Raw genomic sequence first — 922,746 nt, 5'->3', positions numbered from 1 at the left:
TCGACGCCGCTGTCATAGGTCTGCGTGCCGATGCCGCGAATCTGATAGCCGCCGCCATTGGAAACCGGGTTGGTGGCCGAGAAGGTGACGTTGGGCGCGAGATACTGGATGTCGGAGACTTCGCGATACGCCGATTTCGCGAGATCCTGACCGGACACCGCCGTCACCGCGACCGGCACATCCTGAAGGCGTTCCTCGCGGCGGGTCGCGGTGACGATGATGTCGTCCGGATTCTGCGTTGCGACCGCAGCCTGCGGCTGATCGGCGGCGGTTGCCGCGTCCGCCAGAGCCGGCGAGGCCGTCGTTACGAATGCCGCTGCCGTGCCGAGCAAGGCGATCCTCAACATGCGCATTTCCATTTTACCCCTTCATCCTCCCCACCGGAGCGCGCGACCCGATCGGTCGCTTTCGCAATGGGAGATCGTAAGGGTGCAACTTACGATCAGTCAAGCCCGTTTGTTTATTGACCGCGGAGGAGCAATCGCGCTAGCTGGGCAGACACGATGCGCTATGCATGCCGCGGTGGCGGACGTGCCGGCACGGATCGGAGGATTGGATGACGGAAGCTCGAGTTCGGCGAACGCAGGCGGAGCGAAGCGCCGGCACGCGTTCCGCGTTGCTCGCCGCCGCGATCCGGACGCTGCATGAGCATGGCTATGGCGCGACGACGACGATGCTGGTCGCCGAGCAGGCGGGCGTCAGCCGTGGCGCGATGCTGCACCAATTCAGGACCAAGGCCGATCTGATGACCTTCGTGGTCGAGGAAGTCTATGCCGAGGAACTGGAGCGTTATGCCGAACGCTTCCGCGTAATGAGTGGCCCGCGGGAGATCGTTCTCGCCTATCCCGAAGTGGTGTGGGAAGTGCTCAGCCGCCCGTCCGGCGTTGCGGTGCTAGAAATCCTTCAGGGATCGCGCAGCGATCGCGTGCTCGCCGAAAAGCTCGCCCCGATTCAGGCGCGGATCGAAAATGACGCGCTGGCTTACGTGCGCAATACGACGGGCGTTTCAAGCACGTCGCTTGCGTTCATGCGGCTGATCGTCTGGTCGGTGCGCGGCCTGTCGATCGCCAGCGTCCTCACGCCCGAGCCCGGGCAAATACAAGAATCCGTCCGCCTGCTGCGGGGCCTTATCAAGGCCGGCATCAAAACCGGGATGCTGCCGGTGGGTGACGATGTTGCGGCCCCGGCGATCGGCGCCCCCGCTCAATCGAAAGGAACAATGCCGTGATCCGCTTGTCGTCAGTCGCGCTGGCGGCGCTCGTCATCGCCACCCCCAGCCTCACAAGCGCAAAGGAGCGAGCCGTTTCCACCATGCCAACTGCTGCAGACGCCCGTGCGGAAAAGCTCGTCGATGCGATGACGCTGGAAGAACAGCTCTCGCTGCTGAAGTCGAAATCGGGTGGTAGCCTGCTCGATCTCGGGGTGCCGCTGCCGTCATTCATTCCAGAGGCGATGCGTACCGCGAAGCCGAAGGGGGCGATTGGCACGGCCGGTTTCGTTGCCGGGATCGATCGGGTCGGTTTCCCCACGCTGCAACTGGCGGACGCCAGTCTGGGCATCGCCGACATCGGCTATCTGCGGCCCGGCGATCACGCAACTGCGCTGCCCTCCACCCTGTCGCTCGCGGCGAGCTTCGACCCGGCGATGGCGCGCGTGGCCGGCGATATCGTCGGCGCGGAGGCGTTCGCCAAGGGCATCAACGTTCAGCTCGCCGGCGGCGTGAATCTGGCGCGCGAGCCGCGTAACGGGCGCAACTTCGAATATCTCGGCGAGGATCCGCTGCTGGCGGGCACGCTGGTGGGCGAGCAGATCGCGGGCATTCAGGCGCATCACGTCGCCTCGACGATCAAGCATTTCGCGGCGAACAGCCAGGAGAGCGGCCGTTTCGTCTATGATGTGGAGGCCTCGGATGCGGCGTTGCGCGAATCCGATCTGCTGGCATTCGAGATCGGCATCAAGCGCGGCAAGCCCGCTTCGGTGATGTGCGCCTATAATCGCATTGGCGGCAAATATGCGTGCGAAAGCGATTATCTGCTGAAGCATGTGCTGCGCGGCGATTGGAACTATCGCGGCTGGGTGATGTCCGATTGGGGCGCGGTGACCAGCCTCAAGCCGTCGATCGACGCCGGGCTGGATCAGCAGTCGCCGCAGGACGAGGATTATTTCGGCCGCATCCCGGCCGCGATCGAAAAGGGTGAGGTCAGCCGCGCACAGGTGCGCGAGATGGCGCTGCGTATCATACGCTCGATGATCGCGGTCGGCGCGCTCGATAACGTCGCCCGGCCCGGTGGCGCGATCGATCAGGCCGCGCATGCCGCGCGCGCGCAGGCAATGGCCGAGGCGGGCATGGTGCTGCTCAAGAACGATGGCCTGCTGCCGATCGCCGCCACCGCCAAGACGATTGCGGTGATCGGCCGTCATGCCGACAAGGGCGTGCTCGCCGGCGGCGGATCGTCGCAGGTGATCCCTTATGGCGGCGTCTATCGCGACGTACCGGAAGGCACGCATGCACTGCTCGCGCTGATGGCGCCGTCCTATGGCCTGTCCTCACCGCTCAAGGCGCTGCAGGCGGCGCTGCCGAACGCGACGATCGTGTTCGACGATGGCTCCGATCCCGCGCGCGCCGCAGCCGTCGCGGGCAAGGCCGATGTCGCCTTCGTCTTTGCGGTCAAACCGGAGATGGAGGGGATCGACAGCGCCGATCTGTCACTGCCTTACGGGCAGGATGCGATGATCGCGGCGGTCGCGGGGGCAAACCCGCGCACCGGGGTGGTGCTCGAAACCGGTAATCCGGTGGTGATGCCGTGGCTCGGCAAGGTGGGGGCGGTGCTCGCGGCGTGGTTCCCCGGCCAGCGTGGCGGCGAGGCGATCGCCGCGATCCTGTCGGGCGCGTCGGCGCCCTCGGGCCGATTGCCGCTGACCTTCCCGGCATCGACCGCGCAACTCCCCTATCCACAGCAGGTGGGTTATGATCCCGCCAAGCAGCGCGCGCTCGGGATCGGGGTCAAATATGATCCGTTCACGATCGACTATAAGGAAGGCAGCGATGTCGGTTATCGCTGGTTTGAGCGCACCGGCGCGAAGCCGCTGTTCCCGTTCGGTTATGGCCTGACCTATACCAGCTTCGCTTATGACGGGTTGAAGCAGACCGGCGGAAAGGCGCTGACGGTCAGCGCGCGCATCACCAATACGGGCAAGCGCGAAGGCATTGAAGTGGCGCAGCTCTATGTCGCGGCGCCGGGCCGCACGCATCGCCTCGCCGGCTGGGCGAAGGTGTCGCTGAAACCGGGCGAAACGCGCGAGGTGACGATCGCCGCCGATCCGTGGCTGCTGCTCTCCTATGACGAAAAGGCGCAGCAATGGGCGCGGCCGGCGGGCGAATATCGCTTCTTTGTCGGGAAATCCGCCGGCGAACCGGAACTAACCGGCAGCGCGCGGCTCACCGCTGCGACCGAAAGCAAGCGGCGCTGAGGCGCAAGGCGGGGGAAAGACGATGAAACCTCATTGGCTGCTTGCCCCCGCGCTCGCGCTCGTCGTCGCCGCTGCGCCCGATACGGCTGGGCCGATCGTCACGACCGATACCGGGCGGGTACGCGGCGCGGTGGCGGATGGGGCGGAGGCGTTCCTCGCCATACCCTATGCGGCTCCGCCGGTCGGCGTGTTGCGCTGGCGGCCGCCGCACCGCGCGGTTGGCTGGAGCGGGCTGCACGACGCGACCGCAATCGGGCCCGATTGCGTGCAGGTGCGCGAGGCCGGCAACCCGTATGCGATGTCCGAGGATTGTCTGACGGTTAACGTATGGCGGCCGGCATCACGCCAGACGCGCGCGTTGCCGGTGGTCGTGTGGATTCATGGCGGCGGCTATGTCGCGGGCGGCAGCTCCGACCCGCAGACGCGGGGTGAAGCTTTTGCCCGCGACGGCATCATCGCCGTAACCTTCAACTATCGTCTGGGTCGGCTGGGATTCTTCGGCTTTCCCGCGCTGTCGGCCGAACATCCCGGCGAAGCGAAGGGAAATTACGGCCTGCTCGATCAGATCGCCGCGCTGCAATGGGTGAAGCGCAACATCGCGGCGTTCGGCGGCGATCCCCGGCGCGTGACGGTGATGGGCGAATCCGCCGGCGGTGAATCCGTGCTGATGCTCGCGGGATCGCCGATGGCACAGGGGCTGTTCGCGCGAGCGATCGTGCAATCCGGCGGTGGCGCGGCCCCGCTGCTCGGGCGCCGCCGCCTCAAAGAGGATGCGGCTGGTGGCGTGTCCGCTGAAAAGGCCGGGCTCGCCTTCGCCAAATCGGTGGGGATCGAGGGCGAAGACGCGACGGCGCTCGCGCGGCTGCGCGCGTTGCCAGCGGTGCGGATCAACGATGGTTTGAGCATGGTGTCGCTGGTGTTCGGCGGTCTCGCGCGATTTACCGGGCCGATCGAGGACGGCCAGTTGGTAACGGCGCAGCCCGATCGTGCCTTGCGTGCCCGGCGCGGCGCCATTCCGCTGCTGATCGGCACGACCGACGCTGATCTCGGCCTGAATCGTGCCCGGACGAAGGATGAAGCGTTTGGCGCCTTCGCCGATCCGGCTGCCGCGCGCGCCGCCTATGATCCCGATGGCCACGCCCAACTGGCCGCGCTCAATACGCTGATCGGCGCGGACCGGACGATGGCGGAGCCGGCGCGTCGCATCGCGCATATCCTGACGGAGCGCGGCGCACCGGCATGGCGTTTCCGCTTCGGCTATGTCGCGACCCCGATCCGCAACAAACCGATCCCTGGCGCGGAACATGCCAGTGACGTGGCCTATGCGTTCGGCGCGATCGGCAGCGTCTATCCGTCGGGGTTGATGCCCGCGGATGCCGAGGCGCAGCGGTTGCTCCACGGTTATTTCGCGCAATTCGTGAAGACCGGCGATCCCAATGGCACCGGCTTGCCGCGATGGCCACGCATCGGTCGCGACGGTGAGCAGTTGATGGCCTTCCGCCCGGATGCGACCGCCACCGCCGGCCCCGATCCGTGGAAAGCGCGACTCGATCTGACGGCGGGCGCCGCGACGGGACGATGACCCCGCGCGAGCGCCCGCTTTCGCCAGCGTTACTTGGCGCCCTTTGCGGCGGCGAGATCGGCTTCCACCTTCGCGATCAACTCGTCGGTGATCGCGCCGCCGGCATAGGGCTGCACCTGACGGAGGCTCATCGCCTTAATCTGCGCGAACGCGGGATGCGCCTGAAGTTCCGGCATATCCTTGTCGATCACGGCCTTGCCCGCGGGATCGGCGATAATCGTCTCGATCGGCGTGTCGCCGTTGAGGACGGTTGCGGGGGCCTTGGCGGGAGCGGGCGCAGCGGGCGGAGTTTGCGCGAAAGCGGTCATGGGAACAGCCGACAGGGCAAGCGCGGTAACGATCTTACGCATGGTCTCTCCTTGATCCGCGTCACGCCGAGGGCGTCGACGTATTTCACGGGAGCGGCATGTTGATCGGCATTTTCAAATACAGTCAATATTGATTGCAACACCGATTGGAGCGAGTGGCGTGCGAGCGATGAAATGGCGGATCTCAGGCATGTTGGCGGCCGCACTGCTGGCATCGAGCGCAATCGCGAGCCCGGTGCTGATGCCCCTCCCTCAATCGGTCGTGGCCGGGGAGGGGGTCCTGGCGCTCGATGGCATGCTGGCACCAATGTGGTTCGGGTGCGGCGATACGCGGCGACTGCGCGATGCGACGGGCCGATTGCAGGCCGATCTCGGCCGCCAGACCGGTATGACGTTCGCGGGCAAGGCGGTTCCGGTCACTATCGCCTGTGCTTCGGTGGCCGACGCGGCGGACAAGGGCGAAGGCTATCGCCTGACGGTGGCCGCCGATGGCATCCGTATCGATGCGCAGGGACCGAGCGGCGTGCTGCGCGCCTTCGCCACCTTGCGCCAGTTGGTCGCTATGTCGCCGGGCGGCGTCCGGCTCGCCGCGGTGACGATCGACGATGCGCCGCGTTTCGCGTGGCGCGGCGTGATGCTCGATACCGCGCGACATTTCCTGACGGTCGACACCATCAAGCGCCAGATCGACGCGATGGAGCGCGTGAAGCTCAACGTCCTTCACCTCCATCTCAGCGACGATCAGGGCTTTCGCATCGAGAGCCGCCGCTTCCCGTTGCTGACCGCTGGGAATGGCGGCGAATTCTATACGCAGGCGCAGATCCGCGAGATTGTCGCTTACGCTGCCGATCGCGGCGTCCGCGTCGTACCGGAAATCGATTTTCCCGCGCATACCCGTGCGATCGTTGACGCTTATCCCGCGATCGGCGTGCGGGGAAAGCCCGGCCCGCTGGGGATCGCCGATACCGCGCTGAACCCCGCGTCGCCGGAAACCTATCGCTTCCTCACTGTGCTGATCGGCGAGATGGCGGCGCTGTTTCCCGATCCGGTGTTTCACGTTGGCGGGGATGAGGTACCCAAGGGCGTATGGGATGCGGACGAGGGCGTGAAGGCGCTGATGGCGCGCGAGAGCCTCAAGGATACGCGCGCGGTGGAGCATTACTTTCACCGTCGCGTGCAGCAGATCCTGCGCCGCGCGGGCAAGACCATGTTTGGCTGGGAGGAGATCGCGACCGGCCCCGGCGTCGAAACCGATGCGATCGTGCAGGCGTGGCAAACCTCCAATGCGACGGCGGATTCGACCGCCCGGGGATATCGTACGGTGGTTTCCGCCGGATATTATCTCGATCTGCTGATGCCGGCGGATTTCCACTACGCGATCGATCCCGCCGATAGCGCGGCGGCCGGCCTGACGCCCGAATTCGCCAATGGCCTGCGCAAGGTCAGCCCGTTTCTGGAGAGCTTCGTCACGGATTCGCAAATCGCATTTCCGCGCCCGCCGCTGACGCCCGAGCAGGAAAAGCTCATCCTCGGCGGAGAGGCGCCGTTATGGGCGGAAATCGTCACCGACGAACTGGTCGATCAGCGGATGTGGCCACGCGCTGCGGCGCTTGCCGAACGCTTCTGGTCTGCCCGGAGCGTGCGTGATCCCGTCGACATGTATCGGCGGTTGGGCGAGGTCAGTGCGCTGTTGAGTGTCACCGGAACGCACGATCAGGCGAACATCGCGCGGATGGCGACACGTTTGTCGCCGAACGCGCCGGAGCCGGTTCTCACGTTGTTGTCGCTTGTCGGGCCGGTGCGCAACATGGCGCATGATCACCGTATCAAGGCGATGCTCGCCGGCAAGCGGATCGAGCAACCGCTCAACGCGCTGGCCGATGCCGCGCCCGTGGACAGCATGGCCGCGCGCCGCTTCGCCGCCGCCGCCGTGAATTACACCAAGGGTGATCGCGCCCTCGCGCCGTTGCTCATCGCCGAGCTGACGCGCTGGCGCGACAATGATGCGAGCTTCGTCGCAATCTCCGCGGGCCGGCCGCTGCTGGAGGCAGCGCGCCCGACCTCTGCGCAAATCGCGGCGCTCGCGGCTTCGGGGCTGGAGGCGGTTGCTGCGATCAAGGCCGGGAAGTCGCTTGACGCGGCGGCGATGGCGCGTGCGCGTGCGCTGCTCGACACGCTCGATCAGCAGGAGAAAGCGTCATGGCGGCCGATCGAATCCTTCCTGAAACCGCAACCGGCGGCTGATCTGATCGTGAAGATCGGGCCGGGCATTCGTACGCTGATCGAGGCGGCCGGCGCGGCGCGGTAAAGGTACGCCCGCGCCGACCGTTTCGGATCAGGCCAGCCCGCCGCGCCGCGCGATCTCGCCGAGCAGGCGCGCGGATGGCTTGGGCGTACGGCGGAAGGTCTTGTGATCGATCGAGACCAGCCCGAATTTGGGGCGATATCCGGCCATCCACTCCCAATTGTCGAGCAGCGACCAGTGGAAATAGCCGCGCAAGTCGATGCCATCGGCGAGGCAGCGCTGCACCCCGGCGATCGCGCCCTTGATATAGGCGATGCGACGTGTGTCGTCCTCGGTCGCGACGCCGTTTTCGGTGATGTAGATCGGCTTGCTCGTCTGGCCGGCGACCAGCCGGACGGTCTTTTCGACCGCATCGGGCATGAACGCATAATCCATCTGCGTCAGTTCGGTGCCCAGCGGCGGCGGCAGATCGACGTCTTTGCCGACCGCCGCGCCGGAATAGGTCTGCACCCCGATGAAATCGCCCGGTGCGGCGAGCCAGCGGTCGAGCAATTCACGCTGCTTGCGCTTCAATCCGCTATCGTCGCGATCGGCGGCATGATCGGCGGTTATCGCCAATGTCAGCCCGACCGGGAACTTGCCCCCGCCGGCGCGGATAGACTCGATCGCGGCGGCATGTGCGGCGAGGATGCCGTCGAATTGCGCCTCGCCGGCCAGCATCGGGCTGGCCCAGTTCGGCGATCCCGTCGCGGCGCCCGCCGCCTTCTGCATCGCCGCGATGAACGGGCGATATTTCTCCGCCAGGCCGCCCCAGCGCACGACTGTGGAGAGGTTCGGCTCGTTGAACGTCGCCGCGAGGTGAATCAGATCGCCCATCGCTTCGGTCACGCGGCGGCAATGCGCGGCAAAAGCCGCCACGTTCGCGGGATCGGCGAAACCGCCACTCGCGGCCACCCAGCGCGGCACCGTGAAATGGCTGAAGGTAACGGCGGCTGCCAACCCGTGTTTGTGGCACGCCTCCAGCACGCCGCGATAATAATCGAGCCCGGCGATCGAAATCTGCCCGCGCTCCGGCTCGATGCGTGACCATTCAATTGAGAAGCGGTGGCTGTTGAAGCCAAGCGACGCGGCGAGCGCGATATCATCCGCGACATATCGATAGGCGTTGCAGGCATCGCCCGAGGGCTCGGTGAAGATGGTGGGCTTCAGATGCTCCACCACCCACAGGTCGCTGGCGTAATTGCCGCCCTCGATCTGATAGGCAGCGCCGGCCGTGCCCCATAAGAAGCCTTTCGGTGGCCGGGCAGTGGCGCGCGGGGCGGCGATGGCCTGCTCCGTCCCGACAATGGCGCCGACGGCCGCCGCCGACAGCAGAAATTCACGGCGCTTCATCACTTTCTCCTGGCGATGGTTCGTCACCATGTCTGGAGTGGCGGCAACTTACAGTCAATCCTGCTTGTATTATTCGGGAAGCCGCTCTGGAGGGATGTGCAAATCCGGGCCTATCGCATCCTCGAAAACTTTGCGGTACGATCCAAAGAAAACAACGGGTCGCGGGCGCAGGATGCCCGGTGGGCTCCCGCGTTCAGGCGGCGCAGCGTCGAGTAAATCCGGCGCGGTTCAGTATCATATTATTTTTAACCATTCGTTTTCGTTGATGGCCGTACGGGATCGGCTCGGCAGCGCCCGGCGGCCGCGAGAGCGGACAGGTTGTGGGGGATGGGGGACTTGAAGATGGGCGCTCTGGGGAGAATGGGCGGCGCACTTGTCGCGGTTGGCGTGATGGCCGCCGCCGGTGTCGCCAACGGCCAGTCTGGCGGCGGGAGACCGCTGCTGGAGGACAGCTTCCCCATCGGTAGTGGCGCCGGCGTTCTCTGTCAGGCGCAAAGCGCCACGGCCGATCCGGCGGCCCGAACCATGTTCGATCGTTCCTGGACGGTCGTGTGCCGCGATGCGGCGCGTCCCGTCGGGCAGGTCTATGCGTTTCGGCATGGTGCGCAGAGCGATGGCGCGGCGGTGCTCGCGCGGCTGACGGCATCGCGCAAGGAAACGGTCGATTGCAGCGCGGAAGGCGGCGCGACACTTGCCGGCGTCGGCGCGGTGCTGGTGCGGAATTGCAACGCCGCTGCGGGCGCCTATCGCATCATGCGCGTGGAGCGTGATGGAAAGCTCTATGTCGCGCAGGGCTATGCCGCTTATGCGAGCGCGCTCGATCTCGCGCTGCGCACCGTGATCGCGGGGCGGGCGGTGCCGGGGAAGGTCGACGTCGTGACGACGGGCGCGGGCAACAGTGGGACCTTCGCGCGATTGCAGGCGGCGACGCTCGATCCGCAGGCCGCGTTGGCCGAAGGCTATCGCAGCAATGCGTCAGGCAATTATGCCGAGGCGGCGGAGTTTTTCGACAGCCTGACCGATCGTCTCGCCCGGTCGCCCGATGCCGCCGGCCTCACCGCGACCGAACGTGCGAACCGCGCGCACGAGTATCTCGTCAACCACGCCCTGCAGCTTTCCAATCTTGGGCAATGGGATCAGGCCGACGCAGCATTTGCGCGCGCGCGCCGGATCGTGACGAGCGATCCCGTGCAACTCCGCCTGCGCCGCAATTTCGAGGCGATGCACCACATCAACGAGCAGGATTTCCGTGGCGCGCTGGCGATCCTCGATCAGCCGCTGGCGACTGGCGCGGGGCTGGCGGAGATAAGTGACGCGGGCGTGGCGTTGTCGCCCGAAGTCGTGGCCGAGCTGAACAGCGGCGTGCCGGAGATGAAGGCGCTTGGCGTGCGTCAGGATACGCGGCTCACCCCCCGCGAGCGCGCCGCGATCATCGACGCACAGGCGCAGCAATTGCGCGGCACGATCCTGCGCCTGACGGGGCAGCCAGCCGCCGCGCGCGCGGTGCTGACGGCGGCGCTCGCCGATGCGATCGCGATCCGGGACGGGCGCGTGACCTCGATCACGCGATTGCGCGCGCAATTGCTCGGCGAAATCGCGCTCGGCTGGGAGGCGGAGGGGAATTTCGGTCAGGCGGAATCGCTGCTTCGGCAGGCCCTCGCGTTGATCGCGACGCAATATCCCGAAACCGCCGCGTTGAACGGCGCGCGCGCGCGTCTCGGCGCCTTTCTGGTGCGGCGCGGTCGGACCGAGGATGCGCTGAGCACTTATGGCGCGATCTTCGCATCGACCGCCGCCAATCATGGTTCGCTGACGGGCATGGCGAACCAGCTGCAACCCTATTTCACCGTGCTCGCCCGCGAGATTCCGCGGCGCCCCGCGCTGGCGGGCGATCTGTTCACGGCGTCTCAGATGCTGGTGCGGCCGGGCGCGGCGGACACGCTGGAGTTGCTCACTCGCGAATTGTCCGCCGGCGATGGCGAAGGCGCGCGTCTGTTCCGCCAATCGGTGTCACTGTCGCGCGATATCGAGCGGCAACGGATAGTGCTGGCGCAGCTTATGCAGGCGGCGGGGGAAAATCCGTCGCTGCGTTCGCAGATCGCCGATCAGCAGGCCGCGATCGACGCGCTGGCCGCATCGCAGGCGGAGACGCTCGCCGCGCTGGAGCCCTATCCGCAGTTTCGCGCGATCAGCCCCCGGATCGTCTCGCTGGCGGAGATGCAGGCGACGCTCAAGCCGGGCGAGGGCTATTTCAAGCTCGCCCAGCTTGGTGACGCTTATTACGGCATCTGGATCGATGCGCAGGGAGCGACCGGCTACCAGCTCGACGCGAAGGCCGCAGACGTCGCGCGGAAGGTGGCGATGCTGCGCGATACGATCTCGACCGAGGTCAACAATGTTCAGACCACGTACGCGCTCGACGTGCCGACCGCGCGCGCTCTCTACCTTGATCTGTTCGCGCCGATCGACGCCCGGCTGGCGGGCGTGCGGCATCTGATCTTCGAGCCGGATGGGGCGATGCTGCAATTGCCGGTCACCTTGCTGGTGGCCGATCAGTCGGGGGTCGATGCCTATGAGCGGCGCATCGCGCAGCCCGGGGGCGATGAGTTCGATTTCCGGGGCGTCGGCTGGCTGGGGCGCAATCATGCGGTGAGCACCGCGCTGTCGGCGCGCGCGTTCCGCGATGCGCGCGCGGCGGCGGCGTCCACCGCGCCGCACAGCTATATCGGCTTTGGCGACAACGCGCCGGTTGGGCGCGTCGTGAAGGCGGCGTTCACGCGCGGCGCACTGTCGGGCGAAGCGGGCATGGACTGCGGCTGGCCGGCGGCGCAGTGGAACAGCCCGATCCCTGGCACCGAGTTGCAAGAGGCGGCGCAGGCGATCGGCGGCACCGGCACCGCGCTGATGACCGGCGCGGACTTCACCGATGATGCGGTGCTGGCGCGCACCGACCTCAACCAGTTCCGCATCCTGCACTTCGCCACCCACGGGCTGGTCACGCCGCCGCGCGCGGGTTGCCCTGCGCGCCCGGCGCTGCTCACCAGCTTTGCCAATAGCCCGACCTCGGACGGGATGCTTCAGTTCGGCGAGATTTTCGACATGCGGCTCAATGCCGATCTCGTCATCCTCTCCGCGTGCGATACCGCGGCCGAGGCGGGTGCCGAGGCGACCCGCGCCACCGGGCTTTCGGGCGGCGGCGGCACTTTCGACGGGCTGGTGCGCGCGTTCATCGGTGCGGGCAGCCGATCGGTGATCGCCAGCCACTGGCCGGCGCCAGAGACCTATCACGCAACCGAGCGGCTGATGGCGGGATTGTTCGCCGCCGGATCGGAGCGCCCGATCGCGGAGGCGCTGCGTGAGGCGCAGGTGCGCCTGATGGACGATGCGGATACCTCGCACCCCTTCTATTGGGCGGGGTTCGCGATCGTTGGTGACGGCGGTCGTCCGCTGATCGCCGGACACTGATCGCGATGTTGAAGCGTGGCCTGTTCCGCCGGGGGATACGCGTCGTGCGCGACGCGGGCCGCTGGCGGCTTGTGGCCACGGCGCTGATGCTCGCGCTTGCGACGTTCATCGCGGGATGGGATTGGAGTAAGCCGATCGGCAGCGGGGTGGCGCAGCGCGAAATCCCCACCGCCGATGCCGAGCGCGGCCTTTACGACTGGCGCGCCGCCACCTTCGCGCCACGCGTGCCGCAGGATCAGCGCCTGCTGATGGTGACGTATGACGATCAGACGCTGATCGCGACCCGCAAGCGTTCACCGCTCGATCGCGGGCTGCTCGCGCGGGCGTTGCGCAACTTGGATGCGATGGGCGCGCGCTCGATCGGGATCGATATCCTGTTCGATCAGCCACAGGATGAGGATGGCGAGCTGCTTGCCGCCCTCCACACCATGCGCACGCCGGTGTGGCTCGGCTATGCCAACCTCGGCGACAATCGCGAACAGATCATCTTCGAGCAGCAGCGCTTTCTCGATGATTTCATCCGGCAGGCGCGGACGGACCGGGTGCGCCCGGCGAGCATCCGGCTGGAGAACGATTCGGACAATGTCGCGCGCAGCTGGCCGCATCCCGTGCCGGGACAGCCGCCGTTGCTGACGCTGGCGATGCAGCCGGCGGCCGCGTTTCACGATTATCGCGGCGCGATCCGCTATCGCTTGCCGCGGCCGCAGACCGACGGAGCGGAAGAGCCCGTGATCCCGAGCCTGCAGATCGATCTGCTCGCCGATCCGGCGATGGCCGCTCCGCTTGCGCCGATGGTGCGTGGGCGGCATGTGCTGATCGGCGGCGACATCGTCGATATCGATCAGTTCGAGACGCCGCTTTCCGGGCGGAGCGCGCGATCGACGATGATCGGGCTGGAGGTGCACGGCACGATGCTCGCGCAGGTGCTGGACAGCGCGGCGTTGCCCACCGTTCCGGGATGGACGCGGTGGGCAGGGGCGGCGCTCGTTGTGTTCGCCGCCGCGTTCACCAGCCTTGCTGCGCAGCGTTCGTTGTGGCTGGTGCCGGTGTTTGCGCTGCAGGCGGGGGCGATCGCGGGCGTGCCGCTGGCATTGCAGGCGAACGGTTGGGACACCAAGGGCCTGCCCGCCGCCGGATGGGCGATTGGCTGGGTGTTCGCCTTCACCGCCATCGGTGTGGCGGCGCGTGCGGTGACATCGCAACAGCGGCGCTTCGCCCAGTCCGCGCTCGGCAAATATCTGCCGCGCGATATCGCGGCGCAGATTCTGGAGGAGCCCGAGAAGCTGGCGCTCCATGGCGAGAAGCGCGCGATCTTCACCTTGTTCACGGATCTTGAGGGCTTCACCAAGCTGAGCCACGCGATCGCGCCGGAAATGGTCGCGCAATTGCTCAACCGTTATCTCGACATGCTGAGCGATGTGGTGCTCGCGCATGGCGGGACGATCGACAAATTCGTCGGCGATGCAGTGGTGGCGTTCTGGGGCGCGCCGATCGCGCGTGACGATGACGGGCGCAACGCCGCGCTCGCGGCTTATGCGATGTGGCACGCGGGCGAGGTGTTTCGCCGCGATCTGCCGCCGGGCGTGCCGCCGATCGGGCGCACCCGCGTCGGGCTGCACCACGGCGATGCGATCGTCGGCAATTTCGGCGGCGAGGGGCGCATCCAATATACCGCGCTGGGCGACAGCATGAACACCGCCGCGCGCCTCGAATCCGCCAACAAGCCGCTGTCGAGCAACATTCTGGTCAGCCGTGAGGCGATGATCCTTTCGGGGCTGGACTGGTGGCGCCCGATGGGGCGCGTCCGGTTGCGCGGACGCCAGACCCCGGTCGACGTGTTCGCGCCCGCGCCGGATTTCCCGGCGGAGGAGCGCGCCGCGCTTGTGGAGATCGTTGCTACGCTCAACGAGGGCGAAGCCGCAGGCCGCGCCGACGCGCTTGCCCAATTGAGGGCGATGACGCTGCGCCATCCGGGCGACGAGCCACTCGCCAACCTGCTTCACCGATACGAACATATGAAGGGAGATGCATATGACCTGGGATAAGAGCGCGCTGGCGGCACTGGCCGTTGTGGGGCTTGGCGCGGGCATTGTCGTCGCCGGCACGGCCTCGGCGGATACGATCGTCGTTCGCGCATCCGGCCCGTCCGCCAAAGTGTATCCGATCGGGCGCAAGCTCGCCGGAAATGCATCGGTCGCGCTTCAGGCGGGGGATGTGGTGACGCTGCTCGATCCCAAGGGCACCCGCACCCTGCGTGGCCCAGGCAATTTCAGTGTGACCGGCGCCAGCGCCGCGCCCACGGGGGGGCTGGCGCTCGCGGCATTGCTGGATACCAAACCGGTGCGCCGCGCGCGGACCGGGGCCGTGCGCGGCACGATCGCGGATGCGTCCGCCACGCCGCCGCGTCGCCCCAATTTGTGGCTGGTCGATATCGCCAGCGCCGGCCCGCAATGCGTCGCCGATCCCGCGAACCTCCGGCTTTGGCGTGCCGATGCCGCGAAGCCCGCGACCGTGCGGATCGACGGCGATGGCGCGCAATCCGTGGTTACGTTCGCGGCGAGCGAGCCGATCGCGGTCTGGCCCGCGCGATTGCCGGTGCGCGATGGGGCGACCTATCGTCTGAACGACGGCACGCGCACCACGGAGATCCGCTTTGCGCTGGTCGACGGCAAGGGGGCGGCGACGGACGATGTCGCGTCCAGTCTGATCGCGCACCAGTGCAACGCGCAGCTTGATGTGTTGGTCGAAACCGCCTCGCGCGGGCGGGAGTGATCGTGGCGGCGTTGCTTGCCGTGGATCGTGAGCGCTGATAGCTCCGGACAGGTGGATCGCGCGGGGCTCGTCCTCTGCGCCATCCCTGTCCGGGCCGTCGGAAGGCGACGCGTCGAGGCCAAAAGGCCGGCGCTCGCATGAATTGGGGAATGGGGGGCTTCAGGGAAGCCTGCCCGACGGTTCGGGGGACGTCGAATGACGGTTAAGACGGGTTTTGAGCGGGCGGCGCTGTGGCGCGTCGCGCTGACCCTGACGGTGTTGGCTCCGGTGCCGGCGATGGCGCAGGTCAATGCGCGTCCCCCCACGCGCGAGGAACTGTCGCCGCGCGCGATCGCCGGTGAGCCCGTGGCACCGGGCGGCCGGCTGACGGTGGTCGGCAATGTCGAGCGTGCGCCGTGCCCGCTTGCCGATCCGCGCTATGCCAATGTCTCGGTGAACTTCGCCGATGTGCGGCTGGAGGGGCTGCGCGTGGTCGACGCGGCGACGCTGCGCGATAGCTGGAGCGATCTCGCCGGGCATGACGTGCCGATCGCCAGCCTGTGCGAAGTGCGCGATCGCATCGCCACCGCGCTGCGCGACATGGGTTATCTCGCCGCCGTGCAGGTTCCGCCGCAGCGGATCGACAAGGGCGGCACGGTTCGCCTCGATGTTTTCATGGCGAAGCTGGTCGCGATCGAAGTGCGCGGCGATGCGGGCAACAGCGAAAAGCTGATCGCCGCGCATATGGAGGCGCTGAAGGACCAGCCGGTATTCAACGTCCATGAGGCCGAGCGGCACCTGCTGCTCGCGCGCGATCTGCCGGGCTATGACGTGCGGCTCGCGCTGCGCCCCGCCGGCACCGCGCCCGGCGAAGTGGTGGGCGAGGTGACGGTGGTGCGGCGGCGGGTCGAGGCCGACATCAACGTGCAGAATATGGGTAGCCATGCGGTCGGCCCCGTGGGCGGGCTCGCGCGGGTGCGCATCAATGACATAACCGGCATGGGCGACAGCACCGTGTTGAGCGTGTTCAGCACCGCCCAGCCGCGCGAACAGACTGTGGTTCAGGCGGGGCACAGCATGGCGCTGGGCAGCAACGGGCTGCGCCTGTCCGGCGATTTCACTTATGCGTGGAGCAAGCCCGATGTGGTCGGCGGGCAGCTTTCATCCGACACGATGATCGCCACCGGCGCGCTGAGCTTCCCGCTGGCGCGGCGGCAGGTGCGCACCTTGTTTGCGACGGGCGGGCTCGACGTGATCGATCAGGATCTGCGCTTCGGTTCCGGCGCGTCCCGCGTCCCGCTGTCGCGCGATCGACTGCGCGTATTGTTCGCGCGGCTGGAGGGCGATCTGGTCGATCCGGCCAGTATCGTCAGCACCAGCGGCTATTCCGCTTATGAGCCGCGCTGGCACCTCGGTGGTGCGCTGGAAGTGCGGCAGGGCTTGAGCGGGCTGGGGGCGAGCGGCGGCCGTTCGCTCATTCCGATGAGCCGGCAGGATGGTGACGCCTCGGCCTTCGTCATTCGTGCCAGCGCGCAGGCGGAATATCGCCCGACGCCGGATTTCACCATCGCGATCGCGCCGCGCGCGCAATACAGCCCTGATGTGCTGCTCTCCTATGAGCAGATCAGCGCGGGTAATTACACCGTCGGCCGGGGTTACGATCCGGGAACATTGTCCGGTGATAGCGGCGTCGGCCTGTCGACGGAGCTGCGTTACGGCCGGATCATGCCGCGCGGCGCCGGTTCGTTCGCGTTCCAGCCGTTCGTCTTCCTCGACACGGCATGGGTATGGCACCAGAGCGCCACTTTCGTCGGGCTCGATCCGCAGAAGCTCGCGTCGGCGGGCGGCGGTGTGCGCGCGACATGGGCCGGCCGCGCCCGGCTCGATCTGACGCTGGCGACCCCGTTGCGCACTGCCGGCTTCCAAACGGAGCGCGGCGCAACCCGATTGCTCTTCTCGATCAGCACCCAGATCCTGCCGTGGAGGCACCAATGACCGACGGCTTTCACACGCGCTCCGTTCGGAAGCTGCTCGGTGGCCACGCCAGTGCGCTGGCGCTCGCGGTGGCCTGTGCCGCCACCCCCGCGCAGGCGCAGACCGGCGCGCAGGGCACGGGCACGGTCGTATTGGGGACCGCAACCATCAATTCGGGATCGAACACCGATACCATCCAGGTGCAAACCCAGCATACGGTGATCAACTGGCAGCCGAACGATGTCAGCGGCACCGGAACCATCGATTTCCTGCCGGCGGGGCACACGATGGTGTTCAACACCGCCACCTCGTCGGTGCTGTCGGATTATACCGTCCTCAATCGTATTTTGCCGACCCACGCCGGGGGCCTGCCCGTTTCCCGCGTGATCGCGCTCAACGGTACGGTGCAGAGCCAGTCCAACGGATCGGTGTGGTTCTATTCGCCCGGTGGGATCATCGCCGGCCCTACCAGCGTGTTCAACGTCGGCTCGCTTGTCCTCACCACCAACGATATCGATTTCACCGGCGGTCTGCTCGGCAGCAATGGCGAGATCCGCTTCCGTGGCCAGCCCGGTAGCACCTCCGCCGTAGAGGTGCAGGCGGGCGCGACGATCAACGCGCTGACGCCGGGCACCTATGTCGCGCTGGTCGCACCGCGCGTGGTGCAGGGCGGAACGGTCAACGTCGGCGGGTCTGCCGCCTATGTCGCGGCGGAAGCGGCCGACATAAAGATCAACGGCGGCCTGTTCGACATCACGATCACCGCCGGCACCACCGATGCCAATGGCGTCGTGCATATTGGCGATACGAACGGCGGCCTCGCCTCGGGCGGTGGCGAGGCGCGGCGCATCTATATGGTCGCGGTGCCGAAGAACAATGCGCTGACCATGCTCCTGTCCGGCAACGTCGGTTATGTGCCGGCCGGCGTCGCGATACCGGATGATAAAGGGGTGGTGCTGTCCGCGGGCTATGACGTCGCCGGTGGAGCGATCGCCGCCACGCGCAACGCAACCGCAACGACCGACAGCGGCTTCACGATCGGTTGGGGCAATTGGCAATCAACGCTGACGGGCGCGGCGACGGGCAATATCGCGATAGCCTCTGCCTTTTCGCCGGGCGTGAATTTCACCGATAATGTCACCTTGTCGGCGGAGCGCGGCATCACGCTGCGCGCCGATCAATTCGGCTCGATCAACGCAAGCGGCGACATGACGCTGAACGCCGGCTTCGGCGCGAACGGCGGCCGGATCGACGTGACGAGCGTTGGCGGCACTGGCTCCGCCAACAATGACGGCAGGATCACCATCGCGGGGGGGCTGACGCTCAACGCGAGCGGAGATGGTGACGCCGGGGTGATGAACACGCCGCTGACGGGGGCGAATGCGACGGGCGGCACGATCTCCGTCATCGCCAATGGCGGCGAGATCAGTGCTACATCGCTCTATGCCGCTGCGACCGCCAATGGTGGCTATGGCACCGACAGTTCGGGCAATGCGACGGGCGGCGCGATTACCTTGTCCGCGCTTACCGCCGCCGGGCCGCTGGGGGCAGAGGGCGGGGTGCTGCGTTTCGGCTTCACCAACCTCGATGCATCCGCGAGCGTGGCGGGGCAATATCCGGCCGCCGTGAATGGCGGGAGCGCTATCGGCGGCAGCATCGCGCTTGCCGGCACGGCGGACGCGAACGGCGTGGGCGGGCTCGATCTTGGCTCGCTTTACGCCGTGGCCGGGGCAACCGGCGGAAACGCCAGCACGGGCACTGCGGGCAGCGCCACGGGCGGCAATATCGGCATCGCCATCGCCGGTGGCGCGCATCAGTGGAGTGGCCTGAACGCGGATGTGAGCACGGTGGCGGCTTCGCGAGCGACGGTGGCAATTATGGCGCGGCCTCGCCCGGCGCGAGCGGCATCACCATCGATATCGGCGGCCCCGGCAGCCTGACGGTCCATGGCAGCGTATCGCTTCACGCGGATGCGCAAATCTATGGCCCCGGCGCATCGGGCGGCGCGTTGCGCGCCGGGTCGATCGGGGTGCTGGCGCATGATGGCGGCAGTTTCACGGTCGACGGCGACCTGTCGCTCGGCGCGACCGCACGAGCTTACAACAGCGGCTACCCCGGCGGACCGGCGGGGGGAACGCCGGATCTGTTCGGCGGCGCGATCAGCATCGGCGCGGCGGGCGGGACGTTCACCTCACCCGGGCCTGCAGCGCCGACGCTTCCGCATACGGGCCGGCCGAAGCGATGGGTTTCGGCAGCGGATTGCCGCAGGCGTCGCGACCGGCGGCAGCGTCACGCTCTACGCTTCTCGAGCGCGTCGGGCGGCGCGCGCGGCAGTCTGACGCTGAGCGATTGCGCTTGGCCTTCGGTTGTACGCAGTTTCACCGCGATAGGGCGAGGGCGGGACCGGGCCGGTCCGGGTCGGACGGTGATCGGCGGCGCGGTGCAGCTCTATGCGAGCGACGCGGATTTCTCGGCGCTCGGCAGCCTGTTGACGCTCTCGGCGAACGGCAACGGCGGCGGCGCGGCAGCTTCGGCGGCACCGGCGGACGCGTAGCGGCGACGGGCAGGGCGGCAGCGTGACGGTGGAGAGCCGCGCCGGCGTCAGCGCAACGGATGCCACGCTGACGCTTCGGCACGCTCAACCTCGGCGTGCGCGGCGCATGTCCGCTGCGGGGACGATCGACTGCGAATGGCTTATCCCGGCAATGGCGGCGGCGGCACCGGCACGGGCGGCATCCGCCAACCTGAACCTCGCAGGCGGGCAAGCTTCACCGCCGACCCAGGTGACGCTGGACGTATCGGGCACTCGGCGGGGCCGTCGGCGGCCAATTGCTCACGCTCTGCGCCGGCGGTGCAGCAGCACGCCGTTTCAGGCCGGCGATGGGCGCGGCGGAACGGGCAATTTCCTGATCACCGGCGGCACGGCGACGCTCGGCGCGCTTGACGCTCGGCGCGCAGGCGGCACGGGCGGGCAGATCGGGCAGCGATGCGGATCGGCGCCGTCAGACGCCGGTGGCGGCGCTGGCGGGCGCTCGGGCGCGGCGGCACTGCGGCGATACTCGAATCGCGCGGCGGCTCGCTGCAGCTCGGCAGCATTGTCGATCGATGCGAGCGGCACCGGCGGCGACGGTTACTCGACCTATCAGAATGACGGGTCCGACGGCGGCGCGGGCATCGGCGGCTCGGCGCGGCTGCTGTTGACCGCCGGCGGAAACGGGCTGGTCTCGGTCGACAATGGCATCGTCATCGGGGCGGCGGGTGTCGGCGGTAACGGTGCGGGCACCTATGCTGACGCGTCCGGCACCTATCGCGCGGGCAATGGCGGCAGCGGCACCGGCGGCGGGGTGGATGCCACGCTCGCTGGGGGGACGCTGACCGCGCCGTCACTGCTTGTATCGGCCGGCGGCAGCGGCGGCTCGGGTGGCGAGAACGGCACCGACGGCGCGGGTGGGGCGGCTGGAAACGGGATCGGCGGCACGGCGACCCTCGCCTATCGTAACGAAGGCCATGTGATCGGCTCGATCGCGGTGAACGCCAGCGGGCAGGGCGGACAGGCCGGAAGCACCGGCCAGATCATCGGCTATGACAGCAATGACCAGCCGATCTACGCATACGGCATTGGCGCAGGCGGCCAGGGCGGGCGCGGTGCGGGCGGCACGGCGAACGTGCTGATCGATGTCGATCCGAGCTATGGCAGCCTGACGGTCAGCGCCGATGGCGTCGGGAGCATCGGTGCGAGCGGCGGAACCGGCGGTGCAGGCGGCATCGGTGCGGGCGGCACGGCGGCGCTCAACATCACCTTCGGCGCGACATCGGTGAGCGACGCTCTGCGCGTGACGGCATCAGGTGACGGCGGGATGGGCGGCTCCGGCTATTACGGCGCTGGCGGCCGGGGCGGCGACGCGCAGGCCGGATCGGCGACGCTTGGCGTGGCGGGCGCATCGGCCTCGCTCGCCGCGGGCAATATCGCGGTGCTGGCCGAAGCGCGCGGCGGCGCTGGCGGCATCGGCGGCTTGCAGGGCGTGACGGGTCTTCCCGGCGCGGCGGGGGGCAATGCGATCGGTGGCACCGCGCTGTTCGCGGTTACCGGTGGCGGCAGCGCGGCTCCGGGCGGGGCGCTGATCGTCAGCGCGGATGCGATCGGTGGCGCCGGCGCGGCAGGCACCGCCGGGCCGAGTGGCGGCGCTGGCGGCGCCGGTGGTAATGCGACGGCCGGATCGGCAACGCTGCGGATTGCGGACGGCCATTTGATCGGCGGTGGCTCCGGCGCGAATTACCTGATCACGGCAACCGGCCAGGGTGGCGCGGGTGCCGACGGTAGCGCGGGCGGCAACGCGGGGCTGAGTGGTGGTATCGGCGGCGCGGGCGGCAACGGCACGGGTGGAACCGCTTCATTTGACGCCGCCAATGGCGATTACGCGCTCGGCGGCCTCGATATCGTCGCCGACGGGCTTGGCGGCACGGCGGGCGCCGGCGGCGCTGGTCCCGGCGGCGCATCGGCGGCAGGCGCGATCGGCGCCGGCAGCGGTGGCACCGCGAGCTTCGCCAACAGCGATAGCGGCGTGCTCGCTTCGGGTGCGCTGCGTCAGCTTGAATCGCTTGCGATGCGTGCGAACGGTGATGCGGCGGGGCGCGTGGTGTTCGCGGACACTTCGTCGGCCGCGAACGGCGGGCTGCGGATCAACGGCGCGCTCACGCTGACGAGCCTCGGTGCACCGGTGACGGGTTTTTCCGGCATCTTCGTTTCGGCGACCGCCAATCCGGTGCAGATCGGCGGCGATGCGGCTTTCGATACGGATGGCCCGCTTGGCTTCGCTTTTTCGGGGGGCGGCGGCCTGAACGCCGTGGGCGCGCTGACCGGCCGTTCCGGCACCCGGATCGATATCAGCCATAACGGCCGTCCGGCGGGCGCGGACAGTCTGGTGGCGGATACGATCAGCCTCACGGCGCCCGGCGACATCAGCATGTCCTCACCCGGTTCGCTGCGCGCGACTAACGGCGTGACGATCTCCAGCGCCGGTGGTCGGATCGATTTCGCGACCGGCAGCATGATCAATGCGGGCGGGAACGTGACGCTGACCGCGCAGGGGATCAGCGTCGCAGGCCTGACCAGTGGTGGCCAGGCCTTGCTCGATGCGGGCGCGGGCAGCCTGTCGGTAAGCAATCTGGCTGCGGCCAATCCGATCACCGCTTACGGCCAAGGCATCAGCCTGTCCGGGCCCGGCGCGCTGGCGATCGCGCTGGCGAATGCTGGAACCGGCTCCCTGACGCTCAACGCCGGCTCGCTCGACGCGACCGCGCTGGTCGCAACAGGCGCAGTGGCGGCAACGACGACCGGCAACGCGCGCTTCGGCGATGTGACTTCGACCTCGGGCGGGATCACGCTCAATGCGGGCGGCGTTGCGAGCCTTTCCGGCACGATCAGCGGCCGGACGATCGCGATCGGGTCGAGCGATGTGGTGATCGCTGCAACGGCGAGCATCGGTGTGCCAGGCACGACGACAGGGGTGACGTTCACCTCGGTCAACACGGGAGCACCAGCCTATATCGGCGGCGGCGACATGGCCGGCGGCTATAGCCTGTCCGCGGCCGAAATTGCGCGGGTCGCCGCGGGCAATATCTCGATCGTGGGGAGCAATGCCGGTGTCATCGTCCGCGACCTGACGATCGGCACCAACGTGCTGCCCGGCACCGGGGTGCTCTCGATCTCCACGCCGGGCCGCCTATCGGTGGAAGGTGCCTTGGCGATGACCGGGCGTACCGGGCAGGGCGGGCTGACGCTGTCGGCGGGTGATACGCTCGCGGTGGTCGCTGGCGCCGGCTCGATCGATCTCCGCGATCCCGCCGGCGTGCTGGGTGGTGTGCTGAACTTGCGCGGCCGCACCATTATCGCTGCAAGCAGCGCCGCGATCGCCGATGTCGCTGCCGCGCCGACCCTTGATGCGCGCGAGCGGCGGTTGGCGCAGAATGACGGCAGCGTGAGTGACGCGGGCATCATCCGCGCCGGCGCGATCAACGCTGCCGCCGCCGATGGGCTGTTCATTCAGAACACCGGCAGCGGGACGGAGTTCGCGGATCGCCGCGGCTTCACCGCCAACAGCTTCGCGATCACCACCACCGGGCAGACGCAGATCGCCATCAACGGTCGGTTGACCGGACCCGGCGGCTTCGTGATCGGGCGCGACACCGGCCCGCAGACTTCGATCAACGGCGTGCTGGATGGCCGGGCCGGGGGTTTCTTCATCGGATCGACGGTAAACGGCTGCCTGATCGGCACCGCTGGCGCCTGCGCCAATCTCGATTCGGCACTCGCCAGCCACGGGATATTGGAAGGGGAGTTGAATCCCGCCGCCGCCTTGCCACGCCCGCTCAGCCTGTCGCTGATCGAATTGTGGGATGTCATGGAACAAGGCTTCCCGCCGTTGATCGACGAACCTGTCACCGGGGCGGGCAATGAGGATCTGTGGACGCAGCCTTGCGGTGGCGCCGGGGAGAGCGCGTGCAGCGGAAATGCCACGCCATGAGCCGGCTATCATGCCGTAAATACGAACGAAACGGGATTGAAACGATCGGCTGAAGCCGTACAGGAGAGGTGGGCCGGGATGCTCTGGGGATGAGGGCATTCCGATCGACCGGGGCGGGGGTGTAACTCATGCGATGTGGGGGCGACGCGATCATCGGCAGGTCCGTGCTTGGCGTGGCCTTCGCCGTGATGCTGCTGTTCGCTTTGCTGTGGGGCTCGCCGGGCGGGCCGGATGCCGCGGATGCGGCGCCAGCGGCCGGGCGGACGTTTGAGGGCGTCGCCTCCTGCGCCGGATCGACCTGCCACGGCCGGATGGAGGCGGACGGCAAGGTCGTCCGCCAGGATGAACTCAAACGCTGGCAGGAGCCGTCCACGCCGGGCGGGGCGCACAGCCGTGCCTTCGCCGTGCTCAGCGGAGCGCGCTCGCGCCAGATCGCCGCGACCCTGGGACTGGGTGATCCGACCGCCGCGCCTTCCTGTCTGGGGTGTCATTCCACGCCGGCCACCGCGCGGGGGCCGCGTTTCCTGACGCAGGATGGCGTCGGGTGCGAGGGGTGCCACGGCGCGGCGAGCGGCTGGATCTCTTCGCATTATGCCGTCGGCGCGAGCCATGCCGCGAACGTCGCGGCGGGGATGACCGCGCTCGATCGGCCGCAGGTGCGCGCCGCCGTCTGCCTCGATTGCCATTTCGGCAGCGATCGCAACGGTCAGTTCGTTTCCCATCGCCTGATGGCGGCGGGGCATCCGCGCATCTCGTTCGAGCTGGACCTGTTCTCCGACGATGCAGGCGCATCACGATGAGGATGCGGATTACGCGCGGCGCAAGGGGCGGACCGACAGCCTGAAGCTGTGGGCGGTGGGGCAGGCGATGCGCGGTGCGAGCGCGCGCTGACGCTCTACGCCGGGCGCGAAGGGCAGCGAAGGCGTCGTTCCCCGAATTCTACTTCTTCGATTGCCAGAGCTGCCACCGCCGCATCTACGATTCAGGCGGAGCGCAGCAAGACCTGGGAGGCCAATCCGGGGCGGCCGATCCCGGCCGGGAATGCCGCCGTTCAACGACGAGAACATGATCATGCTGTCCGCCGCCGCGCGGGTGATCGCGCCGGGGCTGGCGGGGCGGTTCGACGGCGACAGCCGCGCCTTTCACGCGGCGCATCGCCACGGGATCGCCCGGCGGCGCTCGCGGCGGCGAGCGCGGCTGGCGGGGAGCGCGGGCGCGCTGGCGGATGCCTGTTCGGCGCGGCGGGGACCAGCGGCGACATGGCGTTCGCCGTGATCGCGGAGGTCGCCGAGCGGGGCGATCGCGCCGCGCTTCACCGATTACGAGGGATCGGTGCAGGCGGTGATGGCGGTCGATACCCTGCTCAACAGCATGGTGAAATCCGGCCGGATCACCGTGGGCGCGGCGGCGGGGATCCGCGTGGACGTCAATCGCGCTTACGGCGCGGTGAAGGAGCCAAACGCCTATCGCCCCGGCGATTTCCGTGCCGCGCTGGGCAGTGCCGCGCGCAGCATCGGCGCGCTGCGTTGAGGGGACGGGGGCATCGGCGGACCACGCTTGTCGCGCTGGCGGCGCTGATCCTGTCCTCCTGCGGCGGGGGAGGCGGCGGGAGCGGTTCGCCCACGCCAACCCCAAGCGCCACGCCCGCGCCCGGCACGCTTTATGCCGTTCCCGCGCAGGAATCCCTGTCGGTCGCCGATGTCGAGACGGTGGTTTCGCGCGCCGTGGCGGAGGCGAAGGCGCGCAATCTGCCGGCGGTGATCGCGGTGACCGATCGCGTCGGCAACGTGCTCGCGGTGTTCCGCATGGCCGGCGCGCGCGCGACCGCGATCACCAGCCCCGCGCCCAACGGCGACAATATCGATGCGCAGAATCTGGCCGTTCCCGCCGAGGCCGGCGCGATCGCCAAGGCAATCACCGGCGCCTATCTGTCGAGCGGCGGCAACGCTTTTTCGACGCGCACCGCGAGCCAGATCGTCCAGCCGCATTTCCCGCCGTCGCCTGCCGCCGTCGGGCTGGAAAGCGGGCCGCTGTTCGGGGTGCAGTTCAGCCAATTGCCGTGTTCGGACCTCGCCGCGCGGTTTCTGCCGGCGGGCGCCGCCGCGCTGATCGGGCCGAAGCGTTCGCCGCTCGGCCTCGCGGCCGATCCGGGCGGCTTTCCGCTTTACAAGAACGGCGTGGTGGTGGGCGCGATCGGCGTGATGGCCGATGGCGTCTATGGCTTCGATCCCGATGTCAGCGATGTCGATAACGATCCGGAAGAATATATCGCGCTGGCCGGCACGGTTGGGTTCGAGGCGCCGGATGCGATCCGCGCAGATCGCATCCCGGTGGACGGCACGACGCTGCGCTATTCGGATGCGACCTATGCGGGGGTGATGACCACCACCGCGCCCGCGTTCGCTACGATCAACGGGAGCGCCGGGGCGCTGGTGGCGGTGCGCGGCTATTATGGCGATCCGACGCCGGTGATCCTCGCCGGCGCGGCCTATGGCACGGAAACGTCGGGCATTCGCGCGGCGAGTGTCGCGGAATTTTCCAATCGCGATGCCTTCGTGCTGACCGACGGATCGGGCGCCAACCGCTTCCCGATCCGTGCCGGCACCGATGCGGGCGATGTCGCGCAGCCGCTTTCGGCCGCCGAGGTGACCGCGATACTCGAGGATGCATTCGCGGTGATGAGCCGCGCGCGCGCGCAGATCCGCCGGCCGCTCGACAGCCGCGCACAGGTGTCGATCAGCGTGGTCGATACGCGTGGACAGGCGCTGGGCGTGGTGCGCTCCCCCGATGCGCCGATCTTCGGCACCGACGTTAGCTTGCAGAAGGCGCGGACGGCGGCGTTCTTCTCCGGCAGCCACGCCGGGAGTGATCTGTCGGCCAGTCCCAGCGCCGATGTCGCCGCCTTCGTCACCCGCGCGCGCGCTTTCCTGAAAGACCCGTCCGCGCTGACCGGCAAATATGCCTTTACCGATCGCGCCAACGGGAATCTCTCACGCCCTTATTTCCCGGATGGCGAGGTGGGGCGGCCCAACGGCCCGTTCTCGCGCCCGATCGCGCAGTTCAGTCCCTTTTCGACCGGGCTGCAATCGGCGCTGATCGTCGGCGATCTCGCCGCACATCTCGCCTTCGTCACGGGCGCGAGCGCCCTCGATACGCCGCAGCGTTGCTCCGCCGTGCCGAGCGTCGCGGGGCAGAACCGGGTGCAGAACGGGATCCAGATTTTCCCCGGATCGGTGCCGGTCTATCGCGGCAATGTGCTGGTCGGCGGGGTCGGCGTGTCGGGCGACGGGATCGATCAGGATGACATGATCGGCTTCCTCGGCCTCAACAACGCCGGCAAGCGCGTCGGCGGTGTCGCCAATGCGCCGGTTGCGATCCGTGCGGACCAGATCGTCGTCGATCTGGGCGACGCCAATGTGCGGCTGCGCTATGTGAACTGTCCGTTCGCGCCGTTCCTCGATACTGCCACGCAGAACGTCTGCGCGGGGCTGTAGCGATGGGCGTCCTCTCCCTTCTCCCCCTGCTCGCGCTGGCGCAGGCGGCCGATGCCGCGCCGCAGGCCGATCGCGCGGCGGACGATCAGTCGATCGCCGGTCGCCGTCGCCCCGGTTATGAGGCGCCGCTGCCCGATGCGGTGACGCAGGATAATCCCGGCGCGGTACGCGCGCCGCCGCCGGAGGCTTTCCCCACCGATCAGGTGCCGGTGCCGGATCGCTGGCGGCTGATCGAGTCGCTCGGGCTGGTCAAGGAACGCTGGTTCGATCCCTATGGCCAGAACACGCTGAAGGGCGACCGGCCGATCAACCGCGACAAGGTGAAGTGGCTGCCGATCACGGGCGACGACTGGTTTTTCGTCGTCAATGCGGTGAGCGATACGGTGATCGAGCCGCACACCTTCCCGATCCCGGTCGGCGTGCAGACCACCGAGCGCCCCGGCAGCCTCAACGTGTTCGGCAAGGACGCGAGCTATGCGCTGAGCCAGACGTTCATCGGCGGTGTCGCGCTGATCAAGGGCGCGACCGCGTTCAAGCCGCCGCAAATCGAATATCGCCTGACGCTCGCGCTCAACGTCAATTACGCGAACGTGCCGGAACGCCGCATATTGTTCGTCGAGCCGTCGAAGCCTTCGCATCGAACCGATCACTTCCTGGGGGTGCAGGAAGCGTTTGTCGACTATCACCTCGCCAACACGTCGGATCGTTATGATTTCCGCTCGATCAGGATCGGCATTCAGCCGTTCCAGTCCGATTTTCGCGGCTTCCTGTTCAACGATCAGCAGCTCGGCATCCGGCTGTTCGGCAATCGCGACGGCAACCGATTCCAGTTCAATCTCGCGGCCTTCTGGCGGCTGGAGAAGGATACCAACAGCGGCCTCAACTCGGTGGTGCAGGCGCCGCGCCGCGATTGGGTGTTCGTCGCCAATCTCTATCGGCAGGATTTCCTGATCCCCGGCCTGACCAGCCAGATCACTGCGGTTTACAACATGAACCGCGAGAAGAACCGGATCGAGGTGGATCAAAACGGCTTTCCGGTGCGCCCGGCGCTGCTCGGCGATCTGCGCGGGCGGGATTATGACGTGGTGTATCTCGGCTACAACCTCGACGGCCGGATCGGACGGATCAACCTCACCGCGTCATTCTATGGCGCGCTGGGCGAGGATCGGAACAGCTTCTTCACCTCGAAACCAGCGCAAATCCGCGCGGGCTTCGCCGCCGCCGAGGCAAGTTACGACAAGAATTGGATACGCTTCCGCCTATCCACCCTCTACGCCACCGGCGACGGCAATCCCTATGACAATCGCGAAACCGGGTTCGACGCGATCTTCGAAAACCCGGTCTTCGCCGGTGCGGACACCAGCTACTGGATTAGGCAGAGCATCCCCTTCGCCGGTGGCGGCCGAGCGATCGGGATTAACGGGCGTAACGGCATCCTCAATTCGCTGCGCTCGTCGAAAGAGCAGGGCCAGTCCAATTTCAACAACCCCGGCACGATGCTGGCCGGCGCGGGCGCGGATTTCGATCTGACGCCGCGCTTGCGCGTTTCCGCCAATGCCAACCATCTGTGGTTTGAGAATACCGCCACGCTGGAGGCGCTGCGCAATCAGGGCAATATCGCAAACACGATCGGCTGGGATCTCTCGACCGCCGCGATCTTCCGACCCAAGGCGACGCAGAACATCGTGTTCCGCCTGTCTGGCGCCGTGCTGCTGCCCGGCGAAGGCTTCCGCGACCTTTTCACCAACAGCGATAGACACCGGAATTACTATTCGGTGCTCGCCAATTTGATCCTGTCCTATTGATGCGCAAACTGCTCGCCTTCCTCCTGCTCGTACTCTCCGCGCTCGCGGTGCCGGTGGCGATGCTGCAAGCCTCGGATGGCGAGAAGCCGGTGATGCGCGTGTACATCCCGTCACCGCCCGCCCCGATGAGCCAGACCGCTGCGCAAGTCGCGGGGAAATCGGACGGGTGTTACAGCTGCCACACCAAAACCGACGAGCCATCGATGCACGCCACCCCGGCGGTGATGCTGGGGTGCGTCGATTGTCACGGCGGCAACGCCTCGGTGCGCGGTGATCCGTCGCGCGGGTTCACCGACCCGGATTATGTCGCTGCGCGGGAGAAGGCGCACGTCCTGCCGCGCTTCCCGCAGAGCTGGCACTATCCCTCCTCCGCCAATCCGGCGCGGACCTATGCGCTGCTCAACCGCGAGGCGCCTGAGTTCGTGCGCTTCGTCAATCCGAGCGATTATCGCGTCGCGCGCGATTCATGCGGCGCGTGCCACATGCAGGTGATCGAGGCGGCGGAACGCTCGCTAATGGCGACCGGCGCGATGCTGTGGGGCGGCGCAGCATACAATAACGGCATCGTCCCCTATAAAAATTACATCTTCGGCGAGGCCTATACGCGCGAGGGGCAAGCCGCGAAGATCGTGTCCGCAGGCGATCCGCCCGGCAAGCTGACGACGGCGCAAAAGGCGCGCGGTGCGCTCGCCGAACTGTATCCGTTGCCGACCTGGCAGGTGACGCCGCCGGGCGACGTGTTCCGCGTGTTCGAGCGCGGCGGCCGCAATATCGCCACGCAATTCCCGGAGATCGGCCTGCCCAATCCCACCGGCTCGATCCAGCGGCTGGAGGAGCCGGGGCGCCCCGATCTGAAGCAATCGAGCCGTGGGCCGGGCACGGGGCTGCGCGTCGCTATCCCGGTGCTCAACCTGCACAAGACCCGGCTCAACGATCCGTACATGTGGTTCATGGGCACCAATGATCAGCCGGGCGATTATCGCCATTCTGGCTGTTCGGGGTGTCATGTCGTCTATGCCAATGATCGCGAGCCGCGCCACAGCCTGATTTACGCGCAATATGGCCGCGACGGTCAGAGTGCGACGGTCGACCCGACGATCGCGGCGAAGATGCAGTCGAGCACCGGCGGCCACGGCGCGCTCAAGGGGCCCGGCGGCGATAGCGTCGATCCGATCGCGGCGGTGATCAAGGAAAGCGGTCATCCGATCCGCCACGCCTTCACCCGCGCGATCCCCACCGCGCAGTGCATGACGTGCCACATGCATCAGCCGAATATCTTCCTGAACAGCTACCTCGGCTACACGATGTGGGATTATGAGGCTGACGCGCCGCTGATGTGGCCCGAGAAACAGAAATACCCCACCGCCGCCGAAACGCATGATGCGCTGGAGCGAAATCCCGAGGGCGCCGGCCCGCGCGGCAAATGGTCCGACGTGGATTTCCTCCGCAACGTCTATGATCTGAACGCCAAGGCGAAGGATACGCAATTCGCCGATTATCACGGCCATGGATGGAATTTCCGAGGCGTGTTCAAGCGCGATCGCGAGGGCGATCTGCTCGACGCCGAAGGCAAGATCGTCTGGCCGGATGACCCCGAAAAATGGCGCAAGAAGGACGAGGGCAAGTTCGTGCCCCCCGGCATCAATCCCGGCAAGACGGTCCACCTCATGGACATTCATGCCGAGAAAGGCATGCAATGCGCGGATTGCCATTTCGCGCAGGACAGCCACGGCAACGGCTTCATTTATGGTGAGGTGGCGAACGCCATCGAGATCGGGTGCAAGGATTGCCACGGCACCGCCGATGCCTATCCGACGCTGCTGACGTCCGGCCCGGCCGCGCCACCGAGCGGCAACAACCTGTCACTATTGCGCAACCCGGACGGCAAGCGCCGCTTCGAATGGTTTTATGACGCGAGCGGGCGGCGCAAGCTGGTGCAACGCTCAATCGTCGATCCGAAGCTCGAATGGGAAGTCAGCCTGGTGAAGGATTCGGTCGATCCGGCCAATCCGCATTTCAACGCCAGGGCAGCGCGCGCCAAGCTGATGAGCCGATCGGGCGCGGAGGATGGCAGCTTCGCCTTCGGGTTGGGCATCGCCAAATCGGATCGCGCGCATGGCGACGATGAGGTGGCGTGTTTCACCTGCCACCTGAGCTGGACGACGAGCTGCGGCGGCTGCCACCTGCCGATTGAGGCGAACTGGAAGACGACCAGCCACCATTATGGCGGCGAGGAAAGCCGCAACTTTGCGACCTATAACCCGCAGGTCGCGCGCGACGACATGTTCCAGCTCGGCAAGCATATGACGACCAAGGGCAATGAGACGGCGCCGGTCCGTTCCACCTCCGCGCTGGTGCTCTCGTCCACCAACATCAACCGCGAACGCATCTATATTCAGCAGCCGCCGGTTTCCGGAATCGGTTTCTCGTCGCAGGCGTTCGCGCCGCATTTCCCGCACACGGTGCGCAAGACGGAGACCAAGACCTGTTCCGACTGCCATTTGTCGGCGAAGGACGACAATAACGCGATCATGGCGCAGTTGCTGCTGCTGGGGACGAACTACCGCCAATTTCGTCGGGCTGAACGCGTGGACCGGGACTGGATGGGCGGGTTCGAGGCGGTGCGGGTCACCGAATGGGAGCGAGCCGCAGGCGGTGATCGGCAGCTATCTGCAGAAATATGCCTATCCCGATTACTGGCGGATGCATGTCGAGCGGAACGGGCGCGAGCTGAAGGACTGGGTGCGCGGCAAGACCTTCGATCGCAAGGGATCGGGCGAGACGCACCCGCTGGAGGAATTCCGCAACGTCGCGAAGGGCACCGTCCGATCGCGTCGGCTGCCTGCAGTTGCGCGGCGAATATATGTATGTCGCGGAAGGGAAGGGCGGCTTCCGCGTCTATGACGTGGCGTCGATCGCCAACAAGGGCGTCTCGGAACCGATCGTGAGCGGGCCCTTCTCGAAGCTCGGCCAGAATACCAACGTGCCGTCGAAGAACGCGACCTGCATGTCGCGCTGCCGACCAATCAGCCGATCAACCCGCTGCGGAACACGGCGGAGCGTGCGCAAGCTCAATCAGGAGCAGGCGTTCCTGCCGGTCTACAGCTATGCGGCGGTGACCGACAGCGTGGAGGGGCTGATCCTCGTCAATATCGAGACGCTGGCCGACGGCGAGTTCCGCAACAACTTCCTGAAGCGCGCGGTGACGTGGAACCCGGACGGCGTGCTCAACGGCGCGCGGCACATGTCCAGCTTGCCGGGCAGATCGCCTACGTCACCGCCGACGCCGGGCTGGTGGTGGTCGATCTCGCCGACCCGCTCCACCCGCGGCTCGCGGCGGTGCGCCCGCTGAAGGACGCGCGGGCGAGCGCGATGCAGTTCCGCTATCTGTGGGTGACGGACGCGGAGGGGCTGAAGCTGTTCGACGTGACGCGGCTGAGCGATCCGGTCGCGGTGCCGTCCGCCACGGTGCGCGTTCGCCGACGCGCGGCGCCTCTATCTGGCGCGCACCTATGCCTATGTCGCGGCGAAGGGCAGAGGGGCTGGCGATCGTCAACATCACCAATCCGCTGCAGGCCCGGTCGATCTACTGCCAAGGAGACGTTCGGCGGGCGGATGACGGATGTCGAGGACGTGATCGTCGGCAGCACCAACGCCTCGCTGTTCGCTTATGTCGCGGACGGGCGGCACGGGATGAAGGTGATCCAGCTCACCAGCCCGGCGAGCCAGCCCAATTTTTACGGCTTCTCGCCCGCGCCCAAGCCGGAGCTGATCGCCTGGGCGCGGACGCGTTCGCACCGGCGGTGGCGCTGTCGAAGGGGCTCGAGCGCGATCGCGCGGTCGACGAGACGGGCGGCCAGATCGCGGTCTTCGGCCGGCATCGGATCGCGCCCGTTCACCCGGCCGGAGATGGAGCGGCTGTTCCTGACGCGCCAGGGCGCGCCCTATAAGGTGAGCGACGAGGTGGACATGACGGCGTGGCGGCCGCCGCTGAAAGTTGCCGCCGCGCGCTGATCGCGAGCCGTTACGCCGGCGCTATATCGGGCCGGCTGAACAACGAGGCATGGATTCCGGCATAATGCCGGTCTGACGGGGCAATCTCCCCAATTCCCGGCATACCTGCGCCGTTACGCGGGCCGCTCGTTCATCAGCGTCCGCACCAGCCCTTCCATCCGTTCGTCGAACCGGGCGAGCGTGGCCGGCTCATCAACGGTCGCGAAATGCGTGACGAGCCCGGCATCGCTCCAGCGGTGCAGCGCGTAACCCGGCGTATCGGCCAGCACCATCGGCCGGCCATCGGGCGCATCCGGGTCCATCGGCCGCAGATCGAGGGCGAGTTGTGGGGCGCTCGATGAACAGACCGCGATGGTCGTGCCCATCCACGGCGCGACGATCGGGCGATGGATGTGGCCGCACACGATGCCCGCGATGTTCGTCCGGCCGCCGATCGCGGCGGCGAAGCGCGCTACCCACGGCTCTTCCGGATGAGTGTTCATCCAGTCGATGCCGACCTCGACCGGCGGATGGTGCATCACGATCAGCGTCGGCGTGTCGCGATCCTCGTCGAGCCGCGCCGCAAGCCATGCGGCGCGGCGTTCGCAAAAGGCGCCGCCGTGGCGCCCCGGCTCCAGCGTATCGATCACCACGATCCGTCGCCCGTCGAGCGCGACGACATATTGAACGAAGCCATCGACGATCGGAATGTGCGGGAAGTGCGCGGCGAAACCGGCGCGATCGTCATGATTGCCGACGCATGGCCAGACGGGAAAGTCGCACCCGGCCAGTGCCTCGGTCAGCCGGCGATAGCTGTCAGCGTCGCCGTGATCGGTCAGATCGCCGCTCAATAACAGCAGGTCGGGGCGGTTGGGCCCGGTGTTGAGCGCGCGCAGCACGCGATCGAACCGCTGGCGATTCAATTCATCGGGATCGTCGCGATCGAACCCCAGATGAATATCGGTGACTTGAGCGACCAGCATGGTTCCTTCGCGTCCCCTCATGTCGCTCGGCGGCTTCTTTTCGGCCTGTCCGCGTCTTCTTTCTTCGTGCGCCTCGAGGCGGGCAGCCACGGCGCGCCGTCGCCCGCATGATAGCTGTGGCACATCGCGCAGCCCGATGGCACGTCCGCCTTGGATTGCTCGCCGCCGTGGCACGTGCGGCAGGTGGCGATGCCGGGCAGCAGCAGATCGGTCGCGACCTTGGATTTCGGCGCGGCGTGGCATGTCTCGCACTTTTCGGTGCTGTGCGCGGCATGGTTGAACCAGCCATCCATCATATATCGCATCGGCTGGTTGACCGGCAGCACCTGCCAGTTGGTCGCGCCATTCGTACCCGGCGGCGTCACGACATGGCAGTCGTAGCAGGCGCCACCCTTTGAGAAGACCGCCTTGATCGCTGCGTCCGCGCCGCCCGGCCGCGTCGCGGCAGCACCGAAATAGGCGTGATAAATGCGGCCCTCGGCATATTCGCCCGGCCGGCGCCTCGCCATGCCGCCAAGCTCGATCGGGCGGGCGGGTGCGGTCGAGCGATAATAAGCGCGCAGGTCCGCGATCACCTGTTCAGGCTTGCCGTGGCGAAGCGTGCGGACGGTGCCGCCGATCGTCTCAAAGCCGAGGCTGTGGCACATCTGGCAATCGCGTTCCATGTTGACCGGCAGGAAGCGCACGCCATCGGCGGTTGGCTTGTGGCAGTCCTTGCATGCCAGCGCGTCGCCGAAACCGTGCTCGGCCTTCATCGTCCGCGCCATCTTGGCGACACCGCCGGTTGCGGAGAGATGGATGTCGTGGGGGAATTTCAGCCCGCTATCGTCGCTGACCGGCCGATCGAGCGATCGGCGCTCGAACGTCGGATGCTTGCCCGGCACGGTCTGGACGCGCGGGCGGAATTGCGGATGGCTGGTCCCGAAATCGGCGGCATTGGCGAGCTTGGTATCCTTCAGCCGATCGCTGAGCGTGCCGTGACAATCCGCGCAGAATGCCTGTGGGGTCGATTGCATCGGGCCGGCGCCCTCGTGTTCGCGGTGGCAATCGACGCATGCGCCCTCGGGCGGCTTGTTGAAGGTCGCGGCGACCTTGTTGAGCAATTGGCCGCCGAGCCCCGGCACCGCGCGCGCTGTGGCGAGGCGATCGGCGGGAGCATGCTCGTGCGCGTCCTTGTGGCAAGCGACGCAGGCATTGTCGCGCACGGAGACGAACGCCTCCTGATGGCAGGACTCGCATTGCCCCTCCAGCGCGTGATGCGCCTTGCTGAGCGGGCCGACCGACCATGATTTGTCGCCGATGATCCGGTGCGCGCCCGGTGGCGCATCGGCCGGGCGCATCGCGAAGCTCCAGATCGGGATCGCGAGGAAGCCGATCAGAATCGCGATCGCGGCGCCCCATGCCGTCAGCCGCTTGCCCGGCAACAGGCCGCGCAGCGAGAATGCCTGTGCCTCCTCGCGTTCGGCGGAGGCTTCGGACACCGCATCGACGCGGCGGACCGTCAGGACGGTGACGCCATCCTCGCCTTGCGACGCCGCGATGCGATGGCCCCCGAAGCGCAATTCACCGCCAGTCGTGGGGTCGATATCCGCGCGGAGGACGGGACGGCCATCGAGATCGAAGCCCAGCGTGCCGGTCGCGCGGACGCGCACCGTGCGTGGATCGATCCGCTCGATGCGCGCATGATCCGGCTCAAGCGCCAGATCGGGCAGGTGGATATCATTCTCCGCCGCGCGGCCGAGCGAAAGCTGCGGCTTCGCGATCGTGGCGGTGCGCACGATCTCCCGCCCATCGGCGGTGAGGCTGATCTGACGGACAAGGAAGCTCACGCGCTCACCAGTAAAAAAAGACGCTGACGATATGCGCGGTGAGCGCGGCGAGTAGTGCGAACGTAGCCGGGACATGAACGTAGAGCCAAATCTCCAGCAGCGCCTTGAGCTTCAGATGCCGCCGCAACCGGGCGAGCATCGCGCGCTTGCGTTCGAGCAACGCATCGATCCGCTCCAGCGGTTCGGTGCCCGGTATCGGGTGCGGTCGCCGGTCCAGCGGCGCAGCGCGGCCTGCGCGCGCGCGCTGGCGCAGCGCGGATAGCTGCCCCGAAAGCCGCGCGACGAATGCCCGCCGCCGAACGGATCGTCGTCGAGCGACATGCCGCACCAGCGCCGCCTGATCGTGCGGCAGCGGCTGGGCGGCATCGTGGAGCTGGCGATCGATGGCGCGGATCGCGTCAAGCATCTGCCCCTGCGTCATCTCCGCGCGATTGTTGCTGAGCGCGGCGGGCAGCACGGCATAAACGGTAATGCCGAAAATGCCCGACGCGATCACCAGCAGCATCAGCGCATAGGCGAGCGTGTGGACGTTCCAGCCGAGCTGAAATCCGGTGTGCAGCGTGGCGATGACGATCAGGCTGAGGCCGAGATAGACATGCGCCGAGGTCCATGCCTTCAGCGACCAGCGCCCGCGCGTCATCGCCCGTTTGCGCACGCCGAGCATGGTGAGCCACAGAATCAGCAGCACGCCGATCGTGCCCAGCGTATAACCGTACCAGCTGCCGCCATTGTGGCGCGGCGTCACGTCGATCAGCAGATAGCTGGCGATCACGGTGAGCGACAGCAATGTCGCGATCTTCAGCCAGCGGAAGCCGGCGTGGCGCAAAAAGCCGTCGTGCAGCGTCTCGCCACGATTGCGGCGCGCGGGCGTGCGGGCGGCGGCGGCATTCGTCGCCATCAGCCGGCCTGCCGATCGAGCCGCGCGACGGTGAGGAAATCCTCCGGCGCGACGCGGATCGCGGCACCCGTCGGGCAGGCACGGACGCAGGCCGGGCCGCCCTCGATGCCCGAGCACATGTCGCACTTGATCGCCTTCTTGGGCTTTTCGACCCCCGGCTCGGCATTTTTGTAACGCCACTTTTTCGATGGCTCGCCCGGCCCCGGCCCCGCGCCGAACAACAGCCATTGCAGCAGCCCCGGCTTTTCGGGCGGCACGCTATCCATGCGGATCACGCCATAAGGGCAGTTGCGCTGGCAATTGCCGCAGCCGATGCAGCTATCGTCGATGAACACCTCGCCATCCGGGCCGCGATGGATCGCGTTCGGCGGGCAATCGGCCATGCAATGCGGGTGCTCGCAATGCCGGCAGGAGGTGGGGACGTGGAGATGGGCGTAGGTGCGCCCCGCCTCGCGATCGAGCCGTGACAGCCCGTCATGGCTGTCGGCGCAGGCTTTTTCGCAATTGTCGCAGCCGACGCAGAGATTCTCGTCGATCAGCAGCACGTCGGTCGCCTCGCCGATGCCGTTATCGACGAGGAATTTCGCCGTTTCCGAATACATGTCGACGACGGTGGAGAAACTGTCCTTGCGGCTTTCGATGAAGGCGTTGAGATCCTGCCGCGAGGCCATGTCGCGGCGCGCGCGTTCGAGCAACGCGGGCTTGGCCGCCATCAATCGGGCAAAAGCGTCGCCGTTCAAGCGGATCACTTCGGAACGGACGGTCGCCTTGACGGTGGCGTTGCGCGGGGCGCCTGAGATCAGCGCCATCTCGCCGACATAGCTGCCGGCCGGGAGATAGGAGAGGAAGACGTTCTTTCCGCCGACCATCTTCTCGACGATCATCGAACCGACGCGGATGACGTAGATGTCGGTGCCCAGATCGCCTTCGGTCAGGATCTTCTCGCCCGCCTTCACCGTCATGATTTCGGCGGTGTCGAGCACCTCGACCAGATCGGTCGGGGTCAGGCCCGCGCCGAACATCTGGAGCAATTGCCGCTCGGTAGAGATGCGGGTGATCGCGCGCTTGGCCGGCGGGTTGGATGACATGAGCTTCAGCGCCGCCGTGCGCGACACCTCCACCATGATCGACGGTTCGCCGGCCCGGATCGTCGCGCCGCGCCGCCGGCCGGAGATCAGCCCGACCTCGCCGAAGATCGATCCCTGCCCGATCGGCACGTTCGTGCCCGGCCCGACCTCGACCAGCGCCTGCCCGCGCGCGACGCCGAACAAGGAGGAGCCGGGATCGTGTTTTTCGAAGATCACCTCGCCCGCGCGATAGGCCCGCACCTCGCTGTCGAGCATGAACTCGCGCATCTGGAGCGACGACAGCCCTTCGAGGATCGAGACGTTGCCGCGCAGGAACTCCAGCCATTCCGCGACGCTGCGCTTTTCCGGCAGGCCGGCGAATTTGGCGGCGAGGATCGGCTCGTCGGCGGGTTTCAGATCGGTATTGCCGTTGACGAACTCGACCACGTCATGGCCCTGGTTCATGCAATGTTTGATCAGCGGATAGCCCGCCAATGCACCGATCACGAAGATCCCCGGCGCGGTCGTCTCGAACATCGGCGAAAGCTTCGGGAAGGCGAGGCGGTCGCCGCTGGTAAATTCGATGCCGCAGGATTCGACGAAGCCGCGCGGCGGGGCCGAGCCCATGCGCGCGATGATCCGATCGCACCGCATCTTCACCTCGCCATCGCGGCTGTCGAGCGTGATATAGCCGGGCTCGATCTTCGCGGTGGTGCTTTCGGTCATGATCGTCACGCGGCCCGCCTCGCCGGCGGCCATCAGCGCCTTTACGTTCGCGCCCTTGGCGGTGGCGAATTCGGCGGATCGATTGACCAGAGTGACGATATTGGCCTGCGCCTCGTCTGCGGCGAGGCCAAGCGCATTCTCGATCCCCGCATCGCCGCCGCCGATGACGAAGATATGTTCGTCGTTATACGCGGCCGGATCGTCCAGCTGATACTGAACGTGCGGTAGCTCCGCGCCCGCGCACCGCATCAGATTGGGATTGCCTTGCGTGCCGATCGCCATGATCACCGCATCGGCGACGATTTCCCGCCCGTCCGTCAGCGTCAGGCGATAGGGTGGGGCGAGGCGCTGGATCTCGCGCGTTTCGCTGGTGCCGTCGCGTTTGCGCTCGACGATCTTCTGGATGCTGCCGGGGATCGGATCGCCGGTGCCGACAATCGCCTTCACCTCGGCATTATAGGCGACGTTGATGCCCTGTGCGGCGGCCTGTTCGTTCCATCGGCCGAGGATCGCCTCGCGCTTACCGGCGTCGAAATCGAAATCGGAACGCAGCACCAGCTGGCTGGGCGTCGCCATCACATGCTTGCCCTTCTGATACTTGAAGATCGTATCGGAAAGGTGATCGGTCTTTTCGAGCAGCAAGTGCGACAGGCCAAGCTGTGCGGCGTGCGCGGCTGCGCTGAGCCCCGCCGGCCCCGATCCGACGATCGCGATGCGCACGCGCTCATTCAACGACTTATTCCCCCGGCTGCCCGCAGCGCGCGTCCTGGAAAAGCCCCCCAGCCCGACACGCCTACGTAATGATCTATCATTTTGAACGCGCGAGGCTAGACAGCACATGTCTTAACGAAGCGTTTGGGGGCGAGAAATGGCGGCGTGGACGCTCGGACGGGTGTTGCTGGCGTGTGGAATCGGCGTGGCGGCCGGGTCGGTCGGCTATAACGCGCTGCGCAACCGGTCCGTGCCCGCATCCGTGGCGGCGCCCGCGATGCAGCAGCCAGACGAACCCGAAGCGGTCGTTCGCGGGCTGAAGGAGCGCGTCGCCGCCAACCCCTCGGATGTCGAAAGCTGGCAGAAGCTCGGCTGGAGCTATTTCGAAAGCGGCCGTCATGCCGATGCGGCCGATGCCTATCGCCACGCGACGAAGCTGGCGCCGGGGAATGCGACCTTCTGGTCGTCGCTCGGCGAGGCGCTGGTGATGGCAAGCGAGCGCGATCCGATGCCGGCGGAGGCGTCGACGGCGTTCGACAAGGCGGTGGCGATCGATCCGAAAGACCCCCGCGCGCGCTATTTCCTCGCGGTGCGCAAGGATCTGGCGCAGGATCACGAGGGTGCGATCCGCGACTGGCTGGCGCTACTCGCCGATACGCCGCCCGGCGCGCCGTGGGAGGGCGATCTGCGCCGCACGATCGAACAGGTCGGCAAGATCAACAATATCGATGTCGCCACGCGGCTCGCGGCGGTGAAGCCGGTCGCGCCGCATCCGCCGATGGGGGGCGCGCTGCCCGGCGCGACCGCCGCCATCCCCGGCCCGACGCGCGAACAGATGCGCGCCGCGACCGCGCTGCCCAAGCACGAGCAGGACGCGATGGTCGGCGGTATGCTGGCGAGCCTCGAAGCCAAGCTGAAGGCGGATCCGAGCAACGTCGATGGCTGGGTGATGTTGATGCGCAGCCGGATGACGCTGGGTGAGGCGGACAAGGCGAAGGCCGCTTATCAGGCTGCGCGCGCCGCCAATCCGGGCCAGTCCACGCAGATCGCCGACGCGGCGCGCATATTGGGTGTGCCGGGGGTCTGAGCGGCGGCCGGGATGGCGCCGACCGCCTGGTTCGGGTGATGATTTAGCCTCCGATGATTATCGTGCGCGCGTTCGGCTGGAACGCGCGCGGCACGTCCATGCCGCGTCGGCGGGATATACGGCGGGCGCGCGCGGCTTACCCGTCGATAACCTCGCCCGGCGCGATCGCGCGATTGGCGTGTCGCACGAATGGACTGTTATCATTCTATTCTGGCTAGATATTTCCAAATTATCCTTAGGACTTGAAGCTTTTTGGCGCGGTTGCTATCAGCCTCGCCAGAGCGCGGAACGCGCCGAAAAAAAAGGATGGAGGGGGTCAAACCGTGAATTCGGAGGGGACAATGCGGACAGGATTTTTCACCATGCTGGCGGCTGGAAGCGCACTGATTGCGCTCGCGCCGGCTGCTTATGCTCAGGCCGGCAGCGCGGCCGATGACGGCGGGCTGCCCGATATCGTCGTCACCGCGACGAAGCAGAAGCTGACGTTGCAGGAAGTGCCGATTTCCGTCGGTGTGGTCAGCGGCAAGGGGATGGAGGACCAGGGGGTCCGCCAGTTCACCGATCTTCAGTCGACCGTGCCCAACCTCCAGATCGACAATACCAACGGCAATTACGCGATCACCATCCGTGGCCTTGGTTCGGGTTCGAGCAATCTCGCGTTCGAGCAATCGGTCGGCCTGTTCGTCGATGGCGTCTATTCCAGCCGCGCGCGTTCGCTGCAGGTGCCGTTCCTCGATGTCGAGCGTGTCGAAGTGGTGCGCGGGCCGCAGGGCGCGCTGTTCGGCAAGAACACCAACGCCGGCGCGATCAGCATCATCACGCGTCGCCCGACGCGCAATTTCGAAGCGGAGGCGCGGATCGGTGGTGAGCTGGCGCAGGGCGGCTTCAACGCCAGCACCTATGTCTCGACGCCGATCAGCGATACGCTCGCCATCCGCCTGAGCGGGCAGGCCGGGCGCACCGATGGCTATATCGACAATCGCCTGACCGGGCGGAAGGACAATAGCTCGAAATATCTCTCCGGCCGCGCGCAGGTGCTGTGGCAGCCGACCGCCAATTTCGAGGCGTTGCTGAAGGTCGAGGCGTTCCGCAACGAGATCGATGGCTCCAACGCGGTTTACAACAACATCGGTTCGGCGAGCTGCAACCTGTGCAACCTCGTCCGCGCGGCGAGCGGCGGCGCGAATGCACAGGAATATCCGGGCTTCTGGCGCACCAGCCGTGGCAATCCGGCCGAAACCGATATCACCCGGTCGAACACGCAGTCGCTGACGCTCAACTGGAACCCGGCCGACTGGAACATCACATCGATCACCGCCTTCCAGAAGATTGATGCCGGGCGCACCTTCAACACCGTTCCGGGCGGTCTGCCGCTGCTCAACACGCTGCAGGCGGAGAAGACCAAGCAATTCTCGCAGGAAGTGCGCGCGGCGAAGAGCATCGTCGACGGGCTGCGCGCCACGGTTGGCGTTACTTATACCCATGCCGACACGAGCATCCTGCAGGACGTGACCTATACCGGCATCGCCGCCGGCGTGGCGACCGTGCCGGATGGCGTGGCGCACCGGCCGTTCGATCAGAAAACCTGGTCGCTGTCGCCATACGCCATCCTCGATGCCGATCTTTCGAGCCATCTGAAGTTCAACGGTAGCCTGCGTTACAGCTATGAGGACAAGTCGGCGCGTGCGCAGAGCGTGTTCAACGGCGCGCGGCGTCCGGCGAACAACCTGGATTACGACATCTCGGGCGAGCGCAAGGAAAAGCTGTGGGATTACTCGCTGCGCATGCGCTACGAGTTCAACAAGCAGATCTCGACCTATCTGAGCTATGCGACCGGCACCAAGGGCGGTGGGTTCATCTCGAACGACGGCCTGCTGTTGTATAACATCAACAACAACAAGGGCCGGTTCGATTTCGATTCAGAGCGCGCGCGCGCCTGGGAATTGGGCACCAAGATGCGGCTGCTCAACCGCCGGCTCGATATCGACCTGGCGTTGTTCCGCACCAAGTTCCACAACTTGCAGGTCTCGTCGTATAACGGCACCGCATTCATCACCGGCAACGCCGCCGAGGCGACCGCGCAGGGCGTCGAGATTGATACGCGCTTCCGCCCGAACCGCGTGCTCAGCATGGGCTTCGCGGGCGCCTATCTCGATGCGAAGTACAACAATTATCCGGGCGGCCCGTGCGTTTATAATGCGCCGGTAACCTGCACCCCGGCGACCAACAATCTGGCGGGTTCGCCGCTGGTGCGTGCGCCAGAGTGGAAGGGATCGGGCTTCATGCAGGTCGATGTGCCGGCGGGCGACAGCGTGATCGTGTCGGCGCGCGGTTCGGCCGATTATACCAGCACGTCCTATATGCAGGGCGATCTCAACCCGCTGAACAGCCAGCCGGCCTATACGCGCTATGACGCGCGGGTTGGCGTACGCGGCAGTAACGACAAGTGGGAGGTTGCGCTGGTCGGCCGCAACCTGACGAGCGAGGTGATCATCAGTCAGGCGTTCAACACGCCGCTGCTGGGCAACAACAGCCACGTCGTGATGGTGGCGCCGCCGCGCACCATCTCGATCGAGGCGCGTATCCGCTATTGAGTGATCGGGCGCCGGGGTGATTTTCCGCCCCGGCGCCCGCACCATATATTGGACGGGCCACGCCCGATGTTGCAAAGCCGCCCCGAACGAGAAGGAATCGGGCTGGTGAAATTTGCATTTGTGGCGTTGACGGCGGCGGTGTCGCTGTTGCCGGGTGAGGCGTCCGCGCGCGAAATGGCGGACGTGCTGATCCGCCACGCGACGGTGGTGGACGTCGAACATGCGCGGACGATTGCGGATCAGGCGGTGGCGACGGTCGGAGAGCGGATCGTCGCGGTCGGCAATGATGCCGAAGTGGCGAAGGCGTGGGGCGCGCGCCGCCAGGTCGAGGGCAAGGGGCGCTATCTAATCCCCGGCCTGTGGGACATGCACGTCCATTTCGGCGGCGGCCCGGAATTGATCGAAGAGAATAAGGCGCTGCTGCCGCTCTATGTCGCTTACGGCATCACCACCGTGCGCGATGCCTCCGGCGACCTGCCCTATGACGTGCTGAACTGGCGCGGCGAGATTGCCGAGGGCAAGTTGTTCGGTCCGCGTCTGCTCAGCTCCGGCCCGAAGATCGAGGGCATCAAGCCGGTGTGGAAGGGCACGCTGGAAACCGGCTCCGAAGCCGATGTCGATCAGGCGATCGCCAAGCTGGGCGCGCTCAAGGTCGATTTCGTCAAGATCACCGACAGCACGCTGAAGCCGGAGCTGTTCCTCTATGCCGTCAGCCATGTGCGCGCGGCGGGTCTGCGTGTGTCCGGGCATATCCCGATGGCGCTCACCGTTGGGCAGGCGGTCGATGCCGGGATCAGTTCGATCGAGCATCTGAGCTACGCTTATAAGGCCGGCGTGAAGGATGAGGCGCGGATCGCCGCCGATTTCGCCGCCGGCCGCATCGATCGCGCGGGCGCACAGACCCAGCTCGACGCGGGGTTCGATCAGACGACCGCGATGGCGTCATACGCGAAGCTGCGGGATCGCGGCGTGTTCGTCACGCCGACGCTCAATATCGAACGGCTGCTCGCCTTCCTCGACAGCGACGATCATTCGCAGGACGAGTTCCTCGCTTATATCGGGCCGGGGTTGCGCAAGACCTATCAGTGGCGGATCGATCGCGCGGCCAAGGCGACGCCAGAACAGATCGAGGCGCGGCACCGCCAATATCGCCAGACGGCGGCGGTGATGCCGCTGCTGCAAAAGGCGGGCGTGACGATCATGGCCGGCACCGATGCGGGCTTCCTCAATTCGTTCGATTATCCCGCGCTGGGGCTGCATCAGGAACTGGCGCTCTATGTCGAGAACGGGCTGACCGCGGCCGAGGCGCTTTCCGCCGCGACGCGCGCGGGGCCGAAGTGGTTCGGCGTGCTCGATCGCTATGGCTCGGTCGAGGTGGGCAAGCAGGCCGATCTGGTGCTGCTCGATCGCAATCCGCTGGAGGACATCGCGGCTACCCGCACGGTCAACACGGTTGTGATGCGGGGTAGGGTGGAGGATCGCGCCGCGCTCGATAAGCTGCTCGCGGAGGCGAAGGCGAAGGTCGCGCGCTGGAACGCCGAAGCGGCGAAATGACGGCGGGCGCGGAGCAACGCTTCCTGCGCGCCGCGATCGAGCTGGCGCGCGAGAATGTCGCGCGCGGCGGTCGCCCATTCGGCGCGTTGGTGGTGAAGGATGGCGCGGTGATCGCCACCGGCGTCAACGAGATCCTCGCCACCAACGATCCCACCGCGCATGCCGAGATGGGCGCGATCCGCGCGGCGAGCCGGGCGCTGGCGTCGCCCGATCTTTCGGGATGCGCGGTCTATGCCAGCGGCCACCCATGCCCGATGTGCATGGCGGCGATGCGGATGGCGGGGGTCGAGGCGGTGACCTTCGCTTATTCGAACGAGGACGCCGCGCCGTTCGGCCTTTCCACCGCTGCGATCTATGCCGATCTGGCGCTGCCCTTTGCGGAGCAGCGGATGCGTATCCGGCATGTGCGGGTGGACGATTCCGCCCGGCCCGCAATCTATGCCGCGTGGCGACCCTAACGGACCGACCAGCGCCGCAATTCCATCCCCGTGCCGCCGGCGGGCAGGCTGAGCACCATCCCGTCCTCGCCCACCATGATCGTGCCGCCGAAGCGTTGGCGCGCGTCGCCGAGAAAGGCGGGATACATCAACCGCGACGGCAGCGGCGGGATATTGTGGCTGAAGACGAGGTGCTTCACCCCCGCCGCCTGTGCCTCCGCCGCTGCGTCCTCCGGGGAGGTGTGATAGTTCAGGATATCGCGGGTGATCTGGGTGAGCGCGGTCTGCCGGCGCTGATCCAGCGCTTCGGTCATCAGCCCGACGAGCCGGGGTTGCAGCCCTTCGTGGACCAGCAGGTCCGCGCCACGCGCGTTCCGCACGATCGAGGGCGTCGGGCTGGTATCGCCGCTGAACACGATCGACCGCCCCTTGTAACTGAAGCGATAGCCGACCGCCGGCTCGACCGGGCCGTGATCGACGCGGAAGGCGGTGACGGTCAGTCCATCGCCCTCGAACACCGTGACGGGTGACCAATCGCCCTTCGGCGGCAGCGCGAAGGGCAAAGCCTCACCGCCGGTGCCGGAGGGCGGCGCTATCGTCGTGCCGTGGTGCGCGGTGCGGAAACCGGCGTCGATCGCATAGGCCTGATTGAACCCCGCCACTACGCGATCGGTGCCCGCCGGGCCGTAAACCGGAAGCGGGCGGGTGCGCCCCGCGCCGGTCCAGGCCAGCAGCAGCACCGGCCCAAGCCCGTCGATATGATCCGAATGAAGATGGGTGAGGAACACCCCCTCAATCCGGCCATTGGGGATGCCCATCAGCATGATGTTGCGCGCGCCGCCTTCGCCCGCGTCGACGGCGAACATGCGCCGCCCCGCGATCACCACGCTGCACGGCCCGGCGCGCGTCGGATCGGGCATCGGCGAGCCGGTCCCGCATAGCGCGACATGGAGGCCATCGGGCAATGCGCGCGTCGCGTCGACGCCGGCGCGCCGCTCGATCGCGACGCGCGCGGCCCCGCGCCCGATCGCGCCCGGAAAGGCGGCCACCGCGAGCACGGCCGCCAGCGCCACCCCGCCCGTCGCCCAGCTGATCGCGTGCCGCATCCGATCTCTCCCCCATCCCGTCCGCGTGGAGGATAGGCGATATTATGGCATTATCAATGCCGATATCTTGCGCAGGGCGAAACCCGTGATAGGATCGCGCGATAAAACAAGAGGGGAGGATGCAGCTGTGACGCAGGTATCGCGCGTACTCGTTGCGCTGGTGGCGCTGTTCAACATCGTGCTGGGGCTGGGTTTTCTGATCGATCCGGCCGGATCGGCGCAGCGCTTCTTTCTGGAGCCGCTCGGCACGCAGGGAATGGCGACGCTGCGCGCGGATTTCACCGCCTTCTTCGTCGTCGGCGGGGCAGCGGCGCTGCTCGCGGCATCGCGAAACGATCGCGCGCCGCTAATGGTGCCGATCGCGCTGCTTTCGATCGCGATCGTCGGGCGCGCGGTGAGCCTCGTCGCCGATGGCGCCCCCGCCACCGCCTTCCCGCCGATGGTGGTGGAGGCGGTGATGATTGCGATCCTGATGCTCGCGCGGCGCACTTTTTCGGACGCACGCGGGTGAAGCGTTGGAAGAAGCTCGCGCTCGGCACGGCCGGTGTCGCGGCGATCGCGGGGTTCGCGGCGAAGGACTATGTCCTGCTGCACCTGCCGGGCTGGCTTGCCCCGCACGTCGCCCCTTTTCGTGAGATCGCGTGGCAGCCCGGCCCGGCGAGCCCTGCGCTGCCGCCGGAAAGGCGGCCGCCCAATATCGTGCTGATCGTGGCCGACGATCTTGGCTTCAACGATATCAGCTTCAATGGCGGCGGCGTGGCGCGCGGGCTGCTCAAGACACCAAATATCGACGCGATAGGGCAGCAGGGCGTGAGCTTTGCGCAGGCCTATGCCGGCAACGCCACCTGCGCGCCATCGCGCGCGGCGTTGCTTACCGGGCGCTATCCGACGCGCTTCGGCTTTGAGTTCACCCCGACCGACACGCGCTTCGCCAAGACGGTCGCGGGCTTCCCGAGCGACTGGCAGTATAAGACGATTCTCGACAAGGCGGCGATCGACAACGATCCCCCGCCCGATGCCAAGGGCATTCCTACCAGCGAGCGGATGATCGCGGACCTGTTGCGCACCGGCGGCTATCACAACATCCATCTCGGCAAATGGCATCTTGGCGGGGAACCGGGGATGCGCCCCGAACAGCGCGGCTTCGACGAGAGCCTGGGCTTCATCATCGGCGGCCAGATGTATGCGCGCGAGAGCGATCCGAAAGTCGTCAACTCGAAACAGGATTTCGATCCGATCGACAAATATATCTGGGCCAATCTGCCGTTCAGCGTCCAGTATAACGGCGGCGAGCGGTTTCACCCCGATCGCTATATGACCGATTATCTGACGCATCAGGCGGTCCGCGCGATCGACGCCAATCGCAACCGGCCGTTCTTCCTCTATCTCGCCTATAACGCGCCGCACACGCCGCTTCAGGCGCTGAAGAGCGATTATGACGCGCTGTCGGCGATCCCCGATCATCGCACCCGCGTTTATGCCGCGATGATCCGCGCGCTCGATCGCGGGGTGGGGCAGGTGGTGAAGGCGCTGAAGGAGCGCGGGCTGGACGACAACACGCTTGTGATCTTCACCAGCGACAATGGCGGCGCGCATTATATCGGGTTGCCGGAGATCAATCGCCCGTATCGCGGCTGGAAAGCGACTTTTTTCGAGGGCGGGATCAGGGTGCCGCTGTTCATGCGCTGGCCGGCGCGGATCGCCGCCGGCACGCGGGTGAACGGCACGGTGAGCCATTTCGATATCTTCGCCACCGCTGCCGCCGCCGCCCGGATTCAGCCGCCGGCGGATCGCGTGATCGACGGGATCGACCTTGCGCCCTATGTCGATGCCCGTCGCGAACCGATGCCGAAGCGCACCTTGTTCTGGAAAAGCGGCGCCTATCAGGCCGTGCGCGATGGCGACGCGAAGCTTCAGATCCTCGACATCCCGCGCCAGTCGCTGCTCTATGATCTCAACGGCGATCCGACCGAACAACGCGACGGCGCGGCGGCCAATCCGGCGGAGGTTCAGCGGCTGACCGCGCTGATCCGTCGCCATGACGCCGAGCAGGCGAAGCCTTCATGGGCCGCGCTGTTTCGCTCGCCCATTGCGATCGACCGTCCGCTCGGTACGACACCGCGCAAGGGCGAGACATATATCTATTGGTCGAATTGATGGCAGCGGAAGACGGACGGCGAAAGCGATCGGAGGAAAGCCGGCGCAGGATCATCGAGGCGATGGTCGCGTTGGTCGGGGAGGGGCATGTCACCCCCGCCGCCGAGCAGATCGCCGCGCGCGCCGGGGTGGGGCTGCGCACCGTTTTTCGCCAATTCGCCGATATGGAGGCGATCTACGCCGGAATGGCGCAGCGGATGGCGCGTGAATATCAGAACTGGCTCGATCCGTTCACCGCGCCGGACTGGCGCGGGCAGCTTGACGAGATGCTCGAGCGGCGGCTGGAAACCTATGAACGGCTGATGCCGTACAAGCGCGCCGCCGATGTGCATCGCCATGCGTCCGAGACGATCCAGCGTCACCATGCCGGGGTGCTCGCGACGATGCGTGAGCGTCTGGTTGGGCTGTTGCCGGCGCCGATCGCGGCGGATGCGGTGCGGCTGGAGACGATCGACCTGCTGCTGAGTTTCGAGACGTGGCAGCGGCTGCGGCTGGATCAGCATCTGTCGCCTGCGCTCGCCCGCGATGTGGTGTCGCGCGGCATCACGCGGCTGTTGCCGCAACGGGAGGAGGATGTGCGATGACGCTCGCCTTCGATTGCTTCTGGTCGTTCCGATCGCCGTACAGCTATCTCGTCACGCCGCGGCTGGTGGCGCTGGAGCGCGATTTCGACGTGTGCTGCAATGTCCGCATCGTGCGGCCGATCGCGGTGCGCCAGCCGGAGTTCTTCAGCAACGGCGATCCGTTGTGGGTGAGCTATCTGATGCGCGATACGGTGCGGACGGCGGCATATCTCGGCCTGCCTTATCGCTGGCCACGCCCCGATCCGGTGGTGATGGATTTCGCGACCCGCACCTATCCGAAGGAGCAGCCGTATATCCATCGCCTGAGCCGGCTCGGTCAGCTCGCCGCCGAGCGCGGGCGCGGATTGGGGTTCATCGCGGCGATCAGCCGTCTGATCTGGAGCGGGACGACCGACAATTGGCATGAGGGCGACCATCTCGCCCGCGCCGCCGTCGAGGCGGGGCTCGATCTGGCGGAGATGGATGCGGTGCTGGCGGCGGACGGCGAGCGCCTCGCCGCCGCGATCGAGGTGAATGAGGCCGATCAGCGCGCGGCGGGCCATTATGGCGTGCCGTTGATGGCGTTCGGCGGCGAGCCATTCTTCGGGCAGGATCGCTTCGACCAGATGGTCTGGCGGATGGAACAGGCCGGGCTGGCGCGCCGCGCCTGATCAGTCGCGCGGCGGCCCTGGCGAATATTGCGCGTCGCTTACCGGCTCCATCCATGTAACCGCCGATCCGTCGAGCGCCTCCTGCACCGCGATATGCGTCATCGCCGTGGTCGGGGTGGCGCCGTGCCAGTGGCGATGACCGGGTGGGCACCAGATCACGTCGCCGGCGCGGATCTCGACGATCTCCTCGCCCTCGCATTGCGTCCAGCCGCAGCCGGCCGTGACGATCAGCGTCTGCCCGAGCGGATGGGTGTGCCAGTTGCTCCGCGCGCCGGGCTCGAACGTCACCGCCGCGCAGGAGTGGCGCGCGGGCGCGGGCGGCGCGTTGAGCGGGTCGATGCGGACCACGCCGGTGAAATATGCGGCCGGGCCGACCTGGGACGGCTGGGTGCCGATGCGTTTCAATTCCATGGGAAACTCCTTCGGATTGATGGCGCTCAGGCGTCTTTCAACACGTCGCGCGCGATCGTGATCGCGGTCATCGCGGTCGGCCAGCCGGCATAGAAAGCGACGTGGGTGATCGCCGCCACGATCTCGTCCTTGCTCAAGCCGTTCTCCAGCCCCTTGCGGAGATGAAAGCCGAGTTCGTTGTGACGATAGAGCGCGACAAGGCTGGTGATCGTCACCAGGCTGCGATCGCGCGGGGAGAGCGCATCGTCTTCCCACACATCGCCGAACAGCACCTTGTCAGTGATCTCCGCCAGCTTGGGCGCGAAATCGCCGAAGGATTTGCGCGCATTGGTCGGTTCGTCGGCCATCATTTCCTCCTTCACGCGGCGAGCGTCGCGTTATCGATCACGAAACGATATTTGACGTCGCTGCGTTGCATCCGGTCATAGGCGGTGTCGATGTCGTGGATCGGGATCATCTCGATATCGGACACGACGCCATGTTCGGCGCAGAAATCGAGCATCTCCTGCGTCTCGGCGATCCCGCCGATCAGCGAGCCGGCGATGGCACGACGGCGGAAGATCAGATTGCCGACATTGGGCGAGGGATGCGGATGTTCGGGCACACCGACCAGCACGAGCGTGCCGTCGCGCTTCAGCAGCGCGGTGAAGGCATCGAGCTGGTGGCTTGCCGCGACGGTATCAAGGATCATGTCGAAGCTGTCGGTATGCGCCGCCATCTCCCCCGCGTTGCGCGAATTGACCACCGCGTCCGCGCCCAGCCCGAGCGCGTCCTGACGCTTGCTCTCGGACGTGGTGAAGGCGACGACCTGCGCACCCATCGCATGGGCGAGCTTGATCCCCATATGGCCGAGCCCGCCGATCCCGACGACGCCAATCTTCTTGCCCGGCCCGGCATTCCAATGGCGCAGCGGCGAATAGGTCGTGATACCCGCGCACAGCAACGGGGCGACGGCGGCGAGCTGTTCGGCCGGATGGCTGATGCGCAGCACGAAGCGTTCATCGACCACGATCGCCTGCGAATAGCCTCCGAGCGTATGGCCCGGCGCTTCATGGCTCCGGCCATTGTAGGTCCCGACGAAGCCGGAGCCGGTGCAATATTGCTCCAGCCCTTCGTGGCACGACGGACATGACTGGCAGCTATCGACCATGCAGCCCACGCCGACGGTGTCGCCCGCCTTGAATTCGCTCACTTCGCTGCCCACCGCGCGGACATGGCCGACGATCTCATGGCCCGGCACGCAGGGATAACGCGTGCCGCCCCATTCGCTGCGCACCTGATGCAGATCGGAATGGCACACGCCGCAATAAGCGATATCGATCACCACATCGCGCGGGCCCGGCGCGCGGCGCGTGATGGTCATCGGCTCGAGCGGGCGATCGGCGGCGGTCGCGCCATAGGCTTGGGTGGTCATGCGCTTTTCCTCGAAAAATAAGGCGCCTTCCGTCGCGCGCCTGTCGACATAAATAGTCGCGTTCCGCCGCCGTGATTAGGGGCGGGCAGCTAAATGCGTCGATGAGGAAAATTCAGCAATAGACGGATCACAAGCCGAGCGGGCGCAGTTCGCGAATCAGATCAATCAGCAGCCGAAGACCGGTCGGCACCTGTCGCCGGCTAGGATAATAGATATAGAATCCGGGCCCGGTCGTTGACCATTGCTCAAGCACCAACCGCAACTCCCCGCTCGCGAGATGCGGGGCGACGACCGATTCCGCGCAATAGGTCAGCCCCGTGCCGGATATTGCCATCGCCAGCATCACCCGTGCGTCGTCGGCGGTGATGCGGGCGCCGATCGGCACAGCGAATTCGCCGCCCGGCCCCTCGAACTCCCATTGGTAGATGCGATCGTCGCCCAGCCGGATGCCGATGCAGCGATGATGTGCAAGATCCTCCGGCGCGGCGGGAGTGCCGAAACGATCAAGATAGGCCGGCGATGCCGCGACCACCCAGCGCAGCGGCGGCGACAGGCGGCGCGCGACCATATCCTCCGGCACCGTGCCGCCGAAGCGGATGCCCGCATCGAACCCGGAGGCAACCACGTCGATAAGCCGGTTGCTGGCGACGATATCGATTTCGACATTGGGGTAGCGATCGGCGAATATCGGCATGACCGGGCCCAGTAACATCGTCGCCGCATCGGTGAGCACGTTGAGCCGGATGCGCCCCGCCGGCGTGTCGCGCAGGCGGTTCAATTGCTCCACCGCCTGCGCGATCTCGCCAAATGGCCGATCGATCGCGTCGCGCAATTGCTCCCCGGCGGCGGTGAGCGTCACGCTGCGGCTGGTGCGATTGAGCAGGCGCACGTCGAGCCGCGCCTTCAGCGCCTTCAGCGCGTGGCTCATCGCCGACGCGCTGACGCCCAATTCCACCCCCGCGCGCCGGAAACTGCGATGGCGGGCAATCGCGAGGAAGTAAGCGAAGTCAGCAAGATCGGCGCGGTTTGCGGGCATCGCGCGAATGTGCGCGGGGCGGGGCGCGATGGCAATCCACGCGCGCCGGCGGCGGCATGTGGGTTCTTACGTACGGGTTATATCGGCGCGAACATGCGGCGGCGCAAAGCGGCGGCGCAGCCCATCCGATATTCCGATTCATGCCGCGATCGCGCGGATAACAGGAAAGGAACCTTTAAATGGGCAAATCCACGCTCCTCATCGGCGCCGCCGCGGCCATCGCGATGGGTGCCGCCATCCCCGCGTTCGCGCAAACCAGCGCCGGCGGGTCGACTGTCAATGGTGCGGCCGGGAATCACAGCGATACCTCGGTTGACACCAGCAGCACCACGATTTCCAAGAGCCTGTCGCTCAGCAGCAACCAGGCCGACAGCTCGCAACACACCAAAACGGTGACGGCTGACAGCTACAACACCAAGAACGTGACGGCCGACAGCAACAACACCAAGACCAATACCAGCACCAAGACCAACACGAAGACGGTGACGGCAGACAGCTACAACACCGATAATTCGCAACGCACCAAAACGGTGACGGCTGACAGCAACAACACCAAGACGGTGACGGCAGACAGCAACAACACCGACAATTCCCAGCACAACAAGGCGCTGGCCTTCGGCAGCTACAACACCGATAATTCGCAACGTAACGGCAACATCCATCTCGTTGCCGATCAATCGCTCGATGCATCGGTCAGCAACAAGAGCGCGTTGAATTTCAACGGCGGTGGCGCCAGCTATGGCAGCGGATCGAACAGCATCAATGGCAGCGCGTTCGCCGCTTATTCCGGTATCCTGAACCAGGGCTGGCAGACCGGCATCAACTCCAACTCACAAGCTGCGACCAACATCGCGGCACAGGGCACGACGAGCTTCGCGACCCACTGATACCCCCCGCCTGCCGGGCGGGCGGGTGACCCCCGCCCGGCATTTTGTTGCAAGCGCGGACGCAAGGAGACGCACGATGTCGATCTCTTCCTTCAGGCGCCGTATCGCGATCGGCGTGGCCGCCGCCCTCGCGTCGTTCACCGCTCCGGCGGCTCTGGCACAAACGGCCGCGCCCGCAGCAGCAACGCCACCAGCGGCGCATCCCGCCGCGCTCGACGACGCGGCGCTCAGCGAGGAACGCGGCGGACAGGCGATCGTGATCGGCAACCAGGCGCTGCAAAGCAGCCTCACCGGCAACACCATCGCGGGCAATTATGTCGCGGGCGCCATCTCCCTTTCGGACAACGCCTTCGCCAACTTCAACGGCATGGGCAATGTCGTGATCAATTCCGGCGCGCAGGCAAACCTGCAGAGCGCGATGAATCTTACCGTCAATCTGGGGAATTGATCATGGCGTGGTGGCTTGCCGCACGGCGATGCGGGGTGGCGGCCGCGTTAACCCTTTCCAGTCTCGTCGCGTCGCCTTGTGTGGCGCAGACGCGGCCGCTGGCGCAGATGCCGGTCGGTGCTCCGGGACGCGAGCCGGGGTATACGGTGCGGGTGCGAAGCTGGGCGGAAATCCCCTTCCGCACAATCGTGCGCCAGCGGTTTGATTTCAGTTGCGGTTCGGCCGCAGTCGCGACGCTGCTCACCTATCAATATGGCGTGCCCACGGATGAGACCGCCCCGTTCAAGGCGATGTACGACAAGGGGGATCAGGCCAAAATCCGCCAGAAGGGCTTTTCGCTGCTCGACATGAAGAACTATCTCGTCGCGCGGGGCTTTGCGGCGCAGGGCTATCGATTGGGGATTGAGGACATGCGCGCGCTCGGCAAGCCGATGATCGCGCTGATCAATGTGCGCGGCTACACGCATTTCGTGGTGATCAAGGGCGCGCGCGACGGGCGCGTACTGATCGGCGATCCGGCGCGCGGGCTGATCAAGGTTTCCGACGCCGAATTCGAGAAGATGTGGAGCGGCATCGCGCTGATCGTCACCGATTCCCCGCAAGGCATGGACGGCGCGTTCAACCTCGCGCGCGATTGGGATCCATGGTCGACCTCGCCCACTCGAATCTTTCAGGGCGTTCGCACGATCACCACGACAACCGACAATCTGCCGCCAATCTATCAGATCCAGCAGCAGATCCTGCCCAACATTCGCGTAGGAGGCATCCCATGACCCGTAAGGTTGCGCCTCGAGCCGCGTTTTACGTGCTGATCGCGGCGGCGATGACGGTGGACGCGATCGCACCCGCCAACGCTGATGAGCTTGATCCGGATGAGATTGCACCGGCCGCAGCCGGCATCGTCGGACAGGAGGTCGCCCCATCCGCTTTCGCGCACATGACCGTGCTGAGCGACAGCGAGATGGCTGAAGCGCATGGTGGGTTCGATTGGGGCGGCATGAACATCACGTTCGGCGCGGACGTGCAGACCTATCTCAACGGTCAACTCGCGTTGCAGACGGTGGTCAACTGGTCCGCGAACGGCGCGACGACGCAGACGATCGTCGGCAGCCAGTTGACGCTGGCCGATATGACATCGGCAACCGGCGGAGCGGGTGGTATCGCGATTCCGCAGACCATTTCAGGCAGTCAGGTCTATTTCGCCAATGCCGGCCAAACCGCGTTGATCCAGAATGCCAATGGCGCGCTGCAAAACGTACTCATCAATGCGATGGCAAATCTGAACGCGGTGCAGCAGACCAACGCCACCGTTACGCTGGGCAATTATACCGCTTTCGCTGCGGCGCTTCACGCCGGTGCGCTGAACCTCGGGCTGGGCCACGAGATCGCAACCTTTTCGCATTGAATTGCGCGAAGCGGCGCGCGGATAAATCCTAGAACGTAAATGGCAGGCGCAGCGTCATCGATACGCCGGGCGCATCCTGCGTCACGCCGAACTGGAAGGCGAGCGTAACCGATTGGCGCTGATTGACGCGATAGGACATGCCGAGATCGAGCGTCCCGACCTGCAACGTCGATGAATCCTGGAAACTGCCGCTCAATTCGGTTCGCGTCGGCAGGATATAGGTGTGGCTGTAGCCGAGCGAGAATGAAAAGCGCGGATTGATCGCGAAGCCGAAGCCAATATTGGCGGAGATCGCGCCACCGGGCCGAACATGGCCGATCAACGTGCCGGCGACGTTGCGATTGATGTCGCGCGCGAACTGATAAAGGTATGAGACGCCGCCATAGATCACCGCCGGATCGGTCGGCAGCAGCATCGTGACCCCCGGCTGGACTCCCCAGAAGCCCGATCCTGTCGCCAGCCCGTGCGCGATGCCGAATTCATCATATGCGATCGAGAACGGGCTGATCCCGGTATCGCTCTTCACGCGCACCCCGGCGATGAAGATCGGGGCCTCGGGGTTGAGCGGGGCGTTGATCTGCCAGCGCAGCGCACCTTCGATATCGCCGATCGCGCTTTGGTGGAGATCATATCCCTCGGTCACGGTGCCATCGCGCACCTGCGCCAGGTGGATGCTATCGGTGCGGATCATCGCCGGAATCATCAGCTCGCCTTCGAGCCGGCTGGTGAAGCCGTGCCAGATCGTCAGCGCGTCGACCGTCGTGTTGCGATCGGCGGTGGAAGCCTGGATCGAGCCGATCTGAAGCCCCGGCACCAGCTCGATTCCGGCGAAGACCAGCCGATTATTGGCCGAGCGGATATAGGTGAGCGAGGCTTGCACGGTCGTCTTCCCTGCCGGGGTCAGCACGCCCTGCCCCTGCGGCACAGCCTGCGTTTTATCGGCGATATCGGGCTTTGCCGCCTGCGCGTCCCCCACGGTGCCTTGCGGCGCGGGGACGGTTTGCGTCGCAGGCGGGCCGGCCTGCGGCCCGACGCCGGTAGCACGCGCGGCGGCGAGATCGGCGGCGGTCTGGGTGCGCAACGCGGCGATCTCGTCCCGGTCGGCGGCGATCTGTTTTTGCTGCGCGTCGATTTGCGCCTGTTGCGCGGCCACTTTGGCGGCGAGATCGGCGAGTTGCTGCTCGATCGATGGTGATGCGGGTATGGCCGCGGTCGCGGTCGCGGTCGCGGGTGCCGCTGCCAGCGCCGTTGTGGTTGCCGGTGCTGGTGTCGCTGCCAGCGCTGGTGCCGTTGTGGTTGCCGGTGCTGGCGTTGGCGCCGCTGCCGGTGTCGCTGCCGTTGCGGTTGTCGGTGTCGCTGCCAGCGTTGGTGCTGTTGCGGGTGCCGGTGTTGGTTCCGTCACCGGGGATGTCGCGGGCGGCGCCGGATCATCGGCTGCCCATGCAGTGGCAGGAAGAGCAATCAGGCTGCCGGCGCAGAGCCAGCGGGTCGCTGTGTTACGCATCAGTGGATCATCCCTGGAGAGAAAGCCGGCAGGTGGGATTCCGAAGGGAATACCTGGCCTTCGTTGGCGATTTCGCGCAGCCGATCGGACTGGGTGATGGTGAAAACCCGCCCGCGTGCCTGACGCAGCAGGCCGCGCCGCCGAAACTCGGTGAGGGTGCGGCTGATCGTATGGAGCGTCAGCCCGAGATGATCGGCGAGATCGGCGAGTGGCAATGGAAGGCGGAATTCGGTGCCCAGCCCGCGCCCGGTGAGATCGAGGAAAAAGGCGGCGACACGCGCCCGCGCATGGCGCCGCGAACGAACCGCCAGTACGAGATAGGCCTGATGCAACGCGAGCGACAGCAGCTTGATCCGCTGCTCCGTTTCCTCGCGCGGCTCGATCCCCCATTCGAAAACCATCACCGATGTCGCGGCCTCCGCCGTCAGCACCTGTTGATCCTCGCTGAGGCCGATCACGTCGCCGGGAAAGGCGAAGCCGACGATCACGCGCTGGCCGTCGGCGAGGTACAGGCACAAGCGAACCACGCCTTCCTCGATCCGATGCAGATTGCGGGTGAGATCGCCGGGGGCGTAAAGCACCGCGTCCTTTGGGAGAATCCTTCGGCGGCCGGATGGATGCGTCGTCGCCATTTGCGTGGCCCCACCTTCAGCAGCCGCGCCCAAGGTGGAACCGTGCGGACGGAAAGGCCATTCGCGGAAACGCTAAGTAAAATTGCGCAGCGCGCGCGGATAGTAATCTTCCTGTCAGCTTGCGGTGCTATCACTTTCCGGTGAGTCGAGATGCGAAGGACAGCAGGGCGCACGCGCCTCGACCCGCGGTTTGAGTACCGAACAGGAGGTGCCCGATGTCCTTACTTAGTGATCAAGCGCTTGGCGTTTGTCTTACCGCTCGCGAGCTTGAGGTGCTGGCGCTCGTCGCCGGGGGCCTATCCGCCAAAGAGATTGCGTTGCGTATCGCCATTGCTCCTCGGACGGTGGAGCGTCACATCGACAATGCGCGCCTGAAGATGCGCGCGCGCAATCGCACCCATCTCGTCACACGGGCGATCGCCAGCGGTCTGCTCGATGCACCGGGGCGCGAGGAGGAAGGGGAAGCATTTCCGTCCGTGTTCCTAGGCGGCCAACGTGCCGGCGCCGAAGCGATCCTGCTTCTCTGACGGTCAATTGGCGACCAGCATGTATCCGATCCCGCGTAACGTGCGGATCGATACGCCACCCGGCGCCTCGATCTTGCGCCGCAAACGATAGACATAGACTTCGAGAGCGTTGGACGTGACGCCATCGCCCGATCCAAACAACTGATCCTCCAGTAGCCGGCGCGGGGTCGCCCGGTTGCTGCGACGGATCAGGATTTCCACGATATCCGCCTCGCGCGAGGAAAGCTCGATGGGTGCGCCGTCGATCGACAATTGCCGTGACATTGTATCGAAGACCAGCGCCCCGGCGTGGATCGACGGGTCGGGAAAGCCATCGCGGCGGCGCACGATGGCATCGATGCGCGCGTGCAGTTCGTCGACGAAAAACGGTTTGACCAGATAGTCGTCGGCGCCGGCGCGCAATGCGGATACGCGCTTCGCCACCTCGTCATGCCCGCTTACCACGAGGATCGGCTCGCTATGCCCCGCGGCACGCCAGCGGCGGACGAGCATTGTCCCCTCCTCGTCCGGCAAACCAAGATCGAGGATGATCGCGGCAAACAAAGTGGTGGAGAGAAGGTAGGTCGCATCGGCCGCGTTGCACGCAATCTCGACGGCGATATCACGCTGCGCGAGCGCGGCCTGAAGCGCCCCGGCAAATTCGTCATCGTCATCGACGAGCAGCAGCCGCATATATTTCCGTCCCGTCGCCCGAGCCGGCGTTTTGTACAGATTCGACGTGCCTTCCGAAAACTAGCAGATCAAAGCGTAAAACTTCTGATGCTGGCGATTTCCCGCAAGGGGAAATCTCGCTAGTCAAGTGTAAACCCTACTCAGGCCGAAGGAAAGCATTACGATACTTCCTCACGCTTCACCCCCTTATCTGACTGATCGGCGATCGATATTGCCATCATCGCTGCTGGGACGGCTGACGCTGGGGTCGCTGCTGACGATGCTGTTGCTCGGCCTGACGCTGCCGCTGCTCGCATCATATTCGATCATGGGGCTGGCCGACCGCACCGTAGCGACGCAGGTAGAGGCGGATTTGGATGGCATCGTCAGCGGTGTGCGCTACGCCGATGGCCGTTGGGAACTGGTGGTCGATCCCTATCTCGTCACCGCGCTGATCGCGAGCGATCCAAGCGATGGCTTCGTGGTGATCGATCAGGAGCGCCACGTCATTGCCGCGTCACACAGCGGGCAGGAAGCGATCGCGCGGATCGGCGGGGTTCCATTCGCCGATCGGCGCGTCGAATCCGGGCCGATCGCTTATGCCACGCGCGTCGTGAAATCGGGGCCGCAACGCGCGCTGGTCATGGTCTATCGCGATCGCTGGACCGCGAATGCGGCGGTCGATCAGGCCGCGCGGGACATTGCGGCGCAATTCGGCGCGCTGACCATCGCGGCGCTCGCGCTGATGCTCGCGATCAACCTCACGACGATCGTGGTCACGATGTCCGGGTTGCGGCGCGCGGCGCGCGAGGCGGCATCGATCGGCCCGGATGCGCTTGCCCGGCGGATCAACCGCCAGCATCTGCCCGATGAGGTGTTGCAACTGGTGGACGCGGCCAATGCGGCGCTCGATCGGGTGGAGGACGGTTATCGTATGCAAACGCAATTCGCCGGTGCGGTGGCGCATGAATTGCGCACGCCGATCGCGTTGTTGCGGGTCAAATGCGAATGCCTCCCCGCATCGCCGGAGCGCGAGGATCTGTTGAAGGCGGTGGATCGCCAGTCCCATATCCTGCGGCAATTGACCGCGCTCGCCTCGCTCGATGGTATGCGCCCGGCGATGACGCGGCTCGATCTAGTCGAAACGATCCGCGAGATGGCGGCGGATCTGTCGGCGCAGGTTATCACCTCGCGTCGCACGATCGAATTTTCCGGGCCGGACACCCCGGTGTGGGTGCGCGCCAATGCCGATTGCCTGTTCTCCATCCTCTCCAACCTTATCGGCAATGCCGTGCGGCATACGCCGGTCGGCACGCATATCGCGGTGGGTGTCGCGCCCGACGGGAGCTTCGCCGTCGCGGATGATGGGCCTGGTATCCTGCGCGTCGCGGGGGAGGCGCGGGCGGCGCGTTATCTGCGGGCGGATCACCGGCGCAGCGACGGCGCGGGCATGGGGCTGCGCATCGTGGAGAAAACCGCCGAGCTGCTGGGCGGCCGGCTGGAGATCGCCGCCGAAGGCTCCGGGGCGGTCGTCAGGATATGGCTGCGCCTGGATCACGGGTAGCGCGGACAACCCCTTGCACTCACCGGGTAAACCGCTCCATGTTCGGCGAAACGGGAAAAATGGGGGGATGCGATGCGCACGGCTGGACGGATTCTGGCGGGGGCCGCGCTCGCGGCGATGGCGGCTGCCGGCGTGGCGCAGACCGCGCCCACCGATCGCAAGGCGCTGGAAGCGGCCTTCGATCAGCATATCAGTTCAGCCGATCAACTCGCGTGGCTGAAGGACATGTCGTCCCAGCCGAACCATGTCGGCTCGCCGCACGACAAGGCCAATGCCGAATCGACTCTTGCCAAATTCAAGCAATGGGGCTGGGACGCGCATATCGAGACGTTCCACGTCCTCTATCCCACGCCGATTTCCACGACGGTGGAGATGGTCGCGCCGGAAAGGATCGTGCTCGGGGGGCAGGAACCGCCGATCCCCGGCGACGATACCTCTGCCAACACCGCGAACGCGCTGCCGCCCTATGTCGCCTTTCAGGGGGACGGCGATGTCACGGGCGATCTGGTTTACGTCAATTACGGGATGCCGGAGGATTATAAGGATCTCGCGCGGCGCGGGATCGACGTGAAGGGCAAGATCGTCATCGCGCGTTATGGCACCGGCTGGCGCGGGTTGAAGCCGAAACTGGCGCAGGATCACGGCGCGATCGGCTGCATCATCTATTCGGACCCGGCCAATGATGGCTATGCCGCGAATGACGCTTATCCTGTTGGCGGTGCGCGCCCTGCTGGGAGCGTGCAGCGCGGATCAGTCGCGGATATGCCGCTCTATCCCGGCGATCCGCTGACGCCCGGCGTCGGGGCGACGCTCAAAGCCAAACGATTGAAGCGCGAGGATGCGCCGGCGATCCTTAAAATCCCGGTGCTGCCTATGTCCTATGGCGATGCGGTGAAGCTGCTCGGGCGGCTTGGCGGCCCGGTCGCGCCGGAGCCGTGGCGGGGCGCATTGCCGATCACCTATCACATGGGCGGCAATGGCGGCGTTTCCGTTCATCTCGCGGTAAAATCCGATTGGAAACTGACCCCGGTCTATGACGTGATCGCGACGCTGAAGGGTGCGCGCTATCCCGATCAATGGGTGATCCGCGGCAACCACCACGATGCCTGGGTGTTCGGCGCATCCGATCCGCTATCGGGCAATGTCGCGATGCTTTCGGAGGCGAAGGCGCTGGGCGAGCTTTATCGTCAGGGTTGGCGCCCGGCGCGAACGATCGTTTACGCGAGCTGGGATGCGGAGGAGCCGATGCTGCTCGGCTCGACCGAATGGGCGGAACAACATGCCGACGAGCTGAAAAAGAAAGGTGTCATCTACATCAATACAGACAGTAACGGGCGTGGCGTGCTCGGTGCTGAAGGCAGCCATTCGTTTCAGCATCTGGTGAACGCGGTGGCGGCGGAGGTGATCGATCCTGAAACCGGGGCGACCGTCGCGGCGCGCAGCCGGGCGGCAAAGCGCGTGGCGGCGTTCGACCGGACCGACCATGTGAGCGATGCGGCGCTGGCGGCGGCGGAGAATGGCGGCGATATGCCGATCGGTCCACTTGGGTCAGGATCGGATTATTCTGCATATATCCAGCATCTTGGACTGCCCGCGCTTAATCTTGGTTTTGGTGGCGAGGATGAATCCGGCGGGGTCTATCATTCGATCTACGACAGCTTCCATCACATGACGACATTCGATGATCCGGGCCTGAAATATGGCGCGGCATTGTCGAAGCTGGTCGGCCGGATGGTGTTGCGCATCGCGGACGCCGACGTGCCGGTGCAGCGCTATGGTGATTTCGCCGATACGGTCGGGACGTATCTCGTCGAGGTGAAGAAGCTGGCGGCTGACCGCCGGGCGGAGGACATGAAGCGGGATCGGCTCATCCACGACGACGCGTTCCGGCTGGCGAGCGATCCGCTGAAGCCGGTCGGCGCTGTGACGCCCGAGCCGCCGACCCCGCAATTCGATTTCGCTATGCTGGACGAGGCGGTGGGCGCTCTCAAGCGATCCGCGACGAGCTTCGACACAGCGCTCGCGGCGCGCGGCGCGGGGCTGACGCAGCAGCGGCGCGATCGGCTGACCGGACAGCTTCGCGATGCCGATCAACTCCTGCTCGATGAACGCGGCCTGCCGGGGCGGCCGTGGTACAAGCATCTGATCTACGCCCCCGGCCGTTTCACCGGCTATGGCGCCAAGACGTTGCCCGGCGTCCGCGAAGCGATCGAAGAGCGCCGGTTCGACGACGCCAACGAATATGCCCGGCGCACCGCGAAGGTGTTGCGCGATTATGCCGCGCAGCTCGATCAGGCGCGCGCGACGGTGGAGGGGAAGTAGCGCCGGGATGCGCCGGCGACCGGCTCAGCCTGGGCCGGTCGCCATCTCAAGTTCCCGCGCGGCAAATAGCGTCAGGATATCGGGCCGCTTCGCAATGAGGTCCTGCAACGTATAACGATCGAGCACCGCCATGAACGCGGTGAGCGCCTCCGCCAGCGCGACCGTCAGTCCACAGGCCGGCGCGATGATGCAATCGTCGCAATCGACAAGATCGAAGCCGTCCTCAGTATGCCGAACGAGCGCGCCGACGTTGATCTCCTTTGGCGCGCGCCCAAGCTTTATGCCGCCGCCCCGGCCACGCACGCTGGCGATATAGCCAGCATTCGAGAGGTCGTTGACGACCTTCATCAGATGATTTTGCGATATCCCATAAGCGCGTGAAACTTCAGCGATCGAGCATAGGCGATCGGGCCGCGCGCCGAGATAAAGCAGCACGCGCATCGCATAATCGGTATAGCGTGTCAGGCGCATCAGGCGCTCCGCATCGGTCCAGCACAGATAATATACATTTATATTGCATCTTTTTGGACGAATGAATAGATGCATAGCGAATGCATAATTGGAGCGAGTCGTGGACGAGGCCGCGCACATCGAAGAAGCTGCGCTCGCGCGCCTGATTCCCGCTTTCTACGATCGGGTGCGTGATGATGCCCAGCTTGGGCCGGTGTTCAACGATGCGGTCGGTGATTGGCCCGAGCATCTCGATAAACTCATCGCCTTCTGGTCTTCGGTGATGCTGACGAGCGGGCGCTACAAGGGCAATCCGATGATCGCGCATCTCAGGCACAAGCCGCGCATCACGCCGGCGTTGTTCGATCGCTGGCTTGCCTTGTGGAAGATGACGACGGACGAGCTGATGACGCGCGACGCCGCCGCCGCGCTTCAGGCCAAGGCGGGGCGCATTTCCGAAAGCCTCCAACTCGCGCTGTTCTTCCGCCTCGATCCCGCTTCGGGCCCCGGCCGCGCCCTGGCCTGATCCGTGACAGGGGATATCCCGATGCAAGCCACGCCATTGGTCGATATTGCACGGTTTTATCGGACGCTGGCGGATGAGGCGCGCCACCGCAAGGTCGATCACGCGTGCGCGAGCGAACGTCGCGGACTGCGGCTGGGGAGTGGGAAGCCGTATCGTTCCGGATATGCGGATGGTGGTGTGAGATGAAGATAAGGGTACGATCGGGCCCAGCGACGCGGGGCAATGATGTAGCGGCGAACGAATTCCGCCGTGCGCTCAAATGGATCGTGGCGGCCGCGATCCTGATGGCGGGCGGGGCATTGTGGTATCTTTCGCTATCCGGTCCGCTCACCGTGCATATGGTCGTGGCGACGACGCTGGGCGTGTTGTTCTCGGTCGTGCTTGGCTGCGGGCTGTTTGCCGCCGCATTCTTCAGCGCCAATAGCGGCTACGACCAGACCGTCACCGATGCCACGCGGGTCAAGACAGCGCCGGCCAACCCAAGCGCGCTGCCCGCCGGGCTCGAAACCTATCGCCGCACCGATAGCTTCACCGAGGCGACGGTGCCGGCGGCGCTGCTCGCCGATCACAGCACCAAGGCGGGGAACTGGGGGCTGATCCATGTGACCGAGGGCAAATTGCGCTATCGCGTTAACGATCCGCGCCGCGAGCCGCTCGATACGATCCTTGCCCCGGATAGCGCGCCGGGCGTCGTCGAGCCGACGATCCTGCATAACATAGAACCGATTGGCGCGGTGCGCTTTCATGTCGAGTTCTGGCGCGCGCCAGTCGAGATGAAGGCAGACAAAATAGTGATATAGGCTCTCTGCCACGCGCCCAACCCGGTTCCGTCGTTGAGATATGCGGGCAGGTTTGATATAGTAATACATGCGCCGCCGCTTATGCCTGCGTGACGATCGCTCTCGCCGCTTTAAGTGCGGAAGCAGTTTTGATGTGCTTGCAACTACGGGAGCTTGCACCATTTCATGAAAACTTGGTTCCACCAGCGCTACCTCGATCTGCTGGGGTCGATCTATATCTATAACGAGCATCGCGGTTACCGCTCGATCGATCGCGTGCTGGAGGCGGTGCGACGGCGAGCGCCGGACGATCACGCCCTGATCGCCGCGATCGAGAAGCACCGCGCGGACGAGCGCAAACACTATGTGATGTTCCGGCGCTGGTTCGAACTGCGCGGGAAGATGCCCTATTTCATCGATCGCACCTGCGGCCATATCGATCGTTTCGTGGAGATCATGTTCCGATCGACGATCGAGGATCTCGACACGGATCAGATTGTCGCGCGCGACGAATTGTTCGAGCGGTTATGCCGGGTCATCACGCTGACCGAGCAGCGCGGTTATCGGCAGGTGGAAATCCTGCTGCGCCACCCACTGGTGCGTGGCGATCCGGTGCTGATGCGGATTTTCACGATCATCGAGCGTGACGAGCCGAGCCATTGGGCGCCCTATGAAGGCTGGCTGCGCGCGCACGGCAAGCGCGATCCGAAATGGTGGGAGCATGCCATCGACAGCTTCATCCATTCCGAATTGCTGTTCTTCAAGCTGCCGCTGCTGTTCCTTCATCCCCGGTTGCGGCGGCGAACCGAATGGGCCGATGCGCAGGATCCCGCCGAGAAACTGGCCTCGCCCTTTTCGCTGACACCGGCGAGCTAGGGAAATCGCCGGGTTATTCGCCGTCCAGCCCGCGATGAGCAGGCCGGACGGCGAACGCCATGCGTCAGAAGGATTTACGCAGATTGAGGCCGATCGTGCGCGGCCGTGCCGAGGTTACGCTCGTCAGCCCCACGCCGATCGCGCTCGACGAAGCGCGGGTGATGGCAGTCGCGTCGAACAGATTGTTGACGAAGATATAGGCGCCCCAATCGTTCTGGCGCTCGATGCCGATCCGCGTGTTCACCAGCTCGTAGCCGTTGATGTAGCGCGTATAAACATAGGTCGGGCGGAAATCGGAATAATAGCCGCCCGAATGGCTGAAGTCCGCGCGGATCACCCCGTCGAACGTGTTGGTAAGCGCCCAGGTATATTGCGCGCTCGCCCCCATCGTGAATTTCGGCACATAGGGGATGCGGTTGCCCGCGAGGCCGGAACTGGCGGTGGTCAGGTTCGAGGGAAGCTGATCCTCGGTCAGCTTGGCAGTCATGTAAGTGGCGTTGCCGCTGATATTCAGGCCATGAACCGGCTGGATCGACGTTTCGAACTCGACGCCCTGTACGCGCGCGGCGGCGGCATTGCCGATATAGGAGAAGGCGCCATTCGGGGTGCGCTGCGTCACCTGAATGTTCGTCCAGTCGATGCGGAAGACATCGATATTGGCGATCAGCGCGCGATTGAACCAAGCGGTCTTGAAGCCCGCCTCATAATTCCACAGCGAATCCGAGCGATACGGCGTGAGCGCGGTGTCTAGGCCGAGTACCTGATTGACGCCGCCGGGGCGGAAGCCCTGCGCCGCTTCGGCGTAGAACATGATGTCCGGCGTGATCTTGTACGACGCGTTCGCCTTGAGGACGGTGCCGTCCTCCGTCGAGGACAGCGCGGTCGGCGGCGTGATCTTCGCGCCGACGAGGATCGACGGCACATCGGTGTGGCCGATCACATCCTTGTCGTACTTGAAGTAGCGGATGCCGCCGGTGACGTTCAGCTTCGAGGTGATATCCACCGACAATTCGCCGAATGCCGCGAGCTGCTTCAGCTCGTCATGGATGAAGCGGACCGTATCGATCTGGTTCGGGATGACGAAACCGTTGGCCGCGTTGGCGTTGAGCTGCGGATTGGCGACATCGGTGCGGCGACGCGAATAGAAGCCGCCCACCGTCCAGTTGATCGGCCCATGCGCGGACGAGCTCAAGCGCAACTCCGCCGTCAGCGCATTCAGATCCTGTTGCGGATAGAGCGAGCTGGTCGACTGGCCCGCGACGAACGCCTGATATTGCGCGAACGAGGTGATCGGCTTGCTGAACTGATCGACGCAGCCGGCCGCGCACAGGCGGTTATAGGTCGCGAGATTGTTCGTCCCCTGAATGTAGCGCGACGTGTCGCTCTGGCTGACGAGGCTGCGATCCATATACGAAACGACGCCGGTCGCAGTGACGCCGCCGAAATCATAGGCGCTGGTCAGGCTGTAGAGCGTCACTTCGTCGCGCACGATCAGGCGGGTGCGCGAATCGGTCTTGTAGCGACCGCTTTCGAGCAGCCAGCTCGGCGTATCCGTCGAGGAATTGTTGTAATAGATCGCCGCGTCGATCGTCCAGGCCGCGACCGGCTGCACCCGCAGGATGGCGCGCCCACCGTAGCTTTCCTCCGCGTTGATGTCGTTCACGCGCAGCCAGGTGTTGTCGATATAGCCGGAGTTGCGCTTGTAGAAACCAACCGCGCGGAACGCGACTTTCTGATCGATGAGCGGGACGTTGATCATCCCGTTCATTTCCTGATTGGCGCCGCCGTGCTTGGTGGCGGACATGGTGCCGTCGAAATCCGCGCCCAGTTCGTAGCTCGGCTTTTTGTAGATGATGCGCAGCGTGCCGCCCATCGATCCCGAGCCGTAAAGCGTGCCCTGCGGGCCGCGCAGCGCCTCGACGCGATCGACGTCGAACAGGCGCAATTCGGGGGTGGAGCCGCCGGCGTCATTGCTGGCGCCGACCGTGCCGGTGACCGGCGTTTCGTCATAATAGACGCCGACGGTCGGTTCGCCGGTCGCCTGAATGCCGCGGATGACGACGCGGCGATTGGACGGGCCGCCGTCGACGAAGTTGAGGCTGGGAACCTGGCTATGCAGATCCGCGATGCTTTGCACGCCGGCATTGGCGATCGTCTGCGCCGAGACCGCGGAGATCGCGATCGGGGTTTCCTGAAGGCGCGTGCCACGCTTCAGCGCAGTGACGATGATATCCGCCTCGCTGTTCGTGGAGGCGTCCTGCGGCGCGGCGGTCTGGGCAAGAGCGGGCCCGGCAACGCCGCACAGCGCGGTCGCAGCAAGCAAGGTGCGGATAGCCATCCGCCGCGGATGCATAATGTCGATCATTGAACCCCCTCATGCCCGCCCCCGGCCTTCCCTCAGGCGCGATGGCGACTGCGCTAGCTTGGCGCTTGTTTTCCCCGTCGGGCCAGGTCGCAGCCCGGTCCCCTTGGCCCGATTGGGCAGGATATCCGCGCTCGTCAACTAAACTGTGCGTATCGAAGTGATTTTCCGATCCGTGCTTGCGCCGGAGAAGTTGATATCGCACCATTAGTACGTGAACGGATTGTTCCTGCGCGGTGTGTGCCGGCAGGGGCGGCACGTTCACATATAAAAATTGCAGGGTCTGTGCGGGCAACCGCCCATTTTTTCAGACAGGCGAGGCGCGGGATTCGGGCGGCGACAGGCTGCGGCGGCCGGGCGGAGCCTGTCGTGCACGTTACAAGGGAGGGCATCGATGAAGCGGATTTTGAAGGGGGCGCCGGTCGTCACCGCGACGATATTGCTGGCCAGCGCGGCGGTCGCGCAGCAGCAGGGCATGGACCCCGATTTCGCGAAATCGGTGAAGGAATGGACGACGCGGCCCGAATTCTCCACGCCGCTGGTCGATCACCTGCCGCTGTCGTCCACCATCCCCTCGCCGAAGCAGGTGTTCGGCAAGCATATCGGCGCGCCCAATGTGCTGCACAGCCAGCCGGAGATCGTCGACTATTTCCGCAAGCTCGCCGCTGCCGCGCCCGATCGCGTGCGGATCATCGATATCGGCAAGACCAACGAGGGCCGCGACAATATCGTCGTGATGATCTCTGACGCGGAGAATATCGCCAAGCTCGATCAATATAAGGCCAATCTCGGCAAGCTCGCCGATCCGCGCCGCATCAGCGCCGACGATGCGAAGCGCATCATCGCCGAGACCAAGCCGATCTATCATCTGACCGCCGGGCTGCATTCCGCCGAAACCGGGCCGCCCGAAATGGTGATGGAACTGGCCTATCGCCTGTTGACCGAGGATACGCCGCTCATCCGGCAGATCGGCAAGAATCTGGTCGTCGCGATCAGCCCGGTGCTGGAGGCGGATGGCCGCGATCGTTACCGCGACTGGTATAACCGCCATCTGATCGACGAGAAGGACGATCTCAACAAACCCGCCGGCCCGCCTTACTGGGGCAAGTACATCTATCACGACAATAATCGTGACATCAATTTTTCCGATGTCAGCGCGCGCGCGATGATGAAATATTATCTCGAATGGCACCCGCCGATCATGCACGAACTGCATGAATCAGTGCCGTTCCTTTATACCTATAGCGGGCAGGCGCCGCAAAACCCGGATCTTGATCCGATCCTTTATGGCGAACTGCCGTTCTTCTCGAACTTCGAGATGTCGCAACTTACCAAATACGGGCTGCCGGGCGTGTGGACGCATGGCTTCGTCGATGCCTGGTCGCCGGGCTATGTCGGCTTCATGGCGTCGAACCACAACGGCATGCTGCGCATGTACGAGACCTTCGGCAACAACGGCGCGACCACGATGCTGCGCCATGTCGATACCGGCGAAGGTGGCCCCGGCGTGCGCGGCGGCAACCAGACCGAGCGTGATTGGTTCCGGCCATCCCCTGCCTATAAGGAGGTGGAATGGTCGATGCGCAACAACACCAATTATATGCAAACCGGTGTGCTCACCGCGCTGCAACTCGCGTCGACCTTCCCGAACATCATCCTCGAAAACTTCTATAAAAAGAGCCTGAACGGGGTGGAGGCGGGCGCCGCCAAGGCACCCTATGCCTATATCATCCCGGCCAATCAGAGCGATCCGACGCGGGTGAAGTTCGTCGCCGACGTGCTCCAGCTGCAGGGGATCGAGATCGGAAAGGCCAATGCCGCGATCAAGCTGGGCGACAAGAGCTATCCGGCGGGTTCGCTCGTCATCAAGCTCAACCAGCCTTACGGCCGCCTCGCCAAGACCCTGCTCAAAGTGCAGGACAATTATCCCAACGACGACATGACCACCTATGACGACGCGGCGTGGACGATGGGGCTGATGACCCACACCAATATCGTCCAGATCGCGGACAAGGCGGTGCTCGATGTGGCGACCACGCCGCTCGATCGCTTCGTCGTGCCGGGCGCGATGAGCGGAGCGGGCGCGGGCGGCTATGCGGTGCTCGATACCGGATCGGTGAACCTCGCCGAACTGCGCTTCCGGTTGAAGGACGTGGCGGTGAAGGTCGCGGAGAAATCGTTCAAGGCGGGCGGGCGCGATGTGCCGGCGGGGTCACTGCTGATCCCGGCGAGCGCGGGGGGACAGCTCAAGCCGCTGATCGACGAACTGGGGCTGACGGCGGTCGCGGCCCCCGCCAACCCCGGCGTGCCGACGCATGACATGCCGCTGCCGCGTGTCGCGATGTTCAGCACCTGGGGCTCGACACAGAGCGTCGGCTGGGTGCGTTATGCGTTCGATCAGTACAAGACGCCCTATGATCTGATCTTCAAGGAACAGGTCCGCGCGGGCGATCTGCGCGCGAAATATGACGTGATCATTCTCCCCGATCAGGGGCGGTCGCCGCGGGAGATCGTGTTCGACCTGCCGATGAAGGGGAAGCCACTGCCCTATACGGCGGCGAAGGAATTCCCGACGATGGGCATGTACGGCTCGTCGCCGGATATTCGCGGCGGCATGGGGCTGGCCGGGCTGGAGGAATTGCGCAAGTTCGTCGAGGCGGGCGGCGTTCTCATCACCACCGGCAAGGCGAGCGGCGTGCCGGCGAGCTTCGGGCTGGTCAACGACGTGTCGGCCGGAGAAGTGAGCAAGAACTTCTATGCGCCCGGCCCGGTGGTGAAGGCGAACGTGCTGCAGCCCGCGAGCCCGATTTTCTATGGCTATAACCAGACGACGATGCCGGTGCGTTGGGCGACCAATGTGCTGCTCAACACGCCCAAGACGGCGAAGCAATATGTGTTGATGCAATTCCCCGGCGGCAAGAAATCCGTGATGAGCGGGTTCATGAAAAGCGCCGAGGAGGTGAAGGATCGTCCGGCGGTGATCAACATGCCGGTCGGCGCCGGGCGCGTGGTGATGTTCGCGACCAACCCGGTGTGGCGCTGGCAGAATCTCGGCGAGTTCCGGATGCTCTATAATGCGATGCTCAACTGGCAGGCGCTGGGCGGCCCGAACAACCTCGCGCCGGTGAAGCCCGACGAGGGCGCGCCGCTGAGCAAGGCGCCGCGCGTTGACGATGGGTCGAAGCCGACCGGGCTGTCCGGCTCGGAAGATACCGGTACGCCGAACTGAGCGATCGGCCCCGCCCGGCGTGGCGGGGCCGTGACCGACCGAAAAGGGGACGAAGAGAATGAAAGCGAAATGGATCGCGCTGGCGGCTGCGGCCGCATTGCTGGGGGCATCCGGCACGGCGATGGCGCAGGCGGATAGCGTTCTTGCGCCCAAGGCGGAGAAAGCGGCGGATCGCTGGACGATCATTCATGCCGGCACCCTGATGGCCGACGCCGGCAAGCCGCTGGCGCGCGATGCCAGCATCATCGTGAAGAACGGTGTGATCGACGCGGTGCGCCCCGGTTTTGTCGGCGCGGAAGCGATTGGTGGCGGCGTCGCGCCGGGCAGCGTGGCGATCGTCGAGTTGCGCGACAAGTTCGTCATGGCCGGGCTGATCGACGCGCATGTCCATATCGGCTTCGGCAATTGGAGCGCAGCGTTCCAGAATGCGCGCGAGAAGGTGTTCGGCGGCGCGACCACGGTGCGCGACGCGGGTAGCATGCCCGAAGTGATCTTCCCGCTGCGGGATGCGATCAACAAGGGGCTGGTGGTCGGTCCGCGCATCCTCGCGTCCGGCGCGCCGCTTACCACCACGGGCGGCCATGGCGATTTCCGCAACGGCAATTTCCAGGCGTCGCTCGCGCCGCCCGCTTTCTCCGGCGGGGTGTGCGATGGCGATGGCGAATGCGCCAAGGTCACGCGGCGGCAGATCCAGCTTGGCGCCGATCAGATCAAGATCATCGACACCGCCGGGGTGGTCGATGACAGCTATACCGGGCTCGATCAGCAATTCACCGATGCCGAGTTGCATGCGATCGTCGACGCATCGCATCTGATGAAGCGCAAGGTGATGGCGCATGCGATCGGCGCGGACGGCATCAAGGCAGCGGTGCGCGCGGGCGTCGATTCGGTCGAGCATGGCAATTACCTCGACGATGAGGGCGCGAAGCTGATGAAGGAGCGCGGCACCTATCTCGTCCCCACGCTCGAAGCGCCGACCGATGTTCTGCGCCGCGTCCAAAACCCCAAAGCCGGCGATCGCCCGATCAGCGAGAACACGCGCCGCAAGGTGCTGGGCATGCCCGAAGCGCAGCCGGGCGGCATCGGGCGCCAGGTGAAGGTCGCGCTGCGCAACGGCGTGAAGATCGCGGTGGGCACCGATTTCGGCGGCACACCCGGTGACGAGATGGTTCTGCTCGTGCGTCAGGGCGGGATGAGTTCGCTCGCGGCGCTCCGCGCGGTGACGCTCACCAATGCCGAACTGCTCGGCATCTCCTCGACCGCAGGGACGATCGAGCCCGGCAAGTCGGCCGATATCGTCGCGTTCGATGGCAATCCGATCGACGAGATCGAAGCCTCTACCCGCGTGGTGTACGTCATGTCGCAAGGGCATCAGTTCAAGGGGCCGGGGTATCAGCTTCCCTGATGCGCCGACTGTCATGGGGCGGGCATCGCGCCCGCCCCATGGCCGGTTAGTCAGCCCGTGGTGATCTTCTCTGCGCTGTCGGAGGCGAAGCCGCTGGTGAGTTCGCCGAAACCTTCGCCGGAGCGAAGCGCCGTCCAGCGGATCGGGCGGCCGGCGGCGTCACGCGCGAGTGTGGGGGTGCGCGACACGCGGATGCCACCGCGCGGCACCTCCGGATCGAACAGCTCGCGCGGCTTGCCCGCGAGGATGCGGCCCCGACTGTCATCGGCGTCGGTCATCGTGCCCTTGCGCAGGATGAAGCCGTTCGTCGCCCCGGCCATCGGCACCGGCACCATCGGAATCCAGTGACGCGGCACCTCTGTTTCCAATGTATAGCGCAGCTCGGCGCGCGGATCGGGGGGCGGATAATCCGGGATTGCGCGGAGTTCGTCCTGCCGGCTGCGCACCAGCCCCGAGGCATCCTCCACATTGGTTTCGATTGCCCACACCATGTTGGCGGTTTCGTCACGAAGGAACACCACCATCTCGCGCGGCGGCCCTTCGAGCGCACCGCGCGCGCCGCCGATGGTTAGCAGGCCGCGCGCCGTTTCAGTGCTGCCCGCGACACTCGGTTCGAACAGGCAGAAGCGCGCGCCAGGCGAGCCGGTGCCCGCGCGCTCGATCGTCGTGGTGACGCCGAAGCTGTCGACCACCGACAAAGAGGTGACGGTGGTGAAGGCCGAGGCCGAAACCTCGACCGGCGCGAGAAACCAGTCACACCCGTAAACGGTGGCGAATTCGATCAAGCATAGCCGCGCGGGATCGTTGATCTGCACTGACATCGAGCCGAAATTGACCCGCCCGTCCTCGAATTCCCAGAAGCGATCGGCGGCCATGCCCGCGAAGCGCAATGGCGCGACCAAGGTGGTCGGCGGTGTGCCGTCTCCGGCGGGCGGATCGTGCGGGGTGAGCGGAAAGGTCGGATCGCCGTTGGCGCTCATGCTCGCGCCGGGCACGAGGTCCAGTGCATGCCAATCGATATCGCCGCCAAGGTGCATCGGCGCGGTGAACACTTTTTGTCCGCGCCCGGCGTCGGTGGCGACCGAGAAATGATATTCGAGCCGTTTTGCGTCCCAGCATGCGCCGCTGGCGGTGGGCGAGACGCCGGCGCGATACCAGCCGAGCCATTCCTGCGCCGCCGCTTTGGCTGCGGCACTGCCCGGTGCCAGCCAGTCCGGGGTGCCAGCTTCCAGATCGGCGGCGATGGGCTCGGCGTCGGCGCCGGCGCGCAGCATCACCGCGAGCGCGGGGCGGGGCAGGTCGCCGGTCGCGCCCGCGCCGAACGGATAGCGCCCAGGTAACACGGTGGCGACGTCCAGCCCCGCCTCCGCCAGCGCGGCGATCAGCGTCGCGCTGGCCTCCGCGCGTTGCCGGCTGCCGGCGCCGGGCGTGGCGGGGGGCTCGGCCTCGATCAGCCGGTCCAGCGTCGCGCGGCTGCCGATCGGCTGCCCCGCCATTGCCCCGCCACCCGGCGCGCCGGGGGCGAACAGCGTGATCGGGGTGCTTGAGGTCCCGATCGTCACCGCGAGCGGCGTGCCCGCATCCTCGCCCGCGAATTCGCCGACCTGCCATTGGCGCAGCATCGACCATAAGGGATCGTGCAGCGCGGCGGCGACGCCGGCTGTCGGATCGCCGGTCACCGATTGCGGTTCGAGCCGCGAATAGGCCGGCGGCCGATTGAACAAGCCGGTGTTGATCAGGGCCGTCGCGATGGGCCGGAATTCGGCGGTGAACATCTCAATTGTCCTTCACGAAGCGCAAGGAATAGAGGCTGTTGTCGATAAGCGTGGCGGTGAAGGCGAATTTCGAGAAATCGACCACCTCCTCGCCGCGCAACGACCAGCTTTGTTGATAGAGGACCGGAAGCACCCGCGCCGGATAGGGCTGGCGCTCCAGCGTGACGCCGCGCACCCGCGCGAGATCGGCGGTGTCGCGCAGCGTTGCGAGCAGCGAATCTGTCGTCCAGTCCCGCTCGTCGGGCGCGATCGCCAGCAGCCACGCCTGCGGTGGACGCGCATTGGGGGAGGGCGCGTTGAACGCGATGCCCGTGGTGTTCTCATCGCCGCCGGGCAGCCGCTCGACGAAATGATCGAGCACGAGATAGGTCGCGGGCTGGGCCGGATCGCTCCAGCCGAGCGCTTCGATGACGAACGCGCCCGCGACATTATCGATCAGTCCCGTCCCGATCCAGCCGGGCGCCAGCGTGAAGCCGCGCTGCGCGACCTGCATCGCGGACAAAGCGGGCGCGGTCGCCAGTGCATCCGCCAGGAGCAACGTGTCGCCATAGCGCGACACCGCGCCGCGCACCGATCCGGTATCGGCGATCCAGCGGCGAAGTGCCGCGTGGCCGGCGAGCGCAACGCGCCCGGTGAGCGCCACATCCCATTCGTCGCTCGCTGCGGTGGCGACGGTGCTGATCGCGGGCAATATCCAGAAGCCGTCGCCGAACAATTCCACCGCGATCTTCGCGACGATATCGCTGTCCACCCCGCCCGCCGTGGCGAACAGGGCATCCGCGCGATCGAGGCGCTGGCTTGCCATTTCGGCCGCGAGCCGCGCGATATCGGTCCCGCTGCTGCCCGCTGGGGAAATGATCCCGAAATCGGCGAGCGCGAGCAGTGCGGCAAGCAGCGCATCCGGCACGATGGGATCATGGCCCAGCGCCGCCACCAGCGCATCGCGCCGCGCGGCGAGCGTTTCGCGTGCCGTCCGCGCACGATTTACCGCATCCGCCAGCGCGACGGGGCTGATCTCGCGCCGGGGAGGAATGGGCTCCGCGCCCGGTGGATTGAGCGGCGGCGCGCAAAGATCGTTGGGTTGCGCGGGCGTGGCCCCGGCCAGCACGGTGCGCAACGCCGCCGCCGCCAACACCACATCGCGGTAAGCGCGCCGGCCGGCGTCCGCGATATCGGCTAACGCCGCGTCGCCGGGCAGGCCGAGTCTGGAACGTACCAGCATGTCCAGCGCGGCTGGATCGGCGCTGCCATAAACTAGATCGAGCGCGGCGAGCCCGGTGTCCGCGATGGTGCGGTCCGGCCCGGTCGCCACCAGCACGCTATCCGCCGCGCCCAGCCGCGCGGCGGCCCAGCGCTCCAGCGCCGGCTCGGCCAGCGCGCGCGGTTGTTGCGTGCTCCAGCCTTCGCCATCCTGCACCACCAGCATCACGCGATGAGTGACGAGGCCTCCGGTCGGCGGGGGTCGCGACGAACTCCGGCACCGGCACCGGCGAATCCCCGTTCGCCGCCGCATCGATCGCGGCGGCCGCGCGCGACATATTGCCCTGAGCGAGATGATGAACCGATTCCGCGAGCAGCACGTCGCTGGCCGCATCGAGCGACGATGCGGCGGCGGTGATGATCGCCTGAAGCGCGGTGCGATCGCCGCCACTCAGCGGCTGCCAGCTTGCTGCATCGACATAGGGGTTGTCGGTGGGCACGGCGCTCGCTGCGTTCGCCACCGCGTTGAAATCGGCCTTGGCCTTTTCGACCAGCGCCACCCCGTCGACGACATTGGCGATGGCGAGGTGGGTGGCGATATCGCTCGGCACCGCTTCGCCGGCATTGACCAATTGCCCTGCGGCAAGCGGCGCGAGCTTGCGCAGATTGAGCACGATGCGATCCAGCCCGGCATCATGCAGCCCGCGTTCGATGCGATAGCCGATCGCGGCGGCAAGGCCCTGTCCCTCGCGCACCGCGTCCAGCAGGTCCATCGCATCCCGCACCCGCGCGCTCGACAGATCGATCGCAAAGGCGTCGTCGGAGGCGGGATCACCCTCCTTATTATGCGCGAGATAGGCGCTGCGCAGAATACCAGCAGTCACCGCCTGACCCATGCTGGGCGCGTGGAGATAGCCGCTTTCCTGCTCGTTCAGCCGATCGATATTCTGCACCCAGCCGAACGCGCCGATCTGAATGCCCGTCGGCGTCTGTGCGCGGAGCGCGCGGCGGCGCGATTCGACCAGCGCCGTCACCCATGCGTCGATGCGGTGCGACGCGGTGTCGAGCGCCTCGGCAAAGGCGATCCGCCGCCGATCGAGCGAAGGCTCTGCGGCGAGCAGCGTCAGCGCGTCGGCCAGTTCGGCTTGCGCGCCCAGCCCGATGAACCATTCGGACAATGCCACCTTGCCGAATTCCGCCCGCGCCGCCGCGCTGGTGCTGGTCGCGGCGAGCGCGGGAAAACTGGTCCGCGTCGCGACATCGGGTTGATAGCTGGCGAGGCTCACCTCCTCCGGAACGAGCGAGCTTAGTTGATCGGCGGTGTCGAACAGCCGCGCCGCGCCGGCGGTGGCGAAGGTGGGGGCGGTTTCGCGCACCACGCGTTGCTGCGCTGCGGATATCCCCGCGATATTCGCCGCCACGCTGCCGATCAGCTCGGCCGATCCGTTGCGATCGACACGCCCGCCCGCATGCGACCAGGCGACTTGCGCCATCGCTTGCAGAACGCTTTTGATCGGCAGCTTGGTGTGCGGGGCGTTGGCGAGTGCGGCGAGCGCCGCATTATCGCTTTCATGCGCATAGGGCAGGCCGACCGGGCGGGATTCGCCCAATACGGCGGCGGGCATATAGTCGATCATCAGGTTGCCGCCGCTGGGGATCATCAGCCCGGCGAGCAGCGCGGACAGCTCCGCCTCCGTATCGACCGCGCCTGTGATCGCGCCGAACGCCTTGCCGAGATCGGTGCCGGCGGCCTCTCGCGCGCGAACGCCGAGCGACACCGGGCTCATCCCGAGCAGATCGCGCATCGTTGAGTCATCCACGCCCTGGCCCGGATTGATGTGCGGCACGCCCTCGCTCGCGGCGCTCCACATCGCGCGCGCGTTCTTGATCAGGCCGAGCGCGCGGGCGAGGAAGGGATCTTTCTCCACCCAATTGCCGGCGGTCGAGCCGACCGGCAGCACGCCATAGGGTTGCTTGCCGATGCGGATCGCGGGCAACGGCCCGCGCCCGCGCACCATATCGCGGTGCAGCCGCCGCAGCCGTTCGCGATCGCGTTCGCTGATCGAGCCCAGGGCTTCGTTGGTGATCGTCGCGAACGTATCGAGAAAGCTGTCATAAGCGGCGTGCCACACGACGATATTGGCCGCGCCCGCCAGCGCATCCTCCGCTACGTCGGCGGCATCGGTGCCGACAAAGGCGCTCCCCGTGATCCCCAGTGCGGACGCGAGCGCAGCGTCGTTGCCGCCGGCGGGAGTGGGGGGCACACCATCGAGGGTCGGCGCGCTTTCGTCGCCCACGCTGTTCCAGCCCGCGCGCTGATCGTCGAGATTGTTGGTCGGCGTGCCTTGCTCGACGAAGCCGAGCCCGATCGAATGGCGATGCGCGGCGCAAAGATCGTCGAGCGCGGCCGCCGCCGCCTTGGGATCGAGCGAGCGGCGCACGCCGAGAACATAGAGATCCGTTACCGGCCGATCATTGGGCAGCGCGATGGTGAGCGCCATTCCGGCGTCGAGCGCGGTTTTGAAATCGACGATCCACTTGCCGCCCTGTGACACTTTCACGCCGTTGACGGTCACGAGATCGGCCTCGGCCTCGTCCGGCAGGAACGCGCCCATTTCGAGATTGCCGACGATCGGATTGCCGGTGGCGCGATATTCCTTGCCGCCCTGCCGCGCGACCGCGACGAAGCGATCGGGCAGCAGCCGCGCGGTGACGCTGTCGTGCGCCGGCGCGGCGGGATCGGGGAATAATGGCTCGCCCTGCGGAGCGTTCGCGCCATTGGTGGGGCGCGTCGCCTCCGCCACCCAGCCGGCACGGCGCGCGCCTACCGCCATCTTCAGATTGGTCCATGGTCCTGGATTGGCCTGATCGGGCCATAGCGCCGTCCAATAGGCGATTCCGGCGGCGCGCTCCGCATCGGTGAGGGTGCGGCGCAACGCATCGACATGCACGGTATCGGGAAAGATGCGCACCTGAAGCACCGCTCCGCCGCTCCTGGCCGCCTTCGCGAAACGCGTCTCGATCCGCACAGGCAGCATCAGCAGCGGGATGTTGCTCGCGCAACCGCATGGATCGATCGCCCGCGGACGGAGCAGGTCGCCCAGCTTCCGTTGCGCGTCGATGATCGCGTTTTGCGCGTCCGTCAGCTTTTTGGTCGCCGCCGCCTGCGCGCGCGCCGCCGCCGCGGGCGTTATGCTGACGGTCGCATCCGCCACCCGGCGTTCGAGATCGGCGAGCGTTTGGCGCGCCGCCGCCATCGTGTCGCGCTGGTTCTGCAACGTCGCGTTGAGCTTCGCCGCATCGGTCTGGAATGATTTGAGGTTGGGATCGACAGGCATGATCAATGGTCCTGCGGCATCATCGCCTTTGCCTCGAAAGCGGCGCGGGCGGGATTTTGGAAAAGGATGCGGGCGACATCGGCGCTGCTCGTCGCCCATTGGAAATTGCCGTCATCCTTGGTGACGGCGGTGGCGCCGCCGGTTCCGGCGTTGAGGCAGCCGCCACCCATGGGCAATTGTCCCCATGTCAGGCCGTCGATCGATATGGTGGCGGAGGCGGGCAGCGGAACGGGGGTCACCCCGTCCGGGATATCAAGGCCGAAGCGCGGCGCGCCGGGGTGCTCCGCGAGAAGGAACCACCAATTGCCCTGTTTGATATCGTCGCGCGTGAGATCGAAGCCGACGAGGATCGTATCGACGCTGAGTGCGGCGTGGAACAGGATCGATCCCGTGCCGCTCGTCGGCGGATCGGCGAAGTTACCGCTGGCCGCATCGCGCCGAACGGCGACGAACAGCGCCTCGGGGTGGCGCTTTACCACCGCGCCACGGATCAGCATCACGACGCGCGAGTTGTTTCCGCCGGCAAGATGGCTGCCGAGCGGGCCCGCAGCAAAGCGCGCAATCTGTTGTTTCAGATCGTCCGAGCCTTCGCTCCACATCCGCCAGAAATAGGTGCCGCGCTGATCGGTCGGGAAACCGCGCCAGAGCAGTTCCCGCCCCATTTCGTCGGACAGGCCGACCAGATAGCTTTCGGTGAAACGCGGGTTGTCGAACAGCAGAGTGACGAAATCACTCTCGTCGACCAGCCCGAGATTGGGGATCAGCCAATCCTGGTTCCAGTCGGCGAGCGCTCCCCACATCGGCCGGTCGAAACGCGGCGCGGCCATGATCGGGCGAACGCGCAGATCATCGAACCAGTCATTGGGCAGCCAGTCTGGCAGCGCCTTCAGCCGCGCGATGATCGCCTTGCGCGCGGCCGGCCCCGGATCGAGCGATTTCAGCAAAGTGCCACGATCCACCGATGGCGCCGCGAGCACCGGGGTCGCGGGCATCTGGCGAATGCCGACGCCGGCGACCAGCGCGGCGACGCCATCCGCGAGCGCGGCGTTGGTCATCACTTTTGCTACTGGCGGGCGCGGGATCAGGATGTCGCCGAAATTGCGATAGCGATCGATCCCACTGAGCGCGACCGTGTCCGTCGCGGGCATGGCCACCGGCCGGCCGATCGTCGGGCGTGTCGCACCCAAGGTTCGTATTGTCGGTGCGGCGGCCAGCGGCGCGCGTCCGATCGGCGTGGCGGCGCCCGGTGCAATCATGGGTGTGATGCCGTGCAGGATCGGAATCGATACCTTGCCAAGCGAGCGGTCGAGCACCGCAATCTGCTTCTCCGCGATCGTGGATAGCGACGGCGCCTGCTGCGCAAGGGTGGCATATTGCGCGCCCAGCGCCTCGATCCGGCCGGGCGACAACGCCGCGACGCGTTTTGTCGCGGCGTCCAGCATCGCCATCCGTTGTTTCTGCATGGACGTCACCGCGTCGCTGCTTGCCGCGTCGATCACGCGCCATTGCGTGCGCGGCGTGGCGATCTGCGCGGCGAGCCCCCCCGCTTTGCTGAAGCGCCGCACGAGCGTCTTCGCGGCGGTGTCGGCGGAAACGCCGAGCGCCTTGCCCAGCCGATCGGCGGGAAGCGTCGCGGCGATGCCGGCCGTTATCGGGCCGATCGCTGCGGGTGCGGCGTAATCGAGTCGCATGTCACGCAGCTTCGCGCCGCCGGCGATCATCGATGCGATATTGCCGCGCGTGGCGAGGCTAGCGCCCCTGATCGCAGCTCTCACCGGCGCGCCCGATACGAGCGAGCGGCGGAAGGCCATGCCGGCGGCGGTTTGCGGCAAGGCGCTGCCGGCGATATTCGCCCACACCGTCTGTTGCCCGGCCGGCATCCCGATCTTGCCATGGACCGCGCGGGTGGTCGCGGTGAGCGCCGCCATCGGCAACTTGGCCAGCGTCTTGCTGACCAGCGCCTCGGCGACATAGCGCGCCAGCCGGATGCGATCGATCGCGGCATTGGCCTCGCGGATCTTGCCGACCTGCAGCCATGCCGCCTGCATCAACTTGTCCTGATCGTTCTGGATCACCCGCGTGCCGAGCCCGGCGACGACGCGATCGAGCGGGCGTAGGTTGATCGCGTTGAACCAATCGGATTGCGGAGAGATCGTCGCGGCGTCGCCGGGCACCGTCGTGCTGCCGCGCTGGAACCGCGCGTAGAGGCGCGGGCCGACGCGCGGCAGATCGGGATCGTCCTGATCCACCTCGATCCGCGCGCGCAATTCCTCTGTGCGCGCGGCGCTCCACTCGGCTTCAGGCAACACGGCGTTTCCGCTCGGGTCAAATGGGGAGACGAGCGCGCATTTCAGATATTGCACGCCCCCCGGCGACACATCGTCGTCGCTCACCCCGCCATGCGGCGTGCGCAGGTCGACCGCGCGGCGACCGATCTGCCACGGCGCGTCGACCGGCACGAGCCGCCGGGCAAGTTCCTCGAAATTATAGCTTTCGCCGATCGTGAACCGCCAGCTCGCATAGACGGGCAGGGTGATTTCCGCGGCCGGATTGGTAGTCGTCCATGCCGGATCGAGCGTCCCGCCGGGCAGGCCCAGCCCAGCCTTCACGCCGCAATCGAAAGTCGGCACGACGCAGGCGATATAGCTGGTGTGGACGCTCAGCCGGCGCGGGCAGATCAGCCGCGACAGATTGGCATCGGCATGTGCATCGCCCATGTGATCGGCAATCGCATTGCGATCATTGCTCGCGCCAAGCACCTGTGCGTGTGCCCAGGCCCATGCATCGTCCAGCCCCTGCAACTCGCCGCGCAGGGTGCTGAGCTTGTCGGGCAGACCGCCGGTGCCGCTCGACAGCTCCGCGTTCGCAACATCGCAGACGACGAGCGTGATCCACGGTTTCAGCCGATCCCCCGCCGCAGGATCGGGCGAGTGCAGCCATGGCAGATCGGGGCGGTTGAATTCGATCAGCGCGAGCGAACTGTCATCCCCCAGCGATACGTTGGGCGCGGGGAAGCGGCGCACGATCTGCGCCTGATCTATGCCGATCACGTCGCCCGGCCCGCGCATCGTCAGCGTGCGCGATACCGTCTGGGTCTGGACCGGATAGGGCGGGGTGGCGGGCGGCGGGGTGCCGGTGACATCGAAACTCACCGACACCGCCGCGCGCAGATTCACCGGCGGATCGGTGATCGCGGCGGCAAGCCCGTTTCGCACCCATGAGACGAGACTGAAGCTGCCAAGATCGACATGTTCAGGCACGAACGGGGTGCCGGCGAACACCGCCATCGGCAGATCGGCGCGATAGCCGGCGAAGGTTTTCAGGCTTTGTGTCATGCTGCCAGTCCCAGGCTGACGACCTGCATCTCCACGCCGGTCGCGGCGAGGAGATCGGCCTCGGTGGTGGTCATCGCGATGCCGGCGGCGGCGTGCGCGGTCGCGAGCGGAACGACGTTCTTCAGCCCCGCATCGACCATTTCGACCGGGCCGGGCGTGGGCGGGGCATAGGGATTGCCCGCCACCCTGCGCTGCCGCGCGACCGCGCCCGCGGCCAGCACCACGCGGTTGAGATCGACCGGCAGCGCCCATTTCCCACGGGTCGGTGGTTCATGCTCCTGCGGGAAGAACGTATCCCATTCCAGCGTCGCGCTGGCGTTGCGGCCCAGCGCGGTGCCGGTGGCGGGCGCGATCTGGATGCCGGCGGCGTGATCCTCGAAATCGGGTTTCGACGCTTTCTGATCCTGCGTCATTTCGGTGTACTGGCCCATCGCGAAGGGCGCGTTGATTTCGGAGAAAGCGGGCGCGGGCGCGCCGTTGATTTTCGGGTTGGCGAAGTTGAACTGCTTGATCGTGCTCGCGTAGGCCCCGAGCCGGGTGATATCGACATCGAACGGCACGAGCTGCTGCTTCGCCTGGATCAGCGAGAACGGCTGGAACAGCCGCGCGAGATCGGCATCGCTGCCGTCGCTCGCCGCCGGGCGCAGGATCGTCACCGCATCGCTGACGGCGGGGGGCAGCGCGGCCCATGCAATGTCCTCGTTCAGCGCCTTCAGCGCCTCTGCCATCGAATCCACCAGCGGCAGCACGGAAACGTCGCGATCGCCCCATTCGATCGGGCCGACCGGGAAATCGACATCCCACCACAGGAACGAAACGCTCGCCGAGCCCTCGACATGCCACGGCGCGGTGCCGGAGATCGTGCCGCGGAACGCCGCGCCGGCGATCGAATGGCCAAAGGCCTTGATCGAGACGGATGCGTTGAATTCGACGATGAAGGCGAAGCGCGGCGAAAAGACGAACATCGCGTCGATCGACAGGTGCGCATCGCCGGAAGCCGGGCCGACCTTGGCCGACAGATCGACCGCGCCGCCGAACTGCACGCTGTTGCCGGTCACCGCGATATAGCCGGTCACCGACAGCGATAGCCAACTGACCGGCGGCGCGAGCTTGATCGACAGCCGCTGCAACCCGGCCAGCTTGGGCGGATATTTGTAAGTCGGGAAGAACCCGCCGGCCGAAAAGGCAAAGGCGCTGTCAGACGCCCAGCGGATCAGCAGCGCCAGATCGCCGCTTACCGCCAGGCCCGCGATCTTGGAATTACGCAGCGTCGCCTTGAGGAAGAATTCGTCCGGCGTGATCGCGGCGAACATATCGATGTTCAGCTCCACCACGCGTGGCGATTTATCCACGATCTTGGGCGGCACCATCACTTGCAGCGAACCGAGGATCGTTACCGACGGATCGGGCAGCGCGATCAGCACGCCGATACGCGCGGTAACCAGCCCCGATTTGGCGCCCCAGCCCAATTGCACGATCGGGCCAACGACGAACGCACCGGCCTGCGGCGGGAAGATATCGGATAGCTGGTTGAGGATCGTCGGGGCGGACGAAACCGGATCGTCGGGCAGCAGGATATTGGAAACCGCGCCGTCCTTCAGCTTGCTGGAAAGCTGATCGATATCCAGCCGCCGATCGGACGCGACCAGCCCGCCCACCGCATCGAGCGTGAAGCCGAAGCCAAGCTGGATGCCCGGCGCGGGGAAACGCACGCCCAGCACCACGAGGAATGCCATCGTATCCGGCTGCAACAGCCCGACCGCGGTGATGCCGACCTTGGCAAAGGTCAGTTGCAGCGTGCCGCCATATTCATTCTTCACCGGATCGTGGCGGACATAGCCGCCGCCTACCACCGGCCCGGCGGAAAGGCGCAACCCCAGTCCGTCCGGCATTTTCGGCTGCACCTGATAGTCGCCGCCATTGTTCGAGATCAGCGAGACGCCGCCGCCTTCGCAGACGAACGATAACACCGATCCGAACTTGCCCGCGATTACCGTGGTAACGTCGATCTGCGCGGGCGCGTCCTTCTTGTCGGCATTGGGGCTGGAGATTGCGAACTCGCGCAATTCGATGATCGGAAAGGCGAAGCGCACCGGCAGGACCACGCGCTGCGTCTTGCCCGAGCCGAGCGAGAAGCCCTTGTCGGTATCGAGCTGGATCGCCACCGCATCGGTCGTATCCGCGGTCGGCGCCTGACCGGGGATGATCTTGTTCATCGTCGGATCGCCGCGCAGCCCGGCCTTGATCTTCGATACCAGCGCGATGCCGACCAGAAACGGCGGTTTGAACTGGATGAATGCTTCGATCTCCGCGCCGTCGAAATTGATCGGGCCGAGCGCGCGTGCATCCGCCGCGACGAGGTGAATATTCAGCCGGCCGGCATCTAGATCAAGCTCCAGCGCGTGCCACAGGCCGGAACTGGCGTTTTGAATGTCCAGCACGGTGTTGCACAATGAATCGAAATTGCCCGGCACATTGCCGGCCAGATCGCGCAGGCCGTCGGCCCATGGCTCCATGTTCGAATTGACGCGATTTTCGACTTCCTTGACGCCCGCCGCAACTTTTGTGGCGATCTTTCCGATCGCGTCGGTGCCGGCGGAAACGAAGTCGCCGACCGCTTGGCCGACCGCCTTGGCCTCGCCCAGACCAAAATCGGCGACTGCGAGTTTGGCGGTGATCGCTGTGATGGCGGTATGTTGTTTGCCGATCGCGGTGGTGATCTCGTCCCACAGCGTCTGGTTGTCACCCGTCAGGCCCGCGCCGCTGCCAAGCGCATCATGCAACGTCTGCAATGCCGGCTTGTCACCCGGCTGCGCGCCATTGATCAGCGATTCAAGCAGTGCCTGCGGAGAAGCAAAACTGGTGGTGAGCAGCGAATTACCGCGCGACTCGAGAAATTCGGCGCAGCCGCGCAACAAGCGCGTCCAAACATTGGCCATACGGATCCCCTGTCAACAGCTGACAATCCGCGACCCTTTTCTAGTTAATTTTTTATTTTATATTTCGTCTTTTTCGCCTTCATTCTCCGCCTGTTAATCCGCGCCGTCAATCCATCTAAAAATCGGATCAAAGTCCGTATGAAACGGATCGTCGTTCGAAAATATCTTTCCGGATGCTGGAGTCGATCGCCGTGCGGTCAATCGGAAGTGTTCGATCGACTCGCTTTTTCACGAAATTGAGGAGAAGTCGGGGGCGCTCGTTTTCGTTGCAATCTCCTTTTCTTGCGGTCGCGTTTCATCCCCGGTTCGGTGTCGCGTAACAGCGTTTCGCGGGCGCGATGGATGCCAAAATGTCGGTGTCGTCGCTGTGGCGCGAAGGACACGCCAGTGTTGCGAATTGCATCAACTGGGGTGCGCGGCATTGACCGGGCAGGATTGTGCAGCGGATACGAGGCGTCACTAAGGGTTTGGAAGGATTCGTGAAATGATGGGTTACCCCCTCTTTTCCGGGCGCCGTCCGTGTGCTCGCACGTTGTTGTTCGCCGGTATTGCCGTCAGCGCAATGCTCTCCTCTCAAGTCGTGTTTGCCCAGGTCAGTCAGCAGGCAGACACTCCGCGAACCGATCGTACGCGGCCGCCGCAGGCCGACGATAGTGGTTCCCAAAATGACGTCGTCGTAACCGCGTCACGTATCTCGCAATCCACGATCGCGGCGCAGCCGGCGGAATCGCTTGGATCTACCGAGATCGCGAAACGCGGCTATACCAATCTTGGCGCGGCGTTGCAGGAATTGCCGGTTTTCAGTGTTCCCGCGAATAGTCCCGCCGGTAGTCAGGGCTCGTTCGGCGCCGGGCAAACTTTCGTCAACATGTACAATCTCGGCCCGCAGCGTACGCTTACACTGGTCAATGGCAATCGTTTCGTGACCACGGCGAGTTCTTCGCTTTTCGGTGTGGTTGCTGGTAGCCCCGTCGATTTTGCCACGCTGCCAACCAATCTTGTCGAGCGCATCGAGACGATTTCGGTGGGCGGTGCGCCGATTTACGGATCGGATGCGATTGCCGGCACCGTCAATGTCATTCTCAAAAAGAATTTTGAAGGGCTGGAAGTAAACGGTCAAACCGGCATATCGCAAAAGGGCGATGGCGGTAATTATAACGTCTCCCTTCTGGCGGGGAAAAATTTCTCCGAAGGGCGCGGCAATATCACGCTGAGCGTGCAATATGACAAACAGAACGGCATTCCGACATCGGATCGCTTCTACACCAGCGCCGACGGCCCGTTCTACACCACCGCGCTACCGGGCGCATCTTATAGACAGCAACTCTATTATGGTGGGCAGCGTTATAACGTCTTCACCAATACCGGCATGCCGCTGGTTGCTGATGACGTGCCGATCTATGCCGGGCAGACTGCCGCGGCGGTAACGGACGCGCAGGGCCGTCCGCTGGTGTTCAGTCCGAGCGGGCAACTCACCCCATTTGTAAACGGGGCGCTGACCGGAAACGGGCTTATCCAGGCGGGCGGTAGTGGTTTTCGTATTCGCGATTACGATAACTTCCTGACCGACAGCAATCGTTTGTCGGTGACCGCTCTGTTCCATTACGATTTCACGGATCATTTCCGCTTCTCTGGTGAGGCGTGGTACGGTCGAACGGTGGCGACCAATTTGCGTGCGCAGCCATTCTACAACACCGCGCTCTTCGCTAATGCCGGGGAGACGAACGGTAACCTGATCCTGAGCACCGCGAACCCGTATCTCAGCGCCGCGGATCGAGCCACGATCGTTAATAGCCTTGTGGCGAATGAAGAAGATCCCAGCACGTTCCTGCTGGCGCGCGCCAATACCGATCTCGCGACAGGCAGCTTTAGAACCGCAACCGATCTATATCGCTTTGTTGGTGGGTTCGATGGCGATTTCAATGTCGGAGATCGCAATTTCACTTGGGAAGTGAAAGCGAATTACGGTCAGTCGAATTCAAAGACCACGGCGCGCGAAGTTGTCACCCAAAATTTCTATAATGCTTTGAACGCCACGACGGATGGCAGTGGCAATATCATATGTGCCCCCGGCTATACGAATGCCGCCATTCCGACGTTGAGTTCCACGTGCGCGCCGCTGGACGTCTTCGGCGTGAATCAGGCGAGCCAGGCCGCGATAAACTATATCACCGCGATCGCGACGCCGAGGCAGGTGAACAAGCAGTTCGACTTTATCGCCGACGTGAAGGGGTCGATAGTCAAATTGCCGGCCGGAGACGTTAAATTCGTCCTTGGCTATGAGCATCGTTATGAGTCGACAAGTTTCAAGCCCGGCGCGTTCTATTTCGGGCAAGACAATGGCGATGGCACGCGGACGCAATACGGTAATACGATCCCGATCGATCCGGTGGCTGGATCATATCATACCAATGAGGTGTTCGGGGAGCTGAACATTCCGCTGGTATCGCCGTCGATGAGCATTCCGCTGATCAATAGTCTGGAGCTGCAGGGCGCCGGGCGGTATGTCAAAAACAGCATGACCGGCGGATTCTGGTCATATACCGGCGGGGCGAAATACGCGCCGTTTAATGGCCTGACGTTGCGGGGAAACTATACGAGGTCGTTCCGGGCGCCGGCCATTACGGAATTGTTTGCGCCAACCGGGCAAGTGTTTAGCACCGCGAACGATCCGTGCGATCAAAGATATATCACGGGTGGGCCCGATCCCACCCGCCGCGCCGCCAATTGCGCGGCGGCGGGTTTGCCCGCCGACTTTACGTCGAATGTGGTCAACTACACCGCCAAGGGTTTGAGCGGCGGCAACCCGGAGCTGCAAAACGAAATCGGCAATAGCTGGACGGCGGGCGGCGTATTCCAGCCGACATTCATTCCGGGCCTGCGGTTGTCCGTGGACTATGTTCACATCGATATTAAGAACGAGATCGCATCCCTGTCTCTGACCGATGTGATGAACGCCTGCTACGATGCGACCAATTATCCGAACAGCCCATATTGCAGCACCTTTGTCAGGGACGCGGCCGGGCAGGTGACGTCGTTCGAGACGAGCAGTTACAATATCGGTATCGAGCGTTTCAAAGGCATCCAATCTTCGCTTAATTATCGATTGCCGCTGGAGCGGCTTGGCATGTCGCCCGCCGCGGGTGTCATATCGATCGGCGTAAATTACCTGCACACGATCCAGCATTACTACAAGATCGGTAGCGGGGATATCCAATACACCGTCGGCACGATTGCCGAGCCGAAGGACAATTTCACCGCCAATCTGAATTATGATAATGGCGGATTCAATTTCATGTGGCAGACAATTTATAACGGACCTGCCAGCGTGAACGTCAATGTTCCGCAAACTACTTATCAATACCCACGTTTCGGAAGCTATGTGATATTCAACAGCTCGATCGGATATGAGTTCACGAATAAATTCAATATGCGTTTTATCGTGAATAACGTTACGAACAGGTCTGTCCCGTTTCCATATGCCCTTGGTGATTATGGAACGTCGCGCTTTTTCGATGCGATTATGGGAAGATATTATCGCGTGAATTTCGGCTTCAAATTCTGACGCGAGCCGATCGATGTTGGCGGGCGTCCCGAAAATCGGGGCGCTCGTCGGCGTTTCAGCAATCGGGTCATGGTTTCGACGCATGCGCCGCGCCGGGCTGTCCCATTTCAAGAATGGATCATGAGACATCGCCGGTTGTGAGCGGAGTGCACGATGTTACGGAAGGTCATCCTTCTGGAATTGATCAGCTATAAAAGGGGATGGCGTGAAAAATCGGTATAAGTTTCTGGCGGCATCGGCGTTGCTTGCTGCGGCGTTTCAGGCACCGGCGAATGCGGCGACCGTGGTGTTGCCATTCTCGGGCATCCTTAACGGCGCTGGCGCTTTTTCGGGCCAATTGACGCTCGACGTCGAGGGCGGCCAGGCGTTGAGCGGCGGGGGCACGATCAGCCTGCTCAGCTATCATAATGCGCCGATTTCGCTGATCACCACCAACACCCCCTATAACGAAAACGTCTTTCCCGATGCGCCGGTTGGCTTTCGCGCCAATGACGGCACGGATTTTTATGGCCTGGATACCGCTTTCCCGATCAGCCTGAACGGGCTGCTGTTCGCGGTGGGTACGTCAACGCCGACGTTCGGCGGCAATCCGCTCCTTGCGCTTTATGCGAATGGCGATGGCACGCTCGGATCGCAGTTCACCGGCAAGGTCGATGGGAATGTGTATTACAACCTTTCGGGCTCGCTTTCGGTTGGCGGTGTTCCTGAGCCGGCGACGTGGGGGATGATGATCCTCGGTTTCGGCATGGCTGCTGGCGCGCTGCGCTATCGGCGCCGATCCGCGACGAAGGTTTCCTTCGCCTGATATTCGCGCACGGGTGACATGGGCAAAGCCGCTGGCGATGAAACGCCGGCGGCTTTGTCATGTGGAGCCGGTCAGGTCGCGGATGAACGCGGCGGTCCGGCCGACGTTTCCGTCGCAGTGCTGAGCGATTGATTTTGCGTGGTTTCCGAGTGCGCTCGCTTGCCCGGCTTGCCGAGCCGAAATTTGGAATGGCCTTCCCAGGCTTGCGGCGGGTGGATAAGAACCCGGGCAAGGGGAGACCAAAATGATGCTCAAGCCACTTTTGTTGCGTGCCGCAGCGGCAATCGCCTTCGCCGTTCCATTGCTCGCAGTCGCTGATGCGCAGCCGCCGAAAGCGGCGCCGGCCAGCGAAGACGCGCGGCTCTATGCTTTTCTCGATCAGGAATTTGCCGAGGAATTGAGGCAGCGGCCGCAGCTCGCCACGCAATTGGGCATGAAGGAGGGCATGGATCGGCTCGACGATATCAGCGATGCCGCCGCGCTGCACCGGCTGGAATGGCGGCGCGCCAGTGTCTCCCGAATGAAGGCGCAGTTCGATCGCGCCAAGCTTTCGGCGGACGCCCAGACCAATTACGACATTTGGGCGCTTGAGCTGGAGCGCGCCGAGCTAACCTACCGTTTCCGCCAATATACTCCGCCATTCTATTCGTTCTTGTACTCCGCCCATGCGCGGCTGCCTGATTTCCTGATCAACACGCACAACGTGCAGGATGCGGCCGATATGCGGGCCTATGCCGCGCGCCTGCGTGCAATACCGGCGGTGCTGGACGAGGCGATCGTGCAGAGCCGCGCTTCCGATGCGAAGGGGGTGCACGCGCCGAAATTTCAGGACGAGCGGGTGATTTCCGGCAGCCGGGCGATCATCACCGGCGCGCCTTTCGACACCGCCGCCGCCTCGCCGTTATGGGCGGACGCGCAGGCCAAGGTCAGCAAGCTTCAGGCGGCCGGGAAGGTGACGCAAGCCGAAGCGGATGCGCTGCTCGCCGAAACGCGCACCGCGCTGCTGTCGATCAAGCCCGCCTATGAGCGCGTTATCGCCTGGGCGGAAAGCGACTTGCCGACGGCGCCGAGCGGTCGCGTTGGCGCTATCTCGCTTCCGGGCGGTGCGGCCTGGTATGCCGCCGCGTTGAAGCTCAACACCACCACGGATCTGACAGCGGAGCAGATCCACCAGACCGGGTTGAGCGAGGTCAAGCGGATCGAGGGCGAGCAGGACGCGCTGGCGCAAAAGGCCGGCTTCAAGGATCGGATAGCTTATTATGCGGATCGCGAACGGCGCAATCCGCCCCAGCCGTGGACGGATGCGCTCCGCGCCGAATATCTGCGCAATGCCAATGCGGCGATCGCGCACAACCGCACGTTGCTGCCCAAATATTTCGGCAAGCTGCCGGAATATCGGATGGAGGTGGTGCGCGAGCCATCGTTCAGCGAGGTTGCCGGCGGTGCTGCCCATGCGGCGGGCCCGAGCCGTGACGGGGCGCGGCCGGGCCGAGTCTATGTCCATCTGCTTGGCGATACCGGGGATCCGGCGCCCGACGCTACGATCGACCTGATGTGCCACGAGGGCGTGCCCGGCCATGTGATGCAGGGCGACATCCAGGTCCGCCAGAGCGCGGGGCCGAAGTTCCGCCAGACCGCGCGCTACGTGGCCTTTGGCGAGGGCTGGGCGCTCTATGCCGAGGCGTTGTGCAAGGAAATGGGCGCTTACCCCGATGTGGCGAGCGATTTCATGCGGCTCGAAGCGGAATTGTTTCGCGCCGCGCGGCTGGTGGTGGATACCGGCATTCACGCCAAGGGTTGGAGCGAGGATCAGGCCGTCGACTATATGGTCGCCTCTGGTCGCGCATCGCCGGATCAGGCGCGCTCGGAAGTGCGCCGTTACATCACCCTGCCGGGCCAGGCGACGGGCTATAAGATCGGCATGCTCAAGATCATGGAATTGCGCCACAAGGCGGAACATGAGCTTGGACCGAAATTCGACATCAAGGGGTTCCATGACCTTTTGATCGGCTCGGGCTCGCTCCCCCTTTCGATCCTCGAGCGGCAGGTCGATGCGTGGATAGCGGCGCGAAAATAAGGATGCGTCGCCGATAGCCTTCCGGGGGTGGACGTGTGCAACGCACTGCCACCCCCGGTTCGACCCATCTCGCTTCGAGGCGGGAGAATTGGGCTAAAGCGTCGTGAAGCTCTTGCTGGTGATCAGCCAGCCGCTTTCATCTTCGATCAGGTGAAAGCGATCGAGAAATTCGAAACGCCCGGCGAAATTGAGCGAGTGTACCGTGCCGGCGGCGACCCGGCCGTTGGCGGTGAGTTCGATCACATTCGCCGAGAAGCTGGCGTGATCGATGCCGGCGGCGGCGATTCCGGCCACGTCGTCCAGAAACGGTGTCGGCCCACCGACCAGCAATTTGCCATCCAGATCGCCCGCCATCATCGCCTGCGGATGAAAGCAGCGCGCAAGCAAATCGCGATCGAGCCTTTTACAGCCATCGGCATAAGCGTCGAGTACGTCGCGTGGGGTGGAGAAGCTCATCATGGTTCCTTCTCTGATATTGTCACGGGCGCTTGTTCATCGCCGCGAGAGGACGTCGGCGCGCAACGCCTCGCTACCGCGCGCGAGCAGCCCGACATCGGTGCCGATCGACACGAAGTTCACTCCCTCGTTTAGCCGCGCGGCGGCGTCATCGGCGTCGAGCGCGAAGATGCCGGCGGCCTTGCCAGTCCGCGCGATGCGCGCGATCGCATCGGCGATTGCCGCCTGCACCACCGCGTGACGCGGCGCGCCTAGATGGCCGAGCGCCGCCGACAGATCGCCCGGCCCGATGAAGATCGCGTCCACCCCGTCGACCGCCGCGATCTGCTCGATCGCATCCAGCCCGGCGCGGCTCTCGACCTGCACGATCAGGCAATGCTCCTCATGCGTGCGCGTAAGATAATCGCCCTGCCGCCCGAAGCCGGAGGCGCGGCTCGTCGCGCTCGCCACGCCACGGATGCCGTGCGGTGGAAAGCGCATCGCCGACACCGCGAGCCGCGCCTGATCCGCGCTTTCCATCATCGGGATCATCAGCGTGCGAAAGCCGATATCGAGATATTGCTTGATAATCGCCGGATCGCAGAGCGGCGGCCGCACGATCGGTTCGACCGGCCACGTCGCCACCGCCTGCAATTGCGCGAGCAGGGTGGGGAGGGTGTTCGGCGCATGTTCGGCATCGAACAGCAGCCAGTCATAGCCCGCGCCCGCGCAGATTTCGGCGGTATAAGCGTTGGCGAGCGCCTGCCACAGCCCGAGTTGCGGGCGCCCGGCGGTGATCGCCTGTTTGAAGCGGTTCATGCGAAGCCCACCGCGATCGCGCCCAGCGCGCCGTAATCGACGTGAAATTGGTCGCCCGCGCGCGCCGGGATCGGCGCGGTGAAGCTGCCGCCGAGCACGATCTCGCCGGCCTCCAGCCGCTGGCCATAAGGCGCGAGTTTGTTCGCCAGCCATGCGACGCCGCGCGCGGGATGGTTGAGCACCGCCGCCGCGACGCCCGATTCCTCGATCACGCCGTTGCGATACATCAGCGCCGAAACCCAGCGCAGATCGACCGTTTCGGGCCGCACCGGCCGGCCGCCCAATACGATCCCCGCATTGGCCGCATTGTCGGCGATCGTATCGAACACCTTGCGGGTTACGCCGCTTGCGCGATCGAACCGCTCGATCCGCGCGTCGATTATCTCGATCGCGGGGCTTACCCATGCGGTCGCGTCCAGCACATCGAACAAGCTGCAATTCGGCCCTTCGAGCGGCGATTTCAGGATGAAGGCAAGCTCCACCTCCACGCGCGGCTCGATGAAGCGGGTGATCGGGATATCGCGCCCATCCTCGAACAGCATGTCATCGAGCAGCGCGCCATAATCCGGCTCGTCGACATTCGACGAACGCTGCATCGCACGGCTGGTGAGGCCGATCTTGTGCCCGATCAGCGAACGGCCGCGCGCCAGCTTCGCTTCGACCCATGCACGCTGGATCGCATAGCCATCCTCGATCGTCATTTCTGGCCATGCCAGCGAGAACTGGCCGATCTGTTCGCGCGCGCGCTCCGCCGTGTCGAGCAGCGCGGCGCAATCGGCGATGGCGTCCGCCGTCAGGGTCATGATGCGCTCCGGAAACGGCGATGGATGTTGTTATGTTTGAAGCTGCCCGCTTCGTCGGCTTCCTCGACATAGAGCGACAGCGCGAGATAGCGGCGCTCGAACAGGTCGGCGAAATGAGCCTTCACCTGATCGAACAGATGCGTGAAGAACGCCTGTTTGAACGCGGCCGGGCGACCGGCCCCCATCTTCACCGTGATGTTCACTAAAGCATCGTCCTCCTTGCCGTCGGCGATCACATAATCGCTGAGTCTGATCGCGCGGACGCGGATGCCCCCCCATGGGAACACGCCATCCGCATCGCGCATCGCAGCGGCGATCAGTTCGAGCAGCGCGCGAATGTCGGTCTGCCCTTCCAGATTGTCGGTCCATTCGACGATTGCATGGGCCATCACGCGATCTCCATCACGCCGATCGTGCAGCCGACCGCGAAGATCGGGATCGGGCGATAATGCCAGATCTCGCCCGTGCCGCGCGCGGCGGCGGCGCAGGCGAGGAAGGTGCGGATCTCGAACCCGCCCTGTCCCGCCTCGGCATAGGTTTCCTCGTCGGTATAGGCCGTCATCGCCGCGCGATCGTTGCGCGCCCAGCGATCGAGGAAATCGCGGTCCCACGCCTCGTTCACCGTCCCGCTGTCCGGGGTACACGGCCAGTGTGAGATGCCGCCGGTGCAGATCAGCGCGATCCGCTCCGGCTGCGCATCGGCGGCGCGGCGAAGCGCCTCGCCGAACGCCCATGCGCGGCTGAGCGGGGTCAGCGGCGGCCCCTGGCAATTGATGTTCGCCGGGATGATCGTGAAGCGGTTTTCAGGATCGAGGAAATGCAGCGGCACCATGATGCCGTGATCGAAACGCCATTCCTCGGCGAAGGCGACGTCGCTCGTCTGCATCACCTGTGTGATGAGCCGCAGCGACAGATCGGGATCGCCGCGGATCGTGCGCGGCGGGATGGCGAGCCATGCGGGATCTTCGATCGGCCCGTCGTAGCTTTCCGCCATGCCGATCGCATAGGCGGGCATGTTGTTCATGAAGAAATTGGCGAAATGCTCCGCCGCGACGACGATCACCGCATCGGGGCGCGCCGCCTCCAGCGCCTCGCGCAGCCGGGCGAAGGCGGCATAGAATTGCTCGCGCGCTTCCGGGTCCGCGCGCTCGGCGCGGCCGGTGATGCCGGGAGCGTGGCTGCATATTCCCGCAAAGACCAGGCTCATCCGGCGATCCTTTCGTGGGGCGCGCTATGCATTGCGTAGATACCCGCGCGGACCGGGCCATGTTCGACGATCCCGCGCCGCATCCGATCGAGATAGTCGGACCATTCGATGCCGACGAGTGCGGCGAAATGCATGAGCAACTGGCCGTTGACGCCGAGCACGTAGAGCAGCCCGATATCGTGCGCGAGCACCGCGCCGCGCTCCTCATCGGTCAGGCGGAACGGCTCGATCGCGGTGGCGGGGTCCGTCTTGAAGCGCGCCTGCAATTCCGGCTCGCGATTGAGCGCGAACATCAGCTTGGAAAGCGTGTAAAGGCTCATCGCGCCGCCGCCCCCACATGGTTGACGAGCGCGCCGACACCTTCGATCTCGCACACCACCCGCTCGCCGGGGGAGACGAAGTGCAGACCCTGCGGCGTCCCGGTCAGGATCATGTCGCCGGGCAGCAACGTCATGGTTTCCGACAGATATTCGATCAGCCTCGCGACATCGAGCACCATATCCCGCGTAGAGCCGGACTGGACGACATTGCCATCCACGGTCGTGGTGATCGCCAGCGCCTGCGGATCGGGGATATCGGCCGCATCGACGATCCACGGGCCAAGCGGCGTGGTTGCGTCGCGGTTCTTCACCCGCAAATTGGGGCGATAGTAGTTTTCCAGATACTCGCGGATCGCATAGTCGCAGGCGACGGTGTAGCCGGCGACGTGATCGAGCGCCTGCGCGCGCGGAATACGTTTGCAGGGGCGGCCGATCACTGCGACCAGCTCGCATTCCGGGTGCATCTGATTGGCATCGGCCGGGCGTGGCGTGACGCCGCAATGCCCGACCAATGTGTTCGGGCCCTTCAGGAAGACGAGCGGCGGCTCCTTGGTCTTGAAGCCCAGTTCCGCATTGTGATCGGCATAGTTCAGCCCGAGCGCGAAGATCGTCGCGCCGGGCGTCACCGGCGGGAGCCAATGCGCATCGGTCGCCGCGATCCGCGCACCATCGGGCAGCAGCAGCACCGCGCCGTCGGGGGACACCTCGGCCCACAGATCGCGGCCATGGTGGAAGATGCGGGCGCGGCGCATCAGCCTTGCCCCCCCCAAGTCACACGGACCGGCGAGAGCCCGGCCATGCTCGCCTCTATCCGCTGACCGGCGCGCGCGCGCGGCGCGTCGTGCGGCAGGCCGATCAGCAGCATGTCTCCGGCGGCGAGCGTCATGAACGCGCTGACATCCGCGATCAGGCGGGCCGCATCGCGCACCGCGCGCGATGGCGACCAGCGATGCGCGTCTGCGCCGTCGATCCGGGTCACGATATCGCCGGCGAGTTGCGCCGCGTGAAACGACGTGATCGCGCCGACGGGCAGGAACCCGTCGCGGCATCGCTGCCGCACTGTCGGCCGATAATAACTCGTGACCGGCTCCGACAGGTCGAGCACCAGCGCCGCCGCCGCGACATGATCGAGCGCCCGGTCCGGCGTCACGCGGGTCGTATCGCGGCCCATCACCAGCCCGATCGTCGCCGCCGCGCTCACCTCCGCCAGACCGTCCGGCGCGATGATGCTGTCGTCGCGCGTAATGCAGTTGCGCGGCTTGATATAAAGCACCGGGGCGATCGGCGGCGCGCGATATGGCGCCTGCGTGAACGCGTCGGCCAGCAGCCCGCGTTCGGCCGCATCGTTGAGCACCACGCCATAAACGGTCCCCGCGATCATGCGGCAACGACCTTCCGGCGTGCCCGTAGCCTGCGATGCCGTTTCACACGCCCATCCTGCTGATCTTGTGCGATCCGTGCGCGAGCGCGACATTCTTCGTTTCCATGTAGAAATCGAAGCTCCAGTCGCCGCCGTCGCGGCCGATCCCGCTGGCCTTCACCCCGCCGAATGGCGTCGGCAGATGGCGGACATTCTCGCTGTTGACCCACACCATACCCGCCTCCAGCGCATTCGAGACCCGCAACGCCCGGCCGATGTCCGACGTCCACAGATAGGCGGCGAGGCCGTAGCGCACGTCATTGGCGATGCGGATCGCATCCGCCTCGTCATCGAACGGGATCGCGGTGAGGACGGGGCCGAATATCTCTTCCTGCGCGATCCGCATTTCGCTGCGCGCGCGCGTGAGCAACGTGGGGCGGAAGAAATGCCCCGGCCCCTCGATCGCCGCGCCGCCGGCGGCGATCCGTGCTCCCTCCGCTTCGGCCACGGCCATATAGGATTGCACCTTCTCGCGGTGACGCGGATGGATCAGCGGGCCGACTTCGGTGGCAGGATCGAATGGATCGCCCACCTTCAGTGCTTGCGCCCGCGCCGCCGCCTGTTCGACGAAGCGATCGTAAATCGATCGCTGCACCAGCAGGCGGGACGAGGAGGTGCAGCGCTGGCCGTTGAGCGAATAGATCATGAAGATCGCCGCATCGAGCGCGCGATCGAGATCGGCGTCATCGAACACGATCACCGGATTCTTGCCGCCCAGTTCGAAATGGACGCGCTTCAGCGTTTCCGCGCCTTGCCGCATGATCGCGGTGCCGGTGCTGGTATCGCCGACGAAAGCGATCGCCTTGATGTCGGGATGTTCGGTCAGCCGCTTGCCGGTGGTTTCGCCCAGACCATTGACCGAATTGAACACGCCAGCCGGCAGCCCCGCTTCATTGGCGATCTCCACCAGCAGCCGCGCGGAATAGGGGGACCATTCGGCGGGCTTGTGGACGACGGTGCAACCGGCGGCGAGCGCCGGGGCGATCTTCCACGTCGAGAGCATGAACGGCGTGTTCCACGGCGTAATCACCCCCACCGGCCCGATCGGCTGACGCGTCGTGAAATTGAGGTGCTCGGCGGAGGGCAGCGCCTGTCCATCGCGCGCGGCCGGCGCCTGATCGGCGAAGAAGCGGAAATTCTCCGCGCCGCGCACCGCCGCCTTGGCCATGAAGCGCCAGCATTGCCCCGCGTCGAGGCATTCGACCGCCGCGATTTCCTCAGCGCGCGCCTCGATCAGATCGGCGACCCTGTGCAGCAATTCCTTGCGCCGCTCGCCCGGCAAGGCGGCCCATGCGGGGAAGGCCTGCTTCGCCGCCGCGACGGCCTTGTCCAGTTCCCCGCGCGTCGCATCGCGGACGCGGCCGATCGTTTCGCCGGTCGCCGGTTCCAGCACCTCATGCGCGTCGCCCGCGCCGCCAATCGCCTCGCCGCCGATATAATGCCCAAGTTCGGCGCCGAAGCCGCGAACGATCTCCTGCGCGCGGGCGCGGCGGGCGGCGGGGTTGGGTTGGGTGGTCATCGTATCGGTCACCTTGTGCGGGCGCGGCCGGAGACCACGCCCGTTTCGATCAGCAGAAGAAACACGAAGGACACAGCGATCATCGCCGCGCAGAAGATCAGCATCGTTGGCGCACCCGCACCCCCCAATATCCGCCCGGTGATGACCGGCCCGATCGACGTGCCGAAGCCGATCACCATGTTGATCCAGGCCATGATTCCGCCGCTCGTGTCGCGGCTGGCGATGGCGGCGAGGATGAAGGGCAGCGTAAAGGTCCAGGAGAATTTGAACGCATAGGCCGCGCCCGCGAACGCGGTCATGTTCAGCTGCCCGAGCAGCATCAGCACCGCGCCGAGCAGCAGTGCATAGCCGGCGAAAAGCGCGTAACCGCGCTTCGCCCGGCCGCCGAGGAAGGTGGCGAGCAACGCGCCGGCGATGCCGAGCAACGACGCGATCGCGATCGTATCCGCGACCGGCAGCGGCTTCAGCCCGGAGCGTTCGGCGATGACGGACATGAAAGCCCAGCTTCCGCCCAGCCCGATATAGAAAGCGAACACCGCGATCATCGCCACGGCGGAAAGCAGCAGGCCGCCTGTCGGCGCGCCGCGCTGATCTCGTGGCGCAGGATCGATCGTCGGCGCGTCAAAGCGAAACGCGAGCGGGAGCGCCGCCGCCATCATCGCCGCCATCAGGATATAGAAGGCGTTGAGCCCGAAGGTTGCGAACAATCGTGGCAGCAGCGACAGGCCAAGCGCCCCAAGCACCAACTGGCCCGCGATCCACCAGCCGAACAGCCGATCGCGATTGGCGGCGGCGCCGGCCGCGTTGAGGCACAGCAGCATCAGCGCGCCGCCCGCCATCGCTGTCACCAGCCGCGTGAAATAGAGGAGTTCGATGCCCGGAGCGACGGTCGACAGCAGGTTGCCGGCAATGAATATCGCCGCGGCGACGGGCGCGATCTGGCGCGAGTTGAACCGCCGCATCCACCATAAGGCGGGCAGCGAGGCGAGGCTGATCCCGCCGAGTTCGAACAGGAAATAGTTGCCGACATTGGCCGCCGTCAGCCCGCGCTCGGCGATAAGCTGGGTGGTGAGGATCGGTGCCACGAGCAGCGCCAGCGGCACGATCGCGCTGAAGATGACGATCCGGGCGACCTTGCCCCAGGTTTCTTGCAAAGGGCCATCGGGGGCCGATGCCAGCACTGAATCGATCGTGGTCGACATGAAAGGCTCTCCCTAGGGTCGCGCGGCGAAACCCAGCGCCTCCGCCTGCTCGACGAGCAGGCGGTGCTGGAGCGCGCGCATCGCGTCACCGGGCTGTTGCGCGCGGACGAAATCGAGGATCGGATCGGTCACGGCGGAGCGTTCGCCGGCCAGTTCCTCGATCAGCGCATGGGCGCAGAACGGGGCATAAACCTCTGAATAGCCGCCCTCGTGGATCGCGACGATCCGGCCGCCGCACAATTCGTCCGCCAGCGCGCCGGCCCTTGCCATCATCGCGCGGAACGTCTCGCTGTGCGCCAGCATCCGCGCGAGCGGATCGAGCGCGTTGGCATCCACCCCGCTGGCGATCACGATCAGTTCGGGGCGATAGCGGCGCAGCGCCGGCGCGACGATCAGATCGAGCGCGTCGAGATAGGCCTGATCGCCGCCGCCCGGCAGCAGCGGGATATTGAGATTATATCCCTCACCGGGCCCCTCGCCACGTTCGGATGCGGCGCCGGAGTTGATCGGATAGCAATTGTCCTGATGGATCGAGATCGTCAGCACATCCGGCCGATCCCAGAAGATCGCCTGCGTCCCGTTGCCGTGATGCACATCCCAGTCGAGGATCGCGACGCGCGACAGGCCATGCCGCGCGATCGCCTCTTCCACCGCCACCGCGCCATTGGCGAGCAGGCAGAAGCCATAGCCCTGATCGGGCAGGCAATGATGCCCCGGCGGGCGGGTCAGTGCATAGGCATTGTCGAGCGATCCGGTCAGCACCGCGTCGATCGCATCGATCGCCAGCCCGGTGGAGAGGCGCGCGATATCATAGCCGCCCGCGCCGAAGCTGCCGTCCGGCCCCACGCTGCCGCCGCCATTGGCGCTCATCCGCGCGAAGCGTTCGAGATAATCGCGCGGATGGACGCGGCGGAGAGCCTCCTCCGACGCAAGCTCGGCGCTCCGCCGATCGAGCCGGGCCATCACGCCGGATACATCGAGCAGCGAGACGATGCGGCGCTTGGGATCGGGCGCCTCGGCCATGAAATTGCCGTTCGACGGCTGCACCCAGCCGCCCGCCGGCAGATTGCCGGTATGGATCGCGCCGAAATGCCACAAGGTGCGTTCGTCGTGGAAGAAGCCGGTTGTCATCGTGCCGGGCCGATCAATCGTTGACGATCTGGATCGTGGTGAATTCCTCCAGCCCCTGCCGGCCGAAGGAGGTGCCGATCCCCGAATGCTTGACCCCGCCGAACGGCACGTCCGGCTGGATCGCGCCGTGTTTATTGATCCATGCGGTGCCGCATTCGAGCCGCGCGGCAACCGCCTTCGCCCGTGCGCGATCCGACGACCACACCGATCCGCCCAGCCCGTTTTCGGAGGCATTGGCGCGCGCGATCGCGTCTTCGACGTCGCTATAGCGGATGATCGGCAGCGCGGTGCCGAATTGCTCCTCATCGACCAGCTTCATCCCCTCGCGCGCATCGGCGACGAGCGTGACGGGATAGAAATAGCCAGCCCCGCCGGATGGAGCGCCGCCGCTCAGCACGCGTGCGCCCGCTGTCCGCGCTTCGTCCACGAAGCGCGATACCTTGGCGAACTGCGCCTCGTTCTGGAGCGGGCCGAGCAGATTGCCCTCGCCGGCGCCATCGCCGAGCGGCACCGATGCGGCATAATCGACCAGCGCGTCGCACACGGCGTCATAAATATCGTCATGAACATAGAGCCGTTTCAACGCCGCGCAGGTCTGCCCGCTGTTGATGAAGGCGCCCCAGAACAGCCCCTCCGCGATCGCCTTCGGATCGGCATCGGGCAGCACGATCCCGGCATCGTTGCCGCCCAGTTCGAGTGTCAGCCGCTTGAGCGTCGCGCTGGCGCTTTCCATCACCTTGCGGCCGGTCGCGCTCGATCCGGTGAAGGCGATCTTGGCGATGCCGGGATGCGCGGTCATCAGCGGCCCAAGCGTATCGTCGCCCGCCACCACGTTGAGCACGCCCGGCGGCAGCGCTGCGCCAGCAATCTCGATCATGCGCAATGTGCTGAGCGGTGTGAGCGGGGAGGGCTTCACCACCACGGTATTGCCCGCGCGGATCGCGGGCACGAAATGCCACACCGCGATCATCAGCGGCCAGTTCCATGGCGTGATCGATCCGACCACGCCGATCGGCCGGCGATGCAGCTCGATCCGCCCCGCCGCATTGTCCTGGATCAGCTCGGGCGCCAGCGCGAGCGACGCGGTGTAGCGCGTCCAGCCGATCGCGCCCTGCACCTCAAAACGAGATCCGGTGCCGTTGAGCGGCTTGCCCTGTTCGGCGGTGAGCAATTGCGCCAGTTCCTCGGCGTGGCGCTCGATTGCGTCTGCGACGCGCGACACGGCGGCGGCGCGCTCGGCATCCGGGGTGATGCTCCAGGTCTCGAAGGCCCGCGCGGCGGCGGCAACGGCCGTGTCCAGCGTGGCGGCATCGGCGAGGGGCGCGTGGCCCACGATCGCGCCATTGGCCGGATTGCGCACCGGAAAATGCCGCGCGCTCGCGATCGTCGTGCCGTCGATAAAGTGGCCGGATTCGATCATCACGCCTCTCTCCGATATGCTTGTTTTGGGATGGCTCGTGTGAAGCGCCGTCCGATCCCGCCCGGCTGAAGGCGGGGCGGCCGGTTACTTCTTGTCCACCGCGAGGTTGAAATCCCCCGCCGCCCGGATGCGGGCGATCACCTTGGGATCTTTCAATTCCTGTTCGCTGTAGTTCATTTTGAAATCGGCCTGATCTTCGTAGCCGCCAGGCTCGTAGATCAGCAGGTTCTTCATCGATTTCCCGCCGACGACGCGCACGCTGTGCACCGTATTCGGCGGGATGAAGATCGCCTCGCCCGTGTGCAGCACGTGGGTCTCGCCCTCGACCGTCCATTCGACTTCGCCGCCGAGCACGTAGAACGCCTCCGAATGGTGGCGATGATAGTGTGGCGGCACGCGGAAATCGGCGTTCCAGTCAGACGTGATGACATTGTAGCGGCCCTCGCTCACATTATTGGGCACGACCACTTCGACATTCTGGACGCCATCTTCCTGAAAGGTGCGACGTTTTCCGTTCAGCGAGAAATAATAGCCGTGTGGCCGGCCGGGGTTGGTGGTTGCGCGGGCCTCATCCCGCTGTGCCCAGCCCGACTCGGCGGCCATTCCGGCGACGCCAAGCGCCAATATCGCGGCGGCGCCCAGCCTCGCGCTTACGGTGTTCATTGGCATCGCTCGCTCTCCCCCGCTCTTTTGTCGCGAAAAAGTTTGACGACAAATCGAATGATTCGCAAGCCGGCAATATCTCCCCTTGCATTTTTCAGTATGATGCGCCGCTGAATGGTGTGCGGGAACGGGTGATTTTATCTAGCGTGATGTCGGTTTGCCGGCGAGTTCTGCGATAGCGGCGACAAGGTTCGGGCTTGCGCGACGATCGAAGCGATAATAGTTTTGAATCAATCTATATTGCCGCGCTTGATCGGCGCGACGCGGGAGAGATTGATGACTGAGTCCACGCCCAATCCTTTGACGCATCGCCACCCGCTTGATCCGCTCGACGCGCGCGAGATCGCGATCGTCTGTGCGGCGGTAAGTGCGCGCAGCGATGCCGGGCCGCATCTGCGCTTCGTCAATGTCGAGCTGGATGAGCCGCACAAGGATCGGGTGATGGCCTGGCGCGCCGGCCAGCCGGTTCCTCGTGCGGCCTTTGTCGTCGCGCTGCGTCGCGACACGGGCGCCGCGTTCGAGGCGCGCGTCGACCTTGCAAGCGGGATGGTGACCGAATGGCGCGCGCTCGCACAAGACAAGGCGCCATTCGGTCAGCCATCGGTGATGGTGGAAGAGTTTCAGGCGGTCGAGCGCGCGGTGAAAAAGGATCCGGCGTGGCGCGCGGCGGTAGCGCGGCGCGGGTTGAGCGAAGCGGAAATCGATCTGGTTCAGGTCGATCCCTTTTCCGCCGGCCATTTCGGTTATGTGGAGGAGGCGGGGAAGCGCTGCGTCCGCGCGGTCTGTTATTATCGCGAGTCACTCAAGGACAATGGCTATGCCCATCCGATCGAGGGGCTGGTCGCGGTGGTCGATCTCAACCGCGAAGAGATCGTTACGCTGGTCGATGAAGCGGAACTGGTGCCGATCCCCAGGAAGAAGCGCAATTACGAGGCGAAGGATCTGCCCCCGCCGCGCACCGATCTGAAGCCGCTCCACATCGTCCAGCCCGAAGGGCCGAGCTTCAACGTCGATGGGTGGAAGGTCGAATGGCAGAAATGGTCGTTCCGCGTCGGCTTCACGCCGCGCGAGGGGTTGGTGATCCACCAGCTCGGCTATGCGGACGGCGGGCGCGTGCGGCCGATCATCTATCGCGCGAGCGTGACGGAGATGGTCGTGCCTTATGCCGATCCGTCCGCGAACCATTATTGGAAGAGCGCGTTCGATGCGGGCGAATATGGGCTCGGGCGGCTCGCCAATGCGCTGGAGCTGGGCTGCGATTGCCTCGGCCATATCCATTATTTCGATGTGCCGGCGGCGGACGATCTCGGACAGCCGATGGTGATGAAGAACGCCATCTGCATGCACGAGGAGGATTATGGCATCCTCTGGAAGCACAATGAATTCCGCACCGGCGTTCACGAAACGCGGCGCTCGCGGCGGCTGGTGATCAGCTTCTTCGCGACGGTCGGTAATTATGATTACGGTTTCTACTGGTATCTCTATCAGGACGGAACGATCCAGCTGGAGGCGAAGCTTACCGGGATCATCCAGACGGCGGCGGTCGCGCCCGGTCAGCCCTATCCGTGGGGCGGGATGGTCGACGAGGGTCTGGGCGGCCCGACGCACCAGCATTTCTTCAACGTTCGGTTACACATGATGATCGACGGCGACGAGGGCAACAGCGTCTCGGAGCATGAATTCCATCCGCGGCCATGGGGGAGTGATAACCCGCATGGCAATGTGTTCGATCTCGTCAGCCGCCCGCTGTCGCGTGAACTGGACGCCGCGCGGGAGGCGGATGGTCGCACCGGGCGCTATTGGAAAGTGTCCAATCCCAATCGCACGAACTCTGTCGGCAACGCTCCGGGCTATAAGGTGATCGTGCAGCCAACACCTGTTATGTTGGCGCAACCCGACAGCTATGTCCACGCACGCGGTGCCTTCGCCACCAAGCATATCTGGGTCACCCCTTACGATCCGGCCGAGCGCTATGCGAGTGGGGAATATCCCAATCAGCATCAGGGCGGCGATGGGCTGCCGAGGTTCGTCGCCGCCAATCGTAGCATCGACAATGCCGATATCGTGCTGTGGCACAGCTTCGGTCACACGCATGTCTGCAAGCCGGAGGATTTTCCGGTGATGCCGGTCGAATATGCGGGCTTCGTGCTGAAGCCGAACGGATTTTTCGCGGCAAATGCGGGCATTGACGTGCCCGCCGATCGCGATGCGGGAAGCAAGCGACATGGCGGCGAGGGCGGTTGCTGTAACGACTGAAGCTCGAGTGATAAAGATTGATATAAAACTATATCGGCGATGCGATCACATGGTTTGCGGAGAGTTGCTGTGTCTAAGATAACGGTTCTGGGTGTGGCTCTCGTGGCGATGTCGGGCGTGGCCTGGGCGCAGTCCGATCCGGTGTTCGCGCCATGCGCGGCCTGTCATTCTACTAAGGCCGGCGAGAATCGCCTTGGGCCGACGCTGCACAGGGTCGTCGATCGGCCGAAGGCTTCTGTTCCCGGTTTCGGCTATTCTTCCGCAATGAAAAGCCAAAAGGGTGCGTGGACGGAAGCGGCGCTCGATGCGTTCATCGCCGACCCTCGTGCGGCGGTGCCGGGATCGCGGATGATCTATGGCGGCATGGCGGATAAGGCGCAGCGTGCTCGGCTGCTCGCCTATTTGATATCGATCAAATAGCGCCCGACGCGAATCGCGCCGCCGGACGAACGCGCGGTGATCGTTTCGCCTGCGGTTTGTCCTGATTCAAAATATAGATTGAGACAAAACTATTATGTGATTATGATCCGAGTGTGACGCTGGCAGGGGCCGGCTGACCGCCGAACGCCATCAGGCGCGGCGCCGAAGGGAAACGGGAGGGGGTTTATGAGAAATCATTGTCGTGTGCGTCTGGCATTGGGGGTCGGGCTTGCTGCTCTGGCAACAGCCAATCCAGCCTGGGCGCAAGACCGCGCAGGTGTGAAGGCCGACGAGCAGGCCGCTGCCGCCACCAGTTCGAGCGACGACATCATCGTCACCGCGACGCGCCGCGAGGAAAGCGTCCGCGACGTGCCGGCGAGCATCGCGGCCTTTTCGCAGGAGCTGATGGACAAGCAGGGTGTCCGGGATGTCGGCGATATCGCGCGCCTGACGCCGGGGCTCAGCTTCACGCGTTATAGCAACCTTGGCTCGGCGATTTCGATTCGTGGCATTTCGTCTGGTGCGGGCGCCGCAACCGTCGGTGTCTATATCGATGACACGCCGATCAACCAGCGGGCGACGATCTCATCGGGCAATTTCTCGTCGAACGCTTATCCGCAAATCTTCGATCTGGAGCGTGTCGAGGTGTTGCGCGGCCCGCAGGGCACGTTGTTCGGGGCCAGTTCCGAAGGCGGCACGGTCCGTTTCATCACCCCATCGCCCAGCCTTACCGATTATTCGGTGTATGCGCGTGGCGAACTGGCGACGACGCGCGGTGGTGCCAACAGCTATGAGGCTGGCGTCGCGGTGGGCGGCCCGATCGTTCAGGATCGGCTCGGCTTCCGCGCCAGCTTCTGGCAGCGCACCGACGGCGGTTATATCGATCATCTGAACACCCAGACCGGGCGTCTCGAGCGGGCCAATGCCAACGAACAGCGCTCGATCGCGGCGCGCTTCGCGCTCGCCTTCAGGCCGGTCGACGACCTGACGATAACGCCGTCGATCTTCTATCAGCGAATCAATCTGGATGACACCAGCACGGTGTGGGAACAGACGAAGGATCCGGCATATGCCTATCTGAATTACACCAACGCCAGCAAGGACGTCTATGGGCAGGCCTATCCGCTGCGCCAGCCCTATCATCAGAACTTCATCCTGCCGGCGCTGAAGATCGAATATAACGGCCCCGGCTTCGACGTGATCTCGAACACGTCTTACTATCGCCGTCATGAAAACGGCATCAACGATTTCACGCCGTTCGAAGTGCCGATGTGGACATCATTCTTCACGCCGAAGGCGGTATCGTTGCCGACCAACCCGCGCGATGTGGCGACCGGCACGGATCAACAACGAAATAATTTCTTCACGCAAGAGCTGCGTATCCAAAACAACAATACGGATTCACGCCTCAACTGGACGTTCGGTGCCTTCTATTCCAAGAGCAAGGTGGAAACATTTCGCTCGGTAGAAAATACCTTCCTCGGCAAGCTATTGCTCGACAATGCCGGCATGTTCCTGGGTTGTACAACGCCCGATGGCTGCCTGGTCAGCGCGTTCGGTACTGGGCTGGCGAATGGCCGTTATCTGTTCGTCGGCAATACGACGACCTGGGACGAGCAACTCGCCGGCTTCGGCCAGCTCGACTTCAAGATCACCGACAAGCTGACGCTCTCTGCCGGTGGCCGTGTTTCGCACACGACGTTCAAGTTCGAGAATTTCGCGGACGGCTCGGTCAATGGCCCGCCGGCGCCGCGCACTGACCTTGGCAAGTCGAGTGAAACGCCGTTCACGCCGAAGGTCGGCGTCAGCTACAAAGCGGAGAACGGCAACCTCTATTATGCCACCATCTCCGATGGTTTCCGCATCGGCGGCGCCAACGTGCCGATCTACAACACCGGCTGCAATCCCGCTGCGGTGGGCGGCGTGCCGAAGACCTATTCGTCTGATCGGGTGCGCAACTATGAGGCGGGCGCCAAGATCAATTTCTTCGACAATAAGGTGTTGCTGGATGGCAGCGTCTTCCTGATCAAGTGGAAGAACCGCATCGGCAATGTGGCGATCCCGCCGGGTTCCTGCCCCTTGTCGTTCACCGCAAACCTCGGCGACGTGACGAGCTTTGGTTTCGATCTCGCCATTCGGGTGAAGCCGACCAACGGTCTGACGCTGACCGCGAACGTCGGTGATGCCAATGCCACTTACGACAAGGACTATTTTCCCACCAAGACGCAGGCAAAACCCACGGTTTCGGCGGGCGACGCGATCGATGGATCGCGCACGACCTTCAACATCGCGGCGGAGTATGAATTCGTCGCGATGAACGAGACGAACTTCTACGTGCGTGGTGACTACAGCTACACCGGGATCAATCACCGCACTGCCGGCCTGAACCCGAACAACGCGGGTTATGATCCGACCGCGCCGAATAATCCGGGCTACGTCAACAATCTGGTCAATCTGCGAGTAGGTGCGCGCGTGAACGGCATGGATATCTCGGTTTTCGCGAACAATCTGTTCAACGAAAACCACCTGCTGAATACCGGCGCACTTGGCTTCGGAAGCAGTCTTGAAGGGGCATATCTCTACAATCGGCCACGCACTTATGGTGTCACGCTAACCTATCGTCATTGATCGGTTCGCTTGGGCAAAGGGGGAAAGGGGTCGCGCTTCGGCGCGGCCCTTTTTGTTTGGTGTGGAGAGGTTGGGCCGGCCAGCGATGCCGTTAGAGAGCGTTGCCGGACCATCCGTTGCTCGCTCATGCGGACACTCGAGGGGCATATCGCGTTTTGATTGGGACAAATGCTCGCGACTGACGGCAAGCAATCAGTCGGCCGTTATGGCCGCGCAGCGGCCGCTCGCAGCGACAATTTGATCCAAAGCAAAAGAGGCGGCCGCGCGATTGCAGGCCGCCCCTTTTGTTTCGTTATGGCTGCCCGGACCAGGCGGAATCGTCCGCCAGTTCGATAACCGCGTTATTTGGTGCCAGAGGACTGACCGAGCAATTGTTCGATCGTGTAAAGTCGCCCGGTCTTCATCACCTTGCGCACCTTGCTGGCGTTGCGGATATCTTCCAGCGGATTGCCCTCGACGAAGACGAGGTCGGCGATCTTGCCCACCTCGACGGTGCCGAGATCCTTGTTCACGCCAACGAGTTCGGCCGGAACAGCGGTCGCGCTGCGCAGCGCCTCGAACGGGGTGAGGCCGGCCTTCACCTCCTGCACCAGTTCATTATGCGTGTTGATGCCGATCGGGGTGAAGGGCGAATCCGTCCCCACCACGATCTTGCCGCCGGCGTGGAAGATCTTCGCGATCGACTGGCGGATGTTATTGGCCAGCACTTCCGCGCCGGGGCCGTTGGCGAAGCTCATGATCGATCCCTCGCGTACCCATACCGGCTGCAGCGCCCAGCGAGCCTTGGCGATCGTGGGATCGTGATCGACCAGTTCTGCGGTCGGCGTGAACAGCGAGATTGTTGGCGTCACCGTCATCCCCGAATTGGCGATGATCTTGACCGAATCCTCATAAGAGATGTTGAGCTGGCTGGCCTTTTCCGAATATCCGCGCCCGGCCCCATTGCCGTCGAGATGCTCCACACTGTCACTGCCGAACAGCGCCGCCGGATAGATTTCGTGGCTGCTCACCGGAATGCCGGCTGCGTGCGCGGCGGCGACGATCTGCTGCCGCACCGGCTCGGCGGTGTGCACATAGGATTTGATCATGTCGTAATCGAGCAGCTTCGCCAGCCCGATCTGCCGATCGACCTCCCCGCGACTGGCGACCGGCGTGCCCATTTCCCAGACGGTGCGTTCGCCGTCGAGGATATAGCCGGTTACGAACATATTCGGGCCCGGCCTGCGGCCGGCGGCGATCGCCTCTTTTTCCTCGATGACGTCGCCGGGTACATTGCCTGGGCTGCGGATCGTGGTGATGCCATAGGCAAGGTAGAGCCGCCCGAAACTCGATCCATATTCCTTGATGAGATGAACGTGCATGTCCATCAGGCCGGGCATGACCGTCAGGTTCGATGCGTCGATGAAGCGCCCCTGCACGGGCTGGGTGCCGTGCGGCGTGATCGATCGGATGCGGCTGCCGTCGATCACGATATCCATGTCGCGGCGCGCCTGATCCTTTACGCCATCGACCAGCATGCCGGCGCGGATCGTTGTCACGCCTTCGCCGCGCGCGGCTGTCCATTGCAAGGGCAGCGCGACCTTGCGCGCTGCGCCGCCCGCTACTGGCATAAGCTGCATATGGCCGCCGGTGTTGATGAGGAGCGTTCGGGAATCCGCGCTCCAGCTCAGCCCGGTGGGGATAGTGTCGGATAGCTTGCGCGGCACGCCGGCCGGGCTGCCGTCTGGGCCCGCGGGCTGGACGTAGAGCGCGCTATCCATCTGATAGGCGTAGAGCTTGCCGTCCGGTGACAGCACGGGCCCGTCTCCGGAGCGGTTGCCGACCGACTTGCCCGGCACCAGCGACACGGCGCGCGCCTTGCCCGCGCCGTCGGCCGGGACTATCGACAGTTCGTTGTAGCCGCCGACAACATAGGATTGCGAATCCGATGCATTGCGCAAAGTGGAGACGATCAGCGACTTTCCGTCCGGCGTGAAGGCTGGATAGCCGGGGCTGGAGCCGCCTTCCTTGATCTCCCGGCTTTGCTTAGTCACGAGGTCAATAACGCGGACCAATTCGGTATAGGCGCCCGATGCATCGACATATACGATGCTCTTGCCGTCCGGCGACCAGGCGGGGCGCATCTCCGCGCCCGGCGCGCTGGTCAGTCGCTCGTGGCGGCCGGATGCGAGGTCGGCGATCCACAGGTCGAGCGAGCCTTCGCGATCGCTCGCATAGACGATCTTGTCGCCTTTCGGGGACCATGACGGGTCGACTACGACATAGGGGCCGCCGTCTGTCAGCTTGCGCGGCCTGCCACCGACCGGCATCAGCCACAGATCGCCAAGCGCGGTGAACGTCACCTGCTTGCCATCGGGCGAGAGCATCGCCCGCTGCACCCCGATCACCGGACGCGCGGTGCGGGAATCGAGCACCACGTGGCGCTTGGCGTAATCGGGTTTGCTGACCTTGATCGCGGCGGTGAAGGGGACAATTTGCTCGCCGCCGCCATCGAGCTTGCGACGGTTGAGCTTGCCGTTGGCGGCGTACAGCAACTCGCCGCTAGGGAGCCATGCCGCGCGGAACGGGTGAATATCTTCCCCGTCGATCAGCGGCTTATCGTCCTTCATCAATACGGCCTTGCCCTCGGCGATGCGCGCCCACAGCACATCCTTGCCGTCTGCCGTCCAAGTCGGCGTGCCGATCGGCACGTTCATGCCAAACGCCATCACATTGGCCTTGGCGGCGAGAGTTTCCCGCCCCTGCATATCGGCGACATAGATGCCGGTCGCACCCATGCGATCCGAGGCGTAAGCGATGCGGGTGCCGTCCGGTGACCAGCTCGCGCGGCTGTTGCCGCCTAGGCCGTTGCTCAGCTTCCTTACGCTGCCGTCGGCGATGTTGCGTGCCCAGATGTCGAACTTGCCGTCGCGGTTCGAGGTAAAGGCGAGCCATTTGCCGTCGGGCGACCATGCCGGCTCTCGCGCCTCATACGGCTCGGTGGAGAACGGGTGCGCCTGCGTTCCGTCCGGCGCGATCAGCCAGATGCGATAATGGCCGTCGCGGTTCGACTGGAAAGCGATCCATTTACCATCGGGCGACCAGCTCGGCTGGCGCCCGTCATAAAGCGCATCCGTGATCGGCGTTGCCGCCCCGCCAGTCGCCGGCATGACATAGAGTACGCCCTGGAGATCGAGCACGATGCGCTGGGCATCGGGCGACAGCGCGAAGGCGAGATGGGTTCCTTCGGACACATTGATCGATACCGCTGCCGCCGCGTGCGCCTGCGCGATCAGGGTCGGCGCAGCCAATTGGGCGAGCGCGAGCAGACTGGCCCCGATCATCCGATTCACCTTCATCAATGCGCCTCTCTTGCAATCGCTTTGTCTATTGCCTCTCGGGGGAGGTGTGTCACTCAGACAGCACGGATATTGTTTGTTGTCAAATTATAACACTACGGGAGAAATCAACCCCGCTTTCGTGAGAAAAATTGCGCACTAGCGAGGGATGATATCCGCAAGTGCGTGATATATAGCGGTTATTTCTTCCTGGCTTTCCGCGGAAAAACAAGTTGGCAAACAAACAAAATTTGTTGACGCGGAGAAAGCCGGATCATAGCGTTGTGGCGGGAGAATACACTGCCGCCGCAGCCTGAAGGGGGCGGGCCAGATGGGGAGGAGCGACTCATGTTGCGCATCGATTCCACGCTTAGGATTACAGCATCGATATTAGCGCTGGTGGCTTGCGCCCCGGCGTTTGCGCAGGCGAACAATGCCGCGCCACCGGCCAATTCCACCGCGCAGGCGGCCGATCAGAACGGCGGCATCCAGGATATCATCGTCACCGCGACCAAGCAGGCGGAGGCGTTGAGCAAGGTACCGATCAGCATCGCCGCGATCACTCAGGATCAGATGGATCAGCAGTCGGTCCGCACCTTCCGCGATATCGCCACGTTGACACCGGGCGTCACCTTCACGCCGGGCACGCACGGCAATGGCGCATCGAGCGATGTGTCGATCCGCGGCATTTCCTCGGGCTCCGGCACCGCGACGGTAGGCGTTTATATCGACGAGACGCCGGTGCAGGTGCGTCCCAGCGGCAATTACGATTCGAGCAACCCCTATCCGCGCATCTTCGATCTCGACCGGGTGGAGATTCTGCGCGGTCCGCAGGGCACGCTGTTCGGCGCGGGTTCGGAGGGCGGCACGATCCGCTTCATCACGCCGGAGCCGAGCCTAGAGAAATACAGCGTCTATGGGCGCAGCGAAATGGCGATGACCAAAGGCGGCGATCCCAGCTACGAAGCTGGCGTCGCGGTCGGCGGTCCGATCGTCGAGGACAAGCTTGGCTTCCGCGTGAGCGTATGGGCGCGCCACGATGGCGGCTTTGTCGACAAGGTCGACTGGTACGATCAGCGCGACGTTGCGAAGAATGTCGACTGGAGCAACGCACTGGTCGCGCGCGCCGCGCTGAAGTGGCAGCCCACGCCGAACGTCACCATCTCGCCTGCGATCTTCTACCAGAAATCGCATGCCAACGATTCGTCGGTGTTCTGGGAGGCGTATTCGAATCCGAGCCAGAACAAGTTCGTTACCGCCAATCAGGTCCGCGCACCCAACGACGACACCTTCTGGTTGCCTTCGCTGAAGGTGAATATCGATACCGGGCCGGTGACGATCGTATCGGACACGTCATATCTCCACCGTAACAACAACAATATTTATGATTCGACCACGCTGGACATTTCGTCGTTCACGTCGATCTTCGGTCACCCGGTTGATACCATTCCGCCTCCCGCCGCACTGCGCAACGTCTATTCGCCAGCCTATCTGACTGCGGGGCAGCGCACTTTCACGCAGGAATTCCGGTTGCAGAGTAGCAACCCGAATGCGCGCATCACTTGGGTACTCGGTGCTTATTACCAGCACGCCAAGCAGGTGAGTTCCTATGACGTGCAGAGCACGTTCATCAACCAGATCCTGAGTTATGCGATCGGTTTTCCGGTGACGATCGGGCAGATTTTCGGCACCGATCTCTATAAGGGCCGGTTCCTGCTCTATTCGGAAGGGTCGCTGGTCGATGAGGAACTGGCCGGATTCGGGCAGGTTAATTTCAAGCTGACCGATACGCTGACGGTCACGGCCGGTGCGCGCGCCTCGAAGCTGACCTATAACAGCAGCGGTTTCTCTGCCGGCCCGGTCGCTGGCGGAGCGGGCACGACCAATACGTCCCACGCCTCCGCCAGCCCCGTGACGCCGAAGTTCGGCGTGTCATGGCAAGCTACGCCGGACACGATGATCTACGCCTCCGCTGCCAAGGGTTTCCGCCCCGGTTCTTCGACCAGCCAGGTTTCCAGCCAGTGCGGGCCCGATCTCGCCGCGCTGGGCTTCACCTCCGCGCCGCGCCAGATCAAGCCGGATTCGGTGTGGAGTTATGAAGCGGGCGCGAAGACCAAGATGTTCGGCGGCCGGCTGGTCATGGATGGCAGCGTCTATCGGGTCGACTGGACCGACATTCAGTCGGGCCTGACGCTGCCGAACTGCAACACGCCGTTCGCCGCCAATTTCGGCAATGCGCGCAGCCAGGGTTTCGACCTGCAGGTCAACGCCAAGGTTGGCGACGGCTTCACGCTCGGCGCGGCGGTCGGCTATTCCGATGCGCATTATACCACCGCGACGGTGGGTGCGGGCGGGATCGTCGTCCGCCCGAAGGGCGAGCCGCTGCCGATCGCGCCGTGGCAGGTCTCGCTCAACGGTCAATATGATTTCCAGGCGTTCTACCGCGACGCCTATGTCCATGCCGATTATCAATATCTTTCGCACAACAATACGCCGCTGCCCAACGTGCCGAGCGTGGACCCGACGATCCCGCGCGCGCCGGCATCGAACAATGTCAATTTCCGCGTTGGCATGAAGTTCGATCGGCTCGATCTGTCGATTTTTGGGCAGAATATCCTGAACCAGCATCCGGAATACGGCATCTATCGGGATTCGCTGACCACTAAGAACTATCGCGCGGTCACGGTGCGGCCGGTCACTTTCGGTGTCACGGGCGTCTATCGTTACTGACGACGACGATCCTGGGCCGCGCCGAAAGCGTGGCCCATATTTTTTGGTGGGGGAGGACGTGATGCGCGCATGGCTACTGGCGATGGCGTTGCTGGGCTCGAGCAGTCTTGCGGCGCCCGTGCGGGAGGCGCGGATTATTTCCTATGTCACGGAAGAGGGAACGGATTTTTCGATCAATCCGTCGCCCGCTGATGGTTCGCTGCTGATCGATCTTCAAGGTAGTCTGTGGAGCATATCCGCAACGGGCGGTGAGGCGCGCCGCCTGACCACCGACCTGTTCGAGGCGATGCACCCGAGCTGGTCGCCTGACGGGCGGCAGATCGCGGTGGAATCCTATGCCGACGGCATGTGGCATATCTGGATTCTCTCCGCCGACGGAAAACAGCGCCGCCAGCTCACCTCTGGCGCGTTTGACGATACTTTCCCGCGCTGGTCGCCGGACGGGAAGACAATCGCCTTTCTCTCCGCGCGCGATGGAAAAGCGGGTATCTGGCTGGCCGATCCGGGCAGCGTCGACCTCCGCCGCGTTCCGGCGAGCGGGCTGGCGATGCCGCAGGCGCTGAACTGGACGGCGGGCGGCGCATTGCTGCTCGCCGACATGGGCCGGCTGAAGCGCGTGTCGCTCGATGGCAGGGTGGAGGCGCTCGACGCGATGTGTGAGCAAGGCACGGCGACCGCCCCGGCGCTGTCGCCATCGGGCAAGCGCCTCGCCTATGTTTGCGCGGGCGCGGACTATGGGCGGCTGATGCTCCGCGACGAGACGGGGAAATCGCGCGTGATCGGCGCAGCGACCGACGTGTTCCCGCTCGCCCCCGCATGGCGATCCGAAGATCGTCTGCTCTACAGTGGAACCGGCAAGATCCATTCGTTGAATGTCTTGAGCGGTATGGATGCGGTGGTGCCGTTCCGCGCCAAATTCCGGCTCCAGCGCGCGGGATATCAGCGCAAACGCTATGATTTCGACGATGCCGCCGCGCATGCGGTGAAGGGCATCGTCGCGCCGTCGCTCTCGCCCGACGGCAAGCGGATCGTGTTCAAAGCGCTCAACGATTTGTGGCTCGTCGATCTTAACGGCAACGCGCGCCGGCTGACCGACGATGCATTTTACGAGAACGATCCGGTATGGGCGCCGGACGGCCGCTCGATCGCCTATGTGACGGATGCTTCCGGCATCGCGCAATTGTGGACGATGGACGTAGCGAGTGGGGGCAAGCGGCGGATCGGCCGATCCGCGCACGCCAATGTGGCGCCCGCCTGGTCGCCGGACGGCAAACAGATCGCCTATCAGACTGAAACAGGCGAAACCCGCACCATCGATGTCGCGAGCGGCGCGGACCGCGCGCTCGTGCCCGCGCTCGATTTCCCGAGCCGGCCGACATGGTCGGCGAACGGGCGCACGATCGCGTTCACCGCCGCCAACGACAGCCGCAACCGCATCCTGCTGGTCGATGTGGCGAGCGGCAGGCAGCGCTGGATCGACGCTACGCCCAACCGTTCGATCTCGACGCGCGGAGACGATGGGCCGATCTGGTCGCCGGATGGAAAATGGCTCGCGTTCAGTATGATGAGCCGCATCTGGGTGCTGCCGGTCGCGCCGGATGGCACCCCCACTGGCACGGCCAAACCGCTGACCAGCGAGGCGAGCGACGCGCCGAGCTGGGCGGGTGATTCACGCACAATCCTCTATCTGGCCAATGGTACGCTGAAACTGGTCGATCGTGAGACCGGGCGCACGCGCGTAGTGCCGCTGAAGCTCGATTGGAGGCAGGAGCGCGCTAAGGGTCGTATCCTTGTCCATGCCGGGCGCTTGTGGGATGGCGTGCATCCCGAGGTGCGGGAAAATGTCGATATCCTGATCGAAGGGAACCGCATCGCTCGCATCGTGCCGCATGGACCGCACGAAAATGCCGGGCGCGTGATCGACGCATCGAACCTGACGGTTACGCCCGGCCTGTTCGAGATGCACAACCACCAGCAGCTTCGATCGAAATATCTCGGTGACCGGCAGGGGCGGATGTGGCTCGCTTATGGCATCACCTCAACGCGTTCGACCGGCGATCCGGTCTATCGCGCGCTTGAGGACCGCGAAGCGCTCGCATCGGGCGCGCGGATCGGGCCGCGCCATTTCATGACGGGGGAAATGCTGGAAGGGTCGCGCCCAATGTGGTCTTTCTCGCGACCGATCGAGGATCAGGCGCAGCTCGATCTGGAATTGTCGCGCGCGGAGGCGCTCGGTTATGACGTGATCAAGACCTACATGCGCTTCCGTTCGGACTGGCAGGCGCAGGTCGCCGAGCGCGCGCATCGGCGGATGGGCGTGTCGGTCACGTCGCATTTCGCTTACCCCGGCATCGCGCATGGCGTGGACGGGGAGGAGCATTTCGTCGGCCCGACGCGCTGGACCAATGGCTTTCCGCATCTGTTTCGCGGCGGCGTTTATGACGATATTTTCCAGGCGCTTGAGAAATCCGGCATCGAAATCACCACTACCAATTTTGCCGGGCGGCAGGAATTGCTGGAACTGCCCGGCCTTCCTGGCGATCCGCGCATCGCGGCGCTCTATCCTGCGTGGGAACAGGCCTCGCTCAAGGAATTCATGGGGTGCGCGGCGAAGACGGGCCCGTGCAATTTCTTCCTAACCCCCAATGAGGAGCAATCGCGGCTGACCGCGCAGGATCTGATCCGCGTGATCCGTGGCGGGGGCAGGGTGATGATCGGTTCGGATGCGCCGCTCGACAGCTTCACGATCAGCACCTTTCAGAACCTCTACACGCTTCAGAAATTCGGTCTTAGCCCGTTCGAAGCGCTGCGCACCGCGACGACGGTGCCTGCGCAGGCGCAAGGGGTGGAAGCCGATCTCGGTAGCGTCGAAGTGGGTAAGCTGGCCGATCTCGTCTTTGTCGAAGGGCGGCCCGACGCGGACGTTCGCGATTTGATGAAGGTGCGCAGCGTGATGAAGGCGGGGCGCTATTTCACCGTGGACGAGCTGATCGCGCCTTATGGCGCCGCCGCGCAACGTCGCGAATGATCGTCCCGCCCATAAGAGTGGGACGATTGACGCCTACCGATGCGCGCGATCAGCGCGGGATGTTGTTGGTGGAGGAACTATCCTCGGTTGAATCGCGGCCCAGTTCTTCGACAATCCGTTCGAGCAGGTGGATCAGCAGCGGCTTGTGAAAATCGCCGACAATCTCGTCAAGAATCCGATCATGCGCCTCGGCGTGAACCGCGAGCTTCTCGAGATAGTTCGTGCCCAATGCGGTCAGATTCAGGTGATAGACGCGCCGATCGACATTCGATCGCTCACGCGAGATGAAGCCGTGTTTCTCAAGGCTCTTGAGCGCGGGCGTCAGCGTCGATTTGTCGCGTCCGGTCGCATAGCTCAACGCGGTCTGGTTGAGACCGGGGTTTTCCTTGATCACCGACAGGATCGCGAAATGGCCGGGGCTCAGATCCGCTTCGCCGACACGCTTGGCGAATGCCTGGAAGGAGACATCCTGCGCGCGCCGAAGCTGGAAACCGATATAGTCTTTTAGCGGTCCCAAGGCGACATTGCCCTCCTTGCCTGCGGCCGACGGCCGATTTCGTTTTGCCATTCACGCCCCTCACAGGCGACAATCGCCAGCGGGAGCTGAGCGCTTGCGCGACACGGTTGTGCTGGCGCGAGTATAAAGGTCACTTGAGCGGCTCTCCACAAGAATCGGGGGCGCCCCCGGCGGGATCAAACAGCAGTCCGCGATCGATATCGGCGATGCGCGAGCAGCCGAGCTGCGTCATCGCGCGATCGAGTTCATCGCGCAGCATATCGATCAACGCGGCAGGGCCGCGCGCCTTCCCCATCGCAGCGACCGAATAGAGAAAGGCGCGGCCGAGCAGAACGAAGTCGGCGCCCAGCGCCAGACAGCGTGCGATATCCTCGCCGCATTTTACGCCGCCATCCACGATCAGCGGCACCCGGCCGCCGATAGCGGCGCGGATCGGGGCGATCATCTCCACTGGCGCGGGGCTGGCATCCAATTGGCGGCCGCCATGATTGGATATGCCGATCGCGTCTATGCCGATCGCGACTGCGCGCTGCGCATCGTCGGGCCGAAGCACCCCTTTCAGCACCAGCTTGCGCGGCCAGCGCTCGCGGATTTTCGTCAGCAAATCCCAGTCGAGCCGCGCCGAGCTTTGCCCGGCCATCAGTTCGGCGAGCGATTGCGTGGAGCTGCCCGGCGACGAATATGCCTCCAGATTGGCGAAGCGCGGCGCCCCGCCCGTGGCAATGGCCAGCGCCCAGCCCGGATGGCGCATCAGATCGAACGCCATGCCCATACTCGGCTTAAGCGGCAGGGTGAAGCGGTTGCGCAGATCGCGCAATCGTTTGCCGGGCGCTGGCACGTCGGCGGTGACGATCAGCGCGGGATAGCCGGCGGCCTCGGCGCGGCGCAGCAGATCGTCGGTGATGGCCGAATCGCGCCCGACATAAAGCTGGAACCAGCTTCGTGGTGCAACCTCGGCAATCGTCTCCAAGGGGGTGGTGGCTGCGGTTGAGAGAGTGTAGCCGATTTCGGCGTGCGCGGCGGCGCTGGCGAGCGCGAGATCGGTGCCGGGGCGCACCAGATTCGCCATCCCGATCGGGGCGATGCCGAACGGCGCCGCGAATTGCTGGCCGAGCAAATTGGTGGTCAGATCACGCGTGGTCGCGCCGGTCAGCACGCGCGGGAGCAGGCGGATTTCGTCGAGCGCGGCGGCGTTGCGCGCGAGCGCTCGCTCACGCAGCGCGCCGCCGTCGATGAAATCGAACGCAAACCTTGGCAATCGCCGCTGCGCCATGCGGCGCATCGTTTCGAAATCACACGGAATGTTGGTGTCTGCCGCCATTGGCGCAGGCTTACCGCCCAACAACGGGCTTGACAACATGGTTTGTCATCCAACTATATATGGCAACGAAATTTGAGAGGGGAGGGGCGCATGAACGCCGCTGATACCGGTGAAGTCGGGCGCAGGATCGGCCCCCGGCTGTTGTTGGCTTCGACCACGGGGCTGGTGTTGCTCGCCGCGCCGCTGATGCTGCTTGGTTGCGGCAATTCGGCCGTCCAGTCCGGCAACGCGAGCGAGGCGGCTGAGGTCGCCCCCGGCGGCGAGTTGAGCGGCGGCCGTCCCAAATTCGGCCCGCCGGCCGGCATGAAGCTGTTCCAGGAAAATTGCGCCGCCTGCCATACCGAAAAGGGCATGGAGATGGGCGGTCGCGCGGTGCCCAACCTGGCCACGCTGCGCTCGATGTCGCCGGAACGCATCTTTGACGTGATGCTCAACGGAAAGATGAAAGAGCAGGCCGCCGGGCTGGATCGCGTGCAGAAGAAGCAGGTGGCGGAGTTTCTCGGCGGCCGTCCGATGATGGATGCCGCCGGCACCGACGTGAAGGCGATGAGCAACCTCTGCAAGGCCAACCCGGAATTTGCGCTGCGGGCAGGAGACTGGAACGGCTGGAGCCCACAGGGGAGCAACGCGCGGTTCCAGAATGCCGGTGGCCTTGCAGCGGGCGACGTGCCGAAGCTGAAGCTGAAATGGGCGTTCGGCGTGCCACAGGCTGCGAGCCTGTTCTCCCAGCCGGCGGCTGCGGGCGGTCGACTGTTCTTCGGCAGCGACAATGGCACGGTTTACGGCATCGATGCCGATAGCGGCTGCGCTTACTGGTCGTTCCACGGCGATGGCGGCATCCGCACCGCGCCGGTGGTGCAGCCTGTGACGGGCCAGAAGGAAAAGTTCGCGGTCATCTTCGCCAGCCAGTCGGGCACGGTCTTCGCGGTCGGCGCGCGCACCGGGCAATTGTTGTGGAAGATGAAACCATCGAACGATCCGCATGGCCTGACCGGATCGATCGGCGCATGGGGCGGGCGCGTCTATGTGCCCTTCACCGGCACGGAGACGATGGCCGGCGCCAATCCAAAATATGAATGCTGCAAATCGAGCGGCGGCGTCGCATCGATCGACGCCAGCACGGGCAAGCTCGTGTGGTACGCCTCGTCGATCCAGGAACCGATCGTTTCGCGCGGCAAGAACGAGATCGGCGTACCGATGTGGGGGCCGTCCGGCGCGAGCGTGTGGAACACGCCGACGATCGATCCGAAGCGCAAGCTGATCTATTTCGGCACCGGCAACAGCTATAACGAGCCGGCGGCAGCGACATCGGACTCGATCGTCGCGATCGACATGGAAACCGGCAAGATCCGCTGGCACCATCAGGAAATCGCGGGCGACGCGTTCGCGCTCGGCTGCCCGGATACCGCGCCGGCGGGGAACCATTGCCCCACAAAGATCGGGCCGGACTGGGATTTCGGCGGCTCGTCGGTGATCCTGAAGACGCTGCCCAATGGCAAAGACGTGGTGATCGGCGCGGGCAAGGCCGGCGTCGCCGTTGCGGTCGATCCGGATCAGCAGGGCAAGGTGGTGTGGCGTACCAAGCTCTATGCCGATAAGCCGCCGACGGCGGACGGCCTCGTCATCTTCGGTGGCGGCGCGGACAATCGCTATGTTTATTACCCGCTCCAGCGCCCGGGCGGTGGCCTCACCGCGCTCGATCTCGCGACGGGCAAGATGGCGTGGACCACGCCGATGCGCGCCGACGGTCGCGGCCAGATCGGCCCGGCGAGCGTGATGCCGGGCATGATCTTCACCGGCGGCTGGGATGGCACGCTGCGCGCGGTCGATCCGGCGGGCAAGGTGGTGTGGACGTTCGACACCAAGCGTGAGTTCCAGACCGTCAACGGCATTCCCGGCAAGGGCGGCTCGCTCGGCCAGTCCGGCGCGGTGGTCGCGAATGGCAGGCTTTATGTCGCGTCAGGCTATGTCGGCATGCAGAACGGCTCGGCCGGCAACGTCATCCTGGCCTTCTCGCCTAAATAGGGCTTCTCTCCGGAGAGTCGGGGCCTCGTCGGCTTTCGGGCAAGCGAGGCCCCGTTTCAATCTGCGGGCAGCAAATCGCCCACCACGCGCGATTGCCCGTCGATCAGAGCGGCGATCGCGGCATCGCTGATTTCCTGATGGCTCAACCAGCGCCGGCCGTTGCCCGCCGGCTTGCTGCCCAAGCGCACGAATGCCCAATCGCGCGGCACGGGCGGCCAATGCGCGGTCCCGGAGAGGTTGCCGAGCAGGATGACCGTTCGCGCCTGGCCGAGCAGCGGCGCCAGCCATGTCAGCGCCGGGCTCGGATCGTGAAACCACAATAGCGCGTGGCGTAGTGGCCGCAGACGTGTCACCGCAGCGGTGAGGTCGCGTTCAAACGACGGGCTGTTCCAATCGATATCCAGTGGTTCGAAGCGACGATCGGTAGAGGCCGCGCGCGATGCGTGGCGAGCGGCGAGCAATGTGCGGTCGGATCGTTCCGCCAGCCAGTCCGTCGCGCGCGCCAGCATCCCGGTGCCGCCGACGACAAGCGCGTTGCCCCGGATATCGCTCATGGGGCCATTCAGTCACGCATCGGTGCCGCGCGCAAGTAAGCAAAAGCCCCGCGCGCCGGTGGGGCACGCGGGGCAATCGCTCAAGCCGGGGGAGGGGGATCAGTCGCGCGGGAGCCAGATGTCGAGCACCGCGCAGCGACCCTCTTCGCGCACCACGCGGAGCGCTTCGGTCAGTGCCTCGTCCACCTCGGCGACCTCCTTCACGGCGCGGGCGTAAGCGCCGCCCGCCGCCGCCGCGATGCCGGCATAATCCGGCGGCGGATCGAAATTGACGTCGAGATCGTCGGTATTCGCGGCATAGCCGTTCGGATGCACCGCGAGCGCGGAGAAGCGCGGCGCCTTCCACCCGCGATTGTTGAGCACGATGTGCAGGAACGGCGCCTTGTAGTGCCGCGCCATCCAGTGAACCGATGAGGGCACGGAAAACATGTATGAGCCGTCGCCCGTCACCGCGACGACCGTTTTCTCCGGCGCGGCGAGCTTGGCGCCGATCGCCGCCCCGCCGTTCCAGCCGAGCGACCCGCCCCCGCTGGCGAAGAAGGTGCCGGGATTGTCCGGCGCGATATGGTTCAAGATCTCGGGATAGTTGGTGATGCCTTCGTTGAGGACAATGCTGTCGTCGCCGAGCATCGTGCGCAGCCGCGCCATCACATGTTCGGTCGTCAGATGCTCGGCCGGCTTTTCGCGCTCGGCGAGCCACGCGGCGCGTTGCTGGTGAAGGCCGGCGAAATGATCTCGCCGCGCCGCCACGTGGGCGGAATCAACAGCCAGCGCCGCGATGCCCTGATTGAGCTGGCGCAATGCCGTCGCCGCGTCGGCGCGGAACGACTGGACGGCGGGGATATACCAGAGCGGCATCGACTGTTTGAGCGGATCGACGTCGATGTGGAAGATGCGCGCGTCGTCGCGCGGGCGGCTGACCGTGGGAATCCACGGCACGTCGCTGTCGAGCACCAGCACCACGTCCGCCTCCGCCAGCACCGCATTCTGGAACGGGTGGTTCCAGTGGCTGCCCTGATAGAGCGCATTGCTGTGCGGGAAATTGAGCGCGCTCGGCACCGATTCCAGCACGCCGACGCCCAGCGCCTCGCAGAAGCGCACCAGTTCGCCCACCGCTTCCGGGTTACGCCCGGCGAAGGAGGTGACGACGATCGGCCGTTTCGCGCCGGCGATCGCGGAGAGGATCGTCGCGACGCCTTCGGCGGGCAGCGCACCCGGCTGGACCGGTTGCCAATGCGCCATGTCGATCGTCACCGGCTCGACGGTTTCCTCCATCACCTCGCGTGCGCCGACCAGATAGACCGGACCCTTGGGATCGCTGTTGGCGAATTGCATCGCGCGATGGACGATCTGCTTGACGTTGGTTCCGGTGCGGAACTCATTGTCATATTTCATATATTCGCGGACGATGCCGCGCTGATCGTAAACATCCTGAATCCATTGGATGAATTCGTTGCGGCTGCCCTTCAATTCGCCTTCCTGCGTGAAGGGCGAGAGGCCGGCGAAGATCAGCACCGGCGCGCGCCCCTTGGCGGCATTGTGCACCGCGCCAGCGAGCGATTGCGTGCCGCATTCGACATGCACCACCACTGCCTGCGGCTTGCCGGTGACCTGCGCGAACCCCTGCGCGGCCGACAGGCCGACCATCTCGAACGGCGCGGTGATCACCTTGGGGATCTTGCGTCCGTTAGCCCGTGCTTCCGCGATCGCCTCCACCAGCGCCGGATGGTCGCTGCCGAAATTGGCGAAGATATAAGAGACGCCTGCTTCCGTCAGGGCTTCGAGGAAGGCAGTGCTCGCTGTGTACATTTCGTTATTTCCTGGTGTGAAATTTTGCTGAAGTGCGCGGCCGTCGGGCTGATCAGAACGGGTAATGCTGCTCGTCCTCGATGGTGATCCAGCGCAGATCGGTGAATTCGGCGATCGCCGCCTTGCCGCCGAAGCGGCCGTAGCCACTGTCCTTGACGCCGCCGAAGGGCATCTGGGCCTCGTCGTGCACCGTCGGGCCGTTGATGTGGCAGATGCCCGACTGGATGCGCTGCGCCGCGTTGAGCGCGCGGCGGATGTCGCGGCCGAACACGGCGGAGGACAGGCCGAATTCGGTATCGTTGGCCACCGCCACCAGCGCGTCGTCGCCTTCCGCGCGGACGATGGTGACCACCGGGCCGAACGATTCTTCGGCATAGATGCGCATCGCCGGGGTGACGTGATCGAGCACCGCCGGCTGCATCACCGGGCCATCGCTGGCACCGCCGGTAAGCAATGTCGCGCCATGCTCCACCGCGTCCGCGATCAGCTCGCTCACCTTTGCGACGGCCGCGCAGCTAACCAACGTGCCGAGCTGCGCGGCGCCATCGTCCACCCCGCTCGCGCGCAGGCTTTCGGCCTTGCGCTTCATCCTTGCGGCAAAATCGTCGGCCACCTTGGCATCGACGACGATCCGCTCGGTCGACATGCAGATCTGACCCTGATTCATGAATGCGCCGAACGCCGCGCCATCGACCGCCGCATCGAGATCGGCATCGTCGAGCACGACGAACGGGGCCTTGCCGCCAAGTTCGAGCAGCGCGGGCTTCAGATGGCGCGCGGAGACTTCGGCGATGATCCGGCCCACCTTGGTCGATCCGGTGAAGTTCACGCGGCGCACCGCGGGGTGCGCGATCAGCGCCTCCACCAGCGCGCCGGCATCGGCGGGCGCATTGGTGAGCACATTGACGACGCCTTTGGGCAGCCCTGCGTCATGCAGCACCTGCCCGATCAGCCGATGCGTGGCGGGGCAGATTTCGGACGCCTTGAGGATCACGCTATTGCCGCAGGCGAGCGGCATCGCGATCGCGCGCACCGCCAGGATCACCGGCGCGTTCCATGGCGCGATGCCAAGGCTGACGCCCGCCGCCTGTCGCACCGCCAGCGCAATCGTGCCGGGCTTGTCAGACGGGATCACCTCGCCCGAAATCTGCGTCGTCATCGCGGCCGCCTCGCGCAATATCCCGGCGGCGAGCTTGACGTTGAACGCCGCCCAGCCGCGCGTCGCGCCGATTTCGGCCCGCATCAACGCGGCGAATTCGTCCCCCCGCGCGGCGAGCGCATCGGCGGCGCGCAGCAACAGGTCACGCCGCGCGTTCGGCCCCATTTTCGACCATGCGGGGAAGGCGCGTCTGGCCGCCTCGCACGCGCGGCGCGCGTCATCCAGCGTGGCGGCGGCGGCGGTCGTCGCCACGCGTTGGCCGGCGGGATCGAGCCGCTCGAACGTGGCATTGCCGGTGGCGGCGACGCTTTCGCCGTCGATCAGCAATTGGACGGTCATCATCAAACTCCGTTGGAATGGGCTGGCTGGAAGTGGCGGTGGACGCTCAGCAGTGCGATCGCGGTGGCGCCCATCGCGACGAGCAGCATCAGGCTGAGCCCGGTTGCCCCGAGCGCGTGGAGCGCAAGCGCGCCGCCGAACGAACTGGCGATCGCGCCGATCCGCCCGACGCTGGTCGCGCTGCCGACACCGGTGGCGCGGATCGCGGTGGGATAGACGTTCGCCGCGAGCGCATAGAGTGTAGTCTGGACGCCGTTGATGAACGCGCCCTCGATGCCGAGGATCAGGATCAGCATCAGATGCGATCCGGCGGGATCGAGCGGGGTGGCGAGCATCACGCCGGCCCCCAGCACGCCCCCGATCGCCATCACGACCATCGGCAGCTTCGAGCCCTTGTGCCCGATCAGCCACGCGCCGGTCAGCGCGGCGATAACCCCGCCGATGTTGAAGGCGGTGAGGCCCTGACTGGAAAAGGCGAGATCGAACCCCGCATCGGACAGCATCGTCGGCAGCCAGCTGAACGCGGTATAGACCGCGAACAGGCATGCACCGAACGCCGCCCACAGCGCGATCGTGTCATGCCGCCATGCACCGGAAAACAGCGCGGCCAGGGGCGACTTGCCATGCTGGCCCTCATCCTGCTCGCCGATATCCACCAGTCGCGCATCGGCGGGCACGTCTAGGCCGACGCGCGCGAGCAGCTTGCGCAATCTGGGGGTGTCGCCTTCACGGCGCAGCAGGAAGCGCGTCGATTCCGGCAGGCACAGGATAAGAAGCAGCGCGACCGTTAGCGTCGCGCCGCCGGCAGCGGCGAACAACATGCGCCAGCCGAAGATCGGCAGCACCTGCGCCGCGATCAGCCCGCCCACCACGCCACCCAGCGGCACGCATACGATGCTCGCGGTCACGCCAAGGCTGCGGTTGCGCGCGGGGGTGTATTCCGAAACGAGCGCGGCGGCGTTGGGGAAGGCGGCGCCAAGCCCGATATTCGCCACCAGCCGCAACGCGCCGATCACGAACAGGCTGTTAGAGAAGGCGATGCAGCCGGTCAGCACGCCGAACGTCAGCACGCTGCCGACCAGCGCGGTCTTGCGACCGAAGCGATCGCCGATCATGCCGCCGAGCGCGGCGCCGAACATCATCCCGAACTGGCCGATCGCCATCACCGGCGACAGCATCTCCTTGGATATGCCCCAATCCTTGATGATCGCGGGCGCGGCGAATCCAAGCGACTGGTTGTCGAACCCGTCGAAGATCACCGCGCATCCGACGAGGAGCAGGACCAGCTTTTGGTAGCCGGTCCAGCGCCCCGCATCGATCGCCTTTCCGATATCGAAATCGATGCCGTGTTCGGCGGCGAACCTGCTCATTTGGCGGCGGCCATCCCGCCGGGCAGCGCATCCATCCCGGCCTTGGCGATGACATCATCCTCGCCAGCCATGCCGCCGCTGACGCCGATCGCACCGATCACCTGACCGTTGTAGGTGATCGGATAGCCGCCCGGGACGGCGACCACGCCGGGGATCGTGGCCATTGCCGCATTCTGCGACACCATCTGGCTGATCATCGCGGTCGGCGCCTTGAACATGATCGCGGTAGTCGCCTTGCCGAGCGCGGTGTCGATCGTGCCCATCGGTGCGCCATCGGTGCGGTGGAAGGCGAGCAGCTTGCCGGCATTGTCGACCACCGCGATCGACGAGCCCCAGCCGTTCGACGTGGCTTTGGCGATCGCGGCGTTCATCACCGCCTGCACGCCAACCGAACTCAGCACCGGCAGACTTTGTACCGGCGCGGTGGTTGGTTTCGGCCCCTGTTTCGGCTCGGCGGCGGCAAGCGGTTGCAGCGCGCAGGCGGCCAACAGCGCGGCACTGGCGTATTTCAGCGTGTTATTCATCGGCATCCCTCCCTTGATGATTCTGGATTGGGCGCGACCATGGTCGTTGCCTGCCAGCGCGTCTGACAAGCGATGTGATTGCAAAGCATCGCGTTGGACCACGAGTCGCCTCCCCCGAACCTTAATTCCGCGTGGCGGAAAAGCCGCCGCCGCTATTCTCGTTGGAACCAGCCTAACAGAAACTAGTGTGAGATCAAACTTGTTTGTTGCGTTCGTTGCTGGTAGCGATCACGCAACGAACGCCGGCCCGAAGCCGGAAATTACGAGGGAGGGACTGATGGCCGAATCGCCGCTTTCATTGCGTAATGCGGGTAAGGGCGCGCTGCTCGCCGCCGCTGCTGTGGCGGCCGTGACGGTTTCGTCGGCCGCGACCGCGCAAACCGCCGCCGAGCGCAAGCTCGCCGCGCTGGAAACGCGAATCGAGCGGCTGGAGGATCGCGCGCAGATCGACAATCTCACCCGCGCTTATGGCTATTATGTCGACAAGCAGATCTGGAACGAGGTCGCCGACCTGTTCTCCGACAATGCACGCGTCGAGATCGCCGGGCGCGGTGTCTATCGCGGCAAGGAAGGCGTGCAGCGCCTGTTCCTGCAATCGATGGGGGGCGGCCAGATCGGCCTGCGTCCCGGCGGGCTGTTCAACCATATGATCCTCCAAGGCGTCACCGATGTGGCGCCCGACGGCAAGACGGCGAAGGGCCGCTGGCGCGCCTTCGTCCAGATCGGCCAGCACAAGATGTTCGGCATCTGGTCAGAGGGGACTTACGAGAACGAATATGTGAAGGAAAACGGCGTTTGGAAGTTCAGCGACATGCACTTCTACGCCACCTTCTACGCGCCGTATGAGCAGGGCTGGGCGCAGGGTGCGCGGCCGAATAACGGGCCGAGCAAGGATGCGCCGCCCGACGCGCCGCAGTCTGTCCAGTATGACGTCTATCCGGGGCATTATGTGCCGCCGTTCCACTATCCGAACCCGGTGACGGGCAAGCCGTGGACGATCGAGGAAAGCCGCAAATACTCGACGACGGGCATGTCGCCCGCCCCCGCCGGGCCGCCGATCCAGCCGGGATCGGCGATGCCGCCCGCGCCGACCCCCAAGCCCGCACAGTGATCGGAGTGACGATGATGCATATCAGGACCTGGATGCGCGCGGGAGTTGCCGGCGCGATCGTGGCAACCGCCGTGGCCGCCATTCCGGCGTCGGCGCAATCGGCCAAGAGCATAGACGCTCGCATCGCCGTGCTGGAAAAGCGCGCCACGCTGCTGGAGGATCGCGCGCAGATCGAAAACCTCACCCGCGCTTACGGCTATTATATCGACAAGAAGGTGTGGGGTGAGGTCGTCCCGCTGTTCTCGAAGAATGCGGTGGTCGAGATATCTGGGCGCGGCGTTTACAAGGGCGCCAAAGGCGTCGACACGCTATTCACCAAGGTGATCGGTCGCAATCATCTGGGGCTCGCCGATGGTGAGCTATCCAACCATATGGTGCTGCAGGGCGTCACCAATGTCGCGCCTGACGGCAAGACCGCGACGGGTCGCTGGCGCGCCTTCATCCAGATCGGCATGTGGCAGAAGATGGGGCTGTGGGCCGAGGGCACCTATGACATCGGCTACGTCAAGGAAAACGGCGTGTGGAAGTTCAGCATGATGCGCTGGTACGGCACCTATTTCACGCCATATGACAAGGGCTGGGCGCAATCGTCGTTCGGCAACAACGGGCCGAGCAAGGATTTCCCGCCCGATGCGCCGCAATCGGCGCCATATGACGCCTATCCGGGCCATTATGTGCCGCCATTCCCCTATCCCAACCCGGTGACAGGCCGGCCGTGGACCCAGGCGGATACGGATCGTTACTCGACCAAGGGCATGGACCCGAGCGCGGCCGCCAATTCCTCGTCGGCGGGGTCGCCGCTGTCGCTCGAAAATCAGCGCCAGCCGCAACCCGCCCCGGCGCAGCCGCCGCGCTGATCGGCTCGGAAGGGGAGGGGCCATGAAGATCGCGGTGATCGGCGCGGGCGCGATGGGCAGCCTGTTCGGCGGGCGGCTGGCGCTTGCCGGGCACGATGTGCGGCTCGTCGATGTGAACCCGCCGCACATCGCCGCGATCAATCGCGATGGGCTGCGGCTCGATCTGGATGAGGGCGGGCTGATCGTTACCGGGATAAGGGCCGGGACGGCGGATGCGTTCGCGGGGCCGGTCGACCTGCTGATCGTCTTCACCAAAGGCTATCACACCGCCGACGCGCTGGAGGCCGCCGCGCATCTCACCGGCCCCGACACATGGGCGCTGACGCTCCAGAACGGGCTGGGCACCGGCGAGCGGATCGCCGACGCACTGCCCGGCGTGCCGGTCGCGATCGGGATGACGGATGTGCCGGCGGACTTGAAGGGGCCGGGGCATGTCGGGTCGCATGGCAAGGGCCATGTCCGGCTGTGGAGCCAATCCGGCACGGCGGACCCCGCGCTGGAACAAATCGCCACGGCGTTGAGCAAGGCGGGGATCGAGGCCCATGCCGATCCCGAGGTCGCCACCGCGATCTGGGAAAAGGTGATCTTCAACACGGTGATGAACCCGGTCGCCGCGCTCACCCGGCAGACGGTGGGTGGGATGGCGGGCCACCCGGACGGAGGGCCGCTCGCGGAGGCGATTATGGGTGAAGCGTTCGCGGTCGCGGCGGCGTGCGGCGTGCCGGTCGATCAGGCGCGGGTGCGCGCGATCATCGCGCACGCATGGGCCGAACACGGGCCGCATCAGCCATCGATGTTGCAGGACGTGCTCGCCGGCCGGCCGACGGAGATCGACTCGATCGCGGGGCAGCTGGCCAAAAAGGGCGCGGCGCACGGGGTGGCGACGCCGGTGCTCGATACGCTCACGCGGCTTGTCAGGATGATCAATCGCGCCGGGTGAACGGCGACGGAAAATTATTGGGGAGGGGTGTCGATGAAGGTCCGTAATCTGGTTCTCGTCGCGTTGCTCGGCACGGCATCGATGGGGGTGGCGGAGCCGCTCAAGGGGCCTGACTGGGCGAAGAAGGGCGAGCCCGGCCTGTCCGACGCGCGCTACAAGGTGGTGATCGAGAAGAATGTCCCCGTGCCGATGCGTGACGGGGTGAAGCTCGCCGCCGACGTCTATCGCCCCGACGCGCCCGGCAAGTTCCCGGTGATCGTGTTGCGGACGCCCTATAACAAAGCTTCGCCGGACGAGATCGCGAACTCCACCTGGTATGCCGAGCGCGGCTATGTCGTGGTGAACGAGGATGTGCGCGGGCGCTTCGCCTCGGGTGGCGATTACTACACTTACCGGCATGAGGCGCGGGACGGTTATGACACCGATGCCTGGGCCGCGACGCAGCCGTGGAGCAGCGGCAAGCTCGGCACGCTGGGCGGCTCCTATCTCGGCTATACCGGGCTGACGCAGGCGATCGGCGGCCATCCTGCGCTGAAGGCGGTGGCGACCGATGTGACCACCACCGATATCTACAACCATTGGGTCTATAGCGACGGCGCGTTCATCCTCGGCTTCTCGCTGCCATGGGGCGCGGGGACGGTGCATGATCGCACCACCGACGGCGGCGGCGCTTTCACCAAGCCCGAAGCCTATGCGCATCTGCCGCTCGGAACGGCGGATTCGGCGGCATATAAGGTCGATCAGCCTTATCGCGACTGGCTGGAGCATCCGCTGCGTTCGGATTCCTATTGGAACGGGATCAGCTTCGAAAAAGATGCGGCGAAGATCGGCATCCCGACCCTGGTGGTCAGTGGCTGGTATGACATCTTCCTGCGCGGCGCGCTTGGCGATCATGCCGCGATAAAGAACAACGGCAGCACCGCGCTTGCCCGCGCGCAGAAGCGGATCGTGATCGGCCCGTGGACGCACTTCAAGACGGTCGCGCCGCGCAAGGGCGGCTTTGGCGGCATGGCGACCGCCGATGACGTGGATTATGGCGCGGATGCAGATCTCAACGGCAATCTGCTCTATCTGCGCTGGCACGATCACTGGCTGAAGGGCGTGGACAACGGCGCGGACAAGGATCCGCCGGTGCGCATCTTCGTGATGGGCGAGAACAAATGGCGCGCCGAGAACGAATGGCCGCTCAAGCGCACGCGCTACACGCCTTATTATCTCGCGAGCGGCGGCAACGCGAATACGGCGGACGGCAATGGCACGCTGTCCACCGCCAAGCCGACGGGCGCGGACGGCGATCGTTATGATTACGATCCCGCCAATCCGGTGCCGACGCTGGGCGGCAATATCTGTTGCTCCTCGGTGCCGTCAGGCGCGCACGATCACCGCTCGGTCGAGAAGCGGGCGGACGTTCTGGTGTTCACCGGGCCGGTGCTGGACAAGACGGTCGAGGTGAGCGGGCCGATCCGCGCGAAGCTCTATGCGGCGAGTTCCGCGCCGGACACCGATTGGGTGGTGCGGCTGATCGATGTCGATCCCAGCGGCTACGCGCGCAACATCCAGGATGGCATCATCCGCGCGCGTTATCGCAAGGGCTGGGAAACGCCGGCATCGCCGATCGAGGCGGGCAGGGTCTATGAATATGACATCGATATGTGGGCGTCGAGCAACGCCTTCCTGCCGGGGCACCGCATCCGCGTCGAGGTGACGAGCAGCAATTTCCCGCGCTTCGATCGCAATCTGAACACCGGGGAAGATCCCGCGACCGGCACGCGAATGGCGGTCGCGCGCCAGCAGGTGCTCCATTCCGCCCGTTATCCCAGCCATGTGCTGCTGCCGATCATCCCGCGCTGACGAGGGTGGCGAAAAGTATTTGATCTGAAACATTATTTACAAGGGAACGACGGACCATGCGTAAGACTTTCGCTTTCGGTATGCTGCTGGCCTGTGCCGCTGCCCCCGCGCTTGCCGCCTCCAAGCCGGCTAAGGCTCCCGCCGCTGCTGCCGCCCCCGATGTGGTCGCGGCGGGCGGGCTCGTCTTCCCCTCGGCGGCCATGGGCACGCACGGCACCGCGCTCGATCAGGTCGATGAGATCGTGAAGACAATGGACGCGCGGCTGCGCAAAGCCGGCGCGGGCGGCATCGGCAACATGATGCAGCACACCATCTATCTGAAGGACGGCGCGGCCTCGCCGATGGATGTGCTTGGCCGTTTCCATGCCGATGCGCGCAAGCTTGCGCCAAGTCTGGTGGGTCAGCCGAGCGTCGGCACGATCGTCCGTGTGCCTGAATTCGCCGACAAGAACACGCTGGTCGCGGTCGATCTGTTCGCCGGGCCGGGCAAGGCGGCCGACTTCAAGCGCATCCCCTTCACCTTCGGGCCGAAGGAAATCGTCGAGACGATCGGCACCGGCCCCGTGGTGTTCACCGCCGGGCTGGAAGCGATGGATTTCCAGAATGGCAAGCTCGTGCCCGGCATCGACGAGCAGATCGACGTGATCGTCGCCAAGCTCGACGGGGCGATGAAGAAGGCCGGGCTGACGGTCGGCAACATGATCTCGCACAATCTCTATGTCACGCGCGGCACCGATCCGATCAACGTGATCGAGAAGTTTCACGCCGCGACGCGCAAATATTCGCCGGGGCTGAAGGAGCATCCGAGCGTCGGTACTTTGGTGCTGGTCGATGGCATGGCGGTGCCGGGCTTCCTGCTGGAAATCGACGCGATCGCCGCGAAGGACGATCCCGCGACGCTGAAGCGCGTGCCGTTCACCGAAATGCCGATGGATATCGCCAAGACGGTGCAGGCCGGCTCATTGGTGTTCGTCGCGGGGATGGAGGGCGTGGATTTCGATCACGGCGGCAAGGTGTCGCCCGATGTGATGGAACAGGTTGACGCGTCCGCGCGAAAGATCGCGGGCGCGTTGCGCGCGGCGGGCCTCTCCACCGCCGATCTCGTCAAATACAAGATGTATGTGAAGAAGGGTAACGACGCCAATGCGGTGCGCGCCCACTTCCGCAAGGCGCTGGCCAAGCTCGCCGGGGGCAAGCAGCCGCGCGCGGCCGAGACGTTGGTGGTGGTCGAAGGGCTCGCCGGGCCGTCACTGCAATTCGAGGTGACGGCTGTCGCCGCGCGCCGCTGATATCCAGAAGGAGAGGGTGTATGAAGAAGATTGTTGCATTGGCGCTGATGATGGCGTTCGCCGCGCCTGCGGTCGCCCAGACCGCGCCCGCCGCACCGGCGGCGACACAGGCTGCTTTCACGGTGGACGGAAGCTCGATCGAGACGCTCGCGGGTGATCCGCGCAGCAAGGCGGTGATCGACAAATTGATGCCGCAACTGCTCGGCCATCCGGCCTATGACCAGTTCAAGACAATGACGCTGAGCCAGCTCGCGCCGATGAGCCAGGGCAGCATCACCGACGATCTGCTCAAGCAGGTTCAGGGCGAGCTGGAAAAGATCAAGTAACCGCCATGTCCCGGGCCGCGACCAGCGAATTCTGGAAGGATATCCCGCCGATCGCGCGGGTGTTCCGCACGGATGCGATGCCGGAAACCTATATTCCGGACGCGGCCACGGATGACGAGCTTCACTATTTTCCGCTCAGCCCGACGGTCTTTTCACGCCCGCTGTGGATATCGCCGCAGCGGAACATGTGGGCCGACATATTGATGGCGAAGGAGGCCGGGCTCGTGAACCGGCATTATCATCCGCATCAGGTGTTCGCTTATACGATCCAGGGGCAATGGGGCTATCTGGAGCATGACTGGACCGCCAGCGCCGGGGATTTCGTTTACGAGAGCCCCGGCGAGGGACACACGCTGGTGGCCTATGACACCGGCGTGCCGACGAAGATCCTGTTCATCGTCACCGGGCCGCTGATCTGGCTTGACGAAAACGGCGACAGCGTCGGCCATTACGATGTTCACGATTATATCGCGGATGCGCGCGCGCATTACGATCGCGTGGGGATCGGCGCCGAATATATCGACAAACTGTTCCGCTGACCGGCGCGATCGAACTGTCATCGAGCATCACTTCTTGTCTGGAAATCCCCGAAAAGCTCTCTTATAGGCTCGCCTCGTTCGATCTCTGGCGCCTAAACGCCGGTCGGCATGCGGGTGTGGCGGAACTGGTAGACGCAGCGGACTCAAAATCCGCCTCTGGTAACAGATTGTCGGTTCGAGTCCGACCACCCGTACCAACAGGCGCGCCGACGCCGACTTGAAATCCCGCTCCCCTTTGTCCATCGCCGATCGTGAAAAGATCGGAAGAGGATTAGGCATGACCAAGCGTTTCGCGGGTAAGCACGTATTCGTGGCGGGCGCCTCCAGCGGGATCAATCTGGGGATCGCGCACGGTTTCGCAGCGGAGGGCGCAAAGCTAACCATCCTGAGCCGCAGCGAGGACAAGATCCAGGCGGCGGCACAGGAGTTGCGCGACGCGGGCGCCGAAGCGCTGGGGATTGCCTGTGACGTCCGCGACTATCCGGGGCTGGAGGCTGCCTATACGCAGGCGGTGGCGGCGCATGGGCCGATCGACGTGCTGATCTCCGGTGCGGCGGGCAATTTCCTCGCGCCCGCGACGAAGCTGAGCGCCAACGCCTTCAAGACGGTGGTCGATATCGATCTGCTCGGCACGTTCAACGTGTTCCGCGCTAGCTGGGACCATATCGTGAAGCCCGGGGCTTCGCTGATCGCGATCACCGCCGGGCAGGCCGTCCATCCGATGAGCTTTCAGATTCATGCGTGCGCGGCCAAGGCGGGCGTCAACATGGTGACCAAATGCCTCGCGCTCGAATGGGGGCCGGCGGGCGTCCGGGTCAACGCTATCTCGCCGGGGCCGATCGGCGATACCGAGGGGATGCGCCGGCTCGCCGATCCGGAGCGCGAGCAGCAGATCAAGGGGCGGCTCGCGCTGCGTGATTACGGCGCGAAAAAGGATATCGCCGACGCGGCGATCTTCCTCGCCAGCGCGGAGGCGAAATATATTACCGGCACGATCCTGAACGTCGATGGCGGCTCCGATCTGGGCGACGCCAGCGCCAACGCCGTGCAGGAATAAGCGGCCTCAGTCGGCCGATCGCGGCACGATGCCGAGATCGGCCGGCCCGAACGCATCGGGCAGCAATTCGGAAAGGCGATAGGTGACCACCGCATCGCCCTCCGCCGCGCCGCAATGGATGATCAGATCGCAGCCACCCATTTGCGCGGCCTCGTTGAGCACCTGACGGCAGCGGCCGCAGGGGTTGACGATGCCGGTGCCGGTTGGGGTGCCAGTCGCGTCCATCATTCCGCCGATCACCGCGACTTCGACGATATCGTTCAATCGCCCTGCCGCGCTGGCGCTGGCCACCGCGACCGTCTCGGCACAGAGCGACAGGCCGTAGCTCGCATTCTCGAAGTTCGCGCCGGTCACCACCGATCCGTCACGCATCAGCAGCGCGGCGCCGACCGCGAAGCGCGAATAGGGTGCATGGGCGTGAAGCGCGGCAGCGCGGGCGGCGGCGATCAGCGCGGCGCGATCACGGATATTGGCGGTCATGGTGCGGCGACGTCCCAATTGGCGGGGCCGTCGATACCGTCGACCCGGCGCATGTCGTTGGCGCGCCACATCCGCCACGGCCGGGCCGCATAGGAAGGCGCGAGGAAATTGCCGCTCGCCCACAGATTGCGGGGCAAAGCGGTGCTGATGTCATAATCCGATTCCACCGCGCGTGCGATGCGCAGCAGCACGGGCTTGCGCATATGTGCCTCGATCGTGGTGGCGAGGAGCCGTAAATCCGCGAGCAAAGCGTCGCGCTCGGGCCGGATCGCGCAGCCGGGATCGTAGCTGATGTCGATCGCCACCGGCAGCGCACCCGAATCGGCAGGGACGAAGGTGTTGAACGCATTGGCCTGTTCGCGCGCCGGCTGGCAGAAGGAATAGACGTGGATCGCACCACGCCGCATCCCGGCCGTCTCGACTCCGTGCCAGTTCGTCTCGAACGCCTGATCGCGCTGGTTCATGCCGTGCGTCGCCACGACATAGGCGAAATCGGCCCCGGCGGCGGAGACGGCGTTCCACTCGATCTCGCCATCACTGGCGCTGACGTCGACGCCCTGCACCGGATAGCGTTCGACCGAGGGATGCCAGCGCGTCGCATATTGCCACGCCGCCACGCCCGCCAACGCAAGCGCAGCCACGATCAGCACGAAACGCCCCAACCCCCACATTACATTCAACCCTTGATGTGCAGCACGCAGATGAGCGTGAACAAGCGGCGCGCCGTATCGAAATCGATCTCGATCTTGTCGATGAGCCGTTCCTTGAGCAGCTCGGCCGCGTCATTGTGAATCGCCCGGCGGGCCATGTCGACCGTCTCGATCTGTTGCGGGGTCGATTGGCGGATCGCCTGAAAATAGCTGTCGCAGATCGCGAAATAGTCGCGGATCGGGCGACGGAACCGGCCCATCGCGATGATATGCGTCTCCAGCGGGGCGCCATCCTCGCGCCGGATCGCCATCGCCAGCCGACCTTCCTCCACCGAAAGCGCAAGGCGATAGGGGCCGGCATAACCGTCGGGATGCGCGCGCCGCGGCGCGAAATGATTGCCCTCGATCAGATCGAAGATCGCGATCCGCCGCTCCTGCTCGATATCAGCGGAGCGCCACAGGATCGTGCGCTCGTCCAGTTCGACATCAATGATCCGCGGATCGGCCATTGTCGTTGCGATAGAGACGAACTTGGCCCGCGACAATCCGGCCGCCTTATCCACATCATTTGACGCAATCCGGTTTGAGCCGAGCGCGGTGCGGGCGTAGAAGCTGGCCGGATGGCCACTCTCGCGTTCCAGAACCCGGCGGCAAATCCCGCCGAGCCGATCCACTTGCCGCGCAACGTCGAGGCGGAAGCCGCGCTGCTGGGCGCGATGATGATCGACAATCGCCTGGCGGACGACATCGCCGACCGGCTGGATCCGAGCCATTTCTACGAGCCGCTGCACGGCCGCATCTTCGCCGCGATCAAGACGCTGCGCGGCAACGACATGCTCGCCACCCCGGTGACGCTGCGCCCGATGTTTGACGCGGATGAGGGGATGAAGGAACTGGGCGGGCCGGCCTATCTCGCCAGCCTCACCGGATCGGGCGCCGGCCTGATCGGCGCGCGCCAGTTCGCGCAGCAGATTTACGACCTTGCTATGCTCCGTGCGCTGGTGTCCGTCGGGCGCACGCTGGTCGATCGCGCGATGGATACATCCGAGGAGGTCAATCCGCGCGCGCAGATCGAGGCGGCGGAGGAGGAGCTGTTCAAGGTCGCCGGCGATGGTGGCGCGGAGAACAGCGTCAAGACGTTCGTTCAGGCCACCACCATGGCGGTGAAGATGGCGGAGCGCGCGCTCAATTCGGGCGGCAACCTCTCGGGCGTCACCACGGGGCTCGATTCGGTCAATTCAAAGATCGGCGGCATGCACCATTCGGACTTGATGATCCTTGCCGGCCGCCCCGGCATGGGCAAGACCTCGCTCGCCACCAACATCGCCTTCAACGCCGCGCGCCGCTGGATGCGCGACATGGCGGATGGCATCCCGCCGTCACAATCGGTCGGCGCGAAGGTCGCGTTCTTCAGCCTCGAAATGTCCGCCGATCAGCTCGCGACGCGTATCCTTGCCGAGCAATCGGGGATCAGCTCGGAAGCGCTGCGCATGGGCAAGATCAGCCGCGCGGAATTCGAAAAGCTCGCCACGGCGGCGGCGGAGCTGGAAAATCTGCCGTTCTTCATCGACGATACCGGCGGCCTGTCGATCAGCGCGCTGCACACCCGCGTCCGGCGGCTCCAGCGGCGCCACAATAACGAGCTGGGGCTGGTGGTGGTCGATTACCTCCAGCTGCTCACCGGCAGCGGCAAGACCGGCGATGGCAATCGCGTGCAGGAAATCTCGGAGATTTCGCGCGGGCTGAAGACGCTGGCGAAGGAGATGAACGTGCCGGTGCTGGCGCTGTCCCAGCTCAGCCGCGCCGTCGAGCAGCGTGAGGACAAGCGCCCGCAGCTTTCCGATCTTCGCGAATCCGGCTCGATCGAGCAGGACGCCGACATGGTGTGGTTCGTGTTCCGCGAGGATTATTACGTCGGGCAGAAAGAGCCGAAGCGCCCGATGGAGGGCGACGACAGCCGCGTGTTCGAGGATCACGCCAAATGGGCGAGCGACATGGAACGCGTGTTCGGCCTCGCCGAACTGATCGTGGCCAAGCAGCGTCACGGCTCCACCGGCAAGGTGGTGCTCCGCTTTGACCCGACTATCACGCGCTTCAGCGATTACGCCGGCTATTGAGAAAGGGCGGAGGATGCCACGGATCGACCTCGCGAAGATTCCTGGGCAGACCGGTAGTGGCTATCCCGCGCCATTCGATCAGGCCGCCGGCGCACGCGTCTATCGCCGGCTGGAGGGCGCGGGCGGGATCACCGATTTCAACGTCAGCCACGTCGAACTGCCGGAGGGCGCATGGTCGAGCCAGCGACATTGGCACGAGGGAGAGGATGAGTTCCTCGTCATGCTGAGCGGCGCGGCGACGCTCATCGACAATGGCGGCGAAACGTCGCTGGCGCCCGGCGATTGCGTTGCTTTTCCAAAGGGTGACGGCAACGGCCATCATCTGATCGGCGGCGCGGGCGGGTGCGTGTTCGTCGTGTGGGGCGTGCCCGAGACCTCGACCTGTCATTACCCCGACATCGATCTCGCGCTCGATGGGGCCAGCGGGCGATATACGCACAAGAACGGGACGGCATATTAAATGCGCGTCCGGCCCGCTTTGGCCTTGTCAGGCGCGTGCCCGCGGGTGATCGTGCCGCCGCTCAAGCAGAAGCATGACCACGAGTCGCGTTGCCGGTTTGTATCGAGCGCGGGAGATGTTTGGTGAGCATCAATTTCGATCAGCGACCGCATTCGCCGCACGGCGCGCCAGCCGTGCATCAGGTTCTCCGCCGGACCACGATCAGTTTCGGCCCGCTGAATATCGTCCGCGAGGAGCATCGCTATGGTGCGGAGGCGGCGGGCACGCGTTCCGCGCAGCGACGCGGTTTCGGGAACTGGTATCCGATCGGCCTTGCCGCGCTTCTGTGCGTCGGCGCGGGCGGGATCGCGATCGCCGCGACGGGCGGCCCGGCGAAGGGCGATTATGTCGTCAGCCTTCCCGTGCCGGATTCCGTGCCGATAATGACATCCCATCGGACGACCAAGGCGCCTTCCCGCCATGTGCATCGGGCTGTCCGTGCTCCGGAAGCCGCTGAAACGGCCACCGCGGATAGCGACGGGACTGAAAACGCGCCCGACCAGACCGTGAGCAAGATCAGCCGTGCCGCCGCGATCGAGGCGGCGCTGCGTTCGGGCGAGATGCAGGAATGGAGCGCCGGAACATCGGGCGAGGCCGGTTTCGTGGTGGCAGGGCCATCGGATCGCGTCGGCACGCGGGCCTGCCGCGATCTGTCGATCCTTACCCGCTCACCCGGTTCGCCTGATCGGGTGGATCAGCGCCGCGAATGTCGGACGCATATTCCCAGCTGAGTTCAATATCCCCGCGCGCGCCACGAACGCCGATCGAACGATCGCGGTAGCGGGCGACCGTCTCAACGCCGCCGGGTTCTGGACGTCATGCCGACCCAAAATCCGAAGCCCGCGCCAATTACCGCAAAGCCTTGCAACAGCAGCAGCGTTGTTTTGAGCAGCGGCACATTTTTCGAGATGATGGCCGCTGCGAACATCACCAGCAGGAAGATCGCGACCGCGAACAGGGTCGTCGTGATCCGTGACACGTTGATATCGGTCATAATCTGCTCCCGCGATCGCGCTCCTTATCTATCACGGAGGACGGGGGGATGAAAATCAGCGGCGTTTGCTTTCCCGCTCGCCGCGCCGCCGCAAACAGGCCACTAGTGCCGCGACGCCCAGGTTAAGCGCCAGCGCGCCCGTAACGATCCACAGCAGCGTCATCGCGCGTTCGTCGCCGGTGGGGCAGGAGCGGCCGAGTTCCGGGAGGCAGCCGCCGACGACCGTGCTCAGCATCATCAGCCCGGCGAGCAGCCAGATCGTGGCGGTGAGCGCCCATCCCAGACCTGTGATGTTCTCGCGTGGCATCGTGCCTCCACCTGAAAACCTGGCCGCAGCTCGGAATTGTCGGCGATGGACTGCGGCCCCGATCCACCGGCGTTCGGGCACAGCCCGTTCGTCAGAATACCGGCTCCTCACCGGGCTTGGTCGGCAAATGGATGCCGCATTCCACCTTGTCCCAGCCACGCCAGCGGCCGGCGCGCGGATCTTCGCCGGGCAACACCTTCGACGTGCATGGCTTGCACCCGATCGACGGATAGCCATCCGCTTCCAGCGGATGATGCGGCAATTCATGTTGCTCGAAATAGGCTTCGAGCCGCGCCCGATCCCAATCGGCGAGCGGATTGATCTTCAGCCGGCCTTCGTCGATCTCGAAGCGCGGGATTCCCGCACGGGTCTTCGACTGGAAGCCCTTGCGCCCCGAAATCCACGCATCGAACGGCGCAAGCGCGCGGCGCAGCGGCTCCACCTTGCGGATATCGCAGCAGCCATCGGGATCGTAGGACCAGCGCAGGCCATTGGCGTCCTTCGCCGCCAGGATGCGCGGATCGGGGCGATAGACGCGCAGATCGGTGAAGCCGAGCCGCTCTGAAAGTTCGTCGCGATATTCCAGCGTCTCACCGAACATCTTCTGCGTATTGGTGAATATCACCGGCACATCGCGATCGACCTCCGCGATCATGTGCAGCAGCACGGCGGATTCGGTGCCGAACGAGGAAACCGCCGCGATCCGGCCCTTAAGCTCGCCCGCCAGCAGCTCCGCCAGCATATCCTGTGTCGACACGCCCGCGAACCGCGCCTCATAGGCATCGGCATCGGCGGCGACGAACGCCGGCATCACGTCGATCGTGTCGAGCACGCGGGCGGGTTCACCCATGGCGCAGCTTCCACACCGGCACCGCGGCGTCGGCGGCGGGCTGGTAGCGGAAGGCATAGCGATCGAGCGTCGCCTGAAGCACCTCGGGGTCGATCGGGGCGTTGGGGGCGAAACTGTCGAAGCCGCAGCGGCGCATATGATCCATCTGATCGACCAGCACATCGCCGGCCGCGCGCAACTCGCCCTTGTATCCCGCCTCGCGCAGGATGCGCGCCGACGAATAGCCGCGTCCATCGCGGAAACGCGGGAAATCGACCTCGATCAGCGAGATATGGTGAAGATGCGGCAACAGCGCGCGCGCATCCTCCCCAGCCTCCAGCCGCACAGCCGAGGAATTGGCCTGATCGAGGAACGCATCAAGCGTGACGGCCGGCTCCTCTGTCGGCTCGTCGTCGCGGAAGCGCAGATCGGCGGGAATGAGATCAGCCATAAATTGCTTCCTTGAAAGGTTCGAAACCGACGCGGCGATAGGTATCGAGGAAGCGTTCGCCTTCCTCCCGCACGGCGAGATATTTGTCGGTCACGCGTTCGACCGCGTCGACGATGCCGTCTTCGTTGAAGCCGGGGCCGGTGATCTTGCCGAGGCTCGCATCCTCCGCGCCCGATCCGCCGAGCAGGAGCTGATAATTCTCCGTGCCCTTACGATCGACGCCGAGGATACCGATGTGGCCGGCGTGATGATGGCCGCAGGCGTTGATGCAGCCCGAAATCTTGAGCTTCAGCTCACCCAGTTCGCGCTGGCGGCCAAGATCGGCGAAGCGTTCCGCGATCTTTTGCGCCACCGGGATCGAGCGGGCATTGGCGAGGCTGCAATAATCAAGGCCGGGGCAGGCGATGATGTCGCTGATCAGATCGAGATTGGCGGTGGCCAGCCCCGCCTCATCGAGCGTCTGCCACAAAGCGTAGAGATCGGCCTTGCGGACGTGCGGCAGGATGATGTTCTGCGCATGGGTGACGCGCAGTTCGTCGAACGAATAGCGTTCGGCGAGATCGGCCATCAGGTCGATCTGCTCGGCCGACGCATCACCAGGGATGCCGCCGACCGGCTTCAGGCTGATGTTGACGATCGCATAGCCCGGCGCCTTGTGCGGCTTCACATTCTGATCGACCCAAAGCGCGAAATCGGGATCGCCGAGATCGAGTTCTTCCGACAGCCCGGTCTCGAACGGCGGGGCGGTGAAATAAGCGGCGATGCGGTCGAATTCCGCCAACGGCACATCCGATCCGTTGTTCAGGATATGCTGCCACTCGGCCTCGACGCGGCGGGTGAATTCCTCCTGCCCGAGATCGTGGACGAGGATCTTGATCCGCTGCTTGTGGATATTGTCGCGGCGGCCGCCGCTGTTCCACACGCGCAACGCCGCCTCCAGATAGGAGAACAGGTGGTTGGCGGGGAGGAACGGGCGGATCAGCGGGGCGACGAACGGCGTGCGGCCCATGCCGCCGCCGATATAGACTTCGAAGCCCAGTTCACCGGCGTCGTTCTTCACCAGTTTCAGCCCGATATCGTGCAGCCGGATCGCCGCGCGATCCTCATCCGCCGCCGTAACCGCGATCTTGAACTTGCGCGGCAGATAGCTGAATTCGGGATGGAAGGTGGTCGCCTGCCGCAGTAGCTCGGCCCAGGGGCGCGGATCGGCGATCTCGTCCGCCGCCGCGCCGGCATATTGATCCGACGAGAGGTTGCGGATGCTCTCGCCGCTGGTCTGGATCGCGTGCATCTCCACCGTCGCCAGTTCGGCGAGGATGTCCGGCGCTTCCTCCAGCTTGATCCAGTTATACTGGATGTTCTGGCGCGTGGTGAAATGGCCGTAACCGCGATCGTATTTACGCGCGATATGGCCCAGCATCCGCATCTGCTGGCCGTTGAGCGTGCCATAAGGAATGGCGACGCGCAGCATATAGGCGTGGAGCTGGAGATAGAGGCCGTTCTTCAGCCGCAGCGGCTTGAACTGATCCTCGGTGATCTGCCCCGCGAGGCGGCGGCGCACCTGATCGCGGAACTCGTCGACGCGGGCATCGACGATCGACTGGTCATATTGGTCGTATTTATACATCAGATCACCCAGTTGCCGGCGTTGGGATCGGCGGGTTTGAGCGTGAGATCGGGGCGCACGGTGGGGCCGAGCGCGCGGATGCGATCCTTGATATGCGCGGGGCGTGGGCCTTCCGGCGTGGCGGTCGCGTCGATCACGGCGGGGCCGTTGACGCGCCGCGCGCCCTCCTCGGCCTGCGCGATCGCCTCGCCATGATCGGCGACGTCGACGGCTTCCTCCACATGGCGCGACCAGCCTTCGCCGGTCCACCAGATCACGTCGCCGGTGGGCAGGTCGTTTCCGGTCAGTAACTTCACGCAAATGTCTCCGCGGTTTTCGCCCAGCGGGCGAGCTTGTCTTCGGCGTCGCTCAGTTCCACCACCTCGCCGACGACGATGATCGCGGGGCTTTCGACATCCTCACGCCTCACCATCGGGCCGAGATCGGCGAGCAACGTCTTGAGCGCGCGATGGCCGGGCAGCGTGCCCTTCACCAGCACCGCCACGGGCATGTCCGGCGCGACGCCATCGGCCATCAACTTGTCCGCGATCTGCTCGGCGGTCGCGACGCCCATATAGATGACGAGCGTGCGGCCCTGACCGGCGAGGCCGGACCAATCCTGTTCGGACAGCCCCTTGCACTGGCCGGCGACGAAGCTGACCGCGCTGGAATGATCGCGATGCGTGAGCGGCAGCATCGCCTCCGCCGCACAGCCCAATGCGGCCGACACGCCGGGAATTACCTCGACCGGCAGGCCGGCGGCGCGAACCGCCTCGACCTCTTCACCGCCGCGCCCGAAAATGAACGGATCGCCGCCCTTGAGACGGACGACGACGCTGCCCGCCTTCACATGCGCGATGATCAGCGCGTTGATCGCCTCTTGCGGCAGGGTGTGGCGTGCGCGCCGCTTGGCGACCGAGATGCGCTGCGCGGTGGCCGGCGCGAGATCGAGCACGCGCATGTCGATCAGGCCGTCGTGGACCACCACGTCCGCCTGTCGCAGCGCCTCCGCCGCGCGCAAGGTGAGCAGGCCGGGATCGCCGGGGCCGGCGCCGACAAGGATGACGCGCCCGCGCGCGTCCGGATCGAGAAGGCTTGCCATGATGTGAGGGCAGATGGCGCGCGGCGGCGCCCACAGCAACGGAGGCTTGCTTTGCCGCGGCCTAGACCAGCTTTTCTCTACCGAAGAAGTGTTATATTCGGATGGTACACTTCGAGGATGAGGATCACGCCCGTGCGTACATTGTTTGTTGCCCTGCTGCTCGCGGGCTCCGCTCCAGCCATCGCCGCTGCGCAGGTCGTCCCGCCGCCCACGCCGTTGCCGGGGGACGGGCCCGAGGATGCCAGGCTCAAGCAGCTGTTCCACGACAGCGACGAGGCGAGCCTGAAGCGCAATCCGGTCAACGGCATCTTTCGCGGGGATCTGCGCTATGCCGCGCATCTCGGCGATTATCTGACCGATGCTTATTACGATGCCGAGAAAAAGGCCGGAGAGGACGATCTAGCCGCGCTGAAGCGGATCGATCGGGCGAAGCTGACGCATGTCGACCAGATCGCCTATGACGTGTTCCTCAACCAGACCGATGTGGGCCTGCGCGGCTATGCGCCCGATATCCTGCGGCTGCAGAAGCTGCGCCCGCTCGATCATTTCTTCGGCTTCCAGACCTTCTATCCCGATTTCGCCTCCGGGCAGGGCGCGGCGCCGTTCAAGACGCTGGCGGATTATGAGAACAATCTGACGCGCAACCGCGAATATGCCGAAGTGCTCGATCGGGCGATCGGCCTGTTCCGCGAGGGCGAGAAGGCGAATATCGTCCAGCCCAAGCTGGTCGTGCGCAATATGATCGATCAGTTCGACAATTTGATCAATCAGGGGGTCGAGGGATCGGTGTTCTACGGCCCGGTCAAGAAATTCCCCGATACGATCTCCGCCGCCGATCAGGCGCGGCTGCGCGCGGCCTATGCGGCGCAGATCCGTGACGTGCTGATCCCCGCGCACAAGCGGGTGCGCGATTTCCTTGCCAACGACTATCTCGCCCATGCGCGCGACAGCGTGGGCCTGTCCGCGATGCCGGGCGGAGCGAAACTCTACAGCTATCTCATCGAATCCAATACCACGCTGCCGCTGAAGGCGGAGGACGTTCACCAGCTCGGCCTCAAGGAAGTCGCGCGTATTCGCGCCGAGATGGAGGTGCAGAAGGGCAAAGTGGGCTTCAAGGGCACGCTGCCAGAATTCTTCACCTTCCTGCGCACCGACAAGAAGTTTCAGCCGTCTTCCGCCGACCAGCTTCGCCAGGACTATGAGGCGATCGGCAAGCGCATAGATATGCGCGTGCGCGAGCAATTCTCGCTGATCCCCAAGACCCCGCTCGAGATCCGCGCGGTGCCGGCGTATAAGGAAAAGACCGAGGCGGGTGGCTCATATCAGGGCGGCACGCCGGATGGTTCCCGGCCGGGCGTCTTCTATTACAACACCTATGACCTTCCCTCGCGCTACATGTGGGAGATGGAGACGCTGTACCTGCATGAGGCGGTGCCGGGGCATCACTTTCAGATCAGCATCGCGCAGGAGAATACCGCGCTTCCCGCATTCATGCGCTTCGGCGGCAATACCGCCTATGTCGAGGGGTGGGCGCTTTACGCCGAGTCACTGTGGCACGATCTCGGCATGGAGACCGATCCCTATCAGCGGATGGGCGGGCTGAACGACGAGATGCTGCGCGCGATGCGGCTGGTGGTCGATACCGGCATCCACGCCAAGGGTTGGACGCGGGATCAGTCGATCCAGTATATGCTCGACAATTCCCCGATGGCGAAGACCGACGCCACCGCCGAGGTGGAACGCTATATCGCGATTCCGGGGCAGGCGCTGGCGTATAAGATCGGCCAGCTCACGATCTCGCGGACCAAGGTCAAGGCGAAGGCGGCGCTGGGCGACAAGTTCGATCCGCGCGCCTTCCATGCGCAGGTGCTGGATACCGGTGCGCTGCCGATGCCGGTGCTGGAGGAGAAGATCGACGCCTGGGTGAAGACGGGGGGCAAGTAAGGGTCTGTTTGGAATGCGCCTGCGGGCGCATTTCGCGGCACCTGCCCGCTCCCCCACGCCGGGGCCGCCCCGCAAAGTAATATTTTGCGGGGACCCCACGCTTCCCAATCATGATGCCGATGGAAGGCGGGGTGGTGAGCAACGAGGCCGCCACCCCGGCCCCGCAGCCTCACATATCGCGCAGGCCGATCCCGATCGCGGCGCGCGCGGCGTCGGCCTCGTTGCTCACCACCGGATAGGCGCAATAATCTGCCGCGTAGAACGCGCTCGGGCGATGATTGCCCGACCAGCCGATGCCGCCGAACGGCGCGGAGGAGGAGGCGCCGTTGGTCGGTTTGTTCCAGTTGACGATCCCGGCCCGCGCGCGCGCCCAGAAACGATCGAACAATTGCGGGGTCTGGCTGATCAGCGAGGCGGACAGGCCGTAGCGCGTGTCATTCGCCTCCGCGATCGCGGCGTCGAAATCGGCGCAGCGCGATACTTGCAGAACGGGCCCGAACAATTCCGTGTCCGGCCGGCCCTGCACCCCGGTAACGTCGATCAGGCCGGGCAGCAGGAACGGGCGCCCCGGAACCGGGCGCTCAAGGTGGCGGATCGGGCGGCCGCCCTTCATCAGCAGCGCCAGGAAGCTCTCGCTCAACTGCTCCGCCGCTTCGTTGTCGATCACCGGGCCCATGAACGGCGCGGGGCTGGCGAAGGGCTCGTCGACGATCAGCCGGCCGATCAGCGTGTTCATTTCCGCGATCAGCGGCTCATACAGCTTTTCATCGACGATCAGCCGCCGCGCCGCGGTGCAGCGCTGGCCGGAGGTGGTGAAGGCGGACTGGATGACAAGAACCGCCGCCTGATAGAGATCTGGCGTATCCCACACCACGATCGGATTGTTGCCGCCCATTTCGAGCGCGAGAATCTTCTCCGGCTTCTCGGCATAAGCGCGATTGAGCGCGAGGCCGGTTTTTGCCGAGCCGGTGAACAACAGGCCGTCGATGCCGTCGTGCATCGCCAGCGCCTTGCCCTCTTCAGGGCCGCCGATCACGACGCGGATGCAGGCTTCGGGTACGCCGGCTTCGCGCAGACATTCGGCGAGGAACAGGCCGGTTGCGGGCGTCTTCTCCGATGGCTTGAACACCACCGCATTACCCGCGAGCAGCGCCGGGACGATATGGCCGTTGGGCAGATGCGCGGGGAAGTTGTACGGCCCCAGCACCGCCAGCACGCCATGCGGCTTGTGACGCAGCGCCATGCGGCTGCCCATCGGCGAATCCAGCCGGCGCTGCGCGGTACGCTCTGCATAGGCGCTGACCGAGATGTCCACCTTGGCGATGACCGAATCCACCTCGGTCCGCGCTTCCCATAACGGCTTGCCGGTTTCGCGCGCGATCAGATCGGCGAAGGCATCGGTGCGCGCGCGCACGACATTGGCGAAACGACGCAGCGTTTCGATGCGATAGGTGAGCGCGCGCGCCGCCCAGCTAGCCCAGCCGCCGCGCGCCGCGGCGACCTCCGCGTCGACATCGCTGAGCGCACCGCGCCACAGCTCGACGCCGGTCGCTGGCTCGAAGGAGACGAGTTCGGTGGCCATCGGTCAAACATCCCCCAGGCGATCGCGCGCGATCCCAGGCCCGAGTGTAGAGAAGATTACCGGCATTCGACAAGCTAGCCCAGCGCTTCGCCCAATTCCCGGACACGTGCCACCTTGGCGTCAAGCGCCGACCAGTCATCCGCCTCCGCGATGCGGGACCAGATCGCCTCCACCTCCTCGATCAGCATCGCGCACGGCTCACCGCGCCAATAGGCGTGATCGCGCGGCGCGCGCGGAGAATAGCGATCGAGCAGAGCGCGGGCTTCGTCCCATTCCGGGGCATATTCGGCCGGCAAGGCTTGCGCGAAGGCGTCGAAGAAGAAGCGGTCTATCCCCACGCCGGTCGCGCGGAGCGCGCGCTCGATCGCCTGCACCAGCGCGCGGTCGGTAGCGGGATCGATCGGCTTGCGCCCGAGCCGCCACAGCAGGGCATCGGTGATCGCCGGCTGATAGCGATCGCCGAACGTGTCGAGCAGCGCGATCATCGGCTCCGCCTCCGCCAGCACGCGCAACGAGACGGCGAGTTGCATCGCATCCCAGTGGATCGCCTCCGGCTGGCGGCCGAAGGCGTAGAGCCCGGCATGGTCGAAATAGGCCGCGGTAAACGCGGGATCCCAGGTCGGCGCGAACCGCCACGGGCCGTAATCGAAGCTCTCGCCGGTGACGTTGATATTGTCCGAATTGAGCACGCCATGGACGAATCCCGCCGCCATGTAGCGCGCGGCGAGCGTCGCGGTGCGCCCGATGACGTGATCGAGCAGGCGCAAGGGATCGTCACTATCCTCGCCGTAAAGCTCGCGCAGGACATAGCCGACCAGCCGGCGCATCGCTTCCTCATCGCGAAGATAGGCGAGGCGCTGAAAGGTGCCGATGCGGATATGGCCGTGGCTCAACCGCACCAGCACGGCAGAGCGCGCGGGGGAGGGTTCGTCGTTGCGTTGCAGGGCCTCGCCCGTTTCGATCAGCGAGAAGCTGCGCGAGGTGGGGGCGCCCAACGCCTCCAGCATCTCGCTCGCCAATATCTCGCGTACACCGCCCTTCAACGTCAGCCGACCGTCGCCGAAGCGGCTCCACGGCGTTTGCCCCGATCCCTTGGTGCCAAGGTCCATCAGCCGGCCATCGCGATTGCGCAATTGCGCGAAGGTGAAGCCGCGCCCGTCGCCGATATCGGGGTTGTACACGCGGAACTGGTGGCCGTGGTAACGCAGCGCCAGTGGCTGCGGCAGTGTGCCGGGCAGCGGCACGAACCGCCCGAAATGCGTGATCCATTCCGCGTCGCTGAGCCCATCGAGCCCCACCTCACGCGCCGCGCGGTCGTTGCGGAAGCGCAGCCGGGTTTCGGGGAAGTCGGCGGCGGTGACCGGATCGCAGAAAGGCTTCCCCAGCGAAAGGAGCGCCAGTTCCGGTCGATACGCTTGCGGGTCGAAGGGCATCCGGCGATATGGGGCGGATCGCAGCAAAGGTTCAAGCATGGCCGCCTATCACGATCTGTTTTGGTGGTCGAAGGATGAACTGAGGCTCCACGCGCGGGATTATCCGGGGGATGCGAGCGCGCTGCCGGTGCTTTGCATGCCGGGGCTGACCCGCAACGCGCGCGATTATGCGCTGCTGGCGGAGCGGATCAGCGGCGCGCGGCGGGTGATTGCGATCGATTTCCGCGGGCGGGGCGAGAGTGCCTATGCCAAGGATCCGATGAGCTATGGCCCGCTCACTTATGCGCAGGATGTGATCGCGCTGCTCGACGAGGCGGGGATCGATCGCTTCGTGTCGATCGGCACCTCGCTCGGCGGGATCGTGACGATGCTGCTCGCGGCGCTGCTGCCGGGGCGGATCGCGGGTGCGCTGCTCAACGATGTCGGGCCGGAGATCGACGCCGCCGGCCTTGGCCGCATCCGGGGCTATGTCGGCAAGTCCAGCGTATGGCCGACATGGATGCACGCCGCGCGCGCGCTCGCGGAATCGAATGCGGATGTTTATCCCGACTGGAAGATCGAGGAGTGGCTGGCGATGGCCAAGCGGCTCTATCGCCTGAACAGCGCGGGGCGCATCGTGCTCGATTACGATCTCAAGATCGCCGAACCGTTTCGCGTGCCGGGCGCGGAGGCGGGGCCGGACATGTGGCGCGCGCTCGCGGCGCTGGGCAATGCGCCGGTGCTGCTCGTGCGGGGCGGCAATTCCGACATTCTGTCTGAAGCGACGGCGGACCGGATGGTCGCGGTGTTGCCCGATGCTGAATTGCTGACGGTGGCGGGGATCGGGCACGCGCCGACGCTGGACGAGCCGGGGGTGGACGGCGCGATCATGCGGCTGCTGGCGCGCGCCGAGCGGGAACCTGCCGGCGTGTGAGGCGTCGTCCGGGGTAAACCCGGAGCGGACATGACCTTCCCGATCGACCATCTCGTTTTCACGCCCGACGACGTTGATCTGACGCGATCGCCGCTCGCCGGGCGGATCGACGCCGAAACCTATGTGCTGGGCGCGTTCAATCCGGGGATGACGCGGCTCGCCAACGGCAATCTGTTGCTGATGGTGCGGGTGGCCGAGGCGCTCAGGGAATCGATCGTCGACGGGCATGTCCACTCGATGCGCTGGGACCGCGAACGGTGCCGGCTCGATCCGTGGCCGTTGCAACTCGTCGATACTGCAGATCCGCGTGCATTCGCGATGCGTGGCGGCGGGTGGCGGGTGATCGCGCTCACCTCGCTGTCGTGGCTGTTGCCGGTCGAACTGGATGCGGACGGGCGGCGGGTGGAGGCGGTGCACTATGATCGCGCGATCGTGCCGCGCGCCTCCTGGCAATGCTATGGCATCGAGGATGCGCGCATCAGCCGCGTCGGCGATCGTTTCCTGATGACGGCCTGTTCGGTCAGCCCCGAACGGCTGGCGACGGCGCTCTATACCAGCCAGGACGCGCTGGACTGGACGCTGGAGGGCATCGTCCTCGATCATCAGAACAAGGATATGCTGATCTTCGAAGGGCTGATCGGCGGGCGATATTGGGCGCAGACGCGGCCGCTGGGCGATCTCTATTTCGCCTATCCGCCCGACAGCGACTGGCGCGCGGGGCCATCGATCAACCTCGCCAGCTCGCCAGATGCGCTGCACTGGAAACCGAGCGAGCATCCCGGCATCCGCCCGCACGCGGCGACCACCGCGACCGCGCGAATGGGCGGCGGTGCGCCCCCGGTGAAGACCGATGCCGGCTGGCTTACCTTATGGCACGGGGTGGAGCCGCATGGCGTGGTCGGCATCTATCGCACTTATTGGACGTTGCTCGATCGCGACGAGCCGTGGCGGACCGTGGCGCGCGGCCAAAGCCCGTTGATCGAGCCGAATCCGGCGTTGACCGAGCCGCATCGCGAACGCATGTATCTCGACAATATCGTCTTCACGACCGGCATGGTCGATGGCGGCGATCACTGGATCGTCGCGAGCGGGGAGGCGGATCTGGCGTGTCGCATCACGCATGTGCCGAAAAAGGCGATCGGCTAGAGCGTTTGTCGATTCGATTGCATCGGATCGCCGCTCTATTTCCTTTATTTGCCGCGTTTTCCGGGCCGGCAGGTGATTCCACCTGCCTCGCAATCGCTCTAGGCCCGGCGCCGCGCATCCGCGAAGATCGAGAGGGATCGGGCATCGAAACAGACGAACGTCACCCGATCGAAGGCATCGGTGTGCCTGTCGATTATGGCGGCGACGGTTTCGGTGGCGATGCGGGCTGCCTCCTCCACCGGGAAACCGAAGATGCCGGTGGATATCGCGGGAAAGGCGATGGATCGCGCGCCGATCCGTTCCGCGACCGCGAGGCTTCGCGCGTAGCAACTCGTCAGCAGGGCGCGCTCCCCGAAATCGCCGCCGCGCCACACCGGGCCGACCGTGTGGATGATATGCGCCGCCTTCAGGCGATAGCCGCGCGTCGCCTTCGCCTCCCCGGTCTTGCAGCCGCCGAGCAGGCGGCATTCGTGGAGCAGTTCCGGCCCCGCCGCGCGGTGAATCGCGCCGTCCACGCCGCCGCCGCCGAGCAGCGACGAATTCGCGGCGTTGACGATGGCATCATGGTCCAGCGTGGTGATGTCGGCTTGCACGACATCCCATTCGGTCGCACGGTAAAGCATCAAGCCAGTCTATGTTCGATCGCCGGATCACGCTAGGCACAAGCCGTGAGCGCGCCGATCAAGATTCTCCACCTCCACTCGACCTTCGACCTTGGCGGCAAGGAAGCGCGGGCGGTGCGGCTGATGAACGCGTTCGGCGATCGCGCGCGGCATGTGATCGTGTCTTCGATGGAGGGGCATTACGGGGCGCAGGCGCGGATCGATAATGGCATCCGTTACGAGATCGCGCAGAACCCGCCACCGCTCGCCGGGCGGCCCTCGGTCGCACGATATGAGGCGATCGCGCGCTATATGCGTGGGTTCGATCTGGTGCTGAGCTATAATTGGGGTGCGATCGACGGGGCGATGGCGCGGCGCGTGTTCGGCAGGCAGGTGCCGCCGCTCGTCCACCATGAGGATGGCTTCAATGAGGATGAGGCCGGCGGGCTGAAGCGCGAGCGCAACCTCTATCGCCGGCTTGCGCTGGGCGCCGCGCATGCGCTGGCGGTGCCATCCGCCACGCTGGAGCAGATCGCGCTGGAGACGTGGAAGCAGCCGCGCGGCAAGGTTCACCGCATCGTCAACGGCATCGCCACCATGGCCTACGCGCAAGACCCCGAGTCGAAGGTGATCCCCGGCTTCGTCCGCAAGCCGAAGGAAGTGGTGATCGGCACGGTCGCGGGCTTGCGTGCGGTGAAGGATCTGCCGGCGCTGGTGCGTGCGGTCGGCGGCCTTGCGGGCAAATACCGGCTGGTCATCGTCGGCGAGGGTCCGGAGCGGGCGGCGATCGAGCGCGCTGCGATGGCGATGGGGATCGACGATAAGCTGGTGATGCCGGGCTTCCTCGATCGCCCCTACCGCTACATGCGGCATTTCGATCTGCTCGCTTTGTCTTCCCGGTCGGAGCAATTCCCGATCTCGGTGGTGGAGGCGATGGCGGCCGGGCTGCCGATCGTCGCGCCGGCTGTGGGAGACGTGCCGCGCATGATCGCGCCGGAAAACCTGCCCTTTATCGCGGCGCATGCGACCGAGGTCGCGTTGCGCGATGCGATCCAGCCGCTGATGAACGACGCCGCGCTGCGCGCGCGTGTCGGCGCCGCCAACCAGGCGAAGGCGCGCGTGGAATATGACGAAGCGGTGATGATTGCGCGCTATGCCGCACTATATGAAGAAGCGATGGGACGGCCCGGCGTATTGAGCGCTTGAAGAGCGATTCAATTTGCTCGCTTCCGGCCGGCCTTTCGCTATAGCGGGCGAAAATACGTCCGAAAGGTGTCCAATTACCGTGTTCAAGGGTCTGAAGCCGATCGTCTATAACGGCCGCGAAGTGTGGCCGCTCGTCGAGGGCGGGAAAGGCGTTGCGGCGACCAACCACGCATCGGCCGGCGCCTGGGCGGCGGCTGGCGGCATCGGCACGGTTTCGGCGGTGAACGCCGACAGCTATGATCCCGAAGGTAAGATCATTCCACAGGTTTATAACGCGCTCACCCGGCGCGAGCGCCACGAGGAACTGATCGCCTATGCGATCGAGGGTGCGGTACAGCAGGTGCGTCGCGCGTTCGACATCGCTGGCGGCAAGGGCGCGATCAACATCAACGTGCTGTGGGAAATGGGCGGCGCGCAGCGCGTGCTCAACGGCGTGCTGGAACGGACGCGCGGCATGGTGGCGGGCGTCACCTGCGGCGCGGGGATGCCGTACAAGCTGTCCGAGATCGCGGCGTTCCACGACGTTCATTATCTGCCGATCGTATCGTCGGCGCGTGCCTTCCGCGCGCTGTGGAAGCGCGCTTATTCCAAGGTCGCGCATCTGCTGGGCGCGGTGGTTTATGAGGATCCGTGGCTCGCTGGCGGCCACAACGGCCTGTCGAACGCCGAAGACCCGCTGAAGCCGGAAGATCCCTATCCCCGCGTCAAGGCGCTGCGCGAAACGATGCGCGAGGGCGGCATCCCGGATTCGACCCCGATCGTGATGGCCGGCGGTGTCTGGTATTTGCGTGACTGGAACGACTGGATCGATAATCCGGAACTCGGCCAGATCGCCTTCCAATATGGCACGCGCCCGCTGCTGACCAAGGAAAGCCCGATCCCGGAAGGCTGGAAAGAGCGGCTGATGACGATCGAGGAGGGCGATGTCCTCCTGCACAAATTCTCGCCGACCGGCTTCTATTCGTCGGCGGTGCGCAACCCTTTCCTGCGCAGCCTGGAGGCGCGCTCGGATCGCCAGATCGCTTTCTCCACGCAAGAGGCGGGGGATCACGTCTTCCAGCTCGACGTGGGCGTGAAGGGCAAGAATTTCTGGGTGACGCGCAACGATCTGCTGCGCGCGCGCGAATGGTTCGGCGCGGGCTTCACCGATGCGCTGAAGACCCCGGACAACACGCTTGTGTTCGTGACGACCGCCGAAAAGACCGAAATCCGCAAGGATCAGGCGGATTGCATGGGCTGCCTCAGCCAGTGCCTGTTCTCAAGCTGGGCGGACACCGAAACCAATTCGACCGGGCGGCTCGCCGATCCGCGCAGTTTCTGCATCCAGAAGACGTTGCAGGAAATCGCGCATGGCGGCGATACCGAGCAGAATCTGATGTTCGCCGGGCACTCGGCGTTCAACTTCAAGCGCGATCCATTCTATTCGAACGGCTTCGTGCCGTCGGTGAAACAGCTCGTCGATCGTATCCTGACCGGAGATTGAGCCGGAAACGCGGCGAGCCGTGACCAACGTGTCCGGCGCGTAACATCTCCGAAACGCCCGTGACGCAATGGCGGCCTAAGCACCGTGCGTCACGGGAAAGGAAATGTGCGATGAGCCTGGATCACGATCTGGCCTATCATTCCCGCCGCTCCTATCAGGAGGCGGTGCGGGCGATCCACACACTGAGCGATGATGCCTCGGCCAGCCATGACGAGCTTTGTCTGATGCACTGTCGCCGGGTTCTCGCGGCTTTTGGAGGCGCGGGTGCCCCTGCGGTTCGGCTGACGCTGGTTCAGGCCCAGCCTTCGAGCACCTGATCCGGCGGACGGTGGCCATCCGCCCACATGCGGATATTGGTGATCACCTTCTCGCCGGTCGCGAAACGCCCCTCGTAGGTGGCGGAGCCCATGTGCGGGGTCATCACGACATTGGATAAAGCGAGGAGGCGCGGATCGATCTCCGGTTCATGCCGCCACACGTCCAGCCCGGCGCCGGCAAGCCGTCCGTCCGCCAACGCCTCGACCATCGCATCCTCGTCCACCACCCCGCCGCGACTGGTGTTGATGAGATAGACGTGGCGCCGCATCAGCGCGATGCGCCGGGCGTCGAGCAGATCGCGGCTGTCGTCGTTCAGCGGCGTGTGGATCGTCAGGATGTCGATCGCGCCGAGCATCTCGTCGAGATTGGGATGCCATTGCGCGCCGAATTCGGCCTCCACCACCTTCGGCAGCCGGTGGCGGTTGTGATAATGGATCGACAGGCCAAAGGCGCGTGCGCGCCGCGCCACCGCCTGACCGATCCGCCCCATGCCGATGATGCCCAGCGCCTTGCCGCCGATGCGGTGGCCGAGCATTCCGCCGGGGCTCCAGCCGGTCCACTGGCCGGAACGCACCAGCTTCTCGCCCTCAGCCAGCCGGCGAGGGACGGAGAGGATCAGCGCCAGCGTCATGTCTGCGGTGTCTTCGGTCAGCACGCCGGGCGTGTTGGTAACGATGATGCCGCGCGCGCGCGCCGCTTTCAGATCGATATGGTTCACGCCCGCGCCGAAATTGGCGATCAGCTTCAGCCGCTCGCCCGCGCCCTGAATCAGCGCCGCGTCGATCGTGTCGGTCATCGTCGGTACGAAAACATCGCAATCGGCCATCGCCGCCGCCAGTTCGTCGCGTGTCATCGCGCGATCGGTGCGGTTGTTCGTGGCATCGAACAACGCCTCCAGCCGATCCATCACCGCGTCGGGAAGTTCGCGGGTGACGATCACCTTCGGATTGGCGCAGCGACGCGTTTCGACCATGAATGGGGCTTGGCGAACGGCTCGGCCGGCGTCAACGGCATTGATCAATCGGACGAAGCGTGAAAGGTCGATACGCTCCAGCAACAGGGGAATAAGATGCGACGGGTGTCGGTGCTGATGGCCATGATGATGGCGGGCGCGTTGATCGCAGGCGATGCGATGGTGGGCGGCTTGACCGTTCGCGGAGCGATCGCGGCCGATCCGCCGAAGAAGGGGCCGTATTTCGCCTCGATCGCGCCGTCGCGCGCGCGGATGCGCAGCGGGCCCGGCCGCAATTATCCCGCGACCTGGCTCTATGTCCGCGCCGATCTGCCAGTGCGCGTGGTCGATGCGTTTCAGGACTGGCGCAAGGTGGAGGACCCGGCCGGCGTGCAGGGCTGGATGCAGGGCAAGATGGTCAGCCAGCGCCGCACCGCGCTGGTGCAGGGCGAGATTGTCGAATTGCGCGAGAAGCCATCGGCCGGCGCCAAGGTGATGTGGCGTGCGGAGCCGGGCGTGGTCGGGCGCGTGAGCCAGTGTGGCGACGGCTGGTGTCGGCTCGACGTGCGCGGGCAGGCCGGCTTCATAGAAACATCGCATTTATGGGGCGTTGCGCCCGAGGAGACATTGCCGTGACGTTCGTGCTTGATGGGTTTGATCTGGATGCTTTCGTTCGTGCGACACTCGCCGAGGATTTGGGGGACAAGGGCGACGTCACTTGCGACGCGGTGATCCCGGCCGAGGCGCGGTTCCGCGCGGTGATGGGCACGCGTGATGCGATCACCGTCGCCGGGCTGGAGGTCGCTGCCGCTTTCTTCCGCGCGCTCGATCCCGCTGTAGTGATAGAAACACTGGTCGCGGACGGCACGACCGTGCCGCGCGGCACCGATCTGATGCGGCTGGAGGGTAGCGCACGCGCGATGCTGACGGCGGAGCGATCCGCGCTCAACACCGCGCAGCACCTGTCGGGCATCGCGACGCTGACGCGCGCCTACGTCGATCGCATCGCCGGCACTGGCGCGACCCTGCTCGATACCCGCAAGACGATCCCCGGCCTGCGCCGCCTGGAAAAATACGCGACCCGCATGGGCGGCGCGAAGAACCACCGCATGGGGCTGTGGGATGCGGCGATGATCAAGGACAATCACGTCGCGATCGCGGGCGACGTGGGCGAAGCGGTGCGCCGCGCAAAGGCGGCGGCGATCCCCGAGATCATCGTTGAGGTGGACCGGATCGACCAGATCGAGCCGGCACTGGCGGCGGGGGCGACCTATCTGCTGCTCGACAATATGGCCGGGCCGACGCTGCGGGGCGCGGTGACGCTCATCGGCGGGCGCGTGCCGGTGGAAGCATCGGGCGGCGTGACGCTGGAGACGATCCGCGCCATCGCCGAAACCGGCGTCACCTATATCAGCGTGGGGCGGATCACCCAATCCGCGCCGGCCGCCGACATCGGGCTGGATTTCGCGCCCGCCTGAGCGGCTTGCGCGGGCGCGCCGCCACGGTAGGTTGCGGGGCATAAAGGGGAAGAAACATGCAGCGTCCACCATCGATCGTTCGCTACGAACAGCTTTATCTGGCCTCCTTCGTCCTTGGCCTCGTCGTTTCCGCATTCACCTGGCAGGGGCGCCAGGCGATGCTCGCGAGCAATCCGGTTATCGCCGGGGCGCAATGGCTGATGCCGGTGACCGTGGTGATCGGCATCGTGATCGCGGTGACCTTGTGGTATTTTACGGCGCGCAAGCCCAGCGCGGCGGCGAAGTGGGTGGTCGTCGTGTTCGCCGCGTTTTCTGTGCTGGGGGTCGCCGGCAATATCCGCGCATTGATGGCCGGCGCACCGGTGCTGGCGGCATTGCTCAGCATCATGGTGTCGCTGCTCTACATCGCGGCGGCGGTGTTGCTGTTCAAGCCGGACGCAAAGCTTTGGTTCGGCGAAAAGGTCGATGGAGAAGATATAGCATGATCCGTAATCGCGCGCTGCTGGTCGCCGCGGCCGCTATAGCGCTGCCCGGCGTGGCGGGAGCACAGGCCAATCGTTGCGTCGTGCCGAACGATATCGCCACGCCGCACCCCGATCTGGCCACCGAGCGCGAGCCGCAACGCGTGCTGCCGATCGGCGGCTATACGCTGGCCATCAGCTGGTCCCCGCAATTTTGTCGTACGCGGATGCATGATCCGAAGGCACGGATGCAGTGCGGCGCGAACCGCTTCGGCTTCGTGCTGCACGGCCTGTGGCCGGATGGCGAGGGCAAGGACTGGCCGCAATATTGCACCACCACCAATATCCTGCCGCGCCCGGCGCTGGCCGCCAATCTGTGCTCCACGCCGTCCGCGCAATTGCTTCAGCACGAATGGTCCAAGCATGGCACCTGCATGCCCGGCGAAACCCCGGCGAGTTATTTCCGGCGCTCGACCGGCATGTATGGCAAGTTGCGCTATCCCGATATGAACGCGCTCTCGCGCCGCCCGCTCACGGCAGGGCAGTTCGCGGCGGCGGTGGCGCGCGCGAATCCGGGCATCCGCGCGGACATGATGCGCGTGACGGCGAACCGCGAAGGCTGGCTGGACGAGGTGTGGCTGTGCCTCGACAAGAAATTCGCTTACGCCACCTGCCCGGCGCATCAAGGCGGCCTTTCGCCGGATGCGCAGCTGAAGATCTGGCGCGGGCCGCGCTAAGCACGTTGCCCGGCTCCCCCGCTGACCGGGGGAGCCGGGCGATCGATCAGATACCCACACGCAGCGTGGCGCGGATGTCGCGCCCGGCGAGCGGGGCGAAATCCTTGAGCACGCTTGCTGCGCGGCGCGCATCGACGTCGAAGATATTGTTCGCCGCGATGGTGATGCTCGTTCCCTTATTGTCCGCGAACGGCTTGAACGAGAGCGACGCGTTGACCATCGTATAAGCGGCGGTCGGCGTTTCATAAGCCGCGATGCGGTTCTGCCGGAACACATGCTCCACCTCGACGCGTGCGCTGGAGCGATCCCCCTGCGCCTCAAGCCCGCCGAGCACGCGCAGCGGCGGGATGCGCGGCACCGGGCTTACATCCACCACTGTTGCACGGACATAATCGCCGAGGATGTCGGCGTTGATCGTATGGCCGCCGATGGTCGCTAGGCGCTTCGATGCATCGATCTCGAAGCCATAATAGCGCGCCTTGGTCTGCGCATATTGGAAGCACGGGAAGTCCACGCTGCGCCCGGATGGTGCGGCCGCCGCCTCGCACACCGCCTGCGCCGTCTGGTTCTCATAAATGTAGTCGTCGAACCAATTGTAATAGGCGGAGGCGTCGAGGCTGAAGCCATCGCTGTGCGCGTGGAGCGTCGCTTCCAGCCCCCATGATTTCTCGGTGCGGAAATTCGGGTTGCCGAGTTCATAGGCCTGGGTGCCGGCGTGTGCGCCGTTGGCGAACAATTCCTCGGCCGATGGCGCGCGCTCCGTGCGTGAGCCGTTCAGGCCGATCCGAACCCCGCTCGCGATGCCGTAAGACGCGCCGATCGAGCCGGAGAAGGTGTCGAAATTGCGCGCGCCGCTGAAAAAGCGCGAATCGTCGAGCGGGTTCTGCGCGGCGAGGCTGGTGCGCTCGAAACGCATGCCGCCCTCTGCCTTGAACGGGCCGTTTTCATATTGCTGGAGTGTGAAAAGCCCCACCTGCTCGGTATTATTGCGCGGCAGGAATGCCTCATCGCCGACGACGTTGAACTGACGGCTGAAATATTGCGCTCCGCTCGCCCCGCTCCAGCCGCCGCGATTGGACTGAAGGAATTCGAGACGGCCTTCGAGGCCCTTGTTGTAGAAAGCGGTGCCCACCTCACCATCCGGATCAAGCTCGAAATGGCGATAATTGGCGTAGGCGACACGGGCGCGGATACGATCGAGGAAGCCGCCGCCGGTCTGCACCTCGCCGCGCAGATCGAAGCGGTTCTGGAGGACCGAGAGGCGCGGGGCCTCCTGATCCTGCCCCGGCTCGGTCGCGTAACGGATCGGCACGCCGTAAAGGCTGTCGTAATGGCTATACGACACGCCGAGCGAGCCGGTATCGGTGATCAGCGCCGCGCCGACGCCCGCCGTCCAGGTTTCCGCCGCGGTGTTGGGCAGGCGGCCCTTGAGCTGCGCGGAGGCCGCGAAATCGATCGGGTCGTTGGGGGCGGCCTGCGCCGCAGCCAGCGCCGCCGCGCGCGCGCCGGGGGACAGGACATAGCCGCCGATGCGCAGATCATCTGCCTTGAGATATGAGCCATCGGCATGGAGCACGAGGTTCTTCGTTACCGCCACATCGCCCGCCGCGCCGAGCGAGCGTTCGCTTGCCGCGCTGGCGTAGCTGCCGATCGCGTTCAGACGATAGCCGTTTTCCGGCACGCTGCGCGGGATGCGCGAATCGATCACGTTGACCACGCCGCCGACCGCCGACGAGCCATAGAGCAATGCCGAAGGGCCGCGCAGTACCTCGACCCGCTCGGCGAGCAACGGATCGATCACCACCGCGTGATCGACCGAGGTGTTCGATACGTCGACCGAGCCGATGCCGTCGGTCAGCACGCGAATGCGGTCGCCCTGGAAGCCGCGCAGGATCGGGCGGGATGCGCTCGGCCCGAATGACGTTGCCGACACGCCGGGCAGGCGCGCCAGCGTCTCGCCGATCGTCGGGCGCAATTCGCGGTTGAGCGTGTCGCCGGACAGGACCGAAGTGCCCTGCAGCACATCCATCTCATTACGGGCGACGGGCGCCGAGACGATCACGTCATGCGGCGTCCCATCCTGCACCGGCGCCGGAACGGCATCGGCAAGTGCCGGGGAAGCGATCAAAATGGCGAGGACGCCGGCGAGCGAACTGAGAATGATGTTTCTTTGTATCATGAGCGCTGGCTAAGCGGAATGTTACATCATATCAATCTCAATTCGTCGCCAGTTCGCGTCGGTTGGTCGATGAACGGATTCAGCGGTCGCGTTCGACGGATTCCAGGATGCGTGCGCCGGCCATGAACACCGCGACCGGTGACGCGAGGAACAGCAACCAGCCGCCGTAGCCCGGAAAGTCGTGCAGATAGTGGATGCCGCGTTCAATCGCGCCGGCGCCGAGCGTGTAGATAATCAGAAACGCTTCGAACTTGGTCTTGATGACGAACAGGCGGGCGATGCGGGACCACATGCCCGATTATAAGCAAGCGCCGCGCCAGTGGCGGATTTCCGCGATTTCGACATGCGATCTTATGGTTAACTGTCAATTAATCCGACAAGGTCGAGCGTTTCCAGCAAGGCGCGGCGGGCATTTTCGATGCGTGCGACCAGCGCCGGATCGCCGATCGCCTCCACCGCGATCGCCTCCGGCCAGTGTGCGTCGATCGTCGCGGCGATACGATCGAGCTTCGTGTGATCCACCATAAAGCGCGGATCGATCGTTGCGGGATCGGCCACGACGCGCAGGCGCAGGCACGCCGGGCCGCCGCCATTGGCCATGGATTCCCGCACGTCGACCACCTGCACCGCGCGGATCGGGCCGTTGCCGGCGATATGTTCCTGCAACCATTCCCATACGCGCGGATTGGCCTGCACTTCGCCGGGCACGATCAGCGTCTGTTGCCCGGACGGCGGCGAGACGAGTTGCGCATTGAACAGATAGGATTGGATCGCATCCTCAAGGCTGACGCGATCGACCGGCACCTCGACGATCTCCACCTCGGGCATCAGCGTGCGCAATTGGGCGTAGAAGCCACCCTTGTCGGCAAAGGCTTCCTCATGCGCGAAGAGGGTGCGCGCATTGGCCACCGCGACCACGTCATTGTGGAAGGCGCCGGCGGCGATCGCCGCCGGCGACTGCTCGACGAACAGGGTGCGCGCCGGATCGAGCCCGTGCGCCCGCGCGATCGCCTCGCTCGCCTCGCGGTGCTGGCGCGCGGGAAAGCGGCCGCCGGCTTCGCCATAGACGAAGACCTCGATGCCCCGCGCGCCATGTTCGGCGCACAGCCGCATATGATTGGCCGCGCCCTCGTCGCCAAACGGGGCGGGGACGGGGCCGTGGACCATGAAAGCGGGATGGGCGAATGCGGTGCGCAATTGCGCCAGCGTCGCGGGCCATTCGTGGCTGCGATGCGGCATGGTCATCAGATTGGCGACCGTCAGGTGGCAACGTCCATCGCGCGTGTCGGCAGCGGGCGAAACGGTCGCGGCATTGGCTGCCCACATCGCCGACGCCGAGAGCGCCCGCGCCTGAAGATGCGGCGCGGCATGAGCGTAATCGGTGGCGAGCGCGGCCAGCCAGCGATGATCCGGGCGCGGATGGGGGAGCAATACACCCTGCGGCAGCCCGAGCGCGAGATTGGCGCGCATCTTCGCAATGCCCTGCAACGCGGCGGCGCGCGGGTGAGCGACATTGCCCGCGTTGCGCGTAGCGGCGAGGTTGCCGGGGCTGAGCCCGGCATAATTGTGGCTCGGCCCGACGATGCCGTCGAAGTTGATTTCCAGCATCACGCCCTCGTGGTGTAGGTGATGACACTATCTTCCTGCACGCCGATCGCCCGGGCGCTGGCAGGATCGATCACCACCGCGTCGCCCACCTCGCGCGCCGTGCCCAGCGCGCAGCGGAAGTCGGCCAGCGCGCCGTGCGCGACCAGCGCCTGCGCGCCGCCCTCGTTGTCGATCGCGACAATCGGCGAGGTGCGCGCGTCGCGGATCGAGCGGACGTTGTTGGTGCGCGCGGTCATGGTCGGGCCGCCGTCGAAGATGTCGATGTAGTTTTCGAACGCAAATCCCTCATTTTCCAGCATCCGCATTGCGGCGCGGCCCGAGGGATGGGGAAGGCCGATCGCGGCGCGCGCGGATTCGGAGAGCATCGCGGTATATATCGGATGTTTCGGCATGAGATCGGCGATGAACTGGTTGCCGTGGATGGCATTGTATTGATCCGCGTCCTGAAAATTCATGCCGAAGAAGCGACCGGCCAGACCGTCCCAGAAGGGGGATCCGCCGGCCTCGTCGATGATCCCGCGCAATTCAGCGAGGATGCGATCGGCGAAACGCTGGCGGTGCATACGGATGAACAGATAGCGGCTGCGGGCGAGCAGCATGCCCAGTCCGCCGGCGCGTTCGCCGGGATGGAGGAACAGCCCGCCGACTTCGCTCGATCCCTCAAGATCGGTGGTGAGCGACAGCATCTCCGCACGGAAGGTACGGCCGAGCTTGTCGCTATGCTGGGTCAGCGTGCTCAGGCGATAGCTGTAGAAGGGATGGCGCTGCCCGACCTGGGTGAACAATTGGCAGGTGCCGCGCACCTCCCCGGTTTCGAGATTTTCGAGGATCAGCACGAACAATTCATCGCCCAGTTCGCCACCCTCGCGCGCGAACGCGGCATGGCTGCGATCGAGCTTGGTTTTCAGCGCGGGGCGATCGGCGGGCAGATTGGTGAAGCCGCCCCCGGTCAGCTTGGCCATCTCATACAGGTGCGACAGATCGTTGTCGCGCGCGGCGCGGACGACGAAGGTCACAGGCGCCCGTCCGCGATGCGCAGGATGGTGAGGGCGGAGAGCGCCGCGCGCTCGGCCAGGCTGTCGACGATCAAGAATTCCTCCCCCGAATGAATCGCGCCCCCGCGCGCACCCATGGTATCCACCACCGGCACGCCGCACGCCGCGATATTGTTACCGTCGCACACGCCGCCGGTTGCGCGCCAGCCGATCGTGAGGCCCAGATCGCCGCCGGCATCGCGCACGAGATCGAACAATCGCGCGGCGCCCGTGTCGATCGGCTTTGGCGGGCGATTGAACCCGCCATGCACCTCTATATGAACGTCATGTGCCGCCGCGACCTCCGCCACCGTCGCATCGATATGGGCGCGAGCGCGGGAGATTTCGTCGGCATCGGCAGGGCGGAAATTGACGCGCAGCACCGCGAGATCGGGCACGACATTGTTCGGTCCACCCCCGTCGATCCGCGCGGGATTTACCGCGAGGCGCGGGCCTCGAACAGCGGCGAGGCGCAGCGCGATATCCGCCGCCGCGACGATCGCGTTGCGCCCTTCCTCCGGGTTGCGCCCGGCATGGGCGGAGCGGCCGCGCACGACGATCGAGAAATTGCCCGTGCCGCCGCGGGCGCCCGCCAGTGTGCCGTCGGGGAGCGCGGGTTCATAGGTCAGCGCCGCAGTCTTGCCACGCGCCAGTTCGGCTATCAGCGCGGCGGAGGAGAAGGAGCCGGTTTCCTCATCGGAATTGATCAGCACATCATAGCCGATGGTGCTGCCGGCCGCCTCCACGCCCTCAAGCGCTGCGAGCATCACCGCGAGGCCGCCCTTCATGTCCGCGACGCCGGGGCCATTGATCGTCCCGTCCGGGCGGTCGGTGAGGGTCTGGAACGGGTGATCGGCAGGATAAACGGTGTCCATATGCCCGGTGAGCAGCAGCCGCACCGCCGCATCCGGCCGCACCGAAAGGTGGAGGTGGCGGCCGTGCGCGATCGGCTCGACCACGCCCGCCGGCGTTACCCGTTCGGCGCTTGCCGGATCGATCAGCCGCACCTCGCCGGGCAGCGTGGCGAAAGCATCCGCGAGCATGCGGGCGACCGTCGCCAGCCCCGCAAGATTGCCCGTTCCGCTATTTATCGCGGACCATTGCCGCACCCGCGCGAGCATCGGCGAGGCACTCGCCCGCTCGATCGCAATCCTCTCATCGGCTGATATTCCCGCCATCCACCAGTGGTAGCGCGGTAGAGTCGCTTTGGGAAATGGGTGTCGGGTGAAATTTCCGCTGGCGCCGCCGCCGTAGCTCAGAAGCTATAGACCAGCGACGCCCTGCTCGTCGTATCGGTTGTGCGGCGTCCCGCCGGCGGCATGCTCTCATATTGTACGACATAGGAAACCTGCGCCGATAGCGGCCCCAGCACCTTCGCGGCGATCGCGCTCGTGCCGCTGATGGTCGAATTGTAATGCTGGAGATAAGCCGACGCGACTTGCGTAAACTTCAGCCCCGGCGCGAACCGCCAGCCAAAATCCACGCTACCGCGCGCGGCGATGCTGCTTTGGGTGGTGGCGTCGGTGAAGGAAGTGTAGCGAAACGCCGGCCCAAGTTCCAGATCGAGCTTCATCGCCGGCGTCTGGATCGCGCTGTATCCCGCGCCGATCGAGTTCGAATAACGCTGCGTATAGCCGAGGAAACGATCCGATTCGAACTGGCTGGCGCCATAGATGTAGCGCCGCGAATCGATCTTGAAGTTCGGTTCGTAGCTGGCGAGATAATGTTCGCGCGTGGTGATCCCGAGACTGCGCTGGTAATCGGCCTGCAGCCGCACCTTGTGGCGCCATTGCAGCCCCTCACGCGTCAGATCGAGCACGCCCGTCGTGCCCATCGTCTCGCTGTTGCCGGTGGTGAGATAGCCGCCCAGCTCGGCGCGGCCGCGCCACAGATCGAACAGGCCCGCCTCCCGCACGCGCGAATCATGCGCGCGCTTGCGGTCGTCGCGCCATTCCGCGGCCATCTTCGCCACCGCGTCGCCGCTCGCCGGATCGGCGGTGCGCGCATATTTGACGATCGTCGCCACCTCCGCATCGTTGCCGGCGGCGATCGCTGCCTCCAGCATCGCGCGGATCGGCGCGGGAATCGTCACCTCATCCGCCTTGTGGGACGCATCCTCGGGCGGATGTTCGTCGCCCACCACGGCGGTGTTGGCGAGCAGCAGCGGAAAGGCGAGAAGAAGCGCGCGCATCATGCTGACTCCTAACCTTCTTTGTGGCGATTTTGGAGCAAGGGTGTGGCTGGGCTCGACGGGGCGTTGCTCAGCAGAGATGATCGGAAAAGGCCGCCAGCACCTGCTCATAGAGCGCGCGCTTGAACGGCACGATGATTTCCGGGAGGTCCGCCGGATCGGCCCAGCGCCACGCGCGAAACTCCGGATGAGCGGTGCGGATGTCGATATCGCGATCCGCGCCGGTGAAGCGAAACAGGAACCAATGCTGACGCTGGCCGCGATACCGGCCTTTCCACACCTTGCCGATCAGCTCCGGCGGGAGATCATAGGTCAGCTCTTCCGGCGCCGCGGCGATGAATTCGAGGTGTTCGGGCGCAACGCCGGTTTCCTCGCCGAGTTCGCGAATCGCGGCGGCGCGCGCGTCCTCCCCCGGATCGATCCCGCCCTGCGGCATCTGCCATGCCTCCAGCGTGGTATCGAGCCGCTGCCCGACGAACACCTGCCCGGCATGGTTGATCATCATCGCGCCGGCACAGGGGCGATAGGGGAGGGAGGCGGGATCGGTCATGTCCATCCGTTCGTGCAGTGACTGGCGCCGCACTGCACCCGCCCCATGGGTGCTGACAAGCCCGCCGCAGGCGGGGGATCAGCCCCCCGCCGCCTGCTTCATCACCCGTGCGCCCTCCGCCTCGACGATCACGTCCTTCAGCGCCGCGAGATAACCCGCGACATCGCCCGCGCTCGACGGGACCGCCTGACGCAAATTGACGAAGCCGTGGATATTGCCCTTCGCCTCGCGGAACGAAACCTGCACGCCCGCCTGCGCCAGCGCGGCGGCATAAGCGCGGCCCTGATCGCGGATCGGATCGAGGCTCGCGGTGATGATCACCGCCGGCGGCAGGCCGGCGAGATCGCCCACCATCGGCGAACCTTTAACATGCGTCGGCTCCGCGCCGTAATGATCCGAGAACCAGATCATCCCGTCACGGGTGAGCAGGAAGCCCTCCGCGAACTGGTTGAACGAGGGATATTCCTTCGTCATGTCCGCCGCCGGATAGATCGGGCCCTGCGCGATCACCGGCACGGCGGCGGGATCGTCGCGCAGCAGCATCGCCACCACGATCGTCAGATTGCCGCCCGCACTGTCGCCGGACAGGACCAGGCTGGTCGCGACGCGGCCCAGCTCCGCCGGATTGCCCGCGATCCAGCGCGCCGCCGCCTCGCAATCGTCGGGCGCGGCCGGCCACGGCGCCTCCGGGGCGAGGCGATAGTCGATCGAGACGACCGGCAGATCGAGCTGGCGCGCCATCTCCGCCGTGAAGCTCGCGTGCGTATCGATATCGCCGATGACGAAGCCGCCACCGTGATAGAAAACCACCACCGGGCCGGGTGCACGCGTGGCGCGCGCGTCAAACAGCCGCGCCGGAATCGTGCCGGCGGGGCCGGGGATGGCGAGATCCTTGATGACGGCCAGCTCGCCCACCGGCGGATCGGCGACATCCTTCATCGCGAGATATACGGCGCGCGCCTCCGCCGGCTGCTGCTCGTGCATCTTCGGGCCGGGGACGTTGTTGAGGAAATCGAGGAAAGCGCGCACATCCGGGCGGACGTAGGGTGCCGCTTCCGGGGCAGCGGCAGGGCGATCGATCAGCGTGTCGGTCATCGCATCAACTCTCCTCAAGGTTCGCTTTTGCAACTAAGCTTGCCGTATTAGATTGGCCGCGTCCACCGCCCGCGATAGCTCGACTTGCCACGCCGCCATATCATTCTACGTTGGATCACGCAGAAATGAGGGCGTAAGGCCTGAACACGATAACCGAAGTCCCACAGGAAACTGCCGCATGGCGACCGCCGCCCACCAAGTGACTCCCCAGGAAGCATCCGCAAACCCACCTGCCGAATCCATCGTCGTCCGCTTCGCCGGCGATTCGGGTGATGGCATGCAGCTTACCGGCGGGCAGTTCACGCTCTCCACCGCGCTGGCCGGAAACGACCTGGCGACATTCCCCGATTTCCCGGCGGAAATCCGCGCGCCGCAGGGCACGCTTTTCGGCGTTTCGGCCTTCCAGATCAATTTCGGCTCGACCGAGATCGAGACGGCGGGCGACGAGCCGGACGTGTTGGTTGCGATGAACCCGGCGGCGCTCAAGACCAACGTGCCGTCGCTGAAGCGCGGCGGCCTGATCATCGCCGACCAGGGCGAGTTCAACGACCGCAATCTCGCCAAGGCGAAATATGATGCCAACCCGCTTGAGGATGACAGCCTCGCGGCGTGGCAGTTGCTGAAGCTCAACATCTCCCAGTTGACGCTCGATGCGGTGAAGCCGTTCGGGCTGGGCAACAAGGAGGCACTGCGCTGCAAGAACATGTGGACGCTGGGTCTGGCGCTCTGGATGTTCGATCGCGATCGCGCGCCGCTGGTCGAGTGGCTGAAGGCGAAATTCGCCAAGGCGCCGACGCTGGCGGAAGCGAATATCGCGGCGTTGAACGCCGGCCATGCCTATGGCGAGACGGCGGAACTCGCCGGGCCGATGAAGCAGCATCACGTGCCGGCGGCCCCTGCCGAGCCGGGGCTGTATCGCACGATCACCGGCGCCGAATCGATCAGCCTCGGGCTGGTCGCGGGGACGCAGCTTGCCAGCCTGCCGATGTTCTTTGGCGGCTATCCGATCACGCCCGCCTCGGCGATCCTGCATCACCTGAGCCGGCTTAAGGAGTTTGGCGTCACCACCTTCCAGGCGGAAGACGAGATCGCCGCGATCGCCAGCGCGATCGGCGCATCCTATGCCGGGCAGCTTGGCGTCACCTCGTCGTCCGGGCCGGGCATCGCGCTGAAGGGCGAGGCGATCGGGCTGGCGATCATGACCGAGCTGCCGCTGGTCATCGTCAATTCGCAGCGCGGTGGCCCATCGACCGGCCTGCCGACCAAGACCGAGCAATCGGATCTCTATCAGGCGGTCTATGGCCGCAACGGTGACGCGCCGATGCCGGTGATCGCCGCGCGCTCGGCCGCCGATTGCTTCGACGTCGCGATCGAGGCGGTGCGCATCGCCACGCAATATATGACCCCGGTGATGCTGCTGACCGACGGCTATATCGCCAATGCCGCCGAGCCGTGGAAGGTGCCCGATACCAGCGCGCTGGAGCCGTTCCCGGTGAGCTTCCTGAAGGAAGCGCCCGCGGGTGGCTTCCTTGCCTATGCCCGCGACGAAAAGGGCGCACGGCCGTGGGTGAAACCCGGCACGCCCGGCCTGCTCCACCGCATCGGCGGGATCGAGAAGGCCGCGGGCAGCGGCAACATCGATTATTCGCCGGAAAACCACCAGCTGATGACCGATGCGCGTCGCGACAAGGTGGCGGGGATCAAGGTGCCCGATCAGCAGGTCGAGGTCGGCGAGACGTCGGGCAAGCTCGCGGTGGTGGGCTGGGGCTCCACTTATGGCCCGATCCTCCAGGCCGTGCGCCGCGCCCGCGCGCGCGGGCTGGATGTGAGCCATATCCATCTGCGCCACATCTGGCCGATGCCGGCGAACCTCGGGCCGCTGCTCAAGGGCTATGACAAGGTGCTCGTGCCGGAAATGAACACCGGGCAGCTCAAGACGGTGCTGCGCGATCAGTTCCTCGTCGACGCGCAACCGCTCAACAAGGTGTCCGGCCAACCCTTCCGCATCGCCGAAATCGAAGCGGCGATCGAACAGGCGCTGGCCTGAGCGCGGACGGGATCTAGGGATCAAGACAATGAACGAGATGACCACCATCGCCAAATCGTCGCCCAAGGATTGGGAGACCGATCAGGAAGTCCGCTGGTGCCCCGGCTGCGGCGATTATGCGATCCTGAAGGCGGTGCAGCGCACCATGCCGGAAATCGGCGCGCGGCCGGAAAACACCGTGTTCGTCAGCGGGATCGGCTGCTCGTCGCGCTTCCCTTATTATATGGAAACCTATGGCTTCCATACGATCCACGGCCGCGCGCCGGCGGTGGCGACGGGGGTGAAGCTCGCCAATCCCGATCTCGACGTGTGGATCATCACCGGCGACGGCGATGCGCTGTCGATCGGCGGCAACCACACGATGCACCTGATCCGCCGCAACCTGGATTGCCAGGTGCTGCTGTTCAACAACGAGATCTACGGGCTGACCAAGGGGCAATATTCGCCCACCAGCCGCGTCGGCACGCAATCGCCGTCCACGCCGTTCGGATCGGTCGATCGCCCGGCCAACCCCTGCGCCTTCGCGCTGGGCGCGGGTGCGCGCTTCGTCGGGCGCGGGATCGACGTGAACAAGAACCTGCCGAGCGTGCTCAAGGCGGCCTATGCCCATAAGGGCACCGGCTTCGTCGAGATCTTCCAGAATTGCATCGTCTATAACGACGACGTGTTCGCGCCTTTCACCGCCAAGCCGAACGCCGCATCGAACCAGCTGTGGGTGGAACATGGCAAGCCGCTGCTGTTCGAGAACGGCACCAAGGGGCTGGCGATGGACACCGATCGGCTGGTGCTGAAGGTGGTCGATGTGGCCGACGGCGATTGGCAAAGCGCGGGGGTGATCGTCCACGATCAGACCAACCGCGGCCTTGCGCATATGCTGGTCGAGATGCCGTTCGGCGCTTTCCCGATCGCGCTGGGCGTGGTGTTCGACGATCCCGCGCCGACGTTCGAGAGCGCGGTCGTCGCGCAGAACGCGAAGGCGAGCGAGGGCAAGGCGCCGAACCTCCAGAAATTGCTTTCCAAGGGCCAGACCTGGATGGTCGAAAAGGAGCCGAGATCCGAATGATGCTGACGTTCATTATTGCGGCCGCACTTCAGGCCGGCGCGCCTGCCGCAACCGCCACGCCGCAGGCGACGTCCGAGCAGCGCACGCGCCTTGCGCTCGCTTCGCGTGGCATGTCTCAGGCTGGCGTCGATGCGATGATGGATGCCGAGAAGAAGCATGCGCCGGCGCTGCGCGAAATCTCGCAGCGCGGGCAGACGGCGCAGAACAACATTCGCGTCGCGCTTGAAAAACGCCCGGTCGATGTCGAGGGTTTCGTGGCCGCCAACACCGCGCGCGCCGAGGCTGCGAACGCGCTTCAGCGCGAGGCGGTAGCGGTGGCGAACGAGCAGATGCGCGCGCTGTCGCCCACCGATCGGGCGGTGCTCGCGGAGCTGGCGGTGTCCGCGCCGCAACCGGCGCCACAGCAGCACGCACCGGCCAAGCCGAAGGCGAAACGCTAAGGCGGCGCGCGACGCCCGCGATTTCGCGGGCGTGAGGGGCGCACCGCCGGACAAAGGCAGTTGATGCCCGATCCCGTCACGCCCTGCTTCCATTCGTGGACGCAGGGCGGCGGCGGCCCGTGGTGCCCGAGATGATGCGCGCCGCATGCCTTCACCATCGCGCGCTGCGTAGAACACGTTTTCGCGCTTTCGTTTCGCTCGCCGCATGTGCAAAGGCGCTGCGGTGAATCGCTCGATAGCAAGCGAAACGCGGCGCGCTGGCGGCCGCCTGGCGCGTGTCGTCGCGCCGTTGTTTCATCGTATCCTCGACCGGATCGATGCCGGGCTTGCCCTTGGCGCGATCGAATCGACGCTGCCGGACGGCACCTGCCGGCTGCTTGGCGGGCGCGGTGACGGCCCGATTGCGATCGTCAATGTCCATCGCTGGCGTGCGCTTGGGCGGCTGATCGTGGCCGGCTCGGTCGGCTGGTATGAGGGGTGGGCGGCGGGAGACTGGTCCAGCCCCGATCCCGTCCCGATCTTCGATCTGTTCATGCGCAACCGCGCGACATTGGGCCGGGTGGCGCGCGCCAAGAGCGGGGCGCGATTCGCCGGGCGGATGTTCCAGGCGCTGCGCCGCAACGATCGCGCCGGGGCGAAGCGCAATATCGCGGCGCATTACGATCTGGGGAATGATTTCTACGCGCAGTGGCTGGATCCGTCGCTGACCTATTCCAGCGCGCTCTTCGCCCCCGGCGATACGCTGGAACAGGCGCAGCACCGCAAGCTCGTCACGATCCTGCAACGCACCGGCGCGGCGCCGGGGGACAGGATATTGGAGATCGGCTGCGGCTGGGGCTCGTTCGCGCTGACGGCGGCGCGCGCATCGGTCGCGGTGGATGCGATCACCTTGTCGGCCGAGCAGAAGGCGGTGGTCGAACGACGCACCGCGGGGCTTCCGGTTACGGTTTCGCTCACCGATTATCGCGATGTGACGGGGATTTACGACGGCGTCGCGAGCATCGAAATGGTCGAGGCGGTGGGCGAGAAATATTGGCCCGAATATCTCGCCACGATCGCGCGGGTGCTGAAACCCGGCGGCCGCGCCGCGATCCAGTTGATCTCGATCGCGGACGATGTGTGGGAAGCCTATGCCCGCAATCTGGATTTCATCCGGCGATACATCTTCCCCGGCGGGATACTGATTTCCGAAAGCCGGTTCCGCGCGCTGGCCGAGGCGAACGGGCTGGCGTGGCGCGATCGTGCGGGCTTTGGCGCGGATTATGCCGAAACCCTGCGGCTGTGGCGCGTGGCGTTCGACGCGGCGGTCGCGGAGGGGCGTTTGCCGGCGCGCTTCGATCAGAAATTCATCGACTTGTGGCGCTATTATCTGATGTATTGCGAGGGGGGCTTCCGCGGTGGCGGAATCGATGTCGCCCAGGTTACGCTGGTGAGGGAGCAGGGAATATGCGGGTGACGGGATTGATCGCGGCGATGTTGCTCGCCGGCACCGCGATGGCGCAATCCGCGCCCCAGCCCGCACCGGCCGCGCCAGCCAATGGTGGCGTCACCCTTACCGAGCAGAATCGCGCGAAGCTGCAACAGGCCGGTTCGGAAGTGTTGTTCTGGACGCAGGCCCAGCGCGACGCGAATTTTCCGCATATGGAGGATAAATTCCCCGGCCATGTCGTGCCGGCGGGGAAGAAGGTGCTCGCGCTGCCGCCCGGCCCCGCGTTGCCGATCCCGGCGGCGGATGTCGATGCGTTCATGGAGGCGCAGAATGTCGCCGGGCTGATCGTCGTGCAGCAAGGTACGATCCGGCTGGAGCGTTACGCGCGCGGCCTGACTCGCGATGGCCGGTGGACCAGCTTCTCGGTCGCCAAATCCTTCACCTCGACATTGGTCGGCGCCGCGATCCGCGACGGCTTCATCAAGTCGGTGGATGAGCAGGTGACCAAATATATCCCGGAACTCGCCGGCAGCGCCTATGACGGGGTGACGATCGCGCAGCTCCTCACCATGACCTCGGGCGTGAAATGGAATGAGGATTACACCGATCCCAATTCCGACGTGGCGCGGATCATCTCCTATCCCGCGCCGCCGGGGATGGACGTTACCGTGGCCTATATGCGCACCCTGCCGCGCGAGGCGGCGCCGGGCAGCAAATGGGTGTACAAGACCGGCGAGACCAACCTGATCGGGGTGCTGGTGGGCAAAGCGGTGAAGATGCCGCTCGCCACCTATCTCAGCGAACGGGTGTGGAAGCCGTTCGGCATGGAGCGCGACGCGTTCTGGATGACCGATGCGATGGGGCAGGAGGTTGGCGGGTGCTGCCTCTCCGTCTCGCTGCGCGATTATGCGCGGATGGGGATGATGGCGATGCAAGGTGGCCCCGGCATCGTCGCGCCGGGCTGGTTCGCGGACGCCACTCGCACCCATGCCGAAACCGGGCGCGGCACCGGCTATGGCTATGGCTATCAATGGTGGACCTATCCGCAGCAGCGCTTCGGCGGCGTCGGCGTCTTCGGGCAGAGCGTGACCGTCGATCCCGCGAGCAAAACGGTCGTCGCGATCGTCAGCGCCTGGCCAAAAGCGACCGATCAGGAATTGTCGCGGCAGCGGCTGGCGTTCCTCGATCGGCTTTTCGCGGCGGGCAAGGCGCCGTTGGCGAAAGCGCCGCGGCGGCGTTGAGGAAAGGGCGACGCGTGGGCGGCTGGCGCTTTCCGCCAGTCACCGATGGGGCGCGGCCGCCGCGTCGCGCAATCCGCTGACGTAGCGGCGGGATTCGGGATGGGGCACCGCGTCGGCCCGGCCGGTCCCCCGCACTTGCGCACCACGAACGCGGAACGTCGCCAGTCTCAGCCCGGCATCCGTTGGCTGGCGGCTGACCTTAGACCGGCGACCATTCGAGCGTGTCTTCGCCCTCATCATCCGGGCTCACCCCCGCACTCGGCTCCGGCCCGATCGCTTCCAGCAGCTTGTCGAGCGCCCAATCGACGCCAACGCCGCTCGCGCCCGAAATCGGGATCACCTGCGCGCCGCTTGCTTCCTCAAGCTCCGCCGAGAGTGCGGCGATCAGTTCGTCATCGAGCGTGTCGATCTTGTTGAGCGCGATCACCACCGGCTTGTCGTCAAGCCCCGCACCATAAGCGCAAAGCTCGTCGCGCACGATGCGATAGCTCTCCGCCACGTCCGGGTCGTTCGCATCGACCAGATGCAGCAGCACGCGGCACCGCTCGATATGGCCGAGGAAGCGATCGCCGATCCCCGCGCCGTCCGCCGCGCCTTCGATCAGGCCGGGAATGTCCGCGACGACGAACTCATTGCCTTTGTGCCGCACCACGCCAAGCTGCGGGCGGGTGGTGGTGAAGGCGTAAGCGCCAACCTTCGCCTGCGCATTGGTGACCGCGTTGATGAAGGTGGATTTGCCCGCATTGGGCAGCCCGACCAGCCCGGCATCGGCGAGCAGCTTCAGCCGCAGCCACACCCATGATTCCTCATGCGGCCAGCCGGTGCCGTGCTGCCGTGGCGCGCGATTGGTGGAGGTCTTGTAGCTGGCATTGCCGCGCCCGCCGTCGCCGCCGCGCAGGAACACCTCGCGCTGGCCGACCTTCACCATGTCGAGCAACAGGGTGCGATCTTCGTCATCGGCGAGAATCTGTGTGCCGACCGGCACCTGGATGACGAGATCGTCGCCGCCCGCGCCGGTGCGGTTCGAGCCAGAGCCGCCATGGCCGCGCGGCGCGCGGAAATGCTGCGTGTAGCGGAAGTCGATCAGCGTGTTGAGGCCGGCGACCGCCTCGAAGATGATGTCGCCACCCTTGCCGCCGTTGCCGCCGTCCGGGCCGCCATATTCGATGAACTTTTCGCGCCGGAAGCTGACCGCGCCGGGGCCACCGGCGCCCGAACGGATGAAAATCTTGGCCTGATCGAGGAAATGCACGTCAAATATTCCGGTCGTGGATAAGCATCTCGCGTGCGAGATGCCGCGCGCGATTGCGGGGCAATCCCAGCGCGCGGGTGAGGGGGGCGCCGAACAGGGCATCGCCCAATGCCATCAGCACGAGTTGCAGGGTTTCGTCCTGAAGCGGGCGTTCGTCTTTGGAATGGCCAGCGGCGAGATCGTCGACGAGATCGTGGATCGCCTCGAAGATCGGATCGAGCGCGTCCTCATTCCCGTTGAGGATCATCCAGCTCGCCAATGCCCCCGCGCCGCCGGTATCAAAGGCATCGAAGGCGAGATCGACAACCTCCGCCGGCTCCTGATCCGTTTCGCGCTGGCGCAATACGGCCTCGCGAATCGTGCTGGTGATATAGCCCGCCATCCGCCCGATCAGAGCCTTCTGCAGCCCATCGGCCGAGCCGAAATGATGCAGCAGATTGGCATGGGTGCGCCCGATGCGCGCGGCGACGGCCTTCAGCGTCACTGCCTGCGGGCCGACCTCCACCAGCAACGCACGCGCGGCCTCCAGCGCCGCCTCGCGCGATTCCTCGGGGCTGAGCCGCCGTCGGGTGGGAAGGGGGGGTAACGGACATTCCTTTGGCTGTCGGCGCTTTGCGGTGGAAATACAATCCTCCCGGCGCGCAAAGCGTTGCCGGGAGGATGGCTCAGGCGGCGATCGGGAACGACGCCATATCCTCGTCGTCGTCGAGATCGAGCGCCAGCACCGCGCAATCGACATCGCCGCCGCGTGCGAGCGAATAATGCGGTTCGCGGCGCACTTCGCGGAAGCCGAGTTTGGTCAGCACCTTGCGCGATGCGTCATTGTCGAGGTGATGGCTCGCCTCGATCCGCTTCACCGCCAGCGCATGTCGCGCGATCTCCACGATCATCTGCCCCGCCTCCGTGGCGTAGCCGCGACCCCATGCACTGGGCGTGAGCCAATAGCCCAGCTCATGCACGCCGCCTTCGGGGCGCAGCCCGATGCTGCCGATCAGTCGCGGATAATCGCAATCATGCGCAAGGATCGCAAAGCGCGGCTCCGTCGCGCCACGTGGCAGCGACAGGAAGGCCTCCGCATCCGTTTTCGCATAGGGCCAGGGCATGCGCGCCAGCTTCATCGCGACCGCTTCATGCGCGATCGTGCGTGTCAGCGTTTCCGCATCCTCCGGCCACCATGGCCGCAACGTCAATCTCTTCGTCCGCGCGAACATCCTCGCTCTCCTCGCCTGCTCGCGCCGCTAGCCCATCTGAATGACGGTCTGGCGACACAAGTGGTTCAGGGAGCAAGAAAAAAGGGAGCCGGGGCGGACCCGTCTCCCTCTGTCTGGCTGGTTCCTGCGTCAGGAACCCGGGTCGCCCTGGTGGGCAACCCGTCTGGTTACCCGATGTTATTCGGCCGCGGCCTGCATAATATCGACCGAACAGAATTTGCGGCCAAGCTTGCCGTCGTGGAACACGACTCGGCCGTCGACGAGCGCGAACAAGGTGTGATCCTTGCCGATGCCCACGTTGCGGCCCGGATAGAACTTGGTCCCGCGCTGACGAACGAGAATGTTGCCGGCGACCGCTTCCTGGCCACCGAACTTCTTCACGCCAAGACGACGACCGGCCGAATCACGACCGTTGCGCGACGAACCGCCTGCCTTTTTATGTGCCATTGCGAGCTACTCCTTACGCTTCGGCGGCCTGGGCGGCGTCGCCCTCGGCCTTCTTCGCGGCTGCCTTCGGCGCGGCCTTCTTCGCGGCGGCGCCGATCGACACGATCTTCAGGATCGTGTGCTGCTGACGGTGGCCGTTGCGGCGACGATAATTGTGACGGCGACGCTTCTTGAAGACGATGACCTTCTCGCCCTTCGCCTGCGCGACGATTTCGGCCGCGACGGTGAGGCCAGCGGTCGGCTTCAGCTCTGCGCCTTCGCCGGCGAGCAGCACGTCGCCCAGCGTCACCGACGATCCGGCATCGCCCTCGATCTTTTCGACGACGATCTTGTCTCCGGCGGCGACGCGGTACTGCTTGCCGCCTGTGCGCACGACTGCGAACATGGCCCTTATCACTTTCCAAATGCTATGACCCGAACAGGCACGCCCGTCGGGAGAAGCGGCGCGGTTAAGCCGGCTGAGTGATTCTGTCAACCGCCGCGCGGCTCAATGCCGGTGCTCGCGACGCAGATTGTAGCGCCCATCGGCGTAGCCGGTGAACAGTCCGTCGAGCGCCGGATGGTCGATCGGCTCGTCGCTTTCGTCCGCTACCAGATTCTGCTGGCTGACATAGGCGACATAGGTCGATTCGGCATTCTCGGCGAGCAGATGGTAGAAGGGTTGATCCTTGCGCGGGCGAATCTTCTCGGGAATCGCCTCATACCATTCGTCGCTGTTGTTGAAGACCGGATCGACATCAAAGATCACGCCGCGGAAATCGAACATGCGATGGCGCACGATCTCGCCGATTGCGAAGCGTGCGTGGGAGACCGGCGGCGCCACGGTGGACCCGGCAGAAGAAGCAGAAGCAGGAGTGGCGGCGTTGATCGTCATGTCGACTATCTAATGCGTCTCGCGGCTGGAGCAATGGGCGGCTTGCACATGCCGAACAATGCAGTTAGAGGCGCGCCCTCGATCGCCCCGCTGGCGCTTACCAAGCGCCTTTCAAGCGGACGACCTCGCGGAGAGGTGCCAGAGTGGTCGATTGGGACGGTCTCGAAAACCGTTGTGCCTTTACGGGTACCGTGGGTTCGAATCCCACCCTCTCCGCCATTGGTCCAGAATGCGTCGCCGATACCGTCAGAGAAACAGCGTCGGGCGCCGCGCCTGGGGCTGTGCGGCTCGATCACGGGCCGCCGGCACAGCTGGCCGTCGCGATCAGGCGGCTTTCCGGAAGGTGAGATTGTAGCGCAACATGCCGGTCAATCGGTGGTCGGCCCGTGCCAGCGTGTCGATTCCGTGGAAGGTCAGCCGCGCGGGCCCACCCCAGACCATGACGTCGCCGTGGCGAAGCGCGATCCTGCGCGATCGATCGCCGCGCGCCTGGCCGCCCCACAGGAACGTCGCCTCCACGCCGAGCGAGACCGAGACGATCGGCTGTTCCAGGTTGCGCTCGTCGCGATCCTGATGGAGCGACAGCTTCGCGCCCGGCTCGTAGCGATTGATCAGGCACGCCTCTGGCGCGAATCCCGTGAAGCCGGCCGCCGCCGCCGCATCGCGCGCCAGTTCGGCGAAGATGCGCGGCATCGCCGGCCATGGACGGCCGGTCAATGGGTCTGCGGTGTCGTAGCGATAGCCACGCCGGTCCGAGACCCAGCCCAGCCCACCGGCATTGGTCATCGCCACCGACATGCGGCGGCCACCGGGCGTTTCGAGATGACGAAACGGCGCCTTGGCGGCGATCGTCGCGATCGCGTCGAGCAGCAGTCGATCGATCGGTAACGCGAAGCCGCCGAGCAACATGGCGCCGGGATCGAGTGTCAGGTTGCGGCGATCATCCGGAAACAGATCATCCATCGGCATTTCTACGCTGCATCGTGAAAGATGATCCCGAGCGTATGGCGGCGCCCGGTGTGAACCTTGCTGACGCCATGGCGCATCGTGACCCGATAATCGCCGCGCGTGCCGCGCTGCGGCCGGACATTGACCGCGAACACCACCGCATCCCCCTTTGCCAGCGGCACCACGGCCACGCGGGATTGCATGCGCGGGCGCTGTTCGGTCAGCGCGAACTCGCCGCCGGTGAAATCGCGGCCCGGTTCCGACAGCAACGTCGCGATCTGCAGCGGGAATACGTGCTCGCCATAGAGATCCTGATGCAGGCAATTATAGTCCTGCGCATCATAACGCAGCAGCAGCGGGGTCGGCCGCGACTGCCCCGCCGCATGGCAGCGATCGAGGAACGCCTGGTGTGTTTCGGGAAATCGGGTGGCGATGCCCATGCGCTCGTGCCAGCGGTTCGCGATCGGCATCAGATGGGGATAGAGCGCGGTCCGCAATTTCTGGACGATGGGCGGAAGCGGATAGGAGAAATAGCGATACTCGCCCCGCCCGAAGCCGTGCCGCGCCATGACGACACGGCTGCGGAAACCCTCGTCGCGATCGTAGCGCGCGGCGATCGCGTCGCAATCCGCCGCGTCGATCAGGCCGGGGAGTATCGCCCAGCCCTGATGATCGAGATCGGTTGCGACATCGGCCCAGTCGAGCGCCACGATGCTCACGCCGCCGCCTCGATCTGCAGCAGGCGACGCTTGCGCGCGACGCCCCAGCGATAACCGGAGATGCCGCCGTCGGCCTTGACCACCCGATGGCAGGGTATCGCCAGCGCGATCACATTCGCCGCACAGGCGGCGCCCACCTCCTGCGCCGTCATCGGAACGGATAACGTCCTGGCGATTTGGCCATAGCTGCGGGTTTCGCCGACGGGGATCGCCCGCAACGCCGACCAGACGGCGCGCTCCGCATCCGAGCCGCCGATATTGAGCCGGAGATCGGCGTGGCAGCGCGGATCGGCGATCAGGCGCTCGACCTGCGCAAGCGCGCCCGCGATGGCGGCCTGATCTTCGATCAGCGTCGCGTTGGGAATGGCGGAATGCAGATCGCGCCGGAGGCGTGCGCGGTCATCGCCGATCAGGATCGACGCCACGCCGGCACTGCCGACCGCGACCAGCACGAGGCCGATTTCCGTCGTGCCAAAGCCATAGCGCACGGGCTGGGTGGGGTGAGAAAACACGCACTGCTCCTTTGGTTCGTGAAGCCAGCATCGCGTAAATGCTGATCTCCAGCATTCCGGCTCTTGCGCTCAAAAGGGGTTTTTCGCCGATTTTTCCGGCGGCTTTCGGGGGCGCGGATCGACATGGCGCGATCTACCAACAGGTGAACAGATTATGGTTCACATTCGGACTCGCGCGGAATCTACTCGCCGCTTGTTGTTGAGTAAGGGAAGATGCCGTGACCAATCCAGCCATCGCGGAGCCATGGGCCAGCGGATCGATCGATCCGAAAATGCTAGCCGATGCGCAGGCGCTGCGGACCGGATTGGAACTGGCGCGGGCCAATCAATTGACGATGCTGCGGCTTCAGCTTGCCCTCCACAAATCGAACCGGCGCGCCGCGATGCAGGCGCTCGACAATCTGCTCGATGTGGATGCGGAGATGGAAGGGCTGGTGGCGGCGCTGACGAATACGCTTCCGTCGGTGGCCGACGAGACGGGGCTATCCGGCTTTGTCGGGCGGCAAAAGGCGGCGATCGCCATCGAAAAGCACGCGCTGACGGGCGGAGACTGGAGCAACGACAGCGGGTCGCTGGCGATCGTTGCGCCCGGCGATTGGGCGGTCGACGCGGCGTTGCCCGAGCAATCGGCGTTTTCGGCGGCCGAGCCGGAAAGCGATGCCGGCGCGGTTGGCAACAAACGCTGGGGATATGTTGTCGCGGCCATGATGGTGGTCGTTTTCATCGGCGTGGGGTTGGCAGCTTATCTGTGGCCGATGCTGCCGGCGACTTTGCACGAGGCTTCGGCGCGCATCCTGACATTCGCCTCGCGGGCGGGGTGAGGGTAAATCGCTGAAGCGCGGGCCATGCGTGGCCGGTGAAATTCGGCTATCGCGCGGCGCATGGCGAAGAAGAAGCGCTACCTCACGGCCACGTTGCCGGACGGATATGTGAAGACGATCGGGCCGACCTCGATCGCCTATACGCATTATTGGCGCATCGTCGCTCTACTTGAGAACGGGCGGACCGAGGTGTTCTGGGGGCACGTCAAATCATTGCGTGAGGCGACCGCCAAGAAAACCGCCACCGCCGACGTGGCGAAGCAGCGGGGCTGGACGAGTTATGATTTCGAGGTGGTCGCGCTGACCGAGGGACCGAACTGATCCGGGCGGTCGCGGTGAGATGCAGCGGTGGTTATGCCGTGCGCTCTCGCTTGAGCCGGACGAGCGCGGCATCCAGCGCCGACAGGAAGCGTGAGCGATCCTCTTTGCTGAAGGGCGGCGGGCCGCCGATGCGATCGCCGCCGGCGCGAAGATCGTTCATGATCGCACGAACCGCGACCGCATTGCCGATCGAGCTGGTGGTAAACGGCTTGCCGTTCGGCGCGACGACCGTGGCACCTGCCTTGAGGCAACGATCGGCGAGCAGAATGTCGGCGGTGATGACCACCGCCCCGCCATCCGCACGCTCCGCGATCCAGTCGTCGGCGGCGTCGAACCCGTCGCTCACCACGACACGCGCGATCAGCGGGTGCTGCGGCACGCGCAGATGGGCGTTGCTGACCACCGTTACCGGCACTTCCAGCCGATAGGCGACGCGGTAGATTTCTTCCTTCACGGGGCAGGCGTCGGCGTCGACCAGGATGTGCGGCTGTTGGGTCATGGCGCGCTCCATGCCACGGAAGCGCCGCGAGGCGAAGGCGGCCCTGCGCGGTTGATCGTTGCGTGCGGCGGGTCTGCCGGGCATCACGGGCGGACAATCGCCGCGCTCGATCGGAAACCCCTACGTCGAAGATGGCCAGAACATCCGCCGACAGAGACCTGATGCTCCTGCGCCGCCTGTTGCGCGCCAAGGATCATATGGATGCCGCCCCGCATGAGGAATGGCCGGTGTCGCGACTGGCGCGCGTCAGCGGCGCGTCGGAGGCGCATTTCGCGCGTTCGTTCCGCGACGCGTTCGGCATTCCCCCGCATCGCTATCTGCTGACGCGCCGGGTCGAGCGGGCGGCGGCGTTGCTGCGCGATACAGACCTGCCGGTCACCGAAATCGCGTTCCAGACGGGCTGGGCCAGCCTTGGCACCTTCGGCCGTACGTTCCGCGACGTGACCGGCGAAAGCCCCGGCGAATTGCGGCGGCGAATGCAGGCGAAGCCGGGCGACCTCGATCAGGTGCCGCATTGCTTCGTCAGCGCGGCGCGCCGGCCCGATCTTAAAATCGCAGTTTCGGAGAAGCGGCGGCAGGCGAGCGGCGATAGGAATGGGGCAACCGAAACGGAGGTTCCATGACCCAGGGTGTTCAGATTGCCGGCGTATATGTCCACGATCAGGAAGAGGCGCTGCAATTCTATGTCGAGAAGCTCGGCTTCCGCGTTCATACCGATGCGCGCAACGGCGACTATCGCTGGCTGACGGTGCAATATCCCGATCAGCCGACATTCCAGCTCGGCCTGTTCCGCCCGCAGGCGCCGACGGTCGACGATGCGACCGCGCGTGAGTTGCTGAAGGCGGTTGCCAAGGGCGCGATGCCGCCGCTGGTGCTGGTCGTGGAGGATTGTCAGGCCAGCTATGAAGCGATGCGCGCGCGTGGCGTGGAGTTCACGCAGGAGCCGATCGCGCGTTACGGCTCGGTCGACGCGAACTTTCGCGACCCGTCAGGCAATGGCTGGAAGCTGGTTCAGGGCCGCTGAGGCCGACATGTGCCTCATCCCATCCTGGCTGCTCTTCGAGGGAGGCCGCTATGACATTGCGACACTGGATCCGCCGGAGCCATCGCTGGCTGGGCATCGTCCTGACGCTGACGATTCTCGCCAATTTCGTGGCGATGTCGTTCGGGCCGCCGCCGCCGATCGTCGTTTATGCGCCGCTCGGTCCGCTGGCGCTGCTGCTGGCCAGCGGATTGTATATGTTTTTCCTGCCCTATCTTAACGATAGCGAGCGGCCGTAGCCGTAGCCGTTGCGATGGCGCAGGCGTTTGTAAAAATTCATGTCTGCGAAGGCGGGTGGTTGGATGGCGGCAACCCGCCGACTAGTTCTGCGTTAGGCCGAGCAGCCGAATTATTGCCAGGACAACACGAAATTCCATGACCGTTCGACCTTCGAGAAGCCGACCGTTTTGACCGCGCCGGTCATCCTGCTGGTCGAGGACGATCCCGCGCTGCGAATGCTCACCACACGGGCGTTGCAGGAGAATGGCTATGTCGTGCGCCCGTGCGCGACAGGGCCCGAAATGTGGCTGGCGCTGGAGGCCGGGCCGGTTGATCTCGTATTGCTCGATATCATGCTGCCCGGCACCAGCGGGATCGATCTGTGTCGCTCGCTGCGCATGCAAAGCGAGGTGCCGATCATCTTCATCAGCGCGCGCGACAGCGAAACCGATCGCGTCGTCGGGCTGGAGCTTGGCGCCGACGATTATCTCCCCAAGCCGTTCGGTACGCGGGAGCTGATTGCGCGGGTGCGCGCGGTGCTGCGGCGCGGCGGGCTGGAGCGCCAGCAGGCCGATCGCGCGGAGGGCATCGCGGAGTTCGATGGCTGGCAGGTGAGCCTGCGGCGGCGCGAACTGACATCGCCTGACGGCGCCGTCGTCGCCCTGACCGGGGCCGAGTTCGATCTGCTCGTCAGCCTGATCGATCATCCGCAGCGCATCATCGCGCGCGAGCGGCTGATCGAGCTTTCGCGTACCCGCATGGGCGACGCATCCGATCGCTCGGTCGACGTGCTGGTCAGCCGGGTGCGGCGCAAATTGTCCCACGCCGGCCGTGAAGCGCCGATCATCACCGTGCGCGGCATCGGCTATATGCTCAACACCGAGGTGACGCGCCGGTGAGCCGCAGTTCGCGGCATTCGGTCGGGCTGCTCGGCCGGTTGCTGGGCATATTGCTGCTGACGGTGGTGATCGAGTTCGCCGCGAGCACCCTGCTGTATGAACGATCGAGCCACGCGCTGATCCGCGACGACGAGGCGCGCCGGCTGGCCGAACATCTGGTGATCGCGCGCAAGCTGGTATCCGAACAGCCATGGGCCGAGCGCCCCGCAATGGCCGGGCGACTTTCCACCGATCGCTACGATGTCCACTGGTCCGGCTCCACGGAACGCTCGCAGCCGAGCGCGCCCGCGCTCGAAGCGATGCGCAAGAAGGTGGTGGATTGGGAGCCCGCGCTCGCCGGCACCAACCTCAGCCTGCGACTGGTGGCGGCCGGGCGCGAGCCATGGCTGATCGGCGATCTGCGCCTGCCCGACGACACCTGGATGCATTTCCGCGCCGCCGCGCCCGCCAGTGTCGGCGATCGGGCGCTCAATCGCATTCTGCTCGCGCTGTTGCCGGCGGCGGTGCTGCTGCTGATAGGCGCGCTGATGTTCCGCCGCACGCTGCGGCCGATGGAGACGCTGGCGCGCGCGGCCGAACGGATCGGGCGCGGCGGGGGCGTGACGCTGCCCGTAACCGGGCCAGGCGAGGTGCGCCGGCTGATCCGCGCCTTCAACACGATGCAGACCCGCATCCGCCAGTTGATCGCGGATCGCACGCAGGCGCTCGCCGCCGTCAGCCATGATCTGCGCACCCTGCTCGCGCGGATGCAGCTGCGCACCGATGCGATCGACGATCCTGCCTTGCGCCACGCGTTCGAGGCCGATGTCGCGGAAATGGAGGCGATGGTGCAATCCCTGCTCGCCTATCTCGGCGGCGAGCATGATCCCGAAGCGGCGGTGCGGATCGATGTCGCGGTGCTCGCCGCGACCGTGGTCGATTCCGCGGTCGATCGCGGCGCGGATGCGCTTTACGAGGGCGACGATCATCTCAGCGCGCAGGTTCGCCCCGGTGGCCTGAAGCGGGCGATCGACAATCTCGTTGAAAATGCGCTCCATTATGCCGGGCAGGCGCGCGTGTCGGTGATGGCGGACGGCGACGATCTTGTCATCCGCGTCGAGGATAACGGGCCCGGCATTCCCGACGACCGGCTGGAAGAGGTGGTGCGCCCGTTCATCCGGCTCGATCCGTCGCGCGGGCGCAACACCACCGGGCTCGGCCTCGGGCTGGCGATCGTCGCGCGCGCGGCGGAGATGGAAGGCGGCGAGCTGCGTCTCGTCAATCGCCCGGAAGGCGGGCTTCGCGCGGAACTCAGGCTGCCGCGCCGCTGAACCGGGGCACCGCGCAGCGCTGAAATGTTTTCTCACAAACGTGCGGCGGTGCAGCAAAATCGACCCGCTATTTCCTCGCAGTCACCGCCCGCTTCGGGCGACGATTACGAGGAGTAACCGTGATGAACGAACTGATCGGCCGCGTCTTTCGGTTCGAAAAGGACGTCTATTCTAATCAGAGCGCGCTTTATGAGCGGCTCGCCAGCGATGGGCAGGCGCCCAAGGCGCTGATGATTTCCTGCGCCGATTCGCGCGTCGTGCCGGAGCATGTGATGCAGGCCGAGCCGGGCGACCTGTTCGTCTGCCGCAACGCGGGCAATATCGTGCCGCCCTTCGCGCAGGCCAATGGTGGCGTTTCCTCGACCGTGGAATATGCCGTGGCCGCACTGGGCGTGCGCGACATCATCGTCTGCGGCCATTCGGATTGCGGCGCGATGAAGGCGCTGGCCGAGCCGGAAAGCCTGAACGACATGCCGAACGTCGCGGCATGGCTGCGTCATTCCAGCGCCGCCTATCGCGTCGCGCGCGATGCTTATCCCACCATGACCCGCGGCGAGCTGGTGCGTGCGATCAGCCTTGAAAACGTCGTGGCGCAGCTCGTCCATCTGCGCACCCATCCTTCGGTCGCGGCGGGCATCGCGCGTGGCGAGATTTCGCTGCACGGCTGGTTCATCGATATCCACGCCGGGCAGGTGCTCGCGCTCGACGGCGATACCGGCCATTTCGCGCCGTTGAAGGATGACAGGCCGATGCCGGTGGCGCTGGCCGCCGGACGACGCATCGCAACCGGCCTCTCCGCTTTCGGCGCGGCCGCATAATGTTCGCGAATTTGTTCGCCCGTATCGGCGGCGGCCACGCGACGCGCGATTTCACCGCGTCGATCGTCGTCTTTCTGGTCGCGATGCCCTTGTGCATGGGGATCGCGGTCGCCTCTGGCGTGCCGCCGGAAAAAGGGCTGATCACCGGGATCATCGGCGGCATCGTCGTCGGTGCGCTGGCCGGCTCGCCGTTGCAGGTGAGCGGGCCGGCGGCCGGCCTGGCGGTGATCGTTTATGAACTGGTGCGCGATCAGGGGCTGTCCGCGCTCGGGCCGATTCTGGTGCTGGCCGGGCTGATCCAGGTGATCGCCGGCGTCTTCCGGCTGGGTGGCTGGTTCCGCGCGATTTCCCCGGCCGTGGTGCACGGGATGCTCGCGGGGATCGGCGTGCTGATCGTCGTCGGCCAATATCATGTGCTGTTCGATGCCAAGCCGCTGCCCAGCGGATTGGAAAATCTTGTGGCGATGCCGGGTCGCCTGCTCGAACTCAGCCCCGGTGATATGGCCGGGGCTGAGACGGCGTTCGCCATCGGCCTGCTGACCATCGCCGCGATGATCGGCTGGGAACGGTTGCGGCCGACGGCGCTCCGCCTCGTGCCCGGCGCGCTGGTTGGTGTGCTGACCGCGACGCTGGTGGCGTTCATCGTCGGGCTGGATGTCGCGCGCGTCGCGGTGCCGGCCAATATCCTTGCCGCGATCGACGTGCCCGATAGCAGCATGCTCGCGCGGTTGCTCGATCCGACGATACTTGCGACCGCTCTGGCGATCGCCTTTATCGCGAGTGCCGAGACGCTGCTTTCCGCCGCCGCGGTCGATCGGATGCACGATGGCGTCCGCACCGATTACGACAAGGAATTGCGCGCGCAGGGCGTGGGCAACCTGCTCTGCGGTTTCGCCGGCGCGCTGCCGATGACCGGCGTGATCGTGCGCTCTTCGGCGAACGTTCAGGCGGGCGCGGTGACGCGTCGCTCGGCGATCCTGCATGGCGTGTGGATTCTCGGTTTCGTGGCGCTGCTGCCGTGGTTGCTGCGCGAGATTCCGATGGCGGCGCTGGCCGGCATTCTCGTCGTCACCGGGTGGCGGCTGGTGAGCCTCGCCCATGTCCGGCATCTGTTCAGCCACTATGGCGCGCTGCCGGCGCTGATCTGGGCCGCGACGCTGATAACCGTGGTCGCGGAAGATCTGCTGACCGGCGTGCTCGTCGGGCTGGGCCTGTCGCTGCTGGAGCTGGTGCCGCATATCCGCAGGCTGGGGCTCGCTGTCGAGCAGCGGGAAGAAGGCGAGGGGAGCGAGATCGCGCTGAGCGGCGTGGCCAGTTTTGTCACCTTGCCGAAGCTGACGCGCGCGCTCGACGCGGTGCCGCATGGGCGCGCGGTGACGCTGGACGTCGCGCGCCTCTCGGCGGTGGATCATACGAGTGCGGAAATGCTGCGTGACTGGCTGGATCGCCGCCGCGCCGCCGGCACCCGGATCGACATCACCGGCAACCTGGGCAGGATACCGGCACTTCTGGGCTGAGGCGGTGCAAGGTTGGCAAGGCGGGGCTTCGCGAGATAAAGCCCCGCCATGATCCGCCTCGCCGAGCTTAACCTTCCGCCTCAACATGCTGGCGCGGCGTGACGCGGCTGATCCTGTTCAACAAGCCGTATGGCGTGTTGAGCCAGTTTACGGACAGCAAAGCGGAAACGGCGCGCCCGACATTGTCCGCGTTCATCGACCTGCCCGGCGTTTACCCGGCGGGCAGGCTCGATCGGGACAGCGAAGGGCTGCTGCTGCTCACCGACGACGGGCGGCTGCAAGCGCGGATCGCCGATCCGAAATTCAAACTGCCGAAAACCTATCTCGTCCAGATCGAGGGCGAACCGGACGATGCCGCGCTGGATCGGCTGCGCGGCGGCGTCATGCTCAATGACGGCCCGACACGCCCGGCCGAGGTGGAGCGGATCGACGCGCCCGCATTATGGCCGCGCGATCCGCCGATCCGTTACCGCGCGAGCATTCCCGATCGCTGGCTGAAGCTGGTCATCCGCGAAGGGCGCAACCGCCAGGTGCGCCGGATGACGGCGGCGATCGGTCATCCGACATTGCGGCTGGTGCGGTGGAGCATCGGGGACTGGTCGGTCAGGGATGTGCCGCCGGGCGAATGGCGCGCGGGATGAAGATATTTTTCGATGGCGGCTGCCGCCCACTGCCGATCGGCATGGAGCTGGCAATCGTCGCTGGCGGCCAGAGCTATATCAAACGCGATCTGGGCGTGGGCACGAGCATGGATGCCGAATGGCTCGCCCTTATCGAAGCGATGCGCCACGCCCATGAGCGCGAGTTGGTCGATGCAGTGCTGCTCGGAGACGCAGCGGCGGTTATCGCGCAGGCGAATGGCGCGGTTCGCTGTCCCGCCGCCTGCATCCGCCATCTGGAGGCCTTCCGCCTGCTTCCACGACCGCCGGGGCGTGTACGGATCCGTTATGTAAAGCGAACCCAGAACCTCGCCGGCATCGCGCTGGCGAAGCTGCACGACCGCTGATCGGAATCAGCCGGCCGCCGCCCAAAGATGGTGCAGCACGATCCCGCTGGTGGTCGCCACATTGAGCGAATCGAAACTCCCGGCCATCGACAGGCGAACGCTATGCGCGCGCGCCAGAATATCGGGGGAGAGGCCGGCCCCCTCGGCGCCGAGCATCAGGGCGTTGCGCTTCGTCACGATCAGTTCGGTGAGTTCGACGCGTCCGCGCGGGCTGAGCGCGGCGATCTGAAAGCCCTGGCCGTTGAGAAGCTCCAGAATATCCGTGCCATGCGCAAACCGCGCGAAGGGCACGAGCAGCGCCGCGCCGACCGAGACGCGGATGGCCTTGCGATAAAGCGGATCGCAACAATCGGCGTCCAGAAAGACCGCCTTCACGCCAAAGGCCGCCGCGTTTCGGAATATGCCGCCCATATTGTCATGGTTGGCGATGGCGGAAAGCACGATGACGTTCGCGGATTCCGAAAGGGATGCGAGAAGCCGCTCCGCGCTGGGCGGCTCCACGCGGCGCCCGATTGCGAGCAACCCGCGATGAAGCGGAAACCCCGCAATGCCGTCGATCACATCCTGCGATGCGACGAACACCGGGGTCGCGCCGTCGAGCTGCGCCAGCACGTCCGCCATAGTCTCCAGTCGGCGCGCGGCGATCAGCAGCGAATCCAGCCGAAAGAAGGGGGAGGCGACCGCCTTCTCGATCACCACGCGCCCCTCGGCGACGAAGCAGCCGGCGCGCCCGACCAGATCGCGCTCGCGGATGTCGCGATAGGGCTCGATCCGCGGATCGGCGATATCGTCGATGTGGATGATCTGGGGCATGGCCGCTATTCTTTGGTGAAACGCTTGACCTTGTTCGGCAAATCCTTGCCCTTGGTGCGACGCGATGGCGTCTGCACCGGATTCTTCTTCTTCCATTCGACCCAGGTCATCGGGCCATCGGGTGTCTGGATGATCGTGTCGTCGAGAGACTCTGTCATCCGTGCGTTCTACACCACACAGCCCGGCGAGCCGAGGAATAGTCGCGCGCTTTCGATGCGGATTATTTCTGCGCGGCCTTTGCGGCGAGAAAGGCCGGTCGGGTGGACAGTCTTTCCCAATATGCCGCGATTTCCGGGCTGAACTTGTGTTCGAGGCCAAGATCGCGCGCCAGCAACAGGGCATAGCCGACGCAAAGATCGGCCATGGTGAAGCGCCCGGCGCACAGCCATTCGCGGTCGGCGAGCGCGCGGGTCAGGTGGCGCAGGCGTGACAGGAACCATTGCGTATAATCCGCGACCGCCTGATCGAGCCGGCGCTCCTCGGGCTCGAGCTGGGTATAGCGCAGGATGATCGTCTGCGGGAAGGTCAGCGTCGCTTCGCTGCGGTGGAGCCAGTCGAGCCACAGTGCGTAATCGGGCTCGTCCGCGCTGACCGCCAATGGGGTCGGCCCGTAGCGGGTCGCGAGATATTGCGGGATCGCGGCGGATTCGGTCATCCTCACCTCGCCATCGAGCAGCAGCGGGATCGTGCCGAGCGGATTCTGTTCGAGATAATCGGGCCGAAACAGGCGGGGCGGAAAGGGCAGGACATGGAGGCGATAGGGCAGCCCCATCTCCTCCAGCGCCCATAATGCGCGGAACGAGCGTGCATCGACGCAATGGTAAAGCTCAATCATGTCCGTTCCGCCCCTGCTTGCTTATGCTGTCGCCATTGCCGGCACCGAATGGCCCGCAGCTTTGAGCTCGCGCTCGGCCTGGGTAAAGCCGTAAGCGGGCACGATTTCATCGCTGCGATCGCTGATCGCGGACCATGAATCGACAACGCGGTCGGCCGCCATGGCATCGCCGCCGACATATTGCCCGCGGGTAAGGGTGATATTCGCGGCGGCGAAATTGCCGGCCCCCGCGCACAGGATCGTGCGCGACGGTGCGTCCTCCTCGACAAGCGCGATCAGGCCGGGGCTGACGAGATCGGGTGCCAGCGCGGCGAGCGCCTCCGCCGAGAGCACGCCATCGGTCATCTGCGTCGCGGCGGTGGGGGCCAGGCAATTCACCTTTATCCCGTATTTCTCGCCTTCGATCGCCAGCGTCTGCATCAGCCCGACCAGCGCCATCTTCGCCGCGCCGTAATTCGCCTGGCCGAAATTGCCGTACAGGCCGGATGAGGATGTCGTCATGACGATGCGGCCGTGGCGTTGCTGGCGCATGATCTCCCACACCGCCTTGGTGCAGATCACCGCGCCCATCACGTGCACGTCCATCACCAGCCGGAAATCGTCCAGACCCATTTTGGCGAAACTCTTGTCGCGCAGAATCCCGGCATTGTTGACGAGGATGTCCACGCGCTCCCACCGGCCCACAACGGCTTCGATCATCGCCGTGACTGCTGCTTCGTCCGTGACGGAGGCGGCGATCGCGATCGCCTCGCCACCATCGGCGATGATGCTGTCAGCCACCGCCTGCGCGGCATCCGCGTTCATATCGTTGACGACCACCCGCGCACCGCGCGCCGCGAGCAATCGGGCATGGCTCGCGCCCAAACCTCCACCTGCGCCGGTGACGATGGCGACACGGTTTTCTAACGACATGAATGTTCCTCGCTTGAGACGTTTGATGGGAAAGACGCGCTGTTCAGGCGTCGCTGTAGCTTCGCTGCAATTGCAGCTTGTCGATCTTGCCGGTGGGCGCGAGCGGCAACTGAGGCAGGCGAATGACGGCATCCGGTATCCACCATGACGCCACCTTGCCGCGCAATGATGCCAGCAGATCCTCGTCGGCGATCGCCTGATCCTCGCGCAGCTCGACGAGCAGGAGCGGGCGCTCGCCCCATTTCGGATCGCGACGCCCGATCACCGCCGCCAGCGAGACCTGTGGCAGCGCGCAGATGAGCGCCTCGATCTCCGCCGGGTTGATCCATTCGCCGCCGGACTTGATGAGATCCTTGGCCCGGCCGGTGATGATGAGATTTCCCGCGCGATCGATCTTCGCCAGATCGCCGGTATCGAACCACCCTTGCGCATTGGTGGCGGGCGTGTCTTGCCCGAAATAGCGATCGATCACCGCGCCGCCGCGAACGTGCAGCCGGCCTTCCTCGTCACGCTGGTTTTCGAGCGCGTCGCCCTTTTCGTCCAGCAGCAGCAGATCGACCCCGAGCGCGGGGCGGCCCGAAATCGCTGCGCGGCGTTCGGGATTGCTGAGCACGCCGAACGTGCCGACCGGCGAAAGCTCGGTCATGCCCCAGCTGGTCTGGACGATAACCCCCAATTGCCGTTCGATCCGTTCCATCAATGCGGGGGGCATGGCGGCACCACCGACGACGATGCGCCGCAACGAGGGGAGCGTTTCGCCGATCGCCTCCAGATGCTCGCAAAGCCCCAGCCATACGGTCGGCACGCCGACCGCGATGGTCACGCCCGCCGTGCGAATGAGATTGGCGAGGCTTGCGCCGTCGAGGTGACGGCCGGGTAACGCGAGCTTCGCGCCAGCCGCCGGGGCGGCGAAGGGCAGGCCCCATGCGCTGGCATGGAACATCGGCACGACCGGAAGGAGCACGTCCGCGCTGGTCAGGCCGAGGACATCGGCTTGCAGCAACCGCAACGTGTGCAGGAAACAGGCCCGGTGCGTGTAGGTCACGCCCTTCGGTGCGCCCGTCGAGCCGGAGGTGAAGCACAACCCGCTTGGCGCACGTTCGTCGAACTGGCCCCATCGCATCGTCTCGTCGGCCTGCTCGATCAGCGGGGCGAGCGCGGCGATGGCAACGCCATCGGCCGAGGCCGATCCCGTGTCGCCATCGATCACCAGAATATGCGTCAGCGCCGGTGCCGCCTGACCCACCTTGATCGCCAGCGGCAGCAGATCGGCGCTGGCGATGAGAATCCGCGCCGCCGACTGATTGACCATCGACGCGAGATGCTCCGCCGTCAAACGGGGATTGAGCGTGTGGCAAACCGCCCCCATGCCCATAATCGCATACCATGTTTCGACATGCGCCTGCGTGTTCCAGGCAAGGGTGGCCACGCGATCCCCGGCGGCCACGCCCAAATCGCTCAGCACGCGCGACACTTTGAGCGCGTGGCTCTTCAGCCCGGCATAGTCGATCCGGCCGACGCCGCCATCCTGAGCGGTCACGATCTCTACATCGCCATGCCATTTGGCGGCATGATCGAGGATCTTGTCCAGCGTCAGCGGAAAATCCTGCATCGATCCGTCGATCACCGGCATGCAACCTTATCGTGCGATCGGAACGCCATATCTTTCCTCCATATCCTCGCCCGCGCGGGACGAGTTTGTCCGCCCCTCGCGACACGCGTCGCGAGGGTCAGTAAAGCGCTGCTCCGTCTTTCAGCCGATGACCTTCATCAGCCGCAGCCAGAACTGCTGGTCGAAATCCTTGTCCGCCGCCGCCGCGCCCATGCGAACCACGATGAGCTTGCGGCTGGGCACCACGAACAGCCGACGGTCGAACGCGCCGAGCGCGCCTACCATATCGGCCGGTGCTGCGGCGACGAGCGGCCCTTCCTTGCGGACGCCAAGCGCGCGCATCGTATAGGCGCTGCCATTGAGCCACCACAGCCGCCCATAGGCGGGGTTGGTTGCCGACGGCGCGAACATCGCCTTGAAACCGCTTTCGGAAACGATGCGCTTGCCGTTGGCGGCGATGCCACCGTTGAGGATCATTTCACCGAAGCGCGCGGTGTCGCGCGGCGTTGTCACCAGCCCCGTATCGTTGCCGACACTGGCCAGCGCGGCGGGGCGCGCGCGCCATTCGGTTTCGCTCATGCCGAGCGGGGCGGTAAGCCACTCGCTCGTGATGGTTTCGAGCGATTGCTTCGCCGCCGCGGTGACGATCCGCTTCGAAATGGCATAGACCGGCGTATTGTAGAAGAATGCCGTGCCCGCCGGCGCCGCATAGCCGAACCGTTCATTGAGGCCGGAACTCATCGTCAGCACGTCGATGACGCGGATCTTGCCTTCCTGTTCCGGCGAGGCCTTGGACCAGCCGGTGCCGATATAGTCGGAAACCGGCTTGTCGACCTGGATCAGCCCCTTATCGACCGCGATAGCGATCAGGACGGCCACGAAGCTTTTCTGCTGGGAAGCAACATCCTCCAGCAAGGCGCCGTCGCTCGTGCGACCGTACACGAAGTTCGCGAACAGGCGATCGTCCTTCGGCGCGGGCCAGTTCTTTTCGATCAGCACCTTGCCGTTCTGGATAATCAGCAGGCCGGTGGTGTTCTGGTTACGCAGATAATCCAGCAAGCTGGTCAGCGCGGGCGAGCTTGCCTCCTTGCGCGGCGAAGCCTTCGTAGCCGCCGTCGCCGGCACGCTGCCCGTCACCGCCAACGCGCCGACGGCCAGCATCCATCCCATTGTCGTTCGAATGGTCATGTCTATCTCCGTGAGATCTTGCCGCGCGCCTTATCCGATGGCGCCATATCTTCCTGTGCGCGCGCGCCATGGGCGAGCATTAGCCGGGCGACTTCATTCTGCATGAAATACAGGATGTTGCGCGCCGCCTGACTGGTTCCCTCGGGGTCACGCGCCTGAAGCTTGGCGCGGACGGTCCGCCAATATTCATACGGGCCCGATCCACTCGCGCCGATCGCGAGCGCGACATAGGAGAAATGGAACCGCGTCTTTCGACGAATCGATTCGATCATCCGCTGCGCGTCCGGGCTGGCATATCGGGCCATCTCGCTGAAGATCGCCTCGCTGGCCTCGATGATCTGCGCGGCCGGGGTGCCGTTTTCCACGCTGTCGAGCATCTCGTCGATCATCGCGATGATCTCGTTGATCACCGGCGTAGGTGCTCGCAGACAGGCGAAGCGGGCGGCGAGACCGTATAGCGCGGCGCGGACTTCGTAGAGGTCGAATACTTCCTCGACCGAGGTAGCGGAGATGCGGGCGCCGCGATTTTCCTCGATCTCGATCAGCCCGTCTTCCGCCAGCGTGCGCAACGCACGGCGGACGATCGAGCGGCCGACGCCGAATTCGTTGCACAGCCGCGCCTCGCGAAGCCATTCGCCCGGCGCCAGCTCGCTGTTCTGGATGCGCACGCGCAAGCTGCGGGCGACGTCGTCGGCGGTGGTCGCCTCCCCCGTTCGGGTCGCGGGTTCGATGGTAGAGGCTGAACCTTCAGATTCGTGACGGTCGGTCAAAAAACACCTCTCCACGGATGGCTTGCCCCAAACAACGAGCATCCACCGAATGACGCAACACTATTGCTCGCCCAGTCGCTGGGCAAGGGGTTTGTTGAACATCAACGATTAAATTGTCGTACAATCGTCTTGACATTGACCGACCACGAACGGATTAAACCCGGGTAGGCGCCGCGGATTGACGTGCGCCCTGGGGGAGAGGACTGCATGCGAGACATCCTTGCCGCGACGGCGATTCTGACTTTGGTGGTTGCTACGCCGGCGCTGGCTCAAACAGGTGTCGGCGACAGCGCGCCCGCTTCCGGTGCGCCGGCGGTCCAGCCGGTCGACGCCGGGGATGCCAGCGACGTGATCATCACCGCGCGCAAGCGTGAGGAAAGCATCCGCGACGTTCCGGGCACGATTTCGGCAGTTACGTCCGATCTGCTCAATCAGAAGGGGCCGGTCGCCGGGGTGGGCGATCTGCTCAACACCGTGCCGGGCGTGCGCTTCAACGATGTCGCCAGCGAAAATCTGGCCGAGGTGTCGATCCGTGGATCAGGGACCGCGCGCGCCACGGGTGCGGATTCCGGGGTCGGCCTGTTTGTGAACGGTGCCTATGCCGGCAGCAGCACGCTCGGCGGCCGCAATTTCAAGGCGATCGACTATTTCGATATCGAGCGCGTCGAAGTGCTCGAGGGCCCGCAGGGCGCGCTGTACGGGCGCAATTCCGAATTCGGCGTCGTCAATGTGGTGCTGACCAAGCCGAAGTTTCAGGATTCGGGCTATATCCGCGACACGTTCACGGCCGGCCTCGATCAGAACCGGCTGGCCGCGGTGGCCAACAAGATGATCAGCGACGACACGGCCGTCCGTCTGGGTTTCGAGACGTTCAACCAGACCAAGGGCTTCTATTACGACCCCAACCACCGCAAATATTACGACAGCACCAACGGCTTCACCGGCCGCGCACAGCTCCGTTATCGCAGCGGCGGGCTCGACGTAACTGCGCTGATCGACGGGCAGGACCTGAACCTGCCCACCTTCGTCAACAGCCTGGTGGTGCCCGGTGGCGGCGTGAACGCGCAGATTCCACAGGGCTATCAGCAATCGCGTTTCACCCTGCCGCATGAGGGGCGTGACAGCCTGCGCCAGAAGGTGCTGCGCGGGATGATCATGGCCAGCTATGATCTGGGCGGTGTGACGCTGGAATCGACCACGATGGTCACCAAATGGCGTTCGACCCAGCAATATGCCGCTGCGATCGATCTCGCGACCGAGCTTCAGCTGCGCGCGAAGGGCCAGATCGGCATCTATCCGTTCAATCAGGTCAAGACCGACGTTGAGGACAAGACCTTCTATCAGGACCTGCACCTTTCCGGCAAAGCGATGGACGATCGTCTGTCGTGGATCGTCGGCGGAGAGGCCCTGTTCCAGCGCGACAATTATCAGCTCGCGGTTGCTTCCTCGCCCTGCGCATTCACGCTTACTGCCAGCATCTGCGGCGGCACGCCGACCAATCCGGTTTGCGTAAAGCCGTTGCCGACCTCGCCGAATTGTCCCGCGAAGTTCCCGCTGGTGTTCGGCACGGACAGCCGTACCCGGCAACAGATCAGCTCGTTCGCGGGCTATGCGTCGCTGCAATATGCGATCGGCAACCTTACGCTGGCCGGAGAGGGGCGCTTCTCGCACGATTCCAAGACGGTGACGCAGGCGATCTACGCGCTCTACACCGAGAATTATACCAAGGTGCCGACCACGTTTGAGTTCAAGTCGAACGAGCCGGCCTATACCTTCACCGCGAGCTATAAGCTGCCCAATCTCGGCGGCACGTTGCTTTATGCCAAGGTCGGCAGCGGCTATCGCGCGGGCGGCGTCAACAACGGCACGTATAACGCCGCCGCGCCGAATCCGTTCGTTTCCACCTATGGCAACGAAAAGACGCTCGGTTACGAAGCGGGCGTCAAATCCAATCTGGCGCACAACATCTTCCTGCGCCTGTCCGGCTATCTGTCGCGCACGAATGAAGCGATCACCAGCATCAGCGACGGCTGCACCGTAACAAACGCTTGCGGCGTCGGCGGACAGGTTTTCAACGTCAACGGCGGGACGATTCACGCGCGCGGCGTCGAAGCGGCGATCGACGGGCGTTTCGATGTGGCGGGGGGCAGGCTGAACGTCTCCCTCAACGCGGCGAACCAGCACGCCACCTTTGCGAAGGTGCCGGTGGGCGGCGTCTCCGGCCTGCCGATCGAGGGGACTTCGATCGCGCAGATCCCAGACTGGACGATGTCCGCCAACGTCAATTACGCTTTCCCGATCACCACGACGGTGAAGGCCTTCGTCAACGCCAATTATGCCGGCCAGCGTGGCGGCGGGCAGGATACGGTGACGATCGCGACGCCCTATATCCCGATGAGCGATTTCGACATTTTCGGCGCTCAGGCTGGCATCACGTTCAACACCGTGACCGTGTCGATGTTCGTCCGCAACATCACCGATCAGGAAATTCAGGTGCTGAAGTTCATGCAGGCCGGTTACCCGCTTTCGGTGCGCTACAATAAGCCGCGTACCTTCGGCGGAAGCGTCGCCTATCGCTGGTGATATCGGCGGGAAGAACGGAAGAGGCGACAGGAGCGGAAAGTTGACGATGGAGAAATCACGCGGCGGTGCGCCGACCGCTCGTGTCGCCACGATGGCGGCGGCCGGCGCGGCGATCGAATGGTATGATTTCTTCATCTACGGCACCGCCGCCGCGCTTGTTTTCCCGAAGCTGTTCTTCCCGGCCGAACTGCCGCAATTCGTGGCGCAGATCGCCGCGTTCAGCACCTTTGCCGTGGGGTTCATCGCGCGCCCCATCGGCGGCGCGCTGTTCGGCCACTTCGGCGACACCCATGGCCGCAAGCGGGCGCTGGTGCTCGCGATGATGATCATGGGGCTGGCCACCACCGCGATCGGCCTGCTGCCCGGCTATGCCGCGATCGGCAGCCTCGCGCCGCTGCTGCTCGTCGTCCTGCGTTTCGTGCAGGGGCTGGCGGTTGGCGGCCAATGGGGCGCGGCGGCTCTGCTCGCGATCGAAAGCGGGCCGCCCGAGAAGCAGGGATTCTACGGCAGCTTTGTCCAGATCGGGGTGCCGCTGGGTGTCGTGCTGGCGAATACGGTCTTTCTGATCGTCGGCGCGCTGACCGCTCCGGCGGAGTTTCTGGCGTGGGGCTGGCGGATCGGTTTCCTGCTGAGCATCACGCTGGTGCTGGTGGGGCTCTACATTCACTGGAACGTCGCGGAGCCGGCGGACGATCGCGCGGCATCCCCCAGGGGCACGGAAAAGCGCACCGGTTCGCCATTGGGCATCGTGCTGCGCGATCACAGCCGCGAAGTGCTTCTGGCGGGCGGGACATTCGTGGCCAACAACGTCTGCTTCTACGTCGCGATCACCTATACCCTTGCTTATGGCACGGCGACGGTCGGGCTTTCGCGCGAGCTTATTCTGTTCGCGGTGATGTTCGGCAGCGTTGTCATGATCCCGGCTCTGATCGTCTGCGGGGCCTTGTCGGATCGGTTCGGACGACAGGGCATTTTCATTCTGGGGGCGATCCTGTCCGGGCTCTGGGCGTTCGCGGTATTTCCGTTGATCGAGATGCGCTCGCCGGTTGCGGTCACCGCCGCCATCACGATCGAGCTGCTGTTCATCAGCCTGATGTATGGGCCGCAGGCGGCGCTGTTCGCGGAGCTGTTTCCGAAGGAGGTGCGCTATTCGGGCGCCTCGCTCGGTTATCAGATCGGCGCGGTGGTGGGCGGCGGACTCGCGCCGATCATCGCGACCGCGCTGTTCGCGCATTATCAATCGAGCGTGCCGATCTCGATCTATCTCGCCGCGATGTGCGCGATTTCATTGATCAGCGTGCTGTTGCTGGGGAAAGGCAAGAGCGTGACGCGCGCGGGTATGGCTATCGAAGGAGCAGGCGAATGAACGAAACCAGCAGACGCGGATTTCTGATGGTAAGCGCCGCGCTGCCGGCGACGGCAGCCGTCGCGAAGGTGGCTGCCGGCCCGCGTGATCGCGTGCAGGCGGATCTCGAGAAATATATCGGGTTCGGCATCAAGCGCTCGGGCGGCGCGGGTGACACCGCGTGCGGCGAGTGGCTTCAATCCGAGCTCGAACAGGCAGGCTATAAGGTCGAGCGGCAAAATTTCGCGGTGCCCTTTTTCGAGGCGACCCGCGCCGAACTTACCTGCGGCGATGTGAAGGCGACGGTGTGGCCGCAGCCGATCGTGACGACGACCGGGGCTGACGGGGATAGCGGGCCGCTGGTTCGCGTCGATGCGGCCGGCCATGCGGATGCGCCGCTTGCCGGGGCGATCGCGCTGGTCGATCTTCCTTTCGGGCGCTGGTCGACGGCGATCGCCAAGGCGGTGCGAGAGCCCGTTTCCGCGGCATTCGCGGCGGGGGCAAAGGCGGTCGTGGTGATCACCAACGGCCCGACGGGGAAGATCATCGCGCTCAATGCCGATGGCCGCAAGCCGATGTTCCCCGGCCCGGTCGCGCTGCTGGCGCCGGAGGACGCGAGGCCGTTCCTCGCTGCTGCGATGCGCCGAGAACGCGCCACGCTGCACATCGCGGGCCATGGCGGCCAGCGCCCGGCGTTCAACTTCGTCGGACGGATCGATCGGGGCAAGCCACGCTGGCTGGCAGTGTCCACGCCGCGATCGGGCTGGTTTGGTTGCGCCGGCGAGCGCGGGGGCGGCGTCGCATCGTGGCTGTGGCTCGCGCGCTGGGCGAGCAAGGCGGTGCGCAACTACAACATCGCCTTCATCTGCAATACCGGCCACGAATATGAATATCTCGGCGCGGCGGAGGCACTCAAGGCCATCGCGCCCAAGCCGGCGGAAACTCATTTCTGGCTGCATCTCGGCGCGAACGTGGCGTCGCAGGACTGGCATGAGCTGCCCGGAAACCCGCAGCCTTTGCCCAGCATCGACGCGCAGCGCTTCCTGTCGGTCAGCCCGGCGCTGTTGCCGCTCGCCCGCGCGACGTTCGCCGGGCATGTGGGATATGAAGCGCCCTATGCGAGCAACGTGCTGTCGGCCGGCGAACTCGATGAGATCATCAAGGCTGGTTACCCGAGCGCCGCCGGGGTTTTCGGCATCCATCGCTTTCACCACGTTGCGGAGGACGATTCCCGGTGTGTATCGGCCCGGAACGTTTCGGTGACAGCCGCCGCCTTCCAGCAGATGCTGGAAAAGCTGGTTTGAGCGCCGCCACTTCTACCCCGCGATAAGGACGAGCGATGCTGAAGAAAACGCCTGAAAAATACGGCTTCGACGCCACCCGCCTTAATCGGATCGATGCATTTCTGAAGGATCGCTATCTCGATACGGGGAAGCTGCCGAACGCCCAGCTATTGATCAGCCGCGACGGCGAGATCGTGCATTTCTCCAGCCAGGGAGCGGCGTGCGAAGGGTCGGCCAAGCCGATCGACGAGGGTTCGATCTTCCGCATTGCGAGCATGACGAAGCCCGTCACCTCGATCGCGTTCATGATGCTGGTGGAGGAAGGCAGCGTTGCGCTCGACACGCCGGTGCATCACGTCCTGCCGGAGTTTGCGGATACCGGGGTCTATAATGGTGGCGGCGGCAGCGTGCCGTTTCTGCCGACGACGCCGATGGCGGAGCCGATGCGGATGATCGATCTGCTGCGGCACACCTCGGGGCTGACCTATGGCTTTCAGAACCGCGGTAACGTCGATGCGGCCTATCGTGCGGAGAAGGTCGACGCCGACAGGGTCGACAATTGGTACGGCGGCAATGATCTTGACGGGTGGGTGGCGGAACTGGCCAGGCAGCCGCTCGAATTCTCGCCGGGTGCGGCGTGGAATTATTCGGTGTCGACCGATGTGCTGGGCGCGGTCATCCAGCGCGTGTCCGGCTTGCCGCTGGACCGGTATTTCGCGGAAAAGATCTTCAAGCCGCTGAAGATGGACGACACCGGCTTCGTCGTGCCCGCAAGCAAGGCGGACCGGTTGACCGATTGCTATAATTGGGCCGGGCCGGCGCAGGGCCGCGTGATATACGATCGTGCGGAAAGCAGCATGTGGCGGGCCACGCCGACGCTGTTTTCAGGCGGTGGCGGCCTCGTATCCACCGCGCTGGACTATCATCGTTTTTGCCAGATGTGCGCCAATGGCGGCGAACTGGATGGCGCCCGCATCCTCGGTCGCAAGACGCTCGATCTGATGACGATGAACCACCTGCCGGGGAAATCCGATTTGTCGAGCATGTCGCGATCGATGTTCAGCGAAACGCAGAATGCCGGCACCGGCTTCGGCCTCGGCTTCGCGGTGACGCAGGATCTGGCGCGCGCGATGATCCCGGGAACGGCGGGGGAATATTATTGGGGCGGAATCTTCTCGACGTCGTTCTTCGTCGATCCGGTCGAGCGGATGCACATGGTGTTCATGACGCAATTGAGCCCATCGTCGCTTTATCCGATCCGCCGCGAGCTGAAGACGCTGATCTATTCCGCGCTGACCTGAGGGTGCAGGTGGGCGCCTTGCCGCAGGCGCCCACCCGATTCCTCTTATGTGACGATGGCGCGTTTCAGCGCGGTTTGACGAATTTGAGCGTCATACGATCGCTCTCACCGATCGCGGCGTAACGCGCGCGATCCTTGTCCTTTTCGGCGTAGCTCGGCGGCAGCGTCCAGACGCCGCCCGGATAATCGTGCGTATCCTTGGGGTTGGCGTTGACCTTGCTTTCGCCCGCGAACTTGAAACCCGCCTTCGTCGCATAAGCGATCACCGACGAGCGTTTCATATAGCCGCTCTTGCCCTCTTCGACGCCGACCTGATCCTCGGGCAAATGATGTTCCTCGACACCAAGCACGCCGCCCGGTTTCAGCATGGCGAACATCTGATCGAACGCGGCCTGTGTCTGATCGGTCGCGCCGAAGCGCCAATTATGGACGTTGCGGAAGGTGAGGACCACGTCGGCGGTGCCGTTGGGAACCCCGGCCTGCCCGGCTGCTGCGGGGAAGGTCGCGTGGCGCAGGCCTTTGTAAACCGACGGATGCGCGGTCGCGAGCGCACGCACGCCGTTCAGGCCCTTGTCGTTGGCCGCCGCCGCGTAAAGCACGCCGCGCTTCATCACATAGGGCGCCAGAATCTCGGTATACCATCCACCGGACGGCCAGATCTCTACGACGGTGTCGGTCGGCTTGACGCCGAAGAAGGCGAGCGTTTCGGCCGGATGGCGATAGCGATCGCGGGCAATATTGGCCGTCGTGCGGCTCGGTGCCTTCACCGCCGCGAGTAATGCCGACGATGGCGCGGGCTCGGCGGCCATCGCCATCGCGGGCAGGAGGGCAAGGGCAAGTGAAGCAAAAGCAGGTGCACGCATAAATTCTCTCCCGGATGTTCCCGCAAGCCTAGCGGCACGCCGCGCCGCCCGTCCAGATGCGCCTGAAAACGTCTTTGTTCTTTCGATAATTTGACAGTCAGCCTGACCGATGTAATATGTTAGGTAACTAAATATATCGTGGCTGGAGAGGGTTGATGAACGCACCCCTTAAGATCGATCCGCTGTCCCCGGAATTCCGGCGCAACAGCATCGCGATTTACCAACAGCTCCTGCAAACCCAGCCGATTACCGCACTGGATGGCGGCAGGTATCTGCTTTGCGGCTATCATGATGTGAAACGCGCGCTCACCGATCTCGAAGCATTCCGTCGTCCGATCGAAGCCTCTATCGCGCGCAGAGAGCCCGGCAGTATGTCCGAGGCGTTTGCGCGCAACAATATGATCGGCCTCAATCCGCCCGATAACACGCGATACCGTCGCGCAATGGCGCGCGCTTTCGCGCCCCGGCGCGTCGAGCAACTGATGCCGGCGATGCAAAAAAGCTGCGACCGGCTGATCGATCAGATGCTGGAAAAGGGCGAATGCGATTTCATCCATGATTTCGCCCTGCCGCTGCCCGTGGCGATCATCTGCCAGATGCTGAACATCCCGCTGGAAGACGAGCATCTGTTTGCCGGCTGGTCGGCCGCCATGCTTGTCGGCCTCGAGCTGTCGGCCGATCCGAATGGACTGGCCGCTGCGGACAAGGCGACCGCGGATTTATACAAATATCTCGAAGAGATCGTGGCCGGTCGACGGAAAAGCCCCGGCGACGATCTGATTTCCACGCTCATCGAGGCGGCCGACGCGGAGAAAATCAGGCCCGAAGAGGTCATCTGGGGTTCCATAACCCTGCTCGTCGCGGGTCATGAAACCACCACCCATCTGCTCGGCAATGGTATGCTCGCGCTGATCCGCAATCCCGATCAGCTGCAATTGCTGCGCGACACGCCCACGCTCGCCGAGAATGCCGTCGAGGAATTCCTGCGTTACGATCCGTCAGTCTATGTGCTGTTTCGGGAAACGTCGGAAAACGTCGCCTTTGGCACGACAAATATTCCCAAGGGCGCCTTCCTGATTCTGTCGCTGGCGGCCGCCAATCGCGATCCATCGGTGTTCGCCGATCCGGATCGGCTGGATATCACCCGTGACAATGCCAAACAGCATCTCGCTTTTGGCGCGGGATTCCATTTGTGCCTTGGTCAGGCAGTCGCGCGGCTGGAGGGGCGAATTGCCTTTGAAACGCTCGTCCGGCGGGTCGGTACGATCGAGTTATCCGGCGAACCGACACCCCGCGATGGCCTGATGTTCACGGGCTATCACAAGATGCCGGTACGCCTGCGCTAATTGCCCCTTTGTCGGACGTGTTGAGAGGCCAGGGCGAGAAGCTCACCTCAGAGTCGCGACGTCCATCCAATCGTCTTCGCCGCCGCCGATCGGGTCGCCGGGCGGGATCGTGCTGGTGCGCGGCTGTTCGGCGACGAGCTTCTCGAGCGCGCGCGGATCATCGAGGCGGCGCGCCAGATCGCCCGCCCAGTCGGCGTCCGCGCCGCGCCGCTGCGCGAGTTGCTCGGCGATCCGCCGCAACCGCGCGTTGATCGTGCCCGCGACCTCGGGGCTGGTCTTCGGCCGGTGCGCGACCTGCGCGAGCGTGACGATGGTACGATAGGCGATGCGTCGCTGGAGCGTATCGGTTTGCGCGGGAAGCGTCGCGGTGAGCAGCCGGTCGAGCAGTTCATCCAGCCCGAGCGCGCCAGGATCGGCGGCATGCTGAACGACAATTCGTTGCAGCCGGCTCGGCGCGAGCAGCGTGTTGAGCGTCACCTCAGCCGCGACGTCCGCCGCGATCAGCGGATCGAACACCGGGCCGCCGGCGGTCGCGAACAGCTCGATGTCATATTGGCGATTGTCGCTGCCGTTGCGCGCCGCGGATAGCAGCGGCGGCAATGACGGCGGCACGCGCAACTGATCGGGCGCGAGCGTCGTGAGCAGCGCGGAAAGCGCGGCGCGCTGGCGCTCGGCAGCGACCGGCATCGCCGCCTCACGCCCGTCCCCGGAGACGGCATAGGAGAAATCCACCCCGCCGACCGACTTGGCGGCGGCAACCACCTGATAGCGGTGCAACAGCCACACCGGCACGAACCGCCGACGCAGATTGGCGACAGGTTCGCCCGCGCCGAGGTTCGCCAGCCCGAAACGATCGATCGCCGCACGTCGCACTTGCATCAGCCGGGTGAGTTCCACGGTCGGATCGGCGCCGTCGTCCCACAACGCGCCCCATGGCTGCGCGGTATCGGGCGCGCGGGCGTTGTCATCGGGCACGTATCGCAGCCCGGCCGCGACAGCAGCGGTGGCGCGCGCATCGGCCTTTGCATCGTCGCCATAGAGCCAGCCCACCGTGGCCACATCCCATTTGCCCACGCCCGTGCCGTAAGCGTCGGACAGATCGGGCTTGCCGCCGACCAGCGCGATGCGCGGCGCGGGATAGTCCATCACCGAGGCGCGATCCTGCGTGCTGGCGGCGAAATTGTGCGCGAAGCCGAGCGAATGGCCAACCTCATGCGCGCCCAATTGGCTTAGCCGGGCGAGCGCGACGCGGATTGGATCGTTCGGGCTGCCATCCCCCATCGACGCAGCGCCGACCAACCCTTCGAATATCTGGATATCCTGCCGTGCGCGCAGCGAGCCGAGCACGACCATGCCCTTGACGATTTCTCCGGTGCGGGGATCGACGATTTCCTGCCCATAAGACCAGCCGCGCGTCGCGCGATCGACCCAATTGACGATATTGTAGCGCACATCCATCGGGTCCGCGCCCTCTGGGAGCAGCTCGCCCCGGAAGGCATCGATATAACCGGCGTCGTCGAACGCCTGCCCCCACCAGTTGATGCCTTTCAGCAGCGCGCTGCGGATCGGCTCGGGCGTGTCGCGATCGAGATAGAAGACGATCGGCTTCTTGACGCGGGAACGCGCCGCGCCGGGATCGACCTTTTCGAGCCGGAACCGGTTGGCGAGATCGCGCACTGCATCGGTGCCGAGCGGCGCGGCGAAATCCACCACCTGCGTTGAAAAGCCGCCGATCCGTGGATCGAAGGCACGCGGCACAAAGCCCGGGCCGGGCAGTCGCACGAAGCTGTGGTGCACGGTGAAGCTGACATTGTGCGGATCGGGAACGATATTCTCGACCTCGTCACCCGGCTTGTCGGACGCGAAGGTCTGGATCGCGTCGATCTCGATATTGTCGGGGAAGACCTTGACCGAGCCGGGATCGGCCGCGCTGCGCTTGTCATCGAGGCGGAACGCCTTGCCCGCGCCCTGCGCCTCGCCGGCGACGATCGCGCTGCTTTCCTGATTGAGCGACTTGGCGATGCCGAGCGTGTCCTGCGCGAGGAAGGGCGCGATGTCGATCACCAGCGCGCCGCCGGGCAGCCGTTCCACGATGTCGCCCATCCACACGGTCGAAATACCGAAATCGCCGCGATTGGCACGCGCGCCGGCAGCGCGAAAACGCGGATTCTCGAACTGGAGCGCAACCTTCTTGCCGATCGGGCGGAAGGCGAGAATGCGCCCCTCGCTCACGCGCCCGCGATCGAGGAAGGTGGGTGCCGAGCCGAGCCCGGTGCGCAGCGCGGTCGTATAGAGGAGCCGCGCCGATGCGCCGTCCGCAGCCGGAGCGGGAAGCGTAAGCAGGATGCGGCCACCGGCCTTGTCGACATGCACCGCGAGCAGGCCGTCACGCGCCTCGCTGCCACGGAAGGCATCGATTGTGGCGGTTGGAGCTGGCGCGGCGGCGGCAAGGGGTGCTGCGACGAACAAAATCGCCAGTCCAAAGGGTCGGATCAAACATGCCTCCAGCGTTTAGAAACGCGATGATGGCGGCAATCGCGCGGGGCGGCAAGGCGGCGGGGGAGCCTGATGACGTTCGTGTCGGCAATCGCGCCATTGGCCATCCCGCCACGGGCCATTATTGCCGATCGGGTGACATTGCCGACCTCCGCCATTCGGTCTCGCATCGCCGCGCAGGCGCGTGCTCTGGTGACGCCGGGGCCACGATTGCTGGACGAGGTGGAGTGTATCCTCTCCGTCCTGCTTGCGATCCTGTTCGCGCATCTGCTGGGCGCGCGGAATGTGAGCTGGGCGGCGTTCTCCGGCTATATGGTGATGCGCAGCCATCTGTCGGAAAGCCTGACGCGGGGCGCGTTGCGCATCGTCGGCACCGGGCTCGGCGCGGCGATCGCGTTGATCGTGATCCCGATCGCGGCGCGCTCCACGCCGCTTGCCTCGATCGCCGCCGCATTGATCGGCGGCGCATCGCTCTATGGCGCGTTAACCGGCAAGCGCGCTTATGCGTGGCTGTTCGTCGGCCTGACGTTCGAGATGATCCTGCTCGACAGTATCGAGCACCCCGGACGGATCTTGAACGAGTTCGCCGAGACGCGGCTGCTGGAGGTGGTGGCTGGCACGGCCGCCTGCCTGATCGTCAATCTGATCTCACAAGTGAGCGCCCGGCGACGCTGGCCGGCGGGCACCAGCCCGGCGCCGCAATTGCCCGGCGGCTGGCATCCGCATGCCGCGCGCCATGCCGGTCAGGCGGCGCTGGCATTGGCGCTGCTCCCATGGCTGTGGAGCTGGGCGCGCATTCCCGAACTCGCCCAAAGCGCGGTGACCATCATGGCGGTGATGCTGGTGCCGATATCGAGCATGGGCGCGGGCGGCTTTGCGACGGTGAGCCGGCGTATCATCCATCGGATAGCCGGTTGTCTCGCCGGTGCGATGCTCGCCGGTGCGGTGCTGCTCATCGCGCAGGGAAACCCGTCGGTGCTGATCGCCGGGACGATGCTCGGGGTGCTGCTCGGCCGCCATATCGAGAATGGGAAGACCGGACTTGCCTATATCGGCACGCAATTCACGCTGGCGATTCTCGTGACGCTGGTGCCAGACAGTTATGCCGATGCCGCGATGGCGCCGGCATGGGATCGGCTGGTCGGCATCCTGATCGGCATGGCGCTGCTCGAGCCGGTGCTGTTCGCCTGGCACCTGTTGCGACCGGGTGCGCGCGGCCACGCCGCAACATCGACAGGCTCGCTCGACGCCTGATCGGCGCTGCCGTCGCGCTTACCGTCACGCCGCCGCCGGTTTTCCGTTTGGCGGTGGATCGTCGCCTGCGCTATCGGGTGCAAGTGGGGAGCGCGGGGAGGCGGAAAGGGCGTGGAATGACGGCCGGATCGCTGGATTGGCCATGCCGCGCGTGCGCTTCGGGCGCATGAGCACGAACGGGCCGTTCGGCGCGAGGCTGGTTGTCCCGGGAACGGGGCCGGAAACGCAACGCACGGCATCGCAACCGGCACCCCGCATGTCCAGGCGATCGATCGCGATCGCCGCGCTGTCGACCATCGTCGAATGGTATGATTTCACGCTCTATCTCTATTTCGCGACGGTTCTGTCGCGGACCTTCTTCGGCGGCGGAAGTGCGGCGCTGGGCGAAGTGCTGGCGGGGTTTGCGGTCGCCTATCTGATGCGCCCGCTCGGCGCGATCGTCTTCGGTCATATCGGGGATCGTCACGGCCGCAGGCTGACGATGCTGTTGTCGATGGCGATGATGACGGCCGCGATGCTCGCGACGGCGTTGTTGCCCACTTATGCGCAGATCGGTCCATTGGCCGGCGCGCTGCTGCTCCTGCTGCGCTGTTTCATGGCGTTCTCGGTTGGCGGCGAATATACGGGCGTGGTCGCCTATTTGCTGGAGGGGGCGCCGCCGGAACGACGCGGCTTCGTCACGTCGCTGGCATCGGCGGCGAGCGAGGTCGGTGGATTGCTGGCGGTCGGCCTTTCCGCGCTAACCGTCGCGTCAATGGACCGGGCAAGCCTTGATCTATGGGGCTGGCGCATCCCGTTCCTGATCGGCGCGGGGCTGGCCGCCCTGATCCTGCTGGCGCGCTCGACGCTTGAGGAATCGCCGGATTTCATCAGGCAACGCGTCGCCGCCAGCATACCCCGGCGGCCGCTGCTGCTCAGTCTGCGACAGCATCGCCCCGCGATCGCCCGCGGCTTCGCGATATCGGCGCTGGGATCGATCACTTATTATGTCGGGATCACCTATGTTCCGAGCTTCATGACCAGCGTCAGCGCAATGAGCGAAGCGGAGGCGCTGTGGCTTTCCACGATGGCGGCGGCGGTGGTGATCCTCGTCACGCCCTTTGTTGGCCTCCTCGCGGACCGGTTGGGGCGAAAGCCGTTGTTGCTGACGCTCGCGCTTGCCGGCGTCATCCTGCCGATCCTCACCTTCTTCCTGATGGCGCAGGGAATATTCTGGATGGCGCTGCTCGGCGCGATCGTGCTCGCCGCGCTGGGCGGCGCGGTCAGCGCCGTCGGGGCCGTCGCGACTGCTGAGCAGTTTCCGGGGGAGGGGCGGCTAAGCGGCCTTGCCTTTGGCGCGACCACCGCCACCGCGTTGTTCGGTGGTCTCACGCCCTATCTCGCGCATCTGCTGATCGGGCGCACCGGCTCTCCGCTGGTGCCGGGCATCATGATCGCGGTTGTGGCGCTTTGTGTGCTGCCGGTCTTGCGCGGACTGCCCGAGGTCGCGCGTGCGGTTGAGGGGGCACGCTGAAACCCGGATGCTGAGTGTCGAATTGTGTCTGAAGCGAATCCGACTTTGCAGCGGATTGGAAGCGGTGCTTTACGCACCTATATCAGCGCCCCAAGGAGATAGGTTGTGAAGAAGAAGTCGGCCCGCGTTATGGCTATGACCATGGTGGCGTTGAGCCTGTCGAGCGTTGTCGCCACGGCGGCTGACGCGCGACGGGGCGGCAGCTTCGGCAGTCGCGGTTCGCGGACCTATGCCGCGCCACGCCAGACGGACAGCTCGCCACGCTATGTGCCGCCGGTCGAGCGCTCCATGGCGCCGCGCTCGCCGACGCAGGCGAGCCCCGGTTACAATCCGGCCGCCAGCCAGAATCAGGCCGTTCGCCCAGGAGGCAGTCGTTTCGGCGGCTTCGGCGGCGGGCTGCTCGGCGGCCTCATTGCGGGGGGATTGATCGGTCATTTCTTCGGCGGCGGCTGGGGGCAGGGCGGTGGCGGGCTGTTCGCAGCGCTGATCCAGATCGCGCTGATCGGCGGCTTGCTGTGGCTGGTGATCGGCTTTTTCCGGCGTCGGCGGCAATCGCAGGTCGCGCCGGCGATGGTCGGGAACGTCAGCGGGTTCAGCCCGTCGCCATCGCCAGCGCACCCATGGGGCGGCGTCGCGCCGCAGCCCCAGTTCCAGTCCCAGCCAATGGCGGAGCAGGGCGTGGATCTCGCGATCACGGGGGCTGACCAACAGGATTTCGAGCGGCTGCTCGTCGAAGTGCAGGATGCTTTCGGGCGTGAGGATTATGCGCGGCTGCGCCAGCTCACTACGCCGGAGATCATGTCCTATCTCTCCGAGGAATTGAGCCAGAACGCGACGCACGGGCTGCGTAACGACGTGACCGACACACGCCTGATCGACGGCGAGGTTTCCGAAGCCTGGAGCGAGGCGGGGACGGATTACGCGACAATCGCGATGCGCTACGAAAGCCGCGATGTGATGCGCGATCGCGGCACCGGCGCACTCGCCGAAGGCGCGCGGGATGGCATCAGCGAAACGCTGGAATATTGGACCTTCGTGCGCGGGGTGGACGGCGTCTGGAAATTGACGGCGATTCAGGAGGCCTGATCGCGCCCTTCGTGTTGCGCCGCGCCCTTTCTTTCGGAACGGCGCGGCGTACTTAGCGCACCGGAAGGACGCGCCTCTCTGAAGCGCGTCTCATCGCATTCGAAAACGCCGCCTAGCGCCTCACCAACGCCTTCAATGTCTTGAGATCGCGGTTGACCCATCGGGCATCGGCCGCGAACTTTTCATCGTCCATGTCCGGCTGCCGGAACAGCGTCAGCATCACCTCCGCGCCATCGCCATTGGCCACGATGCGCAGCGGCACGTGAACCTCCGTTCCATCGCCAATCTCTACCCAATGATCCATTACGCCAAAGGTATTGTGCGGCGTGAACCGGATCCGGATCGGGCCTTCCGGACCGTCCGCCAGCCAAATCTCATGTTCCTGCCGCAGGTTCGATTGCGCCAGTCCGGAGGCCCATTTCGGGAAGAATTCCGGACGCCAGATCCGCTCATATAAAGCCTGCCATTCGTGGTTGATCGAAACGCTGAAAGTACGCGCGGGCAGCATGATTTCTCCGATTGTCGGGCAATGAGCGGACCGATTGTAGCGAGAAAATCACCGAAGTCGCGCGCAGATCCGTTTCGGCGAACGCTCTGCGCCGCGTCGACGCGGCGGCAACGCGCCCAAAAAGGGGCGGTTCGTGAAACCCTAAAGCAGGTATTTCGGCCGTGGAGCGCTCGACGCGAAGCTGTACGTTGAGACAGCAATGTTGCCGTGGTGTAACATGGGCGACACATGGCGGATACAAAATGGCCGATCCGTAACCTTCCTCTTGTCGCTTTTTCCCTCTCCGGCACAAGGAGGTGTGCCGCCCCGATTCAATATTACCGGGCGGCAAAGAGGGGGAATTAATGAAACTACGACTAGACATTATGCGATCGTGCGCGCTTGCCGTTTTGGCATCGGGCATCTGCGCGGTTTCCGCGTCGCCTGTGTTGGCGCAAGAGGCTGGAGGCACCGCGGGGGGCGCGGCGACTGACCTGACCGATATCGTCGTCACCGGATCACGCATCGCTCGCCCGGACCTGGAAAATGCCAGCCCGGTGAGTGTGATCTCCGCGGCCGATATCCAGCTTCGCCAACCGGCTACCGCTGAAGAACTGCTGCGCGATATGCCGGCGCTGCGTCCGAACATCGGCCCGGGCGTCAATAACGGCTCGGACGGTTCGGCCACGCTGGAACTGCGCGGCATCGGTGCCCAGCGCACCCTCGTGCTGCTCGATGGCCGCCGTCTCGTGCCGTTCGGTCTCGATGGCCTGACTGACACCAACAACATCCCGGTCGCGCTGATCGAGCGTGTCGACACCCTGACGGGTGGCGCATCCTCGACCTATGGCGCGGACGCGGTTGCCGGCGTCGTCAACTTCATCACGAAGCGCGATTTCAAGGGCATCACCGCCTCCACCAGCTATCGCGTTTCCGAGAAGGGCGATGCGACCCGCTTCAAGGGTGACATCACCGTCGGCGCGTCGTTTGACGACAATCGCGGCAACGTGGTGCTGAGCGTCGGCTATACCAAGGCCGATCCGCTGGCGACCACTGCACGCAGCATCGGTGCCTATCCGATCAGTTCGGCCACCGGGACTTTCTCTGGCGCCGCAGCGGCGCAGGTAACGATCTTCGGCCTGCCGAGCACCTCAGCGCTTGGGGTGGGCAAAAGTGATTTTGGCGCAGTGGTGAATCCCACGACTGGTCTGCTCCAGGCGGCTGTGGCTTCCGACACGTATAACACGAACATCGGCACCTATTTCCAGACGCCGTTGGATCGTATCAACGTTTATGCGTCCAGCCGCTATGAAATCGGCAGCGGCGTCGAATTCTATTCGACCGCGATGTTTACCCGCAACGTTGTCCGACTCCAGCTCGCGTCGTCGGGCACGTTCAGCAATACTTACCAGCTGGCGCTTAATAACCCATACATTCCTACGGGTATTCTGAATCAGCTCTGCGGCGCATATAGCATCTCCGCTGCCGATTGTGCGACAGCCGCTGCGGTAAAGGGCGGCCCAGGCACCACTGGTTATCGCGAAATTGCGGTTCAGCCTCAGCGTCGTATCACCGAAATGGGGCCGCGCGGCAACAACATCGAATCACAGATGTTCCAGGTTGTCGGTGGCTTCCGCGGCTCGATCACCGATTCGCTGCGCTATGACGTTTCCGCGCAATATGGTGAGACGACGCAGAACCAGACGCGCGAGCATTGGGGTTCGTTCAGCAAGGTCCAGCAGGCACTGCGTTCGTACAAGAACGCCGCCGGCCAGCTGGTCTGCGCCGATACGAGCAACGGCTGCGTTCCGCTCAACCTGTTCGGCCCGAATGGCAGCATTACGCCGGATCAGGTGGCGTTCATCGATCTGAACGCGCTGATCAACCGCAAGGTGCAGCAGACGGTCGTCACCGGCAGCATCACCGGCGATCTGTTCACCGTTCCGTTCGCCGATCACAAGATCGGCTTCGCGGTTGGCGGCGAATATCGCAAGATCACCGCGCGTACCCAGCCGGACAACCCGTCGCAGATCCAGGGCGAAGTCCTTGGCACCGGCGCACGTACTCCGGCAGATGTCGGCGCATACAGCGTTAAGGAAGTGTTCGCCGAAATCAAGGCGCCGCTGGTGGAAAACAAGCCGTTCTTCTACCGCCTGACGGCCGAAGCGGGCATCCGCTATTCGGATTACACCACGACGGGCGGCAGCACGACGTGGAAGGCTGGCGGCACCTGGGAACCCTATCAGGGCTTCAAGTTCCGCGGCACCTACACGGTCGCGGTGCGCTCGCCGAACATCCAGGAACTGTATCAGTCGCCGGTGCAGAGCCTGGGCAACCTGACCCAGGATTTCTGTCAGGGTACACTTCCGGTCGGGAATCCGAAATTGACCGCGTTGTGCGTTGCGACCGGTGCTCCGGCTGCGGCAATCGGATCGATTGCCAAGCCGACATCGAACCAGATCAACACCACGACTTCGGGCAACCGCGACCTCAACGTGGAGCGAGCACGCACCTATACGCTGGGTGCGGCGATCACGCCGTCGTTCCTGCCGGGCTTCTCGCTGACCGCGGATTATTTCCACATCCGCATCCGTGACGCGATCACCCAGCCGGCGCAGGCCGACATTCTGAACGGCTGCTACTCGACGGCACTCAATCCGTCGCTGACGTACAATTCGTTCTGTCAGCTCATCAAGCGTAACCCGCTGACGGGCAGCTTGAACGGGGCGGGCGAAACGCCCGGCGTGATCCTCACCTATTCCAACCTCGGTGTGATCGAAACCGCAGGATGGGATTTCGGCATCTCGCAGCGCGCGCGGATGGACGATCTTGGTATCAACGTGCCGGGTAATCTGACGATCAACTTCAACGCGACGTTGCTCGACTATTACCACTTCCAGGCCAACCCGAACTCGATCAACCGCGACTGCACGGGCTACTACAGCTCCGGTGGCTGCACCAATCCGCGCGCGAAGTGGCGTTGGAACAGCCGTGTTGGTTACGGCACCGACAAGTTCGATGTCTCGCTGATCTGGTCGCATGTCAGCCGCGTGTCGCTCGAGCCGTCTCTTCCGGCGCGTCTGCCGGGCAATGTCCCGCAGCCGGGTGGTCCGGCGATCGGCTCGATCAAGGAGGCGTTTACCCACATCCCGGCGTACGACTATTTCGATCTGGCCGGGCGCGTGAGCCCGACCGACAACGTGGAGCTGACGCTGACGGTCAACAACCTGTTCAACAAGCAGCCGCCGCTCGTCGGCAACGGCGTTGGCGGGACGACCTACAACGGCGGCAACACCTTCCCGACCATCTATGATGTGATCGGGCGGTCGTTCACCATCGGTGCGCGTCTGAAGTTCTGATCGGCGACGATCTGATCAACTCCAACGGGAGCGTCGAGCAATCGGCGCTCCCTTTTTTTGTTCCGCATCCGGGCGTGGCGGCAGTTTGCCCCATCCCCGTCGACCGCTCCGACCGGCCGAGCAAATAGCTGATCATATTGATGGGTTCGTCAAAGAAGGCTGCGATCGCCGGATTGTCGGACATCGCGATCTCCAATGCCTTGACCATATATTATCAAATACTAAATTAGTAATTATTAATGGAGTATGCGTCCGATGCCGATCCCCCCGCTGGACCTCGCGACCTTCGAGGCGAAGGCCGCGGAGGTTGCCGCGTTGCTCAAGGCCATCGGCAATGCCCGCCGCCTGATGCTGCTGTGCAAGCTGGTGGAGCATCGCGAAAGGTCGGTGAGCGATCTCGCGCATGATGTCGCGTTGTCGCAATCGGCCTGTTCGCAACATCTTGCGCGGATGCGGGACGAGGGGCTCGTCGCCTTCCGCCGCGAAAGCCAGACGCTCTGGTATCGGATCGCCGATCCGCGAACCGAGGCGCTGATGGCCCGTCTCTACGAACTTTATTGCAAGGATTGACGGCATGATGATCGAGACGATCCCTCCCGCCGAAGCGCGCCGGCTGGTCGAGCAGGGCGCGACGCTGATCGATATTCGCGATGCAGATGAATATGCGCGCGAGAAGATCCCGGGCGCGGTGAATGTACCACTCGCACGGATCGGCGAAGTTCCGGCCGAACCGCTGGTGTTTCACTGTCGTTCGGGCATACGAACGCAGGCCAATGCCGCCGCGCTTGCGGCTGCCGCTGCCGGCGCGCCGTGCCATCTGCTCGCGGGCGGCATCGATGCGTGGCGAACGGCCGGGCTGCCGACCAAGATCGATCGCGCGCAACCGCTGGAACTGATGCGACAGGTGCAGCTTGTCGCCGGCGGTCTCATCCTGCTCGGGGTGGTGCTCGGCTTTCTCGTCGCGCCCGCCTTGTTCGGCTTGTCCGCCTTGTCCGCCTTTGTCGGCGCGGGGCTGATGACGGCGGGGGCGACGGGATGGTGCGGGATGGCGCGGCTGTTGCGCGTCATGCCGTGGAACCGCGTAGGTCACGCGGCCTGAGAAGCCGCCTCAGATCGCGCTATTCGAGGGTCTTCCACCACGGCAAATGTCAGCGCCGGTCGGATTCCAGGCCAGCGGGGGGCGGAGAGAAGGGTCAAAAAATGTGTCCGCGCGGAGTCGCGGCGCCTGATCGGCGGGACGGCGGACATGGGGTCGGGAGCGAATTGCTCCGTCCCGACCCCATTGCGGAAATTCTTTCGAATATCCGAATGCTTAGTCTCGGCGGCCTAAACCCGCCGAGTGCAATTCACATCCCGTCGACGCTTTTGCTAACCAGGATATTCACCGCGACGCGGCGGTTCTGTGCCTTGCCTTCGGGGGTATCGTTGCTCGCCATCGGATCGGCCTTGGCCATCCCCGTCGGGGTGAGCATGCGATAGGGTTTCCAGCCGCAGGCCTGCTGGAGATAATTGATCACGCGGTTGGCGCGCTTTTCGCTAAGCTGCTGATTGAAATCGTCGCCGCCGGTCGAATCCGTGTAGCCGACAACCAGGATCAGCGCGTTTTCCGTCGCTTCTGCGGTGCTCGCGGTCGAACAGAGTTCGGCCTTGTCCGCACCGGACAGCACCGCTTTGCCGGTATCGAAGTGCACGTTGGTGGTGCCCTTGATGTTATATTTGTCGATATCGCCCAAGCGTCCGCGCAGCGACTCCGTTGCGGCGGTCTGTTCGTCAAAGCGTTGATCCGTTGCGTTCCGGATCATCGAAGCGGTCTTTAAGTCATTGTTCCGAAATGTGATCTGGCTTGCCACCAGATCGCCGCCGGCTTGCAACGTTTTAACAGTCACCGGCAGCCCGTTGAGCAGCGAATCCGCGGCGAGTTTGCTGCGGCCACCGAACAGACCTCCTCCGGCCTTGATCCGCGTGGCATCGTTGACGGCAACAACCACACTGTTGCCGTCCGTGGTCTTCACCTTCAGCTTGTCGCCATGACGCGCGGAGATGACGCCTTTGACCTCGGGCCCCGGGGTCATCGCCGACGCATCGGGCGCGGGCACGCCGGTTACGACGACATTGGAATCGGATGGGCTCTCCTGCTGTGCAAACACGCTACCCGATACAGAGATGGCCAATATGGCAAGCGGGAAGCAAACTCTTGGACTTTTGGAAATGGTGCGCATCGAGCGTCTCCCTTTAAACTGACCCCGTTGAGTCTCGCGTGTTCAGATCAACCTTTCTCGCGCATGAACGCTCCCGGTGTAACCATCGGCTGAGCGGACAATTCGAGTGCACGTTGCGGCGAACCGATCCGATCATCACACCTGAGCAGCCGTTTTTTCTGTTTTGTTCGGTGCAACGGTGCGTGTCGCGGTGTGGAGTCGGCGGGGAGGAGATCGACCGATTGCGAACTCATCCCGGTGGCCCATCAGGCGCTCCCGCTGGTGCCGTTGTGCGCCAGGGAGAGATTGACAAAGGCCGGCGCGGCACGGATCACTTCGACAATTAAGGGAATCGACTTAATCGGAGGGAGTATCGTCACGCGCTATCTGTCCGAACCTGCGATCCGCGAGGCCAAGTGATGCTATTTGACGAAGTCGTGATTGGGCGCCGGAGCATTCGTGGATACAAACCGGATCCCGTGCCCAGGCCGCTGATCGAGGAAATCATCGCGCTCGCCACGCGCGCGCCTTCTTCGATGAACACGCAGCCATGGAATTTCTACGTGATCACCGGCGAGCCGCTCGATCGCATTCGCCAGGGCAACAGCGAGCGCATGGCCGCCGGCGTGCCGCAATCGCGCGAGTTCCGTACCGGGCAGGCGTTCGCGGGCCCGCACCGCGAGCGTCAGGTGGACGTCGCCAAGCAATTGTTCGGCGCGATGGGCATCGCGCGCGACGATCAAGCACGGCGAAGCGATTGGGTGATGCGCGGCTTTCGCCAGTTCGATGCGCCGGTGTGCATTATCGTCACTTACGATCGCGCGCTTGATGGCAGCGACGATACGCCGTTCGATTGCGGCGCGGTGACCAATGCGCTGGTCACCGCGGCCTGGTCGCGCGGGCTTGGTTCGGTCATCAACAGTCAGGGCATCATGCAGTCGCCGGTCGTGCGGGAACATGCCAACATCCCTGACGATCAGGTGATCCTGAAGAGCATCGCGCTGGGCTGGCCGGATGACGACTTTCCCGCCAACGCCGTGGTGTCGAACCGAAAGCGGGTGGACGAGGCGGCGGTATTCGTGGGTTTCGACACATAGCGACCCAGTGGTTTCGCGGCATTCGGCAGAAGCGATCGCAATAGTTCGCACTGCCCAAGGAAGAGGATGAGGAATGCATTACGCTGAGCTTCTGCAGGCCCGACGCGAGCTGACCGGGCCGGGCGGCGTGTTTGAAATTGTTGAGCGGGAAGTGCTGGGCCATCGCCTGCGCACATACAAAAACGCACCGATCTCGGTGCGCGATCTATGGCTCGGCACCGCACAGTTCGGCGAGCGTCCCTATCTGGTCTATCACGATGAGCGTCTGACCTATCGCGACGCGCATGAGCGGGTGAATGCTGTCGCCGCCTGGCTGTGGGCGCAGGGGGTTCGGCCCGGTGACCGGGTCGCGATCGCGATGCGCAATTATCCCGAATGGCTGCTGGCCTATTGGGCGTGCGTATCGATCGGTGTCGCCGCGGTCGGCATGAACGCGTGGTGGACCAGCGAGGAGATGGCCTATGCGCTCGCCGACTCCCAGCCCAAGGTGTTGTTCGTCGATGCCGAGCGCCTCGCCCGGCTGCGCGAGCGGCCAGAGCTGTCGCCGGCGATCCATCTCGTAGCGGTTCGCCTGTCGGATGCTGAACTGGCCGTAGCACCCGATGTCACGCCATGGGCACGCGTCATCGCGCATGGTGGCGCCATGCCGGAAGTGTCGGTCGATCCGGACGATGACGCGTGCATCTTCTATACTTCGGGAACGACCGGCTTTCCGAAGGGCGCGCAGCTTACGCATCGCGGTTGCCTCACCAACCTGTTCAACATCATGTTTGCCGCCGCGTCGACCGCGCTGGCAGTGGAGCGCGCCACCGGCGCCGCGCCGCCCGCAGCACCGCCGGCGCCGCCGGTTACGCTGCTGACGACGCCGCTGTTCCACGTCACCGCCAATAATTGCGGTACATATGCGACGACCGCGGCGGGCGGCACGCTGGTGCTGATGTATCGCTGGGATGCGGGCGAGGCGCTGCGGCTGATCGAGCGCGAGAAGGTGAGTGCGATGAGCGGCGTTCCAACGATGGCGCGCGAACTCATCAGCCATCCCGATTTCGCGACGACGGACACCTCCAGCCTGATTTCACTCGCTGGCGGCGGCGCGCAGGTGCCGCCCGATCTCGTCCACAAGATCGAGGCGCAGGTGAGCACGGCACGGCCGAGCACCGGCTATGGCATGACGGAGACGTGCGGCATCATCACCTCGGTCGCCGGCGATTTCTTCGTGGACAAGCCCGACAGCGCCGGGCCGGCAATGCCGAGCTTCGAGATCAAGTGCGTGGATGATGACGGGAATACGGTGCCGCTGGGTGCCGTCGGCGAACTGTGGGTCAAGGGCGCCGCCGTCATCAAGGGGTACATCAACCGCCCGGAGGCGAGCGCTGCCGCGATCACCGATGGCTGGCTGCACACCGGAGACATCGCGCGGATCGACGAGGACAACTTCATCTTCATCGTCGACCGCAAGAAGGACATGGTCCTGCGCGGCGGCGAGAATGTTTACAGCGCGGAGGTGGAGGCGGGGCTCTATCGCCACCCGGCGATCGCCGAATGCTGCGTGTTCGGCGTTCCCGACGAGCGATTGGGCGAAGAGGTCGCGGCGGCCGTCGTGCTGAAGCAGGGCGAGCGGCTTACTGCTGATGCGTTGCGGCACCATTGTTCGACGGTGATGGCGAAGCACAAGGTGCCGCGTCACATTTGGCTGCTGGACGAAGCGCTGCCACGCAACGCCAGCGGCAAATTTCTCAAGCGGGAATTGCGCGACCGGTTGATACCAAGTTTATCGGAAGCCTGATCCCATCGGCGTCGGCTGGATCTCGCGAGCGGATTTGCGCCGCTCAGGCGATATATGCCCCGGCTTTGCGCGCGATCACTAACGGAAGGCGGCATGTGAATATCGATCCACATGCCGCCATTCCCGGCTGTCACCAGTTCAGGCCGGCGCGCACATAAACGTAACGCCCGTTGAAGCCGAACGGCGAGTAGAACGGAAAGGCCACCACGCCATTCGAGCTGAGCGTGGCAGGCGAGCGATCCGGATAGACGTCGAACAGGTTGTTCACGCCGATGCCGATCTGCGCGCCCTTGGGGGCCTGATAGCGCAGTTCGAGATCGGTGATCGCATGACGGCCGGTGTTGATATCCGCCGCCGGCGTCGAGCCCGGTTGATTGACGTTGCCGTAATAGGTGACCCGCGCCATCGCGCCGAGCTTGTCGAGCGACCAGTCGAGCGTTCCGGTCACCTTTTCACCCGGCGTGCCCTGTTCGATCGTCAACAGGCGGGCGCGCGCAAACAGGTTCGCCGCCGGGATGAGGCTGCCCGTCACGCCGGTGAAGTTGCGTTCCACCGCGATCTTGTTGACGTTGCCCGCCAGCGTGAAATCGAACGCGCCTGCCGCGGGGGTGTTCAGCCGATAGTGCGCGACCGCATCGATGCCCTGCGTGGTGGAACGCAGGCCGTTGATGAAGAAGCGTGCCGAGCCGCTCGCGCCGACGAGCGGGGTCAGCAATGCCTGGACCTGCGGATTGAGCGTTGCGGAAATATTCTCCGACAGGGCAAGCTGGTCGCGGATCTTGATATAATAACCGTCCACCGTCAGCTGGAGGCCGCCGTAGCGGATCACCGTGCCGGCGGGATTGTCGGGTCGCTTTAAGCGAAGGTTACCCGCCAGGCAGCTAATCAACCGGCCCACGCCGCTCGTGTTACGGGGGTGGAGGTCTAGACCCATAGGGTGGTCCATCGTCAAACTGGCGGACCTCGGTCAATTCAACCTGACATTTGTACGTCGCCAAATGACCAAAATTGCCTGGTTGCCACGCCACCCGACCCGCGCCTTCAAACCAATACTCCCCATATAGGCGCGGGTCCCGCTGCTTTATGATCTGGATAACCTGATCAGAAGCGCGTTTGGAGAACTCGACCCAACAACCGTCCTCAGGAAAACCCGCGACGCATTGCGCACGCGGCACGTTGCAGAGGAACATCGCGCTTGTTTCGAAACCCCCGAGATAGACGCCCTTGAGCGGGGCCACCGGCCAATAGGCTGGCTTGGATTGGTCTTGCTGCATTACGGGCCGATCAGGCGGCGCCTTCGAGCAACTAGCGAGGCATAGCGGTAAGAAGAGGCCGAGCATCGCAGTCGCGTACTGGGCGGATTTTGTCCGCGGCGCTGATCCGTCGCCTTTCGATATCCGCAGCTTATCAGCCATCGGCATCAACCACACATGTTGCGGGTGGCGGCAACCGCATCATCCGCGCACGGCACCCCGAAAATATCAATAATCTCATTATCCCCTTTGACCTGGGCTGTCCGCAGCGAGATCCAGACGCGCCGACCGATGCGTTCCACGATGAACGCATCAAGGACGACGTTGCGAGGAATTTCTCGATAGATCCGCAGTGTGATCGGCGTGGTCCCTACCAGCCGGCGCGGCGTAACAATCAGATTGCCGAGGCAGTCGAATATCATCTCGGTGAATGGCTGCCATCCGTGGATGACCATGGCTACTACGGAGGTGCCGCCAAGCAGTGCGATCATGCCAAGCCGGACGAGCACCGACACCCAATCGCTTGCGGTCGCCATGGCATGCACGGTGAGCGAACCGTAGCCGAAGAATATGACGGCAGCCCCGGCGAGGGCGATACGGCGCATAGGTGAGATCGCGCGCAAACCCTGTCGCCCCTTCCACAAGATAGCTTCGGTCGGACCAAGATCTGCGGGTTTCCCGGCGGCCTGAAGCGCCTTGTCATCTACCGCGACGCCGATCGTGCGCAGCGCGCTCGCCAACTTTCTGGCCTGAGTGCGCGATATCCGAAAGGAGAGGATTCCGACGTCGCCCACACCAAAGCGCACGCGAGGGCCCAGTTGGGTCTGCTCGAATCTTGCGGGCGAAAGTTCACTGGGTTGCAAACAGACGACCTGCCCCTGCTTGCGGCAGATCAATCCGTCATTGGTCGGAATGTACCGGCGCCGATAGGCGCGCCAGACCGGCAGCGCGAACGCGAGGATCAACATCCCTGTCGGCAGAGCGAGATTAGCGAAAATCCCTCCCCGGCCGGGATGTTCGAACGTCGTAAAAACTCGTCCGAAGACACGGAGCCGAGTTTGCAGCCCCGTCTCGCGGGCCTTTGTAAGGATGAGCGCATAAGCTGCGATGAACGATCCGGCCAGCAGCATATGAAAGATGAAGGGTTTGATGATCTCCGCGAGCGAAAACCCTGACCACCGCACTGGTCTGACGACAGCTTCGCTCCTCCCGTCTTTTTCGATTAACCACGCCATCATGTATCGATCTGACAGGAGAGTGTGCGCTCGGCGACCAGGCGTTGAAGCGGATCAACTTTCCTGTCCCAAAGTCAGCCGCCCCCGGTCATCACGCCGCGCATCATGAACAAACGACAGGTTTCGGGGCCGTGCCTCATCGGACTGAATGGCCGCAATGAGGCGCATAGGAGCCCGGCTGGGATGAACGCCGTGAGGCGATGACCTTGTGTAAGGCCACGCGGCAGCCAGCGACTCAAGTCCGACCGTTCCGGGTGCGATCGCCTAATGGCCGCTACTGACAGAAGAAGCCGTTCGCATCAGCAATGGCACGGAGCCTCGGGTTCACGCCGCTGTGCATCTGTCATCGTCCACCCCAGCCTTGCGGCGGCTCGTGGGAAAATTTCGCCGCAAACGTGCCATCTGTTCGCCCGTCAGCCAGTACAGATGCTTGTCACCAGTGTCCTTATAGAGCCGGATCAGATCACGCCCCCGGCAACATCAATTGGCCCTGGCCATGAGCGTTGAATGCAATGCTAATTTTGCCACTCATCTGCTCATCCACCACTTTGGCGAAGTAGAGGAGGGGTCACGACCATCTCTTCTAAAAAGGTGCAGCAATTTTACCATAGTAGCGAACAAATCGAAAAGCCCCACTTGTTCTCCGGAGCAACCTGGATAGCCTTGGAGCGACAAGAAGAACCGTCGCGGCAAGGCATCGCGCGGTCAGAATAAAGAGGGGAAATCAGTCATGAGGACATCCAGATTCCATTGGCTTGCCGGCGCTGCCATTGCGTCGTTCTCGACAACTGTGATTGCGGCGCCCGCTGCAGCGCAATCGACGGGGGCTTCAGCGCCGGACAATGTGACGCAGAGCGCCGAAGTCGTCGTCACCGGCTCGCGCATCCGTCGCGACCCACTCGATCAGGCGTCACCCGTCGTCAGCGTCGATAGCGAGGCGATTGCCAGGACCGGGCTTTCCTCGGTGGCCGACGTGCTCCAGCGCTTGCCGAGTTCGTCGGGCGGCCTCAACACCCGGTTCAACAACAGCGGCAACCTCGGTAACCCGCCCGACGGGGGCGGGGTGGGCGCGGGTTCGTCGACCATCGACCTGCGCTATCTTGGCGCCAAGCGCACGCTCGTGCTGGTCGACGGTCTTCGCTACGTCAGCGGCGCGGCGGCGAGCGGCATTCCCAATTCGGTCGACCTGAACTCGATCCCGGACGGCATGATCGAGCGGATCGAGGTGCTGCAATCGGGCGCTTCGCCGCTCTACGGCTCGGACGCTATCGCCGGCGTTGTCAATATCATCACCAAGGCCCGGCAGGACGGGTTCAAGGCCTCGGCACAGGTCGGCTCGTTCCGGCAGGGCGATGGCGAAACCCAGAATTACCAGATGAGTTACGGCACCGGAAAAGACGGGGTCAACATCGTCGCGGGTGTGAACTACATCAAACAGGGCTCGGTAAGCGCGCGCGACCGCGCGATTTCGCAATATCCCAATCCCGGGCAAACGAGTTGCTCGGACCCGATCGGCGGATGCAGTGGCGCGACCCCGCTCGGCCGATTCGACGTCGACGGCAAAGATCTTACGCTGCGCGGTCCAGTGGTGGGCCGCAAACCGGTGTACGATCCGACACTGGTCGGGGGCGATTACAAGAATTTCACTTCAGCTGACCGCTTCAACTTCGCGCCGTTCAACTATTTCGAGACGCCCAGCGAGCGCTATGGCGGCTTCCTCAACGCGCGCGCCGAGTTCAGCGACGCCCTCAATTTGCGGGTGAAGCTGGTCTACAACCATCGCCGCTCACAGAATCAGGCGGCATTCCTGCCACTGTTCGTTGGGCCCGACGCGGGCAATGGCAATCTGCTCGACACGATCTCGATCGACGCGACCAACCCTTATAATCCGTTTGGGACGCTGAATTCGGGCACCAATGGGCAACCCGCGACCTACAGCTTCATCGCCCGGCGGCTGGTCGAGGCCGGGCAGCGTACCTACACGCAGACCGTCGACACCTTCAGCATTACCGGCACGCTCGACGGCAAGTTCCGCCTGTTCGGCCATAACTGGTATTGGGATGCCAACGCCGTCCTGGGGCTCAACGACGCGCACCAGCTGTTCACCGGCAATATCAACGCCGCGAAGCTTGCGCAGGCATTGGGGCCTGTCTCGCAGTGCACCGGCCCATGCGTTCCGTTCAATATCTTCGGCGGGATCGGCTCGGTCACCCCGGCGATGCTCGCCTTCGTCGGCTTTGACGAGCGCGATCGCAGTCGCCAGCGGCTCAATGATTATGAGCTCAACCTTTCGGGCGCGCTGTTCGATCTGCCCGGCGGCCCCTTGGGCATCGCACTCGGCTACGAACATCGGGCCCAATATGGCAGCTTCACCCCGGATGCGGTGATCCAGGCCGGGCTCGGCGCCGATATTCCGGCACAGGCGGCGAGTGGCCGGTTTACGGTCGACGAGGTCTATGGCGAATTGCGCGCGCCGCTGCTCAAGGATGTTCCCGGCTTCAAACTGCTCGAGCTAAGCGGTGCGGCGCGCCATTCGAATTATTCCTCTTTCGGTGGCAATACCACGCTGACCGGCGGCGCGCAGTGGAAGCCGGTCGCCGACCTCCTGCTGCGTGGTTCCTATGCCGAAAGCCTGCGCGCACCGAGCATCGGCGAGCTGTATGGCGCGCTTTCGCGGTTCGACGTGCCGCTGTCGGATCCGTGCACCAATGTCGTGGGATCGCTCTACCAGACCTCGGCGACGGTGCGCACGAACTGCACCGCCAACGGCGTTCCCGCCAATGGCAGCTATGCAGAACCGCAGGGCGGGCAGCTGCCGGTGCTGACCGGCGGCAATCCCGATCTGAAGCCCGAAACCGCGCGCACGATCTTGTTCGGCGGGGTTTATAGCCCTGACTGGGCGCGGCGTGGCGCGATGCGCGCGGTGAGCCTTGAGGTCAATTATTACGATATCCAGCTCAAGGGCGCGATCGCCTCGATCGACGCAAGCGTGCTGCTCAACCGCTGCGCGCAATTGGGCGACGCGCTAAGCTGCGCCGCGGTGCGACGCACGCCCAACGGCTTCATCTCGGCGATCAACGGCGTGCTGCTCAACACCGGTACGATCCGCACCCGAGGCATCGACGCGACGCTCATCTTGCGCAGTGCCGATACCAGCGCGGGCGCTTTCGGGCTCAGCCTCAGCGGCAACGTGCTGCTGAAATATGCCGAAGGCGTGCCGGCTACCACCGGCACCACGACCACGAGCTATCTCGGCACTGAACGCGGCAGCCCCGACCAGGCCTATCCGCACTTTAAGGGTACCGGCGTGTTCGATTGGTCGCTCGGTCCTGTTTCGGCATCGGTCACCGGGCGCTACATCGACGCCGTAACCGAAATCCAGAACGGCACGCGGCTGGGCAGCCGCTTCTACACCGACCTTCAGTTGCAGTTCCGCCCGACGTTCATGGACAGCCGCTTCGCGTTAACATTGGGGGTCAACAACCTGCTTAACGTCAACCCGCCGGGTTGCTTCAGCTGCAGCCTCAACAATTACGACCCGACGACTTATGATGTCCCGGGGCAGTTCGGTTACCTCCGACTTTCCTATCGGATGTAACCGATCAAGAAAGCGGTTCCCACAGGGCGGGTGATGCTGAGCATAACCCGCCCGATCCGCTCCCTTCAGGGCGGTCCAAAATCAATGTTGATTTGGACCCTGAATGAAAGAATGGATGGCATCGAGAAAGTACACGGCCGAGGAGATCATCGGGAAGTTGCGTGAGGCCGAGATTGCACAGGTGCAGGGAGGGACGGTTGCGAATGCGTGGCGGCGGATTGGCACCTGTCAATCGAGCAGCAACGTCCGCTCAGGCAGAAGCCGCCAGATGAGCCGTTCGCTGAAACCGGCGGGAAAGTCCCCATGGCGGTCCTTCCAAGCCGCGCCGCAACCCTCGCGATCGAATGGCCGACTTGAGGGCGCGTAGCCGTCACCCGGCCGCGTCGCCGACTTAACGTCGGCTCACGACCCCATTTGCGGCCGTATCTGCACCTTTGAGCGGACCCCAAGAACGGTCGGGCGGCTTCTCCCGTTCGGCCCGAATTTTCGACTAGGTTGTAGTACCCCGACCGGTCTGGGATGTGACGCTCAGTTACACATTGCAACTGGCACCGCGAAATCGAAAACTGGTTCATCCGGCGCCCGTGGCGTGCGTTGGGATGCCCACCGGCAAAGTCACCCACGACAGTTTCGAACAGGTCCAGATATGCGCTTCCGGCGCGAACTGATCGGCCTGATCCAATGTCCCGGCCTTGACGACGACGAAATGCCGCAGCGTCGCGGGGAGCGAGCGGATCGGCGACCCGCAGACGCCGCAAAACTCGCGCGCCAGCGGCAGTCCGCTTTCGGTGTCGGGGTCCATCCAGCGCGTCAAAGTCCCTTCGACTGTCATCGCCTCGGCGCGCACCAGCAGATTGACCGAATAAGCCGCGCCCGATTGCCGCCGGCATGAGGTGCAATGGCACGCAACGACCGCGAGCGGGGGTGCCGAAAGCGTGTATCGAACCGCGCGGCAATTGCATCCGCCGGTCAGCATGTCATCCTGTGCCACGTCCATCTCCCAAAAGGCTTGCCAGCGTTATTATCTAATGACATTAGATTACGAGAAGCAAGCGGTGAGAATGCCGCATAGAGGAGAGTCGAATGGCGAGCGTGGCTAAACCGTTCAACATGACGATCGACGGCGCCCCCGCGTCGACCGCACGCACCCTGCCGGTGCGCAACCCCGCCACGGGAGCGATTTTCGCCGAAGCCCCCGATGCAAGCGCCGACGATCTCGATCGCGCGGTGGCAGCGGCAGCGCGCGCGTTCGAGACGTGGAGGACGGTGCCGATCACCGAGCGCAAGGCGGCGCTGGGCAGGGCCGCCGACATCATCGAGGCCCATGCCGACGAACTCGCCGCGCTGTTCGTCAGCGAACAGGGGCGGCCCTATCCCGGCGCGAAGGGCGAGATTCTCGGCGCGGCGATGTGGCTGCGCGCGACGACGATGCTGGATATCCCGGTCGACGTCACCGAAGATACCGACACGCGGCGGATCGAGGTTCATCATGTGCCGCTGGGCGTGGTGTGCGGCATCGTGCCGTGGAACTTCCCGGTGCTGCTTGCGGTATGGAAGATCGCGCCCGCGCTGCTGGCGGGGAATACGCTGGTGCTCAAACCTTCGCCGTTCACCCCGCTCACCACGCTCAGGATTGGCGCGCTGATCCGCGATTGCTTCCCGGCCGGGGTGCTCAACGTCATTTCCGGCGGCGACGCGCTCGGCCCGCTGATGACCGCGCATAAGGGCTTCGCCAAGATCAGCTTCACCGGATCGACCGCGACCGGGCGGCGCGTGATGGAAAGCGCGGCGCGCGATCTCAAGCGGATCACGCTCGAACTGGGCGGCAACGATGCCGCGATCGTGCTCCCCGATGTCGATGTCGATGCCGTTGCCGCGCAATTGTTCGACGGGGCGTTCCACAACACTGCGCAGGTTTGCGTCGCGACCAAGCGGCTGTTCATCCACGCCGATATCTACGATCGGCTGCGCGATCGCCTCCACGAACTGGCCAAGGCGACCCCGGTCGGCGACGGCGCGGAGCAGGGCAATCGCTACGGCCCGATCCAGAACGAGCCGCAATATCGCCGGGTGCTCGATCTGCTCGACGATGCGCGCGCCAGCGGCTTGACGCTGCTCGAGGGCGGCGCGGTGCCCGAGCGCGGTTATTTCGTCCCGCTCACTTTGGTCGACAACCCGCCTGACGATGCCCGTGTCGTCGTCGAGGAAGCGTTCGGGCCGGTGCTGCCGCTGCTGAAATGGGACGATCTCGACGATGTGGTGCGGCGCGCCAACGACACCGAATATGGGCTTGCGGGCGCGGTGTGGTCGGCGGATGTCGGCAAGGCGACCGAGATCGCGCACCGGCTCGATACCGGCACGATATGGATCAACCAGAATCTGCAATCGACGCCGTTCACGCCACTCGCGGGAGCTAAGCAATCGGGGTTCGGGCAGGAGAATGGCATCGCCGGGCTGCTCGAATTCACCCGGCCCAAGGCGATTTTCATCCCCAAATCGCTGGCCCCTGCATGACGCTCGCGCTGTCGCCCGAAGATGAGGCGTTTCGCGCCGAGGTGCGGGCGTTTCTCGCCGAGAAGCTGACGCCGGCGCTGCGCCTCGCGGGCGAGCGGATGACCAGCGTCTATGCCGATCACGATGCACAGATGGCGTGGCAGGCGATCCTGCACGAGAAGGGCTGGGCTGCGCCGGCATGGCCCAGGGAGCATGGCGGCGCCGGCTGGACGGTGGTGCAGCGGCATATCTTCGCGCGCGAGCGCGTGCTCGCCGGCGCCCCGCCCACCTCGCCGATGGGGATCAACATGGCCGGGCCGGCGATCCTCGCCTTCGGCAGCGCGGCGCAGAAGGCGTATTTCCTGCCGTCCATGCTTTCGGGCGAGCATTTCTGGTGTCAGGGCTATTCGGAACCGCAGGCGGGATCGGACCTTGCCGCGCTGCAGATGAAGGCGGTGCGCGACGGTGACGATTTCATCTGTTCGGGCAGCAAGATCTGGACGACCCATGCCAATGTCGCGAACTGGATGTTCTGCCTCGTCCGCACCACGCGCGCCGAACGCAAGCAGCAGGGGATCACCTTCCTGCTGATCGATATGACGACGCCGGGGATCGAGGTCCGCCCGATCGTCATGTCCTCGGGCGAGTGGATTCAGAATCAGGTGTTCTTCGACAATGTCCGCGTGCCGGTCGCCAATGTGCTCGGCGCGATCGACGATGGCTGGACGGTGGCGAAATACCTGCTGGAGTTCGAGCGCGGCGGATCGGCTTACGCCCCCGAATTGCAGGTGCGGCTCGATGCGCTGCGTGACGAAGCGGGGGCACTAGCGGACGATCCCCTGTTCGCGGCGAAGCTCACCGATCTTGCGATCGAGATCGAAGTGCTCGACGCGCTGGAGAGCGAAACGCTCTCGGCCCTGTCGCGCGGCGCGCCGATCGGCAGCGACGCCTCGATGATGAAAATCCTCGGCACCGAACTCGCCGGCCGACTGTCGGAACTTGCGTTGGAGGCGGCGGGGGCGCTCGGCCGGGCGTGGCAACCGGGGGTGGCGAAGGCCGGCGGGCCAGTGGTCGATTATCCCGGCGATCCGGGCGATTATTGCAGCGCCGCGCCGTGGCAGGCGATCGCGCCGCTGCGCTATCTCAACGCCCGCGCCGGGCCGATCTACGCCGGAACCAACGAGATCCAGCGCGGGATCATCGCTAAGGCCGAATTCGGGATTTAGCGCGATTTTGAAGCAGGTGGAATCTCCTGCTGTCTCGAAAATCGCGGTTCATCAATGACATGGAGCGGCCGTTCCAGCGCGGCCGGGACGGAAGCCGCTCTAACCCCGCGATTGCGCCGCCATCCGCGCATAACGCTGGCGATGTTGGTCGGCGCTGCCGAGTTCGTGTTCGATCACCGTCAGCCGCTTGAAGCAACGGCCGATCGGCAATTCCTCGGTCATCCCCATCCCGCCGTGGAGCTGGACAGCATTCTGCCCGACGAACCGCCCGGCGTTTGCCGCAGTCACTTTCGCTGCGCTCGCCAGCCGCGCGCGCTCCGCCCAATGCGCATCGAGCGCATCCATCGCCCGCGCGGCGATCGCGCGGGTGCGCCGCGTCTGGATATGCATATCGGCGAGACGGTGCTGGATCGCCTGAAAGCGCGCGATCGGCTGGCCGAATTGTTCGCGCTGCTTGGCGTAGGCGACGGTGTCGGCCACCAGCCGCTGCATCAGCGCAGCCGCTTCGGTGGCGAGGCAGCCGAGCGCGATATCGGCGATCGCCTCCAGCGCTTCGCCCACATCGTTCGCCAGCAAGATCGCATCGACGGCGAGGAAACGCAGGTCGGCGGCGGCGCGCCCGTCGATCGTCGGATAGGCGCGCGCGAGGACCGAGGCCCTGTCGCGATCGACGAGCAACAGCGCGTTCGCATATCGCTCGGTGCGCGCGACGACGAGCAGGTGATCGGCCGTCGCGCCGTCGAGCACCAGTGCGGCATCGCCGTCCAGTCGCCAGCCACTCGCGGTCGGCGTAGCGCTAAGCGTCGGTCGCAGCCGGGCATCGAGCCCGGCGATCGCGATGCGTGCGCCATCGGCGATCGCGCGCAATATCGCATCCCCGGCCGCGCTTCGTTCGATTTGAAGCAGGCGCGCGGCGAGGATCGCGGATTCGAGAAACGGCGTGGCGACATTATGGGCGCCGATCGCTTCCATCACCGGCGCGGCGGCCGCAGCGGGCAAACCCAGTCCGCCCAGGTCCTCGGGCACCAGCAGGCCGGTGACCCCGGCGGCGATCAGCGCCTGCCATGCCTCGCCGGGCGCGGCGCCCGCGAGATGTCGGTCGAGCGCATCGCGCAGACCCGACAGTTCGTTCACCGGCTTACGGCCCCCGGTCTAGAGAAGCGCTTCGAACGCATCATAATAGCGGATCACATTCTCCTCGAGCCCGCAATAGACCGTATTCTCCGGGACGCCAGCGTTCAGACCTTCCTGGCTGATCTGCGCCGCGCGGAAGTCTTCCCCGCCGAATACCTTGATGATGAGATCGTAAGACCGCTCGAATACTTCCTCTGCCTTGGGTGTCGTCGCCGCGCCGGGGGTCAGCATGTAATAATGGACGATCGTCCGATCGACGTCATAGGGCATCAGGATCATCAGGCTGATGTAATATTGGCTGGTTACCACCACGACGTTGGGGAAAGCCGTATAGGCGTGGGTGATCAGCTTGTGGATATTGCCGTCGGGGTCCTCGTCGAGCATCGCCGGTTCATAACCGATGCGCCCGGAAACCTGGCGGATGTTGGCGCCGAAGCTGTCGACCATGCTGGGTGCGTCGACGAACAGATTGCCGATCGATGCGGCGTGGAGCCGCTGGACGTGATAGCCCTCCAGAAATGGTTCGAGCACGACCTTCCAATTGGCCTTCAGGTCGAACGTCTTGCGGCCATAGACGTGCGCGGTCGGCAGGCCGAGCGCGTCGAAATCCGCATCGACCTGCGGCGACAGCTGCGACACGTCGAGCGCGCCGCCGTCCAGCTGGGCGTAGATCACCCCGCCCCAGACGGTGCTGGCGAGCTGTTTCAGCCCGCGCTGATCCTTGATTACCCCCTCGAACATGTCCGAGCGGGCGACGCCGATCAGCTTGCCGTCGAGGCCATAGGTCCAGGCGTGATAGGGGCACACCATCCGCCCCTGTTTGTGGACGGCGCAATCCTCGACCAGCTTGGCGCCCTTGTGCTGGCAGGCGTTGATGAAGACGCGGATTTCGTCGTCGCGCGTCCGCGTGATGAGCAGCGGCTTTCCATAAGCCTCGACCGCGACGACTGATCCGGGCTCGGGCAGCAAGGCGGCGACCGCGACCGGCACGGCATGTTTGGTGAACACCTTCGCCTGCTCCGCCTCGAATCGCGCGCGGCCGGTGAAGATCGCATTGGGACGAGAGGCCGCCAGCGGCACGTTCACCGCGTCACGCTCCGCAGGGATGCGGCGGATCGCGTGCTGCTGGCTCTGCGTGAGATCGGACAACCGCGTGACCTTGCGCTCGGACGGTTTCGCAAGTTCGGCGACATCATTCATAGCGCACCTCTCCTCTCTTTCCGGCGAGTCTAATCAGTCATTAATCTAATAGCAATAGATTTATTAGGCGCAAGGATCAGCGGCTGGTCTGTGCGTCGTCAACGGTGATGCACGTTCCGGTGACGAAATCTGATTCCGGATCAACCAGATATAGCAAGGTGCTGGCGAGCTTCGCAGGGGTGCCGAACCGCCGGCGTGGAAAGCGATCGCGCACCTTGTCACCGACCCGGTCGATGAATCCGGCGGTCATTTCGCTTTCGAAGAAGCCGGGGGCGATCGCATTGACGTTGATGCCATGCGCCGCCCATTCCAGCGCCAGCGTCTCGGTCATGCGGATGATGCCGCTTTTGGTCGCGCAATAGAGCGCCGATGCGCTGGTGGGAGTGTAGTGGAATGCGCCGACCGATGAGAGGTTGACGATCCGCCCCGGCTTGCCCGCCGCGATCAGCCGCTGCGCGGCTTCGGTCGCAAAAAGGAACGGCGCGCGAAAATTGACGTCGATCACGCGATCGATCGTCTCCAGCGACAGCCGCGTGGCGTAATTGGCGTCCGGGATGCCGGCGTTGTTGACGAGGATGTCGACCGTGCCGAATGTCGCCTCCGCCGCGTCGAACACCGCCGGGATCGCCGCGGCATCGGCGATGTCGATCGGATGCGCCAGCGCGCGGCCGCCTTCGGCGGTGATCTCCTTTACCAAAGTCGTCAGTGCTTTTTCGCGACGCGCGCACACCACGACCGCCGCGCCCGCCGCCGCCAGCGTCCGCGCAAAACCGCGCCCGAGCCCGGCGCTCGCGCCCGTGACAAGCGCGACCCGTCCATCCAGCGTCGCGCTCATGCCGGCATCTCGACCGTCAGATGACGCAGGAGGAAGGCGGCGACGCTGGCGCTGAAGGCGTCGTTGCGATCGCCCGCTACCATATGCCCCGCGTCGCGCACGTCCGCGACTTCGAGCCATGGGACATCGGCCTTGAACGCCGCGACGCCGGAATCGCTCACGACCTCGCTTTTCAGCCCGCGCACCAGCATCAACGGCATCTTCGATCGTTGTGCCAGCGCCCTGGCGGAGCGCTGGACGACCGCATGATGCGTGGCCGCAGGCGTCGCGGTGGTGAGCGGATCCCAGTGCCAATAAAGCCGCCCGTCGTCGCGCGCGCGCAGGTTGCGGAGCAACCCGCTGGGGTCGCGCGGACGCGGGCGGGCGGGGTTATAGGCGGCGACCGCATCGGCCGCCTCATCGAGCGAGGCGAAGCCGGCGGGATTGGCGCGCATGAAATCGACGATCCGCGCGATGCCGTCATGCTCGGGTTCGGGCACGATATCGACGAGTATCATCGCCGCTGGCGAAAGCCCCGATGCGGCGGCGTGGATCGCGGTCGCGCCGCCCAGCGACGCGCCGACCAGCGCATAGGGCTGCGCGAGCGTCTCGACGATCGCGCGCAGGTCGTTCACCCGGTCGTCGAGCGCGTAATCCGCAGTGGGGGACCAGTCGCTTTCGCCGTGGCCGCGCGCGTCATAGCTGATGACGTGATAGCCGCGACCGGCAAGATCGCGCATCGCGCCCGACCAGCTGTGCCGGGTCTGGCCGCCGCCGTGCAGCAACACGACGGCAGGGGCGTCCGCCGGCCCGGCCACATCCGCGACCAACTCGATTCCGTCGGCCGAGCGATAGCGTCGCTTGATGTTTGTCATCTGCGATCCTCCTCTCGTGCGAAAGAATATCTAATGGAAATAGATTATGCCATAAGTTTCGCCGATGGCTATTCCAAACCCCATGGCCACGCTAGCGTGAGGCAATGAACAAACGGGCAGCAGCAAGCGGCACGCCAGCCGCCAATGACACGATCGCGCCGGAAGAGGTCCGCGTCCCCAAGGCGGGGCGCCCGTCCAAGCCGCTAATCACGCGGCGCGCGGCGGCCGAAACCGCGCTGGCGCTCATCGATCGCGACGGGCTCGATGCGCTCAGTCTGCAATCGGTGGCGCGCTCGATCGGAGTCAGCGCGCCCTCGCTCTACCATCATTTCAAGGATAAGGAGGAGTTGCTCACCCAGGTCGCGCGCTACATGCTCGAGGAGATCAATCGCGAGCAGGAGCGCTGGTCCGATGATTGGGAGACCCGCACGATCGAACTCAGCCTGGCGACGCGCCGGGTCGCGCTGCGCCACCCCAATGCCGCGCCGCTTGCGATGCGCTTCTTTCCGCGCAAGCTGATGCTGCCGGCCTATGAGCGGACGCTGATCGATTGCCCCTATCCGCCCGAGGCCCATGCCGTGCTGCTCGAGGTGATCGAGAAATTCACTTATGGCTCGTCGTTGTTCGCCGCGGCGGCGGAGGCGCATCACACCCCCGCGATGCCGGCGGTCGATGCGGCGCATTTCCCCTATCTGCGTGAGGCGCTCGCACGTGCGCCGGCGGACGATGAGCAACTTTATGTGGAGTCGCTGCGGGCCATTCTCGATGGCCTGCGCGCGCGATACGGCAAATAGCAAAAAGGGGCGCCCGGTGGACGCCCCTCAGAAGCTTGTCGACGTGCAGGGTTAGAACTTGATGCCGAACTCGACGAAGATTTCGCGCGGATTTTCGACATAAGCGTTGATGTCGGAGACATTGCCGACATGCGTGCCGGTGCCCGTGCCCCCGGTGAACGGGATATCGTTCGAGGTGATGACGACGAGCTGGTTGGTGAGGTTGCGCCCGATCACCGACAGCGTCCAGCGTTTGTCGGGCGCGACGAGCGCGATCGATGCGTCGACCTTGGCGAACCGGCGCTGGATCGAATCCGGGCGCAGCGCGTCGGAGAAATTATAGCTCGACGAATAACTGACATCGCCATTGGTGACGAGGCGGAAGCCCGAGGCGGTCACCGGCAGATCGAGCGTCGCACCGGCCCGGCCGGAGAATTTCGGCGCCTTGGGCGCGATGCGATTTTCGTAATTCTGCTTGGTATAGGCGCCGCTCGCGGGATCGAAATCCTGGTTGCAGCCTTGCTCGATCGTCTGCCCCGAGAAACATTGGCCGATGAAATCATGATAGCGCGCGTCGTTATAGGCGGCGGCGCCATGCAGGCTGAAACCGCTGAGGCCCGGCACACGGAAGTTGAAATCGGCCTCCACGCCCTTGGTGATCAATTTGCCCGCATTACCGGCGATCTCGCCCGTTGTGACGGGATCGAAGAACTGCACCTGCAAGTTCTTATAGGTATAATCGTAGGCGGTGAGGTTGAAGCTCAGCGCGCGACCTAACAGCAAGGTGCGCAGCCCGGCCTCGAAGCCCTCCGCGCGCTCGGCGCCGAACCGGCCGGTCGCATCGGTCGCGCCGGGAATGAGTGACTGCGAGATGTTGAAACCGCCCGATTTGAAGCCCTGCTTATACGCGGCGTAGATCGTCGTATCGGCATTGGGCTTGTAGCGGATCGTCGCTTCGGGCGAGAGATTTGTGTCGCGATAGCGATCGTCGATCCGGACATTGCCGGGGAAGACGGCCGCGAAGGCGCTATAGGCGGGGAGCGACTGCTGATAGGAATTGCGCGATTCCAAGCTGTAACGCGCGCCGCCCGACAGTTCGAGCTTGCCGATATTGAGCGTGCCCTGTGCGAAGCCGGACATCGAATCGCTGCTGAAGCCGTCGTTGCGCTTGAACGTGACGAAGGTGCCCGACACCCCGTCATTCGGCACGGGGAAGATATATGCGTCGGTGTTGAAGATCAGATCGCCGTGGGCGTAGAACACGCCGGCAAGCAGGTTGAACGGACCGTCGAACTTCGACTGGAAACGCAGTTCTTCGGAATATTGAACGAAGTCGGTCTTTTCGGAGAAGCCGGCGGGATAAGCCTCGCCCGACACGTTGTTCAGATCATATTGCCGGAAATGGTAGAAGCCGGTGATCGACGTCACGTCGAACGGGTCGCTCGTGATATTGCCGGTCAGCACCGCATATTCCGAGGTGAAATCCCCATACATATGGCCGTCGCGCGCCCAGCGGTAATTGGCCTGCGCTACCTGAATCGGGATGCCCGACTGATCCGAGCGGCCATTGACCCGGCAATCGGCATTGGGGCTGGGCGGGATGCCATTGGCGAACGCAGGCGTCGTCCGGCCAGCGCCGCACAAACGCTCCTGATTGTCGGTCGGGCCGCCGTCCTGCACATTGGCATAGCCGCCCTTCAGCTCGAAATGGACCGTATCGCTCGGCGTCCAGTCGATCGTGCCGCGCACCCCGATCGTCTCCGCGAAACCGCGATGGGCCGAATTGCGGAAGCGTTCCTGTCCGGGAATGTAATTGGTATAGGTTGGGGCGGCGGTGTTGGTGAACGCGCCCAGGCTGTTCGAATAACGGCCCGCGATGCGCGCCTTCAGCGTGTCGCTGATCGGGCCGGAGATATAAGCTTCGACATATTTCTGCTTCGCTTCAAAGCCGTAGCCGCCCTTGATTCCCGCTTCGAAATGATCGGTCGGCCCGTTGCTGGTGATGCTGACGAGGCCGCCCGTGGTGTTCTTGCCGAAGAACAGAGCCTGCGGTCCCTTGAGCACCTCGACGCGCTGGATGTCGAACTGCGGCAATGCGATGTCGCGCCCGCGGCTGAGCGGCAGCCCGTCCATCACGAACGACACCGACTGATCGAACCCGGCGCTGAGCGCGGTCGAACCGACGCCGCGCAGGAAGATGCTGGCGGCGGACCCCGACGAGGCCTTGCCCGCGACGAGCGAGGGCACCTGCGTCGCGAGGTCGGAGACCGTCGTGACCTGATATTGCCCGAGCTTTTCGCCCGAAACGGCGGTGATCGCGACCGGCGTGTCGAGGAGCCGTTCGTCACGGCGGCGCGCGGAAACGATGATGTCGTCCGTCGTGGGCGCTGCGCTTTGCGGGGTGTCGGCCGGCGGTGACTGATCGGTGGTCTGCGCGGTCGCCGCAAGCGGCGACATGGCAGTGGTGGAAAGCGCTACGAGCGCGAGTTTGACGGCGCGAGCCATAACCTTCGCATCCTCCCTTTGAAGTCGCTGCGCGACCTCTGTCGCGTCAACCCGTCGCCATCTCTCGGCGACCGCTAAATGGTCTGCTCTCTTAAATCTAATGTCAATAGATAAACGTGCAGGTGACGGTTCAGTCGCGCGCGGCGAGGATCAGATCGGCCGCGCGCCACGCCATCGCCATCGTCGGCCCCTGGGTATTTCCAGCCGGAATCAATGGCATGATCGAGGTGTCCATCGCGCGCAGTCCGGTGACCCCGCGCACGTTGAGCTGCGGATCGACCACCGAGGCGCCATCCTTGCCCATCCGACAACTGCCGACCGCGTGATAGCCGCAGGTGCCGAAGCGATCGTAAGCGTCGAGAATCTGCGCATCGCTGTCGACCACCGCGCCGGGCATCGTTTCCTCGCCGACCATTTCGCCGAGCGGCGCCTGGCGGACATAATCGCGGATCACGCGAACCGCGCCGATCATCGCCTGGCGATCGGCCTCATTGGCGCGATAATTGGGCTGGAAGGTCGCGGCGGCATCGGGGTCGCGGGTCGCGATATGGATGCTGCCGCGCGAGGTAGGCCGCAATGGATAGACGACGACGCTCATCCCCGGAAAGCGCTCGACATCCTGCCGCTGCTTGTCGAAATCGAACGAGAAGGGCGCGACCAGCACCTGCGCATCCGGGCGGTTGAGCCCCGGCCGCGTGCGGAACCATCCGCCGATCTCATAGGCAGCGGACGCCATCGGCCCGCCGCGCGTCAGATAATAACGCAGCGTCGCGCGCAGCAGCCGCCAGCCGCTGAATTCCTTGTTCTGCGAAAGATCGCGGGTGAGCTTCCATTGCATGATAAGCCCGCGATGCTCGATCAGCCCTTCGCCGACTTCGGGATTGTCGTGGACGAGCGGGACGCCCAGCGCAGCGAGTCGCCGGGCATCGCCGACGCCGGATCGTTCGAGGATGCCGGGGGTCGCCATCGCGCCGCCGCACAGGATCACCTCACGCGCGGCACCGACCGTTTCGCGGCGACCACCGCGCAGTACCTCCACCCCGGTGGCGCGGTTGCCGTCGAAGACGACGCGATCGACCGTGCAATCGGTCAGAACGGTCAGATTGGCGCGCTGCTCGGCGGGGCGCAGGAAAGCGGTCGCAGCGCTTTGCCGCTTGCCGCCCGCGATCGTGCGCGGGGCATAACCGATCCCGTCGTCGTTGTCGGGGGTGTTGATGTCCTGTTTGCGCGGCCAGCCCATCGCCTCGCCGGCACGGATCTGCGCTTCGGACAAGGCGTCGCGCATCGTTGGCATCGTCACCTTCAGCGGCCCGCTGCCGCCGCGGGTCGGCGCGGCCCCCAGTTCGTGATTTTCGAGCGCGGCATAGGCCGCCCCGATATGCTCCCAGTTCCAATCGTCGCTGGTCAGTTCCGCGAGCGCGTCGAAATCTGCCGGCTGGCCGCGCACCCACATCATGCCGTTGATGGAGCTCGATCCGCCTAGCACCCGGCCGCGCACCCACATTTCGGATTGGCCGGCGGTGCTCGCTTCCGGCTGGCTGGCATAGGCCCAGAGATGTTTGGGATCGGCCATCACCTTCGCCAGCCCCTTGGGCATGGCGATGAAGGGGTGGGTATCGCGCGGCCCGGCCTCGATCACGCAGACCCGGTTCGCGGGGGCTTCGCTCAGGCGATAGGCCAGCACACATCCCGCTGCGCCCGCGCCGACGATGATGTAATCGTAGCGGTCCATCTGGCTCTCCTTGCATGTCCGACGGCTCTTGGCCGTTCAATCTATGGACGATAGATAAGCGGAGAAGCGGCTCCGAAACAATAGCGCGCAAGGCCCCGTCAAAAAAATCTATTGTCATTAGATAAAAGCTTCCGTAGCTTCCGTTCGACGAAGCGCGGTGGATCGTAACCGCCGGACGGAGAGGCACGGATGGCGCAAACCTTACCGGGGGCGATCGCATGGTGGGCACGGATGCGCGGCGACCAGCCCGCGGTCCATCTCGACGGCGATATCTTGACCTATGCCGCATGGCACGATTGGGCGGGGCGCATTGCCGCGCGGCTGATCGCGGACGGGCTTCGCCCCGGTGACCGCGTCGCGATCTGCGCGACCAACAGCATCGCTTATGTCGCGCTGATCCTCGGCGTGATCCGTGCCGGCGGCATCGTCAGCCCGGTCAACTTTCGCTACACCGCGCGCGAGATCAGCGAATTGTGCGAGACGACCGAGCCGCGTTTCGCCTTCGCCGCGCCCGCGCAAACCGAACAGGTGCGGGCGGCGGGCCTGTCGCCGCGCGCCATGGCGGAGATCGAGGCGCTGCGCCACGGCGCTCCTATAACGCCGGCGCACGATCCCGATCCCGATGCGCCGGTGGTGATCATCGCCACCTCTGGCTCGACCGCAAAGCCCAAGGGGGTTGTGTTCACCAACCGCTCGATGACCGCTTATGCCGCGAGCTGGGCGGTCGAGGAAACCGCGTCGTCGGCCGGGGCGCGGATTATAAGCCTTGCGCCGCTCAGCACCTCGGCCGGGTTCGTCCAACTGCTCCACTATGCGACGCAGGGCTGTACACTTTACATGATGCCGCAATTCTCGGCGATCGGAGCGCTGCAACTGATCGAGCGTGAGCGGATCACCTGTTTCGGCGCGGTGCCGGCGTTCTTCGAATTCATCGCCGCGCTACCCGAATTCGCCGATGCCGATCTTTCCTCGATCAAGCTGGCGACCGCCGGTGGCGCGCGGGTCAGCCGGCAGTTGCTCGAAACTTACAAAGCGAAAGGCGTCACGATCCGTCAGATTTACGGCCAGACCGAAATCGGCGGCAATGCGACGATGATGCCCGAGCATCTCGCGATGGACGCGCCGGAGAAATGCGGCTGGGGCGGGGTGTTCATGGACCTGCGCGTGGTGCGCCCCGACGGCAGCGATTGCGCGCCGGGCGAGGCGGGGGAAATCCTCATGCGCTCGCCGGGGATGATGCAGGGCTATTGGCGCAACCCGGAGGAGACCGCCAAGGCGATCCGCGGCGGCTGGCTGTATTCGGGCGATATCGGGATGCTCGACGAACGGGGGCTGCTGACCTTCGTCGACCGGCTGAAGGATCTGATCATCTCGGGCGGGCTCAATATCTCCGCCGCCGAGGTGGAGCGCGTCGTGTGCGAATTCCCCGGCGTGGTCGAGGCGCTGGCGATCGCCGCGCCCGATGCGCGCTTCGGCGAGACGCCGTTCGTCGTCTATCACGGCCCGGCGGCCATCGATGTCGCGGCGCTCATCGTGCACTGCAACGCCAATCTCTCCGATTACAAGGTGCCGCGCTACGTGGTCTTTTCGGCCGAGCCGCTGCCGCGGCTCGCCACCGGCAAATTGTCCAAACCCGCGGTCCGCGAACTTTATGCCGGCGCGCACGTGCGCCTGGCGCGCGTGCGTTGAAGGAGCCATGTCGATGAACGCTGTCGCCCAGCCCGTTTCCCCCGCCCTCGGCAATCCGCCGCCGCAGGTGCCGGACGATCTGATCTTCGATTTCGATATCTATGCCGATCCGCGCATCGGCGAGGATGTGCAGGGGAGCTATGCCGCCGCGCTGGCCGATGCGCCCGACATTTTCTGGACGCGCGCGAACGGCGGGCATTGGATCGTGAAATCGTTCGATACGATCAGCGCGGTGGTTACCAATCCCGACCATTTCTCGGTGCGCGAGATGCAGATTCCGCGGGTGGAGAATCCGCCCTTCTTCATCCCGCTCAGCCTCGATCCGCCCGAAAACCTGCCCTATCGCCGCGCGATGACGCCGATGTTCGGCCCGGTCGCGATCAAGGCGCTGGAGCCGCGCATCCGGCAATGGGCGGAAAAGTTCGTCACCGCGGTCGCCGACAAGGGGCGGTGTGATTTTCAGGGCGAGGTATCGAAGGTCTATCCGGTCAGCGTGTTCATGGAGCTGATGGGGATGGATCTTGCCCGGCTCCATGATTTCCGCGAACTGGCCGAGGCGTTCTTCGACAATCAGAACAATGCCGGGGAAATGGCGCGCTTGTCCGGGCTGATCCTCGGCGAATTGAAGGCGCTGATCGCCGAGAAACGTGCGCATCCCGACGACAAGCTGATGACGCATTTCATCAACGTCGATGTCGGTGATCGCACGATGAGCGAGGACGAAATCCTCGCGATGAGTTTCGTCCTGTTCCTCGGCGGGATGGATACCGTGACCAACGTCACTGGCTTCGCTTATCAGCAACTCGCGCAAATGCCCGACGTCCAGCGGCGGATCGCCGCCGATCCGGGGCTGATCCCGGCGTTCGTCGACGAGGCGATCCGGCTCTATGGCGTGGTCAACACCCCGCGGCTGGTGGTGAAGCCGCAGCAGATCGGCGCGGCGCGTTTCGAGCCGGGCGAAATGGTGCTGTGCATCCTGTGCGTCGGCAGCCGCGATCCGGCGCGGTTCGACGCGCCCAATGCGTTCGATCTCGATCGCAAGCGCGCGGCGCACCTCACCTTTTCGAGCGGGCCGCATCTCTGCATCGGGCACGTCCTGGGCCGTGCGGAATTGCGCATCCTGACCGAAGAATGGGTGAAACAGGTGCCAGCGTTCGGCGCGGTCGCGGGTGAGCGCCATGTCTTCCGCACCGGCACGGTGATGGCGCTGGAAAACCTGCCGCTCGAATGGACTGTTGCATGAACCGCGCGGACGGCGCCGACGCGCCTTATTGGGAAGGACTGGCGGCGGGACGGCTGATGCTGCCGCGCTGTGATGATTGCCACCGCTGGATGTGGCCGGCCGGGCGGCGTTGCGGCGCATGTGGCACGATCGGCGTGCATTGGATCGAGCGGCCGATGAAGGCGCGGGTCTATTCCTGGACGCGGACCTGGCATCGCTTCGGTCTGACCGAGGGGCTCGATCTGCCTTTTACCACCGTCGTCGCAGAGGTGGAGGATTGCGCCGTCCGCTTGCTCGGCCGGCTCCATGATCCCGATCGGATCGATCCGGTGATCGGCGAAGCGTTGATCGGGCGACCCGCCGAAACGATCGTCGGCAACGATCGCATCCCGACCATCTTGTGGAGCCGTGCGGCGTGAATCATCCCCTTTTCGGCACCACCGCGATCGCCGGCGTCGGCGTGCGCCAATATAAGCGCGGCGGCTCGCCGCTCCCGGAGCGCAGCGTGCTGGTCGAGGCGATCCTTGACGCCTGCGCAGAGGCGGGCCTGTCTCCCGCCGACGTTGATGGCTTCGTCTCCTACGGCGACGACAAGAACGAGCCGGTCCGGCTGATGCCCGAACTCGGCACGAAGGAATTGCGCTGGTCGGCGCAGGTCTGGGGCGGCGGCGGGGGCGGGATCGCGGGCGCGTTCGGCGTCGCGGCGAGCGCGATCCTCACCGGGCAGGCGAACGCGGTCGTCATCTTCCGCGCGCTGGTCGAGGGGGCGAGCGGCCGCCTGTCCGCCGCGGTGATGGCGCACCATCTCAACGATCATCTGCTCGCCGCCGGGGTGGTCTCGCCGGCGCAGAATTGCGCGATCCGGGCCAATCGGTTGTTCGGCCGCCACGGCCTCGATCCGCGCATCGTCGAGGATCTGGTATGCGCCTCCTATCACCACGGCAACCGCAACCCCGAGGCGGTGAGCTATGGTCAGCCGTTCGACATCGACAAGCTGCGCACCTCGCGCTGGATCGCCGAGCCGTTCCGCCTGTTCGACTGCAGCCGCGAGAATGACGGCGCCGGCGCGCTGCTGATGGTCTCCGCGGAGCACGCGCGCGATCTCGCCAGGCCGCCGGTCTATCTCCTCGGCTGCGCGCAGGGCGCGGAGGCGGGGTGGGGCGATTTGCTCGAGAACGACGCCGACGATCTTTATGCCACTGGCGGCTTCCGCCCGATCGCGCGGCGCCTCTATGCCGAAACCGGGCTCGCGCCAGGCGATATCGATGTCGTCCAGCTCTATGAGAATTTCGACGCCCAGGGGGTGATGTCGCTGATCGACCATGGTTTCTGCGATTACGACAATGCCGCCGAGGTGATCCGGTTCGACAATCTGATCGCCGATGGCGGCAAGCTGCCGATCAACACCGCCGGCGGCAATCTGGCGCAAGGCTTCATCCACGGCATCGGGCTGCCGATCGAGGCGGTGCGGCAGTTGCGCGGCGAGAGCAGCAACCCGGTCGCCGGCGCACGCACCTGCCTCCTTGCCGGCGGCCCCGGCGCGCCGACCGTCAGTTCGGCGATCTTCGCCAATCGCATGTGATCGGCGGAGCGGCGCATGACGATCGCGGCTGACGGCAAGCCAATGCTGGCGGGGATCAAGGTCGTCGATCTGACGAGTGTTGTTTTCGGGCCTTATTGTACGCAGATCCTCGCCGATCTCGGCGCCGAGGTGATCAAGGTCGAGGCGCCCGGTGCAGGCGATGCCTATCGCTGGTCGGGGAAGGCAGCGGTGACGCCCGGGATGAGTCCGGGGTTCATGGCGATCAATCGCGGCAAGCAATCGGTCGCGCTCGATCTCAAGCAACCCGACGATCTCGCCGCGATGAAGCAATTGCTCGGCGACGCCGATGTCTTCGTGCTCAATGTCCGCGGGAAAGCGGTCGAACGGCTCGGGCTCGATTATGAAACGGTGCGGGCGCTAAACCCGGATATCATCTACGCGCATTGTGTCGGCTTCGGTCAGGACGGGCCTTATGCCGATCTGCAGGCCTATGACGATGTCATCCAGGCAGCGACCGGCGCGGCCACGTTGCTACCGCGCGTCGACGGCAATCCGCGTGCGCGCTATCTGCCGTCGCTGATCGCCGATAAGGTTGCCGGGCTCCACGGCGCTTATGCGGTACTCGCCGCGATCGTGCACAAACTCCGCACCGGCGAGGGGCAGAAGATCGAAATCCCGATGTTCGAGGCGTTCACCAATTTCATGATGCTCGAGCATCTCGGCGGGCTGACCTTCGACCCGCCCAACGCCCCGGCCGGTTATTTCCGGCAGCTCGATCCGGACCGCCAGCCGTTCCCGACCGCCGACGGCTTCATCAGTATTGTTTTCTATAATGATCAGGCTTGGCCGGTCGTATTTGAAATACTCGGCCATTCTTCCTTCCTTGAAGACGAAAGGTTCGCCACGCGAAAACTGCGCGTGGCGAACATGGCCCTGATGTATCAGGAGGTTGCCCGCCTTACACCGGGCTTTGCGACCGCCGAACTCTTGGCGCGCTGCCACACCGCACAGATTCCAGCGCAGCCGGTACGGGATCTCGGTGATATCATGCAGGACCCGCATCTCGTCGCGACCGGTTTCTTCTCGCGCAAGGAGCATCCGAGCGAAGGCGGGTATTTCGCGATGGCCTCCCCGGTGCGCTTCGCTGCGCATGGCGAAGCATCGGCGCGCCCGGCGCCGCTGCTGGGCGAACAGACCGATCAATTTCGGCCCGCAATCAGCGATTAAGACGGGGCGCTCCGCGATTTCCTGGTCATCATCTGCGCTGACAAACACTTGGAGGAGGTATTTCCCCGCCGCCTCGGCGCGCGCTTTGCCGATCCGATGCACCAAAATCTTGCAGCACCAAATTTACGATTGATTCAAAATCCAACGATCATCGATACAAACGTAGAGGACACCGCGTTTCGCGCCTAACGATCGATGATGAGAGGGGCATGAGCCGCAAGGCTTCTTTGCCGCGCTGAATTGGCATCGGTTAGGTGTTGCCCATTCGCCTATGTTTCAGCGTGCTCACGTCGGTTCCGATTCCGTAGCGCCACGTTCGCCCCCCGAGAGGCTATTATCTACTATTCGGAATCAAAAGCGGTCTGACGGCACTGTCCTCAATGGCGGTCCTTCCAAGCCGCGCCGTAACCCTCGCGGTCAACCGGCCGGTTTCGGGGAATAATCGATCGGTCTCGAACGACCGACTTCGGGCGCGTAGCCGTCGCCCGGCCGTGTCGCCGACTTAACGTCGGTTCACGACCCACTTTACGCCGTTCCGGCGCTTTTTCGCGCATCCCGATAGCCGCCCGGCAGCTTCGCCCTCGATGAGAATGGGCGCCCGTGGGTGCTGAAAGCGTTGGGCTGGGTGGAAAAGCGACTGACGGCTTTCGGGTTGGGCGGTTGCTGAACCGGACGTTGGGCAGGTTCGGATCGGCGCTGCATCCTGTGACGATGAAGATCTGGACGACGCATCCATGACTATGAAACTTGCAGAAGTTTCAATGCCATAGCTAGTCATTGATCTTGAATGCGACTTAGCCGTTGCGTCGACCGGGCGGGCATGAAGATCGGATTGCTGACTGCTTTTACCGCAGTTTCGTTGGCCAGTGCGGTCGACGCCGTGCCTCCGCTTTCCGCGGACGATGTTCGTGTCATCCGCGATGCCCTGCCACAACGCACCGGCGAATGGACTGAGTTCGACGGTCTCATGGTGTCCGCGCCGTTCCACCTGTTTCAACGCAGCGAGCAGTTCGTGCGGTGTCACCTCCGAGACGGGGCGTTTGCCGATATCCTTATCGAGCAGATCGAGAAACCAGCGCGACTTTTTGATCGTGGCGCGCGCTTTGCCCTCGCGTTCGATCTTCTGGATGTACTCGTCGGCAACTAGTCGGAAGGTCGCGCGCGGCAATCTCTGCGGCGATTTTGCGTTCCCGCTTCTCCCGGACGGGGTCGATCCCGTCGAAGAGTTTCGTGCGCGCTTCGTCTCGCAGCTTGCGCGCTTCCTGGAGCGAGGCCTTGGGGAAGCTGCTAAGGGAACGTTTTTCTCGATGCCGTGCGCGCGGAACCGGGAGCGCCAGAAAAGGCCACCGGACGGCTGGACCAGCTGGAACAATCCATCGACGTCCACGACCTTATATGGCGCGGCGCGAGGTTTGAGCGCGCGAATCTGTGCGACCGTGAGCATGGGACCGCACCCCTTCGAGTTGCTCGTGGTCTCGCTATTTTTGATCCCGTTTTAGTGGGCCACGGTGGAGCATAATGAGAAAATATGGGACCCGAATAGGTCCTGTATACCGCAAAAATCCGCGGTTTTCTAGCTGTGTTCTCAGGATGTTCTGGTGCCGCTTACAGGACTCGAACCTGTGACCCCCGCATTACGAATGCGATGCTCTACCAGCTGAGCTAAAGCGGCCCGTAGCACGCCGATCTGGCGTGTCGAGGCGCGGCGCCTAGCAGGACGTGGCGGGGCTTGCAAGCGGCGTGTTGTTTACGCGTCCTTTACCATGAGGGTGCACTATCGCCCGTGATACCGACTTGAGCGTCGAGGGGATTTTATGGACACCGCCCGCGGTTTTGATGATGGCCGGCCGTATGACAGCGACCCGGTTGATGGCGGGGTGGGAGAGGCGACTGTCGCGATCGGCAATGACGAACGCCGCATGCACGTGCGCGCCTATAATCACTGGGTTTCGCTGCTGAAGGGCCGTGCCTATCCCTCGATCGAGGATCTCGATCCCACCGGTATCGCCGATTTTGGCGCGCATAGCGTGCTGCTCGATTTCACGCGCGGGATCGACGATCCCGAAATCCAGTTTCTCGGCCGCGCGCTGCGCGAGGAATGTGACCTGGATCATGCCATCACCCGTATCGCGGAGGTGCCGGCCCGGTCGTTATTGTCGCGCCTGACCGATCACTATTTGCAGATCATCGCCAATCGCGCGCCGATCGGCTTTGAGGCGGAGTTTGTCGGCACGCGGGGCTATCAGACGCTCTATCGTGGCATTCTGATGCCGTTTTCATCCAGCGATGACCAGATCGACTATATCTACGGTGTGATCAACTGGAAGGAGGTGCTTGGGGCCGAAGAGCAGGCGCAGCTCGATGTAGAGCTTGCCGCGGCAATGCGGACGGCGCCAACCGCGCCGATCGTCGAGCCGGATTCCGATGGCCCCGAGGTGTGGGCGGACGGGCCGAGCCGACTGGTCGAAGCAGCCGAAGCGATCGAGGCGTCGCTGGCGCATTCGCTGGGCGACCGGCTCGCACTGGCGCGAGAGAGCGCGGCTGCGGCGCGCGCGTCCGATGTGCGCAGCCGTTCGGCCTTGTATCGCGCGCTCGGTCGGGCACATGATTTCGTGCTCGCTGCCGGAGACGATGCCGAAGGGCTGGCAGAATTGCTCGACGATGCCGGGTTGACGCAACAGGCACGCGCGCCGATGACGCCGCTGGTCAAGCTCGTGTTCGGTGCGGATTACGACAAGACGCGCATCACCGAATTCGCGGCCGTGCTGAATTTCGCCGCCCGCGAAGGCGTGCCGCTGGGCGGGCTGGTTTCGTTCATCGACGGCTATCCCGCCGGGGTGAAGGGCATCGTCGCGGCCGAGCGCGCATTGCGCCGCCCGGCCAAGCCGTTGCGTGTCGCGCCGGAAACCGATCGCGTGGCGATCGCGCATGTCTCCATCGAAACCGGGGCCTCGGTCGGAGAGATCGTTGTGCTGGTGGCACGGGCGACGGGGAACGGGGAACTCGACGTATTGGGTGCGGTGGCGAACGATACGCGGCTATCCACGCGGGCGCTCGCGGCGCTCGGCTGAGCCGGGGCGGAGTCGGCTGCGGGCGGCTTCGCCACACGATCGGGCGCATTTTTCGATAGCGGTGCAATCGTGCCACAGCTGGTGCGATGCGGGGCGGTGCGACGCCGTAAACGTCAGCCCGATGCCGCGGGTTGCGGAGTTGCCCGGGCGACTGTTCTCGCGCACGATCGATGCTGTCGCGATCGCTTTACCGTCCGAAAATTGCCGCGATCATCGGCGCGATAAAAAACGACATTCTCGCGCGGGCTTATCGCGCCGGAACCGCATGGAGCCCGGCTCCCCAGCATCGCAAATTGTTGCATTTGCCACAAGTCTTGAGCGGCGCGGCGGGTGGGCGCATACCTCCGCCCCATGACAAGGTCATCGCTCAAGGCGCTTTCGGAAGCGCTTGCCACCCGTCTCACCAACCGCGCACTTCCGGGGGAGCTCCAGGGCTTCGGTCCGGCCGAACAAGCTGAGGCCGCCGCCTTCCTTGCCGCGACCGCCGAGCGGCGCCCGCCCGGAACGGTGGCGATCGCGCTCGAGCAGCTTCCGGGCGATGCCGGCGCGCGACGTCAGCGGCTGGCGATCGTCAATGATGACATGCCGTTTCTGGTCGATTCGATCGCGGCTGCGATCGGCGCGCACGATATCGCGATCGATCGCATCATCCATCCGGTGATCGCGGTAACGCGTGGCGCCGATGGTGTGATCAAGGGCGTGTCGGATGCCGAAGGCACGCGTGAATCGATGATCTACATCGAGATGCAGCGTGCCGACGCGCGCGAACGGCGCGATCTGGTATCCGATCTCGAAGGCGCGCTGGCCGATGTGCGCGCGGCGGTTTCGGATTGGCGCGCGATGCAGGCGACGCTGGCCGCCGACGCGGGTGCGATCGAGGATACCGGCGGATCGAGCGAGGGCGCGACGTTGATGCGCTGGTTCCTCGATCGGCATTTCACGCTGATCGGGCATATGCGCTGGTATGCCGACGGGCGCGCATCCGGCGATGCGCTGGGCATCGCGCGCAATCGTCACAAGGTGCCGCTGCTCGCCGATCGTTCGCTGGAACTGGCGCTCGAGTGGTTCGCGAAGGGCGCTGAAGCGCCGCTGATGCTCAAATCCACGCTGATCTCGCCGGTTCATCGCCGTGTGCCGATCGACCTGATCATCGTGCCGATTATCGAGGGCGGCAAATATGCCGGCCTGTCGATCCATGCGGGCTTGTGGACCAGCGCCGCGCTCACCGCGCCGCCGCGCGCGGTGCCGGTGTTGCGTCAGCGGCTCGCCGAGATGGAAGCGAAGTTCGGTTTCGATCCCGCCGGCCACACGGGCAAGGCGCTGGCGCACGCGATGGGCGCGCTGCCGCACGACCTGGTGATCGCGTTCGATCCTGAATCGCTGGAGCGGCTGGCGCTCATCGCGATGAGCATCGCCGATCGCCCGCGTCCAAAGCTGGTGCTGGTGCGCTCGCCGCTCGGGCGGCAGATGTTCGGCTTCGTATGGCTGCCGCGTGACGAACTGACCACCGCGCGTCGCCTCGCGATCGGCGAGATGATCGCCGATGCCGCCGGCGGCGCGATCCTCAACTGGACGGTGGCGATGGAGGACGGCAACACCGCGCTGATCCGCTATACTGTCGATCTGCGTGGCGCGAGCGGCTTGCCGGACGAGGATGCGCTCGATGCGCAGCTCGAAAAGATGGTGCGCGGCTGGGTGCGCGATGTGGAGGTCGCGCTGGCCGATCATGTGCCCTCGCAACGCGCCGCGCGGCTGGGGCTGCGCTGGGCGGCGGCTTTCCCGATGAGCTACCGCACGGTCAGCACGCCGGAGGATGCAGCCGAGGATATCGTCCGGCTCGCGGAGCTGGAAGGCGCCGACGATCGCCAGGTCAATCTCTATCCCGCGACCGTCGCGAGCGAGCGCCGGCTGAAAATCTACAAGACCAATGGCGCATTGGCCTTGTCCGATGCGGTGCCCGTGCTGGAGAATTTCGGTTTCCGCGTGATCGGCGAATGGCCGACGCGGCTGCGCGAGGAAGCCGACAGCTACGTCCATGATTTCACGCTGGAGGCGAAAGACGCCGACGATGCGGTGACGAAGGCCGTGCTGGAAGGTGCCGTTGCGGCGGTGCTGAAGGGCGAGGCGGAGAATGACGAGTTCAACCGCCTGATCCTCGATGTCGGCCTCGCGCCGGATGCGGTGGTGCTGCTGCGCGCGTGGTTCCGCTACATGCGGCAGGCGGGCGTAAGCTATGGCCTCACCACCGTGGTCGATGCGCTGGCGCGCGCGCCGCAGGTGACGCGCGCGCTGATCGATCGTTTCGCGCTCAGCCATCAGCCGGGCGCGAAGGGCGATGAGGCGGCGGTCGAGGCGGCGATCGAGGCCGGGCTGGAGGCGGTGGTGGCGATCGACGACGATCGCATCCTGCGCGCCTATCGCGCGGTGATCGGTGCGACCTTGCGCACCAACGCCTTCACCGATGCGGGCCGCGAGGCGCTGGCGTTTAAGCTCGACAGTTCGCGCATTCCCGGCCTTCCGGCGCCGCTTCCTTGGCGTGAAGTGTGGGTCTATTCGCCGCGTATCGAGGGCATCCACCTGCGCGCCAGCCCGGTCGCGCGTGGCGGGCTGCGCTGGTCCGATCGGCGTGACGATTTCCGCACCGAGATCCTCGGGCTGATGAAGGCGCAGCGCGTGAAGAACGCGGTGATCGTGCCGAGCGGCGCGAAGGGCGGCTTCTATGCGAAGCAGCTTCCCAACCCGGCGGTCGATCGCGACGCATGGCTGGCGGAGGGGACGGAGAGCTACCGCATCTTCATTCGCACGCTTTTGTCGATCACCGACAATATCGTCGCGGGCAAGATCGTGCATCCGAAGGGGGTGGTGATCCACGATGCCGACGATCCCTATTTCGTCGTTGCGGCCGACAAGGGCACTGCGACGTTCAGCGATGTCGCCAATGCGATCGCGCTGGAACACAAATTCTGGCTGGGCGATGCTTTCGCCTCGGGCGGGTCGCAGGGTTATGACCATAAGGCGATGGGCATCACCGCGCGCGGCGCCTGGGTGTCGGTGCAGCGCCACTTCGCGGAACGCGGCGTGGACGTGCAGAGCGAGTCGATCCGTGTCGTCGGTTGCGGTGACATGTCGGGCGACGTGTTCGGCAACGGGATGTTGCTCAGCAAGACGCTGAAGGTCATCGCGGCCTTCGATCACCGCCACATCTTCCTCGATCCGGAGCCCGATCCCGCGACGAGCTGGAACGAGCGCGCTCGGTTGTTCGCGCTGCCGCGTTCGAGCTGGGACGATTACGACAAGGCGTTGATCTCCAAGGGCGGCGGCGTGTTCTCGCGCGGTGCCAAATCGATCAAGCTGACGCCGGAGGTGAAGGCCGCGCTCGATATCGCGGCGGACGAGATGGAGCCGACGGCGCTCATTTCCGCGATCCTGAAAAGCCCGGTCGATCTGATCTGGTTCGGCGGCATCGGCACCTATCTGAAGGCGGCGGGCGAGAATAATGCCACCGTCGGCGATCCGGCGAACGATCGCCTGCGCGTCGATGCGGAGGATCTTCGCGCGGTCGCGGTGGGTGAGGGCGCCAATCTCGGCGTGACGCAGGCGGCGCGCATCGCCTTCGCCTCGCGCGGCGGGCGTATCAACACCGACTTCATCGACAATTCGGCGGGCGTCGATTGTTCGGATAACGAGGTGAACATCAAGATCGCGCTCAATCGCGAGATGATCGAGAAGCGTCTCGCGTTCGAGGATCGCAACGAACTGCTCGTCGCGATGACCGATGATGTCGCGCATCTCGTGCTGGAGGATAACCGCCTCCAGACGCTCGCGCTGTCGATCGCCGAGGTCGATGGTGCGCGTGGGCTGCCGAGCTATGTCCGCGTGATCGAGATGTTCGAGGATGCCGGGCGGCTCGATCGCAAGGTCGAGGGGCTGGCCGCCAATGACGAACTGCTGCGGCGCGGCATCGAAGGGCGCGGGCTCACCCGGCCGGAGCTGGCCGTGCTGCTCGCCACCGCGAAGCTCGCGTTGCAGGATGCGATCGAGCATGCCCCACTTGCCACCGATGCGGCGCTGAAGCCCGATCTCCACGCCGCTTTCCCGAAGGCGATGCAGGAGAAGTTCGGCAAGGCGATCGACGAGCACCGGCTGCGTGGCGAGATCGTCGCGACCAAGCTCGCCAACCGGATGATCAACCGCATCGGCGTGCTCCATCCGTTCGAGCTGGCCGAGGAGGAGGGCGCGGCGCTTTCCGATATCGCGGCGATGTTCGTGGTGGTGGAACGGCTGCTCGATCTGCCGACCTTGTGGCGCGAGATCGAGACGGGCGCGATGCCGGAAGCGGCGCGCATCGCCTTGTTCGACGAAGTGGCGGCGGCAACCCGGTCCCAGATCGCAGACCTGTTGCGCGTCTCCGCGCCGGGCACCGCGCCCGAAGCGGTGCTCAAGCGGATCGGCAAGGGCGTTGCGCATCTCGATGCGCAAACGGGCGACCTGTTGCTGGACGAAGCGCGTGCGCATAGCGGGCGGATCGCCAACTCGCTGCAAGCGGCCGGCGCGCCGGAGGCGCTGATCGCCAAGGTCGTGCGGCTGTTCGAGCTGGACGGTGCGGTCGGCCTTGCCGATCTCAGCGAGCGGCTGGGGCTTGATGAGATCAAGGTCACGCGCGCTTTCACCCGGCTGGGGCAGGCGCTGGGGCTGGATTGGGCGCAGACCAATGCTGCGCGCATCACCTCCAGCGATCCGTGGGAGCGGTTGCTGATCGCGGGCCTGGCGCGCGATTTCCAGCAGCTGCGGCTCGATTTCCTTGGGCGCGCGGGCAAGAGCGATCCGGGCAAGCTGGTCGAGGAATGGCTCGCGGCGAACGGCCCGCGCGTCGTGCAGTTCAAGGCGTTGGTCGATCGTGCGCGCCACGCGCCGGCTCCCAACGCCGCGATGCTGGCGCAGATCGCCGGACAGGCGCGCGTGCTGCTCGGGCGGTAAACCCTTGGTCACGGGGTGACCGAGCGGGGAGAGAGATTGCTTTCCCCGCTCGGTGCCTCTGTGGGCGCGCCGTCGTGATCCGGCGAGTCCAGCGCGCCGGATCCGATCAAATCGCGATCTCCGCCGAGGTCAGAATTATTCCGGCGATGCTGTCGCCGATCCGCAATGCGACCAGCGGGACGCGCTGGAAGCTGACGTCGAGAAAACGTCTGAGATGCTGTGGCTTCCGGCGCGAAGCCGCAAGTGACGGACGGAATGCTGGTGGCGTAAATCGCGCATGACAGCCGGCGTCCACCCGGCTAACCGCTCCTCATGGCAGCGCTACGTCGCCTCCTGCGCACTTCTCCCGTGCTCGCCGCGCTGATCCTCGCGGCGGCGCTGTTGGTGCGCGTGCTGGTGCCCGCCGGCTTCATGCCGACGCTCGACAATGGCCGCGTCGTGATCGCGATCTGTAGCGGCTATGGGCCGACGACGATGGCGATGAGCATCCCCGGGCTGGAGCAGGCTGGGCATGCCGGCGATGAGGGCGATCAGGCGAAGAGCCCGTGCGCCTTTGCGGATCTCGCGCTGCCGCTGATCGGCGGGGCGGACCCGATTCAGCTCGCGCAGGCGCTGCTGTTCATCCTCGCGATCGCGCTGCTGCTCGCCGAGACGCTGCCGCCGCGTGCGCCCGGCCGGCTGCGCCCACCCTTGCGCGGACCACCCCTGATCGCCTGACCTGACGGGTTACGCGTGGCCGATGCCGCGCGCGCCCGCCCGATCACCAGCGACATATCCGGCGCGCCAGCGATGCGCGCCGCACAGGGGATTTCCATGTTCAGGACCATTCAGGCGGCGCTGCTCGCCTCGACCATCATTGCCACGCCCGCATTCGCCGCCGATGGCGAAGGCAAGCAGCCCGATGTCATCGTCACCGCCCAGCCGCAGCAGGACGATCCGGCGGTTGTGGCGGAAGCGCGCGCGCGGCTGGCGCGGACGCCGGGATCGGTCGCGGTGGTCGCGGCCGAAACCTACCAGGAGCGTAGCGTCACCGGGCTTTACGATCTGTTGCGCGACGTGCCGGGGGTGCTGGCGAACAAACGCTATGGCGATGAATCGCGGCTGTCGATCCGGGGTTCGGGGCTGGATCAGAGCTATCATCAGCGCGGCGTGTTGCTGGCGCAGGATGGCGTTCCGTTCGCCGATGCGGACGGCTTTTCGGATTTCCAGAAGATTGACCCGCTCGGCGCGCGTTTCATCGAGGTGTACAAGGGCGGTAACGCGCTGCGCTTCGGCGGCGCGCAGCTTGGCGGCGCGGTGAATCTGGTCACCCCCAATGGCAAGACGGCCGAAACCCCGTTCACCTTTCGCGCCGAGGGTGGTTCGTTCGAAACATGGCGGGTGCAGGCGGCGGGGGCGGGCCGCGCCGGCGCGTTCGATTATTATGCGTCGGTCAACAGCTACCGTTCCGACGGCTATCGCCAGCAGGAAAAGTCCGATGTCACGCGCGGCACGGTCAATCTCGGCTACAGTTTCGACGAAGATAACGAAGTCCGCCTGATCGGCTATGCCGCTGATATCCGGCAGCAGGTTCCCGGCGCGCTGACGCTTTCCGACGCGCTGGACAACCCACGCTACGCCGGCGATGGCGTCGTCGCGCGCAAGCAGGCGCGCGATCAGACGGTCGAGCGCGTCACGCTCCAGACGCGACTGCGCCTGTCCGACAATGTCGTGTTCGAGGGCGGTGCCTATGCGACGCAGACCGATCTGCATCACCCGATCTCGATCGTGATCGATCAGGCAACCAATACGCAGGGGCTGTTCGGCCGCTTCGACGTGACGGGCGAGATCGCGGGGCACAAGGCCGATCTGTTCTTCGGCGCTTATTATCGGCAGGGCGGCACCGAGCAGGATCTCTATCTCAATTTTGCCGGGCAGGATGGCCCGCGCATCGGGGACGCGCAGCAACTCGCCAGTGGGTTGGACGTGTTCGCGGAAGGGCGGCTGTTCGTGCTACCCGAACTCGCGGTCGTCGCGGGCGGATCATGGGGCCGCGCGACGCGCGATTATCACAACCGGCTCGGCGATAAGCGCGACGAGACGAGCTACGACTGGTTCGCGCCGCGCATCGGCCTGTTGTTCGAACATGGCGCAACGCAGGTCTACGCCAATTACACCCGCTCGGTCGAACCGCCGCATTTCGGCGCACTGACGCAGACCAACACCAGCGGATCGTTGTTCGTGCCGCTCGACACCCAGCGCGCCTGGACGGCCGAGATCGGCACGCGCGGCCGTGCCGGGGCCTTCAGTTGGGATGTGGATTATTATCGCGCGGAGGTGGATGGGGAATTGCTGAGCTTCCTCCCCGCCGCGAACCTGCCGGCGACGGTGTTCAACGCCGGGCGGACGCGGCATCAGGGGGTGGAGGCGAGCCTTGACTGGCGGTTCGCGCCGGGCATTCGCCTGCGCCAGACCTATGCCTGGTCCGATTTCCGCTTCGTCGATGATCCGGTCTATCGCAACAATCGCCTGCCGGTGGCGCCCGAGCATCAATATCGCGTCGCGCTGCGTTACGATGGCGCGCACGGCGTGTTTGTGGAGCCCTTCGTCGACTGGCGAATCAAGTCGGTATGGGCCGATTACGCCAATACGATGAAGGCTCCGGCTTATGCGCTGCTCAATGTGAGCGGGGGCTTCGCGATCGGCGCGGCGACGGTGTTCGTTGATGCGCGTAACCTGACCGACAAGCACTACACCGCCGAATTCGCCGCGATCACCGATGCGCGCCAGCCCGGCGTGAACCGCGCGGTGTTCTTTCCGGGGGAGGGGCGCTCGGTATTCGGCGGCGTCCGCTTCGCCTTTTGATCGGAGGAGGAAACGTCATGCGCCTTGTGCCAACGCTCGCCGCTATGTTCGTCGCGCTCAGCGCCACGGCGACCGGCGCGCATATTGTCTTCGCCGAGCCGGAAGCGCAGGCGGGCGGCTATTACGCCGGCTTCCTGCGCGTCAGCCACGGCTGCGGCGCATCGCCGACACGCTCGATCCGGGTCGAGATACCCGATTCCATCGTCTCCGCGCGGCCGCAGCCCAAGCCGGGCTGGACGCTCGCGATCGAGCATCAGCCGCTGAAGGTGCCGATCAGGGGGGAGGGCGGTGCGCTCATCGCCGAGCGAGTTTCCGCAATCACCTGGACGGGCGATCTGCCGGCCGATCAGTTCGATCAATTCGGGGTGATGATGAAGCTGCCGACAGAGCCTGGGCCGCTCTATTTCCGCACCGTGCAGCGGTGCGCGACGGGCAGCAACGACTGGGTCAACCTGCCTGCATCCGCGGCGCAATGGCATATGACGGCGATGCCTGCGCCGATGCTGCTGCTGCGCGCCGCGCCAATGACGCACGATATGCATTGAGCCAGCGCGGCTGTCGGGAGAGGGCGCTCCCCCGGCAGCCGCCGTCTCGGCTCAGCCCTTGCGGGTGGCCTCGAACAGAAACCAGGCGCGCTCCTCGGCCTGATCGGTCCATTCGTCGACGATGCCGCTGGTGGCATTGTCCTTGGCTTCCTCGGCGGCGTCCTTCACCGTGCGAAAGCTTTCGACGAGCTTCAGATTGTCGTCGCGCAGCTCGATCAGCATGTCTTCCGGGCCGACGAACGGCTGGTCGTTGTCGCTGATCGTCTGATGGCGTGCGACATCGCCGATCGAGCGCAGCGTGGTGTTGCCGGTCTTGCGCACGCGCTCGGCAATGGCATCGGTCACGCCGAGGATCTGCGTCGCCTGATCGTCCATCAGCAGGTGATAGTCGCGGAAATGCGGGCCGGAGACGTGCCAATGGAAGTTCTTCGTCTTGAGGTAGAGCGCGAAGCAATCCGCGAGCGCCGAATTCAGCGCATCGGCCACCGACCGCGTTTCGTTGCGGGCGAGGTCGCTTGGCGTTTTCAGCTTGGGATTGGTGGTCGGCACGAGGATTCCTCCATTGATCTGGTTCGTTGCGATAACGGACCAATCGGGGAATCGCTCCATTGAGAAATCAGATCAGAGCAATCGATTGGAGCCCGATCACGATGCCGGCGAGGATCATGCACGCGCCCGTAGCGAGGCTGATCGCGCGGCGCGGCAGTGCGATCCAGCGGGCCTCGCCGATCAGGATCGCGGGCACCGTCACCGCGAGCGCGCCCAGTGTCGCGCCAACCGCCGCCAGCCATGGCAAGGTGGAGCGAGCGGCGAGCGCCGCGACGATGAATTGCATGCGATCGCCCAACACCATGATCGCCAGCCCCAGCACGCTGGTCGCGATCGCGCCGAGCTGCCAGTTGGCCAGCCGATCGGGCGCCTTGTCGCGCCATGACGTGCCGACCCCCGCGAGCACCAGCGCCAGAGCGAGCAGCATCCCCCGCGCTTCCGGTGCGAGCAGCGGTGCGAGCAGGATGCCGCCCAATGCCCCCAGCGCGTAATTCCCCGCGAGCGCCAGTGCGACAGCCGCGATGACCACGCCCGGCGCGCGATAACGATCGCCCAGGATCGCCGCGAGCCACGGCGTACGGTCTCCAAGCTGGCACAGCGCGGCCAGCACGAGCCCGGCCATCAGCGCGTCCATGGAACCTCGCGAGCCGCACCCGCGCCGGAAATGCGCTTCACGCGCATCGCATAAAACTTCTCAGGCGAACCGTACCTGACAGGCGGCGGCAAAGGCATCGGAGGTGGCGTCATCCTGCCGCTCGCTATGCACCGCTTCGCCGAGCATCGCGAGCCAGTCGTGCACCAGCGCGCCACGTTCGCCACGCGCCAGCGCCGATTCGAGCAGATGGGCGACCGTCACCGCCGGCAACATCCCGTTGCGGCCCGCGATGCGCCGGATCGCGTCGATCTCGTGCGCGAGCCCCGTCGTGCCGCGCCGTTGCCCGATCGCCATGATCCTTTGCGTCAGTTCGGCGCGGATTTCCGCGAAATCATCCTCCGGCATCGCCCGGTCCTCCCCTGTGTGGAAAGGATGCGCCCGGTCGGTAAAGGACGCGTTAACCGCGCCCGGCGCTTGACATATCGCGCGGGGTCGGCCATTCGCCCAGCCCTGTCAGCGGCGCGCCTTGCTCGTCGCTCTTTTTCAGTTTCGCAAACACAGGAATTGGTCATGGCCAAGCCGACCACAGTCAAGATCAAGCTCGTCAGCTCGGCCGACACCGGCTTCTTCTACGTCACGAAGAAGAATCCGCGCACCAAGACCGAGAAGCTGTCGTTCAACAAGTACGATCCCGTCGTGCGCAAGCATGTCGAGTTCAAGGAAGCCAAGATCAAGTGACGCTGCCGGCGGCGTGAACGCGCCGCCCGCGTCCTTTCGGCTTCGGCCGGCATCGGGAGCCGCAGGCACTGCGCCCGCGGCTCTTTTCTTGCGTCTTCAAACGATGCTCAAACCAGCGCGCCCACTGCATCCATGAAGCGGGCGAGGCTGATCGGCTTCGACACATAAGCGGCGGCCCCGGCGGCGCGAATCCGATCTTCGTCCTCGCGTCCGGCATAGGCGGTGACGGCCATCACCGGAATCTCGCGCAGCGCCTCGTCGGCCTTCAGCTCCAGAATCAGTTCGTGCCCGGTGACATAGGGCATCTGGATATCCATCACGATCAGGTCCGGCTCGAACGCTCGCGCGCGTTCCAGCGCCTCCCGCCCGTCACGCACCGGCTCCGCGGCATATTCATGCGCGCGCAACAGATCGCAGAACAGTTTCAGATTGAGTTCGTTGTCCTCGACAACGAGCACCCTTTTTGCCACGCCCCAGAACCCCCAATTGATTGCAAGATAGGCAATGCGCGACGCGGATACAAATACGGACCTTCAGGCACTTGCGCTTCATGCCTTGGCGTGGACCTTAGGGGAGTCACGCCGCGCCGAGCGACTGGTCGGCCTGACCGGGCTTTCGCCGGACGATCTGCGTGCGCGAATCGGCGATCCGGCGGTGCTTGGCGCGTGCCTCGCCTTCCTTGAGGGGCATGAGCCGGATCTGATCGCCTGCGCCGCCGCGCTCGATGTCGCGCCGGAACGGCTGGTGGCCGCGCGCCGCGCGCTGGAGGCGGCATGACCCGCCCGCTGCTGATCTGCGATTGCGACGAGGTGTTGCTGCACATGGTGCGCCACTTCGGCGTGTGGCTGGGCGAGGCGCACGATATCGAATTCGAGCCGCGCTCATGGGAATTGGGGCGCAACATGCGCCATCGGGTCACCGGCGCGCCGCCGAGCCGGGAGGAGATGATGGGCTTCCTCGGCGGCTTCTTCCCGTCGCAGATGCACCGGCAGACGCTCGTGCCGCATGCGCGCGAGGCGCTGGCGGTGCTGGCCGAGCAGGCCGATATCGTGATCCTCACCAACCTTGCCGACGATTGCCGTGGCCCGCGTATCGAGCAGCTCGCGGCGTTCGGCATCGCGCATCGCGTCGAATGCAATCAGGGTGGGAAGGGCGGCCCGGTCGCGCGGCTGGTGGCGGAGCATGGCGATCCAGTCACCGTGTTCGTCGACGATCTGCCGCATCACCACGCCTCGGTCGCCGAACACGCGCCGCGCGTCCATCGGTTGCACATGGTGTCGGAGCCGGAACTCGCTCCCGGCGTGCCGTCCGCCCCACAGGCGCATGCCCGGATCGACGATTGGCGCGAGGCGCAGGGCTGGATCGCCGCGCGTTTCGCCGCTGGCCGCCACGCGGAGGATTGACCGGGGCCGCGGGCGGGTGTTGAAGCTGGGCGCATGACCGAACTTATCGATCGCAAGCTGGCCGAGCTGGGCCTGTCGCTTCCCGAAGCCGCCGCGCCTGTCGCGGCCTATGTCCCCACCGTGCTTTCGGGCAATCTGCTTCACGTTTCCGGGCAGCTTCCGTTCAAGGATGGCAAGCTCATCGCCGGGCGGCTGGGCGAGAATGTCAGCGTCGAGGAAGGGCAGGATGCCGCGCGCCGGTGCGCGCTGATGCTGATCGCGCAGGTAAAGGCTGCGCTCGGCGATCTCGCGCGGGTGAAGCGGGTCGTGAAGCTGGGCGTGTTCATCAATTCGCACGGCGATTTCACCGATCAGCCGAAGGTCGCCAATGGCGCCAGCGAGCTGATGGTCGCGCTGTTCGGCGATGCCGGCAAGCACGCGCGTTCGGCGGTTGGCGTGCCGGTGCTGCCGCTCGGGGCGGCGGTAGAGGTCGATGCGATCATCGAGGTCGGCGAGCCGCTGTAATCGCGGCTTGAGCGGCGCCGCGCGCGCCTTAAGTTAGTGTCGATGGCACTTTCCTCGACGTTTCACCGCATGCCGGGCGCGCGATGCGCGATCCGGCATGTCGTTCGATGGCGGTGCGGCGCATGAGCAGCATATCGGCGCGAATGGTGGAAGGTGTCTCTGCGATCGCCGCCGCCGATTGGGATGCCTGTGCCGGCACAGGCAATCCCTTCGTCAGCCACGCCTTTCTGTCGGCGCTGGAGGAATCGGGCAGCGTCGGCGCGCGCAGCGGGTGGCAGCCGCTGCCGGTGATCGTCGATGGCGCAGATGGGCGCCCGGCCGGAATCGCGCCAAGCTATGCCAAGAGCCACAGCCAGGGCGAATATGTCTTCGATCATGCCTGGGCCGATGCGTGGGAGCGCGCGGGCGGCGCTTATTATCCCAAGCTGCAGATCGCCGTTCCGGTCACGCCGGTGCCAGGGCCGCGCCTGTTGTTGCGCGACCCCGCCGTTGCGCCCGCGCTGATCGCCGCGCTGGAGACGGTGATCGATCGCCACCAGCTTTCCTCCGCGCACGCCACCTTCATCGCGCCCGATCAGGTGCCGCTGTTCGAGGCGGCGGGGTGGCTGATCCGGCAGGGCACGCAATATCACTGGCGCAACAACGGCTATCGCACGTTCGACGATTTCCTCGCGCAGCTTTCCAGCCGCAAGCGCAAGGCGATCCGCAAGGAGCGCGCGGCGGCGGTGGAGGGGCTGACGATCCGGCACCTCGCGGGGGACGAGATCGGCCCGCGTGAATGGGGCGCTTTCTGGGAATTCTATCAGGATACCGGCAGCCGAAAATGGGGCCGCCCGTATCTGACGCATTCCTTCTTCCCGCTGCTTGGCGAGCGGATGGGGGACAAGGTGTTGCTAATCCTCGCCGAACGTGATGGCCGGCCGATCGCGGGTGCGCTCAACCTGATCGGCGCGGATACGCTCTACGGCCGCTATTGGGGTTGCGTGGAGGAGGTGCCGTTCCTCCATTTCGAGCTGTGCTATTATCAGGCGATCGACGCCGCGATCGCGCGTGGCCTCTCATCGGTGGAGGCGGGCGCGCAGGGCGAGCACAAGCTGGCGCGCGGCTATGTGCCGGTGCCGACATGGTCCGCGCATTATCTGCCCGATCCCGGTTTCCGTCGCGCGGTGGCCGATTTCCTGATCCGGGAGCGCGCCGCGATCGAGGAAGACCGCGCATTCCTTGAGCAGCTTACGCCCTTCAGGAAGGGTTAGCGGTCGCGTTCGCGGCCTCAGCCGCCGCTGCGGCCGCAGCCGCTTCCGCCTGCGCCGCGCGCTTGCGGCGAATGCGCTCGCGCAGTTCGAGCAGCGGCGCTGGGATCAGCTCGCTATCCTCGATCTGCGGCGCCGGCCTGGTGCGATCGACCTTGAGCAGTGCGCTCGTCCCGTCCGGGGATTGCCACACCGGCACGAGATCGCTGGCATAACGCGGATCGAACTTCGGCGTGCGGATCAGCCAGACGTAATCGAATGCGTCGCGCGGAAAGCGCGCCATCGAGAAGCCCACCGGCCGCCACCATTCGCGCATGCACCAGCGCGCGGTGACGATCTGCGACGGATCATGCGCGAAGCCGCCAGCGGCGAAATACCGCGCGGTGAGCAATTGCGCACCCGCCATCGACCATTGATCGTTGGTATAGGCGAGCCGCCGCTCCAGCGCGATCGCGGGAAGATGCTCCAGCCGCGACATGGTCCATTTGTTATCGCAGCTATAGCCGACGAAGCTCACCACGCGCGCGCCGATCGGCAGCTTGTCGAGCGCGGCCAGCTCGGTGCGATAATCGCGCGCGAACATCGCATAGCTGATCGTGGTGCTCGCGGTCCGCGCGAGGAAGAACGCCAGCCCCAGCGCCGCCAGCGTGCCGGCATGGCGCATGGTGATATTGGCGCGCGGCCGAATCGCGATCACCGCGATCGCGATGGCATATGGCGCGAGCCGCATATCGGCATAGGCCGAGCCGAATACGATCCGGGGCAGCAGCAGATAGACCGCCGCGAGGAACAATGCGGAAAGCCCGAGATTGCGCGAATATTCGATCGCCGGATCACGCAATCCCTTGAGCAGGATCAGGTAGAGCACGGCGATGCCGGTGATATCCCACCATTGCCACCGATCGCGCAGCACCATCAGCAGCCACGCCGATTTGGCCTGCCAGTTGAACCAGTCGGTCGTCTGGCCGGTGACGTGATCGCCTGATCGCCAGAAGATCATCAGCAACATGGGCAGCGCGAGCGGCACGCAGGCCAGGCCGGCGCGGAACCAGCTTGCCACCCAATGGCCCGATCCGGCGTCCTTGCGTCGATCGTGTTCGCGGACCATTTCGGCGGAGAAGGCGAGCACGCCCAGCACGCCCCAGCCGAACGTGTGGCACAGCCACAACAGGCAGGATGCCGGCACGAAGATCGCGGCGCGCAGCCGGAAGCTCCGCAGTCGTCCCAGCCGCAGCCACAGCGCGAACAGGCACAGGGCGAGCCCCATCGACAGCGCGAAATTCACGAAGCCGAACTGGAACGGGTAGCAATAAGCCAGCGGCAGCGCGAACAATGCGGTGGGCGGGATGCGGCCGTGCACCTCGCGCGCGATCCACAGCAGCCCCGCGGTGGTGAGCGCGGGGATCGCCATCACGATCAGCTTCACCCCCAGCTCCAGCCCGAACAGCTTGGCGAAGGGAATGATGAGCAGGTCGATGCCGAGATTGCCGATCAGCGACCATTTGAAATCATACCATTGGCTGAGCCAGGGCACGGTATCGATTGAAAGCTGGACGCGATAACGCCCCATATGCCCCGGCAGGTCGACCAGCGGCGGGATCGTCGGCCACAGCAACGGCACGAGCGCGAGCAGCGTCGCAACCACGACGAACCAGCGCGTCTGCCACCAGCGCAACCTTGCCCCCGGACCTTCCATGCTATCGTCCTTACCGGTCGTGACTCAGGCTCCGCAAGGGGCGAACGTCGTGCGGAAGCGGGGCGAGGCCTTGGAAAGCCACGGTTCAAAGCGGCCGGAAGGCCCCCGAAATCATATAGGTGGCAGGGTTTGTGCCGGCGTTCGCCACATAATTCCCACGCCGGGCCGCGACTGCCTGTCGCGCGGCGGGGGGCATTGCACCGGCTGGATCACCCTCCCCATGCGCCGGCGCTGTGGCCGGGGCATGGGGATAAGGGGTGTGTCAGCCGTCGCGACGGCCGAGCAGGCGCAGGCGCAGTGCGTTCAATTTGATGAAGCCCGCCGCGTCGCGCTGGTCATAAGCGCCCTGATCGTCCTCGAACGTCACCACCTTTTCGCTGTAGAGCGAATTGGGCGACTTGCGGCCGACGACGATCACCGAGCCCTTGTACAGCTTCAGCCGCACGGTGCCGGCGACCTTTTCCTGGCTGTAATCAACCGCCGCCTGGAGCATCTCGCGCTCGGGCGAGAACCAGAAGCCGTTATAGAGCAGCTCGGCGTAACGAACCGCCAGCTCGTCCTTCAGATGCGCAGCGCCGCGATCGAGCGTGAGCTGTTCGATCCCGCGATGCGCGAGGTGATAGATCGTGCCGCCCGGCGTTTCATACATGCCGCGCGACTTCATGCCGACGAAGCGGTTCTCGACCAGATCGAGCCGGCCGATGCCATGCTTGCGGCCAAGTTCGTTGAGCTTGGTCAGCAGCGTCGCGGGGGAACAGCCTTCGCCGTTCAGCGCCACGCCGTCGCCACGCTCGAAATCGATCGTGATATATTCCGGCGTGTCCGGCGCATCCTCCGGATTGACGGTGCGCGAATAGACGTAATCCGGCACTTCCTGCCACGGATCCTCGAGCACTTTGCCTTCGGACGAGGTGTGCAGCAGGTTTGCGTCGGTGGAGAAGGGGGCTTCGCCGCGCTTGTCCTTGGCGACGGCAATCTGATGCTGTTCGGCGAACTCGATCAGCTTGGTGCGGCTGGTGAGATCCCATTCGCGCCACGGCGCGATCACCTTGATGTCGGGCGCGAGCGCGTAATAGCCCAGCTCGAAACGGACCTGGTCGTTGCCCTTGCCGGTCGCGCCATGGCTGACCGCATCGGCGCCGACCATCCGGGCGATCTCGATCTGGCGCTTGGCGATCAGCGGCCGCGCGATCGAGGTGCCGAGCAGATACAGCCCCTCGTACAATGCGTTCGCGCGCATCATCGGGAAGACATAATCCTTGACGAATTCCTCGCGGAGATCGTCGATGAAGATATGCTCCGGCTTCACGCCGGCCTGCTCCGCCTTGCGACGCGCTGGTTCCAGCTCCTCGCCCTGGCCGAGATCGGCGGTGAAGGTGACGACTTCGCAATTATAGGTCTGCTGAAGCCACTTCAGGATGACGCTGGTGTCGAGGCCGCCCGAATAGGCGAGCACGACGCGATTGATCTTCTCGTTCATAGGGCGCGCCCTATGCCGATGGAGCGGATTCGCGCAAGGCCCGTTCGCCCTCGAACATGTAATCGCGTGTCACCGGAACGGCCAGTCGGCCCTTGGTGAGCTGCACCTGATAGTTGCACAGCCCGCCATGGCGGAACGCCGCCGCCGCGCCCGCGAGGTAGAAGGTCCACATGCGGTAAAAGGCTTCGTCGTACAGCGCGACGATCTCATCCTTCGCGGCGACGGTGCGATCATACCAGTGATCGAGCGTCCACGAATAATGCAGCCGCAGCACCTCCACATCGGTCGGGAACATCCGCAACCCCTCGTAAGCGCGGACGATTTCGGACAGCGCGGGGTTGTAGCCGCCGGGGAAGATATATTTCACCGTCCAGTCGTCGGTCACGCCGGGGTTTCCCATGCGGCCGATCGTGTGCATCAGCATCACGCCGTCGTCGCTCAGCAGATCGCGGCATTTCTTGAAGAAGGTGCGATATTGCGGCGGCCCGACATGTTCGAACATGCCGACCGAGACGATGCGATCGAATGTGCCGGTCACGCGGCGATAATCGATCAGCTCGAATTTCACCTTGTCCGCCACGCCCGCCGCCTCGGCCCGCTCGCGCGCAACCTTGAGCTGTTCCTCGGACAGCGTGACGCCGAGCACCTCGACCCCGAAATGGCGGTTGAGATACAGCGCCATCCCGCCCCAGCCGCAGCCGATATCGAGCACGCGCATCCCGGGCTTCAGCGCCAGCTTGGCGGCGATATGCGCGAGCTTGTCGAGCTGCGCCTGCTCCAGCGAATTGGCGGGATCGGTGAAATAGGCGCAGCTATATTGCTTGTCGCGATCGAGGAAGAGATCGTAGAGTCGCCCCGACAGGTCGTAATGATGCGCGACATTCTTCTTCGATCGCCGCTCCATGTTGATGCGATCGAAGCGATATTTCACCGCGCCTACCGCGCGCGTGATCCAGCTCGGATCGAGATTATTCTGCCCGGCTTCCCATTTGTCGTTGCTTGTCAGCAGCTCGACGAGATCGCGGATATCGCCCTGCTCCACGATCAGCCGCCCGTGCATATAGCATTCGCCCGCGCCCAGCGCCGGGTTGCGCGCGATCGCCAGCGCGACGCGCTTGTCGGCGAAGCGAATCGTCGCATCGGGATAGCCGGGCTCCGCCGTGCCGAAGGAGGCGGGTTTGGCGCCGGGGCGGAGGAGGGTGAGGCGACCGCGCTTGACCGAGCGCGACAGGAACAAATCTATAAGCGACATGGGCGGCAGACTAACAATCAGATGCCGGCATACCAGTCGTAATCGACATTATCTTCCCAATAGCCGCCCTGGCCCTTGCCGATCCCGGAGAGGCTGGCGACCGCATCGAGCCGCATCAGATATTTGGCGTGTTTGTAACCGAGCTGGCGCTCGACGCGCAGCCGGCATGGCGCGCCGTTCATCACCGGCAGCATCCGATCGTTCAGCGCCCATGCGAGAATCGTCTGCGGGTGAAAGGCATCGATCAGGTCGATCGATTCGTAATAATGCTCGCCGCCGAACAGATCGGCGCAGGTGAAGACGATATAGCGTGCCGCATCGCGCAGGCCGGCCGCTTTCAGCACGCTGCCAAGCATCGGCCCCTGCCATTTGGCGATCGCGCTCCACCCTTCCACGCAATCGTGGCGCGTGATCTGCGCGCGATTGGGAAGCTGGGCGAGATCCGCGAGTGAGAGCGCCAGCGGCCGCGCGACCAGCCCGCCAACCTGCAGCCGCCAGTCGGCGAAGCGCCCGGCGGCGAGCGCGGCATATTCCGGCGTTCCGGGATCGCTCGTGCCGTTCGGGCGGAAGAACGGCGAGCGCTGATCCGCGCGAAACTCGGGCGCGAGCGCGGCGCGATCGGTCAGCGCGCGTTGCAGCCCGCGATGCATGTCCTCGCCCTTGAACAGGATTGCGCGCGCGGTGGGATTTTGCACGATCTGATCGCATCCCGCGAGCAATGCCGGCGCGCCGACGATCAGGCTGCGGCGCGTGATCAGCGTCATTCCGGCACCCGCCACCAGCCGGTCAGCATCGATCGCACCTCGTTCCACGCGCCGGCGAGGATGACGAGCGTCAGGTGGATCACGATGAAGCCGGAGATTGTCGCCATCGCGATGAAATGCAGCGAGCGCGCTGATTGCCGGCCGCCGAACAGATCGAGCAGCCATGGCCATGCCGCGTCCATGCCGGGGGAGAGCGTCAGCCCGGTGAGGATCACGAGCGGCAGCAGGATGAAGATCACCGCGACATAGCTGAGCTTCTGCAGCACGTTATATGCGCCCGGCCGTTCCGGATCGTGAAAACGGAAGGCGAGATGCGCGCTGATATCGGCCCATATATGGCGCGGCGCGACATCGCCCGCGCGCACCCGCAGATCGCGCTGGAAATGGCGGTTGAGCAGGCTCGCGATCATGTAACCGAGCAGCCCGAACGCCAGCACCAGCGCGAAGAACAGATGCCAGCGCCGCGACAGCGCGAGATTGTAATTGGCCGGGATCGTCAGCCACGCGGGAAAATGCGGCAGTTGCGCCCAGGCGTGATCGAAATTCGCGCCATATTGCCCCCAATAGAGCCGGGGATGCGCGTTGGAGATGCCCAGCCCGCTGCCGATCAGGATGAACACCGCGATTGCGTTGATCCAATGCCACAGCCGGGTCGGGAGGCGGTGGCGGTAGAGGCGCTCGCCGGGCAGGGCTGGATCGGCCATCGCCCGCGAGGATACGCCGTCAGTGATAGGCGCGCCAGAAAAACACGAGCGTCGTCGCCCCCGTCACCAGCAGCGTCCACACGCGTACCGCACCGTGCGGCAGCCGCTTGCCGACATGCGCGCCGATCCAGCCGCCGATGATCGATCCGATCAGCATCGGCACGCATGCAGCCCAAGCGATCATCCCCGTGCTCACGAAAACGATCGCCGCCGCCGCATTGGCTGTGGCCAGCATCAGCGTGCGCGGCGCGAACATCTCGCGCGGGGAATGGCCGACCAGCAGGCCATAGGTCGCCATCATCATCAGCCCCACGCCGCCGCCGAAGTAGCCGCCATAGATGCCAAGCAGCCCCTGCGTCGTCATCAGCGTGCGCGGGCCGATCGACACCCGCGCGCGCAGCCAGGCGGCGGCGTTCTTGCCCCAGGCCAGCACAATGAAGGCATAGAGCAACAGCCATGGGATGATCAGGTCGAACGCGCGGCTCGGCGTCAGCACCAGCAGCACGCTGCCGGCAAATCCGGCGACGGCCATGATCGCCGCGAGCGTCCGGATGCTCACGCCGCCGAGCGGCTGGAGTTCGTCGCGCATCGCCCAGGCGCTCGTCGCCGCGCCCGGCATCAGCGCCGCGTTCGATGTGGCGTTGGCGATATTGGCGGGCAGCCCGAGCGCGAGCAATGCGGGCAGGGTGGCGAAGGTGCCGCCGCCGGCCAGCGCGTTCATCGTGCCGCCGATGAAGCCCGCGCCCGCCGCCAATGCGATCGGAGCGAGGTCCGCGCTTGCGGTCACTCCATCCCCGCGCGGATCGCCGCGCCGGCGATGAACGGCGCACCCGCGACGATCAGCAGGCTGGTCGCCGCGAGCAGCTTGAGCCCGCCAACGCCGCCCTCGATCGCGCCCGCGCCGAAGATCAGCAGCGGAATGGCGAGCGGCAGCATGACAAGCCCGGCGATCGCGCCCGCGCCGCGCAGCCCCGCGACCAGCGCGGCGGTCACCACTGCCAGCGCGGCGAGGCCCGGCGTGCCTAGCGCGAGCCCGATCTCCACCCGCAGCAGTGTCGCCCCCGAAAGATCAAGCAGGCCGGCGGCGGCGATGGTCGCGGCCATCAATGGCGGTGCGAAGGCGAGCCAGTGCGCGGCGATCTTGGCGGCGGCGATCGTGGTGGGGGATAGCCCGCGCACCGCGAACTGGTCGATCGTCCCCGAATCTAGATCGGGGCCGACCAGCCGCTCGACCGGGAGCAACGCGGCGAGCAATGCCGCCGCCCAGATCACTCCGCCACCGATCCGCGCGAGCAATTTCTGATCCGGCCCCACCGCGAACGGAAACAGGATCGCGACCAGCAGGAAGAAAGCTACGATCAGTGTCGCCCCGCCGGAGGTATAGGCGCGGCGCAGGTCGCGCAGGATCAGCGCGGTCATCGCCATGCCTCGCGGAATTTTTCGTCATGCCGGGGCACCGCTGGCACAGGTGCCGCGGTGACGGTGCGCGCGGCACGAGGCTGGATGGGCGGAAATATTGGCAGGATCAGGCGCGCCACTCTTCCGGCATGGCTGCTCGGTGTTCCTATGGTGCGTTCGGCGCAGGCCATGGGTGACGGCGCGGTGGATGCGGGTGAGCGGGTCACTGCCGCGTCGAGCCTTGGCGGGCGGGCGCTCACAATCGTAGCTCCTCTGCGTCCGCCAGCGCGAGCGGCTGGTGGGTCGCGATCACGGCGACACCGCCACGCGCCCGATGTGCGGCGATCGCATTCTCCAGCCGCGAGACGGCGGCGGTGTCCAGGCCGTTGGCGGGTTCGTCGAGCAGCCAGATCATCGCCTTGCTCGCCAGCACGCGCGCAAAGCCGACGCGGCGGCGCTGCCCGGTCGAGAGCAGGCGCACCGGCACGTCCGCCAGCCCTGAGAGATCGAGCGTGTCTAGCGCGGCGGCGACGCGCGTTTCGGGCGCGGGCCGCTCGTCGAGCCGTGCCCAAAAGGTCAGCGCGGCGGTAACATCGCGCTCCGCGTCCAGCGCCGCCGCCTCCGCGAGTAACGCGCGCGCGCCATCATGGGAAACGCTGCCCGCGGCGGGCGCGAGCAGGCCCGCGGCGACGCGGATCAGGCTCGATTTGCCCGCCCCGTTCGGCCCGGTCACGATCAGCGCCTCACCCGCCTCGAGCGCGAACGACAATTGCTCGAACAGCGTCCGTCCGCGCCGGGAGCAGGCAACGCCGGAGAACGCGAGCCGCGCGCTCAATCCGTCACCGCGTCTTCCAGCGCGTGCATGTCGTCGTCGGACAGGCCGAAATGATGGCCGATCTCATGGATCGTCACATGCGCGACGAGATCGTCGAGCCGCACCCCGGTTTCGCACCATTCGGCGAGGATCGGCTGGCGATAGAGGAAGATGCGATCGGGCAGGCCGCCCGAATCGAGCGAGGATTTCTCGCCCAGCGGGCGCCCGTGATACAGGCCGGTGAGATCGAGCGGATGCTCGATCCCCATCGCCGACAGCGTCTCGTCGTCGGCGAATTCCTCCACCGCGAGCACGATGTCGCCCAGATGCACGCGGAACTGCGCGGGCAGGCGCGCGATCACCGCCCGCGCATGCGCCTCGATCGCGTCCGCCGAGGGCGCCGCGCCCATCACCTCTTGCCCGTTCATCGCTATCGCCATACCCGTGCCTCGCCACAGGCGGCAAGGAGGGCATGATGATCGAGGCGCTGAGCGAGGCGGAACGGGCGGACGCGCTCGATGGCCTGTCCGATTGGGATTATGACGAGGCGCGCGATGCGATCACCCGCTCGATCGTCTTCACCGATTTCGCGGAGGCGTTCGGCTTCATGACGCAGGTCGCGCTGATCGCGGAGAAGATGGATCATCATCCCGAATGGACCAATGTGTGGAACCGGGTGGAGATATTGCTCACCACGCATGATGCCGGCGGCCTGTCCACGCGCGACGTGGAACTGGCCGAGGCGATCGATTCGATCCTCGACGGCTGACGTCACTCACGGCCGAGCGCACCCGCGCGCATCATCCGGCGCAGCCGCCCCGGCATCCACCGCGCGGCGAAGGCGAGGCGGTGGCCGGTCTTGCCGATCACGGTGTGGAGGCGATCGCCGTGCACGGCATCCCATGCCGCCTGCGCGACCGTTTCCACGGGGGTGAATTCATAGCCCCCCGCGATCACCGCATCCCGCGCGGTGCGGTTGGTGCCGGCGATCCCCGCATCGAGGATTGCGGTATCGATGAACGCGGGCATCAGATCGCGCACCCGGATATCATCGGGCGCCCATTCGCCGTCGAGCGCCTCGGTCAGCCCGCGCACCGCGAATTTGGTCGCGGAATAGAGCGATAGGCCGGGCGAGCCATAGATTGCGGAGGCTGACGCGGTGTTTAGCAGGCACGATCCCGGCGTCGCCCTGAGATACGGATAGGCGGCGCGCGCACCATAAGACACGCCGCGAAAGTTGATGTCGATCACGCGATCGAGCGACGCCTGGTCGATCGTTCCGAACGGGCCGCCCTGGCCGATCCCGGCGTTGTTGAACAGCACGTCGAGCTGGCCGCCGCTGGTGGCGGTAAAGGCGGCCAGCGCGCCTTCCCACGCGGCCATGTCGCGCACGTCGAGGATATGGGTGGAAGTGCGGTCCGCCGGCAGCATCGCCGCGGTAGCGGCCAGCCCGGCCGCATCGATATCCGCAAGGCCGACGCGCCAGCCGCGCGCGGCGAACAGGATGGCCACCGCGCGCCCGATGCCCGATGCGCCGCCGGTGATGAAAATCGCCTTCATGCCGCTTCCCCCCCAATTGTCGGGAGCGAGCATTCCGCATCGGCGCGCGCGATGCAAATGCGACCGGCGGCGATATCTCGCGCCGCCGGTCGCGAAATGCCTTACTGGCTCAGCACCACCGTGACGGCGCGACGGTTCTGCGCCCAGGCGCCTTCATCGGAACCGAGCGCGATCGGACGCTCCTTGCCGTAGCTGATCGTGGTGATGCGCGAGGCATCGACGCCACGGCTGGCGAGATAGTTCTTCGCCGCATTGGCGCGGCGATCGCCCAGCGCGAGGTTGTATTCGCGGGTGCCGCGCTCGTCGCAATGGCCTTCCACGGTAACGCGGACGTTCGGATAGCGGCTGAGCCACTGGACCTGCGTGTCGAGGATCGAACGCGCCTGATCGTCGACGTCCGACATGTCGAGCCCGAAATGCACCGTGTCGCTCGTCACCGAACGCTTGAAATCGGCTGCCGAGCCGGGAACGACGGCATCGCCCACGGGGCCCTGCGGACCGGTCGGCTGCGTCTGCTCCGGCGCGGGGCCAGGGGCGGGGGGCAGCACCTCGGGGCGCTTCTTCGAGCAGGCGGCGGTTGCCACCAATGCCGTTGCCATCAGCAACGTGGTTGTCAGTCTAGCCATGATAGTATCTCCCAAAAAGACCTTGTTCCGTGCCCTTGCGGAAAGTTCAAGGGCGAAGCGGTCCCCAGCCCGGATCGGATCCGTCGAGCGGGGTCGGCACGCGGCGTTCGTTCACGCCGGTCAGATCGACCGACCACAGATCAGCCTTGCCGGCATTGCCCTGGCCCTGACGGAAGAACATCAGCACGCGCCCGTTGGGCGACCAGCTCGGTCCTTCGTCCTGCCATGAATTGGTCAGCAGCTTTTCGCCCGATCCGTTCGGGCTCATCACGCCGATGCGGAACGGGCCAGCCATTTTGGTAAAGGCGATCAGGTCGCCGCGTGGGCTCCATACCGGCGTGGCATAGCGGCCGCCGCCGAAGCTGATCCGCTGCTGATTCGATCCGTCCGCGTTCATCACATAGAGCTGCTGGCTGCCGGAGCGATCGCTTTCGAACACGATCCGCGATCCGTCCGGCGAATAGCTGCCGCCGGTGCTGATCCCCGGCGAATTGGTCAGGCGTTCCGGCGTGCCGCCGCTGGCCGGCACGCGATAGATATTGGTGGTCGCGCCGCTCGACATGGAGAAGATGATCCACCGCCCGTCCGGCGAGAAACGCGGGGCGAAGGTCAGCCGTTCGGTCGACGTGACCAGATGCTGCGTGCCGGAACCCAGATTATAGACGTAGATCGCCGGCTTGTCGTTGACGAAGCTCATATAGACGATCGACTGCTGGTTCGGCGCGAAGCGCGGGGTCAGCACGATCGACTGTCCGTTGGTCAGGAAGCGATGGTTGGCGCCATCCTGATCCATGATCGCCAGCCGCTTGGTACGGCGCGCCTTCGGCCCGGTTTCTGAGACATAGACGACGCGGCTGTCGAAATACGGTCCTTCGCCGGTCAGGCGGGTGTACACCATGTCGGCGCATTTATGCCCCGCGCGGCGCCAGTCGGATGGCGGCACGACGAAGCCCTGCCGCATCAGCTCGGTCTGTGCCGAAACGTCATAGAGGTAGCAGCCTACCGTCAGCGTGCCATCGCCATTGGCGCGGACGAAGCCCTGCACCAGCGCCTGCGCGCCCGAGCCGCCCCAATAAGAGAAAGCGGGCGCGGTCACTTCCGGGAACATCACCGTGCGCAGTTGCGCTGGCGGCAGCGGGTTGAACAACCCGGAGTTCTTGAGATCGTTGGTGACGATTTCGGCAAGCTGGCGGCCGAGCGCGTCGGTCATCCCCGCCGGAGTCTGCGTCACCTGCGTCGTCGGCATCGCCGGGATGGCGATCGGCATCGGTGCGGAAATGCCGCCGGTCACGGAAACTTCCAGCGGTGGCGGGGCGCCGCCCGGCGCCTGGGCGGCCGGCTGTTGCGGCGGCGCCTTGAGCGGGGTTGCCGGCATGGTCTGCGCCGTCGCGGCGGATGCCAGCAACAGGGCGGAGAGGAGGGCGAGGCTACGCATGACAGGGCCTTTCCTTTCGTTCTCGCGGCCCCGCTCTCCCGGCGCGGCGCGATCGTGGAGCACCGGCGCGATCACCGGAGCTTCCACTGATAGTTGATATTCTCCCACCCGCCGTTGGGGGTCGAATAGAATTGCGGCGGCAACTTGAGCGGTGAACAGCCCTTGAACGCGGCGATGCCCAGATCGATCACGCGGCGCGCATAACGCTGGTTCTCGTCGTTGACCCCGGTCTGGCGCACCACGGTTGGTGTGGCTGCGAGCGTGCCATCCTCGTTGAGTTTCAGGTTCAGCGTGGTGACGATCTCGTTCGCCCCGGGGCCGGGATCGACCTGCCGATCAGCGCATGGCTGGATCTGTCGCGCGATCGCCTGCACGATCGAGGCGAGTGCCGCCGCGTCGATCTTCGCGGCGCGCGGCACCTGGCTGGTCGATTTGCTCTCGTCGCTGGTCAGCCCCTTCAGGAAATCGGCGCCGAGCCGGCTGCCGCGCGGGCGCGTCGCCTTGGCCTCGGCCGATTTGCCGGTGCCGGGCGCCTTGGCGGGCGGGGTCTTTTCGGACGCCGCCGCCGCTGCCTGATGCTTGGGCGGTGCGGGCTTTTCGGCGGTCTTTTCCGCTGCCGGCGGCTCGCGCTTCGGCTTGGGCTCCGGTTTGGGTTCGGGTTTTGGCGCGGGCGCGGGTTTCGGCGCGGGCTTTACCGGGGCCGGCTTCGGCTCGGGCTTCGGCGCGGGCTGCGGCACCGGCGCGGGTTTCGGTTCTGGCGCTGCGGCCACGGGGGCGGGCGCGGCCGCTTCCTCCGGCTCGCCCTGATCCGGGGCGACCGATTGCGCGGGCTGCGTTTCCGCCTGCGGCGCGGTCGCTTCCAGCCCGACATCCTTGACCAGGCTTACCTCGATCGGATGTTGTTTCAGGTTGATCGGATTGGGGGTGGCGAGAAAGCCGACCGACAACAGGCCGAACAGCACGACGTGCCCGGCGATGGCGATTCCCAGCCCGATCTTCTCAGCCCGATCCACGCGATCAATCCTCGCCGACCGTCACCAGCGCGACGCGGTTCAGCCCGGCGCGGTTCAGCTCGCCCATCACGCGCATCACATGGCCGTAATCGAGCGATTTGTCCGCGCGCAGGAACACCTGCGGCGGTTGGCCGCCGGCCGGCGTGCGTGCGGCGATCTGCTCCAGATGCTGCGGCAGTTGCTGCTCGGGCACTTCTTCCTTGGCGATGAAGATGCGGCCCATCGTGTCGATCGAAATCTCGGTCGGCTGCTGATCCTGGTCGAGCGGCTTGGCGCGGCTGTCCGGCAGGTTCACCGGCACGCCCGCCGTCAGCAATGGTGCGGTAACCATGAAGATGATCAACAATACGAGCATCACGTCCACCAATGGCGTGACGTTGATCTCCGCCATAGGCGCCCGCCGCCTACCGCTCCGTTGGGAGGGGAGTTGCATCGCCATTGGCTCAGCGCTCGCGATCGAGCTGGCGGCTCAGCGTGGCGTGGAAGCCGTCGGCAAAGCGGTTGAGTCGTGCCTCGATCCGGTTGATGCCGTGGCTGAAGCGGTTGTACGCGATCACCGCCGGGATTGCCGCGAACAGGCCGATCGCGGTGGCGAACAGAGCCTCCGCGATCCCCGGCGCGACGACGGCGAGGCTGGTGTTCTGCTGGCTGGCGATCGAGGTGAAGCTGCGCATAATGCCCCACACCGTGCCGAACAGGCCGACGAACGGCGCGACCGAGCCGACGGTGGCGAGGATGTTGAGCCGATCCGACAGGCGATCGATCTCGTTTGCGACCGCCGCGCCCATCGCCGTCGCCAGCCGCTCACGCGTGCCGGAACGGTCGATAGCCGCACCTTGTGTCGAGCGGCGCCACTCGGACACGCCGGCCACGAAGATCCGTGCAGCGGGCTGATCGTCATCGACATGCGCCTTGTAGAAAGCGTCGATATCGTCAGCCTTCCAGAAATCGCGCTCGAACTGCTCCGCCTCGCGCCGCGTGCGGCCGATGCGGCGCCAGAACATGAAGATGATCGCCCAGGTCCAGATGCTCGCGGCGAGCAGCCCGAACATGACCAGCTTCACCACCCAGTCGGCCTGGATGAACAGTGCGACCGGCGACAGCGTGGCGGCATCGGAATTGAAGAACAGGTTCAAGGCGTCTGGTCCTTCTTGGCCAGTAGAGAGTTGAAACGTTCGATCCACGCGGCCGGCTGGCGTCGCGGCCGACCCGTCGGGGCGACCAGTGCCGCGACGACATCGGCCTCGGCAAGCAAGATAGCCCCGTGCATGACTCTTTGATGAATGGAAACCGATGCGGCACGCACTTCGGTCAATTTTGTCTCGACGATCAGCGCATCGTCGAGCCGTGCAGGCGCGACATAGCGGATCGCGAGGCTGGCGATGGCATAGGCACCTTCGCCCGCCTCATGCGTGCTGCGCTGGTCGATGCCGGCCAGTCGGAGCATGTCCGATCGGGCGCGCTCCATGTAATGCAGGTAATTGGCGTGATAGACGACGCCCGACAGATCGGTGTCCTCGAAATAGACGCGTAGCGGGAAGCGATGTGTCGTCCCGTCGAAGCGCCCCTCGACGGGCTGGTCGGTCCGGCCAGGCGTCATGATCAAGGCTGTTAACCGAAGCGCGCGGCTTGCGTAAGCCCCGTGCGCGGTTGATCAGCCCCCGGCGATCGATTGGTCCTGCAGCGCGTTCATGTCGACGTGCAGGTGCGGGGGTTTGCCTGGCTTTACGGCTTCCACTTTTGCCGGAACGTGTTTCGGCGCGACCGGTATCACCGTCGGGCTGGCGTAGGCGATCACTGGGCGCATGGCCTGCCCGGCGCGCCATGCGTCATAAGAGCGGAAAAATTCGACGAACGGTTGATCGAGCGCTGGCAGTTGTTCGCCCGCGAACGTCTCGAACGAAGCAGGCGTCGTCCCCTCCGCGCTGGCCAGCACATGCGCTGCGCGCGCGCAGAATGCCGTGCGCGCGAAATCCTGTGAAAAGTAATTGTAGAGCCGCGTCATCGCGTCGTCCTCACGCGACTGCCAGTCGCCCCCAGTCGCACGATATTCCGCCGCCAAGGTGGTTTGTGCCTGCGCGAAAGCGGCCTTCTGCCGGGTCAGCAAGCTATTGTAGCGTTCGACGATCGCCACCTGCTCCGCGCCGCGACAGGCGAGCGCGGCAACATTTAGCGCTGCGCGCAGGTGCCACACGGAAGCGGCGGCGCTTAGATTGCGGTTGGGCGTCAGGTAACTGCCGTCTGACAAGCGCGTCGGAATTTTCATCCCTGCATAGCCGCCAGCCGGCATCGGCGCGGCGGCCGCTGGATTGCGGGCGGGCGGTGGCACGGCGACCGCGATCTTCTTCGGATGCGAGGCGCAAGCCGTGAGCGATGCCGCAAGCGCGGCGGTCGCGATGGATATGGCGGCCCTTTCCATGGCGCTTTCTCCCTCTGTGCGAAGGATTCGGCGCTCAAATGGTTAATAAAAGGTTACCAACGCGGTGAGGCGTTAACGCGAGCGTCGTCGTCAGGCGGCGATGCTCGCGTTTCTCGTTCAGGCCGCGCGTTTTTCCAGCGCGTGCGCAGCCTCGTCCATCAACGTCGCGATGATGTCGGTTACGGGTTCTTCTTTGGTCACCATGCCGACCGACTGGCCGGCCATGATGCTGCCGTGTTCGACATCTCCGTCGATCACGGCGCGGCGCAACGCACCAGCCCAGTAATGCTCGATCTGGAGTTGCGCTTCGGCCATCGCCAGCCGCCCCTCGTCGAGCGCCTGCGCCACTTCGCGCTGCTTCTGGGTGAACAGCTCGCCCCCCGCATTTTTCAGCGCACGCACCGGAATGACCGGCAGGCGCGGATCGATCTGAACCGAGGCGATTGCGTCGCGTGCTGATGCACGGATGAACGCCTTCTTGAAATTGGGGTGGGCGATACTCTCGGTCGCGCAGACGAAGCGCGTGCCTAGCTGTACGCCGGCCGCGCCCATATCGAGATAGCCCGCGATCGCCTGTCCGCGCCCGATGCCACCCGCGATGAACACGGGAACGTCAAGGGCGACTTCGGGCAATATCTCCTGCGCCAACACGCTGGTGGACACCGGGCCGATATGGCCGCCGGCCTCCATTCCCTCGATCACCAGCGCGTCGACGCCCGAGCGGATCAGCTTTTTCGCCAGCGCGAGCGTCGGCGCGAAGCAGATGCATTTCGCCCCGGATGCCTTGATCGCTTCAAGGCTGCCTTTGGGGGGCAGGCCCCCGGCGAGCACGACGTGACTGACCTTGTGCTTCGCGCACACGTCGATCAAGGCCATCAGATCTGGGTGCATGGTGATGAGGTTCACGCCGAACGGCTTGTCGGTCAGCGCCTTGGTGGCCGCGATCTCTGCGTCGAGCAGATCGGTCGACATGGCGCCGCACGCGATCACGCCGAAGCCGCCGGCATTGGATATCGCCGCGACCAGATTGCGCTCGGACACCCAGGACATCCCGCCGCCGAGGATCGCTACCTCGGAACCGAGAAAGGCAGCGCCACGCGCCATACGCCGTTGCAGGCGCTCGGCGCCGGTGGAATTGATCGTCATGCGGCTTGCCCTAGCGTCGGGACGGGGTTTCCGGCAAGCGGCTCCGATGCGACAGGCGACGACCGAGCTGGTAATTGAGACGCCGGGGCAGGGGCTGCACGAATTCACGGATGCCCTGTGCCGCTGGGTGGCGGAATGCGGGATCGCCGCCGGCTTGGTGACGATGTTCGTGCGCCACACCTCCGCGTCATTGTTGGTGCAGGAAAATGCGGCGCCGGCGGCACGACGCGACGTGGAACGCTATTTCGCGCGGATCGCGCCGGAAAGCACCGCTTACGAACATGACGACGAGGGGCCGGACGACATGCCCGCGCATCTCCGCGCCGCGCTCACCGCGACCAGCCTGTCGATCCCGGTGATCGGCGGCCGGCCGGCACTGGGGACGTGGCAGGGCGTCTATCTGTTCGAACACCGCCGCGCCGCCCACCGGCGGCACGTGGCGGTGCATCTTATCGGTGAGTGATCAGAGCGCGGCGATGGCCTTCGCCAGCGCATGCACTTCCGCCATCGGGCTGGCCCAGTGGGTGACGAGCCGGATCACGCCGTCGCTCCAGTCGTAGAAGCCATAGCCTTGCGCGCGCAGGGCCTCCGCCTCCGCCGGCGTCATGCGCAGGAACAGTTCGTTCGCCTCGACCGGGTGGATCAGCCGCCCGCGCGCCGCGCCCGCCAGTTCCGCCGCCGCCGCATTCGCGGTGCGGGCATTGGCGAGCCACAGATCATCCTCCAGCATCGCATGCAGCTGCGCCGCGAGATAGCGCCCCTTGGACAACAGATGCCCGCCGCGCTTGCGCCGTCGCCGCGCGTCATCGGCCAGCGTGGGATCGAAGAACACCAGCGCTTCCGCCGACAGGCCACCGTTTTTGACGAAGCCGAAGCTTAGCACGTCCACGCCCTCTGTCAGATCGGCGGGGGAGCAGCCAAGGTGGACGAGCGCATTGGCGAACCGCGCGCCATCCATATGCACCCGCCAGCCGCGCGCCTTTGCAAGCGCAGACAGGGCGGCGACCTGCGCGGGTGAATAGACCGTGCCGAGTTCGGTCGCATTGGTCAGCGAAAGTGCGCGCGGCTGAACGCGGTGGACATCATCCGGAATCGCGTCTGCGACTGCCGCCGCCGTCTCGGGCGTCATCCGCGCATCCGCGCCACCCGCGAGCAGCAGCTTCGCGCCATGGGTATAGAATTCTGGCGCGCCGCATTCGTCGTTCTGGATATGCGCTTCATTGTGGCAGATCACGCCGCCATAAGGCGGACAGATCGTGGCCAGCGCGATGCCGTTGGCGACCGTGCCGGTCGGCACCCACAGCGCCGCGACCTCTCGGCCGAACAGCGCGGAGAAGCGCGCGTCAAGTGCCTTGCTCAGCCGATCGCCGTCATAGCCGGAATCGACCGTATCGGCCGCCTGCATCGCGGCGAACACCGCCGGATGTACCGGCGCCACATTGTCGGAAAAGAAGTGCATGAGTCTGCCGTAGCGGGAAGTTGTCGCGGGGAAAATGGGTGCCGGCGGAGCGAGCGTGCTCCGCCGATCCCGTTCAGCGTGTGGCCGCCGCGGCCGGGCCGTAAAGGATGCCGTTGAACAGCAATTTGAACGTCGCATAGGGCTGCGCGCGCTGCGTCACCTCGGTGCCCATCGCGAACAATTTGCCGCGTCCGATATCGGCATCAGCGATCGCGACCGTGCCCTTCAACTTGTCCTGTCCGACCGCCCAGCCGCTGCGGAGCGGCGTTACCGAATCGAACCACGCGATTGAGGTCGCGCCCGCGCCGAGCGTGAAAGGCTGATTCTTGTCGAAGAACATATCGACCTTCGGCGTCATGCCGAAGGCGAGCGGCTTGGTGGGATCGACGCTCGCCTCGATCAGCGAGCCGGGGATGTAGAAATCCTTGGCGGAAAGCGCGCTAAGCGTGCCATCGGCCTTTTTCGTCACCAGTGCGGGCTGGATCGCGGGCGCAATCAGCGAAGCGAGGTAATTGGCACCGCCGACGGTGATGACCGTACCGCCGGCCTTGGCAAAAGCATCCACCTGCGGCGCGGTCTTTTCGGCCGTCACCTCGCCGAGCCACTCGCGATATTGCGCCGGAATATCCTCCGGCTTCGGCCCGGCGTTTGCGTAGCCCGCCTTGTACGCGCCGTTGCGCGGGCCAGCGAAGGTGCCATCGGCGAACAGCAGCACGTCGTATTTCGCGTTGAGATTCCCCGCGTCGAGTTCCTTTGGATAGATAACCGTAAACGGGAATTCATATTGTTCGAGCAGCCAGCGGGTCCAGCCTGACGGGATCACCCCGCCATAATGATCGACCAGCCCGACACGCACCGGCTTGAGCGCGATCGTGGCTCCCTCGGGCGCCTTTGCCATGCGATAGGCGTCGATGCCGAGCGGTGCAGAGTCCCCGACGATCCTCGCGGATTCGGATGACGCTGGCACCCAGATCGCGCCGGGCGCGAGCGTCTTGCCGTCCATCTTCGTCGCGGCGGTCAGCCATTTCACCTTCACGCCGGCCTTGAGCAGTCGGTTCGTGAGGATGAAGCTGTTGTTCGCCTCGTGTCCGATGATCCAGCCCGCGTTGCCGCTGCCGATCTGGCGGCCGGGCGGAGGGGTGAGCAGATCGGCGGTAACCCGCTGGAACGGGCCGTCGAATCCGTCGAGCACGCGATCGAACTGCACGCCCATCTGGAACGCCAACGTATATCCCGTGATGTCATAAGGCGCCTTGGGCGGCCCGCCGGGGTATTCGGCGTCATGCGGGTGATCCTGCGGCTCGAACATGTCGAGCATATGCGGACGATAGGCCTGCGCGGTCTTCACGACATAGGAGCCGGCGGGATAACGCTTGCCGGCGACGGTGAACGGCGCCGTGGCGCGTTCGATATCGACGCCGTTCTTGAGCAGCGCGTTGAGGAAAGCGATCGTCGTCGGCATGTCGCGCTGATCGGGCGTCAGGATATAACCACGCGGATCGCGCTTCGCCGGATCATTGAGCACCGACTTATACAGCGCCGGATCGACCGCGCGGGTATCGCGATAATCGTCGTCGCCGGTGGCGACCTTCTTGCCGGCCGCAGCAGCCTTCACCGCATCGACATCATTCGGCGTGATCGTCCAGCTATCGCGATTGCCGCGCGCGATTGCCTGATCACCCATCCGCCAGAAATTCATCAGCAGCCGTTCGCGATTGCGCGAGGCGTAATCCATCACCGCGCGATCGAGCGACCATTGATATTCCAGGCTGTCCTTCAGATGCCAGTCGCGTGGCCCGATCGGCATGGGCTCGTCATTGCGGGCGAGCTGGTTCTCGGGGACGAGCGGGATCTTCTCCGGTGTCGGGCCGCCGATGATCTCGGTCAGCAGGCCGATCGAATTGTGGAAATAGGCGACCGATCGCTCCATACCGTTGTGCCAGGTCGAATAAGGCGCTGCGCTGCGCATTCCCGATCCTGCCTTTTCCTCCGAAACCAGCCGGCTGTGCATCGCCGCGCCAAGTTCCTGAAGCTGCGTCATCACGATCGGCGAGTAGTTGTAATTAAACGGATCGCGGAACGGCGGGACGAACACGACCATTCCCGCCGGGCCGGTCTGATGCTGATTGAAGATGATCTGTGGAAACCAGTCTCGGAACAGCGCGCGATTGACTGCCTCGGTCTCCGGCATTTGCGCCATGAAGCTGTCGCGGTTGTTATCGTGGCCGACGTATTTCTGGTACAGGCGCGGAATGCTGCGGAACTCGCGTTTCGCCGGATCGGGATTGCGCATGTACCAGTCAGCGACGAGTTGCAGCCCATCCGGGTTGTCATGGCCGAACAGGATGATCGTATCGTCCAGAATGCGTTTCGTCTCCGCATCCTGCGCGGTCAGCATCCGATAGAGCACGTGAATCTGGCTCTGTGTCGTCACCGTTTCGGTGGCGTGCAGACCGGCGTCGATCCATACGATCGCGCGGCCCTCCGCAGCGAGCGCCTTGGCCTGCGTTTCGTTCACGCCTTCCGCCTTGGCGAGCTTGCGCGCGATCTCGCGATAATGATCGAGTTTCGCCAGATTGGCGGGGGAAGAGACGATCGCGACCCACATCGTTCGCCCCTCGGCCGATTTGCCGATGTCGATCAGCTTCATCCGATCCGATTGCGCCGCCAGCGCCTTCAGATATTTCTCGTAAGCATCATAATTGGCGAGATAGTAGTCGCTGCCCGGCTCTGTCGGAAACGCCTCGGCGGGGGAGGGGAGTCCGCCCCCCCCGGTCGTGATCGGTTCCGCCAGCGCCACATTCGCCTGCGGTATCGCCATCGCGATCAGCGCCGTGCCGATCAGATAGGTCGTCTTCATCTCCAGCCCCTTATGCTCTCGCTCGCTTGATTAGACGTAGCAATGGCGCGGAGCCCTACCTCATCTCGCGAAAAAATATCGCGATTGTCGGGCAAAGGGGGCAATATCAGCCGCGTTCAGCGCGCATGCAGCGACCGTCGCGCATGAGCCGTGGCGAAATCGAGGGACGAACCATGATACGAGCTTTGATGCTGGCGCCGCTGATCGGTCTCGCCGCCTGTGCGACGACTGGAGATGGCGGAATGCACGCTCACCAACCCGCCGCCTGGACCACGCTGTCGGGCACTGCCGCCTATCGCGAGCGGATCGCGCTGCCGCCCAATGCGCGGCTGGAGGTGGAAATCCGGGATGTCAGCCTGGCGGATGCGCCCGCGCCGTTGATCGCGTCGGTTACGATTGATGCGAAGGGGCGTCAGGTGCCGCTGCCGTTCGCGCTGCGTTATGACAATGCGCGGCTCGATCTCCGGCACAATTATGCGGTATCCGCGCGAATCACCGCCGGCGGCGAATTGCTGTGGATCACGGATACGCGCAACACGCTACAGCCGGGACAGACGAATATTGCGCTTAATCTCGTGTCGGCGCGCCGCTGAGTTGATGTTTACGGGCGCTGGTTGCGCGCGATAGGCCGTTTTCGGTGCAAGTCGGCGCGATCTTATGCTTCGCGCGATTTGCGACCGGTTCGATCGCTGTCATAATGCGAGAATGACCCGATCCGTCGCCACGCTTCCGCCCTATCGCCAGTCGCTCTCCGGATCGTTGCTCGCGGCGCGTGAAGCAGTGATGGCGCCGATCCGCCCGATGTTACGGGAAGTGGACGTCACCGAACAGCAGTGGCGTGTGTTGCGTGTGCTGAATGATCTTGGTCCGCTCGATCCGAGCGGACTTTCGCAGGCGGCGCAACTCCACGCGCCAAGCGTCACGCGCATTTTGAAGGATCTGGTCGATCGCGGGCTGGCCCTGCGCGAGCACGATCCGCATGATCGCCGACGTTCGATCGTCACCCTGTCGGACGAAGGGGCGAAACTGATCAGCGCCACCGCAGACCACACCGTCGCGACACTCGAAACCTATCGCGCGCGGTTTGGCGCCGAGCGCCTGGAAGCGCTGACCGGGGAGTTGCGCGCACTGGCCGAGGCGATCGGGGACGTCGGATAAGCTGTCCTCACCCTTATCAGCATCCTTGGTGGTGAAGAGTGGCTGGACGATGCGCGTTCGTGCAGCGGAGTCCATGCTGCTGCCGCGACGGCAGACAATTACCCGCGATATGCTGGAATTGATCGGAGCACACCGATCAACCAGTCGCAGCCAAGGCCTTGCCCCGCGATGACAGCGTCATTTTTCTGATCGACGCGCATACCGCTCCGCGCGCCAGCCGGGCGAGAAACTTTCGTCGTCTCCCCCGTAGGGGTGAGCTAACTAGATGATCATATAGAAAAAATGGTGCTGCCGGTGAGGATTGAACTCACGACCTCAGCCTTACCAAGGATGCGCTCTACCACTGAGCTACGGCAGCATGGCCCGAAGGACAGGGGGGCCCTAGAGACGACGCCGGCGGCATTGTCAAGGCGTTCGCGCACGCGCAATAGCAGATCGTATGTCAAACAATGACGACCAGCGTGCCGCGCGCCTTGCCGAGCAGCTTCGCGCGAATCTCAGGAAGCGCAAGGAACAGGCGCGCGCCAAGCCTGCCTCGCCGAGCGAGAACACCAATCAGCCGAATGCCGCGAACGATTCGGCGGAGCGCTAGGCTGGTTGATGGAGAGTTGATCAACTGATTGCGCGAGTCGCCTCACGTGACCGCGATATTGTCGAACGGGCAAGTTGCACGCGCTGCAATCATGGCCCGATCCCCATACGCATTCTGCGCCGCGACACGAAGCGTCGTGCCACGGCGCTAACAGCTCAGCGCGTGATCGGCTGGCACCGTGCGTCGAGCCAAGTGCGATCTTCGCCTTCCAGCACCGTTCCCAGCTCCGCTGCGACACGCACGTGATAGGCGTTGAGCCACGCGAGTTCCGTCTCGTTGAGCAACGCGGCGTTGATCAGATCGCGATCGATCGGTGCCAGCGTCAGCGTCTCGAACGCGAGCATCGGCGTTTCGCCGCCAGAAATGTCGCGCTCGACGACCAGCAACAAATTCTCGATGCGGATGCCGTAATCGCCTGCTTTGTAATAACCTGGCTCGTTCGAGAGGATCATGCCGGCGCGCAGCGGCTCCTGCGGGCCGCCTCCGCCGTAGCTCGGCTTGGCGATGCGCGCGGGCCCCTCATGCACCGAAAGATAGCTGCCGACCCCGTGGCCGGTGCCATGCGCGAAATCGAGCCCGGCCTGCCACAACGGGAGCCGGGCGAGCGCATCGAGCTGCTGCCCCGACGTGCCATGCGGGAAAACAGCGGTGGCGAGCGCGATATGGCCTTTCAGCACGCGGGTGTAGCGATCGCGCATTTCGGCGGTCGGGGCGCCGATCGGTACGACGCGGGTCAGGTCGGTGGTGCCGTCCGCATATTGGCCGCCCGAATCGATCAGATAGAGCTGGCCGGTTAGGATCGGTGCGTTTGATTCCTCGGTGACGTGATAATGCGGGATCGCGCCGTGCGCCCCGGTGGCGGAGATGGTGTCGAAGGAGAGATCCTTGAGGACGCCCGTTTCCTCACGGAATTGCTGGAGCCGGGCGGCGGCGGACAGCTCGGTCTGGCCACCTTTGGGGGCCTCGGCGGCAATCCAGCGCAGGAAGCGGGTGAGCGCTGCCCCGTCGCGGAGGCTGGCAGCGTGATGGCCGGCGACTTCCGCCGGGTTCTTGCACGCCTTGGGAATCACTACCGGATCGCGCAGCGGCAGCACGGTGCCCCCGCCTCCCTCGATCGCCAACGGGATCGCCGCGACCGACAACGATGGATCGACCGCGATGCGCTTGCCCGCGAACGCGCCGAGTGCTGGAGCGAAAGCGGCGCGATCATGCACGCGTACGGCGTTGCCGAGATGCTGGCGCACCGCGTCACTCATTTTCTCTGACGCCACGAACAGATCGGCGGTGCCGTCCGCGTTGACGATCGTATAGGCCAGTGCGACCGGAGTACGTGCGACATCGGTGCCGCGCACGTTGAGCAGCCACGCGATCGAATCGAGTGCGGCGAGGACGACGCCGTCGGCTTTTTCGGCCGCCAGCCAGTCGGCGATCACGCTGCGCTTGTCGGCCGAGGAGCGCCCCGCAAGGGCATCGTCATGCACGGAAAGCGTCGCGTCGGACGGCGCGGGGCGATCCGGCCAGATCGCGTCGACCGGATTGGCGTCCACCGCAACGAGCGTTGCGCCGATTCTGGCCAGCGCGGCAGCGGCTTCATCGACCCATTGGCGGGTGTGCAGCCAGGGATCATAACCGATCCGCGCGCCATTGGCCGCATGCTCGCCCAGCCATTGCGTCACGCTGGTTTCGGGCACGCCGACGAACTGCCAGTCCCCGCCGTCGACCTGTTCGCGCACTTGCAACGTATAACGGCCGTCGGTGAAGATCGCAGCGTCCTCCGGTAGCACGGCAGCGGTGCCGGCCGACCCCTGAAAACCGGTGAGCCACGCCAGCCGCTGGGCATAGGCGCCGACATATTCGCTCATATGCTCATCGGTGAGCGGAACGACGAAGCCATCAAGGCGCTGGCGGGAAAGCTGCTCGCGAAGGGCGGCTAGGCGGGCGGAATGGGTGGACATGGGTGTTTCCGGTTTGCTTGGAATCGGCGCAGGCCGTGATGCGGCGATCATGGCAGAAGAGCGGGCGGATTCAACCGACTCCGGGTAGCGGGGGCATGTGCCGGGGGATGATCGGTCCGGGGCTCGCGTTCTGCCGCGTGCGTCCTTCTCCGACCGACACGGCGAACGTTAGCGCCGGAGGACATGGAGCGCGCCGGCGATCGCGCTGCCCACGACAAGGCCCATGATCGCGGACAGTAAGGCGGCGGTAAGCCACGCTGCCACGCCGCCCACGCTTGCGGCATTCGCGCGCGCGGCCTCCGCCGCGTGATGTACCCAGCCCGGAATCGGGGTGAGGTGAAAATGCTCCAGCCCATGCACAATGATCTGGCCGCCGACCCAAAGCATCGCGGCGACCCCGATATTGGATAGCGCGCTCAACACCAACGGCATCGCCGCGACGAGCCCGCGCCCGATGGCTTGCGCGGTAGCGCCGGGCCGGCGCGCGAGCGCCAGCCCGATATCATCCATTTTCACGATCAGCGCGACCACGCCATAAACGCCGGCGGTGATCGCCACGGCGACAAGCGCCAGCGCGACCGCCTGATTGACGAGCGATTGATCCGCCAGCGTGGAAAGCGCGATCGCCATGATCTCAGCCGAAAGGATCAGATCGGTGCGGATCGCGCCAGCGACCTGACGATCTTCCAGATGCTTGGGGTCGGTGGTGGCGACCTGATCGTCGTCATGTGCGCCGCCGCCAATCGCCTCGATAATCTTTTCCGCCGCTTCGAAGCAGAGATATGCGCCACCCGCCATCAGGATCGGGGTGATCGCCCATGGGGCGAACGCAGAGAGCAGCAGTGCCGCGGGAAGGAGGAAGATGAGCTTGTTGCGCAGCGACCCCAGCGCGATCTTGCCGATGATCGGGAGTTCGCGCGCGGGGGAGAGGCCGACGACATAGCGCGGGGTTACCGCCGCATCATCGATCACGACGCCCGCCGCCTTCACGCTCGCCTTGCCGGCCGCGGCGGCGACGTCATCCAAGCTTGCGGCGGCGAGCTTCGCGAGAACGGCGATATCGTCCAGCAGCGCGACAAGGCCTCCGGCCATCGATCGATCCTTCGTGAAATATCTTGGAGCGCGGGCATCGCCCACCTTGCGGGTATCGCGCAAGCAAGGATTTCGCAGGATTTTCATGAAGCTGGCTATGTCAGCGAGATCGGCAAAACGGGGGAGAGCGACCGGGCGGCGTGGCGCTCGATCCCCCGCACTGTTGCTCCGCCGGTGCCGGTTTTACCGGCGGCTCCACTCCAAATCTTTTTATGATTCGGCGTGCCTCAGCAAAGCCCCTTTGCAAGGTCTTTAGGCAAAAAGAAAGGCCAGTCGTGAGACCGGCCTTGAAAGTTTTTAGGAGAGGATGCCTGAAAGGCCTGATCCTTGTGCATCGCAGCATATTATTTCGCAAATGCAAACAAAGCCCTTATGATTGCAAAAACCGCAATCGCTAAGCGCGAACGCATCGACAAGTCCGGAACGGCGGTTATGGAGGGCGAATGACCTTTCCCGCTCCTCCGCAGGCCGCGACGCGGCCGCATCAGTTCGTCCGCCATGGTATCACAATCGACGATCCATGGGCCTGGCTGAAGGATGCGGGCTATCCCGATGTGACGGACAAGGAAATTCTCGCCTATCTCGAGGCGGAAAACGCCTATTTCGAAACAATAATGGCGCCGCTCAAGCCACTGGCCGAGCGAATCAACGCCGAGATGCGCGGGCGAATCAAGGAAGACGAAGCCACCGTGCCGCAGAAGGACGGGGACTGGCTCTATTGGACCGCATTCGACACCGGTGGCCAATATCGCAAGTGGTGGCGCCGCCCGATCGCTGGTGGAGCGGACGAATTGTTGCTCGATGAGCCCGCGCTGGCGGATGGGCATGAATATTTCCGGCTCGGCGCGTTCGCAGTGTCGAATGGTGGCACCAAGCTCGCTTATGCGATCGACGATTCGGGTGCCGAGCGTTTCGAAATCCGGGTGAAGGATCTGATTACCGGCGAACATCTGCCCGAGGTGATCCCCGGTATGCTCTCCGATATCGTGTGGACGGCTGACGACGCCGGTTTCCTCTATGGCCTCGCCAACAAGGAATGGCGCACCGACAATGCGCGCTTCCACCGGATCGGCACCGATCCGGCCGCGGATGTGGAACTGTATCACGAAGACGACGAAGGCTATCGCGTCGCGGTTTCCGAAACCGGCGACCGCAAGTGGATCATGATCGCGACCGGCGATCATGTGACAAGCGAGGTGCGATTGCTCCCCGCAAACGATCCCTTCGCCGCGCCGATCATGGTCGCGCCGCGCCTTTCCGGCCGCGAATATGACGTGGATGCGCATGGCGACACTTTGTTCATCCACACCAATGATACCGATCCGATGTGGCGTCTGGTCACCGCGCCGATCGCGGCGCCGGGTGAGTGGACCGAATTGATCGCGCCATCGCCGGATTTTTATATGACCGGCGTGGAATGCTATCAGGACTTCTTCGTGGTGGAGGGGCGTGAGGATGGCCTCGATCAGATCGCCATCCACCGGTATGACGCGCCGACCGAGGGCAAACGGATCGCGTTCCCCGAGGCGAGCTACACCGCCGGTCTCGGCGACAATCCCGAATATGACCAGCAGGTGCTGCGGCTCGGCTATGAATCGATGGTCACGCCGGGGACGGTCTATGACTATGATGTCGCAACGGGCACGATGACGACGCTCAGGGTGCAGGAAATTCCGTCGGGCTACGACGGAACCAAATATCGCACCGAGCGGCTGAAGATTGCGGCACGTGATGGGACGCTGGTGCCGGTGTCGATCGTCTATCCGGCCGATTTTCCGAAGGACGGATCGCGTCCCCTCTATCTCTATGCCTATGGCGCTTATGGCCATGCGATCCCGCCGGGCTTTTCGACCGGGCGCCTATCGCTGCTCGATCGCGGTTTTGCCTACGCTATCGCGCATATCCGTGGTGGCGATGATCTTGGCCAGCAATGGTATCGCGATGGGAAGCTGGAGAAGCGCACCAACACGTTCAATGATTTCGTCGACGTGGCGAAGGGGCTGATCGCACAGGACTGGACGAGCGCGGGCAAGATCGCGATCGCCGGGCGTTCGGCAGGCGGTGAACTGATGGGTGCGGTGGTCAATTCCGATCCGGAACTGTGGGGCGCGGTGATCGCCGATGTGCCGTTCGTCGACGTGCTCAACACGATGCTCGATGAGACATTGCCACTGACTCCCGGCGAATGGCCCGAATGGGGCAATCCGATCACCGACAAAGCGGCATTCGAGTTGATCCGTAGCTATTCGCCTTATGATCAGGTGAAGGCGCAGGCCTATCCGCCGCTGTTCATTTCGGGCGGCCTCAACGATCCGCGTGTGACTTATTGGGAGCCCGCGAAATGGGGCGCCAAGCTGCGCGCGACCAAGACGGACGATAACGTGCTGTTGCTCAAGACCAATATGGGTGCCGGCCACGGCGGGAAATCCGGGCGGTTCGACAGCCTGTATGAAGGCGCGGAGGAACATGCCTTCGTGCTATGGCAATTGGGCGTCGAAAAATGACGATCGAGGCCATCGTCGCGAAATACGGGCTCGCGGCGCTGTTTCTCGGTGCGGGGCTGGAAGGCGAGACGGTGGTGGTCGCCGGCGGGATTCTCGCGCATCGGGGAATGTTTTCGCTGGTCGGCGCTATGGCCGCGGCAGCGGCGGGGTCGTTTGTCGCCGACCAATTGTGGTTCCTGCTGGGGCGGCGCTTTCACGATCACCGCTTCGTGCGCAAGGCGCATGAAAAGCCCGCCTTTGCAAAGGCGATCGCGTTCCTTCAACGCCATCCGATCGGCTTCATTTTCGCCTTTCGCTTCATCTACGGCTTTCGCACCGTGAGCCCGATCGCGATCGGCACCACCGATGTTCCCGTGCGGCTGTTCGTGGCGGTAAATCTCGCTTCGGCTATCGTCTGGGGGATCATTTTTTCGAGCCTCGGCTTCGTCTTCGGGCGCGGGTTCGAACAGCTGGTCGGGCGGTTGCAGCCGGATACGCATACGTTGCTGGTGCTGCTCGGCGCGGCGATCGTCGCGTCCGGCGCTTTCCTCGGCTTTCGCTACTGGCGCAAGGTGTGAAGCGCTTCACTTATCCCTTCGTCGCCACCCCCGGTGACATCGACGAACTCGGTCACGTCAACAACGCGGTATGGGTGCGCTGGGCGCAGGAGCTCGCGGTGGCGCATTGGGAAGCGGTCGCAGCGCTCGAACATCGCGAGGCGTTCATCTGGGTCGTGACGCGGCACGCTATCGACTATCGCGGCAATGTCGCTGCGGGTGAGGCGGTGACGGGCGAGACGTGGGTGCCCGATGTCCCGCATGGCGCGCGCTTTGATCGGCATTTCCGTTTCATCGGCGCGGACGGGCGGGTGACGGTTGAGGGCGTTACGACATGGGCGTTGCTGGATCGCGCGAGCGGGCGCCTGTTGCGCGTCAGGCGCGAAGTGGCGGCGCCGTTCCTCGAGGATTAGCGCGCTCCGAAGCGGCCAGCCGACGAACGACGCCGGGCTTCGCGAAATAGCCTCGTCGGGGCATTTTCTAATCGGCGCTGATGGCGAGGAGGGAGGATTACCCGCCGCCTCGCCCAAGCGGCATCAGCTATAGCGGCAACGCTTCTTGGCGGTCATCGTGCGATCGATCGCGCGGCCGGCAAGCGCGCCACCCGCCGCACCCGCGACCGTGCCGAGCGCGCCATGGCCGAGCACCGAGCTGCCCACCAGCGCGCCGCCGACGCCGCCGGCTACAAGGCCGGTCGTACCGCTCGACCGACGGCAACGTTTCACGCCGCGATATTTGTGCTTGTAGGTTTGGGCCTGTGCGTCGCTGCTCGGGAAAGCCATGGAGACGGGAACGGCAAGCGACATCGCACCCAGGGCAAGCATCAGTTTGCGCATGATCGGCATCCTTTTTGGTCGGGTGGCGATGGTAACGCCAATGCGACGCCGATCAAGTGCGCTCCGATCGGCCTCAACCGGAATTGCGCAGCGCCGTGGCGATCGCGTTGATCGACAGCAGGATGCCCTGGCTGATGCGCTCGTCGCGCTCGCCTGCGCGATGGCGCTTCATCAACTCGATCTGGAGCAGGTTGAGCGGCTCGATATAGGGCAGTCGCAGCCGGATCGAGGATTCGAGCGCGGGGGCCTTCTCCAGCAATCGCGACTGTCCGGTGACCGCGAGCAGCCCATCATGCGTGCGCTTCCAGCCATCGCGGATCATGCCGAACACATGGTTGCGCAGCGCGGGGTCCTCGACCAGCCCGGCATAGCGCTCCGCAATCCCCATGTCGGATTTCGCCAGCACCATCTCCATATTGGCGAGCGTTGCGGCGAACAGCGGCCAGCCTTCCGCCATCTCCGCAAGCAGCGCCTTGTCGGGGTAGGCGGCGATGGCGTGGCCGACGCCATACCAGCCTGGCAACATAACCCGCGCCTGCGCCCAGCTGAACACCCATGGAATCGCGCGCAAATCCTCTATCCGGTGGCTTTTGGTGCGGCTTGCTGGGCGGCTGCCGATTTTCAGACCGGAGATTTCGGCGATCGGCGTCATCTGCCGGAAGAAGGTGGTGAAACCCTCCGTGCCGTAAACCAGATTGCGATAGGCGTGGAATGCGGTGTCGGACAGGGCATCCATTGCTCGCCCGAACGCTTCATTCTCGGCTGACGAAAGCTGTTCCGGTTCGAGGCTGGCGAGCAAGGTGGCGGAGGCCATCGCCTCCAGATTGGTCGCGGCACTTTCGCGCGTGCCATATTTGCCGGCGATCACCTCGCCCTGTTCGGTAATGCGGATGCGGCCCTGCACAGTGCCGGCGGGCTGCGCGAGGATCGCTGCGAAGCTCGATCCGCCGCCGCGCCCCACTGCGCCGCCGCGCCCGTGAAAAAGCTGCATCCTGACGCCAGCCGCCTCGAACACGGGCTTCAGCGCGGTCGATGCCTTAGACAATTGCCAGGTTGAGGTGAGATAACCGCCGTCCTTGTTCGAATCCGAATAGCCGATCATCACTTCCTGATGCCCGCGTGCGGCAATGATTTCGCGGACTTCGGGTAGCGCGAACCATTCGTCCATGATCGCGGGGGCGGCTTCCAGATCCTCGATCGTTTCGAATAGCGGTACGGCCATTATCGCGGCGGTGGCCGGCGGCCCCGGCCGATAGAGACCAACCTCCTTGAGCAGCAAATTGACCTCAAGCAGGTCAGACACCGATTTCGCCATCGACACGATATACTGGCGGATTGCGCCCGCGCCGTAGCGCGCGTGAGCCTCTGCCGCAGCGGCGGCGATGGCGAGTTCGGAACACGTCTCGTCCGAATAATCCGCATAAGGGGACCGCAAAGGGCGCGGGCTGGACAATTCGTGGCGCAGCAGCATCACGCGCTGATCCTCATCAAGCGCGGCATAATCGTCGCACACGCCCGCCACCCTGAGCAATTCCGCCACGACGCGTTCGTGCACCGCGCTGTTCTGGCGCATGTCGAGTGTCGCGAGGTGGAACCCGAATACCTCCACCGCGCGGATCAGGCGCCCGATCGCCCCGCCCGAGGCGATTAATCCACCACCGATCATGGCAAGCGGGCGGGCGAGCACGACGAGATCGGCGCGCAACGCGGCGGGATCGGGATAGGGTTCGCCCTTCAGCACGCCGGGACGTGGCGGAGATTTGCCGGTTAGCGCCAGATGCGTCACAGCGAGCCGCGCATAGATGCCGGAGATTGCGCGACGATACGGCTCGTCGCTGCGGCTTTCTGCGAGATCGCCGCTCTTTTCGGCCAGCGCCATCACCGCCTCGTCGACCGGTGCCAGTTCGTTCGAAATGGACAGTTCGGCGCCAAGTGCGTGAAGCTGATCGAGGTAATGGACCAGCACCGTCTCGCTTGCGCGGGCCAGCGCAGCGCGCAGCGAGTCCGCGGTGACGAAGGGATTGCCGTCCCGGTCGCCGCCGATCCAGCTACCGGGGCGCAGGAAAGAGGGCGCGCGTGCACCCATCGCGCGATCCCATCGCTGATAGAGTGCGGGCAGTACCGGCAGGAACACATCGCGCAGATAGCTAAGCGCGGTTTCCACCTCGTCCGCTACATACAGGCGTTCGCGGCGCAACACGCGCGTTTCCCATAGCAATGCCACCTGCCGCATGATCGCATCGTCGACGCGATCGCCGTCGGCCGTCGTTTCAACGCCGCGATCGCGATAAGCCATCAGTTGGGCGATGCGATTGCGATGATCGATCATCGACTTTCGGCGCACTTCGGTGGGATGCGCGGTAAGCACCGGCACCACCAGCGCATGTTCGAGCAGCGCCGCGACCGCCGCCTTGTCCACGCCTTCGCGCGCCAGCCGGTCGAGCACGGCCGCGACGTCCGCGCCATCCTCTGCGGCGATGCCCTGCCGGTCCTCCGCGAGGTTGGCGAGCATCGAAAACAGCATGAAGCCGCGCACGAAATCGAGCGTTTCGTCGAGCGTCAGCGCCTCAAGATGGTGATCGACTGGCGGCCCGCCCGCGCGATGGCGCTCGACCGAGGCGGAGCGGATCGCCTCCGTTGCAGCGAACAGCCGCTCGCCGCCGAGCGCGCGAATGACATCACCCAGAACGCGCCCGAGATAACGCACGTCCGGGTTGTTGGTGATCGCGGGAAGCTCGGCCATGCCGATGATGCTGCACCGCAATATGATCGCGGTCAACCGCTTTGCCGACGTTTAATTACCGCTATGCGCCTCGATTATGCGGCTTCGTTGCGCAGCCGCTCCACCGCGCCGCGTGCGATGTCGCTCAAGGCATCTGGGCACGTGTCGAGGCAGGCAACGATACGTCCGCGCATCAACGGATCCCAATAAAGTCGCAGATGCTCGCATGTTGCCGCAATCGCGCTGTCTTCACCGTTGCTCGCGAAGGCGCGCGCGATCTGGTTCGCCATATGCAGCAAGCGATCGGTGGTGGACATCATGCCGGTCATTCGGCCGCCTCGATCCGCCGCGCGCGCTCCGCCTGTTCAGCATAGGAACGCTGCCACTCGCTTGGACCGTTGGAGGGCGAAACCTGCACCGCAGTCACCTTATATTCCGGGCAGTTGGTTGCCCAGTCGGAATAGTCTGTGGTGATGACATTGGCCTGCGTATCCGGGTGATGGAAGGTCGTATAGACCACGCCCGGTGCGACGCGATCGGTGATCAGCGCGCGCAAAGTCGTCTCGCCCGCGCGGCTTCTCAGGCTCACCCAATCACCGTCGCGGAGGCCGCGATTCTCGGCGTCGTGCGGGTGGATTTCCAGCCGGTCCTCATCGTGCCACGCGACATTTTCGGTCCGCCGGGTCTGTGCCCCGACATTATACTGGCTGAGGATGCGTCCGGTGGTGAGCAGCAGCGGGAAGCGGGGGCCGGTTTTTTCGTCGGTGGGGATGTAATCGGTGACGACGAATTTGCCTTTGCCGCGTACGAAAGCGTCAATGTGCATGGTTGGCGTACCATTCGGCGCGGCATCGGTTACCGGCCATTGCAGCGAACCGTGTTCATCGAGCGCGGCATAATCGACACGCGCGAACGTGGGAGTCAGCGCGGCGATCTCGTCCATGATCTCTGACGGATGGGTGTAGTTCCACTTCAGCCCCATCGCCTGCGCCACCAGTTGAACCACCTCCCAATCGGCATGGCCGTTCAACGGCTCCATCACCTTGCGCACGCGCTGGATGCGGCGTTCGGCGTTGGTGAAGGTGCCGTCTTTCTCCAGGAAGGTCGATCCGGGCAGGAAGACGTGCGCGTAATTGGCGGTTTCGTTGAGGAACAGATCCTGCACCACGACGCATTCCATCGCCGCGAGCCCGGCGGCGACATGATGCGTATTGGGATCGGATTGCAGGATATCCTCGCCCTGGATGAACAGCGCGCGGAACGTGCCGTCGGTCGCCGCGTCGAGCATATTGGGGATGCGCAGGCCCGGTTCGGGATCGAGCGCAACGCCCCAGGCATCCTCGAACAGCGCACGCGTGGCGGGATCGGAAACGTGGCGATAGCCGGAATATTCGTGCGGGAAGCTGCCCATGTCGCATGAGCCCTGCACGTTGTTCTGCCCGCGCAACGGGTTCACGCCGACGCCTTCGCGCCCGATATTGCCGGTCGCCATCGCGAGATTGGCGATCGCCATCACGGTTGACGAGCCCTGACTGTGCTCGGTGACGCCAAGCCCGTAATAGATCGCGCCATTGCCGCCGCTCGCGAACAGCCGCGCGGCGGCGCGCAGATCGGCGGCGGGCACGCCGGTCAGCGCCTCGCTCGCCTCCGGCGAGCGTTCTGGTTCGGCGACGAAGGCGGCCCAATCGGCATATTCGTCCCAATCGCAGCGTTCGCGGATGAACGCCTCGTCGGCCAGCCCCTCCGTCACCACGACATGCGCCATCGCCGTCAGCACCGCGACATTGGTGCCGGGGCGCAGCGGAAGATGATGATCGGCGGCGACATGCGGGCTGCGCACCAGATCGATGCGGCGCGGATCGACCACGATCAGCCGCGCGCCTTCCCGCAGCCGCTGCTTCATCCGGCTGGCGAAGACGGGGTGGGCGTCGGTGGGGTTGGCGCCGATCACCATGATGACGTCAGCCTGTGCCACGCTGTCGAAATCCTGCGTGCCGGCGGATGTGCCGAAGGTGGTGCGAAGCCCGTAGCCGGTCGGCGAGTGGCAGACGCGCGCGCATGTATCGACATTGTTGTTGCCGAAGCCCTGCCGGATCAGCTTCTGGACGAGGAACGTCTCCTCGTTGGTGCAGCGCGACGAGGTGATGCCGCCGATGCTGCGGGTGCCGTGCGCCGCCTGTATCCGGCGAAACTCACGCGCGGTATGGGCGATCGCCTCGTCCCACGAAACCTCGCGCCACGGCTGGTCCACGCGCTCGCGGATCATCGGCGAAAGGATGCGCTCGCGGTGATTGGCATAGCCCCAGGCGAAGCGTCCTTTGACGCAGCTGTGGCCGTGATTGGCCTTGCCATCCTTCCACGGCACCATGCGCACGAGTTGCTCGCCACGCATTTCCGCGCGGAACGTGCAGCCGACGCCGCAATAAGCGCAGGTGGTGACGACCGCGCGATCGGGCGTGCCGATCGCGGTGACCGATTTCTCGATCAACGCCGACGTGGGGCAGGCCTGCACGCACGCGCCGCACGATACGCATTCGGAGGCGAGAAAGCCCTCGTCCGCGCTCGCCGATACTTTTGAGGCGAAGCCACTGCCGTCGATCGTCAGCGCGAATGTGCCCTGCACCTCGTCGCAGGCGCGGACGCAGCGCGAACAGACGATGCACTTGGCCGGATCGAAGGTGAAATAGGGATTGCTCTCATCCTTCCCGGCGGAAAGATGGTTGGCGCCGTCGTAGCCATAGCGCACGTCGCGCAGGCCCACCGCGCCGGCCTGATCCTGCAATTCGCAATCGCCATTGGCCGAGCAGGTGAGGCAATCGAGCGGGTGATCGGAGATATACAGCTCCATCACCCCGCGCCGGAGCTTCGCGAGTTTCTCGCTCTCGGTGCGCACCACCATGCCCTCGGCGACCGGGGTGGTGCAGGATGCGGGATAGCCCGCGCGGCCCTCGATCTCGACCAGGCACAGGCGGCATGATCCGAATGCTTCCAGCCGATCGGTCGCGCACAGCTTTGGGATATTGGTGCCGCGCAGCGCGGCGGCGCGCATGATCGAAGTGCCTTCGGGCACCGACATCGCCTCCCCGTCGATACGCAGCGAAACGGTGCGGGCGGTGTCGCGTGGCGGCGGGGTGCCGAAGTCGCTTTCGCCGATCCATGCCATGACGCTTACTCCGTCGCCGCCGGTTCCGGCGCGGCGACGCCGAAATCCTGCGGGAAATGATCGAGCGCGCTGAGCACCGGATAGGGGGTGAACCCGCCCAAGGCGCAGAGCGATCCGAATTTCATCGTATCACAAAGATCGCGCAGCACGGTGATTTCCTCCTCGCGCGAGCGGGGGCGGGGGGCCGCGTTGCGCATCTGCGGCAGCGCCTCCACCGCATCGGGCACGGTGCGACCGCCCGCCGTGATGCGATCGATCGTCTCCACGCCGCGCACCGATCCGATGCGACACGGCGTGCATTTGCCGCAGCTTTCGTGGGCGCAGAATTCCATCGCGAAACGGGCCATATGCGCCATGTCCGCCGTATCGTCGAACACGGTGATCCCGGCATGGCCGATCAGCCCGCCGGCGGCGGCGAATGCCTCATAATCGAACGGCAAATGGAACATCGACGGGGGGAAATAGGCGCCGAGCGGGCCGCCGACCTGCACCGCCTTCACCGGGCGGCCGCTTTCCGTACCGCCGCCGATCTCCGTGACCAGTTCGCCGAGCGTGACGCCGAACCCGCATTCGAACAGCCCGCCGTTCAGCACATTGCCGGCAAGCTGGATCGGCATCGTGCCGCGCGACCGGCCGAAGCCGACCGCCGCATAGGCCGCCGCGCCCTCCGCGATGATGAACGGCACGGCGGCGAGGCTCAGCACGTTGTTGATTGCGGTGGGGCGGCCGAACAGCCCTTGAATCGCGGGCAATGGCGGCTTGGCGCGGACCTGCCCGCGCTTGCCCTCGATCGAATCGAGCAGCGCGGTTTCCTCGCCGCAGACATAGGCGCCGGCGCCGACGCGCACCTCCAGCACGAACGGCGCGATGCGCGGGGCGGCGAGCGCGATCGCCGCCTCCATCGTGCGGATCGCGAAGGGATATTCGGAGCGGATGTAGATAAACCCGCGCCCCGCGCCGACCGCGTGGGCGGCGATCGCCATCCCTTCGATCAGGCAGAAGGGATCGCCCTCCATCAGCATCCGATCGGCGAAGGTGCCGCTGTCGCCTTCATCGGCGTTGCACACGACGAACTTCTCCGCCCCGGCCGCGTCCAGCACGGTCTGCCATTTGATGCCCGTCGGGAAGCCCGCGCCACCGCGCCCGCGCAGCCCGCTTGCCTTCACCTCGTCGATCACGGCCTGCGAGGGGCGTCCGCGCGCGATTTCCAGCCCACGCCAGCCGCCGTGCGCGGCATAATCGTCGAGGCTCAGCGGATCGATCACGCCGCAGCGCGCGAAGGTGAAGCGTTGCTGGCGCGCGAAGAAGGGGAGGTTCTCGACGTTGCCGATACGGTTGGGGTGGGTGCTATCCAGCACCGCGTCGATCTCGTCAGGCTGGACGGGGCCGTAGCCGATGTGGCCGTCCGCCGTTTCGATTTCGACCAGCGGCTCAAGTCGGAACAACCCGCGGCTGCCGGTGCGGATCACGGAGACGCCACGCGTGGCGAGTGCCGCCGCCACCTCGTCCGCGCCGAGCGCGACAGAGGCCATGTCGCAGCTGACGAAGGCGCGCGTCATGCCAGCAGCTCCGCCGCGATCCGGTCGATCTTCGCTGCATCAAGGCGCGAAACGGGGCGGCCATCGACCAGCGCATTCGGTCCGGTGGCGCACAGGCCGAGGCAATAGATCGGCTCGATCGTTACACGGCCATCGGCGCTCGTCTCGCCCATGTTCAGCCCCAGCCGCTCCGTCGCGTGGCGCTCGATCGCGGCACCGCCGCGCGCCTGGCAGCTTTCGGCGCGGCACAGCCGGATGATGTGCGTGCCGGCGGGGGCAGTGCGGAAATCGTGATAGAAAGTGACGACGCCATGCGCGTCCGCGCGGCTCAGGTTGAGCGCGGCGGCGACCGGCACGACCATTGCGCCGTCGATATATCCGAATTCGACCTGCAGCGCGTGGAGCAGGGGGAGCAGCGCATCGCGGCGCGGCGCGCGGTCGCGCAGGAAGCGCGCGATCGCTTCGGCGTAGCGGGCGGAAGGACTCTCCTGCCGGGCGGTGTTGGTCCGGGTCATCGCGCTTAGGGGTCGCACCGCGCGGCTGGGCGATCAACGGATATTATTTTCTGCCCGGCGTGCCGAGATCGGGATTTGGCGGGATTTCGCCCGGTCTCCGCAGTATAGCGCGCGCTACGTACAGGAGATGGCAAGATGCTGGTCGGCGTTCCTCGCGAGATCAAGAACAACGAATTCCGCGTCGGGCTGACGCCTGGCGCGGTGCGTGAATATCGCCACCATGGGCATCGCGTGATCGTTGAGACCGGCGCCGGGGCGGGGATCGGCGCGGGTGACGAGGTTTACGCGCAATCCGGCGCGGAGATCGTCGCGACGCCGCAGGAGGTGTTCGCGCGCGCCGAGATGGTGGTGAAGGTGAAGGAGCCGCAGCCGCACGAATGGGTGCAATTGCGCGAGGGGCAGATCCTGTTCACCTATCTCCACCTCGCCCCCGATCCCGATCAGGCGCGCGGGCTGATGGCATCCGGCGTCAGCGCGATCGCTTACGAGACGGTGACCGATGCATCGGGCGGCCTGCCGCTGCTCGCGCCGATGAGCGAGGTGGCCGGGCGGCTGTCGATCGAGGCGGGCGCGACCGCGCTGCGCGCCGTATCGGGCGGGCGCGGCGTGCTGATGGGCGGCGTGCCGGGGGTGGCGCCGGCCAATGTCGTGATCCTCGGCGGCGGCGTGGTAGGCACCCATGCGGCGCGGATGGCGACGGGGCTGGGCGCGAACGTCAGCATCTTCGATCGCTCATTGCGCCGGCTGCGCCAGCTCGACGACATGTTCCACGGGCGCGCGGATACGCATTTTTCCACCATCGCCGCGATCGAGGAGGCGCTCGCCACGGCCGATGTGGTGATCGGCGCAGTGCTGGTGCCGGGCGCCGCCGCGCCCAAGCTGGTGACGCGCGAGATGCTGAAACTGATGAAGCCGCGCGCGGTGCTGGTCGATGTCGCGATCGATCAGGGCGGTTGTTTCGAGACTTCGCATCCCACCACCCACGCCGATCCGACCTATGAGGTGGATGGCGTGATCCATTATTGCGTGGCGAACATGCCCGGCGCGGTGCCGCTGACATCGAGCTATGCGCTCAACAATGCGACGCTGCCTTACGGACTTGCGCTCGCGGCGAAGGGGCTGGCGGCGCTGGATGACGATCCGGGGCTGAAAGAGGGGCTGAACGTCGACAAGGGACGGATCGTCAACGCGGTGGTGGCGGAGACATTGGGTTTTTGATTGCGGTGCCATAACTCATTGTCGATCGGTCCTGACCGTTGAGCCAATGCCCGCGCCGTCCTACATCAGCCGGCGATGACCGCCGCCACCCCCGTTTCCGAGCTTAGCGATCGCGCGCGGGATATCTTCCGCCGCGTGGTCGATAGCTATCTGGAGAGCGGCACGCCGGTTGGGTCGCGCACCCTGGCGCAGGCGGGGCTGAACCTGTCGCCCGCGTCGATCCGCAGCGTGCTCGCGCAGCTTGAGACGGTCGGGCTGCTTGCCGCGCCGCACACTTCCGCCGGGCGGATGCCGACCGAATTGGGCCTGCGGCTGTTCGTCGACGGGATGATGCAGGTTTCCGAGCCGAGCCGCGAGGAGCGCGCCGCGATCGAGGCGCGCGCGGCCGCCGGCGGCCCGGTGGAGGAGGCGCTGGCCGCCACCACCGCCGCGCTTTCCGGGCTGTCGGCCTGCGCCGGGCTGGTGATGGTGCCCAAACATGAGCAGGTGCTGCGCTCGATCGGATTCGTGCCTTTGTCTCCCACACAGGCGCTTGCGGTGCTGGTGAGCGAGGATGGCGCGGTCGAGAATCGCGTGATCGATCTGCCGCCGGGCGTCGGCCCGTCCGCGCTGATCGAAGCGGGGAATTACATGTCCGCGACGCTCGCCGGCCTCACGCTGGCACAGGCGCGCGCGCGGATCGATCATGAGCTTGCCGCTGGACAGGCCGCGCTCGACGCGACCGCGCAGGCGCTGATCCAGCGCGGGATCGCGGTGTGGAGCGAGGATGGCGGTCGCCGCGCGGTGCTGATCGTGCGCGGGCAGGGGCGGCTGCTCGACGATGCCGCCGCCGCCGATCTGGAGCGGGTGCGCGATCTGCTCGACGATCTGGAGGGCAAGCAGGAGATCGCGGCGCTGCTCGATTCGGCGCGCGCGGGCGATGCCACGCGCATCTTCATCGGCGCGGAGACGAAATTGTTCGCGCTTTCCGGATCCTCCGTGATCGCCAAACCGTTTCGCGGACAGGACGGCCGCGTCGTCGGCGTCGTGGGCGTGATCGGCCCGACGCGGTTGAACTACGCGCGCGTCGTGCCCATGGTGGATTTCACGGCCGCGACGCTCGCCCGCCTGATCGGGTGAGCCGCCAACAGACAGGAATATGATGACCGACGAGAATACGACCGAGAATCTGCGCGACGAGACCGCCGAGGCGGCGCCCGAAGTGGCAGAGCATGATCGGACCGGCGAACTGGAGGCCGCGCTCGCCGAGGCGAAGCAGCAGGTGCTTTATGCGCAGGCGGAGGTGCAGAACGTGCGCCGCCGCGCCGAAAAGGACGCCGCCGATGCGCGCGCTTATGCCGCGACCAACTTCGCGCGCGATATCCTGTCGGTGAACGACAATATGGAGCGCGGGCTGGCCGCGATCCCGGCGGAACTGCGCGAGGACGAAAAGCTCAAGGGCCTCGTCGCCGGGATTGAAGCGACGATGCGTGAGCTGGCCAATGTATTCCAGCGCCACGGCATCACGCGGATCAGCACGCTGGGCGAACAGCTCGATCCCAATCGCCATCAGGCGATGGTCGAGATTCCGTCGGCCGATGCCGCGCCGGGCTCGATCGTGCAGGAAATGCAATCCGGCTGGATGATCCGCGATCGCCTGCTCCGCCCGGCGCTGGTGGGCGTCGCCAAGACCGCCGACTGATCGTTCTTTTGAAAATGCGCGGACGAGCGCATTTCGCGGCACCAGCCTGCGCCCTCACCCCGCCTCCCAGCCATGATGCCGGTGGGATGCGGGTTGGGGAGCGGGCCGGTGCGGTCTCAAAACTCGCCTTTCGGCGCGTTTTCAAAGAGAGATTTTGACCGGATGAACGAAAACCTCACGGCTGAACGGCCAACCTTCGTCACGCATCTCGAATGCTCGCTGACCGGCGAGCGTTATGAGGCGGATCAGCTCCATGGCCTGTCGCGCGCGGGGCGGCCGTTGCTCGTCCGCTACGATCTGGCGGCCGTGAAGGCTGCGCTGGGCCGCGATACGCTGGCGGCGCGCGAGACCGATCTGTGGCGGTGGCGCGAACTGCTTCCGGTGCGGCGGACGGAAAATGTCGTGAGCCTCGGCGAGGTCGAAACGCCGCTCGTTCCGATCCCGCAGGCTGGCGGCGCGAACGTGCTGGTGAAGGACGAGGGGCGCCTGCCCACCGGCAGCTTCAAGGCGCGCGGGCTGGTGATGGCGGTGGCGATGGCGAAGGAGCTTGGCGTCAAGCGCATCGCCATGCCGACCAACGGGAACGCAGGGGCCGCGCTTGCAGCTTATGCCACGCGCGTGGGCATCGAGACGATCGTCTTCTGCCCCGAGGACACGCCCGAGGTAAACGTCCGCGAGATCGCGATGCAGGGCGCTCGGGTGTGGCGCGTCAACGGCCTGATCGATGATTGCGGCGCGATCGTCGGCAAGGGAGCGGGCGAGGGGCGCTGGTTCGACTTCTCCACGCTCAAGGAGCCGTATCGGATCGAGGGCAAGAAGACGATGGGGCTGGAGCTGGCCGCGCAACTCGGCTGGCGGCTGCCCAAGGCGATCTTCTATCCCACCGGCGGGGGCACCGGGCTGATCGGCATGTGGAAGGCGTTCGACGAGCTGGAGAAGCTCGGCTGGATCGGCAGCGAACGGCCGCGCATGTATGCGGTGCAGGCGGCGGGCTGCGCGCCGATGGTCCGCGCGTTCGAGGCGGGCGAGGAACATGCCGAGCGCTGGGAGGACGCGCATACCGTCGCGGCGGGCATCCGCGTGCCGCGCGCGGTCGGCGATTTCCTGATCCTGCGCGCGGTGCGGGAGAGCGGGGGCAAGGCGCTCGCGGTCGGCGATCCGGCGATCCTTCAGGCGGTGGACGATTGCGCGCGCAAGGATGGCCTGCTGCTCTGCCCCGAAGGCGGCGCGACGCTCGCGGCCTATCGTCAGGCGCTGCGCGACGGCGAGGTCGACGAGGATGAGGAGGTGGTGCTGTTCAACTGCGCCACCGGCCTCAAATATCCGATGCCGGAGGCACCACGCACGCTGGACCGTCACGCGCCGATCGATTTCGATCGGTTGTGACGGCCGCGCGCGCCGGGGTTATTTGGCGAAGCGCACTTCCTGATAGGTCGCGTCGTCGATGAAGGTGCGATACTTTTCGTAACCGGCGACGGCGGCCTTCGCGTCGGCGTCGCTCATGCCGGCGGTGATTTCCTTCTCGATCGCTTCGTCGCGCGCCTTGTTCGGTTCCAGCGCGGCGGCGCTGGTGAAATGCGCCATGATGACGACGCTGGGCGAATTCTTCACATAACCGTTGCGGGTGAGGAACTTGTAGTCATCGACCAGCCCGCGATGCTTCAGCGCCTCGAACACCGGCGCCTGGGTGCGGCGCAGCCCGGTCAGATAGTCGTCGACATGGTTGGGATCGCATTCGATCGCGTTGATTTCCCAAAAACCCTTGGTCGGCGAATAATCGACCCATTGCTTGGCGATCGCGCCAGTCGCGCAAAGTGCTGCGATGCCGGCAAGAAGATAAGAGGATTTGCGGATCATCTGCATTCTCCGGCTCGACGGGGAATGGATGCCAGCATCACGGCCCGCAAAGCGAATATGGTTTCATGTACGCCTTTACGAAGGCGAAACGATAAAGCATTGTGGGCCGGGTGTGGATTGGGGGAATTACGTAGCGCGTTTCCCCTTCATTCAAGCGGCTCTCCTGCGATCGTGATACGGTGCATCAGCCGGCGATGGCCCTGATAATCGTTCAACGCATGATGCCAGGTCGAGCGATTGTCCCACACCGCGATCGATCCCGGCGCCCATTGCACGCGACAGTGAAATTCCGGCCGCATCGCCACGCTGTACAGATATTGCAGCAGCGGCATGCTTTCCTCACGCGTCCATCCTTCGAAATGCAGCGTGAAGGCAGGATTGACGTAAAGCAGTTCCCGCCCCGTCCGGGGATGGCGCAGCGCGACCGGATGGACAGCATGGGTGTGGATATCATGCCCCTTCAGATCGGCGGCCTGATCGGTCTGCGCATAGATGCCGTCGGCGCTGTAGATATGATCGGCCGAATGCACCGCGCGCAGCCCGCGCAGCGTTTGCTTCAGCCCCTCTGAAAGCGCGTCGAACGCCGCGCCCATGCTGGCGAACAAGGTGTCGCCGCCGGTCGGCGGGGTCTCGCGCGCGAGCAGGATCGATCCCATCGCGGGCACCTGATCGTAAGTGTGATCGGTGTGCCAGCCGCCGCCGATATTGGTGGTCTGGGTCTCCGATTTGCGCACCTCGGCGATTTCCGGGTGGCCGCCGTTCGCCGGGAAATAATTGTTCACGTCGATATCGCCCCAGCGCCGCGCGAAGGCGATATGCTGTTCGGGCGTCAGCTGCTGATCGCGGACGAACAATATGCCGTGATCGGCCACCGCGCTACGCAGCGCGCCGAACGCATTGTCGTCGATCGCGTTCAGATCGATATCGAGCGCCTCGACGCCGACATGATCGGACAGCGGGCGGAATCGTACGTCGCTCATCATATCCTCTCCTTATCGCGCGCATTCTATCGTGAGTGCTCGCAATGGAATGTCACGTTGGTTACATTCGTGCGATGGATGTCGAGGCCCTCGCGCTGCGCGCTATCTGGTTCGCGCACCTGCCGGCGCCGTTGCGCGCGGCATTGCTGCGCGCGGGGCGCGTCGTGCGGCTCGCGCCCGGGCAATGGGTTTACGGCGAGGGTGATGAGGAAACGGGCCTGGTCCTGGTGCTCGATGGTGCGTTGAGGATCGAGGCGTCGCTGGGGGCGGAGCGCGACGTGCTGGTAAATCTCGCGCCGGCGGGGAGCGCGTTCGGCCAGTCGCGGCGCGGCGGCGGCGGCCCGCGCATCGCCACCGCGCGCGCGGCGGCCCGCGCGACGATCGTATTGCTGATCGCGGACAGTGCGCTGGAACGGGTCGCGGCGGATCAACCCGCATTGTGGCGCGCGGTGAGCGAACTCGTTTACGGCCAGCTCGACGCGATGGTGCACCTCGCCGCGCAACTGATCGGGCTGAACCCGCGTGGCCGCATCGCGGCGCGGCTGCTGGCGCTGGGCGGTGGCGGCGTGGCGGCGGTAAGTCAGGCCGATCTCGCGGAAATGTGCGGCCTTTCGCGCAAGGTGACCAACATGCATCTCGCGGCGCTGGAGCACGGCGGCGCGATCACCCGTGGCTATGGCCGGATCGTGATCGTCGCGCCGGCGATCCTGCGGCGATTGGCGGCGTGATCGCGAACGCTCTCGCTTGAATCTTGCACGGCCGGAGTGGTGATTGAACGTGTTCCAGTCCTGGCGGATGGCATTCCGTCAGCAAGCAGGAAACCAACGCCAAGTCGTCGCTCCGGAGTGTCGATGCTTCGTTTGTGGCAGGCGCGGCGTTGATGATCAAAAGTCCGATGTGCGCATAGGGGCGCGACAGATCCATGTCTCAAAATGGGAACGCGACATGCGATCCACTTACGCAATTGCCACGTTTCGATTAACCATGTGCAGGGGAGCTTCGCTATGTTCTGACATACGCCAGGCAACTCTGCATAAAACGGGGGTTTTACATGCGGATATCTGTTTTGCTCGCTTCCGCAGTCGCCGTGGCGGCTGCATCACCATGCGCTGCTCAAACGGCGACTTTCGTCCTTACCGGTTCCCACACAGCAAACTTCATCCTGCCACTTAGCCCGACCGATATCGATCCGGCAGGACACAATGCCGGTCTGGACGATCCAACGATCTTCGCCCTTACCAGTTCGGCCACCGTCGATGGTACGATGTCGCCAATTCTCTTCCACTTCTACACCGCGGAAGGCGGTGGCGGGATGGATATCATCGGGTTGGGTCTCAACTTCTTCCGCTTTTCTCCGGCGGGGGATTCGGTGTTCAAAGGCACCATCTACAGCCCCACATTTCTTCCCGGAGAATATGACTTCACCGATTTCGAAGTGCCCGGCCTGGCTTATCACCTGTCGATCAATGCGAACGCGCTGGCAGGCATTCCGGAACCGGGTAGCTGGGCGATGATGCTGGCGGGGTTCGGTGGCATCGGCTTTGCGATGCGTCGACGCCAAAAGGTCAGGACCAACGTTTCGTTCGCCTGAGCGAACCGCAGAAGATCATGGAGCCGCCGCCCTTGGGATAGGCGGCTCTTCTGCGTTTGTGGGAATGGCAATCAGTGGCGCGCGGGTAGCGTCGCGGTCGACGAACTTTATATCGTTTGAATCAAGCGCGCGGTGGTTATCGCCCTCAGGCGAGCGCGGCCATGTAATGCGCGCATTTGCGGCGGCGTTCCTGACCCTGCAGGGTGAGCACGATATGGCCGAGCTGGCGGCGGATCAGGCCCTGATCGGTGAGCGCATCGATCGTTGGCTGGGGCTGTTCGCGCGGCAGAATCAGGATCGTGCCGGCGCGCCGCGCCGACCATAGGATACGTTCGATTTCTTCCGGCGGAAGCGGAGTGCCGGAACCATGCTTAGCCATTTGACCCCCCGACCCGGGACGCTTGCGGCATTTATTTATGTGCCGCTGTCCCCATTTCGGACTGATTCGAATCGATTCGTCAAGTGTGAGGCTGGACGAAAGATGTTGCCGAAAGGTGAATCGGGGGATTCAAAGGATTAACCGACTCTATTTACGACAAGATCCTCCACCACCGAGGGGTCCGCGAGGGTGGAGATGTCGCCGAGGTTCGATGTGTCGCCCTCCGCGATCTTGCGCAGGATGCGGCGCATGATCTTGCCCGAGCGCGTCTTGGGCAGGCCCGGCGCGAACTGGATCGCATCAGGGGTGGCGATCGGGCCGATTTCCTTGCGCACCCATTGCTTCAGCGCGGCGTTAAGATCGTCCGACGCGACCTCGCCCGCGTTCAGCGTCACATAGGCGTAGATGCCCTGACCCTTAACGTCGTGCGGCATGCCGACCACGGCCGCCTCGGCGACCTTTGGATGGAGCACCAATGCGCTTTCCACCTCGGCCGTGCCCATGCGGTGGCCGGAGACGTTGATCACATCGTCGACACGGCCGGTGATCCAATAATAGCCGTCCTCGTCCCGGCGGCAGCCGTCGCCGGTGAAATACTTGCCGCGGTAAGTGGTGAAATAGGTCTGGAAGAAGCGTTCGTGATCGTTCCACACGGTGCGCATCTGGCCGGGCCAGCTCGCGGTGATGCACAGATTGCCGCTGGCCGCGCCGTCCAGCACCGCGCCGGTTTCGTCGACCAGTTGCGGCCGGACGCCGGGGAGCGGACGGGTCGCCGATCCCGGCTTCAGATCGGTCGCGCCGGGCAGGGGGGCGATCAGCGCGCCGCCGGTCTCCGTCTGCCACCAGGTGTCGACGATCGGGGAGCGGCCTTCGCCGACGACATCATAATACCAGCGCCAAGCCTCGGGGTTGATCGGCTCGCCCACCGTGCCGAGCAGGCGAAGCGAGGCGCGGCTGGTCCGCTGGACGGGCGCGTCGCCCTCCTTCATCAGCGCGCGCAACGCGGTGGGCGCGGTGAAGATGGTGTGGACCTGATGGCGATCGACCACCTGCCAGATGCGGCTGGCGTCGGGCCAGTTGGGCAGCCCTTCGTACATCAGGGTCGTCGCGCCGTTCGCGAGCGGGCCATAGACGATATAGGTGTGCCCGGTGACCCAGCCGATATCGGCCGCGCACCAGAAGACGTTGCCCGGCCGGTAATCGAACACGAGATCGTGGGTGAAGCTCGCCCATAGTAGATAGCCGCCGGTGGTGTGCAGCACGCCCTTGGGCTTGCCGGTGGAACCAGAGGTGTAGAGCACGAACAGCGGGTCTTCGGCGCCCATCGGCTCGGGCGGGCAATCGGCGGACACGCTCGCGGCCGCATCGTGATACCAGATGTCGCGCTCGCCCATCGCGACGTCGCCGCCGGTCGCCTTTACCACGATGACCTTTTCGAGGCTCGGCGCGCGCGGGGCCGCGGCATCGACATTGGCCTTGAGCGGCACGCGCTTGCCGCCGCGCCGGCCCTCATCGGCGGTGATGACGAGCGTTGAATCGCAATCCTGGATGCGCCCGGCCAGCGCATCGGGGGAGAAGCCGCCGAACACCACCGAATGGATCGCGCCGATCCGCGCGCAGGCCAGCACCGCGAACGCCGCTTCGGGGATCATCGGCAGATAGACGGTGACGCGATCGCCCTTCTTTACGCCCTGCGCCTTCAGCACATTGGCGAAGCGGCATACCTCCGCATGGAGCTGGCGATAGGTGAAGCGCTTCGGCTCCTCCTTGGGATCATCCGGCTCCCAGATGATCGCGATCTGATCGCCGCGCTCGGCAAGGTGGCGGTCGATGCAATTGGCGGCGACGTTGAGCACGCCGTCCTTGAACCATTCGATGTGGAAATCGGCTTCGTCGAACGACCAGTCGCCGGCCTTGGCGGGCGCGGTCATCCAGTCGAGCCGTTTGGACTGTTCCAGCCAGAACCCATCGGGATCGCTGACGCTGGCCTGATACATCGCGTCGTAACCCGCCTGATCGACCTTTGCGTTCGCGCGCCATTCGGCGGGGACGGGGTGCAGTTCCTGTTCGGCCATGAAACTCTCCTTGAGCCGCCCCCGTAACCGCGCCGCCGCCGGGGGACAACTTGGCAGTGCATCGGTTTCGCTATAAAACCCATTGCAAGAAACAGGAGAGGATGGCGGATGGCTGGCACTGTGCTCGTGACTGGAGGCAGCGGCTATATCGCCGGCTTCCTGATCCAGCGGCTCATCGAGCGCGGCTGGACCGTCAATGCAACGATCCGCAACCTCGCAAAAGAGCCGGAAGTCCGCGCCGCGCTGGGCGTGCCGGCGGACAGATTGCGCTTCTTCGCCGCCGATCTGGAGCATGATGCGGGCTGGGCGGAAGCGGTGGCCGGATGCAGCCATGTCGCGCACGTCGCCTCGCCGTTTCCGCTGGGCAAGGTGACGGACGAGATGCTGATCCCGCCCGCCCGCGATGGCGCGTTGCGCGCGTTGCGCTTCGCAAAGGAGGCGGGGGTGAAGCGCTTCGTGCTCACCTCTTCGATGGCGGCGATCGCTTATGGCCATCCGCCCGCCAACGGCGTCGGCTTCACCGAGGAGGAATGGACCGACGTGAACGCGCCGGGCGTCGCGCCCTATATAAAGTCGAAGACGATCGCCGAGCGCGCCGCGCGTGACTGGATGGCGCAGAATGGCGCGGGGATGGAATTCTGCTCGGTCAATCCCAGCGCGGTGCTTGGGCCGGTGATGAGCGGGGATTTCTCCACCTCGATCCAGATCATCGAGCGGCTGCTCAACGGCTCGATCCCCGGCTATCCGCGCATCGGCTTCGCGGTGGTCGATGTGCGTGATCTCGCCGATCTCCATGTCCTCGCGCTGGAGACACCGGGGCTGGATGGCGAACGCTTCCTCGGCGGCGGCCGCTTCATGATGATGGAGGAGGTGGGAGCGGTGCTGCGCGCGAAGTTGGGCGAGAAGGCGCGCAAGGTGCCCAAGCGCCGCATCCCGGATTTCGTCGTGCATTTGCTCGGGCTGTTCGACGGCAGCATCAAGCAGGTGGTCGGCGAGCTTGGCCGTGTCCGCGCGGTCGATCCCGAACATACCGCGAAAGTGCTCGGCTGGCGCACGCGCGACGAGGAGCAATCGATCATGGATACCGCCACCAGCCTGATCGAGCGCGGGATCGTGAAGGTGTGACGCGGCTCAGGCGGGGGCGAGCGAGCGGCGCATCAGCCAGGTGTTCGCGCCATAGGCACCGGGGCCGACATAAGCGAAGCCCTGCGCCGCCCAGAATGTGTCCGCACCGTTGACCGCGATCAGCGTGATCTCGCTGAGCCCGGCGGCGCGCGCCTGATCCGTTGCCAGCACGATCGCGGTCCGCCCGGCGCCGCTGCCGCGTGCGGACGGCAAAAGCGCGATATCGTGGAGGTAAAAGGTATCCGCATCGGCCGGGATCGCGCCGAGCTTCGCGCCCAGTGCCGGCGGGCGGTCGCGATACCACGGATGGGTGATGATATAGCCCGCGATGCCGTCTGCCCCGGCAAGTACCAGGCAACCAGAGGGATATAAGGCCAGCCGTTCGGCGTAGATCGCGCGTTCTTCGGTATAGGATGCGTGGACGCGATCAGCGATCGCGGTGACCGTCGAAAGGTCGTCCGTCGTCATCCCGCGCCATTGATAGTCCGGCATTCGATCGTTCCACTTTCGGTTGTTTCACACCACGCGATACGGAACGACGCGGCGGATCGCCGGCTCCACCGTGATCGCGCGGTCGGTCGGCGGGAAAGCGCGCTGATCGCAATCGTCGCGCGGGCATAGCCGGCAGGAAATGCCGATCGGGGTGGGGGCGCGGGTGCGGTCCACCGCGTCGGCATAGACGAAATCGGCGGCATGGGTCGCCTCGCACCCCAGCACCACCGCGTAGCGGCGCGGGCTGCGCGCGAAGCTGCCGGATGGCTTCACCAGCCCCTTCGCCATCGAGATATAGCGCACGCCGTCCGGCGTTTCGGCATGCTGGACGAGGATGCGATCGGGAATCGCGACCGCCTCATGCACGTGCCACAACGGGCACGCGCCGCCGAAGCGCGCGAATTGCAGCCGGGTGGCGGAATGGCGCTTGGTGATGTTGCCCGCCATATCGACGCGGCAGAAGTAAAAGGGCACGCCCTCCGCCCCGGCGCGCTGGAGCGTCGACAGCCGGTGGCACGCCTGCTCGAAGCTCACCCCGAAGCGGCGCGACAGGCGGTCGATATCGTGGCGCAGTCGCCGCGCCTCGGCGCGAAACGCGGCATAGGGCATCACCAGCGCGCCCGCCGCGTAATTGGCGAGGCCGACTGCGAGCAGCCGCCGTGCCTCCGCGCCGGGCACGTCGGCGCCCGCAACGATCGTCTCGATCTCGTCGGCGAAGGCGGTTGCGGCAAGGCGGTGCGCGATCAGGAAGCGCCGGCTTTCGGGCGGCAATGCGGCGTTGAGCGTGAGGGTCGCACCGTCGAAGCGCGCGAGCGGGGCATCCTCGTTTTTATCCGCTGCCAGCGCGATACCATGATCGCGCAACACATCCCCCAGATCGCCGGGGGATGCCGCCGCCAACGCTTCCGCCGCGCGATCGAGCGGATCGACGTAATTCCCCGCCTCGTGGAACCAGTCGCGCACCGCTTCCCACGGCAGTCGCGCGCCGGTGCCGGCGGTCATCGATTCCTCCGCGATCGCCAGCCGTTCCTCCGCCGCGCGCTTGGCGGCGTGAAGCGCGATGAGGCGATCGGCCACGTCCGGGCGCTCCTCCGCCAGCCGTGCCGCATCCTCGGCATCGAGCGGGGCGAGCGCCGGATCGGCCAGCGCCTCGCCCAGCGCGGCGAGTCGTCGCGCCGGCGCTTCGCCCTCGATCGCCGCCAGCGCGTGAGGGTAATGGCGGGCGAGCGCGGTGGTGACGGCCGCGGTAAGCGGCCGCTCCCCGGTTTCGAGCTGCGAGAGATAGCTGACGGAAAGCCCCAGCCGCGCCGCCATGGCGCGCTGGTTCAGCCCCGCGGAAAGGCGTAAGGCGCGCAATTGCTGGCCAGCGTAGAGCCTTGGCATCGTGCGCCGATCCTAGTTCGCAAACCGCGCTTTCGCAAATTCGCAAGTTCACATTTGCGCTTCGCCCTCGCGCACGTCAGGAGGGCGCGTTGCACCCGGAGAAACGCATGTCGTCGACGATCGAGGAACTGGAACGCAAGCGCGCCGCAGCGCGGCTTGGCGGCGGGCAGAAGCGCATCGACGCGCAGCATGCCAAGGGCAAGCTCACCGCGCGCGAACGCGTGGACGTGCTGCTCGATGAGGGCTCGTTCGAGGAGCTCGACATGTTCGTCGAGCATAATTGCGTCGATTTCGGGATGCAGGATCAGATCTTCCCCGGCGACGGCGTGGTTACCGGATCGGGCACGATCAATGGGCGGCTGGTGTTCCTGTTCAGCCAGGATTTCACCGTGTTCGGCGGATCGCTGTCCGAGCGTCATGCGCAGAAGATCTGCAAGGTCATGGACATGGCGATGAAGGTCGGCGCGCCCGTCATTGGCCTGAACGATTCGGGCGGCGCGCGCATTCAGGAGGGCGTCGCCTCGCTCGGCGGCTATGCGGAGGTGTTCCAGCGCAACGTGCTCGCATCGGGCGTGGTGCCGCAGATCAGCGTCATCATGGGCCCCTGCGCCGGAGGTGCAGTTTACTCCCCCGCGATGACCGACTTCATCTTCATGGTGAAGGATTCGAGCTACATGTTCGTCACCGGCCCCGATGTGGTGAAGACGGTGACCAACGAGGTGGTGACGCAGGAGGTGCTCGGCGGCGCGATCACCCACACCACCAAGACCAGCGTGGCGGATAATGCGTTCGAGGACGATATCGAGGCGCTGCTCGCGGTGCGTGATTTCGTCGATTACCTGCCGGAATCGAACCGCTCGCCCGTGCCGGAACGCCCGACCGACGATCCGTGGGACCGGCTGGAGCCGAGCCTCGACACGCTGATCCCGCCATCCGCCAACCAGCCGTACGACATGCACGAGCTGATCCGTAAGGTGGTGGACGAGGGCGAGTTCTTCGAAATCCAGCCCGGCCACGCCGGCAACATCATCTGCGGCTTCGGCCGGATCGAGGGCAAGTCGGTGGGCTTCGTCGCCAACCAGCCGATGGTGCTGGCGGGCGTGCTCGACATCAATTCATCGAAGAAGGCGGCGCGCTTCGTCCGCTTTTGCGATGCGTTCGATATCCCGATCGTGACCCTGGTCGACGTGCCGGGCTTCCTGCCGGGCACGTCGCAAGAGCATAACGGCATCATCAAGCATGGCGCGAAACTGCTGTTCGCTTATGCCGAGGCGACCGTGCCGAAGATCACCGTCATCACGCGCAAGGCCTATGGCGGCGCCTATGACGTGATGGCGTCAAAGCATCTGCGCGGTGATCTCAACTACGCCTGGCCGACCGCCGAGATCGCGGTGATGGGCGCGAAGGGCGCGGTGGAGATCATCTTCCGTGGCCTCAACGAGGAAGGCATCGCGGAAAAGACGCGCGAATATGAAGCACGCTTCGCCAACCCGTTCGTCGCGGCGGCCAAGGGCTTCATCGACGAGGTGATCCAACCGCACTCCACCCGCCGCCGCATCGCGCTGGGCCTGCGGAAACTCCGGGGCAAGAGCCTGGAGAATCCGTGGAAGAAGCATGACAATATTCCGTTGTAAGTGATGTGCTCCCGCAAAGGCGGAAGCACAGGCCGGCCTCCCGCACTTGCGGGGAAACACTGAGGAATTGGATATGCAGCTTGGAAGGCTGAATCACGTCGGCGTCGCGACGCCGTCGATCGCCAAGTCGATCGAGACCTATCGCTTGCTGCTCGGCGCGACCGCGATCGGGGATCCGTTCGACCTGCCGGCGCAGGGGGTGAAGGTGTGCTTCATCGATGCGCCGAACACGCAGATCGAGCTGATCGAGCCATATGACGAAACCTCGCCGATCGCGGGCTTCCTCAAGAAGAACCCGGCCGGCGGGCAGCATCACGTCTGTTTCGAGGTGCCGGACATTCACGAAGCCGCCGCGCATATGAAAGCGAATGGCGCGACCGTGCTGGGGAGCCCGCGCATCGGCGCGCATGGCACGCCGATCGTGTTCGTCCACCCCAAGGATTTCGGCGGCATGCTCGTCGAGCTAATGGAAACGCCAAAAGGCGAGCACTGAGGAGAGCGACATGGCTGAATACGAAACGATCCTGACCGAAAAGAAGGGCGATGTCCTCGTCATCACGCTCAACCGCCCCGATCGGCTCAACGCCGCATCGTTGCAGATGGCGGAAGATCTGACGACCGCGCTTTATAACCTGCAAGGCGCGCGCGCGGTGCTGATCACCGGCGCGGGGCGTGCGTTTTGTTCGGGCGCCGATCTTCAGGCACGCGGCGGCGCGAGCGCGGTGAGCGGCGGCGATGCGAGCCACCGTGCGCTGATGAACTATTACAACCCGGCATTGTCGCAGATCATGCGGCTGTCGGTGCCGGTCGTCACCGCGGTCAATGGCGCGGCGGCTGGCGTTGGCTGCTCGATCGGTCTGGCCGGTGATTTCGTATTCGCGGGCAAGTCAGCCTATTTCCTCCAGGCGTTCGTCAACATCGGGCTGGTGCCGGATGGCGGATCGAGCTGGCTGCTGGCCAAGACGATCGGTAAGGCGCGCGCGACGCAGATGATGATGCTGGGCGAGCGGATCGGCGCGGAGCAGGCCGAAAGCTGGGGCCTGATCTACAAGGCGGTCGACGATGCCGCGTTGCAGGAAGAGGCGCTGGCGCTGGCGACGCGGCTCGCCGCCGGGCCGACCGTCGCGCTGTCGACGATGCGTCGCAACATCCTGACCGCGCTCGACGGGTCGTTCGAGGAGGTGCTGCGCGCCGAGGCCGAGGGTCAGCGCACCGCCGGTGGTTCCGAAGACGCACGCGAGGGCGGGATGGCCTTCCTCGAAAAGCGCAAGCCGGTGTTCAAGGGCGCGTAACGCCCCGGAGTTAGAGTGACATGACCGATAGCAAGCCGACGCTCGATAACTGGTCCGCCGCCGCCGCCAAGGAGGTGAAGGGCAAGGATCTCACCTGGCAAACGCCGGAGGGGATCGCGGTCAAGCCGCTCTACACCGCAGCCGACGTGACGGTCGATCCGGGCCTGCCCGGTTTCGCGCCGTTCACGCGCGGCGTGCGCGCCTCCATGTATGCCGGGCGGCCGTGGACGATCCGGCAATATGCCGGTTTCTCCACCGCCGAGGAATCGAACGCTTTCTATCGCCGCAATCTCGCGGCCGGGCAGAAGGGCCTGTCGGTCGCGTTCGATCTCGCGACGCACCGTGGCTATGACAGCGATCACCCGCGCGTGACGGGCGATGTGGGCAAGGCCGGCGTGGCGATCGACAGCGTCGAGGACATGAAGATCCTGTTCGACGGCATTCCGCTCGATCAGATGTCGGTTTCCATGACGATGAACGGCGCGGTGATCCCGATCCTCGCCTTCTTCATCGTCGCGGGCGAGGAGCAGGGGGTCGAGCGCAAGTTGCTCGACGGGACCATCCAGAACGACATCCTGAAGGAGTTCATGGTCCGCAACACCTATATCTACCCGCCTGAGCCGAGCATGCGGATCATCTCGGACATCTTCGGCTATACCAGCCGCGAGATGCCGAAGTTCAACAGCATCTCGATCTCCGGCTATCACATGCAGGAAGCGGGGGCGACGCAGCTTCAGGAGCTGGCGTTCACCATCGCCGATGGCATGGAATATGTGAAATACGGCGTCGCCTCCGGACTTGATATCGACAAGTTCGCCGGGCGGCTGAGCTTCTTCTTCGCGATCGGCATGAACTTCTTCATGGAGGTGGCGAAGCTGCGCGCGGCGCGCGTGCTGTGGCATCGCGTGATGACCAAGCTGGGCGCGAAGGACGAGCGCAGCAAGATGCTGCGCACGCACTGCCAGACGAGCGGCGTCTCGCTGACCGAGCAGGATCCGTATAACAACGTCATCCGCACCACGATCGAGGCGATGGCGGCGATGCTGGGGGGCACCCAGTCGCTCCACACCAACGCGCTCGACGAGGCGATCGCGCTGCCGACCGACTTCTCCGCCCGTATCGCGCGCAACACGCAGATCGTGATCCAGGAAGAGACGGGGATGACCAAGGTCGTCGATCCGCTCGGCGGCAGCTATTATATCGAGAGCCTGACGCAGCAGCTCGTCGATGGCGCGTGGGAGATCATCGAGCGCGTCGAGCGCGAGGGCGGCATGGCCAAGGCGGTCGCCGCCGGCTGGCCCAAGGCGATGATCGAGGAAGCCTCGGCGGGCCGCGCCGCGCGGGTCGATCGGGCTGAGGACGTGATCGTCGGCGTCAACAAATATCGCCTCGCCAATGAGGACGAGATCGAGATCCTCGATGTCGACAACCATGCCGTGCGCGAGGCACAGATCCGCCGCATCAATCAGGTGAAGGCGACGCGCGATCAGGCGGCCTGCCAGGCGGCGCTCGATGCGCTGCGTGAAGGCGCGAAGGGCGACGGCAACCTGCTCGAACTCGCCGTCGCGGCGGCGCGGGCACGCGCGACGCTCGGCGAAATCTCGCTGGCGATGGAGGATGTGTTCGGACGCTTCGGCACCTTCCCGACGCCGGTGAAGGGCATTTACGGCGGCGCCTATACCGATGACGAGCGCTGGACGCGCTTGCTGCGCGGCGTCGATTCCACCGAGAACCGGTTGGGCCGCAAGCCGCGTATCTTCGTCGCGAAGATGGGGCAGGACGGGCATGATCGCGGGGCAAACCTCGTCTCGTCGATGTTCGGCGATCTCGGGTTCGAGGTGGTCGCCGGGCCGTTGTTCCAGACGCCGCAGGAAGCCGCCGCGCTGGCGCTGGAGAAGGACGTTGACGTGGTCGGCGCCTCCAGCCTCGCGGCCGGCCACAAGACGCTGATCCCCGAACTGATCGGCCATCTGAAGGATGCCGGCCGCGCCGACATCAAGGTGGTGGCGGGCGGCGTGATCCCCGCGCAGGACTATCAGGCATTGTACGATGCCGGCGTGCAGGCGATCTTCGGCCCCGGCACCAATCTCATCAAGGCGGCGGAGGACGTATTGCGGTTGCTCGGCCACAACATGCCGCCTGAATCGGAAGCAGCGGAATGACCGACCAGCATATCGAAACCCTCGCCGTCCATGCCGGCACGGCGCCCGATCCGACCACCAAGGCGCGGATCACGCCGATCTATCAGACGGCATCCTATGTGTTCGACGATGTCGATCACGCGGCGGCGCTGTTCAACCTCGATGCGCCGGGCAATATCTATACGCGGCTGATGAACCCCACCAACGGCGCGCTTGAGGGCAAGGTCGCGGCGCTGGAGGGCGGCGTGGCGGCGCTGGCGGTGGCATCGGGCCATGCCGCGCAATTCCTCACGTTCCACACGCTGATGGAACCGGGCAAGCATATCGTCGCGGCGAAGCGGCTTTACGGCGGGTCGCTCAACCAGATCGGATCGAGCTTCAAGAAGATGGCGTGGGACGCCACCTTCGTCGATGCCGACGATCCAGCCAATGTCGCGGCGGCGATCACCGAGGATACTCGCGCGGTGTTCATCGAGAGCCTCGCCAACCCCGGCGGCGTGGTGCAGGATATCGAAGCGATCGCCAAAGTCGCGCATGACGCTGGCGTTCCGCTGATCGTCGACAATACGCTGGCGACCCCGGTGCTGTGCCGCCCGATCGAGCATGGCGCGGACGTGGTGGTGCATTCGCTCACCAAGTTCCTGAACGGCCATGGCAATTCGATCGGCGGGATCATCGTCGATGCGGGCACGTTCGATTGGACGAAGGGCGGGAAATATCCGTATCTGAGCCAGCCGAACGAATCCTATCACGGCAAGGTGTTCACCGAAGCGTTCGGCAATGCCGCCTTCATCCTGGCGTGCCGCGCGCTCGGCCTGCGCGATCTCGGCCCAGCGCTGGCGCCGATGAACGCCTTCCTCGCGCTGACCGGCATGGAGACGCTGGCGCTGCGCATGGAGCGCCATTGCGCCAACGCGCTGGCGCTGGCCGAATGGCTGTCGAACCATCCCAAGGTGGCATGGGTATCCTATGCCGGACTGCCGGGCGACCATTATCACGCGCTCGCGCAACGCTATCTCGGCGGCAAGGGTGGGGCGGTGTTCACCTTCGGGCTGAAGGGCGGATATGAGGCGGGCATCGCGCTCGTCTCCGGGGTCAAGCTGTTCAGCCACCTCGCCAATCTGGGTGACACGCGCTCGCTGATCATCCATCCCGCATCGACCACCCACCGCCAGCTTCCCGACGCGGAACGCGCCGCCTCAGGCGCGGGGCCGGACGTGGTGCGCGTGTCGGTGGGGATCGAGAATATTTCCGACATCATCGCCGATCTGGCGCAGGCATTGGACGCTGCATGAACGACATGACCACCCGCAATGACTGGACGCGCGAGGAAGTCGCCGAGCTGTTCGCGTTGCCATTCGACGAACTGATGTGGCGCGCGCAATCCACGCATCGCGCGCATCACGCGGCGGGCGAGGTGCAGATGTGCACCCTGCTCTCGATCAAGACCGGCGGCTGCCCCGAAGATTGCGGCTATTGCTCGCAGTCCGCCAGCGCCGAAAGCGGCGTCAAGGCGACCAAGCTGATGGACCCGCGCGCCGTGCTCCAGATGGCGGCGCAGGCGAAGGACAGCGGCTCGCAGCGTTTCTGCATGGGCGCGGCGTGGCGCAACCCGAAGGACAAGGACATGCCCGCCATCATCGAGATGGTGAAGGGCGTGCGCCAGATGGGCATGGAAACCTGCATGACGCTGGGGATGCTTACCCCAGCTCAGGCAAGCCAGCTCGCGGATGCCGGGCTCGATTACTACAATCACAATATCGACACCTCGCCCGAGCGCTATGACTCGGTCATCACCACGCGCACCTTCGCCGATCGGCTGGAGACGCTGGAGAATGTCCGCAGCGCGGGCATCAATGTGTGCTGCGGCGGGATCGTCGGCATGGGCGAGACGCGCGAGGATCGCGTCGGCTTCGTCCACGCGCTCGCCACCTTGCCGCGCCACCCGGAAAGCGTGCCGGTCAATGCGCTGGTGCCGGTGAAGGGCACGGTGCTGGGTGACATGCTCGCGGACACGCCGCTCGCCAAGATCGACGATATCGAGTTCGTCCGCACCGTCGCGGTGGCGCGCATCACCATGCCGATGAGCATGGTGCGGCTGAGCGCGGGTCGCGAGAGCATGTCGGAAGCGACGCAGGCGCTGTGCTTCATGGCGGGCGCGAACTCGATCTTCACCGGCGACAAGCTTCTCACCACCGGCAATCGCGGCGACAGCGCGGACGCGGCGCTGTTCGCGAAGCTGGGCGTCCGGCCGATGGTGGCCGAGGAGCCAATGCGGGTGTGCGAGGCGGCTGAGTGAACACGCCATTGCGCGTTGTGATGATTGATTAAATTCCGTTCCGGCGTGTTCACGCCCGGCGATTGAGTTGAGGAAGCTGATGTTCAAGAAAATCCTTGTCGCCAATCGTGGCGAGATCGCTTGCCGGGTGTTTCGCACGGCGAAGAAGATGGGGATCGCGACGGTCGCGGTCTATTCGGATGCGGATGTGCGTGCGCCGCATGTGTTGATGGCGGACGAGGCGGTGCGGCTCGGACCGGCACCGGCGGCGGAAAGTTACCTCAAGGCCGATCTGATCCTTGCGGCGGCCAAGGCGACCGGCGCGGATTGCATCCATCCCGGCTATGGTTTCCTGTCCGAGCGTGAGAGCTTCGCCCGGGCGTGCGCGGACGCGGGCATCGCCTTCGTCGGCCCGCCGCCCAAGGCGATCGCGGCGATGGGCGACAAGATCGAATCGAAGAAGCTCGCCAAGGCGGCTGGCGTCAACGTCGTACCCGGCTTCCTCGGTGAGATCGCGGATACCGAGGCGGCGGTGAAGATCGCGTCCGACATCGGCTATCCGGTGATGATGAAGGCCTCGGCCGGCGGCGGCGGCAAGGGGATGCGGCTCGCCTGGTCCGAAAAGGACGTGCGCGAGGGCTTCGAGGCGACCAAGCGCGAGGGTCTGGCGAGCTTCGGCGACGATCGCGTGTTCATCGAGAAGTTCATCGAAAGCCCGCGCCACATCGAGATTCAGGTGCTCGGCGATCAGCACGGCAACATCGTCTATCTGAACGAGCGCGAATGTTCGGTGCAGCGTCGCCACCAGAAGGTTGTCGAGGAAGCGCCGTCGCCGTTCGTCACGCCCAAGATGCGCAAGGCGATGGGCGAGCAGGCGGTCGCGCTGTCGCGCGCGGTCGGCTATTACAGCGCGGGCACGGTCGAGCTGATCGTCTCCGGCGCGGACAAGACCGGCGAGAGCTTCTACTTCCTCGAAATGAACACCCGGCTTCAGGTGGAGCATCCGGTGACGGAGGAGATCACCGGGCTCGATCTGGTCGAACAGATGATCCGCGTCGCGGCCGGCGAGAAACTGTCGTTCGCGCAGAAGGACGTGAAGATCAACGGCTGGTCGGTCGAGAACCGCGTCTATGCCGAAGATCCGTATCGCGGCTTCCTGCCCTCGATCGGTCGCCTCGTGCGCTACAATCCGCCGGCGGCGACCGATGGCGTGCGCGTCGATGACGGCGTGCGCGAGGGCGGCGAGGTCAGCATGTTCTACGATCCGATGATCGCGAAGCTGATCACCCATGGCAAAACGCGCGAAGAGGCGATCGACAAGCAGATCGCGGCGCTCGATGCGTTCGAGATCGCCGGGCCGGGCACCAACCTCGATTTCGTCTCCGCGCTGATGCAGCACCCGCGTTTCCGTTCGGGCAACATCACCACGGGGTTCATCGCGGAGGAATATCCCGATGGCTTCCATGGCGCCCCGGCATCGGATGCGCTGGTGCGGACGCTGGCCGGCGTTGCGGCGCATGCGGCGGTCGAATGGGCGGAGCGCGCGCGGCTGGTCGATGGCCAGCTTGGCGCCACGCTCGCGGCGCCGGACGAATGGGTGGTGCGGATCGGCAAGGCCGATCACGCGGTGACGATCGATGCCGATGGCGTGACGGTGGACGGCGTGGGCGTCGATGGCGACATCGTCTATGCCCCCGGCGATCGCATCGCGACGGTCGACGGCAAGGAGCCGCTGACGGTGAAGATCGCGCGCACCAGCACCGGCTTCACGCTCAACGTGCGCGGCGCGACGCACAAGGCGCGCGTGCTGCCGGCGCGGATTGCACCTTATGCCAAGCATCTGATCGAGAAGGTGCCGCCCGATCTGTCGCGGTTCCTGATCGCGCCGATGCCGGGCCTGCTCGTCCGCCTGGACGTGAAGGAAGGCGACAAGGTCGAAGCAGGGCAGGCACTCGCGGTGGTCGAGGCGATGAAGATGGAAAACATTCTTCGCGCCGAAAAATCCGCCGTGGTGAAGACCGTCAGCGCCGCTGCGGGCGAGAGCCTGCAGGTCGATCAAGTGATCCTGGAGCTGGAATAACGGAAAGATTGCCGGGGGCGGTGGATGAATTCACCGCCCTCGCGCTTCCGGGGCGTTGACGAGCGCGCGGAGCTGCTCCAGCTCCTCCGGCGTGTCGACGTCGATCAACTCCTGCTCATTGGCGACGACGTGGACGCCGGCGGAGATCATGTCGCGCGCGCCCTGATCGCCCGTGATCGCGAGCACCTCATCAAAGCGCGCCGCGCCGAACAGCACCGGCGGCAACGGAAAACGGCCGTTGCTGGAAGCCACCACGGCATGTTCCCCATCCGCGGCATCGAGCAGACGATAGATGTGGGTCGCGGTAACGCGCGGCATATCGGCCAATGCGATGATCACCGCCGTCGCGCCGTGCGCTCTTGCCGTCTCCACCCCCATTCGGACCGATGACGCCATGTCGCGTTCGGGCGCATCGTTGTGGACGATCGTGAAATTATGCCGGGCGTAATCGATTTTGGTGCCGTTGACGATCGCGATCCGCTCCATGAACGGCACGTCCTCCAGCGTCACCGCGATATGCAGCCCCAGTGGGCGTGACAGAAACAGCTCGTCGAGTTTGGAGCTGATATCGCCGAACCGCTCGGATTTCCCGGCGGCGAGCAGCACGAGCACGGTTTTCTCAACCTTGATCATTGAATCGTCCTATCATTGCTGCGGCGATGGAAAGCGCGATCTCCGCCGGGCCGATCGCGCCGATATCCAGGCCCACCGGCGCGTCGATACGGTCGAGCGCATCCGATGCCACGCCCGCCGCGCCCAGCCGTTCGCGCCGCGCGGCGTGGCTGCGGCGGCTGCCGAGCGCGCCGACATAGCCGGCGCGGCTGGCGAGCGCGGCGATCAACGCGGGATCGTCGATCTTGGTATCGTGGCTCAAGGTAACGACGGCGGTGGAGGGGCCGGGGCGGTGCGCGGCGACGGCTTCGTCGGGCCAGCGGTCATCGAGCGTGGCGGCCGGGAAGCGTTCTTCGGTCAGGAAACGGCCGCGCGGGTCGATCACCACCGTCTCGATGCCCAGCGTATGCGCCAGCCCGACCAGCGCCTGCGCGATCTGCACCGCGCCCACGATCAACAGCCGGCGCGGCGGATCGTAACGGTTGACGAAGGCATCGGCGGTGCTGGGCAAATCCATGCCGCTATGCCCGGTGGAAAGATCGGTGGTGACGGAAAGCGCCGTTCCCGCATCGCGCGCGGCACGGATACGATCGAACAGCGCGGGGTCGAAGCCCGCCGCCGCCACCGGTTGCACCAGCACCGCGATCTCGCCGCCACAGGGCAGCCCGACCTCCCACGCGCTCGCGTCCGCCACACCATAATGTTTGAGCTGGAACGGCGCGCCGGCGATCACCTGCGCGGCGGTGTCCAGGATATCGCCCTCCACACAGCCGCCGGAAACCGATCCCTCGAACCGGCCGTCGGCATGGACGAGCATATGGCTGCCCCGCGGGCGCGGCGCGGAGCCCCAGGTCGAAACCACGGTGGCAAGCGCCATCGGCGCGCCTTTCCACGCTTCGGCGGCGGTCAGGACTGTATCATTGTCGGCCATCAGATCGGCGGAAGCCCCATCAGCAATTTATCCGGTGTAATCGGCATGTCGCGCACGCGCACGCCGCACGCATCGAAGATCGCATTGGCCACCGCCCCGCCCGCGCCGGAGATGCCAAGTTCGCCGATCCCCTTGGCGCCCAGCGGATTGGCGTGACGATCGATCTCCTCGACGAACCAGGCCTCGATCTGCGGCACATCGGCATTGGCGGGGATGTGATATTCGCCGAAATCGCGGTTGACGATCGCGCCGCTGCGCGGATCGACATGCGCTTCCTCGTGCAGCGCATAGCCCAGCCCCCAGATCATCCCGCCGATCGCCTGACTCCGCGCGGTCTTGTGGTTGAGGATACGCCCGCAATCGAACACGCCGAGCATCCGCTTCACACGCACCTCGCCGGTCACCGCATTGACCCACGCCTCGCAGAATTGCGCGCCATGCGTCGCCTGAGCGAAGCGGCGGTTGTTCGCGCCGGGGTGGATCGTGCCAATCGCGGACAGCGATGTGTCGCCAACCAGTTCGCCCAGCGGCACGCGGCGGTTGCCGGCGATGGCATGGCCGTCCTTCAACGTCATATCCTCCGGCGGTGTGCCCATCGCCTCGGCCAGTTTCGCCACGATATCCTCGCACGCCAGCGCGACCGATGAGGCGGACGAAGAAGCCCCGAACGATCCGCCCGATCCCGCGCCGGTCGGCAGATCGCTGTCGCCGAGCCGCACCGTGACGCGTTCGATCGGCAGCCCGAGCGCCTCACCCGCAACCTGCGCCAATATCGTATAGGTGCCGGTGCCGAGATCGGTCATGTCGGTCTCGACGATCGCGTTGCCCTCCGGCGTTAGCGTCACTCGCGCGCTGGAATCCACGAGGAAATTCACCCGCGCGGCAGTCGCGACGCCATGGCCGATCAGCCACTCGCCCTCGCTGCGCCGCTCGCGGGTTTCCCAGCCGAAGCGCCGCGCGCCTTCGTCGAAACACTCGATCAGCCGGCGGGACGAGAAAGGCCGGCCGGTGGTGGGATCGTTTTCCGGCTCGTTGCGGCGGCGCAGCTCGATCGGATCGAGGCCGAGTTCGCGCGCCAGCTCGTCCATCGCGCATTCCAGCGCGATCATGCCGACAGCCTCGCCCGGCGCGCGGACCGGGCCGTGCGCGACGAGATTTACCGGCGCGATCCGCGTCGTGAAGCTGCGATGCTCGCCGCGATAGAGCGCCACCGCACCCAGCGGCACCGGCTCGAACGAGCGCGCACCGACTTTCTGGCTGACGAGGCTATCCTGCCCACAACCGATCAACCGGCCATCGGCATCGGCGGCAAGCCGGATGCGCTGATAGGTGTCCGACCGGCCATAACAAGCGTGGAAAATCTGTTGCCGTGCCAGCGCCACCTTCACGGGGCGCCCGAGCCGTTTCGCCGCGACGGCGGCGAGCAACGCGTCCGCGCTGACATTCTTCCCCCCGAAGCCGCCGCCGATGAATGGCGAGATCAGCCGGATATCCTCGGCCGCGATGCCGAGCGAGTTCGCCAGCACCGGGCGCGCCTGTCGGAAAATCTGCATCGAACAGCGCAACGTCAGCTTGTCGCCATCCCACTCGGCGATCGCGCCGTGCGGCTCCATCGCGCCATGGACCTGTCGCGGGGTGGAATAATGCACGTCGATCGCCACCGCCGCCTCGGCCATCGCGCGATCGATATCGCCGCGCACGATATTGGGGAGCAGCGCGCCCTCCGGCGGATCGAAGGCGTCGTCCGCGCCGTCCTGCGTGGTGAACACGCCGTCTTCGGCCGCGCAGGTGACGATCACCGCGCGGGCGGCGGCGCGCGCCGCCTCGAAGCTCTCGGCGACCGCGACGCCGACCACCTCGCCCCAGCTCTCGATTGTGCCGTCATAGGGCTGCGCGCGATCCTGCCCGAACACCGGGGTCTGGCGGGGGAGGGCGGCGTCGCCGGCATAGATGGCGATAACGCCCGGCATCTTTTCGGCGGCGCGCGTGTCGATCGCGGTGACGCGGCCCTTGCCCACGGCTGCGGTGATCGCGACGCCCCAGGCCATGTCGGCGAGCTGATGCTCCAGCGCATAGGTCGCGCTGCCCGTCACCTTCGCCGGGCCGTCGATCCGGTCGAGCGGCTTGCCGAGCACGCCCTGCACCCCGCGATCGAGCGCGAGCCCGGCGTGCGCCTCGTCCATGCGATATTCGCTCATGCGGTCAAATCCCGTAGCGCGGCGATCAGTACGCGGCGGGCGAGCGGGATCTTGAAATCGTTGTGCCCGAAGCCGCGCGCGTCCTTCAGCAACGCATCGGCGGCATCGGCGAAGGCTTCGGCTGTCGGCGCCTTGCCGACCAGCGCCGCCTCCACCACGGGATCGCGCCACGGGCGCGGCGCGAGGCCGCCGAAAGCGAGCGCCGCCGATGCGATTTTGCCGCCGTCCATCCGCACCACGCCCGCCAGCGAGACAAGCGCGAAGGCATAAGACGCACGATCGCGCACCTTGCGATAGAGGTGCCGCGCACCCGCCACCGGCGCGGGCAGCTCGACATGGGTGATCAGTTCGCCGGTCTTCAGCATCGTCTCCATCTGCGGCGTGTTGCCGGGCAGGCGATAGAAATCCGCGATCGGCAGGCGTCGCCGGTCGCCACCTGGCGCGAGCGTGACGATCACCGCGTCGAGCGCCTGCATCGCCACCGGCATGTCACCCGGATGCGTGGCGATGCACTGGTCGCTCGTGCCGAGCACCGCATGGATGCGGTTGAACCCCTCGCGTGCGTCACAGCCAGCGCCCGGCGTCCGCTTGTTGCAGCGCGCGGCGGTGTCATAGAAATAATAGCATCGCGTCCGCTGAAGCAGATTGCCCCCGGTCGTCGCCTTGTTGCGAAGCTGGCCCGAGGCGCCGGCGAGCAGCGCACGGCTCAGCACCTCATAACGCTCGATCACTCGGGCGTCGGCGGCGAGATCGCTGTTCGGCACCAGCGCGCCGATCGTCAGGCCGCCATCCGCGCGTTCCTCGATCCGCGCGAGATCGAGCCGGCTGATGTCGATCAGCCGCTCGGGCGTTTCCACTTCGAGCCGCATCAGATCGAGCAAATTGGTGCCCCCGGCGATGAAGCGCCCACCTGCCGCCACCGCGCCTTGCGGGCTTTGTGCGCGAGAATAGTCGAACGCCCTCATGCGGCAGTCTCTCGCGCCACGTCGCGGATCGCATCGACGATATTGGGATAGGCCGAGCAGCGGCACAGATTGCCGCTCATCCGCTCCGAAATCTCATCGTCGTCGAGCGCGGGGTGGGCGAGATCGGCGGAAACGTGGCTCGGCCAGCCCTTCGCCATCTCATCAAGCATCCCCACTGCCGAACAGATCTGCCCCGGCGTGCAATAGCCGCATTGATAGCCGTCATGCCGGACGAACGCGGCCTGCAAGGGATGGAGATCGCCGATCGAGCCAAGGCCTTCGATCGTCGTAATGTCATCGTCCTGATGCATCACCGCCAGCGTGAGACACGCATTGATCCGCCGCCCGTTCACCAAAATGGTGCACGCCCCGCACTGCCCGTGGTCGCAACCCTTCTTGCTGCCCGTCAGGCCGAGATGTTCGCGCAGCAGATCGAGCAGCGACGTGCGGATATCGACATCCGCCTCGTATCGCGCCCCGTTGATCGTAAAATACATGGCTCGCTCTCCGTCTGCCGACAGGGTAACGCTGGGTGCAATGTTGGTTTCCATGCGAACGATAACCATTCCATTGGCTTTACTGGTGTCGGCGTGTGGAACCGGGCAGGATCGGCGGATGCCCGAGTCGATTGCGCCGCTTTCCGATCCCATTGTTATCGCGCATCGCGGCGCGAGTGGAGAGCGTCCCGAACATACGCTTGGTTCCTATGAACTGGCGATCGCGGAGGGGGCGGATTTCATCGAGCCCGATCTGGTGCCAACGAAGGACGACGTGCTCATCGCGCGGCATGAGAACGAGATATCGGAGACGACCGACGTTGCCGATCATCCCGAGTTCGCATCGCGCAAGACGACCAAGACGATCGACGGGCGGAACCAGAGCGGCTGGTTCGTCGAGGATTTTACGCTCGCCGAGTTGAAGACGCTGCGCGCGAAGGAGCGCCTGCCGCTGCTGCGCCCCGATAACCGCCAATATGACGGCAAATTCGCGATCCCGACGCTGGCAGAGATCATCGCGCTGGCGAAGCAGCACAATGTCGGGATCTATCCCGAAACCAAGCACCCGACCTATTTCGCGTCGATCGGCCACCCGACCGATGAATTGCTGGTGCGGCAGTTGCAGGCGGCGGGATGGAATACGCCCGAGGCGCCGGTGTTCATCCAGTCTTTCGAGGTGAACAACCTGAAGCGTATCCACAAGCTGACCGGCATCCGCCTCATCCAGCTTGTCGACAAGGAGGGCGGCCCGGCGGATGGCGCCGCGCCGAGCTATGACGAGATGCTGACGCGCGACGGGATGCGCGATATCGCGACCTACGCTTTTGGTATCGGCCCGAACAAGGCGATGCTGTGGGATGGAAAAGTGCCGACCGGGCTGGTCCGCGCTGCCCATGCCGCAGGCCTGCGCGTCCATCCATGGACTTACCGCGCGGAGAATTACTTCCTGCCTTCCGGCTATCGCGACGGGCTCGACCCGCGCGGCCACGGCGATCTCGATGGCGAAATTTCGGGGGCGCTGTCGCGGGGGCTCGACGGGTTCTTCACCGATTTTCCCGCGATCGGCGTCGCGGCGCGCAATCGCGCGCGTGAAGCGCGGCACGCGAAATGAGGCGCGGGGTCACGGCGTTGCTCGCGCTTGGCGTGCTTATCGGCACGGCGGGTTGCGTGCGGACCGTTGCCACCGTGGTCACGGCGCCGGTGCGCGTGACTGGCAAGGTGATCGACTGGAGCACGACCAGCCCATCCGAACGGGACCGGAAATACACCCGCGAAATGCGCAAGCGCGAGGAACGTTGCCGCAAACATCCTGACCGCGAGGAATGCGCGCAGGGCGGCTACGCGGAGGCACCGCCGAGATAGGCGGTCGACAGGATTCGGCGAAGCAGGCGCGATAAACGCGCTGGCGGCCGGTCCCGCCGCGACGGCACCGCGCCACAGCCTTCCGGCGATGGCGCGGCGCTGCGCGATCAGATGTGAATGGCTTTTCCGCGCACGGCCATCGCGGCTTCCTTGATCGCTTCCGAATGCGTCGGATGGGCGTGGCAGGTGTAGGCGATATCCTCGCTGGTCGCGCCGAATTCCATCGCCTGCGCGGCCTGAGCGATCATCGTGCCCGCGACGCTGGCGATGCACCACACGCCGAGCACGCGATCGGTCTTCGCGTCGGCGATCACCTTCACGAAGCCGTCCGGCTCATGGTTGGTCTTGGCGCGGCTGTTGGCCATCATCGGGAATTTGCCGACCTTCACCTCGCCGCGTTCCTTGGCGGCTTCCTCGGTCAAGCCGACACCGGCGATTTCGGGCCAGGTATAGACGACGCTCGGGATCACATCGTGGTTCACGATGCCGTGCTGGCCGGCGATATTCTCCGCTACGGCAATGCCCTCGTCCTCCGCCTTGTGCGCGAGCATCGGGCCGGGAATGACATCGCCGATCGCCCACACGCCCGAAACGGCGGTGCGGAAATCATGATCGGTCTCGATCTGGCCGCGCTGGTTGGTGGCAAGGCCGATCTTGTCGAGCGCGAGGCCGTCGGTATTCGGCCTGCGGCCGATCGACACCAGCACGCTATCCGCCTCGATCGCCGTCGCTTCGCCGCCAGCAGCCGGCTCCACCGTCAGCGTGGCCGTGCCGCCATCGACCTTCACGCCGGTCACTTTGGTGCCGAGCTTGAATTCGATGCCCTGCTTGCGGAAAATCTTGTTCGCTTCCTTGCGGACCTCGCCGTCGAAGCCGGGCAGGATCTGATCGAGGAACTCGACGCAGGTCACCTTCGCGCCGAGCCGCCGCCACACCGAGCCAAGCTCCAGCCCGATCACGCCGCCGCCGATCACGACCATATGCTCGGGCACCTTGGGCAGTTCCAGCGCGCCGGTCGAATCGACCACGACCTTTTGGTCGATCTCCACGCCGGGCAGCGGGGTGACCGAGGAGCCGGTGGCGATGACGATGTTCTTCGCGGTGACCTTCGCGCCGCCGACGGAGACGGTATGGGCATCCTCGAACGCGGCGCGGCCCTTGAGCCAGGTCACCTTGTTCTTCTTGAACAGGAATTCGATGCCGCCGGTGAGCTGCTTCACCGCATCGGTGCGCTGGCCGTGCATCGTATCGAGATCCAGCTCGGGCGTTACCTTGATGCCCAGCTTGGCGAACGCGCCATTGGCCGCCGCATCATAATATTCGGACGCATGGAGCATCGCCTTGGATGGAATGCAGCCGACATTGAGGCAGGTGCCGCCCAGCGTCTCGCGCGACTCGGCGCATGCCGTCTTCAGGCCGAGCTGCGCCGCGCGGATCGCCGCGACATAGCCACCCGGACCTGCGCCGATTACCAGCACGTCAAAGTCGAATTCGTCAGCCATGGTCGTTTGCTCTTCGATATCGGGGGTGCTGCGCGACATAGACCTTGCCCACGGTGAGGCAACCCCCGGCGTGTCCGTCACCGCGACCCGGCGGCGAAACGGGGGAGGGCGGCGCCTATTTAAGCAGCACCAATTCCTCCGCCATCGTCGGGTGGAGCGCGACGGTTGCGTCGAACTGCGCCTTGGTCAGCCCCGCCTTCACCGCGATCGCGGCGGACTGGATGATCTCCGCGACATCAGGCCCGATCATATGGATGCCGACGACCCGATCCGTCTCGCCATCGCACACCATCTTGTAGAGCGCGCGCTCCTCGCGCCCTGCGAGCACGTTCTTCATCGGCCGGAAATCGGAAGAATAGACCTTCACCGCGCCAAGCTTGTGCCGTGCCTCCGCCTCGGTCAGGCCGACCCCGGCGATCGGCGGGTGACTGAAACAGGCGTTGGGCACGCAATCGTAATCGACCGGCGGGCTACCCTTGCCGAACAGATTCTCGGCCAGCGCCTGCCCCTCGCGGATCGCGACGGGGGTGAGCTGGATGCGGTTGATGACATCGCCGATCGCGTAGATCGACGGGCAGGCGGTGCGGTTGTTCACATCGACCTTCACCGCGCCCTGCGCATCGACCTCGACGCCAGCGCTCTCCAGCCCCAGTCCTTCGGTATTGGGCAGGCGGCCGGTGGCATACATCACGCAATCCACCGTCACCGGCTCATGGCCGGACATATGGACCGTCAGGCAGCCGTCATCGCCCTTCACGATCTTCTCGAACGTTGCATCGAAGCGGAATTCCAGCCCCTTGGTGATGCTGATCTGGAGCAGCCGGTCGCGGATTTGCTGGTCGTAGCCGCGCAGGATTTCCTTCGATCGGTTCATCACGATCACATGCGCGCCGAACTGGTGGAAGATCCCGGCGAATTCATTGGCGATATAGCCCGCGCCGGCGATCAGCACGCGCTTCGGGATGGCCTCCAGATGGAAGGCCTCGTTCGAGGTGATGCCATGCTCGCTCCCCGGAAAATCGGGGACGTGCGGCCGCGCGCCGCTGGCGATCAGGATTTTCCCGGCGGTTTTGACGGTCCCATCGGCCAGCGTGATCTCATTGGGGCCGGTGATGACGGCGCGTTGGTGGATGATTTCCACCGCGTTCGATTCGAGCGTCGTCGTATAGGCGCGATTGATCCGATCGACCTCGGCGAACATGTTCGCCTGCAGCGTCTTCCAGTCGAACGCGCAATCCTTCGGCACTTCCCAGCCGAAGCGGCGCGCGTCCTTCAAATCCTCCGCGAAATGCGCGCCATAGACGAGCAGCTTCTTGGGCACGCAGCCCCGGATGACACAGGTGCCGCCGACGCGATATTCCTCCGCCACCGCCACGCGCGCGCCATGCGCCGCCGCGACCCGGCTGGCGCGCGTGCCGCCGGAACCGGCGCCGATGGTGAAAAGGTCATAATCGTAATCGGCCATTCGTTTCACTCCGCGCGGGTTCCGCCCGCAGATATGGGGCCGGAGCCCTAGGCGGAAGGGCGGAAATGTCGATCACTGTGAGAGTCTGCTTGGTGACCCGGCACCAGCCCGCTCCCCCACCCGGCCTCTCATCAAGGATATTCTGTGGGAGGTCGGGTGGGGGAGCGGGCTGGTGCGGCCCTAAGCGATACGGCTCAGCCCAGCCCGGCGCGGCGGATCAGATCGTCGGTGGAGGGGTCGAACGTGCCGCCGCCCTTGGCCGCCGCCTTGGCCATTTCCTTGCCCAGCTCGACGCCGAACTGATCGAACGAATTGATGCCGAGCAGCACGCCGTTCACGAACACGCGATGTTCGTAGAAGGCGATCAGCGCGCCCATCGTGCGCGCGTCGAGCTGATCGAGCAGCAATGTCGATGACGGCCGGTCGCCGGGATAGGCGCGCGCCGGATCATCCGGGTTGGCCTTGCCCTGCATCAGCGCCGCACCCTGCGCGAAGGCGTTGAGCAAGAGCTGGCGGTGATGCTCCTCCGGCAGCGTGTCGGCCTGTTCGATCACGCACAGAAACTCAACCGGCACGAGATGCGTGCCCTGATGCAGAAGCTGGAACACCGCGTGCTGCGCATCGGTGCCCACGCCGCCCCAGGTAATCGCGGCGGTGGGATAGGTGACCGGCTTGCCATCCACCGTCACGCCCTTGCCGTTCGATTCCATCTCAAGCTGCTGGAGGTAGCTCGGCAACAGCCGCAGCCGCTCGTCATAGGCGAAGGGCGCGCGCGTCTCGGCGCGGCGAACCTGCGTGTAATAAAGGTCGGCGAAGGCGGCGAGGGCGGGGGCATTTTCGTGCAAGGCGGACAGGCGGAAGTGGCGATCCATCTCCGCCGCACCTTCCAGCAATTCCTCGAACTGGTCCCAGCCGAGCTTGATCGCGGCCGGGAAACCGATCGAGGACCACAATGAATAACGCCCGCCGACGCCTTCGCTGAACGGCAGGATGCGGGTTTCGTCCACCCCCCATTCGATCGCCTTGTCCGGGCTGGCGGTCAGCGCGATGACCCGGCCGTAAGGATCTTCGACGCCGTGCTCGGTCATCCAGGCGATCACGCTTTCGGCGTTCATCATGGTTTCGGTGGTGGTGAACGTCTTGGACGCGACCACCAGCAAGGTCGTCGCCGGATCGAAGCGTTCGAATACGTCTTCCAGCGCCATGCCGTCGATGTTCGAGACGATCGCGACATCGTAACGATCCGAATCGCGCCCGAGCGAATCGACCAGCAGATGCGGCCCGAGCGCGGAGCCGCCGATCCCGACATGGAGGATATAGCGTACCGGCCCGAATGCCTCGGCCTCGATCGCGTCGATCAGCGCCCGCATCCGCGCGTGATAGCTCCGCGCGCGGCTCACGCTTTCAGGATTGCCCTCGCCGCGTTCGGCGGTGTGTTCGACCGGGCGATCCTCGGTAACGTTGACATGCGCGCCGCCGAACATCGCCTCGCGCTTGCCGGCAAGGTCGCTCGATTTGGCCAGCGCCTCGAACGCCGTCACCATGTCTGCGGTCAGATGGGTCTTGGACAGATCGAAGTGGATTCCCGCCACGTCGAGCGAGAATCGCTTCAGCCGATCCGCGTCGTCGGCGAACAATTGGGTGAGCCTTGCCTGCGGCAATGCCTCGATCGTCGACCAGTCCGCCATCTTCGTCATCCTGATTTTTTGCGTTGTAGAAGGCCGAACCGCCGTTACCGACAGAGCGTTCCACGCGCCAGCGGCTTGACGCAGGCGCGGGCATAAGCGACGCCGCGCCTTATGGCCGATCAGGATACCCCGCCCGACGATATTCCGCAGCCGATCGGCAAGGCGCCGGCAGGCGCGCCGCTGAAGAAGAAATCGGAAACCGGCGACACTTTGCGCTTCCTCGTGAAGCTGGCGATCGTCGTATGGCTGTTCCGCAGCTTTCTGTTCGCGCCTTTCTCGATTCCCTCCGAATCGATGCTCCCACGCCTGCTGATCGGCGACTATCTGTTCGTCTCGAAATGGAATTACGGTTATTCGCGCTGGTCGCTGCCGTTCGGCTTCCCGCCGATTCCGGGGCGGCTGCTCGGCGGCACGCCGACGCGCGGCGATACGGTGGTGTTTCGCGGGCCCCCGGCCAATGATCATGACGTGATCAAGCGCGTGATCGGCCTTCCTGGCGATACCGTGCAGATGCGCGGGGGCGTGCTGATCCTCAACGGCCAGCCGGTGCCCAAGGATCATCTCCCCGATTTCATCGTGCCGCTCACCCCGAATTACGGCGCGGACAAGTGCCAGCCGCAGTTTCAGGACGTGCAGAACGGCCAGCAGATCTGCCGCTATCCGCGCTTCCGAGAGACGCTGCCGGGCGGCCGCTCGTATGAAGTGCTCGATATGGGGCAGTCGATCGCCGACGATACCGAGCTGTTCACCGTGCCCGCCGGCCACGTTTTCCTGATGGGCGACAATCGCGACAATTCCAAGGATAGCCGCTTCAGCCAGGCGTCGGGCGGCTTCGGCTATGTCCCGCTTGCGAATGTCGAGGGCAAGGCCGTGGTGATCTTCTGGTCGACCGATGGCTCGGCCAATTGGTTCCTGCCGTGGACGTGGATCACCGCGACCCGCTGGAACCGGATCGGAGGCGGGTTCTGAGCGGGGCCGCGACGGGCGACGATCTGGCCGATTGGCTCGCCGAGGCGCTCGGGCATCGCGCGCCCGATCTGGCTGACTACGAACGCGCGCTGACCCATGGCAGCCGATCCGACGCCAATTACGAGCGGCTGGAGTTTCTCGGCGATCGCGTGCTCGGCCTCGCGATCGCGGAGTGGCTTTACGAATGCTTTCCGGGCGAGCCGGAAGGCGCGCTGTCGAAGCGTTATAACGCGCTGGTTACCGGCGCGGTCTGCGCGGATGTGGCGCGTGGGCTGGGCGTGCCGGCGCGGCTGCGGCTCGGCAAGCAGGCGCGCGATGACGGCGCACACGACAGCGACAATGTGCTGGGCGATGTGATGGAGGCGCTGCTCGGCGCGCTCTATCGCGATGCCGGGTTCGATGTGGCGCGTGCGGCGATCCGCCGGTTGTGGGCGAAGCGCATCAGCGCCGACGCGGCCGCGCCGCAGCATCCGAAATCCGCGCTTCAGGAATGGGCCGCCGCGCACCAGCGCAAGCCGCCGGTTTATGAGGTGGTCGATCGCTCCGGCCCCGGCCACGCGCCGCGCTTCACGGTGAAGGCGATGATCCCCAAGCTCGCCGACGCGCTGGCCGAGGGGGGCAGCAAGCAGGAAGCGGAAACCGCCGCGGCGCGCGCTTTGCTGGCCAAGGTAAATTCGCGGTGACGCAGTCGCCGCTCGCCCCGAGCTTGTCGAAGGGCGTCCTGACACAAATATGGAAATACCAGATATGACCCAGTCCTGCGGCCTAGTCGCCGTCGTTGGCGCGCCCAATGCCGGCAAGTCCACGCTCGTCAACGCGCTGGTCGGGCAGAAGGTGGCGATCGTCAGCCCCAAGGCGCAGACCACGCGCACCCGCCTGATGGGCGTCGCGATCGAGGGCGATACGCAGCTGTTGCTGGTCGACACCCCCGGCATTTTCGATCCCAAGCGCCGGCTCGATCGCGCGATGGTCGCCGCCGCGTGGGGCGGCACGGAGGGGGCGGACGTGCTCGCCTTCGTCGTCGATGCCAAGGGCGGCCTCGCGCCCAAGGTGATCGAGATCGCGGAACGGCTGGCCGACCGCCCGGAGCCGCGCTTCCTGATCCTCAACAAGGTCGATCTGGCGGACAAGCCGCGCCTGCTGCTCCATGCCGAGAAGCTCAACGCGCTCGTGCCCTTCGTGGAGACGTTCTTCATCAGCGCATCGACCGGCGACGGCGTGCCCGAACTGAAACGGGCGCTCGCCGGCGTGATGCCGGAGGGGCCGTGGCATTATCCCGAGGATCAGGTTTCGGACGCGACCGAGCGCGCGATGGCGGCGGAGGTGACGCGCGAGCAGCTTTATCTCCAGCTCCACGCCGAACTGCCTTATGCCAGCACGATCGAGACCGAGAAGTTCATCGATCGCGAGGATGGCTCGGCGGAGATCCACCAGCAGATCCTCGTCGAACGCGCCACCCAGCGCGCGATCGTGCTCGGCAAGGGCGGCACCCGCATCCGCGAGATCGGCGCGCGGGCGCGTGCGGAACTGGCGGTGTTGTTCGATCGCCCCGTCCACCTTTATCTCCACGTCAAGGTGAAGCCGGGCTGGGACGAGGATCGCGGCGTCTATCGCGATATCGGGCTGGACTGGGTGGACTGAAGCGCCAGCGTGTCGGCCACCCATGCCGGCACCAGCTCTGATGCCGGGCCGAGCCGCGTTTCGCCGAACCACCCGCTCCCGGCCGACGGTTCCAGGTTGAGTTCCAGCGTCGTCGCGCCGTGATAGCGCGCGGTCTGCACGAAACCGGCGGCGGGATAGACCGCACCCGATGTGCCGATCGATACGAACAGGTCGCACGCCGCCAGCGCGCGCTCGATCGCGTCCATGTGATAAGGCATCTCGCCGAAGAACACGATGTCCGGGCGCAGCGCGGGCGTCTCGCATGTGGCGCATGGCGTGCCGGGGGCGAGGGCGTTGCTCCATTCGGCGCGTGCATCGCAGGCCGCGCATAACGCCGAGTTCAGCTCTCCGTGCATATGGAGCATGCGCCGCGCGCCGGCGCGTTCGTGCAGATCATCGACATTCTGCGTGACGACCAGCAGCTCGCCCGCCCATTCGCGATCGAGCCGCGCTAAGGCGTCATGCGCCGGATTGGGCATCACCCGCCCCAACGCCGCACGCCGTTCGTCATAGAAACGATGCACCAGCCCCGCATCGCGCGCCAGTGCCTCTGGTGTGCAGACATCCTCCACGCGATGCCCCTCCCATAAGCCCCCCGGCCCGCGGAAGGTGGCGAGCCCGCTCTCCGCCGAAACGCCGGCGCCAGTGAGGATCACGATATTGGCGACATTTCGCATTCCGGTCTCGTTGCTCGCGCTTGCACTGCCCGAAAGCGACGATAGCATGTTGGAGGGGAAAATGGGGGGATCATGAGGAAATCCGTATATCTGGCCGGTATCGCGCTGATCGCCGCGCCGGCACAGGCCGAGCCGTCGCGCGAGGCGAAGGCGTTTGGCGCGCGCGAATATATTCAGGATATCAGCCTGTCGCCGGACGGGAAGAAAGTGGCAATGATCCAGGCGGATGGCGCGCGGGGCGCGGTGCTGACCGTGGCGGATTTCAGCTCGGCCGCGCCTAAGCCGATCCTGCGAACGTCGGGCATGCCCGAGCAATTGCAATATTGCCGGTGGACCACGCCGAGCCGGCTGATCTGCCGGGCCGATCTGCAGATCCAAAGCGTGGGGAGGCTGATCGGCTTCTCGCGGATGGTTGCGCTCAACGATGATGGGAGCGGCCTGAAGGAACTTACTAAGCGCCCGGACAACGATCGCGCGCTGCGCATCATGCAATTTGGCGGTTCGGTGATCGACTGGACCGGCGATGGCAAGGGGGCTGCCATCCTGATGATGCGCGATTACGTGCCGGAAACCACCATCGGCACGAACGTCAAGAACGAACGGGACGGTCGCGGCGTCGATCTGGTCGATACGGTATCGTTGGGGCGCAAGACGGTGGAACAGCCGCGCTCCAATGCGGTGGAATATATCAGCGACGGCCTTGGCGATGTGCGGATACTTGGTACGCGAGGCGAGAAAACGAGCGGATATAGCGAAGACAGCATCGCATACAGTTTTCGCAAGCGCGGCGAGCGCAACTGGCAGCCGCTGGGCAAATACCGGCTCGGCCTGAGCGGCGGAGCGGGCTTTAACCCGATCGCGGTCGATTCTGCGCTCGATGCGGTTTATGGTTTCGACGATGCGGATGGGCGGCAGGCGCTCTATCGGATGTCGCTCGACGGCAATTTCAAAAAGGATCTGGTTTTCGCGCATCCCGAGGTCGACGTCGACGATCTGATCCGGATCGGGCGGCAGCGGCGCGTCGTCGGGGTGTCGTGGACTACCGATCAACGCCACGCCGAATTCTTCGATTCCGAACTGGCGAAGCTTCGCACCGCATTGGGCAAGGCGATCCCGAACGCGCCGCTGATCCGCTTCATCGATTCCAGCGCCGACGAGAAGCAATTGCTGCTCAACGCCAGCAGCGACAACGATCCGGGCCGTTACTATCTGTTCGACAAGGCGACGCGGACGATGGGGGAGGTGATGCCCGCGCGTCCCCAATTGGCCGACATGACGCTCGCGAAGATGAAGCCGGTCAGCTATCGCGCGGCGGACGGCACGATGGTGCCGGGTTATCTGACGCTCCCGGTGGGAAGCACAGGCAAGAACCTGCCCACCATCGTGATGCCGCATGGCGGCCCCGGCTATCGCGACGAATGGGGTTTCGACTGGTTGGCGCAGTTCTTCGCCGCGCGAGGGTTTGCAGTGCTCCAGCCCAATTTCCGCGGTTCATCCGGCTATGGCGACGCCTGGTTTAAGAAGAACGGTTTCCAGTCTTGGCGTACGGCGATCGGCGATGTGAACGACGGTGGCCGCTGGCTGGTGCAGCAGGGCATCGCCGATCCGGGCAAGCTGGCGATCGTCGGCTGGTCCTATGGCGGCTATGCGGCGCTGCAATCGGCGGTGCTCGATGGCAATCTGTTCAAGGCGATCGTGGCGATCGCGCCGGTCACCGATCTGGAATCGCTGCGGAGCGAGGCGCGGGACTATACTTCCTTCCCGCTGGTCGATCGTTTCATCGGCAATGGCCCGCATGTCCGTGAGGGATCGCCGGCGCGCAACGTCGAGGCGATCAAGGCGCCGGTGCTGCTGTTCCACGGCGATCAGGATGCGAACGTGCGCATCGCTGAATCGCGGCTGATGGCGGGCAAGCTGCGCGATGCGGGCAAGCCGGTCGAACTGGTCGAGTTCAAGGGGTTGGATCACCAGCTCGACGATTCCGCCGCGCGGACGGAGATGCTGGACAAGGCCGACACGTTCCTGCGTGCGTCGCTTCATATGTAGCAGATACGAAAAGGGCGGCCCCGTCGCCGGAGCCGCCCTTTCGTTACCCGATGGGCCAGATCAGCGCGAGTAGAACTCGACGACCAGATTCGGTTCCATCTTCACCGGATAGGGCACTTCGTCGAGCGCCGGCACGCGGATGAAGGTCACCTTCGCGTTGCCGTCCTGCGCGACATAATCAGGCACTTCGCGCTCGGCGAGGCCCTGTGCTTCCATCACCAGCGCCATTTCCTGCGCCTTCTTGCCCAGCGAGATTTCGTCGTTGAGCGCGCAACGGCGCGAGGCGATGTTGCACTTCACGCCGTTCACATAGATGTGGCCGTGGCTGACGAGCTGGCGCGCGGCGAAGATCGTCGGCGCGAACTTGGCGCGATAGACGATCATGTCGAGGCGACGCTCGAGCAGGCCGATCAGGTTCTGCGAGGTATCGCCCTTCATCCGCGCGGCTTCGTCATAGCAATGGCGGAACTGCTTTTCCGTCACGTCGCCATAATAGCCCTTGAGCTTCTGCTTGGCGCGGAGCTGGATGCCGTAATCGGACATCTTGCCCTTGCGGCGCTGACCGTGCTGGCCGGGGCCGTATTCACGCTTGTTGACCGGGCTCTTCGGGCGACCCCAGATGTTTTCGCCCATCCGGCGGTCGAGTTTGTACTTGGCGCTGTTGCGCTTCGACATGATCTTTCCTTACAATCTGCGAACTACGTTGCTCCCGGTATCGCTCTGACGTTCCACATGAGGAAACGCAGGGCCACCGCTTCACCGGGGATACGGGGCCGAATTGCGAAGGCGCGCGCCTAGCGGGAGGCGCACGCGGAGTCAAGAAGCGGGCGCGATCGCCGGCCTAGCGAGCCGGCGCGGAACTGCTGCGATGGAAGTCCTCAAGCGACTGCTGGGCATCATTTTCCTGCTGTCGCCATTCGGCGGCGGTGCGACAGACGCGCTTCCCGCCGACCCGGCTGCCCGTTTCCTCATAATAACGGCAGGTGACCTTTTCGGGCGGCTTTTGCGGGGCGGGTGCGGCGCCCGGCGTCGTGGTGGCCTGCAACAGAAGCAGCATGCTCGCGATCATTGTTCATCCCCCCGGCCTGTTTCGCCGCGAGAATGTGGCGTCGGGCAGCCGCCGTCAATCGCATGACTGGACAGCGCCGCCGCCGCCCGTCACAGCGCGCGCATGACCATCCTTCCGGGACAGCAATGCACCACGATGGCGCAGGTGCGCGCGGGCGTCGATCAGGTCGATCGTGAGCTTGTCGCGCTGCTGCGTCGCCGTTTCGACTATATGGACGCCGCCGCGCGGATAAAGCCGGAGCGGGGCGCCGTGCGCGATGAGCCGCGCAAGGCGCAGGTGATCGCCAATGCCCGCGCCGTCGCCGAAGCCGCCGGGTTGCCCGGGGATGAGATCGCCGCGCTGTGGGATGCGCTGGTCGAGGCATCGATCGCTTATGAGTTGAAAGCGTTCGACCGCCGCTAACGGCTCTTTAGGGGGCGCCGTTGCATGAGCGAATCTCGAAAGGATTCGCCCGACCGATGCAGCGCCTTCCCCTCATCTCTCCCAACCCGCCGCGCATGGCGGAATATCTGGCTGCGCTGGAACGGATCGAGGCGTCCGGCATCTACAGCAATTTCGGCCCCGAAGCGCGTCGCTTCGAGGATGCCGCGGCCGCGCGGCTGTTCGGCGGGCGTGGCGCGTGCCTGACGATGGCCAATGCGACGCTCGGCCTGATCCTCGCGCTCAAGGATGCGGTGGGCGAAGGGCAGGGCCGTTATGCGGTGATGCCGGCGATGACCTTCGCCGCCACCGCGCAGGCGGCATGGTGGGCGGGGCTCACGCCATTGGTATGCGATATCGATCCGACGGACTGGACTGCGTGCGCGGCGGCGGAGGAGCGGCTGCTGCATCAGCATGGCGATCGCATCGCGGCGCTGGTGCCCTATGCCACGTTCGGCCGGGCGATCGATCTCGATCGCTATGTTTGGCTGGCGAAGCGCTATGACGTGAAGGTGGTGATCGACGCCGCCGCCTCGCTTGGCACGACCGATGCTGCGGGCGAGAGCTTTGGCAGCGATGCGCCTTTCCCGGTGATATTCTCGATGCACGCGACCAAGCCGTTCGCGGTGGCGGAGGGCGCGCTGATCCATTGCGGGGATCGCGACACGATCGAACGGTTGCGCGCGATGGCCAATTTCGGTTTCGCCGGCGCGCGCAGCGCCAGCGTCCCCGGCCTGAATGCCAAATTGCCGGAGGTGCTCGCCGCGATCGCCAGTGCGAAGCTGGAGACGTTCGAGGCGACCTGTGCCGCGCGCGAAACGGTGGCCGCCGCCTATCGCGCGACGATCGGTAATCGTTACGCGATCCAGCCGGCGCCGGTCGGGCGGCAGGCGTTGGGTTTCTTCCAGCTCCTGCTGCCACCCGGCACCGATCGGGCGCGCGTCGCCGCCGCGCTGGATGCGGACGGCATCGGCAGCGGCGCCTATTTCAGCCCCCATATCGGCCAGCAGCCATGGGTGCGGCAGGTGGCGATGATCGAACCCACCCCCGTGGCGGACGATGTCGCCGCGCGCATCCTCTCGCTGCCGCTCAGCGATACGATGACGGCGGCGGATGTCGAGCGGGTGATCGCGGCGCTCGATCGCGCCTGCGCCGCGCCGCATGTCGTCGCTTCCGCCGAGCCGTCGCGGATCGCGGAGACATTGGTGGTCGGCGGCGGCCCGGCGGGCACCGCCTTGCTCACCGCCGCCAGCAAACAGGGCCTGCTCGCGGCGCTCTCGCCGGGGCTGGTGCTGGTAGAGCGTGATCTGGCGATCGGCGGCGGCCAGCTCGGGCGTTATGCGATCACGTCGGATTCCACCGCGCAGACGTTCCTCACCGCAGTCACCGACAATCATTATCCGGAGATCGCCGCGCTCGCGGAGCATCCGGCGGCGTGCGCGGTGGGCAGTTATCGCGATGCGCTGGGCGTGCCGCTGGCCGAAGTCGGCCCGCTGCTCCGCGCGACGGGGGATCGGCTGCACCATCTCGTCACCGAAAATGGCGGGACGATACTCACCGGGCATGAGGTGATCGCGATCCGCCGTGACGGCGACGGGCTGTGGCGCGCGCGGCTGCGCGAGGTGGCGACGGGCGCGGAGCATGAGCGGGTCGCCCGCAATGTCGTGATCGCCACCGGGGGGCACCAGCCGCTCGATCGGCTGGTCGGGCAGCGTGTCGCCGGCGCATCCCTGCCGGAACTGGCGCGGCATCGGCTGGTCCAGTCCGATGATGTGCTGACGGTCGGCGGGTTCGAAAAGGTCGCCGATCTGCTCGGCAACACCCGCGCCCCGCGCATCGCGGTGATCGGCGGATCGACCAGCGCGCTCGCCACCGTCGCGCTGCTGCTCAAGCGACAGCCCGCGCTGCCGCTTGGCGCAGGCGCGATCACGCTGTTGCACCGCCGCCCGCTGCGCCCCTTCTATCACTCGATCGAAGCGGCCGAGGCGGAAGGGTTCGACGATTTCGGGCCGGGGGACATCTGCCCGGTATCCGGCTTCGTCTATCGGCTCGCCGGTTTCCGGCTGGAGGCGCGCGAGCTGGTGTTGCGGATGTTGCGCGTCGATGGGCGAGAGCCCGATCCGCGCGTCACGCTTCACCGCATTGGCGATGACGAGGCGCGTGCGCGCGAGGTGATCGCCAGCGCGGATCTGGCGATCGCCGCGCTTGGCTATCGTCCGCGCGCGCTGCCGATCGAGCAGATCGACGGCACGTCTTTGGCGCTGGCGGCGGACGATGGGCGGCCGATGGTCGATCGCCATTGCCGCGTGCTTGATGCGGGCGGCGTGGCGGTGCCGGGGCTATACGGCATCGGGCTCGCGGCGGGTTTCGTGCCATGGGGGCGGCTGGGCGGTGAGGCGAGCTTCGTCGGGCAGGCCAACGGGCTGTGGCTATGGCAAAATGACGTCGGCATGATGATCGTCGAGCAATTGCTGGCGAGCCGCGGGCGCCGCGCCGCGTGAACCCGCCGACGGTCAGCGTCATCATGGCGGCGTATAACGGCGCCGCGCTGATCGGCGAGACGCTGGAAAGCCTCGCGACGCAGACGATGGGCGATTTCGAGGCGATCGTGGTCGACGATCGCTCGACCGACGATACGCTGGCGGTGCTGCGCGCATGGCCCGACCAGCGGGTCCACGTGATCGCGCTGGAGGAAAATGGCGGCCCGGTCCGCGCGCGCAACCGCGCCTTCGCGGAGGCGCGCGGGCGCTATATCGCGGGGCTGGATCAGGATGATCTCTGCCGCCCACAGCGGTTCGCGCGACAGGTCGCCTATCTTGATGCCAATCCGGATGTGGCGCTGGTCGGCAGCGACACGGCGGTGCTGACCAATGGCGCGATCCGGCCGCCGCGCCACCCCGCCAACACCACGCCGCGGCTCACCGAATGGTTGCTCAGGATCGAAAATCCGCTGGTGTGGTCATCGGTGATGATCCGCGCCGATGTCGCGCGCGGGCTGGAGCCGTTCACCCGGCCGGAATTGCTCTATGCGGAGGATTTCGACCTTTATCACCGTATCGCCCGGCGGGGACGCGTCGCGCGGGTCGATGCGGACCTGCTGATCTATCGCCAGCACGTCGGCGGTGCGTCGCAGCGTTTCGTCACCACCATGACCGAGAGCGCGACACGGGTGCTGGCGGAAGCCTATGCCGACGTATTCGGCGATGGCGCGGGGGAGATCGCGGCGCTGGTGGCGCGCAACCTGATGGGCCGCGCGCCCCCGCCGGATCGCGCGACGCTTCGCCGGCTGGGCGAAGCGATGGCCGCGCTACAGGAGGATTTTCTCGCCCGTCGCGCGTGCGACGCGCATGATGTGCGGCTGATCCGCTGGGAAACGGCGCGGCGCTGGGCGGCAGTGGCGCGCGCCGGGTTGCGCGCCGGCACGTTATCGCTCGGTGACGCGCTCGCGGTGCGGCCGCCGCACATGGGGCTGGGCTATGCCGGGTTCGAGGAACTGATCGTCGCGCGCGTTATCGGCAAGATGCGCCAACTCACGCGGCGCACGCCTCACACCTTCGCGGCGTAGATCATCCGCCCCGGCCCGAGCCGCTCGAACACCTCGGCCAGTTCGTGCTCGCCGACTGCGAAACACCCCTGGCTACGCCCGAGCATCCCGCGCGTGTTGATCATGTCGCGATTGGCATACCATGCGCCATGGACGACGATCGCGCGGGCGAGCGCATTGTTGTTGGTGGGATCGAGTCCGATCAGTCGCTGCGACCGGCCGTGCTTGCCGACATAATAGTCCGAGGCGAGGAATGCGCCTTCCGAAGAGGCGTTGGAGCCGTCCTGATTGGAAAAGCGATGCAGGAAGCCGGTATGCGCGGGATCGGACCCGCTGCCGTGCGCGACGAGCTTGGAGAGGCTGGCCCCGCTCGCGAGGTCGATGAAATGGAAGCGCGGCTGCGCGGAGGGCGCGCTGAAATCGACGATCGCCATCCGATCGCGTTGCAGGCGATTGCCATGACGCTCCAGCGCGGCAAGCGCGCGACGCATCAATTCGGGGTTTACGGTGCGCGGAGAGGTTAGCGGCATCGCGGGGAGCGAGGCGGCGCCCACGGCCTTTGGCAACATCGCGCCGGCGAGGATCAATCCCCCGGTCTTCAGCAATCCGCGACGTGTATGCGTCGCGCTGTCAATCACGCTCATCGGTCGGTCAAATCCCCACACCCGCTGAAACCGATATAATGACGATTTTTTACGATTTCATCACCCCGTGGCTCAATCTGGCCCGTCATTAGCTTGATCCGTCGCGCGTCGGGCTCTTTCCTTTTCGTTCCGGCATCGCGAAACTGCCGCGAAATATTGGAGGGGAATCGCGATGCGCTCACCGGTCTGCGTCATGCTGGGGATCGACTTTCCTCTGCTCGCCTTCAGCCATTGCCGTGACGTGGTGGCAGCCGTCAGTCGCGCGGGCGGGTTCGGCGTGCTGGGCGCGACGGCGCATACGCTGGAAAGCCTTGAGGCGGAGCTCGCGTGGATCGACGCGCATGTCGACGGCAAGCCTTATGGCCTTGACGTGCTGATCCCCGAAAATCTCGTCACCGGCGGCGCGAAGGGCATCACGCGCGCCTCGCTCGCCGAGAAAGTGCCGGAGCAGCACCGCGCCTTCGTCCGCGATCTCGCGGGGCGACATCACGTCACGGTGCCGGAGGAGCGCGCGGACAGCAATGCGCCCGCGCCGTTCGATCCCAATGTCGCGCTGGAAATGCTGGAGATCGCCTTCCGCCATCCGATCAGGCTGATCGCCAACGCGCTCGGCGTGCCGCCCAGGGCGATGATCGAGATGGGGCGGGCGCATGGCGTGCCGGTCGCCGCGCTGGTCGGTGCGAAGGAACATGCGTTGCGACAGGTCGCCGCAGGGGTCGATATCGTCGTCGCGCAGGGCGGCGAGGCGGGCGGCCATTGCGGCGAGGTATCGACCATGGTGCTGATCCCGGAAGTGGTCCGCGCGCTGGAGCAACACGGCCATGGCGGCGTCCCGGTGCTCGCGGCTGGCGGGATCATGACTGGCGCGCAGATGGCGGCGGCGATGGCGATGGGCGCGGCAGGCGTCTGGACCGGATCGGTGTGGCTCGCCACGCCGGAGAGCGAATGTTCGGACGTGTTTCGCGAGAAGATGGTCGCGGCCACCTCGCGCGATACGGTTCGTTCCAAAAGCCGCACCGGCAAGCCCTCGCGCCAGCTCCGCTCGGCATGGACCGATGCGTGGGAGGGGCCGGATTCACCGGGGGCGCTGCCGATGCCGTTCCAGTCCCTCATCAGCGAACCCGCGATCCGCGCAGCCGATCGTGCGGCGGAAAAGGGCGACGCCGCCGCGCGGGAGATGGTGACATATTTCGTCGGACAGGGCGTCGGGCTGGTCGATCAGGTGCGCGGAGCGGGGCAGGTGGTGCAGGATTTCAAGATGGAATTCGCCGAGGCGCTGGAACGAATGACGGGGTTGGTGGCGGAATAGCGTCGCGATCCTGGGCCGGGACCGCGCGGTCAGAAAAAATTCCATTTGAATGGGCCCGCAACATTTTGTTGCGTGGCACCCAAGTCTCCGCTCTGATAGCTGGCGCCTATGCAGCTATCCGCCGCCGCCTCCGCCCGCGAGATCCTCGTTCGTCTTCACGATGTCATGGCCGCGCGTACGAATGCGCAGGCGAAGCTCAATCAGGTGGTGGAGATTATCGGCGGCGCGCTGCACAGCGAGGTCTGTTCGATATACCTGCTGCGTGAAGGCGTGCTGGAATTGTTCGCGACGCGCGGGCTGGATACCAGCGCGGTCCATGTCACCAAGCTTGCGCTGGGTGAGGGGCTGGTCGGCACGATCGCCGGCGATGTGGAGGTGCTCAACCTCGATGAAGCCGCGAGCCATCCGCATTTCGTCTATCGCCCCGAAACCGGGGAGGATCGCTTCCAGAGCTTCGCCGGCGTGCCGATCATCCGCCGCGAGCGCGCGGTCGGCGTGCTCGCCGTACAGCACACCGAAGCGCGCAAATATGCCGATGTGGAGATTGAGGCGCTCCAGACGGTCGCGATGGTGCTGTCCGAACTGATCGCGAATGCCGGGCTGATCGATGAGGCGGGCGGGCGCGGCGACGCGCGGCAGCAGTCCACCGCCAGCATGCGCATTCCGGGGCAGAAGCTCGTCGACGGCATGGCGGTCGGCTATGCCGTGTTCCACCAGCCGCGCATCACGATCGAGCATACCGTCGCGGAGGATACCGAGGCGGAGCGCCACCGCGTCTATGCCGCGTTCGACAAGATGCGCGAGCAGATCGAGCGCATGACGCGTGAGGCCGAGTTCGGCGTCGGCGGCGAGCATGACGAGGTGCTCGCGACCTATAAGATGTTCGCTTACGACGAGGGCTGGGGCCGCCGCATCAACGAGGCGATCGATTCCGGGCTGACCGCCGAGGCGGCGATCGAGCGCGTCCAGCAACGCACCCGCCAGCGGATGCGCCAGATCGACGATCCGCTGCTCGCGGAGCGGATGCACGATCTGGAGGATCTCTCCAATCGTCTGTTGCGCATCGTTTCGGGCCAGATGGGCACCGCCGCGCAACTTGGTTTGCGGCGCGACACGATCCTGCTCGCGCGCAATCTCGGCCCGGCCGAATTGCTCGAATATGATCGCCGCCGGCTGAAGGGCGTGATCCTTGAGGAGGGCTCGCTCACCGCGCACGTCACGATCGTCGCGCGGGCGATGGGGGTGCCGGTGCTTGGCCGGGTGCGCGACGTGCGACGGTTGATCGCGGATGGCGATCAGTTGCTGCTCGATGTGAGCGAAGGCTCGGTCGTCGTGCGTCCCTCCACCGCGATGGAGGAGGCGTTCGACGCGAAGCTCGCGTTGCGCCAGAAGCGCCGCGCCGCTTATGCCGCGCTGCGAGAGGTCGCGCCGGAGACGAAGGACGGCGATCGCGTCACCCTGATGGTCAACGCCGGGCTGCGTGACGACGTGGCGTCGCTCGATCTCACCGGCGCTGACGGGATCGGGCTGTTCCGCACCGAATTCCAGTTCCTCGTTTCCGCGACCCTTCCCTCGCGCGAGCGCCAGCAGCGGCTGTATCGCGAGGTGCTCGACGCGGCCGGCGATCGCCCGGTGGTGTTCCGCACGATCGATATCGGCGGCGACAAGGCGCTGCCCTATCTCAAGGACAATCCCGCCGACGAGGAAAACCCGGCGATGGGCTGGCGCGCGCTGCGGCTCGGGCTGGAGCGCGAGGGGCTGATGAAGGTGCAGGCCCGCGCGCTGCTGGAGGCTGCGGCGGGGCGCACGCTCAACGTGATGTTCCCGATGGTGTCCGAAGCATGGGAGTTCGACGAGGCGCAGGCGCTGTTCGAGGCGCAGCGCGAATGGCTCGCCACGCGCGGGCGCCGGCTGCCTAATGAGATACGCTATGGCGCGATGCTGGAGGTGCCGAGCCTCGCCTATCAGCTCGATCTGCTGCTGCCGAAGCTCCAGTTCCTGTCGGTCGGCACCAACGATCTGACGCAATTCCTGTTCGCCGCCGATCGCGCCAATCCCAAGCTGGCCGAGCGTTACGACTGGCTCTCCACCTCGATCCTGCGTTTCTTGGCAAGCGTGGTGGAGCCGGTGCGCGCCGCCGGCGTAACGCTCACGGTATGCGGCGAAATGGGCGGCCGCCCGCTGGAGGCGATGGCGCTGCTCGGGCTGGGGATCGAGCGATTGTCGATCACCCCGGCGGCGGTCGGCCCGATCAAGGCGATGATCCGTTCGCTCGATCGCGGGGCGGTGATGGCGGAGATGAACCGGCTGCTCGTTGCCCCGCCACGCGATTTACGCGCGGCGTTGACGGAGTTCGCCATCGCGCGAGGCGTCGAATTGGGCTAGATGATGGACCAGCGACGGGCCGGCGCGATTGACACGCAAGTCCGGCTTTGGGACACGTCACTTAATAGCGGGCCTGAAGTATTGGGCAGGGTCGCGGCCCGCAGCCGGAGATATCGATGACCGACGCCGCCACCGGCGAACAGACGACGCTTTTCCCCCGCCCGGTCGGGGAGCGATTGCGTAGCGCGCGAGAAGCGCAGGGGATGACGCTGGCGGAAATCGCCGCGCGCACCCGCGTGCCGCAGCGCCACCTCGAAGCGATCGAGAGCGGCGATTACAATTCTCTTCCCTCGCCCACTTATGCGGTGGGGTTCGCGCGCGCTTATGCCCGTTCGGTTGGGGAAAATGAGGTCGAGATCGCCCGCGAAACCCGCGAGGAGGTTGCGCGCACGGGTCGGCCGACGGCGCAATATCAGCCTTATGAGATCGCCGATCCGGCGCGCGTGCCGTCGCGCGGGCTGGTGATCGTCGCCGCGGGCATCGCGCTCGCGGTCGTCGTCCTCGCCGTGTTGTGGTTCGCGGTGGGCATGTGGCGCGGGAATGGCACCGGCAACGAAACCCCGGCCGCCGCGCCGGCCGTTGCCGTTCCGGTTCCCGCTCCGACGCCCTCCGCCGCCGTCGCCCAGGCCGGCCATGTCTCGCTCACCGCCAGCGATGCGGTGTGGCTGCGCGTCTATGATGCCGACAACAAGACGCTGTATCTCGGCACGATGAAGGCCGGCGATCGCTATGATGTGCCGACCGACGCGAAGGATCCGAAGATCAACGTCGGCCGCCCGGACAAGCTCACCGTCACGCTGAACGGCTCGGCGCTGCCGCCGCTTGGCGATGGCTCGCATCCGATCAAGGATGTCGCCGTCAGCGCCGCCGCGCTCGCCGCGCGTGCCGCTGGCGCGCCGGCCGCCGCCACCGTTGCCCCGACGCCGACGCCGACAACGACCGCTCGGCCCAGCGCCGCCGCCGCGCCGGCTGCGCGTCGCCCTGCGGCGTTCGTCGATCCGGCGCCGCGCGCGCCGGACGCGAATCCTGATCCGACGCCGCCGCTCGGCGCGCGGGATTGATCGCGACGATAGCAATGAAGTCTTGGTTGGCAGGGGGCGCATCGGCGCCTCAGGGGATGACGGCGATGCGCAAGATGGTGTTGTTGGCAGGTGTGGCGATGTGCTGGGCGGTGCCCGCTGCGGCGCAATCGGGGCTCGATGGCCGCGTCGGCAAGCTCGAAAGCGAAATGCGCGCGGTGCAGCGCAAGGTGTTCCCCGGCGGCGCGGGCGCCGTGCCGTCGATGGAGCCGCAGATCACCGGCGCGCCGGCCCCCGGCCGCGAGATCGGATCGCCGGCAACCCCGGTGATCGCCGATCTCACCCAGCGCGTCAGCTCGCTCGAAGGGCAGATGGCGTCGATGACCGGGCAGATCGAGCAGACGCAATATCGCATGCGCCAGCTGGAGGAGCAGTTCGCCGCCTATCGCAAGGAAGTCGACGCGCGTTTCGGCAGCGCCGGCCCCACGCCGGGCATGGGCGGACCGGTTGAAAGCGTCGGCACCGCCCCGAGCGCGTCGCCGCCCCCCGGCAAGAAGCCCGATGCCCCCGCGCCGGCTGCCGGCAAGGATCCGGCGCGCGCGAAGCTGGTCGCCGCTGTCGAAAAGCCGTCGACCTCGCAGCCTGATGAAGACGAATATATCTACGGCTATCGGCTGTGGCAGGCGAAGTTCTACCCGGAAGCGGCGACGCAGTTTAAGAAGGTCGTCGCCGATTATCCCCGTTCGCGCCGCGCCAGCTATGCGCAGAATCTGCTCGGGCGCAGCTATCTCGATGATGGCAAGCCGAGCCTCGCGTCGATCGCTTTCTACGACAATTACAAGAAGATGCCGGATGGCGAGCGCGCGCCGGAAAGCCTTTTCTATCTCGGCCAGTCGCTGATGAACCTCAAGAAGCCGGCCGACGCATGCAAGGTCTATGGCGAATTGACCGACGTGTACGGCACGAAGATCAGCGCGCAGATGCAGGCGGACATCACCCGCGCGCGCGCGACCGCGAAGTGCAAGTGACGTGCGCGGGCGCTTGAGGCGCCCGTTTGAAATTGGGTGTGCGGCGCCAAAGGGCGCGCATGTCGGCGCAATGATGTCGCTTTGACTATATCGTGGCACGGGGGGAACCTTGTGCCACGACCTTCGCCGTCAATGGGCCTTGCTTTCTTGCCCGTAACCCGCGGTCGCGCGTCTTCGCGTTTGGTTGCCCAGATCTGTCAGGCACCGCCGAAGTAAAAGTGCGGGGGGTTGTTAACACTCGGCAGATAAGCCGCGGTTATGCGCTCTTCGACTGGCCAGCACTGGATCGCGCTCGATCACGTTCGTGCGGTCGCGGCGTTTCTCGTGTTCACCTGGCACTTCATGCATTCGACCAATGGCTACCCGGTAGCAGTGGAGGGCGCGCCGGCATTCTTCCCCTTGGCGATACTGGACGAGGGGCACACCGGTGTCGCGCTGTTCATGACGTTGTCGGGCTATTTGTTCGCCAAGCTCCTTGAAGGTCGCGCGGTTCGTTATCCGCTGTTCTTTTTGAACCGCGCCCTGCGGCTTGCGCCGTTGATGGTCGTGGCGATCCTCATTGCCGATCTAGACCGATATCTGCGCACCGGGGAGGTGGCGGTGGTCGCGCCCTTCGTAACGGTGGCGGCGGGTTTCGTCAGCCTTGCGCCGCTCGCTAACGGGCTGTGGTCAATCGTGGTGGAGACGCATTTCTATTTGGTCCTGCCGCTCCTGATGATGATCTCGCGCGACAATCGCTGGGCGCTGTTGATCGTGGTCGGCGCGGCGCTTGCTGTGCGACTTGGATCATCGCCGCTGGGCGAGAATGCGCGCGAAGCTTCTTACTGGACGATTTTCGGCCATATCGACCAGTTCATCCTGGGGATTTTCGCGTTCCAGAATCGCGCGATCGTCCGTGGGCGGCATCGACTGGCCGCCGTTACCGCGCTTGGCTTTGCGTTGTTCTATTATTGGTTCGACGCCGCCGGAGGTTTGTATGGCATGCGGGGCGAGGGCTGGCACGCGCCTGTCTGGGCTGTACTGCCGACGATCGAAGGAGCGGCCTATGGGCTGCTGATCGCCTATTACGATGCCAGCTTCCGCCCGCGTGATACCGGCGTATCGCGACTGATCGGCAAGGCGGGCGCCTATAGCTATTCGATCTATCTGCTGCATTTTTTTGTCGTATTCCGCATGGCGCGCTTCATCGACGAGCACATCATGGGCCTGTCGAATTTCTATATCGCCTGTCTCTGGTCGTTGGTGTGCTTCGCGTCGATGGTGCCGTTCGCGCAATTGTGTTTCCGCTGGATCGAGGCGCCGTTCCTGAAATTGCGTCGGCCCTATTCCCGGCCGTTATCGCCGCGCGAGCCGCCGGCTTTGGCGATTGACGGAAGCGGCGCTTCGGAAGCTTAGCGTCGGCCTGAGCAAGGCTCGGAATCTCCTGCCCTGGAGGTTGGGCCTTGCCGGATCGCAACCAGTTCGCGCCACGAAATTTCGGTGATTCAATCCGCTAGCCTTTCGCGCTAAGGCGGTTTCCATGCCGATGTTCGCTTTCCTCGCCGCCGCCGCGATCGTGTCGCAGGCCGCCCCCGTCGACACTGCGGAGCCGAAGACGATCACCGTCACCGGTCGCTCGACGCTCGACAACGCTTCGGCGCTGACCGCGGCCAAGGCGCTGAAGGCGGGTGAATATATGTGGGCGCCACAAACCGCGCCGGCCGGCCCGATCCTGATGGTCGTCAATCTCGCGACGCAGCGTGCCGTGGTCTATCGCAATGGCCTGCCGATCGCGATCACCACCGTCTCGTCGGGGAAGAAGGGGCATGAAACGCCGACCGGCATCTTCACCGTGCTCCAGAAGGAGAAGGAGCACCACTCCAACCTCTACAATAACGCGCCGATGCCGTTCATGCAGCGGCTGACGTGGGACGGGATCGCGCTTCACGCCGGGGCGCTGCCGGGCCACGCCGCGTCGCACGGGTGCATCCGCCTGCCGGCGAAGTTCGCACAGACGCTCTACGGCGCAACCCCGCTCGGCATGACCGTGGTGGTGACGAAGCGTGAGGCGCTGCCCGCGGTGGTGCCCGCCGGGGACGTGATCGCGGCGGCGGCGAAGGGCGGGGCGCCCATCGCCAGCAACAGCGATTTCTGGGATCCCGCGCGCGCGCCCACCGGCCCGGTCTCGATCGTCGTCAGCACCACGGATCGCGCGTTGTTCGTGATCCGTGGCGGGCGGATCATCGGCCGTGCCGCGATCAACGCCAATCGCCAGATCAGCCACCCCTATCTCTATTCGCTGCAATCCGCCGACGCCGCCGGTGCGCGCAAATGGGCACGGATCGGGCTGCCCGGCCAGACGGTCGATGAGGATATGCAGCTTGGCGATATCGACATGACCGCCGCCACCCGCGCGGCGATCGACAGCGTGCTGGTGCCGGGCACGACGGTGGTTGTCACGCCGGATGCGCTGACCGACGTCAGCAGCCTGAAGGATTTCGTGATCGGGAAGTAACGGCCCGGCCGGGGCCGCGCGCGATCAGACCGCGCGGACCTCGGTCACTTCCGGCACATAATGTTTGAGCAATTGCTCGATGCCGTTCTTGAGCGTCGCAGAAGAGGAGGGGCAGCCCGAGCACGCGCCCTGCATCCGCAGATAGACCTTGCCCTTGTCGAAGCCGCGATAAACGATGTCGCCGCCGTCATTGGCCACCGCCGGGCGGACGCGGGTGTCGATCAATTCGCGGATCTGCGCGACGATATCGGCATCGGCCGGATCGTCGGCGAACTCCTCCTCGGCCGGCGGAACCGAGAAATCGGCCGACGCGCGATTGAACAACGGCATCTGCGCGGTGAAGTGATCGAGCAGGATCGCGAGCACGTCGGGCTTCAGCCCGGACCATTCCACGCCCGGCGCGGCGGTTACCGACACGAAATCGCGGCCGAAGAACACGCCGGTCACGTCGCCCAGCCCGAACAGCGCATCCGCCAGCGGGGAGGCTTCCGCTTCCTCGGGTGTCGCGAAATCGCGCGTGCCGTTATCCATCACGGTGCGGCCGGGAAGGAACTTCAGCGTCGCGGGGTTCGGGGTGGCTTCGGTCTCGATCAGCATAGGCCCCATGTGGCGACCGCCCGCCCTCGGATCAAGCGGTGATCGCGCGCGGGCTCACACGTCGAGTTGCTTCACCGCCGCATTCCATGTCTGGATATTGTCGCGCGCCTCCTGCACGAAGGCGGAGCGGCGGATCACGCGCAGGAACGTCTCCGCGATCCACTTGCCCGGATTGCGCAAGGGCCGCTCGAACTGGATCAGCAGCACGACGCGCGTGCCATCGGTGTCGTTCCACACCTCATGCTGATAAGTGTCGTCGAACACCAGCGTTTCGCCTTCGGACCAGCGCACGATGCGATCATGTACCCGCATCCGCACATCGCCGTCGCGCGGCACGACAAGGCCGAGGTGACAGGTGATCAGCCCCTTGGTCACGCCGCGATGATCGGGGATATGCGTGCCCGGCGCGAGGATCGAGAAAAACGCCGAATTCAGCCCCGGAATCCGTTCCACCAGCGCGGCGGTGTTCGGGCAGCGATCGGCATTTTCATCGATGCGGAAGCCATAGCCCCACAGGAAGAACGAGCGCCATTTGTTGACCTCCGCGATCGAGCGATGGTCCGGCGAGATGGTCGACAGGCTGGGGGCGGCATTGCCGCGCAGCGCCACCGCCACCGCCTCGGCACGGATCGCCTGCCAATTCTCGCGCAGCATCTGCGTCCAGGCGAAATCGCGCACGTCGAGCACCGGCTCGTTCGAAACGAGCGAGGAGGAAGCGATCAGTCGATCGAAAAAGCCTCGGAAATGCTTGCCGATCGAAATGATCAGCGGCCGGCCTGGCTCGACCTTCATCCCGGAGCCGGGGGCAGGTGCGCCGGAAATGACGTTGAGATCGGGCACCATCAGCGGGTCGGCGGCGAGCGCGCTGCCCGAATTATGCCCCATTTTCCGGGGCGGCTGCCTTAGATCGAGCTCCACGCGCTTCAGTCCATCCGTTACACCGGCGATATAGCTGCCGGGAGGAAACGCAGCGCCGCAGCAAAGAGGTCCGCAGGGGCCGCAGCCAAATCGCTACCCCTCGTTCGGGTCCAAAACATGGCATGAAAGCGGAAATGTGAAGTTGATGTCGGCGGCGTTGCCGATCGACCACGGTCTCCGTACAAGCAGATGCATGTCGTTCCTGATACGCGCGGTGGCGACGCCGCTGGTCGCCTTTGCCCTTGTCGCCAATGCTGCTGCGCCCGTCCCGGTCGCGCCTCACAAGAAGGCAGTCGCCGCCGCTCCGGCGCCGGTAACGGTCGATACGGCCCCGTGGCTATTCGAGCGTTCGGATATCCCGCCCGATCCGCAATGGCATTTCGGCAAGCTTTCCACCGGGTTGCGCTATGCCGTGCGCAAGAACGGGGTGCCGCCGGGGCAGGTTGCGGTGCGCGTCCGGATCGATGCGGGCTCGCTCAACGAGCGCGATTCCGAACAAGGCTATGCGCATCTGATCGAGCATCTCTCGTTCCGTGGCTCGAAATATGTGCCCGATGGCGAGACGAAGCGGGTGTGGCAGCGGTTCGGCGCCACCTTCGGATCGGATTCGAACGCGCAGACCACGCCGACGCAGACCGTCTATAAGCTCGATCTGCCCGCCGCGACGCAGGACACGCTGGACGAGAGCCTCAAGATCTTCGCCGGCATGATGGCGGAACCGGCGATCACCGAAAAGGGCCTCGCGTCGGAGCGGCCCGCCGTGCTGGCGGAGCAGCGCGAGGCGCCGGGGCCGCAGGTGCGCTGGTCCGATGCGATGCGCGAATTGTTCTTCGCGCATCAGCCGCTGGCCAATCGCTCCCCGATCGGCAATTTGAAGACGCTGGAGGCGGCCACGCCCGCGACTATCCGGGCGTTCCACGATCGCTGGTATCGCCCGGCGCGGACGGTGGTGATCATCTCCGGCGATATCGATCCGGCGGTGGCGGCGAAGCTGGTGGTCAAGAATTTCGGGGACTGGCACGGCAAGGGCGCCGATCCGGCCGATACCGATTTCGGCAAGCCCGACGCTTCCGCCCCCGAAACCGCGACGATCACGGAGTCGGCGCTGCCGCCGGTCGTCTCGATGGCGGTGCTGCGGCCATGGATCTATCGCGACGATACGATCATCTTCAATCAGAAGCGCTTCATCGATTTTCTCGCGGTGCGCGTGATCAACCGCCGGTTGGAAACACGCGCGCGGGCGGGCGGCAGCTTCCTGCAGGCCTCGGTCAGCCTCGATGACGTGTCGCGTTCCGCCAATGTCACCTTCACCAACATTCTGCCCGTGGGCGATGATTGGCATGCCGCGATGAAGGATGTGCGCGCGGTGATCGCCGATGCGATGGCGACCGCGCCGACCCAGCCGGAGATCGAGCGCGAATATGCCGAATTCGATGCCGCGATGCGCAACGAGGTCGGCACCGCGCGGGTGGAGGCTGGCGCGAAGCAGGCCGATGACATGGTCGGCGCGCTCGACATCCGCGAAACGGTCGCGGGGCCGCAGGCGTCCTACGACATACTGAAGCAGGCGCATGACAAGGGCATGTTCACGCCCGATGCACTGCTCGAATCCACCCGTCGCCTGTTCGCGGGCATCGCGACGCGCGCGATCGTCAACACCCGCACCGCCGATGGTGCGACCACGGCGGCGGTCGCGGCCGCGCTCAAGGAGGATGTGTCCGGGCTGGTCGGCAGCCGCAAGGATCAGGCGAGCGTGGATTTCTCGCGCCTGCCGAAGCTGGGCAAGCCGGGCAAGGTGAAGTCGCAGGAGCCGGCGGGCGATCCGGGGCTGGAGAAGATCGTCTTCAAGAACGGCGTGCGGATGCTGCTCTACGCCAATTCATCGGAAACCGGGCGCGTCTATCTGCGCGTCCGCTTCGGGCGCGGCTATGCGACGATGCCGGCCAAGACGTCCACTCCGGCCTGGGCGGGGGATATGGCGCTGGTGCCGTCAGGGATCGGCGATCTCGATCAGGGCGATCTCGATGCGCTCACCAACGGGCGGCGCATCGGCATGGATCTCGATATCGCCGACGACGCGTTCATGTTCAGCGCGATGAGCACGCCCGGCGATTATGCCGACAATCTGCTGCTCATGGCCGATAAGCTCGCCTTCCCGCGCTGGGATGCGGCGCCGGTGGCGCGCGCGCGCGCCGCGATGCTGGCGGGCTATCCGGGGCTCGATGCCTCGCCTGATGGCGTGCTGAGCCGCGAGCTGGAACGCCGCATCCGCGATGGCGATGTGCGTTGGGGCACGCCGGCGCAGGGCGAGGTGGAGAAGCTGACGCCGGAAAACTTCCGCGCCTTCTGGGAGCCGGTGCTGGCACAGGGGCCGATCGAGGTCGACGTGTTCGGCGACGTCAAGGCGGACGAGGCGATCGCGGCGGTCGCCCGCAGCTTCGGCGCGCTCAAGAAGCGCAAGGGCGACACGGCGCCGGTCGTGCCGGTGAGCTTCCCCGCGCACGTCGATACGCCCGTGATCCTCACCCATGGCGGCCCGGATACGCAGGCCGCGGCGGTGATCGCCTGGCCGACCGGCGGCGGGGCTGCGGAGCATGCGGAGATGCGGCGGCTCGACATCCTCTCCTCGGTCTTCGCGGATCGCCTGTTCGATCGGCTGCGTTCGGTCGCCGGCGCGAGCTACAGCCCGTCGGCGCAGAGCCAGTGGCCGCTCGGCATGACGAGCGGCGGCCGGCTCATCGCGGTCGGGCAGGTGCAGCCTGACAAGGTCGATCTGTTCTTCCGCTTGAGCCGCGAAATCGCCGCCGAGCTGGTCGCCAAGCCGATCGATGCGGATGAGCTGCGCCGCACGGTGGTGCCGACGCTGCAATATCTCGCGCGGGCTTCGTCGGGAAACCAGTTCTGGCTGATCCAGGCGAGCGGCGGGGCCTATGATCCGGCGCGGCTCGAATCGCTGCGCACGATGGTCGATGATCTGGCGGCGATCACCCCCGAGTCCCTGCAGGCCACGGCGGCGAAATATCTCGTGCCGGAGAAGGACTGGACGCTCGCGGTGCTGCCACGCGGCAAGGGGGAGGCGCCTGCCGCCGCCACGCCGGCGGCGGCGCCGGCCGCGCGGCCGGTCAGGCCCGCCACCAGATAATCGGCCGCGCCCCGGCCTTCGGGCCGGGCCAGGCGCGAGCGATGGGGCGTGGTGGCGCCGCGCCGCGCTAGCGGTACAGCGCCTCCAGTCGTTCGCCGTAAACCTGCTTCAGCACATGCCGCCTGATCTTCAGGCTGGGCGTGAGTTGCTCGTTCTCGATCGTGAACGGCCCGTCGGCGAGGATGAAGCGCCGCACGCGTTCGATCACCGACAGTTCCTTGTTGGTGCGATCGACCGCGGCGCTGAGCGCGGCGCGATAGGCGGCATTATCCGCCAGCGCGGCGGCATCGTTCGTCACGCCGTTTTCCGCGCACCATTCCTGTGTCCATTCCGGATCGGGCACGATCACCGCCACCATATGCGGCTTGCGATCCCCGGCGATCATCGCCTGCACGATCTCGGGCTGGAGCGTCAGCAGCCCCTCCACCTTCTGCGGCGCGACATTGTCGCCCTTGTCGTTGATGATCAGGTCTTTCTTGCGGTCGGTGATCTTGATCCGCCCGTGGTCGTCGATCTCGCCGATGTCGCCGGTGTGGAGCCAGCCATCGCGCAGCACGCGCGCGGTTTCCGCCTCGTTGCGCCAATAGCCGTGCATGACGAGTTCGCCGCGCACCAGAATCTCGCCGTCCTCGGCGATCACCACCTCGGTATTGGGCAGCGGCGGCCCCACCGTGTCCATCTTCAGCCCCGCCGCCGGGCGGTTGCAGGAAATCACCGGTGCGGCTTCGGTCTGGCCATAGCCTTGCAGGAAGGTGACGCCGAGTGACTGGAAGAATACGCCAACCTCAGGCGTCAGCGGCGCGCCGCCGGAGACCATCGCCTTCATCCGGCCACCGAATTTCTTGCCGATACGCGGCTTGAACATCGCATCGACCAGCAGCGCCTTGGGCCGATCGACCAGCCCGAGCCGCCCTTCATAGCGTTTCACGCCGACATCCAGCGCCATACCGAGCAGTTTCTGGCTCAGCCCGCCCTGCTTCTCGATCGCCTTGGTGATGCGGGTGCGCAGCACTTCGAACAGGCGCGGCACGACCACCATGATCGTGGGGCGCACCTCCTCCATGTTCGAAGCGAGCTTCTCCAGCCCCTCGGCGTAATAGATCTGCCCGCCCACCCCGATCGGGAAATGCTGCCCGCCGCTATGCTCATAAGCGTGCGAGAGCGGCAGGAAGGAGAGGAACACCTCGTCACCCCAGCCGAAATCCTCCGCGATAATTTGCGTGCAGCCCGCCACGTTGTGCAGGATCGCGCCATGATGCTGCATCACCCCGCGCGGCGCGCCGCCGGTGCCGGAGGTGTAGATGATGCAGGCCAGATCGTCGCGGGCGAAGCGGGTGGCCGCGTCCGCCTCCGCCGCCACCGGGTCGGCCGGGTGCGTGGCGATCAGGTCGTGCCAGTCGAGACAGGTGATCCCTGCCTGCCGCAACCGTGGCTGATCGATGCCGATCACGATCTCCGCATGCGTGGTGCGGACCACTGCGCGCATCACCACGTCGGCGAGCTTCTGGTTGGAGACGATCACCGCGCGTGCGCCGGAATTTTCGATGATGTGCGCGTGATCGCGCTCGGTATTGGTGGTGTAGGTCGGCACGGTTACGCAGCCGGCGGCCATGATCGCCAGATCGGAAATGCACCATTCGGGGCGGTTCTCGCTTACCAGCATCACGCGATCGCCCGGCCGCAGCCCTGCGGCCTTCAGCGCGGCGGAGAGGCTGGCGACCTGACGCGCGGCCTCTGTCCAGCTCGTCGCCTGCCATTGTCCGTCGCGCTTTGCCCATAGGAACGGCGCATCGCCCCGCTCCCGCGCGCGGGTGAAGAACATGGTGACGAGATTGGGGAAATGTTCGAGCGTTCGCATACCCTCTCCGAATGCCCGACTTTCGAGCCTTTGTCTTGTGGTGCGAGCTTTAGGCCGGATCACGCGGCGGGGCCAGCCGGCGTGGACGGCGCCGCCGGTGGTCGCTATCGCCGCTGTTCAATCAAAAAGGGTTGCAGGGAGCGTGCAATGAGGCTGGTCAAGACGCTGTATTCCACCGTCGTTGCCGTTGCGCTGGGCGCGTGCTCGGCCAGTTCCGCGCCGCCGCCCGCCGCCGCGCCGATCGCGAAAGCTCAGCCGACCGCGCGGATCTTCGTCGCGGCGGCCAATCCGCTGGCGGCGGAGGCGGGCATGGCGGTGTTGCGGCGCGGGGGCAGCGCGGTGGACGCGGCGATCGCGGTGCAGGCGATGCTCTCGCTGGTCGAGCCGCAGAGTTCCGGCATCGGCGGCGGCGCGTTCATGACCTTCTATGACGGCGCGACGCGCGGCGTGACCATCTATGACGGGCGAGAGACCGCCCCGGCCGGTGCGACGCCGGACATGTTCCTCGATGACAATGGCAAGCCGCTGCCGTTCGCCACGGCGGTGCTGAGCGGGCGTTCGACCGGGGTGCCCGGCGCGGTGAGGATGCTCGCGCTGGCGCATGATCGGCATGGCAAATTGCCGTGGCGCGATCTGTTCGGCGATGCCGAGCGCACCGCGCGCGACGGCTTCATCGTCTCGCCCCGGCTTGGCCGCTTCCTCGGCAGCTCGATGTTCCCGCAATCCTCCGCGCCGGATGTTCAGGCCTATTTCGCGAAGCCGGGCGGTGGCGGGCTGGTCGGTGCGGGCGATCGGCTGCGCAATCCCGCCTTCGCCGCCTTCATCCATCGGCTGGCGAGCGAGGGGCCGTCCGCGCTTTATGCCGGCAAGACCGCGCAGGCGATCGTCGATCGCGTCCATGTCGGCGCGCATCCCGGCGCGATGACGCTGGCCGATCTCGCCGGCTATCGCCCGGTGGTGCGCGAGGCGTTGTGCGGCCCGTATCGCGTCTATCTCGTCTGCGTGCCGCCGCCGCCGTCGAGCGGGGTGGGGCTGCTCCAGATGCTGATGTTGCTCAGCCACACCGATATCGACAAGCGCGGCCCGCAGGATCCGAAAGCGTGGCTCCAGTTCGCCGAGGCGAGCCGGCTGATGTACGCCGATCGCGATCGCTATGTCGGCGATCCGGCGTTCGTCCGCGTGCCGGTCGCGGGGCTGCTCGATCCGGCCTATGTCGCCACCCGCGCCGCGCTGATCGGTGAGCGTGCCGGCCCGGCGCCCGCCGCCGGCACGCCGCCGGGCGCGACCGCCGCCGGCGCGGACCGCACGCTGGAGCCGACCGGCACCTCGCATTTCATCGTGGGCGATGCGCGCGGCAATGTCGTGTCGATGACGACGACGGTCGAATCGATCTTCGGTTCGGGGCGGATGGTCGATGGCTTCTTCCTCAATAACCAGATGACTGATTTCTCCTTCAGTCCGCGCGATGCGGACGGGCGCGCTGCCGCCAATGCGGTCGCGGCGGGCAAGCGCCCGCGTTCGTCGATGACGCCGCTGGTGCTGCTTGACGAACAGCGCGGGTTCGCCGGCGCGCTCGGCTCGGCGGGGGGCAATGCGATCCTCGCTTATGTCGGCAAGTCGCTGGTCGGCGCGGTCGATTGGGGGCTGCCGATGCAGGAGGCGCTGGCGCTGCCCAACCTTGTCGCGCGCGGGGCGATGTTCAACGGCGAGGTCGACAAATTCTCGCCCGCGTTGCTGGCGGGGCTCGCCGCGCGCGGGGTGACGGTCAGGCCGGGGCAGGGCGAGGATTCGGGGTTGCAGGGTGTGATCGTGCGCAATGGCCAGATCGACGGCGGCTATGATCCGCGCCGCGAGGGCCGGGTATTGGTCGAGTCGATTCCCGCGCCGCGCACGCGCTGATTCGATTCAACAGCACGCGGAATCGAGAATATTCGGTGAATCCGCGTGGGATACGAGCCGCTATCTCATTCAATTGTATGAAAGTCCGTGGGGCGACGACGAATCCATCCAATACTTTGCAGCGGGGAAAGTGTCTAAAAGACCTGCGACCCGAAGAGCTTCTGGAAACAGGGGTTCTTACCTAAACGGCCCGGCTGCTTGTGCGGCCGGGCCGCTTTTCTTTTCAGCGATAATGCGATAGAATCGAGCGATAAAACGGGGCGCATTGTAACGTGGCAGACATTCAGCTGGACTATGTTGTCCCAGCCGAGGATCTTCGGCCATATGTTACGTTGTTCTATCATTTCCGCGCGAATGTGCCGTTCTTCGACGATGTCGAGCGCGCGGATCATGCACAGCTGCGGTTCCGTCTGTCGCGCCGCGACGCAAGTTATTCTTTTCCCGACGGAACGGTGCAGGCAGCCGGTGAGGTGCATATCGTAGGGCCGACCAGCGGCGCGATGCGGACGCGCGCGGAAGGCCCGGTCGACGTGATCGGCATGGGGTTGCAGCCGGCGGGCTGGGCGGCGTTGCTGCGCATTGACGCATCGACCATGCTCAACCGCGCGCTGGACGGGGAGGCGTTCTTCGGCACATCGGTGCGGCGGGTCAGCGATCGGATGCGCGCCGCGACGGGAACCGAGGACAAGGTGGCGATCGCCGCCGCCTTCGTGCGCGGCTCGATCGCCAGCGCGGATACCGAGGCGCTGGTCTTCGCGCGGCAGATCGACGCATGGCTGGCGGGCAGCCCCTCGCCCGATGTCGCCGATCTGGTGACGAATAGCGGCGTTTCCCGCCGTCAGGTGGAGCGGCGCTGCAACGCGCTTTATGGCGCGCCGCCCAAGTTGCTCGCGCGCAAATATCGCGCGCTCCGCGCCGCGGTGGCGCTGGCCCAGGGTTCGACGACGCTCGACGAGCTGATCGCCGAGGGATTTTACGACCAGTCCCATCTGATCCGCGAATTGAAGCAATTCACCGGCCTCACCCCGCGCCAGCTCCGCACCGAGCCGAGCCATCTCGCGCAGCTCACCATGTCGCAGCGGCTGGCGCTGGGCGGGCAGGTGCACCCGATCATTTCGGAGACCTAGGCATCGCGGCGACGCTCCGGCAAAGCCGGAGTGGGCGTTGGCACCCCTCGACGAGCGGGCTCGGCCATGTCGCAACCATCCTTCCCTGAAGGTCGCCCAAACACTATCGCCGCTGCTGGCCCGGCCAATAACGCGCCGCCGGCTCATCCATCCGCGCCATTCGCCGCCCCGCGCTTGATTTCCCGGGCCAACGCGACCATCTGCCCAATCGGAACGAATCAATCCGATTGGTCGAAACCTTAAAGTCATGCGCCTGTCGAGCCTTGCCGATTATGCGGTCGTCCTGATGTCCGCTGCCGCGCGCCATTGCGGCGGGGCGGGGCGTCTCAACGCGACCATGCTGGCGGAAGAGACGGGCGTGCCGTTGCCCACCGCGCAGAAACTGGTCAGCCGGCTTTCCGCCGCAGGGCTGATCGAAAGCGCGCGTGGCACCGGTGGCGGTTTCCGGCTCTCGCGTCCACCGGCGACGATCAGCCTTGCCGATATCGTCGAAGCGGTGGAAGGGCCGATCGCGCTCACGTCGTGCGTCGACGCGGGCGATCATGAGTGCGCCATTGAAGGGAATTGCCGCGTGAAGCCGCATTGGAATGTCGTGAACAACGCGGTGCGCGGCGCGCTCGCCGGGGTGACGCTGGCGCATCTCGCCGCGACGCCGCTGTCGGGCGAACCGGCGGCGCATCAGGAGGTGATGGCGTAATGGCCACCAAGAATGCCGAGGCGCTCGCTGCCGTCTCGAAGAAATATGAATGGGGTTTCGCCACCGATATCGAGCAGGATTTCGCGCCCAAGGGCCTGTCCGAAGATACGGTGCGTTATATCTCCGCCAAGAAGGGCGAGCCGCAATGGATGCTCGACTGGCGGCTGAAGGCCTATGCCAAATGGCTTGAGATGGAGAGCCCCGAATGGGCCAAGCTCAACATCCCGCCGATCGATTATCAGGATGCTTATTACTACGCCGAGCCGAAGCAGAAGAAGACGATAAGCTCGCTCGACGAACTCGATCCGGAAATCCGCCGCACCTATGAAAAGCTCGGCATTCCGCTTGAGGAGCAGAAGGTGCTCGCCGGTGTGGAGGGCGCGCGCAAGGTCGCGGTCGATGCGGTGTTCGACAGCGTGTCCGTCGCGACGACTTTCCGCGAGGAGCTGAAGGCGGCGGGGGTGATCTTCCTGTCGATCAGCGAGGCGATCCGCGAATATCCCGATCTGGTGAAGAAGTGGCTCGGCAAGGTCGTGCCGCAGCACGATAATTACTTCGCGACCTTGAACAGCGCGGTCTTTTCCGATGGCACGTTCGTCTACATTCCAGAGGGCGTGCGCTGCCCGATGGAGCTGTCGACCTATTTCCGCATCAATGCGGAGAATACCGGCCAGTTCGAGCGCACCCTGATCGTCGCGGACAAGGGCGCCTATGTGTCCTATCTCGAAGGCTGCACCGCGCCGATGCGCGATGAGAACCAACTCCACGCCGCCGTGGTCGAGCTGGTTGCGCTCGACGATGCCGAAATCAAATATTCCACCGTGCAGAATTGGTATCCCGGCGATGAAAACGGCGTCGGCGGCATCTACAATTTCGTCACCAAGCGCGCTTTGTGTCAGGGCAAGAACAGCAAGGTCAGCTGGACGCAGGTGGAAACCGGCTCCGCGATCACCTGGAAATATCCAAGCTGCGTGCTGGCGGGCGAGAACAGCGTCGGCGAGTTTTATTCCGTCGCGGTGACGAACAACCGGCAACAGGCCGATACCGGCACCAAGATGATTCACCTCGGCAAGAACAGCCGCTCGACCATCGTGTCGAAGGGGATCAGCGCCGGGCATTCGGACAACACCTATCGCGGGCTCGTCCGCGTCGCCCCGACGGCCGAGGGCGTGCGCAACTTCACGCAATGCGACAGCCTGCTGCTCGGCGATCAGTGCGGCGCGCATACCGTGCCCTATATCGAGGTGCGCAACCCATCGGCGCAGATCGAGCATGAGGCGACGACCAGCAAGATCAGCGAGGATCAGCTGTTCTACGCCATGTCGCGCGGGCTCGATCAGGAGGCGGCGGTCGCGCTGATCGTCAACGGCTTCGCGCGCGAGGTGCTCCAGCAGCTCCCGATGGAATTCGCGGTCGAGGCGCAGAAGCTGCTCGGCATCAGCCTTGAGGGGAGCGTCGGGTGATCCTCGCGGCGATGTTGCTTCTCGCCAGTGTTCAGGATGCGCCGCCGCCCGCGCAGCACGATGTCGTCGTGGCCGCGCTCAAGCGGCTGCGGATCGCGACGCAGGTGGAGGGCGGCAAGGTGCAGGGGTGCCAGGCGCGCGTGTCGAGCGGCGATGCCGATATCGACCGCGTGGCATGCGATGCGACCGTCGCCTGTTTCGACGGCGGCGTGACGCAGGCCGAGCCGCTGGCCAATTGCGTAGAGGTGAAGGTGGCCGCGTTCGTGCGGGGGCGGGACAGGCAATGAGCCGCCGCGATACAGGAATTGAAAGAAGCAGTGCATGTTGAAGATTGAAAACCTCCACGCCGAAGTCGACGGCAAGCCGATCCTCAAGGGGCTGACGCTCAGCGTCAACGCGGGCGAAATCCATGCGATCATGGGGCCGAACGGCGCGGGTAAGTCGACGCTGGGTTATGTTCTCGGCGGCCGCCCCGGCTATGAGGTGACGGAAGGCTCGGTGACGTTCGACGGGCAGGATCTGCTCGAACTCGAGCCGCATGAGCGCGCCGCCGCCGGGCTGTTCCTCGGTTTCCAGTATCCGGTCGAGATTCCGGGCGTGTCGAACGTCCAGTTCCTGCGCGAGAGCCTCAACGCCCAGCGCCACGCGCGCGGCGAAAAGCCGCTGTCGGGCGGCGAGTTCCTGAAGCTCGCCCGCGAACAGGCGAAGCAGCTCGAAATGGATGCCGAGATGCTCAAGCGTCCGGTCAACGTCGGCTTTTCCGGCGGCGAGAAGAAGCGCAACGAGATGGTGCAGATGGGCGTCATCGCGCCCAAGTTCGCGATCCTCGACGAGACCGACAGCGGCCTCGATATCGATGCGCTGCGCATCGTTGGCGATGGCATCAACCGCATCATGCGGCACGCTGACAAGGCGGTGCTGCTCATCACCCATTATCAGCGGCTGCTCGATTACGTGAAGCCCGATTTCGTCCACGTCCTCGATGACGGCCGCATCACGCGTACCGGCGGGCCGGAGCTGGCGTTGCAGCTCGAACGCGAAGGCTATGTGGAGGTGGCGGCGTAATGAGCGCCGTGCTCGATCTTCCTTCCCCCCGCGAGGAGGCGTGGCGCTGGGCCGATCTCGGGGCGCTGGCGAATGCCGCGACGCTCGCGCCGGTGGCAGCACCCGAGGCCGATTTCCTCGATCTGCGCGGCGCGCGCCTGCTGTTCGTCGATGGCGTGCTGGATGAGGCGCGCAGCACGCTGCGCCGCGTCGTGCTTGCGGAGATCGACGCGGGCACGCACCCGCTCGGCCGCCGCGCGACCGGCAAGGGCTGGGCGCTGCGGCTCGATGCCGAGGCGGCGGCGGACCCGGTGCAGATCATCCATGTCGCGACAGGCGGCGAAAGCCATCTGCCGGCAGAGATCGTGCTGGCCGACGATGCGGTGGCGGAGGTGGTGGAAACCTTCGTCGGCGCGGGCTGGGCGAATTGCTTCACCCGCGTTTCGCTCGGCACGGGCGCGCGGCTGATGCGCTCGGTGCGGCTGCTCCAGTCGGCGGGCTTCGTTTCGCTGCGTGAGGAAACCCGCGTCGCGACGGCGGCGAGCCTCGTCACCATCTTCCTCGGCGTCGGCGGGCAGAGCAGCCGGATCGACGCGGAACTGACGCTGGCCGGCGACGGCGCGTTCGTCGATTACGGCGGCGCGCTGCTGACGCGTGACGAGCAGCGGCAGGAATGCGCCGTCTCCGTTCGCCATGTCGCCCCCAACGGCGCCAGCAACCAGACCTGGCGCGCGGTCGCCGCCGATCGCAGCCAGACGAGCCTCGCCGCGCGGGTCGATGTCGCGCGCCACGCGCAGAAAACCGATGGCGTGCAGAGCCTGCGCGGGCTGCTGCTCGATCGCACCGCGACCGTGAACCTCAAGCCCGAGCTGGAGATTTTCGCGGACGACGTGAAATGCGCGCATGGCGCGACGGTCGGCGAACTCGATGCGCGCGCGCTGTTCTACATGCAGAGCCGTGGCATCGCCCCGGCCCGCGCGGAGGCATTGCTGACCCACGCCTTCGTCGCCGACGCGCTCGATCGGATCGGGCATGATGCGGTGCGCGACGTGTTCGCGGCGGACGCCGATGCATGGCTGGACGCGGCGCTATGACGACGCTCGCCGCCGCTGAACGCCTGCTCGACGTGGTGGCGGATTTCCCCGCAATCCCCGCCGGTTGGGCGTATCTCGATACCGCCGCGACCGCGCAGAAGCCGCAGGTCGTGGTCGATGCGATCGCGCGCGGCTATGGCGAAACCTACGCCACGGTGCATCGCGGCGTCTATCAGCGTTCCGCCGACATGACGCTTGCGTTTGAGGCGGCGCGGCGGCGGGTGGCGGAATTCATCGGTGGCCAGCCGGACGAATGCATCTTCGTGCGCGGCGCGACGGAGGGGATCAATCTCGTCGCGCAATGCTGGGCCGCCAATCAGCTCAAGGCGGGCGACCGCATCCTGCTCAGCCAGCTTGAGCATCATTCCAATATCGTGCCGTGGCAGATGGTGGCGGAGCGCGTCGGCGCGGCGATCGACGTTGTCCCGCTCACCGCCGATCACCGCATCGATCTGGACGCGATGGCGGCGATGTTGCGGCCGGAGCATAAGCTGGTCGCGCTGGCGCATGTCTCGAACGTGCTCGGCTCGGTGCTCGATGCGCGCCGCGCCGCCGATCTGGCGCATGGTGTCGGCGCGAAGATCCTGATCGACGGGTGCCAGGCGGTGGCGCGCCTGACGGTGGACGTCGCGGCGCTCGATTGCGATTTCTACGTCTTTTCCGGGCACAAGCTCTACGGCCCAACCGGGATCGGCGTGTTGTGGGCGCGTGCCGAGCTGCTCGATGCGATGCCGCCATGGCATGGCGGCGGCGCGATGATCGATCGCGTGACCTTCGCCAAGACCACTTATGCCCCGCCGCCCGCGCGGTTCGAGGCGGGGACGCCGCATATCATCGGGGTGATCGGGCTTCACGCCGCGATTGATTATGTCGCCGGGCTTGGGCTGGATCGCATCCACGCGCATGAGGCGGCGCTGGTCGCCGAGGCGCGTGCGCGGCTGATGCAGCTCAATTCGGTGCGGCTGTTCGGGCCGGCGGAATCGGCCGGGATCGTCTCCTTCACGGTCGATGGGGTGCATCCGCACGATGTCGGCACCATATTGGATGAAGCGGGTGTGGCGATCCGCGCCGGCCACCATTGCGCGCAGCCGCTGATGGAGGCGCTGGGCGTGGAGGCGACGGCGCGTGCCAGCTTCGGCGTGTATAATGGCGCGGCGGATATCGAAGCGCTGGTGAAGGGTATCGAGCGAGTGACGAGGATTTTCGGATGAACGACCCGATCCGCATCGAGGAAGTGGACGCAGTGGCGTCGCCGCCCCGCGCGCGTGTTGAGGATGCGCAGGAAACGGTAAGCGAGACGTTCGAGCGCAAGCGCGATTATCTCTCCGGCTTCCTCGCGCAAAAGCCGGCCGCCGCCGCTGCGGGCGAGCCGGGTGGCGCGCTTTACGAGGCGGTGCTCGATGCGCTGAAGGAAATCTATGATCCCGAAATCCCGGTGAACATCTATGATCTCGGGCTGATCTATGGCGTCGAGGTTACTGACGATGGCCATGCCGTCGTCACCATGACGCTCACCACGCCGCATTGCCCGGTGGCGGAATCAATGCCCGGCGAGGTGGAGATGCGGGTCAGCGCGGTGCCCGGCATCGCCTTCACCGATGTGAACCTTGTCTGGGATCCGCCATGGGATCCGGCCAAGATGTCGGATGAGGCGCGGCTCGAGCTGGGGATGTTGTGATGAGCGAGGTGAAGGCCCGTGTGCGCCCTGCCGCGCTCATCCTCACGCCGACAGCAGAGGTGCGGATCGCCGCGCTGATGGCCAAAGCGCCGCAAGGGGCGATCGGCGTCAAGCTCTCCACCCCGCGTCGCGGCTGCTCGGGCCTCGCCTATTCGGTCGATTATGTCAGCGAGGCGGTGGCGTTCGACGAGAAGATCGAAACGCCGGGCGGCACGCTCTATGTCGATGGCGGGTCGATCCTCTATCTGATCGGCTCGACGATGGATTGGGTGGAAGACGATTTCGCCGCGGGCTTCGTCTTCAACAATCCCAATGCCAAGGGCGCGTGCGGCTGCGGGGAAAGCTTCACCGTCTGATGCGCGTCGGCGCTTGCCGGGGGCGACCCCGGCATGCTTCAAGCCGGCATGATCGAAACCGTCGCCACCACGCCTTATCCTGATCAGCAGCCGGGCACCTCCGGCCTGCGCAAGAAGGTCCGCGTCTTTCAGCAGCCGCATTATGCGGAGAATTTCATCCAGTCGGTGTTCGACGTGGTGGAGGGGAAGCAGGGCGCGACGCTGGTGATCGGCGGCGACGGCCGGTTCCTCAACCGTGAGGTTACGGCCACGGCGATCCGCATGGCGGCGGCCAATGGCTTCGGCCGGGTCGTGGTGGGGCAGGGGGGTATCCTCTCGACGCCCGCCGCCTCGCATCTGATCCGCAAGCGCGGCGCGATCGGTGGGCTGATCCTGTCCGCCAGCCACAATCCCGGTGGCCCGGATGAGGATTTCGGGATCAAGTACAATGTCGCCAACGGCGGCCCCGCGCCGGAGAAAATCACCGAGGCGATTTTCCACAGAAGCGCCGCGATCGACACCTTTCGTATCGTGAACGTACCGGCTGTGGATATCGACACACCGGGAATTTCCACACTCGCCGGCCTCGAGGTCGAGGTGATCGACCCAGTCGCCGACTATGCCGACATGATGGAGCGCTTGTTCGATTTCGCCGCGATCCGTGGCGCCGGGCTCAGCATGAAGTTCGATGCGATGAGCGCGGTGACCGGGCCTTATGCGATTGAAATTCTTGAACGAAGATTGGGGTTCGCGCCGGGGACGGTGTTGAATGGAACACCGCTGGAGGATTTCGGCGGCCACCATCCCGATCCCAATCTGGTCCATGCGCGCGCGCTTTATGATCTGATGATGGCGCCCGATGCCTCCGATTTCGGCGCGGCGTCTGACGGCGATGGCGATCGTAACCTCATCATCGGACGCGGTATTTTCATCACCCCGTCCGATAGTCTCGCGATGCTCGCCGCCAATGCGCATCTCGCGCCGGGCTATGCCCATGGGCTGAAGGGGATTGCGCGCTCGATGCCGACCAGCGCGGCGGCCGATCGCGTCGCGGCGGCGCTCGGCGTGCCTGCGTTCGAGACGCCAACCGGCTGGAAGTTCTTCGGAAATCTGCTCGATGCCGGGATGGCGACGATCTGTGGCGAGGAAAGCGCGGGCACCGGATCGGATCATGTCCGCGAAAAGGACGGGCTGTGGGCGGTGCTGTTGTGGCTCAACATTCTCGCCGTCACGGGCAAGTCCGTGGCGCGGATCGCGCACGATCACTGGGCGCGCTTCGGCCGCAATTATTATGCGCGGCACGATTATGAAGCGATCGAAAGTTCACACGCCAATGCGCTGATGGTCGAATTGCGTGCCGCGAGCGTCCGCCTTCCCGGCCGCGCTTTCGGCCCGCTCACCGTCGCGGCGGCGGATGATTTTGCCTATCACGATCCGGTCGATGGCTCGGTCAGCGAGCGGCAGGGCGTCCGCGTGCTGTTCGAAGGCGGCAGCCGCGTCGTGTTTCGCCTCTCCGGCACCGGCACCAGCGGCGCCACGTTGCGCGTCTATCTCGAACGCTATGAGCCGGTCGGCGGCACGCTCGACGCCGATACGACCGCGATGCTCGCGGACATCGCCGCCGCCGCTGAAGCGATCGCCGGCATCACCCGCCACACCGGCCGCACCGCGCCCGACGTCGTCACCTGACACAAAGCGGTCAGAAGCCGCCCCCGACAATTTTCGCATCTCAATTCACGCGCCGGCCCGGCGTGAGGGGACGCCCATTGCGTTTGTGCCGTTCATTCACTCTGGTGAGAATTAATGTTGCAACCTACACGTCTTTGCGCCAACGTTTCGCAGCGGCGCCGGGGAAAGGGCGCTTAAAAGATTGGGGAGGATGTGATGAAGGGATTGGCATGGCTGTTGGGCGCGTCGGCGCTCGCATGTGCCTGGAGCGGCACCGCAGCGGCGCAGGAAGCGCCTGCGCCACAGACGGCCGCAACCGCCGACGAAAGCGACGTCATCGTCACCGCGCAGCGCCGCAACGAAAATCTGATGAAGACCCCGGTGTCGGCTTCGGTGCTGTCGGGCAACCAGCTTGAGAACAAGGGTGTTCTAAACGTCGATGCGCTCCAGTTCGCGATGCCCAGCGTGGTGGTTAACAACTTCGGCCAGGGCAATGATTTCAACGTCCGCGGCATCGGCAAGGCCGAGCACAACACGCAGACGACGACCGGCGTGATCACCTATCGCGACGGAGTGCCTTCATTCCCGGGCTATTTCCAGATGGAGCCCTATTTCGACGTCGCCAATATTCAGGTGCTGCGCGGCCCGCAGGGCACGATCGTCGGCCAGAATGCGACCGGCGGCGCGGTGTTCGTCAACACCAACGATCCGATCATCGGCGGCGGCTTTCACGGCTATGCCAATGTTAATTACGGCAATTACAACGATTTGGGCGCGCAGGGCGCGATCAATCTGCCGGTGAGCGATACGTTCGCGGCGCGCGTGGCCTTTTATGGGCAACGGCGTGACAGTTTCTACAATATCACCGGGCCGGGCGGCGCGGCCTATACCGGCAACAAGGGCGATCTGCGCAGCATCGCCGGGCGAGTGAGCCTATTGTGGAAGCCGAACGACCGCCTGTCGATCCTGTCGAAAACCGATCTCGATTACCTGGACATGGGTGGTTATCCGGCCAGCCCGTATCTCGATTATTACAAGAACTATCCCGGCACCTCGACGCCGAATCCGGGCCATCGCGACCTGTTCGACATGGCGCTCAATTCGCCGCAGGCGGCGCGGGACAAGTTCCTGCGCACGATCCTGAAGATCGATTATGAGTTCGACGGCGGCATCAAATTCCGTTCGGTCTCCGGCTTCCAGAACGGCAATACGATGTACCGTGCCGATCTCGATGGCACGGCGGCGACGGCCAGCACCGCGACGACGAAGAACTCGACCTTCTTCGACAGCGTCACCGAAACGCAGTTTTCTCAGGAATTCAACCTGATCTCGCCGGACGATCGCCGCGTTACCTGGCTGGTCGGCGCGTCGGGCTTGTGGAACACCTATTTCTTCCTGAAGCCCTATCAGTTCGTGATCGACGCGCCGGCGGCCGGCCAGCCGCTGGGCACGGCAGCGGGCCAATATAAGCTTCAGGGGCGCAATCCGGAGCGGTCGCTCGCAGTATATGGTCAGGTCGGCTTCGGCATCACGCCGAACTTGAAGCTCGAACTGGGCGGGCGCTATACCGCCAGCCGTTCGACCAATTATGTCGATGTGCTCCAATACGGGCTCTACATTCCGGCGGTTCAGACGACCAGTTCGGACAATTTCTCATACAAGGCGTCGCTCGGCTGGAAGGTCAGCGCGGATCATTATCTCTATGCTTTCGTCGCGACCGGCTTCCGCCCCGGCGGCCTTAACGTGCCGGTCGGCCTCGGCCAGCCCGATCCGTTCAAGCCGGAGGAAGTGATCTCTTACGAGGCTGGCTGGAAGGGCAATTTCGCCGGTGGACACCTCCGCACGACGATCACCGGCTTCTACAATGATTACAAGAATTTCCAGGTAATCATCGGCTATCCGACCTTCCCGACCTTCGGGATCGAGCTGAACGTTCCGAACAGTACGAAGATCTACGGGTTCGAGGCCGAGGCCGAAATACGGGCGGGTGGCTTCTCGTTCGATGCCGGCATCAACGTGCTGCACAGCGAGCTTGGCACTTTCTACGCCAGCGATCCGCGTATCCCGAGCGTTCTGCCCTGCGCGTCGCTCACCGGGCCGTCCAGCGTCACCTGCATCAACCTTGCCGGGCGGCGGCAGACTTATGCGCCGAACCTGACGTTCAATGTCGGCGCGCAATATGAGATCCGCGCCGGCAAGGACGACAAGATCATCCCGCGCGCCAATTTCGGCCACGTCGGCGCGCAATGGGCGACCCTGTTCGAAAACGCGGCGCTGGGCGACCGGCTTGTCGCGCGCAACATCCTGAATGCGCAGCTCGCGTGGGAGCACAAGTCCTGGACGGTTACCGCTTACGGTACGAACCTGACCAACCAGCATTATCCGGCGGCGCTCAACAGCGGGCTCTATTTCGCCGGTGCTCCGCGCCAATACGGCGTCAAGCTGCTCAAGGTGTTCTGATCCTCTCGGGCCGGTCGCTTATTGGCGGCCGGCCTTTTCTGTTCCTCCAAGCGTTCACGGTGCAATGCAAGCTTACGGCCTGACGGTAGACAAGTTCCTGGATCATGCCGCGAAGTGGTTTCACGACCGCGAAATCGTCGGGGGAGAAGCGGGGCATGGGGCAACCCGGATCGATTATGCGGGGCTGCGCGAACGCAGCAATCGCATGTCGGGGGCGTTGCTCTCGCTCGGGCTTGCGCCGGGGGATCGCGTGGGGACGCTGGCGTGGAACACGCAGCACCATCTGGAGCTATATTATGCCGCGATGGGCGTGGGGTTGGTGTGCCACACGCTTAACCCGCGGCTGACGCCCGCACATCTCGCGGCGATGATCAACGAGGCGCAGGATCGCGTGCTCGCGGTGGCGGCGGACCTGTTGCCGCTGCTGCGCGAGGTAGCCCCGATGTGTCCGGGGATCGAACATGTCATCGTGCTCGATGGTGTGGTGACCGAGCACGAATGGGGCGCGGCGCACCCGGCGCGGCTGTGGTTGCATGAGGCGCTGCTCACCGCGCATGGCGTGACCTGCACATGGGGCGGGTTCGACGAGAATGCGGCGGCCGGCCTGTGCTACACCTCCGGCACCACGGGTAATCCGAAGGGCGTGGTCTATACCCACCGCTCGAACTATCTTCACACGCTGCGCTCGCTCCAGGCGGACGCGATGGGGCTGACCGCGAGCGACACGCTGTTGCTCGCGGTGCCGATGTTCCACGCCAATGGCTGGGGCCTGCCGTTCGCCGGCCCCGCGGTGGGGGCGCGGCTGGTGTTGCCCGGCCGCGCGCTCGACGGTGCGAGCCTCGCGCGGTTGATGCGCGACGAGGGCGTTACGCTGGCGGTGGGCGTCCAGACGGTGTGGCTCGGGCTGGCCGATCACCTTGAAGCGACGGGCGAAGACCTGCCGGCGTTGAAGCGCGTGCTGATCGGCGGCTCGACCTGCCCGGATGCGCTGATCCACCGGCTTGAACGGCAGCTCGGCGTCGAGGTGCAGACCAGTTGGGGGATGACGGAGCTTTCCCCGCTCGGCACGATCGCGCCAGCCGGCGGTGGACAGAATCTTGCCGGTGCTTCGGGCCGGCCCCCCATGGGGCTCGATCTCAAGCTGACCGATGCGGCGGGCGATACATTGCCCGAACAGCGCGGCGTGTCCGGTCACCTGAAGGTCAGGGGGCATAGCGTGCTCGATCGCTATTACCGGGCGGAAAGCGATGCGCTGGACGCCGAGGGCTATTTCGATACCGGCGACCTCGCGACGATCGACGCGGGCGGCAATCTGACGATCAACGGCCGCGCCAAGGATCTGATCAAATCGGGCGGCGAGTGGATCAACCCGACCGAAATTGAGGCGATCGTCGGCACGCATCCTGCGGTGCGCCATGTCGCGGTGATCGGTCGCACCGATGCGAAATGGGGCGAGCGCCCGGTGCTGATCGTCGAGATGCAGGGCAGCGATACCGATCCGCGCGCGCTGCTCGCCATGCTTCGCGGCAAGGTGGCGGACTGGTGGGTCCCGCAACAGGTGGTGGAGATCGCCGAGATGCCGCTCGCGGCCTCGGGCAAGATCGATAAGAACCGGCTCCGCGCAAACTATGCCGATCCGGCAACGGTGGCGCACGCTTAGCCCGGGGTCGAGCGGGGCGCGATCAACCGTAAAGGTATCGCGCCCCGCGACACGGATTTAGTCGCCGCAACCGGGCGCTTTTGGCGGCAGCTTCGGCGCGGCCAGCCCGACGTTCCAGTTCCAGCCGATCTTGCCGGTCGCCTTACGGCGGCACATCACTTCCTCGTTGAGCGCGTACATGCCCGGCATCAGCCCGGTCGCCGGTTGCGGCGCTCCGGCGAAGTGCATGTAATTGCCTGCTGTTCCATAAGCGGACCATTCCGCCGTGTCGCGCGCCACGGGCTGCCCCGTGCGCGCGAAGCTCGTCCAGTAATCCGCCAACGCATCGGAAAGCGCCTGTTCGCGTGCGTCGCTTGGAATGCGCGGCCAGCGTGGCGGGGTGCGATCCATCGTGCCGAAGAGATACGGCAATTCGCTGGCGTGGAATGCATGCAATCCAGCCTCGTCCATCGCGGGATAGCCGTGATCGAACAGGTAGAGATAGGCAGGCTGGCCAAGCGCCGTCTGCTTGCGCGCCAGCCGTTCCGCCGTCCAGCTGTAGAGCCCGTCGCGCGTCGTCGCGAGAATGCTCTCCTCGTAATCGCTCGCTGGGTAAAGCCGCAGGAACGCATCGGCGAGTTCGCCGTAACGATCGCGGATCGCTGCCTCATAAGCAGCCGCGCTGTCGGGCGCCTTGGGGGCAAGCGCCATGAGCGAGCGGATTTCGCCCTGATTGAAACCGGCCATCAGCGGCACAGGCGCCTGCTTCCCCTCGTCGAACGCGGAGACCATCTGTTGCGGCAGCACCATTCCATCGACGGTGCCGAGCGGGATAAAGCCCATCTTCGCGGCGGCTTCGGTAACGGCCTGTCCGTCCAGCCCGCGCAGCGCCGCCAGACTGGGTGCTTGCAGCCCGCCCCCCAGCATCTGGCCCATCGCCTCGCCAGACGGCACGCCGAAGGCGATGCGCTTAAGCTCGGGGGTGGAGATCATATAGGCGCTTTGCGCGATCGCCTTGTGGAACAGCCCGCGCGCCAGCGGCGATTCGAGCAGGTACATCACGCTCAGGCCGCCGGCGGATTCGCCCATGATCGTCACGTTGCCGGGATCGCCCCCGAACGCCTCGATATTATGGCGCACCCAGCCGAGCGCGGCGATCTGGTCCAGCAGCCCGTAATTGCCGGAAACGCGCTGCGGCGATTCCTTGCTCAACTCGGGATGGGCGAGATAGCCGAGCACGCCAAGGCGATAGTTGATCGATACGACGATCACGCCGCGCTCGGCGAGCTTGCGCCCGTCATACATCGGTTCGCGGCTCGATCCGCTGGTCAGTGCGCCGCCGTGGATCCACACGAGCACCGGCGCCTTGGCCGCATTGGCCGGCGCCCCAGATGTTGAGCGTGAGGCAATCCTCGCTCGTAGGCATCGGATCGCCGGAATAGATGTTGGGCGCCTTCACGGCCGGCTGGATGCAGGCGGCGCCGAACTCGGTCGCGGCGCGCACATCCTGCCAGCGCGCCATCGCGACCGGCGCGCGCCAGCGCAGCGCGTGGACTGGCGGCTGGGCATAGGGAATGCCCTTGAAGACGCGAAGATCGCCCTCCGTGCTGCCGCGCACGGCGCCCGAAGGCGCGTTGACTACGGGGCCGGTTTGCGCGGCGACAGGGCCGGCCAGTGCCGCGACGCCGAACGCGAGCAGATGATGAAAACGGATCATGCGTTGGTCTTTCCTTCGGCGCGCAGCACGCGAGCCAGCCACAGGAACAGGGCGATCGCGATCAGATAGAATGGCGATAGCGTGTAGAGCGAGGCCTGGAGCGAATGCGCCACGCCGCGCGCCGCGAACCAGTCGCTCGCCGCGCCGACATAGGTCGGGCCAAGGCCCAGCCCGATGAAGTTCATCACCAGCAGCAGCAGCGCGCCCGAAAGCACGCGCTGGTCGGGGCGAACCTCCTCCTGCACCAGCGCAACCGATGACGAGAGGTAGAAATAGTTGAAGAAGTTGACGACCGTGAGCAGCGCGAGCGCCAGTGGCCATTGCTCAGCCCATACGAAGGCGATGTAGAACGGCATCGCCAGCGCGAGTGATATTGCCGGTGCGGTGGCATAAGCGACGCGCGAACGGCGGGTGAAGCGATCGATCACGCGGCCCGAAACCAGCATTCCCGAGCCCATACCGATCAGCATGACGAGCGCGTACCAGATGGCGATCTCGCCCAGCGACATGCCCTTTTCGCGGATCAGGAACAGCACCGCGAAATTGCCAAGGCCATAAGTGACGAATTGCGTCGCGCCGCTGCCAAGCGAGGCAAGCATCAGCACCGGATTGGTGAAGAACATCCGCACCGTTTCCCAGAAGCCGGCCTTTGCGGGCTGTTCGAGGGCGGTCGCGACGGGTCCATCAAGCGCGCCGCGTGCGGGTTCGCGCATGAAGATGCGCAGCAACACGGCAGTGACAAGCCCGACGATGCCGATCGCGACAAAGGCGACGCGCCAGTCGAACAGTGCGGCGATCGTCGCGCCAAAAGCGATGCCCAGCGCCGCGCCGATCGGCGGCCCGAGATTGTAGATGCCGAATGCGATGCCGCGCCGCCCCGGCGGGAAGGTATCGGTAATCAGTGCGTAAGACGGGGGCACGCCGCCCGCCTCGCCGAAGCCGACCGCCATCCGCGCGACGACTAGCTGCGGGTAGGTAGCAGCGATTCCGCAGCACGCGGTCGCCGCGCTCCAGATCGCGCAGGCAACGGAAAGGACGGTAACGCGGTTGGCACGGTCTGCCAGCCAGCCGACCGGGATGGCGATGAAGCAATAGAAGAAGGCGAAGTATAGCCCGCCGATCAGCCCAAGCTGCCCGTCGGTGATGTGCAGCGAGTCCTGAATCGGCTTGGCGAGAATGCCTAGCAACTGCCGGTCGAGGAAATTGAGCACGTAAACAAAAGTGAGGACGGCAAGCACCACCCAGCGGCGTGCGGGGGTTGCGACCGTTTCCGGAGCGGCTGCGGCAGCGCCTGCCATCCGTCAGCGCGCCCGGCGGTTGGAGAGCGTCGATGGTGGCCGGCGATCACGATTGCATGTATCGCCCGACATCCGGGATCGGCTCTTCATTTTCCTGGTCATCCCGCCCCTCCCAGCAGTCATTTTTTGCTTATCGAGTATCATGGCTGCATCGCATCGCGGGTGTCAATACACACTATCGTGTGTGTGAATGATCTGCGATCCAACCAAGGCGCTTGACGGTCGGGCCGTTGGGCTGAAAGAGAAAGCTGGTGACGCAAAAGGTCAAACCTCAACGCTCGTCTCGCAAGGCTGAGCAACGTGCCGAGACTATCGAACAGATTCTCGACGCCGCCGAACAGTTGTTCGCCAAGAATGGCCTTTATGGCGTGACCTTGAAGGACGTCGCGCAGCGCGTCGGGGTCCACCACACGCTGCTTAATTACTATTTCTCGGACAAGAAGGCGCTATTCGACGCCGTGTTCGCGCGCCGCGCGGTGGTGACGAGCGAGCGTCGGATGAAAGCGCTCGATGAATATGAGGCGGCGAGCGGCGGCAAGCCGACCGTCGAGGGCGCGCTGCACGCGTTTCTCGATACCGATCTCGATCTTTATATCTCGGGCGGGGAGGGGTGGAAAAACTACGCCCAACTCACCGCGCAAGTCGCCAATACCCCAGAATGGGGCGCGAATTTGATGGATGAGCATTTCGATCCGGTCGTGCTGAGGCTGATCGGGTTGCTGCGGAAGGCGTTGCCCGACGGCGGTTCGCAGGACATTTTCTGGGGTTATCACTTCGTAACCGGCGCATTGATGCTGACGCTTGCCCGGACCGGCCGCATCGACAAATTATCTGGCGGCTTGAGTCATTCGGACGATTTCGTCGCGGTGAAGGAGCGGATGGCGAAATTCATGGCGGCGGGTTTCCGCGCGATCTGCGAATAGTTTTGCACAACGCGGGCAAGCTCACCAGACGTCAAAACATTCACTACCTTGATAGTGAAATAGTGATTGGATAGAGTTCCCTTTCCGCTTTTGATGGGAAGGGAATGGATGTCGCTGACTGGTAATGTGGCAATCGTGACGGGCGCCGGGGGCGGGCTCGGGCGGGCGCATGCGCTGTATCTTGCGCGCCAGGGTGCGCGGGTGGTCGTCAACGATCTCGCGCTGGATGCGGCAGAGCGGGTCGCGGCGGAAATCGTCGAAAGCGGCGGCGAGGCGATCGCGATCGCGGCATCCGTTACGGATGAGGCAGCGATTGCCGCATTGGTCAATACGGTCGTTACGCGCTGGGGGCGGATCGATATCCTCGTCAACAATGCCGGCATCCTGCGCGACAAGAGCTTCGCCAAGATGACGATCGATGATTTCCGGCTGGTGGTCGATGTCCATCTGATGGGGGCGGCGATTTGCAGCAAGGCGGTGTGGGAAACGATGCGGGCGCAGAATTACGGCCGCATCGTTATGACTACGTCGTCGTCGGGCCTGTACGGCAACTTTGGTCAGGCGAATTACGGCGCGGCGAAGATGGCGCTCGTCGGCCTGATGCAGACGCTGGCGATCGAGGGTGAGAAATATAACATCCGCGTGAACTCGCTTGCACCGACAGCCGCGACGCAGATGACGCATGGTGTGCTTTCGGACGAGAGCCTGCGGTTGCTTGATCCGGCGCTGGTCAGTCCGGGGCTGCTCGCCTTGGTCGGGCAGGACGCGCCGACGCGTGCGATCCTGTGCGCCGGTGCGGGGCATTTCGCGACGGCCGAGGTGACGCTGACGCCCGGCCTCTATGTCGGCCATACCGAGGATGCGGGCGACAGGCTCGTCACGCAATGGCCCGAGGTGTCGGCGCGCGATGGCGCGATCGTGCCGGCTTACGGCTTCACCCAGGCGGAGCGTGAGCTTGCCAGCGCGGGGCTGGAGCAGCCGGTGATGGCGGGGCGCTGAACCGGTCGCGCGCCGGGGCCCGATTCAGCCCCGGCGCAAGGTGCGGCTGAGTGCGTCGTTCCAGCCCGCCACCAGCGGGGCGCGGGTTTCCGCCGACATTGCGGGCTCGAAACATGCCTCGCGTGACCAGAGCGACGCGAGTTCGTCGAGCCCCGACCACAAGCCCACCGCGAGCCCCGCGTGGAAGGCGGCGCCGCGTGCGGTGGTTTCCAGATCCTCGGGGCGCTCGACCGGAGCTTCGAGCAGATCGGCGAGGAATTGACACAGCCAGTCGTTCGCCGCCATGCCGCCATCGACGCGCAACGTCGCCGGGCGCGCGCTGCCGTCCTCCACCATCGCAGTGACCAGATCGAGCGTTTGATAGGCCACTGCCTCCAGCGCGGCACGGGCGAGATGCGCCTGCGTCGATCCGAGCGTCAGCCCAAAGATCGCGCCGCGCGCAGCCGGATCCCAATGCGGCGCGCCCAGCCCGACGAAGGCCGGGACCATATAGACGCCGCCATTGTCAGGTAGTTGCGTCGCCATGCCATCGGTATCGCTTGCATGGGTGATCACACCGATCCCGTCACGTAGCCATTTGATCGCCGCGCCCGCGACGAAGATCGATCCCTCCAGCGCATAAGAGGTGCGCCCGTCGATGCGATAGGCTGGCGTCGTCAGCAGCCGGTGGTCCGACAGGATCGCCCGCTCACCGGTATTGAGAAGCATGAAGCAGCCGGTGCCATAGGTCACTTTGGTGCTGCCCGGGGCGAAACACGTTTGTCCGAACAACGCCGCCTGCTGATCCCCCGCAATCCCCGCTACCGGGATCGCAGCATCGAACAGCTCCGGCGCGGTGGTGCCATAAATGTGGGCGTTGTCGTGCACCTCGGGCAGCAGGGCGCGCGGCACACCGAACAACCTGCACATTTCCTCGTCCCAGCAATTGTCGCGGATATTCCACAACGAGGTGCGCGAGGCATTGGTGACATCCGTCGCGTGGACCCTCCCTCCGGTCAGCCGCCACAACAGGAAGCTGTCGATCGTCCCGAAGGCGAGTTCGCCGCGCTCGGCGCGCGCTCGCGCACCGGTTACATTATCGAGAATCCACGCGATCTTGGTCGCTGAGAAATAGGGATCGATCAGCAGCCCGGTGCGTGCACGCACTTCCGGCTCCGCGCCAGCAGCTTTGAGTTGCTGGCAATGTTCCGCCGTGCGCCGATCTTGCCATACGATAGCGCGGTGGATTGGTTTGCCGGTCGCACGCTCCCACACCAATGTCGTCTCGCGCTGGTTGGTAATGCCGATCGCGGCGATCCCGTCCGCGCCGATGCCGCTTTTCGCAATCGCCTGACGTGCGGTGGCGAGCGTGTCGCGCCAGATATCCTCGGGATCGTGCTCGACCCAGCCGGGGGCGGGATAATGTTGCTGAAACTCGATCTGTGTAGTGGCGACGCGGCGCGCGCGGTGATCGAAAACGACGCTGCGGGTGGAGGTCGTGCCCTGGTCGATTGCCAGGATATGCGTCTTCCCCACCTTCGTCTCCCCACCGATATGCCAGTTGGGATGCTCGATTTTTTTTGTTCGCCCGTCAACGATTTGGGCCTTAGCCTGAACGTATGAACGACGAGACGACAGACGCAATGGTCGATCTGCTGGTGGTTGGCGGTGGGATCAACGGCGCGGGGATCGCGCGCGATGCGGTTGGCCGGGGTCTGTCAGTCCTGCTGGTCGAGCAGGACGATCTCGCCAATTACACCTCGTCGGCGTCGACCAAGCTAATCCACGGCGGCTTGCGCTATCTCGAATATGGCGAGTTCCGGCTGGTGCGCGAGGCGCTGATCGAACGTGAGCGGCTGTGGGGGATGGCGCCGCACATCATCTGGCCGACGCGCTTCGTGCTACCGCAGACGCATTCGCCGCGCCCGGCGTGGATGGTCCGCCTTGGGCTGTTTCTCTACGACCATCTCGGTGGCCGCAAGAAATTGCCCGGGACGGAGACGATCCGGCTCGATCGAAGCGCCTATGGTGCGGGTTTGGCCGATCCGCACGGTACTGCGTTCGTCTATTCCGATTGCCGGGTGGATGACAGCCGCCTCGTCGTGCTCAATGCGCGTGATGCGGCCGATCGTGGCGCGGATATCCGCACGCGCACCCGGCTGATCTCGGCGCGGCGGGAGGGGGGCGTCTGGTCGGCGACGATTGCCGATGCCGGTGGTGAAAGCACGATCCGTGCGCGCGTGCTCGTCAACGCCGCCGGCCCATGGGTCTCCGACGTGCTCGCGCGCGTGCCGGGCGCGCGGGTCGAACGTGGCGTGCGGTTGATCAAGGGCAGTCATATCGTAGTGCCGCGGCTCTATGAGGGCGATCACGCCTTCATGCTGCAGAACGCGGATCGCCGCATCGTCTTCACCTTGCCCTATCAGGACGGCTTCACGCTGATCGGCACGACCGACGATCCATGGGATGGTGCGCCCGGTCGCGCGGAGATCAGCGAGGGCGAGACGCGCTATCTGCTCGACACGGTCAATAATTATTTCGCGCGGTCGATAGACGAGGCGGATATCGTGTGGAGCTATGCCGGCATTCGCCCGCTCTATGACGACAAGGCTGGCAACGCCTCCGCCGTTACGCGCGACTATGTGCTCGATCTCGATGCGGGGGTGGGGCGGGCGCCGCTGCTCAGCGTGTTCGGCGGCAAGATCACCACGTACCGAAAGCTCGCGGAGCACGCGATGCAGCATCTCGCCGTGCATCTTCCCGGTGCCGGGGCGGCCTGGACGGCGGGGGCTACGCTACCCGGCGGCGACATGCCGGCCGCGGATTTCGAAGCCTTCCTCGCCCAAGTGGAGCGAGCGCGACCGGGGCAGCCGCCTGCGCTGCTCCGTCGCCTCGCGCATGCCTATGGTACACGGATCGATGCGGTGCTCGGGGATGCTGCCACGCCGGCTGATCTGGGCGAGGATTTTGGTGGTGGGCTCACCGCGCGCGAGGTCGATTACCTGCGCGCGCAGGAATGGGCGAGGACTGCGGAGGACGTACTTTATCGCCGCAGCAAGCTGGGGCTTCACGTTCCTCGTGGCGCCGCCGAGCGGCTCACTGGCTATCTCGCAGCGGTCGAAATGGCGTGAGCGGCGTGGCGATAGCTTTGAGATGGTGCGGTATTTTGAACCGCTAAGATGTTGCTAGCGGCGGATCGAACCATCGGTTGCGAACATTGATCTCGCGTGGCGCGTTTGCCGCGTGGAGAGAAAATCATGGGTGAGTTCAAGGACAAGGCCAAGGGCCTCGCCAACGAAGCGGTTGGCAAGACCAAGGAAGCCATCGGAAAGGCAACCGGCGATCACAAGCTTGAGGCGGAGGGCATTGCGCAAAATGCGAAGGGCCATGTCCAGAAGGGCATCGGTGACGCAAAAGGCGAGGTGAAGAAACATCTCTGACGAGCACGGACGCGGCCGGGTGAAACGGGTCGCGTCCGTAGTTCAGCGAGATGACCCATCGTAACCAAATGCGGCCATCAATTGGCCGATAGTTCTGGGATGCAGAGCGGATGGCGCAGGTCTCGTGGTTTGTCGCCCGCTAGCGTTCGGAGTTTTACTGGGCCGCCTTTTCCGGAAAAGTATTGAGCAGGTCGGTCGACGAACTTTTCACGAGCACTGCGCCGCGAGCCGCGCAGCACCGCGATGCGGGCAATGTCGTTCAATTGGAGCATCGAAGCGGGGGTTGGTACCCTCAAATTACCGCCAGCGAGAGGTGATTGATTGCGAATGCGGATGAACGCTTGCGGCCTGACAACCGCTAAATACCGTGGATTTTCAGGGTCTGCCTAGACGAAGACGAGCGTCGGCGGACAGGGGGATGGAGCGGGTGAAGGGAATCGAACCCTCGTCGTAAGCTTGGGAAGCTTCTGCTCTACCATTGAGCTACACCCGCAACGCCTCGAAAGCGTCTGCCTTCGGCTAGTGCCACATCGCCATTCCGAGCTGCATTACCCCGGAAGTGGAAAGCGGTGCGGCGGGCCATAGTCGTGCGCGTGGCGCGACGCAAGTGGGCCCGGCTCTGCTGGGGGCTAACGCGGGCGATAGTGTATCGCCCGCGTTAGCCCCATAACGGCAGCGCTGAGTCAGAATTTCACCCGCGCCGCGACGCTGAAGTAGCGCCCCATGATCCCTGAAAAATACGTCCTTGTGCCGCCGCCGAGCGGGGCGGGGTAAGGCGGGGTTGCGTCGAACACATTGTCCACGATGAACTTCAGCCCAAACTGCTCATTCACTTTGATGCCGACCGTGGCATTGAAAAGCCACCAGTCGCTTACCCCCGTAATGTTGGCGGAGTTCGGCGCGGCATCCATGTCGAATTTGCTCTCGCCGACATATTGCGCCTGCAACAGCAGAGCGAGTGATTTGCTGTCGTAGCTGAGGTTCGCGGTGCCAGAATTGCGCGGATATCCCACTTCGCCGGCGATGTGATCAATGTCGTCGGTGCCGATCCGCGTTTCCAGCTTGTCGCGATAAAAGTAATTCACTGCGACGCCGAGCACGCCCGTATTCTCAAAGCCGATGCGCTCCAGCGGCAGGCGATAGGATGCGGTTGCCTGCAACCCGGCCGTTTTGTAGCTCGCCGCGTTATAATAACCCTCGCGGATCGTGGTGAGCTGGCCATTGGCATCGCGATTGAACAATTTGCAGAACGCGTTGGGATAGCTTGCGGAATCATAGCATGCGTTCAGGATCGAGGCGCCGTCCAGATTGACGATTGCATCCTTGAGGCTGATGTTTATCCAGTCGATGGCTAGGGAGAAACTGTATGCAAATCGCGGCTGGATGATCGCGCCGATAGTCCAGCTATTCGCTTTCTCATTACGCAGATCCGGATTGCCGCCGACGGTCACCGGAATGTACAAGTTGCTGAAATTGGAAGAGAAGGTTGCGGTGTTGATGCCGGCTGCCGCGCAATTCGCCTTGCGCACCGCCGGGTTCGGACCATTGCCGACGAAACGCGCGTCGCACGGATCCTGGCCGGCGTCATAAGCCTGCGAGCTGGGATTGAACGCTTCGGTGATCGCGGGCGAGCGGATCGAACGGGTGAAATTGCCCCGGAAGGTTACATCAGGCACGAAACCGATCCGGCCACCCGCGCTCCACGTAAGGTCGCCGCCCGATAGCGAATTGCGGACATAACGGGCCGACCCGTCGAATTCGAGCGTATGCAGCCAATTGAGGCGGTTCTTCGCGGTGACGAACGGCACGACGAGTTCGCCGAACACCTCGTTGGTGTGGAACTTGCCGGCGACCGGATCGACCGGGATCGAGCGGCCGAACGGCGCACGCGAGCCATCCGGTTGCGGATCGCCGTAGAAATAGGCACCCGGATCGAACCGTGTCTTTTCCTCGCGATGCTCATAGCCGGCGACGATATTCACATCATTGCCGAGCAGGGTGAACGCCGGCCCCTTGATATTGGCGTTGAACACGATCTGTTCGTTGATCGAACGCGGCGTCGCGGTGGCGAAGATGTAATCGCGCGCGGCCTTGCTCGCCAGACCGGAGCCGAGCACGTTGAGCGGCGCGCAGGTTGAGCTGATCGTCGGGATCGACGCATTCACCGCGCCGGGGCGGCAGATGATGTTGCCGGCGCCATCGGTCACCGCGTCCAGCGCGTTGAGGAAATTCTGCTGAACCAGCTTGTTGACGCGCACGTCCGTCTGCGAGCGGCCATAGACGGCCGAAGTCTCCCATTGGAAATCGCGACCGAACAGGCCGACGTTGCCGTCGAATCCGGCGACGAAGCGATAGGTTTCGACGGTCGCCTCAGCCCGACCCGTCGTCAGATCCGACAGCGCGCGGCCAAGGTAGAATTCCTGCTGCCCGGCGGGAAGATTGGCCGCGATCGTGGCGCGATCAGTGGCGGAGAGATAGGGATTGTCGAGCCGGATGACGATATTGCCGTTGATCGTCCCGGCAGCATCGAACAGCGCGGAATTGTAATTCGGCTCGTCGATCAGATTCACGCTCTTTGAGCGCGCATACCAGCCCTCGCCGAATAAGCGGACGTTGTCGGTGATCTGATAGCTTGCCTGAACATTGCCCAGATATCGTTCGGAACTGGTCAACAGGTTCGATTGCGCGGCCATATCGAAGCCGTTGCCACCGCTGCTGATAAAACCCTGACGCATCACGGTGCCGAGATCGAGCGGCACGAGCGTTCCGGACGAGCCGAACTGGAGAAGCTGGCCAGCGGCGTTACGGATGCCGGAGCGCGCCGCGAGATAATCGTCGGCGGCGAAGGGTACGCCGCCGGCGGTGAATGCGGTGAAGCGCCGTGCGGGAAATACCACCTGCGCATAAGGCGAGTTGAGCGATGCCGGCGGGGTGCCGAAGAAATCGCCGCGCGCGGTGACGGCGCGATCGCCTGCGGTCAGGCCATCGCCGCGATCATATTCGCCGGAGATGGTGATATTGCCGCGGCCGCCTGCGAAATTCTTACCCGCCAAGATGCTGAACTGCTGGTTGGGCGCATCGCCGCGTTGGGCAATGCCGCTTTGGCCGGCCAGTTCCAGCCCCTCGAAATTGCGCTTCAGGATGATGTTGACCGTACCCGCGATCGCATCCGAGCCATAGATTGGCGCGCCGCCGATCGAGACCGTTTCGATCCGGTCGATGAGGGACGTCGGAATATTGTTGAGATCGACCTGCGTGCCGGGATTGACCGGGCCGAAGATGGTGGCGGTATTCGACGATACGAAGCGCCGGCCATCCACCAGCACCAATGTACGTTGCGAACCGAGGCCGAAGAAGTCGACGAAGGTCTGCCCCGGGCCGAACGGCGATTGCGTACCGGCGCTGTTGTTGCCCGCGGGGCCAAAAGCGGGGATTTCGTTCAACGCCTGGCCGACATTGGTGTAGCCGCGATTTTCGATCTGCGACGCGCCAATTACCTGTGTCGGCTGGACCGTATCGAATTCCGGCCGCGCGATGCGCGAACCCGTCACCACGATCTCGGGGGCGTCGGGCTGATTCACGCCGGGGTGATCGGATGAAGCGCGCGGGGCCGCCTCCGGCGCGCCGAGTTGCGCGAAAGCCGGGTTGGCGACGAGCAGCAATGCGCCCGCGCTCGCTCCCCGCATGATGCACGCACGCACCGATGCCGTCTTCATGTGTGACCCCTTTTTGAACGCTGCCATTTTTATCTGTCGGCATCGAACCGAAAGGCTTTGGCCGCCGAAGGTGATCCACATGGCATTCACGCGACGCGATCCGGAGCCTTGATTCGTGCCCAGAGGCCGTCCTTGGCCCTACTTCCTCAAAGAATGGTTACTAAGAGCTCTGGTAAATCCGTCGTTTACCCGGACGCTGCGTTCGCGCGCGGGAACGAGAGCCAGCAGATCGCAGGCGGCCCGCGATGATATGAAAACGGCCCCAATTGAACGGACCGTGCGCCGGAAGCGTTACTGATTTCGGCAAAAGGAGATTTCTTATGCGTTTCAAATTTGCGGCCGCGCTTGCCGCCATCACCATGGCCGTGCCGGTCGCGCTGCCTGCGCCGGCTGTCGCGCAGCCGCGCGACTATCGCTGGAATGGCGATCGGCAGGGCTGGGATGCGTCGCATTCCTATCGGCCCGGCCGCTACAAGGAGCGCCGGCTGGGCCGTGACGATCGCATCTATCGCGGCCGGGACGGGCGCTATTATTGCCGTCGCAACGACGGAACGACCGGGCTGGTGATCGGCGGTGTCGCGGGCGGCCTGCTCGGCAACGCGCTGACCGGCAGCACGCTCGGCACGCTCGTCGGCGGTGCGGGTGGCGCATTGCTCGGCCGGTCGGTCGATCGCGGGCAGGTGCGCTGCCGCTGATCGCGGCAGCGCGGGTGGCCTGATCTGATCCGGCACCCGGCGGCAATTGCGGGAGAGCGTGGTGGCCAATCACGCTCTCCCGTTGCGTAATAGACGAAAATTCGGGTGATCGGGCGTGACGTCACCCGCCGGTTCGTGTGATCAGCCGGTCGCATGAGCCTGCTAACCCGCCGCATGATATTCGCTCAGGCGTGGCCGATCATTCTCGGCCAGGCGCTGGTGCCGATGGTCGGCGTGGTCGATGCCACCGTCATCGGGCGCACGGGCGATGCCGCGGCATTGGCTGGCGTGGCGCTGGGCGTCACGACCGTAAACCTGATTTTCTGGGCGTTTGGCTTTCTGCGGATGGGCGTGACGGGGCTTACCGCGCAGGCGCTCGGCGTGGGTGGGGGCGAGGAGTTGCGCGCGCTGCTGCTGCGCGCGCTGCTGCTTGGATTGGCGCTCGGCGTGGCATTGGTGATGCTTTCGCCGGTGATCGTGCCGACTGCATTGTCGCTGATGCACGTTCCCGCGCCGGCGGCTGATGCGGCTTACGGCTTCACTGCGGCGCGCTTTTTCGGCGCGCCGGCCGCGCTGGGCTTTTACGTTCTCAACGGCTGGCTGCTCGGACTCGGACGGACGCGGCTGGCGCTGGCCTGTCAGCTGGTGTTCAACGGCGTCAATATCGCGCTGGACGTGCTGCTGGTTGGCGGCCTTGGGCTTGGCGCGCGCGGCGCGGGCATCGGCACGTCGCTGGCGGAATGGATCGCGCTGGCGATCGGGCTATGGGCGGCGCGGCGCGTGCTCGGCCCCGGCTGGTGGCGCATCGATCGGGGCACGATCTTCGCGCCCGGCGCGTTTCGCCGGTTGCTGTCGGTCAACGCCGATATCATGATCCGCACCGTTGCGTTGCTCTTGCTGTTCACCTGGTTTGCGCGCGCCGGCGCGCGGCTGGGCGCCGTGCCGCTCGCCGCCAACCATGTGCTGATGCTGTTCGTCAGCGTGAGCGCGTTCGTGCTCGACGGTTTTGCCTTCACTGCCGAGGCGCGCGTCGGCGCGGCGATCGGGGCCGGCTCGCGCCCGGCGATGCTGCGCGCCGCGCGACTGACCGGCGAATTCTCGCTGGCGGGCGCGCTGCCGTTCTCGGCCGGCATCGCCATCGCGGCGCCGTGGCTGATCCCGCTCGTAACGCGCGATCCGGCGGTGCAGGCGCAGGCGATCGCGCTGGTGCCCTATTGCGCGCTGGTGCCGTTGCTCGGAATGCCGAGCTGGTTGCTCGACGGCATCTTCATCGGCGCGACGGAGGGGCGCACGCTGCGCAATGCCGCGATCGTCGCGCTGGCGCTCTATCTCGCCACGGACATGATGTTGCGGGGGCAGGGCGAGGCCGGCGTGTGGATCGCGTTGCTGGCGAGCTATCTCTTTCGCGCGGCGGCGCTGGGGGTGGCGCTTCCCGGGCTGGTCCGGCGCGTCGGTGTGTCATCGCGAGGTTACGCCTGACCCGATGTTCACGGCGCGCGGCGCTGCGCCTGCGCTTCCGCGAGATAGATGGCGAACATGTCGTCCGGATCGGTCCATTCGGCGAGCGGCGTCCAGCCGCCGGAGCGCAGCAGGATGCGGGCATCGCGCGGCCCGTATTTGTGGCTGTTTTCGGTGTGGATCGTCTCTCCGCGTGCGATTTCGAACGGCCGCCCGGCGATGGTGAAGGCGATGTCGCGCGTTGCTTCGAGATGCATTTCGATGCGCGCACGATCGGCATTCCAGATCGCGTGGTGGCGGAAAGCGTCGAGCGGGATCGAGCCGTCAAGCTCTCGATTGACGCGCGCGAGCAGATTGAGATTGAACGCCGCGGTGACGCCGGCGGCATCGTCGTAGGCGCGCTCAAGCGTCGCCTGATCCTTGAGCCGATCCATCCCGATCACCAGCATCGCGCCTTCGCCCAGCGTTCGGCGCATCGTGCGCAACAGATCCGTCGAGGCGAAGGGGATCATATTGCCGATGGTCGATCCAGGGAAAAAGCCGAGCTTGGGCAGATCGCGCACCTCCGCCGGCAAGGCGATCGGCTTCAGGAAATCGGTGGCGAGCGGGTGGATCGGCAGTGCCGGAAAACGCAAGGAAAGCGCATGCGCGGATTCGCGGAGGAACTCGCCCGAGATATCGATCGGGACATAGGCCGAGGCGGCGACCGCTTCGAGCAGCAGCGGCGTCTTGGTCGATGATCCCGATCCGAATTCGATCACCGCGCGGCCGTGCCCGGTGTATGCCGCGATTTCGCCGCCGATCGCGCGCAGCAGCGCTGTTTCGACGCGCGTCGGATAATATTCGGGAAGGGCGGTAATCTCCTCGAACAACTCCGAGCCGCGATGATCGTAGAACCACCGCGCCGGGATCGCGCGCGGGCGCTGGGCGAAACCCTCGATCACATCGGCAAGAAACGCCGGGTTGGGGCCGGCGCTGGTTTCATCGTCCAATTCGCGCTTGAGCATCACAGATCCTTCGCGAGCCGGACGCCGGTGAACTGCCAGCGCTGGTGTGGGTAGAAGAAATTGCGGTAGCTGGCGCGAACGTGGCCGCGCGGCGACGCGCATGATCCGCCCCGCAGCACGAACTGGCCGCTCATGAACTTGCCATTATATTCGCCGACCGCCCCGGCGGCGGCCCTGAAGCCGGGATAGGGGCGATAGGCGCTGCCGGTCCATTCCCACACATCGCCGAAAAACGCCGGGCGGGAGGAGGAATGCGGCTCGACCGGCCCGGCTCCATCGAGCTGGTTGCCGCCGCTGGGATCGTGCGTGCTCGCGGCGGCTTCCCACTCGGCCTCGGTCGGCAGGCGTGCGCCCGCCCAACTGGCATAGGCATCGGCCTCGAAGAAGCTGATATGCGTCACCGGCGCGGCAGGATCGATCGGGTGACGCCCATCCAGCCCGAACCTCGTCCACCCCGCATCGCGCTTTTCCCAATAGAGCGGCGCAGCAACGTCCTCGCGCCGCACCCAGGCCCAGCCATCGGAGAGCCAGTGCGATGGCGTCGCATAGCCGCCGTCGGCGATGAAATCCGCCCATTCGCCGTTGGTCACGGGGCGGGTGGCGATAGCGTGCGGGGCGAGCAAGGTCGGATGGCGCGGGCCTTCGCAATCGAAAGCGAAATGCGCGCCGTCATGGCCGATCCACGCCTCGCCGCCGGGATGTTCGATCCAGGCTGTCGGTCCCGGCATGGCGGCCGGGCGGCGAAGATTTGTCGGCCACAATGCGGGCTCGATCGGGTTTTCGGAAAGCAGGTGGAGGATATCGGTCAGCAGCAGTTCCTGATGCTGCTGCTCGTGGTGACAACCCAGCCGCACCAGTTCGAGCGCGTCGGCCGGCAATCGCGGCAGCGCATCGAGCAGCGCAGCATCGATCGCGGCGCGATAGGCACGCACGCCATCCAGCGTCGGCCGGGTGATCATGCCACGCCGCGCGCGGCCATGCCGCTTCCCCTCGGCCTCGTAATAGCTGTTGAACAGGAACGGGAAGCGATCATCGTACAGGCGATAACCGGCGACGAAATCGCGCAGTACGAAGGTTTCGAAGAACCATGTCGTATGCGCGAGATGCCATTTCGTGGGGGACGTATCCTCCATCGACTGCACGGTGGCATCGGCATCGGATAGGGGCGCGGCCAGCGCGGTGGTCAATTCGCGCACGGCGATATAGCGATCGCCCAGCGACGGAGCGGCCGGGCGATCGGCCGACCGCTTACTCTCCTTGCTCACGCTTTCTATCGTCATCGGGCTGGCACCAATCGGATGAACGAGGCTTAAGATCGCAACGCCGCCCAACCGCGTGAGGGCGGCCACGCGATCGTCGACACGCGACGGAAAGCCACAGAACGCTAACACAGCCGGATTTGTTCACACACCGGAATAATCGAGTGTCGCTGCCGGTTATGGCGAGGTGTGGGGGGTGATGGCGCCGCCGTGCGCTCGTGAGACGGGCAAGATTACAAAAGGTTCATTTTCAGCTATTGCAAATCAATCGCAATATGATCATAGCGCCGCCCACTCAAAACCTGGTGGTGACGATGCGCGCATCTTTCCTGACTTCGCTGCTTTCTAGTGGGGCGCTGCTTGCGTTCCTGCCCGCCGTTTCCGCCAGCGCCGCCCCGCCGGCGGATGACGCGAGCGGCGCGGACCAGTCAGCCAATGACGTGGTGGTGCGCGGCGCGCGACCGGAGGGGCAGGCCTCATCCGGCACCAAATCGGACACGCCGGTGGTCGAGACGCCACAGTCGATCAGCGTGATCAGCGGCGAAGAATTGCGCGATCTGGGCCTCGCCAATCTCAATCAGGCGCTGCGTTATGTCGCCGGCATCACGCCGGAAACGCGCGGAGCCAATGCCGAGATTTACGATCAGTTCAAACTGCGCGGGTTCGATGCGCCGCGCTATCTCGATGGGCTGAAGGTGTTCACCAGCGCGACCGGCTATGCCGATCAGCAGATCGACGTGTCGCGGATCGATCGGATCGAGGTGGTGAAGGGGCCTGCCTCGGTGCTTTACGGTCAGTCCAGCCCCGGCGGGCTGGTCGGGATCTCCAGCAAATTGCCGCTCGATCAGGATTTCTACGGGGCGGTTTCCGGCACCTATGGCACGTACAATCTCTATGACGTCGATGCCGATGTCGGGGGCAGGCTTTCCAAGGGCGTAGAGTGGCGCGTCTATGGTGCGGTGAACGGCGCCGATACGCAGCAGAGCTTCGGCAAGCGCCGTCGCGAAACGGTGAGCGGCGCGGTGACGCTTGGCGCGGGGAGCGATACCACGCTGACGCTGCTCGCGGCTTATTCACATGATCCGCAGAACGGCAATTACGGCAGCGCGCCCGCGCTCGGCACGCTCTTCGCCAATCCAAACGGGTGGATTTCGACCAGCTTCGCCGATGGCGAGCCGGGCGATTTCTTCAATCGTGAGCAAACCGGGCTGACCTATATCTTCACGCATCGCTTCGGTGGGGACTGGGCGTTCCGATCGAGCGGGCGCTATCAATATGTGTCGACACGGCTCGGCGCGATCTACCAGACGGGAACGCCGACCGACGCGACGCTCACCACGTTCGAACGCGCCGCTTATGCATCGAACGAGGCCATGCATAACTGGACGTTCGACAATCAGCTGACTGGCGAGATCAAAACCGGGCCGCTGACGCATCATCTGATCTTTGGCGTCGATCGGCAGGTGGCGCATTCGACGGAGCTGGCGGCGTTCGACAATGTCGTGAACGGGCAGATGGTCACGCCGATCAACGCTTATGCGCCGGTTTACGGCACTACCCCCGTGCCGCTGAGCCCGGCGGCGATCGGCTCGGCTTACGAATATGACGCGCGGCTGCGGCAGACCGGCCTTTACGCGCAGGATCAGATCGCGTGGGAGGGGCTGCGCCTGACCCTCAGCGGACGGCACGATTGGGCCGATACCGTCAATGGCGCGACGCAGCACGACAAGAAGTTCACCTGGCGCGTCGGCGGCCTTTACATGACGCCGATCGGGCTTGCTCCTTATGCGAGCTATTCCACGTCGTTCGAGCCGCAGATCGGGCAGGTGCAGCAGGCCAGTGGCGGCATCGTCGGCGCTAGCCCCTCGCTGGGACGCCAGATCGAGGCGGGGGTGAAATACCAGCCGCCCGGCACGCGAATCCTGCTGACCGCCGCGTGGTTCCGCATCGAGCAGACCAATTTGCTGACCGCGATCCCGAACAGCAGCTTCTCCACTCAATCGGGCGAGGTGCGATCGGAGGGCGTGGAGGCGGAGGCGACGGTGCCGCTGCCCAACGGCTTCACCATCCGCGCGGCATTCAGCCACCAGAATGTGAAGACAGTGCGCGATGACGAAACCCCGGCCAATATCGGCAAGGGGCTGATCGGGGTGGGCAAGGGCAATGCCGCGCTCAACGTCGACTGGTCACCCCCGGCCGGGCAACTCGCCGGGTTGACGCTGGGCGGCGGGATGCGCTGGGTCGACAAGGTTTATGGCGGAACCGTCTCCGCGGGCGATTTCGGCGGCACGGTGGCGGCGGGCGATTATAACACGCCGTCTTACACCCTGTTCGACGCGGTGGTGCGCTATGACCTCGGCCGTGCCAACCCGCGGCTGGCCGGGCTGGAGATCGGTGTGAACGCGGCGAATATCTTCGATCGGAAATTTCTCACGAGCTGCTACCTCGGCGGCGTCGGCTGGTGCTGGTATGGCCAGCGGCGCACCGTGCAGGGGACGATCGGCTTTCATTGGTGAAACCACGCCGCGCCCTATCCCCGCGTTATCGTCTGGCGGTGCTGTCGCGCGCGGTGGCGGCGGTGGCGGGCGGCTATGGCGTGGCGGTGATCCTGTCGATCGCGCTGGCGTGGGTGCTGCCGATGTCGCGAGAGGAAGCGGGGACGACCGCGACGATGATCGCGCTGCTCGCATTGCCGATCGCGATGATGGGCTGCTTCGCGGCACGTAATGCCGGGCGGGCGTGGGCGGGGATCATTCTCGCCGCGATGCTAGCCGGCGGCATCGCACTGGCGGCGGGGTGGCGCCCGTGAAATCGGGCTTTCGCAATGCGATGACGTGGCTGCACGACTGGTCCGGCCTGATTGTCGGGTGGTTGTTGTTCGCCATCGTGCTGGCGGGGACGCTCAGCGTTTTTCGGGCCGAGATCGGCAATTGGATGCGGCCAGAGGTGCGGTGCTGCGCGGTTGGTAGCGCCGAGGCAGGGAGCGCGGTGATCGACTGGCTGTCGCGCCACGCGGCCAAATCATCGATGTGGTATATCCAGCCGGCCGACGCGCGCTCCGCCACCAGTTATGCGGTGTGGAGCGATGGCGGCAGCGGCTTCGTCCAGAAATGGCTCGATCCGCGCACCGGCGATCCCGGGGCTGTGCGGGACACGCTGGGCGGCGATTTCTTCTATCGCCTCCATTTCGAGCTGCAATTGCCTTATCCATGGGGGCGGCTGCTCGCGGGGGCAGCGGCGGTCGTAATGCTGCTCGCGCTGCTCACCGGCATCGTCGCGCATCGCCGATTCTTCGTCGATTTCTTCACCTTTCGCGCGGGCAAAGGGCAGCGCAGCTGGCTGGACGCGCACAATCTGTTCGCGGTGACCGCGCTGCCATTCCATCTGATGATCGCCTTTACCGGCGCGCTGACGCTGGCCAATCTGATCATGCCGTGGGGCGCGGCGTCGATCTATCGCGGCGACGTTTCGGCGTTGCGCCACGATCTCTATCCGGCTGCGGTGGAGCGGCCCGCGCGCGGCATTCCCGCGCCGCTCGCGCCGGTCGGGCCGATGCTGCACGCGGCCGAACGAGCGTTCGCTGGTGGCGTCGCGCAGATCGCGGTGTTCAATCCCGGCGACGCGGCGGCGGTGATATCGGTGACCAGCGCCGAGGACAGCCGGATCGGCATCCAGCGTCAGACGATCAGCTTCGACGGGGTGACCGGGCGCCCGATCGCGATGCATGATGAGCGCCGCCCCGCGCTGCGCACGTTCAATTTCCTTTACGCGCTGCACACCGCGCGCTTCGGTGAACTGGCATTGCGCTGGATCTATTTCATCTGCGGGATGATGCTCACCGCGATGATCGGCGCGGGGCTGTTGCTGTGGACGGCCAAGCGGCGGGAGCGACGCCAGGGCATCGGCTTCGCAATCGTCGAGCGGCTCAACATCGGCTTCGTCGGTGGCGCGCCATTGGCGTTCGCGGCCTATTTCCTCGCCAATCGCATATTGCCGATCGGGCTGGAGCAGCGGCCGAATATCGAGGTGAAAGCGGTGTTCTGGACGTGGGGCGCGATCCTGCTTTTCGCGTTGTTGCGCCCAGCGCGGCGGGCATGGCGCGAGGTTTCGCTCGCAACCGCGCTGGCCTGTATCGCGATACCGCTGGTCGATTGGGGCGCGGGCACCGGACGGGCGGACGCGCTGGGGCTCACCATCGCCGCGACAGCATTGTGCATCGGCTGTTGTTACGCGTTCGCCGCCGCCATCGCGGGGCGATCGCCGGGGAAAACGGCTTGATCGCGTCGCTGTCGATCGCGTTTGTCGCGATTGTCCTGATCGGCGTGGCGACCCCGCGACAGGCGAGCCATTGGCTCGGGCGGCACATAGCTTCGCGGCGGCGGCGCGACATTCGGTTCGCGGGATTCGCGCTGCTGTTGCTCTCGCTTGCGATTATCCCGGGCGATGCCGAGCGAGCTCGCGCGATCGTGACATGGATCGGGGGGATCGGGATGGAGGGACTGGCCGTGGCGCTCGTGCTCGCGCTCCATCCCGGCGCTCGCCGCTCGAAGCGCCACCCGTAATCAGGGGCATCGGTGCGCAGGAATATGAGGCGTAAAGCTGCGCGCTGGGCTATCCGTGCAATGTCTCAGAAGAAAACGGTGTGTCTTGATGCGGTTTGAGGAACGGGCGGCAGAGTTTCCGGCGGAGATTTCGCGCGACTGGTGCGTGGCGCAGGATCAGGCCGATCCGCTGGCGCGCTTTCGCGATGCTTTTCTGATCCCCGATGGCGTGATCTATCTCGACGGCAATTCGCTCGGCGCGATGGCCAATGACGCCCCGGCGCATGCCGCGCGCGTGATCGAGCGCGAATGGGGCGGTGATCTGATCAAGAGCTGGAACAGCGCGGGCTGGTTCGATCTGCCGGTGACGCTCGGCAACACGCTCGCCCCGTTGATCGGTGCGGACGATGGCGAAGTGGTCGTGACGGATTCGACCAGCGTCAACTTGTTCAAGCTGTTGTGGGCGGCGAGCGCGATGCGTCCCGGCCGGCGCAAGATCATCCTGGAAGGGAGCAACTTCCCGACCGACAATTATGTCGCGCAGGGGATTGCTGCGGCGCGCGGGCTGGAGGTGGTGCTGCGTGAGCGGCACGAGATCGCCGATGCGATCGACGAGGATACCGCCGCGATCTGCATCACGCATGTTCATTACAAGACCGGCCATATCAACGACATGGCGGCGCTCACCGAACGGGCGCAGGCGGCCGGTGCGCTGGCGATCTGGGATCTGTGCCACAGCGCGGGCGCGATGCCGGTCGATCTCAACGGCTGCAATGTCGATTTCGCGGTGGGCTGCACCTACAAATATCTGAACGGCGGCCCCGGCTCGCCGGCATTCCTGTTCGTGGCGAAGCGGCATCTGGGCGCGGCGCGCCAGCCGATCACCGGCTGGTGGGGGCATGAAGCGCCGTTCGCCTTCGATCCTGGCTATGCGCCCGCGCCCGATATCCGGCAGTTCCTCACCGGCACGCAGCCGATCGTGAGCCTGTCGCTGGTCGGCGTCGGGCTCGATCTGATGCGCGCGGCCGACATGGTGGCGATCCGCGCGAAGTCCGTCGCGCTGACCGAATTGTTCATCGCGTTGGTCGAGCAGCGTTGCGCGCGCCACGGCTTCACGCTGGCCTCTCCACGCGACGCGAGCGAGCGCGGCAGCCAGGTCTCGTTCGCGCACGCCGATGGCTATGCGATCATGCGCGCATTGATCGATCGCGGGGTGATCGGCGATTTCCGCGCGCCCGATATCGTCCGCTTCGGCTTCACCCCGCTATACGTCCGCCATGCCGATGTATGGGATGCGGCGGACGTGCTCGCCGATGTCATGGAAACCGGCGCTTGGCGCGATCCGCGATACCACCAGCGCGATGCGGTGACCTGAGCGGCGCCCCTTAGCTTTTCTAACAGGCAGACCCTATGGACCCGCGCGACGGGTGCCGCGACGGGATGAGACATGAAGATTGACGGTTTCCTGCTGGCGATGCTCGCCGCGATCGTGCTGGCGTTCATTGCGCCGCATCTCGGAACGCCCGATGGGCCGTTGCATATGGGATTGGTGACGACGCTGGGCATCGGCTTCGTCTTCTTCCTGCACGGCGCCAATCTATCGCCGCAGGCATTGAAGGCGGGGGCGACCAACTGGCGCATCCATGTCGCGGTGCAGGCCACCACCTTCGTGCTGTTTCCGCTAATCGGCTTCGCATTGTTCTTCGGGCTGAAATCCGTGCTCGATTACGAGGTGCGGCTGGGCATCTTTTTCCTGTGCGCGCTTTCCTCGACCGTCTCGTCGTCGGTGGCGATGACGAGCATGGCGCGCGGGAACGTGCCGGCGGCGGTGTTCGACGCATCGCTCTCCGGCATCATCGGCATGGCCGTAACGCCTACTTTGGTCGCGACGGTCGCGGCGGTGAGCGGCCAGTCGTTCCCGATCCTGCCCGCGATCGCCGATGTGGCGATGACCTTGCTGCTGCCGTTCGCGGCGGGGCAGCTGTTGCGTCCGCTGATCGCGCGGTGGCTCGCGGCGAACAAGCGGCTCATCAATCTGTGCGATCGTGGAGTGATCGTGCTGATCGTCTATTCGGCATTCTGTGAATCGACCGCTTCCGGGCTGTGGTGGAGCTATTCCCCGTGGGTGATCGCGGAGATCGCGTTGATCGCCGCGCTGCTGCTCGGGCTGATCCTTTGGCTGACCACGATGGCTTCGCGCGCATGGGGTTTCTCGTTGCCGGATGAGGTGACGACGGTATTCTGCGGATCGAAGAAGAGCCTCGCCAATGGCGCGCCGATCGCGAAGATCCTGTTTGGCGCCAGCCCGGCATTGGGCATGATCATGCTGCCGATCATTCTCTATCACCAGATGCAATTGATCGTCTGTTCGATCCTCGCGCGGCGTTATGCCGCGCGCGCGGAGGGGTAAAACCGCCGCGATTGCGCGTGTTGCAATCCGCGATGGAATGAGCGCGACACCTGTGATATGGGGCCTGATCGATGACAGCTCGATCCGCTAGCGCCCTCAGCCGAGTGTCCGCGCTGCTCTGCGTCTGCACCGATCTCGCTTCAACGGGTTTCAGAGCAGCCGTGGTGGGTGCTTCGACGGCCGCTGATATTTAAGTCCACGGCCTTTCGCGGCCAGATAATCCGTGAGTTTCATGACCTTTTCCAATCTTCCGCCCGTTTTTGCCGAGGCGCTTTCCGAGCGTGGCTATGCCGCGCCTACGACCGTGCAGGCGGCCGTGATCGATCCCGAGGCGGCCGGGCGCGACCTGATTGTTTCCGCACAGACCGGCTCCGGCAAGACGGTTGCGTTCGGGCTGGCGATGGGCGCCGAATTGCTCGGCGACGAGGCGACCATGCCCTATGCCGAACGGCCGCTCGCGCTGGTGATCGCGCCGACGCGCGAACTGGCGCTGCAGGTGAGTCGCGAGCTTGAGTGGCTTTACGGCAAGGCGCGCGCGCGCATCGCCACCTGCGTCGGCGGTATGGACGCGTCGAAGGAGCGCCGCGTGCTGCGCGGCGGCGCGCATATCGTCGTCGGCACCCCGGGGCGCCTGCGCGACCATCTCGAACGCGGCGCGCTCGATCTGTCGGCGCTGCGCGTAGCGGTGCTCGATGAGGCCGACGAGATGCTCGACATGGGGTTTCGCGAGGATCTCGAGGAAATCCTCGACGCCACCCCCGAAACCCGGCGGACCCTGCTGTTCTCCGCAACCATGCCGCGCCCGATCGTCGCGCTGGCGAAGCGCTACCAGCGCGACGCGCTGCGGCTGGCGACTACGGGCGAAGAGCGTGGCCATGGGGATATCGCCTATCAGGCGGTGACCGTTTCGCCGTCCGAGATCGAGGCGGCAGTGGTCAACCTGCTGCGCTTTCACGGCGCTGAAACCGCTATGTTGTTCTGTGCCACGCGCGACAATGTGCGCCGGCTGCACGCCACGCTTCTGGAGCGCGGCTTCACCGCCGTTGCGCTGTCCGGCGAGCATTCGCAATCGGAGCGTAACCGCGCGTTGCAGGAATTGCGCGATCGTCGTGCGGCAGTCTGCGTCGCTACCGACGTTGCCGCGCGCGGGATCGATCTGCCGAGCCTGAGCCTCGTCGTCCATGTCGAGATTCCGCGTGATGCGGAGACGTTGCAGCACCGTTCGGGGCGCACGGGTCGCGCGGGGAAGAAGGGTACCGCCGTGATGGTGGTGCCTTATCCGATGCGCCGGCGCGTAGAATCGATGTTGCGTGGCGCGCGGATCAACGCGGAATGGATCTCCGCCCCAACCCCGGAAGCGATCCGGGCGCAGGACCGCGAACGCCTGCTGACCGCGCTGCTCGAACCGACGACCTTCGACGAGGAGGACCGGCTGCTCGGGGCGAAGCTGCTCGCCGAGCGTTCGCCGGAGGATATCGCCGCCGCCCTGGTCCGCGCGCATCGCGCCGCAATGCCCGCGCCCGAGGAGATGATGGAGGATACGCCCGAGGCGCGTCGCGCGGCGCAGCAGGAGCGTCATCGCCCCGGCTTTGACGATGTGACGTGGTTCCGCATGGATATCGGCCGGAGCCAGAATGCCGATCCGCGCTGGATTCTGCCGCTTATCTGCCGGCGCGGCCATGTTTCGCGCAACGAGATCGGCGCGATCCGCATTGGGCCGTCGCAAACCCATTTCCAGATTCCGCGTGCCATCGCCGCGAAGTTCAATGCCGCGCTTGCCCGCACCGCCGGTAGCGAAGACGACGAACATGGCGTGCGGATCGAGCCGTCCGATGGTCCGCCACCGCCCGGTGCGCGCGGTGACCATCAGGCGCCGCGTCGCCCGCGGACTGGCGCCCCCGGACGCAGCCCGCATGCGCATCCGCGTGGCGCGCCGCGCGAGGGCGGCGGGTTCGGGAAGGGGCCGGGGCGCAAGCCAGGCGGCCCGCGCGGCCGGCAGGGTTAAGCGGCCCGCTTCGTCACGCGCGCAGGGTCGCGCGCGTGACGCTGGCGGTTGGTGAATATTCCCCCTAACTGAGCGCGGTTTATGGGGAGCGAAGCCGTGATGGAGCGATTTCCGGCGGGCGCGGCACTGGCCGCGCTCGATGCCGCACTGACGATTGCGGTGGAGGCGGTGGCTGCTGCCTGCTCCTCCGACGGGCGATTGCACAGCGATGCGCTCGATGCGCATCAGGCGGTCACTTATGATCTCGCCTTGAGCTATGCGGACCTGCTTGCCGCCCGTCACGCCACCTCGGATGAGATCGAGCGATCCGCGCTCGATACGCGGCTTGGCGTTGCCTTCGCGGCGGAGGTGGTGCCCGCGGTTCTCGGGCGGCTGGAGGGCATCTATCTCGCGATGGGGCTGCCGATGGCTCCGCTGGATGCCGTCGGCCATGACGCACGCGGACTGCGGCGCGATGCGGGTGCGCCCGAAGCACTTGCGTCACTGGGGCAGGCTGTCGCCGATGCGACCGGCGAATTGGGCGATGTTCCGCTCGACGAGCAGACGCTGCTGGCGCGCGACGCCTTTCGCCGCTTCGCGCACGATATCGTCGCGCCGCTGGCCGAGGATATCCATCGCCGCGATCTGACCGTGCCCGAAACATTGCTCGGGCCGATGCGCGAGATGGGGGTGTTCGGGCTTTCCATCCCCGAACAATTCGGCGGCTCCGCCCCGGCCGAGGGCGAAAACACGCCGATGATGATCGCGGTGACCGAGGCATTGTCCGAAGCGTCGCTGGCGGCGGCGGGCAGCCTGATCACGCGACCGGAAATCCTCAGCCGGGCGCTGGTGGCGGGCGGGACCGAGGAGCAAAAGGCGCATTGGCTGCCACGCATCGCGACGGGCGACCCGCTATGCGCGATCGCGATCACCGAGCCGGACCACGGTTCCGACGTTGCCGGGCTGACGTTGCGCGGCACGCCGGTCGAGGGCGGGTGGCTGATCAATGGTGCCAAGACATGGTGCACCTTCGCGGGCAAGGCGGGGCTGCTGATGGTCGTCACCCGCACCGATCCCGATCGATCGCTCGGCTATCGCGGGTTGAGCCTGCTGCTGGTCGAAAAACCCTCGTTCGACGGGCATGAATTCACTTACGAACAGCCCGGCGGCGGCGCGCTTCATGGGCGCGCGATTCCGACGGTCGGTTATCGCGGCATGCATTCCTTCGATCTTGCGTTCGAGGATTTCTTCGTGCCCGATGCGAATGTCGTTGGCGGCGCGGCTGGCCTCGGGCGCGGTTTCTATCTCACCATGGCCGGCATGACCGGGGGGCGTATTCAGACGGCGGGCAGGGCGCTGGGCGTGATGCGTGCGGCGCTGAAAGCGGCAATCGCTTATGCGAAAGACCGCAAGGTATTCGGCGCACCGCTGGCCGATTATCAGCTCACGCAGGTGAAGATCGCGCAGATGGCGGCGCGCTTCGCTGCTTGCCGCAGCCTCGCTTATGCCGTGGGGCGTGCGCTTGACGAGGGCGGCGGGCGGATGGAGGCGAGCCTTGCCAAGCTGCTGGCCTGCCGCTCCGCCGAAATGGTGACGCGCGAGGCGCTCCAGATCCACGGCGGCATGGGCTATGCCGAGGAAAGCGCCGTCAGCCGCTACTGGATCGATGCGCGCGTGCTGTCGATCTTCGAGGGCGCGGAGGAAACACTGGCGCTGAAGGTGATCGGGCGCGGCCTGCTGGAACAGGCGCTGGTGCCGGCCACCTGATCGAGAGGCGGCCGGCGCGTGCGGCTTAGTAAAAGCGGATATTGTCGATCGTGAAGGTCATCGGCGCGCCGCCCGCGCGTGTGCCGCCGAGCTCGACCTGCACGATATCGTCGCCGGACCATGGCTTGCCCGCGCGATTACCCATCTTGACCGGCTGAAGCGCGCTGAACGGCACGTCGATGCTGGTCCAGCCGATCGCGCCTTTCACCGGGGCTGACCAGCCTCCCTCCAGCCCATTGAGGCGCAAGGCGAAATCGCCCGGCCCCTTGATGTCGAAGCGCACTCCCTTGTAGCGCCGCACATCGACCGGTTGGACCGAACCGCGCGTCAGGGGCACGGCAACGCCCGCATAGGCGCCGTCCTTCACCGCCATCCGCGCGGCGAGCTGGAGCGCGTGGCCGCCATCTGCGCGCGGCACGATTTGCGTGATCTCCACCGAGCGATCGATCCCGCCGTCGCCGGTTTCAAGCCGCAGCGTATCGAGCGAACTGCGCCCGTCGGCCTTCTCGAAATCGTCGACCAGCGCGGAAACGGTCGTGGCGGGCATGTGGGTCGTGAGGTTCGCGGCGGGCAGCGCGGGCGCGCCGGGGCCGAACACGAGCCGGCCGTCGATCAGCACCCGCGATATCTTGTACACATCGCTGATATTTTCCCACGGCTTGCCGTCGATCAGCACGAGATCGGCGCGCTTGCCCGGCGCGATCGTGCCGCGATCACCATCCTGCGCCATGATCTTCGCGCTCGTATGCGTTCCCGCGACCAGCGCCTGCGAAGGGGTGAGGCCGGCGCGGACCAGCAGTTCCAGCTCGTGCAGCGTCGAACTGCCGTGCGGGGTGGAGGGCATGCCGGCATCGGTGCCGACGCCGATCGGCACTCCGGCATCGAACAGCGTTTTCACATTGTGCAGCGCATGGGTGAACTTAGCGAGGCTCTGGCGATAACGCGGATCATCCGGCTTCGCGCCGCCCTTGCCGGGATCGTACACGGCGAGCGTCGGGATCACGGCCATTTTCGTGGCGGCAATCGCCTTTGCCTCTTCGGGCGTCATATCGCGGTCCTGCGGATCATGCGCCAGCGAGTCCACGCCGCTGCGGGCCGCAACCAATCCACGATCGACAGTGACGGTGTGGGTCAGCACCTTCCATCCCGCCTGATGCGCGGCATCGGTGAGGGCGTGGAGCGTCCAGCCGTCCATGCTGGTGTTGTCCGGCATCACGCCATAGCGCCAGCCATCGGTGAACGCCTTGATGAGATCGGGTTTGTAGGGCTTCAGCTTTTCGATCGCGGCGCGCGCGGCGGTGGGGGTGTTGATCCACACCGTTGTCGCCTGGTCCCCCCAATCCGCGCCGTGGCCGCCGGGCGTGCTGATCCGTGCGGCGAAGTTCACATGCGGCGAGACGAGCGTTTTCAGCCATTCGCGGCGCGGCGCATAGCTTTCGGGCTGCTCGTGAAAGTCGTTGATCGTGGTGACGCCCGATTTGACGTAATCGGTCGCGATCTGCGGAGTGGTGTTCGGTTCGCCCGCCGGGGTCCAATGGGTGTGAAGATCGAAGAAGCCGGGGAGCAGCGCCTTGCCGCGCGCGTCGATCACCCGCGCGCCGCTTGGCGCTTTGGCGCCGGGGGTTACCGACACGATGCGGCCATCGCGGATCACCACGGTCGCCACCTGCGGTGCGGCGCCGGTGCCGTCGAACACGGTTGCGCCGACGATCGCGGTGGCGCGGTCGCCGGGGGAGGCGGTCAACTGACTCGCCCCGACCAGTGCGCTGGTGGCGAGCAACACGAAACCGGCGCGGGAGAATGTCGAAAGCGTCATTGGAACGTCCTTGTCGTGATCGGCCCGGTCAGCCAGTCGTCTTCCCAGATGCCGTCGTCCCCGATCGGTGCGCCGGGCGGGATTTCCGGCGATTTCGCCACCGGCTCAGCAAGCGCGCGGAGTTGCGCGGCGGGGCCGGTGAGCATCGCGGCGAGATAGGCGCAGGCATCGGTTTCGGTCGAGTCACCCGTGCAACTGCGCAGCTTTTCGCCGAAGCGGGTCGCCGCGCCACGCACTACGCCGAGCGCGGTGGCGGAAAGCTGCTTGTCCTGCATCACCGTCGCCAGCCGCACCGCATAGCGCGCGCGGATGCGACGGCGCAGCTCGCCTTCGCGCCCGCGTGCGGCGGGGACCAGCGCGGCGGAAAGCTTGTCGAGCATCTCGCCGAGCGACAATTGCCCCGGATCGACCCGCGCCTGTTCGATCAGCCGGTTGAGCCGCTCCGGTGCGAGCAGCGCCTCCAGCGTTTGATCCGCCGCCGTTTCCGCCGCGCTGGGCAGGTCGAAGGTGGCGGCTGTGTTCGATGGGAACAGCTCCATCTGATATTGCGGATCGGGCGTGCCGGGCTGAATCGACGAAAGCTGCGCAAGCAGCGTGTCGGGCAGATCGAGCAATTTTGGATCGAGCGTGCCGATCAGCGCGGCCAGTGCCTCGCGCTGCCGGGCCGCGGGGACGATCGTCGCGCGATCGTGCCCGTCGCCCGCCACGGCATAGCCGTAATCCACCCCGGCGATCAGTTTCGACACCGCCGTCACCTGATAGCGGTGATAGAGATAGATCGGCACGATCATCCGCCGCAGGTCGGCTGCCGGCGATCCCTCGGGCAAATTATCGGGGCCGAAGCGCGACAGTGCGATGCGGCGCACCGCGAGCACGTTGGCGAGTTCCGCAACAGCGTCGGGGCCATTGTCCCACATATTGCCATAGGGCTGGGCGTCGCCCACGCCGCGCGTGTCTCCGTCGGTGACGTTGCGATAACCGTCCGCCTGCGCCTTGCGGGCGAGGGCATCGAGCCATGCCGCCTCGTTCGCGCCGCGTGGTGCGGCGCCATACAGCCATTGGATCGCGAACTTATCCCATGCGCCGACGCTGGTGGCATAAGCGTTGGAGAAATCGAGCTTATCGCCCTTCACGCTGATCAGCGGCGCGGGATAGTCCATGACCGAGGCGCGTCCGGCATAGGTGCTGCCGGCGAAATTGTGCGCGAGGCCGATCGCGTGGCCGACCTCATGCACCGCCAGCTGGCGCAGGCGGGCGCGGACCAGCATGATCGGATCGTCCGAGCCACCGCTGCCCTCGCGAGACGCGCCGATCAGCCCATCGAAGATCAGCCGATCCTGCCATGCGCGCAGCGAGCCGAGCTGGACGACGCCGCGCACGATCTCTCCCGTGCGTGGATCGACCACGGTCGTGCCTGTCGACCAGCCGCGCGTCGCGCGGTGCACCCAGGCGATGACGTTGTAGCGCACGTCCATCGGATTGACGTTTTCGGGCAAGGTCTCGACCCGGAACGCGTCGATATAGCCCGCAGCGTCGAACGCCTGTGCCCACCAGCGCGCACCCTCGGTCAGCGCGGTGCGGATCGCCTCCGGCGCGGCGCGATCGACATAGAAGACGATCGGCTTGACCACGCGGCTGCGTGCGGCGTGCGGATCGGTCTTCTCCAGCCGGAAGCGGCGCACCAATCGCGATACGATCGGCTGGTCGAGCGGTGCGGCATAATCGTTGCGGATCACCTGCGCGGAGGTGCCGGTGCGCGGATCATGTGCGCGCGGATGGAAATTCGCGTCGGGCAGGCGGACGAAACTATGGTGGATCGCGAAGGTCACCGATTTCGCGTCGGGCACGATGCGGTTGACGATCGCGCCCGGCTCGTCCGATTCGAAGGTCAGGACCGACTGGAATTCGACATTGTCGGGGAAGGCGACGCTTTCGGCGGTGTCGACATAGCTCAGCGTCGGCGCGAGTTTATACGCGCCGGCCTTGCCCTGTTTCAGCCGCCCGGCGAGGTTCATCACGTCGCGCAACAGGAAACCGGAAAGATCGACCGACACCGATCCATCCGGCATATCGCTCGCCTCGCCCGCCCACACGATGGAGGGCGCGAAGGAAGCGCGCACCGCGCGTTCCTCCCCCGCATCGCCGGACAGCGCGCGGAAGCGGTTGTTCTCGAACATCGCCAGCACGCGCTTGCCGACGCGACGGAACACGATGATCTGCGTCTGCCCCAACCCGGCACGATCGGCGGCGAGATCGGGCGCGCCGAGCCCGCTCGCGATCGAAGGGGTGTACAGGAAACGCCCGAGCACTCCCTCCGCGTCAGCGGCGGGAAGGCGGATCGTGACCCGCGCGTTGGCTTTATCCGGCGTGACCGTGAACAACGGCGCTTCGCCCGTCCGCGCCAAAGCGGGGACGGGCGGCAGCGCGGCGGACAGGAGCAGGAGCCCCCGAATCCAGCTCCGCATCATCAGAAGCGATACCGCATGTTGGCGTACCAATAGCGGCCCATCGGGGTGTAGAGCGTGCCGAGATAGCCATTCGCCGACAGCGACGGCGCCTCGTTGGTGAAGTTGCGCACGCCGAGCCGGATGCTGGCGCCCTTCATCGCGCCCGGCAGGCGATATTCGGCATACAGATTGCCGGTAAGCTGCCCGTCGACCACCCAAGGGGCGGCGGCGGCATCGATGCTCGTATCCTCCACGCTGCCGATATATTGCGTGAAGGCGCCGATCGACACATTCTCCAGCGACCAGTTGAACGAGGCCGACCATTTCCACGACGGCCGTGAATTCTGCCGCAGCAGGCTGCCACCGCCGGTGATGACGGTGTCCTTATTGATCTTTCCCGCTGCGCGCGCGGCGAGCAATTCGGCGATCCCCGGCGACGGATCCTGATAGAATTGGATCAGGTGGGAGACGTTCACCGAAATGTTGAAATCGCCGATCCCGGTATCGCGCACCGAATAGATTGCATTGAGATCGAGCCCGCGCACCGTTTGCGGCAGCAGATTCACGTACTTGTCCTTGACGTATAGCACCTGCCCGGCCGGGGCGAGGCCGGTGCCGTTGAAGGCGGCGATGTCGTCCGCCGTCGGGGCGGCGCGGACCACATTGGGATTGGTCTGCCCCGATTGACGGAGCAGATAATCGAGGATCAGGGCGTTGCCCTCGCCGAAGATGCCGATCAGCCCGGTCTGCTTCACGCGCCAGTAATCGGCGGTGAGGGTCAGGTGGCCGAAGCGATCGGGGATCGGCGGTTCGATCACCGCGCCGATCGACCAGGTGTTGGCGCGCTCTGGGTCGAGATCGGGGTTGCCCGAGCGCTGCGCCGTCACCGATAGCCGGCGCTTGGCACCCGGGACGGGCGAATTGGCACAATCCGCGAAGCTTGCGATAGCGCCCTTGAGCAAATCCGCCTGGCAGAAAATATAATCGGTGCGCGTGTTGGTGCGGGTGATGATCTGCGCGTTGACCTGTTCCAGGTTCGGGGCGCGGAATGATTTGGCCCATGAGCCGCGCAGCCGGATGCCTTTCACCACATCCCATGAACCCGCGACTTTCGGCACCGCGATATCGCCGAAATCGCTGTAATTCTCATAGCGGCCGGCGAACTGGAAGTTCAGGCTGCGGACCAGCGGGATTTCCAGCTCCGGCGATACAACCGGCACGGCAAGTTCGCCGTAAGCGGAAAAGACCATCCGCGTGCCATGCGTGCTCGGGTTCATGCTGAGGTTGGCAAAGTCGCTCGCCACCACGCCGGTCAGCGGATCGGTGTAGGTGATTTCGCCGTTGATACGCGGATCGCGCGCATCAAGCTGGGTTTCGCGCCGTGCCTCGATGCCGGATGCGAAGCCGACATCGCCGCCCGGCAGCGTGATGAGATCCTTTTTCGACAGACGGAAATCATAGGTGGCGAGCGTCGATTTGTCGAAACGGACGAGCGATTCACGCGCGGCGTTGATGCTGGTCGCATTGCTTGGCGTGCCATCCCCGACGGAAGGAGTAGTAAGCGAGCCGCCGTTGAACGGATTATAGGCCGCGGGCGTCGACAGCGCGAGAATCTGCGCCAGCTTGGTGCGCGAGATGTTGTCGCTCACGTCGCGGACGGTCGCTTCCGAATAGCTGCCGGCGGTTTCCCAGTTGAAGCCATGCCATTCACCACGCAGGCCGAACAGCAGCCGGAATTGCTTGTTCGTCACATCGACATTGATGGGCCCGAAATCGGTGAAGGAATAGCTGGCGATCCGGACCGGCAGGCCGGCGGCCGGGGTGTTCAGCCCCGGAATGCGGTTCGGATTGGCCGAGCCGTCCGCGAAGGTGACCGGGCCGAACGGATTCCAGTAATTGCTGGCCGGCACCGTGATCGGGATCGAGCTGAGCGTCGAGATCGGGTTCTGTTGCGCGTGGGTCTTGGCGCGATAATAACCCGCTTCCCAGAAAGCGGTCACATCGTCGAAATCGTAATGGCCGGTCAGGAACAGATTGACGCGATTGAGCCGCGGGATGATTGACGTGCCCTCGGCAGCGGCATCTTCCTTGAGCGCGGTGTTCAGCGCGCCGCTCGTTACGCACAAGCCGTTGCCGAGCGAGGTGTTGCAGCCGCTTAGGCTCGATGGCTGGATCTGGAACGCGCCGGCGGCGGTGGTGACGGAGGTGCCGTTGGCCTTGACCGCGCCGAACCCGGTTGGCGTGATGACGCTGGCGCCGAGCCATGGTGTCGCGGTGCTGCGCCCGTCGAGGGTGGACTTGCCCGCGAAGCGGGTGTTCGCGAATAGCCCGCGCCGGTCCGACGAGGCGGTGAAATATTGCTCGGTGGACATCAGCCCGGTGCCGCGATCATAGGCGCCGAACAGCGTGATATTGCCTCTGCCGCCCGCGAAATTGGTGCCGACCACGCCGCTGACGTTAAGTTCGCGCAGGCGCGTGCCTTCGGCCCCGCCATATTGCACCGAGAAATCGCCGCCATTGTAGTTGGTCTTGAGGATCGTGTTCACCACGCCCGCCACCGCATCCGCGCCATAGATTGCGGCGGCACCGTCGCGCAGCACCTCGAGCCGTTCCAGCCCGTTCACGGGAATCGCGTTGGTGTTGTAGGTCAGCACCGGCACCAGCTGGTCGTTCGCCTGGCTGGTCGGGTGATTGACCACGCGGCGGCCGTTGAGCAGCACCAGCGTATTGCCGATGCCGAGGTTGCGCAGATTGACCGAGCCGATGTCGCCGCGTGCGGCGTTGCTGCTCTGTGGCAGATAGGCGCTGTTGAACGTCACGTCGCCGAATTGCGGGACCGAGCGGAACAGTTCGTCGCCGGAAACCGCGCCGGTATCCTGAATCTCGCGTTGGCCGATCAGCGTGACGGGCAGCGCGTCATTGACCTTCGCGCCTTTGATCTGCGAGCCGACGACCACGACCTCCGCTGGTGGAGTCTGGTCGATGTCTTGAGCGGCTGGAGCTGGTGCCGCGCCCGCGCCCTGTTCTGGCGTGACCTGCGCCGAAGGCGCGAAATTCACCGGGGTCGCGATGCGGTGCGGCGTGTTGCCGGCGGCTTCACGAACCGTCAGCGCGACGACCCGGCCGTTGATCGAGGCGACGCGCAGCGGCGAACCATCGAGAATCCTAGCGAGCGCGTTTTCGGCCGCATAACTGCCGACCACCGCAGGTGCGCGGCGGCTCGCGACGTTCGCGGAGGGGAACAGGAGGCGATAGCCGGACTGTTTGGAAAATGCCTGCAGCGCCTCGCCAAGCGGTTGCGCCGGAATATCGAACCGCATGGTCTGCGTCTGGGCCATTGCCGGCTGCGACAACGCCGCGACCGCCAATGCCGCGCTGCTCGCCTGCGCGACAAGCGCGATTCGCCCCATCCCGAAGATCATTTGTCGTCCCCCTCAATTGCCGGTTTTCCGGCCTTACTGAATCACTTGACGGGCAGGCGTCGCATAACCCCCACCTTGATCACGGAAATTTTTTGCAATTTTCGGTCTCGACAGAGCGGCCCCGGCGGAGTTTCATATCGCCCAGGGGAAAAAGCGCGCGGGACACGCTCGCGAAAGCATCGGGGGGCAAGCACTGATCGACCGGGACGACAGGCTGCATTGGTTCAAGACCGTTATCCTGCCGTTTCAGCCTGTGCTGTTGCGGCGGCTACGACGGCTGGTCCGTGATGCGGATGATCTGGACGATCTGGTCGCGGAGGTGCTGACGCGCACCTATGCTTATGCCGGCTGGCGCGAAATTCGTCACGGACTCGCGTTCATGACGCGGACCGCGCACAACATCCTGATCGACCGGCAGCGGCGGGAGATCATCGTCTCGATCGATTATGTCGCCGATCTGGAGGTGCTTCAGCGCAGCATTTCCTATGACGAAATGTTCGACGCGCGCGATGCGTTGCGCCATCTCGAACGCGTGATCGAAAACCTTTCACCCCAGCCGCGCCGCGCTTTTCTGCTGCGCCGGGTGCAAGGTCATTCGGTGGGCGAGGTGGCGGAAATCATGGGTATCTCCGTCTCAACGGTGGAGAAGCATCTGGCGAAGGCTCTGGCGCGCGTGATGAAAGCGCGGGCGGAGCAGGAGGATCAAGGCGTTGTCCAGCGGCCTGGAGAAGGCGAACGAACGGAAGGCGATCCGCGCCGAGGCAGCGACATGGGTCGTTCGCCTTGATTCGGCGGATGATGATCTTGTGCGTCGGGCGGCCAATGCCTGGATAGACGCCGATCCGCGTCATGCCGTCGCCTTCGCGCAGGCCGAAGCGGCATGGGAAGCCGCGCGTCACATCAGGTTGCGTGGCGACGCACCGGACGATGAAAATCAAGGCGAACTCGCCGCTCCTGCGGTGATCGTCTCGCCGTCGCTCCCGCTCATCCAGCGTCACATCACGCGGCGTTCGGCGACGATCGGGTTGCTTGCCGCATCGGCGGTGGGCGCGGCGGGGCTGGGGCGGCTGTTGCTTTCTGGTGGGGATCGTTTCGCCACGGTGCATGGGCAGCAGCGACTGACCCGGTTGGCGGACGGCTCGTCGATCCGGCTCAACAGCGCGACCACGCTCGACGTCAGCCTCGGCGGCTCGCGGCGCGTCGTCCGCATGATCGAGGGTGAGGCGCTGTTCGATGTGGCGCGCGATCGGCAACGGCCGTTCATCGTCGATCTCGGTGAGGCACGGGTGCAGGTGATCGGCACCAGCTTCAACATCCGCAGGCGCGAAGACCGGATCGAACTTACGGTGACCAGCGGGCTCGTCGCGGTGAGCGATAGCGCGGGGGATACGATCCGCGTCGGCGCGGGCGAAACGACGTTGATCCGCCCTGGCTTGCTCGCCACCGCGAATCCCGGCGAAGCACTGATCCGCCGGCGCACCGCGTGGCAGGACGGCTTCATCGAACTGAACGACGAGACGATCGAGGACGCGGTCGCGGAGTTCAACCGTTATCGCGATCAGCCGATCGTGGTGGCTGATCCGCGTATCGGTTCGTTGGTCGTATCGGGGCGTTTCGGCATTCGTGAAAGCCGGGAGTTCGTCGAGGCGCTGAAGAGCAGTTTCGCGATCACGGCGGTGCCGATGCCGAACGGCGCGATCGCCCTGTCGAAAGGCGAAGGCGCGTCGGTTCATGCGGAATAGCGCCGCCGGGCAGAGCGCGCGCTATTTCACCAGTTCGGGCTCCGCGGTCGCGCGCTCGAGCAGCGGCGCGAGATAATGGCCGGTGAAACTGCCCTTCGCCGCCGCGACATCCTCCGGCGTGCCTTCCGCGACGATCTCGCCACCCTTCACCCCGCCTTCGGGGCCCAGATCGATGATCCAGTCAGCGGTCTTGATGACATCAAGGTTATGCTCGATCACCACCACGGTATTGCCCTGCTCGACCAGCGCGTGGAGCACCTCCAGCAGCTTGCGCACATCCTCGAAATGCAGCCCGGTCGTCGGTTCATCTAGGATGTAGAGCGTGTTGCCGGTCGCGCGGCGCGATAGTTCCTTGGCCAGCTTCACCCGCTGCGCCTCGCCGCCGGACAGGGTGGTCGCCTGTTGTCCGACCTTGACATAACCGAGGCCGACCTCCGCCAGCATCGCCATCTTGTCGCGGATCGGCGGCACCGCCTTGAAGAATTCCGCCGCGTCCTCGACCGTCATGTCGAGCACGTCTGCAATCGAATGGCCCTTGAACTTCACCTCCAGCGTCTCGCGATTGTAGCGCGCGCCGTGGCATACGTCGCAGGTGACATAGACGTCTGGCAGGAAGTGCATCTCGATCTTGAGCACGCCGTCGCCCTGACAGGCCTCGCACCGGCCGCCCTTGACGTTGAAGCTGAAGCGGCCGGGCTTGTAACCGCGCGCCTGTGACTCGGGCAGGCCGGCGAACCAGTCGCGGATCTGGGTGAAGGCGCCGGTATAGGTCGCCGGGTTCGATCGCGGGGTGCGGCCGATCGGCGACTGATCGATGTCGATCACCTTGTCGAGATGCTGCAGGCCGCTGATTTTCTCATGCTTGCCGGCAAGGATGCGCGCGCCGTTAAGCTGTCGCGCGGCGGCGGCGTAGAGCGTGTCGATCGTGAAGCTCGACTTGCCCGATCCCGATACGCCGGTGATGCAGGTGAAGGTGCCGAGCGGGATCGAGGCGGTGACGTCGCGCAAATTGTTCGCCGTGGCGTTGTGCACGGTGAGCTTCTTGCCTGTGCCCTTGCGGCGCTTCGCCGGCACCGGCACCGCGCGCGTGCCGTTGAGATAATCGGCGGTCATCGAGCCTTTCGACTTCAACAACTGATCGAGCGTCCCCTGCGCAACGATCTCGCCGCCGTGCGCGCCCGCGCCCGGCCCCATGTCGATCACATAATCGGCGGTGCGGATCGCATCCTCGTCATGCTCGACCACCAGCACGGTATTGCCGAGATCGCGTAGCCGGCGGAGCGTGGCGAGCAGCATGTCGTTATCGCGCTGATGCAGGCCGATCGACGGTTCGTCGAGCACATAGAGCACACCGGAAAGCCCGCTGCCGATCTGGCTGGCGAGGCGAATGCGCTGGCTCTCGCCGCCGGACAAAGTGCCGGAGGTGCGATCGAGGTTGAGATAATCCAGCCCGACATTGTTGAGGAAGCCAAGCCGCTCGACGATTTCCTTCAGGATGCGCTCGGCGATCGCGCGCTGCTGATCGTTGAGTTGATCCGGCAGCGCATTGAACCACGCGAGCGCGTCGACCACGGACATGCGCGTGGTGTGGCTGATGTCCACGCGCGCGACCTTCACCGCCAGCGCCTCGGGCTTGAGGCGCGCGCCGTCGCACACCTCGCACGGCTGCGACGACTGGTATTTGCTCAGTTCCTCGCGCATCCACGCGCTCTCGGTCTGGAGCATCCGGCGGTTGAGGTTCCCGATCACGCCCTCGAACGGCTTCTTCACATCATATGATTTCTTGCCGTCAACGAAGGTGAGGGTGACGGGCTTGCCCCCGGTGCCGTGCAGGATGATCAGCTGTACTTCGCCTGGCAGATCTTTCCACGGAGTCTCCAGATCGAATCCGAACTCGCGGGAAAGGCTGCCCAAAACCTGCATATAATAAGGCGAGGGCGGGTTCGATTTGGCCCATGGGACGATCGCGCCTTTCTTGAGCGTGAGATCGTGATTGGGAACGACCAGATCCTCGTCGAAGATCAATTTTTCACCCAGCCCGTCGCACGCGGGGCATGCGCCCTGCGGCGCGTTGAACGAGAACAATCGCGGCTCGATCTCGGCGATGGTGAAACCGCTGACCGGGCAGGCGAACTTCTCCGAGAAAACGATGCGATTGGCGGGGATGCCGGCGTTCTTCATCTGGCCGCCCGCCGTCGCCTCGTCCTCGCGCCCCGGCACAACGCCGTCGGCGAGATCGACGAACGCGAGGCCGTCGGCCAGTTTCAGGGCGGTCTCGAAGCTGTCGGCCAGTCGCGTCGCGATGCTGTCGTTCACCGCGAGGCGATCGACCACCACTTCGATATCGTGCTTGTATTTCTTGTCGAGCGCGGGTGCTTCGTCGATCTCATATAGTTCGCCGTCGATGCGGACACGGGTGAAGCCGGCCTTCTGCCACTCCGCCAGTTCCTTGCGATATTCACCTTTGCGCCCGCGCACGACCGGGGCGAGCAGATAAAGCCGCGTCCCCTCCGGCAAGGCCATGACGCGATCGACCATCTGGCTGACGGTCTGCGCGCTGATCGGCTCGCCGGTAACGGGTGAGTAAGGCACGCCGACGCGCGCCCATAGCAGGCGCATGTAATCATAGATTTCGGTGACCGTGGCGACGGTGGAGCGCGGGTTGCGGCTGGTCGTCTTCTGCTCGATCGAGATCGCCGGGCTGAGCCCCTCGATATGATCGACATCCGGTTTCTGCATCAGTTCCAGGAACTGCCGCGCATAGGCCGAGAGAGACTCGACATAACGGCGCTGGCCCTCTGCATAAATAGTGTCGAATGCGAGGCTCGATTTGCCCGATCCAGACAGCCCGGTGATCACCGTCAGCGTGTCACGCGGGATATCCACCGCGACGTTCTTGAGGTTGTGCTCCCGCGCGCCGCGGACGGATATGTGAGTCAGCATGAAGAGGGTTCTACTTCTGTTCCGGGCAGCTTTCTAGCCCCGCGAAGATGGGGGCGGCGATCAAATGCGGCAAGGCGCACGGCAGGACTGGCGGATTGCCCGATGTGTCTTATATCACTGGTACAGTAGGTCGGCGCAGGATCGAACGATGGCGAAGAAGGACGGCAAGAAGGGCAAGCGGATTCCCAAGAAGATCGGTGGCATGAAGATCCCGAAGGAGCTTCGTCAGGCGGGTGAGGCGCTGCTCGACAAGGCGAATTCCGCCGCCGGCCGCGAGATCATCGCCTCTGGCCTGACGATGGCCGCCGCGGCGGCGGCGACCGCCGCGATGAAGCATCGCGTCAAGGCAGAGGCATCGACTTGCCGCTCAAAGCCGGGCGATCCGGGCATCATCGATCCCCAGCACGTGGTGGATACGGTGACCGAAGTGGCGGATGCGGTGCTCGATCGTATCTTCGGCGGGAAGAAAGCCGGCTGAACGATTACCGCGATTTCATCCGCCGGACGCGATCGTGTCAGGCGGCGGCTGGCAGAAGATGCCCACTCGCTCAGGAGGAAATCATGAAGCAATCGAAGTTGATGCTTGCTGCGGCCGCCGGCGCGCTGGCGCTCAGCGGATCGCCGGCGTTGGCCAAGGGCTGCATCCGTGGCGCGGTCGCGGGTGGTGTCGCAGGGCATTACGCCGGCCATCATGCTGTTGCCGGCGCGATGGCGGGCTGCGCCGCCGGCCATTATTATTACAAGCACAAAGCCAATGTCGCCGCGCAAAAGCAGGCGCAGGCCATGCATCCCGGCGCGCAGCCGGCGCACCAATAAGCCAGGGCCAATGAACCTCGCCCTCTCCCGGTAAGGCTGCCGGGAGAGGGCGTCGGTTGATTCCGGTTCCGGTAATTACGCGTCGCGGAAGCGTTATTTCCCGCGGCGCTTGCGATGCGTTTCGAGATCGAGGACAGCCGAATCCTCGCCCTCCGGCAATAGCCCGAGGCGTCGCGCGACCTCCTGATAAGCCTCCGCCTCGCCGCCGAGATCGCGACGGAAGCGATCCTTGTCGAGCTTCTCGTTGGTGGTCATGTCCCACAGGCGGCAATTATCGGGGCTGATTTCGTCGGCCAGGATGATCCGGCCATAATCATTGTCCCAGATCCGCCCGAATTCGAGCTTGAAATCGACCAGCCGGATGCCGACGCCCGCGAACAGGCCGGACAGGAAATCGTTGATGCGGATCGCGAGGTCCGCGATGTCGTGCATCTCTTCCTGGCTCGCCCAGCCGAAGGCCGCGATATGCTCGTCGGTAATCAGCGGGCTGCCGAGCGCGTCGTCCTTGAAATAATATTCGAGGATCGTGCGGGGCAGGCGGGTGCCCTCTTCGATGCCGAGCCGCTTGCTGAGCGAGCCGGCGGCGATGTTGCGCACCACCACCTCGATCGGCACGATCTCCACCTGTCGAATGAGTTGCTCGCGCATGTTGAGACGACGGATGAAGTGCGTAGGCACGCCGATATGATCGAGCAGCGTGAAGACATGCTCTGAAATGCGATTGTTGAGCACGCCCTTGCCGTTGATCGTGCCCTTCTTCTGCGCGTTGAAGGCGGTCGCGTCGTCCTTGAAATATTGGATCAACGTGCCGGGTTCGGGACCCTCGTAAAGGATCTTCGCCTTGCCTTCGTAGATCTGCCGCCGCCGCGCCATCGCCAGTCCCCTGAAAAGGAATAGCCCCGGCGGCGCGGATGCCGCGCGGCCGGGGCGGGAGTCTCAAACCCGCGCTATACGGGAAGGGGGCGATTGGCGCAATCAATCGGCGGCCTTGGGGGCGGTGAGTCAGGGGGTGCGCGCCAGCGGCGATCGGATAATGTGGTCGAAGACGCCTGCGCGGGGATCAACCGGCGCGTAATGCGGCCCGGATCAGCGTCCTGGCTGCCGTCCACGCAGGAGTTTCCGGCGCGATCAACTCGACATGCCCGGTTGCGGGAATCGTATGCAGTGCAACCCGGTCTCCAGCGGTAGTGGCGCGTGTGAGATAATCGGTCGCGAAACGATAGGGGATGATCAGATCTTCGCGACCGTTCACCAGATCGTGCGGCACGCCGAGCGGCAGAAGGTGCGGGATCGAGGTGTCGGCGAACGGGGCGGTGCGCGAAATGTCGATGAGTCGCGCGATCACCTCCGTACCGCAGCCGTTGTCCGGGCTGGCGGCGGTTGCTTCCAGATCCGGGAGTCCGCCCAGACTGATGACATGAGCGATCGCCAAGGGACGGTCGCGGCGTAATGGGCTGTCGGCGGGAAGGCGGGGGCGGCCGGCCAGCCAAAGGGCGAGATGGCCGCCGGCGGAATGGCCGACCGCGACGATGCGTCGCGTGTCGAGCCGAAATTCGGCCGCGTGGACCATCAACAAATCCGCTGCCGCCGCCGCATCCTCGAACGTGCCGGGATAGCCGCCGCCGGGCCGATCGACGCCACGATAGTCGATATTCCAGACCGCGATGCCGGAACTGCGCAAGTCGTCGGCGATCCAGTCCATCAAGGTCCGGTCCGCGATCTCGCTTTGCCAGCAACCGCCGTGAACCATCATTACGGTCGGATGCGGTCCGTCACCGGTGGGAAGCCATAGGTCCACCTTTTGATACGGATCCGCTCCATATGCGATCGTGCGGTCACGCGATGGGCGCGGCCGGCTGGTGAGATCGGGCCAGGTCAGAAAGTTGGGCGCGGTCATCGGTTCGGCGTGTCAAATGGGATGGAGGCGGTTGTCTATCGCTGTTCCATCCGCATTTGTCTCGGGTCGAATTTTCCGGCCGTGCCGGGGTGCGCTGGATTCCCGGCCATCGCGGCGAACGACGGACCGGCGGCAGGATGAGGGTGGGTGCCGCCGATCGCTTGGGAAGGTCGTTTGCGCGCGATGCCGGGAAAGGCAATCAGCCGCAGCGCTGGCCGCGATCGTGCCAGGGTGCGTCGAACTGCTGCCGATGCAACCGCGCGAATCCGATCCTGGCCGCGTCGGCAATCCCGGCGATCATGGTCGATACCGAACGAGCGAACGACTGGTGCGAATTGGCCCAGGACTGGGTTAGAAAATCGTCGCGCATTTCTTCCTCCTGTCCGTTTGCGATGACGGGATTATCAATGACGCAAGGCGCGATTTGGCGCCAACAAATCGCTCGACACAATTAACAAGCTTGCCTTATCAATGCGGCATGCGTCGCATCCCTCCACTTGCCGCCGTCCGCGTGTTCGAAGCCGCCGCACGGCATGAGAATTTCACCGCCGCCGGGCAAGAACTCGGCATGACGCAGGCGGCGGTGAGCTATCAGATTCGTTTGCTGGAAGAGCGCCTGGGCACGCCGCTGTTCCGGCGGGAACGACGGCGCGTGATCCAGACCGAGCCCGGGCGCCGCGCCGCGACGCAATTGACGCGAGCATTCGACGCGATCGACGCGGCGTTCGCCGGCATTCGCGCTGAGGATGAGGCGGTGTTGACGCTTTCGACCTCGAATACCTTCGCCAATACGTGGCTGGTGTGGCGGCTCGGCGCGTTCCAGATCGCGCACCCGGAAATGGCCGTGCGGCTGCAGACCTCCGACACGCTGACCGATTTCGCCGCCGAGGATGTCGATGTCGCAATCCGCGCCGGCCTGGGCGGGTGGGAGGGCTTGTCGCAGGATTTGCTGATGCGCGTCGATTTCACCCCGATGTGCAGCCCGGAATTTCTCGCCGCGCACGGCGGACGGATCACGCCGCTCGATTTGCTCCGTCTGCCGCTGATCAGCCCGCAGGACCCATGGTGGGCGCATTGGTTGCGGGAGGCAGGGGTGGAGGTTGCGCCGGGCGCGCTCCGCGCCGGGATGCGGCTCGATTCGCAGGCGCATGAGGGCAATGCAGCGATGGCCGGGCAGGGGGTGGCGATGCTGACGCCGTTCTTCTGGCGCAATGATCTGGCGGAGGGGCGGCTGGTGCGCCTGTTCGAACAGACCTCGACGCGTAATTTCGGCTATTGGCTGGTCTGCCCCGAACAACGGCGCCGCGTGCCCAAGATCGCGCGCTTTCGCGAATGGCTATTGGCGGCGGTGGCGCGGGACGCGGCGTTGTCCTGATCGCGTTTGCCCCCTAAAGCCTGATCCCGCATGGCCACCGACTTCGCAGAACCGCCGATCGGCATCCTCGACGCGCCGTTCGACAGCGCGCTTTCCGAACGCTACCTCGTCTATGCGCTCTCCACGATCACGGCGCGTTCGTTGCCGGATGTGCGCGACGGGCTGAAGCCGGTGCACCGCCGCCTGTTATGGGCGATGCGGCTGCTCAAGCTCGATCCCGCGTCGGGATATAAGAAATGCGCGCGCGTCGTCGGCGACGTGATCGGCAAATATCATCCGCATGGCGATCAGTCCGTTTATGACGCGATGGTCCGCCTCGCGCAGAGTTTCGCGTTGCGGTATCCGCTGGTCGACGGTCAGGGCAATTTCGGCAACATCGATGGCGATAACGCCGCTGCCTATCGTTACACCGAGGCGCGGCTGACGCAGGTCGCGATCGACCTGATGGACGGGCTGGACGAGGACGCCGTTTCCTTCCGCCCGACCTATAACGGCGAAGAGCAGGAGCCGGAGCTGTTCCCCGGCATGTTCCCGAACCTGCTGGCGAACGGCGCGAGCGGCATCGCGGTGGGCATGGCGACCTCGGTTCCGCCGCACAACGCCGCAGAGCTGCTCAATGCGGCGATCGCGCTGATCGACAATCCCGGCGCCGATCCGCTTACCTATGTGCAGGGCCCGGACTTCCCGACGGGCGGCCTGCTGGTCGACAGCGCGGCGGTGATCCGCGAGGCCTATGCCACCGGGCGCGGCAGTTTCCGTGTGCGCTGCCGCTGGACGGTGGAGCGCGAAAAGGGCGGCGGCTGGCAGATCGTGATCAGCGAAATCCCTTACGGTGTACAGAAGGGCAAGCTGATCGAGCAGGTTGCCGCGCTGATCAACGAGAAGAAGCTGCCGATCCTGTCCGACGTGCGTGACGAGAGCGACGCGGAAATCCGGCTGGTGCTGGAGCCGCGCAGCCGCACCGTCGATCCGCAGGTGCTGATGGATGGGCTGTTCCGCCTATCCGATCTCGAAACGCGTGTGCCGCTCAACCTCAACGTGCTCGACAAGACGCGTACCCCGCGCGTGATGAGCCTGAAGCAGGCGCTGGAAGAGTGGGTCGAGCATCAGTTCGTCGTGCTGCGCCGCCGCACCGAGCATCGCCTCGCCAAGATCGCCGACCGGCTGGAGCTGGTCGCGGGCTACATCATCGCCTTCCTCAACCTCGATCGCGTGATCGAGATCATCCGCACCGAGGATGAACCAAAGCCGGTGATGATCGCGGAGTTCCAGCTCACCGATCGGCAGGTGGAGGCGATCCTCAACATGCGGCTGCGCTCGTTGCGCCGGTTGGAGGAGATGGAGCTGAAGCGCGAGCAGGACGCGCTGACCAAGGAGCAGGCCGAGCTTCAGGCATTGCTCGGCTCCGACGCACGCCAGCGCACCCGGCTCAAGAAGGACATGGCGAAGGTCCGCGATCGCTATGGCCCGGAAACCGCGCTGGGAAAGCGCCGCACGACGATCGAGGAAGCCGCCCCCGCGCGCGAAATCCCGCTGGAGGCGATGATCGAGCGCGAACCGATCACCGTGATCCTGTCGCAGCGCGGCTGGATCAGGGCGATGAAGGGCCATGTCGAACTGGCCTCGGCCGAGACGCTGAAATTCAAGGAAGGCGACGGTCCGGCCTATGCGTTCCACGCGCAGACCACCGACAAGCTGCTGCTCGCGGCGGAGAATGGGCGGTTCTACACGCTGGCGGCGGATAAATTGCCCGGCGGCCGCGGCTTCGGCGAGCCGGTGCGCGCGACGATCGATCTGGACGGCAGCGTTGGCATCGCCGCGTTCATGAGCGCCGCGAAGCTCGGCAAGATCCTGATCGCGGCGAGCGACGGGCGCGGCTTCGTCGTCGCGGCAGCGGACGTGACCGCCGAAACCCGCAAGGGCAAAACGGTGATGACCCCGCGACCGGGCGCGAAACTCACCATCGCCCGGCCAATCGCGGAGGGCGCCGATTATGTCGCGGCGATTGGCGACAATCGCAAAATGGTCGTCTTTCCGCTTTCCGAAGTGGCGGAGATGGCGCGCGGGCAGGGCGTGCAGCTTCAGCGTTATCGCGACGGCGGGCTCTCCGATGCGATCACCTTCCGTTATGCCGATGGCCTGAGTTGGTCGATGGGCGGCGAGACCGGGCGTGTGCGAACCGAAAGCGATCTGTCGCCGTGGCGCACGGCGCGCGGGGCGGCGGGGCGCATGCCGCCCAATGGCTTCCCGCGCGACAATCGTTTCTAGGGCGGCGCGTTCCCGTTGACCCGGTGTGGCGCCGGGGAGCCATGGGGCCGTGCACGCCGGCGGCCGGCTATGACTGTTCATCGATCGAGAAGTATTGATCGGTTTTAGCTTCTCCCGCGAAGCAATTGTAAATTTAGGTCATCCTTAACGATCCATATTCCACACGGATCATTGATGACGACAGGGGCAGTCTTCGCGAAAGCCATCCCGTCGGTCATGCCCGTTGGCATGACCGCGGCAGAGGGCGCGCTTGAGCTGTTGCCCATCGCCGCGGTGATCGCCGGCATCGACGATGGTCGGCTGGTGCGGGAGATGCCGAATACCATCTTTCGGCGGCTGGGGCTGGACCGTGCGCTGGATGAAATGATGCCGCGAGTGGCGGCGTTTCTCGAGGCGGGTGATGCCCGGGCGGAATTCATCTGGAACATCGGCAATGCGGTCGAGCAGCGCCATTTCATCGTGACGCTGGCGCGCGTCGGCTATCGCGCAGAGCCGCGCTGCCTCGTCAGCTTCGTCGATCATACCGGCGAATTGCGCACCGAGCAGAATCTGCGGCGCGAGATGACGATCGACAGCTTAACCGGGCTCGCCAATCGCAGCGGCTTCGGCGATATGCTCGAAACCGTGATCGCCGCAGGCGATGCGGCTTGCGCAGTCCTGGTGGTCGATCTCGATCGGTTCAGCCGGATCAACGCCTGCCTTGGCAGCATGGCCGGTGACGAATTGCTGATGGCGTTGGCGCGGCGGCTAAAGGGGGCGCTCCGCGCGCGCGACGTGCTGGCGCGCACCGGCGGCGACGAATTCGGCATCCTACTGTCGATCGACGAGAGCCGTGATGAGGCGGAGCATGTCGCCAAGCGTATCCGCGCGGTGCTCGCGGCACCATTCCGGCTGAGCGATTACGAAATCCACGTATCCTGTTCGATCGGCTTCGCGTTCGTCGATGAGACGGTGGACGAGGCGGAGGATGTGATCCGCCACGCGCAATTCGCGGTGAAACGCTCGAAGCAGAGCGGGCGGGCCGAAGCATACCAAAATCAGGCGTTCGTCCGCGCGCGCGAGGAGTTCGCGCTGGAAACCGCGTTGCGCCGCGCGATCGAGGATCGGCAGCTGACGCTGCATTTTCAGCCGATCTGCGATCTTTCGACCGGGCGGATCGTCAGTTTTGAGGCATTGGCGCGCTGGACGGATCAGGCGGGGCGGCCGCAATCTCCAGCCACCTTTATCGCGGTGGCGGAGGAATCCGGGCTGATCCTGCCGCTGGGACGCTGGGCGATCGACGAGGCGGTACGCACGCTCGCGGGATGGGATTTGCGCACCGGCGGTGATTGCGGCGTATCCATGTCGGTGAACCTCTCCGCGATCCAGTTGCAGCGTGACGCGGTGGCGCCGATGGTCGCGGGCGCGCTCGAACTGCATGGCTTGTCGGGGCGGCGTCTGCGGCTGGAACTCACCGAAAGCGCACTGGTGGCGGAGCCGGAACGCATCGCGCGCGTGCTCCATGCGTTGAAGGCGCTGGGCGCCACGATCGCGATGGATGATTTCGGCACCGGTTATTCCAACCTTGCCTACCTTCAGAAACTGCCGATCGATATCCTGAAGATCGATCGCAGCTTCGTCACCGGCATGCTGGCCGATCGCGACAAGGTGGCGATCGTCCGCGCGGTGCTCGGGCTCGCCGCCGCGCTCAACATGGATACGGTGGCCGAAGGGATCGAGGCGGACGAGGTTGGGCAAACGCTGGCCGCACTCGGCTGCACTTATGGCCAGGGTTATGCCTATGCGCCGCCGCTGGAGGCGGAAGCGGCCTACCGGCTGCTGCGCGAACGCAACAACTGATCGGCGATCGCGATCGTCTCGTCCGCGCCGGGAAAGCCGTGCGCGATCCATTCGCTTTCTACTTGCCGCAACAGCTCCGCGACCTCCGGCCCCTTCGCCACGCCGCGTGCAACGAATTCGCCCCCGCTGATCGGCAGGCGAGGCGGGGCCCAGTCGCGTAGCGGCGCGACGCTCTCGCCGGCGAGCAACAGGCGGTCGGTCGCGATTGCCGGGCCGACGCGATAGGCGAGCGCGCGCGCGCCTTCATCGCCCGCGCCGTCATGTGCCACGTGCAGCCGCTTACGATCAGCTTTGGAAAGCCGGAGACGCGCCCCGACCCCTTCCGCTTCGTCCGGCGCGATCAGCGCGGCGAGGCGCCGGATCGCATCGGGAGCGACGCCTTCCGCCGCTTCATGCGAGGCGAGGGCCTCGAATGCCGCGGCACAGGTGATCTCGGGCAGGACCGGACGGAAAATGCCGTGCTTGATCATCAGCTTGACCACCGGAACCGCATTGGGCGCGACGAGCAGCCGGAGCAATTCCGCCGCGATCCGCTCGCGTGACAGCGCCATCAGATCATTCGCGCGGTCGGTACAGGCGGTGAGCCCCTCGGCGTCGATCGTGTCGCCGAACCGCGCGTGGAAACGAAAGAAGCGCAGAATCCGCAAGTGATCCTCCGCGATCCGCTGATAGGGATCGCCGATGAAGCGCACGCGTCGCGCCTTGAGGTCGGCGAGCCCGCCGAACCAGTCGTGAATCTCGCCGGTGAGCGGATCGGCATAAAGCGCGTTCATCGTGAAATCGCGCCGCGCGGCATCCTCGCGCCAGTCGTCGGTGAACGCCACGGTCGCCCGGCGGCCGTCGGTGGAAACGTCGCGGCGCAGCGTCGTCACCTCCACCACCGTCCCGCTGGAGATGGCGGTGACGGTGCCGTGATCGATCCCGGTCGGGATCACGCGGATGCCGGCCGCTTCCAGCCGGGCAATCACCTCGGCAGGCGGGTGACGAGTGGCGATGTCGATGTCCGCCACGTCGAGCCCGATCAGGGTGTCGCGCACCGCGCCGCCGACATAGCGAGCGTCTCCATCGGCCGCGCCGAGTGCGTCGGCAAGCCGCTCCAGTCCGGGGCGCTTGAGCCAATCGGCGGTGGGGAGCATTATTTTATCGGTGTTTATGCTGTCCATCTCAGCCGTCGTGCGAGGTTGACGATCATCGCGGCGGTGGCGCCCCAGATGCGATGTCCGTCCCAGGTGATTTCGTAATAATGGCGTTCATGGCCTTGCCATTCCACCGTGGCTTCGACGTGATTGGCGGTATCGAGCAGGAAATCGAGCGGTACTTCGAACACCGCGGCCACTTCCGCCTCATTCGCGACCAGCCGCAGGTCCGGCGGCACCACGCCGATCACCGGGGTCACCAGAAAGCCCGTGACCGTACGATAATGATCGACCGCGCCGATCACGGTGACCTGGCTGCGCGGGAGCGCGATCTCCTCCTCCGCTTCGCGCAATGCTGCGGTCACCGCATCTTCGCCCGGATCGAGCCGGCCGCCGGGGAAGGCGATCTGCCCCGGATGGCTGCGCATCGTTTCCGGGCGGCGGGTGAGGATCACGCCGGGATGCGGGCGATCGGTGACGGGGATCAGCACCGCCGCCGGGCGCATAATGTCGTCCGGCCCGAGATCGAGATCGGCGCGATCGCCGGTCAGCAATGTCGGCTGTTCGGCCAACCCAGCGGCGAGCGCGCGATGCAGGCGATCCGCGAGATTGCTCATGGCTGAAGCGGGAAGAAAACCCCCGCGCTCCACACGCCGATCGGATCGTCGTCGCCTGCGATCGCCCGCTCCGCAAGGTCATAATAGAGCGCACGCGTCACCAGCGCGTCCAACCCGCCGCGCACCCGGAGATAGGGGTGCGGCCCATCCTGCTTCTCCACGAAGCGCAACGGATGTTCGGCGGAAGCCGTGATGAGATCGCCGGTGTTCAGACGAAAGGCGAGGGTGGCATCGCGTCCTTCGCCCTCAACCTTCATCTCCACCGCGACGAAGGGCGCGTCCTCCACCGCGATGTCGAGCTTTTCGACCGGGGTGACGAGGACATATCCGCCGTCCGGCTCACGCCGCAGGATGCGGCTGAACGCGCGGACCATCGCCTGTCGCCCGATCGGCGAGCCCTGATGAAACCAGGTGCCGTCGCGCGCGATCCGCATATCGCTGCCACCGCAATGTTCTGGATGCCAGCGCTCGACCGGCGGCAGGCGATCGCCCTCCGCCAATCGCGCGATATCGGCGATCGTCAGCGTTTCGAAATCGGGCGGCGGCGCCATCGGCATAGCCAGCGCCTAGGGGAGGGGGGCGTTCTCGTAAAGGTCAGGCAGAGACGGTGACGCGTGGACCGATTGTCCCCGCGCCGCCCGGAACGTCGTTCCCGCGCGCGAGCAAACGATGCTGCTCCACCGGACCCGGCAAGCGCCAGCCGGCGGTGTGCTCGGCGGTGAAGCCGAAGAAACGGCTGTAATATTCCGGATCGCCGATCAGCATGATCGCACCGTCCAGCCCTTCGCGGGCTGCGGCTTCCAGGCAGGCAGTCATCAGCAGCCGGCCGATCCCGTCCCGCTGGCGCCCCGGCTCAACCGCGACGGGGCCGAGCAGGGTGAGAGGGGCCTCGCCGCCATCGTCGGCGGTGAAGGCGACCGGCCAGCATTGGATCGTTCCCACCAATGCGCCATCCGCGATTGCGGCAAGGCTCAGGCCGGGGATCGGTTTGGTTCCGGCGCGCAGGCGATAGGCGGTGCGCCCATGGCGATCATCGCCGAACGCGCGATCGAGCAATGCCTCGATCGCGTCCTGATCTACTCTGTCCAGCGCAACTAGCTCGATCAACCGCCTCATTCCCTGATGGACGCCAAGGGCGGCGCGGATTAGCGATAGTACGTCTGAACGCAAGTGGAATGACGCCGTGAAGCTTTATGATGCAGTCTGGGCCCCAAGCCCGAGGCGGGTGAGAATCTACCTCGCGGAGAAGGGCATCGCCGTCGAGCGGGTGATGATCGACCTGCGCGCGGACGAGCAGCTTGGCGACGCCTATCTCGCGGTCAATCCGCGCGGCATGGTGCCCGCGCTGCAACTCGATGACGGTGAAGTGATCTGCGAATCGGCGGCGATCTGCCGATATTTCGAGGCGCTGCACCCCGATCCTCCCCTGTTCGGCCGCACCCCGCTGGAGATTGCGCGGATCGAGAGCATGACACGGCGAATCGAAAATGAGGGCTATGCCGCCGCCGTCTATGTTCTGCGTAACGGCAGCCCGGCCTTCGTGGGTCGCGGGGCGGCGGGAAAGTGGCCGGAAATGGCACAAATTCCGCAACTTGCCGCGCGCGGTCTGGTGATGTGGGATATGTTCGTCGAAATGCTCGATCAGGAATTGGCGACGCGGCCATGGATGACCGGCGAGGCGTATAGCTTTGCGGATATCACCGCATTGGCGACGATCGACTTCGCCAAGGCGGCCAAGCTCATGATGCCGGAATCGGCACAGAATCTTCGGCGCTGGCACGCTGCGGCGAGCAATCGTCCGAGCGCGAAAGCCTGATTCGCTTGCCCCGTCGCAGGGGGAGGCCTAGACGCGCCGCTTCTTCCGCGCGGGCGGACAATTCTTTGACGAGCGCCTGATGGACGACAGTCTCGAACTGGAAGTGCACGATCTGGAGGTGCCGGTATTGACCGGCATCTACTCAGAGGAAACGCATCTGCCGCAGCCGCTGCGAATCTCGATCGGCGTCAGGCTCGAGGCGCCCGCTTATTATGCGCCGGACACGCCGCTTGGGGCATCGAAGAACTATCTCGATCTAAAGCGCGCCGCGACCAGCGCGCTGCCCCCGGGCGTGCATTTCACGCTGATCGAGGGCGTCGCGGATCATATCGCCGAAACCTTGTTCCTGCAGGATCGCCGGGTGCTTCGGGTGACGGTGAAGATCGTCAAGCTGGCGATCGCCGAAGCCGGCGAATCGATCGGGATTACGCTGGTCCGCCACCGCCGCTGATGCGCGCGCGGTTGCGGCCGCACGGTCCCAATCGTTCCAGAACGAATCGATAGTCTTCCCGCGCCTGTGCCGAATCGCTCGCGGAGAGCGAGGCGAGCCCGTCGTCCGGCAACCGGCGCGGCAATCCGCAGGCAAGCCGATACCACAGCAACGTATCGGGTTTCGGCGGGGCTGCTGCGTCGTCGATGATCTCCGACAATGCTACTGCCCAGCGCGGGTTTTCGCCGGGACGGCGCAGAATCGACAGCGAGACGGGGCGATGATCGGCGGTGCGCAGGAATATCTGCGTCTCGCCTTCGCCGGGCAACGAACCTGCGACATGGAACGCATTGCCGACCCCGATCACCACCGGGGGCGCATCGCTCGCAAGTATCTCGCCGGTGATTTGCCGGGCCAGCGCGTCGCTTGCCGCTGACCAGCCGAGTTGCGCGCCTGGCGTTACGAGCTGCACCTGATCGCCGCGTTCGGGAACGGGGCGGGCAAACAACAGGACGCGGGACTTCTTATACTTGGGTGTGCGCCCCGATCCGTCCGGCGCGGCATCCAGCAAATAGCCGAGGCGCGGCGGAATCGCGCCGGGGCCGCGAATCAGGGCATTGACGTCGGCTTCGACGTAAAAACGCGTCGAACCGGGGGCGAGGCCCGGCGCATCGATGGGTTTTATCTTAGAAGTCGAACGAATCGTCGCATCGATCACCAACGGGCTTGCGATCACCAGATCCGCCATGTCCGCATAGGGTGGGGCGGCAGGGCCGGCTTCCGCCACCGGGGTGGCCTGTTGCTGTGCGAAGGCCGGAAATCCGGGCGAAACGGTCAATGCGGCCAACGCGAGTGCGCGAGAAAACGTACGTGATTTCATGTTGGCCGGGTTAGGGCATTGAGGCCTTCCGATACAGAAATAATTCTGCCATGCAGAGATTGTACGTTTGCTGCGCCAGACAAAGCGTTTGCACGCCTCGGAACCGCGCGATAGGAGTCGCGCCGTACCGTGGCATGTTCTAGCCTACGGACGTACTGGGTCGCCGGTTCGATGCGCTGGATCGGGGGTCCGGCCCTAGTGGCCCTAGGGATGAGGGAGTTTCACTGCTGAATGGCCTACGCTGACCAGAAGATGAGCGGGAGCAAGGTCGTCGCGATCGTTATCGTCGCGGCGATTCACCTTGCGCTCGGCTACGCCTTCGTCACCGGCCTCGCGTACCAATACGTGAAAAAGGTGTCGGAGAAGTTAAATACGTTCGACGTGGAGGAGCCACCTCCCCCGCCGCCGGATGAGCCGCCGCCCCCGCCGCCAGACGTTAAATTGACACCGCCGCCAGTGGTTGCGCCGCCGCCGATCGTCCAGACGACTTCGGCTGCGCCGGTGATCGCGGTTGTGCCCAATCCGCCGCCGGCACCGCCGGTGCTCGCGCCGCCGCCGCCTCCGGCGCCGCCGCCCGCACCGCCGCGTGTTTCGCAGGCGGCTGTCGCGAAGGGAAATCCGGGTCAATATTTTAACTCGGACAACTACCCGCCGTCGGCATTGCGCGCAGGCGAGCAGGGGCGTGTCGTCGCGGCGCTCACGATTGGCACTGATGGCCGCGTGACCGATTGCGAGGTCTCTTCGTCGAGTGGCAGTGCTGCCCTCGATCAGGCGACGTGCCGGATCGCGAAAAGTCGCGTCCGTTACTCGCCGGCCAAGGATGAGAACGGCCAGCCGATCGCATCCAGGACCTCTCTGCCGGTGAAGTGGGTCATCCCAGAATGATCCTCTTCAACACCACCTTCTGACGCCATTCGTTTTTCAAGGGACTAGCAACTTTATGATCACCACCATTCTCGCGGCCGCTGCCGCGCCGGCCGCCCACGGTGACAACCCGTACGGTCTGATCCCCGCCCTCAAGGAGGGCGGCCTGATTTCGCAGACCGTTTTCGGCATCCTGGTGCTGATGTCGATCGTCTCGTTCTACATTCTGTTCTCGAAGCTGTTCGAGCAGCAGAAGATCATCAACCAGGCGAAGCGCGTCCGCGAAGGCTTCTGGAACTCGAACTCGCTGCGCGAAGGCTCGGCCAAGCTCGAGAAGAACTCGGCCTACAAGCAGATCGTCGACGACGGTCTCGCTGCGCAGGATCAGCACTCGCGTCTGACCGATCCGGTCGAAGCGCATGACTGGCTGCACGGTTCGCTCGCTCGCTCGGAAGCTTCGATCAACTCGAAGCTGGGCAGCGGCCTGGCGTTCCTCGCGACCGTCGGTGCGACCGCGCCGTTCATCGGTCTGTTCGGTACGGTTATCGGCATCTACCGCGCACTCATCAAGATCGGTGCGGCTGGTCAGGCGTCGATCGACGCGGTCGCCGGCCCGGTCGGTGAAGCACTCATCATGACCGCGCTCGGCCTCGTCGTCGCGGTTCCGGCGGTGCTCGCTTACAACTGGCTGCAGCGTCGCAACAAGTCGATCTCGGAAGACCTCTCGGCCTTCTCGAACGACGTTCTCGGCTATCTCGCTTCGAACGGCGCGGTTCGTCCGTCGCTGGCCGGCGCGCCGAAGCCGGCGCCGGCGAAGCCTGCGGCTGCGCCCGCTGGCACGCAGACCCGCGCGTAAGATAAAATAGGGGAGGCGGGGCTGTCCTTGTGACGGCCCCGCCAACCAGCCGAAGGGTTCGCCCGACGGCCGAATGAGTAGGAAAGCCTGACACATGGCGATGAGCGCTGGCGGCAACTCCGCCGCCGAGACCCCGATGTCGGACATCAACACGACCCCGCTGGTGGACGTCATGCTGGTGCTCCTCATCATCTTCCTGATCGCGGTTCCGGTCGTGATCCAGTCCGTGAAGCTCAAGCTTCCGGACGTCCGTTTCGACCCGACCACGACCAAGCCCGAGAACGTTTCGCTCTCGATCACGAGCGCGGACGGCGTCTGCAAGGTTTATTGGGGGCTGACCCCAGTGACCCATCAGGAGCTGCTCGATCGCGCGGTCGCCAAGCTGAAGGCCGAAATCGCCCGTCAGGGCGGCGTGTCGGCGCCCGGCCTGGAATTGCCCGAAGCGCATATCCGCGGTGACGTGAATACGCCGTGGCGTTGCATCGGTGGCGCGATCTTCAACATGCAGATGGCTGGCTTCGCCAAGGTTGGCTTTATTTCAGAGCCGCCGCCCGGCGAAAACCCCGAGCGGCTGTAAGCGAAGCGGTCAGGAGTAACACTACATGGCAATGAGTGGCGGCCGCGACGACGGCGAGCCGATGATGGAAATGAACACGACGCCGTTGATCGACGTCATGCTCGTGCTCCTCATCATGTTCATTATCACCATCCCGATCCAGACCCACGCGGTTAAGGTCGATCTGCCTCAGAACCAGGCGAATCCGACCCCTCCGCCGGTTGAGCCGGACAAGAACAAGGTCGCGATCGACGTCAACGGCACGGTCACCTGGAACGGTACGCCCGTCGATATGGTGACGTTGCGTCAGTATCTCGATGTCGCTGCCGGCATGACCCCGGAGCCGGAGCTGCACTTCCAGCCCGATCCGCAGGCCCGCTATGAGGTGGTCGACCGGACGCTGGCGGTGGTCAAGCGTTCGCGCGTGACCAAGCTCGGGTTCATCGGGAACGAGCAATATTATCGCGACTTCTAAAGGCTTCGGCCGATGATCGTGATATGAAGTCTAGGGCGGTCCTTCGGGGCCGCCCTTTTCTTTTGTCGGGCGTGCGAGTGAAATCACGCCGATTGGCGTTCTGATCTTCGCAACCCCGATCGCCCGATGGGCTGGGGTTAAAAAAGGCGCTCGAACGGCGTCTCCGGACGCAGAAATATCTTAAACGCGGCCTTCGGCGTAAATGCCGATCATCATCCTGATCTGGCGCGATTGCTGGACGCGGGAAGCCTCGACTAGTCCGACCATATATGGCGGCGCGTTCCCGATTCTCCCCGAACGCAGGCGCGAGAGGCGCTTCGCTAAAGAATGGGCCCTCAGAATAGGCCGTTGTGATTTCACAGCGCCCGTTTGTGGCAGCGGGCGGCCAAAAGCTTCGCGCAGGGTCTGCTGGCATTTGTGCGCAGAATGTCGCTGCCGCGGCTTTGTCGGGAGATGCGTTTGCAGCCGGCAGATTGGCAGGCATCGTTTTGTCGCCGGCCTCCAGTATATCGAGACGGGGCAAGTTACGATCGCCGCGCAGTCCCCCGATCCGCGCACCCGCTGAGGCGTATCCCTAAACATACGCACGGGGCACGGCCCCGCTATCAAGCGATGCGTGAAGCCGGCGCGATGCGGCGCAATGCGTCAGGAATACCCTCCGCGAGCATTGTCAGGCATGGACCGTTCCGGGGCGGTGATGCCCCGACAAACAAGCCGATGCGTTATCTACATGGCCTTAGAGGCGAGGCAGCGTAACGCCGCGCTGGCCCATATATTTGCCGGCGCGGTCGGCGTAGCTGATCTCGCATGGCTCATTCCCTTGCAGGAACAGGAACTGGCATGCGCCTTCATTGGCATAGATCTTGGCGGGGAGCGGCGTGGTATTGGAGAATTCCAGCGTCACATGCCCCTCCCAACCGGGCTCAAGCGGCGTGACGTTCACGATAATGCCGCAGCGCGCATAGGTCGATTTGCCGAGGCAGATCACCAGCACGTCGCGCGGCACACGGAAAAACTCCACGGTCCGCGCCAGCGCGAAGCTGTTCGGCGGGATGATGCACACGTCGGTCTTGCGATCGACGAAGCTGTTCGCCGCGAAATCCTTCGGATCGACCAGCGCGTTGTCCACGTTGGTGAAGATCTTGAATTCGTCAGCGACTCGCGCGTCATAGCCATAGGACGACAGGCCGTAGCTGATGCAGCCATCGCGGCGCTGCGCCTCGACGAATGGCTCGATCATATTGTCGGCGATCGCGCGCTCGCGAATCCAGCGGTCGGACAGGATAGACATCGAACGCTTCCCCTTTGACGATTGCTTTCGCCGCGTGCCGCGTCGCTGGCAAGGGGCAAGATGGGTTGACCATATCGGCCGCGCGTCGCAACGAACCGGGCGAATTAGGGAGACGGCGAATATGGCTTTCAGGCTGGACGGGCGAGTGGCGCTGATTACGGGCGCGTCCTCGGGCTTTGGCGCGCATTTCGCGCGGCTCTACGCCGAGGCGGGGGCCAAGGTGGTGCTGGGCGCGCGCCGGGTCGAACGGGTCGAGGCGCTGGCGGCGGAGATTGGCGCGGATGCGCTGGCGGTCGCGCTCGACGTCGGTGACGAGGCCTCGACGATCGCCGCTTATGACGCAGCCGAGGCGCGGTTCGGGACGGTCGACACGATCGTCGCGAATGCGGGGATGAGCCACGGCGGCCGCGCGACGGATGTGTCGGCGGAGGGGCTGCGGCAATTGCTCGATGCCAATTTCCTCGGGGCGTATCTGACGGTGCGTGAAGGAGCGAAGCGGCTGATCGCAGCAGGCGCGCGCGAGAGCGGCAAGGGGCGGGCGATCATCGTCGGCTCGATCACCGCGCACCTGACCGGGCATGGCGATAGCGCCTATGCCGCGTCGAAGGCCGGCGTGGCGCACCTCGGCCGCAATCTGGCGCGTGAATGGGTGCGCCAGGGGATCAACGTCAACGTGATCCAGCCGGGTTATGTGCAGACGGAGATCGCGGGTGACTGGTTCGAGACCGAGGGGGGAGCGAAGCAGATCGCGGGCTTCCACCGCAAGCGGATGATGGGGATCACCGCGCTCGATCCGATGATGCTCTATTTCGCCTCGGATGCGTCCGCGCAGGTGACCGGCGCGGTAATCGATGTGGATGATGGGCAGTCGCTGTAACGAACGGCGGTGCACCTGGGGGCGGGGCTAGCGCTCCGCTTCCGATCATAAGGCGCGGGTGCGGGGGATGATGGCTTACGCCCCCGTGACGCGCAGGCCGTCCAGTCGCTCGCGCATCGCGTCCGGGAGCGGAGCGCCCACGGGCGCGGTCATCACGATCACCGTGTCGCAGGTCGCGATTGCGTGGCCGTTCTGGAACATCGCGGCGAGCATTTCCCAGCTGCGGTTGCCGATCGTGCCGATGCCGATCGCGATCTCGACTGGTTGGGGGAAGCTGCCTTCCGCGAGATAATTGATTTCGTTGCGCGCAACGACAGCGCGGAAATCGGGTGTCGTCTCACGCCCGCCAAGCGATTGATTGATCCGCACGCGCGCCGTCTCGAACAGCGCGGCGAAGGCGACGTTGTTGAGATGCCCGTTCGGATCGAGATCCTGATAGCGCGTCTGGATCGTTTCGCGGATCGGATAGGCATCCGGCGACAGGCGCCATGCGGCGGGACGGGGCATCCGGGTGTCCTGTGTGAGGAGAAGGGAGGCGACGCGGGAGTTAATCCCGCGTCGTCGGACGGGTTCGCTGCGCGACCCGCCGGCCGGCCGTGCGTGGGTGCGGACAAGCTGGCTCGCCCGCACTCACGCTTCGGCTCAGCGCGGGGCCATGCGGATTGCGCCGTCGAGGCGGACGTCCTCGCCGTTGAAATAGCCGTTCTCGATCATCAGCGTGGCGAGCGCGGCATATTCGGCCGGATCGCCAAGACGCTTCGGGAACGGCACGGAGGCGCCCAGCGCATCCTTCACGTTCTGCGGCGCGGCGGCGAGCAGCGGCGTGTTGAAAATGCCCGGCAGGATCGTGTTGACGCGAATGCCTTCGCCCATCAGGTCGCGCGCGATCGGGAGCGTCATGCCCACAACGCCGCCCTTGGACGCGGAATAAGCCGCCTGGCCCATCTGGCCGTCCTCCGCCGCGACCGATGCGGTGTTGACGATCGCGCCGCGCTCGCCGTCTTCCATCGGATCGAGCGTCAGCATGCCGGCGGCCGACTTGGCGATGCAGCGGAACGTGCCGACGAGGTTGATCTGGATGATCCAGTTGAACGCATCGAGCGGGAAGTGCTTGATCGAGCCGTCTTCCTTGCTGCGGCTCGCGGTCTTGATCGCGTTGCCGGTGCCGGCGCAATTCACCAGAATGCGCTCCTGGCCGATCGCCGCGCGGGCCTTGGCGAAGCCTTCGTCGACCGAGGCCTCGTCGGTGACGTTGACCTTGCAGAACACGCCGCCGAGTTCCTTGGCCAGCGCCTCGCCCTTTTCCTCCTGCAGGTCGAACAGCGCGACCTTGACGCCCTTCGACGCGAGCAGCCGCGCGGTCGCGGCGCCAAGGCCGGAGGCGCCGCCGGTGATGACGGCCGAGACAGTGTTATCGAGCTTCATCTTGAACCTTTCTCTTTTCGCGAAATCGCGGCTCAGGCCGCCTTCCAGTCGCAATTTTCGATGATCGTGACGTTGGCCACGCCGCCGCCCTCGCACATCGTTTGCAGGCCATAGCGGCCGCCACGACGGCGCAATTCGTGCACCAGCGTCGCCATCAGCTTGGTGCCGGAAGCGCCGAGCGGGTGGCCGAGCGCGATCGCGCCGCCATTGACGTTCAGCCGATCCGGCTTCGCGCCGGTATGCTGAAGCCATGCCATCGGCACGGATGCGAATGCCTCATTCACCTCGAACAGGTCGATGTCGTCGATCGACAGACCGGCCTTTTTCAGTGCCTTGTCGGTGGCGAACAGCGGTTCCTCCAGCATCACCACCGGATCGCCGGCGGTGACGGTGAGGTTGACGATCTTCGCCAGCGGCTTGAGGTTGTATTTCTTCAGTGCCTCGGCGCTGACGATCAGCACTGCGCTCGCGCCGTCGCAAATCTGGCTGGACGAAGCGGCGGTGAGCACGCCGGTTTCGGACAACTTCTTCACGCTCGCCATGCCTTCGGCGGAGGCGTCGTAACGAATGCCCTCGTCGGAGGCGTGCTGCTCTTTGCCGTCGGGCGTTTCGACCTCAAGCGCGACGATCTCGTCCTTGAACTTGCCAGCCTGGGTCGCGGCGACCGCTTTGCGATGGCTGCCGAGCGAAAACTCGTCCAGCGCCTCACGCGTGAATCCGTATTTCTTCGCGATCATCTCCGCACCAGCGAACTGGTTGAAGGCGATGCCGGGGTATTTCTCTTCCAGCCCGGGCGACTTGTTCTTGCCGAGCCCGGCGTCATAGAACAGCTTGAAGGTGGAGCCCATCGGCACGCGGGTCATGCTTTCCACGCCGGAAGCGATCACGACGTCCTGCGTGCCGGACATCACCGCCTGCGCCGCGAACTGCATCGCTTGTTGCGAGGAACCGCACTGGCGATCGATCGTCACCGCCGGCACGTTCTGCGGCAATTTCGATGCGAGCACGGCATTGCGGCCGACCTGACCGGCCTGTTCGCCGCCCTGGCTGACGCAGCCCATGATGACGTCTTCGATCGCGTCGCCGGGAATGCCCGACCGCTCGACCACCGCATCCAGCACTTGCGCCGCGAGATCGACCGGATGCCAGCCGGCGAGCTTGCCGCCACGCCGTCCCCCGGCCGTCCGAACCGCTTCGACGATATACGCCTCAGGCATCTTCCGACTCTCCATAACAGATGTTATCCCGGCACCGCATTTGGCGCGGATTAACGCGAACGGCAAGGGGTGGAGAGCAGAATGGACGTAAGCACGGCAATACGCGAGCGCCGATCGGTGCGCGGTTTCCTGGATCGGGCGGTTGATCCGGCGCTGTTGCGCGAACTGGCGCTCACGTCGGCGCGGGCGGCGACGGGCGGCAATCTCCAGCCATGGCATGTCGATATCGTCCACGGCGAATCGATGGCCCGGCTGAAGGAAATCATGCACGGCAAGATCGAGCGGCGCGAAAGCGAAACGCCCGGCTACGACATCTATCCCCGCGAAATGCCGCCGCTCGCGAAAGAGCGCACGTTCGCGATCGGTGAGATGCTTTACGGGCATCTGGGCATTCCGCGCGAGGATCGTCGCGCACGGGCGATGTGGTTCGCGCGCAATTTTCAGTTTTTCGGCGCGCCAGCGGCCTATTTCGTTACGGTCGATCGCCGGATGGGGGCGCCGCAATGGGCGGATCTGGGGATGTACCTCCAGAATCTGATGCTGCTCGCGGTGGAGGCGGGGCTGGCGACGTGCCCGCAGGAATGCTGGGCGGTCTATCCGCAGACGGTGGAGGGTTTCCTCGGCACCCCGTCGGAACGCATGTTGTTCTGCGGCGTGGCGATCGGTTACGAAGATCCCGAAGAGGCCGCCAACCGCACGCGCAGCCCGCGCGCGCCGGAGGAGGAGTGGCTGACGGAGCTGGGATGAACCTGATCGCGCTGGCGGCGGCGACGGCCGGAATGGGAGCGTTGCCGATCGCCGCGCCTGCTTCGCGCGCGGAGCCGATCACCGCGCCGGGGCCGCAGGGCGATCTCGCTGGCACATGGGTGCGGGCGAGGCCCGGCGCGCCGGTGGTGTTGATCATCCCCGGTTCCGGCCCGACGGACCGCGACGGGAACAGCCCGCTCGGCCTCACCGCCCAGCCATATCGCCTGCTCGCCGAGGCGTTGGCCGAACGCGGCATCGCCAGCGTTCGGATCGACAAGCGGGGGATGTTCGGCAGCAAGGCCGCCATGGCCGACGCCAATGCTGTAACGGTCAATGACTATGCGGCCGACGTCCACGCGTGGATCGCGGCGATCCGCGCGAAGACCGGCGCGCGCTGCGTGTGGGTCGCCGGGCATAGCGAGGGCGGGCTGGTCGCGCTCGCGGCCGCGCAGCATCCGGCCGGGATGTGCGGGCTGGTGCTGATTTCCGCGCCGGGCCGTCGACTTGATGTGGTGATGCGCGAGCAGTTTCACGCCAATCCCGCCAACGCGCCGGTTCTCAGCGATGCCGATGCGGCGCTCGATGCGCTTGCGGCTGGGCGCGACGTGGATGTGAGCAGGATGCACCCCGCGCTCCAGCAGGTGTTTGCGCCGCGCGTGCAGGGGTTCCTCAAGAGCCTGTTCGCGGCCGATCCCGCGCGGCTGATTGCGGGCTACCACGGGCCGGTACTGATCGTTCAGGGGGATCGCGATCTTCAGGTGTCGCTGGCCGATGCCGAGGCGCTGCACAAGGCGCAGCCGCGCGCGACGCTCGCGGTCGTCCCCGGCGTGAACCATGTGCTGAAGATGGTGGCGAGCGACGATCGCGCCGCCAATCTCGCCACTTATGGCGACGCGTCACTGCCGCTCGCGCCCGGCGTGGCCGAGGCCATCGCCGGGTTCGTTACGACAGTGCGCTGACGCGCTCAGGCGCCGGCGGGTGCGCCGGGGCCGCGTCCACGCCCGCGATTGCGACCGCCACCGCCGCCACCGCCGCCGTTGCCGCCGCCACCCGCCGCCACGCCGGCGACTGGCATTGGAATAGTCGCGGGTCGCCGTCGGGCTATGGCTCGCCTTGGGCCGGGCCGGGCCACGCGGGCCGCGCGGGCGATCCTCGCGCGGGGCGGGATCGGGGCCGGCGACGCGGACACGTGCCGCTTTCAGCGCATCGGCGCGCTTCATGAAATCGGCGGGAAGCGCGCGCACCGGCACCCGCTGCCGCGTCAGCTTCTCGATATCGCGCAGATAGGGGCGTTCATCCTCGGCGCAGAACGAGATGGCGACGCCGCTCGCCCCGGCGCGCGCGGTGCGGCCGATGCGGTGGACATATTGTTCCGGCACGTTGGGGAGTTCGAAGTTGAACACATGGCTGACGCCCGACACGTCGATGCCGCGCGCGGCGATATCGGTCGCGATAAGGATCTTTACGTCCCCGGATTTGAACGCCGCGAGCGCGCGCTCGCGCTGCGCCTGGCTCTTGTTGCCGTGGATCGCGTGCGACTGGATGCCATTGCCGGCGAGCAGCCGGACAACGCGATCCGCGCCATGCTTCGTGCGGGTGAAGACCAGCGCGCGGTCGATCGCCTCCTCGGACAGCATGATGGTGAGCAGCGCCTGCTTCTCGGCCTGATTGACCAGGGTGACATATTGGTCGACGCGCTCGGCGGTGGTCGATGCCGGCACGACCGAAACGGTCGCGGGGTCGTCCAGGAACTGGCTCGCCAGCTCGCGGATCGACGTCGGCATGGTCGCGGAGAAGAACAGGGTCTGGCGGCGGCGCGGCACCATGCGGACGATCTTGCGCAGCGCATGGATGAAGCCCAGATCGAGCATCTGATCCGCCTCGTCGAGGACGAGGATTTCGAGCATCGACAGGTTGCAGAAACGCTGTTCGACCAGATCGAGCAACCGGCCCGGCGTGGCGACAAGGATGTCGACGCCGCGCATCAGGTCATGCCGGTTCTTGCTGATGCTGGTGCCGCCGAAAACCGTGGCGACCGACAGTTGCGAATTGCGGGCATAGCCGCGCGCGTTGTCCGCGATCTGGCTGGCGAGTTCGCGCGTCGGCGCGAGCACGAGCATCCGGCAATGCGTCGGCAGCAGCTTCTTGGGGGATTCCGCGAGGCGCTGGATCGACGGCAGCACGAAGGCCGCGGTCTTGCCGGTGCCGGTCTGCGCGATGCCCAGAAGGTCGCGGCCGGTGAGCACGATCGGGATCGCGTCGCGCTGAATCGGGGTGGGGGTCTCATAGCCTTTGGCATCGAGCGCGCGGACGAGCGCGTCGGTCAGGCCGAGTTCGGAAAAGCTCATGAAATGAAATACCTGCAAATGGTGCCGGGCCGCGCGCCACGATGGCGCGCGAGCAGGCGGGGAATATTGACACCCCGCGTGACTAGGGAAGCCCGAACGAAGATCGAGGCGGAGCCGGGGCCGCACGGGCCCGATCACGCTGCGTTTTTAAACGCCTCAATCGGCGGCGCAGATGCGGGCGCGGCGGTGAAATGTCAAGTCACGGCCGGCGCGAGGCCGCTGCGGCGAGCGCAGCGGCGAGGCGTTTTTCGCGTGTTTCCGGTCGCTTGGCGCCCTCGATCGCCTCGGCATGCTCGCGCTGCGCGGTGAAGCTCATTCGGTCCCATCCGGCGCGCGCACCAGCCGCGTCGAGCATTGTGGCGAGGTCCGCCGGCAAATCGACGGTGCGTGGTGCGGTGTCGAGAGTGAGCGTCACTTCATAGGGTTCGCCCGGCATTACTTTCGCCGCCTGCTGGTGCGATCGGCGCAGCGGCACGAATGTCTCGCCGCTCATGATCGCGATCGTGCTGCGATAGCTATAGCCGTTGATCGTTACCACCACGGGCGGCCGAGCCTTGCCGAACACGGCGCGCTGATCGAACTCGATCGGGATGGCGGACATATCGCCATCGGTGCGCAGGGCGACGGTGAAGGTGATGGCGGCCGGCATGACGGCAGGATGCCGTTAACGGGCGGCGTTTGCCAAGGGGGGTGTTGTGCGGCTTTTTGCGCGAAGGCGCTGGCCTCCGGCGCTGGCCTTTTTGGTGGCACGACGGCGGAGGGCGCCGCCGTCGGCTGGATCGGGCGCCATCAGGGGCGCCCGATCCGCCGGCCGCTCGGAAACTGGTCGCGGCCGTGGCCGTGTCAGAGTTTCCGGGCGATCACTTCCTTCATGATCTCGTTCGTGCCGCCATAGATGCGGCTGACGCGTGCGCCGCGCCACATGCGGGCGATCGGATACTCGTTCATATAGCCGGCCCCCCCATGAAGCTGGAGGCATTTGTCCATCACTTCCCACTGCAGGTCGGTGTGCCACAGCTTGGCGGCAGCGCCTTCCTCATTGGTCAGTTCGCCCTTCAGGTGGCGTGCGATCGCCCAATCGAGGTGGGCCCAGCCGATCTGGAGCTTGGACTTGATGTCCGCCAGCACGAATTTGGTGTTCTGGAAATCGAACACGGTGCCCTTGAACGCCTTGCGGTCCTTGGTGAAGGCAACCGTATCGTCGAACGCCTTTTGCGCCGAGGCCTGGCAGGAAACCGCGATCGACAGCCGTTCCTGCGGCAACTGGCTCATCAGATAGATGAAGCCCATGCCTTCTTCGCCAAGGCAGTTGGTGATCGGCACGCGCACATCTTCGAAGAACAGTTCGGACGTGTCGGCCGCGTCCTGGCCGATCTTGTCGAGCTTGCGGCCCTTCGAGAAACCTTCGCGATCGCTCTCGACCAGGATGATCGACATGCCCTTCCAAGCGGGCTGCGCATTGGGGTCGGTCTTGGCGACGACCAGCGTCAGATCGGTGTTCTGGCCGTTGGTGATATAGGTCTTCGATCCGTTGATGACATAATGGTTGCCATCCTTGCGCGCGGTGGTGCGGATCGCCTGAAGGTCGCTGCCGGTGCCCGGCTCGGTCATCGCGATCGCGGTGATCACGTCGCCCGATACCATCTTGGGCAGCCATTCCTTCTTCTGCTCTTCCGAGCCGTAGGTTTCCATGTAACCCGCGACGATGTCGGACTGGAGCGAGAAGCCGGCGGGCACACCCGAATAGGCCATTTCCTCGTCGACGATCGCGTTATAGCCGAAATCGAGGCCGAGGCCGCCATAGGCTTCCGGTACGGTGGGGCAGAGCATCCCGATCTCGCCGGCCTGCTGCCAGAAGGATTTCGGCACCAGCCGGTCCTGCTCCCACTGATCCGAATTGGGTACACCTTCTTTGGCAAGAAAGCTCCGGACCGTCTGGCGGAACGCCTCATGATCCTCGTTATAGGCGAAACGGCCGGCGACGGTGTCGAGCGACATGCTGGGCAATCCTCTGTCAAAAACTGTTGCGCGCCTTCTCGCGGCGCACGCGCAGAGGGTCAAGTAACTTTTGTTATGGCGCGCTGCTGCGGCTTGCGCGGCGGCGCGTGTCGGCCCACGCTCTCGACTCAGTCGGCCGATCGCGTCAAAGAGCCGGCGAAGGAGATCGTAACAAATGAAACTAGCAAGCCTGAAGCATGGCCGCGATGGAAAGCTCGTCGTCGTTTCCAACGATCTCGCATGGTGTGCGGACGCCACTCATCTTTGTCCGACAATGCAGGCGGCGCTGGATGATTGGGATCAGGTCGCGCCGTTGCTCGAGCTGCTGGCGACCGATCTGGAACATCAGACGATCCCGCGCGAGCGTTTCCACGAGCATGATGCGTCCGCCCCGCTGCCGCGCGCATATCAATGGGCGGACGGATCGGCCTATGTGAACCATGTCGCGTTGGTGCGGCAGGCGCGCAACGCGGAGATGCCGGATAGCTTCTGGCACGATCCGTTGATGTATCAGGGCGGATCTGACGGATTTCTTGGCGCGCGCGATGCGATCCCGCTGGCCGATGAAAGCTGGGGATGCGATCTCGAGGCCGAGGTGGTGGTCGTCACCGGTGACGTCCCGCTGGGCGCGACGCGGGAGGAAGCGCTGGCCGCCGTTCGGCTGATCGGTCTCACCAATGACGTGTCGCTGCGCAACCTGATTCCGGGCGAGCTTGCCAAGGGCTTCGGCTTCTTCCAGTCGAAGCCCGCATCGGCCTTTTCGCCGGTATTCGTCACGCCAGACAGCCTTGGCGACTGGTGGCAGGATGGCAAATTGCACCGCAAGCTGATGGTGGATGTCAACGATGCGCCGTTCGGCCGGGTCGAGGCTGCGGTCGACATGACGTTCGATTTCGGCACGCTGATCGCCCATGCGGCGAAGACGCGCGCGCTAGGGGCCGGGACGATCGTCGGCTCCGGCACGGTATCCAACCGCGATGCGGACGGCGGCCCCGGCAAGCCGATCGCGCAGGGCGGGGTGGGCTATTGCTGTATTGCCGAGGTGCGGACGGTCGAGACGATCCTGTCGGGCAAGCCCGAGACCCCGTTCCTGAAGCGCGGCGACAAGGTTCGCATCTGGGCGGAGGACGATCGTCATCATCCGATCTTTGGAGTGATCGAGCAGACGGTCGAGAGTTGATCGGGGTGATGGTGCGGGCGATCTGAGGATGACCACGATTTAACTGGGATTTTACGTAATGTGAGGGCAATGTTGCACGACGTGGCCGTCAAATGACAGGCGGGCGCGGACGAGAGAAAACAAGACGGAGGTGAGAGATCATGAAAAAGATCGTCCTTCTCGGAGCACTCGCGTTGGGGATGTTGACTGCGGCAGGCTCCGCGTCGGCTGCGGATTATCCACCCTGTTCGGCCACGGTGCATGACAATTGCACGCAGGGTGCTCGTTCGGCCAGCCATGCGCGGCATCATATGGCGAAGCGCCATCATGTCGCGAAAAAGCATCATATGAAGCGTTCGCATCACGTTAAACATCATCGCGCTCACCACCGCGCCCACAAAGCGAAGCATTAAGCGCATGGCAGCCCCGGCGTGATCGCCGGGGCGATTGCCGGTTTCGCGGCGGGAATTGAACCACGCATCGCGGCAGGCGGTGCGGTGGATGGTACGTGCGACTGGTAACGGAAGCTCCGACGGATCGCTGTATCGGGAGGCGCCAAGCCCCCTTCGTCGGCCCGGTTTCGCGGCGGGACGACGGAGCCGCCCGCACTGGCGCTGGCGCTTCGTGCCCAGCCTTGTCCCTGTCAGTGCGAGGTTGGGTCGGCGAAAGCGTGCCCATCGCTGAACTGCCTATGCGTATGTCACACCGTCGCGCTGATTCCCGGTCTCGCGGCAAGTTTGTTCGTGGAATGACGCTTACGCTTGTCCACCCCATACGCTGGAACGCGTCCGCGCGGTCCCGTGAACGCTGATCCCGCTTAATGGAAATCGTGGCTGCGGATCGGGATCACGCCCTCCCGCCGCTCGCGGAAATGGTAATCGGATCGCGGGCGGGGGCGCCATTCGCTGTCGCCTGATTCCTTCTCGCCGCGATCGGGGCCGCCGGGCGCCGCTGCGCCTCGCGGGGTGAGCTTCGGCAGGTCGATATCGCCCACCTGTCGCAACAAATGCGTGAGATCAGTGATCAGATCCGCGACGACATGGATCACGATCCCTTCCTTCTGCACGCGTCCTTTGATCGACACCATCGCGGACGACATCACCACGCGGCGCTGCGCCTCGAACCGATCGGGCCACAATATGCCGTTGGCGATGCCGCTTTCGTCCTCGATCGTCAGGAACAATACGCCTTTTGCGCTCCCCGGGCGCTGGCGGACGAGGATCAGCCCGGCGACCTCCACCATTCGACCGTCACGGATATGCGAGAGGTCGGCGCATTGCGCGATCCCGCGTCGTTTCAATTCACCGCGCAGGAAGGTGATGGGATGCGGACGCAGCGACATCTCGGTCGCGCGATAATCCTCCACCACCTCGCGCCCGGCGGTCAGCGCTTTTAAGTGAACCGGCGTTTCGCGCGTTTCCAGCGCAGCAAGCAGGGGAAGCGGCTTTTCGCCCAGTCCACGGATCGCCCACAGTGCCTGTCGCCGATCCAGCCCCATGCCGGCGAAGGCATCGGCCTTGGCGAGCCGCTCCAGCGCGGCGAGCGGCACGCCGGAACGCCGCCATACGTCCTCGATCGAGCGGAAGGGGCGCTCGGCGCGTGCGGCGACGATCTTCCCGGCATGATCTGACGACAGCCCCGCGACGATGCGCAGGCCGAGCCGTAGCGGCAGGCGCGGACGGCCACTGCCGACGATCGCGGTATCCCATTCGCTCTCCACCACGCATACCGGGCGTACCTCCACGCCATGCGCGCGCGCGTCGCGGACGATCTGCGCAGGGGCGTAGAACCCCATCGGCTGCGCGTTGAGCAGCGCGGCGCAGAACACATCCGGGTGATGGCATTTCATCCATGACGAGGCGTAGGCGATCTTGGCGAAGCTCGCCGCATGGCTTTCCGGAAAGCCGTAGCTGCCGAACCCCTCGATCTGCTTCACCAGCCGCTCGGCGAATTCCAGCGTGATGCCGTTGGCGAGCATCCCCTCGATCAGCGGTTCGCGGAATTTGCCTACGCCGCCGGTCGATTTGAACGTCGCCATCGCGCGGCGCAGCCGATCCGCCTCGCCGGCGGTGAAGCCGGCCCCGACGATCGCCACCTGCATGGCCTGTTCCTGAAACAGCGGCACGCCGAGCGTTTTCTTCAGCACAGCCTCCAGCGCGTCGTTCGGATAAGTGACCGCCTCCACGCCCGTGCGCCGTTTCAGATAGGGGTGGACCATGCCGCCCTGGATCGGCCCCGGCCGCACGATCGCGACCTGGATCGCGATGTCGTAGAAATCCACCGGCTTCATGCGCGGCAGCATCGACATTTGCGCGCGGCTTTCGATCTGGAACACGCCCAGCGTATCGGCGCGGCCAATCATCTCGAATGTCGCGGGATCGTCCTCCTGCATCAGCGGGCTGGCGAGGTTAAGATGAATATCCTTGTGCTGGCCGAGCAGATCGAACGCGCGGCGCATGCAGCCCAGCATCCCGAGCCCGAGAATATCGACCTTCATGAAGCCGAGGAATTCGATATCCTCCTTCTCCCATTCGATCACGAAGCGGTTCGCCATCGCCGCCGGCTCGATCGGCACCAGCTCACGCAGCGGCGCGCGGGTCAGCACGAAGCCGCCGGGATGCTGCGACAAGTGGCGCGGCGTGCCGATCAACTCGCGCGCCAGTTCCAGCGCCAACGCGAGGCGCGGTTCGTTCGGATTGAGATTGAGCGCCGTGACATGTTGTTCCGGCACGCCGTCGTTCGACCAGCCCCAGATCTGGCTGGAGAGCGCGGCGGTCATATCTTCAGGCAGGCCGAGCGCCTTGCCCACCTCGCGGATCGCGCCGCGCGACCGAAAGCGAGTGACGACGGCGGTCAGCGCGGCATGATCATGGCCGTAATTTTCATAGATCCACTGGATCACTTCCTCGCGCCGCTCATGCTCGAAATCGACATCGATATCGGGCGGTTCGTGGCGCTCCTCGGAAACGAAGCGTTCGAACAGCAACTGGTGCTTTACCGGATCGATCGAGGTGATGCCGAGCGCGAAACAGATCACCGAATTCGCCGCACTGCCGCGTCCCTGACACACGATATCCTGGCTGCGGGCATATTGAACGATCGAATTGACCGTCAGGAAATAGGGCGCGTAACCCATCTTCGCGACCAACCTGAGTTCGTGTTCGAGCAGCTTGCGATGCGCTTCCGACGGGTTGGGCCCAAAGCGATGGCGCAGGCCGTTCCAAGCCAGCGTCGCCAGCGCCTCTTGCGAGGATTTGCCGGGGATGACGATCTCATCGGGATATTGGTAGGTCAGGTCGCGCAGCGAGAAAGTGCAGCGTTCGACCACCGCCTCCACTGCCGCCAGCGCGCGGGGATGGTCGCGGAACCGGCGCGTCATCTCCTCGGGCGGCTGAAGGTGGCGGTCACCGTGGCGCTCGCGGCGGAAACCAAGTTCGTCGATCGTCGTCTTCTCGCGGATCGCAGTGACGACATCCTGCATCATCCGCCGCGAGGGGTGGTGATAGAGCGCGTCGCCGGTGGCGAGCGGGGTCAACCCGTACGCCTCAGCCGCCAGCGCGGTTTCGTGGAGGCGGAGCGGGTCGCCGGGACGGCGATGGTGGGTGAGGCAGACATGGCCGCGCCCGTTCGTGCCGAATATATCTGCCATCCAGCGCAGCGCGCGCGCATCTGGTACGCGATCGGGGACGAGCGCGGCGACCAGCCCCTCGGCGCGGGCCGCAAGATCCTCCCAGTGCAGGAAGCATTTGCCCTTTTCCCCGCGTTGCGTGTCGGCGCGCGCGTTGCCGATGCTGAGCAGGCTGGTGAGGCGGCTCCATGCGGCGCGGTCTTCCGGCCACACCAGCACCGCATCGCCGCTGACCAGATCGAGCCGGCAGCCGGGGATCGCGCGGACGACATTGCCGATCTGTTCGCTTGCCCGCAGCGCGCGGACCGTGCCGGCGACAGAATTGCGATCGACGATCCCCAGCGCTGGCATCCCCAATAGTGCGGCGGTGGCGAACAATTCCTCGCATGATGATGCGCCGCGCAGGAACGAGAAATGCGTCGTGACCTGAAGCTCGCTATAGGTCACGACGCGCCGCTTTCTCGCGGCTCCCCTGCAAAGGGGGGCGTCATTACCGCCAGTTCGGGCGAGGTTCGTTCCACGATCGATCGACACGCATCGCTGGGCCGGGCCCAGGGAGCGGGCAATGGCGTGGAAGTCTCTGCTCCAGCGCAGGCGGCTCGGTGAACTCCACCGTGAGGCCGTGGCGGCCGATGGGCGAGCCGCGCCGACCTTTCACACGAAAGAACGCGGTCTTGCCGCCTTAACATCCCGGCGCACCTCATCCGAACGTGCCATGCATGAACCAGCCGAGATCGCCGGTTTCGGGGCGGACGCCATCGCCGCGGCGAAACAGCCAGAAGCGACGCCCTGCCTCATCCTCGACGCGGAAATAATCGCGTACCGCATCGCGCTCGGCGCTACGCCGCCACCATTCGCCGGTGATCCGTTCCGGCCCGTCGCCGCGCACCACCTGATGCCGCTCGCCGCGCCAGGTGAAGCGGCGCGGCGGCTGATCCGGGAGTTCGGCGAGCACGTGATCGAGCTGTTCCGGGCGGTGGAGCAGTCGCACCGGGCGCGGCCAACGCGGGTGCCAGGGATGATCGTGCGCGCGCTCGTCGAGTTGGCGCACGTCATCGAGCGCCAGCCGCGTGGCATCCCTTGCCAGTGCATCGAGCGCGGGGATGGTGATGGTGGCGCGTTCGGGCACGTCGCTCTCCACCGCGCGCTGTCGCCATAGCCGCGCATGGCCGATGCGATTGGCGAGTGTGTCGACCAGCGGCGCAAGATCGGGCGTATGTTCCTCCGCCAGCGCCGCGCCGAGTGTCTGGGGGCCGAGCGGCTCGACGCGACAGACGTGGAGCGCGAGTGCGTCGATGCCATAGCCTGGATCGATCTCCTCGATCCGCCGTGCGATCAGCCGGCGGACGTGCGGCGCATCGCGGGTCGCGCGGGCGAAGCCGATGCGCAGCACCTGTGCCTGATGATCGACCCGGCTTGCGACGAACAGCAACGCGCGCACGCCAAGCCCGGCATGAGCAAGCACGATGGCAAGCTCGGCCGTCAACCCTTCGAGCCAGTGGCCGATCGCCTCGGCGGTGGCGATCGGCTCGGCGAAGCGGCGTTCGATGACGATCGGTTCGTCGGGCAGGATCGGGACGAGCGGCTCCGCTGCGGCGCCGGTCGCCTGATCCAGCCGTCGCACGACCGCTCCGCCGAACCGTCGCGCCAGCGGTGCGCGGGGCATTGCCAGCAATTCGCCGATTGTGTCGATGCCGAGCCGGCCGAGCAGTTCCAGTGCCTCGCCGTCGAACCGGAGCGCGACGATAGGAAGCGGCGCGATGGCGGTACGGTGGGTGGCAGGGGGAATGACGATTACCCCCGCCAGATCGCTACTCCGGGCCTGTGTCAGGCGCCATGCTGCGTCGGGCGCCGCGACCGGCTCCTCTTGCCTAGTGCGCTGTCCCCCCGCGCAAGACCGAGGCGACGTTGGGGCGGATCGAGAGGAAGCGAGGGCGGCTCGTCCATCTGCCTCACCATATCGTGACAGTGCCCAGGCCGCGCCGGGGGTGTCCGCGATCGCGATCCGCGCGGTGAAGCCCAGCCGTGCGAGCAGCCGTACGATGCGCCGTGCCATCCGATCCTCGCCGCCGTGGAGATGCGCGACGCCGCTCAGATCGAGAAACAGGCCATCGGCATCCGAGATCGCCACGATCGGCGTCCAGCGCCGCGCCAGCGCGAGCGCCAACCGTTCGAGATCGGCGCGGTCCCCGGCTGGATCGGCATCGCGCACGTCGAGCATGGGGACAGAGGCGCGCGCGTGGGTCAGCGCCATGCCGGGCTCGATGCCTAACGCGGCGGCGGCGGGGGAGACGGCGGCGATCTCGATCCGGCTGCCGATCCGCTGCGTCGTGACGAGCGGCATTGCGCCATGCGCCGCGTTCGACGGCATGGCTTCGCGCGATTCCGCTTTTGCCCAGCGTGCGCCGGGGCGCCACCCGGTCGTGCCCGGCGATGCCGCAACGGATGCGGCGCGCATTACCGGGCCGCTGATGTTTTCAGGCGGCGGCGGCGCGCGGCGCTCCGCCCTGGCGACGCGGTCGATCGACCAATGCGGCAGGTAGAGCGAGGCGACCCGTTTCATCCACGGCCTCCACAATCAGATCAAAGGGATCGCCGCCGCGCTGGCGCGCGAGCGACAGATGCCAGCGTGCACGGCCCAGCCCGCCTCCCAGCCCCCGTGTCGGCAACGGGGCGGAGGGGGCGGCGGCGACGCGCCAGCGGGTGACGGCGGCGGAGGGCACTGCCAGCGGGTCCGCGTCGTCGCGCGCATGGCGTTTCATCAACAGCGCGATCGTCCGGCCGCCTTCCGCCGCGAGCTGCAGACGGCGCGTTGCGGCGGTGGCGGCTCGCTTCGTCTCGCCCAGCACCGCGCCAAGCCCGCGATGGCGAATGCCTTCCTCCATTAGCGCGAGCAGCTCGGCATCGTCGCGCGCCTCGGCATAAATCACCCGCTCCGGGGACAGCCCCGCCTGATACAGACCGGGCGCGAACAGGTCGCGCCGTCGCACCACCCACAACACCGGCCCCCAGGCTCGTGCCGCGAGCCCGGCCATCAGCAAAGTGGCACAGGCATCGTCGGCTAGGTTCGCGCTGGCCGGGGCGATCTCGTGCAGCGCATCAAGCCTGAGGCCACCGACGGCCAGTCGTGTGTCGATCGCGTCGATGCCGAATGGCAAAACCTCGCGTCGGCGATGCCCGTCGCCCTCGATCGCGCGCAGCGTCTCTCGAAGCTCGGCAATGATGGTAGGAGTGGACACGGGGACGAGACTCGCAGCAGAATATATGTTCTTATTTTGTTCCTTTGGTGCGAGCGAGTCAATCACGCATCCTCTGCGTGACGATTTCGTCATGTTGCTGAAACCGCGCGAATACAGGACCATTGATATTACGGGATCATGCACGGGAAACCGGAAATCGTGACGAACAGGCAAGGCAGGCGCGGGGTGCGGCGGTTGGTGATCGGCGTTGCCGTGCTGGCGTTGATCCTGATCGGCGCGCTGTGGCGTGGCAGCTATTTCGATCGCGACCCCTATGAATCCATGGCGGCGACCGGATCGGCGCGCGGAGGCGTCGCGGCGCTTTATCTTTCGGGCGATATGGGTCTGCGCTTTGGTCCGGGGCAGACGATGGCCGATCTGCTCGCCGCGCGCGGGATTCCGGTGATCGGCTTCAACACCCCGGTCGCGTTCCGCACGCGCCGTACCGCCACCGAGACCGAGGCGATCATCGCCGATGCAGTGCGCACAGCGCTGACTGCTTCCCACGCTGAACGACTCGTGCTGATCGGTCGCTCATTCGGCGCGGATGTGCTCGCGGCAGGTCTGCCCGCGTTGCCCGCAGACCTGCGCCGTCATGTCGCTGCGGTGGTGCTGGTCGTGCCGGGACGACAAGTGTTTTTCCGCAGTGACCCCAGCAACATCACCTATCTCGGCACGCCGGACAGCGACGCGCGACGCGGCATCAGCGCGATCACCTGGGCGCCGCTCACCTGTATCCATGGCGTGGAGGAAAACGACAGCGCCTGCGCTGGCACCGGCCAGCCGAATGTGACGAATATCGCGATGCCCGGCGGGCATTTCCTCGATTTCGATACCGATGCGATCGCGCACAATGTTATGGGTGCGATTGCCCGTGTGACGGCATTGCCGGCGCGGGGATCGGGGGGACGGGGATGATGCGCTGGAAGACGGTTGCTGCGATAGCGCTCGGTGCGCTGCTCGCATCGCCCGGTATGGCGGCCGTGGCCACCGTGCCGATCGGCGTATGGGGCAATCCGCGCGGCACGCTCGCGGTGCGCACAATGGCTTGCGACAATGGCGTGTGCGGCACAATCGTCTGGGCCAATGATCAGGCGGTGGCGGATGCCCGTGCGGCCGGGGTGAGCCATCTCGTTGGCACGCAATTGCTGCGGAATTATCACTTCAGCGGCAGCGGCATTTGGTCGGGCCGCCTGTTCGTGCCCGACATGGGGCGCAGCTTCCCGTCGCACATCAGCCTGATCGCGCCGGACCGGCTGAGGATCTCCAATTGCCTCGTCCGGCATTATTTCTGCCGCTCGCAGGAGTGGCATCGGCTGAGGTGATGCAACGCCGGCGCTTCGCGATTTCCGAACTTCTCGCGCGCCATCGCCGCTGGTGGGTGCCGGCAGCGGTGGCGTGTGTGGCGCTGCTCGGTTTCGCCGTGTTGCGACTCGTGCTTGCCGAAGTCCGCTTATACGACGTGCGCGCAGCGCTGGACGCGGTGTCGGCGGAGCGAATCGCGCTCGCCACGGTGCTGACGGCGGCGAGCTACACCTTGCTGACCCTGCACGACTGGATCGCGCTGCGCGTGATCGGGCGGCCGCAACCGTGGCAGATCGGCGCGACCGCCTCGTTTCTGGGCAATGCGATCAGCTATAATCTTGGGCTGTCGCTGCTAACCGGCAATTCGGCACGCTACCGCATCTATGGACAGGCGGGGCTTTCGCTTGCCGACGCGGTGAAGGTCGGGGCGATTGGCACGCTAGCCTTCTGGAACGGCATCGCCGCGACGGCAGGCGTTGCGTTGTTGGTGCAGGGCGCACCGCCGCGCATTGCGCACTGGACGGTGGGGACGACGACGGCGCATATTTTCGGGCTGGTGCTGCTCGCGGCGGCGCTGGTGCTGCCGATCCTGCGCGCCGGGGGCATCCGCCGCATTGGCGTTGCGCGCTTCGCCTTACCGCTGCCCGAGCCGGGGCATCTGTTCGCGCTGGTCGGCGTATCGATCGTCGATCTGATGCTGGCCTCCGCAGTATTGTTCGTGCTGGTGCCGGGGCTGTCGATCGAGGCTTATCCCACCTTCTTCGTTGCTTATGTGCTGGCGATCGTCGTCGCGATATTCGCGCATGTCCCCGGCGGGTTGGGGGTGTTCGAGGCGGTGGTGCTCGCGGCGCTTCCGGCGGACAAGCCGGCGGTGTTTGCCGGGCTGCTGCTCTACCGGCTGGTCTATTATCTCTTGCCACTATTCCTTGCCGCGATCGTGCTGGTGTTGCGCGAGGCGAGCGCGCTGCGCCGCCCGATCGGCGCGGGGTTGTCGATGCTCGACAAGGTGGGACGGGCGCTGGCGCCCAATGCGATCACGTTGCTGGTGTTCGTCGCGGGCTTCATCTTGCTCGTATCGGGTGCGTTGCCGGGTGCGCGCGGGCGACTGAGCGATCTCGATGAGATGCTGCCCCTGCCATTCATCGAGGGATCGCATCTCGCGGGGAGCCTGGTGGGCACGTTGCTGTTGCTCGTCGCGCCCGCGCTCAACGCGCGGTTGCGCAGCGGTTTCGTGCTGGCGCGCATCCTGCTGATCGCGGGGATCGTCTTCTCGCTGCTCAAGGGGCTCGATTACGAGGAGGCGATGTTGCAGTTCGTTGTCCTCGTCGTGCTGCAATATGCGCGCCCGGCATTTTATCGTCGCGGCGGGATCGCGACCGAGCCGCTCGACGGGCGCTGGCTTGCCGCCGCCGCCGCCGCACTGGCCTTGAGCGCATGGGCCGGTTTTTTTGCCTATAAACGCGTGCCGTATAGCGATGCCCTGTGGTGGAAATTCGCATTGCACGGCAATGCGCCGCGCTTCCTGCGCGCGACCTTCGCGGCGGGCGTGCTGATGACGGCGATCGCGATCTGGCACCTGCTGGTCGGCCGCAGCGCGCGCCCCGCGGCCAGCGCTGATCTGCCGGAAATGGTGGCGCAGGCTGCGCTGGTGCATACCGCCCGGACCGATGCCAACCTTGCCTTCACTGGCGACAAGAGGTTCGTGATCTCCGCTGCCGGTGACGCTTTCCTGATGTACCGCGTGCGCGGTCGCACATGGATCGTGATGGGCGATCCGGTCGGGCCGGAAGCGGCGTGGGGCGAACTGGTGTGGGCCATCCGCCATGCCTGCGACGCGGCGCATGGGCGATTGTGCTTCTATCAAATCAGCAGCGAGATGCTGCCGCTGATGATCGATATGGGACTGGAGGTGATGAAATACGGCGAGGAGGCGCATGTCGACCTCGCGGATTTCTCGCTCGAAGGCCCGCAGGCGAAGGATTTCCGCGCCGCCCTGCGCCGGGCCGAGCGTGATGGGATGAGCTTCGCCGTGATCCCCCCGGCGGAGGTGCCTGCGGCGATCGCGGAGCTACGCATGGTCTCCGATGCGTGGCTGGTGGATAAGGACAAGGAGGAAAAGAGTTTCAGCCTCGGCCCGTTCGCCGCCGATTATCTGGCGCGCTTCCCGATCGCGGTGGTGCGGAAGGACGGGCAGATGCTCGCCTTCGCCAACATCTGGACGAACGGGGCGGGGGGCGAGATGTCGGTAGATTTGATGCGACACCTGCCCGATGCGCCGGCGGGCACGATGGACATGATGTTCGTGCGGCTGTTCCAATGGGGGCGGGAACAGGGGCATGAGACGTTCAACCTCGGCCTCGCGCCGCTATCGGGCATGCCGGAGGATCGCCTCGCCCCGATCTGGGCGAAGATCGGGCGCGCCCTGTTCGAGCGTGGCGAACGGCTCTACCGCTTCACCGGGCTGCGCGCGTTCAAGGAGAAATTCCAACCGCAATGGGAGCCGCGCTACATCGCGACGCCCGGCGGCCTGCCGCGCCTGCGTGCGTTGCTTGCACTGGTCGGCGCGGTGAACGGTTGAGCGCGGGCAGGAACGCGACGGTTATTCCATCGTTCCCTTCCCGATAGATTAGGAGAGAGCGATGCCCCCCGAAAGCCACGACCCCCGACAGGATGCCGGACAGGACCAGTCGATCGCCCGGCGACTGAAGGAAAATCCATCGGACAGGCAGGCGAAGCTTGACGAGGCGCTGGATGAATCGATGGACGCATCCGATCCGCCTTCGACCGTGCAGCCGCGACGCCGCAGCGATCCAGCGCCCTCATCAGGCTATAACGCAGAGGCGGAGCGCCAGCAGGATGCGTGATTGTTGCGGAAAAAGCGCACCCTGACATCCAAAAGTAACAATTCGCTTCGATTCGTCGCTCGCTTGTTGTCGCAGCGCAAACGACATGATTCACTCATTAACGTCGGACATCACGGCGTTAAGGGAAGAGTTAACCATCCTGGCGCATGATGATCCGGCTCGATTGGTACGAGACGAGGTGGATCGATGAGTGCCAGGATGAAGCCGGCGGAAGGTGCGATGGCGCTGGCCGAAATGAAGGAGTTTGCCGGGTTCGCGGCGGCGACGCAGCGCTATATCCGGCGTGGGCTCGATATAGGGCTGGATCGCGAGGACGCGCTGATGCGCTGGTCACGCGACGTGGTTGAGGCGGCGAGCATCCGCGCGCAGGCTCATCATTATGAGCGACTGCCCGAAATCCGCGCATTGATCCCCGACGACAGCGGGCTCGATCGCGTCGAGCCGTTTCTTGCGCCGCTTATCACCGTTACGGCCTTCGATCTGGGGCAGGGGCGGTTGCTGACCTTCTCGGCCTATCGCTTCCTTTATGAGCGGCTGATCGGCGCGAACGTGCGGCCATGGCTCCCCGGCGCGTTTTGTGCCGCCGCCGCGCTGCCACATCTCCATCCCGAATTGCGGCGCAAGCTACTCCAGTCGATCAGCGAAGCCGCCGCTACTGCATCGGGGTGGTCGTCACGCCAGCCCAGCTTCTTCCCGCATTGGGTGGAGAAGGTGGAAGAGGGCGCGCTGCCGCAATGATCGAGCGCGCGCCGGCTATCAGCCGCGCATAGCCTCGCTTATCGGCTCGGAGGTCACCGGATAGCCGGCGTCATCGGGAATGCAGAGATGCTGTTCCCCATCGCGCTTTTCCGTCCAGGGCGTGACGGTGCGTACCGGGGTATCGCGCGCATGCGCCGCCGCTTCGGCGAAGCTGCCGAACTGCGCGAGCCGCTCTAGATTCCGTCGGGTAGGGAAAATGATTGCGAGCTTGCCGGCATCTGCGTCGTCCAGCACCGATTGCGCCGTCGCCCAAACCAGTCGAACATTCTCGGTCGCGTCGACCGTCGCGCGGGGGGCGTCGGCCGGTAACTCCGTGAGGTAGAAGCGCGTATCGAAACGCCGCATATGGGCGTGGGCCGGAAGCCAGCGAGCCCATGGCACGAGTGGTTCGAGATCAAGCTCTGTGTCCGCATCCGCCAGCACTTCCGCGAACGATTTGCCGGCATGAAGGCCATGGCGCATCGCTTCCAGCGCTTCTACCGAAAGGCGGTTTTTTCAGCCCGACAGGGAGCCCAGCCTCCTCGATTGTCTCGCGGATCGCCGCAATGCGCGCGGCCACTTCTTCGCCGCCACCGAAGCGCAGGGCAAGCGCATGATCGCCGGCATCCACACGACCACCCGGGAACACCATCGCACCGCCGGCGAACACCATTGCCTTGGCACGCTCCACCATCAGCAATTCAGGTGCGCCAGGGCCGGCACGGAAAATCACCAGGGTCGAGGCGGGAATCGCTTCCGGGAGATCATTGTCGCTCATCTTGAGGTCGCTTGCCTTTCTGCATGCCCGTTCGGGCGCGCGCTTCTGCGTCGGGATCGCATCATCACCTGCTGGAGCGGATGGTCAATGCGCGAATTGATTTTGCGCGCGGCTCGCACCCAAAGGCGCTGGCGTGATCCCGCCGGACAGGATGGTGAAAGATCGGCGGGTGGTGGAGCCGAGGGGAATCGAACCCCTGACCTCTGCAGTGCGATTGCAGCGCTCTCCCATCTGAGCTACGGCCCCGCCCGGTACCCGGACATCGGCCGGGAGCGACGCCCTTAGCGGCCTCTTTCAGGGCGATGCAACGCCTCTCGTTCGACAGGTTCAAACTTTACCTGCGGCAAGGCGTGTTCGAGGCGCGATCGCCATCCGATACGCAAGTGTAACAGTCGGAACAATAACGGTTTCCGGCGCATTTTTCCCGTAGCGATGCCCGCCCGCCGCAATGTGAGCGGGGACCGTGGCAACAACGCATTTTTTCCTTGGAGGGAAAGCGATGAGCTACGAATTTTTTGGCGAGAAAGCGATGAGATACGATCGCAATCCGCGCCGTGGCGATCCGTCGAATTATGGTCGCGATTATGGATCTGGACGCGATTACAGCTATTCCAGCGCGCGCGAATATCTCGCGGCGGGGATGGCGGGCACCGATCGCGGCAGGTTCGAGGGCGAGCGTTATGGACCGGATGAACCCCCGCCCGAATATCATGGCAGCTATGCGTCGGGCGGGCGCCGATTTGAGGATGTCGGTAGCCGCCGCGATTGGGACGATGACGATCGCCATGCCAGCAGACATCGCGATCGCGGCATCCGTTACGCGCGCTCGGCGCAGGACGGCGATTATCCCGATCGAGGATTCCTCGCGCGTGCCGGGGATGAGGTGCGTTCGTGGTTCGGTGACGAGCAGGCGGAACGTCGTCGGCAGGCGGATATGTGGGCTGACGAACGTTTCGGCGGGACACCCCCAAGCCACAATGACGCGCATTATGGCGATTGGCGCAACGCGCAAATTGCCGCGCTCGACCGCGATTATGAGGAATTTCGCCGGGAGCATCGGGCGAAGTTCGAGCAGGAGTTCGTCAATTGGCGGACCAATCGCCAGACGCAACGCGACTCGTTGAGCCGGGTTGAGGAGCATATGGACGTCGTTGGCGCCGATGGCGCGCATGTCGGCACGGTCGACAAGGTGCGTGGCGATCGCATCCTGCTGACGAAGAGCGATGCCGACGCCGGTGGCCGGCATCATTCGATCCCATCTGGCTGGATCGCTCGGGTGGACGCGCAGGTGACGCTAATCAAGACTGCGGACGACGCGAAACAGCATTGGCGTGACGAAGAGCGTAATCAGGCGTTGTTCGGCGATGATGATCGTGGCGGCGGGCGCGGTAAGAGGTGGGATCGACCGGGCAACGATGGATCCTTCTCCGGCTGAACACTAGCTGCCTGACGATGGTGAGGGACGGAACAGGGCCGGGCGGTGACGCTCGGCCCTTGTCTTTATCGCTGCATGGGCCATACCGAATGCTCAAATTCAGCGAGAGAGGATAAGAGCGATGTCGCGTGCCTGGAGCCTGAAATCGCGCCCGACCGGAATGCCGGACGACGGTAATTTCGCCTTGATCGATCTGCCGTCCGCGCCGCTTGGTGAGGGGCAGGTCCGCGTCGCCAACCGCTGGTTGTCGGTCGACCCCTATATGCGCGGGCGGATGAACGATGTGAAAAGCTATGTCCCGCCATTCGCGCTCGGTGAGCCAATGCAGGGCGGCGCAATCGGTGAGGTGGTTGAAAGCAGGAACGCTGATCTGCCGATCGGGGCGAAGGTGCAGCATATGCTGGGCTGGCGCGAGGAAGCGGTGCTGAACGCGGGCGAAGCGCAGCGGTTGCCGGATCTCGGCGTGGACGACCAGGCCTATCTGGGGCAACTCGGCATGCCGGGGATCACGGCCTATTTCGGATTGCTGGCGATCGCGTCGGCGCAGCCGGGCGATGTGGTGTTCGTTTCGGCAGCGGCGGGCGCGGTTGGCTCGACGGTGGTGCAGGTCGCCAAGGCAAAGGGCATGACCGTGATTGGATCGGCCGGCGGTGCTGACAAATGCGCTTGGGTGAAAGCTATCGGCGCGGATCATGTGGTCGACTACAAGGCCGGCTCGGTCACGCGCGGGCTGATGGAAGCCGCACCGGAGGGGATCGACGTTTATTTCGACAATGTTGGCGGTGAGCATCTCGATGCGGCGCTGCTCGCCGCGCGAATGCACGCGCGCTTCGCGATCTGCGGCATGATCGACATCTATAACGACGGAAAGCCGCAGGAACTGCGCTATCTCGCCAAGGTGATCGGCGCGCGGATCAATATCCGGGGCTTTATCGTCAGCGACTTCATCGATCGCGTCGGCGAATTCTATCGCGACATGGGTGCGTTGCTGAAGGAGGGAAAGCTCCAGCGCCACGAGACGATCCATGACGGAATCGAGGCGATGCCGGCGGCGTTTCGCGGCCTCTTCACCGGCGGCAACATGGGCAAAATGCTCGTGCGGCTCTGAGCGCCGGGGCGGCGCGCGGGAAAGTTGGAACCGTTTTTCCGCAAAACGAGGCGGCCATCGATAGTTAGGGCGAGCCGGGTGAACTAAGAATCACGCGGCTTGCTCTAACCCGCTCGTGCGCTTCAGGCCGCGCGGGCTAGCCGGGTTACCGGGCGGGCGACGCTCTCGAATGCCTGCACCACGGTCGGGATTACCTCAGGTGGCAGCGTATGGCCCATGCCGGGGATCTCCACCAGACGCGCACCGGGGATGCTGGCTGCGGTATCGCGCCCGCCATCGATCGGTACCAGCGGGTCGTTCACTCCATGGACGACGACGGTGGGAGCGGTGATCGCCTTCAGCCGCTCGCGCCGGTCGCCATCCGCAAGGATTGCGGCCATCTGGCGGATGAAGCCGGCGGGCTCGTGATTACGCGCCACCTCTTCGTGATAGCGCTCGGCCATCAGCGTGGCGTCCTCCTGGAAGTGCGCGCCGACCACCTTCGACGCTTTCACGCCATGCGCGACGATCGCGTTCACATCGCCGCCGCGCGGGCGGCGCAGCAGGATGCTCATCGCCTGTAGCGACGCGCCGGGCAGCGCGGGGTTGCCGGTGGAGGACATGATCGAGGTGAGCGACAAGGTGCGTTCCGGCCAACGCGCAGCGAATAGCTGGCCGATCATCCCGCCCATCGAAGCGCCCATGATATGTGCCTTCTCGATTCCCAATGCGTCGAGCAGACCGGCAGCGTCATCCGCCATATCGGTAAGCGTATAGGGCGCGCGGACCGGACGGCGTAGCGCTCGCCAAACCGCCATCAGCGCGAGGCTGGGGGTACCGCCTTCGTTGCATTTGGAGGAAAGGCCGACATCGCGATTGTCATAGCGGATCACGCGATAGCCGCGCTCGACCAACGTCTCGACGAGATTCATCGGCCAACGCAGGAGTTGCGCGCCGAGCCCCATGATCATCAACACAGCCGGCGCATCCTTCGCGCCGAACTCGTCATATGCGATCTCGATACCGTTGGCGGAAACCTTCGCCATCTTGCCTGTGCCTCCTAGCAACGGGGCAGGATGCCTTGTCTGTCACGAAATCGCAACATAAAGGCTCAGGCGGTGAGGATCGTTTCGTCCCGTATTACGACGGGCCAAGGGGTTAGTGCGGTGCCAGGGCACGGACCGCCGAGGCATTTGCCGCTTGTGATATCGAACACGGCGCCGTGCCAACTGCACGCGATCATCCCGCCCGCGACATAGTCGTCGAGGGTCTGCGCCAGCGGCAATCCCATGTGCGGGCAGCGATCGACATAGCCGAACGCTTCCGCGCCGCGTCGCACGACGAAGCCGTGGAAACGCCCGGCGCGCATCTCGATCACGAAGTTTCGCGCCGCGCCGTCGGCGATCTGGTCGAGCGGGCCGAGCGCGATGCCGGGCGGGGTGGTGGTGAGCCGCTCGGTCAGGGCAATGTCGCCTTGGGAAAATCGGCCCAGCATTCGTCGTAATCGGGCTGGGCGTGGGCCTGCGCGAAATCGGTCGGGCGATACGGCCAGCAGCTCTCGAGCATGAACGCCATCGTGCCGCCGATTCTGTGCGGTTGCAGAGCGGCGTTCGACGCGGCCTCCCATGTCGCTTTGTCCGGCCCATGTCCCGACAGCATGTTGTGGAGCGAGAGGCCGCCGGGGCTGAACCCTTCCGCCTTCGCGTCATAGGCGCCGGTGATCAATCCCATCGCTTCCGACATCACATTGCGGTGGAACCACGGTGGGCGGAACGTGTCCTCCGCGACCATCCATCGCGGTGGGAAGATCACGAAATCGGCATTGGCGCGCCCGGTGACATCGCTCGGCGAGGTGAGCACGGTGAAGATCGACGGATCGGGATGGTCGAAGCTGACCGTGTTGATCGTGTTGAACCGCGCAAGATCATAGCGCCACGGCGCGAGATTGCCGTGCCACGCCACCACGTCGAGCGGCGAATGGTGCAGCTCGGTTCGCCACAAATGGCCGAGATATTTCTGGACGACCTCTATTCGCTCGTCGCGATCCTCGAACCATGCCACCGGCGTTTCGAAATCGCGTGGATTGGCGAGGCCGTTGGCGCCGATCGGGCCCAGATCGGGCAGGCGGAACAGGTTGCCGTAATTCTCGCAGACATAACCGCGCGCCGCGCCATCCGGCAGTATCGCGCGGAACCGCACGCCGCGCGGGACGAGCGCGATCTGGCCGGGCGAAACCTCGATGCGGCCGAGTTCGGTCAGCAGCTCCAGCCGCCCCTCCTGTGGCACGAACAGCATCTCGCCGTCGGCGTTGACGAACACGCGGTGCGTCATGTCGTGGTCGGTGGCGTATAGATGCAGCGCGACGCCCTCCAGATGCGCGGGATCGCCGTTGGCGAGCATCGTCGTCATCCCGTCGATCAGGTCGGTGCCGGCGGAGGAAGCGGCGATCGGATCCCAGCGCAGCCGGTTCGGGGCGAGCGGCCCGGCCACCGTCGCGGGCGAGAAGCGCGGCGCGCCGTCATAGCGGACGAACGGCGGGTGTTCGGCGGATGGGCGCAGTCGATAGAGCCATGAGCGGCGGTTTTCATGGCGCGGCGCGGTGAAGGCGGTGCCGGAAAGCTGCTCGGCGTACAGCCCGAACGGTGGTTTCTGCGGCGAATTCCGGCCGATCGGGAGCGCGCCGGGAACTGCCTCGGTCGACATGTGATTGCCGAAGCCGGGGACATAGGCGGTGGATGCCGCCTGCGCGTCGATGCGGGACTGGTCGTTCATCCTCTGCCTTCTTTCTCAAACCGCCGGACGTCGGACCCGGCGAAGCCGTGCCCGAGGCCCGGCTCGCCGTGCCAGTCGGTCGACGGCGGCGCATTCGCGCCGCATCTCGGCGGAAGCTCGCGCTTCCGTCATCGATCAGGCGTCGACTTTAATGACTCCCCGCCGGATCTGATCCAGCTCGATGCTTTCGAACAGCGCCTGGAAGTTGCCGTTGCCGAAGCCCTCATTGCCCTTGCGCTGGATGATCTCGAAGAAGATCGGCCCGAACATATTCTCGGTGAAGATCTGGAGCAGGATGCCCTCATCGCCGACATTGCCGTCGATCAGGATGCGGTTTTTGCGGAGCCGCTCGAGATCCTCGCCGTGGCCGGGGACGCGCTTGTCGACCAGCTCGTAATAGGTCTCGATCGTGTCCTGCAGGTTCACGCCGCGCGCGCGCAGCCGCTCCACGGTGTCATAGATATCGGGGGTGGTCAGCGCGAGGTGCTGGATACCTTCGCCGTGATACTCGCGGATGAATTCCTCGATCTGCGAATTATCGTCCTGGCTTTCGTTCAAGGGAATGCGGATCGCCTTGTCCGGGGCGATCATCGCCTGGCTGAACAGCCCGGTCGCCTTGCCCTTGATGTCGAAATACTTCTGCTCCTCGAACGCGAACAGCGTGCGGTAGAATTCGCTCCACACCCGCATCTGCCCGCGGCGGACATTATGGGTGAGGTGATCGAGCAGATCGAGCCCGACATTGTTCTTCGCCTCCGCCTCGCGCCAGCCGGGCATTTCTGCCCAATCGGCGTAGAGATCGGTGCCGTCCTTGATGAAATAGAGGTAGCTGCCGCCGATCCCCTGGATCACCGTGTCATCCTCATCGGTCGGCTTGGCGCCATGTTCCACCGCCCATTTCATCGCCACCGCCGGATCGGCGACGCGGAACGCCATCGCGCTGGCGGAGGGGCCATGCTCGCCACGGAAGGCGGCGACGCGTCCGGCCTCGTCGCGGTTGAGCATCAGGTTGATGCGACCCTGCTTATATCGCGTGATGTTCTTGGTCGGATGACGATGCGTCGCGGTGAAGCCGAGTTGTTCGAACTGCTTCCCCATCGCCTCGGGATCGGGCGAGGTGAACTCGACGAATTCAAACCCGTTCAGCCCCAGCGGATTGTCGGCGGTCATGACGATTCTTCCATAAATGGTAACAATTGAAACCAGTATCATGTGTTGAGACTGTCGTGTCAAATGCTACGATGTTCGGAATGACCAATCGTCTCCAGCTTGATCGGTTCCTGCCGTATCGTCTTTCGATCACCTCGAATCTGGTGAGCGACCGGATCGCGCGTGCCTATGAATCGATGTTCGGACTCACCATCCCCGAATGGCGGCTGGTGGCGGTGATCGCGGAGGTGGACGCGATCAATCAGGCCGATATCGGCGAGCGCACGCGGATGGATAAGGTGACCGTCAGCCGCGCCGCCATTGCGCTGGTCGGGCGCGGGCTGCTGGCACGCGCGCCGAATGCGACCGACAAACGCTCGCACCTGCTGTCGCTCACCGCTGCGGGTCGCGAGCTTTACGCGTTGGTCGCGCCTAAGGCGCTCGAACTGGAACAACGGATCTTCGCGAGCTTCGCGCCGGCCGAGCTGGAGGGGTTCATGGCGATGCTGCGGCGGATCGATGCCGTCGTGCTGGAGACCGAGTGAAATGGCGCAGCCCCCGCTGATCGCCGGGATCGAGCTGGGGGGCACCAAATGCGTCGCGATCCTGGCGCGCGGGCCGGATGAGATACTGGAGCGGGTTCGCGTGCCGACGACGCGGCCGGAGGAGACGCTCAATGCGCTGGAAGCGGTGATCGACGGGTGGCGGGGCTTTGCCGCGCTGGGCATCGCCAGTTTTGGCCCGATCTCGATCGATCGCCACGCGGCCGATTATGGCAGCGTTACCGTGACGACCAAACCACATTGGTCGCACACCGATATCGCGCGGCGGCTCGGCACGCGATATCGCGTGCCGGTCGGGTTTCACACCGATGTGGTGGGCGCCGCGCTGGGTGAGGCGCGATGGGGCGCCGCGCGTGGGCTGGCCGATCTCGCTTATGTCACCGTGGGGACCGGGATCGGCGTAGGGCTGATCGCTGGTGGTCGGCCGGTCGATGGGCTGACGCATGGCGAACTGGGGCATGTCCGCCCGGCGCGGCTGGCGGGGGACGAATGGCCCGGCTCATGCCCGTTCCACGGCGCCTGCGTGGAGGGGCTGGCGGCGGGCTCGGCGATCGCCGCGCGGACCGGGATCGCCGGGCAGGATCTCCCGCCTGATCATCCCGCGTGGGAGCCGGTGGCACATGCGCTGGCGCAAATGCTGCACACCTTGGTTATGACCGGGGTGCCGCGACGGATCGTGATGGGCGGCGGGGTGATGGTCGGCAATCCGTTCCTCTTCACGTCGATCCGGGCGATGTTGCGCCGTTCGCTCAACGGTTATATCGCGCTGCCCGATGTGGAGGACACGGATCGGTTCGTCGTGCCGGCCGGGCTTGGGGATGATGCCGGGCCGCTCGGCGCGATCGTGCTCGGTGAACAGGCGCTCGATCGCGGCTGAGGTTCAGCCGAGCGGCAACGCCGGCTGTGAGCGCTCGCCTGGATCGAGGATGGCCGAGAGCGTCAGCCCAAGCAGACGGATGCCACCTTCGACCGGCAGCTCGCGGAGAAGCAATGTCTGGCCGATCTCAGCGAATTGCGTCTTGTCGGCCACCGGATCGGTGAGGGATCGTGCGCGGGTGAAGGTGCGGAAATCGCCGCGGCGGAATTTCAGCGTCACGGTACGACCGCGCTCTCCGCTGCGTTCGACGCGCTCCCAAGCCGCCTCGGCGACGTGATCGAGCGCGGCGATGATCTCATCCTGATCGGCCAGATTGCGGTCGAAAGTCCGCTCAGCGCCGATCGATTTGGTCGGGCGATCGGCGCGCACCGGGCGCTCGTCGATCCCGCGCGCCGCGCCGTGCAGATAATCGGCATGGCTGCCGAAATGCGCGCGCAGGAACTCACGGCTTTGCCCGCGCAGATCCTCGCCCGTCTCGATCCCCAGCGCCGCCATCCGCCGCGCCGTCACCGGGCCGACGCCGTGGAATCGTGAGACCGGTAGGGCGGCGACGAACGCCGGGCCTTTCGCGGGCGGGATTACACACAGGCCGTCGGGCTTGTTCTGATCCGACGCCAGCTTGGCGATGAACTTGTTGTAGCTCACCCCGGCGGACGCGGTCAGCCCGGTTTCGGCGCGGATGCGGGCGCGGATTTCCTGTGCCACTGCGCGCGCGGACCCCAGCCCGCGCTGATCCTCGGTTACGTCTAGATACGCTTCGTCCAGCGCGAGCGGCTCGATCAGTGCGGTATAATCGGCGAAGATCGCGCGGATCTGCTGGCTGATCGCGCGATAGACATCGAAGCGCGGGCGGACGAATACCAGGTCCGGGCAGCGCCGGATCGCAGTCGCCGAGGGCAAAGCGGAGCGCACACCGAATGCGCGCGCCTCATAGCTTGCTGCCGCCACCACCCCACGCGCCTGTGCGCTGCCCACCGCCACTGGTCGCCCGCGCAATGCGGGATCGTCGCGCTGTTCGACTGACGCGTAGAAAGCGTCCATGTCGATATGGATGATCTTGCGCGGGGAGGGGGCGTCCAACACGCGCTGCACCTTGCCACGAAAAGCGTGGCGAGAGAACAGGTCGCGAACATGCAAAATGCCCCGGCCGCGCGAACGGCCGGGGCATTTTGTGGAAGGGAGCGGTTTCCGGCCCCTTTTCTCAGCTGAGCTTAGAGAACCTCGAACAGGCCCGCAGCGCCCATGCCGCCGCCGACGCACATCGTCACGACGACATATTTCGCGCCACGACGCTTGCCCTCGATCAGCGCGTGGCCGGTCATGCGCGCGCCGGACATGCCATAAGGGTGGCCGATAGAGATCGCGCCGCCGTTGACGTTGAGTAGTTCGTTCGGGATGCCCAGCTTGTCGCGGCAATAGAGCACCTGCACCGCGAACGCCTCGTTCAGCTCCCACAGGCCGATGTCGCTCATCTTGAGGTTGTAGCGCTCAAGCAGCTTCGGGATTGCGAAGACCGGGCCGATGCCCATCTCATCCGGCTCGGTGCCGGCGACCGCCATGCCGACATAGCGGCCGAGCGGGGCGAGGCCGCGCTTCTCGGCGAGCTTTTCCTCCATCAGCACGCTGGCCGATGCGCCATCGGAAAGCTGCGAAGCGTTGCCTGCGGTGATGTTCAGATCCGGGCCGAGCACCGGGTTGAGCGACTTCAGCCCTTCCAGCGTCGTTTCCGGGCGATTGCCCTCGTCCTTGGCGAGCGTGACTTCCTTATAGGAGACTTCCTTTGTCTCCTTGTTCACGATCGCCATGTTCGCGGTGACCGGAATGATTTCGGCGTCAAACTTGCCGGCGGCCTGTGCAGCGGCGGTGCGCTGCTGCGACTGGAAGGCATATTCGTCCTGCGCATCGCGGCTGACGCCATAACGCTTGGCGACCACCTCAGCCGTCTGGAGCATCGGCATGTAGATGTCCTTGTGCATCGCGATCAGTTCGGGATCGGGCTGCACGCGCATCTGCGGGGTCTGAACAATGCTGATCGACTCAACGCCGCCGCCGATCGCGACGTCCATATTGTCGATAATGATTTCCTTCGCCGCGGTGGCGATCGCCATCAGGCCAGATGCGCACTGGCGATCGAGCGACATGCCCGAAACCGACACCGGCAAGCCGCCGCGCAGCAGCGCGGTGCGTGCGATGTTGGTTGCCTGCGCGCCTTGCTGGAGCGCAGCGCCGAGCACCACGTCCTGCACCTCGGCGCCGTCGATTCCGGCGCGCTCCACAGCGGCGCGGATCGCATGGCCGGCGAGCGTCGGCGACAGCGTGTTGTTGAACGCCCCGCGATAGGCGCGGCCGATCGGGGTGCGGGCGGTGGAAACGATAACGGCGGAACGCATGGCTTAATTCTCCTGAAACATGGATTTCCCGGGGAGGGGAATATCAATCGCCGGCCACAGGGCTCAGACGAACACCTGCGTAATCCATTCGGCAATCATCGCGGGCTTGTCGGAACCTTCGATCTCGACCGTGGTCTCGGTGGTATATTGGAACTGGCCGGGGCGCTTTTCTTCGAATTCGGTGATCTTCGAACGGCCGCGAACGCGCGAGCCCGATGGCACCGGCGCGAGGAAGCGCACTTTATTGCCACCGTAATTGACGCCCATTTTCACGCCATCCAGACGCGGCGCATCAGGATTCTTCGCCGACATCAGCGGCAGCAGCGAGAGCGTGAGGAAGCCGTGCGCGATCGTCGTTCCAAACGGTGTTAGCTTCGCGCGCTCGGGGTCGACGTGGATGAACTGATGGTCGCCGGTGGCGTCGGCGAATTTGTTGATCATGTCCTGCGACACCTCGATCCAGTCGGACACGGTTTCCTTGCCGATATTGGCTTTCATCTCATCGATGGTCACGAACCCTCCACTGGTTAGGCTGCGCCGAAGCGCGATCCGGCTTCCTCTAGGCGCGGAACGCTAGCGGTCGCAAGTCTCCCCGACCGGAGGCTTTAAAATTGCCGATGCCACCAGATGCACGCGGGCGGACGGCGCGAACCGGATGTTCGAAAACGCGCCTGCGGGTGGCTATCCGGCAGAGGGCGCAACTGTGCCTGGCGCCATATCGGGATAGGGCATGATGCGATGCCCGTCGGGTGCGAGGGCGACGCTGGACTGGGTGGGATAGGGAATTGTGATGCCCTGTTCCTCGCACATTTTGAGCAGCGCGATACCTACCTTGTGCCGCGCCTCGAAAAACGCCGCGTAATCGGCAGATTCGCTGTCGAAATAGATTTCGAAATCGAGGTTGGACGGTGCGAACTGGATGAAGCCGCAGCGGATATAGAGCAGACCGCATCCCTCGATCACCTGCTTCACCAGCGCGGGGAAGCGTTCGAGCTTCTCCGTCGGTGTTTCGAACGCGAGCCGCACAACGAATTTGGTGCGGCGATAGTCGCGCTTGGACAGGTTGAGGATCTCCTTGTCGAGCAATTTGCGGTTCGAGATGATCCGCTGCTCGCCGTCATTGCCGCGCACGCGGGTGGATTTCAGCCCGATCTCCTCCACCGTGCCAGATGAGGTGTCATAGGAAATCGAATCCCCGCGCCGGAACGGGCGATCGAAGATGATCGCGAGCGCGGCGAACAGGTCCGCGAAGATACCCTGCGCGGCAAGGCCGATCGCGATGCCGCCGACGCCAAGGCCAGCGACCAGCCCCGTGACGTTCACCCCAAGATTGTCGAGTACGACTACCAGCGCGATCGCGAACACCGCGAAGCTGACGAGCATGCGGATCAGGCCCATCGCGCTCATCAACGCTTCGCCGGAATAATTGTCCGATCGCGTGCGCCGTTCAATCGCGCCGATGATAACCTCGCGCGCCCAGGTCGCTGCCTGAAACACCGCGACGATGGTGAAGAGGAAGTTGATCGTGCTGGCGACCGGGCGGGGGGCATCGGCATAGCCGGAGACCAGTTTCGCAGCGAGCAACGCAATGAACAGATTGCCGGTGAGCTGGATCGCGCGCCCGAACACCGCCGGCCAGCCCTTGCCGGAGGTGCTGCGGCTGGCGAGCTTCGGCCCGAAGCTGCGCGCCCAGATCAGCACGGCGGCGATCACCATGCCGATCGCGATGGCGATGGCGATCTGCAGCCAATGGGTCGCAAACCATTCGGTGCTCGTTTCATAAAGCGCACGGAACTGCCCGTTCCAGTCCCGGTGTGGCAGGACGGGCGCTTTCGCCGCGCTGCTGCTGTTGCTCATCTACTTTCCTTTAGTCAGGCCGCGGGCGCGGCTGGCGTTCCGGTTTCGAGGAACGCAATGAGGCCGCGTTCGACGCGGCTCAAGTGACGTGTCTTGCGGGGCATGCGCAAGGTCTTGCGGAATGCGGCTTGCCCGTTTCGCACCAGCCCGATCAGCGCGGGATGGACATAGGATTTGCGCGCGATCGCCGGAGTGTTGCCCAGTTGGCGGGTAACCGGCTCCAGCATGGTTTTCAGGCTCAGTTCGCGTTCGGCGGTAGCCAGCGCCTCGAATGCGGCGACGCTTGCTCCCCATGTGCGGAAATGTTTGGCGGTGAAATCCTCGCCCGTCGCGGCGCGGATATAGGCATTGACGTCGCAGGAGGTGACGGGATGCGCGGCGCCTTCCTTATCAACCCATGCGAACAGATGCTGCTCGCCCAGATCCTGGCAAGCGCGAACGAAGCGCGCGAGCGCGCGGTCGGTCAGCGCGCATTCGCGCTCGACCCCGCCCTTGCCGCGAAAGCGCAGCCGCACGGTCGCGCCCTTCACCCGCGCATGGCGTTTGCGCAGCGTCGTCGCGCCGAAGCTGCGGTTCGTCTTGGTATAGGCTTCGTTGCCGACACGGATGTGCGTCTGGTCGAGCAGCCGGACGACCGCCGCGACGGCGCGATCGCGCGACATTGAGCGCTTCCGCAAATCCGCCGCGACCTTGCGGCGCAATGCGGGCAACGCGGCGCCAAATTCAGCGCAGCGATCATATTTCGCCGCTTCCTGCGCCTCGCGGAATTCGGGGTGATAGCGATATTGCTTGCGACCTTTCTCATCCCAGCCGACCGCCTGAATATGGCCGTTCGGCTTTGGGCAGAACCATGCGTTGGCATAAGCCGGGGGCAAAGCGATCGCGTTCAGCCGGTCGATCTCGTCCCGATCCGTGATGTGATGGCCGGCGGCATCGCGATAGGCCCAGTGCTGCCCGGCCTTCCGACGGGTAATTCCGGGTTTGCTGTCATCGCAATAGACGATTTTTCGCGCTGTCATCGATACTCCCCAATGCGCGGGAGTGATGTAGGGTTCCTGAAACAGTCCTGGTCAGGTGATAGCTGGGAGCGGCGCGCGCGCGGCGCCGGCGCGGAATGAACGACCCCAGGCGCTTTCCTGCTGTCGCCGACGGAGATAGCTGTCCAGCCCGATCTGCGCGCCGAGCAGCATGTAGATGAAAGGCTGGAACGCGATCCCGACGAATGCCCCGCCGAGCAGATAGATCAGATGCGCGTGCTGTAGCGCGCCGGCCAGTGCGCCGCCCCAGGCATATTCCCCCTCACGATAGCGTCGCCGCACAATCTCCATGCGGATAAGCCCGATCACGCTGATCATCAGCCATAGGATCAGGCCGGGGTAGCCCTGCTCGCCCAACATCTCGAAATAGCTGGAGTGATAGGCGCGGCTCTTGTCGACCGTCAGGTTGCGCTGGACGGTGGTCGATGCGCCCGAGCCCGTCACCGCCACCGTGTCATAGCGGATCTGGTTCTGGCGATATGCCTCAAAGCCGCCGCCGAACGGATGGGTTTTCGCGTATTCCCACGTCCACTGCCACACGGCGATACGGGTGGAGGCGGATTCGTCCGCCTTGTAGGTCTTGATTGTCGCCATTCGATCGCTGAACGCCGATGGCAGGAACGGCGCCGCGACCATTCCCGCCAGCGCCAGGGCGCCCAGATACAGCATCGGCCGCTTCACCTCGCGCAGCATCAGCACCGCGAGCAGCGCGATGCACAGCAATCCGGTGCGCGCCGAGGTGCCCACCGGGATCAGCAGGCATGCGAAGATCAGGGCATAGGCGAAAGTTTTCGCTCGCCAGCCAGTGCCGAACAACGTGCCATGCCGGGAAAGCCACAGCACCACCGGGACGATGCAGATCGCGACGGTGGAGATGATACTGCCCTCGTACAGCCCCGAATTATTGGCGACCATCAGGTTCAGCTCGCCATAGCCGCCGCCCGATGCCAGCGTCTTAATTCCGCCGACGATGATGATGGACGCCGCCGATAAGGTCATAAACAGCAGCAGCGCCTCGATCCGCAACCGAGTGCGCAAAGTGAGTGGCAGGAAGGCGGCGAAAACCAGCGCCTTCCAAACCCAATCCCACTTATCGAGCGCATCCACCGGAAAATCAGCACTGCGCGTGGTGAGACCGCAATAGAGCATCAGCAATAGGATGAGCGCCTGGCGGGGTGCGAATCGTGAATCGCTCTTGTCGTCGAACAACAGCCATCCGCCGACCGCCAACGCCACCGCGATCAGCGAGATCGGCACGCTGTTGAGCAGCATATAAGTCAGCCGCTGCGGCGAGACGATGTCGATATAGACGTAAGCGAGCACAAACAGGAACGGCCGCCGCAGCCCCATGCCGAGCAAAGCGACCAGAAAACCAATGAAGGCAAGATCACGCACGCGGGCGGTGCCCCTTGCGCGGCGCTTCATCATGCGGAGAAGGCTCGCGATCGAGATCAGGCCGCCGCAGCAGCAGGAATGCGGCGAGCAGCATCAAACCGTGCGTCAGGCCTAACGCGAAATTGTCGATCATCTGCGCCTGCGTTCCATCTTGCTGCGTCCGGTGCGGTTGATACGCCTCTAACGGCGATGCGGTTGACGCGGCGTTAAATGATCGCGTGGCAAGAGCTTGCGCGTGATGCGTATTCTCCACGTTCTCGATCATGGCTTACCGCTACACAGCGGTTACACCTTCCGCACCCGTGCGATCCTGACCGCGCAGATGGCGCGTGGATGGAAAGTGGCGGCCGTTACCGGGCCGCGACAGGGGCAGACCGAGGCTGCGTTCGAGCGCGTGGATGGAATAGACTTCCACCGCACCGTTCCGCCGCGCGCGCTCCCCGCGCCCATCGGAGAACTGACGGAGATCGCTGCCTTTTCACGCCGTATCAACGCGGTGGTCGAGCAGTTTCGTCCCGACGTGCTCCATGCGCATTCGCCGGTGCTCGGCGCGCTCGCCGCGTTGCGCGTTGCGCGGCGGCGGGGGTTGCCGCTGGTCTACGAGATACGGGCATTTTGGGAAGATGCCGCGGTTGGCAATGGCACCGGCCGCGAGGGATCGGCCCGTTATCGCGCAACCCGCGCGCTCGAGACGTGGGCCGTGCGTCGCGCCGACGCGGTGGCGGTGATTTGCGAGGGGCTGCGCGACGATCTTGTCGCGCGCGGAATCGATCACGAGAAGATCATGGTGTCGCCCAACGGCGTCGATCTCGGCCTGTTCGGCGCGCCAGGGCCGCGCGACAATGCGCTTGCGGCGGAACTCGGGCTCGAAGGAGACACGATCGGCTTTATCGGCAGCTTCTACGATTATGAGGGACTGGATGATCTGATCGCGGCGATGCCGGCGCTGGTCGCGGCGCGACCCGAGGCGCAGCTGCTGCTGGTAGGCGGCGGCCCGATGGAGCAGGTGCTGCGCGTGCAGGCGGCGGCGTCTTCCGTGGCGGATCGCATCCGCTTTGTCGGCCGCGTGCCGCATGATCAGGTCGAGCGATATTATGGGCTGATCGACGTGCTGGCCTATCCGCGCAAACGGATGCGGCTGACCGATCTCGTTACGCCGCTGAAGCCGCTGGAGGCGATGGCGCAAGGGCGGCTGGTCGCGGCATCCGATGTGGGCGGCCACCGCGAACTGATCCGCGACGGCGATACCGGCGCGCTGTTCGCAGCGGACAATCCGCAGGCGATCGCAACTGCGCTGGCCGCGTTGCTTGCCGATCGGGGCGATTGGGACGCGCGCCGCAAACGCGCGCGCGCTTTCGTCGAGGCGGAGCGTAACTGGTTGTCAAATATTTCTCGTTACGAACCGGTTTACCAACGGCTGACCAAAGCCGGGCGTATGGACGAGTCATGGTCGCAAATAACCGCTACAAGCAGCTCAGCATGAAGAGAATTCTCCCGGTCTTTTCGCTGGCTGTCGGGCTGGTCGCGGCCGGCCTGATTGCGGGGGCGTCTGGGGGGGTACTTGAAAGTGTAACCGAACGTTTGCGGATTGCGGTGCTGGTGCCGGCGGCCGCGCCGCCGATCGGGGTGACGGGGCGGACGTTGCTTGCGCTTGCCGGCGGCGGGTTGATCGCGCTGCTTGGGCTGTTGCCGCGCCTGATGGCATCATCGTTGTTCGTGCGTCGCTCCCGTCGCGCCACGCGACTTGGCGCGACGCCGCTGCTGCGCCGCGCGGACGCCCATCCCGATGCGCCGGCGCGCCGCCCGATCGCCGCGCGCAGCGAGCTTGGCGAACCATTGCCGATCGCCGGCGACGGCCCGGTGCCGGACGATCGGGAACGATCGCTGCCCGACGATCTCGATCTGCCGCTTGCCGCCTTCGACCCCGATGCGATGTCGAGCATGCCGGTGGCGCCATCCCCGATCACCGCCGAGGAGCGGGGCGAACGGTTCGAAACCTTTCCGCTTCCCGGAGCGCGCGAGATGGTGGATCAGCCCGGCGCGTCGATCGGCACCCTGCTCGATCGGCTGGAGCGCGGCGCGACCCGCCGTGCGGCGACGCGTGCCCGGGCGAAGGGATTGGATGACGCGCTCGGCGCGCTGCGCAAGCTGGCGGCCAACTGACGCGGCAATTATTGTGCGTTGTGCCCCAAAACTGCCGCAACTCGCGGCAAAGGCATTCTGATGGCCTATCGTTCAATGACGGTGCTGGGAGCAATGCTCCTTCTGGCGGCTCCTGCGGCGGCGGAAACCCCCTCGATCCTCGGACCGGATGCGGCGCATTGTGCGCCCGGCGGCGGCCCGGCGATCCTCGTCAACATCACCGGTTTGAAAAACCACCTCGGCACGGTGCGCGTCCGCACCTTCGGCGGCGATACCTCGACCTGGTTCGACAAGGTGAAGTGGCAGACCAAAGTGGAAATCCCGACCCCGCGGACGGAGCCGATCCGCGTTTGCATGCCCGTCGCGGCACCGGGCACTTACGCGATCGACGTGCGCCATGACGCGAATGCCAATAACCAGACCGATCGCTCGGACGGTGGCGGCGCCTCCGGCAATCCGCGCGTGACGGTGTGGGATTTCATCTTCGGCAGGAAACCATCCCCCAAGCAGACCGCCGTGAAGGTGGGGCAGGGCGTAACCGAAATTTCGGTGACGATGATGTATCTGAGCGGCACCGCGCTCAAACCGCTCCGCGAGACCAAGCGCTGATCTGACGAGCGGGCGGCGCGGCGCGATACGCGCGGTTTCGTTCAACGATCGTTATCCGCGCACGGGCGGTAGCCCGACACGCGGCCAGCTCCCCACCCCAAACCGAAACCGCCGGCCCCTTGTGGGAGCCGGCGGCGGAAGGATCAGAGATCGATCAGGATGCGGGTGGGATCTTCCATCGCGTTCTTCAATGCGACGAGGAAGGTCACTGCCTCGCGGCCATCGATCAGGCGGTGATCGTAGCTCAATGCGAGATACATCATCGGGCGCACCACGACCTGTCCGTTGCGGACGACGGGGCGATCCTCGATCCGGTGCAGGCCGAGTACGGCCGACTGCGGCGGGTTGATGATCGGGGTGGACATCAGCGAACCGAACACGCCGCCGTTCGAGATCGTGAAGGTGCCGCCCTTCATCTCGTCCATCTTCAGCGTGCCGTCCTTGGCGCGGCGGCCGAAATCGCCGATCGTCTTTTCGATCCCGGCGACGGTGAGCTGATCGGCATCGCGGATCACCGGCACGACCAGCCCGTTCGGCGCGGAGACCGCGACCGAGATATCGGCATAATCGTGATAGATGATCTCATCGCCCTCGATCGAGGCGTTGACCGACGGAATATCCTTCAGCGCCATGCACGCGGCCTTCACGAAGAAGCCCATGAAGCCGAGGCGAACGCCGTGCTTCTTCTCGAACAGGTCCTTATACTTGACGCGCGCTTCCATCACCGCGGTCATGTCCACATCGTTGAACGTGGTGAGCATCGCGGCGGTGTTCTGCGCTTCCTTCAGGCGCTTGGCGATCGTCTGGCGCAGGCGCGTCATGCGTACGCGCTCTTCCTTGCGGCCGGTCGGGGAGGCGACCGACGGCGCGGCTGGCGCGGCAACCGCAGGCGCGGCCTTGGCGGTCGCGGCGGCGGCGTCGATGTCTTCCTTGGTCAGGCGCCCGTCCTTGCCGGTGCCCTTGATCGTCGCGGGATCGACGCCATGCTCGAGCACGGCGCGGCGCACCGACGGCGACAAAGCGGCAGGCGGTGTCGCCGGCCGGTTCCACCGCGGTTGGCGCCGGAGCCGCAGCGGCGGCAGCGGCGGGCGCAGGCGCAGGCGCAGGCGCAGCGGCGGCGCCAGCCTCGATCGTCGCGATCATCGCGCCGACCTGCACCGTATCGCCGACCTGCACGGCATGCTGGCCCATCACGCCCGCGACGGGCGAGGGGACTTCCACCGAAACCTTGTCGGTTTCGAGGCTGGCGATCGGCTCGTCAGCCGCGACCTTGTCGCCGGGTTGCTTGAGCCATTCGCCCAGCGTCGCTTCGGTGATCGATTCGCCCAGCGTGGGGACCAGAACTTCGATTGCCATCTCTACCTCGTCATCCCTGCTCAAGCCGGGATATTGCTGTCACTGTGAGGCCCCGGCGGCAAGCGCCGGGGCAACGGAACGTCATGCGCCGGCGTTGCCGGTCTTCTTCGCCGAATCGCCTTCGCGGGTACGGCGGATTTCCTCGCGAACATTGTGGCCGAGCGCATCGGCGACGAGCGCGCCCTGTTCGGCCTGGTGGCGCTTCATCAGCCCGGTTGCCGGCGATGCCGCGGCGGCGCGGCCGGCGTAGCGCGGGCGCTTCACCGGGACGTTCGCGTTGATCAGCGCCTGTTCGATATAGGGCTCGACGAAGAACCAGTAACCGTTGTTGCGCGGTTCTTCCTGCGCCCAGATCACCTCTTCGAGGTTCGGCATCCGCGCCAGCCGCACCGTCAGCGGGTCTCCCGGGAAGGGATAGAGCTGTTCGATGCGGATGATCTGGGTGTTCTTGTCACCCGCCGCGTCGCGCGCTTCGATCAGATCGTAAGCGACCTTGCCGGTGCACAGCACGACCCGCTTCGTATCCACGTCAGCCGGGGCCGACGGATCGGACAGGATGCGGCGGAAGTGGCTGTCGCCGATGAAGTCAGCCGCGCTCGATACCGCCATCTTGTGACGCAGCAGCGATTTCGGCGTGAACACCACCAGCGGCTTGCGGAACGAACGGTGCATCTGCCGGCGGAGCAGGTGGAAATAGTTCGCCGGCGTGGTGCAATTCGCGACCTGCATATTATCGCCAGCGCACAGCTGGAGGAAACGCTCCGGCCGTGCGGAGCTATGCTCCGGCCCTTGTCCCTCATAACCGTGCGGCAGCAGCATGACGAGGCCGTTGGCGCGCAGCCACTTGGCTTCGCCGCGCGCGATGAACTGGTCGATCATGATCTGTGCGCCGTTGGCGAAGTCGCCGAACTGCGCCTCCCACAGCACCAGCGTCTTGGGATCGGCGAGCGCATAGCCGTACTCGAAGCCGAGCACGCCATATTCGGAGAGCGGGCTGTCGAGCACCTCGAACCGGCCGTGTTCGACGTTCGCCAGCGGCACGTATTTGTGCTCGTCATTCTGGTCGACCCACACGGCATGGCGCTGCGAGAAGGTGCCGCGGCCCGAATCCTGCCCCGAAAGGCGGACGCCATAGCCCTCCGACAGCAGCGCGCCATAAGCCAGCGCTTCGCCTGTCGCCCAGTCGAAGCCCTGGCCCGAGCGGAACATCTCGCGCTTGGCGTCGAGCACGCGCGCCAGCGTCTTGTGGATCGAGATCGAGTCCGGGAACGGTGGTCAGCAGCCGGCCGAGCGCGTCGAACAGCTTCGGCTCCAGCCCGGTGTCGACGATGCGTCGCGCGCTCTCGGGATCGGCCGGAACGGACAGGCCGGACCAGCGACCGGCGAACCAGTCCGCCTTGTTCGGCTTGTAGCTCGCGCCCGCCTCGAACTCACCTTCGAGCAGCGTGGTCTGCTGCTTGACGGTTTCGTCGATCCACGCCTGATCCACGACCTTTTCGGCGATCAGGCGCTGGCCGTAAATCTCGCTCACCGGCGGATGGCTGCGGATCGCCTTGTACATCAGCGGCTGGGTGAAGCTCGGCTCGTCACCCTCGTTGTGGCCGAAGCGGCGATAGCACCACATGTCGATCACCACGTCGCGGTGGAAGGTCTGGCGATATTCGATCGCCATCTTGCACGCGAAGGTAACGGCTTCGGGATCGTCGCCGTTCACATGGAAGATCGGCGCCTGCACGCCCTTCGCCACGTCGGACGGATAGGGCGAGGAGCGCGCGAATTGCGGGCTCGTGGTGAAGCCGATCTGGTTGTTGATGACGAAGTGCAGGCAACCGCCGGTATTGTAACCGCGAATGTCGGAGAAGCCGAAGCACTCCCATACGATGCCCTGACCGGCGAAGGCCGCGTCGCCGTGGATCAGCACGGGCAGCGACTTCGAATGTTCGGCCAGATCGCCCGCGATCGTCTGGATCGCGCGGGTCTTGCCCAGCACCACCGGGTCCGCCGCCTCAAGATGCGACGGATTGGCGACGAGCGACATATGCACCTTGTGCCCGTCGAACTCGCGGTCGGTGGAGGTGCCGAGGTGATATTTCACGTCGCCCGAGCCGCCGATATCATCGGGGTTGGCCGAGCCGCCGGCGAATTCGTGGAAGATCACGCGCAGCGGCTTCGCCATGACGTTGGCGAGCACGTTCAGCCGGCCGCGGTGCGCCATGCCATAGACGATCTCGTTGACGCCCATCTGGCCGCCATATTTGATCACGCTTTCCAGCGCCGGGATCATCGATTCGCCGCCATCGAGGCCGAAGCGCTTCGTGCCGACATATTTGCGGCCGAGGAACTTTTCCCACTGCTCGGCGTCGATCACCTTGTTCAGGATCGCCTTCTTGCCGTCGGCGGTGAACTGGATCGCCTTGTCCTTGCCCTCCATGCGCTCCTGGAGGAAGCGGCGCTCCTCCACGTCGGCGATGTGCATATATTCAAGGCCGACGTTGCCGCAGTAATTGGCGCGCAGGATCTGGACGAGCTCGCGCACGCTCGCCCATTGCAGGCCAAGCGCGCCGCCGAGATAGACCGGGCGATCGAGATCGGCATCGGAGAAGCCGTGATATTCCGTGGTGAGATCGGCCGGCAACTCGCGCAGGCCGGACAGGCCCAGCGGATCGAGATTGGACGCGAGATGGCCGCGCACACGATAGGTGCGGATCAGCATCTGCGCGCGGATCGCATCGGCCGCGGCCTTGACGATCGCGTCCTGGCTGGGGGCAGGGGCCGAAGCAGCCGCGGCGGCGGGCTTACCCTTGGCGGGCTTCGGCGCCGGCTCCATCTGCGTTGGGTCGAGCGCCGCCGTCAGGTCGTCGGTCGTGGTAAGCGGCCAGCGGTCGCTTTCCCACGAGGGGCCGGTAGCGGCGCCCTCCAGCCCCTCGAAGAAACTGCGCCAGCCCGGCTCTACGCTGTCCGGCGCGGTCTTGTAGCGCGCATAGAGCGCGTCGATGAACGCGGGCGAAACGCCGCCTGCGATATCCGAGAAATCCTGGCCTTCGTAGCCCATTTCAGCTTCACTCCGCCGCCCCGGCAGGTGCCGGAGCCTCAGGCCGCCGGCTCCCCCGCACTGCGCCGGGGACGGCGGCCTGACACATCAATTTAGCCCTTCAGCACCTCAAGCAGCGTCGAGCCGAGTTCGCTCGGGCTCGCCGCAACCTTGATGCCTGCTGCTTCCATCGCAGCGATCTTGTCCTCGGCGCCGCCCTGGCCGCCCGACACGATCGCGCCGGCGTGGCCCATGCGGCGGCCCGGAGGCGCCGTGCGGCCCGCGATGAAGCCGGCCATCGGCTTCTTGCGGCCGCGCTTCGCCTCGTCGCGAAGGAACTGCGCGGCTTCCTCTTCGGCCGATCCGCCGATCTCACCGATCATGATGATCGACTTGGTGGCCTCGTCGGCGAGGAACAGCTCGAGCACGTCGATGAAGTTCGTGCCGTTGACCGGATCGCCACCGATGCCCACCGCCGTCGTCTGGCCGAGGCCGGCGTTCGAGGTCTGGAACACCGCTTCATAGGTCAGCGTGCCGGAACGCGAGACGACGCCGACCGAGCCCTGCTTGAAGATGTTGCCCGGCATGATGCCGATCTTGCACTGGCCCGGCGTCAGCACGCCCGGGCAGTTCGGGCCGATCAGGCGCGACTTGGAGCCGGAAAGCGCGCGCTTCACCTTCACCATGTCGAGCACCGGAATGCCTTCGGTGATCGTGACGATCAGCGGCACTTCGGCGTCGATCGCCTCGAGGATCGAATCCGCGGCGAAGGGCGGCGGGACATAGATCACGCTGGCGGTCGCGCCGGTCTTGGCGACGGCTTCCGCGACGGTGTCGAAGTTCGGCAGGCCGAGTTCTTCGTGGATCGTGCCGCCCTTGCCCGGCGTAACACCGCCGACCATCTGCGTGCCGTAATCAAGCGCGGCCTTGGTGTGGAAGGTGCCGGTCTTGCCGGTCATCCCCTGGGTGATGACCTTGGTGTTCCTGTCGACGAGAATGCTCATGCGGGTTCCCAATATATTGCGTCCCCGCGCGGGCGGGGACCGGGAGTGCGCCCCCGCCCGAGCGGGAGCCGTTGTTGTCTTTCGATGGCCCGGCCGCGCGTCGACGCGGCCGGGCGCACGATCACTTCAGTGTTTCGTCGATACCCTTACAGGCAACGAGAAGTTCCTTCACCGCGTCGACCGAGACCTGAAGGCCGGCCTTCGCCTCGTCGGACAGCTTGACCTCGACGATCTTCTCGACGCCGCCCGCGCCGATCACCACCGGCACGCCGACGTAGAGATTGTCCACGCCATATTCGCCCGACAGGTTCGCCGCGCATGGCAGGATGCGCTTCTGGTCGTAGAGATAGGCTTCGGCCATCGCGATGCCGCTGGTGGCGGGCGCGTAATAGGCGGAGCCGGTCTTGAGCAGCGCGACGATCTCGCCGCCGCCGCCACGGGTGCGCTTCACGATCTCATCGACCTTCTCCTTGGTGGAGAAGCCCATCGCGATCAGATCGCTGACCGGGATGCCGCTGACGGTGGAATATTCGAGCACCGGCACCATCGTATCGCCATGGCCGCCGAGCACGAAGGTGTTCACGTCCTTGACCGAGACGCCGAATTCCTCCGCGAGGAAATGGCTGAAGCGCGCCGAGTCGAGCACGCCGGCCATGCCGACGACCTTGTTGTGCGGCAGGCCGGAGAATTCGCGCAACGCCCACACCATCGCGTCGAGCGGGTTGGTGATGCAGATCACGAATGCGTCGGGCGCGTTGTCGCGGATGCCTTCGCCGACTGCCTTCATCACCTTGAGGTTGATGCCGAGCAGATCGTCGCGGCTCATGCCCGGCTTGCGGGCGACGCCGGCGGTGACGATGATCACGTCCGCGCCAGCGATGTCCTTGTAATCGTTGGTGCCGGTGATCTTCGCATCGAAGCCCTCGACCGGGCCGCACTGCGACAGATCGAGCGCCTTGCCCTGCGGCACGCCTTCGACCACGTCGAACAGGACGATGTCACCAAGCCCCTTGAGGGCCGCCAAATGCGCGAGCGTGCCACCGATATTTCCGGCGCCGATCAGCGCGATCTTCTTGCGGGCCATTCCATCCTCTTTCCGTAAGTGGTTGCGGCATGAATGGTTAGGCCGCCTACGCCCATCCGATGCGCGGGGCAACCACTTAAAGCCCGGAGGTTAAGGAATTTACTGAGATTGGTTCGCAATAGCAATAAAACGATTGAGCGCCGCCGATCCTGCCGTTTCAGGCGGAAGGGGGGTGGCTCGCCCGGCGTCCATGTCCACAGGCTTCATGGCAGCGGTGATCCTCCGCCTGGTCGCCGGGTCCTCGCCTGAAAGCGTCTGTCGCGAGGTTCAGTTCCCGTGGCCCGCCGCGAGATATTCCTCGGAACGCATCTCCTCCAGCCGGCTGACCGTGCGCTGGAATTCGAACCGGCCGTCTCCGCTCGGATAAAGCTGGTCCGGCTGCGCATCGGCGGCGGCGAGCAGCTTCACCTTATGCTCGTATAGCGCATCGATCAGGCTGACGAAGCGCGCCGCCTCGTTGCGGTTCTCCGGCCCCAGCACGGGCACGCCGACGAGGATGACGGTGTGAAAGCGCCGCGCGATCGCGAGGTAATCGGCGCTGCCCCGCGCTTCGCCGCACAGCCGCTTGAAGCTGAATACCGCGACGCCTTTCAACGCCTTGGGCACATGCAGCGCGCGGCCCTGCACGAGGATTTCCTCGCTTGGCACGTGCGCGCGATCCTCGGGCGGATAATCGGTCAGGCGGAAGAAGGCGGCGGACAGTTCAGCAGTCGCCTTCGCGCCATTGGGGACCAGCCACGTGTCTTGCTGCCCCAGACGGTCGCGGCGGTAATCGACCGGACCGTTGAGCGCGAGCACGTCGAGCCGCTCCTCGATCAACGCGATGAACGGCAGGAAATGTTCGCGGTTGAGCCCGTTCTTGTAGAGGTCCGCCGGCACGCGGTTCGACGTGGTGACGACGGTAACGCCCATTTCGATCAATGCGGTGAACAGCCGCGACAGGATCATCGCGTCGGGCGAGTTGGTCACCATCATTTCGTCGAACGCGAGCAATTGCGCCTCCGCCGCCAGCGCCGTGGCGACGGGGAGGATCGGATCGCCCAGTTCCTTGCGACGCTCGATCGCGATGCGGCCGTGAACCTCGAGCATGAACTCGCCGAAATGGACGCGGCGCTTACGCTCAATCGCGACATTGGCGAAGAACAGGTCCATCAGCATCGATTTGCCGCGCCCGACATCGCCCCACAGATAAATGCCGCGCGGCGGCACGGGGCGGCGGCGGAACAGGCCCTTGGTCTTCGGATGTTCCAGCTCGGTCGCCAAAGCGTCGAGCCGGCGCGCGGCGGCGCCCTGCTCGGCATCGGGGCGCAACTCGCCGGCGACGACGAGCGCGTCATAAGCGGAAAGGACTTTACCCAATTACTTGCTCCATTCGTCGCCCCGGCTCGGTGAGCGGGGCGACCCGGCCCGCTCGCGATCAGCGTTTCGCGCTGGGCTTTCTGATCGTGCCGGAAAATTCGGCCACCACGTCGCCGTCATCGCCCTGCACGATCAGCCCGCGCAGGAACAGCATCCGCCCGGTTTCGCGCAAAAGCTCCACCCGTGCCTCCAGCGGTTCGCCGATCTTGCCGCCGCCGATGAAATGGGTGTTGAGATCCAGCGTCACGGCGGTGCCGGCCGCGACCAGGCCGAAGCTGCGTGCGGCAGCAAACAGCGACACATCGATGAAGCCGAGCATCGCGCCGCCGTGCACGACATTGGCGAGATTGGAATGCTGCCGCTGAGGCGTCATCCGCACGCGGGCGATGCCGTCTTCCACGCGGACGATCATATCGCCGAGAAACGCGTTGTAGCGCGTCGAATCCTTGAACCCCCATTTCATCCAGCCGGGATGATCGGGGTGCTCCTCGTAGAGGAATTCAGGTTTCGGCTCGGTCATGGGGCATCCCGGCAACGGCCGGATTCAGCCTGAACCGGCCAGTGGACCGGCCCCGGGCATTACCGGGGCCGTGCTACGCGAACGGACGATCAGACGACGCGTTCGGCTTCCATTTTCTTGATTTCCGCGATCGCCTTGGCCGGGGACAGGCCCTTCGGGCAGGCGTTGGCGCAGTTCATGATCGTGTGGCAACGATACAGGCGGAAGGGATCTTCCAGCGCATCGAGCCGCTCGCCGGTCATCTCGTCGCGGCTGTCGGCGAGCCAGCGATAGGCCTGAAGCAGGATCGCCGGGCCGAGGAACTTGTCCGAATTCCACCAATAGCTTGGGCACGAGGTGGAGCAGCATGCGCACAGGATGCATTCGTACATGCCGTCGAGCTTGGCGCGATCCTCCGGCGACTGGAGCCGCTCCTTGCCGGCGGGCGCCGGCGTGACGGTCTGCAGCCACGGCGTGATCGAGGCATATTGCGCGTAGAAATGCGTGAAATCGGGGACGAGATCCTTGATCACGTCCATCGCCGGCAGCGGGGTGATCTTCACCTCGCCCTTCATATCCTCGATCGCGGTGGTGCAGGCGAGGCCATTCTTGCCGTCGATATTCATCGAGCAGGAGCCGCAGATGCCTTCGCGGCACGAGCGGCGGAAGGTGAGCGACGAATCCTGCTCGCTCTTGATCTTGATCAGCGCGTCCAGAACCATCGGGCCGCATTCGTCGAGGTTAACCTCGAACGTATCGTAGCGCGGATTCTCGCCCGAATCGGGATCGTAGCGATAAATCTTGAAATTGCGCATCTTGCCGCCGGGCTGGGGCGACGGGATTTTCCGTCCGCCCTTGATCTTGCTGTTCGCGGGCAAGGTGAATTCGGCCATCGTTCTTCCCGATTCAGTCTGTTGCGGTCGCGGAGCGGAGGCCGCTCCAGTCGAGATTTCGCGTCAGGTACATGATGCCGGCCAACGCCGCAAACAGGAGAATCGCTCCAATCAGCAACGAATAGGCCTCCAGGCTCAGCAAGACGTAGAGGATCGCGTAGAGCGCGGTGAGCAATGCGGCAATATAGCCCGCGCGCCGCCAGCTTTTCAGCACCGCGGCGGAATAGGCCGTGAGCAGCCCGATGATCGCCGCCGCCGCGACGATATAGGCGAGCGCAAAGCCGATCACCTCGGCAAACGCCAGCAGCATCACGAAGAACAGCACCAGCCCGGCACCCACCAGCAGATATTCCGCCGTCGCCACGCGCACGCCCGCGATCACGTCGAACATCAGGAACGCCATGAAGGTGAAGCCGATGAACAGGAAGCCGTATTTCACCGAGCGATTGACCTGACTGTAGAGATCGACGGGCGAGATCAGATCGACCCGCGCCTCATACGTTCCAGCCGCCTGCGTGGTGTCGTAGCGATCGGTGGTGATATCGGGGGCGGCGTCCGGGGTCTGCTCGCCCGACGAAACGAGCGCGCGGCCAAGCGCGAGGTTGCCGACTCGCCAGGTGGCGTTGAAGCCGTTCGCCGTCACCTGCTGCGCGCTCGGCAGGAAACCGCCCTGGAAGCTCGGATGCGGCCATTTCGACGTGACCGTCCAGCGCGTGTCCCCGGCCTGCGGAGCGAGCGAGAGCCAGCCGTTGCCACGGAAGGTGAAGTTGAAGTTCGCGGTCATTGCGCGATCGCGCAGTGCAGAGGCGTCGAGCCAGGTGAAGAAGCCCGCTCCACCGGTCGCGGGCGATCCCTTGCCCGGCTGAAGCACCAGCTTGCGGCCATCCACCGCCACCGCCGGCGGCGCGCCGAACAGGCCGCGCGCGTCCCGCAGGCCGAAGCGCAACTCCGCGCGATCGAAGAACAGGCGGTCCGGCGTGATGCCGAAACGCGCGAGATCGGCCGGGAGCGCGAACCGCGCGGTGCCGCTGGCCGCGGCTTCGAACAGCACCGCTTCGTAGATCGAGCGGCGGCGGCGTTCGGGGGTGAGTGTGGTGCGCAGATCGGCCTGTTCGGGCGCCAGCGTCAGTTCGCGCCAGACGGTGGTGGTCTTGGCGACCTGCCGCCCGCCTTCGTTGACCGTCTCCGTCACCTGCTCCTGATAGGGGAGGACGAGCACCGGGCCGGCGATCGTCTGCGCGCCGCCCCAGCCGTTTGCGATCGAGGCGCGCGCGACCTGTGATTGCGATTGCCGGTCGTACACCAGCATATAGACGGTGAAGAGCGGGATCGCGAGCAACATGGCGATCAGCACCGCGATCATCAGCTTGCGGCCCGGCGTCCGGTGATCAATCGCCATTGTCGCTTCCCCCCGTTGTGTCGACGAACCGTTCTCGATTAGCGACGGAAAGCGCGGACGACAATGCAAGGCGGCTCCGATGGCATGCCGGGCGGATGGATCGTGCGGCGGGCTGCTGCGTTCATTTACGGATCGCCTGCGGAACATGAGGATGTTGCGGGCCGAATCGGAAGGGGAAACGAACGATGCGTATCGTCACCACGGTTCTGATGATGGTTGCCGCGACGCTGCCCGCGACGCTCGCCGCGCAGGAGGCTCAGGAAAACAATAGCTCCACCCTGTCCGAAGCCGGCAAGATCGCCGCGCGGCCTGCGCATGATGTCGGCATCGCGAACAAGAAGGTGCCGCCGGTGCTCCAGCGCGCCGCCGACGCGCCGTATAGTATGCAGGGTACCGCTTCGTGCGCGCAGCTTTCGCGCGGCGTCGCCGCACTGAACACCGCGCTTGGCCCCGATTTCGGCGAGGCGGTGCCGGTATCGGGCACCAAGGCCGGGCAGATCGCGAAAGTGGCCGGCGAGACGGTGGTCGATACGATCATTCCGTTTCGCGGACTGGTGCGTGAGGTGAGCGGCGCCGCCGCCGCGCAGCGCCGGATGCAGGCGGCAACTTATGCCGGGCTCGCGCGGCGCGGCTTCCTGCGCGGCATTGCACGCGCGCAGAAATGCCGGATCTGAGCTACAGTCGCGTGCCGACCACGGCGCAGGCGAGGAACATCAACAGGCCCGCGAAGCGGTTGGCGCGGAAGCGGGCGAGGGCGCCGTCACCATCATCCGGCCTGAGCGTCAGCACCTGCCAGCCGAGATGCGCCGCCATCGGCAGCAGCGCGACGAACACCAATGGATCGGGCCGAACCAGCCACAAGGCGCCGCCCCATAATGTCAGCGCGGCGGCGTAGAAGGCGGAAACACCCGGCACCACATGCCTGCCCATCGCCAGCGCCGATGAACGGATGCCGATCAGCGTGTCATCCTCACGATCCTGCAAGGCGTAGATCGTGTCATAGCCGATCACCCAGCAGATCGATCCGGCGTAAAGCAGCAGCCCCGGCAGCGCGACCCAGCCCCATGTCTCGTTCCAGCCGACCAGCGCGGCCCATGAGAATACCAGCCCGAGCCACGCCTGCGGCCACCAGGTGATCTTCTTCATGAACGGATAGGCCGCGACCAGCGCGAGGCTGGCGACCGCGATGATCGCGGTATCGACCCTGAGTTGCAGCAGCACGACCAGCCCGACGAGGGCGAGCGCCCCCAGCCACGCCCATGCCGCCTTGAGCGACACCGCCCCGCTGGCAAGCGGGCGGGATCGCGTACGCGCGACGCTGGCGTCCAGCTCGCGATCGACGATATCGTTATAGACACAACCCGCGCCGCGCATCGCGATGCTGCCGGCGAGCAGCCAGAGGATCAGCGGCCAGCGTTCCACCGCGCCGCCGGCCAGCGCCACCGCCCATGCGCCGGGCCAGAACAGCAGCCACCAGCCGATCGGCCGGTCGAAGCGCGCGAGCAGCGCGAAATTGCGCAATCGTGGCGGGAGCGCGGCGACGATGCCGCGATGCTGCGTATCGGGGACGATATCGGGTGCGTCGGTCACGCGATGCTTCCTACCCGCCGCGCCTCGCTTCCGCCACAGCCGGTTGGCACAGTTTGTCGTTCCGGATCGGCTGCCACTAGATATAGGCGCCAGCGGAAGGAGTGTATGCGTATGTCCTTGATGCGGATCGCGGCGATGGCCGCACTGGTTTCGATCTCCATGCCGGTCGCGGCACAGCGCGGGCCGGCGCTTACGGGCACCTGGCGCAACGATTCGGATAGCGTGCGCATCCGCATCGCGCCGTGCGGGCCCGGACTGTGCGGCCGCGTGATCGCGGCGAGCGAAAAGGCGAAGGCGGATGCCGCGCGCGGCGGCACGGATCGGCTGATCGGGACCGAATTGTTCCACGATTTCCAGCAGGAGGAAGACGGGCTGTGGTACGGCCAGGTCTATGTGCCGGATATCGACAAGACGTTCGATGGCACGCTGGAACTGGTCGATCGCGACACGATCGTCGGCAAGGGCTGCCTGTTCGCGGGCTTCGGCTGTAAGACGCAAAGCTGGAAGCGCGTCCGCTGATCCATCTTTCGGTAGCGATCGGTCGGTTCGTCGAGGCCCTGTTCTACGCGATCCTGCGGGTGGCGGGGGTGATTACGCTAGCGGTGATCGGCATTGCCTTCGCCGGCTTCCTCCTGTTCATGCTCGCGCGATGGATGATCGGACGAGGCCGAACGAAGTGATCGCTACCCCCGCATGGCCGCCGCGCTCGACGCCGCGCCTGTATGTGGCCGAGCCGCTCGCGCCCGGCGCGCGGCGGATCGACGGGCCGGCGGCGCATTATTTGGGGCAAGTGATGCGGATGAAGCCGGGCGATCCGGTGAAATTGTTCGACGATGCGACCGGCGAATGGCTCGCGGTGGCGGAAAGCGTCGGGCGGCGCGAGGTGACGCTCGACGTGCGCGAGCAACTCGCCCCGCGCGAAGCGGTGCCGGATCTGTGGCTCGTCGCGGCGCCGCTCAAGAAGGGCCGCGTCGACTGGATGGCGGAGAAAGCGTGCGAACTGGGCATCGCGCGGCTGGTGCCGGTCGTCACACGGCGCACGGTGGTGGACAAGCCCAACACGGATCGGTTGCGCACGCATATGATCGAGGCCGCCGAGCAATGCGGCCGCACCGCGCTGCCCGAGGTAAGCGAGCCGGTGAAGCTCGCCGCGCTGCTTCGCGAGTGGCCGGCCGACCGCGCGCTCTATTTCGCCGATGAACAAGGCGGCGCGCCCGCGCGCGAGGCGATGAAGCCCGGCGCGGCGGCGATCCTGATCGGCCCCGAAGGCGGCTTCGACGATGAGGAGCGCGCCGCGATTCGCGCGACGCCGGGCGCGGTGGCGATATCGCTCGGACCGCGCATCCTGCGCGCCGAGACGGCAGCGGCGGCGGCGGTCGCGGTGTGGATGGCGGCGGCGGGGGACTGGCGCTAGCATTCGCGCCATGACCCGGCGCGTGATGGTGATGGGTGGCCCCGGCAGCGGGAAGTCGACGCTCGCGCGTGCGATCGGCGCGCGGCTGGGCGTGCCGGTATTCCATCTCGATCGCCTTTATCATCTGCCGGGCTGGGAGCCGCGCCCGGCGGCCGAGTTCGCGGATGAGGTGACGCGAGTCGCCGGCCTTCCCGGCTGGGTGATCGACGGCAATTATTCTTTCACCGCCGCGCCGCGCCTCGCGGCGGCCGATCTGCTCGTCTATCTCGATCTGCCGCGCTGGCTGACCTTCTCCCGCATCCTGCGGCGCAATGCGCTGGGATATGGGCGCGAGCGGGCGGACGCCGCCGAGGGATGCCGCGAACGCTTCGACCGCGAGTTTCTGCGCTACGCATGGCGCTGGCGCGAGGATATCCGCCCGCGCGTGGAGCTGGTGCGCGATTGCTTTGACGGGCGGGTGGAGACGTTACGTACCCGGCGTGAGGTCGCGGCGTTCCTTGCCTCGATCGACGCGCGATAACAGGCCCTCTAGCGGACCCGTTCATCCCCGCGTAAGGCGCGATCATGACGACCAAGACCGTTTCGGAAAGCAACTCGCCGGTCATCGAATCGCGCGATCAGCTCATCGGCAGCTTCGCGCGCGGCGAGAAGCCAAAGGAACGCTGGCGCATCGGCACCGAACACGAGAAATTCGTCTATTCCATTGCCGATCATCATGCCCCGTCATGGGACGAGTCGGGCGGCATTCGCGCGTTGCTGACCGAGCTTCAGCAATATGGCTGGCAGCCGGTGGAGGAGGGCGGCAAGCTCATCGCGCTTACCGGCCCGGACGGCGCCGTCAGCCTGGAGCCGGCCGGACAATTCGAATTGTCCGGCGCGCCGCTCGACAACCTCCACGAAACCTGCGCCGAAACCGGCCGTCATCTGGAACAGGTGAAGGCAGCGGGGGAGAAGCTCGGCATCGGCTTCCTCGGGCTCGGCATGTGGCCGGACAAGACCCGCGCCGAGCTGCCGATCATGCCCAAGGGCCGCTATGCGATCATGCTGCGCCATATGCCGCGCGTCGGCTCGATGGGGCTGGATATGATGCTGCGCACCTGCACGATCCAGGTGAACCTCGATTACGCCAGCGAAGCGGATATGGTGCAGAAGTTCCGCGTCGGCCTTGCGCTTCAGCCGCTCGCCACCGCGCTGTTCGCCAATTCGCCGTTCACCGAAGGCAAGCCCAACGGCTATCTTTCCTATCGCAGCCACATCTGGTCCGATACCGATCCGGCGCGCACCGGGATGCTGCCGTTCGTGTTCGAGGATGGCTTCGGCTATGAGCGTTATGCCGAATATATGCTCGATGTGCCGATGTACTTCGCCTATCGCGAAGGCCGTTATATCGACGCGGCGGGGCTGTCGTTCCGCGATTTCCTGAAGGGCGAACTGCCTGTCCTCCCCGGCGAATTGCCGACGATGGAGGATTGGAACGATCACCTTTCCACCGCTTTCCCCGAAGTGCGGCTCAAGACCTTTCTTGAGATGCGCGGCGCGGATGGCGGGCCGTGGAACCGCATCTGCGCGCTGCCGGCCTTCTGGGTCGGGCTGCTCTACGATCAGGGCGCGCTCGACGCGGCATGGGATGTGGTGAAGCACTGGACGATGGAGGAGCGCGAGGCGCTACGGAGCGGTGCGCCGAAGCTGGGCCTCGCCGCGCCGATCCCCGGTGGCGGCACGCTGCGCGATATCGCCGGGGAGGTGCTCGATATTGCCAATGCCGGGCTGGCGGCGCGCGCGCGGCTCAATCGCTCGGGCGACAACGAATCTGGCTTCCTCGATCCGCTGCGCGAGATCGTGCGCAGCGGCAAGGTGCCGGCGGAGGTATTGCTGGAACGCTATCACGGCGCATGGAACGGTGACGTTTCGCGCGTGTACGGCGAGGCGAGCTTCTAGAGCGGTTCTCGATCCGATTGCATCGGATCGCCGCTCAATTCCTTTGTCTGACGCGACGTCCGAGCCGGCAGGTGATTCCACCTGCCTCGAAATCGCTCTAACGCCCTGTCACCCGCGCGAAGAGGCGCGGGATGGGGGCGTTGCGTGCCATCCACTCGCTATAGGCGCGATAATCGGGATCGGCCGACAGATGCCGCTCCTCCGTCTTCGCACGCCAGTAATAAACGCCGCTGACCACGCCTAGCAGCAGCGTCGCGCGTGTCGCGTCGACCAGGCTGCCGGTCGACAGGATCGGGATGGTGGATAGCCACCAGAACAGATTCTTGGACAGATAGGCAGGGTGGCGCGACCAGGCATAAGGCCCGTGCGTCAGGATGCCGCGATGCGTGAGGTTGGAGAAGCGCATCCCGAACGCCATCGTCGCCCAGGCGTAGATCGCGGTCAGCACCACCAGCACCGCGCCGAGCGCCGCGAGCAGGATCGGATGGCCAGCCAGCCAGTAAGTCCATTCGGCGGTGCCGGGATGGTAATCGAGCGGGCCGCCCGCATCCATCAGGATGAACGGCGGATAGCACATCAGCGCCGCCATCCACCCCGCCGCATAAGGGTTGGCGGTGCGGATATGCGCGTCGAGCGGGCGCATCGTCAGCAGATAGCCCACCGTGGCGAACGCCACGTCGATCACGAACATGAAGGTGATTAGCCAGTTCGCCAGCCGCACGGGATCGATGAACAGCCCGAAGGTATCGGTGCGAATGAAGTCGCCGAAACCCGGCGGCACGATCGCCAGCATGAAGGCGAGGAAAAAGCCCTTCACCGCCCATGAGCGCAGGTGATTCCAGATCGCATCCGGCTCCGGCGCGCCTTGCCCGAGCAGCCATGCGCCAAGTGCCCATGCGCCGTCGCGCGGCTCGATCAGGCGACGATCGAGCCACAGCACGTAGGGGATAGAGAGCAGGAACAGGAAGGGCGCGGCGCGCTCGAAACACCACATGGCGAACTGGAAATTGCCCTCCCAGTAGAAGCGCCCGGTGGCATAGATCAGCGCGATCGCCGCCCATGTCACCCACAGCCCGGTGAGCTTGGTCAGGCTGACGTCGATCGTCTCGCGCAATGGCCGAGGGGCGGCCCAGTCGATCCCGGTCGAGGGGTTGCGATGCACCTTGTCGACCAGCAGCGACCACAGGATCATCGGCAACGCACAGGCGGCGACGTTGACCAGGGCGGCAAAGGGGCCGTCCATCCCGAAGTGCCGCGCCACCGCGATCCACGCGATCAGCCCGGCGAGGCCGGCCAACCCGACACCATGCGACACCGCGGATGCGGGGCGCGGATCTGCGACGGCATGGCTCAAGGTAAGCGCTGGATCGTGCAACATCGCCTGCGACCTAGCGCGATAATGGTAAGGATCGTGTGAAGGATACCGCTTTCAGCGCATCGCGCGGAAACCGGCGCACAACTCCTCGACGAACAATTCAGGCTGCTCGAACGCCGCGAAATGGCCGCCGCGCGGTGGCTCGCCCCAATGGACGATGTTCGGATAGCGCCGCTCCGCCCAACGCCGCGATGCGCCGAAAATCTCCTTCGGGAACAAGCTGCACGCCACCGGCACCGCGACCGTGCCGGCAGCGAAATCGTTGAAGCTCTCCCAATAGAGCCGCGCCGATGAGGCGGCGGTGCCGGGCAGCCAATAGAGCATGATATTGTCGAGCAACTCGTCGATCCTCAGCACGTTGAGCGGATCGCCGTCGCAATCGCTCCATTCCCGGAACTTCTCGAATATCCACATTGCCTGACCGGCGGGGGAATCGGTCAGCCCGTATCCCAGCGTCTGCGGCCGGGTCGCCTGCTGGCGGGCATAGCCGTTGCCATCGGTCATATAGCGTTGCAGCGTCGCCAGCGCCTGCTGCTCCTGCGGCGTCGCCGCGGCGATGTCTGCGGGGGAGGGTGGTGCTACGATCATGTTGACGTGGATGCCCGCCACCGCCGGATCGCCGCTCGCGCCGATCGCGGACGATACCGCCGATCCCCAGTCTCCGCCCTGCGCGACGAAGCGATCATAGCCGAGCCGCTTCATCAGCGTGATCCAAGCGGCGGCGATGCGCGGCACCGGCCAGCGACCCGCCGGCCGATCGGAAAAGCCATAGCCCGGCAGCGAGGGCGCGATGACGTGGAAGGCGTCGCGCGGATCACCGCCATGCGCGGCCGGATCGGTCAGCGGGCCGATCACCTTTAGGAACTCGATCACCGATCCCGGCCAGCCATGGGTGATGACCAGCGGCAGCGCATCCGGCTCCGGCGAGCGGACGTGGAGGAAGTGGACGCCGATGCCGTCGATCGTCGTCCGATATTGGCCGATCGCGTTGAGCCGCGCCTCGCACGCGCGCCAGTCATAGCCGTCACGCCAATGCGCGACGAGCGCCTGCGCGCGATCGAGCGGCACGCCCTGTTCCCAGCCATCCACCGTCGCGCGCTCCGGCCAGCGCGTGCGCGCGAGGCGCGCGGCGAGATCATCCAGCTCGGCCTGCGCGACATTCAGGTGAAAGGGGGTGATCGCCTCGCTCATCATCGTCTCCCTAAATCACACCCATGGTTGACCCATGCAGCATTGCTGTGGCAGGCGAGCGCCCGGCACGCGGGTATAGCACAATGGTAGTGCAGCAGCCTTCCAAGCTGGCCTGGCTGCCTAAAATCAATCACTTAACCTGCAATTTCAATCCAACAATTCAACAGTCTAGGGGCTTTGTTGGATTGCCCTTGGCAGTCACAAGGGCGCCGTCAGCGCCGCCATCATGAGCACGACATTGCCATCCTCGCGACTGCACTTCGCCACTACAATTTCGGCAACCAGGTGCCCTGCCAACGGGAAATCCGCATCCGACACGTGTGCGAGCCAGTCGTCGAACGCGTCACTGCTCGCGGCCACGCATAGGATCTCGTGGGTCAGGCCTGCAATTCCAGCGCTCCACCAATCAGCGTTCGAAACGTGCGTAAACGAGGCTGTCGCGCCCGCGCCTGTAGCTGATTTCGTCAGCGCCCGCACGAGCAACTGACCGACATCCACATCAGCCATCAGAACTCCCCCTCTATGAACGCCTCAATGCGCGCCATAAGCGGCAGCCGCGGCACACGCCCCAGCCGCATATCCATGACCAGCCTGGGATCGCGCGCTACGCGACGGCCGAAGGTACTCGGCCGCATTCCTGTGCTGTGCAGGTAGCGATGGATTTTGATCAGGAGTGTCACGGGGCTGAAGCCTCCATCTCGCCTAATAGAGTGCCAGAATGTCGGTCGCCGTGGTCCCTGTCGCACGGACATATTGCGCGCGGAACGGCAGCAGCGCGCCGTTGGGCACATTCTTCCATGTCTGGTCGGCGAGCCCCGCGACGCCGCGCATTACGATCGTGCCCCCGGTGCCGACGTAGAGCGCCTTGGGAATGTCGGTGAGCGCATTGGTGTCATGCGGCGACACCGCCGCCGCGCTCCGCGCCGGCGACGATATGGTATCCGTGCTGTTGAGCGGAAACGGGTCAACCATCATATTCTCCGTTGTGATTGCGCGTCAGGGTCACGGCCGCGCCGTGGTGGAGGCCGCGTCGGGGCAAGCGAAGGGCAGGGGGGCGCCATCCGCGACGATCGCGTGGCAGATGCGGGCGCCGGCACGCGACAAGCGCTCGCCCCACGTCTCCACTTCGACATTGTAGCGCTCGGCCGCCTGCGCGTCGGTCAGGATCGCATCGGACGGGACCGGCTTTGGCTCGATCACCGCCTTAATGTCCGCCGCAGATATGCTTGAAGGCGTCGCTGGTCGCGCCCGCTCGCCGCAGCCGGTCGCAGTTGAGAGCAACAGAAGCAGCGCTGGGAGTGCCAGCAGGGGCCGCGCTGATCGCATCGTTCATTCCCTTTCCGATTGCGGCGACCTCCGCATCGTCCGCGAGGCGCTTGAGGGCCGTCTGTTCAAGTTGCCCGGCGCGTTTGGTCTGGCCGTTGGCGCGATCCGTTTCCGCCTTTAGGTCACGCTCGGCCGTCTCAGCGCGATGGCTCGCCGATTGCCACAGCATGACGAGGATGAGGATGGCGATCGCACCGGCCATTGGCGCGATGATCCGGCCCAAGGTCATTCGGATTGCTCCGGCCGATCGGCGGTGCTGCGCCAGGCGGGCATGCGTAGAATGCCGATCAGGCCGCCCGTGATCGTGCCGAGCCCGAATACCTCCAGCTTCCCCATCACCACGCTGGAGAGCGACCCGGCGACCAGCGCCACCGAGAAGATGAATACCAGCGCGCCAAGTGTGGCGAGATAGGCGATGAGTGCATGACGGTCGTTCATGCCGCCTTCCTCAGTTCGACCATCCGCGCAAACCAGCCATAGGTGAAAGTCTCGTTCGCGGGACGGCTCTGGCTGATCTCGATGTAGCGTGCACCGCGCTGTGACGTGATCGCCTCGAGCAGCACTTCGCCGCCGGCAGCGCCGCGACGCTGGCGAAAGCAATCGAGCGCATGCAGCGTCATGTTGCCGATCGCGCCGTCGACGCCAATGTCGGCATAATGCGCGGCCTGCTGGTTGAAGACGTTGAGCGCGAGCTGAAGGAACTGGCCCGCGATCGACACGCCCATATTGACCGCGATGTCGAACAGTTCGACCGCGAGGGCCGGGTAACGCTGCTGGACTTCCGCGAGACGCGGCGTGGACCAGTAGCGGTTGCGATAGATCGCGATCGCTGTCTCACGGGGTAGCGCGCGCATGTCGCCCTTGTAACCATAGGCGCGCGCCACCTGCTCGGTGATGCCCCACCGCGTCGGCCCGCCCTTGTCGGCTGGGTTGTTTGTATAGCCGCCCTCGCGTCCGATCAGTTCATCGATCAGCTGGTCGATCGTCTTCATTTGAAAACCCCCGCAATCACATCAAGCACCGCACCGATCTTGCTCGACACCGCCGCGCCCATCGCTGTCGCCGCCAGCGAAACCCCGATCAGGATGCCTTTCCCCCGGTTTTTGATGGCGGCTAGTTCCGCCTGGTCGGCGCGCACATCTGCCTTGAGCGCCTCGATTTCAGCCGTGAGCGCGGCGACGGCGCTGATGAGATGATCCAGCTTCGTCTCCAGCACGGCTTGGCGTTCGGCGGGCGTCATGCCGCCATCCGATGTTGAGCAGTTTCGGGACAATATTTCCGCTTGTCGGCGAGTCCGATGGAGATCACATTCGGTTCATGAGCCGACTTGTGATTTACGGAGCCGGAGGCTTCGGCCGCGAAATTTGGGCAATGACTGCTGCAAGCCGGCCCGTCGTGTTTTGCGATGACGATCGAACCGATCCGCTCCTCGGCTCGCCGGTCATCAAGCGCAACGAAATCAAGTCCGAAGACGAGATCTTTATCGCAATAGCCGAGCCCACCGCTCGGCGACGCATCGCACGTGAACTGGGTGATGTGCGTTTCGCATCCCTGCGCTCTCCGAGCGCCATTGTTGCCCCTGACGTAGAGATCGGCCCCGGCGAGTTTTTTTGCCACTACACGCACGCGGCGGTATCGGCTCGCGTCGGCGCGCAACTGATCTGTCACGTTTACGCATACATTGGCCACGAGAATGTAATCGGCGACTTTGTGACGATCGGCCCCCGCGCGAGCCTGAATGGCTGCGTAACAGTTGGTGAAGGCGCATACATTGGCTCCAGCGCCGTCATCCGCCAGGGGATCAATATCGGCGCGGGCGCGACAATCGGCATGGGGGCCGTAGTTACGAAGGATGTTGCGCCCGGTGCCGTTGTGGCGGGCAATCCAGCTCGACCGATTGCGCGCGCGCGTCCCGCGCTGGTAGCCTAACATCACGGCGCGATCACCTGCATCTGATTAGCATCGATTGTAGACATTCCCGACCAATCGAAAGTCCAGGCCACGACGCTCGCTTGAGTCGTCAGCACGTTCGCAATCACCACTTCGACATATGCATCGTTGGGAGTAGCCCCAGCCTTTGCCTGTACCGTAACGGTCATCGGGCCGAGATTATTCACCGAGCTGGATGCGGCCGGAACATTTACCGCGATGTTGCCCGCGCCAAGTGCGTCAGCACTCACCTGATGTACAAAGGACCCATATCGAGCAACACCGTTAATCGAGTCCGTCGCCTTCACATGAAGGCGAAGCGTCCCAACAATCCCCTGCTGATTAGTATCGTCGTTCGGCGCGCCAGAAGCGCGATGAAAATGGATGAGGTTGAAGGTAGTGCCAGCGCTCAAGCTGCGCTGCTTTGGTGCCAAGGTTCCGTAGCGCCCCGCCACGCCGGCAAACGCGTTGCTCGACTGCGCGAGCAAGTTATCGTTTGCACCCGAAACCGACATATTCGCTGGGCCAGTAGTGCGACGATACCAGTGGTTCGATCCGAACGAGATCACGTCGGCATCGGTGTCGAAGGTATATCCAACGAAGACGCCCGACGCGAGATGACCCATGAAGGTACATCCATCAAAGGCAACACCTCGTGTATCGCGGGAGTATAGGAGGCGCTGTTGAGTGCGCTCAAAATAGACCGAACGGAACACTGCCGCCGCGCTGTATTGCGTGGGGCTCAATCCCCGCAGGTCGAGCGTGTTGGTCCCGACAGTGTCGTCGCCGCCGCCCTCGCAGCTGCCGCCGCTCATGTAGAAGCCGTTGAAGCCCGCGAGCTTGATCTTGGCACCGCTGTGGTTCGTAAAGCGGGTATCGACTACCGACACATCGTTGCAGGTTGGACCGGTGCTCAGCAGCCCATTGACCGCACCGCCGCCCCCGTCGAAATCACAAGTAATGATCTTTGTCGTCTGCAACATGTTTGCCTCGATTGAGGCAACAGTCTGAAGGTACGCTGCAATATCCCTCATACGGATACCGGCGCTCTCCGTAGTTACATCGATTTTAATGACGTGGGTTCCACCGAGAACCGCAAAATTCTCCAGTGTCGTGTTGATGAGCGCGGCTGGATCTGAGTTGGTAAACACCGGGGCGTTGAGCAGGTGACCCTGATTATTAATAACCGCCCCGAAACGGCTGACCCCTCTGAACGTTGTGTTGCTGGCAATCTTCAATCCATCGCTAAGGATGAAGTAGCCAAGTGGAAGTTGTACAACACCGCGACGATTAACATCGCGGGCAGCTTCGTTGAGCGCCGCCTGGATCCCCGCCCAATCAAGGGATTGCGTGAGCGCCGTCGCGAAAGGATAGGCGACCTGCGCTGCGGCAAGCGTCGCAAATTGCTCGCTCAACGAGTGGTAGTAGCCGTCACCGATCGCGCCATAATCCCGAGGGTTGAGCGCAAAGTCGCGAATGAGGCTCTGCAGGGTCCGCGCGCGCGACCCACGCCCAGAGTTTTGAAAGCCGATGAGCGACGTGCCGAGATAGGTGCCTAGGTCTGCCCGCAAGCCCAGATCCGCGCCGGTGCCATGGGAACGGTAGGGCCGATTGTCGGCGTCCAACGCGATGAAGGGACCTCCCTCGAGCGGGATAGCCCCCCCCGTCGCACCTGGAGCAAGAAGCAGCGCGCGCAACCGAATATCGCCGATTGCAACGTCTTGCTCCTGATCGATGAGGATACAGCGATCGAGCGCCTGCTCATGGCTAGTCGCGGGGAAGCGATCGCCAACCGTGTACTCCATTGGCTGAGTACGTGCCGTCGCACGCGTGATCCTCAACGTCGCGCCGCTCGTAGCGGCCGTCCGCGTCAAAGTGCCGCCAGCATCGGTCTCGCCGCCCGTGGCGCTATAGTCGACCCCCAGCGCAAGCCGGCTTACGTCGCCGCCTGATATCCGTTCGACCACCAGGTCGCCGGCCGCCTTGAAGCGATATGGTACGGCGAAGACGGTAGTGGCACCGTCTTCGATATAGCTGATCGTCGCGGGTAGAGCGGCTACGGTCATTCATCGTCCCCGATGGTCACACAGATCGGGGGCGGTGCCCGGCGCCGTAATCACCGGGGCCCATACGGGCGATGTCGATTGCTACAGGAGCCGCGACTCGCGCGCAATCCTCATGGCGCATCGGTCCGCAGCGCATTGCCCAGATCCGGCGCGCGACCTGGAACGACCTCGCCGGGCTTCCACCATTGCCCCTGCCGGTTCTGCTCGATCGCCTTTGCCGATCGCGCGCGGCGCTGCTCCACATCGTTGCCGGCCATTTCCTCAAGCTGGTCCATGATCAGCCGGTCGAACGCCGCGCGCGCGAACCAGGCATTGCCGCCCGGCATATGCCGCCGCGCGAGTTGAACCGCCGCGCCACCCGGATCGCCGTCGACCGCCCGCCCGCTTTTCGTCTCATGCGGCATTGCCCGCGCAGCGGCTTGCACCGCATCGACCGGCATCGACCAGATCGGCCCGCCGACGAATTGCCCGACGCTGTCAATGCGGTCGCCCTTGTAAACGCCCATCATCAGACTGGTGAGGTCACCGGCGATGCCGATCCCGCCGCCCTGGAACATCGCCGATGTCCAGAAATCCGCATTATCCATCGGGCGCGGATCGCGGCCTTTCAGGAGCTCGCGCAGCTGGATCGACATCGCGCCAAACAAGGTCATCCCGATCACCATCTGCGCTGCGTAGAGCGCGCGCTGTTTCGGGTTCATCAGCGCCATCTGGCGAAATTGCTTCAGCGCCAACTGGATCGCGAAGGTCTTGAACTGGAAGCTGTTGCGGACCAGTTCGCCGCCGAGCGTGCCCCCTTGCGTGCCGAGCGTCGCGACCACCTGTGCAGACGGCGAGGATTCGATCACCGCCGCCGCGCGGCCGCGCAGCACCATGTTCATCAGCCGGTCGGACACGCCCCGATCGACGATCGCAGCATGATCGATATAGGCATCTCCGCCCGACATGATCGGTTCCGAGTGGCGGATCGCCGTCCAGTCGAACTGGTCGAGCCCGTTGCGCTCCATCGCAGCGCGCAGATCGCCTGGCAGATCCTTCCATGGCCGATCGCGCATCGCGCCGAGATGGCCGAGGAAATCGGTGACGAACAGATCCTGCCCCTTTTCGGTCCACAGGTTCAGGCCAGTCACGCGCAGCACGTCGTCGGCCATCACCTGCGTCCAGTTCGGCCCGCGGCTCTCGCCGAACAGCCGCTGCATCGATCGCATCGAGCGCGCTGCCTGATCCATCCCGGCGCCTAGCCGCCGCGCCAGCGCCACGTCCTCCGCGGAGCGCGGGACGAACATCTTGAAATAGGCTGCCATCGATTTGACGACGGGCAGGCCGTAGAACAGCCGCGCCGATACGGCGGTCTGTGTATCGCTCAACGCGGTCAACGTCGCCGAGCCGAGCATCGAGGCGACGTTCCAGTTGCGCGCGGCGTGCACCGTCTCGACCGCGCCGCGCCCGAGCGCGCTCTCCGGCACCACCGCGACGCTGGTTTCCCCGTTGACATAGTGCCACAGATCCTCGGCGCTTTTCCTGCCGCCGGATCTTCCCTCCACTGCGGCGACGCGCGCGTCGCCGGATTGCGCGCGCTGCCGATCGGCGCGGTCGAGCATGTAGCGCACCGTCGCGCCCGGGTTCGGCCCCAGCCGCTCCATCATCGCAATGTCTTTCGACATCGAGCTGATATGGCCAAGGATCGCCGCGAACGGATCATCGGCAGCGCCGAATTTCGCATTATAGCCCAGCCAAGCATCGCCGTCCGCGAAGTGCAGGATGCGGTGTTCGGCGCGCTGGTTGGCGAGTTTTCCCGCGCCGCGCAGCATGCCGGATGGGTCGCCGGTCAAACCGTTGGTGCGGATCGTCTCGTGCACGCCGGCCAGCATTTCAGTCAGCGCCTGGTCGGTCATCGCCACGCCGGTGCGGCTGTCGATCATCGCCGCGCGATCGAGCGCGGGCATCACCTCCGCGATCCACTCATCCGCGCTCACCGCGCGCACCTTCTGTGGGTCATGGCGGTGTGGCAGCCCGAAGCCCTTGAGCTTGCCGATCGCGCCGCCGGCCGCATTGAAGCGCTGGCGCAGCTGCTCGAACGTCCCGCCAATCGCCCCGGCCATCGTCTTCGCCGCCTCGTCGCCGCTCGCCTGCCCGTGCAGCTCACGCACGACATTATCGAGTGTGGCGCGATCGCGCGGGCGGCCGAGCAGGTTGCGGCTGTGCCGCTCGATGAATTCCTCGATCGCGCCGTGCGCCTGATATTCGATCCGCTTGGCGTTGGTGGTGACATTGCCGCCGCGATAGGGCGCGCGGTCATCGTCATCGAACAGCGCCGCCACCGCCTTGTACGGGTTCTTGCCGTTGAACCGGTCGACGTCCTTCACCGCCTCGCGCTGCCGGTTGATCTGCAACAGCGTCTGGCGTTTCTTCAGCCGCTGTTCGGCCGCGAGCTGACGCAGCGTTGCCTCGCTCGCCTCGGCCGCCGCCGCCTCCGCGCCCATCGATCGGCCATAGAAACCCTCGAGCTCATCGAACAGCGCCTTCATCCGCGCGCCACGCGTTGCGCCGATCTCGCCGCGCTTCACCATCCCGGGAATGCAATTACCGAGCGACACCGATCATTCTCCCATTTGCGCCGTAGCGGCCGGCATCATGCACGCCCGCGCCGCCGCGATCGCCGCTTCGTCCTGGTCGAGGTCATGCAACGCATCCGCCGCGCTGATCACGTCGCCCTCCTCGTTGAGCCGCACCGTCAGGCCAGCCGCGTCATCCTCGGCGAGGAACATGCGCAGATCATGCTCGAGGCTGTCGATCTGGTGGGTCGCGCCGGCGCCGGCCGGATCATCGAACGCGGCCAGCATCTCGGCTCGCGCCGCCGGCGGTATCCCGTCAGGCGGATCGATGCGGTCGACCGCGAAGCCGTCGCCCTGCTCGCGCGCCAGCCGCTCGGCCTTCTGGCGGCTCGGCGTCCACCAGATCGGATCACCGCCGGCACTGTCGCGAACCGCGAAGAGCGGTTCGAGGCGATCGCCGCGCGCCGCGCTCTGCGCCCAATAGGCTTCCATGTCGGGGGTGGCGTTGCCGACAGGCGGTTCGTTACCGGTGCGCGGAATGCCATTCGCGTCGTTCACCGGCGAGCTGTTGGCAGATCGCCTAGCACTGCGACGTGCATTCACAAATGCGGCACCGTCTGGCGTGAGATCTCCGGTACCGCTCAGATCGTCAATGCGATGTCCGGCGGTATCGAGCATGTCATATAGGCGCGAGGCTACGCCCTGGCGCCGGAGTTCGGGCGCGACGTAGCTGGTTACCTCATTGGAGATCTCGCGAGCTTCATCGCTGATCGGTGCCCGAACGACACCGCGCGGCTTACCGTCTGCATCACGATAGATCGCGTTAACCCAATGACCATCCTCGATATGGATTGAATAACCAGACTCACCCTTGGGCGCGAACGAAAGCGAAGCGGCCGGCCCTAAACCTCTGCTCTCTAGGTCGCGGGCTTCCGCTTCGGACACAGATGGGCGCACCGGCGCTTCAGCCGCTCGAGGCGGCAAAGGATCGTCGATTGGCGAAATCGCGGCGAACGGACCATCCGCCAGATCCCGTGGCGCGCGCCCGCGCGGATCATCGAGCGCGAACGGAATATCATCATCGCCGAAATCGCCCGCACGACGCGGCGGGCCATCCTCGCGCTGCCAATCCGCCCAGTCGCGGTCGGCCGCCTCCACCTCGCGCTGCGCCTCGCGCCAGGCGCGATCGCCGCCCTCGTCATCGGGGAAGATATCACGGCGCAGCACCGGGGCGCCATCGCGCGAGCCGCCGACGCGCGCGTGCGCCCAGCCGATCACGTCGTCCGCGCTTTTGCCGCGCAGGAACGGATTGGCCTCGATCGCCGCTTTCGACAGCAGCTCCTCGATCGGCGTATCGCCGGCCGCGCGCAGGATCTTCGACGCGCCCCCGGTGCCGGCGAAGTGCATCAGGTAGAGGTTGCCCGGCGTCTCCGGCGCGCCGATGCGGGATAGCGCGCCGCTATATTCCACGCCCAGCCGGTCCATCACCTTTTCCTGCCACACCGGATGATCGCGCATCTGCAGCAGGCTGGCGTCGCTGCGCCCCTTCGCCTCGGGCAGGTCGCGCGCCACGCGCAGCCAGGTGCCGTCGATCACCTGATAGCGTCCGGTCGCCGACGATCGGGTGTTGCGCGCGGCATCGTCGCCGCTGCTCTCGGCGCGGCGCAGCGCGCCCTTGAACTGCTGCCACGGATCCGCCGCCATCCGCGCCGCGCCTTCGGCGGTGCTGACCGGGCGGGCGCGGGCCGGCGCGTCGAGCGGGACGATCTGGTCCAGCGATGATGGCGCGTCTTTCTTCGCCGCCTGCACCAGCGCGTCGACCTGTGCGGCATAGCGTTCGGTGTCGGCGCCGGGGCGGAACGGCGACGATGCGATGATCTCGCCCTCACGCTCGAGCGAGCGTGTCGCCGCCTGCTCGGCATCGGTCATCCGCTCCCAGCCGATATGCTCGCGCATCGCCTGGGCGAGCCGACTGGATGTCGACATCAGCCGTTCCGCCACCGGCTCGGCCGCCTTCAGCCCCGCGCCGAACAGCGCGCCGGTGCCCGCCGCCATCGCCAATTCGGTCGCGACGTCACCCGGCGTCGTCTCCACGCCGCGCCCCGCGCGCTCGATCGCGCGCGACGGTGCCTGCACCGCCTCGATCCGCAGGTTGATCCCGGCATCGCGCAGCGCGGCCTGGGCGATCGATCGCGCGCCGCCGGCACCGACCAGCATCGCCGCCTGGTTGAGCGGATCGGCCATGCCGCCGACGAAGCCGCCGGCGAGCCACGGCACCCAGCCGCTCTGCTGGATCGTGCGACGGCGATCGGCATCCGCCGCATCGACTGGCGCGGCGCGCCTGTTGCGGAAAGCCGCAGCGTCTGCGCCGGCGTCGGCGAAGGCGCTCGGATCGCGCCGGCGCGCCTCGGCGATCCCCTGCCAAATCGCGTCCTCGTTGTAGAATGGCTGCGCGCCCGGCAGCGGCAGCCGCCACGAATAACTGCCGTTCGCCAGGCCTCGTTGCTGCAGCTCGCCGACGATCGTCGCATAACCATCGTCGATCGCCTTCTGGCGGCGCGCCTCCTGAATCTCGTCCGTCCCGGCCGCCGCACGTGCCGACGTCGAAAACTGCGACCACAAGGATGGCGGATCAACCGGCTTCGCCGCCCCCGTCAGCGGCTGGAGCCGCGCCCAATCGACGTTGGGCGCATCGAGCGCGGCGAGCGACGGACGATCGCTCATTTGCCGAGCCGGGTGATATCGACCACGTAGGGCTTGCCCTGATCGTCGTTGATCAGCCGGCCATCGGTTGAGCGGAAGCCATAATGCCCCGCGCCATCGATCGCGGTGGGCAGCGCGCGCACCAGCTCGCTGCGCCTCAACGTCGTCCCGTCGGACCAGTGCGGCACGCGCCCGCCCGACGCGCGGGCATAATCGTCGGCTGAGGCGCGCGCGAAGCTCTGCAGCAGCGCGTCCGGCTTCATCCCTTGCGGCACCAGCACCATCCCGGCGCCGTGTCGCGCGATCCCGCCGGTCGGGCCATCGGGGCCGGGCTGTTTGCCCAGCGCGGTTTCGATCGCCTCGGCGAACCGGCCGGAGTCATAATGGTCGAGTCCGGCCTCCGCCGCGCGCTGGCCGTAAAGCGCGCGCGCCGCCTCGAATACGTCGTTCGAATAGCTGCCGCCCATCGAGGTCAACAGGCGATTGCGGCCGAACCATAAACCGAAATCGCCGCGCGCATCGCGCTGCCCGGGCTTGGGCTTCAGCACCTGCGGTGCGGCCTTCAGCGTCTCACCACCCAGCAACACGCTGCGCGCTACCGATGCCGGCAATTGCGATGCGATGCGAAACGCACCGTCATCGCCGGCGATCTGCGCCGATGCCGCACGGATCACCTGCGGATCGCCGAACCCCTGGATCATCTGCAGCGCCTGCAGCTTCTGTTGCGCGCCACCGTCGACCAGGTCGCGGAAGGTCGGCAGCTCGGTCGGCAGCAATGGCTCGGGCGCCGACCGGCCATATTGCGCCGCCGCTGCCTTCGCCTGGGATGCGCGCGCGCGCATCGACGCCGGGTCGGTCGGGTCGATCGGCGCGATCGGTTTTCCGCTAGCGAACTGATAGGCGAGTAGCGGCCCGCCGGGCTGCCCCAGCATGCCGTTCAACTGACCGCGAAGATCGGTCAGGCCGGAAAGCGTGGAGGCTTCCTGCGCCGAAAGGCCGCCCCCGTTACGCTTGGCGGTGAGGTCCGCGATACGGCTGTCGAGCTGGGGCAGCGTCTCTGCGCGATAGCTGATCGTCGCCGCCATCCCGGCGCCCTTGGCGCGCGCGGTGACGCCGGATGAGGTATCGCCGATCGCGTCATAGCGCGATGCGAGATCGTCCCAGTCCTGCGGCTTGCCGGCGCCCGTTTCGAGTTCGGCGCGGCGCGTCGCCAGCGCTTCCTTGGTCAGGGATAGCTGGTGTGCCGCATCGGCTTTCGCTGCTGCATCAAGGCGATGCACCTCGACCTTCGCGCCCTTGCGCAGCCGTTCCATCTGCGCGCTCGACAGGATCGTGTCGAATGCACCGCTATCCAACACGCCGGTGACACTGCGCGGATCCCGATCGATCATCCCGTTGAAGAAACCTACCGTAACGGCTTCATCATGCTCGTGGATCAGCTTGTCCTTGATGTCCGCCGGCACGCCCTGCAGCGCCTCGATCGACTGACGGCCAAGGCTCAATTCCTCGGCGAACGCCTGCGGATCGCTCAGCCGCTGCGCGCGATTCGCCGACACGTCGCGGGCATTGCCCATGTCGGTCACGATCTTCCCGACGCGGCGACCTTCCTGCCACTGGTATTCGCTGGAGTTGAACCGCGAGCCAAACTCGGCGAGCTGCCCCTGCGCCGCGCGCAACACGCGATGATCGGTGATGCCGTCGAGCACGCCCTTGCTCTGCTCATCCAGCCAGGCGCGCATCTGATCGGCATGGCTGGCGCCGCCAGGGCCGGCATTGTTGCGCGCATCGGCCGACGCCTTGTCCGCCGCCTCGCGCAGTTTCGCGAGCCGCGAGGCAACCGACGCCGCCTCGCTATCCGCCGTCTGCTGCCGCGCGATCGCGCGGTCGGTCATGTCCCCGCGGTGCAGGCTGTCGGCGATGCCCACCATGCCCGCACCGATGCCGGCCCCGAACGCGCTCGGGTCGGCGCGCGGGCCGGCGACCGGCGCGCCGGTGCCGAGCTGCTGCTCGTAACCACGTTCCGCCGGCATCAGCCGCGCCTCCGGCTCGTACCGGCGTCGGATGCGCGGCGATCGTTCGCCCAGTCGATCGACTTCGACGCCGCACCCATCATGCCGGTGAGCAACGCATTATTCCCCGCCGCCATCGCGACATCGCCCTCCGCCCGCCGCGCCCGCGCGCGCGCCGCCGCCTGCTGCCGCGCGAGCAGCCCGTCGAACGCGGCATTGACCTGGCTTTCGGCCAGCGCATCGAGCGCGCTGCCGGTGCCCTGCGCGAAGCCGTTCTCGCCCTGTGCCGCCACCTGCTGGCCGATCGCCTGCCGCGCCGCCGCGCGGATCCGCGTCTGCTCGGCATTGCCCGCGCGCTCTTCCTCGATCGCAGCGTTGTAGGACGCATCGCGATTATATTTGCCGGCGTCATGCGCGGCGATGCCCTGGACGACGTTGCCCGCGATCTGCAGCGCTTCCGCCACGTCAGTCCTCCCTGATCCATTCGAACAGCACATGCGTTTCCGATCGCGCCCCGAAACAACGCAGCACATGCGCCGGCCGCAGGCCCACCAACTTCGCCCAGGCGCATTCGGCCGGCACCTCGGCGCGCACGATCGCCTCGATCCGGCGCAGCTTGCTGGTGGCGATGCGCCGGCGCGCGAAGCGGGTAACGGCGAGGTGCGCGGCGCCGATCCCGTCGGCAAGGATCCCCCAGGCCACCGCCTGCCGCCCGGCAAAGGTTTCGCGCAAGCCGATGCATGCGACGATCCGGCCATCGTGCCGCACCGTCCATGCCTCGCCATCACCGGCCGCCAGCTCCTCGGCTTCCTCGAGCGAAATATCATCACGCACGATGCCAAGCTGCACGCGCTGCGACGGCTGGCGCTGGATCTCGATCGCGTCGAGCGCGATCATCGCATCGATAGCAATCATGATGTCACCGCCAAGGTCGGCATCGCCGCAACGACGGTCGCGGGCAGCGGGGCACTGCTTTCGAATACCGCCTGCCCGTTGCGATCCCATCCGCCGCTCACGCTGCGTTCGGTGTCGCCGGTGAACAGCGGCACCGGCGCATCCATATGCTCGCGGCTCGCGCGATCGACCAGATTGTCGAGGATCCCGCCGAGCGCGCCGACGCGGATCCCCGTCGTCGCGATCAGGCGCAGCACCAGTTTCACCAGCCGCTGCCGCTTGCCCTGCGAGGTTTGCCCGCCCGGCAACTCGGGGCGGAGCGTCACGACGCGCGCGGTGAATGGCATCCCCACGGTCAGCCGATAGGCGCGGGTCGCCGGCACCGCTGCTGCGGGCAGATCGAACGAGCCATTGCCGGCCACTCGGATCCCCGGCACCACGCCGCCGTCCGCCAGCACCGCCACCGCCTGTCCGGCGAGATGCGTCGCGCCGGTGAAATGCGTCTGGCCCGCCGCCCCCATCACCGTCACCCCGCTGTCGACGAAGAACGCATCCGCGATCGGATCGTCATCGTCGCGCCAGGTCGCCATCCGCTCCACCCAGCGCGATCCGTCGGCGCGTTCCACCAGCACCCACAAGGCATCCTGCTGCCCGCTCGCGTCGGCGATGCACACCGCCGACAGGATCTTGCCGCCGCCGTGGCGGATCCGCGAAAAGCCCTTGATCTCCTGTTCCGGCGCATGGGGGTGCACGATCAGCTGACCGTCGCCGCGCACGCCGATCAGCAGCTCCTCGGGTTCCTTCTGGAACGCGAGTTGCCGGATCCCGCCTTTGGTGATGTGCCGACACCACACCGTCATGTTCGCCGCCTGATAGCGATCGCGCGCGAAATCATATTCGGCCTGGCGCAGCTTGCGCCCCGCGCGCTGGACGAACACGCCCGTCGTTCCGATCTGCACTGGGAAGACGCGCTCGCTGCCGTAGAAGCTTTGCGGCACCGCCTCGACATTCTCGCCCGACACCGCCAGCGCCGGGTTGATCGCGCCGATCGCGATCTCGCGGCTGGCGGTTCCGACGATCATCCGGCGATCATCGATCGCCCACAACACCGGATCCTCGGTCGAAAGCGTGCGGCGGAAGGCGAGATCGGCCGCCAGTGCGACCGCCGACGTGAACGTCTGGTGGTTGAGGTAATCGCCCGCGACGGAGGCGAGCAGCTCGCGATCCTTGAAATGGCACAGCCGGCCTTTCCAGGCGATCGCCACGCTCGGCCAGCCCGCCGCCGCGCTGAACGCGCCATGCGCCCAGCGGAAGGTCGGCACGGTCATCACGCTGTCGGGGATGGCGCGCGTCACCGTCGCGGTCGCGCTCATCCCGCCCGGCGCGACGGCGGTGATCGTCGCGATCCCGAAGCGGTCGTGGCGATAGGTCCATTGGACGCCGAACGGACCCTTGTCGTTCGCGTCCTTCAGGTTCTGCCCGTCCCATTCCGTGCCGGTGGTATGGATCGGTTGCACCGTGCCCGTCGTACCGCCAGTCGCGGCGGTATAGGCCTTGCCCTCCGAACGGCGCACCATGCCGATCGCGATGTCCTTGGTCTGGGTTTCCCAGGCCGGGATGGTCGAGAAATCGGCCGCCTCGATGCGGAACGGCGCGCCGACATGCCCGGGCAGGAAGATCGGCGATGTGGCCGTGATCGTGATGCCGCCGCCGGTGCCGCTCACCGTGATCGTCTTCGCCTCATCGATATTCGCATCGGCGAACGGGCCGTTCGCCAGCGGCGCGACATCATAGACGAACGTGGTGGCGGAGGTACGCGTCAGCCGCGCCGGCGGATGATTGGGGTGATCGAGATAGAGGCGATCGAACGATTGCTGGCAGGAGATGTACGGGGCCTCGGCCGCCGAATAGGGCACGGCGACCTCATAGGGCACGCCCGGTGCGCTCTCGATCTGCACATCGTTGGTGTAGAAGCGCAAGATCCCGTCGCTCCACTCGATCACATAATCCTGCGTCAGGTTGAAGCGGAACCGCGTCAGCCACGCCGCGCCGGCGCGCGCCGCGACGATCGCCTCGAAACCGGGGCGCTTGACGATCGCGCCCTCGACGGTGGGAATGAAATTCTCCGCCTCGGCGACACCCACCTGATAGATCGCGGTATCGACGCGCCCGCCCATCCTCGGGCTAAGCTCGCCGCCGTTGAAGCTGGTCGCGATCGGCCGCTCGACCGTCACGGCCAGATATATCCGTTGCTGTCGACCCTGGCCGGCGCGCCGCCGCGCGAGAGCTCCCACGCGCCCGGCTCGAACGGCACCTGCGGATTTTCACGCGCATCGACGCGCTTCGCTTCGGACAGCGCCGCGCGATATTTGCGCTCGGCGAGCTGCACGCGGTTGGTGTCGCCGGTAATGCGATCGGCGATCTGCCAGGCGACGCGCATCGCGAACACCTTGGCGAACAGCGCATCCCATTCCGCCGGTTCCGGCACGTCGATCAGATAGCGGATCCGCAACGGCGCGGCCGCGCTCGACAGGATGAACGGCCCCTCGAGCTGATACTGCCCGCGCTCGTAACCGAGCACCTCGATCAGCCGCAGGCTGGTCGCCGGCATCCGATAGGCTGCTGCATAAGGGGTGGCATCCTGATCGGCGACGCGCGCGAGCGCCGCGCGGCGGATCGCGAAATTCCAGCTGTGATCGCGGATCGCCGCCTGGCGCTCCACGTCCCACACCGCTTTCACCGATCGCGAAAGATGGGTGTCGTCGTCGGGGGAGCGCAGCTGGTCATCCTCGCCAAGCGAGGACGCGGCCAGATTGGCGATGGTGACGAAATCCGCCACGCCGCGCGCGTCAGGCCATCGGCCAGGGCAGGTTGAAGATCTTGTCGCGCAACGCATCGACCATTGCGAACGCGTCGCCGCGCGACATCTTGGTGAAATCGATGTTGAGCTCCATCGCGTCGGATCCGGCGATCGCGGTGCCGGCGCCGACGGTGATGTCCTTGAGGTTCGGCTTGCCGCGCGTAACCGTCAGTTTCACTTGAGCCATCAGGAAATCCCTCGGGGCTGAAACAGGGATGCCGGGCGGCGATTACGGCGCCGCCCGGCCTCGATCGCTGCCGACGCCCCCGCCAGCCACGAACGAGTTATCGAGGCGAACCGTCAGTTCGCGATCGTATATTCCATGAAGAACGCCGCCACCGTGGCCGCCGTGATCGCGGCGACGCCGACGGTCAGCCAGATGTCTTCATCCGCCGCGACAGCGCCGAGCACTGCCGAAGCAGCTTTCGGGCCAAGCGCGGTGGGCGTGTCGGTCACGGTGAGCGTCTTGGCGTTGACATATTTCGTCGGGGTGGCCGTGGTGCCCACCGAAAGGGTGGCGGTGCCGAACGACGTGTCGGTGTTGCAGATGATCGACTGGAGCACCGCGCCCTGCGGCAGCTTGCCCAGGTACAGCCGATCGCCGATGTTGAGGATCGTCGTCGGCTTGGTCGCGCGGGTGCGGCGCTTCTTCGCGCCGACGACGCGACCGTCGAGCTTCTTGGGGGGTTGCTGCGTGCCGTCCGGCCCGCCGACGAATTCGAGCGCATAAAGGTCAGCCATGGTTCAAGCCTCGCTGTTTTCGATGATGCCGACCTTGCCGGCCTGGGTGCGCGTCGCGGCCATCGTGGTGCCGGCGAACACGCTGCGAACGTCGACCTTGGTCGGCTGGTCCTTGATGAAGGTGCGCAGCTTGGTCCACACGCCCTTGCGGACCCCGGAATAGGTCCAGAACGGGTTGCGGGTATAACCGCCGCCGGTGACGGTCAGGCCCTTCTTGAAGGCGCCGAGCTTCGGATTGCGCAGCTCGATCGGCACGATGTTGAACCCGAGAAGGCCGATCATATTGCCTTCGCCGTCGAGCCGCACGCCGAACGTCCGCGCATAATCGGCATGGGTCGCCTGCACCTCGCTCAGCAGATCGTCGCGCTGGATGGCGTTGAGCGCGATAAAGCGGCGGTCGCTGGGCTCGTTGAAATTCTGATCGAGCATCAGCTTCGCCGCGCGCACCTTCGCGACATTCATCCGCTGCGCGCCAGTCGCGCCGCCGGTGGTGACGGGCACGACATTGCCGCCCGGGAACGGCACGATCGACGCCCCTTCCTTGCCCATCAGCATCGAGCCATAGATGCCCTCGAGGATCGCGGAGTCATGCGCGCGGTTGATCGTCGCCACCGCCGCCATGGTGTAGCCGCCATCCAGCGAAATCTTGGTGGCGAGCTGGTCGGCGCCGTCGACGAACTTGTTGAAATAGCGCTCGTTGGGCTTGACGATCCAAACGCGATCGTGGCCGGGGTCGGTTTCCTTGAGATCGCCCAGGCGCTCATCGGCTTCCTGCGGATCCGCTTCGCCGATCAGATCCTTGACGGTTTCCTTCTCGGAACCCGTGCAATTCTGCTCCTCGCAGGTATCCCACAGCAGGGAAGTCTTCTGCTGCAACTGCAGCTCGACATTGTTCTTGAATTCATAATTCGCGGTCGTGTTGACGTCGGCCATGACTGCCTCACGAAAAAGGTTGCTACCGATTTCGATTGGCTTGGGGGCCTGTTGGCCCGGCCGCTCTATCGTTTAACGCCCGCGATCGGCGCTGCACTCCAGCAGGGGGACCCGGGCGATCGAGGCTTGGCGGGCACTGGGTGCCGGGAGCGGAGAGGTGCTCCCGGCGACGTGATGACTAGATGAACATACGGTGATTCTGGCGTCAAGCAGCCGCGATCAATTTTCCTTCGATGCCTGATATTCCGCCGCCTGTTTGTTCAGGCGATCCCAGCGGGTGCGCTCCAGCGAACCGGGTTTCGTCACCTTGGACATGAACTCGGTATCGGTTTTCAGCTTGTCGATCTCCGTCTGCGCCTCCGCGCCAGTGATGCCGAAGCGATTGCTGCCGCCGGTCAGCATCACGTCCTCCGCCATGCCGGCGCCGAGTTTGGCGAGCAGCCCAAGCGCGCGATCGGCGCCTAGTCCGTTGCGCAGCCCGGCCATGTCGGTCTTGGTCAGCCCCAGCGAACGCGCGGCGGTGTTGACGTGGGCGAGCTGCTCATCGCCCTTCGCGCCCTGCGCCTTCATCCAATCGGCCGCCAGCCCATCCTGCCGCACGGTTTCGGCCGCGGCCTCATCCATCTGCAGCTGGATGAAATCGCTCACCAACCCCTCGAACGCACCCTTCGGCGCGCCATGCTTCACCGCGCTGTCGCGCAGCGCGTTGATCAGTGGTTCGTTGAGCGCGACACCTTCGGGCCCGCTGATCTCATAGCCGTCGGGCTTCTCGGGCACGCCGATCGCGGTACGATAGGCCGCGATCTCCTCGGGCTTCGCGTCATCGCCCGGCAGCTTGATGCGCCCACCGTTGCGGATCGTCGACTCGGCCTCGCGATAGCTTTTGACCAGCGTGTCGAGATCCTTGAATCCTTTCGACGCGAGCCAGTCACGGTTGGAGGCGGTTTCTCCTTCACCGGCATTGGCGGAGATCCGTGCAAACCAGTCGGGCGCCTGGTCAGCGCCGCCGGCACCGCCACCGCCGGCGCCACCATCCCCGCCGGCCCCAGCGCCCGCCTGGCCGCCGTCGCCAGCGCCGCCGCCGGCCGCCGCGCCGCCGGCACCCCCGATCAGCTCGGCCGCGCCGCCGAGATCCCCACCAGCCGCGCCGTCGTCACCCTCAAATGCCATCATCGATCTCCATCAATTTCTGGACGGCCGTTTCGTCCAGTTCCAAATAATTCGCGATCCGCAGCCACACGTCGCGCCGCCCCTGACGGCGCGCCATGATGATCGGATCAGGGTCAAAGGCGGAGGTGCGCGCGAACGAGAAATCGCGCAGATCCGCCAGGACATGGTTCGCCGCGAGGCGCAGCGTTTCACCGTCGACGGTGAAAGCAATGCGATACAGCCACCGCCGCCACGCCTGCCGCCCGCCGAGCAGGAACACGCCCAGCAACGCGATCGCGCCGATCACGCGCCGCCCGGCATCGACAATGCCGGCGGGCCGAAACAGCGACTTGAACGCCCGCGACACCTGCACCGAACGCCAGCGCCGATAATTCCGTTCGCTCAGGCTCATGCGATCGTCTCCCGCAAATCCGCCGCCAGCTTCACCAGCTCCGCCGCGCGGGCGTCGACCGCCTCGGCCGCGAGCAGGATGTCGCCGGGCGTCAGGCCACGATCGACCGACAGCTTGTGGTTGACCGCGCGGGCAGTGATCCCCAGCGCCTCGGCCAGCGGTGCCGCGCCGCCAAGCGCGCTACGCGCCCGATCGAACAGCACCACGCGCCGGACCTTGATCGCCAGCCTGTTCCCATTTTTCGGAACAGTCATGCCGCCTCCGCGATCTGGTTGGCGCGCGCGGTGTCGAGATACGCGCCCGCGATGTCGGAGATCTGCTGGCTCCCCGCTTGGGCGGCCTGCTGATCCTCGCGCGCCTTGCGCTTCGCCGCCACCTTGTCGGGCGTGGCGATCCAGCTCGGCCGCACGCCTAGCACGTCGGCGAGGCCGGTCGCTGCCTGATCGGTGTCGATATGATCGAACACCGCGCCGCCATCGGTCTGCGCCAGCGGGGTCATCGCCTCGATCCACCGCGTCAGCCCCGCCGCTTCCTCCGCGCGCGCCATGCGGGTGAGCGGGTTTTCATATTCGATCAGCGGGTGCGCCCCGGCCTCGATCACCACATCGGGGAAGGGCTCGACCTGCCCGGCGCGCATCGCGAGATCGAGATCGCGCTGGGTCACCGGGTTCTGCTTTTCGGTTTCGTACTGGCCGGCATAGGGCGCGACGAGCACGCCCTGCTTGCTCACCATCTCCAGCACCTGCGTCGCGGTCATCCGGTCGGACGGATCGGTCAGGATCTTGAAGAAATCCTCGAGGAACGCGGTCTGGATATCGGCGCGCTCCTCGTTGACCATCTCCAGCCCGATCGGCAGGTTCGATCCGGTGGGGAGCGCGGCGACGCGAAGGCTGCCGTTCTCATCGACCAGCCCCGGATTGAGCCCGCCCGGCCTGGTCACCAGCGAGGTGATGCCGTCGTCATCGAAGAACGCCAGCGCGGGATCGACCATCTTGTGCGCCGAACGCAGGATGGTCTGTTTCATCACATTGGCGCTGCGGATCGCCGGCAACACCTCCATCGCCGGCGACGTGCCGTAAAGCTCGCCCGCCTCGCTCATGTGGCGGCTGACGCAGATCGGCTGCGAATAGAAACCGGCGCGGCGCAGGATGACCTTTTCGTCGAGCGCGATATGCGTGCTCGCCACCGGCTTGCCCTGCCAGTCGAACCGATCGGCGCGGACATCGGCATTCGGGCACACGATCTGTACGATCTCGAATTCGCGATCCCATTTGCGCTGATCGACCGCATCGCGCATTTTCTCGGTCAGCGCGTCGCGGCCGTATTCCTGCAGGCACTGCCGCGCGTCGATCGTGCGGCGCCGATGCACCGTATCGACCATCCCGCTGTAATCCTCATCGATATAGCATTCGGCGAGCGGGATCGCGCGATAATAGATCCCGACGCCCTTGCGCTCGGCCACCTCGAACGGCGCGGTGCCGTATCGCCCGAGCTGGCGGAAATCCTTGGTCGACTGGACGGAGAAGGCAGCGTGCGGGGCATAACGGATCGCATGCAGCCGGTCGGCTGTGCGCTCGCACCAGCGCCGCACCTCGGGCAGCTGGTCGAGATAGCGATCCTGAAAGCGCACCCGGATATACTGGACGTTGCGCGGCACCGTGATCGCGGACATTGCCGCCGCGAACCGCCCGAGGCTCTTCACCGCCGTCGTGTCGAAATTCTGCGCGCCCTTCACCATGCCGGCGCGGCTCATCCGCCCGGCCGCGCCGGTCGGCGCGCCGATCGTCCCGGCGTTGATCGGACTGACGCGTTCGTCGATCTCGCGCCACAGCGGCTCCCACGGCGCGCGCAGCGTGCGAAGGCGGTCATGGTTGCCCAGGTGCTCGCGCACCAGTTCGTCGTCCTGAAGTTTCTCGTTGGCCATTTTTCCGCCCCGCAAATATTGGGGCGCCACCCAGGGGCGGCGCCCGTGGTGGATCAGAACAGGATATCGTCGGCGATCGTCACCTTCTGCCCCGGCGCGATCGCCAGCGGCACGGCACGCGCGCACCACGCCACCTGGTCGCCGTCGAGCAGCAACGCATAGCCGGCGATCGCCGTGCTGGCATTGCCGGCCGGGCCATCGAGATGCACCGGTGCCGACAGCATCAGCCCGAACGCATGGCGGCGCCACGCCTCGCCGGTCACCGCGATCGGCGCCAGCGACGCCAGCTCGCGCTTGCCGTCGCTGAACGCGATCTCGACGTGATCGGCATCCGCGATCGCCGCCACGAGATCCTCGCCGGCAAGCGCCTTGCCCTCGGGCAATGGGCCGAGCTTGCGCGGGGCCTTCGGCGCCGCCAGCTTCTTCACCTTGGCCGCCGCCTTCTGCCCGGCCGCCGCCGCCGCATCGGCCCGGGCGATCGCTGCATCGCGCTCGGCGGTGAGCTTGATGATCTGGTCATCGACACTAGCACCATCTTCATCGCTTGCGTCGAGCTCCTCGGTGAGCCGCTTGTTCTCGGCTTCCGCCGTTTCCGCCCGCGCCAGCAGCGCATCGCGCTCAGCCTGGACGGTCGCCACCGCATCGCTCGCGCGATCACGATCGGCCTCGAGCTCGGCGATGCGCTGCGCGAGCACGATCGGGCCATCCTTGTCGAGCCCGGCCTTAAACTCCTCGAGCAGCTGCTGATCGCGGGTGATTTCCTTGGTATCGGACATGTTCGTTCCTTTCGCTGAGGGGCGCATCAGGCGGCGTCCGCGCGATGAAGGCGCTCGCGGAGTTCGTAGCCCATGAGCGGCCAGACCTGACGAACAGCGTCCTCGTAGGCGAGCTTGCGGCCGAGCTCGGCGTCGAAGTTCGCCGGGGACGCCGGGGCAGACTTGCCGATGATTGTGAAGCCGTTGCGCAACACGAGCATGCACACGGTCAGGATATCGAGACCGCGATCATAATTGGCGTCGAGACCGTCGCATGCGAGTATCGATGCAAGAGCAGCGCCGGCAGTGAAAAGGTGCGTCTCCGCAATATTCGCCTCGATATCCGAGAGCGATACGCGCGGCGCAGTGCGGCCTTCAGCACATTCAGCTTCAGTTGCCTTCAAACCTTCAGTTTCCATCATCTTTCCTTCAGTTCCCCAGGACGAGCTTGCCGCCGGTCAGCGGGGCCTGGGCGCCCCCGGTGCCGGTGATGATGTCCGCCGCTGCGCCCTGGCGCCGGCGGATTTCGTCATCGCTCGCGACCTGGGCGGCCGCGTCGTCGCGCGTGACGGGGCGCAACGGATCGGGCGGTTTGCCGGGCGAGGAGATAATCCCCACCGCCTTGAGCACGCCGCCGAGCGCCTTGCCGATCGGTTTGAGCAGAGCCATTTCACCTAACTCCTTGATGGACATCGAAATCGCTGTCGTTGGTGATGGTGCTGCGCCGGCGCTCGCGCCCGCGCAGATCGCCGATCACATGCTCTCCCTCGAGCGCGGCATATTGCTCGGCGTCGCAGACGTGGGTGTAGATCGTGTCGGCGATCTCGAGGTGGGCGCGCAGCTCGCCCGTCTTCAGTTCAGCCTTGGCGTAGCGGTATCCGCCCGAATGCCCCTTGATCAGATGGCGGCACCCGGGATCGATGGCATAACCGTCGCGCTGATCCTGCGCCGTCCAGATCGCCTGGTTGCGTAAGCCCGCGCTGTTCGACTTCGCCCGGTGAACCTTCAGCCCCAGTTCCTTCTGGAACGCCAGCAGCCAGTCGTGCTCATTGTCGGCGCGATCCTTCGCGGCGAAGGCAGCGGGGTCGGCGACGACGCGGATCATCTCCGGCGTGACGTCGGGGAACTTCTCGGTCAGCATCCGTTTGACGCGCTTGGCGAACGCCGTCGGGCCGATCTTGAGCAGCTGCACCTGGCCGCGCTCATCGCGCGTGGTGTTGACCACTTCGGCCAGCGTGCGGATCGAATTGTCCCAGTCGCGCTGCAGCGCCACCGCCGCCGCGAACAGGCCCTGGTCGACGCCGATGATCAGCTTGCGGCGCCGGTCCCACGTCACCGGGCGGACGTGCGAGGTATAGGCGAACCCGGCATTGACCGCCTGGCCGTGCTGGATCGGCACCGGCTTGTTGTCGACCATGCGGTCGACGTAACCGGGGGTCGCGCGGTTAGCCGCCACCTGCAGCACGTAATAACCGCGCCCGCCGGGCAGGTTGTGGAGGTTTTCCGCATCGGGCTCGCGCCCGCCGGGCTGGACGAACTTCTCGATCAGCTTGCGGTCGCCGAGCGTCGAGGCGAGGATCTCGGCTTCCTCATCGGTCAGCCCCAGCACGTCGGACGCTTCGTCGAACAGCAGGTGATAGATGTGGTTGTCGATATCCGGCATGTTGAGCGACAGGATGATCTGCGGATCGACTACCAGCGACGGATCGAGATCGCTGAAACGCCCGACGCGCCCGGTGAGGAACGGCACGAGATTGGCGGGCTGAAGGTCCGCCTCATCGATGATGACCGCGTTCACCTCCCAGCCGCGGCATGCCTCCTCCACCGACAGATCGCCGATCGCGCGGAACTCGAACTCACATTCGAGGATTTCGAGCACCAGGCCGTCGCGGCGGTTGCCCTCGCGCTTGAGGACTTTGGTGAACTTGTGGGTGAACGGCGCCTTCCAGCTGAAGCTGCCCTCCTCCTCGGGCACGATGCGGAACCACGATTTGAGCGTGGTCGACTGCAGGCTGGGATAGCTTTCGCGGATCACGCCGATCCGCGCCTTGCGCACCAGCACCCCATCGGCGCGCGCGACCGGCTTCTGCGCCGCCGCGACCCGCAAGCCCTTCTGCAGCGCCGCCATCGTCTTGCCCGATCCCACCGGCCCGACGATCCCGCAGATGAACCCGCGCGCCCGGACGAACCCGTCGGCGATCGGGCCGGGCGAGATCAGGCGGCGCGGGGTGGCGGCCATCGCCATCAGGCGGCCCCCTCGGCATCGCGCGCGCCATCCAGCACGGGCAGGAACTCGGCATCGATGATATCCTCGATCTCGGCCGCGCTGTGCGTGACGTCCTGGATGATCAGGTCGGCGACGCCGCTGAAGCTGTGATCGATCGTGATCGGTTTCTTGCCGACGAGGTACGGCATGAGGATATCGGCGCAGCGCGTGCGGAGCGATTGCGCCTGCTCATAGGTCATATGCTCGATGACGACATTGGGCGTGCCGGCCTTCGTGAAGCTATGCACCTTCGGCCGCTTCGACGCTTCCATCAGCACCTCGGGCGCGGTCGACTGGATCTGCATCAGCGTCACCGCTGGGTGCTGGCCATGGCTGAGTAGCCACCGCTCGAAATCGGTCGAGTGCTTGTTGCGCGATCCCGCCGGCCGGCCGCGCCGCTTCGCACGCGCCGCCTGGGTGACCTGCTGGTGCGACGCATCGTCGCCCAGCGTCTCGCGCGCATCCCAGATATCTTCCGGGGTGATCGGCTCGAGCAGGTCGAGCTGCTCCGCATCGGGCTGCGCTGCCTCGAACTGGTCGCGCGCGCTGTCCATGACCGCGCGGCCGATCGCCGCATCGCCGGTGAGGTCAGTTGACACTGGCCAGCTCCCCCCATAGCGTCAGGTCTCGGCTCCGCCCCCGGCCAAGGGAAATCCCATTCTCCCCAACCCGCACCTGGCACCCGATCGATTGCGCGCGATGGCGCCACCCGGCCAACCGACAGCGGAAATCTGAAACCCCCGACCCCGTTTCCGGCATCGTCAATTTGCGGCCGACCAGATCCAGCACGGTCGATGCGGCATCGCGGCGAATTTCAAAGCGGCTCGAAACGCCAAAAATCGGCTGCGCCTGCGGGCGGAGGGAAATCGACAGCCCGGTGGGGGGGGTGCCCCCCTCGGCCGCCAGGCGACCCCCGGGGCCCTCGGCCAGCGTCGCCGCCAGCCCCGCAGGCTGGATACGTGCCGCTGCAACGCCTTGAAAAGCATGGGCAAACCCGCACCTATCCAACGAGGCAAATCCAACGCGCCCCTGCGCGCCCCCAAAAAACGGCAGAAATCCGCCATTCCCGCGCGGCGCCTCGATCAGCCCGCCATCCGCCGCGATCGCCGTGATCGACCGCACCGCCAGGCGCGCCCAGCCTCGAAAGTTTCGCCGCGCCGCCCGTCCAAACAGCCCCTGATCAGGCCTGCCCTGCGCAGCGAAGGCGTTGAGGCAATATCCGCCCCATTGTTTATTCGCCGCGAGAACTGGCAAGCGATTGAGAATGCTACCTTTCGTCGGCGCACCAAGGTGCAAGTAGACCGCTTTTCGGAACCATAGAACCGCTAGAGAACCGCTAACCTCAACAGATACATAGCTTTTATGGTCTAGTTCTATGGTTCTATGGTTCTGTATATCTCCTTTACGCATGTACGGCCGCATGTCCGCGCGCGCGTCACGCGTGAGGCTCCAGAACAGAACCGCAGAACCGATAGATTTCAGGTGCTTAGCGGTTCTGTCCCCGGACCCGACTAGAACCACAGAACCGGGCGGCGCCGGCTGGAGCCAGCTTGCCTCAATCTTTCTCTGACGGCAACGGGCCGGGGCACGGGGCGCAAAAAAATAAGATGTGGCGAAGTGTTCGTGACACGGCGCAAAGTATTCGCAGCGGTCGCGCAAGATGATGATGAGCGCGGCCGCACCGCTCCGCTGCGCTCCGCTGGCCGCGCGCGTCATTGGCCGAGCTCCGTGGCGGACGGGCACGCGACCCACCCTTCGACGTCCTCGGGCTCGATCACGAGCTCGATCGGCACCAGCATGGCTGTCAGCGACGATCGACCGAACTTGGCCTTCACGCCACGGATCGCCGCCGGCGCGCGGGACAGGGTCTGCGACCAGGCGCCAGCCTGCCATTTCGTCGCGCCGAACAGCTCGGCAAGCGAGCGATGCGTCTGGGCCACCGCGAGGTAGCAGGCGGTGCCCGCCGCGTGATCGACCGCGCCATAGCGCGCCCGGCCAGCGCCATCGTCGGCGAGGCGCCGCGCATTGACCACCTTGAGCCCGAGCTCGGCGAGCCGATCGCGCGCGCGCTGGCGATCGCCGGCATGTTCCATGTCGCGCCCGTTTTCGGGGAAGCCGACCGACCGCCCGATCCACGTCGCGATCGTCTCGCGCGCATCGCCGCCGCGTGCCTGCACCGTCGAGGTCAGGAGATGCGTGAGGCAGCTTTCGTGATCCGCCGCCGCGCTGGCGATCTCCGCCAGCCCCTCCGGCGCGCACTGCACGGCCCAGTCGTCGATCGTGTCGAGGTCGAGATGGTCGTAGAGCGCGAGATCCGCCGTCGCCAGCAACGTGCCGAAGGTGTCGGCCGATCGCGCGTTATGGCCGTGCGCCATCAACGCATCGTGATAGGCGAGGAAGGTTTCGTGCCACCGCGCCCAGCCGTCGATCATTCGCCGCGCGAGGATCGCGCCGATCGCCGGCAGCTTCGCGGCCTCCAGGTTGAGCTTGCGCGCATCCTTCGGCAGCGGCTCGAGCTCGAGGATCGCGAACCGGCTGCGATCCTGCGGCTCCATCGCCGGCGTCAGGATCGCGCTGAACTGGAAGCAGCTGTTGAGCACGAATTCCGCCGCCTTGTGGTCGGAGGATCCGCGATGCACCTCGGTGCCGGAGCTGGCGCCGCGCGCGAGCTCGATCACCGCCGCCAGCTTGTGCGCGTTGAACGCATTGGGCTCGAATTCGTCGAAGATCACCGGCAGCGTCTGCGCGCGCAGGATCTGGCGCACCGCCGCCTCGGTCGCGTTGCCGGTGCGGATCGCGCCATGGCCCAGCAGGCGGTCGCACAGCCCGTCCTTGCCGTTGAAGCTCGATTTGCCGGTGCCCGCGCCGCCGGTGACGAACAGGTGCGAACGCCAGCCGAGCGCGCCCGATAGCGTCGTCTGCGCCAGCCAGCCCAGCGCCAGCGTCGCGTCGAGATGCCCGCGCCGCCAGTTCCAGGTCGAGATCAGCGACAGCAATTGCTCGATCTGCTCGATGCCGCCGGCTTCATGGTGCGGCCGCGGGGTCGGGGCGGCGGCGGGATAGACGTAGCGGTCGTGCAGCCCGGTTTCGTGCCATTCGCCCGGCTGCGCCTTGCCCAGCAGCGATCGGCGCGCGAACATCACGCGGTCGCCGTAATGCACCGCCAGGCTGCCGCCGTCGCAGCGGTGCGCGCCGCGCCCGCGCACCCGGCCGTGCGCGTCGAAAATCCCGGCGTGGCCGCATTCCGCGATCAGCGCCTCGCTCGCATCGTCCTGCTTGAAGCCGACGATTTCCGCCTCGCGCGTAATGTTGCCGGAGCGGTCTTTCTTCGGTTCTGACCAGCGCGGCCAGTATTTCGAAAGCAGATGCGTGCGCGGTGAAAACAACGCATGCAGGTTGTTCTTGCCATGATCGCGCGGCCCAAGTGGAACCAGCTGCCCGAGCACGTTGAGATACCAGCACGTCTGCCCATCGGTGCCGAGCCCCAGCGTTTTCACCGGGCATTCGCGCGGCACGCGCGGCCGATCGATATCGTCGTCGTCGTCGCGTCCGCCGAACGGTGCCTGGTCGCCGGCCTGCGCCAGCTGCGGCGCGTCGACCGGATGCTCCAGCGCATCCGCGATCGACACGACGTTATCGCCCCCCCGCTTCGTCACAGCAGCGCATCTCCCGGCTGCGGCCAATTCCAGAAGCCTTGCGCGCCTCGCATCGGAACCGGCTCGGGCCACACCTCGATATCGAGCATCGGCCAGCCCCAGTTCGCATGCTCGTCGCGATTGCTGTCGTTCGCGCGCGGAACGCCGAAATCAGCGGCGATCTCGGTGCCGATACGCGGCTCGCCCAGCACGGCAGTCCCGATACCAGCCGCCATTGGTAGCCCGCCCTCCAGGGCGGCATTGAGGATCGGAACGGCGAGATCCGGGATCAAACACGTTTCGGCGGCAGCCAGCGCAATATCCTCGGAGCGATCGCGCAGCGCCAGCACGGTAAGAAGGGCGTTCAACTCGTCTCGGTCGATCTTCTTCGCAGCGGCATGGATCACAACCCGCTGTCCGATCAGCGAGCGTGGAAACCGCCAACCGCGAAACTCATAGGGCTTGGCGCCCGCAATGATGAGCGACGCCCAGGGCTGCCAGATCGTCAGCGCCTTCACGCGATCAGCCCGAACATTTCGTTGAGGTCGCGCACCTCATTGGGCCCGGGCACGTAATAAGCGGTGATGGCGACGAACCCGTTGCGCAGGTTGAGCGTGTCCAGCTCGAACCGCGACGAAAGGCTGGCGTCGCGGCCAATGAAGGCACGGTGCGCGGCGATCGCCTCGGCCAGCGGCATCGTGGCGGGATAGTTGCGGGTGATGCCCACGCGGCGGTCGATCGGCGCCGACGGCGCGATGCCGCCGGCGCCTTCGCTATGCGGGGTGCCGGCGGCATCGCTCGAGGGATCGCCCGATGACGATCCGGTGGGGGCCTCGCGAGCCGTACCACGCACCCCTCCGGGGTATTCCTGAATGTCGGTCACGCCGCCTCTCCCGCCAGCAACCATGCATTGATGTCCTTGAAGCCCACCGGCGGCAGCACGAGCTGCACATGGTGGCCGCGCGCCTGCTGCCGCGCGATCGCGCGCTCCAGCAGCTCCATTTCGCGCGCGCCGTCGTCGCGATCGGCGACCAGCACGATCGTCTCGATCGCATTCGGAAATTCGATCGCGCCCAGATTGCCCAGCGAATAGGCCGCGATCACCCGCGCGTCGGGCTTGCACATCGCGACGGTCAGCCCGTCCTCGATCCCCTCGGTGACGTAGAGCGTCTCCGGGCGGCGCATCTGCCCCATCGCGTGGCGCGATCCGCCCTTGCGCAACGCCACGAACGCCCCGCGCGATTTGCCCAGCACCTTTTTCGCCGCGCCCTTCGGCACGCCCAGATCGGCGCCGTCGGCTTTCACCCAGGCGCGGGTCCGGGCGTCACGCCCCAGCCAGGTGCGATGCGTTGCGACATGCTCGCCGGTCGGCAGGATCATCTGCGAAACCATGCAGGGCAGCTTCACGCCCGCGTCGCGGTTCCACACTTCAGCGTGAAAGCGCAGCGCGCCCGGCCAATGCCCCAGCCGCTCGCTCGAAATCCCGCGCGCCTCAAGATAGCGCGCCGCCGGCGTGTCCGCGATCGACTGCTGGCCATTGAGCCACAGCGCCCGCGCGCCGCGCTTCTTCGCCTCGGCCTCGCGCGCCGCCTCGTCGGCCAGCCGCGCCTCCTCGCGCTGCACCTGCGCGCGCACCTGCTGCAGCCGGCCGGGGTCGAGATCGTCGAGCCCCAGCTCGCTCTTGAGCCATTGCACCGCCAGCCCGCGATCGCCGCCGAACATCGCCTGCTCGATCAGCCCGATCATGTCGCCCTGGTCGCCGCTCGACCAGTCGCGCCACATCCCGCGATTGGCCCCGGCGAGGTTGAGCACCAGCGAGGATCCGCGATCCCCCGCGATCGATCCGGCCTTCAGGTAATTGCCGTCCTTGATCGCGCCGGCCAGGCATTTGCGCCCGATGCTTTCGGCCAGCTGGCGCGCCTGCATCTCGATCTCGCGCACGCTGATCGCGGCGGGCGGATAGCTCATGCCACCCCCTCCGCCCGCGCTGCCGGCTTGACGTCCCACGCCGCCGGCGTCGCGCGCTCCCAGTCCATCGGCAGCACCGCGCCATCGGTCGCGCGCGCGATCGCCTGCACCAGCCAGCCGCCCGGCTCCAGTTCGCCCGAAAGCAGCCGGTCGATCGTTGGCGGCGATATCTCCGCCTCGGCGGTCAGCTCGAGCCACCGCGCATCATCCGCAGCGAGCCACCACGCGAGCCGGTGCACCGCCTCGCTCGACGGGCGGCGCCACTGACGGGGAGGGCGGGCGGTCTTCCGCCGCATCGCCGTCACGCTTTTCCCGGCGACATCGATGGGCGGAAGCGCATGGATCGGACACGCGCCCGCCCGGGCGCGGCGCCGGGAGAGGAAAACGCCGCGCCGAACCGGGGATTCAAATAGTTAACAATTCGATCATTACGCTGGCGCACCGGATCGCGACGATTTGTCGCGCCGGACGGGAGAATGATCGATGTCTGAAGTGTTGCCCTTCCCATCACGCGGCTTTGCGGGCGAGCGCGGTCCGCGCTGCATCGAGCGCGCGCCGCCAGATGGGCAGGGGATAGAAATCGTTCGGCTCGACCGCGCCGTCGGTGATGAGGAAGATGCGCTCGAGCGCGTCGATGCCCGGGCGGCGGCGGCCTGTCTCCCAATCATACCAAACCTGCCGCACTGTCCCGACGGAAGCAGCAGCAGCATCCAAGGTGTACCCTCGTTGAAGGCGCCATGCCCTAAGGCGGCTTTCTGTCCCGATCCGAGCCATCCGCCACGTCGTAAGCTAATCACTTACATTTTGACAAGCGCCTGTAAGCAAATTACTAGCTCGTTTGTGTCAGCGAATATCTTACAGTTTCGTCCGATGGCGGACGATACAAATCGCATTCGCGAACTGCGCTTGTTGCGTAAGCTGTCGCAGCAGCGGCTTGGCGATCTCGCGGGCTGCTCCAAGATGACAATTAGCGACCTTGAGCGCGGCAACATGGAGCTGACGCTCACCTACATGAAGCGCATCGCGCCCGCACTTGGGGTGTCCGTCGCTGATCTGCTGCCCAAGGCCGTAAATGAGTGGGCGCTCGATGCCAGTGAACGGAGATATCTGGAGCGCTACCGTGCTGCCGATGACGAACAGCGCCGCACCCTGGAGCGGATCAGCGACGCCGTGGTGCCGCTTTCGCACAAGGAAGAGGCAGCTTAATCCCGCCCTAGCTCGGTGTCTTGCCCGAGCACTATTTTCGCCGCGGCGCGCCTCACGTCATTCAGATATTTTTCGACGCGGCCGCGCTCAAATTTAACGCCCATCAAGGCAACTTCGGCTGTGATCGCGCGACGGCGCACTGCATCGAAATCGCGATCGCAGCTGTCGTTGTGGGCGCCATTGGCTCGCGCACGCAGGCAGCGGTAATAGTATATCTCGGTCACGCCGCGCTCGGCGAGCGCGGTCTTCGCAGCATCGTCGCGCAACGTCAGGACGCGGGCTGCCTCGTCCAGCAGAGCCTTCTGTAATGCGCGCTCCGCGGGAGTGAGGACTTGCGCCAGCATGAGGGCTGCAAAAATGAGCATGCCGAACGGTACTTTGGTCAAACACCTGCCAGCAAGCCGACGATCGCTTACCTCGCTGTATTATCATGTCAGCTAAACGCTTACATTTATCGTTGACGATGTAAGATAATAGCTTACATTGCGCCCCGTCATCAACTGACGGAGACGCATCATGTCTACTGTGGCGATCTTGCCGACGCCGCTTGCGCGCGCAGCGCAGGCGGCCACTAACCCCCGCAACGCCAGCACTTGCGGCATCTATGACGTGGCGGGGCGGCTGGGGAACGCCCACCGCCGCCCGCATTACATCTGCAAGACGATCGACCTGCTGATCGAGGAACGCGGCTTCCCGCCGCCGTTCCCGCTGCTGCGCGGCGCCGCGCTCGCCGAGCGCGTCCTTGCCGACAGCCGCTGGGCGCGATCGGCGGTGGAGGCATGGTTCAACGATCAGCTCCCGCCCGCCGCCCGCGCGCTCGATTGCGCCGCCGAGAATGTCGAGCGCAACAGCCGCCTCGCCGTGAACCTCTCGCGCCTGTTCGAAGAGGGCGTGGCATGACGCCGCCGCGCGCAACGGTTAGCGGCGCCGGCGCCAACCGGTCGCGCGTCATCGGCGAACAGACCCGGATCCCGTCGCATGTCGTTGTCATCCCGGGCATCGGCGATGTTCTCTTTCATCACGCGTTGGCGGCCAACGTATCGGAGATCACGGTAGGCGACAGCGATAACCGCATCGCGCTCCAGATCGCTGATGCCGGATACAAATGCGGCTGCGGGGCGCGTGGGCGCGGCATGATACTCACGCCGGGGCCGGAAGAGGCGCGTCTGATCGCCGAAAGGCTCGTGCAGATCGCCGAGCAATATGAAGCGCGCGCCGCCGCCCAGGCATCCGCCGCGATCCGCGAGGCCGCCGGCAAATGATCGCGCGCGAGATCCTCGCCGTGCTGTTCCCGGTCGATCCCGCGCAGCGCGATGTCGAGCTGGGCGAGCACCCCACCGTCACCGCCGCCCGGGCGGCCGAGCCGTGGATCAGCCGCGGCGCGCTCATCGCCGGCGCCGGCCTGATCGTGATGATGGCGGTGCGCATCCTCGCCGCCTGGGCGGCCGGCCGGCTGTGATCGTGCCGATCCCCGCGATCATCATCCTCGCGCTGGCCGCCTATATCGTGGCGGTATCGCTCGCCGCCAGGGGGCGCTGACGATGGCCCCGCGAAACTGGCGATTGCGCGAACAGCGGATCGCCGCGCTCCGCGCCCGCCCCACGCTCACCGATGCGGATCACGCCGAGCTGCGCCGCCTCGAGCAGCTGCACGACAGGCTCTGGGCTGATCTCCCGCGCCGCATCGATCGCGCCCGCGCGAAGCTCAAAACCCTCACCGCCTACGCCGAAGAGATCGGCCTCGGCCCATGCTGAAGGACGCCCACATGACCGTCACCAGTCTTCGCACCCCGCCGGATACCTCTCCCAGCGCCCCAATGTCGCTCGAGGGCGCGCGGATCCTCACCGGCGCCGCGCTGCGCTCGTTCATCGCCGAGCGCATGAAGCAGGTCGATCGCCACGGCCGCACGCTCGACAGCGATCTCGCCACCAACGATCGCGCGGATCTCGCGCTGGCCGGTGCGAGCTACGCCAACGCCGCGATCGACCAGCTCACGTCGACCGCCGCGATCGCCCCGGATCTCGCGAAGCCCGATCCGCTGACCTGGCCCTGGGCCACCCGCTACTGGAAGCCGGAACAGGATCCGCGCGGCAATTTGGTCAAGGCCGTCGCCCTGCTCTGGGCCGCCATCGACCGCCTCGATCGCGAGGCGGGGCCTGATATCGCGCGGGAGGTGGCAGCATGAAGCTACAACCCCAACGCGGCACGCTTCCCGTGCTCCAATATTGCCCGCCGGTGCAGCTTGGCATCGATCCGCTCTATCAGCGGCAGCTCGATCAACGCAGTCACCAGCTGATCGCCCGGATCGCGGCCGGCTGGGACTGGAACCTGTTCCAGCCGCTCGTTGTCGCCCGCCGACCTGACGGCGCATTGTTCGTCGTCGATGGCCAGCATCGGCTGGCGGCGGCGAAGGCGCGTGGCGATATCCAGCAACTGCCGTGCGTCATTTTCGCCTCGGCCGCGCCGGCGGAGGAAGCTGACGTCTTCGTCAAGCTCAACCAGGAGCGCCGGCCGCTCACCGCGTTCGCACTCTACAATGCTGCCATTGCGACAGGCGACCCGGCCGTCATCGCACTCGATGCGATCATCCGCGAAACCGGATGGCGGTTCGTCGGGGGCGCCGATACGAAGGCGCTGAAGCCAGGCGAGCTCAACATCGTCGGGCGCGTCCGTCGCTGGCACACGCGCTACGGTGATCGACTGACGCGCACGGCGCTCAATATCCTCGCACGCGCCTTTCGCGGTCAGCAGCTCCAGCATCCCGGATATATGTTCGTCGCGATCTTCACGATCGCAGCCGAACATGGCGAGAATTTCTCCAGCCATCTTCTGGTCGATCTACTCGATCGGCCGCAGGATGAATGGCACGGCGACTTCCACCAGCGCGCCGCCGCCGATGGCACCGGCATCGAGGCGGCCGCGATCGCCGTCCTGGGCGACGCCTATCGCGAGGCGATCGCCGAGCTGGATGGCGAAACGCCCGACGCCGAACCCCGCGAGCCCGCGAGCCCGCGAGCCCGCGAATGCGGTCGGGCAGGGGGCGTCACCCTCGTCAACGGAAATTCTCGCGGCCGACAACGAGGCGGCGTGAGCGCCGTGCAGCCCTCTGATCGCGGCTGACCAATTCCCACCGCGCGCTGGCGGCCGCGCGGGCACCGGGATCCATTGCCGCCGGAGAACCAGCATGAACGATCAGTCCGAAGGTCAGGCCCTCAAGCCCGTCATTGTCCGCACTTACACCGCCGGTGTCCATTTCGGATACCTGCGTCGGCGTGACGGCAAGGAGGTGGAGCTGGAGCGCAGCCGCCGCATCTGGCGCTGGTATGGCGCGAACAGCTGCTCGGGCCTTGCCACAAAGGGGCTTGATATCAAGAAGTCGACGGTCGCCGATCCGGTCGAGATCGTGCTGACCGAAGCGATCGAGATCATCGATTGCACCCCGGAGGCCGTGGCGAGCATCGAGGCCGCCACCTGGACGGCGAAGTGACCGGTGCGGTTTCCGGCTCCGGCGACGGCTACGGCGACGGCTCCGGCTACGGCGACGGCTACGGCTACGGCTACGGCTACGGCTACGGCTCCGGCTCCGGCGACGGCTACGGCTCCGGCTCCGGCGACGGCTACGGCTACGGCGACGGCTACGGCTCCGGCTCCGGCGACGGCTCCGGCGACGGCTCCGGCTCCGGCTCCGGCGACGGCTACGGCGACGGCTACGGCTACGGCTAACCGAGCGCCATTTGGATCGGCGGGGCTTTGCCCCGCCGATCATACCGGCTTCGCCGACTTCAAATTCAATATGCCAAAGCGACTTCACAGGACACGCCGCCGCAACGCGTTCACACCACCAGGCGCGATCTACGTCGGTCGCCCGACGCTCTGGGCCAACATCTTCAGCGGTCGACCACTGATCGGCCACAAGCGCAGCGTCATCCTCTATTCGGCGTGGCTGCGCGGCGAATTGTCAGGTGGTGTGCTGCGTTGCGCGGGCTTCAGCGGGGCGGAGGCCATAACCCTGCGCCGCCGGCGCGAACAGGTCCTCAGAGCACTCCCGCGGTTGCGCGGCCGCGACCTTCAATGCTGGTGCCCGCTCACATCGCCGTGGTGCCACGCCGACACCCTCATTCGGGAGGCGAACCCATGACCTTCGATCCCAAATTCATCTTCTACCGCGACGATCGCGCGCTGGATCTCGATCCGCCGGAAGAGTTCTGGAGCGAGATCGGGCCGGAACTGCGCCGCCTCTACGAAAGCCGCCTCGAGAGCTTCCCCGATCGCGTCGCCAAGGGCCGCATGGCACGGGCTGAAGCCGATCGCGAACTGCGTCTCGCGCGCGGCCTCGCCGAAGGCTGGCGCGCCCTGCCACGATCGCCCGATGCGCCGCTAACGACCTTGGTCGAGGACGTTCACGCGCTACGCCGCGAGATAACCTTCCGCCGTCAGCGCTGGCCGCGCCTGGTCGAGCTGCGCCGCATCACCGGCGAGGAGCTGGATCGCCGGATATTGCTGCTGGAGCTGTGCCACGACATAATCTGGCATGGTTCGCAGCATCCCGACATCCGTGCCGCCCGCGAAGCGCGCCAGCGTCACCTGCAACAACAGGCGCTGAAACAGGCTGCCTGATCCACCAGCCATAGGAGCGCCCCCGCCATGGCCAAGATCACGATCGAATTCCTCCGCGCAAAAAAATATCCCAGCGGAATTCACTATTACTGGGAACCGTCGGCGACGCTGAAGGCGGCGGGCTGGCAAGCCCTTAAGCTCGGTCGGGATGAGGAAGCGGCGATCCGCGCCGCCCGCGCACGCAACGCCGAGATTGCCGCCTGGCGCGCTGGAGACGCCACCCCGAAAGACGTCAAGCGCATCGAGAAGCGCCATACGGTCGATGCGATCATCGCGATCTACAGGGAAAAGCGTGTCGCCAAGCTCAAGGAGAAGACCCAGACCGAATATGACAGCAAGCTGCGCGTCATTTCCCGGTGGGCTGGGCAGGAGCGCATGGATGGCATCACGCTCGATAATATCCGCGCGTTCCGTGACGCGCTCTATGCGCCGCGCAAGGACGGCGAGATCAGGGCGACAACGGCCTATAACACCCTGAAGAACCTGCGCTCATTATGGGCTTGGGCGTATGAGAATGAGCTCATCGCTACCAACCCGGCCGCGAAGGATCTCGACATATCGACGCCAGCGCCGCGCCAGCAATTCGCCGGCGCGCTCGCGCGCCAGGCATTGATCGATGCCGCAGTCGCAGTCGGTCGCCCCAACATGGCCGCGGCGATCATCCTCGCCTACACGATCGGCCAGCGCGAGGAGGATCTCCTGAAGCTGCTGCAGACCCGCTACAACGAGATCCAGCAATTCGAGGCCGATGACCCGGCCGTCTATGATCGCCTGACCGCCCGCGAGCCGGATGGCCGCCTGTTCGGCATCCGCGTACGACAGGGCAAGACCGACCGCTGGGTCGGCGTCCCGGTCACTGGCGATGCGCGCGTGCGCCTCGAGGCCGGCGTGCTCGGCGCGAGGTCAAAGGGGCTGACGACGATCCTTTTTGATGAACGGCGGGATCAGACCTGGACGGCGCCGGCGCTGGATGAAGTTCCCGGCAAAATTTGGTCAGTGGAGGAAAGGAAGGAGCGCCGAGAGGCGCAGCGCAAGGAAGCGCGCATCCGGCAGATGTATTTCCAGCGGTCGTTCGCTGCGATCCGCGCCGCCGCCGTCGAGCGGCTGCGGAAGGCGGGCGATGCCGAGCTCGCGGATGAGGTGGCGGATCTCCAGTTCCGCGATCTGCGCCGCACCTGCGTCGTGATGATGGGTGAGCGCGGCATTCCCGATCATCTCATTTCGGCGATCACCGGCCACAAGCTCGAGACGGTGAAGAAGATCCTCGAGGTTTATCTACCGCGCACCACCGGCATGGCGATGCTCGCGGTCGATCTCTCCCAGGCGCGTGCGCCGAAGCAGGCTGCGCGCTCGAGGAAGTCGGCATAAATGTCCGTGGCAATCTCGCAGCAGCTTGCGCCGGCGCATGCCTCTGGCTATCTCGCCGGCACCCCGTGTTGGATATCCAACGGATTGGATGTTGGATTTAGCACTAGGGCGACATAGAAAACGCATCGTTTTCAACGTGATGCGGGTATAGCACAATGGTAGTGCAGCAGCCTTCCAAGCTGAATACACGGGTTCGATTCCCGTTACCCGCTCCAATCTTTCTAATAAATTCAACCGCTTAGCGGCCGTTTTCGGGGTGTGCCAACTGGCGCGCGCCGAGAATGGCGGGCCGATTTTCGCTCGAGGCCCCCAAGGGGGAGGGCTCGGCTGGGAAAGGTCAAGCTTGTGCCTTTGACGGATTTCGCGATTCGTACCGCGAAGACCAGAGAAAAGTCCTATAAAATGAGCGATATGCCGGGTTTGTTTCTGCTGATCTCGCCATCGGGTTCGAAGCTCTGACGGATGCAATATCGCTTCAGGGTTGCCGAAAAGAAATTGAGTATCGGCATCTCCCCACAGGTGAGCCTGAGGGATGCCTGCAAGCGCCGTGACGAAGCGCGCGACCTGCTTGCGGAGGACAAGTCCCTCGTTCGAGTGGCAGCGCGAGAAGCTTCGCGCGAGCGCGCAGGCGGAAAACACCTTCACCAGCATCGCGAATGAATATTACAGAAAGCGCCGCCGCGATGGCGACAGAGCCTCGGCACCCGCCACGGCCATGCGCGGCGAATACCTTCTCAGCCTGCCGAACCATTCGATCGGCAAGATGCCGATCCATGAGATCGAGCCGATCGATGCTCTCGCCGCCATTCGCAAGATCGAGAAGCGGGGCAAGCTGGAAAGCGCGCGGCGTACCTTGCAGCTGGCCAGTGCTGTATTCCGCCACAGCCCGGCTGAGGTCTGATCCGACGCGGGACCTGCGTGGAGCGCGGACCACGCCGACGGTCACGCGCTATGGAGCAGTCACCGAGGCCGCTCAGGTTGGGGACCTGCTGCGCTCCATCGATGGCTATGAAGGGCAGGGCATGACGAAATGGGCGCCGCAACTCGCGCCGCATGTGTTCGTGCATCCCGGCGAATTGCATCATGCACGATGGGATGAGATCGATCTGGATACCCGATCGTGGGCCATCCCGGCCGAGAAGATGAAGATGCGGAAGGCCCATCGTGTGCCGCTCTTGCGTCAGTCAATTTTGATCCTGCAGGAAGTCCGATCCATTGCCGGGCGGTCGGGCTACGTTTTTCCCTCCATGCGATCGCGGACGCGGCCGATGTCGGAGAACACGCTCAATGGCGCGTTGCGTCGCCTGGGTTATGCCAGCGACGAAATGACCGCACACGGTTTTCGGGCAATGGCGCAATGGCGGTCCGACCTTCTGGATGACTTACGCAGCGGGGGCGCTGTTCTCCCGTTTTCCGGGGACGAGGGTTGGCTGAGCAACTGGGCGTCATTTGAACTGCCGTTCCGTCCGGTCGCTTTTTCAAGACGATGTGCTGGAATTGAGCCTTTCGCGGACTGGCGGCTTGTGGCGGTTTAAGCCAGAGAGCTGACATTTCCGCATCCGATTGGGCCCGCTTCGTCGAGAGCAAATGATCGCGGATCAGAATCCGAAGGCTACGCCCACACGTCCCCCAGTCGATCCCTTGGAGGTGGAGCCGGCGAACCCACCATTCAGATAAATGCGCGGTGCAGCGCGCACAACGACCGCGCCGGAAAAACCCTGCTCGCCGCGATAGGTCGCGAGGTTGAAGGAGACCGACACATTGCTCTCGGGCACGATCATCGTCCCCCCCAGCGCCATCGCCGCAGCGATCCCGCCATTGACCTGTTGAAACCCGCGATTGGCGGCGAGCTCCAGACCGGCGACGCGGCTGTCGAGATCACGAAGGCCATTGTCGAGCGCGCCGATCGCTGAGCCCACGTCGCGATAGGTCGTCCCCTGGACGGCATATTGCGGTGCGGTCATCGTTCCGGTCGCGCTGTCATAGGACGCGCCGCCGCCCAAAGCGGTGGCGGTCGCCTGCCCCAGCGATGCGTTGCGCGCGAGCGCCGTATTGGCCGTCGCCTGCGAGGCGCTTGCCGTTGCCTGCGCCTGCGTCGCGGCCGATTGCGCGGTTGCCGCATTGGCCAAAGCAGTTGCGGCCTCTCCCCGAGCGGTGTTGGCGGTCGTCTGAGCAGTCCCGGCGTTGACGAGAGCCGTATCCGCCGTTGCCTGCGCCGTTGCCGCATTGGTGAGCGCAGTGCTGGCCGTCGCTTGCGCCCCAGCTGCCTCGCTACGCGCGGTATTTGCCGTCGATTGGGCGGTTGCGGCGTTGGCGAGAGCGGTGTCGGCGGTGGTTTGCGCCGATGCGGCATTCGTCAGCGCCGTATCGGCGGCGGCCTGCGCTGCCGTCGCTGTGGAAGCGGCCGAATTGGCCGCCTGCTGCGTGGCAAACAACTGGCTGCCGTTGACGGCATCGGTGCTCGTAGCGCTCACCGCGCCCGCGCTGACATTGACCAGCCCGCGCGTCTGGCCCGCCGAGCCGAACGAGACGGTGTTGGCCCCGGTCGCCACCGAGTTAGCACCGATCGCGACGCTGTTCGTCGCGCCGGTCGCAACCTGGCTGCCGGAGCCAAGCGCTACGCCGTTGACTCCCAGTGCGGAAGCGCCCGCCGATCCATTGTACGCGCCGCCGATCGCAACGCTGCCATTCCCCGATGCGGCGGCTCCCTGCGTCGAGCCCGACGCGCTGCCGAGCGCGATCGCGGAAGTGCCGGATGCCTGTGCGCCGCTGCCACCCGCCGGGCTGCCAAAACCGCAGCAGCCGTTACTGCCCTGACCGCCTGCCCCTATCGCGATCGCGCCGCTCGACGACGCCTGTGCGCCGCTGCCGCCGGCTCCACCTGTGCCGCCTGCGGTTCCCTGCCCGCCAGTGCCGCCGCCCCCGATTGCCGTCGCTCCGCCGGCCGTTGCCGTTGCTCCGGCGCCGCCAACGCCGCCGGTCCCGCCCGAGTTGGCGGTTCCGCCATTACCGCCAGCTCCGACGGCTGTGCCACCGTCGGAGCTGGCGGTGGGAGCGCTTCCACCGGCTGCGCCGGTCCCACCCGGATCGGGTACGCCGGCGGAGCCCGCTGTGCCGACAATCACGCCATTGGCGAAGGCGTTGCCGGGGGCGAGCAAGGCCAATGCACTCGCATAGCCAAGTGCGGGCGCAAGTCGCCGCATTCTCATCGTCCGCGCACGCAGGCCGGTGCTGGAATTGATCATGGCAATGTCCCCCTTGGTGTCCCGGTATTCGCGGATGATCGCGCTTGCGCGGCTATCGCCGGCGCGGCGAACCCGCTGATGCCCAATGGCTGTAGAGGCCGGGCGTGGACTGCTTGAAGCATAGGGAAACGAAAGCGAAAATACCTGAAATCAGGTAGATGGCCCTAACTATTCGTTAAGTCTTTCACGGCGCGCTTCCCCGATTCTGAGGGTAATTGCGGTACCATCGCGCGCGGACCGGATATCGAGCAATCCGCCAAGTCGCGCCGCGCGCGAGGCCATGCTCTGCAGACCAAGCCCCTGATCACGCACGCATGCCGGATCGAAGCCACGCCCATTGTCGCAAACGGTCAGCGTCAGCCCGGTGCCGCACGATTCCAGCGCAACATCAATCGCGTTCGCGCCACTGTGTCGGAGTGCATTGGTCACCGCTTCCTGCACGACGCGCGTGATATCGAGGCTCTGTGCAAAGGGCAGCAAGTGATTTTCCGTTTCATCGAGCCGCCATCGGCACTTTATGCCCTGGTTTTCGCACAGCAATGTCAGCCGTGATCGCAGCGGCGCTATCCATTCCGCCAGCGGCCGGTCGGCCCCCTGCGCACCGGTGGTGGTGTCGATGATCAGGCGCAGTTCCTCGCGCAATTCCCTCAAGATCGAAAGGAAGCGCCCTTCAGGAATCGCACGTTCGCCATGCTCCAGCACCGCGATATTGTTGACCAGCGTGGCCCCCATGCCGTCGTGCAGGTTGCGCACAAGGTCGATACGCTCGGCCATCCGGCTGCCGGCAAGTTCGAGTTCGTGCTGGCGTCTGAGCGCGGCGGCCGTCTCCCGCCTTGCCGTCTCGACCTTGTCGGCCAGTTCCTCATTGAACCGTTCAACGCGCGTCATCGCCGACACGAAGCGCCAGCCAAGCACCGTCGCCACGCAGATGATCAGCATCTGCGAGGTGACCGGCGAATAATAAATATTGTCGTTCAGCAACCCCGCGAAGGTCAGATTGTCATGCGCGCCCGCAGCGATCGTCAACGCATTGCTGACGTTGAGCACCCAATGGTCGATGCGCCGGCTGCGCACGGTTTGCACAAAGAAAAACAGGACCGCGCCACAAGTAGGTCGCAAAGGCCGCGCCCGACATTGCCACCCGTGTGGCGCCGATCAGGCCGTGCGGCACGGCGATCAGAAGCGCCGCTCCGGCGGCAAAACCCGCCCACGACAGCATCTCTGCGCGCGGATAGCGGCGATCGAGGAAGCGAAGAATAAAAAGGCAGTGGCTGACCGCAAACAGCAGCAGGAAGATGATCGTCGTCCGCGCCCATCCGTCGCTCGTCGCGAACGGCCACGGACTTCGCGCGACGAGATTCAGCGAATAACCCGCCCAAGCAAAGGTCGCCATGCTGTACCAGCCATAGGCTGTCTCGCGCCGCCGCATCAGCCAGATCGCAAGGAAGAAGGACGCCAACGCGACCGTGATGCCGAGGTTGAAGGTCGGCAGCGCCCGCCGCACAATCTGCGCAGCGTCGTAACGGGCGGATATTAGCGCCGGATCGCCAAGCGTCGCCGGACCGAGGCCTGGTTGATAGACGGCATGGCCCGACACCCGCACGAGCAGGACATTAGCCCCCTCGCGCAGCATCGGCGGCGAGAGTTGCCATCGCCGCGGCGCATTCCACGACCGCGAGAGCGGTTCGACAAGCTGGGGGTCGCGCTCGAGCAGTTGCCCATTGAGATAGGCCGCTCCGGCGAGCGTCCAGTAATCGATCATCAGCGCCACGGGGCGCGACGCATCCTCCTGTCGCCATGTCAGCCGGTACCAGACGACGCCGTCGAAGCCGGGCCAGCGCCGCGACCAGTCATCGGGCAGCGCGACGCGCTCCCATCCCGAAGTCGGCGGCGTCGCCGCATTCCAGCCGGAACGCGCCGCCTCGATCGTCCGGAAAGCAAAGGGCCGATCCTTCGCGGCGGCCCCGTCGGCCGTCGCGAGCGCAAGGACCAGGCAGACGAGCCACCTAAGGCAGGAAACCACGCACGCGCGCCTCGAAAATCGCCTCGGTGCGGGATCGGACCGCCAGTTTTTTGTAGATATTCCGGACATGGCATTCGACCGTGAAGCGCGAAAGCGAAACGATCCCGGCGATTTCCTTGTTGGTCAGCCCCTTGCTGACGAGGTTTAATATCTCGACCTCGCGCGGTGTCAGCACCGATTGCGACGCACTCGCCGATGCACCGCCGGGCCCCACGGCCGCTGCTGCCGACGAACTGAAGGTCGACAGGATATGCCGGGCGACGAAGGGATCGATGGGTGCACCGCCGCGCAGGATGCTGCGTATCGACAGCTTGATCTCGATATCGTCGCGCTCTTTCAGCAGATAGCCTGTGGCGCCCGAACGAAGCGCCCGCATGATAATATGCTCTTCGCTCCAGGCCGATATCACGAGGATCGGAAGCGCCGGATCGCGACCGTGCAGAAATTCGATCAGATCGATGCCATTGCCATCGGGCAGCCCCACATCGATGAACGCCATTGCGAAAGGCTGTTCGTCGATCAATCGCCTTGCCTCGGCGATCGTCGTCGCAAAGGACAGCGCATCCCGGCAATACCCCATCTCTTCGAGAATGCACCGCAGCCGGATGTGCATCATCGCCTGATCCTCGACCAGCAGGAGCGGCGCGGGAAGCATCGGCTCGTCAATGTCTGGCGCAGGATCGATCAAATGTTCAGGTCCGCCGGATGGAGAGCGCGACCCGTCTGCCGCGACACGACAATACATTTGCCGTTCCTCCTGGCCATAGCGGAAATCAGTTAGAGCAGATGATAACCCCCGCTACCCATAACGCGGCAAAGAGGACCGGCGGTGGGCCGATTGCGGAATGGCGGGCTTAGGGCAGCCAACTCTGGATAGCCGTCATTTTCCGACGGGGCACGGCAGTGTCAGCTGGCGCCCCGTTCCAGCCGCTATGAGCCTGAGCGCGCTTGCCCGAGAGCGGTCGTTGAGTCAGCTTGCTCGTATGACTAATCGCCCCGGACGCCCGACCACCTCGTGCGGCATCATTTTGGCTGTAGCGATCTTCATCCTGCTCGCCGGAGGTTACGTGTTGTTCGCGTGGCTGGCTTCTGATGTGTGACATCTCCTCCCGCCCCAATTGCTGACGTTTCTGGGCAATTGACGACCGCAACGCTAATCTGCCCGCTATGATCTCCCGTTCAACAGATTCGTTCTTCTGGCCTGCCTTGCTCGGGTCTTGGATGGCAGCCGTTGTCGCTGGGCTGATCGCGATTGCGCCGCTGACATTTGCGCCCCTCACTTTGCCGTTCACAGCGTTGTTAGTTGTTTTGGCAGCGGTTATGTTCTTGGTCACACTCTTTGATGGAGCAACACGTCAAGCAGTTGACGCCTTTAATCAGCGGTCCAAGGGGCGATGGCGCAACATGTCGTGGCATGAGCGCTTCTTTTCCCGCAGCTACGGCGATCTCCGGTTGCTTATCATCAATCGGCTAATTGCTCTGGAAATGTTGGCCTTCATCTTTACAGGAATTCGAGGTCGGCAATTTGCGCTGATCGCTTTCATCGGCTTCGCACTATCGACTTTGATGTTGATGCTGATGATGAAACATCAACCTGACATCCTAAGGCGGAATGGCAACTAACCACCCAGCCCAGGACACCGGACACGCGCGGGTGCTATGGCGGACAAGAGTGAAGCTGCCGGACGGCTGTCGGGATCCGCAGAAGGGTGACGGAACGACGTGAAGTGGGTCCACTACTGACGACCACTCGATGTTTGATCCGCGCGCCCGGCTAACGCCGCGGAATTGTGAACCGGCGCGGGATCTTAACCCCAGATCGGCGTTGAACGTTGCAGGCCGAAACACACTTCAGATGATTATGCGTTCGATCAATGGACGAGACCTGAGAGAAACGATCGCGCGATTTATCGTGTCGAACACCGGGCCGGCGTCCTCCTCCATCTCGGCGTAGGCGCGTTCAAACTCCGCATCCAGACTATCGAGCAACGCCAATTGCTCGCGTCCCTTGTCCGTCATCTCGATCAGGATGATGCGTTGATCGTCGGGGTCGGGATGACGCGTGACCAGGCCGAGAGTCACCAGCTTCGGGATCTTTTGTTGAATAAGCTGATGCGAGCGGCCAAGCGCCCGCACCAGATCCGCGACCGAGACCGGACCGAGTGTCGCGATCGCACCCAACAGGGACGAAGATTTGACCGGAATGATCAGGCCTGCACGCTTGAAGACCTCGGCCGACTGTTGCTCGATCAGTTCGCTCAACTGCTCGCTCAGGCGCCCCAGAAAGGTGCGGTTCAGCTCAATCATTCGTCTAGCAGCTCCTCAATTCAGGCGCCGATAGGTTTCCGTCTCGCCAGACTTCTCCACACGCTCCAGGCCGGTGACAACGCCATTCACGCGCGCCAGTCGGAACCGGTAATCATCCGTTCCCTGGACCGCAAACAGATCCTTCCCGATCGGAACAAGCGCGAGCACGAAGCGATCGCGCCAGTGATAGGCGATGCCGGTTGAGGTACGAACGAGGGTCCGTCCTTCATAGACTCCGACCGCATCATCCAGGTCCGCCGTGCTTGGGACCTGGCCAGCGATCGCGAATTCTATCGGAACCAGAGCCCATTTGGCGTCCGCGTCGCCTGCTTGTGCCCGGCTCTGCAGCAGGAACTTCTGCGCCGCCAGCAAGGCGCCTGACGCCGGCACGGCGAGATCAGGGGTCACGCCGACGCCCTCGAAATCCTGCCGGTGAACCGGATCCCGGATCTGTCCGACCGGCACCTGCAGCATGAAGCGATCGTCGATCGGCACGCGGGTGACCGGATGCGCGCCGCCGGCGGTCCGTTCGCCGATCACGGTTGCACGACCGAGCCGCTGCAGCGAAAACGCCATCCATTCCGCGGAAGAAAAGGATGTCGATCCGGTCAGAACCACGACTGGAATATCCGCCGAACGTTGACCGGGCACGGCTGCCAGACTCCATTGGCCGCGCGCCACGCGAATCCCTTTGTCATTGTAATTATAGTCGAAGAACTCCTGCTCCTTACCCGCCGGGTAGAGGTAGCTCATCAGGAACTGCGCCATCTCCAGGACGCCGCCGTTGTTGTAGCGAAGGTCGAAGATGAGTCCCTTGGCACCTTCGGCAAATCGCATGGCACCTGCCGCTGTTTCCAGCGCATATTGCGGGTCGGCGAAGAAGTCGAACCGGATGTAGGCCAGCCCCCCGTCCAACCGGCGAGCGTCGCGAAAGCCGAAGTTGGCTGCTCGCTCGCTGTCGCGCTGTGCTTGGGTGGTTGCCTCGCCGCCTGCTTTCGCGCGGCGATCAGCGGCGACGCCGGCAGGATCGAAAGCCACCGAGAAATGCAGATCCTTGCTCGCCTTGACCATCCCTTGGGCGAGAGCGGCAGCGAACGGCGCGGCGTCGATCGACCCCGATTGGACCCGCCTGTCCAACTCAGCAGATATGGCAGGGATACGCTCGGGAAAAACATAGTTCTGCCGCAGCGCCACCTTGAGGTCAGAAACGACTTCTCGCTGCGCCTTTTGATCCAGCGCCTGCGCGAAGACCGTTTCTGGAGCCAGAGCAGCGAGCGCCAGCACGGATATGAAAGCCCGAGAAAACATCGCCACTCCTATCAATGCAATATATTGCGCAATATATTGCATTGATGGCCACGTCAATCGCCCTCGCGGTCAGGATCATATTTTCCGAGGTGTTCACGCCAAACTGGGCCAAGCCATGGAAATGGCCGACGCAGACCCCCAGCCCAAGACATGCAGCGTTCGCGGGCGCCATGTTCAGCGAGAGCCAAGCTGCAAGGCGGCTGTCGGGATCCGCGAAAGGGTGCGGGAATGGCTCGTTGTGGTCGACAGCGCCCGGCGGCTCCGCGCCAGAGGCGATCTAGGCGTTGTCGCCGTTTCTGTCGGGGAGCCGCTTCGACGAGCGGATGGTGGAAGGGACTGGATTCGAACCAGTGTACACTTGCGTGGGCAGATTTACAGTCTGCTGCCTTTAACCACTCGGCCACCCTTCCATCGGGGCCGCTTCGTCAAAGCGAGGGCGCCCAATGCCGAAGCGAAGAGGCCGTGTCAACGCACTGGTGTTCATCGCGGACCCGCTGCATAGCATCGCGCAACAAAATAACGCCCACAGGGAAGGCACAGGCACATGCGGCATCTATTGCTCGCGGCGGCGGCGGTCATCGCCGTGCCGTATCAGGCTCTCGGACAGGATCAGGCGGCGACCGCGCGAATCATCGATGAGGGCATGAGCCATTCGCAGGTGATGCTCACCGCGCAGCATCTGAGCGACGTGATCGGCCCGCGCCTCACCAATTCACCCGCGATCCGCAAGGCAGAGGAATGGACCCAGGCGAAATATCGCGAATGGGGGCTGAAGAACGTCCATAAGGAAGGCTATCCGTTCGGTCGCGGCTGGTGGATCGAGAAATCGAGCGTGCGGATGATCACGCCGCGCCCGATCCAGCTCACCGCGATCCCGATCGCCTGGACTCCGCCGACGCAAGGCACGATCAGCGCGCCGATCTTCGTCGCGCCGATGAAGCGTGAACGGGATTTCGCGCAATATAAGGGCAAGCTCGCCGGCAAGATCGTGCTGGTCTCACAGCCGGGCACCGGATCGGAGAGCGGTAAGGCGCCTTTCCATCGCTACACCGGCGAGGAACTGGCGAAGCTCGATGAGTTCGAACAGCCGAAATACGATCCCGATGCCGACAAGCGCACGCTGGAACGCGCGGATTTCGAGAAGCAGCGCGACGCTTTCCTGAAGCAGGAGGGCGCGCTGGCCTATGCCACGATCTCCTATCGCGACGGCATGCTGCTGCACGGCGAAGGCTATATGTTCGAGGCCGGGAAATCGCCCGCGTTGCCCGGCGTGCAGATCGCGGCGGAGGATTATCGCCGGCTCGCGCGGCTGGCGAAGATCGGCGAAGCGCCCACGCTCGAGATCATGAGCGCGACGCATTATGACGACAGCGACGTCAACGCGTACAACATTTTCGCGGAAATCCCCGGCACCGATCCCAAGGCGGGCTATGTCATGGCCGGCGCGCATCTCGATAGCTGGGTGGCGGGCGACGGCGCGACCGACAATGGCGCCGGCTCGGCGATGATCATGGAGGCGGCGCGCATCCTCTCTGCGCTCGGCGTGCGACCGAAGCGGACGATTCGCTTCGCGCTGTGGACCGGCGAGGAGCAGGCGCTGCTCGGCAGCCTTGCGTGGGTGGAGAAGAATCTCGCGACGCGCGGCGGCCCGAATGATCCGCCGCTGACCGGCGAGCGGCGCTATTTCGAATGGCCGAAGCGCTGGCCGATCAACAAGCAGCCCGGCTATGATGCGCTCGCGGGCTATTTCAACATCGATAACGGCTCGGGCAAGCTGCGTGGCATCTATGCGGAGAACAATCCGGCGGCGGCCAGGATCTTCGCCGAATGGATGGCGCCGTTCCGCTCGATGGGGATGACGCAGGTGGCGGTCGCGCCGACCGAAGGGACCGATCACGTCTTCATGCAGGCGGTCGGCGCGCCGGGCTTCCAGTTCATTCAAGACCCGCTCGATTACGAGACCCGCACGCATCATTCGTCGGCCGACACCTTCGATCACCTTAAGGCGGAGGATATGCGGCAGGGATCGACGATCCTCGCCGCCTTTCTGCTGAATGCGGCCAATGCCGAAAAGCCCTTGCCCCGGCCGCCGCTGCCGACCAAGCCGGCGGTGACTGATCCCTTTGCTTATCCGGATAACAATTAATGGCCCGTCGTGGACACCGCCCCTCCAAGCCCAGTGGAGGCCGTACGCGCTTCTGGGGGCGTCACGCCGTTATCGCGGCGCTGGCCAACCCGGAACGCGTCGTGCGCAAGATGTGGGGCACGCGCGAGGCGCTGGCGGGGCTCGATCTGCCGTCGGATCTGCCGGTCGTCTTTGCCGATGTCGCCGATCTCGGCCGGATGGTGCCCAGCGACGCGCCGCATCAGGGGCTGGTGGCGGAAGTCGATCCGCTGGAGGAAATCTGGCTGGGCGATCTGCTCGAACAGGGGCGCGGCGATCGACGCCCGCTGGTGGTGCTCGATCAGGTGACGGATCCGCATAATGTCGGCGCGATCATGCGTTCGGCGGCGGCATTCGATGCGCTGGGCATCGTCACGCAGGATCGCCATGCGCCGCCGGAATCCGGGGTGCTGGCGCGATCCGCCTCAGGCGCGCTGGAAACCGTGCCATGGGTGCGGGTGGTGAACCTTGCCCGCGCGCTGGAGGAAATCGCCGAAGCCGGCTTCTGGCGCATCGGCCTGACCGGCCACGCCAGCCTGACGCTTGGCGAGGCGATCGGCAATGAGCGGATCGCGATCGTGCTGGGCGCGGAGGGCGAGGGAATGCGCCAGAATACCGAGGCGCATTGCGACCAGCTCGCCAAGCTGCCGATCTCGTCCAAGGTCGAGAGCCTGAACGTGTCGAACGCGGCGGCGATCGCGCTCTACGCGGTCGCGGCGCGGGGGTAGGCAGAACGGCGCGTTATTCCGTCACCCCGGTCTTGTGCCGGGGGCGGTGGCAGCAGTTCGGCGATGCCTTGTGATGCTCGCTGAAGGTCGGCGCGCGGCTGAAAAGCCATCCTCCCCGTAAGCAACGACGGCACAGCCGGGGAGGCTTAGCCTCGCGAGCCGGCCGCAAGGTCGAGGGATTCATGCTTTTCAACACGCGACGACGGCAAAGCCGCCATCGGACGGGGGCGCTTTTGCGACCCGCCGGCCGCGCCGGGCGATGCGCTTTGCGCACCGGCGCCGTCGCTGCGCCGACGCGCCTTCGCTTCGGCGTCAGTCCTCTTCGGCGATCCGTACCTTCAGCCCGTCCAGCTCGGCGGTGAACGGAATCTGGCACGACAGGCGCGAATTCTCGTCACGATCGCTCGACGAATCGAGAAGATCGTTCTCGTCCTCGCTCAGCGCGGGCAGTTTGGCAGCAAATTCCGGGTCGACGTGGATGTGGCAGGTGGCGCAGCTGCAGCAGCCCCCGCACAGCGCCAGGATTTCATCGATGCCGCCATCGCGGATCACTTCCATCACCGACAGACCCGCTTCGCCGTCCAGCTCGCGCTCTTCCCCATCCCGCGTCACGACGATAAGCTTCGGCATCATGCTCTCCGTAAAGATTCCCCAGCCCCATGCCTTCCTTCGCAAGTTGTCGCAATGGGGCTGAGCGAGGCGCAACTTCGTTCCGGCATCGACGCGCTGGGGGCGATCGAGCCGAAATTCGTCATCGCGCTGGCCCGCGTGGGCTATCCCGCGCCGCGGATTCGCGATCGCGGCTATGCCACTTTGTTGCGCACGATCGTGGGGCAGCAGGTGAGCGTAAAGGCCGCCGACGCCGTATGGCGCAAGCTGGAGGCGCAGGTCGGCGACCCGACGGACCCGGCGATCATCGCACGCGCCAGCGATGAGGATTTGCGCGGCTGCGGCTTCTCGCGCCAGAAATCGGGCTATGCGCGCAGCCTCGCCGACGAGGTGTTGAGCGGGCGACTCGATCTGGCCAACCTGCCCGCCGATGATGAGGAAGCGATCGCCGACCTGATTCGTGTGAAGGGCATCGGTCGCTGGTCGGCGGAAATCTATTTGCTGTTCGCGGAAGGCCGGGCTGATATCTGGCCGGCTGGCGATCTGGCGGTGCAGATCGAGGTCGGGCGCATCCTCGGCCACGAAACCCGCCCAAGCGAGAAACTGACCCGCGAACTGGCCGAGGCATGGCGCCCCCATCGCGGCGCGGCGGCGATCTTCACCTGGCACCATTATGGTGCAGGAGCTGATGCCGCGCCGGTCTGAATAGCTGAGAGGGCGGCGAACGGGTGGCTTTGCGACGGTCCGCTTCCGAGGAGGCGCAGACCAATAGCTGTCTTAACGAGGTGACGGAAATCCCCGCATTTGGGATTGTCGCTCATTTGCCCAGTCCGTCGGTGTTTTTCGGGCATCCAAACCGGGATAAACGGAGCGGCGCTCAAGCCGTGAAAGCGTGCTCGACAACCATGTGTTTTCCGTCAGAGCGTTAAGGGACGCGCCATCCTTGCAGCATGCTCGCCCTCGCTGAAGCGCTTGTAATATTCGTCTGCAAGGCCGTTCAGCAGTTCCAAGGAAGTGTCGCTCACACCGACGTTTTCAGTTTTTTTGTTGTGAATCTTTTCCCAGAAACCCATCACAATAGGCCCCTCTTCGCAGATCTTTGCAGCAGTGGATCGGATGACCGAACGAAGATTTTCTGTAGAGGGCCCCGCATTGTCAGTACCAGATTTCTGCAAATACGATAGCCAGCCGATGAATTGTCGTTCCCATTCCGATGCATTTGGCAGACGGAATGCGTTGCAAGGTATTTGGGTATCGCGCGCTAGTCGGCTTTCAATCCCCTGCAGAAAGCCGTTGCCGGAACCGAGTAGGGCGTATTGCTCTATAGGTGACCTTGCCATCAGATCATCATTCACGTCCACACTCATTGCGGTATAGTCGGTATAGCCAGCGTAGCCCTCCGGTTTGCCGGGGTAGATTCGGAAAGCATCAGACGCGTGTGCCGAAAGCGGAATAGGCCACTTTGGCGCTTCCACGAACATCCTGATCTTTGGACTTCTGGCGAGCATGAGGCGACGAAAAATCTCGAATAGAACGAGCGAAGCGAGGATCGAAAGCAGTCCAACTGGATCATGGCGAATGAACGCCATGCGCAATATTCCGAAGCCGCCAAGGATGATGATCGCAAAGATCAGTACGTTCGGCAGGATTGGCCGGATTCTCATATTTTGAAACTATTTCCTCGGCAGCAGCATCGCAAGCAGCGATAGGCCATGCGTGTCAATCGGCTGTTTTCCGGCCAGCGTCCGCTTTCATGTATTGCGCGGAATCGGATAAATGGCCGGCATTGCGGCGAAGCCCGCCATCCTGCACTCGCCCGGCAATGTCAGCGCGCGGGTCGCCATACTTGCGTTTGGCAGAACATCGCGACGCAGCCCTGCACGTTGAGCGAGCCGTCCACATTGCGGGTGACGATGGACTTGAATGTCTTGCCCCGGCGCGGATCATAGATTTCGCCGCGCCAGTCCTTGCCCTGATCGGTGAGGCTCAGGAGGATCGGCATGCCGAGGAACGGGCGCGAGCGTAGCGCCGGATCGGGATTCTTCACATCCGTCGTCGGGCCGCCAGGCGTGGGCTTCACGATCGTGGCGAGCTTGCCGCACATTGCGGTGTTGCACGGCGCGACCGCGATGATGCCCGATCCATCGGCGGTGAAATAGCGGCCCGCGATCGGCTCGGCCGCACTGGCCGCGGACGGCAGGGCGATGGAAAGGGCGGCGCAGGCGAGGGGGCGAAAGCGGTTCATCGCGTGATGGTGCCGCTGGCCGCGCTTGGCGGCAAGGGTCTTTTGGCGGTTCGGCGGCGATGGTCGAATCGCGGTTGAACCGCGCCGCACCGTCCCGCATTGAGCAGCGCGATGACGCGGCCCCTGATCCAGATGATGCGCTCCCTGCCTGAAAGCCATGGCACGATCCTCGTGCCGCGCGGCGCCGGTTTCTGGCGCAAATTTTTCGCCTTCGCGGGGCCCGGCTGGCTGGTCGCGGTCGGCTATATGGACCCGGGCAATTGGGCGACCGACATCGCGGGCGGCTCCGCGTTCGGCTATGCTCTGCTGTCGGTCGTGCTGCTGTCGAACCTGATGGCCATCGTGCTTCAGGCGCTGGCCGCGCGGCTGGGAATTGGCGCCGGCCTCGATCTCGCACAGGCGTGCCGGGCTTATTATTCGCGGCGCGTCTCGATGGTGCAGTGGATCTTGTGCGAGATCGCGATCGTCGCCTGCGATCTGGCCGAGGTGCTGGGCACGGCGATCGCGCTCAAATTGCTGTTCGGCCTGCCGCTCGTCACGGGCGTGTGCATCACCGCGCTCGACGTGTTCCTGATCCTCGCGTTGCAGCGTTTCGGTTTTCGCCGGCTGGAGGCGTTTATCGCGGCGCTGCTGATCATCATCGCCGGTTGTTTCGCGCTGGAATTGATCTGGGCCGGGCCGGACTGGCGCGCGGCGGCGCGCGGGCTGGTGCCGACTGCCGAAATCATCCGCAATCCGGCGATGCTCTATATCGCGATCGGCATCCTTGGCGCGACGGTGATGCCACACAATCTCTACCTTCATTCCGCGGTCGTGCAGACCCGTGCGTTCGGGCGCGAGGAACATGAGCGGCGCGAGGCGATCCGGCTGGCGACGATCGATTCCACGGTGTCGCTGGGCCTCGCTTTCTTCATCAATGCCGCGATCCTCGTACTGGCGGCGGCGACTTTCCACGTCGCGGGGCGCACCGGGGTGGCGGAGATCGAGGAGGCGCATCAATTGCTCGCGCCGATGCTGGGGGTGGGCGCGGCAAGCACGGTGTTCGCCATCGCGTTGCTCGCCAGCGGGCAGAATTCCACCGTCACCGGCACGCTCGCGGGGCAGATCGTGATGGAGGGGTTCCTCGACCTGCGGATGCCGACCTGGCTGCGGCGGCTGGTGACGCGCGGGCTGGCGCTGGTGCCGGCGGTCGCGGTGGTGATGGTGATGGGGGATGGCGGCGCGACCAGGCTGTTGCTGCTCAGCCAGGTGATCCTCAGCATGCAATTGCCGTTCGCGGTTATCCCGCTGGTCGCCTTCACCGGCAGTGCGAAGGTGATGGGCGCACATGCGGCGCCACGCTGGGTGCAGGCACTGGCATGGGCCGCGGCGGCGCTGATCGTGGTGCTGAACGCGATCCTGCTGTGGGGGATAATGTTCGAGCTGTAAGGCCGACTCAGCCGATCAGGCGCGCGGCAATCCGATCGCGCCGGGCGGCATCCACCCCAAGCACCTGTTCGGCATAGCTCGCGACATCGCCATGCTGTTCCCGGATCGCGGCAAAGGCGGTGTGAAGATAATCCGCCTCGACCGACATCAGCGCGATTACCGCCTCATCGCTCATCTGCGCGCCATAGCGTTCGCGCACCGACCCAGCCGCGCTGGCGATGCGGCGTGCCTGATTGCCGGCGGTGTTGGTGAGCAGATAGTCCGCCATGACATCGTCGTCGTTCACTCCCAGCAAGCGGTGGAGCAACGCGACCGCCACGCCGGTGCGATCCTTGCCGGCAAGGCAGTGGAGCAGGCTCGCGCCCTCGCGCGTTTCCAGCGCCTCGAAGTAGAGCCGCAGCGAACGGACCAGCACATCGCGATACGGCATGGTGGTGTAGAGCCGCTTCATCGCGGCGCGCGCCTCATCGGCGGTGGCGATGCCCGCTCCCGCTTCCTCATGGGGGGCAAGTTCGCTCCCGGCGGTCTCACCCGGCGCGAACAGCACCATGCCCGCGAATCCGTCGTGGCGCAGGCACGGGCTGATCCGCCGCTCCGTATCGCCGCGCAGATCGATCACCGTGGTGATATCGAGCCCGGCGACATTCGCCAGATCGGCCGGGGTCGCTTCGCCATGCTGGCCGGAACGCCACAAAAGCCGATTGCGGATGCGGCCCGACGGCGTGTCATAGCCGCCGTAATCGCGGAAATTGTGGATGCCCTCGAAGCCCAGCACACGATCAGTCATGCCGATGCGCTAGCCGATCCGCATGACATTGTCGCTACCGCTAAGCGAAGTGACTTAGGATTCCTCGCCGCGATATTTGATTTCGAGATAGCGGCCACGCGTGGCGAGCGAATCGAGATCGCCCTGCGCGAGCTCCTCGGACATCTGGCCGATCTCGCGCTCGATCACTTCCAGCCCTTCGACGAGCTGACGATCCGGCGTCTTGCCGTTGCGCGGGGTCGCGCGCAGCTCGCGCGGCACGCGCTGATAATCGCGGACGAATTCCGGGAGCTGCTCGCCCACCAGACGGCGGATTTCGGCGGTCGCGGGGGTTTCCTCCTGAAGCGCGGCGAGCTGCGCGCCGAGCGTATCGAGCCGCACGCCGATCCGATCGGTCACCGATATCGCGGGCGCGGGAAGGGCCGGGCGTTGCGTATCGAGCCAACGCGCGGTCTGTGACGGGAGCGCGCGGATATCGGCCTGGCGCAATCGCTCCGGCGCGATCGGCGCATCGGCCGGCCAGATCGCGAGCGACAGGGTCGCGGCGAGCAGGAGCGCCATCACCGCCATCGCGCCGAGGATGCCGAGCGGCACGATCAGCCCGATCACCACCGCCGCGACGAGGATCACCGCATCGGCGATCGCGATTCGCGCGAGCCGCCTGGCAAGCCGCTGCGCGCCGCCGCTGCGCCGCCGACGGACCATATTGCCGGTATCGTAGCGCGCGCCGGTGATCCGCTCGTAAGCGGCGCGGGCGGCGGCGATCGTCTGATCGGAGGTGTCGTTCACACCGACTCCAGCTTGAAATTGTCCTGCGGCGCGGCGAGCTGATTCTGCGACGCGCCTTCGGCACGGGCGATATAGCCCTTCGATTTCTCCACCTCGCGGCCGAGCGTATCGACCGTGGTCTTCATCGAATCGAGCGCCTTCATCTTGAACGTGTCGATCGCGTCCATCGTGTCGTAGATGTTCTGGAACGCGCGTTGCAGCGTCTCCAGCGGGATCGCGGACGAGGCGGCCTGTTCGTGGATGCGCGCGGTGTTCGAACGCAGCAGCTTGCCGGTCGAATCGATGATGTTGGCGGTGGTGGTGTTGAGCTGGGTGATCTGATCCAGCACCAGTTTCTGGTTGGTCATCGCCTGCGCCACGGTGACGGCGGTGCGCAGCGCCGATACGGTGGTGGTCGACGCGCGATCGACGCCCTTGATCAGCTCGACATTGTTCTTCTTGACCAGATCGAGCGCGAGATAGCCCTGCACCGTCACCGCCATCTGCGTGAGCAGATCCTGCGTGCGCTGGCGGGCGTAGAACAGCGCCGTCTCGCGGATCGCCTTGGCCTTGGCGGGCTCGGTCGCGTCGAGGTCGTTCGCCTTATCCTCAAGCTTCTGGTCCATCAGCTTGGACAGATGGATCATCTGTTCCAGCCGGCCCATCGCGGACCACAGGTTCGCACGCTCTGTATCGATCGCGGCATTGTCCATCAGCAGCTCGTCCTTGCCCGAGGCGAGGCTGCGCAGGATCGAGGAGATGTGCGTCTGGCTGGACTTATAGGTGTCGAAATAATTGCGCATCTTGTTGCCGAAGGGGATGATCCCGAACAGCTTTTGCGGCGCGCTGAGATTGCCTTTCCGGCCCGGATCGAGATCCTCCACCACGCGGCGAAGCTGCGCCAGATCCTTGCCGACCCCGGTTTCCTGATCCATCGCGCGCACCGGGCGATCGAGGAAGCGGTTGGACTGGCCGGCAGCGTCGCGGATTTCCTTCGCGCCCATGCTGGTGATCGCATCGACGCGCTTGCCGAATTCCGGCGAGTTCGCATCCTGCGTCACCAGTTGCTCGACGAAATGATCGACGCGCTCCTCCAGCTTGGATTTCGTGCCGTCATCGACGGGGACGAGCCCGGCCGCCTGTTCGTTCGCGACGACCGGCACCGGATCGGGCGGGGTCAGCTTCAGCGCGGGCTCGGCGGTGGTCGTCTCAGGGGTGCTCGCCATCATTTCCTCCAGCGGTGCGCGAACATGACGCGCCCGCGCAGCGCATTCAACTGTGTTGCATATGTAACACGCTGGTGATCCGGTTCAACAGGCGTGACAACATGTGCCTGTTATTTCTCGACTGCCGACACCATCACCCCCGACGCGAGCGCGTCGCTTCCGGCGATCTGGAGCAGATAGCGGCCCGGCGAGAGATCGAAATCGACCATCTTTCGGATGCCGCTGCACGCTGGCCCATGATTATGCGCGACCGAGGTGAGCGACTTGCCGTCCCGCACCACGTCCACCCACGCCGCATTGCCCAGCGCCACGCGATAACGGCCCGGCCGCGCCACGAAGAAACCCAGCAAGCCGCCGTTGCTGGCGGGGGCGCCCGCTTTGGCTGGCGGTACGGCATAACTGACCTGCGACGTAGGCAGCAGCGCGACGAGCGCGCTTGAGCCGATCGGGAGCAACGCCTTGCCCGTGTCACGCACGCGCGGGACGCCCGCGATCTGTGTCATTTTGGACCATCCCTCCATTCCGGCGGGCATGGCACATGAAGCGGGAGGCGCGGCGGCGACCGGCGCACCTTGCGCGAGCGCGAATAAAACGGGAAAGAGCATGGGGGCGGGCATATTCGCGCTCTCCTCAACAAAGCATAACGCACCGCCCGATCGCGGCCCGAAAATCACATTGCGCGCTAGCTCTAGTCGCAATGCAGCAAATGCGCTATCGGCGCGCGCAACGCCGCGCGCCCTGCGGCCATTCCAGGAACACCGATGAATCTGCGCAATATCGCCATCATCGCGCACGTCGATCATGGCAAAACCACTCTCGTCGACCAACTTTTCCGCCAATCCGGCACGTTCCGAGACAATCAGCGCGTCGAGGAACGCGTGATGGACTCGAACGATCTGGAGCGCGAGCGCGGGATCACCATCCTCGCCAAGCCCACCTCGATCGAGTGGGAAGGCACGCGGATCAATATCGTCGACACCCCCGGCCACGCCGATTTCGGTGGCGAGGTGGAACGCATCCTGTCGATGGTCGACGGCGTGATCCTGCTGGTCGATTCGGCCGAAGGCGCGATGCCGCAGACGAAGTTCGTCACCGGCAAGGCGCTGGCGCTGGGCCTGCGCCCGATCGTCGTCGTCAACAAGGTCGACCGTAGCGACGCCCGCATCCAGGAAGTGCTGGACGAGGTGTTCGATCTGTTCGTCACGCTTGAAGCGACCGACGAACAGCTTGATTTCCCGGTTCTTTATGCTTCCGGCCGCAATGGCTACGCCTCCACTGACATGGATGCGCGCGAAGGCACGCTGCGCCCGATGTTCGAAACGATCGTCAGCCATGTGCCGCCGCCCAATCTGGATCAGGACGCGCCGTTCACCTTCCTGGTGACGCTGCTGGATCGTGACAACTTCCTTGGCCGCATCCTCACCGGCCGCGTCAATTCGGGCACGGTGAAGCTCAACCAGCCGATCCACGCGATGGATAACGACGGCAAGATCGTCGAGACCGGACGTGCATCGAAGATCATGTCGTTCCGCGGCCTCGATCGCGTGCCGGTCGACGAAGCCAAGGCGGGCGACATCATTTCGATGGCCGGCCTGACGGTCGCGACAGTTTCTAACACGATCTCGGACACCAGCGTTCTCGAGCCGCTCCACGCACAGCCGATCGATCCGCCGACGCTGTCGATGCGCTTCGCGGTGAACGATTCGCCGATGGCGGGCCGCGAGGGCAGCAAGGTGACGTCGCGCATGATTCGCGACCGCCTGTTCCGCGAGGCGGAATCGAACGTCGCGATCAAGGTGACCGAGGCCGCCGATCGCGACAGCTATGAAGTCGCCGGGCGTGGCGAGCTTCAGCTCGGCGTGCTGATCGAGACGATGCGTCGTGAAGGCTTCGAACTCGGCATCAGCCGCCCGCGCGTGCTGTTCGGCGAGGATGAGGACGGCAAGAAGACCGAGCCGTACGAAACCGTCGTGATCGACGTGGACGAGGAGCATTCGGGCACGGTCGTCGAGAAGATGAACCTGCGTAAGGGCGAGATGACCGACATGCGCCCATCGGGCGGTGGCAAGACGCGCATCACCTTCAGCGCGCCGTCGCGCGGGCTGATCGGCTATCACGGCGAGTTCCTGTCCGATACGCGCGGCACCGGCATCATGAACCGGCTGTTCGAGAAATATGGCCCGCACAAGGGCAATATCGAAGGCCGCAAGAATGGCGTGCTGATCTCGAACGGGGCAGGCGAGGCCAATTCCTACGCGCTCGGCCCGCTCGAAGATCGCGGCATCCTGTTCGTCGGCCATGGCGAGGCGCTCTACGAGGGCATGATCATCGGCGAGAATGCCAAGACGGATGACCTTGAGGTCAATCCGATGAAGGCGAAGCAGCTGACCAACTTCCGCGCGAGCGGCGGCAAGGACGATGCGATCCGCCTGACTCCGCCGAAGAAGATGACGCTGGAACAGGCCATTGCGTACATCGACGATGACGAGATGGTCGAAGTGACGCCGAAATCGATCCGGCTGCGCAAGCGCCACCTCGATCCGCATGAGCGCAAGCGCGCGTCGCGGGCCAAGCAGGCGGCCTGATCTTCTCATCCCGTTGCTCCGGCACATGGCCGGAGCGATGGGATGGCGACGAGGTGAAAAAAAGGGCGGGGTGGCTGATGCCATCCCGCCCTTTTTTCGTGCGCTCGTCCGGGAAAAGCCCCGGCGCGAGAGGCCGGGGCGGATCGTGAAGACCCGCCCCGGCTCGCGATCAGTTGAAGCGGCCGGAAACCGACACGCCGATGACGCGCGGCTCGTTGAACACCGCAGCCATATAGTTTTCGATCACGCCCTTGAGGTTCTTCTCGTTGGTGACGTTCCGCGCGAAGGCGGCGATCTCATACTTCTTGTCCGGCGTGGTGAAGCCGGCCTTCAGGCCGAGTTCGAGGTTGCCGTTCGAGTAGAACTCCTTCGTGCGATAGAGCACGAAGTTGGTGTAGCCCTGCACGTTGGCATCGGCGCCGACGAAGAAGTTGCCGCCATTGCCGAGCGGAATGTCATACCGCACCGCGCCGTCGATGTTGAACGTCGGGGCGTTCGGCAGCGAGTTGCCGTTGATCGAGGCGAAATAGTTGTTGCCAACCTTGATCACCGGATCGAGCACCGTGCAAACGACCTGTCCGTTCAGCGCGCAGACCTGTGCGTAAACGCGGCTGTCCTTGATCTTCGAGTGCAGCGCGCTCGCGCCCAGCGTGAAGGTGATGTTGCGGATCGGACGCCACTCGGCTTCCGCCTCGATGCCATAGGCATTGGCGTGATTGGCGTTGAACAGCACGCCGTTGCCGAACTCGTCATTGCCGTTCAGCTGGATGTTCTTCACCGTATAGGCGAAGGCGGTGGCGTTGAAGCGCAGGTTCGACGTGGGCTGCGACTTGAAGCCGGCTTCATACGACATGATCGTTTCCGAATCCGCCGTGGTGAAGGCCGAGCCGAACACTGCCGAACGACCCTGGATCGTCGGGCCGCGGAAGCCGCGCGCGACGCGAGCATAGAGGTTCACGTCCGGATTGACGGCGTACAGTGCCGAGATATCCCAGCTCGGTTCCTTGCCGACGAGCCTGACGTTGCGCGGAGCGTTCGCCGGGAAATTCACCGTCGTGCCGGCAGCATTCATCGCGGCCTGCAACAGCGTCGTATCCTTGCGATCCTCGGTGTAGCGCGCGCCGGCGGTCAGCGTCAGCTTGTCGAGCGTGTAGCTTGCCTGGCCGAACACCGCCCACGACGTGTTGACGTCATGCAGCCGCACCCAGTTGTTCGGGTTGTAGCCCGCGTTGCTCGGCAGCAGGAAATAGCCGCGCTGATAGAAGTCGGTGATGTCGCGGCTGTCGAAATAGAAGCCGCCGAACTGCCACTTGAACGCGCTGTCGCCGTTCGAGGAGAGCCGCAATTCCTGCGTCCACTGATCCAGCCCGCGCAGATAGCCCTCGCTCTGGCCGAAGCCGTTGGGCTGACCGTTGACGGGGAAGTTCGCCGCTGCGCCGCCATCGGTATCGCCACGGCTGAAGCCCGAGGAATGCTCGTAAGCGGTGATCGAGGTCAGCGTCGCGCCGCCGAAGTTCCACGCCGCGCGAACCGACGCGCCCTGCGTCTTGTAAGACTGCGGATTGCCGGCGGCCTCGTCATAGGAAACCACGTTGCGCGGCTCGGCCTGAACGTTGTTCGACCCCTTCTTCAGCGCCCCGCGATGGAACAGCGTCGAGGTGCCGTCATAGTCGCGGACATGGCCCGAAACGTCGATCGAGAAATTGTCGGTCGGGGTGAACAGCAACTGGAGGCGCGCGTTGCGATCGTTGAAGCCGCCCATCTGCTTCTTGCCGCCGGTCGTGCCGTCGGCGCCGACGCCGGTGAAGTTGTTGTCGACCCAATTGTCGCGATGCTGCCACAGGCCGGAAACGCGGAACGCCAGCTTGTCGGCGATGATCGGGCCACCCAGGCCGAGATCGGCCGACACGGTGTTGTAGCTGCCCCACGAAGCGGAGCCGCGGCCTTCCCAGTCCATCGTCGGCTTGTTCGTATCGAACTTGATGATGCCGGCGGTGGTGTTGCGGCCGAACAGCGAGCCCTGCGGGCCACGCAGCACTTCGACCTGCGCCACGTCATAAACGGGGTTTGACTTCAGCACGACATGCTCAAGCACCACGTCGTCCTGGATGATCGATACCGGCTGCGATGCGCCGAGGTAGAAATCGATATTGCCGAGGCCGCGGATGTAGAAGCGCGGGAAGATGCGGCCGGTCGTCGTCTCGACGTACAGGCTGGGCACGCGGCCGGAGAGCGCGAGGATGTCTTCGCCCGCCGCCTGGAAGTTGCGCATATCCGCGCCGCTGACCGCCGCGACCGAAACCGGCACGCGCTGCATGTTCTCGCTGCGGCGTTCGGCGGTGACGACGATCTCGCTCAGGCCATTGCCTTCGGGAGTGGCGGCGGTGTCAGCGGTCTGAGCGTGCGCGGGGGCCGCGAAAACGGCGAGGCCGGCGGTCACGCCCGCGAGCAACGCGGGGCGGAAGCGATGACGAATGGACACGATGGTTCCCTTTTTTTGCTTTTCAGTCTCGCGGGCCGACCCCAGCACGAATGACGCGAAAGGCGCTCGCCCCAAGGGGGATGCGCGCAATTGCGTTCTCCGTTTATGCTGCTGTGGACCTGCTCCAGCGGCGGCTAGTCGCGGTTTGTGTCCGAAAAATGAAAAAGGCGGGCCATTGCCCGCTGCCGGCTCAGCCTTTGGGCGGCGCGGTGATTATTGTCCATTCGGTGTTGCCAACGGGTGACACTGACAGCCGCGACTGGCGGAGCATCGGCAAGTTGGCGAGCGCCGGTTCCGCCTTCATCGCAGCGAGCGTGACAGGAGCGGGGAGGGGGGCGACCGGCTTGATCGCGACCGATACCCAATTGCCTTCCTCGCCATCTTTCTGTGGGCCGCGCGTTACTTCGGCGATGCCGACGGCCGCTTTGTCCTTGCCGCTATGGTAGATCAGCGCGCGGTCGCCGGGGCGCATCGCGCGCAGGTGCGCGGCCGCGGCATGATTGCGCACGCCGTTCCACTCGGTGGCGCCGTCGTTCACCAGATCGTCCCACGAATAGCTCTCGGGTTCCGATTTCAGCAGCCAATACGCCATCGTCGCTCACCTAAACCGGGGGTGAATGTCATATTCCGGCCCCATTCAGCCCGACTCGCCTAGCAAAGGCAACACGGTCGCACCATCGTGCGTTGGTCTGGCGGACCGCAGTATGAGTATTTGGAGGTTCGATATGAACGGCTTTCTGAAAAAGGCGGGCCTCGGGGCGGCACTGGCCGCTACCGCGCTTGTCTCCGCCGCACCGGCTGATGCGCAGCGTTGGGGCGGTTATCGTCATTACGGGCATCGCGGCGGGGACGCGGCTGGCGCGGCAATCGTCGGCGGCATTCTCGGCCTAGGCGTCGGCGCGGCGATCGCGTCGAGCAACCGGGATCGCTATTATGATCGCGGCTATTATTACGCGCCGCCGCCCGAACCTTATTATTATGACGATTACCGGCCTTATTATCCGCGTTGCTGGACCAGCTATCGCTGGGATCCCTATTGGGGTCGCGATGTGCCGGTCAGGGTCTGCCGCTGATCTGGCGCGCAGGCCGAACGAGGTCACGCAGGGACGGCGCGGGTAACCCCCGCGCCGTTTTTGCGTTGGTTCGGCGGCGATGATCCGCTAAGCGCGCGGCGCATGAGCGATACCATTCCCGACCATCTGTCGATCGACCCCCGCAGCCCGTTTTTCCACCGCGACGCGCTGGAGCGCGGCGTTGGCATCCGTTTCAAGGGTGTCGAGCGCAAGGACGTGGAAGAATATTCGATTTCCGAAGGCTGGATCCGCGTTGCGCTTGGCAAGAAGGTTGATCGTCACGGTCGCCCGCTGACGATCAAGCTTACCGGCCCGGTCGAGGCGTGGTTCGAGCGTCCCGCCGAAGACACGAACGAGGGCGAGGAAGCCTGAAACCGGGGATCGCCTGCTAAACGGCGACCCCGATAACGCCGGGGCGGGCTAATCGGCCGCCCTCAAACCCCTCCCGCGCACGGGAGGGGAGCGCCTTATGCGTCCTCCAGCGCCTCGCTCGCCTCCAGCCAGCGTGCCTCGGCGGCATCGATCTGTTCGGTGAGCGCCGCGCGGCGCTTCATCAACTCGGTCATGGTGAGCTTGGCGAGCGCCGGCTCCGCACCGGACGGATCGAACATCGCGCGATCGATCGCCGAGCGCTCACGGGTGAGCTTCGCCAATTCGGTTTCGGCGACCTGGGCCGCCTTGCGCATTGCCTTGGCCGCTTCGCGTTTTTCGGCGGCGGCGCGGCGTTCCTCCTTGCGATTGGCCTTTGAGCCTTCGGTCTTGGGCTCCTTCGCCAGCACCATTGCGACATAATCATCGAGGCTGCCGTCGAATTCATGCGCGGTGCCGCCGTCGACCAGCACCAGCCGGTCCGCGGTCAGCTCCACCATATGGCGATCGTGGCTGACGATCAGCACCGCGCCCTTATAACCGGCGAGTGCCTGGACCAGCGCCTCACGCGCATCGACATCAAGGTGGTTGGTCGGTTCGTCGAGGATCAGCAGGTGCGGCGCATCGCGGGTGATCAGCGCCAGCGCTAGTCGCGCGCGTTCCCCGCCGGACATCTTGCCGACCTTCCCCGTCGCGCGATCCCCCGAAAAGCCGAACCGGCCAAGCTGGGCACGGACCGCCGCCGGCGTGGCGCGCGGCATCACTCGCGTCATATGCGCGAGCGGCGTGTCGTCCGCGTCCAGCTCCTCCACCTGATATTGGGTGAAATAGCCCACCTTCATCCGGTTCGAGGAGGCCATATCCCCCTCCATCGGTGTGAGCTGTGCCGCGATTAGGCGCGCGAGCGTTGTCTTGCCGTTTCCGTTGCGCCCGAGCAGCGCGATGCGGTCGTCAGGATCGAGCCGCAGATTGATCCGCTTCAGGATCGGCGTGTCGCCATAGCCGACGGCGGCGTGATCGAGCGTGATCAGCGGCGGGCGCAGCGGCTCGGGATCGGGGAAATCGAACGACAGCGACGGGTCGTTGGCGACTTCCGCGATCGGCTGGAGCTTCGCCAGCATCTTCGCACGGCTCTGCGCCTGTTTCGCGGTGGAGGCGCGGGCAGAGTTACGCGCTACATAATCCTGCAACTTGGCGCGCTGCGCATCCTGATTGGCGCGGGCGGCCGCTAGCTGTGCCAGTCGCTCGGCGCGCTGCCGCTCGAACGAATCATAGCCGCCGACGTAGAGCGTGGTCTTGCCGCCTTGCAGATGCAGGATGTGATCGACGACATTGTTGAGGAAATCGCGCTCGTGGCTGACCACGACGATCGTCGCGCGATAGGATTTGAGGAAGTCCTCCAGCCACATCACCGCTTCGAGATCGAGGTGGTTCGATGGCTCGTCGAGCAGCAGCAGATCGGGCTGCGAGAAGAGCAGCGCGGCAAGCGCGACGCGCATCCGCCAACCGCCGGAGAAGCTGTCGAGCGGGCGCTGCTGCGCGTCTTCGTCAAAGCCCAGACCGACGAGGATGCGCGCGGCGCGGGCCGGGGCGGCATGGGCATCGATCGCGATCAGTCGCTCGTGAACCTCGCCGATCCGATCCGGGTCGGTCACCGTTTCGGCCTCATGCATCAGGCGCGCGCGTTCCACATCGGCCGCGAGCACCGTCTCGAACGGCGTGGTCTTTCCGGCCGGTGCTTCCTGCGCGATATAACCGACGCGTGCGCCGCGCGGCATCTCGATCGCGCCGCCATCGGGCTCGATCATGCCGGCGATCGCCTTCACCAACGTCGATTTGCCCGCGCCGTTGCGGCCGATAAGTCCGACACGGCTCCCCGGCGGGAGCGAGGCGCTCGCGCCGTCGAGGATCGCGCGCCCGCCAAGGCGGACGGTAATGGCATTGAGGGTAAGCATGCGCGCGCGCCTAGCAGAGTGGGGGCGATCCCGCCAGCGAGCCGGGTTCTGTTCTCGCCCCTCGGTCCGATCCGTCCGCCACCCTCACCCTGGCGTCGTGGTGGCAGGGTGACGGTGAGCGGGGGATTGGGGGCGCAGTTCTTAGTGAACGAACCGCGCCACGACGTCGCGATAGGAGCGGCTGACCTTCACCTGCGCGCCCGAATCGAGCACCAGGAAGCATTCGCCGTTGGTGTGCGGCTTCACCTGCTTCACCAGATCGAGATTGACGATCGTCGAGCGATGAACGCGCTGGAAGCGGCGCGGATCGAGCCGCTTTTCCAGATCCTTCATCGTTTCGCGCAGGACGAGCGAGTTGTCGCCGGTCTTGATCACCATATAATCGCCGGCCGCTTCGATCAGCTCGATCGTATCGACGTCGACCCGGAAAATCTGGCCGCGATCCTTGATATTGATCAGCTTTTCGAAGCGATTCGCGTTGACGTGATCGCCATCGCCGCCAGCGATTTCCGCCGCCGCTTCGGGCGCGTGTTCGGCCAGCGCTTCCTTGAGTTTCTCGGTTTCCTCGGCGCCCTTCTTCTCGCCGATCCGTTGCCGGACGCGATCCAGCGTATCGGCGAGGCGCGCTTCCTCCACCGGCTTCATCAGATAATCGACCGCCTGTGCCTCGAACGCGCGCAACGCATGGTCGGAATAAGCGGTGACGAATACGAACAGCGGGGGCTCTACCTCGAGCAATCCCTGAACGACCGAGAAGCCGTCAAAACCGGGCATCTGGATGTCCAGGAATACAAGATCGGGCTTATGTGTCTTGATCGCGCTGATCGCCTCGCGCCCGTTCTGGCATTTGGCGATAATCTCAACATCGTCATGGGCTTGAAGCCGCAGTTCGAGGCCCTGAATCGCCAACGGTTCGTCGTCGACCAAAATGGTGCGGATGGTCATTGCCTTGGTAGTCTCCAATAGGATCGTCGCGCCCAATTCATTCTGCTCGGCGCGCCGCCTTCATTTATCCACACCCCTGTTGTCTCACTTACTCACTCATTCTGGAACGGGATCTCGATTTCGACCCCGAACCCGCCCAGCGGCATGGCCTGGATCTCGAAACGATGATCCGCCCCATAGGCCTGCGCCAGACGTTCCCTGATATTGGCGATGCCGACACCAGTTGAAAGGCTTGGCCGGTTTTTGGTTCCCTGCAAGCCCGGACCGGTATCGGATACGGCGATCTGCACGCGATCCCCGGCGAGCCGCGCCGTAATGTGGATCTCGGCGCCTTCTTCTTGTGGCGTGACCGCGTATTTGATCGCGTTTTCGACCAGTGGCTGGAGCAGCAGCGAGGGCAAATGCGCCTTCTCCACCGCTGGATCGATATCGAATTTCGGTTTCAGCCGATCCTCGAAACGCATCTTCTCGATCTCGAGATAGAGCTTCAGGGTTTCGATTTCCTGCTCCAGCGTGACGTCAGCGGTCGGCTCATTGGCGAGCGTATAGCGCAGGAACGAAGCGAGGCGGGAGAGCATCGCGTTGGCCCGCTCCGTCTGTTTCAGCAGCACGAGCGTGGAGATCGAATTGAGCGTGTTGAACAGGAAATGCGGGTTTAGCTGATAGCGCAACATGGCGAGCTGCGCGGAGGAAGCCTGCAACTCCAGATGCTGCATCTGATCGATCTGCTCCTCGACGATCAGGTAAAAATTGATCCCGAAATAGAGCGCGGACCAGCCGGCCAGCACGGTGAAATTGAGGAACAGCGCGCCGATCAGCAGTTTTACATCGATGCCCGGCGCAGCGAACTTGATGAAACTGAACGAAAACGTGTCGAGCAGCGCATATAGGAATGTCGCCGCGCCCAACGTCAGCAGCGTCAGGATGATCCCGGCGATGCGCGGGAAGCTGCGATAATAGCCGTATAGCGTCGAGAGCAGCAGGGTGATGCAATAGCCGACGATCGTCTCGACGATATTGGTGACCACGCCCTGCATGGTGAAGCCGTTCGAGATGCTCGAAACGGTGCGCAGGATGAGATAGCCCGACCAGCCGGCCGCCTGGAGAAACCAGAAGGCACGTGCCTTATCCTCGAAGAACGGGCGGGCGAACATCGGAGAAGTTCGCGCCGATACCCCCCCGAATGGGAGCGGGGAGCGCGCGCCGTTTGACGGCGTCGTGCCGGTCGCTGGGGCGGAAAACGTGGTCGCCATCGCCATCGCCTTACACGCCCGATCGCGCCGGTGCAAAGCAAGAGGGCCGCCGCTCCCGAAGGAACGACGGCCCAAAGGCTTGCCGATTGGCGATCGCTTAGAAGGAGAAGCGCGCGCCGATGCGGATCGTGTAGAGCGACTGGTTCACGTAAACCTGATCGGTCGGCTTCACGAAGTCGTTGGTGCCACCCAGCGGCGAGTAGCGATATTGCGCGCACTGCTGTGAGGTGTTTGTCGCGAGTACCGCCGGCAGCCCTTGCGGGTTGTTCGCGGCGGCGGTGCCGACAGGCACGACGCCCTGGCCCGTCACCGTTGCTGTGGTCAGGCACTGCACCTGCGTCACCGCCGCATTGTACGGGAAGACGTATTCACGCAGCTGGCCCCACTTTTTGTTGAGGAAGTTAGTGAAGTTCTCGATGTCGGCGAACACCTGAACCTTCGAGCCGAACAGGCCGGTCGGCAATTCCTGTGCGACGTGCAGGTCGAGACGGGTGAACCATGCCGAGTTGAACGCGTTGCGCGGCGCGACCTTGCCACGGAACTTGCCGAGGCCGGAGGAGTCGATGAACGCATTCAGCTTGTTCTGGTAATCGGTCGAGCTGTACGAAACCAGTGGATCATTCACCAGCGGCACATACATCAGGTAACGATTGCCACCCGTGCTGGTCGCAGTGCTGCGCCCGGTGGTGCCGAACACCGCCGAACGACCCGAGCCGAAATCCTGGAAGGTATAGCTGAACGGGCGGCCCACGCGGGTTTCGCCGAACAGCGCGATCGTGGTCTTGTTGTCGCCGAAGAAGGCATGATCGAACGTCACGCCATATTTGAACATGTGGCGAACCTGATCGTTCGACGTGCCGTACGAAACGTTGTTCGCATCGACGAACGCACCGTTCGAATAATTCGACCCGGCAGTCGAGGAGGTCGCGGGCGACTGATCCTTGATGTCCTGGAAGGTGTAGCTGCCGTAGATGCTCAGCCCCATATCCCACGACTTGTCGAAGCGACCGATCGCGATCAGCGCCCGGCCCTTGTTCGTGTTGGTCATCAGGATGTCGGTGTTGGTGTTGGTGCTGGTCGGACCGTCGATGACGTTCTGATAACGGATGCGACCATCCGGCGTCAGCGCATTCGCCGCCACCGTTACCGGCGTCGAGCGGATGTCGGTGAAGAACACCTGATTGCGGACCTTGGAATACAGGAAGTCCACACCGAGCAGCCAGTTGTCCCCGAGCGGCCCGAGATTGGCGTTATATTCGCCGCTCAGCGTGCCGCGCCACTGCGATGGCGTCTTGAAGTTGCGATCGATCGCGTTGATCGGTGCAGCTGACGAAACCGACGCGTTCGTCAGCAGCGTATTGGCCCCCGCAGGGATCGACTTGCCGGTGACATTGTTGAGGATCGCATCGCCGGTCGGGATGTCGGTCGTCGCACCCGAATAGCCCGTCGCGGTGCGGTTGATCGAGATCGAGTTCGTCAGCACACCGGTGTTCGAGAAGCTGTTCGAAACGTACACGTCCGGCGCGCCGCCGCCGAAAATACCGGCGCCGCCGCGGAAGCTCAGGCGCGGTGCGGGCTTCCAGTCGAAGCCGACGCGCGGCTGGAACAGGCCGATACCACCGATGTTGACCGAGTTCGGGCCGACTGTAACGATCTGGCCGTTCACATAGGCGCCGCCCTGATAACGATTGACGTAGGCCTGGCTCAGCGCCGGGCGGTCATGCTGCGCGAACAGATCGTAACGCATGCCGAAGCTGACGTTGAACGTATCCGAAACGCGCCACTGATCCATGATACCGAAGGTGTAGCTCTGGTAATGGAAGTTCGCCGCCGCGTCGTTGGGGCTCAGCGAGGGGATCGCGTTGCCATAACCGAATGAGCTGGCGCGCCCGGCCTGGAAATCCGCGATCGAGTCGAAATAATAATTGCCCGAGGTGTTCTGCAGGAAGGCGTTGAACACGCTGACGGCCGCCATCTCGCCGAACAGGCGCACGTCGTGATTGTTCATCGTCAGGCGGGCCTGAAGCAGGCCGCCCCAGGTCGTGGTGCGCAGTTCATTGGTCTGGCGCGAGCTGTCCGGACCGAAGGAAACGACTGCGTCCGTGCCGACTTCGGTCGCGCTGCTGCGCTCGCAACCAATCGGTGAAACCGAGGAGTTGATCGCGTTGACGACGCTGTTGGTCGGATTGGTGCAAACGCGGAACTGGGCGAAGCCACGGCCGAGCAGCGGATCCTGGATGCGCTTGTAATTCTTGTAATAAGCGCGCGCTTCGGTCGAGAAGGTATCCGACCAGTCGGAGTTCCACTGGACAACGCCGGTGTGCAGACGGTTGCCCTGAATATAGGCGTTCGACGCCAGGCCGAGGCCCGGGCTGCCGGTGGTGATCGACGAGAAGGTGTTCTGCGTCAGATTGATCGCGTCATTGGCGTAGGTGTAGGTCAACGACAGGCGCTGGCGATCCGACAGGTTGGCGTCGATGCGCGCGACGAGGCGGTCGTCCTTGTCGCCCAGATCATGCAGCACGCCGCCGGTGTTGTAGCCGTATTTGTCCTTGGCGATCTGCGACACCAGATCGACCTGTGCCTGCGTCAGGTTGGGGATTGCGGTGCCGACGTTGTTGTCGACGGGGCCTTCCGCGATCGGGCGGCCGCCGCGCAGACGCTCACCCGCGACCATGAAGAACAGCTTGTCCTTGATGATCGGGCCGGAAAGTTCCGCACCGAAATTCTGGGTCTTGAACGATGGCACGGTGATCGAGCCGGTGGGGATGCCGGGACCGGGCTTGGTGTTCTTACCGACCAGGCCGTTGTCCATGTACGAATAGAAGCCGGTGCCATGGAACTGATTGGTGCCGGATTTCAGCACGATGTTGATCGCGCCGCCCTGGAAGTTGCCTTCGCGGACGTCATAAGGCGCGACCTTCGCCTGGAACTGGCCGATCGCATCGAGCGGGATCGGCGAGCGGCGGCTCGGCAGGCCATCGGTGTTGAGGCCGAAATTGTCCGTGATCGGCACGCCATCGACCGAGAAGCGGTTGTAGCGCGCGTTCTGGCCGGCGAACGAAACAGCGCGGCCGCCCGTGGGGCTGTCGTCGAGGCGGGCGAAGGGATCGCGACGCTCCAGATCGCGGATGTCGCGATTGATCGTCGCGACGTTGGCGATGTCCGCCGCGGTCAGTACGGTCGCGGGGCCCTGCGAGACGGTGCGCGCATTCGGGATCTTCGATGCGGTAACGATGACGTCGTTGTCGGAGCCTTCGGTGCCGAGGTCGATCGGAAGGTCATAGGCCTGCGCGACGGTGGTGTTGATATCGGTGATCTGGGTCTTCGAGTAGCCCGTCGCCGATACGGAGACCGTATAAGGCCCGCCCGGACGAAGCCCGTTGGCGATGAAGCCGCCGTTGCCGTCGGTCACGGAAGTGCTGGTCGTGCCGGTCGGCACGTTCACGATCGTCACGGTCGCGCCCGCGATCGGGGCGCCGCCCGATGTTACCGAGCCGCGAATCGTCGAAGTGGTTTCCTGTGCCATGGCCGCAACCGGCACGAGGAGCGCAGCCGCAGCCACGCCCAGAAACAGGTTATTACGCATCGTCTAAAGTCCCCTTTTGAGCCTATGCTCAGGTTCCCGGCGGTTCCCTGACCGTCCGCCGAGCCCGTGCCCCCGCATTATTAAGCTTCAATGACAGTCGCGAGTCGATTCGGATTTAATGTTCGACTCACATCATGATGCGTTGCAAAAAGGCGACACTTCGGGCGCGGAATCAGCCGGCGGCGGCCACGATTGCCTGCCAGCCGGCCTCATCGACCACCTTGATACCCAGTTCGGCGGCTTTTTTTGCTTTCGATCCCGCGCCGGGGCCGGCGACGAGCAGATCGGTCTTTGCCGAAACCGACCCGGAGACGCGCGCGCCGAGCGATTCGGCCTGCGCCTTCGCCTCGTCGCGACTCATCGTTTCCAGCGTGCCGGTGAAGACGACCGTTTTCCCCGATACCTCCGACGCGCGGGTTTCGTGGATCACCTCTGCCGGGGTCACTTGCGTCAGCAGATCGGCGACGGCGGCGTCATTCTGCTCCTCGGCGAAGAAATCGATCAGCGCCAGCGCGACCTCGGGGCCGACCTGCTTGGTGTCGGCGATCGCGGCGAGTTCCTTTGCGGTGCGCTGGAGCAATTTGTCATCGCTCTCGCCGATCGCCTGAAGCATCGCATCGCGCCGCTCGATCCCCGTTTGCACCATCTGACGGAACGCGGGCCAGCTCTGCCAGCGACGAGCGAGATCGCGCGCGGTCACCTCGCCGATATGGCGGATGCCGAGCGCGAACAGCAGCCGATCTAGCGGCGGATTGCGTTTGGCGTCGATCGCCGCGATCAGATTGCGCGCCGATACCTCGGCCCAGCGTTCGCGGGCGAGAAGCTGTTCTTCGGTCAGCCGGAAGATGTCGGCGGGTGTCGCGATCAGGCGGTCGGCGAAGAAATTTTCGATATTGGTGATGCCCAGCCCCTCGATATCGAGCGCGTGGCGCGAGGCGAAGTGGCGTAACCGCTCAACCTGCTGCGCCGGGCAGACGAGGCCGCCGGAGCATCGCCAGTCGACCTCGCCCGGCTCGCGGACCGCTTCGGAATGGCATTCCGGGCAATGGGTGGGGAAGGGCCATGGCGCGCGGCCTTCCTCGCGGGACAGATTTTCCACGATCTGCGGGATCACGTCGCCGGCGCGCTGGATCACCACGCGGTCGCCGGGATGCGCATCGAGCCGCGCGATCTCATCGCCATTGTGCAACGTCGCGTTGGAGACGACGACGCCCCCTACGGTCACCGGCGTCAGGCGGGCGACGGGGGTGAGTTTGCCGGTGCGGCCGACCTGAATATCGATCGCCTCGATCGTGGTCTGTGCGCGTTCGGCGGGGAATTTGTGCGCGATCGCCCAGCGCGGCGCGCGCGCGACGAAGCCCAGCCGTTCCTGCCAGTCGAGCCGGTCGATCTTGTAGACCACACCATCGATATCGAACGGCAGTTCGGCACGCATAGCTTCGATCGCGCGATATTGCGCCAGAGCTTCGGCGGCGCCACCGACGCGGACGAAGCCGTCGGCGACCGGAATGCCCCATGTCCGGATCGCGGCGACCACCTCGGCCTGCGTTTCACCGGGCAGCGCGGAAACCTCGCCCCAGCCATGTGCGAGGAAGCGCAGCGGACGGCTGGCGGTGACGGAGGCGTCCTTCTGGCGCAGCGAACCAGCGGCGGCGTTGCGCGGGTTGGCGAACTGGCGAGCTTCCTTGCCGACCTCCGCTGCTTCCGCCGCGAGCCGAGCATTGAGCGCCGTGAAGTCGGCCTTCGCCATATAGACCTCGCCACGCACCTCGAACAACTCGGGGGCGCTGGCGGGCAAAGTTTTCGGAATGTCGGCAATCGTCGCGACATTGGCGGTAACATCCTCGCCGGTCGTGCCGTCGCCACGGGTCAACGCGCGCACCAGCCGGCGGCTTTCGTAGCGTAGGGAGCAGGACAGGCCGTCGATCTTCGGCTCGGCCGTAAGCGCGACGGGCGTGTCGTCCGAAAGCCGGAGGAAACGGCGCACGCGGGCGACGAATTCCTCGACCTCCTCGTCCGAAAAGGCGTTGTCGAGGCTGGTCATCGCTTTGGCGTGCCGCACCTTGGCGAGATGCGAGGCAGGCGCGGCGCCGATCAGGCGGGACGGTGAATCCGTGCGGATCAGGTGCGGGAAGGCCGCCTCGATCGCATTGCTGCGGCGGACGAGCGCGTCATAGTCCGCGTCGGAAATCTCCGGCGCGTCCTCGGTATGATAACGGCGGTTGTGATAGGCGATTTCGCCGGCCAGTCGCTCCAGTTCGGCGGCGGCTTCGGCGTCGGTAGTGGGGAGGGCGCTCATGCGGCGCCCCCTAGCCCGTCCGCCCCCCGTTTGTCGAAGGGCGAACGGGCCGTTGGCGATCCGTTAGGGCTGTTCGCCGACGGGCGCGACATATTCGCCCATGTCCTTGCCCTCGATCTCATCGAGGCCCTTGTAGAGCCGCGAATTGTGCATGCCGTACACGAAGTAGAGCACGATCGCGGCGCCCGAATACCAGGCGAAGAAAATCAGCACCCGCGTCTCGACCGTGAAAATCAGGCCGAAGCAGAACAGGATGCCGAGCGCCGGCAGCACCGGATAGAGCGGTACACGGAAACCGCGTGCCAGATTCGGGTGCGAACGACGCAGGTAGATCACCGTCAGACAGACGATGCCGAACGCGGCCAGCGTGCCGACCGAGGTCATGTCGCCGAGCGTGTTGATGTCGAAGAAGCCCGCCGCGCAGGCCACGATCATCGCGACGAGGATCGTGTTGACCCACGGCGTCTTGAAGCGCGGATGGACGGTGGCGAACACGCGCGGCAGCAGGCCGTCACGCGCCATCGTGTAGAAGATGCGCGTCTGGCCATACATCAGCACGAGCACGACGGAGGTGAGGCCGACGATCGCGCCGATCTTGATGATCTTCGCGAACCAGCTCCATTGCGGGCCGAGCGCATCGACCGCGACCGCGACGGGATCGGGCACGTTGAGCATCTTGTAGTTCACGATCAGCGTCATCGTGACGGAGACCAGCATGTAGATCACGGTGCAGATCACGAGGCTGCCGATGATGCCGATCGGCATGTCGCGCGCAGGGTTCTTCGCTTCCTGTCCGGCGGTGGAGACCGCCTCGAACCCGATATAGGCGAAGAACACGATCGACGCGGCGCGCATGATGCCGCCCCAGCCGAATTCACCCTTTTCGCCCGAGGGCGGCGGGATGAACGGATCCCAATTCGCTTTCAGCGTGCCGAAATTCTGGATCACGAACCAGCCGACGATCAGGATGAAGGCGATGATCACCGTCATCTTCACCAGCACGATCGCGTTGTTCACCTTCGCGCTCTCGCTCACGCCGACGACGAGCAATGCGCCGAGAACGGCACAGATCGCGAAGGCGGGAAGATTGAACAGATAGGTGAGCGGCGCGCCGTTGGCGCCAAGCACCGCCGCGCCGTTCGCCATGATCGCGTGCCCGCTCGGGCCGGTCAGTTCGACGGGGATGACGATGTTATAATCGCGCAGCAGCGATACGACATATCCGGACCAGCCGACCGCCACGACGGATGCGGCAAGGCCGTATTCGAGCAGCAGGAGCGCCCCCATCACCCAGGCGGCGAACTCGCCGATCGTGGTGTAGGAATAGGTATAGGCGGATCCCGAAACCGGGAGCGTCGACGAAAGCTCGGCATAGCACAGGCCGGCAAGCCCGCAGATGATGCCCGCGACGACGAATGAGATCAGCACCGCCGGCCCGGCATGGAGCGCGGCTGCGTTACCGGTGCGGACGAAGATGCCTGCGCCGATGATACAGCCGATGCCGAGGAACACGAGATTGGCGGCGCTCAACGTTCGCTTGAGCTCGCTTGCCTGTGTCTCGCGCTGAACCTGCTCCACTGTTTTGCGAAGCAGCATCCGCCCGATAAGACCTTCCACGGGTCTAGTTGCCATAATCCTCCCTCGACCGCCCCCCAGGCGGCCAAATACGTTAATTGACGGAACCTAGCCGCGAATGGCCCATCCGCAAAGTCTCAACATGCCCGGAATGCGGTCAGCGACGGCTGTCGTTCTGCACCAGCATCGGCCCGAGCGGCCGGCCGGCGAGGATGTGGACGTGAAGGTGCGGCACCTCCGCATGCGAATCGAGCCCGGTATTGGCCAGCAGGCGATAACCCGGCGCGACCAGGCCCTGATCGCGCGCCACCTTGCCGATGGCGCGGATGAAACCGGTGATTTCGCTATCCGGCGCCCTGGCGGTGAAATCATCCCAGGAGACGTATTTCCCCTTGGGGATCACAAGGATATGCGTTGGCGACCACGGCGCGATATCGTGAAAGGCGAGCGCGAACTCATCCTCATAAACACGACGCGAGGGAATTTCGTCGCGCAGGATTTTCGCGAAGATATTCTGGTCGTCATAGGGCTGGGTGGCGTCGACGGCCATGATGGCGGCTCCTATTCGGGGCGGAAGGAAAGGGGGCGGCCGGCTTTTTCGTCGTGACCGGACTGGCCCTCGCGCCGTTCCAGCTCTCGCCGCACATCGTTCAGACTGAGGTCCGCATCGGCGAGCAGGACGATCAGGTGGAAAATCAGGTCCGCCGCTTCGGGGATGATCTTCGCATCGTCGCCGGAACAGGCGGCGATCACGGTTTCGATCGCTTCCTCGCCCAGTTTTTGCGCGATTCTGTTCCGCCCCTGAAAGAACAGGCTGGCGGTATAGGATTTCATTGCCGCGGCGTCTTTGCGCGCGCGGATCGTCGCCTCAAGGCGGTCGAGCGTATCGTCGGCCATGGCGGCAGCGGTGCCGTGTGGCGCGCGCGCGGTCAACCGTCCGGCGGACCTTTTCGCATCCGACGACGCAAAGCGCGGCGAGTCAGCCACACCGCCAGTATCGCGACGACAAACAGCGCGATGTCCGAAAGCTCGGGTGCGGTGCGCGGGCGGACGGCGCCGGTGTGGGCGCCATCGCCGGTCGTCGCGAGGATCGTGAACGATGGCATCGGGCGTTTCTAACGCCAGAGCGAGGAGACCCGCTCCGCCGCGCTCCGCCATTCGATGCCGCGTTCGGCAAGCCACGCGTCGTCATAATAGGTGCAGCCGTAGCGCTCTCCGCCATCGCACAGCAGGGTGACGATGCTGCCCCGCTCGCCGGCGACGGCCATTTCCTCCACCAGTTGCGTGCAGGCCCACAGGTTGGTGCCGGTGGAGCCGCCGACGCGCCGGCCAAGCCGATCGGACAGCGCGCGCATCGCGCCGACGCTCTCGGCATCGTCCACTGCGATCATCCGGTCGATCACGCCGGGCACGAAGCTCGGCTCGACGCGCGGGCGGCCGATGCCTTCGATGCACGAGGCGCAACCCTCCGGAAGCTGCGAAACGCTCCTGTCCGCATAATGCTGATGAAATACGGAATGGATCGGATCGGCGACGAGCAAACGTGTGGCGTGGCGCTGATAGCGGATGAACCGGCCGATCGTGGCGGAGGTGCCGCCGGTCCCGGCGCCGCAGACGACCCAATCGGGGATCGGCCGTTCCTCGCGCGCCATCTGCGAGAAGATGCTTTCGGCGATATTGTTGTTGCCGCGCCAGTCGGTCGCGCGCTCGGCATAGGTGAACTGGTCGATATAATGGCCGCCGGTTTCCGCCGCGAGCCGCTGCGCCACGTCATAGACCGTGCGAGGATCGTCGACGGTGTGAATCTCGCCCCCCTCGAAGCGGATCGCGTCGAGCTTGGGCGCGGCCGTCGTTGCGGGCACCACCGCGATGAAGCGCAGCCCGAGCATCCGCGCGAAATAGGCTTCGCTCACCGCGGTCGAGCCGGACGATGCCTCGATCACGCAGGTGTTCGGCCCGATCCACTCATTACACAGCGCATAAAGGAACAGCGAGCGCGCGAGACGGTGCTTCAGGCTGCCCGTCGGATGTGAGCTTTCATCCTTCAGATACAATGTGATGCCGGGATAGCGCGGCAGATCCACGCGGATCAGGTGCGTATCGGCGGAGCGGTTGAAATCGGCCTCGATCCGCCGGATCGCCTCGGTCAGCCACACGCGATGTTCTGCCGAATCCCGCACGACGTCGCGGTGTGGAACGATTGGGGACGGCGCGTTCATGGTCGATGCTTTCGGGAGCCCGTGGATGTTACGGGGGCTAAGTGCGCGGCTTTGGCGGCCATGTCCACCATCGCCTGCCAGCGCACTTTGCCCTAGGGGGGAAGGGGCCTGAGATGGGAAAGACGAGTGACTGACAATAATCCGGCGAACGGCGCGCGCACCGATTTTTCTGATGCCATGTCCTATGGCGATTACCTGGGGCTCGAACGCATCCTTGATGCGCAGCACCCGCTTTCCACCGCGCACGACGAGATGCTGTTCATCATTCAGCATCAAACATCGGAATTATGGATGAAGCTCGCGGTTCATGAACTGACGAGCGCGGTCGCCGCGATCCGCGCGGATCGGTTGCCGCCGGCATTCAAGATGCTGGCGCGGGTCGCGCGGATCTTCGAGCAGCTCAACAGCGCGTGGGATGTGCTGCGCACGATGACGCCGAGCGAATATACCGAGTTCCGCGCCTCGCTCGGCCAGTCGTCCGGCTTCCAGTCCTGGCAATATCGCGCGATCGAGTTCCTGCTCGGCAACCGCAACATGACGACGCTTTCGGTGCACGCCCATCGGCCGGAGGTGATGGCCGGGCTGGAAGCGATCCTTGCCGCCCCGAGCCTCTATGACGAGGCGCTGATGCTGGTCGCGCGGCGCGGGATCGACGCCGGTGAGCTTGCGCGGGACTGGCGGACGCAGCGCGGGTGCGATCCGGCGGCGATCGCGGCGTGGCGGCGTATCTATGAGGCGCCGGAGAAATATTGGGATTTGTACGAGCTGGCCGAAAAGCTGGTCGACCTTGAAGACTATTTCCGGCGCTGGCGATTCAATCACGTCACCACGGTGGAGCGGATCATCGGGCTGAAACGCGGATCGGGCGGCACCGCTGGTGCGGCCTATCTTCGCAAGATGCTGGAGGTGGAGTTGTTCCCGGAACTGTGGCGGGTGCGCACCGAATTGTAGCGCCGGCGCCCTGCGGGGGGCGTGTTGGTGTATTATGCCGATATAACGCATGTTTCGCCAATATTCGGCGTCTCGTTAGTTAGGGATGACGAGCAACACATTGAAAAATATAAAATCATCCAATTGGCACGGCTGATGCAATTCGAAAGCCGCAGCACGAAAGCGCTGCCGGATTTTCGGAGGAGGAAGCCATGAAGACCCAGTTCCTGATCGCCACCACGTCTATCGTTGCCGCCGTTTCGCTGGCCGCACCCGCGAGCGCCCGCACCGTCGCGCCGCCGCCGGTGGCGCCGATCGCCGCGCCGTCAACCACGCCATCGCCGGCGCAACGCATCTGCGTCGTCGATACGCTTACCGGCTCGCGTATTCCAACGAAGGTATGCCACACCCGTGCGGACTGGGCGAGGCTCGGTATCGATCCGTTCGCCAAATGAGGGCAGGCGGATGACCCGTGGCATCCCCCTGTCGCCACGGGTCGCCGGCCCGAGTTACAAATCCCGTGCGTAGATCTGATAGACCTTGTTGACCTTGCTCTGGATCGCATCGGCGATCGAGCGCATCCCCTGATTGTCATCCAGCACCCATCCGATCTCGGCGCGAGTGGAGCCGTAATGCGCCACTGCGTCGCGACGGATGAACTCGATCATCATGAAGGCGAGCTGGCTGGCGAGGCGCGACGTCTGAAGCTCCTTCAGTACGCCCATCAGCGGCACGCGCATCGTCCGCGCCTTCGGTTTGCGCAGCCACAGCAGCAATTTCGCCCAGCCGAACGGCAGCAGATTGCCGTTGAGCGGCTTGATCGCCTCGTTGAGATCCGGGAGGGTCATCATGAACGCGACCGGCTTGCCATCCACCTCCGCGATGCGGATCAGATCGTTGAACACGATCGGCTTCAGCTTGACCCCGACGTCCGCGATCTCGGGTGGCGTAAGGGGGATGAAACCCCAATTGTCCGACCAGGCATCATTGAGGATCGCGAGGATGATAGCGGCCTCGTCCTCGAATTTCGATTTATCGACGTTGCGGATGCGGATGCGCGGGTTCTTCTCGCCGGACGCGACGATGCGGTTGACGATCGGGGGGAAACCCTCGCTGATCGGCAGATCATAAGTAAGCAGCTGCTTCACCGGCTGATAGCTCGCGCGCTCGACCCAGCCCTGATATTCCGGCCGGGCATGGCCCATCATCACCGTCGGCGGATGATCGAAGCCCTGGATCAACAGCCCCGGCTCTTCCCACACCGATTGCGAGACGGGACCGATCACGCGCGTCGTACCCTGTTCACGCAGCCATGCCTCTGCCGCGGCGAGCAGCGCGACGAATATGTCCTCGCGCTCAGCCTCCATCAGCCCCCAGAAGCCGGTGCCCGGGCCGAAGCCCTGTTCGGGCGGCATTTCCAGCGCCAGCGTATCGATATGCGCGGAGATGCGCCCGACCACGCGACCGCCCTCTTCGGCAAGGAAAAGCTGTGCCTTCGCATGGCTATACCAGCCATTCTTCTCGGGCGTGATCAGCCCGAGCGCCTCGCCCTTCAGCGGCGGCACCCAGTTCGGGTCGTCGCGATAGAGGTGGAAGGGGAAGTCGACGAAGGTCTTGCGATCGCGCTTCGTCAGAACGGGGCGGATGGTGAGCGATGATGCCATGACTCAAGCGCAATAATCGCCCGGAGCGATCATGGCGAGTGACGTTTCCGTTATGATTCGGGCGAGGGGCGGCCTGTAAAGGTCACCGTATCGCCACTATCTTGCGCCAATGGATCACGCCATGACGACCATTACCCTCGATCGGGAAGCCGCGCCGGCAAGCGCGGGTCGCCCGCCCATCGCCGATGACCGCGCGATGCTGAAAGCCGCGGCGGACCTGACGCGCGATATCAACGCGCCGCGCCCGGGCATCTATTGGGGCGACTTTCTCGGATCGGTCGCGCTCGGTTATGCCGGGCTGGTATCGGCGATCGCGCTTCATTCGACCGCGTGGACGATTGTCGCCGGGGTGATTGCGGTGCTCGCGCTATATCGCGCGCTCAGCTTCATTCACGAGCTGACCCACGTGCGCCATGCGGCACTGCCGGGTTTCCGTTTCGCCTATAATATGTTCATCGGTGTGCCGATGCTGGTGCCATCCTTCATGTACGAAGGCGTGCATAACCTGCATCACGCGCGCACCCGATATGGCACGGCGGACGATCCCGAATATCTGCCGCTCGCGCTGATGAAGCCGTGGACCTTGCCCGTGTTCATCATCGTCGCGGCGCTGGCCCCGGTTGCGTTGATCTTCCGTTATGGCGTGTTGTCGCCGCTTTCGCTGGTGATCCCGCCGCTGCGCCGCGCGGTGGTGGAGCGTTATTCCGCGCTCACCATCAATCCCTCGTTCCGTCGCCGGATGCCGGAAGGCGAGTTCCGCACGCAGTGGATTCGGATCGAGACTGCCTGCGCGCTGTGGGCGATCGCGCTGATCGCGCTGGTTGCGACCGGCACGCTGCCGGTGCGTGCATTCGCCATCATGCTGGCGGTCGCTTCCGGCGTCGCCGTGCTCAATCAGGTCCGCACGCTGGTCGCGCATCTGTGGGAGAATGAAGGCGAGGCGATGACCGTCACCGCGCAATATCTCGATTCGGTCAACGTGCCGCCGCCGGGGCTGCTGCCCGCGCTATGGGCGCCGGTGGGTCTGCGCTATCACGCGCTGCATCACCTGTTGCCCGGCGTGCCTTATCATTCGCTGGGCGAGGCGCATCGGCGGCTGACGGCGGCGCTGGAGCCGGTGTCGCCCTATCACAACGCCAATTATCGCAGCTTGCCCTATCTGGTCGGCAAGATCGCGCGGAGCACGATGCTGCCGCGCGGCTGACGCGCGATCATTCCTCGGTGCGCAGCAGCACCGTTTCGCCGATGAACAGGAACAGCAGGAACGGAGCCCAGGCCGCGAGGAACGGCGGGTAGGCGCCGAGATTGCCCATCGCCAGCGCGAAATTGTCCGCGACGAAATAGGCGAAGCCAAGCGCCATCCCGATCACCGCGCGGACGAACAATTTGCCCGAACGCGCGATGCCGAACGCCGCCACCGCGCCGAGCAACGGCATCAGCACGGAGGAAAGCGGCCCGGACAATTTGTGCCACAACGCGCCTTCCAGCGATTTGGTCGGGCGGCCGGCCGCGCCGAGATCGTCGATCGCCTCCTTGAGCGCGCCGAACGACAACTCGTCCGCGTCGACCGAGGCGAGCGTGAACTGATCGGGCGTCACGCCGGCGGCGATCATGGTTTGGCCAAGCTTTGTCACCTTGCCGCTGGCGACATCGAAACGTTGCGTTGGCCAGATCGCCCAGCCATCGCCCGATCGCTTGCCATGCGGCGCGGTGATGATCGCGCGCAATTCGCCCCCGTGCCGATCATAGACGGTGATGCCGCCGAGTTGCGCGGCCTCACCGCGCCCCTTGATCCGATCGACCTCGATCAGATCTACGTCGGAACGTACCCACACGTTCGTGCGGTTCCCTCGATCGATCGGCATCGGCCCGTAATCGACCTTCTGCCATTGATTGAGCGTGGCGGTCGCGCGCGGCACGATGCGATCGTTGAAGGCGAAGCTCAGCGCCGCGACGCCAATGCTGGCGACGATCAACGGCGCCAGCACCTGATGCGCGGACATGCCGGCGCCCTTCAGCGCAATCACTTCGCTGTTCTGGTTCATCGTGATCAGCGTCAGGATCGTCCCGAGCAGCACGGAGAACGGCAGGAAGCGCGCGATGATCTGCGGCGCGCGCAGCGAGACATAATACCAAACCTGGCCGTCGCCATTGCCCGGCACGGCGAGAATCTTGCCCGATTCCCCGAGCAGATCCAACGCCTGAAGGACAAGGACCAGCCCGGCGAGGATTCCGAACGTCCGGACGAGGAACATCCGGCCCATGTAGATCGAGATGGTGCGAGACGGGAAAAACGAGGTCATGCCGGTGCTCCCGCAGGGCGTCGTCGGCCGGGCAGGTGGCGCACCACCGCCTTCCACGCCTTGCCCGCCACCCGTTCCAGCGCGCCGATCGGCTGCCCGCCCGGAACGAAAGCGATCGTGCGATACATCCACAGCACCAGCCCCGCGAAGATCAGGAACGGCACCCAGAGCGCGAAGAACGGATCGATCCGCCCGAGCTGGCCGACCGAGGCGGCATATTGATTGACCTTATGATAGGTCACGATGATCACGATCGACAGGAATACCCCCAGCGCCGAGGTGGATCGCTTCGGCGGCACGCCCAGCGCCACCGCCAGCAGCGGCAGAAGGAACATCGACGCCACTTCGGCGACGCGGAAATGGAATTCGGCGCGGCTCGCATCGCGCTCCTGCACCGTCTGCCCATGGCGCCCGGTGCTGGCGAGTTCGGGCAGCGTCGCCTCAAGGCTTTCGCCGCTGCGCACACGGAACTGCTCGAATTTCGGCAGGTTGATCGGCAGATCGTGGCTGCTGAAGGTCAGCACGCGCGGGGTGCTGAAATCACTGCGGTTATGCACCAACGTGCCGCTGGTCAGGCGCAGGATGATGACGTCAGGGTCATCCGTCGCGAGGAACTGGCCGCGCTGCGCCGTCACGCCGACCCAATCGCCCTTGGGCGTCTGAGTATGCACGAAGATGCCGGAAAGCTGCCGTCCATCGTCGCGGCTTTGCTCGATGCGCAGCGTGGTGCGATCGCCGAGATGGGTGAACTCGCCGACCTTGATCGAGGCGCCGAGCGCGCCGGTGCGCAATTCGAAACGCAGTTGCTCATAAGCATAGCGCGCCTTCGGCTGGACATAGCCGACGATCGCCAGATTGAGCAACGCGAGCCCCACCGCATACATATAAGGCACGCGCAGCAGCCGGCCGTAGCTCATGCCCACACCGCGCATCACATCCAGCTCCGAAGAGGTGGCGAGGCGGCGGAACGCAAGGAGGATGCCCAGCATCAGCCCGATCGGAATGCCGAGGCCGAGATATTCCGGCAGCAGATTCGCCAGCATCCGCCACACCACCGAAACTGGGCCGCCTTCGGTCGCGACGAAATCGAACAGGCGCAACATGCGGTCGAGCACCAGCAACATCGCGGCGAGCACGAGCGTGGAGAACAGCGGCAGCGCGATCAGCCGGGCCATGTAGCGGTCGATCGATTTCATGGGCGGGTAACGGTCACTCGTCGCTGCTGGACAATCGGGGCGGTATAGGAGGCCGAACGCCGGGCGTCAGCCGAAATATCCGCGCCCGTGCTCATCGCAGCTATTCCGCCGGCACGCCGGGGAGTGCAAGTGCGCGATCCGCGCTGGTCGCCGCGGTAATCGCGCGTTCGAGCGCGGCAAGCGTGAACGGTTTGCGCAGCACATGGTGGCCGCCGAAACCGCCGCCCTCTGTCAATTCACCGGCATAACCAGTAACGAACAGCACCGGTATATGGGCATGCCGCCCGTCGAGCGCGGCGATCATCTCCGGGCCCGTGCGCGCCGGCATCAATACGTCGGAAATGATGAGGCCGATGGTTTCGTTCGCGGCAAGCACGGCCGGTGCGACCAGCGGATCGTCGCACGGGATCGGGTTGTGCCCCAATTCGCTGAGCGCGCCGATCGTTGCGGCCAGCACGCGGGGATCGTCTTCCACCACCAGCACCTCGAGCGCGGCTGTCGCGATGGCGGGCGCGTGATGGATGGGCTGGGTCGGGGGGGGCGCGACTTCGTCGCTCAGATCGCGTGGCAGATAGAGCGTGATCGTGGTGCCGCTATCCGGCGCGGTGGCGATCGCGATCGCGCCGCGCTGTTGCCGGACAAAGGCGAATATCTGGCTGAGGCCAAGCCCGGTGCCCTTGCCGACTGGCTTGGTGGTGAAGAACGGTTCGAAAACCCGCTCGGCGACTTCGGGCGCCATGCCGCAGCCGGTGTCGGTGACCGCGATGGTGAGATAATCGCCTGGCGGGCATTCGCGTTCGCCCTCCGCCAGCGACGCGGTGGCGGCGGTGATCGTCAGCGTGCCGCGCCCGTCCATCGCGTCGCGTGCGTTGACGGCGAGGTTGAGGAGGCTGTTCTCGAGCTGAACGCGATCGGCGCGTAGCCGCCATCCCGCGCTGTGATCGCGAATCGTAACGGTGATCGCGTCGCCCAACGTCCGGTCGAGCAGGTCGGACATGCCACGCAGCAAGTCATCAACCGCCATCACTTCGGGATTGATCGCGGTTTCGCGGGCGAAGGTGAGCAACTGGCCGGTCAGCGCGGCCGCGCGCTTCGCGCCTTCCATCGCGCCGTCGATGTGACGGCGGATCTCCGCGCGGCCGACGGTGCCGGCAAGGCCGCGCTGAGCCAGCTCAAGCCCGCCCATCACAACGGCAAGCATATTATTGAAATCGTGCGCTATGCCGCCGGTGAGCTGGCCCACGGCTTCCATCTTCTGCACCTGTCGCAGCCGCGCTTCCTGATCGCGCAACTCTGCGGTGGCGACGGCAACGGCGGCGGCGAATCCGTCCGCCCGCTCACGCTGGACGGCGGCCTCCGCGCGGGCGACGCCGCGCTCGGTCAAGGCGCGCGCGGTGAGGGCGCCGAGCGCGATCGCGCCGACCAGGATGAGGATGCCGAAGGCCGACAATATCCGCGCGAGTTTCGCCGATCGCTCGATCGCGGCGCGCGTTTCGCTCGTGCGCAGATCGAGAAGATCGCGCTCGCTGCGGGTGATCTCCTCGAGCACGCTGTCGATCGCCGCCAGCGATGGGGCTTCGCGCGCCTGATAATAAAGCGACAATGCCTGGCTGTTTTTGCCATAATTGGTGTTGAGCGCGATCAGCGACAGTTCCTTGCCGCGCTCTTCATAGGCGCGCCGCAACTGCCCCATGCGCCTGGCCTGGCTATCGCTCTGCCGGGTCAGCGTCGCCAGTCGCTCGATCTGTTTCCCGGCAAGCTGCCACTCGTCGTAATAGAGCCGGCCCAGTTGCTTGTCGCCGGAGATGACGAAGCGGCCAAGCGATGCTTCGGATTCGGCGATCGTGCCGCCCAGCGTCCGCGCCAGCACCATAATGTCATAGCTATGCGATTGCAGGCGGATGGCGCGATCACGCTGGCGGTTCGCCTCGCCCAGCGTAACGATCAGCCCGAAAAGCACGGCGATGCCCAGCACGCCCATCACGGCCAGCATGATGGTGCGCAGCTTCGATACCGATCCTTCCGGAATGGTTCCCCCGAGGTTCGCGCTCACCAGCGGATTAGTATCAGACCCGGCGTCGCTGGAAAAGCACGCCCGGCGGATTGGCCGGGCGCACTGGGAAGCTCAGGCGATCGCCCCGGTTGCGCGGCCGGCCGCCTCGAACATCGCGATGACGCGCGTGATCTGTTCGCTACTATGCTCCGCGCAAACCGAGCAGCGCAGCAGGAATGTTCCGGCCGGGGTGGCAGGCGGGCGCGCGACGTTGACGTATAGCCCCGCCTCCAGCAGCGCGTGCCACATCGCCACCGCCTGCTGCTGATCGTCGAGCAGCACCGCGACCACCGCGGATTGCGGCTCGTCCGTGGGCAGGCGGAAGCCGAGGCGCTTCAGGCCGCCGTGCAATTCACGCGTATTTTCCCACAGATGCGCGCGCTTGTTGTGGGCGTGCATCAGCTTGCGGATCGAGACGGCGGCGCTCGCCATCACTGCCGGCGGCAAGCTCGCGGTGAAGATGTAAGGCCGACATACGAAGCGCAGGATATCGAACTTCGGATGGTTAGAGACGCAGAAGCCGCCGACGGTGCCGACCGATTTGGAGAAGGTGCCGATCACGAAATCGACCTGATCCTCCAGCCCCTGTTCCTCGTAAACGCCGCGGCCGTTGGGGCCGAAGAAGCCCATCGAATGCGCCTCGTCGACCAGCACCATCGCGCCATGTTTCTTGGCGACGGCGACCATCTCCCTTAGCGGCGCGACGTCGCCGAGCATCGAATAGACGCCTTCGAGCACCACCAGCTTCCCCGGCTCTTTGGGCAGGCGTCCGAGCCGCTTGTCGAGATCCTCGACCGAATTGTGGCGGAAGCGCACGACCTCCGCATTGCCCATCGCGCAGCCATCGTAGATCGAAGCGTGGCTGTCGGCATCGAGGATGATATATTCGCCCTTGCCGGCGATCGCGGAGATGATGCCGAGATTGGCCTGATAGCCGGTCGAGAAGACGATCGCGCCGGACATGCCGTAGAATTCGCGCAGTGCCTGCTCGACTTCCATATGATCGTGGAACGTGCCGTTGAGCGCGCGGCTGCCGTTCGTGCCGGTGCCGAATTTGTCGAACGCTTCCTTGCCGGCGGCGATCACGTCCGGATCGAACGTCATGCCCATATAATTATAGGTGCCGAGCAGGATCGTCTCGCGGCCCTTGATCACCGCGACGGTGGGGGATTTCACCTCCTCCATCACGATACCGAACGGATCGCGAAGGCCAGACGACAATAGCGCCTCGCGCTCCGCGATCAGCGGGTTGAACTTGTCGAACAGATCTCGCTCGGCAGCGACCGGCGCGCTCGCCGGGGAAGCGTCGGATTGCAGCCCGCTATCGCTCATTTCACGCCTTCAGCTTGGCTACGGCATCGGCCAACTGACCGACCGTTTCGATTTCAGCCTGCATGTTCATCGTGATGATGATGTCGAATTCGTCCTCGATCGCGGCGACGAAATCCATCACGGTCAGGCTATCCCATTCCAGGTCGCCCTGAAATGTGGTGGCATCGCTGATCGCGATGCCCTTTTTGTTGAAGGCTTCGATCTGCGCCTTGATGGCGGTGAGAATGGTATCGCGGTCGCTCATGTCCCGGCCCTTAATAGGTCAGGCTCGGCCTTGCCAAGCGATTGCGGCCGAAGCTTGGCCCAATCGCGTCCGACAGGCGAATTAGCTCATGCGCATCTAGCCGTTGGTGCCGATATGATCCGTATCCAGCTCTGGGCGGTTTTCGGTCGCGGCATGCGCGTTGGGCGCGATGGTGGCGGCGGTGAAGGGGGCGGCGCGGCCGAGCCGGGCGTTCTCCGCTTCGATTTCCCGCAGCCGTGCATCGGTTTCGGCTGCGTGGCGCTCGTTCTCGGCGCGTGTCGCGGCATGGGCTTCGCGCTCGGCGATATAGCGATCCCGCCATTTCCGACCGCCGGGATGGCTGGCCAGGCCGAAAAACCAGCCCGCGAGCAGCGCGACGGCGAGGGCCAGATATTGGGTCGGTGTCGTGAATAACATGGTCGCGAACCTCCTGACTCGAGAGGTCAACGATCCATCGCATCGCCCCGTTCCGGCCGATCGCGTGAGCGACCGGCCGGAGCATGGGCAGGCTCAGACTGGCCCGTTGATGAAGGCGTCCTTGATCGAGCAGGCCGCCGGCCCAAGAATGACGACGAACAGCACCGGCAGGATGAACAGGATCAGCGGCACCGTCATGATCGCGGGCAGGCGCGCGGCCTTTTCCTCCGCGCGCATCATGCGCTGGTTGCGGAATTCCCCCGATAGCACGCGCAGTGCGGAGGCGAGGGGGGTGCCGTATTTCTCGGTCTGGATCATCGTCGTGACGATGCCCTTCACCTCGTCCAGCGCGATGCGGTTCGAGAAATTCTCAAACGCCTGTCGCCGATCGGTGAGGAAGCCCAGTTCGATTGCGGTCAGCGCGCATTCGTCCCCCAGCTCGGGATATGCCTTGCCGAGTTCCTTCGCGACGCGATGGAAGGCGGCGTCGACCGTCAGGCCCGCCTCGGCGCAGATTACCAGCAGATCAAGCGCGTCGGGCAGGCCCTTGCGGATCGCCGCCGAGCGCTTGCTGATCTTGTTCTGGAGGAAGATGTCTGGCGCTTTGTAGCTCAGGATGAACGTGCCCGCGACCAGGCCATAGCGCTTGAGCGGGGTCCATTCCGGAAAGCTGTCGGTGCCGTAAACGATGAACAGAATGATGCCGCCGAGCACGATCGGCAGCACCAGCCGGCCGAAAATTACGCCGACCGCCCATTCCTTAGAACGGATGCCGGCCTGAAGCAGCTTGCGCTGCGCATCCTTCAACTGGCTGTCCTGCAACACCTGAAGCGATGCGAGCAGGGTGCGAATGCGATCCGCCCCCTCGCTGCGGCGCACCAGCTTTGCGCGGCGCTTGCCGGTGGAGGCGGTGATGCCCGCCTTCAGTTGCTCGCGGCGCTCGTTCAGCGCCTTGACGCGGCGGGCCATCGGATCGTGCACGCTGAGCGCCGCATAGATCGCGACGAGCACGGCGAAGGTCGCGATGCCGGACAGGATCGTCGCGGCGAGATAGACGTCGACCCCAAGCAGTGTCGGATTTTGTACCGTTTCCATCGCGTCAGATCTCGAAGTTGATCATCTTGGCCATGATGAACGCGCCGATGCTCATCCACACCATTGCCCCGCCGCCGGCGACCATCAGCCGCTGATCGACGAAGAAGGTCTGCATGTAGGCGCCGTTGATGAACCAGATGAGGATGAACACGATGAACGGCAGTGCGCCGATGATATAGGCCGATGCCTTTGATTCCGACGACATCGCCTTGATCTTCAGCTTCATCTGGCCGCGCTGGCGCAGGACCGTTGCGAGATTCTGCAGGGTTTCCGCAAGGTTGCCGCCGGTTTCGCGCTGGATCGCGATGGTGATGCAGAAGAACTGGAATTCGGGCGTGTTGATGCGGTCCGCGGTTTCCTGCAGCGCCACTTCCATCGAACGGCCGATCTTCATCTTGTCCGAAACCGTCCGGAATTCCTCGCCGACCGGGCCGGGCACCTCGCTCGCGACGACGGACATGGTTTCGGTGATCGGCAGGCCCGAACGCAGGCCGCGCACGAGCAATTCGATCGCATCCGGGAACTTCGCGTTGAATTGGCCGAGCCGACGCTTGATGAAGAAGCCGACGATATAATGCGGTATCCCCGCGCCGAAGCCGAGCCCGACGATCAGGGATAGCAGGAGCGGAAGCCCCTTGAACGAGAGCAGCATCGCGATGACGGTCGTGATGCCAAGCGTCGCGATGCCATATTGGCCGAGCGTCCAGTCCTTGCCGGAACGGTGCAGTCGCTTCTTCAGCTCGGCCGGCTTCGGCAGGAAGCGCATCGCCGCCTGATCCGCCTTGGTGGCGTTCTTGCCGGTGATACGGCGCATCTGCGCCTCGACCGCCAGCGATGGCGACGTCGAATGACGCTCGCGCAACGCGTTCAGCCGGCGCCCGCTGGTTCGCGCCGCCGAGGGGCCGGCGAGCGCGAACGCGATCATCCCGATCACGCACAGCGCCCCCAGTGCAAGCATGGCAATCGGCATCAACGGCATCGCGCCCTCACTCGTCCTTGATGGCGGCCACGCGCGGGAAAGCGCGCGCCACGATCACTTCGCTTTCGTTCCGGCCTGTTTCTTGGGCAGAAGGGATTTCAGATCGGTGAATTTGTCGATCAGCGATCCGCCCTTCGTACCCTTGCCGGCGTCACCCTTTTCGCCGTCCGCGTCGCCGACCGCACAAAGGCGGTTAGCGAGCTGCGCGAGAGGCGCGACCGTCTTGGAGCCCTTGCCGGCTTCGGCGATCGGCTTGCCCAGCTTGGCGGCCTGCGCGGCGAGCTTCTGGTCGAACGGGATGACGAAATCGATCTTTCGCTCGATCGATCCTTCGAAATCCTTGCGCGAGATTTCGAGCTGCTGCCCCGGATGAACGCGATTGGCGACCAGCACCGCGGACATGTGCGGCGCATTGGATTTTATCCATGACAGGATGCGGATCGCATCGCGCGCGGCGGCCAGCGTCAGTTCGGTCACGATCACCGCGCACTGCATGTCGCTGACGAGATGCGGATGCGCCACGAGCATGTTGCGCGGCAGATCGACCACGGTGCACTCGAAGGCGGCGCGCATCTCTTCCTGCAACTGGAAGAAGGCGGAGCCGTCGGTGACGATCGGCGAGTTGATCGGGGCCTCCGCCGACAGGACGGAAAGCTTGTCCGACGCGCGGATCATCGCGCGCTCGATGAACAAACCGTCGATGCGGCTAGGGTTCTCGATCGCGTCGGTCAGGCCGCGTCCCGGCTCCAGATCGAGCGCAAGCGCGCCGGTGCCGAAATGCACGTCGAGATCAAGCATCGCGGTGGTGCGCTGCTCTTTCTCGCTCATCAGCCACGCGAGCGACGTCGCGACGGTCGATGCGCCGGTGCCGCCACGCGTGCCGATCACCGCCACGGCATAATGCGGCCGATCGACGACGCCTTCGACGACCTTCGGCGTGTTGAGCACCGCCTGGGCGTGGGTAAAGGCCTCGCGCAGTGCGTCGGGGCTGAGCGGTTTCAGCAGGTAATCCTGAATGCCGCTCGCAACGAGATCGCGATACAGGCGCACATCGTTGACCTGGCCCGCCGCGATCACGACCGTTCCCGGCTCGCAGACCTCCGCCAGCGAATTGATGTCGCTGAGCGGATCGCCGGATTCGGCGAGATCGACGAACAGGATTTGGGGGCTTGCCGAGACGGAGAGCGTCTGGACTGCGTTACGCAGGCCGCCCTTGTTCACCTTGTCCGTCGACCAGCCCATTTCGGTTGCGACCGGGCGGATCGCTTCCGCCGTCGTTTCGTCACACACGAAGGCGACGAACGGCTCGCGATGCGCCACGCCGGCGGGCTTCCATGGGGCGTTCATCTTACTTGCTCCCCGCTTTTTCAATTTTCAGCGTCGTGCCGCCGTTCCCGGTCGGTGTCGCCTTGCGATATTCGGTGATCGCGCGCGTACCGGTCGCCGCGTCATAAACCTGCGTGCCCGGTTCCCCGCGCACCAGATCGAGCGCATTGGCGACCATCGCGGCGAGGTTCGAATTGACCGCGCACCCTTGATTTGAAGAGGTGTTGCTCTCGAATTCAGGCTGACGCGTGCGCGAGAAATCGGGGCAGTTGGGAACGCTGGCGCGCGCCCGGCTGACCACCACCCGCAACGTGCCCGGGGCGACCGGGGCGCCGGTGACGGCGGCACTTTGCCCGACGAGCAGGCCGAAGCGGGCCGCCGAACGCGTCACTGCGTCACGGGCCGCCGGGCTGACGCCGGCGGGATCGTCGATCGCGACAGTGTCGCCATAGGTGAGGCGGAGCGAATTCATCCAGCCGGCGAGCAGCTGTTCTTCGCCGGGCGCCAGCCCATTCGGGGCGGTGCCGACATCGAAACTGTAGTCGGTACGGCTGACGACCGGCTGGTGAACGGATTCGAGCCCGCGGTTCTTGGTGCCGCTGCATCCGCCGAGCATCACGGCGGGAAGAACGGCGAGGAGCAGGGTGCGCTTGACCATGATCATGTCCTCGGTTGGCGGGTCAATTGAACGAGAAGCCGGGGGCCGGGGTCGCGGCAGCGGGCGCTGCCTTGTCCTTCGGCTTGGTCGCGGCCTTGCGATCCGCGTCGTCGCGACGCGGTTCGGGGGTCGGGATCGGGGCAACCGGGGCCACCGCGCCGACAGAGGGTTGCGCCGGCGCGCCGCCCTCCATCGTCGGCTTGGGTCGCGCGCCCCCGCTCGTCCCGCCGCCAAGCTGGCCGAACAGCACACGATCCAGATCGGTCGGCGCCTTATAGCCGTCGGTCGGCAGCACGATGTCGTTCGCGTTGACCGGCTTCACCAGATACGGGGTGATGACGATCACCAGCTCGGTCTCGTTGCGCTGGAACCCGTTGGAACGGAACAGTGCGCCGAGGATCGGCAGGTCGCCGACGCCGGGGGTCTTGTCGATCGAGTTGTTATGCGAATTCTGCAACAGGCCGGCGATCATGAAGCTCTGGCCGGAGCCCAGCTCCACCGTCGTTTCCGCGCGCCGCGTGGTGATGGCGGGGATCGAGGTGCCCTGGAAGGTCACCGCGCCATCGGATGAAAGCTGCGAAACTTCCGGCCGAACGCGCAGGCTGATCCGCCCGTCGGCCAGCACCGTCGGCGTGTAGGCGAGGCTGACGCCATATTGCTTATATTCGATCGACACCGCGCCGAGGCCCTGTGCGATCGGGATCGGAATCTCGCCGCCGGCAAGGAACGTGCCGGTCTCGCCCGAAAGCGCGGTCAGGTTCGGATTGGCGAGGCTCGTCACCTGGCCGATCCGTTCGCCGAGATCGAGTGCCTGAAGCACATCGAGGCCGAGCAGTTTGCCCGCGAACCCGAGCGTGGTGCGCTCGGTCGGGCTTTGCGTGAATGTATATTGCGTGCCGCCGGTGACGAAGTGCCCCGTCCGCGGATCGAACGGCAGCGAGATCGAGCCCGCCGGAAGATTGTAGAGCGACGAAGCATCGAGCTTCGGCAAGCTCGACGTATCGATATTGCCGATCGTGCCCGGCGAGCGGCCGGATGCCACGCCGAAAGTGAACCCGCCCGAGTTATCGCGCGTCAGAATGTTCGACCCGATGTTCTTGACGAAGCTGCGGCTGACCTCGGCGAACCGCACCTGCAAATTCACCTGAAGCGGCGTAGCGGTCCGCAACCGGCTGATCACCTTCGTGCCATCGCCGACGAATGCGGTGACGAGGCGCTCTGCCTCCGCGCCGTCATCGGGCTGCGCCACGGTGCCGGTCAGCAGCACCACGCCGTTCATCGGCGTCGCGGTGATCGCGGCCTCGGGCATGGCGAGCTTCAGCATCTGGCCGATCGAGTCGAAATTATTGCCGACCCGAACCGTCGTGGAATAGACGACCTGCCCGCTTTTCGAGGTTGCGGAGACGGTCGTCTCGCCAGCCTTCTTGCCGAAGATATAGAGCTGGGTCGGCGATCGCACCTGCACGTCGGCGATGTCCGAATTGGCGACGAACAGGTCGCTCATCGGGCGGGTCAGCGTGATCAGCCGGCCGCGATTGGTGGCAAGCTGGACGACCGGCGAGCCTGCGGCGGGCGCGGACTGTGCGGGTGCCGCGGCCGGGGTCACGACAACCGCGGCGGAGGCTAGGGCGACCGCGAGCGGCACCCCGATCGGCGTTGAGCGAATACGCATCTCAGTTCTTCCCCCCGACCGGAACGTCGGTCACAGTGTTGCCCCGCGCGATGCGCACGACGGGGCCGTTAGCCAGCGCCCCCCCTGGAAACGCCCCGGCTGCATTGGGATCGGCGGGCGTGCTGTTGTCCTGCACCTTGCCGGGCACGGTGCGGCGCTGATAGCGCGAGACATCCGCGCCGACCGAGAAGGTCGAATTGCCGTTCTGCGGCTGGCTGGCGAGTTGCACCATCAGCGCCTTTTCCGCCTTCGAATCACCATTGATGGGCAGCTTCACCGTGCCGGAGGCGATCGCCTGTTCCAGCTCGGCCTGATTGTCGGCGATCGAGCGGAGCGACAGCGAGAGCGAGCCGACCGTCTGCGCGACCGCAATCTCCTCGGCGATCTTTGGCGTGGCCTCGATCGTCACGGTGGAGAAGGTGTGGACGACGGTGTTGCCCTTTTCGTCCTTTTCATCGGACGTGCGCTGATCGGTCGCCAGCACGCGCAGATTGCGCATGATCGTTTCCGAGGTCTTGAGGGGCGGCCCATCGCCGCCGCCGTTGACCGTCTGGGTCAGCAGGAGATCGATGCGGTCGCCGGGAAAGATAAAGCCCGCGACGGACGACTGGGTCGAAACGGGCACGGTCACCGCGCGCATCCCCGGCCCAAGCGCGGCGGCAAGGAAGCCGCGATCGCCGGGCTTGACCAGCGCGCCCTGCGTGATCGGCTGACCGGCGGTGATCGCGTTGCGCACCACCGTGCCGACGACATTCTTCATGTCGAAGCCCGCGCCTTCCTGGAAATAGGCCCCTTCGACCAGTTCCTTCGGCCACGGCTGGAATTTTACCGCGCCGGCATCGATGATCGTGCCGATCGGCATGGCGCGTGTGGCGACCAGCACTTTCGGCCCGTCGATCGCGGGGGCACCAGCCATTGCGTTCGCCTGAGGCGCTGCGCTTCCCACGATCAGCGTTCGCGCGAAGAATGCGGTGATGGCAGCGACGAATAGCGCGCCGACCAGCAATACAACCTTCCGAGTATCCATGACTCAACGTGCCTTTCAAGCGTTCGGCGGTCCGAGGTATTCCCGGCTATGATTACGCAAACTGGTTAAGAAGAGGTTCGTGAAGAACCGCGAGTGCGGCGAAGACGATCGCCACGCCGTATGGAACCTCAAGAGTTCGTTGGCTTTTTCTGATGCGGTGATCGGCCAGCATGAGTAGCGTCAGCACGCCCCCAGCGAGCGACATCACGATCAGCATCTGCACCAGCGGCGTCAGCGGCAGCCACAGCGCCACCGCGCCGATCAGCTTCACGTCGCCACCGCCCATCTGGCCGAAATGAAACGCGACGCAGAACAGCGCGAACACCGCCAGCGCCACGCCAAATTGCGCGGCCATTCCGGGCCAGGGCGGCAGGCCGATCGCAAGCCACCACAGCGGCGCGAGCAGCGCGATCGCGGCGGTCTTCCAATTGGCGATCTCGCGGGTGCGCACGTCCTCGACGCCCGCCGACAGCAGTAGGAGCACGAGTATCGCGGGCAGGCCCCACAGAAGAACGGTCCATTCCATCCCGACACGCACTAGACGGAATGGCTTTCCAAACCGTAACCATGCCCGATGACCATCGTATCGCCCATCCGCCGCGCGCTTCCGGCCGGCGCGTCGATCTCATATTGGGCAGCGCCGGACGGCTGGGCGATCCGTCGCTTCGACTGGCCCGCGGAGGGCACCCCGCGTGGCGCGATCCTGTTCCAGGGCGGGCGCGGCGACGTGTTCGAAAAGTATCTGGAAACATTCGGGTACTGGCACGATGCCGGCTGGACGGTCGCCTCGTTCGATTGGCGCGGGCAAGGTGGCTCCGGGCGACTCTCGCCTGACCAGCATGTGGGCCATGCCAGCGATTTTGCGCCATGGATCGCCGATCTCGCTGCCTTCTGGCAGGCGTGGGATGCGCCGGGCCCGCGCGTCATCATGGGGCATTCGATGGGCGGCTATCTCGTGCTGCGGGCGCTGGTGGAGCGCGCGGTCGACCCCGCCGCGGCGGTGCTGGTCGCGCCGATGCTGGGGTTGCGCGCGCCCGTCGGTCCGTGGCTCGGCGAGCAGGTTGCGCGGCTGATGTGTCGGCTCGGTAACCCCGCGCGCGCGGCGTGGAAGGGGCATGAGCGGCCCGGCGCGCGACTCGATCGGCAGAAGCTGCTGACGCATGATTCGGGGCGTTATGACGACGAGGGTTTCTGGTATGCGCAGAAGCCGGAAATCCAGCTCGGGCCGCCGAGCTGGGCATGGCTGACGCAGGCTTTTGCCGGCACGCGGGCGCTTGAAGCCGATCCGCGACTCGGAAAACTCGAAACGCCGACCATGATATTGGTCGCGGAGGCCGATGCGCTGGTTGATCCGCGCGCCGCGCTCCGCATCGCCGAGCACTTGCCGGCGGCTGAGGTGGTGCATTTTGGCCCCGAATCGGCGCATGAAATCCTGCGCGAGGCGGATGCGGTGCGCGATCGGGCGCTTGCGGCGATCGACGGTTTCCTCGATTCGCACGCGCGATGAGCTACGATATCGCGATTGTCGGCGCCGGGATTGCCGGCGCCACCCTTGCTGCGGCGATCGGTGATCGTGCACGGGTGTTGATCCTCGAGGCGGAGGATGTCGCGGGCTATCATTCCACCGGGCGTTCGGCTGCTTTCTGGTCCGAAACCTATGGCGGCCCGGCGATTCAGCCGCTGACCACGCTATCGGGGCCGTTCCTGCAAGCGGGCGGATTCCTCGATCCGCTGGGATCGTTGCACATCGGCCGGCCGGAGGACGCGGCGCTGGCCGATGCGTTTCTGGCGGAGTTCGCGGGTTCCGGCGTGGCGCTGGAGCGGGTCGATCCCGCCGCGCATATCCCCGGTCTGCGCCCGGGTTGGACTGTCGGGGTGTCCGAGCCGACCTGCGCCTATATCGACGTTGCGGCGCTCCATGCCGACGCATTGGCCAAGGCGCGACGGGCGGGGGCGACGCTGACGCTTGGCTGCGGGCTGATTGGCGCAACGCGGCAAAACGGTCGCTGGCGGATCGAGACCACCGATGGGCCTCACGAAGCGGCGGTGCTCGTGAATGCGGCCGGTGCATGGGTGGACAAGGTGGCGCAGATGGCCGGCGCGGCGCCGATCGGTATCCAGCCCTATCGTCGCACCCTGGCGCAACTTCGCGTCGATCCGGCGGTGCCGATGGGGATGCCGCTTGTCGCGGATCTCGGCGGCGCATTCTATTTCAAGCCCGAGGCCGGCGGCCGGTTGTGGCTTTCCCCACACGATGAAACCCCGGTCGAGCCCGGCGATGTCCAGCCAGAGGAACTCGACGTCGCGATCGCGATCGACCGGATGGAGCAGGCGGTCGACTGGTGCGTGAAGCAGGTCGAACGGAAATGGGCGGGTTTGCGCAGCTTCGCGCCGGATCGGCTGCCGGTATATGGTTTCGCGCCCGATGCGCCCGGCTTCTTCTGGTTTGCGGGGCAGGGCGGTTTCGGCATCCAGACCGCCCCCGCCGCCGCGCTGATCGGGGCGGCGCTTCTGCTGGGCGATGCACCGCCTCCGGGCATCGATATCGCCCGCTATACGCCCGCGAGATTCGTCGATAAGTTCTCCTAACCCATTAGGAAGGGAGACTATCGATGGCGCACAAGTTCACGATCAAGAAGAACAAGGCCGGCGAGTTCGTGGCGTACTTCAAGTACAACAGCGAAACGATCTTCTGGACCGAAGGCTATACGAACAAGGCGAGCGCGATCAACGCGATCGAATCGGTCAAGAAGAACGGGGTGAACGCCCCCACGATCGAAGAGGAATAAGCGCGCCGCCGCCGGGCGAAGTCAGGCCTTGCGCCCGGCTCGCCCGGCGTCGATGGCCGCGTCGCTTGCCAGCTTGTCGGCCCGTTCGTTTTCCGGGTGGCCGGCGTGACCCTTCACCCATTCCCATTCGATGCGATGAGGCTTGGCCGCCGCGAGCAGGGCCTGCCACAGCTCGGCATTCTTGACCGGCTTCTTGTCGGCGGTGCGCCAGCCGTTGCGCTGCCAGCCGCGAATCCACTTGGTCAGCCCGTCCATGACATAGCGGCTGTCGGTGCAGAGCCGCACCTGGCACGGGCGCGTCAGCGCGTTCAGCGCCTCGATCGCCGCGGTCATTTCCATGCGATTGTTGGTGGTTGCCGGATCGCCACCGGATAATTCCTTCTCGTGCCCGCCCATGCGCAGCACCACGCCCCACCCGCCGGGGCCGGGATTGCCCTTGCACGCGCCATCGGTGAACGCCTCTACCTTCGGCATTTCAGTCATGCGACGCGCGCCGCCAGTGAGGAATCATAGTGATGGAGGCGGCGCATATAGGCGAGCGGATCCTTACGCATGACAAGAGCATCGGGGGGAGTGTTGAGCCAGTCCCACGCGCGGGACAGCGCGAAACGGATGCACGCGCCGCTGGCGAGCGTGGCGAACAGCGCGTGTTCCGTGTCGGTGAGCGGGAAATGGTGTTGATAGCCCGCGATAAGCGCATCGCCGACCGCCGCATCATAATTGCGACCGGCGTTATCGAACGACCATGCGCTGTGCATGATCACCAGATCATACACGCGGATATCGGTGCACGCGAAATAGAAGTCGATCAGGCTGGTAACTTTATCGCCCAGCATCAGCACGTTATCCGGGAAAAGATCGGCGTGGATAGCGATGCGGTCAAATCCGTCGCGCGGCCACGCCGCCTCCACCTTGTCGAGCGCCTCGGCGAGATCGTCGTGCAGGCCGCGCGCGATCTGATCGAGGCTGCGGCCGCAGCCGCAGCGCTCGAACAACGGACGCCAGGTATCCACGCCCATCGAGTTTTCGCGGGTCGGCGCGAAATCGGTGACGGCGCGGTGCATCTCTCCCATTGCATTGCCCGCCGCCAGCGCCTGCGCAGGTGTGGGATGCGACAGGGAAACGCCGGGCATGAAGCGGATCAGGCAGGCCGGCCGTCCTTCGAGTTCCTGAATCTCCACGCCGTCGCGATCCTTGATCGCGGGGGGGACGGGCAGGCCCTTTGCGTCGAGATGGTCGAGCAGCGCCATGAAGAACGGCAGATCGGCCGCCGCGACGCGCTTTTCATAGAGCGTCAGGATGAAGCGATCGCGCGTCGTCTCGACGAGGAAGTTCGAGTTTTCGACCCCTTCCGCAATGCCCTTGGCGGAGACGAGTTCGCCGACATCGTAACGCGTCAAGAATGCCGTCAGCACCTCGGCCGACACCTGCGTATAGACGGCCATGTCAGCGCGCGCCCGCGCGCGACGGATTATCGAATAGGCGCGTCATTCTTCCCCCGTGGTCGCGTTGGCGTGAACGCGGCCATGCCAGCGTCAGGCGGCGGTTTCCAGCCCGCGCGGCAGTTTGAACGCGATCGATTCGCGCGTCGTCTCCACCTCGCGCTCGTTGACCGTGAAGCGAGCAGCCAGTCGGTCGACCAGTTCGCGCACCAGCAATTCCGGGGCGGAGGCGCCGGCGGTGAGGCCGAGCGTCCGGACCCCATCGAGGAATGCCCAGTCCAGATCGGCGGCGCGCTGGATCAGCGCGGCGCGAATGCCTTCGCGCTCCGCCACCTCGACCAGCCGGACCGAGTTCGACGAATTGGGCGCGCCGATCACCAGCACCGCATCGCAGGTGGCGGCGATCGCCTTCACCGCTGCCTGACGGTTCGATGTGGCGTAGCAGATATCCTCCCCGCGCGGGGCGTGGATCGACGGGAACCGCCGTTGGAGCGTGCGCACCACTTCCGCCGTATCGTCCACCGACAGCGTGGTCTGGGTGAGGAAGGCGAGATTGTCGGGATTGGCCGGGGTCAGTGCCTCGGCATCCTTCACGGTCTCCACCAGCGTCATCGCACCTTCCGGCACCTGGCCGAAAGTGCCGATCACCTCGGGATGGCCGGCGTGGCCGATGAAGATGATGTGATGGCCGGATTCGACCAGGCGCTCGGCCTGCCGATGGACCTTGCTGACCAGCGGGCAGGTGGCGTCGAGATATTCCAGGCCACGCGCCTCGGCGTTGGCGGGCACCGATTTTGGCACGCCATGCGCGGAAAAGACGACGGGTGCTCCATCGGGCACTTCGGTCAATTCCTCGACGAAGATCGCGCCGCGCGCCTTCAGACTGTCCACGACGAACTTGTTGTGCACGATCTCATGCCGGACATAGACCGGCGCACCATGTTTCTCGATCGCCAGTTCGACGATGCGGATCGCACGATCCACCCCGGCGCAGAAGCCGCGCGGGGCGGCGATCAGCAGGTCGAGCACAGGCTTTTCGGACATGGGGATGCCTTTACGGGGCGCGGGCATGATCGGCAACCTCAGGCCGGCCGGAAGGTGAGCGCCACGCCGTTCATGCAATAGCGTTTGCCCGTCGGCCGCGGCCCGTCATCGAATACATGCCCCAGATGTCCGCCGCAGCGGCGGCAGTGCACCTCGGTACGGTCCATGCCCAGCGTGCTGTCGCTGCGGTCGCGCACAGCATTGGGCAGCGGCGCCCAGAAGCTCGGCCAGCCCGTGCCGCTGTCGAATTTCGTTTTGGCGTCGAACACCGGCAACGCGCAGCCGGCGCAGAGGAACAGGCCGGCGCGATGCTCGTCGTTGAGCGGGCTGGAGAAGGGGCGCTCGGTCCCGTCATGGCGCAGCACGCGCCACGCGGCCGGGGATAGCCGCGCTTTCCATTGTGCATCGGTGAAATTGACTTCGAACCGCTCGGGCGCCGCGTCCGCCGGCGTCACATGGCAGGCGGAGACGATTGGCGCGGCTGCACCAATGGCGAGCAGTCCGAACAAGGTTTCGCGTCGATTGTGCATCGTCATGGGGCGAATTCCTGCCTCCCGGCCCCGGCGATATAGCGCGGATCGCCTTTGGTTTCATCGTGCGCGCCATTTTATTGATCGAGGATAAGGAGATTTTCGGGAACGGAGCACCGGCAGCGGCGGTTTTGCGGGCATGACCTTCCAGCAACTCGATCCGCCGATTCCGCTTCACGTGCTTGGCAAGGGCACGGGGTTCGCCATCGCGGTCATCGATTATGGTCAGGAGCACAATCTAATCTGGGTGACCGCGCTGGACGATAGTGGCGAGATCTGGTGCGCGCCCAACCCCCAGGTGCGGATGCAGGCGAACTGGACGATGGGGCGGTCGAAACCGTTTGGCGCGGCGCGGGGTGTCGGCGATTGCTCGGCCAAGACCGGCGCCGGCGAAAACGCGGAGAGCGAACCGCCCAACTGACTCGGCAGGCGCGGCTGCGCGTGATAGGCGCGGCCATTATGCTGGATACACCCTCTCCCGCCGCAATGATCGCGACCATGGCCGCAGAAGCGCGTGGCGCCGCGCGGTTGCTCGCGCAATTGTCGACCGAGCAGCGCCGCGCCGGATTGCGCGCCGCGGCCGAAGCGTTGCGTGCCGCGAGCGCGGATATCCTCGCCGCGAACGCGCTCGATATGGAACGGGCCGCCGCCAATGGTCTGACGCCGGCGATGCTCGATCGACTGCGGCTCGATGCCGGGCGGATCGCGGCGATGGCCGATGGCGTGGCGACCGTCGCGACGCTGGCCGATCCGGTTGGCGCGGTGATCGATGAGGTGACCCGCCCGAACGGGCTGGTGCTGCGCCGGGTGCGAGTGCCGATCGGGGTGATCGGGATCATCTACGAAAGTCGTCCGAACGTGACTGCTGACGCGGCCGCTTTGTGCGTGATGTCCGGCAATGCGGTGGTGCTCCGCGGCGGATCGGAAGCGGTGGAGAGCAACGCGGCGATCCATCGTGCATTCGTCGCTGGCTTGTCGCAGGCCGGGCTTCCGGCCGGCGCCGTGCAGCGTGTCGCGACCACCGATCGTGCGGCGGTTGGCGCGATGCTGACTGCGGACGGCCTGATCGACCTTATCGTGCCGCGTGGCGGCAAGAGCCTGGTCGCGCGGGTGCAGGCCGAAGCGCGCGTGCCGGTGCTCGCGCACCTTGACGGGATCAACCACGTCTTCGTCCACGCCTCCGCCGATCGCGCGATGGCCGAGGCGATCGTCGTCGATGCGAAAATGCGTCGTACAGGCATATGCGGTGCGATGGAGACGCTGTTGATCGACGCGTCTTATCCCGCCGCACCCGCACTGATTGCGGCACTCGTCGCGGCGGGTTGCGAGGTGCGCGGTGATGGGCGCGCTTGCGCGATCGCGCCGGGAATCGCGGCGGCTGATGATGCCGATTGGGATACCGAATATCTCGATGCCATCGCCTCGGTGGCGGTGGTCGATGGCTTGGAAGGCGCGCTGGCGCATATCGCGCGCCATGGCTCCCACCACACCGATGCGATCGTGGCCTCCGACGAAGGTATCGCGCAACGCTTTGTTGCAGAGGTGGATTCGGCGATCGTGCTGTGGAACGCCTCTACTCAGTTTGCGGATGGGGGAGAGTTCGGGCTGGGGGCGGAGATCGGCATCGCCACCGGGCGGCTGCACGCACGCGGGCCCGTCGCGCTGGAGGGGCTCACCACCTATAAATGGATCGGGCTTGGCTCCGGGCAGGTTCGCGGTTGAGGCATCATCTCGCTATCGTCGCGCATCATCCTGACACAAAGTGAAAAACTAGTGGCCGATGCCGCGCCATCGCGCCCTTGTCAGTAGCCGCATTCCCGCACTATTCTCGCCCCGCTTACACGAGACGGGATTTTATATCGCAAGGAGGGCAGGGGATATGGTGCCAATACACAAGCGTTGCATCGCGGAGCTGTTCGGAACCTTCTGGCTGGTGTTCGGCGGCTGCGGTAGCGCCGTCCTCGCCGCCAAATTCCCTGAAGTCGGCATCGGGCTGGCGGGCGTCGCGCTCGCTTTCGGGCTGACCGTCCTCACCATGGCCTATTCGATCGGCCATATCTCCGGCTGCCATCTTAACCCGGCGGTGACGTTGGGGCTTTGGGCGGGCAAGCGTTTCCCGGCGAAGGATATCCTGCCCTACATCGTCGCGCAGCTAGTCGGCGCGATCATCGCTGCGGCGCTGCTTTATTGTATCGCCAGCGGCAAGGCGGGGTACGTACTCGCCCCCAACGGGCTGGCGGTGAACGGCTATGGCGAGCAATCGCCCGGCGGCTACGGCCTTCACGCCGGTATGATCATGGAAGTGGTGATGACCTTTGGTTTTCTCACCATCATCATGGGCGCGACCGATACGCGCGCGCCGAGCGGTTTCGCTCCGATCGCGATCGGGCTGGGGCTGACGCTGATCCACCTGATCAGCATTCCGGTGACCAACACATCGGTGAATCCGGCGCGTAGCACCGGCCCGGCGCTGATCGTCGGCGGCCTGGCGTTGCAGCAGCTCTGGCTGTTCTGGCTCGCGCCGATCGTCGGCGCGGTGCTCGCGGGCTTTGCCTATCGCGGGCTGGCCGGCGATCCGCCGCCTGCACCACCAGTCGTCGGCGAGCCGCTCTGATATGATGGGTGACCGGTTGCGGTGCGGGGTTTGATCCGCACCGGTCTCCTCGGCGGATCGTTCAACCCAGCGCATAGTGGTCATCGCGGAATCAGTCTCGCGGCGATCCGGGCGCTGGGGCTGGACGAGATGTGGTGGCTGGTTTCACCGGGCAATCCGCTGAAGCCGGCGGACGGCATGGCGCCGCTGCCCGCGCGACTCGCATCGGCGCGTGCGATGGCGCGTCGTGCACCGATCCGGCCGACCGATATCGAGGCGCGGCTGGGCACGCGCTATACCGTGGATACGCTCGCGGCGCTCGTCCGGCGCTACCCGCATCGGCGCTTCATCTGGGTGATGGGGGCGGATAATCTCGCCCAGTTCCACCGCTGGCGCGACTGGCGGAAGATCGCGCGGACGGTTCCGATTGCGGTGATCGCCCGACCCGGATATGATGGTGCTGCCCACGCGGCCCCCGCGATGGGCTGGCTACGGCGCTACCAGAGGCCCGCGAGCCAGGCGAGGAACTGGACCGAGTGGAGTGTACCGGCACTGGTGCTGCTGCGTTTCCGACCCGACCCTGCTTCCGCGACGCAGCTTCGTGCTGCCGACCCGTCCTGGCATCGCCGATATACTGGTGCCCACGCCAAACCCCGTACCCAGGAGTAAACTTGCCCGCATCCGCCAACGCCTATCGATCGCCCGACGCAGACAGCGTCGCGGTGCTCCATAAGCTCGTGCTCGACAGCCTGGACGACGATCAGGCAGCCGATATGATCTCCATCCCGCTCGCCGGGAAATCGTCGATCGCCGATCATATGGTGATCGCGTCCGGCCGCTCGACCCGCCAGGTCGCCTCGATGGCGGCCAAGCTGGCCGAGAAGATCAAGGGCAGCACGGGGCGCTCCCCGAGAATAGAGGGGCTGCCAACCGCTGACTGGGTGCTGATCGACGCGGGTGACATCATTGTCCACCTGTTCCGGCCAGAGGTACGCTCCTTCTACAATCTGGAGCGTATGTGGTCGTTCGGGGATGCGCCGCCGCCGCCGGCCGGGAACGCCTGATCTGCTGCTGCATATCGTCGCGCGCGGTCGGATCGGCCGTTCGCCGGAGGGTGAGCTTGTCGATCGCTATCTGAAGCGGATCGTCTGGCCGACGAAGATCACCGAACTTCCCGATACCGGCGGTCGTGTGCCGGATGTGCCGCCGCAGACCCGCCGCGTGCTGCTCGATGAGCGCGGCGAGGTGATGGGGTCGCTCGCTTTCGCGCACCTCATCGGGCGCTGGCGTGACGATGGCGTGCGGGAGGCGCGTTTTATGATCGGTGCGGCGGACGGCTTCGACGACAATGCCCGGGGGGAGGCGGATCTGCTGCTTTCTTTCGGGCGCGCGACTTGGCCGCACCTGCTGGCCCGCGCGATGCTGGCCGAACAATTGTTTCGCGCCACCTCGATCCTTGCCAATCACCCTTATCATCGCGAAGGTTGAATGGATGAGGGGCAGGGGGGCGATGCTGGGAGCGCTGGCGGCGATGCTGCTCGCCGCACCAGTGGCTGCGCCAGCGGAGGATTCGCTGGCCGCCGCACGTGCGCGACTGGCGCAAGCCCGCGCTGCGGCTGATGAGGCGAACAAGCACGCCGCTTCGCTCGATCAACAAGCGGCGGCCGAACGCGACGCCTCCGCGCGCTTCCGGGTCGAGGAGCAGGCCGTCGCTGCGCGGATCGCGCGAGCCGAGGCTGATCTGGCGGTGGCTCAGGCGCGAGTCGCTATCGTCGCGGAATTGCAAGAACGCCAACGGGGCGAACTCGCCCGGCGGCAAGAGCCGGTGGCGCGATTGCTCGCGGCACTTGCGTCGCTGGCGGGGCGCCCAGCGATCGTCGCGGTGGCGCAGCCGGGCTCAATCACGGATATGGTGCATCTCCGCGCGGCGCTTGCGACGGTCGTGCCGGTGATCGACACACGTACGGCCGAGGTGCGGGCAGGGCTGGCGGAATCGCGCCGGCTGGCAAGTGTGGCAGCACTGGCGGCGATAAAATTGCGCGACGGGCATGCCAATCTTATCGCCGAGCGCGGCCGGCTGGCGGCGCTGCGCGACCGTCATGATAACGCCGCGGCCCGGTTCGATCACGATTCCCGCGTCGCCTCGGATCGCGCGATCGCAATGGGCGAGGAGGCGCGCGATCTGGTCGATCGCATGGCCGCTATCGGCGACGAACGATTGACACTGGTGGCGCTGGCGCGATTGCCCGGGCCACCGGTGGCCGATCCGGCCCCTGCCGGCGCACCCGCGGCTTATCGCCTGCCCGTGGTGGGGCGGCTGGTGACGGGGCTGGGTGAGATTTCGGACAATGGCGTGCGCGCGCGCGGCCTGACCTTCGCCGTGCCGCAGGCCGCGGCGCTGGCTGCTCCTGCGGCGGGGCATGTGATCTTCGCGCGATCGTTCCGCGATTATGGCGGCACCATCATCATCGATCACGGCGCGGGCTGGAGCACGCTGGTTACTGGCCTCGGCACGATCGCGGTGAAGCGTGGGCAGGCGATCACGGCGGGGCAGTTGCTCGGCCGCGCGACCAAAAACGATGAGCCGCGCGTCACGGTTGAACTTCGCCGGCGGGACCAGCCGGTCGACATCACCGCGTTGATCGGCTGATCGCAATCGTGCGTAACTGCTCAGCCCCTGTTCAGTCGCGCTGGCGCTTTGCTCGCCCGGCGATATGGAGCTAGAGTTGCATGGCCCCTCTCGTCAGGACGTCCAGATGAAGTTCAAGCTGTTTCAGGCCACCGCCCTTGTCGCGACGCTCGCGCTGGTGCCCGTCGCGACCGGTGCGATGGCCGCTGTCGATACCGATACCTATCGGCAGATGGACAAGTTCCTCGACGTTTATAACCGCGTAAAAGCCGATTACGTTGACAAGGTCAGCGACGAACAGCTGATCCGTGGTGCGATCGACGGGATGCTGGCGTCGCTCGATCCGCATTCCAGTTATGTCGACGGCCGCGATTTCGACAATCTGCGCATCCAGACCGAGGGGAATTACGGTGGCCTCGGCCTGACCGTCTCGATGGAGGATGGCGCGGTCAAGGTTATCGCCCCACAGGAGGATACCCCGGCGGCCAAGGCTGGGATCAAGCCCGGCGACTACATCACCCACATCGACGGCAAGCTGCTGTACGGCGGCACGCTGGACGATGCGGTCGCCCAGATGCGTGGCAAGCCGGGCAGCAAGCTTTCGCTGACGATCGTGCGCCCCGGTCGCGATAAGCCGTTCGACGTGACGCTCACCCGTGAGGTGATTGTCCAGCATCCGGTGAAATGGCAGGTGAAGGGCGATGTCGGCTATATCGACATCAACACCTTCTCCGAAACCACCGGCGCGGATACGCGCGCGGCTTTGCTGGCGATCGACAAGGCGTTGGGGCATCGCCCGCTTGGTTATGTCATCGATCTGCGCTCGAACGGCGGCGGGCTGCTGACGCAGGCGATCGAGGTGTCGGACGCGTTCCTCGATCATGGTGAGATCGTCTCCCAGCGCGGCCGCGACCCGCGCGAGAACCAGCGTTATTTCGCGAAGCCTGGTGACGATGCACACGGCCTGCCCGTCATCATCCTGACCGATTCGGGCACCGCGAGCGCGAGCGAAATCGTCGCGGGCGCGCTGCAGGACAATCACCGCGCGCTCATCATGGGTGAGCGCACGTTCGGCAAGGGATCGGTGCAGACACTGCTGCCGGTTGGCCCGACCACAGCGCTCCGGCTCACCACGGCACGTTACTATACGCCGTCCGGCCGTTCGGTGCAGGAGGGCGGGATCGAGCCGGATATCAAGGTGCCGCAGCTTTCCGATCCCGATTACAAGGCGCGCCCGGTGTTCCGCGAGGCCGATCTGCGCCGGCATCTGATCAACGAGGTGAAATCCGACAATAAGGTGCTGGAGGAGGACACGAAGGAAGATCCGCGCTTCTCCGCCACGCCGGATAGTTTGAAGAAAGAACGGATCGACGACTTTCAGCTTTGGTATGCGTTGAAGACGATCGCGCGGCTCGGAGGCCCGACGCAGGTGGCAGCCGTCACCGCCGCGTTGCAGAAAGACGCCAAGGATACGAAGGACGTAGCGGCCAAGTGAACCGTTCCCAAATTCTGGCCCGCGCCATCGCGTTGCTCCTTCCCGCGGCGTTGCTCGCGGGCGCATGGGGATCGCAACTGATCGGCGGCCTGCACCCGTGTGAGATGTGCCATTGGCAGCGCTGGCCGCACTATGGCGCGGTCGTGGCGGCTGCATTCGCGTACATCGTGCCGGGACGCTCGGTGAAGTTGACGCTTGTCGCGGGCGCGGCGGCGATGATCGCGGTATCCGGCATGATCGGCGTGTTTCACGCGGGGGTCGAATATCATTGGTGGGATGGGATCACTGCCTGTTCGTCCAGCGTGACGGGTGAGGGGATCAGCACTGATGAGATGTTGCGCCGGATTCTCGCGGCGCCGGTGGTGCGTTGCGATGCGGCACAATGGTCGTTGTTCGGGATTTCGCTTGCCGGGTTCAACGCGATTTTCTCGCTCGGCGGCGCGGGCGTGATCGCCTGGCTGATCCGGAGGCGCGGATGAGCTGGAAACCGGGCGACCGCCGCCACGCGATCAAATCGATGATCCGCGTCGATCAGGCCGGTGAATATGGCGCGACGCGCATCTACGCCGGGCAACTCGCGATCATGGGGCATCGTTCGCCCGCGGCGCGCAAGATCAGCGGCATGGCGATGCAGGAGGAGCGGCATCGCGCATTCTTCGATCGGCTGATCGCCGAGCGCGGCGTGCGGCCGACGTTGCTCCAGCCGTTCTGGAATGTCGCCGGTTTCGCATTGGGGGCGGTGACGGCCGCGATCGGCCCGGAAGCTGCGATGGCCTGCACCGCTGCCGTCGAAACAGAGATCGACAAGCATTACGCTGAACAGCTCGAGGTACTGGGCGACGACGATCCCGCGCTTGCCGATGCGATCCGCGAATTTCAGGCCGAGGAGGTCGAGCACCGGGAAACCGCGCTCGCCAGCGGGGCGGAGGATGCCCCGGCCTATCCCCTGTTGTCGGGCGTGATCCGGCTCGGTTGTCGCTTCGCTATTGCCACGGCAAAACGCATCTGACGGGAGAGAAGGATGCCTGTGCGTTCCACTATCATCGCGGTGCTGGCAATTGCCGGCGCCCCGCTGGCGGCGCAGACCGCGCCAGCTCCCGCGAACCCAGCACTTCCGCCGCTAATCATCCCGCCGCCCTCGGCGAAGGAGATCGCGTTGCCCGGTGCGCCGCGCGTCAGCCATCAGACGGTTTCAACCGCCGTATCGCGGAACGCGCCGGTCAACGGCGTGCTGACGCTATACGGCAACGAACGCTGCCCGACGAACAAGGAGGGCGCGGAGGTGGTGGTGTGCGTTCGTCGCTCCGCCGAGGAACAATTCCGCATTCCCAAGGAACTGCGCAACTTCGAGGTGACCCCGGAAAATGCCGCCTGGGCGGTGCGTGAAAAGGGCAATGCCGATGTCGGTGCGGCCGGGATCGGCAGTTGCTCGGCCGTTGGCGTCGGCGGGGCCTCCGGCTGCTTCATCCAGAGCGCGCGTCAGGCCAAGGCGGAGTCGAAGGCGCGCGCCAAGGAGGCGAACCCCGATCTGCCGAACTGACGGCATGGCGCGCGGACGCGTTATGCGTTAGCTTTCGGCTCGCCGCGCGCCTGGGCAATCTTCGTCTCAAGAGAGGAGCCGGCCGCATGCGTATCGCATTTCTGTTGTTTCCCAATGTCACCCAGCTTGATCTGACCGGGCCGGCGCAGGTGCTGTCACGGATGGGGGAGGGAACGCGGCTCGATCTGGTCGCCGCCACGCTCGATCCGGTGCCGACCGACGCGGGCTTCGCGATCCTGCCCACCGCCACCTTCGACGACGTAACCGCCACCGACATTCTGTGCGTGCCCGGTGGCTTCGGCACCAATGGCGCGATCGCGGACGACCGGACGATGAATTGGGTGCGGGGCGTGGGCGAACGCGCGCAATGGGTGACGAGCGTATGCACCGGATCCCTGGTGCTTGGCGCGGCGGGGCTGCTCGATGGCTATCGCGCGACCTGCCATTGGGGGCAGCGCCATATGCTCCCGCTGTTCGGCACAACGCCGGTCGCGGAGCGGGTGGTGGTGGATCGCAACCGCGTGACCGGCGCCGGAGTCACGGCGGGGATCGATTTCGCCTTCCGCCTGATGGCGTTGATCCGAGGCGAGGCGCACGCGCGCTTCGTGCAGCTCAGCCTCGAATATGATCCCGATCCGCCGTTCGATTCCGGCTCGCCCGATCGCGCCGATGCGGCGCTGGTCGCGGCTTATGAGCGCCGGGTTGGCGCGCTTGCGCCGGGGCGTGACGAGGAATTGCGCCGGCTGGCGGCGCGGCGCGGTTACGCCTGAGAGCGCTTCTTCAAGCCGCGCACGCGATGCCACAGATAGAAACCGCCAGCCGCCACGATCACCAGCCCGATCCCGAGATCCGCCTGATGGAAGAACGCCTTGAGCCGCGGATCGCTGTTCCATGCCGTGCCGAGCTTCATGCCCACCCACGCGAGCAGGAAGCAGAACGGCCATGATCCGATGAACGTGTAAAGGTGAAACGGGATCAGCTTCATCCGCGCCACGCCCGCCGGGAAGGCGATGAAGGTGCGGATAATCGGCAGCATCCGCCCGATCAGGATCGCGAGCGATCCCCAACGGTTGAAGAAGCGATCGGCCATGTCCAACTCGCCCGGCCCGATCAGCACATAGCGGCCCCAGCGCTCAGCGAGCGGGCGCCCGCCGCGCTTGCCGATCTCATAAGCGACGATGGAGCCAAGATTGCACCCGATCGCCCCGGCGGTGGCGGCGAGATACAGATCGAACTGGCCCGTTGATACGAGATAGCCGGCGAACGGCATGATGATTTCCGACGGCAGCGGGATGCAGGCACTTTCGATCGCCATGAGCAGCACGATGCCCCAATAGCCCATTGCGGAAATGACAGTGACGGCAAAGGTCGCGAGTACGGCCAGAAGCTTTTCGATCATGGGTATCGCGCATGCGCGATGGGCGTCGGGGGGTCAATCGCCGCCTGTTCCCGGCAATGAACGGAAATAATTGGTGCCGTGTCGCGCGAGTTGTAAATTCTCGCACGGCATGTCGCTAATCTGCGGCTTTTCGTCTCCAAAATCCCCTTTGATGGACGATTTCGATAATATTCCATCAAACCGATGCGACCGAATGCCCGGTTGCTCGTTATCGACTGGTTAAACATCCAGTCAGCTAGGCGGGAGGGCCATGGGGGCGGTTCGTAAAGCGTTGTTTTGGGCGGTTGTATCGCTCATGATCACCCTTATCCCGATGTACGGATTGTCGTATTTCCCGGGACTTGAGGTTCCGTTGCCTTATTGGATTTTTGCGGCCGTCACCTCGGGTGGGGTCTCGTTTCTGGTTGCGTTGCGATTCACGGTTCAAAGCGAACGCCTGCGCCGGCTCAATGAGGAGCTACGATCGGCAGAGGTGCTCCTCAAGCGTGCCGCCGAATCCGATCACCTCACCGCCGTGCTGAATCGCACCGCGTTTCTGAAACTGGCGGAGGCGCATCACACGAGCACCGATGGCTGGATTTTGTTGCTAGATATCGATCACTTCAAGGCGATCAACGACCGCTTCGGGCATGAAGTGGGTGATCGCGCGCTACAGCATGTCGCGAACGTATTGCGCGAATCTCTGCGTTCCGGGGACGTTGTCGGTCGTCTGGGCGGCGAGGAATTTGGCATCTATCTGCCCGGCGCGGGTCGCGAAAAGGCGATGCAGATCGCCGAGCGCATCCGCGGCAACGTGGAAACCGCCGCCGAGTTCGCGACAATGGGGATCGCGCTGACGGTCAGCATCGGGCTGGCCGAGGCGGATCGCCGCGTCGCGATCAGCGAGAGCCTGCGCAACGCCGATTTCGCGATGTATGGCGCCAAGCACGATGGCAGGAACCGGATCAGCCTTACCGCCAAGCCGGGAGATTGCGGGACGATCGAGCCGACGCGGAGGGCACGGCCACGCCCTCATTCCGCCGCGAGCAGGGTCTCCGCCGCCTGAAGATCGACGGAAACCAGTCGGCTGACACCGCGCTCGATCATGGTGACGCCGAATAGCCGATGCATCCGGCTCATCGTCACCGCATTGTGCGTGACGATCAGATAGCGGGTTTGTGTTTCGCGCGTCATGCGATCGAGCAGATCGCAGAAACGCTCGATATTGGCGTCGTCGAGCGGCGCATCGACCTCATCGAGCACGCAGATGGGGGCAGGGTTGGTGAGGAAAAGGCCGAAGATCAGCGCCACCGCAGTCAGCGCCTGCTCTCCGCCGGATAGCAGAGTGAGCGATTGAAGCCGCTTGCCCGGTGGCTGCGCCATGATTTCCAGCCCAGCCTCGAGCGGATCATCCGAATCAACGAGTTCGAGATGCGCCTGACCGCCGTTGAACAATGTAGTGAACAGCCGCCGGAAATGTCCGTCAACCGCTTCGAACGCCGCGAGCAGCCGCTGGCGCCCTTCGCGATTGAGCGTACCGATCGATCCGCGCAGGCGATTGACCGCTTGCCCCAGTTCGTCACGCTCCACCGCATTGCCGACCGCGCCGGCCTCCAGATCCACCAGTTCCTGTTCGGCGACGAGATTGACCGGGCCGATCCGCTCGCGGTCGAGCGTCAGCTTTTCGTGCGCGCTCGATTCGTCCTGCGGCGATCGGATGGTCGTGCTGTCGAACCCGGCTTTGGTGGGAAGCACGGGCGCGGGGCATTCGAAGCGTTCACCGGCGAGCCGGCCCAGTTCCACACGCCGCAGCTCCTGATTTTCCGCGCGAGCCAGCGCGCCGGCGCGGGCCTCGCGCGTCGCGGCGAGCGCCTCGCCGGTGATCCGCGCGGCCTCCTCGCACCGACGGAGCGCGGCTTCAGCGTCTCGCTCGGCTACGGCAAGTGTATCGGCGGCGGTTCGCGCGGCGTCGTGCTGTGAGGAAAGATCGGCGATTTCAGCCGTGAGCGCTGCCGGGCGGGGGGCTAGCGTTTCGCGATCCTGTGCGATCTCGCCTTCGCGTTTAGCCATGTCGGCGATGCGGCGGGCCGCGTCTCCGGCGCGGTTCTTCCAGCTTTTTACCTCGGCTTGTGAGGCGGCTAGCCGTTCGCGCGCGGCGGCGCCGGCACGCTCACGTGCGGCGCGATCGGTGCGAGTCTGGGCGACGGCCCCGCGTCGCGATTCGGCGGAACGCTGGAGTGCGGCCACTTCGCCGGCCGTCGCGCTGGTATCGGGTAATTCGGCGATCGCGGTCTCTGCCTGCGTGACTTCGGACGCCGCGATGTCGCGTTCGGCGCCGGTCTGCGCGGCGCGTGCGGTGAGATCGGAACGCTGCCCCGCGAGCCGCTCGATCTGGGTGACCGCACGGTCGATGCGCTGTTGGGCGTCGCGCGCAGCCGTTTCAGCGCGGGAGAGACTGCTGCGGGCCGCGCCGGCGGTGGCGCGCGCGGCCGCGATCTTCGCTTCGATCATCGCCAATGCTGCGTCGGCCGTCTCCACGGCGGTGCGCGCATCGGGCAGCGCGCCCTCGATCGCAGCGAGCCGGTTGAGTCGTTCCAGCCGCTCCGCTGCCGCCGCGCCACCGCTGCGTGCGACGAACCCGTCCCAGCGGCGAAGCTGCCCAGTCAGCGTCACCAGCCGTTGCCCGACCGCAAGCGACCGCCCGTCATCCGCCGCGATGACGATGATCTGCGCCAGCCGTCGCGCGAGTTGCGGTGGCGCGGTGACATGTGCGGTGAGCGCATTGCCGGCCGGCGCGGGATCGGTCGGCAAGGGCTCCGCGCCGGCCCAATGTGCCTCCGCGCCGATATCCATCCCGATCTCCAGATCGTCGCCCAAAGCGGCCGCCAGCGCACGCTCATAGCCCGGTGCGGCTCGGACGTGATCGAGCAGGCGATCGCGGCCCGAACGCTGGGTCGCGCGGGTGAGCGTGGTGGCCTCGCTCTCCAATGCGGCGAGTTCAGCCCGCGCGGTCGCGCGGCGGCTCTGCGCATCATCACGGGCGGTGACGGCGGCTTTCTCGTCCTCGTCGGCCTGGGCGAGATCGCGCCGCGCCTGTTCCGCGTCGCTCGCGGCGGTTGCCAGCACCTGCTCGGCTTCGGTTCGCCCGGCCTCCAGCGGCGCGGCATCGGGAAGTGCCGCGAGCGCGGCGGCGGCGGCGCGTGCCTCGCGCTCGGCGCGGTCGGCGCGCGCGCGGGCTGCGGCGAGCGCGGCATGGGCGACGCGGGTTTCGGCCGCCTCGCTTGCCTGCCGCGCCAGTGCCTGCGCCAGCGCGACCTCGGCATCGCGCGCCTCGCGCTCCGCGTCCGCCTGCGCGTTATCGAGCGCGGGCAGCTCTGCGGCGACAGCGGCGATTTCGGCCTCCAGTGCCTTGCTCTCGGCCGCCAGCCGCGTCAGCGCCTCTGCGGCGTCATTGGCCAGTTGGCCTTCGCGCTCGCGGTCCGCGGTGATCCGCCCGGCGGCGTCGGTCAGTTCGGCGAGCCGGCGTTCAATCCCGGCCTTTTCCGTGTTGAGCGTCGCAAGCCGGTGCGCGGCATCGGTTGCGCGATCGCGCGCGGCGAGGGCGGCCGCACGCGCCTCGGCGAGCGTCTCGGTCGCCCGCGCCTGATAGGCTGTGGCTGCGTTCTGCGTTTCCGTGGCGAGGGCAACGCGCGTTTCGGATTCGGCGGCCTCGGCCTTGGCCGCATCAGCCGCACTTGCCGCCTCACGCCAACGACTGAAGATCATGCGCGCCTCGGCGACGCGGATCTGTGCGGAAAGCACGCGGTAACGCTCTGCCTGCCGTGCCTGCCGCCGGAGCGCGGCGGCGCGGGTTTCTTGATCCGCGATCACCTCGTCGAGCCGCTGGAGATTAGCTTCGGTTGCGCGGAGCTTTTGCTCGGCATCCTTGCGGCGAACGTGGAGGCCGGCGATCCCGGCCGCTTCCTCGAGCATCGCGCGGCGCTCGGCCGGCTTCGCGGAGATCACCGCGCTGATCCGCCCCTGGCTGACCAGCGCGGGGGAGTGCGCGCCGGTCGCGGCGTCGGCGAACAGCAGCGCGACGTCCTTGGCGCGCACATCGCGGCCGTCGATGCGATAAGCGGAACCGGCGCCGCGCTCGATGCGGCGGACGACTTCCTTCTCCTCCCCCTCAAGCTCAGCGAGGATCGAGACTTCGGCGAAATCGCGCGCCGGGCGGGTCGCGGTGCCGGCGAAGATCACGTCTTCCATGCCGGCGCCGCGCATCGATTTGGGCGAGTTTTCGCCCATCGTCCAGCGCAGCGCTTCCAGCAGATTGGATTTGCCGCAGCCGTTGGGCCCGACGACCCCCGTCAGCCCCGGCTCGATCCGAAGATCGGCCGGGTCGACGAAGCTCTTGAAGCCCGTGAGCCTCAGTCGCTTTATCTGCATCGTGCGCGCCCCCTGACGCCGATGCCGCCGCGATCAGGCCCCGGCGTTCTTCAGCGCGGACTCGATCTGCGGCCAGGTGACCGACCCTTCAAGCAGCTTGCCGTTGAGGAAGAAGCTGGGCGTGCCGGTGACGTTATGCTGCTGCATTCCGGTCTCGGTCACCTTGGTGATCGCCTCCAGCTTCTTGCCGTCGGCAAGGCAGGCGCGCGCCTGTGCCTCGGTGACGCCGCGCTGCTTCACGAAATCGAGATAGCCGAGATATTCCACCCACGCGGTCGCCTGTTGCGCCGGGGTCATCGCCTGAAGCTTCTGCTGGAAATCGGGCGGCAGCTTTTCGAGCTTCTCGAGGAACTTGGGCTGCTCGACATACATCTGTTCGAGGAGCGGGAAGAACGGCGCCTCACCGACGCATTCGCCGAGCGCAGCGACGCCAAGATCGGGGGCGTGGACGAGGAAGTCGCGGAATTCATACGAGACCTTGCCGGTCTTGACGTAGTTTTCCTCCAGCGGCTTCATGCCCGTCTGGCCGAATGCGCCGCAGGTCGGGCAAGTGCGCGAGCCATATTCGACGAGCTTGATGGTCGCATTGGGGTTACCCATTACATAGCCGCCGTCAGCGGTTTTCGAGACGACCTGGGTCCAATCCTGTCCCTCTGGCGCAGCGACGGCGGCGACCGGGGCGGCGGGCGCGGCGGAATTGCCGGCGCCATTGCTGCCGCAGGCGGAGAGCAGCGCGATCGCGGCGACTGAAACGGCGAAACGAAGCGTCATGGGTGGTTCACTCCAGAAATTGTCACTTGGCCCGAAAAGTTCACTTGGCGCCGGCAGCGCGCAGCATCGGCTCGAGCTTCGCCCAATCGACGCCCTCGATCAACTTGCCGTTCAGTTCGAATGCTGGGGTGCCGCGAATCTTGTCGCCGATGGCGGTGGCGCGCTCGATCACGGTTTGCGCGACTTTGGGATCGGCGAGGCATTGGTCGATCGCCGGTTGCGTCATTCCGGCGTCGCGCGCGATCGCATCGAGCCCGGCGCCCTGCGCGATCAGCCGATATTGCGCGGCCGCGCCATAAAGCCCCAGTCGCTGCGCGTTGGCGGAATCGAATTCCATCGCGCGTTGCAGCCACTGCTCCTGCTGAGCGAATAACGCCTCATGCAGCTTCGGGAAGATCGCCGGGCCCGAGCAGCGTGCCAGCATCGCGGCGACCAGATCGTAGCGATCATGGATCGAGCTGCGAATCTCCAGGCTCAGCGAGCCGGAGGTGATCATCTTGCCCTTCAGCACCGCGGCCGAATCGCGCGTGAAATGCATGCAATGCGGGCAGGTGTAGCTGACATATTCGACCAGCTTCACCCGCGCCGCGGGGTTGCCGATGACATAACTTCCCTGTGCGGCGGGCGCGGCGACGCTGATCCACGGGCGTGGGGCAGCGACGAGCGGGGCGGCGAAGGCGAGCGCGAGAATCGGGAGCAGTCGTTTCATCGGATGGTCGGCAGCCTTGGTGTCGCGACGCCGGAGGCAAGCGCCTCCAGCACAGCCTTGAGTTCGGGATCGCCGATCGCGCGCAGGCTATTGCCCAGCTCGGCGGGGACGGGGCGTGGCTCGGGGCGCGGACGGGGGACGGCGCGCGGCGCTACATCGCCCTGTCGGATCGAGACGCGCGCGATCGCGGCGTAACCGAAGAAGCGGTTCACCCGCTCGATGATTTCAGGCGTGATATGGCTCATCATCGCGGCATGGGCGCCGCGCACGGTGAGTGTCAGTACGCCATCCTGCTTCTTCCCCTGTGGGAAGCGGATCGATTCGGGGCTGCTGGCGCGGGCCAGTTTCTCGCCGACGATCTCTGGCCAGCGCGTCACCACTGCGGATTGGACGAAGCCGAATTTGCGGAATGCCGCGCCGCCGACCGACGGCAGCAACTCGGCGACCTGTCGCGCCCGGTTCTGGCGCACGGGCTCTGGCTGTGGTGCACGCGGGCGCTTGCTCATTCAGCGGCTCATGCCATAGCCGGGGCGTGGACGCCAAGCGCTCGATCAGTGACCGTTTGCTTATCTGGTATGACGCGCATCGCCGCGACCTGCCGTGGCGTGCGGCGCCGGGGCGGCACGCGGACCCGTATCGCGTGTGGCTATCCGAGGTGATGCTCCAGCAAACCACGGTGGCGACGGTGACTCCGCGCTTTTCCGAATGGGTCGCGCGCTGGCCGGATATCGCCAGCCTCGCCGCGGCAGACGAGGCTGAGGTGATGGCCGCCTGGGCAGGGCTCGGCTATTATGCGCGCGCGCGCAATCTGGTGAAGGCGGCGCAGCTGCTGGCGCGCGAGCATGAGGGGGGCTTGCCCGATACCGAGGCCGCGCTGCGCACGCTTCCTGGCCTGGGGGATTATACCGCCGCCGCGATCGCCGCGATTGCCTTTGGTCGGCGCGCGGTGGTGGTGGATGCCAATGTAGAGCGTGTTGTCTCGCGCCTGTTCATGGCGACAGGCAAGTCGGCCGTCCGCGCAGCTGCTGAGGGGATCACGCCTGACGAGCGCGCTGGCGATTTCGCGCAGGCGATGATGGATCTAGGCGCGACGATCTGCACGCCGCGTGGGCCGCGCTGCATGCTCTGCCCGCTCGCGGGGGATTGCACAGCGCGCGCGGCGGGCGCGCAGGAAAATTACCCGGTGAAGCCAGCGAAAAAGCCACGCCCGCAGCGTTACGGCACGATCTTCTGGTTGGAGCGTGATGGCGAGGTGCTGCTCGTGCGGCGGCCGGCGCGCGGATTGCTCGGCGGGATGCGCGCGTTGCCGACCGGGCCGTGGGCGGACAGCCGGCCGGCGCTGGCCGATGCGCCCGTTGCGGCGGACTGGTTGCTGCTCAACGCGACGGTCACCCATGTTTTCACGCATTTCGCGCTGGAACTCGCGCTTGCCGTTGGTCGCGTGGACGCGCACAAACCGCGCGAGGGTGAAATATGGTGGCCGGCGGAGACGATCGATTCGGCAGGATTGCCGACCGTCTTCGCCAAGGCCGCAAAGGCGATAAGGGGAGAGTGATGCGGGTAATCCATCTGATCGGTGCGGGCGGCGTGCTGGCGATGATCGCGGCCGGGGCGAGCATTGCGCGACAGGCGGAGCCGGCCCCCAACCCACAGGCGCCGATGCCAACGGTTGCGGCGCGCGCCAATTCGATCCTGCCCAATATGCAGGCGCTGTTCGACGGCTATGTCGCGGACGGCAAGATGCCCGGCGTGGTCGGTGCAATCGGCTTCGGTGATCGGCCGACCCTGTTCGTCTCCGCTGGCCGGATCAGTGATGATGCCAATGCCGCAGCCGCCGGGCCGGACAGCCTGTGGCGCGTCTATTCGATGACCAAGCCGATCACCGGCATGGCGGCGATGATCCTGGTGCAGGAAGGCAAGCTGAAGCTCGACGATCCGCTGAGCAAATATTTCCCCGCCTTCGCCAAGATGCGCGTGCTGACCAGTCCGGATACGTCACTCGACAGTGCGCCGGCGAAAAGCCAGATCACGATCCGCGAATTGCTGACCCACAGCGCGGGCCTCAGCTACAATATCTCCGCAAAGGGGCCGCTGCTGAAAGAATATGAGCGGCTCGGCATCCTGCCCGGTCAGGTCAACGCCCAGATGGAGGTGCAGGCGCGCAAGGCGCGGCCGACGACGCTGGCGGAATTCGCCAATCGCGTCGCGCAGGCGCCGCTGATCGCGGAGCCGGGGACGAAGTGGAGCTATTCGATCGGCCTCGACGTGATGGGCGCGGTGATCGAAAAGGCGAGCGGGATGCCGTTCGACCGTTTCGTCCAGACGAAGCTGCTCGACCCGCTCAAGATGAAATCCACTTACTGGGCCGTCCCCGCGAGCGAGGTCGGCCGCCTGTCGACAAATTATGTTTTCGTCGGCGACAAGCGCACGCCGATCGATCCGGCGGCCGGCTCGGTCTATCTTGAGCCGCCGAGCTTCCCTTATGGCGGCGCGGGGCTCGTCAGCTCGGCGCGCGATTATGATCGCTTCCTCCATATGTTGCAGGACGGCGGCACGCTGGACGGCGTGCAGGTGATGAAGCCGGAGACGGCGGCGCTCGCCATGTCGAACCTGCTGCCGGCCGGAGTGACCTTTGGTGGCCTCGGTAACGGCACCGGCGGCAATATGTCCGCGAAGATGGGCTTTGGCGCTGGCGGTTCGGTCTATCTGGAGGATGGCCCCGGCGGCGTGCCTTCGAAGGGCACTTACGGCTGGGGTGGTGCTGCCGGCACGATCGCCTGGGTTGATGCGGCGAAGAAGATGCGCGGCACGGTGATGGTGCAATATTTTCCGTCGGAAAAATGGCCGCTGCGGCAGGAAGTGGTCGGCGCACTCGCCAAGGACGTCGCGAGGTTTCATCGGTGATCGCAACCGGCTTCACGGGCGGCACGCTCGATCGCGCCGATCACATGCGCCATGACGAGGAGGCGCTGGCCGCCGCGATCGGCAATTGGCAGGCGCGGCTGCTCAAGCTCCACGCTTGGGAGCCGGAAGTCACCGACGACGGCCGCCTCGGCTGGACGATGCTGACCGAGGCTTCGGAAGAGGCGGAGTTCGTGCTGCTCGGGCTGGACGAGGGGCGCCCACGCTTCGCCGCGTTCGAGCCGGCGGCGGGTGCCGCGCCTGCGTTCCGCTCGCCCAGCCTGTTCGGCATGCTCGATCAGCTTCGGGAGGGTGAGGCGGCGACCTTCGCCGCCGCGCGTTCGGTGCTGGATTGGCATGCGCGGCACCGTTTCTGCGCGAATTGCGGCGCGGCGACGCGGATGTTTCGCGCAGGCTGGGCGCGGCGTTGCGACGGCTGCAGCGCGGAGCATTTCCCGCGCGTCGATCCGGTGGTGATCATGATCGCCGAACATGACGGGCGCGCGCTGCTCGGCCGCCAGCCGAGCTGGCCCGCAGGTCGCTATTCCGCGCTCGCCGGCTTCGTGGAACCGGGAGAGTCGCTGGAAGAGGCGGTGCGCCGCGAGATCGCCGAGGAGGCTGGCGTACGTGTCGGCGCGGTACGCTATATCGCGAGCCAGCCATGGCCGTTCCCATCGCAATTGATGATTGCCTGCGTCGGCATCGCAGAGGGTGATGCCCTGACGATCGATGAAAACGAACTGGAAACCGCCGGCTGGTTTACCCGCGACGAGGTGCGCGCATCACTGGCCGGCCAGGACGCGCCGTTCGTAGCCCCCCCACGCTACGCAATCGCGCACTCGCTGCTGACGGAATGGGCGCGGGGGTAGAAAGGCGGTGAACGCCAAGAAATGGTCCTCCACCGGCACGGCGCTGTTACCCGCTTGCGGATAATCCATTTGATTGCCAGCCTCATCACATAAGGGCGCCGGTATAAGGAAAAGTTGGCGGAGAAATTGGAGTAAGTTATCGAGATGGCTCGATATTAAAGCTGATTACCGTGGCCGTTTTAGTTTTGTGCGGAGCGGGCGATATTGCGCTGGCACTTGCAAGACATTGGTTCGTTTACGTTCTCCGAGGCCTGCTCGGTTTCGCCTTGCCCGCTTTGGGGGGCTCGGCCCTGTGGGAACGCTACAGGCTGAGTTAGCTGGATTGGAAGCCGCGCAATAGCGGAGGCTTCTGAGCTAAATTGTCCGCTTCGACCCGCGACGTCACCATCACGCACCTCTTTATCATGCTGGAATAAAACGCGTTGCGGCGACCGGTTGAACCCACCACCCGATCCCCGCCATCCGCTCACTCACCAACGGCGGGTCAGTCCGCGCGCCAATCCCCGGATCGTCCGCCGCTCTTGGTGAGCAGTCGGATGCCTTCGATCCGCATTCCGCGATCCAGCGCCTTCGCCATGTCGTAGATCGTCAGCAGCGCGGTGGAGACGGCGGTCAGCGCTTCCATTTCCACGCCGGTCTTGCCGTCGGTCGCGATGGTCGCGGTCGCGGCGATGTGGTCGTCTCCCAGGGAGAGGTCGAGCGTGACGCGGGTGAGGGGAAGCGGATGACAAAGCGGGATCAAATCGCTGGTGCGTTTCGCCGCCATGATCCCGGCGATGCGTGCGACCGCCAGCACATCGCCCTTGACCACGCTTCCTTCGCTGATCGCTGCCGCCGTTTCCGCAGACATCAGGATGCGGCCGGTCGCCACCGCCTCGCGCCGCGTTACCGGCTTGTCGCCCACATCGACCATGCGCGCGGCGCCGGTTTCATCGAGGTGGGTGAGGCGGGTCATCCAATCAGTGCTCGCGTCGCCGATTCCACGTCGTCCTGACGCATCAGCGATTCGCCGATCAGGAAGCAGCGCACGCCATGTGCGGCCATCGCGTCGAGGTCTGCACGGGTGGTGAGGCCGCTTTCTGCTATGAAAGTGTAGCCGATTGGCGCGCGGCCGACCAGTTCGTAGGTGCGGGCGAAATCGACCGTGAAGTCCCTGAGATCGCGGTTGTTCACCCCGATCAGGCGCGATTTCAGCTTGAGCGCGCGCTCAAGCTCATCGGCGTCATGCACTTCGACCAGCACGTCCATGCCGCGCTCGATCGCCGCCGCCTCGATCTCGGCCAGCACCACATCGTCGAGCGCCGCCATGATCAGCAGGATCGCATCCGCGCCGATCGCGCGCGCCTCCGCCGCCTGCCACGGATCGACCATGAAATCCTTGCGCAGCACCGGCAGATCGCACGCAGCGCGCGCGGCGATCAGATAGGCATCCGATCCCTGGAAATACTGCTCGTCGGTCAGCACGGACAGGCACGCCGCGCCACCGGCCTGATAAGCGCGGGCATGGGCCGGCGGATCGAAATCCGCGCGGATCAGCCCCTTGGACGGGCTGGCCTTCTTGATCTCCGCCACCAGACCGTAATTCGGCGCGCGCTCCAGCGCGGCGCGGAAGCCGCGCGGCGCGCTCTGCTCGCTCGCGCGGGCATCGAGATCGGCGAAGGAGGCGCGTGCGCTGCGGGCGCGCACCTCGTCATGTTTGGTGGCGAGAATCCGGTCGAGTATGTTCGTCATGCCCAGGCAATCCAGCGTTCGAGCAAAGCCTCTGCCGCGCCCGAATCGATCGCTTCGGCGGCGCGCGCGACGCCGGCGGGCAGCGTTTCGCCAACCAGCGCCAGAGCGGCGGCGGCGTTGAGCAGCACGGCATCGCGATAGGCGCCATGCTCCCCGCGCAACAAGCGGCGCAGCGCGGCGGCGTTATAGGTTGGGTCTCCGCCATGGATCGCGGCGATCGGATGGCGCGGCAACCCCGCGTCCTCAGGCGCGATGCGTTCAGGAAGCGCAATCGCGCCGACCGACACCGCGATCGTCGGCCCGGCGCCGGAAACTTCGTCCAGCCCCTCTTCGCCCGAAACGACCAGCGCGGCCTCGGCACCCAGCTCGGCCAGCGCGGCGGCATAGACCGGCGCGTAATCCGGCCGCGCGATACCGATCAACTGGCGGGTGACATGCGCCGGATTGGCGAGCGGGCCCATCAGGTTGAAGATCGTGCGCTTGCCGATGTGGCGACGGATCGGGGTGATGCGCTTCATCGCCGGATGGTGATTGGCCGCGAACAGGAAACAGATGCCCAGTTCGGCCAGCGTCTCCTCGGCACACGCGCCCGCGCGATCCATGTCGAGGCCCAGCGCCTCCAGCGTATCGGCCGCGCCCGCCTTGGACGAGGCGGCGCGATTGCCGTGTTTCGCGACAGGCACGCCGCAAGCGGCGACGATCAGGCTGACGGCGGTGGAGACGTTGAGCGTATGATGGCCATCGCCGCCGGTGCCGCATACGTCGATCGCGCCAGCGGGGGCGCTGATCGGGATGACGCGATCGCGCAAAGCGCGGGCGGCTTCAGCAATCTCGATCGCGGTTTCGCCACGATCGCTCAACCCGATCAGGAATTGAGCGATGGCTTCCTCGCTCGCGCGCGCATCGAGAATGTCGGCGAACGCCTGTGCCGCTTCCTCCCGGCGCAGCGGGACGGCAGGATCGGGCAGTTGAACGAAACTGGTCATGCCGCGCCGGTTGCCTTCAGAAAATTGGCGAGCAATGCATGGCCATGTTCGGTGGCGATGCTCTCGGGATGAAACTGGACGCCGTGGATCGGCAATTCGCGGTGGCGCAAGCCCATCACCGATCCGTCCGGCGCGGTGGCGTTGACCACCAGCGCATCCGGCACGTCCTCCACGATCAGCGAGTGATAGCGCGTCGCGGTGAAGGGCGAGGGGATGCCGGCGAACACCCCGGTCCCGTCATGAGTCACCGGAGAGGTCTTGCCGTGCATCAGCCCGCCGCGCACCACGCGGCCGCCGAAATGCTGGCCGATCGACTGATGGCCAAGGCACACGCCGAGCAGCGGCCGGGCCGTCTCCGCGCAGGCCGCGACCAGCTCCAGGCTGATTCCGGCCTCGTTCGGGGTACAGGGGCCGGGCGAGATCAGAAAACCGGTCGCGTTGGTGGCCAGCGCGTCCGCCACGGTCAGCGCGTCATTGCGCACGACCCGCACCTCGGCGCCCAATTCCATCAGATAATGGACCAGGTTCCAGGTGAAGCTGTCATAATTGTCAACGACCAGGATCATCCGGCTGGCCTTACTCCATTCTTCCCGCATCGCAACGACTGTTGCGGTGCGGAAAGATGAGGTAATCCCTTCGTAACGTTCAGCCGGGATACAAGCGGCGCGGGCAACGTTACGCTGTTACCGAGGAGGCCACCCGATGTTCCGTCCCCTGATCACGCTGGCGTTTGCTGCTCTGCCCGCGGCAGCGCTTGCGACGCAGGCGGCGCAACCGGCATCCGTGCCCGCAGCGAATGCGGCGCCGACCCAGATCGTGCATCAGGAGACACAGGCGCAAACCGGCGAGCCGCCCAAGCGCATCCGCAGCGTGACGATCACGGGCACCGAAAAATGCCCGCCATCGACCTCTAACGAGGTGGTGGTGTGCAACCGCATCGACCCCAACGATCAGTATCGCGTGCCCAAGGAATTGCGCCGTCCGCTAGAAGTGCCAGCGCAGAACCAGAGCTGGGTCAACCGCGCGCATACCGTGGACGAAGTGGGGCGTACCGCAGGCGGCTTGCCCAATACGTGTTCCGCGGTCGGCACCGGCGGGCAGACCGGGTGCGCCCAGATGAATGCGCAGCAATGGTATCTGGAGCGGCAGGCGATCAAGCGCGCTGAACAGGCCGGAACCACCCCGCCGCCGCAGGATTGAGCGCGCGCCGCATGGCGGCGGTGCCTTCCTGACATAGCAGGCGAATCGCGGCGGAATGCGCGGTTCGTTCCCCTCAACTTCGCCGCGCCCGGCGGCCGGAGGTTTCCAGATGAGCGATACGATTGTCCTGCGTCTTTCGTGCGAGGATCGCCCCGGCCTGGTTGCGAAGGTAGCCGGTTTCCTCGCCGGGCGGGGTGGCAACATCATCGACGCGCAACAATTCGACGATCGGCTCAACGGGCGCTTCTTCATGCGCGCGGTGTTTCAGTGCACTGCCGGGGTGGAGGCGTTGCGCGATGGTTTCAGCCCGATCGCGGACGAGGTGGGCGCGGACTGGTCGATGGGATCAACGGCGGCCCGCAAGCGCGTGTTGCTGATGGTGTCGAAGTTCGATCACTGCCTTGCCGATCTGCTGTATCGGCATCGGATCGGTGAACTGCCGATGGACGTGGTGGGGATCGTCTCCAACCATCCGCGCGAGGCGCTGCACGCCGCCGCGATCGGCGACATTCCTTTCCACCACCTGCCTGTCACCAAAGAGAACAAGCCGGCGCAGGAGGATGCGCTGAAACGGATCGTCGCCGAAAACGCGGCCGATCTGGTGGTGCTCGCGCGCTATATGCAGGTGCTGTCGGATGATCTGGCGTCGTTCCTCTCCGGGCGCTGCATCAACATTCACCATAGCTTCCTGCCCGGCTTCAAGGGTGCCAAGCCCTATCATCAGGCCTATGCGCGCGGGGTGAAGATGATCGGGGCGACCGCGCATTACGTCACCGCCGATCTCGATGAAGGCCCGATCATCGCGCAGGATGTGGAGCCGATCAGCCACGCCGACACGCCCGACGATCTGGTTCGCAAGGGCCGCGATATCGAGCGTCGCGTGCTGGCGGAGGCGGTGGCCTATCACTTGCAGGATCGCGTGTTGCTCAACGGTGGCCGCACGGTGGTCTTCCGTTAACGCGGCGCGGCCTTGTGTCGCGCCGGTTCGTGTCGCAAGAGCGGCACGGACAGCGGGCATCGTCCCGCCACGGGGATGGGTGTGATCAAGGTGACCGTCGACACGAATGCGCGGGTTCCGGCCGCATGACCGCAGAGGCCGGGCTCGCCGCCTTGTGGTTCGCCGCCGCGCTCGCCGCGCTGCAGCTGATGCTCGCCGGGATCGCGGTGCGCCGCAGCGACGCGACGTTGCTCGCCGCCGTCCGCCCGGTCGCGATGGTGCAGGGGCTGATGGCCGCGCTGTCGATGATCGCGCTGATCGCGGTATTCTGCGCCTCCGACATGTCGGTCGCGCTGGTCGCGCAGAACAGCCATTCGGCCAAGCCGTTGCTCTACAAATTCGCGGGCGCATGGGGGAATCACGAGGGCTCGATGCTCCTCTGGGTCACGATCCTTGGCGTGGCGGGGGGCGCGGTCGCGCTGCTCGAACGCCGGCTCGACGAGCGGACGCTGATCGCGACATTGGGCGGGCAGGCGGCGATCGCGCTCGGCTTCTACGCCTTCCTGCTGTTCGCCTCGAACCCGTTCGCCCGGCTCGATCCGGCGCCGCTCGACGGACAGGGGCTGAACCCGCTGCTGCAAGACCCCGGCTTGGCCTTCCATCCGCCGACGCTCTACATCGGCTATGTCGGCCTGTCGGTGGCTTTCTCCTTCGCGATCGGCGCGTTGGTGACGCGCGATGTCGGCCCCGCCTTCGCGCGCGCGATGCGGCCATGGGTGCTCGGCGCGTGGATATTCCTGACGCTGGGCATCACGGCGGGCAGTTACTGGGCCTATTACGAGCTGGGCTGGGGCGGCTGGTGGTTCTGGGACCCGGTGGAGAATGCTTCGCTGATGCCGTGGCTCGCCGCGACCGCGCTGCTCCATTCGGTGACAGTGCTGGCGACGCGTGACGGCTTGCGCGCCTGGACGGTTATGCTGGCGGTGGTCGCCTTCTCCATGTCGATGATCGGCACTTTCCTCGTCCGGTCGGGGATCCTGACCAGCGTCCACGCCTTCGCCGTGGACCCTGAGCGCGGGGCGTTCATCCTCGCGCTGCTGGCGATCTATATCGGCGGGGCGCTCACGCTGTTCGCGACGCGTGTCGGCACGGTGCGCGCGGGCAATACGTTCGAGCTGCTGAGCCGCGAGGGCGGGCTGGTCGCCAATAACCTGTTGCTCTCGGTGATCCTCGGCATCGTGCTGATCGGCACCTTCTACCCGATCGTCGCGGCGGCGATGGGGACGCAGCTATCCGTCGGGCCGCCGTTCTTCGACAAGACGGCCGGGCCGGTCGCGCTGGTGCTGGTGGCGATCATGGCTGTCGGGCCGCTGCTGCGCTGGCGGCGTGACGAGGCGCAGGCGATGCTGGAGCGGATGATGTGGCCGATCGCGGCGACATTGTTCACCGCGGCGGGCCTCGTGGTGCTCGGCGGTGGCATGACCTTCCTGCAACTCGCCGGCCTCTCGCTCGCGGTGGGGCTGGCGGTGGCGAGCGTCGCGCCATTGTGGAAACGCGATCTGCGCCGCGCGCCCCTGTTTCTCTATGGCATGGTGATCGCGCATCTCGGCATCGCGGTGAGCCTCGCTGGCATGGCGGCCTCGACCGCCTGGACGCAGGAGCGGCTGGTTGCGGCGCGGGTCGGCGAGCCGGTGCAGGTCGGCCCTTTCAGCGTGACGTTCGAGGGCGTGAATCCGCTGATCGGCGCCAATTGGTCCGCGCTGGAGGCACGGCTGAGCGTCAAGCGCGGCGAAGATGGGGAGATGTTCTACCTCCGCCCGCAATCGCGCTTTTTCTCCAATCCGCCGACGACGACCAGCGAAAGCGCGATCGCGACGCAGTTCGACGGCCAGCTCTACACGGTGCTCGGCCAGCCCGATAATGCCGGGCGCTGGCAGCTCCGCTTGTGGTGGAAGCCGTTCGTCACGCTGATCTGGCTCGGCGGCGGGCTGGTTGCGCTGGGCGGCGCATTGTCGATGCTGGGGCATATCCTGCGCGAGCGCCGTTCGGCGCGCCGGGCGCGAGAGGCGGCGTGGCAATGAGGCGCTGGCTCCTGTGGCTGCCGCTCGCGCTGGTGCTGGTGGTGCTGGCCTTCGCCGCGCGTGAGTTGATGAAACCAGCCGATCGCACCGTCTATTCGGCGATGGTCGGCAAGCCGATGCCCGATTTCGCGCTCCCGCCGCTCGTTCCGGGCAAGCCCGGGCTCGACACCGCGGCGCTGCGCACCGGCCAGCCGCGGCTGCTCAACATCTTCGCAAGCTGGTGCATCCCGTGCGTCGCGGAGGCGCCGCAACTCATGCGCCTGAAAGCGATGGGCGTGCCGATCGACGCGATCGCGATCCGTGATACCGGCCCGGCGGTCACCAATTTTCTCGCGCGTTATGGCGATCCTTATCGTGCGATCGGCGATGACAAGGTGAGCGAGGTGCAGCTCTCGCTCGGATCCTCGGGCGTGCCGGAGACGTTCATCATCGATGGCTCGGGGCGGATCGTGAAGCAGCATGTCGGCGATATCCGCGCCGATGATGTCGATGCGCTCTATCAGGCATGGCGGAGCGCGAAATGAGGCGGCTGGCGATATCCGCGCTGTTGCTGCTGCTCGCCGCGCCGGTCGCGGCGGATTCGGGCCTGCCGCCGGCGACGCTCGCTTATACCCAGCTTCCCGATCCGAAGCAGGAGGCCGAGGCCAAGGCGCTGATGGAGACGGTGCGCTGTGTCGTCTGCCAGGGCCAGTCGGTCGCCGACAGCGACGCCGATATGGCGGGCGACATGCGCGCACTGATCCGCCAGCGCATCGCCGCCGGGGAGAAGCCCGAGGCGATCCGCACCTGGCTGATCGCGCGTTATGGCGATTACATCACTTATGATCCCCCGCTTTCCGGGGTGACGCTGCCCTTATGGCTGACGCCGCTGGTGCTGCTGGCGCTTGGCGCATGGGTAGCGCGCGGCAGTTTTCGCCGCCGCAAACGCCCGTCCAAATAGCGGGGCGAATAGGGCTGGATTCTCCCGTCAGTCTCCCATAGCCTCCGCTGCAGAACAAAAGTTACGTAGCAAGGAGAGACGGGCTTATGGGCCAGAAGCTGCGATTCGGCACGTTCATTGCGCCGTTCCACCCGTTGCGGGAAAATCCCACGCAAGCGCTGGAACGCGATCTCGATCTGGTCGTCCATCTCGACAAGCTCGGCTATGACGAAGCATGGATCGGCGAGCATCATTCCGCCGGTTATGAGCTGATCGCCAGCCCCGAATTGTTCATCGCCTTCGCCGCAGAGCGGACCAAGCACATCCGGCTGGGCACCGGCGTTTCCTCGCTTCCCTATCACCATCCGCTGATGCTGGCGGATCGCATCAACCAGCTCGATCATATGACGCGCGGGCGCGTGATGTTCGGTGTCGGGCCGGGGGCGCTCCCCTCCGACGCGTTCATGATGGGCATCCCGGTGGCCAAGCAGCGCGACCGGATGGACGAGGCGCTCGACGTGCTCGTGCCGCTGCTGCGCGGCGAAACGGTGACGAAGAAGACCGACTGGTTCGAACTCGCCGAGGCGCGGTTGCAGATGACGCCCTATACCCGCCCATCGGTGGAGATCGCGGTGGCGAGCCAGGTTTCGCCCACCGGCGCGCAGGCGGCGGGCCGCCACGGCGTCGGCATCCTGTCGATCGGCGCGACGCAGACCGGCGGGTTCAACGCGCTCGCCTCCAACTGGGCGATCGCGGAGGATGTGGCGAAGGAAAAGGGCCATCGCATGAACCGCGACGGCTGGCGGTTGGTCGGCCCGATGCACGTCGCCGCGACGCGGGAGGAGGCGCGCGCGCAGGTGCGCTTCGGGATCGAAGACTGGCTCTATTATTTCCGCGAGGTCGCCGCGCTGCCGCTGGCGCCGACGGAGGGCGATCCGATCGACGCGCTGGTGAACAACGGCATGGCGGTGGTCGGCACGCCGGAAGATGCGATCGCGCAGATCGCGCGGCTGCAACAGCAATCGGGCGGGTTCGGCGCCTTCCTGACGCTCGACACCAATTGGGCCGAATGGGACGCGAAGAAGAAATCCTATGAACTGATCGCGCGTTACGTGATGCCGAAGTTCCAGAACCTCAATCCCAGCCGCGATGCGTCGCTGGCATGGGCGCGCGATAACCGCCCGCGCTTCATCGGCGAGGCACAGGCGGCGGTCGGCGCGCGGGTCGCGCAGCATATCCAGCAGAAGGGGACGGAGAATATCCGTCCCGAAATCCTCGCCGCGATGGGGCTCAACAAGAAACAGGACGCGGCGGAATGAAGGCCGTCGTTCGCCGTGGGCCGGAACTGGTGCTCGATACCGTTCCCGATCCGACGCCGGGCGCGGGGCAGGTATTGGTCAAGACGCTGTGCTGCGGCATCTGTGGTTCCGATCTCCATGCGGTCCATTCGATGGAGAAGATGGTCGAGCTGGGCCGCCGCACCGGCGAGCCGGCGCTGATCGACCCGGCGAAGGACATCGTGTTCGGCCATGAATTCTGCGCCGAAATCCTCGATCATGGGCCGGGCGCGGACAAAAGGCTGAAGGTTGGCACCCGCGTCGTGACAATGCCGGTGGTCGCGTCGCCGCAGGGTTTCGAGACTGTCGGCTATTCCAACCGTTTCCCCGGTGGCTTCGGCGAGGCGATGGTGCTGACCGAGCAGATGCTGCTCGCGGTGCCGAACGGCCTGTCAGACGTGCAGGCGGCGATGACCGAGCCGTTCGCGGTCGGCGAACATGCCGTTGCCGAAAGCGATGCCGGGCCGAATACGGTGAACCTTGTCGTCGGTTGCGGCCCCGTCGGGCTGGCGGTGATCGCCGCGCTCAAGGCGCGCGGGCTGGGGCCGGTGATCGCATCGGACTATTCGCCCGCCCGGCGCAAGGTTGCGGAGGCGTTTGGCGCGGATGTGGTGATCGATCCGGCGGCGGAAAATCCCCATGCCCGCTGGGGCGCGATGGGCGTGCCGCATTCGCGCACCGAGCGTTCGGTGATGGCGATGGGCGGCAATGCTGGCAAGCGCGCGATCGTCTTCGAATGCGTCGGCGTGCCGGGCGTGATACAGTCGCTGATCGAGGCGGTGCCGGTCGCGTCGCAGATATTGGTGGTCGGCGTGTGCATGCAGACCGATGCGATCGAGCCGTTCCTGTGCATCAACAAGAGCCTCGAGCTGAAATTCGTGCTCGGCTACACGCCCGATGAGTTCGCGGCCACGCTGCGCCATATCGCGGAAGGCGTGATCGACGTGCGCCCGGCGATCAGCGGCGAGGTCGGGCTGGACGGGGTGGCGGCGGCGTTCCGCGCGCTCGGTGATCCGGAAGCGCAGTGCAAGATGGTGGTGCGACCATGAGCGGAGAAGCGCTGCCGGGGATGCCCCCGCTGACATATGTCGAGACCAACGGCATTCGCATGGCGTGTTACGACGTGCCGGGGGACGGCGTGCCGGTGGTATTCTGCCACGGCTTTCCCGAACTGGCCTATTCGTGGCGGCATCAACTCGCGGCGTTCGCGCGCGCCGGGCATCGCGCGCTGGCGCCCGATCAGCGCGGCTATGGGCTGACCGATCGCCCCGAAGCGGTCGAGAGCTACGACATGGAGCAACTGTGCGCCGATCTCGTCGGCTTGCTCGATGCCAAGGGGATCGAGCGCGCGATATTCTGCGGTCACGATTGGGGCGGCTTCGTGGTGTGGCAGATGGCGCTGCACCATCCGACGCGGGTAGCCGGCGTGATCGGGCTCAACACGCCGTTCATCCCGCGCCTGTCTGCCGATCCGATCGCGCTGATGCGGATGGCGCGGGGTGAGGACAATTACATCGTCTGGTTCCAGAAACCGGGCGCGGCGGACGCGGTGCTGGCGAAGGATGTCGACAGGAGCTTCCGCTTCTTCATGCGACTCCCGACAATGACACCGGCCGAATTCGCCGCATTGCCCGCCGAACTGAGGAATTTCGCGTTCGAGCCGATGCTCGCGGCCTATGATCCCGGCGGCGACGAACATCAGTTGCTGACCGATCAGGAGCGCGGCGCCTTCGTCGAAACCTTCACCCGCACCGGCTTTACCGGCGGAATCAACTGGTATCGCAACTTCACGCGCAATTGGGAGCGATCGGCCGGGATCGTCGATCGCGTCGATTGCCCGGCGCTGATGATCACCGCCGAATGCGATCACGTCCTGCCGCCATCGATGGCGGAGGGGATGGAGAAATATGTCCCCGATCTCGATCGCCACATGGTCGCCGGATCGGGCCATTGGACGCAGCAGGAAAAACCGGAGGAAGTAAGCCATGCGATCCTCGACTGGATCGCCCGCCGTTTCCCCGATTGAGGAGAGATAAGATGCGCCTCGTAAGTGAGCATATCGTCGACGGGCGGCAGGGGCCGACCTTTCCGCAGGTTTATCCGACGCTTGATGGGGTGAACCTCGCCGACATCTATGCCTTCACCAATGGGCAGCCATGGGCGGATTACGCCCGGATGCGCGCGGAAGCGCCGGTGATGTGGCACCCGCTGCAGCGCGAAGGTGTCGGCTTCTGGGCGGTCACAGGCTTCGAGGATGTGAAGCGTGTGAACGGCGATCCGGAGACGTTCAGTTCGGAAAAGGGCGGCATCCTGATGGCGCTCGGGCCGGAGGAGACGCGGCACCCCACGTTGTTTTCCGCCTCGACCAATTCGATGATCAATCTCGACGCGATGCCACATCGCCAGCTCCGCAAGGAGCATATGCCCTATTTCACCGCGACCTATATCAAGGGGTTGCGCGAGCGGGTTTCCGGTGAGGTGACGCGGCTGCTGGATACGATGGCGCCGCTCGGCAAATGCGACATGGTGGAGAAATTCAGCCAACGGCTGCCGATCTTCACCTTGTGCGAGATGCTGGGCGTGCCGGAAGCGGATCGCGAGCGTTTCATGGCGTGGATCCACTTCCTTGAAATGGCGCAGCAAGTGGCGGTGGAGCAGATCGAGCGGCTCGACACCCTGGCCGAACCCAGCCCGCAGATCGCCGCCTTCATCGAGATGTTCAACAAGAACGTCGCGGAGATGTTCGACTATGGCCGCTATATGCTCGCCAAGCGTCGCGCCGATCCGCAGGCGGATTTGATGAGCGCCATTGCCAATGCGATGGTCGATGGCGAGTCACTGCCCGATCCGTATCTCGACGGCGCATGGCTGCTGATCGTGTTCGCGGGCAATGACACGACGCGCAACTCATTGTCGGGCGCTATGAAACTATTCACCGAAAACCCGGATCAGAAGGCGCGGCTTCAGGCAGATGGCGGGCTGCTCACCAATGCGGTGCATGAAATCACGCGGATGGTTTCCCCCGTCATCTACATGCGCCGCACCGCGACCCGCGACACCGAAGTCGGCGGACAGCGGATCGCGGAGGGGGAGAAGGTCATCATGTATTACGGCGCCGCCAATCGCGATGCGGCGATGTTCCCCGATCCCGATCGGTTCGATATCGCGCGCGCCAATGCTGAGAAGAACATCGCCTTCGGTTATGGCCCGCATATCTGCATCGGGCGGATGACCGCGCAATTGCAGCTTGAGGAAGCCTATCGCCAGTTGTTCGCGCGCTTCCCCGATATTCGCTGGACCGGCGACATGGATATCGCGCCGAACAATTTCGTCCATGCGGTGCGGCGGCTGGAGGTGGAGTTCACGCCCGAGCGCGCGGTGAAGGCCGCCTAAGCCGGGCAGGCAAGACGCGGAGGTGCGGGATGCTCGATCATGTCACCTTCGGCGTCTCCGACATGGATCGTGCGATCGCCTTCTACGACCGCGCGCTGGCCCCGCTTGGTGTCGAGCGCCTGTACGACGGCAGGGATGGCGCAGTGCGGGTGGCGGCTTATGGCGATAGCCGGCCGTGGTTCTGGATCGCGGAACATGATCCGACGCGCGGCAAGCTGCATATCGCGCTGACCGCGGCGGATCGCGATGCGGTGGACGCATTTCATCGCGCCGCGCTCGCGGCGGGCGGCGTGGATAATGGTGCGCCCGGCCTTCGGCCGCATTATCATCCCGGCTATTATGGTGCCTTCGTGCTCGATCCGGATGGGCACAATATCGAGGCGGTGTTCCACCGCGGATGAGGGGCGCGGGCGATGAGCGATCTGGTGGTGGAATATCAGGGGCGGCTGCGCTGCCGGACGGTGCATGCAGAATCCGGCGTTGTGCTCATCACCGATGCACCGCGAGACAATCACGGCGAGGGTGAGGGCTTTTCGCCCAGCGATCTGCTGGGTGTCGCATTGGGCAGTTGCATCCTGAGCGTGATGGGCATCGTCGCGCGGAACCACGATCTCGATATCGCAGGCGCTACCGCGACGGTGGAGAAGGAAATGGCCAGCCTCCCGTCGCGCACGATCATGCGGCTGGCGGTGACGATCCATATGCCGCGTCGTCTGACCGACGAGCATGCCCGCCGGCTGGAGGCGGCGGCGCATACCTGCCCGATCCACCGCAGCCTCCACCCCGATCTCGACGCCCCGATCCATTTCGTCTGGGGCGTTGCGCCGGCGGCCTGAGCGCGCCGGCGCCGTTGATGTGCTTACGCGGGCATCCGGTGCAACGCGCAGAGCTTGTTGCCGTCCGGATCCCGCAGATAAGCGAGATACAGGCTCATCGCCGGGCTGGAACGCACGCCCGGCGCATCCTCGATCGCGGTGCCGCCGTTTTCGCGAGGCCGGCCTTGTGCCATGCATTCGGCCTGTCGCCGGCCCGTCCATCGCGAAGCCGATCGTGCTGCCGTTGGCATGGGTCGCGGGATTGCCGTCGATCGGCTGGGTGACCATGAAGATTCCGCCATTGTGCAGATACATCAGGCGGCCGTGATCGTCCTGAATCGCGGGCTTGCCGCCGATCGCGCCGAACAGCGCATCATAGAATTTGCGCGAACGATCGATATCGTTCGATCCGACCATCATATGGCTGAACATCACTTTCTCTCCTTGGAATGAACTGTCGAGTCGTCTTTGCGCGATCGCCTTTCCGGCATAGGCGCCTATGGATGCGCGGCAAGAGGGAGGATCGTTGCTTAGCCCTGCTTGGCCGCGCATAGGAAAGACTTGCTGGCGCGTCGGCCCTCGTCGCGGCTAGCGGCAGAGGATGAGCATGACAGGCACAGCGAGCGTCGACGGGCTGGATCGCGCGACATTGATGGACGCGTTGGTGGCGCTGGCAGAGGCTGGCGGCGACATCGTGTGGCGGCACTTCCTCGAGGGCGCGGACGTGACGATCAAGCCCGACGAATCCCCCGTCACCGCCGCGGATCATGCGGCGGAGGCGGCGATCCTCGCCGGGTTGCAGGAGGTCGCGCCGCATATCCCGGTGGTTGCCGAGGAAGAGGCGGCGGCGGGGCGCATCCCCGACGTGGACGGCGCGTTCTTTCTGGTCGATCCGCTCGACGGGACCAAGGAATTCATCCGGCGCGGCGACGATTTCACGGTCAACATCGGGCTGATCGAGCGGGGAGCGCCGACAATGGGCGTGGTCTATGCTCCCGCGCGCAAGGCGCTCTATTGGGGCGATGCGGTGACGGGCGTCGCGCGCCGCGCCGATCGCGCGCCTTTCGCGGAGCGTGGAGCCGCCAGCGGACATCGCGGTGCGGCCGGTCCAAACACCACCCTGCGCGGTAGCCTCGCGTAGCCACGGAGACCCTGCGACGGCCGCCTGGCTCGATGCCGGTGGCATCTGCGATTGCGTGTCGGTCGGCTCCAGCCTGAAGTTCGTGCTGGTGGCGAGCGGGGAGGCGGATGTCTATCCGCGCACCGGCCCGACGATGGAATGGGATACCGCCGCCGGCGATGCGGTGTTGCGCGCGGCGGGCGGCAAAACGCTCGATCTCGACAATCGCCTGTTCCGCTATGGCAAGCCGGGCTTCCGCAACACCGGCTTCGTCGCGTGCGGGGGTTACGAGCCGGCGCCGCTGCGGCCGTTCGTTGCGGGCTGAGCGCGCGTTCAGCATCCCCCATCGCAGCGGATCACGGTGCCCGTAACGAAGCTGGAAGCGGGGCTGGCCAGATAGAGCGCGGTGGTGACGATTTCCTCCGGCCGGCCGGGACGGCCCAGCGCATTGTCGGAATGCTCGCGCGCTTCCTCGTTCCAGGCTTTCGAGATATCGGTGAGGAAGGGGCCGGCGGCGATCGCGTTGATGCGCACCTTCGGCCCATATTCATGCGCCATGCTCGCCACCATCGCGTTCAGCGCCGCCTTCGCGCCGGCATAAGGCACGACCTGTGGCGTCGGTCGCAGCGAAGCGACCGATGAGGTTGCGAGGATCGCCCCGCCATCGGCCTGTGCCATGCGGTGCGCGATATTGGCGATCAGGCGGAACGGCCCCTTGAAGTTCAGCCCGACGACGCTGTCGAACAGCGCTTCCGACACCTCGTGGCTGGGTACCAGCGGCCCCATCCCGGCGTTGGCGACGAGAATGTCGAGCCGGCCGAATGCATTCCACGCATCCTCCGCGAGCCGGTCCATCTCATCCCATTTCGCGGCATGAGCGGGCAGCGCGAGCGCGCGTCGCCCCTTCGCCGCGATCTCCGCAAACACCGCTTCACACGCGTCGGCCTTGCGGCTGGAGACGATCACGTCCGCGCCCGCATCGGCGAAGGCCAGCGCCATCTCGCGCCCAAGTCCGCGCGACCCTCCGGTGATCAGCGCAACCTTGCCGCTAAGATCGAACAACGGGTGGGGCATCGCTGATTTCCTCTCGACGGTCGGTCGGGTGCGCCCGATCCATAACAGTTGTTATGCTCGTTTCGGGCGGAAGCGCAACCACCGGGGCGCGGGGCGGCAATCGGGGCGCGGGGAAGCGCCTCATCGAGGGGGAGGAAGACGCGTTGCGGCTGGTTAATTAGCGCCGTTCTCGCCGCAACAAAAAGTTTGCCGCTATTCGGTCAACCTTTCAGAAATAGAAAGATTTTTTTATTTCGCGCCGCAACAAATTCCGGATCGATACGTTAATGTCGCTCAGCGCGTCGAAGGCAGCGGGGCCGCCTACATCGATGCCGGGGAGGACAAGTTTGTAACGTCATGACGAGTTCCGCGCGCGTAGCGTATTCGCGCGGGCATGGCGGGAGGGGCGGGATCGGCGACGGTTTCGCCCCTCCTTTTTAATTCCCCATCACATTGGCGAGCGCTGCCAGATCATGCTGATCGACCGGCATGCCGGTCGCGTCGGTCGCCTGCGCGGCAGTGTTGTTGGCGGCCGCGTCTGGCTGGGCAGAGCTGGCGACGTCGATCGCGAACCAGATGATGCCGCCCGCCCAGAGCAGAGCAAACCAGCGACTCCGGAAAATGCGCGGTGACGGCAGCATGGCCACACCCTGCGCCCATGTTGGTTAAGGCGCAGTGGATCGTCGTGGTTGACACGCGCGTAGCCGGATCGGCGGGTGGGCCGGCGCCGGAACTTTCCGGCCCACCGCGTGACGCGCTTATTCCGCCGCTACGCCCGCGGCCGAGAACATGTCGCCTTCGCTCTGGCTATCGCCAGCATCCTCGTTCGCGGCGGAGCCGATCTTCGCCTTCTGCCGCTTGTCGAACGAATCCCACACATCGGACCATTGGCCCTTCGTTGCCGCCTTGGAATATTCCGTCGCGCGGGTTTCGAAGAAATTGGCATGTTCCACGCCGTTCAGCAGCGGGGTGAGCCAAGGGATGGGATGTTCGTCGATCATGAAGATCGGCTTCAGGCCAAGCTGCCCCATCCGCCAGTCGGCGATGTAGCGGATATATTTCTTGATATCCTTCGGCGCCATCCCGTTGACCGGGCCCATCTCGAACGCGAGGTCGATGAAATTGTCCTCGAGCCGGATCGTCGTCTGGCACTGATCGGCGATATCGTCCTTCACCGCCTTGGTGAGGCAGCCGCGTTCCTTCACGAAGGTGTGGAACAGCTTGATGATGCCCTCGCAATGCAGGCTTTCATCGCGCACCGACCATGACACGATCTGCCCCATGCCCTTCATCTTGTTGAAGCGCGGGAAGTTCATCAGCATCGCGAAGCTCGCGAACAGCTGAACGCCCTCCGTAAAGCCGCCGAACATCGCCAGCGTACGGGCGATGTCCTCGTCGCTGTCGACGCCGAACTTCTGCAGATAGTCGTGCTTGTCCTTGAGTTCGGTATAGTCGAGGAACGCGCCATATTCGCTCTCGGGCATGCCGATCGTGTCGAGCAGATGGCTGTACGCGGCGATATGCACCGTCTCCATGTTGCTGAACGCCGTCAGCATCATCTTGATCTCGGTCGGCTTGAACACGCGGCCGTATTTTTCGTGGTAGCAATCCTGCACCTCGACGTCCGCCTGCGTGAAGAAGCGGAAGATCTGTGTCAGCAGGTTGCGCTCATGATCGGTGAGCTTCTGCGCCCAATCACGGCAATCCTCGCCCAGCGGCACTTCTTCGGGCAGCCAGTGGAGCTGCTGCTGACGCTTCCAATATTCGAACGCCCATGGGTATTCGAACGGCTTGTACTGTTTGGAGGCTTGGAGGAGGGACATGGGATTTACTCCGAGAGAAGCTGAATAAAGATGGGGGTGGAGCGCGCGATCGGCATGCTGCCTTCGGCGCGAAAAGTGGCCGGGCGCCGGGGCGCGCGGGCCGTGGGAAGATCAACGAGAGTGCGGATCGCGGTGGTGCTGGAAATGCAGTTGCTCATCCCGTCAGCCCTCCGCGCCACATCGCGGTTGCGCTCATCGCCAGCACCGCGCCGGCGGCGATTGCCATGATGCCGGTCATGCGAAAGACATAGATCTTGGCCGGCCCGCTTGGCCGCATGAGCGCAAGCAGCAGGCCGGCGCCGACCAATGCCAGCACCAATGCGACAACATACATGATGGCGACCGGCAGCGTCATCGGATTGCGATCAGCGATTTGGTGAGCGGGCCGATGCGCTCGCGCTCGATCCGTGCATCGGGGAACAAGGCCCCCATCTGGCGCGCGGTGAGCAACACCACCGTCTGGATATTGCGCATCGCCTCATCATAATCAGACGCGCTGCGGAAGCCGTGGCGCCGGTTCACCAACCGCGCGGCGCGATAGGATTCAGGCAGCCAGTGGAACATCAGCGAGCGATAATGCGGTTCCACCGGGAACCAGAAATTGGGCGTCTGAAGGTAATAATGCGGGGCGAGCCGACGCACTTCGCGCGCCATCGCGGCCATTTCCGGCCAATGCCCGACATGCTCGATCACGCTGTTCGAATGAACCACGTCGAACGCCATATCGGGATAGTGGAGCGCGCACGCATTGTCCGAACGCAGATGAAAGACGTCGTCGTCCTCGGTCGGCTGATCGAGGTTGACGATTGTGACGTCGATCTTGCGGCCCTCCCATAGCGGCCGAAGCGCCTGCCAATATTCCCGCGTGCCGCCGATATCGAGGATACGCGCCGGCCCATCCTTGGCGGGCAATTTGTCGAGCAGGGCAAGAAAGCGCGCAAAGCGCTTCGTTCGGAAACGGTTACCGTCAACCTTCATGCCCGTTTCCTTTCGGATCGCGACGGCCGCAATTTTTCGCGAGCGAATGCAGCGCTTTGCCGGTGCGCGCGTTGAGCGCCTCGAATGAGTTCGAGTTGGGGGAACGAGTGCACGATCTTAACCATATCAAGCCGGACATGCGAATCGTTGCCGCCGACGGCATCCAAATCGGCACCGTCGATGGAATGGACGGTATGCGTATCCGGTTGACCAAGCTCGACGCCGCTCATGTCGCGCTGCCGGATGATGCGCGGCAATGTTATCTGCCGATCGGGCTGGTGGTCGCCGTGCGTGGCGACACCGTGTGCCTTGCCGCGACGGCGCAGAATACGCGCGACCTTTTCGAGGAACTCGGCTGATCCGGGGCGCCCGCGATCCGAGCGCCGCGAAACGATATTCCGGCGCGTCGCGGGGGTGGCGGGCGCGCGACGAAACATCGGATCGAGCGCGGGTGATGCTGCCGAGATGCCGGATGCACGCACCTTTTCCGCCTTTCCAAATGACTTGTCCCAGCGCGATGCAGAGGGGGCGATCACGCTCTCCGGCCGCGAACGGAAGCTTAACCTGAGCGGCCCCCGGCTCCAATGGTTAAATTGCCCGAACACCAGAAATATTCCGTGGATGATACCATCCCTAGTGGCAGGCTGGCTTGACGGGGCGCGATATAGCCGAAGCGGGCGGATATTCGCGTTTTGTTCGATAATGGGGTCGCGCCGCCGCTGATAGGGTCAGGCGGTCGATGCGGGATGACGATCGGCTTGGCTCAGGCGGGATTGTCGAGGCTGAACTCGTCCGCATCTTCATCGTAAGCGAACAGCTCGGCATAGCGGCACCAATGCGTCACCGAGCGCAGCGTCTCATCGGCGTAGTCGGGGGACATGTGATCCTCCAGCTCGTCGCGGAAGCGACGCGCCGGCGCGGTGTGGCTCGGCCGCTCATCAAGGATGCGGCGGATATGCTGGGCGAGCGGCACATGCTGGACGAGCGCGTGCGCGAATATCGCCTTGCGCTCGTCCGTGTCGGCCTGCGCGTAGCGCCGCGCGGCCGGGGTGAGCAACAGGTCGCCGCCGGACAGATCGGCGAAGCGCATCAATTGCAACGTTTCCGCCATCGGGAACAGATCGTCGATCTCCAGCTGGAGCTGATCGGCAAGGTCGGCCATCGCCGCGCGGCCATCGAACGGCGTGGCGTCCACCTCCTCGATCAAGCCAGCGAGCGCGTTGGTGGAGACGACCGGCAGCACCATCGAGATGCCGGTGCCGGGGAACAGCCCGTCACGCGCCGGCTGCGCCGCCGGCCGCGCGGTCATCCGGGCGTAGATATCCTCCACCAGCGCGCGGAATGCCGGATCGAGCCGGTCGCGCGGTTGCGGCAGATCGACCCTGATCTCGGCGGCGATGCGGCCGGGATTGGAGGCGAAGACGAGGATGCGATCGCACATCAGCACCGCCTCCTCGATATTGTGCGTCACGATCAGGATCGATTTGATCGGCATCCGCCCTTCGGACCACAGATCGAGCAGATCGGTGCGCAGCGTTTCCGCCGTCAGCACATCGAGCGCGGAGAAGGGTTCGTCCATCAGCAACAGCGACGGATTGACGACGATCGCGCGCGCCAGCCCGACGCGCTGGCGCATCCCGCCGGACAGTTCCTTGGGGAAAGGCGTTCTCGAACCCGTCGAGGCCGATCAGATCGATCGCCGCCAGTGCGCGCGTGCGGCGTTCCTCCGCAGGCACGCGCTGCGCCTCCAGCCCCAGTTCGACGTTCTGGAGCACGGTGAGCCAGGGGAATAGAGCGAAGGTCTGAAACACCATGCTGACGGTCGGTTCGCTACCGTCGGTCTGCGGCTCGAAACGGATTTCGCCCTCGCTGGGCGCGATCAGCCCCGCGATCGATCGCAGCAGCGTCGATTTGCCCGAGCCGGAGCGGCCGAGCAGCCCGACGACCTCGCCCTCGTTGAGCGTCAGATCGACATTGTCGAGCACCAGCAGATCGCCGGCGCCCTTGCCGTAATGATGGCGCACACCGCTGACGGTGACGAGCGGGGTAGCGGTGGGAAGGCGGGCGAGGGTGGCCAATTGGCTTCTCCTGTCGGTGATTCAGTAGGTCAGCCGAGCCGCAGCCGCCGGTCGGCATAAGCATAGAGCGGACGCCACAACAGTCGGTTGATGCCGATCACGAAGATCGACATCACCGCGATGCCCAATGTCACGCGCGGGAAATCGCCCCCGGCCGTCGCCTGCGCGATATAGGCGCCAAGCCCGGTGGCTTCGAGCTTGCGGTCGCCCCATGTCACCAGCTCCGCGACGATGCTGGCGTTCCACGATCCGCCCGAGGCGGTCAGCGCGCCCGTCACGTAATAAGGAAAGATGCCGGGGATCGCGAGCGTGCGCCACCATTGCCAGCGCCTCACGCCGAACATCCCGGCCGCTTCGCGCAGATCGGTGGGGATCGCGCTCGCGCCGGCGATGACGTTGAACAAGATGTACCATTGCGTGCCCAGCACCATCAGCGGCGAAAGCCAGACATCCGGGATCGAGCCGCCAGTGGACGATCGCGATCACCGCGAAGGGAAACAGCACGTTGGCGGGGAAGGCGGCGAGGAATTGCGCCACCGGCTGGAGCCGCTCGGCCCAGCGCGGGCGCAGGCCGATCCACACGCCGATCGGCACCCAGATCAGGCTGGCGAGCGCGATCAGCACGAGCACGCGCAACAGGGTGATCAGGCCGAGGCCGAATGCGCTCAGCACATCGCCCAGCGCGAGATGCCGCGCGACATAGCTGGCGATCAGCCACACCGCCCAGCCGACCGCGACGACGACGATCGCCAGCCATAGCCAGCGCCCGGCGTTCGAGCGTTCCTCCGTCTGCTGGCCGGTGCGCCGTGCGGGGCGGCGATCGAGCACCATCAACGCGCGGCCCAGCGCGATCACCGGGGAAAACACCACCGGCAACAGGCGGGTGCGGCGGAACAGGTCATAGGCCCAGGATCGCGGGCGGTGCGCGCTGGCGGTCTGCTCGAAACGGAAGCGATCGGCCCAAACGACCACCGGGCGGAATACGAGCTGGTCGTAGAGCAGGATCACCACCGCCATCGCCGCGACGGCCCAGCCGACATGGCCGAAATCCTGATGGTCGATCGCGAGCGCGAGATAGGAACCGATTCCCGGCAACATGATCCGCGTGTCGCCGACGCTGATCGCCTCCGATGCGACGACGAAGAACCAGCCGCCCGACATCGACATCATCGCGTTCCACACCAGCGCCGGCGTGGCGAAGGGCAGTTCAAGCCGGATGAAGCGGCGCCATGGCGACAGCGCGAAGCCGCGCGTCACTTCCTCCAGATCGGCGGGGACGGAACGCAGCGACTGATAGAAGCTGAACGCCATGTTCCACGCCTGGCTGGTGAAGATCGCGAAGATCGCGGCCAGCTCCACGCCAAGCTGGCGCGCCGGGAATAGCCCCATGAAGAAAGTGACGGTGAAGGTGAGAAAGCCCAGGATCGGCACCGATTGCAGGATATCGAGCGCGGGAACGATCACCATCTCCGCGCGGCGGCTCTTGGCGGCCAGCGTGGCGACGACGAAGGTGAAGACGAGGCTGGCGCCAAGTGCGGCGAACATGCGCAGGGTGGTGCGCAGCGCATAGCCGGGCAGGTTCGCCAGATCGAGCGTGACCGGCGCGATATCAAGCCGCGCGAGCGGCGCGACCATGGCTTCCGCCCCCTGGATCACAAGCACGGCGACGCCGGCGAGCAGCAGGAAGGCGATTGCGTCGGCCCAGCTTGGCGCGACGTTGCCGCGCCATTGACGCGACAGGCTCAGCAGGCCGCGTGCGGTCTGTGGTACAAAGTCCATGTCTCATCCCATTCGTGCGCCATCGGCGACACCCGTGGACGAGACTGATGCGATCAGGCCCGGCCGGGCGCCCTCGATGGCGCGTTCAATCGACTACTGTCGCTTGGCATTGCGGTTGTGGTTTCCTGATCGGCCACGGGAATACGTAGCCCGGATCGCCCCTGCGACGCGCGCGCGGAGGAGTCAATCGGGCACGTGCAAGCAGGCCGCGCAGCGGTGAGGAACACCGCGCCGGCACGCCCTGTTCGGCGCTCGTTTGTGATATTCCGGGCATTCTGCGGAGCGGTGGCGGAGAGGTGATTCTCCCGCCGCGCGGCGCGTGCGATTGCCCCCTGGATCTCGCGATTGCGAAACTCTCTGGTAATGCAAGATTCACACACCTGTCGCGCCTTCTCATCTCACCGCGATTTTAGTGGATGACAACGCTGCGCGCCGCGCTCATTCATGCAAGGGAAAGCATAATCGGTCGAGGCGATGGCCTCTTTGAAAGCCTTGTCATTGCCGTCAACCAGTTCCGCCGCCGCCCCGCTGATCCCAACGCTTACTGAGGGCGCGGTTGTTGTTTTCCCCCCGGAACGATCTTCGCGCGGCCACGGCTGGCTGATTTTCGCGGGCCTGATCGCCAGCATCGCGACGCTCGGGGTGCTGATGCATATCGCCGAATTGCGGATCGAACCGCTCGGGCGAGGCATTCTGCCCTATTACGCCGTTGCCGTGCTGTTGGTGGCGCTGCGGCTGGGCGCGCCGCGCTGGATGCCGCGCCATGGGCGCATGATCGCCGATTGCGCCGAATATTTCGGGCTGTTCACGCTCATCTCGTTGGTTGGCGCGATCGCCAGCTATCCGATCGCGGCGCTGACCAGCGGGATGCACGACGCGACGCTGCAACGCATCGATGAGGCATTGGGGTTCGATTGGCTGGCCTGGTATCGCCTCGTCGCCGATCACCGCGCGCTGCAATGGCTGGGGCTCGCCGCCTATCAGATGATCTTCGTCACGCCGGCGATCCTGCTCGGCTGGTATGCCTGGACCGGCAAGCGCGCGGCGGCGCATCGCTTTCTCATGACCTTCTGGCTCGCGGCGTTGCTGACGCTGGTGCTTTATCCGCTGATGACGGCGGTTGGGCCGCTTTCCCATCTATGGCACGGTCCGCTGCCCTATGTGCCGGAAAGCGAAGAATGGCAGGCGGCGCTGATCCCGGCGCTTCGCGCGCACCAAGTGCATTATGTCGATCTGGCACAGCTGCGCGGGCTGGTTTCCGCGCCAAGCTTTCACACTGCTGCGGCGGTGATCTACATCGCGGCGGCCTGGCCCCGTCGCGAATTGCGCGCGCCGCTGGTCGCGATCAACGTGGCGATGCTGCTGTCCACCCCGGTTGAGGGGACGCATTATCTGATCGATATGATCCTGGGTGCCGCGGTGGCGGGGGTGGCGATCGTCGCGGTGGGGCGGATCGTTCCGGTGGCCGCCGCCCGATCGACCGCCGGCTTGCCGCTCAGCCCCGTGCGCGACAGCATTTTCCAATAACAATTCGGTGCGGAGCGGCCGCGAGGCCACTCCGCTATCCGGCGATCACTGGCAGGCGAGGCACTCGTCATAATCGGTGGTCTCGCCCAGATCGAACTTGGGCTTCTCCAGCGTATTGTCAGCCTCCACGCCGCCCGCGAAACCGGCGCGCTGCACCGACTTGGAGCGGAGGTAGTAGAGCGACTTGATCCCCAATTCCCACGCGCGGAAGTGGAGCATCAGCAGGTCCCACTTCTCCACGTCTGCCGGAATGAACAGGTTGAGCGACTGTGCCTGATCGATGAACGGCGCGCGATCGCCCGCCAGTTCGAGCAGCCAGCGCTGATCGATCTCGAACGAGGTCTTGAAGCAATCCTTTTCGTCCACCGACAGGAAATCGAGGTGCTGGACCGATCCGCCCTGTTCGAGGATCGAATTCCACACCGCGTCGGTGTTCTTCGCCTTCTCGATCAGCAGCTTTTCAAGATACGGATTGCGGACGACGAACGAGCCCGACAGCGTCTTGTGCGTATAGATATTGGCCGGGATCGGCTCGATGCACGCGCTGGTGCCGCCGCAGATGATCGAGATCGACGCGGTCGGCGCGATCGCCATCTTGCAGCTGAACCGCTCCATCACGCCCATGTCGGCGGCGTCGGGGCAGGGGCCACGTTCCACCGCGAGCTGCATCGACGCCTCATCGACCTGCGCCTTGATATGCTTGAAGATGCGCAGGTTCCACGATTTCGCCATCGCGCCTTCGAACGGCAGCCCACGCGCCTGAAGGAAGGAGTGGAAGCCCATTACGCCGAGGCCAACCGAACGCTCGCGTCCGGCGGAATAAGCGGCGCGCTCCATCCCCGGCTCGTGCCGCTCGATATAATCCTGCAGCACGTTGTCGAGGAAACGCATCACGTCCTCGACGAAGTTCTTCTCGTCCTTCCACTCGTCCCACGTTTCCATGTTGAGCGAGGACAGGCAGCAGACCGCGGTGCGATCGTTGCCAAGGTGATCGCGCCCGGTCGGCAGCGTAATCTCGCTGCACAGGTTCGAGGTGGAGACTTTCAGGCCCAGATCGCGGTGATGCTTGGGCATGTTCTTGTTCACGTGATCCGCGAACACGATGTACGGCTCGCCGGTCGCCAGCCGGGTCTCGACCAGCTTCTGGAACAGCGCGCGCGCGTCAACCTTGCCGCGCTCGCTGCCGTCCTTCGGGGATTTGAGTGTCCATTCGGCACCGTCGCGCACCGCTTCCATGAACGCGTCCGGAATCAGCACGCCATGGTGCAGGTTCAGCGCCTTGCGGTTGAAATCGCCGGAAGGTTTGCGGATTTCGAGGAACTCCTCGATCTCCGGGTGCGAGACATCGAGATAGCACGCCGCCGAGCCGCGCCGCAGCGAGCCCTGCGAGATGGCGAGCGTCAGGCTGTCCATCACGCGCACGAAGGGGATGATGCCGCTGGTCTTGCCGTTCAGGCCGACCGGCTCGCCGATCCCGCGCACATTGCCCCAATAGGTGCCGATCCCGCCGCCGCGCGAGGCGAGCCAGACATTCTCGTTCCAGGTGTCGACGATGCCGTTCAGGCTGTCGGGCACCGAATTGAGATAGCAGGAGATCGGCAGACCGCGCCCGGTGCCGCCGTTTGACAGCACCGGCGTCGCCGGCATGAACCACAGTTTCGAGATATAATCGTAAAGCCGCTGCGCGTGCGCGGCATCGTCCGCATAGGCGGACGCGACGCGGACGAACAGATCCTGATAGGTTTCGCCCGGCAGCAGATAGCGATCGGTCAGCGTATCCTTGCCGAATTCGGTGAGCAGCGCGTCGCGGCTGTGATCGACCTCGACCGCATAGGTCGGGCGACGGACCGCATGGCCCCCCGCCGTGCCCGTGCCGCTCACCGCTTCCAGTGTCTCGCTCGCCATGTTCGCCTCGCTCGAGTCTCTGAAATCCATCGCCGCCATTCCCTCGTTCACGGTCCGTTCGAATCGCGAACGAACCCTTATACTACACTCGGGGCGGTTGATCGCCGTGAGAACAAAATGTGGCCAGACGCCGCTCGACTACGCGCAACAAGCCACGCCGCAATATGGGGATGCGGCAAAGTTCCTACCAGCGATTGGGCTCGCCCCCGAAACCAACCCCAACAGATTGTGGCAATCGCGCGCGGGCCGCAAGTACGTAAATTGCTCCTGCGACGAACGGTTCGTCGCTGTGGAGATTCGTTTCGTCGCACTTGCGGGGCCGCGACGCGCGGACTTCCGCCGCTTTCCCGGAAGGCAAGGGAACGGGTGGAGAACGAAAATATATTCCGGCGGATATGTCCGCGCCTCGCGGATGCCGGCGGACCGCGCTGCGCGGCATGCTCAGGTCATATGGCGGCGGCCGGGATCGTGACAGCGGCGCGCGCATCGACGATACAGGCGCCGCGCGCCGCAGAGACCGGCGAGACGACGATAAAATCGCGCCCAATGGAGAGGAAAATGGCCTTCATCCTGTATGAGCATCCGCTCTCATCCTATTGTCAAAAAGCCAAAACGGCCTTTTACGAAAAGGATATTCCATTCGAATCGCGGATGCTCGACGGATCGGAGCCGGTGGCGTCCGACTTTGCGAGCCTTTGGCCGATCGGCAAGTTCCCCGCGATCACCGATGGCGATACATTCGTTTTCGACGCGACCGGGATCATCGAATATCTCGACGCGCGCTATCCGGATCGCGCGCCCTTGCTGCCGGCCGATCGCATCGTCGCGGCGGAGGTGCGAATGATCGATCGCTTCTTCGACAATTATGTGAATTCTCCCCAGCAACGCATTGTGACTGGTCGGATCGGGCGCGATGACGCCACGCGCGAGCAGCAGTGGCGCGCGGCGCTGGAGACCGCTTATGCGTGGTTGAACGCGCGGCTGGCCGGGCGCGAATGGGCGGTGGGGGATAGCTTTACGCTCGCCGATTGCGCGGCCGCACCCGCGTTGCTCTATGGCGACTGGACCCATGCCATCCCGCCTGAGCATGAGGCGCTCCACGCTTATCGCGGGCGGCTGCTGAAACGTCCCAGCTATGCCCGCGCGCTGGATGAGGCGCGACCCTATCGGCACATGTTCCCGCTCGGCGCGCCCGAAGGTCGCGACTGAAGCGCGGCTGCGTCAGGCGACCTTGCGCTGACGCAGCGTGGTGGCGGCCGTCGCGCTGGTGAGCCGCTCAAGGTCAAAGGCTTCGGCGAACTGGAGGCCGGCGCGGCCGTCGGTCGTCCAGCGGACGGTTGCGGGAAAGAGCTGGTTCTCGATCAGCTCGATCAGCACATCCGCGCCGACAGCCTCCTCGGGGAAGTTCACCCCGTCGATCATCGCGCCGGTGGTGGAAATGTTGCGGATGCGGATGTCGCCCGCCTCGTCGCCGATCTCCAGCCGCGCGGTGCGCAATACGGAGGAGCGCGGGCTGCGGCTGATCTTGTGGCCGATCGGCGTCGCGCTGCCGGCGTCAACGCTCAATTGCTCGAGCACGTCGGCGGCGCGCGCCGGACGGCCATAGACGAAGCCCTGGATGTGGCTGCATCCCAGATCGCGGATCAGCGCGATCTCGTCCTGCTGCTCCACGCCCTCGGCGGTGGTTTCCATGCCAAGGGTATCGGCGAGCGATACGATCGCCTTGATGATCGCGGCGTTGCGGTTGCCGGGCTGGATCGCGCCGCGCACGAAGCTCTGATCGATCTTGATCTTGTCGAACGGCGCCTTTTTCAGATAGCCGAGGCTGGAATAGCCGGTGCCGAAATCATCGAGCGCCAGCCGCACGCCGACGCCCTTGAGCGCGCGGAACATCAGTTCCGATGACGAATCTTCCTGGAGAAACACCCCTTCGGTGATCTCCAGTTCAAGCCGGCGCGGGGCGATGCCGGATGCGGCAATCGCGCTGGTGACGATCGCCGGTAGCGCCGGATTGGCGAATTGCAGCGGCGACACGTTGACCGCGACGCGCACATGATCGGGCCATTGCGCGGCCTCGGCACAGGCGGTGCGCAATACCCATTCGCCGATCTGCTCGATCAGCCCGCATTCCTCCGCGACGGGGACGAACTCCGCCGGGCTGATCGGCCCGCGAGAGGGATGATCCCAGCGCAGCAACGCCTCATAGCCGACGATGCGCTCGTTCACGGTGGAGACCACCGGCTGATAGGTCAGGTGAAATTCGTTGCCGGCGAGCGCCTGACGCAGATCGTCTTCCAGCCGCTTGCGGTTCTGCGCGCCGGCGAGCAACTCCGGGCGATAGAAGCGATGGACGCCGCGCCCGTCGGCTTTGGCGGCGTAAAGCGCGAGATCGGCGTTGCGCACCAGCGTCTCGACATCTTCGCCATGTTCGGGGGCGATGGCGATGCCGACCGAACAGCCGATCGACAGCGTGGCGCCGGAGATGAAATAGGGCGCGGACAGCGCGGTGATGATGTCCTGTGCGATCTCGGTCAGCCGCGCGCGCTCCGGGTGGCGCGGCAGGACGACCTCGAACTCGTCGCCGCCAAGCCGTCCGACCAGGCCGGAATCGCCGACCGCGCGTTGCAGGCGATGCGCGACCTGCTTGAGCAATTCGTCGCCCACCTGATGCCCGAGCGTATCGTTGACCGCCTTGAAGCGATCGAGATCGAGCAGGAACAGCCCGGTCGAGGAAGGCGAATTGCGCTCTGAATTCAGCGTCTTTTCCAGCGACAGCCGCATCCGCTGGCGGTTGGCCAGCCCGGTAAGGCTGTCGAACAGCGCGAGCCGGGTAATCTCCGCCTCCGCCCGGCGTTTTTCGGTTAGATCTGAGCCTGATCCTATAAAGCCCTGAAAACAGCCGAGATCGTCCAAAATTGGCCGGCCCGAGATCGACCACCACCGATCGACCACGCTGTCGAATGCCGGGCGCACCGAATAGTCCGAAAAGCTGGTGCGAGACGAAAGGTGGAAGGTCAGCGTGCGCTCCGTCTCGACCAGTTCTGAATCGACGCGGAAGATGTTCACCAGCCGTGCCCCGATCGGTACCACGCCCATCCGGTTGAGTTCGTCACCCACCTTGTCGGTGATATAGGTGAGATTGCCGGCGCGATCGGTTTGCCAGAACCAGCCGGTGCCCTGCGCCTCGAATTCGTCGACCAGCCGCGCCGCGAGCCGGTTGGCATCACGCTCGCTCGCGCGGGCCGCTTGCTGCGCAACGTCGTGCCACGCAACGCGGATCAAGCCGCCGGTGAACATCGTCGCGACAATTCCCCCGATGGCAAAGGCCATGCCGGGCCCGGCGGTGACCAAGATCATCGTCGCCATCGCCACGGCGAAGGCGATGCTCGCCGCACGGATCGCGTGCAGCGATACGGCGGAGGCGATGATCGCGCCAAATACGGCGACGAAGGCGGCGATGCGCGTTTCCGGCGAGGCGAGGGTCTGGGCGGAATCGAGCAGCATCGACAGCGTCACCGCCAGCGCCGCGGCCAGCGCCGAAATAGCGGCGATCCGCTGATGCGGAGGGCGAGTTTCGCTCTTCGGATAGGCGAGGACCATCCAGATGATCAGCCCGAACAGCGTCGAGATCCCGGCATAATCGAGAAACAGGCTGCCGCTGCTCCGATCGAACAGGCTGCGGCCCAGCACGGCAAGCGGCCCGAATATCAGCACGGCGAGCGTGACGGGCCAGATCATCCGCACATCGCGCAGGCTGTCGGCGCGCGCCGCATCGATCGTCGGATCGGGCGTAGGCGCGAGCCCGAGCGCATCCATCAGCGATGGAGACGCGGCGGAATCGTTCTTCTTCACAATACGACGAGATTTGCCCATGCCCGGCTGAATACACCCGGGCGTATTCGAATCCGGTTAGTGATCACGCTTAAAATTTGGCGAACGTCGACATATTTATTCATATATATCAATGCGATGATCGCTAGTTTTTTCTTTTTTTCGTAATGCGCGCCGCGTTTGGGCTGGGGCATGCGGCTCGTCAGGGCGGTTGCGTGGAGCGCGCCCCTCATTCTTGGCGCGTGACGCTGGCGCGCGCAGCCCCTATCTCCGCGCAATGCGAAAACCAAAGGTCGGCCTGCCGACGCGTCAGCAGATCATGGACTTCATCGCGTCGAGCGATCGCCCCGCGGGCAAGCGGGAGATCGCGCGCGCCTTCGGCCTGACCGCGCAGGAGAAGATCGCGCTCAAGGCGTTGCTGAAGGACATGGGGGACGAGGGGCTGATCGATTCCGCTCCCGGCCGCGCGTTCCACAAGATGGGGGGCGTGCCGAAGGTGACGGTGCTGCGCATCGTCGATGTGGACGATGGCGGGAACGTCTGGGCGGTCCCCGAGCGCTGGGAGGCGGAAACCCCGCCACCGCGCCTGCGCGTGCGCGAGCATAAGCGCGGGGCGCTGGGCGTCGGCACGCGCATCCTCGCGCGGACCGAAGAGGCGGGAAGCGGCTGGATCGCTCATCCGATGAAATCGCTCGCGCCAAGCTCCGAACAGCTGATCGGCGTGCTGCGCGGCGAGGGCGACCGGCTGTGGTTGCAGGGCGTGGAGAAAAAGGAGCGGCGCGAGTTCCCCGTTTCCGATGCGGGCGATGCGCAAGCGGGCGATCTGGTGCTGGCGGAGCGCGCCGGGCGACCGCCGCGCATCACAGCGCGCGTCGTGCAGCGGCTGGGCGATCCGTTCGCCCCGCGCAGTTTCTCGCTGATCGCGATCCACCAGTTCGGCATTCCGGATCGCTTCGCCGATGAGGCGCTGGCCGAGGCCGATCGCGTCGCGCGCCAGCCGCTGGGCGACGGGCGGGAAGATCTGACGCACCTGCCGATCGTCGCGATCGATCCGGCGGACGCGCGCGACCATGACGATGCGGTATGGGCCGCGCCGGATAACGATCCCGCGAACGCGGGCGGATGGAAGGCGATCATCGCCATCGCCGATGTAAGCTTCTACGTCCGCCCCGGATCGGCGCTCGATCGCGAGGCGCGCAGCCGGGGCAATTCGGTCTATTTCCCCGATCGCGTCGTGCCGATGCTGCCGGAGGTGCTTTCCGCCGAAATCTGCTCGCTGAAAGAGGGCGAGGATCGCGCCGCGCTCGCCTGCCATATCCAGGTGAGCAAGGCTGGCGCGTTAAAATCGTGGCGCTTCACCCGTGCGACGGTGCGGATCGCGGCCAACATCGCCTATGAAGACGCGCAGGCGACGATCGATGCCGGTGCAGGGCCGATGCTCGATGCGCTCAAGCCGCTGTGGGGTTGCTGGGAGGCGCTCGCCGCCGCGCGCGACAAGCGTGAGCCGCTGGCGCTCGATCTGCCTGAACGGCGCGTCGTGCTCGATGAGAAGGGCCGTATCATGTCGGTCGCCGCGCGCGAGCGGCTCGATGCGCACCGACTGATCGAGGATTATATGATCGCCGCCAACGTCGCCGCCGCCAAGGCGCTGGAGGCGAAGAAGGCCCCGGTGATGTACCGCGTCCACGAAGCGCCCGCGCGTGAGAAGCTGGTGGCGCTGAAGGATTATCTCGACACGTTCGATATCCCCTTCGCATTGGGGCAGGTGATCAAGCCCGCCACCTTCAACCGCATTCTGGATCGGGTGGGCGATGCCGATTTCCGCCCGCAACTGATGGAGCAGGTGCTTCGCACGCAGACGCAGGCCTATTATTCGCCGGCCAACCACGGCCATTTCGGGCTGGCGCTGGGGAGCTACGGGCATTTCACCTCGCCGATCCGGCGCTATGCGGATCTGATGGTGCATCGCGCGCTCGTCTCCGCCTATGCGCTGGGGCCGGGCGGGCTTGGCGGCGACGAGGATTTCGAGCGCGTCGGCGAAGCGATCAGCCGGCTGGAACGCCGCGCGATGGAGGCGGAGCGCGACACGATCGACCGTTACGTCGCGGCCTATCTCGCCGAACGCGTCGGCGAGACGGTGGAGGTGCGGATCACGGGGGTCGCCAATTTCGGCTTCTTCGCGACGGTAGATGGGATTGGCGGCGACGGGCTGATGCCGGTGCGCGATCTGGGCGGCGAATATTTCCGTTTCGATGAGGCGGCGCGGACGCTGGTGGGCGAGACGAGCGGCGAGGAATATGCGCTCGGCCGGCGGCTCAAGCTGCGGCTCGCGGAGGCGAATCCGGTTTCGGGGGCGCTGCGTTTCGAGTTGCCGGAGGGCAAGGGAGCGTTGCCGCCGCCGCGCAAGGGCGGCCCACGGCGCGAGATCAAGCGGCGCGGTCGCCCCGCCAATATCCGCCATCAGGGACGCAAGAAATGAAGTTGAACCTCGTCGGCCGCATCGCCGAACAGATCGCGGCACGCGCGCAATCGGTGATCGTCGCGCATTTCGTCGACGCAAAGGCCACCACGGCCGAAAGCGCGATCGCATTCGAGCCGCAGGCGCGCGCGCAGCAGCGCATGTTCCGCCGCATGACGCGTTTCGGCGCGATCCTGCCCGCGGAGGAGGGGTGCTGGTTTCTCGACGAGGATATGCTGGTCAATTTCCGCAAGGAGGAACTGGCGCGACTGCTCGGCGTGATCGCGCTCACCGGCTTCGCGGCGGCGGGCGCGATCGCGCTCGGGCGGTAACGCACGGCGGCAGCGTTACGCGCCGTCGCGCGGGTTATAGCGCATCGCGACATCGCAGCGGGCGTAGCGCGCGCCATATCGCGCCATGATCTCGGCATCGTGGGCGAAGCCGATCTTCTCGTACAGATGGATCGCCGGCGCGCATCGCGCATTGGTGAGCAAATAGAGCGGATCGGCGCCCAGCGAACGCGCGCGCTCGACGATCGCGGCGAGCAGGAACTCCCCCGCTTTCAATCCGCGCGCGGTTTCGCGCACGCCCATCTTGGTCAGCTCGAAGCTGCTGGCGCCGGTTTTCTGCAGCGCGCAGGTTCCGATGATCCCAAGGCCTTTGGCTTCGACGAACAGGATGGTGCCCCCCGCATCGACGATTTTGGCGCGCGGATTTTCCAGCACCTCTCGATCGGTGTCCTCGAGCTGGAACATCGCGTCGATCCATTCCGCGTTGATATCGTGGAAATGGCGGGCAAGATCGTCGCTATATTCGCGGATCGAGAGGATATCCGGCTCGGCCTGGGCGGCGAGGAGATCGAGCGGCGTCGCGGCGAGCGCGGCCTCCACCGCAGCGATCTGATCGAGGAAGGCGCGCGCGCTGCCGCCGCACAGCGCGTCGACCGCGTGCTCCACGCGTGGCCAGACATGCAATCTGGCCCGCGCCATCGCGGCGGCGCCGGCGGCGGTGAGGGTAATCGTGCGCTGTCGCTGATCGACACCCTGTTCGGACCGCGCGAGGCCGAGTTCGACCAATTGGCCGATCGCGCGCGTCACGCCGGGCTGGCTGATGCCGGCAGCCTGCACCAATTGCCCGATCGTCATCGGCCCCGCATCCAGCGCCGCCAGCATCGGCATATGGGAAGGCTGCACCGGCAATCCGGCATCGGCGATCACCTTGGCCGCCCCCGCCTGCATCCGCTCCCCAAGCCGTTTCAGACGGCTGCCGAGAAACACCCGGCCGTGTTCGTGCAAAAGGTCGATCGTCATCGGTCATTCCATATCGAGATATATATCGCGATATGGAATGACGTTTGCTCCTGAGTCAAGGCGGCTGAGTCGGGCGCGACGCGTGGCCCCGCGGTGTTGCCGAATCTGGCTTATCCCCCCGTGAAGGTCATCCCGGCCTTGGCGATCAGCCGCTTGCGCAGCGCGTCACCCATGATCGCGCCCGGCGTCCAGACGCCGCCCGAGCCCGCCACATCCTCGACGAGGCACAGCGCGCTTTCCGCGAGCATCTTGCTGGTCGAGCCATAGCCCGGATCGCGATCGCCGGTGACGACCGCGTCGATCCGCGCGCCATCGGGCATCAGGCCGATGAACAGAACGTCGTAATGGCCGCTGTCGCGTTCTTCCTTGGACGGGCCTTCGCCGGGCTTCGGCCCCTTGTCGCCGCCCAGCGGATTCATCTTCGCGATCGCTTCGGCGGCGGCTTTGCCGATATCGCCCAGCCCGGCGACCATCATCTCGTCATAGACGAAATCGCTGCCATATCGCTGGCCCAGCAGGAAATTGGTGCGGTGGACGTTCTTGGTGTTGATCGGCGCCATGATGAACGGCGCGACCCAGGCGTTGATCGTCGAATCATATTCCGGGATCAGCCCGGTCGGCTGATGCGGGCCGCTATGCCCGGGCGTCAGCGCGAACGGGCTGGCGAGCAGCGCGAGCAGCGAGGGGTCGCGCGCGGCGGCGGCCAGCGTCGCTTTCAGGCTGGCGGCGGTGCCACCGGAGAATTTGCCCTTCATCGTCCGCACGCGGCATTTCACGCGCGGCGCCGGCTTGCCGAAACGCTTGGTCGCGGCCTCCTGCAAGGTCAGCACGCCCAGATCGAACGGGATGGAATCGAAGCCGCAGGAGAAAACGATCCGCGCGCCGGATTCCTTCGCGCGCGCCTCGTGCGCGTCGATCATCTTGCGCATCCATCCCGGCTCGCCGCACAGATCGACATAGGCCGTGCCGGTCTCGACGCAGGCAGCGACGAGATCGCTGCCATAGAGCTGATACGGCCCGACGGTGGAGATCACCACGGTCGCGCGCTCCGCCATGGCGCGCAGGCTGGCGGGATCGTCCGAATTGGCGGTGATCAGCGGCACGTCCGCCGCCACGCCCATCTCGTCCCGCACCTCTTGCAGCTTGGAGAGCGAGCGACCCGCCATCGCCCATTTCGGGCCCGTCGTGCCATAGGTCGCTTGCAGATATTCCGCGACGAGCCGCCCGGTAAAACCGGTTGCGCCATAAACGATCACATCAAATTCGCGGGCCATTGCAGCTCTCCTCATGCCTTTGCGGATGATTAGAGCAGAAAGGGAATGAGGGCGCTACGCCGCTTCGCTGAACTGGAGGCTGGCGAGGCGCGCATAAAGGCCGCTGCGCGCCATCAGCGCGGCATGGGTGCCTTCCTCGACGATCCGGCCGTCGTCCATCACGACGATGCGGTTGGCGGCGCGCACGGTGGCGAGCCGATGCGCGATGACCAGCGTGGTGCGATCGGTCATCAGCCGGTCGAGCGCCTGCTGGACGAGCAATTCGCTTTCCGCGTCGAGCGCGCTGGTCGCCTCGTCGAGCAGCAGGATCGGGGCGTCGCGCAGCAGGGCGCGCGCGATCGCCACGCGCTGCCGCTGGCCGCCCGAAAGCCGCGCGCCCCCCTCGCCGAGATAGGTATCGAGCCCATCCGGCAGCGCGCGGAGGAAATCGGCGGCATTGGCGGCTTCGGCCGCACCCCAAAGCTCGTCGTCATGCGCTTCCCAGCGGCCGTAGCGCAGATTGTCGCGGGCGGAGGCGGCGAAGATCACGGTTTCCTGCGGCACCATCGCGATATGCGATCGGATTGCGGCCGGATCGGCGTCACGCAGGTCGATGCCGTCGATCGTGATGCGCCCGCTGGCCGGATCGTAGAAGCGCTGGAGCAACTGGAACAGGGTCGTCTTGCCCGCGCCCGACGGGCCGACCACCGCCACCGTCTCGCCCGGCGTGATCGTCAGGCTGAAATCGTGAAGCGCCGCCGTATCCTGCCGCGTGGGATAGCGGAATTCGACATGCTCGAACGCCACCGCGCCGCGCGGCGGGAGCGGGAGGAGGAGCGGGGCGGGGGGCGCCGCGATCTCTGGCCGTTCGGCGAGCAATTCAGACAGGCGCCCGGCGGCGCCAGCGCCACGCAACAGATCGCCATAAACTTCGGTCAGCGCGCCGAACGCGCCGGCGACGATCCCGCCGGTCAGCACGAAGGCCGCGATCGCGCCGCCCGACAGGCGACCGGCGGCGACGTCGATCGCGCCTTCCCAAAGAACCAGCGTGATCGAGCCGAAGATCAGCCCGATGACGATCGCGGTCATCATCGCGCGCACCATGATGCGGTGGCGAGCGGCGGCCATCGTCGCCTCCACCGCGTCGGCGAAGCGTTGCGCCTCGCGTTCTTCCTGTCCGAACGCCTGCACGATCTTCATCGCGCCCAGCGTTTCGGTCGCCATCGCGCCGACATCGGCGATGCGATCCTGCGATGTGCGCGAATAAGCGCGCACGCGGCGGCCGAGCAACGCGATCGGCAGGATCACCACCGGAATGCCCAGCACCAGCATCCCGGCGAGCTTGGGCGAGATCGCGAACAGATAGATCATCCCGCCGAAGCCGGTGAACAGGTTGCGCAGCGCGACCGAGACGGTCGATCCCACGACATTCTCGATCTGCGCGGTATCCGCCGTCAGCCGCGAGGCGATTTCGGACGGGCGATTTTCCTCGAAGAAGCGCGGGGTGAGCGTCAGCAGATGGCGCTGCACGCGGGCGCGGATATCGGCCACCACGCGCTCGCCGAGCCATGACACGAAATAGAAGCGGATCGCCGTCGCGATCGCCAGCACCACCACGATCATCAGCAGATAGTGGAACGGGCCCGCCATGTCGCCATTTGCGCCGGGGCCGAAGCCGCGATCGATCACGCGCTTGAAGCTGTACGGGATCGCGATCGTCGCCAGCGACGTAACGGTCAGCGCGGCGCAGGCGGCGGCGATGCGGCCCGGATAACGGCGCACGTGATCCCACACCAGCGCGAGGTTGCCGAGACGGCGGCGAGGGGCTTCGATGGGCGCTTCGGTGGACATGCAGCCGCGCCTAGCAGGGCCGCCCCTCCGGCTCAACGGCGCGGCGGTGGCCTGGGCGTGTCGAAAGCTGCTTCGCGATTGCAGCAATTTAATTTGTCATCGACCTGAAACAGTTTACCTAGTTTGAGCTCGAAGGTTTGCCAGCACAGGATACCCGATGCTCTACGACGCATATGAATTCCAACGATCGGTGCTCGCCAGCGCCGGGGCGTGGGCCAATTTCGGCGCGGGCATGTTGCAGAATCCGGCAAACCCATTCGCCTATTTCGGCGGCGGCACGGTGATGGCGTCCGCGCTTGAGGTATTCGCCCATGCGGCGGCGCCGCGCGGCAAGCCCGCCTTCGGGCTGGATCGCACGACCATCGACGGTCGCGAAGTCGATGTGATCGAGGAAATCGTGCTGCAAAAGCCGTTCGGCCAGCTCAAGCGCTTCGCGCGCAAGGGCGTGACGGGCGGCCCCAAGCTGCTGATCGTCGCGCCGATGTCGGGCCATTTCGCCACGCTGCTGCGCGGCACGGTGGAGCGGATGCTGCCGACGTGCGATGTTTACATCACCGATTGGCGCGATGCGCGCCAGGTGCCGGTGTCGGAAGGCTTTTTCGATCTCGACGATTATGTCGATTATCTCGTTGAATTCATGGAGGCGATCGGCCCCGGCGCGCATATGCTCGCGGTCTGTCAGCCCTCGGTGCCGAGCTATGCCGCCATCGCGTTGATGAGCGCGGACAAGAACCCGTGCCGCCCCAAGACGCTGACCATGATGGGCGGCCCGATCGACACGCGTGAGGCGCCGACGGCGGTGAATACGCTGGCGACAGAGCGGCCGCACGCGTGGTTCCGCCAGAATGTCATCGCGACCGTGCCGATGATGTATCCGGGCGCGGGGCGGCGGGTCTATCCGGGCTTCCTCCAGCTCACCGGCTTCATGTCGATGAACCTTGGCAATCACATGATGAGCAATTGGGAGATGTTCAAACATCTCGTCCGTGGCGACGGCGAAAGCGCCGAGGCGATCAAGGAATTCTACGACGAATATCGTTCGGTCTGCGACATGACGGAGGAATTCTACCTCCAGACGATCGACGTGGTATTCCAGGAGCACAAGCTGCCGAAGGGCGAGATGACGCATCGCGGTCGCCCGATCGATCTCACCGCGATCACCGATATCGCATTGCTGGCGGTCGAGGGCGAGCGCGACGATATCTCCGGCATCGGCCAGACCAAGGCCGCGCTGACGCTGGCGACGAACCTGCCCGACGAGAAGAAGCAATATCTGCTCGCCGAGGGTGTCGGCCATTATGGCATTTTCAACGGCTCCAAATGGCGCAACCGCATCGCGCCGGTCGTGGAGCAGTGGATCGCCGATCACGGCTGATCGGGTTAATCGGGCGATGCAATATGGGGCGCGATGCGGTTAAGCCGCGTCGCGTCCTAATTCTTGAGCCGCCAGCCGGTACGAAACACCACCGCGATCGTGATCAGGCACGCGCTCAATAGCCCGAGCGTCACGGTGAGGCTCACCGCCACCGCCACATCGCTGGTGCCGAAGAACGTCCAGCGGAAGCCGTTGATCAGATAGACCACCGGGTTGAACAGCGTCACCGTGCGCCACGGCTCGGGCAGAATGTGCACCGAGTAAAACGCGCCACCAAGAAAGGTGAGCGGGGTGACGATCAGCATCGGGATCACCTGCAACTGCTCGAATCCCTTGGCGAAAATGCCGATGACGAAGCCGAACATGCAGAAGGTGACGGATACCAAAACCAGGTAACCGATCATCGCGAACGGATGCTGGACGTGCAGATCGACGAAGATGTGCGCGGTCGCGAAGATGATCAGCGCGATCAGCAGGGATTTGCTCGCGGCGGCCCCGACATAGCCCAGCACCGTCTCGACCGGCGATAGCGGCGCGGAGAGCAGTTCGTAGATCGTGCCGGTGAATTTGGGCATATAGATGCCGAAACTGCCGTTCAGAATGCTTTCGGAAAAGATCGCGAGCAGCATCAGGCCCGGCACGATGAACGCACCATATGGCACGCCCGAGACTTCGCGCATCTGCGATCCGATCGCGGAGCCGAAGACGATGAAATAGAGCGAGGTGGTGATCACCGGCACCAGCAGGCTGGTCCAGATCGTGCGGCCGAAGCGCGCCATCTCGAAGCGGTAGAGCGCCCAGACGCCGTTGAGGTTCATGGCCGTTCCTCGCGCACCAGATCGACGAAGATATCCTCCAGGCTCGATCGCGATGTTTCCAGATCCTTGAAAGCAACTCCCCGGTCGGACAGCGCGCGCAGCAGAGAGGGGATGCCGGTATGTTCGGCCTGCGCATCGAACACGTAGCGCAGGGTACGGCCGTCGTTTTCGAGGGCGAGGCGCCATTGCTCCAGCCCGTCGGGCAGGGTGGCGAGCGGCTCGACCAGCGCCAGTTCCAGCTCGCGGCGGCCCAGCTTCTGCATCAGCGCGGTCTTCTCCTCGACCAGCAGCAGTTTGCCGCGATTGATCACGCCCACCCTGTCGGCCATTTCCTCGGCCTCCTCGATATAATGGGTGGTAAGGATGATCGTGGCGCCCGCATCGCGCAGCCGGTGGACCAGCTTCCACATGTCGCGGCGCAGCGCGACATCGACGCCGGCGGTCGGCTCGTCGAGGAACAGGATTTGCGGCTCATGCGCCAGCGCCTTGGCGATCAGCACGCGGCGCTTCATCCCGCCCGAAAGCTCCATGATCCGCGCCTTGCGCTTGTCCCACAGCGACAGGTCGCGAAGGATTTGCTCGATATAGGCGGGGTTGGGGCCGTGGCCGAACAACCGGCGCGAGAAGGTGACGGTGGCGAGCACGCTTTCGAACGAGTCGGTCGAAAGCTCCTGCGGCACCAGCCCGATCGCGCGGCGTGCGGCCTTGTAATCGCGGATCGCGTCATGGCCCGCGACGGTGATCGTGCCGGCGGATGGTTTGACGATGCCGCAGATGATGCTGATCAGCGTCGTCTTGCCCGCGCCGTTGGGGCCGAGCAGCGCGAATATCTCGCCTTTGCGGATCGCAAGGTCCACCGGCTCAAGCGCAGTGACGCCGCCGGCATAGGTCTTGGCGACCCCCTCGACGCGGAGGATCGCGTCGCCGCTCACGATCGAGCGGCCCGCGCGGCGGCGATCGCCTCCTGCAGGCGATCGATCGGCAGCGCGCCGGAAAGCACGCGATCGCCGACGATCCAGCTTGGCGTACCGCGCATCCCGAGCTTCGCGGTGGTGGCCAGGTTGTTGCGGATCTCGTCGTCCGCGTCGGACGGCGCCTTGGCCAGATCGACCCCGGCGGTGCGTGCGGCGGCGGCGATCGTCTGCTCGCTGACCGGGCCGCCGGCGTAAAGCGCGTCGTGAAACGGCTTGAACTTGCCCTGCGATGCGGCGGTGATCGAGGCGCGCGCGGCGGTCAGGCTGCTTTCCGCCAGCACCGGCATTTCGCGGAACACGATCCGCAGCTTGGGATCGGCCTGCACCAGCTTCTCCAGCGTGGGCAGGCTGGCGCGGCAATAACCGCAATTGTAATCGTAATATTCGACCAACGTCACATCGCCGTGCGGATTGCCCATATAGGCGTTGCCATAAGGCGTCTCGATCGCGGAGCGCATCGTGCCGATCACCTTGGCATTCTCGCGGTCGTTGAGGCGCTGCATCGCTTCTGGAATGATGTCCGGATTGGCGAGGATATAGTCGCGCACGGTATGTTCGATGCGCGCGCGATCGCCATCGGAAAGTGCGCCAGGCGCGATGCGTTCGGCGATCCAGGTGCCAAGCGCGCCAAATGCGGCGCCGATCACCACCAGCGCCACCAACAGAATTCGGTTCATTTGCGTTTATACTTCTTCGGATTGTCGGTCATGTCGTTCTGGGCGGTCATCGCGATATCCTGCGCGCGAATCCAGTCCGGCGTATTTTGCGGGATGCCGGCCATCGCGATCCGTGCGGTATAGGCGGCAGTGCGCATATCGCCGTTCATGCTTGCGGTTTCAGCCGTGGCGAGCGCGGCGCGTGCGGGGTCGCCGGATTGTTCATAAGCGGTGCCGAGCTGAAACCAGGCGAAGGGATTTTCGTCATCGCGCGCGACCGCTGTGCGCAACACTTTGATCGCCTCGGGCAGATTGGCCTTATTCTCGGTCGCGATCAGCGCGTGGCCGAAGGTGGTGGCGATCAGCGCGTTGTTGCGCGACAGCTCGGTTGCCTCCCGCAATGGCGCCAACGCTTCGTTCGGCTTGCCCGCCTCGAGCAGGATCTGCCCCTTTATCTCAAGGAAATACGGGTCGTTCGGCGCGGCCTTAACCAGCGCGTTCGCCTCGGCATCGGCTTTGTCGGGGAAGCCGGCCTTATGATAGGCATAAGCGCGCGCGTAATGCGCGTAGACCGTCTGATTGCTCTCAGGATAAGCGGCAAGCGTGCGCGTCGCCGGGTTCACATAACCGGCCAGCTTCGCCTTCACGCGCAGGAAGCGTTCCTGAAGTGCCGGATCGGGCGGCGTATTATAGGCCGGAGAAGCGGTAATGTCCGCCGTCATCGTCTGGATGCGCTCGCCGGAGAGCGGGTGGGTCTGCATGAACGGGTCGATATTGTTCAGCCCGTAGCGATATTCCTGTTGCTGCAGCGTCTTGAAGAACGACAGCATGCCCTTTCCGGTGATCCCGGCGGCGTTGAGATATTTCACCGCGCTGGCGTCCGCGGTCGATTCCTGCGTGCGCGTGAAGGCCAGGAATTTGCCCATCGCCGCCTGCTGCCCGGCGGCCATCACGCCCATCCCGGCTTCGCCCGCGCCGGCGACGGCGGCGGCGATGCCGACCACCATGCTGAGCAGATAGATCGCCATCGCGGGCTTCGTCCCCGCGCTCGCGTTGACGATATGGCCGTCGGCGATGTGGCCAAGCTCGTGCGCGATCACGCCCTGCACCTGATTGGCGTTGTCGGCATTCTGGATCAGGCCGGAGTGGATATAGACCGTCTGGCCGCCAACGACGAAGGCGTTGATCGAATCATCGTTGACCAGCGCGAATTGCACGTCGCGCGGATTTAGCCCGGCCGCCTTCACCAGCGGCGCGGACATGTCGTGGAACAGGGATTCGGTTTCCGCGTCGCGCAGCAGCGACTGCGCATGGGCCGGTTGCGCGAAGATAAGGATCGCGGTGGCGAAGGCGGCCAGCGTCCGCTTCATCGGATGACTACTTTCCTGCGCATGGCCCGAACATGGGCGGTGACGGCCGGGTTTCTGCGACGGTTGCGATGAACCGCCGCTGAAACCCGGCCGTCCACGATCACGCGCCGAATGTCCGCTGCCACCAGCCGCGACGCGGGCCGCCGGGCGTGTCATTCGCCTCGTCGCCCTCGTTTGCTTCGGCATCGGTCGGAGCTGCCGCGATGGGGGCTTCAGCCGGCGCTTCGGCCTCGGCCGCTACGTCCGCCTTCTTGCGGCGGGTGCGCTTCGGCTTGGCGGGCGCCTCCGCCGCGTCGGCAACCGCAGCGGCGGCGGCGGTTGCTGCGGCCTCCGCTTCGATATCCGCCTTCTTGCGGCGCGTGCGCTTCGGCTTGGGCGCGGGCTCTTCGCTTGCCTCGACCGGGGCAGGGGCGGGCGCCTCAACGACGGGTGCCTCTACCGAAGCGGGAGCCTCGGCTTTGCTGGCGGTGCGAGCGCGTGGACGACGGCGCGTCTTCGGCGCGGCTTCCACCTCGGCCGGGGCCTCGACGGCTTCCGGCTCGGCGGGGGCGACTTCCTCGGCGACCGGGGCATCCCCGTTCGCTTCGTCGTTCGTCACGCCAGCCTCGTCACGATTGCGGCCACGGCCCCGACGCCCACGCCGGCTGCGGCGACGGCCGCCTTCGCGCTCGCCCTCCGCCCGCGCCTCGACGGATTCGTGCTGTTCGTCGTCACCGGCTTCCGCCTCGACCTCCTCGTCAGCGGTCTCTTCGGACGCGCCGTCCTCGGAGGTTTCGCCCTCGGGGCGAGCCCGGCCGCGACGGCCGCGACGCCGGCGACGGCGGCGGCCGCCTTCGCCTTCCTCGCGCGGACGATCGGCGCGGCGCTCTTCAGCGCCGGCTTCTTCGTCCTCGTCCTCGGCGTCGATTTCGTCCTCGAACTCCTCGGGATAATCCTCCTCGATCTCTTCGACCGGGGCGGCGAACTTCGGCGCATAGGCCGGCGGCGGGCCGGACGCCTCGACCGACATGCGCGCGCCTTCCTGCTCGCCATCGGGCAGGATTTCGACGCGGACGCCGTAGCGATCCTCGATCTCGGCGATATCGGCGCGCTTGCGGTTGAGCACGTACACCGCCGCCTCGACGCTGGCGCGCAGCGTCAGCAGCGAGCCGCGGCCGCGCGCCGCTTCATCCTCGATCAGCCGCAGGGCGGAGAGCCCGGCCGACGAGGCGGTGCGGACGAGGCCGGTGCCTTCGCAATGCGGGCAGGCGCGGGTCGACGCTTCGAGCACGCCGGTGCGCAGGCGCTGACGGCTCATCTCCATCAGGCCGAAGGACGAGATACGGCCGACCTGGATGCGGGCGCGATCGTTCTTCAGCGCCTCCTTCATCGCCTTCTCGACCTTCCGGACATTGGAATTGTTGTCCATGTCGATGAAGTCGATGACGACGAGGCCGGCCATGTCGCGCAGGCGCAACTGGCGCGCGATCTCGTGCGCGGCCTCAAGGTTGGTAGCGGTCGCGGTCTGCTCGATATTGTGTTCGCGCGTCGAGCGGCCCGAGTTGATGTCGATCGAGACGAGCGCCTCGGTCGGGTTGATCACCAGATAGCCGCCGGATTTCAGCTGCACCACCGGATGATACATCGCGGCGAGCTGATCCTCGACATGGCTGCGCTGGAACAGCGGGATCGGATCGCTGTAATGCTGCACCCGCCGCGCGTGCGACGGCATCAGTAGCTTCATGAATTCCTTCGCCTGGCGATAGCCTTCTTCGCCCTCGACGATCACTTCCTCGATATCCTTGTTATAGATATCGCGGATCGCGCGCTTGATCAGATCGCTGTCGCCATAGACGAGCGCGGGCGCGGACGACGAAAGCGTCTGTTCGCGAATGCCGTCCCAAAGCCGGGCGAGATAATCGAAGTCGCGCTTGATCTCGACCTTGGTGCGCTGCAGCCCGGCGGTGCGGACGATGCACCCCATCGACGACGGCAGCTTCAGCTCCGCCATGATCGACTTCAGGCGCTTGCGATCGCCCGCGTTCGAGATCTTCCGCGAGATGCCACCACCGTGAGACGTATTCGGCATCAGCACGCAATAACGGCCGGCGAGGCTGAGATAGGTGGTGAGCGCCGCGCCCTTGTTGCCGCGCTCTTCCTTCACGACCTGAACCAGCAGCACCTGACGGCGGCGGATGACGTCCTGAATCTTGTAGCGGCGACGCAGGTTCATGCGGCGCTGGCGCAGCGCCTCCACCTGATCGTCGTTGACGGTCGAGCGCTTCGGGCGGGCGTCGCCCTCGGCCCCGTTTTCGTCCGCGCCGTCGTGATCGCCGTCATCCTCGTCATGCTCGGCATCGTCGTCGGACGCATAGTCCGCGTCATCAGCGGCTTCCTGCTCGGCGCGCAGCGCGGCTTCCTCGGCGGCGTGTTCCGCCTCCTCACGCAGCAGCGCGTCGCGATCCTCCTTGGGGATCTGATAATAATCCGGGTGGATTTCCGAGAAAGCGAGGAAGCCGTGGCGATTGCCGCCGTAATCGACGAACGCCGCCTGAAGCGATGGTTCGACGCGGGTTACCTTGGCGAGATAGATATTGCCCTTGAGCTGCTTGCGCTCGGCACTTTCGAAATCAAATTCCTCGATCCGGTTTCCCTTGACGACCGCCACGCGGGTTTCCTCCCGGTGGCGTGCGTCGATCAGCATGCGCATTGTCATCGAATATTCTCCGCGCACGGGCGCCGAATGGCGGCGCTGCCGTGCGATAATCTGGTGCTGGCGAGGCGACGCGCCCGGCCATGCGAATTGTTGGTGAAATCGCCTTCGTTCGCGCCGCACGCCGGGGCGCGTCGCCCCGGAACAAGCCCAAACCCGCGCCGCCGGCGAAAGCCGGGCGGATCAGCGGTGGGGAAAGATGCGGCATGCGAACGTCAACCTGAAAGCCCAGTCCCGCAAAACGTGCGGGCGGGCGGTGGGCCGGAAGTGGGCGCGCGGATAGTGCGCACCTTTCCGGTCAAGGTGGTGCCTAGCACCGGACTTGTCACGCATCAACTGGCACGTCCTGCCGCAAATCATTCGTCGCGGCGTCAAGTCTCTGTTAACCTGAATAATGTCACCTTTTATGGTGAATCGTCCCACGACAGGGGGCGCGGGAAAGGGCGAAGAGGGCGGAAGCGGATGGTGGGGCGATGGGCCGAAACGGTCGGGCGGCGATTGGGCCGCGCCTCGGCGTTGGTCACGCTCGCGCTGTTCGCGGCTTCAGCCGACGCCGCGACCGTTCAGCGGATCGAGATCGATCACGATCGCGTGCGGATCCATTTCGATGATGCCGTGGCGCAGGCGTCGAGCTTCGTGCTTGATGCGCCGCGCCGTATTGCGATCGACATCGATGGCGCGCGCCCCGGCCCGTCGCTGGCGGGGGAAGGCGCGGTGACGGCGATCCGTCAGGGGTGGCGCGGCAGCGATGGTGCGCGCGTCGTGCTCGATCTGGAACGGCCGATGATCGTGGCGGACGGCGCCTTTCGCGATGACGGGCGCACGCTGGAACTCACGCTGGAGCGTGCGAATGCGCGCCAGTTCGCCGAGGCGAGCGAAGAGCGGCCGCGCAGCTTCCTGCCGTTTCACTTCGGCAGCAGCCGCCCGAAATACAAGATATCCGTTCCCGTCCCCCCGGCGAAGCGGGCACCGTTGCCGCGCGTGGCGGGGGATTCCGATCGCCCATTGGTGGTGATCGACGCGGGCCATGGCGGGGTCGATCCGGGCGCGATCAACACCGAGAGCGGTCTGCGCGAAAAGGATGTCACACTGAAAATCGCGCGGGCGATCCGCGACAAGCTCGTCGCGTCGGGTCGGGTGCGCGTGGCGCTCACGCGCGACGACGATCGCTATCTGGTGCTGCGCGAACGCTTTGGCATCGCGCGGCGGTTGCATGCTGATCTGTTCATTTCGATCCATTGCGACAGCGTGGGCGCGGGTGATGCCTCTGGTGCGACTGCTTACACGCTGTCCGAGGTCGCGTCGGACAAGGAAGCCGCGCGATTGGCGGCGCGCGAGAACAAGGCTGATATCATCGCCGGGGTGGATCTCGATCAAAACCCTGACGTATCCTCGATCCTGATCGACCTCACCCAGCGCGAAACGATGAACGCCTCCGCCGGTTTCGCGCGACTGCTCGGGCGCGAGGCTGCGCCGCTGATGCCGGTGAAGCCGAATTTTCACCGCATGGCATCGCTGATGGTGCTGAAGGCGCCGGACATGCCCTCGATCCTGTTCGAAACCGGCTATATCTCGAATCCGCAGGACGCGGCTTTTCTCGACAGCAAATCCGGGCGGGAGCGGATCGCAGAGAGCGTGAAACGTGCGGTGGAAATCCATTTCGCCCGGCGGCTCGCGGCAAAATAGCGCCCGCATGACGCGGTGATAGACGCGTGGGCTTCCCCAGCCGGGCAATCCTGCTAAACACCGGCGTCGCGTATGGCGTCTTCTCCTCCCGAACCCGCGACGATCAAGCTGCATCGTGATTCTGGCCGCCTGCGTCAGGCAATTGGCGAGGCATGGGCGAAACGCTGGGTGAAGCTCCTTGCCGCGCTGGCCGGGGTGCTGGTGATCGCGTTCGGCGTGTTCTGGCTGATCTTCGCGCGCGATTTGCCCTCGGTCGATCAGTTGCGCACCTACGAGCCGCCGTTGCCGACCAATGTGCGCGGGATCGATGGCGCGCCGATCTATTCCTATGCGCGCGAGCGCCGGGTCGAATTGTCGTTCGCCGAATATCCGCCGATGCTGATCAACGCTTTCCTCGCGGCGGAGGACAAGAGCTTCTTCGAGCACCATGGCGTCGATTATCCCGGCATCGCCGGTGCGGTGATTGATTATGCCTCCAAGCTCGGCACCGGCCGCCGCGCACGAGGTGGCTCGACGATCACCCAGCAGGTCGCGAAAAACCTGCTGATCGGCAATGCCTATTCGCCGACGCGCAAGGTAAAGGAAGCGATCCTCGCGTGGCGGATCGAGAATGCGCTGACCAAGCAGCAGATTCTCGAACTCTATCTCAATCAGATTTTCCTCGGCCGGAACGCTTATGGCGTGGAGGCCGCGAGCCACGCATATTTCGACAAGGAATTGAACGAGCTTACCCTGCCGCAGATGGCCTATCTCGCCATTTTGCCGAAGGGGCCGTCCAATTACGATCCGTATCGCGATACCGATCGCGCGCTGACGCGGCGTAACTGGGCGCTGGGCGAGATGGCCAAGAATGGCTTCATCACCGCCGCGCAGCGCGATGAGGCGCAGGCGCAGCCGATCGGCGCGATTTCGCATCGCATGCCGAAGTTCGAGAGCGTCGGTGGCTATTTCGTCGAGGAAGTGCGTCGGCAGCTGATCGGCAAATATGGTGAAACGGCGCGCGACGGTCAGTATAGCGTCTATTCGGGCGGCCTGTGGGTGCGCACCTCGCTCGATCCGAAGATCCAGGCCTATGCAGCGCAGGCGCTACGTGATGGCATGATCCGCTATGATCGCGGGCGCGGCTGGGCTGGTCCGCTGCGTCATGTCGATTTCGAGGGCGACAGCTGGCTGGGCGCGCTGATCAATACCAACGTCAACATCAACTACGGCGACTGGCGTGCCGCGATCGCGATCGCGCAGGATGGCGATGCGTGGCGGATCGGCTTCGCCAACGGGCAGACCGGCCAATTGCCGCGTGATCTCGCGCAGATGCCGGTGCGCGGGAAGGGCGGCACGGCCTTTGCCGCGATCAAGCCCGGCGATGTGATCGCCGTAGCGCCGGAAGGGACGCGGTTCGCGCTTCGCGCCGTGCCGAAGATTTCGGGCGGGTTTGTGGTGCAGGAGCCGGCAACCGGCCGCATCCTCGCGATGCAGGGCGGCTTCGACAGCTCGATCCAGCCGTTCAACCGCGCGACGCAGGCGATGCGTCAGCCGGGGTCGACGATCAAGCCGATCGTCTATTCCGCCGCGCTGGAGCACGGCATGACCCCGGCGTCGATCATCGTCGATGGCCCGTTCTGCGTCTATCAGGGTGCGCGATTGGGGCAGAAATGCTTCCGTAACTTCGGCAATAGCCGGGGGGCGGGGCCGCATACGATGCGCTGGGGCATCGAACAGTCGCGCAATCTGATGACCGTGCGTGCCGCCGCGCAGACCGGCATGACCAATGTCGTCGGGCTGATGAAGGCGATGAATATCGGCGATTACCAGCCTTATCTCTCCTACGCGCTGGGCGCCGGCGAGACGACGGTGATGCGGATGGTCAACGCTTATGGCGTGCTCGCCAATCAGGGCCGCTGGCACGCGCCGACGCTGGTCGATTTCGTGCAGGACCGTCACGGCAAGGTGATCTGGCCGGAGAATTGGCGTGCGTGCGATCGCTGCAACATGCCCGATTGGGATGGCAAGCCGATGCCGCGCCCAGGCCTGCGCGGGCGTCAAATAGTCGATGCGATGACCGCCTATCAGATGATCCACATCACCGAAGGCGTGATCCAGCGCGGCACCGCCACCGTGTTGCGCGATCTCGATCGCCCGATGTTCGGCAAGACCGGCACCAATTCCGGGCCGACCGACGTGTGGTTCATCGGCGGCTCGCCGCAAATGGTCGGCGGGCTCTATATGGGTTATGATACGCCGACGAGCCTTGGCGGCTATGCGCAGGGCGGCACGATGGCGGCGCCGATCTTCAAGGAGTTCGCGGTCAAGGCCTATGACGGGCTGGAAAAGCTGCCGTTCCGCGCGCCGGAGGGCATTCGGATGGTGCGGATCGATCGCGCGTCGGGCCAGCCGGTGTTCGGCACCTGGCCCTCGACCGGCGATCCCAAGCCGAGCGTGATCTGGGAAGCGTTCAAGCCGCAGAGCGAGGCGCGCCGTGCGCCGCGCCGACCGGAAGCCGCGCCCAGTGCCGCCGCCGCCGCGCCGACCGGGCCGCGTACGCAGGCCAACGACAGCGACTTCTTGCAGCGGCAGGGTGGAATCTACTAAGTCCCGCCGCCACACTTACGTCATCCCGGCGTGATCTGGCACTTCACGTTCGAGACGCGGTTTTCGGCCGCTGTCGGATGATACGACCTTTGGAGAATTGAAATGCGCGCCGAGGCGCAGGCCCATGTCGAGACGATCAACGAGGCGCTGGCGCTGTTGCGCCGCTTCCTCGATTGGGACCGCGCGCTCCGCCGGCTCGACGAGTTGAACGCGCGGGTCGAGGATCCGACGCTGTGGGAAAATCCCAAGGCCGCGCAGGAGGTGATGCGCGAGCGTCGCCGGCTGGACGAGGCGATTGGCGCGACGCGCGCGATCCAGCGAGAACTGGCCGACACCAGTGAGCTGATCGAGATGGCCGAGGCCGAGGGCGATGAAGAGATGGCCAGCGAGGGCACGCAGGCGCTTGCTCAACTCGCCATGCGCGCGCAGCAAGACAAGGTGAAGGCGCTGCTCGCGGGTGAGGCCGACAGCAACGACACCTATCTGGAGATCAACGCCGGCGCCGGCGGCACCGAGAGCCAGGATTGGGCCGAGATGCTCCAGCGCATGTACACGCGCTGGGCCGAACGGCGTGGCTACAAGGTCGAGCTGGTCGATTACCATGCGGGCGAACAGGCGGGCATCAAGTCCGCGACGCTGCTGGTGAAGGGCGAGAATGCCTATGGCTACGCCAAGGTCGAGAGCGGCGTGCACCGGCTGGTGCGTATCTCTCCCTATGATAGTTCGGCGCGGCGCCACACCAGCTTCTCATCGGTCTGGGTCTATCCGGTGATCGACGATTCGATCGATATCGAGATCAACGATAGCGAATTGCGCATCGACACCTATCGCGCTTCCGGCGCGGGCGGGCAGCACATCAACACCACCGATTCGGCAGTGCGCATCACCCATTTGCCGACCGGCATCGTCGTCGCCTGTCAGAACCAGCGCAGCCAGCACAAGAACCGCGCCGAGGCCTATAACCAGCTTCGCGCGCGGCTCTACGAGCATGAACTGCGCAAGCGCGAGGAAGAGGCGAACGCGGTCAACGCCACCAAGACCGATATCGGCTGGGGGCACCAGATCCGTTCCTATGTGCTCCAGCCATATCAGCTGGTGAAGGATCTGCGCACCGGCGCGACTTCCACCTCGCCGGGCGATGTGCTCGACGGCGATCTCGACGATTTCATGGCTGCCGCTCTGTCGCAGCGCGTGACGGGCGAGACGGTGGAGGTGGAGGACGTCGATTGAGGCTGGCGCCCCTCTCGCTTCTTCTGCTTTTGCTCGCCGGCTGCGATGGATCGCAGCCGCTGATCCGACACGACAATCGCGAGCCGGGGCCGTTCCCCGCCGCAGACCGCCCGGTGGCGCACATCGTCTCCGCACGTTGGTCGACCGAGGAGGCGCGCGACCGGCTGAATGAGGCGGGTGAAGTGATGGCGCGCGCGAAAATCGCGCGTGGCATGACAGTCGCGGATATCGGCGCGGGCGAGGGCTATTACACCGTGCGCCTCGCGCAGCGCGTCGGCAAGGACGGGCGCGTGCTGGCGGAGGATATCATGCCGGCGGTGCGTGATGCGCTGGCGGAGCGTGTCGCGCGCGAGCGGCTCGATAATGTCAGCGTCCGGCTGGGCGCGCCTGCTGATCCGAAGCTGCCCGAGGCCAGCTTCGATCGGGTCTTCATGGTGCATATGTATCATGAGATCGAGCAGCCCTATGAGTTCCTGTGGCGGATGCGCCCGTCGCTTCGGCCCGATGGGCTGGTGGTGGTCGTGGACGCGAACCGCCCGACCGCCGATCACGGCACGCCACCCGCGCTGCTGCAATGCGAGTTTGGCGCTGTCGGCTATCAGCTGGTGAAGATGGAGAATATGCCGTCGGCTGGCGGTTATCTCGCCACGTTCAAGGCCTCGGGTGCGCGACCGGATCCGACCGCGATCAAGCCGTGCCGCCAGCAATCGCTAGAGCAGGCCCCGGGCGCGAAGGCTGGTAATGCTGCCACCCGCCAGCACCAGATGGTCGACGAGCCGGATTCCTAAGGCATCCAGCGCCGTGGCGATACGGCGTGTCGTGGCAAGATCGTCGCGGGTCGGTTCGGCATCGCCGGAGGGATGGTTGTGCGCCATCATCACCTGATCCGCGCCGAATGCGAGCGCATCACCCGCGATCGCGCGGATCGGCACCTCCACCTCAGCGACGTTGCCCGACGGGACATGGCGCAGCGCGAGCAATTGCCCGGCGGAATTGAGATAGGCGAATATCGCGATCTCGGTTTGAGCGCGCGCTATCGGCATGAATAGCCGGGCCATTTGCGGGTCGATCATCGAGGCAGGATGGCGGGCGGCAAGCCGTTACGCACCGTTTCCTATCCGAAATGGACCCGAATGAGGGGATTGTCGTGCGGCCTTGCAGCGCGGGCGAGCGCCTGCCACTGCTATGGCATGAGCATCGAGCGGCATTACGAGAACCAATATCTGCGGCTGCTGCGCGACGTATGGGAGCATGGCGACGAGCGGCGCGATCGCACCGGGGTCGGCACGCGATCCTTGTTCGGCCCGACGCTGCGCTTCGATCTTTCCGACGATCGCGTGCCGCTGCTGACCACCAAGCGGGTCGCATGGAAAACGGCGGCGCGGGAGATGCTGTGGTTCCTGACCGGGGACACCAATATCCGCGAGCTGGTGCGGCAGAAGGTGCACATCTGGACCGACTGGCCGCTCGATCATTACCGGCGGCAGACCGGCGAGACGATCGACCGCGATACGTTCGAGGCCCGCATCCTCGCTGATGATGCGTTCGCGGCGAAGTGGGGCGATCTTGGCCCGGTGTACGGCAAGCAATGGGTGAATTGGGACACATATGAGCCGGCCGGCGAGGGGCTGTTTCGGCGTGGCGCGCCGGTTAATCAGATCGCGGAACTGGTCGAGGCTATCCGCCACAACCCTACCTCGCGGCGCTTGTTGTTCACCGGCTGGAACGTCGCGGAGCTGGGCGGGATGGCACTGCCGCCATGCCATATGACCTATCAATATCATGTCGCGGGCGGCCGCCTGTCGGGCATGTTGTGGCAGCGTTCGTGCGATCTGGGCCTTGGCTTCGCTTTCAACGCCTTTTCAGCGGCGATGCTGCTGCGGATGCTGGCGCAGCAATGCGATCTGGAGCCGGGCGAACTGGTGTGGAGCGCAGGCGATGCGCATATCTATCTCAACCACGCGCATCTGGTGGAAGAAACGCTGGCGCGCGCGCCGCTCGGCGAGCCGCGCCTGCATATCGCTCGGCGCCCGGACTCGATCTTCGACTATCAGATCGAGGATTTCTCAGTGACCGATTACGATCCGCACGCGCACATCGCTGCGCCGGTGGCGGTTTAGAACGCCGCGTCGACGAAGATTTCGCGCAGGAAGACGACGAACGCGGTGACCGCGGGCAATATCGCCGGCGCAGCGGGATGGACGGCATAGATTCCGACGTCTGCCGAGCCTTCCCATTGCGGCAGTACGCGGATCAGCGCGCCGCGCTCCAGCGCTTCGCCGACATCCCATAACGAGCGCAGCGCGATGCCGGCCCCGGTCAGCGCCAGCTCACGGACGATCTCACTGGAATTGGTGAGGACCGCGCTGGGTCGGTCGACGGTCGCGCGACGCGTGTCGTTCACCAGTCGCCATGGCATCTGTCCGGTCGCGGCGAGCAGACGATGCTCCGCCAGTGCTGCGATCGTCTCCGGCGCGCCGTATCGCTCAATATAGGCCGGGGCGGCGCATAGCAGGCGACGACTCGCGCCGAGCCGGTGCGCGACTAGCCCCGGCGCGATTTCCGGCGCGATGCGGATCGCGAGATCGATGCGCTGGCCGAGCAGATCGTCGAACCCGTCCGACAGGTTGAACTCCAGCGCGACAGCGGGATTGGCATCGAGAAAGCGGTGAAGGTGCGGCGCGACATGCAGCCGCCCGAAGGAGGTGGGCGCCGAAATACGCAGCGGCCCGCTCGGCGCGGCGCTTACCCCGGTAACCCGTGCCTCGGCGGCCTGCACACTAGCGAGGATCGTCGCGAGATCGGCATGAAAACGCGCGCCCGCTTCGGTCACTGCCAGTCGCCGGGTGGTGCGATGTACGAGGCGGACGCTCAGCCGTTCCTCCAGTCGCGCCATCCGCTTCGATACCATTGCGGGCGAGATGCCGAGCGAGCGCCCTGCGGCGGAAAGGCTACCCGCCTCGACCACCTGCGCGAAAAGCTCGTAATCGGGATCGAGCATCATTCATTCCAATGGCGATAAACTGCTTCAATTTCTTCAAGCCTACCGATCAGACGGGCGATGGTCTATCCATGGCATCAAAGGAGCGTGTAATGGCAATGATCGACAAGGCCGGGTTGCAGGTTGCGGAGGAACTGGCGCGGTTCGTGGACGAACGAGCGCTCCCCGACACCGGGATCGCACCGGATGATTTCTGGCGCGGCACGGCGGCGATCTTCGCGGATCTCGCGCCGGAGAACCGCGCGCTGCTCGCCGAGCGCGAGCGGCTGCAACAGGCGGTCGACGAGCGCTACCTCGCTGGCGAGGCGGTGGACGAAGCCTTCCTGCGCGATATCGCCTATCTCGCGGATGAGCCTGCGCCATTCGCGGTCGGCACCAGCGATGTCGACGACGAGATCGCCCGGCTGGCGGGCCCGCAACTCGTTGTTCCGATCCTCAACGCACGTTTCCTGCTCAACGCCGCCAATGCGCGCTGGGGCAGCCTGTATGACGCGCTCTACGGCACCGATGCGATCCCCGGCACCGCCGTGACGGGCGGCTATGATGCCGCGCGCGGGAGCCAGGTGATCGCCTGGGCCAAGGCGTTCCTCGACGAAGCGGTGCCGCTGGCGAGCGGCTCATGGGGCGATCTCGCGGGCGAGCCGGTGCTGCGTGATCCAGCGCAGCTGGTCGGGCGGACGGACAGGACGCGGCTCTATCGCCACAATGGCCTGCATATCGAGGTGGTGTTCGATCGCGATCATCCGATCGGACGCGGTGATCCGGCGGGGATCGCTGACGTGGTCCTAGAATCCGCGCTCACCGCGATCTGCGATCTGGAGGATTCGATCGCGGCGGTGGACGCGGCGGACAAGGTGGCGGCCTATACCAATTGGCTTGGGCTGATGCGTGGCGATCTGGAGGATACGTTCGAAAAGAGCGGCCGCATGATGACGAGGCGGTTGAATGCCGATCGCGCCTATCTAGCGCCCGATGGCTCTACCCTGACACTGCCCGGGCGCAGCTTGCTGCTGGTGCGCAACGTCGGCCATTTGATGACCAATCCGGCGGTGGTCCTGGCGGATGGCGGCGAGGCGCCGGAGGGCATTCTCGACGCGATCGTCACCAGTCTGATCGCGTTGCATGATATGAAGCGGCAGGGAAACAGCCGCACCGGATCGATCTATATCGTCAAGCCGAAGATGCACGGCCCGGCCGAATGCGCCTTCACCAACCGGCTGTTCGATCGTGTCGAGGATCTGCTCGGCCTCGCCCGGCACACTATCAAGGTGGGGGTGATGGACGAGGAACGTCGCACCTCCGCCAACCTCGCCGCATGTATCCATGCGGTGAAAGACCGCATCATGTTCATCAACACCGGCTTCCTCGATCGTACAGGGGACGAGATGCACACCGCGATGCGCGCCGGCCCGATGATCCGCAAAGGCGAGATGAAGGGTGCGCCGTGGATCGCGGCTTATGAGGATCGCAACGTCCAGATCGGCCTTGCCTGTGGGCTGTCGGGGCGTGCTCAGATCGGCAAGGGCATGTGGGCTGCGCCGGATCGGATGGCGGACATGCTCGATCAGAAGATCGGCCATCCCCTGTCGGGCGCGAACACCGCATGGGTGCCATCGCCCACCGCTGCGACACTCCACGCGACGCACTATCACCGTGTCGACGTGTTCGCGCGTCAGCGCGAGCGCGCGGCCGAGCCGATCGCGCCGCTGGAGAAATTGCTCACCGTGCCGGTCGCCATGCGGCGCAACTGGCAGCCGGAAGAGGTACGTGAGGAACTCGACAATAATGCGCAGGGCATCCTTGGCTATGTCGTGCGCTGGATCGACCAGGGGGTCGGCTGCTCGAAGGTGCCGGATATCCATGACATCGGGCTGATGGAAGATCGCGCGACGCTGCGCATCTCGTCGCAGCATCTGGCGAACTGGCTGCTCCACGGCGTGGCGACGAAGGATGCGGTGGACGAAGCCTTTACGCGGATGGCGGCGAAGGTGGATGGGCAGAATGCGGGCGATGTCGCCTATCGCCCGATGGCCGGGGAGGGGGAAGCGAACCTCGCGTTCCGCGCGGCCAAGGCGCTGGTCTATCAGGGTGTCGAACAGCCGAGCGGCTATACCGAGCCGTTGCTGCACAAATTCCGCGCCGAGGCGAAGGCGCGGGGCTAGCCCTCGTATCGGGGGTGTTCCTCTCTCGGCGCGGCGGCTAAGCGATGCGGCGCGAGGGAGGTATGGCCGTGACGCTTCACATATGGTGGCTTTTCGTGGTGGCGGTGTTTCTGCTTTCCGGCACCCCGGGGCCCAACATGCTGCATATATTGTCGCGCAGCGTGGAGATCGGGCTGCGGGGCACGTTCGCGGCGATGCTTGGATGCGGTTCGGCGGTGGTGCTGGTTCTCATCGCATCGGCTGCGGGACTGACGGCGCTGCTGCTCGCGTTGCCCGGTGCATTCGATGTGCTGCGCTATGCGGGCGCGGCCTATTTGGTCTATCTGGGCGTGCAGGCGTGGCGTGCCGACGTATCGCCGTTTGACGTAGCCGCCGGTGACATTCCCACCTCGATCTCGGCGCTGCGGGTATTTCGCGCCGGCTTCGTCATCGGGATCAGCAATCCGAAATTGCTGCTGTTCGCCGCTGCGTTCCTGCCCCAGTTCGTCAATCCGAAGGCGGCGCAGGCGCCGCAATTCGCCATCCTGGTCGCGACATTCGCGGTGGTCGAGTGCTTCTGGTATTTCGTTTACGCGCTGGGAGGTCGGTCGATGGCTCTTTATCTCGGACGCCCGCCGGTCAAACGCTGGTTCAATCGCGTCACCGGCGGCATCTTTGTCGCCTTCGGTCTCGCGTTGTTGCGGGTGAAGCCGGCATCCTGAACGCGCAACCTTTCGTTCGCGCGCGCGTGGGCCTAACCAGAGGCATGATCACATCGGTTCACTGGCCGTTCAGCCTTATTGACTACAAACGTAATCAATGGTTGGGGAGACGGTACGATGCGAGATTATCTGATCACGATCATTACCGCCACATTGGCGGCCTGGCTGCTCCAGCAGGGCGCGCCACCAGCGCCGATCGCGGCAGGTCCGACGGCGACCTCGTCGGGTACGACGCGCGGTTAAGCTTCGGGTGGGCGGCGTGACGCGCATATCATTGCATCTCGCCCGCGCCGAAAACGGCGTCATCGGGCGCGATGGCGGCCTGCCGTGGCGATTGCCGGCTGATCTCAAGCGATTCAAGGCACAGACGATGGGGCGCCCGATGATTATGGGGCGCAAGACGTTCGAAAGCTTCCCCGCGCCACTGCCCGGTCGGCGCCATATCGTGCTGACCCGCGATCCCATGTGGCATGCCGATGGCGCGGAGGTCGTCTCCAGCGTTGCTCAGGCGCTAGCGCTGGCGGGGGACGATGCGGCGGTGATCGGCGGCGCGGAGATATTCGCGCTGTTCCTGCCGCTGGCCGAACGGATCGAACTGACCGAGGTGCATCTGGCGGCGGATGGCGACACGATCGTCCCGCCATTCACCGGCTGGCGGGAGACGGCGCGGGATGATCATTCCGCGGCGGATGGACGCCCCGCCTATAGCTTCGTGACCTTGCGGCGAGAGGATGCCCCCGGTGACTGACGCCTTCGATCCGCGCGCGCATCGCCTGACGATCGAGCGCGGTTTCGAGGGGCTGGAGATCGGGGAGCTATTCCGTCTGCCCTCGCGTACGATCGGCGATGGCAATTTCACCGCGTTTCAGGCGGTGAGCCTCGATAATCACCCGATCCACTACGACCATGAATATTGCGCGCGGCTCGGTCACCCGGCGCCGCTGGCGCATGGCCTGCAGGTACTGTCCTTCACCGCCGCTGGGGCGGGGCTGTTCCCGCATGTGGTGGGTGAGGCGCTGATCGGCTTCATCGAGGTAAGCGCGAAATTCCTGAAGGCGGTTTACCCCGGCGACACGCTATATCCGGCGCTGGAGATCGTCGCGAAAACACCGCAGCGGACGACCGGCATCATCGCGATGCGCGCGACGGTTCACAATCAGCATGGCGAGCTGGTGCTGGAAGGGGAACATAAATACCTGCTGCGGCTGGCCGGCTCGACCGCTGATTGATCGCGCGAAAGGCGCTTGCTCCTCCAGATCAGTTGATCGGCGCCCAAACCATCGTTCGTGAAATAGAGCCCCACGCCGAATTCCATAAACGCAAGGCGTGGCGCCTGAGACCAGTCCGGGCCCGTCGCCACTTTTGACTGCGCGGCCGGTCGGTGTCTTCAATGAAGCGCGCTCATCCGCATCTCGAACAGCTTCGCCCGCGCACATGAAAAAGCCGCCGCCCGGTCTCCCGGACGGCGGCTTCTTGGACCGGACGGTGATCCGTGAGGATCAGTCGTTCAGATACTCGCCAGCGGCTTCGTCGCTGCCGTCGCCGGAGGTGACGACCGCTGCGAGCGGATCCTGACCGCCGCCCTGCGCATCGCGCGGGGAGCGGGCCAGTTCCGCGGCATGTTCGGCCGCCGCACTGGTCGGCGCGGTGATCGCCATCGCATCTGCCAGCTTGCGCTGCTGGACGCGGAGCGCGGCGTCGCGGCTGGAGGCCGCCACACGCAGGCGGTTCATGCCCGCGCCGGTGCCCGCCGGGATCAGACGGCCAACGATCACGTTCTCCTTCAGGCCCATCAGCGTGTCCTGCTTGCCCTGAACGGCCGCCTCGGTGAGGACGCGGGTCGTTTCCTGGAACGACGCGGCCGAGATGAACGACCGGGTCTGCAACGACGCCTTCGTGATGCCGAGAAGGATCGGCTTGCCCTGCGCGGGCTGCTGATTCTTCGCCAGCTTCGCGTTGACCTCGTCCATCTCCTCGCGATCCACCTGCTCGCCGGGGAGCAGGGTGGTGTCGCCAGCGTCGGTAATCTCAACCTTCTGCAGCATCTGGCGAACAATCACCTCGATGTGCTTGTCGTTGATCTTCACGCCCTGCAGTCGATAGACTTCCTGAATCTCGCTGACGAGATATTCGGCCAGCGGCTCAATGCCCAGCACCTCAAGGATGTCGTGCGGATCGGGGCTGCCGCCGATCAGGTTGTCGCCACGCTTGACGTAGTCGCCTTCCTGAACGTCGATCACCTTCGACTTCGGCACCAGATATTCGACGACATCGCCGCCATCCTCGGGCTGGATGCCGATCTTGCGCTTCGCCTTGTAATCCTTGCCGAACACGACGCGGCCGGAGACCTTTGCGATGATCGCATTCTCCTTTGGCTTGCGTGCCTCGAACAGCTCGGCGACGCGCGGCAGACCGCCGGTGATGTCGCGGGTCTTGGCGCTTTCACGCGCGACACGCGCCAGCACGTCACCGGCCTGCACGGTTGCACCGTCCTCGACCGACAGCACTGCGCCCGACGCCAGCATGTAGCGTGCGGTTTCACCCGAGCCCTCGTCGAGCAGGGTGATGCGGGGACGCAGATCCTCCTTCGACTTGGTGCCGGCGCGGAACTCGGTGACGACGCGCTGGGCGATGCCCGTCGCTTCGTCGACCTGCTCGGCAAGCGTCTTGTTCTCGACGAGATCCTGGAACTTCACCGAACCGCCGGTTTCCGTGATCACCGGCATGGTGAACGGATCCCATTCGGCCATGCGATCGCCCTTGGAGACGATATGGCCGTCGTCGAACATGACATAGGCGCCGTACGGGATGCGATCGACCGACAACTCGCGGCCGTCCATATCCATGATCGCGATTTCGCCCGAGCGGCTCAGCACGACGCGGCGGCCACGCTGATCCTCGATCAGACGCAGATCGCGGAATTCCACCGTACCGTCGGCATGGGCCTCAAGGTTCGAGGTTTCGTTGAGCTGCGCCGCACCACCGATGTGGAAGGTGCGCATGGTGAGCTGGGTGCCCGGTTCGCCGATCGACTGCGCCGCGATGACGCCCACCGCTTCGCCGATGTTGACCGGCGTACCGCGGGCCAGATCGCGCCCATAGCACTTGCCGCACACGCCGACCTTCGATTCGCAAACCAGCGGGCTGCGGATCTTGACCGCCTGCGTATTCGCCGCCTCGATCACCGTGATCGCCGCCTCGTCCAGCAGGGTGCCGGTCGGGATGATGATCGCGTTGGTCTTGGTGTCGACGATGTCTTCGGCCGTGGTGCGGCCGAGGATACGCTCGCCGAGCGACGCGATGACGGAGCCGCCCTGAACGATCGCCTTCATCTCCAGCGCGCGCTCGGTTCCGCAATCTTCCTCGACGATGACGCAGTCCTGCGACACGTCGACGAGACGGCGGGTGAGGTAGCCCGAGTTGGCGGTCTTCAGCGCGGTATCCGCGAGGCCCTTGCGGGCGCCGTGAGTCGAGTTGAAGTACTCAAGGACGGTCAGACCTTCCTTGAAGTTCGAGATGATCGGCGTTTCGATGATTTCGCCTGACGGCTTGGCCATCAGGCCGCGCATCCCGGCAAGCTGCTTGATCTGCGCCTGCGAGCCACGCGCACCGGAGTGCGCCATCATGTAGATCGAGTTGATCGGCTTTTCACGGCCCGTTTCCGGATCGTATTTGATCGCCTTGATCTCGTTCATCATCGAATTCGCCACCTGATCGCCGCAACGGCTCCAGGCGTCGATCACCTTGTTGTACTTCTCCTGCTGCGTGATCAGGCCGTCCTGATACTGCTGCTCGAAGTCCTTCACCTGATCGCGCGTTTCGTCGACCAGCTTTTCCTTGTCGCCAGGAATGACCATGTCATCCTTGCCGAACGAGATGCCGGCGCGGAACGCGTGGCGGAAACCGAGCGACATGATCGCGTCGGCGAACAGCACGGTCTCCTTCTGGCCGGTGTGGCGATAGACCTCGTCGATAACGTCGGTGACGTCCTTCTTGGTCAGCAGGCGGTTGACCGTCTCGAACGGCACCTTGTGGCTCTTGGGCAGGCACTCGCCGAGCAGCATGCGGCCCGGGGTCGTTTCATACCGCTTGAGATACTGGTTGCCCGCCTCGTCGGTCTGCGGAACGCGGCTGACGATCTTGGTATGCAGCGTGACGGCGCCGGCATTCAGTGCCTGATGCACTTCCTGCATGTCGCTCAGCAGCATGCCTTCGCCCGGCTCGCTTCTGCTTCTCCATCGAGAGGTAGTAGAGGCCCAACACCATGTCCTGCGACGGCACGATGATCGGCTTGCCGTTCGCGGGCGACAGGATGTTGTTGGTCGACATCATCAGGACGCGCGCCTCGAGCTGGGCTTCCAGCGAGAGGGGAACGTGCACGGCCATCTGGTCGCCGTCGAAGTCGGCGTTGAACGCGGAGCAGACCAGCGGGTGAAGCTGGATCGCCTTGCCCTCGATCAGCACCGGCTCGAACGCCTGGATGCCAAGACGGTGGAGCGTCGGCGCGCGGTTCAGCAGCACCGGATGCTCGCGGATCACCTCGTCCAGGATGTCCCAGACTTCCTTGCGCTCCTTCTCGACCCACTTCTTCGCCTGCTTCAGGGTCATGGAAAGACCCTTGGCGTCGAGGCGGGCGTAGATGAACGGCTTGAACAGCTCGAGCGCCATCTTCTTCGGCAGGCCGCACTGGTGCAGCTTTAGCTCCGGACCGGTCACGATGACCGAACGACCCGAATAGTCGACGCGCTTGCCGAGCAGGTTCTGACGGAAGCGGCCCTGCTTGCCCTTGAGCATGTCGGACAGCGACTTCAGCGGACGCTTGTTGGCGCCGGTGATCGTGCGGCCGCGACGGCCGTTATCGAACAGTGCGTCGACGGCTTCCTGCAACATGCGCTTTTCGTTGCGGACGATGATGTCCGGCGCGCGCAGCTCCATCAGCCGCTTCAGGCGGTTGTTACGGTTGATCACGCGGCGATACAGATCGTTCAGATCCGACGTCGCGAAGCGGCCACCGTCGAGCGGCACCAGCGGGCGCAGTTCGGGCGGGATGACCGGGATCACCTCGAGGATCATCCATTCCGGGCGGTTGCCGGATTCGAGGAAGCTCTCGACGACCTTCAGTCGCTTGATGATCTTCTTCGGCTTCAGCTCGGACTTGGTGGTCGCCAGTTCCTCGAGCAGCTGCGCCTTCTCGCCCTCGAGATCGAGGCTTTCGAGCATGATGCGCACGGCTTCCGCGCCGATGCCGGCGGAGAAGGCGTCCTCGCCATATTCGTCCTGCGCCTCGAGCAACTCGTCCTCGGTGAGAAGCTGGAACTTCTCAAGCGGGGTGAGGCCCGGCTCGATGACGATATAGGCTTCGAAATACAGCACGCGCTCGAGCTGCTTGAGCTGCATGTCGAGCAGCAGGCCGATGCGCGACGGCAGCGACTTCAGGAACCAGATGTGCGCGACCGGCGCGGCCAGCTCGATATGGCCCATGCGCTCGCGGCGGACCTTGGAGACGGTAACCTCCACGCCGCACTTTTCGCAGACGATGCCCTTGTACTTCATGCGCTTGTACTTGCCGCACAAGCATTCGTAGTCCTTGATCGGGCCGAAAATGCGCGCGCAGAACAAGCCGTCACGCTCGGGCTTGAACGTGCGGTAGTTGATCGTCTCGGGCTTCTTGATCTCGCCGAACGACCAGGAGCGGATACGATCCGGGGAGGCGATGCCGATCTGGATCTGATCGAAGGTCTCGGGTTTCGCGATCGGGTTCGCGAAGGGGGTCATCTCGTTCATAATCTCATCCCTCTGGAGGGTAATTCTGCTGGGCGAAGGAAGGGGAGGGCGCCGCCAGCCGACGACGCCCGCACCCGTTATTCCGCCGCTTCCGCGAGGCCGTCGTCCTCGTCCATCGACTTCAGGTCGACGTTGAGGCCGAGGCTGCGCATTTCCTTGACGAGCACGTTGAAGCTCTCCGGGATGCCGGCCTCGAATGTGTCGTCACCCTTGACGATCGCTTCATAGACCTTGGTGCGGCCGACCACGTCGTCGGACTTCACCGTGAGCATTTCCTGCAGCGTGTAGGCCGCGCCGTAAGCCTGGAGCGCCCACACTTCCATTTCACCGAAGCGCTGGCCGCCGAACTGCGCCTTACCGCCCAGCGGCTGCTGGGTGACGAGGCTGTACGGCCCGATCGAACGCGCGTGGATCTTGTCGTCCACAAGGTGGTGCAGCTTGAGCATGTAGATGATGCCGACCGTCACCTTGCGATCGAACTGATCGCCGGTGCGACCGTCGAACAGAGTCCGACTGACCCGACGAGTCGAGACCGGCCAGCTCCAGCATGTCGGCGACATCCGCCTCGACCGCGCCGTCGAACACCGGAGTGCCCATCGGGAGCCGCCCTTGCAGGTTCTGCGCCAGCTCGACGATCGCGTCGCGCATCGCGGCGTCGATATCGCGCGAGATAATGTTCGCCGTAGATCGTCTTGAGACGCTCCTTCACCGCTTCCGGCATCGCGCCGGCCTTGGCATCGGGATTCGCCTCGCGCCAATCTTCCAGTGCCTGCGAAACCTGCTGCCCCAGGCCGCGCGCGGCCCAGCCCAGATGGGTTTCGAAGATCTGGCCGACGTTCATACGCGAAGGCACGCCCAGCGGGTTCAGCACGAGATCGACCGGGGTACCGTCGGCGAGGAACGGCATGTCCTCCACCGGCAGGATGCGGCTGATCACGCCCTTGTTGCCGTGACGGCCGGCCATCTTGTCGCCCGGCTGCAGCTTGCGCTTCACCGCAACGAACACCTTGACCATCTTCAGCACGCCCGGCGGCAACTCGTCGCCACGCTCCAGCTTTTCGCGCCGGTCGTGGAACTTGTCGGTGATCCGCTTGGCCGCCTCGTCATACTGCGCCTTGACGGTTTCCAGATCGCCCTGGACCTTGTCGTCCGGCCACGGCGAACTTCCACCACTCATGGCGATCGACCGAGTCGAGCACGTCGGCGTCGATCGTCACGCCCTTCTTGAGACCCTTGGGGGCCGCGGTGGCGACCTGATCCAGCAGCATCTCGCGCAGGCGCGACCAGGTTGCACGGTTGAGGATCGTGCGCTCGTCGTCCGAGTCCTTCTTCAGGCGCTCGATCTCCTCGCGCTCGATCGCCATCGCGCGCTCGTCCTTGTCGATGCCGTGGCGATTGAACACGCGCACGTCGACGATCGTACCAGCGACGCCCGGCGGCAGACGCAGCGAGGTGTCGCGCACGTCGGACGCCTTTTCGCCGAAGATCGCGCGGAGGAGCTTTTCTTCCGGCGTCATCGGGCTCTCGCCCTTCGGGGTGATCTTGCCGACCAGGATGTCGCCCGGCTCAACCTCGGCGCCGATATAGACGATGCCCGCCTCGTCGAGGTTGCGCAGCGCTTCCTCGCCGACGTTCGGGATGTCGCGGGTGATGTCTTCCGGCCCGAGCTTGGTGTCGCGGGCGGCCACTTCGAACTCGTCGATGTGGATCGACGTGAACACGTCGTCCTTCACGATCCGCTCGGAGATGAGGATCGAGTCCTCATAATTGTAGCCGTTCCACGGCATGAACGCGACGAGCGCGTTACGGCCCAGCGCCAGCTCGCCGAACTCGGTCGACGGGCCGTCGGCGATGATGTCGCCGGCGCTGCACCACATCGCCCACCTTCACCAGCGGACGCTGGTTGATGCAGGTCGACTGGTTCGAACGCTGGAACTTCATCAGCGTGTAGATGTCGACGCCCGACTTCCTCGGCCGAAACCTCGCCCGTCGCGCGGATGACGATACGGCTGGCGTCCACCTGATCGACGATACCGGCGCGCTTGGCGCCGATGGCCGCGCCCGAATCGCGCGCAACCGTCTCTTCCATGCCGGTGCCGACGAACGGTGCCTCGGCCTTGACCAGCGGCACAGCCTGACGCTGCATGTTCGAGCCCATCAGCGCGCGGTTCGCGTCGTCGTTCTCCAGGAACGGGATGAGCGAGGCGGCGACCGAGACGAGCTGCTTCGGCGAAACGTCCATCAGCGTGATCTGATCGGGCAGCGCCATCAGGAATTCGCCCGCCTGACGCGCCGAGACCAGTTCCTCGATGAAGCGGTCCGCGTCCAGATCGGCGGACGCCTGCGCGATCGTGTGCTTCGCCTCTTCCATCGCCGACAGGTAGACGACCTCGCTTGGTCACCTTGCCGTCGATCACTTGCGGCGATACGGCGTCTCGATGAAGCCGTACTTGTTGACGCGGCTGAAGCGAGCGAGCGAGTTGATCAGACCGATGTTCGGGCCTTCCGGCGTTTCAATCGGGCAGATACGGCCATAATGCGTCGGGTGAACGTCGCGGACCTCGAAGCCCGCGCGCTCACGGGTGAGACCGCCCGGCCCGAGCGCCGAAACGCGACGCTTGTGCGTCACTTCGGAGAGCGGGTTGGTCTGGTCCATGAACTGCGAGAGCTGCGACGAGCCGAAGAACTCGCGCACCGCGGCGACCGCGGGCTTGGCGTTGATCAGGTCGTTCGGCATCACGGTCGACACGTCGACCGAGGACATGCGCTCCTTCACCGCGCGCTCCATGCGGAGCAGGCCGACGCGATACTGGTTTTCGAGCAGCTCGCCCACCGAACGCACGCGGCGGTTGCCGAGATTGTCGATGTCGTCGATCTCGCCCTTGCCGTCCTTCAGGTTCGACGAGGGTCTTCACCACCGCGAGGATATCCTCGGTGCGCAGCGTCGTCACGTGTCCTCGGCGTCGAGATCGAGGCGCATGTTGAGCTTGACGCGGCCGACCGCCGACAGATCGTAGCGGTCCGGATCGAAGAACAGGCCGGCGAACAGCGCTTCGGCGGTTTCCAGCGTCGGCGGCTCGCCCGGGCGCATCACGCGATAGATGTCGCTGCAGCGCCTGCTCGCGCTCTCGGCCTTGTCGGCCTTGAGCGTGTTGCGGATCCACGGGCCGGTGGTGACGTGATCGATGTCGAGCAGTTCGATCTGATCGACGCCCGCGCTTGTCGAGCAGCTCGAGGTTCTCAGGCGAAATCTCGTCGCCCGCCTCGACGTAAATCTCGCCGGTCGCTCTCGTTGATGAGGTCATAGGCCGAATAGCGGCCGAAGATTTCGTCGGTCGGGATCAGCAGGTCGGTCAGGCCGTCCTTCGCCGCCTTGTTCGCGGCACGCGGGCTGATCTTCTGCCCGGCCGGGAAGACGATCTCGCCCGACTTGCATCGACGATGTCGAAGCTCGGCTTCACGCCGCGCCAGTTTTCGGGCTGGAACGGAATCTTCCAGCCGCCCTCACCACGAACGAAGGTGACGCGGTTGTAGAAGTGAGTTGAGGATCTCTTCGCGAGTTCAGGCCCAGCGCATAGAGCAGCGCCGTGACCGGCAGCTTGCGCTTACGGTCGATACGGACGTTGACGATGTCCTTGGCGTCGAACTCAAAATCGAGCCACGAGCCGCGATACGGGATCACGCGCGCGGCGAAGAGATACTTGCCCGAGGAGTGCGTCTTGCCGCGATCGTGATCGAACAGCACGCCCGGCGAACGGTGCATCTGGCTGACGATGACGCGCTCGGTGCCGTTGATGAAGAAGGTGCCGTTCTCGGTCATGAGCGGCATGTCGCCCATGTAGACGTCCTGCTCCTTGATATCGAGCACCGAGCGGGTTTCCGTATCGGGATCCACCTCGAACACGATCAGGCGCAGCGTGACGCGCATCGGGGCGGCATAGGTGATGCCACGCTGGCGGCATTCCTCGACGTCGAACTTCGGCGGTCTCCAGCTCGTAGTTGACGAAATCGAGCTCGGCGGTGCCGGCGAAATCGCGGATCGGGAACACGCTGCGCAGCGTCTTTTCCAGACCGGAAACATAGCCGATCGAGGGATCGGAGCGCAGGAACTGTTCGTAGCTCTCGCGCTGGACCTCGATGAGGTTCGGCATCTGCACCACTTCGTGGATGTTGCCGAACACCTTGCGGATGCGCCGCTTGGGCGTGGTAGCGCCCTCGATCGCCTTGGTTGCCATGTAGCTGTCAGCCCTCAGTCAAAAAACCGTTCGAGCGCAAGAACGGACGCGAAAAGGCCGCGGTCAACTCCCCAAGCGGGGCGACGGCAGCCTGTAAGCGTCTTATGAAACCGGAGAGCCCCCATTCGTCCGATACGGTGCGCGACGCCGCATCATGTCCCGAAGCTCCGGCAAGAGGCTGCGAATGTAGGAGGCCGCGTCCAGCAACGTCAATGAGCGCGCGTTCGACATTCCCACGCGTTCCCCCGTCATTCCCGCCCCCGCCTTCGCGGGGATGACGAAGTGGCTTGGCGCGGTTGATCCACCGGCCCGACCCGGCATAACGCAGCGCATCCTTCTGTCGCGAACGGGGCAGACCAATCGATGCGTCGCAAATCCCTGATCCTCGCCGTGCCTCGCGCTGACCGCCGCGCCGCTCGCCGCGCAGCAACAGGTCAGCGCGCCGCATGTGGGGGGCGATATCCCGGCGGACTTCGCTTATCCGATCACCGCGAACGATTATGTGAAGCGCGATGTGATGATCCCGATGCGCGACAGGGTGAAGCTGCACACCGTCATCGTCATCCCCAAGGGCGCGACCAATGCGCCGATCCTGCTCACCCGCACGCCGTATAACGCCTCCGCACGCGCCGAGCGGGTGGCGAGCCCCAATATGGTCTCGGTCTTGCCGCAAGGCGACGAGCCGTTCGTCCGCGCCGGCTATATCCGTGTGTTTCAGGACATCCGCGGCAAATATGGCTCGGAGGGCGATTATGTCGTCACCCGCCCGGTGATCGGCCCGCTCAACCCGACCAAGGTCGATCACACCACCGACGCCTGGGATACGATCGACTGGCTGGTCAACAAGGCCAACCTCCCCGAAACCAACGGCCGCGTCGGGATGCTCGGCTCGTCCTATGAGGGGTTCACGGTGGTGATGGCGCTGCTTCACCCGCATCCCGCGCTCAAGGTCGCCGCGCCGGAAAGCCCGATGATCGACGGCTGGATGGGCGACGACTGGTTCCATTACGGCGCTTTCCGCCTCGCCAATATCGGCTGGCTCGGCTCGCAGACCGGGTTCAAGGGCGCCGCGCCGGAACCCGCCTCGGGCTTCTACGACGATTACGACCAGTTCCGCCGCATCGGCTCGGCCGGGGCATGGGCCGAGAAATCGGGCTATGCCGCTTTGCCTTACTGGCAGCGGATGGTCGCGCACCCGGCCTATGATGAATTCTGGCAGGGACAGGCGCTCGACAAGCTCATCGCCGCCAATCCGTCCGACGTGCCGACGATGTGGGAACAGGGGCTGTGGGATCAGGAAGACATGTATGGCGCGATCCATGCGTGGGAGACGCTGAAGGCCAAGGGCAAGCTCGGCAGCAATTTCCTTGTCATGGGGCCGTGGCGGCACAGCCAGGCCAATTATGACGGCTCATCGCTCGGCGCGTTCAAATGGAACGGCGACACCGCGACCGAATGGCGCGAGAAATATCTCTTCCCGTTCTTCGACCAATATCTGCGCGACGGCCGCCCGGCGTTCACCCCGCCGCAGGCGCTGATCTACAATACCGGCGAGAACCATTGGGACAAATTGCCGCAATGGCCGCTCGCCTGCGAGGCGGGCTGCGCCGCGCCGCTCAAGCCGATCTATCTCGAGGCCGATGGCGGGCTGGGCTTCGACAAGAGCGGGGTAGGGGGCGACAGCTATGTCTCCGATCCGGCCAAGCCGGTGCCGCATCTGCCGCGCCCGGTGAATCTGGGTGACGGCGATCGCTGGAAATCGTGGCTGGTGCAGGATCAGCGCGCGGTCGACGGCCGGCCCGATGTGATGACCTATCAGACCGCGCCGCTCACCGCGCCGGTGCGCGTCTCGGGCGCGCCGATCGCGGAGCTGTTCGCCAAGACCACCGGCACCGACGGCGATTTCGTGGTCAAGGTGATCGACGTCTACCCGGACGAATATGCCAATGACGCCAAGAAGGGCGGCTATCAGCTCGCGATCAGCCTCGATATCTTCCGCGGGCGCTATCGCGACAGTTTCGAGCATCCCTCGGCGATCCCCGCCAACAAGGTGCAGCGCTATCGCTTCCGCCTGCCGACGGTGAACCATGTGTTCCAGCCCGGGCATCGCATCATGGTGCAGGTGCAATCGTCGCTATTCCCGCTCTACGATCGCAACCCGCAGAAATATGTCCCCAATATCTTCCTCGCGAAGCAGGCCGATTATCAGAAGGCGACCATCACGCTGATGCGCGGCGGCGCGGCGGCGAGCGCGGTGTGGCTGCCGGTGCGGTGGCGCGGCGGGACAAGTGATCGTTGGCTGAGGTTCAGCTTCGAGTGGATAACGCGCGCGGGATGAAGATCGGAACGACAGGGCTGGCGCTGGCCGGGGCGGTGCTTTTCGCAGGGCAGGCAATTGCGCAGGCGGTGCCGCAGGATGGCGCGACCGGCCACGCCGGGCAGCGCGCCGGTCGCGACGATGCCGCCGCCGGTCATCACGGTGCAATTGCCGTCCGCGGTGCCGGAGCCGGTGACGCGCCGGTCGTCGTGCCCACCCCGCGCGCCACCGCAACCCCGCCGCGGCGCGCCGCGCGCGCGAGCCACGCCCGCTCGTCCGCCCGACCCCGCAGGCGAGCGCAACGCCGCGCACCCAGCCGGCGCCCGGTCGCTGCGCCGGCGAACGCCGCCCGAAGGCGCCGCGGCGCGACCGCGACCCCGACGCCGAGCGGCCGGCGGCGGTCGCTCGGCACTGCGCCGATCGCTGCGCCGGAGCGCGACGGCCGGCCCCGGTTGCCAAGCCCAATCGTGCCGGTGCCGAGCCGTCGAAGTGCTGCGAGCTGGCCGGGCATGGCTGGTACCCGTGGCACTCGGCGGCCTGATCGTGCGTGCTGCTCGGTGGCTGTTGCGCTCGGTGCGGCGGCGCGCCGCTGCGGCAGAAAGTGCGGCGAGCTGTCCAGCGCCCGCCGCGGATCATTCCAATGCGCCGGCCGCCGCCTGCCGCGCCGGTTGAGCCGGCGCCGAGCCAGAGCCGGAGCCAGAGGCGGCTGCCGCCAGCCGCCGCCGCCACGCCGCAATTCCTTGAACGCCCCGCGCCGAGCGAGCGCGCCTGGCTCGATCTCGCCGCGCCATTGGTGCATCGGGCGGGGCTCAATCTCGTCACCGCCACCGCGGATGTCTCGCTGGACGGTGCGCAACGAGGGCAGCGCCCCGGCGCGCGATGGATCCGTCTCGCGATCCTGCTGACCAGCGCGCAGCCGGGGCAGGATGCGGTGCTCGAAACGCTTTATGCCGAGCCGGTCGCGCGCCCGGTGATCCCGCCGTTCACGCTTGCGCCGGGCGAGGAGAAGGTCGTGCGCGGGCTCGCCACGATGCCGCGCGAGGCGATCGTCGCGCTCTCCGCGGCCGATCGGCCGATGTTCGTGCCGGTCATCGCGCTCAAGTGCGATCTATGATGCGGCCGGCGGCACGCCGGGGCAGACCACAGCGGCGTTCGCGGTCGGCGTGTGAGCGCGCGGACGGCGCCAAGCTCGCCCCGATGTGGCTCGACGAGCCGGCGCGGATGCACGATGCGATCGCGATCCGCGCGCACGGCACGACGGTGAAACGGTAACCCCTAAACTCCCGTCCCTTTCAAGGGAGGGGCTGGGGGTGGGTGGCGTGCTCGTGGTACGGGCGATGCCTGCGCACGCTATCCGTATCGTCAAGACGCTACCCACCCCCGACCCCTCCCTTGAAAGGGACGGGAGTAGGATAAAAAAGGGCGGCTCCCGCGTAGGGAACCGCCCCTTTCCTTATATCGGCTCGTCACTGGCACAGCCCGTGACGTTGGACGCGACCACAGGTCGCGCCGGCCGGCCTTGCGGGGAAGCGAGACGAGGCCCGCTTCCCCGCAGCGGCTTACTTGAGCTCGACGGTCGCGCCAGCTTCTTCAAGCTGCTTCTTGACCTTCTCGGCCTCGTCCTTCGAGACGCCTTCCTTGATCGGCTTCGGAGCCGACTCAACGAGCGTCTTCGCTTCGGTCAGGCCGAGGCCGGTGATCGCGCGGACTTCCTTGATGACGTTGATCTTCTTGCCACCGTCGCCGGTGAGGATCACGTCGAACTCGGTCTTCTCTTCGGCTGCCGCGCGCGCCACCGGCGCCGCCGGCGGCGGAGCCGGCAACCGCAACCGCCGCAGCGGCGCTCACGCCCCACTTCTCTTCGAGAAGCTTCGACAGCTCGGCCGCTTCGAGAACGGTGAGCTCGGAAAGCTGGTCAACCAGCGCGTTCAGGTCTGCCATTGTTCACTTCCTTCAAATCGTTGCCCGACGCTTTGCGCGCGGGGCATCAAGGTTGGTTGATAGAGTAGTCGCCCGAAAATCAGGCGGCTTCCTTCTCCGAATATGCCTTAAGCACGCGCGCGAGCTGGCCAGCGGGCGCCTGGGTGATGGTCGCCAGCTTCGTGGCGGGTGCCACGAGAAGCCCAACGATCTTCGCCCGGAGCTCGTCCAGCGACGGCAACGAGGCGAGCGCCTTCACGCCCTCCACGTCGAGCGCGGTTGCGCCCATCGCCCCGCCCACGATTTCGAACTTGTCGTTCGTCTTCGCGAACTCGACCGCCACCTTCGCCGCAGCGACGGGGTCGATCGAGGTGGCGAGACCGACCGGACCCGTGAGCATATCGCCCAGCGAGAGATAGTCGGTGCCGTCGAGCGCGATCTTGGCAAGCTTGTTCTTCGAGACCTTGTAGCTGGCGCCAGCCTCCCGCATCTTGTTGCGCAGCACAGTCGACTGCGAAACGGTCATCCCGAGATTGCGGGTGACAACCACCACGCCGACCTCGGAAAAATTGCGGTTGAGCTCAGCGACGGCAGCGGTCTTTTGACCACGATCCATGCCATTCTCCACGTTCTGGGCATAAGCCGAAGGCCCATGCCCGGTTGCATTGCCCCACACGGGGCCTTGCGACGCGTGAGAGTTGTCCAGCGATGGGGAATGGGAAGCAACGCGAGCCGCCTGCATGAGCAGGCCGTGGCAGACCGGCGCGTCGATGAATGACCAGCCGGTAAAATCCTGTCCCCGCCTCGGTAGGAGATTAAGCCGGTAACCCGGCACCTACTGTCTCGGACGGTGCCCGGCGGCACGAAGGCTGCCGGACGAGCGCGGGCCAATATAGCGTTGGGCGCGAAAGTCAATCTATCGGTCGGTCCGGTGCGCGCCTTCCGCTCGCACGGCCGCGATGGTCGGATAGCCGTTGACCGCCATCAACAGGTCCGCTTCGGCGAGGATCGACTTCAGAACATGCGCCGCGCCATCCGCGCCGCCGAGCGCAAGGCCATAGGAATAGGGCCGCCCGACGCCCACCGCGTCCGCGCCCAGCGCGATTGCCTTCACCACGTCGCTGCCCGAACGGATGCCGGAATCGAACAACACGGGCACGCGGCCGTTCGACCGCCTCCGGCGACCCCCGGCAGCATGTCGATCGCGGCGATCCCGCCATTCGCCTGCCGCCCGCCGTGGTTGGAGACGTAGATGCCGTCGGCGCCGCCGTCGATCGCGCGCCGCGCGTCATCGGGGTGGCAGATGCCCTTGAGCACGATCGGCAGGCGGGTGAGCGATTTCAGCCACGGCAGATCGTCCCACGTCAGCACCTTGCCAAAAGTGGCGCCCCATGTGCCGATGGCGGTGCGCAAATCTTCCTCAGGTGGCTTGGCGAGCAATTTGCGAAACGCCGGATCGACGAAATAATTGGTCAGCACGTGCCCGCGCAATTGCGGGAAGTTCGATACGTTGAGATCGCGCGGCCGCCACCCGGTCACCCATGTATCGAGCGTGACGACGATCGCTTTATATCCGGCGGCCTCGGCCCGGCTGACTAGGCTCGCCGCCACGTCCTTGTCGCGCGGGGTGTAGAGCTGGAAGAAGGCGGGGGTTTCGCCGCACGCGGTGTGCACATCCTCCAGCGGATCGTTCGACAGGGTGGAGGCGCAGAGCGGCACGCCGGTCGCGGCTGAAGCGCGCGCGGCGGCCAGATCGCCGTGCTGATCCTGCGTCACGATGCCGGTAACGCCGATCGGCGCCATGAACACCGGTGAGGGAAGCTTGTGTCCGAACAATTCGATCGACAGGTCGCGATTGGTGCAATCCACCATCATGCGGGGCACCATGCCCCAGTGGCGGAAGGCGCGCGCGTTCTCATCCTGGGTGAATTCGTCGCCACACCCGCCCTGCACGTAATTGAGCACCGACGGTGGCATCGCGGCTTCCGCGCGAGCCTTTAGCGTGGCGAAATCGACTGGCAGCGTGGGCTGCACGCCGGTCAGGCCCGCGCCATAGATCAGGTTCTGAAAGTCGCCGTAATGCGGCATCCCCGCCTCCGCCTTGTTATGGTTATGCGCGGCGTTGTCGGCCCGCGCACATGGCGGCGTCAAGGATGTCAGCGCATTCGGTAACGTACGCCCAGCCAAAGCGTGCGTGGCGTCGCCCGTTCGACGATGTTGTTGCCGCTGATCCCGGCGTCGACCCGCGCGTCGAACGCGTTTTCGGCGCGCGCCTCGATCAGCCATGAGCGGTTGAGCGGCAGCGTGGCCACCGCATCCATCGTCGTGGCCGGGCGCAGGCTGCGCGTATTCTGGTCGTCGTCGAACTGCCGCGCGACATAGCGCAATGTCGCGGAGAGTGAGGCATCGCCAGCGCGCCAGCCGAGCGTGCCCGAAACCTGATCGAGCGGCGTTTGCGCCGGGCGCAGCCCGTTCAGCCCCGCGGACGCGCCGGATGCGACAACCCGCGGGTCGACGTGCTGCCACGAGGCACGCGCGTTAAATGGCCCGACGCGCCAATTGGCGTCCAGTTCGACGCCGGTGGAGGTGATCGCGTCGAGATTCTGGCGGACGCGATAAACACCGCCCGCCGCGACGAAGCCGACGCCGGGGAAATTACCGGGTCCGATTCCGGCGGTGACGTTGGCGATCGCGTCGTCGAGCCGGTTGTGGAACACGGTGACCGCGATCGAGGTCGTGCCTGTCGGCGTGATCGTCAGCCCGCCCTCATAGCCGGTGAGCTTCTCCGGGTTGAGCGCGGCATTGGCGGCGGTGGCATCCGCGCCGACCCGGAACGGGCGATAAAGCTCGTTGAGCGTCGGCAGCCGCCAGCCGCGATAGGCCGCCGCGCGCACCGTGATCGCGTCGATCGGTCGCCACGCGATCCCGGCGCGGCCGGTCGCCTCGGTGCCGTCGCGGTTGGGGAAGCGCAGGTTGTTCACTGACGCGCCGGTCGCCAGCACATGTTCGTTGAGATAGCCGTTGGCGATCCGCCACCAATCGACGCGGCCGCCGAGATCGAGCATCACGCGACCGAGTTCGGCGCTGCCGTCCGCGAACAACCCGGCGTTGCGCGTCTCGCCGCCGGCATAACGCTGACGGGTCGGCGCGGCGGCGACATAGCTGAACAGTTCCTGCGTCCGTCCCGACACCGCACGCACGTCCGCGCCGAGCCGCAATGACATGCCCTCGCCAAGTGGCGGGGCGACTTCCAGCCGCGCGCCGATGCCGGTCGCGGGGGTGTTATATTGGTTGAGCGTTTCGGTCGCGGTGGTGCGCGCCGCGTTGATGCTCGCGAAGTTCGAGGAGAAAGCGCGCGTCTGGAGATAGGCGAGGGCGGACCAGTTCCACGCGCCGCGCCCGATCAGCCGCAGGCTCGCGTCCGCGCCCTGGCTCGTGTTGCCGGTGAAGGCGGTGCCGCGATCGCGCGTGTCGGTAAAAGCGCTGACGCTAGCCTGAACCTCGGTGTTCGGCGCGATGCCGATCACGCCGCGAAACGCGCCGCTCGCTTGCTCATAAGGCGCGGGGCGATCGACCGGCCCGCGCGATTCGGGGACGGTCGGCGTGAAGCCGTCGCCGCGCGCATAGCTACCGGAGATGGTGGCGAAGCCGCCGTCACGCACCAGCGCCGCGCTGCCGTCCGCCTCCAGCGAATTGCGGCTGCCGTAAGCCACGCCGAGCGCGAGCGGGGAGAGTTGATCCGGGGTTGCCGAATCCATCTCGACCGTGCCGGCGAGTGCGCCCGGCCCGAAATAGCCGCTGCCTCCGCCGCGCGTGACGCGGATGCGCCCCAGTCGGGCGGTGGCATAAGCGGGGAAGGGTACCCAACCGCCGAACGGATCGGCCTGCGGCACGCCGTCCAGGATCAGTAGCGCGCGGCTGGAAGCGTTGCCGCCGATCCCGCGCAGCGAAATGCCCTGGCTGGTGGGATTGGCGGAGCGCGAGTCCGAACGGCGGAATTGCTGCAACCCGGCGACATCGCCCAGGATGCTCTCCAGCCGGGTGCTGGCATTGTCCGTGATCCGGTTCCGGTCGATCGTTACCACGTCGAATGCGCGGTCGCCCAAGCGATCGTCCAGTCCGCGCCCGGTGACGATGACGTCCGGCTGAGGAGTGTCTTCGGGCGTCGCGCCGGTGGCCTGTGCGTCGGCTAGCGAAGCGGTGGAGCAGAGCAGGGCGATGGCGAGCGGACGGATCATGCGCGCTCCTTTAGTGGGATATCAAACTAATTGGAAGCGACCGGACGTTTCGGGGCGACGGGCGTTATTGGTGTCGCGACACGCGCGGCGATGCAAGCGGCATTCACCTGCGCATAAAAGGAAAGGGCCGGGATCGCTCCCGGCCCTTCCATTTCCGCATGGGGGTGTTCGCTGGCTTAGGCGCCGGCGACTTCCGCCACGTCGACCTTGATCCCCGGGCCCATCGTCGAGCTGACGGCGATCTTTCGGACATACTTGCCTTTGGCGCCCGACGGCTTCGCCTTAACTACCGCATCGACCAGCGCGTCGAAGTTGCGACGCAGATCTTCTGCGGCGAAGCTCGCCTTGCCGATGCCGGAGTGGATGATGCCGGCCTTTTCGACGCGGTATTCAACCTGGCCACCCTTGGCCGCCTTAACGGCTTCGGCGACGTTCATCGTCACGGTGCCGAGCTTCGGGTTCGGCATCAGGCCCTTCGGACCCAGCACCTTGCCGAGACGGCCGACGACGCCCATCATGTCCGGGGTTGCGATGCAGCGATCGAAATCGATCGTGCCGCCCTGGATGGTTTCCATCAGGTCTTCCGCACCGACAACGTCCGCACCAGCGGCGCGTGCTTCGTCAGCCTTCGCGCCCTTGGCGAACACGCCGACGCGCACCGTCTTGCCGGTGCCGGCCGGGAGCGTGACGACGCCACGGACCATCTGGTCAGCGTGACGCGGATCGACGCCGAGGTTCAGCGCGATCTCGATCGTCTCGTCGAACTTGGACGTTGCATTGGCCTTGGCCAGCGCGATCGCCTCATCGACGCCGTGCAGCTTCTCGCTGTCGACCTGGTTTGCCTTCTGCTTCTTGGTCAGCTTCGCCATGTTCAGCCCTCCACCACTTCGAGGCCCATGGCCCGCGCGCTGCCTTCGATGATCCGGGTCGCGGATTCGATATCGGTCGCGTTCAGATCCTTCATCTTGGTCTGAGCGATTTCCGAAAGCTGCGAACGCTTGATCTTGCCCGCGCTAACCTTGCCCGGCTCCTTGGAGCCCGACTTCAGGTTCATCGCCTTCTTGATGAGGAAGGTTGCCGGCGGGGTCTTCGTCTCAAACGAGAACGAACGATCCGCATAGACGGTGATGATCGTCGGGAGCGGGGCGCCCTTTTCCATGTCCTGCGTCTGGGCGTTGAACGCCTTGCAGAATTCCATGATGTTCACACCGCGCTGACCGAGCGCAGGGCCGATCGGGGGCGAGGGGTTTGCGGCGCCGGCAGGCACCTGCAATTTGATATAACCGGTAATCTTCTTTGCCATGTCACTCTCTCAATCCGGCCGGCTCGTGGGCGAAGCCACGCGGCGACCTGGTTTCAAGTTTAGCGGTTCGATCGGGCGTGCGCCCTCCCGCAAGCATTCCAACGCTATCGCGAGGAAGCTGGCGCCGTTAGCCGAAACCGCGCTTCCTTGCAACCGCGCAGGTCAGATGACGCGGAAGCTGTAGCTATAACTCGATTGCGGGGTCCCGCTCACCCCGGTGATCCGCACCGTATAGGAAACGCCCGCCTGGAGCCCGGTGACGCGCCACTGCAGGCTGTTGGGCACACCATAACCCTGATTGTCGACGCTGATGTCGGTAACGGTCATCGGGCCGGAAGGGCCGGTGACGGTGATTGCTGCGCTTGCGAAGCTGACGCTCTGATTCGCCCAGGAACTGGTCGTATTGGCGATCGCGCTGAACGACAGATAATTCGTCAGCCCGAAATAGCGCTGCGGATAATCGCCATAAGGATAAGCGACGAACGGCGGCACGCCGCTCGGCACCGGCGGATCGTTGTTGAACTTGAACACGCGCATTGATGCTGCGCTGGCGCGTGACCCGTCCGACAAAACGACCGCGACCCGGCCATAGGATGTCTTGCCGAGGAACGGGCTCAGGATCCATCGACGGTGGCCGATGTCGGCGGAACCGCCTTCAGTCAGCCACAGCCCGAGATAATCATCCTCGGTGTGGAATGGCAGGCCCGTACCCCAGCCACCGACGAGGTTGCTCGATCCCGCGGCGGTTGCCCCGCTCGTGCTATAGCATCGCCAGCTCGCATCGGGCGTGTGGCTAAGTTGTTTCGCCACCGCCATCATCAGCGATGCATCCTCTTCCTGACTGTCTTCATCACTTGAATAGGTCACGGCCGGAAGATTGTGCAGCGCACGGATGCCATTGAGCTTGTTTAGAAAATCTTGCTTCACCGATGCCTTGAGCGTGCCGGAGGTGCAGGCGGTGGCATCGGGTTGCACATCATAAAGCGCGGCGACGAGAGCGGCCCAGCCATTGGACGATGTCGGCGTTGCACTTGGTGTCGGTGCCGGCGCGGTCACCTGGGTGACGGTGCCACTTCCCGTCGATCCGCCGCCGTCCGATCCGCCACAGCCGGTGACGAGGATCGTGAAAACCAAAGCTGCAAGGGAACGGGGCGAGATATGCATATCCGCTCCTAACCAGAAAAACCCTGCGAATTCGCAAAAAAATATGCGCGGGGTTCGCCGCCAGCTTTGCTGAGCTCAGCGGATGGGAAGCGTAAGCGTCGCTTCCAGTCCACCACCGTCGCGATTTGCGAGCACTATTTCACCGCGCGCCTCGCGCACGATTGCCCGTGCGAGCGCCAGGCCGAGCCCGATTCCGCCCGTGTCGCGATTGCGCGAGCTTTCCAGCCGGGTGAACGGCTCGAACACATCGGCGATACGCTCGGGCGGAATGCCGGGCCCGCGATCTGCGACCATGATGGATACCGCATCGATGCCGCGAACCACCGACACCTCCGCCGCCCCCGCATACTTAACCGCATTCTCGATCAGGTTGCGCACGGCACGGCGGATCAGCGACGGACGCAGACGCACCGGCAGCCGCGCCGCCTCGTCGAACGTCACCGCATGGCCGAGGTCGCGGAAATCCTCCACCACCGCGTCCACCAGCGCGGCGAGATCGACCTCGGTGAGAGGTTCGCTTGGACGACCAAGCCGGGCGAGGCTCAGGATGTCGTCGAGCGTACGATTCATCTCCGCGATCGTATCTGCCATCCGCGCGCGATCGGCCTCGTCCTCAACCGATTCGATCCGCACGCGCAGCGCGGCGAGCGGTGTACGCAGATCATGCCCGATCGCGCCGAGCATCCGGTCTTTCTCTTCGAGCATCGCCCTGACGCGGATGCCCAGCGAATTATAAGCTGCGATCACGCTGCGCACGTCCGCTGGGCCTTGTTCAGGCACCGCCGCCGCATCGCCGTTCAGCGAGAAGCGCTGCGCATCGAGCGCCAGCGCCCGCAACGGGCGCGATATGCGCCGGGCCAGCCACAGCACAGGCACCAGCACGATGACATAGAGAATCAGCGTCTGGGCGATCAGCCATCCCAATATCGCCGGGCCCGGTGCGGGCCATTGCGCGCGCATTACAAGCCAGCCGTGCCCCGGTTGTTCCACCGCAATCAGCATCATCCGGCGCGGGCCATGAGCGCGGTCACGCAATTGCGCGCGGGCGGTGTCGCGTCGCGCTTCGGGCGCACCATGCAGCATCGCGGCATCGACCCGCCCGACGGCGACATTCATCCGCGCGAGATTGGCGCTGACCGCCTGTGCGACATCCTCGCGGCGCGGCAGATCGGCCGGGATCGGATTCACGGCGAGGCGTCGTATGCGGCCGCGATCGAATGGGCTGGGCCGCCCCTCCGCCTCGCGTTCGATAGCGTCAGCGATGCGTAGCGCGGGGACAGCCGCCGCCTGCTGGATGCGGTTGGTCGAACGATCGCGGACGATCAGTGCGAAGTTCACCGCCTGCGCCGCGAACAGCGCGATCGCCACCAGCAACGCCATCTGCCCAGCGAGACTGCGTGGCATGCCCGGCCGGATTGTCACAAGCGGGTGACTTCCGCCGCGAAGGTATAGCCGCCGCCCCATACCGTCTTGATGATCTCCGGCGTCTTGGGGTCGACCTCGATCTTGCGGCGCAGGCGGCTGATCTGGTTATCGATCGCGCGATCGAAGGCGGCGGCCTCGCGCCCCTGCGTCAGATCGAGCAACTGGTCGCGCGTCAGCACCTGACGCGGACGGCTGACGAGCGCGAGCAGCAGGTTGAATTCGCCGGTCGACAGCGGCACCGATACGCCGTCGCGATCGACCAGCGTCCGCTCGCCTGTCTTGAGCACGCGCCCGGCGAAGGCATAAGCGCCGCTTTCGGGCGCGCTTTGCCGCGTGCCCCCGGCCTGCATCCGGCGCAGTACTACCTTTATCCGCGCCGAAAGCTCACGCGGGGAAAAAGGCTTTACGACATAATCGTCCGCGCCCATCTCCAGCCCGACGATTCTGTCGGTCTCCTCGGCGCGTGCGGTAAGTAGGATGACGGGCAGATCACTCGTCTCGCGAATATGGCGACATAAGGAGAGCCCGTCTTCGCCCGACATCATGATATCGAGCACGATAAGATCGATCGCATAAGCCGCGAGCCGCGCGCGCGCCTGTTCCGCGTCCGCCGCTTGGGTGACGCGGAAGCCCTGTTTCGCCAGATAGGCGGCGAGCGGCTCTCGGATCGAGCGTTCGTCGTCCACAAGCAGAAGGTGCGGCGTTTCCCCCATCGCGTCGGCGTTTAGCATGTCGTCACTCCAAGAAAAGCGCCGGGTGGCCGGAGGATACCACCCGGCGCGATCGGCCGCGGCCGATCAGTTGGTGCGCGGGGCAGGAGCCGGCGGCGTTGTGCCGTCCGCCGGCGGCTGGGCGCGGCGATCGCGGCGCATTTGCACCCGCTCCTGCATCTTCTCGCGCATCTGTTGACGGGCCGCCGCGCGCTCCTGCGGATCGATCTTTCCGTCGTGGTTCAGGTCAACCCGGTCGAAACGCTCGATTGCCTTCTGGCGCCACTCTTCGCGAGTGATGACGCGGTTCGGGTCGCCGCCGCGCTCGCTCATCCCCATACCCATGCCGCCGCGATGTCCGCCCCAGCCGCCACGTTTGCCTGCACCATCCGCCATGGCGGCCGGATTTGCCTGATCGCCGCGGCGGGCCTGCCAGCGTTCACGCATCTTTTCGTGCATCTTTGCCCGCGCGGCCTGCATTTCGTCGCGCGTGATCTTGCCGTCATGATTGGTGTCGATCGCGTCGAACATCTTGTCCGCCTTCGCCAGAGCCTCTTCGCGAGTGACGGTGCGATCGGCCATACGGCCGTGCGTGGCGGCGCCGGGCGGCGGTGGTGTGGTTTGGGCGGAAGCGAGCGCCGGCGACATCAAGGCCAGCGCAGCCGATCCGATCGTCAGGGAGAGCAACAGCTTTTTCATTGTCGATCCTCGTGGTGCGGCGCGGGCGGTTCCCGGCCGTTACCACGAGGTCTAAAGGCGCCTTGTCGCGGGGATGTGTCGCTTGCGAACCGAAATTGTCGCAATTTGTCGCGCGACCTACGCAGTTTTATCCGAAGAGCGCGACCGACTGCATTTGCTCCGCCACCATCTCCCCTGCGGTGTTCCAGATGCCCATCTGCTGCGATGAACTGCCAGCGCGTGCGTAATCGGCGTTTGAGCGCAACAGCCACCAACCGTCCTTGGTCGTGGGCGCTGGGCCAAGCAGGTTCAGAATCCAGGTCATCGAACTCATCGGCACGTTGCGCCCGATCAGCCGCAAGGCAGCGGGCGGCAGGCAATCGCCGATCGCGATCAGTTCGACCATTGGGTCGATCCCGTCACGCTCATTCAGGCGGGTCCAGCGCAGCCATTCCGCAGGCTTCAAATCCGCTCCTTCGCGCCGATCGAGGAATTCGAAGTTGCGGGTGAAGGATACGTGGGCGTTGCCCTTGAACGTCGTGTCATTGGGGCCCGGACGCGGGAAATCGGGGAGGGTGGTGGTTTGATAATCCACCTCGCTTTCGATCGCGCGCATGAACACGAAGGTGCAGCGCAAGCCCAGCCCCGCCTCGCTCTCGATATCGGCCTGAATGAAGGCGGCATTCTTGCCGCGCCGCAGCCGGTGTGTGGTCACCAGAATCGGGCCGGAAAGCGGGCCGATAAATGAAACCTGCGCCGAACGCAGCGGCGGCAGATCTTCGTCCGATTGCATCGCGCAGTGCAACGCGATCGCCGCCGACAGGCCGCCATAAGCGGTGCGCCCCTGCAACCAATTGTCTGGGATCGTGCCGCGCCAGCCGCTGCGCTCGGCAAGCGGTTCGAGGCCATCGAGTATCTGTTTCAGGCTGATCATGCGAATTCCCCCGCCGCGAGCCGATCACGGAGCTCGCGCTTCAATACCTTGCCGATTGCGCTGCGCGGCAATTCACTCGCGACAAACAGGGCCGACAGCCGCTGCGTCTTGCCGAGCCGGGCATTGGCCCATTGGCGAATATCTTCCGTCGTCTCGCTCGCGCCGTCGCGGGGGACGTAGAAGCCGACGGGTGTCTCTCCCCATTCCTCGCTCGCCACGCCGACCACGGTGCAATCCGCCACCGCCGGGTGCCCGGCCAGCACCGCTTCGAGATCGGATGGGTAGATGTTGAACCCGCCGGAAATGATCATGTCCTTCTTGCGGTCCATCAGCGTGAGGAAGCCATCCTCATCGAACCGCCCGACATCGCCGTGCCGCAGCCAGCGATTGCCGTTCGCGTCAAACCATTCGGCGTCGCGCGTCGCCTGGGCGCGGCCGTGATAGCCGTTCATCATCGCGGGCGAGCGCCCGATGATCTCGCCAATCCCGCCCTCAGGCACTTCGTTGCCCTCTTCGTCGAGCAGCTTCGCCTCATGCCCCGGGGCGAGGCGGCCGACCGTGTGGAGCTTGTCCGGAAACTCGTCCGCGATCAGGATGAACGAGGCGCCCCCTTCGGTCATGCCGTAATATTCGACCAGCTTGCCCGGCCAGCGTGCGATCACATCGCGCTTCAGTTCGGCCTTGAACGGTGCCGAGGTGCAGGTCTTGAAGCGGAATGCGGAGAGATCGAAGCGATCGAAATCGGCGAGTGCCATGATCCGCTGATATTGCACCGGCACCAGCATCGTGTGCGTCGCGCGATATTGTTCCGCCAGTTCGAGGAAACGATGCGCCTCGAACTTCTTCATCAGCACGACGCTGCCACCCCATGCCAGCGTCGGCAGGAAGCTGACGAGCGTGGTGTTCGAATAAAGCGGCGTGGACAACAATGTCACCGCAGTATCGAAGCCCGCGCCGACATTGCGGGAGAAATGCTGCCAGCGCATCGCATGGCTCTGGACGATGCCTTTCGGTACGCCGGTGGTGCCCGACGAATAGATGATGTTGAAGCCATCGTCCGGCGCGATCTTTACCGGCGCGGGCGTTGCGTCTTCCAGGGCAAGCCAGTCGTTCAGCGCCTCCAGCCGTATGACGCGTGCGGCGAGCGCCTGGTCCTTCAGGGCATCCGCATTGGCGGCATCGAGGAAGACGAGATTGGCGCCACTATCCGCAACCATGCCCGCGATCTGCTCCGGCGTGGCGGAAGGCTGGATCGGCGCGGCGACGCTGCCTGCGCGCAATGCTCCCAGAAACACGATCGCCTGCTGCACCGATGGATAGGCAACCATCGCCACCGCCTGGCGCTGTGCGGTGCCGTCGCGTTGCAACGCGGCGGCCACGCGATCCATCGCCCGGTTCAGTTCCGCATAATTCACCTGCGAATCCTCGTCCGCAATGGCGAGTTTTTCCGGCTGGCTGTTTGCATGGGTGCGAATGAGGTCGGGCAGGAGCCCGAACGGCTCGGCGAGCATCACGGCGGCGTCGATCATGAACAACGGCGCTAGGCGATGCGATCGTCGAATGCCATACGCGATTTTCGAAAAAGCGTCAGGAGGGATGAATGAAGGGCTCTGTGGCGATCGTGACGGGTGGCGGCACTGGGATCGGCGCGGCGGTGGTGCGCCGACTCGCGCGGCGCGGGGTGGCTTGCGTTATCAACTACGCGCACAGCCGGGCCGAGGCGGAGGCGCTGGCGGCCGAGGTGGGGGCTGGGGCGATCGCCGTTCAGGCCGATATCACCGAAGATGCAGCTTGTCGTGCGCTTGTCGGAACGGCGCTGGAGCGCCTTGGGCGCATCGATTTCCTCGTCAACAACGCGGGGCGCACCAAGCATATGGCGCATGAGCGGCTCGAGGGGCTGGAGGCGGAAGATTTCATCGAAATCTATCGCCTCAACACGATCGCCGCGTTTCAGATGACGCGCGCAGCTTCGGCGGCTCTGGGTTCAAGTTCGCATGGGGCGGTCGTCAACGTGGCATCGGTCGCGGGCATTCACGGGATCGGCTCGTCGATCGCTTATGCAGCGTCGAAGGGCGCGATGATCACGATGACGCAAAGCCTTGCGCGAGTATTGGCGCCGAAGATCCGGGTGAACGCCGTGGCGCCCGGCTATGTCGGTACCGGCTGGTTCGAGAAGGCGTTGGGGGCGGAGGGCAAGGCCGCGCTGGACACGCGGATCGCAGGGATGACCCCGATGGCGATGGCCCCACAAGCGGACGACATCGCCGGCCCTGTCGAGATGCTGCTCGATCCCGCCGGCCGCGCGATCACCGGCGAAGTGTGGCGAGTGGACGCGGGCGCGCACCTCGATGTCGGGCTCAGCCGACGGCCGGGACGGGAGATGGGGTGAGGCATCGATCGCGAGGGCGATCGAGTTGCGCGGCGGGTGCCGGGCGCCGGGTGCATCTTGTTATGACGGATGCTGGTGGCAAGCGGTCGGGCAGCTTTGAGGCCGGAAGCTGCTATAGCTGCCGATCGTTAGGTGGTGATCAACGCGTGTGCCAGCAGACCCGCGAGGTAGGCGCTGAGCAGGCAAAGACCACCAGAGAAAGTCGTCACGAACCAAAAACCGATGGGATGCTCGTGCCGGGAGCATACGACAGTTTTGATCCGTCCAACCCCAGTGGCTAAGCTTTTGCGGGTATTGAAAAAGAAGATGATCGCCAACGCAATGAAGGCAATCGTCAAAAAACCAATGATGAGATTGTCGGACACCTCCAACTCATAACCTACGACGGAACGTCCGCAAACAGGATCGGGCCGTCTGGCAGCGAATGTCCAGCATTGGGGCGATACCCGCCGTGCTGACGTCCCCAAAAAATCAAACCTTCGCAGTCTGCCCGAACAGCATCTTCTTCGCCTCCTCGCTCAGCGTCTGCTGCTGCGGGGCCACCGCTTTACCCTTGGCGTAAGCGCGTTCGGTCGTGGGGCGGGCGCGGATCGCGGCGTGCCAGCGGGCGAGGTTGGGGAAATCGGCCATGTCCTGCCCCTGTATCTCGGGCAATATCCATGGATAGCTCGCCATGTCGGCGATCGTGTAGCTGTCGCCGATGATGAAATCGCGGCCCTCCAGTCGTCGGTCGAGCACGCCGTAGAGCCGATTGGTCTCCCGGACATAGCGATCGATGGCGTAAGGGATCTTCTCGGGCGCATAGCGGGTGAAATGGTGGTTCTGCCCCAGCATCGGGCCGAGGCCGCTCATCTGCCACATCAGCCACTGATTGACCTTGGTGCGCTCGCGCAGCCCGTTGCCGCCAAACTTGCCGGTCTTTTCCGCAAGGTAGAGCAGGATCGCTCCGGATTCGAAGATCGCGATGGGCTCGCCGCGGTCGGGCGGCATATGGTCGACGATCGCGGGCATGCGGTTGTTCGGCGCGATCGTCAGGAATTCGGGCTTGAACTGATCGCCGGCGCCGATGTTCACTGGCTTGATCGTATAATCGAGCCCGGCTTCCTCAAGAAACAGCGTGATCTTGTGGCCGTTCGGCGTCGGCCAGAAATGCAGATCGATCATTGGGCTTTCCCCTTCGCAACGGAGATGGGCCGGTGGAGCCCTTCACGCAAGCGCTCCGCGCCGCCGCACGACGCCAAACCAGATCGTCGCAAGCGAAAGCGCGGCCAATATCGCGGCGAGCAGAAAGGCGCTGCCGGGTGCGCCATGATCCGCGCCGAACGCCAGCGCCTGCGTCATAGCCAGTGGTCCGACGATCGACGAGATGCTGGAAAGGCTTGCCATCCCGCCTTGCAGCGCGCCCTGATGGCTCGCGTCCACACGGTTAGACAGGATCGCGTTGATCGACGGAAAGATCAGTCCGGTCAGTGCGCCGCCCAGGATCAGCGCATAAGCCTGCCATCCAGTCGTTACGAAGACGAATAGGGCGAATTCGATCACGCCGATCGCCAGCCCGATCAATACGGTGCGTTCCTCGCCAAAGCGGGCGATCGCGCGGCCGGTGAGGAGTATCTGCACTAGCATCATCGTCGCGCCGACGGCGGCGAGCGACCAGCCGATCGCGCGCGCATCCCAACCCAGCGCGATCTCCGCGTAGAACGACCATGTGGCCGGATAGACCATGTGCGCGATCTGCCACATCAATGCCGCCATGAGCAGCGGGGCCGCGCCGCCGGCGTGAAGCAGCGGGGCGAAGGCGCCGAACACATTGGCGCGCTTCCACTCGAACGGGCGGCGGCGTTCGCGTGGCAGCGTTTCCGGCATGATCAGCGCGATGGTCGCGGCATTGGCTAGCGCAAGGCAAGCCGCAGCGATGAACGGGGCACGAGGGCCCAGGGTCGAGAGCAGGCCGCCGATCGCAGGGCCGATGATGAAACCCGCGCCGAACGCCGCGCCGACCAGCCCAAAGGTGGCGCCACGCTTTTCCGGAGGAGTCACATCGGCGAGCACCGCGTTCACCGGGCCATAGGTCGCCCCGGTGATGCCCGCGATCACGCGTCCGAGAAACAGCCACCCGATCGTCGGGGCGAGGGCCATCAGCGCGTAATCGGCGGAAAAGGCGGTCATTGCGGCGAGCAACACCGGGCGCCGGCCGAACCGATCCCCGAGATTGCCCAGTACTGGCCCTGCGAAGAACTGTGCCACCGCGAACGCGATCAGCATGTAGCCGCCGATGCGGGTCGCATCGGAAAGGCCGACATGCGCAAGCTCGACGATGAGCGTCGGCAGCACGGGGGCGACAATCCCAAACCCGATCGTGTCGATCAGCACGGCGGCCAGCGCGATCGGCACCGCGCGATGGTGGAAACGGATCAAATAGCCCCCTTGTTTCGCGATCCGGCGCGGCCGCGCCCGTCGTTTGGACGATATTCTATCGATTCACGATTGCGCTGTCCCTTTGCATCTTCGTGCGAGTCATGCGATGCCGGTGGCCATACCCGATCTTCAGATTTGCGAATCGTGGAGTAATGCCGATGGCAACTGTCGCCGACCTGGAACACCCCGCCGACAATCTCGAAACCTTCCGTCAGGAAGCGCGCACATGGCTCGGCGCGAATTTCCCGGCGGAATTGCGAGGGCATGACAACGCGATGTCGGCAGTTGAGGGGCCGACCGCTGAAACGCCGGCGCAAACGAAATGGCGCGAGGCGATGGGCGACAAGGGCTGGGGCGTGCCGACCTGGCCGAAGGAATACGGCGGGGGCGGGCTCTCTCGCGCGGAAGCCCGCGTATTGCAGGAGGAAATGGGGCGCATCGGCGCGTGGAATCCGATCGGCGGCATGGGCGTGATGATGTTCGGCCCAACCCTGCTCGAATATGGCAGCGAGGCGCAGAAACAACAGCATATTCCCGGCATCGTCCGTGGCGAGGTGCGCTGGTGTCAGGGCTATTCCGAGCCAGGCGCGGGCTCCGACCTTGCGAGCTTGCAAACCTTCGCCGAGGACAAGGGCGACCATTATCTCGTCAACGGCCAGAAGACGTGGACGAGCGGTGGCCAATGGGCGGACAAATGCTTCGCGCTGGTCCGCACGGACAAGTCGCAGAAACATGCCGGGATCAGCTTCCTGCTGCTCGATATGACGAGCGAAGGCGTCGAGACGCGGCCGATCCGGCTGATCTCCGGCTCGTCGCCGTTCTGCGAAACCTTTTTCACCAATGTGAAGGTGCCGAAGGAAAATCTCGTCGGGCGCGAAGGGCAGGGCTGGGAGATCGGCACCCGCCTGCTCCAGCATGAGCGCAATTCGCTTTCCGGTGGTGGCGGCTCGGCCGGACGGATGAACGCTGGCGAGCGTGTGGCGGATATCGCAAAGCGCTATCGTGATACCGACGCATCGGGGCGTCTCGTCGACGCCGATCTGCGCACCCGGATCATCAAGCATGAGATGGATCAGCGCGCCTTCGCGCTCACGCTGCGCCGCGCCGCACTTGAGGCAAAGGGTAATGCCGGCCCCTCGGCGGCGACCAGCGTGATGAAGAATGTCGGCGCGCGGATAACTCAGGATCGCGCCGAGTTGAACGTCGAGATCATGGGGTTGCAGGGGTTAGGCTGGGAGGGTGAGGGCTTCACGCCAGCCGAACTCGAACAGACGCGCACCTGGCTGTGGGGCAAAGCGGTGTCGATTTACGGCGGCTCCAGTGAGATTCAGAACAATGTGATCTCGAAGCGCATTCTGGGGATGCTGGATCACCAATAGTTCATAACGGTTAGACGCGAGGGAGCGAAAACCCAGCGTCTGGAGAGGGCCGGGTGGAGGAGGGTGCGCCAGATGCCCTCCTCCCCGGCAAATCCGAGAGGGAAAGAATATGGCGGCACTGAACGAAGAACAGGTGATGCTGCGCGATATGGCGCGCGAATGGGCCGATAACGAAAGCCCGATCGCCGCATTCCGCAAGCTGCGCGATGCAGGCACGGGCAAGGCCTTCGATAACGAGGCATGGGGTGCGATCGGCGGCATGGGCTGGGCCGGCATCGTTATCCCGGAGGAGTTCGGCGGATCGGCATTCGGCTATCTCTCGCTCGGGCTGGTCATGGAGCAGCTCGGCCGCAACCTCACCGCGTCGCCGCTCGCCTCGACGGCGGTTGCCGCGAGTGCGATCGCGATGGGGGCTTCGGAGAAAGCCAAGAGCGAATGGCTGCCGAAGCTCGCGGCGGGTGAGGCGGTGGCTACGCTGGCGATCGACGACGGCCCGTCTCACGACATGAAGATCGCGACGCGCGTTTCTGGCGGCAAACTCAGCGGCGTCAAAAACTTCGTCGCGGAGGGCGAAAGCGCGGATGTATTTGTCGTCGCCGCGACCGATGGCCTGTATCTTGTGGCGAAGGGCGACGGCGTGACGGTGGCCTCGCGCCACATGGCTGATAGCCGCAGCCACGCTGCCGTTACCTTCAAGGACGCGCCCGCCGAGAAGCTGGGCGATGCCGCGCTAACCCAGGCGATCGCAGATCGCGCCACCGCTGTGACCGCCGCCGAGATGCTGGGGATGGCGGACAGCGCGTTCCACCAAACGCTCGATTACCTCAAGCAGCGCGTCCAGTTTGGTCAATTGCTCTCCACCTTTCAGGCGCTCCAGCATCGCATGGCGAAAATGCTGACTGAGTTGGAACTGATGCGCTCCGCAGTCGAAGGCGCGCTGGAGGCGATTGATGCCGGGCGGTCGGATGTGGATCAGGCGGTCAGCCTCGCCAAGGCGGTGGCGAATGATACACTGCGCCTCGTCAGCCGCGAGATGGTGCAACTCCATGGCGGCGTGGGGATGACTGACGAATATGATGCGGGCCTTTATCTGAAGCGTGCGGCGGTGCTGGAAGCGATGTGGGGAACGGCATCCTATCACCGTGATCGCTTTGGGCGGCTCAACGGTTACTAAAATGAGGCTATTCGGCCAGGGTCGGATAAAATAAAACTATTTCAAGACATTGGATGATATTTTGGCGTCGAGGCGAGGCTTCGGCGCCGTTTTTTTTGGCGCGCGGCAGTGGTCGACGACCGTGTGCGCCGCCTGCCGGAGCGCGCGATCTTCTGGCGGAGGCGCCGGCGGCCACTTCGGCGCGCGGAGCAGCATAACGAGAAATGCGGCGCCAAAATTATTGTGACGAATCGATGCGTTAGGCGGTGATCTGCGTATTTTTACGGACGCCTTTGGCATCACCGTTATCGATGCGAGGGGCTGCTGCTGTGAGCATGTTCATGGTAGCGCAAATTGTAAAAATTTGAACGCCTATGTTGTTGTTTTTAATGCTATCGCCATTGCTAATGGGTGAGGGGCGAAATGGCGGACTCGGATAACTCGCCCGTCACTTTTTGGCGGGCGAGTGAAAGATTTGCGGGACTGGTAACGGGGTTTCACCGTTTCCGGCTTGGACTTCCTGCTGCCGCGCCTTTTCAGGATGTTTTCTTTCCAAGCTTTGCGACTATTCGTTTCGCCATCGAAAACCCGCAGCCTTGGTCGATGCGTCTTGGCACGCGACGGTTCGAAATGCCGCTTTCCTCCTTTACCGGGCCCACCAACGTCGCCGGTTGGGTGGAGGCGCAGGGAGGTACTGTAGTCGGTATTGGGCTGCATGCCGAAGGATGGGCGCGGCTGTTCGGTGGTGACCTTTCCGCATATGCCAACAGGGTCGTCCCGCTCTCCGCGCTCGATATGGGGGCGGACGCGCTGCGTGAAACGCTGGACAGGGATAGGCATCCGCCGGCGGCGTTTGAACAATGGCTCGATCGCCTGCTGGCCTCGCATCGGGTGGTCGATCCAAGGCTCGCGCGGTTGGAAGCACTGATCACCGATGCGACGGTGATGCGGATCGAAATGCTGGCCGAGGAACTGAATCTTACCGCGCGGCAACTTGGCACGCTGACGCGGCAGAATTTCGGTTTCACCCCCAAGGTGCTGCTACGCCGCCGCCGTTTTCTTCGGGCGCTGAGTGTCACGCTGGATGCCGCGCCCGAGGAATCCGGCGGGTTGCTGGCGGCGGCAGGCTATTGGGATCGCTCGCACTTCCTGCGCGATGCGCACCTCTTCCTAGGCTGCTCGATCCGCGAATTCCGTCAGCGGCGCGGGCCGCTCCATGCGCTGGTCATGCAGACGCGTGCCGACGTGCTAGGCGCGCCGGTTTAGCGCGGGAACGTCGATCCGGGTTAATCCGCGATCACGCGATCGTCGAACAGGCCAAAGGTGAGGGTCGAGGCGTAAAGCGCGATGGCTCGCTCGCGCGGCATCGACCAGGCCCATTTGCGCATATCGAACGCCGCATTGAGAAACGCCATCAGCGCCTGCGCCGCGATCAGCGCATCGACCGGGCGAATCGTCCCTTCTGCGACGCCGTCGGAGATCGTGCCCGCGAAGCGCCGCGCGATACGGTTCGATCGCTCCACCATCACCTGCCGCACGCCGATCGGCAGGGCGGTGAGCGCGGTGGTGCGGAGCAACGGCCCGAGTTCGGAGAATTGCACGTCAAGCAGCGTCGAGATCGCTGCCGCCAGCCGCTCCCAATGGCTGCCGCCCTGTTCGTCGGCGAGGCGCTGCGCGGCGGCGATCGTGTCGAAGCTGCGCTTGTAACAGGCGACGACCAGATCGTCCTTGGCGTCGAGATGATGGTAGAAGCTGCCCTTGGTCACGTTCAATTCGGACGCGATCCGCTGCACCGATGCGCCGCGATAGCCGAGTTCGTTGATCAGCCGAGTCGCAGCGAGCAGGAACGCTTCGCGCCCCGGCACCGTCTCGTCATGCGGCAGATCGATTGGTTCGGGCCGCCAGACGGCGTGCGGCCCGGCGATGCCGTGACGGAACACGTCCATCAGCCGTGCTTCGGCCCGGCCATATTGATCGGGTTCGTAACGCCCCAGCCAGACGGGCAGCCAGAAGGTGTTTTCCAGCAGCACGTGCGCGCGCGCGCCCTTTAGATCGGTCTCGTCGCGGGTTTCCGCCGGGCCCCATAGCAGGCGGGTGCGCCGAAACACTTCGCGCCAGCGGGCCATCAGCCGTGATCGCACCGGCTCATCCATTGCGCGTAGATCCGAAAGGCCGGCCATCTGCCGTTCCTCCCCGCGCTGAACCCGAGCCAATCGCGCCATGTTGAGCGCGAGATAGCGTTCGACGCGCGCCTCCGGCGTCGGCTCCGTCATCGCCTGATCGAGCATGTGGAGCAGCAAATCGAGCGTATGCTCGAACGCGGCCGCGGCCAGATCCTCCTTGCGCTTGAAATAATAAGTGACGCTGGTGGTGTTCAGCCCTACGCGCCGCGCCACATCCGCGAAGGTCATGCCCTTCGCGCTCTGTTCGTTGATTGCGTCAGCGGCCGCAGCAAGGATCGCGTCACGCTTCGCCCGAAAACGGCGCGTGCTCGTATCCTCCCCCCGGCCGGTTTCCCCAGAGCCGTGCATCCAGCCACTCTAGCAGCAAGATTTCGAAGAAACAGTCCCTTTTGTGCGCCCGTTTCCGCGAGCATTTATATGGGGCGAAATGATGATTCGATCGCTTTACCGAAAGATGGGTACGGTCTAGAGCGGTTACGAAACAGCCTTTGGAGGGATGCAATGGACTTCACGCTGACCGAGCGCGAAACCTATTTCCGGGACCGGGTACGCGATTTCATCGACCAGCATATTCGACCCCGGCAGGAAGAATATGAGCGTCAGCACCACGAGGGCGATCCCTGGAAGGTGCTTCCGGTGATCGAGGAGGTGAAGGCCAAGGCCAAGGCTGCGGGGCTGTGGAATTTCTTCATGCCGCCGCATTCCGGGCAGACGCATGTTGACGACACGTTCGAATTCGAGGGCACGCAGCTTACCAATCTCGAATATGCTTTGTGCGCCGAGGAAATGGGCAAGATCGGCTGGGCCAGCGAATGCTTCAACTGCTCCGCGCCGGATACCGGCAATATGGAAGTGCTCCATCGTTATGGCACGCTGGAGCAGAAGGAGCGGTGGCTTCGTCCGCTGATGAACGGCGAAATCCGTTCCGTCTTCCTGATGACCGAACCGGCGGTCGCCTCGTCCGACGCGACCAACATCGAGACGCGGATCGAGCGTGACGGCGATCATTACGTCATCAACGGCCGCAAATGGTGGTCGTCGGGCGTGGGGGATCCGCGCTGCAAGATCGGCATCCTGATGGGCAAGACGAGCTTCGAGGGCTCACGCCACCAGCAGCAGAGCCAGATTCTCGTTCCGATGGACACGCCGGGCGTCAAGGTCGAGCGGATGCTGTCGGTTTATGGTTACGATCATGCGCCGCATGGCCATGGCGAGGTGAGCTTCACCAACGTCCGCGTGCCGGTGGAAAATCTGTTGCTCGGCGAAGGGCGCGGGTTTGAGATCGCACAGGGCCGTCTCGGGCCGGGCCGCATCCACCACTGCATGCGCACGATTGGCGTGGCCGAGGTTGCGATCGAAAAGATGGCGAAGCGCCTTGTTAGCCGTATCGCTTTCGGCAAGCGACTGTCCGACCATAGCGTGTGGGAACAGCGCATCGCGCGCGCGCGCATCGATATCGAGATGACGCGCCTGCTGTGCCTCAAGGCGGCCGATCTGATGGACAAGGCCGGCAACAAATCCGCCAAGCTCGAGATCGCGATGATCAAGGTCTATGCCCCGAATATGGCGCTTCAGATCATCGATGATGCGGTGCAGGCGCATGGTGGCGGGGGCGTGGCAGAGGATTTCGGTCTCGCGCATGCCTGGGCTTCGATGCGCACGCTGCGGCTCGCGGATGGGCCGGACGAGGTGCACGCCCGTGCGATCGCGCGCGACGAGTTCGGCAAATATGCTGACTGGAAAGCCGAACGCCCGGTGCCGCATCAGGGGAGCGACGTGTCGAGCGGGGATATCGGCGTTTCGCGCTGATATCACCCGCCGGCGCTGACCGGAAAAATGGGACATGATAGCGCCGTCGGCTCCGGTCGCGGCGAGGATATCGATAGGAGAGGCGCATGAAAGCCGCCGTTTTATTCGAAGCCAAGAAGCCGCTGGAGGTGACGGACGTCCTCGTCTCCAAGCCGGCCGCGCATGAAGTGCTGATCCGCACGCTGGCGTGCGGTGTGTGCCGGTCAGACCTGCATTTCGTCGACGGCGCCTATCCGCATCCCCTGCCAGCGATTCCGGGCCATGAGGCTGCCGGCATTGTAGAGGCGGTGGGTGAGGAAGTGCGCACGGTGAAGCCGGGCGATCATGTCGTTACCTGCCTTTCCGCCTTCTGCGGGCACTGCGAGTTCTGCGTCACCGGGCGGATGTATCTGTGCCTTGGCGCCGATACGCGGCGCCCGGCTGGCGCGGAGCCGCGCTTGCGGCTCGCCAACGGCGACCCGGTCAATCAGATGCTCAATCTGTCGGCCTATGCCGAGATGATGCTGGTGCATGAACATGCCTGCGTCGCGATCGACCGGAATATGCCGCTCGATCGTGCCGCGCTGATCGGTTGCGCGGTGACGACGGGGGCCGGCGCGGTGTTCAACACTACGGACGTGTCTCCGGGCGAAACGGTATGCGTCGTCGGGTGCGGGGGCATCGGGCTTGCTGCGGTCAACGCCGCGAAGATCGCCGGCGCTGGCAAGATCATCGCGCTCGATCCGGTGCCGGAAAAGCGCGCCATCGCGGAGAAGCTGGGCGCGACGCACAGCTATGATCCGATGGCGGAAAATGTCGTCGCCGAAGTGATCGAGGCCACGAAGGGTGGTGTCGACCACGCGATCGAAGCGGTCGGTCGGCCGCAATCGGCCGCGACCTCCGTGGCCGTGCTTCGGCGTGGTGGCACGGCAACGATCCTCGGCATGATGCCGCTTAGCGAGAAGGTCGGCCTGTCGGCGATGGACCTGCTCTCCGGCAAGCGGCTGCAAGGCGGGATCATGGGTTACAACCGCTTCCCGGTCGATATCCCTCGTCTGGTCGATTTCTATCAGCGCGGGCTGCTCGATCTCGACACGATCATTGCCGATCGGATGCCGCTCACCCGTATCAATGAAGCGTTCGATGAGCTCCGCAAGGGCGATGCGACGCGCAGCGTGATTGTATTCGATCAATGAGCGACAGCAGCCTTCAGACCGAAATTGCCGAACGCGACCAGCTCGATACCGGGAGGTTAGAGGCGTGGATGAGCGAAAACGTGCCGGAATTCGTCGGCCCGCTCAGCTACGCGAAGTTCGCGGGTGGACAATCCAATCCGACTTACAAGCTCACCACCCCCGGTCGCAGTTACGTGCTGCGGCGCAAGCCGATGGGCGAATTGCTGCCCTCGGCGCATGCGGTCGATCGCGAATATCGCGTGATCGCGGGGCTTCATCCGACGGGCTTCCCCGTGCCGCGCCCGTTCGGGCTGTGCGAGGACGATGCGGTGCTCGGATCGGCCTTTTACGTCATGGAGATGGTGGAAGGCCGCACGATCTGGGACGGCGCTTTCCCGGGCATGGATGTCGATACGCGCCGCGCGCATTATAATGCGATGATCGACACGCTGGCCGAGCTTCATAACGTCGATTATGTTGCGGCGGGGCTGGAGACATTCGGCCGCCCCGGCAATTATTTCGAGCGGCAGGTTTCGCGCTGGACCAAGCAATATCGCGGCGCCGAGACCGAGCATATGGAATCGATGGAGCGGCTGATCGAGTTTCTGCCGCGCACATTGCCGCCGCAGACCCGCACGTCGATCGTCCACGGCGATTATCGCTGCGACAATATGAAGTTCGCGCCGGGGCTGGAGCCGCGCGTAGCGGCGGTGCTCGACTGGGAGCTTTCGACGCTGGGCGATCCTATCGCGGACCTGTCCTATTTCCTCATCTCCTGGGTGACGGAGCCGGAAGGGCGCTCGGGCGTGAAGGGCATGACCGGCCCTGAAACCGGTATCCCGACGCTGGAAGAAGTCGTCGCGCGCTATTGCGAGAAGACCGGGCGTGACGGGCTGCCCGATCTCAACTGGTATATTTCGTTCAACCTCTTCCGCCTCGCCGCGATCGTGCAGGGCATCAGGAAAAGGTTCCTGATCGGCACCGCCTCCAATGCCAATGCTGAGGCGACCAGCGCGCGCGTGCCGCTGCTCGCGGACGCGGCATGGGAATTCGCGGTCAAGGCGGGCGCGTAACGATAGGGATTTTTCGATGTCGCTATTCGATCTGACCGGGAAGGTCGTCCTCATCACCGGCTCTTCGCGCGGGATCGGCAAGGCCTCCGCCATCGCCTGTGCGGAACAGGGGGCGAAGGTCGTCATCTCCAGCCGCAAGCAGGATGCCTGCGACGCGGTGGCGCAGGAGATCAACGATCGGTTCGGCGCGGGCAGGGCGATCGCAATTGCCGCCAACATCTCGGACAAGGCGGGGTTGCAACACCTCGTCGACGAGACGCGGCGCGCGTTTGGGCGGGTCGACTGCCTTGTCTGCAATGCGGCCTCGAATCCTTATTATGGGCCGCAGGAGGGGATTGCGGACGAACAGTTTCGCAAGATCCTCGATAACAACATCATCTCGAATCACTGGCTGATCTCGATGGTCGCGCCGGAGATGAAGGCGCGCGGGGACGGATCGATCGTCATCGTCTCCTCGATCGGCGGCCTGCGTGGATCGACGGTGATCGGTGCTTATTGCATCTCCAAGGCCGCCGACATGCAGCTCGCGCGCAATCTGGCGCATGAATATGGGCCGCATGGCATTCGCGTGAATTGCATCGCGCCGGGCTTGATCAAGACCGATTTCGCCAAGGCGCTGTGGGAAGACGAATCCGCCGTCGCCGAGCGCAACCGCACCACTCCGCTGCAACGCATCGGCGAGCCCGAGGAGATCGCGGGCGCGGTCGTCTATCTCGCGTCGAAGGCGAGCGGCTTCATGACGGGCCAGGTGATGGTGATCGACGGCGGCGTGACGATCTGAACAGGAGAGCGGGAATGGCAAGGTTTACCGACAAATCGATCATCGTCACCGGCGCCGGATCGGGCATCGGGCGCGCCGCCGCGACCCTGTTCGCAGCAGAGGGCGGTAAGGTGATCGTCGCCGACCTGACGGACGGTGCGGAGGCGACCACTCAGGCGATCCGCGAGGCGGGCGGCGTGGCTCAGGCGATCCGTATGGACGCGGGTTCCGAAGCGGATGTGGTGAAGACGATCGAGCTTGCCTGCGATAGGTACGGCGGCCTCGACGTGATGTTCGCCAACGCGGGCATCTCCGGCGGCATGGCAAATATCTTCGATACCGATGTGGCGCTGATCACCGAAGTGCTGCGCGTCAATCTGATCGGCCCCTATCTGGCGATCAAGCACGCGGCACCCCGCATCGCCGAACGCGGCAAGGGTGCGATCATCCTGACCGCCAGCGTCGCGGGCATCCGTTCGGGCGCGGGTTCGCCGGCCTATTCGGCATCCAAGGCGGGGGTCATCAATCTGACGAAGGTTTCCGCGCAGCAGCTTTCCGGCTCGAATGTCCGCGTCAACGCGATCTGCCCGGGTCTTACCGAAACCGGCATGACGCGCCCGACATTCGATTATGCACGCGACGCGGGAAAGATGGATCGGCTCGGTCGGCTCAACCCGCTGCGCCGCGGCGCGCAGCCGGAGGAACTGGCGAAGGTCGCGCTGTTCCTCGCCTCAGACGACGCGAGCTACGTCAACGGGCAGGCGATCGCGGTGGATGGCGGCCTGTCATCGAGCCATCCTGTGACCAAGCAGGAATATGGACGAACTGCGGTTTAGGCGCAGGCGACGAGAGCGGCGTGCTATCGTCGAAGGTTCATACAGTTCATGCGATTGAACGTTTCGCGGGGTCGATGAGCGTCGCCTATCTGAGGATGTAAAAGAGCGCGGGTAGCGGCCTTGACCTCTCGATAAACGAGCAAATTGTCATAAGCGGCGCGTTGCACGGCAGTTGCGTTGGACGGCGTCGCACAAGCGTGGGCCGAATGTAACGATTGTTCGGGCGGCTGCTTGTGGGTGGGGAGCGGTCAGGCAAGTATGGGCAATTAAGCTCGGTTAGCGAGCGTTCGGACGAAGCCAGCTTGGTGTCGTTCGTTTCACGTGCGCGACCCGCCCAAGTTGAACACTCGGCCGACCAAACGCCGTGCCCACCACTTTGCCGGAAACATCCGCCTGAAAGAAGCGCCGCTGCGGCGGCTCGCTGAACGGATTTCCTGCGTTCACAGGCATGGTAAAGTCTTCTGGCAGAACGGCAACAACACCGCCATCGCATGCGACGGGGAACATGCTCGGCCGGGCCTCGTAGCCAGCTAAGATCAGGACCGTCCCCCGAAACGTCGCCCCCTGTTGCAGGTCACTCGCTTGCCAACACGATGGAAGGCGCGGGGGCGTCGAGTCGCACGCCCCGAGCGTCACTGCTGCGATTAGGGCCAGTCCGATGCGGCGGTGGCTATCGACGCCCGACGTGATGCTCATATCGCTAAGGTGCACTGCTGAACCAACGTCCGCAATCAGCAAGCGAGCGTTAAGCTCCGAACGTCACCATCTGCGGCGATTGTCGCAAATCGGACGCTATCTCGGCCCGCGGGCGCGGGTTCTGCGTACAGAGCCCCGTCAATTCACGCCGCCGTCCAGCGATCCACCACCTTCGCCAGTACGCCGAGCGGGACGCCGCCGGTCTGCACCACCGTATCGTCGAAGCCGCGCACGTCGAATCGGGGGCCCATCTTTGCCTTCGCCGTGTCGCGCAGACGGTTGATTTCGTTGTGGCCGGTCTTGTAGCCGAGCGCCTGACCCGGCCAGGTGCAATAACGGTTCAGCTCCGATCGGGCCTGGCTGGCGGTGAACCCGGTGGTGGCCATGAACCAGCGCATCGCCTGCTCCATCGTCCAGCGTTTGTGATGCAGTCCGGTGTCGGCGACCAGTCGTGCCGCGCGGAAGTTCATCGATTGCAGATAGCCGATCCGGCCGAGCGGATCGTCGTGGTAGAACCCCACCTCGTCGGCGATCTGCTCCGCGTACAGGCCCCAGCCTTCGGAATAAGCATTGAAGCTCAGCAAAGTGCGGATCAGCGGCAGATCGAACGTATATTCGCCCTGCCAGATATGCCCCGGAATGCCTTCGTGGAACGTCAGGGTGGGGAGCGAAAATCGCGGCCAGATGCCGGTATCGCGCAGGTTGATGTAATAAGTGCCGGGAATCTTGCCGTCGATCGACCCCGGCCCGGCATAGCCATTGGGTGCGCCATCCTGAATCGCCGGCGGCACGCGCTTGATGTTCAGGTTGCCGCGCACGAGCTTGCCGAATGCCTTGGGCATCAGCGGGCGAACCTTCGCCACCACGCTGTTGAGATAGGCGAGCAACTCCGCGCGACCGGCATCGGTGTTGGCGAACAACAGGTCAGGCCGCTTACCGAGCGCCGCAAGCCGCTCGCCGGTCGTGCCCTGCGTCAGCCCCTGTGCGCGAAGCAGCGGATCCATCTCCGCCGCCAGCGCCTTGCATTGTTCGAGGCCGGCGGCATGGATTTCCGCGGGCGTGCGCTTGGTCGTGGTGCCCGCTTCGACCAGCCAGCCGTAAATGTTCTCCGCATCCGGGACCCGCCACATGCCCGCGACATCGGGAGCCTTGGGGCGCAGCGCGACGAAGGCATCGGACTGCGCCGACAGCGCGGGCGCGATCTCCTGCTCCGCGATCGAGGTGGCGCGCGCGGTCCAGTCGCCCGGCACGTTCGCCGCCCGCGCCTTTGTGCCCAGCCCGGTGACGATCGCCCATTCGGCTGGATTGGCCGCGCCATCGCGAAGCTGGCGCGCGGTGATGTCATTGAGGAAGCCGGGAAGGTAAACGCCCTTGGCCGCGTCTGTCTTCAGCCGTTCGGTCTCGTCGCGTACTTCCTGGGCATAAGCTCGCATCCGGGCGAGATATGCCTCGGCATCGGCCGTGTCGGCCACCTGATGCTTGTTCTCCAGCAGGTCGGGCACGTCGACGAACGCGCTATTGCCCTGGCTGACGACGTAGGGCGTGGAGCGATATCCATTGGCAGACAGGAACGCCATGTCGCCCACGGGCATACGTCGCCAGCCGTCGAGCGCGATCTCATGCGCGACCGTCACGGTCTCGACATGGGTAGTGACGGTGGGGGAGAGGCTCTTCAGGTCGATCGCCTTGAGTTCGGAAAGGCGCTTTGCTGCGTCCACCCGGCGCTTCGCCTCGGCGGCGGCGCTGTGATCGCTCAACGTGGATTTGAGCGCTGCGCGCTTGCCGGTGTCGATGCCGAGGAAGGCGGCATTTTCAGGATAGGTCGCAAGCAACGCCTCGGCCTGCCGATCGAGGAGTGCCATCGCGCCTGCGTCTCCCGAGGCCGTGGCGGCGCGCACCGGAAACGCTGTGGTTACGCCCAGCGCGGCGGCGCCCATAACGAACCCGCGACGATCTATCTGCATGGCGACTGCCCTTTTTACCTGACTGCCTTTACGCGCGCGGCTCGCGCTGGCGGATCAACCCCTCCTGCGCGACGCTGGCCACAAGCCGCCCGTCTCGGGTGAAAACCTGACCGCGATTCATTCCGCGCGCGTGCCCGGCCCATGGGCTGTCGGTGGAATAGAGCAGCCAGTCGTCGGCGCGGAAATCCTCGTGCAGCCACACCGCATGATCGAGGCTTGCGCTCTGGAAGCCGGGCGTCGTCCAGTTCACGCCATGCGGCAACATGCAGGTGCCGAGCAGCGACATGTCGGAGGCATAGGACAGGATCGCGCGGTGAATCGCGGGATCGTCCGCCACCGGCGCGACGATGCGGAACCAGCTATGCTGGATCGGCGCGGTCGGCGTGGGGTTGAACCATTTGCGCGGATAGACCGGGCGAATCTCAATCGGGCGCGGGCGGGTGAGCTGCTGGCGGAAGCGCTCATCGACGTGCGGGCTTTCGCGCGCGCGGATTTCCGCTTCACTCTCCAGATCCTCGGGCGCGGGCACATCGGGCATCTGGTCCTGATGGTGGAAGCCTTCCTCCGGCACCTGGAACGACGCCGCCATGTTCAGGATTGGCGCGCCGCGCTGCATCGCGATGATCCGGCGGGTGGCGAAGCTGCGTCCCTCGAAATCGCGAACTACGCGATAGATGATCGGATAATTCTCGTCGCCCGGCCGCATGAAATAAGCGTGGAGCGAATGCGCAGTCTTCGGCGCTTCAGTTGAGCGTTGCGCGGCCTGCAAAGCTTGCGCGATCACCTGTCCGCCGAACACCCGCCCGACTCCACCTTTCGATCGGCGCCCGCGATAAAGATCGGTGTCGATCTCCTCCACATCGAGCAGATCGACGAGATCGGCGGTGAGTTCTGCTGGGGTGGGTGGGGTATCTGACACGTGGATCGGCTCCGTTCGGGCTGGCTCGTCTGAAATCGCGATCTGCGTAGATGCAACAGCCGCCCCCCGGCAAGCGCGGGGCGGCTGTCGTGTTCAGTAACCGGCCGTCCGCGCGAGCAGATCGGCGTGGAAATTGGCATCGCCGAACAACTCGGCCAGCACGCGCTGACGCTTCATATAGAAACCGATGTCATATTCGTCGGTCATGCCGATGCCGCCATGCATCTGCACGCCTTCCTGCACGCTAAGCATGGTCGCGATGCCGGTCATCGCCTTGGCGACGGAAACGGCGGTGTCTGCCTTTGCATCGCCCGCGTCGAGCAATTGCTGGGCCTTGAGCACGGCGGCGCGGGCGACTTCCATCTCGCTGTAAAGATGGGCGGCGCGGTGCTGGAGCGCCTGGAAGCTGCCGATCAGCGTGCCGAACTGTTTGCGCTCACGCAGGTAGGTGACGGTCATATCCATCGCGCCCGCGCCGACCCCGAGCATCTCGGCTGCGGCGCCTGTGCGGCCCGCACGGAGCAGGCGGCCGAGCGGATCGCGGCCGCCATCTACCTGACCGATCACCGCATCGGCATCGACCTCGACGCCGTCGAACTCGATCCGCGAGGCGAGGCTGGTATCGGCCAGCCGCTCGGGCGTGATGGTCATTTTCGCGGCGCCCTGCGGCACCGCGAACAGCGTGACCCCGGCATCGTCATCGGGCGCGCCGGCAGTGCGCGCAGCGACGATCAGCAGATCGGCGACATGGCCGTGGGTAACGAACTGCTTCTTGCCGGTGAGGCGGAAGCCGTTGCCGGAACGCTCCGCCTTCAGCCCGACATTTGAACGATGCTTGGCGCCTTCGTCGATAGCCAATGCGGCGACCGTCTCGCCATTCAGGATGCCGGGATACCAGCGGTCGGCGTGCCCGGTGCCCTTCAGCGCCTCGACCGCTGCAACAGCGGTGGAGAGGAACGGGGAGGGGGAGAGATTCCGCCCGATCTCCTCCAGCACCACGCCGGCCTCGACATGGCCGAGGCCAAGGCCGCCCTGATCCTCACCGATCAGGATGCCGGTGAAGCCCATGTCGGCGAATTGCTTCCACAGATCGCGGCTGAAGCCGGTTTGATCATTGTCATCGCGCAGCTTGCGCATGTGCTTGATGGGCGCGTGCTCAGCGACGAAATCCTTCGCTGTATCGCGCAGCATCGACTGTTCATCGTTCAGAAAAAGCGGCATTATTTTGCTCCGTCGTCCCAGCGATGCCGGGGGCGAGTGATGACTGGATGGCAGGCGATCAGGCGCCCGGCAGTTGCAGGATGCGCTTGGCGATGATGTTGAGCTGCACTTCCGATGTGCCGCCCTCGATCGAGTTCGCCTTGGTGCGCAGCCACGCCCGCGCCTCGCGGCCGTGTTCGGTGCGCTCGCTGTCCCATTCCAGCTCGTCCGAGCCGCCGGCCGCCATCATCAGCTCGTGACGCGACTTGTTCAGTTCCGTGCCGTAATATTTCATCATCGAGGGCTGGGCGGGGTGTGCTTTGCCGGCCTTCAGCTCGTCGATGAACCGCTCGGATTGCGCCGCGAATGCTTTCGCCCGCACCTCGAACAGCGCGATCTGGGCGCGGAGCAGCGGATCGGCGAGGCGCCCGTCGTCATCCAGCCCGATTGTCTTCATCGCGCCCTCGATCAACGGGTTCTTGCCGCCGCCGCCGAGCCCCATGCCGGAGATCATCTCGCGCTCATGGCCGAGCAGATATTTGGCGACGTCCCAGCCCTTGTTGAGTTCGCCGACCAGATTTTCCTTCGGCACTTTCACATTGTCGAAGAAGGTTTCGCAGAAGGGAGAGTAACCGGATATCAGCAGGATCGGCTTGGTCGACACGCCTGGTGAGGCCATGTCGAACAGCACGAAGCTGATGCCGTTATGTTTGTTCGTGGGATCGGTGCGGACGAGGCAGAAGATCCAGTCGGCCTTGTCGGCGTAGCTGGTCCACACCTTCTGGCCGTTGACGAGGAAGTGATCGCCCTTGTCCTCCGCCTTTGTGGCGAGGCTGGCGAGATCGGAGCCGGCGTTCGGCTCCGAATAGCCCTGGCACCAGCGGATTTCGCCGCGCACGATCTTGGGCAGATGCTCCTTCTTCTGCGCTTCATTGCCATATTTGAGCAGTGCCGGCCCAAGCATCGAGATGCCGAACGACGACAGCGGATTGCGCGCGCGGATGGCGGCCATCTCCTCGCGCAACACCTTGGTTTCCGCCGCCGAAAGGCCGCCGCCGCCATATTCCTTGGGCCAATCGGGCACGGTCCAGCCGCGCTCGCCCATGCGGTCCATCCACTGCTTCTGCGCGGGCGTCATCGCGCTCTGATCGCGGCCGCCCCAGACGGAATCCCTCTCGGTACGGACCGGCTCGCGCATTTCGGCCGGGCAATTCGCTTCAAGCCACGCGCGCGTTTCGGCGCGGAATTGTTCGAGGTCGCTCATTTCTTGCTCCATGCGAGTTCGTGCGCCGCACGCGCGGCGGCGATGGAAAGATGATCCTGATAGCGATCGGCGATCACCTGCAGACCGATCGGCAGCCCGCCCGCGCCGATCGCCATCGGCACGCTCGTCGCGGGCAGCATCGGGAAGGTGGCAAGGCCGGCCCAGGCGAATTGCGGGGAGAACGGCATGTCCTTCCCGTCGATTTCGAGCCGCCGGTCGAAAAGCGGCGTATCGTCATGCGGGAAGGCGGTGGTGCCGAAGATCGGCGCGATCACCGCGTCATATTCGCCGAACACCTCATGCCATTTGCGGAAATTGCGCGCCTGCTCGTCGGTCAGATCGAACCATTCGGCGAGCGTCGGCACACCGCGTTGCGGGTCCGGCGCGCCACGCGACATCGCGATGTTGAGCATGTGCATGTAATGGCGATGCTGCGTCGCGAGATCGGGCACCAGCGCGCTGCGATCGTCCACCCGCGCACCGGCATTGGCGAAGGCATCCCCGACATGGCGCAGCGTCGCGCGCATTTCGGCCGAGATCGGCGCTTCCGGATGATCGGCGAGTATCAGGATGCGCCAGTCGCCCGGCTTGCGCGGCGCGGCCGCAGCGACGGGGTGATCGGCGAGCACATCGAGCGCGACATCGAGATCGTCGGCGTTGCGGGCCATCGGGCCGGCGACGCTGAGGGCCTGGGTCGCACCATCCTTGCCCGGCGGCTGATGGCCCGTGGTGGAAAGCAGGTTGAAGGTCGGCTTGAGCCCCCATACACCGTTATAGGCGGCCGGGGTGCGGACCGATCCGCCGATATCGGTGCCAATCTCCAGCGGCACCATGCCGGCCGCGAGCACGACCGCACTGCCGCCCGATGAGCCGCCGGCCGAGCGCGCGTGATCGTGCGGGTTCACGGTGCGGCCGTAGATCGGGTTGACCGATTGCACGTCCGCCAGCCCGACCGGCACATTGGTCTTGCCGAGGATGATCGCGCCGGCGCCCTTGAGCCGCTTCACCAGCTCGGCATCGTCCTGCGCGACGAAATCGCGATGCTCCTCAAACCCACGCGTGGTGCGCAGGGCAGCGACGTCGAAGCTCTCCTTCACCGTCATCGGCACGCCGAGCAGCGGAGCGTTGAAGCCCTTGCCGATGCGCTGATCGAGTTCGGCGGCAGCGTGGCGGGCTCGCGCGAAATCACGCACCACCACGGCGTTCAGCGGCCCGTCTCGCGCCTCGATCCGGGCAATTGCCGCTTCGGTTTCGAGCAGTGCAGTGGTTTCGCCCGCGCGGACGGCGGCGACTGTCTCAAGGGCGGAGCGTTCGGTCATCGGGGGGACTCCAGCATTTCACGGATATCGATCACCCCGGCGCGCGCGGCCGGGGTGACGAGGGCAGGGGCTTACTTCAGCTGACCGCCGCTTTCGGCCGCCGCCTTCAGGCTTTCGGCGACCTTGAAGCCGTGTTTCTCCAGCCCGGCGACGACTTTCTTCAGCCCTTCGGTCTGCGCCCAGAACATCGGGCCGCCGCGATAGACCGGCCAGCCATAGCCATAGATCCACACCACATCGATGTCGGATGCGCGCTGCGCCTTCTTCTCCTCGAGGATCAGCGCGCCTTCGTTGACCATCGTGTAGAGCGTGCGCTCGATGATCTCCTGATCGGTGATCTCGCGCTTCGGCAGGTTCGATTTCGCCCGGAATTCCTCGATGATCTCGGCGACGCGGGGCGAGGGGGTCGGGTTCCGCTTCTCGTCATAATCGTAGAAGCCGGCCTGCTTCTTCTGGCCCCAGCGACCTTCGGCGCAGAGCGCGTCGCGGATCGATTCGATCCGGTTCGGATCGCGATGCCAGCCGATATCGACGCCGGCGAGATCGGACATCTGGAACGGCCCCATCGGCATGCCGAAATCGGTGTGGACCTTATCGATTTGCTGCGGCGTCGCGCCTTCCATCAGCAGCTTGTTCGCTTCGAGCTGGCGCGGGGCCAGCATGCGATTGCCGATAAAGCCGTGGCAGACGCCGGCGACCACCGCGACCTTCCGGATCTTCTTCGACAGCGCCATGACGGTGGCGAGCACGTCCTTCGCGGTCTTGTCGCCGCGCACCACCTCAAGCAGCTTCATGACATTGGCGGGGGAGAAGAAATGCATCCCCACCACGTCCTGCGGCCGGCTGGTCGAGGCGGCGATCTCGTCGATGTTGAGATAGGAGGTGTTCGACGCGAGGATGGCGTTCGGCTTGGCAATCTTGTCGAGCTTGCCGAAGATGTCCTTCTTCACATCCATATTCTCATAGACCGCCTCGATGATGAGGTCGCAGTCCTTGAGGTCTTCGAGGTTGAGCGTGGGGGTGAGCAGGCCCATCGCCTTTTCCGGCGCGTCGGGCTTGATGCGGCCCTTGGCGGCGGATGCCTCGTAATTCTTCCGCATCACGCTGGTGCCGCGATCGAGCGCTTCCTGCTGCATCTCGACGATCGTGACGGGGATACCCGCCGACAGGAAATTCATGCTGATCCCGCCGCCCATCGTGCCGGCGCCGATCACGCCGACGCGCGCGATCGGGCGGAGCGGCGTCTTGGGATCGACATCGTCGATCTTGGCGGCCTGACGTTCGGCGAAGAAGATGTGGCGCTGCGCGGCGGACTGCACGCCCGTCATCAGCTTCATGAATTCATCGCGCTCGAACTTCATGCCTTCGTCGAACGGCAGTTCGGTCGCGGCGATGGCGCAGCGGATATTCGCTTCCGGCGCATCGAAGCCGCGGAACTTGCGCCCATTCGCCTTGCGGAATTCGGCGACCGCTTCCGCGTCGGCCTTGGCTTCCTTGTCGCGGATGCGCGTGATCGGGCGCCTGGCGGCGATTTCACGCGCGAAGGCGATCGCGTCGGCCTCAAGGCTGCCCTCATTCACCACGCGATCGATCAGGCCAAGCTCGGCGGCCTTCTTCGCGGGCACCGGGTCGCCGATCGCCAGCATCGGCAGCGCGGCCTTCATGCCGATCAGGCGCGGCAGGCGCTGCGTGCCGCCCGCGCCGGGGAGCAGGCCGAGCTTCACCTCCGGCGTGCCGATCATCGCGGACGGCACCGCGACGCGATAGTGGCAGGCGAGCGCGGTTTCGCAGCCGCCGCCCAGCGCCGTGCCATGGATCGCCGCCACGATCGGCGTGGGGGAGGCGTCCATCATGTCGATCACTTCATGCAGCGACGCGCCCATCGGCGGCTTGCCGAATTCGGTGATGTCGGCGCCCGCGAAGAACGTGCGGCCGTCGCAGCGCAGCACCATCGCCTTGATCGAGGCATCGGCGATGCCTTCCTTCACGCCAGCTTCCAGTCCGTCGCGGACGGCGGCGCCGAGCGCGTTCACCGGCGGTGAATCGGAGATGATGACGAGGATATCGCCGTGGCGTTCGGTGCGGACGGGGGAGGTCATGCAAATATACTCCAGTTGGTCGTTGCCCCGGCGGGGGGCGAATTAAGCGTGGTTGGCGCGGATCAGGTCAGCGCGGAATAGATCATCGTCTTCAGCTCGCGGCGGATCGGATAGATCATGGAAGGCGACAATTGCGTCATGAACACCATCGAGATCCGCTCGACCGGATCGATGAAGAACGCGGTGGAGAACATGCCGCCCCAATAATATTCGCCGACCGAGCCGGGCATCATCGATCGCGCCACGTCGATCGTCACCGCGAAACCAAGGCCGAAGCCGGTGCCGGCGTTCTGCGTTTCGCTGAACAGCGAATCCGACATGGCGGCGAGGTCCGCGTTGCCGGGCAAATGGTTCTTCGTCATCAACTCGATCGTCTTGCGGCCCAGGATGCGCGCGCCGTCCAGCTCGCCGCCGTTGAGGCACATCTGGCAGAAGCGGTTATAGTCGATCGCGCTCGACACCAGCCCGCCGCCGCCGGAGACGAAGGTGAAGGGCGTCGCCCACATGCTGTCGTCCGCGCGATCGAACATCTTGCGCCCTTTGCCGGGCTCGAGCGTGTAGCAATCGACCAGTCGGTCGATCTTGTCCGCCGGCACGGTGAAGAACGTGTCGTGCATCTTGAGCGGCTTGAAGATGCGTTCGGCGAAGAAGCGTTCGAGTGGCATCCCCGATACGCGCTTCACGACCAGCCCCAGCACATCGGTCGCAACCGAATAATTCCACCGCTTGCCGGGCGAGAACTCCAGCGGCAATTTGCCGAGTTCCGCGACGAACCCGTCCATATCATAGCCGCCGTGCCAGTTCTCCAGCTTCAGCGAGCGGTGCGCGGCGTCGATGTTTGAGCGGTTCTGGAACGAATAGGTGAAGCCGGCGGTGTGGCGCAGCAGATCCACCATCCGCATCGGCTCGTCGGTCGGCCTGGTGATGAACGGAACACCCGCGCCGCCGCCATTATAGACGCCGACTTTCTTCAGCTCGGGCAGGACGTGATGGACCGGCGTGTCGAGCGCGACCTTCGCTTCCTCCACCAGCATCATGAATGCGATCGAGGTGATCGGCTTGGTCATGGAGGCGATGCGGAACAGCGAGCTTTCGTCGATCGCCGTGGACGAGCCCTGACGCGCGGCGCCCTGCGACGAAAAATGGACGATCTCGCCATCGCGCGAAACGAGCAACTGGGCGTGCGGGAACTCGCCCGAATCGAGATAGCGCTCTTTCAGCAATCGATCGATCGCGGCCAGCCGGCCTGAGTCGAAGCCGTGTTTTTCTGGCTTGGCGATCTTCATGCCGTCTCCATACCTCTGTTTCAAATCGTCTTCATGCCCTATCGCTTGAGCGGCGCTGAAATCAATCCTAACCTCAGGGTGGGCAAACCCGTTTTTCTAGTGGGAGAGGATCACCGTGGAGAATCAATCGGCCGCCGTCACGACATGGCCGGCGGTGACGCTGGCCGAAGCAACGGCGATTCTTACCGCATCGGGCTCCCGTTTCGAAATGGAGATGGCGGAAATCGACGGCCGGCCGACGCGGGTATGGAAGAACGTGCCGCCGCACATGGCCGCGCTGGTCCGCCTCTCGCGCATTCATGGCGATCGGCTCGCAACGATCTACGAGAATGAGCGCGTCAGTTATGAGGCGCAGTTCCGCGCGATCGCGGCCCTCGCGGCGGATCTCCGCGCCCATGGCGTGGAGAAGGGGGATCGCGTGGCGATCGCGATGCGCAACCTGCCGGAATGGGTCGTCGGTTTCTTCGCGACCACGGTGATCGGCGCGATCGCGGTGCCGCTCAATGCGTGGTGGACGGGCGACGAGCTTGCTTATGGCCTGAGTGATTCGGGGGCGAAGCTGCTGATCGCGGATGACGAGCGCTGGACCCGCATCACGCCGCACCTCGACGAGCTTCCCGCGCTCGAGCGTGTGCTGGTGAGTCGCGCCGTTACGCCGTTGGCCAAGCCGGCGGAACGGCTTGAGGGCGTGATCGGTGCCCCCAACGGCTGGATGGCGCTGCCGGATCGCGATTTGCCCGAAACCGATCTGGTGCCCGACGACGATGTTTCGATTCTCTACACCAGCGGCACGACCGGCAATCCGAAGGGGGCGCTCGGCACCCATCGCAATTTCATGACGAATATCCTGTCGAGCGGTTTTTCGATGGCGCGGATATTCGTGCGGCGCGGCGAGCCATTGCCCGAGCCGACGCACAAAGTGGGTCTGACGGTGATCCCGCTATTCCACGCCACCGCGCTTTCCGCCGGGCTGATGAGCGCGATGGCGGCGGGCAATACCACGATCTACATGCGCAAATTCGAGGCGCTGCCGGCGATGGAGATCATCGAGCGCGAGCGCGTCAATTCCACCGGCGGCGTGCCGACGATCGCCTGGCAATTGCTGGAGCATCCCGAACGCCACCGCTTCGACCTCTCCAGCCTGGAGATGATGGCCTATGGCGGCGCGCCGTCCGCGCCGGAACTCGTGCGCAAGATCGCGGTCGATCTGAAAGCGTTTCCGGCCAACGGCTGGGGAATGACCGAGACGACCGCCACCGTCACCACCCATGGCGCGGAGGATTATCTCAACCGGCCGGAGAGCGCGGGGCCGCCGGTCGCGGTTGCTGACCTGCGGATCATGGATGCGGATGGGCAGCGCGAATTGCCGGTTGGCGAGATCGGCGAACTATGGGCGCGCGGACCGATGGTGGTGAAGGGATATTGGAACAAGCCGGAGGCGACCGCAGCGACCTTCGTCGATGGCTGGGTGCGCACGGGCGATCTCGCGCGGCTTGATGAGGAGGGCTTCTGCTTCATCGTGGATCGCGCCAAGGACATGCTGATCCGCGGCGGCGAGAATATCTATTCGAGCGAGGTGGAGAACGTCCTCTACGATCACCCGGCGGTGACCGACTGCGCGGTGATCGGCGTGCCGCATCGCACGCTGGGCGAGGAGCCGGCGGCGGTGGTGCATCTCGCGCCGGGCACGACGGTGGCCGAGGCGGAGCTTCAGGCGTGGGTGCGCGGGCGGCTCGCGGCGTTCAAGGTGCCGGTGGCGATCCGCTTCACCACCGAGACGCTGCCGCGCAACGCCAATGGCAAGATCATGAAGCGCGATCTGAAGGCGCTGTTCGAGGATCGCGCCGCAGCCTGATCCCCAAGCCGCCGCGGCCCCGCGCTTTTCTGCCCGGTGTTTCGGAACTGTTCCAATGCCGGAACATTACGACCGGGGAGTAGCGGCGTGATGGATCGGAGAGTGACGCTTGGACCGCATGAGGGATTTCCTGCGCGGGCGTCGCCGCGATGAATTGACGATCGAGGAAAAGGCGGCGCTCGAAGCGGCGATCGGGGACGTGGTGGTCGTGCCGCCACGGCGAATCATCGCGCGGCGGGCCGATCGGCTGCACAACAGCACCCTGCTGATCGATGGCTATATCTGTCGCTACATGGATGCGCGGGATGGGTATCGGCAGCTCGTATCCTATCAGATCCCGGGCGATTTCGTCGATCTGCACGGCTATCCGACACGCCATATCGATCATGATATCGCCACGATCACAGAGGCGCGCATCGCGCTGGTGCCACACGATCGGCTCGATGTGATCATGGCGACGATGCCGCATCTGGCGAAATTGCTGTGGTTCAGCACGCTGCTTGATGCGGCGCTGCATCGTGAATGGATTTTCCGCATCGGTCGGCTCGAAGCGGTCGGCAGGGTGGCGCATTTTCTGTGCGAGACGAATCTGCGCATGGGGGCGGTGGGGCGAGCGGTCGACGGACGCTTCGCCTTGCCGCTCACCCAGCAGGATCTGGGCGAAGCGTGCGGGCTCACCAGCGTCCACGTCAACCGCACGCTCCGGCGATTGCGGGAGGAGGGGGTGGCCGAGGTAACGCGTGGTTACGCCCATATCCGGGATTTCGCCCGGCTGGCGCGAATCGGGGAGTTCGATCCCGATTATCTGTATCTCGATGATGGGCCGTGGCGTGGAATCTGAGTGGTTGGCGTTCTAGCGCGGCGCTGGCGGTGTTCCCGGTTCGTTGCTAGGATCGCGTGATGGCAGATCGGCCCGCGCACCCTGGCGACTTGACGCCGCCTCCGCCATCCTCGCCGTCGTCCCCGCCGGCCGAAGGGGCCTTCGGCTTGCCGCTTACCGCGAACGGGATCGAGGACGCGCGGATCGCGCTGCGGCGGGATCGGTTGCTTGCGGCGCTGACTCTGCTCGCAGGCCTTGGCGTCATGCTCGGCACGCCTTTCGCGCTAAAGGCGGGGGCGGAGTTTTTCCTTCCCACCACCGTGGCGCTCGTCGTCGGCATCGCGCTGATTCCGCTGCTCGAATGGCTGGAGCGGCGGCGCATCCCATCGGCGCTCGCTGCGCTGATCTGTGTGCTGCTGTTCCTGCTCGCCGCGAACGTGGTGGTGGCGGCGATCGTGTTTCCCGCGATCGACTTCTTCCGGTTGCTGCCAAAGCGAATCGGGCGGATTCAGGAAAATCTCGCGCCGTTGCTCGATCTTTATTCGAACCTGGAGCGCTATGCGAACCGCACGCTGCACCAGATTGCCGCAACCCCGGTTCGTCCGTCTCCCACCGCGGCCGTGGCGCCGCCCAGCTCGATTCTGGAACTCGCCGCGACCTCCGCCCCGGCGGCCATCGTCCAGCTTTTCTATGCGGTGCTGGTCACGTTCTTCTTCCTATCGGGCTGGACGCGGATTCGCGAACGCACGATCACCAGCCGCACCAGTTTCGGCGGCGCGATGGCTACCGCGCGGGTGATTCAGGACGTGGTGGACCATGTATCGTCTTATCTGGGCACGATCACCGTCATCAATGTCGCGCTGGGGCTGATCGTCGCGGGCGCGCTGCATCTGCTGGGAATGCCGTTCCCGCTGATGTGGGGCGGGATCGTCGCGCTGCTTAACTACATCCCTTATTTCGGGCCGGTCGTGGCGGCGCTGCTGATCGCGATCGGCGCGCTGATGACCTTTGGCGACGTATGGACGGCGCTGGCCGCGCCGGGGATCATGTATGCCTGCCATCTGATCGAGGCGAACGTGCTGACCCCGCTGATCGTCGGGCATCGCCTGACCGTCAGCCCTATTCTGATTCTCATCTCGATCAGCTTCTGGGGATGGATCTGGGGCACGCCGGGCGCGCTGCTGGCGGTGCCGCTGCTGGTGATCCTCCAGACGGTGCTCGGCGCGGCGGGCAAGCCGGACATCGCCGGTTTCCTGTTCGAGCATGGCACATTGGTGCGCCAGGAACGCCGCCGTTCAAGAAGATTTGAAAAAGGTTCGCCAACCCCTGTTGACAGCCCCGGCGCCCCCGCCTAGTTGGCGCGCCTCACGCTTTCCAAGCGGGTGTAGCTCAGTTGGTTAGAGCGCCGGCCTGTCACGCCGGAGGTCGCGGGTTCGAGCCCCGTCACTCGCGCCACCCCCTCTTTCGGGGGAAGGCGTAAACTCAGAAAATCGCAACAGGATTCGCCGGAGCGGGATCGTCTGCCGGGCCATTTGGCGCGGGCTGATCGATGTCCGGGCCGGGCGGATCGATTTCCGGCGGCGGCGTTTCGGGCGTGCCGGGCTGGCTCGGTTGCGGCACATCCGGCGGCGGTGGTGTGGCCATTGATGATCCTTTCCCACGGTAAACGCGTATGGCGCGCGCGGTTTCCGCGTGCGACTTGCCGAAGTGATCCGGGCGGTATAGAGGCGCGCACTTCGGCAGGTGTCCCATGCGGGCGTGGCGGAACTGGTAGACGCAGCAGGTTTAGGTCCTGCCATCGCAAGATGTGGGGGTTCGAGTCCCTTCGCCCGCACCAGTCACCCGCCTTTGCGGGGCGGCACCTCCCACCTGGATTTTTCCTTTACGAAGGCTGACGATGCAGACTGTCGAGACGTTGAACGAAGGCCTGAAGCGCGGCTACACGCTGACCATCACCGCCAAGGACATCGAGAAAAAGGTCGATGCCGAACTGAAGCGCGTTGCGCCGCAGATTCGCATGCCCGGCTTCCGCCCCGGCAAGGTGCCCGCCAATCTGGTTCGCAAGATGCACGGCCCGTCGCTGTTGCAGGACGCGCTCAACACCTCCATCCAGGAAGGCGTGCAGAACCTGCTCGCCGAAAAGCAGCTTCGCCCGGCGATGCAGCCGTCGGTGGAACTCGGCGAAGGCTATGAGCCCGGCAAGGATGCCGAGATCAAGGTCGCGCTCGAAGTGCTGCCGCAGGTGCCGACCCCGGCGATTGACGCGCTGAAGCTGGACCGCCTGACCGTGCCGGTTTCGGACGAAGCGCTGGACGAGCAGCTCCAGAAGTTCGCCGACCAGATGAAGCGCTGGGAAGACGCCAAGGCGACGCACAAGGCGAAGATCGGCGATCAGGTGACCGTCGATTTCGTCGGCAAGACGCTGGACGGCGTTGCCTTCGAGGGCGGCACCGGCACCGACATGGCGATCGAGCTTGGCGAAGGCCGCTTGATCCCGGGTTTCGAGGATCAGGTCGTCGGCGTGAAGAACGGCGAAGAGCGCCAGATCAAGGTCACTTTCCCGGAAGATTATCCGGCGAAGGAACTTGCCGGTAAGGACGCGACGTTCGATCTCACCGTCAAGTCGGTGAAGACCGCAGCCGAGAGCAAGATCGACGAGGATCTGGCGAAGAACCTCGGCCTCGAGAGCCTTGAGCAGCTCAAGGGCCTGCTCAAGGGCCAGATCGAGCAGGAGCATAACGGGCTCACGCGCACCTATATGAAGCGCAAGCTGCTCGATCAGCTCGCCGCGGGGCATGATTTCGAAGTGCCGCCGTCGATGGTTGAGGCCGAGTTCGCCCAGATCTGGCAGCAGCTCGAGCATGAAGCGACCCATGAGGCCGACCCGAAGGCGGCGATGGAAGAGCTGGAGAGCGATCGCGACGATTACCGCAAGATCGCGGAGCGCCGCGTGCGCCTCGGCCTGCTCCTGTCCGAAATCGGCCAGGCGAACGGCGTCGAAGTGACGCAGCAGGAAATGAACCGCCTGATCGGCCAGGCCGCGCAGCAATATCGCGGTGAGGATCAGCAGCGCTTCATCCAGTACATCCAGCAGGAGCCGATGGCTGCTGCCCAGCTGCGTGCGCCGCTGTATGAGGACAAGGTCGTCGACTTCCTGTTCGACAAGGCCGAGATCACCGACAGCGAAACCACCCGTGAGGAGCTGGAAGCCGCGATCGAGAGCGACGACGGTTTCTCTACCGGCACGCACAGCCACGATCACGACAACCACAAGCCGCGCGCCAAGAAGGCCGCAGCGAAAAAGGCTGACGTGAGCGAGGACGCGGCCGAGGCGAAGCCGGCGAAGAAGGCTCCTGCCAAGAAGGCAGCCGCCACGGACGAGGCTCCGACGGAAGAGGCTGAGAAGCCTGCCGCCAAGAAGGCGCCGGCGAAGAAGGCCGCTGCCAAGGACGAGGCTCCGGCCGCCGACGAGGCTGCCAAGCCCGCCAAGAAGGCGCCGGCGAAGAAGGCCGCTCCCAAGGCCTGATTTCGGGCCGAATGTGAGCATCAACGGGCGGGGGCGTCGTGGGACGGCCCCGCCCGATTGCTGTCAGGCGAAGATTTCCGTCAGCGCACGGTCGCCAAGATTTCCCTGTGCCGCGGTGATACTGCGGACCAGCATGATGGCGACGACCGCCAGCGCGATGCCAATGGCGGCGCTGGCCAGAATGAGGGCGGGAAGCTGCACGCGCCGGGCGAGATTGGCCGCGAAGCCGCTGATCAGCCACAATGCCCACCATGTCGCGAGCAACGGCTGATTGCGATCATAGGGCCAGTCACCGTGGCTCGCGTTCCACAGTTCGCGCATGCCGTGGAGCGGTTTGACCAGATTGGCGAACGGAACGAAGAACCACCAGATGCGCGCGGCGGGCGTGAATTCCAGCGAGTCCAGCCCCGCATCGACCAGATTTTTGCCCGCGCGATGAATCCATATCGCGAAGACTATCATCGTGGCGATCGTAAAGATCAGCGCACCGGCATACATCGTGCTGGCGATCGGCCCGATCTGTGTCGTGTAGAAAGTCGGTGCGAACCAGGCGCACATCACAACGACCGGCGTTACCAACGCATTTATCGCGACCATTACGATTACCGCGGCCGCCAGACCGCCGAGATTGCGCATCCCCATCCTAATTCCCCCCCTGTTTGCGCTGAAGTTATCGACGGGCGCGCCGCCGCGTCAATGCGTGGCGCATCGCGACAAAAGGGGCTCGAAGGTTCGCGCGATCCTGTTATTGGGGAAGCGATGAAACCAACGATCGCCGTGCTGCTGCCATGCTATAACGAGGAAGCGGCGATCGCGCAGACGATTGCCGGTTTTCGTGAGGCGCTCCCGACGGCGGTAATCTACGTTTACGACAATAATTCGAGCGATCGCACGATCGAGGTGGCGCGTGCCGCCGGGGCGATCGTCCGGTCCGAGCGCATTCAGGGCAAGGGCGCGGTGGTGCGGCGGATGTTCGCCGACGTGGATGCCGACATCTATGTGATGGCCGATGGCGACGCGACGTATGACGCGGCCTCCGCCCCGGCGCTGGTGGCGCGCGTGCTCGACGAGCAGCTCGACATGGTGGTTGGCAGCCGTGTTGGTGAGGCGACCGAGGCCTATCGGCGCGGGCACCGTTTCGGCAATGCGTTGCTGACGGGGATGCTTACGCGGCTGTTCGGGCGCAGCTTCACCGACATCCTCTCCGGCTACCGCGTTTTCTCGCGTCGATTCGCCAAGAGTTTCCCGGTGCTGTCGGCGGGTTTCGAGATCGAGACCGAGATCAGCGTCCACGCGCTCGAACTCAAGATGCCGGTGGCCGAGATCGAGACGCCTTATTACGCGCGGCCGGAAGGCTCGACCTCCAAGCTTTCCACCTATCGCGACGGCTGGCGCATTCTCCGCACGATCATCACGCTCTATCGTATCGAGCGGCCCTTGTGGTTCTTCGGTGCGCTCGGTGCCTTGCTGCTGCTGCTGGCGCTGATCCTCGCAGCGCCGCTGGTGGCTACTTATGCACAGACCGGGCTGGTGCCGCGCTTCCCGACCGCGATCCTCGTCACGGGCCTGACGATTCTCGCCGCGCTGAACGGATTCGCCGGGCTGATCCTCGATACCGTGGTGCACGGACGGCGCGAGGTTCGGCGGCTCGCCTATCTCGCGCATCGTGCCCCGTCGCGCGGGGCTTGAACAAGCCCGGCTGAGCGCCGATGTTGGCGATCCATCCTGCAAAGAGAGTCTTCCATGCACAATCCGTTCGACACTGGCGATTTCGCGGGCAAGCTGGCCAGCGCGGGCCTTGGCCTGCAGCAGACCCAGGCGGGCCTCGTTCCGATCGTCATCGAGCAGTCGAACCGCGGCGAGCGCTCGTTCGACATCTTCTCGCGCCTGCTGCGTGAGCGAATCGTCTTCGTCACCGGCGGGGTCGAGGATGGCATGGCGAGCCTGATCACCGCGCAGCTGCTGTTCCTAGAATCGGAAAATCCGAAGAAGGACATCTTCATGTACATCAACTCGCCGGGCGGTGTCGTCACGGCGGGCATGGCGATCCATGATACGATGCAATACATCCGCCCGCGCGTCGGCACGGTGTGCATCGGTCAGGCGGCGTCGATGGGTTCGTTCCTGCTCGCCGCCGGTGAGCCGGGGATGCGCGTGGCGCTGACCAATGCGCGAATCATGATCCACCAGCCGTCAGGCGGGGCGCAGGGCATGGCCGCGGATATCGAGATTCAGGCGCGCGAGATTCTGCGCATGCGCCACTTCCTCAACTCGCTGTACGCCAAATATACCGGCAAGCCGCTGGACGAGATCGAGCGGTCGATGGATCGCGACAAGTTCATGTCGGCGGACGAGGCGAAGGAATTCGGCCTGATCGACGAGGTGTTCGACAAACGCCCGGCGCCAGCCGATGATATTGCGGCAGCGGCCTGAATGCCATCGTGGCTGACGACGCACGTTAGTCACATTCAGGCATTGCCGTTTCGTGACGGGCCGGGTTACCATGCCCGGCCCGAAAGTCGCCCCCCGCGCGGGGGCGCGAAAGGATCGATTGAATGACGAAGCTCTCCGGCGGCGACTCCAAGAGCACCCTCTACTGCTCGTTCTGCGGTAAATCGCAGCATGAGGTCCGCAAGCTCATCGCCGGCCCGACGGTCTTCATCTGTGACGAATGCGTCGAGCTGTGCAACGACATCATCCGCGAGGAAACGAAGTCCGCGCTCGTTTCCAAGAAGGATGGGGGCGTGCCGACGCCGCAGGAAATCTGCGACGTGCTGGACGATTATGTGATCGGCCAGAAACAGGCGAAGCGTGTCCTGTCGGTCGCGGTGCACAATCACTACAAGCGGCTCAACCACGGCGCCAAGGGTGCCGACGTAGAACTCGCCAAATCGAACATCCTGCTCGTCGGCCCCACCGGCTGCGGCAAGACGCTGCTGGCGCAGACGCTGGCGCGTATCCTCGACGTGCCGTTCACCATGGCCGACGCGACGACGTTGACCGAGGCTGGCTATGTCGGCGAGGATGTCGAGAACATCATCCTGAAGCTGCTCCAGGCATCCGACTATAACGTCGAGCGGGCGCAGCGCGGCATCGTCTATATCGACGAGATCGACAAGATCAGCCGCAAGGCCGAAAATCCCTCGATCACCCGCGACGTTTCGGGTGAGGGCGTGCAGCAGGCGCTGCTCAAGCTGATGGAGGGCACCACCGCCTCGGTGCCCCCGCAGGGCGGCCGCAAGCATCCGCAGCAGGAATTCCTGCAGGTCGACACGACGAACATCCTGTTCATCTGCGGCGGCGCCTTCTCGGGTCTTGAGAAGATCATCGGTGACCGCCTTCAGGGCAAGTCGATCGGCTTCGGCGCCTATGTCGCCGCGCCGGAGGAAAAGCGCACCGGCGAGATGCTGCGCCAGACCGAGCCGGAAGATCTGCTCAAGTTCGGCCTGATCCCAGAGTTCGTCGGTCGTCTGCCGGTCGTCGCGACGCTGGAAGATCTCGATGTGCCGGCGCTGGTGAAGATTCTGACCGAGCCGAAGAACGCGCTGGTCAAACAATATCAGAAGCTGTTCGAGCTCAGCGATGAGGACGTGAAGCTGAGCTTCACCGACGAGGCGCTGGTCGCGGTCGCCAAGAAGGCGATCGAACGCAAGACCGGCGCGCGCGGGCTGCGCTCGATCCTCGAAAGCATATTGCTCGATACGATGTTCGATCTGCCCGGCATGCAGGGCGTCGACGAAATAATGATCGACAAGGACGTGGTGGAGGGCCGCAAGGAGCCGATTCGCGTCTATGCCGAGAAGAAGAAGGCCGGCGACGCCGCCTGATCGCGGCGATCGACAGAAAACCTGATGAAGCGCGCGTCCTGAAAGGGGCGCCCGTTTTCTTTTGGGATGCGCGTGCCGCCGCGATCGCGCCGGGCGATATGCTTTTTTACGTGGCACGCTGGAAAGACGAGCGAATTACGCGCATTTTCGTCCGTATCGACACGGGAGGATTATGAGCGCAACCGAACAGACGCCGCCGGCCACCACCACGCACGGCCCACAGCGGATCAGCCGAATCGGCTTGCCATGGTGGTCCATCGCTTTTCCGTTGCTCGCGATGGTCGCGGTGCCGGTGGGGCTGGCCAAGCTGGGTACGCTGGGCACGATCGCCGCCGCCGTGATCCTGATCGGTAGCGTGCTGGCGGCGGTGCATCACGCCGAAGTTGTCGCGCACAAGGTGGGCGAGCCATTCGGGACGTTGGTGCTCGCCGTCGCGGTGACGGTGATCGAGGTGTCGCTGATCGTCAGCCTGATGCTCTCCGGCGCGGGTGATGCCTCCACGCTGGCGCGCGATACGGTGTTCGCCGCGATCATGATCATCCTCAACGGCATCGTCGGCATCTGTCTGCTCGCGGGAGGGGTGGAGTTTCGCGAGCAGAGCTTCACGCTGAGCGGGGTATCGGCGGCGCTCAACGTGCTGGTGGCGATGGCGGTGCTGACGCTCGTGCTGCCCAATTATGTCGAGAGCGCGCCGGGCCCGGTCTATGCGCCATCGCAACTCGTGTTCGTCGCGATCGTCTCGTTGATCCTCTACGGCACGTTCGTGCTGGTGCAGACGGTGCGCCATCGCAGTTATTTCCTGCCCGAAGGCGAGGGGCATGGTGAAGAAGACCATGCCGACGCGCCGTCGGCGCAAACGGCGTGGATCGCGTTGGGCGTATTGCTCGTCGCGCTGGTCGGCGTAGTGCTGCTCGCAAAGGGACTGGCTGCGACAGTCGAGAAGGCGGTGCTCGACGCGGGATTGCCGCTGGCCGTGGTCGGCGTGGTGATCGCGGCGCTGGTGCTGGCGCCGGAAGGCGTCGCCGCGTTCCGCGCGGCGCGGCGCGATCGGCTTCAGACGAGCCTCAATCTCGCGCTGGGATCGGCGCTGGCGTCGATCGGGCTGACCATTCCCACCGTTGCCGTCGTTTCGCTGCTGCTGGGCTTGCCGCTGACATTGGGCATCGGGGCGAAAAGCCTGACGCTGCTGTTCCTGTCTTTGATCTCGATCACGCTTTCGCTCGGCACCGGGCGCACGACGATCCTGGGCGGGGTGGTGCATCTGGTGATCTTCGCGGTCTATCTGTTCGTCACGGTGGTTCCGTGACGATGCGGGTCGCCGGCAACGCGGATCGCGATGCGATCGCGGCGATGCTGGCACGCGCGTTTGCCGAGGATCCGGCGACATCGTGGATATTGCCCGATCCCGCCGACCGCGCGCGTCGCCTGCCGCGCCTGTTCCGCCTGTTGTTCGACGGCGACGCCGGCGGGATGCGGCTGGTGACGCCGGGCGGCGAGGCGGCGACCTTGTGGCGCGGGCCGGGCGATGCCGACCTCTCGACATGGGAGATCGTGCGGAATGCGCCCGCGCTGCTTCATGCGCTCGGCATCGGCGGCGCGCGGCGGGCGCTGACCCTCTCGGACGCGATCACCGCGCATCACCCGACCGGCGATTATTGGTATCTGCACATCGCCGGATGCGACACGGTGGCGCAGGGCAAAGGGCTGGGCGGCATGGCGGTGCGCGCCGGGCTGGAGCGCGGGGCGGGGCGCTTGCCGGTCTATCTCGAAACCGCGACAGAGCGGAATCTTGGCTTCTATCGCGCGCTTGGCTTCGAGATCACGGCCGAATGGCATGTGCCGAAAGGCGGCCCGCGCTTCTGGTCGATGCTGCGCCCGGCGGGGTGAGGAATCGCTTATTTCGGCTGAGCCTGGCGATCGCGCCACGCCTGATATTGCTCCACCGCGATCGAGCGCCGCAGCACTCTTGCCATCGGATCGATCACGACACGCGCGCCGGACGGCACCGTAAGCGTCGCTTTGCCGTCCGGCAGATCGACGCGCTGCACAACGCCATCGACCGATAACTCGATCGGCATCGGGAACGGTCCGCCAGCCTGCCATTCCAGCGTCAACGCGTCGCCATCACGCGTCTCGATCAATTCGGGCAGCGCGGCGCGGCGGAGATAAGCGTCGAAGAACCACCCGAGATCGCGCCCGCTCGACACCTTCACCGCGCGCTCGAAATCGGCGGTCGAGCCATAACGTGGGGCGAAATTGCCCGGCTTCGGATCGGGCCGGCCATAGACCAGCCGCCGCGTCGCATCGAAGAAAGCGGTGTCGCCGATCAGCCAGCGCAGGGTGTGGAGCGTCCAGGCGCCCTTGTAATAGATATCGGTCGCGGGGCCGCCCTTCGACGGTTCATAGACCTCCTCTTCGGTGCGCAACTGGCCGGAGACAACGGGCGCGCGATTGGTGATCTCATTGCGCTGTTGATCGAGCATAACGATGTAGCGTGCTTCGCCCTCGCGCCAGCGGCCGTAGAGCGGCTGCATGTAGCTCGCGAAGCCTTCGTGCAGCCAATAATCGTCCCAATTCGCGACCGTCATCTGGTTGCCGAACCATTCGTGGGCGAATTCATGGTGGAACAGCCAGTCGAACCCCTCGGGCGCCTTGGCATAGCCGTTGCCGTAGGCGTTGATCGTTTGGTGTTCCATGCCCTTGTGCGGCGTTTCGACCACGCCGACCTTCTCGTCGCCCCACGGATAGGGGCCGATCATGCTTTCGAAGAAATCAAGCGCCGGCGCGAATTCCGCGAACAAGGCGCGGGCCTGCGCCTCCTCGCCGGGCAGATACCAATAATGCATCGCGATCGTGTTGCCGAAGCGGCTGTGGTAGCTCCCCGAAATCTCCTCATAGGGCGCGATATTGAGGGCGATGGCATAAGTGTTAGGTTGGCGCGCGCGCCAGTTCCAACGGGTGCGGCCGTCGGGCAGCGTGTCGACGCCGAGCAGCACGCCGTTGGCGGGCGCCTTCAATCCCTTGGGCACGGTGATGTGCAGATCGACCAGCGCCGGCTCGCCGGTCGGGAAATCGAGGCAGGGCCAGAGCAGATCGCAACCATAACCTTCATCGGTGGAGGCGATCCACGGCTTCTTGTCCGGCGTCTGCGCCCAGACCATTCCGTCGTCCCATGGCGCGTTGACCGCGACGTGCGGCGTGCCGCCATAAGTGATCGCCACCCGCACCTTGCCCCCGGTCGCGACGCTCTGGGGCAGGGTGATGGTCAGCCGCCCCTCAGGGTTGCGCCACGCGCCTTTCGGCAACGGCGCGTCATCCACTACGATCGCCGATATGGCGAAATTGCGATCGAGATCGAGCACCACCCGATCGAGCGGGGCGCGTGCCGTAAAGGTGAGCATGGCGATGCCGCTCAACGCGTGTTTTTCGGGATAGACCTCGAGCGACAGATCGGCGTGATCGAAGGCCAGCTTCGCCTGCTCTGCGTCGACCGCGCCACCCGAACGTTGCGTCTGGGCGGTGAGGGGAGGCATCCCCTTTGCCGGCAATGTCGCGGCGGCGGCGAGCGCGAGGAGGATCGTCATAAAGTCTGGATGACCAAACCATGATTGATGCATCGGGTTGCATCACCATATATGGTTTGTTCGCCGCCCGGTCGGGGCGGCTGTGGAGTATCCATGAGCCAGAATCTTCCCGTACTTCCGCTGCGCGACATTGTTGTCTTTCCGCAGATGATCGTGCCGCTGTTCGTCGGTCGCGACAAGTCGGTCGCGGCGCTGGAAGCCGCGATGGCTGGCGACAAGGAGATTTTCCTCGTCGCGCAGCTCGATCCCGCGCAGGACGATCCGAAGGAAGACGATCTCTACGACATCGGCGTAACCGCGACGGTGCTCCAGCTGTTGAAGCTGCCGGACGGCACCGTGCGCGTGCTGGTCGAGGGCAAGGCGCGCGGGCGGCTCGGCGGCTTGAGCGAGGTGGATGGTTTCCTTTCCACCCAGCCGGTGCCGGTGGAAGAGGTCGCGGCGGAAGGCCCTGAAGTCAGCGCCTTGATGCGTTCGGTGGTCGAGCAGTTCGAGAATTACGCGAAGCTCAATCGCAAGCTTCCCGCGGAAACGTCCGTGCAGCTGGCCGAGATCGAGGAGGCCGCGCGGCTTTCCGATGCGGTGGCCGGCAATATCGCGATCAAGGTGGCCGACAAGCAGTCGCTGCTGGTGGAGGTCGATCCGTCGAAGCGGCTGGAGATGGTCTATGCCTTCATGGAGGGCGAGCTTGGTGTTCTTCAGGTCGAGCGCAAGATCAAGAGCCGCGTCAAGCGCCAGATGGAGAAGACGCAGCGCGAATATTATCTCAACGAGCAGTTGAAGGCGATCCAGCGCGAGCTGGGCAACGAGGGCGAAGACGGCGACGGCGACGAGATTGCCGAGCTGACGCAGAAGATCGCCACGCTGAAGCTGTCGAAGGAGGCACGGACCAAGGCGACCGCCGAGCTGAAGAAGCTCAAGACGATGGCGCCGATGTCCGCCGAGGCAACGGTGGTGCGCAATTATCTCGACGTGCTGCTCGGGCTGCCATGGGGCAAGAAGTCCAAGCTGAAGAAGGACATCGCCATCGCGCAGTCGGTCCTCGACGAGGATCATTATGCGCTGGAGAAGGTGAAGGACCGGATCGTCGAATATCTCGCGGTTCAGGCGCGCACCAACAAGCTGAAGGGGCCGATCCTGTGCCTCGTAGGGCCGCCGGGCGTGGGCAAGACCAGCCTCGGTAAGTCGATCGCGAAGGCGACCGGGCGCGAGTTCATCCGCCAGTCGCTGGGCGGCGTGCGCGACGAGGCCGAGATTCGCGGCCACCGCCGCACCTATATCGGCTCGCTGCCGGGCAAGATCGTCACCAACCTGAAGAAGGCCGGGGCGTCCAACCCGCTGTTCCTGCTCGATGAGATCGACAAGCTGGGGCAGGATTTCCGTGGCGATCCGGCGTCAGCGCTGCTCGAAGTGCTCGACCCGGAGCAGAACAACAAGTTCAACGATCACTATCTGGAGATCGACATCGATCTGTCGGACGTGATGTTCGTCACTACCGCGAACACGCTGAATCTGCCGCAGCCGCTGCTCGATCGCATGGAGATCATCCGACTCGAAGGATATACCGAGGACGAGAAGGTCGAGATTGCCGAGCGCCATCTCGTCGCCAAGCAGGTGCAGGCGCATGGCCTCAAGGACGGCGAGTTCACGCTGACCAACGAGGGGCTGCGTGCGCTGATCCAGCGCTACACCCGCGAGGCTGGCGTCCGCACGCTCGAGCGTGAGATCGCCAAACTGGCGCGAAAGGCGCTGCGCCGGATTCTCGAGGGCAAGGTCACATCGGTGACGATCACGCCGGAAAACCTCCACGAATTCGCCGGCGTGCAGAAATTCCGCCACGGTTTGTCCGAGCAGGAGAATCAGATCGGTGCCGTCACCGGCCTCGCCTGGACCGAGGTGGGAGGCGAATTGCTGACGATCGAAAGCGTGACGGTGCCGGGCAAGGGCGCGGTCAAGACGACCGGCAAGCTCGGCGATGTGATGAAGGAATCGGTGCAGGCCGCCTTCAGCTTCGTCCAGGCGCGCGCGCCGTCGTTCGGGATCAAGCCGAGCCTGTTCCATCGCAAGGATATTCATATCCACTTGCCCGAGGGCGCGGTGCCGAAGGATGGCCCGTCGGCGGGCATCGGCATCGTCACCTCGATCGTGTCGACGCTGACCGGGGTGCCGGTGCGGCGCGAGGTGGCGATGACTGGCGAGGTTACGCTGCGCGGCCGCGTGCTGCCGATCGGCGGGCTCAAGGAAAAGCTGCTCGCGGCGCTGCGCGGCGGGATCGAAACGGTGCTGATCCCGCAAGAGAACGAGAAGGATCTCGCCGAAATTCCGCAGAACATCCGCGATGGCCTGAAAATCATCCCGGTCGAGCATGTCGATCAGGTTTTGCGCCTGGCGCTGACTGAGCCGCTGGAGGCGATTGACTGGACCGATGCGGATGAATTGGCCGCACTTCCGTCGCCGCCGGCGGCGGCGGTCGGGGGCGAATTGCATCATTGATCACAATGGCGTGCGGGGGATCGATCAGATGCTCCGCACGCGTTTTGCGCGATAGCGACGGGTTTTATTTGACACTCGCCGCACCACGCGCATTACTGTCCTGATCGGCCTTGTGGTCGCGAATCCATTCTTATTATATCCCACTATCCAGCCATCGGGGGTCACTGGACATGAACAAGCAGGAACTGATCGCGGCGGTGGCGAATGCCTCCGGCCTCGGCAAGGGTGATGCCAGCCGGGCCGTCGAAGCGGTTTTCGACACCATCTCGGCCAGTCTGAAGAAGGGCGACGAAGTGCGCCTGGTTGGCTTTGGCACCTTCGCGGTTTCGAAGCGCAAGGCTTCCACCGGCCGCAACCCGCGCACTGGCGAGCCGATGACCATCAAGGCGTCGACTCAGCCCAAGTTCAAAGCGGGCAAGGTTCTGAAAGATTCGCTCAACTGAGGCGAAGCGCGGGCTGGACAGGCGCGGTTCCGGCGCCTAAAGGCCCGCTTCCGGTTTTGCCCACAGGGCAATCGGGCGCGTAGCTCAGCGGTAGAGCACACCCTTCACACGGGTGGGGTCACAGGTTCAATCCCTGTCGCGCCCACCATTTAGAGCCCGTCGATCACAGGATCGGCGGGCTTTTTGGTTTCCTCCGATATGGCGAGCCGCCCCTGTCCCAAAGCGGGATTTGGAGGGCGATGATTCTTGCGCTGAATCAAGGTTAACATTCTTGAAACGAATTGGCTCGTGAGTTACTCCATATGTCAGATTACGAAGCCTAAAAAGTGCGCAGCGGTCGTTTACGTTCACCAGCTTTATTGAATAGGGGATTTGGTATGCGTGTAATTCTGAAGATTGCCGCCGCTGCCGCAGTAGCGGCCGCCGTTCCGGCAGGAGCCGCGCCTGTCATTACTTCGGCTGCGGTCACGGGCCCGTCGGGCACCGTTTGGAATACGAAGGTCGACAGCTATTACACGCTGTTCCTCCAGAATCCTTATGGCAACAACCTTAACCCGAATGACAACTTCACCTCCGCTGCGCTCGATCCGAACCGCACCGATGTGACGATGGCTGGTGACGGTTGGCCGCAGCATAGCGTTTCGGGAAATTCCGATCCCTATTACACGCTGACGCTGATCCTCACCGAGAACAACATATCGAAGACGCTGTCCGGTATTTTTACCGAGCCGACGATGTTCGGTAGCAACGGTTCGTTCGCGGCGGTCAACGGGATCGTGAACTTTTCGGGCGTGAATTACTCGCTGACGGATTTCAACTGGTTCCGCGGCATGTCTAACATTGTCGGATCCTACTCTGTCGCCAGCAAGAATGATCCGAATCGCCCGATCGGTGCGAACTACGATTATCAGGGTGCGTTCACGATCAAGGCGGCGGGTGTGCCGGAGCCGGCGACCTGGGGCCTGATGATCCTTGGTTTCGGTGCGGTTGCGGGCATGATGCGCCGCCGTCGCGAAGATGCGGTCGAAGCCACCGCATAATCTAAACCCGCAAGGGTGAATAAAGAGCCGGCTGGTCGCGACGACCCGCCGGCTCTTTGCGTTTTGGGCTCGATGAATTGTCCGTCGCGCGCAGGTCGCGAAATGGATAGTCGATTGGGGGCGAATTGCGTGCCTGCGTGCGCCACGCGTCCTGTGGGGCGTTGAGCGCAAGTCGGCCACGCATGGCGTTATGCGATCCTCCTGGATGCGATCTCGGTCTGTATGGGCCGGGCGAGGGGGGAAGAACCCGGTGTTTCCTTGACGGCATGACGGCAATCGGCCGGGCGGGAAGGCCGTCTGCCGCGGGGATGGCGGATGGATCGCACCGCTCTTCGCGGACGCATCGCCGCCCGCGCCTTATGGTGCGCCGTCGACAGGCGGTGCGGGGCAAGCGCCGAGTGTGGTGAGCGCGCGAGAGAAATGTTACACAAACCGACGATCTGTCGTTAGGGTCTCGGCTACACCGGTCGCGCGGGAATTGGTCACGCCACATGAAATTGAGGTTCGATGCTCGGCGCGCGAGCGATCCTGAAACGATTGCCGACGGTAAATGCCTATTCGCTGGCAGAATTGGCGTTGATCGCCGGCGCTCGCCGTGGAAGTGGCGCGGCTGGCCTGGGTGATGGTTACGCCGATCTCGCCGTTGGGAGATTGGCGGCCGATCGGGCCGACGATCCCGGGTGCGCCGGGCGACGTGCTGCGTAACGTCGATCCCTTTTATCGACTCGGCGGTCAGAGTGATGGCGCGCCCGCAGTTGTCACTTCACTGCACCTCACCTTGTTCGGTACACGGATCAATGAGGCGACCGGGCGCGGGTCCGCGATTCTTGCCGGACCGGATGGTGAGCAGAAAAGCGTGAATGTCGGGGAAGAGATCATCACTGGTGTAGTGCTTAAGGAAGTCGCTTTCGATCATGTGACGATCGAGCGCGGCGGAGTGCGTGAGGATTTGTTTCTCGATCAATCCGCAGGCGGCGCGGGTGCCGGGTCGCAATTGCCCGGGATACCGGGGCCGGGCGTAGCGGCTGGATCGCCACCCGCTGCCCCCGGTGGGGCGATCACCATCGAGAAGTTTCAGGCCGACATAGGGTTGGTGCCGCGCGTCGATGGCGGGCGGATCATCGGCCTCGTCGTGCGGTCGCAAGGCTCCGGCGCGGCATTTCGCGCCGCCGGGCTGAAGGAGGGCGACATCATTACCTCGATCGGGGGCCGACCTGTGAATAACTCGGCCGATTTCGACAATATCGCCGCAGGCCTCAGTGAGGGGGGAACGCTCTCGCTCACGGTGCTGCGCAACGGCCAGTCGGTGCCACTATCCGTGCCGGTGGCCGCGCGATGAGGGTGTGGCCGCTTGCGACCGGGCTAGCGCTCGCACTTGCGATGCCGGTGGCGGCGCAGACGACGCTCAACGTGCGCGATGCCGATATCCGCGCCTTTATCGCGGATGCGGCGAAGGTGACGGGGCGTGTTTTCATCATCGATGGCCGGGTGCAGGGCAAGGTTACGGTGGTGACCGACCGGCCGCTCAGCAAATCCGAATATTTCGAGGTGTTCCTCTCCACGTTGCGTGCCAATGGCCTTGTCGCGGTGCCGACCAGCAACGGCGCGCTACGCGTTCAGCCGATCGACAATGCGGCGACTCAGCCCGGGCGCGTTGGTCTCGCAGGGGCGGCGCGCAACCAGTTCGTGACGGAGATCGTGCGGCTGCGCTCGATCGACGCGCAAAGCGCGGTCGATACGGTGCGGCCGCTGGTCAGCCCGCAAGGGTCCGTCACCGCCAATCGTGGCGGCAATTCGATCGTCGTCGCCGATTTCGCGGACAATATCCGTCGTGTGCGCGAGGTGTTGCAGCGCATCGATAACGACAATGCCTCCACCCGCGTGATCGCGCTGAAGAATGCCGGCGCGCGCGATATCGCCACCGCGCTTCAGGGGCTGGTAGGCACCCCGGCGCAAGGCGGCGGGCAGCAGACCAGCGTGGTCGCGGTTGAGGGGGCCAATTCGATCGCGCTGCGCGGTGATCCCTCTACGGTGGCACGGCTGGCGCAGGTGGCGCTGGACCTCGATCAGAAGGCCAAGAGCGGCACCGAGATTCGTGTCGTCTTCCTCGAACATGCCGATGCCGCGCAGCTTCTGCCAGTGCTGCAGCAACTTGTCGGACAGGCGCCGGACCAAATCCCGCAAACCACGCTGACGCAATCGAATTTCGGCGCGTCATCGTCGGGCACCAGTGGGGGGCGTTCGGGCGCCAGCGCGCCGCTAGCGACCATGGCATCGCAATCGCAGTCACAAGCAGCGCCCGGCGGCGGAGCGGCGGGACAAGCGGCGATCTCCACACAGGGCGGTCGCGCACCGGCCGTGGTGACGCGCTTCGTTGGTGCGAATGCGATCGTCATCGCCGCCCCTGCCGATATCCAGCGCCAGCTTTCGGAAGTGGTGCGTCAGCTCGACACCCGGCGCGAACAGGTGCTGGTCGAAGCGATCGTCGCCGAGGTTTCGGATACGACGGCCAACCAGCTAGGCTTCCAGTTCCTGCTCGGCAGCCTGAAGGGCGGGGCGTTCGGTGCGACGAGCTTCTCCGGGTCCGCGCCCAATCTGCTGACCATCGCCGGTGCGATCGGCGCGCGGCAACTCGCGACGACCACGACGACGGTCAACGGCACCACCACCGTCACCACAACCGATAACAGCGTCAGCGATGCGCTGGCGCAACAGGCGGTGAACTCGATCCTCGGCGCGAGCGGGGGCTTCGCCGGCTATGGCGGCCAGATCGGTGACGCGATTTTCGGCACGATCATCAATGCGGTGAAATCCGACACCACGTCGAATCTGTTGCAGGCGCCCAGCCTCATCACGCTCGACAATCAGGAAGCGCGCATCCTCGTCGGGCAGGAAATCCCGATCACCACGGGGCAGGCGCTCAGCCAGAATTTCGACAATGCCTTCCGCACCGTGCAGCGTGAGAATGTCGGCATCCAGCTTGAGGTGCGCCCGCAGGTCAATTCGTCGGGATCGATCAAATTGTTCCTGCACCAGCAGGTCAGCTCGATCGCGGGCCCTGTTTCGAGCGACAATTCCGATCTCATCCTCAACAAGCGCGAGGTGGAGACGACGCTCACCGTGGACGACGGGCAGATCGCGATCATCGGCGGCTTGCTCGACGACAATGAGCGCCGCACGATCGAGAAGGTGCCGTTGCTCGGCGATATTCCGGGGCTTGGCCAGCTATTCCGTTCGAGGGCGAAGACCCGGACCAAGACCAATTTGATGGTGTTCATCCGCCCGACGATCCTGCGCAACGCAAGCGACAATCGCCGCGTGACGGAGCAGCGCTACGGCTATCTCCGTCTCCAGCAGGGGATACAGGATCCGAAGCGCGAGCCGTCGATCGACGAACTGGTCCGGGATTATCTGGGCGCGGCGCCCCCGATCCCGTCCGCGCCGGTACCGGGCAATATCGAAGACCCGCGCGTCAACGTGCCGGTGCAGCGCAATTCCACGGTGACGATCAAGCGCGGGAAGCCGAAATGAACGGCGCGGGCGGCATATCGGAGGCGGTGCCGCAGCCTGAGGCGGCGGCCGAACCGGCCCCCGCCGTCATTCCGCCGGTGCAATTGCCTTATGCCTTCGCGCGTCGTTTCGGCGTGATCCTCGATGGTGCGCGGGTCGCGTTGCGGGAGGGCGCCGATCCCAAGGCGCTGATCGAGGTGCGCCGGGTCGTCGGGCATCCGTTCGATGTGGAGACGGTGGCTTCGACGGCGTTCGATCGGCTGCTCAGCGACCATTATGCGATGGACGGACAGGCCACCGCGCTGGCGGCGGTCGGCATGGGGGATGAACTCGATCTGCTCGCGGATGGCATCCCCACCGCGGAGGATTTGCTCGATACCGCCGACGATGCGCCCGCGATCCGCCTGATCAACGGCGTGATCGCCGATGCCGCGCGGCACGGCGTCAGCGATATCCATATCGAGCCATATGAAACCGGTCTGGTCGTCCGCATGCGGATCGACGGCGTGTTGCGCGAAACGCTCAGAATGCCGCCGCATGTCGCGTCGGTGGTGGTGAGCCGCATCAAGGTGATGGCACGGCTCGATATCGCCGAGCGGCGCGTGCCGCAGGATGGCCGGATGGGGCTTACGCTGGGCGGCAAATTGCTCGACGTGCGCGTATCGACGCTTCCAAGCCGCGCGGGTGAGCGCGTGGTGCTGCGTATTCTCGACAAGGATAATGCCGGGATCGATCTGGACGCGCTCGGCATGAGCCAGCGGATGCATGCGCTGATCGACCATGCGATCCACGAACCGAACGGTATCGTGCTCGTCACCGGGCCAACCGGCAGCGGCAAGACGACGACGCTCTACGCCGCGTTGCGCATGTTGAACGACGGCAGCCGCAATATTCTGACGGTCGAGGATCCGGTGGAATATGCCGTCGACGGCGTGGGGCAGACGCAGGTGAATCCCAAGGTTGGGCTGACCTTCGCCGCCGGGCTCCGCGCGATCCTGCGGCAGGATCCCGATGTGGTGATGGTCGGCGAAATCCGCGACCGCGAGACGGCGGAGATCGCGGTGCAAGCGTCGCTCACCGGGCATCTCGTGCTCTCCACTGTCCATACCAACGACGCGATCGGCGCGATCACGCGAATGCGCGATATGAAGGTGGAGCCGTTCCTGCTCGCCTCCACGTTGCGCGCGGTGGTGGCGCAGCGGCTGGTGCGGCGATTGTGTCCGTCATGCCGGCGCCCGATGAAGGCCGGTGAAACGGTTGCGATCCTGCTCGGCATCGCGCCTGGCACGATCGTGTATGAAGCGAATGGCTGCGGCGAGTGTTCGCACACCGGCTATAAGGGCCGCGTCGGCGTGTTTGAGGCGGTGCGCGTGGACGATACGATCCGCCGCCTCATCAACGAGGGCGCCGATGAGGTGGCGATCGCGCGGCATGCCTTCGCCGTCAACGAAACGCTGGCCGACGCCGCGCGCCGGCTCGTCGAACAGGGCGTGACGACGGCGGAGGAGGCGGTGCGCGTCTCCCGTCACGACGCGATGGATGAGGCGGATTCAGCCGATGTCTGACGCAAGCCGCGCGCTTCATGGCTGATTTCGATTATCTCGCGATCGATACGCGTGGGAATGAGACGCGTGGGCATGTCGCCGCGGCCGATGCGGATGCGGCGCGGGCGGTGCTCGATCGGCGACGGCTGTATGTCGTGCGGATCGAGCCGGGCGCGGCGCAGCCGGCGCGGGGGCGGCCGTTGTTTGGGCTGCAATTGCTGCGCGGGCGGATGTCGGCGAAGCAACTCACCTTGTTCACCCGCCAGCTTGCCACGCTGAACCGCGTTTCCCCGCTGGAGGAATCGCTGCGCACGATCACGCGGCAGACCGAGCAGGAAAGCGTGCGTGCGATCGTCGCAACGGTCCATGCCGGCGTGGTCGAGGGGCGGCGGCTGGCCGATGCGATGGCGCGCGAGCCGCGCAGCTTTCCGATCCTGTATCGCGCGATGGTGGCGGCCGGCGAAAGCTCGGGCACCTTGCCGACGATCCTCGATCGGCTCGCGGTGCTGCTCGAGCGGCAGGCGGAAATACGCGGCAAGATACTGACGGCGTTAACTTATCCCGCGATCCTCGCGATCGTCGCGATGGGGGTGGTGCTGGCGCTGATGGCGTTCGTCGTGCCTCAGGTGGTGGAACAGTTCGATACCGTTGGGCAGCAATTGCCGCTGCTCACGCGGATCGTGATCGCGATATCGCATCTGCTGGTCGGTTGGTGGTGGGCGATGCTGATCGGTCTCGCCGCGCTTGGGGGGCTGGCTTGGCTCGCACTGCGGCAGCCGCCGATCCGGCTGAGGTTCGACACCTGGTTGCTGCGCGTACCGTTGCTGGGCCGGCTGATCCGCGATCTCCACGCCGCTCGCATGGCGCGGACGCTGGCGACGATGGTGGCGAGCCGGTTGCCGTTGCTGGAGGGGCTCGCGCTGACGGCGGGGACGATCCACAATCGCCGCTTGCGCCTCGCCTCGGATGAGATCACCGCCTCGATCCGTGGCGGCGGCAGCCTGTCCGGCGCGATGCGGCGGACGGGGGTGTTCCCGCCCTTGCTCACCTATCTCGCGGCATCTGGCGAGGCGGCGGGGCGGCTCGATGAGATGCTGGAGCGCGCCGCCGATTATCTGGAGCGCGAATTCGATCGTTTCACCGCTACTGCGCTGTCGCTGCTGGAGCCGGCGATCATCGTCGTGATGGGCGGAGTGGTGGCGACGATCGTGCTGTCGATCCTGCTGCCGATACTTCAGCTCAACACGCTTGCAGGCCAATGAGGAATCCGATGCCTACCCACGAACAGAAGCGCCGCCCCGAACCCAACCGCCGCCGTCGCGAGGATGGGTTTACGCTGGTCGAGCTGATGGTGGTGATCGTGATCATCGGCCTGCTCGCCACGATCGTCGCGCTCAACGTCCTGCCCTCCGGCGACACCGCGCGCATCCAGAAGGCCAAGGCCGATATCGCCAATATCGAGCAGGCGCTGGAGCTCTACAAGCTTCAGATCGGCAGCTATCCCACGACAACGCAGGGGCTTGGCGCGCTCGTCACCGCGCCGACGGGTGTGGATGTGGCGCGTTATCAGGCGGGCGGGTATCTGAAGAAGCTGCCGAATGATCCGTGGAATCGCCCGTATCTCTATGCGGCGCCAGGGAAACATTCCCCGGCCGATGTTTGGAGCCTCGGCGCGGACGGTAAGGAAGGCGGTGAGGGGGGCGATGCCGATATCGGCTCCTGGCAATAGATCGATGCCACCTGCGCGTGCAAAGGGCATCTCGCCCCGACGCCTGAGCGCGCACGGCCTCACGTTTTCACGACGTTCCGCCGAACACGGCTTCAGGTTTTCACGACGTTCCGCCGAACACGGCTTCACGTTGATCGAACTGATGGTCGTCATCACGGTGATCGCTTTAGCGGCGTCGGCGGCAGTGCTGGCGATGCCCGATCCGCGTGGGCGCGTGATCGACGAGGCGGCGCGCTTCGCGGTCAGGGTGCGCGCGGCGCGCGACGGCGCGATCATCAACGCGCGCCCGACGAGCGTATGGGTGACGCCGGAGGGATATGGCTTCGATCGCTGGGATGGCGGCCGCTGGGTGGCGATGGATGAAAAGCCGCTGAAGGTGGCGCAATGGGCGCGCGGCACCAGCGCGACGATCGCCGATCGAACACGCGTGACTTTTGACACCACCGGCATGGCCGATCGCCCAGTCGCCATCCCGTTGTTGCGGGAGCGGGCACGGGCGACCGTGACGATCGATCCCACCGGCGCGGTCCGCGTCGATGGCTGAGCGATGCGCGCCTGGCGGCGTTAAGCCTCCTAAGCGCTCCGCCGAACACGGCTTCATGTGTTCGCGACGTTCCGCCGAACACGGCTTCACGTGTTCGCGACGCTCCGCCGAACACGGCTTCACGTTGATCGAGATCATGGTCGCGCTCATCGTATTCAGCCTCGCGGCGCTCGCGCTGATCCGGCTGGAGGGCGCGACGATACGCTCCACCGGCGTGCTGGATACGACGCTGCTCGCACAGACGGTGGCGCGCAACATCGCGATCGAGGCGGTCACCGATGCCGCTCCGCCGCCTGCAGGCAAGGCCGAAGGGACCGAGCATAACGGCGGCGCGGACTGGCATTGGGTGCGTCAGGTCAGCGCGATCGGTGATGGTCAGGTGATGCGCGTGGATGTGTCGGTCGCGGGGCGCGACGGGCGGCAGATCAGCCACCTGACGATGGTGCGTCCAACCGCCGATGCGGCGCGATGAGCATGCGCCGCGCCGCCGATTCGGGTTTCACCTTGGTGGAGGTGATGATCGCGCTGCTGATTTTCGGCATGATCGCGGCGGCTGGCGTCGCGATGCTGTCGTTCAGCATCCGCGCCCAATCGGCGATGGGAGACCGGCTCGACGATCTCGGGGCGATCGAGCGGCTTTCCTCGATCGTTGGCGCGGATCTGGGACAGGCTGTCGATCGGCCGACCCGCGATGAACGCGGCACGCTGCTTCCCGCATTCGTCGGTACGGCCACTACCGTGCGGCTGGTGCGCGGCGGGTGGATCAATATCGACGCGGCGGCGCGGGCGTCGTTGCAGAAAGTGGAATATCGGCTCGACGGCGATACGATCGAGCGGATCGGCTATCCGATGCTCGATGGGGCCGAGGCTTTTCCGCCGGGCCCGATGCTGGACAAGGTGAGCACGATCGCGCTGCGCTATCGCTTCCATGGCGCGTGGAGCGATCGCTGGGATGGGACCCAGGGCGCGCCACTGCCGCAAGCGGTGGAATTGGTGATCACGCGGCGCGATGGCGTCGTGCTGCGCCAAATCTTCCTGACAGGCACAGGCTATGCGCCAGAGCCGCCGCGCGGTCGTCATGCGCCCTGAACGCGAGCGCGGCGCCGCGCTGCTCACCGTGCTGCTGCTTGTCGCGGTGATCGCGGTAATGGCGGCGACTGGGCTGGAGAAATTGCGTATCGCCACCCGGCTCGGTGGGAACACCGTCGCGCTCGATCAGGCGCGCGCTTATGCGCAGGCGGTGGAGGCGTTGGCGACCACCCGCGTCACGGCGCTGCTGCAACAGGATGCGACCCGCGTGACCCTCGCGGGCGGCTGGAGCGGCCGTCCCTTCGCGTTGCCGGTGCCGGACGGGACTGCGGTAGCGCGGGTGACGGACGGCGGGAATTGTTTCAATCTCAACAGTCTGGTCAAGCGCGACGGGGATGGCCGCTATGCGGCCTATACACCGGCGATTGAGCAATTCGCGCGGCTGATGCGGCTGGTCGGCGCGCCCAATGGCGACAGCATCGCCGCTGCCGCCGCCGACTGGATCGACAGCGACGATATTCCATTGCCCGGAGGCGCAGAGGATTCGACCTATCTCGGCGGCCAGCCCGCATATCGCACCGCCGGCACGCTGATGGTGGATCCGAGCGAATTGCGCGCGGTCGCGGGGGTCACGGCCGAGGCCTATGCCGCGCTCCAGCCGTGGATCTGTACCCTGCCGCGCGCCGAGCGATCGGTGATCAACGTCAACACGCTCAGCCTGGAACAGGCGCCGTTGCTCGCGATGCTGTTGCCCGATGCGGTGGGGATGGCCGGCGCCCGCGCGATTTTGGCGCGCCGGCCGGCTGGCGGTTATGCGAATCGCGATGCGATCTGGCGGGCGCCCGGGCAGGCCGGGATCAGCCCCGATCAACTCGCGACGGATCAGGTTGACGTGACCTCGCATTGGTTCGCGCTTCGCGTGGATGTGGCGTTGGCGGGCGTTTCGTTGCAGGAACGGGGGCTGATCGACGCGACCGCTCTTCCCGCGCGGCTCGTCTCGCGGCAATGGGGGGAGCCGTGACGACCGCAACATTGCTCTTTCTGCCGCCCCGCATGGGGGATCCGTGGCGCTGGCTGCGGATCGCGAACGATATCGTCACCGCGCGCGGCGAAGGCGTGCCGGAAGCGGATGGCGCGCCGATCGTCGCGATCGCCCCGGCTGACGCGGTTACGTTGCACTGGGCGGCGCTGCCAGATCGCTCGATCGCGCAGGCTACGGCGGCGGCGCGAATCGTCGCTGGTGAGGCAAGTGCCGCGCCGCAGGAGCAACTTCACGTCGCGGTTGGCGATACGGACGGAGCGGATCGCGCGATCGGCGTCGTTGCGGCCGATCGGATGCGCGAGTGGCTGGATTCGTTGCTCGCGATCGGTATCGACCCTGCCGTGCTGGTTCCCGCGCCGCTGCTTCTCCCGCCGGCCGCCGAGGGATTCGTCCGCGCCGATCTCGGTGGGCAGGCGGTGGTGCGCGGGCAAGCGAGCGGATTCGCCGACGAGGCCGGGCTGACCGAGCTGGTCACCAGCGGAATCGCGATCGAGACGCTGGATCGGGCATCGCTGGAACGGGCGCTGGCGCAGGCCGCGGCCGCGCCCGCGCTCAACTTGCGACAAGGGGCCTTCGCGCGTCGCCGTCGCCGTGAGATTGATTGGCCGTTAGTGCGGCGGGTGGCGCTGCTCATCGGCTTGACCCTTTTTACGATGCTGGCGATCGATCTCGTCCGGATCACGCGCTACTCGCTCGCGGCCGATCGACTGGAGGCGCAGGCCGATGATGTCGCGCGTCAGGCGCTGCCGCGCGGAATTGCGACGGGCGGCGACACGAATCGCCTGCTCGTAGAGCGGCTTACACGGCTGCGTGGGCCCGGGCAGGGCTTCACGCGGACGCTTGCCGCCATGCTTGCGGCGATCCGCGCGACGCCAGGCAGTGAGGCCACCGCGCTCGATTTTCAGCCGAATGGCGATTTGCGCGCTACCGTGACGGTGGAGGGGGACGCGCAGGCCAATGCGCTTCAGGCGCGGCTGCGCGACGCCAATTTCACGGTTAGCGCAGGGCCGTTCGAATCGACTGGCGGCCAGTTGAAGGGCGAATTGACGGTGAGTTCGCGATGAGCGCCTTGCAGACATGGTATGCTTCGCGCTCGCTCCGCGAACGTCGTCTGATCCTGATCATGCTCGCGCTGTTCGCGATAACAATCGTGTGGGCGGGGGTGATTCGCCCGGTCCGCGAGGGCCTGGTCTCCACTCGCGCACGCTATGACGCGGCGGTGATCCGGCTGGGCGAGACGCAGGCGATGGTCGGCGCGATCCATGCGATCCAGCGCGGCCATCCGCAGCCATTGGGCGCGCCGTTGCCGGATGCCGTGCGCGAACGTGCCGATGCCGCGGGTTTCACGCTCGCCAGCCTGAATCCCGATGGCGACAATGTGCGAATCGTGATTTCGAGCGCGAAGGCCGCGCCGCTGCTCGGCTGGATCGCGGCGCTTGAAGGGGATGGCGTGCTGGTCGACGCGGGCACGATCACCGCCAACGGCGATGGCACGGTGGCCGCGCAATTGGCGCTGAAGGCACGCAAGCCGTGATACGCGTTCGCCTCGCGTCCGGGCGCGGCACTTTATTCGTCGCGGTGCTGATCACCGCGCTGATCGTCCTCCTGCCGATGCGACTGGCGCTCGGATGGTTCGGTGTCGCGGAAGCGGGGATGACCGCGCGCGACGTGAGCGGCACGATCTGGTCCGGCGCGCTGACCGATTCGCGGTTCGGCGATATTGCGATGGGCGATCTTTCGGCGCGCGTCTCGCCGCTGCAATTGATGCTTGGCCGCGCGCGGATCGGGCTCGCCGCGCCCGATGGTGCAGCGGGGCCGCGCCTAACCGGCGCTGTCGACGTGACACGCCATACGGTCGGGCTGACCGGCGTCACCGCCAGCCTCCCGGTCGGGAACGCCTTCGCGCCAGTGCCGGTGACGACACTGGAGCTGGATGGCGTAAGTGTCCGTTTCAAAGCAGAAAATTGCGATCGAGCGGAGGGGCGCGTGCGCGCGATTCTGACCGGGGACGTAGCGGGGCAGGTGATTCCCGCATCGATGAGCGGCACCCCGCGTTGCGATGCCGGCGCATTGCTTTTGCCGCTGACCAGCCCGGCGGGAGAGGGCTCGACGATCCGTATCTGGCCCGATGGGCGCTATCATGCGGACCTCACTCTGGCGCCCGCCGATCCGGCGCAGGCGGCGCGTTTGCAGGCTTCCGGCTTCGTCCAGACGCAACAAGGTTGGCAATTGGCGATCGAAGGACGGTTCTGATAGCTTGACCAGATGCCCACACCCCCGCTAGGGGCGCGCATCCTATACGGCGATCGTAGCTCAGTTGGTTAGAGCATCGGTTTGTGGTACCGAGGGTCGCGGGTTCAAGTCCCGTCGGTCGCCCCATTTTCCACCACTTCTGAAATAGGCTGGCAATCGGCTGGCTATAACTTTATTACGCGCTTGAGTATTTTTCTTGCGCGCGAGATGAGGTTGCGATGATGATGGACTGGGGCTTTGCCGATTTCGACGCGCATGAGGGCGTCCACCTGTTCACCGATCCCGCATCGGGGCTCCATGCTGTCGTTGCCATTCACTCCACCACGCTCGGCCCGGCCGCGGGCGGCGTGCGTTTCTGGCATTATGCGAGCGCGAGCGGCGCGATTACCGATGCGCTGCGCCTGTCGCGCGGCATGAGCTACAAGAATGCGATGGCGGATCTCGCGCTGGGCGGCGGCAAGGGCGTCGTGCTGGCGCCGGCGCCGGGGGCCACGATCAGCGAGGCGCAGCTGAAGGCGTTCGGCCGCGCGGTCGAATCGCTCGGCGGGCGATATGTGACGGCAGAGGATGTCGGCATGTCGGTGGAGCGGATGAAGGTGATCGCGAGCGAAACGCGCTACGTTTCCGGCCTGCCGGTCGAAAGTGGCGCGGCCGGTGGCGATCCCAGCCCCTTTACCGCGATGGGCGTTTATCTGGGCGTCAAGGCGGCGGCGAAGCGTGGGCTGGGCGCGGGCGACGTGAAGGGCGTGCGAATCGCGGTTCAGGGCGTCGGCTCGGTTGGTGGTGGCGTTGCGCGTCTGCTCGCGGCCGATGGCGCGATACTGACGGTCGCCGACGTGGATCAGAAGCGCGCGGAAGCGCTGGCGGCGGAGCTGGGCGCGAATGTGGTGCGCACGGACGAGATTCTGGCGCTGGACGTCGATCTCGTCAGCCCCAATGCGCTGGGCGCCGTTCTGAACGAGGCGTCGATTGGCGCGTTGAAGGCGAAGGTTGTCGCTGGTGCGGCGAACAATCAGCTCGCGACCAGCGAGGACGGTCGCCGCGTTCACGAGCGCGGGATTCTCTACGCGCCCGATTATGTCATCAACGCGGGCGGCATCATCAATGTCGGGCTGGAATATCTCGGGCATGGCGATGAGGCGGACGTGCTGGCGCGGATCGATCGCATTCCGGGCCGCCTCAATCAGGTGTGGGACGAAAGCGACGCGAGCGGCGATCCCGCCTCCGACGTCGCCGATCGTATCGCGCAACGCTTGATCGGGCGCGGCTGAACCACGGCCGCCCCGGCGAGAGCCGGGGTGGCGGCCCGCGCAAGGCGCTTACGCCATGGTTTCCTTCGCCCGGGCGCGGGCGCCAAGTCGCGCAATCTCCGTCCGTTCCCGCTTCCTATTGCCTGATCTCTCCCAGAGGGCGGGAAGTGGGGTGACGCACGCGCGTTCTTGCCATATTGGCCGAGCACTGTGCCCCCGCTCCATGCCCTTGCCAATCCTGCCCGCTTCCTGAAGCTGGCGCGACCGTTGACCCCGGCCGCCACCTGGCTGGGCATTGCGTTGATCGCGCTCGGATGCTGGGCGGGGCTTACGCAGACGCCGCCGGATTATCTTCAGGGCGAAACGGTGCGCATCCTGTACATTCATGTGCCGGCCGCCTGGCTGGGCATGGGCGGGTGGAGCGGGGTCGCGCTGTCGAGCATCGCCTTCCTCGTTTGGCGTCATCCGCTGGCCGATGTCGCGGCGCGTGCCGTGGCGGTGCCCGGCGCGGCGTTTGCGCTGATCTGCCTCGTCACCGGCGCGATCTGGGGGCGGCCGACCTGGGGCACTTACTGGCAATGGGACGGGCGGCTGACATCGATGCTGCTGCTGTTCTTCGTCTATCTCGGCTATATCGCGCTGGCCCGTGCGGATCGCGAACGCGGGGGCGACGGACGTATTCCCGCGCTGTTCGGTATCGCCGGAACGATCCTGCTGCCGGTCATCCGTTATTCGGTGGTGTGGTGGCACACGCTGCATCAGGGGCCGAGCATCGGGCTGACCAGTTCCTCGATCGATCGTTCGCTGCTGTGGCCGCTGCCGATCATGCTCGCGGGATTTTCGCTGCTGTTCGTCGGCATCGTGCTGATGCGGATGCGCGCGATACTTGGCGCTGCCAAGGCAGAGGCGCGGATGCGCCGGAAGGCGGCGGCGTGAACCCCTGGCCTTTCGTGACGGCGGCCTATGTGGTGACGCTGGCCGGTGCGGCGCTCGTCGCGTTGTGGAGCTGGCATGCGATGCGGAAGGCCGAGAAGTGAAGGCCAAGCATCAACGTCTGACGCTGGCGTTGCTGGCGGTGGCGGCGATCGTCGGCGCGGCATTGCTCGCGCTGTCCGCGCTCAAGGATCAGGCCGCATTCTTCTACGCGCCGTCAGACGTAACGCCGCAGACGCTGCCGCTGGGCCGCGCGGTGCGGTTGGGCGGCATGGTCGAGAAGGGCTCGATCAAACGTGCGACCGATGGCGTGACGATCCACTTCCGCGTCACCGATGGTCGCTCGACGACTCCCGTCAGCTTCACCGGGATCGCGCCGGATCTGTTCAAGGAGAACTCCGGCGTGGTGGCGGAGGGCGAGTTCCATCCCGATGGCTCGTTCGTCGCGACCAACCTCCTCGCCAAGCATGACGAGAAATATATGCCCCCGGAACTGGCCGGAAAAATGCACGAAACGAAGTCGCTCGAACAATGAGCGGTTATATCGCCCTCGCGCTGTTCGGATTGCTGGCCTTTGCGGCGCTCGTCATGTTGCGGCTGCCCAAAATGCTGTGGACCTTTGCCGGGGCGGCGCTTTTCCTCGGTGCGGCGGGCTATGCGTGGCAGGGGCGGCCGGGCGTGCCGGCGCATGACGCAACTGCCGCGACTCAGCCGATCGCGGTGGAGCCGGCGATGATCATGCTGCGTGACCGGCTGATGGGGCGCTATACTGCGGATGGTGCCTATCTCATCGCGTCAGATGCGATGCTGCGTACCGGAGACGCCGCCGCCGCGACGCATGTAGTGCTGGGCGGCATCCGCGCGTTCCCGAACAGCTTCATCCTGTGGACGCAGCTTGGCACCAACCTCGCGCTCCACGATGGCGATCAAATGTCTCCGCCGGCGCTCGCCGCTTTTCGGCAGGCGATACGGCTGGCGCCCAGGCATCCGGCGCCATTTTATTACATGGGGTTGGCCTATGTTCGCGCCGGGAATCTCCCCGCTGCGCTGCCGCTGTGGAAGCGTGCGGCGGCGCTTTCCGCGCCGGGATCGGATTATGGGCAGGATATCGCGCGGCAGCTGGCGCTGCTCGATCGCGCGCTGAGGATTCCGCCGCGCGGGCCTGACGCGCGCTAACCTCCTTGTTTTTCTGGGACAGCGCCCCCCTCGGCTCTTGTTGCGGGGCGATTGGGGGCGTGCTAGGCGCGCCGCTCCAACAGGGTGATTGCAGGTTTTTTACCGTGATTCCGGTGTCTGCGAACATTTAGTGAGCACTTCCCAAACCCCGGGTGCAGCGCCCGGCCATGACCTGCGCCGAGACAGCTTAGCCAAGCTGGCGGTGGGCGCGATCGGCGTGGTCTATGGCGATATCGGCACCAGCCCGCTCTACGCGATGAAGGAGGTGTTCGTCGGCCATCACCCGCTGACGGTCGACCAGCTTCATATCTTCGGCGTTGTCAGCCTGATCTTCTGGTCGCTCGTGCTGATCGTCACCTTCAAATATGTGATGGTGATCCTGCGCGCCGACAACGAGGGCGAGGGGGGCAGTCTCGCGCTGCTCGCGCTGATCCAGCGCCGCAGCGGCGCGGGCAAAAGATGGGGGCCCAGCCTCGTCATCCTTGGCGTGCTGGCGTCCGCGCTGTTCTTCGGGGATTGCATGATTACCCCGGCCGTCTCCGTCCTTTCCGCGGTGGAGGGGCTGGCGACGGTCGAGCAGGGTTTCGAGAGTTTCGTCATCCCGATCGCGGTCGCGATCCTTGTCGGGCTGTTTTATATCCAGTCGATCGGCACGGCGCGGGTCGGCAAGTTCTTCGGCCCGATCATGGCGGTTTATTTCGTCACGCTGGCGGTGCTGGGGCTGATCCACATCATCCAGCAGCCGCATATCCTGCAGGCGCTCGATCCGCGCTGGGCGGTGCGATTCGCGACCACTGACGGGAAGCTGGCTTTCCTCGCGCTCGGTTCCGTGGTGCTGGCGCTGACCGGCGCAGAGGCGCTTTATGCCGACATGGGGCATTTCGGGCGCAAGCCGATCGCCTATGCGTGGCTGTGGTTCATTTTCCCGGCGCTGATGCTCAATTATCTCGGGCAGGGCGCGCTGCTGCTGGGCCAGCCAACCGCGGCGGAAAACCCGTTCTTCCTGATGGCCAGCGAGCAATGGCGCCTGCCGCTCGTGATTCTGGCGACCGTGGCGACGGTGATCGCCAGCCAGGCCGTGATCACCGGCTGCTATTCGGTGGTGCAACAGGCGATCCAGCTCGGCCTGATGCCGCGCCTGCGCATCAGCCACACCAGCGCGTCCGAAGCGGGGCAGATCTATATCGCGTCGGTCAACTGGACGCTGATGGTGATGGTGCTGTTGCTGATCTTCGGCTTCCGCCAATCGTCGAACCTCGCGGCGGCCTATGGCATCGCGGTGACGGGCACGATGTTCATCTCCACCTGTCTGGTCGGCGTGCTGATCTATCGCGTGTGGCGCTGGCCGTGGTGGGCGGTGGTGCCGTTCGTCGGCGTGTTCATGTTCATCGACGGCCTGTACTTCTCGTCAAACCTGACGAAGGTGCTTGATGGCGGCTGGTTCCCATTGCTCGTCGCGATGGTCTGCTTCGTGCTGCTCACCACCTGGGCAACCGGGCGCAAGCTGATGATCCAGCGGATGCGTGAAGGCGCGATGCCGATCAAGATCTTCATCGGTTCGGCTGCCAATTCGGCGACGCGCGTGCCGGGCACGGCGGTTTTCATGACCTCCACGCCAGAGGGCGTGCCGCACGCGCTGCTCCATAATCTGAAGCACAATCGCGTGCTGCATGAACGCGTGATCCTGTTGACCGTGAAGGTCACCGACATGCCCTATTTCCCCGAGGACGATCGCTTCCTGCACGATGATCTGGGGCAGGGCTTCCACCGCGTGATCCTGCGCTATGGCTTCATGGAGGCGCCGGACGTGCCGGCCGCGTTGAAGAAATTCCATGGTTGTGGCGCGGATATCCGCATGATCGACACCAGCTTCTTCCTCTCGCGGCAGACGCTGCTGCCGTCGGAGCGGCCGGGGATGATGATCTGGCGCGAAAAGCTGTTTGCCTGGATGTTGCGCAACGCGGAAAGCGCGATGGAATTTTTCCATCTGCCGACGAACCGGGTGGTGGAACTCGGCACGCAGATCGAGATTTGAACGCGCCGATCGTCGTGACCGCGCTGTTCGGGGCGGCGGATCAGGCGTGGTTCGATTCGCTGCGCCGCGCGTATTATCCGCCCGAGCAAAACCGGATCGCCGCGCATCTCACGCTGTTTCATCATCTCCCCCCATCGCAGGCAACCGAGGTGAAGCACCGGCTTTCGCTTGAGACGCACAATGTGGCGCGGCCCCTTGCGACTTTGCGCGAGCCTTATTCGCTGGGGAGCGGTGTGGCGTGGCGCATCGAGAGCGTCGCGCTGGCGGAGATCCGCGCGCGGCTGGGTGAAGCGTTCGCGGGGCTGCTGGTGCCGCAGGACATGGCCGGATGGCGCCCGCACGTCACTATCCAGAACAAGGTCGCGCCGCATACCGCGCGGACGTTGCTCGCGGCGATGGGCGCGGGTTTCCGCCCAAGGCCGGTGACGATCACCGGGCTGGCCGCCTGGTGGTATCGCGGCGGACCATGGGAGCCGTTGTCCCGACATATGTTCGGATAAAGGACGGCAGTCGAAGCGGCTGAAAATTTAGGCGCAGTGCCGACATGGATCGGCCCTGCCGGGGTTATCAGTCGCCGCGCCCGATGCGGGGAATGTGCGCGGAGATATTTTTGCCCGCGATCAGGGCCCACCAGCAGATTAGCGGCTGAACGAACAGCCGGGGATAGTGATAGGCCCAACCCAGACCTGTGCCGGTCGAGAGGTCGTGGACCGCGTGGCTGATGTTCGCAGGATAGACGCAGACGGCATAGAGCGCGAGCATCGCGCCGGCCAAAGCCCGCGTGCGTGGCACGAACAGGCCGATCGCGCCGAGGATTTCGGCGGCCCCGGTAAGCAGAATGATGCTGTGAGGATGGGGTATGAAATGCGGCATCACCGGCACGAAGACGTCGGGCCGTCCCAGATGAATAATGCCCGCAACGAGAAATATCGGAGCGATCGAGATACGGGCCAGATTGCCGCGTTGATCGCGCAGCGCCGGCGATGGGGCCGCGCTCATTTGGTGGCTATCGATGGTAGAGGCGCGCGCATCGCAATAGGATCCAGATCGTCATGGCAACGGAAACGATCATCGCCATCATGATCGCGAGAACAAGCGCTTTCCCGTCGGACGCCCGCGTCGGCTGACGGGATCGACCGGCGCCCGCTGATCGGGGCGCCGGCCGATTTGAACATCACGGCATCATCACGGTATCGATGACGTGGATCACGCCGTTCGACTGCATAACGTTGGCAATGGTGATCCTGCCCTTGTCGCCCTTGCCATCCATCACCCACCAGGCGCCGCCGGACTTCATGAAGGTCAGCGGCTCACCCTGCACGGTCGTATAGGTTGCCTTGCCCATGTGCTTCGCGGCGTTGGCGGTGATATCGCCGGCGGTGATGCGCCCGGGTACGACATGGTAGGTCAGGACGGCGGTCAACTGGTCCTTGTTCTCGGGCTTGAGGAGCGTATCGACGGTGCCGCCGGGCAGCTTTGCAAAGGCCGCGTTGGTCGGCGCGAACACCGTGAAGGGGCCGGGGCCGGATAGCGTGTCGACCAGACCAGCAGCCTTGACCGCGGCAACCAGGGTCGTGTGATCCTTGGAATTGACCGCGTTCTCGATGATGTTCTTGCTCGGATACATCGCGGCGCCACCCACCATCGGGTCCGTCGTCGCGGCGATACTTGCGGTCGTCCCGGCGACCAGCGCGGTCGCGAGCATCAGCTTATGGATTGCCTTCATGTTCCAGACTCCTACGGCACGCCGGTTGGCGCGTGCGTCAGGAGATACGGGCGCCGCTCATCGCCGGATGCACATCAGGCGACGGAAAGTTTGCCACTGGCCACCACTGGCCCGGTCGGCTTCCCGGTTGGCGATCCGCCATCGGGCTCGATCGAGACAGCGAGCGTTACACCCGCCGCCAGCCCCGCGCGCGCATCGCCGGACAGCGCAATCCGCGTCGGGCCGGCCGTGGCGAGCAGCCCCATCGGCCTGGGCACGCCATCCCCGCCGATCATCCAGAGCTGCGCGCTCTTGCCGCCGGGCGCCAGCGCTGCACCGCCGATCCGTATTTCGCTTGCCGTCAGATCGACCACGGCCGGAAGCGCCGCCGTTTTGTCGTTCAGCAGCAGCGAGGCGACCATCACCTGGTGCGGCAGGACCGGCGAAGGCTCCGGTTTGACGACGAAGAACAGCGCCACCGCCGCCGCAAGCGCGGTGAGCATGGTGATGATCGGCCATGCCCCGCGCCTTTGCCGAACGGGAACGGCCAGTCGCTTGGCGACCGATTCCGGCGCCTCCACCTCCGCATAATCATCGAACAATCCGGCAAGGCGGTGGCGCCAATCCTCCACCTCGCGCGCGAACGCGGGATCGGCGAGCACGCGGCGCAGCGCCGCGGCACGCTCTTCGCCATCGAGCAGGCCCAGCGCGAGTTCGGCGGCGGTCATGTCGGGGCCGGTATCGGGCGCGTCAATCGCCATCGACGCATCCCCTGAGTTGAAGGAGGCCCCGGCGCACAATGCTTTTCATCGTGCCCAACGGGAGCCCCTTGCGCTCGGCGAGTTCGGCATAGGTGACGCCATCGAAAAAGGCGGTTCGTATGGCGTCGCGCGCGCGCTCGTCCAAAGCGTCAAGGCAGTCATGCAGGCGTTGCGATTCCTCGTTTCGCTCGATGAGCGTCAATTGGTCGGGCGAGGTATCGGGCACGCTGTCGGCCTCCTCGATCGGATGCGACGGCCGTGCGCCGCGTGCGCGAACCCAGTCGATCGCCCGGTTGCGCGTGATCGTCGCCAGCCAGGAGATCGGGCTTGCCCTGCCGGGCTCGAATGCGCCGGCCCGCTTCCAGATCGTGAGATACACTTCATGCAACACGTCCTCGGCACTGCTGCGATCCCCGCAGATACGCAGGCAGATCCCGAATAGCTTCGCCGAGGTAAGCCGATATACCTCCTGAAGCGCCGAACGGTCCTCATTCCCGGTGCGCAACAAGGCCTCGGTCAAACGCGCTCTGGCGGCCTGATCGGAGGAAGTCGACACACCCGATTGGTACTTCAGCCACGATGACGCGGCAATCGTTCCCGCAGGCGAAGCGCCGTCGCCGGAAACCGCTGCGCAGCGTCAAGGTGACGCTGGCGAACCATGGACCGCGCACCGTGTTTGTCGCGGGCCCGTCGGTTTTTGTCGCGGCAACGTCGCGCGCGATGTTCGGGCGCTGTTTCTCAGCGCAGCTGGGCGTCGGCATTTGCGGCGGGCGGTCACCTGTTTTTCCCGGATTCAAGGAATGCCGATCATGCGTTATCTCAAAATCATCGCGGCGCTCGCCGCGCTATCTCCGTTACCCGCAGTCGCCGCCACGAAAGTCCTCTCGGACGGTAATGGCACGAGCGCGACCATCTATGATGATCGGGCTGAATGGCTCGCCGCGCTTGGCGTGGGTGATCTGATTGAAGAGGATTTCGCGGATTCCCGTCTCGCGCGCGGGCTACAATTGGCCGGCACCGATTACGAACTCGACGGCACGTTGCACCAGACGCTGCGGAACAGCGCGAATTATCTTTTCATGGATTTCCTCGGAGGAGCGGAGGCGCTCGGCTTTGATTTTGCGTTGGTCCCGACCGACGTGTCGCAGGGGCTCGCGCTCACGCTGCGGTTCGACAACAGCGACATCTATACGAGCATCACCAAGCTTTCGGGCTTTTACGGCATCATCGGTTCCGCTCCGCTCACCAATCTGGGGCTGGAGGCGGCGCGCTATCGCACCCAGGAATATCGCATCGACAATCTTGCCTTCCGCGCGGCCGGCGTTCCCGAGCCCGTGTCCTGGGCGATGATGGTAGTCGGCTTTGGTGCGGTGGCGGGCGTGATGCGCCGTCGCCGGGCTCTCGCCTTTGCCTGAGACGAAAACGGGCGGCTCCGCCGCAGCGAGCCCGCCCAATTCCACAAATTTCGATGTCCGGACGCCGCGCTGCTCCGGAGTGAGAAGGATGCAACGATGCGTGAATTCCAGATTATGGTGCTCGCCGGTCTGTTGACCGCGACGCTGATGGCGCCCGCGCCGGTTCGTGCCGCCAAAGAGGCTCAACCGGCGCCGTTCGAAACCGTGAAGGCTGGCGATCGCAGCATGAGCTGCGAGGCGCTGGCGGCCGAAATCAATTCGCTCGACAGCCGGCAACAGGCTGGCGGCGCCAAAAAGAAGAAAGGGGGGATGGGGCTCCTCAAGATGCTTGGTGCGGCGAGCCCGATGTTGGGCATGGCCGGCAGCACCGGGGCAGTTGCCTCGAGCGCAATGGGAGCGGCGGGCTCGGTCGCGGGGGCCACGGCGCCGCCGCAGCCCGACGGAGGGGCGGAGGATATGATGTTGAGGATTCAGCGCAAGCAGCGGCTGATGCGCATCTTCGACGAGAAAAAGTGCTGATACCGACCCGATGGAGCTGCTGAAGCAAGCTCCATCGGGCTGATTCGAGAGAGTCATCGGATATGCCCGCGCCGCAGAGCGTCTCTCGAAAGCAGGAGCCGCAGTTGCACCCGACGGTGAGCGGGCGCAACGCAGGCCGGCGATCCCGTGACGAGATCAGCCTTGGTGATCGTCCCCCGCACTATCCAGCCAGGGACGAACGCTGTGGCGCGTCGCCACGCCGCCCCAGACGATCGCGCCGAGCATCGCGCAGATAAGCTGCGCCGGCGAGCCGATCTCACCCAGACGGAAATGAGCGCAGATCGCGCCGCCCAAAAACCCGGTGAGGAGAATCGCGCCGATCAGAGCGGTGCGCGGTATCGCATAGAGCAGGAGCGCCAGCGCGAGGATCGCCGCGATCACGGGTGCCTGCCACATCGCAAAGCCGGTCGCGGCAAACTCCTGCGCCATGCTCTGCGGCTGGAAGCCGAGTGTCACGGCATCGGCTCCGAGCAAAAGTGTCGTCAGCCCCCGAAGCGCCAATATGACTTTGTCTTTTGCTATCATCATCTTCACTCCCGCTCGTTTGTTCAACGGGAGAGCGGTCAGCACGGCCACGGGAAGCGATGCGACGGGGGTGCGACCAAAGTCGCCGATCGCGCGACCAAGATAATGCGGAGTCTGTGCGACAAACCCGGACATCGGCGCGACGAAGACGGTCGGCCCCTCCGCAACGCTGTGATATATTCCGATGCGTGAAACGAGGTTTATCTTTCTCATCCTGGCGACGTGAATTCGCGATCGGCGCGGCGCTGACCGTGCTGTTGTGGATCATGGCGCTCGTTCTTTGGTCGGCACAGGATCTCGCATCCGGGAATAGGCTGCCAGACGGGCTGAAGATTTTGATGGCTACGACCTTTACGGTCGGGATTGCTTTCTCGGCATGCCTCGCGGCGTTCATCGTGTTTGCGCGGCGCATGCGGAAACGGGTGATGATCGCGGCTATCGCGATAGTGACGTTGACGATCGCACTGTTGCACGGCCTGATCGACGCATATCTGTTGAAATTGCTCAGCCCCGCGCTGGGAATAAAGCCGATGCCGCTGGCCGAATTGTTCAATCGCGGGCTGATGCCGTTCGTGTTGATTTATGGCCTTTACGCCGTGGCGCTTGGCCTGATGCTCAGCGAAAGGGCGATGCGTGATAGCGAGCGGCGTCTGGCGGAGGCGCGCAGCGCCGCGCAGAGCGCCGAACTGGCCGCGCTGCGCTTCCAGCTCAATCCGCATTTTCTGTTCAATACATTGAACGCGATTTCATCGCTGATCGTCACCAACCGCAACCGCGAGGCCGATCGGATGACGATGAAGCTTGCGGATTTCCTGCGCCTCACGCTGGAGGCAGATCCGGAGGCGGAGGTTACGCTGGACGAGGAACTGGCGACCACCCAATCCTATCTGGACATCGAAACGGTGCGGTTCGGCGAGCGGCTGGGCGTAATGTTCGAATGCCCCGCCGATCTGCTCGATGCTTATGTGCCAAGCTTCCTGCTGCAACCGATCGTTGAGAATTCGATCAAATATGCCGTTCTGCCCTCGCGCCGCCCCGTCACCTTATCTGTGCGGGTAAGCCGCGCCGGAGACATGCTGCGGCTGCTGGTGGAGGACGATGGGGGGCAGGTGTTCGGCAGTCAGCCGTCCGGCGGTACGGGCGTGGGGTTGCGCAACGTGCGGCGTCGGCTGGCCGCTTTTTATGGCGACAGGGGTGATCTGGATGCGACGGTCACCGATCGCGGTTTCGCGGTTACCCTGACGTTGCCGTTGCGGGTCGCGACATTGGCGGATGCGGCGTGATGCGTATCCTGCTGGTCGATGACGAGCCACTGGCGATCGAACGGATGCGGGTGGCGCTGGCGGGCGTCGCGGATGTTGAGGTGGTGGGTAGCGCGAGTGACGGCGAAACCGCCGCGCGGGAGATTGTCGCGCTCGATCCTGATCTGGTGCTGCTCGATATCCAGATGCCCGGCCTGACCGGCATGGATCTCGCGCGACAGATGGTCGATGCGCCGAGCCGGCCTGAACTGGTGTTCGTTACCGCCTTCAACGATTTCGCGATGGAGGCATTCGATGTCGAAGCGGTCGATTATCTGCTGAAGCCGGTGAGTTTCGATCGCTTGCGCATGGCGATCGACCGCGTACGTCGCCGTCGCGCGTTGCTGGAGGCCGACGGGGAGGCCGCGTTTGGCACCGTCGGGGAGCGGCAAGCGGCGAATTCGGACAACCGCTATGACGACGGCATTTGGGTGCCCGGAAGGCAGGGCGCCGTGCGGGTACCGATCGAGACGATCGACCGGATTGAGGCCGCGCGTGATTACGTGCTGCTCAACACGCCGCTGCGGAGCTATATCCTCCGCGCCCGGATGAGCGAGATCGAACGGCGTATTGATCCGAGCCACATGGTGCGCATCCACCGTTCGCATATGGTGCGGATCGACAGCGTGATCGGTGTCGAGCGCCCGGGAAAGGGTGCGCTTCGGCTGGTGCTGAACGACGGCGCCAATTTGCAGGTCGGCCCCAATTATCAGCCGCAGGTGGTCCGCGCGCTTCGGCTTTGAGACGGCGAGGGCTTGTCGCGTGTGGGGCGGGGCCGGTCGCAAGCACTTTTACCTCATTGTGTCGGATCGGTTCGACAGGCGGGCATGACAAAGATCGCATCTTCTCGTTCGAAGCGCGGGCCGATCCGCCACATCATCGCCGGCATTGCGGCGATCGCCCTGCTGCTCGGTGCGACGGAGGCCGCCAATGTACCGCAGGACGAAGCGGCTTCCGGTATGATCGCCGCCGAACGCCGCTTCGCGGCGGATGCGGCGCGGATCGGAATCGCCTCGGCATTTCGCGCGCATGTCGCGCCCGATGGCATCCTGATCCGCCCGGATCCCGCACCCGCGCCGGCGACGCTGGCGAGCGATGTGGACACCCCGGGCGTGCGGCTGGAATGGCAACCTGCAATTGCGGCGGTCGCGCGCTCGGGCGATCTCGGTTTCACCACCGGGCCGTATCAGATCACGCATGGCGATAAGGCGGTGCACGGCCGCTTTCTGACCGTCTGGGAGCGTGGCTCTGACGGTGCGTGGCGCTGGTATCTCGATCATGGCATGCCGCCGATCGGTGCTGGGCCCGGCGAGCTGGCCTCGGCGACGGTTACGATATTGCGGCGCGGCGTGGCCGCGAAGGGAGCCGCCGCGCCCGGCGCGTCGGAAGCCGATGTCGCGCTAAACGCCCTTATTGTCGCGGAAGGGACGGGCGTGATTGCCGACTATCTCGCGCCGGACGGTCATTTGCTCCGCGTGAAACGGGGTGTGGTGAGAAAAGCCGATGCGCGAGGCGACAGTGCGGCGGTACGATCGGTGGAGACGTTGGGCATCCGGGTTTCGGCGGCGGGTGATCTTGCGGCCAGTTACGGGCGCCTGATACGCGTCGGGGAGGAGCGCGCGGTTTATTACGTGCGCGTCTGGCGGCGTGATCGCGCCGGGTGGCGATTGCTGGTCGACCGGATCGATTGAACGCTTTCGTCGCTCCCCCGGCGGCTTTCGTCGCCGCGGTCGCAGCGCAATCGATCCCGGTCGCATTCGACGCGCCGCCCTTTCCCGCATGATCGACACGACCTCCCCTCAAAGGGAGGAAAATTCGATGAAAAAAAGCCCATTGCGGCACAGGCTGTTGCTGACGACGGTCATCGCGGGGATGATTGGAACGGTCGTTCCGGCGCACGCGCAGGACGTACCTGCGTCTCCGCTGGCCGCCGAAGTGCCGCAGGAGGCCGCCGCAGAGGATATCGTCGTTACCGGCAGCCTCTTCGCGCGCGCTGACAAGGAAACGGCCTCGCCGCTCACCATCATGTCGGCGGAGACGCTCCAGCAACGCGGTTTCACCTCCGTTGCGGATGCGATCCGCAGCGTGTCCGCAGACAATAGCGGATCGGTGCCGATCGCATTTTCCAATGGCTTTGCGGCCGGGGCCAGCGGCATCTCACTGCGTGGATTGGGCGTCAATTCAACGCTGGTGCTGTTTGATGGCCTGCGCGGCGCATATTACCCGCTGGCGGACGACGGGCAGAAACAGTTCGTTGATCTGAACACCATCCCGCAATTCGCTGTGGATCGGATCGAGGTTCTACGTGACGGAGCGTCCGCCACTTATGGCGCGGATGCGATCGGCGGCGTCGTTAATGTCATTACACGCAAGGAATTCAAAGGGATCGCCGGATCGGTCGAGGCTGGGGTCACCGAAAAGGGAGACGTGGGCAACCAGCGGTTGACCCTGATGGCCGGTATCGGAAATCTGAGCGAGGACGGTTACAGCGCCTATATCGGCGGCGAATATTTTCATTCCGATCCGTTGCGCGCGCGCGATCGCGGCTTTCCCTATAATACGCGCAATTTCAGCAGCCTGACCTGTACCGCGAGCGGCGCGCCCGCGCCCTGCCGCAATCGTAATCCAGGGGCAACGGCGCCTGGTTCGACGATCAGCGCCGTGGTGCGCCGTGCGAACCAGCTCATCCCCGGCGACGTCTATAGCGGGCAGGTCATTTCCGGCGGCCATTTTCAGGTGCTGAACCCCGCCGGCTGCGCACCGGGCACAATCGCGCATTCCAACGCCTCTGGCGACTCGTTCTGCGAGCAGGATTTTGCGCGCGACTATCGCGAGCTGCAACCGGAGCAGGAGCGCTATGGCATCACCGGCCGCGTCACCGCTCGGCTGGGGGATGGTGTCGAGGGTTATGCGATGGGCACCTATTACCGCAGCGATGTGACCGCGAAGGCCGCGCCGCTTACCACTCGCAACACGTTGCCCGCTAACACCAACGGCCTGATCCTGCCCGCGCTCCTGAGCAACGGGCAGCTCAATCCCAATAATCCTTTCGCCGCGGAAGGGGCGGCCGCGCAGATTTTCTACGCCTTCGGGGACATCCCGGTATCCAATACCGCGCAGAGCAACACGTATCGCGGTGCGATGGGTATAAGCGGCCAGCTCGGCGATCGGGGCCGTTTCGCGTTCGAGGCGACGGGGATGCATACTGATCTCGATTCAATCCGGCGCGGCTATATCAATCTTGCCGGTCTGGGCCGGGCGGTGGCCGATGGCTCGTATAATTTCGTCAATCCGTCGCTAAATGGTGATTCCGTGCGCAGGCAGATCGCGCCCGATGTGCGGACGCGTTCCACTTCGGACCTCTATATGGCTCAGCTTACCGCGACCTATGCGATCGCGGATCTGCCGGGCGGCCCACTTCAGGTCGGCGGCACCGCGTCCATCCGGCACGAACGGCTAAACGCGCCGAATGCCAATCCGGGCGGGGCGGTGGTCAGCATCAATCCGGTCAACGCCCGCGGCCATCGCACCGTCGCCGCGGCTTCGGTCGAGATAGACGCGCCGCTGCTCGACGCGGTCGATCTGAACGTCGCCGGGCGCTACGATCATTATTCCGATGGTTACAGCCGCTTCTCCCCAAAGATCGGGTTGAAGGTCACGCCGATCCGGCAGCTCGCGTTGCGCGGCACTTATTCGCAAGGCTTCCGCGCGCCGCAATTCACCGAGCTTAACGGCAATGTCGTCGGTTATATTACCGTTGGCGCGCCACCCTGCGACATCGTGCTCGCGCATGGTGGCACGGCGACCGAGAGCGGTGGCTGCACCGGCGGCAGTCCTTATGTGCAATCCGGAAATGGGCTGGGGGTCAATTCGAATGGCACGCCGGGCCTGAAGCCGGAGCGCTCGCGCAGCTTTACCCTGGGGGCGGTGTTCCAGCCGACGCCGTGGTTCAGCGCGACGGTCGACTATTACAATATCAGCAAGAAGGATTTCATCGCCGGCGGCCCCGATTACGGCGCGGCGCTGGACAATTACTATGCTGGAAAGCCTTTGCCGGCGGGCTATTCGGTCACGTTGAATGATCCGGACCCGCTTTATCCCAATGCGGCGCGCACGGTGTTGCTGGTCAATGCGCCTTACGTGAATGCCGCCGAGCAGCGCACTTCCGGGCTGGATTTCAGCGCGACGCTCGATCTGCCGCTGGCTCCCGATGTCCGGTTCACCAGCCAGATAGAGGTCACGAAGATCTTCGCTTTCGATCTGGTCGCACCGGAAGGTACGCAACATTATGTCGGGACGCAGGGGCCGTTCCAGTTGTCGTCCGGCGCAGGCACGCCAGCGTGGCGGGGCAATTGGCAGAACACGCTCGCGTTCGGCCCCGCCACCGTTTCGACAACGGCTTATTATACCAGCGGCTATCGAAACACCGCGGAGGATACCACCGGGGCGGGCTCCGGCAACGATTGCGCGAATACGGCGGATCTTGGCGGGGATCCCAATTTCTGCCGGACGAAGCACTTCCTCGTGGTCGATCTGGTCGGCAGCTACAAGGTGTCGGACAATTTCACCTTCTACGCCAATGTGAACAACCTGTTCGGCGTGTCGGCCCCGTTCAACCTGCCGAACTATGCCGGCAGCGCCTATAACCCGACGTGGAGTCAGGCGGGCGTCGTCGGCCGCTCGTTCCGCGCTGGTGCACGTTTCCGCTTCTAGCTTCATCCCCTTTGCTAGAACGACTGGGCGGTCCGTTCGCGGGCCGCTTTTTTTTGGATCGACGGCGTCGGCGCGCATCCGCCTTCGTCGCCGACTGGTCCGGGCTGGTCGCAAAGCGACGGCGGCACACGGCCATTCCACCCTAGCGCCCCGGCTCGACGCGCGCACGCGCACCAAAAGCAGGGGTAATCCATGACTTATGCAAACCATCCGGGCGTTGCCCGGCGCAATTCCATTGGCGGTCGCCGCAGCGCGCTGCTGCTCGGCACGGCGCTCGCGCCGCTGGCGATCAGCTTCGCCGCGCACGCGCAGAGCACCGGGCAGACCGTGGTGCTCGAAGAGGGTCGGCCGCCGGTCGCGGTAACGCTTGGTGCGGGCGACGATCGCGTCGTGGTCGATATTTCGCGGGTGGACGCCGACAGTGGCGTGCTCGATCTCACCGGGCTTACTACCGGCCCCGTCACCGACGAGGGGGGCCGCGACAGCGTGTGGTTGCGCGCCACCGGCAGCCAGACGCGCAATGTCGTCTTCACCGAGGTGAAAGGGAGCACCGCGCAGCAATTCGTCCGCGCGGACGCGGCCACCGGCACGCCATTCGACGGTGGCACCGTCTATGAAGCATCCGGCAACGATACCGTTTTGACACTGGAGAACCGCTCGCGCTCGCCGATCCCCGCAGATCCCGCCAAATTGCCGAACAACGCGTCGATGGATCTGCGACATGGCCCGATGCAGTTCGCCGGGGACGGCACGGTCCTGCTGACCTTCTCGCTCAACGCCGCCAATCAGCCGGATGCGACGCAGCAGGCGATCCGCGTACTGCCCGGCTCGACCTCACAGGAGCAGGGCAGCGGCGGCGATGGTAAACTGGCGCTGGTGCTCGATGCGGATGTCGGCGGTGACAGCGCGCTTGCCGGACTGATCGACGTCCGCAACGCCGCGTCCCTGCGCGTGACCAGCAAGTCGCGCGTGCAGATTCTGGAAGGGACCGCGATCGTTGGTGGAAAGGCGGACATCATTCTTGATGCCAACGGCTGGGTAAACTCGTTCAACGCCGCCTTCCCGGACGTTACGCTGATCAAAAGCTCCGGCCGCGTGTTCAACTCGACCAGGGTGAGTGTCGGTGGCCAAAATGGCAGCCCCACCGCGCAAGGCGTCGCGATCCGGCTCGATGGCGGCAAGCTTTATAACACCCTGACGGAAGCCGAATCCGGCACGGGCGCGGCCAGCGGCGGCATCGGCAATATCATCGGCGGCAGCACGGGCGTGCTGGCGGCAAGCGGCGACAATTATATCGAGAATGTCGGCGATATTCGCGCCAGCACCGGCGCGGCCGTGGAGAGCCTGCGCGGTACATCGGTGCTGCGCAACAAGGTGTGGACCTTCTCCAAGGGCAGCGGAACGCGCGCCGGCACGATCACCGGCGGCATGGTGGACGGGCGGCAGGTCGCCTATCAGGGCGGAAGCGGCACCGACATGGTAGTCAATTCCGGAACGATCACCGGCGACATTGATCTTGGTGATCGCGAGGATATGTTCCTTTTTACCGGCGCCACCAATGGCGTGAATGGAACGATCGAGGGCGGCTCGGGGCTGGACGGCTATGGTCGCTCGTTCAGCGCCAGCGCGACCCACACGCTGTCCAACGATATTCTCGGCAACGGCAATAGCGGCTTCGAGATGCACGGAATCGAAGCGGCGGGCGGCGACACCACCGTCACGGTCGCGGCGGCGGCCACGCTCGATGCGGGGCTGATGCTGGTCGGCAACGGATCGGTCGTGAACACGGCGAACATCAATTCGAGCGATTTTGGTTTCTACATCCGCGATATCGCCAACGTGGCACGCGGGATACGCGTCACCAATCGTGGCGATGTGGTGAGCAGGAAGGGCGTATATGGCCGCACCGGCATCGCCGGCTTCGTCAACGAAGGGCTGATCCGCGCGACGGAGGGCAATGGCGTTTTCTTCAACATCGGGGAGTTGGCTCAGCCGATCGCGACGGTCGAATTCCGCAATGCCGGCACGATCGAAACCGAATCCGACGATTCGGATGCGCTGGGGATGCAGTTCGACGCGACGAATGATGGGGGGCCGCTGGCCGACGTCCTTAACACCGGGACGATCCGCAACGCCGGCTCGCGCGAATCCTTCGACGCCGACGAGCATTATGGCGTGCGGCTTCGCGACATCAGCGAGCAGGACAATATGCTGCGGTTTCGCAACGATGGCCTGGTGGAAGCCACCGGCCGCGGCGTAACCGCCGTATCACTGGAAAGCGCGCGCAACCATGTCGTCAACAGCAAGACGATCCGCGCCGAGGGAATGGGCGCGAGCGCAGTCCGGATCATGTCCCAGTTCCATCCCGATCAGCAGACGACAACCGCTTCGCTCGTCAACAGCGGCACGATCAGCGCCAATGGTGGGGCGTGGATCAACGCCGACAACAATTTTGCGACGATCAACACCGCGGTCGGCATGTCGCTGGGCGGCGCGAACGCGCGCGGGGAACTCGTCAACAGCGGAACGATCGAGGCGATGGGTTCCGGGTCCGTCGCGGTTGTGGCGGTGGACGATAGTGGGTCGGGCGCGGCTTTCGTGCTGGACAATGACGGAACGATACGCGGTCAGGCCGAAACGTTGTTTGGCGAGCATCAGGGCGTGCCCGAGCCCTATCGCCGGCTGGCGGGGGCGATCCACACTTTCGGCACGATCGATACCGTCACCAATCGCGGGCTGATCCAGGGCAATGTCGATCTTGGTAGCTTCGATGACCAGTTCCGCAACTATGGCCGGCTGGAGGGTGATCTGCGCCTTGGCGATGGCGACGACACCTATGTCTTCGGTGGCGGGAGCAGCCTGACCGGCACGGCCGACGGAGGGGACGGTTTCGACGTTATCGCGGTCGATCGGACCGGCGATATGGCCAAGCGGATCGACGCGAGCCGGTTCGTGGGTTTCGAGGCGCTGATGGGGGTTCCCGATACTGCGGGCACGGGCAAGGTTTCGATTTTCGGCAATTTCGACGCCGAATCGCTGAGGATCGGCGACATCGCGTTGAACATCGATGCCGGCGATACGGTAAGCTCTGCCGGTGGCGCGGCGGTCGACACCTTCATCGGTGGCGACGGACGGGAAACGATCAACAATGCCGGCACGATTGCCGGCGGTCTCGCGATGGGCGGCGGCGACGATACGCTGAATAACAGCGGGACCATCGGCAACAATGTCGACATGGGTGCGGGTAACGATGTCGTCGTCAATTCAGGGCGGATCGAGGGGAACCTGAATCTGGGCGATGGCGACGATCGCTATGTCGCGCTGGCCGGAGGAATCGTCACCGGCGATATCGATGGCGGTGCGGGCAACAACACCTTCGTCTTCCGCCTGACCGGCAGCGAGGGTGAGATTCCGGGATCGGTGCTGAACTTCAACTCGTTCGGGGCTTATGGCCCCGGTACGCTGAAGGTGAATCTCGACAAGGGCCAGAATTACAACAATCTCGAATTGCTGGAGAGCGCGAATCTCGTCCTGTCAGGATCGAACGGCTCGGTCGGCAACGTCATCGGTGATGACAGCGCGCAGGTCGTTACGATCGATGGCGTGTTGACCGGCGGTGTCTCGCTGGGCGGCGGGGATGATACGCTCAACATGACGTTGGCGGGGCTGCTCGAAGGCGCGCTGGATGGCGGCGCGGGCACGGATACGCTGAACCTGAGCCTCACCGGCGATTCGACGATCAAGGGGATGTACGGTTTCGAAATCGCGAACATCTCCGGTGACGCGAAGCTGACGCTGGCCGGAGATCTGGGTGCCGGCCAGCAGGTGAATTTCCTTGGCGACGTCGACAATGAGCTGGTGATCGCCGCCGGCGTGAAATTCGAAGGCGCGGTGAATGGTGGCGAAGGGCGCGATCTGCTGCGTGTCCAGTCCGGCAGCAGCGACAGCCGCACGGTCGTCGCTTCGCAGATCACCTCGTTCGAGGATCTCGTGTCGGAGGGCGCGGGCACGCTCGCGCTGACCAATGGCAGCTACAGCTTCGAATCCGTCGCGATAAACGGCGGCAATTTCGAGCTGGGCGCGAACAGCACGCTCGCCTCGGCGGCGGGTATCGTCTTCGATGGTGCGGACAATCGCTTCACATTGGGCAGCGGGGCGACCGTCTCGGGCCGGATCGATGGCGGCGCGGGCAACGACACGCTGGCGCTGGTGCAGGGCGCGGGGACGACCCGTCTGCTGAGCGCGCTCGATCAGACCGGGTTCGAGGCGCTCGAATCCTTCGGCGCCGGCGAATTGCGGATCGATCGCGATGCGGCGTTCGAGGGCGGCGCGCGGCTGAACGGTGGCAAGGTCAGTGTGATGCAGGGCTATACGCTCGCCGCGAATGTTACCGGCGGCGACGGGGCGGATACGCTGGCCGTGTTCGGGACGGTCGATGGCAATATCGATCTCGGCGCGGGCAACGACACGCTGGTGATCGGCGGTCTCGGCAACGTCACCGGTACGCGTGATGGGGGGGAGGGGACCGACCGGCTGGTCTTCGACACCCAGGGAACCTACGCCGAGCCGACGGTGTATGACGGCACCGGATTTACCGGATTCGAGGAGCTGGGGGTAGCGGGCGGCGTCGTGTCGCTGACCGGCGACACGAACTGGAACAGCGTGGCGATCACCGGCGGCCGGCTGATCGGCCAGGCGGGTACGACAATCACGTCCGCCAACGCGATCCAGGTGGCGCATGGCGCGACCTTTGGTTCGGCCGGGATCGTCAACGGGGATATCAACGTCGCGGGTACGCTGTCGCCGGGCGCGTCGCCGGGAACGATGACGGTCAACGGCAACGTCAATTTCGTGGCCGGCTCCAACCTGTTGCTGGAGGTTTCGCCGACGGTCAGTGATCTGCTGCACATTTCGGGCAAGATGACGATCGCTGACGGCGCGGCGGTGGATATCACCGGCGTGCTGCACGGAACCCCGGGCAATACGCTCGATCTCGTCGTGGCGGACGGCGGCATCACCGGGCGTTTCACCACGATCAACAAGTCGAACGACATCTTCGGCTTCGTCGTCCAGAGCGGTAATCGGCTACAGATCCAGAGCGAGTTCCTCACCCCCCCCACTTATCCTCGCAACGTCCGTGCGAGCATCGCTTATGCCAATGAGGTGCTCCGAGATGGCTATGGCGTGCAGGCGTTCACCGCCGCTCTGCCGGTGCTGGTCGATGCGGAGGGCAATGCGAATAAGACTGCCTTTGCGCAACTCACGCCGGAAGCTTTTGGCTCGGCGCTCCAGCTCGGCATCGAAAAGGGGCTGATCGTTGCGGATGGAGCGCGGGCTTTTGCGGCCACCGGCATGGGCGGCAAGGGGTTTTACAGCTTCGGTCAGTTCGTGAATGCCAATGCTACATTGCACGGCCAGGCGGAAAGCGGCGCAGCCGGGGCGCATATCGGCAGCCATGGTTTCTTTGGTGGCATCGGTTACGGGCTTGAGAACGGTTCCCGCATGGGTCTGTTCATCGGCGGTCTGGACAGCAACCAATCGCTTCGGGAGCTTGGCGCAAAGACTGAAGGGAATAGTTTGCTCGCCGGGGCTTACGCCGATCTCCGGCTCGACAGTTTCGGGCTGCATGGCTTGCTGGCGTATGACACGGGCACCGTGGAGACGAAACGTCTGCTGGCCGTATCGGCTGGTACGGCCAAGTCGCGATACGGCCTCTCGAGCTGGGTGGTCGACCTGTCGGCGGATTACCGGGCGCGGCTCGGCGTCTTGGCAATCACGCCGAAGCTCGGTGTCACCCTCGTCCATGCTGGACGCGACGCGATCGCATCTGAGCAGGGCGTCGGCGATTTCGGCCTGTCGGTTTCAGGTGGCAGCAAGGTGAGTTGGTTTGGCGACGCGAGCCTGGCGCTCTCGGGCGATTTCAGCCTCGGCGGGATGGCCGTGCAGCCCTTTGCACAGGCCGGCGTGCGGCACGCACTGAACAATGGCGCAACGCGGGTTTCGGCGCGCTTTGCCGGCGCGGCTAGCGGGTTCACGGTGGATGGCGTCGAACGGGATCGCACCACGGGTCGTTATGGGCTCGGGATCGGCCTTGGTATCGCCGACGGTGTGCGCGTTCAGGCGAGCTATAATGGCGAATTCTCGGGAACGCGGCGCAACAATTTCATGGGGGGATTGTCGATCAGGTTCTGATACTGAACGCCGGCCACGCGGGTTTTTCACTCGGGTGGCCGGCGGCAGCCGCATCAATGTTGCAAGGATAGCCAGATGGTTGAGCTGAGAACTCACCGCCTTCGTTTGCGACCGGCTGTGGAAGCTGACCTTGCCGCTTTCCACTCCATACTGAGCGATCCACGAGCAATGATCTTCTGGTCGACGCCGGCTCATTCGGATCTGCAGGAAACGCGGGAGTGGCTCGCCGCGATGATCGGAATCAATGCGGGCGAGGGCGAGGATTTCGTTGTCGAATATGAAGGGAGGCTGATCGGAAAGGCGGGCCTATATCGGTTTCCCGAGATCGGTTTTATCTTCAATCCCGACGTATGGGGCCACGGATTTGCAGGCGAAGCCGTTCGGGCGGTCATCGCTCGCGCGTTCGGCCACCATCGCCTCTCCTCCATCGACGCTGATGTGGATCCGCGCAATGCCGCCTCTCTCAGACTCCTCGCTCGTCTGGGCTTCCAGGAAGTCGGACGAGCGCGAGGTACCTGGCTGGTCGGAGCAGAAAAGTGCGACAGTGTTTATTTGAGGCTGGCGATGGAAGGCTGGGAGCCGAAATAGTGGCGGCCGGCGGGATGCATGGCGCCTGAATCTCCGAACAAAATTTCGCAGTTGCGACCCGGATTCTTTCGATCCGCGCGTCCGACGATCTATCGCCACCGACGTCAGATCAGGAACGGACATCTCAACCTCGTCGTCGCGAGGCAGGAAAATCAGTTCACAATCGCTTGAATAGCTCCTAGATTTCTGGACGTCTTCAATAGTTCGACGTGACTGCGCCCAACCGGATCTGGGTGACAGACACCACCTACATCCGCACCTTGGAAGGCTTTGCCCATCTGGCTGTCGCAATCGACCTGTACTCCCGCCGCATGGTGGGCTGGTCGATGCAGAACCGGCAGACCACCGATGTGGTGCTGCAGGCGCTGCAGATGGCGGTATGGCGACGCAAACCGAAACGACGGGTATTGATCCATTCGGATCAGGGATCGCAGTTCACCAGCATGGACTGGGCGGCATTCATATGAGCACACAATCTTGAGCACTCGATGAGGCGGCGTGGCAACTGCCATGACAATGCCGTTGCGGAGAGCTTCTTCTCGTCGGTCAAGCGCGAGCGTATCCGCCGCCGCACCTACAAAACACGCGAAGGGGCCCGGCAAGGCGTGTTCGATTACGTCGAGATGTTCTACAGCCCGATGCGCAAGCACGTCAGAAACGGAATGCTGTCGCCTCTCGAGCTCGAACGACAGCAGGTCTTGAAAGCGGAAGGCGTCTAGAACGCGAGGGGCTATTTAAGGCACGGCTTCAGGCGATGATAAGCTTTACACCTGACTGTTCGATCATTCTGCTATGAATATCACTGATACCGGGGTCAGTGATAACTACGTCCAGTTCATCCAATCCGCATACAACGGAGCCCGAAGGGGCGGTGAATTTCGAGCTGTCGACCAGCAACGCGACCCACTCGGCACGGTCGATCATCTGGCGCTCAGCTGCCGCCAGCACGACGTCGGCTTGCATCGCACCCTGCGCGCCAACGAAGGCCGCCCCCATGAACAAGCGCGGAGCATGGACCCGTGGCATGCACTCTTCGCCGCCGATTCCCAGGATGATATTCTGTTCGCGGAATACTGAACCGCCGGGGACGGCAATGCGCGTGCCCGGTTCGGGCAGCAATGCGCTCACTACATGCAGCGAATTGGTAAGCACCTGAAGATTGAGGCCGGCGAGATGGCGGCACATTTGCAAGGTGGTCGAACCGCCATCGATGATGATCGATTCTCCCGGCTTGCACAGCCCGGCGGCGGCACGACCGATCGCTTCCTTCTGTTTGCGGTTGCGATCGATATTCTCATGGAAGGGCACGCCGGCCAGTGACTGGACATCCGTGCTTCCACCTGTAGCCTCGTCGTCGACGAGCCGTGCGCCACCGCGCACGCGCTGGATCACGCCGTTAACCTCAAGCCGGTCGAGGTCGCGACGCAGCGTTGCCGGCGAAGCTTGGATCGCCGCCTCAAGGCTCTTGAACGACACGAAGCCGGTCTTCCCGATCAGATTGAGGATCAGGCTATCGCGTTCTTCGACATGCATTCCATTGCGGCCTCACTATTTCCAAGCCATTTTGGCGGGCAAATTCTCCGAAATCAATCTTTTCCGCTCAAACGATGCCAGCGCCGAGCCCCACTGCTCTGCGTTCCCGTGCTTTGCGCGCGCGCCAGCCGCTAGCGCGATAAGCCGGGATCGGATCAATCGCGCCGCCGGCTTCCAGGCGAGCCATGGCAAGGATCGGCGAAACGTCGGCGCGGTAGCCCCTCCGTAGCGTGAGGAAGGCCAGCATGGTATCATTGCTATCCTGCGCAGCGGACAGCGCCTCACGATCGACGATGCTAGCCTTGGCAAAGGCGCCGACAATCGCCTCAGCCGAGGCGATCATGCTCTCGATCGGATCGGTCACGTTATGCGACTGATCGATCATATAAGCGGGGTCAAACCCCTCGCGCGGATTCAACTCTGCCTCGATAAGCTCGTTGAAGACGAGGAAGAGCTGGTGCGGATTGATCGAGCCGCTGTCGAGATCGTCGTCACCATATTTGCTGTCGTTGAAATGGAAGCCGCCGAGCTTGCCGAAGTGATGGAGTCGGGCGACGATCTGTTCGATGTTCACATTGGGCGCGTGATGCCCAAGATCGACAAGGCATCGGGCCTTGGGCCCCAGTTCCTGAGCCGCGAGAATCGATGAACCCCAATCGGCGATTACGGTGGAGTAGAAGGCCGGCTCGAACATTTTGTGTTCGAGGAGCATGTTCCAGTCGTCGGGCAGTGCTGCGTAGACCTGAGCCGCGGCCTCAAGATAGCGATCGAGTGATTTGGAGAAGTCCTGTTGTCCGGGAAAGTTTGTGCCGTCGCCCACCCAGACGGTGAGCGCGGTCGAGCCGAGTTGCCGGCCGATTTCGATGCATTCGATATTGTGCTTGATCGCTTGGGTGCGCACGCAAGCGTCGTTGGCGGAGAGGCTGCCGTCGCGATAGCTGAGCTTCTGGCCCGGCTGGTCCTGAAAAGTGTTCGAGTTGATTGCGTCGAATCCGAGACCCAGCGCCGCGGCTTCCTCGCGCAGCGAGGCGTAATCGCCCACCGTGTCCCAAGGAAAGTGGGGGCTGACGCGAGGTGTGACGGTAGAGAGCTGGTGGATTACAGCGCAATCGGCGAGTTTTTCATATATGGTGGTCGGCTCGCCGGGGATGGGAAATTTGGCGAAGCGCGTGCCGCCTCGGCCCGCGCCCCAGCTCGGTATTGCGACCGAGAACCCCGCGACGCGTGATTTCACCGCATCGATATCGATCCCGCGACGCGCGAGTGCGCGGCCGAGACTGTCATATTCGTCGCGTAACGCATCGGCTCGCATTTCGTTATGGCTCTCGATCTGATCGACCGAAAGCGGCAGTTGCTTCGCCATTGCACCCTCTTTTCGTTCTTATCGCGTGAACGCCTGCGCGTTCCCGGCGTCCACGTTGACGATGTTGCCCGTTGATTTGGAAGAGGCTTCGGAAGCGAAAAAGTACACCGCCTCGGCCACGTCCTCGGGCAACACGTCGCGCCTCAGCATCGATCGGTTGCGGTAATGCTCCTCCAGCGCCAGACCGGGATCGATGCCATGCGCGCCGGCGCGCTCCTTGCGCCAGTCTCCATCCCAAATCCGCGAACCCTTGATCACCGCATCCGGATTGACCGTGTTGACGCGGATGCCGTGTGGGGCCCCTTCCAGCGCGAGGCAGCGCGCTAGATGCAGCGATGCCGCCTTGGCCGAAGCATAAGCAGACGCATTGACCGCAGCAGCGAGCGCGTTCTTCGAGCCGATGAATACGATTGAACCGCCATTTACTGCGCGCATCAGCGGAAAGGCGGCGCGGGCGCTAAGGAAATAGCCTTCTGTCAGCACGTCGTAATTGCGGCGCCATAGCTCCACGCTCGTTTCCTCGATGGAGGCGGAGGAGGCGATGCCGGCATTGGCGACGAGGATGTCGAGGCCACCGAACTCGCGGGTACAGGTTTCGAAAGCAACGGCGACCTGACGCTCGTCGGTGACGTCGCAGGTCTCTGCGCGTACCATGTCCTTGCCGAAGGCTTGTGCCATCTCGTCGCGGACGCGTTCGGCGGCGTCAACGTCGCGGTCGATCAGCATCACGCAGGCGCCGTCCTGAAGCAGCCGGCGTACCGTCGCCGTACCGATGCCGCCGCCGCCGCCACTCACTAGCGCGACGCGACCGACCAACGGCTTCGGTTTGGGCATGCGGCGGAGTTTCGCTTCCTCCAAAGCCCAATATTCGATGTTATAGGCTTCTTTCTCGGGCAGACCGACATAATCGCCAATCGCCTCGGCACCGCGCATTACGTTGATAGCATTGCCGTAGAACTCGCCTGCCAGACGCGCGGTAGTCTTATCCGAAGCGAACGTGATGCGGCCAACGCCTGGGATCAGCACCACCACGGGGTTCGGGTCCCGCATCGCGGGGGCGCCCGGCTCGGCGCAGCGCTGATAGTAGGCAGCATAGCCTTTGCGATAGGCCTCCAGCGCTTGCGCCAGATAGGGCGCGTCGTCGAGCCGAGCCGGATCGAGAACGAGCGGCACAATTTTGGTCCGCAGGAAGTGATCGGGGCAAGATGTGCCAATTGCCGCTAATCGGGTGAAATCGCGACTGCCGACGAATTCCAGCGTTTCTGGGTCGTCGGAGAAATGGCCGATCTTGCCACGTTCGCCGGGCATCAGGCCACGTAGTGTAGGCATGAGCCTCGCGGCGGCCGCCCCCCGCTCACGGGCGGGCAGAGGAGCGGTAACTTCGCCGTTGAATGCCGGGCAGCGCGCGAGGCGCTCGTTGAGGTAGCGGGCCGCATCGGTGATCAGCGCAATGGTGTTGTCATAGCAGGCCTTGGGCGTCTCGCCCCAGCAAATGATGCCGTGCCCTTCAAGCATTACGCCGCGCAGGTTCGGTGTTGCGGCGGCGAGCGCGCGGAGTTGAAGCCCCAGTTCGAATCCCGGCCGCTTCCACGGTAGCCAGCCAATCGTGCCGCCCCAGATCTCGTCGGTCGCCGCCTTGCCCGCGCTCGATGCGGCCAGCGCGATGATCGCGTCGGGGTGGACATGGTCGACGTGGGCGTATGGCAGATAGCCGTGCAATGGGGTGTCGATCGAGGCCGCGCGCGCGTTCAGGTTGAACGTGCAATGCGGCAGATACGCGACCATCTCGTCCTCGAATTCCACACCGCGATAGCGCGTTTCGAGGCCCAGCAGCTTGTCGAGATAGAGTGTCGCGAAGCCGTCGAGTTTCATCGAGCCGAGATCGCCGCCCGAACCCTTTACCCAAAGCACCGTCACCGGCGCGCCCGAGAGCGGGTCTGTCATCGCGATCTTTGCCGAGGTGTTGCCGCCGCCGAAATTGGTGACGGTCAGGTCAGAGCCGAGCAGGTTCGACCGGTAGAGTAACAGGTCTTCCGACGATTTGCCGGCGGCCTCCGCATCTGACCAGCGGTTGCGCGGCACGGTGAACGGAATGGCGGAAGCTGCCGGGCGCACCCTTGTCTCGTGTTCAAGCATCCGGAATCAATCTCCCCCAGCGCCCGGTCCGGCGCGAGCCTTTCTATCAAAGTGGCTGGTCATATACAATCAACTTCGATAAATATCAATCACAACAATTGGGGAGGCGGCATTGAGTGAGGGGCTGAGCGTCGTGCTCGATCTGGGTAAGACTTTGTCGAAGCTCAGCCTTTGGAGTCCATCGGGCACAATGCTGGCTCGACGGACCCGGCTCAATGATCGCCACGTAGCGATGCTGGGCGGTCAGAGCGTCCGTGTGCTCGACGCTATGGGGATCGAGGCATGGGCGGAGGAGGTGCTGCGTGAGTTCGCCGGGCTCGGCCGGGTGGCGCGAATCATCCCGGTGGGGCACGGCGCTGCGGCCGCGATCTTGCGCGATGGGGCGCTGGCGGCGGCGGCGCTCGATTACGAGCAGTTGATCCCGGCGGAATATGTCGCCGCTTATCATAAGCAGCGCGATCCGTTCGCGCACACCGGCTCGCCCGCATTGCCCGACGGGCTCAATTTGGGGTTGCAGCTCCATTTCCTCGATCTGCTCGATCCCGCGCTATTGAGTGGCGACGCGACGATCCTGCCCTGGCCGCAATATTGGGCGTGGTGTTTCTCCGGCGTTGCAGCATCGGAAGTGACCAGCTTCGGCTGCCATAGCGATCTGTGGTGTCCTGCGACCGCGGAGCCATCTAGGCTGGCGCGGCGCCGGGGGTGGGCTGCGCGGTTCGCGCCGCTACGCCGCGCCGGGGAGGCGATCGGCACGATTACCACGGATTGGGTAAGGCGCACGGGTTTGCCGCCCGATGTCGCGGTGCATTGCGGGCTGCATGACTCGAACGCCGCGTTGCTTGCTGCGCGTGGTTTTGCGGAGATCGCGGGTCACGAGGCGACGGTACTCTCGACCGGCACTTGGTTTGTCGCGATGCGCACGCCGGGCATCGGTGTGCACGTCGATCTGGCGGCCCTTTCCGAGGCGCGCGATTGCGTGGTTAACGTCGATGTCCACGGCACGCCGATCCCCTCGGCGCGTTTCATGGGTGGGCGCGAGATCGAACTGTTGACCGGCATCGACGCGCGGCGGATCGACATCAATCCGGATCAACCGGCGATCATTGCCGCGCTGCCCGGCGTCGTTTCTACGGGCGCGATGGTGCTGCCGACGCTCACGCCGGGGGTGGGGCCGTTCCCCATTGGCGCGAACCGTTGGGTCAATCGGCCGCGCGACGCAATCGAGCTGCGTGCCGCAGTGTGCTTGTATGCCGCGCTGGTGGCGGACGCGGCGCTTGAACTGATCGGTGCACGTGAACGCGTGCTGGTCGAGGGGCGGTTCGGTGAGGCCCTGGCCTTTGTTCGCACGCTCGCCACCCTGCGGCCGGACCTACGCTTTTTCGTTTCGAACCAGCGCAACGACGTCTCTTACGGCGCCCTGCGGCTGATCGCCCCCTGGCTGTCACCGCCTTCGGCGCTCAGCGAAGTCCAGCCGCTCGATTGCGATCTCGTCGGCTACGCGGCACGCTGGCGAGCTCAGGCAACAGGCGACAGCGAGGCGGCATGAAGGCGGCATCGATATCGGACTATCGCGAACTGGCGCGTCGGCGGCTGCCGCGTTTCCTGTTCGATTACATTGACGGCGGTTCCTATGCCGAGATGACGCTCGGGCGGAACGTCGCCGATCTGGAGGCGGTGGCGCTGCGCCAGCGCGTGTTACGCGACATTTCGGCGATCGACCTGTCGACAACGTTGTTCGGGCAGAGATTGGCGATGCCGGTAGTGCTCGGGCCGGTCGGCCTCGCCGGTCTGAACGCGCGACGTGGTGAAGTGCAGGCGGCGCAAGCAGCGGTGACGGCAGGGGTGCCATTCACATTGTCGACGGTATCAGCCTGCCCGCTTTCCGAAGTCGTGGCGGCGGTGCGCGAACCCTTGTGGTTCCAGCTTTATATGATCCGCGACCGTGGCTTCATGATGGACCTGATGCAGCAGGCGTGCGCAGCGAATTGCCCGGTGCTGATCTTCACCGTCGATATGCCCGTGCCGGGTACGCGCTATCGTGACTATCGCTCGGGTCTGGCCGGTGCGCCGGGTTTTGGAGGATCGCTGCGGCGGCTCGGCCAGGTACTCACGCATCCACGCTGGGCCTGGGACGTCGGCCTGTGGGGGCGGCCCCATCATCTCGGCAATGTCGCACCGGTGCTGGCGGGCAAGACCGGACTAGACGACTTCTTCGCCTGGATGCGTGACAATTTCGATCCCGCCGTCAACTGGGACGATCTTGATTTCGTGCGGCAGCATTGGAAAGGGCCGATCGTACTCAAAGGCATCCTCGACGCCGAGGATGCGCGTGAGGCGGCGGCGCGCGGCGTGGACGGCGTGATTGTTTCCAACCACGGGGGGCGGCAGCTCGACGGGGTGCCGTCCAGCGCGCGCGCTTTGCCTGCAATCGCCGCCGCTGTCGGTGACAGGATGACGGTGCTCGCGGACGGCGGTGTCCGCTCCGGGCTGGACGTGGTGCGTATGCTCGCGCTGGGGGCGAAGGGTGTGCTGCTCGGACGCGCCTGGGCATGGGCGCTTGGTGGAGCAGGGCAGGCGGGAGTCGAGCATGTCCTCGCGCTGCTCGCGGCGGAGATGCGTGTTGCGATGGGGCTGACTGGCGTCACGCGGATCGGCCAGATCGATGAGAATATATTGGTTGAGAGGGGAAAGGAATGGGCGGAAATCCGCTGATCGGGGTAATGTTTCATTGGCTGGGCGGGCTTTCCTCGGCCAGCTTCTATGTTCCCTATCGCCGCATTCGTGCCTGGTCGTGGGAGATATTCTGGCTGGTCGGCGGTGTCTTCTCGTGGCTGATCGCGCCATGGTTGTTCGCTTCGATCCAGACGCACGATCTGCTTGGCGTACTCGAACGAACGCCGCGGGCGACGTGGTTCTGGTGTTGGTTCTGGGGTGCGATGTGGGGTTTCGGAGGTCTCACCTTCGGGCTGACCATGCGCTATCTCGGCCTGTCGCTGGGGATGGCGGTGGCGCTGGGACTGACCACTGTGATTGGCACAATGGGGCCGCCGATCTTCCACGGTACGCTAGGGCAACTTGCCGCGACGACAAGCGGGCAGACGACCTTCTTCGGCATCGCCGTTACGTTGGCGGGCATCGTCGTCGTCGCCGCCGCCGGACGCCGCAAAGAACGCGAGCTATCGGGTGATGCGGCGCGGCAGAGTGTCAGCGAGTTCAATCTGCCGAGGGGCCTCGCCATCGCGGTCTTTTCCGGGATCATGTCGGGCTGTTTCGCCTGGGGTCTTGATGCGGGTCAGCCGATCCGCACCGCTACGCTCGCGGCCGGAACCGATCCGCTGTGGCAGGGGTTGCCGGTGCTGTGCGTTGTGCTGCTAGGGGGCTTCACCACCAATTTTATCTGGTGTGGCTGGCTGATCCTGCGCAACCGTTCGGCTGCTCAACTCGTGGGAGTTGCCGATCCGGGTGAGAAGCCGCCGTTGCTGCGCAATTATCTCCTCGCCGCGCTAGGCGGGACATTGTGGTATTTCCAGTTCTTCTTTTACACCATGGGTGAGAGCCAGATGGGGAAATATGGTTTCTCCTCCTGGACGCTGCACATGGCGAGCATCATCCTGTTCTCGACGCTCTGGGGTTTTGCGCTGAAGGAATGGACCGGGGTAAGTGGTGGTACGCGGCGGTTCGTGTGGTTCGGCATCGGTGCGCTGCTGCTCTCCACAGTGGTGATCGGTATCGGCAACCATCTCGCCGCATGAACGCATGCTCCCCGGCGTGAGCCAGGGAGCATGATATGCGTTAGTCGATTGCCTTTGTCGCGCTGACGCGGATGGTTTTCTTCAGCCGGATATCGTCCGAAGCGCTGCCGGCGAGCAATTGATAGCTTCCCGCGCGTGCCACCCAGTCATGCGTCGCCGTATCCCAATAGGCGAAGGCGCGGGGATCGAGCGTCAGCTCGACCGACCGGCTCTCGCCGGGTTGCAGCGCGACCTTGGAGAAGGCGGCAAGCTGTTTGATCGGCTCGTCGGGCGTGCGATCGTCCCGTGCGACATAAAGTTGGACGACCTCCTTGCCCGCGAGTTTTCCGGTGTTGCGAAGCGAAAGGCGGATTTTCACCGAGGCGCCGGGCGCTACTGTCGCCGGCGCGGTGAGGCCAGCGTAGCCGAAGCTGGTGTAAGACAGCCCGTGGCCGAAAGCATAGAGCGGCGCGACCGCGCGTGCCTCATAACCACGATATCCGACTAGCAGCCCATCGGTATATTTGGTCTTGAGATCGCTAAGCGGGGTCGCATCATCGGCGGTGCGCAGCGGGAAGGTGACCGGCAGCTTGCCCGATGGATTGGTCTTGCCGATCAATATATCGGCGAGCGCGGTGGCGCCTTCTTGTCCGGGAAGCCACATATCGAGAATCGCCGGAACATCCTTCGCCCACGGCATCGTCATCGCCGCGCCGGCATTGATGACTACGACAGTGGAGGGATTGGCGCCGGCGACTGCTGCGATCAGCTTGTCCTGCTCTCCGGGGAGATCGATATTGGCGCGATCATAGCCTTCCCCTTCGGTGAGCGAGGCGGAGCCGGCGATCACGATCGCGGCGTCGGCACGCTTCGCTGCTGCAATCGCGGCAGCGAAATCGGGGCGAGGCACCCTCATCCCCAGCTTGAGCGCTTCATAAGGCGTTTGGCCGGTCACATAATCGAGCTGGATCGGATAGAGCTTTCCGCCTTCCAATTGAATCTGGACGGTTCGGTTGGGAACTGGGAAACCGATCACGTCGCGATTATCCGGCGTGGATGCAGTCGCTTTGTCGATGATCGTCTTGCCGTCGAGCGTAAGCACGCCCGATCCAGTGCCTCGCACGTTGAACTCGTAAGTGCCCGTGGCCGGCGCGTGCAATACGCCTGACCAGCGCATTGCGGCGTAGCCCACCGTCTTGGCGCTGGCGATATTGGCGCTGATCCGCTTGGTGAAATCGGTGACCCGCTCGCTCTTCACGGGCGAGCCGCTGAAATCGGTCTCGGCGTAATAGGTAGCGTGAAGGCCGGTTTCGGTGCTGTTCGAGGATGGGCTGAACAACGCGGGGTCAGCGGTGGGCGGCGTTTCCTCGTTGTCGACGCCCTTCTCATAGATCACCTCGACGCCGGGCAGCGCGGCGCGGATCGCATGGAGCGGTGTCACAAGTTTGTCGAATGGTGCCACGGCCGAACTGCCACCACCTTGAATTCGCGCAATATCGGCATTGGGGCCGATCACTGCCACCGTCCGGATACCGGGTTTCAACGGAAGCACACCGCCATTCTTGAGCAATACGATCGCTTCCTCCGCCGCCGCGCGGGCGGTGGCGCGATGGCGTTCGCCGCCTATTTCGCCGCTGGGAAGCGGCCCATCGAGCGCACCGCTGCGGACGATCAGCTGGACGATGCGTCGCGCATTATCGTCCAACTGAGCCTCGCTTACGTCGCCCTTGCGGACGGCTGCGAGCAATTTGTCGCCGAAATGACTGGCCGGCCCGGGCATCTCCAGATCGAGGCCGGCATTGGCGGCGGCTACGGTTGAATGGGTCGCCCCCCAATCCGATACGACGAAACCGCTATAATTCCATTCCTTTTTGAGCAGATCGGTTAGCAGCCAGCGATTTTCGCTCGCGTAAGTGCCGTTGACCTTGTTGTACGACGCCATAACCGACCACGGATCGGCCCGCTTCACCACCATCTCGAAGGCGGAGAGATAGATTTCGCGCAACGTCCGTTCATCGACGATTGAATCGACGAAGAAACGATTGGTCTCGTGATTGTTCGCGGCAAAATGCTTGAGCGATACACCTACGCCCTTGCCCTGCACCCCGGCGACATAGCCCAGCCCGAGCCGGCCGGAGAGATAGGGGTCTTCTGAATAGGTCTCGAAATTGCGGCCCCAGCGCGGCGTCCGCGCGATGTTGACGGTCGGTGCGAGCAGCACTGATGCGCCATAGCCCCGCGTCTCCTCTGCGATCGCAGCGCCAACGGCCTTGGCGACATCCGGGTTCCACGTCGCCGCGATGGCGACGCCGACCGGGAAGACCGTGGCCGGCTTGCCCTCCGGCGAGCGGACGCCGGTGGGGCCGTCCGTCACCTTGATCTCAGGGATGCCGAGCCGAGGGATCGCGTGCAGCGTCATCGAACTTGCGCCCGCGAGCAGCGACACTTTCTCCTCCAGCGTCAGTCGCGCCATCAGGTTGTCGACGCGCTTCCCAGTCGGCGCGCTCTTCTTGCGATAGGTCATGCCGTCGTTCCGGGTCTGGGCGAGCGCTGGAACGCTAACAACCAGCGCCGCCGTGGCGACGCTGGCAAGAATGCGCGGTTTGATCATTATTTGATCGCGGCGAGATCGGTAGCGGTCTTCGCGAGAACTTCGTCGGTCAGCTTGCCGTCCGAAAAGCCCTGAAGCTGTTTGAGGCTCAGTCCCTTGAACATCTCATATTGCGGCAGACCGACCAGTCCGGGCAGATTCTTGTCGAGAGCTGCCTTCCCCTGCGCATTGGCTACGATGTCCTGGATGGGGGTGTCGAGCGTGAACGTCCCCGTCGCGGCGGGAGCGGGGGCAGGCGCGGGAGTAACCGTAGGGACTGGCGCGTTCTGCGCGAGAGCAGGGGCAGTCGGCAGCGCAAGCAGAGCCGCGATCATGAGACGGTTCATGGTTTTCATCCTTTGTTGAGAGTGGTTTTCAGATCCAGTTCGGCGATCATCGTTTCGCGGATCAGATATTTTTGGACTTTCCCTGTTACCGTGGTGGGAAAGGCATCGACGAAACGAACGTAGCGCGGCACCTTGTAGTGCGCGATGCGTCCACGGCAGAAGGCGCGGATTTCCTCTTCGCTGCCAGTGGCGCCGGCGCGCAGGCGAATCCACGCGCACAATTCTTCACCCATCCGCACGTCGGGTACGCCAACTACCGTCACATCTTCCACCGTCGGATGGCTGTAGAGAAACTCTTCGATCTCGCGCGGATAGACATTCTCGCCGCCACGGATCACCATATCCTTGAGCCGGCCAACGACCGTGCCGTAACCATCCTCGTCGATCACCGCGAGATCGCCGGAATGCATCCAGCCCTCGGTATCGATCACCGCCGTGCTTTTATCCGGCTCGTCCCAGTAGCCGAGCATCACCGAATAGCCGCGCGTGCACAATTCACCCGGCGTGCCCACCGGCAGCACTGCGCCGTCTTCGCCGACGACCTTGCACTGTAGATGCGGTTGAACCCGCCCGATCGATCCGACGCGCCGCGCGACGGGATCGTCCACCGCAGTCTGAAAGCTGACCGGGCTGGTCTCGGTCATGCCGTAAGCGATGGTGACCTCTGGCATGTGCAGCCGCTCGATCACCGCGCGCATCAGCGGTTCGGGGCATACCGCGCCCGCCATGATCCCGGTGCGTAGCGAGCTTATGTTGAACCGCTCAAACTCAGGCTGAGCGAGCATCGCGATGAACATAGTGGGCACGCCATAGAGCGCGGTGCACCGCTCGCGCTCTATGGCGGCGAGCGTTGCGCCAGGATCGAAGCCGGCGGCGGGATAAACCATCGCCGCGCCATGGGTAATGCAGGCGAGATTGCCCATCACCATGCCGAAACAGTGATAGAGCGGCACCGGGATGCACACGCGGTCGCCGGGCCTGAGGCGCTCGGCAAGGCCTACGAAATATCCGTTGTTGAGGATGTTGCGATGGCTGAGCGTCGCGCCCTTGGGCTGGCCCGTGGTTCCGCTGGTGAACTGGATGTTGATCGCATCGGTCGCGACGAGCGTGGGGGCGATCGCGCGGAGCCGTTCACGATCCGCCTCGGCGGCATGGGCCGCTACCATCTCGAACGGAATCCAGTCGAGGTGGGGCGCCGCGCCAACGCAGATGATCTTTCGCAACGCCGGCAGATCGGGAGCGATTTCGCTGATCATCGCGGCATAGTCGCTGGTCTTGAAGCGATCGGCGAATACCAGCGCGACAAGCCCCGCCTTGCTCATGGCGAACGCGGCCTCGGAAGCGCGATAGGCCGGGTTGATTGTCACCAGGATCAGCCCGGCGCGCGCGGCGGCGAACTGGGTGACGGTCCATTCGACGCAATTGGGCGCCCAGATACCTATACGATCCCCCGGCTCCAGCCCGAGCGCGAGCAGGCCGGCTGCGAAACGATCCGCCTGTTCCAGCAACTCCGTGAAGGTCCAGCGGATATCTTGTTCGACGGAAACTAGCGCCTCGCGCTCCCCCCAGCGCGCGGCGGCATGCTCCAGCGCGACACCGATGGTATGTTCGATCAGCGGCGGCGTATCGGCGCCACTGACGATGCTCATGGGGATGCTCATCGCTCACCTTCGGGCGCGACGCAGGTGAAGTTGGCCGCCTCGTCTGTGGAGCCCTTGCCCGTCCAGCGCGCGACTTTGGGATAAGCGCAGAGCGGACGGGTGCGAATCGCCTTTGCTGTGAAGCCAAGATAGCCGAACAAATCGTTGTCGAACTTGGTGGCGATCATCGTTTCGGGGGCGGGGCCGCCCCGACGCCATGCGTCTAGCGTGCCCAATGCGTCGAACACGTTGGGGCCGGGGCCGGCCATGCAGTGCGACATGCCAGGCACCATGAACAGACGCACGGAACTTTTCGCGGCGGCGGGTAGGCGTTTCGAGACCGCGTGATAATAGTCGACAGTGTTCTCGGGCGCGATCGCGGCGTCGTTCCAGCCGTGATAGAGGATCAGCTTGCCGCCACGTTTCAGGAACGGCCCGATATCCGGATTTTCGCTGTCCAGCATCGGGGCAAGACGGCGGCTAGCCGCATAGTCGCGCGCGAAATTGAACGAGGCCGGCTGCCACTCGGCGTTCGAATAGATCATGTAGCGATAGAATTCGGTTGCCAGAACGCCGTGCTGCGCCTTTGCGCCCGTGAGCCAAACATCCCACGCGCCGGACACCGCTTCCGCGCCGGGCATATAGCCGGGGAAAAACTTCCGTCCCTTTTCGTCGAACGTCCCGCGATAGAGCGCGCGTGCCGTTGTTACCTGATCCGCCGTGAGGCACGACGGGCCGTCATCCGCCTTGCACTGCAGGACGCTGGGATCGAAGCCACAGGCGCGGGGATCGTCCAACACGCCATCCTTAACCCCATCTTTCGCATCGCATTGCTTGAGTGCTGCGTCCTGGAGCAGCTTGAGCTTGTCGCCCGGGATCGCGGATTCCGGCCGAGCAAAGACCGCGCGCTGATCGGTCATGAAGGCAGCCATCATCCGCGTCCAGGCATTCGCCGGCGCGCCCGCGATGATCGCGTCATAATCTTCGGGGTAGCGCTGCGCCTCCATCAGCGCTTCGCGACCGCCATCGGAGCAGCCTTGAAAATAGGCGGCCTTTGGCGCGGTACGATAATAAGCGGCGATCACCGCCCGGGCGACACCGGCTGCGAGATGGTTGGCGCGGTGGCCGAAATCGGCGATCCGCTCGGGCTGGTGCAGCGCCCAACTGGCGTCAGTGTCGGCGCTGCCGACATGGCCCATGTCGGTGCCGACGGTGGCATAGCCCTTCGCAAGCGCGCCCTGCATGGTGAACTGCGGGAGCAGCATGCTGCCACCATAACCGCCGTTGCCGGCGCCCAGCAGCTTGCCGTTCCAGACATTGGCGACGGGCAACCATACCTCCACCTTGATCGATGAGCGCGGCGTCGGCGTGAGGACGGCATGGATGCGGCAGAACGCCACTCGCGAGGGCAGACCGGGCACGCCATCCTTGGTTTTGACGAACTCGCCGCGAGAGACCTCCTCCGCCGCGACAACCTTGCCGCCCGCGAGCGCGAGGCCGGTCAGCGCGGTACAACTGCCCCCGTTCATCGGATCGGCGAATGCGGTGGCGACCACAGACGCCGGATTGCTGCTGGATGTAAGCAAGATGGCGGCGAGCGTACCAAGCGCGCCGAAATGACTAATCCCGTTCATTTCTTGAGCAATCCTTTGGCTTCGAGCCATGTGCGCGCCGTTTCCGGCCATACATCCGACGTCTTGCCGCTCTTCGCTATGCCGAAGCCGTGGCCGCCGTTCTGGAACGTCACCAGAGTCGCCTCCGCGCCGGCGGCCTTCCACGCATCGACCAATCGCGCGGCTTCGGGGGCAACGATTGGATCGTCCTTGGCGACCATGGCGATCATCGGCGGCGCCTTTGTGGGAACGACGAGGGGATCGCCGACCAGCCCCGGATACATCGCCACGACGAAATCGGGGCGGCTGGCTGGCTTCGCTCCCAAAACCGTCCACATCGTCACCGCGCCGCCAGCCGAAAATCCCATCATGCCGACACGATTGGGCTTCACTCCGAACTTTGCGGCATTCGCCCGCACGTAACGCACCGCTTCCTCGCCGTCGGCCGTGGCGAGCGGGCGCAGCGGCGTTATCGCCGCCGTCAGCGCCTTGCGGTTCAACAGGCGACCGAACAGGACCATGCCGAAATTTTCGCCGGTCGGGAGTAGCCGGTAACGCAGCACGAAGGCCGTGATGCCCATGCTGTTGAGCCATTTCGCGACGCCATCGCCCTCATTCTCGATCGACAGCATGTGGAAACCGCCGCCGGGCGCGATGATCACCGCGGTGCCGTTGGCGATCTTCGGATCAGGCGCGAACACCGTCAACGACGGATCGGAAACGTTCCGTGTGATGCGGCCATAGGGCTTTTTGTCGGCGGTGATTTCCGCCTGCATCTGCCCCATCGAGCCGGGCGCGCCGTTCGGCCACAGGCGGATCATCTGCTGTGCATCGGCTGCCGCGCTGCCGGCGCACAGCGCGAGCATCGCCAATGCCGGGGCCAGAATTCGCATCTCTCGCTTCCTCATTTCTTCTTGGCCGCGTCGCGCGCGGCGGCGATCGCCTTGATTTCCGGGGCGTCGGCGGGAGCCGCATCAGTCTTGTGGCCTACCCGAAGCATCATCGGCGCGTTGGGCGTAAAGCGCGGCCAAGCGGGCCGGCCTTTGGCGTTCGGATCACCGGTCTTCGCGAATGCCGTCCAATAGTCCGCGACGAGCTTGGCTGCCGCCATATCCGTGGGCGTCGGCTTGCCGTAAGCAGCCGCGAGATTGTCGAAATGGAACGGTACGTCGGTGGCATGCGACGCTCCGGTCAGCGCCGCGCGCTTCTCCTCCACAACATAGCCGAAGCGATAGAGCCACGTTGGCGCACCTGCCGCCGCCTCACGGGTGGCGAGGGAGAAGGCCGGCTCGGTGAAGGTCAGGTCGCTTGCAACGTGGCGCTCATAGGCTTCAGCCGAGCCATAAGCGGCGCGCACTTTATCGGCTGAGGGGCCGAGCACGGCGGTTGCCTTGTCGGCGAACGCCTTGAGAAAGGAGGCGGGGATGAAGCCCAGTTCGTCACTGTTCGATCCGACGATGTAGCGGATACCGCGCGCCGCACCGGCGGCGAGCAACGTGTCGGTGTCACCGGTGACGATCCGACCGTCGGTGATCGGCCCGGAATAATGCGCCTCGTCACCATTGAGCAGATTGATACCGCCCTGCACCTTATCGGCGGGCAGCGCGCGCAGCGCGGCGAGATCGTCTGGTGCAACACGCTCTCTGGTCGCGAAGGCCACGCCTTTTGCCTCGCTCGACGCGAGATCGGGCCAGCTCTCGCGCCCGCCGCCCGATGCGGCGATCGCTTTTACGAACAATCCCTTAGCGGCCGGGGAGACCATCAACCGACTCACCGATTCCCCGCCTGCGGATTCGCCGAAGACGGTAACATTGGCGGGATTGCCGCCGAATGCAGCGATGTTGCGCTTCACCCATTTGAGCGCGGCGATCTGGTCCATCAGCCCCCAGTTGCCGGTGGGGCCACCCGCTGCCTCGCGGGTGAGCGCGGGATTGGCGAAGAAGCCGAAACGGCCGAGACGGTAGTTGAGGGTGACGACCACCACACCGCGTTTCGCCAGCCGCGCCCCGTCGAGAATCGCCGCGCTGCCGGACCCGGTCGAGAATCCGCCGCCGTGGATATAGACCATCACCGCCAACTTCGCGCCCACGCGCGGTTGTGGCGTCCAGATGTTGAGGAACAGGCAATCCTCGCTCATCGGCTGGTCGCTGTTGGCTACATCGCCGGGGAGGCGCGACTGAAAGCAATCATTGCCATAGCGCGTGGCGTCGCGCGGGCCGGTCCATGAGGAGAAAGGGGTGGGGGCACGCCAGCGCAGCGCGCCGGTTGGAGCGGCTGCGTAAGGAACGCCCTTGAAGCTGGCGATGCCCGATGCGGAGGAACCGCGCAGTGCGCCGCTATCGATGTGAACGACCGGGCCTTCATCCGCCGGCGCTGCGGCGGCGAGCAGTAGGGAAAGGGCGAGCAGGTGAGTCTTCATTGGTGTCCCTCGGTGACGAAGGTGAAAGTGCCGGGGCCGGTGGTGTAAACGGTCGCGGCATTGGTCTCGCGGAGCATCGTCGCGCCGAGGGGAGACTGCTTGATCCTGCCGAAGCGCGTCGGCACCCAGACTTCGCCTGACCCATTCAGCGGAATAGTGGCGGTGAGGTGGAGGCGGCTGTTCTCGATCCGCCATTCCGACCGCGCCTCGCCCTGCGGCGTTGCCATCGTTGCCGCTGCGGAGGCTAGGCCGAGCGGGATTTCCGGGCGGATAACTACGGTGCGATAGCCTGGCGCACCAGGGCGCAGGCCGGCGAGGCGCTGGCGCATCCAGTCCGCGATCGAGGCGAAATAATGGTGGTCAAGCGAGCGGGAGTTCAGGCTCCAGGTCTCCAGCATCGTCTGGTAGCCGTTCTTCAGCCAATAGCCCCAGCTCGGCTGGTCCGTGCGCGACGCGATGCGATAGGCGAGGTCAGCATGGCCATAGTCGCTGAGAATCTCCAGCAGATATCGTGTGCCGTACACGCCGGCGCGCAAGCCACGTGCATCGACATCGGCGGCGATCGTGTCGGCGACCTTCTGCTCCATTCCGACCGGCGTCATGCCGAAGGCGAGTGGCAGGACATTCTGTGACTGCATGGGCGGCTTCGCCGTGCCCTTGGCGTCGAGCGTCCGATACCAGCCATTCGCGGCATCCCAGTAACGCGCATTATAGGCGCGGCGGATATCGGCGGCGAGCGCGGCGTAGCGATCCGCATCCGCCTTGTTGCCGATCACAGCGGATGACTTCGCCAGCAGATCGGCCTCATGGAAGAAATAGGCGACGGTGATCGCGTCGATCCCGCCATTGTTGGTCGCAAAGATATCGAGCGGGCCGGGAGCGCTCCATTCGCTGAGGCCAGTGCTGTGGCGATATTCAGGCGCCTTGAAGACGGTGGCGGTGTAATTAACCAGCCGCTTCTGCATCTCATGCATCCGCGCGAGGATGCGCGTGTCGCCATGGGTTTGGTAGAGTTCCCACGGCAGGATCATCGCCGCTACATCCCACGGTGTCGATGGCCCCCAGACGAAAGACCAGCCCGGTGTGCCCTCATAGCCGTAGAAGGGTGTCGTCGGCACGATCTCAGGCAATTCGCCGCTCGCCGCCTGCGCGTCGGGGAAATCGGTGAGCCACTTGGTCCAGACGCGGGTGATATCAAGGCTGCGCGCCGCCACCCCGGCCGATGCCTGCGCGTCGCCGGTCCAGCCGTTCTTCTCATAGGTCGGCGTGTCGGTCTGATAGCCGTGCATGTTATTGAGGATGGTGCGGATCGCGGCCTGATCGATTTCGTTCAGCAGTTGGTTGGCGCTGGTGAAGCTGCCGACCCGCTTGACGGCGGAATGCGCGATTTTGCCGGTCAGCGTCGCCAGCGTCGGCGTGCCCGAAAAGCCGCGCAGTTCGACATAGCGGAAGCCGCGATAGCCAAAGCTCGGCTCCCAATGCTCGCGGCCATGGCCCGCGAGCGTGTAGCGATCGGTTTGCAGCTGCGCGTCGATCAGGCCGGAGGCGGGGACGACCATGCCGTCACCGCCAATGCGCTCGCTCGCGACGAGTGAGATGGTGGTGCCGCGCGGGCCGGTGACGTCGAGCGCTGTCCAGCCCGCGACGATGCGCCCGAAATCATAAACCCAGACGCCGGGCTTCACTTCCTTGATCGAAACGGCACGGATTTCCTCTACCGGCGCGATCGGCTCGACATTGGCGGCCTGAAGCACACCTGTGGGGCCCTCGACCAATCGTGCCGCGACCCAGTTTTTGCCCGCGAAGCCCGGTGTGTCCCAGTGGAGGGGCAGTAGCCGCGCGTCATAACGCTCGCCGCGATGGACGGAATCGTTGCGCGTCGGCCCGGAGATCGTTCGCCAGCTACCTGCGGTGGCGACGGTCTGGCGCGACCCGTCCGCGAAGGTCACGTCCAACTGCGCCTTGAGCGCCGGCTCACCGTGCCACGGGGCCTGGTTGAAATACCATTCGTTGGGATCGGTGAGGCCGTACCAGCCGCGCCCCAGCTCCGCGCCGAGCACATTGCGCCCCGCGCGGACGCGATCGGTAACGTCATAGGTCTGGTAAAGGACGCGCTTGTTGTAAGCTGTGAAGCCGCTTGCCATCGCGCTCGCGCCGACCGTGTCGCCGTTAAGATGGAGCCGGGGCCAACCTGCGCCTGCGACATAAAGCCGCGCCGCCATCACCTTCTTCGCGGGCAGCGTGAAATCCCTGCGGACGAGCGGGGCGGGGGATTCGATCGGCAGGACGATGTCCACGCCGGGCACGCCCGCCGCTACGGCCAGCCCGTCGGCCTCTACGGTGCCACCGACGAACGGGTTATCATTGACCGCGAAGCGCGTGGCAAAAGCGGGGCTGCCTGCGCCGGTCACGTTGACTGCATGAATCGTCGCGGCTGCGGCGTCGGGCGCGGAGAAGCCGATCGTTCCGTGAGTCTGGGCGGAATCGGTAATCTGGTCAATCTGCTTACCGTCGATCATAGTAGCGATGCTATCGCCGCGCGCGGAGATGGTGATCCGGTGACGAACGCCCTTCAATCTGATGCCTGTCAGCGGCACGCGTTTGAGATCGGTTACCTTCACGGCCGAACTGCTGCCGCCCGGATAATGGCGGACCCGCGCAATCAGAACCGGGCCGCTCGCCTCATCGGCGAGTGTCCAGATATAAGCCTCGCCATAGGTTTTACCGGCTGGGCGGGCGCGGAATAGGAGATCGATCGACGCGCCTTTGAGCGTGAAATCACTCTCGAAGCGGACGTCGCTCCAGTCATGGTCACGGCGGGCAGGGCCGGCGATCCACTGCCCGGCCCAGTCGGCAGGGCTGAGCAAGCCCATCTCCCACCACCCGGGCCGGCTCCAGCCGCTTTCGCGTCCATCCGCGTCCCAGGTCTTCACCTGCCACCAATAGCGTGTGCGCGCGGCGAGCGGCGAGCCGGCGTAGGGGATTTGCGCATTCTCGATGGACGCGACTTTGCCGCTGTCCCACACGAGCCGTTCCGCCTCCAGCGCTCGCTCGCTGGTCGCGACACGAATACGATAAGCAACCTGCCGTTTCGCCGCCGAATGCCATGCGAGGCGCGGGGCCGGCTCGTCGATACCAAGTGCCGCGTCGGTATACTCAACCGAGAGGTCCGAGGGGGCCGGATCGGCCTCCTCGGCGGTGGCGGCGACTGCCACAAGAGCCGTCGCACCGATCGTCAGGGCCGACCACGGAAATGACACCGGCTTGTTTCCCTCACCTTAGAATTTGGTTCGGATGCCGAACGTTACCAGCCTACCGAGCGTGCTGCCGTTGGTATAGGCGGCGGCGGTATTCAGCCACGGCGGGTCCTGATTGAACACATTGTCGATGTTCAGCGTCAGCATCGCATTTTTCACGAAACCATGCTCGCCAAGATCATAGCCGAGGAACAGATCCACCGTCTTGAAAGCATCGACCCGCGACTGCTTTACGAGGCCGAGGATCGGATAGCCGCCCCTGTAGTTGAGTGAGGCTGATCCGACGAAGCCGCCTGCCTTGCCGCCAAGCGTGGCGACGAAGGCGGTGCGGCCTACACCGTTCTTGAGGTCGTCGCTGAACGCCCCACCGACGACCGCCTGGGATTTGCGGTGTAGCGTATAAGTGCCCGCGATGCTGGCGTTGATCGCGCCAAAGCCGGTCTTGCGGAAATAGGACAGGTTGAAGTCCAGCCCGTCAGTATTGACCGCGCCCAGATTGTTGCGGCGCGCATCGATCACGACATAGGGGCCTTGGGCGCCCAGATAGAGGCTGTCGATGCTCGGCGCGCCAACTACGGCCAGATTGCCCGCCAGCGCCTTGGCCTGCGCCAGTGTGGGATTCAGGATATAATAGCCGGTGTAATTGGAATTGGTGAACAGCGTGGGGGAGAGGAATGGCACCAGGCCGATCGCGTCCTTGAACTTCACATTATAGTAGGTGAGGTTCAGCGCCAGACCAGGGATCGTCGCCGGCGTCCAGTCGAAGCCGGCCGACCAGGTATTGGCGCGTTCTGGCTTCAGCTTCGGATTACCGCCCGCCAGCACGATCGTCGAGCGCAGTGGGTCGAGTGGGCTGGCGCCCGGCGCGAGGAAGGGGCTGAACGGCAGCACGGTCGCGCGCGAATCCGAGGTGCTGGTGGTGTCTGCGAGGCTCGGCGCATTGAATGAGGTACCGTAATTGCCCCGGATCGTCAGGTCATTGATCGGTTTGTAGTTGATGCCGACCTTCGGATTGGTGGTGCCACCCTGATCGCTGTAATCGTCATACCGGATCGACCCGGAAAGTTGCAGCCCGCGCAGGCCCGGGCTGCCATTTTCCGCGCCGATCAGCGGGATCATCAATTCCCCGAAGGCTGAACGCACGTCGCGCGAGGCGCGCGAGGTCTTGGCATTGGTATAGGAACCCACCGGCCCCTGCGCGATCCGCGAGGCGATGTTTGCGTAATAATATTCCGCGCCGACCGCGAGACGGACCGCCCCGCCGGGCAAGCGGGCGAGCGAGCCATCCAGGATCACGCGGCCATCGGCCATCTCCTGCGTGGCATCGCCGTAATTCTCGTAATTGCGGATGGCGGCGAGCGCGGCCGGACTACTGGCCGAGAGGTTATAGGGGTTGAGCCACACACCGGGGATCGCGCCGGCCAGCGCTAGCGCCGCCGTGGTAGTGTCGAGCGCGCCTTCACGTACCAAATTGGTGCTGCGGCCGAAATTGCTCTCCGCGCGGAGCTGCCATTTGTCGTTGAGCGCGAAGGAGAAGCCCGGCGTGACACCATAGGATTCGAAACGCTGGCGGCTCGTCAGGCTGTTGCCGAAAATGTCCGCGAACGAAAAAGACGTATTCTGCTGCAATTCGCCCGTGATCGAGCGGAAGAAGGGGTTAAACGCGGTGATCGTGCCCGACATCATTCCCTGTGCCTCGCGGAACGTGGTGTCGCGCCGCGACCAATATGCGGTCATGGAGAAATTGACGCTGTCGTTGAGCCGCTGCGTGAACGATCCGAAAACCGAATTGCGCTGCTCACGCGGGAATAGATCAGCATAGGCATTCTGGTCACATTTGTTGACCGTACCAGCGACGAGGCCCGGGATGGCATAGTTGACGGTGCCGACCTGAATATTGCCCGGCGCGCAGGTGGTGACGCGGAAATCGCCACCGCCGTTCGATCGGCGATCGGCGGACGCATAACCGCGATCGATCCCGAGGATGTCGTTATGCCAAACATAGGCATAAGAAAGGTATAGCGAGCCGCTACCCCAATCCTTGCCGACAGTGAGATTGCCATCGACCGTGTTGTAATTATCCGCGAAGCCGTAGCGCAGGTTGGCGGCAACACCGTCGAAGCGCTTGCGGGTGATGAAGTTGACTACACCGCCGATCGCGTCGGAGCCATAAACGGCCGACCCGCCATCCGGCACTACCTCTACGCGCTCCAGCACGTCGGGGGGGATGATGGACGGGTCGATCGTAGTCTGCAGGATACCCGCGCCCACGCCGCGTTGCCCGTTGAGTAGCACCAGCGTCGTATTGCCGCCAGATGCGCCGAGGTTACGGATATTCGGCCGCACGATCGGCAGACCGAACTGACCCAAACCAACCGGAACGGTGCCAAAATTGCCGACCTGCGGGATCTTGGCGAGAAGATCGTTGGAGGAGTTGACGCCGCGCGTGATGATCGTGTCGCGATTGATATCTAGCACATTGGTGCCGGTGGGGGCGACGCCGCGCAGCAAAGTGCCCGTGACTATGATGTCAGCCTGATTCTCAAAGGGAGCATTTGTGTCGGGTTGTGTGTTAATCGCTGGCAGGTCAGCCTGCGCGTGCGCCGCGCCAGCGGTGGCGAGCATCGTTGCGATGGCCAGCGTCGATAGCCCGCCCCGCTTCGCGGCTCGGCATTCGCGCGTTTGCTTGATCTCACCCTTCATATTTCCTCCCCAATGGCCCTTCGGACTCTCATTTCCCGCGTGGTCGTCACTCGCCACGGATGGAATCACTCATTCGAAGATCTTCCACAATCGTTCAATCTCGATCTTTTTCGATCATGTCAATGATCAAAATTGATGGGCTTCGATGTTTGAGGGAGCCATAAATATGGTCAAAAGCGTTTTGAAGCGGGTCAGTAGTCTTGGAAAAACGCGCGCCATTTTCGATCAGGCTGAACTGCGCCGGGTTTGCCGGAGGCTCTAACTCCTGAGAAGGTGGAGCCTTTATGAGCAAGGCGACGAACAAATTTGGGCCCGAGGTCCGCGAGCGTGCGGTGCGGATGGTGCTGGATCACGAAGCTGATCATCCGTCCCGCTGGGCAGCTATTGTTTTTATTTCAGAGAAGATTGGCTGCGTTCCGCAGATGCAATTTGAGTGGGTGAAGAAGGCCGAGGTGAACAGCGGCAAGCGCGCTGGGGACCGACCGAAGTTGCCGACTGGGCAGGTTTCGTCTACGTCGCCCTCGTCATCGACACCTACGCTAGGCGGATCGTCGGCTGGCGAGCCAGTAGGACGGCGCGTACTAGCTTCGTCCTCGACACCCTCGAACAGGCGCTGCATGATCGCCGGCGCGCCCATCGGGGCGGCCTCATCCATCATAGCGACCGTGGGTCACAATACGTGTCCATCAAGTACACCGAGCGCCTCGCCGAAGCCGGTATCGAGCCATCGCTCGGACAGTTACGACAACGCTTTAGCCGAGACCATCAACGGCCTCTACAAGGCCGAGGTGATCCACAGGCGTGGGCCGTGGCGTAGCTTCCCGTCGAATACGCCACGTTCGAATCGTTCGACCGGTAACGTCCAAATTCCTTTCACGAACTCGCGGGAGGGGGGGCGCAGAACAGCTCGTTCCGGTGCGCCGTCATCAGGAAAAGGAGGAGAATGCCTCTTCGATAAAACAGGGTTTCTTTGATCAGCGCCTGGAATAGCCAGTCGAGTTCCCGCTCATTGAGGAAACGCGTGTTCGCCTTGGGGCCGGTTGAGAACCAGGTTGCGATGAGTGTGGGGGGCGGGGTGCTCCATCCGTTCGATGCCGACCATTCGCCCCTCGCGGCCGCAACACCATTTGAGAAAGCAGGCGAGTTCGCCGGCCATTTTGTCGGCGCGGCCTTTCGAGGCGTTCGCCTTGTCGTACACCGCGTTCCAGCATTCGTTCTCTGTGGGGCGATAGAGGTTCGTGTTGCCGAGTCGCGGACCGATATCGCGGTTGTAGATGGATTGTTTGTCGGCAATTGTTCGCGGCTTCACGGTTCGCCGCTCGCTGCGGATCACCGCTGCAATATACAGGTCGTGGGCAATCTGAACGGTCGTGGCGGATCTGGCGTTTTCAGTGCGTTCTAGGGGGGCGGGTTCTCGCCCCATTCGATCGCCACATCCAGGTCCATGGCCCATTTTCGCGCATCCGCGAGCGGATGGGCCGGAAAAAACCCCGAGCGATGCGTTCACAATTTCGTCACTGCGCGCGCCGCGCCGGCGGAACAGCCAAACCTTGCGCCCGCTGGCTTTGGCTTCGATTTTCAGACCGGGCGTTCGCGAATCTCGCAGAGATCCGCGCGTCAAACGGTCTGTCGCCGCCGGCGTCAGATCAGAAACGGACATCTCAACCTCGTCGTCACGAGGCAGTGCAATCAGTTCACAGTCGCTGTCCAGCCGGGGCCAATTCGGTCGAATTGACGCCAGCTATCGGCATGCGGACGGTAACGGAATTTGCCCTGACTCACCCCTCAAAGCCGTTAAGAAAACGGCGGAAATACGGGGTTTTTGTCGGTCCATGGAATGGTAGCGGAGGAGGGACTTGAACCCCCGACACGCGGATTATGATTCCGTGGACCAACCGAAACCCAGCGGCTAACTGATGGAAAACCATCAGAAATTATCATTATTGCTATGGCGGGAAAAATCAAGTTCACAAATTTGTCACAAAGCGTGCGCTCAGCGCGGACGAGACGGCTCAAAGATCGTCCGGTGCTTTGTTGAATGAGCATCACTACAGGCGTTTCATTAGTGATGCGTTTGATAAGCTTGCAGCGCGAGCAGTATTGCCGCTTATTGCAGGCGAATGACTTCGTTTGGAAATGTTCCTGTGGTTGAGCTGCTAATTGGTGAAAAGCGACGCAAGGTCGCGCGCTGCATTGATAACGCGCAGCACCGTAACGATGCTGCCATCCACCATATAAGCGACCAGAAGGCGGCGCTCAAACGCCAGCGTTCTGATGCCGGTAATCAGGTCATCGCGAGGCGTACCGCGATCGGGAAATTGCGACAGTGATGCAATGCGTTCTTCAATCCGATCAAGGTATCCACTTGCCGTCGCTGGATCGGTCTCATCGCTCACCCAGCGGTGCAACTCTATCAGGTCCTCGATTGCCAGCGGCGAAAGCTGCACCGCATAGATCATGCGGCCGACTTGGCGGCCGCCGCGCGAACCTGAGCGAAAGCCTCCCTGAGCGGAACGGCGGGCCGGGAATCCGCCAACGCTTCCTCGACGCGTGCGCGAACCAATCCGTCAAGAACTGCTTCTTCGCGATCGAGTGCGCGTAGGCCTGCGCGCATGACCTCGCTCATCGACGCATACCGGCCTGACGACAGATAGCGCTCGGCGTGAGAGGCCATTTCACCCAAGGTAACAGAGATTGCCTTTCCGGCCATACGCGCCTCCATCGATATGATTTTATCATATAGCCGCCAGCCCGCAAGCGCCAGCGAGAGATTGGGCTGGCGATATCATCAGTTTTCGCGCGAAATAATCGAGCAACTACCGCCGATGTGCGGCTGATGATGGTCCGGCAGTGCTCAATCTTCTGCGCCGCTTGTCCGCCGTCAGCACCAATGGCACAGATTTGAGGTTGTGATTTAAGGAGGATTTGGGCTTCGTCGTAGTGACGAAGGAACGAAGATGAAGCCCAAATCCTCCTTAAAAAATCGCCGCCCAAGGCTCCCGCGGAGCGGGTGGTGAAGGACATCCGGCGTGCGACGCGTCGGCACTTCTCGGCCGAAGACAAGATCCGGATCGTGCTGGAAGGTCTGCGCGGGGAAGACAGCATTGCCGAGCTGAAACGATTACGCGATCAACTGGCTGATCTCGCGGGGCGCGACGCGCTTACCGGCCTTCATAATCGCCGGTCGCTCGAGCATCATCTGACCACCGAATATACCCGGCTCGGACGGTCGCAAGACTGGCTCTCGGTGATCATGGTCGACATCGATTTCTTCAAACAATTCAACGATACATATAGACATCAGGCAGGCGATCGCTGCATTGCCATGGTTGCCGCTGCGCTGACGCGTGCGGTGAAGCGGGTAAGTGATATCTCCGCGCGCTATGGCGGGGAGGAGTTCGCTTGTATTCTGCCCGGCTCGGATCCGATCGCCGCAGAAACCGTGGCGCAGGAAATCAAGCTGCAGGTGCAATCGCTCAACGTTCCACACGAGACGTCAGGCGTGAGCCCTTACGTGACGGTAAGCATTGGCGTGGCCAGTGCGAGGTACGATGCAGAAATTGATCTTGATCGTTGGATTGCGGAGGCGGATGGACAACTCTATCGTAGCAAGACCGCAGGGCGGGATCGTATCTGTTCTGCCGAATTCGCGTCGATCGACCTTGACCGGATTGCTGCATCTGCGCTGATGCGTCGTTGAATTGTTGTCGTATCGCTACGACATGGATGTAAAAGCGCCATCATCGAGCGTCGTCCATCAAGCCACGGTGTAATGATCGAGCGGGAAAGGCGTTATGGCGGCAGCACGCGGCAAAACCGGGCTGATTGTGGTGCTGCTTGCATTGGCTGCATCGACCAGCGGAGGCGTGTTTTTCTGGGGCCGCCAGACCATCGCAATGCCAGCTTGCGTGGCATTCGCTCAAACGCGAGGGCTGAAGGCGATCAACTATAAACCTGTCATCTTCCGTACGGGGAAACGCAGCCGCACCAGATTGAACAACATCGATGGCAGCTGTGTGCTGACCAATCGAGACGGCGTGCAGCGGACTCATGACCTGACACCCGAGCTCCATGGCTGGAAAAGACTCGCGGTCGTTAGCTTGCGCCATGACCTGATCTTCTGCGTGGCTTTGGTCGGATGGGGGCTGGTTATCGCAATGTGGCCCAGAGGAATAGGCAAGCGGAAGGCCGGCTGAGGGGGGCGCTCCAGAACAGCGTCTGGCGGCAGCCCAATCCCGATGTCCACCTTGGCTATCGCAAAGCCAAGCGTGTGGATAAGCGCCGATAACGAGAGCCCGCCTGAATTTTCACCAATTATCTGCGAGCATTGGAATTTATTAGAATTTTGAGGGGCCCCTGGAAGCCGATCACGATTCCGTTGCCGCGCGAATATCGAACAAAGAAAAGGCATTGCCTTAAATCAGCGGGGTCCCGTCTTTGGCGCGAATCCGCAATATACGTGTTTCCGTATATCATTCCAAAATGCGGTTTTCCGTATAAATTGAAAAAGTACGGAAAAACGTGTGAGGCGTATTGATGCTTTCCATCATTAGATCCTCTCGAAGCCTGGGAGCGGTGACGTGCTCCCCGTTTTCAGGCCGCTGATAAGTTAGCTTCGGTTTCCATATGCCCTGGGCAGGGGCGGTTGGTAAACTCGGCGGGTGCCAACCCGCCAAGGCTGCTGTGCGGACGCACGGTGTTGTAGTCCGTCCGCCATGCTTCGATGATCCCTCTCGCTGCAGCCAGCGATGGGAACAGGTGTTCGTTCAGGCACTCGTCGCGCAAGCGACAAGGGAACACGTCACCGCTCAACCCTCCTCCCGGCAGGCGGCCTCACCCGTTCGGTTACAACCTATCTTGAATCGCTTACGTTATCGGGGAAGCGGTATGAGTTTTACCCCGCGTGGCGCGGTTCGCGACATCAGACGCGGACGCGCCGGTAAGGGCTGTCAAAAGTGCTCGGCTGAATGGCAGCTCATGGTCGGGGGGCGGCCAGTCTCAAAGTCGCGGGGCAAAGCGTTGATGGAAGCGGACGGATTCCGAGTGTCATTGAGGCGGCGACAAAATTCAAATTGCGCATTCGTGTTTCCGGCCCTTCAGCCGAGGCGGCTACCCCGCAATTGTTTTCGCCGCCGTGGCGGCTTCGCGTGCCTGGCGCTGAGTGAGGGTGCGTTCGGCGCGATCGGCCATCTCAGTCCATGCCTTGGCGGCGCGCTCGCAACGCTCCCGGACATTTTCGAGCGCAGTAGCTTCGGCATTGGCCATTTCGATTTTGGCGCGCGCGCGAAAGAGAGTGGTATCGTTAGTCATACGTGAGTCCTAAAAACTTGACGCGAAAATGGGGACCAGAGTGGAGCTGTCCTGCGCCGTTGCTCCAGGGTCGTTTGGCCAAGTTTAGGTTTACGGCATTGGCATTGCCGCGATTTCTACCTCACTTGGCAAGTGACGCGCTGATCCTTGTCGACGGAAACCCAGACCAGGCTTGACCGCCAAAATATACCCGAATGCGTCTTGATTTTGGCGGTCGGTGGCGATGAATTCATAGCGCTTGCCAGCGATGAAGAACTTAACCGTGCCGATGATGGTGTGGACCATGGACGTTCCTTGATTCTTTTTGTGCCTGCCGAACCTCGTCGCGGTCGCCTGCCGAGATAGCGAGGAAAGAGGGGAGAAAGCGCCGAGATCATCGACATCGGCTATAGCCTCAACGATATAGGCCAGAACTAACGTTGCTCCTAATTTAGTTTCGATTGGGAAAGTGAGCTGCCCCCTTTCAGGTGGACCATCGAGTATGATGGAAATCACGAGGAAAGGGACGTTACATGCCGTCGAAGAAGCACAAGCCCGAGGAGATTATCGGGAAGCTGCGTGAGGTCGAGATCGTGTTGGGCCAGGGCGGGACGACCGCCGAGGGATGCCGGCGGATCGGGGTTACGGAGCAGACCTACTATAGGTGGCGCAAGGAATATGGCGGCCTGAAGACCGATCAGGCGCGGCGGATGAAGGATTTGGAGAAGGAGAACCAGCGGCTGCGGCGGGCGATTTCGGATCTGACGCTGGACAAGCTGATCCTGCAGGAAGCTGCACGGGGAAACTTCTGAGCCCCGCGCGGCGTCGGCGCTGCATCGATCAATTACGACGAGATCTGGCAGTCCGTGTGTCCGAGCGACGGATATGCCGGGTGCTGGGGCAGCATCGATCGACGCAGTGCAAGGTGCCGCGTGGGGCGGATGACGAACAGGCGCTTACGGAGGACATCATCGCATTGGCGAAGCAATATGGTCGCTATGGCTACCGGCGGGTGACGGCGTTGCTGTGCCATGCAGGATGGACCGTGAACCATAAACGGGTCGAGCGGATATGGCGTCGTGAGGGGCTGAAGGTTCCGCTGCGCCAGCCAAAGCGGGGACGCCTGTGGCTCAACGACGGATCGTGCATCCGTCTGCGGCCCGAATATCCAGGGCATGTATGGGCCTATGACTTTGTCGAAGGGCGCACGCATGACGGCCGCAAGTTCCGGATCCTGACCATCATCGACGAGGCCAGCAGGGAGTGCCTGGCGCTCATCGTGGCGCGTCAGCTCAAGCACGGGATGTTCTGGCGGCCTTGGCCGACCTGTTCATCTCGCGCGGCCCTCCGGCACATATACGATCCGATAATGGCAGCGAATTTATCGCGACCGCTGTCCAGAAATGGCTGGGTCAGATCGGCGTGAAGACGCTCTACATCACCCCGGGATCACCGTGGGAGAATGGATATAACGAAAGCTTCAACGGGTCGCTTCGCGACGAACTGCTCAATGGCGAGATATTCTACAGCCTCGCCGAGGCCAGGGGGCTGATCGAAGCCTGGCGGCGGCATTACAACACCGTCCGCCCGCATAGCAGCCTGGGTTATCGACCACCGGCCCCGGAAACAGCGACACCGCCATATCCGGCCTCCGGTTCCGCTTCGCTCCACCTCCGTCCGGATATGGCGGCGATGGGCTTAATCCACTAACAAACCAAGCGGCCCACTCGGTGGGGGCAGATCAAAAGGCCGTGAGGGAATTCCATGTCCTCCTTGTGGGTTGCCGCGATTTAGATGATCGTGATGTCGTTGCCGTTCCACACGGTGGTGATCGGCCATGGAAAAGCGGGCTCGCTGCGTTCGCCACCAAAAGGCCTATTCCGAGCAATGTAAGGTTTTCGACCCTTGAAATTTACGCACCTCCCGGGTCGCTTCTCCGCGGCGCTCAAGGACCAAAAATAAGCTGGCTAATAATATCGAATGCAGATCGACGTGCAGTCTGGACTATTTTTTCAATTGTCAGGCGCCAAACGAGCAACGTTTGATATCTTCACTGTGCGAATCATCGTCGGCTGTGAGGCTCGCTTATTGATTTTGCGGATGCTTGCAATCCGATCGCCATTCGTACCGCGCGGCTAAGGGCGGATTGGGTAAATGGTTTGCCGAGGCGATGTACTTCCGGCGCTAATTCGCTCGAATTTTCGCCATATCCGGTGGCGAGAATGATCGGAAGTGCGGCGCGGTGCGCGCGTGCGCGGGCAATAAGCTCGCTTCCCGTCATGCCAGGCATTATCTGATCTGTAACCAACAGGTCGATGTCAGGGTGCTGCTCTAACAATGCGAGCGCCTCATTCCCGGATATCGCTCCTAATACCTCATGACCGAGATCTTCCAATAGGGCGGTAGTGTTCATCAGAATAAGTGCGTCGTCATCGACCACTAGGATCGTGTGACGTGCAGATCCACGCACCGCATCCGGCTCGGTGTCAATCTGCGTTGACGGGGGCTGCGCATCCCCGACTGGGAGCCAGATGTGGGCGCGGGTACCAGTGCCGATTTCGCTCTCGAGCTCGAACGCGCCGCCAAGTTGATGGAGGTAGCCATGCACCATTGACAAGCCAAGGCCTGTGCCCTTGCCGACGCCTTTGGTCGTAAAGAAGGGCTCGCTCGCCCGGGCAAGCGTCGCGACATCCATGCCTTTCCCGCTGTCGGTTACGGTTAGTCGCACGTAATGACCCGCGGCAAGGTTGGCGACTTCTCGGCACGCCACATGACGGTCGGCGGCATCAATGGTGATCATTCCTCCGTCGGGCATCGCGTCGCGGGCGTTCACCGCAAGATTCAGCAGCGCCATTTCGAGCTGATTGACGTCGGCCCACACCATCGGAAGATCCGCACGAAAGCGCGTCTCGAGAACAAACGTCGGACCCAGCGAGCGCTGCAACAGCTCCATCATGCCCGCGACCAATGCAGGGATGCGCACCGCTTCCGTCGTCAATTCCTGACGACGGGCGAAGGCGAACATGCGTTGGGTCAGTGCTGCTCCGCGTTCCGCCGCCTTGACCGAATTATCGAGCAGCGCTGTCACTTGTGGATCGACTGGCACGCGTTTGCGGAGCAATTCCATGCCGGAGAGGATCGCAGCAAGCAAATTATTGAAATCATGTGCTATCCCGCCGGTCAACTGTCCAATTGCCTCCATCTTCTGCGATTGGAACAGCGCCTCGCGTGCGAGCTCCAGCTCGCGCTGTGCTGCGTCGCGTTCGGTTTCGTCGCGCGTGATCTTGGCAAAACCGATGAGTCGCCCGTCGTCGTCTTTAATCGCGTCGAGCACTACACTGGCGCGGAAGCGCGTGCCGTCCTTGCGTTGGCGCCAGCCCTCTGCGGCGAATCGCCCCTCATGACGCGCGGTTTCCAGCGCGCGCTCTGGCTCGCCCGCCACCCGGTCTTCGTCGGTATAGAAAGTGGAGAAATGCCGGCCAATGATTTCGCGCGGCGCATATCCCTTAATGCGTTTCGCGCCAGCGTTCCAGCTTGAGACCCGGCCCTGGGTATCGAGCATGAATATCGCATAATCGGTGACGCCCTGGACGAGCAGGCGGAATTGCGTCTGACTGCTCTCCAATGCGGTGGAACGTTCTTCGACGCGTTGTTCGAGAGTTTCGTTGAGTTCCCTTAGACGGTCGGCGGTAGCGCGGAGCTCAGCCTGGATCCGCGCACGCTCGACATGCGCCCAGCTTCGTTCGGTCACCTCGCGGATGGTTACCAGTTCGCTGGCCGACCATTGTCGCGGATGCTCGTCATGGATCGCCATTAATGCGATCAACCGCCCCTCCTTGACGAGCGGAATGCAGATCGTCGCGTCGATGCCGAGGCTCTCGAATGTCGTCGTTGCTTCCTGCGGCAACTCGCGTCGGTCATGGACGATAAATGGTTGTCCGGCATTGAGGCGTTCCACCGCGTCGGTGCCGAAAGCCGCGAGGCGATAATGTCCGACGATCGAGGCGCCCCCTTGACGCGCCCATTCGCCGCGGATCGTAAAACCATCACCATCCGCATCCATGTCAGCATAAGCGCAGATTGAAACGCCCAGTTCCTCGCCGATCATGCGGGTCGTGATCGCAAGAATCTCGCCCGCATCGGCGCTCAATGCGGTGCGCATACCTAGCGAGTCGAGGAGGCGCAGCGTCGTTTCGCTTTCGCGCAACGCTTCCGCAGCTGTCACCAGCGCAGTCGTCTCAACGACGATTGCCAATACGCCCGTTGGGATTCCCGCATCGTCGTAAATCGGAGAATAATCGAGGTCCATCCACACATCCTCGAACTCGCCGGTGCGATTGAGACGCAGCAGATGATTCTTATATGCGAGCGAACCTCCGGCGAGCCCGACCTTCATCACGTTGTCGTTGAAATCGGCGACTTCTGGCCAGCCTTCGCGGACCTTCGAGCCGAGGATACCGGGATGGTTGTCGCCAGCGAATACCGAATAGGCATCATTGTAAATCATGATGCCGTCCTCACCCCATAGCATCACCATCGGGACAGACGAATGGATCAAAAAGGCGACGATCGCGCGGAGCCCTTGCGACCAGGCTTCGATCGGTCCGAGACCTGTGCTGCACCAATCATGGTCGAGAATGCGTCGCCCCATCTCACCGTCGGTCTGAAGTAAGCCGACGTAACCGGCTCTCCCGGTCAAAACCACCGATCCCTCACTTCCGACATTTTGCTCCCCGACGCAGTTTGATCTTCGCCAATACGCAACAAAGGAAAAGTGGTTCCGCAGGCGTAATCACCCACACGTGGCAACGGATGATGACAAGATCGTTTGCATCCCAACCCGTTCCCGAACGTTACCGCTCGTGGCAAGGACAAAATCAGGGGAGCGAGATGCGATTGGTGGCAGTCCGCGCGCTTGGCTGGATCATTGCGATTCTTGGTGGTTTCTTCGCGACGGCGGGCGGCGTGCTCGTATCGCTGGGCGGATCGCCCTACTATCTCATCGCGGGAGTGGCACTGATCCTGAGCGGCGCGCTGATCGGGCGGGGCGATCCGCGCGGGCGCTCGCTTTATGTCTTGATATGGATCGGCACGTTGATCTGGGCGCTGTGGGAGGTCGGACCGGATGGCCTTCAGCTCATCCCCCGCCTTGTCGCGCCGAGTGTATTGCTGGTGGCCGTGTTGTTGACTGCGCGGGGCAAGGAAGGGGGCGGGGAGGGGCGACGCGCGCTCGCGACGGCCGCAGTGGTTATTGTCGCGGTCGTGATAGCGGTTCCGCTGCTGCGGAGTCATCGAGCGGCCGCGAAGGATGCGATGGCGCTATACCCGGCTGTAGCGCCGGGCGAGGACGTCACAAATGGTGACTGGACACATTATGGCGGCACGCTGGCGGGGCAGCGCTATTCCAGCCTCACACAAATCAATCCCGGGAATGTCGCCCGGTTGAAGCTTGCCTGGACCCAACGCACAGGTGATCTGCCCGACGCGGCCGAGGCGATAGAACACAAGCGCGAATATCATTCCGAAGCCACCCCGATCCATATCGGCGACACGCTTTATACCTGCACGCCGCATTCGATTGTCGAGGCGATCGATGCCACCACCGGCCAAACGAGATGGAGCTGGCGCGACACGACCGACCGGACTGGGAATTCCTATCTGGTCTGCCGAGGCGTTTCCTATTTCGAGGCGCCGGCGGGCACGCCCTGTCCGCGCCGCATCTTCGCCCCTACCTTTGATGCGCGACTGATGGCTCTGGATGCGGAGACCGGCCAGCCGTGCCAGACCTTCGGCAAGAATGGCGCGCTCGACCTCCGGCAGAATATGGGCGTCTCGCATCCGGCGGACCAGATCAGCACCTCGCCACCCGTCGTCGCAAATGGGCGGCTAATCATCGGCGAGCGGATCGTGGACAACGTCAATCGCGATATCCCCTCGGGCGTGGTGCGAGCTTATGATCCGGTCTCCGGCGATCCGATATGGGCGTGGGACGTCGGGCGGTCGCCGGACGCGATCGCGCCGCTACCGCCGGGCCAGGATTATACCCGCGGCACGCCGAACGTATGGGGCGCGATGACCGCTGACCCGGCCAGTGGCCTCGTCTATCTCGGTACCGGCAACGCCTCACCAGATTACTGGATCGGCTGGCGCCGGCCATTCGATGACCGTTTCGGCTCTGCGATCGTGGCGCTGGAAATCGCTACCGGTAAGCTGCGTTGGGTGCGTCAACTCGTTCACCGCGACATGTGGGACATGGATTTGCCAATCGGTCCGTCACTATTCGATTACCGCGCGCCCGACGGCCGTGTGATTCCGGCGTTGATCCAGACGACCAAGATGGGGCAGGTCTATTTTCTCAACCGGCTTGATGGCGCGCCGATCGCGCCGATCGAGGAGCGGTCGGCGCGACAGGACGGTGCGACGCCTGGTCTGAAGGTTTCGCCGACGCAACCATGGTCGATTGGGTTGCCCTCTTTCACGCCGCCTGCTCCGAGCGAACGCGCGACTTGGGGTGCGACACCGATCGACCAATTGCTGTGCCGTATCGACATCCGGCGAGCGCAGGGCGCAGGCATTTACCAGCCGGTCGGGCTGAAGCCGATCATCGGCCACCCAGCATTTGATGGCGTGACCGACTGGGGTGGGGCGGCGATCGATCCGGTGCGGCAGATGTTCGTCGTCAATACGATGGAGATGCCGTTCAAAATCTGGCTGATGCGTCGCGACGATCCGCGCGTCGGCCCGTTGATGAAGAAAAAGCAGGGAGGAGAGAATGCGCGGGAGGCATCGCTCCAGACGCAGTACAATACGCCTTATGTCGCGGTGGTTCAGGCGTGGATCGGCGTCTTCGGTGCCCCATGCAGCGCTCCGCCATGGGGCAAGCTGACCGCAGTGGACCTCAGTACGCGCAAGGTGAAATGGGACGAAATCTTAGGTACCGCGCGGGATACAGGGCTGTTCGGCACGCGGCTGGGCGTCCCGCTTAAGACCGGCGTGCCCAATCTCGGTGGCGCGATCATCACTGCGTCGGGCATCGCCTTTATCGGGGCGACGACCGATCAATATCTTCGAGCTTATGATCTCGCGAGTGGTGAGGTGCTGTGGAAGGCGCGCCTCCCAGCTGGAGCGCAGGCGACGCCGATGACCTATCTTGGACGCGATGGGCGCCAATATGTCGTCATCACAGCGGGTGGCCATGGCGCGCTTGGCACGCGCTATGGCGATTATACGATGGCTTTCGCGTTGCCATCTACTGCAAGCGGCAGCGGCGAGTGAAGGAAGCTCGAATCAGGCAACTTTTCCGTGGAGCGCCGAAGCGGCGTTCGCACCTGATGATCAGACATAAACGGTTCGCCGCGCTGGGTATGATCGAACATAATCGGGAGCATCTAGCTTATCCTGGAAGTGATGATTTAACCTCGGAGACAAGGCTTGAGCCTTTACTCGCCGACAAAAAGATCGCGCCCCCGCTCATAAGAGAAAAGTCCAGTGGACCTGACTGAAAGGCGCGATCTCCGCGGCGGCCGTCCGTGTTGGATCGCACCGGAAAATGCCGTCATTTCGACAGACGCGCTACCCGGCCACGAGGTCGATATAGCGATTATTGGTGCAGGCGTGATGGGTGCGATGCTGGGTGAACGCTTGGCGCGGAAGGGGAGGAGCGTTCTTCTGCTTGATCGCCGACCGCCGGCTCACGGCAGCACGGGGGCGTCGACCGCGCTTGTGATGTGGGGCGCTGATGTCCCGCTTAGCCATCTCGCACGTGATATCGGCTATAGCGAAGCGTCGCGGCGCTGGCGACGCATGTTCAAAGCAGTCAGTGAGCTCGCTATCCAGATCGAGGAGGGCGGTATCGATTGCGAGTGGGTTGAACGCCCGGAGCTTTATCTCGCTGGCACACTGCTCGATGCGGCCGGGCTGGAAACGGAAGCCAGGACGCGCCGCGCCGTGGGGCTGCCGAGCATGTTTTGGACTTGCTTCGAAAAAGTGGAGAGTTTTCCTGAGGTGAAAGGCGAACTCGATGACGAAGCAACGACGGTTTACAAAGGAATTCGAGGACGAGGCGGTCCGGCTGGTAGCGACCAGCGGGCGCACGCAGCGTGAGGTTGCGGAAGATTTGGGGGTCGGCCTGTCGACGCTGGTTCGGTGGATCGGCCGTCGTCGTGATTGGCTGACGGAGATGCCCGACCAGGCGCCGCAGGCAGATATGGCATCCGAGTTGAAGCGGCTCCGCCGGGAGAATGAGATCCTTCGGCAGGAGCGCGACATACTGAAGCGGGCGACCGCTTTTTTCGCCCGGGAGGGAAGTCGATGAGGTTTGCGCTCGTCGATCAGGCGAAGAAGGATTTCCCCGTACACCGCCTCTGCCAGGTGCTCGGCGTCAGCCAGAGCGGCTATTTCGCCTGGAAGGATCGTCCGGCCAGTCGGCGGCAACGTGATGACATGGTGATGCTGGCGCATGTCCGCTCGGCATTCGCGCTGTCGAACGGCACGTATGGCAGTCCGCGCATGACGCGCGAGTTGCAGGATGATGGCTTCGCCATCGGGCGACGGCGCACGGCGCGGCTGATGCGCGAGAACGGCCTGCGCGGTCGGCAGAAGCGTCGGTTCAAACGGACGACCGACAGCGAGCACAGCTGGCCGATCGCGCCGAACATCATCGACCAGGATTTTACGGCGACGACGCCCAACCAGAAATGGGGCGTGGACATCTCGTATGTCTGGACGCGGGAGGGATGGCTCTATCTGGCGGTGGTCATCGACCTCTTCTCCCGCCGCGTGATCGGCTGGGCCGTCGGCGACCGCCTGCATCGCGATCTGGCGCTGGCCGCGCTGCGCAAGGCCCTCGTTATGCGGCGTCCGCCCGAAGGGCTCATTCATCATTCGGACCGCGGCAGCCAATACTGCTCCGTGGACTACCAGACCGAGCTGCGCCGCCACGGCATCCGTATCTCCATGTCTGGAAAGGGAAATTGCTACGACAACGCGATGGTCGAGACGTTCTTCAAGACGATCAAATCCGAGCTCGTCTGGCGCACCGTCTTCTATACCCGTGACCAAGCCGCGCAGGCCATTGCCCGCTATATCGACGGCTTCTACAACCCGGTCCGGCGCCACTCCGCGCTCGACTACATCAGCCCCGCGCAGTTCGAACGAACCGCGTCACGCTGAGCAAATGCCTCTCCACTTAAGCGGGGCAAGTCCATATGTCGCGCTCGTTTTCATGGTGAAAGTGGATCGGCGGGCGGCGGCGATGGGCCTTCTCATGCCGGCGATTACCGGAGCGGGGGCCGTCACCGCGATCGTCGCGATCTTTGGCACGACGATCAGTCCCTATCTCTTTTTCTGGCAGGCGGCGCAGGAGGTGGAGGATCTAGATCAGAGCGATGTGCGAGAGCCGCTGAAGAAAAAGCGCGCACAGGCGCCAGATGCGTTCCACCGTATCCGCTGGGACACTTTTGCCGGCATGGCGGTGTCCAACATCGTCGCGCTCGCAATCATTCTCGGGACCGCATCGACGCTGCACGCCGCTGGCAAGACCGATATCCAAAGCGCGGCCGACGCCGCGCAGGCTCTCAAGCCCGTGGCGGGAAGTCTGGCGTTCGCCATCTTCAGCCTGGGGATCATCGGCACTGGAATGCTGGCGGTGCCGGTTCTCGCGGGTTCCTCGGCCTATGGGGTTTGCGAGATCGGGGGCTGGAACGCGAGCCTGGAGCACAGGCCCATGCGGGCAAAAGCCTTTTATGCAGTGATCACGATCGGCATGATACTGGGCCTGGCAATCGACTGGTCGCCGATCAATCCGATGAAGGCATTGTTCTGGAGCGCGGTCATCAATGGCGTCGCGGCAGTGCCCGTTCTGATCGGTTTGATGATCGTCGTTTCCAATAGGAGCATCATGGGCGAGTTTGTCGCATCGCCGCCGCTCAAGTTTTTTGGCTGGCTTACGACCGGCGTGATGGGGGTGGCTGCCGCCGCGATGGTCGTCTTTCCCGGATAGAAGACGAAACGAAGGGGGCGAGTAGGGACGCCAGAGTTGCACACACCTGTGCTGTCCAAGAGATCTTTATAGATCGGGCAAAATTTGATCTGCGCGGCCCCAATGTGCCAAATTCCTCGAGCTGGCCCGTTTCACCATTTCACTACCGTCGCCGATATGCCAGTGATAAGGCTTATCGAGATCGCGCAACTCTTCCCAAGTGAGGGGAACTGCGATCGGCGCAAAGTCGCGCGAACGCGCGCTATAGGGCATGATCGCGGTCGCGCCACGCTGGTTGCGCAAATAATCAATGAAAATCCGCCCGGTTCGTTTGGCCTTGGCGAGCGCTGCAGTGAAGCGTTTTGGTTCAGCCTGCGCTAACGCCACGGCGAAGCGATACGCGAAATCCTTTACCTCGGGCCATTCCGCCGACGGCGTCAGCGGAGCGATAACATGGATACCCTTGCCGCCCGTGACCATTGGGAAGGTGACGAGGCCCATCTCCCCCAGCATGTCGTGAAGGTGAAAAGCGGCCGAGACTACGTCTTTAAATTGGAGGCTTTCATCGGGATCGAGGTCGAAGACCAGCCGATCGGCCTTTTCGATGTCTTCGATCCGAGCGCCCCAGCCGTGAAATTCGATCGTTCCCATCTGCACGCATGCGAGCAGGCCGGCGGGGGCGTCGACGAACAGATAGGGCTCTCGATGACCGTCCCTCTCGAGGATGCCGACCTGCTTGACGTCGTCACCAAAGCTGCCGGCATCGTGTTTTTGGAAAAAGCATTTTTTGGCGCGACCCTGCGGGCAGCGAACGAGGCTGATCGGTCGACTACTACACCATTGCAGCATGATGGAAGCGACGGTTTCATAATAATCCGCAAGATCACCCTTGCTCAATTTTCCTTCTGGAAAGATGATTCTATCACGATTGCTGATCGTAACAACACTGTTCACCGGTTCAATGGCGGCGGCAATCGGCGCGGTTTTCTCCATGATGATCGCTTCTGCTTTCTTGTCTTCGCGGAGGCCGAGATAACTTGAGTGGCGCACAACGCCGCCGTTGGTAAACTCAACATAGGCGACTTCGGCGACCAGGATTGGTTTGATCCAATGCGCGCCGTATACGGCGCGGCGAGGGGCCTCCACCGTGGCGTTCCTCTGCTCCAGCGGTGCCATAATCTTCAGGAGCCGATCGATCTCGTCGCCGGTGAAGCCGGTTCCGACCTTGCCAGCATAGCGCAGCTTGCCCTCTGTATTTAACCCAAGCAGCAAGGAGCGAAAGCCGCGTTGCGTGCCGGAAGATGTCCAGCCGATGACAACGAATTCCTGACGGCGGATGCATTTGGTCTTGACCCAGGTGCCGCTGCGCGACCCGCAATATGTGCCATCGACGCGCTTGGAAATAAGACCTTCCAAGCCGGCGCCGCAGAAACTGTCGAACAATTCTTCGCCACGCCCGATGACATGGTCGGAGTAGCGCAACCGGCCCGTCCGCTCGTTCAGCAGGCCGGCTAGCTTCGCTTTCCGTTCTACCAGGGGCAGTTGGGTCAAATCCTTCCCATCAAGCTCCAGCAGATCGAAAGCAAAATAGTCGATTCCGGCGGTATCGTCCTTAAGTGCCGTCTGCAAAGCGTGGAAGCTGGTGCGCCCATCGGGCAGCGTCACAACGGCTTCCCCGTCGATGAGCGCGCTTTGGACATTGAGGCGCAGTGCGTCGGCAATAAGATGCGCGAAGCGGTCCGACCAGTCGAGCCCTGAGCGAGTATAGGCGCGCCCTTCGCCGCCGCCGATCGAAATCAGCGTGCGATAGCCGTCATATTTTAGTTCGTGCAACCAGCGCTCCCCTGCGGGCACGTTGTCGACGAGCCTGGCCAATTGGACAGGTTGAAATGGGGGTGGAGACACTTGTGACTTCACGTTGCGCCGCCGCCTGGTGGTAGGCGATTTGGCGGGCGGTATAATATTGACGTCCGCGGCGTTCCGCTTTTTGCCTGCGGCAATCTCGTCCATCGTGCGGCCGGTGTCGACGCTGGTAAGATGGGCTCCAGTCAGATCGTCCGACCCGCCAACGTGTATGTCGTTGACCTTGCGCAGGATCCAATTCTCGTTCCGCTCTTTGCCGCGAGGTTTCAGGCGAAACAGAATCCATTCACCCCGCATCCGCCGGCCGTGAAGGATAAAATGCAAATGGCCTTCGGGAAGCGTCACCCGTGGATCTTTGCCGGGAATAGGTTCCCACGTGCCGTTGTCCCATAGCATCACGGTGCCACCGCCATATTCCCCTTTGGGAATCGCGCCTTCGAACCGCGCATAATCGAGCGGATGATCCTCCGTCCGGACCGCCAATCTCTTGTCGTCGGGGTTGGAGCTCGGGCCACGCGTGACGGCCCAGCTCACCAGAACGCCACCGAGTTCAAGCCGGAAATCGAAATGGAGCCGGGTCGCAGCGTGCTTCTGTACGACGAACCCGTTGCCCGTTGTGAGTTCGCTTGCTCCAGATGGCTCGGCAGTTTGCGTAAAATTACGCATAGACAGATATTTAGCGAGGTTTGCGTCTGCTGATGCCGCGTTCTTTCCCGCTCTCGCCATTGCCATGTTCCCAATCGCCGATGGTTTAAATACGCAGGGCATTGGACTCGTTCCCGCAGTTTCACATCACGCTTCTTTGCCGAGCGCGCTAGGTGGATGCCGAACAGACATTCCTCGATCGTTCACGCTCGTCTGCGTGCAATTGCCCTGGCAGAAGTCTTCGCGGTTACTTTCTTGGCAATCGGCTTCTTCCCGGAGGATTTGCCGGCGCCGCCCGGTCCGAGCGAATTTTTGAGCGCGGCCATCAGGTCGATGACATTGTTGGTGCGCGGATCGGTGGAGCCCTGATCGGAATCTATATTAAGGGTTTTACCTTTCTTTTTCCGCTCTATCAGCTCCTTGAGCGCGTCGGCATAGCGGTCATGGAACTCGCTGGCGTCGAACTTGCCGGTCTTCTTGTCGATCAGCGTGGTAGCTAACTCCAACAGTTCGTCATCAGGTTCTTCATCGCCGATGTCGCGGAAATAGCTCGCCGCCTTGTTGACCTCGTCGTCATAGCGCAACGTCTCCATCACCATGCCTCGCCGGCAAGCCTTTACACTGACAACATATTCGCGGCCTCGCATCGCCAGTTGACCGAGACCAATTCTGCGACTGCGGCGCAACGCCTCGCGCAGTACAATGAACGCCTCTTCGGCGAGGTCGTCAGCCGGCACTATATAATAGGGCTTCTCGAAGTAAATCGGGTCGATGTCATGACTGTCGACGAACTGAGTAAGCTCGAGTGTCTTCTTGCTCTCGAGCTTGACGCCTTCAATTTCCTGATCGTTCAGGAGCACGTACTCACCTTTGGTATATTCAAATCCCTTAACGATATCATCAAGGTCTACCGGACCGATGCCCGGCACGACCTTCTCATATTTTATACGCTTGCCGGACGGCTCATGAATTTGATTAAAAGCAATTGTGGCACCGCTCTTTGTCGCTGCGTAAATTTCTACAGGGATCGAAACCAGCGCCAGTCGAATCTGGCCTTTCCAATAAGGGCGTGCCGCCATGATCGTCTCCTCCGGAGGGCTCCGCATGTAACTTGACGACGGATTGCGAAAGGTGATCGCGTCGATCGTGTGGGAGGATGTTCCTTCAGCAAAATAGGACTAGTTTCGGATCAACTTACAGATTATTACATTGTTTTGGAGTGGCATGGTAGTTTGGTCTAAGTTTACTTGCCAATCTCGCGCCAACTATTTTCGTTGATCTTGATATTAAATTTTTTTGCCGCAGCCCTGATGTTGTCCCAGGCCTCGTCGCGCTCCGCATCGGTCACGTTTGTGACCTGATTGAAACGGGCAACGGCTGATCGCACATGAGATGCGTTCTCGATTGGTTCTTTGCGCTGCTTGCTGAACGCGAATTTGCCAGCGTCGAGATTGTCGCGTTTTGTCTGGTTAAGCTTGCTCATTTTGAAGCCTCGTTGTCGCTACTCGACCAGTCGGCCGGAATCCATCAACGACGCCGACTGGTCGCGGTTCCTGATGCCGATGATAGCGGTGAGGATGGAGGTGCTCCCGCTTCTGATGCATGCCGGCGCGCCTTGAGGTTGGTGTTGCGGGTTGTTCGGGAAGCGTTCCAAAGCACCGCATCTCGGCGCCCTCGAAACAGGCGGCAGCTCATTCCGGCGCGATCAGACCCCGCAGCATTTCGATCCGATCGGCCTCGCGTGCGGGCTTGTCAGCGCGGATACGATTAATACGCGGGAAACGCATCGCGAGCCCGGATTTGTGTCGGCGACTCCCATGGATCGAATCGAACGCGATCTCGAGTACAAGCGTCCGGTCGGTCTCGCGTACCGGGCCAAAGCGGTTGATGGTATGCGTGCGGACATGATGGTCGAGCCATTTCAGTTCGTCCTCGGTAAAGCCGAAATAGGATTTGCCCACGGGTAATAGTTCGGCGCCCGCATCCGGGTCGCCGTTCCAGCAGCCAAATGTGTAATCTGAATAGTAGGATGAACGCCGCCCGTTGCCGCGCTGCGCATACATCAGCACGCAGTCTACGAGCAGCGGGTTGCGTTTCCATTTATACCACAACCCCGTCGGACGGCCCGCGACATAGGGGCTATTGCGGCGCTTGAGCATCACACCCTCGATCGCCTGATCGCGTGCGCCATTACGGACCGCGACGAGCGCAGCCATAGAACTGACCGGCACGATTGCGCTCACATCGAAGCGCGCCGGATCGAGTTCTGCGGCGAACCGCTCTAGCCTTCCGCGTCGTACTTCCCACGGCAACCCACGTAAATCCTCCTCCTCCATCAGAAGCACGTCGAACAAGCGGACGAAGGCGCTGAATTGTTCCAGCATCTTGCGTGAGACGGTCTTGCGATTGAGTCGCTGCTGCAGCGCGTTGAAGCTGGCGGCCGCGCCCTGTTCGCCACCCTGAAAGCTACCGCGTACGAGCAACTCGCCGTCGAGCACTACCGGTGCATCCAGGACACCAAGCAATTCCGGGAAGCTTCGCGAGATATCGTCCCCGGAACGCGAGTAGATGCGGGTTTCGTCACTGTGCACGATCTGCACTCGGATACCGTCCCATTTCCATTCGACGGCATACTGGTCGAGGTCGACGCTCGTCTCGCCTAGCGGATTGGCGAGCATGAACGGGCGAAATAATGCTGCGCCTGCCGTGATCGGCGACGGGCCGCTGCCGGTCGCCCAGTCGAATAACGCGGTATAGGGTGGGCGCTGGCCGTGCCAATATTCCTCCACCTCTGTGACATCGACGCCGAATGCTTGCGCAAAGGCGACTTTCGCAAGACGTGCCGACACGCCGTTACGCATTGTCCCATTCGCAAATTTCAATAACGCATAGCGCCCTTTTGCATCGAGCCGGTCGAGCAGCGCAGCCAGATCGCGATGCGCTGTATTGCGCGTCATTCCTCGCAGCAATTCCACCGCCTCTCTGATCGACGGAGGCTGCGTATGGCCCTGCGGTTCGGGCCACAACAGGCTCACAGTTTCAGCGGTGTCGCCAACATAATCACGTGATAGGGCGAATAGTACCGGATCCACGCGCTCTGCGATCAATTGCCGGACGGTTCCGGATTTGACAGCCGGAAAGTCGAGTGCACTGGTCAATGCCGCCAGCGCCCAGCCGCGATCCGGGTCAGGCGTGCGGAGCAGGTAATCGGCGATCAGCGCCACCTTGCCATTGCGCGACCGCGTATAGGTGAGCGCGTCGAGCAGTACCGCAAACTCCTCCATCTCAATCTTCCTCCTCATAGAGGCCGATCATCGACAGCGCGCGCGCGGCGTGTTGATGAAGCTCGCACCAACGGAGCAGTCCATCTTCCCGGCCGTGGGTGACCCACGTCTCCGCCGGGTTCACTTCGGTGACCGTCTGCGTCAGTTCGTTCCAGTCGGCGTGGTCGGAGATCACCAGTGGCAACTCCACATTGCGCTGGCGCGCTCGCTGCCGCACGCGCATCCAGCCGGATGCCATCGCAGTCACAGGATCTGGAAGCCGTCGGGCCCAGCGATCGTTGAGGGCGCCGGGTGGGCACATCACTATCCGTCCCTTGAGTGCCTCCTTCGGCGTGTCCATCACCCGCCCTAGCGGGCCTAACTCCAAGCCATGCTCCTCATAAAGCTGACACATCTGGACCAACGCGCCGTGGAGGTAGATCGTGTCGTCATAGCCCGCGCGCCGCAGCTCGGCGATGACGCGTTGCGCCTTGCCAAGCGCATAGGCGCCCACAAGAACGCAGCGCTCCGCGTGAAGCGCGCTCGCGTCCAACAACCGCGCGATCTCATCCTCGATTGGAGGATGGACGAACACCGGCAGTCCAAAGGTAGCCTCGGTGATAAGCACATCGCAGGGAATGGGCATGAACGGCGTACAGGTGGGATCCGGACGACGCTTGTAGTCTCCCGTAACGACGATGCGCTCGCCAGCATATTGCAGCAATATCTGGGCGGACCCCAGCACATGGCCCGCCGGTACGAATGTCGCCGTCACGCCACCTGCCAATTCGATCGTCTCGCCGTAAGAAACAGGCACTGGCTCGTTGGCCTCGCCATAGCGAAGCATCATGATCGCCAACGTCTCCGGCGTTGCAAATACCCGGACATGCCCGCCGCGCGCATGATCACCATGCCCGTGCGTGACAAGAGCACGCGCCACCGCCTGCCTCGGATCGATCCAGCAGTCGGCTGGCACGACGTATAGTCCGGCCGCACCTGACTTTATCCAAGGGCCGTTATGCAAACCGGCTACCAATCTCGTTGTCGGCGTTTCGCAAACCCGGCATCGACAGCCACTGCGGGCAGTTCCAGGTCACATGCCTTCTGTCAGCATAGCCGCCTACCGGCCGCCGCCGACGCAACAAATTTGGTGGTCGGGATACTGATTTCTCCGCCAACTTCATCCTGGTCAATGGACAAGAGAGAGAGTTGAATCGTGGATGATCGAGTCAGTAAATTTGAGATCAGTGTCCCGATCGTCAAAATAACGACAATTGACCACAAAAATTTTGTTCAATCATCTAGATTTCGCAGTTTTTTCGACCTTGGCGTGGTGACCTCCGTCGTCTGATCTGATCGCGCCGCCAAATATCATTTTTATTCTTCCGGCGATAGAAATGTCGGTTTCCCACAACTCCGCGTTGTCAATGTCGACACGTAGCAAAATCAAGTTTGGATCGTCCTTTCCATCAGGAAACCACGCCTCCACCTGCTTGTTCCACAATTTGTCGATCTGCGTGCGATCGTTATCGACGCGAGCCTCGCCATGCAGGCAGGCGAAGAAATCGTGGCCTTTCGACACGAACTGGAGCATAAGCGCGCCGGCTTTCGCGATGCGATTGCTCCTGCCCACAAAAAAGAACAGCGTGTCTACTTGATGCTTGTCGAGTTGTGCGGTCAGCGGCTCGCTATGCGTCCCGCCATCCGCCGGGCCGACCATGAGCAAAGGACTCTCGGCCATCCTTTTCCACAGATCACTTTTCAGCTTCTTCGCGTCGCTTTGGGCATCGGTCATCGCGTTTAGCTCCTCTCGGTTACCCAGAAGAACGAGAGACGCTGGAGTTGGTTCATCGCGGAAAGGGTTTGGACTGGTTTGCGGATATCGCTCCGGCCATCAACGCAAATTTCGACAATGAACCAGTTGTCCGGCCTTATACTCACTGGCGTGATTTCATTACGCTCCGCGCTCAAGCATGCGTTTACCCTCTACGCGGGATCGAATCCCTGAACCGTCCGGCGCAACGGAGTCCGTTGTGCCAAATCGTTGCGGATGGTTGTCGCTGCAACACCACCTTCGCCCATCGCGTGACTAATCTGATCGAGACCCTGTACGACGTCGCCCGCGGCATAAAGTCCCGCGACGCTGGTGCGCTGGTGAGCGTCGACAACGAGGCACCCTTCGTCAGTCGTGTTTGCGCTGAGCCGTACCGCGAGGTCCGACCGGATTATCGAGCCCAAGGCGAGATAGATGCTGGCGAAGACATGCTCCCCTGCCGGCACGTCGATTTTGATATGGTCGTCGGCCAAGACGAATTTGAGGCAGGGTCCCTCCACCAGCCGCACCCCCGCCTCCGCCAGCGCTGCGGCGTGGAGTGGCGTGAGTTCGTGCGCAGTTTCTGGCGAAATCAGTGAGAGATCGGCGGTGAAACTGCGAACGAACAGGGCTTCTTTGGTTCCGTGCTCCCCGGTGCCGACAACTCCAACGGGCCGATCGGTCAACTCGTATCCGTCGCAGATCGGACAATAGCGGAGAAGTCCGCGCCGGAGCGCGTCGTCGTGAAGCGCGCCATCAATATCAGGACGATTATTGACCACTCCCGTCGCCAGAAGCACCGAACGCGCACGGACTTCTCCATCTGCAGTGGTAGCAACAAAGATATCGTGGTCCTTCCTGACTGCGTGCACCGTCCCGCGCTGATAAATCGCCCCGTAGCGCGCCGCCTGATCCTGCATCCGGCGCAGCAGCTCAGCCCCCGCAATGCCATCGGGAAAGCCCGCATGATTGCGGGTCATCGGTATCAATGCTGCACGGCCGTCGCCCGCATCGATCACGCAAACTTCGAGATGAAACCGTGCGAGATAGATCGCTGCCGTGAGGCCGGCAGGCCCCCCACCGATGACTAGGCAGTCCAATGGATCATTCATAGTTGCGCGCGCCTCCGCGCGACCGATTAACATCACTGTCGAGCGGCCTTTCGCTTTCTTTTATCAAGCCGACTGAAATTCAAACTTGCGGTTTTGTGCGCCGGTGCGATCGCGTCGCGGCCCAGGCGGGCGCTCGCCTCGAAGGATCGCGGCGCGTAGGTGGTCGCGCGCGTTGAGAGGTCCAGCCAGTCACTCCGCATGAGCCGCCCTTCTCGGGTCGCCACCACGCTGACGCCACACGTTTGCTCAATCCAGTCGGCCTGCATGCCGCGCAACGCATTGAGGATCGCGCTACCCGACGTCCAAAAGGCCGCGACCTTTTCGGGCGACATCCGCGACATCTCTGCATAGTCCGCCGTGAGCCGCGACGAGACGCTCTCCGTCATGATGTTCATACGCGATTCGATGACCTCGCGTGACACTTTGACCGTCCAAGCCGCGCGCGCACTCGTCTGGGCCATCACATTCCATCCAGACAGGACACGCGACCGGTAGGAGAATGGGGCGAGCATCATGCCAGCGTCCTCAGGCCCGGTTCGCGGTCATAAAACCGCTTCTTCGCCGCTGCTACGAACGCACCGTCGAGGCCGGTCACGCCCGCGTCAGGCTCCACGCCGGCCTTGTCGAGCAACGGTTTGGCGGCGTCGGTCGCGCCGCTCGCCTTCAAGTGCCCGAACGCGTCCATGACGAAGCCGACCGCTGCCGCCTCCTGCAGCAACGTCGCGCAGCCCGCCTTGGAAAGAACAATCGCGATCGCGTCGAAGATTTGCGACGGCGATCCCGCAAGCTGACCGTCGGCCTTCTGCATCGTCCCATCCGAGAGCTCCGCGCCACCAACCCTGGGTGCGACGATTACCGCCTTGCCCCTCTCCTTCGTGATCGCCGCGACGAGCGCCCTGAGCGCGTCGGCGTCCGTACCGTCGGCGATCAGTATCCCGACTACCCGTCCCTCAAGCGTTTCCTTCATGTTCTTGTGAATCGAGAGGGCGTTGGAGGGCGTCATGTCGATCGGGTCCTTCGCTGCCTTAGCCTTTGCCGGAAGATCGATACCGAGCCCCGCCGCCACTCGCTTGGCGAGATCCTCATCGACGTTGCGTAGGTTCGCGACCATGCGCGGTGGAACCTTGTCGAGCAGGCCAACCTTCGATAGTTCGAATACGAAGGATGAGGCGATGTGCGCTTGCTCGCTTTCGCTCTGCGAAAGATAAAACAGCCGCGCCTGGCTGAAGTGATCGGCAAACGTCTCGGCACGGACGCGCAACTTGTTGCCGGTCTCGCCGGCGCCGATCGTGCCATTGGTGGTGGTAAAGCCTGCCGCAGTCTCGCGTGGGCCTCCCTCTTCGCCATGCGCGGCGAGGCTGTTCGGCTCGTAGTTGGCACGGCCCTTTGGCACCATCGTCTGCATCATCCCGTCACGCTGGAAGTTGCCGAACGGGCAGCGCGGCGCGTTGATCGGGATCTGGTGGAAGTTGGTCGTGCCCAGTCGCGATTTCTGCGTATCAAGGTAGGAGAAAAGCCGACCCTGAAGCAGCGGATCGTTCGAGAAATCGATGCCGGGCACGATGTTGGTTGGCAGGAACGCGACCTGCTCGGTCTCTGCGAAAAAGTTGTCGACGTTGCGGTCAAGCACCATTCGCCCGATGAGGCGGACCGGCACGTCGTTTTCCGGGATCAGTTTGGTCGCATCCAGCACGTCATAGGGCTGGGCGTCAGCGAACGCCTGGTCGAACACCTGGATGCCGAGTTCCCATTCCGGGAAAGTCCCCGCGTCGATCGCCTCGAACAAGTCGCGGCGGTGATAGTCGTTGTCCGCCGCCTGCAGCTTCATCGCCTCGTCCCAGATCGTCGACTGCAGGCCAAGTTTTGGCTTCCAGTGGAACTTGACGAAGCTTGCGTTGCTCTTGGCATTGACGAGCTTGAAGGTGTGAACACCAAACCCCTCCATCATCCGCAGCGAGCGCGGGAGCGCGCGGTCCGACATCGCCCACATCAGCATGTGCGTCGTCTCGGGCATCAGCGACGCCCAGTCCCAGAAGGTGTCATGAGCGCTACCGGCTTGCGGATATGCCCGGTCGGCCTCCATCTTCACCGCGTGGATCAGATCGGGAAACTTGATTGCGTCCTGAATGAAGAACACCGGAATGTTGTTGCCGACGAGATCCCAATTGCCCTCGCGCGTATACATCTTGACCGCGAAGCCGCGCACATCGCGTGGCGTATCTACCGAACCCGCACCGCCCGCAACGGTCGAGAAGCGGACGAACACCTCGGTTTTTTCACCTTTTGTGAAGACCGCAGCCTTGGAGAGGTCCGAAATGTCGTCGGTGGCTTCGAAAAAGCCGTGCGCCCCGGAACCGCGGGCATGAACGATTCGTTCCGGGATACGCTCATGGTCGAAATGGAAGATTTTTTCGCGTAGCACGAAGTCTTCTAGAAGCGACGGTCCGCGCGCACCGGATTTCAAGCTATTCTGATTGTCGGAGACGGGCACCCCGTGATTGGTCGTGAGCATGTCTCCGCCCTGCTGATGGGGCTCGCTCCCCATGCCGAAGCCGGTCTTGATGTTATCCGTCGCCATCGCTGATCCCTCCGTGTGATCAAGTGGGCCGCAGCCCCTTCGATGGAAGAACGCCCTGGAAACAGTTCGGGCCCACGGTTTGGTGGACCCGAACACCTTTATCGTACTGATCGAAAGCAAGCGCCGTCGAGATGACGCGAGGCTGGGCGCCGTTAGGGCTTGAGGCCCTTCGCCATGTTGAGGTGCGCGGTCACCGTCGGGATCAACCCGGTTGCGAAGGTCTTGAGCGGGGCGACGTCACCGGTGGCCGAATAGGCTTTAAGGGCGTCTAGCGTCTTCTGATGACCCGCGACCTGCGCATCGATATAGGCCTTGTCGAAATCCGAGCCGGTCATCGTTTTCATGCTGTCGACCTGCTGCTGCTGTTCGGGCGTCAGCGTCGGGTCAGGCGTGATTGCCGGGTTCGCGCTGGCCGCTACTGTCTTCAGCTTCGCCGTCGAAGATGTGTGCGCGTCGATCATCTTCTGCGCGAATTTCTTGATCGAGGTCGACTTGGACGTCGTCAATGCCATTCGCGAGGTCGCGATCTCGAACGCGTCGCTCGCGGCGGCGGCGTTCGCGAATGTCTGCCCGTTTGCCGGTGCAATCGAGGTCATGTTGGTGTTGATCGCCACCGTGTTCATGTCGCTCGACACGACCGTGGTGTTGCTCGTTTCGCTGGTGGTCGTCTTTTGCCCGCAGGCCGCGAGTGCGAGCATTGCCGCCGAGGTGATCGCAATTGTCCTGATGCGCATATTCCGTCTCCCTGTCGCTGGCGTGGCAAACGTCCGGGCGCGACCGACGTTCCGAGATGTGTTGTTCCGAGATGTGTTTACGATGGTGGAGCTTTTGAGAGTGGTGCCGCGTTGAGCGTTTTCTAGCGCCGGCGTTGCGGCGCGATCAGGGAGCGACGACATGAGCATTTTCGGCACGATTATGGACAAGATCTTCCATCGCCCGGGAGCCGCGTCCTCCGCACCGTTGTCGGACGCATCCGTCGGCGCAGCCCCAGTCGTCGCAGCATCGACACCCGCGCCGGAAGCCGTCGACGTAGGTGCCGTCCTCGCGGAGATGGCTTCGATGAAAAACGGTGGCGGCAACTACCAGACCTCTATCGTCGATCTGCTGAAGTTGCTCGACCTCGATTCGAGTCTGGATGCCCGCAAAGTGCTGGCCAACGAGCTGAACGTTCACGTCGGCGCCGACGGTAGCGCGGAGGAGAACATCGCGCTTCACAAGGCGGTAATGGAGAAACTTGCGGAGAATGGCGGGGTGGTGCCGGACAGCCTGCGCGGCTGACGGGGGCGTGGGTGACGGACGACCCGTCGGCGGGCGCGGGTTTTCACCGAAACGCGTCATACTGATCGAACCCAATGGACACATGGCTAAGCAAAACCGGCGGCAGCGCTTGTGATGCACGGCATGGCGAAATCCGGCGATCTGGGCTCGACGACTGTGCAATATCGCAAGCGCTTCACGCGGGGGCCGCGCGATGAGAGCTCACTTGGGGCACGGGCCCATCCAACGGAAAGGTGCCATCGGGGCGACGCCTCGACGACCTGGTTGTTAACGTGATCGGCTATGTCGAATCCGACCGGCTGCACCGCAGTCGGCGCATCGTTCTGTGTGACGGGGGCGTTCGCACGGCATCGAAGCTGCGGGGCAAGCCAAGGGATCAAACTCAAGATTCACGCATTTAGACAGGTCAATTCTGTGATGCATCGGTGCTGAAAGGCCAGCGCTTGAGGCAAAAAAACCGCGGAGGAGCGATGCCTAATTGTGCAGCCGGTGTGCCGGGCTTTGACGATATTCTATCGGGTGGCTTTTCCCGTGGCAGATTATTCCTGATCGAAGGCAGTCCCGGTACGGGTAAAACCACAATCGCCAGCCAGTTCCTGCTTGCCGGGGTGGAGGCGGGGGAAACGGTACTTTATATCACCTTGTCGGAAACCGACGAAGAACTGCGCGACGGCGCCGCGTCCCACGGCTGGACATTCGAAAAAAACTTTCACGTATTCGAGCTCGTTCCACCGGAAATCTTGCTGGATGATAATCAACAACAAAGTCTTCTTTATTCTTCAGATCTGGAACTCGGCGAGACGACGAAGCGAATTTTCGAATCGTTCGAGCGAATCAAGCCTTCACGCGTCGTACTCGACAGCTTGTCCGAAATTCGCCTGCTCGCGCAGAGCTCTTTGCGGTACCGACGACAGATACTTGCGTTGAAGCACTATTTCTCGCAACATCATGCGACCGTACTGATGCTCGACGATCTGACTGCCGACGTCATGGACAAGACCGTTCACAGCGTCGCGCACGCGGTTATCCGACTGGAGGAACTCTCACCCACTTACGGCGCGGAGCGGCGGCGGATGCGCGTACTCAAATATCGCGGGCGGCGCTATCGTGGCGGATATCATGATTTCGTGATCGATACAGGCGGCGTGCGCGTCTTTCCGCGGCTGGTGTCTGCGGAACATCGTTCCGACTTCACGCGAGAGACGGTGCCGATCGACAATGCCGAGCTCAACGGTCTGCTCGGTGGCGGGTTTGAGCGCGGTGCGAGTAACCTAATCCTGGGTCCGGCTGGAACCGGCAAGTCGCTGCTCGCGCTCAGCTTCATCAAGTCGGCAGTGGAGCGCGGCGAAACCGCTGCGATGTTCGCGTTCGACGAAGAGCTCGGCCTGTTGTTCGAACGCTCAAAAGGGCTGGGGATAGATCTCCAGGCGATGATCGACACCGACAAGCTCGTGATTGAGCAAATTGACGCGGCCGAGCTGACCCCGGGCGAATTCTCCGAACGCGTGCGTATCTGCGTCGAGAAATTTGGCGCGCGTCTTGTCGTGATCGATAGCCTCAACGGCTATCAGGCTGCCATGCCGGAGGAGCAGGCGCTGATTTTGCATATGCACGAATTGCTGCAATATCTGAACCGGCAAGGGGTCACGACCTTCTTGACTGTCGCGCAGCATGGGCTGGTCGGCGACATGAAGTCGCCGGTCGATGTCACCTACCTCGCCGATACCGTCATCCTGCTCCGGTATTTTGAGGCTCTTGGCCGGGTCCGTCGGGCGATCTCAGTCGTTAAGAAGCGCACCGGGCCGCACGAGGATACAATTCGCGAATTCATGATCGGTGGCAATGGTATTACATTGGGCGAACCACTGACTGCGTTCCAGGGAGTGCTGCGCGGTGTGCCCACCTTAATGGGCGACGCCGCTGGGCTGCTCGACTCGAAGCACGCGTGAGCAAACGTTGAACCGGACGTTAGCCGAAAGCGCCGTCATTTTGGCGCCGCATGGCCGCGATGCCGCAGTGGCCGATGCGATGCTGCGGGAGGCGGGGTTTGAGGCAGCCGTAGTCCGGGACCTTCGCGGCTTAGTGAGCGCGCTGCGGCGTGGCGCCGGGTTTGCGATTGTCACGGAGGAGTCGCTACGCGGCGCGGACCTGCGGGACTTAGCAAAGTTCATTAGCGATCAGGCCGAATGGTCGGACTTTCCGTTCATTGTATTAACCGCGCGAGGCGGAGGGCTAGAGCGTAACGCGGGCGCCGTCCGCTTGCTCGAGACGCTCGGCAACGTGACTTTTCTTGAACGGCCGTTTCATCCCACCACGCTGATCAGCCTCACTCGCGCGGCGCGGCGCGCGCGGCTACGCCAATATGAGGCCCGTACCCGGCTGGAAGAAATTCGCGAGGGGCAGGAAAGGCTTCGCATCGCATTGGCAGCGGGCGGCCTCGGGGCGTGGACGATGGAGCTCAAGACCGACACATTGTTCGCGTCGGATGATTGCAAGGCGCATTATGGACGCGGCCCCGATCAGTCGTTCACCTATGACGAGTTGTGGTCGGCAATCCACCCTGAGGACCGCGATCGTATGCGGACGGCGGTTCGGCATTCGATCGAAACCGGCGACGATTATAACATTGAATATCGATGCGTCTGGCCCGACGCCTCGCAGCATTGGGTGCAAGTAAACGGACAGGTCGAAAATGATCTGCGGGGCCGGCCGGTGCGCATGGTGGGCGTGTCGCGCGACATCACGGCGCGCCATGGGATCGAAAGCCGGCGCAACGCATTGCTCGCGCTGGGCGATGGCTTGCGTAACATGACCCACGCCGCTGACATGTCGCACCTCGCTGCGGAAATAGTCGGCACCACATTGTGCGTCACCCGTGCTGGGTACGGCATCATTGACGGAGTCAGGGAGACGATCTCTATCGAGCGCGGCTGGAGCAGCCCGGACATCCGGACAACCGCCGCCGTGCGGCATTTTCGCGACTACGGATCATATATTGAGGATTTGAAGCGCGGAGAGCTCGTCGCGATCGAAGATGTGCGCGCCGATCCGCGCACCGCATCCGCTGTCGCGAGGTTGGAGGCGATGGAAGTACGTGCGTTTGTTAACATGCCGGTGGTTGATCACGGTGATTTCGTTGGTTTGCTGTATCTCAGTCACAAGCAAGCGCGCCACTGGCGCGACGATGAATTAGCCTTCGTACGCGAGGTCGTCGACCGAACGCAGGCCGCGATCGAGCGGCGCAACGCCGAGTTATCGCTTGCGGAGTTGGCGGAGTCGCTCGAACAACAGGTCGAGGAGCGCACGCGAGAGCGCGACCGCACCTGGCTCAATTCGCAGGATCTCCTCGCCGTAATCGATTCCGATGGCACATTTCTCGCGGTCAATCCGGCGTGGACCACGATCCTGGGCTGGCAGCCCAACGAGATTGTCGGCCATAGTCATATTGAATTCAGTCATCCTGACGATCGCGAAAATGGTCGCGCCGCACATGAACATGCCAAGATCGAGGTGCTGCGGCAGTATGAGAGTCGCATTCTACACAAGGATGGGTCAAATCGCTGGTTTTCCTGGGTGGCTTCGTCAGAGGGCGATCGGGTCTATGCAAGCGGCCGCGACGTAACTGCCGAAAAGCAAGCGCAGCTCGAGCTCGATGCGACGCAGGAGCAGCTTCGCCAGGCGCAGAAAATGGAGGCGGTCGGCCAACTGACAGGGGGCCTCGCACACGACTTCAACAATCTGCTGACGGGTATTTCGGGCGGTCTCGAGCTGATCCAGCTCCGCCTCCGGCAGGGGCGCTCGGGCGACGTTGATAAATATGTTGAACTCGCGCAGGCCGCGACCAAACGCGCGGCGGCACTAACGCATCGCCTGCTCGCCTTCTCGCGGCGGCAGACGCTCGATCCCAAGCCGACCGACATCAACCGGCTGATCGTAAACTTGGAGGAGTTCCTGCGCCGATCGGTAGGGCCCGAAATCGCGATCGAGGTAGTCGGCGCGGTCGGGCTGTGGACAACGCTGATCGATCCCAATCAACTTGAAAACGCGCTGCTCAACCTATGCATCAATGCGCGCGATGCGATGCCCGGCGGCGGCCGCATCACGATCGAAACCGCGAACAAATGGCTCGACGCGACGGCCGCGCAGGATCGTGACTTGCCGCCAGGGCAATATGTTTCGCTGTGCGTAACCGACACCGGCACCGGCATGTCGGCGGATACGATCGATCGCGCATTCGACCCGTTTTTCACCACCAAACCGCTTGGGGAGGGCACTGGGCTCGGCCTTTCGATGATTTATGGGTTCGTCCGGCAATCGGGGGGGCAAGTGCGGATTTATTCGGAAGTCGGCGAAGGCACGACGATGTGCCTCTATTTCCCGCGAAACTATTCTGATGATGATAGCTACCAGACACGGGAGCCGCGTTTGGTGCCGCTGCCAGCTGCGGACGGTGAGACGGTGCTCGTCGTCGACGACGAGCCGGCCGTACGCGCGTTGATCATCGATGTGCTCAAGGAACTTGGCTACAACGCGCTGGAGGCGGGCGACGGGGCTGCAGGCCTCACCCTTCTTAAGGCGCATTCCGACATTGAACTGCTCGTCACTGATGTCGGTCTCCCCAAAGGAATGAATGGACGACAATTCGCCGACGCGGCACGGGTCGACCGTCCCGACCTCAAGGTGTTGTTCATCACTGGATATGCGGAAAACGCGGTTATCGGCAGTGGCCGCCTCGACCCCGGCATGCACGTGTTGACCAAGCCATTCGCGATGGATGTGCTGGCCAAGCGCATCGGGGATTTGATCGCGGAATAAGGCGCGCGCCGTCGTCGCTGACATTAGCTGTTGTAAGCCTAAAGTCCGGACCCCAAAGCGTGCCGGACCGACAAATCCTGTCCTTCTGCGCGATCGGATATGTTCTTTTATCGAGTGAGGAAACGCGGGCGACGCACCGCCTGGCCAATCTCACCCTCCCCAGCACGTCTTGGCAGCAGCGGAGCGGGAGGTGAATCTCTGGGTGTGAATCGGCTTCGGGGTTAAGCGTCGATCAGCGCGAATAATCGAACGAATTTGACGATCGATCAAAATTGGAAGCCAATTGACAGACTAATCTCAACACCCCGTGTACGGCGCTCGGCGCACCCATTCGTCTGCCATAGACCGCTTCGTCGGTGTCAAAATCCTGAATAGTCTCAATGTCGCATTATGTGCCCCGGCGTCAGACGGCGTGGATCAAGATCCGGCTAGCCATCATGCGCAGTTCTGGCAGCACATCGCTTTCGAACCACGGGTTCTTCGCCGCCCAGTTCCTCGATCGCCATGAAAGATGTGGCAGCAAAAAATGCTGCGGCAGGTAAGCGCGGAAATTTCGTACCCGATCTGTCATCGCGCCGTCGCGCGTATCTTTTTGAACGTGGTGAACGCCGATAACTTGTCGGCACCGCGAAATACTGAATGCGGTTCCGTCTAGGCGCCGACATAGCGGGCGCGAGCAATTTCCGCCTGCCGCGTCGCGATACGCGTCTTGAGCAGATCCTGCCGCGACAAGATACCGATCACGCGACGGGTCCCCGGCTCGACGATCGGGATGCGGCCGATTCCCGAATCGACGATCAGGTCAGCGACCACACCGCTTGGCGTGTCGGGATAGGCGACCGGCTGCGCGGCATCAGACACAGCGTCAGTGAGCGTCGTAGCGTCGTCGGCGCGATCAATCTGCCAGCGCAGCGCGTCCGTGCGCGACACCAAGCCGAGCAGGCGCCCTTCGGGGTCCACCACCGGATAGCTGCGATGCGTCGCTTTCTCGGCAAAGAACACGATGGTCGCGCCGACGGTCAAGTCGCCGGGCAGCGTCGCGGGCGCGCGGGTCATGATCTGCGCGGCTTGCAGCAGATCGAGCGGGTCGACGGTGTATTCCTGCAAGATGTGTCGTCCCCGCCGCGCGATCTTCTCGGTCAGGATCGAGCGTCGCATCAGCAGGACGCTGACCCCATAGGCAGCACCGGAGGCGGCGATCGCGTAGGGAGCCGCCTCAAAACGGCCGGTCAGTTCGATTGCGAACAAGGCGCCCGTCATCGGCGCGCGCATCGCGCCGGACATGATCCCGGCCATGCCGATCATCGCCCAGAAAGCGGGATCGCCCGGCAACCACTGGCCGAGCAGAAAGCCCGCTGCTCCCCCGAGGATCAACAGTGGTGCGAGCACGCCGCCCGACGTCCCCGATCCCAGCGCGACAAGCCACACCACCGCCTTCACTACCAACAGCGCCGCCACCACGCGGAGCGGCAGCGCACCGTTGAGCAGCGCGGCGATGCTCGCATACCCTGCACCCAGCACATGCGCGTCAATCAAGCCGCCAATCCCGACCACGACCGCGCCGATCGCTGGCCACCACATCCAATGGACCGGCAAGCGATGGAACAGATCCTCGATTCGGTACAATGCGGTGGACAACAACGTCGCCTCCAGTCCAGCGACCAGCCCGATCACGGCGGCGGCGGGCAGCACCCACATCCCCGCCGGGATCAGCGCTGTTGTGGGAAACATCGCGCCCACCCCGATCAGCAGCGGTCGCCATGCGAAGGACACCAGCACCCCCACCACTACCGGCACGAAGCTGCGCGGCTTCCACTCGAACAGCAGCACTTCGATCGCCAGCAGGATCGCGGCGAGCGGCGTGCCGAAGATCGCGGTCATGCCTGCCGCCGCGCCGGCGACGAGTAACGTCTTGCGTTCCGCGGCACTCAGGTGGAAGCATTGCGCGAACAATGAACCGATCGCGCCGCCGGTCATGATGATCGGCCCCTCCGCGCCGAACGGCCCGCCGCTACCGATCGAGATCGCCGAGGACAGTGGCTTGAGCAGCGCGACCTTCAGCGAGAGGCGACTTTCCCCGAACAGGATGGTCTCGATCGCTTCGGGAATGCCGTGACCACGGATCTTGTCGGAGCCGAAACGCGCCATCAATCCAACCATCAGGCTGCCGACGACCGGTATCGCCACTACCAGCAAGCCGACATGCGCGTCGGTGATCGTTGCCGTCCGCGCCGACAGTCGGCCGAACCAGAACAGGTTGGTAGAGACCGCGATCAGCTTGACCAGCACCCACGCGCCGAGCGCTCCCTCCGTGCCGACGACGATCGCCATCAGCGCCAGCATCACCATGCGCATATCGACTTTATGGTCTGCGAGTTCGTGGCTTTCGGTCGCGCGCGGCGGTGTAAGCGTCATATATGGTCCCGATCGCGGATGGCGGGGCGCAAATATATCGCATTACGATATATTTCAATCGGGAGGTCGACATGATGACGGAGGCGAGCGAGATCGATGATGCGGAATATGCGGCGCTGGCTGAGTTCCGCTACGTTCTGCGCAGTTTCCTGTCGTTCAGCGAGGCTTACGCACACAAGGTCGGCCTGAGGCCGCAACAGCATCAGGCGCTTCTCGCGATTCGGGGAAGTGCGCCGGCCGAGGCTACGGTCGGCCATGTCGCCGAGCGAATGATCCTGAAGCCGCATAGCGCAACCGGACTGATCAACCGGCTGGAAGCGATGAGCCTCATCACCCGCGAAGCTGCGCCGGATGACCGCCGGCGGATACTGCTTCGTCTTACGCCAGAAGCCTATCGACTGCTCACGTTGCTTTCGGCCGCCCACCGCGAGGAGATCCGTCGACTACGATCGCAGCTCCATGAGCTATTGGCCCGTATTTGAATTCGAAAATCACTGTTCTGCTCAACAAAATGAAAATCAGTTAAACTAATCATGTATTTAAATTCGCTGCCGACAGGAATATCGGCAAGACATAATTGCTCGTAAAGGCGCTGGATGAGGCAGCGGATTTTTTTCATTTGGTATCTTCCATGGTGGCCTGTGGGCAGTTCAGGCCGCCTTGCCGCGACGGATCGCGGCTATCCCTTCCCAGACGTGGTCGACGTGGGGAATATCGAGATCGAAAACGGTTTCGAATATGTCTGCGAGATTGTCCGAGCTGGTGAGGCGTTGTTCGCGGAGGCCGGCTGCATTTACTCTGCGCAGGCAGTCATTTTGCTGACCAACATACCCGCCCGCAATATGCCAAAAAACCGCCAGCGCGTTGGTGAACGGTGATCGCGGATCGCGCATCAGCCAGCCCCGCATGGCGACTATCGCCGCTTCATCGCTATGGTCGGGCCTGAGATCGATGGTCCGCGTAATGCCATGAACGTGGTTATGGAAACGCAGCCAGCCATCGCCGGTCGGCTTGATGGCAAATGCGAAGCCGCGTGGGCTGATCAGCCCCGCGGCGAGGAGGACGGGTTCGATGAGGGTATCTGCGGCGCCTACGTCGAATAGGTAGGGACGGTCGAGATCGACACGCAGGGTCAGATCGCCGCGCAGGCCGCGCAGCGATCAAGCGGGGGCGTTTACGGCGTCTGCTCTGGGGTTGGTTTTGGTTTTTGCCATCTGGGTGAGCTTGTCGTCGGCGGCATATTCCTCATCGAGCGTTTCCTTGAGGGTCGAAGAAATCTCGGTCAAACCTAGCTGATCTGCCCAGGCGATGAGTGTACCATAGCGTGTGATCTCATAATGCTCGACCGCTTGCGCGGCAGCGATCAGTGCCGCGTCGAGCACGGCCTTGTTCGCGATGTCACTGGCGACTTCATTGGTCTCCTTGATAATTCCCTCGATCGCCGGGCAAGTCGTGCCCTTAGCTTTTTCTCCCAGCAGCCCGAAAATTCGCTCGAGCCGGGCGATCTGACCTTCGGTCTCCCGCAAATGCGTTTCGAAGCTTCTTTTGAGGTCGGCGTCGGTCGCTTTTTCCATCATCTTGGGAAGCGTGTCGGTAATTTGGCGCTCGGCGAAATAGACGTCTCGCAACTGATGCAGGAACAGGTCGTCGAACGTCTGGATGTCCTTGGTGAACAGGCCCATTTGATCCTCCTGAAGGTCTCGCCGGTAATGGTCGCCGAGCGCGAAAGGGGAAATGCGCCCAGCGTGGCGATTGAACGGGCAATGTGTTTGGGGGTTTCGCCAAATCGTATTGATAACGATCAATCCCGCGATTTGTCGGTCAGTCCGGCGTGACGAAGGCCGCTCGCGGTTCGTTCGACATGCTACGGTTTGATCGCGACCAGATCGCTTATTTCATCTTTTCGCGCGCTTGTGCCCGGTAGGAGATCCAGCGCAGCAACATCCCAATCATCGACGTCAGCATGCCAGCGATCAGGCAAAATCTGAGAAGCGGCTTCCCTGCAGTGGCATGCCAGGTCACGATACCGAGCAAGACAACGCTTGCCGTCGACACCAGATATCCGCTGGTCTTTATCGTGATGGGCCGGTGAGTCAGTTTGAAACCATTCTGGGAGTGAGTACTAAACCTTTGGAATGTCTGCGATATTCGCTAGAAAACTTAAGGTGAAATTCACCGTAATATTGTCTTCTCACGTGGTGGCCGTCTTCTGTTCTTCGCGGGCGTGCTTGGTGAACTGGCGTGATCGCGTGAGTCTCGTGTCTGCATTTCAACACTCTCCAAAGACGCACCGCCAGACTCTGGCCCGGGGGGAATGCCAAGTATCGCTTTGCAGTTCAACATTGCAGATCAGCAATTTGGTGAGCCGAAATGACAGCGCTAACGCCGTTGCGCGGCCGGTTCGAGCTATTGCCGCTAATATAGTGGAGGGGGCTTCATCGCCGATAGGATCGGCCGACCGAACGAATGCGAAGAATAGCCGCGCGGAAAACGGGAACGTTCCGTAAGGATGTGCGCGCAACCGTGCTGGCTTTCCGAGGCGTCAGCTTTTCGACGCGTTGGCGGTATCCGGGCCGACAACCGGCACAATTCGATGATCGCTCCGATCGGGTGGCCAGTGAACGCGCCGTGCTTGAGCGCGGTCTGTCGCTCGACCTGTCAAAGTTAGGACGGTATTCCGCACCGATGGGCTGCCGTGATAGATTGCCGCCGGAGCAAGGAGGCGACTCGAGGCAGGGTGAGCATGATATGCGAAATGCGAAACATTCGAATATTATCTATCATGCGAAGCGCGCGCGACAGGAGCGCGAGCGCGCGATGACAGCTACATCGCGCCTTGTTCGCAAACTCCATTTTGAGCTGGCGCGCTATCACGACGCCCTTGCTGACCTCGATGGCGACGCTCAGCATCGCTGAAATCTAACCTCGCCCATGCGAAGTATTGTTATCGGATTGTAACAGTCTTGGTAGTCGATGTGACAATTTTGATCTGCCCATGAGCTGTTGAGGTGGTTGCTCATCGTGAAATGTAAGATGTGGTTTGTTTCGAGCGATCGCAGCCAGCGAAGGTGAATTCATGTTACGTCTTCATGACGCCGGGAAGGTCTCCACGCCTGCCGGCGCAAAACAGTGTCAGCTCGATCGTTAATCCGCAAATCTTTGGCCACGTTTTCGACTAGCTGCCAGCATATCCTCCGATGATCGGTAAAATTCGCCTGTAATGTAACTCGGCGTCTGAGATGAGGCGAGAAACACATAGACCGGCGCGATCTCCTCTGATCCTTTGTACAATGGCGCGTCATACATCGGGGGGCAAGCCTCGCCTCGTTTCCGGGTTTGAGTTGATGCTGTTGAGAAAAGGGCGGTTGAGGATATTTGCGTGAGCCAGCCTGCATCGCGTCATCGCTCTTTTTGCGTGGCTTCTTCTCCGAATTGGCGACTTGGGCTTGAATCCGCCGCGTTCGCTTGGGCGCTTTCGCGCCGCCATTCTTGTCCGATTTGGCCATGATCGTCCTTTCGCGTCTGTCTCAGTTCTAAATTCGCTCCTGTCGACGGCGTTCCAGAGGAGGGCGCCATCAAAGCTGTAAAACGGGGGCGTCGCGCCTCGCGGGGCGAGGCAAGCTCGATCGAAATCGGCAGCTCGAATGCTGCTCTGCCCGGCCGACTGCCCATGGTGATATCTGCGGCCATCGGGGGGTTTGTGGCCTGAAATTTTGCAGGCGCACAATATTTTATGACTGTATGAAGGGTGTGGTATATAGAATAAATAAAGTAGTGAATTTATTCGTTATCAGAAAATTGAGACAATTTCCGTTTAGGAACTGCGTTTTATTCGACGATGTATCATCAATTATCTTTCGTCGCGCTCGTAAGGCGTGGCTGCGATAGCCAGCAGTATGGATTTTAAAGTGTGATTAGGGAGACTGGGAACCGTTGTGTATCTAGAATGTTCGAATGGGGACAAAAATAGAAGGTTTCCGCATGGAAAAGAGCGCATTGGCAGAGATGGGGACGGAGCCGCTTTCGGATCAAGCGTTCAAGGAGATGTTGGCAGCCGGGATACCCCACCTGCGCGCCTTCGCGCGTAGCCTGTGCGGTGACCGGGACAACGCGGACGACCTTGCGCAAGAGGCGATGCTGAAAGCGTGGGAAGGGCGTGGCCGTTTCGTTGCGGGCACCAATTTCCGAGCGTGGATTTTCACGATCCTGCGCAATCACTATTTCAGCCAATTTCGGCGCAAACGGTTCGTTGGCGAGTGGAATGATCTCGTCGCCGAGCGCGTGCTTTCGGCGCCCGCTAGCCAGGGCACGGCAATCGAGCTCCAAGATCTCATGCGCGCTATCCAGCAAATTCCGCCGGACCAGCGGGAGGCGGTAATTTTGGTTGCGGCGTGCGGAATGTCCTACGAAGAGGCAGCGGCAATCGCAAAGGTAGCGGTCGGGACGATCAAGAGCCGGGTTTCGCGTGGGAGAGCGGCGCTGGAGGCGATCATGGACAGCGGCGTATTGCGTATAAAGCGCCGCGACTACGTGGGCGAAGGCGATGCGGTTGTCAGCCTTCTGGCTTATCTGGAAAGCAGGCGGGCAGGCATCGCGCGAACAGCGGGTGTCATCGGCACGCTGATTGCAGCCTGAAAAGCGTGGCCCAAGGCGCTTGAACAGTGGCAACTGGCTGAGGTAGATTCTTTTCGTCGTTGCAATGTCGCCGGTAGAATGGGAGGGCTCTGGCTCTGGGATAATGGCGTTGGGGTAAACCTAAAGCGCGTCGAGTGGGGGAAACTACTCCGCGCTCGCGGGAGTCGATGTAAAATGAGCCCCAACGTTTGATTGATAACGCGCGTCACCAAAATCCATGCGTCTGTATCGCGGGTTGATGGAGGGCGGCTCCAACGAGTGCTAATATAGAGATTATAATGAGGATTGTGCGAGCAAGTCCGCCTCTTTTTTTGATTTAGGATGACGAACGAATCGACCTAGTTCCTGCGACCTCGCGAAAGGTGCGCCCCTCAGGTGCGGGGTTGTGCGGGAACGGCCGGTTTTTGTCGGTGGTGCAATCAAGTACTCCGGCGGCGTTGCCCGAGGTGTAGACCAGAAATATCGATGTGCGGAACTCATGCCGTTCGTATTGGTTAACAGCGATGGACCCGACGAAAAACCTTGGAGGCGGCTAGGTGATATTAGCCGTCTCCGCTTTTCCGACAGGCCCTTCATGAGCGAGAGGCGCCGCGCAGCGACGCCGGATTTTCCTTAAGATTTTGCGCTTGACCCCGCTGGTATATGGCCAACAGGTCGAGATTATGCGGTTCAAGTAGAGGGTATACCGACCGTCGAGTTCGATTCGGGCGCTTTCGTGGGCGATGTTTCGCTTGGCGGTCCGGGAGAAGGCGGGGCCACGGTCGGGGTGCTCGGATCTGTGGCTGGCGCTGGTTTTGGTCCGCCGAGCGACATGATAACGCGCACCCCAAGAGCGATCACATTCGGCGTCCCGGACGATAGCGACGGATCAAATATGTACTGGAAATCCGGCTGTATGGAAATGAGGCTCGAAACCTTGATCTGATAAGTCGTCTCGATACTCGTTTCCGCACGCGCCACATGCGTCGCGACCCTTGCTGCATCCGAATTCCACGCCCGCGCCACAGCAATGCCGAAGCCGTCCGCGGGCCGCCCCGCAACGAGGCCCTTGAACATAATCCCGGTTCCGACATAAGCGCGCACCTGTTGAACTGAGCCGCGGGCGAAACCTACGCGTAGCCAGCCATTAACGCCCTTCCAGAATTCTCCCTCTATCTCTCCGTAAGCTCCCTGGCTGCGGGCTCGGCCAGTCGCATCCAGCGTTGGTGCAGGCTCGCTATATCGCCATGCGCCAATCGCTACATGAGTGGTGTCGTTCGGGCGATAATCCAGTTCGCCGATGGAAAGGGTTCCATCCTTCTGGGCAAGGCGCGCCACCACAAAGGCTCTGGGGCGGGCGGGGTCACCCGCTACGCCATCAAGAAGAGCGTAGCGGACTGCCCATTTCTTCGACGGAGCAACGTTTATCCTCACCCCGAATGCTGACACCGGGTAAACGGATGGCCCATTTACACCGCTCCTGGCGAGTTCAGCGCCGACACCATGCGAGGAATTGAGAAAGAGGCCTGTCGCGGAGATTGAATCGAGGTCAGTGTTGAGGTCCATCAACCCGAGTTTCACCGCGACGCTGCGATCCTCGTTGCCGAATTTTTTTTCAGCCCAAGCCTCGAACAACCGCGTTATCGGTAACGCGTCGATCGCGTCGGCGATCTGGATGTCGCGAATGCGTTTGCTAAGGCTCTCGCCCGCGACATGGAGCACCTGGGCATGGAGGCTAAGCCCGGCCAGCCCGAGGCGATCTGTACTGAAGGTGCCCGATATCTGGACCTTGACCAGCACGACAGGTGTCTGATCTGCGCCTTGGAGAATCGTCCAGCCGTCCAGAGTATTGCGTGCGGCGAAAGCCGCCAGCGGCGGGCGGTCATCGGCGCAGGCCGAATTCGGGGCCAAGGCCACGACGGCCAGCAGACCGACTCCGCGCAGGCTGGTACGGCCGACCACCGCATCAAGCCGAGAGGGCAGTGAAATATGTTATTCCCGGCGCAGGCTGCCCGTTTTTCTGACACTCTGACACGAGCTCATCCTCGCGTGCGTTCAAACCCTCCTGCCCCGGGGGGCGGGCCACAGTCGTTGCGAGAGCGTAACCTGAGTTTGCTTCGGCGTGGCGATCGTGACCCGTTGCTCACGCGCCATGACGCTCTCCTTCAAGCCCGCAACCGCCTGTCGCGACGTTCGTTCCGGGGAGGGGCGTGAGATTCGTGCAAACTTGATTGAGATCAGTGTGATTTAGAGGGGGTTTTAGCAACCACCTCTTTGCGAAGGTGTTCCACATATAGAATCCAGCCGGGATGGTGTGATCCCAGAGCGTCACGAGCTCGCTGGGTTAAAGCGAATTGCGTGAACAACGTAAGAATTGTTGAGGAGGCTGCTGGAGCAGAACTACACCCGCATTTTCCATTCACTTGAATATCACATCTTCATTTTTGCAGAATGATATGCAAGATGATGGCGCGGAAAATTGTCAAAAATTTGCGGAGTTTTGCAATAATATTTTACTAATTTTGATTTGTACGAAATAATATGTGATATATTTTTTAATTGTAACATCAACCTTGCTTCATGAAATGTATCTAGGTGGAACATTATTTGCGGAACGGTGTTTCGATCTCATGCTGAAAATGAGGTGAGTTCCATGAGATTTTTTGCGGCAATTTTGACTTCGGCGGCCATTTCGGTTGGTGCGGCTGGTGCTCTATGCGCTCAAGACTCCCTGGCGCCCACGGCCAGCAATGGCGCAAGCGGAAACCCTGCGGTGAAGTCGAGCAATCACATGACGAATGAGCCCCTCGCCAGGGGGCATAATTCGTTCACCGAAGCTCAAGCGAAGGCGCGCATCGAGAAGGCTGGTTACAGCAGCGTCACCGACCTCGTGCTGGACAAAGAGGGGCTGTGGCAGGCTCGTGCGAGCCAGGCGGGCCACTCCGTCAACGTCGCCCTCGACTACAAGGGCAATGTGGCCACGCGATAATCGTTTCACTTCGTGACCGCTGGTCTGAATGAAAAGGAATTCCCATGAGCAAGATTATCACCCGACTGTTTGACACATTCGCTGATGCCGAACATGCCGTTATCGAACTTGAGCGCGCCGGGGTCCCCCACAGCGATATTAGCATTGTTGCCCACAACGATGATAAGCACCCCCATAGTCCTGCGCGCGTGCGGGAACCTCGCGATGATACTGCGGGTGAAGCAGCCGCTAAAGACGCTGGCGCAGGGGCCGCGATCGGAGGGACGGTCGGTGCAGCAGGGGGTGTCCTTGCGGGTTTGGGCTTGCTTGCGATTCCCGGTCTGGGCCCCGTCATCGCGGCGGGTTGGCTGGCGTCGGCCGCCACCGCCGCGATTGTGGGCGGGGCCGTCGCAGGCGCGGCTGGCGGCATCATTGGCGCGCTCACCAATGCAGGCGTTAGCCAGGAAGAAGCGGATGTCTATGCGGAGGGGGTACGTCGGGGTGGAACTTTGGTAAGCGCGAAGGTCGCTGATGACCAAATTGCCGCTGCTGAAGCGGTGCTCGACAATGTGCGTTTTGTTGACCCGGCTGCTCGTGGCGATGCTTATCGGGCCGATGGCTGGGCACGATTTGATGGCCAAGCGCCTCCTTATACGCAGGCTGAGGTGCAGGCGGAGCGAGTACGCTGGGAGCGATAGGAAGATGGGGCCGTGGCGTGCTGCGGCCCCGCTTCACGGGGGCGCGTTGGCACTATTCCGCATGAGGATTTTCGACGCGTGATGATAAATCAGGCCAATGCGCGAGTGGTTGCTTCGGTGCCCCGAGGGCGCGCCAACCGTGGGCCGAGTTCGTGCGACGAGTATCAACATAGAATAACAAAAATTCGTAATTTTATTTGTTTTCGGACGTCTTGCAGGTTCGGTTCTTGCTACCCTGTTGCGTCGCCCGTGCGGCCGCGTCGATCAAATTTATTCCAGTTTGCGCTGCCGCCTCGCTTGTCATTGTAACCGCGACACCATCAGGGCCGTCCAAGAAGACATAACCGTTCTCAGCCGTGGCAATCCCGGCCTCGGCTTGTGGCTTCGGTGTGCGGGTATCCTCAAGCATAGGGATAAACCTTTCGATGCGCGGCGATCCACGTCGGGATCGCAGCTTGAATAGAAAAATCACGATCGAACTGAGGCTCGATCCGTGGTGCGAGTGTGGCGCGCCTTAAAACCAGCGGACCCAACGAACGCTTCTGACACCTAGTTCCAATGCCGGCGCCGTTATGAAGGGTGTTTGTCCGAATGAATTTCCTTCCAGGGTAGGCAGCAGCTAAGCTCCATGGAATGTCGGTCGAGCCTATCGAACAGCTCGTCTCAATTTGCCTCACGATCGGAACACACCGCCAGGACGCCGGTTCTGAACTTATTCGGGAGATTGGTAGGAGAGTATTTGTGGCGTCCTCACATCCCAGCGTGAATTATCATCGTTCGCACGCTGCGGCGCACGAAACCGCGGCGCACCATCATCGCGAAGCTGCGCATCATCACGACCATGGCAGGCGTGATGACGCAAAGGCGCGTGCTTTAACTGCCTAAGCATGCAGTAAAACGGGCTGAAAACTCGGTAAAAGCTAATGAATATTCGATGAAGTAGGAAAAGCGCAGCGCGCGCCCCGACGGGAGGACGCGGCTTTTCAAAAAAGGAAGAGGGAGATCATAGCCGGTACGCTGCGCGTCGCGCACGCGCCCGGATACCTCTCGGAGCATTCCCGCAGTCTGGAATTTTCAGCCGATCCCCTTTTGCAGTCCGCGCAAGAGCACTCCGTTTCGAGGTTGAACGAGAATGGTGAGTGGACGCAATTTTGTCATTTATGCGGCGCTTTCGGGCAACCTGGCGATAGCATTAACCAAGGGTGCCGCCGCCGCGATAAGCGGCAGTTCGTCGATGCTCACGGAGAGTATTCACTCACTTGTCGATACGACCAATCAGGGGCTTCTGCTTTACGGATTGCGACGTTCGAAGCGGCCAGCGGATGTGATCCACCCGTTTGGTTATGGTCGTGAGCTCTATTTCTGGAGCTTCGTTGTTGCATTGATGATTTTCGCCGGTGGAGCTGCGGCATCGCTTTTTGAAGGAATTGTTCATTTCAGACAGCCGGAACCCATCACGAAACCGGGAATAAACTTCCTCGTATTGGGGGTGGCTTTCCTGTTCGAAGGAGCGTCGTGGACGATCGCATTGCGCGAATTTCGGCGCACGACGAGAGGAGAGGGTTGGTGGCGAGCGCTCCGTCGCAGCAAGGATCCCGCCACTTTCGTCGTATTGTTCGAAGACAGTGCGGCTCTGATTGGGATCATTATTGCCGCGACCGCGATCGGCACCGCATTGTGGACTGGCGACGCGCGTTGTGACGGCGTTGGTTCTATTCTTATTGGCGTCCTGTTGGGCGCTGTGGCTTTGTTGCTGGCGCGAGAGAGCAAGGGACTACTGATCGGTGAGCGCGCGAGACCTGAGTTAAGCGAATCGATTGCGGCGATTGCTCGCGTGGAACCGGGTGTTTGCAAGGTGAATGAGGTGCTTACCGTTCATCTTGCTCCCGAGCAGGTAATGGCGACGGTCAGTCTCGATTTCGATGACGCGCTCGATACCAGGAAAATCGAGCGCGCCGTCGCGAATATCGAGACGAGAGCGAAGGCGCGACATGGCGAGGTCACCAGGGTTTTTATTCGGCCGCAATCGGCGCAGACGATTTCCTGATTGCGCCGCGAGAAGGGATTTGGAGTATAAGCCGTTGGACAATTACGCTGAATGGATCGCTCCCTGCGCGACGATGATCGCGGCGATGATGACAGCAGCCAATCTCGGTTCGCGTGTCACCGGTTGGGGATTTGCTGTCTTTACACTGGGATCTGTCTGCTGGTCGATCGTGGGAATTCATTCAGGGCAGATCAATTTGATCGCGACCAACAGCTTTTTGACGATCGTGAACCTGTTCGGGGGCTGGCGCTGGCTCGGGCGACAGCGGGCCTATGAGGACGGAGGAAGGTCCGCCAAAAAAGCTAGCCGCCGTTCCGCAGCACCTGCGCTATTTACCGCCACCGGCGTCACCGAAATGATCGTGGAAGATAACCTCGGTAACCGGATCGGCAAAGCCGTCGAGGTGTTGATTGAATGCGCCTCCGGAAGGATCAGCTACGTCGTCGTCGCGTCGGGCGGTCTGGGCGGCGTGGCGGAAGAGCTGCGCGCCGTGCCCGGCTATCAGGTCAATTTTGGTCGTGATCGCATGGCGATCCGTTTGACGGGGCGCGAATTCTTGCGCTTGGGACAACTCGAGAACGGGGATTGGCCCGCAAAAGCAGCGCCATTGCAGGGGGCGCAAGTTCGATCCTCACCCCGCCGGTTATAATAAGCATAGGAGAATATTATTTTTTCAGCGGTTTTTCCGTAAGCGGCGGGCGTCGATCAGAACGTCGATCGCGCCCCGATATGTCGCTTATTACCCCGGTTTGCTCCCTTCGGGGCACGGGCTGGGCACGGTGGGCACACGCGTGCGGCCAGTCAGGGGTGACCTCGTCCGCAATCCTCGATTCCGATATAGTGATCGCCGCTCATCCGTCATGCCGCGGGCGCGTCGACCGCGCCCGGCATACGCTCCGGGACGCCGGATCAAGCGGTAGCTTCCCATCTGATCGCGATGCGCTAACAGGAGCTTCGCGAAGTGCTGATCTGCGGCTCTCGCCCGATGACGGTGCGGAGGATGATAGCGGACGTGTTCGCGGCATATCTGACCAAGCCCAAACCGCCCAATTCGACTGACGTAGTGCGGATTGGGGCGATGAGTGAGCGGTCAATGACCGCGAAGGGGTTCGCTACCTTGCCTGCGGGGTGGATGAATAAGTAAGCGCGCTGCTATCCAAGATGAGAATACGCAGGCCATGGAACGGTTACACGAATGGGGCGCTTGGACGGCGCCAAGCGACAGAAACCTGGCGGCTGGCCTTCATGGCCGCCTATTTTTGCTTACCCGGTTTGCTCGGCTGTCAATCGCGTCGGCTTTGGTGGTGCCAAATTCGGTTATGCTCGCGGCGGCGATGCCGCATGAAGGCCGCGATACCGCCAAACACCATAAGGGCAAGTAGCGTCAAAAGGGTGTAAGCAACTTCGAGACGCATGACTATACTCCGCACGATTGCGCACGCGCAAAACGATTCACCATTTTGGTTATTGATCAAGGACCAGAAGGTATGGGGATAGACGGGCAGAGATGAATAGCCGATGAGGTGCACGGGGAAGAGGGGATAATCGCGCTTCAGCCATATTGTGCTAAAACGGGACGCCTCTGAGCGGTTACAATTAGAGTCGGGCGAGTTCGTCATTGTCTCGCGCAGACGTTCGCGGCGATACGACCTGATACTTTGGACGGTCTCTATGCCTGCGCAGGAACGCAATGATATCGTCGCGTGGTCAAACGAGCCGTTCGATGTCGCATGATATTGAGCTGCCCCCTTTCAGGTGGACCATCGAGTATGATGGAAATCACGAGGAAAGGGACGTTACATGCCGTCGAAGAAGCACAAGCCCGAGGAGATTATCGGGAAGCTGCGTGAGGTCGAGATCGTGTTGGGCCAGGGCGGGACGACCGCCGAGGGATGCCGGCGGATCGGGGTTACGGAGCAGACCTACTATAGGTGGCGCAAGGAATATGGCGGCCTGAAGACCGATCAGGCGCGGCGGATGAAGGATTTGGAGAAGGAGAACCAGCGGCTGCGGCGGGCGATTTCGGATCTGACGCTGGACAAGCTGATCCTGCAGGAAGCTGCACGGGGAAACTTCTGAGCCCCGCGCGGCGTCGGCGCTGCATCGATCAATTACGACGAGATCTGGCAGTCCGTGTGTCCGAGCGACGGATATGCCGGGTGCTGGGGCAGCATCGATCGACGCAGCGCAAGGTGCCGCGTGGGGCGGATGACGAACAGGCGCTTACGGAGGACATCATCGCATTGGCGAAGCAATATGGTCGCTATGGCTACCGCCGGGTGACGGCGTTGCTGTGCCATGCAGGATGGACCGTGAACCATAAACGGGTCGAGCGGATATGGCGTCGTGAGGGGCTGAAGGTTCCGCTGCGCCAGCCAAAGCGGGGACGCCTGTGGCTCAACGACGGATCGTGCATCCGCCTGCGGCCCGAATATCCAGGGCATGTATGGGCCTATGACTTTGTCGAAGGGCGCACGCATGACGGCCGCAAGTTCCGCATCCTGACCATCATCGACGAGGCCAGCAGGGAGTGCATGGCGCTCATCGTGGCGCGTCAGCTCAAGCACGAGGATGTTCTGGCAGCCTTGGCCGACCTGTTCATCTCGCGCGGCCCTCCGGCACATATACGATCCGATAATGGCAGCGAATTTATCGCGACCGCTGTCCAGAAGTGGCTGGGTCAGATCGGCGTGAAGACGCTCTACATCACCCCGGGATCACCGTGGGAGAATGGATATAACGAAAGCTTCAACGGGTCGCTTCGCGACGAACTGCTCAATGGCGAGATATTCTACAGCCTCGCCGAGGCCAGGGTGCTGATCGAAGCCTGGCGGCGGTATTACAACACCGTCCGCCCGCATAGCAGCCTGGGTTATCGACCACCGGCCCCGGAAACAGCGACACCGCCATATCCGGCCTCCGGTTCCGCTTCGCTCCACCTCCGTCCGGATATGGCGGCGATGGGCCTAATCCACTAACAAACCAAGCGGTCCACTCGGTGGGGGCAGATCAAGCGCAGCACGCGGTTTGATCGCGCGAATCTGTGTGGTCGTGAGCACGGGCCACGCCCTTTCGCGTTGTTCGTGGTCCCGCGTTTTCTGCCTCTTTTGGGTGCGACTTCATCGAACTTAGCGGGACGCCGACATGCCCCTTATGCAGCAGAAATCTGCGATTTTTAGCGCTATTCTCGGGATGGAATGTGCGCTTACAGGATTCCGCTTTGTCAAATAAATATTTGTTATTTCTGCCGTTTATGACGCACCAGATTTTCGTGATCTCGTCGTGGTCCACTGCAAAAAGCGGTCCGCTTTTTTCGGCATCGAACCAACGCCGGGGGTGGCGGACTCGAATTGCCAAAAGAACAGATTCGAGGGATGGAATTTCGGCAAATGGCCGATTGCTGACCGACGGGTTTCAGGTAACGAGGCCATGAGACTTGCCGTTCGGGGGGATTTCAAGTTCGAACCTCGTCACCTGACCGAGATCGATGACCGCGTCGGCCAGCCATCGTCACAACTCCAATCTCTTGGTGTTGCGACGACCGGTTGAATCCGCCCAATACGCGTTTGGGATCTATCGAGCATTGCTTGCCGCCCACGACATGGTCGGTTCGATGAGCCGGCGCGGAAACCCATACGAGAATGCCAAGGCGGAGAGCTTCATAAAGACGCTGAAGTTCGAGGAACAATATACCCGGCTCATAGTCATATCAGCAGCCTGATCCCTGTCCGGCATCAGGGGCCACTCCAAAAAACCGGTCAAAAATTGAACCGGACTCCCGCATTAATGGCAAAGCTCTTCAACCGCGACCCGTCATCCAGATTGCCGACCAGGAAGCCCGTGACGCGTCCCTCAGCGGCGTTAGCCATGATGCCGGCGGAATAGCGCATCGCATTTTTCCAGGTCACCGTATCAACCGAGAAACTGGTCACCGGAGCGCCGAAAGCGAATGTCGAACTATTGCCGCGTGACCAGTTTTCCAGCCGCGCCGCGCTTACGAAAGGTTCAATAATCGTGCCCGATTCGCTGGCGGCGCGATATGCCAGTCGCAGGCCGGCCTGACCGATCGAAGTCTTGTCATTACCCGGCGTATAAGTGCTAATCGCATCGATCTGCAGCGGATCGATACCGGTGTCGGCATAACGGAAGGATGCGAATGGCGTCGCAGCGAAGCCGGTCTGGCCGCCGATCCGGTAGGAGGCGCGAACCGACGCCGCCGTGGCGTCGCCGTTGGTCTTTTGCAGGGCCGAGGAAGAGCCGAACAACGTCGGCATGGCGATCTTGAAATGCCGCCATTCCTTGCGAACCGTGCCCTCGATCATGAAAACGCCGTTGCCAGCGACAATATAACCGCCGGCGAAAGGCGTCTCGACCTTGAGCTGCCCGGAGTCGACGATCGGCGCCTGACCGTCATACCACCCCCCCATCGCACCGACGTTGAGGTTCCAGGCACTCCCGCCGACATTCAGAATTCCGAGATCAGCACCGATCTGCATCGATTGATGATTGGTCCGCACGCTGGCGGTCGAGGCGGATGCAATGCCCCCCCCGCTGATCGTCGAATCGATCCGTTGCGTGGTGTGGCCGCTGGTACCACGCATCCACAGGCTGAACCTCTTGTCGTTCGACGCGGGATTGGCGCGGTTGGTGATGTATGGACTGATCGGTTCATCGAGCAACGCGGAAGCAGCTTCGGCGATATAGGTCAGCGCCCCCAGCGCCGCCGAGGCGGGGTTGACCGTCTGGATGATCCCGAACTCGGTATTGCTGGTCGGGCTTTGTCCGAAACTTTCGAGGACAAATCCGGTCCTGATCACGTTATTGCCGGAGAAGGCGTTCGGGGCAGCCCCTGCGGTGACGGTGATTACGGGGATGAAGCCGCCCGCGATAAACGATTCCGCGCCGACGCGATTGATGGTGACGCCGGTGCTGCCGGTGGCGCTGCCGCCGATGATTATGCGATCCGCGCTGTTGGTAAGCGTACTGTAATCGATCAGGATCTGGCCACCGCCAACATAATTGCCCGCGATCGTGATGACGTTGGTCGTCAGATTGTTCTGGGCGTTGATGACGCCGGTGCTGGTCATCGCGCCATTGGTTGTGAAGGATCCCGCACCAACCAAATTGATGCGCCCGCTATTCGTCGTGCCGCCGAGGATCGTCACAGCGCCCGCCGCGCCGATGTTGGCGACACCCGCATTGGACATGCTCCCCGAAAAATTAGAGCTGCCCGATCCAAAATTCATCGTGCTTCCAGCGGCGTTGCTCATCGTCGAGGTCGCGACATTCGACCCCGTCACATTGACCGCGCCATTCAGCGTGCCGGTATTGGTCAGCGTAAAGCCGCTGTTGTTCACCGTCGCCTGCACCGCATTGGTACCACCCGTGATCGTACCGGAATTGTTGATCGCGCCGGTTCCGGTCCCGGTCGACGCGATCCTCACTCCGGAAACGGTGCCGGTAATCAGCCCCGCATTATCGACCCTGAGCGCACCGTCGACGGTCGCAAGGTCGACGCCGATGTCAGGGTCTATCTTACCGGTCGCGGCTACCTGAACATTGATGTTGCCCGAGGTGGATGTGGCACGAACCCCGGCATTCCCCGCGCCGCTCGCATTCACCTCTCCCGCAACCGTGATGGTGGTCGCCCCGGTGGAAGTGCCGCTGTCGGTACGGATGCCGAATCCGTTGCTCGCGCCGATCACCGATCCCGCGCCTTGCGCGACGCGAATCGTTCCGGCACCGCCTCCCTGCAACGTCGCCAGGATGCCAGTCCCGCTAGCGGTCGCGATGCCGGCATTTGCGTTGATCACGATACTACCCGCGCCCCTGACATTGCCGACGATGCCGGTGCTCGCGGCGGACACATTGCCATTGGTTGTGATCGTCGCGAGGCCGTCGGTGGATTGAGCAACGATACCGTTGGTAGCGCCGGAAACATTGCCGCCAGTGGTCACCGTCACGTTGCCCGATCCATTGCCAGTCGCGTTGATACCCTCGGCCAAGGTGCCGGTGACCGTAGCGGTGGTGGTGACATTGGTCGCGCCGAGCCCGGTGTTGGTCGCCTCGATCCCGGTGGTGCCCGCGACATTGCCGGCGGCGACCGTAATCACGCCGGGCGCGCCAGCCTTGGTCTGCCGCGCGATAATCGCGGTGTTGCCGGTCGAACCGACATCGCCCGCGTTCACGGTCACGCCAGCACCGGTCGCCAGCGCGAAGATGCCGTTGCCGGTGGTCGCGGTGACCGGGCCGACCGTGGTCACGCTCGTCGCGCCCGTTCCGAAGTTCTCCGCATCGACCCCGAACCGCGCGTCGATCGCGCCGTTGGCGGTGACACTGACCGCGCCGCTCGCGCCGCCCGGGAACACCGCACCGACCAGCCCGGCGTTGCCCGCCTTGACGTCACCGTTCGCCACCAGCGTGACATTGCCGGTCAGCGACTGCGTCTGAACGTCGATCCCGTCCTTGCCCGCCGCCAGCGCGGTCACCGCACCGGTGGTGACGCTGATGTCGCCACCCGCCGCCGTGTCGCGCACCGTGACCCCTTCGCCGCTCGCCGAGCTGCTCGCCCCGGCGATGGCGACCGTGACCTTGCCCGTGCCGTTGTTCTGGATCGTCGCGGCATTGCCGCTCCCGCCGACGAACCCGCCGGCGCCGCTCACGTTGATGTCGCCGCCGGTGGTGGTCAGCGACAGCCCGGCGGTCGCGCCGGTCACGATATTGCCGACCTTGATCGTCATCGCACCATTGCCGGTCGCGTTGATGCCTTCCGCCAAGGTGCCGGTGACCGTGCCGGTGGTGGTGACGTTGGTCGCGCCGAGCCCGGTGTTGGTCGCCTCGATCCCGGTGGTGCCCGCGACATTGCCGGCGGCGACCGTAATCACGCCGGGCGCGCCAGCCTTGGTCTGCCGCGCGATAATCGCGGTGTTGCCGGTCGAACCGACATCGCCCGCGTTCACGGTCACGCCAGCACCGGTCGCCAGCGCGAAGATGCCGTTGCCGGTGGTCGCGGTGACTGGACCGACCGTGGTCACGCTCGTCGCGCCCGTTCCGAAGTTCTCCGCATCGACCCCGAACCGCGCGTCGATCGCGCCGTTGGCGGTGACACTGATCGCGCCGCTCGCGCCGCCCGGGAACACCGCACCGACCAGCCCGGCGTTGCCCGCCTTGACGTCACCGTTCGCCACCAGCGTGACATTGCCGGTCAGCGACTGCGTCTGAACGTCGATCCCGTCCTTGCCCGCCGCCAGCGCGGTCACCGCACCGGTGGTGACGCTGATGTCGCCACCCGCCGCCGTGTCGCGCACCGTGACCCCTTCGCCGCTCGCCGAGCTGCTCGCCCCGGCGATGGCGACCGTGACCTTGCCCGTGCCGTTGTTCTGGATCGTCGCGGCATTGCCGCTCCCGCCGACGAACCCGCCGGCGCCGCTCACGTTGATGTCGCCGCCGGTGGTGGTCAGCGACAGCCCGGCGGTCGCGCCGGTCACGATATTGCCGACCTTGATCGTCATCGCACCATTGCCGGTCGCGTTGATGCCTTCCGCCAAGGTGCCGGTGACCGTGCCGGTGGTGGTGACGTTGGTCGCGCCGAGCCCGGTGTTGGTCGCCTCGATCCCGGTGGTGCCCGCGACATTGCCGGCGGCGACCGTAATCACGCCGGGCGCGCCAGCCTTGGTCTGCCGCGCGATAATCGCGGTGTTGCCGGTCGAACCGACATCGCCCGCGTTCACGGTCACGCCAGCACCGGTCGCCAGCGCGAAGATGCCGTTGCCGGTGGTCGCGGTGACCGGGCCGACCGTGGTCACGCTCGTCGCGCCCGTTCCGAAGTTCTCCGCATCGACCCCGAACCGCGCGTCGATCGCGCCGTTGGCGGTGACACTGACCGCGCCGCTCGCGCCGCCCGGGAACACCGCACCGACCAGCCCGGCGTTGCCCGCCTTGACGTCACCGTTCGCCACCAGCGTGACATTGCCGGTCAGCGACTGCGTCTGAACGTCGATCCCGTCCTTGCCCGCCGCCAGCGCGGTCACCGCACCGGTGGTGACGCTGATGTCGCCACCCGCCGCCGTGTCGCGCACCGTGACCCCTTCGCCGCTCGCCGAGCTGCTCGCCCCGGCGATGGCGACCGTGACCTTGCCCGTGCCGTTGTTCTGGATCGTCGCGGCATTGCCGCTCCCGCCGACGAACCCGCCGGCGCCGCTCACGTTGATGTCGCCGCCGGTGGTGGTCAGCGACAGCCCGGCGGTCGCGCCGGTCACGATATTGCCGACCTTGATCGTCATCGCACCATTGCCGGTCGCGTTGATGCCTTCCGCCAAGGTGCCGGTGACCGTGCCGGTGGTGGTGACGTTGGTCGCGCCGAGCCCGGTGTTGGTCGCCTCGATCCCGGTGGTGCCCGCGACATTGCCGGCGGCGACCGTAATCACGCCGGGCGCGCCAGCCTTGGTCTGCCGCGCGATAATCGCGGTGTTGCCGGTCGAACCGACATCGCCCGCGTTCACGGTCACGCCAGCACCGGTCGCCAGCGCGAAGATGCCGTTGCCGGTGGTCGCGGTGACTGGACCGACCGTGGTCACGCTCGTCGCGCCCGTTCCGAAGTTCTCCGCATCGACCCCGAACCGCGCGTCGATCGCGCCGTTGGCGGTGACACTGATCGCGCCGCTCGCGCCGCCCGGGAACACCGCACCGACCAGCCCGGCGTTGCCCGCCTTGATGTCGCCATTCGCCACCAGCGTGACATTGCCGGTCAGCGACTGCGTCTGGACGTCGATCCCGTCCTTGCCCGCCGAAAGCGCGGTCACCGCGCCGGTCGTGACGCTGATGTCGCCACCCGCCGCCGTGTCGCGTACCACAATCCCTTCGCCTGACGCGGCAAGGACCGCACCGGGGACGGTGATATTGGTGGAGCCGGCACCAGTTCGCACGACGTCAAGAGCATTGCCGCTGCCGTTGTTGATAATGCCACCACCGGTATAGCTGGTCGCCCCGCCAGAGTTGATCGCCAACGCCGCAGTGCCGCCAGCTTGATCTGCCCCCACCGAGTGGACCGCTTGGTTTGTTAGTGGATTAGGCCCATCGCCGCCATATCCGGACGGAGGTGGAGCGAAGCGGAACCGGAGGCCGGATATGGCGGTGTCGCTGTTTCCGGGGCCGGTGGTCGATAACCCAGGCTGCTATGCGGGCGGACGGTGTTGTAATACCGCCGCCAGGCTTCGATCAGCACCCTGGCCTCGGCGAGGCTGTAGAATATCTCGCCATTGAGCAGTTCGTCGCGAAGCGACCCGTTGAAGCTTTCGTTATATCCATTCTCCCACGGTGATCCCGGGGTGATGTAGAGCGTCTTCACGCCGATCTGACCCAGCCACTTCTGGACAGCGGTCGCGATAAATTCGCTGCCATTATCGGATCGTATATGTGCCGGAGGGCCGCGCGAGATGAACAGGTCGGCCAAGGCTGCCAGAACATCCTCGTGCTTGAGCTGACGCGCCACGATGAGCGCCATGCACTCCCTGCTGGCCTCGTCGATGATGGTCAGGATGCGGAACTTGCGGCCGTCATGCGTGCGCCCTTCGACAAAGTCATAGGCCCATACATGCCCTGGATATTCGGGCCGCAGGCGGATGCACGATCCGTCGTTGAGCCACAGGCGTCCCCGCTTTGGCTGGCGCAGCGGAACCTTCAGCCCCTCACGACGCCATATCCGCTCGACCCGTTTATGGTTCACGGTCCATCCTGCATGGCACAGCAACGCCGTCACCCGGCGGTAGCCATAGCGACCATATTGCTTCGCCAATGCGATGATGTCCTCCGTAAGCGCCTGTTCGTCATCCGCCCCACGCGGCACCTTGCGCTGCGTCGATCGATGCTGCCCCAGCACCCGGCATATCCGTCGCTCGGACACACGGACTGCCAGATCTCGTCGTAATTGATCGATGCAGCGCCGACGCCGCGCGGGGCTCAGAAGTTTCCCCGTGCAGCTTCCTGCAGGATCAGCTTGTCCAGCGTCAGATCCGAAATCGCCCGCCGCAGCCGCTGGTTCTCCTTCTCCAAATCCTTCATCCGCCGCGCCTGATCGGTCTTCAGGCCGCCATATTCCTTGCGCCACCTATAGTAGGTCTGCTCCGTAACCCCGATCCGCCGGCATCCCTCGGCGGTCGTCCCGCCCTGGCCCAACACGATCTCGACCTCACGCAGCTTCCCGATAATCTCCTCGGGCTTGTGCTTCTTCGACGGCATGTAACGTCCCTTTCCTCGTGATTTCCATCATACTCGATGGTCCACCTGAAAGGGGGCAGCTCACAGGTCTATCCGTTCGGTGACGGTACGATCTATCACGTGTTCACCGCGCCGGGACAGGTGACCGACATCGCATTGCAGCCGGGCGAGGCGCTCGGCGCGGTGGCGGCTGGTGACACCGTGCGCTGGGTGATCGGCGACACCACCAGCGGCAACGGCGATACCAAGCGCACCCATGTGCTGGTGAAGCCGTTTGTCGCTGGGCTCTCCACCAATATCGTCATCACCACCGATCGGCGGACTTATCATCTCGCGCTGACGAGCACCGAGCGCACCGCGATGGCGGCGCTGTCCTGGACCTATCCGCAGGATACGCTAATCGCATTGAAACGGGCGCAGGAAACGGAACAGGTTGCACAGCCTGTTGCCGCCGGGATCGCGGTGGATCGGCTGCATTTTGGTTATACGGTCACCGGTGACAAGCCAGTCTGGCGGCCGTTGCGTGCGTTCGACGACGGGCGGCAGACCTTTATCGAGTTCCCGGCGAGTCTTGGCGTGGGCGAGGCGCCCCCGCTGTTTCTTGTCGATGGGAAGGGGACGGCCAGTCTCGTCAATTATCGGGTGCAGGGGCGCTTCTATGTCGTCGACCGGTTGTTCGACGTGGCCGAGCTGCGGCTTGGCCTCAAACGCCAGGATGTGGTGCGGATCAGCCGGGTCGGCGAGGTCGATAGTCGCCGGAGTGGGTCGTGACCGAGGCCATAGTGCCGCAGGCGGCCAAGCTTGATCCAGAAACGCTCGCGATCCGCACTCGGCCGCCGCGCGCGATCCGGTTCAAACGCGGTGTGATCATTGCCGTCGCCGCGATCGGATCGGTGAGCCTAGTCGCGGTAACCTGGATGGCGCTGTCGCCGCGGTTGATCCACCGCGCCGCAACGCAGGAGGAGCTATCGCAACCAGGCGCCGGTCCGGCGAGCGATGCGCTGAACGGCGCGCCCGCCAGCTACGGCGATGTCCCCCGGCTCGGGGCCCCGCTGCCCGGCGATCTTGGGAAACCGATCCTCGAGCATCAGCAATCGATGATGTCGGCCGTCGATCCAACCGAACAGCAGCTCCGGCAGGCACAGGCTACCGAGCGCGAACGCCAACTTGCCGAGTTGAAGGCCGCGCGCGAGTCGGGGGTGGTAGTGCAAGCGCGGCAGGCGTTCGCGGCAGGGGATGCGGGGCCAGCGACTCCGGCCGATACAGCTGCTTCGGCACCAGCGGATGCAGCGAAGCTGGGGCTCGACCCAACCGGCGATCCCAACGCGCAGGGGCGAAAGGCGGAGTTCGTCGGTGCGCTCGATCCGCGTGGTGACGTGAACCCGCACCGGCTGAACCCGTTGTCATCACCCTATACACTGTCGGCTGGTAGTGTGATTTCCGCGAGCCTGATCACCGGGATCCGATCCGATCTGCCGGGGCTGGTCACCGCGCAGGTGACGGAAAACACCTATGACAGCACCACCGGGCGGATTCTGCTCGTGCCGCAGGGCGCACGGCTGATCGGTACCTATGACAGCGTGGTGGCGTTCGGCCAGAAGCGCGCGCTGGTCGTCTGGCAGCGGCTCATCATGCCCAACGGCAGCTCGCTGCGGATCGACAATGTGCCGGCGACCGATGCTTCAGGTTATGCCGGTCTTGCCGACAAGGTCGATTTCCACACCTGGCAGCTGTTGAAGGGGGTTGCGCTCTCGACATTGCTTGGGGTCAGTTCGCAGCTCGCGCTCTCCGGACAAAGCGATCTCGTACAAGCAATCCGCATGTCGACGCAGGACAGCGTCGCGCGCGCGGGGGATCAGATCACCCAGCGGAATCTCGGTATCCAGCCGACAATCTCGATCCGGCCCGGCACGCCGGTCAGGCTCGTCGTGCATCGGGATCTCATCCTCGCTGGCTCGGAGGTGCGTTGACATGGTCGATATCAAACTTGGCAAGTTACCCGATCGCACGCTGCTCAAGCTGACAATCGGCATTCATCCGGACCTCAACCATTCGCTTGGTCGCTACGCGGCGTTTTACAACGCCACCTACCGACAGGAAGAAGCGGTCGCCGAATTGATACCGGCTATCGTGAGCGCATTCCTTGAAAGCGACAGGGCATTCATACGCTGGTGCCGGGAAGCGACCGATCGAAATGAATAGCCACCTCGATCGGTTCGCACCGCATCACGTCGATCCGAAAGCAGACTTCATTACGACCGACGAGTTCGCGCGCCTTGCCCGGCTGTCCCGAAGGCAGATCGATCGACTGCGGAAGTGTCGACCTTCGGGTTTCCCGCGCGAATATGAGCTTGGAAGCGGGACGTGCAAATTCCGGCGCTGCCCGCGCTTCAGGCGTTCTGAGGTTGATGCCTGGCTCGATTCGCGCGCACTTTGGTAGACCAATACACGCGAGTCGGGCGGGACATTGGATAGCTGGTCAGACGGCAACGGTATCTGCGGCTGAGCGACACATTAGCGCATCGGCGACACCGCCCTTTATGGCGATGCCCATGAGAAAGCGTTCCCATGCAAGAAAGCCGGCGGCGCGCGCTTCGAGCTCCTCGTTCTTGTTGTAGATGCCCCTTACGCCGGTGCGCTTGTGATTGAGCATCAGTTCCGAAACGTCATCCTTGATGCCGACGCGGCTTGAGTTCGTTTTGAAGGTTCGCCGAAAATCGTGGAAATGCCACCGCGCTATCGGATGTCCGGCGAGTTGCTCCATCCGGGCGTGAAGCCGATCCCGAACCTGGAACCAGCCAAAAAATTGCGGACCGTCGAGCCGTGAGGAGGGGAAAAGCCACTCGCGATTGGTCTGCGCCATTCTCCTGCCCCAGGGGCCCAGGGCAACGATATTCTCCTTGCCGGTCTTGGATCGTTCGATGGGTAACGTCCAAATCCCTTCCACGAACTCGCAGGAGGAGGCGCCGAACAGCTCGTTTCTGCGCGCCGCCGTCAGGAGAAGGAGGAGAATGCCCCTTCGATAAAACAGGGTTTCTTTGGTCAACGCCTGGAATAGCCAGCCAAGCTCTTGCTCATCGAGGAAACGCGTGTTCGCCTTGGGACCGGTCGAGAACCAGGTTGCGATAAGAGTGGGAGCGGGGTGTTCCATCCGTTCGATTCCGGCCATTCTCCCCTCGCGGCCGCAACACCATCTGAGGAAGCAGGCAAGCTCGCCGGCCATTTTGTTGGCGCGATCTTTCGAGGCGTTCGCCTTGTCGTACACCGCGTTCCAGCATTCGTCCTCGGTGAGTTGATAGAGGTTCGTGTTGCCGAGCCGCGGGCCGATATCGCGGCTGTAGATGGATTTTTTGTCGGCGATCGTTCGCGGCTTCACGGCGCGCCGGTCACCGCGAATCACCGCGGCCATATAGAGCTCGTGCGCGGCATGAACGGTCATCGCGAGGCGCGCATCTTCAGCACGCTTGAGCTCGCGAGGGTCTTCGCCGCGTTCGATTGAGGCGTTGAGGCCTGCTGCCCAGTTACGCGCGTCGCCGATCGAATAAGTCGGAAAGGCGCCCAAAGATTCGCGCACAGTCTTCGCCGTCCCCGCCACGCGGCGGCGGAATGACCAGAGCTTGCGTCCGGTTGGCATCGCCTCGATTTTGAGGCCCGGAGTACGAGAATCTCGAAGGATTCCAGACGTTAGACGCTCGATCGCGGCCGGCGTCAGATCCAGAACAGCCATATCAACCTCGTCATCACGAGGCGATGAAATCAGTACACAAATCCATACACAAGCAGTGTCCAACTGGGTCGAATTCGGTCGAATTCAGGCCATCAGCCGGCATGTGGTCGTGAACGAATCTGACCCCGAATCACCCCTCGAAGCCGTCGAAAAACGGCGGAAATGCGGGGTTTCTGTCGATTCGTGGAATGGTAGCGGAGGAGGGACTTGAACCCCCGACACGCGGATTATGATTCCGCTGCTCTAACCAGCTGAGCTACTCCGCCCCAAAGGCGTTTTCGCCGAAGCGAGGGGGCCTATTAGCAGTGCCGCCGGAGCGGTCAAGCGCGCAGTTCGTCCTTCGCGTCGATGGGGGCGCCGAACAGATCATGTTCGTCGGCATCCTCGATCGTTACCGGCACGATATCGCCAATCGAAAGGTGGCCCGCGTCGCGCAGATGCACTTCGCCGTCGATATCCGGCGCGTCGGCATAGGAGCGGCCGGTGGCGCCATCTTCGCCCACCGCGTCGATGATCACGTCGAGCGTGCGACCGATCTTGGCCTGTAGCTTCGCGGCGGAGATGGCGGCGGTTTTCTCCATGACGCGGGCGTAGCGCTCTTCCTTCACCTCTTCGGGTACGTGATCCGGGAGTGCATTGGCAGCGGCCCCCTCGACCGGCTCGAAGCGAAACGCGCCCACACGATCGAGCTGGGCCTCGTCCAGCCAGTCAAGCAGATACTTGAAATCATCCTCGGTCTCGCCGGGGAAGCCGACGACGAAGGTCGAGCGGATCGCGATATCGGGGCAGATCTCGCGCCAGGCGCGGATGCGCTCCAGCACCTTGGCCTCGTTCGCCGGGCGTTTCATCGCCTTGAGCACCGCGCGGCTGGCGTGCTGGAACGGGATGTCGAGATAGGGGAGCACGAGGCCGTCCGCCATCAGCGGGATCACCTGATCGACGTGCGGATAGGGATAGACGTAGTGCAGCCGCACCCACGGCGCGATCCGGCCGAGCTCGCGGGCCAGATCGGTCATGTGCGCGCGGGCCTCGCCGCCGTGCCACGGCCACGACTTGTGGCGCAGGTCGACGCCGTAGGCGGAGGTGTCCTGGCTGATGACCAGCAATTCCTTGGTGCCCGCCGCGACCAGCTTCTCGGCCTCGCGCAGGACCGCATCGGGCCGACGGCTGACGAGATCGCCGCGCAGCGAGGGGATGATGCAGAAGGCGCAGCGGTGGTTGCAGCCCTCCGAAATCTTCAGATAGCTGTAATGGCGCGGGGTGAGCTTCAGCCCGGCGTCGGGGATGAGATCGACATAGGGCGAGATATGCTGGCCGGCGCGGCCTCATGCACCGCCTCGACGACCTGCTCGTACTGATGCGCGCCGGTGATCGCGAGCACGTCGGGGAAGCGCGCGCGGATCACCTCGGCTTCCTTGCCCATGCAGCCGGTGACGATGACGCGGCCGTTTTCCGCGATCGCCTCGCCGATCGCCTCGAGGCTTTCCTCCTTGGCCGAATCGAGAAAGCCGCAGGTGTTGACCAGCACGACATCGGCCCCGGCATAGTCGGGCGACATCTGATAGCCGTCGGCGCGCAGCTGGGTGAGGATGCGCTCGCTGTCGACGAGGTTCTTGGGACAGCCGAGCGAGACCATGCCCACGCGGGGCGGGGAGGGGAGTTTGGTAGCCATAGGGAAGCGCGCCACATAGCGATTCGCGCGCGCTTTTACCAGTATGCCGCTAATCCGGGCTGAGCTTGCCGAAACCACGCTCCTGCCCCTACGCTTTTTTACCAGAAACCGGGGTCGGCGAAGCGAAAATGAACTACGAGCTTTTATGCCATCCAGACACGCCGACCGCGAAAATTCTTGGCGTGTCGGTACAGATCAACGCGAATGATCGCGAATATTGGCTAGAATTTTATGTAAGATACGAGGGGAAAATCGCGCTTCCGGCGATGGGAGAGCCCCGGCGCGCAGACGGATTGTGGAAGAGAACCTGCTTTGAAGTTTTTCTAAAATCGATAGGCGATGGCCCATACGTCGAGTTTAATCTTTCTCCGTCATTTGAGTGGGCAGCTTATTCGTTCGACAGCTATCGCAGCGGAATGCGCGAGCTCGCGCTCGAATTTGCCCCCGAAATCTCGATTACTCCCGATACCCCCGGCCATTTCTGGCTGGCTGCGGAGCTGGATATTTCCGCGATCGGTGTGCGCAAAGCGGCAATGAATCTCACTGCCGTGATCGAGGATGATGAGGGAGGAAAATCCTATTGGGCGCTGGCTCATGCTCCTGGCGCGCCGGATTTCCACAACCCGGATTGCTTTGTCGCGCGGCTCGCGGCACCGGAGCGGCCATGAAATTCGGGATCGATCGCCTGCTCGCCGATGCGAGCCTCCGGAAGCCGCTGGAGGGGAAGCGCGTTGCGCATTGCTCGCGCATCCGGCCTCCGTCACGGCCGACCTTGACGCACAGCCTCGACGCGCTGGTCGCGGCGGGGGTGAATGATGAGCGCGGTGTTCGGGCCCGCAGCACGGCGTGCGCGGCGACCTTGCAGGACAATATGATGGAGTCGCCGGACTTCACCGATCCGACCTACGGGATGCCGGTGTTCAGCCTCTACGGCGAGGTGCGGCGGCCGACGGGGCAGGCGATGGGGACGTTCGACGTGCTGCTGGTCGATCTGCAGGACGTGGGGTGCCGCATCTACACCTTCGTCACGACCCTGCTCTACGTGCTGGAGGCGGCGGCGGCGCACGGCAAGGAAGTGTGGGTGCTCGATCGCCCCAATCCCGCCGGCCGCCCGGTCGAGGGGCTGGCCTTGCGCCCCGGCTGGGAGAGCTTCGTCGGCGCCGGGCCGATGCCGATGCGCCACGGCGTGACGCTTGGGCGAGATGGGGCGCTGGTTCGTCGATCACTTCCGCCTCGACGTGGCCTATCGCGTGGTCGAGATGGAGGGCTGGCGGCCGCGATGCGAAGCGCCGGGCTACGGCTGGCCGCGCGAGCGCGTGTGGATCAACCCCAGCCCCAATGCCGCCAACGTCAATATGGCGCGGGCCTATGCCGGCACGGTGATGCTGGAGGGCACGACGCTGAGCGAGGGGCGGGGGACGACGCGCCCGCTGGAACTGTTCGGCGCGCCCGATGTGGATGCGCGCGCGGTGATGCGCGGAGCTGCGCGCGCTGGCGCCGCGAGTGGCTGGCGGGCTGCACGCTGCGGGATATCTGGTTCCAGCCGACGTTCCACAAGCATGTCGGGGCAGCTTGTGCGCCGGGGTGTTCATCCACGCGGAGGGCGCGGCTTACGATCGATGCCGCCTTCCGCCCGTGGCGGCTGCAGGCGCTGGCGTTCAAGGCGATCCGGCGGCTGTGGCCCGGATTATCCGCTGTGGCGGGATTTCCCGTATGAATATGACTTCGGCAAGCTGGCGATCGACGTGATCAACGGCGGGCCTGGCGCTTGCGCGAATGGGTCGATGACGCGGCGGCGGTGGCCGGCGACCTCGACGCTGCTGACCGTACCGGACGAGCGGGCGTGGGAAGCCGAACGGACGCGCGTTCCTGCTGTATTGAGCTGGCTCTCTTCTGCTCCCCTCCCTTGAACAAGGAAGGGGTCGGGGGTGGGTTGGTGTGGGGGGCACCGCTGCGCTGGCCTCATACCCACCCACCCCCAGCCCCTCCCTTCACGAAGGAGGGGAGCAGGAAGTAAATCACCTCAGCGTTCGATCGTCACCGTCGAGGGGTGATGCTTGTCGAGGTGGCGCCTGATCGTCCGCAGGTTGAGCGTGTTCGAGCGATAGAAGAAGTCGGCCGCATCGCCGATCACCGGGCTGACCATGCCGAGCACGGCGTCGAACCCGACGCGCGCGCTCATCCGCGCGAGCTGGAAGCGGCTCATGCGCGAGGTTGCGCGCCTCCCAGACGATCCACGCGCCGAGCGCGGCGGCGAGGAGGTCGCCGACGACGGGGACGAGGCCGAGCAAGGCGTCGAGGCCGACGCGCCGGTTGATACCGGGCACGACGAACAGGCCTTCGAGCACCTTCTCCATCGCCTCGATCCGCTGGCGGATCGCGGGCGGGGTCGCGGCCGAAGCGGCAGGCGGTCGAGGAGGGCGGGGTCGATGCGGGCGGTACGCATGGTTCATGCCGGATCACTTGGGGACGGCCCTCAGGTGGTTCAACGGGTGCCATGCGCGGGCGTTCGGTTGCCATTGGCGCAGCCGCAGCGAGACGAGCGACCAACGGAGCGGGCGCGCGATCGGGATGAACGGCACATCCGCGGCGATTGCTGCATCGGCGGCAGCGATCGCGTCGCTGCGAGCGGCGAGCGTTGGGGCGACGCGCGCCGCCTCCAGCGCCCGATCGGCGGCTTCGCCACAGGGCGTGCAGGCGAACGCGAGAAACCAGCGTGCGCTGTCATAAGGAGCGACCACGTCGACCAGCCGCAAATCGGCATCGCGATCATCCAGCGCTACCCGCTCCGGTTGAATGCCGATCGTCAGCAGGTCCGCGCCGATCCGGCCCCACAACAAATTTCCGCCCGGCCCGGAGGGAAGCGCGATGCGGAGCCGCAATGCGCCCGGATGGTTGCGCTGCCAAATCGCGATACGAGTGACGGCCTGTAACTGACGATTGTCGTGATCTTGCGCCACCCATGGCGAAGATGCCGGAGCGGCGGCCGAATCAAGCTGGTCTGGCAGCAATTGCTCGGTCGGGGCCCAATCGGCCGAAAAGGCGGCAGTGAGCGCGGCGCGATCGATCGCCCCCGCGATGGCGGAGCGATTGTCCTGATCCGCGAGGAAGCCTTCGCGCTTCACGATCGCCAGCCCGAACAACCCGCCCGCCGGGTCGAGCCGCACATTGGCAGGTGGAAGAGAAGCGAGTTGGAGCAACGGCCAGTCTCTCACGGTGCCCCCGGTGACGAGATCCGATCGCCGCGCTGCGAAGCGGGTGATTGCCCGTGCGGCGTTTTCGCCGATCAACCGGACATCATCCTCTGGAACTTTCTCACGTTCCTCATCGGGCGAGCGATTGAGTGCGCGCGCCGGGGTCAACAGCATCGATTGCCGGTTTTGGTGCGCAATGCGGAACGGTCCGGTGCCGGCTGGTGCGCGCAGCCGCATGATCGCCAATTCGGGCTGGGCGAAGATCTTCAGCAGATCGGGGCGCGGATAGGCCAGCTCGATCTGGATGATCTGCGGGGTCATCTCCACGATCGAGTCGATCGCGGTAAGATAGGGCTTCAGCGGATTGCGGGAGGCCGGCGCGATCTGGCGCTTGAGGATCGCCACCACGTCCTGCGCGGTAACTGGCCGGCCATCGGACCATTGCGCCTCGCGCAGACGGAAAATGTAGGTTTGCCCCTCGTCGGTGACGATCCAGCGTTCGGCAACGCCAGGCTCGATCTGGCCGGTGGCATCGAAGCGGACCAAACCCTGCGCAACCGAGTCGGCCAGCAGGCGATCACTTTCCGGGCTTTCGTTTCGGCTGATGTCCCGCAATTCGGGGGCGGCACCGATCACGCTTGCCACGACCGGGCCAATATCCGCGCGCCGGTCGCAGCCGGCGATCAGTGCCAGAGAGGCATATGCGATGGTGCGGACGGCGGGACTCGAACCCGCACGCCAATGGCAGAAGATTTTAAGTCTCCAGCGTCTACCGATTCCGCCACGTCCGCGCATCGCCCGCGACGTGAAGGCTACCGGGAGGCGAACGTCAAGCGACGTTGAGCCGGATTCGCATTTCCTTGCCGGGTTTGAAATAGGGGACGCGCTTCGCATCCACCTCAACTACCTCTCCGGTGCGCGGATTGCGACCAGTGCGAGCATCGCGTGCGCGGGTGGAGAAGGCACCGAAGCCGCGCAGTTCGACTCGACCGTTTTCGGCCAGTCGGCGCACGATTTCATCGAAGAAGGTGGAAACGAGCGCTTCAACCTCGCGCAATGAAAGCTCGGGGTTGGCCTCGGCAAGCTGCTCGACGAGTTCGGAGCGGATCATACTGCAACCTCTGGTGCGATTCTCCGCGGCGCGCGGGATCGATCGGTTACAATAGTATAGGCAAACTGCGGATCGGAATAGGACCGAAACGACAATTTGATGTAAATTTGTGCCGTATCGAGAACCGGGCGGGAATGATCCCGCCCGGTTCGCCGACCTTACTTCTTGGTGTCGCGAGCCTTCAGCGCTTCGCCGAGGATGTCGCCGAGCGACGCGCCCGAGTCGGACGAGCCATATTGCGCCACTGCCTGCTTCTCTTCGGCGATCTGCATCGCCTTGATCGAGAAGGTCGGCTTCTTCGAACGATCGAAGCCGGTGACCATCGCATCGAGCTTCTGGCCGACCTGGAAACGCTCCGGACGCTGCTCGTCGCGGTCGCGGCCGAGATCGGTGCGCTTGATGAAGCCGGTCGCGCCATCGTCGCCCGCCTGCACTTCGAGGCCCGCGTCGCGGACTTCGAGGATGGTGACGGTGGTGATGGCGTTCTTCGCCAGGCGATCGCCAGCCGTTGCCGCGCCGACCACCGGGCCGCCGCGCTCAAGCTGCTTCATGCCGAGCGAGATACGCTCCTTCTCGGCGTCGATATCGAGCACGATGGCGGTGACCATCTCGCCCTTGCGATGCAGCGCCAGCGCGTCCTCGCCCGAAACGCCCCAGGCGATGTCGGACATGTGGACCATGCCGTCGACATCGCTGTCGAGGCCGATGAACAGGCCGAACTCGGTGGCGTTCTTGACTTCGCCTTCGACGGTCGAACCGATCGGATGCTCGGCTGCGAACTTCTCCCACGGATTGGCCTGTGCCTGCTTGAGGCCGAGGCTGATGCGGCGCTTGTCCTCATCGACCTCTAGCACGACGACATCGACTTCCTGGCTGGTCGAGACGATCTTGCCCGGATGGACGTTCTTCTTGGTCCAGGACATTTCGCTGACGTGGACGAGGCCCTCGATGCCGGCTTCCAGCTCAACGAACGCACCATATTCGGTGATGTTCGTGACGCGACCGGACAGCTTCGCGCCGACCGGATACTTGGCGCCGGCGCCATCCCACGGATCGCTCTCGAGCTGCTTCATGCCGAGCGAGATGCGCTGCGTATCCTTGTTGATGCGGATGATCTGCACCTTCACGGTGTCGCCGATGTTGATCATCTCGCTCGGGTGAGCAACGCGCTTGTAGCTCAGGTCGGTGACGTGGAGCAGGCCATCGATGCCGCCCAGATCGACGAAAGCGCCGTAATCGGTGATGTTCTTCACCACGCCGTCGATGATCTGGCCCTCGTGCAGCGACTGGATCAGGCCCGAACGCTGCTCGGCGCGGGTTTCTTCCAGCACGGCGCGACGCGACACGACGATGTTGCCGCGCTTGCGATCCATCTTCAGGATCTGGAATGGCTGCGGGATATCCATCAGCGGGGTTACGTCACGCACTGGGCGGATATCGACCTGGCTGCCGGGCAGGAAGGCGACGGCGCCGTTCAGGTCGACCGTGAAGCCGCCCTTCACGCGGCCGAAGATCACGCCCTCGACGCGCGCGGTCTTGGCGAATTCGGTTTCCAGCGTGTCCCATGCGGCTTCGCGACGCGCGCGATCGCGCGACAGCATCGCTTCGCCGTGCATGTTCTCGACGCGGTCGACATAGACTTCGACTTCATCGCCGACCTTCAGCTCGGCCTTCTGGCCGGGAGCGGCGAATTCGCGCAGCGGCACGCGGCCTTCGCTCTTCAGGCCGACGTCGATGATCGCCATGTCGTTTTCGATACCGGTGACGGTGCCGTGCACCACGCGGCCCTCGAAGCTGTCGGCGCCGCCGAACATGTCATCGAGCATTGCCGCGAAATCATCGCGGGTTGGGTTTGGCATAGAGGCCATAAAGCTAGAGTTCCTTAAGTCGTTTCCGGCCAAACGGTTGAATCCGCTGGTCTTGGCCTTCACTGCCGCGCCGACCCCATGTCGATGCGGCATCCATTGAGCGGGGGAATGAGAGGACCAAGACGCCAATGCGAAAAGGGCGCGAGAGGGTATCCTCCCCGCCATGCCTCCGCAGACCCCAGCCTGCCGGACCGGCGCCCCTTAGCCCAAGTCATAGTTATCCACAAGCAATTGGCGGTGGGATGCGACGGGCCGGCGCGGTTTCGCGCGCGGCCGTTCGCCGCTGGCTCAGCCTTTCGCCGCCGCCTTTCGCGCGCGCTGTTCTTCAACCAGCGTGATCGCTTTCTGCACCGATGCCTCGATCGACAGGAAACTGGTGTCGAGCAGTGCGGCATCCTGTGCGGGCACGAGCGGCGCTGCGCTGCGTGTGCTGTCGCGCTGATCCCGCGCGCGGATGTCGGCGAGAACCTGATCGAAGCTGATCGAGGAGCCGTGCGAATGAAGCTCGGTATGGCGGCGGCGCGCGCGGATGTTGGGCGTCGCCTTCACGAACAATTTGGCGTCCGCGTCCGGGGCGATTACCGTGCCGATATCTCGCCCGTCGAGTACCGCGCCCCCTTCCTGATGCGCGAACCTCTTCTGCCGCTGGAAAAGCGCGGCGCGGACCAGTGGGTGCGCCGACACGACGGAGGCCAGTTTGCCGATTTCACCGTCGCGCAACACCGGATCGGCCAGCGTCAGATCATCGAACCCACAGGCGGCGACCGCATCGGCCTCCTTGGTCGGGTCCAGCCCGAGCCGCTCGACGGTCGCCGCGACGGCGCGATACAGCAACCCGGTATCGAGATGCGGCAGATGATAATGTTTGGCGAGCGCCTTGGCGATCGTGCCCTTGCCGGATGCCGCCGGTCCATCAACCGCGATGATCATGCCAGAGCATCCTGCCGCGCGAGCCAGCCGCGCAGCGTTGCAACGGTCTCTTCGGGGCGATCGCCGAAGATATTATGCGCTGCACCTGGAATCACCGCGAATTCAGCATCTGGCACGCGTGCGGCATAGCTGCCGATCGTCGCCGGCCGCGCTTCGTCATATTGGCCGCAAATGAACAAGGTTCGCTTCCCGTTGAGCTTGGCGAGCAAGGGCTCACCGTCATATTTCCTGAGCGTGCCGGTCGAGACGAATTCGCTCGACCCCCACATTGTTTCGTAGAGCCGCGCATTGAAGCCGTGACCGCCGACGCTCCGCGCATAAGCTCGCCGCACGTCCGATGCGGGTTCGCGGCCGTTATAGGCGGCGTAAAATGCGCTGCTCGCTGTTTCGCAACTGGGCAGCTGAGGAGCCTTTATTGCTTCGCAGCGGCGGATTTCCGTACGGATCGGGGCGGGGAGGGCGTCGACGAGGATATTGGCGTCGCCGATCCAGCTTTTGGTCGCGATCAACGGGCTGGCGAGCGCCAGTCCAGCCAGTCCTGCCGGGTGTCGGGCGCCATATTCCAGCGCGATCGTCCCGCCCCAGCTATGCCCGAGAACATGACAGCGCGTGACGCCAAACGCGTGGCGGATCGCGTCCAACTCATCGACGAAGCGGGAGATTCGCCAGTTGACGGGGTTGTTCGGCAGGTCCGAACGCCCCGAATCGAGCTGGTCGTAAAGGATCACAGCGCGCTCGTCGGCGAGCGGCAGCGCCTCCAGTAGTGCGTCGTGCGTGCCGCCGGGGCCGCCGTGGATCATCAGGAGCGGTGGGCGGCGGCTGAGGTCACCGTTGACGCGGACATAGATGCGGCCGCCTTCGACCGGGACCATCTCCTCGCGGGTGGGTGCCGGATAGCTCGTCAGTCCGCGCGCTATCGCCGGCATCGGCAGCAGCGTCGCCAGCCCCCCGGCGAGCAGCAGCCGGCTGATCGATCAGCTCCACGCGACGCTTCCCCCCGAGCGATTCGAGCAGCGCGAAGAAGGTCGGGAAGCTCGTCCTGACCGGCGCGGCGTCGTCGATCATCACGGCCGCTGACGGGCGTGGAGTCCAGCGACCGCCATGCTCATTGCGATGCGGTGATCGAGTTTCGAGGCGATACGCGAGCGCCGCCGGGGATCGGATCGCCGCCGGTGCCGTCGATCGACAGGCCGTCCTCATGCTCGATGAGCGAGACGCCGTTGGCGACCAAGGCGCTACCTTCATTGCACCGCGATGCGATCGGATTCCTTGACGCGCAATTCGTCCGCCCCGCGCGCGATCGGTGCGCCCTCGCGCAAGAGCGGCGGCGACGAACAGCGCGGGATATTCGTCGATCATCGACGGCGCGAGATCGTGCGGCACCTCGATGCCCTTGAGCGCGGCGTGGCGCACGCAGCAGGTCCGCGACCGGCTCGCCGCCGACGTCGCGCGCGTTCAGATCTCGGTGATGTCGCGCCCATCAGGCGCAGCGCGGTGACGATCCCGCTGCGGGTCGGGTTCATGCCGACATTCTCGACCACCACGTCGCTGCCCGGCACGATCGAGCGCGGCGACCAGCCAGAAAGCGGCGGAGGAGGGGTCGCCGGGCACGACGATCGATTGCGGCTTCAGTTCGGCCTCGCCGGTGATCGAGATGAGCCGGCCCTCGGCGCACCGCTCGACGTTGAGTCGCCGCGCCGAATCCGCGAGCATGCGCTCGCTATGGTCGCGCGTCGGACCGGCTCGATCACGCGGGTGATGCCGGGCGTGTTGAGGCCGGCGAGCAGGATCGCCGATTTCACCTGCGCCGAGGCGACGGGCAGGCGTGTAGGTGATCGGCACCGGCGGGGCGAGCCCGCGCACCATCAACGGCAGGCGGCCGCCGGGGGAGGGGGTGAATCGGCGCCCATCTGCGACAGCGGGTCGATCACCCGCTGCATCGGGCGCGTGGACAGCGAGGCGTCGCCGGTGAAGGTCGCGGTGATCGGATGGCTGGCGACCAGCCCCATCAGCAGGCGGGTCGAGGTGCCCGAATTGCCCATGTCGAGCGCGGCCTGCGGGCTGGAGCAGGCCGCCGACCCCGACGCCGTTGATGCGCCAGATGCCGTCGTCGCCACGCACGATACCGCGCCCATCGCGCGCATCGCGGCGGCGGTGGCGAGCACGTCCTCGCCCTCCAGCAGCCCTTCGACGCGGCTTTCGCCCACCGCCAGCGCGGCGAGCATCAGCGAGCGGTGGCTGATCGATTTGTCGCCCGGCACGCGGATGCGCCCGACGAGCGCCGAGGCGGGGTTGACGGTGACTGGCTGCGGAGAAGCTGTATGGGCCATGTCCGCGCGGCCTTGCCAGCCGGGTTGTGCTATGGCAAGGCGCCCACCACTTCGCAGGGACTGGCCTGTTGAAACACCCATCCGAAAGGTTCTGCACGGCATGATCAAGCCGGAATGGGGCACGAAGCGTACGTGCCCGAAATGCGCGACGCGTTTCTATGACCTCGAAAAGGACGACCCCGTCACGTGCATCGCCTGTGGCTATGCATGGGAGCCGGAGCCGATCCTGAAATCCAAGCAGCCGCTGCCGTTCGAGGCAGCCAAGACCAACACCGGTCCGGCCGACAGCGATCTCGCTGGCGGGTCCGACGAAGATGAAGATCTGGACACCGGCGAAGACGAAGAGGTTTCGGCCGACGACGAGGTTGATCTCGGCGGCGACGACGATCTCGGCGTCGAAACGTCGAGCGACGACGAAGAAAATTGATTGGTTTTCGGCAAGCGGTGTTTCACCGCTTGCCAAGCCCGCAGCGCCCCGCTAGGGGGCGCTTCCCGGACGGAATTTGGGGCCGTAGCTCAGCTGGGAGAGCGTCGCAATGGCATTGCGAAGGTCAGGGGTTCGATCCCCCTCGGCTCCACCATTCCCGTCCGTTTTCTAAAAAAATCACCTTCACATCGTGGCGTCGCGGATCGTTTCCATCGCGACGAAGGTCGATGTGCTCGCCACATGCGGCAGGCTGGAAATCCGCTCGCCCAATACGATGCGATAGCGACGGATATCTGCCGTGCGCACCTTGAGCAGATAATCGAAGCTGCTCGCGATCATGTGGCATTCCTCCACCTCCGGAATCTTCAGCACCGCGCGGCGGAATTCGTCGAGCGCGGCTTCGCGCGTGTCCGACAGTTTCACCTCGGCGAAGGCGACATGATCCAGCCCGAGTTTGGCGGGATCGATCATCGCGCGGAATCCCCGAATATAACCATCGTCGAGCAGCCGTCTGAGCCGCACCTGGCACGGCGTTTTGGAAAGGCCGACCCGCCGCGCCAATTCCGTCACCGACATGCGGCCATCTTCGCGCAACGCCTCGATGATCCGAGCGTCGAATACGTCGATTTCATCGTTTTTGACAATTCTGCCGGTCATATCGCTTGAATTTGCCCATGAATGAGGTTTGTTTGGAAATATTTTGTCGAATGATCGGGCGGATTGCCACCATCGAATTTGGTATCCGGTGATATGACCAACCCCCTCCCCCCGCTGTTCGCCGATTTCGCCCCGCCGATCCGGGAGCAGACGCCGCTGCGCCAGGCGATCACCGCCGCCTATCGCCGACCGGAGACAGAATGCCTGCCGCCGCTGCTGGCCGCAGCGAAGCTGGCGCCGGCGAGCAAGCAGGACGACCCGCGACGGGCGCAAGCTGATCGACGGCGCTGCGGGCCAAGCACAAGGGCACCGGCGTCGAGGGGCTGGTGCAGGAATATTCGCTCTCCAGCCAGGAGGGCGTGGCGCTTGATGTGCCTCGCCGAGGCGCTGCTGCGCATTCCCGATACGGCGACGCGCGACGCGCTGATCCGCGACAAGATCGCCGATGGCGACTGGAAGTCGCATGTCGGCGGCGGCAAGTCGCTGTTCGTCAATGCCGCGACCTGGGGCCTCGTCGTCACCGGCAAGCTGACCTCGACCGTCAATGACCGCAGCCTCGCCGCCGCCCTGACGCGCCTGATCGCGCGAGCCGGCGAGCCGGTGATCCGGCGCGGCGTCGACATGGCGATGCGGATGATGGGCGAGCAGTTCGTCACCGGCGAGACGATCGACGAGGCGCTGAAGCGCGCCCGCCGCTGGAGGCGCGCGGCTTCCGCTATTCCTACGACATGCTCGGCGAGGCCGCGACGACCGCCGCCGATGCCGCGCGCTATTACCGCGACTACGAGAACGCGATCCACGCCATCGGCCGGGCGGCGCGGGCGCGGCGTCTATGAAGGCCCGGGCATCTCGATCAAGCTCTCGGCGCTGCATCCGCGCTATGCGCGCGCCCAGGCCGGGCGGGTGATGTCGGAGCTGCTGCCGCGCGTGCAGCGCTCGCGCTGATCGCCAAGAGCTACGATATCGGCCTCAACATCGATGCCGAGGAGGCCGACCGGCTGGAGCTGTCGCTCGACCTGCTGGAAGCGCTGCGCTTCGACGCGCGATCTGCAGGGCTGGAACGGGCTCGGCTTCGTGGTGCAGGCCTATGGCAAGCGCTGCCCCTTCGTGCTCGACTGGATCATCGATCTCGCCCGCCGCGCCGGCCGGCGCATGATGGTGCGCCTGGTCAAGGGCGCCTATTGGGACGCCGAGATCAAGCGCGCCCAGGTCGACGGCCTCGCCGATTTCCCGGTCTATACCCGCAAGGTCCATACCGACGTCGCCTATGTCGCCTGCGCCGGAAGCTGCTGGGCGCGCCGACGCGATCTTCCCGCAATTCGCGACGCATAACGCGCAGACGCTGGCGACGATCTACGCATGGCCGGCACGACTTCGCGGTCGGCAAGATACGAGTTCCAGTGCCTGCACGGCATGGGCGAGCCGCTCTATGACGAGGTCGTCGGCAAGGAGAAGCTCGATCGGCCCTGCCGCATCTATGCGCCGGTCGGCACGCATGAGACGCTGCTCGCCTATCTCGTGCGGCGCCTGCTGGAGAACGGCGCGAATTCCTCCTTCGTCAACCGCATCGCCGATCCGAACGTGTCGATCTGCGACTGGTCGCCGATCCGGTCGACGTGGTCGCGCGCGATGCCGGTGATGGGCAGCAGCACCCGCAGATCGCCCTGCCGCGCGACCTTTACGGCGCCGAGCGGCGCAACTCGCCGGGCATCGACCTGTCGAACGAGGCGCGCCTCTGGCGCGGGCGCGGCGATGTCGCGCGCGGCGCAGAGTGAGGCGTGCCGCTGCGGCGCCGAGTCGACGGCGGGGATCGCGCGCGCCGGTCCTGAACCCGGCCGATCATCGCGATCGGGTCGGCACCGGTGGATCGAGGATCGCCGCAGGACGCGCGCGGCTCGCGGCCGAAGGCGGCAGCGCGCCTCGTGGCGCGCCGTGCCGCCGCCGAGCGCGCCGCCTGTCTCGACCGCGCCGCCGACATCATGCAGGCGCGGATGCCGGCGCTGCTCGGCCTGATCGTGCGCGAGGCCGGCAAAGTCGTTGCCCAACGCGATCGGCGAGGTGCGCGAGGCAGTCGATTTCCTGCGCTATTATGCGGAGCAGGCGCGCCGCACGCTCGGGCCAGCGCATGGCGCGCTCGGGCCGGTCGTCGTGCATCAGCCCGTGGAACTTCCCGCTGGCGATCTTCACCGGGCAGATCGCCGCCGCGCTGGTCGCGGGGAATCCGGTTCTGGCCAAGCCGGCGGAGGAAAGCCCGCTGATCGCGGCGCAGGGCGTGGCGATCCTGCACGAGGCGGGTGTGCCGACGGATGCGCTACAATTGCTCCCAGGCGACGGCGCAATCGGTGCGGCGCTGGTCGCGGCGCCCGAGACGGCGGCGGTGATGTTCACGGGATCGACCGAGGTGGCGCGGCTGATCCAGGCGGAACTGGCCCAGCGCCTCTCCGCAAATGGCGCGCCGATCCCGCTGATCGCGGAGACCGGCGGCCAGAACTGCAATGATCGTAGATTCCTCGGCACTCGCGGAACAGGTGGTGGCGGACGTGATCGCGTCAGCCTTCGACAGCGCGGGCCAGCGTTGCTCGGCGCTGCGCATCCTATGCCTTCAGGAAGATGTGGCGGATCGCACGCTGGCGATGATCAAGGGCGCGCTGCACGAGCTTTCGATCGGGCGTACCGATCGGTTGGCGGTGGATATCGGCCCGGTGATCACCGCCGAGGCGCAGGCGAATATCGAGAAGCATATCGAACGGATGCGCAGCGCTCGGGCGCCCGGTCGAGCAGATCGCGCTCGCCGGAGAAACGGCGCACGGCACCTTCGTTCCGCCGACGATCATCGAGCTGGATGATATCGCCGATCTGCAAGCGCGAGGTGTTCGGGCCTGTGCTGCACGTCGTGCGCTTCCGTCGCGCGGGGCTCGACCAGCCTGATCGATGCGAGTCAACGCGACCGGCTATGGGCTGACCTTCGGGCTGCACACGCGGCTCGACGAGACGATCGCGCACGTCACGCAGCGGGTGAAGGCGGGCAACCTCTATGTCAACCGCAACGTGATCGGCGCGGTGGTGGGCGTGCAGCCGTTCGGCGGGCGCGGGCTTTCGGGCACTGGGCCGAAGGCGGGAGGGCCACTCTATCTCGGGCGATTGGTGACAGGCGTGCCGGTGCCGCCGCGACTTTCCTCCAATGCCGCCGATCCGGCGGCGCGCGATCTGGCGCTCTGGCTGGAGGAAGCCGGCGACATGGATGCTGCGGCGCAGGTGCGCGCGGCGCTCAGCGCCTCGCTGGTTGGCGGGGAGGTGGAACTGCCAGGGCCGGTCGGCGAGCGCAACCTTTATGCGCTGCATCCGCGTGGGTGTGTGCTGCTGTTGCCGGAAACCCGCGACGGGTTGATCGCGCAACTCGGCGCGGCGTTGGCGGGAGGAAATGACGCGGTGATCGCGGGAGACGCGGCGCTGCTTCCGGGCCTGCCGGCGGCGGTGACCCATCGCGTCCGCTGGGTCGCGGATTTCGCGGGTGCCGGGCCGTTCGCGGGGGCGTTGATCGAGGGTGATGCCGGGCGGGTGGGCGACGCGCTGGCGAGGCTCTCCGCGATGCCGGGGCCGATCGCTCTGCCGCAAACGGCGGCAAATGGTTACCGGCTGGACTGGTTGGTGGAGGAGGTTTCGACCTCGATCAACACCACTGCGGCGGGCGGAAATGCGAGCTTGATGGCGATGGTGTGAACTGATTCACCCGCGGTTCAGGCAACAAGTTCCCGCATTTCGACGCATGATATAACGACTCAACGCACCTTCCGCCCGCCCCGACGCGTGGGGCGGGGGCAGGTATTGCGTATTTTTACCTCTCCGCGCCAGAAAGGGTCGTCCGGGGCGCGGGGGTGCGATCCAGGCGAGTTGATAAAAGAACGCCGGGTCGCTCGGCGGTAGTCGGTTAACGATTGATCGTCGGGGTCTGATGTCGCAATTTTCTTTCACGCAGCTTGTTCGAGGCTTTGGGCGCATCGCCTCCATTGCCACGATGACCCTGGCGCTCGGTGGTCTCGGCTCGATCGCGCATGCCGCGCCGGATACCACGCAGAAGGCAGCAGTGGGTGGTCCGCTGGTTGCGGCGAGCAGCGCGGAGGCCTCGGTTGAGCTGAGCGGCGAGGCGCAGTTCCGCTCGCTGTTCATGACCTGGAAGAAGCTCGACACGATGGAACAGGGCGTAATCGCCATCCCGTCGGTGCAGCCGGTTCAGCACCTCAATTTCTCCAGCAATTTCGGCGTTCGCAGCGATCCGTTCCGTCGCACCGCCGCGATGCATGCCGGCGTGGATATCCCCGGCCCGGTCGGCACCCCGGTTTATGCCACCGCCGATGGTGTGGTGAGCCATGCCGATCGCCTGGGCGGTTACGGCAACATGGTGGAAATCAACCATGGCAAGGGCATCGCGACCCGCTATGGCCATCTTTCCAAGATCCTGGTCAGCGACAACACCCGCGTGAAGCGTGGGCAGCTGATCGCTTTGATGGGCTCGACGGGTCGCTCCACCGGGCCGCACCTCCATTACGAGGTGCGCATCGATGGTCACGCGGTAAACCCGGTGCCGTTCCTCACCACTTCGGATTATCTGCTCGCTGCGCAGGATAGCAACGTGCGGCAGATTCCGGTGGTCACCAGTGGTCCGGCGCCGCTGGATACCGTGGACTGAGCGAAAGCCCCTAGCCGGTCGCCAGCCGGTATCCGATCCCCAACTCGTTGACGATCAGGCGCGGTTGAGCTGGATCGGATTCCAGCTTGTGCCGAAGCGCGCGGATCACGATGCGCAGATATTCGACGTGATCCTCCTGCGCCGGCCCCCATACGGTGCGCAGCAATTGCGTGTGGCTGATCACCCGATCGGGATGTCGCGCCAACTCCTCCAGCACACCATATTCCTTTGGCGTCAGGTGGATCTCCACGCCTTCGCGTCGCACGCGGCGGCGGGCGAGATCGATCGTCACCGCGCCGGCCTCCAACTGTTCGGCAGCCGTGGTGCCAGTTCGGCGATGGCGTAATGCGGTGCGGATGCGGGCGAGCAATTCCTCGGTATCGAACGGCTTGGTGAGATAATCGTCCGCGCCAAGATCGAGTGCCGCGACCTTCTCCTCCGTCTCGTTGCGCGCGGAGACGATGATCACCACCATATCCCCGCGCGCCTTGATGAGTTGGACGAGCTCCAGCCCGTCGCGGTCGGGCAGGCCGAGATCAAGCAGCACCGCGTCGGGGCGCTCGATAGCGACAAGGTTCATCGCCTCGCGCGCAGTCGCTGCCTCGCTGGCGCGATAGCCCGCGCGTGTCAGCGCCGCGTGGAGCAGGCGCCGGATCGCGGCATCATCCTCGACCAGCAGAACGCGGGCGTTGTTCGTCATCCGCAACTTGTTACGATCGCGGCGCGGCGGCGTCGAGCGCGCGGTTGAGCGCCAGCACGTTGACGCGCGGCTCGCCGATGAAGCCGAGCAGGGGGCGCTGCACATGCCGATCGACCAATGCGCGGACCGTCGCGAGATCCATGTGGCGCGCCGCGGCGACGCGCGTTGTTTGATACAAGGCCGCCTCAGGGCTGATATCGGGATCGAGCCCCGAGGCGGAGGCAGTCACCAGATCGGCAGGAGGAGCCGTCTCGTCCGGTGATGTGCGATTGGTGGAAATGTCCGCGCGGAGCCGATCCGCCAGCGGCCTGGCGGCGGGGCCGTAGTTCGATCCTCCAGACGCGAGCGGGTCATAGCCTTTGCCGGCGGCGGAGGGACGGCCATGGAAATAGGCCGGGCTAGCGAATTGCTGGCCGATGATCGCCGAACCGATCACCCGTCCGTGCGTATCGCGTACAACGCTGCCATTGGCCTGCCACGGGAAGATGAGTTGCCCGACGCCGGTGATCAGTGCCGGATAGGCGAGGCCGAGCAAGAGAGCGAACAGCAGCGTAAGCATCAGCGCGGGGCGCAGGCCGGATTTGATGTCGTTCAACATGGGGCGGAGCCTTCAGACGAGATGGAGTGCGCTGACCGCGAGATCGATCAGCTTGATACCGACGAAGGGCGCAGCCAGCCCACCGACACCGTAAATCGCCAGATTGCGCGCTAGCATCGGTCCCGCGCCCATCGGCTTGTAACGCACGCCGCGCAGCGCCAGCGGCACCAGCGCCGGAATGATCAGCGCGTTGAAAATGATCGCGGACAGGATCGCGCTGCGCGGGCTCGCGAGGCGCATCACGTTGAGCACGGCGAGCCCGGGATAGAGCGCGACGAACATCGCCGGAATGATCGCGAAGTATTTGGCTACGTCATTGGCGACCGAGAAGGTGGTCAAGCGCGCCGCGCGTCATCAGCAGCTGTTTGCCCGAGCCCGACGATCTCGATCAGTTTGGTCGGGTCGCTGTCGAGGTCGACCATATTGCCCGCCTCGCGCGCGGCCTGGGTACCGGTGTTCATCGCGACGCCGACGTCTGCCTGTGCGAGCGCTGGGGCATCGTTGGTGCCGTCGCCGCACATGGCGACGAGGCTTGCCGCCATGCTGCTCGCGTGCGGATCAGCGCGAGCTTATCCTCGGGTGTCGCCTCGGCGAGGAAATCGTCGACGCCGGCTTCGGCGGCGATCGCGGCAGCGGTGAGCGGGTTGTCGCCGGTGATCATCACGGTGCGGATGCCCATGCGACGCAGCTCCGCGAAACGCTCGCGGACGCCGGCCTTCACTACGTCCTTGAGCGCGACCGCACCCGAGCAGCCGCCCGTTGCGGACCACCGCGAGCGGGGTCCGTCCGGCGCGGGCGATCTCATCGGTCGATTGCCGCAGCTCGGTGGCGGCGACGGTGCCAGCGAGATCGGGGTGGGCACGCAGGATTGAATCGACGGCGCCCTTCTGCACGAGATCACCGCCGAAGCTGAGACCAGAGAGTCGCGTCTGCGCGGTGAAGGGGATCACCTCGGCGCCTTCGGGCAGCGGCTGCGACAGCCCGAACCTCTCCCGCGCGAGCGCGACGATCGAGCGGCCTTCCGGCGTTTCGTCGGCAAGGCTGGCGAGCAACGCGGCCTCGGCCAGCGCATGTTCGTCGATGCCCGTGAGCGGGCTGAACGCATTGGCCTGCCGATCGCCGATCGTGATAGTGCCGGTCTTGTCGAGCAGCAGCACGTCGCAATCGCCCGCCGCCTCCACCGCACGACCGGATTTGGCGAGCACGTTGAACCGAACCAGCCGGTCCATGCCCGCGATGCCGATCGCGGAAAGGAGTGCCGCGATGGTGGTGGGGATCAGCGTGATCAGCAACGCGGCGAGGATCGCCACTGGCACGCTGCCGCCGGCATAATGAGCGAAGCTCGGGATCGTGCCGACCGCGATCAGGAAGATGATCGTCAGGCCGACGAGCAGTATGGTGAGCGCCACCTCATTCGGCGTCTTCTGCCGCTCCGCTCCTTCGACCAGCGCGATCATGCGATCGAGGAAGCCGTGCCCCGGCTCGGCGGTGACGCGCACTTTGATCCGATCGGAGATGACGCGCGTACCGGCGGTGACGGCGGAACGATCGCCACCGGCCTCGCGGATTACGGGCGCGCTTTCGCCGGTGATCGCGGCTTCGTTGACGCTAGCTACGCCGTACACCACCTCGCCGTCGGCTGGGATCAGGTCGCCGGTTTCGACCAGCACCAGCTCGCCTTTCTCAAGCTGGGTGGCGGCGACCAATTCCCATGTTTCGCCGATGCCGGTGAGCAGTTTTGCGCGCAGCTCCGACTTGGTGGCGCGCAGCGACGCGGCCTGCGCACGGCCGCGCCCCTCCGCCAGCGCCTCGGCGAACGTGCCGAATAGCACCGTCAGCCACAGCCACACGATGAGCTGCGCGAGGAAGCCGATCGACACCTGCTCGCCGCCGATGACGAGGAATAGAGTGAGCAACAAAGCGACACAGGCGGTGACGAAAAGGATCGGGTTTTTCACCAGCGCACGCGGATCGAGCTTGCGAAAGGCATCGCCGATCGCGGGCATCACGAGCGCGGGGGAGAACATCGAGGTTGCGGTGGCCATGATGTGACAGCCTTCAGAAGAGCTGACCGGCGGTGCCGGTGAGATGATCGGCGATCGGGCCCAGCGCGAGGCCGGGCAGGAAGGTGAGGCCGCCGACGATCAGGATGATCGCCGACGAGCAGCCCGACGAACAGCGGCACCGGTGGTGGGGAACGTGCCGGTGCTCGGGCGTATGCGTTCTTGCGCCGCGAGGCTGCCGCGATCGCCAGCATCGGCACGATGATGAAGAAGCGCCCGATCCACATCGCGACGCCGAGCAGCCGATTGTAGAACGGTGTGCCCGCGCTCAGCCCTGCGAAGGCCGAGCCGTTGTTGGCCGTGGCCGAGGAGAAGGCGTAGAGCATCTCCGAGAAGCCGTGCGGCCCGCTTGTTGAGCGGCCCGGCGAGCCCGGCGGGCGAGACGCCGCGATCGCGCTGCAGCCGAGGATCATCAGCGGCAGCACCGCATCGCCAGCACGGCGAGCTTCACCTCGCGCGCCTCGATCTTCTTGCCGACATATTCCGGCGTGCGGCCCACCATCAGCCCGGCGACGAACACGGCGAGGATCGCGAACAGCAGGAAGCCGTAGATGCCCGCGCCGACGCCGCCGACGACGACCTCGCCCAGCTGCATGTTGAACATCGGGATCATGCCGCCCAGCGCCGTAAAGCTGTCGTGCATGGCATTGACCGCGCCGCATGAGGCCGCCGTCGTCGACCACCGCGAACAGCGCGGAGCCGATGACGCCGAAGCGCACCTCCTTGCCCTCCATATTGCCGCCGGCGATGCCGAGCGGTGCATCAGCGGCGTGGAATGCGCCGTCCTGCCATAAGCGACCGTCGACGCCGACGAGGAACAGGATCGCCCATCGCGGCGAGGATCGCCCAGCCCTGCCGCGTTCGTCCACCGCCTGGCCGAAAGTGTAGGTAAGGCCGGCGCCGATGCAGCGAAGATCGACAGCATCTGGACAAGGTTGGTCAGCGCGGTCGGGTTCTCGAACGGATGCGCGGAATTGGCGTTGAAGAAGCCGCCGCCATTGGTGCCGAGCATCTTGATCGCGATCCTGGCTGGCGACCGGGCCGAGAGCGATCGTCTGCTTCGCGCCCTCCAGGGTGTGCGCATCGACGAGGCGGCGAAGGTCTGCGGCACGCCGGCCAGACAGATACAGCGCATAGACGACGCAGATCGGCAGCAGGACGTAGAGCGTGACGCGCGTCAGATCGGCCCAGAAATTGCCGACCGTCGCGCATCGCGGCGCGCGAACCCGCGGAACAATGCGAACGCGATCGCGATGCCGGTTGCGGCCGAGAGGAAGTTGTGGATCGTCAGCGCCGAGCATCTGGCTGAGGTAGGACACGGTGCTCTCGCCGCCATAGCATTGCCAGTTGGTGTTGGTGACGAACGAGATCGCCGCGTTCATCGCGCCATCCGCGCCAAGGCCCGGCAGGCCGCGCGGGTTAAGCGGCAGCCATCCCTGCACGCGAAGCAGGAAATAGGTCAGCAGCGCGGTCGCGAGCTGGAACAGCAGCATATGCAACGCATAGGCGCGCCAGCCCTGTTCCTTCGCGGGATCGACGCCGGATAGCCGGTAGAAGCCACGCTCGACCGGCCCCAGCACGACATGAAGCGGGGTGCGCCGTCCTTCATAAAGCGCGAACAGCCACAACCCGATCGGTTTGGTGGTGACGCCGAGGATAGCGATGAAAAGGGCGATCAATGCCCAGCCCTGCGCGGTCATGTCAGAACCGCTCCGGCCGCACGAGGACGGCGACGAGATAGGCGAGCAATGCGAGGGCGGTGAGGCCGGCAAGCCACAGATGGATCGTCATCGTGTCACGCCACGTCGCAAAGGCGCACGAAGACGATGGTGAGCAGGAACAGCCCACCCAGCACTGCAAGCCACAGAAGATCGGACATGAGGATGCCTCGCGGCCGCGGGATGCGGCGTCGGTGCATCAATTAGGGCGCGGGCGCATAAGGTTTCGCGGGGGAAAACGGGTGTTTCGCATAAGGATCGCGTAAAGATCGCGCGCTAATGGGTGATTCCGGCGCTGTTTTCCGCCAACCTTGGGTTGCAAGGAGCAAGTGTTGACCGATCGCCGCCCATCGCCGGAAGCCTTGCTCCGCGCCGCCGCGCGGGAGAAGCGCGGGCGGCTGAAGATATTCCTCGGCGCGGCCCCCGGCGTCGGCAAGACATTCGAGATGCTGCGGGAGGGGGCGGAGCGCCTTGCCGCCGGGGTCGACGTGGTGATCGCGGTGGTCGAAACGCACGGGCGCGCGGACACCCAGCGGCTCGTCGCGCCGCTGCCGGTGATCCCGCGCCAGCGGATCGAGCATCGCGGGGCATGTGCTGGAGGAGATGGATCTCGATGCGGTGCTGGCGCGCGCGCCGCGCCTCGCACTGGTCGACGAACTGGCCCACACCAATGCCGAAGGCTGCCGGCACGCCAAACGCTGGCAGGACGTGCAGGAACTGCTCGACGCCGGGATCGACGTACATACCACGCTCAACATCCAGCATGTCGAAAGCCTGGGCGATGTGGTGGCGAGCTTCACCCGCGGTGCGCATCCGCGAGACGGTGCCCGATCACGTACTGGAAGGCGCGGAGATCGAGGTGGTCGATCTGCCGCCCGATGAGCTGATCGAGCGGCTGAAGGAGGGCAAGGTTTATGTCCCGGCCGAAGCGACGCGCGCGCTGGGGCACTTTTTTTCCAAGGAAAACCTCTCCGCGCTGCGAGAGATGGCGCTGCGTCGTGCGGCGCAGAGTGTCGACCGCAGCCTCGTGGATTTCCTCGATGCGCACGCCGTCTCGGGCACTTTCGCCGGCGGCGAGCGCGTGCTGGTGGCGGTGAGCGAGCTTCCCGGCGGCGATGCGCTGGTCCGCGCGGGCAAGCGCCTGGCGGACGCGCTGCGCGCGCCATGGCAGGCGGCGCATATCGAAACGCCGCGCTCGGCGGCGTTCGGGGCGGACGACCGGCGCCGTGTAGCGGAGGCGCTGCAACTCGCGGCGAGCCTTGGGGCCACCATCGCCAGCGTGCCGGCGGAAACGGTGATGGAGGGGCTGACGACGCATATCGAGGGGATGCGCGCGACGCAGCTTGTGCTCGGACGCTCACGGCGAAGCTGGTGGTTCGAGCTGCGTCATGGATCGGTGGTCGAACAATTGCTGCGCCACAGCGAGGGGCTGGCGGTGCATGTCATTCCATCGGAGGTCGCGCCGCCTACTCGCCCGGAACGGGTGTCGCGGCAGATCGACTGGCGCGGGATGGGCGCGGGCGTGGCGGCGGTGGCGGCCACCACGGCGCTGGCGACGGTGGTGGAGCCGGTGATCGGCACTGGGGCGATCGATCTCATCTATCTGCTGCCGGTGATCCTGATCTCGCTATTGTTCGGGCGCTGGCCTGGGATCGCGACCGGAGCGCTCGCCGGGCTCGCCTATAATTTCTTCTTCCTCCCGCCGATCTACACCTTCACGATCGCCGATCCGCAGAGCGTGCTGACCGTGATCGTGCTGCTGGCGATCGCGGTGTTCGTCGCGAGCCTTGCCGACCGGCTGCGCGTGCGCGCCTCGATCGGCGCGCGCAGTGCGATTGAGAATGCGGCGGTGGCTGCGTTCGGGCAGGCGCTGGCGCGCTGTTCGGACTGGCAGACGACTGGCGATACGGTGTGCAACGAGCTGGCGCGGACGCTTGACGTGTCGGTGCTCTTGCTGGCCGAGCCGGAGGGCAAGCTGGCGATCGTCTCCGCCTGTCCACCCGATACGCCTAACCTTAGCCCGGTCGATCGCGCGGCGGCCGAATGGGCGTGGAGCCGGGGCGAGGTGACCGGATGCGACACCGGCACGCTCAACGCGGCGGACTGGCAGTTCCACCCGCTGCGCACAACGCTGGGCACGCTCGCCGTGGTCGCACTGGCGCGAAACGACGGCGGGCCGCCGGTGCCGGCGACGCGCGCGACGCTGCTCTCGACGTTGCTGGGGCAGGCGGCGCTGGCGCATGAGCGGCTGCGGCTGGAGGACCAGTTGCGCGAGGTGAAGGTGATCGAGGAGCGCGATCGGCTGCGCTCCGCGTTGCTTTCCTCGATCGGCCACGATTTGCGTACGCCGTTGACGGCAGTGAGCACCGCGATCGACGCGATCGCGGCAAATCATGCGGGCGAGCCAGCGGTGGTGATCGCGCGCGCGGAGCTGGCGCGGCTAAGGCGTTTCCTCGCCAATCTGATCGAGATGGTGCGGATCGACAGCGGGACACTGGCGGCGGCGATCGAGCCGGTCGACCTGACCGACGCGGTGGCCGGCGCGGTGCATGACGTGCGCGATCTGCTGCCGGACGCGCGGGTCGATTTCCGCGTGCCGCCCGATCTGCCGCTGGTGCCGGCCGATCCGCGATTGCTGCATCATATCCTGCTCAATCTGCTGACCAATGCCGCGACGCATGGCGCGGGGCGGGTGACGATCGCCGGCGCCCGCTTACCCCAAGGGGTGCGGCTGTCGATCGCAGATCAGGGGCCCGGTCTGCCGCCGGGCGGGGCGGAGGCACTGTTCGATGCCTTCGCGCGCGGCACCGGATCGGACAGTCGCGGTGGCAGTGGGCTCGGCCTCGCTATCGCACGCAGCTTCGCGGAGGCGATGCGGGTGAAGATCGGCGCCAGCGACGCCGCCGAGGGCGGCGCGGTGTTCACGCTGGACTTCGATCTGAAATAGCGCGGTTAGAGCGCTTCTTCCTCCCGCACGTCGCCTTCGCCGGTGGTGCCCGCGCTGCCGATCGAGCGATCGATCATGCCGGTGTGGCTCATCCACCAGAACAGCAGCACGCCGGGCAGCGCGATGATGGTGGTGAACAGATAGAAGTTCACATAGCCCATCGCCTCGATCAGCCCACCGGCCGTGGTGCCGGTCACGATCCGGCCAAGGATGCTCGCGGCGGCCGAGATCAGCGCATATTGCGCCGCCGTGAAGCGCAGATCGCACAGCGCGGAGAAATAGGCGACCACCGCCACCCCGCCGAAGCCGCTGGCGAAATTCTCGAACCCGATCGCACCCGCCATGCCGAGGTTTGAATGACCGGCGGCGGCAAGGCCGGCGAAGCTCAGGTTCGACACCATCATCAGGACGAGCGCGAGCAACACCGAGCGCTTCAGCCCCATCCGCGCATAAAGAATGCCGCCGACGAAGATGCCGACGAGATAGGCCCAGAAGCCCAGGCCCACGTCGTAAAAGGCGATTTCGTCATTGGTGAATTTCAGATCGTCGAACAGCAGGCGGAAGGTGAGGTTCGCCAGCGTGTCGCCTATCTTGTGGATCAGGATAAAGGCGAGGATCACGAACGCGCCGGGCCGCGCGAAGAATTGCACGAACGGCCGCCATATCGCCTCCAGCGCGGCAGAAAGCCCCTTGCGCTCCGCAACCACGTGTCGGCGCTCAGGTTCGCCGACGATCAATCCGGCGAGCATCGCGGGAAATGCGAAGCAGGCGCAGATGAGATAGGCATATTCCCAGCCGCCGCGCGCCGCGATCACCAGCGCGAGCGCGCCCGCGCCGGCGGAACCGATCCGCCAGCCATATTGGCTCATCCCCGCGCCGACGCCGAGCTGGCGCGGCTCGAGTATCTCGATGCGATAGGCATCGATCACGATATCGAACGTGGCGCCCGCCGCCCCGACGAGGATCGCCGCCAGCGCGGTCGCGGCGATATCCGCTCTTGGATCGACAAAGGCGAGGTTGGCGACCGCGGCGATCACCAGCACCCCCGCGAGAAGCAGCCATGAGACGCGCTGTCCCAGCCGCCCGATCACCGGCAGCCGCACGCCATCGACCACCCAGGCCCACAGGAATTTGAGGTTATAGACGAGGAAGGCGAGGCTGAATGCGGTGACCGTCTTCTTGTCGATCCCGTCCTGCGCCAGCCGGGTGGTAAGCGTCGCGCCGATCATCGCATAGGGGAAGCCCGATGAGATGCCGAGCGCCAGCGCGGCGAGCGGGGCCTTTTCGGCATAGGGCTTCACGCCATCGACCCATGTCCGCTCAACGCCTATATTCATCGCTTGCCCTTGCTCCCCGCGCGCGGTTTCGCGACACTTAGCCGGAAAAGATCGAGAGGACAGCCATGAACGCACCAGCCGGCCGCCTCCAGCCAACGCCCGGGCAACTCGCGCTCGCGGCTGCGCTGGCCGATGGGGGCACCGCCCGCGCCCCGCGCATCACTTATGTCGACGCGGCGGCCTATACCGATCCCGCGCGGCATATGGCGGAGCAGGCGCGCATTTTCTCCCGCGTGCCATTGGTGATCGCGCCATCCGCATTGTTGCCGGAGCCGAACATGGCGGTGCCGCATGACGGCTTCGGCAAGCCGCTGCTCATCACGCGCGACAAGGCGGGGGAGGCGCATGTCTTCCTCAACGTGTGCCGCCATCGCGGGACGCGGCTGGTGGAGGGCGAGGAGGTGGTGTGCGGGTCGCGGCTGGTCTGCCCGTATCACGCCTGGACCTATGCGCTCGACGGGCGGCTGACCGGCCTGCCACGTACGGACGCATTTCCGGGGCTCGACAAGGACGAATATGGCCTGAAACGCCTGCCGACGCGTGAAGCTGGCGGCCTGATCTGGTTCTCGTTCGACGAAGCTGCGGATTTCGCCGAGGCCGATGCGCTGGGGCATGATTTCGATGCCTTCGGGCTTGCCGGGCTGCATCTGTTCAAGCGGCGGACGCATGATGTGCCGGCGAACTGGAAGCTCATCATGGATGCGTTCCTTGAGAGCTATCACGTGCTGCGGCTCCACGCGAACACGATCGGCCCGTTCTTCAAGGACGGCGTATCGACCGCAGACACGATCGGCCCGCACCAGCGCTCCGCCGTTGGCCGCGATGTGGAGGAGGCGGCGGTGCGCGCCGGCGACTGGCCGACGTTGCGCTCCGCGATCACCTATACCTATCAGATGTTCCCCGGCACAGTGCTGATCGTCAGCCCCGATTATGTGAACCTGATGGTGATGATGCCACAGGCGCACGATCGGGTGCTGGTGGAGGATTTCATGTTGATTCCAGAGCCGCCCGCGACCGAAAAGGCGCTGCGGCATTGGGAAAAAAGCTGGGCGCTGCTCGATGGCGGCGTGTTCGGCAGCGAGGATTTCCGCGCCGCCGCTTTGGGGCAGGAGGGCCTGGAGTCCGGCGCAATCGAGCGTGTGACGCTGGGTTCGCTGGAGGCGGGCATCCGCCAGTTTCATGATGCTGTGGAGGCAAAACTTTGATTCGACCAAGGCGCAGCGCGCTGTTCATGCCCGCATCCAATGCACGGGCGATCGAGAAGGCGCGCGGGCTGGATTGCGACGTGGTGATTCTCGATCTGGAGGATGCGGTCTCACCCGACCAGAAGGAAATCGCGCGCGAACAAGCGGTTGCGGCGGTGCGCGACAACGGCTTTGGCCGGCGCGAACTGGTGGTGCGCGCGAACGGCCTCGATAGCGAATGGGGCGCTGGAGATCTCGCGGCAATCGCCAGCGTGCGCCCTGACGCGGTGCTGCTGCCCAAGGTCTCGTCGCCCGAAACGCTGCGCGAGGCGCGCGCCGCGCTGGGCGCAGGGCCCGCGTTATGGGCGATGATCGAGACGTGCCGGGGGATCGTCGACCTGCCCGCGATCGTCGCGGTGGCGGCGGAAACCGGGCTGGCCGCGCTGGTGCTCGGGCCGAACGATCTCGCCAAGGAAATGCGTTGCCGTCCTGGCGTTGACCGTGCGCCGCTGCTCCCGGCGATGAGCAATCTCGTGCTGTGCGCGCGGATGGCGGGGATCGCTGCGCTGGACGGCGTTTGCAACGCGATCGACGATCCCGCGCGGATCGAGGCGGAATGCCGGCAGGGGTTGGCATGGGGCTTCGACGGCAAGACGCTGATCCACCCCTCGCAGATCGCGCCAGCGAATGCCGTCTTCTCGCCGAGCGAGGATGAGGTGGCGTGGGCGCGCGATGTGGTCGCGGCGTTCGACGATCCCGCCAATGCGGGGAAGGGCGCGATCCGCGTGGCGGGCAAGATGGTGGAATTGCTCCACCGCGATGATGCGCGGCGAACGCTGGCGATTGCGGCGGCGGCGGCGGATTAGTCGCGCGCGTCCAGTCCCAGAACCGGAAGCGGGTTGCCGGCCAGTCCGCTGACCATCGCGGCTTGAATCAGCGTCGCGGGCCAGATGCGGGAGAGCGGGCCGACCAGCCAGTCGCGGAGCATCGGCAGCATCCGGCTGTCGGATTGATAGACTGGGGTGAATAGCCGGCTCATCGCCTGATAGAGCGCGACATGCCGTCGTCGCAGCGCGATCGCATGGGGCAGCGCGTCGGCGATCTCCTCCCGCTCGCGCAGCGCCTTCGCCACCGCCCATGCGTCGAGCAATGCCATATTGACGCCTTGACCCAGTTGCGGGCTGGTCGAATGCCAGGCGTCGCCGATGTGGATAAGCGCGGGCTCGGCCGGCGTTGCGAGAGTGCGATGCGCGTATTGCGCAAAAGTAAGCTGTTCCGCGTCGGTGATCTGCGCGAGCAGCGGTTCGGTCGCGGGCCAGAGCGCACGTACCTCTTCCTTCCACACGGTCAGGCCGGCCGCGCGCCAGTCGTCGAGCCGATCGCGGCGGAGCGACCAGAAGAAGGCGGCTTTCTCGCTCGCCGCGCCCGGCGGAATGCCGATCGGCAGCACGCCCGTCATGCGGCTCGCACGGTAATAGCGTTGTTCGAGCGCGCACGTGTCGAACGGCGTGCCCGGCCAGTCGAGGCTCGCCCACAACGCGCCATAAGTGAGCGCGCCATTGCTGGGCGGGGCGAGCGCCGAACGGCTGCCGAGCGCGTCGATCACAAGATCGAACGGCGCGCTATCGCCGCCATCCGCGAAGATCAGGCGCCGACCGTCGCGATCATGGCGAGATGCGGAGATGGCGCGGCCGGCTTCGATCGGGATGCCGGCCGCGCTGGCCGCGTCATGCAACGTCGCGAACAGGCTCGCGCGGTGGATGCCGACGCCGAAGCCCGCGCGCCGCCCGAGTGCGCCATAGCGCACGTCGAGCACCACGCTGCGTCCCGCGCGACCGAACAACCGGTCGATCCGGGCGCCGCGTGTTATCAGCGTGTCGGCCAGCCCAAGTTCGCCAAGCACCGCCAGCCCGACCGGCTGGAGCATCAGCCCGGAGCCGACCGGCTGCGGCGTTTCGAACCGCTCGAAGATGGTAGGGCGATGCCCGTCGCGCGCCAGCAACAGCGCAGCGGCAAGCCCGGCCGGCCCGCAGCCGGCGATCGCAATCCTGTACGTCAGCGGTGGAGGCTCAGTCGAACCCGTTGGCGAGATAGCGTTCGGCGGCCGCGCAATGCATCGCCACGCCCTTTGCCATCGTCGTTTCCTCGATCGTCATCTTGGTGTTGTGGAGCGGCGGATTGGTGCGCGGATCGCTGCCGTCGGGCGCGACGCCGATGAAGGCCATCGCCCCCGGCACCTCGCGCAGCACATAGGAGAAATCCTCGCCCCCCATCATCGGCGTGGGCATTTCGGACCAGCCGCGCTCGCCCGAGATTTCACCGGCGAGGGTGCGCACCAGCCCGGTCGCGCGCGGATCGCACATCGTGACGGGATAGCCTTCGTCGATCTCCACCTCGGCGGTGCAGCCGTGTGCGGCCGCCACGTCCGCCGCGATGCGGCGGAAGGCGGCGCGCATCGTCTCCCGCGTCGATTCGGACAGCGTGCGCAGCGTGCCCATCAGTTTCACATCGTCGGGGATGATGTTGTGCGACGAGCCGGCGTGGATCTGGGTGATCGTCAGCACCGCCGGATCGGATACGGGGACGCGGCGCGCGATGAACGTCTGGATCGCGCCGACGATCTCGCACGCCACCGGGATCGGATCGAGGCAATCGTGCGGCATCGCGGCATGGCCGCCCTTGCCGCGAATCGTGGCATGAACCGTGTCGGTGGAGGCGAGGAGCGGGCCTTCGCGCCCGACGAACACACCCGCGGGGGCATTGGGCGAGATATGCAGCGCAAAGGCCGCATCGGGCCGCGCGATATCGAGCAGCCCGTCCTCGATCATGCAGCGCGCGCCATGGTGCCCCTCTTCGCCGGGCTGGAACATGAAGACGACGGTGCCGCCAAGCTCGTCCTTGCGCGCGCACAACGCCTTGGCCGCACCCGCCAGCATCGCGCTGTGCGCGTCATGGCCGCAGGCGTGCATCGCGCCGGGGATGGTGGAGGCGAAATCGAGCCCGGTTTCCTCCGACATCGGCAATGCGTCCATGTCGCCGCGCAGCAATACGGTGCGCGTGTTGCTGCCTTCGCCGGCGCGGCCGCCACGCAGGATCGCGACGAACCCGGTGGTGGAGGTGCTGTCATGAATCTCAAGCGGCAGGCCTGCGAGCGCGGCCTTCAGCTTCTCCGTGGTGCGCGGGCAGTGGTTGCCGATTTCCGGCTCGGCATGGATCGCGCGGCGCAGCGCGATGACGTCCGCGAGTTCCCCCGCGCCGATGGCGGTCCAGTCGGTGCGGCGGTCGATCGTGGTGGTCATGGCAATGCTCCTTTGCCGATGATCCTACGCCCGGCTCGCGCGGAGGGTCCAGCCCCGAGGAGGAATTTGAGGGGCGTGATGGGGGTTGCCGGGGATCGGAGCCGCCGCGCGATCGGTGCCCGGCAGCAGTTCCGGTGACAATATCCTTGCGACCCGGCCGGGCTGACCGATCCCCGCGGAGGTCGATCGAGCCTAGAACAACTCCCCCTGCGGCCCGCGTGGCGGCCGGAACAGATCGGTGCGAAGTTGCATCTTCTCGCCATTGCGATCGATATCGGCGCGGCGGCGCGCGATCAGGAACCGGGTGCGCAGCAGATCGCCCCACGGTCCTTGCCCGCGCATCCGGCTGAAAAAGCCGGGGTCATTGTCCTTGCCACCGCCGCGCATCGACTGGATGATCGACATCACCTTGCCCGCGCGATCCGGGAAATGCTCGTCAAGCCAAGCGCGGAACAGCGGCGCGACCTCCCACGGCAGACGCACCGGGATGAACGAGACACCGCGCGCGCCGGCCTCTGCAGCGCGCGCGACGATCGCCTCCACCTCGTCGTCGGTTATCGCGGGAATCACCGGGGCCATGTTGACGTAAACAGGCACGCCCGCGTCCGCGAGCTTGCGCACCGCCGCGAGTCGACGTTCTGGATGTGGGGCGCGCGGCTCGATCGTCATCGCGATGCGCGGGCGAAGCGATGTGACGGAGACCGCCACCGCTACCAGCCCCTTTGCGGCCATCGGCGCGAGCAGATCGAGATCGCGCACCACGCGATCCGATTTGGTGGTGATGAGCAGCGGGTGATCACATTCCGCCAGCACCTCGATAATGCTCCGGGTGATGCGCCATTCGCGCTCGATCGGCTGATAGGGATCGGTGTTCGTCCCCATTGCGATCGGCTGGCAGATGTAGCCGCGTTTGCCGAGTTCCGCGCGCAGCAATGCCGCCGCATCGGGCTTCGCGAACAGCTTCGTCTCGAAATCGAGACCGGGCGACAGATCGTGATAAGCGTGCGTCGGCCTGGCGAAGCAATAGATGCAGCCATGTTCGCAGCCGCGATACGGATTGATCGAGCGATCGAACGGAAGATCGGGGGAGGCGTTGCGGCTGATGATCGTTTTCGGCCGCTCGACGGTGATGGTGGTGCGCAGTGCTGGCGGTTCGCCGTCGATCAGTTCGCGCTCGTCGAGCCAGTCGCCATCGGCCTCGGTCTGCGGCAGGTTGAAGCGACGGCTTTCGTCGTTGCGCGTCGCGCCGCGCACCGCGCGCGGCTTGGTTCGGGATTGCGGCCGGGCCTGATCCATGGCCTGACTTTACCAGAACAAAATAAGAACATCAACGCCAGCGGCCGGTTTCCATCCAGCGCAGCAGCGGCTTCAGCGGCGTGATCCAGACAATGCCGGTGAAGACATAGAATATGAGCTGCAACGCCCAATGCCATTGCCCGACGATGCCGGACAGGCTGACGACCGCGACGCACCAAATCGCGATGAGCGCGAGAATGATGAGCATTCCCGCCGGTTTGCGCCAGCTTGGCGTCATGAGGTGATCCATTCCTTTTCGGTTGCGATCGCATGGAGCGGCATGTCCCACGGATCGACCGGCAGCGCCTTCACCTCCTGCGCGGAAAGCGCAACCCCGATCCGCCACGCATCGGGAAAACGCGCGAAGGCCCGGTCGTAATGCCCCGCACCTTGCCCGAGTCGGTCGAGCGAGCGCGTGAAGGCGAGGAGCGGGGTGAGGATGATGTCGGGCGCCAGTTCGGCGGCGTGTTGGTGTGGTTGGGACAGGCCGAACGGACCCGCTGCCAAGGCCGCCTCGGTATCCCAGGCGAGGAAGCGGATCGGCGTCGCGCGGTCGATGACATGCGGCAATGCGATTACGCACCCGGCTTCCACTGCCGCGCGGGCGAGCTGCGCCGGATCGGCCTCGCTGCCGATCGGCATGTAACTGGCGACTGTCAGACCATGTGACAGCAATGCGCGGAATTCGGCCGGACACGGCACCGTCGCGCCGTGCATCGCGACGAAGCCCCTGCGGGCCACGCGCGCTGCGGCGCGGATCGTTCGCTTATCGTGTTCGTCGATCATGTCCGGTCAGTCATGAAGGGTGGCGGGACCGCCATGGCCGTATGCCGGAATATCCTCTGACGCCCGTTACGTCAGGTGGGGACCATGTACGTCAGACCAGGATCTGCGCAGGGACAGCCCCCATGGATGATGAATAGCCTCAGGGATAATGAAGGCTCGTACCGGGCAGAACCCGCCGCCAGTGAATCTAGGCGCTTGCCGTATTTTTCTCAAGGCTTGTCGCGAGCGATTCGAGCCTTTCGGCCAGCGCGTCGAGCGCCGCCGTCTCGCCGGGCGCGCGGGCGGCGGCTTTCGCGTCGGCCAGATCATCCGCCAGCATCAGCGCGGCGAGCAGCAGCGCCTGCGCCGTGCCGGCATTGCCGGACGCGCGCTGCGCATCGGCCCAGCGATCCGCGATCATCGAACCCAGTTGCTCGAGTCGCTCCTCTTCGCCGTCCTTGCATGCGACCGGCCAGCGATTTTCGCCGATCTCCAGCGTTACGGTAGCCATCAGCGATCCTCTCGCGAGATGATGTCGTCCAGCGCGTCCACAGCCGTCGCCATCGCTTCACGCAATTTGGCGTGGCGGCGCGCGAGCGAATCGCTTTCCTGGCGCTGGGCGACGACGGCGGCTTCGATCCGCGCGACCGCCGCCTCGATCCGTTGCAACGGCGAGGTGTCTGTCATGGCGCGAGGATAGGAAGATGGCGGTTTCGGGACAAGCCCGCAGTCGCTGGTCCGTTGCGCGGTTGACGCGCGCCGCATCCGTCGCGCAAAGGCACCCGCGACGGGGGTTTGGCCGCATTCCAGCGGATCGGGACCGCCCACCATGGGTCTCCGGAGGATAAGAGGACTTATGACCAAGGTTGCGATCAATGGTTTCGGGCGCATCGGCCGCCTGGTAGCGCGCGCGATGCTGGAGCGGGGCGGGGACCTCGAACTGGTCGCGATCAACGATCTCGCTGACGCCAAATCGAACGCATGGCTGTTCGCGCGTGACAGCGTTCATGGCCGCTGGCCGGGCACGGTTACCGCCGAGGGCCAGGACCTGGTAATCGACGGCAAGCGCATCCGCGTGACCGCCGAGCGCGATCCCGCGAACCTGCCGCACAAGGAACTGGGCGTCGAGCTGGTGCTGGAATGCACCGGCTTCTTCACTGATCGCGAGGCATGCCAGAAGCATATCGACGCCGGTGCAAAGAAGGTGCTGATCTCCGCACCGGGCAAAGGCGTCGATCTGACCGTCGTGTTCGGCGTCAACGATGACAAGCTGGAGGCCGGCCACACGATCGTGTCGAACGCATCGTGCACCACCAACTGCCTCGCGCCCGTCGCGAAGGTCCTCAACGACGCGCTCGGCATCGAGCGCGGGCTGATGACCACCGTCCACGCTTACACCAACGATCAGAAGATCCTCGACCAGATCCACCCCGATCTGCGCCGTGCGCGCGCCGCCGGCATGTCGATGATCCCCACCACCACCGGCGCCGCGCGTGCGGTGGGCGAAGTGCTGCCGGAGCTGAAGGGTAAGCTCGACGGATCGGCGATCCGCGTGCCGACCCCGGATGTCAGCCTGATCGACCTGACCTTCACGCCGAAGCGCGACACCACGAAGGAAGAGGTCAACCAGATCCTCAAGGCCGCATCGGAGAGCGGGCGCCTGAAGGGCATCCTCGACTATACCGATGAGCCGCTCGTCTCGATCGATCTGATGCACACCCCGGCATCCTCGACCGTCGACAGCCTGGAGACGGCGGTGCTGGACGGCAAGCTGGTGCGCGTTGTCAGCTGGTATGACAATGAATGGGGCTTCTCGAACCGCATGGTCGATACCGCCACCGCGATGGCGCGGCTCGGCTGAGCTGCTGCGGGGTGCGCCGGCGATCCGCCGGCGCATCCTGCGCAACCACCCAGTGCCACGTTCAGATCAGGACTGAAGAAACATGCAAAAGCCATTCCGTACGCTCGATGATATCGGGGATATCCATGGCAAGCGTGTCCTCGTCCGCGAGGATCTGAACGTCCCGCTCGCCGATGGCCGGGTGAGCGACGATACGCGCTTGCGCGCCACCGTAGCGACAGTGGCCGAGCTGGCTGACAAGGGCGCGGTCGTGCTGGTGCTGGCGCATTTCGGGCGGCCCAAAGGGCAGCCCAATCCGGACATGTCGCTCGCGATGATCGTCGAGCCCTATTCCCAGGTGCTGGGCCGGCCGGTGCATTTCATCGATTGGGACGGCGCCGAGCAGGCGATCGCCGCGCTTCAGCCGGGCGATATCGCGGTGCTGGAGAATACGCGCTTCTTCTCAGGGGAAGAGAAGAACGAACGCGAAGTGATTGATCGTATTGCCGCGCTTGGCGATCTTTACGTCAACGACGCTTTCTCCGCCGCACATCGCGCCCATGCCTCTACGGTGGGGGTGGCGCAGGTTCTTCCCGCTCACGCCGGTCGCGCGATGGAGGCCGAGCTGGACGCTCTGGAGAAGGCGCTGGGCAACCCCGAACATCCGGTGGCTGCGGTTGTGGGCGGGGCGAAGGTTTCGACCAAGCTCGACGTGCTGAAGCATCTGGTGGCCAAGGTCGATCACCTGATTATCGGCGGCGGCATGGCCAACACGTTCCTCGCCGCGCGTGGCGTGAATGTCGGCAAAAGCCTGTGCGAGCATGACCTTACGGGGACTGCTGACGAAATTCTCGAGGCGGCGGATCGCGCCGGCTGCACTGTCCATCTGCCCTATGACGTGGTGGTGGCGAAGGAATTCCGCCCCAATCCGCCGACGCGGACAATCAACGTCCATGAGGTCGCGGCCGACGAGATGATCCTCGATGTCGGCCCGGCAGCGGTGGAGGCATTGGGCGATGTGCTCAAGAATTGCCGCACGCTCGTATGGAACGGCCCGCTCGGCGCGTTCGAAACCGCGCCGTTCGATGCCGCTACGGTGGCGCTGGCGCGGACGGCGGCGGCGCTGACGCAGGACGGCAGCCTCGTATCGGTGGCTGGCGGTGGCGATACCGTCGCCGCGCTCAACCATGCGGGTGTGGCCGATGCCTTCACCTTCGTCTCCACCGCCGGGGGCGCATTCCTCGAATGGATGGAGGGCAAGGAGCTGCCCGGCGTGAAGGCGCTGACGCGCTGATTCAGGATGGGTGCTCGTTCAGCAGCGGGATGATGATCTCGTTGAGCGTGTCGAGATCGAGCGCGCCGGCCTTGGCGTAACGCACCACCCCGGAGCGATCGATCACATAGTTGGTCGGCACCCCGGTCATGACGCCATATGGCCCCTTGATCCGCCGCACCGCCGGAATCGAGAGCTTCGCGAACACCGGCTTCAGCTTGTAGAGCGGCAATGAATCCTCGGTCGTCACGGCGAAAACGCGCAGGCCGTATTTCTGGGTGACCTGATAATAAGCATCAAGCGTCGGCAGTTCGGTGCGGCACGGCACGCACCATGTCGCCCAGAAATTGAGCACGACGACCTTGCCGCGCAGCTCGGACAGCTTGATCTTCTCTCCCTTCTGACCTTCGAACAGGGTCAGCTCGAAATCGGGCGCGACCTCTCCGACATGGGGTGCTTTTTGCGCATGGGCGATTTGCGAGGGCGCGATCAGCATCGCCGCCATCAGCAAGCCACTGAACGCGCGCCGCATATTACCGTCCCCTCGATATCCCCGTGCAGGAAGCGCAGCGACGGACGGATAGTCAATCCCACTGGCGCGCGGTCGAACCCCCGGCTAACAGGCTCGGAACTTGTTTGTTACATTCAGGGGTATGCGATGACGCCGACGGTCAAGGCCATTCTCGACAAGTATGAATCCGATTCTCCCGCCACCAAGGCGAACCTCGCCCGCATCCTGATGCACGGGCGGCTGGGCGGCACCGGGAAGCTGATCATCCTGCCGGTGGATCAGGGCTTCGAGCACGGCCCCGCGCGCAGCTTCGCGATCAATCCGCCCGCCTATGATCCGCATTACCACTATCAGCTCGCGATCGACGCGGGGCTTTCGGCTTATGCCGCGCCGCTCGGCATGCTGGAAGCTGGCGCAGAGACCTTCGCCGGGCAGGTGCCGACGATCCTGAAGTGCAACAGCTCGAACAGCTGGGCGACCAGCATCGATCAGGCGGTGACGGCGGGCGTGGACGACGCACTGCGGCTCGGCTGCGCCGCGATCGGCTTCACCATCTATCCGGGTTCGGACCATGTGTTCGAGCAGATGGAAGAGATTCGCGAGCTTTCCGCGCAGGCGAAGTCGGTTGGCATCGCCACCGTCATCTGGTCCTATCCGCGTGGCGGCAATCTCTCGAAGGAGGGCGAGTTGGCGCTCGATGTCGGCGCTTATGCCGCGCACATGGCGGCGTTGCTCGGCGCGCACATCATCAAGGTGAAGCTGCCGAGCGATCATATCGAGCAGCCCGAGGCCAAGAAGATCTATGAGGGCGGTGACTGGTCGACGCAGGCGAAGCGCGTCGCGCATGTCGTCCAGTCGAGCTTTGCGGGCCGGCGCATCGTGGTGTTCTCGGGCGGCGCGGCGAAGGGTGCGGACGCGGTCTATCAGGACGCGCGCGACATTCGCGACGGTGGCGGCAACGGCTCGATCATCGGGCGCAACACCTTCCAGCGCGAGCGCGGCGAGGCGCTGGCGATGCTCGACAAACTCGTCCGCATCTACAAGGGCGAGGAATAAGTAGGTGGCAATCAGGGCCGTCGCGGCAGTTTTTGTCGCGATGGCTTTGGCTGCCGCTACGAACGCCGAGGCCTGCTCGATGGCGTCGGGCTATAAGGTGCCGACCAATCTGGAGCTTGCGGTCCGGGCAGATACGATCGTAATCGCGACGGTCGATGGCGAACGGGCTGGCAAAGATGTTTTCGACAGCGTCGTATTCGCCACCCCGACGACTTTGCTGAAGGGGGAGGAGCTTCCTCCGCGCATCGCGCTAAAAGGTACGAGCTATGGCTCGACTCATGGATTTCGACCGCATCGCAGCGACCGCAGGCAATTACGCGAACCCAATCCCGATGCCCTCATCGGCGGTTGCGTCCGTTATTTCGTCGATCCCGGCATGCACCTCGTCCTGTTTCTTACGCGGGATGAGAAGGGTGAACTAACACCTTATCGCAGCAGCTTTTCTCGCGACGCGGAAGACGTCGATGGGCCCGATGGCCTGTGGGTGAAGGCGGTGCGCGAATATGCGGCCATTTCGACAGCGCCGAAGCGGGAGTGGCGCCCGCGCCTGCTTGCGCGTGCGGCGGCATTGCGCGCACTCGGCGATGCGGATTCGCTCGCGATCGCGGCGGATATGGATGTTGAGCGCAAGGGGCGACGATTGCCGCCGACCGATTGAAGCAAGAAGGGAACGGTGATGGTCGAACGACTGAACGAACCCGATCAAGGCTGGATCGATGTCGACAAATATATCGTCGACAAATTGCTGGGTGAGGATGCCGCGCTTGCCGCTACGCTTGCCGCCAATGCCGCGCGCGGACTGCCCGACATCGACGTTTCCCCACCGCAGGGGAAGTTGCTCCAGCTGCTCGCGCTGATCGGTGGCGCGCGGCGTGTGCTGGAGGTGGGGACGCTCGGTGGCTATTCGACGATCTGGCTGGCGCGCGCTGTGGGCGAGGGCGGGCGCATCGTGACGCTGGAGATCGATCCTCACCATGCGGAGGTTGCACGCGACAACCTCGCCGCCGCCGGCGTCGGGGACCGGGTGGAGGTGATCACCGGGGCCGCGCTTGCTGCGCTGGCGCGGCTGGAAGGTCCGTTCGATCTGGTTTTCATCGACGCCGACAAGGAAAATAACGTCGCTTATATGCGTGAGGCGATCCGGCTTTCGCGGCCCGGCACGGTGATCGTCGTCGACAATGTGATCCGCGAGGGCGGGGTGCTCGATGCCACGAGCAACGATTCCCGCATCACCGGCACGCGCGCGCTGTTCGATTATGTGGCCAGCGAACCGCGCCTCACCGCCACGGCGATCCAGACGGTCGGGGGCAAGAAATGGGATGGCTTCCTGCTGACGATCGTCGACGCGGGGTGACGCAGGCGATTGCTCCGATGATGTGAGTGCTCGCCGTGTTAGTCGCTCGGCTGTGGTCCACAGGCCGTTTTAGGCGATCAGCCCGCGACTGGCAGTTTCACGCCGCCATCGGCGTCGCGCTCCAGCGGACCATAAGCGATCACCGTTTCTAGCAGCAGAGGCTCATAGAGATGCGGGAAGAGCTGGCCGCCGCGTGACGCTTCCCACTTCAGGCTCGCCCCGAATGACGTGAGATCGACCGCAACGACATGCAGATCGCGCTGCCCGGCGAAATGCTTGTCCACCGTCTCGGTCAACTGCGCGGCGGTGGACAGGTGGACATAGCCATCGGCGATATCCACCGGCGCGCCCGCGAAGCTGCCGTCGCGCTCCAGTGCCGCCATCTGATCGGCGGTCAGCACCTTATACGCGACGGTCGGCCGATCGCTCATTCCGGGGCGCCCGAACCTTCGGCGGCGGGAGCCTCGCCCTCGACCGTCTCGTCCATGGCGGTATCGTCCTCTTCGCTTTCCTCGATTCGCGCGGCGGAGACGACATGCTCGTCATTCGCCACGTTGAACAACCGCACGCCTGCCGAGCCGCGCCCGATCACACGCAGATCGCCAAGCGGAATGCGGATCATCTTCGCCTGATCGGTGACGAGCATCAGCTGCTGCGCCTTGGTCGCCGGGAAGCTCGCGACGACGAGGCCGTTGCGCGCGATATTGTCGATATTGGTGATGCCCTGACCACCACGCCCCGTGCGGCGATATTCATATGCCGACGAGAGCTTGCCATAGCCGTTGGCACAGATCGTGAGGATGAACTCTTCCTGCTCCGCCAGATGCGCGAAGCGTTCCTCGTCCATCACGCGCGGGCTGCGATCGGGATCCTCGGCCTTCCACGGGGCGTGGCGCAGATAATCGTCGCGCTCGTCCTGATCGCGCATGCCGACCTTGTGGAGGATCGACAGCGAGATCACCTCGTCGCCCGCCGCAAGCCGCATCCCGCGCACACCGGTTGACGCGCGGCTCTGGAATTCGCGCACCTCGTCTCCGGAGAAGCGGATCGCCTTGCCCTGGCGCGTCGCCAGCAGCACGTCGCTGCGCTCGTCGAGCAGGCCGACGCCGATCAGGCGGTCGTCCTCGTCCTCACCCTCGAACTTCATCGCGATCTTGCCGTTCGACGGCACGTTGGTGAAGGCATCCATGCTGTTGCGCCGCACATTGCCCTTGGCGGTGGCGAACATGACGTGGAGCTTGCCCCACTCGGCCTCGTCCTCCGGCAGCGGCAGGACGGTGGAGATCGTCTCGCCCTCCGCCAGTGGCAGCAGGTTGACCATCGGCCGGCCGCGCGTGGCAGGGCCACCCTCGGGCAACCGCCAGACCTTCATGCGATAGACCTTGCCGCGCGTGGAGAAGAACAGCACCGGCGTGTGCGTCGAGGTGACGAACAGCTCGGTGACGACATCCTCATCCTTGGTCGCCATGCCGCTGCGGCCTTTGCCGCCACGCGCCTGCGCGCGGAACGCCTCGAGCGGGGTGCGCTTGATATAGCCCTGCATGGTCACGGTGACGACCATGTCCTCGCGCTCGATCAGATCCTCATCCTCGATCCCATCGGCGGCGGCGGCGATCTCGGTGCGGCGCGGTGTAGCGAAAAGCGCGCGCACTTCGGTCAGCTCGTCGCGCATCACTTGATAGAGCTTGGCGCGGTTGGCCAGGATTTCGAGCAGCTCCGCGATCGAGGCGGCGAGCTGTTCCAGCTCATTGCCGATTTCGTCACGGCCCAGCGCGGTGAGGCGATGCAGGCGCAGATCGAGAATCGCGCGGACCTGGATTTCGCTCAGGCGATAGGTTTCGCCGGTAACCTCGACATCGACCGCTTCGACCAGCCGGATATAGGGCGCGATCTCCGCGATCGGCCATTCGCGCGCCAGCAATGCGGCGCGCGCCTCTGCCGGGCTGGCCGAGCCACGGATGATCCGCACCATCTCGTCGAGATTGGTGACCGCGATGACGAGGCCGAGCAAGATGTGCGCACGATCGCGCGCCTTGGCCAGCTCGAACTTCGAGCGCCGCGTGATGACGATTTCGCGGAACTGGATGAACGACTGGATGATGTCGCGCAGGCCGAGCATCTCTGGCCGGCCGCCGCGAATCGCCAGCATGTTGGCGGGGAAGCTCGATTGCGCGGGCGTGTGCCGCCAGAGTTGGTTCAGCACCACCTCTGGCGTCGCGTCGCGCTTCAGATCGATGACGACACGCACGCCAAGACGATTCGATTCGTCGCGAATATCGCTGACGCCCTCGATGCGCTTGTCCTTGGCGGCTTCCGCGATCTTCTCGACCAGCGCGTTCTTGCCCTGCTGGTATGGAATTTCGGTCAGCACGATCGAGCGCCGGTCGCCGCGGCCTTCCTCGATGATGTGGCGCGAACGCACGATGACCGAGCCGCGGCCCGTGGCGTAAGCCGAACGCGCGCCGGAACGGCCGAGGATGATCGCCCCGGTCGGGAAATCCGGCCCCGGCACGATCTCCATCAGTTCCTCGGTGGTGATCGCGCCATTGTCGAGATAGGCGAAACAGGCGTCGATCACTTCGCCGAGATTATGCGGCGGGATGTTGGTGGCCATGCCGACGGCGATGCCGCCCGCACCGTTGACCAGCAGATTGGGGAAACGCGCCGGCAGCACCTGCGGCTCGCTTTCCGATCCGTCATAGTTCGGCTGGAAGTCGACCGTATCCTTGTCGAGATCGTCGAGCAGATAATCCGCGATCTTGGCGAGGCGCGCCTCGGTGTAACGCATCGCGGCGGGCGGATCGGGGTCCATCGAGCCGAAGTTGCCCTGACCGTCGATCAGCGGCGCGCGCATCGACCAGTCCTGCGTCATACGCGCAAGGGCATCGTAGATCGCACTGTCGCCGTGCGGGTGATATTTACCGATCACGTCACCGACGATGCGCGCCGATTTGCGATACGGGCGGTTCCAGACGAATCCGCTCTCGTTCGCGGAAAAGAGGATGCGGCGATGCACAGGCTTCAGGCCGTCGCGAACATCGGGCAGCGCACGCGCCACGATCACGCTCATCGCGTAATCGAGGTAGCTCGTTTTCATCTCATCGACGATGGAGATGCGTGCAATGTCCGAAGGTTCGGCGAGGAGAGTCTCGTCGGTCAAGAATCAGTGCTTTCGGGTTGTGTCTTTTCGATGACGAACCCTAGCCCAGCCGCCGCGCGCTTTCCACCCCACGCGCACGCGCGCGAGAATGAAGCGGTCGCCCGGCGAGCAGCGAAAAGCGCCCATGCGAGGGTTTCGCATGGGCGCTTGCGGATCATCCGATCGGAAGTTTGGAACAGGCGGTTACTTGCACGCCTTCTTGTTGGCGTTGCCTGCCTTCGAGCAATTGTAAGTGACGGTCTTGCCGGTCGAGGTCTTGGTGGTGACCATGCGGCCCGCTGGCGTCGAAGTTGCCTTGCGGGTGACATGCGTCGTCTTGGCGGCCATCATGTTGCTGCTTGCCATCGCCGGCTTGGTGACGGTGGTGGTCTTGGTCGCAACCGTGGTGTGCGCGGCCGTGGTCGCCTTCGCGGCCGGGGCCTGTGCATAGGCCATTCCGCCAGAGGCGAGCGCGGCGGCGGAAATGGCGGCGAGGATCGCGGACTTCATCATTGCATCACTCCGTTTAGAACGACGTCTGTCGGCGTCGGAGGTTGTAATGCACGAGAAAGGATCGCGGGCTCGTGACGTGAAGATTAAATATCCGTCAGGGAGTGATTTCCGTGCCATCCCACGAGAATAACCGCCCGCTGTCTTTTGGCGTGAAGCCGTCGATAACATCCAGTAACTGCACTGCAGCACGCCCCGGCGCGAACAGATCGCGGCCGGATTGCTGGAAGGGCTTCGACAACTTCGTGTCGACGGTGCCGGGATGCAGCGCCACCACGATCCCACGATCGTTGCGCCGTTTGTCCTCGATCGCGAGCGTGCGGATGAACTGGTTCAACGCGGCTTTCGACGCGCGATAGCCGTACCAGCCACCCAGCCGGTTGTCGCCGATGCTGCCGACGCGCGCCGAAAGCGCGGCGAATATGCTGCGGCCTGATCTGGGCATGATCGGCAGAAAATGCTTCGCGATCAGCGCCGGCCCGATCGTGTTGATCGCATATTGTCGAGCGAGCCATGCCGGATCGAGGTCGCTCAATGCCTTTTCCGGCCCGCGCTCGCTATCGTGCAAGATGCCGGTGGCGACGATCACCAGCTCCGGCGCGCCGGCCCGCGCGGCAGCGGCGGCGATGCTCGCCTCGTCCGTCAGATCGATTTCCGGGCGGGACAGGCGCAGGACCGTTTCGCCTTCCTCTTCCAGTGCTTCGGCCAGCGCGGCGCCAATGCCACCCGACGCCCCGATGATGACCGCGCTCATTGCCGGGCGAACGTCCAGCGATCACCGTCGCTGGCCTGGGTGTCAAAGGCGTAGCCATCGCTGTCGAACCCGCGCATCGCATCGGCGTCCGTGATGCGATGCTCCGCCATCCAGCGTGCCATCATGCCGCGTGCCTTCTTGGCGTGGAAGCTGATGAAGCGGCCGTCAGTCTCTCGAAAGTCGACGGCGATGACGCGGATATCGCGCGGCAGCAGCCCATCCACCGCTGCCCAATATTCTTGGCTGGCGAGGTTGAGCACCACACCCGAACCCTCTTCGGCGACATCGTCCGCCAGTGTATCGGCGATACGCTTGCCCCACCAGTCGGTCAGTTTCTTGCGGCGGGGAGCCCAGCGGGTGCCCATCTCCAGCCGATAGGGGCGCATCCGATCGAGCGGACGCAACAGGCCATACAGACCGGAGAGCATGCGCAGATGATCCTGCGCGAAATCGAGCGCGGCCTCATCCAGCGTCGCCGCCTCCAGCCCGGTATACACGTCCCCGGCAAAGGCGCGGATCGCCGCGCGTTCCGGCAAATCGTCGAAAGTGCGGAAACGCTCGGCGTTCAGCGCGGCGAGCTTGTCGGAAATGTGCATCAGCTCGCCAAGCCGCTTCCGCGACATCTTCGCGGCCGCCTTCGCCAGTACCGCCGCCTCGCTCGCGAAGCGTGGTTCGCTGGTTTTCAAGGCGGGGAGGGGAGACTGATAGTCCAATGTCTTGGCGGGCGAAATCACGGCGATCATGGTAGTTGGGCCTATCGGGGGAACCCGATCCGTTCAATCCATGTTCAGTGGAATGCGGTCAGGGCCGTCGGGTTTCTTGAACCTGCAGGGGCAGGAAGGTAGAGCGGCGCAGAGGCGCCCGCGGCGCCTTCCAGAATGGAGAGAATAACGCGATGAAGAGCATGTACCGGGCCGCGATCGCCGCCGCCCTCCTAACCGGCGTTGGCAGCATCGCGCTCGTGACGCCGGCATCCGCCAAGGAAAAGAAGGCGGAGGAGCCCAAGGCTGCGCCGCTGAAACTCAGCAAGGACGTCCAGCCGATCGCGGCAAAGGCGCAGGCCGCGCTGCAGGCGAAGGATTACGCCACTGCCGAGCCGCTGGTGCAGCAGGTTTTGGCGGGCGCGAAGAGCGATGACGACAAATACATCGCCTCGGTGTTCCAGCTTCAGCTCGCAGTCGGCAAGGCGCCGAACGGTCAGATCGATGACAATCAGATCAAGGGCCCGCTCGACGCGCTGATCGCCAATCCGCGTACGCCGCAGACCGATCAGGCGCGCTTCAACTATCAGCGCGGCATCATCGCCGCCAACGCGAAGCAGCCGCAGGAGGCGCTGACCTTCTTCCAGCGCGCTCAGCAGCTCGGCTACACCGATCCCAACCTTCCGTTGCAGATGGTGAAGATCAAGATGGAGGCTGGCGATATCGCCGGTGGTTCGGCCGATCTCGAAAAGGCGATGGCCGCGCAGATCGCCGCGGGCCAGAAGCCTGATGAGCAGCTCTATCGCTATGCGATGGCCAAGACGCTGCAAAAGCGGATGATTCCGGATTCGATCGGCTGGATGAAGCGTTACATCACCGTCTATCCGACGGCGAAGAACTGGCGCGACATCGTGTTCGTCTATGGCATCCAGCAGGGTAGCGCGGTCACGCTCGATAAGGCGCAGAAGGTCGATCTGTTCCGCCTGTTGCGCGCGAAGAAGGCGATGGCGGATCAGTTCGATTACGAGATCTACGCGCAATATGCGATCGATCTGGGCCTGCCGAACGAGGGCAAGGCAGTGATCGACGAGGGCCGTGCAGCGGGCAAGCTGCCGGCGGATTCGGTTACTGCGAACGATCTGTATCGCGTCGCCAAGCAGTCGATCGCCAACGAAGGTTCGCTTGATCCGCTCGATGCGAAGGCCAAAGCTGCCGCCAACGGCAAGCTCGCGGCCGGCACGGCGGACGCGCATCTTGGCGCGGGCAATTATGCCAAGGCGATCGAGCTCTATAAGGTGGCGCTGCAGAAGGGCGGCGTCGATGCGGATGCGGTCAACACGCATCTTGGTATCGCGCTTGCCAATTCGGGCGACGCCGCCGGTGCCAAGGCCGCGTTCGAGCTGGTGAAGGGCGCTCCGCGTGCCGACATCGCCTCGTTCTGGCTGACCGCACTGGCGACGCCGACTGCCTGATCTTTCTCGTCAGCGCATAACGAAAAGGGCGGCCGATCAGGCCGCCCTTTTTTGTATCCGGCTTCGATCGCCGGTTATTCGAGGATCGGCACGCCCGAGGCCGCTTTCGCGCTGCGAATCGTCAGCGACGATTTGACGCTGGTCACGTTGGGAGCCGTGGTGAGGTGGGTCGTCAGAAAGCGCTGAAAGCTCTCAAGATCGGTCGCGACGATCTTCAGCACGAAATCGATCTCACCATTCAGCATATGGCATTCGCGCACCTCAGGGAGGGCCGCGACATGCGTTTCAAAGGCGGTGAGATCCGCTTCCGCCTGGCTCCTCAAGCTCACCATCGCGAAGACGGTGATCGGGAACCCCAATTGCGCGGAATCACATTCGGCGTGATAGCCGCGGATCACCCCGGCCTGCTCCAACGCGCGAACGCGCCGCAGGCACGGCGGCGCGGTGAGACCGACGCGATCGGCCAACTCAACGTTGGTCATGCGTCCGTCTTCCTGAAGATATGCCAGAATCTGCCTGTCGATCCGGTCGAGCACTTCTTTCTCCGGCTATCGCCACGCACATTCATGGCGATTTGGTTGACGTATCCATAGGAAAATTGCGCGCAAACGCAATTGTCCCACATTGCTACGTGCCAAAATCCGAGGTTTCACCCGGGCCGGATGAGGATTAATCAGATGGTTTCCAGCCGCGAATACGCTCGCGTGCCGGATAGGATGATACCCTTGCGATTCGACGATAGCCTGAAAACCGTTCTTGCCGCTGATGCGTCCACCTCGTTTGGCGCGCAGGCCGCTTTTCGGCAGATCGCAGACCTGCTCGCGCGCGGACGAATCGAGGAAACGCCCGAAGTGCTCGATCGCCTGCGTGAATTGCGGGAACGCGTGCCGGTGCCAACCCGCGCGGCAACGGCCCGTTCGCTCGCACTGGCAGCCCCCTCGGCAGGGCTGGTCGCGGTTTTTGCCGAGGACGAGCAGTCCGTCGCGGCGCCCGTGTTGCGCGCGGTGCGGCTTGAAGATGCCGAATGGCGCGCGCTGCTGCCCACGCTTGGCCCGACGGGCCGCGCCGTGTTGCGCCATCGCAATGACCTTGGCCCGCACGTCGATCGCGCGCTCGAAAGCTTCGGTGCGGCGGATTTTGCGCTCGGTTATGACGCGGGGCAGCGCACGGCGGAGCACGAGCCGGCGTCAGTGCTGATATCGGAGGCGTCGATCGAGTCGCCGGCGATTGCACTCGCGTCGGATTCACCCCTCGATGTGCTCGAACTCGAGCCGGCGGCTGCGCCGGGTGGCGGATTCGAGATCGCGGCGCTGGTCGACCGGATCGCGGCATTCCGCGAGTTGCACCGCGATCAGCCGCTGGGTGCACGGGTGGCTTCCGATGAAGAGTCGGAAACGAACGTCGACCGTTTCAGCTTCGAAAGCGATTCGGCTGGCGTGATTCGCTGGGTCGATGCGGCGCCGCGCGCAGCAGTGATCGGAATAGGCTTTCTTCTGCCCGGCGCGGACGGGCAACCGCAGGTCGATGGCGTGGCGAGCGGGGCGTTCCGTCACCGCACCGCGTTCAACGACGCGCGGCTCACCATCGGCGGCCGCTCTGCGTTGGCGGGCGAATGGCGCATTTCCGGCGTGCCGATGTTCGACAGCGCGAGTGGTCGCTTCGTCGGCTTCCGTGGCGCGGCACGGCGCCCCCGCGTCGACGAAGGGGCGATCGGCCGTCGCGCGGCGGATTCCGGCGGCATCGAGGGGTTGCGGCGGCTGGTGCATGAATTGCGCACGCCTACTAATGCCATTGCCGGCTTTTCGGAACTGATCGAAACGGCGATGCTCGGCCCGGTTCCCGAGGTTTATCGCGCCCGCGCCGCGACGATTCGCGGCCATGCCGGTGATCTGGTCGCGGCGATCGAGGACCTTGAGCTTGCCGCGCGGATCGAAGGGGACGCGCTGGAGCTGCACGACGATACGGTCGTCCTCGCACCGCTGCTGGCGCGGACGCTGGAGGATCTCGCTCCATTAGTGCGGTTGCGCGGTTGCATCGTCGAGCTTGCGACCGTCGCGCCGTCGATCGTGCTCACCTGCGACGAGCGGATCGCGGAGCGCCTGATCGGTCGCCTGATCGCGGCGCTCGTCGCCAGCGCAGGCGTGGGCGAAAAGCTGGCGATTAAGGTGCGTGGCGAGGAAGCGCAGGTCGCGATCGATATCACCCGGCCGAACGCGCTTGCCGCCGTGCCCGAAACGACGCTGCTCACGCTCGATGCGGAGCGCGAGGTGGAGATGCCGGGCGCGCCGTTGCTCGGCACGGGCTTCGCTATCCGGCTGGCGCGCAACCTTGCTGCCGAATTGAACGGCGCACTGATCATCGAGGCCGATCGCTTGACTCTTCGCCTGCCGACTGAATTGATCGGCGACATGGGGCAGGCCTCGACAAACTGACAAAGGTGGCGGCGCCCGCGATCGTTCCGCGTCGCTGGCGCGTGCCGCGCGCGGATCGCGCTGCCATCGTTCGCTGGCCGGCGGATTTCGCGCCGCGCTATACGATATTCGTCGATACCGAGGAGGAGTTCGACTGGTCCGCGCCCTTCGCTCGCGAGGGGCATGGTATAACCGCGCTTGCCGCGCTGCCCGAGGCGCACCGGCGGCTTTCGGCGCTGGGCGCGGCGTTGACCTTTTTCATCGACTATCCGGTGGTGAGCGATCCACATGCCGTCGATATGCTGCGCGATCTGCTGGCCAGCGATCCTCGCGCGGCGATCGGGGCGCAGCTTCATCCATGGGTCAATCCACCCTTCGACGAGCCATTGTCGCGTGCCGCATCCTTCGCGGGAAATCTCCCGATCGAAATGCTGGAGGAGAAGGTAGTTCGCCTGAGCGATGCGATCGCCGCTGCTTTCGGCACACGCCCGATCGCGTTTCGGGCCGGGCGCTACGGCATCGCACCCGAGATGTTCGCGCTGCTCGCGCGTCATGGCTATCGGCTCGACAGTTCGGTGCGCCCCGGCTTCGATTATAGCGCGGAAGGTGGCCCGGATTTCATTGCGGCCACGACCGATGCATGGCGCGAGGCCGGGCTGGTCGAGTTGCCCTTGTCGACGATCTTCACCGGCGCGCTGAGGCGGGCGGGCGCCGGGCTTCACGCGCGGCTTGGTGGAATCCCGCACGCGCGCAGCGTGTTCGCGCGCGCCGGGCTGTTCTCGCGCGTGCCGCTGACGCCGGAGGGCGTGCCGGTAGCAGAAGCGCTCGAAGCAATTGCGGTCGCGCTGGGGGAGGGGGCGAGCCTGCTCAACTTCGCCTTCCACTCCCCGTCTTTAGTCCCGGGCAACACGCCCTATGTCCGCGACGTTGCCGATCTCGCGCGCTTCTGGCGCTGGTGGGATGTCGTGCTCGAAGAGCTGGAGCGACGCGGGGTGCGGTCCGCGTCGCTCGCGGAGCTTCTTGCGGCGGCTGGGTGAGCGATCAGGCCGCGCGGCTCGCTCCGGGCTCCACTTCAGCCGGATCGAGGATCTGATCGTATGACGGGATGATGAGCGGTGCGGGTAGCTCTTGCGGGCGACCAAGCAGGAAGCCCTGCGCCTCGTCGCAACCCTCGCGCCGCAATACGACGAGCTGGCGTTCGGTTTCGATCCCCTCTGCGAGAACGGGGATCGCCAGGCTCTTGCCGAGTGCGAGCACCGCGCGGACGATCGCCACCGCTTGCGGGCTTTCCTCCAGCTCGGATACGAACAGTCGATCGAGCTTGATCTTGTCGAACGGAAAGGCGCGCAGCGTCTCCAGCGACGAATATCCCGTCCCGAAATCATCGAGTGCGACGCCGACGCCCAGTGCCTTGATTTGCCGCAGGACATGCAGCGCGTGTTCCCGGTTCGCGATGATCGCGGATTCGGTAAGCTCGATCTCCAGGCGGCGCGGGGGCATGCCGGTGTCGATCATGATCTGGTGGAACAGCCGCGGCAGATCGGCATGGGCGAGCTGGACGGGCGAGACGTTCACCGCGACCTTCGCCTCATTTTCCCACGTCATCGCGTCCGTGCAGGCGCGGCGCATCACCCATTCGCCCAGCGCCAGAATCAGCCCGTTTTCCTCCGCGATGGGAATGAAGACCATGGGCGAGATCGCGCCGCGCGTAGGATGCGTCCAGCGGACCAGCGCTTCATAGCCAGTCACCGCATGCGTCGCGATCGATGCTTGCGGCTGATAATGCACCGCGAGGTGATTTCCCTCGATCGCGATACGCAAATCGTTTGCCAGTTCGCGCCGGTCGCGGATCGCCTCGTCGAGCGGCGCGTCGTAGAAGCACGGGGCCGGGGCCCCGCTGGTCTTGGCGCGATACATTGCCAGATCGGCGTTATTGGATAGCGTTTCGGCATCCGTCGCGTCGGTCGGGTAAGTCGCGATACCGATGCTGGCGCCGACGCGGGCGGTGAAATTGTCGATGGCGAGCGGCTCTTCGATAATCGCTTTGATGCGATCGGCGATCGCGCCCAGTTCGGTCGCGTGTTCGAAGCGGACGATCGCGACGAATTCGTCACCGCCAAGCCGCGCGATCATCTCGTCCCGCACCATCAGTTCGCGCATGCGCGTCGCCAGCGTGATCAGCACGCTGTCTCCGGCCTTGTGGCCGTGAACGTCGTTGATCTCCTTGAACCGATCGAGATCGATCGCGATCACCGCGATCTGGCCCCGGTTCGCTTTCGCAGTGGCAATCTGGCGAGACAGCTCGCTTTGGGCACTAAGCCGGTTGGGCAGGCCGGTCAGCGCGTCGTTCATCGCCATATGGTGCAGACGCTGGATCGCGTCCGATCGCGTCCAGCGGTCGATCAGTGCCGCGAACACCCCGGCACCAATCACCAGCAAGCCAAGCAGAGCAGTCGCGAGGCCCAGCGCCTGTCCGTCTTGCGGATCGAGCGCGGACGAACTGAGGCGAAGCGGGGTAATACGAAGCGCGGTCATCGCGGTGAAATGCAGCGCGGCGATTCCAGCGACCAGCAGCGCGGTTCCGACGGTGGGACGAAATGTACCGAGACGCTTGTCGGTCAGCACGACAAGCGCCGCAGCCGAGAAGACGACCGAGCTGATCACGGCTGCGATGACGTAGCCTGTGCGCCATTCGATGATGCCATCGACCCGGTATGCCGCCATGCCGATGAAGTGCATCATCGCGATAACCAGCCCGACAAGCGCGCCGCCCACCGCCGCATTTACGATGCTTCGGCGCCAGACGGCGATCAAAAATCCGACGCCGCTGCCACCGATCGCGGCGATCAGCGAGAAGATCGTGAGTACTGGATCGAGTTTAACCGGTACGCCGGCACGGAAGGCGAGCATCGCCACAAAATGGGTGCACCATATCGTCGCGCCTGCGCCGACCGAGGTTAGAAACAGCCATCCGATGCGCTGTATCCCGGTGGTTGCTGCCATACGGCCGAGCATCTGAACGATCGCGAATGCGCCCGCGCAGCAAACGGCAACGGCGAGCAAAACCAGCCACGGATCGTGATCCCGCGCGACGCACAGAACGATCTCAAACATTAACTGCCCCCAACAATGCACAGGCGACATGCGAAATGTCACGTCATTGAGCAGCGCTGTCGCACACCATCCTTACCAACCTATGAAATGTGTCGACAACTATCGGAGAAGCGGTGTTTTTCATTGCGGAGAAGCAACGATCTCAAAAACCATCTCGCCTCATGAATCGCAGCCGCACGATGCGCCGCCGCGCATGGCAGGGTGCACCTGCCTCCACGGTTTCGTTAAGTTTGAGCGCGGCGTGACGTAACCCGCTATCTGGCCGATGTCCTCTTCTCGCCGGGCCGATATTTTGTTTCGACATGCCCGTTGAGCTCGTCCGGATAGAAATAGACCGGGCGCAAATTGCCGTCGGCATAGGGGTGGATCTGGTCGGCAAAGTGCGGCGACCGGGTATCGCCGCTCTGGCCGCCGGCCATCACCGCCACCGCCTTCACGCGTGGGCCGAATTCGACGATCGCGACGAAGCTGTTGCCGCTGGTGCCGTAATAACGCTTCGTTCCCGGCCATGTCTTCGCGCCGAAGGAGGCGAGGCTGCCCCATTGTGCGGAGGTGAACGGAACGCCGACGGAGGGCGAAGCATCATCGAAATGAGGATGGATCGCGTCGTCGAGTCGCTGGAAGCGGTTGATTTCACCCCATTGTACGCGCCAGTCCCCGAAATCGCGCTTGAGCCGGGTGACCGCCGCTGCGAGTGCATCGAGCTTCGTCGAGGGCGGCACCTTCGCCGCGATATAATCGGGCACGTTCATTCGCTCGGCTTGTGCGAAGCTGCCGACCTCGCGCCACAGATGGTCGCCCCAGAACACCGCAAGGCTCGTCGCGGTCGAAGCGGTACCCCAGCGATTATCCCAGCCGCGCAGCAAGGCGATCGGCTCGGCCAGGGTGGCGCGGCGCGGATCGGACGCGGGCAGCGCTTCCCACGCCGTGACCAGTTGCGGGATCAACCTGGCGAAGGCGGGCAGGTAACTGTCGAACGCAGCCACGCGCAGCTTTTCGGGCGTCCAGCCGCTCTTGCCGGTCAACAGCAGATCGGCGTGAACACCGCGCGCGTTGCCGCCAGTCTGATCGATATAGCGCGGAAAATCAGTCGCTTTCGGACTGTCCGCGCCGGCGGCGCTCCATGGCCAGTCGTTGGTGTTCTTCACCCAACCAGTGCCGGGGTTGAGCACATTGGGCAGGCTTGGCAGCGCGTGCAGCCCTTTCCAGTCGGTCGCGGGATCGCTGCCGTCGACCGGGCGCGTGTAATCGAAGCGATTATCGCGCAGTGGCATGAACTGCGGCATCAGGAACGCGATCTCGCCCTTGCTGTCCGCGAACAATGTGTCGTTCGACGAATTGGCCTTGCGCTCGGCGATCTGCATGAAGCTGGCGAGATCAGTCGCCTTGGTGCGCAGGAAACTCTGTTCGAGCGCGGGCACCGGCTTCCACATCAGCGCGGTTGCGATCCACCGTCCGGCGCGCGCGGCGACGATCGGGCCGTGATGCGTGCGATAGGTGGTGAAGGTGCGCTCGCCCATCGAGCCATCGGCGCGGCGATAGCGCAGCGTCACCTGCGCGGTGGTTACCGGGCGCCGCGGACGGCCGGCGCCATAAGCATAGGAATATTTGTCGCCGGTCTTGCGCACACTTTCCGCGAACTCGTCGATATTGTCGACGGTGGACGAGGTGTGCATCCATCCGGCTTTGGCGTTGAACCCCTGATAGACGAAGAACTGCCCCCAGGTGCTGGCGCCGTAAGCGTTCAGCCCGGTGTCGCTCGAAACCTGCGCTTCGGATCGGAAATAGAAGCTGGTGTGCGGGTTGATCAGCAGCAGCGCATGGCCGTTCGCGGTGATTTTCGGTGCGATGGCAATGCCGTTCGATCCCGAAGGCTCGCGCGGCACGCTGCCGGTTTCCTCCGGCGTCGGCGGGGTCGGATTGCCGTAGAACGTCTTGAGTTCACTCAACGAGATACTCTCGATGTCGCCGCCGATGCTGCCTTCGGTGAAGCTCAGCGCCATCCATGGCTCGAACCGCTTGAGCACCTTGGGCTGCACCTCGGGATGGGTGGCGAGATAGTAATTCAGGCCATCCGCCCAGGCGTTCATGAGCTGGCGTAACCACGCGGGGCTCGCGGCATATTGGCGCTGAAGCTCCGCCGGATCGACGAACAGCCGTTGTCGCAGATCGGCCCAGATCGCTTCCTCGCCATCGGCCTCCGCGCTGCGGCCGAGCGCGGTCAGGTAATTCGCCTCAACCCGCGAGAAATCGTCTTCGGCCTGAGCATACATCATGCCGAACACCGCATCGGCATCGCTCGTCCCGTGGATATGCGGGATGCCCCAATCGTCGCGCGTGATCGTCACCCGCGCCGCCTGTACCTGCCAGCGCGCCATGCCTGAATCGACCGGAGCGGGCGCGCCGGTGAGGAAGGCGGTGGAGAGCAGCAGCGGGGCTAGGAGCGACGAACGAAGGCTTATATCCATGCGCGGGAACGTAACGAAATAACTGGGGGAAGACTATGCGCTGGATCGCATTGATGATGACGGCGCTATTGGGATCGGCCAGCGTGCAGGCGGCGGACCCAGCACCACGCAAGGTTATACTGCTCAAGCCCGATGCGGTGTTCGACCCGATTGGCGCGAAGCGCCACCCCGGCTGGCAGGTGCTGGTCGATGGTGAGAAGATTGTCGCGGTTGGCCCGGATCTAGCCGCGCCGGCCGGCGCGACTGTGCTGGCGTTGCCGGGCGATACGCTGATGCCGGGGATGATCGAAGGGCACGGCCATCTGTTTCTCCACCCTTATAACCAGACGAGCTGGGACGATCAGGTGCTTCACGAGCCATTGGCGCTGCGCACAGCGCGCGCCGTGGTGCAGGCGCGTGCGACGTTGCTGGCGGGTTTCACCAGCGAGCGGGATCTCGGCACGGAGGGCGCGGGCTATGCCGATGTCGGGGTGAAGCAGGCGATCGATCAGGGGATGATCCCGGGGCCGCGACTGTCGGTTGCGACCCGCGCGATCGTTGCGCTCGGCGCTTATGGTCCAAAAGGGTTCGAGCCCGGCGTCGCGATCCCGCAGGGGGCGGAGGAAGCATCGGGCGCCGATCAGATCGTGGCCGAGGTACGGCGGCAGATCGCGGGCGGCGCGGACTGGATCAAGCTCTATGCCGATTATCGCTGGCGTCCGGGCGAGGACAGCCGCGCGACATTAAGCGCGGAGGAGATCAGGGCAGCGGTGGCGGCGGCGCATGATGCCGGTCGTCCCGTGGCAGTTCACGCGGCGACGGCCGAAGGGATGCGCCGCTCGATCGCGGCCGGCGTCGATACGATCGAACATGGTTATGGCGGCTCGGCGGAAATCTTCGCGGCCATGGCGGCTAAGGGCGTCGCTTTTTGTCCAACGCTCGCGGCTTCGGATTCGGTTGCGCGCTATCGGGGCTGGAACGGGGCCGAGCCAGCACCGGAAAGTGTGAAGCTCAGCCGCGATGCCTTCCGGCTCGCGCTAAAGGCGGGCGTCCGCATGTGCATGGGCGGTGACGTGGGGGTTTACGCGCATGGTGAGAATGCGCGCGAGATGGAGTTGATGGTCGCCAACGGCATGACGCCGGCGCAGGTGCTGACCGCCGCGACATGGGGCAATGCGCGCTGGTTCGGGTTGGACACCAAACTGGGTGCGCTCAAGCCGGGGATGCTTGCTGACCTCGTTGCGGTGCGCGGCGATCCGACGGTGGATATCGGCGCGGTGCGCCAGGTAGAGATGGTGATGAAGGGCGGGATGGTGGTGCCGCTGCGTTAATGACCGGGTTGAGTTGGGTGGGGTACCGCTCAACTCGATACCGCATTGCACACGGGCAAGGCGCCGCCGATTCGAGCAATCGTTCTGAGGGAGGTGACCGGCGAGATGCGGTCGCGCTTGTCTGAAACGACCCGCAGCCAATGCGCTGAGCCATATAATGGTCGGGGAGAGAGGATTCGAACCTCCGGCCCCTGCCTCCCGAAGGCAGTGCTCTACCAGGCTGAGCTACTCCCCGACGGAGTAACCGATCTTGGGCCGTTTCGGGGGCCGATCGGTCGCTGGAGGCGCGCCTATAGCCAGCGGTTTCGTGGTGCGCAAGCGGTGTAATTACATCGGTGCACGTGCGGCGAGCATGGCATCGAGCGAGGTAAACTTCTCTCGTGGGGCACCGTCGCGGGCGTTGGCGATCTCGGCGCGCTCGATCCCCTGCCAGTCGCGGAAGGTGACGACATCCACGCTGCGCGCGGCCAGCAAGGAATCCAGCCCGGGCCGACCGGCCTTGGCGCTGTCGGGCCCGGTATCGGCGGCGATATGGTCCGCGATCATGAAGCCGTCCGGTCGGTTGGTGCCGATCGTGCCGGTGGGCCCGCGCCTTGCCCAACCGACCGCATAAAGGCCGGGGGCGATTCGCCCTTCCTCATTGGCGAACCGCCCGAGCTTTGCATCATAGGGAACGCCCTCGATCGGCGGCGTACGATAACCGATGCAGCTAACGACCAGCCCGGCGGGCACGGCATAGGTTTCGCCCGTACCCACCGCGCGGCCGCTTTCATCGAGCCTGGTGCGTTCGACGATTACGCGCTCCGCCTTTGTATCGCCTTCGATCGCTACCGGCATCGCGAAGAAATCGAAATTGATCGAGACTGCGGCGGTGGAGACGTTGTTGGCGAAGCCGCGCAGGTGCGTGACCGATTTGCGCAGTCCCGGCTCCAGCGCCGCGTCCGCTTCCACTGGCGGCAGATCGGCCGGATCGACCAGCGGTGTCGCGCGGGTGAGGTGGCCAAGCTCGCCCAGTTCCTTCGGTGTCATCGCGATTTCGTGGGGGCCGCGCCGGGCGAGAATCGTTACATCGCGGATGCCGTGCGGCTCGAGCGCGGACAGCGCATGGGCCGCGATGTCTGAGCCGGTGAATTCATCGCCGGTCTTAGCCAGAATGCGTGCGACGTCGAGCGCGACATTGCCCGCGCCGACGATAACTGCGCCCGAGCTGTCGAGCGGCGGCCCGAGATCGGCGAAATCGGGATGGCCGTTATACCACCCCACGAACGCCGCCGATCCGATCACGCCAGGCAGATCGTCGCCGGGGATGCCGAGCGGACGATCGTGCGGGGCGCCTGTCGCCAGCACCACCGCATCGTAGAGCTCCGTCAGCTCTGGGATCGAGACGTCGCGGCCGATCATGACATTGCCGACGAAGCGGACATTGTCGCTGAGCGCAGTCGCCTCATACCGCCGCGACACCGCCTTGATCGACTGGTGATCGGGCGCGACGCCGCTTCGGATCAGACCATAAGGCACGGGCATACGATCGATAATATCGACGCGAACGTCGTCGCCGAATGCCTTTTGGCAGGCTTCTGCGGTGTAATAGCCCGCAGGCCCCGAACCGATCACGGCGACGTGGCGCATATGGCGTCTCTCCTTGTGGTTAGATGATGCTAACCGCTTGGCGGGCGAGGGCAAGCTGCTTATCGACAGGGTGATGTCGATGCTCGAATCGGTCGCGACGGTGCTGGGGGTGGCGTGCGTTGCATTGGCGGCGCGGCGCAGCGTGTGGACGTTTCCCACTGCGATCGGATCGGTCGTGCTGATCGGCTTTGTCGTGTTCGAGGCGCGACTCTACAGCGACGCTTTGCTGCAGGCATTTTTCGTCGCGGCCAATTGTTATGGCTGGCTTAACTGGCTGCGCTCGCGGGAGCGGGCCGGCGAGGTGACGGTTGAGCGGATGAGCGGTGCCTCACGGGCGGCCTGGGCGATCGGCTGGGTGATCGCGACGATCGCGTGGGGCGCGGCCATGCACCTTTTCACCAACGCTTCCTATCCGTGGTGGGATGCGGCGATCGCCATCGCCAGCGTCGCCGGCCAGCTGCTGATGGCGCAGCGGCGGATCGAGAACTGGCTGATCTGGATCGCCGTGGACCTCGCATCGGTGCCGTTGTATCTGGCCAAAGGTTTGTATCTGTTTGCGGGGCTTTACGTGATCTATCTGGCGCTGGCCTGTTGGGGCCTGTTCGACTGGCGCCGCGCCGAGCATCGCCATCCGGCGGAGCCGCTTCCCGTATGACGCTGCGCACGATCTGCCTGCATGGCCCGGAGAGCACGGGCAAGTCGACGACCACCGTGCGGCTCGCGCGGCATTTCGGCACCCCGGTGGTCGCCGAATTCGGCCGCACCTATTGCGAGCGTTATGGTGTGGATCTCACCATGTCCGATCTGGTGATGATCGCGCATACGCAGGATTTGCAGGTGCGCGCGGCATGCGATGCCGGGCGTTTCCCGGTGATCGTCGATACCGATGCATTGATGAGCGCGGTGTGGGCGGACATGATGTTCGGTCGACGCGATCCATGGTTCGCGCGGTGGGACAATACCGCCGATCTCTATCTGTTGTTCGACATCGATCTGCCATGGATCGAGGATGGCACGCGCATGTTCGGCACGGCGGCTGAACGACAGCGCTTCTTCGATCTGTCGAAGGCCGAACTCGATCGGCGCGGCGTGCGGTGGGAGATGGTGAGCGGATCGGGGGAGGCGCGTTATGAAAACGTGCTCGCCGCGCTCACGCGGGCAGGGATGGAATTGAGCCCGACGCGCGCCTGACGCGCCGGGCTCCAACTCGCTAAGGTTAGCGCGACGGCGCCAGCTTCGTGTTCAGCACCCAGCCGACATTGTCATTCTCGTCGGCGACTTCCCACCACAGGCCATTCTGCTTGCCGGTGGGATAGACGATCGCGCCCGGCGGGAGCGTGCGGATCGCCTTGGCGGTGGCGAGCGCGCTGGCACGCATCGCGACCGGGCCTTCGGTGGTGTAAGTCTTTTTCGGTGCAGCCTCGGCGGTGCCCTCCTGACCGGGCTGCACCAGGCCGAGTTCCGTCACCAGCTTCGAATAGGCCTGAATGAACGACAGCGTGACCATGCGGCCGATATCGGTGTTGTCGTAACCGCCGCCGACCGCCGCGATCCCACCGCCGAAGAAGCCGGTGCCGCCGCCGCCGCCGAACGACATGTCATTCTTCGCCGCATAGCCCTCGGCGGTCGCGATCGTTTCGGTGGTGCGGACGTTGGTGATCGACAGCACGGTATTCGCTTCAGACTTCTTGCTGCGCAGACCGCCGGCCAGCGCGCCGAAACGGCCGCCGATCAGGCCGCCGATGCCGGCTGCCGCACCGCCGCCGGAGACGTTCGAATTGGCGCCCTGAATTTCCGCGACCAACACATAATCGGCCGCCTTGATCTGGCCCTGGCCGACATTCGAGCGGCGCTGAAGACCCAGATCGTTGCCGATGTCACGCTCGCGCTGCGCGGCCTGAAGGCCACTGCCGCGATCGACGAGGTTGAAGCAGCCCGAACGCTGGACCAGCACCTTCAGCAGCTTCGACGGCGCCGCGAGGCTGTACTGGGTCCACGGCCGGGGATCATCGCCGTCGACGATTGACAGCGTGCCGAGCTTGCGGAAGCAGCGCGGCACGTCATTGGCGGTCTGCTCCTGCAGGCGCTGGCCGGACGAGGGCTTGGCAAGCTTCTGGGCGTTGGCCGATGACGCAACCAATGCGATCGCCGAGCCCGCGGCGACCAACGCAAATTTCCTCAACATCTCACACTCCCCGAGTAATGCCACCATTTGCGGTGCAAGCCAGAACGATGCGGCCCTTGTTGTTCACATCTTTGTTCTCATGCGCTTAACACCAGCGGAAACAAGTCGCCAGCGCGGCCTTTGACGCATGTCTCGCCGCCGCCTAGAGGCGCTTTCATCATGACCACGCCGCTTGACCGCATCCGCAACTTTTCGATCATCGCCCATATCGATCATGGCAAGTCGACGCTTGCCGATCGGTTGATCCAGCGCACCGGCGGCCTGACCGACCGGGAGATGTCCGCGCAGGTGCTCGATAACATGGATATCGAGAAGGAGCGCGGCATCACCATCAAGGCGCAGACCGTGCGGCTTGAGTGGAAAGGCCATGTTCTCAACCTGATGGACACGCCCGGCCACGTCGATTTCGCTTATGAAGTGTCGCGCAGCCTCGCGGCGTGCGAGGGCGCGCTGCTGGTGGTCGACGCGGCGCAAGGCGTGGAGGCGCAGACGCTCGCCAACGTCTATCAGTCGATCGAGCACGACCATGAGATCGTGCCGGTGATCAACAAGATCGATCTTCCCGCCGCCGAGCCGGAGAAGGTGCGGGCCGAGATCGAGGATGTCATCGGCCTCGATGCGTCGAACGCGATTCTCGCTTCCGCGAAATCCGGCATTGGCATCGAGGAGATTCTCGACGCGGTGGTGGAGCGCATTCCGGCGCCGAAGGGCGATGCCTCCGCGCCGCTGAAGGCGATGCTAGTCGATAGCTGGTATGATCCGTATCTGGGCGTCGTCATCCTCGTCCGTGTAATCGACGGCGTGCTGCGCAAGGGCCAGCAGGTGACGTTCATGCAGGCCGGAACGCAGCATCTGGTCGATCGCGTCGGCTGCTTCCGTCCCAAAATCGAACAATTGACCGATCTCGGGCCGGGCGAAATCGGCTTCATCACTGCGCAGATCAAGGATGTGGCGCAGGCCCGCGTCGGCGATACGCTGACCGACGCCAAGCGTCCGGCGACACAGGCACTCCCGGGTTTCAAGGAAGTGCAGCCGGTGGTGTTCTGCGGGTTGTTCCCGATCGACGCGAACGATTTCGAGAAACTGCGCGAATCGATCAGCAAGCTGCGGCTCAATGATGCGTCGTTCAGTTTCGAGATGGAAACCTCCGCCGCGCTCGGCTTTGGCTTCCGCTGCGGCTTCCTCGGGCTGCTGCATCTGGAGATCATTCAGGAGCGGCTGACGCGCGAATATGACCTCGATCTCATCACCACCGCGCCATCGGTGGTTTATCAGATCGAGCTGACCCATGACGGCGGCCATATCGAGCTGCACAATCCGGCCGACATGCCCGATCCGAACAAGATCGAGAGCATCGCCGAGCCGTGGATCGAGGCGACGATCTATTGCCCCGACGAATATCTCGGCTCGATCCTCAAGCTGTGCCAGGATCGGCGCGGCATCCAGAAGAACCTGACCTATGTCGCCGGGCGCGCGCAGGTGACGTATGAACTGCCGCTCAACGAAGTGGTTTTCGATTTCTACGATCGCCTGAAATCGATCAGTCGCGGCTACGCCAGCTTCGACTATCACCAGATCGGCTATCGCGATGGCGATCTCGTGAAGATGAGCATCCTCGTCAACAGCGAGCCGGTCGATGCGCTGAGCATGATCGTCCATCGCGGCACCGCGGAAACGCGCGGGCGCGGCATGTGTGAACGGCTCAAGGATCTGATCCCGCGCCACTTGTTCAAGATTCCGATTCAGGCGGCGATCGGTGGCAAGGTGATCGCGCGTGAGACGATCGCAGCGATGCGCAAGGACGTTACCGCGAAATGCTATGGCGGCGACATCAGCCGCAAGCGGAAGCTGCTGGACAAGCAGAAGGAAGGCAAGAAGCGGATGCGCGAATACGGCTCCGTGCAGATTCCGCAGGAAGCCTTTATCGCGGCGCTGCGCATGGGCGACGAGGGCTAAGGGCGACGCATCCGCCTCTGGCCAGCCCGAGGCGCGCGTTAGGGCAATTGTCGCCTCGCACTTGTTCCCGCGCCCACCGTGCCGCACAAACGATCGGAGCGGGGCGCTGTCGGCCCCGAAACTAATCCGGGGTGACGGATGAGACTGACGCGCCGCATCGTTCTTTTCGCGATCGCCGCGTTTGCGACGCCCGCGATCGCGCAGCCACGCGCGCCGCTCGTCCTGGCGGCGGCCTCGCTTCAGGAATCGATGAACGCTGTGGCTGATGAATGGGCGGGGGCAGGACATGCGCGGCCGGTGGTTTCCTTTGCGGCATCCTCGGCGCTGGCGCGGCAGGTAATTGCGGGCGCGCCGGCGGATCTGTTCGTGTCCGCCGATGAGGAATGGATGGATGCGCTTGGCTCTAAGGGGCTGCTTGCGCGCAATACTCGTGCCGATCTCGTCGGGAACCGGCTGGTGGTGGTCGAGCCAACGAAGGGGCGCACCCGGCTCACCGCGCGGACGCTCGGTACGACGCTCGCGCGTGGCCCGGTGGCGATGGCCGATCCCGCCGCTGTGCCGGCCGGAAAATATGGGCAGGCGGCGCTGGAGAAGCTCGGGGCGTGGAGCGCGGTCGCGCCGCATGTCGTGCGCGCAGAGAACGTCCGCGCGGCGCTGGCGCTGGTCGAGCGTGGTGCGGCGCCGTTCGGTATCGTCTACGAAACCGACGCGCGTGCCTCGAGCAAGGTGCGTGTCGCGGGCATATTTCCCGCATCGAGCCATGCGCCGATCCGCTACCCGATCGCGCGGCTTGCCGCATCGCGCACCGCGGAAGCGGAAGGGTTTCGCCGCTTTCTGCTTGGCGCACGCGGCCAAGCGATCTTCGCACGCTTCGGTTTCACGCGGCCCTGATGGCGGAGGGCGTCTGGCCGATCGTCACGCTATCGCTGCTGGTGGGCGGCGTGGGGACGCTGGCGGTGCTCCCGGTCGCGTTCGTGTTTGCGTGGCTCCTTGCACGCGGGCGTTTTCCGGGACGCACTTTGCTCGACGCGCTGATCCATCTGCCGCTGGTGGTGCCCCCCGTCGTGACCGGCTGGGTGCTGCTGCTCGCCTTTGCGCCTAATGGACCAATCGGCGCTCCGCTGCAGCATTGGTTCGGCGTGACGGTGTTGTTCCGCTGGACCGGCGCGGCGATCGCGGCGGCAGTGATGGCGTTGCCGCTCGCGGTGCGCGCGATCCGGCTGTCGCTGGAGGCGGTCGATCAGCGGCTGGAGGATGCGGCGCGGACGCTTGGCGCAGGCCGCTGGCGCACGTTCCGCACGATTACATTGCCGTTGTGCTGGCCGGGCGTGCTGGCCGGCGCGACGCTCGCTTTCGCCCGCGCGTTGGGCGAGTTCGGCGCGACGATCACCTTCGTCTCGAACGTGCCGGGCGAGACAGAGACATTGCCGCTCGCCATCTATGCCGCGCTCCAGCGGCCAGGCGGCGAGACGGCGGTGTGGCAGCTTGCGGCGATATCGGTGGCGATCAGCCTGATCGCGCTGCTCGCCTCAGAATGGCTGGCGCGTCGGGCAGGGCGAGGCGTGCATGTCCTTTGATATCGACGTGACGCTGCGACGGGGCGACGGGGTGGTGGGCGTCGCTTTCGCGGCGGAAGAGCGCGCGGTCGCGCTGGTAGGGCCATCAGGCGTCGGCAAGACCAGCGTGCTGGATATGATCGCCGGGTTGCTGCTCCCCGATCGCGGGCATGTCCGCGTCAATGGCCGCACGCTGGTTGATCGCGAAGCGCGGACGGAGGTTGCGCCGCATCGTCGTCGCGTGGGCTATGTCTTTCAGGACGGACGATTGTTTCCGCATCTCAGTGTGCGGCGCAATTTGCTTTATGGCGCTGTGGACGAGGTAAGGCTTCAGCCGATCGCGGAGTCGCTCGATATCGCGCATCTGCTGGATCGCTGGCCGCGTGCTTTGTCGGGTGGAGAGGCGCGACGCGTGGCGATCGGTCGCGCGTTGCTGTCAGATCCGGATTTCCTGTTGCTGGACGAGCCGCTGTCGTCGCTGGACGCGGCGCGGCGGGAAGAGGCGATGCGGCTGATCGAGCGAGTTCGCGATGAAACTGCGCTGCCGCTGCTACTCGTCACGCATGACGACGCGGAGGCGGAGCGGCTGTGCGATCGTGTCGTCAGGATGTAGCGGCTTGAGCATCGACGAAACTCTGGGAAGCGGATGCTCCTGAAATTGTTAAATTATAAGATATTGCATCATATTTAGCTCGCCCGTGGCGCCGGTTTCCGACGCTCCGCGCGCAAGGCGCCCATATCGGCGGCGATACGTTCCTCGCGTCGCAACGCCTCAATTTCGCCGAGACCGGGCAGTTCGGCATGCCGGGCGGCGGCGAGTGTTTGGGCTCGCTCGAAGCCTGCCTGCGCACGGGCGACCCGCGCGTCGAGTGCGGGGGCGCTGCTTTCTGGTGCCGCGCTCGGAAGGTCCATTCGTACGCGACGAGCGGACGCGTCGGCTAGTGCCGCCTCTGCCTGGGCGCGTGCGGCCTCAGTTTCTGCCTGCCGTCTGTCGAAGGCGGTGATCCCGGCCTCTACATCGATCCGCGCGGCGACGGCGCGTTCTGCCAGATCAGGGCGATCACGATCGAGAGCGTAGCGCGCCTGCTCGGTCAGGGTTGCGAGGCGTTCGTGGGAGGTCGCGCGGTCCTGCTCGATCGAGGCGAGGCGCTCCGTGGCCGCCCGGCGTTCGCGCTTAAGAGCGTCGATCGCGTGATCCATATCGCGGATCGCTTCCCGGACCAGCGCATCTCCGCTGAAACGTTCGGCTGCTTCAAGCGCGGCGTCCGCACTTGCGCTCACAAGGCGATAAGCGCGCGTAAGCATCGAGTCCGTCATATTTTCCCTCCCGGCCGCCGCGGGACGATAATACAGACCGGTCGAAAGAAAAGTTCAATCCTGCGATCATGCGGGTGCGAAACGAAAAAGGGCGGCCCGTTGCCGGACCGCCCCTTTGCGTGTCGTACAAGCCCCCGGAGGAGCCGCCCGAACCTTTAGCGCTTCGAGAACTGGAAGCTACGACGTGCCTTGGCACGGCCGTACTTCTTACGCTCCACGGTGCGGCTGTCGCGGGTCAGGAAGCCCGCGGCCTTCACCGGCGAACGCAGGACCGGCTCGAACTTGGTCAGCGCCTGGCTGATGCCATGCTTAACCGCGCCGGCCTGACCGGAGAGGCCGCCGCCCTTGACGGTGCAGATCACGTCATACTGACCTTCGCGCTCGGTGATGCCGAACACCTGGTTGATGACGAGACGCAGCGTCGGACGCGCGAAATAGATTTCCTGATCACGGCCGTTGATCGTGATCTTGCCCGAGCCCGGCTTCAGCCAGACGCGTGCGACGGCGTCCTTACGACGACCGGTCGCATAGGCGCGACCGTACTTGTCGAGTTCCTGGGCGCGGAGCGGCGCGCGCTGCACCGGCTCGTCGATCTGGCCGGCGAGATACGCTTCGGCCTTGTCTTCCGACACGGCGACGGCTTCCTCGCGCTGCTGGTTGAGCGCGGCGCCGAGGTCGGCGAGGGACTGGCGATTGTCAGACATTATGCGCCCACCTTGTTCTTGCGGTTCATGCCGGCGATGTCGAGCGGCTCCGGGTTCTGCGCCTCATGCGGGTGCTCGCTGCCGGCGAAGATGCGCAGGTTGCGCATCTGCTGGCGGCCGAGCGGGCCGCGCGGGATCATGCGCTCAACAGCCTTTTCGAGAACGCGCTCCGGGAAGCGACCTTCCAGCACCTTCTCGGCGGTGATGCCCTTGATGCCGCCGGCGTAACCGGTGTGCTTGTAATAGACCTTGTCCGCCAGCTTGTTGCCGGTGAAACGGATCTTGTCCGCGTTGATGACGATGACATTGTCACCGCAATCGACGTGCGGGGTGAAGCTCGTCTTGTGCTTGCCGCGCAGGACGTTGGCGATCACAACCGCCGCGCGACCGACCACCAGGCCGTCGGCATCGACGATATGCCACTTCTTTTCCACCTCATGCGGCTTGGCCGACTTGGTGGTCTTCATCAGCGCCTTCATGGCTGTTCGACCTCATCAAAACGAAAGGACGCCGCACCCGAGGGCGCAGCGCCGACGGGCGGCCAATGCTTCAAGAGGCGCGGGAAGTCAAGATTTCCGGGCGATCCGTGACGGGTAATATAATGCCACTGGCTCGAAAGTGGTTTTCGGCGGGGCCGGCGTTACGCTTCGATCCCGTCGGCGACCCATTCGGCGAGCTGCTCAGTGACGGTGGCCTGCCAATGCTCGATCGCCGGGAGGTCATAGGGGTGAAGGGCGGCGATACGCGTCCGGATCGCGGGAATGGCGATGGGCGCGGTCTTGAGCTGCATCACCACCTCGTCGCCCTGCATGATGGCGCCCTGCCAACGATACAGCGAAAGGCCCTTGTCGAAGATATTGGCGCAGGTGATCAGTCGTTCGTAGATCAGGGTGCGCGCGATCGTTTCGGCGGTCGCCGTATCCGGGCAGGTGACCTGAACGATCGCGATATTGTTCACCGCCGCCGCGTGCCGATCGTGTGGGCCGCGCCGACGGCGGCGATCAGCAATAGCGCGGCGTTCGCCTGATGCGTCACCGCAACGCCGATCTGTACCCCGGTCAATAGCGTCGCGATGCCAAGCGAAACCTGCAACACGACGAGCAGTACGACTACCGTGCCCATTGGGCGCCCGGCCCGAAGCGCGAGCCAGAACAATGCCGCCGCCGCGACGAACGCGAGCCAGCGGTGGATGAACTGCACGACGATCGGATTGTCGACCGCGTTGGCGAGCGCGGGGGTCATCATCGGCACGTCGGCGGGGAACCAGGTGTCGCCCATCAGCGGCCAGCTCGCGAAGGCATAGCCAGCGTCAAGCCCGGCGGTGAATGCGCCATACATGATCTGTGCCGCGAGCAGCAGGAGCGCGAATACGGCGAGGGGGCGGAGCCGCGCCGGTCGGGAAAGCGGATCGCGGGCCAATGCGCCGAGATCAAGCGCGGTCCAGACAATGCCGGCGAGGATGACAAGCGCGGTCAGCAGGTGAATCGCGAGCCGGATATGGCTGACGTCGGTGCGCACCGACAGCCCCGAGCTGACCATCCACCAGCCGATCGCGCCCTGTAGCCCGCCAAGCGCCAGAATCGCACTCAGACGCAAGCCATAGCCGCGCGGCATCTGACGCTTCACCGCGAACCAGATCAGTGGCAACGCGAAGGCCATCCCGATAACCCGGCCAAGCACCCGGTGGATATATTCCCAGAAGAAGATCGCCTTGAAGCCGGCGAGCGTCATATTGCTGTTAAGCTTCTGATACTCAGGTATTTTCTTGTAATTCGCGAACTCCACCTGCCACTGGGCGTCGTTCAGCGGAGGGATGATGCCGCTGATCGGGTTCCATCGGGTCATCGACAGGCCGGATTCGGTGAGGCGGGTGATACCCCCGACCACCACCATCGCGACGATCAACGCGGCGACGCACCATAGCCAGCGAGCGAGGGCCGCCGGGCGGGCGGTGGAAACATATCCCGGGGTGGGCTGCAACATGCGTTGGCACTAGCCCACCCCGGCAAGCCTGCCAAGCTGAGCGCTGACGATGTTGTCGAGCACATATTTTTTGAGTGATGTGATATTGTAACCTCGCTCCACCCGCGCTACATGCGGCGCCGGATGAATTCCACGACTCGCCTCGGCTATCTTGGGTCGCTCGATCGGTTCGCGATCGCGCTGTCGGGGCTGTGCGTCGTGCATTGTCTTGCGAGCGCGGTGCTGGTGGCGATGCTTTCCACCGTGGGCGGCTTGTTAGGCAATCCGATCTTTCACGAGGTGGGCTTGGGGATCGCGATCGGGCTGGGCGCGTTCGCGCTCGGGCGGGGCGTGCTGCACCATGGCTATCTGATGCCGCTGGCGATGGGGTCGCTCGGGCTTGGCATCATGGCTGGCGCGATGACCCTGCCGCATAATGGCGGCCATGCGGAGGCGCTGTGGACGGTGATCGGCGTCGGTATTCTCGCATTCGGCCATGATCTGAATCGTCGCGCGGAAAACTGACGCGTCGGGCGGGTTGTCCCGCGATGCCAGTAGGCCTATTTTTGCTCCATGTCTGGCCATGCCCATCATCATCACCTCGAGCCGCAGGGCGAGGATCTGGCGCGCGCGGCGCAGCACACGCTGGAGCGTTCCGGTGAGCAATGGACCGCGATGCGCGCAAGCGTGTTCGGCGCGCTCGCCGGGTTCGAGAAGCCGGCTTCCGCCTATGACATCGCCGATGCGGTGTCGAAGCGCGAAGGCCGTCGGATTGCCGCCAACAGCATTTATCGCATCCTCGATCTGTTCGTCGGCGCGAATCTGGCACGACGGGTGGAAAGCGCGAACGCCTATGTCGCCAACGCACATCCGGATTGTCAGCACGACTGCATATTTCTGGTGTGCGATTCGTGCGGGCAGACCACCCATCTCGATGACGATCAGCTCACCCGCGCGGTGCGCCATGCGGCGGAAGGCGCGGGTTTTTCGCCGGTGCGGCCGGTGATCGAAGTGCGCGGGGTTTGCGCGGAATGCACGCGGGCGGCGGATTGATCCGCCAACTGTCGCAATCGACACCGGTTTTCGCGTGGAGTAGGAGCGCCGGATGACCGATCTTCCCGAAACGCCGTTGCTCGATACGATCGCGACGCCGGGCGACCTTCGCCGGCTGCCGCCCGAGCGGTTGCGGCAACTGGCCGACGAATTGCGCGCGGAGACCATCTCCGCCGTGGGTGAAACTGGTGGACACCTTGGTTCCGGCCTTGGCGTGGTCGAACTTACCACCGCGATTCACTATGTCTTTGATACCCCGCGCGATCGGTTGATCTGGGACGTCGGTCATCAATGCTATCCGCATAAAATCCTGACGGGGCGGCGCGATCGTATCCGCACCCTGCGGCAGGGCGGTGGGCTTTCCGGCTTCACCAAGCGCAGCGAGAGCGAATATGATCCGTTCGGCGCGGCGCATTCCTCCACGTCGATTTCGGCAGCACTGGGCTTTGCCATTGCCAACAAGCTTGCCGGTACGCCGGGCAAGGGAATCGCCGTGATCGGCGACGGTGCGATGTCCGCCGGCATGGCCTATGAGGCGATGAACAACGCCGAAGCCGCCGGCAACCGGCTGATCGTGATCCTCAACGATAACGACATGTCGATCGCGCCGCCGGTCGGCGGCCTTTCGGCCTATCTGTCGCGGATCGCCTCCAGCCGCGAGTTCCTGTCGCTGCGCGAGGTGATGAAGCGCATCGCGCGCAGGCTGCCGCGCCCGTTTCACAATGCCGCGCGCAAGACCGACGAATTCGCCCGCGGCATGACGATGGGCGGTACGTTGTTCGAGGAACTCGGCTTCTATTACGTCGGGCCGATCGACGGGCATAACCTCGATCATCTGATCCCGGTGCTGGAGAATGTACGCGACGCCAAAGAGGGCCCGATCCTCGTCCATGTCGTGACCAAGAAGGGCAACGGCTATGCCCCGGCCGAGGCGGCGGCGGACAAATATCACGGCGTTCAGAAGTTTGATGTGATCACCGGCGCACAGGCCAAGGCACCGCCGGGGCCGCCGTCGTATCAGAATGTGTTCGGCGATGCTTTGGCGAACGAGGCGGATAGCGATCCACGCATTTGTGCGATCACCGCCGCGATGCCGTCGGGCACGGGCGTCGATCGGTTCGCGAAACGTCACCCCGATCGCGCGTTCGACGTAGGTATTGCGGAGCAGCACGCGGTCACTTTCGCCGCAGGGCTCGCCGCGCAGGGAATGCGGCCGTTCTGCGCGATCTATTCGACCTTCCTCCAGCGCGCTTATGATCAGGTCGTGCACGATGTGGCGATCCAGAATCTGCCGGTGCGCTTCGCGATCGATCGCGCCGGGCTGGTTGGCGCGGATGGCGCGACCCATGCCGGCAGTTTCGACGTCACCTATCTGGCGTCGCTGCCCAATTTCGTCGTGATGGCCGCGGCCGATGAGGCGGAACTGGTCCATATGGTCCATACCTGTGTCGAGCATGACAGCGGGCCGATCGCGGTGCGCTATCCGCGCGGCAACGGCACCGGGGTCGCGCTGCCCGAAACGCCGGAACTGCTGACGATCGGCAAGGGCCGCGTCGTGCGTGAGGGCAAAACCGTGGCGATCTTGTCGCTCGGCACCCGGCTCGCTGAGGCGCTGAAGGCTGCTGACGCGCTGGAGGCGAAGGGCCTCTCGACCACCGTTGCCGATCTGCGCTTCGCCAAACCGCTGGACGAGGAATTGATCCGCCGCCTGCTGACCACGCATGAAGTCGCGGTGACGATCGAGGAGGGGGCGATCGGTGGTCTGGGCGCACACGTCCTGACGCTGGCATCAGATGCCGGGCTGATCGACGGCGGGCTGAAGCTGCGCACTATGCGCTTGCCCGATGTGTTTCAGGATCAGGACAAGCCGGACGTGCAATATGCCGAGGCCGGTCTCGATGCCGACCATATCGTCGATACGGTATTGAAGGCGTTGCGCTGGAACGAGGCCGGGGCGCTCGGCGCACTGGCGTGAGCGGCTGGACCAAGGTGATCCTTGCGACGGCGCTGATGGTCGTCGCACTCGGGTGTTTCAACCTCTCGTTGTGGCGGCGGATGCGGGCTGCGCGCGAACGGGCGGCCGCGCTGAAGGATTCGGACGAGGCCTGATCACCATCCGGTAGTTCTGCCGCTGCCTTGCTATGGACGAAGAGGCTGCGGGGCCGCGGAGCCTGTTCCTTCCCGCGCCAATATCGCCCGTGCGTCGCCGGGGGAGCGCGCTTCGCCGCGCGGGCCGCCAGAGGCAAGAATCACCCGTTCGAGCAATTCCTGTCCTTCCGGCCACCAGCCGAGGCCGCTCGCCGCGTTGATATGGCCGCGCGCGCCTAAATCGATGAAATGGCTGCCCCAATCGGCCGCGATGCTGTGCGCTCGCTCGCTTGCCACCCATGGGTCATTGCTGCTTGCAACGACGATCGAGGGGAAGGGCAAGGGCGTTTTCGGGATGGGCGCGAAGCCGGCGATCTCGGCCGGTGCTTTGCTGCGATCAACATCGGCCGGGGCGACCAGCAACGCACCGGCGACCGGCCAGCCATAGGGCTGCGGACTGAGCGTCGCCCACCAAGCGATCGCGATGCAGCCGAGGCTGTGGCCGACAAGGATCACCGGCGCGCGGGCCGAGGCGATGGCCTGATCGATCTTCGTCACCCAGGAATTGCGATGCGGCGTGTTCCACATGCCAAGCTCGATTCGCATCGTGTCGGGGCGTGAGCGTTCCCACAAAGTCTGCCAATGCGATGGTCCGGAGCCATTCAGACCGGGGACGGTAAGAACCGTCGGTCGTCGCGATAGATCGGATGAGAACGGACCCATGATTAGGTATTCCTCGTCGCGTGGGCGAGGCCGCGGACCGCCATTCTAGGGTACAGCCAGCCCGCGACCTCTGATTTCAATATATTCCTACTAAATCCATGGGCAATAGAACGCGCAATCGCGCGCGCCCGGTGGAAGGCGGGTTGCGACGAACCGATCGAGAGGCGATAGCGGGGCATGGCAAAGGTGCGTGCGGATCAATTGCTCGTCGATCGCGGGCTCGCCGAATCGCGAACCCGTGCGCAGGCGCTCATCATGGCGGGGCTGGTTTTCATCGCCGACCGCAAGGTGGATAAACCCGGCCAGCAACTGGCCCCCGATGTGGTGCTGGATGTGCGCGGCCGGGATCACCCATGGGTGTCGCGTGGTGGGATCAAGCTCGCGCACGGGCTCGATCACTTCGGCTGGGAGGTGAACGGGGCGGTGGCGATCGACGTCGGCTCCTCAACCGGGGGCTTCACCGATGTGCTGCTGACGCGCGGCGCGGCGCGGGTCTATGCGGTTGATAGCGGTACCAATCAGCTCGCTTGGAAACTGCGCCAGGACGATCGGGTCATCGTCCATGAGCAGACCAGCGCGCGGATCCTGACGGCGGCGCATATTCCGGAGCCGGTGGATCTGATCGTATGCGACGCGAGCTTTATCTCGCTGCCCAAAGTCCTCGATGTGCCATTTGGCTTCGCCGCGCCCAATGCGCGCGCGCTGGCGCTGATCAAGCCGCAGTTCGAGGCAGGACGCGAGGAAGTGGGCAAGGGTGGCGTGGTGCGCGATCCCGCGATCCACGCACGGGTCTGCGATGAGGTGGCGGCGTGGTTCACCGGGCGGGGATGGCGAGTGCTAGGGATCGAGCGCAGCCCGATCACCGGACCGGAGGGCAACGTGGAATTCCTAATCGCCGCTGTCCGGGATTGACGCAATCCCGCGATCTTCCGCGTCGATAAATGGTTTACGCGCTTCGTGCCGCACGGCAGGTTCGCCGAACCAAATAGAAACAGGGAGGCACTGTGGGAGGGTTGGCGTCGAAGGCGCAGTTGCGCATGTCATTTCTGCGTTGGGCGGTGGTTACCGTGCCGTTGATCCTGTTGCTGGGCTTCCTTTCCGGACGCAGCGTGACGGTCGGTTCGGATAGTCCATGGTATCAGGGGCTGGCCAAGCCCGAACTGACGCCGCCTAACTGGGTTTTTCCGGTTGCCTGGTCCACGCTCTACGTCCTGATCGGGCTGGCACTGGCGATGATCCTCCACGCGCGCGGCGCACGGGCGCGCTGGCTGGCGATCGGGCTGTTCGTGGCGCAACTCGCGCTCAATCTGATCTGGACGCCGCTGTTTTTCGGCAAGCACGATATCTCGCTAGCACTCATGGATCTCGTCGCGCTGTTGTTGCTGGCGATTGCCACGACCGTCTTGTTCGGCCGGATTCGTCCGCTCGCCGCGTGGCTGATGCTGCCTTATCTGATATGGGTGAGCTTCGCGGGCGTGCTCACCTGGCGCATCGGGCAGCTCAATCCCGGTGCGGAAACACTTGTGCCGGGCGCCCATACCTCCCAGGTAATCGGCTGAGTTCCAGCCGGAAGGTGATTTTGATGCAGTCCGAAAATCGGATGTTCGATGATTTCGTAAAACTCGTGAACGGTGCGGCGGGCACGTTCGCAGGAATGGGGCGCGAGGCGCAGGCGGGCGCCCGCGATCGTGCGCGCGAATGGATTGGCGGTCTGGATTTCGTCAGCCGCGATGAATTCGAGGCGGTGAAGGCGATGGCGGTTGCCGCGCGCGATGAAGCGGATGCGCTGAAGGCCCGCCTCGACAAGCTCGAAGCGGCGCAGGCGAAAAGCAAGGGCTGAGCCGTTTCGGGCCGCCACGCCCGCCAGCCGATTACAGATTTCACACGATTGGCCGTCGCGGGCTTTGCGTCCGCGTCGGCCTTCGTGCGATAGGGATGTGATGATGCTTGACGAAGCCGAAGACGATCACGAAGCGGCCGCCCCGCTGGACATGCTGGAGCGTTATTTCGCGGCGCACGGCTGGCCCTGCGAGCGCCACGATGACGAGATCAGCGCGACCATCAAGGGAAGCTGGACCGAATATGAGGTGCGCGCGCTGTGGCGCGAGGAGGATAGTGTCCTCCAGTTCCTTTGCTTCCCCGATGTGAAGGTTGCGGAGGAGCGTCGCGCGCCGATCCATGAGGCGCTGACACTGGTCAACGAGCAAATGTGGGTCGGCCATTTCGAACTATGGTCATCCAGCGGCATCCTCCTCTATCGCCATGCGATGGTGGTGGATGGCGACGAGGATGGCGAGCAGGTCATGTCGCTGGGCGCGACGGAACTGCTGGTCGAAACCGCAATCGACGAGTGCGAGCGTTTCTATCCCGTGTTCCAGTTCGTGCTGTGGGGCGGCAAGACCCCGCGCGAGGCGATCGCGGCGGCATTGATCGAGACGCAGGGCGAAGCGTGATGCGGATGTGGATGATCGGCTGCGGCAATATGGCCGGGGCGATGCTGGCGCGCTGGATCGACAGCGGCGTGGTGTCGGCTGAGGCGGTGGACGTCGTCAACCGTAGCGATCGCGCGCTCCCCGGCGGCGTGCGCCAGTCGCGCGACCTGCCGGCGGCCGATCTTCCCGATATCGTGGTGCTGGGGGTCAAGCCGCAGCAGCTTGCTGAGGTTGCGGCGCAATATGGCGATCGGCTCCGTGACGTGCCGATCCTGTTGTCGATTCTTGCCGGCGTGGATGAAGCGGTGCTTGAGCGGGCCTTTCCCGGCCCGGCGCCGGTGCCGGTGATGCCCAATCTGCCTGTTGCTCTGGGGCAGGGGGTGTGCGTGGTGAACGCGCCGTCCGCCGATGCGCGAACGCGGGCTGCGATCGATGGGCTACTTGCGCCGCTGGGAGAGGTGATCTGGGCGGAGGGCGCGGTATATTCAGCCGCTGCGACGCTTTCCGGGTGCGGGCCGGCTTATCTGTTTCGTTTCATTGATGCGCTGGCGCGCGCGGGAGTGGCGATGGGGTTACCAGAGGCTGATGCGACACGACTTGCGCTGGCGACGGTGCGTGGTGCGGCGGCGCTTGCCGAGGCAGAGGATCGCGCGCCTGCCGCGCTGGCGGATGTGGTCGCCAGCCCGGGTGGGATGACGCGGGCCGGGCTCAACGTCCTCGATAATGACGAAGCGCTCAACCGGCTGATGCGAGCGACGCTCGTCGCGGCGGCCGCGCGCGGGGAGGAGATGGCAGCCGCCGCGCGGGGCTGACATCGGGCAGTTCAGCGGCGCAACGCTTCGACGCGGGGGCGCTCATCGTCCGGGATCAGCCCCTCCAGGACGGACCAAAATCCGGTCACGGCCTCTTGCCCCGCTTTTGAATAAGCGCCGGACAGCTTCTCGCGCAGCGCCTCGTAAAGGTCGTTTTCCAGCGCGGCGCCCGCATCGGTGAGGCGCAGCAGCCGCTGCCGACGATCGCGCTCGCCGGGGCGGCTTTCCACCAGCCCACGATCCATCAGCTCGTTGAGCACCCGGCCCAGCGATTGCTTGGTGATCGCGAGCAGCGCCAGCAGATCGCTGACCGCCATGTTCGGCCGGCGCGCGATAAAATAAAGCGCACGGTGATGCGCGCGGCCCAGCCCCTGTTGCGCCAGCCCCTGATCGATCGATCGCGTGACATGGCTGTTGCCGAAATAAAGCAGCTCCAGCCCGCGCCGGATTTCCGGTTCGCGCAGGAAAAGTGGGGACGCGGTTTGGGTCGTTGGCACCATGTTGACCGGCATTGCCATCGGCTTTACCCGATCGCAACCGCCAACCGCGCTGTTCTTAGCGTGGGATCGACAGGAGGCTGTTTTTGAACTTCGCGTTTGAGCCGAACCCCAATCTTGTGCCCGCGAGTGAGCGTACCGCGCGGATCGCCGATCCGGTATTCGGCCGTGTCCACACCGATCACATGGCAATTCTGCATTGGTCGCAAGATAAGGGCTGGCATGACGCCAAGGTGACGGCGCGTGCGCCGCTGTCGATCGATCCCGCGACCGCCGTGCTGCACTATGCGCAGGAGATCTTCGAGGGGTTGAAGGCTTATCGTATGGAGGATGGCGCGTCGGCGCTGTTTCGTCCCGACGCCAATGCGCGGCGCTTTCGCGATTCCGCGCGGCGGCTGGCGATGCCAGAGCTTCCCGATGAACTCTTCCTCGGTTCGATCGAGGCATTGGTCAGTGCGGATCGCGCATGGATTCCGACGGGGGAGGGCGGCTCGCTCTATCTGCGCCCGTTCATGATCGCGAGCGAAGCGTTCCTGGGGGTGAAGCCATCGGCCCAATACCTTTATATGGTGCTCGCCTCGTCGGTCGGTTCCTATTGGAAGGGCGGGGTGAAGCCGATCTCGCTGTGGGTCAGCCATGATTACAGCCGCGCGGCGCCGGGTGGCACGGGCGCGGCCAAATGTGGTGGCAATTATGCCACCAGCCTCGTCGCGCAGGCGGAGGCAATTCGCCGCGGGTGCGATCAGGTGGTGTTCCTCGACGCGGCCGAGCGTCGCTGGATCGAGGAGCTGGGCGGCATGAACATCTTCTTCGTGTTCGAAGATGGTTCTGTCGGCACGCCGCCGCTGACGGGCACGATCCTGCCCGGCATCACCCGTGATTCGATCATCACGATTGCGCGCGATCAGGGATTGACGGTCCGCGAGGAGCTTTACAGCATCGACCAGTGGCGCGCGGATGCGCAAAGCGGCCGGATTGTCGAGACCTTCGCCTGCGGCACCGCAGCGGTGGTCACCCCGATCGGGCAGGTATCCGGCCCGGATTATTCGTTCCAGATCGGTTCGGGCGGCATGGGGCAGACGACCCAGCGCTTCCTTGAACAGCTCACCGCGATTCAGCGCGGCCGGGCGCCGGATCCGCATAACTGGCTGCACCGGCTGGGTTGATGCCGTGTGCGCGCGGCGTGGAGTGAGAACTCCACGCCGCGTCGCCCCATGCTTCAGAAGCGGGCGCGGATACCGGCGTAAGCCGCGCGGCCCGGGGTCAGAAAGCCGATCGTCTCACGATAATCGGTATCGAACAGATTCTCGATCCGGCCATAGAGAGATAGCCCGCGCGTGAGCGCCACATCGGCGTTCAGGCTCACCAGCGTATAAGCGCGCAGCGTTTCCACCGCATAAGTCGCGAAGTTGGTATCGCGCGAGTCACCATTATAACGCACCGTCACCGCCGCGCCGAAGCGATCGTCCGGCGCGCGCCACGCCAGATTGGCGCTCCCGATATGCTTCGGCCGACGTTGCAGTTCGATCCCGAGGTCATCCTTGGCGTCGAGATAAGTGTAGGAACCGTCGAAACGGAAACCGGCGGGCAGCACGAAATTCGCCGAGACCTCGACGCCCTGATGCGGGGTCGTGCCGGGCGCGTTCTTCACGGTGTAAGGGCCGTAAACGGTGACGATCATGTCGCGCAGCTTGGCATTGAAATAAGTCACGTCGATCCGCGCATGGCCGTCGAGGAACGATTGCTCGACGCCCGCTTCCCAGCCGGTCGAGCGCTCCGGCTTCAAATTGGGGTTGCCCACGAAGCCGCTGGAGGGAGAGTAGCCGAATAGCTCGAAGAAGGTCGGTGCCTTGACGCCCGATCCGCCCGCGGCGTGAAGCCGTGTACCGGTGTCGAAGCGATAGCTCGCCTGGGCATGCCAGGTGGTCGAATCCTGGAAGCGGTCATTGAAGTCGCGCCGCACCGCGCCGCCCAGCCCGAACCGATCGTTGATCGTCAGCTGATACTGGCCGACGATGCCCCAATTGTCGGTGTGCTGATACGGGTTGGGACCGGTGATGTAATTGGCCGTGCCGCGATATTCCTCCCGCTCATAGTCGACGGCGGCGGTAAGCGCGTGGACGATATTGTCGTCACCGAGCTTCAGCGTAGAGACGAGCGATGCCTTGTGCCGCCGGCCGTTGTCGCCGCTGGTCTCGTTACGATTGTCATCGAAATAGCGACGTTGCGCGTCGGTGAGTTGCCCGCTCAGGTCGGTCACCCAGCGACCCTCGGCGGCGGTGAGCCGCGCGCCGACCAGCGCATAGAGCGTATCGTTGACATAACTGCCGCCGGAATCGATCGCATTGCCGGTGAGGAGATAATCCTGATTGTTCAGATCCGCGTCGGCGTGATTGTACCGCACCACGGCGCGCAGCGCGATCGCACCGGCCTCATAGCCGAACTTGCCGTTGAGCGTGCCGATCTTCGATCCGATGCGGCGCGATCCGCCCGGTGCGACGACATAGCCGCCGATCCCGGAATAAGAGCCACCCAGCGCGTAATCGAGATCGCCCACCACGCCGGCGCCACGCACTGCGCCATCGACGGTGTTGAACGAGCCGCCTTCGATCCGCGCCGCGAAGCCGGGCATCTCGCGCCCGCTGGCGGTGATGTAATTGATCACCCCACCGATCGCGTCGGAGCCATAGAGCGCGCTCTGCTCGCCGCGCAGCACCTCGATCCGCGCGCCGGGATCGGCGGTGAGGCTGGCGAAATCATATTGGCCGAAATAGGGATCGGCCGCCTCGATGCCGTCGATCAGCACCAGGGTGTGATTGGCCTCCGCGCCGCGAATGCGCACGTCGGTCATCCCGCCGACCGCGCCGGTGCGGTTGACCGACACACCGGGAATATCGCGCAGCACATCGGACACGATCACCGTCTGCCGATCCTGGAGATCGCTCGCGGTGATCACCGTGGCGGATGAGCCCAATGTCGCGGTGGAAATTCCGTTGTCGCCGCGCGATGCGGTGACGATCACCGTGTCGGTGACCTTTGCACTGTCTGGCGCAGCCGGCTGATCGGGCTGCGCGATCGCGATGCCCGGCACGACGATGGCGCTGGTCAGCAGCGCAACCTTGCTAATGATATTCATGCTTCAATTCCCTGCGTCCGTCCAAAAGACGCGGTGGGGCCGTCCGATCAGAACGAACGGACGCCAGCGCACGAGACAGGGCGAACGCGTTGCCCGAGCCACATACACCGTTTGCGGCCCCGGGCCGCGCGGCATCTGTCGCTCGAACGGATCAACCTCCGTGCCTCCGCCACCCCCTGGACGCGAGACATGAGCGACGGCGCTGGCAGGTCTCCTGGCTCACGGGTCATCACGACGATGCACGCCTTCCCAGGTTTCCCCAGTGGCCGTGCGGAGCATCTCGCCCCGCGCATGTGCATCGCGCTCACCGCTTACAGTTGCAGGGGCAGCTGCGGATTGGGGAAGAGCGATCTTCCCGCACCGCATTCCCTTTTAAACCCCTCTCGGGGCACCGGCGCGATCATTGAACGGGCAAAAAGCCCGCTCGCGGCGGCGCATATCCGAAAGCGCGCGGGGGGCAAACCGCTATTGTGTTGCGGGCGGAACGATCCATCAGAGGTGTGGCGGGAAATCCTCAACCATCCCGGCGGGGTCAACGCAGGCGATCGAGCGGCACCAGCATCGGATTGGCGGCATCGCCGAAAAAGGCGGAAATGCCGTAAACTTTGGCGAGCAGATCAGACGTCAGCACCGTGCGGGGCGCGCCGTCGGCGACCAGCACTCCCTCGTTCATCACCAGCACGCGGTCGCAAAATCGCGCGGCGAGCGTGAGATCGTGGAGCACCGCAACGACGAGCGCGCCGCCGTCGGCCTCCGCCCGCAGCAATTCCATCCCCTCGATCTGATGCGCGGGGATCGAGGCTGGCGAGCGGCTCGTCGACGATCAGCGCGGGCGCCTCTACCGCGAGCGCGCGCGCCAAGCAGCGCGCGGGCGCGCTCGCCGCCGGAAAGCTCGGTTGCGACGCGGGGAAGCGAGGTGCGTCACTTCGGCGCGCTGCATCGCGCGGGCGATTGCGTCGCGATCTGCGTCGGCCAGGCGAGAAAAGGGCTCGAGGTGTGGCAGTCGGCCGAGGGCGACCAGCCGCTCCACCGTCAGCGGCCAGTGCAGCGTCTGCCCCTGTGGCAGATAGGCGATGCGGCGCGCGATCGCCGCGCGCGACATCGCGGACAGCGGCTCGCCGTCGATCGCGACCGTGCCATCATGGGGCAACAGGCCGAGCAAGGCGCGGATCAGAGTCGACTTGCCCGCGCCATTGGGGCCGAGGATGCCGATCAGGCGGCCGCCTTCGAGTTGCACCGAAAGATCGCGCACCACGGCTCGGCCGCCAAGGGCGACGGTTATGCCTTGCGCAACGATGCTTACCACAGCCGTCGCTCCCGCATCAGATGGGCGAGGAACACCGGCACGCCGAGGAAGGCGGTGACCACGCCGAGCTTCAACTCGTTGGTGCTGGGGATCACGCGCACCGCGACATCCGCCAGCGTCAGCAGCGCGGCGCCCGCCAGCGCGCTTGGCCACAGCACGGCAGACGGGCTGCGATCGGTGAACGGGCGGATCAGGTGCGGCACGATCAGCCCGACGAAACCGATCGCCCCCGACACCGCGACTGCACCGCCGACTCCTATCGCCACGCCAAGCAGCAGGCGTACGCGCGTTCGGTTGAGATCGACCCCCAGTGCCATCGCGCCATCTTCGCCCAGGCTCAGCGCATCGAGCGCGCCTCCCTGTCCGGCGAGCAGCATCATGCCGATCGCGATGCACGGCAGCGCGAGCAGGACATGCTCGAACGAGCGATCCTCAAGACTGCCGAGCAGCCACGTCATGATTTCGATAGCTGCGAATGGGTTCGGGGACAGGTTGAGCGCGAGGCTGATCCCGGCGCCCGCCAATGTTGCCACCGCGATCCCGGCGAGGATCAGCGTTAGCGGGCTTTCCGAGCGACCGGCCAGCGCGAACAGCAGTGCGAGCGCCGCCAGCGCGCCAAGAATTGCCATCACCGGAAGCGCGGCCGGATGCCATTGTGCCAGCCCGTAATAAAGCGCGATCACCGCGCCCAGCGAGGCACCGTTCGACGCGCCGAGCACTGACGGTTCGGCAAGCGGGTTGCGGAGATATCCCTGCAACGCGGCGCCCCCGAGCCCGAGCATCGCGCCCACCGCCAGCCCGAGGATCGCGCGCGGCAGGCGTAGCTCGATCAGGATGGCCCGCTCGATCGGATCGCCATGCCCGGCCAGTGCCGCGAGGGCGCGTGCCGGCGGGATCGAGGTACTGCCGATGCCCACGCCCAGCGCGGCGGCCGCGATCGTTAGCAGGATCAGTGCGGGCCATAACCAGCGGCGGGTCACGTTTGGTCAGCCTCGCGTCGATGAGCGATGAAATCCGGCCGCGAGATGCGCTCCGGCCGCGAAGCGCCTAGCGCGAAACGGGCGCGGAAGGCAAAGGGGCACGGTGATGCGCCGCCTGTTCGCCTTGCCCATGCTGTTCGCGCTGATCGGTGCCGCGCCGTTGCCCGCGCCACGACCACAGCGAATCGTCTCGCTCAATCTGTGCGCCGATCAATATCTGCTCGCACTGGCTGACCGGAGCCAGATAGCGGCGCTGACACAGTTCGCGCGCGATCCCGAAATGTCGGCGGCGGCAACGGCGGCGCGTGGCGTGCCGTTCACACGCGGTTCGGCCGAGGATGTGCTCGCGCTGCGGCCCGACCTCATCATCGCCACCTCGTTTCGCCGCCGTGCGACGATGGCGCAACTTCGTGACCGCGATATCGCGACGCTCGATCTCGAACCGGCGGAAAGTTACGCGGCGATCGTCGAGCAGGTCCGCGCGGTGGCGGGGGCGATTGGGCACCCGGCGCGGGGCGAG

Annotated in this window: 807 protein-coding genes, 16 tRNA genes, 25 pseudogenes and 1 riboswitch (2 of these 849 cut by a window edge); of the genes and pseudogenes, 415 read left to right on the top strand and 433 right to left on the bottom strand. The window is 64.8% G+C overall.

Annotated features, from left to right (window positions below):
• Positions 1–347, bottom strand: partial view of a TonB-dependent receptor gene (locus P0Y64_04275; protein WEK44055.1) — the beginning only. 1,933 nt of this gene lie to the left of the window's left edge; only the first 347 of its 2,280 coding nucleotides appear in the window; it begins with the start codon at positions 345–347; its stop codon lies beyond the left edge, outside the window.
• A gap of 209 nt (positions 348–556) precedes the next feature.
• Between P0Y64_04275 and P0Y64_04270 the strand changes: the two genes are divergently transcribed.
• The 3 genes from P0Y64_04270 to P0Y64_04260 are packed head-to-tail and all read left to right on the top strand — an operon-like array spanning position 557 to position 5,053.
• Positions 557–1,228, top strand: coding sequence for a TetR/AcrR family transcriptional regulator (locus P0Y64_04270; GenBank protein WEK44054.1), 672 nt, complete (start codon positions 557–559; stop codon positions 1,226–1,228).
• Positions 1,225–3,471 (top strand): glycoside hydrolase family 3 C-terminal domain-containing protein, encoded by a 2,247-nt coding sequence (locus P0Y64_04265; GenBank protein ID WEK44053.1) that lies wholly within the window; start codon positions 1,225–1,227, stop codon positions 3,469–3,471. Before P0Y64_04270 ends, P0Y64_04265 begins: the two co-directional genes overlap by 4 nt.
• Positions 3,472–3,493: 22 nt before the next feature.
• Positions 3,494–5,053 (top strand): carboxylesterase family protein, encoded by a 1,560-nt coding sequence (locus P0Y64_04260; protein WEK44052.1) that lies wholly within the window; start codon positions 3,494–3,496, stop codon positions 5,051–5,053.
• 29 nt (positions 5,054–5,082) lie between these two features.
• Here P0Y64_04260 and P0Y64_04255 read toward each other — a convergent pair whose 3' ends face one another.
• Positions 5,083–5,403 carry a hypothetical protein gene (locus P0Y64_04255; protein ID WEK44051.1) on the bottom strand — a complete coding sequence of 107 codons (321 nt, stop codon included), beginning with the start codon at positions 5,401–5,403 and terminating at the stop codon, positions 5,083–5,085.
• Between the two features lie 148 nt (positions 5,404–5,551).
• Between P0Y64_04255 and P0Y64_04250 the strand changes: the two genes are divergently transcribed.
• Positions 5,552–7,669 carry a family 20 glycosylhydrolase gene (locus tag P0Y64_04250; GenBank protein ID WEK44050.1) on the top strand — a complete coding sequence of 706 codons (2,118 nt, stop codon included), beginning with the start codon at positions 5,552–5,554 and terminating at the stop codon, positions 7,667–7,669.
• A 27-nt stretch (positions 7,670–7,696) separates the two neighbouring features.
• Here P0Y64_04250 and P0Y64_04245 read toward each other — a convergent pair whose 3' ends face one another.
• The gene (locus P0Y64_04245) at positions 7,697–8,998 is read right to left on the bottom strand and encodes a family 1 glycosylhydrolase (protein WEK44049.1); all 1,302 of its coding nucleotides are present in this window, start codon (positions 8,996–8,998) and stop codon (positions 7,697–7,699) included.
• Positions 8,999–9,340: 342 nt separating this feature from the next.
• Here P0Y64_04245 and P0Y64_04240 point away from each other — a divergent pair, with 342 nt between their 5' ends.
• The 14 genes from P0Y64_04240 to P0Y64_04175 all read left to right on the top strand — a co-directional run bounded on the left by P0Y64_04240 (position 9,341) and on the right by P0Y64_04175 (position 33,025).
• Positions 9,341–12,463, top strand: a complete 3,123-nt coding sequence (locus P0Y64_04240) for a CHAT domain-containing protein (GenBank protein ID WEK44960.1) — start codon at positions 9,341–9,343, stop codon at positions 12,461–12,463.
• A gap of 44 nt (positions 12,464–12,507) precedes the next feature.
• A complete protein-coding gene (locus P0Y64_04235) occupies positions 12,508–14,508 on the top strand; it encodes an adenylate/guanylate cyclase domain-containing protein (protein ID WEK44048.1) in 2,001 nt (666 codons plus the stop codon).
• On the top strand, positions 14,495–15,235 hold the full coding sequence (locus P0Y64_04230) for a hypothetical protein (protein WEK44047.1): 741 nt from the start codon (positions 14,495–14,497) through the stop codon (positions 15,233–15,235). Before P0Y64_04235 ends, P0Y64_04230 begins: the two co-directional genes overlap by 14 nt.
• Before the next feature lie 195 nt (positions 15,236–15,430).
• Complete coding sequence (locus tag P0Y64_04225) at positions 15,431–17,209, top strand: ShlB/FhaC/HecB family hemolysin secretion/activation protein (protein WEK44046.1); 1,779 nt, start codon at positions 15,431–15,433, stop codon at positions 17,207–17,209.
• A complete protein-coding gene (locus P0Y64_04220) occupies positions 17,206–19,128 on the top strand; it encodes a hypothetical protein (GenBank protein ID WEK44045.1) in 1,923 nt (640 codons plus the stop codon). Before P0Y64_04225 ends, P0Y64_04220 begins: the two co-directional genes overlap by 4 nt.
• 636 nt (positions 19,129–19,764) lie before the next feature.
• Positions 19,765–23,712: a hypothetical protein gene (locus P0Y64_04215; GenBank protein ID WEK44044.1), complete on the top strand. Its 3,948-nt coding sequence runs from the start codon at positions 19,765–19,767 to the stop codon at positions 23,710–23,712.
• A 173-nt stretch (positions 23,713–23,885) separates the two neighbouring features.
• Positions 23,886–24,512 (top strand): multiheme c-type cytochrome, encoded by a 627-nt coding sequence (locus tag P0Y64_04210; protein ID WEK44043.1) that lies wholly within the window; start codon positions 23,886–23,888, stop codon positions 24,510–24,512.
• Positions 24,513–24,753: 241 nt separating this feature from the next.
• Complete coding sequence (locus P0Y64_04205) at positions 24,754–24,987, top strand: hypothetical protein (protein WEK44042.1); 234 nt, start codon at positions 24,754–24,756, stop codon at positions 24,985–24,987.
• 69 nt (positions 24,988–25,056) lie between these two features.
• A complete protein-coding gene (locus P0Y64_04200) occupies positions 25,057–25,242 on the top strand; it encodes a hypothetical protein (protein ID WEK44041.1) in 186 nt (61 codons plus the stop codon).
• Positions 25,239–27,206: a heme-binding protein gene (locus tag P0Y64_04195; protein WEK44040.1), complete on the top strand. Its 1,968-nt coding sequence runs from the start codon at positions 25,239–25,241 to the stop codon at positions 27,204–27,206. The genes P0Y64_04200 and P0Y64_04195 overlap by 4 nt, the downstream gene beginning before the upstream one ends.
• 2 nt (positions 27,207–27,208) lie before the next feature.
• The gene (locus tag P0Y64_04190; GenBank protein ID WEK44039.1) at positions 27,209–29,011 is read left to right on the top strand and encodes a hypothetical protein; all 1,803 of its coding nucleotides are present in this window, start codon (positions 27,209–27,211) and stop codon (positions 29,009–29,011) included.
• Positions 29,011–31,959 carry a hypothetical protein gene (locus P0Y64_04185; protein ID WEK44038.1) on the top strand — a complete coding sequence of 983 codons (2,949 nt, stop codon included), beginning with the start codon at positions 29,011–29,013 and terminating at the stop codon, positions 31,957–31,959. Before P0Y64_04190 ends, P0Y64_04185 begins: the two co-directional genes overlap by 1 nt.
• Entirely contained in the window at positions 31,956–32,363 is a 408-nt protein-coding gene (locus P0Y64_04180) for a hypothetical protein (protein WEK44037.1), read from the top strand. The genes P0Y64_04185 and P0Y64_04180 overlap by 4 nt, the downstream gene beginning before the upstream one ends.
• Positions 32,276–33,025, top strand: a complete 750-nt coding sequence (locus P0Y64_04175) for a hypothetical protein (protein WEK44959.1) — start codon at positions 32,276–32,278, stop codon at positions 33,023–33,025. The genes P0Y64_04180 and P0Y64_04175 overlap by 88 nt, the downstream gene beginning before the upstream one ends.
• A gap of 113 nt (positions 33,026–33,138) precedes the next feature.
• Here P0Y64_04175 and P0Y64_04170 read toward each other — a convergent pair whose 3' ends face one another.
• Genes P0Y64_04170 through P0Y64_04155 form a run of 4 tightly spaced genes read right to left on the bottom strand, consistent with a single transcriptional unit; the run spans position 33,139 to position 39,239 of the window.
• Positions 33,139–33,987, bottom strand: a complete 849-nt coding sequence (locus P0Y64_04170) for a metallophosphoesterase (protein WEK44036.1) — start codon at positions 33,985–33,987, stop codon at positions 33,139–33,141.
• Positions 33,988–34,004: 17 nt separating this feature from the next.
• The gene (locus P0Y64_04165; protein WEK44035.1) at positions 34,005–35,816 is read right to left on the bottom strand and encodes a cytochrome c3 family protein; all 1,812 of its coding nucleotides are present in this window, start codon (positions 35,814–35,816) and stop codon (positions 34,005–34,007) included.
• A gap of 4 nt (positions 35,817–35,820) precedes the next feature.
• Positions 35,821–36,714 carry a hypothetical protein gene (locus P0Y64_04160; protein WEK44034.1) on the bottom strand — a complete coding sequence of 298 codons (894 nt, stop codon included), beginning with the start codon at positions 36,712–36,714 and terminating at the stop codon, positions 35,821–35,823.
• Positions 36,714–39,239 (bottom strand): cyclic nucleotide-binding domain-containing protein, encoded by a 2,526-nt coding sequence (locus P0Y64_04155; GenBank protein WEK44033.1) that lies wholly within the window; start codon positions 39,237–39,239, stop codon positions 36,714–36,716. Before P0Y64_04155 ends, P0Y64_04160 begins: the two co-directional genes overlap by 1 nt.
• A 136-nt stretch (positions 39,240–39,375) precedes the next feature.
• Between P0Y64_04155 and P0Y64_04150 the strand changes: the two genes are divergently transcribed.
• The 4 genes from P0Y64_04150 (at position 39,376) to P0Y64_04135 (ending at position 44,911) form a co-directional block, all read left to right on the top strand.
• Positions 39,376–40,305 carry a tetratricopeptide repeat protein gene (locus P0Y64_04150; protein WEK44032.1) on the top strand — a complete coding sequence of 310 codons (930 nt, stop codon included), beginning with the start codon at positions 39,376–39,378 and terminating at the stop codon, positions 40,303–40,305.
• Positions 40,306–40,646: 341 nt separating this feature from the next.
• A complete protein-coding gene (locus P0Y64_04145; GenBank protein ID WEK44031.1) occupies positions 40,647–42,899 on the top strand; it encodes a TonB-dependent receptor in 2,253 nt (750 codons plus the stop codon).
• Between the two features lie 105 nt (positions 42,900–43,004).
• A complete protein-coding gene (locus P0Y64_04140; protein WEK44030.1) occupies positions 43,005–44,453 on the top strand; it encodes an amidohydrolase family protein in 1,449 nt (482 codons plus the stop codon).
• Positions 44,450–44,911: a nucleoside deaminase gene (locus P0Y64_04135; protein ID WEK44029.1), complete on the top strand. Its 462-nt coding sequence runs from the start codon at positions 44,450–44,452 to the stop codon at positions 44,909–44,911. Before P0Y64_04140 ends, P0Y64_04135 begins: the two co-directional genes overlap by 4 nt.
• Here the strand turns inward: P0Y64_04135 and P0Y64_04130 are convergent.
• Positions 44,908–45,996, bottom strand: coding sequence for an MBL fold metallo-hydrolase (locus tag P0Y64_04130; GenBank protein WEK44028.1), 1,089 nt, complete (start codon positions 45,994–45,996; stop codon positions 44,908–44,910). The genes P0Y64_04135 and P0Y64_04130 overlap by 4 nt on opposite strands.
• Positions 45,997–46,123: 127 nt before the next feature.
• On the opposite strand from P0Y64_04130, the gene P0Y64_04125 reads away from it, so the two are divergent.
• From P0Y64_04125 to P0Y64_04110, 4 genes are read left to right on the top strand one after another with little or no spacing between them, the layout of a single operon-like run.
• A complete protein-coding gene (locus tag P0Y64_04125; protein WEK44027.1) occupies positions 46,124–46,507 on the top strand; it encodes a hypothetical protein in 384 nt (127 codons plus the stop codon).
• A complete protein-coding gene (locus P0Y64_04120) occupies positions 46,504–48,153 on the top strand; it encodes a sulfatase-like hydrolase/transferase (GenBank protein WEK44026.1) in 1,650 nt (549 codons plus the stop codon). Before P0Y64_04125 ends, P0Y64_04120 begins: the two co-directional genes overlap by 4 nt.
• Positions 48,153–48,737, top strand: a complete 585-nt coding sequence (locus P0Y64_04115) for a TetR/AcrR family transcriptional regulator (protein ID WEK44025.1) — start codon at positions 48,153–48,155, stop codon at positions 48,735–48,737. The genes P0Y64_04120 and P0Y64_04115 overlap by 1 nt, the downstream gene beginning before the upstream one ends.
• Positions 48,734–49,387, top strand: a complete 654-nt coding sequence (locus tag P0Y64_04110) for a DsbA family protein (protein ID WEK44024.1) — start codon at positions 48,734–48,736, stop codon at positions 49,385–49,387. Before P0Y64_04115 ends, P0Y64_04110 begins: the two co-directional genes overlap by 4 nt.
• Here the strand turns inward: P0Y64_04110 and P0Y64_04105 are convergent, their stop codons facing one another.
• The 4 genes from P0Y64_04105 to P0Y64_04090 all read right to left on the bottom strand — a co-directional run bounded on the left by P0Y64_04105 (position 49,388) and on the right by P0Y64_04090 (position 52,248).
• Positions 49,388–49,798 (bottom strand): cupin domain-containing protein, encoded by a 411-nt coding sequence (locus P0Y64_04105; protein WEK44023.1) that lies wholly within the window; start codon positions 49,796–49,798, stop codon positions 49,388–49,390.
• A 26-nt stretch (positions 49,799–49,824) separates the two neighbouring features.
• Positions 49,825–50,145 (bottom strand): carboxymuconolactone decarboxylase family protein, encoded by a 321-nt coding sequence (locus P0Y64_04100; protein WEK44022.1) that lies wholly within the window; start codon positions 50,143–50,145, stop codon positions 49,825–49,827.
• An 11-nt stretch (positions 50,146–50,156) separates the two neighbouring features.
• The gene (locus P0Y64_04095; GenBank protein ID WEK44021.1) at positions 50,157–51,212 is read right to left on the bottom strand and encodes an NAD(P)-dependent alcohol dehydrogenase; all 1,056 of its coding nucleotides are present in this window, start codon (positions 51,210–51,212) and stop codon (positions 50,157–50,159) included.
• 127 nt (positions 51,213–51,339) lie between these two features.
• Positions 51,340–52,248 carry a LysR family transcriptional regulator gene (locus P0Y64_04090; protein WEK44020.1) on the bottom strand — a complete coding sequence of 303 codons (909 nt, stop codon included), beginning with the start codon at positions 52,246–52,248 and terminating at the stop codon, positions 51,340–51,342.
• 179 nt (positions 52,249–52,427) lie between these two features.
• Between P0Y64_04090 and P0Y64_04085 the strand changes: the two genes are divergently transcribed.
• The 4 genes from P0Y64_04085 (at position 52,428) to P0Y64_04070 (ending at position 54,988) form a co-directional block, all read left to right on the top strand.
• A complete protein-coding gene (locus tag P0Y64_04085; protein WEK44019.1) occupies positions 52,428–53,135 on the top strand; it encodes a hypothetical protein in 708 nt (235 codons plus the stop codon).
• A gap of 76 nt (positions 53,136–53,211) precedes the next feature.
• Positions 53,212–53,583, top strand: coding sequence for a hypothetical protein (locus P0Y64_04080; GenBank protein WEK44018.1), 372 nt, complete (start codon positions 53,212–53,214; stop codon positions 53,581–53,583).
• Positions 53,584–53,585: 2 nt separating this feature from the next.
• Complete coding sequence (locus tag P0Y64_04075) at positions 53,586–54,356, top strand: C39 family peptidase (GenBank protein ID WEK44017.1); 771 nt, start codon at positions 53,586–53,588, stop codon at positions 54,354–54,356.
• The gene (locus P0Y64_04070) at positions 54,353–54,988 is read left to right on the top strand and encodes a hypothetical protein (GenBank protein ID WEK44016.1); all 636 of its coding nucleotides are present in this window, start codon (positions 54,353–54,355) and stop codon (positions 54,986–54,988) included. Before P0Y64_04075 ends, P0Y64_04070 begins: the two co-directional genes overlap by 4 nt.
• Before the next feature lie 28 nt (positions 54,989–55,016).
• Here P0Y64_04070 and P0Y64_04065 read toward each other — a convergent pair whose 3' ends face one another.
• Together P0Y64_04065 and P0Y64_04060 are read right to left on the bottom strand one after the other, a co-directional pair.
• Entirely contained in the window at positions 55,017–56,492 is a 1,476-nt protein-coding gene (locus tag P0Y64_04065) for a hypothetical protein (protein ID WEK44015.1), read from the bottom strand.
• Positions 56,492–57,124, bottom strand: coding sequence for a Crp/Fnr family transcriptional regulator (locus tag P0Y64_04060; protein ID WEK44014.1), 633 nt, complete (start codon positions 57,122–57,124; stop codon positions 56,492–56,494). The genes P0Y64_04065 and P0Y64_04060 overlap by 1 nt, the downstream gene beginning before the upstream one ends.
• A gap of 215 nt (positions 57,125–57,339) precedes the next feature.
• Between P0Y64_04060 and P0Y64_04055 the strand changes: the two genes are divergently transcribed.
• Entirely contained in the window at positions 57,340–57,651 is a 312-nt protein-coding gene (locus tag P0Y64_04055; GenBank protein WEK44013.1) for a helix-turn-helix transcriptional regulator, read from the top strand.
• Positions 57,652–57,654: 3 nt separating this feature from the next.
• Here P0Y64_04055 and P0Y64_04050 read toward each other — a convergent pair whose 3' ends face one another.
• Complete coding sequence (locus P0Y64_04050) at positions 57,655–58,323, bottom strand: response regulator (protein WEK44012.1); 669 nt, start codon at positions 58,321–58,323, stop codon at positions 57,655–57,657.
• Positions 58,324–58,534: 211 nt separating this feature from the next.
• Here P0Y64_04050 and P0Y64_04045 point away from each other — a divergent pair, with 211 nt between their 5' ends.
• Entirely contained in the window at positions 58,535–59,866 is a 1,332-nt protein-coding gene (locus P0Y64_04045; protein ID WEK44011.1) for an ATP-binding protein, read from the top strand.
• Positions 59,867–59,938: 72 nt separating this feature from the next.
• On the top strand, positions 59,939–62,188 hold the full coding sequence (locus P0Y64_04040; protein ID WEK44010.1) for a transferrin receptor-like dimerization domain-containing protein: 2,250 nt from the start codon (positions 59,939–59,941) through the stop codon (positions 62,186–62,188).
• Positions 62,189–62,212: 24 nt separating this feature from the next.
• On the opposite strand, the gene P0Y64_04035 is transcribed toward P0Y64_04040, so the two are convergent.
• Positions 62,213–62,659 carry an Rrf2 family transcriptional regulator gene (locus tag P0Y64_04035; GenBank protein ID WEK44009.1) on the bottom strand — a complete coding sequence of 149 codons (447 nt, stop codon included), beginning with the start codon at positions 62,657–62,659 and terminating at the stop codon, positions 62,213–62,215.
• Positions 62,660–62,759: 100 nt separating this feature from the next.
• Between P0Y64_04035 and P0Y64_04030 the strand changes: the two genes are divergently transcribed.
• The 3 genes from P0Y64_04030 (at position 62,760) to P0Y64_04020 (ending at position 64,819) form a co-directional block, all read left to right on the top strand.
• Positions 62,760–63,164 (top strand): group III truncated hemoglobin, encoded by a 405-nt coding sequence (locus tag P0Y64_04030; protein WEK44008.1) that lies wholly within the window; start codon positions 62,760–62,762, stop codon positions 63,162–63,164.
• Positions 63,165–63,346: 182 nt separating this feature from the next.
• Entirely contained in the window at positions 63,347–63,964 is a 618-nt protein-coding gene (locus P0Y64_04025) for a DUF1971 domain-containing protein (GenBank protein WEK44007.1), read from the top strand.
• Positions 63,965–64,129: 165 nt separating this feature from the next.
• Positions 64,130–64,819: a ferritin-like domain-containing protein gene (locus P0Y64_04020; protein WEK44006.1), complete on the top strand. Its 690-nt coding sequence runs from the start codon at positions 64,130–64,132 to the stop codon at positions 64,817–64,819.
• Between the two features lie 64 nt (positions 64,820–64,883).
• Here the strand turns inward: P0Y64_04020 and P0Y64_04015 are convergent, their stop codons facing one another.
• Positions 64,884–67,184: a TonB-dependent receptor gene (locus P0Y64_04015; protein ID WEK44005.1), complete on the bottom strand. Its 2,301-nt coding sequence runs from the start codon at positions 67,182–67,184 to the stop codon at positions 64,884–64,886.
• Between the two features lie 391 nt (positions 67,185–67,575).
• On the opposite strand from P0Y64_04015, the gene P0Y64_04010 reads away from it, so the two are divergent.
• Positions 67,576–70,410, top strand: coding sequence for a M14 family zinc carboxypeptidase (locus P0Y64_04010; protein ID WEK44004.1), 2,835 nt, complete (start codon positions 67,576–67,578; stop codon positions 70,408–70,410).
• 58 nt (positions 70,411–70,468) lie between these two features.
• Positions 70,469–71,815 carry an amidohydrolase family protein gene (locus tag P0Y64_04005; GenBank protein ID WEK44003.1) on the top strand — a complete coding sequence of 449 codons (1,347 nt, stop codon included), beginning with the start codon at positions 70,469–70,471 and terminating at the stop codon, positions 71,813–71,815.
• Between the two features lie 50 nt (positions 71,816–71,865).
• Here the strand turns inward: P0Y64_04005 and P0Y64_04000 are convergent, their stop codons facing one another.
• The 5 genes from P0Y64_04000 to P0Y64_03980 are packed head-to-tail and all read right to left on the bottom strand — an operon-like array spanning position 71,866 to position 84,402.
• Positions 71,866–73,590, bottom strand: coding sequence for a hypothetical protein (locus P0Y64_04000; protein WEK44002.1), 1,725 nt, complete (start codon positions 73,588–73,590; stop codon positions 71,866–71,868).
• 1 nt (position 73,591) lies between these two features.
• Positions 73,592–75,016 carry a hypothetical protein gene (locus tag P0Y64_03995; protein ID WEK44001.1) on the bottom strand — a complete coding sequence of 475 codons (1,425 nt, stop codon included), beginning with the start codon at positions 75,014–75,016 and terminating at the stop codon, positions 73,592–73,594.
• The gene (locus P0Y64_03990; protein WEK44000.1) at positions 74,910–78,128 is read right to left on the bottom strand and encodes a hypothetical protein; all 3,219 of its coding nucleotides are present in this window, start codon (positions 78,126–78,128) and stop codon (positions 74,910–74,912) included. Before P0Y64_03990 ends, P0Y64_03995 begins: the two co-directional genes overlap by 107 nt.
• Positions 78,129–78,130: 2 nt before the next feature.
• Entirely contained in the window at positions 78,131–81,463 is a 3,333-nt protein-coding gene (locus tag P0Y64_03985; protein ID WEK43999.1) for a hypothetical protein, read from the bottom strand.
• Positions 81,460–84,402 carry a hypothetical protein gene (locus tag P0Y64_03980; GenBank protein WEK43998.1) on the bottom strand — a complete coding sequence of 981 codons (2,943 nt, stop codon included), beginning with the start codon at positions 84,400–84,402 and terminating at the stop codon, positions 81,460–81,462. Before P0Y64_03980 ends, P0Y64_03985 begins: the two co-directional genes overlap by 4 nt.
• Positions 84,403–84,886: 484 nt before the next feature.
• On the opposite strand from P0Y64_03980, the gene P0Y64_03975 reads away from it, so the two are divergent.
• The 3 genes from P0Y64_03975 (at position 84,887) to P0Y64_03965 (ending at position 90,849) form a co-directional block, all read left to right on the top strand.
• Positions 84,887–87,967: a TonB-dependent receptor gene (locus tag P0Y64_03975; GenBank protein WEK43997.1), complete on the top strand. Its 3,081-nt coding sequence runs from the start codon at positions 84,887–84,889 to the stop codon at positions 87,965–87,967.
• A gap of 205 nt (positions 87,968–88,172) precedes the next feature.
• Positions 88,173–88,772 carry a PEPxxWA-CTERM sorting domain-containing protein gene (locus tag P0Y64_03970; GenBank protein WEK43996.1) on the top strand — a complete coding sequence of 200 codons (600 nt, stop codon included), beginning with the start codon at positions 88,173–88,175 and terminating at the stop codon, positions 88,770–88,772.
• 247 nt (positions 88,773–89,019) lie between these two features.
• On the top strand, positions 89,020–90,849 hold the full coding sequence (locus P0Y64_03965) for a DUF885 domain-containing protein (GenBank protein WEK43995.1): 1,830 nt from the start codon (positions 89,020–89,022) through the stop codon (positions 90,847–90,849).
• Positions 90,850–90,942: 93 nt separating this feature from the next.
• On the opposite strand, the gene P0Y64_03960 is transcribed toward P0Y64_03965, so the two are convergent.
• From P0Y64_03960 to P0Y64_03900, 13 genes are all read right to left on the bottom strand, one after another.
• Positions 90,943–91,305, bottom strand: coding sequence for a nuclear transport factor 2 family protein (locus tag P0Y64_03960; protein ID WEK43994.1), 363 nt, complete (start codon positions 91,303–91,305; stop codon positions 90,943–90,945).
• A gap of 36 nt (positions 91,306–91,341) precedes the next feature.
• Entirely contained in the window at positions 91,342–92,103 is a 762-nt protein-coding gene (locus tag P0Y64_03955) for an HpcH/HpaI aldolase/citrate lyase family protein (GenBank protein WEK43993.1), read from the bottom strand.
• Positions 92,100–92,906 carry a 2-oxo-hepta-3-ene-1,7-dioic acid hydratase gene (gene hpaH, locus P0Y64_03950; GenBank protein WEK43992.1) on the bottom strand — a complete coding sequence of 269 codons (807 nt, stop codon included), beginning with the start codon at positions 92,904–92,906 and terminating at the stop codon, positions 92,100–92,102. The genes P0Y64_03955 and hpaH overlap by 4 nt, the downstream gene beginning before the upstream one ends.
• Positions 92,903–93,295: a 5-carboxymethyl-2-hydroxymuconate Delta-isomerase gene (locus P0Y64_03945; GenBank protein ID WEK43991.1), complete on the bottom strand. Its 393-nt coding sequence runs from the start codon at positions 93,293–93,295 to the stop codon at positions 92,903–92,905. The genes hpaH and P0Y64_03945 overlap by 4 nt, the downstream gene beginning before the upstream one ends.
• The gene (locus P0Y64_03940; protein WEK43990.1) at positions 93,295–94,113 is read right to left on the bottom strand and encodes an extradiol ring-cleavage dioxygenase; all 819 of its coding nucleotides are present in this window, start codon (positions 94,111–94,113) and stop codon (positions 93,295–93,297) included. The genes P0Y64_03945 and P0Y64_03940 overlap by 1 nt, the downstream gene beginning before the upstream one ends.
• Positions 94,110–94,433 carry an aromatic ring-opening dioxygenase subunit LigA gene (locus P0Y64_03935; protein WEK43989.1) on the bottom strand — a complete coding sequence of 108 codons (324 nt, stop codon included), beginning with the start codon at positions 94,431–94,433 and terminating at the stop codon, positions 94,110–94,112. The genes P0Y64_03940 and P0Y64_03935 overlap by 4 nt, the downstream gene beginning before the upstream one ends.
• The gene (locus tag P0Y64_03930) at positions 94,430–95,185 is read right to left on the bottom strand and encodes a fumarylacetoacetate hydrolase family protein (GenBank protein ID WEK43988.1); all 756 of its coding nucleotides are present in this window, start codon (positions 95,183–95,185) and stop codon (positions 94,430–94,432) included. Before P0Y64_03930 ends, P0Y64_03935 begins: the two co-directional genes overlap by 4 nt.
• Positions 95,185–95,814 carry a fumarylacetoacetate hydrolase family protein gene (locus tag P0Y64_03925; GenBank protein ID WEK43987.1) on the bottom strand — a complete coding sequence of 210 codons (630 nt, stop codon included), beginning with the start codon at positions 95,812–95,814 and terminating at the stop codon, positions 95,185–95,187. The genes P0Y64_03930 and P0Y64_03925 overlap by 1 nt, the downstream gene beginning before the upstream one ends.
• Before the next feature lie 43 nt (positions 95,815–95,857).
• Positions 95,858–97,372, bottom strand: coding sequence for a 5-carboxymethyl-2-hydroxymuconate semialdehyde dehydrogenase (gene hpaE, locus P0Y64_03920; GenBank protein WEK43986.1), 1,515 nt, complete (start codon positions 97,370–97,372; stop codon positions 95,858–95,860).
• Positions 97,373–97,380: 8 nt separating this feature from the next.
• On the bottom strand, positions 97,381–98,574 hold the full coding sequence (locus tag P0Y64_03915; GenBank protein ID WEK43985.1) for an MFS transporter: 1,194 nt from the start codon (positions 98,572–98,574) through the stop codon (positions 97,381–97,383).
• Positions 98,575–98,586: 12 nt separating this feature from the next.
• Positions 98,587–99,705, bottom strand: coding sequence for a class II histone deacetylase (locus P0Y64_03910; protein WEK43984.1), 1,119 nt, complete (start codon positions 99,703–99,705; stop codon positions 98,587–98,589).
• A gap of 13 nt (positions 99,706–99,718) precedes the next feature.
• Entirely contained in the window at positions 99,719–101,125 is a 1,407-nt protein-coding gene (locus tag P0Y64_03905; GenBank protein WEK43983.1) for an aldehyde dehydrogenase family protein, read from the bottom strand.
• An 84-nt stretch (positions 101,126–101,209) separates the two neighbouring features.
• Positions 101,210–101,788 carry a cupin domain-containing protein gene (locus tag P0Y64_03900; GenBank protein WEK43982.1) on the bottom strand — a complete coding sequence of 193 codons (579 nt, stop codon included), beginning with the start codon at positions 101,786–101,788 and terminating at the stop codon, positions 101,210–101,212.
• A 276-nt stretch (positions 101,789–102,064) separates the two neighbouring features.
• On the opposite strand from P0Y64_03900, the gene P0Y64_03895 reads away from it, so the two are divergent.
• The 3 genes from P0Y64_03895 to P0Y64_03885 all read left to right on the top strand — a co-directional run bounded on the left by P0Y64_03895 (position 102,065) and on the right by P0Y64_03885 (position 107,092).
• Positions 102,065–104,044, top strand: coding sequence for a primary-amine oxidase (locus P0Y64_03895; protein WEK43981.1), 1,980 nt, complete (start codon positions 102,065–102,067; stop codon positions 104,042–104,044).
• Positions 104,045–104,113: 69 nt separating this feature from the next.
• Positions 104,114–104,464, top strand: coding sequence for a c-type cytochrome (locus tag P0Y64_03890; protein WEK43980.1), 351 nt, complete (start codon positions 104,114–104,116; stop codon positions 104,462–104,464).
• A 186-nt stretch (positions 104,465–104,650) separates the two neighbouring features.
• Complete coding sequence (locus P0Y64_03885; protein WEK43979.1) at positions 104,651–107,092, top strand: TonB-dependent receptor; 2,442 nt, start codon at positions 104,651–104,653, stop codon at positions 107,090–107,092.
• A gap of 341 nt (positions 107,093–107,433) precedes the next feature.
• On the opposite strand, the gene P0Y64_03880 is transcribed toward P0Y64_03885, so the two are convergent.
• The gene (locus tag P0Y64_03880) at positions 107,434–110,430 is read right to left on the bottom strand and encodes an amidohydrolase family protein (protein ID WEK43978.1); all 2,997 of its coding nucleotides are present in this window, start codon (positions 110,428–110,430) and stop codon (positions 107,434–107,436) included.
• Between the two features lie 327 nt (positions 110,431–110,757).
• Between P0Y64_03880 and P0Y64_03875 the strand changes: the two genes are divergently transcribed.
• Positions 110,758–113,139 carry a TonB-dependent receptor gene (locus tag P0Y64_03875; protein ID WEK43977.1) on the top strand — a complete coding sequence of 794 codons (2,382 nt, stop codon included), beginning with the start codon at positions 110,758–110,760 and terminating at the stop codon, positions 113,137–113,139.
• 61 nt (positions 113,140–113,200) lie between these two features.
• On the top strand, positions 113,201–116,167 hold the full coding sequence (locus P0Y64_03870) for an amidohydrolase family protein (GenBank protein WEK43976.1): 2,967 nt from the start codon (positions 113,201–113,203) through the stop codon (positions 116,165–116,167).
• Between the two features lie 49 nt (positions 116,168–116,216).
• Here the strand turns inward: P0Y64_03870 and P0Y64_03865 are convergent, their stop codons facing one another.
• Entirely contained in the window at positions 116,217–116,735 is a 519-nt protein-coding gene (locus P0Y64_03865; protein ID WEK43975.1) for a MarR family transcriptional regulator, read from the bottom strand.
• A 79-nt stretch (positions 116,736–116,814) separates the two neighbouring features.
• Entirely contained in the window at positions 116,815–118,005 is a 1,191-nt protein-coding gene (locus tag P0Y64_03860; protein WEK43974.1) for an alpha-hydroxy acid oxidase, read from the bottom strand.
• 90 nt (positions 118,006–118,095) lie between these two features.
• On the opposite strand from P0Y64_03860, the gene P0Y64_03855 reads away from it, so the two are divergent.
• Entirely contained in the window at positions 118,096–120,030 is a 1,935-nt protein-coding gene (locus tag P0Y64_03855; GenBank protein WEK43973.1) for a PQQ-binding-like beta-propeller repeat protein, read from the top strand.
• Positions 120,031–120,086: 56 nt separating this feature from the next.
• Here the strand turns inward: P0Y64_03855 and P0Y64_03850 are convergent, their stop codons facing one another.
• From P0Y64_03850 to P0Y64_03830, 5 genes are all read right to left on the bottom strand, one after another.
• Positions 120,087–120,584: a hypothetical protein gene (locus P0Y64_03850; protein WEK43972.1), complete on the bottom strand. Its 498-nt coding sequence runs from the start codon at positions 120,582–120,584 to the stop codon at positions 120,087–120,089.
• Between the two features lie 99 nt (positions 120,585–120,683).
• Entirely contained in the window at positions 120,684–122,393 is a 1,710-nt protein-coding gene (locus tag P0Y64_03845; protein WEK43971.1) for a thiamine pyrophosphate-requiring protein, read from the bottom strand.
• 52 nt (positions 122,394–122,445) lie between these two features.
• The gene (locus tag P0Y64_03840; GenBank protein WEK43970.1) at positions 122,446–123,891 is read right to left on the bottom strand and encodes an aldehyde dehydrogenase; all 1,446 of its coding nucleotides are present in this window, start codon (positions 123,889–123,891) and stop codon (positions 122,446–122,448) included.
• A gap of 2 nt (positions 123,892–123,893) precedes the next feature.
• Positions 123,894–125,261: an MFS transporter gene (locus tag P0Y64_03835; GenBank protein WEK43969.1), complete on the bottom strand. Its 1,368-nt coding sequence runs from the start codon at positions 125,259–125,261 to the stop codon at positions 123,894–123,896.
• Positions 125,258–125,785, bottom strand: a complete 528-nt coding sequence (locus P0Y64_03830) for a heme-binding protein (protein ID WEK43968.1) — start codon at positions 125,783–125,785, stop codon at positions 125,258–125,260. Before P0Y64_03830 ends, P0Y64_03835 begins: the two co-directional genes overlap by 4 nt.
• A 277-nt stretch (positions 125,786–126,062) precedes the next feature.
• Between P0Y64_03830 and P0Y64_03825 the strand changes: the two genes are divergently transcribed.
• From P0Y64_03825 to P0Y64_03785, 9 genes are all read left to right on the top strand, one after another.
• Entirely contained in the window at positions 126,063–126,896 is an 834-nt protein-coding gene (locus tag P0Y64_03825) for a nuclear transport factor 2 family protein (GenBank protein WEK43967.1), read from the top strand.
• A gap of 11 nt (positions 126,897–126,907) precedes the next feature.
• Positions 126,908–127,753 carry a nuclear transport factor 2 family protein gene (locus tag P0Y64_03820; GenBank protein WEK43966.1) on the top strand — a complete coding sequence of 282 codons (846 nt, stop codon included), beginning with the start codon at positions 126,908–126,910 and terminating at the stop codon, positions 127,751–127,753.
• A gap of 22 nt (positions 127,754–127,775) precedes the next feature.
• On the top strand, positions 127,776–128,693 hold the full coding sequence (locus P0Y64_03815) for a 2-dehydropantoate 2-reductase (protein WEK43965.1): 918 nt from the start codon (positions 127,776–127,778) through the stop codon (positions 128,691–128,693).
• 33 nt (positions 128,694–128,726) lie between these two features.
• Positions 128,727–130,544 carry a CocE/NonD family hydrolase gene (locus tag P0Y64_03810; GenBank protein ID WEK43964.1) on the top strand — a complete coding sequence of 606 codons (1,818 nt, stop codon included), beginning with the start codon at positions 128,727–128,729 and terminating at the stop codon, positions 130,542–130,544.
• Positions 130,545–130,600: 56 nt separating this feature from the next.
• The gene (locus P0Y64_03805; GenBank protein ID WEK43963.1) at positions 130,601–131,833 is read left to right on the top strand and encodes a Rid family hydrolase; all 1,233 of its coding nucleotides are present in this window, start codon (positions 130,601–130,603) and stop codon (positions 131,831–131,833) included.
• A 20-nt stretch (positions 131,834–131,853) separates the two neighbouring features.
• Positions 131,854–132,159, top strand: a complete 306-nt coding sequence (locus P0Y64_03800; protein WEK43962.1) for a hypothetical protein — start codon at positions 131,854–131,856, stop codon at positions 132,157–132,159.
• A 5-nt stretch (positions 132,160–132,164) separates the two neighbouring features.
• Positions 132,165–132,698 (top strand): 2,4'-dihydroxyacetophenone dioxygenase family protein, encoded by a 534-nt coding sequence (locus tag P0Y64_03795; GenBank protein ID WEK43961.1) that lies wholly within the window; start codon positions 132,165–132,167, stop codon positions 132,696–132,698.
• A 110-nt stretch (positions 132,699–132,808) separates the two neighbouring features.
• Positions 132,809–132,895: transfer RNA gene (locus tag P0Y64_03790), tRNA-Leu, on the top strand.
• 80 nt (positions 132,896–132,975) lie between these two features.
• Positions 132,976–133,755 (top strand): SDR family oxidoreductase, encoded by a 780-nt coding sequence (locus P0Y64_03785; protein ID WEK43960.1) that lies wholly within the window; start codon positions 132,976–132,978, stop codon positions 133,753–133,755.
• A gap of 6 nt (positions 133,756–133,761) precedes the next feature.
• Here the strand turns inward: P0Y64_03785 and P0Y64_03780 are convergent, their stop codons facing one another.
• From P0Y64_03780 to P0Y64_03770, 3 genes are read right to left on the bottom strand one after another with little or no spacing between them, the layout of a single operon-like run.
• Complete coding sequence (locus P0Y64_03780) at positions 133,762–134,235, bottom strand: cytidine deaminase (protein ID WEK43959.1); 474 nt, start codon at positions 134,233–134,235, stop codon at positions 133,762–133,764.
• Positions 134,232–134,906: a GH25 family lysozyme gene (locus tag P0Y64_03775; GenBank protein WEK43958.1), complete on the bottom strand. Its 675-nt coding sequence runs from the start codon at positions 134,904–134,906 to the stop codon at positions 134,232–134,234. Before P0Y64_03775 ends, P0Y64_03780 begins: the two co-directional genes overlap by 4 nt.
• Before the next feature lie 5 nt (positions 134,907–134,911).
• Entirely contained in the window at positions 134,912–135,394 is a 483-nt protein-coding gene (locus P0Y64_03770; protein ID WEK44958.1) for a UPF0262 family protein, read from the bottom strand.
• A 111-nt stretch (positions 135,395–135,505) separates the two neighbouring features.
• Between P0Y64_03770 and P0Y64_03765 the strand changes: the two genes are divergently transcribed.
• From P0Y64_03765 to P0Y64_03755, 3 genes are all read left to right on the top strand, one after another.
• A complete protein-coding gene (locus P0Y64_03765; GenBank protein WEK43957.1) occupies positions 135,506–137,002 on the top strand; it encodes a replicative DNA helicase in 1,497 nt (498 codons plus the stop codon).
• 13 nt (positions 137,003–137,015) lie between these two features.
• Entirely contained in the window at positions 137,016–137,462 is a 447-nt protein-coding gene (locus P0Y64_03760) for a cupin domain-containing protein (protein ID WEK43956.1), read from the top strand.
• 122 nt (positions 137,463–137,584) lie between these two features.
• Positions 137,585–138,232 carry a hypothetical protein gene (locus tag P0Y64_03755; GenBank protein WEK43955.1) on the top strand — a complete coding sequence of 216 codons (648 nt, stop codon included), beginning with the start codon at positions 137,585–137,587 and terminating at the stop codon, positions 138,230–138,232.
• A gap of 62 nt (positions 138,233–138,294) precedes the next feature.
• On the opposite strand, the gene P0Y64_03750 is transcribed toward P0Y64_03755, so the two are convergent.
• The 7 genes from P0Y64_03750 to cobA form a co-directional block, all read right to left on the bottom strand.
• The gene (locus P0Y64_03750) at positions 138,295–138,495 is read right to left on the bottom strand and encodes a hypothetical protein (GenBank protein ID WEK43954.1); all 201 of its coding nucleotides are present in this window, start codon (positions 138,493–138,495) and stop codon (positions 138,295–138,297) included.
• Positions 138,496–138,550: 55 nt separating this feature from the next.
• Complete coding sequence (locus tag P0Y64_03745; protein ID WEK43953.1) at positions 138,551–138,802, bottom strand: hypothetical protein; 252 nt, start codon at positions 138,800–138,802, stop codon at positions 138,551–138,553.
• A gap of 91 nt (positions 138,803–138,893) precedes the next feature.
• Positions 138,894–139,652 (bottom strand): phosphoadenylyl-sulfate reductase, encoded by a 759-nt coding sequence (locus P0Y64_03740; GenBank protein WEK43952.1) that lies wholly within the window; start codon positions 139,650–139,652, stop codon positions 138,894–138,896.
• Positions 139,645–140,082, bottom strand: a complete 438-nt coding sequence (locus tag P0Y64_03735) for a DUF934 domain-containing protein (protein ID WEK43951.1) — start codon at positions 140,080–140,082, stop codon at positions 139,645–139,647. Before P0Y64_03735 ends, P0Y64_03740 begins: the two co-directional genes overlap by 8 nt.
• Positions 140,075–141,709 (bottom strand): nitrite/sulfite reductase, encoded by a 1,635-nt coding sequence (locus tag P0Y64_03730; GenBank protein WEK43950.1) that lies wholly within the window; start codon positions 141,707–141,709, stop codon positions 140,075–140,077. Before P0Y64_03730 ends, P0Y64_03735 begins: the two co-directional genes overlap by 8 nt.
• Positions 141,709–142,005: a DUF2849 domain-containing protein gene (locus P0Y64_03725; GenBank protein ID WEK43949.1), complete on the bottom strand. Its 297-nt coding sequence runs from the start codon at positions 142,003–142,005 to the stop codon at positions 141,709–141,711. Before P0Y64_03725 ends, P0Y64_03730 begins: the two co-directional genes overlap by 1 nt.
• Complete coding sequence (gene cobA, locus P0Y64_03720) at positions 142,002–142,790, bottom strand: uroporphyrinogen-III C-methyltransferase (GenBank protein ID WEK43948.1); 789 nt, start codon at positions 142,788–142,790, stop codon at positions 142,002–142,004. Before cobA ends, P0Y64_03725 begins: the two co-directional genes overlap by 4 nt.
• 117 nt (positions 142,791–142,907) lie before the next feature.
• Here cobA and P0Y64_03715 point away from each other — a divergent pair, with 117 nt between their 5' ends.
• Positions 142,908–144,734 carry a DUF885 domain-containing protein gene (locus P0Y64_03715; protein ID WEK43947.1) on the top strand — a complete coding sequence of 609 codons (1,827 nt, stop codon included), beginning with the start codon at positions 142,908–142,910 and terminating at the stop codon, positions 144,732–144,734.
• A 169-nt stretch (positions 144,735–144,903) separates the two neighbouring features.
• Here the strand turns inward: P0Y64_03715 and astD are convergent, their stop codons facing one another.
• Complete coding sequence (gene astD, locus P0Y64_03710) at positions 144,904–146,316, bottom strand: succinylglutamate-semialdehyde dehydrogenase (GenBank protein WEK43946.1); 1,413 nt, start codon at positions 146,314–146,316, stop codon at positions 144,904–144,906.
• 74 nt (positions 146,317–146,390) lie between these two features.
• The gene (locus P0Y64_03705) at positions 146,391–147,749 is read right to left on the bottom strand and encodes a YdiU family protein (GenBank protein WEK43945.1); all 1,359 of its coding nucleotides are present in this window, start codon (positions 147,747–147,749) and stop codon (positions 146,391–146,393) included.
• Positions 147,750–147,786: 37 nt separating this feature from the next.
• On the opposite strand from P0Y64_03705, the gene P0Y64_03700 reads away from it, so the two are divergent.
• Both P0Y64_03700 and P0Y64_03695 read left to right on the top strand, forming a co-directional pair.
• Complete coding sequence (locus P0Y64_03700) at positions 147,787–148,662, top strand: alpha/beta hydrolase (protein ID WEK43944.1); 876 nt, start codon at positions 147,787–147,789, stop codon at positions 148,660–148,662.
• 30 nt (positions 148,663–148,692) lie between these two features.
• Complete coding sequence (locus P0Y64_03695) at positions 148,693–149,808, top strand: glycosidase (protein ID WEK43943.1); 1,116 nt, start codon at positions 148,693–148,695, stop codon at positions 149,806–149,808.
• Between the two features lie 98 nt (positions 149,809–149,906).
• On the opposite strand, the gene P0Y64_03690 is transcribed toward P0Y64_03695, so the two are convergent.
• Positions 149,907–150,431, bottom strand: coding sequence for an O-acetyl-ADP-ribose deacetylase (locus tag P0Y64_03690; protein WEK43942.1), 525 nt, complete (start codon positions 150,429–150,431; stop codon positions 149,907–149,909).
• A 45-nt stretch (positions 150,432–150,476) separates the two neighbouring features.
• Between P0Y64_03690 and P0Y64_03685 the strand changes: the two genes are divergently transcribed.
• The 3 genes from P0Y64_03685 (at position 150,477) to P0Y64_03675 (ending at position 153,416) form a co-directional block, all read left to right on the top strand.
• Positions 150,477–151,616, top strand: coding sequence for a glycosyltransferase (locus tag P0Y64_03685; protein ID WEK43941.1), 1,140 nt, complete (start codon positions 150,477–150,479; stop codon positions 151,614–151,616).
• Positions 151,617–151,695: 79 nt separating this feature from the next.
• On the top strand, positions 151,696–153,099 hold the full coding sequence (locus P0Y64_03680; protein WEK43940.1) for a nitronate monooxygenase: 1,404 nt from the start codon (positions 151,696–151,698) through the stop codon (positions 153,097–153,099).
• A gap of 110 nt (positions 153,100–153,209) precedes the next feature.
• Entirely contained in the window at positions 153,210–153,416 is a 207-nt protein-coding gene (locus tag P0Y64_03675; GenBank protein ID WEK43939.1) for a hypothetical protein, read from the top strand.
• Here the strand turns inward: P0Y64_03675 and P0Y64_03670 are convergent.
• The gene (locus tag P0Y64_03670) at positions 153,392–154,390 is read right to left on the bottom strand and encodes a D-glycerate dehydrogenase (GenBank protein WEK43938.1); all 999 of its coding nucleotides are present in this window, start codon (positions 154,388–154,390) and stop codon (positions 153,392–153,394) included. The genes P0Y64_03675 and P0Y64_03670 overlap by 25 nt on opposite strands.
• Positions 154,391–154,486: 96 nt before the next feature.
• Here P0Y64_03670 and P0Y64_03665 point away from each other — a divergent pair, with 96 nt between their 5' ends.
• The 4 genes from P0Y64_03665 to P0Y64_03650 are packed head-to-tail and all read left to right on the top strand — an operon-like array spanning position 154,487 to position 157,045.
• Complete coding sequence (locus P0Y64_03665) at positions 154,487–155,005, top strand: SH3 domain-containing protein (GenBank protein ID WEK43937.1); 519 nt, start codon at positions 154,487–154,489, stop codon at positions 155,003–155,005.
• Complete coding sequence (nadC, locus tag P0Y64_03660; GenBank protein ID WEK43936.1) at positions 155,002–155,847, top strand: carboxylating nicotinate-nucleotide diphosphorylase; 846 nt, start codon at positions 155,002–155,004, stop codon at positions 155,845–155,847. The genes P0Y64_03665 and nadC overlap by 4 nt, the downstream gene beginning before the upstream one ends.
• A 56-nt stretch (positions 155,848–155,903) precedes the next feature.
• A complete protein-coding gene (locus tag P0Y64_03655) occupies positions 155,904–156,332 on the top strand; it encodes a hypothetical protein (GenBank protein ID WEK43935.1) in 429 nt (142 codons plus the stop codon).
• Positions 156,329–157,045, top strand: coding sequence for a ribonuclease T (locus tag P0Y64_03650; protein ID WEK43934.1), 717 nt, complete (start codon positions 156,329–156,331; stop codon positions 157,043–157,045). Before P0Y64_03655 ends, P0Y64_03650 begins: the two co-directional genes overlap by 4 nt.
• A 46-nt stretch (positions 157,046–157,091) precedes the next feature.
• Here P0Y64_03650 and P0Y64_03645 read toward each other — a convergent pair whose 3' ends face one another.
• The 8 genes from P0Y64_03645 to P0Y64_03610 all read right to left on the bottom strand — a co-directional run bounded on the left by P0Y64_03645 (position 157,092) and on the right by P0Y64_03610 (position 165,702).
• A complete protein-coding gene (locus P0Y64_03645; GenBank protein ID WEK43933.1) occupies positions 157,092–159,224 on the bottom strand; it encodes a TonB-dependent receptor in 2,133 nt (710 codons plus the stop codon).
• 79 nt (positions 159,225–159,303) lie between these two features.
• Positions 159,304–159,516 carry a hypothetical protein gene (locus tag P0Y64_03640; GenBank protein ID WEK43932.1) on the bottom strand — a complete coding sequence of 71 codons (213 nt, stop codon included), beginning with the start codon at positions 159,514–159,516 and terminating at the stop codon, positions 159,304–159,306.
• Between the two features lie 65 nt (positions 159,517–159,581).
• Positions 159,582–160,832 (bottom strand): N-succinylarginine dihydrolase, encoded by a 1,251-nt coding sequence (locus tag P0Y64_03635; protein ID WEK43931.1) that lies wholly within the window; start codon positions 160,830–160,832, stop codon positions 159,582–159,584.
• The gene (locus P0Y64_03630; GenBank protein ID WEK43930.1) at positions 160,832–161,848 is read right to left on the bottom strand and encodes an arginine N-succinyltransferase; all 1,017 of its coding nucleotides are present in this window, start codon (positions 161,846–161,848) and stop codon (positions 160,832–160,834) included. The genes P0Y64_03635 and P0Y64_03630 overlap by 1 nt, the downstream gene beginning before the upstream one ends.
• Positions 161,845–163,044 carry a hydrolase gene (locus P0Y64_03625; GenBank protein WEK43929.1) on the bottom strand — a complete coding sequence of 400 codons (1,200 nt, stop codon included), beginning with the start codon at positions 163,042–163,044 and terminating at the stop codon, positions 161,845–161,847. The genes P0Y64_03630 and P0Y64_03625 overlap by 4 nt, the downstream gene beginning before the upstream one ends.
• Before the next feature lie 77 nt (positions 163,045–163,121).
• A complete protein-coding gene (locus P0Y64_03620) occupies positions 163,122–164,057 on the bottom strand; it encodes a DUF481 domain-containing protein (GenBank protein ID WEK43928.1) in 936 nt (311 codons plus the stop codon).
• 70 nt (positions 164,058–164,127) lie between these two features.
• A complete protein-coding gene (locus P0Y64_03615; GenBank protein ID WEK44957.1) occupies positions 164,128–164,607 on the bottom strand; it encodes an RNA pyrophosphohydrolase in 480 nt (159 codons plus the stop codon).
• A 78-nt stretch (positions 164,608–164,685) separates the two neighbouring features.
• Entirely contained in the window at positions 164,686–165,702 is a 1,017-nt protein-coding gene (locus tag P0Y64_03610) for an alpha/beta hydrolase (protein WEK43927.1), read from the bottom strand.
• 178 nt (positions 165,703–165,880) lie between these two features.
• On the opposite strand from P0Y64_03610, the gene P0Y64_03605 reads away from it, so the two are divergent.
• The 5 genes from P0Y64_03605 to P0Y64_03585 all read left to right on the top strand — a co-directional run bounded on the left by P0Y64_03605 (position 165,881) and on the right by P0Y64_03585 (position 171,922).
• A complete protein-coding gene (locus P0Y64_03605; GenBank protein ID WEK43926.1) occupies positions 165,881–167,749 on the top strand; it encodes a 2-oxoacid:acceptor oxidoreductase subunit alpha in 1,869 nt (622 codons plus the stop codon).
• A gap of 28 nt (positions 167,750–167,777) precedes the next feature.
• On the top strand, positions 167,778–168,812 hold the full coding sequence (locus tag P0Y64_03600) for a 2-oxoacid:ferredoxin oxidoreductase subunit beta (GenBank protein WEK43925.1): 1,035 nt from the start codon (positions 167,778–167,780) through the stop codon (positions 168,810–168,812).
• Positions 168,812–169,252 carry a hypothetical protein gene (locus tag P0Y64_03595; protein WEK43924.1) on the top strand — a complete coding sequence of 147 codons (441 nt, stop codon included), beginning with the start codon at positions 168,812–168,814 and terminating at the stop codon, positions 169,250–169,252. The genes P0Y64_03600 and P0Y64_03595 overlap by 1 nt, the downstream gene beginning before the upstream one ends.
• 223 nt (positions 169,253–169,475) lie before the next feature.
• Positions 169,476–170,708: a cyclopropane-fatty-acyl-phospholipid synthase gene (locus P0Y64_03590; protein WEK43923.1), complete on the top strand. Its 1,233-nt coding sequence runs from the start codon at positions 169,476–169,478 to the stop codon at positions 170,706–170,708.
• On the top strand, positions 170,705–171,922 hold the full coding sequence (locus tag P0Y64_03585; protein ID WEK43922.1) for a serine hydrolase: 1,218 nt from the start codon (positions 170,705–170,707) through the stop codon (positions 171,920–171,922). The genes P0Y64_03590 and P0Y64_03585 overlap by 4 nt, the downstream gene beginning before the upstream one ends.
• Before the next feature lie 199 nt (positions 171,923–172,121).
• Here P0Y64_03585 and obgE read toward each other — a convergent pair whose 3' ends face one another.
• The 6 genes from obgE to hspQ all read right to left on the bottom strand — a co-directional run bounded on the left by obgE (position 172,122) and on the right by hspQ (position 175,706).
• Positions 172,122–173,174, bottom strand: a complete 1,053-nt coding sequence (obgE, locus tag P0Y64_03580) for a GTPase ObgE (GenBank protein WEK43921.1) — start codon at positions 173,172–173,174, stop codon at positions 172,122–172,124.
• Between the two features lies 1 nt (position 173,175).
• Positions 173,176–173,799 (bottom strand): TetR family transcriptional regulator, encoded by a 624-nt coding sequence (locus P0Y64_03575; GenBank protein WEK44956.1) that lies wholly within the window; start codon positions 173,797–173,799, stop codon positions 173,176–173,178.
• A gap of 40 nt (positions 173,800–173,839) precedes the next feature.
• Positions 173,840–174,385 carry a GNAT family N-acetyltransferase gene (locus tag P0Y64_03570; GenBank protein ID WEK43920.1) on the bottom strand — a complete coding sequence of 182 codons (546 nt, stop codon included), beginning with the start codon at positions 174,383–174,385 and terminating at the stop codon, positions 173,840–173,842.
• A gap of 177 nt (positions 174,386–174,562) precedes the next feature.
• A complete protein-coding gene (rpmA, locus tag P0Y64_03565; GenBank protein ID WEK43919.1) occupies positions 174,563–174,832 on the bottom strand; it encodes a 50S ribosomal protein L27 in 270 nt (89 codons plus the stop codon).
• A gap of 13 nt (positions 174,833–174,845) precedes the next feature.
• Positions 174,846–175,217 carry a 50S ribosomal protein L21 gene (gene rplU / locus P0Y64_03560; protein ID WEK43918.1) on the bottom strand — a complete coding sequence of 124 codons (372 nt, stop codon included), beginning with the start codon at positions 175,215–175,217 and terminating at the stop codon, positions 174,846–174,848.
• 102 nt (positions 175,218–175,319) lie between these two features.
• Positions 175,320–175,706: a heat shock protein HspQ gene (hspQ, locus tag P0Y64_03555; GenBank protein ID WEK43917.1), complete on the bottom strand. Its 387-nt coding sequence runs from the start codon at positions 175,704–175,706 to the stop codon at positions 175,320–175,322.
• A gap of 129 nt (positions 175,707–175,835) precedes the next feature.
• Here hspQ and P0Y64_03550 point away from each other — a divergent pair.
• Positions 175,836–175,925, top strand: a tRNA-Ser gene (locus tag P0Y64_03550).
• A gap of 105 nt (positions 175,926–176,030) precedes the next feature.
• Here P0Y64_03550 and alkB read toward each other — a convergent pair.
• Genes alkB through P0Y64_03535 form a run of 3 tightly spaced genes read right to left on the bottom strand, consistent with a single transcriptional unit; the run spans position 176,031 to position 177,885 of the window.
• The gene (gene alkB / locus P0Y64_03545) at positions 176,031–176,669 is read right to left on the bottom strand and encodes a DNA oxidative demethylase AlkB (GenBank protein ID WEK43916.1); all 639 of its coding nucleotides are present in this window, start codon (positions 176,667–176,669) and stop codon (positions 176,031–176,033) included.
• An 8-nt stretch (positions 176,670–176,677) separates the two neighbouring features.
• Positions 176,678–177,373: a 2OG-Fe(II) oxygenase gene (locus P0Y64_03540; protein WEK43915.1), complete on the bottom strand. Its 696-nt coding sequence runs from the start codon at positions 177,371–177,373 to the stop codon at positions 176,678–176,680.
• The gene (locus P0Y64_03535; protein ID WEK43914.1) at positions 177,370–177,885 is read right to left on the bottom strand and encodes a methylated-DNA--[protein]-cysteine S-methyltransferase; all 516 of its coding nucleotides are present in this window, start codon (positions 177,883–177,885) and stop codon (positions 177,370–177,372) included. Before P0Y64_03535 ends, P0Y64_03540 begins: the two co-directional genes overlap by 4 nt.
• A gap of 218 nt (positions 177,886–178,103) precedes the next feature.
• On the opposite strand from P0Y64_03535, the gene P0Y64_03530 reads away from it, so the two are divergent.
• The gene (locus tag P0Y64_03530; GenBank protein ID WEK43913.1) at positions 178,104–178,706 is read left to right on the top strand and encodes a hypothetical protein; all 603 of its coding nucleotides are present in this window, start codon (positions 178,104–178,106) and stop codon (positions 178,704–178,706) included.
• A 60-nt stretch (positions 178,707–178,766) separates the two neighbouring features.
• On the top strand, positions 178,767–179,027 hold the full coding sequence (locus P0Y64_03525) for a hypothetical protein (protein WEK43912.1): 261 nt from the start codon (positions 178,767–178,769) through the stop codon (positions 179,025–179,027).
• A gap of 31 nt (positions 179,028–179,058) precedes the next feature.
• Here P0Y64_03525 and P0Y64_03520 read toward each other — a convergent pair whose 3' ends face one another.
• Complete coding sequence (locus P0Y64_03520; protein WEK43911.1) at positions 179,059–179,526, bottom strand: YaiI/YqxD family protein; 468 nt, start codon at positions 179,524–179,526, stop codon at positions 179,059–179,061.
• A gap of 161 nt (positions 179,527–179,687) precedes the next feature.
• Here P0Y64_03520 and P0Y64_03515 point away from each other — a divergent pair, with 161 nt between their 5' ends.
• The 9 genes from P0Y64_03515 to P0Y64_03475 all read left to right on the top strand — a co-directional run bounded on the left by P0Y64_03515 (position 179,688) and on the right by P0Y64_03475 (position 186,337).
• Complete coding sequence (locus tag P0Y64_03515; protein WEK43910.1) at positions 179,688–180,149, top strand: AraC family transcriptional regulator; 462 nt, start codon at positions 179,688–179,690, stop codon at positions 180,147–180,149.
• Positions 180,146–180,550 (top strand): VOC family protein, encoded by a 405-nt coding sequence (locus tag P0Y64_03510; protein ID WEK43909.1) that lies wholly within the window; start codon positions 180,146–180,148, stop codon positions 180,548–180,550. Before P0Y64_03515 ends, P0Y64_03510 begins: the two co-directional genes overlap by 4 nt.
• A gap of 50 nt (positions 180,551–180,600) precedes the next feature.
• Entirely contained in the window at positions 180,601–180,807 is a 207-nt protein-coding gene (locus tag P0Y64_03505) for a hypothetical protein (protein WEK43908.1), read from the top strand.
• A gap of 168 nt (positions 180,808–180,975) precedes the next feature.
• On the top strand, positions 180,976–181,686 hold the full coding sequence (locus tag P0Y64_03500; protein ID WEK43907.1) for a response regulator transcription factor: 711 nt from the start codon (positions 180,976–180,978) through the stop codon (positions 181,684–181,686).
• Complete coding sequence (locus P0Y64_03495) at positions 181,683–182,996, top strand: ATP-binding protein (protein ID WEK43906.1); 1,314 nt, start codon at positions 181,683–181,685, stop codon at positions 182,994–182,996. The genes P0Y64_03500 and P0Y64_03495 overlap by 4 nt, the downstream gene beginning before the upstream one ends.
• A 122-nt stretch (positions 182,997–183,118) precedes the next feature.
• A complete protein-coding gene (locus P0Y64_03490) occupies positions 183,119–183,814 on the top strand; it encodes a carbonic anhydrase (protein ID WEK43905.1) in 696 nt (231 codons plus the stop codon).
• Entirely contained in the window at positions 183,814–185,331 is a 1,518-nt protein-coding gene (locus tag P0Y64_03485; GenBank protein ID WEK43904.1) for a SulP family inorganic anion transporter, read from the top strand. The genes P0Y64_03490 and P0Y64_03485 overlap by 1 nt, the downstream gene beginning before the upstream one ends.
• Positions 185,332–185,429: 98 nt before the next feature.
• Positions 185,430–185,972 carry a pseudouridine synthase gene (locus P0Y64_03480; protein ID WEK43903.1) on the top strand — a complete coding sequence of 181 codons (543 nt, stop codon included), beginning with the start codon at positions 185,430–185,432 and terminating at the stop codon, positions 185,970–185,972.
• Positions 185,969–186,337, top strand: coding sequence for a reverse transcriptase-like protein (locus P0Y64_03475; GenBank protein WEK43902.1), 369 nt, complete (start codon positions 185,969–185,971; stop codon positions 186,335–186,337). The genes P0Y64_03480 and P0Y64_03475 overlap by 4 nt, the downstream gene beginning before the upstream one ends.
• Positions 186,338–186,343: 6 nt before the next feature.
• Here the strand turns inward: P0Y64_03475 and P0Y64_03470 are convergent, their stop codons facing one another.
• From P0Y64_03470 to P0Y64_03440, 7 genes are all read right to left on the bottom strand, one after another.
• Positions 186,344–187,150: an RNA methyltransferase gene (locus P0Y64_03470; protein WEK43901.1), complete on the bottom strand. Its 807-nt coding sequence runs from the start codon at positions 187,148–187,150 to the stop codon at positions 186,344–186,346.
• Positions 187,151–187,155: 5 nt separating this feature from the next.
• Positions 187,156–187,308 (bottom strand): hypothetical protein, encoded by a 153-nt coding sequence (locus P0Y64_03465; GenBank protein ID WEK43900.1) that lies wholly within the window; start codon positions 187,306–187,308, stop codon positions 187,156–187,158.
• A 62-nt stretch (positions 187,309–187,370) separates the two neighbouring features.
• Complete coding sequence (locus tag P0Y64_03460; GenBank protein ID WEK43899.1) at positions 187,371–187,985, bottom strand: glutathione S-transferase family protein; 615 nt, start codon at positions 187,983–187,985, stop codon at positions 187,371–187,373.
• Positions 187,986–188,006: 21 nt separating this feature from the next.
• The gene (locus P0Y64_03455; GenBank protein WEK43898.1) at positions 188,007–188,897 is read right to left on the bottom strand and encodes an SDR family NAD(P)-dependent oxidoreductase; all 891 of its coding nucleotides are present in this window, start codon (positions 188,895–188,897) and stop codon (positions 188,007–188,009) included.
• 43 nt (positions 188,898–188,940) lie between these two features.
• Entirely contained in the window at positions 188,941–190,530 is a 1,590-nt protein-coding gene (locus P0Y64_03450; GenBank protein ID WEK43897.1) for an AMP-binding protein, read from the bottom strand.
• A 120-nt stretch (positions 190,531–190,650) separates the two neighbouring features.
• Complete coding sequence (locus P0Y64_03445; protein WEK43896.1) at positions 190,651–191,697, bottom strand: serine hydrolase; 1,047 nt, start codon at positions 191,695–191,697, stop codon at positions 190,651–190,653.
• Between the two features lie 2 nt (positions 191,698–191,699).
• Positions 191,700–192,509 carry a GntR family transcriptional regulator gene (locus P0Y64_03440; GenBank protein ID WEK43895.1) on the bottom strand — a complete coding sequence of 270 codons (810 nt, stop codon included), beginning with the start codon at positions 192,507–192,509 and terminating at the stop codon, positions 191,700–191,702.
• Positions 192,510–192,674: 165 nt separating this feature from the next.
• On the opposite strand from P0Y64_03440, the gene P0Y64_03435 reads away from it, so the two are divergent.
• Genes P0Y64_03435 through P0Y64_03420 form a run of 4 tightly spaced genes read left to right on the top strand, consistent with a single transcriptional unit; the run spans position 192,675 to position 198,979 of the window.
• A complete protein-coding gene (locus tag P0Y64_03435; protein ID WEK43894.1) occupies positions 192,675–195,050 on the top strand; it encodes a TonB-dependent receptor in 2,376 nt (791 codons plus the stop codon).
• A 46-nt stretch (positions 195,051–195,096) separates the two neighbouring features.
• A complete protein-coding gene (locus P0Y64_03430; protein WEK44955.1) occupies positions 195,097–196,416 on the top strand; it encodes an MFS transporter in 1,320 nt (439 codons plus the stop codon).
• Entirely contained in the window at positions 196,413–197,699 is a 1,287-nt protein-coding gene (locus tag P0Y64_03425) for a hypothetical protein (protein WEK43893.1), read from the top strand. Before P0Y64_03430 ends, P0Y64_03425 begins: the two co-directional genes overlap by 4 nt.
• Positions 197,700–197,734: 35 nt before the next feature.
• The gene (locus tag P0Y64_03420; GenBank protein ID WEK43892.1) at positions 197,735–198,979 is read left to right on the top strand and encodes a serine hydrolase; all 1,245 of its coding nucleotides are present in this window, start codon (positions 197,735–197,737) and stop codon (positions 198,977–198,979) included.
• Positions 198,980–199,043: 64 nt separating this feature from the next.
• Here the strand turns inward: P0Y64_03420 and P0Y64_03415 are convergent, their stop codons facing one another.
• Positions 199,044–199,841, bottom strand: coding sequence for a methyltransferase (locus P0Y64_03415; protein ID WEK43891.1), 798 nt, complete (start codon positions 199,839–199,841; stop codon positions 199,044–199,046).
• A 155-nt stretch (positions 199,842–199,996) separates the two neighbouring features.
• Here P0Y64_03415 and P0Y64_03410 point away from each other — a divergent pair, with 155 nt between their 5' ends.
• A complete protein-coding gene (locus tag P0Y64_03410; GenBank protein WEK43890.1) occupies positions 199,997–201,187 on the top strand; it encodes a cytochrome P450 in 1,191 nt (396 codons plus the stop codon).
• A 42-nt stretch (positions 201,188–201,229) separates the two neighbouring features.
• Here the strand turns inward: P0Y64_03410 and P0Y64_03405 are convergent, their stop codons facing one another.
• Positions 201,230–203,683 carry a zinc-dependent metalloprotease gene (locus tag P0Y64_03405; protein ID WEK43889.1) on the bottom strand — a complete coding sequence of 818 codons (2,454 nt, stop codon included), beginning with the start codon at positions 203,681–203,683 and terminating at the stop codon, positions 201,230–201,232.
• 72 nt (positions 203,684–203,755) lie between these two features.
• Here P0Y64_03405 and P0Y64_03400 point away from each other — a divergent pair, with 72 nt between their 5' ends.
• From P0Y64_03400 to P0Y64_03390, 3 genes are all read left to right on the top strand, one after another.
• A complete protein-coding gene (locus P0Y64_03400; protein WEK43888.1) occupies positions 203,756–204,937 on the top strand; it encodes an FUSC family protein in 1,182 nt (393 codons plus the stop codon).
• Positions 204,938–205,193: 256 nt separating this feature from the next.
• On the top strand, positions 205,194–206,450 hold the full coding sequence (locus tag P0Y64_03395; GenBank protein WEK43887.1) for an MFS transporter: 1,257 nt from the start codon (positions 205,194–205,196) through the stop codon (positions 206,448–206,450).
• Between the two features lie 105 nt (positions 206,451–206,555).
• Positions 206,556–207,536 carry a TIM44-like domain-containing protein gene (locus P0Y64_03390; protein WEK43886.1) on the top strand — a complete coding sequence of 327 codons (981 nt, stop codon included), beginning with the start codon at positions 206,556–206,558 and terminating at the stop codon, positions 207,534–207,536.
• Positions 207,537–207,648: 112 nt separating this feature from the next.
• Here the strand turns inward: P0Y64_03390 and P0Y64_03385 are convergent, their stop codons facing one another.
• Positions 207,649–208,044: a polyketide cyclase gene (locus tag P0Y64_03385; GenBank protein WEK43885.1), complete on the bottom strand. Its 396-nt coding sequence runs from the start codon at positions 208,042–208,044 to the stop codon at positions 207,649–207,651.
• Between the two features lie 344 nt (positions 208,045–208,388).
• On the opposite strand from P0Y64_03385, the gene P0Y64_03380 reads away from it, so the two are divergent.
• From P0Y64_03380 to P0Y64_03370, 3 genes are all read left to right on the top strand, one after another.
• The gene (locus tag P0Y64_03380) at positions 208,389–211,382 is read left to right on the top strand and encodes a TonB-dependent receptor (protein WEK43884.1); all 2,994 of its coding nucleotides are present in this window, start codon (positions 208,389–208,391) and stop codon (positions 211,380–211,382) included.
• A gap of 255 nt (positions 211,383–211,637) precedes the next feature.
• Positions 211,638–211,952 (top strand): metalloregulator ArsR/SmtB family transcription factor, encoded by a 315-nt coding sequence (locus P0Y64_03375; GenBank protein WEK43883.1) that lies wholly within the window; start codon positions 211,638–211,640, stop codon positions 211,950–211,952.
• Positions 211,953–211,956: 4 nt separating this feature from the next.
• Complete coding sequence (locus P0Y64_03370) at positions 211,957–212,481, top strand: rhodanese family protein (GenBank protein WEK43882.1); 525 nt, start codon at positions 211,957–211,959, stop codon at positions 212,479–212,481.
• A gap of 247 nt (positions 212,482–212,728) precedes the next feature.
• Here P0Y64_03370 and P0Y64_03365 read toward each other — a convergent pair whose 3' ends face one another.
• Positions 212,729–213,601: an OmpA family protein gene (locus P0Y64_03365; GenBank protein ID WEK43881.1), complete on the bottom strand. Its 873-nt coding sequence runs from the start codon at positions 213,599–213,601 to the stop codon at positions 212,729–212,731.
• 398 nt (positions 213,602–213,999) lie between these two features.
• Here P0Y64_03365 and P0Y64_03360 point away from each other — a divergent pair, with 398 nt between their 5' ends.
• Together P0Y64_03360 and P0Y64_03355 are read left to right on the top strand one after the other, a co-directional pair.
• A complete protein-coding gene (locus P0Y64_03360) occupies positions 214,000–214,677 on the top strand; it encodes a nitroreductase (GenBank protein ID WEK43880.1) in 678 nt (225 codons plus the stop codon).
• Positions 214,678–214,750: 73 nt separating this feature from the next.
• The gene (locus tag P0Y64_03355; GenBank protein WEK43879.1) at positions 214,751–216,463 is read left to right on the top strand and encodes a class I adenylate-forming enzyme family protein; all 1,713 of its coding nucleotides are present in this window, start codon (positions 214,751–214,753) and stop codon (positions 216,461–216,463) included.
• Between the two features lie 130 nt (positions 216,464–216,593).
• Here the strand turns inward: P0Y64_03355 and P0Y64_03350 are convergent.
• Positions 216,594–217,298 (bottom strand): annotated as a pseudogene (locus P0Y64_03350) (TonB-dependent receptor).
• A 585-nt stretch (positions 217,299–217,883) separates the two neighbouring features.
• Positions 217,884–218,951 (bottom strand): hypothetical protein, encoded by a 1,068-nt coding sequence (locus tag P0Y64_03345; GenBank protein WEK43878.1) that lies wholly within the window; start codon positions 218,949–218,951, stop codon positions 217,884–217,886.
• Between the two features lie 730 nt (positions 218,952–219,681).
• Here P0Y64_03345 and P0Y64_03340 point away from each other — a divergent pair.
• A complete protein-coding gene (locus tag P0Y64_03340) occupies positions 219,682–222,549 on the top strand; it encodes a TonB-dependent receptor (GenBank protein WEK43877.1) in 2,868 nt (955 codons plus the stop codon).
• A gap of 571 nt (positions 222,550–223,120) precedes the next feature.
• On the opposite strand, the gene P0Y64_03335 is transcribed toward P0Y64_03340, so the two are convergent.
• A complete protein-coding gene (locus P0Y64_03335; GenBank protein ID WEK43876.1) occupies positions 223,121–223,540 on the bottom strand; it encodes a GFA family protein in 420 nt (139 codons plus the stop codon).
• A 92-nt stretch (positions 223,541–223,632) separates the two neighbouring features.
• Here P0Y64_03335 and P0Y64_03330 point away from each other — a divergent pair, with 92 nt between their 5' ends.
• Together P0Y64_03330 and P0Y64_03325 are read left to right on the top strand one after the other, a co-directional pair.
• A complete protein-coding gene (locus P0Y64_03330; GenBank protein WEK43875.1) occupies positions 223,633–225,063 on the top strand; it encodes an aldehyde dehydrogenase family protein in 1,431 nt (476 codons plus the stop codon).
• Positions 225,060–226,268 carry an acyl-CoA dehydrogenase family protein gene (locus P0Y64_03325; GenBank protein WEK43874.1) on the top strand — a complete coding sequence of 403 codons (1,209 nt, stop codon included), beginning with the start codon at positions 225,060–225,062 and terminating at the stop codon, positions 226,266–226,268. Before P0Y64_03330 ends, P0Y64_03325 begins: the two co-directional genes overlap by 4 nt.
• A gap of 99 nt (positions 226,269–226,367) precedes the next feature.
• Here the strand turns inward: P0Y64_03325 and P0Y64_03320 are convergent, their stop codons facing one another.
• The 4 genes from P0Y64_03320 to P0Y64_03305 form a co-directional block, all read right to left on the bottom strand.
• Entirely contained in the window at positions 226,368–227,402 is a 1,035-nt protein-coding gene (locus tag P0Y64_03320) for an acyl-CoA dehydrogenase (protein ID WEK43873.1), read from the bottom strand.
• A gap of 18 nt (positions 227,403–227,420) precedes the next feature.
• Positions 227,421–228,602: an aromatic ring-hydroxylating dioxygenase subunit alpha gene (locus P0Y64_03315; protein WEK43872.1), complete on the bottom strand. Its 1,182-nt coding sequence runs from the start codon at positions 228,600–228,602 to the stop codon at positions 227,421–227,423.
• 76 nt (positions 228,603–228,678) lie between these two features.
• Complete coding sequence (locus P0Y64_03310) at positions 228,679–229,437, bottom strand: SDR family oxidoreductase (GenBank protein ID WEK43871.1); 759 nt, start codon at positions 229,435–229,437, stop codon at positions 228,679–228,681.
• Positions 229,434–230,291, bottom strand: a complete 858-nt coding sequence (locus tag P0Y64_03305) for an alpha/beta hydrolase (protein WEK43870.1) — start codon at positions 230,289–230,291, stop codon at positions 229,434–229,436. Before P0Y64_03305 ends, P0Y64_03310 begins: the two co-directional genes overlap by 4 nt.
• 104 nt (positions 230,292–230,395) lie before the next feature.
• On the opposite strand from P0Y64_03305, the gene P0Y64_03300 reads away from it, so the two are divergent.
• Positions 230,396–231,085 carry a TetR/AcrR family transcriptional regulator gene (locus P0Y64_03300; GenBank protein WEK43869.1) on the top strand — a complete coding sequence of 230 codons (690 nt, stop codon included), beginning with the start codon at positions 230,396–230,398 and terminating at the stop codon, positions 231,083–231,085.
• A gap of 51 nt (positions 231,086–231,136) precedes the next feature.
• Here the strand turns inward: P0Y64_03300 and P0Y64_03295 are convergent, their stop codons facing one another.
• Together P0Y64_03295 and P0Y64_03290 are read right to left on the bottom strand one after the other, a co-directional pair.
• A complete protein-coding gene (locus P0Y64_03295; GenBank protein WEK43868.1) occupies positions 231,137–233,569 on the bottom strand; it encodes a TonB-dependent receptor in 2,433 nt (810 codons plus the stop codon).
• 130 nt (positions 233,570–233,699) lie between these two features.
• Positions 233,700–235,301: an FAD-dependent oxidoreductase gene (locus P0Y64_03290; protein ID WEK43867.1), complete on the bottom strand. Its 1,602-nt coding sequence runs from the start codon at positions 235,299–235,301 to the stop codon at positions 233,700–233,702.
• Between the two features lie 189 nt (positions 235,302–235,490).
• Between P0Y64_03290 and P0Y64_03285 the strand changes: the two genes are divergently transcribed.
• From P0Y64_03285 to P0Y64_03260, 6 genes are all read left to right on the top strand, one after another.
• On the top strand, positions 235,491–236,990 hold the full coding sequence (locus P0Y64_03285; protein ID WEK43866.1) for an AMP-binding protein: 1,500 nt from the start codon (positions 235,491–235,493) through the stop codon (positions 236,988–236,990).
• A gap of 13 nt (positions 236,991–237,003) precedes the next feature.
• Complete coding sequence (locus tag P0Y64_03280; protein WEK43865.1) at positions 237,004–238,233, top strand: cytochrome P450; 1,230 nt, start codon at positions 237,004–237,006, stop codon at positions 238,231–238,233.
• Positions 238,230–238,631 carry a zinc ribbon domain-containing protein gene (locus tag P0Y64_03275; protein ID WEK43864.1) on the top strand — a complete coding sequence of 134 codons (402 nt, stop codon included), beginning with the start codon at positions 238,230–238,232 and terminating at the stop codon, positions 238,629–238,631. Before P0Y64_03280 ends, P0Y64_03275 begins: the two co-directional genes overlap by 4 nt.
• Positions 238,628–239,794 (top strand): transporter, encoded by a 1,167-nt coding sequence (locus tag P0Y64_03270; GenBank protein ID WEK43863.1) that lies wholly within the window; start codon positions 238,628–238,630, stop codon positions 239,792–239,794. The genes P0Y64_03275 and P0Y64_03270 overlap by 4 nt, the downstream gene beginning before the upstream one ends.
• A 15-nt stretch (positions 239,795–239,809) precedes the next feature.
• Positions 239,810–240,982, top strand: a complete 1,173-nt coding sequence (locus P0Y64_03265) for a CoA transferase (GenBank protein WEK43862.1) — start codon at positions 239,810–239,812, stop codon at positions 240,980–240,982.
• An 820-nt stretch (positions 240,983–241,802) separates the two neighbouring features.
• The gene (locus tag P0Y64_03260) at positions 241,803–242,129 is read left to right on the top strand and encodes a hypothetical protein (GenBank protein WEK43861.1); all 327 of its coding nucleotides are present in this window, start codon (positions 241,803–241,805) and stop codon (positions 242,127–242,129) included.
• A 449-nt stretch (positions 242,130–242,578) separates the two neighbouring features.
• Here the strand turns inward: P0Y64_03260 and P0Y64_03255 are convergent.
• A tRNA-Thr gene (locus P0Y64_03255) sits at positions 242,579–242,654 on the bottom strand.
• 142 nt (positions 242,655–242,796) lie between these two features.
• On the opposite strand from P0Y64_03255, the gene P0Y64_03250 reads away from it, so the two are divergent.
• From P0Y64_03250 to P0Y64_03230, 5 genes are all read left to right on the top strand, one after another.
• Positions 242,797–244,053, top strand: a complete 1,257-nt coding sequence (locus P0Y64_03250) for a hypothetical protein (GenBank protein ID WEK43860.1) — start codon at positions 242,797–242,799, stop codon at positions 244,051–244,053.
• Between the two features lie 351 nt (positions 244,054–244,404).
• The gene (locus P0Y64_03245; GenBank protein ID WEK43859.1) at positions 244,405–249,030 is read left to right on the top strand and encodes an NAD-glutamate dehydrogenase; all 4,626 of its coding nucleotides are present in this window, start codon (positions 244,405–244,407) and stop codon (positions 249,028–249,030) included.
• Positions 249,031–249,342: 312 nt separating this feature from the next.
• On the top strand, positions 249,343–249,747 hold the full coding sequence (locus P0Y64_03240; protein ID WEK43858.1) for a hypothetical protein: 405 nt from the start codon (positions 249,343–249,345) through the stop codon (positions 249,745–249,747).
• Positions 249,748–249,762: 15 nt separating this feature from the next.
• Complete coding sequence (locus tag P0Y64_03235; protein WEK43857.1) at positions 249,763–251,874, top strand: TonB-dependent receptor; 2,112 nt, start codon at positions 249,763–249,765, stop codon at positions 251,872–251,874.
• 17 nt (positions 251,875–251,891) lie between these two features.
• On the top strand, positions 251,892–252,419 hold the full coding sequence (locus P0Y64_03230; protein WEK43856.1) for a YcnI family protein: 528 nt from the start codon (positions 251,892–251,894) through the stop codon (positions 252,417–252,419).
• A gap of 51 nt (positions 252,420–252,470) precedes the next feature.
• On the opposite strand, the gene P0Y64_03225 is transcribed toward P0Y64_03230, so the two are convergent.
• From P0Y64_03225 to P0Y64_03215, 3 genes are all read right to left on the bottom strand, one after another.
• Positions 252,471–252,968 carry a DNA starvation/stationary phase protection protein gene (locus tag P0Y64_03225; GenBank protein ID WEK43855.1) on the bottom strand — a complete coding sequence of 166 codons (498 nt, stop codon included), beginning with the start codon at positions 252,966–252,968 and terminating at the stop codon, positions 252,471–252,473.
• A gap of 67 nt (positions 252,969–253,035) precedes the next feature.
• Positions 253,036–253,602 (bottom strand): TMEM165/GDT1 family protein, encoded by a 567-nt coding sequence (locus P0Y64_03220; protein ID WEK43854.1) that lies wholly within the window; start codon positions 253,600–253,602, stop codon positions 253,036–253,038.
• Positions 253,603–253,662: 60 nt separating this feature from the next.
• The gene (locus P0Y64_03215; GenBank protein ID WEK43853.1) at positions 253,663–253,968 is read right to left on the bottom strand and encodes a hypothetical protein; all 306 of its coding nucleotides are present in this window, start codon (positions 253,966–253,968) and stop codon (positions 253,663–253,665) included.
• Between the two features lie 165 nt (positions 253,969–254,133).
• On the opposite strand from P0Y64_03215, the gene rpmG reads away from it, so the two are divergent.
• A complete protein-coding gene (gene rpmG / locus P0Y64_03210) occupies positions 254,134–254,301 on the top strand; it encodes a 50S ribosomal protein L33 (protein ID WEK43852.1) in 168 nt (55 codons plus the stop codon).
• Positions 254,302–254,408: 107 nt separating this feature from the next.
• On the opposite strand, the gene P0Y64_03205 is transcribed toward rpmG, so the two are convergent.
• Positions 254,409–254,771 (bottom strand): response regulator, encoded by a 363-nt coding sequence (locus P0Y64_03205; GenBank protein WEK43851.1) that lies wholly within the window; start codon positions 254,769–254,771, stop codon positions 254,409–254,411.
• 34 nt (positions 254,772–254,805) lie between these two features.
• Between P0Y64_03205 and P0Y64_03200 the strand changes: the two genes are divergently transcribed.
• The 4 genes from P0Y64_03200 to P0Y64_03185 all read left to right on the top strand — a co-directional run bounded on the left by P0Y64_03200 (position 254,806) and on the right by P0Y64_03185 (position 257,461).
• Positions 254,806–255,078, top strand: a complete 273-nt coding sequence (locus P0Y64_03200; GenBank protein ID WEK43850.1) for a DUF3572 family protein — start codon at positions 254,806–254,808, stop codon at positions 255,076–255,078.
• Positions 255,075–255,704, top strand: coding sequence for an HAD family hydrolase (locus P0Y64_03195; GenBank protein WEK43849.1), 630 nt, complete (start codon positions 255,075–255,077; stop codon positions 255,702–255,704). Before P0Y64_03200 ends, P0Y64_03195 begins: the two co-directional genes overlap by 4 nt.
• 33 nt (positions 255,705–255,737) lie before the next feature.
• Complete coding sequence (locus P0Y64_03190; GenBank protein WEK43848.1) at positions 255,738–256,208, top strand: RidA family protein; 471 nt, start codon at positions 255,738–255,740, stop codon at positions 256,206–256,208.
• A gap of 122 nt (positions 256,209–256,330) precedes the next feature.
• Entirely contained in the window at positions 256,331–257,461 is a 1,131-nt protein-coding gene (locus tag P0Y64_03185) for a GNAT family N-acetyltransferase (GenBank protein ID WEK43847.1), read from the top strand.
• On the opposite strand, the gene P0Y64_03180 is transcribed toward P0Y64_03185, so the two are convergent.
• The 9 genes from P0Y64_03180 to P0Y64_03140 all read right to left on the bottom strand — a co-directional run bounded on the left by P0Y64_03180 (position 257,448) and on the right by P0Y64_03140 (position 265,994).
• On the bottom strand, positions 257,448–259,154 hold the full coding sequence (locus P0Y64_03180; GenBank protein WEK43846.1) for a hypothetical protein: 1,707 nt from the start codon (positions 259,152–259,154) through the stop codon (positions 257,448–257,450). The genes P0Y64_03185 and P0Y64_03180 overlap by 14 nt on opposite strands.
• Positions 259,155–259,416: 262 nt before the next feature.
• Positions 259,417–260,634: an argininosuccinate synthase gene (locus P0Y64_03175; protein WEK43845.1), complete on the bottom strand. Its 1,218-nt coding sequence runs from the start codon at positions 260,632–260,634 to the stop codon at positions 259,417–259,419.
• Between the two features lie 10 nt (positions 260,635–260,644).
• On the bottom strand, positions 260,645–261,886 hold the full coding sequence (locus P0Y64_03170) for a cyclopropane-fatty-acyl-phospholipid synthase (protein ID WEK43844.1): 1,242 nt from the start codon (positions 261,884–261,886) through the stop codon (positions 260,645–260,647).
• A 17-nt stretch (positions 261,887–261,903) separates the two neighbouring features.
• Entirely contained in the window at positions 261,904–262,650 is a 747-nt protein-coding gene (locus tag P0Y64_03165) for a molybdopterin-dependent oxidoreductase (GenBank protein WEK43843.1), read from the bottom strand.
• Positions 262,647–263,354: a cytochrome b/b6 domain-containing protein gene (locus P0Y64_03160; protein WEK43842.1), complete on the bottom strand. Its 708-nt coding sequence runs from the start codon at positions 263,352–263,354 to the stop codon at positions 262,647–262,649. The genes P0Y64_03165 and P0Y64_03160 overlap by 4 nt, the downstream gene beginning before the upstream one ends.
• Before the next feature lie 19 nt (positions 263,355–263,373).
• Positions 263,374–264,141, bottom strand: coding sequence for a sulfite exporter TauE/SafE family protein (locus P0Y64_03155; GenBank protein ID WEK43841.1), 768 nt, complete (start codon positions 264,139–264,141; stop codon positions 263,374–263,376).
• Positions 264,138–264,773: a heme exporter protein CcmB gene (locus tag P0Y64_03150; protein WEK43840.1), complete on the bottom strand. Its 636-nt coding sequence runs from the start codon at positions 264,771–264,773 to the stop codon at positions 264,138–264,140. The genes P0Y64_03155 and P0Y64_03150 overlap by 4 nt, the downstream gene beginning before the upstream one ends.
• A gap of 235 nt (positions 264,774–265,008) precedes the next feature.
• On the bottom strand, positions 265,009–265,587 hold the full coding sequence (ccmA, locus tag P0Y64_03145; GenBank protein ID WEK43839.1) for a heme ABC exporter ATP-binding protein CcmA: 579 nt from the start codon (positions 265,585–265,587) through the stop codon (positions 265,009–265,011).
• Positions 265,584–265,994, bottom strand: a complete 411-nt coding sequence (locus P0Y64_03140; GenBank protein ID WEK43838.1) for a metallopeptidase family protein — start codon at positions 265,992–265,994, stop codon at positions 265,584–265,586. The genes ccmA and P0Y64_03140 overlap by 4 nt, the downstream gene beginning before the upstream one ends.
• A 44-nt stretch (positions 265,995–266,038) precedes the next feature.
• Here P0Y64_03140 and P0Y64_03135 point away from each other — a divergent pair, with 44 nt between their 5' ends.
• Positions 266,039–266,335: a 4a-hydroxytetrahydrobiopterin dehydratase gene (locus tag P0Y64_03135; GenBank protein WEK43837.1), complete on the top strand. Its 297-nt coding sequence runs from the start codon at positions 266,039–266,041 to the stop codon at positions 266,333–266,335.
• 2 nt (positions 266,336–266,337) lie between these two features.
• Here the strand turns inward: P0Y64_03135 and P0Y64_03130 are convergent, their stop codons facing one another.
• From P0Y64_03130 to P0Y64_03090, 9 genes are all read right to left on the bottom strand, one after another.
• A complete protein-coding gene (locus P0Y64_03130; protein ID WEK43836.1) occupies positions 266,338–267,126 on the bottom strand; it encodes an SDR family oxidoreductase in 789 nt (262 codons plus the stop codon).
• A 101-nt stretch (positions 267,127–267,227) separates the two neighbouring features.
• Complete coding sequence (gene pal / locus P0Y64_03125) at positions 267,228–267,752, bottom strand: peptidoglycan-associated lipoprotein Pal (protein WEK43835.1); 525 nt, start codon at positions 267,750–267,752, stop codon at positions 267,228–267,230.
• Between the two features lie 46 nt (positions 267,753–267,798).
• Positions 267,799–269,187: a Tol-Pal system beta propeller repeat protein TolB gene (tolB, locus tag P0Y64_03120; GenBank protein WEK43834.1), complete on the bottom strand. Its 1,389-nt coding sequence runs from the start codon at positions 269,185–269,187 to the stop codon at positions 267,799–267,801.
• A 71-nt stretch (positions 269,188–269,258) separates the two neighbouring features.
• Positions 269,259–270,200 carry a cell envelope biogenesis protein TolA gene (locus P0Y64_03115; protein WEK43833.1) on the bottom strand — a complete coding sequence of 314 codons (942 nt, stop codon included), beginning with the start codon at positions 270,198–270,200 and terminating at the stop codon, positions 269,259–269,261.
• 4 nt (positions 270,201–270,204) lie between these two features.
• Positions 270,205–270,639 carry a protein TolR gene (gene tolR, locus P0Y64_03110; GenBank protein WEK43832.1) on the bottom strand — a complete coding sequence of 145 codons (435 nt, stop codon included), beginning with the start codon at positions 270,637–270,639 and terminating at the stop codon, positions 270,205–270,207.
• A 4-nt stretch (positions 270,640–270,643) separates the two neighbouring features.
• Positions 270,644–271,336 (bottom strand): protein TolQ, encoded by a 693-nt coding sequence (gene tolQ, locus P0Y64_03105; GenBank protein ID WEK43831.1) that lies wholly within the window; start codon positions 271,334–271,336, stop codon positions 270,644–270,646.
• Positions 271,333–271,800, bottom strand: a complete 468-nt coding sequence (ybgC, locus tag P0Y64_03100; GenBank protein WEK43830.1) for a tol-pal system-associated acyl-CoA thioesterase — start codon at positions 271,798–271,800, stop codon at positions 271,333–271,335. The genes tolQ and ybgC overlap by 4 nt, the downstream gene beginning before the upstream one ends.
• Positions 271,801–271,854: 54 nt before the next feature.
• The gene (locus tag P0Y64_03095) at positions 271,855–272,619 is read right to left on the bottom strand and encodes a hypothetical protein (GenBank protein WEK43829.1); all 765 of its coding nucleotides are present in this window, start codon (positions 272,617–272,619) and stop codon (positions 271,855–271,857) included.
• A gap of 117 nt (positions 272,620–272,736) precedes the next feature.
• On the bottom strand, positions 272,737–273,723 hold the full coding sequence (locus tag P0Y64_03090) for a nitronate monooxygenase (GenBank protein WEK44954.1): 987 nt from the start codon (positions 273,721–273,723) through the stop codon (positions 272,737–272,739).
• Between the two features lie 88 nt (positions 273,724–273,811).
• Between P0Y64_03090 and P0Y64_03085 the strand changes: the two genes are divergently transcribed.
• On the top strand, positions 273,812–274,228 hold the full coding sequence (locus tag P0Y64_03085) for a secondary thiamine-phosphate synthase enzyme YjbQ (protein WEK43828.1): 417 nt from the start codon (positions 273,812–273,814) through the stop codon (positions 274,226–274,228).
• Here P0Y64_03085 and P0Y64_03080 read toward each other — a convergent pair whose 3' ends face one another.
• Together P0Y64_03080 and P0Y64_03075 are read right to left on the bottom strand one after the other, a co-directional pair.
• Positions 274,229–275,224: a beta-eliminating lyase-related protein gene (locus tag P0Y64_03080; GenBank protein WEK43827.1), complete on the bottom strand. Its 996-nt coding sequence runs from the start codon at positions 275,222–275,224 to the stop codon at positions 274,229–274,231.
• 73 nt (positions 275,225–275,297) lie between these two features.
• The gene (locus tag P0Y64_03075) at positions 275,298–278,084 is read right to left on the bottom strand and encodes a M14 family metallopeptidase (GenBank protein ID WEK43826.1); all 2,787 of its coding nucleotides are present in this window, start codon (positions 278,082–278,084) and stop codon (positions 275,298–275,300) included.
• A 188-nt stretch (positions 278,085–278,272) separates the two neighbouring features.
• Between P0Y64_03075 and P0Y64_03070 the strand changes: the two genes are divergently transcribed.
• Together P0Y64_03070 and P0Y64_03065 are read left to right on the top strand one after the other, a co-directional pair.
• The gene (locus tag P0Y64_03070) at positions 278,273–278,677 is read left to right on the top strand and encodes a YbaY family lipoprotein (protein WEK43825.1); all 405 of its coding nucleotides are present in this window, start codon (positions 278,273–278,275) and stop codon (positions 278,675–278,677) included.
• 112 nt (positions 278,678–278,789) lie between these two features.
• Positions 278,790–279,242: a MarR family transcriptional regulator gene (locus tag P0Y64_03065; protein WEK43824.1), complete on the top strand. Its 453-nt coding sequence runs from the start codon at positions 278,790–278,792 to the stop codon at positions 279,240–279,242.
• 283 nt (positions 279,243–279,525) lie between these two features.
• Here the strand turns inward: P0Y64_03065 and P0Y64_03060 are convergent.
• Positions 279,526–279,600 (bottom strand) — tRNA-Thr (locus tag P0Y64_03060).
• An 81-nt stretch (positions 279,601–279,681) separates the two neighbouring features.
• Here P0Y64_03060 and P0Y64_03055 point away from each other — a divergent pair.
• Entirely contained in the window at positions 279,682–279,834 is a 153-nt protein-coding gene (locus P0Y64_03055) for a hypothetical protein (protein WEK43823.1), read from the top strand.
• A 155-nt stretch (positions 279,835–279,989) separates the two neighbouring features.
• Here P0Y64_03055 and P0Y64_03050 read toward each other — a convergent pair whose 3' ends face one another.
• Together P0Y64_03050 and P0Y64_03045 are read right to left on the bottom strand one after the other, a co-directional pair.
• A complete protein-coding gene (locus P0Y64_03050; protein ID WEK43822.1) occupies positions 279,990–281,789 on the bottom strand; it encodes an aminopeptidase P family protein in 1,800 nt (599 codons plus the stop codon).
• A 168-nt stretch (positions 281,790–281,957) separates the two neighbouring features.
• The gene (locus P0Y64_03045; GenBank protein WEK43821.1) at positions 281,958–282,881 is read right to left on the bottom strand and encodes a DUF808 domain-containing protein; all 924 of its coding nucleotides are present in this window, start codon (positions 282,879–282,881) and stop codon (positions 281,958–281,960) included.
• A 443-nt stretch (positions 282,882–283,324) separates the two neighbouring features.
• On the opposite strand from P0Y64_03045, the gene P0Y64_03040 reads away from it, so the two are divergent.
• From P0Y64_03040 to P0Y64_03030, 3 genes are read left to right on the top strand one after another with little or no spacing between them, the layout of a single operon-like run.
• The gene (locus P0Y64_03040) at positions 283,325–285,385 is read left to right on the top strand and encodes a S9 family peptidase (protein WEK43820.1); all 2,061 of its coding nucleotides are present in this window, start codon (positions 283,325–283,327) and stop codon (positions 285,383–285,385) included.
• A complete protein-coding gene (locus tag P0Y64_03035) occupies positions 285,382–285,942 on the top strand; it encodes a DedA family protein (GenBank protein ID WEK43819.1) in 561 nt (186 codons plus the stop codon). Before P0Y64_03040 ends, P0Y64_03035 begins: the two co-directional genes overlap by 4 nt.
• Positions 285,939–286,334, top strand: a complete 396-nt coding sequence (locus P0Y64_03030; GenBank protein ID WEK43818.1) for an acyl-CoA thioesterase — start codon at positions 285,939–285,941, stop codon at positions 286,332–286,334. The genes P0Y64_03035 and P0Y64_03030 overlap by 4 nt, the downstream gene beginning before the upstream one ends.
• 123 nt (positions 286,335–286,457) lie before the next feature.
• Here P0Y64_03030 and P0Y64_03025 read toward each other — a convergent pair whose 3' ends face one another.
• The 6 genes from P0Y64_03025 to P0Y64_03000 all read right to left on the bottom strand — a co-directional run bounded on the left by P0Y64_03025 (position 286,458) and on the right by P0Y64_03000 (position 294,695).
• Complete coding sequence (locus tag P0Y64_03025; GenBank protein ID WEK43817.1) at positions 286,458–286,757, bottom strand: hypothetical protein; 300 nt, start codon at positions 286,755–286,757, stop codon at positions 286,458–286,460.
• Between the two features lie 73 nt (positions 286,758–286,830).
• Positions 286,831–289,500 (bottom strand): phosphoenolpyruvate carboxylase, encoded by a 2,670-nt coding sequence (gene ppc / locus P0Y64_03020; protein WEK43816.1) that lies wholly within the window; start codon positions 289,498–289,500, stop codon positions 286,831–286,833.
• 74 nt (positions 289,501–289,574) lie between these two features.
• A complete protein-coding gene (locus P0Y64_03015) occupies positions 289,575–289,808 on the bottom strand; it encodes a formate dehydrogenase subunit delta (GenBank protein ID WEK43815.1) in 234 nt (77 codons plus the stop codon).
• Positions 289,805–292,642 carry a formate dehydrogenase subunit alpha gene (fdhF, locus tag P0Y64_03010; protein WEK43814.1) on the bottom strand — a complete coding sequence of 946 codons (2,838 nt, stop codon included), beginning with the start codon at positions 292,640–292,642 and terminating at the stop codon, positions 289,805–289,807. The genes P0Y64_03015 and fdhF overlap by 4 nt, the downstream gene beginning before the upstream one ends.
• Positions 292,643–292,647: 5 nt before the next feature.
• The gene (locus tag P0Y64_03005; protein WEK43813.1) at positions 292,648–294,201 is read right to left on the bottom strand and encodes an NADH-ubiquinone oxidoreductase-F iron-sulfur binding region domain-containing protein; all 1,554 of its coding nucleotides are present in this window, start codon (positions 294,199–294,201) and stop codon (positions 292,648–292,650) included.
• On the bottom strand, positions 294,198–294,695 hold the full coding sequence (locus P0Y64_03000) for an NAD(P)H-dependent oxidoreductase subunit E (GenBank protein WEK43812.1): 498 nt from the start codon (positions 294,693–294,695) through the stop codon (positions 294,198–294,200). The genes P0Y64_03005 and P0Y64_03000 overlap by 4 nt, the downstream gene beginning before the upstream one ends.
• A 135-nt stretch (positions 294,696–294,830) precedes the next feature.
• Between P0Y64_03000 and ald the strand changes: the two genes are divergently transcribed.
• From ald to P0Y64_02980, 4 genes are all read left to right on the top strand, one after another.
• Positions 294,831–295,913, top strand: coding sequence for an alanine dehydrogenase (ald, locus tag P0Y64_02995; protein ID WEK43811.1), 1,083 nt, complete (start codon positions 294,831–294,833; stop codon positions 295,911–295,913).
• Positions 295,914–295,988: 75 nt separating this feature from the next.
• Positions 295,989–297,032, top strand: a complete 1,044-nt coding sequence (gene hrcA / locus P0Y64_02990; GenBank protein WEK43810.1) for a heat-inducible transcriptional repressor HrcA — start codon at positions 295,989–295,991, stop codon at positions 297,030–297,032.
• Positions 297,033–297,054: 22 nt separating this feature from the next.
• The gene (grpE, locus tag P0Y64_02985; protein WEK43809.1) at positions 297,055–297,594 is read left to right on the top strand and encodes a nucleotide exchange factor GrpE; all 540 of its coding nucleotides are present in this window, start codon (positions 297,055–297,057) and stop codon (positions 297,592–297,594) included.
• A 162-nt stretch (positions 297,595–297,756) separates the two neighbouring features.
• Positions 297,757–298,980 (top strand): threonine synthase, encoded by a 1,224-nt coding sequence (locus P0Y64_02980; GenBank protein ID WEK43808.1) that lies wholly within the window; start codon positions 297,757–297,759, stop codon positions 298,978–298,980.
• A gap of 18 nt (positions 298,981–298,998) precedes the next feature.
• On the opposite strand, the gene P0Y64_02975 is transcribed toward P0Y64_02980, so the two are convergent.
• Both P0Y64_02975 and P0Y64_02970 read right to left on the bottom strand, forming a co-directional pair.
• Positions 298,999–299,451, bottom strand: a complete 453-nt coding sequence (locus P0Y64_02975) for a hypothetical protein (GenBank protein WEK43807.1) — start codon at positions 299,449–299,451, stop codon at positions 298,999–299,001.
• Positions 299,452–299,597: 146 nt separating this feature from the next.
• A complete protein-coding gene (locus P0Y64_02970) occupies positions 299,598–300,431 on the bottom strand; it encodes a TauD/TfdA family dioxygenase (protein ID WEK43806.1) in 834 nt (277 codons plus the stop codon).
• A gap of 74 nt (positions 300,432–300,505) precedes the next feature.
• Between P0Y64_02970 and P0Y64_02965 the strand changes: the two genes are divergently transcribed.
• Positions 300,506–301,159 (top strand): Crp/Fnr family transcriptional regulator, encoded by a 654-nt coding sequence (locus tag P0Y64_02965; protein ID WEK43805.1) that lies wholly within the window; start codon positions 300,506–300,508, stop codon positions 301,157–301,159.
• A gap of 323 nt (positions 301,160–301,482) precedes the next feature.
• Positions 301,483–302,022 carry a PEPxxWA-CTERM sorting domain-containing protein gene (locus P0Y64_02960; protein ID WEK43804.1) on the top strand — a complete coding sequence of 180 codons (540 nt, stop codon included), beginning with the start codon at positions 301,483–301,485 and terminating at the stop codon, positions 302,020–302,022.
• Between the two features lie 145 nt (positions 302,023–302,167).
• Here P0Y64_02960 and P0Y64_02955 read toward each other — a convergent pair whose 3' ends face one another.
• Both P0Y64_02955 and acs read right to left on the bottom strand, forming a co-directional pair.
• Positions 302,168–302,401: a hypothetical protein gene (locus P0Y64_02955; protein ID WEK43803.1), complete on the bottom strand. Its 234-nt coding sequence runs from the start codon at positions 302,399–302,401 to the stop codon at positions 302,168–302,170.
• A 137-nt stretch (positions 302,402–302,538) separates the two neighbouring features.
• Complete coding sequence (acs, locus tag P0Y64_02950) at positions 302,539–304,476, bottom strand: acetate--CoA ligase (GenBank protein WEK43802.1); 1,938 nt, start codon at positions 304,474–304,476, stop codon at positions 302,539–302,541.
• Positions 304,477–304,584: 108 nt separating this feature from the next.
• On the opposite strand from acs, the gene P0Y64_02945 reads away from it, so the two are divergent.
• Positions 304,585–305,601, top strand: coding sequence for an NAD-dependent epimerase/dehydratase family protein (locus P0Y64_02945; GenBank protein WEK43801.1), 1,017 nt, complete (start codon positions 304,585–304,587; stop codon positions 305,599–305,601).
• A gap of 6 nt (positions 305,602–305,607) precedes the next feature.
• On the opposite strand, the gene P0Y64_02940 is transcribed toward P0Y64_02945, so the two are convergent.
• Together P0Y64_02940 and P0Y64_02935 are read right to left on the bottom strand one after the other, a co-directional pair.
• Positions 305,608–306,093, bottom strand: coding sequence for a GNAT family N-acetyltransferase (locus P0Y64_02940; protein ID WEK43800.1), 486 nt, complete (start codon positions 306,091–306,093; stop codon positions 305,608–305,610).
• Positions 306,094–306,117: 24 nt separating this feature from the next.
• Positions 306,118–307,476 (bottom strand): short-chain fatty acyl-CoA regulator family protein, encoded by a 1,359-nt coding sequence (locus P0Y64_02935; protein WEK43799.1) that lies wholly within the window; start codon positions 307,474–307,476, stop codon positions 306,118–306,120.
• Positions 307,477–307,583: 107 nt separating this feature from the next.
• Between P0Y64_02935 and P0Y64_02930 the strand changes: the two genes are divergently transcribed.
• From P0Y64_02930 to P0Y64_02900, 7 genes are all read left to right on the top strand, one after another.
• The gene (locus tag P0Y64_02930) at positions 307,584–309,110 is read left to right on the top strand and encodes an acyl-CoA carboxylase subunit beta (GenBank protein WEK43798.1); all 1,527 of its coding nucleotides are present in this window, start codon (positions 307,584–307,586) and stop codon (positions 309,108–309,110) included.
• Positions 309,111–309,183: 73 nt separating this feature from the next.
• A complete protein-coding gene (gene mce, locus P0Y64_02925) occupies positions 309,184–309,603 on the top strand; it encodes a methylmalonyl-CoA epimerase (protein WEK43797.1) in 420 nt (139 codons plus the stop codon).
• 10 nt (positions 309,604–309,613) lie between these two features.
• Positions 309,614–310,402 (top strand): enoyl-CoA hydratase-related protein, encoded by a 789-nt coding sequence (locus tag P0Y64_02920; GenBank protein WEK43796.1) that lies wholly within the window; start codon positions 309,614–309,616, stop codon positions 310,400–310,402.
• Between the two features lie 20 nt (positions 310,403–310,422).
• Positions 310,423–312,564 (top strand): methylmalonyl-CoA mutase, encoded by a 2,142-nt coding sequence (gene scpA / locus P0Y64_02915; protein WEK43795.1) that lies wholly within the window; start codon positions 310,423–310,425, stop codon positions 312,562–312,564.
• On the top strand, positions 312,561–313,838 hold the full coding sequence (locus P0Y64_02910; GenBank protein ID WEK43794.1) for an O-acetylhomoserine aminocarboxypropyltransferase: 1,278 nt from the start codon (positions 312,561–312,563) through the stop codon (positions 313,836–313,838). The genes scpA and P0Y64_02910 overlap by 4 nt, the downstream gene beginning before the upstream one ends.
• A gap of 5 nt (positions 313,839–313,843) precedes the next feature.
• On the top strand, positions 313,844–314,842 hold the full coding sequence (gene bioB, locus P0Y64_02905) for a biotin synthase BioB (GenBank protein ID WEK44953.1): 999 nt from the start codon (positions 313,844–313,846) through the stop codon (positions 314,840–314,842).
• Between the two features lie 76 nt (positions 314,843–314,918).
• Positions 314,919–316,901 carry an acetyl/propionyl/methylcrotonyl-CoA carboxylase subunit alpha gene (locus P0Y64_02900; protein WEK44952.1) on the top strand — a complete coding sequence of 661 codons (1,983 nt, stop codon included), beginning with the start codon at positions 314,919–314,921 and terminating at the stop codon, positions 316,899–316,901.
• Between the two features lie 30 nt (positions 316,902–316,931).
• On the opposite strand, the gene P0Y64_02895 is transcribed toward P0Y64_02900, so the two are convergent.
• From P0Y64_02895 to P0Y64_02875, 5 genes are read right to left on the bottom strand one after another with little or no spacing between them, the layout of a single operon-like run.
• Positions 316,932–317,534 (bottom strand): nucleotidyltransferase family protein, encoded by a 603-nt coding sequence (locus P0Y64_02895; GenBank protein WEK43793.1) that lies wholly within the window; start codon positions 317,532–317,534, stop codon positions 316,932–316,934.
• Positions 317,521–318,444 carry an XdhC family protein gene (locus P0Y64_02890; GenBank protein ID WEK43792.1) on the bottom strand — a complete coding sequence of 308 codons (924 nt, stop codon included), beginning with the start codon at positions 318,442–318,444 and terminating at the stop codon, positions 317,521–317,523. Before P0Y64_02890 ends, P0Y64_02895 begins: the two co-directional genes overlap by 14 nt.
• Entirely contained in the window at positions 318,444–320,642 is a 2,199-nt protein-coding gene (locus P0Y64_02885) for a xanthine dehydrogenase family protein molybdopterin-binding subunit (GenBank protein ID WEK43791.1), read from the bottom strand. The genes P0Y64_02890 and P0Y64_02885 overlap by 1 nt, the downstream gene beginning before the upstream one ends.
• Complete coding sequence (locus tag P0Y64_02880; protein WEK43790.1) at positions 320,639–321,607, bottom strand: xanthine dehydrogenase family protein subunit M; 969 nt, start codon at positions 321,605–321,607, stop codon at positions 320,639–320,641. The genes P0Y64_02885 and P0Y64_02880 overlap by 4 nt, the downstream gene beginning before the upstream one ends.
• Positions 321,604–322,104: a 2Fe-2S iron-sulfur cluster-binding protein gene (locus P0Y64_02875; GenBank protein ID WEK44951.1), complete on the bottom strand. Its 501-nt coding sequence runs from the start codon at positions 322,102–322,104 to the stop codon at positions 321,604–321,606. The genes P0Y64_02880 and P0Y64_02875 overlap by 4 nt, the downstream gene beginning before the upstream one ends.
• A gap of 118 nt (positions 322,105–322,222) precedes the next feature.
• Between P0Y64_02875 and P0Y64_02870 the strand changes: the two genes are divergently transcribed.
• Both P0Y64_02870 and P0Y64_02865 read left to right on the top strand, forming a co-directional pair.
• Positions 322,223–323,215, top strand: a complete 993-nt coding sequence (locus tag P0Y64_02870) for a glycerophosphodiester phosphodiesterase (GenBank protein WEK43789.1) — start codon at positions 322,223–322,225, stop codon at positions 323,213–323,215.
• On the top strand, positions 323,212–323,466 hold the full coding sequence (locus tag P0Y64_02865; protein WEK43788.1) for a hypothetical protein: 255 nt from the start codon (positions 323,212–323,214) through the stop codon (positions 323,464–323,466). Before P0Y64_02870 ends, P0Y64_02865 begins: the two co-directional genes overlap by 4 nt.
• 107 nt (positions 323,467–323,573) lie before the next feature.
• Here the strand turns inward: P0Y64_02865 and lpdA are convergent, their stop codons facing one another.
• The 3 genes from lpdA to pgi form a co-directional block, all read right to left on the bottom strand.
• On the bottom strand, positions 323,574–324,968 hold the full coding sequence (gene lpdA / locus P0Y64_02860) for a dihydrolipoyl dehydrogenase (GenBank protein ID WEK43787.1): 1,395 nt from the start codon (positions 324,966–324,968) through the stop codon (positions 323,574–323,576).
• Between the two features lie 115 nt (positions 324,969–325,083).
• Positions 325,084–326,433, bottom strand: a complete 1,350-nt coding sequence (gene gorA, locus P0Y64_02855; protein WEK43786.1) for a glutathione-disulfide reductase — start codon at positions 326,431–326,433, stop codon at positions 325,084–325,086.
• A gap of 194 nt (positions 326,434–326,627) precedes the next feature.
• Positions 326,628–328,121 carry a glucose-6-phosphate isomerase gene (gene pgi, locus P0Y64_02850; protein WEK44950.1) on the bottom strand — a complete coding sequence of 498 codons (1,494 nt, stop codon included), beginning with the start codon at positions 328,119–328,121 and terminating at the stop codon, positions 326,628–326,630.
• 111 nt (positions 328,122–328,232) lie between these two features.
• Here pgi and lepB point away from each other — a divergent pair, with 111 nt between their 5' ends.
• The 3 genes from lepB to era all read left to right on the top strand — a co-directional run bounded on the left by lepB (position 328,233) and on the right by era (position 330,731).
• Positions 328,233–329,090: a signal peptidase I gene (gene lepB / locus P0Y64_02845; GenBank protein WEK43785.1), complete on the top strand. Its 858-nt coding sequence runs from the start codon at positions 328,233–328,235 to the stop codon at positions 329,088–329,090.
• Between the two features lie 23 nt (positions 329,091–329,113).
• Entirely contained in the window at positions 329,114–329,773 is a 660-nt protein-coding gene (rnc, locus tag P0Y64_02840) for a ribonuclease III (protein WEK44949.1), read from the top strand.
• A 64-nt stretch (positions 329,774–329,837) separates the two neighbouring features.
• Positions 329,838–330,731, top strand: coding sequence for a GTPase Era (era, locus tag P0Y64_02835; protein ID WEK43784.1), 894 nt, complete (start codon positions 329,838–329,840; stop codon positions 330,729–330,731).
• Here era and P0Y64_02830 read toward each other — a convergent pair.
• Positions 330,698–331,429, bottom strand: a complete 732-nt coding sequence (locus tag P0Y64_02830) for an NAD-dependent deacylase (protein ID WEK43783.1) — start codon at positions 331,427–331,429, stop codon at positions 330,698–330,700. The two genes, era and P0Y64_02830, sit on opposite strands and share 34 nt — an antisense overlap.
• A gap of 72 nt (positions 331,430–331,501) precedes the next feature.
• Here P0Y64_02830 and P0Y64_02825 point away from each other — a divergent pair, with 72 nt between their 5' ends.
• Complete coding sequence (locus tag P0Y64_02825) at positions 331,502–333,475, top strand: S9 family peptidase (protein WEK43782.1); 1,974 nt, start codon at positions 331,502–331,504, stop codon at positions 333,473–333,475.
• A gap of 60 nt (positions 333,476–333,535) precedes the next feature.
• Here P0Y64_02825 and rpsD read toward each other — a convergent pair whose 3' ends face one another.
• Both rpsD and P0Y64_02815 read right to left on the bottom strand, forming a co-directional pair.
• Positions 333,536–334,150, bottom strand: a complete 615-nt coding sequence (gene rpsD / locus P0Y64_02820) for a 30S ribosomal protein S4 (protein ID WEK43781.1) — start codon at positions 334,148–334,150, stop codon at positions 333,536–333,538.
• 166 nt (positions 334,151–334,316) lie between these two features.
• Complete coding sequence (locus tag P0Y64_02815; GenBank protein WEK43780.1) at positions 334,317–334,532, bottom strand: hypothetical protein; 216 nt, start codon at positions 334,530–334,532, stop codon at positions 334,317–334,319.
• Between the two features lie 114 nt (positions 334,533–334,646).
• Here P0Y64_02815 and P0Y64_02810 point away from each other — a divergent pair, with 114 nt between their 5' ends.
• Genes P0Y64_02810 through P0Y64_02800 form a run of 3 tightly spaced genes read left to right on the top strand, consistent with a single transcriptional unit; the run spans position 334,647 to position 338,529 of the window.
• Entirely contained in the window at positions 334,647–334,946 is a 300-nt protein-coding gene (locus tag P0Y64_02810) for a chorismate mutase (GenBank protein ID WEK43779.1), read from the top strand.
• Between the two features lie 56 nt (positions 334,947–335,002).
• Positions 335,003–337,465, top strand: a complete 2,463-nt coding sequence (locus P0Y64_02805; protein ID WEK43778.1) for a DegT/DnrJ/EryC1/StrS family aminotransferase — start codon at positions 335,003–335,005, stop codon at positions 337,463–337,465.
• Entirely contained in the window at positions 337,462–338,529 is a 1,068-nt protein-coding gene (locus tag P0Y64_02800; GenBank protein WEK43777.1) for a glycosyltransferase family A protein, read from the top strand. Before P0Y64_02805 ends, P0Y64_02800 begins: the two co-directional genes overlap by 4 nt.
• Here P0Y64_02800 and P0Y64_02795 read toward each other — a convergent pair.
• Entirely contained in the window at positions 338,511–339,152 is a 642-nt protein-coding gene (locus P0Y64_02795) for a murein L,D-transpeptidase catalytic domain family protein (protein ID WEK43776.1), read from the bottom strand. The genes P0Y64_02800 and P0Y64_02795 overlap by 19 nt on opposite strands.
• 172 nt (positions 339,153–339,324) lie before the next feature.
• On the opposite strand from P0Y64_02795, the gene P0Y64_02790 reads away from it, so the two are divergent.
• The 6 genes from P0Y64_02790 (at position 339,325) to P0Y64_02765 (ending at position 347,387) form a co-directional block, all read left to right on the top strand.
• A complete protein-coding gene (locus P0Y64_02790; protein ID WEK43775.1) occupies positions 339,325–340,461 on the top strand; it encodes a nitronate monooxygenase family protein in 1,137 nt (378 codons plus the stop codon).
• Positions 340,462–340,569: 108 nt separating this feature from the next.
• The gene (ptsP, locus tag P0Y64_02785; GenBank protein WEK43774.1) at positions 340,570–342,846 is read left to right on the top strand and encodes a phosphoenolpyruvate--protein phosphotransferase; all 2,277 of its coding nucleotides are present in this window, start codon (positions 340,570–340,572) and stop codon (positions 342,844–342,846) included.
• Positions 342,847–342,962: 116 nt separating this feature from the next.
• Positions 342,963–343,907: a helix-turn-helix domain-containing protein gene (locus P0Y64_02780; GenBank protein ID WEK43773.1), complete on the top strand. Its 945-nt coding sequence runs from the start codon at positions 342,963–342,965 to the stop codon at positions 343,905–343,907.
• Between the two features lie 65 nt (positions 343,908–343,972).
• Positions 343,973–344,893 carry a YbgF trimerization domain-containing protein gene (locus P0Y64_02775; GenBank protein ID WEK43772.1) on the top strand — a complete coding sequence of 307 codons (921 nt, stop codon included), beginning with the start codon at positions 343,973–343,975 and terminating at the stop codon, positions 344,891–344,893.
• 258 nt (positions 344,894–345,151) lie between these two features.
• Positions 345,152–346,288 carry an acyltransferase gene (locus tag P0Y64_02770; protein ID WEK43771.1) on the top strand — a complete coding sequence of 379 codons (1,137 nt, stop codon included), beginning with the start codon at positions 345,152–345,154 and terminating at the stop codon, positions 346,286–346,288.
• 124 nt (positions 346,289–346,412) lie between these two features.
• On the top strand, positions 346,413–347,387 hold the full coding sequence (locus P0Y64_02765; protein WEK43770.1) for a L,D-transpeptidase family protein: 975 nt from the start codon (positions 346,413–346,415) through the stop codon (positions 347,385–347,387).
• Between the two features lie 24 nt (positions 347,388–347,411).
• Here the strand turns inward: P0Y64_02765 and P0Y64_02760 are convergent, their stop codons facing one another.
• Positions 347,412–347,984 carry a NifU family protein gene (locus P0Y64_02760; protein ID WEK43769.1) on the bottom strand — a complete coding sequence of 191 codons (573 nt, stop codon included), beginning with the start codon at positions 347,982–347,984 and terminating at the stop codon, positions 347,412–347,414.
• Positions 347,985–348,038: 54 nt separating this feature from the next.
• Positions 348,039–348,869: an aspartyl/asparaginyl beta-hydroxylase domain-containing protein gene (locus P0Y64_02755; protein WEK43768.1), complete on the bottom strand. Its 831-nt coding sequence runs from the start codon at positions 348,867–348,869 to the stop codon at positions 348,039–348,041.
• A gap of 226 nt (positions 348,870–349,095) precedes the next feature.
• On the opposite strand from P0Y64_02755, the gene P0Y64_02750 reads away from it, so the two are divergent.
• On the top strand, positions 349,096–352,044 hold the full coding sequence (locus P0Y64_02750; GenBank protein WEK43767.1) for an insulinase family protein: 2,949 nt from the start codon (positions 349,096–349,098) through the stop codon (positions 352,042–352,044).
• Between the two features lie 67 nt (positions 352,045–352,111).
• Here the strand turns inward: P0Y64_02750 and P0Y64_02745 are convergent, their stop codons facing one another.
• Positions 352,112–353,902 carry a long-chain fatty acid--CoA ligase gene (locus P0Y64_02745; GenBank protein ID WEK43766.1) on the bottom strand — a complete coding sequence of 597 codons (1,791 nt, stop codon included), beginning with the start codon at positions 353,900–353,902 and terminating at the stop codon, positions 352,112–352,114.
• A gap of 147 nt (positions 353,903–354,049) precedes the next feature.
• Between P0Y64_02745 and ggt the strand changes: the two genes are divergently transcribed.
• From ggt to P0Y64_02680, 13 genes are all read left to right on the top strand, one after another.
• Positions 354,050–355,801: a gamma-glutamyltransferase gene (gene ggt / locus P0Y64_02740; GenBank protein ID WEK43765.1), complete on the top strand. Its 1,752-nt coding sequence runs from the start codon at positions 354,050–354,052 to the stop codon at positions 355,799–355,801.
• Between the two features lie 272 nt (positions 355,802–356,073).
• Positions 356,074–356,928, top strand: a complete 855-nt coding sequence (locus P0Y64_02735) for an AraC family transcriptional regulator (protein WEK43764.1) — start codon at positions 356,074–356,076, stop codon at positions 356,926–356,928.
• Positions 356,929–357,175: 247 nt separating this feature from the next.
• Positions 357,176–357,625, top strand: coding sequence for an SUF system Fe-S cluster assembly regulator (locus P0Y64_02730; GenBank protein ID WEK43763.1), 450 nt, complete (start codon positions 357,176–357,178; stop codon positions 357,623–357,625).
• On the top strand, positions 357,625–359,088 hold the full coding sequence (gene sufB / locus P0Y64_02725; protein ID WEK43762.1) for a Fe-S cluster assembly protein SufB: 1,464 nt from the start codon (positions 357,625–357,627) through the stop codon (positions 359,086–359,088). The genes P0Y64_02730 and sufB overlap by 1 nt, the downstream gene beginning before the upstream one ends.
• A complete protein-coding gene (locus tag P0Y64_02720) occupies positions 359,085–359,375 on the top strand; it encodes a hypothetical protein (GenBank protein WEK43761.1) in 291 nt (96 codons plus the stop codon). Before sufB ends, P0Y64_02720 begins: the two co-directional genes overlap by 4 nt.
• A 34-nt stretch (positions 359,376–359,409) precedes the next feature.
• Positions 359,410–360,153 carry a Fe-S cluster assembly ATPase SufC gene (gene sufC / locus P0Y64_02715; protein ID WEK43760.1) on the top strand — a complete coding sequence of 248 codons (744 nt, stop codon included), beginning with the start codon at positions 359,410–359,412 and terminating at the stop codon, positions 360,151–360,153.
• Positions 360,153–361,226, top strand: a complete 1,074-nt coding sequence (locus tag P0Y64_02710; protein WEK43759.1) for a SufD family Fe-S cluster assembly protein — start codon at positions 360,153–360,155, stop codon at positions 361,224–361,226. The genes sufC and P0Y64_02710 overlap by 1 nt, the downstream gene beginning before the upstream one ends.
• Entirely contained in the window at positions 361,223–362,437 is a 1,215-nt protein-coding gene (locus tag P0Y64_02705; protein ID WEK43758.1) for a cysteine desulfurase, read from the top strand. Before P0Y64_02710 ends, P0Y64_02705 begins: the two co-directional genes overlap by 4 nt.
• Positions 362,434–362,904, top strand: coding sequence for an SUF system Fe-S cluster assembly protein (locus P0Y64_02700; protein WEK43757.1), 471 nt, complete (start codon positions 362,434–362,436; stop codon positions 362,902–362,904). Before P0Y64_02705 ends, P0Y64_02700 begins: the two co-directional genes overlap by 4 nt.
• Entirely contained in the window at positions 362,904–363,260 is a 357-nt protein-coding gene (locus tag P0Y64_02695; protein WEK43756.1) for an iron-sulfur cluster assembly accessory protein, read from the top strand. Before P0Y64_02700 ends, P0Y64_02695 begins: the two co-directional genes overlap by 1 nt.
• 48 nt (positions 363,261–363,308) lie before the next feature.
• Positions 363,309–364,928, top strand: a complete 1,620-nt coding sequence (locus P0Y64_02690) for an alpha-D-glucose phosphate-specific phosphoglucomutase (GenBank protein ID WEK44948.1) — start codon at positions 363,309–363,311, stop codon at positions 364,926–364,928.
• 195 nt (positions 364,929–365,123) lie between these two features.
• Positions 365,124–367,367, top strand: a complete 2,244-nt coding sequence (locus P0Y64_02685) for a TonB-dependent receptor (GenBank protein ID WEK43755.1) — start codon at positions 365,124–365,126, stop codon at positions 367,365–367,367.
• A 64-nt stretch (positions 367,368–367,431) separates the two neighbouring features.
• Entirely contained in the window at positions 367,432–369,027 is a 1,596-nt protein-coding gene (locus P0Y64_02680) for an AMP-binding protein (protein WEK43754.1), read from the top strand.
• Positions 369,028–369,084: 57 nt separating this feature from the next.
• Here the strand turns inward: P0Y64_02680 and P0Y64_02675 are convergent, their stop codons facing one another.
• Genes P0Y64_02675 through P0Y64_02665 form a run of 3 tightly spaced genes read right to left on the bottom strand, consistent with a single transcriptional unit; the run spans position 369,085 to position 372,021 of the window.
• The gene (locus P0Y64_02675) at positions 369,085–370,365 is read right to left on the bottom strand and encodes a carboxylesterase family protein (protein ID WEK43753.1); all 1,281 of its coding nucleotides are present in this window, start codon (positions 370,363–370,365) and stop codon (positions 369,085–369,087) included.
• A complete protein-coding gene (locus tag P0Y64_02670; GenBank protein ID WEK43752.1) occupies positions 370,304–370,723 on the bottom strand; it encodes a carboxylesterase family protein in 420 nt (139 codons plus the stop codon). The genes P0Y64_02675 and P0Y64_02670 overlap by 62 nt, the downstream gene beginning before the upstream one ends.
• Positions 370,720–372,021, bottom strand: coding sequence for an MFS transporter (locus P0Y64_02665; protein WEK43751.1), 1,302 nt, complete (start codon positions 372,019–372,021; stop codon positions 370,720–370,722). The genes P0Y64_02670 and P0Y64_02665 overlap by 4 nt, the downstream gene beginning before the upstream one ends.
• Positions 372,022–372,272: 251 nt before the next feature.
• On the opposite strand from P0Y64_02665, the gene P0Y64_02660 reads away from it, so the two are divergent.
• Together P0Y64_02660 and P0Y64_02655 are read left to right on the top strand one after the other, a co-directional pair.
• The gene (locus P0Y64_02660) at positions 372,273–372,944 is read left to right on the top strand and encodes a TetR/AcrR family transcriptional regulator (protein WEK43750.1); all 672 of its coding nucleotides are present in this window, start codon (positions 372,273–372,275) and stop codon (positions 372,942–372,944) included.
• 108 nt (positions 372,945–373,052) lie between these two features.
• Complete coding sequence (locus tag P0Y64_02655) at positions 373,053–373,943, top strand: SDR family NAD(P)-dependent oxidoreductase (GenBank protein ID WEK43749.1); 891 nt, start codon at positions 373,053–373,055, stop codon at positions 373,941–373,943.
• 24 nt (positions 373,944–373,967) lie between these two features.
• On the opposite strand, the gene glpK is transcribed toward P0Y64_02655, so the two are convergent.
• Positions 373,968–375,458 (bottom strand): glycerol kinase GlpK, encoded by a 1,491-nt coding sequence (gene glpK / locus P0Y64_02650; protein ID WEK43748.1) that lies wholly within the window; start codon positions 375,456–375,458, stop codon positions 373,968–373,970.
• An 83-nt stretch (positions 375,459–375,541) separates the two neighbouring features.
• Between glpK and P0Y64_02645 the strand changes: the two genes are divergently transcribed.
• Positions 375,542–377,053 (top strand): glycerol-3-phosphate dehydrogenase, encoded by a 1,512-nt coding sequence (locus P0Y64_02645; protein WEK43747.1) that lies wholly within the window; start codon positions 375,542–375,544, stop codon positions 377,051–377,053.
• A 126-nt stretch (positions 377,054–377,179) separates the two neighbouring features.
• Positions 377,180–377,362, top strand: coding sequence for a CsbD family protein (locus P0Y64_02640; protein ID WEK43746.1), 183 nt, complete (start codon positions 377,180–377,182; stop codon positions 377,360–377,362).
• 77 nt (positions 377,363–377,439) lie between these two features.
• Here P0Y64_02640 and P0Y64_02635 read toward each other — a convergent pair whose 3' ends face one another.
• From P0Y64_02635 to P0Y64_02625, 3 genes are all read right to left on the bottom strand, one after another.
• Positions 377,440–377,625: a hypothetical protein gene (locus P0Y64_02635; GenBank protein WEK43745.1), complete on the bottom strand. Its 186-nt coding sequence runs from the start codon at positions 377,623–377,625 to the stop codon at positions 377,440–377,442.
• Positions 377,626–377,781: 156 nt separating this feature from the next.
• Positions 377,782–377,855 (bottom strand) — tRNA-Gly (locus P0Y64_02630).
• Positions 377,856–378,045: 190 nt separating this feature from the next.
• On the bottom strand, positions 378,046–381,078 hold the full coding sequence (locus P0Y64_02625; GenBank protein WEK43744.1) for a TonB-dependent receptor: 3,033 nt from the start codon (positions 381,076–381,078) through the stop codon (positions 378,046–378,048).
• A 320-nt stretch (positions 381,079–381,398) separates the two neighbouring features.
• On the opposite strand from P0Y64_02625, the gene P0Y64_02620 reads away from it, so the two are divergent.
• Positions 381,399–381,773, top strand: a complete 375-nt coding sequence (locus P0Y64_02620) for a glycine zipper 2TM domain-containing protein (protein ID WEK43743.1) — start codon at positions 381,399–381,401, stop codon at positions 381,771–381,773.
• Positions 381,774–381,926: 153 nt separating this feature from the next.
• Entirely contained in the window at positions 381,927–383,252 is a 1,326-nt protein-coding gene (locus P0Y64_02615) for an MATE family efflux transporter (GenBank protein ID WEK43742.1), read from the top strand.
• A gap of 8 nt (positions 383,253–383,260) precedes the next feature.
• On the opposite strand, the gene egtD is transcribed toward P0Y64_02615, so the two are convergent.
• Positions 383,261–384,238, bottom strand: coding sequence for an L-histidine N(alpha)-methyltransferase (gene egtD, locus P0Y64_02610; protein ID WEK43741.1), 978 nt, complete (start codon positions 384,236–384,238; stop codon positions 383,261–383,263).
• Entirely contained in the window at positions 384,238–385,434 is a 1,197-nt protein-coding gene (gene egtB, locus P0Y64_02605) for an ergothioneine biosynthesis protein EgtB (protein ID WEK44947.1), read from the bottom strand. Before egtB ends, egtD begins: the two co-directional genes overlap by 1 nt.
• A gap of 377 nt (positions 385,435–385,811) precedes the next feature.
• On the opposite strand from egtB, the gene P0Y64_02600 reads away from it, so the two are divergent.
• From P0Y64_02600 to P0Y64_02565, 8 genes are all read left to right on the top strand, one after another.
• Positions 385,812–388,013: a TonB-dependent siderophore receptor gene (locus P0Y64_02600; protein ID WEK43740.1), complete on the top strand. Its 2,202-nt coding sequence runs from the start codon at positions 385,812–385,814 to the stop codon at positions 388,011–388,013.
• Positions 388,010–388,306 carry a DUF3649 domain-containing protein gene (locus tag P0Y64_02595; protein ID WEK43739.1) on the top strand — a complete coding sequence of 99 codons (297 nt, stop codon included), beginning with the start codon at positions 388,010–388,012 and terminating at the stop codon, positions 388,304–388,306. Before P0Y64_02600 ends, P0Y64_02595 begins: the two co-directional genes overlap by 4 nt.
• A complete protein-coding gene (locus tag P0Y64_02590) occupies positions 388,303–389,775 on the top strand; it encodes a PepSY-associated TM helix domain-containing protein (GenBank protein ID WEK43738.1) in 1,473 nt (490 codons plus the stop codon). Before P0Y64_02595 ends, P0Y64_02590 begins: the two co-directional genes overlap by 4 nt.
• The gene (locus P0Y64_02585; protein WEK43737.1) at positions 389,772–390,059 is read left to right on the top strand and encodes a DUF3325 family protein; all 288 of its coding nucleotides are present in this window, start codon (positions 389,772–389,774) and stop codon (positions 390,057–390,059) included. The genes P0Y64_02590 and P0Y64_02585 overlap by 4 nt, the downstream gene beginning before the upstream one ends.
• An 88-nt stretch (positions 390,060–390,147) precedes the next feature.
• The gene (gene kynU / locus P0Y64_02580; GenBank protein WEK43736.1) at positions 390,148–391,413 is read left to right on the top strand and encodes a kynureninase; all 1,266 of its coding nucleotides are present in this window, start codon (positions 390,148–390,150) and stop codon (positions 391,411–391,413) included.
• 72 nt (positions 391,414–391,485) lie between these two features.
• The gene (locus tag P0Y64_02575; GenBank protein ID WEK43735.1) at positions 391,486–392,448 is read left to right on the top strand and encodes a bile acid:sodium symporter; all 963 of its coding nucleotides are present in this window, start codon (positions 391,486–391,488) and stop codon (positions 392,446–392,448) included.
• A gap of 232 nt (positions 392,449–392,680) precedes the next feature.
• On the top strand, positions 392,681–394,453 hold the full coding sequence (locus tag P0Y64_02570) for a DEAD/DEAH box helicase (GenBank protein WEK43734.1): 1,773 nt from the start codon (positions 392,681–392,683) through the stop codon (positions 394,451–394,453).
• Positions 394,454–394,552: 99 nt separating this feature from the next.
• Positions 394,553–396,199 carry an acyl-CoA dehydrogenase family protein gene (locus P0Y64_02565; GenBank protein WEK43733.1) on the top strand — a complete coding sequence of 549 codons (1,647 nt, stop codon included), beginning with the start codon at positions 394,553–394,555 and terminating at the stop codon, positions 396,197–396,199.
• Positions 396,200–396,224: 25 nt separating this feature from the next.
• Here the strand turns inward: P0Y64_02565 and P0Y64_02560 are convergent, their stop codons facing one another.
• The 3 genes from P0Y64_02560 to P0Y64_02550 are packed head-to-tail and all read right to left on the bottom strand — an operon-like array spanning position 396,225 to position 403,884.
• Positions 396,225–398,015, bottom strand: a complete 1,791-nt coding sequence (locus P0Y64_02560) for an amidohydrolase family protein (protein ID WEK43732.1) — start codon at positions 398,013–398,015, stop codon at positions 396,225–396,227.
• Positions 398,012–400,480 carry a zinc-dependent metalloprotease gene (locus tag P0Y64_02555; GenBank protein ID WEK43731.1) on the bottom strand — a complete coding sequence of 823 codons (2,469 nt, stop codon included), beginning with the start codon at positions 400,478–400,480 and terminating at the stop codon, positions 398,012–398,014. Before P0Y64_02555 ends, P0Y64_02560 begins: the two co-directional genes overlap by 4 nt.
• Before the next feature lie 2 nt (positions 400,481–400,482).
• On the bottom strand, positions 400,483–403,884 hold the full coding sequence (locus P0Y64_02550) for a TonB-dependent receptor (GenBank protein WEK43730.1): 3,402 nt from the start codon (positions 403,882–403,884) through the stop codon (positions 400,483–400,485).
• Positions 403,885–404,143: 259 nt separating this feature from the next.
• On the opposite strand from P0Y64_02550, the gene P0Y64_02545 reads away from it, so the two are divergent.
• Both P0Y64_02545 and P0Y64_02540 read left to right on the top strand, forming a co-directional pair.
• Positions 404,144–404,671: a sigma-70 family RNA polymerase sigma factor gene (locus P0Y64_02545; protein ID WEK43729.1), complete on the top strand. Its 528-nt coding sequence runs from the start codon at positions 404,144–404,146 to the stop codon at positions 404,669–404,671.
• Positions 404,595–405,626: a FecR domain-containing protein gene (locus P0Y64_02540; protein ID WEK43728.1), complete on the top strand. Its 1,032-nt coding sequence runs from the start codon at positions 404,595–404,597 to the stop codon at positions 405,624–405,626. Before P0Y64_02545 ends, P0Y64_02540 begins: the two co-directional genes overlap by 77 nt.
• A gap of 21 nt (positions 405,627–405,647) precedes the next feature.
• On the opposite strand, the gene uvrA is transcribed toward P0Y64_02540, so the two are convergent.
• On the bottom strand, positions 405,648–408,569 hold the full coding sequence (gene uvrA / locus P0Y64_02535) for an excinuclease ABC subunit UvrA (GenBank protein WEK43727.1): 2,922 nt from the start codon (positions 408,567–408,569) through the stop codon (positions 405,648–405,650).
• Positions 408,570–408,717: 148 nt separating this feature from the next.
• Between uvrA and P0Y64_02530 the strand changes: the two genes are divergently transcribed.
• Both P0Y64_02530 and P0Y64_02525 read left to right on the top strand, forming a co-directional pair.
• On the top strand, positions 408,718–409,047 hold the full coding sequence (locus P0Y64_02530) for a hypothetical protein (GenBank protein ID WEK43726.1): 330 nt from the start codon (positions 408,718–408,720) through the stop codon (positions 409,045–409,047).
• Positions 409,048–409,130: 83 nt separating this feature from the next.
• Positions 409,131–409,385 (top strand): hypothetical protein, encoded by a 255-nt coding sequence (locus tag P0Y64_02525; GenBank protein ID WEK43725.1) that lies wholly within the window; start codon positions 409,131–409,133, stop codon positions 409,383–409,385.
• Between the two features lie 93 nt (positions 409,386–409,478).
• Here P0Y64_02525 and P0Y64_02520 read toward each other — a convergent pair whose 3' ends face one another.
• From P0Y64_02520 to P0Y64_02510, 3 genes are all read right to left on the bottom strand, one after another.
• Entirely contained in the window at positions 409,479–410,258 is a 780-nt protein-coding gene (locus tag P0Y64_02520; GenBank protein WEK43724.1) for a phosphoribosylaminoimidazolesuccinocarboxamide synthase, read from the bottom strand.
• A gap of 187 nt (positions 410,259–410,445) precedes the next feature.
• Positions 410,446–411,282 (bottom strand): alpha/beta hydrolase, encoded by an 837-nt coding sequence (locus P0Y64_02515; GenBank protein ID WEK43723.1) that lies wholly within the window; start codon positions 411,280–411,282, stop codon positions 410,446–410,448.
• A 199-nt stretch (positions 411,283–411,481) separates the two neighbouring features.
• Positions 411,482–411,652: a hypothetical protein gene (locus P0Y64_02510; protein WEK43722.1), complete on the bottom strand. Its 171-nt coding sequence runs from the start codon at positions 411,650–411,652 to the stop codon at positions 411,482–411,484.
• A gap of 108 nt (positions 411,653–411,760) precedes the next feature.
• Here P0Y64_02510 and gcvA point away from each other — a divergent pair, with 108 nt between their 5' ends.
• From gcvA to P0Y64_02495, 3 genes are all read left to right on the top strand, one after another.
• Positions 411,761–412,657, top strand: coding sequence for a transcriptional regulator GcvA (gene gcvA / locus P0Y64_02505; protein ID WEK43721.1), 897 nt, complete (start codon positions 411,761–411,763; stop codon positions 412,655–412,657).
• 30 nt (positions 412,658–412,687) lie between these two features.
• Positions 412,688–414,925, top strand: coding sequence for a DNA topoisomerase IV subunit A (gene parC / locus P0Y64_02500; GenBank protein WEK43720.1), 2,238 nt, complete (start codon positions 412,688–412,690; stop codon positions 414,923–414,925).
• Between the two features lie 312 nt (positions 414,926–415,237).
• Entirely contained in the window at positions 415,238–416,764 is a 1,527-nt protein-coding gene (locus P0Y64_02495) for a bifunctional diguanylate cyclase/phosphodiesterase (protein ID WEK44946.1), read from the top strand.
• Here the strand turns inward: P0Y64_02495 and P0Y64_02490 are convergent.
• From P0Y64_02490 to P0Y64_02475, 4 genes are read right to left on the bottom strand one after another with little or no spacing between them, the layout of a single operon-like run.
• Positions 416,734–417,900: a CCA tRNA nucleotidyltransferase gene (locus tag P0Y64_02490; GenBank protein ID WEK43719.1), complete on the bottom strand. Its 1,167-nt coding sequence runs from the start codon at positions 417,898–417,900 to the stop codon at positions 416,734–416,736. The two genes, P0Y64_02495 and P0Y64_02490, sit on opposite strands and share 31 nt — an antisense overlap.
• A gap of 14 nt (positions 417,901–417,914) precedes the next feature.
• On the bottom strand, positions 417,915–418,517 hold the full coding sequence (locus tag P0Y64_02485; GenBank protein ID WEK43718.1) for a CoA pyrophosphatase: 603 nt from the start codon (positions 418,515–418,517) through the stop codon (positions 417,915–417,917).
• Positions 418,514–419,074: a DUF1285 domain-containing protein gene (locus tag P0Y64_02480; GenBank protein WEK43717.1), complete on the bottom strand. Its 561-nt coding sequence runs from the start codon at positions 419,072–419,074 to the stop codon at positions 418,514–418,516. The genes P0Y64_02485 and P0Y64_02480 overlap by 4 nt, the downstream gene beginning before the upstream one ends.
• A gap of 37 nt (positions 419,075–419,111) precedes the next feature.
• Positions 419,112–419,633: an N-acetyltransferase gene (locus P0Y64_02475; protein WEK43716.1), complete on the bottom strand. Its 522-nt coding sequence runs from the start codon at positions 419,631–419,633 to the stop codon at positions 419,112–419,114.
• A 109-nt stretch (positions 419,634–419,742) separates the two neighbouring features.
• Between P0Y64_02475 and P0Y64_02470 the strand changes: the two genes are divergently transcribed.
• Both P0Y64_02470 and P0Y64_02465 read left to right on the top strand, forming a co-directional pair.
• The gene (locus P0Y64_02470; protein WEK43715.1) at positions 419,743–420,333 is read left to right on the top strand and encodes a glutathione S-transferase family protein; all 591 of its coding nucleotides are present in this window, start codon (positions 419,743–419,745) and stop codon (positions 420,331–420,333) included.
• A gap of 79 nt (positions 420,334–420,412) precedes the next feature.
• Entirely contained in the window at positions 420,413–420,784 is a 372-nt protein-coding gene (locus P0Y64_02465; protein ID WEK43714.1) for a dihydroneopterin aldolase, read from the top strand.
• Here P0Y64_02465 and P0Y64_02460 read toward each other — a convergent pair.
• Positions 420,759–421,643 carry a hypothetical protein gene (locus P0Y64_02460; GenBank protein ID WEK43713.1) on the bottom strand — a complete coding sequence of 295 codons (885 nt, stop codon included), beginning with the start codon at positions 421,641–421,643 and terminating at the stop codon, positions 420,759–420,761. The two genes, P0Y64_02465 and P0Y64_02460, sit on opposite strands and share 26 nt — an antisense overlap.
• 231 nt (positions 421,644–421,874) lie before the next feature.
• On the opposite strand from P0Y64_02460, the gene P0Y64_02455 reads away from it, so the two are divergent.
• The 4 genes from P0Y64_02455 (at position 421,875) to P0Y64_02440 (ending at position 424,394) form a co-directional block, all read left to right on the top strand.
• Positions 421,875–422,528, top strand: coding sequence for an energy transducer TonB (locus P0Y64_02455; GenBank protein WEK43712.1), 654 nt, complete (start codon positions 421,875–421,877; stop codon positions 422,526–422,528).
• 55 nt (positions 422,529–422,583) lie between these two features.
• Positions 422,584–423,363: a MotA/TolQ/ExbB proton channel family protein gene (locus P0Y64_02450; protein ID WEK43711.1), complete on the top strand. Its 780-nt coding sequence runs from the start codon at positions 422,584–422,586 to the stop codon at positions 423,361–423,363.
• A 94-nt stretch (positions 423,364–423,457) separates the two neighbouring features.
• Entirely contained in the window at positions 423,458–423,940 is a 483-nt protein-coding gene (locus P0Y64_02445; protein WEK43710.1) for a biopolymer transporter ExbD, read from the top strand.
• A gap of 25 nt (positions 423,941–423,965) precedes the next feature.
• The gene (locus P0Y64_02440; GenBank protein ID WEK43709.1) at positions 423,966–424,394 is read left to right on the top strand and encodes a biopolymer transporter ExbD; all 429 of its coding nucleotides are present in this window, start codon (positions 423,966–423,968) and stop codon (positions 424,392–424,394) included.
• 736 nt (positions 424,395–425,130) lie between these two features.
• Here P0Y64_02440 and dcd read toward each other — a convergent pair.
• A complete protein-coding gene (gene dcd / locus P0Y64_02435; protein ID WEK43708.1) occupies positions 425,131–425,685 on the bottom strand; it encodes a dCTP deaminase in 555 nt (184 codons plus the stop codon).
• Between the two features lie 121 nt (positions 425,686–425,806).
• Between dcd and P0Y64_02430 the strand changes: the two genes are divergently transcribed.
• Positions 425,807–426,562, top strand: coding sequence for an SDR family NAD(P)-dependent oxidoreductase (locus P0Y64_02430; protein WEK43707.1), 756 nt, complete (start codon positions 425,807–425,809; stop codon positions 426,560–426,562).
• A gap of 75 nt (positions 426,563–426,637) precedes the next feature.
• On the opposite strand, the gene P0Y64_02425 is transcribed toward P0Y64_02430, so the two are convergent.
• The 3 genes from P0Y64_02425 to P0Y64_02415 form a co-directional block, all read right to left on the bottom strand.
• Positions 426,638–427,069 (bottom strand): acyl-CoA thioesterase, encoded by a 432-nt coding sequence (locus P0Y64_02425; protein WEK43706.1) that lies wholly within the window; start codon positions 427,067–427,069, stop codon positions 426,638–426,640.
• A gap of 135 nt (positions 427,070–427,204) precedes the next feature.
• Positions 427,205–427,987, bottom strand: a complete 783-nt coding sequence (locus tag P0Y64_02420) for an SDR family NAD(P)-dependent oxidoreductase (protein ID WEK43705.1) — start codon at positions 427,985–427,987, stop codon at positions 427,205–427,207.
• 32 nt (positions 427,988–428,019) lie between these two features.
• The gene (locus tag P0Y64_02415) at positions 428,020–429,204 is read right to left on the bottom strand and encodes an acetyl-CoA C-acetyltransferase (GenBank protein ID WEK43704.1); all 1,185 of its coding nucleotides are present in this window, start codon (positions 429,202–429,204) and stop codon (positions 428,020–428,022) included.
• Between the two features lie 81 nt (positions 429,205–429,285).
• Between P0Y64_02415 and P0Y64_02410 the strand changes: the two genes are divergently transcribed.
• Complete coding sequence (locus tag P0Y64_02410) at positions 429,286–429,951, top strand: nitroreductase (protein WEK43703.1); 666 nt, start codon at positions 429,286–429,288, stop codon at positions 429,949–429,951.
• Complete coding sequence (locus P0Y64_02405) at positions 429,930–430,910, top strand: alpha/beta fold hydrolase (GenBank protein WEK43702.1); 981 nt, start codon at positions 429,930–429,932, stop codon at positions 430,908–430,910. Before P0Y64_02410 ends, P0Y64_02405 begins: the two co-directional genes overlap by 22 nt.
• Here the strand turns inward: P0Y64_02405 and P0Y64_02400 are convergent.
• From P0Y64_02400 to P0Y64_02390, 3 genes are all read right to left on the bottom strand, one after another.
• On the bottom strand, positions 430,848–432,299 hold the full coding sequence (locus P0Y64_02400) for a DEAD/DEAH box helicase (protein WEK43701.1): 1,452 nt from the start codon (positions 432,297–432,299) through the stop codon (positions 430,848–430,850). The two genes, P0Y64_02405 and P0Y64_02400, sit on opposite strands and share 63 nt — an antisense overlap.
• A 199-nt stretch (positions 432,300–432,498) precedes the next feature.
• Positions 432,499–432,948, bottom strand: coding sequence for a YdeI/OmpD-associated family protein (locus P0Y64_02395; protein WEK43700.1), 450 nt, complete (start codon positions 432,946–432,948; stop codon positions 432,499–432,501).
• 194 nt (positions 432,949–433,142) lie between these two features.
• Positions 433,143–434,297: an acyl-CoA dehydrogenase family protein gene (locus P0Y64_02390; GenBank protein ID WEK43699.1), complete on the bottom strand. Its 1,155-nt coding sequence runs from the start codon at positions 434,295–434,297 to the stop codon at positions 433,143–433,145.
• Positions 434,298–434,472: 175 nt separating this feature from the next.
• Here P0Y64_02390 and P0Y64_02385 point away from each other — a divergent pair, with 175 nt between their 5' ends.
• Entirely contained in the window at positions 434,473–435,477 is a 1,005-nt protein-coding gene (locus P0Y64_02385; GenBank protein ID WEK43698.1) for a fumarylacetoacetate hydrolase family protein, read from the top strand.
• 140 nt (positions 435,478–435,617) lie between these two features.
• The gene (locus P0Y64_02380) at positions 435,618–435,869 is read left to right on the top strand and encodes a hypothetical protein (protein WEK43697.1); all 252 of its coding nucleotides are present in this window, start codon (positions 435,618–435,620) and stop codon (positions 435,867–435,869) included.
• A gap of 404 nt (positions 435,870–436,273) precedes the next feature.
• Here the strand turns inward: P0Y64_02380 and P0Y64_02375 are convergent, their stop codons facing one another.
• The 3 genes from P0Y64_02375 to P0Y64_02365 form a co-directional block, all read right to left on the bottom strand.
• Complete coding sequence (locus P0Y64_02375) at positions 436,274–439,531, bottom strand: error-prone DNA polymerase (GenBank protein WEK43696.1); 3,258 nt, start codon at positions 439,529–439,531, stop codon at positions 436,274–436,276.
• 253 nt (positions 439,532–439,784) lie between these two features.
• The gene (locus tag P0Y64_02370) at positions 439,785–441,647 is read right to left on the bottom strand and encodes a DNA polymerase Y family protein (protein WEK43695.1); all 1,863 of its coding nucleotides are present in this window, start codon (positions 441,645–441,647) and stop codon (positions 439,785–439,787) included.
• Positions 441,562–442,323, bottom strand: a complete 762-nt coding sequence (locus P0Y64_02365; protein ID WEK43694.1) for a protein ImuA — start codon at positions 442,321–442,323, stop codon at positions 441,562–441,564. Before P0Y64_02365 ends, P0Y64_02370 begins: the two co-directional genes overlap by 86 nt.
• A 159-nt stretch (positions 442,324–442,482) precedes the next feature.
• On the opposite strand from P0Y64_02365, the gene P0Y64_02360 reads away from it, so the two are divergent.
• From P0Y64_02360 to P0Y64_02340, 5 genes are all read left to right on the top strand, one after another.
• Positions 442,483–443,241 (top strand): hypothetical protein, encoded by a 759-nt coding sequence (locus P0Y64_02360; GenBank protein WEK43693.1) that lies wholly within the window; start codon positions 442,483–442,485, stop codon positions 443,239–443,241.
• Positions 443,238–443,648 carry a DUF2147 domain-containing protein gene (locus P0Y64_02355; GenBank protein ID WEK43692.1) on the top strand — a complete coding sequence of 137 codons (411 nt, stop codon included), beginning with the start codon at positions 443,238–443,240 and terminating at the stop codon, positions 443,646–443,648. The genes P0Y64_02360 and P0Y64_02355 overlap by 4 nt, the downstream gene beginning before the upstream one ends.
• Positions 443,594–446,206: a bifunctional lysylphosphatidylglycerol flippase/synthetase MprF gene (gene mprF / locus P0Y64_02350; protein WEK43691.1), complete on the top strand. Its 2,613-nt coding sequence runs from the start codon at positions 443,594–443,596 to the stop codon at positions 446,204–446,206. Before P0Y64_02355 ends, mprF begins: the two co-directional genes overlap by 55 nt.
• 61 nt (positions 446,207–446,267) lie before the next feature.
• Positions 446,268–446,492 (top strand): hypothetical protein, encoded by a 225-nt coding sequence (locus P0Y64_02345; protein ID WEK43690.1) that lies wholly within the window; start codon positions 446,268–446,270, stop codon positions 446,490–446,492.
• Positions 446,493–446,678: 186 nt separating this feature from the next.
• Positions 446,679–447,230, top strand: a complete 552-nt coding sequence (locus tag P0Y64_02340) for a hypothetical protein (protein WEK43689.1) — start codon at positions 446,679–446,681, stop codon at positions 447,228–447,230.
• An 18-nt stretch (positions 447,231–447,248) separates the two neighbouring features.
• Here P0Y64_02340 and P0Y64_02335 read toward each other — a convergent pair.
• Positions 447,249–448,008, bottom strand: a pseudogene (locus P0Y64_02335) (NUDIX domain-containing protein).
• Between the two features lie 170 nt (positions 448,009–448,178).
• Positions 448,179–448,254: transfer RNA gene (locus P0Y64_02330), tRNA-Ala, on the bottom strand.
• A gap of 253 nt (positions 448,255–448,507) precedes the next feature.
• Here P0Y64_02330 and P0Y64_02325 point away from each other — a divergent pair.
• On the top strand, positions 448,508–449,443 hold the full coding sequence (locus tag P0Y64_02325) for a DUF2171 domain-containing protein (protein WEK43688.1): 936 nt from the start codon (positions 448,508–448,510) through the stop codon (positions 449,441–449,443).
• Between the two features lie 121 nt (positions 449,444–449,564).
• On the top strand, positions 449,565–450,551 hold the full coding sequence (locus P0Y64_02320; GenBank protein ID WEK43687.1) for an NADP-dependent oxidoreductase: 987 nt from the start codon (positions 449,565–449,567) through the stop codon (positions 450,549–450,551).
• Positions 450,552–450,673: 122 nt separating this feature from the next.
• On the opposite strand, the gene P0Y64_02315 is transcribed toward P0Y64_02320, so the two are convergent.
• The 4 genes from P0Y64_02315 to hppD all read right to left on the bottom strand — a co-directional run bounded on the left by P0Y64_02315 (position 450,674) and on the right by hppD (position 454,472).
• The gene (locus tag P0Y64_02315; GenBank protein ID WEK43686.1) at positions 450,674–451,576 is read right to left on the bottom strand and encodes an alpha/beta hydrolase; all 903 of its coding nucleotides are present in this window, start codon (positions 451,574–451,576) and stop codon (positions 450,674–450,676) included.
• A 65-nt stretch (positions 451,577–451,641) separates the two neighbouring features.
• Complete coding sequence (locus tag P0Y64_02310; protein ID WEK43685.1) at positions 451,642–452,025, bottom strand: Rieske (2Fe-2S) protein; 384 nt, start codon at positions 452,023–452,025, stop codon at positions 451,642–451,644.
• A complete protein-coding gene (gene hmgA / locus P0Y64_02305; protein ID WEK43684.1) occupies positions 451,989–453,302 on the bottom strand; it encodes a homogentisate 1,2-dioxygenase in 1,314 nt (437 codons plus the stop codon). The genes P0Y64_02310 and hmgA overlap by 37 nt, the downstream gene beginning before the upstream one ends.
• 135 nt (positions 453,303–453,437) lie before the next feature.
• Positions 453,438–454,472: a 4-hydroxyphenylpyruvate dioxygenase gene (gene hppD / locus P0Y64_02300; GenBank protein WEK43683.1), complete on the bottom strand. Its 1,035-nt coding sequence runs from the start codon at positions 454,470–454,472 to the stop codon at positions 453,438–453,440.
• Between the two features lie 80 nt (positions 454,473–454,552).
• On the opposite strand from hppD, the gene P0Y64_02295 reads away from it, so the two are divergent.
• Entirely contained in the window at positions 454,553–454,996 is a 444-nt protein-coding gene (locus P0Y64_02295) for a MarR family transcriptional regulator (GenBank protein WEK43682.1), read from the top strand.
• Between the two features lies 1 nt (position 454,997).
• Complete coding sequence (locus P0Y64_02290) at positions 454,998–455,891, top strand: ROK family protein (GenBank protein ID WEK43681.1); 894 nt, start codon at positions 454,998–455,000, stop codon at positions 455,889–455,891.
• A 3-nt stretch (positions 455,892–455,894) separates the two neighbouring features.
• On the opposite strand, the gene dinB is transcribed toward P0Y64_02290, so the two are convergent.
• The 7 genes from dinB to P0Y64_02255 all read right to left on the bottom strand — a co-directional run bounded on the left by dinB (position 455,895) and on the right by P0Y64_02255 (position 462,703).
• Positions 455,895–456,932: a DNA polymerase IV gene (dinB, locus tag P0Y64_02285; protein WEK44945.1), complete on the bottom strand. Its 1,038-nt coding sequence runs from the start codon at positions 456,930–456,932 to the stop codon at positions 455,895–455,897.
• A 170-nt stretch (positions 456,933–457,102) separates the two neighbouring features.
• Positions 457,103–458,281 carry an acetyl-CoA C-acyltransferase gene (locus P0Y64_02280; protein ID WEK43680.1) on the bottom strand — a complete coding sequence of 393 codons (1,179 nt, stop codon included), beginning with the start codon at positions 458,279–458,281 and terminating at the stop codon, positions 457,103–457,105.
• 63 nt (positions 458,282–458,344) lie between these two features.
• Entirely contained in the window at positions 458,345–458,779 is a 435-nt protein-coding gene (locus tag P0Y64_02275; protein WEK44944.1) for a MaoC family dehydratase, read from the bottom strand.
• A gap of 183 nt (positions 458,780–458,962) precedes the next feature.
• Positions 458,963–460,138: a mechanosensitive ion channel family protein gene (locus P0Y64_02270; protein ID WEK43679.1), complete on the bottom strand. Its 1,176-nt coding sequence runs from the start codon at positions 460,136–460,138 to the stop codon at positions 458,963–458,965.
• 14 nt (positions 460,139–460,152) lie between these two features.
• Positions 460,153–461,157, bottom strand: coding sequence for a DNA topoisomerase IB (locus tag P0Y64_02265; protein WEK43678.1), 1,005 nt, complete (start codon positions 461,155–461,157; stop codon positions 460,153–460,155).
• Between the two features lie 51 nt (positions 461,158–461,208).
• Complete coding sequence (locus tag P0Y64_02260; protein WEK43677.1) at positions 461,209–462,570, bottom strand: putative O-glycosylation ligase, exosortase A system-associated; 1,362 nt, start codon at positions 462,568–462,570, stop codon at positions 461,209–461,211.
• Positions 462,563–462,703, bottom strand: a complete 141-nt coding sequence (locus P0Y64_02255) for a hypothetical protein (protein WEK43676.1) — start codon at positions 462,701–462,703, stop codon at positions 462,563–462,565. The genes P0Y64_02260 and P0Y64_02255 overlap by 8 nt, the downstream gene beginning before the upstream one ends.
• A 105-nt stretch (positions 462,704–462,808) precedes the next feature.
• Between P0Y64_02255 and P0Y64_02250 the strand changes: the two genes are divergently transcribed.
• From P0Y64_02250 to P0Y64_02240, 3 genes are read left to right on the top strand one after another with little or no spacing between them, the layout of a single operon-like run.
• Positions 462,809–464,053 carry a glycosyltransferase, exosortase A system-associated gene (locus P0Y64_02250; protein WEK44943.1) on the top strand — a complete coding sequence of 415 codons (1,245 nt, stop codon included), beginning with the start codon at positions 462,809–462,811 and terminating at the stop codon, positions 464,051–464,053.
• Positions 464,050–464,733, top strand: coding sequence for a hypothetical protein (locus P0Y64_02245; GenBank protein ID WEK43675.1), 684 nt, complete (start codon positions 464,050–464,052; stop codon positions 464,731–464,733). The genes P0Y64_02250 and P0Y64_02245 overlap by 4 nt, the downstream gene beginning before the upstream one ends.
• A 60-nt stretch (positions 464,734–464,793) precedes the next feature.
• Positions 464,794–465,321, top strand: coding sequence for a DUF2141 domain-containing protein (locus P0Y64_02240; protein ID WEK43674.1), 528 nt, complete (start codon positions 464,794–464,796; stop codon positions 465,319–465,321).
• A gap of 143 nt (positions 465,322–465,464) precedes the next feature.
• Here the strand turns inward: P0Y64_02240 and odhB are convergent.
• The 8 genes and pseudogenes from odhB to creD form a co-directional block, all read right to left on the bottom strand.
• Positions 465,465–466,677, bottom strand: a pseudogene (gene odhB, locus P0Y64_02235) (2-oxoglutarate dehydrogenase complex dihydrolipoyllysine-residue succinyltransferase).
• Positions 466,678–466,758: 81 nt separating this feature from the next.
• Positions 466,759–469,729: pseudogene (locus tag P0Y64_02230) on the bottom strand (2-oxoglutarate dehydrogenase E1 component).
• A 92-nt stretch (positions 469,730–469,821) separates the two neighbouring features.
• Complete coding sequence (gene sucD, locus P0Y64_02225; GenBank protein ID WEK43673.1) at positions 469,822–470,712, bottom strand: succinate--CoA ligase subunit alpha; 891 nt, start codon at positions 470,710–470,712, stop codon at positions 469,822–469,824.
• 121 nt (positions 470,713–470,833) lie between these two features.
• Complete coding sequence (gene mdh, locus P0Y64_02220) at positions 470,834–471,796, bottom strand: malate dehydrogenase (protein WEK43672.1); 963 nt, start codon at positions 471,794–471,796, stop codon at positions 470,834–470,836.
• A gap of 267 nt (positions 471,797–472,063) precedes the next feature.
• Positions 472,064–473,155, bottom strand: a complete 1,092-nt coding sequence (gene zapE, locus P0Y64_02215) for a cell division protein ZapE (GenBank protein ID WEK43671.1) — start codon at positions 473,153–473,155, stop codon at positions 472,064–472,066.
• Positions 473,156–473,213: 58 nt separating this feature from the next.
• Positions 473,214–473,675, bottom strand: coding sequence for a PaaI family thioesterase (locus P0Y64_02210; GenBank protein WEK43670.1), 462 nt, complete (start codon positions 473,673–473,675; stop codon positions 473,214–473,216).
• Positions 473,676–473,764: 89 nt separating this feature from the next.
• Entirely contained in the window at positions 473,765–474,547 is a 783-nt protein-coding gene (locus tag P0Y64_02205; protein WEK43669.1) for a succinate dehydrogenase iron-sulfur subunit, read from the bottom strand.
• 13 nt (positions 474,548–474,560) lie between these two features.
• Entirely contained in the window at positions 474,561–475,946 is a 1,386-nt protein-coding gene (creD, locus tag P0Y64_02200) for a cell envelope integrity protein CreD (protein ID WEK43668.1), read from the bottom strand.
• Between the two features lie 185 nt (positions 475,947–476,131).
• Between creD and P0Y64_02195 the strand changes: the two genes are divergently transcribed.
• Positions 476,132–476,620, top strand: a complete 489-nt coding sequence (locus P0Y64_02195; protein WEK43667.1) for a hypothetical protein — start codon at positions 476,132–476,134, stop codon at positions 476,618–476,620.
• A 1-nt stretch (position 476,621) separates the two neighbouring features.
• Here the strand turns inward: P0Y64_02195 and ubiA are convergent, their stop codons facing one another.
• A complete protein-coding gene (gene ubiA, locus P0Y64_02190; protein ID WEK43666.1) occupies positions 476,622–477,536 on the bottom strand; it encodes a 4-hydroxybenzoate octaprenyltransferase in 915 nt (304 codons plus the stop codon).
• A gap of 105 nt (positions 477,537–477,641) precedes the next feature.
• On the opposite strand from ubiA, the gene P0Y64_02185 reads away from it, so the two are divergent.
• The 4 genes from P0Y64_02185 to P0Y64_02170 all read left to right on the top strand — a co-directional run bounded on the left by P0Y64_02185 (position 477,642) and on the right by P0Y64_02170 (position 480,888).
• Positions 477,642–478,055, top strand: coding sequence for a DUF2147 domain-containing protein (locus P0Y64_02185; protein WEK43665.1), 414 nt, complete (start codon positions 477,642–477,644; stop codon positions 478,053–478,055).
• A 157-nt stretch (positions 478,056–478,212) separates the two neighbouring features.
• Positions 478,213–478,950 carry a 16S rRNA (uracil(1498)-N(3))-methyltransferase gene (locus P0Y64_02180; protein ID WEK43664.1) on the top strand — a complete coding sequence of 246 codons (738 nt, stop codon included), beginning with the start codon at positions 478,213–478,215 and terminating at the stop codon, positions 478,948–478,950.
• A gap of 10 nt (positions 478,951–478,960) precedes the next feature.
• Entirely contained in the window at positions 478,961–479,470 is a 510-nt protein-coding gene (locus tag P0Y64_02175; protein ID WEK43663.1) for a topology modulation protein, read from the top strand.
• A gap of 44 nt (positions 479,471–479,514) precedes the next feature.
• Complete coding sequence (locus tag P0Y64_02170) at positions 479,515–480,888, top strand: glutamate--cysteine ligase (GenBank protein WEK43662.1); 1,374 nt, start codon at positions 479,515–479,517, stop codon at positions 480,886–480,888.
• Between the two features lie 97 nt (positions 480,889–480,985).
• Here P0Y64_02170 and P0Y64_02165 read toward each other — a convergent pair whose 3' ends face one another.
• From P0Y64_02165 to P0Y64_02125, 9 genes are all read right to left on the bottom strand, one after another.
• The gene (locus tag P0Y64_02165) at positions 480,986–482,266 is read right to left on the bottom strand and encodes a DUF1295 domain-containing protein (protein WEK43661.1); all 1,281 of its coding nucleotides are present in this window, start codon (positions 482,264–482,266) and stop codon (positions 480,986–480,988) included.
• Positions 482,267–482,317: 51 nt separating this feature from the next.
• Positions 482,318–483,454 (bottom strand): epoxide hydrolase, encoded by a 1,137-nt coding sequence (locus tag P0Y64_02160; GenBank protein ID WEK43660.1) that lies wholly within the window; start codon positions 483,452–483,454, stop codon positions 482,318–482,320.
• A gap of 198 nt (positions 483,455–483,652) precedes the next feature.
• Positions 483,653–483,961: a hypothetical protein gene (locus P0Y64_02155; GenBank protein ID WEK43659.1), complete on the bottom strand. Its 309-nt coding sequence runs from the start codon at positions 483,959–483,961 to the stop codon at positions 483,653–483,655.
• Positions 483,962–484,156: 195 nt separating this feature from the next.
• Entirely contained in the window at positions 484,157–484,426 is a 270-nt protein-coding gene (locus P0Y64_02150; GenBank protein ID WEK43658.1) for a hypothetical protein, read from the bottom strand.
• A 30-nt stretch (positions 484,427–484,456) separates the two neighbouring features.
• Complete coding sequence (locus P0Y64_02145; protein ID WEK43657.1) at positions 484,457–484,654, bottom strand: hypothetical protein; 198 nt, start codon at positions 484,652–484,654, stop codon at positions 484,457–484,459.
• A 4-nt stretch (positions 484,655–484,658) separates the two neighbouring features.
• Complete coding sequence (locus tag P0Y64_02140) at positions 484,659–485,009, bottom strand: hypothetical protein (protein ID WEK43656.1); 351 nt, start codon at positions 485,007–485,009, stop codon at positions 484,659–484,661.
• Positions 485,006–485,218, bottom strand: a complete 213-nt coding sequence (locus tag P0Y64_02135; GenBank protein ID WEK43655.1) for a hypothetical protein — start codon at positions 485,216–485,218, stop codon at positions 485,006–485,008. The genes P0Y64_02140 and P0Y64_02135 overlap by 4 nt, the downstream gene beginning before the upstream one ends.
• Positions 485,215–485,772, bottom strand: coding sequence for a glycosyl hydrolase 108 family protein (locus tag P0Y64_02130; GenBank protein WEK43654.1), 558 nt, complete (start codon positions 485,770–485,772; stop codon positions 485,215–485,217). Before P0Y64_02130 ends, P0Y64_02135 begins: the two co-directional genes overlap by 4 nt.
• Positions 485,769–486,020, bottom strand: a complete 252-nt coding sequence (locus P0Y64_02125; GenBank protein ID WEK43653.1) for a hypothetical protein — start codon at positions 486,018–486,020, stop codon at positions 485,769–485,771. Before P0Y64_02125 ends, P0Y64_02130 begins: the two co-directional genes overlap by 4 nt.
• Positions 486,021–486,031: 11 nt before the next feature.
• Here P0Y64_02125 and P0Y64_02120 point away from each other — a divergent pair, with 11 nt between their 5' ends.
• Positions 486,032–486,709, top strand: coding sequence for an acetyltransferase (locus P0Y64_02120; protein ID WEK43652.1), 678 nt, complete (start codon positions 486,032–486,034; stop codon positions 486,707–486,709).
• A 2-nt stretch (positions 486,710–486,711) separates the two neighbouring features.
• On the opposite strand, the gene P0Y64_02115 is transcribed toward P0Y64_02120, so the two are convergent.
• The 26 genes from P0Y64_02115 to P0Y64_01990 form a co-directional block, all read right to left on the bottom strand.
• Positions 486,712–488,775, bottom strand: a complete 2,064-nt coding sequence (locus P0Y64_02115; protein ID WEK43651.1) for a hypothetical protein — start codon at positions 488,773–488,775, stop codon at positions 486,712–486,714.
• Positions 488,776–488,885: 110 nt separating this feature from the next.
• On the bottom strand, positions 488,886–491,372 hold the full coding sequence (locus P0Y64_02110) for a hypothetical protein (protein ID WEK43650.1): 2,487 nt from the start codon (positions 491,370–491,372) through the stop codon (positions 488,886–488,888).
• A gap of 3 nt (positions 491,373–491,375) precedes the next feature.
• Positions 491,376–494,054 (bottom strand): hypothetical protein, encoded by a 2,679-nt coding sequence (locus tag P0Y64_02105; protein ID WEK43649.1) that lies wholly within the window; start codon positions 494,052–494,054, stop codon positions 491,376–491,378.
• Positions 494,051–496,063 (bottom strand): hypothetical protein, encoded by a 2,013-nt coding sequence (locus P0Y64_02100; GenBank protein WEK43648.1) that lies wholly within the window; start codon positions 496,061–496,063, stop codon positions 494,051–494,053. Before P0Y64_02100 ends, P0Y64_02105 begins: the two co-directional genes overlap by 4 nt.
• The gene (locus P0Y64_02095; protein ID WEK43647.1) at positions 496,063–496,506 is read right to left on the bottom strand and encodes a hypothetical protein; all 444 of its coding nucleotides are present in this window, start codon (positions 496,504–496,506) and stop codon (positions 496,063–496,065) included. The genes P0Y64_02100 and P0Y64_02095 overlap by 1 nt, the downstream gene beginning before the upstream one ends.
• 1 nt (position 496,507) lies before the next feature.
• Entirely contained in the window at positions 496,508–496,957 is a 450-nt protein-coding gene (locus tag P0Y64_02090; protein WEK43646.1) for a hypothetical protein, read from the bottom strand.
• A complete protein-coding gene (locus P0Y64_02085; GenBank protein WEK43645.1) occupies positions 496,954–499,170 on the bottom strand; it encodes a hypothetical protein in 2,217 nt (738 codons plus the stop codon). The genes P0Y64_02090 and P0Y64_02085 overlap by 4 nt, the downstream gene beginning before the upstream one ends.
• The gene (locus P0Y64_02080) at positions 499,167–499,775 is read right to left on the bottom strand and encodes a hypothetical protein (protein WEK43644.1); all 609 of its coding nucleotides are present in this window, start codon (positions 499,773–499,775) and stop codon (positions 499,167–499,169) included. The genes P0Y64_02085 and P0Y64_02080 overlap by 4 nt, the downstream gene beginning before the upstream one ends.
• Before the next feature lie 10 nt (positions 499,776–499,785).
• Entirely contained in the window at positions 499,786–499,983 is a 198-nt protein-coding gene (locus P0Y64_02075) for a hypothetical protein (GenBank protein ID WEK43643.1), read from the bottom strand.
• A gap of 113 nt (positions 499,984–500,096) precedes the next feature.
• Entirely contained in the window at positions 500,097–500,537 is a 441-nt protein-coding gene (locus P0Y64_02070; GenBank protein ID WEK43642.1) for a hypothetical protein, read from the bottom strand.
• Between the two features lie 3 nt (positions 500,538–500,540).
• Entirely contained in the window at positions 500,541–501,470 is a 930-nt protein-coding gene (locus P0Y64_02065) for a phage capsid protein (protein ID WEK43641.1), read from the bottom strand.
• 219 nt (positions 501,471–501,689) lie between these two features.
• The gene (locus tag P0Y64_02060) at positions 501,690–502,640 is read right to left on the bottom strand and encodes a hypothetical protein (GenBank protein ID WEK43640.1); all 951 of its coding nucleotides are present in this window, start codon (positions 502,638–502,640) and stop codon (positions 501,690–501,692) included.
• A complete protein-coding gene (locus P0Y64_02055; GenBank protein ID WEK43639.1) occupies positions 502,630–503,031 on the bottom strand; it encodes a hypothetical protein in 402 nt (133 codons plus the stop codon). The genes P0Y64_02060 and P0Y64_02055 overlap by 11 nt, the downstream gene beginning before the upstream one ends.
• Complete coding sequence (locus P0Y64_02050; protein ID WEK43638.1) at positions 503,028–503,285, bottom strand: hypothetical protein; 258 nt, start codon at positions 503,283–503,285, stop codon at positions 503,028–503,030. Before P0Y64_02050 ends, P0Y64_02055 begins: the two co-directional genes overlap by 4 nt.
• Positions 503,282–504,955, bottom strand: coding sequence for a portal protein (locus P0Y64_02045; protein WEK43637.1), 1,674 nt, complete (start codon positions 504,953–504,955; stop codon positions 503,282–503,284). The genes P0Y64_02050 and P0Y64_02045 overlap by 4 nt, the downstream gene beginning before the upstream one ends.
• 53 nt (positions 504,956–505,008) lie before the next feature.
• The gene (locus tag P0Y64_02040; GenBank protein ID WEK43636.1) at positions 505,009–505,731 is read right to left on the bottom strand and encodes a hypothetical protein; all 723 of its coding nucleotides are present in this window, start codon (positions 505,729–505,731) and stop codon (positions 505,009–505,011) included.
• Positions 505,732–505,757: 26 nt separating this feature from the next.
• Positions 505,758–506,129, bottom strand: a complete 372-nt coding sequence (locus tag P0Y64_02035) for a Gp49 family protein (GenBank protein ID WEK43635.1) — start codon at positions 506,127–506,129, stop codon at positions 505,758–505,760.
• Between the two features lie 10 nt (positions 506,130–506,139).
• Complete coding sequence (locus P0Y64_02030) at positions 506,140–506,379, bottom strand: hypothetical protein (GenBank protein WEK43634.1); 240 nt, start codon at positions 506,377–506,379, stop codon at positions 506,140–506,142.
• Between the two features lies 1 nt (position 506,380).
• The gene (locus P0Y64_02025) at positions 506,381–507,955 is read right to left on the bottom strand and encodes a hypothetical protein (protein WEK43633.1); all 1,575 of its coding nucleotides are present in this window, start codon (positions 507,953–507,955) and stop codon (positions 506,381–506,383) included.
• On the bottom strand, positions 507,955–508,575 hold the full coding sequence (locus tag P0Y64_02020) for a hypothetical protein (GenBank protein ID WEK43632.1): 621 nt from the start codon (positions 508,573–508,575) through the stop codon (positions 507,955–507,957). The genes P0Y64_02025 and P0Y64_02020 overlap by 1 nt, the downstream gene beginning before the upstream one ends.
• Entirely contained in the window at positions 508,565–509,692 is a 1,128-nt protein-coding gene (locus P0Y64_02015) for a hypothetical protein (protein ID WEK43631.1), read from the bottom strand. The genes P0Y64_02020 and P0Y64_02015 overlap by 11 nt, the downstream gene beginning before the upstream one ends.
• Positions 509,689–511,632, bottom strand: a complete 1,944-nt coding sequence (locus tag P0Y64_02010; GenBank protein ID WEK43630.1) for a hypothetical protein — start codon at positions 511,630–511,632, stop codon at positions 509,689–509,691. The genes P0Y64_02015 and P0Y64_02010 overlap by 4 nt, the downstream gene beginning before the upstream one ends.
• On the bottom strand, positions 511,629–512,129 hold the full coding sequence (locus P0Y64_02005; protein WEK43629.1) for an ASCH domain-containing protein: 501 nt from the start codon (positions 512,127–512,129) through the stop codon (positions 511,629–511,631). Before P0Y64_02005 ends, P0Y64_02010 begins: the two co-directional genes overlap by 4 nt.
• Positions 512,126–512,494 (bottom strand): hypothetical protein, encoded by a 369-nt coding sequence (locus P0Y64_02000; protein WEK43628.1) that lies wholly within the window; start codon positions 512,492–512,494, stop codon positions 512,126–512,128. The genes P0Y64_02005 and P0Y64_02000 overlap by 4 nt, the downstream gene beginning before the upstream one ends.
• Complete coding sequence (locus P0Y64_01995) at positions 512,491–513,579, bottom strand: toprim domain-containing protein (GenBank protein ID WEK43627.1); 1,089 nt, start codon at positions 513,577–513,579, stop codon at positions 512,491–512,493. The genes P0Y64_02000 and P0Y64_01995 overlap by 4 nt, the downstream gene beginning before the upstream one ends.
• Positions 513,576–513,875, bottom strand: a complete 300-nt coding sequence (locus tag P0Y64_01990) for a hypothetical protein (protein ID WEK43626.1) — start codon at positions 513,873–513,875, stop codon at positions 513,576–513,578. Before P0Y64_01990 ends, P0Y64_01995 begins: the two co-directional genes overlap by 4 nt.
• 187 nt (positions 513,876–514,062) lie before the next feature.
• Between P0Y64_01990 and P0Y64_01985 the strand changes: the two genes are divergently transcribed.
• Complete coding sequence (locus P0Y64_01985) at positions 514,063–514,785, top strand: helix-turn-helix transcriptional regulator (GenBank protein ID WEK43625.1); 723 nt, start codon at positions 514,063–514,065, stop codon at positions 514,783–514,785.
• Here the strand turns inward: P0Y64_01985 and P0Y64_01980 are convergent.
• Positions 514,782–515,171 (bottom strand): hypothetical protein, encoded by a 390-nt coding sequence (locus P0Y64_01980; protein WEK43624.1) that lies wholly within the window; start codon positions 515,169–515,171, stop codon positions 514,782–514,784. The genes P0Y64_01985 and P0Y64_01980 overlap by 4 nt on opposite strands.
• A 130-nt stretch (positions 515,172–515,301) precedes the next feature.
• On the opposite strand from P0Y64_01980, the gene P0Y64_01975 reads away from it, so the two are divergent.
• The 13 genes from P0Y64_01975 (at position 515,302) to P0Y64_01915 (ending at position 522,305) form a co-directional block, all read left to right on the top strand.
• Positions 515,302–515,685, top strand: a complete 384-nt coding sequence (locus P0Y64_01975; protein ID WEK43623.1) for a hypothetical protein — start codon at positions 515,302–515,304, stop codon at positions 515,683–515,685.
• A complete protein-coding gene (locus P0Y64_01970) occupies positions 515,682–516,047 on the top strand; it encodes a hypothetical protein (GenBank protein ID WEK43622.1) in 366 nt (121 codons plus the stop codon). The genes P0Y64_01975 and P0Y64_01970 overlap by 4 nt, the downstream gene beginning before the upstream one ends.
• Positions 516,044–516,244 carry a hypothetical protein gene (locus tag P0Y64_01965; protein ID WEK43621.1) on the top strand — a complete coding sequence of 67 codons (201 nt, stop codon included), beginning with the start codon at positions 516,044–516,046 and terminating at the stop codon, positions 516,242–516,244. Before P0Y64_01970 ends, P0Y64_01965 begins: the two co-directional genes overlap by 4 nt.
• Positions 516,245–516,347: 103 nt before the next feature.
• Positions 516,348–516,539, top strand: a complete 192-nt coding sequence (locus tag P0Y64_01960; protein WEK43620.1) for a hypothetical protein — start codon at positions 516,348–516,350, stop codon at positions 516,537–516,539.
• Between the two features lie 11 nt (positions 516,540–516,550).
• Positions 516,551–516,970: a hypothetical protein gene (locus tag P0Y64_01955; GenBank protein ID WEK43619.1), complete on the top strand. Its 420-nt coding sequence runs from the start codon at positions 516,551–516,553 to the stop codon at positions 516,968–516,970.
• Positions 516,967–517,905: a ParB N-terminal domain-containing protein gene (locus P0Y64_01950; protein ID WEK43618.1), complete on the top strand. Its 939-nt coding sequence runs from the start codon at positions 516,967–516,969 to the stop codon at positions 517,903–517,905. Before P0Y64_01955 ends, P0Y64_01950 begins: the two co-directional genes overlap by 4 nt.
• Before the next feature lie 64 nt (positions 517,906–517,969).
• Entirely contained in the window at positions 517,970–518,272 is a 303-nt protein-coding gene (locus P0Y64_01945) for a hypothetical protein (GenBank protein WEK43617.1), read from the top strand.
• Positions 518,269–518,508: a hypothetical protein gene (locus tag P0Y64_01940; protein ID WEK43616.1), complete on the top strand. Its 240-nt coding sequence runs from the start codon at positions 518,269–518,271 to the stop codon at positions 518,506–518,508. Before P0Y64_01945 ends, P0Y64_01940 begins: the two co-directional genes overlap by 4 nt.
• 411 nt (positions 518,509–518,919) lie before the next feature.
• A complete protein-coding gene (locus P0Y64_01935) occupies positions 518,920–519,402 on the top strand; it encodes a hypothetical protein (protein ID WEK43615.1) in 483 nt (160 codons plus the stop codon).
• Positions 519,403–519,429: 27 nt separating this feature from the next.
• Entirely contained in the window at positions 519,430–520,770 is a 1,341-nt protein-coding gene (locus tag P0Y64_01930; GenBank protein ID WEK43614.1) for a phage integrase SAM-like domain-containing protein, read from the top strand.
• Between the two features lie 141 nt (positions 520,771–520,911).
• Positions 520,912–520,985, top strand: a tRNA-Gly gene (locus tag P0Y64_01925).
• A gap of 317 nt (positions 520,986–521,302) precedes the next feature.
• Complete coding sequence (locus tag P0Y64_01920) at positions 521,303–521,671, top strand: hypothetical protein (GenBank protein WEK43613.1); 369 nt, start codon at positions 521,303–521,305, stop codon at positions 521,669–521,671.
• A gap of 121 nt (positions 521,672–521,792) precedes the next feature.
• Complete coding sequence (locus P0Y64_01915) at positions 521,793–522,305, top strand: site-specific integrase (GenBank protein WEK43612.1); 513 nt, start codon at positions 521,793–521,795, stop codon at positions 522,303–522,305.
• Positions 522,306–522,368: 63 nt separating this feature from the next.
• On the opposite strand, the gene P0Y64_01910 is transcribed toward P0Y64_01915, so the two are convergent.
• The 4 genes from P0Y64_01910 to P0Y64_01895 form a co-directional block, all read right to left on the bottom strand.
• A complete protein-coding gene (locus P0Y64_01910) occupies positions 522,369–524,015 on the bottom strand; it encodes a hypothetical protein (protein ID WEK43611.1) in 1,647 nt (548 codons plus the stop codon).
• A 168-nt stretch (positions 524,016–524,183) separates the two neighbouring features.
• On the bottom strand, positions 524,184–524,939 hold the full coding sequence (locus P0Y64_01905; protein WEK43610.1) for an ATP-binding protein: 756 nt from the start codon (positions 524,937–524,939) through the stop codon (positions 524,184–524,186).
• A 76-nt stretch (positions 524,940–525,015) separates the two neighbouring features.
• On the bottom strand, positions 525,016–526,038 hold the full coding sequence (locus tag P0Y64_01900; protein WEK43609.1) for a 7TM diverse intracellular signaling domain-containing protein: 1,023 nt from the start codon (positions 526,036–526,038) through the stop codon (positions 525,016–525,018).
• Positions 526,022–526,726, bottom strand: coding sequence for a response regulator transcription factor (locus P0Y64_01895; protein ID WEK43608.1), 705 nt, complete (start codon positions 526,724–526,726; stop codon positions 526,022–526,024). Before P0Y64_01895 ends, P0Y64_01900 begins: the two co-directional genes overlap by 17 nt.
• A 533-nt stretch (positions 526,727–527,259) precedes the next feature.
• Between P0Y64_01895 and P0Y64_01890 the strand changes: the two genes are divergently transcribed.
• The gene (locus P0Y64_01890; GenBank protein WEK43607.1) at positions 527,260–527,661 is read left to right on the top strand and encodes a hypothetical protein; all 402 of its coding nucleotides are present in this window, start codon (positions 527,260–527,262) and stop codon (positions 527,659–527,661) included.
• Between the two features lie 228 nt (positions 527,662–527,889).
• Here P0Y64_01890 and P0Y64_01885 read toward each other — a convergent pair whose 3' ends face one another.
• The 3 genes from P0Y64_01885 to P0Y64_01875 all read right to left on the bottom strand — a co-directional run bounded on the left by P0Y64_01885 (position 527,890) and on the right by P0Y64_01875 (position 530,063).
• Entirely contained in the window at positions 527,890–528,345 is a 456-nt protein-coding gene (locus P0Y64_01885) for a MarR family transcriptional regulator (protein ID WEK43606.1), read from the bottom strand.
• Positions 528,346–528,360: 15 nt separating this feature from the next.
• A complete protein-coding gene (locus P0Y64_01880; GenBank protein ID WEK43605.1) occupies positions 528,361–529,695 on the bottom strand; it encodes a S41 family peptidase in 1,335 nt (444 codons plus the stop codon).
• Between the two features lie 282 nt (positions 529,696–529,977).
• Positions 529,978–530,063 (bottom strand) — tRNA-Tyr (locus tag P0Y64_01875).
• A gap of 134 nt (positions 530,064–530,197) precedes the next feature.
• On the opposite strand from P0Y64_01875, the gene P0Y64_01870 reads away from it, so the two are divergent.
• Both P0Y64_01870 and rlmB read left to right on the top strand, forming a co-directional pair.
• Positions 530,198–531,799, top strand: coding sequence for a M20/M25/M40 family metallo-hydrolase (locus P0Y64_01870; protein ID WEK43604.1), 1,602 nt, complete (start codon positions 530,198–530,200; stop codon positions 531,797–531,799).
• Positions 531,799–532,545 (top strand): 23S rRNA (guanosine(2251)-2'-O)-methyltransferase RlmB, encoded by a 747-nt coding sequence (gene rlmB / locus P0Y64_01865; GenBank protein ID WEK43603.1) that lies wholly within the window; start codon positions 531,799–531,801, stop codon positions 532,543–532,545. The genes P0Y64_01870 and rlmB overlap by 1 nt, the downstream gene beginning before the upstream one ends.
• 312 nt (positions 532,546–532,857) lie before the next feature.
• On the opposite strand, the gene P0Y64_01860 is transcribed toward rlmB, so the two are convergent.
• Positions 532,858–533,175 (bottom strand): 2Fe-2S iron-sulfur cluster-binding protein, encoded by a 318-nt coding sequence (locus tag P0Y64_01860; GenBank protein WEK43602.1) that lies wholly within the window; start codon positions 533,173–533,175, stop codon positions 532,858–532,860.
• A gap of 54 nt (positions 533,176–533,229) precedes the next feature.
• Here P0Y64_01860 and P0Y64_01855 point away from each other — a divergent pair, with 54 nt between their 5' ends.
• Positions 533,230–533,859 (top strand): DNA-3-methyladenine glycosylase 2 family protein, encoded by a 630-nt coding sequence (locus tag P0Y64_01855; GenBank protein ID WEK43601.1) that lies wholly within the window; start codon positions 533,230–533,232, stop codon positions 533,857–533,859.
• A 212-nt stretch (positions 533,860–534,071) separates the two neighbouring features.
• Here the strand turns inward: P0Y64_01855 and P0Y64_01850 are convergent, their stop codons facing one another.
• Together P0Y64_01850 and P0Y64_01845 are read right to left on the bottom strand one after the other, a co-directional pair.
• A complete protein-coding gene (locus P0Y64_01850; protein WEK43600.1) occupies positions 534,072–534,818 on the bottom strand; it encodes a hypothetical protein in 747 nt (248 codons plus the stop codon).
• 161 nt (positions 534,819–534,979) lie between these two features.
• On the bottom strand, positions 534,980–535,399 hold the full coding sequence (locus tag P0Y64_01845; GenBank protein WEK43599.1) for a DUF2147 domain-containing protein: 420 nt from the start codon (positions 535,397–535,399) through the stop codon (positions 534,980–534,982).
• A gap of 111 nt (positions 535,400–535,510) precedes the next feature.
• Here P0Y64_01845 and P0Y64_01840 point away from each other — a divergent pair, with 111 nt between their 5' ends.
• Positions 535,511–536,827, top strand: coding sequence for an Nramp family divalent metal transporter (locus P0Y64_01840; GenBank protein WEK43598.1), 1,317 nt, complete (start codon positions 535,511–535,513; stop codon positions 536,825–536,827).
• Between the two features lie 7 nt (positions 536,828–536,834).
• Here the strand turns inward: P0Y64_01840 and P0Y64_01835 are convergent, their stop codons facing one another.
• The 4 genes from P0Y64_01835 to P0Y64_01820 all read right to left on the bottom strand — a co-directional run bounded on the left by P0Y64_01835 (position 536,835) and on the right by P0Y64_01820 (position 540,090).
• Positions 536,835–537,614 (bottom strand): tyrosine-protein phosphatase, encoded by a 780-nt coding sequence (locus P0Y64_01835; GenBank protein WEK43597.1) that lies wholly within the window; start codon positions 537,612–537,614, stop codon positions 536,835–536,837.
• A gap of 54 nt (positions 537,615–537,668) precedes the next feature.
• Entirely contained in the window at positions 537,669–538,382 is a 714-nt protein-coding gene (locus P0Y64_01830; GenBank protein WEK43596.1) for a hypothetical protein, read from the bottom strand.
• Complete coding sequence (locus tag P0Y64_01825; GenBank protein WEK43595.1) at positions 538,379–539,587, bottom strand: toxic anion resistance protein; 1,209 nt, start codon at positions 539,585–539,587, stop codon at positions 538,379–538,381. Before P0Y64_01825 ends, P0Y64_01830 begins: the two co-directional genes overlap by 4 nt.
• A gap of 110 nt (positions 539,588–539,697) precedes the next feature.
• Positions 539,698–540,090 (bottom strand): homogentisate 1,2-dioxygenase, encoded by a 393-nt coding sequence (locus P0Y64_01820; protein WEK43594.1) that lies wholly within the window; start codon positions 540,088–540,090, stop codon positions 539,698–539,700.
• Positions 540,091–540,348: 258 nt separating this feature from the next.
• Between P0Y64_01820 and typA the strand changes: the two genes are divergently transcribed.
• Positions 540,349–542,172, top strand: coding sequence for a translational GTPase TypA (typA, locus tag P0Y64_01815; protein ID WEK43593.1), 1,824 nt, complete (start codon positions 540,349–540,351; stop codon positions 542,170–542,172).
• 169 nt (positions 542,173–542,341) lie between these two features.
• Here typA and P0Y64_01810 read toward each other — a convergent pair whose 3' ends face one another.
• Both P0Y64_01810 and P0Y64_01805 read right to left on the bottom strand, forming a co-directional pair.
• Positions 542,342–544,654, bottom strand: a complete 2,313-nt coding sequence (locus P0Y64_01810; GenBank protein ID WEK43592.1) for a TonB-dependent receptor — start codon at positions 544,652–544,654, stop codon at positions 542,342–542,344.
• A 190-nt stretch (positions 544,655–544,844) separates the two neighbouring features.
• Complete coding sequence (locus tag P0Y64_01805) at positions 544,845–545,246, bottom strand: EVE domain-containing protein (protein WEK43591.1); 402 nt, start codon at positions 545,244–545,246, stop codon at positions 544,845–544,847.
• A gap of 133 nt (positions 545,247–545,379) precedes the next feature.
• Between P0Y64_01805 and P0Y64_01800 the strand changes: the two genes are divergently transcribed.
• Complete coding sequence (locus P0Y64_01800; GenBank protein WEK43590.1) at positions 545,380–545,727, top strand: hypothetical protein; 348 nt, start codon at positions 545,380–545,382, stop codon at positions 545,725–545,727.
• A 102-nt stretch (positions 545,728–545,829) separates the two neighbouring features.
• Entirely contained in the window at positions 545,830–546,099 is a 270-nt protein-coding gene (locus P0Y64_01795; protein WEK43589.1) for a DUF3297 family protein, read from the top strand.
• 95 nt (positions 546,100–546,194) lie between these two features.
• Here P0Y64_01795 and P0Y64_01790 read toward each other — a convergent pair whose 3' ends face one another.
• The 10 genes from P0Y64_01790 to P0Y64_01745 form a co-directional block, all read right to left on the bottom strand.
• The gene (locus P0Y64_01790) at positions 546,195–548,051 is read right to left on the bottom strand and encodes an ABC-F family ATP-binding cassette domain-containing protein (GenBank protein ID WEK43588.1); all 1,857 of its coding nucleotides are present in this window, start codon (positions 548,049–548,051) and stop codon (positions 546,195–546,197) included.
• 141 nt (positions 548,052–548,192) lie between these two features.
• The gene (locus P0Y64_01785) at positions 548,193–548,996 is read right to left on the bottom strand and encodes a LytTR family DNA-binding domain-containing protein (protein ID WEK43587.1); all 804 of its coding nucleotides are present in this window, start codon (positions 548,994–548,996) and stop codon (positions 548,193–548,195) included.
• Between the two features lie 92 nt (positions 548,997–549,088).
• Positions 549,089–550,150 carry a histidine kinase gene (locus P0Y64_01780; GenBank protein ID WEK44942.1) on the bottom strand — a complete coding sequence of 354 codons (1,062 nt, stop codon included), beginning with the start codon at positions 550,148–550,150 and terminating at the stop codon, positions 549,089–549,091.
• 196 nt (positions 550,151–550,346) lie between these two features.
• Entirely contained in the window at positions 550,347–553,838 is a 3,492-nt protein-coding gene (locus P0Y64_01775) for a carboxypeptidase regulatory-like domain-containing protein (protein WEK43586.1), read from the bottom strand.
• Between the two features lie 172 nt (positions 553,839–554,010).
• Positions 554,011–556,137 (bottom strand): NAD-dependent DNA ligase LigA, encoded by a 2,127-nt coding sequence (gene ligA, locus P0Y64_01770; GenBank protein ID WEK43585.1) that lies wholly within the window; start codon positions 556,135–556,137, stop codon positions 554,011–554,013.
• Positions 556,138–556,200: 63 nt separating this feature from the next.
• Positions 556,201–557,769, bottom strand: a complete 1,569-nt coding sequence (locus tag P0Y64_01765) for an amino acid permease (GenBank protein ID WEK43584.1) — start codon at positions 557,767–557,769, stop codon at positions 556,201–556,203.
• A gap of 100 nt (positions 557,770–557,869) precedes the next feature.
• Entirely contained in the window at positions 557,870–558,262 is a 393-nt protein-coding gene (locus P0Y64_01760; protein WEK43583.1) for an HIT domain-containing protein, read from the bottom strand.
• Between the two features lie 11 nt (positions 558,263–558,273).
• On the bottom strand, positions 558,274–558,609 hold the full coding sequence (locus tag P0Y64_01755) for a phosphoribosyl-ATP diphosphatase (GenBank protein WEK43582.1): 336 nt from the start codon (positions 558,607–558,609) through the stop codon (positions 558,274–558,276).
• A 32-nt stretch (positions 558,610–558,641) separates the two neighbouring features.
• Positions 558,642–558,818 (bottom strand): hypothetical protein, encoded by a 177-nt coding sequence (locus tag P0Y64_01750; protein WEK43581.1) that lies wholly within the window; start codon positions 558,816–558,818, stop codon positions 558,642–558,644.
• Between the two features lie 9 nt (positions 558,819–558,827).
• On the bottom strand, positions 558,828–559,931 hold the full coding sequence (locus P0Y64_01745; protein ID WEK43580.1) for a PLP-dependent cysteine synthase family protein: 1,104 nt from the start codon (positions 559,929–559,931) through the stop codon (positions 558,828–558,830).
• A gap of 177 nt (positions 559,932–560,108) precedes the next feature.
• Here P0Y64_01745 and kynA point away from each other — a divergent pair, with 177 nt between their 5' ends.
• On the top strand, positions 560,109–560,882 hold the full coding sequence (kynA, locus tag P0Y64_01740) for a tryptophan 2,3-dioxygenase (GenBank protein ID WEK44941.1): 774 nt from the start codon (positions 560,109–560,111) through the stop codon (positions 560,880–560,882).
• Positions 560,883–561,073: 191 nt separating this feature from the next.
• Positions 561,074–561,316 (top strand): hypothetical protein, encoded by a 243-nt coding sequence (locus tag P0Y64_01735; GenBank protein ID WEK43579.1) that lies wholly within the window; start codon positions 561,074–561,076, stop codon positions 561,314–561,316.
• A gap of 54 nt (positions 561,317–561,370) precedes the next feature.
• On the opposite strand, the gene P0Y64_01730 is transcribed toward P0Y64_01735, so the two are convergent.
• Positions 561,371–562,525, bottom strand: coding sequence for an N-acetyltransferase (locus tag P0Y64_01730; protein ID WEK43578.1), 1,155 nt, complete (start codon positions 562,523–562,525; stop codon positions 561,371–561,373).
• A 121-nt stretch (positions 562,526–562,646) separates the two neighbouring features.
• Here P0Y64_01730 and P0Y64_01725 point away from each other — a divergent pair, with 121 nt between their 5' ends.
• Positions 562,647–563,729 carry a fatty acid desaturase gene (locus tag P0Y64_01725; protein WEK43577.1) on the top strand — a complete coding sequence of 361 codons (1,083 nt, stop codon included), beginning with the start codon at positions 562,647–562,649 and terminating at the stop codon, positions 563,727–563,729.
• A 7-nt stretch (positions 563,730–563,736) separates the two neighbouring features.
• On the opposite strand, the gene lptG is transcribed toward P0Y64_01725, so the two are convergent.
• From lptG to P0Y64_01660, 13 genes are all read right to left on the bottom strand, one after another.
• Positions 563,737–564,828, bottom strand: coding sequence for an LPS export ABC transporter permease LptG (gene lptG, locus P0Y64_01720; protein WEK43576.1), 1,092 nt, complete (start codon positions 564,826–564,828; stop codon positions 563,737–563,739).
• Entirely contained in the window at positions 564,825–566,024 is a 1,200-nt protein-coding gene (lptF, locus tag P0Y64_01715) for an LPS export ABC transporter permease LptF (GenBank protein WEK43575.1), read from the bottom strand. The genes lptG and lptF overlap by 4 nt, the downstream gene beginning before the upstream one ends.
• 100 nt (positions 566,025–566,124) lie before the next feature.
• Positions 566,125–568,017, bottom strand: coding sequence for an ATP-binding protein (locus tag P0Y64_01710; protein ID WEK44940.1), 1,893 nt, complete (start codon positions 568,015–568,017; stop codon positions 566,125–566,127).
• Positions 568,018–568,149: 132 nt separating this feature from the next.
• Positions 568,150–569,409: an aminotransferase class I/II-fold pyridoxal phosphate-dependent enzyme gene (locus P0Y64_01705; protein ID WEK43574.1), complete on the bottom strand. Its 1,260-nt coding sequence runs from the start codon at positions 569,407–569,409 to the stop codon at positions 568,150–568,152.
• A 1-nt stretch (position 569,410) separates the two neighbouring features.
• A complete protein-coding gene (locus tag P0Y64_01700) occupies positions 569,411–569,653 on the bottom strand; it encodes an acyl carrier protein (protein ID WEK43573.1) in 243 nt (80 codons plus the stop codon).
• A gap of 96 nt (positions 569,654–569,749) precedes the next feature.
• Positions 569,750–570,070, bottom strand: coding sequence for a hypothetical protein (locus P0Y64_01695; protein WEK43572.1), 321 nt, complete (start codon positions 570,068–570,070; stop codon positions 569,750–569,752).
• 93 nt (positions 570,071–570,163) lie between these two features.
• The gene (locus P0Y64_01690) at positions 570,164–571,165 is read right to left on the bottom strand and encodes a type II secretion system F family protein (protein ID WEK43571.1); all 1,002 of its coding nucleotides are present in this window, start codon (positions 571,163–571,165) and stop codon (positions 570,164–570,166) included.
• Positions 571,166–571,169: 4 nt separating this feature from the next.
• Entirely contained in the window at positions 571,170–572,144 is a 975-nt protein-coding gene (locus tag P0Y64_01685) for a type II secretion system F family protein (protein WEK43570.1), read from the bottom strand.
• Between the two features lie 54 nt (positions 572,145–572,198).
• The gene (locus tag P0Y64_01680; protein WEK43569.1) at positions 572,199–573,491 is read right to left on the bottom strand and encodes a pilus assembly protein CpaE; all 1,293 of its coding nucleotides are present in this window, start codon (positions 573,489–573,491) and stop codon (positions 572,199–572,201) included.
• A gap of 1 nt (position 573,492) precedes the next feature.
• On the bottom strand, positions 573,493–574,128 hold the full coding sequence (locus P0Y64_01675) for a CpaD family pilus assembly protein (protein WEK43568.1): 636 nt from the start codon (positions 574,126–574,128) through the stop codon (positions 573,493–573,495).
• A 22-nt stretch (positions 574,129–574,150) separates the two neighbouring features.
• Positions 574,151–575,800: a type II and III secretion system protein family protein gene (locus P0Y64_01670; protein WEK43567.1), complete on the bottom strand. Its 1,650-nt coding sequence runs from the start codon at positions 575,798–575,800 to the stop codon at positions 574,151–574,153.
• A 1-nt stretch (position 575,801) separates the two neighbouring features.
• Complete coding sequence (gene cpaB, locus P0Y64_01665; GenBank protein WEK43566.1) at positions 575,802–576,827, bottom strand: Flp pilus assembly protein CpaB; 1,026 nt, start codon at positions 576,825–576,827, stop codon at positions 575,802–575,804.
• Positions 576,828–576,879: 52 nt separating this feature from the next.
• Positions 576,880–577,353, bottom strand: a complete 474-nt coding sequence (locus P0Y64_01660; protein ID WEK43565.1) for a prepilin peptidase — start codon at positions 577,351–577,353, stop codon at positions 576,880–576,882.
• A gap of 48 nt (positions 577,354–577,401) precedes the next feature.
• Here P0Y64_01660 and P0Y64_01655 point away from each other — a divergent pair, with 48 nt between their 5' ends.
• The 3 genes from P0Y64_01655 to P0Y64_01645 are packed head-to-tail and all read left to right on the top strand — an operon-like array spanning position 577,402 to position 579,616.
• Positions 577,402–578,334, top strand: coding sequence for an alpha/beta hydrolase (locus P0Y64_01655; GenBank protein ID WEK43564.1), 933 nt, complete (start codon positions 577,402–577,404; stop codon positions 578,332–578,334).
• Positions 578,331–579,416 carry an FAD-binding oxidoreductase gene (locus tag P0Y64_01650; protein ID WEK43563.1) on the top strand — a complete coding sequence of 362 codons (1,086 nt, stop codon included), beginning with the start codon at positions 578,331–578,333 and terminating at the stop codon, positions 579,414–579,416. Before P0Y64_01655 ends, P0Y64_01650 begins: the two co-directional genes overlap by 4 nt.
• A gap of 23 nt (positions 579,417–579,439) precedes the next feature.
• Complete coding sequence (locus P0Y64_01645) at positions 579,440–579,616, top strand: DUF1508 domain-containing protein (protein ID WEK43562.1); 177 nt, start codon at positions 579,440–579,442, stop codon at positions 579,614–579,616.
• Between the two features lie 21 nt (positions 579,617–579,637).
• On the opposite strand, the gene rnhA is transcribed toward P0Y64_01645, so the two are convergent.
• The 4 genes from rnhA to msrB form a co-directional block, all read right to left on the bottom strand.
• The gene (rnhA, locus tag P0Y64_01640) at positions 579,638–580,099 is read right to left on the bottom strand and encodes a ribonuclease HI (protein ID WEK43561.1); all 462 of its coding nucleotides are present in this window, start codon (positions 580,097–580,099) and stop codon (positions 579,638–579,640) included.
• Complete coding sequence (thrB, locus tag P0Y64_01635) at positions 580,096–581,061, bottom strand: homoserine kinase (GenBank protein ID WEK43560.1); 966 nt, start codon at positions 581,059–581,061, stop codon at positions 580,096–580,098. Before thrB ends, rnhA begins: the two co-directional genes overlap by 4 nt.
• Positions 581,062–581,151: 90 nt before the next feature.
• The gene (ispH, locus tag P0Y64_01630) at positions 581,152–582,102 is read right to left on the bottom strand and encodes a 4-hydroxy-3-methylbut-2-enyl diphosphate reductase (protein ID WEK43559.1); all 951 of its coding nucleotides are present in this window, start codon (positions 582,100–582,102) and stop codon (positions 581,152–581,154) included.
• Positions 582,103–582,140: 38 nt separating this feature from the next.
• Positions 582,141–582,638, bottom strand: coding sequence for a peptide-methionine (R)-S-oxide reductase MsrB (msrB, locus tag P0Y64_01625; protein WEK43558.1), 498 nt, complete (start codon positions 582,636–582,638; stop codon positions 582,141–582,143).
• Between the two features lie 133 nt (positions 582,639–582,771).
• Between msrB and P0Y64_01620 the strand changes: the two genes are divergently transcribed.
• From P0Y64_01620 to P0Y64_01565, 12 genes are all read left to right on the top strand, one after another.
• The gene (locus tag P0Y64_01620; protein ID WEK43557.1) at positions 582,772–583,053 is read left to right on the top strand and encodes a hypothetical protein; all 282 of its coding nucleotides are present in this window, start codon (positions 582,772–582,774) and stop codon (positions 583,051–583,053) included.
• Positions 583,054–583,130: 77 nt separating this feature from the next.
• Positions 583,131–584,354 carry a glutamate-5-semialdehyde dehydrogenase gene (locus tag P0Y64_01615; protein ID WEK43556.1) on the top strand — a complete coding sequence of 408 codons (1,224 nt, stop codon included), beginning with the start codon at positions 583,131–583,133 and terminating at the stop codon, positions 584,352–584,354.
• Between the two features lie 157 nt (positions 584,355–584,511).
• Positions 584,512–585,246: an aquaporin Z gene (gene aqpZ, locus P0Y64_01610; GenBank protein ID WEK43555.1), complete on the top strand. Its 735-nt coding sequence runs from the start codon at positions 584,512–584,514 to the stop codon at positions 585,244–585,246.
• A 30-nt stretch (positions 585,247–585,276) separates the two neighbouring features.
• Complete coding sequence (locus tag P0Y64_01605; protein ID WEK44939.1) at positions 585,277–585,894, top strand: nicotinate-nucleotide adenylyltransferase; 618 nt, start codon at positions 585,277–585,279, stop codon at positions 585,892–585,894.
• Between the two features lie 2 nt (positions 585,895–585,896).
• Positions 585,897–586,289, top strand: a complete 393-nt coding sequence (rsfS, locus tag P0Y64_01600; GenBank protein WEK43554.1) for a ribosome silencing factor — start codon at positions 585,897–585,899, stop codon at positions 586,287–586,289.
• Between the two features lies 1 nt (position 586,290).
• Positions 586,291–586,713 (top strand): 23S rRNA (pseudouridine(1915)-N(3))-methyltransferase RlmH, encoded by a 423-nt coding sequence (locus tag P0Y64_01595; protein ID WEK44938.1) that lies wholly within the window; start codon positions 586,291–586,293, stop codon positions 586,711–586,713.
• A 4-nt stretch (positions 586,714–586,717) separates the two neighbouring features.
• The gene (locus P0Y64_01590) at positions 586,718–587,875 is read left to right on the top strand and encodes a peptidoglycan DD-metalloendopeptidase family protein (GenBank protein WEK43553.1); all 1,158 of its coding nucleotides are present in this window, start codon (positions 586,718–586,720) and stop codon (positions 587,873–587,875) included.
• A 106-nt stretch (positions 587,876–587,981) separates the two neighbouring features.
• On the top strand, positions 587,982–589,349 hold the full coding sequence (locus P0Y64_01585) for a S41 family peptidase (GenBank protein WEK43552.1): 1,368 nt from the start codon (positions 587,982–587,984) through the stop codon (positions 589,347–589,349).
• Positions 589,346–589,828 carry a disulfide bond formation protein B gene (locus tag P0Y64_01580; GenBank protein ID WEK43551.1) on the top strand — a complete coding sequence of 161 codons (483 nt, stop codon included), beginning with the start codon at positions 589,346–589,348 and terminating at the stop codon, positions 589,826–589,828. Before P0Y64_01585 ends, P0Y64_01580 begins: the two co-directional genes overlap by 4 nt.
• Positions 589,825–590,358: a demethoxyubiquinone hydroxylase family protein gene (locus tag P0Y64_01575; protein WEK43550.1), complete on the top strand. Its 534-nt coding sequence runs from the start codon at positions 589,825–589,827 to the stop codon at positions 590,356–590,358. Before P0Y64_01580 ends, P0Y64_01575 begins: the two co-directional genes overlap by 4 nt.
• Positions 590,359–590,370: 12 nt before the next feature.
• Entirely contained in the window at positions 590,371–590,889 is a 519-nt protein-coding gene (locus tag P0Y64_01570; protein ID WEK43549.1) for a hypothetical protein, read from the top strand.
• Positions 590,890–590,975: 86 nt separating this feature from the next.
• The gene (locus P0Y64_01565; GenBank protein ID WEK43548.1) at positions 590,976–591,659 is read left to right on the top strand and encodes a DJ-1/PfpI family protein; all 684 of its coding nucleotides are present in this window, start codon (positions 590,976–590,978) and stop codon (positions 591,657–591,659) included.
• Here the strand turns inward: P0Y64_01565 and P0Y64_01560 are convergent.
• On the bottom strand, positions 591,650–592,288 hold the full coding sequence (locus P0Y64_01560) for a DedA family protein (GenBank protein WEK43547.1): 639 nt from the start codon (positions 592,286–592,288) through the stop codon (positions 591,650–591,652). The two genes, P0Y64_01565 and P0Y64_01560, sit on opposite strands and share 10 nt — an antisense overlap.
• A gap of 295 nt (positions 592,289–592,583) precedes the next feature.
• Between P0Y64_01560 and P0Y64_01555 the strand changes: the two genes are divergently transcribed.
• Entirely contained in the window at positions 592,584–593,333 is a 750-nt protein-coding gene (locus P0Y64_01555; GenBank protein WEK43546.1) for a GGDEF domain-containing protein, read from the top strand.
• Here the strand turns inward: P0Y64_01555 and smc are convergent.
• From smc to P0Y64_01535, 4 genes are read right to left on the bottom strand one after another with little or no spacing between them, the layout of a single operon-like run.
• Positions 593,300–596,695, bottom strand: coding sequence for a chromosome segregation protein SMC (gene smc, locus P0Y64_01550; protein ID WEK43545.1), 3,396 nt, complete (start codon positions 596,693–596,695; stop codon positions 593,300–593,302). The two genes, P0Y64_01555 and smc, sit on opposite strands and share 34 nt — an antisense overlap.
• 33 nt (positions 596,696–596,728) lie before the next feature.
• A complete protein-coding gene (locus tag P0Y64_01545; GenBank protein WEK43544.1) occupies positions 596,729–597,466 on the bottom strand; it encodes a thioredoxin domain-containing protein in 738 nt (245 codons plus the stop codon).
• A 40-nt stretch (positions 597,467–597,506) separates the two neighbouring features.
• On the bottom strand, positions 597,507–598,175 hold the full coding sequence (locus tag P0Y64_01540) for a thioredoxin domain-containing protein (GenBank protein ID WEK43543.1): 669 nt from the start codon (positions 598,173–598,175) through the stop codon (positions 597,507–597,509).
• Complete coding sequence (locus tag P0Y64_01535; protein WEK43542.1) at positions 598,172–598,681, bottom strand: DciA family protein; 510 nt, start codon at positions 598,679–598,681, stop codon at positions 598,172–598,174. Before P0Y64_01535 ends, P0Y64_01540 begins: the two co-directional genes overlap by 4 nt.
• A gap of 56 nt (positions 598,682–598,737) precedes the next feature.
• Here P0Y64_01535 and P0Y64_01530 point away from each other — a divergent pair, with 56 nt between their 5' ends.
• Genes P0Y64_01530 through nudC form a run of 3 tightly spaced genes read left to right on the top strand, consistent with a single transcriptional unit; the run spans position 598,738 to position 601,945 of the window.
• Entirely contained in the window at positions 598,738–599,730 is a 993-nt protein-coding gene (locus tag P0Y64_01530) for an A/G-specific adenine glycosylase (GenBank protein ID WEK44937.1), read from the top strand.
• Complete coding sequence (locus tag P0Y64_01525; GenBank protein WEK43541.1) at positions 599,730–601,079, top strand: serine hydrolase; 1,350 nt, start codon at positions 599,730–599,732, stop codon at positions 601,077–601,079. Before P0Y64_01530 ends, P0Y64_01525 begins: the two co-directional genes overlap by 1 nt.
• Positions 601,076–601,945 (top strand): NAD(+) diphosphatase, encoded by an 870-nt coding sequence (gene nudC / locus P0Y64_01520; GenBank protein ID WEK43540.1) that lies wholly within the window; start codon positions 601,076–601,078, stop codon positions 601,943–601,945. The genes P0Y64_01525 and nudC overlap by 4 nt, the downstream gene beginning before the upstream one ends.
• A 484-nt stretch (positions 601,946–602,429) precedes the next feature.
• On the opposite strand, the gene moaC is transcribed toward nudC, so the two are convergent.
• From moaC to P0Y64_01500, 4 genes are read right to left on the bottom strand one after another with little or no spacing between them, the layout of a single operon-like run.
• Entirely contained in the window at positions 602,430–602,900 is a 471-nt protein-coding gene (gene moaC, locus P0Y64_01515) for a cyclic pyranopterin monophosphate synthase MoaC (protein WEK43539.1), read from the bottom strand.
• Positions 602,897–603,676 (bottom strand): indole-3-glycerol phosphate synthase TrpC, encoded by a 780-nt coding sequence (gene trpC, locus P0Y64_01510; GenBank protein ID WEK43538.1) that lies wholly within the window; start codon positions 603,674–603,676, stop codon positions 602,897–602,899. The genes moaC and trpC overlap by 4 nt, the downstream gene beginning before the upstream one ends.
• Complete coding sequence (trpD, locus tag P0Y64_01505) at positions 603,673–604,662, bottom strand: anthranilate phosphoribosyltransferase (protein ID WEK43537.1); 990 nt, start codon at positions 604,660–604,662, stop codon at positions 603,673–603,675. Before trpD ends, trpC begins: the two co-directional genes overlap by 4 nt.
• Positions 604,659–605,228, bottom strand: coding sequence for an aminodeoxychorismate/anthranilate synthase component II (locus P0Y64_01500; GenBank protein WEK43536.1), 570 nt, complete (start codon positions 605,226–605,228; stop codon positions 604,659–604,661). The genes trpD and P0Y64_01500 overlap by 4 nt, the downstream gene beginning before the upstream one ends.
• A gap of 136 nt (positions 605,229–605,364) precedes the next feature.
• Between P0Y64_01500 and P0Y64_01495 the strand changes: the two genes are divergently transcribed.
• The 11 genes from P0Y64_01495 (at position 605,365) to P0Y64_01445 (ending at position 615,365) form a co-directional block, all read left to right on the top strand.
• A complete protein-coding gene (locus P0Y64_01495; GenBank protein WEK43535.1) occupies positions 605,365–605,862 on the top strand; it encodes a hypothetical protein in 498 nt (165 codons plus the stop codon).
• 109 nt (positions 605,863–605,971) lie between these two features.
• Positions 605,972–606,820: a formyltetrahydrofolate deformylase gene (purU, locus tag P0Y64_01490; protein ID WEK43534.1), complete on the top strand. Its 849-nt coding sequence runs from the start codon at positions 605,972–605,974 to the stop codon at positions 606,818–606,820.
• Positions 606,821–606,945: 125 nt separating this feature from the next.
• Entirely contained in the window at positions 606,946–608,880 is a 1,935-nt protein-coding gene (locus P0Y64_01485) for a heme lyase CcmF/NrfE family subunit (protein WEK43533.1), read from the top strand.
• Positions 608,877–609,404 (top strand): DsbE family thiol:disulfide interchange protein, encoded by a 528-nt coding sequence (locus P0Y64_01480; protein WEK43532.1) that lies wholly within the window; start codon positions 608,877–608,879, stop codon positions 609,402–609,404. The genes P0Y64_01485 and P0Y64_01480 overlap by 4 nt, the downstream gene beginning before the upstream one ends.
• The gene (locus P0Y64_01475; GenBank protein ID WEK43531.1) at positions 609,401–609,820 is read left to right on the top strand and encodes a cytochrome c-type biogenesis protein CcmH; all 420 of its coding nucleotides are present in this window, start codon (positions 609,401–609,403) and stop codon (positions 609,818–609,820) included. The genes P0Y64_01480 and P0Y64_01475 overlap by 4 nt, the downstream gene beginning before the upstream one ends.
• Before the next feature lie 86 nt (positions 609,821–609,906).
• Complete coding sequence (locus P0Y64_01470) at positions 609,907–611,118, top strand: LLM class flavin-dependent oxidoreductase (GenBank protein ID WEK43530.1); 1,212 nt, start codon at positions 609,907–609,909, stop codon at positions 611,116–611,118.
• Positions 611,115–612,185 (top strand): zinc-binding dehydrogenase, encoded by a 1,071-nt coding sequence (locus tag P0Y64_01465; GenBank protein ID WEK43529.1) that lies wholly within the window; start codon positions 611,115–611,117, stop codon positions 612,183–612,185. The genes P0Y64_01470 and P0Y64_01465 overlap by 4 nt, the downstream gene beginning before the upstream one ends.
• Complete coding sequence (locus P0Y64_01460) at positions 612,182–613,162, top strand: alpha/beta hydrolase (protein ID WEK43528.1); 981 nt, start codon at positions 612,182–612,184, stop codon at positions 613,160–613,162. The genes P0Y64_01465 and P0Y64_01460 overlap by 4 nt, the downstream gene beginning before the upstream one ends.
• A gap of 11 nt (positions 613,163–613,173) precedes the next feature.
• On the top strand, positions 613,174–614,529 hold the full coding sequence (locus P0Y64_01455; protein ID WEK43527.1) for a cytochrome P450: 1,356 nt from the start codon (positions 613,174–613,176) through the stop codon (positions 614,527–614,529).
• A gap of 29 nt (positions 614,530–614,558) precedes the next feature.
• Positions 614,559–614,930: a VOC family protein gene (locus P0Y64_01450; GenBank protein ID WEK43526.1), complete on the top strand. Its 372-nt coding sequence runs from the start codon at positions 614,559–614,561 to the stop codon at positions 614,928–614,930.
• Positions 614,931–614,942: 12 nt separating this feature from the next.
• Entirely contained in the window at positions 614,943–615,365 is a 423-nt protein-coding gene (locus tag P0Y64_01445) for an OsmC family protein (protein WEK43525.1), read from the top strand.
• Between the two features lie 23 nt (positions 615,366–615,388).
• On the opposite strand, the pseudogene P0Y64_01440 reads toward P0Y64_01445, so the two are convergent.
• Positions 615,389–615,776, bottom strand: a pseudogene (locus P0Y64_01440) (VOC family protein).
• Positions 615,777–615,951: 175 nt separating this feature from the next.
• On the opposite strand from P0Y64_01440, the gene P0Y64_01435 reads away from it, so the two are divergent.
• Positions 615,952–616,485, top strand: coding sequence for a hypothetical protein (locus P0Y64_01435; protein ID WEK43524.1), 534 nt, complete (start codon positions 615,952–615,954; stop codon positions 616,483–616,485).
• Between the two features lie 55 nt (positions 616,486–616,540).
• Positions 616,541–616,789, top strand: coding sequence for a hypothetical protein (locus P0Y64_01430; GenBank protein ID WEK43523.1), 249 nt, complete (start codon positions 616,541–616,543; stop codon positions 616,787–616,789).
• Positions 616,790–616,797: 8 nt separating this feature from the next.
• Here the strand turns inward: P0Y64_01430 and P0Y64_01425 are convergent, their stop codons facing one another.
• The 5 genes from P0Y64_01425 to P0Y64_01405 all read right to left on the bottom strand — a co-directional run bounded on the left by P0Y64_01425 (position 616,798) and on the right by P0Y64_01405 (position 620,318).
• Positions 616,798–617,538 (bottom strand): glucose 1-dehydrogenase, encoded by a 741-nt coding sequence (locus P0Y64_01425; GenBank protein ID WEK43522.1) that lies wholly within the window; start codon positions 617,536–617,538, stop codon positions 616,798–616,800.
• A gap of 416 nt (positions 617,539–617,954) precedes the next feature.
• Positions 617,955–618,158 (bottom strand): hypothetical protein, encoded by a 204-nt coding sequence (locus tag P0Y64_01420; GenBank protein ID WEK43521.1) that lies wholly within the window; start codon positions 618,156–618,158, stop codon positions 617,955–617,957.
• A 117-nt stretch (positions 618,159–618,275) separates the two neighbouring features.
• Entirely contained in the window at positions 618,276–619,340 is a 1,065-nt protein-coding gene (locus P0Y64_01415) for a ribonucleotide-diphosphate reductase subunit beta (GenBank protein ID WEK43520.1), read from the bottom strand.
• Positions 619,341–619,494: 154 nt separating this feature from the next.
• Positions 619,495–619,695, bottom strand: a complete 201-nt coding sequence (locus P0Y64_01410) for a hypothetical protein (GenBank protein WEK43519.1) — start codon at positions 619,693–619,695, stop codon at positions 619,495–619,497.
• On the bottom strand, positions 619,692–620,318 hold the full coding sequence (locus tag P0Y64_01405) for a methyltransferase domain-containing protein (protein ID WEK43518.1): 627 nt from the start codon (positions 620,316–620,318) through the stop codon (positions 619,692–619,694). Before P0Y64_01405 ends, P0Y64_01410 begins: the two co-directional genes overlap by 4 nt.
• A gap of 62 nt (positions 620,319–620,380) precedes the next feature.
• Here P0Y64_01405 and P0Y64_01400 point away from each other — a divergent pair, with 62 nt between their 5' ends.
• Positions 620,381–620,677 (top strand): DUF2171 domain-containing protein, encoded by a 297-nt coding sequence (locus tag P0Y64_01400; GenBank protein ID WEK43517.1) that lies wholly within the window; start codon positions 620,381–620,383, stop codon positions 620,675–620,677.
• 404 nt (positions 620,678–621,081) lie between these two features.
• On the opposite strand, the pseudogene P0Y64_01395 reads toward P0Y64_01400, so the two are convergent.
• Positions 621,082–622,396: pseudogene (locus tag P0Y64_01395) on the bottom strand (nitrate/sulfonate/bicarbonate ABC transporter ATP-binding protein).
• A gap of 29 nt (positions 622,397–622,425) precedes the next feature.
• Positions 622,426–624,175 (bottom strand): annotated as a pseudogene (locus P0Y64_01390) (ABC transporter permease subunit).
• Positions 624,176–624,649: 474 nt separating this feature from the next.
• On the opposite strand from P0Y64_01390, the gene P0Y64_01385 reads away from it, so the two are divergent.
• The gene (locus P0Y64_01385) at positions 624,650–625,702 is read left to right on the top strand and encodes a phosphatase PAP2 family protein (GenBank protein ID WEK43516.1); all 1,053 of its coding nucleotides are present in this window, start codon (positions 624,650–624,652) and stop codon (positions 625,700–625,702) included.
• A 45-nt stretch (positions 625,703–625,747) separates the two neighbouring features.
• Here the strand turns inward: P0Y64_01385 and P0Y64_01380 are convergent, their stop codons facing one another.
• Positions 625,748–627,637, bottom strand: a complete 1,890-nt coding sequence (locus tag P0Y64_01380) for a ribonucleoside-diphosphate reductase subunit alpha (GenBank protein WEK43515.1) — start codon at positions 627,635–627,637, stop codon at positions 625,748–625,750.
• Positions 627,638–628,165: 528 nt separating this feature from the next.
• On the opposite strand from P0Y64_01380, the gene P0Y64_01375 reads away from it, so the two are divergent.
• Complete coding sequence (locus tag P0Y64_01375) at positions 628,166–628,816, top strand: glutathione S-transferase family protein (GenBank protein WEK43514.1); 651 nt, start codon at positions 628,166–628,168, stop codon at positions 628,814–628,816.
• A 12-nt stretch (positions 628,817–628,828) separates the two neighbouring features.
• Here the strand turns inward: P0Y64_01375 and P0Y64_01370 are convergent, their stop codons facing one another.
• Positions 628,829–631,480 (bottom strand): EAL domain-containing protein, encoded by a 2,652-nt coding sequence (locus P0Y64_01370; protein WEK43513.1) that lies wholly within the window; start codon positions 631,478–631,480, stop codon positions 628,829–628,831.
• A 235-nt stretch (positions 631,481–631,715) separates the two neighbouring features.
• Here P0Y64_01370 and P0Y64_01365 point away from each other — a divergent pair, with 235 nt between their 5' ends.
• Complete coding sequence (locus P0Y64_01365; GenBank protein WEK43512.1) at positions 631,716–633,917, top strand: VacB/RNase II family 3'-5' exoribonuclease; 2,202 nt, start codon at positions 631,716–631,718, stop codon at positions 633,915–633,917.
• A complete protein-coding gene (locus tag P0Y64_01360) occupies positions 633,914–634,228 on the top strand; it encodes a hypothetical protein (GenBank protein WEK43511.1) in 315 nt (104 codons plus the stop codon). The genes P0Y64_01365 and P0Y64_01360 overlap by 4 nt, the downstream gene beginning before the upstream one ends.
• Before the next feature lie 15 nt (positions 634,229–634,243).
• Here the strand turns inward: P0Y64_01360 and P0Y64_01355 are convergent, their stop codons facing one another.
• The 3 genes from P0Y64_01355 to P0Y64_01345 all read right to left on the bottom strand — a co-directional run bounded on the left by P0Y64_01355 (position 634,244) and on the right by P0Y64_01345 (position 638,310).
• Positions 634,244–635,206 carry a GNAT family N-acetyltransferase gene (locus P0Y64_01355; GenBank protein ID WEK43510.1) on the bottom strand — a complete coding sequence of 321 codons (963 nt, stop codon included), beginning with the start codon at positions 635,204–635,206 and terminating at the stop codon, positions 634,244–634,246.
• Positions 635,207–635,316: 110 nt separating this feature from the next.
• Complete coding sequence (locus tag P0Y64_01350; GenBank protein WEK43509.1) at positions 635,317–636,480, bottom strand: saccharopine dehydrogenase NADP-binding domain-containing protein; 1,164 nt, start codon at positions 636,478–636,480, stop codon at positions 635,317–635,319.
• Positions 636,481–636,534: 54 nt separating this feature from the next.
• On the bottom strand, positions 636,535–638,310 hold the full coding sequence (locus tag P0Y64_01345) for an ABC transporter transmembrane domain-containing protein (GenBank protein ID WEK43508.1): 1,776 nt from the start codon (positions 638,308–638,310) through the stop codon (positions 636,535–636,537).
• A 157-nt stretch (positions 638,311–638,467) separates the two neighbouring features.
• Here P0Y64_01345 and phaZ point away from each other — a divergent pair, with 157 nt between their 5' ends.
• On the top strand, positions 638,468–639,685 hold the full coding sequence (phaZ, locus tag P0Y64_01340; protein ID WEK43507.1) for a polyhydroxyalkanoate depolymerase: 1,218 nt from the start codon (positions 638,468–638,470) through the stop codon (positions 639,683–639,685).
• A gap of 56 nt (positions 639,686–639,741) precedes the next feature.
• Here the strand turns inward: phaZ and P0Y64_01335 are convergent, their stop codons facing one another.
• The 5 genes from P0Y64_01335 to P0Y64_01315 form a co-directional block, all read right to left on the bottom strand.
• The gene (locus tag P0Y64_01335; protein ID WEK43506.1) at positions 639,742–640,503 is read right to left on the bottom strand and encodes an ABC transporter permease; all 762 of its coding nucleotides are present in this window, start codon (positions 640,501–640,503) and stop codon (positions 639,742–639,744) included.
• Positions 640,500–641,435, bottom strand: coding sequence for an ABC transporter ATP-binding protein (locus P0Y64_01330; protein WEK43505.1), 936 nt, complete (start codon positions 641,433–641,435; stop codon positions 640,500–640,502). The genes P0Y64_01335 and P0Y64_01330 overlap by 4 nt, the downstream gene beginning before the upstream one ends.
• Complete coding sequence (locus P0Y64_01325; protein WEK43504.1) at positions 641,432–642,154, bottom strand: DsbA family protein; 723 nt, start codon at positions 642,152–642,154, stop codon at positions 641,432–641,434. The genes P0Y64_01330 and P0Y64_01325 overlap by 4 nt, the downstream gene beginning before the upstream one ends.
• Positions 642,151–643,503, bottom strand: a complete 1,353-nt coding sequence (locus tag P0Y64_01320; protein WEK44936.1) for a M48 family metalloprotease — start codon at positions 643,501–643,503, stop codon at positions 642,151–642,153. Before P0Y64_01320 ends, P0Y64_01325 begins: the two co-directional genes overlap by 4 nt.
• Before the next feature lie 100 nt (positions 643,504–643,603).
• Positions 643,604–646,186: an Rne/Rng family ribonuclease gene (locus P0Y64_01315; protein ID WEK44935.1), complete on the bottom strand. Its 2,583-nt coding sequence runs from the start codon at positions 646,184–646,186 to the stop codon at positions 643,604–643,606.
• Between the two features lie 471 nt (positions 646,187–646,657).
• Between P0Y64_01315 and P0Y64_01310 the strand changes: the two genes are divergently transcribed.
• From P0Y64_01310 to P0Y64_01295, 4 genes are all read left to right on the top strand, one after another.
• On the top strand, positions 646,658–647,881 hold the full coding sequence (locus tag P0Y64_01310; GenBank protein ID WEK43503.1) for an N-acetylmuramoyl-L-alanine amidase: 1,224 nt from the start codon (positions 646,658–646,660) through the stop codon (positions 647,879–647,881).
• Between the two features lie 72 nt (positions 647,882–647,953).
• Positions 647,954–650,470, top strand: coding sequence for a transglycosylase domain-containing protein (locus P0Y64_01305; protein ID WEK43502.1), 2,517 nt, complete (start codon positions 647,954–647,956; stop codon positions 650,468–650,470).
• Between the two features lie 102 nt (positions 650,471–650,572).
• The gene (gene prfB, locus P0Y64_01300) at positions 650,573–651,700 is read left to right on the top strand and encodes a peptide chain release factor 2 (GenBank protein ID WEK43501.1); all 1,128 of its coding nucleotides are present in this window, start codon (positions 650,573–650,575) and stop codon (positions 651,698–651,700) included.
• Entirely contained in the window at positions 651,697–652,488 is a 792-nt protein-coding gene (locus P0Y64_01295) for a class I SAM-dependent methyltransferase (GenBank protein WEK43500.1), read from the top strand. The genes prfB and P0Y64_01295 overlap by 4 nt, the downstream gene beginning before the upstream one ends.
• Here P0Y64_01295 and P0Y64_01290 read toward each other — a convergent pair.
• Entirely contained in the window at positions 652,411–652,758 is a 348-nt protein-coding gene (locus P0Y64_01290) for a JAB domain-containing protein (GenBank protein WEK43499.1), read from the bottom strand. The two genes, P0Y64_01295 and P0Y64_01290, sit on opposite strands and share 78 nt — an antisense overlap.
• 132 nt (positions 652,759–652,890) lie before the next feature.
• On the opposite strand from P0Y64_01290, the gene thyA reads away from it, so the two are divergent.
• Positions 652,891–653,820, top strand: coding sequence for a thymidylate synthase (gene thyA / locus P0Y64_01285; GenBank protein WEK44934.1), 930 nt, complete (start codon positions 652,891–652,893; stop codon positions 653,818–653,820).
• Here thyA and P0Y64_01280 read toward each other — a convergent pair.
• On the bottom strand, positions 653,817–654,701 hold the full coding sequence (locus P0Y64_01280; GenBank protein ID WEK43498.1) for a LysR family transcriptional regulator: 885 nt from the start codon (positions 654,699–654,701) through the stop codon (positions 653,817–653,819). The two genes, thyA and P0Y64_01280, sit on opposite strands and share 4 nt — an antisense overlap.
• 98 nt (positions 654,702–654,799) lie before the next feature.
• Here P0Y64_01280 and P0Y64_01275 point away from each other — a divergent pair, with 98 nt between their 5' ends.
• The 5 genes from P0Y64_01275 (at position 654,800) to P0Y64_01255 (ending at position 658,793) form a co-directional block, all read left to right on the top strand.
• Complete coding sequence (locus P0Y64_01275; GenBank protein WEK44933.1) at positions 654,800–656,863, top strand: malate synthase G; 2,064 nt, start codon at positions 654,800–654,802, stop codon at positions 656,861–656,863.
• A 68-nt stretch (positions 656,864–656,931) separates the two neighbouring features.
• Positions 656,932–657,564: a LysE family translocator gene (locus tag P0Y64_01270; protein WEK43497.1), complete on the top strand. Its 633-nt coding sequence runs from the start codon at positions 656,932–656,934 to the stop codon at positions 657,562–657,564.
• Between the two features lie 117 nt (positions 657,565–657,681).
• Positions 657,682–657,807 (top strand): hypothetical protein, encoded by a 126-nt coding sequence (locus P0Y64_01265; GenBank protein ID WEK43496.1) that lies wholly within the window; start codon positions 657,682–657,684, stop codon positions 657,805–657,807.
• Positions 657,808–657,823: 16 nt separating this feature from the next.
• Positions 657,824–658,312, top strand: a complete 489-nt coding sequence (locus P0Y64_01260) for a dihydrofolate reductase (protein WEK43495.1) — start codon at positions 657,824–657,826, stop codon at positions 658,310–658,312.
• Positions 658,305–658,793 carry a MaoC family dehydratase gene (locus P0Y64_01255; GenBank protein WEK43494.1) on the top strand — a complete coding sequence of 163 codons (489 nt, stop codon included), beginning with the start codon at positions 658,305–658,307 and terminating at the stop codon, positions 658,791–658,793. Before P0Y64_01260 ends, P0Y64_01255 begins: the two co-directional genes overlap by 8 nt.
• 270 nt (positions 658,794–659,063) lie before the next feature.
• Here P0Y64_01255 and rpoC read toward each other — a convergent pair.
• Both rpoC and rpoB read right to left on the bottom strand, forming a co-directional pair.
• Positions 659,064–663,348 (bottom strand): annotated as a pseudogene (gene rpoC, locus P0Y64_01250) (DNA-directed RNA polymerase subunit beta').
• A 77-nt stretch (positions 663,349–663,425) separates the two neighbouring features.
• Positions 663,426–667,583: pseudogene (gene rpoB / locus P0Y64_01245) on the bottom strand (DNA-directed RNA polymerase subunit beta).
• A gap of 448 nt (positions 667,584–668,031) precedes the next feature.
• Here rpoB and P0Y64_01240 point away from each other — a divergent pair.
• Together P0Y64_01240 and P0Y64_01235 are read left to right on the top strand one after the other, a co-directional pair.
• On the top strand, positions 668,032–669,921 hold the full coding sequence (locus P0Y64_01240; protein WEK43493.1) for a CocE/NonD family hydrolase: 1,890 nt from the start codon (positions 668,032–668,034) through the stop codon (positions 669,919–669,921).
• A 619-nt stretch (positions 669,922–670,540) separates the two neighbouring features.
• Entirely contained in the window at positions 670,541–671,014 is a 474-nt protein-coding gene (locus P0Y64_01235; GenBank protein WEK43492.1) for a hypothetical protein, read from the top strand.
• 445 nt (positions 671,015–671,459) lie between these two features.
• On the opposite strand, the pseudogene rplL reads toward P0Y64_01235, so the two are convergent.
• The 11 genes and pseudogenes from rplL to P0Y64_01180 form a co-directional block, all read right to left on the bottom strand.
• Positions 671,460–671,841, bottom strand: a pseudogene (rplL, locus tag P0Y64_01230) (50S ribosomal protein L7/L12).
• A 79-nt stretch (positions 671,842–671,920) separates the two neighbouring features.
• A complete protein-coding gene (gene rplJ / locus P0Y64_01225) occupies positions 671,921–672,436 on the bottom strand; it encodes a 50S ribosomal protein L10 (GenBank protein ID WEK44932.1) in 516 nt (171 codons plus the stop codon).
• Between the two features lie 300 nt (positions 672,437–672,736).
• Complete coding sequence (locus P0Y64_01220; protein ID WEK43491.1) at positions 672,737–672,979, bottom strand: alpha-hydroxy-acid oxidizing protein; 243 nt, start codon at positions 672,977–672,979, stop codon at positions 672,737–672,739.
• Positions 672,931–673,971: an alpha-hydroxy-acid oxidizing protein gene (locus P0Y64_01215; GenBank protein ID WEK43490.1), complete on the bottom strand. Its 1,041-nt coding sequence runs from the start codon at positions 673,969–673,971 to the stop codon at positions 672,931–672,933. The genes P0Y64_01220 and P0Y64_01215 overlap by 49 nt, the downstream gene beginning before the upstream one ends.
• Before the next feature lie 5 nt (positions 673,972–673,976).
• On the bottom strand, positions 673,977–676,058 hold the full coding sequence (locus P0Y64_01210) for a TonB-dependent receptor (GenBank protein ID WEK43489.1): 2,082 nt from the start codon (positions 676,056–676,058) through the stop codon (positions 673,977–673,979).
• 176 nt (positions 676,059–676,234) lie between these two features.
• Positions 676,235–676,927 (bottom strand): 50S ribosomal protein L1, encoded by a 693-nt coding sequence (gene rplA, locus P0Y64_01205; GenBank protein ID WEK43488.1) that lies wholly within the window; start codon positions 676,925–676,927, stop codon positions 676,235–676,237.
• Positions 676,928–676,929: 2 nt separating this feature from the next.
• Entirely contained in the window at positions 676,930–677,361 is a 432-nt protein-coding gene (rplK, locus tag P0Y64_01200; protein WEK43487.1) for a 50S ribosomal protein L11, read from the bottom strand.
• Between the two features lie 162 nt (positions 677,362–677,523).
• Positions 677,524–678,525: a CAP domain-containing protein gene (locus tag P0Y64_01195; GenBank protein WEK43486.1), complete on the bottom strand. Its 1,002-nt coding sequence runs from the start codon at positions 678,523–678,525 to the stop codon at positions 677,524–677,526.
• A gap of 75 nt (positions 678,526–678,600) precedes the next feature.
• Positions 678,601–679,929 (bottom strand): ATP-binding protein, encoded by a 1,329-nt coding sequence (locus P0Y64_01190; protein ID WEK43485.1) that lies wholly within the window; start codon positions 679,927–679,929, stop codon positions 678,601–678,603.
• 14 nt (positions 679,930–679,943) lie between these two features.
• Positions 679,944–680,663 (bottom strand): response regulator, encoded by a 720-nt coding sequence (locus P0Y64_01185; protein ID WEK44931.1) that lies wholly within the window; start codon positions 680,661–680,663, stop codon positions 679,944–679,946.
• Positions 680,664–680,747: 84 nt separating this feature from the next.
• Complete coding sequence (locus tag P0Y64_01180; GenBank protein ID WEK43484.1) at positions 680,748–681,191, bottom strand: hypothetical protein; 444 nt, start codon at positions 681,189–681,191, stop codon at positions 680,748–680,750.
• A 61-nt stretch (positions 681,192–681,252) separates the two neighbouring features.
• Here P0Y64_01180 and P0Y64_01175 point away from each other — a divergent pair, with 61 nt between their 5' ends.
• A complete protein-coding gene (locus P0Y64_01175; protein ID WEK43483.1) occupies positions 681,253–681,414 on the top strand; it encodes a hypothetical protein in 162 nt (53 codons plus the stop codon).
• Positions 681,415–681,486: 72 nt separating this feature from the next.
• Here P0Y64_01175 and P0Y64_01170 read toward each other — a convergent pair whose 3' ends face one another.
• Positions 681,487–682,272 carry a thioesterase family protein gene (locus tag P0Y64_01170; GenBank protein WEK43482.1) on the bottom strand — a complete coding sequence of 262 codons (786 nt, stop codon included), beginning with the start codon at positions 682,270–682,272 and terminating at the stop codon, positions 681,487–681,489.
• Positions 682,269–683,801, bottom strand: a complete 1,533-nt coding sequence (locus tag P0Y64_01165) for a class I adenylate-forming enzyme family protein (protein WEK43481.1) — start codon at positions 683,799–683,801, stop codon at positions 682,269–682,271. The genes P0Y64_01170 and P0Y64_01165 overlap by 4 nt, the downstream gene beginning before the upstream one ends.
• Positions 683,802–683,872: 71 nt before the next feature.
• On the opposite strand from P0Y64_01165, the gene P0Y64_01160 reads away from it, so the two are divergent.
• The gene (locus tag P0Y64_01160) at positions 683,873–684,661 is read left to right on the top strand and encodes an SDR family NAD(P)-dependent oxidoreductase (protein WEK43480.1); all 789 of its coding nucleotides are present in this window, start codon (positions 683,873–683,875) and stop codon (positions 684,659–684,661) included.
• A 128-nt stretch (positions 684,662–684,789) separates the two neighbouring features.
• Here the strand turns inward: P0Y64_01160 and P0Y64_01155 are convergent, their stop codons facing one another.
• The 3 genes from P0Y64_01155 to P0Y64_01145 all read right to left on the bottom strand — a co-directional run bounded on the left by P0Y64_01155 (position 684,790) and on the right by P0Y64_01145 (position 687,079).
• On the bottom strand, positions 684,790–685,026 hold the full coding sequence (locus tag P0Y64_01155) for a hypothetical protein (protein WEK43479.1): 237 nt from the start codon (positions 685,024–685,026) through the stop codon (positions 684,790–684,792).
• Between the two features lie 106 nt (positions 685,027–685,132).
• A complete protein-coding gene (locus P0Y64_01150; protein WEK43478.1) occupies positions 685,133–685,825 on the bottom strand; it encodes a glutathione binding-like protein in 693 nt (230 codons plus the stop codon).
• A 42-nt stretch (positions 685,826–685,867) separates the two neighbouring features.
• A complete protein-coding gene (locus P0Y64_01145; GenBank protein ID WEK43477.1) occupies positions 685,868–687,079 on the bottom strand; it encodes an MFS transporter in 1,212 nt (403 codons plus the stop codon).
• Positions 687,080–687,237: 158 nt separating this feature from the next.
• On the opposite strand from P0Y64_01145, the gene P0Y64_01140 reads away from it, so the two are divergent.
• The 3 genes from P0Y64_01140 (at position 687,238) to P0Y64_01130 (ending at position 690,877) form a co-directional block, all read left to right on the top strand.
• The gene (locus P0Y64_01140) at positions 687,238–688,458 is read left to right on the top strand and encodes an acyl-CoA dehydrogenase family protein (protein ID WEK43476.1); all 1,221 of its coding nucleotides are present in this window, start codon (positions 687,238–687,240) and stop codon (positions 688,456–688,458) included.
• Positions 688,459–688,567: 109 nt separating this feature from the next.
• The gene (locus tag P0Y64_01135; protein WEK43475.1) at positions 688,568–689,632 is read left to right on the top strand and encodes an acyl-CoA/acyl-ACP dehydrogenase; all 1,065 of its coding nucleotides are present in this window, start codon (positions 688,568–688,570) and stop codon (positions 689,630–689,632) included.
• A gap of 582 nt (positions 689,633–690,214) precedes the next feature.
• The gene (locus P0Y64_01130; GenBank protein WEK43474.1) at positions 690,215–690,877 is read left to right on the top strand and encodes a helix-turn-helix domain-containing protein; all 663 of its coding nucleotides are present in this window, start codon (positions 690,215–690,217) and stop codon (positions 690,875–690,877) included.
• A gap of 20 nt (positions 690,878–690,897) precedes the next feature.
• Here P0Y64_01130 and P0Y64_01125 read toward each other — a convergent pair whose 3' ends face one another.
• Positions 690,898–692,142, bottom strand: coding sequence for a TetR/AcrR family transcriptional regulator (locus P0Y64_01125; GenBank protein WEK43473.1), 1,245 nt, complete (start codon positions 692,140–692,142; stop codon positions 690,898–690,900).
• 153 nt (positions 692,143–692,295) lie between these two features.
• Between P0Y64_01125 and P0Y64_01120 the strand changes: the two genes are divergently transcribed.
• The 5 genes from P0Y64_01120 (at position 692,296) to P0Y64_01100 (ending at position 697,426) form a co-directional block, all read left to right on the top strand.
• The gene (locus tag P0Y64_01120; protein ID WEK43472.1) at positions 692,296–693,603 is read left to right on the top strand and encodes an acyl-CoA dehydrogenase family protein; all 1,308 of its coding nucleotides are present in this window, start codon (positions 692,296–692,298) and stop codon (positions 693,601–693,603) included.
• Between the two features lie 86 nt (positions 693,604–693,689).
• Positions 693,690–694,778, top strand: a complete 1,089-nt coding sequence (locus P0Y64_01115) for a Zn-dependent alcohol dehydrogenase (GenBank protein WEK43471.1) — start codon at positions 693,690–693,692, stop codon at positions 694,776–694,778.
• Positions 694,775–695,830, top strand: a complete 1,056-nt coding sequence (locus tag P0Y64_01110; protein ID WEK43470.1) for a phosphotransferase family protein — start codon at positions 694,775–694,777, stop codon at positions 695,828–695,830. The genes P0Y64_01115 and P0Y64_01110 overlap by 4 nt, the downstream gene beginning before the upstream one ends.
• Positions 695,831–695,846: 16 nt before the next feature.
• Positions 695,847–696,611 (top strand): SDR family oxidoreductase, encoded by a 765-nt coding sequence (locus P0Y64_01105; GenBank protein ID WEK43469.1) that lies wholly within the window; start codon positions 695,847–695,849, stop codon positions 696,609–696,611.
• 14 nt (positions 696,612–696,625) lie between these two features.
• A complete protein-coding gene (locus P0Y64_01100; GenBank protein ID WEK43468.1) occupies positions 696,626–697,426 on the top strand; it encodes an SDR family NAD(P)-dependent oxidoreductase in 801 nt (266 codons plus the stop codon).
• Between the two features lie 839 nt (positions 697,427–698,265).
• On the opposite strand, the gene P0Y64_01095 is transcribed toward P0Y64_01100, so the two are convergent.
• From P0Y64_01095 to P0Y64_01065, 7 genes are all read right to left on the bottom strand, one after another.
• Positions 698,266–700,086 (bottom strand): DUF885 family protein, encoded by a 1,821-nt coding sequence (locus tag P0Y64_01095; GenBank protein ID WEK43467.1) that lies wholly within the window; start codon positions 700,084–700,086, stop codon positions 698,266–698,268.
• A 28-nt stretch (positions 700,087–700,114) separates the two neighbouring features.
• Complete coding sequence (locus P0Y64_01090) at positions 700,115–701,005, bottom strand: acyl-CoA thioesterase II (GenBank protein WEK43466.1); 891 nt, start codon at positions 701,003–701,005, stop codon at positions 700,115–700,117.
• Positions 701,006–701,098: 93 nt separating this feature from the next.
• Entirely contained in the window at positions 701,099–702,226 is a 1,128-nt protein-coding gene (locus tag P0Y64_01085; protein WEK43465.1) for an acyl-CoA/acyl-ACP dehydrogenase, read from the bottom strand.
• Positions 702,227–702,284: 58 nt separating this feature from the next.
• Positions 702,285–703,469, bottom strand: a complete 1,185-nt coding sequence (locus tag P0Y64_01080; GenBank protein ID WEK43464.1) for an acyl-CoA dehydrogenase family protein — start codon at positions 703,467–703,469, stop codon at positions 702,285–702,287.
• The gene (locus P0Y64_01075; GenBank protein ID WEK43463.1) at positions 703,466–704,788 is read right to left on the bottom strand and encodes an amidase family protein; all 1,323 of its coding nucleotides are present in this window, start codon (positions 704,786–704,788) and stop codon (positions 703,466–703,468) included. The genes P0Y64_01080 and P0Y64_01075 overlap by 4 nt, the downstream gene beginning before the upstream one ends.
• Before the next feature lie 71 nt (positions 704,789–704,859).
• On the bottom strand, positions 704,860–706,887 hold the full coding sequence (locus P0Y64_01070) for a 3-hydroxyacyl-CoA dehydrogenase NAD-binding domain-containing protein (GenBank protein ID WEK43462.1): 2,028 nt from the start codon (positions 706,885–706,887) through the stop codon (positions 704,860–704,862).
• A gap of 62 nt (positions 706,888–706,949) precedes the next feature.
• Positions 706,950–708,173 (bottom strand): serine hydrolase, encoded by a 1,224-nt coding sequence (locus tag P0Y64_01065; protein WEK43461.1) that lies wholly within the window; start codon positions 708,171–708,173, stop codon positions 706,950–706,952.
• A gap of 115 nt (positions 708,174–708,288) precedes the next feature.
• Here P0Y64_01065 and P0Y64_01060 point away from each other — a divergent pair, with 115 nt between their 5' ends.
• The 4 genes from P0Y64_01060 (at position 708,289) to P0Y64_01045 (ending at position 712,303) form a co-directional block, all read left to right on the top strand.
• Positions 708,289–710,028, top strand: a complete 1,740-nt coding sequence (locus P0Y64_01060; protein ID WEK43460.1) for an AMP-binding protein — start codon at positions 708,289–708,291, stop codon at positions 710,026–710,028.
• A gap of 118 nt (positions 710,029–710,146) precedes the next feature.
• The gene (locus P0Y64_01055) at positions 710,147–710,869 is read left to right on the top strand and encodes a Crp/Fnr family transcriptional regulator (protein WEK44930.1); all 723 of its coding nucleotides are present in this window, start codon (positions 710,147–710,149) and stop codon (positions 710,867–710,869) included.
• 59 nt (positions 710,870–710,928) lie between these two features.
• A complete protein-coding gene (locus P0Y64_01050; GenBank protein ID WEK43459.1) occupies positions 710,929–712,203 on the top strand; it encodes an AI-2E family transporter in 1,275 nt (424 codons plus the stop codon).
• A 23-nt stretch (positions 712,204–712,226) separates the two neighbouring features.
• A tRNA-Asp gene (locus P0Y64_01045) sits at positions 712,227–712,303 on the top strand.
• Positions 712,304–712,330: 27 nt separating this feature from the next.
• On the opposite strand, the gene P0Y64_01040 is transcribed toward P0Y64_01045, so the two are convergent.
• Positions 712,331–712,492: a hypothetical protein gene (locus tag P0Y64_01040; protein ID WEK43458.1), complete on the bottom strand. Its 162-nt coding sequence runs from the start codon at positions 712,490–712,492 to the stop codon at positions 712,331–712,333.
• A 108-nt stretch (positions 712,493–712,600) separates the two neighbouring features.
• Between P0Y64_01040 and P0Y64_01035 the strand changes: the two genes are divergently transcribed.
• Positions 712,601–712,685, top strand: a tRNA-Leu gene (locus P0Y64_01035).
• A 60-nt stretch (positions 712,686–712,745) separates the two neighbouring features.
• Positions 712,746–714,374, top strand: a complete 1,629-nt coding sequence (gene tig, locus P0Y64_01030) for a trigger factor (protein WEK43457.1) — start codon at positions 712,746–712,748, stop codon at positions 714,372–714,374.
• Positions 714,375–714,437: 63 nt separating this feature from the next.
• Here tig and P0Y64_01025 read toward each other — a convergent pair whose 3' ends face one another.
• A complete protein-coding gene (locus P0Y64_01025; protein WEK43456.1) occupies positions 714,438–715,016 on the bottom strand; it encodes a DUF4328 domain-containing protein in 579 nt (192 codons plus the stop codon).
• Positions 715,017–715,133: 117 nt separating this feature from the next.
• Here P0Y64_01025 and P0Y64_01020 point away from each other — a divergent pair, with 117 nt between their 5' ends.
• The 5 genes from P0Y64_01020 to P0Y64_01000 all read left to right on the top strand — a co-directional run bounded on the left by P0Y64_01020 (position 715,134) and on the right by P0Y64_01000 (position 720,088).
• Positions 715,134–716,063, top strand: a complete 930-nt coding sequence (locus tag P0Y64_01020; GenBank protein WEK43455.1) for a glycosyltransferase family 2 protein — start codon at positions 715,134–715,136, stop codon at positions 716,061–716,063.
• Positions 716,064–716,117: 54 nt separating this feature from the next.
• Complete coding sequence (locus P0Y64_01015) at positions 716,118–716,807, top strand: ATP-dependent Clp protease proteolytic subunit (GenBank protein WEK43454.1); 690 nt, start codon at positions 716,118–716,120, stop codon at positions 716,805–716,807.
• 122 nt (positions 716,808–716,929) lie between these two features.
• Positions 716,930–718,201 (top strand): ATP-dependent Clp protease ATP-binding subunit ClpX, encoded by a 1,272-nt coding sequence (gene clpX, locus P0Y64_01010; GenBank protein WEK43453.1) that lies wholly within the window; start codon positions 716,930–716,932, stop codon positions 718,199–718,201.
• 172 nt (positions 718,202–718,373) lie between these two features.
• Complete coding sequence (locus P0Y64_01005; GenBank protein ID WEK43452.1) at positions 718,374–719,507, top strand: ionic transporter y4hA; 1,134 nt, start codon at positions 718,374–718,376, stop codon at positions 719,505–719,507.
• Between the two features lie 2 nt (positions 719,508–719,509).
• Entirely contained in the window at positions 719,510–720,088 is a 579-nt protein-coding gene (locus P0Y64_01000) for a GNAT family N-acetyltransferase (GenBank protein WEK44929.1), read from the top strand.
• Between the two features lie 8 nt (positions 720,089–720,096).
• On the opposite strand, the gene P0Y64_00995 is transcribed toward P0Y64_01000, so the two are convergent.
• The gene (locus P0Y64_00995) at positions 720,097–721,785 is read right to left on the bottom strand and encodes a M1 family metallopeptidase (protein WEK43451.1); all 1,689 of its coding nucleotides are present in this window, start codon (positions 721,783–721,785) and stop codon (positions 720,097–720,099) included.
• A 93-nt stretch (positions 721,786–721,878) separates the two neighbouring features.
• Here P0Y64_00995 and lon point away from each other — a divergent pair, with 93 nt between their 5' ends.
• The 23 genes from lon (at position 721,879) to P0Y64_00880 (ending at position 743,303) form a co-directional block, all read left to right on the top strand.
• The gene (gene lon / locus P0Y64_00990; protein ID WEK43450.1) at positions 721,879–724,275 is read left to right on the top strand and encodes an endopeptidase La; all 2,397 of its coding nucleotides are present in this window, start codon (positions 721,879–721,881) and stop codon (positions 724,273–724,275) included.
• A gap of 170 nt (positions 724,276–724,445) precedes the next feature.
• The gene (locus tag P0Y64_00985; protein WEK43449.1) at positions 724,446–724,718 is read left to right on the top strand and encodes an HU family DNA-binding protein; all 273 of its coding nucleotides are present in this window, start codon (positions 724,446–724,448) and stop codon (positions 724,716–724,718) included.
• A 73-nt stretch (positions 724,719–724,791) separates the two neighbouring features.
• A tRNA-Val gene (locus tag P0Y64_00980) sits at positions 724,792–724,866 on the top strand.
• A 178-nt stretch (positions 724,867–725,044) separates the two neighbouring features.
• A complete protein-coding gene (locus tag P0Y64_00975) occupies positions 725,045–725,758 on the top strand; it encodes a PEPxxWA-CTERM sorting domain-containing protein (GenBank protein WEK43448.1) in 714 nt (237 codons plus the stop codon).
• A gap of 595 nt (positions 725,759–726,353) precedes the next feature.
• Positions 726,354–727,097: a type II secretion system protein N gene (locus tag P0Y64_00970; GenBank protein ID WEK43447.1), complete on the top strand. Its 744-nt coding sequence runs from the start codon at positions 726,354–726,356 to the stop codon at positions 727,095–727,097.
• Entirely contained in the window at positions 727,094–729,289 is a 2,196-nt protein-coding gene (gene gspD, locus P0Y64_00965; GenBank protein ID WEK43446.1) for a type II secretion system secretin GspD, read from the top strand. Before P0Y64_00970 ends, gspD begins: the two co-directional genes overlap by 4 nt.
• Complete coding sequence (gene gspE, locus P0Y64_00960) at positions 729,286–730,833, top strand: type II secretion system ATPase GspE (protein ID WEK43445.1); 1,548 nt, start codon at positions 729,286–729,288, stop codon at positions 730,831–730,833. The genes gspD and gspE overlap by 4 nt, the downstream gene beginning before the upstream one ends.
• 17 nt (positions 730,834–730,850) lie before the next feature.
• Positions 730,851–732,074 (top strand): type II secretion system inner membrane protein GspF, encoded by a 1,224-nt coding sequence (gene gspF, locus P0Y64_00955; GenBank protein ID WEK43444.1) that lies wholly within the window; start codon positions 730,851–730,853, stop codon positions 732,072–732,074.
• Positions 732,075–732,082: 8 nt separating this feature from the next.
• Positions 732,083–732,541: a type II secretion system major pseudopilin GspG gene (gene gspG, locus P0Y64_00950; protein WEK43443.1), complete on the top strand. Its 459-nt coding sequence runs from the start codon at positions 732,083–732,085 to the stop codon at positions 732,539–732,541.
• Between the two features lie 130 nt (positions 732,542–732,671).
• Entirely contained in the window at positions 732,672–733,085 is a 414-nt protein-coding gene (locus P0Y64_00945; protein WEK43442.1) for a GspH/FimT family pseudopilin, read from the top strand.
• A gap of 55 nt (positions 733,086–733,140) precedes the next feature.
• Positions 733,141–733,557, top strand: coding sequence for a type II secretion system minor pseudopilin GspI (gspI, locus tag P0Y64_00940; GenBank protein WEK43441.1), 417 nt, complete (start codon positions 733,141–733,143; stop codon positions 733,555–733,557).
• Positions 733,554–734,174 (top strand): type II secretion system minor pseudopilin GspJ, encoded by a 621-nt coding sequence (gene gspJ, locus P0Y64_00935; protein WEK43440.1) that lies wholly within the window; start codon positions 733,554–733,556, stop codon positions 734,172–734,174. Before gspI ends, gspJ begins: the two co-directional genes overlap by 4 nt.
• Positions 734,137–735,135, top strand: a complete 999-nt coding sequence (gene gspK / locus P0Y64_00930; GenBank protein WEK43439.1) for a type II secretion system minor pseudopilin GspK — start codon at positions 734,137–734,139, stop codon at positions 735,133–735,135. Before gspJ ends, gspK begins: the two co-directional genes overlap by 38 nt.
• Positions 735,132–736,220: a type II secretion system protein GspL gene (gspL, locus tag P0Y64_00925; protein WEK43438.1), complete on the top strand. Its 1,089-nt coding sequence runs from the start codon at positions 735,132–735,134 to the stop codon at positions 736,218–736,220. The genes gspK and gspL overlap by 4 nt, the downstream gene beginning before the upstream one ends.
• Positions 736,217–736,690, top strand: coding sequence for a type II secretion system protein GspM (gene gspM, locus P0Y64_00920; protein ID WEK43437.1), 474 nt, complete (start codon positions 736,217–736,219; stop codon positions 736,688–736,690). Before gspL ends, gspM begins: the two co-directional genes overlap by 4 nt.
• Positions 736,687–737,409 (top strand): type II secretion system protein N, encoded by a 723-nt coding sequence (gene gspN, locus P0Y64_00915; GenBank protein ID WEK43436.1) that lies wholly within the window; start codon positions 736,687–736,689, stop codon positions 737,407–737,409. The genes gspM and gspN overlap by 4 nt, the downstream gene beginning before the upstream one ends.
• 49 nt (positions 737,410–737,458) lie before the next feature.
• A tRNA-His gene (locus P0Y64_00910) sits at positions 737,459–737,535 on the top strand.
• Positions 737,536–737,627: 92 nt separating this feature from the next.
• Positions 737,628–738,680 (top strand): Glu/Leu/Phe/Val dehydrogenase dimerization domain-containing protein, encoded by a 1,053-nt coding sequence (locus P0Y64_00905; protein ID WEK43435.1) that lies wholly within the window; start codon positions 737,628–737,630, stop codon positions 738,678–738,680.
• Between the two features lie 189 nt (positions 738,681–738,869).
• On the top strand, positions 738,870–739,595 hold the full coding sequence (ccmC, locus tag P0Y64_00900) for a heme ABC transporter permease CcmC (GenBank protein WEK44928.1): 726 nt from the start codon (positions 738,870–738,872) through the stop codon (positions 739,593–739,595).
• A 97-nt stretch (positions 739,596–739,692) separates the two neighbouring features.
• Positions 739,693–740,127: a cytochrome c maturation protein CcmE gene (gene ccmE / locus P0Y64_00895; protein WEK43434.1), complete on the top strand. Its 435-nt coding sequence runs from the start codon at positions 739,693–739,695 to the stop codon at positions 740,125–740,127.
• A complete protein-coding gene (locus tag P0Y64_00890) occupies positions 740,124–740,768 on the top strand; it encodes a hypothetical protein (GenBank protein ID WEK43433.1) in 645 nt (214 codons plus the stop codon). The genes ccmE and P0Y64_00890 overlap by 4 nt, the downstream gene beginning before the upstream one ends.
• A gap of 130 nt (positions 740,769–740,898) precedes the next feature.
• On the top strand, positions 740,899–742,803 hold the full coding sequence (locus tag P0Y64_00885; GenBank protein ID WEK43432.1) for a potassium transporter Kup: 1,905 nt from the start codon (positions 740,899–740,901) through the stop codon (positions 742,801–742,803).
• Entirely contained in the window at positions 742,800–743,303 is a 504-nt protein-coding gene (locus tag P0Y64_00880; GenBank protein ID WEK43431.1) for a 2'-5' RNA ligase family protein, read from the top strand. The genes P0Y64_00885 and P0Y64_00880 overlap by 4 nt, the downstream gene beginning before the upstream one ends.
• Positions 743,304–743,370: 67 nt before the next feature.
• Here the strand turns inward: P0Y64_00880 and P0Y64_00875 are convergent, their stop codons facing one another.
• The 4 genes from P0Y64_00875 to P0Y64_00860 all read right to left on the bottom strand — a co-directional run bounded on the left by P0Y64_00875 (position 743,371) and on the right by P0Y64_00860 (position 745,843).
• Positions 743,371–743,802 carry a DoxX family protein gene (locus tag P0Y64_00875; protein WEK43430.1) on the bottom strand — a complete coding sequence of 144 codons (432 nt, stop codon included), beginning with the start codon at positions 743,800–743,802 and terminating at the stop codon, positions 743,371–743,373.
• A gap of 175 nt (positions 743,803–743,977) precedes the next feature.
• A complete protein-coding gene (locus P0Y64_00870; protein ID WEK44927.1) occupies positions 743,978–744,508 on the bottom strand; it encodes a fasciclin domain-containing protein in 531 nt (176 codons plus the stop codon).
• A 95-nt stretch (positions 744,509–744,603) separates the two neighbouring features.
• On the bottom strand, positions 744,604–745,269 hold the full coding sequence (locus P0Y64_00865) for an anti-sigma factor (protein WEK43429.1): 666 nt from the start codon (positions 745,267–745,269) through the stop codon (positions 744,604–744,606).
• Positions 745,259–745,843 carry a sigma-70 family RNA polymerase sigma factor gene (locus P0Y64_00860; GenBank protein WEK44926.1) on the bottom strand — a complete coding sequence of 195 codons (585 nt, stop codon included), beginning with the start codon at positions 745,841–745,843 and terminating at the stop codon, positions 745,259–745,261. The genes P0Y64_00865 and P0Y64_00860 overlap by 11 nt, the downstream gene beginning before the upstream one ends.
• Positions 745,844–746,078: 235 nt before the next feature.
• On the opposite strand from P0Y64_00860, the gene P0Y64_00855 reads away from it, so the two are divergent.
• Complete coding sequence (locus tag P0Y64_00855; GenBank protein WEK43428.1) at positions 746,079–746,684, top strand: PEPxxWA-CTERM sorting domain-containing protein; 606 nt, start codon at positions 746,079–746,081, stop codon at positions 746,682–746,684.
• 96 nt (positions 746,685–746,780) lie between these two features.
• On the top strand, positions 746,781–747,203 hold the full coding sequence (locus tag P0Y64_00850) for a hypothetical protein (protein ID WEK43427.1): 423 nt from the start codon (positions 746,781–746,783) through the stop codon (positions 747,201–747,203).
• Positions 747,204–747,359: 156 nt separating this feature from the next.
• On the opposite strand, the gene P0Y64_00845 is transcribed toward P0Y64_00850, so the two are convergent.
• On the bottom strand, positions 747,360–747,800 hold the full coding sequence (locus tag P0Y64_00845) for a DoxX family protein (GenBank protein ID WEK43426.1): 441 nt from the start codon (positions 747,798–747,800) through the stop codon (positions 747,360–747,362).
• Between the two features lie 287 nt (positions 747,801–748,087).
• Between P0Y64_00845 and P0Y64_00840 the strand changes: the two genes are divergently transcribed.
• From P0Y64_00840 to P0Y64_00810, 7 genes and pseudogenes are all read left to right on the top strand, one after another.
• Positions 748,088–749,032 carry a histidine kinase gene (locus P0Y64_00840; GenBank protein ID WEK43425.1) on the top strand — a complete coding sequence of 315 codons (945 nt, stop codon included), beginning with the start codon at positions 748,088–748,090 and terminating at the stop codon, positions 749,030–749,032.
• Positions 749,032–749,793, top strand: a complete 762-nt coding sequence (locus tag P0Y64_00835) for a response regulator transcription factor (protein WEK43424.1) — start codon at positions 749,032–749,034, stop codon at positions 749,791–749,793. The genes P0Y64_00840 and P0Y64_00835 overlap by 1 nt, the downstream gene beginning before the upstream one ends.
• An 84-nt stretch (positions 749,794–749,877) precedes the next feature.
• Positions 749,878–750,741: a hypothetical protein gene (locus P0Y64_00830; GenBank protein ID WEK43423.1), complete on the top strand. Its 864-nt coding sequence runs from the start codon at positions 749,878–749,880 to the stop codon at positions 750,739–750,741.
• Positions 750,742–750,868: 127 nt separating this feature from the next.
• On the top strand, positions 750,869–753,763 hold the full coding sequence (locus P0Y64_00825; GenBank protein WEK43422.1) for a TonB-dependent receptor: 2,895 nt from the start codon (positions 750,869–750,871) through the stop codon (positions 753,761–753,763).
• A 192-nt stretch (positions 753,764–753,955) separates the two neighbouring features.
• Positions 753,956–759,955 carry an autotransporter domain-containing protein gene (locus tag P0Y64_00820; GenBank protein ID WEK43421.1) on the top strand — a complete coding sequence of 2,000 codons (6,000 nt, stop codon included), beginning with the start codon at positions 753,956–753,958 and terminating at the stop codon, positions 759,953–759,955.
• A 75-nt stretch (positions 759,956–760,030) separates the two neighbouring features.
• Complete coding sequence (locus P0Y64_00815) at positions 760,031–760,543, top strand: GNAT family N-acetyltransferase (protein WEK43420.1); 513 nt, start codon at positions 760,031–760,033, stop codon at positions 760,541–760,543.
• A 203-nt stretch (positions 760,544–760,746) separates the two neighbouring features.
• A pseudogene (locus P0Y64_00810) lies at positions 760,747–761,262 on the top strand (IS3 family transposase).
• A gap of 28 nt (positions 761,263–761,290) precedes the next feature.
• Here P0Y64_00810 and P0Y64_00805 read toward each other — a convergent pair.
• From P0Y64_00805 to P0Y64_00795, 3 genes are all read right to left on the bottom strand, one after another.
• Positions 761,291–762,076 (bottom strand): DeoR/GlpR family DNA-binding transcription regulator, encoded by a 786-nt coding sequence (locus P0Y64_00805; GenBank protein ID WEK43419.1) that lies wholly within the window; start codon positions 762,074–762,076, stop codon positions 761,291–761,293.
• Positions 762,077–762,143: 67 nt separating this feature from the next.
• On the bottom strand, positions 762,144–763,388 hold the full coding sequence (gene rhaI / locus P0Y64_00800) for an L-rhamnose catabolism isomerase (GenBank protein ID WEK44925.1): 1,245 nt from the start codon (positions 763,386–763,388) through the stop codon (positions 762,144–762,146).
• A gap of 69 nt (positions 763,389–763,457) precedes the next feature.
• Entirely contained in the window at positions 763,458–765,554 is a 2,097-nt protein-coding gene (locus tag P0Y64_00795) for a bifunctional rhamnulose-1-phosphate aldolase/short-chain dehydrogenase (GenBank protein ID WEK43418.1), read from the bottom strand.
• A 133-nt stretch (positions 765,555–765,687) separates the two neighbouring features.
• Here P0Y64_00795 and P0Y64_00790 point away from each other — a divergent pair, with 133 nt between their 5' ends.
• Genes P0Y64_00790 through rhaT form a run of 3 tightly spaced genes read left to right on the top strand, consistent with a single transcriptional unit; the run spans position 765,688 to position 769,327 of the window.
• Entirely contained in the window at positions 765,688–767,121 is a 1,434-nt protein-coding gene (locus tag P0Y64_00790) for a carbohydrate kinase (protein WEK43417.1), read from the top strand.
• On the top strand, positions 767,118–768,287 hold the full coding sequence (gene lldD, locus P0Y64_00785; GenBank protein WEK43416.1) for an FMN-dependent L-lactate dehydrogenase LldD: 1,170 nt from the start codon (positions 767,118–767,120) through the stop codon (positions 768,285–768,287). Before P0Y64_00790 ends, lldD begins: the two co-directional genes overlap by 4 nt.
• Positions 768,269–769,327 carry an L-rhamnose/proton symporter RhaT gene (gene rhaT / locus P0Y64_00780; protein WEK43415.1) on the top strand — a complete coding sequence of 353 codons (1,059 nt, stop codon included), beginning with the start codon at positions 768,269–768,271 and terminating at the stop codon, positions 769,325–769,327. The genes lldD and rhaT overlap by 19 nt, the downstream gene beginning before the upstream one ends.
• 40 nt (positions 769,328–769,367) lie before the next feature.
• Here the strand turns inward: rhaT and P0Y64_00775 are convergent, their stop codons facing one another.
• The 9 genes from P0Y64_00775 to P0Y64_00735 form a co-directional block, all read right to left on the bottom strand.
• Positions 769,368–771,917: a glycoside hydrolase family 3 C-terminal domain-containing protein gene (locus P0Y64_00775; GenBank protein ID WEK43414.1), complete on the bottom strand. Its 2,550-nt coding sequence runs from the start codon at positions 771,915–771,917 to the stop codon at positions 769,368–769,370.
• A complete protein-coding gene (locus tag P0Y64_00770) occupies positions 771,917–772,243 on the bottom strand; it encodes a hypothetical protein (GenBank protein ID WEK43413.1) in 327 nt (108 codons plus the stop codon). Before P0Y64_00770 ends, P0Y64_00775 begins: the two co-directional genes overlap by 1 nt.
• Positions 772,244–772,248: 5 nt before the next feature.
• Positions 772,249–773,892, bottom strand: a complete 1,644-nt coding sequence (locus tag P0Y64_00765; GenBank protein ID WEK43412.1) for an AMP-binding protein — start codon at positions 773,890–773,892, stop codon at positions 772,249–772,251.
• An 8-nt stretch (positions 773,893–773,900) separates the two neighbouring features.
• A complete protein-coding gene (locus tag P0Y64_00760) occupies positions 773,901–775,517 on the bottom strand; it encodes a tannase/feruloyl esterase family alpha/beta hydrolase (protein ID WEK43411.1) in 1,617 nt (538 codons plus the stop codon).
• Positions 775,514–776,389, bottom strand: coding sequence for an alpha/beta hydrolase (locus tag P0Y64_00755; protein ID WEK43410.1), 876 nt, complete (start codon positions 776,387–776,389; stop codon positions 775,514–775,516). The genes P0Y64_00760 and P0Y64_00755 overlap by 4 nt, the downstream gene beginning before the upstream one ends.
• Positions 776,390–776,400: 11 nt before the next feature.
• On the bottom strand, positions 776,401–777,915 hold the full coding sequence (locus P0Y64_00750) for a carboxylesterase family protein (protein ID WEK43409.1): 1,515 nt from the start codon (positions 777,913–777,915) through the stop codon (positions 776,401–776,403).
• A complete protein-coding gene (locus P0Y64_00745) occupies positions 777,912–781,175 on the bottom strand; it encodes a family 78 glycoside hydrolase catalytic domain (protein WEK43408.1) in 3,264 nt (1,087 codons plus the stop codon). Before P0Y64_00745 ends, P0Y64_00750 begins: the two co-directional genes overlap by 4 nt.
• Positions 781,176–781,193: 18 nt before the next feature.
• Positions 781,194–783,875 carry a TonB-dependent receptor gene (locus P0Y64_00740; GenBank protein WEK43407.1) on the bottom strand — a complete coding sequence of 894 codons (2,682 nt, stop codon included), beginning with the start codon at positions 783,873–783,875 and terminating at the stop codon, positions 781,194–781,196.
• A 94-nt stretch (positions 783,876–783,969) separates the two neighbouring features.
• On the bottom strand, positions 783,970–784,179 hold the full coding sequence (locus tag P0Y64_00735; protein WEK45123.1) for a hypothetical protein: 210 nt from the start codon (positions 784,177–784,179) through the stop codon (positions 783,970–783,972).
• On the opposite strand from P0Y64_00735, the pseudogene P0Y64_00730 reads away from it, so the two are divergent.
• Positions 784,160–784,696, top strand: a pseudogene (locus P0Y64_00730) (DDE-type integrase/transposase/recombinase). The gene P0Y64_00735 and the pseudogene P0Y64_00730 sit on opposite strands and share 20 nt — an antisense overlap.
• Before the next feature lie 185 nt (positions 784,697–784,881).
• On the opposite strand, the gene P0Y64_00725 reads toward P0Y64_00730, so the two are convergent.
• The 3 genes from P0Y64_00725 to P0Y64_00715 form a co-directional block, all read right to left on the bottom strand.
• Complete coding sequence (locus P0Y64_00725; protein ID WEK43406.1) at positions 784,882–785,535, bottom strand: hypothetical protein; 654 nt, start codon at positions 785,533–785,535, stop codon at positions 784,882–784,884.
• A gap of 496 nt (positions 785,536–786,031) precedes the next feature.
• Complete coding sequence (locus tag P0Y64_00720; GenBank protein WEK43405.1) at positions 786,032–786,334, bottom strand: type II toxin-antitoxin system RelE/ParE family toxin; 303 nt, start codon at positions 786,332–786,334, stop codon at positions 786,032–786,034.
• The gene (locus P0Y64_00715; protein ID WEK43404.1) at positions 786,331–786,585 is read right to left on the bottom strand and encodes a type II toxin-antitoxin system ParD family antitoxin; all 255 of its coding nucleotides are present in this window, start codon (positions 786,583–786,585) and stop codon (positions 786,331–786,333) included. Before P0Y64_00715 ends, P0Y64_00720 begins: the two co-directional genes overlap by 4 nt.
• Positions 786,586–786,843: 258 nt before the next feature.
• Here P0Y64_00715 and P0Y64_00710 point away from each other — a divergent pair.
• The 3 genes and pseudogenes from P0Y64_00710 to P0Y64_00700 all read left to right on the top strand — a co-directional run bounded on the left by P0Y64_00710 (position 786,844) and on the right by P0Y64_00700 (position 788,071).
• Positions 786,844–786,996, top strand: a pseudogene (locus P0Y64_00710) (IS3 family transposase).
• The gene (locus P0Y64_00705) at positions 786,979–787,575 is read left to right on the top strand and encodes a GGDEF domain-containing protein (protein WEK44924.1); all 597 of its coding nucleotides are present in this window, start codon (positions 786,979–786,981) and stop codon (positions 787,573–787,575) included. Before P0Y64_00710 ends, P0Y64_00705 begins: the two are co-directional and overlap by 18 nt.
• 94 nt (positions 787,576–787,669) lie before the next feature.
• A complete protein-coding gene (locus tag P0Y64_00700; GenBank protein WEK43403.1) occupies positions 787,670–788,071 on the top strand; it encodes a hypothetical protein in 402 nt (133 codons plus the stop codon).
• A gap of 397 nt (positions 788,072–788,468) precedes the next feature.
• Here the strand turns inward: P0Y64_00700 and P0Y64_00695 are convergent.
• The 3 genes and pseudogenes from P0Y64_00695 to P0Y64_00685 form a co-directional block, all read right to left on the bottom strand.
• Positions 788,469–788,663 (bottom strand): annotated as a pseudogene (locus P0Y64_00695) (transposase).
• Between the two features lie 321 nt (positions 788,664–788,984).
• Positions 788,985–789,185 carry a hypothetical protein gene (locus tag P0Y64_00690; protein ID WEK43402.1) on the bottom strand — a complete coding sequence of 67 codons (201 nt, stop codon included), beginning with the start codon at positions 789,183–789,185 and terminating at the stop codon, positions 788,985–788,987.
• 90 nt (positions 789,186–789,275) lie between these two features.
• On the bottom strand, positions 789,276–789,470 hold the full coding sequence (locus P0Y64_00685) for a hypothetical protein (protein ID WEK43401.1): 195 nt from the start codon (positions 789,468–789,470) through the stop codon (positions 789,276–789,278).
• Between the two features lie 227 nt (positions 789,471–789,697).
• Here P0Y64_00685 and P0Y64_00680 point away from each other — a divergent pair.
• Positions 789,698–790,874: pseudogene (locus tag P0Y64_00680) on the top strand (IS3 family transposase).
• Positions 790,875–791,226: 352 nt separating this feature from the next.
• Here P0Y64_00680 and P0Y64_00675 read toward each other — a convergent pair.
• Positions 791,227–793,869 carry a PAS domain S-box protein gene (locus P0Y64_00675; GenBank protein WEK43400.1) on the bottom strand — a complete coding sequence of 881 codons (2,643 nt, stop codon included), beginning with the start codon at positions 793,867–793,869 and terminating at the stop codon, positions 791,227–791,229.
• 185 nt (positions 793,870–794,054) lie between these two features.
• Between P0Y64_00675 and P0Y64_00670 the strand changes: the two genes are divergently transcribed.
• From P0Y64_00670 to P0Y64_00655, 4 genes are all read left to right on the top strand, one after another.
• Positions 794,055–796,439 (top strand): membrane-bound PQQ-dependent dehydrogenase, glucose/quinate/shikimate family, encoded by a 2,385-nt coding sequence (locus P0Y64_00670; protein ID WEK43399.1) that lies wholly within the window; start codon positions 794,055–794,057, stop codon positions 796,437–796,439.
• Between the two features lie 213 nt (positions 796,440–796,652).
• Positions 796,653–797,267, top strand: coding sequence for an FAD-dependent oxidoreductase (locus P0Y64_00665; GenBank protein WEK43398.1), 615 nt, complete (start codon positions 796,653–796,655; stop codon positions 797,265–797,267).
• Positions 797,185–798,335, top strand: a protein-coding gene (locus tag P0Y64_00660; protein ID WEK43397.1) for an IS3 family transposase whose coding sequence is annotated in 2 segments (ribosomal slippage) — positions 797,185–797,460 and positions 797,463–798,335 — 1,149 coding nt in all. Because the reading frame shifts where the segments join, the coding sequence is not laid out codon by codon here. Before P0Y64_00665 ends, P0Y64_00660 begins: the two co-directional genes overlap by 83 nt.
• Positions 798,336–798,387: 52 nt before the next feature.
• Complete coding sequence (locus P0Y64_00655; GenBank protein WEK43396.1) at positions 798,388–799,164, top strand: divalent metal cation transporter; 777 nt, start codon at positions 798,388–798,390, stop codon at positions 799,162–799,164.
• A 66-nt stretch (positions 799,165–799,230) separates the two neighbouring features.
• Here the strand turns inward: P0Y64_00655 and ligD are convergent, their stop codons facing one another.
• The 10 genes from ligD to P0Y64_00605 form a co-directional block, all read right to left on the bottom strand.
• Complete coding sequence (gene ligD / locus P0Y64_00650) at positions 799,231–801,732, bottom strand: DNA ligase D (protein WEK44923.1); 2,502 nt, start codon at positions 801,730–801,732, stop codon at positions 799,231–799,233.
• Between the two features lie 122 nt (positions 801,733–801,854).
• Positions 801,855–802,730: a Ku protein gene (locus P0Y64_00645; protein WEK43395.1), complete on the bottom strand. Its 876-nt coding sequence runs from the start codon at positions 802,728–802,730 to the stop codon at positions 801,855–801,857.
• Between the two features lie 164 nt (positions 802,731–802,894).
• A complete protein-coding gene (locus tag P0Y64_00640; GenBank protein ID WEK43394.1) occupies positions 802,895–803,134 on the bottom strand; it encodes a hypothetical protein in 240 nt (79 codons plus the stop codon).
• A gap of 208 nt (positions 803,135–803,342) precedes the next feature.
• Positions 803,343–804,935, bottom strand: coding sequence for a cisplatin damage response ATP-dependent DNA ligase (locus P0Y64_00635; GenBank protein ID WEK44922.1), 1,593 nt, complete (start codon positions 804,933–804,935; stop codon positions 803,343–803,345).
• 1 nt (position 804,936) lies between these two features.
• On the bottom strand, positions 804,937–805,938 hold the full coding sequence (locus tag P0Y64_00630; protein WEK43393.1) for a ligase-associated DNA damage response exonuclease: 1,002 nt from the start codon (positions 805,936–805,938) through the stop codon (positions 804,937–804,939).
• A 273-nt stretch (positions 805,939–806,211) separates the two neighbouring features.
• On the bottom strand, positions 806,212–806,709 hold the full coding sequence (locus tag P0Y64_00625) for a pyridoxamine 5'-phosphate oxidase family protein (GenBank protein WEK43392.1): 498 nt from the start codon (positions 806,707–806,709) through the stop codon (positions 806,212–806,214).
• Positions 806,710–806,900: 191 nt separating this feature from the next.
• Positions 806,901–807,839: an NAD(P)/FAD-dependent oxidoreductase gene (locus P0Y64_00620; GenBank protein ID WEK43391.1), complete on the bottom strand. Its 939-nt coding sequence runs from the start codon at positions 807,837–807,839 to the stop codon at positions 806,901–806,903.
• Positions 807,840–807,871: 32 nt separating this feature from the next.
• Complete coding sequence (locus P0Y64_00615) at positions 807,872–808,354, bottom strand: hypothetical protein (GenBank protein ID WEK43390.1); 483 nt, start codon at positions 808,352–808,354, stop codon at positions 807,872–807,874.
• The gene (locus P0Y64_00610) at positions 808,351–810,384 is read right to left on the bottom strand and encodes a catalase (protein WEK44921.1); all 2,034 of its coding nucleotides are present in this window, start codon (positions 810,382–810,384) and stop codon (positions 808,351–808,353) included. Before P0Y64_00610 ends, P0Y64_00615 begins: the two co-directional genes overlap by 4 nt.
• A 185-nt stretch (positions 810,385–810,569) precedes the next feature.
• Entirely contained in the window at positions 810,570–810,929 is a 360-nt protein-coding gene (locus tag P0Y64_00605; GenBank protein ID WEK44920.1) for a DUF4142 domain-containing protein, read from the bottom strand.
• Here P0Y64_00605 and P0Y64_00600 point away from each other — a divergent pair.
• From P0Y64_00600 to P0Y64_00585, 4 genes are all read left to right on the top strand, one after another.
• The gene (locus tag P0Y64_00600; protein WEK45122.1) at positions 810,910–811,266 is read left to right on the top strand and encodes a hypothetical protein; all 357 of its coding nucleotides are present in this window, start codon (positions 810,910–810,912) and stop codon (positions 811,264–811,266) included. The genes P0Y64_00605 and P0Y64_00600 overlap by 20 nt on opposite strands.
• Positions 811,267–811,311: 45 nt before the next feature.
• Complete coding sequence (locus P0Y64_00595) at positions 811,312–811,695, top strand: DUF3597 domain-containing protein (GenBank protein ID WEK43389.1); 384 nt, start codon at positions 811,312–811,314, stop codon at positions 811,693–811,695.
• A gap of 470 nt (positions 811,696–812,165) precedes the next feature.
• Entirely contained in the window at positions 812,166–813,644 is a 1,479-nt protein-coding gene (locus P0Y64_00590; protein ID WEK44919.1) for an ATPase domain-containing protein, read from the top strand.
• A gap of 7 nt (positions 813,645–813,651) precedes the next feature.
• Positions 813,652–816,510, top strand: coding sequence for a PAS domain-containing protein (locus P0Y64_00585; GenBank protein WEK43388.1), 2,859 nt, complete (start codon positions 813,652–813,654; stop codon positions 816,508–816,510).
• A 651-nt stretch (positions 816,511–817,161) separates the two neighbouring features.
• Here the strand turns inward: P0Y64_00585 and P0Y64_00580 are convergent.
• On the bottom strand, positions 817,162–818,925 hold the full coding sequence (locus P0Y64_00580; protein WEK43387.1) for a chloride channel protein: 1,764 nt from the start codon (positions 818,923–818,925) through the stop codon (positions 817,162–817,164).
• A gap of 71 nt (positions 818,926–818,996) precedes the next feature.
• Here P0Y64_00580 and P0Y64_00575 point away from each other — a divergent pair, with 71 nt between their 5' ends.
• Complete coding sequence (locus tag P0Y64_00575) at positions 818,997–819,407, top strand: MarR family transcriptional regulator (GenBank protein WEK43386.1); 411 nt, start codon at positions 818,997–818,999, stop codon at positions 819,405–819,407.
• A 168-nt stretch (positions 819,408–819,575) separates the two neighbouring features.
• Here the strand turns inward: P0Y64_00575 and P0Y64_00570 are convergent, their stop codons facing one another.
• Positions 819,576–819,833 (bottom strand): hypothetical protein, encoded by a 258-nt coding sequence (locus P0Y64_00570; GenBank protein ID WEK43385.1) that lies wholly within the window; start codon positions 819,831–819,833, stop codon positions 819,576–819,578.
• Between the two features lie 252 nt (positions 819,834–820,085).
• On the bottom strand, positions 820,086–820,607 hold the full coding sequence (locus tag P0Y64_00565) for a ferritin-like domain-containing protein (protein ID WEK43384.1): 522 nt from the start codon (positions 820,605–820,607) through the stop codon (positions 820,086–820,088).
• 2,299 nt (positions 820,608–822,906) lie between these two features.
• On the opposite strand from P0Y64_00565, the gene P0Y64_00560 reads away from it, so the two are divergent.
• Positions 822,907–823,560, top strand: a complete 654-nt coding sequence (locus tag P0Y64_00560; protein WEK43383.1) for a sigma-70 family RNA polymerase sigma factor — start codon at positions 822,907–822,909, stop codon at positions 823,558–823,560.
• 669 nt (positions 823,561–824,229) lie between these two features.
• On the opposite strand, the gene P0Y64_00555 is transcribed toward P0Y64_00560, so the two are convergent.
• Complete coding sequence (locus tag P0Y64_00555) at positions 824,230–825,501, bottom strand: carbohydrate porin (protein ID WEK43382.1); 1,272 nt, start codon at positions 825,499–825,501, stop codon at positions 824,230–824,232.
• Between the two features lie 691 nt (positions 825,502–826,192).
• Here P0Y64_00555 and P0Y64_00550 point away from each other — a divergent pair.
• Positions 826,193–826,528 carry a hypothetical protein gene (locus P0Y64_00550; protein WEK43381.1) on the top strand — a complete coding sequence of 112 codons (336 nt, stop codon included), beginning with the start codon at positions 826,193–826,195 and terminating at the stop codon, positions 826,526–826,528.
• Positions 826,529–826,572: 44 nt separating this feature from the next.
• Positions 826,573–827,205: a hypothetical protein gene (locus tag P0Y64_00545; protein WEK43380.1), complete on the top strand. Its 633-nt coding sequence runs from the start codon at positions 826,573–826,575 to the stop codon at positions 827,203–827,205.
• A gap of 193 nt (positions 827,206–827,398) precedes the next feature.
• Here P0Y64_00545 and P0Y64_00540 read toward each other — a convergent pair whose 3' ends face one another.
• Positions 827,399–827,614, bottom strand: a complete 216-nt coding sequence (locus P0Y64_00540) for a hypothetical protein (protein WEK43379.1) — start codon at positions 827,612–827,614, stop codon at positions 827,399–827,401.
• A 723-nt stretch (positions 827,615–828,337) separates the two neighbouring features.
• Between P0Y64_00540 and P0Y64_00535 the strand changes: the two genes are divergently transcribed.
• The 4 genes from P0Y64_00535 (at position 828,338) to P0Y64_00520 (ending at position 832,973) form a co-directional block, all read left to right on the top strand.
• The gene (locus tag P0Y64_00535; protein ID WEK43378.1) at positions 828,338–829,252 is read left to right on the top strand and encodes a cation diffusion facilitator family transporter; all 915 of its coding nucleotides are present in this window, start codon (positions 828,338–828,340) and stop codon (positions 829,250–829,252) included.
• Between the two features lie 73 nt (positions 829,253–829,325).
• On the top strand, positions 829,326–829,901 hold the full coding sequence (locus tag P0Y64_00530; GenBank protein WEK44918.1) for a PRC-barrel domain-containing protein: 576 nt from the start codon (positions 829,326–829,328) through the stop codon (positions 829,899–829,901).
• A gap of 1,151 nt (positions 829,902–831,052) precedes the next feature.
• Positions 831,053–832,230 (top strand): IS3 family transposase gene (locus P0Y64_00525; protein ID WEK43377.1). Its coding sequence is split into 2 segments (ribosomal slippage): positions 831,053–831,317 and positions 831,317–832,230, totalling 1,179 coding nucleotides; the frame shifts between segments, so codons are not numbered across the junction.
• 509 nt (positions 832,231–832,739) lie between these two features.
• Complete coding sequence (locus P0Y64_00520; protein WEK45121.1) at positions 832,740–832,973, top strand: hypothetical protein; 234 nt, start codon at positions 832,740–832,742, stop codon at positions 832,971–832,973.
• A 37-nt stretch (positions 832,974–833,010) separates the two neighbouring features.
• On the opposite strand, the gene P0Y64_00515 is transcribed toward P0Y64_00520, so the two are convergent.
• Together P0Y64_00515 and P0Y64_00510 are read right to left on the bottom strand one after the other, a co-directional pair.
• Positions 833,011–838,290, bottom strand: a complete 5,280-nt coding sequence (locus P0Y64_00515; GenBank protein WEK43376.1) for a hypothetical protein — start codon at positions 838,288–838,290, stop codon at positions 833,011–833,013.
• A gap of 20 nt (positions 838,291–838,310) precedes the next feature.
• A protein-coding gene (locus P0Y64_00510; GenBank protein WEK43375.1) for an IS3 family transposase occupies positions 838,311–839,488 on the bottom strand; the annotation gives its coding sequence in 2 pieces (ribosomal slippage) (positions 838,311–839,224 and positions 839,224–839,488; 1,179 coding nt in all).
• A gap of 36 nt (positions 839,489–839,524) precedes the next feature.
• Here P0Y64_00510 and trbG point away from each other — a divergent pair.
• The 3 genes from trbG to P0Y64_00495 are packed head-to-tail and all read left to right on the top strand — an operon-like array spanning position 839,525 to position 841,669.
• Positions 839,525–840,238, top strand: coding sequence for a P-type conjugative transfer protein TrbG (gene trbG, locus P0Y64_00505; protein ID WEK43374.1), 714 nt, complete (start codon positions 839,525–839,527; stop codon positions 840,236–840,238).
• Entirely contained in the window at positions 840,235–841,437 is a 1,203-nt protein-coding gene (locus P0Y64_00500) for a TrbI/VirB10 family protein (protein WEK43373.1), read from the top strand. The genes trbG and P0Y64_00500 overlap by 4 nt, the downstream gene beginning before the upstream one ends.
• 1 nt (position 841,438) lies before the next feature.
• Positions 841,439–841,669 carry a DUF2274 domain-containing protein gene (locus P0Y64_00495; protein ID WEK43372.1) on the top strand — a complete coding sequence of 77 codons (231 nt, stop codon included), beginning with the start codon at positions 841,439–841,441 and terminating at the stop codon, positions 841,667–841,669.
• Between the two features lie 277 nt (positions 841,670–841,946).
• On the opposite strand, the gene P0Y64_00490 is transcribed toward P0Y64_00495, so the two are convergent.
• The 3 genes and pseudogenes from P0Y64_00490 to rimO all read right to left on the bottom strand — a co-directional run bounded on the left by P0Y64_00490 (position 841,947) and on the right by rimO (position 844,866).
• Complete coding sequence (locus P0Y64_00490; protein ID WEK43371.1) at positions 841,947–843,194, bottom strand: integrase arm-type DNA-binding domain-containing protein; 1,248 nt, start codon at positions 843,192–843,194, stop codon at positions 841,947–841,949.
• A gap of 189 nt (positions 843,195–843,383) precedes the next feature.
• Positions 843,384–843,460, bottom strand: a tRNA-Met gene (locus P0Y64_00485).
• 54 nt (positions 843,461–843,514) lie between these two features.
• Positions 843,515–844,866, bottom strand: a pseudogene (gene rimO / locus P0Y64_00480) (30S ribosomal protein S12 methylthiotransferase RimO).
• 128 nt (positions 844,867–844,994) lie between these two features.
• Between rimO and P0Y64_00475 the strand changes: the two are divergent.
• The 3 genes and pseudogenes from P0Y64_00475 to P0Y64_00465 all read left to right on the top strand — a co-directional run bounded on the left by P0Y64_00475 (position 844,995) and on the right by P0Y64_00465 (position 846,776).
• Complete coding sequence (locus P0Y64_00475) at positions 844,995–845,534, top strand: DOMON-like domain-containing protein (GenBank protein ID WEK43370.1); 540 nt, start codon at positions 844,995–844,997, stop codon at positions 845,532–845,534.
• Positions 845,531–846,007 (top strand): annotated as a pseudogene (locus tag P0Y64_00470) (DUF1343 domain-containing protein). Before P0Y64_00475 ends, P0Y64_00470 begins: the two are co-directional and overlap by 4 nt.
• A gap of 61 nt (positions 846,008–846,068) precedes the next feature.
• Positions 846,069–846,776, top strand: a complete 708-nt coding sequence (locus P0Y64_00465; GenBank protein ID WEK44917.1) for a DUF1343 domain-containing protein — start codon at positions 846,069–846,071, stop codon at positions 846,774–846,776.
• 113 nt (positions 846,777–846,889) lie between these two features.
• Here P0Y64_00465 and P0Y64_00460 read toward each other — a convergent pair.
• From P0Y64_00460 to P0Y64_00415, 10 genes and pseudogenes are all read right to left on the bottom strand, one after another.
• Positions 846,890–847,244 (bottom strand): annotated as a pseudogene (locus tag P0Y64_00460) (DUF4112 domain-containing protein).
• Positions 847,245–847,325: 81 nt separating this feature from the next.
• A complete protein-coding gene (locus tag P0Y64_00455; protein WEK43369.1) occupies positions 847,326–848,705 on the bottom strand; it encodes an ABC transporter substrate-binding protein in 1,380 nt (459 codons plus the stop codon).
• 62 nt (positions 848,706–848,767) lie between these two features.
• A tRNA-Leu gene (locus tag P0Y64_00450) sits at positions 848,768–848,851 on the bottom strand.
• Between the two features lie 38 nt (positions 848,852–848,889).
• A complete protein-coding gene (locus tag P0Y64_00445) occupies positions 848,890–849,171 on the bottom strand; it encodes an integration host factor subunit beta (GenBank protein ID WEK43368.1) in 282 nt (93 codons plus the stop codon).
• 158 nt (positions 849,172–849,329) lie between these two features.
• Positions 849,330–851,039 carry a 30S ribosomal protein S1 gene (gene rpsA, locus P0Y64_00440; protein WEK43367.1) on the bottom strand — a complete coding sequence of 570 codons (1,710 nt, stop codon included), beginning with the start codon at positions 851,037–851,039 and terminating at the stop codon, positions 849,330–849,332.
• A 288-nt stretch (positions 851,040–851,327) separates the two neighbouring features.
• Positions 851,328–851,969, bottom strand: a complete 642-nt coding sequence (locus tag P0Y64_00435; GenBank protein ID WEK43366.1) for a d(CMP) kinase — start codon at positions 851,967–851,969, stop codon at positions 851,328–851,330.
• The gene (locus P0Y64_00430; protein ID WEK43365.1) at positions 851,966–852,895 is read right to left on the bottom strand and encodes a proline iminopeptidase-family hydrolase; all 930 of its coding nucleotides are present in this window, start codon (positions 852,893–852,895) and stop codon (positions 851,966–851,968) included. Before P0Y64_00430 ends, P0Y64_00435 begins: the two co-directional genes overlap by 4 nt.
• A gap of 179 nt (positions 852,896–853,074) precedes the next feature.
• Entirely contained in the window at positions 853,075–853,200 is a 126-nt protein-coding gene (locus P0Y64_00425) for a hypothetical protein (GenBank protein WEK43364.1), read from the bottom strand.
• 224 nt (positions 853,201–853,424) lie between these two features.
• Positions 853,425–853,682 carry a hypothetical protein gene (locus P0Y64_00420; GenBank protein WEK43363.1) on the bottom strand — a complete coding sequence of 86 codons (258 nt, stop codon included), beginning with the start codon at positions 853,680–853,682 and terminating at the stop codon, positions 853,425–853,427.
• Between the two features lie 152 nt (positions 853,683–853,834).
• Positions 853,835–854,299, bottom strand: a complete 465-nt coding sequence (locus P0Y64_00415) for a hypothetical protein (protein WEK43362.1) — start codon at positions 854,297–854,299, stop codon at positions 853,835–853,837.
• Between the two features lie 100 nt (positions 854,300–854,399).
• On the opposite strand from P0Y64_00415, the gene P0Y64_00410 reads away from it, so the two are divergent.
• Complete coding sequence (locus tag P0Y64_00410) at positions 854,400–854,726, top strand: TIGR02300 family protein (GenBank protein ID WEK44916.1); 327 nt, start codon at positions 854,400–854,402, stop codon at positions 854,724–854,726.
• A gap of 78 nt (positions 854,727–854,804) precedes the next feature.
• Positions 854,805–854,880: transfer RNA gene (locus tag P0Y64_00405), tRNA-Ala, on the top strand.
• 29 nt (positions 854,881–854,909) lie between these two features.
• Here the strand turns inward: P0Y64_00405 and P0Y64_00400 are convergent.
• Entirely contained in the window at positions 854,910–855,383 is a 474-nt protein-coding gene (locus P0Y64_00400; protein WEK43361.1) for an Lrp/AsnC family transcriptional regulator, read from the bottom strand.
• A 93-nt stretch (positions 855,384–855,476) separates the two neighbouring features.
• Between P0Y64_00400 and P0Y64_00395 the strand changes: the two genes are divergently transcribed.
• The 6 genes and pseudogenes from P0Y64_00395 to P0Y64_00370 all read left to right on the top strand — a co-directional run bounded on the left by P0Y64_00395 (position 855,477) and on the right by P0Y64_00370 (position 860,070).
• Positions 855,477–856,328 carry a hypothetical protein gene (locus tag P0Y64_00395; GenBank protein ID WEK43360.1) on the top strand — a complete coding sequence of 284 codons (852 nt, stop codon included), beginning with the start codon at positions 855,477–855,479 and terminating at the stop codon, positions 856,326–856,328.
• Positions 856,329–856,361: 33 nt separating this feature from the next.
• Positions 856,362–857,396: pseudogene (locus P0Y64_00390) on the top strand (proline dehydrogenase family protein).
• A 112-nt stretch (positions 857,397–857,508) separates the two neighbouring features.
• Positions 857,509–857,814: pseudogene (locus P0Y64_00385) on the top strand (aldehyde dehydrogenase family protein).
• Positions 857,815–857,878: 64 nt separating this feature from the next.
• Positions 857,879–858,229 (top strand): aldehyde dehydrogenase family protein, encoded by a 351-nt coding sequence (locus P0Y64_00380; protein ID WEK43359.1) that lies wholly within the window; start codon positions 857,879–857,881, stop codon positions 858,227–858,229.
• A gap of 85 nt (positions 858,230–858,314) precedes the next feature.
• Entirely contained in the window at positions 858,315–859,103 is a 789-nt protein-coding gene (locus P0Y64_00375; protein ID WEK43358.1) for an aldehyde dehydrogenase family protein, read from the top strand.
• Between the two features lie 352 nt (positions 859,104–859,455).
• Positions 859,456–860,070: pseudogene (locus P0Y64_00370) on the top strand (M23 family metallopeptidase).
• A gap of 10 nt (positions 860,071–860,080) precedes the next feature.
• Here the strand turns inward: P0Y64_00370 and P0Y64_00365 are convergent.
• From P0Y64_00365 to kdpF, 7 genes and pseudogenes are all read right to left on the bottom strand, one after another.
• The gene (locus tag P0Y64_00365) at positions 860,081–860,770 is read right to left on the bottom strand and encodes a response regulator transcription factor (GenBank protein ID WEK43357.1); all 690 of its coding nucleotides are present in this window, start codon (positions 860,768–860,770) and stop codon (positions 860,081–860,083) included.
• 10 nt (positions 860,771–860,780) lie between these two features.
• Positions 860,781–861,368: a potassium-transporting ATPase subunit KdpC gene (gene kdpC, locus P0Y64_00360; GenBank protein ID WEK43356.1), complete on the bottom strand. Its 588-nt coding sequence runs from the start codon at positions 861,366–861,368 to the stop codon at positions 860,781–860,783.
• A gap of 12 nt (positions 861,369–861,380) precedes the next feature.
• Positions 861,381–863,413, bottom strand: a pseudogene (gene kdpB, locus P0Y64_00355) (potassium-transporting ATPase subunit KdpB).
• 13 nt (positions 863,414–863,426) lie between these two features.
• Positions 863,427–863,513, bottom strand: coding sequence for a hypothetical protein (locus tag P0Y64_00350; protein WEK44915.1), 87 nt, complete (start codon positions 863,511–863,513; stop codon positions 863,427–863,429).
• Positions 863,514–863,592: 79 nt separating this feature from the next.
• Positions 863,593–864,300 (bottom strand): annotated as a pseudogene (locus P0Y64_00345) (potassium-transporting ATPase subunit KdpA).
• Between the two features lie 308 nt (positions 864,301–864,608).
• Positions 864,609–864,767, bottom strand: a complete 159-nt coding sequence (locus P0Y64_00340; GenBank protein ID WEK43355.1) for a potassium-transporting ATPase subunit KdpA — start codon at positions 864,765–864,767, stop codon at positions 864,609–864,611.
• Positions 864,768–865,132: 365 nt separating this feature from the next.
• Entirely contained in the window at positions 865,133–865,222 is a 90-nt protein-coding gene (kdpF, locus tag P0Y64_00335) for a K(+)-transporting ATPase subunit F (GenBank protein ID WEK43354.1), read from the bottom strand.
• Positions 865,223–865,481: 259 nt separating this feature from the next.
• On the opposite strand from kdpF, the pseudogene P0Y64_00330 reads away from it, so the two are divergent.
• Positions 865,482–868,096 (top strand): annotated as a pseudogene (locus tag P0Y64_00330) (sensor histidine kinase KdpD).
• A gap of 5 nt (positions 868,097–868,101) precedes the next feature.
• Here the strand turns inward: P0Y64_00330 and P0Y64_00325 are convergent.
• A complete protein-coding gene (locus P0Y64_00325) occupies positions 868,102–869,433 on the bottom strand; it encodes an MFS transporter (protein WEK43353.1) in 1,332 nt (443 codons plus the stop codon).
• A 65-nt stretch (positions 869,434–869,498) separates the two neighbouring features.
• Here P0Y64_00325 and P0Y64_00320 point away from each other — a divergent pair, with 65 nt between their 5' ends.
• Positions 869,499–870,638, top strand: coding sequence for an aromatic ring-hydroxylating dioxygenase subunit alpha (locus P0Y64_00320; GenBank protein ID WEK43352.1), 1,140 nt, complete (start codon positions 869,499–869,501; stop codon positions 870,636–870,638).
• Positions 870,639–870,664: 26 nt separating this feature from the next.
• A complete protein-coding gene (locus P0Y64_00315; GenBank protein WEK43351.1) occupies positions 870,665–871,483 on the top strand; it encodes a CoA ester lyase in 819 nt (272 codons plus the stop codon).
• Here P0Y64_00315 and P0Y64_00310 read toward each other — a convergent pair.
• The 7 genes from P0Y64_00310 to P0Y64_00280 form a co-directional block, all read right to left on the bottom strand.
• A complete protein-coding gene (locus tag P0Y64_00310; GenBank protein WEK43350.1) occupies positions 871,480–872,619 on the bottom strand; it encodes an NAD(P)/FAD-dependent oxidoreductase in 1,140 nt (379 codons plus the stop codon). The genes P0Y64_00315 and P0Y64_00310 overlap by 4 nt on opposite strands.
• A 67-nt stretch (positions 872,620–872,686) precedes the next feature.
• On the bottom strand, positions 872,687–873,916 hold the full coding sequence (locus P0Y64_00305) for a M20 family metallopeptidase (protein ID WEK43349.1): 1,230 nt from the start codon (positions 873,914–873,916) through the stop codon (positions 872,687–872,689).
• 192 nt (positions 873,917–874,108) lie between these two features.
• Complete coding sequence (locus tag P0Y64_00300) at positions 874,109–875,212, bottom strand: PA0069 family radical SAM protein (protein WEK43348.1); 1,104 nt, start codon at positions 875,210–875,212, stop codon at positions 874,109–874,111.
• Between the two features lie 31 nt (positions 875,213–875,243).
• A complete protein-coding gene (locus P0Y64_00295) occupies positions 875,244–875,450 on the bottom strand; it encodes a DUF2842 domain-containing protein (GenBank protein WEK43347.1) in 207 nt (68 codons plus the stop codon).
• Complete coding sequence (locus P0Y64_00290; GenBank protein WEK43346.1) at positions 875,447–875,998, bottom strand: 5-formyltetrahydrofolate cyclo-ligase; 552 nt, start codon at positions 875,996–875,998, stop codon at positions 875,447–875,449. Before P0Y64_00290 ends, P0Y64_00295 begins: the two co-directional genes overlap by 4 nt.
• A 187-nt stretch (positions 875,999–876,185) precedes the next feature.
• Entirely contained in the window at positions 876,186–876,488 is a 303-nt protein-coding gene (zapA, locus tag P0Y64_00285; protein WEK43345.1) for a cell division protein ZapA, read from the bottom strand.
• Complete coding sequence (locus tag P0Y64_00280) at positions 876,488–876,664, bottom strand: hypothetical protein (GenBank protein ID WEK43344.1); 177 nt, start codon at positions 876,662–876,664, stop codon at positions 876,488–876,490. Before P0Y64_00280 ends, zapA begins: the two co-directional genes overlap by 1 nt.
• Positions 876,665–876,833: 169 nt before the next feature.
• On the opposite strand from P0Y64_00280, the gene gap reads away from it, so the two are divergent.
• Positions 876,834–877,838, top strand: coding sequence for a type I glyceraldehyde-3-phosphate dehydrogenase (gene gap / locus P0Y64_00275; GenBank protein ID WEK43343.1), 1,005 nt, complete (start codon positions 876,834–876,836; stop codon positions 877,836–877,838).
• An 82-nt stretch (positions 877,839–877,920) separates the two neighbouring features.
• Positions 877,921–879,111, top strand: a complete 1,191-nt coding sequence (locus P0Y64_00270; protein ID WEK43342.1) for a phosphoglycerate kinase — start codon at positions 877,921–877,923, stop codon at positions 879,109–879,111.
• Between the two features lies 1 nt (position 879,112).
• Here the strand turns inward: P0Y64_00270 and P0Y64_00265 are convergent, their stop codons facing one another.
• The gene (locus P0Y64_00265; GenBank protein WEK43341.1) at positions 879,113–879,622 is read right to left on the bottom strand and encodes a TlpA disulfide reductase family protein; all 510 of its coding nucleotides are present in this window, start codon (positions 879,620–879,622) and stop codon (positions 879,113–879,115) included.
• 126 nt (positions 879,623–879,748) lie between these two features.
• On the opposite strand from P0Y64_00265, the gene P0Y64_00260 reads away from it, so the two are divergent.
• From P0Y64_00260 to P0Y64_00250, 3 genes are read left to right on the top strand one after another with little or no spacing between them, the layout of a single operon-like run.
• Entirely contained in the window at positions 879,749–880,657 is a 909-nt protein-coding gene (locus tag P0Y64_00260) for a class I fructose-bisphosphate aldolase (GenBank protein ID WEK43340.1), read from the top strand.
• A gap of 4 nt (positions 880,658–880,661) precedes the next feature.
• Positions 880,662–881,315, top strand: a complete 654-nt coding sequence (locus tag P0Y64_00255) for a hypothetical protein (protein WEK43339.1) — start codon at positions 880,662–880,664, stop codon at positions 881,313–881,315.
• Positions 881,316–881,333: 18 nt separating this feature from the next.
• Entirely contained in the window at positions 881,334–882,011 is a 678-nt protein-coding gene (locus tag P0Y64_00250) for an O-methyltransferase (GenBank protein ID WEK43338.1), read from the top strand.
• 77 nt (positions 882,012–882,088) lie between these two features.
• On the opposite strand, the gene P0Y64_00245 is transcribed toward P0Y64_00250, so the two are convergent.
• The 5 genes from P0Y64_00245 to yaaA all read right to left on the bottom strand — a co-directional run bounded on the left by P0Y64_00245 (position 882,089) and on the right by yaaA (position 887,157).
• Positions 882,089–882,442: a DUF952 domain-containing protein gene (locus tag P0Y64_00245; protein WEK43337.1), complete on the bottom strand. Its 354-nt coding sequence runs from the start codon at positions 882,440–882,442 to the stop codon at positions 882,089–882,091.
• A complete protein-coding gene (gyrA, locus tag P0Y64_00240; GenBank protein ID WEK43336.1) occupies positions 882,439–885,171 on the bottom strand; it encodes a DNA gyrase subunit A in 2,733 nt (910 codons plus the stop codon). Before gyrA ends, P0Y64_00245 begins: the two co-directional genes overlap by 4 nt.
• 183 nt (positions 885,172–885,354) lie before the next feature.
• Positions 885,355–885,660 (bottom strand): hypothetical protein, encoded by a 306-nt coding sequence (locus P0Y64_00235; protein WEK43335.1) that lies wholly within the window; start codon positions 885,658–885,660, stop codon positions 885,355–885,357.
• A gap of 97 nt (positions 885,661–885,757) precedes the next feature.
• The gene (locus P0Y64_00230) at positions 885,758–886,414 is read right to left on the bottom strand and encodes an SDR family NAD(P)-dependent oxidoreductase (GenBank protein WEK43334.1); all 657 of its coding nucleotides are present in this window, start codon (positions 886,412–886,414) and stop codon (positions 885,758–885,760) included.
• The gene (gene yaaA, locus P0Y64_00225; protein ID WEK43333.1) at positions 886,411–887,157 is read right to left on the bottom strand and encodes a peroxide stress protein YaaA; all 747 of its coding nucleotides are present in this window, start codon (positions 887,155–887,157) and stop codon (positions 886,411–886,413) included. The genes P0Y64_00230 and yaaA overlap by 4 nt, the downstream gene beginning before the upstream one ends.
• A gap of 152 nt (positions 887,158–887,309) precedes the next feature.
• On the opposite strand from yaaA, the gene P0Y64_00220 reads away from it, so the two are divergent.
• Positions 887,310–888,587, top strand: a complete 1,278-nt coding sequence (locus tag P0Y64_00220) for a tetratricopeptide repeat protein (GenBank protein WEK43332.1) — start codon at positions 887,310–887,312, stop codon at positions 888,585–888,587.
• A gap of 74 nt (positions 888,588–888,661) precedes the next feature.
• On the opposite strand, the gene P0Y64_00215 is transcribed toward P0Y64_00220, so the two are convergent.
• Entirely contained in the window at positions 888,662–889,069 is a 408-nt protein-coding gene (locus P0Y64_00215; protein ID WEK43331.1) for an Lrp/AsnC family transcriptional regulator, read from the bottom strand.
• Positions 889,070–889,303: 234 nt separating this feature from the next.
• On the opposite strand from P0Y64_00215, the gene P0Y64_00210 reads away from it, so the two are divergent.
• Positions 889,304–891,019, top strand: a complete 1,716-nt coding sequence (locus P0Y64_00210; protein WEK43330.1) for a sensor histidine kinase — start codon at positions 889,304–889,306, stop codon at positions 891,017–891,019.
• Positions 891,020–891,024: 5 nt separating this feature from the next.
• On the top strand, positions 891,025–892,035 hold the full coding sequence (locus tag P0Y64_00205; protein WEK43329.1) for a WalW protein: 1,011 nt from the start codon (positions 891,025–891,027) through the stop codon (positions 892,033–892,035).
• 4 nt (positions 892,036–892,039) lie between these two features.
• Here P0Y64_00205 and P0Y64_00200 read toward each other — a convergent pair whose 3' ends face one another.
• Together P0Y64_00200 and P0Y64_00195 are read right to left on the bottom strand one after the other, a co-directional pair.
• Complete coding sequence (locus tag P0Y64_00200) at positions 892,040–894,112, bottom strand: EAL domain-containing protein (protein ID WEK43328.1); 2,073 nt, start codon at positions 894,110–894,112, stop codon at positions 892,040–892,042.
• Positions 894,113–894,366: 254 nt separating this feature from the next.
• Positions 894,367–896,490: a penicillin acylase family protein gene (locus tag P0Y64_00195; GenBank protein WEK44914.1), complete on the bottom strand. Its 2,124-nt coding sequence runs from the start codon at positions 896,488–896,490 to the stop codon at positions 894,367–894,369.
• A 125-nt stretch (positions 896,491–896,615) separates the two neighbouring features.
• On the opposite strand from P0Y64_00195, the gene P0Y64_00190 reads away from it, so the two are divergent.
• Entirely contained in the window at positions 896,616–897,890 is a 1,275-nt protein-coding gene (locus P0Y64_00190) for an amidohydrolase family protein (protein WEK43327.1), read from the top strand.
• A gap of 158 nt (positions 897,891–898,048) precedes the next feature.
• On the opposite strand, the gene P0Y64_00185 is transcribed toward P0Y64_00190, so the two are convergent.
• A tRNA-Pro gene (locus P0Y64_00185) sits at positions 898,049–898,125 on the bottom strand.
• Positions 898,126–898,217: 92 nt separating this feature from the next.
• Positions 898,218–899,519: an FAD-dependent oxidoreductase gene (locus tag P0Y64_00180; protein WEK43326.1), complete on the bottom strand. Its 1,302-nt coding sequence runs from the start codon at positions 899,517–899,519 to the stop codon at positions 898,218–898,220.
• A gap of 37 nt (positions 899,520–899,556) precedes the next feature.
• Between P0Y64_00180 and pnuC the strand changes: the two genes are divergently transcribed.
• Positions 899,557–900,174 carry a nicotinamide riboside transporter PnuC gene (gene pnuC, locus P0Y64_00175; GenBank protein ID WEK43325.1) on the top strand — a complete coding sequence of 206 codons (618 nt, stop codon included), beginning with the start codon at positions 899,557–899,559 and terminating at the stop codon, positions 900,172–900,174.
• Entirely contained in the window at positions 900,171–900,710 is a 540-nt protein-coding gene (locus P0Y64_00170; protein ID WEK43324.1) for an ATP-binding protein, read from the top strand. Before pnuC ends, P0Y64_00170 begins: the two co-directional genes overlap by 4 nt.
• A 25-nt stretch (positions 900,711–900,735) precedes the next feature.
• Here the strand turns inward: P0Y64_00170 and P0Y64_00165 are convergent, their stop codons facing one another.
• On the bottom strand, positions 900,736–901,704 hold the full coding sequence (locus P0Y64_00165) for a CsgG/HfaB family protein (GenBank protein WEK43323.1): 969 nt from the start codon (positions 901,702–901,704) through the stop codon (positions 900,736–900,738).
• A 159-nt stretch (positions 901,705–901,863) separates the two neighbouring features.
• On the opposite strand from P0Y64_00165, the gene lepA reads away from it, so the two are divergent.
• The 4 genes from lepA (at position 901,864) to P0Y64_00145 (ending at position 905,829) form a co-directional block, all read left to right on the top strand.
• Positions 901,864–903,660, top strand: coding sequence for a translation elongation factor 4 (gene lepA / locus P0Y64_00160; protein ID WEK44913.1), 1,797 nt, complete (start codon positions 901,864–901,866; stop codon positions 903,658–903,660).
• A gap of 138 nt (positions 903,661–903,798) precedes the next feature.
• The gene (gene modA, locus P0Y64_00155) at positions 903,799–904,551 is read left to right on the top strand and encodes a molybdate ABC transporter substrate-binding protein (GenBank protein WEK43322.1); all 753 of its coding nucleotides are present in this window, start codon (positions 903,799–903,801) and stop codon (positions 904,549–904,551) included.
• Complete coding sequence (gene modB / locus P0Y64_00150) at positions 904,551–905,237, top strand: molybdate ABC transporter permease subunit (GenBank protein ID WEK43321.1); 687 nt, start codon at positions 904,551–904,553, stop codon at positions 905,235–905,237. Before modA ends, modB begins: the two co-directional genes overlap by 1 nt.
• Positions 905,227–905,829, top strand: coding sequence for an ATP-binding cassette domain-containing protein (locus P0Y64_00145; GenBank protein WEK43320.1), 603 nt, complete (start codon positions 905,227–905,229; stop codon positions 905,827–905,829). The genes modB and P0Y64_00145 overlap by 11 nt, the downstream gene beginning before the upstream one ends.
• Before the next feature lie 74 nt (positions 905,830–905,903).
• Here the strand turns inward: P0Y64_00145 and P0Y64_00140 are convergent, their stop codons facing one another.
• From P0Y64_00140 to P0Y64_00120, 5 genes are all read right to left on the bottom strand, one after another.
• On the bottom strand, positions 905,904–906,521 hold the full coding sequence (locus tag P0Y64_00140) for a PspA/IM30 family protein (protein ID WEK44912.1): 618 nt from the start codon (positions 906,519–906,521) through the stop codon (positions 905,904–905,906).
• 167 nt (positions 906,522–906,688) lie between these two features.
• Complete coding sequence (rpsI, locus tag P0Y64_00135) at positions 906,689–907,237, bottom strand: 30S ribosomal protein S9 (GenBank protein ID WEK43319.1); 549 nt, start codon at positions 907,235–907,237, stop codon at positions 906,689–906,691.
• A complete protein-coding gene (rplM, locus tag P0Y64_00130; GenBank protein ID WEK43318.1) occupies positions 907,237–907,716 on the bottom strand; it encodes a 50S ribosomal protein L13 in 480 nt (159 codons plus the stop codon). Before rplM ends, rpsI begins: the two co-directional genes overlap by 1 nt.
• A gap of 161 nt (positions 907,717–907,877) precedes the next feature.
• Positions 907,878–908,195, bottom strand: coding sequence for a divalent-cation tolerance protein CutA (locus P0Y64_00125; protein WEK43317.1), 318 nt, complete (start codon positions 908,193–908,195; stop codon positions 907,878–907,880).
• Positions 908,192–909,220 (bottom strand): COX15/CtaA family protein, encoded by a 1,029-nt coding sequence (locus P0Y64_00120; protein WEK43316.1) that lies wholly within the window; start codon positions 909,218–909,220, stop codon positions 908,192–908,194. The genes P0Y64_00125 and P0Y64_00120 overlap by 4 nt, the downstream gene beginning before the upstream one ends.
• 123 nt (positions 909,221–909,343) lie before the next feature.
• On the opposite strand from P0Y64_00120, the gene P0Y64_00115 reads away from it, so the two are divergent.
• From P0Y64_00115 to P0Y64_00100, 4 genes are read left to right on the top strand one after another with little or no spacing between them, the layout of a single operon-like run.
• Positions 909,344–909,724: a MerC domain-containing protein gene (locus P0Y64_00115; protein WEK43315.1), complete on the top strand. Its 381-nt coding sequence runs from the start codon at positions 909,344–909,346 to the stop codon at positions 909,722–909,724.
• A 48-nt stretch (positions 909,725–909,772) separates the two neighbouring features.
• Positions 909,773–910,252: a transcriptional repressor gene (locus P0Y64_00110; protein WEK43314.1), complete on the top strand. Its 480-nt coding sequence runs from the start codon at positions 909,773–909,775 to the stop codon at positions 910,250–910,252.
• Positions 910,253–910,304: 52 nt separating this feature from the next.
• Positions 910,305–912,227, top strand: coding sequence for a 1-deoxy-D-xylulose-5-phosphate synthase (gene dxs / locus P0Y64_00105; GenBank protein WEK43313.1), 1,923 nt, complete (start codon positions 910,305–910,307; stop codon positions 912,225–912,227).
• A complete protein-coding gene (locus P0Y64_00100; GenBank protein WEK43312.1) occupies positions 912,224–912,361 on the top strand; it encodes a hypothetical protein in 138 nt (45 codons plus the stop codon). The genes dxs and P0Y64_00100 overlap by 4 nt, the downstream gene beginning before the upstream one ends.
• Before the next feature lie 30 nt (positions 912,362–912,391).
• Here the strand turns inward: P0Y64_00100 and P0Y64_00095 are convergent, their stop codons facing one another.
• The gene (locus P0Y64_00095; GenBank protein ID WEK43311.1) at positions 912,392–913,063 is read right to left on the bottom strand and encodes an alpha/beta hydrolase; all 672 of its coding nucleotides are present in this window, start codon (positions 913,061–913,063) and stop codon (positions 912,392–912,394) included.
• A 177-nt stretch (positions 913,064–913,240) separates the two neighbouring features.
• On the opposite strand from P0Y64_00095, the gene P0Y64_00090 reads away from it, so the two are divergent.
• The 5 genes from P0Y64_00090 to P0Y64_00070 all read left to right on the top strand — a co-directional run bounded on the left by P0Y64_00090 (position 913,241) and on the right by P0Y64_00070 (position 916,307).
• Positions 913,241–913,975: a TlyA family RNA methyltransferase gene (locus P0Y64_00090; GenBank protein ID WEK43310.1), complete on the top strand. Its 735-nt coding sequence runs from the start codon at positions 913,241–913,243 to the stop codon at positions 913,973–913,975.
• A 125-nt stretch (positions 913,976–914,100) separates the two neighbouring features.
• The gene (locus tag P0Y64_00085; protein ID WEK43309.1) at positions 914,101–914,622 is read left to right on the top strand and encodes a tryptophan-rich sensory protein; all 522 of its coding nucleotides are present in this window, start codon (positions 914,101–914,103) and stop codon (positions 914,620–914,622) included.
• A gap of 23 nt (positions 914,623–914,645) precedes the next feature.
• A complete protein-coding gene (locus tag P0Y64_00080; protein WEK43308.1) occupies positions 914,646–914,903 on the top strand; it encodes an accessory factor UbiK family protein in 258 nt (85 codons plus the stop codon).
• A gap of 100 nt (positions 914,904–915,003) precedes the next feature.
• Positions 915,004–915,516 (top strand): YbjN domain-containing protein, encoded by a 513-nt coding sequence (locus P0Y64_00075; protein ID WEK43307.1) that lies wholly within the window; start codon positions 915,004–915,006, stop codon positions 915,514–915,516.
• Entirely contained in the window at positions 915,516–916,307 is a 792-nt protein-coding gene (locus P0Y64_00070; protein WEK43306.1) for a pyrroline-5-carboxylate reductase, read from the top strand. The genes P0Y64_00075 and P0Y64_00070 overlap by 1 nt, the downstream gene beginning before the upstream one ends.
• Positions 916,308–916,318: 11 nt before the next feature.
• Here the strand turns inward: P0Y64_00070 and P0Y64_00065 are convergent, their stop codons facing one another.
• Positions 916,319–916,819 carry a helix-turn-helix domain-containing protein gene (locus tag P0Y64_00065; GenBank protein ID WEK43305.1) on the bottom strand — a complete coding sequence of 167 codons (501 nt, stop codon included), beginning with the start codon at positions 916,817–916,819 and terminating at the stop codon, positions 916,319–916,321.
• Between the two features lie 71 nt (positions 916,820–916,890).
• Here P0Y64_00065 and P0Y64_00060 point away from each other — a divergent pair, with 71 nt between their 5' ends.
• Positions 916,891–917,970, top strand: coding sequence for a branched-chain amino acid aminotransferase (locus P0Y64_00060; protein ID WEK43304.1), 1,080 nt, complete (start codon positions 916,891–916,893; stop codon positions 917,968–917,970).
• A 53-nt stretch (positions 917,971–918,023) separates the two neighbouring features.
• Here the strand turns inward: P0Y64_00060 and P0Y64_00055 are convergent, their stop codons facing one another.
• The 3 genes and pseudogenes from P0Y64_00055 to P0Y64_00045 form a co-directional block, all read right to left on the bottom strand.
• Complete coding sequence (locus P0Y64_00055; GenBank protein WEK43303.1) at positions 918,024–919,940, bottom strand: TonB-dependent receptor; 1,917 nt, start codon at positions 919,938–919,940, stop codon at positions 918,024–918,026.
• A 186-nt stretch (positions 919,941–920,126) separates the two neighbouring features.
• A riboswitch (cobalamin riboswitch) is annotated at positions 920,127–920,351 on the bottom strand.
• Positions 920,352–920,472: 121 nt separating this feature from the next.
• Positions 920,473–921,246, bottom strand: a pseudogene (locus P0Y64_00050) (ABC transporter ATP-binding protein).
• Entirely contained in the window at positions 921,240–922,226 is a 987-nt protein-coding gene (locus tag P0Y64_00045; GenBank protein ID WEK43302.1) for an iron ABC transporter permease, read from the bottom strand. Before P0Y64_00045 ends, P0Y64_00050 begins: the two are co-directional and overlap by 7 nt.
• Positions 922,227–922,332: 106 nt before the next feature.
• Here P0Y64_00045 and P0Y64_00040 point away from each other — a divergent pair, with 106 nt between their 5' ends.
• Positions 922,333–922,746 carry the 5' portion of an ABC transporter substrate-binding protein gene (locus tag P0Y64_00040; protein WEK43301.1) on the top strand. The gene runs 399 nt beyond the window's last position, so the window shows 414 of its 813 coding nt (coding positions 1–414); the start codon lies at positions 922,333–922,335; its stop codon lies beyond the right edge, outside the window.

The organism is Candidatus Sphingomonas colombiensis (assembly GCA_029202845.1).
GTDB lineage: Bacteria > Pseudomonadota > Alphaproteobacteria > Sphingomonadales > Sphingomonadaceae > Sphingomonas > Sphingomonas colombiensis.
The sequence above is the reverse complement of the archived record's forward strand: the minus strand, read 5'-3'. Positions and strand labels throughout refer to the sequence as shown.

Coding starts and splice junctions, on each gene's coding strand:
- P0Y64_04270 (WEK44054.1), top strand. CDS start 557: ATGACGGAAGCTCGAGTTCGGCGAACGCAGGCGGAGCGAAGCGCCGGC.
- P0Y64_04260 (WEK44052.1), top strand. CDS start 3,494: ATGAAACCTCATTGGCTGCTTGCCCCCGCGCTCGCGCTCGTCGTCGCC.
- P0Y64_04255 (WEK44051.1), bottom strand. CDS start 5,403: ATGCGTAAGATCGTTACCGCGCTTGCCCTGTCGGCTGTTCCCATGACC.
- P0Y64_04250 (WEK44050.1), top strand. CDS start 5,552: ATGTTGGCGGCCGCACTGCTGGCATCGAGCGCAATCGCGAGCCCGGTG.
- P0Y64_04245 (WEK44049.1), bottom strand. CDS start 8,998: ATGAAGCGCCGTGAATTTCTGCTGTCGGCGGCGGCCGTCGGCGCCATT.
- P0Y64_04240 (WEK44960.1), top strand. CDS start 9,341: ATGGGCGCTCTGGGGAGAATGGGCGGCGCACTTGTCGCGGTTGGCGTG.
- P0Y64_04230 (WEK44047.1), top strand. CDS start 14,495: ATGACCTGGGATAAGAGCGCGCTGGCGGCACTGGCCGTTGTGGGGCTT.
- P0Y64_04225 (WEK44046.1), top strand. CDS start 15,431: ATGACGGTTAAGACGGGTTTTGAGCGGGCGGCGCTGTGGCGCGTCGCG.
- P0Y64_04220 (WEK44045.1), top strand. CDS start 17,206: ATGACCGACGGCTTTCACACGCGCTCCGTTCGGAAGCTGCTCGGTGGC.
- P0Y64_04205 (WEK44042.1), top strand. CDS start 24,754: ATGCCGCCGTTCAACGACGAGAACATGATCATGCTGTCCGCCGCCGCG.
- P0Y64_04200 (WEK44041.1), top strand. CDS start 25,057: ATGGCGGTCGATACCCTGCTCAACAGCATGGTGAAATCCGGCCGGATC.
- P0Y64_04190 (WEK44039.1), top strand. CDS start 27,209: ATGGGCGTCCTCTCCCTTCTCCCCCTGCTCGCGCTGGCGCAGGCGGCC.
- P0Y64_04185 (WEK44038.1), top strand. CDS start 29,011: ATGCGCAAACTGCTCGCCTTCCTCCTGCTCGTACTCTCCGCGCTCGCG.
- P0Y64_04170 (WEK44036.1), bottom strand. CDS start 33,987: ATGCTGGTCGCTCAAGTCACCGATATTCATCTGGGGTTCGATCGCGAC.
- P0Y64_04160 (WEK44034.1), bottom strand. CDS start 36,714: ATGGCGACGAATGCCGCCGCCGCCCGCACGCCCGCGCGCCGCAATCGT.
- P0Y64_04150 (WEK44032.1), top strand. CDS start 39,376: ATGGCGGCGTGGACGCTCGGACGGGTGTTGCTGGCGTGTGGAATCGGC.
- P0Y64_04145 (WEK44031.1), top strand. CDS start 40,647: ATGCGGACAGGATTTTTCACCATGCTGGCGGCTGGAAGCGCACTGATT.
- P0Y64_04135 (WEK44029.1), top strand. CDS start 44,450: ATGACGGCGGGCGCGGAGCAACGCTTCCTGCGCGCCGCGATCGAGCTG.
- P0Y64_04130 (WEK44028.1), bottom strand. CDS start 45,996: ATGCGGCACGCGATCAGCTGGGCGACGGGCGGGGTGGCGCTGGCGGCC.
- P0Y64_04115 (WEK44025.1), top strand. CDS start 48,153: ATGGCAGCGGAAGACGGACGGCGAAAGCGATCGGAGGAAAGCCGGCGC.
- P0Y64_04110 (WEK44024.1), top strand. CDS start 48,734: ATGACGCTCGCCTTCGATTGCTTCTGGTCGTTCCGATCGCCGTACAGC.
- P0Y64_04105 (WEK44023.1), bottom strand. CDS start 49,798: ATGGAATTGAAACGCATCGGCACCCAGCCGTCCCAGGTCGGCCCGGCC.
- P0Y64_04100 (WEK44022.1), bottom strand. CDS start 50,145: ATGGCCGACGAACCGACCAATGCGCGCAAATCCTTCGGCGATTTCGCG.
- P0Y64_04095 (WEK44021.1), bottom strand. CDS start 51,212: ATGACCACCCAAGCCTATGGCGCGACCGCCGCCGATCGCCCGCTCGAG.
- P0Y64_04090 (WEK44020.1), bottom strand. CDS start 52,248: ATGCCCGCAAACCGCGCCGATCTTGCTGACTTCGCTTACTTCCTCGCG.
- P0Y64_04085 (WEK44019.1), top strand. CDS start 52,428: ATGGGCAAATCCACGCTCCTCATCGGCGCCGCCGCGGCCATCGCGATG.
- P0Y64_04080 (WEK44018.1), top strand. CDS start 53,212: ATGTCGATCTCTTCCTTCAGGCGCCGTATCGCGATCGGCGTGGCCGCC.
- P0Y64_04075 (WEK44017.1), top strand. CDS start 53,586: ATGGCGTGGTGGCTTGCCGCACGGCGATGCGGGGTGGCGGCCGCGTTA.
- P0Y64_04070 (WEK44016.1), top strand. CDS start 54,353: ATGACCCGTAAGGTTGCGCCTCGAGCCGCGTTTTACGTGCTGATCGCG.
- P0Y64_04065 (WEK44015.1), bottom strand. CDS start 56,492: ATGCGTAACACAGCGACCCGCTGGCTCTGCGCCGGCAGCCTGATTGCT.
- P0Y64_04060 (WEK44014.1), bottom strand. CDS start 57,124: ATGGCGACGACGCATCCATCCGGCCGCCGAAGGATTCTCCCAAAGGAC.
- P0Y64_04055 (WEK44013.1), top strand. CDS start 57,340: ATGTCCTTACTTAGTGATCAAGCGCTTGGCGTTTGTCTTACCGCTCGC.
- P0Y64_04050 (WEK44012.1), bottom strand. CDS start 58,323: ATGCGGCTGCTGCTCGTCGATGACGATGACGAATTTGCCGGGGCGCTT.
- P0Y64_04040 (WEK44010.1), top strand. CDS start 59,939: ATGCGCACGGCTGGACGGATTCTGGCGGGGGCCGCGCTCGCGGCGATG.
- P0Y64_04035 (WEK44009.1), bottom strand. CDS start 62,659: ATGCGCCTGACACGCTATACCGATTATGCGATGCGCGTGCTGCTTTAT.
- P0Y64_04025 (WEK44007.1), top strand. CDS start 63,347: ATGAAGATAAGGGTACGATCGGGCCCAGCGACGCGGGGCAATGATGTA.
- P0Y64_04020 (WEK44006.1), top strand. CDS start 64,130: ATGAAAACTTGGTTCCACCAGCGCTACCTCGATCTGCTGGGGTCGATC.
- P0Y64_04015 (WEK44005.1), bottom strand. CDS start 67,184: ATGATCGACATTATGCATCCGCGGCGGATGGCTATCCGCACCTTGCTT.
- P0Y64_04010 (WEK44004.1), top strand. CDS start 67,576: ATGAAGCGGATTTTGAAGGGGGCGCCGGTCGTCACCGCGACGATATTG.
- P0Y64_04005 (WEK44003.1), top strand. CDS start 70,469: ATGAAAGCGAAATGGATCGCGCTGGCGGCTGCGGCCGCATTGCTGGGG.
- P0Y64_04000 (WEK44002.1), bottom strand. CDS start 73,590: ATGTTCACCGCCGAATTCCGGCCCATCGCGACGGCCCTGATCAACACC.
- P0Y64_03995 (WEK44001.1), bottom strand. CDS start 75,016: ATGCTGGTGGTGCAGGATGGCGAAGGCTGGAGCACGCAACAACCGCGC.
- P0Y64_03990 (WEK44000.1), bottom strand. CDS start 78,128: ATGCCTGTCGATCCCAACCTCAAATCATTCCAGACCGATGCGGCGAAG.
- P0Y64_03985 (WEK43999.1), bottom strand. CDS start 81,463: ATGACACAAAGCCTGAAAACCTTCGCCGGCTATCGCGCCGATCTGCCG.
- P0Y64_03980 (WEK43998.1), bottom strand. CDS start 84,402: ATGGCCAATGTTTGGACGCGCTTGTTGCGCGGCTGCGCCGAATTTCTC.
- P0Y64_03975 (WEK43997.1), top strand. CDS start 84,887: ATGATGGGTTACCCCCTCTTTTCCGGGCGCCGTCCGTGTGCTCGCACG.
- P0Y64_03965 (WEK43995.1), top strand. CDS start 89,020: ATGCTCAAGCCACTTTTGTTGCGTGCCGCAGCGGCAATCGCCTTCGCC.
- P0Y64_03960 (WEK43994.1), bottom strand. CDS start 91,305: ATGAGCTTCTCCACCCCACGCGACGTACTCGACGCTTATGCCGATGGC.
- P0Y64_03955 (WEK43993.1), bottom strand. CDS start 92,103: ATGAACCGCTTCAAACAGGCGATCACCGCCGGGCGCCCGCAACTCGGG.
- hpaH (WEK43992.1), bottom strand. CDS start 92,906: ATGACCCTGACGGCGGACGCCATCGCCGATTGCGCCGCGCTGCTCGAC.
- P0Y64_03945 (WEK43991.1), bottom strand. CDS start 93,295: ATGGCCCATGCAATCGTCGAATGGACCGACAATCTGGAAGGGCAGACC.
- P0Y64_03940 (WEK43990.1), bottom strand. CDS start 94,113: ATGAGCCTGGTCTTTGCGGGAATATGCAGCCACGCTCCCGGCATCACC.
- P0Y64_03935 (WEK43989.1), bottom strand. CDS start 94,433: ATGAGCCTTTACACGCTTTCCAAGCTGATGTTCGCGCTCAATCGCGAG.
- P0Y64_03930 (WEK43988.1), bottom strand. CDS start 95,185: ATGCGCCGCGCCCGCATCTTCCACCATGGCCGCGATCTGTGGGCCGAG.
- P0Y64_03925 (WEK43987.1), bottom strand. CDS start 95,814: ATGATCGCGGGGACCGTTTATGGCGTGGTGCTCAACGATGCGGCCGAA.
- hpaE (WEK43986.1), bottom strand. CDS start 97,372: ATGACCACCCAACCCAACCCCGCCGCCCGCCGCGCCCGCGCGCAGGAG.
- P0Y64_03915 (WEK43985.1), bottom strand. CDS start 98,574: ATGTCGACCACGATCGATTCAGTGCTGGCATCGGCCCCCGATGGCCCT.
- P0Y64_03910 (WEK43984.1), bottom strand. CDS start 99,705: ATGACAACCGGCTTCTTCCACGACGAACGCACCTTGTGGCATTTCGGC.
- P0Y64_03905 (WEK43983.1), bottom strand. CDS start 101,125: ATGATCGAATCCGGCCACTTTATCGACGGCACGACGATCGCGAGCGCG.
- P0Y64_03900 (WEK43982.1), bottom strand. CDS start 101,788: ATGAACACCGTAAGCGCGAGGCTGGGCGCCGCCGCGATATTGGCGCTT.
- P0Y64_03895 (WEK43981.1), top strand. CDS start 102,065: ATGACTGAGTCCACGCCCAATCCTTTGACGCATCGCCACCCGCTTGAT.
- P0Y64_03885 (WEK43979.1), top strand. CDS start 104,651: ATGAGAAATCATTGTCGTGTGCGTCTGGCATTGGGGGTCGGGCTTGCT.
- P0Y64_03880 (WEK43978.1), bottom strand. CDS start 110,430: ATGAAGGTGAATCGGATGATCGGGGCCAGTCTGCTCGCGCTCGCCCAA.
- P0Y64_03875 (WEK43977.1), top strand. CDS start 110,758: ATGTTGCGCATCGATTCCACGCTTAGGATTACAGCATCGATATTAGCG.
- P0Y64_03870 (WEK43976.1), top strand. CDS start 113,201: ATGCGCGCATGGCTACTGGCGATGGCGTTGCTGGGCTCGAGCAGTCTT.
- P0Y64_03865 (WEK43975.1), bottom strand. CDS start 116,735: ATGGCAAAACGAAATCGGCCGTCGGCCGCAGGCAAGGAGGGCAATGTC.
- P0Y64_03860 (WEK43974.1), bottom strand. CDS start 118,005: ATGGCGGCAGACACCAACATTCCGTGTGATTTCGAAACGATGCGCCGC.
- P0Y64_03855 (WEK43973.1), top strand. CDS start 118,096: ATGAACGCCGCTGATACCGGTGAAGTCGGGCGCAGGATCGGCCCCCGG.
- P0Y64_03850 (WEK43972.1), bottom strand. CDS start 120,584: ATGAGCGATATCCGGGGCAACGCGCTTGTCGTCGGCGGCACCGGGATG.
- P0Y64_03845 (WEK43971.1), bottom strand. CDS start 122,393: ATGTACACAGCGAGCACTGCCTTCCTCGAAGCCCTGACGGAAGCAGGC.
- P0Y64_03840 (WEK43970.1), bottom strand. CDS start 123,891: ATGACCGTCCAATTGCTGATCGACGGCGAAAGCGTCGCCGCCACCGGC.
- P0Y64_03835 (WEK43969.1), bottom strand. CDS start 125,261: ATGAGCAGGTTCGCCGCCGAACACGGCATCGATTTCGATATCGGAAAG.
- P0Y64_03830 (WEK43968.1), bottom strand. CDS start 125,785: ATGAATAACACGCTGAAATACGCCAGTGCCGCGCTGTTGGCCGCCTGC.
- P0Y64_03825 (WEK43967.1), top strand. CDS start 126,063: ATGGCCGAATCGCCGCTTTCATTGCGTAATGCGGGTAAGGGCGCGCTG.
- P0Y64_03820 (WEK43966.1), top strand. CDS start 126,908: ATGATGCATATCAGGACCTGGATGCGCGCGGGAGTTGCCGGCGCGATC.
- P0Y64_03815 (WEK43965.1), top strand. CDS start 127,776: ATGAAGATCGCGGTGATCGGCGCGGGCGCGATGGGCAGCCTGTTCGGC.
- P0Y64_03810 (WEK43964.1), top strand. CDS start 128,727: ATGAAGGTCCGTAATCTGGTTCTCGTCGCGTTGCTCGGCACGGCATCG.
- P0Y64_03805 (WEK43963.1), top strand. CDS start 130,601: ATGCGTAAGACTTTCGCTTTCGGTATGCTGCTGGCCTGTGCCGCTGCC.
- P0Y64_03800 (WEK43962.1), top strand. CDS start 131,854: ATGAAGAAGATTGTTGCATTGGCGCTGATGATGGCGTTCGCCGCGCCT.
- P0Y64_03795 (WEK43961.1), top strand. CDS start 132,165: ATGTCCCGGGCCGCGACCAGCGAATTCTGGAAGGATATCCCGCCGATC.
- P0Y64_03785 (WEK43960.1), top strand. CDS start 132,976: ATGACCAAGCGTTTCGCGGGTAAGCACGTATTCGTGGCGGGCGCCTCC.
- P0Y64_03780 (WEK43959.1), bottom strand. CDS start 134,235: ATGACCGCCAATATCCGTGATCGCGCCGCGCTGATCGCCGCCGCCCGC.
- P0Y64_03775 (WEK43958.1), bottom strand. CDS start 134,906: ATGTGGGGGTTGGGGCGTTTCGTGCTGATCGTGGCTGCGCTTGCGTTG.
- P0Y64_03770 (WEK44958.1), bottom strand. CDS start 135,394: ATGGCCGATCCGCGGATCATTGATGTCGAACTGGACGAGCGCACGATC.
- P0Y64_03765 (WEK43957.1), top strand. CDS start 135,506: ATGGCCACTCTCGCGTTCCAGAACCCGGCGGCAAATCCCGCCGAGCCG.
- P0Y64_03760 (WEK43956.1), top strand. CDS start 137,016: ATGCCACGGATCGACCTCGCGAAGATTCCTGGGCAGACCGGTAGTGGC.
- P0Y64_03750 (WEK43954.1), bottom strand. CDS start 138,495: ATGACCGATATCAACGTGTCACGGATCACGACGACCCTGTTCGCGGTC.
- P0Y64_03745 (WEK43953.1), bottom strand. CDS start 138,802: ATGCCACGCGAGAACATCACAGGTCTGGGATGGGCGCTCACCGCCACG.
- P0Y64_03740 (WEK43952.1), bottom strand. CDS start 139,652: ATGGGTGAACCCGCCCGCGTGCTCGACACGATCGACGTGATGCCGGCG.
- P0Y64_03735 (WEK43951.1), bottom strand. CDS start 140,082: ATGGCTGATCTCATTCCCGCCGATCTGCGCTTCCGCGACGACGAGCCG.
- P0Y64_03730 (WEK43950.1), bottom strand. CDS start 141,709: ATGTATAAATACGACCAATATGACCAGTCGATCGTCGATGCCCGCGTC.
- cobA (WEK43948.1), bottom strand. CDS start 142,790: ATGGCAAGCCTTCTCGATCCGGACGCGCGCGGGCGCGTCATCCTTGTC.
- P0Y64_03715 (WEK43947.1), top strand. CDS start 142,908: ATGAGGATCACGCCCGTGCGTACATTGTTTGTTGCCCTGCTGCTCGCG.
- astD (WEK43946.1), bottom strand. CDS start 146,316: ATGGCCACCGAACTCGTCTCCTTCGAGCCAGCGACCGGCGTCGAGCTG.
- P0Y64_03705 (WEK43945.1), bottom strand. CDS start 147,749: ATGCCCTTCGACCCGCAAGCGTATCGACCGGAACTGGCGCTCCTTTCG.
- P0Y64_03700 (WEK43944.1), top strand. CDS start 147,787: ATGGCCGCCTATCACGATCTGTTTTGGTGGTCGAAGGATGAACTGAGG.
- P0Y64_03695 (WEK43943.1), top strand. CDS start 148,693: ATGACCTTCCCGATCGACCATCTCGTTTTCACGCCCGACGACGTTGAT.
- P0Y64_03690 (WEK43942.1), bottom strand. CDS start 150,431: ATGCTTTACCGTGCGACCGAATGGGATGTCGTGCAAGCCGACATCACC.
- P0Y64_03675 (WEK43939.1), top strand. CDS start 153,210: ATGAGCCTGGATCACGATCTGGCCTATCATTCCCGCCGCTCCTATCAG.
- P0Y64_03670 (WEK43938.1), bottom strand. CDS start 154,390: ATGGTCGAAACGCGTCGCTGCGCCAATCCGAAGGTGATCGTCACCCGC.
- P0Y64_03665 (WEK43937.1), top strand. CDS start 154,487: ATGCGACGGGTGTCGGTGCTGATGGCCATGATGATGGCGGGCGCGTTG.
- P0Y64_03655 (WEK43935.1), top strand. CDS start 155,904: ATGCAGCGTCCACCATCGATCGTTCGCTACGAACAGCTTTATCTGGCC.
- P0Y64_03650 (WEK43934.1), top strand. CDS start 156,329: ATGATCCGTAATCGCGCGCTGCTGGTCGCCGCGGCCGCTATAGCGCTG.
- P0Y64_03645 (WEK43933.1), bottom strand. CDS start 159,224: ATGATACAAAGAAACATCATTCTCAGTTCGCTCGCCGGCGTCCTCGCC.
- P0Y64_03640 (WEK43932.1), bottom strand. CDS start 159,516: ATGTGGTCCCGCATCGCCCGCCTGTTCGTCATCAAGACCAAGTTCGAA.
- P0Y64_03635 (WEK43931.1), bottom strand. CDS start 160,832: ATGCTGGAAATCAACTTCGACGGCATCGTCGGGCCGAGCCACAATTAT.
- P0Y64_03625 (WEK43929.1), bottom strand. CDS start 163,044: ATGGCGGGAATATCAGCCGATGAGAGGATTGCGATCGAGCGGGCGAGT.
- P0Y64_03620 (WEK43928.1), bottom strand. CDS start 164,057: ATGCGCGCGCTTCTTCTCGCCTTTCCGCTGCTGCTCGCCAACACCGCC.
- P0Y64_03615 (WEK44957.1), bottom strand. CDS start 164,607: ATGACCGATCCCGCCTCCCTCCCCTATCGCCCCTGTGCCGGCGCGATG.
- P0Y64_03610 (WEK43927.1), bottom strand. CDS start 165,702: ATGACCGACACGCTGATCGATCGCCCTGCCGCTGCCCCGGAAGCGGCA.
- P0Y64_03605 (WEK43926.1), top strand. CDS start 165,881: ATGGCGACCGCCGCCCACCAAGTGACTCCCCAGGAAGCATCCGCAAAC.
- P0Y64_03600 (WEK43925.1), top strand. CDS start 167,778: ATGAACGAGATGACCACCATCGCCAAATCGTCGCCCAAGGATTGGGAG.
- P0Y64_03595 (WEK43924.1), top strand. CDS start 168,812: ATGCTGACGTTCATTATTGCGGCCGCACTTCAGGCCGGCGCGCCTGCC.
- P0Y64_03570 (WEK43920.1), bottom strand. CDS start 174,385: ATGTTCGCGCGGACGAAGAGATTGACGTTGCGGCCATGGTGGCCGGAG.
- rpmA (WEK43919.1), bottom strand. CDS start 174,832: ATGGCACATAAAAAGGCAGGCGGTTCGTCGCGCAACGGTCGTGATTCG.
- rplU (WEK43918.1), bottom strand. CDS start 175,217: ATGTTCGCAGTCGTGCGCACAGGCGGCAAGCAGTACCGCGTCGCCGCC.
- hspQ (WEK43917.1), bottom strand. CDS start 175,706: ATGACGATCAACGCCGCCACTCCTGCTTCTGCTTCTTCTGCCGGGTCC.
- alkB (WEK43916.1), bottom strand. CDS start 176,669: ATGGATGATCTGTTTCCGGATGATCGCCGCAACCTGACACTCGATCCC.
- P0Y64_03525 (WEK43912.1), top strand. CDS start 178,767: ATGGCGAAGAAGAAGCGCTACCTCACGGCCACGTTGCCGGACGGATAT.
- P0Y64_03520 (WEK43911.1), bottom strand. CDS start 179,526: ATGACCCAACAGCCGCACATCCTGGTCGACGCCGACGCCTGCCCCGTG.
- P0Y64_03515 (WEK43910.1), top strand. CDS start 179,688: ATGCTCCTGCGCCGCCTGTTGCGCGCCAAGGATCATATGGATGCCGCC.
- P0Y64_03510 (WEK43909.1), top strand. CDS start 180,146: ATGACCCAGGGTGTTCAGATTGCCGGCGTATATGTCCACGATCAGGAA.
- P0Y64_03505 (WEK43908.1), top strand. CDS start 180,601: ATGACATTGCGACACTGGATCCGCCGGAGCCATCGCTGGCTGGGCATC.
- P0Y64_03490 (WEK43905.1), top strand. CDS start 183,119: ATGAACGAACTGATCGGCCGCGTCTTTCGGTTCGAAAAGGACGTCTAT.
- P0Y64_03485 (WEK43904.1), top strand. CDS start 183,814: ATGTTCGCGAATTTGTTCGCCCGTATCGGCGGCGGCCACGCGACGCGC.
- P0Y64_03475 (WEK43902.1), top strand. CDS start 185,969: ATGAAGATATTTTTCGATGGCGGCTGCCGCCCACTGCCGATCGGCATG.
- P0Y64_03470 (WEK43901.1), bottom strand. CDS start 187,150: ATGCCCCAGATCATCCACATCGACGATATCGCCGATCCGCGGATCGAG.
- P0Y64_03465 (WEK43900.1), bottom strand. CDS start 187,308: ATGACAGAGTCTCTCGACGACACGATCATCCAGACACCCGATGGCCCG.
- P0Y64_03460 (WEK43899.1), bottom strand. CDS start 187,985: ATGATTGAGCTTTACCATTGCGTCGATGCACGCTCGTTCCGCGCATTA.
- P0Y64_03455 (WEK43898.1), bottom strand. CDS start 188,897: ATGTCGTTAGAAAACCGTGTCGCCATCGTCACCGGCGCAGGTGGAGGT.
- P0Y64_03450 (WEK43897.1), bottom strand. CDS start 190,530: ATGCCGGTGATCGACGGATCGATGCAGGATTTTCCGCTGACGCTGGAC.
- P0Y64_03445 (WEK43896.1), bottom strand. CDS start 191,697: ATGACCATTCGAACGACAATGGGATGGATGCTGGCCGTCGGCGCGTTG.
- P0Y64_03440 (WEK43895.1), bottom strand. CDS start 192,509: ATGCTCGTTGTTTGGGGCAAGCCATCCGTGGAGAGGTGTTTTTTGACC.
- P0Y64_03435 (WEK43894.1), top strand. CDS start 192,675: ATGCGAGACATCCTTGCCGCGACGGCGATTCTGACTTTGGTGGTTGCT.
- P0Y64_03430 (WEK44955.1), top strand. CDS start 195,097: ATGGAGAAATCACGCGGCGGTGCGCCGACCGCTCGTGTCGCCACGATG.
- P0Y64_03425 (WEK43893.1), top strand. CDS start 196,413: ATGAACGAAACCAGCAGACGCGGATTTCTGATGGTAAGCGCCGCGCTG.
- P0Y64_03420 (WEK43892.1), top strand. CDS start 197,735: ATGCTGAAGAAAACGCCTGAAAAATACGGCTTCGACGCCACCCGCCTT.
- P0Y64_03415 (WEK43891.1), bottom strand. CDS start 199,841: ATGCGTGCACCTGCTTTTGCTTCACTTGCCCTTGCCCTCCTGCCCGCG.
- P0Y64_03410 (WEK43890.1), top strand. CDS start 199,997: ATGAACGCACCCCTTAAGATCGATCCGCTGTCCCCGGAATTCCGGCGC.
- P0Y64_03400 (WEK43888.1), top strand. CDS start 203,756: ATGACGTTCGTGTCGGCAATCGCGCCATTGGCCATCCCGCCACGGGCC.
- P0Y64_03395 (WEK43887.1), top strand. CDS start 205,194: ATGTCCAGGCGATCGATCGCGATCGCCGCGCTGTCGACCATCGTCGAA.
- P0Y64_03385 (WEK43885.1), bottom strand. CDS start 208,044: ATGCTGCCCGCGCGTACTTTCAGCGTTTCGATCAACCACGAATGGCAG.
- P0Y64_03380 (WEK43884.1), top strand. CDS start 208,389: ATGAAACTACGACTAGACATTATGCGATCGTGCGCGCTTGCCGTTTTG.
- P0Y64_03375 (WEK43883.1), top strand. CDS start 211,638: ATGCCGATCCCCCCGCTGGACCTCGCGACCTTCGAGGCGAAGGCCGCG.
- P0Y64_03370 (WEK43882.1), top strand. CDS start 211,957: ATGATGATCGAGACGATCCCTCCCGCCGAAGCGCGCCGGCTGGTCGAG.
- P0Y64_03365 (WEK43881.1), bottom strand. CDS start 213,601: ATGCGCACCATTTCCAAAAGTCCAAGAGTTTGCTTCCCGCTTGCCATA.
- P0Y64_03360 (WEK43880.1), top strand. CDS start 214,000: ATGCTATTTGACGAAGTCGTGATTGGGCGCCGGAGCATTCGTGGATAC.
- P0Y64_03355 (WEK43879.1), top strand. CDS start 214,751: ATGCATTACGCTGAGCTTCTGCAGGCCCGACGCGAGCTGACCGGGCCG.
- P0Y64_03345 (WEK43878.1), bottom strand. CDS start 218,951: ATGGCGTGGTTAATCGAAAAAGACGGGAGGAGCGAAGCTGTCGTCAGA.
- P0Y64_03340 (WEK43877.1), top strand. CDS start 219,682: ATGAGGACATCCAGATTCCATTGGCTTGCCGGCGCTGCCATTGCGTCG.
- P0Y64_03330 (WEK43875.1), top strand. CDS start 223,633: ATGGCGAGCGTGGCTAAACCGTTCAACATGACGATCGACGGCGCCCCC.
- P0Y64_03325 (WEK43874.1), top strand. CDS start 225,060: ATGACGCTCGCGCTGTCGCCCGAAGATGAGGCGTTTCGCGCCGAGGTG.
- P0Y64_03315 (WEK43872.1), bottom strand. CDS start 228,602: ATGAATGATGTCGCCGAACTTGCGAAACCGTCCGAGCGCAAGGTCACG.
- P0Y64_03310 (WEK43871.1), bottom strand. CDS start 229,437: ATGAGCGCGACGCTGGATGGACGGGTCGCGCTTGTCACGGGCGCGAGC.
- P0Y64_03305 (WEK43870.1), bottom strand. CDS start 230,291: ATGACAAACATCAAGCGACGCTATCGCTCGGCCGACGGAATCGAGTTG.
- P0Y64_03300 (WEK43869.1), top strand. CDS start 230,396: ATGAACAAACGGGCAGCAGCAAGCGGCACGCCAGCCGCCAATGACACG.
- P0Y64_03295 (WEK43868.1), bottom strand. CDS start 233,569: ATGGCTCGCGCCGTCAAACTCGCGCTCGTAGCGCTTTCCACCACTGCC.
- P0Y64_03290 (WEK43867.1), bottom strand. CDS start 235,301: ATGGACCGCTACGATTACATCATCGTCGGCGCGGGCGCAGCGGGATGT.
- P0Y64_03285 (WEK43866.1), top strand. CDS start 235,491: ATGGCGCAAACCTTACCGGGGGCGATCGCATGGTGGGCACGGATGCGC.
- P0Y64_03280 (WEK43865.1), top strand. CDS start 237,004: ATGAACGCTGTCGCCCAGCCCGTTTCCCCCGCCCTCGGCAATCCGCCG.
- P0Y64_03275 (WEK43864.1), top strand. CDS start 238,230: ATGAACCGCGCGGACGGCGCCGACGCGCCTTATTGGGAAGGACTGGCG.
- P0Y64_03265 (WEK43862.1), top strand. CDS start 239,810: ATGACGATCGCGGCTGACGGCAAGCCAATGCTGGCGGGGATCAAGGTC.
- P0Y64_03260 (WEK43861.1), top strand. CDS start 241,803: ATGAAGATCGGATTGCTGACTGCTTTTACCGCAGTTTCGTTGGCCAGT.
- P0Y64_03250 (WEK43860.1), top strand. CDS start 242,797: ATGGACACCGCCCGCGGTTTTGATGATGGCCGGCCGTATGACAGCGAC.
- P0Y64_03245 (WEK43859.1), top strand. CDS start 244,405: ATGACAAGGTCATCGCTCAAGGCGCTTTCGGAAGCGCTTGCCACCCGT.
- P0Y64_03240 (WEK43858.1), top strand. CDS start 249,343: ATGGCAGCGCTACGTCGCCTCCTGCGCACTTCTCCCGTGCTCGCCGCG.
- P0Y64_03230 (WEK43856.1), top strand. CDS start 251,892: ATGCGCCTTGTGCCAACGCTCGCCGCTATGTTCGTCGCGCTCAGCGCC.
- P0Y64_03220 (WEK43854.1), bottom strand. CDS start 253,602: ATGGACGCGCTGATGGCCGGGCTCGTGCTGGCCGCGCTGTGCCAGCTT.
- P0Y64_03215 (WEK43853.1), bottom strand. CDS start 253,968: ATGCCGGAGGATGATTTCGCGGAAATCCGCGCCGAACTGACGCAAAGG.
- rpmG (WEK43852.1), top strand. CDS start 254,134: ATGGCCAAGCCGACCACAGTCAAGATCAAGCTCGTCAGCTCGGCCGAC.
- P0Y64_03200 (WEK43850.1), top strand. CDS start 254,806: ATGCGCGACGCGGATACAAATACGGACCTTCAGGCACTTGCGCTTCAT.
- P0Y64_03195 (WEK43849.1), top strand. CDS start 255,075: ATGACCCGCCCGCTGCTGATCTGCGATTGCGACGAGGTGTTGCTGCAC.
- P0Y64_03190 (WEK43848.1), top strand. CDS start 255,738: ATGACCGAACTTATCGATCGCAAGCTGGCCGAGCTGGGCCTGTCGCTT.
- P0Y64_03185 (WEK43847.1), top strand. CDS start 256,331: ATGAGCAGCATATCGGCGCGAATGGTGGAAGGTGTCTCTGCGATCGCC.
- P0Y64_03180 (WEK43846.1), bottom strand. CDS start 259,154: ATGGAAGGTCCGGGGGCAAGGTTGCGCTGGTGGCAGACGCGCTGGTTC.
- P0Y64_03175 (WEK43845.1), bottom strand. CDS start 260,634: ATGAACGAGAAGATCAATCGCGTCGTGCTCGCCTATTCGGGCGGCCTC.
- P0Y64_03170 (WEK43844.1), bottom strand. CDS start 261,886: ATGTCGCTTATAGATTTGTTCCTGTCGCGCTCGGTCAAGCGCGGTCGC.
- P0Y64_03165 (WEK43843.1), bottom strand. CDS start 262,650: ATGACGCTGATCACGCGCCGCAGCCTGATCGTCGGCGCGCCGGCATTG.
- P0Y64_03160 (WEK43842.1), bottom strand. CDS start 263,354: ATGGCCGATCCAGCCCTGCCCGGCGAGCGCCTCTACCGCCACCGCCTC.
- P0Y64_03150 (WEK43840.1), bottom strand. CDS start 264,773: ATGACCGCGCTGATCCTGCGCGACCTGCGCCGCGCCTATACCTCCGGC.
- P0Y64_03140 (WEK43838.1), bottom strand. CDS start 265,994: ATGAACGGGCAAGAGGTGATGGGCGCGGCGCCCTCGGCGGACGCGATC.
- P0Y64_03135 (WEK43837.1), top strand. CDS start 266,039: ATGATGATCGAGGCGCTGAGCGAGGCGGAACGGGCGGACGCGCTCGAT.
- P0Y64_03130 (WEK43836.1), bottom strand. CDS start 267,126: ATGAAGGCGATTTTCATCACCGGCGGCGCATCGGGCATCGGGCGCGCG.
- pal (WEK43835.1), bottom strand. CDS start 267,752: ATGGCTAGACTGACAACCACGTTGCTGATGGCAACGGCATTGGTGGCA.
- tolB (WEK43834.1), bottom strand. CDS start 269,187: ATGCGTAGCCTCGCCCTCCTCTCCGCCCTGTTGCTGGCATCCGCCGCG.
- tolR (WEK43832.1), bottom strand. CDS start 270,639: ATGGCGATGCAACTCCCCTCCCAACGGAGCGGTAGGCGGCGGGCGCCT.
- ybgC (WEK43830.1), bottom strand. CDS start 271,800: ATGACGCCTGGCCGGACCGACCAGCCCGTCGAGGGGCGCTTCGACGGG.
- P0Y64_03095 (WEK43829.1), bottom strand. CDS start 272,619: ATGGAAAGGGCCGCCATATCCATCGCGACCGCCGCGCTTGCGGCATCG.
- P0Y64_03090 (WEK44954.1), bottom strand. CDS start 273,723: ATGGCGCGTGGCGCTGCCTTTCTCGGTTCCGAGGTAGCGATCCTCGGC.
- P0Y64_03085 (WEK43828.1), top strand. CDS start 273,812: ATGCGACAGGCGACGACCGAGCTGGTAATTGAGACGCCGGGGCAGGGG.
- P0Y64_03080 (WEK43827.1), bottom strand. CDS start 275,224: ATGCACTTCTTTTCCGACAATGTGGCGCCGGTACATCCGGCGGTGTTC.
- P0Y64_03075 (WEK43826.1), bottom strand. CDS start 278,084: ATGAAGACGACCTATCTGATCGGCACGGCGCTGATCGCGATGGCGATA.
- P0Y64_03070 (WEK43825.1), top strand. CDS start 278,273: ATGCTGGCGCCGCTGATCGGTCTCGCCGCCTGTGCGACGACTGGAGAT.
- P0Y64_03065 (WEK43824.1), top strand. CDS start 278,790: ATGACCCGATCCGTCGCCACGCTTCCGCCCTATCGCCAGTCGCTCTCC.
- P0Y64_03055 (WEK43823.1), top strand. CDS start 279,682: ATGTCAAACAATGACGACCAGCGTGCCGCGCGCCTTGCCGAGCAGCTT.
- P0Y64_03050 (WEK43822.1), bottom strand. CDS start 281,789: ATGTCCACCCATTCCGCCCGCCTAGCCGCCCTTCGCGAGCAGCTTTCC.
- P0Y64_03045 (WEK43821.1), bottom strand. CDS start 282,881: ATGGCCGGAGGCCTTGTCGCGCTGCTGGACGATATCGCCGTTCTCGCG.
- P0Y64_03040 (WEK43820.1), top strand. CDS start 283,325: ATGACCTTTCCCGCTCCTCCGCAGGCCGCGACGCGGCCGCATCAGTTC.
- P0Y64_03035 (WEK43819.1), top strand. CDS start 285,382: ATGACGATCGAGGCCATCGTCGCGAAATACGGGCTCGCGGCGCTGTTT.
- P0Y64_03025 (WEK43817.1), bottom strand. CDS start 286,757: ATGCGCAAACTGATGCTTGCCCTGGGTGCGATGTCGCTTGCCGTTCCC.
- ppc (WEK43816.1), bottom strand. CDS start 289,500: ATGGCCGAGCTTCCCGCGATCACCAACAACCCGGACGTGCGTTATCTC.
- P0Y64_03015 (WEK43815.1), bottom strand. CDS start 289,808: ATGACCGGCATGATGTCCACCACCGATCGCTTGCTGCATATGGCGAAC.
- fdhF (WEK43814.1), bottom strand. CDS start 292,642: ATGGCATGGATCGGCGAAAGCGACTTCGGCACCCCGCCGCCACGCGAC.
- P0Y64_03005 (WEK43813.1), bottom strand. CDS start 294,201: ATGACGCGCGCCTTCGTCAGCTGCGACATGGCCTCTGTCGCGCTCGGC.
- P0Y64_03000 (WEK43812.1), bottom strand. CDS start 294,695: ATGACCCGGACCAACACCGCCCGGCAGGAGAGTCCTTCCGCCCGCTAC.
- ald (WEK43811.1), top strand. CDS start 294,831: ATGCTGGTCGGCGTTCCTCGCGAGATCAAGAACAACGAATTCCGCGTC.
- hrcA (WEK43810.1), top strand. CDS start 295,989: ATGACCGCCGCCACCCCCGTTTCCGAGCTTAGCGATCGCGCGCGGGAT.
- grpE (WEK43809.1), top strand. CDS start 297,055: ATGACCGACGAGAATACGACCGAGAATCTGCGCGACGAGACCGCCGAG.
- P0Y64_02980 (WEK43808.1), top strand. CDS start 297,757: ATGAACGAAAACCTCACGGCTGAACGGCCAACCTTCGTCACGCATCTC.
- P0Y64_02975 (WEK43807.1), bottom strand. CDS start 299,451: ATGATCCGCAAATCCTCTTATCTTCTTGCCGGCATCGCAGCACTTTGC.
- P0Y64_02970 (WEK43806.1), bottom strand. CDS start 300,431: ATGAGCGACGTACGATTCCGCCCGCTGTCCGATCATGTCGGCGTCGAG.
- P0Y64_02965 (WEK43805.1), top strand. CDS start 300,506: ATGGATGTCGAGGCCCTCGCGCTGCGCGCTATCTGGTTCGCGCACCTG.
- P0Y64_02960 (WEK43804.1), top strand. CDS start 301,483: ATGCGGATATCTGTTTTGCTCGCTTCCGCAGTCGCCGTGGCGGCTGCA.
- P0Y64_02955 (WEK43803.1), bottom strand. CDS start 302,401: ATGGCTAAGCATGGTTCCGGCACTCCGCTTCCGCCGGAAGAAATCGAA.
- acs (WEK43802.1), bottom strand. CDS start 304,476: ATGGCCGAACAGGAACTGCACCCCGTCCCCGCCGAATGGCGCGCGAAC.
- P0Y64_02945 (WEK43801.1), top strand. CDS start 304,585: ATGGCTGGCACTGTGCTCGTGACTGGAGGCAGCGGCTATATCGCCGGC.
- P0Y64_02940 (WEK43800.1), bottom strand. CDS start 306,093: ATGCCGGACTATCAATGGCGCGGGATGACGACGGACGACCTTTCGACG.
- P0Y64_02935 (WEK43799.1), bottom strand. CDS start 307,476: ATGCCAAGGCTCTACGCTGGCCAGCAATTGCGCGCCTTACGCCTTTCC.
- P0Y64_02930 (WEK43798.1), top strand. CDS start 307,584: ATGTCGTCGACGATCGAGGAACTGGAACGCAAGCGCGCCGCAGCGCGG.
- mce (WEK43797.1), top strand. CDS start 309,184: ATGCAGCTTGGAAGGCTGAATCACGTCGGCGTCGCGACGCCGTCGATC.
- P0Y64_02920 (WEK43796.1), top strand. CDS start 309,614: ATGGCTGAATACGAAACGATCCTGACCGAAAAGAAGGGCGATGTCCTC.
- scpA (WEK43795.1), top strand. CDS start 310,423: ATGACCGATAGCAAGCCGACGCTCGATAACTGGTCCGCCGCCGCCGCC.
- P0Y64_02910 (WEK43794.1), top strand. CDS start 312,561: ATGACCGACCAGCATATCGAAACCCTCGCCGTCCATGCCGGCACGGCG.
- bioB (WEK44953.1), top strand. CDS start 313,844: ATGACCACCCGCAATGACTGGACGCGCGAGGAAGTCGCCGAGCTGTTC.
- P0Y64_02895 (WEK43793.1), bottom strand. CDS start 317,534: ATGATCAAGGTTGAGAAAACCGTGCTCGTGCTGCTCGCCGCCGGGAAA.
- P0Y64_02890 (WEK43792.1), bottom strand. CDS start 318,444: ATGGCCGACAATGATACAGTCCTGACCGCCGCCGAAGCGTGGAAAGGC.
- P0Y64_02885 (WEK43791.1), bottom strand. CDS start 320,642: ATGAGCGAATATCGCATGGACGAGGCGCACGCCGGGCTCGCGCTCGAT.
- P0Y64_02880 (WEK43790.1), bottom strand. CDS start 321,607: ATGAGGGCGTTCGACTATTCTCGCGCACAAAGCCCGCAAGGCGCGGTG.
- P0Y64_02875 (WEK44951.1), bottom strand. CDS start 322,104: ATGTATTTTACGATCAACGGGGCGCGATACGAGGCGGATGTCGATATC.
- P0Y64_02870 (WEK43789.1), top strand. CDS start 322,223: ATGCCCGAGTCGATTGCGCCGCTTTCCGATCCCATTGTTATCGCGCAT.
- P0Y64_02865 (WEK43788.1), top strand. CDS start 323,212: ATGAGGCGCGGGGTCACGGCGTTGCTCGCGCTTGGCGTGCTTATCGGC.
- lpdA (WEK43787.1), bottom strand. CDS start 324,968: ATGGCTGACGAATTCGACTTTGACGTGCTGGTAATCGGCGCAGGTCCG.
- gorA (WEK43786.1), bottom strand. CDS start 326,433: ATGGCCGATTACGATTATGACCTTTTCACCATCGGCGCCGGTTCCGGC.
- pgi (WEK44950.1), bottom strand. CDS start 328,121: ATGGCGGACTGGTCGACGATCGAGGCATTGCCGCAGGCAAGGCTCACC.
- lepB (WEK43785.1), top strand. CDS start 328,233: ATGGCCGATCAGGATACCCCGCCCGACGATATTCCGCAGCCGATCGGC.
- era (WEK43784.1), top strand. CDS start 329,838: ATGACCCAGTCCTGCGGCCTAGTCGCCGTCGTTGGCGCGCCCAATGCC.
- P0Y64_02830 (WEK43783.1), bottom strand. CDS start 331,429: ATGCGAAATGTCGCCAATATCGTGATCCTCACTGGCGCCGGCGTTTCG.
- P0Y64_02825 (WEK43782.1), top strand. CDS start 331,502: ATGAGGAAATCCGTATATCTGGCCGGTATCGCGCTGATCGCCGCGCCG.
- rpsD (WEK43781.1), bottom strand. CDS start 334,150: ATGTCGAAGCGCAACAGCGCCAAGTACAAACTCGACCGCCGGATGGGC.
- P0Y64_02815 (WEK43780.1), bottom strand. CDS start 334,532: ATGCTGCTTCTGTTGCAGGCCACCACGACGCCGGGCGCCGCACCCGCC.
- P0Y64_02810 (WEK43779.1), top strand. CDS start 334,647: ATGACCATCCTTCCGGGACAGCAATGCACCACGATGGCGCAGGTGCGC.
- P0Y64_02805 (WEK43778.1), top strand. CDS start 335,003: ATGCAGCGCCTTCCCCTCATCTCTCCCAACCCGCCGCGCATGGCGGAA.
- P0Y64_02795 (WEK43776.1), bottom strand. CDS start 339,152: ATGAGCGTGATTGACAGCGCGACGCATACACGTCGCGGATTGCTGAAG.
- P0Y64_02790 (WEK43775.1), top strand. CDS start 339,325: ATGCGCTCACCGGTCTGCGTCATGCTGGGGATCGACTTTCCTCTGCTC.
- ptsP (WEK43774.1), top strand. CDS start 340,570: ATGCAGCTATCCGCCGCCGCCTCCGCCCGCGAGATCCTCGTTCGTCTT.
- P0Y64_02780 (WEK43773.1), top strand. CDS start 342,963: ATGACCGACGCCGCCACCGGCGAACAGACGACGCTTTTCCCCCGCCCG.
- P0Y64_02775 (WEK43772.1), top strand. CDS start 343,973: ATGCGCAAGATGGTGTTGTTGGCAGGTGTGGCGATGTGCTGGGCGGTG.
- P0Y64_02770 (WEK43771.1), top strand. CDS start 345,152: ATGCGCTCTTCGACTGGCCAGCACTGGATCGCGCTCGATCACGTTCGT.
- P0Y64_02765 (WEK43770.1), top strand. CDS start 346,413: ATGCCGATGTTCGCTTTCCTCGCCGCCGCCGCGATCGTGTCGCAGGCC.
- P0Y64_02760 (WEK43769.1), bottom strand. CDS start 347,984: ATGCTGATCGAGACCGAAGCCACCCCGAACCCCGCGACGCTGAAGTTC.
- P0Y64_02755 (WEK43768.1), bottom strand. CDS start 348,869: ATGGGGCATAATTCGGGCAGCGCGCTCGCCGCCGACCCGCTGATGGTG.
- P0Y64_02750 (WEK43767.1), top strand. CDS start 349,096: ATGTCGTTCCTGATACGCGCGGTGGCGACGCCGCTGGTCGCCTTTGCC.
- P0Y64_02745 (WEK43766.1), bottom strand. CDS start 353,902: ATGCGAACGCTCGAACATTTCCCCAATCTCGTCACCATGTTCTTCACC.
- ggt (WEK43765.1), top strand. CDS start 354,050: ATGAGGCTGGTCAAGACGCTGTATTCCACCGTCGTTGCCGTTGCGCTG.
- P0Y64_02730 (WEK43763.1), top strand. CDS start 357,176: ATGCGCCTGTCGAGCCTTGCCGATTATGCGGTCGTCCTGATGTCCGCT.
- sufB (WEK43762.1), top strand. CDS start 357,625: ATGGCCACCAAGAATGCCGAGGCGCTCGCTGCCGTCTCGAAGAAATAT.
- sufC (WEK43760.1), top strand. CDS start 359,410: ATGTTGAAGATTGAAAACCTCCACGCCGAAGTCGACGGCAAGCCGATC.
- P0Y64_02710 (WEK43759.1), top strand. CDS start 360,153: ATGAGCGCCGTGCTCGATCTTCCTTCCCCCCGCGAGGAGGCGTGGCGC.
- P0Y64_02705 (WEK43758.1), top strand. CDS start 361,223: ATGACGACGCTCGCCGCCGCTGAACGCCTGCTCGACGTGGTGGCGGAT.
- P0Y64_02700 (WEK43757.1), top strand. CDS start 362,434: ATGAACGACCCGATCCGCATCGAGGAAGTGGACGCAGTGGCGTCGCCG.
- P0Y64_02695 (WEK43756.1), top strand. CDS start 362,904: ATGAGCGAGGTGAAGGCCCGTGTGCGCCCTGCCGCGCTCATCCTCACG.
- P0Y64_02690 (WEK44948.1), top strand. CDS start 363,309: ATGATCGAAACCGTCGCCACCACGCCTTATCCTGATCAGCAGCCGGGC.
- P0Y64_02685 (WEK43755.1), top strand. CDS start 365,124: ATGAAGGGATTGGCATGGCTGTTGGGCGCGTCGGCGCTCGCATGTGCC.
- P0Y64_02680 (WEK43754.1), top strand. CDS start 367,432: ATGCAAGCTTACGGCCTGACGGTAGACAAGTTCCTGGATCATGCCGCG.
- P0Y64_02670 (WEK43752.1), bottom strand. CDS start 370,723: ATGATCCGTTTTCATCATCTGCTCGCGTTCGGCGTCGCGGCACTGGCC.
- P0Y64_02665 (WEK43751.1), bottom strand. CDS start 372,021: ATGGCAGGCGCTGCCGCAGCCGCTCCGGAAACGGTCGCAACCCCCGCA.
- P0Y64_02655 (WEK43749.1), top strand. CDS start 373,053: ATGTCGCTGACTGGTAATGTGGCAATCGTGACGGGCGCCGGGGGCGGG.
- P0Y64_02645 (WEK43747.1), top strand. CDS start 375,542: ATGAACGACGAGACGACAGACGCAATGGTCGATCTGCTGGTGGTTGGC.
- P0Y64_02640 (WEK43746.1), top strand. CDS start 377,180: ATGGGTGAGTTCAAGGACAAGGCCAAGGGCCTCGCCAACGAAGCGGTT.
- P0Y64_02625 (WEK43744.1), bottom strand. CDS start 381,078: ATGAAGACGGCATCGGTGCGTGCGTGCATCATGCGGGGAGCGAGCGCG.
- P0Y64_02620 (WEK43743.1), top strand. CDS start 381,399: ATGCGTTTCAAATTTGCGGCCGCGCTTGCCGCCATCACCATGGCCGTG.
- P0Y64_02615 (WEK43742.1), top strand. CDS start 381,927: ATGAGCCTGCTAACCCGCCGCATGATATTCGCTCAGGCGTGGCCGATC.
- egtD (WEK43741.1), bottom strand. CDS start 384,238: ATGCTCAAGCGCGAATTGGACGATGAAACCAGCGCCGGCCCCAACCCG.
- P0Y64_02600 (WEK43740.1), top strand. CDS start 385,812: ATGCGCGCATCTTTCCTGACTTCGCTGCTTTCTAGTGGGGCGCTGCTT.
- kynU (WEK43736.1), top strand. CDS start 390,148: ATGCGGTTTGAGGAACGGGCGGCAGAGTTTCCGGCGGAGATTTCGCGC.
- P0Y64_02575 (WEK43735.1), top strand. CDS start 391,486: ATGAAGATTGACGGTTTCCTGCTGGCGATGCTCGCCGCGATCGTGCTG.
- P0Y64_02570 (WEK43734.1), top strand. CDS start 392,681: ATGACCTTTTCCAATCTTCCGCCCGTTTTTGCCGAGGCGCTTTCCGAG.
- P0Y64_02565 (WEK43733.1), top strand. CDS start 394,553: ATGGAGCGATTTCCGGCGGGCGCGGCACTGGCCGCGCTCGATGCCGCA.
- P0Y64_02560 (WEK43732.1), bottom strand. CDS start 398,015: ATGACGCTTTCGACATTCTCCCGCGCCGGTTTCGTGTTGCTCGCCACC.
- P0Y64_02555 (WEK43731.1), bottom strand. CDS start 400,480: ATGCGGAGCTGGATTCGGGGGCTCCTGCTCCTGTCCGCCGCGCTGCCG.
- P0Y64_02550 (WEK43730.1), bottom strand. CDS start 403,884: ATGATCTTCGGGATGGGGCGAATCGCGCTTGTCGCGCAGGCGAGCAGC.
- uvrA (WEK43727.1), bottom strand. CDS start 408,569: ATGCTGACTCACATATCCGTCCGCGGCGCGCGGGAGCACAACCTCAAG.
- P0Y64_02530 (WEK43726.1), top strand. CDS start 408,718: ATGGCGAAGAAGGACGGCAAGAAGGGCAAGCGGATTCCCAAGAAGATC.
- P0Y64_02525 (WEK43725.1), top strand. CDS start 409,131: ATGAAGCAATCGAAGTTGATGCTTGCTGCGGCCGCCGGCGCGCTGGCG.
- P0Y64_02520 (WEK43724.1), bottom strand. CDS start 410,258: ATGGCGCGGCGGCGGCAGATCTACGAAGGCAAGGCGAAGATCCTTTAC.
- P0Y64_02515 (WEK43723.1), bottom strand. CDS start 411,282: ATGACCGCGCCCAACTTTCTGACCTGGCCCGATCTCACCAGCCGGCCG.
- P0Y64_02510 (WEK43722.1), bottom strand. CDS start 411,652: ATGCGCGACGATTTTCTAACCCAGTCCTGGGCCAATTCGCACCAGTCG.
- gcvA (WEK43721.1), top strand. CDS start 411,761: ATGCGTCGCATCCCTCCACTTGCCGCCGTCCGCGTGTTCGAAGCCGCC.
- parC (WEK43720.1), top strand. CDS start 412,688: ATGGCCACCGACTTCGCAGAACCGCCGATCGGCATCCTCGACGCGCCG.
- P0Y64_02495 (WEK44946.1), top strand. CDS start 415,238: ATGCCGAATACCATCTTTCGGCGGCTGGGGCTGGACCGTGCGCTGGAT.
- P0Y64_02490 (WEK43719.1), bottom strand. CDS start 417,900: ATGCTCCCCACCGCCGATTGGCTCAAGCGCCCCGGACTGGAGCGGCTT.
- P0Y64_02485 (WEK43718.1), bottom strand. CDS start 418,517: ATGAGCAATCTCGCGGATCGCCTGCATCGCGCGCTCGCCGCTGGGTTG.
- P0Y64_02480 (WEK43717.1), bottom strand. CDS start 419,074: ATGCCGATGGCGCCGCCGCCCGATTTCGAAACGCTGACGATCGCCGAT.
- P0Y64_02475 (WEK43716.1), bottom strand. CDS start 419,633: ATGAGGCGGTTGATCGAGCTAGTTGCGCTGGACAGAGTAGATCAGGAC.
- P0Y64_02465 (WEK43714.1), top strand. CDS start 420,413: ATGGACGACAGTCTCGAACTGGAAGTGCACGATCTGGAGGTGCCGGTA.
- P0Y64_02460 (WEK43713.1), bottom strand. CDS start 421,643: ATGAAATCACGTACGTTTTCTCGCGCACTCGCGTTGGCCGCATTGACC.
- P0Y64_02455 (WEK43712.1), top strand. CDS start 421,875: ATGGCCTACGCTGACCAGAAGATGAGCGGGAGCAAGGTCGTCGCGATC.
- P0Y64_02450 (WEK43711.1), top strand. CDS start 422,584: ATGATCACCACCATTCTCGCGGCCGCTGCCGCGCCGGCCGCCCACGGT.
- P0Y64_02445 (WEK43710.1), top strand. CDS start 423,458: ATGGCGATGAGCGCTGGCGGCAACTCCGCCGCCGAGACCCCGATGTCG.
- P0Y64_02440 (WEK43709.1), top strand. CDS start 423,966: ATGGCAATGAGTGGCGGCCGCGACGACGGCGAGCCGATGATGGAAATG.
- dcd (WEK43708.1), bottom strand. CDS start 425,685: ATGTCTATCCTGTCCGACCGCTGGATTCGCGAGCGCGCGATCGCCGAC.
- P0Y64_02430 (WEK43707.1), top strand. CDS start 425,807: ATGGCTTTCAGGCTGGACGGGCGAGTGGCGCTGATTACGGGCGCGTCC.
- P0Y64_02425 (WEK43706.1), bottom strand. CDS start 427,069: ATGCCCCGTCCCGCCGCATGGCGCCTGTCGCCGGATGCCTATCCGATC.
- P0Y64_02420 (WEK43705.1), bottom strand. CDS start 427,987: ATGAAGCTCGATAACACTGTCTCGGCCGTCATCACCGGCGGCGCCTCC.
- P0Y64_02415 (WEK43704.1), bottom strand. CDS start 429,204: ATGCCTGAGGCGTATATCGTCGAAGCGGTTCGGACGGCCGGGGGACGG.
- P0Y64_02410 (WEK43703.1), top strand. CDS start 429,286: ATGGACGTAAGCACGGCAATACGCGAGCGCCGATCGGTGCGCGGTTTC.
- P0Y64_02400 (WEK43701.1), bottom strand. CDS start 432,299: ATGAGCTTTTCCGAACTCGGCCTGACCGACGCGCTCGTCCGCGCGCTC.
- P0Y64_02395 (WEK43700.1), bottom strand. CDS start 432,948: ATGCCGGCCGCCATCACCTTCACCGTCGCCCTGCGCACCGATGGCGAT.
- P0Y64_02390 (WEK43699.1), bottom strand. CDS start 434,297: ATGTCGCTCGACACCGTCGCCGGCCGTTTCGCCTATAACGAGGATCAT.
- P0Y64_02385 (WEK43698.1), top strand. CDS start 434,473: ATGAAACTAGCAAGCCTGAAGCATGGCCGCGATGGAAAGCTCGTCGTC.
- P0Y64_02380 (WEK43697.1), top strand. CDS start 435,618: ATGAAAAAGATCGTCCTTCTCGGAGCACTCGCGTTGGGGATGTTGACT.
- P0Y64_02370 (WEK43695.1), bottom strand. CDS start 441,647: ATGAAACGGGTCGCCTCGCTCTACCTGCCGCATTGGTCGATCGACCGC.
- P0Y64_02355 (WEK43692.1), top strand. CDS start 443,238: ATGATGCGCTGGAAGACGGTTGCTGCGATAGCGCTCGGTGCGCTGCTC.
- P0Y64_02345 (WEK43690.1), top strand. CDS start 446,268: ATGCCCCCCGAAAGCCACGACCCCCGACAGGATGCCGGACAGGACCAG.
- P0Y64_02340 (WEK43689.1), top strand. CDS start 446,679: ATGAGTGCCAGGATGAAGCCGGCGGAAGGTGCGATGGCGCTGGCCGAA.
- P0Y64_02325 (WEK43688.1), top strand. CDS start 448,508: ATGAGCTACGAATTTTTTGGCGAGAAAGCGATGAGATACGATCGCAAT.
- P0Y64_02320 (WEK43687.1), top strand. CDS start 449,565: ATGTCGCGTGCCTGGAGCCTGAAATCGCGCCCGACCGGAATGCCGGAC.
- P0Y64_02315 (WEK43686.1), bottom strand. CDS start 451,576: ATGGCGAAGGTTTCCGCCAACGGTATCGAGATCGCATATGACGAGTTC.
- P0Y64_02310 (WEK43685.1), bottom strand. CDS start 452,025: ATGCTGGGCCGATTTTCCCAAGGCGACATTGCCCTGACCGAGCGGCTC.
- hmgA (WEK43684.1), bottom strand. CDS start 453,302: ATGAACGACCAGTCCCGCATCGACGCGCAGGCGGCATCCACCGCCTAT.
- hppD (WEK43683.1), bottom strand. CDS start 454,472: ATGACCGCCGACAATCCGCTGGGGCTGAACGGGTTTGAATTCGTCGAG.
- P0Y64_02295 (WEK43682.1), top strand. CDS start 454,553: ATGACCAATCGTCTCCAGCTTGATCGGTTCCTGCCGTATCGTCTTTCG.
- P0Y64_02290 (WEK43681.1), top strand. CDS start 454,998: ATGGCGCAGCCCCCGCTGATCGCCGGGATCGAGCTGGGGGGCACCAAA.
- dinB (WEK44945.1), bottom strand. CDS start 456,932: ATGGACGCTTTCTACGCGTCAGTCGAACAGCGCGACGATCCCGCATTG.
- P0Y64_02280 (WEK43680.1), bottom strand. CDS start 458,281: ATGCGTTCCGCCGTTATCGTTTCCACCGCCCGCACCCCGATCGGCCGC.
- P0Y64_02275 (WEK44944.1), bottom strand. CDS start 458,779: ATGAAAGCCAATATCGGCAAGGAAACCGTGTCCGACTGGATCGAGGTG.
- P0Y64_02270 (WEK43679.1), bottom strand. CDS start 460,138: ATGAGCAACAGCAGCAGCGCGGCGAAAGCGCCCGTCCTGCCACACCGG.
- P0Y64_02265 (WEK43678.1), bottom strand. CDS start 461,157: ATGACAGCGCGAAAAATCGTCTATTGCGATGACAGCAAACCCGGAATT.
- P0Y64_02255 (WEK43676.1), bottom strand. CDS start 462,703: ATGATCGACAATTTCGCGTTAGGCCTGACGCACGGTTTGATGCTGCTC.
- P0Y64_02250 (WEK44943.1), top strand. CDS start 462,809: ATGCGTATTCTCCACGTTCTCGATCATGGCTTACCGCTACACAGCGGT.
- P0Y64_02245 (WEK43675.1), top strand. CDS start 464,050: ATGAAGAGAATTCTCCCGGTCTTTTCGCTGGCTGTCGGGCTGGTCGCG.
- P0Y64_02240 (WEK43674.1), top strand. CDS start 464,794: ATGGCCTATCGTTCAATGACGGTGCTGGGAGCAATGCTCCTTCTGGCG.
- sucD (WEK43673.1), bottom strand. CDS start 470,712: ATGAGCATTCTCGTCGACAGGAACACCAAGGTCATCACCCAGGGGATG.
- mdh (WEK43672.1), bottom strand. CDS start 471,796: ATGGCCCGCAAGAAGATCGCGCTGATCGGCGCCGGAAATATCGGTGGC.
- P0Y64_02210 (WEK43670.1), bottom strand. CDS start 473,675: ATGACCGAGCCGAAACCTGAATTCCTCTACGAGGAGCACCCCGATCAT.
- P0Y64_02205 (WEK43669.1), bottom strand. CDS start 474,547: ATGGCCGAATTCACCTTGCCCGCGAACAGCAAGATCAAGGGCGGACGG.
- creD (WEK43668.1), bottom strand. CDS start 475,946: ATGGCGATTGATCACCGGACGCCGGGCCGCAAGCTGATGATCGCGGTG.
- P0Y64_02195 (WEK43667.1), top strand. CDS start 476,132: ATGCGTATCGTCACCACGGTTCTGATGATGGTTGCCGCGACGCTGCCC.
- P0Y64_02185 (WEK43665.1), top strand. CDS start 477,642: ATGCGTATGTCCTTGATGCGGATCGCGGCGATGGCCGCACTGGTTTCG.
- P0Y64_02175 (WEK43663.1), top strand. CDS start 478,961: ATGACCCGGCGCGTGATGGTGATGGGTGGCCCCGGCAGCGGGAAGTCG.
- P0Y64_02170 (WEK43662.1), top strand. CDS start 479,515: ATGACGACCAAGACCGTTTCGGAAAGCAACTCGCCGGTCATCGAATCG.
- P0Y64_02165 (WEK43661.1), bottom strand. CDS start 482,266: ATGTTGCACGATCCAGCGCTTACCTTGAGCCATGCCGTCGCAGATCCG.
- P0Y64_02160 (WEK43660.1), bottom strand. CDS start 483,454: ATGAGCGAGGCGATCACCCCCTTTCACCTGAATGTCGCGCAGGCCGAG.
- P0Y64_02155 (WEK43659.1), bottom strand. CDS start 483,961: ATGGCTGATGTGGATGTCGGTCAGTTGCTCGTGCGGGCGCTGACGAAA.
- P0Y64_02150 (WEK43658.1), bottom strand. CDS start 484,426: ATGGTTGACCCGTTTCCGCTCAACAGCACGGATACCATATCGTCGCCG.
- P0Y64_02140 (WEK43656.1), bottom strand. CDS start 485,009: ATGACCTTGGGCCGGATCATCGCGCCAATGGCCGGTGCGATCGCCATC.
- P0Y64_02135 (WEK43655.1), bottom strand. CDS start 485,218: ATGAACGACCGTCATGCACTCATCGCCTATCTCGCCACACTTGGCGCG.
- P0Y64_02130 (WEK43654.1), bottom strand. CDS start 485,772: ATGAAGACGATCGACCAGCTGATCGATGAACTGATCGGACGCGAGGGC.
- P0Y64_02125 (WEK43653.1), bottom strand. CDS start 486,020: ATGACGCCCGCCGAACGCCAAGCCGTGCTGGAGACGAAGCTGGATCAT.
- P0Y64_02120 (WEK43652.1), top strand. CDS start 486,032: ATGTTGAGCAGTTTCGGGACAATATTTCCGCTTGTCGGCGAGTCCGAT.
- P0Y64_02115 (WEK43651.1), bottom strand. CDS start 488,775: ATGACCGTAGCCGCTCTACCCGCGACGATCAGCTATATCGAAGACGGT.
- P0Y64_02105 (WEK43649.1), bottom strand. CDS start 494,054: ATGAGCGATCGTCCGTCGCTCGCCGCGCTCGATGCGCCCAACGTCGAT.
- P0Y64_02100 (WEK43648.1), bottom strand. CDS start 496,063: ATGCCGGCGGAACGTGGTTACGAGCAGCAGCTCGGCACCGGCGCGCCG.
- P0Y64_02090 (WEK43646.1), bottom strand. CDS start 496,957: ATGATTGCTATCGATGCGATGATCGCGCTCGACGCGATCGAGATCCAG.
- P0Y64_02075 (WEK43643.1), bottom strand. CDS start 499,983: ATGGCTCAAGTGAAACTGACGGTTACGCGCGGCAAGCCGAACCTCAAG.
- P0Y64_02070 (WEK43642.1), bottom strand. CDS start 500,537: ATGGCTGACCTTTATGCGCTCGAATTCGTCGGCGGGCCGGACGGCACG.
- P0Y64_02065 (WEK43641.1), bottom strand. CDS start 501,470: ATGGCCGACGTCAACACGACCGCGAATTATGAATTCAAGAACAATGTC.
- P0Y64_02060 (WEK43640.1), bottom strand. CDS start 502,640: ATGGCATTTGAGGGTGACGACGGCGCGGCTGGTGGGGATCTCGGCGGC.
- P0Y64_02055 (WEK43639.1), bottom strand. CDS start 503,031: ATGAGCCTGAGCGAACGGAATTATCGGCGCTGGCGTTCGGTGCAGGTG.
- P0Y64_02050 (WEK43638.1), bottom strand. CDS start 503,285: ATGACTGTTCCGAAAAATGGGAACAGGCTGGCGATCAAGGTCCGGCGC.
- P0Y64_02045 (WEK43637.1), bottom strand. CDS start 504,955: ATGGCCAACGAGAAACTTCAGGACGACGAACTGGTGCGCGAGCACCTG.
- P0Y64_02040 (WEK43636.1), bottom strand. CDS start 505,731: ATGTCCGATACCAAGGAAATCACCCGCGATCAGCAGCTGCTCGAGGAG.
- P0Y64_02035 (WEK43635.1), bottom strand. CDS start 506,129: ATGGAAACTGAAGGTTTGAAGGCAACTGAAGCTGAATGTGCTGAAGGC.
- P0Y64_02030 (WEK43634.1), bottom strand. CDS start 506,379: ATGGCTCTGCTCAAACCGATCGGCAAGGCGCTCGGCGGCGTGCTCAAG.
- P0Y64_02025 (WEK43633.1), bottom strand. CDS start 507,955: ATGGCGATGGCCGCCACCCCGCGCCGCCTGATCTCGCCCGGCCCGATC.
- P0Y64_02015 (WEK43631.1), bottom strand. CDS start 509,692: ATGACGCGCGCGGCCAGCGGAGCGCAGCGGAGCGGTGCGGCCGCGCTC.
- P0Y64_01995 (WEK43627.1), bottom strand. CDS start 513,579: ATGAGCTATCCGCCCGCCGCGATCAGCGTGCGCGAGATCGAGATGCAG.
- P0Y64_01990 (WEK43626.1), bottom strand. CDS start 513,875: ATGCGGCGGAAGACCGCCCGCCCTCCCCGTCAGTGGCGCCGCCCGTCG.
- P0Y64_01985 (WEK43625.1), top strand. CDS start 514,063: ATGTCTGAAGTGTTGCCCTTCCCATCACGCGGCTTTGCGGGCGAGCGC.
- P0Y64_01975 (WEK43623.1), top strand. CDS start 515,302: ATGTCTACTGTGGCGATCTTGCCGACGCCGCTTGCGCGCGCAGCGCAG.
- P0Y64_01970 (WEK43622.1), top strand. CDS start 515,682: ATGACGCCGCCGCGCGCAACGGTTAGCGGCGCCGGCGCCAACCGGTCG.
- P0Y64_01965 (WEK43621.1), top strand. CDS start 516,044: ATGATCGCGCGCGAGATCCTCGCCGTGCTGTTCCCGGTCGATCCCGCG.
- P0Y64_01955 (WEK43619.1), top strand. CDS start 516,551: ATGACCGTCACCAGTCTTCGCACCCCGCCGGATACCTCTCCCAGCGCC.
- P0Y64_01950 (WEK43618.1), top strand. CDS start 516,967: ATGAAGCTACAACCCCAACGCGGCACGCTTCCCGTGCTCCAATATTGC.
- P0Y64_01945 (WEK43617.1), top strand. CDS start 517,970: ATGAACGATCAGTCCGAAGGTCAGGCCCTCAAGCCCGTCATTGTCCGC.
- P0Y64_01935 (WEK43615.1), top strand. CDS start 518,920: ATGACCTTCGATCCCAAATTCATCTTCTACCGCGACGATCGCGCGCTG.
- P0Y64_01930 (WEK43614.1), top strand. CDS start 519,430: ATGGCCAAGATCACGATCGAATTCCTCCGCGCAAAAAAATATCCCAGC.
- P0Y64_01920 (WEK43613.1), top strand. CDS start 521,303: ATGCCTGCAAGCGCCGTGACGAAGCGCGCGACCTGCTTGCGGAGGACA.
- P0Y64_01915 (WEK43612.1), top strand. CDS start 521,793: ATGACGAAATGGGCGCCGCAACTCGCGCCGCATGTGTTCGTGCATCCC.
- P0Y64_01910 (WEK43611.1), bottom strand. CDS start 524,015: ATGATCAATTCCAGCACCGGCCTGCGTGCGCGGACGATGAGAATGCGG.
- P0Y64_01890 (WEK43607.1), top strand. CDS start 527,260: ATGGCAGCCGTTGTCGCTGGGCTGATCGCGATTGCGCCGCTGACATTT.
- P0Y64_01885 (WEK43606.1), bottom strand. CDS start 528,345: ATGATTGAGCTGAACCGCACCTTTCTGGGGCGCCTGAGCGAGCAGTTG.
- P0Y64_01880 (WEK43605.1), bottom strand. CDS start 529,695: ATGCAATATATTGCGCAATATATTGCATTGATAGGAGTGGCGATGTTT.
- P0Y64_01870 (WEK43604.1), top strand. CDS start 530,198: ATGCGGCATCTATTGCTCGCGGCGGCGGCGGTCATCGCCGTGCCGTAT.
- rlmB (WEK43603.1), top strand. CDS start 531,799: ATGGCCCGTCGTGGACACCGCCCCTCCAAGCCCAGTGGAGGCCGTACG.
- P0Y64_01860 (WEK43602.1), bottom strand. CDS start 533,175: ATGCCGAAGCTTATCGTCGTGACGCGGGATGGGGAAGAGCGCGAGCTG.
- P0Y64_01855 (WEK43601.1), top strand. CDS start 533,230: ATGGGGCTGAGCGAGGCGCAACTTCGTTCCGGCATCGACGCGCTGGGG.
- P0Y64_01850 (WEK43600.1), bottom strand. CDS start 534,818: ATGAGAATCCGGCCAATCCTGCCGAACGTACTGATCTTTGCGATCATC.
- P0Y64_01845 (WEK43599.1), bottom strand. CDS start 535,399: ATGAACCGCTTTCGCCCCCTCGCCTGCGCCGCCCTTTCCATCGCCCTG.
- P0Y64_01840 (WEK43598.1), top strand. CDS start 535,511: ATGACGCGGCCCCTGATCCAGATGATGCGCTCCCTGCCTGAAAGCCAT.
- P0Y64_01835 (WEK43597.1), bottom strand. CDS start 537,614: ATGACTGATCGTGTGCTGGGCTTCGAGGGCATCCACAATTTCCGCGAT.
- P0Y64_01825 (WEK43595.1), bottom strand. CDS start 539,587: ATGGCGAGCACCCCTGAGACGACCACCGCCGAGCCCGCGCTGAAGCTG.
- P0Y64_01820 (WEK43594.1), bottom strand. CDS start 540,090: ATGACACAGATCGCGGGCGTCCCGCGCGTGCGTGACACGGGCAAGGCG.
- typA (WEK43593.1), top strand. CDS start 540,349: ATGAATCTGCGCAATATCGCCATCATCGCGCACGTCGATCATGGCAAA.
- P0Y64_01805 (WEK43591.1), bottom strand. CDS start 545,246: ATGGCGTATTGGCTGCTGAAATCGGAACCCGAGAGCTATTCGTGGGAC.
- P0Y64_01800 (WEK43590.1), top strand. CDS start 545,380: ATGAACGGCTTTCTGAAAAAGGCGGGCCTCGGGGCGGCACTGGCCGCT.
- P0Y64_01795 (WEK43589.1), top strand. CDS start 545,830: ATGAGCGATACCATTCCCGACCATCTGTCGATCGACCCCCGCAGCCCG.
- P0Y64_01790 (WEK43588.1), bottom strand. CDS start 548,051: ATGCTTACCCTCAATGCCATTACCGTCCGCCTTGGCGGGCGCGCGATC.
- P0Y64_01785 (WEK43587.1), bottom strand. CDS start 548,996: ATGACCATCCGCACCATTTTGGTCGACGACGAACCGTTGGCGATTCAG.
- P0Y64_01780 (WEK44942.1), bottom strand. CDS start 550,150: ATGTTCGCCCGCCCGTTCTTCGAGGATAAGGCACGTGCCTTCTGGTTT.
- P0Y64_01775 (WEK43586.1), bottom strand. CDS start 553,838: ATGCGTAATAACCTGTTTCTGGGCGTGGCTGCGGCTGCGCTCCTCGTG.
- ligA (WEK43585.1), bottom strand. CDS start 556,137: ATGAGCGCCCTCCCCACTACCGACGCCGAAGCCGCCGCCGAACTGGAG.
- P0Y64_01765 (WEK43584.1), bottom strand. CDS start 557,769: ATGGCAACTAGACCCGTGGAAGGTCTTATCGGGCGGATGCTGCTTCGC.
- P0Y64_01760 (WEK43583.1), bottom strand. CDS start 558,262: ATGGCCGTCGACGCCACCCAGCCCTATGACGACCAGAATATCTTCGCG.
- P0Y64_01755 (WEK43582.1), bottom strand. CDS start 558,609: ATGGCCGACGATACGCTCGACCGCCTTGAGGCGACGATCCGCGCGCGC.
- P0Y64_01750 (WEK43581.1), bottom strand. CDS start 558,818: ATGCCATCGTTCACGATCCTCGCGACGACCGGCGATGGCGCCCACACC.
- P0Y64_01745 (WEK43580.1), bottom strand. CDS start 559,931: ATGAACGCGCCGTCCCCAATCGTTCCACACCGCGACGTCGTGCGGGAT.
- kynA (WEK44941.1), top strand. CDS start 560,109: ATGTCCTATGGCGATTACCTGGGGCTCGAACGCATCCTTGATGCGCAG.
- P0Y64_01735 (WEK43579.1), top strand. CDS start 561,074: ATGAAGACCCAGTTCCTGATCGCCACCACGTCTATCGTTGCCGCCGTT.
- P0Y64_01730 (WEK43578.1), bottom strand. CDS start 562,525: ATGGCATCATCGCTCACCATCCGCCCCGTTCTGACGAAGCGCGATCGC.
- P0Y64_01725 (WEK43577.1), top strand. CDS start 562,647: ATGACGACCATTACCCTCGATCGGGAAGCCGCGCCGGCAAGCGCGGGT.
- lptG (WEK43576.1), bottom strand. CDS start 564,828: ATGACCTCGTTTTTCCCGTCTCGCACCATCTCGATCTACATGGGCCGG.
- lptF (WEK43575.1), bottom strand. CDS start 566,024: ATGAAATCGATCGACCGCTACATGGCCCGGCTGATCGCGCTGCCGCTG.
- P0Y64_01710 (WEK44940.1), bottom strand. CDS start 568,017: ATGCTGGCCGTGATGGGCGTGCTGGGCATCGCCGTGCTTTTCGGGCTG.
- P0Y64_01705 (WEK43574.1), bottom strand. CDS start 569,409: ATGAGCGATAGCGGGCTGCAATCCGACGCTTCCCCGGCGAGCGCGCCG.
- P0Y64_01700 (WEK43573.1), bottom strand. CDS start 569,653: ATGAGCGACCGCGATACCATTCTCACCGCCATCAAGGCGCAGATCGAA.
- P0Y64_01695 (WEK43572.1), bottom strand. CDS start 570,070: ATGTTATTCACGACACCGACCCAATATCTGGCCCTCGCCGTCGCGCTG.
- P0Y64_01690 (WEK43571.1), bottom strand. CDS start 571,165: ATGGAAACGGTACAAAATCCGACACTGCTTGGGGTCGACGTCTATCTC.
- P0Y64_01685 (WEK43570.1), bottom strand. CDS start 572,144: ATGCCGTTGATGCCGATTGCCATGCTTGCACTGGGGGCGCTGTGCGTG.
- P0Y64_01680 (WEK43569.1), bottom strand. CDS start 573,491: ATGAACGCCCCATGGAAGCCCGCCGGCGTGGCGCATCGCGAGCCGTTC.
- P0Y64_01675 (WEK43568.1), bottom strand. CDS start 574,128: ATGGTCAAGCGCACCCTGCTCCTCGCCGTTCTTCCCGCCGTGATGCTC.
- P0Y64_01670 (WEK43567.1), bottom strand. CDS start 575,800: ATGCGTATTCGCTCAACGCCGATCGGGGTGCCGCTCGCGGTCGCCCTA.
- cpaB (WEK43566.1), bottom strand. CDS start 576,827: ATGGATACTCGGAAGGTTGTATTGCTGGTCGGCGCGCTATTCGTCGCT.
- P0Y64_01660 (WEK43565.1), bottom strand. CDS start 577,353: ATGGAATGGACCGTTCTTCTGTGGGGCCTGCCCGCGATACTCGTGCTC.
- P0Y64_01655 (WEK43564.1), top strand. CDS start 577,402: ATGACCATCGTATCGCCCATCCGCCGCGCGCTTCCGGCCGGCGCGTCG.
- P0Y64_01650 (WEK43563.1), top strand. CDS start 578,331: ATGAGCTACGATATCGCGATTGTCGGCGCCGGGATTGCCGGCGCCACC.
- P0Y64_01645 (WEK43562.1), top strand. CDS start 579,440: ATGGCGCACAAGTTCACGATCAAGAAGAACAAGGCCGGCGAGTTCGTG.
- rnhA (WEK43561.1), bottom strand. CDS start 580,099: ATGACTGAAATGCCGAAGGTAGAGGCGTTCACCGATGGCGCGTGCAAG.
- thrB (WEK43560.1), bottom strand. CDS start 581,061: ATGGCCGTCTATACGCAGGTGTCGGCCGAGGTGCTGACGGCATTCTTG.
- ispH (WEK43559.1), bottom strand. CDS start 582,102: ATGTCCGAAAAGCCTGTGCTCGACCTGCTGATCGCCGCCCCGCGCGGC.
- msrB (WEK43558.1), bottom strand. CDS start 582,638: ATGACGATGCACAATCGACGCGAAACCTTGTTCGGACTGCTCGCCATT.
- P0Y64_01620 (WEK43557.1), top strand. CDS start 582,772: ATGACCTTCCAGCAACTCGATCCGCCGATTCCGCTTCACGTGCTTGGC.
- P0Y64_01615 (WEK43556.1), top strand. CDS start 583,131: ATGGCCGCAGAAGCGCGTGGCGCCGCGCGGTTGCTCGCGCAATTGTCG.
- aqpZ (WEK43555.1), top strand. CDS start 584,512: ATGGTGCCAATACACAAGCGTTGCATCGCGGAGCTGTTCGGAACCTTC.
- P0Y64_01590 (WEK43553.1), top strand. CDS start 586,718: ATGAGGGGCAGGGGGGCGATGCTGGGAGCGCTGGCGGCGATGCTGCTC.
- P0Y64_01585 (WEK43552.1), top strand. CDS start 587,982: ATGAAGTTCAAGCTGTTTCAGGCCACCGCCCTTGTCGCGACGCTCGCG.
- P0Y64_01575 (WEK43550.1), top strand. CDS start 589,825: ATGAGCTGGAAACCGGGCGACCGCCGCCACGCGATCAAATCGATGATC.
- P0Y64_01570 (WEK43549.1), top strand. CDS start 590,371: ATGCCTGTGCGTTCCACTATCATCGCGGTGCTGGCAATTGCCGGCGCC.
- P0Y64_01565 (WEK43548.1), top strand. CDS start 590,976: ATGCGTATCGCATTTCTGTTGTTTCCCAATGTCACCCAGCTTGATCTG.
- P0Y64_01560 (WEK43547.1), bottom strand. CDS start 592,288: ATGATCGAAAAGCTTCTGGCCGTACTCGCGACCTTTGCCGTCACTGTC.
- P0Y64_01555 (WEK43546.1), top strand. CDS start 592,584: ATGATCACCCTTATCCCGATGTACGGATTGTCGTATTTCCCGGGACTT.
- smc (WEK43545.1), bottom strand. CDS start 596,695: ATGCAGATAAAGCGACTGAGGCTCACGGGCTTCAAGAGCTTCGTCGAC.
- P0Y64_01545 (WEK43544.1), bottom strand. CDS start 597,466: ATGACGCTTCGTTTCGCCGTTTCAGTCGCCGCGATCGCGCTGCTCTCC.
- P0Y64_01540 (WEK43543.1), bottom strand. CDS start 598,175: ATGAAACGACTGCTCCCGATTCTCGCGCTCGCCTTCGCCGCCCCGCTC.
- P0Y64_01535 (WEK43542.1), bottom strand. CDS start 598,681: ATGAGCAAGCGCCCGCGTGCACCACAGCCAGAGCCCGTGCGCCAGAAC.
- P0Y64_01525 (WEK43541.1), top strand. CDS start 599,730: ATGCGGGTAATCCATCTGATCGGTGCGGGCGGCGTGCTGGCGATGATC.
- moaC (WEK43539.1), bottom strand. CDS start 602,900: ATGACCCGCCTCACCCACCTCGATGAAACCGGCGCCGCGCGCATGGTC.
- trpC (WEK43538.1), bottom strand. CDS start 603,676: ATGACGAACATACTCGACCGGATTCTCGCCACCAAACATGACGAGGTG.
- trpD (WEK43537.1), bottom strand. CDS start 604,662: ATGACCAGTTTCGTTCAACTGCCCGATCCTGCCGTCCCGCTGCGCCGG.
- P0Y64_01500 (WEK43536.1), bottom strand. CDS start 605,228: ATGATCCTGGTCGTTGACAATTATGACAGCTTCACCTGGAACCTGGTC.
- P0Y64_01495 (WEK43535.1), top strand. CDS start 605,365: ATGTTCCGTCCCCTGATCACGCTGGCGTTTGCTGCTCTGCCCGCGGCA.
- purU (WEK43534.1), top strand. CDS start 605,972: ATGAGCGATACGATTGTCCTGCGTCTTTCGTGCGAGGATCGCCCCGGC.
- P0Y64_01485 (WEK43533.1), top strand. CDS start 606,946: ATGACCGCAGAGGCCGGGCTCGCCGCCTTGTGGTTCGCCGCCGCGCTC.
- P0Y64_01480 (WEK43532.1), top strand. CDS start 608,877: ATGAGGCGCTGGCTCCTGTGGCTGCCGCTCGCGCTGGTGCTGGTGGTG.
- P0Y64_01475 (WEK43531.1), top strand. CDS start 609,401: ATGAGGCGGCTGGCGATATCCGCGCTGTTGCTGCTGCTCGCCGCGCCG.
- P0Y64_01470 (WEK43530.1), top strand. CDS start 609,907: ATGGGCCAGAAGCTGCGATTCGGCACGTTCATTGCGCCGTTCCACCCG.
- P0Y64_01465 (WEK43529.1), top strand. CDS start 611,115: ATGAAGGCCGTCGTTCGCCGTGGGCCGGAACTGGTGCTCGATACCGTT.
- P0Y64_01460 (WEK43528.1), top strand. CDS start 612,182: ATGAGCGGAGAAGCGCTGCCGGGGATGCCCCCGCTGACATATGTCGAG.
- P0Y64_01455 (WEK43527.1), top strand. CDS start 613,174: ATGCGCCTCGTAAGTGAGCATATCGTCGACGGGCGGCAGGGGCCGACC.
- P0Y64_01450 (WEK43526.1), top strand. CDS start 614,559: ATGCTCGATCATGTCACCTTCGGCGTCTCCGACATGGATCGTGCGATC.
- P0Y64_01445 (WEK43525.1), top strand. CDS start 614,943: ATGAGCGATCTGGTGGTGGAATATCAGGGGCGGCTGCGCTGCCGGACG.
- P0Y64_01435 (WEK43524.1), top strand. CDS start 615,952: ATGACAGGCACAGCGAGCGTCGACGGGCTGGATCGCGCGACATTGATG.
- P0Y64_01425 (WEK43522.1), bottom strand. CDS start 617,538: ATGCCCCACCCGTTGTTCGATCTTAGCGGCAAGGTTGCGCTGATCACC.
- P0Y64_01420 (WEK43521.1), bottom strand. CDS start 618,158: ATGCTGCCGTCACCGCGCATTTTCCGGAGTCGCTGGTTTGCTCTGCTC.
- P0Y64_01415 (WEK43520.1), bottom strand. CDS start 619,340: ATGTCCCTCCTCCAAGCCTCCAAACAGTACAAGCCGTTCGAATACCCA.
- P0Y64_01410 (WEK43519.1), bottom strand. CDS start 619,695: ATGACGCTGCCGGTCGCCATCATGTATGTTGTCGCATTGGTGCTGGCA.
- P0Y64_01405 (WEK43518.1), bottom strand. CDS start 620,318: ATGAAGGTTGACGGTAACCGTTTCCGAACGAAGCGCTTTGCGCGCTTT.
- P0Y64_01385 (WEK43516.1), top strand. CDS start 624,650: ATGGCCTCTTTGAAAGCCTTGTCATTGCCGTCAACCAGTTCCGCCGCC.
- P0Y64_01380 (WEK43515.1), bottom strand. CDS start 627,637: ATGGATTTCAGAGACTCGAGCGAGGCGAACATGGCGAGCGAGACACTG.
- P0Y64_01375 (WEK43514.1), top strand. CDS start 628,166: ATGGCCTTCATCCTGTATGAGCATCCGCTCTCATCCTATTGTCAAAAA.
- P0Y64_01370 (WEK43513.1), bottom strand. CDS start 631,480: ATGGGCAAATCTCGTCGTATTGTGAAGAAGAACGATTCCGCCGCGTCT.
- P0Y64_01365 (WEK43512.1), top strand. CDS start 631,716: ATGCGAAAACCAAAGGTCGGCCTGCCGACGCGTCAGCAGATCATGGAC.
- P0Y64_01360 (WEK43511.1), top strand. CDS start 633,914: ATGAAGTTGAACCTCGTCGGCCGCATCGCCGAACAGATCGCGGCACGC.
- P0Y64_01355 (WEK43510.1), bottom strand. CDS start 635,206: ATGACGATCGACCTTTTGCACGAACACGGCCGGGTGTTTCTCGGCAGC.
- P0Y64_01350 (WEK43509.1), bottom strand. CDS start 636,480: ATGGCCCGCGAATTTGATGTGATCGTTTATGGCGCAACCGGTTTTACC.
- P0Y64_01345 (WEK43508.1), bottom strand. CDS start 638,310: ATGTCCACCGAAGCGCCCATCGAAGCCCCTCGCCGCCGTCTCGGCAAC.
- phaZ (WEK43507.1), top strand. CDS start 638,468: ATGCTCTACGACGCATATGAATTCCAACGATCGGTGCTCGCCAGCGCC.
- P0Y64_01335 (WEK43506.1), bottom strand. CDS start 640,503: ATGAACCTCAACGGCGTCTGGGCGCTCTACCGCTTCGAGATGGCGCGC.
- P0Y64_01325 (WEK43504.1), bottom strand. CDS start 642,154: ATGAACCGAATTCTGTTGGTGGCGCTGGTGGTGATCGGCGCCGCATTT.
- P0Y64_01320 (WEK44936.1), bottom strand. CDS start 643,503: ATGAAGCGGACGCTGGCCGCCTTCGCCACCGCGATCCTTATCTTCGCG.
- P0Y64_01315 (WEK44935.1), bottom strand. CDS start 646,186: ATGCTGATCGACGCACGCCACCGGGAGGAAACCCGCGTGGCGGTCGTC.
- P0Y64_01310 (WEK43503.1), top strand. CDS start 646,658: ATGGTGGGGCGATGGGCCGAAACGGTCGGGCGGCGATTGGGCCGCGCC.
- P0Y64_01305 (WEK43502.1), top strand. CDS start 647,954: ATGGCGTCTTCTCCTCCCGAACCCGCGACGATCAAGCTGCATCGTGAT.
- prfB (WEK43501.1), top strand. CDS start 650,573: ATGCGCGCCGAGGCGCAGGCCCATGTCGAGACGATCAACGAGGCGCTG.
- P0Y64_01290 (WEK43499.1), bottom strand. CDS start 652,758: ATGGCCCGGCTATTCATGCCGATAGCGCGCGCTCAAACCGAGATCGCG.
- thyA (WEK44934.1), top strand. CDS start 652,891: ATGAGCATCGAGCGGCATTACGAGAACCAATATCTGCGGCTGCTGCGC.
- P0Y64_01280 (WEK43498.1), bottom strand. CDS start 654,701: ATGCTCGATCCCGATTACGAGCTTTTCGCGCAGGTGGTCGAGGCGGGT.
- P0Y64_01275 (WEK44933.1), top strand. CDS start 654,800: ATGATCGACAAGGCCGGGTTGCAGGTTGCGGAGGAACTGGCGCGGTTC.
- P0Y64_01265 (WEK43496.1), top strand. CDS start 657,682: ATGCGAGATTATCTGATCACGATCATTACCGCCACATTGGCGGCCTGG.
- P0Y64_01235 (WEK43492.1), top strand. CDS start 670,541: ATGCGCCGGCCGCCGCCTGCCGCGCCGGTTGAGCCGGCGCCGAGCCAG.
- rplJ (WEK44932.1), bottom strand. CDS start 672,436: ATGGATCGTGGTCAAAAGACCGCTGCCGTCGCTGAGCTCAACCGCAAT.
- P0Y64_01210 (WEK43489.1), bottom strand. CDS start 676,058: ATGATCCGTCCGCTCGCCATCGCCCTGCTCTGCTCCACCGCTTCGCTA.
- rplA (WEK43488.1), bottom strand. CDS start 676,927: ATGGCGAAGCTGACCAAGAAGCAGAAGGCAAACCAGGTCGACAGCGAG.
- rplK (WEK43487.1), bottom strand. CDS start 677,361: ATGGCAAAGAAGATTACCGGTTATATCAAATTGCAGGTGCCTGCCGGC.
- P0Y64_01195 (WEK43486.1), bottom strand. CDS start 678,525: ATGCATATCTCGCCCCGTTCCCTTGCAGCTTTGGTTTTCACGATCCTC.
- P0Y64_01190 (WEK43485.1), bottom strand. CDS start 679,929: ATGCCACGCAGTCTCGCTGGGCAGATGGCGTTGCTGGTGGCGATCGCG.
- P0Y64_01185 (WEK44931.1), bottom strand. CDS start 680,663: ATGGGGGAAACGCCGCACCTTCTGCTTGTGGACGACGAACGCTCGATC.
- P0Y64_01180 (WEK43484.1), bottom strand. CDS start 681,191: ATGTTCGACGCGATCGACACCAATCATGACGGCAAGATCACGCGCGAC.
- P0Y64_01170 (WEK43482.1), bottom strand. CDS start 682,272: ATGATCAGCCTGAAACAGATACTCGATGGCCTCGAACCGCTTGCCGAG.
- P0Y64_01165 (WEK43481.1), bottom strand. CDS start 683,801: ATGATCGACGCCGCCGTGATGCTCGCCGAGCCGTTCGGGCTCCTGCCC.
- P0Y64_01160 (WEK43480.1), top strand. CDS start 683,873: ATGAAGGGCTCTGTGGCGATCGTGACGGGTGGCGGCACTGGGATCGGC.
- P0Y64_01150 (WEK43478.1), bottom strand. CDS start 685,825: ATGATCGATCTGCATTTCTGGCCGACGCCGAACGGCCACAAGATCACG.
- P0Y64_01140 (WEK43476.1), top strand. CDS start 687,238: ATGGCAACTGTCGCCGACCTGGAACACCCCGCCGACAATCTCGAAACC.
- P0Y64_01135 (WEK43475.1), top strand. CDS start 688,568: ATGGCGGCACTGAACGAAGAACAGGTGATGCTGCGCGATATGGCGCGC.
- P0Y64_01130 (WEK43474.1), top strand. CDS start 690,215: ATGCGTCTTGGCACGCGACGGTTCGAAATGCCGCTTTCCTCCTTTACC.
- P0Y64_01125 (WEK43473.1), bottom strand. CDS start 692,142: ATGCACGGCTCTGGGGAAACCGGCCGGGGGGAGGATACGAGCACGCGC.
- P0Y64_01120 (WEK43472.1), top strand. CDS start 692,296: ATGGACTTCACGCTGACCGAGCGCGAAACCTATTTCCGGGACCGGGTA.
- P0Y64_01115 (WEK43471.1), top strand. CDS start 693,690: ATGAAAGCCGCCGTTTTATTCGAAGCCAAGAAGCCGCTGGAGGTGACG.
- P0Y64_01110 (WEK43470.1), top strand. CDS start 694,775: ATGAGCGACAGCAGCCTTCAGACCGAAATTGCCGAACGCGACCAGCTC.
- P0Y64_01105 (WEK43469.1), top strand. CDS start 695,847: ATGTCGCTATTCGATCTGACCGGGAAGGTCGTCCTCATCACCGGCTCT.
- P0Y64_01100 (WEK43468.1), top strand. CDS start 696,626: ATGGCAAGGTTTACCGACAAATCGATCATCGTCACCGGCGCCGGATCG.
- P0Y64_01095 (WEK43467.1), bottom strand. CDS start 700,086: ATGCAGATAGATCGTCGCGGGTTCGTTATGGGCGCCGCCGCGCTGGGC.
- P0Y64_01085 (WEK43465.1), bottom strand. CDS start 702,226: ATGCCGCTTTTTCTGAACGATGAACAGTCGATGCTGCGCGATACAGCG.
- P0Y64_01080 (WEK43464.1), bottom strand. CDS start 703,469: ATGAGCGACCTCGAACAATTCCGCGCCGAAACGCGCGCGTGGCTTGAA.
- P0Y64_01075 (WEK43463.1), bottom strand. CDS start 704,788: ATGACCGAACGCTCCGCCCTTGAGACAGTCGCCGCCGTCCGCGCGGGC.
- P0Y64_01070 (WEK43462.1), bottom strand. CDS start 706,887: ATGACCTCCCCCGTCCGCACCGAACGCCACGGCGATATCCTCGTCATC.
- P0Y64_01065 (WEK43461.1), bottom strand. CDS start 708,173: ATGAAGATCGCCAAGCCAGAAAAACACGGCTTCGACTCAGGCCGGCTG.
- P0Y64_01055 (WEK44930.1), top strand. CDS start 710,147: ATGAGGGATTTCCTGCGCGGGCGTCGCCGCGATGAATTGACGATCGAG.
- P0Y64_01050 (WEK43459.1), top strand. CDS start 710,929: ATGGCAGATCGGCCCGCGCACCCTGGCGACTTGACGCCGCCTCCGCCA.
- P0Y64_01040 (WEK43458.1), bottom strand. CDS start 712,492: ATGGCCACACCACCGCCGCCGGATGTGCCGCAACCGAGCCAGCCCGGC.
- tig (WEK43457.1), top strand. CDS start 712,746: ATGCAGACTGTCGAGACGTTGAACGAAGGCCTGAAGCGCGGCTACACG.
- P0Y64_01025 (WEK43456.1), bottom strand. CDS start 715,016: ATGGGGATGCGCAATCTCGGCGGTCTGGCGGCCGCGGTAATCGTAATG.
- P0Y64_01020 (WEK43455.1), top strand. CDS start 715,134: ATGAAACCAACGATCGCCGTGCTGCTGCCATGCTATAACGAGGAAGCG.
- P0Y64_01015 (WEK43454.1), top strand. CDS start 716,118: ATGCACAATCCGTTCGACACTGGCGATTTCGCGGGCAAGCTGGCCAGC.
- clpX (WEK43453.1), top strand. CDS start 716,930: ATGACGAAGCTCTCCGGCGGCGACTCCAAGAGCACCCTCTACTGCTCG.
- P0Y64_01005 (WEK43452.1), top strand. CDS start 718,374: ATGAGCGCAACCGAACAGACGCCGCCGGCCACCACCACGCACGGCCCA.
- P0Y64_01000 (WEK44929.1), top strand. CDS start 719,510: ATGCGGGTCGCCGGCAACGCGGATCGCGATGCGATCGCGGCGATGCTG.
- P0Y64_00995 (WEK43451.1), bottom strand. CDS start 721,785: ATGACGATCCTCCTCGCGCTCGCCGCCGCCGCGACATTGCCGGCAAAG.
- lon (WEK43450.1), top strand. CDS start 721,879: ATGAGCCAGAATCTTCCCGTACTTCCGCTGCGCGACATTGTTGTCTTT.
- P0Y64_00985 (WEK43449.1), top strand. CDS start 724,446: ATGAACAAGCAGGAACTGATCGCGGCGGTGGCGAATGCCTCCGGCCTC.
- gspD (WEK43446.1), top strand. CDS start 727,094: ATGAGGGTGTGGCCGCTTGCGACCGGGCTAGCGCTCGCACTTGCGATG.
- gspE (WEK43445.1), top strand. CDS start 729,286: ATGAACGGCGCGGGCGGCATATCGGAGGCGGTGCCGCAGCCTGAGGCG.
- gspF (WEK43444.1), top strand. CDS start 730,851: ATGGCTGATTTCGATTATCTCGCGATCGATACGCGTGGGAATGAGACG.
- gspG (WEK43443.1), top strand. CDS start 732,083: ATGCCTACCCACGAACAGAAGCGCCGCCCCGAACCCAACCGCCGCCGT.
- gspI (WEK43441.1), top strand. CDS start 733,141: ATGTGTTCGCGACGTTCCGCCGAACACGGCTTCACGTGTTCGCGACGC.
- gspJ (WEK43440.1), top strand. CDS start 733,554: ATGAGCATGCGCCGCGCCGCCGATTCGGGTTTCACCTTGGTGGAGGTG.
- gspK (WEK43439.1), top strand. CDS start 734,137: ATGCGCCAGAGCCGCCGCGCGGTCGTCATGCGCCCTGAACGCGAGCGC.
- gspM (WEK43437.1), top strand. CDS start 736,217: ATGAGCGCCTTGCAGACATGGTATGCTTCGCGCTCGCTCCGCGAACGT.
- P0Y64_00905 (WEK43435.1), top strand. CDS start 737,628: ATGATGATGGACTGGGGCTTTGCCGATTTCGACGCGCATGAGGGCGTC.
- P0Y64_00890 (WEK43433.1), top strand. CDS start 740,124: ATGAGCGGTTATATCGCCCTCGCGCTGTTCGGATTGCTGGCCTTTGCG.
- P0Y64_00875 (WEK43430.1), bottom strand. CDS start 743,802: ATGAGCGCGGCCCCATCGCCGGCGCTGCGCGATCAACGCGGCAATCTG.
- P0Y64_00870 (WEK44927.1), bottom strand. CDS start 744,508: ATGCTCGCGACCGCGCTGGTCGCCGGGACGACCGCAAGTATCGCCGCG.
- P0Y64_00865 (WEK43429.1), bottom strand. CDS start 745,269: ATGGCGATTGACGCGCCCGATACCGGCCCCGACATGACCGCCGCCGAA.
- P0Y64_00855 (WEK43428.1), top strand. CDS start 746,079: ATGCGTTATCTCAAAATCATCGCGGCGCTCGCCGCGCTATCTCCGTTA.
- P0Y64_00850 (WEK43427.1), top strand. CDS start 746,781: ATGCGTGAATTCCAGATTATGGTGCTCGCCGGTCTGTTGACCGCGACG.
- P0Y64_00840 (WEK43425.1), top strand. CDS start 748,088: ATGGCTACGACCTTTACGGTCGGGATTGCTTTCTCGGCATGCCTCGCG.
- P0Y64_00835 (WEK43424.1), top strand. CDS start 749,032: ATGCGTATCCTGCTGGTCGATGACGAGCCACTGGCGATCGAACGGATG.
- P0Y64_00830 (WEK43423.1), top strand. CDS start 749,878: ATGACAAAGATCGCATCTTCTCGTTCGAAGCGCGGGCCGATCCGCCAC.
- P0Y64_00825 (WEK43422.1), top strand. CDS start 750,869: ATGAAAAAAAGCCCATTGCGGCACAGGCTGTTGCTGACGACGGTCATC.
- P0Y64_00820 (WEK43421.1), top strand. CDS start 753,956: ATGACTTATGCAAACCATCCGGGCGTTGCCCGGCGCAATTCCATTGGC.
- P0Y64_00815 (WEK43420.1), top strand. CDS start 760,031: ATGGTTGAGCTGAGAACTCACCGCCTTCGTTTGCGACCGGCTGTGGAA.
- P0Y64_00805 (WEK43419.1), bottom strand. CDS start 762,076: ATGCATGTCGAAGAACGCGATAGCCTGATCCTCAATCTGATCGGGAAG.
- rhaI (WEK44925.1), bottom strand. CDS start 763,388: ATGCGAGCCGATGCGTTACGCGACGAATATGACAGTCTCGGCCGCGCA.
- lldD (WEK43416.1), top strand. CDS start 767,118: ATGAAGGCGGCATCGATATCGGACTATCGCGAACTGGCGCGTCGGCGG.
- rhaT (WEK43415.1), top strand. CDS start 768,269: ATGGGCGGAAATCCGCTGATCGGGGTAATGTTTCATTGGCTGGGCGGG.
- P0Y64_00775 (WEK43414.1), bottom strand. CDS start 771,917: ATGATCAAACCGCGCATTCTTGCCAGCGTCGCCACGGCGGCGCTGGTT.
- P0Y64_00770 (WEK43413.1), bottom strand. CDS start 772,243: ATGAACCGTCTCATGATCGCGGCTCTGCTTGCGCTGCCGACTGCCCCT.
- P0Y64_00765 (WEK43412.1), bottom strand. CDS start 773,892: ATGAGCATCGTCAGTGGCGCCGATACGCCGCCGCTGATCGAACATACC.
- P0Y64_00760 (WEK43411.1), bottom strand. CDS start 775,517: ATGAACGGGATTAGTCATTTCGGCGCGCTTGGTACGCTCGCCGCCATC.
- P0Y64_00755 (WEK43410.1), bottom strand. CDS start 776,389: ATGCGAATTCTGGCCCCGGCATTGGCGATGCTCGCGCTGTGCGCCGGC.
- P0Y64_00750 (WEK43409.1), bottom strand. CDS start 777,915: ATGAAGACTCACCTGCTCGCCCTTTCCCTACTGCTCGCCGCCGCAGCG.
- P0Y64_00740 (WEK43407.1), bottom strand. CDS start 783,875: ATGAAGGGTGAGATCAAGCAAACGCGCGAATGCCGAGCCGCGAAGCGG.
- P0Y64_00725 (WEK43406.1), bottom strand. CDS start 785,535: ATGTCCGTTTCTGATCTGACGCCGGCGGCGACAGACCGTTTGACGCGC.
- P0Y64_00720 (WEK43405.1), bottom strand. CDS start 786,334: ATGATCTATGCGGTGCAGCTTTCGCCGCTGGCAATCGAGGACCTGATA.
- P0Y64_00715 (WEK43404.1), bottom strand. CDS start 786,585: ATGGCCGGAAAGGCAATCTCTGTTACCTTGGGTGAAATGGCCTCTCAC.
- P0Y64_00700 (WEK43403.1), top strand. CDS start 787,670: ATGGCGGCAGCACGCGGCAAAACCGGGCTGATTGTGGTGCTGCTTGCA.
- P0Y64_00690 (WEK43402.1), bottom strand. CDS start 789,185: ATGACTAACGATACCACTCTCTTTCGCGCGCGCGCCAAAATCGAAATG.
- P0Y64_00685 (WEK43401.1), bottom strand. CDS start 789,470: ATGGTCCACACCATCATCGGCACGGTTAAGTTCTTCATCGCTGGCAAG.
- P0Y64_00670 (WEK43399.1), top strand. CDS start 794,055: ATGCGATTGGTGGCAGTCCGCGCGCTTGGCTGGATCATTGCGATTCTT.
- P0Y64_00655 (WEK43396.1), top strand. CDS start 798,388: ATGGTGAAAGTGGATCGGCGGGCGGCGGCGATGGGCCTTCTCATGCCG.
- ligD (WEK44923.1), bottom strand. CDS start 801,732: ATGGCGAGAGCGGGAAAGAACGCGGCATCAGCAGACGCAAACCTCGCT.
- P0Y64_00645 (WEK43395.1), bottom strand. CDS start 802,730: ATGGCGGCACGCCCTTATTGGAAAGGCCAGATTCGACTGGCGCTGGTT.
- P0Y64_00640 (WEK43394.1), bottom strand. CDS start 803,134: ATGAGCAAGCTTAACCAGACAAAACGCGACAATCTCGACGCTGGCAAA.
- P0Y64_00635 (WEK44922.1), bottom strand. CDS start 804,935: ATGGAGGAGTTTGCGGTACTGCTCGACGCGCTCACCTATACGCGGTCG.
- P0Y64_00625 (WEK43392.1), bottom strand. CDS start 806,709: ATGACCGATGCCCAAAGCGACGCGAAGAAGCTGAAAAGTGATCTGTGG.
- P0Y64_00620 (WEK43391.1), bottom strand. CDS start 807,839: ATGAATGATCCATTGGACTGCCTAGTCATCGGTGGGGGGCCTGCCGGC.
- P0Y64_00615 (WEK43390.1), bottom strand. CDS start 808,354: ATGATGCTCGCCCCATTCTCCTACCGGTCGCGTGTCCTGTCTGGATGG.
- P0Y64_00610 (WEK44921.1), bottom strand. CDS start 810,384: ATGGGGAGCGAGCCCCATCAGCAGGGCGGAGACATGCTCACGACCAAT.
- P0Y64_00605 (WEK44920.1), bottom strand. CDS start 810,929: ATGGCATTGACGACGTCCAAGTCGACCTCGATCAAGAAATTCGCGCAG.
- P0Y64_00595 (WEK43389.1), top strand. CDS start 811,312: ATGAGCATTTTCGGCACGATTATGGACAAGATCTTCCATCGCCCGGGA.
- P0Y64_00590 (WEK44919.1), top strand. CDS start 812,166: ATGCCTAATTGTGCAGCCGGTGTGCCGGGCTTTGACGATATTCTATCG.
- P0Y64_00580 (WEK43387.1), bottom strand. CDS start 818,925: ATGACGCTTACACCGCCGCGCGCGACCGAAAGCCACGAACTCGCAGAC.
- P0Y64_00575 (WEK43386.1), top strand. CDS start 818,997: ATGATGACGGAGGCGAGCGAGATCGATGATGCGGAATATGCGGCGCTG.
- P0Y64_00570 (WEK43385.1), bottom strand. CDS start 819,833: ATGCGGGGCTGGCTGATGCGCGATCCGCGATCACCGTTCACCAACGCG.
- P0Y64_00565 (WEK43384.1), bottom strand. CDS start 820,607: ATGGGCCTGTTCACCAAGGACATCCAGACGTTCGACGACCTGTTCCTG.
- P0Y64_00560 (WEK43383.1), top strand. CDS start 822,907: ATGGAAAAGAGCGCATTGGCAGAGATGGGGACGGAGCCGCTTTCGGAT.
- P0Y64_00550 (WEK43381.1), top strand. CDS start 826,193: ATGAGATTTTTTGCGGCAATTTTGACTTCGGCGGCCATTTCGGTTGGT.
- P0Y64_00545 (WEK43380.1), top strand. CDS start 826,573: ATGAGCAAGATTATCACCCGACTGTTTGACACATTCGCTGATGCCGAA.
- P0Y64_00540 (WEK43379.1), bottom strand. CDS start 827,614: ATGCTTGAGGATACCCGCACACCGAAGCCACAAGCCGAGGCCGGGATT.
- P0Y64_00535 (WEK43378.1), top strand. CDS start 828,338: ATGGTGAGTGGACGCAATTTTGTCATTTATGCGGCGCTTTCGGGCAAC.
- P0Y64_00530 (WEK44918.1), top strand. CDS start 829,326: ATGATCGCGGCGATGATGACAGCAGCCAATCTCGGTTCGCGTGTCACC.
- P0Y64_00520 (WEK45121.1), top strand. CDS start 832,740: ATGACCGCGTCGGCCAGCCATCGTCACAACTCCAATCTCTTGGTGTTG.
- trbG (WEK43374.1), top strand. CDS start 839,525: ATGGTCCACCTGAAAGGGGGCAGCTCACAGGTCTATCCGTTCGGTGAC.
- P0Y64_00495 (WEK43372.1), top strand. CDS start 841,439: ATGGTCGATATCAAACTTGGCAAGTTACCCGATCGCACGCTGCTCAAG.
- P0Y64_00490 (WEK43371.1), bottom strand. CDS start 843,194: ATGGCTGTTCTGGATCTGACGCCGGCCGCGATCGAGCGTCTAACGTCT.
- P0Y64_00475 (WEK43370.1), top strand. CDS start 844,995: ATGAACTACGAGCTTTTATGCCATCCAGACACGCCGACCGCGAAAATT.
- P0Y64_00465 (WEK44917.1), top strand. CDS start 846,069: ATGGGGCGCTGGTTCGTCGATCACTTCCGCCTCGACGTGGCCTATCGC.
- P0Y64_00445 (WEK43368.1), bottom strand. CDS start 849,171: ATGATCCGCTCCGAACTCGTCGAGCAGCTTGCCGAGGCCAACCCCGAG.
- rpsA (WEK43367.1), bottom strand. CDS start 851,039: ATGGCCTCTATGCCAAACCCAACCCGCGATGATTTCGCGGCAATGCTC.
- P0Y64_00435 (WEK43366.1), bottom strand. CDS start 851,969: ATGATCATCGCGGTTGATGGACCGGCGGCATCCGGCAAGGGCACGATC.
- P0Y64_00430 (WEK43365.1), bottom strand. CDS start 852,895: ATGCCGGCGATAGCGCGCGGACTGACGAGCTATCCGGCACCCACCCGC.
- P0Y64_00420 (WEK43363.1), bottom strand. CDS start 853,682: ATGCTCGCGGATTCGGCGCGGCGACTCAACGTCGAGCGGTGCGCCGAG.
- P0Y64_00415 (WEK43362.1), bottom strand. CDS start 854,299: ATGGCCCATACAGCTTCTCCGCAGCCAGTCACCGTCAACCCCGCCTCG.
- P0Y64_00410 (WEK44916.1), top strand. CDS start 854,400: ATGATCAAGCCGGAATGGGGCACGAAGCGTACGTGCCCGAAATGCGCG.
- P0Y64_00400 (WEK43361.1), bottom strand. CDS start 855,383: ATGACCGGCAGAATTGTCAAAAACGATGAAATCGACGTATTCGACGCT.
- P0Y64_00395 (WEK43360.1), top strand. CDS start 855,477: ATGACCAACCCCCTCCCCCCGCTGTTCGCCGATTTCGCCCCGCCGATC.
- P0Y64_00380 (WEK43359.1), top strand. CDS start 857,879: ATGATCGTAGATTCCTCGGCACTCGCGGAACAGGTGGTGGCGGACGTG.
- P0Y64_00375 (WEK43358.1), top strand. CDS start 858,315: ATGCGAGTCAACGCGACCGGCTATGGGCTGACCTTCGGGCTGCACACG.
- P0Y64_00365 (WEK43357.1), bottom strand. CDS start 860,770: ATGACGAACAACGCCCGCGTTCTGCTGGTCGAGGATGATGCCGCGATC.
- kdpC (WEK43356.1), bottom strand. CDS start 861,368: ATGTTGAACGACATCAAATCCGGCCTGCGCCCCGCGCTGATGCTTACG.
- P0Y64_00340 (WEK43355.1), bottom strand. CDS start 864,767: ATGGCGGCGAGAGCACCGTGTCCTACCTCAGCCAGATGCTCGGCGCTG.
- kdpF (WEK43354.1), bottom strand. CDS start 865,222: ATGACGATCCATCTGTGGCTTGCCGGCCTCACCGCCCTCGCATTGCTC.
- P0Y64_00325 (WEK43353.1), bottom strand. CDS start 869,433: ATGAATATAGGCGTTGAGCGGACATGGGTCGATGGCGTGAAGCCCTAT.
- P0Y64_00320 (WEK43352.1), top strand. CDS start 869,499: ATGAACGCACCAGCCGGCCGCCTCCAGCCAACGCCCGGGCAACTCGCG.
- P0Y64_00315 (WEK43351.1), top strand. CDS start 870,665: ATGCCCGCATCCAATGCACGGGCGATCGAGAAGGCGCGCGGGCTGGAT.
- P0Y64_00305 (WEK43349.1), bottom strand. CDS start 873,916: ATGACCACCACGATCGACCGCCGCACCGACTGGACCGCCATCGGCGCG.
- P0Y64_00300 (WEK43348.1), bottom strand. CDS start 875,212: ATGGATCAGGCCCGGCCGCAATCCCGAACCAAGCCGCGCGCGGTGCGC.
- P0Y64_00295 (WEK43347.1), bottom strand. CDS start 875,450: ATGACGCCAAGCTGGCGCAAACCGGCGGGAATGCTCATCATTCTCGCG.
- P0Y64_00290 (WEK43346.1), bottom strand. CDS start 875,998: ATGATCGACGAACACGATAAGCGAACGATCCGCGCCGCAGCGCGCGTG.
- zapA (WEK43345.1), bottom strand. CDS start 876,488: ATGGCTACCGTAACGCTGGAGATCGGCGAAAATCGCTGGCCGGTCGCA.
- P0Y64_00280 (WEK43344.1), bottom strand. CDS start 876,664: ATGACAGACACCTCGCCGTTGCAACGGATCGAGGCGGCGGTCGCGCGG.
- gap (WEK43343.1), top strand. CDS start 876,834: ATGACCAAGGTTGCGATCAATGGTTTCGGGCGCATCGGCCGCCTGGTA.
- P0Y64_00270 (WEK43342.1), top strand. CDS start 877,921: ATGCAAAAGCCATTCCGTACGCTCGATGATATCGGGGATATCCATGGC.
- P0Y64_00265 (WEK43341.1), bottom strand. CDS start 879,622: ATGCGGCGCGCGTTCAGTGGCTTGCTGATGGCGGCGATGCTGATCGCG.
- P0Y64_00260 (WEK43340.1), top strand. CDS start 879,749: ATGACGCCGACGGTCAAGGCCATTCTCGACAAGTATGAATCCGATTCT.
- P0Y64_00250 (WEK43338.1), top strand. CDS start 881,334: ATGGTCGAACGACTGAACGAACCCGATCAAGGCTGGATCGATGTCGAC.
- P0Y64_00245 (WEK43337.1), bottom strand. CDS start 882,442: ATGAGCGATCGGCCGACCGTCGCGTATAAGGTGCTGACCGCCGATCAG.
- P0Y64_00235 (WEK43335.1), bottom strand. CDS start 885,660: ATGAAGTCCGCGATCCTCGCCGCCATTTCCGCCGCCGCGCTCGCCTCT.
- P0Y64_00230 (WEK43334.1), bottom strand. CDS start 886,414: ATGAGCGCGGTCATCATCGGGGCGTCGGGTGGCATTGGCGCCGCGCTG.
- yaaA (WEK43333.1), bottom strand. CDS start 887,157: ATGATCGCCGTGATTTCGCCCGCCAAGACATTGGACTATCAGTCTCCC.
- P0Y64_00220 (WEK43332.1), top strand. CDS start 887,310: ATGAAGAGCATGTACCGGGCCGCGATCGCCGCCGCCCTCCTAACCGGC.
- P0Y64_00215 (WEK43331.1), bottom strand. CDS start 889,069: ATGACCAACGTTGAGTTGGCCGATCGCGTCGGTCTCACCGCGCCGCCG.
- P0Y64_00210 (WEK43330.1), top strand. CDS start 889,304: ATGATACCCTTGCGATTCGACGATAGCCTGAAAACCGTTCTTGCCGCT.
- P0Y64_00200 (WEK43328.1), bottom strand. CDS start 894,112: ATGTTTGAGATCGTTCTGTGCGTCGCGCGGGATCACGATCCGTGGCTG.
- P0Y64_00195 (WEK44914.1), bottom strand. CDS start 896,490: ATGGCGCGCTGGCAGGTACAGGCGGCGCGGGTGACGATCACGCGCGAC.
- P0Y64_00190 (WEK43327.1), top strand. CDS start 896,616: ATGCGCTGGATCGCATTGATGATGACGGCGCTATTGGGATCGGCCAGC.
- P0Y64_00180 (WEK43326.1), bottom strand. CDS start 899,519: ATGCGCCACGTCGCCGTGATCGGTTCGGGGCCTGCGGGCTATTACACC.
- P0Y64_00170 (WEK43324.1), top strand. CDS start 900,171: ATGACGCTGCGCACGATCTGCCTGCATGGCCCGGAGAGCACGGGCAAG.
- P0Y64_00165 (WEK43323.1), bottom strand. CDS start 901,704: ATGTTGAGGAAATTTGCGTTGGTCGCCGCGGGCTCGGCGATCGCATTG.
- lepA (WEK44913.1), top strand. CDS start 901,864: ATGACCACGCCGCTTGACCGCATCCGCAACTTTTCGATCATCGCCCAT.
- modA (WEK43322.1), top strand. CDS start 903,799: ATGAGACTGACGCGCCGCATCGTTCTTTTCGCGATCGCCGCGTTTGCG.
- modB (WEK43321.1), top strand. CDS start 904,551: ATGGCGGAGGGCGTCTGGCCGATCGTCACGCTATCGCTGCTGGTGGGC.
- P0Y64_00145 (WEK43320.1), top strand. CDS start 905,227: ATGTCCTTTGATATCGACGTGACGCTGCGACGGGGCGACGGGGTGGTG.
- P0Y64_00140 (WEK44912.1), bottom strand. CDS start 906,521: ATGCTTACGCGCGCTTATCGCCTTGTGAGCGCAAGTGCGGACGCCGCG.
- rpsI (WEK43319.1), bottom strand. CDS start 907,237: ATGTCTGACAATCGCCAGTCCCTCGCCGACCTCGGCGCCGCGCTCAAC.
- rplM (WEK43318.1), bottom strand. CDS start 907,716: ATGAAGGCGCTGATGAAGACCACCAAGTCGGCCAAGCCGCATGAGGTG.
- P0Y64_00120 (WEK43316.1), bottom strand. CDS start 909,220: ATGTTGCAGCCCACCCCGGGATATGTTTCCACCGCCCGCCCGGCGGCC.
- P0Y64_00115 (WEK43315.1), top strand. CDS start 909,344: ATGAATTCCACGACTCGCCTCGGCTATCTTGGGTCGCTCGATCGGTTC.
- P0Y64_00110 (WEK43314.1), top strand. CDS start 909,773: ATGTCTGGCCATGCCCATCATCATCACCTCGAGCCGCAGGGCGAGGAT.
- dxs (WEK43313.1), top strand. CDS start 910,305: ATGACCGATCTTCCCGAAACGCCGTTGCTCGATACGATCGCGACGCCG.
- P0Y64_00095 (WEK43311.1), bottom strand. CDS start 913,063: ATGGGTCCGTTCTCATCCGATCTATCGCGACGACCGACGGTTCTTACC.
- P0Y64_00090 (WEK43310.1), top strand. CDS start 913,241: ATGGCAAAGGTGCGTGCGGATCAATTGCTCGTCGATCGCGGGCTCGCC.
- P0Y64_00085 (WEK43309.1), top strand. CDS start 914,101: ATGTCATTTCTGCGTTGGGCGGTGGTTACCGTGCCGTTGATCCTGTTG.
- P0Y64_00080 (WEK43308.1), top strand. CDS start 914,646: ATGCAGTCCGAAAATCGGATGTTCGATGATTTCGTAAAACTCGTGAAC.
- P0Y64_00075 (WEK43307.1), top strand. CDS start 915,004: ATGATGCTTGACGAAGCCGAAGACGATCACGAAGCGGCCGCCCCGCTG.
- P0Y64_00070 (WEK43306.1), top strand. CDS start 915,516: ATGCGGATGTGGATGATCGGCTGCGGCAATATGGCCGGGGCGATGCTG.
- P0Y64_00065 (WEK43305.1), bottom strand. CDS start 916,819: ATGCCGGTCAACATGGTGCCAACGACCCAAACCGCGTCCCCACTTTTC.
- P0Y64_00055 (WEK43303.1), bottom strand. CDS start 919,940: ATGAATATCATTAGCAAGGTTGCGCTGCTGACCAGCGCCATCGTCGTG.